We start from the raw sequence: 922746 nt of genomic DNA on the forward strand, positions 1-922746 counted from the left end.
AAGCGACTGAGCATCTTGTAAGGCGGACTGAAACTTAACTGTGAGTTTATCCATGCGCATACGCATTCCCCGCTAAAAACATTTTGTATAGTACATGTTCACACTATGTGGGTTGTTTATCAGACTTCAAGGTATAACCCTAAAAATAATGCGTGATCCTAGGGTTAAGTTTATTGACTTAAATGAATTTTTTAATATTTAAACTATTATTTTTTAAATTACTAATTATTTTTTAACTCAAACTAAACTTGAAAATTCAATATAATCGCTTACGCTCAGTAGGGTACATTTTTAAAACCGTGTCTATGCAAGGGATAGATCTGTGTGTGGCGTGTAAGTAGTCATTATCTATTACATCTATTATTTAGAGTTAATTAACAGATCTAACTCTTACCTCGTTTTGATTAAAAATTGTACCAAATACTTCATTTATTGCTATCCTAACTCAGGATGAAACTAGGGACATTGCAACATGAACATACCTCATGGTAGGCGGCAATGGTGTTTAATACCCATCATGCTCAGCGCTACATTACTCTCCTCACCCTCAATCATGGCTCAAGATGTAACAGGTCAGATTAATCTAATCTCAACTATAGGCGGCAACCCCAGCCTATCCCCTTTGGTGACGTGGAAGGTATTTAAGGTCAATCCACGTGATAAAAAGATACCACTAAACCCACCTCTTTATACTCTTAATCGACACTCGATTAGTTTAAGTTTAACTCAGGGACATTATAAAGTGGTGGTATCATTAGCGGACGTGGTAAAAGAAAAAGACTTTAAAATACAGGCAGAAGACAAACATACGCTGGAAATTGCTGTCGATAGCACTAAATAATAACGAAGATGACGTATTAATAGTGGCAAAATTAATACGTCAATCAATAAACTTGCACTTAAAGTCATTATCGATCTCTAAAAAAACTCATCAATGCTTTATTTAACTGCTTATACCCTTCTGCATTTAAATGTAATAAATCACGGCTATATTCTTGGCGAATTTTTTGGGGAGTAGCACTGACTAAAAGCTGATAAGTATCTAATACCTCAATTTTATCCCCTTGGAGTGAGCGAATAAATTCATTAATCGTATTAATAGCGTCAGCTACCTCAGGTGACCAAAAAGGCATACGCTCTAAAGGTACTTCACCCAAAGGAAAAACGGTAGTGAGTAGCACTTTACTACCCTGTGCGTGGGCTTGATGAATAATACGTTGTAAATTATTTTTGCATTGCTCAATAATACTAGCGCGTTGTTCTGGGAATAAAGGAATAGCTTTTAAATCATTAACACCTAATTGCAACACTACCCAATCCGCTTGTAAAGGTTTAACATGCTGATCAAAACGCAATTGAATTTGTGCTGATGTTTGTTGACCGATGCCACGATTGATAAATTCTAGATGCTCTAACTCAGGCGCTGACCAACTTAAAGCACGAGAATCACCAAAAAATACAACACGGGTTTTAGTTTTCTGAGTAACCTCATTATCAGAATATAAATTGAGTTGTAAGGGGTCTAATCTCAACTCATTATTATCTAGATAAAGCTTTTTAGCTAATAGAGCTAATCCTATATTCAGTCCTAGCGACATAATTACAATTATGAACCACCAATAATTATGTCGCCAGACCATAGTAAGTGCCTCAACCTTTTAATAATTGCTGCTTTAATCCTTGATGTACTGGTTGATTACCTAACCAAATACCAAATAAAGCTTGCTTGAAATCATCACCTGCAATCGTAGCTGTTTTACGCCCATTCTTAAAAATTTGCGTGCTCCCCCCTACATAAACAAAATCGTATAAATCGCCGACTTTAATCTCTTCTTTAAATATTGCTACTAATTGATCAATACGTGGTTTTAATGCCGCAGCTTTATTGCCTGCCGATTGAGTAAAACCATTACGCACCGCCTCTTCCATATCGGCGCTGCTAATCATAGAAGAATTAATTTGCAGACGCATAGCCATAGGGGTGCGCCCCATTAGGATAGCATTAGCGTCTTTAGCTTTAGCGGGTAGATATAAACCAGCCAAATATAATTTTAAAAATAGTTTGGGTCTTACCCCGACTCCATTGAGTACTAAATTTTGACCTGCAAAACTCTTCTGCGGTGGAAAAGGTGCTTCAGCAGCCTGAGACTGAAACGGCAGCCATAAACAAACCAGCAATAAACAAGATTTTAACCAAGTTGACATACTGCATCCTCCTAACATTGTAGTAAACCGTGTATAGCGGTTTGGATAGTGTAGCGGAGATTGATAAGAATGCGTGTACTATTTTTATGACTGATGCGTCAGATTTAAACCGGATAAATAGCGCTTAACAGTATTTACTATTAATTTAGTTTGGGTATCAATTTCAATATTCACCCAATCCCCTACATGCTTACTAGCAAACGTGGTAGCTCTTAAGGTTTCAGGAATGAAATAGACTTGGAAAGTATTGCCCTCTTGCTCTTTCACTACCGTTAAACTACAGCCATTCACAGCAATAAAACCCTTATGCACAATATACTCTTGCCATTCCGCAGGGTATTGGAAGGTAACGATATGATTATGCTCAGCATGTTCGATGGCAATAATTTGAGCTTTTCCCTCTACATGCCCTGAGAGTATGTGTCCGCCAACCTCATCCCCTTGACACGCTGAACGCTCAATATTGACTGTGCTACCTACCTCTAAGGATCCTAAGGTGGTTTTGTTTAAGGTTTCGAGCATGGCATCAAACGCAACATACTCCTCGGCTTGCTGGACTACGGATAAACACACCCCATCCACCGCCACACTCGCGCCTTGCTTTAAATCTTGACGTAGCTGAGGAGTTAACTGAATTGCAAGCGAGGTAAGACCTTCTTTGCGCTCTACTGCTACGACTTCAGCCACTGCTTGTACGATACCCGTATACATAAACTATCCTGTTCTTAAAGCTATTTTAGAACAAAACCATACCATGCTTTAGGGAGAGATTCGAGAGAGAGAAAAAGCGTCTTAGCGAACAACGAACGGGAGCGAGTCTATGACTAAGACGCTAAAAACCTTAATAACCATGAGTGACTCAATAAACTCATCACTCATGTTAAAGGTGACATATGAAACGTTAGGAGTTTAGTTATTTATTAGAAATGGTAAGAAGCACCTACCATATAAACCCAAGGATCAATTTTAACAGTACCTAACTTGGCACCATTGAGCGTAGCTTCAGACTCAATATCTGCATACCATGCAGCCATATTCAAACCCCAACGCTTGCTTAACTTCCAATCTACCCCTATCTCAGCGGCAGCACCGACAGAATCATCTAAATTCAGATTGGTTCCAGCTAAAGCACCTGTAGTTTGCTCTTTGAAAAACTTAGTATAATTTATTCCAGCACCCACATAAGGAACTACATTACTACCATCTTGGTATCGATATTGTAATGTGACTGTAGGTGGTAAATGCTTGGTAGTGCCTACCTTAGTACCGCCTAGAGAAATATCGTGCTTAAACGGTGTGGCAGCTAACACACCTACTGCTAAGTTACGTGATACAGGAATACTGACACTTAGCCCTAATTGGGTATTATCACCTACCTCAACTCTACCAGCAGGAATAGTTAATCCATCACCGTGGGGAGCTACCATAGCAGCGCCTACACGCACAATTACGCCATTTTTTGCGCCAGCTACTCCACCCGCCAAGACCACACCTTGAGCCATTAAACCTATTACTAAAAGCGCTAAAGCAGCCTTTTTCATTTTTCAATCCTCTTGAGCCATTACTTGAATAGTTTCAGTATGTGACTTTTCTACCACTCCAGCATTGACTAAAGTCATATTTCACCTAAGTCTATGACAAATTTGTTACACTTTAAGAGTCATTTTTAATCATTAAAACCACAACCGCTTTTTCTTGTGGCAAATTTATCAAATGCGTTTAGCGTTTTAAGAGCGGGCTAGCTACAATGGATGCTCATTATCGAATGAGCGCTTGAGTGATTATGGGACAATTTAATCGGATCGGTATTTTTGCCAAACGTGATGATCTGCAAATCCATGATACCCTTATCAGCCTAACTCAGTATCTTTCTGAACTGAACTATACGTTCTACTTAGATAAATATGCTGGCAGCCTGTTGCAGCAACCTTGCCATACCCTACCAGAACTGGCTCAAATCATTAATCTTGCTATTGTGGTAGGAGGCGATGGTACGCTTCTATCAGTGGGGCGGATGATGTCTGCCTATAATATTCCAGTAGTAGGGGTCAACCGTGGGCGCGTAGGCTTTTTAGTCGATATTAAGCCACAAGAGCTACATAACCAGTTAGGTCCTGTCTTAGCCGGAAATTTTCACGAAGAACAACGCACGCTACTCCAAGCTGAAGCATGGCGTGGTGAGGAGCTATTAGGTCAAGGTAAAGCACTGAATGATGTAGTGATTCATGCTCGTGATCAGGTCAGAATGATTGAGTTCACTACCTATATTGATAAAAAATTTGTTCATACCCAACACGCTGATGGTATTGTGGTATCAACCCCCACGGGTTCTACTGCCTATGCGTTGTCTAGCGGCGGCCCTATTATGCATCCTGAACTCAATGCCATTGTTATGGTTCCGGTCTGTCCCCATACTCTCACGCAGCGCCCTTTAGTAGTGGGTGGCAATAGCTTGATTGAGTTGCATTTATGTACTAATCGTCCGATTAACTCACGCGTCTCGTTCGATGGTCATAATGATATTGACCTAGAATCTGGCGACCGCGTACACATTACTCAATCTAAAGATCGCTTACGCTTATTGCACCCTCAAGGTTATGATTATTACCATATATTGCGCACCAAACTTTACTGGGGATTGCAGTTGTAATGCTGACACATATTTATATCCGCGATTTTGCCATTATTGATGAATTAAACTTAGAGCTATACCCCGGCATGACCGCTCTCACTGGAGAAACGGGTGCAGGTAAATCGATTTTATTAGATGCAATTGGCTTAGTACTGGGTGATAAAGCAGATAGTACAACCGTGCGCTATGGTGCAGAAAAAGCGGAGATTATTTTAAGTGTTGATACTCAACATTCCCCTGCTGCTCTAGCTTGGCTGCAAGAGCAAGAGCTAGATCAAGGCGAAGCTATTTGTTTACTACGCCGCATCATTTCAGCTCAAGGTAAATCTAAAGCATGGATTAATGGCACGCCCTGTACCTTGACCCAACTGCGTGATTTAGGTGAATTGATGGTCGATATTCATGGGCAACATGAGCATCAATCCCTCATGAAACGCGATATGCAGCGCCAATTATTAGATGACTTTGGCAATCATAGCACCTTACTCCAACAGGTTAATCAAGCCTATTTACAAGTCAAATCCCTACAAGAACGCCTCGCCACACTCACGACACAACAACAACAACATCAGGAACGCTTAGCGCTAGTACGCTTTCAACTGCAAGAACTGGATCAACTCGACCTACAAGATAATGAATTAGCTGCTTTAGATGAAGAATTGAGTATTTTGGCTAATACGGGGGATTTGCGCTCAGTCGCTGAGTGGAGCTTTCACCAACTCTATGAGTCCGAACCCTCTCTTTATTCACAGCTTACCCAAATTCAGCAATCGCTTGCTCAGCAAAGCAGTTTAGATCAGCGCCTCAATGCCCCCTTAGAACTCATCACGAGTGTACAAATTCAGGTACAAGAAGCCGCTGTCAGTCTGCGTGATTATGCCGAGGATTTAGAAACTAATCCTGAGCGTCTCTATTGGGTAGAACAACGTATTGCTGATATTCGCCAACTGGCTCGCAAATATCGCTGGGATATTAATGAACTCACACAACAGCATCAGCGTTTAAGACAAGAGCTAGCGCAATTAGAAGGGGGCGATTACGATCTAGAAACCGTACAGGTACGCCTCCACACTGCACGCCAAGATTATTTTAAAGCCGCACAACAACTTACTAAGCAGCGTATTCAGGCAGCTCAAGAGCTTTCTCAAGGAGTAACACAAGCTATGCAACAATTAGGTATGCAGGGCGGGGTTTTTACTCTAGGTATTGAAACGCAAACAGAGCAAATTAGCCCCTACGGTAGTGATAACATTGAGCTGATGGTGAGTGCTAATCCGGGACAACCGCTAAAACCCTTAATTAAAGTCGCTTCTGGAGGGGAGTTGTCGCGTATTAGTTTAGCGATTCAAATGATTGCAGCCCAACGTCTCACCCTGCCAGCATTGATTTTTGACGAAGTAGATACAGGCATTGGCGGCGGTATAGCTGAAATAGTTGGACAACAATTACGTCAGCTAGGAACCAACCGTCAAGTGCTTTGTGTAACTCATCTACCTCAGGTCGCCTCGCAAGCTCATCATCATTATAAAGTGACTAAAGATAAGACCAGTGCTAGCACGACAACTACCATTGAAGTGCTTAAGGATGATGAGCGCATTTTAGAAATTGCTCGTATGATTGGGGGAATTGATCTGACTCCTGCTACTAAAGCGCTAGCTAAGGAAATGCTAGCTTATTGATTAGTATAGAGTAATTAAAAATCAATAAAGTTTATTGACTGAATAAAAATATTCAGCTCTTTATTTTTTAACCCCTCAGATTGACTAGCTCAACAAAACCACATTATTTTATGATGATAAATCAAACAGTTAGCAAGTTAAAAATCTAAAATTTAAACATCATTCATTTAAACTCTATAATTTCGTTAATTTTCCCACTGGAACTTCTAAAGACTAGCACTACACTTATATAGTGAAAGTAGCTACAAAATATCCCTTTACTTTCAACAGATTAATGTAATTTATTTGCCCATAGCAAATAACAAGGATGTTCGATACCCAGGAGGGAAGCATGATGTCCATTCCAATAAAACCTTTATTAACGGCCTTGGTACTCAGTGCCTTATCTTTAACTTCATTTACTCAAGCAGATCCTAAAGAGGAAAAAGTCAATCTGATTGCTACTATCGCTAATCAGCCTGCTTTTAAACCTGTCACTTGGGAGGTCTATCGTATTGAGCGTGATGGTAAAGACAGACTGCTGAAAACACAACAAAGCCGTCACGCCTTTACTATGGATATTAAGCCCGGTATCTATGCGGCAGTGGCGACTTATGACAACCAAAAAAAGAAGCGCTATGAATTTACTGTTAAAGCAAATACACCGCGCGACCTATTCGTACCCATTGATTAAACATTTAAACGCTATCACTGACCTACAGCGGCCTCATCAGCCTGCTGTAGCTTTAGCGTGACTAAGTGAAGGCAGATACTGCTTCAAACGCATACTTAAAATTAGAATCCCTATCCCTGCTCCAATTAATAGCAATAAAGCAATGCGCAATCCTAACCAATCCGCCAAGCTCCCGACTAAAGCCGGTCCCACTAAAAAGCCGCTATAGCCCATAATAGTAATCACCGAGATAACCTGCCCAGAGCGCTCCGGTGCGACTCCACCTGCTAGTGAAAACACAATCGGAACAATACCTGCCAGTGCCAAGCCAGACATTAAAAAGCCCAAAAGAATCAAGGGGGGATAGGTAGTACTAAGAGAAACTATCATGCCTAAAGCCGCTACTATGCCTGCCATTAAGAGCACTTTACGGCGCTCAAAATGGTTGGCCACCCATCCAGCCGTTAGACGCCCTAACATCATAGCGATATGAAAAATAGCAGGCCCCGCCGCACCTAATAACACGGGCAAATCTAAGGCTAGACGCAAATACACCGCTGACCAAATCTCTAAAGTACCTTCTGAAAAAAACGTCAAGCCCGCAATAGTCGCTAAGATCATTAGTAGGGGAATTCTAAATAACCCCGCCAAACCTTGTGCCGCATTATGGTTGTCTTGTTGTGCTATAGGGTGACTAATCAACCTATCTAAAGGCTTAGCAAGTAATACTAATAAACCAATCACCGCTACCCCTAATGCAATCCATAAATAAATGAGGCGAAAGGGCACATGAATAGATAATAAGTATCCGGTCATTAGGGCTGAGGCCGCCGCGCCCCCACTATAGCCTGCATGAAAAAAGCTCATCGCTTTATGCGTGGTACGTTGCTCATAATTCACGGCTGCGGCATTAATCGCCACATCTAAAGCCCCTGCACTGCCTAACAATAAAAACAATGCCGAAATCAGTACTAGGTAATGATTGACCCAATAGAGTTGTGCGACTACCAAAGCCATTAATAAGCAACTAATCGCCATCACCCGCCGCGCTCCAAATTTGTCCGCTAAGCGTCCCGTTAAAAACATAGCCGGTAAGGAGCCTAGTACCCCGATGGTAAGAGCTAAACCAAAGGTACTAGGGGACAGTTGCAGCGCTTGTTGCAAATCGGTAATCATGACTTGCCAAGCACCAAACAACAGCCCCAAAGCTAAAAAGCAACTCAGAACTAGACCAAAAGTAGGCCAGTGCGCGTGGTGGTGCATAACTAATAATTCCTACTACTAAAAAGGGGCTGGGCAAGTAAAGCTTAAACGTTCTTGGGTCATGGGATGCGGTAAACTAATAAAGCTGGCGTGTAATAATAACCTTGGAGCTTTCAATCTAATCGCCTCTGGTGCGTATAAATCATCGCCCAAAATAATATGCCCGATACTCAATAAATGCACCCGTAATTGATGGGAGCGCCCCGTAACAGGCTCTAGCTCTAGGCGGGTAGCATTTAATTCAGCATCATAACTAAGGGCTTTATAACGGGTGAGCGAGGGCTTACCTAACTCAAAATCCACTTTTTGTTTAGGTCTATTCGGCCAATCGGCAATCAGGGGAAGATTAATTTCACCCTTAGTTTGCGCCATTTTACCCTCTACTACGGCAATATAACGCTTATCCACTAGGCGCTCGGCAAAGGCAATGCTTAAAGTACGGTGTAGCGTTTTACCGCGTGCTAACACCAAAATACCCGAAGTGCTCATATCTAAGCGATGCACAATTAAAGCATCGGGGTACAAGGTCTGGGCGCGAGTAATCATACAATCGGCACGCTCAGCTACACTACCCGGCACTGACAGCAAGCCAGCGGGCTTGTTAACCACTACTAGCGCCTCATCAGCGTAGAGCACCTCAAAGCCCTGCGGTGGGTTATAGATAGGTTCAGTTATCATAGGAAGACCATGCTAGTATACTCAATAGCTTGCTTAAATCAGGTGCGGCATTTTGCCATGCCTTGATTCAAGCTGCATCTATCAGTCAGGATTACAATTGCAGTGCTATTTTTATCGGCAGCTCATGCTAAACTCTGCGACTCAATTCACTCTAACTAAGGAGAACAGGATGTCATCTAGACTCAAATCTGTTGTGCTAGTTACTGCACTTTCTCTATTAAGCCATGCAGCATTAGCTGCCGAGGCTGTTCAGGGGGTTCGTTTTGGTGATTGGGGTGGCAATTGCCAAACCGCACAAAACGGCAAAGCAGTTTGTTATTTAGAACAAACCGTCAGTAAAGAGGGCAGCGATCAACCCTTAATGGTTACCGTCATTGGTTATGCACCGAACAAAAAGAATCCCACTATCATTCTAGAGCTACCAGCGGGTGTTGATATGCGCCAAGGTGTTCATCTACAAGTGGATTTAAATGCTCCCGTGAGTTTTGTCGGTGATTGTCAACCTCGTGGTTGTCGAGCGGGCTTTGCTTTAGATGACAATATGACCGCTCAATTTAAAAAGGGTAAAAAAGCGGTAGTAGCCTTTACCCCTAGCAATACCAATAAACCCATGCTCTTACCCATTTCACTGAAAGGGATTAGTAGCGGTTTACAGGCCTTGCGTTAAACACACTGGCTAAAAGGCTGATAGTAAAACCTTTGAACTATCTGCCTTTTTAGCTTAGTTAGGCCACTACTTTAGGTGCTACTGCCACTAACTCTTGAGGGGGTAGCACCTTTAAAGCATGCTCACGGATACGCTGGATTAAGCTTGGTGCATTTAAACCACATAAAGCGAACTGTTCTTCGCGCAATGCATGCTCAATATACTCATCGGGAATCCCTAGATTGAGTACGGGCATAATGATTCCAGCCTGAGCCAAATACTCATTTACCCCACTGCCCGCGCCCCCCATGATGGCATTATCCTCTAAAGTCACCAGTAAATCGTGGGTTTGGGACAGGGTTTGAATTAATGCTTCATCTAGTGGTTTTACAAAACGCATATTGACTAAAGAAGCATCTAGTTCATCTGCGACAATACGCGCCTCCGCTAATAAAGAACCAAATAATAAAACAGCGATGCGTTTACCTTTGCGTAGTACCTCACCCTTACCAATTGCGTATTCAGTCAAACTAGAATTAGGCATTATACCTATCCCCTTACCGCGTGGATAACGTACCGCAGTCGGTACATTTTGCTTAAATGCGGTATAGAGCATTTGCCGACACTCATTCTCATCAGCAGGGGCCATAATCACCATATTGGGCACACAGCGTAGATAAGACAAATCATAGTTACCCGAATGGGTAGGACCATCCGCCCCCACTAAACCCGCTCGATCAATCGCAAACACTACTGGCAAATTTTGAATTGCTACATCATGAAGCAATTGGTCATAGGCTCGTTGCAAGAAGGTGGAATAAATGGCTACTACCGGTTTTAATCCCTCGCAAGCCATACCCGCAGCAACAGTCACGGCATGCTGCTCAGCAATACCTACATCAAAATAACGCTCTGGATACTCCTGAGCAAAGCGCACCAAACCAGAACCTTCACACATAGCTGGAGTAATAGCCATCAGGCGCTGATCAAGAGCCGCCATATCGCATAACCACTCACTAAAGACTTGGGTATAGGTGGGAGTACTTTTCTTGGCTAAAGTGCTAATGCCCTTATTTAAATCAAAGGGACTGACTCCATGATACATGCAAGGATCATTTTCGGCGGGTTCATAGCCCTTACCTTTTTGAGTAATCACATGCAATAAGCGCGGCCCTTTAATCTGTTTAAGGTTTTGTAAGACACTGACCATTTCGGTTACATCGTGTCCATCAATGGGACCAAAGTAGTGAAAACCCATTTCCTCAAACCAGGTGCTAGGCAATACCATGCCTTTCATGTGCTCTTCGGTGAGCTTAGCTAGGCGTGAGAGGGAACGACTACTGGATAGCACCTTTTTACCATTCTCGCGCACACTGGCATACATACGCCCCGATAATAGCCGTGTTAAATACTTATGCAGTGCGCCCACATTAGGGGAGATAGACATTTCATTATCATTGAGCACCACCAATAAATTAGCATCTAAATCACCCGCATGGTTTAGTGCTTCATACGCCATACCAGCGGTCATCGCCCCATCACCAATCACCGCAATGGCTTGATAATCTAAGCCCTTAGCACGGGCGGCTAATGCCATACCTAAAGCGGCACTAATGGAAGTGCTAGAATGACCCACGCCAAAGGTGTCATAAGAGCTTTCTGAGCGCTTAGGGAAACCAGATAAGCCCTCCTTTTGGCGAATGCTCATCATCTCCTCGCGCCGTCCCGTTAGAATTTTATGCGGATAAGCTTGATGCCCTACATCCCAAACTAAACGATCTTCTGGAGTATTAAATACATAATGCAGAGCCACTGCTAATTCCACCGTCCCTAGATTAGAAGCAAAGTGCCCTCCCGCTAATGACACCGTATCTAATAAAAATTGGCGTAACTCATTACATACTGAGGGTAAGTCCGTAAGAACTAATTGCCTTAAATCGGCAGGTGAGTGGATTTGTTCTAGCATCAGGCTGCTTCTCCTACACATCCACCTTTTGAAGGTGGATACAGCATCTTTTGTTGTTAACGGGACTTAATGACCATGCCCTATGTCAGTATACCGCAAGACAGGTGCAATTTTAGTGCACGCGCTTTACCGTAAATTCAGCAATTTCGCGTAGTGAATCTGCACGCTCGTCGAGATCAGCTAATGCACTCAGCGCCTGATCGTATAAGGTAATCAGTTTTTGTTTAGCGGCTGCTATTCCTATAATCGAGGGATAGGTCGGTTTATTCGCGGCTATATCCGCCCCTTGCGTTTTGCCCAAGGTTGCCGTATCACTCTCAATATCTAAAATATCATCCTGCACTTGGAATGCTAAACCTATACAAGCTGCATAGTGATCTAAGGTTTGATACTGAGCCTCTGAACAATGAGCAGCTCTAGCACCTAATCCTACACTAGCGCGAATAAGAGCACCGGTTTTATAGCGGTGCATGGTTTCTAACTCAGACTCCGTGAGCAGTTTACCTACCGAGGCTAAATCAATCGCCTGTCCCCCCACCATGCCCTGAGAGCCAGCAGCTTGAGCTAATAGGCGAATCATGTGTAAGACTTGAGTGGTATTAAGGGTGCTAGGTGCAAGAGTCAGCAGTTCAAAGGCTAGGGCTTGTAAGGCATCAGCCGCTAAAATAGCAGTAGCCTCATCATAAGCGCGGTGACAAGTGGGCTTACCTCGTCTCAGATCATCATTATCCATCGCTGGTAAATCGTCATGAATCAGCGAATAGACATGAATTAACTCAATAGCCGCCGCTGCATGATCCAAACACTCCAGCTCTTGTCCCAATGCCTGACCGGTAGCATAAACCAGCATAGGTCTCATACGCTTACCACCGTTCAATACCGCATAACGCATAGCGGCATGCAAGCGCGTCGGTAACACCAGAGTCGAGGGCAATACTTGATCGAGCACCTGTTCAATCCGCTGTTGATAAGCTACTAGCTGCGGGCTAAGCGCCATTATGACGATCCTTCTGGTAAGGCAGCCAAAGTACTTTCACTACCATCCTGCTGTAATACTCGGACGCGTTGCTCGGCTTGTGTTAGCGACTCTTGGCACAGTCGAGTCAGTTGTATGCCTTTTTCATAAGCACGCAAAGCATCGTCTAGGGGAAGATTGCCCTCCTCCATACTCTGTACTAATTGCTCTAATGCCAATAGCGCCTCTTCAAAAGAGGGGGAGGGAGTAGTTTTTGCTTTAGCCATCACGTCTTAGCCGATGCTCTCCAATAAATATGCTTAGTAAAGCGTAACTCTAAAACAACCGCAAGAAATTACACTTATAGCAACACAAAGCCCACTAGCATAGTGACGTAATCTTTAGGGGGGGAAAAGGGCTTTTTATGATTCTTTAGTGAGTTTGTTGTTCGGGTGTAATGTTATTAAATTGTGCTATCTGCTCTGAGCTAGCCTCTTTTTGGTAGAGTTGCTTCCATTCAGAGTAAGGCATACCATAAATCAATTCACGCGCCTGCTCATAATCTAGGGTCAAACCTTGCTCGGTCGCCGCACCCCTATACCATTTAGCCATACAGTTACGACAAAAACCGGCAAGATTCATTAAGTCAATATTTTGTACATCAGTGCGCTTTTGCAGATGACTGACTAATTTACGCCATGCCGCAGCTTCTAGCTCTAGGCGGGTTTGCTCATCCATTATTTAGCCCTTAAAAATTACACAATTTAAGATAGAAAATAATATCGTGGGTAGATTGTTGCTTGCTACGCTCACCTATTTCCTCACTATCTAAAAAACGTAAGGAAAAACGTTGCTTACCCGCACTAATTTCTGGGTAGTAACGCTCCTCATTAGGCAACATAATCTGTAATAACTGATAGGGTTTACGACTATCTAACACCATTTGGAAAAAGCCAGCCTTAGCTACCACTTCGGTGGTGTCGCAACAATTACGGATTAGATTCAGGGAAAAAGTCAGCGCATCGGCTGCTACTTGATACGGTTTAGACCATGACTCTAAATTTGCCCGCCGAGTCTCAATCGGGCGCTGATACCAAAAATGCAATACTGGACTATCAAACCCATTCAAGCCACCGGGTAAAGCAGCGCGTTGGCGTAAATTGCTAAAAAAGGAGTGATCGCGTAGGTAGTTACCTAACTGACTAGGCAGAGCGTGTAGGAAAGCAGCGTGTTGCTGAAGCTGATCTAAAATCACCGCTAGGGTTTCAGTACCTGCTTCAGAGCTATAGGTTTGCTTGGCTACTAAAGCAATCCGATCCAGTTCTTTTATCACTTCACTTTTAAGATCAACGCGAGCTGCTAAATTGTATAAATCCAATAATACTAATAGTGCAGCGAGTGATTCTTCCGGTGCAGCATCGGGGTCACGCATATGATAACGATAGCGCTTGACTAAGGCTTCTAGTCTTAAAAAAAGGCGTATCTTTTCGGTGAGGGGTTGTTCATAAATAATCATAACAGTGCTCTGTTGCCTTTCGGTAGGCGCCAACTTCAATCAAACATCATCCCTGTTAACACTGTACTAGTTAGCGAGTCTGGGCAATGTTAAGCAACTTGGCATGTAAATCATCAACAGCTTGATACAACTGTTCTACAGTATGGGTATTGTCCAATACATCGGTGGCATGCTGTAAGCGCACTTCACGCGGGACTTGTGTTTGCATGATCTGCTGTATTAGTAACTCAGTGGTTTGATCACGCTGTAACACCCGCGCCACTTGTTGTTCGGGTAAGCAATCCACTACCACTACACGGTCACAGAGGCTTTTATAACCCTTTTCGATTAAGAGGGGAATATCAATTAGCACATAGGGTGCATTTTTATAGCTTTCGACCGCTTGTTGAATGCGCTCACGAATAAGGGGATGCAAAATAGCCTCAAGTCTTTTGAGTTGCTCGGCATCTGAAAAAACTATCTGGCGTAATTTAGCGCGATTCAATGCCCCATCTGAGGTAAGAATCTCCGCCCCGAAAGCCTCAACCAGTAGCAGTAAAGCAGGCTCTCCTACTGCAACTACTTGACGAGCAATAAGATCAGCGTCCACTACGGGGACACCATAGGACTGAAACCGACTAACTGCGGCGCTTTTGCCGCAGCCAATCCCACCTGTCAAACCTACTTTGAGCATAAGATGCTAAGGATTGATTAGGTGATTGAATAAGTACACTGGGATTGCAGGAAATAATTAACCAGCATTCGCCAAAGCCAACGCTTTCAATTTAGCATTGAGACGACTTTTATCGCGTGCCGCTTTGTTCTTATGAACAATACCTTTGTCTGCGGTGGAATCAATCACAGAAACTGCCACTTGGAAAGCTTTTTGTGCTGCTTCTTTATCACCACTGGCAATAGTCGTTTGAGCTGTTTTAACTAAAGTACGCATACGTGAACGTAGATGCTTATTTTGCATGCGGCGCTTTTCGGATTGGCGCACACGCTTCTTAACTGATGCTATATTAGGCAAGGGTTTTCTCCAGAAATAACCGTTCCAAAATAAAGCGCGTATTATGCAGATAAGTGACCTTGCCAGCAACTATTGCTATGACAAAGCTGTAAAAATATTGTAAATAGTCGTCTTTAACTTTGGATACGATGCAGAATACCATCCAATTCATCAAGATTATGATATTCAATCACTAATTTACCATTACCCTGCTTAGAATGATTAATACTCACCCGTGCTCCCAAACGCTCCGATAAGGTATCTTGTAAGGTACGCATATTGGCATCGACTCGTGCGGGTAAAGCTTTGGTGACTTTGGGTGCTAAAGCCTGCTTCACTAGCTCTTCAGTAGTACGTACACTTAATTGTTGCGCAATAATACGCTCGGCTAGTTTTAGTTGCTGAACTTCATCCTTTAGCCCTAGCAACGCACGCGCATGCCCCGTACTCAATTCATTACGTTCCACCATAGCTTTTAACTCAGCGGGCAACTCGATTAAACGTAATAAATTAGTAATCGCCGCCCGCGAACGCCCTACTGCATCCGCTGTTTGTTGATGAGTCAAACCAAACTCTTCGATAAGACGCTTTAAAGCATTAGCCTCTTCGATTGCATTCAGATCCTCACGTTGAATGTTTTCGATTAGAGACAAAGCCGCTGCTGCTTGATCAGGTATATCACGCACCACGGCGGGAATATCAATCATGCCTGCTAATTGACAAGCTCGCCAGCGCCGCTCACCTGCAATTAACTCATAGCGCTCTGCATCAATGCGCCGCACCACAATAGGTTGAATTAAACCCTGACTTTTAATCGATGCAGCTAAATCTTCTAAAGCCACGGGGTCGATATGCTTACGTGGCTGATAGCGTCCGGGCTGAATCTGATCTAGGAGAATTTTTTTGAGTGCTGCCTGATTAGTAGGGGGTTCTAAGGCGGTCTTAGTACTTAATAATGCATCTAGCCCGCGTCCCAAGACGGTTTTCTTTACCATTCAATCACATCCTCAGGTACTACGGGTTGATTATGTCCTAGCACTTCAGCAGCGAGTGCTAAATACGCTAAGGCTCCACGCGAGTTTTTGTCATAGCTTAAAATCGGTACACCATGACTCGGCGCTTCAGCTAAACGAATATTTCTTGGGATAACCGTACTATAGAGCTTATCGCCAAAATGACTATATAGCTGATCCGAGACATCACGAGCTAGATTACTACGCGGATCAAACATGGTACGGATTAACCCCAAAACCACTAATTGCGGATTCGCACTTTGGCGAATTTGCTCAATGGTACTCATCAAAGCACTTAGCCCTTCTAAGGCATAGTACTCACATTGCATGGGAATAATCACCCCATTAGCCGCTACCAGGCTATTGACGGTGAGCATATTTAACGAGGGCGGACAATCAATAATGATAAAGTCAAAGTCATTGAGAATAGGCGCTAAAGCTTGTTTGAGGCGATATTCACGCCGTGCAGCCCCCATTAAGGCTACTTCGGATTCGGTGAGATCGGGTGTGCCCGGAATAGCATATAAGGTTGAAGACTCATCTCCAATACGAGTTACCACTAGACGTGCTGGTGTGCGCTCTTGTAATACATCATTGAGATTTAAGGCTTGAGCATGCTTATCGATACCGACTCCCGTAGTGGCATTACCCTGCGGGTCTATATCAATCAGTAATACCCGCTTACGCAATGCAGCCAAAGCAGCAGCCAAATTCACACTGGTAGTCGTTTTACCGACTCCTCCTTTTTGATTGGCTATAGCGATGACTTGAGCCATGTAGTTCCCCTTAATTACTCATTTTAGTGGGTATTAATTCTAACAGATGACGCTCTGCATTGAGGTTAGGTACATGCAGTTCGTGGCTAGCTTTTACTTGCCACTCACTAGGTAAATGCACTAATTCTTCACTAGGATAACGTCCTTTCATAGCATAGAGCACACCTGTGGGTGCTAAATGCCCCCCAGAAGATTGCACAAAATCGACCACTGACGCAAAAGCACGACTAATAATGCCATCAAAACGTTGAGCAGCTTGCCAGCTTTCTACACGAGTTTGCATCACAGCAACATTAGCTAAACGCAGCTCAGCCGCAGCTTGTTGCATAAAGCGCGTTTTTTTACCGTTGGTATCCAGTAATGTCCACTGCTGTGCTGGATTTAAAATCGCTAAGGGAATACCGGGCAACCCTGCACCACTACCCACATCTAATAAATGCTCACCTTGAATAAAGGGCGCGACACTTAAGCTATCCCACAAATGCACCACCAGCATTTCAGCGGGATCACGTACTGCGGTGAGATTGTGAACCTTATTCCAGCGTTGCAATAATTGTAGATAGGCTACTAATTGCTGTTGTTGTGCGTCAGTGGCTTGCAAACCCAGAGCTTGCCAACCTTGTTGCCATGCAGTTGTTTCAAGCACCTTGGCGCAACGCTCCCAATGAATGTTTTTTAAGCGCGACTAGCAATAATGAAATTGCGGCGGGAGTAATGCCCGGAATACGCGCTGCTTGTCCAATTGAGGCTGGCTTTTGATGTTGCAACTTTTGGCGCACTTCATTGGATAGCCCTGATACTTTGCTGTAATCAAAATCAGCAGGCAATAAGGTCGACTCTTGGCGCTCCTGACGTGCTATTTCCTCGTTTTGCCGCTCAATATAGCCTGCATATTTAATCTGAATTTCGACCTGCTCCACCACTTTAGGGTCAAGTGCTGCATCATTTGCCGCAGCCGGTAGGCTCATTAAACTTTCATAGCTCACATTGGGACGTGCCAATAATTCAGCTAAGCGATACTCACGACTCAATACATCCCCTAACACGCGTGTGCTGTCTTCAGCCGATAAAGCGCCGGGGCGAATAAGGGTTTCTTTCAAACGCTGTTGCTCACGCTCTATAGCTTCACGTTTACGGCTAAAAGTGTCCCAACGCTCATCATCGACTAGACCCAACTCACGCCCGATTTCGGTTAGGCGTAAATCCGCATTATCCTCACGCAACAATAAGCGATGCTCCGCTCGACTGGTAAACATCCGATAAGGCTCTTGAGTGCCCTGAGTAATCAGATCATCGACTAGCACACCCATATAGGCTTGATCACGACGTGGACACCAGCCTTCTTTACCTTGAGCCATGCGTGCGGCGTTCAGACCTGCTAATAGCCCTTGTGCACCTGCCTCTTCATAGCCTGTCGTACCATTGATTTGTCCTGCAAAGAATAAACCTTCAATAGCTCGCGTCTCTAAAGTCGGTTTTAAATCACGCGGATCAAAGAAGTCATATTCAATCGCATAGCCCGGACGGGTGATATGAGCGTTTTCAAACCCTTCCATTGAACGCACGATTTGATATTGCACATCAAACGGTAGGCTAGTGGAAATACCATTAGGATACAGCTCGTAGGTATCTAAACCCTCTGGCTCAATAAAAATTTGATGCCTATCCCGATTAGCAAAACGTACTACTTTATCCTCAATCGAGGGGCAATAACGCGGCCCTACCCCCTCAATCACTCCGGTATACATTGGGGAGCGATCTAATGCTCCCATAATCAACTCGTGTGTATGAGGATTGGTATAGGTGATATAGCAACAAATCTGTTGAGGATGCTCTTCTACTTTGCCCAAAAACGAAAACACAGGTAAAGGGTCATCACTTGGTTGTTGTGCTAACTTACTAAAATCGACTGAGCGTGCATCAATACGGGGCGGCGTTCCGGTTTTTAAGCGTTGTACGCGTAGGGGTAATTCACGTAAACGAGTTGATAAATTTTGTGCGGGCGGATCACCTGCACGCCCACCGCTATAATTTTCTAAACCAATATGGATTTTTCCGGCTAGAAAGGTTCCGGCGGTCAATACTACGGTTTTAGCGTCAAAACGCACCCCCATTTGAGTAACTGCCGCGACTGCTCTACCCTGTTCAACGATAATGTCATCAACAGGCTGTTGGAATAGATCTAGATTCTTTTGCCCTTCGACGATTGCACGCACCGCTGCTTTATAACGAATCCTATCCGCTTGGGCGCGGGTGGCTCGTACTGCGGGACCTTTACTGGAATTCAAAGTACGAAACTGAATGCCGCCACGATCCGCCGCATGCGCCATCGCTCCACCTAAGGCATCGATTTCTTTAACCAAATGCCCTTTGCCAATCCCACCAATGGCGGGATTACAGCTCATTTGCCCAATAGTTTCGATATTATGCGTGAGCAATAAGGTACGTTGTCCCATGCGGGCTGCTGCAAGAGCTGCTTCAGTGCCCGCGTGACCGCCGCCGATTACAATAACATCATAGGTGATAGGATAGCGCATGACAGTTACCTAGTGAGTTAGCCATGAAGCGATGCATGGGCATGAGAGTGATGTTTAGGTGCTTCACACTCAATACCCAAGCGCTTAAATAATTCACGATCATGATTTTCAGCCGGGTTTTCGGTAGTGAGTAGTTTATCCCCATAGAAAATCGAATTAGCCCCTGCAAAGAAACACCACGCTTGCGTTTCATCGCTCATTTCGGTGCGGCCTGCTGATAAACGCACATAGGATTGAGGCATTAGAATTCTCGCTACCGCAATCACACGAATAAACTCAAACGGGTCTAGCTTAGGATTATCGCTCATAGGGGTTCCCTCAATCCGTACTAAGTCATTAATGGGTACAGAATCGGGATGTTGTTTTAAATTAGCGAGTTGCTGGAGTAAACGAGCGCGATCTTTACGGGTTTCACCCAAACCCAAAATGCCTCCAGAGCACACATGAATACCTGCCTCACGTACTGCATCTAACGTATCCAAACGATCTTGATAAGTACGTGTAGTAATCACCTGACCATAAAACTCTGGCGAGGTGTCTAAATTATGATTGTAATAATCCAAGCCTGATTGCTTTAAGCGTTGTGCTTGATGTGGCTGGAGCATGCCGAGAGTGACACAGGTTTCCATACCTAAGGCTTTAACGCCTTGCACCATTTCAGCCACTACTTCAAGATTTTTATCGGTGGGATTACGCCAAGCTGCTCCCATGCAAAAACGGGTTGCACCTGTTTCTTTAGCACGTTGCGCTGAAGCTAATACTTCTTCTAAGGGCAATAAGCGTTCACGCTCCACACTGGTGTCATAACGCGCACTTTGTGAGCAGTAACCACAATCCTCAGGGCAAGCACCCGTTTTGATACTGAGCAAAGTGCTCACCTGCACTTCATTGGCAGGAAAATTAGCTCGATGTACTTGATGAGCCTGAAACATTAAATCACTAAAGGGTAAAGCAAATAACTCAAGTACTTCACCAATATGCCAATCATGGCGCACGCTGCTCATGCCCTATCCTCGTTAATGGGAAACGGTTGTATCATACCATTGTTCACGATTAATCTTGAGAATTTGGTATACCGATAAGGGAATCATAATCACCGCGCACAAGATCCATAAATGCGCCCAGTATTTGACAAAAAAATCGCCGGGGGCAAAAGTCAAAACGGGAATCAGCAGACCTGCTAAACCATAATAATAATAAGCGCCGATCTGAGTATAATGCCCTACCCTTGGATTGGGATTATGGCGCAACATGGCGTAGGTGATCATCGAACCACCAAACCAAAGAATGAATAAGGGAAAAGGAACTACCACCGCTAAGATATTGCCATAATGAAAAATTCTGGCACTTTTTTTAGCTTGCTCAGCAGTGACCACCGCTTTTGATGTTGGGGTCATGTTTTTTATCCTGATACAAATACAAAAACCGGCAATCAGCCGGTTTTTGAATGTTGAAGCTAAGTCTTCAATTATTCAGCAGCGGCTGCTTTAGACTCAACTAAGGTTACATAAGCCATCGGTGCATTATCGCCGGGACGGAAACCACACTTAATAATACTTAAATAACCACCCGGACGAGTTTTAAAACGAGGTCCGATATCAGTAAATAATTTTGTCACAATATCTTCATCACGTAGACGTGCAAACGCAATACGACGGTTGTGAACAGAATCAGCTTTAGCACGAGTGATTAAAGGCTCTGCTACACGACGCAATTCTTTTGCTTTCGGTAGAGTAGTTTTAATCGCCTCATGGCGCAGTAGGGCGATGGTCAAACTTTGCAATAAAGCCTTACGGTGGCTACTATTGCGGCTCAGTTGACGCCCAATTTTACGATGACGCATTTATAACATCCTTCCAAACGAATGGGTATTAACCCATTTTGTTATCTCTATGATCTAGACCTGCGGGAGGCCAATTATCGAGCTTGGTTCCAAGAGTTAACCCATGAGAAGCAAGCACTTCCTTAATCTCAGTCAGTGATTTCTTACCTAGATTGGGCGTCTTTAACAGCTCGGTTTCAGTGCGTTGGACTAAATCACCAATATAGAATAAGTTTTCAGCTTTCAAACAGTTAGCAGAGCGTACTGTTAATTCTAAGTCATCCACTGGGCGTAACAGAATCGGCTCAATTTCAGGCTGAGCGGCTTCTTTATGAGTAGGCTCTTCAATACGCAGATCAAAGAAGACCGATAATTGCTGTTGCAGAATTTGGGTGGCCATGCTTAATGCGTCTTCCGCACCAATCGAGCCATTGGTCTCAATTTCTAAAATCAGCTTGTCCATGTCGGTGCGTTGCTCAACACGAGCACTATCAACATTATAAGCCACGCGGATAATAGGACTGTAACTAGCATCTAATACTAAAGTGCCCAAAGGTAACTCAGGAGAGTCAGGGCCACGACGAATAGAGGCAGGTTGATAACCACGACCACTGGTAATGGTGAGATTCATCTCTAGCTCTACGCCTTCTTTAGTAATATTCGCAATCACATGATTAGGATTAATAATTTCCACATCATGATCTAACTCAATATCCGAAGCGCGAACTGGTCCGATTCCAGACTTTTTCAAAGTCAGAGTCGTTTCATCGCGCTCATTCAAACGCACATATAATTTTTTCAGATTCAAGAGGATTTCAACAACGTCCTCTTGAATCCCTTCGATAGTGCTGTACTCGTGTACAACACCCGCAATTTGGACTTCAGTAACTGCACTACCTGGAATAGATGACAGCAGAATTCTACGCAGGGCATTACCCAACGTATGACCAAAACCCCGCTCCAATGGCTCAAGCGTAATACGTGAGGTGTTTAACCCTAACTCTTGCACTTGTACATTGCGCGGTTTCAGTAAATCAGTCGTTTTTGAGGTCATGCTCGTCTCGCGAATCAGGTTATTGACTACTTGGAGTACAATTCAACAATCAATGACTCATTGATTTCAGCAGGTAGATCCGAACGATCTGGAACTGATTTGAAGATACCCTCAAATTTATCCTTATCCACTTCAACCCACACAGCAAAACCTTGCTGAGCAGCAACCGCTAACGCGTCTTGAATACGCACTTGCTTTTTAGCACGGTCACGCACGGCAATTTTGTCACCGGGTTGTACTTGATAAGAAGGAATATTAATAATTTTGTCGTTTACGCGAATCGCTTTATGGCTCACTAACTGACGTGCTTCTGCACGAGTAGCGGCAAAGCCCATACGATAAACTACATTATCTAAGCGACCTTCCAATAGCTTTAGTAGGTTTTCACCTGTAGAACCTTTGCGACGTGCTGATTCTTTAAAGTAATTGCGGAATTGACGCTCTAACACACCATAAATACGACGTACTTTTTGCTTTTCGCGTAATTGTACACCGTAGTCTGATAAGCGATTTTTATTCTCGCCGTGTTGACCGGGTAACTTAGCTAATTTGCATTTCTTTTCGAGAGAAGTACCACGGCTCTTGAGGTAAAGATCAGTGCCTTCGCGGCGACTTAACTTACAAGTAGGTCCTAAATATCTTGCCATGACTTATCCCTCACACACGACGTTTCTTAGGAGGACGGCAACCATTATGAGGAATGGGCGTCACATCCGTAATATTCGTAATTTTGTAACCTACGTTGTTCAGTGAACGTACCGCAGATTCACGACCAGGGCCTGGGCCTTTGACTTCAACATCAAGATTTTTCAGACCGTATTCTTTTGCCGCATTGCCAGCACGCTCAGCAGCGACTTGGGCAGCAAAAGGAGTACTTTTACGCGAGCCACGAAAACCTGAACCACCAGCAGTTGCCCAAGATAAAGTATTACCTTGACGATCTGTAATGGTTACAATAGTGTTATTAAACGATGCAAAAATATGAGCTACACCGTCAGTAACCGTTTTCTTAATTTTTTTACGTGCAGCACCTGCACCTTTACGAGTAGTTGGCTGTTTGGCCATAATTCAATACCCTATCACTAATTACTTGCGGATCGGACGGCGAGGACCTTTACGGGTACGCGCATTCGTTTTAGTACGTTGACCACGCACAGGCAGACCACGTCTATGACGAATACCACGGTAACAGCCCATGTCCATCAAACGTTTAATGCTCATAGAAAGTTCACGGCGTAAGTCGCCTTCTACGACAAACTTAGCAACTTCAGCACGTACACGCTCGACTTCATCTTCAGTCAAATCGCGAATTTTAGTACTAGGGGTAATATTTGCAGCTTTGCAGATATTAGCGGCACGAGTTGGCCCAATGCCATAAATAGCCGTCAAGCCAATGACGACGTGTTTTTGAACAGGAAGATTGATACCCGCTATACGAGCCATCCAAAATTCTCCAGATTTACGGGAAAGCGCGCGATTATGCCGCATCCTCGTTTATTTATCAACAAATGCCCGTGATAAAACACAGGCATTCACGGTCTCTGTCGGCTAAAGGACAGAAACAATCTGCTTTGAAAGGCTATAAATTAACCTTGACGTTGTTTATGACGTGGATCAGAACAGATTACGCGCACAACGCGATTGCGACGAACAATACTGCAATTGCGGCATAGTTTTTTAACAGAAGCTCTAACTTTCATGAGCTTTAACCTCTTAAAATTATTTCACCACACCCGGGCGGGTTTGGGATTTGAAATTAGCTTTCTTCATTAAACCTTCGTATTGGTGCGACATCATATGAGATTGTAGTTGTGCTAAGAAATCCATTACCACGACTACAATAATTAATAAAGATGTTCCACCAAAATAGAACGGCACATTCCAACCTAAAATCAAAAACTCAGGTAATAAGCACACTAAGGTAATATAGATAGCACCGACTGCTGTTAAGCGGGTCATGACACCATCAATATATTTAGTGGTTTGCTCACCGGGACGAATACCAGGAATAAATGCGCCAGCTTTCTTTAAATTATCTGCGGTTTCACGCGAATTAAAGACTAAAGCGGTATAGAAGAAACAGAAAAATACAATAGCTAAAGCATAGAGGATAACATAGACCGGTTGACCGGGCTGTAACATATTAAAGAAACTACGTAACCACTCCATCCCTTCAGAATTACCAAACCACTGCCCTAAAGTGGCAGGGAATAAGATAATACTAGATGCAAAGATAGGAGGAATCACACCTGCCATATTCAGCTTTAAAGGCAAATGACTAGATTGACCACCCATCATGCGGCGGCCTTGTTGACGGTTAGCATAGTTTACCGTGATACGACGTTGTCCACGCTCAACAAAAATCACGAAAGCAGTCACTAATACAATCAGTGCCAATAACACAATCACTAAGAAAGGCGATAAGGTTCCTTCATTTACTAAATTGAAGGTTTTACCTAAAGCCACAGGTAAGCCTGCAACGATCCCAGCAAAGATGATCAGTGATATACCATTACCAATACCACGCTCAGTAATTTGTTCACCTAACCACATCAGAAAGAGTGTACCTGTTACTAAGGTGACTACGGTAGTAATGATAAAGCCTAGTCCGGGTTGTAAAGCAATCGTTTGCCCAGGAGCCACTTCTTGACCGCCTAGAGCAATCGCAACGCCTATACTCTGAAACAGAGCTAATACCACCGTACCATAACGCGTGTATTGAGTGATTTTACGACGACCTGTCTCCCCCTCCTTCTTCAGTTGCTCTAAAGAGGGCACTACTGTCGCCATTAACTGCATAATAATCGATGCAGAAATATAAGGCATAATACCCAGAGCAAACACACTTAAACGCTCAAGTGCGCCACCGGAAAACATATTAAACACACCTAAAATAGTGCCGCTATTATCATTAAAGAATTGCGACATCGCCTGAGGGTTTACCCCCGGAATAGGTATATAAGTTCCAATGCGATAGACAATCAAAGCTAATAAGACAAAGACTAAACGATGTCTAATTTCAGCGATATTACCTATCCCACCTAATGCCGACGAAGGAGTTGCAGCCATTTATTATATTATTCCTCGATTTTGCCACCTGCCGCTAAAATAGCTTCACGAGCACCTTTAGTAACACCTACACCTTGAATGGTATAAGCCTTATCTACACTGCCCGACAAAATAATTTTAGCTTGCAATGAACGTGCATCAATGATGTTAGCCGCAATTAAAGCTTCTAAAGTTACAGTAGCCTCCTGTAACTGTGCTAACTCATTTAAACGCACTTCAGCAGTACGAAAGCCGATACGTGATTTGAAGCCTACTTTAGGTAGACGACGTTGCAAAGGCATTTGACCGCCTTCAAACCCAACTTTATGGAAACCACCGGCACGCGAACGTTGACCTTTATGACCACGCCCTGCTGTTTTACCTAAGCCAGAACCAATACCACGTCCCACACGGGTACGTGCTTTACGGCTACCAGCAGCAGGTTTTAATGTATTCAGTTTCATGTTTACACTTCCTCAACCTTGAGCAGGTAAGAGATTTTGTTAATCATGCCACGGTTTTCAGGAGTATCGATAACTACCACTGAGTTATTCATGCGACGAATACCTAAACCACGCGCACACTGAATGTGACTTTCCAAGCGCCCATTCAAGCTCTTTACTAAGGTCAATTTGACTTGTTTAGCAGTGCTCATTGGTTACCCCTTGATCTCTTCAACAGTTTTACCACGTTTGGCAGCGATCATTTCAGGGTGCTGCATATCGGTCAAACCTTTAATGGTGGCACGAATCACATTACCTGCATTACGTGAACCGATACATTTTGATAAAACGTTTTTCACGCCAGCAACCTCTAACACCGCACGCATTGCACCGCCTGCAATGACACCAGTACCGTCAGAAGCTGGCTTCATGAATACGGTTGCAGCTCCATGACTAGCTTTCACTGGGTACTGTAAAGTACCTTCATTCAAGTGAATGCTAACCATGCTTTTGCGTGCTTGCTCCATTGCCTTTTGAATAGCAGCTGGAACTTCACGTGCTTTACCATAGCCAAAACCAACCCGACCATTGCCGTCGCCCACTACGGTTAAAGCAGTAAAACTAAAAATACGTCCACCTTTTACCACTTTAGAAACGCGGTTAACGTGAACTAATTTTTCCTGCAAACCATCAGCTGAAGGGCTTGTATTTTCAACTTTTGCCATGACATTGAACCTTTAAAATTGCAAACCAGCTTCACGAGCAGCATCCGCTAATGCCTGTACTCGACCGTGGTATTTAAAACCAGAGCGATCAAAAGCAACAGACTCGATACCTTTTTCCTTAGCTCGTTGTGCTACTAATTTGCCCACAGCAGCAGCAGCTTCGACATTGCCAGTGTAAGAGAGTGTTGTGCGTAATTCTTTATCAACCGTAGAAGCACTTGCTAATACCACATTGCCTTCTGGCGCAATAATTTGCGCATAAATGTGACGTGGTGTGCGATGTATACATAAGCGGGTAACGCGTAATTCGCGCATTTTCGCACGAGCACGCTTGCTACGACGAATACGACTAAGTTTCTTATCCATCTAGGTCACCTTACTTCTTCTTCGCTTCTTTACGGAGGACTTGTTCATCTGCATATTTCACACCTTTGCCTTTGTAAGGCTCTGGTGGACGATAAGCACGAACCTCAGCCGCGACTTGACCAACCTTTTGCTTATCAACTCCACGGATGATAATTTCAGTTTGGCTCGGAGTCTCAACGGTAATACCGGCTGGCATTGCATGCACTACCGGGTGAGAAAAACCTAAACTTAAGGTTAGTTTGTCACCTTGAGCTTGAGCACGGTAACCTACGCCTACCAGTTGGAGCTTCTTCTCAAAACCTTGAGAGACACCCTTGATCATATTATTGGCTAATGCACACGCAGTACCTGCATGCGCCCAACCTTCATCTTGACCATTTTGCGGGCGGAATGATAAGTGTGAACCATCAATGACGACTTCAACAGAATCATGAACGTCTAAAGTCAGTGTACCTTTAGTACCTTTTACCGTCATGATCTGCTCATTCATAGTGACCTGTATACCATTTGGTAAATCAAGGCCACGCTTTGCAATTCTTGACATACAGTTAGCCTATTACTCAACGATACAGATAACTTCGCCACCCTGACCCGCAGCGCGTGCTGCACGATCACTCATCACACCTTTAGAGGTGGATACAATAGCGATACCATAACCACCTAATACAGTAGGTAATTGATTTTTACCACGGAAAATCCGTAAGCCCGGACGACTCACACGAGTCAAACGGCTAATAACCGGTTTACCTTGGAAATATTTCAATACTACAGTAGTAGTGGGCTTGCCTTCATTAGCGTCGGTACTGTGGCTAGCGATGTAACCTTCAGACTCCAACACACTCAGGACAGCAGTTTTCTGTTTCGATGCAGGAAACGCCACTTTTAATTTACTCGCACGTTGACCGTTACGAATACGGGTCAACATATCTGCGATAGGATCACTCATACTCATGATTTAGCCCTCTTACCAGCTAGCTTTTGTTAAGCCCGGAACATCACCACGCATAGCCGCTTCACGTAATTTGTTACGTGATAAACCGAATTTGCGATAGACGCCATGTGGACGACCTGTCAAGTTACAACGGCGACGTTGACGTGCTGGACTAGAGTCACGGGGTAGCTTTTGCAGAGCCGTTACCGCCGCTAATACATCTTCATAGCTAGAAGCAGGGTTAGAGATTACTTTTTTGAGATTTTCACGTTTTTCTGCATACTTATCAGCAGCTTGTTTACGCTTAACCTCACGAGCAATCATGGATTTTTTTGCCATGGTTTCGTGTCCTTATTGTCTGAATGGGAACTTGAAAGCGGCTAATAAAGCGCGACCTTCTTCGTCCGTTTTTGCTGTAGTGGTAATAGTGATATTCATACCACGCAAAGCATCAATCTTGTCGTAATCAATTTCGGGGAAAATGATTTGCTCTTTTACACCCATATTGTAATTACCACGACCATCAAACGCTCTTGGATTCAAACCACGGAAATCACGAATGCGAGGAATAGAAACATTAACCAAACGGTCAATGAATTCATACATGACGTCGCTACGCAGAGTCACCATACAACCTATAGGCCAATTGTCACGAATCTTAAATCCCGCAATAGACTTGCGTGATAAGGTAACAACAGGCTTTTGACCGGATATTTTTGCCATATCCGCGACCGCGTGTTCAATTACTTTCTTGTCACCTACGGCTTCACCTAACCCCATATTGAGGGTTACTTTAGTGATCTTAGGGACTTCCATTACATTTTTATACCCGAACTTGTTCGTTAGCTCAGCAACGACAGTATTCCGATAATAGTCTTGCAACCTTGTCATGTTTTAAATTTCACCTAATATTAAGCGTCTACACGCTCACCGCTGGATTTGAATACACGGACTTTTTTACCATCGTCCAGAATCTTAAATCCAACACGTTCACCCTTGTTAGTACTTGGGTTTAATACCATCAAATTAGAAATTTGAATGGGCATTTCTTTCTCGATCACACCACCTTGAATCCCTAAATTAGGATTAGGTTTTTGGTGTTTCTTAGCGACGTTTACACCTTGTACTAATGCTTTACCATTAGCCAACACTTGTAATACGGTGCTTTGACGACCTTTGTCTTTACCAGTAATCACGACTACACGGTCGTTTTTACGAATCTTGTTCATGGTCTTACCTCTATTACAGTACTTCAGGAGCCAATGAAATAATTTTCATAAAACGCTCGCCACGTAACTCGCGTGTCACTGGTCCAAAGATACGAGTACCTAATGGCTCTAACTTGTTGTTTAAAATAACAGCCGCATTAGAGTCAAAGCGGATAACAGAACCGTCGGGGCGACGCACGCCTTTAGCAGTTCTTACGATAACAGCATTATACACATCGCCCTTTTTAACACGGCCACGTGGGCTAGCATCTTTAATACTAACCTTGATAACGTCGCCGATATTAGCATAACGACGATGCGAACCACCTAATACTTTAATGCACATTACGCGACGTGCACCACTATTATCTGCAACTTGCAGAATTGATTGCATCTGGATCATGTCTTACTCTCCGTTCTGCGGGGGAATTAGTCCGCAGCACGCTCAACGATTTTAACCAATGTCCAATGTTTAGTTTTAGACAAAGGACGGCACTCTGTGAACATAACAGTGTCACCAATGGCGCACTCATTATTTTCATCATGCACATGATATTTCTTGGAGCGTTTGATGAACTTCCCATACAGAGGATGCTTAACTTGACGTTCCAGTAGCACCACAATGGATTTATCCATTTTGTTGCTGACGACACGACCGGTCAGGCCGTGTTTAACTTGTTCTTCGCTCATATTCACTCACCCGCACTTGACTTTTGCGCTAGGACTGTTTTGATTCTGGCAATTTCACGACGCACCCGCTTTACTTCAGAAGGGCGTGATAATTGACCAGAAGCCTGTTGCATACGTAATTTGAATTGTTCTTTCAAATTTTCAGTCAACTCGGTTTGTAACTCAGCGACTGATTTATTACGAAGTTCTGCTGCTTTCATTACATCACCTGGCGAGAGACAAACGTAGTTTTCATTGGCAACTTAGCAGCGGCTAGGCGGAACGCCTCGCGTGCTACTTCTTCCGCCACCCCTTCAATTTCGTAAAGGACTTTACCGGGTTGTACTTGGGCTACCCAGTACTCCACATTACCCTTACCTTTACCCATACGAACTTCAAGTGGCTTTTTGCTGATAGGCTTATCTGGGAACACACGAATCCAGATTTTACCACCACGACGCACATAACGATTAATCGCACGGCGAGCAGACTCAATCTGACGCGCTGTTAAACGACCGCGCTCAAGAGTCTTTAAGCCAAACTCACCAAAGCTTACTTTAGAACCGACAAGCGCAAGACCGCGATTACGGCCTTTCATCTGCTTGCGAAATTTCGTTCTTTTTGGCTGTAACATCTTTGACCTCTATTACTTTTTCTTTCTGGTATTGTTATTACCAGAATTGCCAGCGTTGGATTGCTTTTGCTCTAGATCAAAGACTTCGCCTTTATAGATCCAGACCTTGACGCCAATAATGCCGTAAGTGGTTAAAGCTTCTGCGGTTGCATAGTCAATATCAGCACGTAACGTATGTAGAGGTACACGACCTTCACGATACCATTCAGTACGCGCAATCTCGACACCATTTAAACGGCCCGCAACGGCAACTTTAATTCCCAAAGCACCAAGCTTCATCGCATTACTCACCGCACGCTTCATAGCGCGGCGGAACATAATACGACGCTCAAGTTGACTGGCTATACTTTCAGCAACTAGCTGAGCATCTAACTCAGGTTTACGAATTTCTTCAATGTTTAACTTAACGTTATTGACATGAAGATCCAGCATCTTAGCTACATCAGCGCGTAAACGCTCAATGTCTTCACCTTTCTTACCAATCACCACACCCGGACGGGCAGTATGAATAGTAATAAAAGCAGATTTAGCAGGACGCTCAATGCGAATCCGGCTTACAGATGCTTCTTTCAATTTGTTTTTTAAGAATGCACGAACTTCTAAATCTTTGTGTAAGAAATTCGCATAATCTTTGCCTTCGGCATACCATTTAGAGCGCCAATCTGTCGCTATACCGAGGCGGATACCAGTTGGATGTACTTTTTGACCCATATTTAACCTCAGCCCTTTTTAGCAATTTTTTCATCACTAACTTTAATAGTGATATGACTGGTGCGCTTTAAGATACGATTCGCACGGCCTTTAGCACGTGGTTGAATACGTTTCATGGTTGGTCCTTGATCGACGAAAATCGTTTTTACGGATAATTCGTCTACATCAGCACCCTCATTGTGCTCAGCATTAGCGATGGCTGATTCCAGTACTTTCTTAATAATAGCCGCGCCCTTTTTAGAGCTAAAAGCTAAGATTTGAAGTGCTTTACCAACAGGCTCACCACGAATTTGATCAGCAACTAAACGGCACTTTTGAGGTGATATACGCGCGGTGCGTAAATGAGCTGCAACTTCCATACTCGACCTCTTATTTAGACTTCTTATCAGCGACATGGCCGCGATAAGAACGGGTTAGCGCAAACTCACCTAGCTTGTGACCAACCATATTATCATTAATCAATACAGGTATATGTTGTTTGCCGTTATGCACAGCAATCGTTAAACCTACCATATTGGGCAGAATCATTGAACGACGCGACCATGTTTTAATGGGCTTGCGGTCATTGTTTGCGACGGCAGTTTCAACTTTTTTCATCAAATGATGATCAACAAATGGGCCTTTTTTTAACGAACGTGGCATTCTTCAGTCCCCTTACTTCTTATTCCGACGACGAACGATCATATTGTCGGTGCGCTTGTTACTACGAGTCTTATAACCCTTAGTCGGAATACCCCAAGGAGTGACCGGATGACGACCACCTGAAGTACGACCTTCACCACCACCATGTGGATGGTCAACAGGGTTCATAGCAACACCACGTACAGTAGGACGAATACCGCGCCAGCGTTTAGCACCCGCTTTACCTAACTTAATCAGACCATACTCTGAATTACCTACTTCACCTACTGTTGCACGGCATTCAGCAGGTACTTTACGCATCTCACCAGAGCGTAAACGCAGGGTCACATGAGCATTTTCACGGGCAACGATTTGAGCAGATGTACCAGCACTACGCGCTAATTGAGCACCTTTACCGGGCTTCAACTCAACACAGTGCACCACACTACCAACAGGAATATTACGCATAGGTAAAGCATTACCTACAGCAATCGGAGCATGCTGACCAGACACTACTGGATCACCAGCATTTAAGCCTTTAGGAGCAATGATATAACGACGCTCGCCATCGGCATATAAGACTAGAGCAATATTAGCGTTACGATTAGGATCGTACTCTAAGCGCTCTACACGACCTTGAATATCATCTTTACGGCGTTTGAAATCGATCAAACGGTAATGTTGACGACTACCACCACCGACATGGCGTGTAGTAATGCGACCATTATTATTACGACCGCCAGTCTTGTTTTTGCGCTCTAATAAAGCTTTAAAGGGTTCGCCTTTATGTAAGTCTTTATTGACCAAACGTACTTGGGCACGACGGCCAGCAGACGTTGGTTTAGATTTAATCAGTGCCATATAATAATACCACCCTATTATTCAGCTGCTGCTGCAAGAGAATGGCCTTCAGCCAAGCTGATGTAAGCTTTCTTCCAATCACTACGCTTACCTGCGCGGCGACCGAAGTTTTTCCCTTTGCCTTTAACGTTTAAAGTTTTTACGTCGGTAACAACGACTTCAAATAACTTTTCCACAGCAGCCTTGATTTCTGGTTTAGTGGCATCTTTGGCAACTTTGAAAACATATTGATTTGAGCCTTCTGCTAGCCCAACGGACTTTTCAGTCACACGTGGAGCTAACAGCACCTTGTATAGGCGCTCTTGATTGATCATGCCAACCACTCCTGAATTTTGGCAATAGCCGTTTCAGTCGCCACGACTTTCTCGTGACCTACTAAACTGACCGGATTAAGTTCGGCGAATGACAACACTTCACAATGAGGAATATTGCGAGTAGCCAGTAATAAATTGGCATCATCACCGTCCGTTACAAATAACACGTCATTCGTGCCATATTTAGCTAGCTCAGCCACCGCCAATTTAGTTTTTGGCTCAGACATCGCTAAACTAGATACCACTACTAGACGTTCTTGACGTACTAACTCAGAGAAAATAGAACGCATTGCTGCGCGATACATTTTCTTATTGAGCTTTTGGGTGTAATCACGTGGTTTAGCAGCAAAAATCTTACCACCGGTGCGCCATAATGGGCTACGGATAGTACCTGCACGCGCACGACCTGTTCCTTTTTGACGGAAAGGTTTCGCGCCACCACCGCTCACTTCTGAGCGCGTTTTTTGAGCTTTAGTACCCGCACGCGCGGCTGCCATATAAGCAACCACAGTTTGATGCACTAAGCCTTCGTTAAATTCACGACCAAACACTTCGTCATTGACGCTGAGTGCATTGCCGTTTAAGACTTGTAATTCCATCGTAGCAACCTTATTAAGCTTTAACTGAAAGCTTTACAACGACATTGCCGTTCACTGCCCCGGGTACAGCACCTTTTACTAATAAAAGATTGCGCTCAGCGTCTACTTTAACCACTGTTAAACACTCAACAGTTGTGTTTACAGCACCTAAATGACCTGACATTTTCTTACCGGGGAATACGCGACCAGGCGTCTGATTTTGACCGATAGAACCGGGAACACGGTGAGAGCGGGAGTTACCGTGAGTCGCATCTTGACCACGGAAATTATGACGTTTGATAGTACCAGCAAAACCTTTACCTTTACTAACACCCGCCACATCTACTTTTTGACCTTCTTGGAAGTAGGTCACTGTCAATTCTGAACCAACAGAATACTCTGAAGCTTTCTCTACTCTAGACTCACGAATAAAAGTACCTACCGGAACGCCAGCTTTAGCAAAATGACCCGCTTGAGCTTTAGTAACACGAGATGCTTTCTTTTCACCTAGAGATAATTGAATTGCTTCATAGCCATCAGATTCGTTAGTCTTGACTTGAGACACTTTATTAGGCGCAATCTCTAGAACGGTAACAGGGGTCGCTCCCCCGTCTTCTCCGTAGATTCGGGTCATGCCTATTTTGCGACCCAGCAGACCGATAGCCATTTGCTTACCTCTTACATATACTCGCTTGGAGTGATTTCGATTCTTTTGACTAGAAAAACACGGCTCGAACGAGGTCGAGCCGTGGAAAGCCGCGTATTATACACGGAAAAAATCGAAAATTAAGTACTTATTACAGATCAGTTCAATTTAATCTGTACATCGACGCCCGCAGCCAAATCTAAACGCATTAAAGCATCCACTGTTTTATCAGTGGGATCGATAATATCCATTAAGCGCTTATGGGTGCGGATTTCATACTGATCACGCGCATCTTTATTAACATGCGGAGAAATCAAAATCGTATGACGCTCAATACGAGTGGGTAAAGGGATGGGACCTTTAACACGAGCGCCGGTACGCTTGGCAGTTTCAACGATCTCAGAGGCAGAGCGATCAATTAAACGATGATCGAAAGCTTTGAGACGAATACGGATTCTTTGATCAGACATGCTTTACTTACTCAATAATTTTAGCGACGACACCGGCACCGACGGTACGACCACCTTCACGAATCGCAAACCGTAAACCTTCTTCCATCGCAATCGGATTGATCAGGCTTACCACTAATTTTACATTGTCCCCCGGCATGACCATCTCTACCCCTTCAGGCAGTTCACACGCACCGGTTACATCCGTGGTACGGAAGTAGAATTGGGGACGATAGCCTTTGAAGAAGGGGGTATGACGACCACCTTCCTCTTTGGACAATACGTACACTTCGGCTTCAAACTTGGAGTGAGGTTTGATAGAACCGGGTTTGCACAGTACTTGACCCCGCTCTACGTCTTCACGCTTAGTACCGCGCAGTAATAAGCCTACGTTGTCACCCGCTTGACCTTGGTCAAGGAGTTTGCGGAACATTTCAACACCCGTCACGGTTGTTTTGGTGGTGGCTCTAATCCCTACGATTTCGACCTCTTCACCGACTTTGATGATGCCGCGTTCAATACGTCCAGTGACGACTGTACCACGACCTGAAATCGAGAATACGTCTTCTACAGGGAGCAGGAAGGCACCATCAATAGCACGCTCAGGCTCAGGAATGTAGGTATCTAATGCGTTAATGAGGGCTTCGATAGAAGGCTCACCAATCGCACTGGTATCACCCGTTAAGGCTGCACGCGCAGAACCTTTGACAATCGGGGTGTCGTCACCGGGGAATTCGTAGTCAGAGAGTAATTCACGTACTTCCATTTCTACGAGTTCTAGTAATTCTTCATCGTCTACAAGGTCACATTTGTTCATGTAAACCACGATGTAGGGTACGCCTACTTGACGAGATAATAAGATGTGCTCACGCGTTTGAGGCATAGGACCATCGGCAGCAGAAACGACTAGGATCGCACCGTCCATTTGAGCCGCACCGGTGATCATGTTCTTAACGTAGTCGGCGTGTCCGGGGGCAATCTACGTGCGCATAGTGACGTGCCGCTGATTCATATTCTACGTGTGCCGTCGAAATGGTTATACCCCGTGCTTTTTCTTCGGGTGCTGCGTCAATTTGGTCATACGCTTTCGCTTCACCACCAAACTTGCGCGATTGTACTACCGTTAACGCCGCTGTGAGGGTGGTCTTACCGTGGTCTACGTGACCGATTGTACCCACGTTTACGTGCGGCTTCGTACGCTGGAATTTATCCTTAGCCATTAATAATCACCTTTTTTTACTACTGCTTGCACAACTTGGCTGGGTGCTTCAGCATATTTCTCAAATTCCATAGAATAGCTAGCGCGACCTTGTGTCGCAGAACGCAGTGCCGTCGCATAGCCAAACATTGCACCAAGCGGTACTTCAGCACGAATGCTTTTACCAGTAGGTAAATCATCCATACCTAATACGGTACCTCGACGACGATTAATATCGCCCATTATATCGCCCATATATTCTTCAGGGGCTACTACCTCAACCTTCATAATAGGTTCAAGCAGTACGGCTCCCGCATCCAATTGGCCTTGGCGCAATGCCATTGAAGCGGCAATCTTATAAGCTAATTCACTAGAATCAACTTCATGATAAGAACCATTAAATAAGACAGCTTTAAAATCTACCAGCGGATAACCTGCTAATGCACCGCTCACTAATTGCTCACGGATACCCTTGTCAACGGCTGGAATAAATTCTTTAGGAATGACTCCACCAACAATAGCATCCTCAAACTGATAGCCTGTACCTTGGGGAAGCGGCTCTAGACGCAACCAAACGTGACCATACTGACCTTTACCACCGGTTTGGCGAATAAACTTACCTTCGACTTCAACCTTATTACGGATTGTTTCGCGGTAAGCTACTTGTGGCTTACCCACTGTGCAGCCCACATCATAATCACGCTTGAGCACATCTACTTTAATATCTAGATGCAACTCACCCATACCAGAGATGATGGTCTGCCCTGAATCAGGATCAGTTTTTACTCTAAAGGAAGGATCTTCTTGCGCTAAACGGTTGAGAGCATTAATCAGCTTATCTTGATCAGCCAGCGATTTAGGCTCAATGGCTACTGAAATCACTGGCTCAGGGAAATCCATGCGCTCTAAAATGATCTTATTATTTTGATCACATAAAGTATCGCCTGTCGTAATATCCTTAAGCCCCACGGCAGCAGCAATATCACCCGCTAGTACTTCTTCAATTTCCTCACGCGCATTAGCATGCATTTGCACTAAGCGACCAATGCGTTCACGCTTACCTTTAATAGGATTAAAGACAACATCACCTGAACGTAAATGCCCTGAATACACGCGCATAAAGGTCAAAGTGCCGAAAGAATCGGTAGCAATTTTAAAAGCTAATGCTGAGAATGGCTCGGTGTCATCAGGATGGCGCTCTAGGACTTTAGCGTCCTCATCAAGACTAGCTAGCCCCTTAATAGCAGGCATATCTAGAGGTGAGGGCAAATAGCGCACTACGCCATCTAAAACGGCTTGGACACCTTTATTTTTAAAGGCTGAACCACAAAAAGTAGGAATGACTTTGCCTGTCAATGCTAATTGACGTAAAGCCCAATAGATCTCATTATCTGATAAAGTACCTTCTTCTAGGTACTTATTCATTAATTCATCACTAGCATCAGCAACGGCTTCTAATAAAGCTTCACGCCACTGATTAGCTTTATCTAAGTAAGCATCAGGAATAGCTGTTGCTTGGTAGGTCATCCCTTTATCGGTTTCATTCCAATAAAGGGCTTGCATACGCACTAAATCAATCACGCCTTGGAAGCTTTCTTCAGCCCCTATTGGCAACTGGACAGGGACTGCATTAGCTGCTAGGCGTTCTTTGATCTGCTCCACCACACGCAGAAAATCTGCGCCTGAGCGATCCATTTTATTAATAAATGCAAGGCGCGGCACATGATACTTATTCGCTTGACGCCATACCGTTTCAGACTGCGGCTCAACTCCACCCACAGCACAAAAGACAGCTACAGCACCATCCAAAACACGTAAGGAACGCTCAACTTCGATGGTAAAATCAACGTGTCCGGGAGTATCAATGATATTAATACGATGCTGCTCTAGCTGCTTATCCATGCCTTGCCAAAAGCAAGTGGTGGCAGCCGAGGTAATCGTAATTCCACGTTCTTGTTCTTGTGGCATCCAATCCATCGTCGCATTACCATCATGCACCTCACCTAATTTATGAGAGACACCGGTATAAAATAGAATACGTTCAGTCGTCGTAGTTTTACCCGCATCAATATGAGCCATGATGCCGATATTACGATAACGCTCTATTGGGGTCTTGCGCACGAGAGTATGAGTAGCCACAACCGTTTACCTAATTACCAACGGAAGTGAGCAAAAGCACGGTTCGCATCAGCCATACGATGAGTATCTTCACGCTTTTTCACCGCAGTACCACGCTTTTCAGCCGCATCCATTAGCTCACCTGCTAATTTACGCGCCATGGATTTTTCACCACGTTTACGAGCAGCATCAATTAACCAGCGCATCGCTAAAGCGTTTTGACGCACAGGACGTACTTCAACAGGTACTTGATAAGTCGCACCACCTACACGGCGAGCTTTAACTTCGACGGCTGGACGCACGTTATCTAAAGCATCACTTAATATGGTCATGCCATCGCCGCCTTTCTTAGCAGCAATTTCATCTAAGGCACCGTAAATGATTTTTTCAGCTACCGCTTTCTTACCATCTTGCATCACAGCATTCATGAATTTGCTGAGCAATTGGCTTCCAAACTTAGGATCGGGTAGTACTTCGCGTTTGGGGACTTCTCTTCTTCTAGGCATTTTTCAACACTCTCAATTATTTCTTAGGACGTTTAGTACCGTATTTAGAACGGCCTTGTTTACGATCTTTAACACCTTGGGTATCTAAGCTACCGCGTACAGTGTGGTAACGCACACCAGGTAGATCTTTAACACGACCACCACGAATCAGTACTACCGAGTGCTCCTGAAGATTATGACCCTCACCACCGATATAGCTGGTGACTTCAAAACCATTAGTTAAGCGCACACGAGCCACTTTACGCATAGCGGAGTTAGGCTTTTTGGGAGTAGTTGTATAAACGCGAGTGCATACACCACGACGTTGTGGACATGCTTCTAAAGCAGGTACGCTGCTTTTTTCAACCTTGCTTTTACGCGGTTTGCGTACTAGCTGATTAACTGTTGCCATGTAATTAAATTCTCCTACGAGATATGTATGAGTGAATGGAATTGATCACTCTCATATAAAAACTTCGGCCGGAAATCGACCTATTTAAGGTCGCAAGATTCTAGGGATGGCTATCCATTCTGTCAAGTTATGTTTAGCCACCCTAGTCAAGCACTTGCTTAATAAGACTAAGACTATTAGTCGTCTAGATCACTGTCAGAGTCCATACTAAAATGAATGACAGGCTCCATAGAGGCAGGACGCATATCACTAAACGGAGTAGCCGTTTGGAATTTAGCACGCCGACTTTCGTGATAAGCCAAACCTGTACCGGCTGGAATTAAGCGTCCTACAATGACGTTCTCTTTTAAGCCACGTAAATCATCGCGTGCTCCACGTACTGCCGCCTCGGTCAAGACACGTGTAGTCTCTTGGAAGGATGCAGCCGATACGAATGAGTCAGTCACTAAGGAAGCTTTCGTTATCCCCATCAATACACGTTCATAATGTACCGGTAGTTTACCTTCGGCTACTAAACGACGGTTTTCTTCTACCACACGCCAGTAGTCAGTTTGCTCACCGCGAATGAAATTACTTTCACCCGGATCAATCACATCCACCTTGCGCATCATCTGACGAATGATGACTTCGAGGTGCTTATCATTGATCTTAACCCCTTGCAGGCGGTAAACATCTTGAATCTCTTGGACTAAATAAGCAGAAAGTTCCGTTGCACCACGCAGACGCAGAATGTCATGTGGATTAGGTTCACCATCGACAATCACCTCACCGCGCGTCACCTTCTCCCCTTCAAACACGTCTAGAGTACGCCATTTAGGAATCAGCTCTTCGTATTGCTCACCGTTTTCATCGGTAATAATGATACGCTGCTTACCTTTGGTTTCCTTACCAAACGAAATCGTACCGGTTTTCTCTGCCAGAATGGCTCCATCTTTCGGGCGACGCGCTTCAAACAAGTCAGCTACCCGTGGAAGACCCCCTGTAATATCACGCGTCTTAGAAGAGGCTTGAGGTAGACGAGCTAGAATCTCCCCTACTTCTACAATCGCACCATTGGTAGAGCTAACAATCGCACCTGCTGGCAGAGGATACTGCACGGGGATTTTAGTCCCTTCAAAGTAGATACTATTGCCACCTTCATCCATCAGACGCAAGGTAGGACGCATATCTCGACCAGGACCCGGACGATTGCGCGGATCCATTACCTCAATCGAGGACAGACCTGTAGTCTCGTCGATCTTGGTCTGTACGGTCATATTGTCGATAAAGTCACTAAAGTCAATCCGACCTGATACCTCAGATACGATAGGTTGAGTATGCGGATCCCAAGTCGCTACTTGTTGACCGGCAGTGACAGCCTCACCCTCTTTAACGGATAAGATCGCACCATAAGGGACTTTGTAACGCTCTTTATCGCGTCCGTTGTCATCGACCACACCTAATTCACCAGAGCGTGATACTGCGACCAAGTTACCGTTTTTATTCACTACGGTTTTCATATTAACCAAGTGAATTTTACCGGAGGACTTAATCGAGATATTGTTTTCTGCTGCTGATCGGTTAGCTGCCCCCCCAATGTGGAAGGTACGCATAGTGAGCTGAGTACCGGGTTCACCGATAGATTGTGCCGCCACAACCCCCACTGACTCACCTTTATTGACAAAGTGTCCACGCGATAAATCACGTCCATAGCACATACGGCATACGCCATAGCGTGCCTCACAGGTAATGGCAGAACGCACGACTACTTCGTCAATGCCTAAGGCATCGATTTTCTTAACCCAAGCTTCATCTAATAAGGTTCCGGCAGGGACTAACACGTCATCACCGCGTGTGACATCTTGAGCAACCACACGACCTAACACACGCTCTGCTAAGGCTTCGATTACGTCACCACCCTCAATAATGGGGCGCATGCGAATACCTTGCTCAGTTTTACAGTCATCAATAACGACTACCATATCTTGAGCAACATCTACCAAGCGGCGAGTTAAGTAACCAGAGTTTGCCGTTTTTAACGCTGTATCGGCTAGACCTTTACGCGCACCGTGAGTCGAGATGAAGTATTGAAGAACGTTTAAGCCTTCACGGAAGTTCGAGGTAATCGGTGTTTCGATAATCGAACCATCGGGTTTAGCCATCAAGCCGCGCATACCCGCTAGCTGACGAATCTGAGCCGCAGAACCCCGCGCTCCCGAATCCGCCATCATATAAATCGAGTTAAACGATTCTTGGTTAACGGTTTTACCTTCAGCATCAATCACGGTTTCTTTACCAATTTTCTCCATCATCGCCTGAGCCACGAGGTCATTGGTACGCGCCCAAATATCAACTACCTTGTTATAGCGCTCGCCTTGTGTGACCAATCCGCTAGCAAATTGATACTCGATTTCTTTAACCGCATCTTCTGCCGCTGACAGTAGACCTACTTTCTTTTCAGGGATGATCATGTCATCTGAGCAGAAAGAAACGCCTGAACGTGTAGCATAACGGTAACCGGTATACATCAACTGGTCAGCAAATACGACCGCTTCTTTCATACCCACGCGACGATAAGACTCATTAATGAGCTTAGAAATCGCTTTCTTTTTCAGTGTAGTATTGAACAGTTCAAACGGTAAACCATCAGGCATAATGCTAGTTAAAATCGAGCGACCGACCGTAGTATCGAGTAAACGAGTACGCTTAATGAGCTGACCGTCTTCTTTGATACTATCAGTAATACGCACCTTAACCTTAGCATGTAAGGATACATGACCCGATTCATAAGCACGTTGCGCTTCTTTAGGATCGGCAAAAATCATGCCCTCCCCTTTAGCTGCAATCGCTTCACGCGTCATATAGTACAAGCCCAAAACGATGTCTTGTGACGGTACAATAATCGGATCACCATTAGCTGGTGATAACACATTATTGGTCGACATCATTAAAGCACGAGCTTCTAATTGCGCTTCTAGAGATAACGGTACGTGTACCGCCATTTGGTCACCGTCGAAGTCCGCGTTAAACGCCGCACAGACTAGAGGGTGCAATTGAATCGCTTTACCTTCAATCAGTACCGGTTCAAAGGCTTGGATACCCAAACGGTGTAGAGTAGGTGCACGGTTGAGCATCACAGGATGCTCACGAATCACATCGGCGAGAATATCCCAAACCTCTGGCGTTTCGCGCTCTACTAGCTTTTTAGCCGCTTTAATAGTGGTGGCTAAGCCTTGGCGTTGTAATTTACCAAAGATAAAGGGCTTAAATAACTCCAACGCCATTTTCTTAGGCAAACCACATTGATGTAGGCGTAAAGTCGGACCTACCACAATGACCGAACGACCTGAATAGTCAACCCGCTTACCGAGTAAGTTTTGACGGAAGCGCCCTTGTTTACCCTTAATCATATCGGATAAGGATTTTAAGGGGCGCTTGTTAGAACCGGTAATCGCACGACCACGACGACCATTATCTAACAGCGCATCGACGGCTTCTTGCAGCATACGCTTTTCGTTACGCACGATAATATCGGGCGCATTCAGCTCTAAAAGACGCTTCAAGCGGTTATTACGGTTAATAACGCGACGATATAAATCGTTTAAATCGGATGTTGCGAAACGACCACCATCTAGAGGAACTAAAGGACGTAAGTCGGGAGGCAATACCGGCAATGCATCCATAATCATCCATGAAGGCTGATTACCGGATTGCAGGAAGGACTCCATCACTTTAAGGCGTTTGGTTAAACGCTTTAATTTGGTTTCAGAGTTCGTCTCGGCAATCTCTTCGCGCATCTTATTGATCTCATGTTTCAGATCAATATTGCCCAAAAGCTCTTTAATCGCCTCAGCACCCATCTTAGCGGTAAATTCGTCACCGAACTCTTCTACTGCTTCTAAGTAAGCCTCATCGGACAATAGCTGCCCCATCTCTAAATGAGTCATACCAGGGTCAGTAATAACGAAGGTTTCAAAATACAGAATGCGCTCAATATCACGCAGGGTCATATCAAGCATTAAACCAATACGTGAAGGTAATGATTTTAAGAACCAGATATGTGCAACTGGGCTAGCTAAATCAATATGCCCCATGCGTTCACGACGTACTTTAGTTTGAGTCACCTCAACGCCGCATTTTTCACAAATCACACCACGATGCTTTAAGCGTTTATACTTACCGCATAAGCATTCAAAATCTTTTACTGGGCCAAAAATCTTGGCACAGAATAAACCATCCCGCTCAGGCTTAAAGGTCCGATAGTTAATCGTCTCTGGCTTTTTCACTTCGCCATAAGACCAAGCACGAATTGTCTCAGGTGAAGCTAATCCAATACGGATTGCATCAAACTCCTGAATTTCTTGCTCTTTTTTGTAAATACTCAATAAATCTTTCATCGCTTTGCCCGCTGCATTCAGTCAAAAGGACAAACTAAGCACTTAGGCTTTAAGTACTCAGTAGCTGCTTTCATATTAATCGGTTTCGAGTTCGATATTTAAGCCTAAGGAACGAATTTCTTTCATCAATACATTAAAGGACTCTGGCATACCGGCTACCATCGAGTGATCACCATCGACAATGTTTTTGTACATCTTATTACGACCATTCACATCGTCTGATTTCACAGTGAGCATTTCTTGTAAGGTATAGGCTGCACCATAGGCCTCCAGCGCCCACACCTCCATCTCACCGAAACGTTGACCACCAAACTGTGCTTTACCGCCCAGAGGTTGTTGAGTCACTAAACTATAAGGCCCTGTTGAGCGCCCATGCATTTTGTCATCCACTAAGTGGTTGAGCTTGAGCATGTGCATATACCCTACTGTCACCTTACGCTCAAAAGAGTCACCGGTACGACCGTCATATAATGTGGTTTGACCACCCTCAGGTAGATCAGCCAGACGTAACATCTCTTTAATCTCGGCCTCATGCGCACCGTCGAATACGGGCGTTGCCATAGGCACACCACCACGTAAATTTCCGGCTAGTTCAATGACCTCAGCATCACTTAACTCGGATATATCCCCTTGGCGTGGATTACCTCCGGTTGAGTAAACCTGAGTAATAAATTGACGCAGTTCATCCACTCGTGCTTTGGTATCGATCATGCGTGCAATTTTTTCGCCTAGACCTTTCGCTGCCCAACCTAGGTGGGTTTCTAATACTTGTCCAACGTTCATACGTGAAGGAACCCCTAGAGGATTCAATACGATGTCCACCGTCTGACCATTTTCTAGATAAGGCATATCTTCAACAGGAACAATCTTGGAGACTACCCCTTTATTACCATGACGACCCGCCATTTTGTCACCGGGCTGCATACGGCGCTTAACCGCGATATACACCTTGACCATTTTCATAACGCCAGCGGGTAAATCATCACCAGCGGTCAATTTCTCGCGTTGCTTTTGTAAGCGGGTCTCGTAAGATTTCTTCTTATCTAGTAATTGGTTGTTAAGCACTTCTAGTTGCGCATTCAACAGCTCATCCGCTAGGCGAATTGAGAACCAATCTTTCCGTGCTAAGCCATCCATATACTCTTGAGTAATGGTATCACCTGAGCGCAAACGATTAGGTCCACCATCAGCCACTTGATTCAGCACTAAACGTCCCACACGCTCGTACACGTCTGTTTCGTAAATACGTAATTCATCGAGTAAATCTTTACGTACTTGCTTTAAAGACTCTTCTTGAATCGCTAAAGCCCGTGCATCGCGCTCTACGCCATCCCGCGTAAACACCCGCACGTCGATAACCGTTCCGGTCATGCCCGTGGGCACACGTAAAGAACTGTCTTTAACGTCAGAAGCTTTTTCACCGAAGATAGCACGTAGCAGCTTTTCTTCCGGTGTTAGTTGGCTTTCACCTTTGGGGGTAACTTTACCAACTAAAATATCGTTAGGCTTTACCTCCGCACCCACATGAATAATGCCGCACTCATCTAATTTAGACAGTAAGCTTTCACTCACATTAGGAATATCGGCAGTAATTTCTTCAGGTCCTAACTTCGTATCACGCGCTAAGCAAATGAGCTCTTCGATATGAATAGAGGTATAACGATCCTCATCCACGACGCGCTCCGATAATAAAATCGAATCCTCGAAGTTATAACCATTCCAAGGCATGAAGGCGATGAACATATTTTGTCCTAAAGCCAATTCACCAAGGTCAGTAGACGAACCATCTGCTAATACATCACCCCGTTCAACTACATCGCCTACTTTGACAATAGGGCGTTGATTGATACTGGTATTTTGATTAGAACGGGTGTACTTAATGAGGTTATAAATATCTACCCCACCACGCTCATCCGCTTCACTATCATGTACACGCACTACCACACGGCTGGCATCGACCGAATCAATGACTCCACCGCGTTTAGCTGACACCGTAGAGCCTGAATCAACCGCAACCGCACGCTCCATACCTGTTCCTACTAGAGGCTTATCCGCCCGTAAGCAAGGTACGGCTTGACGTTGCATGTTGGAACCCATCAAGGCGCGGTTCGCATCGTCATGCTCCAAAAACGGAATCAAGGAAGCAGCCACGGATACAATTTGCTTAGGCGATACGTCCATGTATTGCACGCGCTCAGCAGGCATTAGAGTAAATTCGTTTTTATGACGGCAAGTCACAAACTCACTCGCAAATGAACCATCGGCATTTAATTCAGCATTGGCTTGTGCAATAACGAACTGAGACTCTTCAATAGCCGATAGGTAATCAACATCAGACGTTACTTTACCATCCACAATACGGCGATAAGGCGTCTCTAGGAAACCATATTCATTAGTACGCGCATATACGGACAATGAGTTGATAAGACCGATATTAGGCCCCTCAGGCGTCTCAATCGGGCAAACACGACCGTAGTGAGTCGGATGAACGTCACGTACCTCAAAGCCTGCACGCTCACGCGTTAAACCACCAGGGCCTAAAGCAGAGATACGACGCTTATGTGTTACTTCAGATAATGGATTATTTTGATCCATGAACTGAGAAAGCTGACTAGAACCAAAGAACTCTTTAATCGCTGCGGATACAGGCTTGGAGTTAACCAACTCTTGTGGCATCAGCCCTTCGCTTTCTGCCATAGTGAGGCGTTCTTTTACTGCACGCTCAACCCGTACCAAACCGATACGGAAGGCATTTTCAGCCATCTCGCCAACACTACGAATACGACGATTACCTAAATGGTCAATATCATCAACATCATCCCGACCATCACAAATATCAATCAGCTTCTTAAGGACTGCTAAAATATCTTCTTGGTCTAATACGCCACTACCCGTTGATTCTTCACGACCTAGACGGCGATTAAACTTCATGCGACCTACCGCCGATAGGTCATAACGCTCTTCAGTAAAGAATAAGTTATTGAATAAGTTTTCGGCTGATTCCTTAGTCGGCGGCTCGCCGGGGCGCATCATACGATAGATTTCTACCTGCGCTTCTAAGGGTGAATGGGTAGGATCAATTCTAATAGTATTAGAAATAAACGCACCGCGATCTAATTCATTGGTGAATAGAATACGGAAATCTTCAACACGATTATCTCTGAATTTTTCTAATAGATCGTTAGTGACCTCGGTATTAGCTTGCGCTAGTAACTCACCTGTAAACGTATCCACCACATTATGGGCAATGACTTTGCCTACAATATAGTCAGTCGGCACTAATAACTTATTCAGTTTAGCCTCATCCAGTTTACGGATATGCTTAGCGGTAATACGACGCCCAGCTTCTACTAACACCTCATTATTAATCTTAATATCAAATGAGGCTAACTCACCGCGTAGACGATCCGGCACTAGATCAATTTCAACTTTATCTAAACCTAAATGCACGCGAGTGGTATCGAAGTAATAGTCTAAAATCTGCTCATTATCCATGCCTAAGGCACGTAATAAGATGGTAGCAGGCAATTTACGCCGGCGGTCAATGCGCACGAAAATTGAATCTTTAGGATCTAATTCAAAATCCAACCATGAACCACGATACGGAATAACCCGTGCACTGTGTAATAACTTGCCTGCGGTATTGGATTTGCCTTTGTCATGCTCAAAGAATACGCCCGGAGAGCGATGTAATTGCGATACAATCACGCGCTCAGTACCATTAATGATAAAAGTACCTTTGTCGGTCATTAAAGGCAGTTCACCTAAATAAACATCCTGCTCTTTAATCGCTTTGACTATCTTAGCCCCAGCCGGTGCATCTTTGTCATTAATGACTAAACGTAATTTAACCCGCAAGGAAGCTGCATAGGTTAAACCACGTAATTGGCACTCTTGCACATCAAAAACAGGCTCAGCCAAACGGTAATCTACATACTCTAAAGACACATAGCCGTTATAGCTTATGATCGGGAACACAGATGAGAATGCCGCATGTAAACCTTGTTGCGACCGCTTATCGACTGTTTTGTCGAGTTGTAAAAAGCCGTCGTATGATTCCAGTTGGATAGCGAGAAGTTCAGGCACTTCTAACACTTGCTCACGTTTACCGAAATCTTTACGGATTCGTTTTTTCTCAGTATAACTCAGTCCCATCGTGTTTCCTCACTTGGAATCAGACTTTTAAATGACCCCAACGGTCATTCCTAATAACATCGTTTATTGCCTACTATATAAGCGGCAAAAGGCCGACAGCGCAACTACACTGTCAGCCTCTAAAGTTTAGGTAGGATCAATTGCTAACAAACAACATACCTACTCAAAACACTATTACTTAATCTCAACTTTAGCGCCAGCTTCTTCAAGCTTCTTCTTAACATCTTCAGCTTCAGCTTTAGGAGCTGCTTCTTTAACAGTAGAAGGAACGCCTTCAACCAGTGCTTTGGCTTCTTTTAAGCCTAAACCAGTTAGTTCACGCACTACTTTAATAACGCCGATTTTGTTTTCACCGAAGCTAGTCATTACCACGTTGAATTCGGTTTGCTCTTCAACAGGAGCAGCCGCTTCACCAGCACCACCAGCAACAGCAACTGTTTGAACAGCAGCAGTTACACCAAATTTTTCTTCAATTGCAGCAATTAATTCTACAATTTCAGTTACAGTCATGTTGGCAAATGCTTCCAACAAATCGGGCAGAGAAATCGCCATCGCCATTTTGTTTATCTCCAAAAAACCTAAATCAGTATGAGTATCGTAAAATCAAGTTATCAAGCTGCGTCAGCTTCAGCAGGTGCTGGAGCACCGCCATCTTTCTGGTCACGCAATGCAGCAAGAGTACGAGCAAATTTATCCAACGGAGCACGTAGAACAGCAGCTAAAGTAGCCAAAGCTTGTTCACGAGTCGGTAACTTAGCTAAGCGCTCTAATTCAGATCCGGGCAAAGTTTGACCATCGATAGTCACAAACTTCACTTCTAACTTATCTGCATTAGCTTTATCTGCTTTTAAAAAGTCACGTAATAAACGTGCTGCTGAACCCGGATCTTCTTGAGAAAACGCTAGCACCATAGGACCAGTTAAGTTTTCACCTAAAGATTCAAAGTTCGTATCTTTTACAGCGATACGCGCTAAGTTATTTTTTACCACCCGTAAATACACGCCAGAAGAACGTGCTTTCTTACGTAATGAGGTTAATTGCCCTGCACTCAGACCACGGTTTTCAGCTGCAACCGCAGAATGAGCACTCGCAGCGACTGCGGCCACTTCAGAGACAACTTGTTTTTTCTCTTCCAGTGTTAATGCCACGTTATCTACTCCTGGTTCGGCGGAAAAACCACCGTTAATCAATCAAACACCATTTTCATTATGTTTGAAGGAAACAGCGCCCCAAACCAATACTGACTCGGGTTACGCCATCTACGCAGGCTTTACCTAGAGGTATCATTAAGTTAAAGACTTAACACCTGCGGTCTTTGACGACATACATCATGTATATCTAGTGCCTCACGGCAGCTCACATCCTTGTGAACGAAGGCTTAAAAGCCTTGAATTGATTAATAGCTTAAGCTAGAGCTATCAACGCGCACGCCAGCACCCATCGTAGTGGATACCGCGACTGCTTTGAGATAAACACCTTTAGCACTGGAAGGCTTAGCTTTCACTAAGTCAGAAACTAAGGCGTTAATGTTTTCAACTAATTTATCAGTAGCAAAGTCAACATTACCAACGGCTGCATGAATAATACCCGCTTTATCAGTACGATAACGTACTTGACCTGCTTTAGCATTTCTTACCGCAGTAGCTACGTCTGGAGTGACAGTACCTACTTTAGGGTTAGGCATTAAACCGCGTGGACCTAAAATTTGACCTAATTGACCTACCACACGCATAGCATCAGGACTAGCGATGACCACATCAAAGTCCATGCGACCGCCTTTAATTTCAGCCGCTAAATCATCAAAGCCGACAATATCGGCACCGGCTGCACGCGCAGCTTCAGCATTAGCACCTTGAGTAAAGACTGCTACTCGTACTGACTTACCATTACCATTAGGTAATACGGTAGCACCACGTACTACTTGGTCTGATTTACGTGGATCAACGCCTAAATTAATAGCGACATCCACACTTTCGACAAATTTAGCGCGGGGCAAAGATTTTAAAACATCTAATGCTTCTGCCAAAGCATAGGATTTCTCACGAGATACTACTGCACGGATTGCTTGTTGACGCTTAGAAAGTTTTGCCATGATTAAATCTCCACTTCCAAGCCCATACTACGAGCGCTACCTGCGATAGTACGTACTGCTGCATCAAGATCAGCCGCTGTTAAATCAGGTTCTTTAGCCTTGGCAATATCTTCTAATTGCGCACGCGTAACCTTACCTACTTTCTGCGTATTAGGACGGCTGCTACCAGACTTAATGCCCGCTGCTTTCTTTAATAAGATAGTGGCAGGTGGTGTTTTAGTAACAAAGGTAAAGCTTTTATCAGTGTAAACGGTAATCACGACTGGAATCGGTAAACCAACTTCTAAACCCTGAGTAGCCGCATTGAATGCTTTACAAAACTCCATAATGTTCACGCCTTTTTGACCTAAAGCGGGACCAACTGGAGGACTAGGATTTGCTTTACCAGCAGCGACTTGTAGCTTGATATAGCTACTAACTTTCTTTGCCATATGAACACCTATGCGGGTAATAACGCCTTACGGCTCCCCATTAAATTAATCTATTAAGCCTTTTCGACTTGATAGAACTCAAGCTCAACGGGCGTTGAGCGACCAAAAATCTGTACCGCAACGAGTAAACGACTTTTTTCGTAGTTAACTTCTTCCACTACGCCGTTGAAATCTTTGAATGGACCATCATTAACACGTACTACTTCACCCGCATCGAAAATGACCTTAGGTTTAGGTTTTTCCGCACCTTCCTCGATACGGTTTAAAATGGCGTCAACTTCTTTTTTAGAAATAGGTGCCGGTTTGTCGCTAGTACCACCGATGAAACCTAGCACTTTGGGCACTTCATTGACCATATGCCACGTTTCATCATTCATTTCCATCTCAACTAGGACATAACCCGGAAAGAATTTACGTTCACTACGACGTTTATGTCCCTCGCGTACTTCTACTACTTCCTCAGTTGGCACTAGCACTTGCCCAAACTGATCGGTCATCCCAAAACGATCAATACGCTCTAGCAAAGAACGTTTCACATGAGATTCAAAACCGGAGTATGCCTGCACCACATACCAACGCATTGCCATATTTAGTTTCCTATTAGCAGCTTAATGCCCCAGCCAAGGAACATATCGACTAACCATAAAAAAATGGAAAGAATTAAGACAATAATCATTACCATCATTGTGGTTTGCATGGTTTCAGCACGCGTAGGCCAAACCATCTTGCGTACTTCTAAACGAGAATCTTTGAGAAAGCCTAGTAAGTTCTTACCATTGGCGGTAGTCAAAGCTAAAGCTATACCCGCACCTGCGATAACCAATAAGGCTAAAACTCGAAAAAAAACAGAAACTGGTTCACCTTGCCATGTAGCAAAGTAATAAAAAACACCAATAGAAGCTATAATTAAAATTATAGAGGCAACTAATTTGATAGTATCGAGACCAGAGGATGGCTGTTCTGTAGTACTTGACATGCTATTTAATACCTAGACAGTCAGAAATGACTTTGTTCAATATCCTTAAGCAATACATTTTAAGTAGATACTACACAAAGCCATCTTAAAGATGGCAGGCCAAGAGGGAATCGAACCCCCAACCTGCGGTTTTGGAGACCGCCGCTCTGCCAATTGAGCTATTGACCTGTATTAGAAAGAGAGCAGCATTATAACTACTCTCTTTTAATTAATCGAGTATGAAATTACTCAATAATTTTAGCGACGACACCGGCACCGACGGTACGACCACCTTCACGAATCGCAAACCGTAAACCTTCTTCCATCGCAATCGGATTGATCAGGCTTACCACTAATTTTACATTGTCCCCGGCATGACCATCTCTACCCCTTCAGGCAGTTCACACGCACCGGTTACATCCGTGGTACGGAAGTAGAATTGGGGACGATAGCCTTTGAAGAAGGGGGTATGACGACCACCTTCCTCTTTGGACAATACGTACACTTCGGCTTCAAACTTGGAGTGAGGTTTGATAGAACCGGGTTTGCACAGTACTTGACCCCGCTCTACGTCTTCACGCTTAGTACCGCGCAGTAATAAGCCTACGTTGTCACCCGCTTGACCTTGGTCAAGGAGTTTGCGGAACATTTCAACACCCGTCACGGTTGTTTTGGTGGTGGCTCTAATCCCTACGATTTCGACCTCTTCACCGACTTTGATGATGCCGCGTTCAATACGTCCAGTGACGACTGTACCACGACCTGAAATCGAGAATACGTCTTCTACAGGGAGCAGGAAGGCACCATCAATAGCACGCTCAGGCTCAGGAATGTAGGTATCTAATGCGTTAATGAGGGCTTCGATAGAAGGCTCACCAATCGCACTGGTATCACCCGTTAAGGCTGCACGCGCAGAACCTTTGACAATCGGGGTGTCGTCACCGGGGAATTCGTAGTCAGAGAGTAATTCACGTACTTCCATTTCTACGAGTTCTAGTAATTCTTCATCGTCTACAAGGTCACATTTGTTCATGTAAACCACGATGTAGGGTACGCCTACTTGACGAGATAATAAGATGTGCTCACGCGTTTGAGGCATAGGACCATCGGCAGCAGAAACGACTAGGATCGCACCGTCCATTTGAGCCGCACCGGTGATCATGTTCTTAACGTAGTCGGCGTGTCCGGGGCAATCTACGTGCGCATAGTGACGTGCCGCTGATTCATATTCTACGTGTGCCGTCGAAATGGTTATACCCCGTGCTTTTTCTTCGGGTGCTGCGTCAATTTGGTCATACGCTTTCGCTTCACCACCAAACTTGCGCGATTGTACTACCGTTAACGCCGCTGTGAGGGTGGTCTTACCGTGGTCTACGTGACCGATTGTACCCACGTTTACGTGCGGCTTCGTACGCTGGAATTTATCTTTTGCCATTTTGACAAGCACTCCGTCCAAAACTAAATAACTGGTGCCCATAGGCAGAATCGAACTGCCGACCTCATCCTTACCAAGGATGCGCTCTACCGCCTGAGCTATATGGGCAAAACGCTTAAACTACTCAGCCATCAACATATTTGGAGCGGGTGATGGGAATCGAACCCACACCATCAGCTTGGAAGGCTGAGGTTCTACCATTGAACTACACCCGCCTAATGCTCTGATCACTAATCACCGCACGGTTAATGACAGGGATCAAACAGAAGATGGTGGAGGGGGAAGGATTCGAACCTTCGAAGGCTGAGCCAACAAATTTACAGTCTGTCCCCTTTGACCGCTCGGGAACCCCTCCGACTGGAAAGGCACGCATTATCTTGTTATCAAGTTAGAAAGTCAACCTAATAACCATCAAAAACCAGCATTATTTTGAGATAAGTTTTTAATAACTTTATCACCAGTTTTTGAGCTAATTCGTACCTGCTAAAACAGGAGCGCAATCATATAACTAATTAACACTAAAAGCCAGCTTTTTGTAATTTAATTTAGACTTAATAGGTTTAGCGTGTATGTCTTCTAAAAGGCCCTTTGTCTGTATCAATTTTATAAATAAAATCAACACCCTGCTTCTTACCCGACTGAGCCTCTAGCTGTAGACGCTTATTAATCTGATACGTAATGGCGACTCGTTGTAAAGAGTCAAACACACCCACAATATATTTTACATACAGACGCGGCCCCAAACGCTTACCTAATAGTAGTTCACTTTGCCGATAGTCAGTACCTTTAGCATTAATCCCCACCTCATCTAACCCCAAAGCCACTCCCAATTGATTAGCAATACTTTCCCCACCCGTAATACCTAAATTCATAATGGCTTGGCGTAAAATATCAGTATCAGACCCGGATAAGGTACTAGCTGGATGTCCAGTCAACAAATAACTCAAGGTATCACTCTGGGTTTGTATGGGTGAGGAAAAGAGCGTGGATTCAGGGCGACGCACCGTGCCATTCAAGGTAATACCTACCTTAATATCACCATCCTCTACTACCCGCACTGCTTGCACATCTAAGCCCGGATTTTCTAAATTACCATTAAAAATCAGGCGTCCTCGCTCAATTTTTAGGTTTTGTCCATAGGCTTTATAGATACCATTCACAATACTTAAAGACCCTATGCCAATAATATCTTGGCGGGTACGCGCAATTCTCAAGCGTCCTTGCATTTTGGCATCTAAACCAAAACCTGAAAAAACAGCTTTATCACCCAATTCAATAATCACGTCAGGGTTAATAGTCAGAGGCTCATCTTTCGCTTGCAAATTGGGCCGTCCAGCCCCAACAAGATTGCCTCCTTGAGTCCTTTGATACGCTGTAGTGCGCTGCTGTCCACGTTTACCTACAATAACAACATCATTAGAACGACTCACTTGAGCACGCCGCCCCACAATGACTACATCATCAGAACGCACACTAGCTGAGCTAGGTAACTCTCGTAAACTCACCACCATCTCTGGAATAAACACCGAGCCTTGAATATTGACTGTCCCCGGAACAGCAGTCACCCGTAGATTAGGCGAAGCCCATGCTTGAATTTCATGCGTATCCATCAAGAGCAAACGCTCACCCTGTAATTGGACATCCGCCGACCATTTAGGCAGATTAGCAAATTGCATGGTTCCTTTAGCTTGCAGCACACCCGAACCCGCCCGCAATGAGCCACTAATAATGGCGTTTTGAGCATCTACCGTTTGTAGCGTTAAATTAATATCCTGTAATAAAGCGCCTGTTTCCGCCAAATAGGCTTGCCCATTTTGTAAACGTGCAGTGCCACGGATCGCAGGCTTACTTAAAGCTCCCACCACTTCAACATTGATTTGCAGCTGCCCTTTAATGTCCCCTAAGTCAGGCGTCATGCTTTCTAGCCAAGCGACATTGGGGGAGTCGGCACTAATCAGTGCTTGTATGCGGTGATCCCCTTTTTCGACTAATTCAATACGCCCATCAAGCTTCACTGCGCCATACTGATCTACTTGCGTCTGACCTTGTAGGCTGATGGTTTTGCCTACTAACGTCACTACTACTTGAGCATCACGATAGGTATATTGTTCAAACTGACCATTCGCTTGGCGCACTTGCAGGGTATTATCAGGAAAACGTAAATTAGCCTGTCCTGAGCCTTGACCATTGCGCCATACCACTTGATAGGAGCCTTCGACCACTCCCGCTAGTTTAATAGTCTCTGGCAACCACGGTTTTAACATCACCAGTGGCATATTTTGGATACGCCCCGAAGCTGCGACCCCCGCACTAGAGAGCGCAGGTTGAGCACAGAGATTACCCTGACCATTAGAGAGGCATATTTCCCCACTTGCCCACTGCCCTTTACCAATCTGCACATTCACAGGGCGAGTAATGCGCCAATTGCCGGCTGGAGTATCTCTTAAATCGGCGGATTGAATCGTTCCTGCCCACGTATTATTTTGCCAACGCCCAACGGCACTTAGATCAACCTTACCCTCTTTATGCACGGCACTTAAACGTACTTTATGATTGTCCGCTGTTCCTTGCGCCTCTAGCACTGCCTGACTAATGAGCTGCTCACCTTGGCGTATCCCTTTGAGGGTGGCATTAGCGCGATATTGCCCGCCACTTTGCCCAATATCAGCCGTGAGGCTTTCTATGCTTAAATCTTGATAACGTAATTGGCTGCCTTTAATTTGCCCTTGAACTTGAGGCAAAGACCAAGAGCCTTTAGCACTACCCTGACCTTGAATCGTACCTGCTAAACCGGGCATAACCTGAGCGAGTTGTTTAGCATCAATACGCCATTGCACATCAATCGGCTCGGTAACTTTGCCCGATAATTGCAGCGCATTACTTCCTGCTCGCACATTACCCTGTTTAACTAACCAGTCTTTACCCTGTTGAGTTACTTGCCCGGTGGCATCAAGCGGATGATCATTTAATTGCCCTACTAGCTGATCGATAGCAATACTTAACTCAGAACCATCGATGCGACTCGTTAAACTACCACGTCCTTTTAAATTACCTTTTAAGCTCCGATGCAATTGGTTTAAATTTTTACCGTCTAACTGCCAACGTACCGACACGCGGTCTGAAGCTTGACCACTGAGCAATAGACGATTTTGCCCTACATCCACACTGAAGCCTTCCGTACTAAAGGCATTATTGCGACGAGTAATAGAACCACGCGCTGCTAAAGGATAGTCGCGTAATTTTCCATTTAATTGACTAATGCTAATGGTCAGGTTGGAGCCATCTACCGCCCCCTCAATACGCCCATTACCTTGTAGATTGCCTTGCAATTCGGGATGAATTTGATTGAGGTTTTTAGCATCCAATGACCAATTAACTCCTAGACGATTAGAGGCTTGACCGTTTAGCACTAGGCGGTTTTGCCCTAAATTAATGGCTAAGTCTTTAGCCGATAATTGCTTATCACGTAAGCCTACTTGACCTGTTGCGGTGAGTGGATATTGAAGGATTTGCCCCTCTAAGGTTTGAATACTGACATCCAGACGGGAGCCATCTAATAATCCTTGTAAGCGTCCACGCCCTTGAACTCGTCCGGTAAGATTAGGCCTAAGTTGTGATAGGTCTTTTAAATCCACTTGCCAATTGACACCAGCACTATCATTAGCATTGCCGTTTAATATGACTTTGTTTTTGCCAGACTCGACCACTAAATCGCGTGCAGTAATAGCCTCCCCTTGGCGCTTTAAGCCTCCTGATGCATTCAAAGGATACCCTTGCACCGATCCAGTGAGCCGTTTAATCGTGACATCTAAACGTGAACCATCCATAGCCCCACTTAAAGTACCAAAACCCTCAGCATTACCTTGCAACTTAGGACTCAAGTGCTCCAAGCGTTGCGCCTTAATACGCCAATCCAAACCTAGGCTATCGCCTGCATTGCCATTGAGTACCAGTTGGTTATCACCTACATTCACCACTAAATCGCGCGCTGAATAGACTTGATCGCGCCGCGCTAATTGTCCCTTAGCATTAATAGGGTATTGATTCACTTTGCCTTCTAAGCGTGTGACATTAATATCTAATTGACTAGCATTCAAAGTCCCTTTCAATGTGCCCCGCCCATTGAGATTACCGCTTAATTTAGGAGATAACTGCCCTAAATCATTAGCACTAATCATCCAATCCAAACCTAGACTATCGCCCGCACTGCCATTGAGCGTGATCTGGTTTTTGCCCGCATCAATCACTACATTACGTGCTTCAAGAACTCTATTTTCAAAATGCAATGCACCCCTAGCTTCTAAAGGTATGTTTTGTATAGTACCTTTGAGGTTTTGTACCCCAATATCGAGTTTTGAGCCATCGATTAAACCTTTGAGATTACCCTGTGCAATCACTTGCCCTTTCAGTTTAGGATTTAATTGCTCTAAGGCTTTGGCATCAACACGCCAATCTAACCCCAAGGTTTCGGCGGCACTACCATTTAGAATAACATTATTATCGCCTAGGGTTAGTACCACATCTTTGGCACTGAGTACCTTATTTTTTAAGCTTAATTGCCCATAACCTTGCAGTGGATACTCCTGCACCATACCGCGCATCCGCGCTATAGTCAGATCAAATTCAGAGCCATCCATCAAACCTTTTAAATTACCCGATGCACTCACATTACCTTTTAATTTAGGGCTGAGAGTCGATAAATTATCCGCCTCTAATTGCCAATTCAGACCTAAAGTATTAGCAGCACTACTACCATCAAAAATGAGGCGATTAGAACCGATCAAAACCTGCATATCTTGAGCGTTCAAAATCTCATCTTTGAGCTGGAGTTGTCCTTGCGCCTGAAGCGGTAGCTTATTAATTTGCCCTTTAAGCCCATCGACATGTAAATTGAAGTGTTTTTTGTCGAGTTGCCCCTCCAAGCGCCCACTGCCACTCAGATTACCTTGCAGTGTTGGTCTGACTTGAGACAGATTTTTGGCATCCACCGTCCATACTAAACCCAAACGATCCTGTGCATCACCATCAAGGGTAATGACATTATCGCCCATGTAAACCCGCACATCACGCGCCGACAGTGCACTATTATTGCGTTCTAACTGCCCGGTAGCTTTAATGGGATAGCCTTGCAAATGACCACTTAACTCTTGAACGTTAACGGCTAATTGAGAACCATCTAAGCGTCCTTTTAATACGCCTTTGCCCTGTAAAGCGCCCTCAAGTTTAGGGCTTAATTGCTTTAATTGAGGGGCATCCAATGACCAATCCATTGCTAAATCTTGATCAGCTTTACCTAATACGGTGAGCTTATTATCACCTACAGACGCATCTAAGCTTTTTACTTCGACTACCCCGAAATCTGAGAGTATCTCCCCTTGAGCCTGTACTGGATAATCTTGTACTGTACCGGTAAGAGTATGAATCACCCAGTGCATAGAGCGCTTGACATTACCCCGCTCACCACTCCACACCACATGCCCCTCTAAAGCGCTGGTAGTACCTAAATTATAATCGGCTAAATCAACACCTTGAGTAGTAGTATCTAGCTGCCACAAAATAGCATCATACCAATTAACATAGCCCTTGGCCTGAGCACCGCTGGCTCCATTCGGATCAGTTAACGTTAATTGATCTAAATCTAACTGCTCCATATTACCGGAGCCTAGCACCTTAACCTCATAACGCGGCGAGTTACGATAAGACCATTGCCCCTGACCCTTGATTTTATACGCGCTATCAGGCCCTGCTAAATCTAGATCGATTGCGCCAATACCTAATACAGGATCAATCGACTCAACTCGCCCCTTAAAAGCGCCTTCGTGCTGACCTCTTAATGCCATTTGCCCCTGAGCACTGAGCATTAAACCTTTATCCGGCTCAGCATGAGTACGCGCTTTAAAGTCTTGGATATACAGCACACCTAAAGCATTATTGGCTTTAATACTGACATCATAGAGCGTCATTGAACTGGGTCCGACCCAAAATTCAAATTGCTTCACGCGCACATCCGAGAGTAAAGCTTCTAATGGTTCCGATAACTCCGGAATCACTACTGGTCCCGGACCTGCGCTAGGGGTTTTAATTACTAAACGGTCGACATAAGCACGAGTTAATTCAGGGCGTAAACCTAACTTAGTATTCAGATCTAAACCTTCAACCGTAACACTCGCCTCCAGCTCCTCTTCTTGCCAGTAAATACGCTTAGCCTTTAAATCACCCCCTAGTGCACCTTCTAAGCCTTCAAAGGTCAATCCCCCCATACGCTGCTCTAATTGCTGCGCAACTAACCTAGTTCCTGTTTGACTAAATAATAAAAACCCCAAGAGTAGTAGCGCCAAAATAATTAGCACTATTACCACCACTAAGGGAGTCCAAATCAGGGAACGGCTTAACTTCACAAGTCAGGTCCTAAACTAAAGTAAAAATGAAAATCTTTAAAATCATCCTTAGGCACTGCCAAATCTACCCGAATCGGTCCTAAAGGAGACTGATAACGTACTCCAGCCCCAAGCCCCCATTTCATGTCGTAACTCGACCAATCTTCAAACGCATTACCTGCATCCACAAAAGCCGCTAAACTTAATTTGTCACGGATAGGCTTTTCAAACTCAGCACTCCCCACAATCAGATGCTTACCTCCTATCACGACATCATTCGCATCTTTAGTGCCTAAAGACTGAAAATCATAGCCACGTACCGAGTTTTGCCCCCCCGCAAAAAACCGTAATGACTTAGGTGTGGTAGTTAAATCATCTGTATAAGTAGTACCTACCGTACCTTGTAAGATCACTTTATTTTTAGACTCTAATGTTTTGAGGTACTTACCTGCTACCTTACCCTGCACCAAGGTCTGATCGCTCAATAAGCCTTGTTTAGACCCTTGTAATTCAGCGGCTAATTGCCAACCTTGAGTAGCATACAGTAGATCATCTGCCTCAGTTTTCTTGACCCTTGCACCTAATAAGGTCAATTGCGACCTTGTTTTCTCACTCCCCTCTGGCTGTGTAGCCTCATAAAGAGTGGATACAAAAGCGGTTTGTTGCCAATCACTATCATTACGACGGTTATAACTAAACTCACTTTTTAACGCCGAGCTTTTAATTTGATTCGTATTGGAACGCTCCCAGCCTGCGCTTAAAGCAGCAAATTCATGTTCAGGCTGCCACAAAGGTACTTTATAGGTAAAACCTAAGGAGGATTCTGGTTGCGAAGCCACCGCTTCTGCGGTCAACTTATGCCCTTTATCATTGACCCAATTGGTGTCCATTTTGACCTCAAAACGGGTCTTAGTATCAGCTCCATACCCTAACTTACCCGTATAGGTATAACGCTTATTACGCTCTGCCTGAATATTCACGGGAATTTGCTTATCCTTAGCGGCATTATGTTGGGGAACAATTTGCACATCCTTATAATAACCGCTCGCCTCTAATAAGCGCTGCTGTTTGAGTAATTGCTCAGAGTCATAATACTCCCCCGGACGCACTTTCAAATGACGTTGTAATACCTCTTGATTCAGTACGTCTTGTTTCACTTCCACCTGACCATAACGATAACGCTCTCCGGTGTTGTAATCTAACACTACCTTGCCTTGACGCTTATCGGGATCAATTTGTAATTCTTTAGTTTTATACTCGGCATCAAAGTAACCTAGCTGATTGGCTTTTTGATTGAGTGTGTCTTTATAGTCCTCATAAGGCTGATGCACCATCACATCCCCTACTTGATAGGGAGGCTTGCGTTGGATTTCCTTAAAATCTTTAGTATTCGCCCCCGCCCCTGCAATCTTAATATTCATACCTTGGACGCGAATGGGTTTGCCGGGGTTCACGGCTACATTTAACACCCAACAGCCTTCACGCCGCGCGGAAGTCATTTTAAATTGCGCATCAAAGTAGCCCATCGCTTCGGCGGCCTCTTGAAGTTTAGGTTGGGCAGCCTCTATAAAACGCTCAATACGTTCAGCAGAAGTAGCGCAATTTAAACGCCGCTTGGAGGGCAAAAAAGCAATAATATTTTCTGATAATGCTTTATCGGCTCCACTGACCAAGGTTTTAACCGGAGACTCCTCTGTTTTACCTTTAGCATTGGCTTTAGTGGTTTTAGTTTTGGGATAAAGTTTTCCAGCAGGGTCTTCGCCTAGAGTAGGCGCTTCATCGGGTAAGCGCCTAAAATCATCCATTCCCCCTACCGTAGGATCAGCAGGGCTATTAATTTCTTCCGCTAATTCCGTCGGTGCAGTCAACGCTGGATCAATAGCCCTAGGTTCAAGGCTAGGTAAAGTATTTATCCCTGAATCTAACGAGGCTAAGGCTTCCTCAGCAGATAGGCCGGTATCCACAGCGGGTAAAGAAGTCTCCAACTCTAAAGGCGGTAGAGTGGCTGCTGTTACCCCTGAAGTACTGACCAAACAGGTTAATACTAACCAACGTACATCCCAATGTTTCATACCAAAAACCTATGTCATTGATTAAATGCCCACTCTAATAAGGCATCTTGAACAGCCCGCCCTGCCGATACATGCCGACCATGATGTTGAATCACTACAATGAGCTGCTTACCAGTTTGAGTGAGCAAGAAACCTGATAAGGCGGAAACATCATTTAAAGTACCCGTTTTTAAGTGTGCTTGACCGCGTAGGGCTTGGTGGCGAAAGCGTTTGAGTAAAGTGCCATCCTCGCCCAATAATGGCAAGGAAGAAATAAATTCAGGCATATAAGCATCACGCCAGATTAGATTCAACATTTGCCCCATTTGTCGTGCGGTGAGACGTTCATCACGGGATAGGCCCGCTCCATTTTCGATGACCAAGCCCTGAGTATTAATGCCTACTGAGTTTAAGTAGGTCTTAATCACTTCACTGCCTTTTGCAGTCGTCCCCGGAACACCAATACCCTTTGCTCCTAAGGTCAGCAATAATTGGCGGGTCATTACATTATTGCTCCACTTATTAATTGCGCGAATTTGATCGATAAGTGGTGCTGAATAGTAAGTGTAGAACAGTTGGTCGGAGGATTGAGCGATACCGACTTGATCAGTTCCGCTAATCGTACCCCCTAGTTGTTGCCAAAATTGACGAAATGCTTGAGCGGCGTGAATACTCGGCGAACTCATCAAGCGCATAATAAACTGCTGTCCGCACTCAGTCGCATAATCACCACGAATTAACATCGCACCCGCGTCTTGGCGCACAAAGACCGGATTATAGTTTTCCTCCGTACAACGCCCCTCGCGTAACATCATTTGATTATCTAGCTTAGCAATCGCCCCTTCGGGAAAAGTGGTAATCTCAACTTTATTGGTCAGTGCATTAGGAGAAAATAAAAAGCGCGTGGCTTGAAAATTAAACATCAAAGCCGAGGGTATAGCGTTATAAACACGCTCTGGTGTTTTATCAAATTGCTGATTGAGCTGTTCGGGCACATCGAAATAGCTATTATCTATAATTAGATTGCCCTGAATATCTTTTAAACCTTTGGCTCGCAAATCAAACATGAGCTGCCAAAAATTTTCATAGATTAGATACGGATCACCATAACCTTTAAGAATCAAATCACCCTGCAATACGCCATTATTAACGGTTCCCCGCGTCCAGACCTCTGTTTTCCAACGCCATGCTGGACCTAATTCTTTCAACGCTGTCCAAGTGGTGAGTAACTTCATGGTTGATGCTGGATTGCGTGGAGTATCGATCTCATGTTCGACCAAAGGTTTAGGGGTATTGACCTCTTGAATCAGAATACTGAGTTCATCGGCTGGAATTTTATGTTTTTGAATTAAAGCTACGACTTTTTCAGGTAGATGTTTTAATTCAGGTGCGATAGTCGCTTCAGTAGTTTGCGGATCTTTAGTTTTATTATTAGTATCGTTGGCGGGTTTAGCATAGGCTACTGAATGCGCTAAAATTAGGCTTGCTAGTAGGCTTAATAACCAGCCACGTAATGGATAAATATTCAAGTGATACATTCCCTAATGCTTAGTCTGAGGTAGAGAACTCTTTGGACTTAGGTCTAATACCTCAATGCCATCAGCGTCATAACGCCAATGTAGATCAAAATCATATAATCGCATCCCATATGCGCGTGAATCTTTTAGTGTTGTGCGATAAGCAGGACGCGGGTCTTGTTGCAGAATTTGGCGAATCAACAGCTCCATATTCACCTGCCATTGTGTAGATTTTTGCTGACACTGCACTGAAGCACTCTTAGAAAAACGCACCTGAAGCACCTCACACGGGGCTTGCTGAGCATATCCGGCCTGTGCATCGGGTATAGCTTCAACATAGGGAAGATAAGGTTTAATATCTAAGATAGGCGTACCATCTAGTAAATCAGCACCCTGTAAATCTAAACATACCTGTCTATTATGCTCAACCATAGAGACTAAGCGTACTACTGATAAGCCTAATGCATTAGGGCGAAAGGTAGAGCGGGTGGCGAATACGCCTACACGCTGATTTCCACCCAAACGCGGCGGGCGTACTGTAGGATGCCAGCCCTGTGCTGCGGTCATATGAAACCGAAAAATGATCCAAATATGGGAAAACTCATCTAATCCGCGCACACTCTCTAAGGAAAAAGTATCCAATAGCACAATCCGCGCCTTAGCCTCTGAGACTAAATTGGGCTGACGCGGAATACCAAATTTTTCTTGATAGCACGATTGCACATAGCCAATAGGCTGGATATTAAACACTCCCTCGCCTCACTTTCCGGTCATCCTGATTTAGTTGTGTCTCTGTCGCGGTTTTATGACCATATTAGGTTGAACCTTAGTGGTTATGACCTATCTCATATCATAATAATAACATTCCTGAGCAGGCTATCGATGATTACCTTTATCCAGCGCCAACGCTGGCGACTTAGTTTAACTTTATTGGGCTGTTTACTATTAATACTTAATGGTTGCAATACTAAAACCAATCCTCGCTCTATTAACTATCAGCTCCTCAATCAATCCCAATGGGTGTTGAGCAAAAGCGTGAACCAACTGCCCCGCCCTGTGAGCATCAGCTTTGAACGCGGACGCATGAATGGCTTTAATGGTTGTAATAGTTATTCGGGTAGTTATTTGGCAAGTGAGGATGGAACGTTGGTACTCGGTCAACCTAGTGTCACACGCATGCTCTGCTCAGGAGCGGCGGATGAGATAGAGCGTGACTATATGGCGCAGCTCACTAAAGTCAGAATGTACGCTCTTGTTAGGGGGCAACTCCTACTGCTGGATACTCAACGCAAACCCTTACTCACTTTTCAGGCTCAGCAGTCTAAATAATTGATTTTTAGCACAAAATTATGCCTGCATAAAGCAGGCATAAAAATATTCATTGCACTCAAAAGTCAAACTTAAGACTTAGCCATTAACGCCTCATATTTAAGCATTAACGCCTCCTTAGACTCAACATGATCAGGGTCTTTAGGAATACAATCTACTGGACACACCGCCACGCATTGAGGTTCATCATAGTGACCTACACACTCGGTACAACGAGCAGGGTCAATCACATAAATCTCGTCCCCTGCTGAAATCGCATCATTAGGGCATTCGGGTTCGCATACGTCGCAATTTATACATTCATCAGTAATTATTAGTGCCATAAACTTATTCCTCTCTGAAAGTGATAGCTTAATGTTAACAAGGTCGGGGCAATGCTGCCTATTAACCGAGATTTATCTAGTAGTTCTTAATCAGGCAAAGCATTACGCTCTTGGATCTTAGCTTTGAGCGCCTTTAATACTCTAGGTGAAACAAAGCGCTCCACATCACCTTTTAAGCGTGCGACCTCTTTTACTAATGTAGAAGAGATAAAAGAGAAGCTTTCTCCGGGCATTAAAAACACCGACTCGACATCCGGCGCAAGACTACGGTTCATACTAGCCAACTGAAATTCAAACTCAAAATCGGAAACAGCACGCATACCACGAATCAGGACACTGGCGTGTTGAGCTTTCGCAAACTCCACCAATAATCCCTCAAAACCAATCACTTCAACATTAGACAAACCATGATGCTCAATCTCCGCCTTAATCAAAGCGACACGCTCTTGTAGGGTAAACCACGGCTTTTTTTTAGGATTAGAGGCCACTCCCACAATAATTCGCTCACATAAACGCCGTGAACGTCGAATTAAATCCATATGCCCATTTGTCAAGGGATCAAAGGTCCCTGGGTAAACTGCTGTTACCACCATTACGCTACCTCTCCTGCTAAACTTCTCTACTTTAGCGTCATTAAATTTGGACTAGGGCTGTGTTTTAACATGGATTTGTGCGCCGCACAAACCGTATCTGCTGATTAGCATTTAATTCTAAATAATTCTAACGTTGAGGCAGTGCTTGCACCAAAGCAAATCCCATTACACTTATTACCACAATGCTAGGACCCGCCGGACTATCCAACCACAAAGAACTCAACAACCCCAAAATTAGGGCAATTAAGCCACTAAACACGGCTATTAATACCATTTGCTCTGGCGTGCGAGCTAAACGTCTTGCCGTAGCAGCAGGAATAATTAATAAAGACGTGAGTAGAAAAATCCCCACTACGCGCATGGCAATTGCAATCACTAAGGCAATTAACAACATATAAATTAAGCTCAAGCGCTCGGTATTAATGCCCTCAGCTTGGGCTAACTCTGGATGTGCCGTCATGAGTAATAGAGCCTGCCAGTAATACCACACCACTCCAATCACTAGCGCACTTAAACCCAAGGCGAAATAAACATCGGTATTTTGCAATAATAAAATATCGCCAAATAAATAAGCCTCTAAGCTCCTACCTCCCGATTGAGTACTAAAATGCAATGCAATGAGTCCTAGCGCTAAACCACCATGCCCTAAAATGCCTAGAATCGTGTCATTACTGAGTTCTGGTTTACGCTGTATCCACGTCATCAAAAAAGCTACCGCGACACACACCGCTAATACCAACCAATACTCCAGTCCCCCTAATGCTATCCCTAATGCCACCCCTAATAACGCAGAGTGTGATAAGGCATCACCAAAATAAGCCATGCGCCGCCACAACAAAAACACTCCCAATAGGCCCGTCACCGTGACAACAGCCCCCCCAGCAAGCAGGGCGCGGAGAATAAAGCTATCGATTAAGCCATTATCCATGAGTATGCCCCTCACAACTGTCTACAATCACCGTGCCATCTAAGCCGTGATGGTGATTATGATGATGGGTATATACCGCTAATCCTTGCTCAACATTGGGTAAACCAAATAGTTTTAAGTATTCAGGGTGTGCCGTCACTGCATCCGGTTGCCCTGAGCAGCATACATGGGTATTGAGACACAACACTTGATCAGTCGCTGCCATCACTAGATGTAAATCATGAGAGACTAAGATGACGCCATAGCCATAGTCTTTTTTTAATTGCGCTAAGAGCTGATATAACTCACTTAAACCTGCCACATCCACGCCTTGGCCGGGTTCATCCAACACTAATAACTCTGGACGCTTTATAATAGCTCGTGCTAATAACACGCGCTGCATTTCCCCCCCCGACAAGCCTTGTAAAGAAGCCCTTTGTAAATGCTCAATGCCCACGGCTTGCAGTACCTGCACTATCGAGCCTTTAGGTTGTTTACTGCCCAAGCAAATGAAACGCTCGACGGTGAGTGGCATCAGCGGCTCTAATTGAAAACGTTGCGGCACATAGCCAATGGTTAACTGGGGCTTACGCCACACCTTGCCAGTAGTCGGAGGCTCTAGCCCCAATAGGATTTTTAGTAAACTAGACTTGCCTGCCCCATTAGGACCAATCAGGGTAAGTACTTTGGCTTGGTATACTTCAAGACTAATATCATGCAGAATGTCGCGCTGATTTAACCTCAAGCTGACATGCTCTAAAGCAGCCAGTACCTGTTCTGACATCTTTTAACTATCCATTGATCATGATGCGCCGTATTGTATCCCTTTTTCTGCTTTGTGCTATGTTGCTTTTAAGTGCTTGTAATGAAGCTGAGCAGTCTGATGATCATGTTTTGATTATTAGCACTATTAAACCCATTCATAGCTTAGTACTGGCAATAACAGAAGGTACTACGCTAGAAACACGCCAACTGCTCCCTGATAACGCCTCCCCGCATCAGTATAGTATGCGCCCCTCCGATGCTAAGGCACTGGCTCAGGCAGACCTTATTATTCGCATTGATGCTGAATTTGAAGCGCAATTAGATAAAGCACTGCAACACTTAAAGCCCAACCAGCACTTATTAACGCTCTCGCAGCTACCCCATATTAAACTACTCCCTACCCGCCAGCTAGCTGGCTCATTTTCCCTACATCCTGCACATGGGGCAAACGATTTACACTTATGGCTAGATGCTGATAACGGTATTGCTATCACTCAAGCCTTACTGAATACCTTCAGTACACGCTACCCTCAACAGGCAGAACGCTTTAGAACCAATGCAGCACAACTCATTGGCGCAATTCAGCAGGCGGATCAGTACGCTCGGCAACAGTTAGCCTCAGCTCAGGGGCGGGGTTATATTACCTTTCATGATGCTTGGCAGTATTTTGATACCCGCTACGGGGTGCAATTAAAAGCGACGGTGAGTATGGGATTAGGTCATCAAATCAGCGCTAAGCATTTACAGCGCCTGTATCAAACCGTGAAGACAGCAGGGGTGACTTGTTTATTATATGAGCCACAATTTTCACAAACTGTGTTAGCTAATCTAGCCCAAGAATTAAAATTACACACAACCACTTTGGATGGCTTAGGTAGTCAACTCCCTTTAACTATACAAACCTATCCAGCTTTATTAAGGCAGACCGCAGACCAATTAGCCCGCTGTCTGCAACCTTAGCTCAGCTTGATTAGCTATTAGCGGCTAATGCGGTGGGTAGATCTAGCGTAGTGTCGTGGCGCTGGCTAGGTCTAATTGACCCACCACTATATTCAAAGCGCCTCACCTGCTCTAGCCCAAACTCCATCCGATATAAGCTTACCCGAAAGGTGCTCCCACCTCTGAGCATCACAATATTATTATCAGCCATACGTAATTGCAGATTCGCTCCGCGTACTGTAGAGACAATATCATCACTAAAAATAACATCGCCACGCTTTAAAATACGCATTACGCCCTCCAAGCTGGCGGTTACCTTGCCACGTTTTGAAAGCACTACTCCGACTTCAGGTGGTAGGTTATGTTGGTTCGTCATATTCAAACTCCATTTGCTATTCGACGCTTCCTCTGTACTAAGCATAGACTACTTCCTCTCATTTAGAGCAAAAGCCTAGGTTCTGTACCCTATTTACCGAGATTGACACCCTCTTAATCAGCAGTCTAGCGCTTAACTTGCTCAAACATCCAGCACTAGTAGCTATACTAACGATAACGCCAGCAAAATACTGCTAAGCGTGGCATACTGATTACTTCTAAGATGAATACGAGCTGTCATGAAAACAATACCCAATGCTATTAATTCATTTAACCATATCCCCTTATTTAAGAACTTAAAATCTGAGCAACTAGACTATCTCAATGGTTTAGCTCATACCTTCACTTACCCCAAAAATAGCATCATTATTAATCAAGGTGCACAAACTCAATCCCTCTATATTGTGCTCGATGGACGCTTGAAGGTGCTCGCCAGTGATGAAGAAGGGCGGCAAACGCTCTTAGCCTTTTTAAATGAAGGTGATTTTTTCGGTGAACTAAGTCTACTAGACGGTCAACCGCGCTCTGCCACCGTGATGACGGTAGAGTCGACTAAATTATTGTGCTTAACCGCTGAGGGGTTTCAGCAATTTATTGAGCACTTTCCTGAGTCCTTATTGCCTATGCTCAGTGCCTTAGCTACTCGTTTACGCGTGTTAGACGATACGATTTGTTCGCTCTCAACCCTTGATGTGTATGGACGTGTAGCACGCGTGCTCTTGTCGCAAGCCAAAGAAGAAAATGGGGTATTAGTCACACCACGTATGACGCATCAAGAGATTGCTGAAATGGTTGGTTCATCCCGTGAGATGGTGAGTCGCATTATGAAAGATTTGCGTCATGGGGATTACATCGGTACTAATGAACATAAGCAAATTATTTTAAAGAAAAAATTGCCCTCGCGTTGGTAGAGAATGAGGTAATGTTTAGCTCAGTAGCATCAAATACTTTAGGCAAAATGGCTCAAGTTGTGCCACATTGTTAGGCTATGTGGCACTCGTATCGTAACTATTCATGGCAAATGTGGCTGAGTCTGCTATTCGGTTTAGTACTGATAGCTGCAACCTTTTTGCCTATATTAGGGGTAAGCCCCTTTTTACAGCGCTTGGCTAATCTGTATTATGATATGGACATTAGCAGCAGCGCTGACCAGCTCGACACTAATGCCCCTCCTATTGTATTAATTGATATTGATGAAAGCAGCCTCTCGCCCCTAGATGGCTGGCCAGTCCCACGCAAAAATCTAGCTAAACTCATTGAAAACCTGAGTACCTATGAACCTAAACTGATTGGCTTAACCATTAACCTAGACTATGTAGAAAAAAATCCTATTACTGTATTAAAGGATGAGCTTAAAAATATTCAGCAAACCCTACCCAATTCTATAGTGGCTTTAGAAGATCAGATGGATGCCGATAAAACCTTACTAGCTACCATCAAAAAACACCAAGTCCTATTAAGCTTTTCTTTTCATGACCAAAATACCCAACAAAACTTTTTTCTAACAGGTAAACCTCTAATCAGTAATGAATTAATTTCAGGATGGTCAGCACAAGGTTATTCAGCTAATTTAATTGCTTATCAGCAAGATAATATTAGCAATGGTCATATAGCCAGTCGGGTTGATTCAGACGGAGTATTAAGAACACTACCGCTGATTATGGAGGCAGATAGGCTATTGCACCCTGCGTTTGCTTTAATACTGGCACAGCGCTACTGGGGCGCTAATGATTATACTATTATTTTAGATCAACACTTTGGCAAACCGATTTATCAAGGCATCCAAGTAGCTAATCACTATATACCTACTGATCGCTTTGGGCAGATTCTGATTCCTTATCACCATCACCTAAACCCTGCTAATAGAATTGCAGCCGCTGATATTTATAATCAAACCCCCTCTAACTTATTAAAAGGTGCGATTGCTATTATCGGCTCATCCTCTAATGCCGGAGGTAATTTTAAATCAACACCTATTAAAGCAAGTATGGCGGAATTTGAAATTCAGGCTTTAGCATTACAAGGCATTTTAAATGCTAATACGCTTTGGTACGTCCCTGATTGGAACTATCTTGTTATTATTTTAGAAATAACCCTAGCTTTAATAGTGATGCTCTATTGGTATCCTCGCTGCGAGCCTCATGCTTTATTATTCATTGGTGGTTTACTATTTAGCATCATCATTATGGGGCATTATGCCCTGCATGAAACCCTACAAATTTATATCACTCCCACCGCGTCCCTACTCCTGATTTTTAGTGTAACGCTCTTTTTTTTAGTAGGAGGATTATTTGCTGAAACTCGTCATCGCTCTCAACTACAACAACGCTTTGGACAATATGTACCTGTAGAGCATATTCAACGTATGTTAGATGATCCCAAAGCAGTGAGCTTTGAGGGTGAGCGGCGCGAAATGACGGTATTATTCGCCGATTTACATGATTTTACTCAAATATCTGAGCAAATGGGTATTCAAGAACTAAAACAGTTTTTAAATAACTATTTGACCTATGCTACTGAGACTATTTTTGATTATCGTGGAACGATTGATAAATATATCGGTGATTTGATTATGGCTTTTTGGGGAGCGCCTTTACCACAGCCTAATCATGCAGAACAAAGTGTATGTGCAGCACTTGCTTTACAAGCGATGCTTAAAGCACGTCAACATGAATTTAAATCATTTGGTATTCCAGCAGTAAAGCTAGGGATTGGGATTAATACTGGAGAAATGAATGTAGGCGAAATGGGTTCCCATTATCGTCGCGCTTATACGGTATTAGGAGATGCTGTCAATGTAGCGGCACGTATTGAACCTCTTACTCGTTTTTACCAAATCGATATATTAGTAACCGAAGCCACCAAAAATCAGTGTCCTAATATTTTATTTCGTAGTATTGATCGAGTGAAGGTTAAGGGTAAACAGCAGCACTTGATGTTATTCGAGCCTATTGCTTTACGCACTGAATTAACTGAAACACAGTATTTGCTGTATCAACAGTATGAGATAGGTTTAGAGCACTGCTATGCAGCTCGATGGGAGGATGCGTTAATAACGCTCGAACACGTTGCTCTACAATTACCTAATGATCCTATGATTCAATTATATTTAAAGCGCATTCAAGGCTGTAGGCACACACCTATTCCTTATTGGACAGGTGTGCAAGATCATTTACAAAAAAATTAAATTAAGTAGTCATTCAAAAGTTATCGAGCATTCCTTCCGCAGTCGCTGTGAATACATCCTTGTACGCTTCAAGGCGGCATCCCTGCCGCCAAGACTGTTCCAGAAATACCCAATAACTTTTACTCAAGTACTTACCTAAGTTGATTATTAAATAGGTAATAATTTCTCTTCAGCATATAAAGCTTGTATAGTTTCGCGCTCACGAATGACATAGGTTTTATTGCCATCTACCATAATTTCAGCAACGCGCGGACGGGTATTATAATTCGACGCCATAGTAAAACCATAAGCACCTGCGGAACGCACCGCTAATAAATCACCCGCTTGAATCGCTAAATCACGCCCTTTACCTAAAAAGTCGCTAGTTTCACACACCGGACCTACTACATCATAGGTACGTACTTCACGCTCTGGATTTTCAAGTACTGGAATAATCTTCATCCATGCTTGATATAAAGCGGGACGAATTAAATCATTCATCGCGGCGTCAATAATGGCAAAGTTTTTATGCTCAGAGAGTTTTAAATACTCCACCTCAGTGACTAAGATACCTGCATTAGCCGTAATCGCACGCCCCGGCTCCATGAGAATCTCATAATGCTTTAGGCGCTCATCTTGCATTAGGCGCTCGGTATAATCAGCAGGTAGCGGGGGAGTTTCTTCGTTATAACGCACCCCTAAACCGCCTCCTAAGTCGATATGATGAATATGAATACCTTGGTTTTTGAGGCGCTCAATCATTACTAATAAACGATCTAAGGCATCCATAAACGGAGTTAAGGTCAGTAGCTGTGAACCAATATGGCAATCAATACCTGTTACATTTAAATTCGACATTTGAGCTGCTTTTAAATAAACGCGCTCAGCTTCATCAAAAGCAATACCAAACTTATTATCTTTTAAACCGGTCGAAATATAAGGGTGGGTATTTGCATCTACATCAGGATTCACACGCAAAGAGATAGGCGCAATTTTACCCATTTCACCAGCCACTTGGTTTAAACGCTCTAATTCTGCCTCTGACTCGACATTAAAACAGCGAATACCCACCTCTAAAGCGCGGCGCATTTCACTGATCTTTTTACCCACCCCTGAAAATACGATTTTACTAGGATTAGCACCCGCTGCTAATACTCGCTCTAACTCTCCAATAGAAACAATATCAAAGCCAGAACCTAAACGGGCAAATAAATTTAAAATGGCTAAATTAGAATTAGACTTTACCGCATAACAAATCAAATGCGGCTGTGAGCCAAACGCATCATTAAAGGCATGCCAATGACGCTCTAACGTAGCACGGGAATAAATATAACAAGGCGTGCCATATTGCTTAGCAATATCAGCCACTGCTATTTCTTCTGCAAATAATTGCCCATTACGGTATTCAAAGTGGTCCATTCTTAACTCTTAAAAATCTTTATTCAGGGATAATACGCTGTACTTTAGGTTTAGCTTCAGTGGTTTCTGCTGGAGTAGTAGTATTAGAAACTGTAGCTGGAGCAATTGGCTCTACTTTCTTAGGCTCAGGCAAATACAAATCGCCTTTAAAACCACAGCCTATTAGAGTACTCAATGCTAATAGTACTAGTAAATATTTCATCATGATTGAAACCGCATGGATAAATCGATCGCTTTTAAATGCTTAGTAATACCACCAATCGAGACAAAATCGACACCCGTTTCAGCAATATTTACAATCGTGTCACGATTCACCCCGCCTGAAGCCTCTAAGGGCACTCGATCATTGGTAACTAGCACGGCTTCACGCATATCGGCTAAATTAAAATCATCGACCATAATAATATCAGCTTGAGCTTCAATTGCTTCGGCGACTTCTTTTAAATTTTCGGTTTCAACTTCAACGGGAATGGCAGGATGCAAACGCCGCGCTTGTTGAATGGCGGCGGTAATTGAACCTGCTGCAATAATATGATTTTCTTTAATCAGTACCCGATCATACAAACCAATACGATGATTACTACCGCCCCCACACAATACTGCGTACTTTTGCGCATTGCGCAGATTCGGTAAGGTTTTGCGGGTATCGAGTACTTTACAGCGCGTATGCGCAATCATTTTGACGTATTGATAGGTTTGCGTCGCTGTACCGGAAAGGGTTTGCACAAAGTTTAAGCCAGAGCGCTCTGCCGTTAACATAGAACGTGCCTTGCCCTCAATACGGCATAAGGTGGCATTAGCCGGTACTTGATCTTTATCTTTAAAGTACCATGTGACCTTAACACTAGGATCTACTTGACGAAACACCTCATTAAACCAATCCACCCCACACAAAATCATCTCTTCGCGGGTGATCACGGTGGCTATAGAATAAGTACTTTCTGGAATGAGATCAGCGGTTACATCGCCTGAGCCAATATCTTCGCGTAAGGCATCGGCAACGGTCTGTGTAATTTCAGCTTGAGTAACGTAATACGGTAGTGGCACTGGCAATTCCCCAAATAATAACGGGAGGCTTAAACCTCCCGTGTATCATACCCGAATTTGGGCTAAGCACTAAATACGCGTGATACCCATCATTTTCAAAATGGATTTCTCGTAGAATGGCTCGGAAGTACCTTTTTTCATCTTACGAATGAAATACTTTTCAAAGGCAATTTTAGCCATATGTACCCATTTACCTTTCTTGAACCACGCCACATTACGCGGAGGTAATTGAGGTAGAGCCACAAACGCAGCACCCGAATCACCAAAGTCTGCCAAGCAAATAGTATTCCAAGTACCCGTAGTATGAGGTTGTTTGCCCGCTAGCTCATCGGCAATATTATGCACCGCTGAAGTGACCATCGACTCAATCATATAACCAGTCTTAGGTGCTCCAGTAGGTACTGGGGTTTTATCCACCGGAGGAATAGCAATACATACCCCAGCAGAATAAATATTTTTGTATTTAGGGCTACGATGTAATTCGTCTACCAATACGAAACCGCGTGGATTACATAAGCCTTCAACCGCTGCAACTGCATCAACGCCCTTGAAAGCAGGTAGCATCATCGCTAGATCAAATTGAATTTGATGTTGTTTTACCACCTGACCATCAGCGTTATACTCTTCAACGTGCATCAGATTAGGGTCAACTTTGGTGGTTTTAGCATTCACAATCCAATCAATATGATGGTTGCGTAATTCATGCTCTAACATACCTTTGGAGTCACCTACACCCGCTAAACCTAAATGACCGACATAAGGTTCAGACGACACATAGGTCATTTTGAATTTATGACGCATTTTGCGTTTACGCAGATCCGCATCCACAATGAAAGCAAACTCATACGCTGGACCAAAGCAACTAGCAAACGGCATTGCACCAATGACAATATGACCACTGCCTTTTTCAAGCAGTTTTTGATAATCCGCGTAGAGTTTTTCTGCATGGTCAACCATACAGATAGAATGGGTGTGACCACCGTGCGGACCTGCGCCTTCAACCTCTTGGAAAAAGAGCTTAGGACCTGTGGTAATCATTAAATAGTCGTATTTGAGATTAGTACCATTTTCCATGGTAATGGTATTAGCAGCAGGGTCGATTTTGTCACAACGTCCTACTACGAATTTAATATTTTTGCGACTGAGGTAGGGTTCAATAGGAAAGGTAATCTCATTACGATTGCGCCAGCCCACTGCGATCCAAGGGTTAGAGGGTACAAACTGGAAGTAATCGCGCTCATTCACTACGGTAATCTCATGACTATTACCTAAAGCTTCTCTCAGTTCATAAGCCGCTGGCATTCCACCTGTACCAGCACCCAATACAATAATATGGGCCATAAATTAACTCCTAACGGTTAGCATATCCTGATAAGAAAAAGACAGTATCTAAGAATAGTCAAAAACCCTAAAAAAAGATACCTTAAATAAATATCCTTGAATGTGACCACAAGTTACCGATAAGGGTCAATGCTACTGAATGGATAGCCAAGCGCTAACTAACCTTTTGGAACAATCTAATGAAAATAATTCAAAAGCCATCTTTCTATTTAGTAGGAGGTGCTGTCCGTGATCAACTACTAGGGCGTCATGTCAAAGATCGAGATTGGGTCGTCGTTGGTGCAAGCCCTGAATGGATGCTAGAACAGGGTTTCCGCCCTGTTGGTAAAGATTTTCCGGTTTTTCTCCATCCTGACACTCAAGAAGAATACGCGCTAGCTCGCACTGAACGCAAAACGGCTAAGGGTTATCATGGTTTTCAATTTTATACCGATACTACTGTTACCTTAGAGCAAGATCTAGCTCGACGAGATTTAACTATTAATGCGATGGCTCAAACTGAAAGTGGTGTGCTTATTGATCCTTATCAGGGTTTGGATGACTTAACTAATAAACTACTGCGTCATGTTTCAAGCGCTTTTGCTGAAGATCCGGTGCGCATATTACGTGTCGCACGCTTTGCCGCGCGTTATGCTCCTTTGGGTTTTACGGTTGCGCCTGAAACCATGCATCTGATGCAGGCGATGGTACAAAACGGTGAGGTAGCGGCTCTAGTGCCTGAACGTGTTTGGCAAGAAATGGAACAGGCTTTGAGTGAATCTATGCCTGCCCGCTTTATTGAGGTACTACACGACTGTGGTGCTTTGGCGATTATTTTTCCTGCATTAGAGCGCTTATTTGGTGTGCCACAAAAGGCTGAATTTCACCCTGAAATTGATTGTGGTATTCATACCCTAATGGTCTTACAAGCTGCCTGCATTTTAACTACTGATCCTAAAGTCCGCTTTGCCGCTTTAGTGCATGATTTGGGTAAGGGTCTAACCCCACAAACTCTATGGCCTGCTCATACAGGTCATGAATTAATAAGCAAACAATTAGTTACTGAGTGGTGTGAACGTTATCGTGTACCTAGCCATTATCAACAACTGGCTGAGTTAGTGGCTGAATTTCACGGTCAAGTCCATAAATGTCTGAGCTTAAGCGCTTCAGAGTTAGTACAACTATTGGTGAGTACGGATGCATTGCGCCGCCCTGAGCGCTTTGAAGCCTTGCTTATTGCGTGTGAAGCCGATAGTAAAGGGCGCTTAGGCTTTGAACATACCCTCTATCCACAGCGTCATTTTCTGCAACAAGCTCTGTATTCTTGTCAGCAAGTGAATGTGCAAAACATTATTCGCCAAGGTTTTAAGGGTGAAGCGATTCGCCAACAATTGTATTTACACTATGAGCAAGCTTTAAACGCACTAATAGTTGAGCAAAAGAGCTAGGCTCTTGAAATAGCTATACGACGCCACATACTATTATCAATAGAGCATCATTGCAGATTGAAGAGGTATTACAACAGCATGACAACCCAGCAAAACGCTAATTTTGCCATTGGTCAACTGATTCATCATCGCTTATTTGATTATCGTGGCGTGGTGGTGGATGTCGATGCTCAGTTTCAGGGTAGTGAAGAATGGTATGAACGCCATAGCAATGCTAGTAAAGACACCCCCCCTAAAGATGAGCCGTGGTATCATGTGTTAATTGATGAAGAGGGTCATGTGGCTTATGTAGCACAACGTAATTTAGAACCTGATAATTTAAAAGCACCGGTCGAACATCCCTTACTCAATAACTTTTTTAAAGGCTTTAAAGCGGGTCAGTATCAAACTCGCCATACCCTTAATTAACCTCACACTTTCTTTTAGGATAAATGCAGCATGACTTGGGCTTGGTTACAGTATTCTGACTATAGTGCTGCATTTTTGGTGGGTTTAATGGGCGGTGTACATTGTTTGGGTATGTGTGGGGGTATTGTTAGTGCCCTAACCTTTAGCCTCCCTGCCGCTCAACGCCAGCATTTCAGGCAATCACTCCCTATTATGCTGGGATACAATATTGGACGCTTAAGCAGCTATACCTTAGCAGGTGTGATAGCTAGCAGTATCGGAGTAGCGGCTTTACAGTTTACTGAGCTGGATGTATTGCGTACTGGATTAAGTGTGCTCGCGGCCCTATTCATGGTGGCTTTGGGTTTATATCTGGCGGGGCTTTGGACGGGAATAGCCAAAATTGAACAAATAGGTAAGCCCATTTGGAAACATTTAGAACCCTTAGGACGCCGCTTTATTCCCATTAATACCCCTTTAAAAGCGCTACCCTTAGGGTTTATTTGGGGCTGGCTGCCCTGTGGTTTGGTCTATAGTGTATTGCTCTGGACAGTATCGGCAGGTAGTGTCACTAAGGGGGCCTTAATTATGCTGCTGTTTGGTCTAGGCACTTTACCCAATTTACTGTTAATGGGCACGTTTGCTGCCCAACTCCAACGCTTGTTGCGCAAGCCTGCTATCAAACTGGCGGCGGGCTTGATTGTGGTAGCGATGGGGATTGGTTTATTAGTACAAGCACTGACTTAAACCCCAATGCACCAAAATAGTACCTTCTCTTTATTAGCTACCGGTTGATAGCTTCAACATTAGTCTTTAAACCTAGCTATTTAGCGCTAATTTACCTGCTCCGCCACCTTGGCACACTACTTGCTTTTAAATAACTGAGCAAGTTGAAACCAAAGACTGCTTAGCACACATCCTACTTAACCACCCGTCTACTCTACTCCTCCGTGACGGGGTTTGGTCTGATCCTCTGACAGTGCTTAGATTCTCTCCCCTAAACATTGTCAGAGGGATTCTTTAAAGGTCACACATTAAAGCATAAATATTTCATTTCTAAGTATTCTTCAATACCATGTCGTGAGCCTTCGCGTCCTAGTCCTGAAAACTTCACACCACCGAAAGGGGCTACCTCAGTAGAGATCAATCCGGTATTAATGCCCACCATACCGTATTCTAAAGCTTCGGCTACACGCCAGACTCGGCTCAAATCACGCGCATAAAAATAAGCCGCTAAACCAAACTCCGTCGCATTCGCCATGTAAATCACATCGGCTTCGGTTTCAAATTTAAATAGCGGCGCTAAAGGACCAAAGGTTTCTTCACGCGCTACCAACATATCAATGGTTGCACCTGTTAATACGGTTGGCTCAAAAAAGGTTCGACCTAAAGCATGACGTTGCCCCCCTGTCACTAGGGTTGCACCCTTACTCAGTGCATCTTGTAAATGGCTTTCCACCTTTTGCACCGCGCGTTCATCAATTAATGGTCCGGTAGTAATACCTGTGTCTAAGCCATTACCTACCTTAAGATTTTGTACCGCTTGCGCAAGTTTTTCAGCAAACTGATCGTAAATACCCGCTTGTACATAAATGCGGTTAGCACAGACACAGGTTTGTCCGGCATTACGATACTTGGAAATAATCGCCCCTTGTACTGCTGCATCCACATCGGCATCATCAAACACAATAAAAGGTGCATTACCCCCCAACTCTAAAGACAGCTTTTTAAGGGTAGGAGCACATTGCGCCATGAGTTTCATACCCACAGCGGTGGAACCTGTAAAGGACAACTTACGTACTACAGGGCTAGCGCATAATACATTACCCACCTCAGACGCACCGTTCATACCCGCTGTGACAATATTAAACACTCCCGCCGGAATACCCGCTTGAGTAGCGAGTTCTGCTAGTGCTAATGCTGAGAAAGGGGTTTGTGAAGCAGGCTTTAATACCATCGTACAGCCTGCCGCTAGTGCCGGAGCTGCTTTGCGGGTAATCATCGCCGAAGGGAAATTCCAAGGTGTAATAGCCGCCGTGACTCCAATAGGTTGTTTAATCACGACAATGCGCTTATCCGCTTGATGCCCCGGAATCGTTTCACCATAGACGCGCTTAGCTTCCTCGGCAAACCACTCAATAAAGGAAGCGGCATAAGCAATCTCACCTTTAGCCTCGGCTAAGGGTTTGCCCTGCTCTAGAGTCATAAGGCGACCCAACTCGTCTTGGTTTTGCATCATCAAATTAAACCAAGTACGTAGTTTATTCGCCCGCTCTTTAGCCGTTAACGCTCGCCACGCGGGTAATGCAGCTTCGGCGGCTTGGATTGCTTGTTCTGTTTCCGTTGCACCCATCGCAGGAACAGACCCTAGTACCTCACCCGTAGCAGGATTATGCACGGGATAAGTATTGTTCGAGTGAGCATTCACCCACTGACCATTAATAAATGCTTGTTGTTTAAACAACTGACTGCCAGCTAACGACATAATGCCTCATCCTATGGTAGTAAGAAACAGAATTTATCATAATAAATACTATAATACTGTGAAGTGAGTAGAAAATCACTGTAAAAGTACGCTTCCTTCTCTTAATCTTAGCGATATTAGCTAAACTCATAAGTAACTTGAGCATTGATGATAAAAAGAGCACCTCACAATGATTGAACTCATCACCCTATATCGACCTACAGGCCCTAAAGAACTAGAGCTAGTCAAGCAAAGTGGTTTCAAAGCATGGCCTCCACGCCTACCGCAACAGCCTATTTTTTATCCGGTTACCAATGAGGACTATGCTAAACAAATCGCCATACAATGGAATACTAAGGAAAGTGGTGTGGGCTACGTTACCCGCTTTCAAGTCAAAAAAACCTTTATGGAACGTTACCCTATTCAAAAAGTGGGGGGCGCGATTCATACTGAGTGGTGGATTCCGGCAGAAGATCTAGAGGAATTAAATGCTAATATAGTGGGCGTTATTGAAATAATAGGTGAATATTACTAAGCACTCACAAGACTTTCACTAAAAGATTCTAAAAATTCGGGCTGAGGCTTACCAAATAAATAACCTTGAAACCAATCCACTTTAAAGGCGGTAACTTGAGCTAATAATTCTGGCGACTCAATCCCCTCAGCTACCGTGATAATATTCGCTTGTTGGGCAATTGATACAATAGACTCAATTAAATGTAGGCTACTAACTTGCCCTGCTGTTTGCTTTTTAAGTAAGCCATTAATAATAGTCTTATCAATTTTCAAAATATCAAACTTTAAATGACTAATATAGCTAAATGATGAATAACCTGTACCAAAATCATCTAACGCAAAACGCACCCCAAATTTACGTAATTGATTCATTAATTCAGCTAGGTTACTAAAATTCTTCACTTCATAGCTTTCTGTTAACTCGAATACCACCCTACGCGGATTATAATTATACTGTGCTAGCTTATCTAAAATAAACTTTACTGTGCCCGGATACTCCATAGTCAGATTAGATAAGTTAATCATTAAACAAGGTTGGGGGTTTAAAGGATGAGCTTTATGAAGTATCCTATCTAACATAGTATAGTCAAGATTAACGATAATACGGGCATGCTCAGTATAAGTAATAAAATGCTCTGCTGAACTAAGCCCATCAGTAGGATCAATAATTCTAGCTAAAGCCTCATAGGCTATTATTTCCCTATCATGAGCACAAGCGATAGGTTGAAAATAAGGACATAAATAATTTTGCTCAATAGCATTAAGGACTAAATTAATCCACTTACTAAACTGCTTTTCCTCAGCTAGAATTACCTCTTTACCCGTATAAAACGCGCATACATCTTGTTTGCGACGTTTATTTTCATACATAGCCGCATCGGCACAAGCAGCTAATTCATCGAGATCACCCGTATCAGAAGGATAACAAGCGACACCAATAGAGGGGATACAACTAAATAAGGTAGTGGCGGCCGAGTCTTTTAGTTTTACTTTTTCCATTTGCTTCACAATAGCTCGAAAGCGCCTATGTGCATCGGTGTAGGAAATATTGAGTAGCAACATCGCAAACTCATCACCTCCCATGCGTCCAATAATCGCATCCTGTGAGTGGTTTTTTAAAATTGCCACAAACGCTAACAGTAACTCGTCCCCGGCAGCATGCCCAAACGTATCATTTACTAATTTAAAGTGATCCATATCAAAATAAACTAATAAAAAAGGGCGTCTTTCTAAATAAAGAGTAGTCATTAGTTCTTTAAACTTTCTTCTATTATAGATACCTGTTAATGCATCATACTCAGCCAAATGCCGTAATCTTTCATTTTGATCCATAAACCCAGAGTGCAAATTTTCTAGCTGCTGATTTAAACTAATAATATTATTGTATAAGACGTTGATCTCGTCTCCATTGTTATCTTTCCGTCTAGTACCTTCTAATTGCATTAGCTCTTCTAATGCTTTGGCAAAATGCCCTTTGCCTATGGTCGGTAAGATTTTAATAATTTTATTGAGACGTGCTATGAGACGATGTAAAGAAAACCATAATACCAAGATCATCAATAAAACCACTAAAAAAGACCCTGAAATAATTCTACCAAATGTTAAATGGAGTTCATTAACTTGTGTTGTTATATCTCTAGAAATTAGATATAGCAACTCTTGATCAGGCATATTAAAAGCATACACAAAAAACAATGCTCCGTTATTATTTAGCAAATATGGCTTATTTCTAATCTTAACCTGATCTAAGAGAGGTTTGATTGCGTAATACTCCAATAAGCGAGTGCTGGTTTGTAATCTAAAATCCTCATTTAACATTTGTACTTCTAACATTTCATCGCTTTGCTGTAATACTGAAATATTATGCAAGTTTAAAGACCGAAACCGATTCACGATCTCATCAATAGGAAGAGTAAAATGTAAAATACCATACTCAAAAGAATTAGGATAAAAAGCTCTTGTGGCATGATAATAGCATATATCTTGACAACTAAAATAAGTACTGCCGATACGTGCCTCAAATGCCTTTAATAGATCTGGTTGGCTAGCATAAATTTGATTATGTGCCGTACTAATTCCCCAACTACCTAGTAACTGATAGGTTTTATCATAGTAATTCATCGTTAATAGTTGATTTTTATTCACAAATATTTTCCAGCTTTGCTCTAATCTTTTACTCAGCTCCTGTTGAGATAATAGCTTATAATCCATGGTTTTAGTTTTGCTTTCAAAGACCAGATCTGAAATATTTTGACTTATATCTAGCAAAGTTTGTCCAGTACTGGTGAAAATGGTTTGTAACTGATTACGCCCCTGCTCCCCATGCTCTTTTAAACTAGACATTAAATTGCTAATCAAACTTTGATAGACAAAAACTAAGAATAAAGTCCAAGCTAAGAGGAATGCTATTAATATTTTAACCAAAATTCGGTTTTCAAATTTCATGCCTTAGCCTAACTTTTTGTAGCAAGCCTTTAAATATTATTCCTACCAATATTAATTCCCCTCTCAGCTTTGACCTAAGCCGTCTATTTAACACCTAGAGGTCTAATATCTTGTGCTAGTGTCAACCCTGAGCGTGTAGGCGAAAAATCTAACTTATGATGATATTTAATACCCCATACTGCATTTTCAAAATACAATGGTATAAACGCATGATCTTGCATAGCCATTTCTTGAGCTTGCTTCAAGTGACGCATACGCTTGACTTGATTGAACTGTGCACCACCTTGTTTTATTAACTCATCAATAGTTCTATTGCTATGATGCCCTATATTAAAAATACCTCGCTCTTCAGAACAGCTATGGACTAGATTTTCCAGCATTAATTGTAAACTCCCTTCACTACTGCCCCCAATCAGGGTCGCTGAATATTCATAATTATTTTTATTTAGAAAAGCTCCTGCCTCATCCAGCACTACGGGTGTGGTTTTAATTCTAATTTTAGTTAGCATTTGAGCAATCGCTTCGATCACTGCCTTATCTTTAAGGTAGCGATTATGTGCTCCATGTAAAGTAAGTTGAAAGCCATTAGGATACCCTGCCTCACTTAATAATTTTATCGCCTCATCTGGGTCATAAGCATCGGGTATTAAGCCTCCAATATAACCTAAAACATTAGGTAAAACATATTGATCTGCCGGTGTACCGGTATATTTTAAAATAGTACTTACTAAGTATTTGCGATCAATACCTAAAGAAATCGCTTTTCTTACCTTCAGTGATTTTAAAGGATTATTATTCAATACATTCCCATCTATAGAGCGAACAAAAGGTGTTATTTCACGCGTAGTATCCAAGGTCAAATATAATAAACGATGAGTCGGCGAGCGGATGAAACTAATATCATGATTAGTTAATATATTAGTCGAATCAACTTCAGTCAGCCCCTCTGCCAATTGTACTTTCCCCTGCTGCAAGGCAATCAGTCTAGCTGTGGGATCTGGCATACCCTTAATACATACTGATTTTACCCATACTGGTGCAGAATGATAATAGGGATTGACACGTAAATGAATATTGTCTTCTGATGTATAGCTCTCTAATAAATAAGGGCCTGTTCCAATATTACTAAGCTTACTTGAAAAAAATTCATCTAATAAAGGTTTGCTTTGTGCTTTAATAATAAAAATAAAACCTAAATCATGTAATAAATTAGCATTGGGTTCCTTAGTAATAATTTTAAATCGGTAAGGGTCTAAGGGTTGGTAATGCTCTAAACGTTGCACAAAACGATTAAAATAAGAGTCTGGCATAGCTTTAATACGATCAAGAGAGTATATAACATCCCTAGTCGTCAACAGACTTCCATCATGGAATTTTATATCTTTTTTAAGCTCAAACAGCCAAACTTTACTATTTAAATTCTCCCATTTTTCTACTAAATAAGAATCAGCCCCGCCCTCAAAATTAATATTAAATAAGCTATCAAAGCGGTGTAGAGCCAGTGCTATATTAACGGCTAGGTGAGACTTATGGGGATCTAAGGTAGTGGGCATTGAACTATAAGCAATAACAAAGGGCTGCTCAGATTGTGACTCTGCTCCAGCATTTTTTATTATTATCGAGCAGATCAGCGTTAAGAATAAGGTTAAGCTCAGTTTACTCCATCGGCAATTATAACGCTTATTCATCAGCTAATGCTCCAACTAGATTAACGCGCATGCAATCTTTTACTACTCGAATGAGTAGCAGGAAGAATGATAGTAGGCTATGCGACTCCAGAGTAATTATGAGATAACGAACTGAACCTGATCTTAGTATGGCAAGGTGCTAAACAATATTTTTAATGAAGACAAGATGATAGCACCCTAGTCGCTAGTATTTTGCATTATTTAGGTTTGATGTCTTGTGCGACCGTGCCATTAAAATGATTGGGCCAAAACTCCCACTGACTATTTTTAGACTGCCCCCATATTGCCTGCTCAAAGTATAATGGAATAAGAGCATAGTCATTCATAGCCAGCTCTATTGCCCGCCCTTGGGTTCTTATTCTCTTAACTTGATTAAACTGCTCTCCTGCCTCATGGATCAATTGATCTACCTGTGGGTTGGTATAGCGCCCAAAATTAAAAGCCCCTTTACCCTTTTCAGGTACAGGACTATGAATCAGCTCATCTAAAAGACCTTGTATATTACCATTAGGGCTAAATCCTATTAAAATAGCTGAATATTGATAGTTCTGTACATCTTGAAAAAATTGTTTTCTGCCTAGAGTAATAGGTATGGTCTTAATCCCAACCTCATTCAACATCTTAGCAATCGCAAGTACTATAGCATGATCTTTAATATAGCGGTCATTCGTACCATGTAATACTAAGTTAAACCCCTGCTCATAACCTGCTTTTTTTAATAACTGCTTGGCTAGCTCAGGATTATACTCATCTAATCTTATACCCGCCATATAACCGACCATGTTCGGTAACATATACTGCTCTGCTATTAAGGCATTGCCTTGTAGAATCTCATCGACTAAATATTTGCGATTAATGGCTAGTGAAATAGCCTTTCTTACTAAGGTATTACGTAGTGGATTATGATCTAAAGTATTTCCTTTATAATCACGTACAAAAGTAGTAGGGGCATCTTTAAAATCTAAATGCAGATGAAGTAAACGATGAGTGGGAGCTTTAATAATATCAATATTTTTTAAATTTAATAACGGTATATTAACCTCTGCCAAGCCTTCAGCTAGGTTAATCTTGCCCTCTTGTAAGGCTCTAAGACGCTCATTCACTTCTACAAAACGTGTGATACGCACTTTTTTTACCAAAACAGCCGCCCCGTGATAGTATTTATTCGCTATCAAACGAATGTCTCCATTAGGCTCAATAGCTATTAGGCAATAAGGTCCAGAACCTATATAGCCTTTTTGCTCCATAAATTTATCATGAGGTAACAACTGCTCTTGATATTTAAGAATATAAATATTACCCAAATTACGTAATAGGCTTGAATAGGGTTTTTCAGTTACAATTTGAAAGGCATAATCATCCAAACGCTCATAGCTTTTCCAACGCTTAGTAAAGGCTTTATACTCTAGACCCTCTACTTGGTTAATTCGATCAAAAGAATATATAATATCTTTAGTAGTTAGCGGTGTGCCATCGTGAAAATAAATATTATGCTTTAAATGAAATACCCAAGTAGTTTCATTTTTTAACTCCCAAGACTCAATAATCAATGAAGTAGGTTCAGATTCATCGGTAATTACAAATAGTGAATCATATAATTGATCAGCCAGAGCAATGTTTGCCGCTAAGGGTATCTTATGAGGATCTAAAGTAGTTGGCATAGAGTGATAAGCCATCACAAACTCAATGTCATCCCCATGCACTGGATTGCATAAAGCAAGGAAAATTAATAAATAAGTTTTGCATATAAATAATCGATTTAGCTTACATAGCTTGCTTATGAGCATGATGTTTGCCCCCTACATCACGTCTAAGGTATAAGATGAATTTTTATAATATCAGTAAATATTTATACACTTAAGTAGAAAAGCTTACTATTTAATAATAATTTTCTCTGTACACGACAATTCGCTTAACTCATTGAATCTTTTTCAAAAGAAAATCGCCTGAGTTTCATCCGTCCATCCTCGATCGCCATGAATTGTGGTGGACAAAGGAACAGAAGCAGCAGCCTAAGCCTATCCACTTTTTCCCGTACCCTTCCATTCAATAAATCGGTCAAGTAGTCCAAGCCGTAACGGAAGACACTTTGCTCTTTGCGTCCATGTTTTTCGTCTTCAAAGGCTTGACGGCTTTTTCCTTCCATTCGCCGACTTTGTGCGCCCAACAGAAGCCAATGGCAAGCAACGCCATCATCTTTTTGATGCGAGGGGTTTGGTGAAGTGAGTGGCTTCCATGTGAAAACCACGCCCTTTCAAGCATTGGAACAGGTTTTCAATTTCCCAACGTAGCCGATAAGTGCCAATGGGATCAGCCGTGTAGTGGTTGCTGGCGATAATCAACAACTCACCACTGGGCAGCTTTGAGCCACTGAGCCAAACCCATTCCCCGCTAACGTCGCGACGGTGACGGAGAACGCGCCGTTTACCCGGCTTGAGGTTGGCAAACAGCGAGCGGACATGCGCCTCTTTTTGTGTTTGTCGGTCATCAACTGATTACCCTTGATACGAATCAAGTAGGGAATCTCTTTGGAAGACAACCACTTCCACCATTGACCACCAATAAACTCACGGTCAGCCAACACACCCAAGATGTTGTTGCGCCCGAATTGGCTGATAAATCGTTGCAGCAGGGCAATACGTTCACGTTGGTTAGAATTACCGCGTTTGTTCAACACCATCCAGTAAACGGGGATAGCCGCACCTTGGTAAACAACCGCCAAAGTCAGGAGATTGAGGTTGGATTTGCCCCATTTCCAGTTGGTTCTGTCGAGTGTGAGGTAGTATTGTTGACCACTAAAGGCGAACATTCCCATAAGAAAATGGGCAATGTCATTGTAATTAAAGAACACTTGGCTAAAAAAGCGTTGCATCCGTCGATAGCGGGAACCAATGTCGGTGTCAGAATCTATGTGTACCGCCAACAACGCCAAATTCATTTGTCGCGCACTCAGCAAGGCCTGCAGCATTCCCACAAAACAATCCAAACGGGGCTTGCCCCAACTCAAGTGGGCTTTTAAACTGTCACGTAGTCCATCGCTCAGATCCATTTTGCTCTCCTGTGTGGTAACTAGAGAGTAAAACATAGGAGCGGTGGACTTTCACCATCTCCATGACAAACATGCTAAATCAATAAGTTAGTGGTTTTGTCGTGTACAGAGAATAATTTTATAAACACTGTGCTAGTTGGGTTAAGGCACTAACACTAAATGCTGCATATCCAGCTCTAAACTAACCGTTTCGCCCATATCATACTCTTGATGGCTGGGTACTAAGGCCAATACTTTGGTGACTTGATCGGGTAGCTGTAGGGTATACAAATACTGTGCGCCTCTAAATACCCGCCCGATGACTGTGGCTTTGCGCTCTGCTTTAGCGACTAGGCGAATATCATCGGGGCGAATTAACACCTTAAGTGGTGTTTTAGGTTCTGAGCCTTGAGGTAATTCACCCGACACAATGCCTAATGCAGTATGTACCGTATAGTTATCGAGCACCTCGCCCTTGATCAGCACACCTTGCCCAATAAACTCCGCCACAAATGCATTGGCAGGGCGATGATATAACTCATACGGGGTCGCCCATTGCTGCAAGCGTCCGCTTTTTAATACCCCTATTTCATCCGCCATCGCAAACGCTTCGTGTTGATCATGAGTGACTAAAATCGCTGTAGTTTTTTCCTGTTTTAAAATATCACGCACTTCTCGCGCTAACATTTCACGCAACTCGACATCTTGACTGCCAAAGGGCTCGTCCAAGAGCATGAGTTTAGGTTTAGGCGCTAGTGCTCGCGCTAGTGCAATACGCTGCTGTTGACCACCGGATAATTCATGCGGATAACGCTTCTCGTAGCCAGATAAGCTGACTAATTCCAACAATTGCGCAATACGTTTAGCTTGCTCGGATTTGCTTAAATGCCTAATCCCAAAGCTAATATTATTGGCAATAGTCAAGTGTGGGAATAAAGCATAATCCTGAAACACCATACCAATCTGACGCTTTTCAGGAGGGACATGCACTCGTGGCGAGCTAATGACGGTATCACCCAAGGCAATTTTGCCCTCGGCTACTGGTTCAAACCCCGCAATCGCGCGTAATAGTGTGGTCTTACCACAACCACTAGGTCCTAATAGACAACCAATCAGCCCATGCTCAATTTGGAGCGAAATATCATGAATCACCGCTTGTTGGGCGTATTGAATGACAATCTGTTGGAGGCTTAATTGGCTCATGAAGGGGTAGTACCTGCGCGGGCGGTGGCAATAGATCGACTGAGTAAAATCACGGGAATAATGCCTGCTGCCACAATCATTAAGGCAGGCAATCCCGCTTCGGCTAAACGCTCATCCGAGGCAAGCTCATACGCTCTTACTGCCAAGGTATTGAAATTAAAAGGACGCAAAATCAACGTAGCCGGCAACTCTTTTAACACATCGACAAATACTAACAGCAAAGCGGTGAGCAATGTTCCTTTCATCAGAGGTAGATGTAAACGGTGTAACACTCCTAAAGAACCTAAACCTAAGGAACGTCCCGCATTATCAATCGTGGGTTTAATTTTACCCAAACCCGCCTCCACCGTTTGTAAGGACACCGCTAAAAAGCGCACATTATAAGCATACAGTAAGGTCAATAAAGAACCGCTAAAGATTAAGCCTATCGAGGTATTCCAAAAATGCTTAGTGAATAAATTAAGTTGCGTATCCAGCCACGCCAAAGGAATCAGCACACCAATCGCAATCACCGTACCCGGAATGGAATAACCTAAGGCTGCAATACGCGTTGCCGTTTTCACCATCGGGTCGGGATTAATACGTTTGCCGTAGCCCAAAATCAGTGCCAAAAGTAAAGCAGACAACGCCGCCAAAGCCGCCAGCATTAAACTATTGCCCACTAACTCCCAAAAGCTAGCATCTAAGGTGGTGTGTGCAGTGGTAATTCCCCAATAGATCAATTGGGCGACCGGAATGATAAAACCTAGCACTAAGGGCAAAGCACAAACTAGAAAGGCTATTAAGGCATGCCAACCTTTAAGCTGGTACTTGGGAATACGCGAATACTTGCTAGAGGTATGATGATAACGGGCGCGTTGCCTTGACCAGAGTTCTAATAAAATTAATACCAATACTAAAGTCATCAATAAGGCGGCTAATTGCGAGGCAGCAGCATGATCGCCTAGACCAAACCAAGTACGAAAAATACCCGTCGTGAAGGTAGAGACTCCAAAATATTGTACCGTACCAAAATCAGCCACTGTCTCCATCAAGGCCAAAGATAAGCCCGTAATCACCGCAGGGCGTGCTAGTGGTAATGCCACTCGAAAAAAACTTTGCCAACGATTCGCACCTAAAGTACTACTCACTTCTAAGACACAAATCGATTGCTCTAAAAATGCCGCCCTAGCTAATAGATACACATAAGGGAACAACACGAGAGACAGCATAGCAATCGCGCCCCCTAACGAGCGCACATTAGGAAACCAATAATCGCCATAGCCCCAACCGGTTAATGAGCGGATAAGACTTTGCACGGGGCCAGCAAAATCCAGCATTCCGGTGTAGGTATAAGCAATAATATAGGCAGGCATAGCCAGTGGTAATAACAAAGCCCACTCAAAAAAACGCTGCGCCGGAAAACGACACATGCTTGTCAGCCATGCAGCAGGAATACCAATGAGTAATACTCCAACACTGACGCCAAGCATCAGCCATAAAGTATTTTGAATATAATCGCTTAGTACCGTATCTACTAAATGTGCCCACACTTCGGGTGCAGGCACAAATACATAGCTAAATACAGCGATGATGGGTAAAGCGGTAAAGGCAGCCATGCCCATAATGAGCACACGCCACATTCCTTTGCTTATTTCCAATTAGCTTTATCCATTATTTTTACCGCATCCGCATTGTTTTTACTCAGTTCTGACAGATTCAGGCTATCAGCTTTAAACTCACCCCACCCTTTTAATAAGCTACTAGGGGCAACACCTGCTTTCACTGGATACTCCTGATTATGCTCGGCGTACCAACTTTGTGCTTCATCATTAGTGAGATATTCGAGTAATTTTACAGCATTATCTTTATTTTTAGCCGCTTTAGTGACTGTGCCGCCACTAATATTGATATGCGTACCACGTTGTCCTTCGGCTTGATCCGGCCAGAAAATAGCGACTTTTTCAGCCGCTGCTTTTTCTTCCGCATTGTCACCACTGAGCATTTGTCCAAAGTAGTAAGTATTGGCAATCGCTAAATCACACTGACCTGCGGCTGCGGCTTTAATTTGATCACGATCACCGCCCTCAGGTGGGCGAGCAAAGTTTTGCACGAAACCTGTCACCCACTTTTCAGTGGCCTCCGCTCCAATACTAGCAATCATGGAGCCAGTCATCGATTGATTGTAAATATTATCGGAGCTGCGCACGCAGATTTTGCCTTTCCATTTGGGATCAGCTAAATCGGCATAAGTAGAGAGTTGTTCCGGTTTAACTTTATCTTTGACATAGAAAATCGGGCGAGCGCGATAGGTCAGACCAAACCAGTGATTTTCAGGATCGCGTAAATGTTCTGGAATATTAGTTTTTAGGGTTTCAGACTCGATTGCTTGGGTTAGCTCCATGCTTTTAGCTCGATATAAGCGCCCTGCATCAGCGGTTAGCAAAACATCAGCCGGAGAATTGTCACCCTCTAATTTGAGACGTTCAATCAGGGCATCATCTTTACCCGTGACCAAATTCACTTTAATGCCTGTGCTAGCGGTGAATTTTTCTAAAATTGGTTTAATTAATTGTTCTTGACGCGAAGAATACACATTGACCTCACCCTCTGCCCAAACGGGTGTAGCCAATACTAACCCTAAAGCTAAACTGAATAGTTTACGCATTAATATCTATGCCTCGAATGACTATTTAAATTGAGCACGATATTAATGATAATTATTATCATTTTCAACCCAACCTCTTAGAGTAGGTCGAATTAATTTTCAGCACACTAAGAGCCTAATTTTAGCTCAAGCCCTAAATACCCTCGCTCTCCATCTGTTCGCCCGCAAACCAAAGGCGTAACCGTAATCCCCAGCTAGTGCTTAATCCTATCTCTCGAAAGCGAATTAGCCCCTCACCATCAATAATGTAATGAGTGGGCGTGGCTTTGACTGCGAATTGTCGATGAATACTACCTTGCTCATCGATAATGGTAGGCCATCCGCTAATGCCACGATTGTCCATATAACTGAGCAGCTGCTCTTTATGCTGAGCCTGTACTACGGTTAACACCGAATGATTTTTAGCTAAATCGCTAATGGTGGTTTGTTGTAATTGACACATCACACAATCAGGATGCCAAAAATAAAGCAGTAATGGCTCACCCCGATAATCCATTAATTCTACACGTTCGCCACTGAGCATATCTGCTTTAAAATTAGGCGCAACACCCGCAATTAAGTCGGCTTGATTCCAAGCCCTAAAACCTAAAACAATCAATAAAATCACTAAAAACTCTAATACCCACCACCAACGCGAACGGCGCTTAGTAGGATTAATTAGAGTAGAAGAACGACGCACTGTACTTAATCACTATTATTGCTTGAAATACCTATTAGCATAACACACTGCCTGCACACCGCTAGGGAGTGTCATTCTTTCAACCAATAACAAGGCCACTAACTGCTTAACAATTAGTGGCCCTTAGTTGCTAATAATATTAATTATTGAATTTTAACGTTAACTGTTGCTTGAGCGGTACGACCATAAGCATCCTGTACTTGATAAGTAAAGACATGATCTACACAGTAGCCATGGCGTAAGGTATACATAATAGATTTACCATCTGAGCTAATGACCGCAGTACCGTATTTAGGCTCGCTCACACTAATAATTCTTAAGTCTTCACCTTTGTCATTCTTTAATACGGGTATGGTATATGTAGTACTATCACCAAGTGCTACTTGGAAGGTATCTTGAGTTAACTCTAAAGTTGAACACTTTCCGGCAGCAAAACAACTATCTACTGTAATATTAGCGGTTGTTACATTACTTTCACTACCATCTGGCGCAACCAGCTTGTAAGTAAAGCTATATTTTCCTACTGCAGAAGGCGTATAACTAACAGTATTACCATTAACTGCTAATACTAGGTTATTAGGATTACTTACAATTTTAATCGTAGTACCTGCTAAAATATTGTCGTTCCTTAGTATATCCAGTACTTGTACTTTACCTAAATCACCACTGTAGAAGGTAAAATCATCCTTACGTGCGACGATAATATCGCCTTCTTCAGGTGCATTGACGACCCCACCAGTCCGATAGGTATCAATCGAACGCTTGTGCTGAATATTATTACGTAAGGCACGCTCGACCCACTTAGGCGGGGTTTTCACTAATTCTTGGCGCCATGTGACACGGGGAGCGCTACGTACTGTAGTAGTAGTTGCTTCATCCACTACTACTTCTTTATAGTCCGTTTGATAGGTCATGTACTCGACATCAACGCGGCGATTACGATAACGGTGCGCCTCATCATTAGGATACTTAGGATTAGCCTCTCCCACCCCTTCTGCTAGTAAGGTGTCTGGATCAAAGCCATTTTCAATAAAATAATCTCTAACCGCATTAGCGCGTTGTTCGGATAACAATTGATTATCCTCATCGGAGCCTAAATCACAGGTATTCCCTACAATATGAATATTACCCTGAACCCCATTACGCATTTGCGCCATGATAGATTGCAGACGTTGTTTCGCGGCAGGTAACAAAACAGCCTTACCACGCTCAAAGAAGGTATCCCCTTCCAGCTCCATGGTATTTTTAATCATCTTGCGTTCTATTTTGGCGGGAGTACGCACGACCTTTTCCTCGCCCGGCATTTCTACACGCACCCGTTTGTAGACTTGATTAGGCTCATAAAGACCCGCACCACCAAACTCATAGCGATAACTTAAACTACCGCGAGCATCATTAGTCTTTTCACCTTCTGTGCCCCCCGTTTTATTGAGCAACTCAATATTAGCTCCCACACTATGAGGGGAATCCATAAAGAATTTCTCAACTCCACCGGATACGGTGACTTGGGTAGGGCGCTTTTCATTGTCGGCATAGTTTTTGCCAAACTCTAGATCTACCCCGCCTTGCACCTGCATCAATTGATTCGGTAAGAATGTACCTACACGCGCTCCGACTCCATAGTCATAAGGGCGCTCAACAATAGCCGTTTTATTAGAGCTATAGCCCACGATACGGTCATCACCTTTAGCCATACTGGCTTGACCAGACCAAAACATATTTTGGGTTTCTTGACCATAACCTGCGGTGATTTTCTTGTCGCTGTGTTCATTTTGGTCATAAGCACCAAAGACTTTATGCACTCGATCTACGCCACCCGTATCATTTTTACCTACCCAATGGTGATTCACCTTCACCCCAGCACCCGTTAGCTTTTCTTCACCCTCTTTAGCCTTAGGATTAAAACCTACCCAACCCTCTCCACTGGTGACAGAGTTTTTGGTATCTGAAAACACTTGCGTGCCATCAAGGCGCAATTTGTATTGCGTATCCACACTCACGCCAATACGGGTATTTCCACCCATATAGCTTTTACTGCCGCCTACGACCGCCGTTGTTTGAGAGTCTTCTAATAAACCATCGTCCTCATTCGCTAGTGCTTTGGCTTGAGCATGAGCATTAGGTGCTGTACTTTGTATCTGAACCTCTGTATCAGGTTGTTCTACATAATCATCCTCTAAGGTGAGTACTGCTTCAGGAGCTTCAAAGTCAGCTAACTCATTAGCTAGTACTAGGGAAGAGCAGGATAAGGATAACAGGGGGAGCAATAGCCATTGGGAAAGCAAGTAGCGCTTAGTAATTTTCATGGTTTGTCTCGCTATAGTTTTATTATTTTTTTATTGTTATGGACTCAGGGCAGCGCCTATTTGCCCTAGTATAAGCGACTTTATCCGCTCACTTATACCGATTGCCGACGAGCGCGGCATGTTTATCCTGTTATTCGATAAACGGAAGCCTCTTAGCCTTGATTAGATCTTGTCCGCGCCCTGACCGTGACTATCCCTTATAATGTCGAGCTAGGACAATGACTTGTAATGGATGAACAGCGCTCTTATCTCTAACGACTTATACTCCGGCGTCGTTCATTACCCCACAACTACCAATCAGAGATAACCTATGATGCGTTTACTGCCCTTTATACCCTTATTTGGTATCATCCTGCTAGTTTATTGGACATTAGTACAGTTTGGTATCTTTCCTAGGGGTTTAAATGTCATTGTTTTGAATATTACGCTCCCTTCAGGTCATCTTTGGCGTCCTACGTGGGGAGATATTATGGTATTAACTGGTATAGTAGCGCTATATGTCGAGTTATTTAAGTCTACTCGCACTTCAGAAACAACTATTGCCGATCATCTACTATCCACCATAGTATTGATTTTTTATTTAGTGTATTGGCTTACTAATCCGTCAGGAGGAAACTCAGTGTTTTTAATTTTAACCTGCATGTCTTTTCTAGATGTCATCGCAGGCTTTACTATTACTATTTCCTCAGCACGACGTGACCTATCTATAGGTGGCAAATAATCCTATTCCCAAACTCAGCGTGAGGTTTGACGCATGTATAAACTGATTACTGGAGTAACTCTGATCACTGCATTGGTAAGCGCTGCGCTCCATGCAGACAATCAGTGGCCTAATCCGAATGCTTTACCAGAGGAGGGTACAGCACCCACGGTTCCTAATGCACCAACACTCACCCCTCCTACTGATCTGAATACCACAGGCGTACTGGTTTATCCTATGCTGTCCTCACAGGAGATTATGACAGGCGGTATGGGCATGGGTTTGGGGGTAGGAGCTAGTGCTAATAGTGCCATGCCTTTATCTATGGGGACGGGTACTGATAATACTGTGGGAGCTATGCCCTTCCCTTACACCATTGGCGTTCCGGTTTATCCTTATTATGGCGATGGCTCGGCAATGCCTACCCCACCCGATGCTGCCGCAACAGCCGCGCCTGATACTGCCACCACTCCGCCTACGGCAGCCCCTAGTGCTGGTGATGTGCCTATGTGGGTTCCCGCTTATCCCTATGGGTTTACTTGGCCTGTCCCTGATCCAATGAATCCTATGCCCCTAGCCCCTAATGCCATGCCATTAATGTCTGGGCAAAACCCCGCTAATCCACAACCCGCTAATGCTGGAATGGCGCTCTCATGGAATGATATTAAGGATATTCAGCAAAATTTGAGTGCTAAAGCGGAGCAAATCGGAGCTTTACAACAAGAATTAAAAACCACTCAAGACACTCTCGGTCAACTTAAAACTCAATTAGCGGACAGTAAGAAAGAAGTCGGTGATTTAAAGGGGCAATTAGCCACTAAAACCCAAGCTCTCACTGAACTACAAGCGAATGTGGGTGACAAAACTGCTGAACTTAATACTATTTTGCAAGAAAAAGATTCAGCCCTTGATGATCTGCACAAAGTATTGAGCGAGCGCGATAAGGAGCAAGAGGAATTAAAAGCCCTAGTGGTTGCTACAGAAAAAGAGATCACTACGCTTAAAGCTGGCTTAGCCACTAAAGAACAAGAACTTAGTACCCTTCAAACGCAAATTAGTGAAAAAGAAGCGGCGACTACTCAAGCCGTCAATGAACTGAAAAAGATCAAAACTGACCTATCCAATACTCAAACTGCGCTCAAAAATGCTAAGCAAAGTAATGAGTACTTTGAACAAAAATGGCAAACAGAAAAGAAAGAACTGACGGGTACGATTGATAGCCTCAAGCTACAAGTAGGTACTATTCCCGAAATTGCCGCCCAATTTAGTCAAAGTAAGCAAAATAGCCAACAACTTCTTTCTAACCTCGACTCGATTAAAAGTACCGAATCTCAATGGGAAGCGGAACGCCAAGCTTTAAATGATACAATTACCACCCTCACTACACAGGTTAATACCATTCCTGAAATCGCTGCGCAGATTGCTCAATTAAATGAGGAGAAACAACAGCTTCAGGCTAATTTTGAGGGACTCAATCAACAATCGAATGCTTGGGCTAAGCAACGTACTGAACTGGAAAATACCCTTACTCAAGTTAAAGCTGAAGCTGATAAAAACCTGCAAACCTGTACCGTCGAGCGTGACCAGCTACAAACAAATATCACACAACAAAACCAAGCCAGCCAAGCCCTGCAACAAGAGCGCGATAAATTATTGGCTGATTTGAAAGCTACTCAAGACGACACCGCGCAAAAATGGCAGGCATGGGAAGCGGAACGCAAACAACTAGCAACTGATCTAAAACAAGCTAAAGCTCAATTAGCCGAGATCACTAATGTCAAAACGCAACTTGAGCTTAAAGGTAAACAGTGGGATACCCAACGCCAAGAGCTGCTATCTGACCTTGATCAGTTTAAAAATCAGAGCCAAAACTGGTTGACAGAAAAACAAAGCTTACTCTCTCAAGTGGGGGCAGTGACCGAAGTAGCGACTCAACTCAATGACGCTCAAACGATACAACAACAATTAGAAGATAAGCTCAAACTAGCTAATACGGAGCAACAGCAATTAGCTGAGCAATTAAAACGCGAACTGACTGACTCTGATAAAGATCTGGTCACAGACCCTCATGATAATTGCCCCGACACCCCAGCAGGTACTCGTGTGGATGCCACAGGTTGCGAACTAGATACAGACCAAGATGGTGTAGCAGACAGTAAAGATCAGTGTGCTTTAACGGCTAAAGGTGCAAAAGTTAATGAGAGTGGCTGTGAGCTAGACGACGACAAAGACGGTGTAGCCAATAGCCAAGATGTTTGTCCTGAAACCGCTGCTGGTACTCAAGTCGATGGTTTAGGTTGTGAGATTGACAATGATGGTGATGGAGTACCGGATAGCAAAGATCAATGTTTAGGGACACCAAGCACGCTACAAGTCGCGGCTAATGGCTGTGAACTCGACAATGACAACGATAATGTCGGTAATAGCCAAGACCAATGCCCCGCCACTCCAGCAGGCGTTAAAGTAGATACTCAAGGCTGTGAACTTGATTCGGATAATGACAAAGTTTTTGATAGTAAAGATCAGTGTCCTAATACTACCGCAGGAACCAAAGTAGACGCTCAAGGATGCGAATTAGATACTGACAAAGATGGTGTCGTCGATAGTATCGATATTTGCCCAACGACTGCAACAGGAGTTACGGTCGATGAAAAGGGTTGTGAACTCGACTCTGATCAGGACGGTGTATTAGATAGTGTTGATAGCTGTGCCAATACCCCCGCTAATGCCAAAGTAGATGCTAAAGGTTGCGCACTCGATACTGACAAAGATGGTGTGAATGATGGTCTAGACACTTGTCCTGACACGCCTAGTGGGGCAAAAGTCAATGACAAAGGCTGCGAACTCGACTCGGATAGCGACGGTGTAGTCGACAGTAAAGATACTTGTGCCAACACACCAGCCGGTGCAAAAGTCAATGATAAAGGCTGTGAACTCGATTCTGACAAAGATGGTGTAGTTGATAGCAAAGATACTTGTGCCAACACACCAGCAGGCACGAAGGTCAATGATAAAGGCTGCGAACTCGATTCTGATAGCGACGGCGTAGTTGATAGTAAAGACACTTGTGCTTCTACTCCAGCAGGCGTGAAGGTGGACGATAAAGGCTGCGAGCTGGACACCGACAAAGATGGTGTAGTCGATAGCAAAGACACTTGTGCCGCCACTCCAGCCGGTGCAAAAGTCGATGATAAGGGTTGTGAGCTTGACTCTGACAAAGACGGTATTGTGGATAGCAAAGATACTTGTGCCAACACCCCAGCAGGCGCGAAGGTGGACGACAAAGGCTGCGAACTTGACTCGGATAGCGACGGGGTTGTTGATAGCAAAGACACTTGCGCTGCTACCCCATCAGGGGCAAAAGTCGATGATAAAGGCTGTGAACTCGACTCTGACAAAGATGGTGTGGTGGACAGCAAAGACACTTGCCACAATACCCCAGCCGGTGTGAAAGTTGATGACAAAGGCTGCGAACTCATCCCTGACGCCGATGCTGATGGTGTAGCGGATACCGATGATCTATGCCCTGACACCGCAACAGGGGCTGCGGTCAATCAAGTCGGCTGTGCTAAAAATGCCAATATCAATCTGAAAGGTGTGAACTTTGAAACGGGTTCTAATCGCTTAACGGCTGAATCCTTACCGATCTTAGACGATGCAGCTGAAACGCTACGTAAATACCCAGAGCTGAAACTGGAGGTAGGCGGTCATACGGATGATGTCGGTAATGACGCTCGCAATATGAGCCTCTCGCAAGCGCGTGCTCAAGCGGTGTTAAACTACTTAGTGAGTAAAGGTATTAATGCAGCGAATTTAAGCGCTAAAGGTTATGGTGAAACTCAACCGATTGCGCCCAATACGACCAATGACGGGCGGGCGCAAAATCGGCGGGTAGAATTGAAGATTATGCCTTAATCTCTAGTTCTACAGTCATTTATGCAAAATGGCGGGCTATGAGTCCGCCATTTTTTTATTAGTACTTTTTAAATCAGAAACCTATGAGCCATTATCAAAACCGCACCAAAAAGCGTTTTGGACAACATTTTTTACAAGATACCTACATTATCAATAGCCTAGTGCGTGTGATTTACCCCAAATCTGAGCAGCAGATCATTGAAATTGGTCCGGGTGGGGGGGCGTTGACGTTTCCGCTTTTGGAGCAGGTCGAGCATTTAGAAGTAGTGGAGTTAGATCGAGATGTGATTGCGTGGTGGCAGTCGCAAGCGGATTTAAAAGATAAGCTCACGATTCACGCTCAAGATGCGCTCACGATTGATCTTAAGGCACTGGCTCGTGGTGACAAGATTCGGGTGGTGGGTAATCTGCCCTACAATATTTCTACTCCGCTGATTTTCCATTTATTGGAGCAGGTGGAGGTGATCGAAGATATGCACTTTATGTTGCAAAAAGAAGTCGTGGATCGGCTGGTAGCGGTCGCGGGTGATAAAGATCACGGGCGCATGGCGGTGATGGTGCAGTATTTATGCGAGACTGAGTTTTTATTCGATGTGCCGCCCTCGGCGTTTAATCCTCCCCCTAAAGTCGATTCTGCGGTGGTGCGTCTCACACCGCGTCGGGTGATTAAAGAACCTGTGTACAGTATAAAAAAGCTGTCTGAATTGGTGGCGCTGGCTTTTGCGCAGCGGCGTAAGACTTTGCGGAATAATCTTAAAGGGGTTTTGAGTGATGCAGAATTTGCAGCCTTAGGGATTGATCCGAGTCGACGGGCGGAAACCTTAGAGGTGAGTGATTTTGTGCGTATGACTAATTATGTGGGGAATCACGCCGTGCAGGGAAATGCGGCGGGCTAGTTATTTACTTTAAAGCCCTACTGGGGTAGGATTGCGTCCCTATCTGGAGAGGTGTCCGAGTGGTTTAAGGAGCACGCCTGGAAAGTGTGTATAGGTTAACCCCTATCGAGGGTTCGAATCCCTCTCTCTCCGCCACGTATTCCTATCTGTGATACAGAATATTGAGAACCCGCGCCTTTGCGGGTTTTTTATTTTGTGCCTAGTCGATGTTTCAATTCTGCTAATTCTTGATCACGGCGGTGGTAGCCTGTGGCGTTGATTAGGGCTTCGGCGGATTGGATGTGGTGAGTGATGGTATTAAGACCCCCTTCCCCAGCCCTTCCCCCGCAAGGGGGGCAGGGAGCTTGTCTTACTCCTTCCCCCACTTCGGCATAAGTATCTACACATTTTTATGCATTACCGAACGGAGGGTCTGGGAGAGGGTTTGAATCTCTGCGGGTGAATACGAGTCCAGTAGCTGGACTAACGCCAGAAAAGTTTCTAACCCAGCTAATAAGGCTGGGTAAGTAAAGGTGACCTTAGAACGCATCTGTCGACCACTCAAGCGAATCAACAACTGCCGAAGTTGCTGTACTTCCGGTTGAGGACTCACGGCAATCGCCCAGACGGTGACACAGGCCATACTCGTGACCAAAAGCCGTTTCGCGACGGCTAGTGCAGACTCCTGTTGCCACGCTTCGAGTTGATGTCCGGCGGATTTGAGTAGTTTAAAGAAACTCTCAATCTGCCAACGCCAGTAGTACCACAAGACCAGTGTGTCGGCGGTGGGGGCTGTGAGGGTAGTGAGCAATAACCACTGAGCGATCATGTCCCCTTGTTCATTGAAGAGGCGACTGACCACCAAGCGTGCCATCACCGGCTCCCCCGCGACCGAGGGTGGACCTGCTTTTTACAGCTCGGTTTAGACCGACGGGTTACACTCACCGGTATTTCGCCCACGTATTGTTCATGGGGTTTACCCTGAACCTGTACGGTTCTGGCTCGATGGTAGGTGAGCTGCTCTGCTAGGGTTTTACTGGCTAGAGCCGACCCTTGATAGGTCAACTGCGGGTTGTCCCGAATACGAACCAACCACTGAATCCCGGATGACTGCCAACGACGGTAATGACCCACCGAATCCCCTTCGCGATCCATCAGATGAACCAAGGGACGGGAAAACCCTAAGCCCTCCAGATGCTCCATCGCACGGCTCACCTCATCCAAATGCGTACGAGGCGTTAACACCTCCTCCTCATACGTGGTCTGACGACCCACTCCACTCACTAGGCATTGCGCTACCGGGGCAATCGGTTCACCGGTTTGATCACTGATGACTAAACTACTTTGTAAATCATAGCCTTGATCGCTGGCATGCGTAATCGCATAACGATCTGCCTTATTCGCATGACGATACGCTAACCGCGACCAATCGTGGATACACAACGCATACGAACCACAGCGCTCCGTAATGCCCTCATGAGCCGCTGCCGTTAACGGCGCTTGCAGCACTGACAAACTCACCATCGGATTCGCATAAAAAACGCCACGCCGCTTGTGTGTGGGCAAAACTGCTCACCCCATCGTTCAAGGCTTTCATACCTGCACTCAGCGGCTCACTGACCTTCATGTAACTCTGAACCATGCGTTCATAACGCAAACTCAGGCGGGCATCCACACCCGCTAACTTTTTTTATATCCATACCGTTATCTTCTCATCATCACTTCAACTTGTGTAGATACTTATGCCACTTCGGGGGAAGGTTGGGATGGGGGTAGCTCAACCCCTCGTGCGTCTTGTTCCGCCCACAAGAGCCGCGCCATTTCCAGATGATAGTCGGTGAGGTGTAAACGCATACCGCTAGGTTCGGCGATGTCGTAGACTTCTTGTAGGTCGGTGTGGGCTTTGGGGTAGTCTTGGGTGTGGCGGTAATATTGAGCGCGGGCGAGTAGTCCACGAGGTAAATGATGTTGTGTACCTGCTGCACGTAGACCCTCTACCGCTTGGTTTAGGTAGCTTTCCTGTGAGAGGGCTCTGCCTAGAGTGAGTTTTGGCAATGAAAAACTTAATAAACTGCCGTTAGTAAAATGATTCTCCCAGCAATCTAAATCATACTCCGCCCGCTCCACCACCTCCGCCACTTGCTCTTGTGCTAGCAGCAGATCGCAATAGCGAAAACCTTTCAGTAAATACAGGCGTGGATACTCAGGCTGTATTTCCTGTTGTATTTGCTCTGCCGCTTGAAACAGGGCTAAAGCCTCTTGCACTGAGGCTGCCTCTCCCGCTTGATGCAGCGCATCCGCGAGGGCGGTACGGTCTGACATACGCTCAAATAAATTCCCCGACTGCTCGGCATAGTCCACACTCGCCCTAGCACTCTCTATCGCAGCATGAATATCACCTAGGGTCAGTTGGATTTCGCTAAGGTTGCTAGCCGCTATAGCAGCATTTTTCCACTTCTTATTACCTACCAATAATTTCACACCTGCCTTAATCGGCTCGACTGCCTCACGCAAGCGCCCCAAGGCACGCAAGCTAAAACCTGCCCAATTCAGTATCACAGCTTTATCATACTCACTTAAATCCGCCGCAGGCACTGACCAAGGAATTGTGAAAAAATGCGCTACCCCCGCTAGATCATCACTGAAAGCTCCCAGCTTATGAACAATATAAGCCTCTCCTTCACGTCGAATCCCCGTCCAATACACCTCATCCAAAGCATGCTGATGCAACCCCGCCGCACACCCATGCGCCACCGCCGCAAACAAAGGCTGCATCTCCTCCACCGTATCCGGCAATTTCTTTTCGGGTAAATGCTTATAATACTGATACAACACCTCATGCGCCTGCCGCCACGCATCCGGCTGTTGTCGCGCTAATTGCCGCCCAAAATACTCCCGAATCAACGGATGACAATCCAACAATTCCCCCCGCCCCTGATGATTCGACAATAAATGATGCTGCTCACGTAAACTGTGAATCACGCTTTGCCACTTTTTACGCTCTTGCGTTGTGAATTGATGCTTACGCTTAAGCACTCGATGCCACCAACGCTTAGGTGCAGTAGTCAAGTGCGGAATATCCGCTGCTAGTAATACCTCCAACACCTCAATCTCTATCGGATGATCAAACAAACCCAATAAATACAATACCTGTAATTCCGGCGTCCCCGCCAACCAGCGCTCATACGCCTGCATCACCCTAAACGCATGCCGCCCCGTCTCATCATACTCATCCATTAACTCACCTAGGGTATCGCGCTTTACCACCTCGCCCCCTAGATAAGTACTGAGCGCATTCCCCAATAAATTCAATGCCAAAGCATGACACCCATAGTCGCGCACTGCTTGGCTTAGCTCCTTATCACTCCCCTTCACTCCCAAAGAGCGCAATAATCGCACCCCGTCCGCGACCGCCAAATTATGTAAATCATGGCTAAGCACCTGCGCTCGATCACACAACTCATGCACCGCTATCCGCGTCGTGATAATGCACAAGCACTGCGTCTGTGCCACCAGACTTTTTAATAATTGCTTTAAGGCGCGATCCTTTAGCTCCCCACGCATCCCCTTACCCGCATGCTGCAAAGGCTCCAATCCATCCAACACCAGCACACAACGCTGACGCTGCAATAAGTCGGCTAATTGCTCCCCTAGCGCCTCAGGTGAGCGAGTCGAGTCATACACCACACCAAACTTATCAAACACATGACTAAAAAACGGTGTCGCCGAGGTTTGCTTATCCTCACTCGATCCTTGCGAATAAAACGACCAAGCTATGACATTATTTGGCTCAGTCTTATCCAACCAATGCCGAATCAGCTTAGTCTTACCCGTGCCCCCCGCTGCAATGAATTGAATAATCCGCGCCCCCTCACCTTTCCAAGCAGCCTCTAATAGCTTTAATTCCTCTTCACGCCCAAAAAATGCACCCTTCACCGTAGGCAAACGGTCGGAGTGGATGCGTTTAGCTGTAAGGGGCAGGTTACTTTGATGAATACCCAGCGCTTGCTTTAACTCAGCTTCCTGCTCATCAATACTAGCCTTAATCCGCAGCTTATCCTCAACACGAGTTTCAAGGTCATACTGCTTATAAAGTGCTGACAAAATAGTTTTTAAACGTTCAACACGTTCAGGACTATGGGAAGGCGACAAAACAGCATCAGACATAGCGAGGACTTCATAGGAGTTTGCACTACACCGATTATCTTGATTTTTACGCCTTTAATAAACCTGTTTTAACTTTGAATGATTACTGCACGCCTCTCTATTTTGTAGTAATGTCACTACATTCTCATAGAGGAATTGCACTATGATCACTACCCTATCCAGTCGTGAATTTAATCAAGATACCAGCCGCGCCAAAAAAGCAGCCTTAATCGGTCCCGTCTTTATCACTGATCGCGGTAAACCTGCGCATGTGTTATTGAGCATGGAGGACTACCTACGCCTCACCCAACAATCCAGCACCATTGTCGAGCTGCTTGCTATGCCTAAAGCGGATGATATGGAGTTTGAGCCACCGCGTTTAAGTGACTCACTATTTAACGGATTTATGACGCAGTGCAAGACTTCACACCTATTGAACAATTAACAGTTTGGCGACGCTTAGCTCAAGGTGAACGCGTACCAGTAGGGCAACTCACTCAAAATAGACAAGGCATTTTTTTTCAATATGCCCCTGAGTACTTAGACCATTACACCTCGCTGTCTCCGTTTAATCTGCGGTTTGATGCATCTATTCAACTAGCACCTAAACGACCTCATGGCGGCTTACACGGTGTATTTGCCGATTCACTACCTGATGGTTGGGGACTCATGCTCATGGATCGAGTCTTTCGGCAGGTAGGCGTTTTACCGCATCAGGTGACCCCACTAGATCGTCTCGCCTTTATCGGTCAAAACGGCATGGGGGCATTAGAATATGAACCTGTTTCAGACCTAGCTTCTAGCTCCACTGAAACACTCAATATCAGTGAACTAGGTTTACAAGCTCAAGCCCTGTTTGAAGGTCAAACCAAAATAGTACTCGCCGCGTTGGTACAGGCAGGTAGTTCGGGTGGTGCTCGCCCCAAAGCCCAGCTTTACTTAGACCCTGATCAGCCTGAACTATGCAGCACCACGCCTAAGCAGGGTATGCGTCCTTATTTAGTCAAATTCACCTCTAGTCATTTACCTCTAGGTCATGAAGAAAGCTTATGTGAGGCAGCCTATCTCACTATGGCGAAACAAGCTGGAATTAATACCCAAGCATGGCAGCTATTACCTGCTCCACCCACTTCGGGAGCTAAGGCGTGGTTAGCCTTAGAGCGTTTTGATTGCACTAAACAAGGGGGGCGCTTGCATTTGCATAGTGCAGCGGGGCTATTAGATGCTAATTTTCGTGAGCCTTCCTTAGATTATGAGGACCTGATAAAGGCGAGTAGCGTGCTATGCAAAGAGGAACAGGTTGGGCAAGAGCAATTTCGTCGTGCCATATTCAATTTATTTGCCCTTAATCAAGATGATCATGCTAAAAACTGGGCATTCCTCATGGATGATAAGGGTCAATGGCTACCTAGTCCTTTTTACGATGTCACCTTTAGTCCTAATCCCTATGGTGAACATGCCACAGCTTATGGCGGCTATGGCAAAAACCCACCTTTAAAAGCGCTGCAACACTTAGCCACTATTGCAGGCTTGGCTAATTGGCAAGCCGCTCAACTCATTATTCATGAGGTAACAGAGGTGATTAGCACATGGGAAGCCACTGCTAAGCTACTAGGTATTAGCCAAGAAACCCGCGTCTTAATTAATAGACAACTGACCTCAACACGGGAAAAGCTTAAGTATTTGACCTAACGCTTATTCGCCACATTGACAAGCTTTCACAAACTCATCATAGATAGCGCTTTTATCACTGAGCCACTACTGATGAATTACCAGCTAATCGCCTTATGCACCTTGAGCCTGACTTTAACTGCTTGCGGGGGTAAATTGATCTGTAGGGGCAATCCTAAGTGATTGCCCTATGGTGGCTAATGGGGCACTACACGAATCGTACCCGCATTGGGGCGAATATTAATAATGCTTTCCATACGCCGACACTGATTGAGCACTTGGGTGCGTGCTCGTGTTTCTGAGTCTAGCGCATCCGCTCGCCCTTTAATCTGCATACACCAACCATAGTGAGCTGAATAATTACTCTGCCAACGTGCATCTTGCGGCACATTACAAGAGCGTTGCTGTGCGTTTTGGAATTGTTGCACTGCTTGATTCGCGTAATTCGCACAACGCTCTGTCAGCGGTACATCACCTTTCCAGCAAGACAACGGATAACGTCTACCTCGCCACGTTGTCCAGCCACTTGCCATCTCACTACTCGCATCATAGATCAATTGCCAATTATCTCGCTCAGCACCCATGTAGCGAATATTCAAGGTATTGCCGCCATTGGCAACACCCGTCATGTTCAGCGCCACCCAAGCACCCCCATTATCACTAAAGCGCCCTACGGTTTTCACTGCACTGGTAGTAGAGCAAATATTACCTTCACACTCGGTTTGGGGATCATCGACCACTTGCCAAAACATCTTGGCGGGGCGACCGTCAATTTTACAATTGGACTCACCATTCGCCCAACGCGGCAACGCTGAAGTACTCGCTAATACCGGAGCCGCTAATACACTGAACATTACACCCATCACTATTGCTTTCATTTCTCAACCCTCGCTAGGTTTAATAAACCCAAAAGCAGGCTTATTAAGCAATAGCTTAGCGAATTACTACCTAGGGGTTTGTTAAAAATTACCTAAAGGCTGGGTTTGGGTAAACGTTGCACACTCCACTCAAACCTTTGAGCAGGCAACCAGCGATTGAGCACTAATACTAAGGGTGACATGACGACTAAGGCATATAAGAATGCATTAGGAATAAACAGCTTAAATTGAATGAGAGCTGAGACTATTGCCACTAATACTCCATAAAAGATTCTTGCTCCCGTGTGAGAAGGTGTGGTTTTAGGATCAGACAACATAAAAAAGGTAAATAATAATAACGAGCCATTATTCAGCTGATGCTCTGGAATCGCCCACGGATCGCCTAAATACCATGCGCGTGCAAACAACAATGCGGCATAACTCAATAAAAAGCTGATCGACACTAACATGGTTTTAGCACCGACTTGTGGAATCAGCCCTAAACCTGCCACTAATAAAAACAGCCACAACTCATGCCCCCACTTACCCGACGACGCCCAAGCCTCATGAGTCAACAAAAGCACCGCCACAATACCGATATTAGAAGGGTTAAAAATATGTCGTCCCTCTAGGCGCAAGACAAACTTACTGGCAATTGCAATAACAGTAGCCAATCCTAACCAAAGCGGATTCTGAGCCGTCAATAATAATAAAATCGATAAGCTAGTATTGAGGGTACTCAAATAGACAGGCGCTAAATGCTTATAAGTCGTGAACGCCCATTGAGTAATGAGCGCGACACCTAAAACTACCGCAATATGCGTCCAAGCAATCGGAAATTGTAAAAACAGTATCCCCCAACTGAGTAAAGAAATTTGTACTGCTAACTGATAATAACGCGGATCAAAGGCTAATAATTTTTGCATTGCACACCTAATCGAGGCGATTGAGTTTATTAAGTTTAAGCCAGACTAGGCAGTGTGACAGCTAAATATGCAAAATGTTTGGAGCACTGTGCCTTCCGTATCAAACTGACTAAGTATTATCTGCTAGCGACTTTTAGGCTGAAACTCTACACTCACGCCTGTACGCATTCACTGATGGTTACAACAACTAGGGAGGGATACCTATGGGTAAAATGATACTGATAGGGGGCATTGTTTTAAGCACGCTGTTAGCACCGGTATTACAAGCTAAAGAGCGTATTTATCTACTCGCCGGACAATCCAATATGATGGGGCGCGGTAGAACCTATGAATTACCTCCGGTTTATAAAACCACACCTGCCAATGTGCAGTTTTATTATCAAGGACGCTTAAAACCGCTAGCACATACGGCTTATTTTGGACCAGAAGTAACATTTGCTCACGAGGTCGCCCGCGCTTTTCCTAATGATCAGCATATTCTGATTAAAGTCGCCGCAACGGGTAGCTCCATTAAGCAATGGCAGCGTGGTCAGCCTTTGTATTACAGCCTAATCCGCCAATTACAGTTAGCCATACCCGAATATTTTAAAAAAGCCACCCCTCCAGTTGATGCCATTATCTGGATGCAGGGCGAGCAAGATGCACGCAAACTCATGGATGCACAAAACTACCAAACACAGGTAAAGCAATTTATTAATCATCTGCGCAGCGATATAGCTGCACCTAATAGCCTGCTCGTGATGGGACGCGTCAACCCCACCTCACCGCTTTTTAAAATGCTCGATATAGTACAAACCAGCCAAGCTCAATTAGCCCGTACTTTGCCCTATACCCGTTTGGTTAATACTGAGGGTCTAGGTACTTTACATGATCACATTCACTACAGCGCTCAGGGTCAAATGGAATTAGGACGGCGTATGGCTCAAGCCTATATTCAGTCGCGGCGCTAATGGCTTGTTATTCGTCTGATCTGCACAAAAACTCCAGATCAGACGAATACCTTTTGCAACTTTCACAGTCAAACTAAGTGCTAACCATAAGAATAAAGGGAATCCCTGTGAAAGTAATCGGTCGCGCTTTGCGTCAAACTATGATTGGTTTATTACTCGTCCTTAGCCCTACCCTCTGGGCGCTCAATCATTGGACTGATAGCATCTTTACGCCTCCGCGCCGACCTTTACTACCCTATCATCAAGAGCGCCTGAATAATCCCACTCACTTTGCGCTCAAGATTCAAAGCTATACCTGTTTACAAGGTAAAGCACCGTGTTTAGTCGTAGAAAGTGATCCACGTTATATTAGTAATATTGGTAAGCGCATTCGCCAACAAGTCGCTAGTAAACAAGCTATAGCCCCCTACGGAAAAATATTAGGCACAGTGGTGCTACTACATGGACGTAAAGGACGCAAAGAGGATCTCTTACCCGTTGCGGAACGTTTCGCTGCTTTGGGTTTTCGTTGCTTACTGATTGATTTACCTGCACACGGTGCAAGCCCTATACGTGAAACCTATTTTGGCGCGACGGCTTTTGAACGCCAATTACCACGATTAGCTTTTGAAGATGCTGCACAACACTTTAATTGGCCCAAGCAACCTGTATTCCTATGGGGCTTATCCATGGGGGGAGCTTTTGCAGTCGCTGCTGCAAGTGAAGCCCCCGATTATTGGAATAGCTTAATTGTGGTCAGTAGTTTTGATCAGATGGAGCGCATTATGTTGGAAAAAATGCCACAAAGCTTACAGTTTGCGGGGATCTGGGCGCGAGCGGCAATTGATCAAATTCGACAGCTTAGGGGTAAAACAGTGGTTAGCACTATTACCCCTGCACAGTGGGCAAAACAAGTACAAACCCCCACTTTGGTGGTACATGGTGATCACGATCAATTAATTGGAGTGCAGCAAGGACGTTCACTTTATGAGGCGGTAGGTAGCTCACAAAAACGTTGGGTAACGGTCGCAGGCGCTGGGCATCGCTCGGTATTGTCAACGCCCATGCCTTTATATGCAGAAATGGGAAGTTGGATGCTTAAGCATCTTTAGGTGCATGCATGACCAGCACATCGCATTTGGCATGCTTTACAATACTCTCTGCGGTAGACCCCATCATAAAGCCTAGCAACCCTTTTCTAGCACTGTGTCCGGTGATAATCAGATCAATACCATTAGTCTCTACATACTCCATAATGCTGTCATAGGGTAAACCTTCAGCAATTTCGAGTTTAGTTTCAGTACTTAAGTTTTGTTCTTTAGCTAATTTAGCTAATTGCTGTTGTGTATCTTCAACTAATTTAGCTTGAATTTCAGGCTCTATGGTAATACTAGGTACATCACCAAACGCTTGAGCAGTGAGCGGTAGATCTTGTACCACATGCAATAGGCTTAAATGGCTTTGATATTGCGCTGCGAGTTCTTTACCACGATTAATCAAGCGGGCGCTAACGGGAGAAAAATCAACGGGAATTAAAATATGTTGATACGCTTTCATGGCAATCTCCTAGGCTATGGGTAAGAGTAGGCTTTAACTTACTTTCATAGTATCGTAATTACCGGAAGAGCCGTAAAGCATTTTCCGAAAGGCTAGGGGATATAAGGCTATCGACGACAGCCGATGAAAGGCAGCACCATAGGCAAGACACTGTGTTGTTTTGATAGTATAATCAATCACATGAAACCCACTACTCACCTCAAAACCCTTAAAGTACGAGTCAAGGATAAACACAAACCTATCCTTGAGCAAATGGCATTTGAGGTGAATCAAGTCTGGAACGCGGCGAATGAAATCACGGCTCTCTACTCTTTTGTACCAATTCCTGAAGTCGGTTGGGTGCGTAGTAACTTTTCCGCCTTTGACCTGCAAAAGCAACTGAAAGGTATCAAGTCCGAACGTGGGTTCATTATTCACTCGACCACCACGCAAGAAGTTATAGCCGCTCACCATAAAGCGCGTCGGCAATTCAAAACGGATAAATTGCGTTGGAGAATCTCTAGCGGCTCTAAGCGTTCATTAGGCTGGATACCCTTTAAAACGGGCGCAGCCAAATGGAAAGGGGGGCAAGTCTATTTTGCGGGGCATTATTTCAAGGTGTGGGATAGCTATGGCTTGTCTCAATACGAGTTTCGTTCAGGTAGCTTTTCCCAAGACGCACGAGGTCGTTGGTATTTCAATATCGTGGTAGAAATCCCAATCCTCTGCATGGAAACCACCGCTAAAGGGCAAGTGGGTATTGACCTAGGTCTAAAAGATACCGCTACCTGTAGCAATGGCTTAAAACTGGAATCTAAGCAGTTCTATCGTGAGCTAGAGTCTAAGTTAGGCATAGCCCAGCGTGCTAAGCAAAAGAAGCGCATCAAAGCGATTCATGCTCAGATTAAAAACCGTCGCTTAAATGCGATTCACCAATTCACCCGTAAAGTCGTTAACGACAACGGCTTAATCGTCATTGGCAATGTGAGCAGTTCCGCCCTAGCCCAAACCAAGATGGCTAAATCGGTCTTGGATGCGGGTTGGTTCATGCTCAAAACACAACTGAAATACAAAGCGAGGGCGCGGTCAGGGGTGTTTATCGAAGTCAATGAATCGTACACTACCCAAGTCTGTTCGTGTTGCGGCTGTATCAGCTCCAACAGTCCGAAAGGTAGAGCAGGTTTGCGAATCAGAGAATGGTCATGCCCTGAGTGTGGGGTAACGCATGATAGAGATGTCAATGCGGCTAAGAACCTTCTCGCGCTCGGACATGAGCGTCTGGCAGCAGGAATCCCCGTCCTTTAGGGCGAGGAGGATGTCAAACTAAACTACCATGATAAATCTCTAATACTCATCTCGGAGCACAAACTATTTGTCATCTACTATCCAGCTATTATAACAACCCTGTGGCGAGCCAAGGTAACCAACTAATTAATCCTATAGCAGTAATAGTAGCTAGTATAAAAGGCAATAAGGCTTTAAAAATCTGCGCAGGCGGGGTATTTGTCATGGACGAAGCAACAAATAAACCAGCCCCCACAGGTGGCGTTAATAAGCCTAAAACTAAGGTCAATGATACCACTACCCCAAATTGATGCGGGCTAATACCAAACTGTTGTTGTGCTACGGGTAATAATATAGGAACCACTAATATTAACGCAGCAATTCCATCCAAGACCATGCCTACCAACAACAGTACCCCAACCACAATCAATAAAAACACAAAAGGGTCTTTAGTTTGCTGGGCAATTAAAGCGGCGGCTGTTTGAGGTACTTGTTCATATACGATGACCCAGCCAAACAAGCCTGCTGTGGCTATCAGTACTAGTACCATACTGGAATTAATAGCAGTACGTTTTAGCACATCAAATAAATGTGAAAACTGAAAGTCCTTATAAACATACTTACCAATTAATAATGATGCAATAGAAGCTAAAGCGGCAGATTCAGTAGGAGTTGCTAAGCCCGTCATAATACTACCAATAATAATTAAAGGTACTAAGCCTGCGGGAATTCCCATTAATAAATAGTTTTTACGTTGTTCGCTTGTAGGCCATTCACCCTTTGGATATTGATGCACTAAACCTACTAAGGCAATAACGATAAAAAATAACCCTGCCATTAATAGACCAGGTAAAATACCTGCAATAAACATTTCAGCAATAGGAACTTGGGCTAATACCCCAAATAGCACGAAAATCATAGAAGGCGGAATAATGGGGGAAAGTAAACCACCTGCTGCGGTAATAGCCGTAGAAAAAGGTTTATTATAGCCTTCCTTTTCCATCTCCGGAACCATTGCTTTAGACATAATGGCAATTTGTGCCACTGCCGACCCCATAATAGAAGCCATCATCATATTAGCTGCTAAATTAATATAGGCTAAGCCTCCATAAAACCCTCCTACAAAAACACGAGCCACATTAATTAGACGCTTCGTTAACCCCCCTTCATTCATTAATTCCCCTGTCAACATAAATAAGGGAATAGCTAATAAACCGTAGCTTTCTAGTGCTGAGAATAATTGCTGTGAATAAGAGTCGAGTAGTACTAAATTACCAGAGGAAAAAATATACCATAATGCGGTGAGCGCTAGTACTAAGGCAATAGGAATACCTAAAAACAGTAATGATAAGAAAACAATAAAAGTACTCATATTGACTCCTCCAGATGAGGATGTGGGGTGTGTACCGGGCTTAATAAATTAGTTAAAGCATGGAGAGTCAAGGAAATAGATACCCATACTAAGGGTAACCATACCCAAATCTTTTTAATACCAAGTGTATTCGTATTTTCTGAATAGATAAAATTAAAAGTACTTGATTGAAAAGTCTCAATATTAAAACCCGAATGTGCAAAGCTCCAGAGACTCAGCCAACGGAATGTAAGTACTAATAAGGTTACCCCGAACACCAACACCATGAAGTCAATTAAAATACCTGTATATTTTTTTAAGGTGTGAGGTAAAACATCTATTAACAAGGTAACAGCAATACCTTCGCGTTTTTTCAAAATAGCGGCAGTAGTAATTAAAGTCATCCATACCATACAGTAAATAGCTAATTCGTCTACCCAATAGAGCGCTTGACCTATAGTACGACTAACAATATTTAAGATAATCAGTAAAGTCACGGCTCCCGCTAAAATTGCACCTATAGCAATTTCTATCTGAGCTATTTTATCTGAAAGAATCTTTAGCATAATGGCTCCTTTGCCTAATGCAGTACGCTTAAGTGCTGCATTATTTGACAGAGTGAATATTACTGAGCCTTAGCTTTTTCAGCCGCTTGTTTTAAAGTATCTAAAGCTCCTTTAGATTTTTCTTTCCACATAGCTTCCCACTTACTGACAACATCATTAAATACAGCACGATCTGCCTCTGTAACCGTTAACTTTAAATCGCGTAATTGCTTTTCCTGATCTTTTTCTTGAGCTGCAAATTTTTCAATGACTTTATCTAAATGAGCTTTCATTAGCGTTTGAATTAACTGCTTATCTTCATCACTTAATTGTGCCCATACTTTACCAGATACTACACCAATCATAGGAAACATCATATGATTAGAAATCATTAAATTGTCGGCACGCTCATAAAACTTCAATACTAAAATAGAGTCGAAGTCCATATCTAATGCATCCACTTGACCATTAGCTAGTGCGTCATAAACAGCGGGTAAGGGTAAAGGTGTGGGAGCTGCACCAATTTCATTGTAAAAATCTTTAATCGGCTCAAAAGGTGTAATACGGATTTTTTTACCTTTAATATCTTCAGGTCCTTTTACCGCAGAACGACTGAGTACTTGACGCATACCCGCCATAGCATACCCCACACCTACTACCCCTGCTTTAGCGGGTAATTCACCGAGCAGTTTTGTGGCCTCTTCAGATTTTAATAATTTAGCGGCTTGATCAATATTATCAACTAGAAAAGGGGCATAAAAAGCACCAAACTCTGGTACACGATTAGAAATTTCAGCTAAGGTTAAAAACCCCATATCTAAAGCGCCTGTTTGCAATTGTTGCATCATTTGCGCTTCATTACCTAATTGCTGTGCTGGAAATACGGCAAGCTTATGTTTACCACTCGATTTTTCTTCTAATTCTTTACCAAACTCTTGAGCGGTAAGCGTCCAAATATGGTTAGGTGGAGTAATTAAACCAATACGAAAATCTTTAGCTTGTGCGGCGGTAGTCGTTAAAATGCTGGCAGCAATGGCAACCGTAACAGCCATTTTCTTTAAAAAGGTCATTGAAATTCTCCTCCAAGAGATACTTTACTTTATACAGGTCTAGATGGGTTTAGTTTGCAATCAATAACTATAATTAGCTAGAAACAAATTTTTCAAAAAATAATTGATGCTCAGCTACCTTAGCATTTTCCAACCACGTTTTGGTAGCTTCAATCATGCCTGGTGGCCCGCATAAATAAGCATCAAACGGTTGTTTCATAAACTCAGGTTTAAACACGTCACACACTACCCCTTTTTGACCTTGCCACTGCTCGGAGGGGTGCATCACAGCAATGGAATAATCAAAATGAGGAAGCTGGTTTTTGTACTCAGCTAAACGAGCTAATTCGCTTAAATCGGCTTCGTAATTCACGCCGTAGGACAAATGAATCGGCTGACTACAGCCGCCTTTTTGCACAAAACTATCCAGCATGGCTAAGAATGCAGAGAGTCCAGTACCGCCTGCTACCATCATCAAGGGGCGTTCGATTTTGCGTAAATAGAACACACCTAGCGGTGCTTCAAACTGGATTTTGTCCCCCACTTTTGCTCGCTCGCGCAAGTAGTCACTCATAACGCCACTGGGCAATAAACGAATAAGAAAACGTAAAGTACCTGCTTGCGCCGAGGCATTTGCAAACGAGTATGCTCGCCATTGATCGGTATCAGGTACTTGAATACGGGCGTATTGTCCGGGCAAGAATTTCAAGGCTTTAGCTGCATCATCCAATTGCAGCTCTAAAAGCGCGGCGGCTTCAGATACCTTTTCTACTTTACTGACCGTTGCTGAGTAGGTCTTAGTACTAGTACTACTAATGGTGGAATCAATATCAAAGTAGAACGTACCATCACTTTTAAGACGCGTTTGGCATGCTAAAATGTGACCTTTTGCCAACTCCGCTTCGGTTAAAGCCTCCTCGTCCACATACTCCAATTCGACTTTGCCCGATTCACACACGCCGCGACAGGTAGCACAAACTCCTTCGCGACAATCAACTGGTAATTGCACACCCTGACGCCTTGCAGCATCCATCAATAACTCATTAGGGCGTACTTCAATATGGGCGGTTTTACCATCCCGAAACACTATGGTCGCAGCGTGTGTCATAGCGCCCCCTTAGACGTGATAGAAGTCAAACACAGAGTCAATTTTGTCATTTTGGACAATGACTTGCTTATAGGTAATGCGCCAATCTGCCCCTTCGGTTTTGAGCTTACATTTAGCGTGCCCAAAGAAATGTGCACTTTCACCAAAGCGGTAATAATGCGTCACCCAGTTATAATGGACTTCGACCTCATCATTATTTAAGTCGGTATAACGCACATTGCTAATCATATGCAAAGTACGCGGCATAGGATTAGAGGCGGCGGATTTTCCAGTACGAATCCGAAACACCCGATCTTCCAAGCCATCACGATTAGGATAATAGAGCAATGACATTTCCTTTTTAGGATTAGTACCATGTACATGTTCTGACTTCCATTGTGGAATGTGATACTCAGCTTCTGGAGCATATTGCTCTAAGTAATTATCCCAATCTTGCGCATCACAGTAGGCGGATAATTGATATAAAAACTGTTCAATGGCATGTTGTTTATTCATGGCTTAACCTTCCTGCTCAGCGCGTGCTTTTTTATCTAATCCCGCCAACATTTGCTGTTGCCATGCACTATGTTGATTGACGAACAAACCTTCATGGGTAAATTCACGTCCAGTAATCACGGGTTGAATACCGAGTACTTCAGTATTTTTAGACGTACCATAATTCCAAGTGTCCGAACCGCGCGAAATATCATTCCATTCACCCAACCGTGCTTCAAAGCCACGCTGTGCTTCACGGAATTCAACTAAATCATCGGGAGTACCCATGCCGGACACATTGAAAAAGTCCTCAAATTGGCGAATGCGGCTTTCGCGTGCCTTGTCTGATTCACCCTTCACACCTAAACAGAAACTATGAATTTCGGTTTTATTCCAAGCGACAGGACGAATCACGCGCAATTGCGAACTGATTTGATCCATAAAGAATAAGCTGGGATAAATATTAAGATTACGCAGACGGTGCATCGTCCATTCAGCCCGCTCTTTGGGTAACTTTTCCAATAAACGTGGCATCACATCCTTGTAACCCGGACGTACTTCAGGATTAGGCATATCGCTAAAGAGTAAACTATGCCCATTTTTGAAGGAGAACCAGCCATCATCGGTGTCTTTATCACCTGCACCTAATTTGGAGTAGTCGAGAATTTCTTTAGCGCTTCCTGCTTTTTGGGCATTCACTTCTTGACGGTGTTGTACGGTACTCACGTAGTTGTAATGCACGGTGCTAACGTGATAACCGTCTAAGCCATTTTCATTTTGCAGTTTCCAATTACCTTTGAAAGTGTAACTAGAACTACCGGGTACTACTTCTAATTCTCCCGTTGGTGATTGCTCTACCATCATGTCAAAGAACAATTTGGCATCACCCAAAAAGTCTTCGAGGCTCACCGTAGATTCACGATCTAAGCTAATGAATATAAAGCCTTTATAACTAGCTACCCGCGCTTGAGGTAAACCATATTTGGATTTATCAAAGCAATCCGCATATTCAGACGGAGCTTTAACTTTGACCAAACGTCCATCCGATTTGTAACACCACGCATGGAAGGAACAGGTAAAGGTGGATTGATTACCTTGTGTGGTACGTACTAGCGTAGTACCCCGATGCTGACACGCATTAGACAATGCATATAGCTCACCCTTAGCATCACGCGTAATGATCATGGGCTGGCGTCCCGCCTGCATGGTGTAGTAGTCGTGAGGATTAGGAATTTGGCTTTCGTGACACGCGTAAATCCATTGTTTCTCGAAGATTAATTCCATTTCGAGATCAAATAATTCAGGGGTAGTGAACATTTCACGCCGCACGCGAAATACGCCATCATCAAGACGAAAATCAGTGCAATTTTGGACAAATGCTTTCCAGTCATCCACGTTTCTTGTGGTACTCATGGCTCCTCCTAGCAATCTTTTGTAGTGTGTTTTTTCAGTCTAGACTGGAAAGTTTGCGTTTGAATATGCAGTTTTTTGGCAAACGCTATCCACTTTTAAGATTTATAGGGGTGCTTAAGTCAGGGAATAGGAGTACTTTAGACTCATGAGCCATTAAACCATTACTGTTTGACAGGACACTGGCGCTTAGCCCTATGATGGCACTACTCAAAAAGGTTATTGTTTTGCAATAGCTTTATGAACAAAGTGCCTCCTACTCCCACTATTGAAGGACTGAGCATGCAACCGTTAGTTAGAGGAGCACAGAGACAATTGGTTTCTGTGGAATTAAATACTGTTCGTGCCGCCCGTGATTGGATGACTGCATTGTGCGGCCCCCATCGTTTAGAAGCTAAACAACAAAACCACTTATTGTTTCGACATGGCGGAACAGTACTCACCAAAATGTCAGTCGGAATTGTGGAGTACTCCACACAAGTCCATGTAAAGACAGACGATTTAATCTATAGCTACAGTATTAGCCTACCCTTACAAGGTACGCAATGCTTAGAGCAACGCAAAAAAACGGTACATTCGTCTTCCAAACAAGGCATTGTCATGTCCCCTGGACATAATGCCAATCTCACCATGAGCGAAGATTGCCGCAAGTACTTAGTAAGGGTCTCACGTACTGCGGTTGAAGAAAAATTAGGTAGTTTACTAGGTCGCTCTATTACTCATCCGGTGGTATTTGAACCTCATATGACCATTGATGATCAAGTCGGTGCGTGGTGGCAACTGGTCGGGCATGTTCATACGATTTTAAATCAGCCTTCTAGTTTGTTTGATCTACCTGATGTGTGGAATTCTTTCCAAGAAAGTATTATCACCGGACTGCTGCACTCCCAACCCCATAATTACTCGACTGAACTAGAACACGTCCGGCTTAATCGTCCAGCATACTTGTTAAATTTAGAGCATTTTATGCGCGAACACGTAGGGCAAGATTTGACTTTAGAAGATTTAGAACAAGTCACAGGACTGACGCGTGAGCGTTTGTATAAAGATTTTCGCCATAGTTATAACTCAACCCCTATGAGTTATTTTCGTGATTTACGCTTTCAGGAAGTACGTCAACGTCTACTCATAGCACCCGCGAACGCCAGTGTTTCCAGCGTTGCGCTCGATTGTGGTTTTAGCCAATTAGGGCGCTTTGCTCGTGAATACCAAGATCGATTTGGCGAATTACCCTCAGCTACTTTACGTAAGCGTGAACTGTAGTTCCGGCAAATTGACGCTAGCGTAAAATTAAATATCGACAATAACAAAAAATATCGATATTATTTTTAAAACGACGCTGAATAGACATTCACAAAGTGGAGGAGAGAACTTATGGCAATGAAAGGTGTATTGCGCCCCGGTCACGTACAACTGCGTGTACTCGATATGGATGCGTCACTATCCCACTATGTTGACCGTATGGGATTAATCAAAACGGATCAAGATGCTCAAGGTCGTGTTTATCTCAAAGGTTGGGATGAACATGATTGGTTTTCAGTAGTACTACGCCCCGCTGATGAACCTGGTATGGATTTCATGGGTTTTAAAGTGGATAGTGCTGCTACCCTCAATGAACTCGAACAAAAACTCAAAGACTTTGGTTGCAAAGTAGAACGCATTCCTGCTGGTGAATTGAATCACTGTGGTGAGCGTGTGCGTTTTGATTCCCCCACAGGTCATCTATTTGAACTCTATGCCGATAAGGACTATCACGGTAATAGTGTTGGTGTAATGAACCCCCATCCTTATCCTGAAGACATTAAAGGCATGAAAGTACATCGCTTTGATCACTGTCTACTGTACGGGGATGATTTAGATGGTTCAGTTAAACTCTTTACTGACGTACTAGGCTTTAGTGAAACGGAAAAAGTTATGGCCGGTCCTGATGGTCAATTAAAGATCGGTAGCTTCCTCACTTGTGGTATGAAGGCACATGACCTAGCCATTATTCGTCATGGCGAAAAAGGCAAATTGCACCACGCGTCCTTCTTATTAAGAAGCTGGGAAGAAGTACTGCATGCGGCGGATATTATGGGACGTTATAAAATCCCGATTGATATTGGCCCTACTCGTCATGGTATTACGCGCGGACGCACAATTTACTTCTTTGATCCTTCAGGCAATCGCAATGAAACCTTCTGCGATTCCTATGATTGGTATCCCGACCATGAAACCATTACTTGGACTGAAGATGAGTTAGGTGGAGCGATTTTCTACCACGATCAAGCACTCAATGAACGCTTCTTGACCGTAGTTACCTGATTTACTTTCTCACTAGGGTTAGAAACGCTCCTTCTAGGGGCGTTTCCTTTTAGATCAGTGCTTAAAATTGCTTAAGTATTTAAGCGCTCTTTTAAAACTTGCTTAGTTATTTCAGCGGTTTGGCGAATGTGAGATTCAGTTTCTGAGCACGCTTTTTCAATATCCCGTGCAATCACGGCATCATAAATACGCTGATGCTCGGCGTGAATATCGCGCTGCTTAATATTGGCATTGAGGGAAATATTGCGATAACGCTTATGCTGGTCGTAAAGAATATTATAAAAATGTAATAACCACTTAGACGTACACGCCGAGATCACTGCCCAGTGAAAATCATGATTACGCTGCTCCCAATTATCTAGATCATAAGCAATGTCATGCTCTTCTACTTTAGTCAGTTGATAGTAACTAGCAACCACCCGCGACTCCCACTCACTATCCCCGTACTGAATACTATTACGCAGCGCCTTAAGCTCTAATGTAACCCGCAACTCAGTAACATCTTCTAAATCTTCTGGTGAGATGGGGGTCACTCTAAACCCGCGTTGACCCTCTGCTACCACAAAACCATCGGAACTCAAACGACTCAAAGCCTCGCGTAAGGGAGTCGCCCCCACATTATATTCATTGCGTAGGTGTTCGATTTTGAGTTTGGAATCAGGGGCAAGTTTGCCTTGAATAATGTCTTCGCGCAGTTGCCCATAAATGTAACTGGTCAAGGTGCGCGGGGAAGAAATCTCGGTAGGAACCGTACTCATAGCAAACTAACTAATCTCTGGTAGAACGTGGAAGCGGATTATACTCGCAACTCATTTATAGGTAAGCCTAGTTTATGCAAAAACTTCCATATTACCTATGTGCGAGTATTTATCCTTTAAATAGCGGCTACAAAGGCTATCTCTACCAAGTACTGAGGATCGGCTAACTCGGCTTTAATACAAGCACGACTCGGCGCACAGCCCTCAGGCAACCATGCTTTCCAAGCCGCATTCAAGGCCATCATATTAGCAAAATCGGTAATATAAATCGTGGCTGAGAGTAAACGACTTTTATCACTATTGACCTTGGACAAAGAGCGCTCAGCTTGCTCCAGCACTTGCTGCACCTGCCCCCTCATATCAGCCGCTAAATCTCCCTCAGGCACTTCAACAAAATAAGCCATTTGATTAAAAACCGTAATATCTGACCATAATGCAGTGGGGTTAATGCGTTGAATAGCAGGACTCATACTGTCTTCCTCCGTCAAAAGCACTCATCATAACGTGCTCTCCAGCGGATGCGCACACAAAACTTAATAGGCTTGTATTAATTCACTTCGCTCAAAAATATCGATAAAAACTTTAAATATCGATAATATTGCGGTATGCTTGATTCAACAACACATGGGGAGGAGCCCATCCATGCAAGAGATCAAGCATTTCATCAACGGTGAATTTGTTACGTCTGCATCCGGCAAAACATTCGCCAATATCAATCCCGCTACCAATCAGCAAATCGGCATAGTCCACGAAGCGGGTAAATCCGAAGTGGATCAAGCCGTTGCCGCCGCCAAAGCCGCTCTCAAAGGCCCTTGGGGTAAAATGCCCGTTGCGGAACGTATGGCAATCCTACATAAAGTCGCTGATGGTATTAATGCACGCTTTGATGAGTTTCTTGAGGCTGAGTGTCTGGATACGGGCAAACCTAAATCCTTAGCTTCACACGTCGATATTCCACGCGGTGCGGCTAATTTCAAAATCTTCGCTGACCTCGTTAAAAACGTCCCCACTGAAAGTTTTATGCTCGACACTCCTGACGGCAAAGGCGCATTAAACTATGCCGTGCGCCGCCCTAAAGGGGTGATTGCAGTGATTAGCCCGTGGAATCTACCTTTATTATTAATGACTTGGAAAGTAGGCCCTGCTTTAGCCTGCGGTAATACAGTGGTAGTCAAACCTTCCGAAGAAACGCCACGCACCACCACATTACTGGGTGAAGTGATGAATGCGGCGGGCGTTCCCAAAGGCGTTTATAACGTCGTACACGGTTTTGGTCCTAATTCAGCAGGCGAATTTTTAACAACTCATCCTGATGTCGATGGCATTACCTTCACTGGTGAAACTCGTACTGGAGCAGCGATTGTTAAAGCCAGTGCAGACCATATTCGCCATGTCTCGTTTGAACTCGGTGGTAAAAATCCAGCAGTTATCTTTGCAGATTGCGATATGGATAAAGCCATTGAAGGTACGATACGCTCGGTCTTCGCTAACTGCGGTCAAGTATGCTTAGGGACTGAGCGTGTGTATGTGGAGCGCCCGATTTTTGATGAATTCCTTAAGCGTCTAAAAGCGGGTGCTGAAAGTATGCAGCTTGGTGCTTGGGATGATGAGTGTACCTCGATGGGACCTCTCATTAGCAAAGAGCATCAAAACAAAGTGCTGTCTTACTATCAAAAAGCCGTTGATGAGGGTGCAACTGTAGTCACAGGTGGTGGCATACCTAGTATGCAAGGTGCATTAGCCGATGGTAACTGGGTACAACCTACGATTTGGACGGGATTACCTGAAACGGCTTCAGTCGTTAAAGATGAAGTGTTTGGCCCTTGCTGCCATGTACGCCCCTTTGATTCCGAAGATGAAGTTATAGCTCTCGCCAATGACACTAAATACGGTTTAGCCGCCGCGATTTGGACAGAAAATGTGACCCGTGCTCATCGTGTCGCTGCTCAAATGGAAGCGGGCATTGTGTGGGTGAACTCTTGGTTCTTACGCGATTTACGGACTCCTTTCGGTGGTATGAAGCACTCAGGGATTGGGCGTGAAGGTGGCGTGCATTCCTTAGAGTTCTACACTGAATTGCAAAATATTTGCGTCAAATTATAAGGAAGTACTCATGCTACAAACTGCGCAAATTAGTGCTTACGCTGATGAGCTTTATACCGCGCTACGTGAGAGGCACATGATTACACCGTTTTCTGAGCGCACACCAGAAATGACGGTCGAAGATGCCTATGCGGTATCGAACCTACTCCTAGACAAACGTATTCAGCTCGATGGTGAAAAAGTCATTGGCAAAAAAATCGGCGTGACCAGTCAAGCCGTGATGAAAATGCTTAATGTCTACCAACCCGATTTTGGTTATCTCACTGATGCGATGGTAGTAGACGAAAGCGAAGCCTTATCGGTGAGTACCAAAATGATTCAACCGCGTGCTGAGGGTGAAATCGCCTTTGTACTCAAACACGATTTAATCGGCCCCGGTGTGACGGCGAGTGATGTACTACGCGCTACTGACTTTGTAGTGCCCTGCTTTGAAATTGTCGATTCACGCATTAAAGATTGGAAAATCAAAATCCAAGACACCGTTGCCGACAATGCTTCCTGTGGTTATTTCCTCTTAGGCTCACAAGCGGCTGACCCACGCAAAGTGGATTTATCTACCTGCGGCATGGTGATGGAAATGAATGGTCAAGTGGTAGCCACAGGTGCAGGCGCTGCGGCTTTGGGTTCATCACCGATTAGTTGTGTGGTATGGCTGGCGAATACTTTGGGGCGCTTTGGTGTGCCTTTAAAAGCAGGTGAAGTGATTTTATCGGGTGCTTTAGTACCACTCCAACCCGTCAAAGCGGGGGATTATATGAGTGTCAGTATTGGCGGAATCGGTCGCACCGCAGTGCGCTTTGAATAGGAGTATAGGATAAATGGCAAAAATTCGTTGTGCACTGATTGGGCCGGGCAATATCGGCACGGATTTACTGTATAAATTAAAACGTAGCGAAGTACTCGAACCTGTGTGGATGGTGGGTATTGACCCTGCATCGGACGGTCTAGCACGGGCGCGTGATATGGGTTTAAAAACTACTGCTGAAGGAATTGATGGTCTCATTCCTCACATTGAAGCGGACAATATTCAAATTGCTTTCGATGCCACTTCAGCCTATGCCCATGCGGAAACTTCACGCAAATTGACTGAAAAAGGTGTGAAAGTGATTGACCTCACTCCCGCTGCGATTGGTCCTTTCTGTGTGCCTCCGGTGAATTTACTTGATCACCTCAATAAAGGCGAAGAAAACGTCAATATGGTGACCTGCGGCGGTCAAGCGACTATCCCCATGGTATTTGCGGTGAGTCGGGTGCAACCTGTGCGCTATGGTGAAATCGTAGCCACCGTTGCCTCCAAATCAGCAGGGCCTGGTACGCGTAAAAATATTGATGAGTTTACCCAAACTACGTCTGGTGCGATTGAGAAAGTCGGTCAAGCCAAAAAGGGGAAAGCCATTATCATCCTCAATCCGGCTGAGCCACCGTTGATGATGCGTGACACGATTCATTGCATTACCGAAACTGAGCCGAATCAAGATGCGATTATAGAATCGGTCAAAGCGATGGAAGCCGAAGTACAACGCTATGTTCCGGGCTATCGCGTGAAAGAAGGTCCAGTATTTGATGGTAATCGGGTGAGTGTGTTTGTCGAAGTACGCGGACGCGGTGACTATCTACCTGAATATGCGGGTAATCTCGATATTATGACTGCTGCTGCTGCACGTACTGCTGAAATGTTCGCCGAACAAATGTTGAAAGCCTAAGGAGTATCCATAATGAATGTAAAAGGTAAAAAAATTCGTTTGCACGATATGTCCTTACGCGATGGTATGCATTCGATTCGTCATCAATTCACCTTACAAAATATGGTAGACCTATCCCAAGCGCTAGATCGTGCGGGTGTACCTTTAATTGAGGTGACGCATGGCGATGGTATTTCCGGTTCATCGGTAAACTATGGCTTTGGTTTGCATACGGATAAAGAGTACTTAGAGGCGGTTATTCCTAAGCTCACTCAAGCTAAAGTGTCTATCCTTATGCTCCCCGGCATTGGCACAATTGAAGACTTGAAAATGGTGCAAGACTTAGGTGTACATACTATTCGCGTAGCAACGCATTGTACTGAGGCGGATGTATCCGAACAGCATATTAAATACTGTGCTAAACATGGCTTTGACACCGTAGGCTTTTTAATGATGAGCCATATGGTCACACCCGAAAAGATTCTGGAACAAGCCAAACTGATGCATAGCTATGGGGCAAACTGTTTGTATATGACCGACTCGGCTGGGCATATGCTCCCTGAAGATGTCAAAGCTAAAGTCACTATTTTACGTGAATATTTCCCTGACACTATCGAGATCGGCTTTCACGGTCATCATAATTTAGCGATGGGCATTGCTAACTCATTAGCAGCGGTTGAAGCAGGTGCGACTCGAATCGATGGCTCAGTAGCGGGTTTTGGAGCAGGTGCAGGTAATACTCCACTGGAAGTGTTTAATGCGGTCTGTGATATGTATGGCATTGAAACGGGCGTCGATGTGAGCAAGCTCATGGATGCGGCTGAAGATGTAGCCGTACCGATTATGGGTGATCAATTACCACGGATTAATCGGGATGCTTTAACCCTAGGTTATGCGGGTGTCTACTCCTCTTTCCTACTCCATGCGCGGCGAGCGGAACAAAAATACGGTATTCCCGCGCGTGAAATTCTCTTGGAATTAGGGCGGCGCGGTACGGTCGGCGGTCAAGAGGATATGATCGAAGATGTTGCATTAGAAATGATTAGAGCGCGAGGTTAAGCATGTCTACTTTAAGTCGCTCTACCATTGAGCAATTGGCTGAACATCTCGAAACTGCTGAGCTACAAGCCCATGATGTAAAAAAGATTACCGACGATTATCCCGATATGGATTGGGAAGATGCCTATGATATTCAATGGGAAATTCGTCGGCGCAAAGAAGCACGCGGCAATCGAGTCGTGGGCTTAAAAATGGGTTTGACCTCCTACGCCAAAATGAAACAAATGGGCGTAGAGAATCCGGTTTATGCCTTTCTAGTGGATTATTTTAATGTGCCCGATGCTGGCACTGTTAAAGTGTCTGAGCTGATTCACCCTAAAGTCGAAGCCGAAATTGCGATTATTACCAACAAGGAACTCAAAGGTCCGGGTTGTACCGTCGCACACGTATTAGCGGCTACTGAATCAGTGTTGCCAGCGGTAGAAGTGATTGATTCACGTTATGAAAACTTCCGCTTCGATCTCAAAAGCGTCATTGCTGACAATGCTTCTTCGGCACGTTTTTTCACGGGAGGCAATATTAAACGCCCCGATCAAGTGGATATGAAAACGCTCGGTGTGGTGATGGAAATTAATGGCAAAGTGGTGACTACAGGTGCGGGTGCTGCGGTGCTTGGGCATCCAGCGGCGAGTGTTGCCATGCTAGCCAATATGTTAGCGGAGCGCGGTGAAGTGATTCCAGCAGGTACTTTCATTATGACGGGCGGAATTACTGAAGCTATTGCGGTAAAAGCGGGTGATAGTGTGTGTGTACGCTATCAAGACTTAGGCACTGTTAGCATGACATTTGTATAAGGAGCAACCATGCCTTTAATTCAAGCAACGATTATTGCAGGACGTACTCCTGAACAAAAACGTGCTTTCTTTGAAAAAGTGACTGCTGTAGCCGTTGAAACACTAGGCGTCAAAGCAGAGCAAGTACGGGTAGTGATTAATGAAGTCCCTGCGGAACATTGGGCGATTGGTGGGATTAGTAAAGCCAATTTGGATGCTAAAAAGGCACAGGGTGGGTAAAGAAACCCATCCTAACCTCCCCTTATCACGGAGAGGCATAAAAGAGACTTTACTTAAGCAGTAACTACTAACTTTGGTAAGTAGCTTACACCTCTTCCCCCTTCCCTTGATAAGGGGAGGGTCGGGGAGGGGTTAAAGGAGGAATGCAAATGGCGACTGCTAGACCAAAAATCTTGCCCCCCAGTGATCAAGATTTAAAAGCCATGATTCGCTTTGAACGCGAAACGGGCTGTATTTGGTTGGGACAGCAACGCATGATCCTCCTCCATGCCTCAGCATTTGGCTCAATGCGTAGTGAACTCATTGACTCTTTTGGTGAAAAGCACGCTCAAGGGGTGTTAATGCGTATGGGCTATGCAGCGGGTCAATCGGATGCTCAACTCGCCAAACGCATTCGTGCTGAATCCGCCATGCTGGATATGTTCATGGTAGGCCCTCAATTACACGCGATTGAAGGGGTGGTAAGTGTTGAGCCTGTCAAAGTCGATATGAATCTAGAGCAGGGCAAATTCTACGGTGAGTTTACGTGGCGCAATTCATTTGAAGCCTCGGAACATTTGCGCCTCTATGGTTTAACCGATCATGCCGTGTGTTGGAATCTACTAGGCTATGCCAGCGGCTATACCAGCCACTTCATGGGTAAGTCGGTTTATTTCAAAGAAGTCGAGTGTGTGGGTAAAGGTGATGCGCAATGTCGCATTATTGGTAAGCCCATTGAAGCATGGGAAGATGCTGAAGATCTCACTGAGTTTTTCTCCCTTAATTCAATGGCGCAAAAGCTTCACGCGCTGGAAGAAGAGGTGCAGCAATTACGTAAAGTCGCCACCGCCCCACCCAAAATGGATCCTATTGTTGCCGACTCCGCCCCTATTAAAGAGGTGATGTACCTACTCGAAAAGGCCGCCGCTACCGATGTCACCGTATTAATGCTGGGTGAAACAGGGGTAGGTAAAGAGGTCTTTTCACAAGCCCTGCATCAAATGGGTACTAGGAAAGATGGTCCTTTTATTGCTGTGAATTGTGCTGCCCTACCCCGTGAATTAGTCGAATCTGAATTATTTGGGGTAGAAAAAGGCGGCTATACCGGAGCGGATAAATCGCGTGCGGGACGCTTTGAGCGAGCACATGGCGGCACATTATTTCTTGATGAATTGGGCGAACTCAATGAGCGTGCTCAAGCTAAATTACTCCGCGCTATTCAAACCGGAGAATTTGAGCGTGTGGGCGGGACGGAAAAAATTAAGGTTAATGTGCGCCTCATTGCTGCGACCAATGCCAATCTATTAGAGCGAGTGCGTGAAGGTACATTTCGCGCTGATTTGTATTATCGACTCAATGTGTTTCCTATTACGATTCCCCCCTTACGCGAACGCTTAAGCGATGTTCCAGGACTGATTCGTAAATTCATCAATAAGCACAATAAAAAATACGGCAAACAAGTACTCGGTGTGACCGATGAAACCTTACGGCGTTTTTATGCTTATCAATGGCCGGGGAATATTCGGGAGCTGGAAAACCTATTAGAGCGTGGGGTGATTTTAGCGGATAACGGGCAATGGATTGAGTCGCGGCAGATTTGTTTAGGTATGCCTATGCCTAATGAAGCGTATATGGTCATTGGGACTGAGGGGCAATTAGAGCACAGCACCAAACCCGATATACTCGACACCGTACTCGAACAGATGAGCCGTAAAGAACTAGTATTTGAAGATTTAGAAAAGCAATTACTCGAAAAAGCACTTGATCAAGCTAGAGGTAATGTACTCGAAGCCGCTAGGATCTTAGGGATTAGCGGCCCACAGTGTCGGTATCGATTGAAGAAACTAGCGTTAATTTAGGTACTTCAACCCCTAACCGCTCGTCATTAGTCTAGAATCCGTGACGTAATAGATAACTTGCCACACGTTGCATATCGTTTAACACAATTTCTGCTTTGGTTTTGTCATCGTGCAATCCGATGAGCCAGTATTTCTCAGTATGGACAGTGACAACGCCATTTCCCCCTCTTTTCAGTATGAATCCATTCTCATGATGAGTGGTAAGAAGATAACGTGTTTTTTCAGCACTGAGCATTAACTCTACAGCAGTGCTGTTGGGAGTATCGGCTAAGCCTAGTAAACTTTGAATAGCCACCTCATCTAAAGGAAAGCCGGGAGAGGCGACTATAGTAGTCGGCATAGTACGCCCCACAATCGCCATAGCCGTAAAATGTTTGGTTCCCATAAGATTATCAACATAACCTTGTAAGTGAAGCGTGATTGGATCACTCATAATAGTCTCCCTGCTAGATTTAAATGGCGGTGTGCTAGTCCAAAGTCTGGATGCTGCCTTGTACTATGATTTCATCGTTCAGAGTACTCGGTTTTTTAATAAAGACTAATTCACCTGATTCAGGAAAGACTTTGGTTAGCTCTGTGATATTTACTTGATGCGTTACTAAGACTAACGGGCGCTCATGTCGAGCGGCGACTAGCCATGTTTTAAGGGCAAGTGTTTGTGGTTTAGCACGATTGGGTTGAGCGAAAAAGGAATTTAACTCACTTAAACGCTGTACTGTGCCTAAGCCTAATAGTTGTGCTGTTTCTAAGCACCGACACCATTCGCTTGAATAAACCTCTGCTTGACTCAAGCCTTGCGTTTTAAAGACCGTACCGATGCGCCGCGCTTGAGCACGCCCCACTTCATTAAGATTACGTTGAGTCTCGCAGCGTGCTAATTGCATTTGCGGTGGATCGCCTATCCCCGGAGCGAGTGCATGACGGATCAGGACGATAGATTCACCGCTTTGTAGTCCACGCCATAAGGATTCATTGGTTTGTGCCTGAGCAGTTGAGCACAATAAGGCTAATAGTCCTATCACTACTAATCTAAAGCTATGGAGTTTCATCGACTATCCTTTTAGTGACGCCTATCTAAATACTGCCTAGAATCTAGCGTATTATCTAGTCTTTCGAGAATAAGCATGACTCAAACAGCACTCGCACTCACCGAACTCAAATCTCTCCTAAATGAAGTCTGTGATCTCAACAACGCCAATGCAGTACTCGGCTGGGATCAATCCACTTATATGCCCTCCGGTGGCGGTGCAACGCGGGGTCGACAAATGGCAACTTTGGAAAAGATTGCTCATGAAAAACTGACGGCTCCACGCACAGGCGAACTACTTGAAAACCTCAAAAGCTATGAGCAAGAGCTACCCTATGATCATGATGATGCCGCATTGCTGCGTCTGGCACGGCGGTATTATGAGCAGGCGACTAAAGTCCCTTCCGAGTTTCTAGCTGCTTTCTCTGAACACAGTTCTAATACCTACCTAGCTTGGGTGAAAGCACGTCCCGCCAATGATTTTAAAAGCGTACAACCCTTGCTGAAAAAAACTCTAGATATGAGTCGCCAGCTCGCCGAGTACTATGGTTATGACGAGCACATTGCTGACCCACTGATTAATCTCGCTGATTACGGCATGAAAGCTAGCACTATTCGCGCCCTATTTGCTGAGTTACGCAGCGAGTTAGTGCCTTTGGTCAAAACCATTACCGAGCAACCCTTAGCGGATGATAGTTGCCTATTGCAACACTATCCCGAAGCGCAGCAATTTGCATTTAGTACGCCGATTATTAAGCGCTTTGGTTATGATTTTGAGCGTGGACGGCAAGATAAAACCGCACATCCTTTTATGACCAAATTTGCTAATGGTGACGTGCGCATTACTACCCGCGTCAAGGAACATGATTTTAGTGAAGCATTTTTCTCGACTACTCATGAAACTGGTCACGCACTTTATGAGCAAGGCATTAATCCAGCCTTTGATGGTACGTTTTTAGATAACGGAACCAGTAGTGGTGTACATGAATCACAATCGCGTACTTGGGAAAATTTAGTTTCACGCAGTCGGGCCTTTTGGAGTTATTACTATCCATCATTACAACAACAATTTCCCGCGCAATTAAATCAGGTGTCACTTGATACCTTTTACCGTGCGATTAATAAAGTTCAGCGCTCTTTAATTCGTACTGATGCGGATGAGGTCACTTATAATTTGCATGTCATGATTCGTTTTGAATTAGAGTTGCAAATGTTAGAAGGTAAATTAGCGGTAAAAGATTTACCTGAGGCGTGGAATGCAGCTTATCAAAATGATTTAGGGATTACGCCCCCTAATGACAGCAATGGCTGTATGCAGGATGTTCATTGGTATGGCGGGCGTATCGGTGGGGTTTTCCAATCCTATACGATTGGTAATATATTATCGGCGCAATTTTTTGAATCAGCTTTAAAAGCGTATCCCGACATTAATAATGAAATAGCTCAGGGGCAATTTAGTACTTTGCACCATTGGCTCAAAACCAATATTTATCAATACGGTAGTAAATTTACCGCTAATAAAATGATTGAACGCGCCACTGGGCGAGGATTAGATATAGCTCCTTATATGCAATACTTACGTACTAAGTATGGTGAGCTTTATACACTTTAGATATTAAACAATAAATGCTAGATGACATGATCACACCTAGCATCAATAGTATAGTTAACTATAAAAATAACCATGCACTTAACTACATCATTAAAAGCTGAAGTAATTGAATATAAACGTCCTTGGAAATTAGCCACGTTAGCTACTGGCATAACATTACTGATCCTTGGATCTTTTTATTTTCCTGCACCTGATTGGGATATACCTATTAGCTTTATTATGGCACTATTTGCTTATCTTACTGCATCTTGGAGTTTGCATGTAATTGTAGACCGACAATGGCAACTTTTCCCATTAATGCTCTTTTTTACGTGGTTTACAGTAGATGGCTGTTATGCCCTTTATTGGTACTTTAAAAATCCAATAGTATTAGACTATATGCGTGACGCAAACTTTCTAGCTTCATTATGCTTATATCTTATATGTGGTTTAATCTGGTATTTTCGCGGATCGATAAAAGAAATAGTTAGTATTTTAAGAACTACATTAAAAAAATACTTAGAAAGCTATAAGTGAGGAGCAAAGTATTTATCCAGAATCTTGGCAAGATCCTGAAGATGTTGCCTATCTAACAGAAACCTTTGAGGGCTTAAAAGCTTTTTACCAACAAGCTGCTCACAATCATCTAGTCGTATTGAGCTATCTGGCTTAGGCTTATAGAGCAACTTTTCAGTGGACTTCATCAAATCATCACTTTGAATAACTATTGTGATCATTTGATGAAGTAGCCTCAAAACCCAAAATATCTAAATAATTGATTTAAATAAAATAATATCTTTGGCACATCCATTGCACTATACCTGCTAAATCACACTTGTTGTGTAACAGGAGGAGAGCCAATGATGGATGATTCTACTCATCTTGATACCAACCGCCGTTACGTGCGCGTCACGGGGGTCAGACATAATCGCTTTGTCGAATTCGACTTTTCTATTGGCGATCCTAACCTGTTTGTGGAATTGGTATTGCCGTTTGAGCAATTCCGCCAATTTTGCGCCCGCAACCATACCCAAGAGCTAAGCCCTGAACAAGCCGCTCAGGTCGACTATGAACAGCTTAAATGGCGCCATGGTAAACCGGGGATTTCAAGCTAGGAACAAAACTGCTACGCCACACTGGAGGAGAGTACTCGATGTCGATTCAAATCGCGTCCAAAGAGATTAAACCGCTACGCCTAAACTATGCCCACATTGCGCGGCGCATGGGAGGCGACACCAAACCTGCTTCACGCTATCAAGAAGCGGTGTTAGATGTGCAACCTACCACTAATTTTCACTATCCACCTACATGGGAACCGAATAAGCAACTATTCGATGTTACACGCACCGCCATAGTCATGAATGATTGGCACACCTTTGCTGACCCGCGCCAGTACTACTACACCAGCTATGTGACCGCCCGCGCCAAGCAGCAAGAGGTGATGGACAATAGTTTTGAGATGCTAGAAAAGCATGGGTTGTGGAAAACAATTCCCGACTCAGTACTCAATACGATACGCCAAGTGCTTGTTCCATTACGCCATTATGAGTATGGAGCCAACCTCAATAATCAAGACATTTGCGATCGTGGCTATGGTGCACCGATTACCTCACTAGCCTCATTTAATGGCTTCGATCGAATTGGTATGGCGCAATATATTTCCCGCATTGCGCTACTGATTGACGAAAATGAAGAGACCTCACTACAAGCAGCTCGTGAAGCGTGGCTCCATGATGCTGCGTGGCAACCACTGCGTCATGCCATAGAAGATAGTTTTGTACTAGACGACTGGATGGAAATCATGGTCGCGCAAAACATTGTTATGGATGGTTTTATTTATCCTCTGATCTATGGACGCATTATCCCGCAGCTCGCTAATCAAGGCGCTGGCGCTTTACTCATGCTTACCCAATTTATGAGTGAGTGGTATGACGAAACCGTGCGCTGGTCTAATCAACTGATGAAAGTGATTAGCGCTGAATCGCCTGAAAATGCTTCCCTGCTGAAACAATGGGTCAGTACTTGGACTGCACGTATTGAACCCGCTATTACCCCGATTGCAGCTCTAGCATTAGGCGATCAAGCCAGTGCAGTAGTGGCTAGTGTCAAACAAGAACTACTCACTCGTTTGGGTAAAAACGGCGTAGCGGTCTAAGGAGCACAGCATGTCAGAGCAAAAAGTATTTCTCATTTTCCAAGATACCGCCGATGCCCGCCCGTTTATTGAGGCATTAGAGCAAGAAAACCCAGCGGCAACCTTTGATTATCAACCCGGTATGGTACGTATTGATGGCATGGGTGAATTAAAAGTCACTCGTGATGTCGTCAGTGAAAAAGCCGGACGTGATATGGACTTACAAGAGCTGCATCTCACTCTAGTGTCCTTATCGGGCAATATTGATGAAGACGATGATTATTTCAGCATAAGTCGCCACTAAGTAAGAGGAGTAACCGACATGGCTAAAAAACTCAATATGCGTAAACGCTACGAATTACTCACTCGTGGCCTAGGCTGGGAACCGACTTATCAGCCCAAAGAAAAAGTGTTTTCTAATGAAACCTATGAAGGCATTAAAATCACCGACTGGAGCAAATGGGAAGATCCGTTCCGTTTAACTGTCGATGCCTATTGGAAATACCAAGCAGAAAAAGATAAAAAGCTTTATGCCGTCATGGATTCCTTCGCGCAAAACAATGCGCACCTGAATTTATCCGACGGTAGCTATGTCAATGCACTCAAGCTATTTATTCAAGGGGTTTCACCGCTCGAATATCAAGCTCATCGCGGCTTTGCACGCTTAGGACGGCAGTTTAGTGGTGAGGGCGCACAGATTGCTTGCCAAATGCAATCGATTGATGAGCTGCGTCATGCACAAACTCAGATTCATACCATTAGCCATTACAATAAACACTTTAATGGCTTACATGACCCCTTCCATATGCATGATCGGGTTTGGTATCTATCCGTTCCGAAATCGTATTTTGATGATGCTAAGTCAGCAGGACCGTTTGAATTTATTACCTCGGTATCCTTTGCCTTTGAATATGTACTGACTAATTTACTATTCGTGCCCTTTATGTCGGGTGCAGCCTTTAATGGCGATATGGCAACCGTGACCTTTGGTTTCTCTGCTCAGTCCGACGAATCCCGCCATATGACTTTAGGCTTAGAAATTATTAAGTTCCTAGTCGAACAACACGAAGACAATTTACCGATTGTGCAAGGCTGGATTGATAAACACTTCTGGCGTGCCTATCGCGTACTCGGTCTCGTGTCCATGATGCAAGATTACATGCTGCCTGAAAGCCCGATGTCGTGGAAAGAAGCTTGGGATTTATACTTTGTCGAAAACTCTGGCGCTCTGTTTAATGACCTCGCTCGCTATGGCTTGAAAATGCCTAGGTATCATGAAGTCGCCACCGCTGAAGCCGAGCATTTAAGCCATCAAGTGTTTGGTATTTTCTATAACTATATCCATGCCGCCGCCTTTAATCTCGGTTTACCCACCAAAGAAAAAATGGATTGGTTGAGCAAGAAATATCCCAATACCTTTGATAAATATTATCGTCCACGTATGGAAATGTGGGCTGATATGGCTAAACAAGGTAAGCGTTTCTTCAATATGGGTTTACCGCAACTTTGCCAAGTATGCCAAATTCCAATGGGCTTTACTGAAGTGGCTAAAGGTGATCCGATGCAAATTGCCTATCGTGTCAGTGAGTATAACGGTGAGAAATTCCACACTTGCTCCGATGGCTGCAAGGACATTTTTGATCACGAACCGGAAAAATACGTACACGCTTGGTTGCCTGTACATCAAATCTTCCAAGGTAACTGTGGCGGTGCAGCCGTGCCCGATATCCTGAAGTGGTATCACTTTAAGCCTGAAGACGGGGGCGATTATGCAGGCTCCGCTGATGAACAACGTTGGAAAGCCATGAAAGGCGAAGACACTCCAGCCATGCAACCTACTGAAGAAGCGGCTTAAGGAATACTCACATGACTGTCAAAACTATCAATAATGTTGAATACCCTGTCGTGATGATGGATAGCGTAGACCGCTTTCACGGTAATCAATTAGTGTATGTGGGCTGGGATTATCACACCAGTATTTGTACTGCTAATGCCTATCCTTTGCCGCCCGATATGCCCTTTGGTGCATTGACCGAAGCCGTACTCCCCTCAGTACTCGCCCCGCATCCTGACTTTGCCAAGATTCAATGGGATAAAGTCGAATGGCTGCTAGACGGTAAGGCTTTTACACCCGATATGAGTAAAAGCCTAAAGGATAATGGTGTAGGGCATAAATCATTGATTCGCTTTAGAACACCGGAATTGACCGGGTATCAGGGGACGGGGAACTGATTGGTTCAAACTTGAACCACCCCCACCCTAGCCCCCCCCCGAAAATGGGGGAGGGAATTAAAACAAGGCACTATTTATCTTCACTCCCTTCCCCCACGTCGGGGGAAGGGTTGGGGATGGGGGAAAACTCCCCCACTAAAAAGGATTTAGCATGAGCTACCAATTCACTATTGAGCCTTTAGGCGAAACTATTGAAGTCGAAGAAGGGCAAACTTTATTAGACGCTGCTTTGCGTGCAGGTGTGTATTTGCCTCATGCTTGTGGGCATGGTTTGTGCGGTACGTGCAAAGTTGAAGTACTCAGTGGTGAGGTCGATCATGGTGCTGCATCACCTTTTGCTTTAATGGATATGGAACGCGAAGAAGGCAAATGTTTAGCTTGTTGTGCTACTCCTTTAAGCGACCTTGAGATTGAAGCCGATATTGAAGAAGACCCCGACGCCCAGCGTCATCCTGTTCAAGACTATGTAGGTGTAGTCTCCAAAATCGAAACACTAACCCCACGCATCAAGAGCATCTTTTTAGCGATTGAAAATGGCGGTATGGAGTTTCAGGCGGGGCATTATGTGAATGTTTATATTCCGGGGTTGGAAGATAAACCGCGTGCATTCTCGATTGCTAGCCCCCCTTCTGCCACGAATATGATTGAATTAAATGTCGCTTTGGTTGAAGGCGGTGCGGGTACGACTTGGTTACATCAGCAATTAAAAGTCGGCGATAAACTAAAATTCTCTGGTCCCTATGGACGCTTCTTTGTACGGGAATCGGCTAAAGAACCGATGATTTTTCTTGCTGGTGGTTCTGGATTATCGAGTCCTAAATCTATGATTTTGGATTTATTTGAAAAAGGCGAAGCGCGTCCTATTACCTTCATTTACGGCGCTCGTAATCAAGCTGAACTGTACTACCGCGAGCTGTTTGAAGAGCTAGCAGCGGAACATGAAAATTTTACCTATGTGCCCGTGCTATCCGAAGAGCCAAGTGAGTCCAATTGGCAAGGCTTACGTGGCTATGTGCATGAAGCAGCTAAACACTACTTTGAGGGTAAATTTAATGGGCATAAAGCTTATATGTGTGGCCCTCCTCCTATGATTGATGCATGTATTACCACTTTAATGCAGGGGCGATTATTTGAGCGCGATATGTTTATGGAAAACTTCTATAACCAAAGTAGCCAAAGCAAAACGAAAAGCCCGCTATTTAAAAATATCTAGGAGGACAGCATGAGTACTAATCCCGAAATAGCTAATAGTATTGAAGCGGCTGGGCTACAAACTAACTATCATGATGTCGGTCAAGGTGATCCGGTACTACTGATTCACGGCTCAGGGCCTGGGGTGAGTGCTTGGGCGAATTGGCGTTTAACCTTACCCGATTTAGCGCAGCATTTTCGCGTGATTGCTCCTGATATGGCGGGATTTGGATTTAGTGCTCGTCCTGCTAACTACACCTACCATATGAATAACTGGGTCACCCAAGCGGTAGGACTCATGGATGCATTAGACATTCAACAAGCTTCAATTGTAGGCAATTCATTCGGCGGAGGTTTAGCCCTCGCGTTAGCCATTAAATACCCAGAGCGTGTGAATAAGTTAATCCTCATGGGTAGTATGGGTGTTGAATTTCCTATTACTGAGGGACTGGATCAGGTGTGGGGCTATAAACCTTCACTGGACAATATGAAGGCACTACTCGATATTTTTGCCTATAGCCGAGCCTTAGTGACCGATGAGTTAGCAGAATTACGCTTTAAAGCCAGTACTCGTCCGGGCTTCCAAGAATCTTTCTCTAGTATGTTTCCCGCTCCCCGCCAACGCTCGGTCGAAATGATGGCAAGTCCCGTAGAAGCTATTCAAGCGTTGCCACATCATACGCTGATTGTGCACGGACGCGATGATAAGGTTATACCCTTGCAAAATGCCTATACCCTGCACCAACTCATTGATCAATCAGAGCTACATGTATTTGGACAATGTGGGCATTGGACACAGATCGAACATGCTAAACACTTTAACCAATTAGTGATTAATTTTTTACAAAGCTAGGAATAGTTTCCCCTCCCTTCCCCCGAAATGGGGGCAGGGAACAAGAAATAAACCGTTCTATCTTTTTCCCTCCACCCTTTACGGGGGGAGGGTCAGGGAGGGGGGTAGAGAAGGGGGAAAATAACGAGGAGTAACCCTATGACCACGATTTTTAGTATTCACATTCCTGAAACGGGATCTAGTTTCCCCTGTAAACCGCAAGAGTCATTGCTCTTTGGGATGGTACGGTTGGGTCGTAAAGGGATTCCGATTGGTTGTCGAGCGGGCGGTTGTGGTGTGTGTAAAGTCAAAATATTGAGTGGCACTTATACCAACGGCAAGATGAGTCGTGCGCATGTGACTGAAGAGGAAGAGCAAAATAGTTTTGTGCTCGCCTGTCGCTGTCAGCCTAGTAGTGACCTCGCCATTGAAGTAGTAGGTAAAATGCGCAAAAACGCTTGTGCGCCCTTGCCTAGCACCACGACTTAACAGCCACCAATAGAACTGCTAATTTAGCCTAAGTATCCTACGACTTGAGGCTAGCCATGTATTTTGATCCACCTTTTGATTATATCGAACCTGTCTTTCGTCCACCCAGTGAAGCCGATTCGCTCATTTTACAAGTCACCAATGGTTGTAGTTGGAATCAATGCAGCTTTTGTGAAATGTATACCGCGCCCCAGAAGAAATTTCGCCCTAAAAATGAGACTGAAATACTCGCTGAGATTAAACATTGTGGCGAAACGATGGCTGGGTTACGCCGTATATTTTTAGCGGATGGCGATGCTATGGCTTTATCGTTCAGGCGCTTAGAAGCTATTTTGACTGCTATCAATGACTATTTACCTAGCGTTAGTCGCATTTCAGCCTATTGCTTACCCCAAAATGTCAAAAATAAAACTATAGAACAATTACAACATTTACGCGAACTAGGTTTGTCATTAGCTTATATTGGGGCTGAAAGTGGTGATGATACTATTCTTAAAAAAGTGAATAAAAGCGAAACGTTTGCAAGTACGCGCGAGGCTATTCTAAAACTCAAAGCGGCAGGTATTAAAACTTCAGTGATGATTATTAATGGTTTAGGAGGTAAACAGTATAGTACACAACATGCGCTTAATTCAGCGCGTTTAATTAATGAAACTCAGCCAGAGTATTTAGCCACTTTAGTACTATTCTTTAGTCATGGCTCACGACGTTTTATTGAGCATTTTGGCAATGATTATGAACCCTGTACTATGCTGGATTTATTTCAAGAAATGCACACTTTTATAAGCCATTTAACATTAGAAAAAACGATTCTTCGTAGCGATCACGTTTCCAATAGCTTAGTGCTCAAGGGAGTGCTGGGTAAGGATAAAGCCACCCTACTTCAACAAATCGAACAAGCGCTAGAGTGGGCAAAACATCATCCCACTCCTCAACGTGTACTCAAACAGTACTAATTTCTAGTCATAATTGGCTCACTTTTGGCTATTTATGGACATTTACAGCTATAATTGGATATTTATGGCTATAGTTTTGGCTCATTATGAAGACTCACTCACTCGAAATTGCTCCTGACATCCTACGCATCATTACTGAAATTGATGAGTTCAAGACCAGTTGGCGCTTAATGCAAAATCTCGCACCTGAGCGTTTAGCTACCTTGCGACGTGTGGCTACGATTGAAAGTATTGGTTCCTCTACGCGGATTGAAGGTGTCAAACTCAGTAACTCAGAAATTGAACAACTATTGGGTAACATTAATCGTAAATCGTTTGTAACTCGTGATGAGCAAGAGGTCGCAGGCTATGCGGAACTAATGGATATAATCTTTCAAAGCTATGACGATATTGTGTTGAGTGAGAATTATATCAAGCAACTACATGCGATTTTATTGCAGTACTCCGATAAAGATGAACGTCATCGTGGGCAATATAAAACTTTAAATAATCAAGTAGAAGCTTTTGATGCGACAGGTAAAAGTTTAGGCGTAGTGTTTCATACTGCTACACCTTTTGAAACACCTCTTAAAATGCAAGAGCTGGTTTATTGGACGCGAGAGTCATTAGCGGATAATAGCTTGCATCCTTTGTTAGTGATTGCGGTTTTTGTAGTAGTGTTTTTGCAAATACATCCCTTTCAAGATGGAAATGGTCGTTTATCTCGAATTTTAACGACTTTACTATTATTAAAAGCGGGCTATCGTTATGTACCTTATAGCTCGTTAGAAAGTATTATTGAGCGAAACAAAGAAGGCTATTATTTAGCATTGCGTCGCACTCAAAGTACTTTAGAGGATGCAAAACCTAATTGGTTACCTTGGGTAAGGTTTTTCTTGTCGTCATTAAAAGCGCAAAAGGATCACCTCTCTAGTAAAGTTTCCGCGCATACGTCTTGGGATAATTTACCTAAAGAGTCTATTATGATTATGGAGCATATTAATCAGTATGGGCGTATTACCACGAGTGAGGCAGAAGCTCTTACAGCTACACCACGCTCAACCATTAAAAAGCGTTTGAGTGATTTGGTAGAGCAAGGCTTGTTAAAACGCCAAGGACAAGGACGGGGTAGTTGGTATGAAACTGCTAAACAAAACTTATAATAGAGTGATTATATAAATGACTAATATAGTACTCCAACTCATAGCTCAAGGTGAAAATGCTCAAGTTGAGTTCAAATCCAGCGATGTTCGACCTGATTCTATTGCTCGTGAAATAACAGCCTTTGCTAATACACTAGGTGGCACATTACTTATTGGTGTTGAAGATAATGGAATTGTTTCAGGAATAACAACCAATAGCCTAAATGAATGGTTAGCTAATATTAGTCGTAATAATATTATTCCTGCTATAGCTATCGATATAGATCATCTAATAATAGATAGTAAAATAGTTTGCATGGTGACTGTGCCAAAAGGTAAGGATAAGCCTTATCAAACCTTAGATGGCAAATATTGGTTGCGTATTGGTTCCACTAATCGTACTGCTACCAAAGAAGAATTAAGTAGTTTATTCCAGCAAGCAGGTTTAGTTCATTTTGATACTGCCCCTGTTACGGATACAGGCGTTGAAGGTATTGATCTACGCCTAGTAGATCACTATTACCAAACTTATTATGAAACTGATTTTTTAAATCTTTCGGCTGAAGAACAATTAAATTTATTAAATAACGCCGATATTCTTACTGAATTAGAAGGTAAGCAAGTAATCACGGTGGGTGGCTTACTTATGTTTGGCAAATATCCCCAACGCCGCCTAGCTCATAGCTCAATTATGTTTGCTGTGTTTAAAGGGGGTAGTATTACCGATGATTTGATTGATAAAAAAGAAATACTAGGCACTTTACCAGAGCTAATTGATAAAACAGTGGCATTGCTACAATTATTTTTGCCTAGCCCCTCTATTATTGAAGGTACTCAACGCACTGAAATTACTCTAATCCCGATAAAAGTGTTACGCGAGGCAATGGTTAATGCGGTAGTACACCGTGATTACTCATTAAGTCAACGCAAAATACAGGTTCATATATTCAGTGATCGTATTGAAATCACTTCACCTGGAAAACTAGCTAATACATTAACACTCGCTAAGATTCGTTACGGTAACTCAGCGCCGCGTAATATTTTTCTAGTTAAATTTCTAGATAATTTACGTTATTTTGATGGTTTGGGCAGGGGTATTCCGATGATGCTTAAATTAATGCAAGATCGAATTCAATTTGAAGAAATCGGTGAGTTATTTAGAGTAACGTTGAAATTTCAAGGTAATTAATGCTAGTAAGTATCCAACTAAAAGTAATCGTGTATTTTTGGAGCAGTCTTGGCGGCAGGGATGCCGCCTTGAAGCGTACAGGGATGTATTTACAGCGCCTGCGGAGGAAATACACGATTACTTTGGCTCAAGTACTTAGATCAATTACCTCATTAGAATTTTTGCTAATTAAAGAACTTCGTGAAACTCTCAACAGGTTCTCTTGGAGTACGATAGCTATTCACTAATGCGCTCATATCGGGATACCCTAGCGCCATTCCGCCCAGCAATACCTGATCATCACTATAGCCTAATTGCTCTTTCACAATTTGTGGGAATTCACCTAATGCGGCTTGTGGACAAGTACCTAAACCCTGTTCTACGGCAGCTAACATAATGGATTGCAAAAACATGCCATAATCCATATATGAACCCGTTTCCATCATTTTATCAATGAAAAACAGCAGCATCACAGGCGCATCAAATGCCCGATAATTCGCTGCCCATTGATCTAATTGGCGTTGTTTATCTTCGCGCTTAATCTCTAAAGTACTATACATTTGCAAACCACAAGCACGGCGACGCTCAATATAAGGTGACACCCAATTATCAGGATAGTACTTATATTCCATAGACTTAGCTTGATTAGCTCGAAACGCTGCTTCAATCGCTGTTTGGAGTTTTACTTTAGATTCACCCGTCACCACTGCCACACGCCAAGGCTGAGTATTAGTACCAGAAGGTGCTGTGGCTGCTAGTGTTAAAATCATTTCAATAGTTGCCTGATCAACCGCCTGAGGCAAAAACGCACGAATTGATTGCCGTGTGCGTAATGCTTGTGCTACATCCATTCCAGTACTCCAAACCCTGTCAAAACCCTAATCATACTTACGAATATCACTAATCACCACGCCATCATTCGGTAAACTACCGACAGCAATCCACTCAACTTCAGCACGTAATTTACAAATATCCCGTACACTCTCGCTAATCGCTTGTTTTAGCGCATCATTCGGCGCGAGTACTTCACATTTTAGGGTTAGTTGGTCAGACTCATTTTGCCAGTCAACGACTAAACGCGCTTTTTGAATTTCAGAATGGCGTTTGACAACCTTATCGACTTGAGAGGGATGGATAAACATACCGCGCACTTTTGCCGTTTGATCAGCACGCCCCATCCAGCCTTTAATGCGGCGATTCGTGCGACCACAGGGGCTTAGTCCTGCCATAATTGCGGATAAATCACCGGTGGCAAAACGAATTAAAGGATAATCAGGATTTAGGCTAGTGACTACTACCTCACCCACCTCACCATCAGGTACAAGATCCCCCGTCCCCGGACGTACAATTTCTACATACACACCCTCATCAATGACTAAGCCTTCTTTGGCAGAGGTTTCATAGGCAATTAAACCCAAATCAGCCGTAGCATAGGCTTGCAATACCTCAATCCCTTGCTCCGCAAATTTAGCGCGAACACTAGGTGGTAACGCCTCGCCCGATACTAAACCGCGCTTGAGAGAACTGACATCTGCCCCTAGTTCAGCGGCTTTTTCTAAAATGATTTTGAGGAAGGAAGGTGTACCTACATAACCTGAAGGTTGCAAATCAGCAATGGTTTGTACTTGTAATTCGGTTTGCCCTACTCCGGCTGGAATCACGGTACAACCCAAGGCATGCGCTCCACTTTCTAGCATCATACCTGCGGGTGTGAGGTGATAGGAAAAGGTGTTATGTACCACATCACCCTCACGAAATCCGGCACTGAATAAAGCACGAGCTAATCGCCAAAAATCGGGACGCTTAGAGCCGGGTTCATAGATCGGTCCGGGTGAAGCAAAGATATGGGTTAAAGCTTTACCACCCACTGCTGCTAGACCACCTAAAGGGCGCTGTGCCTTTTGTAAAGCATTTAAATCAGACTTACGTGTGAGAGGTAATTGTGCAATCGCTGCTTTGGAGGTTAGTTGCGTAGGATCAACGTCTTTTAATAACTCGGCATAAGCGGGAGTATGTTGTTTAGCATGAGCGACTTGTTGAACTACCGCTTGAATTAAAGCGGCTTCGCGCTCAACCGGATCACGGGTTTCGAGTGCATCATAATACTCAGTCATAACTTATCCCTTATTATCAAGCTAACCAACGCTTACGGCGGCGATAATGTTTTACTTCACGGAAGCTCTTACGCCCTTCTTTGGCTAGCCCTAGATAAAACTCTTTCACGTCTTCATTATTGGCTAATTCTTGAGCCGCGCCTTCCATCACAATGCGACCGTTTTCCATAATGTAACCAAAATCGGCATAACGTAGCGCAATATTGGTATTTTGCTCAGCGAGTAGGAAGCTGACATTCTGCTCGGTATTGAGCTTTTTAATAATATCGAAAATCTCTTCTACCAATTGCGGCGCTAGCCCCATTGAGGGTTCATCCAGCAATACCATATCAGGATTCGCCATGATTGCTCTTCCAATCGCGCACATTTGCTGCTCACCGCCAGAGGTATAACCCGCTTGGCTCAAGCGCCGCACTTTCAAACGCGGGAAATATTCGTAAATCATTTCCATATCTTGCTGAATCGCTTTACGACCTTCACGACGGGTATACGCACCTGTGAGGAGATTTTCTTCAATGGTTAAATGCCCGAAACAATGGCGTCCTTCCATGACTTGAATGACACCACGCTTGACTAATTCAGAAGGGTTGAGCCGCTCAACCGACTCACCTTTGTATTCAATATTACCTTTAGTGACATCGCCACGCTCAGCCCCTAATAGGTTAGAAATCGCTTTGAGCGTAGTACTTTTGCCTGCACCATTAGCACCTAATAAAGCCACAATCTGACCCTTAGGCACGGCAAGCGACACGCCTTTCAACACCAGAATGACGTGATCATAAATGACTTCAATATTATTGACTTGGAGCAGTACTTCAGTATTAGCGGTTGCGGTCATGCTGATTCATCCATGCGGTTATTGAATGCGTGTGTAGGGGCAAACCTATGTGTTTGCTCTTTTGCAGTTCAAACAAAACGTGTTGCTCTTGTAACGAGTGGGCAGGCACACAGGTCTGCCCCTACCACAGGATTACCCTTTACCCTAGAGACTATTTACACTCACGGGGGGTAATACCCTTTTCTTTCGCGTAAGCGGCCGCAGAGTCTTTATACATCGGGCGAATCATTTCATCATTAGGCTGAATCCAGTCACTAATCGCTTTAAATGCTTTACCGTCCCACTGAGCAACTTGCACGCGACCTTGACCTAAGTGATCTGCGCAAGTGAGTTTAATAGGATCGAATAAGCCTTCTGCGCCTAACTCTTTCATACGATCAGCACTAACATCTAAACGATCTAAGGCCCATTGTACTTGCTCGCCTGTCATAGGCTTATTGCCGTACTCTTTCATTGCGGTACGTAAGGCTTCGGTTAAAATCACGGCACTTTGCATACCGCGATTGTAAGCAACCGCCCCGACATCACCCTCCACTTTTGAAGAGCCTTTGCCTTTAGCATAAAGGTTAGTTTTAATGGCTTCATGCACAGGATAGCCAGCACCTACACCATTGAACTGTAAGGATTTATAGCCAATTGCTGCATCGCCTGCTGGGATCACATCAGGCTCGTTACCAGACCACCAAATACCAATGAATTTATCGCGTGGGAAATCAACGGCTGCCGCTTCTTTAATCGCAGTCGCATTCATTACCCCCCAACCATACATAATCACGTAATCGGGTTTAATCTGACGCCCGATTTTAGTCCAAATGGGTTTTTGCTCTAAACCGGGAGGGGAAACAGGATGTAAAGACAACTCAAAGCCATGCTTAGCGGCTAAGGCTTCTAAGGTTTTAATCGGCTCTTTACCAAAGGCAGAATCATGATAAACCAGAGCAATCTTTTTGCCCTTCATAGCATCCGCACCGCCCATTTCTTTAGCGATGTATTGAATGGCTACATCAGCGCCCCCCCAATAGGTAGCAGGTGGAACAAATACCCAAGGAAATACCGTACCATCAGCCGCATCCGCACGACCATAGCCGGAAGTGATTAAGGGGATTTTATCCGCTGCGACACGATCTAAGAGCGCATAGGTAATACCTGTAGAGAGTGGCATCACCGCTGGCATTCCAGTCGAACCACCTTTTTTCAGACGCTCATAGCACTCTAAGCCTTTATCTGTATTGTAAGCGGTATCACACTCTTCCAAAGTTAGCTTTACGCCATTAATTCCACCGTCGCGCTCATTGAGTAATTGCACATAGTCGGCGAAACCGTCCGCCCATTGAATCCCCCCCGGAGCATAAGGACCAGTACGATAGACTAATGAACCAATATATTGATCATCAGCTGCTTGTACAGCACTCAGTAGGCTAGACATAGCAACGGCTGCGGCTAATAAGCTCGCTTTTAGATTAAATTTCATCTTCACTCCTCCAGTAAATCTGTCACTTAGTTAAGTTGTAGCTCGACGTACTTAAGACCTATCCTGCTAGCGCTTAGTAAGGGAAAGGCCACAAACGTAATTTTTCCTTAGCAATTTGCCATAAACGCGCTAATCCATGCGGCTCAACAATCAAGAAGAAAATAATTAATGCACCAAACACCATGCTTTCAATATGAGAAATCATATCGACGGGAATATTCATTCCAAACCAATGGGGCGCATTACTTAAGAATATCGGTAATAAGGTAATAAAGGCAGCACCTAAAAACGAACCTAATATGGAACCTAAGCCCCCGATAATGACCATGAATAAAATTTGAAATGAGCGATTAATATCAAATGCAGCAGGTTCTACCGATCCGGTATAAATAAATGCCCATAATGCCCCGGCAATACCGCATAAAAACGAACTCACCGCAAAGGCTTTAAGCTTGGTAGAGAGCATTTTGATCCCAATAATCTCGGCGGCAATATCCATATCCCGAATCGCCATCCACTCACGTCCCATATTCGAGCGCACTAAGTTCTTAATCATTAGCGCTAAAAAAGCGACCACCGCTAACACAAATAAGTATTTAGCCGCAGCAGTGGCTTGGGGACCTGTCACATAAATATCGCCAAAAATAGTCATGGGTGGCGCACTAATGACACCTGATGCACTGTAGTTAGTAAACCAGCCAAATTTATTGAACATCCAGATCAGAAAAAACTGCGAGGCTAAAGTAGCCACTGCAAGGTAAAAGCCTTTAATACGTAAAGACGGAATACCAAATAATATCCCCACCCCAGCAGTGATTAGTCCAGACATGATTAATACTGCGAGTATATGCAAGCCGGGGAACATGGTAGCCAGTTTATACGCAGCAAACGCCCCAGTTGCCATGAATCCACCTGTACCTAGGCTCAATAAACCCGCATAGCCAGTCAGTACATTTAGACCTAAGGCTGCTAACGCTAGAATCAAGAAGGGCAACATAATCGTGCCTAGCCAATAATCACTCCCCACCAAAGGCATAACAATAAAGGCAATGGCTAGAATAGCTAAGATAAACCAACGATCTTGGCGAATGGGGAAAATCGCTTGATCGGCTTGATAGGTGCTTTTAAATTCGCCTGCTTCACGGTAGATCATAATTACACCCGCTCAATGATTTTTTCGCCAAACAGACCTTGGGGACGGAACACCAAGAAGACTAATGCCAGCATATAAGCAAACCAATCCGTGATACCCCCACCGATTAAGGGACCAATAAAGACTTCAGCAATATTTTCGCCCGCGCCAATAATCAAACCACCGATAATCGCCCCCGGAATCGAGGTAAAACCACCGATAATCAAAACAGGTAAGGCTTTAAGGGCAATTAAGGACAGAGAGAATTGCACCCCTAATTTACTGCCCCACATAATCCCCGCGACCAGTGCTACTAAGCCCGCCACACTCCACACAATCACCCAAATATGCTTGAGGGGAATACCCACACTCAAAGCTGCTTGGTGATCATCCGCCACCGCACGTAATGCGCGACCGATGCGGGTATATTGGAAAAATAGGGCAAGACTGATCACTAAAACCCCTGCAATCAAAGCCGCAATTAAATCAAACTCATTGACGAGCAATGCACCGTCAAACAGCTTAATAGGACTATTGGGTAAACCAAGATCTAAACGTTTAACATCTGAACCCCAGAGTGTTTGACCAAAGCCATCCAGAAAATAGGCAATCCCAATGGTTGCCATAAATAAAATAATATGCTCTTGATTGACCAAATGGCTTAGCACCACGCGCTCAATCGCAAAGGCGAGAATAACCATGACCCCTAACGTCAAAATAATCGACGCCCAAATCGGTACACCTAGATCAATCAAACCCACTAGCGTTAGAGCAGCAAACAACACCATAGCGCCTTGAGCAAAATTAAATACGCCAGAAGCTTTAAAAATGAGAACAAAACCGAGTGCCACAAGGGAGTACATGACACCCGATAATAAGCCGCCAATCGCGACTTCAAAAAAATAAGGCCATTCAAAAAATACCTGATTCGGGACAACCTTACCGAGTATCCAAGGTAGCAGGGTCATCAGTACGATAGCGCCACCGATGGTATAGAGGACATTGCGTTCAATATGTGGCATGGTGACTCCTTAGTGTGATACGCCCAAATAGGCATCAATGACGCTTTGGGTATTACGCACCACATCGGGCACGTCATCCGCTAATTGGCGACCGTAATCGAGTACCACGACCCGATCCGACAAATCCATTACCACTCCCATATCATGCTCAATCAGCACAATAGTAGTCCCAAAGGTGTCATTAATATCGAGGATGAAACGTGACATATCTTCTTTTTCTTCCACGTTCATACCTGCCATTGGTTCATCCAATAACAAAATTTCAGGCTCAGCCGCTAAGGCACGCCCTAACTCGACGCGCTTTTGAAAGCCATAAGGCAAACGTCCCACAGGTACTTTGCGAATCGATTGAATTTCAAGGAAATCAATAATTTCCTCAACCTTATGGCGATGATGAATTTCTTCTTTTTGGGCACGCCCCCAATAGAGTGCCTGCTCTAGTAGGGTAGCTTTCATTTTAAGATTACGCCCCGTCATAATATTGTCTAAGGTACTCATACCTTTAAACAGGGCGATATTTTGGAAGGTACGTGCAATGCCTTGAGCGGCTGCTTCGTGCATTTTCATTTTGGAGCGTACCTTACCCTTAAAGGTAATCGTGCCCTCTTGAGGATGGTAAACACCATTAATGACATTGAGCATAGAGCTTTTGCCCGCACCATTGGGACCGATAATGGAGCGGATTTCACCCTTGCGCACATTAAAGCTAATATTATTGAGTACCTTCATGACTCCAAAAGACAACGATATATTCTTTAAGTCGAGAATAACGTCGCCTAAAACTCGTTCACCCAAGGCTACCTCCTAGCAAATCGGTTTAGTGGGTATGAGAGGGTGTGGCAGTAGTGGGGGGAAAGGTTTTGGCATCACTTAATTTCACATCAGCTTCCAATATACCACTGCGCCCATCTTCAAACTTCACTTCTGTTTTCACATGGCACTCAGTTAGATCAGAATACAAAGCATCAATTAAAGACGCGTAACGCTCCGCCACAAAACTACGCCGTACCTTGCGAGTACGGGTTAACTCACCATCGTCTGCATCTAGTTCTTTATGCAAAATCAGGAAACGCTTGATCTGGGATTGACCTAAGCGCGGGTCTTTGGCTAAGTCTTGATTGACTTGTTCCACACAATCTTTGATCAAGGCATACACTTCTGGCTGTGCGGCTAAATCCTGATAACCGGAATACGCTAAACCGCGCTTTTCGGCCCAGTTGCCCACAGCTTCGAGGTCAATATTAATAAAGGCGGTGCTGTAATCTTTTTTATCGCCAAAAACGACTGCTTCTTTAATGTAAGAGAAGAATTTAAGTTTATTTTCTAAATATTTAGGAGCGAACATCGTACCATTGGTGAGTTTGCCCACATCTTTAGCACGATCAATAATTTTCAAGTGACCATTTTCGGCAAAGAATCCCGCATCTCCGGTATAAACCCAGCCATCCGGCGTTTTGGTTTTGGCGGTAGACTCAGGATTTTTATAATACTCTTGAAAGACTCCCGGACTGCGATAAAGCACTTCGCCATTGTCATCAATCTTGACTTCGACTTCGAGTGCGGGCGTACCTACCGTATCAGGATAAACTTCACCATCGGGTTGTACACAAATAAATACCATGCCCTCGGTTTGACCATAGAGCTGCTTAATATTAATGCCCAGTGAACGGTAAAAATCGAAGATCTCTGGACCAATTGCCTCCCCTGCGGTATAGGCGAGTTTAATACGTCCTAGACCTAATACATCTTTAAGGGGGTTATAGACTAAAAAGCTTCCGAGCTTATATAGCCAAGCGTCTTTACCTTCTACGGTTTGCCCATTGAGTATGGCAGTACCTACCCGCTTAGCATGGTTGAGGAAGTAATGAAATAATTTACGCTTAAGAGCACTGGCATCCTCCATCCTGATCATAACTTGAGTCAGCATATTTTCGTAAATACGCGGAGGTGCAAAGTAATAAGTGGGGCCAATTTCACGTAGATCATTTAATACCGTAGCGCCACTTTCGGGGCAACTCACCGTAAAGCCCGCTACATAGGATTGAGCATAAGAGAATAAATTATCCCCTACCCACGCCATGGGAAGATAAGCAAGAACTTCTTCGTCCTGAGTCAGTTGCTCACGTATGATCCCATTGCGTGCCGTGATAATGACATTATCATGGCTAAGTACCACACCTTTAGGTTTGCCTGTGGTTCCTGAGGTATAAAGCATAATGGCAGTATCACTACCAGTAGCTTTGAGGGCTTCGGTTTGAAAGAAATCGGGATGCGCTTGATGATACTGGCGACCACTCGCTTGTATTTCATCAATCGACTTTAAAAAAGGAAAATGATAATGCTGCATACCCCGTGGATCATCGTAGAGCACGTAATCAATTTGCGGGCATTGTTCTTTAGTTTCGAGAATTTTATCGACTTGCTCTTGATCTTCGACAATGGCTAGACGCACATCGGCATTGTCGAGCACGAAGGCAATTTCTTCTGCAACCGCATCTTGGTAAAGAGGAATGGGAATAATACCTAAACATTGGGCTGCAACCATTGACCAATAAAGGCGCGGGCGATTATCACCGATAATGGCAAGCTTATCACCACGTTGTAAGCCAAGCTGCGCTAATCCACACGCTAAGGCTGTGACCTCTTCCAGTACTTGCTTCCAAGACCATGATTGCCAAATACCTAGGTCTTTTTCACGAATAGCTATTTTATTCGAGCGTTTGGTTGCATGATCTAATAGCAACTTCGGAAAAGTATCGAGGGACTTATCAAACGCAACTACCCCTTGATACGCAACCTGCGCCATCGGCTTTGTCATGAGAACTCCTCCTAGCGGTTTACCTATACGTAATATTTTAATTTACGTTTACGTAAGGGTAACTTTGTGGCTATAAGATAATTAAAACTAAGCCAAGGGTCAACACAAATTAAGAACAAAATCTTAAGTATTTTGTAGGGATTAACTAAGCAAAAAGAAAAAGCCCTCTTACGAGGGCTAATGCGACATTCAGAGGAGAAAAAGGGGTTAGAGACTTAAGACTCTGACTTTACATACGTTCTAAACGTTGCTGCATGTTTTGAATCTGCTCTTGCATACGTTGCTTACGCTCATTTTCTAGCGCTTGAAATTTCGTTGCTTGCTCAGCCGTTAACATTTGTACTAAACGAGCTTTAGACGCTTGGCGGAATTGATCCATTTGTGCTTGTTGATCTTTCATAATGGCTTGCACTTGAGTGACTTGCTCTGGGGTCAGATTTAATTTTTCTTTTAAGCGATTGACCATACGCTCGCCCCCCATGCCGCCTTTACCACCTTTGCCCATGTGATGACCACCACGTCCACCGTGACCACGCCCTTCGTGATGACCTCTGCCACCTTTGCCCTCGCCCCAGCGATGCTCGCCTTTACCTTCTGTCATGCGTTTTTCATGCTCAGCACGGCGTTGATCCATTTTATCGGTCATTTCCTTAAACTTAGTGGCTTGTTCAGCGGTCAGGATTTGCGCGATGCGATCACGACCTGCGGACATAGCGGCTTGCATTTGTTTGCGCTGTTCTTCATGCATGGTTTTTAATTGCTCTACTTGAGCATCCGTTAAACTTAGCTGAGATTGTAAATGAGCTATGGGACCACCTTTACCACCACGACCACCCATGCCACCGTGATCTGCCATTACCGCAGAAGTACCTAAAGCTAACGTTACTAAAGCAGCCATTACTAATTTTTTCATCTTGTCATCCTTTCGAGTGATTAAGTTAATGTTGTTACTGTTGTTCTTGTTGGTATGGATGCATAGTACCGACTAATTACGCACCAAATCGGGTACAAATGTGCAAATCTCAAGGAACTGATAAAAGGCATTTTTCTAATCCAAAGCTCATTTAAGTACTTAATGTTATTAAATTTTTCTATTGATAATTTTACAGGCTGACTCAAATGCACAAACAACGTGCAAAGCGACGGTTGGTATTAATCCCCTAACCCTCTGAATACTAATACCTTTGTTTATTTATATAACTAGCCTCAAACCCTAAATACTGACTAATTATTCGTATAAAACGAATAATCTATTCGGAATAGCTGCTCTAGTCCCGACAATAAAACTCTCTACACTAGGTCAGTGTGTTGATTAACTAATAGAGAGCTTTAGCCATGTCGATGTTTTCTAAAACCTTATTAGGTAGCCTAGTGTTATTCAGTATGTTACCTAGCATTCACGCTAATGAACTGAATAGTGAACAAGCGCGTGCTGCGATTGCCCCGTTTTATGACGCGCTCAATGTTGCCCCTAATAAAGATTCAGCCGCTCTAGTGCTGCAAGGGACTGCGGAGAACTGGGAGTCCTGTAGTGGTAATGACGAATGCAAACCCCGCGAGAAAGTCGCTCCGACCATAGCAGGTTTCGGTAAGGCTATCCCTGATCTCAAGTGGGACATTAAAGAAATACTGGTATCAGGTAATCGTGTGATTGTGCGCGGTGAGGGTTATGGCACACCTGCGGTGGATTTTATGGGCGTTCCCCACGGCGGCAAAAGCTTTAAGTTAATGTCCATTGATATTCATACCATCGAAAACGGCAAGATGAGCGGTAAAACCTATCATCTTGAAGACTGGGCAGGTGCTATTCGCCAGCTAAGTAACCAGTAAACACTTGTCTAAATAATACTCGTTGATTTTAGGGTTGCGCCCAGCACTTTAAAATCAACGAGCATTATTATTCATCAAATAATCAACCAAATACCTGACCCTAAGCGGGAGCTGGCGTCTGGAGGGGTAAACAATACAAAAATTCATTTCATCACCGTACCACTCCGGTACTACGACCTCTAGTGCCCCCTGCGCAAGTTCAGACCGAATAGTAGTCGGCAAATGCAACCCTATGCCCCAACCGCGCTGAATCATATCGCGCTGCACTAAAGGCGAATCACAACTATGAAACGATTCGGGTACAAAGGACAGTAACTGCCCTTGAGATTGCAACGTCACCTGATTGTAAGGGTGTATCTGTTTTAATAAAACCCAAGACTGCTGTTGCAAAGTCTCAACGCTTATACTTGCTAAAGTATGGGGGTAGGACGCGCCTACTATAATATGAGTCTTATCCTGAAAGAGCGGGCGTACCACTAAAGAATCATCACGCAAATAGCCAATTCTAATGGCTAGATCAATTTGCTCAGCCACCAAATCTAATTCACGATCCACCAGCACTAAATCAAAATAAATCTCTGGATAAAGTGTCCGAAACTGCTGCAATTTAGGGTTTAACCATTCCAGTGCTAGATCGGTCGTGGTGGTAATACGCACTCGTCCCCGCGCTTGCTCTTGATTAATTAGCTCTTTGACACTGCGCATCGCCCCATTGATTTGAGCCGCTTGCGGATAAACTTGTTTACCCTCAGCCGTTAAAGTCAATTGGCGGGTAGTGCGTTGCAGGAGACGTACTTGTAAGGCTTGTTCTAACAGAGCGACTTGTTCACTTACACTAGAGCGACTCATTTGCAGTAGTTGCGCCGCCTTAGAAAAGCTTCCCTGCTCTACTACCGTAGCAAAAATCGCTAAGCGTTTAAGTTGTAATAGATCGGGCGTATCCATACTTTATTCGAGTATCTGCCATACCAAACGCTCAAAACCTAGCGCGACTACTGCGATGCAACGCAGGCGCTCTGGCTCTTGGTATTTATCGATCAATACTTGGCGATAATGGGCTAATTGATGCTGAGCATTTTGTAAAGCTGTCTGCACTAAAGGTAATAACGCTAGTTGCTCACGACTTTGGTTTTTAACTTGCTCTCCGGTCAAACCTAAATCACCTAAGCTCAAGTACTTAAATTCAAATACTATATCCAGCAATGCATACTGGCGCATATTGGGGCGAGTAATCAGCGTTAAATCTGAATAGCGCCGTTGTAAGGCAGGCTCGGAATCCATAATGTAGTAGGTATCGCTAAATAATAGCGTTAAGAAAGCTGTTTTAACGGTTAGCTCATTACTCCAGCGATAATCACGATTATTTAAAATCGCAAAGTATTTAGTTTCGATAAATTCAGCTAAAGGCTGCAACTCAGCAGTTTGATAAAATTGCTCTGCCATTTGTTGCAGCATAAAACGCTCCATACCATCCGGTAATAAGCGCTCTTTAAGTTCTGCAATATATAAGCCGTGAATGACTAGATTCGGTACACTTAAAATAAGTCCGCCAATTGCACCGCGCCCGCTAATAGTCAGCACTCCAAAAAAGTAGAGCAGCGCAATCATATAATTAGGATCATTTTTCAAATTGCGTAGCTTTTCCATCCCAAATTGATTTTCTAATTGGGGAATAGTCAACGCCTGTTGAGCATTGAGAATGTTATTAATAACTGTTCTACCTGCGGGTAAACTGGCTATATAGGCAATCTTATTAGCATCCATTGCTAAATTGCCGTCGAGAATTTGCGAGGGAGCCGAGCAATATTCCTTGTAATAATGCAGATAGTACAAAGCTAGCGTAGGATTATACAGGCGGGGTTGAGTCATATCCTCACAAAAACGATAACCATTATAAAATGAGCGCATGGTAGCTAAGGTTTGCGAGATAGTTTCTGGCGGATGTTGGCACTCTGAGGCTACTTGATTCACTAGCTCTGTAAGTTCGGTTTCAGTCACACCACATAAGGCGTTGAAATGAGGTAGTAAATAAATATTAGTAGCCACATTATAGCCGCTAGTCATATCGCTTAAGACTACAGGTGATACTCCGGTAATAAATACTCGCCCTATTTTTCCGTCTGAGGCATTTGATTTAATGGCTTTGAATAAAGTTTTTAGTACACCTTCGCTTCTTACCAGCTCTAAATAACTTTGTTGATCGGCTTGAACGTGCATGAGTAGCTCATTAGCAAAATTATCGTATTCATCTATCAGTAAATAGACTTGATAACCACTCGCCTGTGCCGCGCTTAATACCGATTGAAAAGAAAATAGTGCATCTTCATAGATCAATTTAGGTTCTGTTTTTAATAGACCTTTGTATCTCAACAAAAAGTCTTGCAAGGTCGCCATAATATGACGGAATAGATTTTGAGTAATAGCTTCGGTATCGCCTTGCGCTAATACTTGGGAAAAATCCCAACGCAATATCATGTATTGATTGCGTTCTGGTGTGGGAGTTTTGCCGACGGCTAGTTCACCGAATAGGCGCTCGAAATCAGCTTTGCGATTCACATCGTAGTAATGGGCTAGGGTCGAGAGCCATAATGATTTACCAAAGCGGCGCGGGCGTAGGAAGATGAGTTGCTTGCCTGCGTTTTCGAGCTTGGCGAGGTAGTGGGTACGATCTAAATAGACATAGCCCTCGGTACGCAAAGAGTAGAAATCGCTATTGCCGTAGGGGAATTTGAGCATGGAGCTTTACCTGCTAATCGTCATAGGGGGATTTTAGCAAGTTTGTCCAAAGTTCTCAGCTAACCTTTTGTCTACCTAATAAATTCATTAACAAAATCTCCTTTAATACTAGAATTTTTTCACCAACATCAGTTAGAAGAGTATAAACGATCCAAAATAGTGATAACACTTTTCATTAATGACGAACCATTACGCTGTCCATCATCTTGTATATCTTCATTTAGTAGTTGCCGGACTACTTTATCTATTGGGTTTCCTGAAGAATTACGTGATCCATCTAGTGCATTATTATTACTAATTGTGTAGTCAAGTACTGAGCCATCAAATTTACCATTAATAAGTGGATCATGTCCAAATAAACGGAGTGCTCCCTGCTCAAACTCTGTTAAACCTGTTCTTTGGTGTAGTAAATTAATATCCGTAATAATTGATACTGCACCTGAAGAAAAATGAACAGGTCGATTAGCATAGCGTGTTGACATATCAACACCTGTTTTTTCTTTTACTAAATTAAAATAAAGTTGGTCTAGAAATATACCCGTATCACCCCCAAATTGTTGTTTTTCAGCAGCACGTAACTCTTTTACTAATTCAACCTCAGCTTTATTCGCCCAATTAGTGCCTGTACCATCCGCTCCCAACACATTAGTATAAATACCTCCATCTTGTTTTCCGGCTGAAATGACTTGACGCCCCCATAAATGTAGAATGGCTCGCTCTCTTGGTGTCATACCCAATTGATCCCGTTGAGTAGCCGACAGTATATTAAAATCAATATTTCTATCATCCTCGGAGTTTTGATTACTAGCAGCGCTTAATAGATTATTGTTACTTGCTGTATTAAAGTTATTACTTCTATTAAAAGGCTGAGAATTGTTGCTAGTATCAGCAACAGTTGGTGTTGGTCTAGTTGTATTATCTGATGATTGACTTAATAACTGCTGTAAAATAGTAACTAATACTCTGATCAAAGCACTATAATCGACAGTACTCTCTAAAGGATTATTAAATTGTGTATTTGAAATAATAGCTGAACTGCTATTAATACCGTTCAATCCTCCATATAATGATTGCCCGCCTAAACCACTAATAATCTGTGACATAATAAATATCCTAATCTAGTAACAGCAAAAAACGACATATAGGGTGACATTTCATCACCCTATATCACTCCTAAAGAACCATCTTTTATATTAATGCTGTTTATCTGGCATTTCCGGCATTTCCGGCATTTCCGGCATTTCCGGCATTTCCGGCATTTCCGGCATTTCCGGCATTTCCGGCATTTCCGGCATTTCCGGCATTTCCGGCATTTCCGGCATTTCCGGCATTTCCGGCATTTCCGGCATTTCCGGCATTTCCGGCATTTCCGGCATTTCCGGCATTTCCGGCATTTCCGGCATTTCCGGCATTTCCGGCATTTCCGGCATTTCCGGCATTTCCGGCATTTCCGGCATTTCCGGCATTTCCGGCATTTCCGGCATTTCCGGCATTTCCGGCATTTCCGGCATTTCCGGCATTTCCGGCATTTCCGGCATTTCCGGCATTTCCGGCATTTCCGGCATTTCCGGCATTTCCGGCATTTCCGGCATTTCCGGCATTTCCGGCATTTCCGGCATTTCCGGCATTTCCGGCATTTCCGGCATTTCCGGCATTTCCGGCATTTCCGGCATTTCCGGCATTTCCGGCATTTCCGGCATTTCCATAACTTGATGCTATTGTCGTGCCTAGACCATAACTTGCTGGCATAGCCCCACCATAACCTGTGCTACTAGGTGATAAAGGTGTTGTAATTGTGTTACCTAAGTTATAGGTGAAAGGAACCGTGTGAGTAAAACCACTGGCTGTTACTAAAATACCTCCATTGGTAATATCTGTGCCCAAATTACCAATTTTGATAGCATTAATAGCACTTTTATATTTAGCAGTATCCTGCACAGACTTTTGATTTTGTGCATCCGTTCCTCTAAGAGGATCAAAAATCTCCCCTAACTGAAGCGTTCCACGTTTAAGAGCCGAGGTGACTGCTGCTAATGTTTCGACATCTGTAGTACCAACTCCTCCAACCACTAAATCATCATTATTGGTTTTTTCCAGCAGCTTAGCTAAAGCATTATTATTATAAGCTCCACCAGCATTTTTATAACGTGCAGCTACTAAAGCAAATGTCGCGGCATCTCGATCAGCCTGTCTAGTTGAATTAAAGTCGCGCCATAACATAGTAGTCATTTGCGACATAAATTGGGGATTACGAATACGCTCACCTGCATAGAACTCTGCTGCATATCCCTCTACGATACTCGTGCGGGCGTCATAAGTATTAACAGCACCTACACCATCCTTAATACCACCATGTATTTTATCATTGTTAACAGTACCATTATTATCAACAGCAGCAATATAACGCTTCAAACCCTCTAAACCACTAACTACTATAGAGCCATTTAAGTTTTGTGTTGTTGAGTTATTAGTAGGTGCTGAAGCGGTAGGAAGTGAGTTTTGCTGCCCAAGGCTACTAAGTAACTGTCTCAGTATATTAATTAATATCGTCATGAAATCAGAAGGACTACTACCTCCTATATTATTGGTACTAAATGTATTGGTTGTTGAGTATGGATTAGCCGCTACCACGGGTACTGATACAGTTGGATTATAACCGTAATTATTAGAAATACTGGACATTTTACTACCTTACAATTAATTATTTAAGATCATAACTCATGATTTAACATTTTTAATATATAAGCTCTTTGTTTAAACATTTACAAAAATTTTTTAGACAGTAATCAATACTGCTTTAATAGCGATATATTAAATCCGTTATCTGTGCGGCAGAGGGTAAACTAGGTGACTACTATTTTTTATCGCAAGCCAAACATGCAGGTTTTCCCTGCCACTACCAATTTATATTTCATTGGAAACATCACGATAAAATACTAACTATGCTGACAGCTACGATTGAAAAGACCAGTGTACTAATTTTTAGAACAAGTGGATTTTTATAATTTATTTTATAGAATATATATTTGTCTAATGCTCGATAAACACTATATTTTTTATGTAAAGTACATCTGTATTAATTAAAGGCTGTGTCATAGCAAACGATCATGGACATACTAGAGATACTTTGCAAACCTGTGACAGCGACCATAAAGCTGGAGCTACTAAAGCAATAAGCTCAAGGTCCCAGACAACCTTTTCCTAGCTTTAAACCTTGCTGAGGCTGTTTGCCATGTTGTCTGAGCGAGTACAACCTAACGGCTTTTACGTAAAACTCCGGTAGCTACGACCATACCATTCCCCCCACCGGCTGCGCTTCCCACATCACTGGTATAACTAGAGTTCCTTGCACTAATTTGTACCTGTAAGCCTTGGGGCGTTAGTTTTATATCATGCCCCACACGAGCATAGTCTTGATGCAAATAGCCATTAGAGGTTTTTTCAAAACTCACCTCTTGTACTACTTGCAAACCATTACGCGATTTATTTAGCAGCAGCACTTTATTAGTAATCACTCCACCACCAGGGGGAGCTGATCTTTGCACTTGCCCTACATGCGTTAACTCACCGTAGTTATTAATGAAATTATCATTAGAGCTAAAACGCAGCACTACCCTTTCAGTTTCACGTCCATTGCTCACCGTACCGCTCCATGTACCCGTTAAACTTCCAGCCCAAACTATCGATGAACATGCCATAAAACCTATCACCCAAACTACTGTTTGTAACTTCTTCAAAGACACCACGATAAGCACCTCGCCTGCTATAACTATTATCAAAAGATAACTTAATAAGCATAGCCAATAAACTATTAAAAATCATACAGAAAGATGACTTCATTCTTAAATCTTAGATGAAGAAAACCTGTGAAGTGTCAGTACAATGGTCTACCCCCAACCTTTTACCAACCCTATACGGCTAGGGTACAGTATCCTCTGTAACGCTAGGAACCCTGTCATGTCCTTAAAACGCATTATTCGTCTTGCTCTCTTGAGTACTTGCTTAAGTGTTAGCGCTCTAAGCTTTGCCAAAGATACCGGCTATGTGTTTGTCAGTAGCGAAAAAGATCACAATATTACCGTACTCGATGGTAAAACCCTTGAGGTGGTCAAAACCATTAAAACCTCTGAGCGCCCCCGCCACCTCGCTTTTAATCCTGACAAAACTCAGATCTATGCCGCCTGTGGTGATGGTGAAAGCATTGATATTATTGATATAGCTAAGCTCGAAGTAGTGGATAAAATCGACGATATTGAAGACCCTGAAGCGTTTGATCTCAGCCCCGATGGTAAAACCATGTACATCTCGCTTGAAGACGACGGTGCATTAGGGATTCTCGATCTAGCCAGTAAAGAGATGACTAAAGAGGTTGAGGTCGGTGAAGAGCCTGAAGGGGTGTTAGCTCATCCCAACGGTAAAACCGTATTTGTCACTTCTGAAGTCGCCAATATGGTGCATGTAATTGACGTAGAAAAAGGTGAATCGGTAGCCGATATTGTCGTAGGTAAACGTCCGCGCCGCTTTGCACTCACGCCAGACCAACAGCATTTATGGGTATCGAGTGAACTGGATGCTTCCGTTAGCATTATTGATCTGGCTAAAAATGAAGTGATTCATAAAATCAAATTTGAGCCTAAAGGTTTCCGCATGGAGGATGTAACACCCGTAGGCATTACTCTCACTAAAGATGGTAAAACCGCCTATGTAGGTATGGGTCGCGCTAATCGCGTCGCTATAGTAGATGTCGCTAGCCGTGCAGTGCAAGATTATATTCTGGTCGGTGAGCGGGCGTGGAATGTGTCATTTAATGCCGATGAATCTAAACTATTTGCGGTTAATGGTCTCAGTGACGACGTATCGGTGATTGATGTGGCTAGCAATAAAGTCATTAAATCCGTTCCGGTGGGACGTGTACCCTATATGGCATTAGTGGATTAAGAAAGTCAGTAGGAAAATTGGTATGAAAGCCGTGTTATTGGGCAGCTTATGCCTATTAAGTGCCTTAGCTTCATCTGCTTGGGCAAACGACCCTACACCTGAAACCACTTATGTAATTGGCTATTTGGAGCTAGACGACGAAATCGATAAGCGTTATGGCGAGAAGCAGCTTTTTGCTAAGTATTTAGGTCAATCCTTAGGTCGACCTTATGCAGGGGCAGAGGTAGCTTTAAGAGAGGTCAAATATCACGGTAAAGCACTTAATGTGTCTTTTGCCCTAGAAAAAGCTACGGCAAAAGACAGTGCTGATTTAAGCATTCAATTGCAAGCCTTAAAACAAAAAGGGGCTAAATTTGTTCTAACCGATTTGCCCGCAGCAGAGTTAGCGCCACTAGCTAAAAGTACGCGTGATCAAGAGCTAGTATTACTCAACATTTCCGCACCGGAAGATAATCTACGCCAAACCGATTGCCAGCCGCATCTGTATCACTTGCTCCCCAATTATGCCATGCAAACCGATGCTTTAGCGCAGTTTTTAGTGGCTCGTAAATGGACAAAAGTGCTGCATTTGACAGGAAGCTCGCCGATGGATGAGCAATGGTCACAAGCCTTTGAGCGCTCAGCTAAACGCTTTGGGGTAAAAATCACTGAGAAGAAAACCTTTGCTCTCAGCAATGACCCGCGTGAGCGCGACCAAAATAATGTAGCCCTTCTCACGGGCGGCGATCAGGATGTGATTTTTATTGCCGATAGTCACGGCGAATTTGCCCGCCAAGTACCCTATCACACCTTAAAACCTAATCTAGTAGTAGGTGCTGAGGGCTTAAATGCCTCCGCTTGGCATTGGGCTTGGGAACGGCACGGTGCACCACAATTAGAAAAACGCTTTGAGAAAAAAGCTGAGCGTCCTATGACCAGCACCGATTGGGCGGCATGGATCGGGGTAAAAGCGATTGCGGAAGCGGTACAAATCAAAAACACCACTGAGTTTAAGACCTTAACCGAGTATCTCACGGCTCCCGATACAGCTATGGATGGGTTTAAGGGGAATGGAGTGAGCTTTAGAGCATGGGATCATCAATTGCGCCAACCGTTATTATTGCATACGCATAATTGGGTGATTGATCGTGCACCCATGAAAGGCTTTCTGCATCAAGTGAATAACTTAGACACCTTAGGCTTTGATGAGCGTGAGAGTACTTGTAAGTTTTAAAGGCTAAAGCTTATAGAACCTTAGCCTTTTTATTAGAGCTGTAATTTACTGTGAGGCAGCCGGTTGAGTGCAATATTTACCGTCCATGTCTGGAATACATTGTTGAGTACTGTATTCAGCAATCGGCAGCTTACTGATTTGTTTGCCTTCAGCCGTTAGCTTTTCTACGTAATCTACAAAGGACTGAGCGTAATCTAAATAAGTATTGAGTTTTAAAGTATCTGGAATAGTTTTAAAGGTTAGATAACCATCTTGCCCACTGGCTGTAAAACTATTGGTCACCACCTTATAGTTTTTGCTCAGATCAATAGCCGTCCAACTCCCTGCTACCCGTGGATTAATCTCTAAGTTAGAAATACGCGAACCCTTAGCCTCAGCTAAATTCACTGTCCAACGTAAACCCGCTGCATAAGGATAAGAACCTGTAGATCCCCCCGTAGTGGCATCCATAGCATCTTCTAATACATCCTTAATTTGTTGACCTGTCATAGTGATTTCGGTCAGCGTATTGGCAAAAGGTAATAAGGTATAAGCCGTACCAACACTAATATTGCCTGCTGGCACATCAATACGTACCCCGCCGCCATTTTGAATACAGACATCAGAACTTTTGCTCATCTCTAAAAAGGCTTTAGCGACGATATTGCTAATATCGCTACCGCGTTGCCATGTCAGATCATTACACCCTGCTATCGAGCTGCGTCCTTGTCCGGGAACACGTTCAAAGCACAGATTTTGACTCGCCACACCGATAATTTTATTAGCAAAATTGGCTTTTTGATCTTGGAAGGGTTTGAGCACGGTATTCGTTGCAGCATCAGGTGTTACCACAGCAAAGGGCTTTTGATTTAAGGCTGCCATCACTGTTTTTATGGTTGCGTCATTAGAGGATGTAGCCTTAATTGCATCAGCGTTGGCATTAGCCACTACCGCATTAACCGTATTCAACTGACTGACTAATAAGTGTGGTGTCCCCGCACAAGCTAATACATCACCATCGGCATTGAATTTAACATCTAGCTCACCAATCACTTGAGCGTATTGCCACGCTTGCACTATACAGACACGTTTGCCTTCAGCATCACGCACAAAAGACGGATAATCTCCTTGAGCACTTAAGCCCACATCATTATAAGCATTGCCTATTAAGCTGTGCGAATCTCCCCCAACAATGACATCGACCCCTTTGAGCTTAGGTGCTAAGGCTAAATCACGGTCATAGCCATGGTGGGTGAGTAACACAATTTTATTAACGCCCTGACCTTTAAGCTCATCAATATACTTTTGCGCCGTAGTGGCTTCATCTAAAAACATAGTGGTGGCATCGGGACTAGAAGAAGCTTTGGTTTTATCGGCAATCGTTAAACCAATAATACCGACCTTTTGCCCACTGAGTTCTTTAACCGTATAAGGCTTTAAATAATCCGTCGCACTGCTAGGCGTTAAGGGTGAAGTACCCACTTTAGGCTGAACATTGGCGCTTAAGGCTACTGGAGGGCAACTACCTGCTTTAAGATAATCCAAAAACTTTACTAAGCCCGCATCGCCACTATCAAACTCATGATTCCCCATGGTCATAGCATCGAAACACGCTTGATTCATAGCAGCGGCATCGGATTCGCCTTTAGTCAAACTAAAATACACCGTTCCGGTTATTGCATCGCCACCGTGTAATTTTAAAAGCGGCATCGTGGAAGCATTACTGAGCTGCTTTAACCCCGCTACCACATTGGCAAATCCACCCGTGGTTAATGTCGCCTTATGGTCACCAATAGCCACTGTTGTGGTATCAGGATCAGTATGGGAGTGGTGATCGTTAATATGCAGAATCTTAAATTGGAATGTACCTGCTACGGCGGCTAATGCTTGTTGCAATGCGGTTTTAGCAGTCGCAGCACTCACTAAATGGGTTAACTGACAAGCGGCTAACTCAGCATCGGTATTGAATCCACAGGCACTAGGTAATTTACTGGCTGCGGCACTAATATCTAGCCCATTCGCTACATTATTGTCTGCATCAAGACTCTGTAATAAACGCGCTAAACGCACTGACTTGGGATCGGTCACCCCTGTTTCAGCAGTAAAGTCATTAGGCAAAATAACAGGTGCAGCTTTCACCGTCATTTTAGTATTAGGCGGCAAGGTGAACGACACATTATTACCTGCGTAATAAAAGTACTCACCTTGAGCATTAGTAATACAATTCGCTTCACAGGCGGAGGAGGTATAAGCCAGCCCTTGTACTGGAGCGCTACCCATCACTTTGCCTACCATACGTTGGGTGACACTAACCTCAGAACTAGAGCCGCCGCCACAACCCGACACTACGATACCCATACCGAGGGCTATAATGAATGCTAAAGGGGTTTTTGCTTTCATACATTGAGTCTCACTAAAGATAGGAGGGAATAACTCAACTATCATAGGGATCTTTTATGACAAGCGTATTAAGCGCACTGAGTGCTAAACTTAGGTAAATTATTTTGCACCTAGACGCCAAAAGAGATCACCAATGTGACTGCGATTGACAAAAAGCTCCAACAATGGCTAGCCGCCAATCTGATTAATCCTGAGCAATATCAAGCGATTGAGCGCTTTGAGGCAGAACATAATCCACCGCGCAAATTATGGGTATCCATTATGCTCTTGGGGGTGGCGGTGATGGGGTTGGGGGTGATTTCTCTGATTGCGGCTAATTGGGCCTTTATTCCGCTGCTGGTTAAATTAGCGCTTGCTCTCATCATACTCAGTTTAGTCGGCGTCAGTATTTGGGTATTAGATCAACATAATCATCCTTTAGGCTTTGAAACCGCGCTGACGGGTTTTCTCATTGGCTGTCTCGCCATGATCGGCTTGATTTCACAATTATTTCATTTAGGCGGACAGTGGTATCACGCCTTATTAGGCTGGGGAGTGATGACCTTACCGCTTGTGCTATTTGCTAGACGTTTGTTAGCACGCTTTTTATGGGTGAGCATTAGTTTAACGGGTTTGGTTTGGACACTATTAGCTATACCCTCGCCGGATATTCCCTTTGAAGTTATTTTACAAGTACTACCTCTACTAGGCTTTTTAATTGCTGTTGTTAGTTATTACGCTAGCGTATTTATTAAGCCTTTAGCTAATTTAAGCGCTAGTACCTTATTTTGGATGCAATTTAGTGGTTTAGTAGCATTAGGCTATATTGATGGTTTACGCACCCTAGGTGAACGTAATGATTTAGAAAGCTATTGGTATATAACGATATTAATACTCAGCCTAATGATTGGGGTAGGTATTGTATTGAATCGTAAGTATGCTTTATTAAATCGAGTACTCTTAATAAGCTGCTTATTATTACTACTACTCTATTATCATCCTACTTTATTTTTTAATGGTGAAACGTATTATAACTATTTTTGGTCGAGCACTACGACTACTGCATGGTGGCAAGCGGATGATATACGTGCTCCTCTTTTAACTTTAATCATTTTAGCGCTTTACGCTATGCACGTAGGTAATCAAGGCTTAACCACTAGCTTTAATATTATGACCTTATTGATTGGGATCAGATTTATTATTTTATATTTCCAAGCACTCGGTGGATTAGCAGCAACAGGCTTCGGTTTAATTATCTCTGGAGCTTTGTTAATTGCTATTGCATGGGCATGGCAACAGTACCGCAAACGCTTACAGCAATGGACACAGGAGCTAAGTTTATGAATCGTGCTCAGCAACTAGCTCTCGCCATTGCTCTACCACTGGCTTTATTAACTGCTAATGCGGGTTGGCATTTTTATAAATTAGGTCAAGGGGTAGAAATACGCTTGCCCATTCAAGGCTTTGACCCTAGGGATTTATTAGCCGGACATTATCTGATTTATCAGATTGATTATGGCTTAGGGGATTTTTGCACTAGCACGGATAGTACCAAAAGGCAGCGTCAAACAATATGCTTACAACCTAAACAAAGTGAAGCCAGTGCAGATTGTGCTATTCCCCTAGAGGGCTTTTGCAGTAACGAAGGATTTAAAGCAGGTATTGAGCGCTTTTATATTCCCGAACAATATGCCTCAGCTTTAGATCAAGCGATACGCGGACAAAAGGGTGAAATTGTACTAATGGTCAAAAACGGCAAAGCGAGCGTGAAAGATTTACTGATTGAAGGTAAACCTTGGCTAGAGTTTATTAAAAGCAATAAGCTTAAATAACTTTCAATCCATCTCTGGCACATCTAGCACTAAATCCGAGCGGGCGTAGCCTACACAAATCAGTCCCTTACCTGCCTCTACATCTTCTTCAAATAGTGCTAGTGGCTCACCGTCATAAACCATTGTTCCCGACACTATTTTACTTAAGCAGATACCACAAATTCCGCCTCCACAACCCCAAGGTACGGGGATTTTTTGCCTTAACGCCGCTTGTAATAGCGTCTCATTGGGCAAAGCTTCAAAAGTATAATCTGTATCAAGAATGGTGATCTTATAGGTCATCATGGCAAATTAAACTGGTAATAGGTTTGATTAAGATAAAGCGCGACTTGTTGAATTTCCTCATCAAATAATCGCGTAGCCAAGTTTGCATCACAGCGCCTTACTTGCGCTAACAATTCAGGATAATTATTCATACGCCGCTCTAAACGCGTATAGACCGAGCTATCGTGGCAACTAATGCAATTTTTATCGTGGATCTCTTTGCCCGCCCGAATTTGTGCCTCACTCACCTCAATAGGTTTAGCCGCTTGTGGACTGAGCGTGTGAGTATCCTCTGGTTTTTTATCGCATCCTACTAAATACAATGCCAATACTAATAAACTGATATAGCTAACTTTTTTCATGCTTTACCTCTTCAATCCATTGCATTAAACGCTTGACTACCCCTCGATGCGGTTGCAACCACTCAAAGCCTGCTTGTCCAGCTTGTTGACGCCTTATAGGGTGCTCTAGCCAATCCCGTATTTGCTGCTCTAATCCCTGAGCATTATTCACCAATACTGCCCCACCCGCCTCAATTAAAGGGGGGTAAATATCGGCGAAATTATGAACTTGATCACCACTAATCACGGGTACTTTTAAAGCAGACGCTTCTAATGGATTATGCCCGCCCTGTGGAATTAAACTGCCACCAATAAACGCTATATCTGATGCTGCATACCAAAGCAATAACTCACCCATCGTATCGCCCACCATCATATCGGTTTGCGGAGAAAAAGGTGTTTGGACACTACGCCGTATTATATTAAAACCCGTAGTTTGCGCTAATTCAGCCACTGCATTAAAGCGTTCAGGGTGACGCGGCACTAGGATTAATAATAGTTCAGGGTATCGAGCTTTAAGGTTTTGCCAGACTGCTAAGATGATCTCATCTTCGCCCGCATGCGTACTCGCCGCAACCCAAACCGGACGCCCTTTGCCCCAACTATTACGCAATAAGCGCCCCTTTTCGGCTAAGTCAGAGGGTAAATTCAGATCAAATTTAATATTCCCTGCGACCTTTACCGCAGCAGCGTTTGCACCTAGCTGTTTAAAGTACTCGGCATCTTGAGCACTGCGGGCTGCAATCAAACTCACTGGTTGCAAAGTGGGTTGGGTCAGTGTGTGGAACTGTTGATAGCCTTTAAAAGACTTAGGCGAAAGACGCGCATTTAATAAGGCTAGTGGAATGGCGTGTTGAGCACATTGAGCATACAGATTAGGCCATAGCTCGGTTTCCATGATCAGCACTAGATTCGGTTGGACACGTTGTACAAAGCGGCGCATTGCATCCGGCAAATCATAGGGCATATAACTACTCAGCACACGGTTTTTAAAGAGTCGCTGTACTGTTTGCGAACCTGTAAGCGTAGTAGAGGTGATCCATAAATCATGATCAGGATAAGTAGTGAGTAGCGCTTCAATCAAAGGCTTAGCGGCAATAGTTTCTCCGACTGAAACCGCGTGTAACCAAATACAGGAACGAATACTTTGGCGTTTGGGGACAAAACCTAAACGCTCCAACAATCGCTCACGGTGTTGGGGTTGCTTGATACTACGCCATAGGGTTCTACCCAGCAAAAAGGGGGTTAAACTATACAACAAGGCGCTGTAAGTACTACGCGCTAAACTCATGCACCTAATACCGCTTTAGCGACTTGGACATTGTGGCGTAAATGGTCGGGATTGAGCGTGCCTAGCACTACACTGGTGACACCTTGTTGGGCAAAAATAAAACCTAAAGCTTGCTCGACTGGATCAGCCCCACCAATTTTATCTAAATGCCCACTGGCAAACGCCTTCTTAATCAATACTGCTTTATGCTGCTTAGCTGCGGCTTCTAACACGGGTAGTTCGTCGGTATAGGTAGGATTATAAGTTGCCATCACTGCATCACAGCCTAACTCATAGGCTAGCAATGCGCCCTCAACCGTTTTAGAAGAAATCCCTACGGCACGAATATAGCCCTGCTGTTGCATTTGCATTAGGGTATCGAGTACGCCTTCGTACTTGAGGATTTTCTCATCATTACCGTCAGAGTGAATGAGGATGAGGTCTAAATAATCGGTTTTAAGCCGTCGCAAACTACGCTCTACGCTTAAGCGGGTCGCATCGGTACTAAAATCAAAACTCGACTCGCCCTTCTCAAAGGATTCACCAACTTTAGTTTCAATCACCCACTCCTGTCGATTAAGCAGCCGCTTACCTAGACGCTCTTCGCTCAAACCATAAGCGGGTGCGGTATCGATGAGATTAATCCCTAAATCAAAGGCTAGCCCTAGCAAATGATCGATTTGCTGATCGCTGGGTAATTCAAAACCTTTAGGGTACTTAACCCCTTGATTACGCCCGAATTTAACCGTGCCTAGCCCCAAAGGACTGACTAGAATATCAGATGTTAATGCTCGTTTTTCCATCCGCGTAGTGTAACTGAAAGTTCACTGATTTAGCTTACTGGAGATGAAAATTTCTGTATAAGCCCGATACAACGCTAGAGCCGTAATAGGTAATAACACCAATAATCCTAAGCCAAAAGGCAGGAGCGCAAGCAGCGTCAACATGGTTTGGATAAACAAGAAAAATAATAAGGCACTTTTATTGAGCCAAAAAGCTCTTAAACTCGATTTGAGCGCTAACCATGCAGGCATTTTACGAAATAACGCTAGCGCCGGAGCAAACAATAAGGCAAGGCTAGCTAAGAAAATAACACTCGCTTTGAGCACACCACTGAGTAAGGTAGTAAAAAAAGACTGCCCTGCTCCCACCCCACGTTGTGCTTGAGCTAGCTCTTCTAGGGTGTAATTTAATAGAGGCGGTGGTTCTAAGAGACGCCCCATCAGGTTTATGCTTAGCATTAAAGCCGCCAAGCCCAATCCCATCCACAACAATTGAGTACGCTGCTCGGACAAACCGAGTACAAAGGCGAATTGCTCCAAGCTCGGTTCATGCCCCTGCACGGCGCGACGTGCCATGTACAATAATGCCGCCAGCACTAAGGGCAGCACAACATACATGAGCCAATGCACCAGCGGAATGATGGCCACGCCAATAAGCATTAGTAAGCAAAAAAGGCTCACCAGCAGCCATTGCCATTTGTAGCGATACCATAGCTCATAGCCAAACTGATACCACTGCATCACTTGGGCTAGAGCAACTGTTTTAATTCTCATAGTTCATAAAATCCCGTTTATATGAGGATAGTCCTAGCTAATCTTAGTGAAAAACGGGGCGAGCTACTGCTAATTTTATGGCTTAAGCTCAAGACTTAGCAGATAGACGTTGAACTTGTAAACCGTTCATGGAGGCTCTAAAGTGCCTTATGCAAAGACTTCGCTCAATAAACTGTTATACCTAAAAAGGAAATTCACCATGGTGCAAGGTAGCTGTCTATGTGGACAAATTGAATATCAAGTAGAAATTTTTCCAGAAAAAACCTTTAACTGCCACTGTTCTTATTGCAGAAAAGCACATGGAGCTGCTTTTGTAACAGTAACACTCGCAAAAGGTGATACCTTAAAAATCACTAAAGGAAAAGAAGTTCTCAAAGAACACGTAAATGAACTGGGTGGTATTAGGGCGTTTTGTTCTAATTGTGGCACTCGCTTGATGAACTATGCCCCTGATAAAAATATGTATCTCAGCATAGCCCTAGCAACTGTTGATACTCCGGTAGATTTTCAACCTGTAGCTCATGTGAATATCGAGTCTAAGGCCTCTTGGCATGTGCCTTATGAGGGAATACCTCAGTTTGAAGGCTTACCAGAGCAAATTTTGAAATAATCAAAACACCTGCTCCCAAACCGCCTTAGCCACCTGTGGCGTTTGCATACTAGCCGATTTCACAAAAGGCTTAGAGCGTGCGCTTAATTGCGGTGCTAACTGTTGAATCAACTCATGAGCCAACATAGGCGCAAACGCTAACTTAGTCGGCCACGCCACCGTCACATTGCCTACCGTATGCACACTAGGTTTATCTGGTCGCGCCCCACTCGCTTGTGCCGCCTCAGCCCGATCTACATTCCACGTCGCCCATTGCACCTGACTCAAATCAAACCAAGGCAATAAACTCTGTAATTCTTGCCGTGTTTCTTGAATCAATTGGCTCGGCGCTTTTCCCACCCCTAATTCAGCAGGTTGCCCGCCCATATACCACACCACTTGCCCATCTAAAGTAGGATGCGAAGTAATCGTAATACGCGGCTTATCACTCATTCCCAAAGCATGCGCATAAATACGCGGTAAATCGCCTTTAGCTAAAACCATTTGCAAAGGACGTAATTGCTGCAAACCGTGTGTTTTATTCACGGGTTTAGGGAATAGCGGCTTAACTAATGCCTCATTACCTGCGCCCGCAGTGATAATAATCTGCTGTGCTTGTATCAAAACCTTGCCACCTTGAGCTAAAGCAGCTAAGTATTGATACTTGCCCTGCTCCTCTATTAAGGTTGATTCATAGCTATCCACTGCTATTAAATAATTTGCATAGTATTGCTGAAAGCTGGCTAATACCGAGGGTATATCTAAAACAGGTTCATCAAGCTGATATAAAGCCCCTTTAAACTGTGGCGTATGAAATAATTCAGGATAATGATTTTTATCTAATGCCACCATACGGCTTTTCATCGCATGACTAGCAAAAAACCCCGTCAAACGTGAACCAATACCTGCACTCGTCCATAATAATTGATGCTCAGCTAATATCTGTGCTTGAGCTAAATTAACCGCTCCATCACCTTTTAAAGCATTACGCCATAAACGCGGCATATCACCAATCGCTAGCGTGGCATTACTCATCTGACCTGTTAAGGCGTATTTAGTCCCACCATGAATAATACCTTGTGAAGCAATAGTTTGCCCTTTACCTAACTCATCAGACACTAAAATAGCTTCATAACCTCGACTACGCCATTCGGCTAACGCCCAAAGCCCCGCAATACCCCCACCGATGATTAAGACATCTACCATTACTGTATTATTCATTGCTATGATTTCCCATACTTTAGCCCCATAACCGTATGACCTAAAGCAATCCACTTAATAAAACGCCCACCCGTAATATAGACGTATACAATAAATATTAATATACCTATAGCCAGATGAGGAGAAAACGCCATGCCTGCTCCTATTAATAGGTTTGCTATAATAAAATTAATATAGATGGCAAATATATATCTAATAATATCAACAATGCGCTGAAGCCAAGAGATTTTTTTCTCAGACTGATTAAGTAATATAGGCTCAGCCTGCTGTTCAGATGGCTCATTAGAAGTTAGATAATTAAATACTGAATCTAGATAGGCTTCTGAATAATTAACTCTTAGGTACTGCCAAGATTTTTCCCAATCCAAAAGGCGATCTAAATAATTTAAAATGTGCGCTTTAATATAAAGAGTGTTAGGGGGTAACTCAGTATTATTGAGTGATTCATAATTAACACCAGCGACCTCTTCAAACACATAAGTACTAACCCTAGTACGCCATTCTAAATCTTGTAATAAGGGGCTACGTTTTAAAAAATTCCAATTTAATAAACGATTGGCCTCGTGTGGATCAGCTAAGAGTTGCTCTAGCCATGCCTGAGTATGTAGCCATTCTTGTTCTAATTGTTGTTCTACTGAAGGTAAAGCGTTCTCTTCATTTTTTCCGTTTTCTCCATTCTCATCACTATTAGCTCCCTCTTGTTGCTCATAGTTTGCATCCATAACAGTACTAGGGGCAGACAATAAAAAACTGCTTGAAGTGTCTTCAACGCTTAACTCTGGCTGTGGTATCGGTGGTGGGGCTAACACTTGAGTAATAGGGGTAAGAGGTTCAGCCTCTAATGCAGGCTTTTCCAGATTAACAGTGTAAGTTTGCGGGTCGGATGTTTTCGAGCTTGATTCTAGTTCAAGCTCACTTGAAGGCACTGAATCGAGCGGTGCAACATCATTAACTGAAGAAACCTCATCCTCATATTCTACTTCATCATGATAGTAATCAGCGTAACTGAGCGCTCGTTGATAGGCATTATAAAGTTCCTGAAACGCTGCGGCATTCTCCTCAGGGCGTGTCACTTTCAAGCGCTTGGCATAGGCTTTTTTGATCAGCTTCTTATCGTTAGTGGCTTCTATCCCTAACTCATCCCAAAATGACATTTAAAAAAGCCGATCCTGTTCAAATTGAGTTAAAAAGGCATCGAATTGCTCACGCGCTTCAGCCGCTGCTTGGGGATCTTGACGTTCTAATACTGCTTCAAACTGTTGCAAAGCTTGGGCAATTAACTGACGCTCATGATCTAAACGCCCCTCATATAAGCGCTCGGCTCTGGCTAGCAAAACCTTATTCGCCTCATCTTCGCGTGGATGAAACTTCAAACGCGCCAAACGCTCGCGGCTGGTCTTTAATTCTGTTTCCGATAATTGCCCCGGAGTATTTTGAATCAGTGCGTGATATTCCTGACCCGTCGTGAGTGCTTTAATATCGACCTCTAGTACGCCATTAGTATCGTAGCTAAAGCGCACGGTCATACTTTCCTCACCCTTACGATTGCGCGGCACTTTGACCGTCACCGAACCCAACTTAATATTATTTTTAACTAACCGACTTTCACCCTGATAAATATCGATCTCGACCTCGGTCTGATTATCTTGGGCGGTGGTATAAAGTTGTGCCTTGCTCGCTGGTATTACCGTGTTGCGTTCAATAATCGGGCTAAATAACGAGCCTTGTTGTCCGTCATAGTCATTATGATTGACTATTCCAGTGCCTAATGAATAGGGACACACATCAGTCAATACTACATCCTCTAAAGCAGCATCGCGTGCCTTTAAACCCGCTTGAATCGCCGCTCCCATCGCTACCACTAAATCAGGGTCAAGATTAGCCGAGGGCATACGCCGAAATAATTTAGCAATCATGGCGCGGAAAAACTGCATGCGGGTCGCCCCGCCCACCAGAATCACATCATCTAGTTCAGAGGGTTTAATAGCCGCATCACGTAACGCGGTTTCAATAGGTAAACGAATGCGCTGCAATAATGGCTCACAATGCTCCACATACTCATCGCGCTTAATACTAATACGCTGTGGAATCGCTGCTAAAAAAGGCTCAATCTGTACCAACTCAGCACTATTAAATTGACGCTTGGCTTGCTCCAAGTGGGCATAAAGTAGCTGTAGACTGCGCGGATCAAGTTGATTTTTAGTCAATTTGACTTGCTGTAGATACAGTCCCACCAATATTTCTAGAAAATCCTCGCCCCCTAAAAAATTATCTCCCGCCGAGGCATGCACTTCGAGCACACCCTCGAAGTATTCCATAATCGACACGTCAAAGGTTCCACCGCCTAAGTCCAAGACCATAAACTGAGTCGATTCGGGTTTCTCATGCAAACCATAAGCAATGGCTGCGGCTGTCGGTTCATTGATTAAACGCTCTACAGGAAGATTAGCGAGTTGTGCCGCCAAGAGTGTGGCTTTGCGCTGATTATTATTAAAATAAGCGGGCACACTAATCACCGCCTCAGTAATAGGCTCACCTAAATAAACCTCAGCATCCTCTTTCAGGCTACGCAAAACACAGGCGGATAATTCCGGTGCAGTATAATGCTTACCCCCAATCAACCGTCGATCCGTGCCCATATAGCGCTTAAACACCGCAGCGGTTTGATTAGCATGAGTCAAAAGGCGCTCTTGCGCCACTTTGCCCACTAGCACCATACCCTTGCTATCAATATGCACCACCGAGGGCGTTAAGTACTCACCCAAACGATTAGGAATGAGATCTACCTGCCCATTACGCCAGACCGCACACGCGCTATTAGTAGTACCTAAATCGATGCCGATGATTGCCATAATTAAGAATTAGCCTTCTTTTTCCATAGTCTGAATTTTAGCAATAGTACGTGTGGTCGACACCCCATCTTTAAAGCTGAGCACGACGACCTCGCCCCCATTGTCCCACACACAGCGATTACCGGGGATTTTCTGAGGATCGTTATCGCCACCCTTTACCAAATAATCCGGTTTTACCGCACAGATCAAACGCTCTGGCGTTTCCTCACTAAAGGATACCACCCAATCTACCGCACCTAAGGCCGCTAATACCGTCATACGATTTTCCATAGTATTGACCGGACGTGTAGGTCCTTTTAAACGCCGTACTGACTCATCGGTATTGACCGCTACAATCAAGCGATCACCTAATTGCTTAGCCTCATTTAAATAAGTGGCATGCCCTGCGTGTAATAAATCAAAACAGCCATTCGTCAACACAATCGTTTCACCATGTAGCCGTGCTTGTTGTACTGCCTCTAATAGCTCCATTTCTGACACTATGCCCTTGTGATTCATTGGATGAGCATGTAAGGCTTTATGCAACTCAGCGACTGTGACCGTCGCAGTGCCTACTTTAGCGACCACTATACCCGCTGCTAAATTAGCCAAAGCCATGGATTGCTCTAGAGCTAATCCGGTTGCCATAGCCGCTGCTAATACTGCCACAACGGTATCTCCAGCCCCTGTTACATCAAATACTTCACGCGCACGCGTTGGCAAATTCACCGGAGGCTGATAACCACTTAATAAGGTCATACCGTGTTCACTGCGGGTAATGAGTAAGTTAGCCAAGTCACAACGTTGCATAAGCGCACGCCCCTTTTGGATTAACTCCTCCTCAGTCTGCCAGCTACCAGCGGCTGCACTAAATTCGCTTAGGTTGGGGGTAATAACCGTAGCCCCTTGATAGTCCATAAACTCAGTGCTTTTAGGATCAACCACGACTGGCTTACCCGCCGCTTTTGCCATTTGAATCAGTTCACGCGCCCGCTCTAGCGTACCTTTGCGATAATCCGAAATGATCACCACATCGTGCTCAGCCAAGACTGCACCAAAATTATCCAGTAGTTGACTATGATTTTGACCATTAAAGCCCTGCTCAAAATCAAGGCGTAGCAACTGCTGATTACGGCTTAAGACTCGAAGTTTAGTAATAGTGGGAGCCTGCGCTAGGGTAATAAAATGCGTATTCACGCTTTTAGCCTGCAATAAGCGCTCTAAGGATTGTCCAGTTTCATCCTGACCGATGTAGCCCATTAAAGTGGCCTTAGCCCCTAGTGTTGCAATATTCAATGCCACGTTAGCCGCTCCTCCGGGGCGTTCCTCGCTGCTTTGCACATGCACCACAGGCACGGGCGCTTCGGGAGAGATACGTGAGGTTCCGCCCGACCAATAACGGTCAAGCATACAATCACCAATGACTAATACACGGGCACGCTCAAAAGCTGGAATAGATAGGCTCATGACTCAGACTCTTATTTAATTATTGTTGGGTCGCAACAGCAGGTTAAAATAATGAATTAGCTTAGCATGCTGACTCCTTAAGCGGCTACTCTCACCCACAAGCTATCCCTCAAGCTCTGAAGCGCTATCGCTGTGCATAATCACCTAAGCGTGTAGCTAGCTTTTTACTTATATGCACCAATTAAATACATTTAAAGCACCAAATAAATGCAAATAAAGTTTGCAAGCACTGCATTAGGGCAAAAAAAGCAGTTATTTTAGTTTATTTCGATTTTTTATTGGCTATTCCCCAAAAGAACAGCAGTTAGAGCTAGGCAGCACAGCAGATATGACTATGATTAGCGCTAATTTTTAAGTGCTACTAAGAGGTTATGCTGATGGAGCAACAGCTAATACCCGCACTGAATACGTTATTCGTATTAATGGGTGCGGTCATGGTACTGGCCATGCATGCCGGATTTGCCTTTTTAGAGGTAGGTACGGTACGCCATAAAAACCAAGTCAATGCTTTAGTGAAAATTATCGTCGACTTTGCTATTTCCACCATAGCCTATTTCTTTATTGGCTATTACATTGCTTATCAAGTCGGTTTCTTTGAAAGCGCTACGGTGCTGGCTGAGAAGAATGGTTTTGATTTGGTTAAGTTTTTCTTCCTATTAACCTTTGCCGCAGCGATCCCTGCTATTGTTTCCGGTGGTATTGCCGAGCGGGCGCGTTTCTATCCGCAGTTAGTCGCCACCTTTATTATTGTTGCTTTGGTTTATCCTTTCTTTGAAGGGATTGCATGGAATGGAGCTTATGGGGTGCAAGCATGGTTAGAAACCACCTTTGGCGCTAAATTTCATGATTTTGCCGGATCAGTAGTAGTACATGCGATGGGTGGCTGGATTGCATTAGGTGCGGTCGTCATGTTAGGTGCGCGTTATGGGCGCTATAACAAACAAGGTCAACCCATGTCGGCTCATCCCCCTTCAAGCATTCCTTTCTTGGCAATGGGTTCATGGATTCTAGCAGTAGGTTGGTTTGGCTTTAATGTGATGTCTGCCCAAGCGATTGAAGGAATTAGTGGCTTAGTCGCTATTAACTCTCTGATGGCGATGGTCGGCGGTATTTTAGCTGCATTGATTCTGGGCAAAAATGACCCGGGTTTCGTACACAATGGTCCTTTAGCAGGTTTGGTCGCGGTCTGTGCAGGCTCTGACATTATGCATCCCTTGAGCGCTCTTTTTGTAGGGACGGTAGCGGGCGGGTTATTCGTTATTACCTTCACTCTGGCGCAAAACAAATGGCGCATCGATGATGTGTTAGGGGTGTGGCCTTTACACGGTTTATGTGGTGCTTGGGGTGGTATTGCCGCTGGGGTTTTCGGATCGACTCAGTTCGGTGGTCTAGGAGGTGTGAGCTTTATGTCTCAACTCATTGGCACTGGCCTAGGCATTATCATTGCGCTGGTTGCGGGTTTCGTAGTGTATGGAGCCTTAAAAGCTGCGGTGGGTATTCGCCTCACTCAAGAGGAAGAATATAACGGTGCAGACTTAAGTATTCACAAGATCAAATCTAATCCAGAGGTTTGATGGTTAATTACTGTAGGGGCAAACCTAGGTGTTTGCCCTTAGAGATAACCTAAACCATCATGGTCAAGCAAGGGCAAACACCTAGGTTTGCCCCTACATTTCAACCAATCACTGCGGGTTGTCCGGTATTCTCACGCACGCTAAACCAGAGTTCTCCATTAGGATTCACTTTACGACTTTTACCCGCTAAGGCCTGAATCGGTACATGGGTAATACGTCCATTCCAATCCCCTAACAGCATCCCCCCTTTACCTGCCATCGCAGCATGTACAGCTGCACGCGCTAATTGATCGCAATAGAGTTGATCTGAAGCGGTGGGTGGAGCAGAGCGAATTAAATAACTAGGCTCAATATATTTAATCCCTACATCGAGCGGGCTATCTTTAAAATAGGCGGTCATTTGTTGTTTTAAGTACAAACCAATATCACCCAACTTAGCATTACCAGAGGCATCCCGCCCCTCACCGTGTACCAAATCTTGCCCAGCACCTTCGGCTACCACAATCACCGCATGATGACGCTCTCTTAAACGCCGCTCGACTAAGGCTAATACGCCCTGTTCACCCTCTAAAGTGAAAGGCACTTCGGGAATCAAGCATAAATTAGCATTCCCTGAGGCTACACATGCCGTAGCAGTAATAAAGCCCGCATGCCGTCCCATCAGCTTGACAATACCGATCCCATTTTGCATCCCCTTAGCCTCAATCTCGGCTACATTAATCGCCTTAACTGCCTCCGCTACGGCAGTATCAAAGCCAAACGAGCGCCGCACCCAAGGAATATCATTATCTATCGTTTTGGGAATACCTATCACACTGATGGTTAAATCACGCCGTCGAATTTCCTCCCACAGCGCCTGAGCACCACGCATTGTACCATCACCCCCAATGGCAAAAAGCATATTGATACCACGCCTTACTAAGCTATCGACTAATTCCTCGGTAGGAGGTGTACCCCGTGAAGAACCGAGCATAGTTCCACCGACGGCTTTTAAGCCCGACACTAAATCAGGAGTCAATACTAGAGGCTCTTCTGCGTTTTGCCCCAAACCATGATAACCGTAGCGAATCCCCTTAATATGCCGACAACCATATAAATGCCATAATTGCATCACCAACCCACGAATGACCGCATTGAGTCCCGGACATAAGCCCCCACAGGTCACAATGGCTGCTTTAACCTGTTTAGGGTTAAAAAATAACTCGGCACGCGGTCCCGCGAGTTCAAGTGTTAATTGAGTAGTTAATGGCAAACACGCTTCGAGCACACTAAGCTCTGGTTGCACTAACATGCGCTCTTGATCACTGCGAAACTTAATAGAAGGTTGTTGTTTTAAAGGGCTAGCAACACTACAGGGCTGAAATTGATCAATTATCAAGTCTTGCATAGAGACTCCTAGTTATTCGGGTTAAATCATACTATGACACTATCCGCACAAGTCGTGAATGGACTAGAACAGTATCAAGGTATTTTGGTTTGGGTTGGTCTGGGTTCATTAGGGCTATTTATTATTTCCCTACTACTCTTACCGTGGTTGATTAGACGTATTCCCGCCGATTATTTTAAACGTCCACAACCCGAAGGCTGGGCACTGCTAGTACGCCCACAAACCCTAATCCGTAATCTGATTGGTCTGCTCATTGTGATTGCAGGTTTTATTATGTTAGTGCTTCCCGGACAAGGGATTCTTACTATCTTAATTGGGATAGCGGTCATGCAGTTTCCCGGCAAGCGTGATCTAGAGCGTTGGCTAGTACAGCGGCGCGGCGTATTAAAAACTATTAATTGGATTCGAGAAACCGCTAGAATCCCTCCGCTTCAACTCTAAACTGCAATAGTAAAGGTTCACCATGCGTATTCCACGCTTTTATTGCCCTGTGGCACTGCAAGCGCCTAGTACTTTAGAACTGCCCGATAGTACTTATCATCACGCTATTCAAGTATTACGTTTAAAAGTGGGTGAACCACTCATTTTATTTAATGGACAAACAGCCGGTGAATATTTAGCGGTATTAGAAACTATTACTAAGCGCTCTGCTCTAGTCCGGATTGAGTCCTATACAGCTATACAAAGTGAATCACCTTTTCCCCTAACTTTAGCCTTAGCCATTATTAAGCCCGATAAAATGGACTTTGCTCTGCAAAAAGCCGTGGAATTAGGGGTTACAGCGGTACAACCTTTATTAACCGAGCGCTCAGTGATTCGCGTCCTTAAAGATAAGCAAGATAAAAAACTACAACACTGGGAAGGTATTTTAATTGCCGCGTGTGAGCAATCAGGGCGCACCCAAATACCTGAATTAAAACCACCGCTGACCTTAGAAGAGTATCTCAATCAACCGCCCCTAGGTGCACGCATTATTCTCTCCCCTACTGCTCAACAAGCTTTAGGTAATACGCTAAACACGGCTGGCATTGAAATGATCATCGGTCCTGAAGGTGGCTTCACTGAGGAAGAGCTAGAGCGGTGCATTAATGCGGGAGTGCAAGCTTTTAGTTTAGGACCACGCATTTTACGGGCGGAAACGGCTTGCATTAGCGCCCTAACACTCCTGCAATATCATTACGGTGATTTAACCTAACTCTTAATCTACCAGCTAAGTATCTAGCTAAAAGTAATCGTGTGTTTCTGGAGCAGTCTTGGCGGCAGGGATGCCGCCTTGAAGCGTACACGGACGTATTGATAGCGGCTGCGGAGGAAATGCAGGATTACTTTGGCTCAAGTACTTATTATGGGTTAGGTGGGTCGCCCAAAGCATCACGCGCTTGTTGCATATACTCTTCGTGTGACAAAGTAGGCAATAAGCGTAAATCAGAAGCTCGCACACTACGATTAAAATTTAACTCACTGACTGAATTAGCTTGAATAGTCCAATCATCAATTAAATTAACTAACTGAAATACAATAATAGGGGCACTCAATAATAAAGCCCAGCCTGATGCTGCTTTTTTACTAACTCCATATAAGCGATAAATGAAGAAAAACAATAGCAAAGGGATGACTAAAAACTTATTCACCAATAATAAAGTATCGCGCGGCCAATCTGCTGTTAAAAAGTAGCTCCACCAATGCCCTATCTCAGATAAAACCGGCAACGCTAAAACAAATAAGGACGCAATAGCAATTGAGGGCCAAACATCCCATTGTTGCCTCACTACTCGATTAACTCCTAAAGCTAGGACAGTCAGTGCTAATAAAAACCATAAGGAAGGAATAATTTTACTAATATAATTAATAAAAGAACCCGAATACTCCGTACTAAAATAGTTTTCTAGTAAAATCACTGTTAGAGTTAATAGTGCTAGTAAGCTTACCACTATCGGATGGCAAAATATTGCAAATATCCCCCGACAGGTACTTAACATAGTACGCTCAATCGGGGTATCGACCGTTAATAGACGTATGGAGCGTAAACCTAGCTCTAATTGAGTCGGTATACTCACAGTAATACTTTGCCCCACTGCTAGCGCTTGGTTATTTAAGCTAGAACCGTTTTCAGTAGACAAATTAGTAATAGTAATAGCGTTCTCATCCGCATCAATCACTAAATGATGGGGTGAAATGGTTTTATCAGAAATAATAATATCATTATCAAAAGCCCGCCCTAAAGTAGTAGGAAATTTTTCTATCACATGATATTGATTTAAAGAGCGATCTTGAATTTCTACAATCAATTTTTCCATTCAAATGCTCCTACTAAAGCTTCTACTACCTTTAAGCTCGACTCAAATTCAGTACCAATCATATCAATATTAAATACAAAGCCTTGCAACTTTTCACCCACCATCACGCCATTCACTACCACATCACTTAACCCCTCATACTCTCGATAGCTGCGTCGACAAATACTGAGTTTAAAGGGTTTTTTAGCTATCTGCATAAAATGGGTAAAACATTTAAAGGTGCTTACATCTTTAGTGGTAAGTTTATCATTGAGTGCCGCTACGCCATTCTTGCTTTCATATAAACGATAAAAATGAGTCGGCCATAAGTCTCCACCATCAAACCAATCATATTGATATTGGAACTGCCCTACTTCAATGCCCTCTTTTAGAAAAACACTGCGCTCATTAGAGCATTGCGTAAAATAATTAATTAATAAACTATCATTAGCTTCTGCTTCACTCGCATCCCAACAGCGTACCGTTGAACTAATCTCAGTAGGTACTTTAAAACGTCCTATAGGCGTATAACTCCATTGCTGCTCTTCTTTATTTTTAATAATCTCCTGCATATAAGCACGCATACTGTCACTTAATTGACGACTAATATAAGGCTTTATTTCCGATACAGGCGCATAACTACGTAATTTTAACCGATCTAAAATCACCCCCAAATGCCGTGCCGCCACCAAAAAACTGATTTCATTACCTGAAGTAGCGACATTAACCCCGACCACACTCCCTTGCTCATCTAAAGCAGGTCCCCCACTCATACCCGCATTTAAACTGCCCGAAAATAGAATATTATGATCAGCACTATACTCTAGTACTCCATTATTAGTACCCTCTACAATCGATAAGCCTAGATCTAATGGATTACCTACTGAATATAAATTAGCGCCTTTACGCGGTACGGTTCCCAATATTAATGGTTTACCTAATGGCTGGCTGGCTTTTAATACGGCTAAATCATGCACCACATCCAGATCTAATAAAATCAAATCACCTGTTCTACCCGACTTAGACGAGTAATCGAGGGTATAACCATTCATATCATTCACATAGCTACTAATTACATGATAGTTGGTAGCAATAATATCTTCGCGCCCTACTACAAAGCCTGAGCCAATGGTAATTTTCTTACCCGTTTGTTTGTTAATAACTCTAATTTGATAAACGGAGCTTTCTACCTCGGCATATAAATTAGTCGTCAGATTAGCCCCATAACTAGCATTTGCCATCACTAGACTAATGGAGAGAAAAACTAGCAATGGATAGAGTAGCATCCAGCGTAATAATGCTTGCATGATTGTGGCCACAATTAAAATAATTAAACTATTTAAATAATCATTTACTATTCACTAACACCTCTTTGATTTTTAAGAGGTGTTGATTTTTTATTTACAGCGCTGCAAAAGCCTGAGCAGCAACTTGAATGGTTTGTTGAATATCGGCATCGGTATGAGCAGTCGAAACAAATCCAGCTTCATAGGCAGAAGGTGCTAAATAGACACCATTATCCAACATTAAATGGAAAAACTGATTAAAACGCGTTGTATTGCATTGGGTCGCTTGGGCATAGGTATCAATACGTGGTTGCTCAGTAAAATAAATCCCAAACATGCCCCCCACATTTACGACCGTAAAGGGAATACCCTCTTTATCCGCCTCGGCTTTTAATCCTGTTACTAATGAAGAGCAAACCTCATTAACACGCTCATAAAATCCAGCACGCGAAATAATCTTCATCATGGTAAGCCCAGCACTCATCGCAATTGGATTACCTGATAAAGTACCCGCTTGATACACAGCGCCTAGGGGTGACAAGCACGACATAATATCTTTACGTCCGCCAAAAGCCCCCACAGGCATACCACCACCGATGATTTTACCCAGTGTGGTCAAATCAGGCTTAACACCATAATAGGCTTGTGCTCCACCCAACGCGACTCGAAACCCAGTCATCACTTCATCAAAAATCAGTACTGCACCGGATTGATCGCACACGTCACGCAAGGTCTCTAAAAACCCTGCCACAGGTGGAATACAGTTCATATTGCCTGCCACAGGCTCAACAATGACGCAGGCAATTTCATGACCGCGTGCGGCAAACACTTCGCGTACTTGTTCGCTATTATTAAAATCCAACGTGAGAGTAAATTGAGCTAATTCTGGCGGTACTCCGGGAGAGCTTGGTTGACCAAAAGTCAAAGCGCCAGAACCTGCTTTCACGAGTAAGGAATCACTATGACCGTGATAGCAGCCTTCAAATTTGACAATAACTTTGCGTCCGGTAAATCCCCGCGCCAAACGAATCGCTGACATCGTGGCTTCAGTACCCGAACTTACCATTCTGACCATTTCTATCGAAGGGATAAGCTGACAAATCGTTTCTGCCATCTCACCTTCCAGCGCGGTCGGAGCACCGTAGCTTAAGCCTTTTAAGGAAGCTTCACGCACCGCTTCAATCACTTCAGGATGAGCGTGTCCGGCAATCATAGGCCCCCATGAGCCAATATAATCAATATAACGCTTGCCATCGACATCAAATAAATAAGCACCTTCAGCACGCTCAATAAAGCGTGGTGTGCCCCCTACACTACGAAAAGCGCGTACTGGAGAATTAACTCCACCCGGAATAAATTGCTGTGCTTGTTGAAATAAAGATTCGGAACGGGTCATGTGCCCCACCTCTATAGATCAGAAATTCGGAAAATGAAGTGCATAGTAGCACTAATAAGCCCTAGTTAACTGCCTATCCCAAAGGCTTAAGCCATGCGCTATATCTTTTTACCTTGAGGTAGCCAATATAAACGATTAGGTACACGTACACCTTGCCCTATCGCTCGCCCTGCTTCTAAAGCGCCCCATGTATAACTTTGTGCAATCATCAAGGCTTTCATTAAATCCATACGCTTAGCCAATAACGCTGCACAAGCGGCCGTTAAAGTACAACCTGATCCACTATAATGATGCGGCAAACGTTCCCAAGACCACACTTTAGTCAGTTGACCATCTTGATAAAGCGCGTTTTCTATCTGTGCGGTGGGTTCATTCGTGCCTGTCACTAAAATCGCTTTGCAACCCTCATTAAATAACGCTTGGGCTTGCTCTTGCGCATTGGCGTCGGGTAACTGTGCTAAACGGGCTAGCTCATGATTATTAAGGGTTAATAGGGTAATTAAAGGTAATAAATCGGCGCGAATCGCCTGTTCCACTTCGCGATTACCTTGATGACCAATACCCACACTTAATGACGGATCGAGTACAATTGGGATATTCTGTGGCGCTTCGCGAATTAAAGTGCGTACTGCTTTGACAGCTTCAACCGTATGCAGTAAGCCTACTTTAATCGCAGAAATATTCATATCAGGCAGAAGGGCTTCTGCTTGTTGCAAAATGAGATAATCCGGTAAAGGCTCTACGCGATAGACATCATGAGTATCTTGCACTGTAATACAGGTAATCACTGACACCGCATGACAACCTTGACTGCCAATCGCTTCAATATCGGCCGACACCCCCGCGCCTCCGACAGGATCATGTCCAGAGATTGTCATTACGATAGGGGTAGTCATCGTTTCGTCCTCTTGAGCCAAATTTGCCTTCTAACCAGTAGCACAATATTATGCTGCATCGCACAATGAGACGCAATTAAAATGCCGCGCACCCTTAGTTTAAAAGAGTTTATTGTTCTTGTCGCCGTATTAACTTGCTTGCCAGCCCTTGCTATTGACGCCATGCTGCCTGCTTTTAAGCAAATCGGTCTTGATTTACAAGTGCCACACGAAAATGATGTTCAGCTCATCATTCCCGTATTATTTCTAGGGCTTAGCATCGGACAACTGATCTTTGGGCCGCTATCAGACAGTTGGGGACGTAAACCTTTTATTTATTTAGGTCTGGTTATTTTTATGTTAGGGAGTGCCATTTCACTCTTTGCCCAAGATTTTAATCATATGCTGATCGGGCGCTTTTTACAGGGCTTGGGTGCGGCGGCACCGCGCATTATTAGTATTGCGGTGGTACGCGACCTCTACTCTGGGCGCGAAATGGCACAAATTATGTCCTTTACTATGATGGTTTTTATTTTAGTGCCTGCTATCGCGCCGTTAATGGGGCAAGGGGTACTATTAGTGGCGAGTTGGCATGCCATTTTTGGTTCCTTTTTAGTAATTGCTGTCATTATCACTGTATGGTTTGGCATGCGTTTAGACGAAACCTTAAAGCCAGACAAGCGCCGTGAATTTTCGCTGTCTAGTTTATGGCAAGCCACTAAAGAAGTGCTCAGTAATAAAGTGGCTATGGGTTATACCTTAAGTAGTGGACTGATTTTTGGTGCATTTATGGGGTACTTGAATTCATCCCCACAAATCCTTCAACAACAATATGGTTTAGGGGAACAATTTCCCTTCTATTTTGGTGCTCTAGCGCTTTCCTTAGGTGCAGCTTCTTTTTTAAATGCTAAATTAGTAATGAAATATGGTATGAAACTACTCTCGACGATAGCTATTCGTATTTTTACTCTTTTAGCGCTCTTATTTTTAGTCATTGCCTATTTACAGCAGGGTCAACCCCCTTTATGGCAGTTAATGACTTATTTATTACTGAGCTTCTTTACGGTAGGTCTCTTATTTGGGAATTTAAATGCTCTAGCAATGGAACCTTTAGGACATATTGCCGGAATCGGCGCTTCAATTGTCGGTTCAGCCTCGTCATTATTTGCTATTCCTTTGGGAACCCTAATCGGGCAAAGTTATAATGGTACGATTATCCCTATGACGATTGGCTTTGGCTTATTGGGCTTATTAACAGCACTAACTTTAAGATGGACTAGGGCGCAATCCTAGTCTTTTAGAAGGATTGAATGTCCTCCCTCCCTTAGCTCCCTCACTGTGTCCACCCCTAATACTTTGCCCTAAGGCTTACCTTTTGTGGTGAGCCTATCATGCCGTCGTATCTGCACCACTGCTAGTAAAAATAAGACCTTACTCTTAAAACCCTCCTCTACTGATAGCTCTACAAGCAAGTATTTAAACCTTAAAAAAGCGCTACACCTATCACACTCTACTTTTAGTGGTTGAGTGCTGATATTACTCATGATTAGAACAAATATTCCATTGACATATATTGATGGAAAATTTATTCTAAAAACAGATGTGCTAAACCGCCCAACTAACACATCTCTTGAACAGTATTTACGCTAATCGGAGGAGTCTATGAAAAAGCTATTTGCATCTATTGCCCTATCCTTGGCTTTAACCAGTTCAGTCATGGCAGCCGATGACATCAATATCATTGTGGTTTCACACGGTCAGGCTAATGATCCCTTTTGGACGGTAGTAAAGAATGGAGTGGAGGCAGCAGGTAAAGATATGGGGGTCAAAGTCGACTACCGCGCTCCCGAAACCTTTAATATGGTTGAAATGTCTGCTTTGATTGATGCTGCTGTCAACCAAGAACCCAAAGGCTTAATTGTTTCCATTCCAGACGCTCAAGCATTAGGTGGCTCCATTGAGAAAGCCGCTAAAGCGGGTATTCCCGTTATTTCTATGAACTCAGGTGTCGAAGCCTCCGCAAAGCTAGGAGCATTACTCCATGTAGGTCAGGAAGAACTAGCGGCTGGTAAAAAAGCAGGTGAGAAACTGAAAGAGATGGGTGGTAAAAAAGGCCTATGTGTTAACCAAGAAGTGGGTAATGTGGCACTCGACCAACGCTGCGAAGGTTTCAAACAAGGTTTTGGCGCAGTGGAAGTACTACCCACTAGCAATGACCCCGCCGATGTCAAAGCCAAAGTACGCGCTACCTTAGAAAAAGACGCTGACATTGATACTATTTTAGCCTTAGGTGCTAGCACAGCGGGAGAACCTACTCTAGCAGCGATAGAAGAGGTGGGTAAAACAGGCAAAATTAATGTCGGGACTTTCGATATGTCTGCCAACTTCTTAAAAGCAGTCGCTGAGGGCAAAGCCGCCTTTTGTATTGACCAGCAACAATATCTGCAAGGCTATTTACCTGTGGTGTTTTTAGCTAACTATGCCCGTTATGGTTTAATGCCCGGAGGTAATGTCCCCTCAGGTCCAAACCTCATTACTAAAGATAAAGCAGCCCAAGTAGTGGAACTCTCTGCTAAAGGTATTCGCTAAATCAAGCGTTGTTCTAACAACATTGCCCTGTTCATACCTAGCGTGAGCGGGGTTTAGTGAGGTTATGTACCATGAGTACATCAAAGACTCCTTCTACAGCTACCTCGGCTGCGGATGAACGTATCGCCAAAGTTAGCCTTGTTAAATCCTTGCTCCAACGCCCTGAAGTGGGGGCCATTGTTGGCTTAATCGCGATTATTCTATTTTTCGTTGTTTATGCCGATGCGCGTATGTTTTCCCTAGCGGGCATCATGAACTTTATGCAACCCGCAGCACAGCTCGGTATTTTAGCGATTGCAGCAGCATTATTGATGGTGGGTGGTGAGTTTGACCTGTCGATTGGCTCAATGATTGCGTTTGCGGGGATTGCACTAGGCATTCCGCTCGTATTGTGGGGCTGGCCTTTAGGACTCAGTATCTTATTTGCCTTTGCGGTAGCGGTCGTTTTTGGTGCGCTGAATGGCTTTATTGTATTACGTTCGGGTTTGCCGTCTTTCATTGTCACCCTAGCCTTTTTGTTTATTCTACGGGGCTTAACGCTAGTCGGTTTAAAAGCCGCCACCGGTACAACCCAATTACGCGGTATTCAAGAAGCTGCGAGCGATAGCTGGTTAATGGAGTTATTTGCTGGTAATGCCTTTGAGGGGGTATTTAGTTGGCTGGCGAGTATGGGTTGGATTGATACATTTCAAAATGGCACACCTAAAGTTCAAGGGATTCCGGTTGAAATTATTTGGTTTATTGTTTTAGGTATCGCTGCTTCTTGGTTACTCACTAAAACCCGTTTTGGTAATTGGATTTTTGCAGCCGGAGGTGATCCTAATGCCGCTCGCAATATAGGAGTACCTGTCAATCGCGTCAAAATCATACTCTTTATCCTCACGGCGGCGGCGGCCACCTTAGTCGCTACCATCACTGTTTTACAATTTGGTACAGCGGATGCGAGTCGCGGCTTATTAAAAGAATTTCATGCCATTATTGCCGCCGTTATTGGGGGTAGCTTATTAACAGGCGGCTATGGCTCGGTCATAGGGGCAATGATTGGTGCGGTTATTTTCGGTATGGTGCAAATCGGTATTACCTATACCAATATTAACCAAGATTGGTTCCAAGTGTTTATGGGGGCTATTTTGTTAATCGCGGTGCTCCTAAATAACTGGGTACGCCGTAAAGCCATGACTTCACGTTAAGGAGCCGACCATGAGTCACACACCCGCTCTTATTGAATTGATCGATATTGAAAAACATTTTGGCGCGGTCATTGCTCTGAATGGCGTTTCTATTGCCGTGTATCCGGGCGAATGCCACTGCTTATTGGGTGACAATGGTGCAGGTAAATCCACCTTTATTAAAACCATGTCAGGTGTGCACAAACCCACTAAAGGCAAACTTAAAGTGGAGGGGCGTGAAACCGTATTCAATAGTCCCCGTGATGCGATGGAAGCTGGCATAGCCACGGTTTATCAAGACCTCGCGATGATTCCTTTAATGTCAGTCACCCGTAATTTCTGGATGGGGCGCGAACCTACCACTGGTTTTGGTCCGTTTAAAAGTTTTGATTTTCACAAAGCTAATGAAATAACCATGACCGAAATGGCCAAAATGGGCATTAACCTGCGTGAACCTAATCAAGCAGTCGGTACATTATCAGGAGGTGAGCGCCAAACCGTCGCTATTGCACGCGCCGTCTACTTTGGGGCAAAAGTACTGATTCTTGACGAACCCACCTCAGCTTTAGGGGTACGTCAAACATCTAATGTGCTAGCAACCATTGATAAAGTTCGCAAAACAGGTATTGGGGTAGTCTTTATTACCCATAATGTGCGCCATGCTTTAGCCGTAGGTGATCGTTTTACGGTATTAAATCGTGGCAAAACCTTAGGTACAGCCCTCAAAGGCGAGATCAAAGCGGATGAATTACAAGATTTAATGGCGGGTGGACGGGAATTAGCTGATCTATCAAGCTCCTTGGGGGGCACTATTTAAAATGAGTCAATTTACTCTGGCCGCTTGTGCCGAAATGTTGTGGCGTGACCAAGCAATAGAGTGGCGTGCTAAACGTCTTACTGAATTAGGTTTTGGGGTCGGGTTATGGAATTGGACTGATCATGACCTTGCTAAGCTAGAAAAGTCTGGAGCGACTTTCACTATTATGAATGGTTATCTGAGGGGACGCTTATCTGATGACGAAGGCACTACAGAGTTACTCAAAACAGCCTATGAAACGGCACAAGTGGGTAAGCGTTTGGGTGTAGCACGATTAAACCTGCATGGCACAGGTTTAGGAGCAGGTGGTTTACCTGTCACTCCTTGTGCAACCATCACAGGGCATATGTGGCTCAATGCCTATGATACTTTGCGGCGCATAGCAGATATGGGTGAGAAAGAAGGGGTCACTTTTACCTTAGAAAACCTTAATTTACCTGTTGATCACCCCGGAGTTTCGTTTGCACGCGCAGAAGATACCTTAGCGCTGGTTTCTTCAGTGAATCATCCTCATCTACGCCTCAACCTTGACCTCTATCATGCTCAAATTGGTGAAGGGAATTTAATTGAATTATGCCGTAAGTCATTGCCTTGGATCGGTGAGATTCAAGTAGCCGATGTACCGGGGCGTATGCAACCCGGCACAGGAGAAATTAATTATCGAGGGATTGCACTAGCACTCAAAGCAATGGGCTACAACGGTGCGGTAGGTATGGAAGCCTTTGCTAGTGGTGATCCTGAAGTAGCATTGGAACAGTTTCGGGCTGCTTTCACGGTTTAAGTGCCCACTGCCAAGCATACCTAGGGGTCGAAGCTATTTTGCATACCCCAAACTGACACACAAAGTCTGTGCTAAACAGATAGTCGCGGTTAAGGAGCGAAACGACTTAATTTCTGACTCATGCACAATTAATAGACTATCCGCCAAGGCAGCCAAGGGTGATAATTCACTATCCGTGATTAACACTAATTTTGCGCCCTTTTCCTTAGCTACATGAGCCACTTCTTGAGTAAAATTACTATAGGGGCTAAAGGTAATCGCAATTAATACCGACTGAGTATTCACCCATTTCAATTGCATTAAACCTAGTTCTGCTTGGTTATTCACTAGGTGGCAACGAATCTCTAATTGAGTCAATGCGTAATAAAGATAACTGGCTACCGGATATACTCGTCTTACTCCACAAATATAAATATCCTCGGCAGCCGATAGCAAATCGAGTGCTGATTGCAGCTTATGAGTATCCAGTTGCTGCTCTAAAAGCGCTAAGGATAAACGCCCCCCCTCTACAAACTCATGCAATAAACTATTAGCGGTACTTTGCGCTCTGTCTTGTTGCTTTAACTGTCTGATGCGTTCACGGTAATTACTAGGATGATTAAGTACTTGTTGCTTATAAAGTTTTTGTAACTCAGAAAATCCACTGAATCCAAAGTAATTAGCAAAACGTACCAACGTTGAGGAGGTGACTCCAATTTGTTGGGCAATTTCAGCTAAAGTCCCGAAGGCTACCTGCTGGGGTGCATCAACTACATACTTGGCTACTTGTTTAAGGCGGGTACTGAGCTGAGGTTGTTGCTCAGCCAATAATGCATGAAAACTTTCCACATCTTGCGGCAAGGTTAAAGGAGCTATCTCAACGACTGATTCACCAGAGGCAATCATTACAAAGGTTCTCTTGATCTCAACAATGGTCTCCTAGTTTACACCAATTAGCCTAAAGTTCATCGCTCATTTTAGAATAAAAATTTCTTTTAATTAATTTAATGAAACAAATATTCCAAAAATATACAGCCTGTTTTATACTGCTCTCAGTGAGCTGATGCGTAACCACTCCATTGTAATGAGTCAACGAACGCTAGTTAGGAGGCAAAATAGCTATGATACCTTGTCATGTTGAGCATTATCTGCCTACCCAAAGACGTTATGCCTGAGGATAATCATAATGTTCAATGAAGAGCAAAGACCTGAGCAACCGATTCGCCTTGGCATGATTGGCGGTGGACGAGGTAGTGAAATCGGCTATGCGCATCGTACTAGCGCTGAGCGTGATGGATTTTTTAACTTAGTGGCGGGTGCATTTGATCTTGATCCAGAACGGGGACAAGCGTTTGGTACAAACCTAGGGCTTGATCCCAACCGTTGCTATCCCAACTACTTAACGCTACTCGCACACGAAGCTCAGCGCCCTGATGGTATCCAAGCCCTCATTGTAGCTACCCCTAATGCAACCCACTATGCGATTAGTAAAGCCGCACTAGAAGCTGGACTACATGTGATTTGCGAAAAACCTCTCACCTTCACGGTGGCACAAGCTCAAGAATTGCAGCACCTCGCCTCACAAAAGCAACGTATGTTTGCGGTCATGTATGGTTACTCTGGCTACCCCATGCTGCATCAAGCGCGTGAAATGATCCAACGCGGTGATTTAGGCACGCTTCGTATGGTGCATGCCCAATTTGCTCATGGCTTTCATAGCCAAGCCGTTGAGGAACATAGTGCTGGGGCAAAATGGCGTATGAATCCCGAAGTAGCAGGCCCTACTTATGTACTAGGCGATTTAGGCACGCACAGCTTTCATATGCTGGAGCTATTAACAGAGCTGGAAGTTGATGAACTGTGCTGTATGCGCCAAAGCTTCATTCCCACCCGCGCCCCACTCGAAGATAACGCTCATGTATGGCTGAAGTTCAAAGGTGGCGCAATAGGCACTCTATGGGCTAGCTCAGTCAATGCAGGCTCAGTGCATCAGCAAAAGATTCGCGTAGTGGGCGATAAAGCCAGCATTGAATGGTGGGATGAACACCCTAATCAATTAACCTACGCAATTCAGGGACAACCCGTACAAATCCTTGACCGAGGTATGGCGTATTTATACCGCGACAATCCAGCCATCTGTACCCGTATAGGTGGGGGTCATGCAGAAGGGTTTTTAGATGCATGGGCCAATCTTTATCACCGCTATGGCGTAGCGCTTCAAGCCCTAGAACAACACGATCAAAGTACCTTAAGTACTTTATGGTATCCCGATATTCGTGCCGGAATCAGTGGGGTCAGATTATTAGAGTGCTGTGTAGAGTCTGCTCAGCATCATTCAAGTTGGGTCAAATTTAATTTAAATGCTTATCAATGAGGTCAAGTCTATGATTCGTTTTGGTTTAATTGGGGCTGGACGGATTGGCAAAGTACATGCGCTCGCTGTACAAGCCGTACCTAATGCGCTCATTACGGCAGTGGCTGATGTGGTTCCAGCAGCGGCGGAAGCGCTTGCTCAGCAATTGGGTGCGCAGGTGGTAAGCATTGAAGAGATGTTTAATAGCTCTCATGTCGATGCTTATATTATTGCTAGCTCTACCGATACCCATGCAGACTACTTAATGCGCTGTGCTGAAGTGGGTAAGCCAGTATTTTGTGAAAAACCACTTGATCTCAGTTATGAGCGTGCTCAGCGTTGCAGTGAGGCGGTGCAGAAAGCGGGTGTTCCGTGCATGCTAGGTTTCAATCGTCGCTTTGACCCGCAATTCAGTACGCTAAAACAACATTTGCAAGCGGGTACGATTGGCAAGCTAGAAACGCTCATTATTACTAGCCGTGACCCAGCACCGCCCCCTGTCACTTATATCAAAGTATCGGGCGGTATTTTCCGCGATATGATGATTCATGACTTTGATATGGCACGCTGGTTATTAGATGAAGAACCAACTCGTGTCTATGCAGTCGGTAGCGCCCTCGTTGATCCCGCTATTGGTGCAGCGGGTGATGTGGATACGGCCAGCGTCACCCTCAGTACTGCGAGCGGTAAAATTGCCGTGATTACCAATAGCCGCCGAGCTACCTATGGCTATGACCAACGCATTGAAGCCTTTGGCGAGAAAGGGATGCTGCAAGCCAATAATCAATTAGAAAACACCCTATTGTTTGCAGGCACTGAAGGAGTAATGACGGCTAAACCCCAGCACTTTTTCCTCGAACGCTATGCTGATGCCTACCGTATTGAATTAACGCAATTTGTCCAAGCCCTACAGCAAGACACACAGATGCCTACTACCGAACAAGATGGTTTACAAGCACTGCGTTTAGCGGATGCTGCTTATGAGTCTTGGAAAAGTGGACAGCCCGTCGATTTGACTTAAGGAAGATTGCCATCATGACCTTATTACGCCGACCTGAACCGCAAGCGGATGGGCGCTATCACTGTATTACACCTGCAAACGCGCAGTGGCAGTATGTGCACTTTGCCGCATGGGATTTACAGCCAGATCAGGTTTTAAACCTACCTGCTAGTGCTAATGAAACCTGCTTAGTGCTGTTATCAGGTATCGCTACTATTCAAGCAGGGCAGCAATGGTTTGCTGAAATCGGCGAGCGTATAAGCGTATTTGAGGATAAAGCGCCGCATGCTGTTTATGTCGCCCCTCATGAGGTCATGATGATTATTGCCCATACTCCTGTCGAACTGGCAGTATGTGCAGCACCGAGTCAAGGCAATCACCCTACCCGTTGGTTTAAACCTGATACCATGAGCCGTGAGCAGCGTGGTCAAAGCACCAATACTCGCTATGTGTGTAATATTCTGCCTCAAGACCAACCTGCCGATAGTTTATTAGTAGTCGAGGTACGCACCCCATCAGGTCATTGGTCTAGCTATCCCCCCCATAAACACGATCAAGACAATATTCCCCACGAAACTTTTTTAGAAGAAACCTATTACCATCGTTTGAATCCGCACCAAGGTTTTTGCTTTCAGCGCGTGTTTACTGATGATTTAAGTATTGATGAAACCATGAGTGTTACCGATAAATGCGTAGTGCTGGTTCCGCGTGGTTATCATCCAGTAGGCGTGCCGCATGGCTATGAATCGTATTATTTAAACGTCATGGCTGGCCCTACACGGCGCTGGATTTTTAAGAATCATCCTGATCATGAGTGGATACTAAAATGAACCCCATCCATCCTTCAGATCATGCTACCAAAACCCTTGATATTATTTGTCTAGGACGCGCCGCAGTCGATTTATATGGTCAACAAATCGGTAGCCGCCTTGAGGATATGGGCAGTTTTGCCAAATATTTAGGGGGGTCATCGGCGAATATTGCCTATGGTTGTGCTCGTTTAGGTTTGCGCTCTGCGATGCTCACCCGTGTGGGTGATGAACATATGGGGCGTTTTGTGCGTGAGGAACTGGCGCGTGGCGGGGTTGATGTTTCGCATGTTAAAACGGATAGCAACCGACTGACTGGCTTAGTGATTTTAGGTATTAAAGACCAGCATACTTTTCCTCTCATTTTTTACCGTACTGATTGCGCCGATATGGCGGTGAGTCATGAGGACTTTAGTCCTGAATTTATTGCCTCTAGTCTGGCACTATTGATTACTGGAACGCATTTTTCTACTGAATCGACCTATAGTAGCAGTATGCAGGCGATTCAATACGCTAAAGCTGCCGGAACTAAAGTGATTGTCGATATTGATTACCGTCCGGTGTTGTGGGGTTTAACCCGTTTGGGTGATGGGGAGACACGCTTCATATCCTCCTCTAGCGTGACTACCCATCTTCAAACGGTGTTACCACATTGTGATCTAGTGGTGGGTACAGAAGAAGAAATTCATATTGCAGGAGGCAGCACTGACACTATTCAAGCCTTAAAAACGATTCGCACCCTAACGCCCGCTACCATTGTATTAAAACTAGGACCTTTAGGTTGTACCGTATTAGATAGTGCTATTCCTGAGCATGTGAATGCATTTAAGGTTTATAAGGGCGTCACCGTTGAAGTGCTGAATGTGCTGGGGGCGGGTGATGCGTTTATGGCAGGGTTTTTGCGTGGTTGGTTGCGTGGGGAATCGTATGCACAAGCAACCGCTTATGCCAATGCCTGTGGTGCATTAGTGGTTTCACGCCACGCCTGTGCACCAGCTATCCCTACCGAAACTGAGTTATTTTATTACCTCCGATATGCCGCCTCGATTCCCCGACCTGATCAAGATGCCAAACTCAATCGCCTACATCGAGTTACTACGCGCCAACTGCCTGAGCGCTCTGAAATTTGTGCCCTCGCTTTTGATCATCGCAAGCAACTGTACGATATGGCGTGTGAGCAAGGCGCTGATCCAGCTCGAATTAGTACTTTAAAAAACTTAGTGGTTAAAGCAGTCGACTATGGGATTAATCAAACAGGGTTGGCTGAAACTTCTGCGGGAGTCTTGATCGATGATACCTATGGACAAAGCGCACTGAATGCTATTACGGGACGAGGTTGGTGGATTGGTCGTCCGGTCGAATTACCTGCTTCGCGTCCTTTAGAGCTAGAAGGTGGGCGTTCTATTGGCAGTGCACTCATCCGTTGGTCTTTAGAGCATATTGTGAAGTGTTTGGTGTTTTATCACCCCGATGATGCAACCGAGTTACGCATCCAGCAAGAGCGCCAACTGCAAGAACTCTATCAAGCCTGTTTACAAAGCGGGCATCAGTTGCTGATTGAGGTGATCTTACCCCAAGGCACTACTTGTTTAGCGGATACCTATGCTCGTGTCTTACAGCGCTTATATAACCTTGAAATCTACCCCGACTGGTGGAAACTACCTCCCCAAACTCATGACAGTTGGCAGCACATTTCTCAGGTAGTGCAAAGCCGTGATCCCTATTGCTATGGAGTGGTTTTATTGGGGCTATCTGCCAGTATCGAAGCAATGCAACAAGCATTCAAAACAGCAGCTCATTACCCTATTTGTAAAGGTTTCACGGTGGGGCGTACTCTGTTTGCCGAACCTGCGCAACGCTGGTTGGCGCATCAAATCGATGATCAGACCCTAATTGAACAAGTGGGGAATAATTACGTACAACTGATTCAAGCATGGCGTGAGAGTCGCCTAATCGCTAGCGTACAGGAGTCACCTGCATGAAAACCACTATTCGTTTAACGATGGCTCAAGCCTTAGTGCGCTATCTTGCCGCTCAGCACATTGAATATGAAGGCAAAGTAGTTCCGCTTTTTGCAGGTGTATTTGCCATTTTTGGGCATGGTAATGTGGCAGGCTTAGGTGAGGCTTTATATAGCATACGCGAACAACTCCCCACACTACGCGCTCACAATGAACAAGGTATGGCTCACGCCGCCATAGCTTTTGCTAAAGCTACCAATCGCCAACGCATGATGGCTTGCACCACCTCTATCGGTCCTGGAGCGACCAATATGGTCACAGCCGCAGCACTTGCTCATGTCAATCGCTTACCTGTATTGCTCTTGCCTGGTGATATATTTGCTAATCGTACTCCTGATCCAGTACTGCAACAGATTGAATATTTTAGTGATCCTACAATTAGTGCTAATGATTGCTTTAAGCCTGTGAGCCGTTACTTTGATCGGATTATGCGCCCTGAACAGCTCATCACGAGTTTACCCGTAGCGCTGCAAACCTTACTCGATCCAGTTAATTGTGGTCCCGTCACCTTAGCCCTGCCGCAAGATGTACAAGCCGAAGCTTATGATTATCCAGTGACCTTGTTTGATACCCATATTCATAAGCAACGCCGCCCTGCCCCTGATGCAGCTGAATTACACAGCGCCATTGAAGTTTTACAACACGCGCACAAACCGCTGCTTATTGTAGGCGGTGGCGTACATTACTCATTAGCCACCAGTACTTTGCAGCAATTTGCCGAACAGCATCAAATCCCCGTGGCAGAAACTCAAGCAGGTAAAGGCGCTTTGGCTTGGAATCATCCTTGTTATGTGGGGGCTATTGGAGTGACGGGCAGTAACGCTGCTAATCAACTCGCCGAGCAAGCGGATGTCATTTTAGCGGTGGGCACACGTTTACAAGACTTCACCACGGCCTCGCGTACTCTATTTGAACAAAACGGCACTAAGCTGATTCAACTCAACGCTGCTCCCTTTGATGCGATTAAACATTATGCTCAAGCACTCATCTGTGATGCTCAGGTAGGTTTGGAGTGTTTAACTCAGGGTTTGGGCACTTGGCAAGCATCCAGTAATTGGTTACAGCAAGCACAGCAAGCCGCAGCGCAATGGAATAATTATTACGAACAAGTCACCTCCGCTACTGAAGCTCCAATCACACAAACGGGTTTACCCTCAGATGCTCAAGTGCTCGGTGCGATTAAACGTACAGGTCAAACCAGTGACATTATTGTCTGTGCGGCTGGGGGTTTACCCGGAGAGTTGCATAAACTGTGGCGTACTGATAAACCCAATGGTTATCACGTTGAATACGGTTACTCCTGCATGGGCTATGAAATCGCCGGAGGTTTAGGGGTCAAAATGGCACAACCTCAACGTGAAGTGATTGTGGTGGTGGGTGATGGTTCGTATTTAATGCTTAATTCGGAGCTAGCCACTAGCGTAATGCTGGGGCATAAAATCATTGTAGTCGTCCTCGATAATCGCGGTTTTGCCTGTATTAATCGTCTGCAAAATGCCACCGGAGGCGCTTCATTCAATAACCTATTACAACACTGCCAAACGGTAGCCGAAGGTGCACCTGAAATTGATTTTGCAGGTCATGCACGAGCCTTAGGTGCAAAGTCTGAAAGTGTTGCAGGTATTACTGAATTAGAGGCTGCTTTAGTGCGAGCGCGTCAAGCTCAAAGTACTTATGTGATTGCCCTAAAAACTGATCCTTATATGACCTCGCAAGGGGGGTATTGGTGGGATGTTGCCGTGCCTGAAGTTTCAGAGCGCGAGCCAGTACTTAATGCACATGCCGCCTATATAGCAGCCAAAAATAAACAACCTTATTAAGCCTTTAGACCTTTTTATTAAGAGCATGATTATGAGCGTAACGATTGGTATTAATCCCCTCACTTGGACTAATGACGACCTACCTGATTTAGGCGCTGATACTCCACTGGAAACCTGCCTTAGTGAAGGTAAACAAGCGGGCTATGCAGGGTTTGAGTTAGGCAATAAATTTCCTCGTACCCCTGAAGCCCTCGCCCCTATTCTGGATGCGCATGGTTTAAAACTGGTATCGGGTTGGTTTAGTGGACGTTTATTAGAGCACAGTCTGGATGAGGAAAAAGCAGCCATTCAAGATCATTTGCATCTATTAAAATCATTAGGTGCTAAGGTCATGGTGTATTGCGAAGTAACCGGCTGCGTACACAGTGATCGTAATGCACCTTTATCGAAGCGCCCAACACTGGCTGCTGAGCAGTGGGAACCTTGGTGTGAACAACTGAATCAATTAGCTGCTTATACTAAAGCTCAAGGGGTACAACTCGCCTACCATCACCACATGGGCACTGTTATTCAAAGCGAGAGTGATATTGATCGTCTTATGGCGCTTACGACTCCAGACTTAGGCTTATTACTCGATACTGGACACCTTACCTATGCAGGTGGTGATCCTATTGCTGTACAACAACGCCATGCCACCCGTATTAATCATGTGCACTGCAAAGACGTGCGTCGAGCGGTATTAGACGATGCGTTAAACCGAGATCGTAGCTTTTTAACTGCGGTATTGGATGGTGTCTTTACCGTGCCGGGGGATGGTTGCGTGGATTATCCGACCTTATTTAAGGGTTTAAAAGCGGCTAACTATCAAGGTTGGCTAGTGGTTGAAGCCGAACAAGATCCTGCTGTTGCTCATCCCCTGACCTATGCCACAATGGGTTTTCGCCATTTACGGCAATTATGCGATCAAGCAGGGATTGACGTACAAGCTTAATAGAGAGTTAGAGCATGCAAACCTTAGGTAATTTTATTCACGGTAAACGCGTTAGCAGTGAAAGTAGCCGTATGGCTCCGGTATTTAATCCCGCAACGGGCGAGCAAACTAAACAAGTATCCCTCGCGACAGCGGAAGAAACTCGTGCTGCGATTAGCACTGCACAAGCGGCTTTTAATGAGTGGAGCAAAACCCCACCGCTACGTCGTGCACGCGTGATGTTTAAATTCAAGGAATTACTAGAGCAACATAAGGACGAACTCGCCGCCTTAATCACCTCAGAACATGGCAAAGTACTCTCTGATGCCCACGGTGAACTCACACGAGGTTTAGAAGTCGTTGAATTTGCTTGTGGTATTCCGCATTTACTCAAAGGTGAGCATTCGCTCAATGTCGGAACAGGAGTAGACAGCCATACCCTGATGCAACCCTTAGGCGTCTGTGCGGGTATTTCACCATTTAATTTCCCGATGATGGTTCCGATGTGGATGTTTCCGGTTGCCCTCGCCTGCGGTAATACCTTTGTCATGAAACCCTCGGAAAAAGATCCCTCCCCCGCTTTGCGTATGGCTGAGCTATTAAAAGAAGCGGGCTTACCTGATGGCGTGTTCAATGTGGTGAATGGGGATAAAGAAGCGGTCGACGTATTGCTCACCGATCCACGTATTCAAGCGGTGAGCTTTGTAGGTTCGACCCCGATTGCTGAATATATCTATTCCACCGGCTCAGCACATGGCAAACGAGTTCAAGCCTTAGGGGGAGCAAAAAACCATATGATCATTATGCCCGATGCTGATGAGGATCAAGTGGTTAGCTCACTCATGGGAGCGGCTTATGGTTCGGCAGGTGAGCGCTGCATGGCGATTTCGGTAGCGGTTTGCGTGGGCAATGAGGTTGCAGATAAATTAGTGCAACGCTTAGCTCAAGAAATTGATGTTATGAAAGTAGGCAATGGCTTAGATCAAGATGAGCCACATATGGGACCACTGGTTACCAAAGAACACGCTGCAAAAGTGAAAAGCTATATTGATCAGGGTGTTGCTGAGGGTGCGACTTTAGTACGAGACGGGCGTCAATTTGTAGCGAAAGGGTATGAAACCGGTTATTTCGTAGGACCTACGCTATTTGATCAGGTACAACAGGGCATGCGTATTCATAATGAGGAGATTTTTGGTCCCGTACTCAGCGTGATGCGCGTCAATACCTATGCGGAAGCACTCGCTATTATTAATCATCATGAATACGGCAATGGTACTGCGATTTTTACCCGTGATGGTGATACCGCACGTCAATTCTGTGAAGAAGTACAAGTTGGTATGGTAGGAGTCAATGTGCCCATTCCAGTTCCAATGGCGTTTCATAGCTTTGGCGGTTGGAAGCGCTCTATTTTCGGCCCACTGAATGTACATGGACCTGACGGGGTACGCTTTTATACTCGGATGAAAACGATTACCAGTCGTTGGCCTACTGGCATTCGAGCGGGTAATGAGTTTTCCATGCCGACCATGAAATAATTTAACCATTACAGCCGATTTGTAGGGGTAGACCTATGTGTCTACCCTTTTGCAAGACAGCAGTGCTAACGTAATTAAGGGCAAACACCTAGGTTTGCCCCTACACATCAAAATATACTGAGCTAATAATTAAGGCTCAGCGATTTTTCAATACCCGCTGTGCCCAATAATTAGCAATTGCCCGAGCTGCTTCGCGTCCACCTAGACCAAACGCAATCGCTAATGCCACCGCTACTGCACCAAGGGTAAAACCAAAGGCCATATTGACAATATTATCCGCCAAGCCCATAGCTCTTAAGCCCATAGCGAGCACTAAACCTAATATACCAAAGCGAGCGATATTCGCTACTACTACACTGGTGGTTGCGAGTAATTTATTATAAGCCAAGGTACTTAAAGCATAACCGACTACTAAAATTAAGGCCCCTACTAAAATGCTACCGCCAAATTCTAATACTCGTGCAAAAATATTAGAAACAATATCAATCCCTAAAGTACTAACCGCCGCTGTAGTAGCCGTAAGCATAGCAAAAAACATAATAGCGTAATTAATTAACTTAGTTAGAGTAAAGCGAGGTGTAAACACACTATAAATGCCTAAACGCTGTGGCAATGAATCCACTCCTAAGCCAGATAAGATTCCACTAAGAATATAGGTCACAAATTTAGCTGCAAAATAAGACACTATCAAAATAACCGCCGCACCAATAATATTGGGTACAGCCGCCATTAGTTTATTAATCATCGCTGAGGCAGGCACAGTAATCGCTGGAATATTTAATACTCCTAAAGCAGCCACTAAAATCGGTAATAGTAGAGCCGCAAATATAAATGTACTACCAAACTTAGCTAATTTAATATCGGTATTGCCAGTACGTGAGATAATATGTTGATCTACTCGCTTTAAACCTACTCCTGCAAGACTTGATACAATTTTTGCAATGATCCAGCCTGCATAGCCAATGACACCCGCACCAATAATATTCGGCACTACCGCGACAAACTTATTCACCATCGCTTTTAAGGGTTCCATTACACCCGTCAAGCCAAAATGTTGTAGCACTGCGAGTAATACAAACAGTGTTAGTACCGCTTTAATTAAAGTAGCAATAGGACGCGCTAAATTAGTTCGCTCTAAAAACCCTACTCGCGTTAATAGTCGCCTAAAGAACCCAGCAATAATACTGACAATAAATAAGCCCACCACTAGAATTAATAAGCCGATTAAAGCATGACCTAATTTACTACTCGCCCAAGGGCCTAGCATATTAGTAATAGGTGCTAGTATATTTTCCATAGTTGTAATTCCTTCTCTTTTAATACTTTGCAGTACTCTGGTTATTCTGTCACGATAATTTCGGTACGACGATTTTTACGCCGTCCCTCTTCGGTATCATTACTAGCGATAGGATTTAATGGCCCTACGCCTTCTATGCGAATACGACTACCTGTTACACCCAACTTCACCAATTCATTTTTAATATTGTTACTACGCATTAGGGATAAAATAGAATTGTTATTAAAGTCACCGATATTATCGGTATGACTACGAATCAAAATATTAGCATTAGGATATTGGTTAAGGCTTTGTGCTGCGACTTTAAGTTGATTCATTGCAGCCGTATTTAAAGCCGTTGAACCAAAATCGAAAGTGATCTGATCTAATACTAATGGCTGACCGAAAACGGGTTGTTTTAATTGATTAGTTAATTGCTGTTCAAACTGCACTAGATCCGGTGTAGGCTCAGTAGTTGTTTCTACAATAGCAATAGGCTCAGGCTTGGCAGGTGGAGTTACATTTAATTCCACGGGTGGCGACACCACAGTCGGCACTGGCTCCACAGCCGGAACCGCAGCAATAGGCGCAACGGGAGTAGCTACTGGCGCGTTTGTAACGCTAGGAGTAGTGACCTCTGTGGTTACAGTCACGGTGCTAGTGGGTTGAGGTACTTGAGAAGTCTGCGCTGCTAATTGAGTACGTAGCTGATTGATTTCAGACTGCTGGCGCTCGGTCATTTCAGTACGTACTTGATTCAGGGCTAACTCATGAGCAGTATTGAGTTCCATGCGCAAATTGGCTAATTCTGTCTGTTGTTGAGCACTTAACTCGGCACGTAATTGATTTAACTCATTACCAGGCAGCGTTACCGCAGGTGCGTCTATATTAGTACCTATCAATGGCGTACTAGGCACTGTAGCAGTGGCTGTATCTAGCGCAACAGGTGTTGTTATAGGAGCCGCAGTCAATGAGGCATCGGCTAGATTAGCCTTAGGGGTAACAGACAAAGCGCTGGTATCTAGTGCTAAGGGTAAGGGTGATAAGGGTGCTGTAGTAGGTGCTGCGACTACCGCAGAGGAGGTAATAGGTAAGGTTGGGGCTATATTAGGCGTATTAAGCCAATAATATAACCAACCAAAAAACAATACCGCCGCCCCAGCAATACCATATTCAAATAAGTGCGGCTCGGCTGTGACCGGCATAAAAGTGGAATCATCTTGATTAGACATGAGTCTCGTCCTGAGTCAGAGTATTCAGTAGTCAAGCTAATAAACAGCAAGCCTTTACTAGAAAAAGTACAAGGCTAATAATTATTTAAGGCATTTGACGCTTATCCTTAAATACTTACCGAGCAATCTAACAATGCAGCTTCTAGGACGTATAGTGGTTGTGGATACGCGTATAAATCACAGAGATAGACGCGCTATTAGACTAGGGTTCACAGGGTTTACTCACCTTTTATCCTTTTTGGGGATAATGTTTTAATGAGTTTTTAGGGATTAGTGATGCAGACCAATGCTCTCCTCAATGCTACAGATTTATCAAACCGCCTCGCTTTTATTCAAGCGGCTCAAAGCCTTAAAGAGGTACTACGTAGCGCCTATACCGCCAATGGACGGCAAGAAAGTACCGCAGAGCACACATGGCGCTTAGCCCTATTGATCATGGTATTAGCGGATCAATTGCCTGAATTAGATTTACTGAAAACACTCAAAATGGCGGTCATTCATGATTTAGGTGAGGCGATTCAGGGTGATATTCCAGCGATTATGCAGGAAGGGGTAAGCAATAAATCGGCTCAAGAACGCCAAGATCTAGCTACCCTATTGCAACCTTTACCTAATCGTTTGCAGCAAGAGTTTTTAATGCTTTGGGACGAGTATGATCAAGCGAGTAGCCCAGAGGCTTTAGCGGTTAAAGCCTTGGATAAACTAGAGACATTAATTCAGCATAATCAAGGCTTAAATCCAGCCGATTTTAATTACGCCTTTAATTTGAGCTACGGCAAACAGTATACCGATCAGCATCACTTATTTGCAGCCTTACGCGAGCTGGTTGATCAGGACACGCAAGCTAAAGTACTGGGGCAATGAGCCAGTACTTTCGGATTGAAAAACAGCTTCTGCAAAGCACTCTAAATTTTGAGCATGGTCTGGCGATAATGCTTTAATTCAGCAATAGAATCGCGTACATCATCTAAGGCTAAATGGGTAGATTCTTTACTAAATCCCTCTAAACTTGCTGGATTCCAACGCTTACATAGTTCTTTAAGGGTACTCACATCTAAATTGCGATAATGAAAAAACCGCTCTAATTGCGGCATACACCGCGCTAAAAAGCGTCGATCTTGACAGATACTATTGCCACACATCGGTGAAATACCTGCTGGCACATATTGACTTAGAAACTCAATAGTCAGGCGCTCGGCTTCTGCTTCATTAATAGTACTTTCTCGCACTCGTTGAATGAGACCGGATTGACCGTGTTGGTTTTGATTCCACTCATCCATCGCCTCCAGTACTAAATTAGGCTGATGAATAGCCAACACAGGACCCTCGGCAAGAATGGTTAATTCTTTATCGGTGACGATAGTAGCAATCTCAATAATACGATCATTAAACGTATCGAGTCCGGTCATCTCCAAATCAATCCAAATTAAGTTACTATCGCTAAAGCTCATATATCATCCAGTCTCAATCGAGTTTAAATTGACGTAGCGGGCGTGATGCAGTAAATCCATACCCATTCATGATTGAAATAGTAACAGAAAAATTTATGCAAACCTTTACCGTCTTATTCCTAGTATTTTTGCTGGCTTATGTCGGCGTACAACTGTGGCTCTCTTTGCGGCAATCTCAGCATGTGAGCCAACATCGCAGTGCGGTTCCTACTCCCTTCATGGGCAAAATTACCTTAGAGCAACATCAAAAAGCAGCGGACTATACGCTGGCTAAAGGACGCTTTGGGCGTATTGAACTCATGATTGGCTTAGTAGTGCTCTTAGCGTGGACTTTAGGTGGAGGCTTAGAATGGCTTGATCAAGCGTGGCGTTCACTCAACTGGAGTCCACTTTATACCGGTGTTGCAGTAATTGTCAGCATGTTGGTGATCAGTAGTTTGATCGATTTGCCTGCTAGTCTCTATCGCACTTTTGTCCTCGAAGAAAAGTTTGGCTTTAATAAAACGGATCTCAAAACCTTTGTAGTCGATATGGCAAAAGGTACTGCTTTAACGCTAGTACTGGGTGTACCTCTGATTATGCTTATTTTGTGGTTAATGGAGTCAATGGGGGATTATTGGTGGCTGTATGCGTGGGGGGTACTCACTGCTTTTTCGCTCTTGATGATGTGGGCTTATCCTAAATTTATTGCGCCTTTATTTAATAAATTTGCCCCACTGGATAATGGCGAAGTCGCCGAACGCATTAATGCCCTATTGACGCGCACGGGCTTTAATAGCAATGGTATTTTCGTTATGGATGGTTCTAAGCGTTCGGCACATGGTAATGCTTACTTCACAGGTTTTGGTAAAAATAAGCGCATTGTATTTTTTGACACCCTCTTGGAACATTTAACCCCAGCAGAAGTTGAGGCAGTGCTCGCACATGAACTAGGTCATTTTAAGCGTAAGCACATTATCAAAGGGATGCTGGTATCGATGACTATGACCTTTGTAAGCTTTGCGGTATTGGCATGGCTGATGAAACAAGGCTGGTTTTATAATGGTTTAGGGGTCAGTCAACCTTCTACCTATATGGCTATTATGCTGTTTATGGTTGCTAGTCCGGTATTTACTTTCTTTATTGGTCCTATTATGTCGTGGTGGTCACGTAAACATGAGTTTGAAGCCGATGCGTTTGCCGCCGAACAGTCAAGTGCTACGGAACTCATTAGCGCTTTAGTGAGTCTTTACAGAGAAAATGCGAGTACTTTAACGCCCGATCCCTTACATTCGGCCTTTTATGATTCGCATCCACCTGCGTCGATTCGTATCGCGCACTTACAACAACACAACCTTGGGGTAACGTAAGGATGAAACCATTACTCGGCTTAATCAGCACTCTTTTACTACTCAATAGTGCCTCTGTATTAGCCTCGGATGCTGCCTTAGGGCAGCGTCTATTTAGTCAATCGCGCTGCTTAGAATGTCATGGGGCAGAAGTATTCACCAGCCCCATACGCAAAGTACAAAACCTACAGCAATTAGAACAAAAAGTACGCCAATGTGACGCTAGTCTTAGCACCAATTGGTTCGATGATGAAATCTTGGCAGTGGTACAGTATTTAAATCAAACCTATTATAAATTCCCCACTCCAGCCGCTGCTGCTAGCCCTACACACACACCACAAGTCACTACTACACTCACGTCTAATCCGCCTCACTCACTGAATAGTTTCTTTGCGCGTTAAGTGTAGTTAGCCATTTATCGCTGCACCTACTAAAGCGATACAACTATTAATTGACTGCTCCAAGTCCAAACTATTCTAAGAACACAAGCTTGAAAGAGGCACTATGCCTCACTTGGAGCAGTGAGAGTGTGAGATCACACCTTATCCTTGCTGCTCAATCATTTTTCTAAAGCGTAGAATCTGTTTGTCACGAATCTGTTTCATATCCAAATGATAAATTTCATAGGGAAATAAAAACTCCATCACACCAGAATCAAATAAGCGCCTTACTTCATATTCATCATGCGAAGTACCGCGCTGATAGCGATAATTGAGATAGCTTTGGTTGGTATGAATAATAAACTCTACGCGCATTCCGCCCATACGCGCGAAAAACTTCAACATTTGGATTTGGTTACTACTACCTACCGCTGTAGCACCATATAAATTACCTGCTAAGGTATCGGAGACATCCTCCAAAATCATAATCGAACCTGCTTTAACCGCTGCCCGTGTTAAATGGCGCACAAAACGTCTGACATGGTTTTCATTATCCAACACCGCCATCAGTCCCAATTCATCATCGACCGCAACGGCTGGGTTTTTCTCATTTTTACGTAATAATTTCAACACTTTGGCGGCTGAATCCTTTTTACGTACCGATACGTAAACAGGTATATCTTTACCATTGACTTGAAATAAGCGACGTTTAATGAGGGTCAGTTTTTCGTTTTCCTCTAGGTCTGGCAAATTTCGTACACTTTCAGCATCAAGCACCTGCACCTCAGTACAACTAAAATCACTCTGTGCATGGTGACTCGCCAAATAAGCAATTTCCAACTCACCAATCTTAAGCTGAGGACTCCATACATGCTGATTAAGGAAATTTAAAAAGGCCGAAAACTTATTTTCAATATCAGTTTCACGTTCGCGCTGATCAATTGAACCCGCCAAGCCCATCAGTACTAACTTACGTTTAGCCTCAAAACGAATTTTCTTGTGGTAGCGATTATCGAAAGTAATGAGCAGTAACTCGATTGGGTTTTTCGAGGCCTCAATTTCATTACTAATTTCAATATGCGAGCTATAGGGAGCCAACACTTTACTACGCAATTGTGTAATTACGGCATCAGCGGTATTCATATATTCACGGATGTGCATCTTTAACTCTGGTAATTCACCGCCAACACCAAATAAATTACCTAATAAACTATAAGCATGGGGGTTAAGCTGTTCACAGCGTTCGGTATCTTCTAGAAGGTCGGTGATTTCATCGAAACTTTCGATCTTTAGCAAATCAAATATTCTGTCACGCACCATGCGATACTTACTTGCCGTCGACTTATCCTGTCGAAAATTTTTTGCCCATTTTCGACTTTGAAAGGAGAAAGGATGCTCAAGCAAAATCTGGTCATCGACGGCAAAAGGACCATCTTGCTTCATAGCAATAAAAATAGATTTTTCGTCAATGATGCTCATAGGCTTAATTTATCTATTAACGGAAGGGGGATGGTTATATTGTATAATAAGTTATCATAATATTCTGACGAATTATGCTCAGATCAGACTTTATATGGAAATAATCTTAATCATATCTCCCCACCACCACATAAAGCTTGTTCGCTTTATGTCAAAGTTTCCCGCACAATACGGCTTTATTTGCCTTAGATGATCTTGCCTATGAATGATCTTGTGACAGCCCGCGTCATTACCCGTTTTGGGGCGGATGTCTTAATTACCCATGCTAATCAGACGATTCGCTGCACGCCTAAACGTAAACTAGAACACATTGCTTGTGGTGACTATGTAACATGGGAAGAAAATGCTCAAGGCAATGCCACTATTACCACTATTTTACCGCGTACTAATGTGCTGACCCGCCCAGACTTTCGGGGCAAACCTAAGAATATTGCCACCAATATTGATCTAGTGATTATTGTGGTGAGCTGGCGTCCTAGTCCTTCGTGGGAAATGCTGGATCGTTATCTAGTAGCTACTGAGTTGCTCCCTGCTCAAGCGTTGATTGTGATGAATAAAGCAGATTTGGCTGATGAATACGCTAGTGCAGACGATTTAAAATGCTTAGCAGAATATGAGCACATTGGTTATTCCATACTCTACACTCAAGCTAAAGAAGGCAGTGGCATAGCAGCATTACGCGCAGCGATTGGGGCTAAAACCGCGATTGTGGTCGGACAATCAGGTGTAGGTAAATCATCGCTGGCAGCGCAACTATTGCCTGAACAAGAGATACGTGTGGGTGAAATAGCCGATACAGGCGAGGGTAGACATACTACGACTAATGCTATGCTCTATGCTTTACCTGAGCATGGTTTTTTAATTGATTCCCCCGGAGTGCGGGATTTTTCTTTAAGTGCGGTCACCCGTGAACAGTTACAGCAAGGTTATAGCGAGTTTCGCCCTTATCAATTTCAATGTCGCTTTAATAACTGTACCCATGCTCACGAACCGCATTGCGCCATTAAACAAGCGGTCGCTGCGCAACAACTACCACCCCACCGCTATGAGCGCTATTTGAATCTATTAGCGAGTTTGTGACATGCTACGCATCTGACCCCTGCACCGCTTGCCACCAATTATAATAATCCTGCGGCGGGCGGGTTTATTGACTGGTTTAAGTTTGAATGTGATGAAAACAGTAATATTAATTCTAGGGGTACTGAGTACTTTATCCACGCCTTGGGTGCACGCGAATGTTACACCTGAACAACGCACCCTATTCCAAACCGCTTATGCAGCGGCTCAACAAGGACGCTTTGAGGAAGTTAATACCTATAGTGCTTCATTAAAAAACTATCCGTTGTTCCCTTGGCTGGAATATGAATACTTAAAACAGAACCTGAATACCGTATCGGGTGAAAGTATTCTTGCCTTTACCTCACGCTACCCTAATAGCGTAATGAGTGATGAGTTATTTGAGCGTTGGTCTAACCGCTTAGCGGCTGATGCGAACTGGACGGGTATCTTAGAATTAATCCCCAGTGATCATCCAAGTGACTCCTTGCAATGCTATCGAGCTTTAGCCTTAGGTAAAGCGGGTAATAGTGAGCAAAGCATCCAGTTAGCTACCAAGCTAATCGCCACTAAACAAGGCGGGCTACCTGCTCCTTGTACCGAGGTACTCGGCATATTGACCCAGCACAATGTGCTTTCAGACTATCAACACTGGAAACGTATTGAGCAAGCTATGGAGGAGAATCAAGTTAGTTTTGCTCAAGCGGTTGCTAAATTACTGCCCCTAGATAAACAACTTTTGGTAGAGCGTTGGGCCGAAGTGCGGCGCGATCCTGCCACCGAACTACCCAAACTATTCACTGAACCGGACTCTGCTGAATTACGCGATGTGATCGTGTATGGCATAAAACGTTTGGTGGCTAAGCAAGAAACTACCGCTCAGACTTTATGGCAACAAGCCCAAGCTAAATTTCCCTTTAATGGCGCACAGCAAGGTAAGATCCAGAGCGAGTTGGGTTTATGGGAAGCGATACGCCAAAAAAATAGCGCCCTCCTACTATTACGTGCTATTCCTGATCAATATCGTACTCAAGCAGCGAATGAATGGATGGTACGCATCGCCTTACGCCAAGAAGCTTGGGACGATGTACTCAAAGCGATTAATAGTATGGAAGCTGATATTGCCAATGAGTCTACTTGGAAGTATTGGAAAGCACGCGCCTTATATGCCTTGGGGCAAGCGGAAACTGCCAGCTCGTTATTTCACGAACTAGCGCCTAATGCTACGTTTTATGGTTTTTTAGCCGCTGATCAATTAGGTCAACACTATGCCAAACTTCAGGAGCCTCCACCTGATCGCTCGCAACGTATTAATGGAATTAAACGCCTCGCTGCATTTGCACGTTGGCAAGAATGGCTGGCGCTAGGAGAGCGTAATAAAGCCCGTCAAGAATGGTTTCGTTTACTAAAAGCGATGGATAGAGTGGGTGTGCAAGCAGCCGCTCAACTGGCTAATGAAGGGGGCGATTCTAATTTAGCTATTTGGACAGTATCGCGTACTAAAGATTGGAATGCGGTCGATGTACGTTTTCCGCTGCAATTTGAGGATTTAGTTAAAAGCTCCTCGCAAACTCAAGGTATTAATCCCGCTTGGATTTTAGGCGTGATTCGACGTGAAAGTGCATTTGATCAACAGGCTAAATCGTCTGTTAATGCACTAGGTCTGATGCAACTTATGCCCGCTACGGCTAGGCATATTGGTAAACGTTTAGGGCTAACTCTCAATGCTAATGAAGATATCCTCCACCCCGAAACCAATGTCACGCTAGGTAGTGCCTATTTAAAGGAGATGTACAAGCGTTTTGGAGGCGATTATGTGCGGGCTACCGCAGCCTATAATGCAGGCCCTGGGCGAATTCCTAAATGGAAACCCGACCGCACTTTACAAGCTGATCAATGGATTGAAAGCATACCCTTTGAAGAGACGCGCGAATACGTCCAAGCAGTAATGAGCTACACCACTATCTATGATGCCAAACTGCATCCCGGACACAGTGTGCGCTTATCACAACGCTTAAAACCGATTTCAACGGACTAATACCCTGATGCCAAGGCTACCTCACGCTCAACAAGGAATTGCATTACTAACCGCTTTGTTAGTAATGGCTATTGCGGTGATGGTAGCGGCAGCGGTGATTAGTACTCAGCATTACGATGTCAAAATTCAAACCAATATCCAGCAATTAGAACGGGCTTATCAATACACTAGCGGTATTGAACAAATGGCGGGGCTGTGGCTGCAACGCGATTTAAAACTGAATCAGACCGATAGCTTGCTAGATACTTGGGCTACCACCTTACCTGAAATGCCGATTAAAGACGGTGAAACCGTGATTGGTAGCTTTTCCGGTAAAATGGAGGATTTGCAAGGTTTATTTAATCTCAATACCTTATTAGACGATAAAGGTAATCAAACGGATTTAGGTCAAACTTTATTTGATAAGTTAATTAAGGCTCAAACCTTACCCGCGCATTTTCGCTTAAGCGTTACTGATTGGATGGATAAAGACAGTGCGACGCAGCATGCGAATAGTGCGGAGGCAGATTTTTATATGACCAGTAAGCCTGCCTATTTCGCCGCTAATCAACCGTTTGCTGATCCTAGTGAGTTATTTTTAGTGCGCCTTGATTCATTAGCGCCTGAAGAAACCCGTAAGAAACTAGATGAACTACTAAAAATCTCTAGCGCTTTACCAAGTAAAGCGTTTACCAAAATTAATATCAATACTGCACCCGAAGCATTGTTACAGATATTAGTACCCAATGATGTGCAGATGATTGTAGCGACTAGACAGAACCAACCCTATGATCAAGATGGTTTAAATAACTTTATTACAACCACTAGCTCTGATTTAAAAAAAGAGTTTCAATCTATTATACCTAATCCTAATTATAAGCCTGCTCAAGGAGATAAACCTGAAGAAGGCGAACCCTTTAATAAACTACAATGGTCAAACGTCTTTGGGGTCACTTCCAACTATTTTCGTTTACGCGGGCTTATAAAAATCGGTTCAGTCCGTCTCAATACAATATCACTACTAGAGCGCACGGAGAGCGGAGAAATTCGTATCTTAATGCGCCGATTTGAGTACACTACGGAGCAAAACCAAACGCCTAGCGAACTATCACCTTTAGACTTGAACCAGACTGCTCAATAAAACAACCATTATGACCTTACTCGTGCTGCGCCTAAGCGCCCCCAATCAACAAGATATGCCTTACGCTGTATTGAGTCGTGATGGTTTAACTGCGCCTTGGCAAACAGCGACTTGGGAAGAGCGCAGCAAAATTATTAAGCCAGCGCGTCAGATTATGGTGTTAATTCCTAGCCGTGAAGTACTGATCACTACGGTTACGCTCAAAACCCGCAATCAGCGCCAACTGGCTCAAGCCTTACCCTTTGCGCTAGAAGAACAATTAATGAATGATCCGGAGGCTCAACATTACGTCTGGCATAGTCTTAATAGCGAGGAAGGCATTCATCAGGTAGCCGTGATTGAGCATGCCCGTTTACAACAATGGTTGGATTTTTTACATCATAATGGTATTGCACCCTTCGCTATTCTACCTGATATAGCCGCTTTACCGTTCACTGAAGGCTATCAGACTGCATGGCTTAATGATCAAGGTCTATGGGTAAGGCAGAGTGCTTTGAATGGTTATTACACTTTAGCGAGTACATGGCGCTTACAAATCGCTCAGTGGCTCGCCCAAGGTACAGAAGAAAACCCCATTCACCTGCGAGTTTTGGATAACACCCCCCATCTACCCGACACTAGCCATTTAGTTATTACGTATGACACCCCAGAGCAGGCACAACACTTACAACGCCCCGATGTGCAAAGTGCATTGCCCTTGAATTTAATGAAGGGTTTTAAAACTCAAGCTCACTCACAACTCACTCATTTATGGCAACAATGGCAGGGCGCTGCTTGGACTGCGGCAGCGACCGTACTGATTGCGTTAGTATTACAAGGCTTAGAAATTCGCAAACTCCAAAACGAAACCGATAGTTTACAAGCACAAAATATTGCTCAATTTAAAAGCGTATTTCCTGAAGCGGGAGCGGTTGATCCTGCCTTGAGTCTCAATTCGCTGATCCAATCTGAACTCAAGAAGCTTCAAGGTAATAAGGCTCCTCAGCAAACACCCAGTGCTATACCGCTTTTAAAAACACTAGCACAAGTGTTGCCCCAACAACCGATTACCTTGCAAGCTATTAACTGGAATCAAAACAAACTCACTTTACGCTTTACCTCTGAATCAACCGCAGTTATTCCAGAGCTGGAAAAAGCGTTAAGCACCGCTTTAAAGCGCGAAGTCAGCATTAATTATCAACGGGATGCTAATAAAGTAGTCGGTGAATTTAGTTTAAGCACGGAGCCAGTGGGATGAAAACTTGGTGGTATACCCTCGCTCCACGTGAGCGCTTATGGGTGATAGTAGGCAGCCTATTAATACTAGCGACGGTATTGTGGTTTTACGCCATTACGCCTTTATTGAGCTATAAACATGCACTGCATGAAAGCCATACTGAGGCTTTAGCCAATCAATTACAGCTCAAGCAATTAGCGCCTATTGTGGCCGCTCAAACTCGCCCTGCCCTAGAAGAACCTGTGACCAATGAGAAACTGGCTTATTTAGTCGAACCGTTATTACAGCGCTACGAATTAGATCGCCCTGAGATTTTAGTGAGCCAAAGTGAAGTGGCGAATGGTGCTGTCAATTTGCGCCTGCAAAAAGCCCCTTTTAATCAAATTGCGGCACTCTTGGGGGCACTTGAATTGCATCATCAAGCTTATGCCGTTCAATTTAATATCACCCCCACCCCTGAAGCGGGCTTAGTTAACGCCAATATCACGTTACAACGATGAAAAAAGTAGTAGGATTTTTATTGGTAGGATTAATCAGCTATCTCATTAGCCTAGTCACTCTCGCGCCGTTAAATTTGATTTGGCCTTATTTACCAAAACCTGAAGGCTTACAAGTGGGAACCGTTGAGGGCTTAATCTGGCGTGGTGAGGCTTATAATATTCAACTGCCAATAGCCAATAGTCCGACGCTTCAACGGTTCAACTGGGAATTTCAAGCACCATTACTCTTACAAGGGCAAGTAGCACTTAAATGGGATACACAAGTTTTAGGGGGTACAGCCAGTGGGATTTGCGGTCTCAATTGGCGCACCCAAGTGCACTGTCAAACCCTAGAGTGGGATTTGCCTGCTAATGTGGTGAAACAATTAGCTCCAGACTATGCCTTTCTTATTCCCGATCTTGCGGGGCAACTGCGCGGTAATGCCTTTGACTTAATTTGGGGACGGCAAGGATTACCACAATTTACCGGACAACTCGCTTGGGATAATCCAGAAACGTTGACGGGTATACCGATGAACTTGGGTAAAGCCTTTAAAGTGGCACTTAGTGGTGATGACGCTGGGATTAAAGGATTTGCCACCTCTGAGCAAACGCCTATTGATATTACGGGCAGCCAAATTAATTTAGCCCCCACGGGACACTATCAATTAGAAACGCTAATTCGTGCTACTCCTGAAACCCCAGACCCTCTACGCCAAGGCTTAGATATGATGTTTGGTATGGCACAGGCAGATGGAACTTACCGTCAACTATTAGAGGGTGACGTAATATTGCCTCCTGCATTACAAAACACACCTTAAAATTAAATTAAAACAGCACATATTAATTTTAGACTCTATAATTAGAATAGCTTGATGAATCTATAAGCTAATTACTTTATTCTGGTGTCATCAGGGCATTAGATACTGAATATGTTACACAGTATTTAACCATAGTATTAGAGTATCGTTTAGTTCTAGTGCATATCGTGGCATACTGAGTCACTCCTTGAATTTCTAAGGAGTATGTAGGCTAAACCTGATCGTTTAGCCAACGCTTTTAGTCTAATGCTCAAGAGTGTTTAAACCCCCTCCGTTAGTTACTAAAAGTCTATTTCTACCCATCTATTACTAACAACCTAGTGAACGATTAGTGTATGAGTCAATTTGACGATTTATTCTGGTTAATAGAAGTGGCCGATGCAGGCACACTTACAGCCGCCGCCGAAAAAAAAGGCGTCACCGTCGCAGCGGTTAGTAAACGTATCCGCGCCGTGGAGGAGCGTTTAGGAGTTCGTTTATTAAATCGCAATACCCGTCATTTAAGTTTAACTGAAGCTGGTAATATTTATTATCAGCGGGGCAAACACATTTTAGATGAACTTTACCATCTTGAAGAAAATGTGATTTCCACCAGTGAGCGCTTATTAGGTGATATACGTATTAATGCGCCCTTGTCTTTTAGTATTAATAAACTTTCTAAGTTATTAGTACAATTCCAACAAGAGCACTCTAGTATTAATATTTCCTTACATTTAGATGATCATTTTATCGATGTGCATAATAGTGAATACGATCTTATTATTCGCATTGGTAAATTACCGGATTCTTCTATTGTCGCTCAACGTCTAGCCAGTGTTAAATTAGTGTGTTGTGCAACCCCACAATATCTAGCGAAACACGGCACACCGCAAACTCCTAATGAGCTAAGTCAGCATAATTGTCTAGAGTATAATCAAATTAATCGTAAAGATCGTTGGTTATTCAAAAAAGACAAAACGGAGTATGAAATACTCCCGCGTGGACAGTTTAAGGTGAATAATGGTGATATGATTCTCACAGCTATTTTAGAGCATCATGGGATTGGTATATTACCTGACTTTCTTGCTGAGGAAGCGTTACAATCGGGTGCTATTGTACCGGTTTTAGCCGACTATGAAATGGAAGAGCTAAATGCTTATGCTATTTATGCCAGCCGTAATTTCTTACCTGCTAAAATCAAACGCTTAATCGAGTTTCTCCGTGACGAACTATCAGAAGGAGAAAACCACGAACCGATTGAATAAATAACCTAAGGAGTTTGTTATGTCTGGTCTTAATCCTTTTGAATCTGTGATTCGCGGTCTTTCAAGCGCTTTGCCTGAACCCTTAAAGGCGATGCAACAGGAGTTTGAGAACACAGCTAAGCAGGCTCTAGAAGGTGCATTACATAAAATGAATCTAGTCACTCGTGAAGAGTTTGACGTTCAAATGGCAGTATTACAAAAGACTCGCGCAAAATTAGAAGCGCTCGAACAGCAAGTAGCCGAGTTAGAGCAACATTTAGTGGCAAAAAATGTTACTCATCCCACTCCTACTAGCAATACTTCCAACGCATCCCCTACTTAAGGGGTATCGGAATCCTCAGGTGTAACTTGGCTCTTTGGAGTGGAGTTTACACCTGAGTTTTGAGGGTTTAGCTCTCGTTTGATTCCTTCAGTAAGCTGATTTAAGCTCCCACCTTTCAGTCCTACCTCATTCAATAAGCTTTCTACTAAAGGTAATTGCGCTCGATAGCGCAAGGCACTATCCACCACTTGATCAGAGAGACTGCTAGAGGCAGCACTAGCAGACACCTGCCCACCGCTCCCACCTGCTAGTTGATTCAAACCATCAAGATGCATAATTTTAATGCCTTCAATATTCTCTAAAGGACGTACACTTTCACGCACAATATTCGGTAACTGCTTAACAATTTCTAATTTGACCTGCATAGAAATCTGTTCATTCGAGAGTAAATTAGCTGCCTCATTTAAAGCGCGTTTACCCGCAGCTTCAATCTCATAACGAATTTTAGCCGCATTCGCTGCCAACTCTTCTGATAAGGCATTAGCTTGAGCAATAATACGTTGGCGATCCGCTTCTTTTTCAGCACTAATAATTTCAACAATCCGATTGCGCTCCGCCTCAGCCTTTTCACGAGCAGTACTAATTTCCTCCGTCACGGCGGCGGCCTCGGCTTTGACTCGATCCGCTTCTATCCAAGCCTCAGCAATACTTTTTTCTAATTGAGCTTGGGTAATCTCCATATCACGCCGCGCCATTTCAATCATCGTGGTTTTAGCAAAGGTAATTTCTTCAATCTCGCGTGTTATTTTAGCTTCTTGCTCGGCTTTTTCTTTCTCACGTTCTTTTTGAGCAAAAAATTCCTGCATATCTAATTCGAGTTTTTTCTTTTCACTTTCTAAGTCTTTTTTCTGAATTTCGACCTCTTTTTCACGCAAAATAAAATTACGCCGTTTTTCATTTTCTGAAGTAATCTGATCGAGTAGTGTTAAGCCTTGAGCGTCAAATGCATTAGTAGGATCTAAATATTCCCGTGCGGTTTGATCTAAACGGACTAAAGAAACTGACTCTAGCTCTAAACCATTTTTTTGAAACTCTTGATTCACCGCTTGCTCTACATTGCGTTCAAAATCTTTACGCTTTAAATGTAGTTCCTGCATTTCCATATTCGAGGCGACTGAACGCAATGCCGCCACGCACTGTTCTTCAACCAATTTCTGTACTTTTTCGGGCGACATAGTCATAGAGCCTAAGGTACGAGCAGCATTAGAAATGGCTTCTGGATTCGGCGGTACACGTAAACGGAATTCAGCACTCACATCAACCCGCAAAGGATCTTTAGTAATCAAAGCTGCTTTATTCGAGCGCTCTACCTTAACCGCAATAGTTTGCATATTAATCGGGGTGGCTTCATGAATCACCGGTAAGACAAACGCCCCGCCATTTAATACAATCTTTTCCCCACCAAACCCCGTGCGTACAAAGGATAGATCTTTACTGGTACGCTTATAAAACGCTGCCATCGATGCTATTACGACTAGGACTACCATTAATACAATGATAAAAAATAAGGTCAGACTATCCATGAATACTTTCCAGCCACTATTTCGGGTTAACCACATGCACGAGTGACCGTCATTGGATATTTCTGGAGCAGTCTTGGCGGCAGGGATGCCGCCTTGAAGCGCACAGGGATGTATTCACAGCAACTGCGGAAGCAATATGCAATGACGGTTACGGATTCATACTGCTACTTTAACTGGAAAAATAATCCGGTTCATTACCTGCTTTCCATTTAATATTGCAACCTAATGAAGCTTTTTGCTCCTCGGCTATAGGTAGATGCTCTACTACCGCTGCTAAGGCTTGACGCAAATCAGCTCCCGTCACAGGTTCATCATTACGCGGACGCGCATTATCAAATTGCCCGCGATACACCAACTTATGATCGGCATCAAATAGGAAAAAGTCAGGCGTACACGCTGCTTGATAGGCTTTGGCCACTGCTTGCGACTCATCATATAAATACGGAAAGGTATAACCCGCCCGCTCTACTTCAAGCTGCATATTTTCAGGTGAATCATCAGGATAATGCTCTGCATCATTGGCATTAATCCCTACTACCCCCACACCTTGCGCTTGAAACTCGCTAGTTAATTGTGCGAGTTGAGCGCGAATATGAATCACATACGGGCAGTGATTACAGATAAACATCACTAATAAAGGTTTAGCCTTAAAATCATCTCGTCTGATCACCTTACCCGTTAAGGGTTCTAACAGGGCAAAATCGGGGGCTTGCGTGCCTAGGGCTAACATAGTCGAGGGGGTACGCGCCATCGTTTAACTCCATATGAATACTATAATAGAGCCGATGCTATAGCGTTAAAGGCGGGATAGGAAGTTTGCTATACAAAGTGGGTGAATCATCCACCCACTTTAAGAGAGAGTAAGGGTGCAGGCTTATGCTCTTAGCGCATATTCCCGTGGGTCATCACTATAACCATTAGGAACACACTTAACAGCAATCGCTACCGCATCATGTGCGTGCAGGCTTTCCATATGATTGACCCGTATCCAAAAATCTACCACGGACACCGTATCTTGCAGCGTTGCTTTTAAGCGGCGTGCAGCATCTTCACAGAACATTAGATTAGACGCATTGAGACGGGCAAACTCTTGTTCATCCGCACGTTTCACAGCCGCTTGTACAGGCGTTTGTAAAGCGGCTTCTAATTGATCAATTAAAGCGCTAATCGGTAATTGCTCAGTATTAGGCGCAAGACGCACTTTGACTTGTGCCACGCTACGTTGACTATGAGGAGTAGCGCGAATGCCTTGTACAGTGCCTAACCAATCATGTACTTGGCGCGTACTGACTGACTCCACCGCACCAAACTGCTCTTGAAATCCCTCTTGAATCAATTGACGAGCCAAGGCGGCTGAACACGGGCAAGTAGACGAATACGGTACATCCACCGCTAGCTCTAGCTCAAACTGTCCTTGACGTAAGGAGGCAATAATACGTACTGGATAATTTTTCCAGCCGCGATTGTCGGTCACTAATGAGCGGCGCTTTTCATAATAGTCAAAGCGACACTCTAAATAAGCCGCATCACTTAAACCCTCGTGCGACTCTACAAACTGCTGCACGACACGCTTTAATACTGCGGGGGTCACTTCTGCCATACCCAACTGATTATCGAGGGCTAGGTACAGGCGTGACATATGAATCCCTTTACTCAAAGGGTCAATTAAATTCACATAGGCTTGCACCCGCGCTAGGGTTTGAATGGCGGCTTGTGTTGGGGTAGGTACATAAACGGGTACTTCGATTTCACTCATTCCTACCCAATTGAGAGTCCCTTGTGGCCCTACATTGGGTTGCTTGGCAACATCCGGCAACGCGGACACTGCACAGGGCAACGCTTGGCAGGCATTTGGTGAGCTCATTGCATACTCCTAAAATCTAATATGAGTCTGATATGGGGTCAACGCTATCAGAACCCAAGCCTCATGACCAATATACCCCCCAGAAGGCGCGATTTTAGGTTAAAGAACTAGCGCTCTTTGGTCACTGCTGCACGCGGTCGCCCCACAGGACGTAGGCGTTTAAAATCTTCATCACTTAATTCATAAGTATCAGGGTCTTGAGCAATACCCGCTCGAATCCGTGCATCTTCTTCGTCTGTGGGTAACTCAAATACCCGACCTGTTTTAGATTTGACTAACATACTTAATAACCTCATGGAATAAACTCACTCCGCATTTCCCCCCCCTCCCTAGCCCTCCCCCCGCAGGGGCTGGAGGGAACATGGAGCATGGGTAATATATTAATATTATTAGTTTTTCTATACTGCTTTATTAATTCAAGGCACTATTCTTTATCTAATCTTATCCCCTCCACCCCTTGCGGCATAAGTATCTACACAAGTTGAAGTGATGATGAGAAGATAACGGTATGGATATAAAAAAAGTTAGCGGGTGTGGATGCCCGCCTGAGTTTGCGTTATGAACGCATGGTTCAGAGTTACATGAAGGTCAGTGAGCCGCTGAGTGCAGGTATGAAAGCCTTGAACGATGGGGTGAGCAGTTTTGCCCACACACAAGCGGCGTGGCGTTTTTATGCGAATCCGATGGTGAGTTTGTCAGTGCTGCAAGCGCCGTTAACGGCAGCGGCTCATGAGGGCATTACGGAGCGCTGTGGTTCGTATGCGTTGTGTATCCACGATTGGTCGCGGTTAGCGTATCGTCATGCGAATAAGGCAGATCGTTATGCGATTACGCATGCCAGCGATCAAGGCTATGATTTACAAAGTAGTTTAGTCATCAGTGATCAAACCGGTGAACCGATTGCCCCGGTAGCGCAATGCCTAGTGAGTGGAGTGGGTCGTCAGGCCACGTATGAGGAGGAGGTGTTAACGCCTCGTACGCATTTGGATGAGGTGAGCCGTGCGATGGAGCATCTGGAGGGCTTAGGGTTTTCCCGTCCCTTGGTTCATCTGATGGATCGCGAAGGGGATTCGGTGGGTCATTACCGTCGTTGGCAGTCATCCGGGATTCAGTGGTTGGTTCGTATTCGGGACAACCCGCAGTTGACCTATCAAGGGTCGGCTCTAGCCAGTAAAACCCTAGCAGAGCAGCTCACCTACCATCGAGCCAGAACCGTACAGGTTCAGGGTAAACCCCATGAACAATACGTGGGCGAAATACCGGTGAGTGTAACCCGTCGGTCTAAACCGAGCTGTAAAAAGCAGGTCCAACCCTCGGTCGCGGGGGAGCCGGTGATGGCACGCTTGGTGGTCAGTCGCCTCTTCAATGAACAAGGGGACATGATCGCTCAGTGGTTATTGCTCACTACCCTCACAGCCCCCACCGCCGACACACTGGTCTTGTGGTACTACTGGCGTTGGCAGATTGAGAGTTTCTTTAAACTACTCAAATCCGCCGGACATCAACTCGAAGCGTGGCAACAGGAGTCTGCACTAGCCGTCGCGAAACGGCTTTTGGTCACGAGTATGGTATACTTGTGTCACCGTCTGGGCGATTGCCGTGAGTCCTCAACCGGAAGTACAGCAACTTCGGCAGTTGTTGATTCGCTTGAGTGGTCGACAGATGCGTTCTAAGGTCACCTTTACTTACCCAGCCTTATTAGCTGGGTTAGAAACTTTTCTGGCGTTAGTCCAGCTACTGGACTCGTATTCACCCGCAGAGATTCAAACCCTCTCCCAGACCCTCCGTTCGGTAATGCATAAAAATGTGTAGATACTTATGCCCCTTGCGGGGGGAGGGCTAGGGTGGGGGGCTGTCCTGACGATAAAATTTAAAAACACGGAATCCGACAGAACTGTATCGATTATACGTATAGAACCTGAAGCGAGCGGAAAAACGCATCCAATCAGTCGTGCTACTCCACGAGCCGCCGCGCAAAACACGAGCGGTATCGTCGCTTTTATTCGCACAACGGGTTGCCTTCTCCGCCCCAAAATCATCCTGCCAAGACGAACAAGTCCACTCCCAAACATTACCCGCCGTATCGTAAATCCCCCAAGGGTTGGGGGCAAAACTCCCTACCGGAGCAATAAGCTTACCATCCCACTCACTCCCACAATCGGCACAATTAGCCTTATTCAAACCTTCGGCTTTCTCCCCCCAAGGATAAGGATAATCCTTATTCACGCCTGCTCGTGCTGCATATTCCCACTCTGCTTCAGTCGGCAAGCGATAGTTATCATCCGTTTTCTCACTGAGCCACTCGGTATACGCCACTGCCTCGTTCCAGCTCACCTGAGTCACAGCACGTGTCCCGCGAACATTATCATGACTAGCACCCGCAGGGTAATCTAGCTTCTTCCCAACTACTACTGTATGCCGTTGCTGCCACACATAATAATCATACTGTTCATAGGTCACCTCATAGCGCCCCGCTTCAAATCCCTCAAAACGAGCCTTAATCGTCGGATAGGCAAAATTTTGTATTCCATATTGATTAGCTACCTGTAATTGTGCCTTTACCCTCTCACCAAAGTCTGCATCTAACTCCCCTAACTCTACCTCACCTGCTGAAGCCGGAATCGCTACCATCTCTGTCTCTGGCAAAGCTTCCGGCACTAAGCCCCAATCCATCAAACGAAATTTATGCTGCTGAAATAAATAGCTCACCGGAAAATGACTATTTTTGTATAGCCAATAAAACGAATCCGCCAAAAACGCTGTCACCAATACCCCAACCGCTATCAGCCCACGAATCGTCCAACGTTGGCGTTTTAATTGCCGCGCCTTCCACTCATTATTCCAGCGCTCAATACTTTCCGAAAACATATCGTGGTATAGCTCATACCACAGCACGCCCTCACGCTCCTCACGCAGCAACACCCTTACCTGATCGGTGGTCAAACGTTCTAACACACGCTGCAAGCGCTCAGGCTTTATCCTCAGACTCTTAGCCAGCTTATCCAGCGGCCACGCCATCTTAGCCCCACGTTGCGCCACCAAATAATCAAACGCCTGCGACAAAAGCGCCTGCTCACCTCTACTAAAGCCCGCCAATACCCGCCGCAAAAATTGCTCTAAAATTCCTGTCACTCCACCCGCCTGCTGATAGTGACTCAAACGCACCACACGTTCAGGATCATCCTGAGCCAATTGCCACAAACGCTCACACACAATCTGTAAATAGGGCGGCTCCACCACCGTATGATCGACCTGCAATAGCCGCTCGGTCACACTCACCTCACGCACCTGTTGCGCTAAATCGGTCAACAGTGGCTCTAATAACTCATCCTCATAGCGAAAATCGAGCGCCTCCACCGGACGTACTATGGCTAAACGCGCCGCCTCACGATCTAATTTTTCCAGTCGATAAAAGTTTTCAAATAGTAAAGTCGGCAAGCGCGGCTTAAAGGCATTCAACTCCAGCGCAAAATCTTCGCGCATCGATAACACCACACTCACGGGCAAGGTCTTATCCACTATCACATCGGTCAAGGCTTCAATCAAAACACTAAAGGTCTTACGCCCACGCTGGTAGCGAAAAAACTCTTCAAATTGATCAAGGATGAGTACCAAAGGCGCACGAGTCAGCAAGGACACATAGCCCAATACCGCTACTAAAGACTCGTGTTGCAATTCCGCTCTATCGGCTTCGGTCAATAGGTGTTGCGCGGTTAATTCCTGCAAAATAGCTTGGCACAACACCGCGCTCATATCCTCCTCGCCCCACCAGCGCCGATGATAGACCACACTCAAATGCTCACCGGCGGGCTGTTTTAATTGCGGCATCACGGCAGCTTGCAAGAGCGAGCTTTTACCCACACCACTGGCGGCAAATAATAAGGTCAGGCGATTGGCTAAAATCTTATCGATCAAAATCGCCTTATCCCCTTCGCGCCCGAAAAAATACGCCTGCTCGGTTTCTGCAAACGGACGTAGCCCAGGATAAGGTTTTACCGTACTCATACCCGACCCTCCGCTAGCAATGTCACCAAATCGGCTAATTTCAGCGGACAAGTCTCCACGCCACGTTTACGCCAAAACACCTCTTCTAAAGGTTGTGGGGGATGAGTGTGGAGTACTTGCAAGGCACTATTGCGCAGCACTCGTTGCAATAAGGCATTAACAATTAAGCGCTCCTCCCAATGACTTGGCTGATAGCCCATAAATAAGCAACCTAATTCATTGATCTTACGCACCACATAGTTGGGGATAATTTCTTGGGCATGGTGAGCAAAATTAAAATACTCACTCTCGGTCAGTGCTAACGCATCTTGCCGCCCCTGCATTGAACACGTACCACGCAATTTGTAGATCATCGAATAGCGTTCTAGCTCAGGAAGTTTAGAAATATCGTCTTTGGTATACACTTTGGTTTCGGTACGATCTGAGAACTGCACCCACACATGCCCCATACTGTATTCATCTGACTGCATAATCGAGGTCAGTAACACAAAGGGCTTATGCGCGGCACGAAACGCTTGCTCTAATAAATCATCATAAGCGGCGGAAATCAGCATTAAGCGTTGCGGGATAGCGGCTAGGGCTTGATACAGCGGCACATGCGGCACTTTAGGCAAAGCAGCACCCACCTTTTCCAATAACACTTGTCGCCCTAAATCACCCCGTTGCACATAGTACTCAGCAATCGCGGATAATGTGCCATCAAAATGGGGATAACACGCCTCCTGTGCCAATTGCTGCGTTAAATCGCGTGTACTCAGGCAGGGCACGGCTTGCACCACTCCACTGCCCAAAAATAACACCAGCCGCCCCTGCACAATATTGTCACGCAAGCGTTCCTTATCAAAATTAGACCAGCGTGCTGTTTGAGCGCTAGGCATATTCGTTAGCTGCCAAGTGTCAATAAAATCCGCCACACTCATGCGCCCTTCCACTAAATCCGTAACATCTTCTATTAACGCTTGATAACTCTCGGAGACTTCAACCTTTTTTACCGCTTCGGCGACTTCCGAGGCAATCACACTAAACTCAGATGAGCTAAGTTTTACTCGACCTAGTTTACGAATCAGGAGCTGCGCCTGCTGAAGTAGTGGCTCAAGCGCGGCTAATTCGGCTTGATAGTGCAGTGCCTGCGGATGTTGGGGTTCTGCTGCTAAGACTTGAGTGACTAATTGACGTACCTCAGGATAAGCACCTTTATAGCGATAGTGACTAATCCCTTTGAGACGGTAAGTTTGCAGACGTTGCAAGCTCTCTTGCAGCGCCTGATCTTGGCGAAATTGATTTTCAACGCGGGTTTCAAGATCACGCTCACGCCATAAAGACGCATAACGTTGCGTGAGTTGTTCAAGATGGTGGGGAGAAAACTCATCAAATCCAGACATAAACCAGCCCTTAGGACGCGGATGCAGTGACACTGCTATTGTTTATACCAGATTTTAAAAAACTATCTACCCTGAAACAATCACATTACGTTCAGCAACGCTTGTGTGAGCCTAACAAACTCACTGACTCACCAAATACTACAAGCCTTTCTTTTGAATATAAAAATAACTCAATAGCCATTGATACAACGGCCAAATTAACAAGCTACTGAGTAAAGGCGCCCAGTATTGCCACGTACTACCGTCTTGAGCAAACCCTGTCACCCCACGAATCCACAAACTCAGCAGCATATACAACCCTAAGACCGCTACGATAAGGACAAACTGTTGAAAATAAGCCTCTGGCGTCATACGCCCCCCTAAACGAATGGACAAATACCCCACCACCACTAACTCTAAAGCATGTTGCCCCAATAGTGAGTTATGCAGTACATCCATTAATAGCCCAATAATAAACGCCATCCACAACCCTACTCGATGCCCTAACACTAATGCCCAATGAATTAAGGCCAGTGCTACCCATTCAGGACGCCACATTTGCAAGGTATCGGGTAAAGGAATAATGCTTAGAATCACCGCCAAAAGCATAGATAGGATAATCGCACCAAAAAAACGCGGCGTTACAGCACTCATGGCGCTCTCCTTACTGGCGGCTGAGGTGTGGCATTAGGCTTAGTCTGACGGGGTTTAGCTGGCTCGGTGGCTGGCTTGTCTGCAGCAGGTTTTGCTGTTGGCGCTGCGAGGGGAGGCTCAACAGGTTTTTTAGGCCACACTAGCAATACTTCTCGTGTCTGCTCAAAATCTACCAAGCTTTCCGTAGTAATTTGGGCAAACTGACTGCTTTGGTCATAACTAATACCATTTTTAATCACACGCGCGACCGGAAAATCAGGCGGGAATAATTGGTCTAGACCAGAGGTCACAAAAATATCGCCTTCTTGAATCTTATCTTCGCTTTGAATCACCACCTTATCGAGGCGTAGGGTATTAGTTTTACCCGTACCTAAGGCTAAAGTGGTAAATCCGGTACGTTGATTGCGTACTGGAATGGCATGACGCTGATCGGTTAATTGAATCACTGTGGAGCTAAAGGGGCTGACTGTTAACACTTGACCATAGATTTTACCACCCGCTAATACCACTTGCTTTTCGTAAACCCCATCGCGCGACCCTTTGTTCAAGGTCACAATACGTCTTACCCGCTCGCCTGAGGACGATAAAATCTCAGCCATAGAAAAATCAAATCCCATTCTCGGATTAGCTTTTAACTCATAGCGTAGGCGTTCATTTTGTTGCTCAACAATTACCATATCCTGATAGCGGGCTTCATAAAGGCGTAATTGATCCTTGAGCGCATTATTTTCTAGTGTGAGGTTAGTTTGCTCAGTAAAGAAAGTAGCCGTTTCATTATAGACCCGAAACGGTACATCAACTGACCATTGCAAAGGATAAGCTAGAATCGAAAATAGCGTTCGGACAGGCGCCATCGATTCAGTTTTACGATAATCAAACGCCATCAGGGTAAGCGCTAATATCACTAGCAAAATAAACTTAATAGAAAGCCCCGGCGCTGAATGAAAATTGCTGTTACTAATGTCCGCCTCCGTGCCACGCGGGCTAGAGTAATATTATTATCAATCTTAGTCGGGCAACTGACCACAAGCCACGCAACCAGTTGTCTAGCCCCATACCAATCAAAAATAGCTTTAAAACACTAATCAATCAGTAGAGAGGAAGGCATCCCCTTCAGCTTCTAACATTTCTAAAATGCGCCCACCACCACGCGCCACACAGGTCAAGGGATCATCGGCAATTACTACTGGAATCCCCGTTTCTTCCATTAATAGACGATCTAAATCCCGTAGTAATGCGCCACCACCGGTTAACACAATACCGCGATCCGCAACGTCTGCACCGAGTTCTGGAGGTGTTTGCTCTAAAGCGGTTTTAACTGCACTCACAATACCAAACAGTGGCTCTTGTAAAGCTTCAAGAATTTCATTACTGGTTAAAGTAAAGGCACGCGGCACACCTTCGGATAGATTGCGCCCTTTCACCTCGATTTCGAGTAATTCTTTGCCCGGATAAGCGGAACCAATTTCGCATTTAATCCGCTCAGCGGTCGCTTCACCAATCAACATACCGTAATTACGACGCACATAGCTGATAATCGCCTCATCCAAGCGATCACCACCAATGCGCACTGAGGCTGCATACACAATACCGCGTAATGACATAATGGCGACTTCGGATGTACCGCCACCAATATCTAATACCATCGAACCAACCGCTTCATCGACCGGAATACCTGCACCTAAGGCGGCTGCCATGGGTTCTTCGACTAGGTAAACTTTACGAGCACCTGCACCTAAAGCAGAATCTTTAATCGCGCGGCGCTCCACTTGAGTTGCGCCACAAGGAACACATATTACTACGCGTGGGCTTGGACGCAGGATACGACCGGAATCGACTTTACGAATAAAATGCTGCAACATTTTTTCGGTGTAAGTGAAATCAGCAATAACGCCATCTTTCATAGGTCGAATGGCAGTGATATTTTCTGGGGTACGCCCCAACATTTTTTTGGCTTCTATCCCGACCGCTTCAATCGATTTTGGACCACCGGGTCCTCGGTCTTGGCGGATAGCAACAACGGATGGCTCATCCAACACAATGCCTTTACCACGCATATAAATAAGGGTATTAGCCGTGCCAAGATCGACAGAAATATCATTGGAAAACAAACCAGAGATGGCTTTGAACATTTTGTTAGTCCGAAATAATGCTAAATTTAAAAGTTAGTTGCAGAAACGTCCTGTCAGATTCTGGTTATTCCTTGCAAACAAGCCCCCGCCTGCCCAGGCGCAAACAGTTGCCAAATGTAGCAACCGAGATAGTTTTGAGCAAGCCAACAGATATGATAAGTTCTCAATACATTAAAGATTGCACTAGTGCAGGCAAATCCTTGCTGAACTAAATCAAATTTTCACCTACTGGATCACTATGAGCACTGATATTTTACACCGCTTTTTACTGGAAACACCTAATGTACGCGGTGCATGGACTGCGCTAGAGCACACATGGCAACAATTAGTCACTAGAGCCGATTACCCCCCTGCGATTAAAGCGCTATTGGGGGAAGCTTTAGCGGCTATTACCTTATTATCCACTACTATTAAACATAATGGCTCGATTATCTTACAGTTACGTGGTAATGGACCAGTACACTTAGTGGTTGTCCAAATTCAAGCCAATGGTGCAGTACGTGGTCTAGCACGGTGGTCTTCAATCCCTGAAGATACAAGCTCTTTAACAGCGATGGTAGGGCAAGGTCATATAGCCATTACCCTCGATGCTGAAAAAGAATCTGAACGTTACCAAGGTATTATAGCCCTAGAAGCGCCTACCTTAGCAGCCGCTTTAGAAAATTACTTCCAACAATCTGAACAACTCCCTACACGCTTGTATTTAAGTGCGAATGAACAGCGTTGTGCCGGTATTTTAGTGCAACGTTTACCTGAAGCTAATGAGGAAAATGAAGACTTCACCCGCGTAGGGTTATTATTAGATACCTTATCTACGCATGAATTGCTCACTTTAGACGCTCAGCAGGTGCTCTACCGCTTATTTCATGAGGAAGAGGTGCGCTTATTTGAGGCTCATCCGGTTTTCTTTCAATGTAGTTGCAGTCGGGAGCGTATCGAGCGCATGTTAATTAGCCTAGGTGCAGAGGAAATAGACTCGATTCTGGCTGAACAAGGTCAAATAGAGATTACCTGTGAATTTTGTAATACCCGATACACACTAGATGCTATTGATGCCAAAAGCCTTTTTATCCAAAGCGCTATGCCCATCCATAACACTCTACACTAATAACAACTAAATTCAGGACACCCTATGCGTGTATTAATTGTTTACGCCCACCCTAATCCTAATAGTTTTAATCATGCCCTCGTAGAACATTGCCAACAGGGACTAATAGCAGCAGGGCATGAAGTCAAACTGAAAGATTTATATGCTGAAAACTTCGACCCCGTACTGCGAGCAGAACATTTAGCCGAATTACAAACTGGAGTCATTCCCGCCAAAATCCAGCATGAACAAGCAGCGCTATTATGGGCAGAGGGATTAGTGTTTATTTATCCTTTGTGGTGGTTTGGGCGTCCGGCGATTTTAAAAGGTTGGTTTGATCATGTCTTAACCCGTGGTGTGGCGTTTGATTATTCGCAACAAGGGGTGACTGGATTATTGAAGCATCGGCGGGCGGCGGTGATTATTACCGCAGGTGGCTCACAAGATTATTTTAAAGGTATTGATGCGGAGACTCTGATTCATCGCCCTATGACCGACGGTACTTTATCGTATTGTGGTATTCCGCAAGTCGATCAATTTATTTATTACAATGTACCGACCATGAGTGATGCTGAGCGTCACGCCATTTTAGCTCAGGTGCAGCAGTTAGGTAGAGAGTTCGATGCTTAATTATCGTATTTATGGCGCACTAACTGAGCACACTACCCCCCTCGTGGTGCTACATGGTTTATTAGGCTCTTTGGATAATTGGCATACCTTTGCTACTCGCTATGCCCATACTCAGCCTATTATTGCCATGGATATGCGCAATCATGGCAACTCTCCGCATGTAGTAGGGATGACCTATCAACTCATGGTAGAGGATATTCTAGCCACTCTACATCACTTAGGGATTAAGCAATGTGACCTCATGGGGCATTCGATGGGTGGCAAAGCTAGCATGGTACTAGCCACCCAAAACCCTGAATTAGTGCAACGTTTAATCGTGGTGGACATAGCCCCCTATACCTACCGTCCACGCTTACAAAACTTATTACATGCAATGAATACGCTACCTCTAGCGACCTTAAAAAATCGCAAACAGGCTGATGAGCATTTAAGTACCGTCGTCACCAGTGCCTTTGAGCGTGGCTTTTTATTAAAAAACCTCTCCCGCCAAAGCGATGGAACCTTTAAATGGCTATGTAACCTGCCAGAAATTACCCGCAATTATCTAAAAATCACAGGCTTTCCCGCCTTAAACCCTAGTTATACGGCTCCAGTATTAGAAATAGCAGGAAAGCAATCGGATTATGTTACCGAGGAGACTTGGGCTACTATACAAGCACTCTTTCCTCAGGCACGGTTAGAGTATATTGAAGAGGCGGGGCATTTGCCGCATGTGCAAACGCCCGATCTATTTGAGCAATTAGTGCGTGACTTTTTAGGCTAAAGGGGCGCGATAGGTATTAATGCGTCGTGACCAACCCGCCAACCAACGCTCCTCGCCACTGCCATTCGGTGCATTATTGACGCGGCGTTGCAATACCTGCATCGCTGCATCCGCAAAGGCATTGAGAGCATCTTGTCCGGGCTGAGCAGGGCGCATGGTTTCTAGTACTTGTAATAGCCCCCAGTTTTGTCCGCGATAGCCGCCACTACGATTCAGTCCTTCACCTTTGAAATTCACATAGTCAATAATCGCATACCACCCCCCTGGTGTGTTAGCCAACACATTAAGGTTTTGTGCGACTAGGGGGCGTAAATGAGCAGGTGAAGTACGTACCAATTTGGGCATCGCTAAACGGGTACGATCCACAATATATTGCGCTTGTAGCTCACGCGTTTGGAATAAAATAGTTTGTAGCTCTTTGACTTGAGCTGTATTTTTAGCTCGCATTAATTCCGCTTTGGAGCGCCACGGTGCTCCGGTATGACGCGCCTGACGCACCCAAGCAGGTAGTTGCACTCCATTACGTTCTAAGTGATCTAGCAATTGCGGGAAGGTATTACCAAAGCGTGCTGCACGCCCTGTTGGATACCAAGTGAAATGCCCAATACCCATTGAGGCAAAGTTTTCGCCATCATTCCAATGCACTAAATTGCTGACACTACCGCCGCTTTCGTTTTGGAAAATTTGCTCGCCAATTTTGCGCAACTCGCTCCATTGTAACGCAGGCATGCCAGAGCCTAATTCAATCGGCTGATTCACCTGCATAGGTGGCATAGCCACGGGTGGCGCTGGCATATAACCAACCATCTGGGTTTCATACTCATAGGCTTGCGGTTGATAAGCCTGCTCAGGTTCAGGAACATATACCTGTTGTTGATGCGCATATTGATGCTGGGGGCGCGGCGCTGGACGCACAGGACGGGGTTGGTGTTGGGGCTGTGGATTAGCAAAATGATAGCCCGACCCAAAACCCGCATCGACCTGAGCCACCGCAGTTGAATGAGAGCCACTGGTTTTAGCTTGGTTGGCATTTGAGGGGGAAGAACCCGGCTCCGCTTCAGGAATGGTTTGAGAGGGACTACAAGCGGTTAACTGTACCCCTGCTAGGGCAAAAAGAACCGCCCAGGTTCGTTGTTTTATCATATAGCCTCACACTTATTTTTATATTGTTATGTTGAGCCGACGGTGTGCTTATAAACGACTCTTATTAACGAGCAAGGCTATAATTTATTAGTGTGAATTGCTACACATTTTTGACAAGCTTACTCAACTCCTGTCAGTGATAATGTTCTAAAGCCGCTATTAATTTCTCCTTCACCCACTGACGCAAATTTTCAGGCTCTAGTACCGTCACCGAGGCTCCACGCCTTAATATTTCACCTATTAACTCTGTGGGATTACCATAAGGAATTTTTAATAAATAGCTCCCATCACTCTGCCACTCACCCTCCTGTTTAGGATGCCATACCTCATCGGCAATCCAACGCGCTGCTTCAGGATTAAACTGTAAAACCGCAATTGCTTTGACCTCACCAGAAAAAATCCCGAAAGAGTCGAATAAGGTTGCTTCCAAGGTTTCAGGTGCAACTTTAGTACTCACCTGTTCTAACTTAGTCACCTGCTCAAAACGATCTAAGGAAAAAGGTCTGACCGCTCCCGAAGCATGGCATAGTGCGGCTAGATACCAATTATCACGGTAAAAAATCAGTTTTTGCGGCGATAACAGATGTTCAGAGCGCTGATTGCTAGAGCGCGAATAGTAAGTCGCCTGTAATTGCTTGCCCTGCAAACACGCTCCAGCCACCACCTCAAAAAACTGATATTGCCCTAAACGCTTACCATGCGGAATCACATGAATGATATTGGCTAAATTAGTATCGGGTTTAATTTCTGCTCCATAACGTAAAATCGCCTCCACTCGATCTTTTAACAGTTGAATATCATCTTGTAATAATTCAGGGTCAAAATGCGTAATAAGCTGCTGCATGGTGAGGAGGGCATAAATCTCTTTTTCCGAAAGCCACACACCGGGGAGCTGGTAAAAGGCTTTCTGATCAGGTACATAGTAATAGCCATTGCGCTTAGCATCATACTCAATCGGAGCACCCAAGCGATCACGTAAAAACTCTAAGGCACGACGTACTGACTTTTCTGAGCACTCTAAGCGCTCCTCTAAAGTTTTACGGGGTATAGGTAATCGCGCCTGCATTAATAAATTATGTAATTTTACAATTCGCTCTGTGCGTTCCATAGTATGAACCTCGTTTAGATAGAGCTAACTTAAAGGAGTTAGCCTATGCACACAATAGACCTAGATAAAATAACAATGGGCTTTAGGTATGAATAAATTATTAGTGAGTCTGGGATTAAGTCTACTTCCCTTCACCGTGCAGGCTGTCAGTCATAATCCTGATGTGAAACGCAGTCCCTTACAAACTCAAGACCTGTCGGTTTCTTTTAATCAGCATCAAAATGGTTATTACAAGGGTGACCTAATTTGGGAGGATTGGGTCACGTTAGCATGGGATGGAACCAAAAATCGGGCGCAAATCTATCAAGACAAAGCGCAACAAACCAATCCCTTTTTAAGAGTGAATTACCCTAAAGATGGCGTCGGCCCTTTACACAGTGGCGCACAATTTCTGGTGCATTTGCCTCCAGCGGATGAGTATTGGTTGACTTATAAAGTACGCTTCAATGGACGCTTTGATTTTAATTTAGGCGGCAAGCTTCCGGGCTTTGCCAGTGGCGAGGGTAAGTATGCCAATGGCGTGATCCCCACCGATGGTAAGGGTTGGACCGCTCGACTGATGTGGATTAGAGAAGGTGAATTAGTGCCTTATCTGTATTACGTGGATATGCCTAAAGAAAACCGTTGGGGGCATTTTTGGTCAACCAGTAATTTTATTAAACCCGATACTTGGCAAGTCATTACACAACATGTGCGCTTAAATACGGCTGGACAACGTAATGGACTGTATCAAGTATGGGTAGATGGTAGACCGCTAGTCGATAAGCGCGACATGCTGTGGCGCTACGGTAACTACGGGCAAATTGATTCGTTTATCTTTGGAACCTACCACGGGGGGGCTAATCCCGAATGGGCACCGCGCTGGAATAGTACCGCTGACTTTGATGATTTTAGTATTAGTCGCCAAATGCCTGCTTATTTAAGAAATGCTCCGGTGCTTCAACAAGCAAGCCAACCTCTATCTAATAAACCTAATCCTGTACCTGCGCTTATGGCAACTAGACGAGCACTTCCCAACGTTGCACGCCCGCCCCGCCCTATTGCTGTTAGTAACAAACCTATGGTGCAAATGCCATTAGCCAGACCTATTAAGCTAACCACTTATGTAAAGCCTACTCAACAGCAACGCTTTATACGCCCTCTCCCTAAAGTGGTGAAACCCCAACCGTTTAATATCAACTTCCCTAGGCGTTAATTGAGCTAGCTCAAAGTTTTGGGAATAATGTCACTCCTTTGCAAAGCATCACTGAGGAGTGACGATGAAAACGTGGATGTGCATTGTATGCGGTTGGGTGTATGAAGAAGAAAAGGGTTGGCCACAAGACGGCATTCCAGCCGGTACACGTTGGGAAGATATACCTAGTGATTGGCACTGCCCTGAGTGCGGCGTAAGCAAAAGTGATTTTGTGATGATGGAGATTTAAAATTGCACAGACAAAACCACCGATGATGCCCTAAGGGCACTCGGTGGTGGGAAATTAACCCGCTTGGGGGGCTTCGATCTGTTTAATGCGCTCTTGAGGCAATACATCCTCCGCCATAGTTTCGCCTTTAGCTCGGCGCTCAGCGTCACGTTTATTAATCTCGGCTTGTAATTTCTTCGCTTGTTGTGGATCACAAGTGACGTGCTCAATCACTAGCACTTCTTTAATTCGTTTCGGTTTATCGGTGGCAGCTAAAGTAGTGGTCTCAGTCGTCACAGCCGTAGTCGCTGGCTCAGCGGGAGGTAAAGACTCACAACCTGTTAATAGGACTGCACTGAATACTAAACCAGCTAAGCTAAATAAGCGGTATTGCGCCATTGTTATTGCTCTCAATTCGCAGAAATAAAGTGTGCATGCTAACGTGTTTAAACGCGTTTGTTAAACCCTTATTCAGCACAGTTAATTTTAACCCATTCGGCAGGTTTGCCGTGCTCAAAATTTTCTAAATCCGTGATTGATTGGCGCCGCTCAATGCTCACCTGACAGCGTGACTGTAAAGCAGCGGGTAACAGCACTTGATTAGGTTGACCATGATAAGGAATACCGACACCGGTAGGGTCTGCCATATCAATCACTAACTCGCCTTTGAGTTTTAGTGCGGGGCTGAGGGGTTGCTTGAGAGTTAACACCAGCCGCCCCTGTGAGAGCGTTAACGAAGAGTCTTGCACCCGTTCCCGTGGTGCAATAACACCATTAAACCGCAACTCCGTAAAATACGCCAAATCAGTTAAATCCTGCACTAGCTGCTCTTTTAAAGCGGTTAGATCTGTATCACTGCTGGTTGTATTCAGTCCCGCCCCTTCTATTAGCAACTGAGTAGTGGTGGGGTCATAATGCCAAACTTGCTCCAACGCGCTCAGCTCACCACGCTCATTAAGCACTAAGGCACTATGTACTTGAATCAAATATTGGTAGCCATGAGCATAGAGTGACGCACTCAACACCACGCCCAACAGCACACTGATAACTTGCCAGTATTTCAAGCGCATACATTAACCTATGGTTTGGTACAATCAATAATCACTAATTGCACAGGATCGCCATGTACATAAGCGTCTATATTATTCGGATCTTGCTTTTCCTCTAGATTGACTTTGCATTCTGACTTTAATGCGTCTGGTAGAGTGACGGATGCCAGATTAGCATGCTTTAAAATACCAGTACCATCAGGATCAGCCATATCAATAGTGAATTTCTTACCTTTAATATCAACAGGTTCAGCAAGAGGATGGAACATTTGGAGTTCTAATTGCTTTTCTGAGGGGAGTAAAATGTCATAGTCCTCTATTTCGGTTCGATCAATACTGACACCATCGACATTAAACTCAGCAAAATAACCTAATTTTTCCAAGTCCTGCATCATATCATCACCCAGTGCCGTGAGATTCTCGTCAGAAATGACCTCCATATCTTCCAACATAATCTCAGTGATTTCAGGTGCATAGTCCCATACTTGGCGTATGCCCATCAACTTGCCCTCCTCATCCAGCTCCAGCTCACTGGTCACATCAACGTAATAATGGAAACCATCAGCTAAGACTGGCGCACTCATCCCTAAAGCCATTAAAAGAGAGGCATACACAGCAACACGTTTCATTCAGAACTTCTCCCATTAAATCGATCAATTAGACCTCTAATCGACCCTTGTTTTCCGTAATCGTTCAGTAGGAGTGTAACTAGCACTCACTTTAATCCGACTTAAAGCTTAAGCACTTTGGTAAATGACAATACCAAGACCATTAAGGTGCTGGCTACAATCCAAGAAGCTACCGCTCGCACTAATACTCCCTCCCAAAATTGCTTTAATACTAGCGCAATACCTAGCACACTGAGCAAGAGTGCCGTAGCGTTGAAGGCTACTCCGGCAAAGGTTGTGTACACTTTAAAACCAAAAAATCCGGGTAATAAAAAGGGTTTCACGATTAGACCTACCGCTAAACCACTCAACGCAGCACACAGTACACTCAAAGCTAAAGGGGGTTTTAAATAAAGCACGGTGCTTAAAGCCATTAGCCCTGCTAACACTAGGGTACTAATATTCACATTGCCTACCAGCACACGAATCCGTGCCAAGACCAAACCCACGATGACCGCTATTAAAAAGCTGGGGAGGGTAACAGTTAAGAGACGCTGTTGAGACTGCTGACCTAAAAATAGTCCTAACGCGGCTAGTACTAATAAAACAATGGGGTAATTAATAACTTCCATTACACCATTCATAAAATAGGTCATACACTTATACCAATCAGGGGAGCTAGGCGCTATAGCATACCCTATTCAAGGTTGATACCAAGCCAATAGCGCACTAAAAAATTTTTGGGTTTCATTAGGCAGCGGTTTGCGGTATTCTCGCCCTCCGTCAGCCTTGACGTAATGCCACATTGACTCTTTGCAAGCAGTTTTTCTCTGGCTTAAGTGAGTACTTTCATCAATATCTTGTGCTTGACCATCCTATAAAACACACTCTATAGTGTTCTATACTGTTATCTTTCACTCCTTAGCAAACACTATTTTTGATCATTCACCACTCTGTTCCGGCAGGGTGCTAGAGGGTTTTTACGCATGTCAACTACCTATACTACCGATAAAGATTCTGCTCCCACTATTCAAGCACCTACCTTACAACACCCCGAATGGCGGGTAATTCGCCGTAATGGTGAGGTAACAGGATTTGATGCGCGTAAAATATATGTAGCCATGACTAAAGCCTTTTTAGATGTGGAAGGTAGTAGCGCCTCTGGCTCGGCACGGATTCATGATTTAGTCACTAGCCTTACCGAAAAAGTGATTGAGCAATTAAATCGCCGCACCGCTGAAGGGGCGAATATTCATATTGAGGATATTCAAGATCAAGTCGAACTCGCCATGATGCGGGCGGGTGAACATAAAGTCGCACGTAGCTATGTGCTGTATCGTGAAGAGCGTTCTCGTCTACGCGCTGAAAAAGAAGCCAAAGCACGCAAAGGTAAAAAGAAAACCGAAACTACGATCAAAGTTAAATATGCTAATGGCGAACTACGTCCATTGGATGAGGAACGCCTTAAGCGTTTAATTGCTGAAGCGGTAGCAGGCTTAGAAGGTGTTAATGCTGAGCAGGTCTATAAGGATGCGCTGCGCAATCTATACGATGGCATCACAGAAAAAGAAGTCGCTACTGCGCTGATTATTAGCACTCGTATTCTGATTGATCGTGATCCGAATTATACCTATGTGGCCTCACGTATGCTGTTGGACACCCTACGCCGTGAAGCGCTTACACTTTTGGAAGGTAATCCCACTGAAGCTACTCAAGCAGAGATGCAAACTCTGTATGCTGAAACCTTACACAAAGCCTTACAAAAAGGGGTTGAGGTCAAATTACTCAGTGAAGAATTATTGCGTTATGACCTAGATACATTAGGGGCAGCGATAAAACCAGAGCGTGATTTGCAATTCACCTATTTAGGTTTGCAAACCCTGTATGACCGCTATTTCCTGCATCACAATGGTGTGCGCTTTGAGTTACCCCAAGTGTTTTTCATGCGCGTGGCAATGGGCTTAGCGATTAATGAAGTGGATCGTGAAGGTCGGGCGATTGAGTTTTATAACCTGCTCTCTAGCTTTGACTTTATGAGCAGTACGCCGACCTTATTCAACTCTGGTACTTTACGTCCGCAATTATCGTCGTGCTATTTGACCACCGTGCCCGATGATTTAGACGGGATTTATAATGCTATTAAAGACAATGCCTTACTGTCTAAATATGCAGGTGGCTTAGGTAACGACTGGACGCCTGTACGCGGCATGGGGGCGCATATCCAAGGCACTAATGGCAAATCTCAGGGGGTCGTGCCGTTTTTAAAAGTCGCGAATGATACGGCGGTAGCAGTTAATCAGGGTGGTAAGAGAAAGGGAGCTGTCTGTGCTTATCTCGAAACATGGCATATTGATATTGAAGACTTTTTAGAGCTGCGCAAAAACACCGGAGATGAGCGTCGTCGTACTCATGATATGAATACCGCTAACTGGATTCCAGACCTATTCATGAAGCGTGTGGCGGCGGATCAAGAGTGGACACTATTTTCACCTGATGAAACTCCAGACTTGCATGATTTAACCGGACAAGCCTTTGAAGCGCGTTATGCCGAATACGAGGCAAAAGCAGCACGCGGTGACCTAAAACTACATCGTAAAATCCCCGCTCAACAACTGTGGCGTAAAATGCTAGGGATGCTTTTTGAAACCGGACACCCTTGGATTACTTTTAAAGACCCTTGCAATTTACGCTATACCAACCAGCATGTGGGTGTGGTGCATTCCAGTAACCTATGTACTGAAATTACCTTACATACCAATATATCCGAGGTGGCGGTCTGTAATCTTGGCTCAGTCAATCTACCCGCGCATGTTGTTAATGGCAAACTCGATCTAGAAAAGCTAGAGCGTACTGTCACGACTGCCATGCGTATGCTGGATAATGTCATTGACTATAACTACTACAGCGTGCCTCAAGCGCGGCGCTCTAATCTAAAACACCGTCCGGTGGGTTTAGGCATTATGGGTTTCCAAGACGCTCTATATGCGATGAATATGGCGTATAGCTCGATGGAAGCAGTGGATTTTGCAGATCGTAGTATGGAAGCGGTGTCGTATTTTGCGATTCGTGCCTCTAGCAATCTCGCCGCCGAGCGCGGCAAATATGCGAGTTACCAAGGCTCATTATGGAGTCGCGGTATTCTCCCGATTGACTCGCTGGATTTATTAGCCGAGTCGCGTGGCGAATATTTTAATGTGGATAAAACCCAAACCCTCGATTGGGATAGTTTACGCCAACTCATTAAAAACCAAGGTATGCGCAACTCCAACGTAATGGCAATTGCCCCTACTGCAACGATTTCTAATATCTGTGGCGTGTCGCAATCGATTGAGCCGACCTATCAAAACTTGTTTGTGAAGTCGAATCTATCGGGTGAATTTACCGTGATTAATCCTTATCTCGTGCAAGAACTCAAAGCGATGGGTATGTGGGATGAGGTGATGATGAATGATCTCAAGTACTTTGACGGCTCGGTGCAACGCCTAGATCGAGTACCGGATAGCTTTAAAGCCAAGTATGCAACTGCCTTTGAAATGGATGCGCGTTGGTTAGTCGAGGCGGCGAGTCGGCGTCAAAAGTGGATTGATCAAGGTCAGTCATTAAACCTGTATATGGCAGAGCCGAATGGTCAAAAGCTGGATAATCTCTACAAGTTAGCATGGGTACGCGGCTTAAAAACCACTTATTACTTGCGTACTTTGGGTGCAACAGGTGCGGAAAAAACCGGATCGGATGATATGCCAACCACAAAGAGTACTACTCCCAGTGCTGCTGCTCCAACAGGTGGTAAACCTAGTTTGCATTTAGTCGCTAATAATCTGGTAACAGTAGGCTCAGAAGCGCCCAAGGCGTGTTCACTACTCGACCCAGAGTGTGAGGCTTGCCAGTAATAGTAAAATAAAAAAGTGGTGATGTATGAGTCTTGAACTGTTTTCATAGCCTCCAAGGCATTTACATTACCATTAAATTTAACTTAATAGGATTAGCGGTGTGCTAGGTGAAAACATAAAACTATCAGGTCATTACCCTTTGAGTGAATATCCTTGGGCAGGTGAAATTGACCGCTTATTAGCTTCGGCTATTGGTTCTGATTCTGCTTATCGTGCATTCTTATTCGATGCTGTAGTCTCCCTAGCCTATATTGATGCAACGGCTGGTTTAGAAAAGTCTATTGAGCATTGCAATAACGTACCAAGTGGCTACAACTCTCATCTGGGCTTTATTAACTTATGTTCCCCTTGTTATGCCAAAGGTATTTGGCAGTATCAAAAGGCAGCTAAACCCGAATCAGGTGCATTAGGGAAACTGAGTAGTGAACTCATTCTAAAATTTGTAGAGCACCTTTCTCCAAACTTCATCAGTGTCTTGGCAATTGGCGGCAGTGATTATGCTGATGCAATCATTCAGCACACATCAGGTCTTAAAATATTAGCAGAAGTTAAATCTGCGCCATTGATGACTTATCCCCTATTAGTGAACTCAAAAGAAGCAAGCACTGTCGCCCATCATCAGAAAGTGATCATGACCTCATCGCAGCTTCGGACTTGTGATACGGCTTTGTATTTGCACGATAGCAAGCTAATCCCACTCGGTAAGGCAGGATCTGACAATTGGCCTTTTAAGGGCTTTGTAGACTTTGTACTAGACGAGGCTCACAGTTCAGATATGCAGTACCATCTCAAGAGATGGATGATGGTGCGGGATACCTACAAAAATAAGAATAGACAGGATAAGTTTTATTACTTGACCAATGCTTGTGGCAGTCCACCAGCAGAAGCAAAGAAAAATCATGGCTGGCCTCAGAAAGAGGTCATCAGCGATGGCAAAACCAGTGCAGGTATGGATAGGACTGATGACATCAAAAAGGGGGTCTACCAAACCTTAAAAATAGGTTTAAGACATAGGCAAAATAGTGACTATCGAACAGCAATTATTTCCAACTTACCGGCTTACAGACATGGTACTGATTACGTAGAGCCACTTGTACCGATGTTGTGGGGCTTTGAAGAAGATCTGGAAGAACTAGCCGGAACACAAGCTATTCCAAGGAATAAACTGAGATATGTTTTCGATTATATTATTACTCTCGAAAACCCACTATTGAGAGGGCTGGATATATGATAAACGCCTTAAATCATGAAACTAGACCCCATACTGGCATTGTACTTGAGCGCATTAAACACTTACCCCCTGGTGGGAAAATGGGTGATTTACCTCCGCATTTGCAACACGAGAGTTTCATTCGTACAGGTGCAAAGAAGACCGGTGGCCCCAATATGCGTCTATTGCGTTTGGAGCATGACAAGCCTGCTCTAACAGTAACAGCGTATATTTTCAATAAGTTTGTTCACCCAACAGAAGATCGTTATTTGACACCCCGTGAAGCAGCTACCTTGCAGGACTTCCCTGTAAACTATGTTTTTTTGGGTACACAAGGGCAAATTCACCAACAAATTGGTAATGCTGTTCCAGTCAAATTGAGTAAAGCAATTGCAGAGGAGGTGGCTAACTATTTTGTCAAACAAGGACAAACAGGACAAATTAATATCGCCTCATACTTTTGTGGTGCTGGTGGTCTGGATTTAGGATTTGAGCAGGCTAGCAATACACTTATTCAATTTAAAACCTGCTTTGCCACCGATATTGAAGAATCAGTAGCCCAAACCATTAGTGAAAACAGACCAGAGTGGAATTTTCAGCGTGCTGATATCCGAGAGCTGGAGCCAGAACAAGTACGGATATTAATGGGAGTTAACCCCGATGTTATTATTGGTGGCCCACCCTGCCAACCGTTCAGTGTCGCAGGCAAACAAAAAGCGACATATGACCCATTAGGGATTTTATATCGTGATTATATTCGCCATATTGATTACTTAAAACCCAAAATGGTAGTCATGGAAAATGTCTATGGTCTTGGACAAGTAAAGAGCGCCAATATGATTGAAGAAATTTATCAATCATTTATCGATATTGATTATAACGTGACTCACAGTGAACTGATGGCGGCTAATTACGGTACACCTCAAAAACGCCGCCGCTTATTTTTTATAGCGACCAGAGACCAAAATAACTTTCAATTTCCAGAGCCTACCCATGCTGAACATGAAAATTTATTTGGGCTTCCTCGTTATATTGGTGCTGGCGAGGTACTTTCCTTACTGCCTCCTGCACTATTAAGAACTTAATTTTATTAAATCTAATCTTTAGTAAGTAATATTTGTGATTCGAAATCCTAATATTTACCTGACTACATATGTATGCGCCTCATAGTATTTTAGGGATTTCTTAGTAAGTTTTTATTTAACAAGGTAATAACGATGAAATTTAAACCATGGACAAGAGAAGAAACACTTGTTGCTTTAAATTTATATTGTCAATTACCTTTTGGGAAATTATATAGAGGCAACCCGATTATTATTGAGGTTGCCAAGTTAATAGGTAAAACTCCTAGTGCATTAGCCATGAAATTAGCCAATCTCTCTAGTCTTGATCCAAAAATCACACAATCTGGACGTAAAGGATTAGTTTCATGTTCCAAACTAGATAAACAAATATGGAATGATTTTCAAAACAACCCTGAAATTATCGCCTATGAAAGCCAACTTATTATCGAAAAAATGTCTAAAGCAAAGTCTACACTTAAGGATTTGTCAGCTTTAGATGAAGATGTATTCATAGAAACAGATCTAAATACAAATATCGAAACCACTAGAATTTCACATATCAAAACACGATTAAATCAAAACCTATTTAGAAAGATTGTTTTAAGTAACTACAATACCACCTGTTGTATCACAGGTGTACGTGACCCTAGGCTGTTAATTGCCAGTCATATTATACCTTGGAGTAGTGATTCTACACATAGGTTAAACCCCAGAAATGGGTTATGTTTAAATGTTTTACATGATAGAGCCTTTGATCGTGGTCTAATAACGATAACCCCTTCATATGAAATAAAAGTATCAAAATCTTTCATAGAGCAAGAAAATAGTCCTATGATTCAGGATTATGTAAAGAATTTTAATGACTCTAAAATAAAACTACCTAGTAAATTTTTACCCGCTAAAGAGTTTTTAGAGTTTCATAATGAAACCATATTTATAGGTTAACTGGACGATATAAGACGTAATGAAACACTATATGCTTCAAAAATCACTCAAAGTTTTTCATCAAGCTTTTATCACTAAGCTTAACAAGAAAACTATAAATACAGATGCAGTATTCGAGACATTCATAGACTACGCCAATGAACAACTGAGCTAGCTGTGCTGGTTTTTTGTTAGGCTTGGGCACTGGTCGTAGGCTTAACAAAAAATTCATTATTTGGTTGGCGTTAAGATTTTAAGAGAGTATGATTATGACCCTAAATTGGGATGACCCGCTAGCTACCGCGCCTCAAAGCGCTAAGGTAGCACTTGATAAAACAGTTTCTAAACCCACCCAAGAGGTATGGTTGCATGAGCAGCGCGAGAGCCAAACTATCGTTAAGCCGTCAATTGCGCCAACGCCGTCGTCAAGCACGTCGGTAAGCAGAACACCGGCGAGCTGTGATCAGACGCCGGTTACGTTCACACCGATGCAGCCCATTAACCCCGAAGACAAACGGGTTATTAATGGAATGGCTGATATAAACCAGCTTGCGCCGTTTAAATACCCTTGGGCTTGGGAGTTTTTCCTTAATGCCAATAAAAACCATTGGACGCCTCTTGACATTAATATGGCGCAGGATGTGCATGATTATCATCACAACCTTAAACCTTCTGAGCGCCATGTCTATGAAAATGTACTCGCTTATTTAACGACTTCCGATATTTTAGCGATGCGCAATATTGGCTTAGCCGTTATGGAAAAAATGACTGCGCCCGAATTACAAATTTATCAGGCACGGCAAGTATATGAAGAAGCGTTACATACCTGGACGTATCAACACTGCATTGAAACCATCGGTTTAAATCAAAGCGAAATCTATAATCGTTATCGCGTAGTTCCCGAAATTAATGCCAAGATTCAAATTGCGAATCGACGTTTAAATGCGGTAATGCGTTCAGATTTAAATTTGCGTAATCCTGATGATTTACACCAGTTTGTTTTATCCTATGTATTCTTTTCGGGTATTTTTGAGGGTTGTTGGTTTTATAATGGGTTTTCGCCTATTTTTGCTTTACAACGTCGTGGTTTAATGAAAGGTACGGCGGAGCAATTGCAATATATTATGCGCGATGAAGTATTACATTGTTCTTTTGGTATTCGTGTAGCACGGCAAATTATGCTGGAAGAAAATGTGCAATTAGATCCCCAAGCCTTGCGCCATATGTGGGATGAGGCTGAAGCCGCCGAAGCAGGCTATGCTAATTTCTTATTGCCTAATCCGATTTTGGGTTACTCCAAAGAGGATCACAGCGAGCAATTCCGCTTCACTGCCAATCGTCGTGCACGACAATTAGGACTAGAGGAACCGTTCCCTGGTGCAAAAAATGCGCTACCTTGGCTGGATGAACAATCCAATATGCGCAAAGAAAAGAACTTCTTTGAAACTCGCGTGACGGAATATCAAACGGGTGGCGCGTTGAAGTGGGATTAGTCTAAGAAAGATATTAGGAAAAAAATAACAATCAAACAGGTAGAAGATAATCAAATTGAATCATGGCTTTACAATATCTAATTGTAGAGCCATTTTAGGTAAAAAATCTTCATCAAAGGTTTTATTATAAGATTTTCTAGCTATTTTCTCATGATTTCTTCCGCATAATATTGACGCATTGCTATGTCTTTAGTATTCTTTATCTTTATTCAAAATAAGGTTTTTACAGTTGAATCAAAACGATTTACTAGAAAAAATCAGGTCTTATTTAAACTCAGAGGAAACCCAACTCTTCGAGCAGTTATTAGTTTCTGCTCAAAAAACCCATCAAGCAGTTATTGATGAATCTTTTGATCCTATTCATTTGTCCCCACAAGATCTTGAAGACTTACCTGTTGAAGTCATTGCCCAACTAGCACTAAGTGAAAGTGATAACTATGAGCTAGAGCTTATTAGGCTTGTTAATTCAGTTGGAGGAATGATTTCTTTGGACAAGCTTATTGTGCTTTTATACAGGCAAACAGGACAGATAGCAGACAGAAGTCAGCTTAATGCTCGTTTAAATCGCATGATGCGCAAGGGTATGATTTATAATGTACCAAAAAAGAAAGGAGTTTACACAACTACTGCATACAAAGGAGACGCCTAAGAAAAGCTATATAAAAAAGATATTGGAGCTAAGTAAATAAAAAACCCCATATAGTTGGCGCTACATGAGGTTTGGTTTTTGTTAGCTTGACGAGGAAAATCCCAGAGGTTTTTCCCTCTAAGAGTTCATTCGTATCTGTACTAACTTGCATCTAACAGTGCCGATTGTACAGAGTGCAGACTCAATTGTCACTCATCGATATCAAATCGATAGAGCCTAGTATTAACCTCTTAACTCAATATTCGAGGTTATAAATGGAAACTCACTTTTCATTTCAATTACTTATTTAGGAATCATGTTTGTAGTTATGTGCGTGTACGTTCTCTGTACACGACAAAACCACTAACTTATTGATTTAGCATGTTTGTCATGGAGATGGTGAAAGTCCACCGCTCCTATGTTTTACTCTCTAGTTACCACACAGGAGAGCAAAATGGATCTGAGCGATGGACTACGTGACAGTTTAAAAGCCCACTTGAGTTGGGGCAAGCCCCGTTTGGATTGTTTTGTGGGAATGCTGCATACTTTGCTGAGTGCGCGACAAATGAATTTGGCGTTGTTGGCGGTACACATAGATTCTGACACCGACATTGGTTCCCGCTATCGACGGATGCAACGCTTTTTTAGCCAAGTGTTCTTTAATTACAATGACATTGCCCATTTTCTTATGGGAATGTTCGCCTTTAGTGGTCAACAATACTACCTCACACTCGACAGAACCAACTGGAAATGGGGCAAATCCAACCTCAATCTCCTGACTTTGGCGGTTGTTTACCAAGGTGCGGCTATCCCCGTTTACTGGATGGTGTTGAACAAACGCGGTAATTCTAACCAACGTGAACGTATTGCCCTGCTGCAACGATTTATCAGCCAATTCGGGCGCAACAACATCTTGGGTGTGTTGGCTGACCGTGAGTTTATTGGTGGTCAATGGTGGAAGTGGTTGTCTTCCAAAGAGATTCCCTACTTGATTCGTATCAAGGGTAATCAGTTGATGACCGACAAACACAAAAAAGAGGCGCATGTCCGCTCGCTGTTTGCCAACCTCAAGCCGGGTAAACGGCGCGTTCTCCGTCACCGTCGCGACGTTAGCGGGGAATGGGTTTGGCTCAGTGGCTCAAAGCTGCCCAGTGGTGAGTTGTTGATTATCGCCAGCAACCACTACACGGCTGATCCCATTGGCACTTATCGGCTACGTTGGGAAATTGAAAACCTGTTCCAATGCTTGAAAGGGCGTGGTTTTCACATGGAAGCCACTCACTTCACCAAACCCCTCGCATCAAAAAGATGATGGCGTTGCTTGCCATTGGCTTCTGTTGGGCGCACAAAGTCGGCGAATGGAAGGAAAAAGCCGTCAAGCCTTTGAAGACGAAAAACATGGACGCAAAGAGCAAAGTGTCTTCCGTTACGGCTTGGACTACTTGACCGATTTATTGAATGGAAGGGTACGGGAAAAAGTGGATAGGCTTAGGCTGCTGCTTCTGTTCCTTTGTCCACCACAATTCATGGCGATCGAGGATGGACGGATGAAACTCAGGCGATTTTCTTTTGAAAAAGATTCAATGAGTTAAGCGAATTGTCGTGTACAGAGGTGTACGTTACAAAGTACCGAGCATGTTGCAGGCATTGAGGCTATTTCCATTGGATATCCTTAAGTGAATATTACCCTCTGATAAATGTATTCTTAGGGTTAATTGAGAGAATATATATAATGAATAACTATTTTGTTAAAGCCTGCAAACAGGCAGAATCTACCATTAGTTCTATAGCTGACAGCTACTGTAAACTATCTGAAGAAGAGTGGTTAGTATCAGGTCATCAATCTGCGTATGAGATACGGCAAGCTCTAATGAGGATTTGTGGAAAAACTGTGCAGCAAATATTAGTTTTTCCAATTACAGCAGCTAATGATTTAAGTTGGGCTAATTTAGATAGCCAAAGTGTCACTTGGATCTATGATCACTTATAATTCGTATAGTTAATTTAAACAATGGATTCTCACAGAACTACTTTGTGAGAATCTTTAACTAAGCCTTTTATAAGAGTTTATCCTCCTTAGCTGTGTAATTTAAAAGCACGATAATTAAATTCAGGCTCAGCCCTAAATCTGAACCTCATTGCCACCGATAATATTAGATTTTCAATTGATAATTAACCATTAATAGGCTTAACCTTGTCATCTATCTTTTAGCTATTGAGCCATAGAGCACTCATCCCTTAATAGTGTGTTATTACGAGTACTATTAGACGGTAGTACTCCAGCTAACATAATAAGGAGAGCGCTCTATGAGCACTATAAATACTACTCGCATCAGCCCTATGGCGACTATTGGCTCTACTACTAATAACCTTACCACTAGCCGCAATATCGCCACTCCCGCCCCCGTACCCACTTTAGCCAGTGCGCCCATGCAAAACATCGGTCAGCAAACTACGGCTCAAATTGGCATGGCTCAACCCATGAGCATTAGACCCGCTCCCTACGTTGAAACCATTACAACAGTAGGCACAGAGGGCGACGATACCCTGAGTGCGGATGCTACGCCTGCACAAATCAGTGCTAATACGGGCTTTGGTTATCATGGCATTCGGGGGGGAGCGGGTAATGATACCTTGGTCTTTACTAAGCGCTTTGGTGATTACTACATTCAAAATAATTACGCCGATACCGCAAAGCTAGACATTTCTGATCGCTTCCCTACTGAGCCTTATCAACCCCAACGCGCGGTGAGCGAAATTGAGCGCTTCCAGTTTTCCGATATTACCTTAGATCGCGTTGCACTGACTGACCCACGCCAAAAGCTCAATTACTTCCGTAATCAATGGGCTAGCCAAGGGACGAATAACTACACCCTAAATCTCAATCGCTATAACGATAACGGCGGCATGGGTGCTAGTGCCACAGTGGATGTAATTAATGGGCAAGTAGTGAGTGCCTCTAACCCCTACTCTACTCAACCTGCTGATCCAGCCCTATCCAACTTCACCGTCAATGATCTATTTAATTTAGCTGAGCGGGCAATTAGTGAGGGCAATGGAGCAGAAATCAATTTTGATGAGCGCGGTATTCCTAACAATATGCGCGTAGGCAATGACTATTACTCCGCCTATTTACAATCTATTATCGTACCTGCTACTTCAGGCAATGATACAGTTGCTATTCCTACCCCTAGTTTTAATCCTAGCCAAAACATACCCATGGATAATAAGACCTATTGGGGTGGTGCGGGGCAGGATACTGCCGTACTTTCAGGAAAACTCAGCGATTACTCCATATCCAGCCAACCTGATGGCACAATTATGATCAGTCCCTTTGACGGCCAACCTGTCACTATTAAAGACTTTGAAAGCTTCCGCTTTGCAGACATTAGTTTGACTAAAGAACAACTGCTTGATCCGGCGCAAACCCTCAACTACCGCCGTCAACAATGGCAAGCTCAAGGTTTGAGTAATTACTCACTCTCCGTCAGTAAGTACACTAATAATGCAATGGAAGGGATTCCTGTTGCGATGGCAGATAGCATTAGTAGCGGCCCCGTAGGAGGCTACGAAAATGCTCAGCTTGATGTCGTTAATGGACGAGTGGTTAAAGCTAGTTCCTACGATTTGAATAACCCAACGGTCAGTCCTGAACTGGCTAATTTAACAGTGGATGCCTTATTTGATTTGGCTCAAAAAGCGCTTGATCGCGGCGAAAAGGTAGAAATCAATTACGATCAACGCGGTGTACCGAATAATGTACGAATTGGTAATATTAATTACTCAGCTTATCTCCAAGCTAATTTAATTGCAGGCACAGCAGGTGACGATACGCTGAATGCTCAATTCACACCTTATCCTACTACTCCCACTATCGGCTTGGAGCAGATACTACCTTCACGCTATTGGGGCGATGCAGGTAATGATACCTTAGCTATTAATGGTCGGTTACGTGATTTTATGGTGAATCGCAATCCTAACAGTGACACCTTTGACATTTATGCTAATGACGGCAATAAAACCTCAGTGTCGACCGTTGATATAGAGCGCTTACAGTTTAGTGACGTGAGTATTGATACCGCACAATACAAACCGCAATTGCTCAATTATTATCAGCAGCAATGGAATAGTGCACCCTTACAGGATTACACCTTAGAGCTGACTAAATCTAAAGCTCCCGTCTATAATCCAGCCGACAGTTTTATCGCTCCTGTGTTATCTGATAACTTTGAACGTGCGACCCTTGAGGTGAAAAACGGGCAAATTGTATCGGTCACAGCCACCGACTCTATGGGCAATCCCACTACACCAAGTGCCGAGCTGGCTAACCTTACTGTAGATAAGCTGTTTACGATTGCGCAACAAGCACTAGCTACTAATGCCAAAACTGAGATTAATTACGACTCACGTAAGGCTTATCCGCAATCGATTCAAATTCCAACTGACGGCAGTAATACGTATTACAGCGCCTATGTACGTGTTCCGGGTGAACCTGACATTATGCCAGTGCCTTATTATGCCAGCGGCGCTAGTGTCGGAAGAGGAGGTGTAACTGGCATCGGTGGCTGGGCAAGCAGTTCCACCGCTATTCTTGTTCCGACACCTGCACCTGCACCTAGCGTAACCACTACTAGCGGAACTACTAGCAGCACTCCCGTACCGCAACCCGTTACAACCACTAGCACAATTAGTACTCCTGTAACTACGACTAGCGGTGTCAGTAATACCTCACCAACTATACAAGACGATGGTCGAATTAAAATCGATCAGCAAGTTTTAATTCGTTTACTGATGGCGCTGATTCAATTATTGAAAACTATGCAAGCCAATAATGAATCTCACAATCAAAATACGGTAACGCATACTAATACCGTGAATAACATTTTCACGCGCCGAGTACGTAATTAGACTAGGCTTTTAAAAACCCAAACGCCTGACATAAAGGCGCTTGGGTATTTGATTAGTTATTAAATAAAAAAGAGGAGTTGTTGAGAAATCAGTACTTAATTACACAAATGGATTAAATAATTTAACGCTAGTGTCTTTAAAGTGTTCGATATTACGAGTAACTACTGTTAAATCATAAATTAAAGCGGTAGCAGCAATAAATTTATCTAGTTCATTTTCGTGGTGAGGTACTCTTAATCGCCCCCAGACTTGAGCTATATCATCATTAATAGGCAAAATATAATCTGCATATTCTTCTAGAACCTTATCTAACCATACCTCCAGTAAATTAGCTTGATCACGGTCATTACGATAACGAATCAGTTCAATGCCGCGCCTTAATTCACCTACTGTTAAAACTGACAAGTAAATTTTAGCATTACGATTTTGTAACTCATTACAAAAGTTGAGCACTCCACTATTAGCTTTTTGTCCTTTGCGTAGCTCACTGATCACATTGGTATCAAACAAATACATCGGGAACCTGCTGCGTACTTTGTTGACGTTCAAAATCAGCATCGCTACCCACGTTTGGAATGGTACGCAACACTTCTATCAAGGGACGTTTTTTAATAGCTAGCAGTACTTCACGCAGAATGGTGCGATGCTCCATTTCTGCACTTTTGCCATTACGGGCAGCTCTTTGCTTCAGAGCCTCAATTAGCTCTGGCTCTAAATTACGCACAATTAAATCAGGCATAGATTAATGTCTCTATCAGTGAATCGCTATCAATGATAGCAATTTGCTTAACCGTCTTCAAAATTACCAAGCTCCTGTGTGCCACTTGCCCGTCCTCGCGCAATACGCCATCATAACCGCCTCTTTCTTGGGTGTTGTTGACTATGGCTGCTGATTATTCTGAATTGCGTACTATTTTGGATTTTATTCGTTGGGGAGCGAGTCGTTTTCGGGAAGCCGAATTGACCTTTGCGCACGGTATGGCATCCCCAATTGATGAAGCGGCTTATTTAGTCCTGCATACCCTACACCTACCGATTGATACCCCCTCACTTTACTTCCCCAGTACTTTGACTAGCACCGAGCGCGATGCAGTCGCTGCGATTATTGAAGCACGGATTAGCACCCGTAAACCTGCGGCGTATTTGACCAATGAAGCATGGTTTGCAGGTTTGCCGTTTTATGTGGATGAACGCGTACTTGTGCCACGTTCACCTTTGGCTGAATGGATTGAAAAGCAATTTATGCCTTGGCTCGATCCTGATCAGGTTACTCGTGTACTCGATTTGTGTACCGGAAGTGGTTGTATTGGTATTGCTTGCTCCTATGCTTTCCCCAATGCCGAAGTCGATCTCAGCGATATTTCTCCCGATGCTTTAGCAGTCGCTCATCTCAATATCGAACGTCATGGTATGGAGGGGCATGTAGCCGCCATTGAATCTAATTTATTTGAAAATCTCGAAAGCCAACGCTACGACCTGATTATTAGTAATCCACCGTATGTGGATGCTGAGGATATGGCGCAACTAACGCCTGAATTTCAACACGAACCAGAGCTAGGATTAGCAGCGGGCGAGGATGGTTTAGCTATTGTGCATACTATTCTGGCTGAGGCGGGTCAGCATTTAACTGAGCAAGGTATTTTAGTGGTCGAGGTGGGTAATAGCCAACCCGCCTTAATGAATGCCTATCCCGATTTAGATTTTCATTGGCTAGAGTTTGAACGGGGCGGCGGTGGAGTATTTCTACTCACTGCGGAGCAACTACAACACTACTTTAGCTAAGTAGCTGATAGAGCTAATAATCTACTCCCAAGTATTCCTATTATCAAGCTTGGGAGTTATTTATTTTTAAACCATCCGTCGCATTCAAACTCATTCCAGTCTAAACTCAAAGCACTCTTGCAGGTAGCAACCTCCCCATACTTTAACTTAGGATCGGAGTACCCCCATGACCGACACCACCTTGCAACGGATTGATGCCAAATTAGCTGAGTTTGAACGTGATCCCGTAAGCTTCATGAATGCTAAGCCGCAGAAAATGGATAGCGATGGTAATCCGATTCTTGCGCCCAGTTTGTTTGATCAAGCGGCTATTGAGGCAATGGCTTATATTGATGCCCGCGATGAGCAACGCTCCGCCTTTCTACACGTCAATGACCCTAGCCGCGCTCCGATTGCCTCTAATGATCGCCCTGAAAACCTAGTAGACCAAGTGCGTTACACCTCCCTCCAAGCCATCGCTAATGCCAAACTGACTCAAGCCAGCCTAAAAGAATCGCCTTGGTCAGATGATTATTGGCCTATTTATAAAGGCGTATTGGGGTGGCGTTATGCAGACCCTAATTTTCCAGAGTCGGCTGATTGGGAGGAAAATCGTCAATATACCATCAGAAATTCGGCAGCCTCGATACTCAGTAGTGGTAACACTAATGCGATTGATCTGCTCTCTCCGGCAGAAAAATATGATGCTTTAGTGGGTGATACCACCTTTAGCCTGACTCAATATATGTGGCGCACGGGACGCAGTTATTATGAGCAATCGGGCAAAGTAGAAAGCTGGATGGGGATATGCCACGGCTGGGCACCTGCTGCTTTTATGTTGGCACGCCCCCAACATACCATCACGGTCAAAGCTCCCAATGGGCTTAATATCAATTTTTATCCATCTGATATTAAAGCATTAGCTTCATTACTCTGGGCGAATGCCACTGGAACCACGCGTTTTATTGGTGGGCGTTGCCATGATAAAGACCCCTCTAATGATCCTAATACTGGACGTATTACAGCTCCCACTTGCTTTGATACCAACCCGGGCACTTGGCATCTAGCGGTGACTAACCAACTGGGTGCGGCTCAGCGTAGTTTGGTATTAGATGTGACTTATGATTATGAGGTGTGGAATCAACCTTGTTTGGGCTATGAGTACCGCTATTTTAATCCTCAAACCAATAAAAGCACTTCGGTACTCGCTGAAGCGCTGGTCAAGGTGGGAGAGTTTACGAAGGATAAATTTAAAAAATACCGCAGTAGCCAAGCGACTCATATTGTCGGGGTAGCGATGACGGTGAGTTATATGGTGGAAACCAAACCGATTCAGCGCGAAACCGATAACTCCAGCTTTGATGCGATTCAATCAGTCGAGTATTTATATGATCTGGAGCTAGACAGTAAGGGTAATATTATTGGTGGGGAATGGTATCAAAATGCTCACCCTGACTTTTTGTGGACTGCTCCTGCTAATAGTCGCGCCGTATCAACGTTTGACCGTCAAGCCACAGGCGAATGGGATACGGATCAAGTGATTCCCGCCACTTGGCGAGCGGCTGCTAAAGCTTCAGCGCAATCACAAGGCGCACCTTTGGCAGTGATTGTGGAGCATTTAATTCGTTTTGCTAATGCTAGTATTTCGCCCGCTCCCGCCCCCACGCCTACTCCCACACCTAGTCCAGTCAATAACCCGCGTCCTACGCCAGTGACGCCCCCGACTCCAGCGCCAAATCCGAATCCGCGCCCCAATCCCACGCCTAGACCTTCATCAAACTCTAACTATTCATGGTTTAGCCATTTCATGACGCGATTATTTGGACGTTAGAGAGCACCTTAGCTACAGCACTAAAGCAGTCATTCGGCTGCTTTAGTTAAAACTAAGCTTGGCTCACCATAGCACTCAAACCCTACCCACTCATTACCCGTTTGCTCTACGCTCCAAACCGCTTTTCTAGCCTCAAATACTGCATTACCCACACTCTCCCCATTGACTACAGACTGATAAAAACTACGTAACCACAGTGTGCTACTCGACATTGCTAGTTTTTGCCTATTGATGATTAAAGTTTGCGCCCCCGCTTTAAACCATGCACTGATTAAATGCGGGGCTAATAACTCTAGATCAGCCGTTTCATTAGTTAACTCCAGCACGATTAAACTCGGTGCATGACGTATTTGGGCTATATCGCTTACTGTTAACACCTGTTCATTTGCCATGATTAAATAAGGATCTTGAGCCGTGCCACTCACACTGCCCACCCAATGCAGCATTGAATGATCACCGGTATGCAAAGCACAAAAAATCTTTTCGGCTTGTTCTGGATTGAGCCAATCGTGCATCCAACTAGGGGGCAATACTTCCTGCCACCTAGGAGCTTGATCAACACCGATAGCTAGCAAGCCTTTTGCCCTATTTACAGACTCACTACTCACTGCCTCGGCTAATTGCCTAACCACTGCCACCTGCAAACCTAGCGGCAAACTATTAGGCTCCTGCAATAGCTCCCAACGCACCCCTAGAGTGTTTTGATCGACCTGCAAAATAATATGACTGCCACTCAACCATTGCGCTCGTGCTGAAGTGGGTAATAAATCCAATGTGGGTAATAGATACTCCGTTTTACTTGGCTGACGCGGTAGATTACTAGCACTTACATTCCAACGACTCCACCAACCTTGATTAGTACTCTGAGGTTTAGTTACGGGTAGGGTACTAGGCAATTGTTGCAAGTATTCAGTCAGCACAAATTCAGTTGAGTACTCATCTTGTTTAACAAGTTCAAATAATACATCACTCGCCTCTAAAGCACGCCACGCATCGATTTCAATGATGTCTAGGCTAAAGCGATAAGGTAAAGCTTGCTCTTGCAGGCGCTGACTCGCACCTCGAATACCGATTAGCAAACTACTCAGTACTTGTTCTAGGGTAAGCGTGGGTGCTTGAGCACCAATGAGTAAGGTGCTTAATTGCCAGTTCTTATCTGCGTTTTGCAGCGCTTCTGGATGACGGGTGTAGCGTAATAAGCCTTGAGTATAAGCAGTGGCTAGTTTATTAGGATGTAATTGCCCCGCAGCCCCTAAACCCAATACTAAAGCGCCCTGAGGTTGTAAATTGCGATCTATGACTAAAGTGCTGGTTCCCACCGTTCCGGCATAAATACCTAGCTGTTGCCATTGGCTCAATTGCCCTTTTAAGGCTTGATCGAGTACTTGCTCTGCCCCCCTAATCGCATCTTGATGATAATGCCCTACTGTGACTGGATAACGACTGGCGGTGAGACTGCCCAAGCGTACACATAATTCAGCTCTTAAGGTAGGCAATAACTTTGCATCGATGGTGTGCGTCACCGGAGTCAAGGTCGGTGTACTAATGACTGGCTCTAGTTCAACAGGTTGAATACTCGGCACAACAGGGGCGGAAGGCTCATTGCTAGCAGGTTCTAGCATGGGTACAACGCTAGCACTCGGATGAGTAGCAGGTGCTTCAGGGGGTATAATTGGAGGTAGCTGTATTGTTTTGGGTTGCCACCACTGACTAATACGCTGCCAAAGACTTGCCATCCATGAATTACTGTCCATCGCGTTTACTCTTTTGGGCTAAACGTCGCTCTCGAAAAAAGGCTTGTAATTGAGCCGCACATTGCTCTTGCAGCACGCCGCCTTGTACGGTGATGCGATGATTATGCGCCTCATGAGGAATCAGTTGAAACACTGACCCCGCCGCCCCCGTTTTCGGGTCAAATGCGCCAAACACCACGCGCTCAACGCGTGCATGAATGAGCGCTCCGGCACACATAGGGCAAGGCTCTAAGGTCACGTATAGCGTAGTATTAGGCAGGCGATAATTTTGCCTCTGTAAGCCAGCAGCACGAATAGCCACCATTTCAGCATGAGCACTCGGATCATGGGTGGTAATGACTTGATTAAATCCGCTGGCTATTAATTGATTATCGGCTACTAATACCGCTCCTACTGGAACTTCACCCTGAGCTTGAGCTTCAAACGCCAACTCATAGGCTAATTGCATCCACTGTAAATCCCACTGCACCGACTCAAGCATGAGGCACTCCACACACCGCGCAATGAGGGTCTTTGGGTAATTGAATACTGTGCCAATCCAAACTTAAAGCATCCACTAGCAATACTCTGCCCACCAGACCTTTACCTGCTCCGGTAAGTAATTTAATCACCTCTAAGGCTTGGGTACTCCCCACTACTCCTAATAAAGGGGCAACTACCCCATTAATACTACACGCCTGCTCTACCTCAGTCAGTGCGCCATAAAAGCAATGGTAACAAGGGCTATGCGTTTGGCGACTGTCAAACACACTCACCTGTCCCTCCCAACGAATCGCCGCACCCGATACCAAAGGTTTTTGAGCTTGAACACAGGCGCGATTGATCATAAAGCGTGTGGTTAGATTATCGGTGCAGTCCACCACTAAGTCGGCTTGTTGGGCTAGTGCTATTAAACTATCCTCGCTTAAGCGTCGTGGAATGAGTTCTAGCTTGACACTAGGGTTTAAGGCAGTGAGTTGAATCGCGGCAGATTCGACCTTAAACATGCCAATGCGCTCAGTGGTATGCACAATTTGGCGCTGTAAATTGGTTAGTTCTACCTCATCAGGGTCAACCAATATCAAGCGCCCTACTCCGCTACTGGCTAAGTACATGGACACCACCGAACCCAAGCCCCCTAAACCCATAATAATCACACTGGCATTGAGGAGCTTTTGTTGTCCGGCAATATCAATTTGCGGCAACATGAGTTGGCGGCTATAGCGCAATAATTGTTCATCAGCACTCAGGCTATCGTTAGTCATTAGCGAATCGTGTAGCATCATTTATTATCGACTTAAAGTTAATGGCGAGTGCTTAGGATAGTACTCATTCTAATTCAGCATTTTAAAGTGTGGCGGCATTATGAATGGGATTATTTTCATAGGTTTACAGGGTAGTGGCAAATCGAGTTTTTATGTAGAGCAGTTTTATCATACTCATATGCGTCTGAATCAAGATATGCTCAAAACGCGCCACCGTGAAATTTTATTATTTCATGCCTGTTTATCGGCGAAACAACCCTTAGTGCTGGATAATACTAATCCTACCCGCGAAGGGCGAGCGCGGTATATTCGTGAATTGAAGGCGCATCGCTTTGAAGTCATAGGCTATTATTTTAATTCGATATTAGAGGACTGTTTGGCACGTAATGCGCGGCGCAGTGGTCATGCTGATATTCCAGAGGTGGGGATTAAAGCGACCTATGCTCAATTAGAGCGCCCGCACTATAGCGAGGGTTTTGATAAGCTGTATTACGTCACGCTCGAACAGCAACACTTTAGTGTGAAAGAGTGGAGTGATGATTTGCCCTGAAGCGCTAATGTTTTTAATCTGTTTAATTCATGCAAGTACTATGATTAATCTCATAACTTTTTCGAGGATGTCACTATGTCCTTAGCGTATTCCATGCCAACTTTTATCAGTGAGGCTGATTATTTAGCGGGTGAGCCGTTAGCGACTGAGCGCCATGAGTATGTGCAGGGGCGAATTTATGCAATGGCGGGCAGTAGTAAGCGCCATAATCGGATTGCGGGGAATATCTATCGCGCTCTGATGAGTGAGCCGTCGGCATGTGTGGCGTATATCAGTGATATGAAGGTGCGAGCGGAGAAGTCACAGAGTTATTACTATCCTGATGTGGTGGTGGGCTGTGCTGAGGAGGCTAATGAGTATTTTTTGGAGCAGCCGTGTTTGCTGGTTGAGGTGACTTCAGACTCTACACTGCGTAAGGATTATTTAGAAAAAGCCTTGGCTTATCAATCGATAGCTACGGTGCAGATGTATCTGATCGTGGCACAGGATAAGGTGCTGGTGGATGTGTTGCGCCGTGGAACGGAGGGGGGTTGGGAGCTAAGCCAAGTGAATGATTTAAGTGCTGAAATTGAGTTGCCTTGTCCGGTGATACGCTTGAGTGTGGGGCAGATTTATGCGGGTGTGGAGTTGGGGTAGTTTGGTTTAGCTAAGGGGCTATGTTACTTTAACACTTGTCTTATTTGAGGATTATAAGCATGTCGGCTCAATATCAAACTCGCTTAAGTGATGTAGATTATTTAGCACAAGAATGCCTTGCACCTGAGAAAAGTGAGTTTCTTAATGGTGAGATATTTGCAATGGCAGGTGCTACCCGTGCGCACAATCAGATCACGTCTAATCTGGTGATTGCTCTAGGGTCGCAATTGCTTAATAAGCCTTGTAGTGTTTATGCCAGTGATATGAAGGTGCATACGCGCAGCGAATCGATTAGTAAGTATAGCTATCCTGATGTGGTGGCAACGTGTGGGGTGGAGCAATTTGAGGATGATCACGCTACGGTATTGCTGAATCCGCTGCTGATTATTGAGGTGCTGTCGGATTCGACTGAGGCTTATGATCGTGGGTTAAAGTTTTTTCATTATCAATTGATACCGTCGTTGCGTGAGTATTTATTGGTGGCACAGGATTATTGTCGGGTGGAGCAGTATTATCGCCAAGCGGATCAGCAGTGGGTTTATTCTGAGTATCATGAGCTGAGTGATACGGTGATGATTCAGACGCTAGGCTGTGAAGTGAAGGTCGCGGAGATTTATCGACGTGTGCTTTGACCACTACTTATTGTTTTTGCTCTAGCTCAGCTAAACGCTGCTCAGTAATCTCCACCCATTCTAACCAATAGCTAGATAACTTATTTTGCTCTTTTAGCCTCTGCAAAATAGTTAAAGACTGCTGCATATACTGCCTTGCTTTGTCTGGCTGCAACTGAGCTAAGCGATAGTAACTAGCTACTAAATCGGTTTGCCACTCGACTACATTTGGGTCGTGCGCCGCTAGCTTTTCTCGAATCGCTAAACTCTGCTGATACGAGCGCAGCGCGGCTTCCTGCTCTCCTTTGGCTTGCTGGATAGCGCCCACCTTGTCATAGCTCACGGACAGATCGCGTTGCCACTGCACCTGTTGCGGGTCGTGTGCCGCTAGCTTTTCTCGAATCGCTAAACTCTGCTGATACGAGCGCAGCGCGGCTTCCTGCTCTCCTTTGGCTTGCTGGATAGCGCCCACCTTGTCATAGCTCACGGACAGATCGCGTTGCCACTCCACCTGTTGCGGGTCGTGCGCCGCTAGCTTTTCTCGAATCGCTAAACTCTGCTGATACGAGCGCAGCGCGGCTTCCTGCTCCCCTTTGGCTTGCTGTATATCACCCACGTTGTTATAGCTCACCGACAGGTCGCGTTGCCACTCCACCTGTTGTGGGTCGTGCGCCGCTAGCTTTTCTCGAATCGCTAAACTCTGCTGATACGAGCGCAGCGCCGCTTCATACTCCCCTTTGGCTTGCTGGATAGCGCCCACGTTGTTATAGCTCACCGACAGGTCGCGTTGCCACTCCACCTGTTGTGGGTCGTGCGCCGCTAGCTTTTCTGCAATCGCTAAACTCTGCTGATACGAGCGCAGCGCGGCTTCCTGCTCTCCTTTGGCTTGCTGGATAGCGCCCACGTTGTCATAGCTCACCGACAGATCGCGTTGCCACTCCACCTGTTGCGGGTCGTGCGCCGCTAGCTTTTCTCGAATCGCTAAACTCTGCTGATACGAGCGCAGCGCGGCTTCCTGCTCTCCTTTGGCTTGCTGGATAGCACCCACGTTGTCATAGCTCACGGACAGATCACGTTGCCACTGCACCTGTTGCGGGTCGTGCGCCGCTAGCTTTTCTCGAATCGCTAAACTTTGCTGATACGAGCGCAGTGCGGCTTCATACTCCCCTTTCGCTTGCTGGATAGCGCCCACCTTGTCATAGCTGATGGACAGGTCGCGTTGCCACTCCACCTGTTGCGGGTCATGCGCCGCTAGCTTTTCTCGAATCGCTAAACTCTGCTGATACGAGCGCAGTGCGGCTTCATACTCCCCTTTGGCTTGCTGGATAGCACCCACCTTGTCATAGCTCACGGACAGATCACGTTGCCACTCCACCTGTTGCGGGTCGTGCGCCGCTAGCTTTTCTGCAATCGCTAAACTTTGCTGATACGAGCGTAGCGCGGCTTCATACTCCCCTTTGGCTTGCTGGATAGCACCCACGTTGTCATAGCTCACGGACAGATCACGTTGCCACTCCACCTGTTGCGGGTCATGCGCCGCTAGCTTTTCTCGAATCGCTAAACTCTGCTGATACGAGCGCAGCGCGGCTTCCTGCTCCCCTTTGGCTTGCTGTATATTACCCACTTTCTCATAGCTCACCGACAGCTCGCGTTGAATATCAAAATTAGTGGGACTAGCTGTAGCTAGCTCAAGCATAAAACTCTGCGCCTGTTTGTATTTAGCAAGCGCAGTTGAGGTCTCACCGAATGCCATCAAAATACCGGCTTCATCACTTAAAGCAACTGCTAAAGTCCACTTATCTTTTTCTGGATCAAGATACTGCTGCATACTCTGTGCAGCCTTTAATGCCAACGAATAATTACCCGCACGCTCCGCCATACGACTTACTTTTAGCCAAGCCTCAACATAATCCGGCTTAAACTCCACCGCCTCCTGATAGCGCTTCAATGCATTAACCACATTCGGCGCATTTTCCCAACGCTGCCCCGCAATAAACGCCTCCTCTGCCATTTGTGCCTGTTGCTTAACTAACTCCTCCCGATACACCGCCCGCCGCTTTAAATAATACTCATCGCGTAACTCCGCAGCCCGCTTAAAATCAAACACCTCCAACGCTTCACGCTCCGCCACCAACAAAGGCTCATCGGGAGTATTTTTAATATCCTTCGCATTATCTGCTAAAGCTTGCGCTTGAGCCGCCTTTACACGTACTAACTCAGCTTGCAACAGCTCAATGTGATCATTTTTCTGCTTTAAGCTACGTGTTTGCTCATCCAAATTCGCTGTTAGGCTTTGGGCAAATTCCTGAATAAGCTTTTCTAAATTGCGTACCGCTTCAGCACTTAGCCCTGCACAATCCAGCTTAATCTGTGCCGTAGATGCCACTGTACCCGTATTAATAAAACTACACGGTGATTGCTCAATCACCTTATCCCCCAGCGCATACCCCGCTTGTACCCAGACCAAGCTACTCCACACCACTACAGGGATTAATATAAGTTTCATGGCTGATCTCCAGTACAAGTCTGTGTAATAGAACCGCTAATAGTGCCCGTATTGCCAACAGCACACGGTGATTGCTCGATGTTGACGCTTGATGAATGGCTCACCCAAACAACTATAGCCGTTAAAATTGCTCCTGCTAGCACCACAAGCACACCTATCCAATTAGCCCGTAGGATGTCACTCATAGGCTTTTTTGTGGTAGTGGTAGTGTTATCGTTATAGATAGTACTTGCTGCAATACCGCCTAAATGACGCGGTGCATGACCTAATTCTCGCTGACTACCCACATCAGGCGGTGGAGTCGCAGGCTGCCCCGTCAACACTCGATATAAAGCCTCATACTCCGCCATCACCCGATAAGCCGTAAACGCTTTTAAAGCACGCGGTATATTCTCCACACTCCCCGACTCCGGCAACACCGCAATAAACTTAGTGTTACGCCCAAAATCATCATAAAGCGCCTGCGAAATCACCACCCCTTCAAACGTCACCCCACGCCCAGCCGCCAACTCCTGCCCACGATAACGGCGCAAATAACTCGGCGTACACACCAACAACACAAACTCCGCCCACTCAATACGGTTTTCCATCCAGCGAATCCAGCCCTCCGGTGGCGAACCATTAATATACTGATCTAGCTCACACTCCACCCCATCCAGACGCAAACGATCCGCAAGGCGCAACACCAAAGCCTTATGCTCAGCAGAATCATGGCTATAGCTAATCAATACACGAGTCATAGATAGGGGCTTGCTTAACGTTTGATAGCTAAAATCATACCGTTTATCTACAGACTTGTCTGGAATTTCACAAGGAAGTATTGCAACTAATTCAAGAGTTGCGACTGAGGACGTGATAGATACTGAATAGAAGAAATGTGCTTAACTCAAACCAACAAGATAGCTAAGGTTGAGTAACCAACCCAACCTTAGAGCTAGAGCGAGCTACTCGCCTTGATAAATATAATTCACCATCGCCTGCGACAGACGAATAGAGGCATCAATCGCCCCCCACGATTCTGATAGTGCTATATCGCCAGAGCTAATAAACCCCGACCGATCCATATCGGCCACATAAGCTACCCGCGTTTCGAGCAATTGCTCCATATTCGCTTTTTGTTGTGCCGTCATGGGTGCAGCAGGCGCTCCGCGTGCATAGATGGACAAAGGTGCACTGTAGGAGGTAGGGGGAGGTGGATAAGCTGGCATAGGCGGCCAAGGATTATAATTAATCAAAAACACTCGATTGTTCATATAACTCACCTTAAATATCCTTATTTAATGGGGCTAGCCTCAGCTTGTTACTGAGTTAGCTTGAACCATTCTAATCAAACAACCCCACCTGTTCAGAAAGCACTAGGATATACGCCCACGATTTAGAGATGAAAGCTGCGTGCTTATTAGGACATAGCCTTAATAATAAAACTTATTTATCATAAAAAAGCATCCATTTATCGACTGGGGGATAGCCGCTTAGCCTCAGACGCTCTACTATTTTGTTCATGCAAGCACCGATACTACTAATAACCGAGCTTGCGCTAATCAACACAATGTAATCGCCTTTAACCCCTATAGTATGACCACTCACCTAGCGATTACCTTCTGTTATAGAACTCAATATTTATTTAATTATCATAACTATAGTATTCTGAGGTTCGATCATGTCTTTGTCATTTGTTAATAATTTAGTCGGTAAGTTACCTACTGAAAGCGTCTCCAATAAATGCACTACCCCTACTACCGCTCAAGTCAAAAGCAATACCTTTGGCAAAACATTTAAACTGCCTCAAGCGCTCACTGGTAATCTCAACAATATCGCTAGCCGTTTAACGCAAACTATTTCTTCCGGCATAGGATCTAATGCGGGTTTAGGCTCAGGTGTAGCAAATTTAGGTCAATCACTTGCCCAACTCAAACTGAATCAAATTGCTCAAGTCGGTAACTTAGCCACAGGTGCACTTTCAACCGTGACTGGTGGGTTAGGTGGAGCGGGCGCTAATGGCGGATTGGGTAATATCGGTAATGTCGTAACAGGGGCTTTATCTACTGTCACCGGCGGCTTAGGGGGTGCGGGTGCTAATGGCGGACTGGGTAATATTGGTAATGTCGTAACCGGCGCTTTATCTACTGTCACCGGCAGCTTAGGTGGCACAGGTGGCGCGAATCCTTTAGGTGCATTAGGTAATATTGGCAGTGTCGTCACTAATACGTTGTCTTCTGTGACGGGCAGTGGCTCTGGCAATCCGGTAGCTTTAGGTAATTTAGGCAATATTGGCAATGTCGTCACCGGTGCTTTGTCTACTGTGACGGGCGGTTTAGGGGGTGCGGGTGCTCCTAGCGGATTGGGTAATATTGGTAATGTCGTGACGGGTGCTTTGTCCACAGTTACCGGTGGTTTGGGGGGTAATGGTGGCTTAGGTCTTAACAATTTACTGTCAGGTCTAATGGGGGGAGTCGCTGGTGCTAACGCTACAGGCACACTAGGCGGTTTAGGTAATCTGGTGACAGGTACACTGTTTAATCTCACTGGTAATCAAGGCGCTACTATCACAGCAGGTGGTCCTCAAGCAGGTATGATTGGCTTAGGCAACTCCTTAAGTACTAATAATACAGGTATGTTAGGAGTCGGTGGCTTAGTAGGCGGTGCAGCTTCTGCGCTAGGTATTGCGGCAGGTGGTTTAGCCCAAGGTACGCATCACTTAGCTGAGCGAGTCATTGACTTCTCTGGTCTAGGTCCCGTGTTTGGTCCTTTAGTCGATGATACTCTCATTCATCCTCTGTTATGGGATCCGATTTCAATGGTAACCGGTGTGGATGTAAGCAAACATCCTGCAGGTGTGCCTGACGTTTCTAATCCTTTAAATGTCAAACGTTAAGTTTCATGAGTGATAGGACTCAAGGATGAGTCCGCTTTTCTCTGTCAGTGCTCAGTTTAATTTCTTAAATACTGATTAAACAGCTACAAAAAAGGTCAGTGTAATAACTGACCTTTTGTTAGGAAAGCTTTTATAAAGTGGCAGATAAAAGCCTTAGGTATGCAATTAGCTCACCTTAGGCGCTAATTCACCGGACGCATAACGCTTGAACATCACTTCTAAAGACACTGGTTTAAGCTTAGCAGCCTGACCTGCACTACCAAACGCTTCATAACGTGCTTTACAAATTTCTTTCATCGCCTTAGTGGAGTCTTTTAAGAATTTACGTGGGTCGAAATTCTTACGATCTTCAGCTAGGAAGCGACGTACCGCACCTGTAGACGCCATACGTAAATCAGTATCGATATTGACCTTACGTACCCCGTGCTTAATCCCTTCTACGATTTCTTCTACCGGTACACCGTAGGTTTGACCCATATCGCCACCGTAGTTATTAATAATTTCTAACCAATCTTGTGGCACAGAAGAAGAACCGTGCATGACTAAATGCACACTAGGAATACGTGCGTGGATTTCTTTAATCCGATCAATACGCAGTACTTTACCGGTGGGCTTTTGTGTGAATTTATACGCACCGTGTGATGTACCAATCGCAATAGCGAGTGCATCTACTCCGGTTTTCTGCACGAAATCAGCGGCTTCTTCAGGGTCAGTCAACAGCATAGAGTGATCAAGTTGTCCCTCAGCACCGTGACCGTCTTCTTCGCCCATCATTCCGGTTTCTAATGAACCTAGGCAACCTAACTCACCCTCTACAGAGACACCACAAGCATGGGCTAGCTCGGCTACTTTGCGGGTAACATCCACATTGTATTCATAGCTAGACGGTGTTTTACCATCCGCCATTAACGAGCCATCCATCATAACAGAGGAGAAACCAGACTGGATCGAACGGAAGCAAACCGCTGGCTCAGCACCATGATCTTGATGCATGCATAATGGAATGTGTGGGTACATCTCAATAGCCGCTAAAATCAAATGGCGTAAAAATGGCTCACCCGCATACGAACGTGCACCCGCTGAACCTTGTAGAATCACAGGTGAATTCGTCTCATCCGCTGCTTGCATAATGGCATGAACTTGCTCCATGTTATTCACATTAAAAGCGGGCATACCATAACCGTGTTCAGCCGCATGATCTAGCAACTGACGCAGTGAAATCAATGCCATGATGTGTCTCCTTGGACTAGTAAGTAATTAAACCTAGTTCACGCGGGAGGCATCAACCATTCTCATGCTCTCCCACGCGTAAAATTTTCAATTGATTCGTGCCGCCTTGAATACCCATTAAGTCGCCTTTGGTCACAATCACTGCATCCCCGTTATCCACTACTCCTTGCTCAACCAAGAAATCAACGGACTGACGGTTAGCAATTTTCGGATCGGTTACGGGTTCCCGCGCTAATACCGGATATACACCGCGATATAAACTGACGCGCCGTGCGGCTTGCTCGCTGCGAGTAATGGCATAAATCGGAATACCTGAACTAATGCGTGACATCCATAAAGCGGTAGAACCTGACTCTGTTAACGCGGCAATGGCACGCACATTCATATGGTTAGCGATGTACATGGTCGCCATTGCAATCGCCTCATCCACACGCTCAAATTGATCATCCATACGATGACCTGATATGCGTGCCTGCATGGACTGCTCAGCTTCCTCACAAATGGCCGCCATAGTGGCGACGACTTTAGCTGGATGTTTACCTGTAGCCGTTTCGCCAGACAACATCACCGCATCCGTACCATCAAATACCGCATTTGCTACGTCGAATACTTCCGCACGGGTAGGAATCGGGTTTTCGATCATCGTCTCCATCATTTGCGTCGCCGTAATGACCGCACGATTTAAGGTACGGGCACGACTAATCAAACACTTTTGAGTCAAGGGTAATTTAGCATCACCAATCTCAACCCCCAGATCACCCCGCGCCACCATAATGGCATCGGAGGCAATAATAATGTCATCTAAATCTGGCTGCTCCACTGCTTCAGCGCGTTCAATCTTAGCCACTAAAGCAGCACTACTTCCTGCCGCACGCAATAATTCGCGGGCTTCCATCATGTCAGCGGCTGAGCGCGGGAACGATACTGCAACAAAATCCACTCCAATCAGAGCAGCGGTTTTAATATCCTCTTTATCCTTATCGGTTAAAGCTGCGGCGGATAAACCACCTCCACGCCGATTGAGACCTTTATTATTGGAGAGCGGACCATCGGTCAGTACTTCAGTAAAAATCTCTTTACCTTTGACCTCTTTAACGAGGAGCACCATACGTCCATCGTCTAGCCACAACTCATCTCCGGGTGCTACATCATAAATCAGCTCTTTGTAACCCAAGCCAACACGCTCTTGCGTTCCTGCTTTAGAGTCTAAGGCTGCATCTAAAATAAAATGATCACCGCGCTTTAAGTAAATTTTGCTATCAACAAAACGGGCAATGCGTAATTTAGGTCCTTGCAGATCACCTAAAATACCCACAGTACGCCCCACTCGCTTAGCTGCCGCTCTAATCATTTCAGCACGCTTAGCGTGATCTTGGGGATCACCGTGCGAAAAATTGAGCCGCACGACATCGACCCCTGCCTTGACAATAGCCTCAATTGCTTCAGGCGTATCGGTAGCTGGGCCCAAGGTCGCTACAATTTTGGTTCTTCTCACAATACTTAATCCTAACAGTGGTGGTAATTAGCCCAGCCAGAGTGCTACGCACTCTTTGCTAGGCTGGTTTATTGTTCTTATTATTAAAGGGTTATAACGCTCATTAGCTTTGAGCGCGTTTTTCTAACATTTCAACGGCGGGTAGCACTTTACCCTCTAAATATTCGAGGAATGCGCCCCCTGCGGTAGAGATATAAGAAATATCATCATAAATATCATACTTTTGAATCGCTGCGATGGTATCGCCCCCGCCTGCTAAGGTGAAAGCAGAGGTCTTAGCACAAGCCATAGAAATAGCTTTTGTGCCTGCGCCAAACTGGTCAAACTCAAACACACCAACAGGGCCATTCCACACCACAGTACCTGCCTTCATAATCATATCAGCCAGTACTTGCGCAGAATCGGGACTAATATCAAAAATCATCTCGTCATCGGCGACATCTTTAATATTCTTTAAAACAGCAGGCTCATTAGCATCAAACTTTTTACCTACCACGACATCAGTCGGTAAGGGGATCGTTGCACCGCGTTTGGACATTTTTTCCATTAGCGCTTGAGCCGTAGGGATTAAATCCTTTTCAGCTAAGGACTTACCGATGTTATAACCTGCTGCGGCTAGGAAGGTATTTGCAATCCCACCACCGACCACGAGCTGATCTACTTTTTCCGCTAACGATTCCAATACGGTGAGTTTGGTAGAGACTTTAGAACCGCCTACAATCGCCATCATAGGGCGTGCTGGATTAGCCAGTGCTTTAGCCAGTGCATCTAATTCCTCAGTCATTAATATGCCAGCGGCGGCTACCGGAGCAAACATGCCCACTCCATAGGTAGAAGCTTCTGCACGGTGTGCTGTGCCAAAGGCATCCATGACAAATACATCGCATAGAGCCGCGTATTTTTGGGCGGTTTCTTCTTTATTTTTCTTTTCGCCTTTATTAATACGACAGTTTTCTAATAGGACTAACTCACCCTCAGCTACTTCAAAACCACCGTCCACCCAATCTTTAATGAGGCGTACAGGTTTGCCTAAGCGAGCAGCAATATCATCGGCCACTGGCTTTAATGAAGACTCTTCAGTCCATTCCCCTTCAGTCGGGCGACCTAGGTGTGAAGTCACCATCACTTTTGCACCTGCTTTTAGCGCATGCTCAATCGTCGGCATCGAGGCGGTAATCCGTGCATCAGACGTTACTTTGCCATCAGAGACGGGGACATTCAGGTCAGCACGAATCAGTACGCGTTTACCTTTTAAGTCCAAATCAGTCATTTTAATAAAAGCAGCCATCGCATCACTCCGTGGTCAAATCAGTTAAGTAACTACTTTGCAAATTTATGAAAATAGTTAGTTAAGTGATTTGTGGTTTACCCCCCTCCCGACCTCCCCCCGAAATGGGGGGAGGAGTAAGAGATGAGTTGCTAATCATACTCTTCATTCCCTCCCCCATTTCGGGGGAGGGCTAGGGTGGGGGTCTTAACTTCTCTTAATTCTTCGCTACGTGCTCAACGAAACGTAACATATTGCAGGTATAACCATATTCATTGTCATACCATGCAACCACTTTCACGAAAGTATCATCAAGCGCAATACCGGCTTCGGCATCAAAAGTAGATGGCGCACTATGACCTACGAAATCTGTAGAAACTACTTTCTCTTCGGTATAGCCCAAGACACCTTTCAATTCGCCTTCTGATGCGGCTTTCATAGCGGCACAAATAGCGTCATAGGTAGCTGGCTTTTCTAATTCAACGGTTAAATCCACGACTGACACGTCAGAAGTCGGTACACGGAACGCCATACCTGTGAGCTTTTTGTTTAATGCGGGTAATACTTTACCTACCGCTTTCGCAGCACCGGTTGAAGAAGGAATGATATTTTCTAAAATACCGCGACCACCGCGCCAATCTTTGTTAGAAGGACCATCTACGGTTTTTTGGGTAGCAGTAGCAGCATGCACGGTCGTCATTAAACCGCGTTTGATACCCCAATTGTCATGCAGTACTTTAGCGACGGGTGCTAAGCAGTTAGTGGTGCAAGACGCTGCGGATACAATCGCTTGACCTTTGTAATCTTTGTGGTTGACGCCATACACGAACATAGGGGTATCGTCTTTTGAAGGAGCAGACTGAACTACTTTTTTAGCCCCTGCTTGAATATGCTTTTGGCAAGTTTCTTCGGTTAGGAACAAACCAGTACATTCAATCACTAATTCAGCGCCTACTTCATTCCATTTTAAATTGGCGGGATCTCTTTCAGCAGTGAGACGAATGGTATTACCATTGACTAATAGGTTAGTGCCCTCAACCGCAATATCACCTTTGAAACGACCGTGTACTGAATCATATTTCAGCATATAGGCAAGATAATCGGGTTCTAATAGATCGTTAATACCCACTACTTGTAACTCTGGAAACTCTTGAGTAATCGCACGTAATACCATACGACCGATACGACCAAAACCATTAATGCCGACTTTAATTGCCATGCAAATCTCTCCTAAAGATAAAAAAACTGTGTTCTAGCACTTTAATCGCTAGCGTGCGCTGCCAAGCATAACCCCAATAAGTAATAGATGCATCTTTCACCTCTATTACTTTTGGGTAGAGTGATGATTCTAGTTCAATACACGTCTAACGGCAGCTACCACATTGTCTACAGTAAAGCCAAAGTACTTGAATAACTCACCCGCAGGTGCTGATTCACCAAAGCGATCCAGACCAATTACCTCACCATTTAAGCCGACATATTTATACCAACCGTCAGTGACCGCTGCTTCAATGGCTACGCGTGCGGTGACTGCTTTAGGTAGTACTGACTCTTTGTATGCGGCGGATTGCTGATCAAAGATATTAGTTGAAGGCATAGACACTACACGCACTTTACGATCGGTTAGTTGTGCAGCGGCTTTCATGGCTAAATCAACTTCAGAACCTGTCGCAATAATGATTGCATCGGGTGTGCCTTCACAATCTTTCAGTACATAGCCACCCTTAGCAATATCAGCGATTTGCTCCGCAGTACGCGCTTGGAAAGGTAGATTTTGACGGGTAAAGATCAAGCATGAAGGCATGGTTTGAGCTTCAATAGCTGCTTTCCACGCCACAATACTTTCGACCCCATCACACGGACGCCATACTTGCATATTGGGAATCATGCGTAAGGTCGGAATCTGCTCTACTGCTTGGTGAGTAGGACCATCTTCCCCTAGACCAATCGAGTCGTGGGTATAGACAAAAATCGAGCGAATCTTCATTAATGCGGCCATACGCACCGCATTACGGGCGTACTCAGAGAACATTAAGAAGGTTGCACCATAAGGAATAAAGCCACCATGCAGTGCCACACCATTCATCAGGGCACTCATACCAAATTCACGCACCCCGTAGGAAATATAGTTACCACTAAAATCCTGCTCTGGACCATGCATAGAGTTGATATGTTTACTGGCTTTATTGAAAGTATTATTGGACGGTGTTAAATCCGCCGAACCGCCTAAAAACTCAGGTAATAAAGGTGCAAACTGATCTAAGGCATTTTTAGAGGCTACACGGGTCGCTGGGGATTCAGCCTTAGCATTAATAGCATTGACTGCGGCTTGTGATGCTTCTGCCCAGTTCGTGGGTAGTTCACCATTCATACGACGTTTGAATTCTGCCGCTTCGGTAGGATAAGCCACAGCATAAGCATCAAACGCTTGATTCCATTCAGACTCTAAGGCTTGACCCTTTTCTTTAGCATCCCAACCTGCATAGATTTCAGACGGAATGACAAAGGGCTCATGTGCCCAGCCTAAATGCTCACGCGCCGCTGCTATTTCGGCCGCACCTAGGGGTGCACCATGCACATCATGACCACCTTGTTTATTAGGTGCGCCTTTACCAATAATCGTTTTGCAGCAAATCAGGCTAGGACGGTCGGTTGCAGCACGGGCTTGCTCAGTGGCTTGTTTAATTGCTTCGGGGTTATGACCATCGACATTAGCCACCACATGCCAACCATAGGCTTCAAAACGCTTAGGGGTATTATCTGAGAACCAACCGACTACATCACCGTCAATGGAAATACCATTATCATCGTAGAAGGCAATGAGTTTACCTAATTTCAGCGTACCTGCCAGAGAGCAAGCCTCATGTGAAATCCCTTCCATCAAGCAACCATCCCCTAAGAATACATAGGTGTAATGATCAACAATGGTATGACCTTCTTTATTAAATTGTGCCGCCAATACTTTCTCAGCTAAAGCCATACCTACCGCATTAGTAATACCTTGACCTAGTGGACCTGTAGTGGTTTCAATGCCGGGGGCATAACCGTATTCAGGATGGCCCGGCGTTTTAGAATGCAATTGACGGAAAGCTTTGAGGTCATCAATGCTCAAATCGTAGCCTGTTAAATGCAGCACTGAATAAGGCAGCATAGAACCATGACCATTAGACATGACAAAACGATCACGATTAGCCCATTTTGGATTAGTGGGATTATGGCGCATGAAATCGTTATAGAGTACTTCAGCAATATCGGCCATACCCATAGGAGCTCCGGGGTGGCCAGAGTTTGCTTTTTGAACAGCATCCATCGCTAATACGCGAATCGCATTGGCCAACTGTTGGCGCGTGGTCATAACAGAACTCCTTAAAATACAAATAATCGCAACTCAATGAAACATGCTAATAACACCTACACTGAAGTGTTATGAGAATATACCATCTAAGCACTCATCCTAGCTTTTGAGTTGGATTGTGTAGCGTGGAGCTAAGAGCGCACTATTATACCTAAGGATTACAGGCGTACTAAGCTCCTGCTTTGTATAAAAAGAGAGATAAAGGCTTACCCGTTTTGGGTGCTCATAGAGAGATAGTTTCAACATATCAAGGCAAAGCAATATCTGGCTTGGGATAGAGGTGCTCTTTATACCGAAAAAGTAGACATGGGTGAACTCAAAATTCACAAGCCTCAGCAATTAGCTACAAATGCACCCTTTTTAAGCATTTTCCGTCATAATAGCCTCACTTCATTTTTTCGAGATACACCATGAGCAATGCACTAAAAGTATTTATCGACGGTCAACACGGTACAACGGGACTACAAATCAGAGAAAAACTAGAACACCATACTCATGTACAAGTGATTGAAATTGCTACCGAAGCACGTAAGGATGTTAATGCTCGTAAAGCACTGATGAACGAGGCGGATATTGTGTTTCTATGTTTACCGGATGCAGCCTCTAAAGAGATTGCCGCTGATCTTTATCAGATGGATACGCGCGTGATTGATGCCAGCTCAGCACATCGCGTGGACAATAAGTGGACTTATGGTTTGCCTGAACTCCGTACCGAACAACGCACACTCATTAAAAACGCTAAATATGTATCGAATCCGGGGTGCTATGCAACGGGCGCGATTTTGCTGCTGAATCCTTTAAGTGAGCAAGGCTTACTCCCCGCGAGCACCGCGATTCATATCAATGGCTATTCGGGCTATTCGGGCGGGGGTACGGCAATGATTAATGCTTATGAATCAAGTGCTGTCCCGTCGGCATTAGCGGTTTATGGTTTGGATTTTAACCATAAGCATATTGCTGAAATTATGAAATATAGCCAATTACAACGCCGCCCCACTTTTATTCCCAGTGTTGTACCGATTCGTCAAGGGATGATTGTGCTAGTAGCGTTTGATAAAACTGAATTGAATGGTACTACCCAAGATATTAAGCAGCTTTATCAAACTAAGTATCAGGGTGAACGTTTTGTGCAAGTAAAAGAGCATGATTTAGAACAAGATAAATTCCTGCATATATCTAATTTAGGTGGCTCTAATAATTGTGAGATTTACGTATTTGAATCGGCTGATCAGTCACAAGTGATGGTATCGGCGCGTCTCGATAATTTAGGTAAAGGGGCAAGCAGTGCCGCGATTCAAAATATGAATATTATGTTGGGATTGGATGAGGGGTTAGGTATTAACTAAGCGCTTTAGCCTACTAAGTACCAAAATAATCGTGCATTTCTTCCGCAGACGCTGTGAATACCTCCCTGTACGCTTCAAGGCGACATCCTTGTCGCCAAGACTGCTCCAAAAACACACGATTACTTTTAGCTAGGTACTTATTAGAAAAAGCAAAGACTCTTATCACACAGAGTGCTTTGCTTATCTAAACACTTCATACCTAAAGCCTGTACAAACTGAAATTTTTTAGTATCATTGCCAACCCATAGAGCCACTAGGCTTAGAACACAGATGTTGAGGAGCGTTGCAACAGAACTTTTCTGCCAGGCTCAACAGACTGTCAACATGACAAAACGGCGCTCAGTCATTAGTAACCAATTATTTTAAAGGAGAACGTAATGGCTGAGACTCACCTGTTTACGTCTGAATCCGTATCTGAAGGCCATCCCGACAAAATGTGCGACCAAATCTCTGACGCGATTTTGGACGCTATCATTGCTAAAGACCCCTATGCGCGTGTTGCCTGCGAAACCCTCGCTAAAACAGGCATGGTTGTACTCGCGGGCGAAATCACTACGACTGCTGACATTGACTACGAAGGTATTGTGCGTGGCGTAGTCAATGACATTGGCTACAACAACTCACGTATTGGTTTTGACGGTAATACTTGTGCAGTCATCAACGCCATTGGTAAGCAATCTCCTGATATTGCAATGGGTGTAGACCGTGCACGTAGCGAAGACCAAGGCGCGGGCGACCAAGGTTTAATGTTCGGCTATGCCAGTAATGAAACCGATGTATTAATGCCTGCTGCATTGACCTTTTCTCATCGCTTAGTCAAAAAACAAGCGGAACTACGTAAAAACGGTATTCTCCCTTGGTTACGTCCTGATGCTAAATCACAAGTCACGGTGCGTTATCAAGACGGCAAAATCGTGGCTGTCGATGCCGTAGTACTCTCTACTCAACATGATCCTGAAATCAGCTTGCAAGATTTACGTGAAGCGGTACTAGAGCATGTGATTAAGCCCGTACTACCTGCTGAGTGGTTACACAAAGGGACTCAGCTCCACATTAACCCCACTGGTAACTTCGTCATCGGTGGTCCAGTAGGTGACTGTGGTCTAACGGGTCGTAAGATTATTGTGGATAGCTACGGTGGTATGGCACGTCACGGTGGTGGTGCATTCTCTGGTAAAGATCCATCAAAAGTAGACCGCTCTGCCGCTTATGCTGGTCGCTATGTGGCTAAAAATATCGTGGCGGCGGGCTTAGCTGAGCGCTGTGAGATTCAAGTGTCTTATGCGATTGGTGTCGCTCAACCGACCTCTATTTCTGTTGAAACCTTCGGTACTAATAAAGTGGCTGAGGCTTTAATTGAAAAATTAGTTCGTGAGTACTTTGATCTACGTCCGTATGGCATTACCAAAATGCTGGATTTATTGCGTCCGATCTATCGCAATACCGCAAGTTATGGTCACTTTGGTCGTGAAGATTTAGATTTACCTTGGGAAAAAACTGATAAAGCTGAAGCGTTACGCGCTGCGGCTGGTTTATAATTCCTAATAGCTCATCTGACCTTTGCGTGAGGTGAGCTTTTCGTCTAAGGAGCGCTGCAACGGCTACCTGATAGTATTTTAATAAGGTAGTTCCGCCAGGCTTAGGCAACCGTAATTGACAACGGCGCTCATTCAATTATCAACCAAACTGGAGATTGAATGATGAGTTCGAGTCAATTCAATGATTATATTGTTGCCGATATGAGCCTTGCCGATTGGGGCCGTAAAGAGATTAAAATCGCTGAAACCGAAATGCCCGGTCTAATGGCGATTCGTGAAGAGTTTGCCAAAACTCAACCTTTAAAAGGTGCGCGTATTACTGGCTCTTTACACATGACCATTCAAACGGCGGTGTTAATTGAAACCTTAAAAGCACTCGGTGCTGAAGTTCGGTGGGCGTCTTGCAATATTTTCTCTACTCAAGATCACGCAGCCGCAGCGATTGCAGCCGCAGGTATTCCTGTCTTTGCTTATAAGGGTGAGTCATTAGAAGAATATTGGGATTACACCCACAAAATCTTTGAATGGCCTAATGGTCAACAAGCCAATATGATTCTGGATGATGGTGGCGATGCTACCCTACTCCTGCATTTAGGTGCTCGTGCTGAAAAAGATATTAGCTTAGTAGCTAAACCGACTTCTGAAGAAGAAACCTATTTATACGCAGCGATCCGTAAGCGCTTAGAAACTGATCCGACTTGGTATAGCACTCGTCTCGCTGAAATACGCGGCGTTACCGAAGAAACCACTACCGGCGTTCATCGTTTATACCAAATGCACGCACGCGGCGACCTCAAATTCCCAGCCATTAACGTGAATGATTCTGTGACTAAATCAAAATTCGATAACCTTTATGGTTGCCGTGAGTCGTTAGTTGACGGTATTAAACGCGCTACTGACGTAATGGTGGCGGGTAAAGTAGCAGTGGTTGCAGGTTACGGTGACGTAGGTAAGGGTTCAGCTCAAGCCTTACGTGCTTTATCCGCTCAAGTATGGGTGACTGAAATTGATCCCATCTGTGCACTACAAGCCGCAATGGAAGGTTATCGTGTAGTGACTATGGATTATGCTGCGGACAAAGCAGACATTTTCGTCACCGCAACTGGTAATTATCACGTTATTAATCACGATCACATGGCTAAAATGAAAAATGAAGCCATCGTGTGCAATATCGGTCACTTCGATAATGAAATCGATGTAGCCAGCCTTGAACAATACCAATGGGAAGAGATCAAACCCCAAGTGGATCACATCATTTTCCCAGACGGCAAACGCATTACTCTATTAGCCCAAGGTCGCTTGGTGAATTTAGGTTGTGCTACGGGTCATCCTTCATACGTCATGTCGTCTTCATTTGCCAATCAAACGATTGCACAAATTGAACTCTGGACTGAACGCGATTCTGGTAAATATCCAGTCGGTGTATACACCTTACCTAAGCACTTAGATGAGAAAGTCGCTCGCTTACAATTGAAAAAGCTCAATGCACAATTGACTGAACTGACTGAGCAACAAGCGGCTTATATCAATGTGTCCGTTCAAGGTCCTTACAAAGCGGATCACTATCGCTACTAATCAGGAGTTGCTATGAGTACTCATGATCATACTCACGACCATGAACATGAACATGACGACCATAGCCATAATGACGAATTAGCGTTTAGCTTTGAGTTTTTCCCACCCAAGACTGAACAGGGTGTGGAAAAACTACGTGAAGTGCGTGAAGCCCTAGCTCCTTTAAAACCGCGATTTTTCTCGGTGACTTATGGAGCGGGTGGTTCAACACAAGAGCGTACTCTAGAGGCAGTGCTGGATATTCAGCGCTCCTCTGGAATAGAAGCTGCACCGCATTTGTCATGTATTGGTTCGTCAGCGAGTCAAATTCGTCAAATTCTCCAGCTATACCGCGAACACGACATCAAGCACATTGTCGCCCTACGCGGTGATTTGCCCTCTGGTACGATGGACAGTGGTGAGTTTCGTTATGCTAATGAATTAGTCGAATTCATTCGTAAGGAGACGGGCGATCATTTTCATATTGAGGTTGCTGCTTATCCTGAAGTACATCCACAAGCGCCTAATTTAGATAAAGATTTAGATAACTTTGTGCGCAAAGTGAATGCAGGGGCGAATAGTGCGATCACTCAGTATTTCTTTAATGCTGATGCGTATTGGCATTTTGTGGATCGATGCTTAGCTAAAGGTGTCACTATCCCAATAGTACCGGGCATTATGCCGATTACTAACTATACGCAACTGGCGCGTTTTTCCGATATGTGCGGTGCTGAAATTCCGCGCTGGGTACGCAAGCAGTTAGAAGCGTATGGGGATGATAGTGCCTCGATTACGGCGTTTGGTGAGGAGTTTGTAACACTGCTATGTGAAAACTTACTCGACACCGGAGCACCGGGTTTGCACTTTTACACCATGAATCGTGCTGAACCTACGGTCACTATTTGGAATAATTTAGGTCTCTCGGCTTAAGTTTCTCAGTACTTAAAAGATGCGGGTACTTTGCCCGTGTCTTTTAAATAATTCTGGTACAGCTTGCATATAAATTCATAATATCAGCGCGTTTAATTCTAAACTTAGTACCATGATTATGTCCGGTACGCGCATCAAAATCGACATAAATCAAACCACTCTCAAATGCACTCAACATTTTTTCTAAAGATAGCTCTTTGAGCATATAAACTTCTTCGTACTTGAAATAACCTAGACCTTTCTCTGTTTTATGATCGGCTATAACATAGAAGCAACTATGTAACTTTGAACCAAGCTTATGATAAAAATCATTAAAACCCCAATAAGGGTTAGGACTCAAAGTACTATTACCACTCTGAATAATTTTATCCACCCAAGCACTATGTTTTATTTGATCTACTTTAGTAACATCAAATATTACCTCAATACGTTGTTCAGCTCGATTCACGACTACTGTAAAACCCCGATTGGAATATAAACCACATCGAATCGTCTGCCTAAAGCTCATTTCTGAATTAGGATAAATAGTACCCGCCTTATCATGAGACCAACCATAATTTGGTAATAAAATACTAGGTACAAATTTTAATGCTGTTGGTGAAGGCTCTAGGTGAAACAAGGTCACTAATGAAGCAGTACGTTTACGCTGAGCTTTTAACTCCCACTCAGCGGCATTAGGAATAGGTAAATTATTCTCCTCAATGCCCAATAAATCCTCTAATACATTACCTACATTACCATCATTATTACCACGCTCTGTAGCAATCCAACCTCTATCTGAAATAGCTTGCAAAGCAGCAATCAAGGATTCCTTTGTATAAGTTTGCACGTACTTTTAGTCCTTTAAAACAAAGATGCTTGTTTAAGCATATTTTCTGATGGAGGTACTACATGATAAACACTAGCTGGATTAGTCAAGCGCTCAGCAGCCATTTGACAGTACTCTGGGGAAATATCAATACCAATAAAATCACGTTTTAACTGTTTTGCTGCATAAGCTGTCGTACCGGAACCCATAAAGGGGTCGAGCACTAATTGTGCATTAGTTGAGCCAATAATTCTATCGACTAGCTCTACAGGATAAGGAGCAGGATGCTTATTTTTAAGTTCTTGTCCAAACTCCCACACATCACCATAAGCATTAGCCTTAGGTACTAACTTGAAATTGGGCTTAGCAATTAAATAAATGACTTCATAGGTTGGCAAGAAGTAGCCCGCATTAAAATTTATCCCCCCCTTACGCCGCCAAATAATAATTTGTCTTACTGGAAAGCCTGAAACAATATCCTGCCTATCTTGTAATAAACCACCTTGAACACGCCACTTATGATTATAGAAAATAGCACCATCATCCTTAATAATACGGTACATTTCTGTTAAACACCGGCGTTGCCAAGCAGCATATTCTTCATGGGGCATATTATCATTGTAATTAGCGTAGCCTTTGATTAAAGCAGCATTTGACCACTTCCCCCCTCTACCGTCTTTCATACCATTACCCGTAGAGTTTTTTAAGTTATAGGGAGGAGATGTAACAATTAAGTCAATCGATTCATCTGGAATCTGAGCCATGACCTCAACTGAATTGCCACAAACAAACTTATTTACAAAACTATCTGGGAAAATGAGTGATTCCATTATTAACTCTCAATGGTTGAGATAACTAATGCTGACTCAGTACATTCAAACCTGATCAGGCAATACATCAATAGACTATGCCTCCTATTATAACGTGCTTGAAGTGAGGGGTAATAGAAAGTTTTATTAGGCAGGACAAAGACAAGGAAGATGGATAAAATCCAGTGCCTCCCTAGGGAAGCACCGGACGTTAGCGCTGAGGATCAATAGCGCTCTAACTTAGACCATTACAGGCTCTTTTTGCAGAAATACCAATCAGTACATTCATAACCTGCACTCATACGTTGCTCGGCAGCATCTACGTCTTGAGGCGGTGGCACAATCACTTGGTCGCCCGGTTTCCAACCCTCTGGGGTGGCTACTTTGTGAGTATCCGAGGTTTGTAATGCTGAAACCAAACGCACAAACTCATCAATCGAACGACCATTAGTCATCGGGTAATACACCATCGCCCGCATAATACCATTAGGATCAATAATAAACGTGGCACGTACTGCTGACGTATCCGCCGCCCCCGGATGAATCATGCCGTAAGATTTGGCAACACTCATGCTTAGATCTTCGATAATCGGGAAAGGAATTTCTACGCCAAACTTTTCCTTAATATTGCGTACCCAAGCCACATGGCTGTAATAGCTATCAATCGATAAACCCAATAATTCACAGTTTAAGGCTTGGAAATCGGCATGACGCTTAGCAAACGCCATAAACTCAGTGGTACAAACCGGAGTAAAATCAGCCGGATGCGAAAACAATACTAACCATTTGCCTTGGTAGTCAGATAATTTTTTCACACCGTGTGTAGTACGTGCTTCAAACGCCGGAGCAGGTTCATTAATACGTGGCATAGCATTCATTGTCGTTTCCATGTGTCTATCTCTTTAATTTATAACAAACTATTCTCAATTACTGGCTGCGTGCCCTTGAGATGTATGTAAGCATATAACCAAGTACTAATTAATTAAAATAGAATGTTTTTCTCATATCGATCTTAAAAATAGATTTTTTAGCTAGTAAAAACCGCGCTGGGGTTTTGATCAATGTCAAAACTATCCCGCTGCAAGGATAAAAAGCTGCTTAGTCTCACTATCGAACACAATTTTAGCTGCTTTCTTGAACAGTCGACCCAGTTCTCTTAGTATGAGATTAACCCTCCAGTCTTGATACTAGGGGACTTTTAATACCAATAATCAAAAACAACATCACAGGACTTGCTATGCGTACCAAAGAAGAGATCGTAGCTAACTGGCTACCCCGCTATACCTCACTCACACCCGAAACCATTGGGCAATACGTCTTACTCACCAACTTTAACCAATATGTAGAGATGTTTGCTGCATGGCATAACGTGCCGATCAAAGGCCTAAACCGCACGATGCCTAATGCTACTGCTAACAATATCACCATTATTAATTTTGGTATGGGTAGCCCCAATGCCGCCACCATCTTAGATTTATTGAGCCATGTACATCCCAAAGCAGTACTGTTTTTAGGCAAGTGTGGGGGGTTAAAAAGGAAAAATCAGCTAGGCGATTTGATCCTGCCCATCGCGGCGATTCGCGGTGAAGGGACATCACTCGACTACTTCCCTCCCGAAGTCCCTGCTCTACCCGCGTTTAGTTTGCAGAAAGCAGTTTCCACCACCATCTCACGCAAACACCAAAAAGAGTACTGGACGGGAACGGTCTACACCACCAACCGCCGCGTTTGGGAACATGACGAAACCTTTAAAGAACGTCTAAAACGCATGCGCTGTATGGCGATTGATATGGAAACCGCCACCATTTTTAGTGCCGGATTTTTTAATGAAATTCCGGTCGGTGCTTTATTATTAGTCTCTGATCGCCCTATGGAACCGGAAGGAGTTAAAACCGAGGCTAGTGATCAAACGGTTTCAGAAAATTTTGTCGAAATGCATTTACGCATTGGCATTGACTCGCTAAATGAGTTAATCAATAACGGTCTATCCGTAAAACATCTGCGCTTTTAATAATGAATAGAGTCTGTCAAATAAACTGTGTAACCAATTTTCATTAGGGCGGGGAAAGGAACGCACACTCTGCCGAACATCAGTGAAAGTTCTATAAAAAATGAATCTGCATGTTAATTCCCGGTGGGGGTGCATTTTTTAATTAATGTGAGATGAGCCGCTGATCTGAGGCTGTATAGGAAGCTATTAGTGGTGTTGATTTTTTGTAGTGATTTGAAGATCAATGTCTTTTCTTGTATATGTAACGACTTCATATTGCCGTTTAGCAAGGGTTCAAACGATCTCAGTCGTCTGGGCTTGCCGCAGCGACGCAGTTGGTAAGGTTCACAAATGATTTCTATCGTCAACCTGAAGTCGAGACCTTTGCGGGTTTCCATAATGAAGTTAGGAGAGTTCAAATGATTTCTACCATCAATCCGAAGTTAGGACCTTTACGAGTCTCCGTGAAGTTTCCGCATGACACTCCCGCACTGGTGGGTACGATGCGGTGGAATCGCGGTGAGTACAACATCATCTGGGACGAGGGCCAGCATTATAATATCGTAAAAAAACCCCGTGAGTGGGTTAATAACGCTTATGTGACTATTGGAGATGAGCCAGCTGCACAGCTCGGAGGCACGGCATTCGTCGATCTCGCCAAACGGACTGTGGAACTCCGTGAATCGAGCCTAACGTTGGGTGGGAAAGGTTCACAAATGGTTTCTACCATCAATCCGAAGTTAGGACCTTTACGAGTCTCCGTGAAGTTTCCGCATGACACTCCCGCACTGGTGGGTACGATGCGGTGGAATCGCGGTGAGTACAACATCATCTGGGACGAGGGCCAGCATTATAATATCGTAAAAACCCCCCGTGAGTGGGTTGACGACGCTTATATAACCATTGGAGACGAACCCGCTGCACAGCTCGGAGGCACGGCATTCATCGATCTCGCCAAACGAACTGTGGAATTCAGTGAATCGAGCCTAACGTTAGGTGGGGAAGACGAGCTAGACAGAGTGCAAAGCTTCGAGGAGAAGCGTGTCACTGTTAAATTTCCGCATGATACCCCCGCACTGATGGGTACCATGTCCCGTAAGGATGATGAGTATTGCATCATCTGGGACGAGGGGCAGCATTACAATAGCGTAAAAAAACCTCGTGAGTGGGTTGACGACGCTTATGTGACTATTGAAGACGAACCCGCCGCACGGCTTGGAGGCACGGCATTCGTCGATCTCGCCAGACGGACTGTGGAATTCAGTGAATCGCGCTTAACGTTGGGTGGCAGGGAGGAGGACAGGGAGGAAGACAGGCAGCAGAGACAAGAGGCCGAACAGCAACGGCAGTTTCAGCCGAACCTTAGCGCGGAGGAGGCGTCCTTCGGCAAGACAGAGGTAGTCCTTCGCAGGGCAGAGGCAGCCCTTGACGGTATCAACTGGAGCGATCCGGCACACATCGAATCGTGCATCAATCGTGCCCTCCGCTGCATAGAGGAGGTAGCAGCTCAAGACATCGATGTGCTTAGCCGCGCACTGACCACCTGCTCGGTTCTTTGGAACAGTCGACCTCTCGAACGCGCACGCTTTCAGAAGCTTGTGGACGAGAAGTTTGCGAAGCGTTGAAGACGTGCTTGAGGCTCCTGAAGAAGCGCTCCCTTTAGGAATTTGCCGCCGTTGTAGCGCCTGTTGTAACACGGCTAAGGTGCTGACCCAACCTTAGCCCGCCTTGGGGAGGTTGGATTGTGGTGCTTTCAGTATTGCCTTGTGAATCTGCGCTGCGCGTGTTGCGAAGCGCTTGCCTCCCAAGTCAAGATCGTTGAGTTTGGTAGCTGTCCAGTTCATAGGCATAAATTGCTTATCTTATAGAAACTTACTGATTTGTGTATAAGAAAATGGGTATAGCCCCATCATTTTATAAATTATAAATCATTATGTCATCTTGCGCTTAATAAAGCCTCGCAATAAAGCATAATTATAAACAGCTCTAAAATACTCATCACCTATCATTAAAGCAAACATTAAACCCACTGCAACTAACACACTTAAATAGCTAGCATAATAATAAATACTAAAAAACCCTAACAATAAAGCGATATGACAAGCAATAGATACTATAGTAGAGCGCCCTACATGCTTCAGTAATCTTAAGCCTGTTAGGGTAATAATATTTTTCACTCTAAAAAAATCAATCAAGGCTAGGCTAGTAAATATGACGATCAAAATAGGCAGGGATTCGGGGGTGCTATATAACTCTTTAAAGGCAATGCTTTGCACTATAGCAAAGACTATAAGCATAATAATCAAACCTAGGCTAGTGAATAATCGACCCCAACCAATTAAATGTGTCACAGTCATTTCAAACTGGTCAAAGTGTTTAGCATTCCAATGAAAGGCTAACTCTCGATTAGTATAACCTACCCATGCTACACCTAGTGCCCCCACCATTTGAAACCAAGGCATTAGCATAGTGCGCGTTACAAAAGCCGCTTGACTAATATGCGACAATAACGCTATGAAAACATAAGTCATAACGGTATAAGAGCCAGCCTCTAATGAGGAGATAAAACCAGTTTTAATAATTTGCCAGTCATTAGCCCTATCACTAAATAATGCACGCCACTGCTTAAAGCTAGTAGTCTGGTTGTATAGCATCAATATAATTAAACCAATAGGTACTAAAACCTGACTCAGTAAGGTAGCTGCACCAATCCCTAATAAATACCACTCATTATTTTTACCATAAAACACCCAATAGCAAATAATATTCAAAATCACATTCAATGCTACAATAGTCAAGCTGCTATAGAGATTGATTTTAGCCATACGATAGATATTAAAGATAGCATTCAAGCCACGACGCAAAGCGACAAAGATAGCACCTAATAAAATCAATATAATAAAGGGATAATTTAAGTGCTGATAATCACTAGATAAATTAACTGTCTTTAGTAGATAAGGCACTAATGCTAAAATAGCAACAACATAAACCAACCCAGTAAGTAGAGTTAAGACTAAAGTTTTATTAATCCAAAAGTGCTTACGCTCTTCCGTTAGGTTAGGATCGGCTAGATGTGCGGCTGTGATATTAGCAATGGTTTGGCTAGTGACGAATACAATAATCAATAAACTATGCGTCACACCTAAAACGGTAACAAACTTAGGTTCTACTAAGGCAATAAAAACGGTATCCAAAATACCCAATATAAATAATACTGAAAACTCAAGATAGTTAGGTATATAAATAGTTAAAAAGGTTTTATTTTTAAGCAATGACATGATAATAGTGGTAATTTAATGAGTAACAATGCTTCCCTGCTAAACAATAGGAAGCATCTTTAGAATAAAATAGAATTAGAGAGTCATGAATATTAATTAGAGTGCGGCTGAATAAATAACGCCTCTTCTTTAGCGAATGTAGTGGTGCTAAGCAGTATCCAACTTAGCACGCATACGGTGAGAAACCTCATTGGGCTTGCGCTTTTAAAGCTGCTTCATGAGCTTCACGTTCACGCGCTTTGGCGAGAGCAGGACGTGCTTGTGTACGTTGTCGATAGGCTTCTAGTTTTTCATCGCCTAAATCCATTTTTAAGCCGCGTGTTGCCCATGTGAGTATATGGCTCAATAAAACATCAGCGACAGTAAATTGCTCACCTAAAATAAATGTTTTGTCACCTAAGCCTTGTGCTAATACCTTGAGCTGGCGTTTAAATTCCCACTCAGCACTAGGAAGCACGGCTGGACAACGTTGATCAGGTGGGAAAGCGAAGGTATGTTTCGCCATTAACCATAAGGGTTGCTCTAATTCGCTAGAGGCAAAAAAGCACCATTGGTCGTGTAACGCACGCTCTGACGTACCTACTGCGGGAATCAGCCCTGCTGCGGGTACTTTATCGGCAATATAAATACCAATTGCAGCGGATTCAGTGAGTATTAAATCACCATCGACCAAGGCAGGCACTTTGCCAGAGGGATTAAGATTAATAAAAGGCGGTTTAAAGCCTTCACCTGATTTTAGGTCAATAACGGTGTAGTGATAATCTAAGCCAGCTTCTTCTAATACCCATGCGACACGGGTGGAGCGAGTCATAGGGCAACCGTATAAATGCATATCAATACTCCTAGTGGTATGGTGAAATAACAGTAGCCAGATTATGCGCTGAAACCTAAAGCCTTACCATTGATCTTAAAAGGCTGATAATAACGACAAATAAGGCTGAAACACGATAAACTAATGATTAATCATAACAATCGATAAGGAGCACTCCATGTTAGAGTTTGCATTAGGCATCTTAATCTTAGGCGTTGTCCTATTATTTATGGCGGTTAAAACCGTCCCTCAAGGCTATGCGTATACCGTTGAGCGCTTTGGTCGCTATGTACGTACCTTACAACCCGGTCTAGGAGTGATTTTTCCTATCGTTAACCGCATCGGGCATAAAGTGAATATGATGGAACAAGTGCTCGATATTATGCCTCAGCAAGTCATTACCGCTGACAATGCGAATGTGACGGTCGATGGCGTGATCTTCTATCAAATCTTTGATCCCGCCAAAGCCTCCTATGAGGTCACTCATTTAGAAACCGCTATTATGAATCTGAGCATGACTAATCTACGCTCGGTCTGCGGTAATTTTGAATTGGATGCGTTATTGAGCAAGCGTGATGAAATCGGTACTCGCTTGTTAGCCATTATCGACCAAGCGACCAATGCGTGGGGCGTGAAAGTACTGCGGGTGGAGATTAAAGACATTGAGCCGCCTGAAGGGCTGATTCGTGCGATGAATTTACAAATGACCGCTGAGCGCCAAAAGCGGGCGCAGATCACCGAGGCTCAAGGTAAAAAAGAGGCGCAAATTCTAGAAGCAGAAGGCGCTAAAACCGCCGCTGTATTACTCGCTGAAGCTCGTGAGCGTGAAGCACAAGCCGAAGCAAAAGCCACTCAAATGGTATCTGAAGCGGTAGCCCAAGGTGATCCCCAAGCTTTAAATTATTTTATTGCGCAAAAATATGTAGAAGCGTTAGGTAAATTCGCCGAATCCAATCAGCAGAAAACCATTTTCATGCCTCTAGATACCACCAGTCTATTAGGTTCCATTGGTAGTATTAATGAGCTGTGGAAAGCCGCTCAAGATAATTTTAAAGCACCGAAGGGAGGCTAAGGGATGGAAATTGCTTATTGGCATTGGCTGAGTTTAGGCGTGCTACTATTCGCTTTAGAAATCGTAGTTCCGGGTGCGATTTTAATGTGGTTTGGCTTTGGCGCTATTGTTACCGGTATTGTTTTATGGTTGATTCCATCATTTACCCTAGCCGCACAACTAATTGTATTTGTCATTTTATCCATTATTAGCCTATTAGCTTGGCGTAAATCACCTTGGTATAAAGATGAAACTACCCCTTCTGATACTCCGGGGCTGAATAATCGCCTCCAAAGTCATATAGGCAAGGTTTATATGCTCAGTACACCTATTATTAATGGGCGCGGCTCGGTAGAAGTCGATGGTTCTATATGGCAAGTACAAGGTGCTGATTTACCTGCGGGTACACGAGTAAAAGTGGTGAGTTTAGACGGAACCTTTTTTAATGTGACCGCAGCAGAGTAAAGTACTACTCTACTATTAAGTACTCGACTAGGGAGTGAGTCGAGTACTTTCTACTAAGTATTAAAGCCAATGCGCTCAATATAGCGACTATATAAGTGCTCGAATGTATGGGCGGGGGATTCACTCAAAATGGCTCGTGTTCCACTGTAGCTAATTAACCCATCTCGTGGGACAACACGATAATCATAATATTGTATTTTTCGCTGTTCTGCTAATATAGCTTTTAAACCATTAAACTCTAAAATAACACTCTCTAACGCTTGAGTAAGTACTTCCTCTTTTAAAGGTGCAAAGAAATCAAGTATTCGTTGATTATGCTCTTTAGCCAGCACTTTAAAATGCAACTCATAAGTTAACATAGACACCAATACCACACCAACATTCGCAAACTCATCCGAATCGACTATGGGCTGAAAGCGAATGAGATTATATTTACAAGGATGACGTTTTATATACATTTCACATAGTAAAGCTGATTATCGGACGCAAGACATAAAAAGGGGCGTGTCATGCCTAGATTAGAACGTTTAATAACCTCAATAACTTCTAACACTACAAATACTCTTAAAATTATTGCTCAACTCTAAAAAAACTATACAACTCATCAATAGCAATTTTGAGATCGACGGATTCTAAATGCAGTACTTGCCCGCTGATGTACTGTTCTTTTGTCCATTCAGTGCGGCGGCGATATAGTTCTACAAAAGGTGAGTCCTGTGAGCATAAAACATACTCTTGCAAACTAGGAATAAGCCGATAGCCATTGAGTTTTTCAATGCGATCTTTTTGTACCGTAGTGACTGATAATACTTCGATAATTAAACACGGTGCGCGATTAATATAAGCATCTTTTTCTTCTTCACAGCTTACTTGTACATCGGGGTAGTAATAGCGTGTATCGCCTAGGGTATCAATTGCTACTTTCATATCGGATTGAAACACTTGGCAGGGTTTACCGCGCAAGTGCATAAATAATTGTGCAAATAAATAGCCTGATAATAAATTATGAGTGCGGCTCGCTCCTGCCATTGCGTAAATATAGCCATTATTATATTCGCAGCGTTCGCCATCATCAGCACGGTCATTTTCTAGGCGTAGGTACTCTGCGGGGCTGACATGATTGGGTTTCGGTAATGCGGTCATGGCTTAGTACTCTGATGCAGTAATGTGGTTAGTTTAGCAGATTTAGCTAGGTACTTAGCCTATTGAATCAATATGTATTGCTTTGGATTAGCGCTTTAAGACAAGGGCAATTTACTCTTAATTCCGCTATTATTCCTTTCGTCCCCTCTTTATGACCACTGACCATGACTGATATTTTTATTAGCTACAGCCATCAAGACGAAATCTGGAAAGATGAATTGCAAAAGCAATTGCGCGTATTGCAGGTGCATGGGCAGTTTGCGGTGTGGGATGATCGGCAGATTGAGGTGGGCGATGAGTGGCTACCTGCGATTGAGGCGGCGATTGCCAAGGCAAAAGTGGCGGTTTTGCTGATTAGTGCTGATTTTCTGACTTCTAATTTTATTGCCCGCAAAGAGATTCCAAAATTATTAGAGCGGCGTAAGTCTGAGGGACTGCGGATTATTCCGGTGATTGTGCATCCTTGTCCGTGGCGGCGTGTGCCTTGGCTGGCAACGGTGCAAGGGGCAACGGTGGATAATCAGGCGTTGTCGTTGTATGCCATTGGCTCGTATGAGTTGAATCGAGTACTGAGTACGATTGTAGAAAAGATTGATGATTTACTGCTGGAAGCCAAGCAAGAGGCAGTCCAAAAACAGGCGGAAGCACAACGTTTAGCGCAAGAGCGTTTGGCGCAGGAAGCAGAGGCGCGGCGTTTAGCCGAATTACAGGCAAAGCGTGAGGCTGAAGCCCAACAACAAGCCGAAGCCCAAGCCGCACGGGAGCGTGAAGCGCAACGGGTGGCGGCGGAAACCGCCCAACGTGAAGCTGCACGACAGCAAGCAGCCGAATTACAACGCCAAGCTGAGCAACAAGCGCGAACCTTTAGTACTACAGCATCACCACTGCGAACTAAGCCTGTTGTGGAAGGTAATGCAGGGCGGGTGAATAAGTGGTTCTTGGGGGGCGTGGGGAGTGTTGCCGCAGTGGGTGTTGTGTGGTTATGGGTGGGTACTAAAGACCCAGAGCCAAGAGCTGCAACTGTATCCGATACTCCTCCTGTGTTGGTAGCACCTACACCTGTAGTCACAGAGCAACCTATTCAACCAGCCAAAGCAGAGCGCTTACCCTTTGAACCCGTTATGGTCGATATTCCAGCGGGGACTTTTACGATGGTTTGTGTGCCTAAGCGTGATGTCGTGGAAGGCATGGATAAGTGCTATGGCGATGAGTTACCTTTTCGTGAGGTAACAGTGAAAGCCTATCAACTAGCTAAAACCGAGGTGACGGTGGCGCAGTTTCGGGCATTTGTAGAGGCAACCAACTACAAAACCACCGCAGAAGAGCAAGGTTCTTGCTACTCCCTCAATGATAAAGGGGGATGGGGTGATACCAAAGGTAATTCGTGGCGTCAGTTAGGTTTTAAACAAACCGATAATGATCCTGTAGCCTGCGTGAGCTGGAATGATGCACAAGCATATATTCAGTGGCTCAAGAAAGAAACAGGCAAACCCTATCGCCTCCCTAGTGAAGCGGAGTGGGAATATGCAGCACGCGCAGGCAGTGATATCACTTACTTGTGGGGGCAAAACGCTAGCTTAGGTTGTCAGTTTGCAAATCTAGCAGATCAGAAAGGTAAAGAAAAATACCCTAGTTGGACGATTGCTAACTGTAATGATAGTTATGTTTATACAGCGCCTGTAGCTAGCTATGCTGCTAATAGCTATGGGCTATATGACATGCATGGTAATGTATGGGAGTGGGTAGCTGATTGCTATGCGAATCCTAGTGATAGCATTAACTGCTCTCGGCGTGTGTTTCGCGGTGGTTCATGGAACGAAGAGCCGGACTTAAGCTCAGCGTATCGCTCCAACTTCGTGCCTACGAGCCGTCTCAGCGACGTAGGCTTTCGTGTTGCCGCAGGTTAAGTGCCATTGTCCAGTAGCATAGCTATGCTAGTCACTAGCTAGTATATAGCTATGCTATAGCAGTGAGTAGTTAGTGCATGACTAGCTAGCAGCGCGTAGCTATACTTCCCCTAACTCCCCCAATCCTAACCCGCTATGGCAGAAAAAGACCTCATCAGTAAAGACGTACTCCAATTCCTAGCCGCCGATATTGCCAATATCCTGCTGCACTTGGACGTAGACAAAAACTCCGTAGAACTCCTACCCACCGAACAACAACGCATCGAATCCCGCCGCGCCGACATGGTAGCTCGTATGCGCAAATGTGAATCGGGCGAGCGCTTCATACTCCATGTTGAAATTCAAAACGCCAATGACAGCTCCATGCCCATCCGCATGTTGCGCTACCTCAGCGATATTTTAATGATGTACCCCGATGAACCCATCTATCAGTACTTGGTTTACATCGGTAAACAACGTCTCACCATGCCGAGTACTTTACCCCTAGTACGTTTTACCTACGACTACCAAGTCCTCGACATGCACACCGTTGATTGCAGCCTACTCCTCGCTCAAGACACTCCCGAAGCCTTAGTACTAGCCATATTATGCGACTTCAAAGAGCGCCCGACGCAACAAGTGGTCAATTATATTGTCCGACGTTTACGCGAACTCACCGGCGATGATGAACAGAGTTTCCGCAATTATTATGAAATGTTAGAGACTTTAGGCGATAATCGAGACTTACAAGCTCATCTGGTGGAGGCAAAAACCATGTTGACCCAAGTAGACATCACCCGCTTTTCAACCTATGTCTGGGGCAAAGAAGACGGCATTAAACAAGGTTTAGAACAAGGTTTAGAACAAGGCTTTGATCAGGGATTACAAAAAGGTATAACTCAAGCACGTTCTGAGCTAGAGCCATTATTAACTGAGAAAGAGTTGGCGTTGCAAAAGGAACAGCAACGCATACACCAAGCGGTCAAGCAATTATTGGCTTTAAACGCCATGTCTTATCAAGCCATTGCCGATTTATTCCAATTGACCTTGGAACAAGTGGAAGCTATTGCTCAAGAAACCAAACCGACACAGCATTAAAAGTATTAAGGGTAACAGCTCTCTCCCTTAGCTCAAGCAAAGGAGTGTAGGGAGAACACTAATGGTCTGCGCTGCTTTGTCTGTACACTACTCTATTTCAAAACCGGCACAGGCTTGACCTCCACCAACGGCAACCCTGCCTCTTTCCAGCCATCCGTACCCAACTTATACCAATACACCGCTGAATAATTTAGGGCTTTGACACGCTGAGCCGCATTCCACGACATCCAACAATCCGCCACACAAAAGAGCACTATCGGTTTTGCCTTATCACCTTGAGTCAAGCGTTCTAACTCAATAGTTAAATACTGCTCAATATGTGGCTGCAATGTGCCATAGCCCACATTGGGCAACCATACAGCATTCGGTAATGATTCACGCGGGGCATTGGGTAGCCACTCATGCCCAAAATCAGGTTCATAGCGCTCTAACACCGCCATTACATCAATCAGGAGCGGCTCCCGCTCTTTGATCAATTGTTGCAATTGCTCAGTGGTAAGAGTAATGCCATTCGGTACACAGTCAGGGGTGGGACGATGATACTGATCCATGCGTAAATACTCTGGCATTGCTGGAGTACGTACACATTCGGGCTGATCAGCAAATAAAACGCTGGGAGACATCAACAGAGTACTATCCACTGTTACCGGACAAGGTGGCTCCGCTTGGGCTGCAATAGCAAATGACAGCAAAACCCCAAAAATACTCTTATTTTTCATAGTCCTACTCCTCAACCGTAGGGGTAAACCTAGGTGTTTACCCTCTGTTACGTGATAAGAAAGCTGCCATTATGGGATAATTGAGGGATTAGGAGGAAGGGCAAACACTCAGGTTTTGCCCCTACGGTTTCATGCAAAATGAGCCAATAGGTAAGTCTGCTGTTAGGGTTTTGCGTCTTTTAACACTTGTTGCTCTAAAGCAGGATATAAATGCGCAACCGAACGGCGCAATTCAGATTGAACTAAGCTCATATTTTTAAACCGCTCAGGGATGGGGGTTTGCATTACTTCAGTCATATCCAAACCATTTTGTGCCGCCTCCTCAAAGGTAGCAACTAACCATGTTAAGTAGTCTGCGGTCTGTTCAATAGCAGCGGTATCTGTCACAACTGCACCATGACCGGGTACTAATAGTTTAAAGGGTAGCTCCTTCAAACGTTTTAAAGTCTCTAACCATACGGCTACCTTGGCATGGGGTGTCGTGGGTGCTCGATGATTGAAAACCAGATCCCCTGCAAACAGTACTCCAGTGGTGTGATCAAACAACACTAAATCACCAGCGGTATGCCCTTCTGCTGCAATGACCTCCAGCTCATGCCCGCCAATAGCAAGCCTACCTGCATTTACCGTCTCATCGGCACTAATCGGTTCTGAGCCACGCATCCAATCGCCTGTCATACGGTAAAGATTATCCGCAAACATTCCACCTTCAGCTTGCATGGATTGAATCGTAGGCGCTAAAGCACGCAGTGGCGCTTTGCCTTTATAGGCTTGATTACCAAAAAAATGATCAGGATGATGATGCGTTAGATAAACAGCTATCACAGGCTTATCAGTCACTTGGGCAATGGCAGCAGCTTGCTGCTCACCATAGCGTTTAGATGATCCGGTATCGATCACCACTACTCCCTCATTAGTGACAATAAATCCGGTATTGACAATATTGCCGCCATTTTTGCGCGAGAAATCTTCCGTTTTACCAACAAATACATAAGTATCAGGCGCAATCTGTTGCGCACCTAAGCCATAACTAAACTCATCTGCTTGTAGGATAGTACTGAAGCATACAAGGCTGCTGGCAATGATGAGAGACCATACGCGCTTCATTGCACCATAGCCTCAATCTTATTACCATTATTATCAACCCCTGACATTTTCACTTCAGAGTATTTGCCAATATCAAGGCTCAGCATAGGGTTTTCACTAATGGGTTCAAAGGTTTCTAAACGAGCCAATACCTGTCCATCCGGTGTACTAAAGGTCATTTTCTCTAGATAAAAATGCGGAATACCACTCGCTAATCCGGTATCCATCGGATGCATAATGCGTAGGCGTAGACGGTTATTATCTTCGCGCTTCCAGAGTTGTCCCGACACTTGACCTAGCGTTTTTGACCAATCACCACTAGAAGTTCCCACACTCGGTAAAGTACAACCGCCCCCTGCGGCATCTACCCACACCCCACTCACATGCCAGGTGCCTTTATCATCTTTAGCAGCTACATGAATAGGAGAGCCTTGTTGTAGCTTAATTCTAAAAGCTAATGAGGGACTGATATGCTCAGGGTAAAAACGTAAAATCTGCGGGATAGGATTGAGATCGGCGATGACGAGCACTTGCTGGACTTTTTCTAGCCCTTGAACTTTAAAGGCAATAGGTACATTCAGCGAATCCTCAGCCGCCGCTGGGGCGCTAATCGTGACCTTATCATCGAACACTACTGGCTCACTATTGAGATAGCGTTGGTGCATCAGTGGCCATTGGGGAGAGTTAAGCGGATTAGTACCATCCGCCAACAAGGAGGTGCTTAGGATGAGGCAAGCTAAGCCCCCTCCTAATAAGACTTTAAGGTTTTGGGGCTTTACCATTATCGTCATCCTCGACCGCCGCTATAGGGGGTAAAGCCGGAGCATTATAAGCGACTTTATATTTAGCAAAGATGTCGCGGATTTTGCCTTCTTTAACTAAAGCACCCATCGCTTTATCAACTTCCTTGGCTAAATCCTCATTGCGAGCTTTAACAGCCGCTCCCATAGCCCAAGTGCCTCTAGACAAACCGGGTGTCACTAGCTCACGAATTTGTAAATGTTGCGGAGCTTCGGCTAGTAAGCCCTCTAATTCGCCCCGTGGTCCCATCACTGCCGCAATTTCACCCGACTTGAGTGCGGTAATCGCCTCTAGATTACTTTTGTAATGCTTTAAGCGTTCAGCAATTTTGCCATTCACCGCTCGTAATAGATAAAAATCACTTAAGGTATCGACTTCGACCCCAATCGGTGCTTCGATAAAACTCGCTACCGTAGGATCAGTTCCGACTTTATCGGTATTAATCGCAAAGGCTAATTTCTCTAGTTGATAGGGACCGACAAAAGCGACCATATCTTCTGCTTTGGCGTATTCACGATCATAGGGGGCATGCAACATGACATCAGCAACACCGCCGCCCATGTAATGACCTTTCCACACATTATTGCGTAGATCATCACTCATGGTTTCATCTGCACCTACCATACGAATGGAGACATTGACTGCAAGCTTTTCAGCGAGTGCTTTAGCAATCTCAACATCAATACCGGTTTGCTTACCGTTTTCGACATAGGAATAAGGGGGGAAATCTTTATACAGAGCGACGTTGAGCACACCGGACTCTTTGATTTTATCGAGTGCCGCATCTGCCATCACGGTATTCACACTGATGGCTAAGATTAGACTACTGAATAATTTAACTACCATTCTCATCATTAAACTCCTCACTCCTAAGCGGTGGTAGTGGCTTTTCACTGCCCTGAACAATATGCCCTTTTAGATTAAGGTGCAATTTATTGTGCTTTTTCCACTGGCTTTTCGGTAGTAGCAGCGGCTGCCTCAGCAGGCTTAGGCTCAGCAGTACTGGTGACCTCAGCAGGTTTAGCTTCCGTCGTAGCCGGTGTACTCGCTGCCTCTGCGGGTTTAGCTTCAGCCGCTGGTGCACTGGCTGGCTCAGCGGGCTTAGCCTCAGGTGTAGTAGCAGGAGCTGATTCGGTGGGAGCTGCCTCGGTTTTAGTTTCCGCAGCCGGTTCTTTCGCTTTAGCCTCAGCCGTTTCTACTGAAACGGTTTGCAACCAACTACGAATAGTCCACAAAGCTTCTTGACTAATGACACCTTCAAAAGCGGGCATATAGGTGACACCATTACGGATAGCACCATTTTGTACCCGCATTTTGAAGATTTCATCGCCTTCATCATCATTAGGTAAATTACGTAAATCAGGCGCAATACCACCAGAAACTGCTTCTAAGCCGTGACAACGTGCACAGTTTTGACCATAAGCGGATTTACCAATCTCAATCGCTTTTTCATTGCCGCGATAAGGATTAGTTTCTACCCAATCTTTACCAATAGGGTCTAAACCAGTGGTATCCACGGCTTGCGGCACTACATCTCCATGCGCCCAAACGAGGCTAGCACTGCATGCCCCAGCTAATGTTAATGCCATTGCGATCTGACGTACTAATTTCATGATTCCATACCTGATGATAATGATCCTCTGCAAAAGCGTGAGGTAAGTGTCACACTTACCTCACGAACCCTAACTAACGTTTAGGAGGAGGATTGTGAAGTTTTCTGAATAGCTTGAGCTTCGGGTTTTTGAGGTTGCTGGTCAGCTTTAGCTGCTTTTGCAGCCGCAGCGGGTAACTTGAATACCCAGAGACTACCCCCTTGATTAAGCTCTTTAACTTGCTTGGCTACCTCGCCACCCCATAGTGGTACCGCACCACCCCAGCCAGACGGTACAGCAACAAATTGCTCACCATCTTGTTCCCAAGTAATTGGGCAACCAACTACTCCAGAACCCGTTTGGAATTTCCACAACTCCTCACCTGTTTTGGCATGGAATGCTTTGAGATAACCTTCTGGTGTACCGGTAAAGACTAGATCACCTGCGGTAGTGAGTACCCCACCCCATAGTGGTGATTGGTTTTTAGCTTCCCAAACAATTTTTCCGGTTTTAGGATCGATAGCGCGTAGTACCCCAATGTAGTCTTCATTGAGTGGCTTAATAGTGAACCCAGCACCTAAGTAAGCCGCACCCTTTTTATAACTAATGGGTTCGTTCCAAATATCCATGCCCCACTCATTAGCAGGTACATAGAACAGATCGGTATTGGGGTTATAGGCTATTGGCATCCAGTTTTTGCCACCTAGGAAAGACGGTGCAGCAAAGACTGATTTACCTTTTTCACCTTCAGGCGCACCTGGGCGGTTGTCTTCGATATAAACGGGGCGTCCGGTTTTTTCGTCAATCTTTTCTGCCCAAGTAATTTTATTCACGAAAGGAGAAGCACTGATGAATTGACCGTTTTCACGATTTAATACATAGAAGAAGCCATTACGGTCGGCATGACCACCCGCTTTAATGACTTTGCCATCAGCGGTTTTAAGATCAAATGAAACGAACTCATTCACACCGTCAAAGTCCCAACCATCATGGGGAGTCCATTGATAGTGCCATTTGATTTTGCCGTCGGCGGGATTAATCGCTAGTACTGAAGAGGAATATAAGTTGTCACCGGGGCGTAAGTGCGAGTTCCAAGGGGCTGGATTACCGGTACCAAAGAATAAGCTATCGGTTTCAGGATCGTATGTGCCACCTAACCAAGTCGCTGCACCACCTGTTTTCCACATATCACCCGGCCATGTTTTGTTCACTTCGCCAGTAATGCCGTTTTCTTGACCATTCAGCGTACCCATATGACCTTCAACCGTCGGGCGCTCCCACACTAATTTACCTGTCTTGGCATCACGCGCTTGTACAGCGCCCACAATACCGAACTCACCACCTGAGTTTCCGGTAATAACTAGACCTTTCACAACTAGGGGAGCCGCAGTAGCAGAATAGCCGTCCTTGTAGTCAGCGATTTTTTCTTTCCAAACTACCTTACCGGTGTCTTGGTCCAGTGCTACCAGTTGCGCATCTAAAGTGGCAAAGATGAATAAGTTGTCATAGAGCGCACCGCCACGATTGACTACATCGCAGCAAGGTAAAATATTGTCGGGTAAGCGGTGATCATATTGCCAAAGTTCTTCACCCGTTTTGGCATCGACCGCAAAGGCGCGGGAATAAGACGCTGTTACGAAAATTTTGCCATTATAAACTAAGGGCTGAGCTTCTTGACCGCGCTGTTTTTCACCGCCAAAAGATAAGGCGTAAGCGGGTACTAAATTTTTAACGGTTTCAGTATTGAGGGTCGTTAATGGACTAAAGCGTTGTCCATTAGTACTAATCCCATAGGTCACAATCTGGCTGGTGTTTTCCGCACCTTTTAAAATATCCTCATCCGTCACACCTGCTATTGCAGTGGCACTCAGTGCACAGCCTAAAGTAATAGCTAGCACTAGCTTTTGTAATCTTAGTTTCATCAATCCCATCCTCTCTTCACGTCTGGAAAACGATCTCACTCCGCTGACAGTCGTGCCAACGTGCTGTCAGATCATGCGAGATAATTTAACGCAGTCGAGGTTGGTAACAGGTTGGAAAAAGGTTGGCGCAGACAGATAAAAAAGCTAACCAAGTGAAGGCAGTAGAGTGAGGCAGTGCAGTTGTTCACCAATCGGCTGCTTATTTGCCCGTACTGATCTGGGTATCAGTACTGTCTTAAGTTAGCCTTTTATTGTATGCAACCGACTAGCGTTACAATAACGCCGCTCGGTGAACAACTGTGTTTTATATATAGGCAAAGATGAAGCACTAATGAGGTAAATCAGGTACTAACGGTAGGATATAAGTGATAAGGCGTTAGCTCATAGCCTTAGTATAGATGGTCTGCAAAACATAAGTTCTAAAAACAAATACCCTAAGAAATAATACTTGCACTATTAAAATACACCCTTAAAATCATACTCACACTATGATTTTAACGCTATTATAAGGCTAGCTATTTAAACAGTGGAGCTAGGCGATGTACCGTAAGCAATTGGAATTTTTAAAAAACTGGTCAACTAGCCCATTGCGCAAACCTTTGGTCATTCGGGGCGCTCGACAGGTGGGTAAATCGACCTTAGTTAAGCTTTTTGCTGAGCAAACACAAACTACGCTGCTGACGGTTAATTTAGAGCGTTATCCACAACTTAACTCCATCTTTGCCAGCAACGATCCCCTAACTATTTTACCAACGCTTGAACTACTGCCGCGCATGCCTAGCTTAGATGAGCACTCTTTGCTTTTTCTCGATGAAATACAAGCAGCTCCTAATGCTATCCCTGCACTACGGTATTTTTATGAGGAAAAAAATAGTCTACCTCTTATTAGTGCAGGCTCATTATTAGAATTTGCCTTGGCTCAACACCACTTTTCTATGCCAGTGGGTCGCATTCAATACTTACATATGGGACCTATGACTTTTAGCGAGTTTTTGCTGGCATTAGATGAAAATAAATTAGTCGAACTGTTACAAAACTATCAATGGGGCCAAGCGATTCAGCCTATTGCTCATCAGCGCTTATTACAGCTCTTACGGCATTATTATTTTGTAGGTGGTATGCCTGAAGCTGTCTCTGCCTTTGCTCAAACTCAAAGTTATCAGGCAGTGAGCCAAGTGCACAATTCGATTATTGATACCTATCGAGAGGATTTCCCTAAATATGCTGGCTCGCGTGATCTCACTCGTATGCTTAATGTATTTAATTTTGCTGCTCGTCATGTAGGTACTAAAATTAAGTACAGCAATATTTCACCTAAGGAGCAAAGTAGCGTACTTAAAAAAGATATTGAATTATTGTGTATGGCTAGAGTGATTAGCAAAGTTATTCATAGCAATAGTTCCGGCTTACCTTTACAAGCTAATTTAGACGAAAAAGTATACAAACTACTATTTTTAGACATCGGATTAATGAATGCTATCAATGGCTTAGATGCACGAGTACTACAATCAATGAATGAGACTAAACTTATTAATGAAGGTACTATTGCCGAACAATTTATTGGACAACACCTACAAGGATTATTAGCTGACTCACCTAATCGCGAATTGACTTACTGGCTAAGGGAAGGGCGCTCGGCTAATGCCGAACTCGACTATGTGATCACTTTATCAGGCACTATTATCCCCATTGAGGTCAAAGCGGGTAGCTCAGGTACTTTGAAATCATTGCATCAGTTTATGTTTGAAAAAAGTACGCCGCTCGCCGTCCGTTTTGACCTACTCCCCCCCTCATTGCAAACTATTGATACCAGTGTTGCTCAAGGTACTGAGCGTAAAGCCATAAGCTATCCCTTATTATCCTTACCTTTATATTTAGTGGAATACTTACCGAAAATCGTGGAGCAAGTACTCACTTAAAGTACTGGTGAATCCTAAAGTACTGGTGAATCCGTCCATACCAACTCTGCAACCATTGGTTGCAAAATAGCTAATAGTCTGTTTATACAAGAAAATTATTCAGTCTCAAAGTTATAACCATTGTCGTTACACCACTTCTCACACAGTTCTTCAAGATCCGCTAGAAAAGCCTCAGCGTCCACTCCAATCACTTCTAAATTATCAAGCTGTAAATAGCGTCCGGTATCGTCTTCGTCTTCAATGGATTCAAAGTTATAGCTATCCCCTGCATATTTTAGACAAAGCTTTTCCACTTGGGCTAAAGCCTTGGCGGGGCTATCGGTGTAAATATAAAACTCACTAAAGGTAATCGTTTCCACAGTCTCATCCTCGTTATTATCGTCATTATCTGATTCATCATCTTCGGATTCATCAGCCCCTTCAACGGTGTAGCTGTAATTTTCATCTTCGGCCCACTCAGCACACAACTCATCTAGTGCCTCTAAAAATGCCTGTGTATCTTCTACGCTAATATCAAAATTGGTTATTTCAGCGTAGGTAATACCCTCTTCTTCCGTCTCTTCATAGTCAAAATAAAAGTCTTCCTCGTCAGCATACTCTAGGCACAACGCTACTAAAGCCTCAGCAAAACCTTCAACCTCCTCGGTCGCGAGATAAAAATCAAAAAGCTGCACTGAATCCTCGTTAGCAAAATAAGATTCGTCGGTATAGGACTCTAAATTTTGGTCAAAATCTAGCTCCTCTACTGAACGCACAATCCATGAATCATGACCATTGAGTTCGTGATGCATAAGATAACGATAGGGAATATAACAATACCCACTATCCCCCCAAGCCTCTCCCCACGAATTACGTACTATAAAAAGCTGATCTTTATCCAAATAACCTACGCATAACATGGCATGCCAACCATGTTCACTACGTTCCTGCTCGTGTCTTTTGGGCATAGGTACACGCCCACGGTTATGAGTCGCTTGATCAAAAGACTCAAAGGTATTGAGGCAAAAGGCAATCGGATAACCATCTGCCAACGTGCGCTTCCATAACTCTAAATTCGTCTCCACATATTCGGCTTCAGCAATTTTAAATTGCGCCGCATGCTGATAAGCCTCATCAGTCGGCAATTCATTAATATAGTCCTCATCATTAGGCCAAAGCTGTTCATGACAAGCACCATATTTTTTTAATGCTTCAATTGCTTCTTGTAGAGTGGTTCCTTCATCCAAATCTTGAGCATCTGATTCGGCACGCGCATTAAAATAAATAAACAAGCGACTGACCTCGCTATCCTTTTGCAAATGACGCTTAGCTAAATACTCATAAGCACCTGCAAACGTATTAGCTACACAACTCATACCGACTTGCTCATCTACTGGGGTCAAATACGGGCGTAAATCCACTTTAGTTGGTAAGGGTTTACTGGCAGAACGCCCTACTTTACGACGTTTAGCGCTAGGAGGGATAAAACCGACTTTCACCCCACCTACACGAGAAAAATAAGATTTCATATTTAGCTCTTCCACTATCAAGCAGCGATTTTAAAACCAAGGTGTTCAACTAAACAGTACAAACTAGGCGCATATACACAACAATCTGCACCACCTAGCGGATTATATGCACTATTAGCGGAATCTCTGGTTATGCTAGAAGCATTCTTAGTAGTGATAGCCCAATGACTTATGAATAACTTATCACCCGAATTTACCCAAACTGTTCAGGTATTAAACAGTAAATACCAGCCTATTTTTGAGAAAGTAAACAAAGCCCTGCAAGAAGCTCACGCTAAACTCAAAATTGATACTCTGATGGACTTTAATAGCGTCACCCACGCATCTCAAAGACAGCAAGCCCGTGAACGCTTACAACAGTTTGAAGCCCATTTAGCCAAAATTAAAACCGTAACCGATACTCAAATCAGAAATTATGGTGAGGAACTCAAACAATTAGCCGGACAATTACCCTTAACACAACGCGAACCTTTTTTAGTAGAGGCAAGCCAAGCGATTAATACTAAAAATGATCAACGCTATTTAGAACACCATGTACAGATCCAATCGCTCCAATTACTACGTGGCTTATTGGACTTTTTCGACCAACATCAAGGCAGGATTGAAGTGGCTAATAATCAGCTTAACTTTAAAGACCCTGAGTTATTAGCGATCTATAAGGTTAATCTGTATCAGATTTATAGCTTAGCGCGACTGGCTCAACAATTTGTTAAACCCCCGACCCAAGCCACAGCACCCGCCCCAACACTTCATTAGTGCGGGAGTCATTTCATCTCATGCTGAGGTTGTTCAGTATTATTTATGCTGATCTAGCAGTGCGTCTTGGCGCTTTTTACGCTCCGCTGCTAGATCAATGATAGTACCCTCTGCTGTATCCATTTGAATTTGCTCCAAACGATTACCGAGCATAAATACTCGTCCATGTTGGCGTTCAATACCTTCTTGGCTATAGTCAAAGCCGTAAATGCGCCGCCAAGTCATATTACCAGCCGGATAGCGGGCGGGTTTTAAACTTTCTAGGGCGACACTTTGATCTAAAAATTGCACTTCATAGCGCTCACAGGTACGCCGAGCCACGATAATCGCCTGCTCGCGTGCCTGCAAAGTGCTCACCCAAAACCAAACCAGCAACCCTAATGCGGCTAAAATAAATATACTTGTCATAGCATTCCTATCATTATTGCTTTAGTCGTGCACCCAGTATAATGGGGCTATTATTAATCAGGCGATTTTATGTTTATGCACAATTCATCAACCGCTACTATGGATGATCCACAATTGTCTCAAAAAAAATTAACGATTGCGTTTATAGGCTCTGGCAATATGGCGCGTAGTTTAATCTTGGGATTACTCAATGATAACTCAAGCCCCTTAGAAATCCGGGTGTCTGATCCAGACCCTAATCAATTAACCGCGATGCGTCAGCACTGGCCAGAAATCAAAATCTCTACTTCTAATGATGAGGTGGCACTAGGTGCAGATATAGTAGTGCTAGCAGTCAAGCCTCAGATTATGCGTGAGGTGGCACAAACTTTAGCCGCTACTTGCCAAACTACGCGTCCCTTAGTGGTTTCAGTGGCAGCGGGTATTAAAATTGATGCGCTCCAGCAGTGGTTAGGCGGACAATTGCCTATCGTGCGTTGCATGCCTAATACTCCCGCTTTAGTACAAGCCGGTGCTACTGGTTTGTATGCCAATGAGCTAGTAAATACCACGCAACGCAATCAGGCAGAGAGTATTTTACGTAGTGTAGGGATTACGCTTTGGTTTGAGCAGGAACAGGCTTTAGACGCGGTGACAGCCACCTCTGGCAGTGGACCAGCTTATTTCTTTTTAGTCATGGAGGCGATGCAGGCAGCCGCACAAAGCTTGGGTTTACCCGCACAAGAAGCCCATTTATTGGTAGTACAAACCGCTTTAGGGGCGGCTAAATTAGCGCTAGAAAGCCAAGAATCGCCCGCTGAATTGCGCCGTAAAGTCACCTCGAAAGGAGGCACTACTGCGGCTGCACTAGAGGTACTACAAGGTAAGCAGTTAGAGACTATCTTTTTAGAGGCGATGCAAGCTGCTGCTAAACGCTCTGAAACCCTCGCTGCTGAAAATAGTTAAGGATAATCATAATGGTGCTACAACAAATTTTAGTGTTCTTAGTCTCGACCCTATTCTCATTTTATATTGGTGCGGTGCTCATTCGCTTTTTATTAGCTTGGTCACGAGCCGATTTTTACAATCCTTTTTCGCAGTTTATTGTCAAAATTACTAACCCTCCCTTGGTAAAATTGCGACGCATTATTCCGGCTTTAGGCAAATTAGACACCGCCGCTATTGTGCTCGCATTACTACTACAAATAGCCTTAATCATTTTATTAGTGATTATTCAAGGGAAAAGTAGCCAAATTAGTGCCAATATTTTTTATATTGTGCTATTAGCTATGATTGAGTTAATTCGTACTGTGATTTGGATTTACATTATTGCTTTAATTATTCAGGCCATTTTGAGCTGGACTAATAATCAACAGGGTAATCCTATAGCGGGGTTATTAGACAGCCTAACACGTCCTCTATTAAGACCTGTGCAACGTTATGTACAACCGATTTCGGGAATTGATGTATCGCCAATGATAGTGATGTTGGGGTTATATATTATTCTAATTATTTTAGGGCCTTCACCCTTTTAAGCAGTTACTAAGAATGCAGTGAGCAACTCACTGCATTCTAGTATTCGTCAGTTAGTAATCACGACGGCGAGGTGCTGGGCGTGAATCACCACGGTCACCGCGATCACCACCACGTGGAGCATCACCACGAGGTTTGAAGTCACGACGAGGTCTTTCTTCGCGTGGTTTAGCTTCATTAACTTTAATGTTACGACCACCAAAGCTATGCTCATTTAAACCACTGATTGCATTGGCTGCATCAGCTGCGTCTGCCATCTCTACAAAGCCGAAGCCTTTAGATTGACCAGTCATCTTGTCTTTAATCAGACTGACGCTAACGACTTCACCATATTCGGCAAACAGGTCACGAAGATCGTCATCACTTATTTTATAGGGAAGGTTCCCAACATAAATATTCACTATTTTAATCTCATATATATAGCGTACCCTGTTCGAGAAGCATCAAGGGGTAACCAGGACTACACATTACCCACCGATGATTAGACCGAAGCCTAAATATGAACGGGTTATCATTGTTGGAATAGTACTCCAGAACAATAGACACCCCTACTAGCAGTAGTCATTTCTACTACTAAACGCAAAACAATGAGGTTGACTTAACTCAATGTTGCTGCGTCACTACCCGCTGATTGCTCAATTATAGGATAGATTCTAGCGTTTCATTGAAATAGTGCTCCAGAAATTCATCAAAAGCAATCTTATTCTCCATTTCTAGTAATTTTTGTTGTTGAAGCGATTGCAAAACCACAGTAGAAAAGTCAGTTTCTAAGTCTTTTGGTAAGTTTCGGTTCATAAATAAATTTTTGTGATGCTTTGATTGCTCATTAGCAAAATCAAAAAAGCTCCCTACTTCCATTATTTCTGTTAATGCGCGTGCTGAGGGCGTTAATTCAGGATGCTGCACTAAAATGGTATGCGCATTTAAGGCCTGAGTGTAACTATTTTCATTATGCGCGTGGTCTAATAATTGGGCGACCCCTTGCATAGCAGACATTAATTCTCCCGCCCACTCTGATAATAAAAGTTTGCTATTTAAACGGTTTAAATATAATGCTGGGTCACGCCCTTGGTGGGCAACCGCCAACTGATTGGCATTGGTCAGACCACGCTCAGTCGCATCAATGAGAGGACTCTCTTGCAACAAGCAAAAGTGCATAAAGACCTCAATAAAAGCCATTTGCTCTGGCGTCAGCCCTGCGGGATCAAAAGGATTAATATCCAAGGAGCGTAACTCCACATAACCAATACCCCGCCGTGTTAGAGCAGTAATCGGTTTTTCAAAGCCTTGTAAAGGTTGCTTGGGGCGTACTGTACTATAGTATTCATTTTCAATTTGCAAAATATTGGCATTGAGCTGGCGATATTCACCGTCTACTTTCACACCAATCTTGGCATACTCCTCACTCACCGTACTAATCGCATGACGCAGACTTGCCACATAACTCTCTAAGGTGTTGTAGCAGACCTGAATCCCCTTAGCGTGTTTTTTAGTATTGGTATAACCAATATTCCCCATTCTTAACGACGTACCATAGGGTTCGTACAAGGTGTACTCTCTAAAGGTTTTAAAATTCTCGGCCGGTGCTCGACCTGCTAAAAAACTCTTACAAATCGCGGGAGATGCACCAAACAGGTAAATAATTAACCAACCATAACGCTGAATATTGCGAATCATGCGGATGTAGGCACGATCCTTAAAGCTGCGTAGATCGGCTGCTGCCTCAGGCTCAAGCTCAAACCACACCGGCCAAAAACTCTCAGAGATCGAATAGTTATAATGTATCCCCGCAATGACTTGCATAATCTTGCCATAGCGCGATGCTAAGCCTTGGCGATAGACATGCTTCATCTTACCCGCATTCGAGGTTCCATACTCGGCAATACGCACATCTGCCTCACCACGCAATACGCAAGGCATGCTATTGGTCCACAGTAATTCATTGCCTAGACGCTGATAGACAAAAGTCTCTAAATCCAATAGATAGTCTAGTGCTTGAGTAGCTCGCTCTTGAGGTGGGGTAATCAGCTCTAAGAGTGCCTCCGAATAATCGGTAGTAATCCAAGGATGAGTGAGAGCCGAGCCTAATACACTCGGATGGTCGGTTTGGGCAATATTGCCTGCTGCATTGACACGTAAGCTTTCTTTCTCAAGTCCCGTTTTAGCATGACGCAAATAGGTATGTAGATTTAAATTTTCAATGTTGCGTAGACGCCGTTCGAGTACTTGATACACGATAAAACTTCCGGGGTTCGATAATAAAAGGCGCTCATTACATCACACTCACTTAGTAATGCAAATTAAGCCTATGAAAGTGCTTGTTAACCCAATTTTTGTTAAGGGTATTAAATGCGCTGATACATCAGATCCCAGACACCATGCCCTAAACGCTGGCCGCGCTGTTCAAATTTAGTTAAAGGACGATGCTTAGGGCGCTCTATAAAAGGGGAGTCAGGCTGTACACGTCTTAATTGTGTATTGGCATCTAAGACTTCTGCCATATGCTGAGCATAAGGCTCCCAATCAGTGGCTAAGTGAATCATACCCTGAGGACTCAAACGCGACACCACTAGATCAATAAACTCTGGTTGCACAATACGGCGCTTATGGTGACGCTTTTTATGCCACGGATCAGGAAAGAAAATCTGCACTCGTGCTAAGGAGTGTGGAGCAATACGCTGCTTAAGAATCTCCACCGCATCAGTGTTCATCACCCGCACATTGCTTAATTGCTCACGTTGGAGTAAATGCAGCAAGTGCCCAACACCGGGGGTATGCACTTCGACACCAATAAAATTATACTCTGGCATGGCTTGAGCCATTTGTGCCAAGGTTTCACCATTACCAAAACCAATTTCCAAAATCACCGGAGCGCTGCGGCTAAATAATGTCTCATAATCTAAGACACTACTGCCCTCATCAATCCCTAACGTCGACCAGCCGGTTTCAATGGCTTGTTCTTGCCCTTTGGTCAGGCGTCCGGTGCGTAATACAAAACTACGGATAGTACGATGATGATTAGACTCAGTGGTGGGTGAAGAAGTCATGCTTATAATCCAAAATAATCGCGCGGGAATTCTGCCACCACTACGAGCTAATGTCAGCTATTTAGGCAAGTATTGTGACCAATCATGAAAATCGCTGCCCATTACAAAAAAGTGCGGATTCAAAAGCGACTCTTTAGTGTTATAGAGCAAAGGCTCATTAGCAGTAGTCACTACATGCCCACCGGCTTCATTGACAATAATCTGCGCCGCCGCCGTATCCCATTCTGAAGTTAGTCCCAAACGGGGATATAAATCCGCCCCCCCCTCCGCTACCCGACAGGCTTTGATAATACTGCCTGCGGTCTGATACTCATGCGCCCCCACATTAGCGAGAAACGCAGGCATAAACTCATCTCGATGCGAACTACTGCCAATAATCACGGGAGGATTGGCTAAAGGACGGGTATAAATAGGCACTAAATCATCACCCTCTAATTTATAAGCGCCATTCCCTAAACTCGCTAGCCATAACTCTTGTAGAGCAGGGGCATAGACCACACCTAGTACTGGCTCATGCTCATGAATTAGAGCAATCAAAATAGCAAATTGATCATTACGCTTAATAAATTCGCGCGTGCCATCTAAGGGATCGACTAACCAATAGGTACTCCACTGCTCACGTTCTGTAAATGGAATCTGTGCCGATTCCTCGGATAAAATCGGATAGTCGGGGGTAAGCTGTTTGAGACTATCAACAATATGATGGTGTGAAGCCAGATCTGCTGCGGTGAGCGGAGAGTTATCAGACTTACTATCGACATTAAAATCTGCTTGATTATAGATCGCTAAAATCTTTTCTCCCGCCTCAATCGCTATTTGGCTGACCGTGTGAGATAAGGTTTCTAAATTCATAAATCCTGTTACCAATATACGAGTAGTTAGACACTGCTTAGAGTGTTAACCAATTATCTGCTGCTTAGTAGGCTATGTCCTGAATTATTTGGTCGTTCAACTAAGCCGTGCTGTGATATTAAGCAAATTATAACCCCAATTTGGACTATCATGGCGCTCACCCGTGCTTTACTCCCTTACCTACTCGTTATACTTAGTCTACTAGGTATGAGCTTAGCTAGGGCAGACACGACCGAGATACGCACTCACACGATTCGCGGTTGGAGCATTTATTATGATGCTCAATTAGTGAAGCAAGAAACTAAAACCTTATTACGTACCTTTGTATTGCTAGATGATAAATTAGAGCAAATTAGCGCCCTACTCCCTCAAGCTGCTCTAGAGCAGCTTCAACAAGTACCGATCTGGATCAGTCAGCATCAGGGCAAAGGTTTAGTGTATCATGCCTCAGCTACTTGGCTCCTCACGCACGGGCGCAATCCTAAACTCGCCCGCAGTATTGAAGTACAACACTTAGAAGATTTCGCTACTTGGTCTGAAAATCAACCTCTAGTGTTATTACACGAACTTGCACACGCTCTACACCATCAAGTATTTAACTATCACAACACTTTAATTAATAAAGCTTTTCAACAAGCCAAAAAAGACCACCTCTATCAATCAGTACAACGCTATGACGGTAGCTATGCACCTGCTTATGCACTGGAAAATGAGCGTGAATATTTTGCCGAATTGACCGAAAGCTATTTCGGGCGCAATGACTATTACCCGTTTAATCGCCAACAACTGAAAGACTATGATCCTGTAGGCTACCAAATGATTGAAAGCATTTGGTATAGCGATTTAGCGCCTACTAATGACACACCTACATTAGAGGCTAACTCGGCTGATTTCGCGCCCGCAGCCACTCACGCACCATAAATAATGCTAAAAGACTGCGCCCCTCACTCAATTCCTCACGCTCAATTAATTGATCCAGTTCGCTCAGTTTACAAGGTACAACCTCTAAAGGCTCAGGCTCGTCTCCATCAGCACTAGCAGGATATAAATCGGTAGCTAATACTAGATTAGTCTTATGCCCCATATACCCCGGCGAAAGCGTTACACGTTTTAATAGCTCTAACTGCCGAGCACCATAGCCGACCTCCTCCATTAACTCCCGATTCGCGGCAACTAATAAATCCTCACCCATTTCGACTGCCCCTTTGGGGAAGGCGAGTTCATAGCGCTCCGTTCCGGCTGAATACTCCCGAATCATCAGTACGGTATCCTGATCCGCCATTAAAGGCACAATCAATACGCCCCCAATACCACGCGAGGCTAAACGTTCGTAAGTGCGCTGAGTTCCATTACTAAAGGTTAAATCCAATTCCTCAATGCGAAAGATGCGGCTACTGGCAACCAAGCGTTTTTCGTGTATGGTAGGTAAATCTGGCATGATTAATCCCCATAGGTGTTGTATATGAATGCGCCATACCTACCGCAAATTGAGCTTGATTGGAAGCAAATTGATACGGTTTTTCTCGATATGGACGGGACTCTACTCGATTTACACTTTGATAATTACTTTTGGTTGGAGCATTTACCTACTCGTTATGCTGAAGTGCATGGTGTTACACGGGAACAAGCTGTCGACTATTTGAATCAACATCACCAGCAAACTCATGGCTCGTTGCATTGGTATTGTTTAGATCACTGGCAAGCGATTATTAACACCGATATTGTTGCCCTCAAACAAGAAGTCGCGCATAAAATCCAATGGCGAGCCGAGGCGGAGCAGTTTTTACGCTACCTACGTACTTTAAATAAGCGGGTTGTCCTACTCACGAATGCGCATCAAAGAAGTGTCGAGCTGAAATTTAGCCATATCCCTATGCGTGATCATTTTGATGATATTTTGATTTCTCATACCTTTCAGCTCCCCAAAGAGCATGAGCAATTTTGGGCAACGCTAGAGCAGCACTATCCAGTCCATAAGCAACGTAGTTTATTTATTGATGACAATATAAGGGTCTTACAAACGGCACGAGCGCATGGGGTGGAGCATTTGTTGTTAGTGCAACAACCTGATTCCACTCGTGAACCCAATAGCGCTCATCCAGAGTTTGTTAATTTGTTGAGCTACAGACAAATCATGCAAGCTTAGTCATTGTTTTAAATAAAAAATATTAAAATCTACTTTCTTGTAAGCCGCTAATAATCTTACTGCCCTTCCAATGGTCAGACAAATATGATTTTTTAGCGGTTTCTCGCCTGCTTCTCCTAGGGTGTCTCTATATCATAGTAATGAGAATGAAAATTAAAATGAGTAGTCATTCATAAATTTAATTAGCCTAACTTTTTCATTAGCTAGTTTTGAGATATAGCCATGCAAAATATGCCATCTACTAATACAAACTTCACTAATCTTTACTCTCACTCAGGTTTATACCCTTCCAGTGTTCTGAATAGTTCATTCACTGCTGCACCCATGCCAACAGCCACTTTGCCAACCCTGCCCTTCAATAATGCTTTTATGAACTTAGTACCTAATTGGCTTGGTCAAATGGGCAGTCCTTATCCACAGACTTATTATGTTAATAATACTGCTGGAGCTGAGTATGTAAATCCGGATGATCCACTAGAGTCCTTATCCGGCTTACCGTATGCAGGTTTTTTGTTTGGAGGTACTTTAGACCCTGATCGTAATGCTGCTGTTGATGCTGCGATTGCCGCAGGGAATCTACAGAATTATCAAGGCTCTGAGGGCAATGGTAGAGGTGAGTTTTCTAATATAGTAGGAGATGTATTAGGTTCAACTGTGGGGGCTGCAGGTCAAACGGTAGCTGAACTTATCAGTAATATTCCCTTTATTGGTCGGAATATTGATTTACCCCTGATAGGTCCAGTTAGTGTTTTCAATCCTATTTTGAATTTACCTTTCGGCCAAGTGCCTATGAGTGATGATCAGGTGCGTCGTAATGCTATCTATAACTTTGGACCAAGGGCAGATGCTTTTGAGGCGAGGGGAGATGCCTACGGTGTTGGAGTAGCGGCTGGCTTACGTGGTACACAAGTGAGTACACCTGAGGAGCAAAAAATACCTGTATGGGATGATCTAATGACCGGTATTAATAATACCTTAGGCTTTATTTCAGGTATGAATCTGCCTGTTTTAAGCCATGGAGCTGATTTATTACGCAGTATGGCGCGTGGCGCACGCGGAGATGCTACTTATGACTGGATTGATGGTACTTCACGTGATCCTATGGATCCCACTTGGACAGTATTTGGATCTCCTGTCAATTTAGGTGTGAGCTTAGTAGCGAGTAGGTTGGCTCCCGTATTGGGCTTGGATCAAGAAGCTATGAATCAACGCTTAGGACGAGCGGTAGGGGATGCCATGAATGTTTATGACGTATTTTTACCCGGAGACCATACACTGCATGCATGGGGTTCATTCTTCCCCCGTGCTATCACAGGCTCCTCTCAAGTGATGACGGGTGATGGTACAGGTGCCCACGGACATACACATCAACATCAAGTTATCTAGGTTATTTTTAGAGTACTCACTACTTCCAGACCTCTTACGAGTTGTCTGTGAGTAGTGGTGTCTTTGACCTCAAAAAAAATTATTTAAAAAATTTCCAGCAATAAAATGACTTTAGGTAATGCCTAGGGGGAATGAACTAATGAATAGCATACAATCAAGAGTTAGTAGTAGCGGGTTAGCACCAACAGCTATTCACAATCCAACCACTACCGCCGCTTATAATGCTAGCGTTATACCTAGTTCCCCCTCTTCATGGAACCAACAGATCACACGTCCTGCTTTTAATTTAGAGGCTCCTTCCTTACCCTATCAACCCACCACAACAGCCGACGAAATCAATGCCCGCTCAACCATTCCAGCACCTGTTCGAGCCTTGCCTAGTTCCCACGCTCATGACCAACCAGCATCAACCTTAGGGGGGCATTTAAATAGTTTAGCCACGACTGGAGATATGCCACTCACTGGTATTCCACGACTCATTGAGCACATGACTGCCCCTATAGGAGCCATCAGTAATGTAACAGGTAAGGTATTAAATATGTTGGGGCTTCAAAAAGCTTTAGCCTCTGCTACCGTTGCCTTGATTGATAATCCTATCACTGATGGCATTATGCAAACGGGGGCACGATTAAGTGGCATGGCTTTAGGTCTGACTAGCCCACTGTTAGGTGAAAAAACCCTAAGCGACATCACGAGTAATGCGTTGAATTTTATTTCATCCGAACGCGGTGGAGCAACGCTAGCGGCTCCCGCATTGCAATCTATGAATATGAATCAGGGCTGGCAGGGTGCTTTAGATGGTTTAGTACACGAAAATGCAGGGTTAAATTGGTACTCAACCTTTTTCTTAGGCAATATGAAAAATCAAACAGGGGGCGGAGAAGGTCAAGAATTTTATAAGCAATTAGTGGTCGATACGTGGGATCAAGCACCAGCCGGGCGCGAATTTTTAGCTAGCGTAGGACGCAGTGCGGTATCACGTGAGCCTGCGGCACGTTGGTATTCTGAGTATTATTATGACGTACTGGATGAAGAAAATGGTTCAGGAATAGCAACCAAAGTAGTAGATACCTTGGATTATCGCTTTGGTTTAGATGCTGGCAACATGAATGCTATTTATCAGGATGGTGCTCAACGCGGTGCTGCTTTTGCACGCGCTCACCCTCAGATTGCAGCGGACTTATCGGGTAATAGTGGTCATTTCATAGCGCCCCCTCATCCGTCTCAGACCCGTCATAGTAGCTCAACCGCCTCTAGTGCAAGTACTACGCCCCCTAGTACGCAAGCTACACCACAAACAACCTCGTATACACCTACCAGCGGCACTATGTCCCCTATTACACAAGGTGGTTTATCAACGGCTAATAGTGCAGTACCGACTGGTCCAGAGCTATCCCGTTCTACCTCGCATACTAGAGCCTACCGTAATAATGATGCATCCTCTTCTTTGTTGGCTCAACCCGTACAAGGCCTTGTTGGTTCTGCAATTTCTTTATTAGCTGGACCATTAACGGCGATTGGCGGGGGGTTATTAGGAAAGGCTGGTATGGGGCAAGTAATGGCCACTACTTTTGATAAAATCTTTTCAGGTGACGGTGGCAAGATAGGTCAAGCCTTTATGGAGGGGGCTGTGAGTATGCCCAGCGGACAAACAGCCGTGAATGGTTTGCTTAAAGGAACCCTCTCTAGCTCAGCAGGAACAGCATGGACTATTACAGCATTACAGCAATTTTCTAAAGATCAAGACGGGGTAGAATTTTTTCATCAATTCTTAAAACCGATTTTGACCAAACGGGCAGACGGCTCCTCCATACTAGACGATTTACTAATGGATGCTCAGCATGATCCCGTGTTAGCTAATAATTTACGAGCTATCGCTGATGAGACTAGCGAATCACTTAGCGCCCAAAACCTATTAAAAACCATTGGAGCTGCTGATTTTGTTAGTAACATTAGAAAAGCCCTACCTATTGCCTCACGCTATGCCTACTTGGAAACAGGCGCTAACTCATCATTACCCCTATCGCACCCTGACCGTCTCAAAGCACTCTTTGCTAATAATCTAGTGGGTGAACAAAAGCTATTCGATACCGCCGGTCAACTGACTGACTTTGCCAAAATTGGGCTACGTATGTTTGGACATGACCTACTGGACGGTCGTATCGATGGTGATGTCGCGCTACGCACTTTATTAAATCCAGTTGGCAGTGATAATACCGATTTCAGACGCAATATTGAGTCAGTAAAAAAATGGGGCGAAATGGATTTAAATGATGATAATACTATCAACGGCTCCGTCTATCGTGCCTTAGTGGAACAATGTTTAGTGCGTACAGGCGCGAGTGAAGTTGTATCGTTGCAAGGCTTGCCACTAAGCGTAGCCAGCAACGATGATAGTATGTGGCGTACTGATGTGCCCTCTATGTTTGATTTCGCAAACTTTAAAGTCAACATAGAATCCTATCAAAAACTTGCAAAAAACTACCATCTCACTCCTATCGAACTCACCGATCTTGTGTTGTGGGGACATTTAGTATCTCGCTTACCAGCCGATGCACAGGAGCGTCAAAAAGCTTTCGATGCCCAAATTAAAAATGCTTTAGCAGGTGCGCCCTCTGCAACTTTTGAACATATTTTCGTTCGTGATGTACCCGGAGTACGTGAGCATTTTCAGCAATTAATGGGTAATTTTGATGGTTTTAACCAAAGTGTTGTGCATAGCCTCAAAAAGCTAATCACTTCTCAGCTCTAAGCAACATGCTCTTAAGCGCTTAACTATACGGCTCAGTGCCTACCACTGAGCTTTAAAATATAACCGTTTAATCATCTCAAGATCCCTAGAGAGTACTCTGCTAGCCCACACTAAGAGGTGATTGTGGTTGCTGTTAGAGATAACTATCCAATGGACTGGACAATACTCTTACATCATACAGCGAGTGGGCTGTGTGCTGTATCGACCCACAGTAAGGTTTCAGTCAAGTGCTTTCCCTCACGCTGCCTACTGAACCTTGTCACCCCAACCTTGAAAAGATGAGCGTCGGTTGTGCATTAGGCTAAGCCGTTTCATTTAGGGTATTTGCGTGCAGTCCAATCATTGAGGTTTAAACGCATGAACCGAGAAGTTCGTTCTGTCTTGCGGCATATCATCCAACGCTATGGTCGTGATTTGGTCAAACAACCAAGTCTTTGTGATGCTTATATAGCGGATTTCTTGCCAATGTATCCGAAGATCAGACGCTATCTAGTCAAAGCTTTGCAATCCGGTATCGTGAATCAACTATTACCCGAACCTGATCCGAGCAAGTTTATGGCCTTAAGTAACCAATTAGCCCGTCTAACCGCGCTAGATCCTAATGAAGCTCAAACCATTATTCAGTACTGGGCTTATGCCTTATCAAGCGACCCAGAGCGCTTAGCTGATGCACCTAAGGCTAGGCTGTGGAAACCTATACTCGCCTCGCTAGTGGGTATAGTAAGTTTAGGCTTATTAGGCGCTTGGGGCTTTAACTACTGGCAGTCAACTAACACGCTTGCACAGTCACATGAAGCGAATGAATTAATGACCGGTGCCAAACCCATCTTTATTGAGGCGGTTGAAGTGCAACCTAGCCCCGCGCTCCCTTCAGACTCTAGATCTATGCAAACCGCTTCGGCTTTAGCCTTAGCGCCCTTGACGCAAGCGACTTTAGCGATGACCTCGAATACGGCATTTGCACAGTCTATTGTGAGTGACACCAAAATTACTGCTAATTTAGCAGAACCTATTTTACCCACCGACATTGCTACCCTTGCCCCTGAGCAATTACAACGCTTTCAACAGGTACAACGGACTCAGCAACTTAATCAGGACGCGTTAAATGCATTACAACGCTTTGCTGATATTCAACAGCGTTATGTACAAAAGCAACAAGCACTACAAACGCTCAATGTAATGTGGGCGAATACTCAACAGCCTTACTACCGCCAACAACAGCAAGCCATTGGTAATCAACTTCAGCAACTCGGTGTCCAGTTAGATGACAGTCTAGGGCTTTATAATGCAGCCCTACAGGGTTTATGTAGCGTGATTAATGGAGATGAGTTGCTTTTGGATACCATTGACGGCTCTCCCCTACAAACATTAATCCGCCAACAGGTCAGCGCCTGTCAGAGCGATCAAGTGCTTACTCTAGAACGTATCCAACTGATTCAAGGTCTACAAATGCTGCAAGCCAGCCGCTAATAAGTACTTGAGCCAAAGTAATCGTTTATTTACAGCGCCAGCGGAAGAAATACACGCTTACTTTTAGCTGGATACTGAGTTCATACCTAGCTGCTTAAGTAGGTGAGCGAAATCATCTGGTAAAGCAGCATTCAGTGTTAATACCTGCCCATCAATAGGGTGAGTCAGTACTAAACGAGTAGCATGCAACAATAAACGCTGGCAATTGAAACGCTGGCGAAAAAGTTGATTATGTTTGCCATCGCCGTGTGTGGTATCTCCTATAATAGGATGGAAAATATGCTTCATATGGCGTCGCAGTTGATGTTTGCGCCCCGTTTTAGGCTCTAGCGCCATTAGGGAATAACGCGCCGTCGGGTAACGCCCAACTGCCCAAGGCAATTCTGCTTGTGCCAAGGTAGCATAATGTGTAATAGCCTCTTGTGGCGGTTTATCACTCTCTGCTAGAGCATCGGCAATGCGATCCAGTTGCTCTTGTAGCGGATAATCGATAATACCCGACTCCGCACAATAGCCACGGACTAGCGCTAGATACTGTTTAGCGATTAAACCTTGGGTGAATTGCTCAGTAAGTTGACGTGCTATCTCGCTGCTTAAAGCAAACACTAAAATACCAGAGGTAGGTTTATCCAAGCGATGCACAGGATACACTTTTTGACCGATTTGATCACGGGTCAGTTGAATAGCAAATTGGGTTTCGTGTTTATCAATCAGGCTACGATGCACTAATAAACCACTCGGCTTATTAATCGCTACTACGTAATTATCCCTATAGACCAGCTCTAACATTATTGACTATCCTAATAGCAACGCTAGATCAAAAAGCTTAAGCCTATCACACCTACTCTGCTGTGAAAGACTCCCCTAGCCTAGCTCGCTCGCCTTTATAGTAAAACTTTACTCTAGCTTTTAAGTGCATAGGGTCAGCATCAGACCGCGCTTTACCCTAAACTAGCTAAGCCTTAACTCAACAATAGGTTTATGATGATGAATGAAATTGCAACCACTCCCGCTATAGATCCTCCAGACGCTCCCCTTACCTTGGAAAAAACTCAAACGGCTAATACGCAAATACTACCCTTTCAGTTTACGGGTAATGGCAGTGAGTATTTTAAAATCTGGATTGTTAATATCTTACTTTCTATCGTAACACTCGGTATTTATTCTGCATGGGCTACTGTACGTACTAAACGTTATTTTTATGGTAATACTATTTTTGATCAGGCTAGTTTTGAATATCATGCGACACCTATACAGATTTTAAAAGGACGTATTATTGCTTTAAGCCTAGTGGTTTTATATGTGGTTTTAACACAGCTTTCGCCCATGCTAGCTTTAGGTGCTTTGGGTATCATCTTAGTATTAACCCCTTGGGCAGTATGGAGCGGACTACGTTTTAATGCTCATATGAGTAGTTATCGCAATGTACGCTTTGGCTTTACTGGGCAGTTAAAAAGAGCGTATTGGATTATGCTATTCCTGCCTGCTATCCCCCTATTAATAGGTGCACTAATCGGTGGCGCATTATTTGGCTTTAATAGTTTAGAGTTTTTAGCTGAAGATACTGCTCTATTTTTAGGCTCGGGCTTAATGACTATGGCAGTGTTGGTTTTCTATATTATTATGCCCTATATTCAAAAACTGTATACTGAGTATTATATTAATCACTCCCACTATGGGCAGGGACAATTTAATGCTCTCTTAGAAACCAAGTTTTACTACAAAATTTATCTAAAAACTTTATTAAGAGGTATTGCCCTATATATAGTAATAGGGCTTCTAACAATAGCCTTAGTCTTTCCTCTAATGTCTATGCTAAGTGGTTTAGAAAGTAGTGAGCCTAGTATAGGTATCATTTTCATAATGACTATTTTAGGAGGGTTATTTTACTTTTTTTTAATAGCCGTAGGCTTATGGTTTACTGCCTATTTAAAGGTTAGATTACGCAATTACTCCTATAATCTGACTCAACTCGATAATGTCTTACGTCTACGCTCAAGTGCTTCGTCAACGTCACTTTGGGGTATCTATGTGCTCAATTTATTTTTACTAATTATTACCTTGGGTTTAGCGCATCCTTGGAATAAAGTACGTTTAGCGCGTTATGAAGCGCAAACCCTAGCGGCTGAGGTGGCTGGCCCACTCGACCACTATATCAGCCAACGTCAAGCCGAACAGTCATCGCTAGGCGATCAAATTGGTGACGTATTTGATTTACCCGTCAGTTCAGGATTAGGTCTATAATGCAAGGTTTTTGGTACGCCCCTCATAGCTCAGCTCGCTTGCCTGCTGAGCTAATTTTTAAACATGACCGTTATCTGTTAACTATCGAAGGACAAGCCCCAAAAACAGGTACCGCTAATAGCCTCGATGTGAGTGACCGCGTGGGCAATATCGCACGCAAAATCACTTTTGAGGACGGCTCACTATTTGAAACGCTTGATAATGCAACGATTGATACTTGGTTAAATCAGATCGATCACGATGATAGCCGTAGTCATACTCTGCACATTTTAGAATCACGCTGGCGTTGGATTGGTTTAGCACTCGTCGCTACGATTGTAATTGTATGGGCAAGTATTCGCTTTGGTTTGCCGTGGGGAAGTGAAAAATTGGCTTATGCTTTACCTGATCAGGCGAATCAATGGATTGCAGAAGGTGCAATGGAGAGTTTAGATGAGGTAATGTTTGAGCCTAGCCAATTATCTGAAGCTCGCCAAGCTGAAATTCAGCAGCATTTTCAAACTCAATTAGTACCTCTCCAAGATGGTAAACACTCTTATAAACTACTATTTCGTTATATGCCGGAAATGGATCTTGCGGACATACTCGCGGATTTAGACATTACTCAAGAGGAGGAAAACAAAGACTCCGATACTCCCGCAAAAACTAAACCACCTATTAAATACGATGGTCCCGGCGTAGCTAATGCGTTTGCTCTGCCATCAGGAGAAATTGTTATCACTGATAGCTTAATTGCACTAGCTAAGAATCAAGCTGAAATAGACTCCATATTATTACATGAAATGGGTCATGTGGAATATCGTCATAGTTTACGCCAACTTATAGAATCTTCCGCTTTATCATTAGGTGTGTTATTAATTATTGGTGATCCATCAGCGCTAAATAGTTTATTAATAGGCTTACCTACGTTTCTAGTGAATAATCATTATTCTCGCACCCATGAATCAGAAGCTGATGAGTATGCATTTAAGAAAATGCTCAAAGCTAAAATTGATCCTATTGTTTTTAGTCATATTATGGATCGCTTAGAAAAGCAGGGTTTAACGGAGGCTGAGATTAAAGAGCTGGAGGACGATAATGGCTCTAATGTTAGTGAGTATTTGTCTACTCACCCTAATACAGTTGAGCGTATGCAAAATGCCAAACGCTATTCTGAGCAATATCAGCAGCAAGTTGCTCAATAATTTAACGTCTTAATTTAACAAGGTCGTAAGTTAGGACTTACGACCTTTGATTCTATAATTGCTACCTTAGCAAATACGCTAACTCAGGATGAATCTTGCCATAAGCCTTGAGTAGCTGCTGATGCATGGCACAGCCCTCTAAGGCTAAAGTAGGTGAAGGCACACCCCAAAAACGTAAAGTGCCATTAATTAAATCTTCGGCTTTAGCAACGGTTTCACGCCCAAATAAGCCGACAATGCCTTTACTGTAGCGGCTGGTGTCGTCCATCCCCAAGAGCACCTCAATACAGCGATACACTCGACGACGCTCTGGATCAAGCTGTTCAAAGTGGCGAATCCAATCACAACCCTCTAATACCGCTTCTTCATCCTCAATCGCTAGTGCTAGCAGAGTTTTTAACTCACCTACACGCATATCCGCCCACAAAGTACCCGCATCAGGTGCTAGCCCTATCAAAGCAGCAATAGGCTGCATATCATCCAGCCCTAACTCTTCAATCGCATCATATAGCTCACCTAACTCATCCTCTTCTAATTCGGCTAGGGTTAAAATCGCCTCACGCAATGCATTACCGGTATTATTATTGTCCCATTCTAAATCTTCTGGCGGATAAATCTCGGACATAGAGGGCACAATAATACGGCAGGCATACATACCTAAATGCTCATAATCCATAATATAAATATCGCATTCTTCATCATGGATTAAATCACACAGATACTTAAACTCTTGCTCAGTCGTCCCCGAATAATCCCAATCTGCAAATACATAATCCGCTTTATAGCTTAAGAAATCCCAATGAATAATCCCGCTGGAATCAATAAAGTGGGTCTCTAAATTATGCGGATGGGCAATTTCTTCTAAATTAAATCCGGGTTCTGCAAAGCCTGCTAACTTATCTAAAACACGCCCTTGTAATAACTCAGTCAACGCTCGCTCTAAAGCGACTTCAAAACGCGGGTGTGCCCCGAAACTGGCATAACACCCTTGATCTTCGGGATTGAGCAATGTGACATTCATGACCGGATAGCACCCGCCTAAGGATGCATCTTTCACCACGATGCCAAATCCAGCGGCTCTTAAAGCCTCCACTCCTGCCTGAATTTTGGGATAACGCGCAATGACCTCTTCAGATACATCAGGCAAACACAAACCTTCAGCGATAATTTTAAATTTAATATACCGCTCTAGTATTTCGGATAAAGCTTGAACCCGTGCCTCGGCTTTAGTATTGCCTGCCGACATGCCATTACTGACATATAAATTGCCAATAATATTGACCGGAAACCAAACCGTTTGACCATCCCGTACCCGCTGATAAGGTAGAGCACAGACACCACGCTCATCATTACCTGAGTTTAGATCCACTAAATCATATAGCTCTAAACTCCCCTGAGGGTTATAGAACTCTAACAATTCGGGAGTCAGTAACTCTTCAGGCCAATCACCGTCGGGCGTATCAAACCAACGTTCCGAGGGATAGTGTACAAAAGTTGCGTTAGCAATCTTTTCTCCTAAGTAGTAATCTGCCCAAAAATAATTGCAGCTCAGGCGCTCAATAAATTCACCTAGCGCACTGGCTAAAGCAGCTAAGCGGCTAGCCCCTTTACCATTAGTGAATAACAACGGACAATCACGGTCACGAATATGGACTGACCATACATTAGCGACTGGATTGAGCCATTGATGTTCCTCGATATGAAACCCTAACGCGGTTAGGCGATGTTGCATACGTTCAATCGATAGTTCGAGTGCTGCGTCTTTGCCGGGGATGAAACTCTCAGTCATGATGCTCTCGTGGTAATGGGGTTTTGCGGTATTTTAGCGCATATTGGCGCAAGACTGACATTAAATCTCTATACTCGCGCTAAGTTAGTGTGCAAAGCGGTCACTGGTAGGGTAGCTGCTGTGTTAATGGCAAGGTATTAATGATGGATGGTAAACGACACAATTGGCTTTGGATGCTACTCACCTTGGCGGTATTAGCGGGTGCAGCGTGGTACTGGTGGGGTGACTCCATCAGCCCCGCTAATCAAACACAAGCGATGCTACGCTTACAATCCTTAAAACAAATACCGGATAGTAAAACCATCGGTTTATTACGCACTCTCAATCCTAGGGTCAAAGATATTGAAGGTGAATTGGTGTGGGTGAACTCTAAGCAAGAAGGCTCGCTTTATATCCGCCATTTGCCCAAACCCGACACCAATAGTTTTTATCAGCTATGGGTGTATGACAGTCATGGCGAGGGTAAACCTATAACGCTAGGGCAATTACTAGCCGCCAACTGGCAAACTGAAAACTATATTCCTCTCAAAGCATCAACCTTGGTTCAAGAGCCGTATAAGTTTGTGCTCACCTTAGAGCAAAGTGATGACCCGATACCAGAGCAAATTTTGCTAATGGCTCAGCCTTAATGAGCTTGCTCTACTGTGATGGATATTGCGAGAACTAAGCTGAGCATTATACTCAGCTATTTCAGTAAACCTTAAAAACAAACGTATTATGACTGCCCATACTGATAGCCCTTTAGGTTTTTCATCTGCTCAAGAGTCACGCCAAGTCTTAAGCCAAGAGCTGGCTAAGCGTGAACAACAGCTTATGCAACTGCGCTCCGACTGTGATCCGATAGTAAGAGCAGAGTTACATTTAGACATTGCGGAAATCATGCTCGAAATCGCTGAACCCGGTATGCAACACGCCGCATGGGGTTTAAGCCGTGATGCATTTAAATTGGCATTAGGGGCTGAGCACTGGGAAACAGCGGTTAAGGCCTGCGATGTGCTGTATCGGGTAGATTTACCCGCCTCGATTCCAGCGTTGGGCAATGGGATTTGGTTGGCGGTGACTTATCCGATTGACCCGTCTTTGTCGATTTTAATGTTGAATCATTTGATTGATGCGACTCCTGAAAAAGCGGATGGTGCGGCGATTGCAGCAGCAGTAGCGCATTATTTGGCAGATGTACGCCTAGAGGGTGAAAAGCGTGAGAGTATGATGTTTTTGACCTCAGCGACGTTAGGCAAGGTCGCCGAACGTCATAGTCAGGTGCAAAGCCAAGCACAGATGAATCTGTGGATGAATCGCTTACAATTACTAGAGCCAGCGGTGTTTTTGCCACGCTTGGGGCAAGTGCTTGAAGCTATAGTGGAGGGACAGTGGTGGTATGATCGGGAGCTATTGCGCTCTAGGTTGCCTGAGTGAAGTACGCGCTTTGGTTGGTTCGCTAGGGGCAAAACTCCCTAGCAAACGCGGAAAGACTCCAAAGCCTTAGCCAAAGACAAGTAGTTAGCTACCTTGTTTGGCGTATCGGACACCACGATCCAACCGACAACTCTCACCCCTTAAAATCACTGTCTGTAAGATTAAGTTTGAGCTAGCAAAGCTAGTCCATCACTTAAAGCGCAGTTGCTTACGATGAATATAGCCTTGTTTACCGCAAGCATCCGTCTTTAACCACTCACCCGTACCGCTTACTTTAATGGTCTTCTTAGCTTCGACCGTACATAGCACCTTATTGCCATCCGGTTTAGTACGTACATTAGAAGGGGGATCGAATACTACTGCTTTACGGGTCTTGGTATCAGTCTTTTCTGACTCTTTAGCGTCTTCGTCTTTAGTCTCACGCTTAGAGACAGATTTACTAGCTTTGTCGGTGTCTTTTGCGCTTTTTTCCGAAACTTTTTCGCTCTTTAGTGGTTCGGCTTGGCTAGCAGCACTCACACTATTAGCCGCCACCAACACATTAGCATTACTTAACTGAGTAAGAGTAGCGAGAGCATCACTATCGCCTTGTTGAGCGGCACGGGCATACCATTTCATAGCTTCTTTTAGGTCTTTAGCAACACCCTCTCCCTTAAAATACATTAAGCCTAAATTGTATTGCCCCGCAGGATCTCCTTGTTGAGCAGCTTTTTTAAACCACTTGACTGCCTCAACATTATCCTCAGCTATGCCCTCACCTTGATCATACATAAAGCCCACATTCACCTGCGCGGCACTATGTCCCTGATCACCCGCAAAACGATACCAAATCAGCGCCAAACGCTTATCCTTAGCCACACCCTCACCCTTGTCATACATCAAGGCTAGATTATATTGGGACTTAATATGGCCGCGCTCTGCAGCTTTGGTATACCAGCGCACGGCTTCTTGATTATTTTCTTTAATGCCTTCACCCGCATCGTAACGCTCGCCTAAAATACTCATAGCCATAATATCGCCCTTCTCGGCTAAGGCTTTGAGCTGCTCGATACTCGCTTTTGCATAAGTATTCGCAGCAACAGTGAATGATAAGAATAATGCTGCACACCCAACCAAGGCAGCAAAACGATGAGGACGAGTCATGTCAATCCCTTGCATAAAATTAAAAACCACACCTAAAACCACTACTAGGCTGCATAGGCACACCATACGCAGCCCAATACGCTAGCGATTTACATTATTGTGAAGTCACTTTAGCAATGCAATCTTATGTTTAATTTAGCGCCACCCTAGTTTCTGTGCCCACTTTAATTGGGCTTGTTTATAAGCTTTTAAATCGCTGGGCGCTTTACCCCCTAATTGAGCAACCTCTTCCATCTGACGCTGGCGGGTGAACTCATACGCGGGTAAACCAACCGCCTTACGCCGTTCATCTAAGGTTTCGGGTTGCTCAATCTCCGCACTCAGTTCACCTTTAGTATCCCAATCTAAAAAAGTGCCGTAAAACTGGGCTTGCCCCTGATTAAATCGTACCCGATCTAATAAAAAAGCCAGTTGGCGTTGCGTCACCTCACCACGTGCTGCGGCCACATTTAAAGTCGCTAAAAACTTACGCTGTAAGGTAGGCCATTCATTCGCATACTGAGCAATAGACCATGCGGCATAGGCTCCTTCCTCGCCTACCATTGCCACCGTCGGCCAGCTACCATATTCATCAATCATATTATTAAGACGTTGAGCATTATTACCTTGCAGCGAGCGCATTTTAGCCGAGTAGTTAGGATCTAATGGCTCTAAGGCTTCACCTGCATAGGACGCTTGATCCATCTGTTGCTTCATTTCAATTAATTGAGTGCGGAGTTCTGAATTCATGGTCTGTTTCCTTTTTTATTATCACTAATGATGGCTAGGGTATGACAGACAGGGAAATTTAGCGGCACGAATGGCAAGATCTTAGATGAAAGGTAGATACATATAGATCAAAGGTCTGCACTCCCTAAAGAGTCATATTGGCTGGGGTAAAATGGCTCCAAAAAATTAACTCTTTTATAATGACACTTAATCGATTGACTCAAGGTTTTTAAGTGACTGCATCCCCACTCCCTCCCCTAGCCGAGCGTGTCTTAGCTTGGTTTCAAGTCTATGGACGCAAAGACTTACCGTGGCAACACAACCCTACTCCCTATCGGGTGTGGGTATCGGAAATTATGCTGCAACAAACCCAAGTCACTACCGTGATTCCCTACTATGAACGTTTTATGCAATCCTTTCCTGATGTACTAACACTCGCTAATGCAGACGATGATCAAGTGCTGAAACATTGGCAAGGATTGGGCTACTACACGCGTGCACGTAATCTACATAAAGCGGCTCGAATTATCCGTGATCAGTATCAAGGGCAATTTCCGACCAAGATTGAGGCAGTTGAAGCACTACCGGGGATAGGGCGCTCTACTGCTGGAGCGATTTTGAGTCTTAGTATGGGGCAAAAACACCCGATTTTAGATGGCAATGTCAAGCGCGTATTAGCCCGTTATCACGCTTTAGAGGGCTGGTCTGGCACACCTGCTAATCAAAAAAAATTGTGGGCATACGCAGAACTCCATGTGCCTGATCATGCTAATGCTGCCTATACTCAAGCGATGATGGATATGGGCGCAACCCTTTGCACGCGTAGTAAGCCATTGTGCTTAATGTGCCCGCTCCATGAAGATTGTGCGGCCTTAAAAACCGGACGCCCACAAGACTACCCTGCTCCCAAACCTGCTAAAGAGTTACCGCATAAAACGCTTTGGATCGCTATAGTGCTTAATGCTCAAGGTGAAATATTACTGCATAAACGCCCACCCACTGGCATTTGGGGCGGTTTGTGGAGTTGCCCAGAGTTTGTACGTTATGAGGATTTAAAAGATTGGGCTAATACGCTGGGTGCTAATGAGTCGGATATAAAACTGCCGGATTTTGAGCACGGTTTTTCACACTATAGCCTGACTATGCACCCTGTAGTACTCGATTTAAGGGTAGAACCTGCACGGGTAATGGAAGCGAGTAGCTCAGTTTGGTATAACAGGGCACAAGATTTTCAGGGCGGCTTAAGCAGTGCTGCCCAATTCATACTCAAGCAATTCGATTTAGATAAGGAGTTACCATGACACGCATGGTTCAGTGTGTATTACTTAAGCAAGAAGCCGAAGGTTTAGAACGTCCTACCTATCCGGGAGCTTTAGGTCAGCGTATTTTTGACAATGTGTCTAAAGCAGCGTGGCAAAAGTGGCTGCGTCAACAAACGATGCTACTAAATGAATATCGCCTCAGTCCGATTAATCCCCGTGATCGTAAGTTTTTAGAAGAAGAAATGGAAAAATTCTTCTTCGGCGAAGGTGCATCACAGGTGGAAGGTTATAAGCCTGTTTAAGTACCAAGTACCGAATACTATTGCTAGAATAGGATCTAATCGATTGATAGTTAGTTATTTAAAATAAAATTTTAAAAAGGTGTTTTCGTATGCAAATCATGCTAGATATACCAGATCAATACCTGATCGATCAGTCCCCTAGTGAATTTGGTAAACGTATCAAACTATATGCTGCGCTAGTTATGTTCCAATCGGGCAATATGTCTGCTGGCGCAGCCTCTGAGTTTGCAGGAGTGGATCGCTTCACCTTAATTGCTGAATGCCAAAAACGTAATATTCCGCTAATTGATTTCGCGCCGGAAGAATTGGATGCAGAACTCGAAGACCTGCGGAAAATTGCCTGATGCTGATTATTGCTGACTCATCCGCACTGATCGCACTCGCTGAATGTGATATGTTGCCATTATTGGATGTACTATTTCAGGAAGTTCGTGTTCCTCGCCCTGTCTTTGAGGAGTGTACGCTTCTCGGTAAACCGCAGGCTAATCGTTTAGCCACCTACCTCGCAGACAAAACCATCGACATTGATCTTTCATCTTATATCTTTTCGATCAATGGCTTGGGACGTGGCGAATTGCACGCAATGGCACTTTACCGCTACTTGAACGCCGATAGATTTTTAGTGGATGACCAACGTGCTAAAAAAGTTGCTATCCTGAACGGAATAAGCACTATTGGTAGTGTTGGTATCCTGCTACGTGCCAAAGAAAGGGGCTTGATTCCAGCTATCAAGCCGCCTATTGCGGCTATCCAGCGTTCCGGTATTTACTTGAGTGAGCGAGTAGTAAAACATGTATTGGAATTGGCGGGTGAAGATTACCCCTAAAAACTACTCGACTGCACCCATAAATTAATCCCTCCGTCTTGTGCTACTTGTTCAATCGCTTGTAAAACCTCTGCCTCAAACACTAAATGATTTAAAGCTGCCACATTCTCATCTAATTGGCTCACACTACTCGCGCCCACTAAGACCGAGGTAATACGCCGATCCCGTAAAGCCCATGCTAACGCCATTTGCGCTAAAGACTGACCCCGCGCGGCAGCAATTTGATTCAGGGCTTGTACCATCGCTAAATTGCGCTCATTGAGAAACTCACCCAAAAACGAAGAATTTTGCGTAGCACGCGAACCCGCTGGCACACCTTTTAAGTATTTATTACTTAGTAAGCCTTGAGCGAGGGGGGAAAACGCAATACAGCCCATACCCTCCTCTTCTAAAGTACCTAATAGCTCCTTTTCAATCCAACGATTGAGCAAGGAATAAGAAGGCTGATGGATTAAACACGGTGTCCCTAATTCACGCAAAATCGCGGCGGCTTCACGCGTTTTACTGGCGGAATAGGACGAAATGCCTACATACAAGGCTTTACCTTGGCGCACAGCGTTATCTAATGCCAGCATGGTTTCTTCAATCGGGGTTTCAGGGTCAAAACGATGCGAATAAAAAATATCAACATAATCCAAGCCCATACGCTTGAGGCTTTGATCGAGACTAGCCAGCAGATACTTACGTGAGCCGCCTTGACCATAAGGCCCTGCCCACATGTCATAGCCTGCTTTGGTCGAGATAATCAGTTCATCTCGATAGGGCGCTAGATCTTGGCGTAAAAAATTACCAAATAATTGCTCGGCTGACCCCGGAGGGGGTCCATAATTATTGGCTAAATCAAAATGGGTAATCCCTAAATCAAAGGCACGTCTGACCATGGCACGCGCATTATCGGCTGTGCCATTCGTGCCGAAGTTATGCCATAAACCGAATGAAAGCGCGGGTAGTTTTAAGCCACTGCGTCCGCAACGCCGATAGAGCATAGTGTCATAACGCTGAGGATAGGGGGTATATAACATAATCAAAACTCCTGCGATTAGCCAAAGCTAAAGCGTAGCGCAAATTGTGCCTTAAGTTGATTAGTTACTGAGTGCATAGTGGATTAAAGAGCTTATCAAAGTATGGAGTCGATTCGTGTTACACTACTAGGCAATTATTTATCCGCTTGATATAGCCCTATGATACTCACTGCTCTCATTGCCGCATTGGAAGCGGCGTTTAATCGCTGGCTCCAACTCGACCCTGATGCCTTGCCACGCATCACCGCCTTACAAGGGCGGATTATTGCCGTGCACATTACGGGTTTAGACCTCAAGGTATTTTTTATTCCCACATCCAGCGGTGTCACGATTAGCATGGACTATCAAACTGATCCCGATGTAACCATCAGTGGCTCGGCAATGGCTTTATCTAAGCTAGCCTTGAGTGAGGATGCGAGCAAAGCCTTATTAGAGTCGGGGGTAAAAATAGAGGGTGATTTACGCACGGGGCAGCGCTTTAGTGAAATTCTAAAAGAGGTCGATATTGAGTGGGAAGAACTGCTCTCTCAGGTGGTGGGCGATATAGTCGCACATCAAATGGGTGAGACGGCTCGTAGTACTCAAGGCTGGCTCAAAGATACGGCACAAGCTATGCGCCTCAATACCCGCGAATACTTACAAGAAGAAAGTCGCGTCTTGCCTGCCGATGCTGAATTGAATTATTACCTTGATGCCGTCGATACCCTACGCGCTGACACGGATCGACTAGCCGCCCGCGTCCAGCGTCTTACAACACAGGCAGACGTGGAATGATTGCACCGATTAAAGGTTTAAGACGTTTAATGCGTCTATGGTCGATTATTCGCGTCATTATTCAGCAGGGCTTGGATGAATTATTTTTCAGTATTCCACTGCTGCGTCCGGTGAGTTTTATTTACAAATTACTGCCTTGGAATTGGGTGCAACATGAGCAAGCGCCTTTAGGGGTTAGGATTCGAGTGGCGTTGGAGGAGTTAGGTCCTGTTTTTATTAAATTTGGACAAATGCTCTCCACACGGCGCGATTTATTGCCTGATGATATTGCTTTAGAACTCAGCCGCTTACAGGATCGCGTTCCGCCTTTTGCGAGTAATGAAGCACGAGCTATTATTGAAAAAGCTTACGGTCAGTCATTAAACACCGTATTCCAGCAGTTTGATAGTGAGCCACTAGCTTCAGCATCGATGGCGCAAGTACATGCTGCCACGCTGTGGAGTGGTCAAGAAGTGGTTGTTAAGGTACTGCGTCCTAATCTGCTCAAAACTATCCAGCAGGATATTGAGGTGATGTATCTATTTGCGGGTTTAGTGCAGCGCTATTGGAGCGAGGGTAAGCGCTTGCATCCGGTAGAAATTGTCCGTGAATATGAAAAAACCATTCTTGATGAGCTAGATATGCAGCGCGAAGCGGCGAATGCCAGCCAACTAAGGCGCAATTTTGAAGGTTCGCCTGATCTGTATGTACCCGCGATTGATTGGCAATACACACGCGATAATGTGATGGTGATGGAGCGCATTTATGGTATTCCGGTGGGCGATATTGAACGCTTGCGCTCGCTGAATATTAATTTCAAGCGCCTAGCGGAGCGTGGGGTAGAAATCTTTTTTACTCAAGTATTTCGCCATAATTTTTTCCATGCCGATATGCATCCGGGCAATATTTTTGTTGAAACGCATAATCCTGATGATCCGCGTTATATCGCGGTGGATTTTGGGATTGTGGGGACTTTATCCAATGAAGATCAGCGCTATTTAGCCGAAAACTTTTACGCCTTTTTTAATCGTGACTATAAGCGCGTTGCCGAATTACACGTCGAATCGGGTTGGGTTCCCGCTACTACTCGTGTAGAGGAATTAGAAGCTGCGATTCGTACCGTATGTGAACCGATATTCCAACAACCGCTGAAAGATATTTCGTTTGGTTATGTATTATTGCGCCTGTTTCAAACCGCACGACGCTTTAATATGGAAGTGCAGCCACAATTAGTCTTATTGCAAAAAACGTTATTAAATATTGAAGGTTTAGGACGCCAGCTTTATCCCGATTTGGATTTATGGGCAACGGCTAAACCGTTTTTGCAGCGTTGGATGGATGAACAAGTGGGTATTCGAGCGCTGTGGAAAGGGGTAAAAATCAATGCACCTAAGTTTTTAGAGCAACTCCCTTATATGCCTAGCCTGCTGCATGATTTAGCGCAACAAGCGGTGCAACATAAACTCACCACACGTTTTGAATCAGAGCAATTAGAGTTATTACGCCAACAATTACAATATCAACAGCGTACTCTAGTCTATGTGCTCTTAGGCGGAATATTATTAATCAGTGCGCTGTTAGTGCCTAGTAATTGGCAATTAATGTCTTGGTGGGGTATTTCGAGTTTGAGTTGGGGCTTGGGTGGAATGGGTTTAGGTTTATTGATCTATAGTGTTATGCGCTCACAGCCTAAACAGTGGAGTACTTGAAAACTCAAGTACTCTTACAGCTTTATAGGATTACTGAGCTTTTAACAAAATATAAACCGCCCCGGTGCCCCCATCGACCGGACGTGCTGAATGATACGCCAGTACTCGATCATGTTGGCGCAACCAACGGCTGATTTTGATCTTTAATACCGGGCCTTTATTAGAGGAACCATTGCCCTTGCCGTGAATCACACGTACACATTCGCCTTGTCTAGGGTGGGCGGTTTGCAGGAAAAAATATAAATACTGTCGTGCCTGATCGACATTATAGCCATGCAAATCAATTTCACTGGCTACCCGATAGCCACCACGTTTGAGCTTTAAAAACACGCGCTGTTGAATACCCGCACGACAATAAGTCAACACATCACCCGGCTGCATATCCGTCGGGTCATACTCATCCGAAAACATATCGATCAGCACTTGACGCTCATCTTCAATCGTTTTCAGCGGTATAGGACGCGGCTTTCTTGTATAATGAGCCACTTGATTAGTAGCACGTAAGGGAGTGACATCTTTCGCCCACTCACGAAACAGGGCTATATCATCAGCACTATCGGGCTGGGGTTTAGGTTTAAATCGCAACATATTTAGGCTCCCCGACTAGATAATGGCTTCACAGCCCAAATACAACATAAACATTAATAAAACACTAGATGCTATGAATATTTTACTCAGTAATGATGACGGCTTTTTAGCTCCCGGTATTAATAGGCTGCGTGAAGCGTTATCCCCTATCCATCAAGTCATTACCGTTGCACCGGATCGAGATCGTAGTGGTGCGAGTAACTCACTTACTTTAGAAAATCCGTTGCGCCTCCTACAACAGGGGACTGATTTTTATAGCTTAAATGGTACACCGACGGATTGTGTCCATTTGGCTTTAACCGGATTATATACCGATCCGCCCGATATTGTGATTTCCGGCATTAATGCAGGTGAAAATTTGGGAGATGATGTGCTGTACTCAGGCACGGTTGCCGCTGCAATGGAGGGGCGGTATTTAGGTTATCCAGCCATTGCAGTCTCTATCGCTAATCATCGCCCGCGCTATTTTGAAACGGCGGTACAAGCGGTACTAGCCCTATTGCCTAAAATCCCTGATTATCCTGAAGGCAGTATGATTCTGAATGTGAATGTACCTGATTTACCTTGGGAGCAAATCAAAGGCATTCAAGTGACCCGTTTAGGTCAACGACACAGAGCCGAGCCTGTGATTAAAGATAAAGACCCACGCGGGCGCGATATTTATTGGATTGGTCCTCCGGGTAAAGAGCAAGATGCAGGCGAAGGAACCGATTTTTATGCGGTGCGTAATGGCTATATTTCGATTACGCCTTTACATAGTGACTTAACACGCCATCGGATTTTAGACGCTACCCACCAATGGCTACAACAATAAACAGCTCACGGAGGACAGTTATATAAGCATGTATAATCGCAATCTCGATATTCAAGGCAGTGGCATGACCTCACAGCGCACGCGGGATCGTTTGGTGCAATTACTGCGTAGCAAAGGTATTGAGGACGAGGCGGTGCTGCATATGATCAGTAAAATACCGCGTCATTTATTTGTAGATGAAGCCCTCTCTATCCGTGCTTATGAAAATAACGCGCTGCCTATTGGTTATGGGCAGACTATTTCTCAGCCCTATATTGTGGCACGGATGACGGAGCTGGCTCTAAAAACCGAGCGCCCGCTCACTAAGGTATTAGAAGTGGGTACGGGTTCAGGGTATCAAGCCGCCGTGCTCGCCCCTTTTGTCAAAGAGTTATATACCGTAGAACGTATTAAGCCACTTTACGAAAATACTAAGCAACTGCTACGTGACTTAGGCTATCGCAATATTCGTACTCTTTTGAGTGATGGTAGTTGGGGTCTGGCTAAAGAAGCCCCCTTCGATGCCATTGTCGTAACCGCAGCGCCTGAACAAGTGCCTGAAGTATTATTGGAACAACTGGCGGAGGGGGGGAGGTTAATTATTCCAGTAGGGCAGCAAGGTACACAGCAATTGCTGCAAGTGATTACCCGTTATCCTGAACAGCATTATGAAACGGTGACTTATGAACCTGTACAATTTGTCCCACTGATTCGTGATAAAAATTAAGCTAGGCGTGCTAACTGACTTAAAATCAATAAAAAATTGAACTTTTCAACTTTAAATCGGCCTAGCTAATAACGCCTAATTCAGACTAATTTCAGTTAAGTGTGGTAAATGAGATGTTTTTTCAGACATTAACGCTAAATTATTTTTAGCTGAATAAATCCACATAAAGAATGCTTGATTCCAAAGCCTAGAGCAGACATTATCAAGTTCTAAGCTGATAAAGCTTAATGGGCGGTTAATAGACAGGGAATTTGATTTACAATCGGGTCAAGTAGTTGGTTGGCTTACCGATTTTACTGCCTAGCTACTTCATAGCTAAGGGGCAATTTACTTTACATCGAGCTATTAAAGTGTCAATCACTCAATGTCCTAGTCGCCACTCCTTACTCCTTGATTTTATTATTACAGGTGTCATCTATGAACAGACAACTTAAAGCAACAATTACAGTGTCATTAGCGGGTATAGTGAGTGCGGCCTGTGCCCCTCAAAGTGATAGCTATTTAATGACTTCTAATACGCCTGCACCTAAAGTTTATAGCTATACCGCCGCAGCGGCTAAAAGCGCTAATACCCCCGTCACTCACTCGCATAGTGGCAAAGTACATACGCATATTTTACCTCCTAGCGGTATTATTCATACTCATGTTGCCCCCGTGCGTACCAGTACTTCTACAGCAGTAACACGCCCTAATACAGTAGTAGTGCGTCCGGTTTATCGCCCTAGTGCTCCGGTACAATATCGTCCCGCACCTGCACCTGCTCCGCGCTATACACCGGCTCCAGCGCCGCGCTATGCGCCTGCTCCACGTTATACGCCTGCACCAGCGCCACGCTATGCGCCTGCACCCGCACCGCGTTATGCTCCAGCCCCAACGCCAGCGCCACGTTATGCACCAGCTCCAACGCCAGCACCGCGTTATACCCCAGCTCCACAGCCTAACTATAATTACAACTACAGTGTTGCTCCTCAACCTAGCACCGATACCTACACTGGCGCAAATTTCGACTACAGTGGCGTAGGTGATTATAATTACAGCCCTAATGCAGCTCCTAGCACCAGCTATAGCAGCACTCTACCGTCTACCTCAGCTAATACCTACTACAGTACTACGCCTAGTGATGATTACTTCAATTACACTAAACCTAAAGCCCAGCCGGCTAATCCTAATTATGCTTATGAGTACAATGCAGGCAACACAGCCTATAGTGATTACAGCGTTAATAATCTGAAAAACCCCGGTGTGACAGCATCCACCACTAGCTATAGTGGGGGCAATAGCTACACCGTACAGCGTGGAGATACGGTATTCCAAGTGATGCGTAATACGGGCGTTTATTGGAAAGATATTATTCGCCTCAATAAACTCCAAGGCCCTGACTACACCATTAAGCCCGGTCAAGTATTAGCATTAAAATAATGACTTATGGTTCTACTCAGCTAGCTAATGTTAGCTGAGTACTTGGTTCTAGTCGTTGAATGGAGTGCTATTTAATATAACGTAATAATTGTTGAGTCGTTACCGCACCCATATGAGTATCTACAATTTGTCCATTAGGCGAAATAATATAAGTGGTAGGAACCCCATAAATTAACCCTAGTGCAAACATAGTACTGTCTTGAGTCGGTGCAACGGTATAATTAATACCACGTTGACGCATAAACTGCTTCATACGTGCTACTGGGGTCTCACCCGCATCCATCCCTAAAACCACCGCCTTATTACGATAACGTTGTGCAATCCCCTTGAGCGCCGGAATCTCCTGTAAGCAAGGACCACACTCCATAGACCAGTAATTTACAATTACCCATTTACCACGATAATCTGACAAACGATGTTGCTTACCATCAATATCCCGGAAAGAAAAATCCGGCGCTTGTCCACCAGCATTCGCTATGGAACAAAACATTAATATAAAGCAACCTAATATCCATTGAATTTTTTTCATGCTGAATCCTCAATCTGATACTACAGACAATTTAAGCTAAAACGATGTAGTTATAAGTGGGTAATGCTTGATTAAAAATGACTAAGTACACACACCGTACTCCAACAAGCCGCTCTAATAGCCAACACCTACACCCTATAAATCTAGTCTAAATCCATTAAATTATTTAACTGAATTTAATGACTTGAACGCCTGTAGGCTAAATTTAGCGTTCTTGGATTGCAAGTGGTATTTAAGCGACAAGTACTGCCAGAATACTTGTCGTTTTTCTTTGCTGATCAAGCTGTTAACTAAGCCAAGTAATTCACTTAGCTTCTTGATCTCAGACGCACTAACGCTAAACCACCAAGAATCAGCGACAATAGAATTTGACCCCATTGTGATAAGGTAGGTACGGGTTTAACAGTACTATCGGGTTGAATCGTACCTTGCAGATAATCAGGGATACCATTTTTATCACTGTCTACCGCATCACTAGGACTGCCATCACCGTTAGGATCGGATACCTCTTGTTTAGTAGGAGTACCATCACCATCGTCATCGGCATCTAAATAGTCTGGAATACCATCATTATCGGTATCATCATCGGTAGGTGTGCCACCGTTATAGTTTTCAAATTTTGTCAGAATGCCGTCATTATCGTCATCTGTATCTAAGGCATCGATTTTACCATCGCCATCGGTATCACGCGGTGCATTAGGATTCGCACCTACCTCAACCTTATCCGGTACACCATCCCCATCACTATCTGCCTTATTGGGATCAGTACCAATCAGCGCCTCTTGGGCGTCGGTTAAACCATCCTTGTCAGTGTCTTGGTTATTGCTAGTGTCATCATAATTATCTAAATAATCAGGAATACCATCACCATCGGAGTCTTTAGCATCACTCGGATCACCATCGCCATTAGGATCAGCGTTTTCAGATTTAGTAGCAATCCCGTCTAAATCATCATCCTCATCTAAATAGTCGGGTTTACCGTCACCATCGGTATCATCATTTTCTGGAGTACCACCATTATAGTTTTCGTATTTAGTTAATACCCCATCATTATCATCATCCGTATCTAGCGCATTGATCTTGCCATCACCATCGGTATCCAGCGGAGTACTGACATTAGCACCTACCTCGACCTTATCATTAATACCGTCACCATCGGTATCTGCTTTGGTTGGGTCAGTGCCTAAAGCGGTTTCCTGTTTGTCAGTTAAACCATCTTTATCAGTGTCAGTATCAACTGGAGTATCATCTTTGTCATCAAGGTAATCAGGTTTGCCATCACCATCTGAATCTTTAGCATCACTAGGATTACCATTACCATCAGGATCTGGGCTTTCAGAAACGGTTTCTAGACTATCGTTATCATCGTCGATGTCTAAATAGTCGGGCTTACCATCCCCATCGGTATCATCATCTTCAGGTGTACCGCCGTTATAGTTTTCATACTTAGTAAACACACCGTCAGCATCGTCGTCTACGTCCAGATAATCAGGCTTACCGTCACCATCGGTGTCATCATTTTCTGGAGTACCCCCATTATAATTTTCATTCTTAGTGAGTACGCCATCACCATCATCATCCGTATCTAAGTAATCCGCCTTGCCGTCAGCATCGGTATCATTAGAAATCGGTGAGCCGTTATTATAATTTTCGTTTTTAGTCAGAATGCCGTCGTTATCATCATCATCATCTAGGGCATCAATCTTACCATCCCCATCGGTATCAATAGGGCTATTGAGATCGGAACCTACCTCAAGCTTGTCATTAACACCATCCCCATCACTATCGGCTTTAGTAGGGTCAGTACCTAACTTTGTTTCTTCAGAATCTTTTAAACCATCGCCATCGGTATCGGGATCAGGTACTGGATTACACACGGCTGGTTTGACAATCGGGCAACCATAATTACCGGCATAGTTATTATCACTATAAGAACCCCACCCTAGATTGGTAAATTGGTTACCAGGCCCTGTACCTACTGAGTTGGGCAATTGATTGAATAGGTCATCATTCGCCATGAGTTGAATAGCACCCACCTCACAACTACCAGAGTTCTTAAAGTTAAACACCTCTATCGGTTTATCGCCCTGCCAAGGAAAGGATTGATTATCCGTAGTATTAAAGGTCAGCGAGATATAGTCACTATTGGTCTCTTCGGTGGGACTACGTACTACCGACCCTACCGTCCACTCCACATTAGTAACTGCCGACTGCAAATCATTAATGGTAAATTGATCTATCGTTTGAGCAGCGTGCGGAACTTTTAAAGTCACTTGTCCGGTTAAACTTAAATTAGGTGCAGGTGTACTGCCCGGATACATATACACACGATACCGAGCGGCGGCATTATCATAATCCACTCGATAATACACAGAGTTAGCTACTACAGTCGTGGGTGCGGTAGGACAAGTATTCGCCGTGCTATCAATCGTTACATAAACCGTGGCACTGGCTGTTCCACCCTTACCATCAGAGACTGTATAAGTAAATGAATCGGCTTTTGCGCTTGTTGAGGTCGGCGTATAAACCAAATTATTGCCATCTTGGGCAACTGTACCCGCCGTACCTTGAGTAAATTTGGTAATAGTCAGCGTATCATTATCAGGATCAGAGTCATTGACTAACACTGCAACACTACCTGAATCGCCAGACTTTACTGTTAACGTGTCGTCCATCGCATTGGGTACTTTATTGGGATTAGGATTACCATTATCGCAAATGGCAGCCGTACCATAATTACCCAAATAATTATTCTCAATCACTTCTGGATCAGGCATCCAACCAATATTAGCAAACTGATTGCCCGGATTCGTACCGACTGAGTTCCCCCCATTGGGCACATTAAAAGGATCCGAAGTATTATTCATTAACTCTACTGCCCCTAAACAGGCTCCAGAGTTCTTGAAGTTAAACACCTCTAGCTCTTGATCAGCGACCCAAGGAAACGCTTGTGGGTTAGTAATGGTGGCAGTGAAAGATAAATAATCAATATCGGTCGCTTCGCTAGGTGCTCTTACCGTAGAACTATTCGACCAAAAAATGCCGGAAACTGTAGAGGTGACATTCGCAGGTGCAAACCGTTCAGTAGTACTTGCAGAATGGGGCGCTCTAATAGTGACTTGAGAAGACAGAGTTAAATTCCGATTCGGAACCGAGGTAGGGCGCATAAAAACACGATATAACTGAGCTGTACTATCCCAACGGATGTTGTACTCCACACCCTCAGTCGTTGTCCCTGCAAACGCTATGCTGCTGGCTTGCGTCAGCATTAGCAAAACAAAACCCCTTATTACAGCGTGGCCATTTATTTTTTTCATTATTAATTACCGCTCTTTTCTTAGCCATTTAAACCCAAATAAGGGAATGGCAGCCCCTTAGCTGCCACTCCCTTTGGTCATTACTTCGGCAATTGCTCGTTAATGACGTAGTTAGCACTGAAGGTAGTATTACCTGGGTGCATTAGAACGTTACCTAAGAGTAAGTTCACATCGTTATCAGGACCTGCGAAGATGGTAATACCATCCATAGTCAGATCCCCTAAACGGTAACCATTCAGACGATAGTTAGTACTCACTGTACCATTACCTGCTGATAGCAACACATTACCTAAGATAGTACTGGTGTCGTTATCAGGACCTTGCGCAATCACTGCATAAGAGCTATTGGCTTGGTCGTTGGCGTTACCTGCCCACATTAAGGCTTTACCACCTGCGACGATACGTGCATTAGAGCCATGAGTAATCACAGTCGGATTAGTAAAGTCTACTAAGACTGGATTAGCTGATAACCCAATACCGGTATTGGTCATAATACCCATGTGGTTACGATGACGCACAGCGACATAGTAGCCCGCTGTGGGTACACCACTCATGCGTAATACGTCTGAACCAGTCGCCGCATCGACTACATCACCATCGCGTTGTACTAAACCAGCAATAGTTTTCACTACTGTTTTAGGTTGAGTGAAGTCACGTAACTCGACTAAGACCCAATCCACTACGGCATCATTACCAGATACCGTCAATAAGGAAGGCGCTGCTACCTCATTACCGGTGTGACGATAGGACAATGCACCGTAAGGTTGGCTGCTAGGAATTAATGTCAGAGTACGTAATGTATCCGCCATCATACCCGTTGAACTACTATAAGCACCTTGCAGCATTACTTTGACTTTAATAGCCACAGAGTCGGCTACCGCATCTAAGTAGTCTGGGAGCATGTCACCATCAGTATCTACCGCATCTGAAGGATTACCATCACCATTTGGATCAGGCTGCTCATCTTTGGTCAGAACCTTGTCATTATCGTCATCGGTATCTAAGTAGTCTGGTGTACCATCCTTATCAGTATCGTCATCCGCTGATGTACCACCATTGTAGTTTTCATGCTTGGTGAGGACAGTATCATTGTCATCATCAGTGTCTAATGCATTGATCTTACCATCGCTGTCAGTATCCGTTGGGCTAGCTGGATTAGCACCGACTTCAACACCATCCGGTACAGAGTCACCATCAGTATCAGGGTTCATTGGGTCAGTACCCACTGTCGCCTCATCCTTAGTGGCTAAACCGTCACCATCATCATCCGCGTCTAAATAGTCTGGTTTACCATCGGCATCCGTATCTAAGGCATCGGCTGGATTACCATCGGTATTAGCATCGGGTGTTTCAGCAGAGGTCAGACGACCGTCACCATCATCATCAGTGTCTAAGTAGTCTGGTTTACCGTCGCCGTCAGTATCGTCATCTTCTGGAGTACCACCATTGTAATTTTCAAACTTGGTCAATACACCGTCGTTGTCGTCATCAGTATCTAAGGCATCAATCTTACCATCGCTATCAGTATCGACTGGAGCGGCTGGATTAGCACCCACCTCTTTACCATCACCAATACCATCACCATCGGTGTCTGGATTCATTGGATCAGTGCCAATAGTGGCAACTTCATCCTTAGTGGGTAAACCGTCACCATCATCGTCTGGATCGAGATAATCAGGTGTACCATCCTTATCAGTATCCACTGCATCGGCTGGGCTACCATCACCATTCACATCTGGTGATTCGGTTTTGGTCAGACGACCATCATTATCATCATCAGTGTCTAGGTAATCAGGTATACCGTCTTTGTCACTATCATCGTCGGCTGGAGTGCCACCGTTATAGTTCTCATTTTTGGTTAAGATACCATCTTGATCATCATCTTCATCAAGCGCATCAGGCTTACCATCACCATCGGTATCGACTGGAGCGGCTGGATTAGCACCAACTTCTGTAGCATCGGGAATACCATCACCATCCGTATCAGGACTATTAGGATCAGTGCCAAGCTTAGCTTCATCGCCATTGGTTAGACCGTCACCATCCTTATCACCTAATGGACCATCGGTATTATCGGGATCTAAGTAGTCTGGGATAGCATCGCCATCAGTATCGACTGCATCGGCTGGGCTACCATCCTTATTAGGATCAGCTTGTTCGCCAGTAGTGGGGACACCATCATTATCATCATCAGGATCTAAGTAATCGGGAATACCATCTTTGTCAGTATCATCATCCGCTGGAGTACCACCGTTGTAGTTCTCATTGGCGGTTGGGATACCGTCATTATCATCATCAGGATCTAATAGATCGGGAATACCGTCTTTATCACTGTCTACTGGAGTCGCAGGATTAGCACCCGCTTCAGTAGCATCAGGGATACCATCACCATCAGAGTCTGGGCTTAATGGATTAGAACCAATGGCTTTCTCAACCGCATCAGGCACACCATCATTATCAGAATCAATATCTAAATAGTCTGGAATACCATCTTTGTCAGTATCTACTGCATCGGCTGGATCACCATCTTTATTAGGATCAGGTTGCTCAGAAGCCGTTGGAGTAGTATCGCCATCATCATCGGTATCTAAGTAATCAGGCGTTCCATCCTTATCACTATCATCATCAACCGGTGTACCACCGTTGTAATTTTCGTTCTTAGTCAGGATACCGTCTTGATCATCATCCGTATCTAATACGTCTGGTGTCTTATCGCCATCAGTATCGGTTGGGCTAGCTGGATTAGCACCCACTTCCACGCCATCAGGCACACCGTCTTTATCAGTGTCTGGATCTAATGGATTAGAACCGATAGTAGTCTCATCCTTAGTAGGAACACTATCACCATCATCATCGGTATCTAGATAGTTTGGAATACCATCTTTGTCGGTATCATCATCTTCAGGAGTACCACCATTGTAGTTCTCATCCTTAGTGGGTGTACCGTCATTATCGTCATCGGTATCAAGAGGATCTGGAGTACCATCTTTATCACTGTCCACTGGTGTTGCTGGGTTAGCACCCGCTTCTACACCGTCTGGAACACCGTCACCATCAGAGTCTGGATTATTAGGATTAGTGCCAATGGCTTTCTCAATCGCATCAGGAATACCGTCGCCATCGTTATCAGCATCTAAATAGTCTGGAGTACCATCACCATTGGTATCCACTGCATCGGCGGGATCACCATCTTTATTAGGATCAGGTTGTTCAGCGGCTGTTGGAGTGCCATCACCATCATCATCGGTATCTAAGTAGTCTGGGGTCTTATCGCCATCAGAATCATCATCTTCTGGAGTACCACCATTATAGTTTTCAAACTTAGTTAAAATACCGTCATTGTCATCATCGGTATCTAATACGTCTGGCGTCTTATCACCATCGGTATCAATCGGGCTGGCTGGGTTAGCACCCACTTCCACACCATCAGGTACACCATCACCATCGGTATCTGGATTGAGTGGTTGTGAACCTAATTTGGTTTCATCGGGAGTAGAAACACCGTCACCGTCATCGTCAGTATCTAAGTAGTTAGGAATACCGTCTTTGTCAGTGTCGTCATCCGCTGGAGTGCCACCGTTATAGTTTTCATCCTTAGTAGGAATACCGTCACCATCGTCATCGGTATCTAATACGTCCGGGGTACCGTCTTTATCAGTATCGATAGGAGCGGCTGGATTAGCACCTACTTCAACACCGTCTGGAATACCATCACCATCAGAGTCTGGATTCAATGGGTTAGAACCGAGCGCTAACTCATCCTTATCTAATACACCATCGCCATCAGCATCCGTGTCTAAATAATCGGGTGTTTTATCACCATCGGTATCTAAGGCATCGGATGGATTACCATTCTTATCAGGATCAGGAGACTCATTAGCGGTTAGGAGAGTGTCACCGTCATCATCCGTATCTAAGTAGTCTGGTGTACCGTCTTTATCAGTATCGTCATCAGTGGGTGTTGCACCATTGTAATTTTCGTACTTAGTGAGAACAGTATCGTTGTCATCATCGGTATCTAATACATTGGGTGTCTTATCACCATCGGTATCAGTAGGTGCATTAATATTGGAACCTACCTCAGTCTTATCATCAACACCATCACCATCGGTATCTGCTGATAAGGGGTTAGAGCCAATAATAGTGGTCTCATCTTTTGATAGCAGACCGTCACCGTCATCATCAACGTCTAAGTAGTCTGGTGTTTTATCACCATCAGTATCGTCATCAACGGAAGTACCACCATTGTAGTTTTCATCTTTGGTGAGCTTACCGTCTTGATCGTCATCGGTATCTAATGGATCAATAGTACCATCTTTATCCGTATCTTGAGGTGCTGCAACAGAACCGATTTCAGTACCGTCTGGAACACTGTCACCATCAGAATCCGGATTGAGTGAGTTCATACCCAACTTGGTTTCGTCTTTAGTTAAGACGCCATCACCATCATCATCAGTATCTAAGTAGTTCGGAGTTTTATCGCCATCGGTATCATCATCGGCAGGTGTACCGCCATTATAGTTCTCATCTTTAGTGAGAATACCGTCTTGGTCATCATCCACATCTAAATAATCGGGGATACCGTCTTTATCAGTATCATCATCTGCTGGAGTACCACCATTATAGTTTTCACTCTTAGTCGGTACACCGTCTTGGTCATCATCAGTATCCAGCGCATCAATAGTACCGTCTTTATCACTATCGACGGGAGCAGCAGGATTAGCACCGACTTCGACCTTATCATTAATACCATCGCCATCAGAATCGGGATTGAATGGGTCAGTACCAATGGCTTTTTCTTGACCATCCAATAGACCGTCTTTATCACTATCGAGGCTATCGGTACAGTCAGCTAGATTCGCACCATAATTACCTAAGTAGTTATTGTCACCAGAACCACCCCAACCTAAGTTGGTAAACTGGTTACCGGGGTTAGTACCGGTAGAGTTATTAGGAACGTTAAATGGATCATTATTCTCCATTAAACGTACACCGCCCACTTGGCAGGTATTAGAGTTACCGAAACTAAAAACTTCTTTTTCTTGATTGGCTTGCCACGCAAATGCACTAGGTGACAACGGTGTCATGGTGAAAGAAATATAGTCGTAAGCAGGACCTTCAGTCGGTGCATCCGAACGAGAGTTAGCAGACCAAATGGTGTCTGCTACAGCACTGGTCACACCGGTCACCACAAAGCGGCTGCCGCCTGTACCATGAGGCACTTTAATAGTAACCTGAGAGGTTAAACTTAAATCAGGAGTCGGCGTAGTGGTAGGACGCATGTAAACATGATAACGACTATCCGCTGTACTCCAGCGAATATCGTATTCGATAGTTTGAGCAGCCCACGCGCTATTACCTAATAGTAAAGCAGCGGACGCACTCAAACCCAAATAGTGACGTAATTTTATTGGTTGCATTATTTAAGACTCTCTCATATTTTTTATGATTATTCGCAAGTCAGGCAAGGGATGGGGATAAAGCCAAACCTCACCCTTCCAAGGTCAAATTACTTAGCACAAGTAATAGCTGAGCCGTAATTACCTTTATAATTATTTTCGCCTACACCGCCCCAACCTAAATTAGTAAATTGATTACCCGGATTGGTATTGACTGAGTTATTGGTGACATTGAAAGGATCATCGACAGGCATTAAATCAACGCCTTCAACGCAGCCATTAGTAGATTTAAACGAGAAGATGACTTTTTCTTCGCCTTCTTTCCACGCATAGTTATGAGCACTATTCGCACGTAAACCTACGAAGGAAAATGAAATATAGTCATAATTAGCATTTTCCACGGGTGCATCTACGCGTGATGCTTCAATCCAATCAGAGCCTTCAACGGTGCTAGTCACGGTACCGACTTGGAAATTAGCCGCATGAGGTACACGTAAGGTTACTTGACCTGTGAGACTAATATCAGGTGTTGGTGTAGCGGTAGGACGCATCACTACTTGATAGGTTTCTTTATCCTCGGCCATCTTAATACTGTACTCTAGTACTTGATCAGCCATAGCAGCAGTTGATAGTGCGCTTAACAAGATACCCACACAAAAACTTGCAGCGCTCAGGAACTTATTAGTTTTCATTATTACTCCCAATGATGAGATTTAGATTTGTTCGTCTGACTCTAAAAGCTTATCAAATACCAGTATAAAATAAAATGATTAACTGACTTGCGGAGGCATCGAATAACAGCTTATCTGCTCTTTCTAACCTTGAGTCGACAGAAGGCTAGCTCTTATAGTCTCACTGTGCTCATACCTCTTGCAGATTTCACTCCACCTTAACATAGCGCTGCACTAGCAATACTAAGAGCAACACCGGTATACCAATAAGCGTGGTAAAAGAAAAAAACCAAGGATAACCCATCGCATCGATAATCGTGCCCGCATAGCCGCCAATCACTTTAGGAATCAAAGTCATTAACGAGCTAAAAATAGCGTATTGCACAGCAGTAAACGACACATTGGTTAATGCCGATAAAAAAGCCACAAAGGCTGCACTAGCAAACCCTGCCGCTAAATTATCAGCGGTAATGGCTAGATACATGATTAATAGATCTTTGCCGCTATACGCTAACCAAACAAATACTAAATTAGACAGTGCCGCTAATAGCCCGCCCAAGAGCAAAGCCCGTATCACCCCTAACCAACTGGCGAAAATCCCGCCCAAAAAACCGCCTGCAATACTGACAATTACCCCAAAGGTCTTAACGGCTGTAGCAATTTCCTCTTTTGAGAACCCTAAGTCTTGATAAAACACATTGGAACTGACCCCTGCTACAATATCGCTAATCCGATACAAGCCAATGAGCGCTAATAATAACAGTGCTGTCTTAACCCCATAACGCTGAAAAAACTCGGCAATAGGCGCAACCCATGAACTATGAGCCATGCCACGATTCACTGCATTTAAGCGTACCAATACCCAACCCACTAACACAGCCACTAAAATAGCCGTGATAAAACGTAAAATTTCCACCAGAAAGCCCGCCAAAGGTCTACCGTCTGTCAGTGACCCCAAATAATCAAAAGCACCTGCTGCAATAAAAAAGGTTCCGACAAAACCACTGACTGCAAGACCAAACACCAGCACTAAGCGCAAATAATCCCAAGTCGAGTAAACTTGTACAGATGCTTGTTTAGGCGCTGGCTCTCTAATCCAAAGCGTAGTTGCTACCCCAATGAGCATAACGGCTGCCATAGCCACATAAGTCCATTGCCAAGCATTATAAAGATACTCGCCTTTTTTAGAACCCAAACTCGCCGCTAACCACAGCGCTCCCGCGCCAGCAACCACCATACCGACCCGATAACCTGCAATATAAGCTGAAGACATCAGCGCTTGAAGGCGAGTCTCTGCTGCTTCAATGCGATAGGCATCAATGACAATATCTTGTGTCGCTGAAGAAAAACCCAATAATACGGCAGCCCACGCCATCCATACCAAATGCTCTTGACCTAGAGCAGGATCGATACTCGCCATTAAAAGAATAGCCAGCATAATTAACAGTTGTGACACTAATAACCAAGAACGCCGCCGCCCCATAGCGCGATTTAAATAAGGAATCGGTAAACAATCTACCAAAGGTGCCCAAACAAACTTAAATGAATACCCTAAGGCGGCCCAACTAAAAAAAGTCACCGCCTTACGCTCAACCCCTGCCTCTCCCAACCACAACGACAAGGATGAGAAAATTAATAAAATAGGAATGCCTGCTGAAAAACCCAAGAGCAGCATAATGCCTATTTGAGGCTGCAAGAGCGCCTTATACCAAACCAAATCAGACTCAGGAGTAGAGGCAATAGAATCGGTAGCCGCAGGAATTTGATTAGCCATAAGTGCTTAGCCCTGATAAATCATCAAACTATACAAAAGATAGCTACCCCCTCTCATACGAGGAACTAGCCCTACACCCTGTTGTTATTTAAACAGCGTAGTCTATGACTAAAGGAGCATGATCGGAAAAACGCTCGGCTTTATAAATATAAGCCTCTTGCACCTGTGCGCTTAAGGCTTCGGATACGATCTGATAATCAATACGCCAACCCACATCTTTAGCCCAAGCATTAGCGCGATAAGACCACCAAGTATATTGCCCAGCCTCTTGATTCACTGCCCGAAATGCATCAACAAAACCTAGCTCCTTAAAAAGCTTATCGAGCCAAGCTCGTTCTTCAGGTAAAAATCCTGAATTTTTTTGATTAGCCTTCCAATTTTTTAAGTCAATGGGCTGATGCGCAATATTCCAATCACCGCAAATAATATAACGCCGTCCACTTTGCCCCATGCTGACTAAGCATTGGGTAAAGTAATCCATGCATTGATATTTAAACGCCTGACGCTCCTCTCCCGAAGAACCCGATGGCAAATATAAGGACACAATACTAAGATCGCCGTATTGCGCCTCGATGTAGCGTCCTTCACTATCAAAAACAGGGTTGCCCATGCCAGTAATAATAGCGTCGGGTTTAGCACGGCTATAAATCGCTACACCGCTGTAGCCTTTCTTTTCAGCATCATGGTAATAGCAAGAATAGCCTTCGGGGTAAAACTGCGGATCAGAGGCTAATTGATGAACTTGTGCCTTAGTCTCTTGAATACACACAACATCTAAATCAGCCGCCCGCATCCACTGAAAAAAACCTTTACTAGCCGCCGAGCGAATACCATTAGCATTAAATGAGGCGACGCGTAGCATTAAGCAGCACTCAATAGCTTAGGAAAGCCACAGACCAATACTTCTAATAGGGCTTTTTGCACATGCAAACGATTTTCTGCCTCATCCCACACCACACTTTGTGGGCCATCAATCACTGAAGCAGCCACTTCTGACCCTCGGTAAGCGGGTAGACAATGCATAAAAATAGCGTCTTGATGCGCTAATGCCATGAGTTCATCGGTTACTTGGTAATCAGCAAAAGCTACTTCACGCGCTTTTTTCTCATGCTCTTGCCCCATACTCGCCCAAGTATCCGTTACTACTACATGGGTATCTTTAATGGCTTCTTGCGGAGAGGCACACAGAGTCACAAAGTCCTGATTACGCGCCACAATATCAGCCTTAGGCATATAACCAGCAGGGCATGAGATCTTCAGATGAAAGTCAAAAATACGCGCCGCATCCATCCATGAATGGCACATATTATTACCGTCGCCAACCCATGCTACTGTCTTACCTTGTGGACTACCGCGCTGCTCACGCCACGTCATTAAGTCGGCTAATAATTGGCAGGGATGATATTCGTCCGTTAAAGCATTAATCACGGGTACGCGCGAGTGCGCAGCAAATAACTCCACCTTAGCTTGTTCAAAGGTGCGAATCATCACCACATCGACCATACGCGAAATCACCCGCGCCGAGTCTTCAATAGGCTCACCGCGTCCCAGTTGAGTATCTTGAGGTGATAAAAACATGGCATGCCCCCCTAGCTGCGTCATACCTGCTTCAAACGATACACGAGTACGCGTTGAGGCTTTCTCAAAAATCATCGCTAAGGTTTTATGTTTTAAAGGCGTTTCGTAGTGACCGCGCTTAGTGGAGGCTTTGAGATCAATTGCGCGGGTAATGACGTAGTTTAGTTCAGTCAAAGAAAAATCATTGAGTGACAAAAAATGTCTAATCGGTTCCATTTTGTACTTCCTCTCCAGCTTCTAAGCCTCTCAGGGCTTAGATCGCTTAAGGGTAAGGCGTCAAGACGCCGTTACCAATCCCGTGACGGTTGTTATTATTTGGTCAGCTTGTGCTTTAGAAAGCACCAAGGGTGGCAATAGACGGATCACATTACCCGCTGTAACGTTAATCAGCAGACCCTTAGCTAAGGCTTGCTTGACTAACTCACCACACTCACGCTCCAGTTCAATACCCAACATCAAACCCTTACCGCGAATCTCTTTCACACCCTTGACATTAGCCAGTGCTTGCTTAAAGCCTGCTAATAAATACTCACCCATTTCAACGGCGCGTTGAGCCAGTTGATCACGCTCCATCACCTCTAGTACCGTGAGCGCTGCACGACAAGCCAAAGGATTACCACCAAAGGTACTCCCGTGATTCCCCGGACCAAATAGTCCCGCCGCTTTACCCGCTACTAAGCAAGCACCAATCGGCATACCATTACCCAAGGCTTTAGCTAAGGTCATGACATCCGGTTTAATAGTCGTATGTTGGAAAGCAAACCATTTACCGGTGCGGCATAAACCTGCTTGGATCTCATCCAGCATCAATAACCAACCGCGCTCATCACATAAAGCACGCAAACGCGGTAAATAATCCGCAGCGGGAATACGAATCCCGCCCTCGCCCTGAATAGGCTCAACCAAAACCGCGACGATATTAGGATCATCTAAGGCAGCGACCGCATCGGCATTACCATATTCCACACGAATAAAGCCCTGCACTAAGGGAGCAAACCCTGCTTGAGCTTTAGGATTACCCGTAGCAGTGACCGTAGCTAGCGTGCGACCATGAAAGGCATTACTCATGACCACAATAGTCGGTAAAGTCACACCTTTTTGATTGCCGTAAAAACGCGCTAGTTTAATCGCCGCCTCATTCGCCTCAGCGCCAGAGTTGGCAATAAACACCTGCTCCATACCGGATAAGGCACACAGCTTTTCACCTAAGGCGGCTTGATTAGGAATATTATAAAGATTTGAAGTATGTACTAAGGTGTGCGCTTGGTCACAAATTGCTTCAGCCACTTCTCGTCGTGCATGCCCAATATTACAAACTGCAATACCGGAAATCGCATCTAAATAGGATTTACCTTCGTTATCCCATAAGACAGCACCCTCACCTTTAACAAAGGTAATAGGCAAACGAGCATAAGTGGGCATTAAAGCATTATTTGTCACGGCTAACCTCCGTATGACCTCCAGAAACAGCAAAGGCAGCCAAGCGTGGCTGCCTTGCAGTAAAGGGGCAATGCTACTGAAATTGCATTATGGTGTCAATCAGTAAAATACAAATTTGTCAAGAGGTTAGCACTATCAAAGTGCAAAATTAGCTATAACCTATTACTTTTTCCTCTCTCTGCACCAAAACAAGCTCAATAGCTTGATCCTATTACTTAAGCGGCATAGTTCGCTGCGGCAAAATCCCAATTCACTAAACTATTTAAGAACGTTTCAACGAATTTAGGGCGTAAATTACGATAATCAATGTAATAAGCGTGTTCCCATACATCAATAGTTAATAAGGCTTTATCACCTGTTGTTAATGGAGTGCCCGCAGCCCCCATATTCACAATATCGACTGAACCATCAGCCTTTTTCACCAGCCATGTCCAACCTGAACCAAAATTCCCCACGGCTGAGGTTTGGAAAGCCTTTTTGAAGTCATCATAAGAACCCCATTTCGCATTAATAGCGTCTGCCAATGCGCCACTAGGAGTACCACCGCCATTAGGTTTTAAGCAGTTCCAGAAAAAGGTATGGTTCCACACTTGAGCCGCATTGTTATACACACCACCCGCAGGCGCTGATTTAACAATCTCTTCTAGTGACATATTTTCAAACTGAGTACCCGGAACCAAATTGTTGAGGTTAGTCACATAAGCATTGTGATGCTTGCCATGATGATAGTCTAAAGTTTCGGCTGACATGTGAGGAGCTAAAGCATCCTTAGCAAAAGGCAATTCGGGTAATGTAAACGCCATAGTAAATACTCCTTCAAGTACTAAAAATACATCGATTCGATTCATGCAGCCCGTAAGATAGGCAATTCACACTGAGGGTGCAATAAGCCAGTGTTTGAATATTGAATTACGCTCAGTATCGTCTCAAACCTAATGATGGGCTGTGCTGAGTTTTTTATGCATAAAAATAAAGCTGCTTACAAGACTTGAGAAAAATTTTTAATCTAGCTAAACCAAACTCAAAGCAAAAACGACCAAGCTAAGCTAGTCTCAAATTGCTACCTAGTAGCTAATATTTTTTTAACTTAATTGGAGTATTTGCATGAGTTTGTTGAGTGAATTTAAAGAATTTGCCATGAAAGGCAATGTAGTCGATCTAGCTATCGGTGTGATCGTTGGTGCTGCGTTTGGCAAAATCGTCAGTTCGCTAGTAGATGGTGTTCTGATGCCCCCTATTGGCATGTTGATTGGTGGCGTAAATTTCTCTGAGTTAGTGTTACCTCTCACTGACAAAGTGGTCATTAAGTATGGTGCTTTCCTACAAACCATGATTGACTTCACCATCATTGCATTTGTGTTATTCATGGTTATTAAGGCAATGAATAAATTAAAAAAACCAGCCACACCTCCCCCTGCTGGTCCTACTCAAGAACAATTACTCACAGAAATCCGTGATTTATTAAAAACTAAATAATAATCAAGCATCACCTCTAAAGCCCTACCCTAACTACTATATTAATCGTAGGGCTTAGCCTCATACCTTTGCTCGTCTATTTTAATCAATAGGATGATGTTGATTAGCCAAACGTGTTTGATCTACCCACTGTTGATAGTCTTTATCACTACTCAATAAGCTTCTAATAATCCCCATACCATCATTAGGTGTCTCGCCCTCATGGGTCACAATCCCTAAGGGAATCAGATTCATGACCGCCCCCACCAATGCTGCATAAGCTAAAGATTGTAGGGCTAATTTAAGGTAATCATCTTCAATCACAAAAAAGTCAGCGCCCCCTAAAGCCAATACAATCACAATAAACAGCAATAACTCAATGCCGGGACCAGCAAAGTAAATCAAGGCATGTTTCCATCGCGCCCCTGTGGTACTTAAAGGTGCAATTTGCACAAACCCTTCAATCGGGAAGCGTCTGATTTCTAAAGGCGCACCTAATAATTGCCCCTCGTATATCACAATACTTCGGACAGTTTGGGCATGATTGAAAAATAGGCTGGAAGCCTCCAGTGTGGGAAGATGTCGTCAACCACGATAACAACCCCTCACCCCAGAAGCTTCCATGTCCACAATAGAAACGATTCTGAGCCAAATGTCCAGTGTGGCGAAACCGCAGCGCCAGTTTTTGCTGACCTTGTTCAATGCGCTGATGTACCTGCCCAGCCGTGTCAACTTCCGCAACCTTGGACGTTACAGTGACTGCCATGAAAAGACTTTTTCACGCTGGTTTTCACGTTCCTTTGATTTTCTAGCGTTCAACCTGCTGATCTTACAGGATGTCCTGCATGGCAAGGGGGAACGTATTGCGGCTATTGATGCCAGTTTCGTGCCTAAAAGCGGGCGCAAGAGTTATGACTAGACTGGTTTTGGAACGGCTCACAGGGGCAGGCGCAACGCGGACAAGAATTATCCTTGTTAGCGCTGGTGGACGTGACCCACAACACACTACTTACACCTTATCCGCCCGCCAAACGCCTACGTTGCCGCGCTCAACCCGCAAGGGTCAAAGCCAACCCGCCAACACCAAAGACAAAACCAAGGTGAAACACCCACCCTTCGTTGGTGCGCCGCTCCCCACGCGGATGGATAGCTACCTTGGACAGCTTCAACACGCCATCACAGTCCTGCTGGGGTGTGGCATCCGTTATCTCGTCGCGGATAGCTTTTATGCCAAAACTAAGTTTGTCAGTGGCATCAGGGAACTCAACTTGCATTTGATCAGCAAGTTACGTCAGGACGCCGACTTACGGTGGCTGTACACGGGCGCACAAAAACCCAAGGGTCGTCACCGCCAGTACAGCGGCAAAGTCAGTTTTGACGACTTATCACGTTTTGAACGGGTCGGAGAGCTGGACGGGCAGCGTGTTTACACCGCTACTGTTAACAGCCCGACGTTCAAACAGATAGTGCGCATCGTCTATCTGGTGCGCGAAGCAAACGGCAAGACCGCTAGCGCACTGCTGTTCAGTACCGACACGGATTGCCCTGCATTAGACATCCTGCGTTACTACCAAGCGCGTTTCCAGATAGAATTTTTGTTCCGGGATGCCAAGCAACACACCGGGCTGTGTGACTGCCAAACGACCCGCAAAGAAAAGCTGGATTTCCACTTCAATACCTCACTGACGGCACTTAACCTGCTCCGGCTGGAAGATCGCCAGCAGAACTGGGATGCCAGGGGGCAACGGGCGCAGTGTCCTCTCCGTTGCCAGTGGGAAGATCCGCCACTTCAATGCCCATCTGCTCGAACGCTTTTCTCGCCACTTAAAACTCGACTTCAGCGCCATAAAATCCAGCCCAGCCTTCGCAGACCTATGTAATTATGGTGCTATCGCCGCGTAAACTGTCCGAAGTGTTAATATCACCTTACCAAACCCAATCACGGTATGCCCTACACGCCAGCCTAAAAGCCTCGCCATGAGTGCATGACCCCATTCATGCCATAGCACTAAAGGCATCCACCATAAGACAAACAAAACAGCAGCTAACTTACGAGGTTCATAATTACTTAATAGCTCAGCGACTAGGCCACCTAAAAAAATAAAGCTTAAAGCATAGACAATAACGGTTTCAGTACGATCTGCGGGGCGTACATCGTGATGGCGTTGATCAATGCGCATGGCTCATTTCCTTAGCAACTATATAACTGACTCTATTAGGCACTAATTAGCGCTAGGCGTTTCCATAAATTGATAGGTTTTGTCGGACTCGTGTTGATTAATGCGACTTTTAACATGGAAATTTAAGGTATTCCCTGCTACTTGACCTTGATAGGCTACTTCACCTGTAAGGTGCTTCACTACAAATTCAATCGTACCCTCTGGTGTTTTGACATAAGTACCCTTACCTGCCCACTGATGGTTTTTATTAAACCAATTGACTACCTCGCCGGCACTGGCGCTGCTTACTACCGAGCTATTAATCACTCGCCCATCGGGATAAAAACGTAAATAGTCTGTAGCCTCATCAGTATCCACTGCTTCTTGTTCTTTATAAAAACCATCGTAACGTAGCTCATGACTAGGCTTAGTCAGCCATTGATCCACTAATTTAGGAAAAAACTGATTAACCCCTAAAGCAGCTAATAAGGTCGCAATAGCACTGATGCCAGCAATCCAACCTGCTTTGGATGATTTGGTATTGTTTTCGCTCATATCTAAACCCTTTTACCCTACACACCATTTGATTGTAAGCCATAGAGCACGTCATAATCTCTAGCCTTACGACTAACAGGCAATAATAATTATGTGCGGAATCAGCGGCGAATTACGCTTTGATGGTCAAGTACCGGATTTACACCATATCAACGCTATGATGGCTAAACTCGAAAAACGCGGCCCTGATCACGCAGGTAGTTTTTCCGATGGCCCTTTAGCGTTTGGTCATCGCCGTCTCTCTATTATTGACCTTTCCTATAAATCCAGCCAACCGATGGTCGATGCTGAGCTAGGCTTAGCACTGGTATTTAATGGCACAATTTATAACTACCCTGAACTACGCGCTGAACTACAAGCCAAGGGCTATCACTTTTTCTCTGATGGCGACACCGAAACCATTATTAAGGCCTATGCCGAGTGGGGCGAGGATGCACCTAAACATTTGATTGGTATGTTTGCTTTTGCTATCTGGGACATGAAAGCGAAAACGCTATTTCTAGCGCGTGATCGTATGGGCATTAAACCGCTCTACTATGCGCAGGATCAAAAAGCCTTGCGTTTCGCCTCCAATACTCAAGCCTTACTTGCCACCCCGAATATTGATACCAATATCGATCCGCTCGCCTTACATAATCTATTTTCACTCCACGCCGTTGTGCCTGCACCGCGTACTATTTTAAAGGGTGTACGCAAAATGCCACCCGCACATAGCCTGACTATTCACGCCGACGGTCGCCAAGAACTAAAACGCTATTGGAACCTAGTCGCTAAGCGTCCCGCTGAATCACGCTCAGAAGCAGACTGGATTGAATCTATTCATGAAGCGTTACGTGTTGCGGTGCGAAGACGCAATAATATTGCCGATGTTCCGGTTGGAGTCTTATTATCCGGTGGCTTGGACTCCAGTCTTTTGGTCGCATTACTGGATGAAATTGGTATCAAAGATATTCGTACCTTCACCATTGGTTTTGATGATCAGCCGGAAGAAAAAGGCAGTGAATACGAATACTCCGATGTAGTAGTTGAACGTTTCAATACTAATCATCATAAATTCCATATCCCCAACGAACAAACTCTAAAGCGTCTACCTGAAGCGGTGGCTAATATGGCTGAACCGATGTTTGGACAAGACGCTATTGGGTTTTATCTATTATCCGAACAAGTCTCCCAACACGTTAAAGTCGTGCAATCGGGTCAAGGCGCGGATGAAGTATTCGGGGGTTATTTTTGGTATCCGCAAACTCATCAAGATCAAAAGATTGATAGATTGCAGCGCTTTGCGCCCTATTATTTTGATCGTGACCATAATGAAATGGCTGAGATGCTTCAGTCTCCTTTCCATACCTATGATTACACAGGCGAATTAGTAAGAGAGTTATTAGAGACGCCCTATGCAGATGAGCATTTAGATGCAGTATTACGAGCCGATGTGACCACTTTTATTGTCGATGATCCGGTGAAACGGGTAGACAATATGACGATGGCTTGGGGTTTAGAGGCGCGTGTACCCTTCTTGGATCAAGAGCTGGTTGAACTAGTGGCACAAATGCCACCCGAATTAAAACTGCGTGAGGGCGGTAAATATATTCTGAAAAAAATTGCGCGTGGACAGGTACCCGATAGTGTGATTGATCGTCCTAAAGGTTATTTCCCCGTACCTGCTTTGAAATTTGTACGCGGCGAGTTTTTGGATATGATGCGTGATTTATTGCACTCCCAACGTGCTAGAGAGCGGGGCTTATACCAAACATCTTATCTTGATAAGGTATTAGCTCAGCCTGAAGTGCATTTAACTCGCATTAAAGGGAGTAAGTTGTGGCATATGGCATTGTTAGAAATGTGGCTACAGACTATGGGGATTTAGCTCAAAGGCTGATTCAGCAGGCTGATTAGTGCTTGTGCTGAGGCAAACACCTAGGTTTGCCTCGACATTGGATTTGAAATAAAACTTAAGCCGCTTGATTCAATTGATCTTGTGGACGACCATAGCGCACTGCATATTCTATATTGCTACGTGTTAAACCTAACTCTTCTAGTTCACGATCATCTAAGGCATTCAATTCAGCAACCGCTTGGCGAACTTCACGCTCGCTAATAGCAGAGGCATCAGTAGCTTTCGGTTTGAACCAAGTGGCGATTAAACTAATAATAGTACTCATAGTAATTTCCTTGTTTTATTATTTTCCTAGATTATAAGCTCGATGCTGCATCGCAACAAACGAGATTTAATACGACTATGAGTTAGTTTTTCTTAATATTAATAGACTCTAATACTGATACACCAAAGGTACACGCCGAGTAATGCCCGTAAATAAGGTATAAGCAATAGTTTGACTATGGGCTGCTACTTCATTAGCCAATACCATATTACCCCACAACTCTACTCGATCACCTACTTTAGCCTGCGGTAACGGTGTCAAGTCTACTGTTAACATATCCATCGATACCCGCCCAATAATACGAGTACGCACCCCATTGACGGCAACCGGAGTGCCATCGACCGCATGACGTGGATAGCCATCGGCATACCCCATCGCTACTACCCCCACACGAGTAGGCTGTTCACAGGTAAAACGTGCGCCATAGCCAATACTTTCGCCCACATCTAATTCACGCACCGAAATTAAAGCGGACTCTAGAGTCATAACCGGCTGTAATTCTTGCGATACCGCCAAATCCTCCGCTATAGGAGTCGCACCGTACAACATAATCCCCGGACGCACCCAATCCAAACGTGCCTTAGGCCACGCTAAAATAGCGGGTGAATTAGCAATACTCAGAGGAGCGTCTATACCTTGAATAGCCTTGTTAAAACGCTCTATTTGTCGAGTAGTAGCCTCACACTCCACCTCATCGGCGCGTGCGAAATGGGTCATTAAGGTAATAGTCGCTACGTGGCTGCACGCATTTAAACGTGCATAAATGCTGGCTACCTGCTCAGGAGCAAACCCTAAACGATGCATACCTGTATCTATTTTTAACCAGACCGCTAGAGGTTGTATGAGTTTAGCCTGCTCCAACCATATCACTTGCTCTACACAATGCACCGCCACCATAAGCTGATACCGAGCGGCTAATGGCAACTCATCCGGCGTAAACACTCCCTCTAGTAATACAATAGGTTGAGTAATCCCTGCCTCGCGTAGTTCTAAAGCCTCTTCAATACAAGCGACCCCAAATGCATCCGCATCGTGTAAGGCTCGCGCCACCACTATAGCCCCATGCCCATAAGCATTCGCTTTAATAATCGCGGCAGCCTTAGAGTGTGGTGCGAGTGACTTAGCATAGTGATAGTTGTGATGCAGTGCTTTGAGATTAATAAGTGCACGCGCTGGACGCATGGCAAGCTCCTTGAAGAATCGTGCTAAAAAATTATTATGATTAGCTAAGGGGTAAACAGAAAAAAAGCCCCAACCATTGGTTATTATTAATGCAATGGCTGAGGCTAATCTTAGCAGGAGAATAAACTATTAAAAAACCTCTCAATACTTAAATAACAGTTTTCACTACCAAGACTATTAGTTCAATTGAGCAAAGAAAGCTTGGTATGCGCCTAATGACACCTGATTACCTTGTTGCACCGTAGCAAAACCATGCCCTGTTAAAGCCGTGGCATTAGCGGGTAAAGTATAAGTTTGTACTTCAGCAGTTAAATTAAACACGCACAAAACCTTATTACCCTGAGCTTCACGCACCCATGCCACTAAGGTGTCAGGTGTATCGACAAAGCTTAAACTGCCTTGCACTAAAGCAGGTTGGGTTTTGCGCCAATTCAAAAAGGTACGAATTTTTTTCAAGTCAGACGACTCTTGTTGCTCTTGCTCACTTACTGCACGGGGTAAGTGCTCGGCGGGGATGGGCAACCAAGGTTTAGCACTTGAAAAGCCCGCATAAGGCTGTTGCGCCTCCCAAGGAATAGGGGTGCGGCAACCATCACGTCCCTTGTAATCGGGCCAGAACCGAATCCCAAACGGATCTTGTAAATCCTCAAAAGGAACCGTGGCTTCAGGTAGCGCTAACTCTTCACCTTGATACAAACACGCACTACCGCGAATACTGGTGAGTAATGCGGCGAGCATTGCACCCGATTGCGCTCCTTGTCCCCAGCGCGTCACGACACGAGGTACATCATGATTAGAAAACGCCCAGCAGGGCCAGCCTGTACCACCCCGCTCTTGCATACGCGTAATCACACCGCGAATATGCTCGGCACTATATTCTGGGGTCATGAAATCAAAGCTATACGCCATATGGATACGTTTGCCGTCTTCCGTATATTGGGCAATAAATCCATACATATCCGTAACCGCCCCCAGCTCCCCTACGGTGGTAACAGCCGGATACTCGTTCATGAGCTTACGCAAGCGCTCCAAGAATAATAAGTTTTCGGGCTGAGTAATATTGTACTTAGGCTCTTGGCGTGAATAAGGATTAGTAGGGTCAATACCATTTACCCACTTATCGCCAATGGGTGGGTTATCACGTAAGTGCTTGTCGTGCACATACATATTAACGGTATCGAGACGGAAACCATCCACTCCCATATCGAGCCAAAACCGTACCATATCCAATAAGGCATCCTGCACTTCAGGATGATGGAAATTGAGATCGGGCTGGCTGGTTAAGAAGTTATGTAAATAATATTTACGTCGCCGCGTTTCCCACTCCCACGCCGAACCTCCAAAAATAGACAGCCAATTATTGGGGGGCGTGCCGTCTTCTTTAGCATCTGCCCATACATACCAGTCGGCCTTAGAATTATCAGCGGACTGACGACTTTCCTTAAACCAAGGATGTTGATCAGAGGTATGAGACAGCACTAAATCAATAAGAATACGTAAGCCCTTAGCATGCGCTTTATTCAGCAACTCCTCAAAATCGGACAGAGAACCAAACAAAGGATCGACATCACGATAGTCAGAGACATCGTAACCAAAATCTTTCATCGGGGATTTAAAGAAGGGAGAAATCCAAATGGCATCCACACCGAGAGTGGCAATGTGATCTAAACGATTAATAATACCGCGTAGGTCGCCCACTCCATCGCCATTAGTGTCTTGATAGGATCGAGGATAAATCTGATAAATCACCGCACCTTTCCACCAATCAGACGCGCCCCCCAGTTGCCGAAACTGTTTGTGCTCAGTCATTATCACTTACCTCTTAGCTAATTTTATTTACATTCCAAGACATTATACTGCTTCAGTACGCTTTTTAAAGCGCTTTGAAGCTTACAAGTATTCGTGCTAAAAACCTAATATACCACTAATGGCTAGTTTTTAAATCGGTTTAAAATTAATAGTTCGCGCAAATAGTATTAAGTAAGCTCATAGTGTCCCTTTAACCCGCCCTAATTTAGGGCTAAAATCAAGCCGTGTGTAACTAAAAAACTGAACTTTATGAGTCTTAAAGCCCTTTCTCAGCGGCTGGGATTATCACAAACCACTATTAGCCGTGCTCTCAACGGCTACCCTGAGGTTAATGAAAAAACCCGTCAGCGTGTACAAGAAGCTGCTCGAGAATTAAATTATCGACCGAACCCGCATGCTAAATCGCTGGCGACGGGTCGCACCGGTCATATCGGGCTGATACTGCCTATGGAGCAAAATCTCTTGGCAGAACCGACCTTTAGCGAGTTTTTAGCAGGGCTGGCTTATTACCTGAATGAGCATCATATGGATATTACTATCCTGCCTGTTAATTACGATGCGGAACTCGATGCTTACACTCAGCTCGCGCTTTCGGGGCGTGTGGATGGAATGGTGATTAGCAGTCCTTTGCTTCAGGACGAGCGGGTAGCGCGTTTAGCTCAATCGGGTTTTCCCTGTGTGGTACATGGGCGTACTGCTTGTGAATTCCCCTACAGTTATTTGGATATTGATAATAAGGGTGCTTTTTTTAAGGCTACTAGCCTGTTATTGGATTTAGGACATGAACGTATTGGTTTAATCAATGGGGATGAGCGCCTTACCTTTGCTCATGATCGTCATCAAGGTTATAAAGCAGCATTGGAGCAACATCAGATTAGCTATGACCCTGCTCTGACTTATTCAAATAGCGGTATGCGTGAAGAGGACGGGTTTATTGCCGTGGCTAAAATGCTTATGCTCAAGCCACGCCCTAGTGCTTTTGTGATGACCAGCATGATTCACGCTTTAGGCGCGTTACGCGCTATTCGCCAACACGGTCTCGAACCCGGTCGGGACATTTCATTGATTGCGCATGATGATGGTTTGCCTTATCTGGCGGCGGATAAGTTTGATCCTCCCCTAACGACTATCTACTCACCGATTAGACCCGCTGGTTATGAGGTGGCACAAATGCTCCAGCATAATATTCAACAAAATGATCCCCTTATGGCTAAAGTTCAACGCGTTTTGGAAGTAGAATTAGTGATGCGCAGCTCTACTCGCCCTAGACGAGTTTGAAGCTATTCAAAACGCTTGCAGAAAATCGTACCGTGCCTTTATGATGCAAGCTCACACAACATCGCTAGGCACGGATTTACTATGTACTCATCCCAAGCACACGCCGTTTTGCAGCGTATCATTACTACGCTCAGTGATACCTTAGGTCGTAAGCAACTCCAACCTTTTTATACTCGCTTAGGCATACACTTTCCTGAGATTTATAGCCGCTATTGTTCGCTCTATGGGCAAAGAGCGGATCTAGAAGCGCAACTCACTCAATTAGTGCAAGCCTTATTAGCCAGCTACCTAGAACGCTCTAATACCCTCAAGCAGCTTGATCTAGAGCGCGAACAAAACCCTCAATGGTTTTTGAGTCAACACTGGGTAGGGATGGCACTCTATGCTGATCGCTTTGCAGGAGGACTAGCAGGCGTCACGAGCAAAGTGGGTTATCTGCAACAGCTAGGCGTGAATATGATTCATATTATGCCTTTAATGCAGTGCCCACTGGGGAGTAATGACGGCGGCTATGCAGTGAGTGACTTTCGCAAAGTGGATCGACGCATTGGCACGCAAGACCAACTTAATCAGCTCACCAGCACCCTAAGACGTGAAAAAATGCTCCTAACGCTGGATGTGGTGATTAACCACACCTCGGATGAGCACGAATGGGCAGAACGCGCCCGTCAAGGGGATAAGAACTATCAGGATTACTACTACTGCTATCCAGATCGCAAAATACCTGACCAGTTTGAACGTACTCTGCCAGAAATTTTCCCTGAGACCGCCCCCGGTAGTTTCACTTGGAATGAGGCTTTACAACAATGGGTCATGACCGTTTTTAATAATTACCAATGGGATTTGAATTACACCAACCCAGCGGTATTCCGTGAAATGACCTCGATCATTTTACATTGGGCAAATCAGGGCGCGGATATTTTACGCCTCGATGCACCCGCTTTTATTTGGAAACAAATCGGCACTACCAGTCAAAACCTTCCCCAAGCGCATACCCTACTCCAGCTCTTTAAAGCCTGCGCCCAAATCGTATCCCCCGGCGTATTGTTTATTGCTGAGGCGATTGTAGCCCCGCATGAAATTATGAAATATTTCGGTACACCGGGCACTCAGGAATGTGATATTGCCTATAATGCCACCTTTATGGCGCTGCTTTGGGATGCAGTCGCCACCCGTAATACTAAAGTACTGACTAATACCCTCAAGCATTTACCTATTAAACCTATGGGTACAACATGGCTGAATTATGTGCGTTGTCATGATGATATTGGCTTAGGCTTTAGTGATGAAGATATTGTGCGTGCTGGCTTTAACCCCTTGCCACATCGTCGTTACTTACTCGACTATTTAACCGGACAGTACCCCAACTCGATTGCACGAGGTGCTCCCTTTGGTAGTAATCCTAAAACCGGAGATGCGCGTATTTCAGGCTCGCTCGCCTCACTAGCGGGTTTAGAAGCGGCATTAGAATCTAATGATCTGGTAGCAATTGAGCAGGCGCAAAACCTCATTATTACGCTACATGCTTTGATGATGTCTTATGGTGGCATAGCTTTACTGTATTACGGTGATGAATTAGCCACACTTAATGACCACGACTATCTCAATGATCCCACCAAAGCGAGTGATAATCGCTGGATGCACCGCCCTCAATTGCAATGGGAGCGTATTCAACAACTACTCACCACGGCTAACCCTCAACAAGCGATCTTTAGCGCTTTACAACATCTGATTGCATTGCGTAAGCAACTACCTATCTTGGCAGACCTCAATAATCGAATATTAGTAGATCAGGATAATGACCACCTTTTAGTGTTTGCTTGTAAAGACTTGAGTGGCACACAAGCACCTCTATTTATCGTGGCTAATTTTGATGATCGTGCTCATCATTTTAATTTAAATTACCTTGCTCAACACGGTTGGAAAGGTGAGGCACTGTATGATTTATATAGTCAACAAGCGCTGCAACTGATTAATAAGCATCTGATTTCTGTTCCTGCGAAAGGCTTTTATTGGTTGAGTAATCAATTAAGCTAACTCTTATCACCCTGAGAGATTACTATTCAATGGATAGTAATCTCTGCTTTTTATTGTTAATAAATCACCATTACCACTTATCTCTATTAAGTAAGCGTTCATCTTAAGATCGAAAGTTTTGTGATTTGTTTGCACAATCCAAAACTACATTCCCCTACAGATACTACTTAAATCGCCTTGTTCCCAAGCGCAGACAGTATCGACTATAAAATTAATTAATCGTGATGGAGAATAAAGATGACCAATTCAGTAACTGGCAATAGCGTTATAGGATCTAGTGTTAGCTCTGGTTCTACTTCTGGGCCTGCTGCTCCTAATCAAGGTGCTGTCAATAGTTTTGCTCAAGCATTCGGTGGCGGTCATGGTGGTGGTATGGGCGGCGTAGGCGGTGGACGCGGCGCAGGTGGCGGCATGGGTGGTGCTGGTTTTGGTGGTGGTCACGGCGGTGCGGGTAGTATCGGTGGCGGTCACGGCGGCGGCTTTGGCGGTATGGGTGGTATCGGCGGCTTCGGTGGTGGTATGGGTGGTGCTGGCTTTGGCGGTATGGGTGGCATTGGCGGTGGTCACGGCGGCAATAGTGGCATTTCTGGTTCCATTTCAATTTCTGTAGGTGGCGGTGGTCACGGCGGAATGGGAGGTGCTGGTGGTATCGGGGGTGGTCACGGCGGTGGTGCTGGCGGTATCGGTGGCGGTCGCGGTGGTGCTGGCGGTATGGGTGGCAGTCACAGTGGCGAAGCTGGTGGTATCGGCGGCGGGCGCGGCGGTGCTGGTGGTATGGGTATCGGCGGCGGTCACGGTGGTGGCTCAAAAGGTGGCGCTGATGACTGTGATGACGGTAAATCTAAAGCCGGTGGCAGTAAAGGCGGTAGCTTTGTGTCCAACGAACATTCTTCTGGCAAAAGCGGCGGCATCAAAGGCGGTAGCTGGTGCTAATCAGTGATTAGCTAGCTATCTCAACACAAGGGAGTTCATTGAAGGGGTAATGAACTCCCTTGGTATTTTTGTGCTCCGAAAAATAATTTTGCGGGATCGAATCAAACCCGTAATCTTTCAGCGGCTATACAAAAAAACAAGCTATTTTGTTACTGAATCCCCAAATAAAAAAGCCCCGTAAACTATTTATTTACAAGGCTTTAAAGACTAGTGGGTCGTGCGCGACTCGAACGCGCGACCACCTGATTAAAAGTCAGATGCTCTACCGACTGAGCTAACGACCCGTCTTGAGGCTGCGTATTCTACACAACTTAGATTCAGTTGCAAGTCATTTTTGGATTTTTTTGCAGTTTGAATATAAATTATTCATTCCCCGTCCACACCCAAGAGCATTGGTTTAATATCTAACACGTCGTCCCCCGATCTACAGTCTAGTAACACCAAACCAGCGCTCTTTTCCGGTAGATAGGGCAAAGTAATCCATAGCTGAATAGCCAGTTGAGCACTTAAGGCGTTTAAATGCTGTAACGTGTCACTCAAACTAGGCTCATGAAAATTCACTAAAGGTGCGTCCCAAAACAAACTGTAATAACTCGCTCCATGCTTTACTGCTAGTGCTCGCGCCAAACTCAAACGCAAAGCCATCGCCATCTGACGTTGCGCCTCCACTTTGAGCACTTTAAAAGGAGTACGCGATTGCGCTGGTTCATGTAGCGCATACAGCATCAAATCCTCAGCTAACTCTACACCTTGATACTGCCCTTCGGTCATGGCTTCAATATAGGAACGGGCGCTGTGATTAATAGCACTATTAAAACGTTGAGCCGCCTGCTGATGGGCACGACTCACCAACCCCTGTGCCATAATTTGAATTTGTAACTGAGTCTGAGCCATTTTAAACGCCATTTGGCGCTCTAATTGCTGCTGCTGTAAGGATTGAATATCGTGCGTTTTCGTTTGCTCACGATGAATATCATCATTAATACGTGATACTAATAGGCTTAATGCTTGCTGCCGCCGCTGTAGATTAACCACCAGACCATCTGCAATATGACGCAAGTCTGTCGGCTCTATCGTATAGCTCTCTACCTTATGCGACCAGTTAGCTAAGGAGTACATATCCATCAGCATGTCAGCGCTTTCAGGGGCTAATTGTTTCTCGCGTAACCAATCAACCGTTGCAGGATGTAATAGCTCATACAAAGAACGACTCATCATACGATACCCCGTATAAAGGCGCTGAGCTAATAAACCTACCTTGCTATGTAGCGGGTTTAATTCCTCATTCGTTAAACGATAGGCAAAAAAAGCGGCTATAGCCGCCGCACCACCTAATAACACAGTCCCCCAAATAACCGGATGGGAATACTCTGCTAAAGACGCAGTAAGCCACTGAGGAAACTCAATACTTAACGTGACTAATAACAATAACATCAGCATCAATACTAATAAGACTCCAGCCCCCCAGAGCAGATAATTAACTTGGCGCTTGATCTGATGATAGATGGGATAGCGCTTTTCATAATGTTGCGCCTCCTCAGTGATTTGCTCGGCTAGCGCATAATGCTGCTCTTGAGAACCCGATAACTCAGCCTGCGTTTCTTGTAGCCACTTTAAGCGCAAGGGATCGATCACACCTTGGGCTAATTGTGCTTGATGCTCTTGCAAAGTCTTTTCTACTTGCTCCGATTCAGATAAAGCAATACGGGCATCATGCTCAATCAAATCATGAACTTGCTGATAAATTTGCACCCCTGCCATCGCTTGTATCGCCTCTAAATCGGCATTAGGCGCTTCCGTAAGCTGCTGACTCCAATAAAAGGTTTGGCTAAAAACCTTATAGCCATAGCCTAATAAATTTTGTAATACCGCCTGAACCCGATGGGCAGCATCAGCGATCACTTGCCCCGTAGCACGATCCCAAAGCACTACACTCATATGCCCCGCCGCGCTGATGGTGCGCTCAATCAGTAAGGTTTTATCATTAATCTGAAAGGCAAGCTGCACTATGGCTTCTTCATGTCCCCAGCGCACTAATTGATGTAAGGTTTTGGTACTGATGCGATCTGTTAAACCAAATAAGGCAAAAGTAATCGCCTCACCAATAGCACTTTTACCCGTTTGATTACCACCGACCACCAACAGCACGCCACTAGCAGGGATTAATTGAATATTGAGATGGAGAAATTGTCGAAAATTTTGCGCCTGAAGCGCTTGAACCATCATGAGCCTGCTTCCTGTTCAAGCTGGCTCACAGTATCGATTTGGGTCAGGGCATAACTGACTGCTTGCAAATATAATTTGCTATCAAACATGAGTGTTTGTTGTTGGATCAAACGGTCGGTTTTGCAAAACTCCAAAAACCGTCGACCCGCCGCCGTCCGTGGCATTAAAGTCGTATACCAATCAGGTGTTGGCTGATAAGACATAAACGTACCTCGTGCGGGTAGGGTTAAAGTGCTGCTGAACTAAAACCCCTCACTTGTCATTTGCTCAATTCGCGCCTGCGCCAAACGGGCTGCATTACTATTAGGGAAATACTCCACCGTATCTTCTAAGGATTGACGTGCCATTTCCCAACGTTTTAGCTCATAAAAAGCATAACCCATTTTTAAGGCAGCATCGGGCGCTTTAGCACTATTTTTATAACGTTGTAATACCTTCATAAACTCATCCGCAGCACGGGCATAGTTATTTTGCGCATATAATGCCTCTGCTAACCAATACTGGGCATTAGCAGCCAAAGGATGATTCGGGTAACGCCTTAAAAATTCCTCAAAGGCGGGCACGGCTTGGGCTGGACGTGCTAATAATAATTTATAAGCCGTATTATAAGCATCACCGGCTGCGACATCGGTTTGAGCCTCATTAGCAGGTATTAAAGGTGCACTCGGTGTCACGTCAGAGCTGCGCAATGAGGTGGCTGCGGGCTGAGTGACTGGTTTAATGGGTTTATCTGCACGGGTATCTGCCGCTGTTTCCGTACCATAGTAATAATAACTATCGGGACTGTTGGGGCTAATATTTTCTGCACGCCCCACACCCACCTCTGGGCTATTAGCAGGATCTGGAATAGTAATGCCTTCTGCACTTACGATGGGTTCTATTCTAGCACTCGGTACGGGTGCGGGTGCTGGAGCAGGAGGCTGTATAGGTTGAACGCGCTCCGAACGCACGGGTTTATCCGCAGGAACTTCTAATTTTTGTACCCGTTCATCCACTTGCAAAAAGCCATCTTTTTGATGCTGTTGCAAAGTCTCGACTTGATGACGTAATTCTTGATTTTGCCCGCGTAAATTACGCACTTCTTGTTCGAGCTGATTCAGCCGATTTAATAGTTGTGCGGCTGCCTCATTATCTACCGGAGCGGCAGCAACTTGCGTTGCCACCCCACCGACTAAGCCCCCTAACACCCAACCTATTATTGTTTTCTTCATGGTGGATTATTCTCCAATATATTTAATCTCCACACGACGATTTTGTGCCCAAGACTCTTCATCTTGACCTAATCTAACTGGCATTTCTTCGCCGTAACCAATGGTATTCATACGTGCTGCACTGGCTCCACGTACCGACATATAATCACGCACAGCCATGCTACGGCGCTCGGATAAAGCTAAATTATATTCGCGTGAACCACGATCATCCGCATGCCCTTCTAAGCGGATTTGTGCATTAGGATTAGCACGTAAGTAATTAGCATGAGCATCCAGAATTGCCATGTACTCAGGCTTAATAGACGACTGGTCATAATCAAAATAGACCACGCGACGCGCTAATAATCCAGCATCAATTCCCCCGTTACCGCCTTGATTATTATAATTACCGCCCGCACCATACTGATTATTACCGTACTGACCACCTGAACCGTATTGACCAGCCCCCGCTTGACCTGATTGGTTAGTACCATATTGACCGCCTGAACCGTATTGACCTGTTATCCCACTTCCGCCGCCACGGTTGGCTTGTTGCTGACGAACACGTGCGGCAGCCGCTGCAGCGGCACGTTGTCGCGCTAACTCCGCTTGCCGTGCACGTTCAGCCGCAGCTCTACGGCGTTCCGCTTCATAAGCGTCATAACCTACCCCACTGCCATTATCATAACCGCTAGTATTCGTGCCACTGCCCCCACGTCCTTGATGTCCGCCTTGTCCACCTTGTCCACCACGACCTCCGACACCACCCATTCCTGCACCATTAGCGCCCTCTAAATAAGTAGTCTCAGTCGTCATAGTGGAGGCATTAGCTTCTAATGGGGCTGTACTTTGCTGTGCACATCCCCCTAAAGCCCCAGCAACTAATACGGTCAAAATAGAAAATTGCTTTATACGCATAGCATAAGTCCTTGACTTGGTTCAATTATTATAACGAACGTTTAGGGTAAATAAGGCGACCAAGCAGGATCACGAGCTGATCCCCCTTGGATAGGTAAAAACTGGCGCGATTTACCATTATCACTCGATACCGCTAATTGCTCCCTACCCCCTGCACGAGTGGCATAAACCACCATCGCTCCATTCGGTGCTAAGGAAGGGGATTCATCTGAACCACCTTTAGACACCGTAGCACTCTCTTTAGAAGAAGCATTCATAATCGCAATCTTAAAACCCGCGCCTAGTGAGCGCACCATACCGATCTTATTCTTTACAATACTAGGTGCAGCGTTGTAATCCCCTTGGAAAGTAATCCGCTGCCCATCACCCCCACCTACGGTAGTCTGATAAAGCTGCGGCTTACCCCCCTGATCAGAGGTATAAATAATCGTATTATTACTCGCCCATGCCGGCTCAGTATCAATAGCTCGGTCTTGAGTCACCCGTTTAATCGCGCCATTACGTACATTGACCACGTAAATGTCCGTATTATCCTCATCGGTTAAACTAATTGCGAGTTGTGAGCCATCCGGTGACCACGCAGGTGCTCCATTCGTACCTTCATACAAGAGCAATACCCGTTTATCCCCACTTCTAAGGTCTTGAATAAACACAGCCGAGTGATCTTTTTCAAAGGACGAGTAAGCTAAAAAGCGTGCATCCGGTGACCATGCCGGAGACAAAATCGGTTTATTCGATTGCATCACCACTTGGGGGTTATAACCATCGGCATCCGCCACCATTAACTGAAAAGTCTGATTACCCGCCACCCCATTCGCCACGACATAAGCTATCTTGGTATCAAATGCCCCACGAATCCCGATCATCTTTTCAAACAATAAATCCGCTGCTTTGTGCGCCATACGCCGCCTATTAGGATGGGGTGGAATACGATAGCCCGCCACACGCTCACCACTTGCGGTATTAATCAGCTCCACCGTAAGAGTATCGGTTTGTGTTCCTACCACTACATAATCCGCTCCAGAGCGGCGCAATACCTCTAAATTAAACGGCTTACCCAATTCTAAGCGCTGTCCGGCTTTCGCTGGATCAATCAAAGTAAAGCGTCCACTACGATCAAAATCAGCCTCAATAATTTTGGCCGCCTGAGCATCTCCGGCAAAAGGCGCGATCATAATCGGCAGGGCCTCATCGATCCCATCGGTAATCCGTACTTCAATCGCGGCATACACCGAAGTAGTCGCCATGACACATAGCGCTATAATCCACTTAAATATTGCTTGATAGTTCATAAGGTTATGGCTCAAAAATAATTCTCAAATCTTCGTTATATAACTCATCGTAACGCGGTCTAGGAAAGGGTTCAGACTTTCTAATTGCTGCTACTAATGAATCACAAAACGCGCGACTACCACTACAATTCGCTACTTGTAGGCTTTTGACATAGCCCGGCGGACGTACATTGAGGGCAATAGTCGCCCGCATGCCAAAGGTCTCTTCTGGCTCAATCCAGTTAGAACTCACGCGCTGACGAATTTGTTGCGCCCATTCACGTTGACCTCGATCTAAGGCTTGGCGGTCTGCACCGCTTGAAGCGCGGGCACTAGCTGACTCTCTGGCCCTTGCTTCAGCGCGGGCGCGAGCAGCGGCAGCTTCAGCTTTTTCCCTTTCCTCAGCTTCGGCACGGGCACGAGCGGCAGCTCTAGCACGAGCGGCATCTGCCTCAGCTTTTTCTTTCTCCTCTGCCTCCGCGCGAGCACGAGCAGCGGCTCTAGCTCTTGCCTCCGCACGAGCGCGGGCTTCTTCCTCTTCCTTAGCCCTTTCTTCTGCTTCGGCGCGTGCACGAGCAGCGGCTCTAGCACGAGCGGCATCCGCTTCAGCTTTTTCTTTTTCCTCCGCCTCGGCACGGGCGCGGGCTTCGGCTCTAGCTCTTGCCTCCGCACGGGCGCGGGCTTCTTCCTCTTCCTTAGCCTTTTCCTCCGCTTCCGCCCTAGCACGAGCGATTGCTCTAGCACGGGCTATTTCAGCCTCGGCTTCTGCTTTGGCTTTTTCTTCTGCCTCTGCTCTGGCTCTCGCATTAGCTCTAGCACGAGCTTCTGCTCTGGCTTTTTCTTCTGCCTCTTCTTTAGCCTTCTCCTCAGCCTCCGCTCTTGCACGGGCTGCTGCTCTGGCACGGGCTATTTCAGCCTCGGCCTCAGCTTCTGCTTTGGCTTTTTCTTCTGCCTCTGCTCTTGCACGAGCCGCCGCTCTAGCACGGGCTTCTGCCCTAGCTTTTTCTTCTGCCTCTTCTTTGGCTTTAGCTTCGGCAGCCTCGCGCTCTTTGCGCTCTGCTTCTTTAGCTAGCCATTTCTCACGGGCAATGGCTTTAGCCTGTTCTTCTTCCCGACGCTTAGCTTCGGCTTCAGCGGCTGCAATACGAGCGGCTACGCGGTCACGTTCTTCTGCTTTGGCCTTTTCTTCAGCTTCAGCTTTGGCTTCTTCGCGGGCTTTCTCACGTTCGCGTTCACGACGTGCTTCGGCTCTGGCTTCCTCCCGTGCTTTTTCTGCCGCTTCTGCCTTAGCTTTTTCCTCTGCTTCGGCTTTAGCCTTCGCTTCTTCACGCGCTTTTTCGCGCTCGCGCTCTCGACGTACTTCGGCTCTGGCTTCCTCCCGTGCTTTTTCTGCCGCTTCTGCCTTAGCCTTGTCCTCGGCTTCCGCTTTAGCCTTAGCGTCTTCGCGTGCCTTTTCACGCTCACGCTCTCGACGCGCTTCGGCTCTGGCTTCCTCCCGTGCTTTTTCTGCCGCTTCTGCTTTAGCCTTTTGCTCGACCTCAGCTTTTAATTGTTGTGCTCGTGCTTGCTCTTGCTGCGCTTTTTCTTCCGCTTGTGCTTGTAAACGTGCCTCTTCTTGGGCTTTTAGTTCGGCTTGGCGTGCTGCTTCCTCAGCCGCTTGACGTTCAGTTTCTAAACGAGCTTGTTCTTGTTTAGCACGCTCTGCTTCTGCCCAACGCTCTAGCTGTTGTTTAGCAGCCGGATTAGTGTCTTCTGGTAAATTTTGCTGCTCTAAAGGAGGTAGGTCAGACAAACTTTGTAAGCGATCAGGTAGATTAGTTTGCGCTGCGGTATTAGGAGGGGAATTGCTTTGAGTCGTTTGCGTGGGAGTTTGAATCCCTTCGGTCATTAGCACCGTAGTGGGCTGATCAGTAACCTTAGGCTTAGGTTGCCAGTTAAAACTAATAATCAGCAATAGCACCACCAAAATATGAAAAATAATGGCAATGGCTAAAGCTTTGGGGTGTTTAAGTAACTCTTTTAACATATTATTTTTCTCAAGGGTTACGCTCTGGATCAGCCATTAAGCCAATTTTTTTTGCGCCTGCTTTTTGTACCGCCACCATTGCTTGCATCAAATACTGGTACTCCACACGTCCGTCACCTTTCACATAGACGGGACGCTCAGCGGCTTCGAGTACTTTGGTCTGAATGAACTGGGTAATTTGCTCTAGGCTCATGGGCGTATCGCCTTCGATAAAATATTGACCGGATCGATCTACCGTCACTATTAATGGCTCTTGCTGATTATTAGTGGTGAGTGGCTTAGCATCCGCTTCAGGTGCATTCACTTCTACCCCTGTTTTCATCATGGGCGCGGTGATCATAAAAATCACCAATAACACCAGCATCACATCGATATAAGGCACTACATTCATTTGTGCCATGACTTTGCGCGGGCGTCTCATGACTTACTCCGCTGAGTCGCCATGTGCCGCTCTAATAGGGCAGTAAACTCCTCACGGAAATTTTCATAACTCACTGCTAAACGCTCTACTTGATCACTAAAACGGTTATAGGCCATTAAAGCGGGTATAGCCGCAAACAAACCAATAGCGGTCGCAATCAAAGCCTCTGCTATCCCCGGCGCTACCACATCAAGGGTGGCTTGCTGCATTTTGCCCAAGGATAAAAACGAATTCATAATGCCCCAGACCGTACCAAACAACCCCACATAAGGGCTGGTCGACGCAACCGTTGCCAAAAAGGTTAGATTCTGCTCTAAGCTATCAATCTCTTTTGAGGCCGCCACCCGCATTGAACGCTGTACCGCATCCGTCACGGAAAAATCCGTATTGGTCGTTTCCAATTTACTAGCACGCCGATACTCGTGAAAACCGTCATAAAAAATACGCTCCATCCCCGTGCGTTGCTCTGCCTTTTGTGACAACTCGTCATACAAAGCGTTCAATGCCATGCCGCTCCAAAAACGCTCTTCAAATTTGACCGCTTGTTGCTTAGCTTTATGTAAGGCATGGGATTTAATAAAAATTAAGGTCCACGACAACAGCGAGGCTAGTACTAATAACAACATCACAACCTGTACTACCGGACTAGCATCGGTAATCAGCTTCATGACCGATAGATCAGCATTCATGCGAGTAAGCTCCTGATTTCATGAGGAATAGCGGTGGATTTAAACTTATCAAGCTGCACACAGACCACTTTGACGCTGGCGGTGATTAAGAGTTCAGCGTCACCCTGAGAATTTAGACGAATGACCGTTTGCTCAAACTCAATACTCGCCCGCCCTAAGTGTTTAATCGCGGCGGTCACTTCAATGTGATCATCGAATTTGGCGGGCTTTAGGTATTCGATAGAGAGACTACGTACTGCAAAAGCAATATTTAACGCACTCATTAAATAATGCTGTTCAAACCCTAATTGGCGCAGCCATTCAGTCCGCGCCCTTTCCATAAAACGTAAATACCCCGCGTGATAAACCACGCCACCCGCATCGGTATCTTCATAATAAACACGAATAGGCAAAGTAAATTGTTTAGAAACTACTAATTGAGTCATATACCCGCAAACCCTATTAAATATAATTCACAATAAATGATTTTAGTTAATTGTTAAAAACTATTTTATTGTTTAACTAGCCAATCACATAAAGTAGCTAATTGATGATCATTAGTTAAATTAGCACAATTAGCTAACTTAGCTGAGACATATAAATCAAAAATTTCATATGCCATAGCAGACTCTATTGCTGCTCCCATTGGAACTAATATTTTCTCAATAAAGTTTGCTAATATATTATCTTTGTCTTCATCACTTAGATGAGCTTTAGCTTTAACAGATAAACCCGCCGCTTCCAATAAACTTTCTCTGATTTCATTTAAACCCAGTAAATCGGAAGCTTTGTTTGAGTGAGTATTTAAATAAACTTTTAATATTTTTGCGCGATCAATAAAAGGCTCTGACTCGATACTACGTCGAAGTGCATAATCTAAAAAACCATTACGCCTAGCTTCTCTAGTCGTTATTAAATCCTCTGCACATTGTATATAAATATTAGTCATTCCCGCCCTCAAAAATTTGCTCACGCAATGCATCCCCTATAGCTTTTGCTAAAACAGGAGGCACCGCATTTCCAACTTGACCAAATTGAGTCATAGTCACTACCCGTTTACTACTATAGGAGTCTAAACGTGTACCTATAAACTCCCAATACAAGGGAAACGTTTGCAAACAAGCTAATTCGCGCACAGTGAGCATGCGATTCTCATAGGGATGGATAAAATCTCGATAACCACTACGCGTCACTGTAGGGGAAGGTTTATCAGGATCTAAACGACGATAAGTAGAACCAAAAGTTTGTTTAATTTGGCTTAACTTGCCACCAATAGGGACTACCTTGATTTTCTCTAGGGTTGAAGGAGCATGAGCCGTTTTCTGATGGTTTTTAATATCCATGTTTTACAATTCTATCCTTAATCGTTCCTGCCACTTTAAGTGCTTGCTCTGATGGCTCTTGAGCAGGTGGTAAAGCTCCTATGCCATCCCAGACGCTAAGCCAAGATTGCTTAGGCTGATTAAATAAATCGACCTGTTGAATAGTTTCATTAGCTGCATGAGTCGGCTTCGGAAAGTTAAAATTTTTGCCTACTCTATTACCCACTATAAAAATTCGCTCTCTAAATTGAGGTGCACCGTAATTAACCGCATCTAAGACTTGATAATTGACTTGGTACTGATAAGTTTGACCTTGATATACAATAGGCTCAGACGCTTCTTGTAAAATAGCCTCTAATGCCTTACCTCCTTCCCAATTCATCATGCCTTTGACATTTTCCATAACAAAAGCAACGGGTAAGCTCTCACGGACTACGCGGATAAACTCTAAAACCAAACGACCACGGGGATCGTCTAAGCCCATTCTCTTACCCGCTAAACTAAAACTTTGACAAGGCGGACCACCAACTACTAAAGCTGATTCCAGTGGTTTTAGTTGGGCAATCGCTAGAATCGCTTCGGTTGTTACTTGAGTAATATCTCCCTCAATAATAGGAGCATCAGGCATATTTTTCTTTAAAGTGGCACAACAAGAACTATCCTGCTCCACTGCTACTACTGTTTTAAACCCTGCTTGATGAAATCCAATATCCATTCCACCAGCGCCAGAAAACAAACTAATAATTTTGCGAGTCATCTCTACTCTATGTCCTACCGTGAATATGGCTTACAAACCTTCATCGACTGGCATATTGATGGTTAATACCCCCTGCTCCGGTAACTGTAGCTCAAAACGCGAAGGAGTGTTGAGACCAAAGTATTGCCATGTATGCCGAGTCGCCATACGACCGCGTGGAGTGCGCATCATAAAGCCTTGTTGAATCAGATACGGTTCAATCACATCCTCAATCGTGCCGCGCTCCTCACCAATCGCCGCTGCAAGACTATCAACCCCGACAGGGCCTCCATCAAACTTTTCCAGCATAGCCATGAGTAGGCGTCTGTCCATATGATCCAGACCTTGACTATCAACATTGAGCATATTCAAAGCGCCATCGGCTGCGGCTTTAGTAATCGTCCCGTCTCCTTTGACCTGAGCATAATCCCTGACGCGGCGTAATAGACGGTTAGCAATACGCGGTGTACCCCGCGAACGACGCGCCACTTCATAAGCCCCTTCAGCTTCAATTTGAATCCCTAAAATACTGGCGGCACGCGTCACAATAAAGGCGAGATCATCGACATTATAAAACTCCAAGCGTTGCACAATGCCAAAACGATCCCGTAAAGGAGAAGTCAACAGCCCCGCTCGTGTCGTAGCGCCTACTAAAGTAAAAGGTGGCAAATCAAGCTTTATAGAGCGAGCGGCGGGGCCCTCACCAATCATAATGTCGAGCTGAAAATCCTCCATCGCCGGATACAGGATTTCCTCAACCATAGGGCTAAGACGATGAATCTCATCAATAAACAACACATCATGAGGCTCAAGATTGGTCAATAGAGCAGCTAAATCGCCTGCTTTTTCCAAGACTGGCCCCGAAGTTTGGCGCAAATTAGCGCCCATTTCTTGCGCGATAATATTAGAGAGGGTGGTTTTACCTAGCCCCGGAGGACCAAAGATTAAGGTATGATCCAGTGCCTCCCCTCGGCGCAGGGCTGCACTAATAAAAATTTCCATTTGTTCGCGCACCACTGGCTGACCAATATAGTCTTTTAGGCGGCGGGGACGAATGTGATCATCGGCGCGGTCTTCTTGTGATGTGGCACGCGGCGAAATCATACGCTGTGAGTGATTTTCCATAATTTTAAGCTAATAATGTGACTCGTTTATTTTACGGGCTTTAGTACCACCATGCCTACTACACAATTCAGCCAACTATGGCTATCTGCTATGCCACTACTCTTTGTCATCTTATGGAGCACTGGCTTTATTGGCGCGAAGTTTGGTTTACCTCATGCCGATGCCCTAGCTTTTTTGAGTGTGCGTTATGCTTTGGTGATTGTACTGATGACGGGCTTAGCCTTAATGATGCAAGCCCCTTGGCCAAAAAGCTTACGCCTTTGGATTCATTTAGGTATCACAGGTTTACTCCTCCACGCAGGTTATTTAGGTGGAGTCTTTATAGCAATTGATCATGGTCTACCAGCGGGTATCACTAGCTTAATCGTCGGCATGCAACCCCTACTCACCGCCATACTCGCAGGTTGGTTATTACACGAAACCGTGACACGCAAGCAATGGTTGGGCATAGTCCTAGGGCTTATAGGCGTCACCCTCGTCATTACTGGGCGTGCGGATATGACTTCACTGGGAAAAATTGACCCACTGCAATTAATTCCAGTGCTCTTTGCTTTAGTCAGTATTACCTTAGGCACGTTATATCAAAAGAAATTTTGTCCCGTCTTTGATCTTAGAACCGGAGCAGTGGTGCAATTTATCCCGACGCTCATCGTGACAGCGCTGCTAGTGCCCGTATTAGGTAACTGGCAAATGGATTGGACGGGAGAGTTTATCTTTGCCTTAAGTTGGCTAGTATTAGTACTTTCACTCGGTGCTATTAGTTTATTAAGTCTCTTGATTCGGCAATCGGGTGCAGTGAGTGTGAGTAGTTTATTTTATTTAACGCCTGCGGTGACTGCGTTAATGGCTTGGGTGTTATTTAATGAGCGCCTTAGTCTTATACAATTAGTAGGGATGATTATCGCTATTAGCGGGGTGTGGCTCGCTCGCAAAACACATTAAACATAATGGCATTAGAATATAGGACAATAAATATGGCTCAAACCTCTGCACTCATCACCACTTTAAAAAAACTCTTACGCCGTCATAATAAAACTTATATTGATGTTGCCAATTGTTTAGAGTTATCTGAAGCTAGCGTCAAGCGTCTCTTTGCCGAGCAAAATATATCACTACAGCGCTTGGATGCGATTTGCACTTTACTGGATATTGAAATCAGTGATTTAGTCTATGAAATGCAAGCTGAGCAAAGGCGTCCTATTAGTGAATTAACGCATGCTCAAGAAAAGCAAATTGCCGATGATCTGAATTTAATGATGGTAACGGTTTGTGTGTTAAATCGCTGGAGCTTATCCGAGATTATTCAGCACTATAAATTTAAAGAAACGGAAGTGATTCGTTATCTAGCTTTATTGGATCGCCTTAGAATTATTGAGTTACAACCTTATAATCGCATTAAGCTACTGATTGCACCGAATTTCAAATGGCGGGATGACGGCCCTATTATGCAATTATTTCGCGCTAAAATTGAGGCAGAATACTTTAGAACCACTTTTACTAAAGAGAGTGAAAAGCTAATGGTACTCAATGGGATGCTCAGTCCTATCTCAAATGAAGTATTCCAACGCAAAATGGCTCAACTAGCGCATGAGTTTGACCAGCTTAGTAAAGAAGATGCTCATTTGCCCATTGGAGCACGCACAGGGTCTACTGTATTGATTGCTATCAGAGATTGGAATTATGAGCGCCTTTTTACTGACTCACGCCCCCACTAGGCTCTGGGGCTATCCCTCCAAAATAATGCCCAAGCTGAACATTTCAGTGTATTATCGGGGCGCTTTACTGGGGCTGATGACTATTACTAACGCATTTATCAGCATATCGAGTAGCCTTATCTACACCCAAGACGGATGAATATATTAATTTTTTTATTACTCTCACCTCTCATCGGTGCTGTGTTAATTTTTCTTTTGCCCAGTACCAATACGCTATGGTTCAGGCGTATTGCTTTGCTTTCTAGTCTAATCACCTTAGCATTGAGTGCTTATCTTTATCCCCTGTTTAACTTAACTGTTGCCACCACTCAACTTGGCTTTTCATACGAATTAAACCCCGACTTAGGTACTACCTTTAGTTTAGGTATCGATGGTTTCTCTTATCCCTTGATTTTATTAACTACGCTATTAACGCTGATTGCTTTATTAGCCTCTCAACACATTAATACCTATCAGCGCGGTTATTATGGCCTAATTCTCATGCTTGAAGCTGCCACTTTAGGCGTATTCATGGCACAAGATTGGGCATTATTTTATATTTTATGGGAATTAGTATTAATCCCCTTATTTTTCTTATTAGATCGCTGGGGTGGTCGAGAGCGTCAAGCTGCTTCTTTAAACTTTGTGCTTTATACTATGGGAGGCTCGGTATTTTTTCTTTTATCTTTATTAATACTCTTTGATAAAGCCCCTAATCATTTTTTTACTTTTGACGCTTTTAGAGCGGCCGCCACACATTTTAATGCTTCAGAGCAAGCTTTACTCCTTGCTGGATTTATTATTGGTTTTGGAGTCAAACTCCCACTCTTTCCCCTACATGGCTGGTTACCCTTAGCTTATACCCAAGCCCCTATGCCCATCACTTTATTATTGTCGGGTATTTTATCCAAAATGGGGGCTTATGGTTTTATTCGAGCGGCTGAATTATTACCCGAAGGTATGCGGCTTCTGCAACCGATCTTATTAATACTCGGTATTATGGGAGTCATTTACGGTGGCCTACTAGCATGGCGGCAAACCCATTTAAAAACTATGATTGCCTACTCTTCTTTTAGCCATATGGGTATGGTTATGGTAGGTATCGCGAGCTTAAATGTCATAGGTATGACAGGTGCTGTGTTACAAATCACCGCACATGCACTCACCGCCAGCACACTATTTTTAGTCGCGGGTTGGCTGAAAAGGCAAACCGGAACCTATGAATTGAGTCAATACAGTGGCTTAGGGGTGAAAATGCCGCGCCTCATCCTAATTGGTGTATTAGCGTTAGCAGCGAGTATTGGCGTGCCCGGAGCGCTTGGTTTTGTGGCTGAATTACATACTATGCTAGGTAGCTATGCTTATCAGTGGTTACTACCTATCTTGCTCGCAGGCGGTATGATTATCACTGCTACCTATAGCCTCAGTTTTATGCGCTCTTTTACAGGCCCTACCCCTACTGCGTTTCATCTACTCACCGATATTAGCCGTAGCGAATTCATTACCGCTTTAGTACCTATGTTATTGGTCTGGATTTTAGGCTTTTATCCCACTCCTTTATTAGCGCTTAGCCAAGCGAGTATTAGCTATATTATTCAAGTAATCACGGCGGGAGGAGCATGATGAGTCACTCTCAAGCCACTGATTTAGCCGGTCAATTAGCTGAGCTATGTGAGCACTTAAGCCATATTCTACCCTCACAAGCCTCGATTCGGGATTTCGTACATCACAATACCTTACACGGTTTTCAGGACTTGCCTTTTCCTGAAGCATTAAAAATGGCACGCGAGATTACCGGAGCTTTTGGTTATCTACCTGCCACTAAATATCGTGAGTACTTTCAGCGCGGGCGTATTGATTTAGAGGATTTAACCCAAGTACTTAACCGCGATGAAAGCATTGATACTGAGCGTGTGATTGCCACCTTTGAATCTAAAACGCTAACGGCTTTAGATCTGTATCGCATTGCCATGATTTATCCGATTGAGTCGATTACTCAACGGCAACTGCTGTGGCAAATGGAGGCACGTCATGCCCTCAGTACTTTCCAATTTGACCTACCTAATGATCAATGTGAGTCCTTGCAACAACGCTTTACTGAGCAAGGTTATGCTGATTTAGCCAGTGCTTTACATGACTTATGGCAGGCTTGCACCGAAGTACTGCATATCAATCAAGTCCCTTTACATCCTGAGGTATTGTTAGAACACACCCCAGCGATGGGTAGCCAACCCGATCCTCAATTACGCCAACAAGCACAGCAATATTTACAGCAATTAATTAAAGCCGTCGGTGAGAAAAAAACCTTACGCAAACTGCTACTCGAATTGGTGGGAGTCGATATTCTCAAAGAAATACGCCCTATCCTATTGCGTTATTTAGGCAGTTGGTTAGATCAGGGTATGGCCTCGTGGACAGAAACGGATGCAGAGCTAGGCTTTTATCGTGCTTGGAAACGTTTAGCCGTGACTGACCTAGGATGGCTCATGGAGGATATGCCCGATTGGGTCGAGCATTTAGAGTCACTGCCTGATAATGCTCAAGAAACGATTGAAGCCGAATTACGACGCTTGGATATTCCACGCGCTCATTGGATGCACTATTTAGAGCATATAGCCACCGAACTTCCGGGCTGGTCGGGCATGGTATTATGGCGACACCAACGCCCTCAGTATGAAAACCTGCCACGTACTATTCATATGGTAGACTATCTTGCCGTGCGCTTAGTGCTAGAGCATATTTTTGCGCGGCGCGTGTGTCGAGAGCAGTGGAAAATCGAGGCGAATGTAGGCGCGATTAGGGCGCATATCCAGAGTCACCCCATTGAAATGTGGGTACATTACTATGCCTATAGCGGTGATATGCCAGAATACTTACAAATCATCGCCCAACAACATTTAAGCCGCCAACGCGAACAACATATTGAAAGCATTTGGCATGCTCTAGCGCATCATATTTGGCACTGGCAAAAACAACATCAAACCCAAATTGCCACCCAATACGGTCATGAAGTGAATAAACATGGCTGGCGTTTATTTCGCTTGGCTCAGCATTTAGGGCTAACCCCTAGCGATATTCGCACGCTTACCTTAGAGCAACTCAATGAATTATTTATTTGCCTTGATTATCTCACCGATGAACAAATTGGTTATCTGTGGTTACAAGCCTTTGAGCGCCATTATCGAGAATGGATTTTTACCGCGTTAAGCCGTAATAGCGTAGCCTCTCTAGCTGAGCGTAAACAGGCGCAACTAATTTTTTGTATGGATGACCGCGAGGAAGGATATAGGCGTCATTTAGAAGAAATTAATCCGCATATCGAGACTTTAGGTGCGGCAGCCTTCTTTAATTTACCTATGACTTGGCACAGTGTGGATGAGGTAAAAGCCGTTAAACTTTGCCCAGTTCCGGTCACACCGGTGCATGTGATTGATGAAGTGCCGGCTGAAAGTATTACCCCTAAAGCACTCGCCACCCATAAAACACATCTCAAACTGCACCGCTTCTGGCAAGACAAACTCCACCAAGTCACGCGCTCGCAATTAGTGACAGGTACATTGAGCGCTTTAGCTAGCGCCCCCGCCGCTTTAGGAGTCATGCTAGGCAAATCCTTTGAACCACGCGCTTATGGTCAGTGGGTACAGGGCTTAGGCTTACGTTTTGATCAACCGCTGAGTACCCGTTTAAGCTTTACCGCCCCCCAACTTGATAGTGAGCGTTCCAATACTCAACCTCAACACGGCTTTACTATTGAAGAGCAAGCCAAAATTGTGGGCAATTTCTTACAGGATCATGGTTTAACTCAGCATTTCGCCCCTTTAGTCGTCATGCTAGGGCATTACTCCAGTAATCAAAACAACCCACATCAAGCCGCTTATGGTTGTGGTGCATGCAGTGGACGCTATAGCGGCCCTAATGCACGTACTTTTGCTGCTATGGCCAATAGTTTTGCGGTGCGGGAGCGCTTAGCACAACACAATATTGTTATACCTAATGATAGCTGGTTTATCGGTGCAGAGCATGACACCTGTAATGAAATGATCAAATGGTTTGATTTAGATCTATTACCCCATACGCACCAAAGCGCCTTTGAGCAACTCAAACAAGATCTAACCCAAGCCAGTCAACGCTCGGCTCATGAGCGTTGTCGTAAACTTATGTCCGCTCCACGTAATCCTTCTTTACTACAAGCATGGCAACATATGATGGGGCGGGCGCTGGATTACAGCCAACCCCGTCCTGAATTAGGTCATGCTACCAATGCGGTCGCTTTAATCGGACGACGGGCGATGAGTCGAGGGATTTTTTTAGACCGCCGTTCCTTTTTGATTTCGTATGATTATGCCACTGACCCTGAAGGTAAATTATTAGAACGCATCTTATTGAGTGTAGGACCAGTGGGCGCGGGGATTAATCTAGAATATTACTTTTCTATGGTGAGTAATAATCGCTATGGCGCTGGCTCTAAAGTAACGCACAATTTGACCGGACTACTGGGGGTCATGGAAGGTGCTAGTAGTGATCTACGCACCGGACTGCCTAAGCAAATGATTGAAATTCATGAAGCGATGCGCCTCTTGATTGTATTGGAAGCGCTACCTGAGCTAGTCACGCAGATTTATCAGCGTCAGCCGCTATTGCAGCAATTGATTGGTAATGAATGGGTGCAATTGGCGGTAAAAAATCCAGTGGAAAATGAAATTTATCGTTTTCACCCTGATTATGGCTTTAAGCGTTGGTTTAATGTCGGGCAACCTTTAGCCACCGTCAATAGTTCTGCGGCATGGTATAGCGGACACAGTGATCATTTACCGCCCGCTTTTATTGTCCCTGAGGAGAGTCATGATGCTTAGCCTTATCGCTCACTTGGCATGGCTGATTGTACTGGCTCCTTTACTCGCTGCCTTATGGATTGGTTTTAGTTTTATGGTGGGCTGGAATCGTGGCGAAGAAGGCGAATCAGGCACAGCACGGGTAGCGATAGGGGCTATTAGTACCTCAACCCTACTCTTATTATTGTTTAGCGTTTTATATCTATTTGGTATCCGCTTTGACACGCTGGAGGGTATGACATGGATTAATAGCGGTATTATTCATATCGAGCTTGCCCTTTTACTGGATGGTTTAAGTCTGAGTATTGCTACCGCTTTAAGTATCGTGCTGTTACTGGTGGTGCGTTTCTCGGTTAATTACCTGCACCGTGAGGCAGCCTTTCAACGCTTTTTTATGATGTTGATGTTGCTCTGCCTAGGCATGGAATTGATTTGGCTCAGTGGCAACGCCGCACTGACTTTTGTAGGCTGGGAATTAGCTGGAGTCAGTTCCTATTTACTGATTGCCTATAATTGGAAACGTCCTACCGCCACCTTAAATGCACAACGGGCTTTTATTACTAATCGCATTGGGGATGCTGGGTTTATTCTGGCACTCTTTGCTGCTTTATATTTTTTTAATACCTTAGATTGGCAAGCCCTAGCGCTACAAGTACCCGCTATGAAATTAAATAGCCTACCTTTATCTCTGTTGACGGTAGGCTTACTCATTGCGGCATTAGCTAAATCGGCACAACTGCCCTTTAGCTCATGGATTACTCATGCCTTGGAAGGGCCGACACCCTCTAGTGCTGTGTATTATGGTTCGGTCATGGTGCATGCCGGCGTTTATCTATTACTAAGAGCCGCACCTTTGATGGAAACCACCCCCGCTTTAAGCTACTTAATTGGTTTAGTGGGATTACTCACGGTGCTCTATGCGTGGCTCAGTGCTCAAGTACAGACCGATATTAAAAGCTCCCTAATCTTTGCCACCCTCATGCAAGTGGGCTTAATGCTGATCGAGATTGCGCTGGGCTGGTACACCTTAGCCACAATTCATTTAATTCTGCACGCATGGTGGCGAGCTTATCAGTTTTTACATGCGCCATCCTTTATGCAATTAACTCATTATCCCGCACCTCCCACACCGCGCTGGCTGACGCATAAAACCTTTTTACGCAATGCTGCATTACAACGCTTTTGGCTCGATTCGCTCACCCATGCGCTATTAGTCAAACCCACCCAAGCACTGTCCAAAGATGCACAAGTATTAGAAGACCATGTGATTGATCGACTCACAGGCACACCTTTTGCCCACCAACCCGCTATTGGTGAGAATGATAATGTCACCCTACGCGCAGGTATTCCGGGGCAGTTTTTAGCGCAATTAGCCCGTGGAGCGGAATGGATGGAAGCTTATTTAACCACTGAAGTGGGTAGCTCTAGCTTTTTAAAGAAAATTTTGTATATCGAGCGCTATTTAGAAATTATTGAGCGTCTCTTGCGCCAACCGCATTATCTAATTGTATTAATTACTATTAGTCTAGTGATTGTGTTGTGAGGTTTTAAGCATGGAAATTAACATCACTACCCTTTCTAGCCCTTGGCCCTTACTGACGACCTTACAACTCGTTCCGTTGCTTGCAGGTTTATTACTAAGCCGTTGGCGGGGTAATAAAGCGTTTGTTTTAGCCTTAATCGTTACTACCTTAGAGTTTGCTTTAGCCATTTACCTCTACCTGCATTTTGATGCTCATCAGCCTGCGTGGACAATGCAATTTGTTGAGCAATTCACTATTTGGAAAGCATTGCAATATCATGTAGGTGTCGATGGCTTAAGTGTATTGTTTATTTTAATTACCGCGTTGATTTCATTTTTGGGCGTGGTATTTATTGTGCTACGGCGTTTACATGGCACTTCGATGCTCGCCCTGATTGTCTTATGTGAAGCCGTGCTCATGAGCCAATTTGTGACGCTAGATCTATTATGGTTTTGGTTTATGACAGGTTGGGAGATTTTATTCACTGCCTATATGACCAAACGCTGGGCTACTTTTCATGATGTAACCCCCACTCTCATTCGCTATTTGCAATTTATGGGCACTGCCTTTGTGCTCATTGGTTTAGGGGTATTACTCATGGGGTGGTCTTATGCCGACCAACATAATGGTCAATGGTCCTTTGATTTAACTGATTTAGTAGCATTGCAAGATCTAAATAGCACCTTAGGTACTTTAATCTTTTTCGCATGGTTTTATGGTCTGGCGATTCGTATTCCTGCTTTTCCTTTTCATGGCTGGTTAGCTGAGTTTATGTTACATGGTAATGTAACCAATGCCCCCATGATTTTGTTAGGCGTTAAAGTAGGTATTTATGCCTTATTGCGTTTCGTCTTTCCTATTGTTCCAGAGGCAGTGAGCGAGTGGCAAACAGCCGTGGTAGGCTTTGCCTTTGTTGGGGTATTTTATGCCGCAATCTTGGCTATTGGACAGCGTACTTTACGCGAATTACTCGCTTTTGCAGTGATTAGTCATACTGGATTAGTCACTATTGGGCTATTTACACTCAATGAAGAGGCTTTTCATGGCGCCGTCTTATTAGCTTTGAATTTTGGTTTAGCCATCTCAGCCTTATTACTGATGACAGGCTTATTATGGCAGCGTACTCGCACTACGCGCTTAAATAAATTAGGTGGCTTATTAGATTATTTACCCATGGTCGGGGCTGCCTTTTTAATTGCTGGTTTAGCCATAGTCGGTATGCCCGGAACCCCCGGCTTTGATGGGGTGCATTTTATTTTAGCCGCAGCCATTAGAACATTTGGTGCACCACTTACCATTGCAGCCGCTTTAGGTAATATTATTGCCGCTGGATTTTTATTACGTGCATTCCAGCGTACCTTTTTAGGTTCCATGCCTGATGCAACCCTTACCCAAAAATGGGATACCCAACCTCCATTACTAGCTGAAAAAATATTAGCGAGTACTATGATTATTACTATTTTAGGTATTGGCTTTTATAGTAACCCGTGGCTCACTTTAATTGAGCAACCTTTACAGGGAATTAGCACCTTATTCCCTGATATTCATGCGACTCATAATGCTGAGGTAACACCATGATTACACCTGCTTTGATCATGAGTGATTTTCCGTGGCTAAGTACCTTATTAATACTCCTAGCTTTAGGCGCACTACTAGCCTTAATCAGTCCATTAAAATGGGCGCGTTGGATTACTATTAGTATTCAGCTCATTGTTTTAGCCCTAAGTACCTTTTTAGTACTGCATTTCAATAGTACTCTCAGCGATTTTCAATATGGAGAACGTTATAATTGGATTCCTAGCCTGAATATTCACTATCAGCTAGGGGTTGATGGCTTTTCTGTATTATTTTTACCTTTCAGTGCCTTACTATTTGTTGCCATAGTAATCAGCACTTGGAATGCTATTCGCACTTTACCCAAAGCCTACTTTGCTCTTATTTTAATAATGCAATTAAGTATAGTGGGTATATTTACTGCTTTAGATACTATCTTATTCTTTCTATTTTGGGAATTATCGGTTATTCCGCTCTTTCTATTAATTAGCTTCTGGGGTGCGGGGGCTAATCGACGCTATGCAGGGATGAAATATGCATTATTTATGCTAATGGGAGGTATACCCTTATTATTAGGCTTTTTAATATTAGGTGCTAGTATTCCAGAATTAGGTTTTTATTCAGATTACTTCATATTATTGCAAAATGCCTATCAGCAACCCTATGAGCTAATCGTTTTTGCACTATTATTTTTAGGCTTTGCTATTAAAATGCCTGTTTTCCCCCTGCATACTTGGCTTCCTGTTATTGCTCAAGAAGGTCCTGCTGGGATCATTGCCTTAGTTGCGGGTTTAAAAATTGGCGTGTATGGCTTAATTCGTTTTGCTATCCCGTTAGCACCTAATGCTGCTTTTGATATGAAATGGCTGTTAGTGGGTTTAGGGATGTTGGGCTTATTGTATGGCGCTATTACCGCACTTGGGCAAACTAATCTGCGCCGTATGTTAGCCTTTTCCAGTATTAGCCATGTGGGTTTGGTGTTATTAGGCATCGCGAGTCTTAATCCGAGTGGTTTACAAGGGGCTATGCTGCAACTACTTAATTTTTCGCTGATTGCCGGCGGTTTATATTTATTGGTGGAGTTTATTCATCAACGTACTGGCTCAGCAGAAGCATTAAGTCTGGGAGGTATTGCGGGCAATATGCCTGTGTTAGTCAGTTTATTTTTCCTCTTAAGTATGGCGAGTATTGGCGTCCCCGGAACCAGTGGTTTTATAGCCGAATTTTTATTAATTGTTAGTGTATTAAAAACCTATACCGGAGCGGGTTTAGTAGCTCTCTTTGTCGTGGTATTAGGTGCTGGATATGTGTTGAACTCTATCCGTATTACATTATTAGGTCCTGCCCATCATAGTTATTTAACTCGTTTACCTGATTTATTACCGCGTGAATCAGTAGCAATCAGTTTATTAGTATTAGGGGTATTAGTCTTTGGTTTTTATCCACAAGGTATTTTAAATTTACTCGCGCTAAGTAGTGGAGCGTGGTTAAGTTTAGTTCAATAAAAACCAAGTGATTTAATATATTATCATTTTACTCATCAATAAGAGCTTTTTTAAAAAAGCATTAATATATCTCAATTATCAGCATTAAAATTAGGCTAGGTAGAATAAGCAAAAAGCGCTATTATAGTTATAGAGCATAACCACATAAATAAAAACCTAGCAGAGGTAGTGTATATGAAAAGCACTTCTAAACTAAGCCTAAAACTATTACTAGCCACTACATTAATAACGGGTTTAGGATTTAGCCTACCTAGTTGGTCTATTGAATTAACAGCATCTTCCAGTGAACTGATTATTGATGGTTGGGTTATGGTAATGCCCACTATTTCAGTTGATGAGGCTAAAGGTGAGACATGGGTTAAATACACCTTACCCGATGGTTCTTATCAAAGTTACCCGCTAGCCTCCGGTGAGCCGATTGTAGAAAAGTGGTATAAACCCGGCTCACAAAGCCTCGAAAGTACTCCAGCGGGCTTGTCGCTTGAGTATATGGATAGCATTAAACAGTGGTATATGAATGGCGGTAAAGGCAATTACAAAGTAGAGGACGACAAATGGGTGGAGGTACAAACACCAACCGCTCCTGCGCCTACTAATAATGCTGCGGCAACCGATACTGCGACCGATAGTAGTGATGCAAGTTCTGAATCGGGCTTTGGAGCTATGCTCAATAACCCGATTACTGGAACGCTTCCTTCGGTTAGTACGTCGGGAGGCAGGGCTGATGATCCTTATCAAGCCTTAAGATCTGAAATGCTCGCCGAACAGAAGAAATGTCGTGAGAGCCAAAGCAGTGGTGGTTCAGTGGATCAAGCAGCTTGTGAAAAAGCACAAAGGCTTTACCAAGAGTTGACCGCCAAGATGAGCGGGAATTAATTAGTCTTTCGTGGTAAAGCGAACCCTATATTGCAGCAGAGGTTTAAAACTCCCAAGCGACTCCCACACGACCTAGGGTGTGTTGGGAGCTATCATAAGCCACTCCCCCTGAAATTTGGGTACGATAGCGACTATTTAAGAGTTGGTGATTAACGGATACGCCTAAAGCATGTTCACCACGATAAGTCGCTGCTCCCATTGACACAGCCGTTTTACCCGCAGCACTAGGGGTGGCTGGCGTTAGAGCCGCCGCACTTGCTATACCCGCAAATGCATCTTCGCGTGTACCCTGTAGCTCGTTACGGATAGTTTTTAGATCGTTTTGAATAGTTTGCACATTGGCATCAAACCGATTAATAGTCGTTTGAAACTGGGCGTAGTTGACGGCATCACCTGCATTGACGGCTGTCGCCACATTCGTTAAGCGCCGAGCTAAACCTGTTTCAGCATTACCTATCGAAATAGTATTGGCTTCAGTGGCTAGGCTACCACTACCCAAAGCAATAGAGTTGGTAGCAGTATCTCTGGTTTCAGCCTGATAGCCTATAGCCACTGAACCAGTGCCAGCAGTACTGGCTTCAGTACCAATACTGGTACTACGTAGTGCTTCAGCAAAAGTGCTATTTCCAATAGCGATACTTTGTGCTTGGTCTGCGAAGCTCTCAAAGCCAAAAGCTATACTATGATCGCCCTGAGCCATAGCAGTGCTGCCAAATGCACTACTATTAATACCACGGGCTTGTGCACCTTGACCTACCGCCGTAGTCGCCAGAGCCGAAGCTTCAGCACTATTACCTAAGGCTGTTCCACCATCACCTGAAGCACTACTACCAGTACCAAACGTTGCTGTAAATTCGCCATCAGCAAAACTAAAAGCTCCTACGGCTGTTGCATTTGTACCACGCGCACGAGCTTCATTCCCAATAGCAACATTATCTCCATTGGCTTCTACTGCTCCATCGAGTGTTCCAGCGTGGCTAGTAGTGACTAATCCGGTATAGGTATAGGACAGGACTACTAAGAGGGGGGTAATTAAATTTACTTTATTAATCATAGTATTATTCCAATAAACTATTATCTAACGAGGCATTAGTTTTTAAGTATAGTAGAGGGTTAGCCAAAGGGTGACTAGCTATGGATGCTAAACTTTCAGATATAAGGTAAAATATGGCTAAAAATTAACCGTATCTATTGGCGTTAAGTGTTGTATATTTACTACAATTAACGATTCTAAAAAGTTACATGATTTACTGTGTGTTATATGAAAGGTGCTTTATGCGTAAGCTCATCGATTTAAAACCAATTGGTTTAGTGATTTTTAGTTTAGTTATGGTGGGTTGTGCACAAGGGCCTGAAGATCTTCAATCCAATGCTACACTGCCACAAGCAGTAACAGTAGCACAGGCTGATACGGTAGCCATTAGTCCCGTTGCGGTAGTTAAAGCGGGATACCAAACCCCAGCTACTGAGAGTCCAGCAGCAAAAACTGTGATTGATAATAGCGCTTGTTCGATAGGGTTTTGCCCCTTACCGCTAAGAAAGCCTAAAGCAGTAGCCATTGACTAGCGCTCGCTACACACCCCGCACTAAGCGTTGAGGTGTGTATTAGTCAGCTATAAATAGGTGCTTAAACGCCCCGTAATAGTTCGTTGATACCGACTTTGCTACGCGTTTTTGCATCTACGCGCTTGACAATGACAGCGCAATAAAGACTGCATTTGCCATCCGATGAGGGTAAATTACCCGAAACCACTACCGAACCCGCCGGAATACGTCCATACAGTACTTCATCATTTTCACGATCATAAATGCGCGTACTTTGTCCAATATAGACGCCCATTGAAATCACTGAGCCTTCTTCGACAATCACCCCTTCAACGACTTCAGAACGTGCACCGATAAAGCAATTATCTTCAATAATAGTAGGAGCTGCTTGTAAAGGCTCTAGTACGCCACCAATACCTACGCCACCGGATAAATGCACATTCTTACCAATTTGCGCACAGGAGCCTACCGTAGCCCAGGTATCCACCATCGTTCCGGTATCGACATAAGCACCAATATTGACAAATGAAGGCATGAGCACCGTGCCAGCAGCAATATAAGCACCACGTCGTGCTGCCGCAGGGGGCACTACGCGAATGCCACTTTGGGCGAATTGTTCGGCTGTCCAGCCGTGAAATTTAGACGGTACTTTATCGTAGTAAGTACTATAGCCATCATTTAATACGGCATTTTCTTCTAAACGGAACGATAGCAATACCGCTTTTTTCAGCCATTCATTCACCACCCAATCGCCTACACCGCGTTGTGTGGCTACCCGTAATTGACCACTATCCAGTAAATTCAAGGCTTCTTGCACCGCATTACGCACGGTTTCATCAGCCGTTTTCGGGGTAATTTCAGCCCTTTTTTCAAATGCGGTTTCAATAATCTGTTGTAATGGTGCTAAATCAGACATGGTTTAATAAACTCCAGCCAGTCAGTTTAAAGATTCTAAATAGTTGCGCATACGCCATGCCGCTTCAGTACATTCTTGCTCAGTAGCGACTAGAGCCATACGGATTCGATTTTGTCCGGGGTTTAAGCCATTCACTTCACGCGATAAATAGCTTCCGGGCACTATTTGCACGCCAGCACTTTGATACATGGCTTGAGTAAAGGCTTGGTCATCCATCGGGGTTTCAGGCCATAGGTAAAACCCCGCATCCGGTAAACTCACGGGTAGTACAGGGCTTAAAATATCCAATACTTGCCTAAATTTACGCTGATAGGCAGCGCGATTGGCTCGTACATGCACCTCATCTTGCCATGCTGCAATACTAGCGGCTTGGAAAGGGGGCGGCATGGCACAACCATGATAAGTACGATACTGCAAATATTGGGCGAGTATCTTGGCATCGCCTGCGACAAAACCAGAGCGTAAGCCGGGCGCATTCGAGCGTTTGGATAAACTATGAAACACCACGCAGCGCTTATAGTCAGTATTACCCATTTGAGCTGCCGCTTGTAATAACCCAACAGGTGGGTTTACCTCATCGAAGTATAGCTCGGAATAGCATTCGTCGGAGGCGACTATAAAATCATAGTGCTCAGCAAGGTTCAGTACTTGCTGCAATTGCGCAATCGACATCACTGCACCCGTAGGATTGCCCGGCGTACAGATATAAAGTAGCTGGCAACGTTCCCACACCTCAGCAGGCACTTGTGCAAAGTCGGGAATAAATCCATTGTCCGCTGTACAGGCTAAAAACTCCGGTTTTGCCCCTGCCAAAAACGCCGCACCCTCATAAATCTGATAAAACGGATTAGGCATAACGACGGTAGCATTAGCTTGAGTGCGATCTACGACGGCTTGAGCAAAAGAAAATAGTGCTTCACGCGTGCCATTCACGGGAATGACATGCTGCTCAGGATTAATGGAGTTGGCGGGTAGTTGAAAGCGGTGTGTGAGCCAATTTGCAATGGTTACTCGTAAAGTACTATCACCCTTAGTCAATGGGTAATTAGCCAACGCCGTAATATTTCGCTGAATCGCCTCAAAAATAAAGGAAGGTGTTGGATGCTTGGGTTCGCCAATGGCTAATGAGATTAGCTTTTTATCAGCGGGAGGCTGTAATCCATTCAATAAGGCACGGATTTTTTCAAAAGGATAGGGCTGTAAACGCTGCAAATCTGGATTCATGACTACCAATATGAGTGATGATCAAAAGCTCAGTAGTATATAGAAAGTAGCTGCATGTGTCTGTCTTAGTTATATGAGGCAGCTAGTGAAATAAGAAAGCCCCGTTTTGGGGCTTTCACCTAGGCAAGATTTTTCGTAGCGAATTATTTAGCTTGAGAGACCATCCAATCTACGGCAGCCATGACATCGGCATCGCTCAGAGCTGGATTACCACCCTTGGCAGGCATAGCATTTTTGCCTTTTAAAGAACTATTGTGTAACGCTTCCATACCAGTAGCAATGCGCGGAGCCCATGCTGCTTTGTCGCCTAGTTTAGGTGCACCCGCAATACCTGCATCATGGCAGCTAAAGCATAGGCTGCGATAGACCTTTTCACCATTGGGGCTAGCAGCACCTTGTACAGCTTGTGCTGCACCGGCTACGGCTGCACCTGTTGCGGCAGCGGCGTCAGTAGCAGCATTAGTTGTTGCTTGAGCCGCATCCTTAGCTACTTCAGTGGTAGCAGCGGCAGCGTCTTTCACAGCCTCAGTGGTAGTAGTAGCGGCGTCTTTGGCTGTTTCAGCGGTGGCAGCGGCAGCGTCTTTCACAGCCTCAGTGGTAGCAGTAGCCGCATCTTTCACAGCTTCAGTGGTAGCAGTAGTTGCTTCTTTAGCCGCTTCAGTAGTGGCTGTAGCAGCATCTTTGGCTGCTTCCGTAGTAGCAGTGGCTGCGTCTTTAACCGCTTCGACAGCATTAGTAGTAGCTGTAGTAGTGGCTTGAGCGGCATCTTTGGCGACTTCAGTAGTAGCGGCAGCTACGTCTTTTGCCATGTCAGTAGCTTCAGCTTTGACCTCAGCGGCGGCGGCAGTAGTAGCTTGCGCAGCATCTTTGGCGACTTCGGTAGTGGCTTGAGCGGCATCTTTAGCTGTTTCCGTAGTAGCAGCAGTTGCTTCTTTGGCAGCCTCAGTAGTAGCAGTCGCGGCGTCTTTTGCCATGTCAGTAGCTTCAGCTTTGACCTCAGCGGCGGCGGCAGTAGTCGCTTGCACCGCATCTTTAGCAGCTTCTGTGGTGGCTTGGGCCGCATCTTTTGCCATGTCTGTGGCTTCAGCTTTTACTTCAGTAGCGGCTTGAGCAGCATCTTTCGCTACTTCAGTAGTCGCTTGAGCGGCATCTTTAGCGACTTCGGTCGTAGCAGTCGCGGCATTTTGTGCCATAGTCGTAGCCTCTGCTTTGACTTCAGCAGCAGCTTCCTTAGTAGCTTCTACGGCTTCAGCAGTGGCAGTCGCGGCATCTTTTGCCATTTCATTAGTTACCGCAGCGGCATCTTGCGCCATATTAGTCGCATCGGCTTTCACTTCAGCAGCAACGTCTTTAGCAGCTTCAACAGCGTTATTAGTAGCCTCAGCAGTGGCAGCCGCTGCGTCCTTTGCCACTTCGGTAGTTACTTGCGCCGCATCTTTAGTCGCTTCGACTACATTAGCAGCTACATTTTCAGTTGCTTGAGCGGCATCCTTAGCTAATTCTTCTGTACCTGCTTTTACTTCGGTAGCGGTGTCTTTCACTGCTTCAGTAGTAGTAGCAACGACCTCTTGGGTAGCCTCAACAGTAGCGCTGGCGGCTTCTTTAGTGGCTTCTACGGCTTGCTCTGTTTTTTCAGCAACTACTTCACCCGTGGCTTGGGCTGCGTCTTTAGTGGCTTCAACTGCCGTAGCTATTGCAGCACCTGCTGCTTGAGCAGTTTCCTTAGTGGCGTCAACCGCCGTTTGAGCCGCTTCTTGAGTTGCATTCGCAGCATCCGTTACGACTTCTTTGGTAGCTTCTACCACTTGTTCAGTTTTTTCAGCGACTACCGCACCCGTGGCTTGGGCTGCGTCTTTGGTGGCTTCGACGGCATTAGTGGTGGTTTCAGCCACAGCAGCGCCCACCTCTTTTGCCGCTTCTTGGGTTGCATCTACTGCATTGCCCACTGTTGCACCAGCGGCTTGTACAGCTTCTTTAGTGGCTTCTGCGGTTTGAGCAGCAGACTCTTTAGTCGCTTCAACTGCTTGCTCAGTAGGGGTGGGTGTAGGGGTACTGGTAGTAGTAGCGGTGCTAGTGCTGGTGGTGCTTTTGCTCGCATCAGCAGCCTTGTCATCTTTTTCACCACAACCGCTTAGTACACCCATTGCCAAAAGCAGAGCAGAGACGCTTACAGCAAGTTTATTCATTAATTTTAACTCCTGATACGAAATAACCGTTGATTCACCGCTATGAGTGAGATGGGGTCTTATATAAATCTCACTATGAGTCTAGAATAGTTAGTTATAAAGATAAACCACATCCTCTAGCACACACTTCTTCGATAAAATAGCTTAATTAACCATCATGGTAAATGTTCAATTCTGTTATTAGTACTATAGCTGGTACTGATAGTTCAATATACCTGCTTTTACCAGAGTTTTAGCTCAGTTATGATAACGAGTACGTCACTATAGACAATAGGAATAGTAGAGGTCGGTCAAATGGAGCATACTGAACAAGCCTTTATGCAGGCTTTTAAGGGTCAGTTCTGGGGGGTATTACGTTGGGAACAACTGGATACACTTTGGGAGGCTATCCGTGTTGAGGCAGATAAAGGTTGGTATATTTATGCTCTTGGTGAAGGAGTTCCACAGTCTCCCGCTAGTGCCGAGCAAGTGCGGCACTTTATCCAAGAAATAGATGGTTTATTACGCCAAGAACATACTGAGGACTATTGCGGTATTGTCTATGCGGATGATTTAAAAAAACCACGGTTTGTAAAAATATTTGACCCTAATCAATTAGGTTCAGTATGTGGTAGTAGTGGTCAAACTATATTACCGGGCTGGTTGCTGTGCCAAATAAAGCCTACTTATTTATCGGCTGTTCTACCAACTACCCAAAGTCGCAAGCGTTGGTGGCGACGATTATTTAATTAAAACTTGAAAAATGGGGTAAAGGTTTATGTTTTCGCGTTTATTTATGAGTTACTTAGCACTATTTTCCTTATCAGCGGTGGGCTTTGCGCCCGCACAAGCTGAAGATATGGTGACGACTACTGCATTACAATTAAAGCAATCGCAACAGCGTAATCGTGCTTTTTTGGATCAATTACGCAGTACACCACGTTTGTCAGAAGCTGAGATTGCTGCTTTACCCAAAGCCGATCAAGCTAAATACCGCACTATGCGTAGCAGTCTAGATGTATTGATTGAGCAACTAGAAGCGTTAGAGGCAGAAAACGTAGGCTTAGGTAATAGTATTCAAGCCGCTACGATTAAAAATGCTGACCTTGACAAAAAGATTGATGCTCTGCGCCCAGCCGCTTTGCAGTCTACGCTGAATCGCCCAGCAGTACCTAATAACGGTGTCAATGGTACGGTAGCTAATCCAGCCGCCAATCCAGCGGCTATGCAGCCACGCTTTATGAATCAGCAACCTAATGCAGCAGCACCGACTGTCCCAGCCACTAATAATTTGCCTCCGATGGTTCCCTCTATGCCACCTAGTAACACTAACGCCAATTAGTCTGCCATACGTTTGCCACGCTTAAGCGCTCGTATAATAAAGCGAGCGCTATGTAACGAGTGTTGCAGCGTAGTCTGTAAGGGCATAGGTTCTTGATTAATCTCGGCGGCTAAGACCTCGGCACATAAAGCACTGGTGGTTAAACCGCGTGCGGATAATCCTGTTAAGACATATAACCCCGTTTGGTATTGAGCTAAGGGATAGGGATGCCAATGGCGTCCATGTTGTAAGTCATGATAATGCTCATGATAAAAAGCCAGATCAGGTAATGCGCCAACATAAGGAAAGCGATCAGGCGTGCTGACCCGCATAGCTGCATGCCCACTGGTATACTGAGTCAGCCTTTGCGCTAAATTCGGCACTTGGGTGGTTAATTGCTGCCAATTTAGATCATCAGCACTGGTTTTAAGAGCCATTGTCAGCGCCTCTCGCTCAAAGGTTGCACCAAAAATATGCTCACCTTGAAAAGCGGGGGTGATATAGCCTTCATGCCCTACTACACAGCGTAATTGTCTACTGTGTTCTGTTGCGAATGCACGACTGGTTTGCCCCCACACCGCTTGCAGAGGAAAATGCTGTTGAGCTAGAAAGCGTGGTATAGCTTGGCCATTAGTCAAAATAACAATCGAGCTTTCATTGATAGGAGCTTGTGTCGTAGCGATTTGCCATACGGGAGCATGGTAGTGCAACTCTAGGGCTTCAGTATGCGTGTGTAGGGTAATATTAGGATGATTTAAGAGTAAGCGGCATAAGGCACTAGGCTTTAAATAGCCTCCACGAGGAAAATAACTCCCTCCTGTTGACAAGGGAATACCTGCAATGTCACTAGCCTGCTCTGGTGTGAGTAGTTGAATGAGTTCATTATCCAGTACGCGAGCCTGAAGCGCTTGCCAACGCTCTAACTCACGCTCATCATGATTCAATTGTAAAACACCGCATGGATTCCAATTTTCGCCTAATTCAGCAGCAAACTGCTTGAGTTGTTGAGTCGCAAAAATAAAAGCCTGACGATAAAACGCTTCTCCCCAACTCCAGTGCGCTGTCATTTTGGGGGAAACCACACCTGCTGGATTGCCGGAGGCTTCTTGAGCGATATACTTATGGCGCTCTAATACGCTTACCTGCCAACCCCTTTGTGCTAATGAGTAGGCAATCTGACAGCCTGCTAGTCCAGCCCCAATCACGGTAGCTGTTTTAGACGCATAGTGTGAATGAGCACGTTCAAACCAAGGCTGGTCGATTTTGATACGAGGTGGATTGGGTAAAGTCGCCGTGATCATTTCACGCTTTTTACCAAAACCTTTGCGTTTAACGACTTGAAATCCGGCGGCTTGTAGGTGGTGTCGAACTGAACTAGCGGCAGTAAAGGTGGCTAAGGTGGCATTAGGTTTAGCTAAGTGTGCTAAGTGTTGTAATACCGCTGGCGACCACATAGCCTCGTTGCGATCAGGGGCAAAACCATCTAAGTAAAAAGTATCGACTTTTACGCTTAACTCTTTGAGTGCCTCAGCAATATCAGCAAAATATAAACTGAGCCGTACCCGACCCTGAGCTAATACTAAGTGATGCAAACCCTTAATGAGTGGCGGATAAGCTTTTAGTAACTCTAAAGCTAAAGGACGTAATTCATCCCAATGTAGTAGCTGCTCTAAGGTAGAATGATTAATAGGATGCTTTTCGAGTGCAATATAATGCAAAGTGGAACAACGCTGCGGGTCTTGCTGCCATTCATACCAAGTAGCTAAAAAATTCAGTCCAGTACCAAAGCCTGTTTCTAAAATAGTGAACGACTCTTGCTGTTGCCAGCGCTGCGGCAGGTGATTACCTGCTAGAAATACATAGCGCGTTTCAGCCAGCCCTCCCGCTCGTGAAAAATAGCAATCACCAAAATCAACCGCAAAGGGATTACCCTGCTCATCGATACTAAGTTGAGCTGGAGTGAGTTCGGGTGTAGGTTCAGTCATGCCCGCCCACGATAATTATTAGCAATCTGATCCACCCAAAAAGCGGTTGCACCCGCCACACCCACCGGCATCGCTAAAAAGTTAAACCCCGGTATCAACATGACGGCCGATAAGGTTCCACCAAAACCTAGTGAACTGTAGCGGTAGTCACGCACGGCTTTGAGTTCATCTTGAAAAAATAATTCGTGATTACCCATAGGATAATCAACGTATTCAATGGCGAGTATCCAAGCCCCATAGAGAAACCATGCTAGCGGTGAGAGTAGATTAATCCCCGGAATGAAGGTAATGAGTAGCACAGGAATAAGCCACTTAAGCATATACAACAGTTTGCTGATTTCGCTTTTAAAGGTACGACCCGCAATTTTAATTAGGCTCATAATGCCTTGATAGGGGGGAAGCGGTAAGCCTCTAAGGCGTGCCTCGACTTGCTCAGCCAGTAAAGCATTAAAGGGAGCGGCGATCAGATTAGCCAAAATAGAAAAAGTATAAAACACGGCTAAAAAAATCATAATGACCATCAATGGCCATAAAATCCATTCCAACCAACTCAACCAAGACGGTAATAAATGCTCTAGCCAGCGATTAAGCTGATTCACTCCCAGCCAAATACCGAGCGACATGACTATGATATTGACTAATAAAGGCATAATCACAAACCAGCGCAAGCCGGGCTGAGTGATCAATTTGAAGCCTTGCAAAACGTATTGTGCCCCTTGAAAAAAGCCAGACATAGTGCCCTCAGTCATTTCTATAATGATGGTATTTTAGCGATTTTAACTCTGTTGACCAAGTTGCCACTTGCATAGAAGTGTGAGTGGTGAGGTATAAGATAAGTGGTGTAAAAATTAGCTTAATAGGCTAAAAAAAGGGTTGACGCTCAACAAAGTGATCTATATTACACGCCCCACATTTAGCAGTTCCTCGATAGCTCAGTCGGTAAAGCAAATGACTGTTAATCATTGGGTCACTGGTTCGAGTCCAGTTCGAGGAACCAACAAATTCAAAGGGTTGCAAGCAGATACTTGCAGCCTTTTTTGCTTTTGGCGTTTTACGGTGTACTTTTGGCATTTTGACTCCCTCAAAAATAGTTTTTCGAGGTGCTACGAGTAGCCCGTAATAGCCTTATTTTCCCTCAGGTTTTGATACTTCTTTTAAATCGATATTCATTTAAGCAAGTACCCCGCGCTTGTAGTTCTCTCTTGCCTTGGTAGTCCGTAGTCGGCCTTCATATTCCATCATTCCGGCTCTTTCTTCTAGGTATGGCGTGTACAAAACTTTTGGGGGTTACTGGATACCGCTGAAATGGGCATGGCGTTTGGTACACATCGCTATATGATCGGGAGCAAATAACACATAAAGTATTTCAATACTTAGACTACTGCTATAATGAGATCAATTCTTCTGTGTGGAACGGTAGCAATGCCTGCTTATGACTTTTTTCACCATATTGTGAAAGCTGCTCTCATCAAAGCGGGGTGGATCATCACACACGATCCGCTAACAGTCCCTTTTGGGGATAGCAATTTACACATTGATCTAGGAGCAGAACGTCTGCTTGCTGCTGAAAAGGGAAGTGAAAAAATTGCAGTTGAGGTCAAAAACTTCATTCACTCCTCTTTGATTTCAGAGTTTCATACTGCGTTAGGTCAATTTCTAAATTATCAGTTCGTTTTAGAGGAATATGAACCACAACGTACTTTATATTTAGCCATTCCTGCGGATGCTTATAGAGAGTTTTTTTCACTGGAAATCACTCAAAAAATTGTTCAACGTTACAAGGTTAAATTAGTGATCTTTGACCCTATTACGGAGGAGATTACCCAATGGAAAAATTAGATCAGTATCGCCAATATATTAAACAAATTTTGGAATACTATGCACAGTTTAAACCCTCTTATGGTGATTTAAATATGCAGCTTATTTTTGATGAGAAACGGGATAGTTACCAGCTTATGACGATTGGTTGGTTGGGTTATGACCGTTATCATGGCTCGCTATTGCATGTGGAAATCAAGGACGGTTTGATTTGGATTCAGCATGATGGAACGGAGGGGGGTATTGCTAATGAGTTAGTGGAGTTAGGTGTGCCTAAATCCGATATTGTATTAGCGTTCCATGCACCTTATAAACGTAAATTTACTGGTTTTGCTACTGGATTACCTGTGACTTAGTGAGCTAAAAAGTACTTAGTTCTTTAAAGGCTAAAGTACTTTCATAAAAATCTTAAGCCTTGCTATGGGTTACTCTTTGCCGCTCGCTCTCTAATTTGCTACATTCGTCAGTATCCTTATCGGACTACATAATTTACTACTCATAAAATTGGATTCGCAAAATGCAGTTGTATACTGCCTCTCTGGTACGGATTCAGCGTGGTATGGGAAGGTTAATAAGGGGAAATTAACAATTGATTAAATAGTTAGTTCAAATACTTAAGTTGTTGGGTTTGAAAATAAAAAAGCCCATCTAATTTTTAATTAGACGAGCTTTAAATTAAGTTCTTAAGAGCTTTATACAAAAATTTGTAGCTCTTTAACTTCTCCAGAAGGTTCTTTCACCATCAAGGTACGTCCAGCTTCTTGCATCTCAATGATGAGATCGTAAAGCCTATAAGCATTTTTGGTGACCTCTGCATAGGATGACGCTTCGGTTTTATCCTTCAATGCTTTTAAACGTTCAATCGCTGGTGGTGGTAGCTCCATTTGGACTCGAACGGTTTCTTTCTTGCTCATGTACTTTCCCAAGATTGAAGGTCATTGACCTATTCATCTGAAATTCGACCCCATTTTTATAAAGGTCGCTTTTATAAACCCAAGCAAGCCCCATTATAGTAATGAGCACACCTGCTATAAAAGCTACACTTAAGGCTTTCCAGTGTGTCCACATACTAGGTTGTTCAATTTCAAAACTAATAACTTCAATATCTTTAGCCGGCTCACGTTTTACAATAAATTTCATGATTATCCTCAATTCATATGAGGATTCTGTTTACTTAAAAATGGTTTTATCCAGCTAAATGCCTTTTATATTGCCCATTTTCATAGTTGCCAGAATACCTCAGTCGATTAATGACTAAGGACAACTGCCACCTATGAAAACTGGACAGAGAAACATTTTTCATAATTTGTTGTTCCAATTGATTTAATAACAAAAAATCTAAGGCTTTCTCTGTCTTAACTACTTTTTTTGTAGTTATCTATTATATTGATAGCCTTTTTGGGTGACTTGTAGAAGATTTTTTTTGTCATAATTACAAACCGACTATGCACGGTATGCATCAATAATAAATCATTTTTTGATGTTGTCAAGTTTTCAATAACTTCCTACGCTCTAGCCAGTCATACAAGGTAATGGGGAAGCAATCCACTAACTTGGCTATGGCTCGCTTGCTGATACCCTTAACCAAGTAATGTTGGCCCCCTGACTTCCCAATTTTATCCCCTTTTTAATTAGCTGATTCACGAATCCTCAAAGGACAAGCTCTAGCCGCTTCCCTTTCTGGAAATAGTGGATTTACCCATAGCAGCATGGCTGTATGAATTTACCCGCTACTTTTACGCAGCTTACGGCTTGCCAGAGTTGCTAATTCAAACTACACCAAATTACTCGAATTAGCATTTGTGCTATGCTTAGATAACACAGTTCTGTTCTAGGGTGAAAACACTGAGGATCGATCATGACATCACACCCCATACTCAATGACTTTGAAACATTACCACCCGATGCACAACAGCAGGTAATTGACTTTATAGCCTTCATCAAATCCCGCTATCAAACCCGTAAAACTGTGGTGCAACAACCTAATGCAGAAAGCTCTTTTGGCGTTATTAAAGTAAAGAAAAAAGTTTCACTTGAACAAATGGACGAAGCCATTCGTAAAGGTGGTACGCTTTGATCGCTATTGATACCAACGTATTAGTTCGAGTACTTACGGATGATAAAGAATCACCCGAACAAACTGAGCAAGCACGGGCATTAGTAAAAAGAGCAGGTAAAGTATTCATCACACAAGTCGTACAAGTAGAATTAGTCTGGGTACTAGAGCAAGCCTATGAGCTTGAGAAAGAAGAAGTATTACATGCTTTAGAGGTTTTACAGACTAACCCCGCGTATCAACTACAACATGAAGCACACTTTGTAGAAGCCTTAGTTCGCTTTCGACAGAGTAATGCAGGTTTTGCGGACTCTATTATTGCTGTGGAAAGTCAACAAGAAGACAAAACATTATGGACATTTGACCGTAAACTCAGTAAACAAGACGGTGTACAGCGGCTCACGGCAACCTCACTCGCTGAGTTCACGAAAAAAGATTAAGCCTAATCAGGACGCACCCTCAGATGCGCCCCAAAAAACCCTAAAATTATAACTACAACAACACCTTCTCAATGCCGCCATGCGTGGCTTTCTCGACAAAGGCTTTTTGCCACTCTTTACCTAGTAAATGATTCGCCATTTCCACCACAATATAATCAGTGTCCATGCCCGTATCATCCCGATAACGTGACAAACCTTGCTGGCAAGCCGGACAAGAAGTCAGAATTTTCACATTACCCTGCTTAGCCTTATCCTCACCCGTCAAAGTCTTAATCCCCTCTTTCAGACTTTCTTCTTTGCGAAAGCGTAATTGGCTCGCAATATCAGGGCGACTCACCGCAAAGGTTCCCGCCTCCCCACAGCAGCGCTCTGAGAGCACCACCTTAGAACCCGTTAGCTCACTCACTACCTTCATAGGGTTGATTTGCTTCATCGGCGTATGACAAGGATCATGGTACACATACTGCACCCCACTAACCCCTTCCATTTTCATACCCTTTTCCAGCAGATACTCATGAATATCCAATAAACGGCAATCGGGGAAAATACGCTCAAACTCATATTTCATGAGCTGATCCATACACGTCCCACAGGACACGATCACCGTTTTAATATTCAAATATTTCAGCGTATTAGCCACACGATGAAAGAGTACGCGGTTTTCGGTGCTAATCGCATTACCTTTTTTGAGATCACCCGAAGAGGTTTGTGGATAGCCACAGCACAAATAGCCGGGGGGTAATACGGTGGTCGCGCCCACTTCATACAACATGGCAATAGTCGCTAGCCCCACCTGACTAAACAGGCGCTCAGAACCGCAGCCGGGGAAATAAAACACTGCATCGCCCTGACCATTAGCGGTTTTGACTGGATCACGAATAATGGGAATGGTTTGATTATCCTCCAAGCCCAACATAGCGCGAGTGGTTTTAGCAGGTAGTCCAGCAGGCAAGGGTTTTTTCACAAACTGAATCACTTGTGTGGTGATAGTAGGCTTACCTGTGGTGGCTTCGGGACGTTTGGAGTCAATAATCAAATGGGTTTTTTTGGCTACTTGATAGGCAAGATTTTGTGCTTTAAAGCCCACTCCCACCATCGCCGCTCGCATCCATTCGACTTTGTTGGCGTCTTTAATATTTAAGAACTGCATGCCCGCCCACGCCACCGGACTAGAGCGGCGTTGACCTTGCGCTTTTAAGATACTGCGCATTTTGACCGTGACATCGCCAAAATCGATGTTGACGGGGCAAGGCTCTAAACACTTATGGCAGACTGTGCAATGATCCGCCACATCATTCATTTCATCAAAATGACGTAACGATACCCCACGTTGGGTTTGAGCCTCATACAAAAACGCCTCAATCATTAGCCCAGTGGCTAAAATCTTATTGCGCGGAGAATAGAGCAGATTAGCGCGGGGAATATGGGTATTGCACACCGGTTTACACTTACCACAGCGTAAGCAGTCCTTAATGCTCTTATTCAGCTCACCTAATTCATTATGTTCGAGCAATAAGGCTTCGCGCTCCACTAAGCGTAAGGAGGGAGTATAGGCATTGTCCAAACCAGAACCGGGGAGTAATTTACCTTTATTGAAATGACCATTAGGATCAATTTGCTTTTTATACTCGGCGAATTCAACCGCTTCACGCTCATCCAAATATTGATACTTGGTTAGACCAATACCGTGCTCGCCTGAAATTACCCCATCGAGTGACCGCGCTAAGATCATGATTTGATCGACTACACGTTCAGCCTCGTGCAGCATTTCGTAATCATTGGAATTGACCGGAATATTGGTATGCACATTACCGTCACCTGCATGCATATGCAGTGCTACGAATAAGCGCCCAGAGCGATATTTGGCGTGAATCTTATCCAGTGATTGACGTAATGGCTCTAACTCGCCCCCGGCAAAAATCTCTTTCAGCGGACGCTCGACTTCAGCCCGATACGAAATGCGTAGATCAAGGCGCAACAACACATCGATTAAGCGATCACCCTCACGAATCGCAGCGCGGGCGGGTTCATTTAACAGCTCAGGATGAGCAATCGCAGGCTGGTCAAAATTCGCAAGCGTACTTTCCCAACGTTGTTTGACGCTCAGCAAGTATTCGGTAGCCGCTTGCTTTTTAGAGTCTAACATCGCTTGACGTTCAGCACTCGCCTCATAGTTAGGCACATGGCGCAATTCGGGCTGTTCACCTGCTAAGTATTCCAAGACTGCATTTAAAATCTTGAGCTTATTTTGCATCGATTGCTGCACATTAATGCGCTCAATGCCTTCGGTATAAGCCGCCAAATTATGCAGCGGAATCACCACGTCCTCATTGATCTTAAACGCATTGGTATGCTTAGCAATCGCTGCGGTGCGTGAACGATCTGCCCAAAACTGCCGTCGTGCTTCGGGACTCACCGCAATAAAGCCCTCCGCATTACGCGCATTAGCAAGGCGCACCATTTCCGCCGCTGTTTGTGCTACTGCATCAGGATCATCGCTCACAATATCCGCAATCAACACCATCTTAGGCAAACGTCCGCGTGCCCCTTTGGGTGTATATTTGACCGCTTTAATATAACGCTCATCTAAATGCTCTAAGCCAGAGAGCAGCACATCATCGCGTCCATCCACATAGTCTTTGATTTCAACAATGGCAGGCACGGCTTGGTGTAAATCAGTACCATAGAACTCTAGGCATACGGTGCGAATATTGTCCGGCATACGATGCAGAATAAATTCTGCTGAAGTGATTAAACCATCACATCCCTCTTTTTGAATACCGGGCAAACCACCTAAGAATTTATTCGTGACATCTTTACCCAAACCTACTTTACGGAAATATTGTCCCGCAAAAGTCATAAGAGTGGGTGCGCCTTTGGGTGTTTTACCATTGGCTTCAAAGCGTTGTACTGAGAATTTGACTTCAGCTTGATCGTGGATTTTACCCAGATTGTGATTAATGCGGGTGACTTCTAGCCACTCGGCATCGGGTGTGACCATGCGCCATGAGAGTAGATTATCAAGCGCTGTTCCCCACAAAACCGCCTTTTTGCCCCCTGCATTCATCGCAATATTGCCGCCAATGGTAGAGGCATTTTGCGAGGTAGGGTCTACGGCAAAGACTAATTGATGCTTAGCTGCAAGGTCTGACACACGCTTAGTCACTACCCCTGCTTCAGCCCGCACCACGGGAACCGTTTTATCTACTTCGGGCAAATCAGTGCGAAAGCTGACTTCACTTAAGAACTCTAGCTTTTCAGTATTAATCACGGCACTGAATTTAGTCAGTGGAATCGCCCCTCCGGTGTATCCTGTCCCACCCCCACGCGGTATGACGGTTAGACCTAGCTCAATACAACCTTGGACTAAACGCGCCATTTCCTCTTCGGTATCAGGAGCTAGTACTACAAAGGGCAACTCCACACGCCAATCGGTTGCATCCGTAACATGCGACACCCGTGCTAAGCCATCAAATTGAATATTGTCTTTACGAGTAATTTTGTAAAACCGCTTTTTGGCTTGCTCGCGTAATTGTTGATGCTCAACAAACTCATGAGCCAGTTTGTCTACCGCTTGAGAAGCGAGATCGACTAACTCTAAAGTCAAAGCATTGTCACGAGCACGCTCTTTAATGCGCGTTAAACGTCCGAGTAAAGTATCCAGAAACTCACGTTGCCGCTTAGGGTGATCCAATAAATCATCTTGAATATAAGGATTACGCGCCACTACCCACATATCGCCGAGCATTTCCAGCAACATATGTGAGGAAATTCCGGTTTCCCGCTCTAACCGTAGTGAGGACAAAATCTCCCAAGCCCGCTCACCTAAGAGGCGACACACAATTTCTTTATCGGAGAAAGAGGTATAGTTATACGGAATCTCACGAATAGGGTCAGCTTTCGCTACGGGTGTTAATTGAGTTTTAGTTAGAGCAGTCATGCTAGGCACTTGATTATGCAAAGAGGAGCATTTTACCGCGATGCAACAATGAAAAAAACAAGAACCTTTTAGGGTTTATTTTTCCCTAATTCTTCAGGCGAGTTTTCATTATACCTAAGCCATTGTTAGGCATTATAAATGTCATCTATTTGTCACTCAGCTCTGCTATGCTTAGTGGAGCAACCGCTTTATGGAGATGATAACTATGCTAAACCCTCGCTTGGCCTTATTGAGCGTAACGCTCAGCCTCACGTTGAATACTAGCCTCTATGCTAATGATTTAGCCGCTCTAGAGCAGGCTGCCAAAGCTGAAGGCATGTTGACTACCATCGCGCTACCCCATGATTGGTGTGGTTATGGTGATATTATCGGTGGCTTTAAAGCTAAATACCCCGACATTAAAGTCAATGAGCTGAATCCCGATGCAGGTTCAGCGGATGAACTCGAAGCTATCCGTGCTAATAAAGACAATAAAGGTCCACAAGCCCCCGATGTCATTGATATAGGCTTTGCGTTTGGTCCCGCCGCTCAAAAAGAAGGCTTATTACAACCCTATAAAGTGTCTACATGGGACAGCATTAGCGCAGAACTTAAAGACGCTGATGGTAACTGGTATGCGGACTACTACGGAGTACTCGCCTTCGCCGTCAATAAAGATCTAGTACAAAATGTCCCACAAGATTGGGCAGATCTCTTAAAGCCTGAATACGCTAATAGCGTAGCTCTATCTGGTGATCCGCGTGCCTCTAACCAAGCTATTCTAGCCGTCTATGCCGCTGGTTTGAGTAAAGGTGCTACCGGAGCCGAAGCCATTGCTAAGTCTGGCTTAGACTTTTTTGCAGAATTAAATAAAGCGGGTAATTTTGTTCCTACTATTGGTAAGGCTGGAACTATGGCGCAAGGGGCTACCCCGATTGTGATTTTCTGGGATTATAATGCCTTATCCGCACGCGATACCTTAAAAGGTAATCCAGAGATTGAAGTCGTGATTCCTAAATCAGGCGTGGTAGCAGGGGTTTATGTGCAAGGGATTAGTGCCTATGCGCCTCATCCTAATGCTGCCAAATTATGGATGGAGCACCTATATTCAGATGAGGGACAATTAGGCTATTTAAAAGGGTATTGCCATCCTAGTCGTTTCCAAGATTTAGCTAGTAATAAAAAAATCCCTGAGGACTTACTCAAAGCACTCCCACCTGCTGAAGCCTATGCCAAAGCAGCCTTTCCCACTGTAGCCGATCAAGAAGCTGCCAAAGCGGTGATTACCGCTCAATGGGATAGCGTCGTAGGGGCGAATGTGAAGTAATGCCCTTACTCACCGCTAGCACTACACCCGCTAAGCCTCACGCTCAACCAAGATCATGGGCTTGGTTGGGCGTGATGCCCTTTTTATTATTTGCCTTACTGTTTTTATTACTGCCCACCGCACACATTATGCTAGGTGCATTTCGCAATAGTGCAGGTGAATGGACTCTAGCCAATATTTATCAGCTTTTTCAGCCCTCTATCCTCGCCTCCTATGCTATTAGTCTTAAAATCAGTATTGCCTCTGCCTTGCTGGGTGGCGTAGTAGGCTTTGCCATTGCGGTTGCAGTGGTACACGGTGGCTTACCGCGTTGGGTCAGAGCGCCCTTAATGACTTTTTCCGGGGTTGCCTCTAATTTTGCGGGTGTTCCCTTGGCTTTCGCCTTTCTAGCCACTTTAGGGCGTTTGGGATTAGTGACCCTAGTATTACGCGATTGGTTTGGCATTAATCTGTATGCGACGGGATTTAATATTTTAAGTTTTTGGGGTCTAACCCTCACTTATTTATTTTTCCAAATCCCACTGATGATTTTGATTATTACCCCCGCTCTTGATGGTCTAAAACGCGAGTGGCGCGAAGCAGCAGCTATGTTAGGTGCATCAACGCTGCAATATTGGCTCAAGGTGGCTTTACCGATTTTATTCCCTTCGCTATTGGGTACTTTCGCGCTGTTATTTGCTAATGCCTTTGGAGCGGTGGCCACTGCTTATGCTCTAACAGGTAGCTCCTTATCTATTGTACCGATTTTATTATTCGCTCAAATTCGTGGGGATGTATTACAAGACCCTCACCTAGGTTATGCCCTAGCCTTTGGGATGGTAGTGATTACCCTAGTGGCGAATAGTATTTATTTGTGGATGCGAGCGCGTAGTGAGCGGTGGTTAAAATGAATAGTATGATGTCGCGCCTCTGGGCTTGGTTAGCGTTGGCGGTGGCTATTATTTATTTTGGTCTGCCCTTGCTGGGGACGTTTGAATTTTCGCTGCGTATGTTGCGCGGTACTTATAGCTTAGAAGCTTATCGCGTGGTGCTGGCTGATCCGCAATTTCAAGCGACTTTTGGCTATTCCTTACTCATGGCTTGTGCCACGATTGTGATGGGGGTGGTATTAGTCGTACCGACTGCATATTGGGTCAGATTGAAACTCCCCCATTGGCGTCCAGTGATTGAATTTATCACCCTATTGCCCCTAGTCATTCCCGCTATTGTCATAGTATTTGGCTATATCCGCCTTTATAACACCTCCTCATGGCTACCTTTGACGGGTGCTGCTTGGTCGACTGATTTACTAATGGTCTGTGGCTACACCACTTTAGCCCTACCCTATTTATATCGTGCCGTGGATACTGGATTACGTAGTTTAGATATTGTCACGCTCACCGAAGCTGCTCAGAGCTTGGGGGCAAGTAAATTTACCTTAATTTGGCGCATTATCTTACCCAATGTTTCGGTCGCCATTCTATCGGGTGCTTTTTTGACCTTTGCTATTGTGATTGGTGAGTTTGTACTCGCCGCACTGCTTAATCGCCCCGCCTTTGGCCCGTATATGCAATTAATGGGGGCGAATCGTGCTTATGAGCCTGCGGCGTTAGCTGTCATTGCTTTTGCCTTAACTTGGCTTTGCATGGGCTTGATTCAGTTTGTTAATCGCTGGCAACGGCATTTAGCTATCCCTCAACACCGCTAAGAATTAGGACACTCCGATGGCGTTTTTAGAAATAGCACAATTGCATAAGCACTATGGTAAACAAGCTGTAGTCCACGACTTTAATTTAAGTGTTGAGCAAGGTGAGTTTATTTCCTTTTTGGGACCTAGTGGCTGCGGTAAAACCACGGTATTGCGTATGATTGCTGGATTTGAAACCCCATCAGCGGGACAAATTCGGATTGAGGGGCACGATGTGGTTAAACTTAAGCCTAATCAGCGCAATATCGGTATGGTATTCCAAAGCTACGCCCTATTTCCCAATTTAACTGTGGCACAAAATATTGGCTTTGGCTTAAGTGTGGCACGTCAGCCTAAAGCACTGATTCAGCAAACCGTACAAGAGATGCTGGCGCTGATTAAATTAACGGGCTTAGGTGATCGCTATCCCTTTCAACTCTCCGGTGGTCAACAGCAGCGCGTGGCATTGGCGCGTGCCTTAGCGATTAAACCTAAAGTTTTATTATTAGATGAGCCTTTATCCGCTTTAGATGCCAAAATTCGCGTAGCACTACGGGAAGATATTCGTACTATTCAACGTAGCCTAGGCATTACTACTATTTTTGTGACCCATGACCAAGAAGAAGCCCTCTCGATTTCTGACCGCATTGTAGTAATGAATCAAGGACATATTGAACAAGTCGGTACACCGCTTGCTATTTATAATCAACCTAGTACCCGTTTTGTAGCTTCTTTTGTCGGTGCGCTGAATGTGTTAAATGCCACCGTCCTAGATCCTAAGCAAGGTGTACTACAGCTTGATGGTCAAACTATTCAATTACAACGTCCATTAGCAAACTCACTAGGAGCAAACATTCAATTAGCTCTACGCCCAGAAGCGTTTAGTCTGCTTCCTAAAGAGAACACCCATCAAATGCTAATCGGGCAAGTCCAACAAGTGCAGTTTTTAGGCTCAGTGTTAAGGGTACAACTGAATACTGGTAAACAAACCTTAGTACTAGATCAATTTAACCAACCCCAATTAGATCCTATTCAAGTAGGGCAAGCACTTAAGGTTTATTTTAATCCTAGCCAAGTACTGGTGTTAGAGGAGCAATTAACCTATCCCATAGGGAAGGCTTAGTGTTCGCTGTTTCAAGTTATAATTAATCACTGAATATAATTTTTAGTTTGATAAGGATGACCATGAAAGCTCCTCTCATTACCCTAAGCTTAGCATTAGTCTTAACCGCCTGTGGTGGTAGTGATAAGCCCGCAGCAGACGCACCTAAAACCGAAGCCACACCAACTCAAGCTCCAGCACCCGCAGCAACACCCGCACCTAGTGCTACTCCAGAAGCTAAACCTGCACCTGCTAGTAGCGCAGCACCAGATAAAGCCGCTCTAACCGAACAGGCTAAAAATGCCGCGCAAAAACTAGGGGGTACGCTCAAAGGTGAACTGGAAGCAGCCATGCAAGCAGGTGGTCCTATTGCAGCGCTGAGTATTTGTAATTTGAAAGCGCCTGAAATTGCTAAAGCCGTTTCCACCGAGTCCGGTATGCAAGTTAGTCGTGTGAGTTTAAAAAATCGTAATCCAGTGATGGGTCAAGCTAACGAATGGCAGGTTCAAGTATTAAACGACTTTGAAGCTCGCAAAGCCAAAGGCGAAACACCTGATACACTCGCCTATGCTGACATCGTGGGTAATGAATATCGCTTTATGAAAGCTATTCCTACCGCTAGTGTTTGTTTAGCCTGTCATGGCTCTACTATTGCGCCCGATGTGAGTGCCAAAATCTCTGAGCTATATCCGAATGATAAAGCCATAGGTTATAAGGAAGGCGACATTCGCGGCGCGTTTGTCGTGGTGAAGGACTTAACTGCCTCTGCTACTCAAACAACTGCACAATAAGCTCGCTATGAGAGTATTCCGGTCGAGGTGAATACTCTCTTTAAATTTAGAACTTATATACCATACCGAATGAAGTAGCTTGTGCGCTTTTACCTTGTAAACGTGCACCCGCGCCTAATTGCACTCCACCATCTTTATCCGAGATTACACTGTGTTCTGCATAAAATTTTAGTTTAGCGTTAGCTGTATAATCGACACCTAAAGCACCTAGCTTGGTCGCCGAGGCGGTTTTATCTTCTTTACGCCCTGTTTGAGCTTTAACAGTCCATTTGCCACGAGTTTGGCTAGCATTAAACACTAAGGACTTGGCATCCTGACCTAGTACCTGATTCGATTTTGCATCTAAGTGCTGGTAGAGTAACCCTATTTCGGACTTATTATTTTTAAAGCTTAGGCTTAAGCGCCCATCGGTATAAGTATTAGGTTTGACCTCTAAACTAGCCCCCATTACCCAACCTTGTTTAGTTTTATAATTAATCAATCCGCCCCGTACCGAGCGCTCAGACAAAGTAGTATCTTTATCCCGTCCCCATCCCAAAGCGACCTCCGTTTTGCCGAGCTGCTGAATATACAGTAGTGAATCACTTACCGTCGTATCAGGTTGAATCAGCACGTTTACAGACCCAAACTGGTCTTTAAAATTATCGAATTCATGGCTAAGTACTTTACTGGGCATAAATTGCTTACCGGTGCGCACCTCACCATAGGGACTACGTAGTCCTAACCAATGCTGTCTTTGACGAGTAAGGGAACGGAAATTATTGTCGTGCGTTTGTAGCTGCAACAAGGTTTCGTTCATGAAGGTTATATCGAGCTGATGATTCAGTGGTCTAAAACCTTTAAGCCCGATGAAACTTCCCTCGGAACCTAATGCTTGGCGTTGTTGGATGGCTCCATCGGTTTTAGCCCGCTCATCACCATAATGCGCTTGTAGTTGACCGTAGAGCGTTAAGGTTCCTGCTTGTACAGAAGTCGTTAATAACAATAACGTACTTAATCCCCAAATACGCATAGGGTGGCTCCACAAAATCATTGATGAAAGGATTTAACAGGGCCAGTGTGATCATTAAACTCGCTAAGGTCAAAAGCCCTTTAGCTGTTTTTATACTATAGGCAATATCTACTTAAAAACGCAAAAAGCTGCTAAAAAGCAGCTTTTTACTTGGTGACCACCCAATAAGTTCGGGTAAACGATTAACGCTTAGAGAATTGGGTAGCACGACGTGCTTTGTGTAAGCCGACTTTCTTACGTTCGACTTTACGCGCATCACGAGTTAAGAAGGATGCTTGCTTTAAAGTACCACGTAAGGCTTCATCATATTGCAGTAAAGCGCGAGCAATACCTAAGCGAATCGCACCCGCTTGACCGGTCATACCACCACCTTCAACGGTGACAGTAATATCGAATTTATCGCTTAAGGATACAGCTTGTAAGGGTTGGCGCACTACCATAGAGGAAGTTTGACGACCAAAGAACTTATCTAAGGGCAAGTTATTAACGGTAATATTGCCAGTACCATTACGTAAGAACACACGAGCCGAAGAAGATTTGCGGCGACCTGTTCCGTAGTATTGAGTTTCAGCCATGACGTTTTATGCCTCAGAATTCTAATGGTAGTGGTTGCTGAGCTTGATGACCGTGCTCAGTACCTGCATAGATTTTTAGTTTGCGATACATAGCACGACCTAATGGATTTTTAGGAAGCATGCCCTTTACCGCTAATTCAATCACACGACCAGGGGCACGTTGTTGCATCTTCTCAAACGAAGTTGCTTTCATATTACCGATATAGCCCGTGTGCTTGTAATAAATTTTGTCTTTGGCTTTATTGCCCGTAATGCCTACTTTGTCAGCATTGAGGACAATAATATAATCGCCAGTATCGACGTGAGGTGTGTATTCTGGCTTGTGTTTGCCACGTAGACGACGTGCCACTTCGGTGGCCAAGCGGCCAAGCGCTTTACCTTCGGCGTCAATTACGTACCAGTCGCGCTTAACCTCAGCCGGTTTTGCACTGAATGTTTTCATTCCCGAACTCCAGAGAGTGTATTTTTTTAACCTGAGAAAATAGACCGCGCATTCTAGTCTAATCAAGTTTAGGATTCAAGCTTGATTTAGTGGGCTTTGCCTATCGGAATCATTTGATCTGTGCCTATTTATTCCTTTTGCACGCGTTGTACATTGCCACTAATACGTACCGCACCGGTATGCTTAGCATTTTCTGCTGCCTGTACTGACTCGGTATTGGTATCAATCGGTGCTAAACTCAATTTAATCTTATGCGTGGCAGCATGACTATATTTACCACCTAAACTCGCTTCAGCGTCTAATACCCAAAATTTCATCTTTGCCCCCGCTGTGCTATTGCCCTCTTTTTGCACTACAGTCTGAAACTCCACCTCAATTTTATCGATTTGAAATAATAGTCCTTGCACTTGGGCTTGCTCGCGTGCCTGAGCTAATTGCTCGCGTAATGAGGCGACTACTGCTGTTAACTCTAAACCTTCTATCACCTGTTCCATATTCACCCCGTCCTTATAATCTCAATTTCAGTTCAACACTTTATACCAGAAAAAATTAAACGCACTATCACTACTTTAGCCTATCCACTTATCCAGAATTTTGTTACGTTTATCTAATAGACCCTTAAGTTGGATGTGTCCTATGTCTACCCGCTCAGTTCATAGTGAAATCATTAATCCCGCGATTGCCTGCATTTACGATCAAGCACTTACCTCAATAGTCGGTACAGGTTTTACTTTGACTGAAAGGCACGTGGTGACTTGTGCGCATGTGGTCAATGCTGCATTGGGGCGCGACAAAAAGAATACTGTCCCACCTACAGAGCAAGAACTTCTTACCCTGTCCTTTTTAAATAGCCCTCATGCTGAGCTACACCGTGACTTGGTAGCTAAAGTGGTGAAATGGATACCTCAAGAGCGCAGGTTTTTTGATCTGGATGATATTGCTATTTTAGAGCTGATTGATACACCCAAGCCCCTAGCAATCCCCAAGTTGGTTCAGTTAACTGAGCATGACTATTTTTCTCAACGTCCGTTTCAAGCATTTGGTTTTAATATCTCTGAAGGTAGTTGGGCGGATGGTCGGATAGGTGGCTTGACTGCATCTGATACTATTCAACTCAATATGGAGCGTCCGATTGAAGAGGGTTTTAGTGGCGCACCTGTTTGGGATAATGAGAGATGTGGTGTCACGGGCATGCTAGTGACTATACGAGCTGATCTCAAAACGGCTTATATGTTGCCACTGGCAAGATTGCTCCAAGCCTTTCCTAAAGCTAACGAACTCAATCTCTTACGCAACCCTTATCGGGGCTTGGCTGTTTTTGAAGAGCAACATGCCCATAATTTCTTTGGACGTGAGGCAGTGACTCAAGAGCTGATTCATCAGGTGAGTACTAGCCGCTTTGTGTTTCTGATGGGTATTAGTGGTAGTGGTAAGTCCTCCCTACTTAATGCGGGTTTAATGTATCAACTGCATCAGCAAGGCAATCATTTGGTTGTCCAGATACGCCCTAGTAATGAACCGTTTAGATCACTTGCTAAACAAATTATTCATTTACATTACTCCGATGTAGAACCACTTAAACGTGCCGAATTAGTTAATACCTTACCTGATCAACTCCAAAACCATCAGGTTTCTCTGGAGTCTCTTTTAGAAGATGCCTTACATGCTAGTGGTAAACAGCATCTACTGCTGATTATTGATCAGTTTGAAGAGCTTTATACCCAAACTAAAAATGAAAAACTCCAAGCTGATTACATCAATCTATTGCTTGAGTTAATTGCCAATCCGGCTAGCAGCATCACCGTACTCCTGTCTTTACGTGCTGACTTTATGGCGCGTGCCTTAGCTTATGCACCTTTGGCTCAAGTATTAAAACAGTATGCGGCTCAACAGGTTATTTTAACTGGAATGAGTAAGGACGAGCTAAAGCGAGCCATTATTGAACCTGCTGACCCATTGGGGGTGGATTTAGAACAGGGTTTAGTAGAACGGATTTTATTAGAGCTGGATGATGACAATGCGGGGCAATTGCCTTTATTAGAGTTTGCCTTAAGTGAGTTATGGAAGCGTCAACAAGGACGCTTATTGACCCATCAAGCCTTAGATGAGATTGGGGGTGTAGCTCATGCGTTGGCGCAACATGCTGAACAGGTTTTTAATAGCTACTCTGCTGAAGAGCGAGAGGCGATTAAGCGCATTATGGTGAAGCTGATTGTACCTGGTGCGGGGGCGGAGGATACGCGGCAGGTGGCACGCTTTAGTGATTTTTCTGTGGCTGATCAGGTATTGCTACCTAAGCTGGCGGATCATCGTTTGATTGTGACGGGTCAAGAGTTGGGTGATGAGCTACCTACGGTTGAGGTTATCCATGAGGCATTGATTCGTGAATGGGGACGGCTGCGGGAGTGGATGGAGGAGTATCGGGATTTTCGGGTTTGGGAGGAGCGGCTAAAACAGCGTTTGGCGGATTGGGTTAAACACAATAAGGTTAATGATGATTTATTAAAGGGTTATCATTTGCCCGAAGCTCAGGAGTACTTAAAAAGTCATGCGTTGATGTTGGGGGCAGAAGCACAGAGTTTTATTCATTTGAGTGCAAAGGTGGAGCAAAGGCAGCGTAGGACTCGGCAGGGGGTTGTAGCTGGAGTCATTGGCGTAATTAGTATTGTGGCGGCAGTAGCGATTTGGCAACGACAGGAAGCAATAGATGCACAAGCACGCACGAGAAATGCTTTTTATGAGGCTAGAGAGTTAACTCTAATGGTGGCGACATCACTCCCTAGTCAAGAGAAACCTATTAACTATGGTCAATTAGATAGTTCGTTTGAGAGGTTGATTGAATCGGACTTTGCTGATATTGATACTTTAGAGGACATTTCTCAGATATTACAGGATGATAAGCCTAAAAAAACAAAACTATACTATCGCCTTGAGCATCTTTATCGTAAAGCACTAGAAACAGACCCTACAAATGCCAATATACTTGGTAAATTTGCTAACTTTATCGCAGATGTTCGACATAACCATAATGATGCTGAAAAGCTCTACCAACAAGCTATTGAGGTTGACCCTAAAAATGCTACTAACCTTGGTAACTTTGCTTTCTTCCTCAAAAACGTTCTAAATGCCCCTGATAAGGCTAAAAAACTTTATCAACAAGCTATTGAGGTTAACCCTGAATACGCCGATACTCTGGGCAGACTAGCTACCATCCGCAGTAAGTATAATCCTGAAAAAGCTGAAAAACTCTATCAGCAATCTATCGAAGCAGACCCTACAAATGCCACTAACCTTGGCAACTATGCCTTCTTTATGGTGGAAAGCCTACACAGGTATGATGAGGCTGAAAAACTCTATCAACAAGCTATTGAATCAGACCCAACACATGCTACCAACCTTGGCAATTTTGCTAACTTTATGGCGGGTATCCGACACAACCATGATGAGGCTGAAAAACTTTATCGGCAGGCTATTCAGGTTGAGATTGATACGGAAGAACACCCCAATGCCCTTAAAGACTTTTTGATTTTTATAACAGGGGTTCTAAAAGACATTGCTGGTCATCGCAAGATTGAGAAATCCCTTAAACAAGGTACTCATTCTGAACGTGCCAAAATCCTTGGCAACTTTGCTAATTTCATGACTGATATTCGGCACGATTACGATGAAGCTGAAAAACTCTATCAACAGGCTATTGAGGCAGATCCCAGAAACGCCACTAATCTTAGAAACTTTGCTAAATTCATGACAAAAATTAGAAGAAATTACGACAAAGCAGCGAAACTACAGCAACAAGCTGTTGAATCTGCCTATGTATATGTTAGTGATCTATAAAACATTGCCAATCATGGTAAATATCAATTACTAGACACTGAACTATGGTTCTACCGCCTAGCCCATTTCCCCAACGACTACCCCGAAGCCAAAACTAACTTAATTACCCTCCTAAAAGACCCAGAAAATCGTGAAGAATGGGACTTCTCCCCCAACATCGAACGCGCCGAGAAGGAAGGCAATCCCCACGTACCTTTCCTAAAAGCCGCTGCCGAAGTAATCAACAAACGCGCCGACTTCGACACCCTAAAACCCTACCTAACCAATAGTAGCAACCCCAAACCCTAACCCGTTCATGCTATGCTTAGACCATCAACCAGACGCTGAGTATTGGCATGAAAATCCCCTACGGTCTAAGCAACTTTGCGATTGTTATCAAAAATAACTACACCTACATCGACAAAACGCCCTTTATTCGCACCCTCGAAGACGAAGGACGCCACCACATACTGCTACGCCCGCGCCGCTTTGGTAAAAGCTTATTTTTATCCATGTTGCAATACTACTACGACAGCCATAGCACCCAAGACTTTAATACCCTCTTTGGACACCTAGCCATCGGGCAAAACCCCACCCCCGACCACAATCAATACCAAGTACTCTTTTTAGAATTTAGTGGGATTGCCACCGACGATCATAAAGGGATTTACGACGCCTTTAATAATAAAATTGGCGTAGCCATTAGCGTATTCCTGCATAAATATGGATACCCCGAATCCGTACAGCAGGGTTTCTCTCAGATCAATAATGCCAGCCCAGCCGATAAAATGAACTACTTATTGACTTGGGCTATAGATCAAAAACTTTATCTACTCATCGATGAATACGATCATTTTGCAAACTCCCTCATGGCTGATGATCTGAATCATTTTCGTACTATCATGGGCAAAGGCGGATTTGTCAGAGCTTTTTATGAAGTACTTAAAGCGGGAACGCAACAGGGGATTTTAGACCGTTTATTTATCACAGGTGTTACCCCTATTATGCTCGATAGCCTAACGTCGGGGTTTAATGTCGTCAAAAATCTATCATTAGATTCAAAATTTAATGAAGCCATTGGTTTTACTCGTACCGAAACAGAGTCATTAGTACAGTCATTAACTCAACAGTGTAATCTAAAGCTTGATGATTTAATGCTAGCGGTCAAACAATGGTATAATGGCTATCGATTCTCAATGGATAGTCGTGATAACTGCCAGTACAACTCAGATATGGTATTATATTTTATTGATAACTTTAATACTCAAGATTGTAGCCATCCCGCACACATGCTAGACGAAAATATTGCTTCTGATTACGGTAAGATTTTAGCCATGTTTAAAATTGGTAATCGAGATGAAAACTATGAAGTACTGGCTGAATTAATTAATGAAGGAGTAATAACGGCTAGCCAACGTCGCAAATTTGACTTTGACAAAGGTTTTGATCGTGATGACTTTATTAGTCTGCTTTACTACATGGGCTTTATTGCCTTTGCGGGTAATGAGCTAACACAACAACGCTTTGTTATTCCTAATTATGTGATTAAAGTGCTGTATTTTGAGTACTTTAAAGTCGAAATTGAACGTAAAAATCAAATTACTATTTCCAATCGAACCATTGAAAAGGCTATTATTGCTTTAGCACTACACGACAATATTGAACCCTTACGTATTGAAGTAGAACGAGTACTGCAAGCTTTGTCTAATCGTGACTTTATACAGTTTGATGAAAAGCATATTAAAATGTTGATCGTGACCTTACTCTATCAATCTGCTGCCTACTTTATTCAAAGCGAACCAGAAATCAATCAAAAATACCCCGATATATTATTATTAGAACGTAGTCCTTACGCGATTCAGCATGAACACTTAATTGAATTAAAGTTCTGCAAAAAGTCAGACCGTAAGAAACTATGGCAAGATAAATTAAATTCAGGCATTCAACAAGTACAAGGTTATTTGCAATTACCGGATATAAAAGGATGCTCTAAATTATCAGCTTGGATCATGCTAACCGATGGGGAGGAAGTAGTGGTCGCTAGAGTCAACTAAAATTTCGCTTGGAACTCCTCCAAAGGCAACCTGATCATCCTACTAAAAAAACCCATTAATCAGAGGCTAAGTATTGGCATGAAAATCCCCTACGGTCTAAGCAACTTCGCGATTGTTATCAAAAACCACTACACCTACATCGACAAAACCGCCTTTATTCGCACCCTTGAGGACACAGGGCGACATCAAGTACTATTACGCCCACGCCGCTTTGGTAAAAGCCTATTCCTTTCCATGCTGCAATATTATTACGATGTGAATAGCGCCCAAGACTTTGATACCCTCTTTGGACACTTAGCCATTGGGCAAAACCCCACCCCCGACCATAATCAATACCAAGTACTCTTTTTAGAATTTAGCGGTATTGCCACCGATAGCCATAGCAATATTTTTACTGGTTTTAATCAAAGTATTGAAATCCAATGTCGAACTTTTTTAGAGCGTTATCATTATTCAGAAAATACTATTCAACAACTGAGCCAACAACTGAATCCTGCTGATAAAATCCGTCATGTTTTAGCAGCGGCTAAAAATCAGAAAATCTATTTACTGATTGACGAATACGACCATTTTGCTAACTCCCTTATGGCGGATGACCTGAATCATTTTCGTAGCATTATGGGTAAAGGCGGATTTGTTCGCGCTTTTTATGAAGTACTCAAAGCGGGAACCCAACAGGGGATTCTAGATCGTTTATTTATCACAGGCGTCACACCAATTATGCTCGATAGCCTGACCTCAGGGTTTAATGTCGTAGAAAATCTGAGTCTGCACCCTAGTTTTAATGAAGCTATTGGCTTTACTCGTGCTGAAACAGAGTTTTTAGTAAAACCCTTAACCGAAGTATGCGCTTTGAGTTTAGAACCCTTAATGGAAGATGTAAAAAAATGGTACAACGGTTATCAATTCGCTCAACCTGCTTGTGCTATGTATAATGCAGATATGGTGTTGTATTTTGTTAAACAATTTAATCTACGTGATTGCGCTTACCCTTCCCATATGCTCGATGAAAACATCGCTTCCGATTACGGCAAGATTCTAGCCATGTTTAAAATCGGGAATCGAGATAGTAATTACGAAGTCCTCGATGAGCTGATTAATGAAGGCTTCGTCATGGCTAAACAACGGCGCAAATTCGATTTTGACAAGGGCTTTGATCGAGATGATTTTGTCAGTTTATTGTATTACATGGGCTTTATTGCGTTTGAAGGCAATGAACTCACCTATCAGCGCTTTGTGATTCCTAATTATGTGATTAAGGTGCTCTATTTTGAGTACTTTAAGGTCGAGATTGAGCGTAAGAATCAGATCACCATTGCGAATCGCACCCTTGAAAAAGCCACCATTGCCCTAGCCCTGCATGATGATATGGAGCCGTTGCGTCTTGAGGCGGAGCGAGTATTGAAAGCCTTATCCAATCGAGATTTTCTACGCTTTGATGAGAAGCATATTAAGATGCTCATCGTGACTTTGCTGCATCAATCCGAGGCTTATTTTATTCAGAGTGAGCCAGAGGTGAATCAAAAATACCCCGATATTTTATTATTAGAGCGTAGTCCTTATGCGATTAAGCATGAGCATTTAATTGAGCTAAAGTTTTGTAAGCAATCCGAGCGCCATAAGCACCCCAATGTTTGGGAAGAAAAGCTCCAGCAAGGCATTGAGCAGGTGCAAGGTTATTTACAACTACCCGATTTAAAGGGGCGTCCTAAACTATCGGCTTGGGTGATGTTGACCGATGGCGAGGAGGTCGTAGTAACAAAGATTAATAGCTCCCTCCCATAACTTTAGCTATGATTTGCGTCATGAAATACCATGATCTACGCGACTTTATCCAACAATTGGAAGCTATGGGCGAACTCAAACGTATCTCGGTTGAGGTCGATCCCTATTTAGAAATGACCGAAATCGCCGACCGCGTGCTGCGCTCTGAAGGTCCTGCTTTACTCTTTGAAAAGCCTAAAGGTCATACCGTCCCTGTACTGGCCAACCTATTTGGTACACCACGCCGTGTGGCGTTGGGGATGGGTGCGGATTCGGTAGAGGCTTTGCGCGAGATTGGCAAATTACTCGCCATGCTCAAACAACCTGAACCGCCCAAAGGTTTTAAAGATGCGTTAAATGCCTTACCTATTTTCAAAAAAGTACTGGATATGGCGCCCAAAGTATTACGCTCTGCCCCTTGCCAAGAGCTAGTACTGGAAGGTGAGCAAGTCGATCTCAATCAAATCCCGATTCAAACCTGTTGGCCAGGTGATGCCGCTCCGCTCATTACTTGGGGGTTAGTCATTACTAAAGGACCAGAAAAAAAGCGCCAAAATCTAGGCATTTATCGCCAACAAGTGATTGGTAAAAATCGCGTGATTATGCGTTGGCTCTCGCATCGCGGGGGCGCATTAGATTTTCGTGAGTTTCAAAAACACAATCCGGGCAAACCATTTCCTATTGCGGTGGCACTAGGGGCTGATCCTGCCACGATTTTAGGTGCGGTCACACCTGTACCCGATACCTTGTCAGAATATGCCTTTGCCGGACTCTTACGCGGTTCGCGTACTGAAGTAGTTAAAGCGTTAGGCTCGGAATTACAAGTGCCTGCCTCAGCGGAATATGTGTTAGAGGGACATATTTACCCTGATGATATGGCTCCTGAAGGGCCTTATGGGGATCACACGGGTTATTATAATGAAGTGGATAACTTCCCCGTATTTACTATTGAGCGTATTACACAGCGCAAAAATCCCATTTACCATAGCACTTATACTGGACGCCCACCCGATGAACCCGCCATTTTAGGCGTGGCTTTAAATGAAGTATTTGTACCGATTTTACAAAAGCAATTTCCTGAAATTGTCGATTTTTATTTACCACCGGAGGGTTGTTCCTATCGTCTTGCGGTAGTTAGTATGAAAAAACAATATCCGGGGCACGCGAAACGGGTCATGATGGGGATATGGTCTTTCTTGCGCCAGTTTATGTATACCAAATTTATTATTGTGGTCGATGACGATATTAATACCCGCGATTGGAAAGACGTGATGTGGGCGATTACCACACGCATGGATCCCGAACGCGATACCACTTTAATTAAAAATACTCCGATTGATTATTTAGATTTTGCCTCACCTATTTCGGGTCTAGGTTCCAAAATGGGTTTAGATGCCACCAATAAATGGCCCGGTGAAACTAATCGAGAATGGGGTACACCTATAGTTATGGATAAAGCGGTTAAAGAGCGCGTGGATGAGCTGTGGGCGAGTTTGGGAATATAAGGCTTTATAGTTCTGGCTAATAAAATTGTTAGTTTTATTAGCCAGATATTGTACTAATTACCTAGACTACAAGGTATATGTAAAGCATTACAAACCTCTTTTGCTTTATTGATAGTTCCATCTAAGGTTGGCCCCAAAGCACCTCTGCCACCAATATAAACATCAATTTTACTAACATTACCAGCTACTGCTGTGTCAATGTTATAACTAAAAGTTTTGCGTGCGTTTGATGAACAGGTATCTGTTGTACCACAAGCAGTAGGAATATTAAACGCTTGAGAAACGTAAATAGCATTACCCTGACCATCAACTCCTATAGCAAATGTTTCTGCTTTCACACCTTGATTCCATTTCTTACTTTTAGCATGTGTATCAAAAGCTACTACTCCATTATTATAGATTTGCACGCTTACCTCGGCGAACCCACCACCAACACTCACACTATTCGAACCAGATACATCTGCTAAAACATTACTAATATTACCAAGCGCTAACACAGCTAAAATTGTCAGTACTTTTTTCATTTCACTAACCCTTATAAAAGTTGCAATTAAAAATTAAATATCGTTCTTTAAGAGTTAGTTTATATATAAAGCATAAAATCACTATATTTCTTTAGCTTAAAAAATTGAATATGTAAGGAAAAATCAAATCCCATATATTTCAAATAATTAACTATTAGAGCTTATAAGTGAGATATAACTTTTGTACTAGCCTATCGACTAATATGGGTTAAGTGACTGGCAATTCGTACCGCTTCGGTACGATTATGAGCATGTAAGGCTTTTAAAATGGCGCTCACATGTAGTTTGATAGTGCCTTCGGAGCAATTAAGGCGCTGGGCAATGGTTTTGTTAGGTAAACCTTTAGCGACTAAATCAAGCACCTCGATTTGGCGGGCGGTCAAAACAGCGGGAAGCACCTGCATAGGCAAAGGAGCTAATGGCGATATATCACGTTGAGTACTACTGAGTAGAGAAGGGGAAATATAAGACTCACCTGCTAAAATTAAGCGTAGAGCACTCCGCCACTCACTGGCATCGGCTGATTTAGTGATAAAACCCTGCGCCCCTGCATTGAGCATCAATCGCGCAATCACCACATCATTTAAGGTCGACATTAAAACAATGGGTGCTTCTGGATAATGTATTTTTAATAATTGTAAGTCGCTCAAAAGCTGATCTTGCTGACAATCTAGCGCTAATAAAATGAGATCAAAATGCGTATATAACTCCTCTAACCCTAAGGCTTCCGCTAAAGTAGCAGCCTCTACCACCGTACCGTTAGCATAAATCTCCATCAAATGATGGCTCAAAGCTTCACGAAATAGTGGACAACTATCGACTATCAATATACGCATCACTAACCCTCGCCTGACACTCTGACCTCGAAATGCTGAGCTACTCTCTCAGACTCGATTAGTTTAGCAAATACCTTATAATATAGAGGGCTTAAATAGCTCCTCTGTGCATCATGGCTATTGCAGGAGCTAGATACTCATGACTTAGTGCTTAAATCTTTAATAGCGACGATAGGAAAGTATTCTTCACCTAAGAACTACACGACAACATCGAACACCCTGCCCGCACCCGCGCCCACTCAGGACGTTTTTGGGCAAAATGATTAAACGCAGGTTGCTCATCGTAAGGTTTGCGCAATACTTGTAAGAGCTGCTCAATCCGCGAACTATCTCCCTGCTCTGCTAAATCAATCGCTTCTTGTGCTAAGTAATTACGCAAAACAAAGCGTGGATTTACTGAATGCATACGAGTTTTGCGCTCCTCAAAATCAGTCACCTCTTGTAAGGAACGTTTAGCATAGGTCTCTAACCAATTCGCCCAAGCTTCACGATCACGCTCTAAATACTCAGGACGGTAGAAAGCATCAGCGATGACATTTAAAGTAGGTCGTTGTAAATCTAATTGCGCTAACTCCCTAAAAAAAAGCGTCATATCAACTTCGGAAGTGCGCATTAATTCAAATAGTTGCTCTACCCAAGGCTCATCCTCAGCTCCTAATTGCTTCAAACCCAATTTAGTAGCCAGTGCATAATTAAAGACTTGATTATAAGTAGCGCCATAAGCATTCAACCCTGACTCTAGGGGTTCATCAGGCATTACTTGAGATAGTGCATTAGCTAATTGCGCCAGATTCCAATGCGCAATATAGGGTTGTGACGCATACGCATAGCGCAAACCGTGCGCATCCGTGGTATTAGGCGTCCACATCGGGTTGTAATCTTCCAACCAACCATAAGGACCATAATCAATCGTCAAGCCCAAAATCGACATATTGTCGGTATTCATCACCCCATGCACAAAACCCACCCGCATCCAATCCGCCATGAGGCGTGCGGTGCGCATACTAATCAGCTCAAACCATTGCGCACGTTTAGAATCGGTATCGCCTATTAATTGCGGGTAATCACGCTCAATAGTGAAATCAATCAGTTGATTCAGCAACTTTAAATCACCGCGTGCCGCAGGCAATTCAAAATGACCAAAACGAATAAACGAAGGTGCTACACGACAGACAATCGCCCCCGGCTCGATTTTAGGATGACCATCGTAAAACATATCACGTAGTACACCCTCACCTGTATTGACTAGGCTTAAAGCCCGCGTGGTCGGAATGCCTAAGTGGTGCATAGCTTCACTGCATAAGTACTCACGTACCGATGAGCGCAATACCGCCCGCCCATCCGCATTACGCGAATACGGCGTTCTACCCGCTCCCTTTAATTGCAATTCCCAGCGCTGCCCCTCAGCATTCACACTTTCGCCTAAACTAATCGCACGACCGTCTCCTAATTGACCTGCCCAATTACCAAACTGATGCCCCCCATAACAAGTAGCAAAGGTAAACATTCCATCTAATAACTGATTACCAGAGAGTATCTGTGCAGCATCGCTGCTTTGCATATCCTCCGCAGACCAACCTAATAACTCAGCTACCTCAGGCGCATAACTTAATAGTTGAGGCGCTTTCACAGCAGTCGGTAGCACTTTTGACCATAAGGCTCCGTGTACTTGACGTGAGACATTGGTCGTTAAAGGATCGCCTGCTAACTCTTGCACAAAGCGATTATCAAATTGCAATGGACGCATCAGAATTCCTTAGGTTACGAACGAGCACGGGTAAATAAGACTAGGTGGGGTAGTTCTTTTGGAAAGCTAGATACTGTTTGAGCGAAGCGAGTTTAGCTAGCTTGGAAAAAGAATTGCCTCACCTAGTCTTTGAGCAACTGCTACTGGCAAGTGATCACTAGGGTGGGGTAAATGTTTTTCCAAGGGTAGTGAAACTCGCTGCGCTCAAACAGCACAACCCTTTCCAAAACACTTACCCCACCCTAGTGATCTACCTCAAACTACTCAGTCATTTAAAAAAACCAAACTAACAACAACCCCCACACAAGTCCAAAACACCGAAAACACACAAGGCTAAATCTAGCTTTCAAAGCCTAATCACTGCACACTTATTCTTTTGTACCGCAGGACAACGCTATGCTGGATTTAGCCCAACAATTTCCCGTCACGCAAAACCACATTTACCTCAACCATGCTGCAATGGCTCCTTGGCCTTTAGTCACTCAACAAACCCTAGCCCAATTCGTTGCGGAAAATGTGCAACATGGCTCGTATCACTACCCAAAGTGGAATATGTTGGAGCGTGAATTAAGACAAAATCTACAAACACTCCTCAATGCACCGTCGATTGATGATATTGGTCTGATTCACAATACCTCAGTAGGTATCTCATTTGTCGCGGAGGGGATCGATTGGCAAGCAGGCGATAATGTGGTGAGTATTGCCCAAGAATTCCCCTCTAATCGCTATCCTTGGCTAGCGCAAAGCTATCGCGGTGTGACGGTTAAATCATTAGATTTAAGTACTTGTGGTGCAGATATTGAAGGCGAGTTATTAGCATTGTGTGATAACAATACTCGCGTTATTGCCATTAGTGCGGTGCAGTTTGGTAATGGACTGCGCTTAGATCTAAAACGTATTGGCGAGTACTGCAAAGCCCATCATATTATTTTCTGCGTCGATGGTATCCAACAAGTGGGGGCTATTCCCTTGGATGTGCAAGCGATTCATGCCGATTTTGTGATTGCCGATGCGCATAAATGGCTCTTAGGTCCTGAAGGAATAGCAGTGTTTTATGTGAGCCAACAGCAACGTGAGCAATTGCGCCTCACTCAATTTGGCTGGCATATGATGGAAACGATGGGTAACTACACTAATCCAGAGTTTATCCCTACTCCTAGTGCGCGACGCTTTGAGGCGGGTAGCCCCAATATGCTAGGACTTCATGCACTACACGCTAGTATACAACTCATTATGCAGGTTGGGATTGAGAACATTTGGCAAGCGATTCAAGAGCGTATGCAAAGACTGATTGAGGGTTTTCAAAGTACTCCCCATCTTGAAGTACTCACTAATACTCAGCCAGAACGTTTGTCTGGCATTATCACGATTCGCCCGACACAAAAAACCTCAGAAGACTTATTCGAGCATTTAAAACTTAATAAGGTATTTTGTGCGCCACGTGGGGGTGGAGTACGGTTTTCACCACACTTCTACACCCCACTAGAACAAATCGAACAAACCGTGCAATTAGCACGCGAGTATTTAGCTTAAGTAGGTTTCGCTTCTAACCATTGGAGTTTTAAAACTCCAGTGGACAGAGCCGTTCCGGTAATAATCACTAAAGCACCGATGACAAATTGCCAAGTTAGCTCTTCACCTAAAAAGATAATGCCCCAAACAATCCCAAATAAGGGCACTAAAAAGGTCACGGTAACAGTACGGGCTGCACCAATCTCAACGATTAAACGAAAATAAATAATATAGGCTAGACCGGTACACACCACGCCTAAAATCACCACACTGAGCCAAGACATGAGACTTGGATTATGATCAGGCCAATAGAGGATAGTTAAGGGCAATAGGACTAGCGCCCCCATCGTCAATGACATGACTGTGGTCACGAGGGAGTCAACACCAACCACATTGCGCTTGGTGTAATTAGCACTAAAACCATAGGATAGTGTCGCCAATAAAGCGGCTGCTAATGCCCAACCTGTATCACTTCCTATCACCGCTAATTTATCGCCCACTAATACAAATACCCCAATAAAACCCACCACTAGACCCAAAACCCGTGCACGAGTTAGGCGTTCTTTCAACCAAAAAAAGGCGATTAAAGCAGTAAACATGGGGACGGTCGCATTTAGCACTGATCCGACGCCCGCCGTAAATACTAAAAGTGAGTAGGCTAATAAGGTAAACGGTAGAGCCGAATTAAATACTCCTACCATAGTCATTTTGCCCCACCAGCCTTGGGTAACTTTCATAGGGTATTTCATTAGCAATAAAGGCCAGAGCACTAATGCACCAATTAATAGGCGCAGCTCAATCATAGGTACAGCACCTATATCTTTGACTGCCACCCGCATAAATAAAAACGAGCTACCCCAAATAGCTCCTAATAAAATTAGGCTCATTATTTGACGGACATTCACTATATAGCCCCTTGCCTATTAGCTAAAGAAAGAGCTGCTCATCATCCGCCGCTTACCTGCATTATTCAAGCTACTAAACGAACCTTAAACTTATGCCCTTAAAAATACAGAATTTACCTTGCAATGACCTTAAGTCGTGCTAGTGTTACTCCCCCCTTTGGGATAAGAGCAACCACTGTAACGCCAACATAAAAGTAATAGGAGAATTCACCACTATGAGCGATAAAGATAAATTCGATCAAGCCGCTTTGGATTATCACCGCTACCCCAAACCCGGCAAACTAGAAATCACCCCTACCAAAAATATGGTCAATCAACGCGACTTAGCCCTCGCCTATTCACCCGGTGTCGCGGCTGCCAGCTTAGCCATTGCAGCAGATCCGAGCTTAGCAGCGGATTACACCACACGCGGTAATTTAGTAGCAGTCATTTCTAATGGCACTGCGGTTTTAGGACTAGGCTCGATCGGTGCATTAGCCTCTAAACCTGTGATGGAAGGTAAAGCAGTTTTATTTAAAAAATTCGCCGGAGTAAATGCATTTGATATTGAAGTAGATACCACTGATGTTGATCGCTTTGTCGATGCGGTGAGTTTATTAGAACCTACTTTTGGCGGGATTAACCTTGAGGATATTAAAGCACCTGAGTGTTTTGAAATTGAACGCCGTCTCAAAGAAAAAATGAAAATTCCGGTGTTCCATGATGATCAACACGGTACTGCTATCTGTGTAGCTGCGGCGATTCGCAATGGTCTAAAAGTAGCGGATAAAAAGATTGAGGAAGTCAAATTAGTCTGTTCGGGTGCAGGTGCTGCGGCGATTTCATGTCTGAATCTCTTAGTCGAAATGGGGCTAAAGAAAGAAAATATTACCGTCAATGATCGCTTTGGCATTATTTATAAGGGTCGTGTCGAGGAAATGAACCCTTATAACTCAGCCTATGCGATTGATACCGAGGCGCGTACTCTAGATGATGTGATGGATGGCGTGGATGTTTTCTTAGGCTTATCTGCACCGCGCGTACTTAAGCAAGAGCATGTTAAACGCATGGCTCCTAATCCTTTAATCCTCGCGCTCGCCAATCCAGAACCAGAAATTCGCCCTGAGCTAGTTCATGAGGTGCGGGATGATGCGATTGTAGCGACTGGACGCAGTGACTACCCTAATCAAGTCAATAATGTTTTATGCTTCCCCTTCCTATTCAGAGGGGCATTAGATGCGGGCGCGACTGAAATTAATGAGGCGATGAAAGTAGCCGCCGTTGAAGCAATTGCTGATTTAGCCACTAAAGAAGCCTCTGACGTAGTGGTATCTGCTTATGGCGGTGCATCGTTTAAGTTTGGACGCGAATACTTAATTCCTAAACCTTTCGATCCACGCCTCATGACCATTATCCCGCCGCGCGTGGCTCAAGCCGCCATGGATACGGGAGTAGCAACGCGCCCGATTCAGGATTTTGAAGCCTATCAAGCCTCACTAGAAAGCTTCGTATTCCGTTCGGGCATGGTGATGAAACCTGTATTTGAGCGGGCGCGTCAGGCTCCCCAACGTATTGTGTTTGCTGAGGGTGAATCACAACGGGTGATTACGGCGATGCAGATTTTGGTAGATGATGGTATCTGTAAACCCATCTTGATCGGCAATCCTGAGATTATTCAGCAAAATATTACTAATTACAGTCTACGCCTCAAAATAGGTGTGGATATTGAGGTGGTTGACCCACGCAATAACCCGAATTACGAGCGTCATGTGGATGCTTATTACCAAACCATGTGCCGTGAAGGCATTACGCCTGCCTATGCTAAACGGGTGATTGCTTCGCGTACTACGCAACTAGCGGCAGTGATGGTACGTGAGGGTGATGCGGATGCGATGATCTGTGGGGTGGAAGGGAACTTTGCTTCTCACTTACATTATATAGAAGCGATTATTGGTACTCACCCTAGGGTTAGACATTTGTCAGCGGTCACTATGCTGATTTTGGCTAAAGGTACTTACTTCCTCACCGACACTCACGTAGTGGTTGATCCAACGGCTGAACAAATCGCGGATAGTACGGCGATTGCCGCCCGTCTGGCGCAAAACTTTGGGATTAAACCTAAGATTGCCCTGCTGTCACACTCTAACTTTGGCAGTCGCCGTGATGACAGCAGTTTCAAAATGCGTGCAGCGCTACAACTCATTCGTGAGCATTACCCAGACCTAGTAGCTGAAGGTGAAATGCACGCGGATACCGCCTTATCTGAGGAAATTCGTGAGCGTTTATTCAAAGGTGCAAGCTTTAAAGGCGAAGCCAACCTATTGGTATTTCCTGATCTGGATGCAGCCAATATTAGCTACAATATGGTTAAAATGTTGGGTGATGGTATTCCCGTAGGACCGATTTTAATTGGCACGAATTATCCTGCGCATATTTTGACTGAAAGTACTACGCCCCGTGGTATTGTGAATATGGCAGCGGTTGCAGCGGTGGACTCATTAATGCGTAAACGCACCTAAAATCAACTCCAACCGTGTAGGGGCAAGATCTAAGTGTTTGCCCTTACTCACTCTCTCAAAAGTACTATATCGCTAACCTCACTCTTGCCTAGTAATACCCAATTACGCTATAACCACTTACCTTTATGTCGACAATGTTGCACTGCAAACTCGACCAGTGACGTGATTTAATTTGGTTTTCTAATTAGTATGCCGACATTCCCCCTCGGCTGGAGATTTCACCATGAGCGATAGAGTACAAGTAGGCGGCTTACAAGTAGCCAATGAGCTTTACCAGTTTGTTAATACCGAGGCTTTACCCGGAACTGGGGTCAGTGAAGCGCAATTTTGGGGTGGACTCGAAGCCATTGTGAATGATTTAGCACCACGTAATCGTGAGCTATTAGCTAAACGCGATAGTATTCAAGCGCAAATCGATGCATGGCATAAAGCTAATAAAGGCGCTGACTTTGCCACTTATAAAGCGTTCTTACAGTCCATTGGTTACTTAGTGCCTGAAGGTGAGGATTTCCAAATTACTACCAGCCATGTCGACACTGAAATCGCGGTGATGGCAGGCCCACAATTAGTAGTACCTGTGATGAATGCACGCTATGCCTTGAATGCGGCGAATGCGCGTTGGGGTAGTTTATACGATGCGCTCTATGGTACAGACGCTATTCCTTCTACCGATGGGGCTGAAGCGGGTAGTGCTTATAATCCAGTACGTGGTGCGAAAGTCATTGCATTCGGGCGGCAGTTTTTAGATGAATCCGCACCTTTAGCGACTGGTTCTCATGCGGATGCTGTGGCTTATGTCGTCGAGGGTAGTACTTTAAAAGTAACCTTAGCAAACGGTACTGAAACTACTTTAGCCGATCAGTCTCAATTTGCGGGTTTTACGGGGGAAGCTGCTAACCCTAAATCCGTGCTACTCACTCACAACGGCTTACATTTTGATATTCAATTTAATCGCAATACTCCGGTCGGCAAGACTGATAAAGCGGGCATTAGCGATATTGTGATGGAAGCGGCTTTAACTGCAATTATGGATTGCGAGGACTCCATCGCTGCGGTGGATGCTACTGATAAAACCTTGGTGTATCGCAATTGGTTGGGGCTAATGAATGGTACTTTATCCGAAGAAGTATGCAAAGGTGATACAACCATTCACCGCACTCTTAATAAAGACCGTGAATACACCTCACCTGTGGGCACACCCTTAAAACTACACGGTCGTAGCCTATTATTCGTGCGTAATGTCGGTCATCTCATGACGAATCCAGCGATTTTAGATCAAGAAGGTCGTGAAATCCCTGAAGGCATTATGGACGGCATGATGACCTCTCTTTGCGCTATGCACAATTTACAAGGCAAAACCACTGCGGCTAACTCACGCACGGGTTCGGTTTACATTGTAAAACCCAAAATGCACGGCCCTGAAGAAGTTGCTTTTGCGAATCAATTCTTTAACCGTGTGGAAGATGCCTTAGGATTAGCACGTAACACTTTAAAAGTCGGCATTATGGACGAAGAGCGCCGTACTACCGTAAATCTGAAGGAATGTATCCGCGCTGCTAAAGAGCGTGTGGTATTCATTAATACCGGATTCCTTGATCGTACAGGTGACGAGATGCACACCTCGATGGAAGCGGGTGCAATGATTCGCAAAGGCGATATGAAAAACGCTGCATGGATTAAAGCCTATGAAGACTGGAACGTGGATATTGGTCTAGCTTGTGGTCTACAAGGCAAAGCACAGATTGGTAAAGGCATGTGGGCGATTCCTGACCAAATGGCGAATATGCTTACGACCAAAATTGCTCATCCTATGGCGGGCGCAAATACCGCATGGGTTCCCTCGCCTACGGCAGCAACCTTGCACGCTTTGCATTATCACAAAGTCAATGTGATGAAACGCCAAGATGAATTGAAAAAACGTCCACGCGCTAGTCTTGATGCGATTTTGACTATTCCAGTAGCTAAAGAAATCAATTGGAGTGCAGCGGACATTCAACAAGAATTGGAAAATAATGCTCAAGGGATTTTGGGCTATGTGGTGCGTTGGGTGAATCAGGGTGTGGGTTGTTCTAAAGTACCGGATATTAATGATGTGGGCTTGATGGAAGACCGCGCGACTTTGCGTATTTCGAGTCAGCATATGGCGAATTGGCTGCATCATGGCGTGTGTACTGAGCGACAAGTGATGGATGCCCTGAAGAAGATGGCGGCAAAGGTGGATGCGCAAAACGTAGGTGATCCGACTTATACTAAAATGAGCGGTAATTTTGAGAAGAGCGTGGCGTTTAGAGCCGCGTGTGATCTGGTGTTTAAAGGTCGTGAACAGCCTAATGGTTATACTGAGCCGTTATTGCATAAGTATCGCGCTGAAGCGAAAGTAGCGTTGTTTTTTTGATTGCTGTTTGGACTTGATTAAGTAATGAAAAAGCTGTCTTTGGGCAGCTTCTTCATTCGATGCTACTTACTATAGCAAAGCAGTGTCCCAAATGACCAAAGAGGAAGGGCAAATAGTTCCTCCACCAATAGCCCCGTTCGTCGTCGATGCGCTTTAGCCTGCGCCCATTTATGTTCAATGGGATTGAGATCAGGGGAATAAGGGAGCAGAAATAATAGCGTATGTCCGGCATCCTCCAAACAATGACGCTGCAAGCCATCTATGAAGGAGTAGTATTTAGCCCATCCTAATAGTTGCTCAGTTTGAATAAAAAGCCTCAGATTAGCGTCTAATCAGTAATCTATTTGCTTAAAGAGGTGTTTATGAAACTTAAAACTCTCAGTCTGTTAGCTGCAAGCGCGGGGCTGGCTTTAGTACTAACAGGCTGTAACGACCCCTATCATGGTCCTGCCTATGCCAGCGTTACCATTGCTGCTCCCCTAGGACATGGACACCAGCATCGCCCTCATCATAGAGCCTACCCTGTACGCCCACTTCCCCCGCGTGTAGTCTGTCGCGGTCATGGTTGTAGACCTATTCCACCCCACTATCGGCGTTAATGGAGTAACAGCACTAAGCAGTTGAACCCTCAACTGCTTTCTCAGGCAACAGGCTAAAAGCTCGTTCACTTAACTTCAAAACCTGTACCGCTGCATAAGTCCCGCTCGCTCTATCCCGTTTAAAGCCTTTACGCATTAACTGAAACCCTAGCTTTTCCCAAAAACGAATTAGTTCAGGTGTAGACGCATAACTGACTCCAATATAATCCACTCGCTGCTGTTTTGAATAACTAATCAAATAGTTAATTAATAACTTTCCTAATCCTTGTCCCTGATAGTCATCTAAAACTGCAATACGCATAACACGTTCACAAACTAGCTCGCCTGCATAAGGAATTTTTGAGTGCCATGTTAAGGTCTGAGGCAATAAATGCCCCTGTGGTCGACGTTTTCCTTCAAAAACTAATCGCGTCATTTCAGCATCAAAACCACCTTCACGCGACAATAATGCTACTGCTATTACCTCGCTATCTTGCTCTAATATATGAATAGAAATATTAGGAGCATCCAATAGTTGCCTCAAATCGGAAGGGCGTGTCTGATAATGGGCATTGACTAATAAAAGAAAAACTTTTTGCAGGAGTAGCTCATTACTCAATAACTCACCTTGAGAGATTAATTGATAGTAAATATCAGTACTGAGATCATGGCTAGTACTGGGTATAGTAGCGATACTTTGCCCTAATAATAATGAATCTTTTAATAGCTGCTCTAAACTATCATCACTATCCCAACGCACTGGTTGATTTAAAGTCAATACTTGTAGATTATTTTTCTGTAACTCTAACACTTTTCTAAATTTTAAAATAAAACCGCGCCCACTGCCCTCATAACCCTGCACGGTAGTCGAATAAATGACTCGTGAGTACTGTGCTTGCATTTGCATTAATAAGGGTAAGGGGATACTCGCAGCCTCATCCACGATTAAAACATCTAACTCCGGTAATAGTTGTAATAACTCATCAGGAGCTAAAAAATTTAATGGTTTTGTGTGTGTTTTGTAATATTCCTTTTCTAAGGCTTGAATTGCACTTTTGCGCGGTGCTGTGATGCATACTTTTAAGCCTTGCAGACTTAGTTGAGCAGCAAATGCACCTAACAAAGTTGATTTGCCTCGCCCCCGATCGGCTAGTAATAAACTAATGCCTTGATAATTTTGCAATAGCTTCAGTACTTGAACTTGCTCATGAGTCCATTGCCAATCATGATTCAGTATTGGGGCAGGTTTTAGAGGCTTAGGTATAGAGGCGCTTTCGTTCAGCCAGTTAACCATTGGGCAAGCTTGCCAGTATTTTACAAAGCGCTGAATAAAACGTCCTGTTAGGGGATTATTTTCAAATAGATAGGGGATAAAACGTTGGTAATCGGGATCGGGGAAATTTGCCCAAGTACTTAAGGGTGGAGTGAGTAGTAAAAGTACTCCGCCCCCACGGATCGCCCCGACACTCAGCGCGAGTGCATTGCTATCTAAGCCTTGATGTGCATCGAAAACGAGGGCGTCTAGTGTTAAACCTAAAACAGTCTGGGCTTTTTGATCGGGAATCCATGCAATAGTGTTAGGGTCATGAGTACTCAGTAAATAGTGAGCACTTTGTTTGCACCAATTAGCCTTACCACTGAGTACCCAGACGCGCCGTTGCATCATGCAAGCTTAAACGGCGTCAGAACCTGACTCACCGGTACGAATACGAATAGCTTGCTCAACAGGTAAAACGAAAATTTTACCATCGCCGATTTTTCCGGTTTGCGCGGCTTTTAAAATCGCATCAATCACGGCTTCGACCTTATCATCGGTAGTGACAATTTCGAGCTTCATCTTTGGCAAGAAATCAACTACATACTCCGCACCACGATACAGCTCGGTGTGACCTTTTTGGCGACCAAAACCCTTAACCTCAATCGCAGTCATTCCGGTTATCCCGATTTCAGTTAGAGCCTCGCGCACATCGTCGAGTTTAAAGGGCTTAATAATGGCTTGAATTAGTTTCATATCTACTCCTGAATTAATTTTATGCTAAAGGCAAATGACGCCGCCAACCTGAGGTCATGGGATAACGCCAATCTTTACCAAATGCACGAATAGTAATACGCACTCCGGGAGAGGCTTGGCGACGTTTGTATTCATTTAATAGTACCAGATTTACCACGCGGCGCACGGTTCCACGTTCAAATCCAGCCCCTACTATAGCCTCTAATGGCTCATTCAGCTCCATAAAACGGCGCAAAATTTCATCCAGCACCTCATAAGGCGGTAAAGAATCCTGATCGACTTGTCCGGGGGCTAACTCGGCTGAGGGCGGACGGGTAATAACCCGCTCTGGAATAATTGGCACTGGGCTTAATGAGTTACGATATTGCGCCAAACGATAAACTAAGGTTTTGTAGACATCTTTTAAAGGAGAAAACGCCCCTGCCATATCGCCGTACAAAGTGGCATATCCTACAGCGGTTTCACTTTTATTACTGGTGGCGAGCAATAAACTACCGAACTTATTCGACATAGACATCAGCAGCACGCCACGAATCCGCGCTTGTAGGTTTTCCTCAGTCACATCGGCTTTCTTACCCACAAATACCGGAGCTAAGGTGCTTTCAAACGCTTTAAAGGTGTCCTCAATGGGTAGGTTGTGATATTCAACCCCCATGAGTTGTGCTTGTTTGGCGGCATCTTCTTGACTCATAGCTGCGGTATAACGAAACGGCATCATAACCGCCGTGACATTTTCAGCGCCTAAGGCATCGGCTGCAATCGCCAGCGTCAAAGCCGAATCAATCCCACCCGATAAACCTAGCAGTACTTTTTTAAAGCCATTTTTGCGCACGTAATCCTGCACCCCTAGTACCAAAGCGGGATAAACCTGCTCTTCAGTAGTGTAAGGGAATGAAGCCTCGGGTAAATCGGTACGGGTAAATTCCCAATCAATGACTTCAAACTGCGGATTGAAAATCGGGGCTTGATAGGTCGTCTTACCCATAGGATCGGATAGCATCGACGCACCATCAAATACTAATTCATCCTGCCCTCCGACTAAATTCACATAAGCAAAGGGTAATTGAGTACGTTTGGCATGATTGATAAATAATTCACGGCGCTCAAATTGTTTGTCATAGCGAAATGGTGAAGCATTGAGACTGAGAATAACCTGAGCGCCTGCTTGTTTAGCCTTATCAACAGGCTCGTCGTGCCAAATGTCTTCGCAAATCAAAATGCCTGCTTTGACTCCCTCAATATCAAGCACACACGACTCATTACCCTCAGCAAACCAGCGTTTTTCATCGAATACATGGTAGTTGGGGAGCTTTTGCTTGAAATACTCGTGTACTACTTTGCCGTCTTTGAGCACGCAGGCAGCATTACGAATTTGTCCCTCGCGCATTAAGGGCACACCCACCACCACATAAACCTCTGGAGCCACTTGTGCCAAAGTCTGCACACTCGCTGCCATTTGCTGCATAAAGTCGGGGCGAAATACCAAATCAGCTTGCTCATAGCCTGATAACACCAGCTCTGGTAGCAATAACACTTGGGCTTGAGCGGCTTGGGCTTTTAAAATCGCATCAGTGATTAGACTGACATTGCCTGCTACATCGCCTACACATACATTGATCTGCGCTAGAGCAATACGTAATTTAGGATTATTGTTTTGCACGGTTTGATTCGGTAGTAGTATGAAGATCTTGAGACTATACCGGAATCTACTTTAAACATCATGATCAGCCGTATCATTTTTATTAGCGTTTTGCTGGCAGTTGGTTATCTATTGCTAAGATCGTGGCAACGCAAAAAATTTATTAAAAAACAAGCTCAGGAACCCGCTGCTACCACTCAAATCACACCCAAGCGCATGGTGCGCTGTGATTACTGTAGTTTGCACATTCCAGAGCATGAAGCTATTGCAGATGGGGGGCAATTCTATTGTTGTCTGGAGCACGCACGCCGCTTGAAGAATCCACATTAGGACATAAACACATAGCACCTTTTTTTCTGCATGATGATCCGTGGAATCTATTACGCCTCTATCATGTGTACCGCTTAGCCTTAGCAGGCTTACTCCTATTGTCAGTCGTCACTAATCACAATGCGATTAAGCTGGGTACTTATGATCCCTATCTATTTTCATGGCTGGGGACTATTTATCTTATTGTTGCCATTATTAGCAATCTATCCTCCTATTTTGAATGGCCCGATCTGCCGATTCAGGGTGTAGTGTATGTGGTCTTTGATATAGCCATTTTGCTGGGTCTGCTGTATAGCAGTGGCGGAGTGAATGTAGGGTTAGGGGTATTACTGGTTATTCCAGTGCTCATTCCCTATCTGTGTCTACCTGGGCACTATTCTATTTTACTAGCCGCAGTGACGGGTATTTGTTTAATCAGCATGGAGTTAGTGCTCGCCTCTGATTTACAAAAAACGGACTCATCCTCTCTGACTCATAGTGGTATTTTAGCGGGCTTTATTCTTCTAGCCAGTTGGCTTGGTAATCGTTGGATCCATAAGGCGAGTGAAATGGCGTCCCTTGCGCAACGGCGCGGGGTCGATTTAGCTAATCTCTCCCAACTCAATCAATCCATTTTAGACCGCTTGGAATCGGGTATTGTCGTAGTCGAGCATACGGGCGTGATTCGTCATATGAATGCGGCGGCTTGGGACTTATTAGGTAATCCGGGCAATTGGCGCAGTAAGCCTTTATCGGTTTTTGCCCCCGAACTTAATCATCATTTGCAGCATTGGCTGGAAAAAATCAGTCCCCGCCCCGCGAGTTTTGATATTCGCCACCAACATACCACTGAGCTACGTGCGCGTTTTACTCAAATGGGGAGTCATGCACGACAAACCACCTTAATCAGCATTGAAGATACCAGCGAACAACGCGAAAAACTTCAAGGCGTAAAACTCGCTTCACTAGGACAACTCACTGCCAGTATTGCTCACGAAATCCGCAATCCTTTAGGCGCTATTAGTCACGCCGCACAGCTCATGGGTGAGTCACGTTTAGATGCGGCTGATAAGCGCCTATTACAAATTATTCAAAGCAATGCCAAACGCATGAATATTACGATTGAAAGCGTGCTGAATTTATCGCGCAAAAAACATCCTAAGCGCGAGCGTCTAGTACTCAAGCCTTGGTTGAATGAGTTTTTGCGTGATTTTTTAATTCAAAGTCAGCTACAACGTGAGCAAATTTCACTATTTATTGAGCCTGCGGACACCACAATTGAATTTGACCCTGCACACCTACATCAAGTAATGTGGAACCTATGCCGTAACGCTTTAAAATATGCGCATGACACCCCTAGTAAATTACATCTAGATATACAAGGTGGAACGCCCACCCACACACGGGATGTTATGCTGAATATTATTGATAATGGTCGCGGTATTCCTGAAGACTTACGCCAACGCCTGTTTGAACCCTTTTTTACTACCAGTACGAAAGGCACGGGCTTAGGTTTATTTATGTCACGCGAATTGTGTTTAAGTAATGGTGCGAGTCTGGAATATGTGGCACTACCCACGGGAGGTAGTTGTTTTCGGATTATTTTCTCGCGGGCACATCGCTAATTAACGAATACTAAAAATTATGACTCAACAACGTGTACTCATTATTGATGATGAACCGGACATTCGTGAACTACTGGAAATCACCTTATTACGAATGGGCTTAGATACTGCTACCGCAGGTAATGTCAGCGAGGCATTAGCCCACCTCAAACAAGCTCAATTCGATCTATGCCTGACCGATATGAAGCTACCCGATGGCAGCGGCATTGATATAGTACGCTTTATTCAAAAAGAACTACCGCACTTACCCGTAGCGGTGATTACTGCTTTTGGCAGTATGGATACTGCCATCGAAGCGCTAAAAGCAGGCGCTTTTGATTTTGTCTCTAAGCCTGTTAACTTACCCAAGCTACGCGAACTGATCCAAACCGCACTGAAACTATCGGCACAACAAACTAGCCCTGAACCTGTTCTACCCTTTACTACCGAACCTGAATCAAGTTCTGATCAAAGTAATATTTTAGGGCGCTCTGAGGCGATGCAGCAGCTTAAAGCCACGATTGCTAAATTAGCCCGTAGCCAAGCTCCGGTTTATATTCACGGTGAATCGGGCAGTGGTAAAGAACTGGTGGCGCATCAAATTCATCTCCAAAGTCCGCGCAAGGATGCCCCTTTTATTCCGGTCAACTGCGGTGCTATTCCCGAAAACTTAGTCGAGAGTGAATTCTTTGGGCACAAAAAAGGCAGTTTTACGGGAGCCGTCGCAGATAAAATTGGACTGTTCCAAGCCGCACACCAAGGAACCTTATTTTTAGATGAAGTGGCTGATTTACCTTTGACGATGCAAGTCAAATTACTGCGTGCCATTCAAGAACGCGCAATTAAATCGGTAGGCGGCTTAGCTGAAGTACCTGTGGATGTACGTATTTTAAGTGCCACGCATAAAAGCCTCGAACATGAAGTGGCAGCAGGACGCTTTCGGCAAGATTTATATTACCGTTTAAACGTCATTAAGCTAAAAGTCCCTCCGCTACGCGAGCGTGGTGACGATATTTTATTATTAGCGGATTATTTTTTACGAAAAATTGCACAACGTTGGACTATGCCACCGATTAAATTGGCAGCCTCTGCCCGTAAAGCGCTACAAAGTTATGACTTTCCGGGCAATGTGCGCGAGCTGGAAAACATTCTCGAACGTGCTTGTACTTTATGTGATAACAACACTATTGAGCCGGAAGATTTACAGCTCCCGCAAGCCTTAGTACCGCCTAAAGCTGCTACTCATTCGGTATTGACATCGAACCCTTCACGTCTTTCGAGCCATGAGGCACTTTATGAAGAAAGTCAAACAGCTACTGAGGAAGGTCACTTAGAAAACCCTGATCTTGATCCCAGTTTGCAATGGAATCCGGGGGGTAGTGAAGCGGACGAGAAAGCGATTATTTTAAAAGCACTGGATCAAACGCGCTGGAATCGGACTAAGGCGGCTGAACTATTAGGCATGAGTTTTAGGCAACTACGCTATCGTATTCAAAAATACGATTTAGATGCTCGTTAAGGTTACGTTCTGACAAGGCTGACACAAACCTGTCAGATAGTGACATATTATTTTAAATAAATAATTAGTGCTCACAGCAAGTAAATAAAAATTTAATCTAAAACAAAGATTTAGATCGATATAAATAGTTGGCACGCCCCATGCATTAGTATTCATGTCTCCCCAAGACTTTAAGACTCTCAATAATAAATAATTCTAATTTGGAAATGTAATTCATGAAAAACGTACAAAAAGGTTTCACATTAATCGAGTTAATGATCGTAGTAGCGATTATCGGTATTTTAGCAGCGATTGCTTTACCTGCTTACCAAGATTACACCAAGCGCTCACACGTATCAGAAGGTTTGAGTTTAGCCGGTGCAGCGAAGTTAGGTGTTACTGAGTTCTTTGCAGATCGTGGCGCTTTACCAACAAGTAATGCCGATGTTGGGCTAGCTGCCGCGACAGATATTAAAGGTAACGCGGTAAAAAGTGTTGCTGTAGGTGGAAGTGGTGTTATTACTATCACTTACAATAGCAAAGTTACAGATAATGCAACTTTAATTATGACTCCTACTGCTGATGTAACCAAGGGTTCTGTAACATGGAATTGTACTACTGGTACTGTAGATAAAAAATATCGTCCTGCTACCTGCCGTGGCTCATAATCTAAGCTAATCATCTAACATCAAGAGGTTTCCAATTGGAAACCTCTTTTAGTTTTACCAACCATTCAGACACAAGCAATATCTCTTCCCTTAAACTGCAACTGAGCAATCGGGCAACTCTAATGCAGTGATAATAATAACAATATGGCTATCAAACCAACCGTATCGACCAACACTAACTCGCCTAAACCTGCTATTCCCGGGTTTATTCGCCAACTTATTAAACTCAACGCTACCACTGAAGAACAAGCGCTCGAAATAGTCACTACTGCTAAAGCCGAACATATCACCATCATGGCGCAGATGATCAAGATGCGCATCACCTCGCCTATTCTGCTCGCCAAAGCAGCTAGTCTCGAATACGGCTTAAGCTATGTTGATCTGGATGCGATTAATATTGGACCCGATGTCTTTAGCCTGATTAGTGATGAGCAAAAACAGCGCCTGAATCTATTACCGCTCTATCGTATGGGACAACGCCTATTTGTGGCGATTGCCGACCCTGCGCATTTGCCTCATATGGATGATGTCAAATTCGCCACAGGTTTGACTCCCGATCCAGTATTTGTGGAATACAATAAGCTCAACTCTTACCTGCATCATAGTGAAAGCCTAGCGGCCGCCGCTGCCTCAGGTGATAATGCGGTGATCAATACGGGGATGATGATCTCCAATGAAGCCATTATTCAAAATATTGCTCTCGATACCCAAGAGTTACGGGCTAAAAATGAAGGCGAAGAGGTCGAAATTGTTTCCTTCGTAGATAAGCTCCTTGTGCATGCTATTACCTCTAAAGTCTCAGATATTCATATTGAGCCTTATGAAAAAACCCTAAGAATCCGCTTTCGTATTGACGGCATGCTGCAAGTCATTGCCACTCCTCCGATTGATATTGCCACTAAATTAGTAGCGCGGATCAAAGTTATGGCACGCATGAATATTTCTGAGCGGCGCATCCCTCAGGACGGGCGCATACGCATTACGCTGAAAAGCGGCAAAGATATTGATTTTCGTGTGAATACCTTACCGGTATTGCATGGTGAAAAAGTGGTTATGCGGATTCTAGATTCGGCTAATGCTACGTTAGGTGTTGATAAACTCGGCTTTGATGCAAAACAAAAGGCTGATTTTATGAACGCCTTAAGTAAACCTGACGGTATGATCCTAGTCACCGGTCCTACCGGAAGTGGTAAAACGGTCACCCTTTATACTGGCTTAGGGATTCTCAATACACCTGAAAAAAATATCTCTACTGCTGAAGATCCGGCTGAAATCAATATGCCCGGCATTAATCAGGTCAATGTGAATCCTAAAGTAGGTCTAACCTTCGCCGATGCTTTGCGCTCTTTTTTGCGCCAAGATCCCGACATTATTATGGTGGGCGAGATTCGTGATCTAGAAACCGCTGAAATTGCTATCAAAGCGGCTCAAACGGGTCACTTAGTACTCTCGACTTTACACACCAATAGCGCTCCCGAAGCACTCACCCGCTTAATGAATATGGGAGTAGCACCTTTTAATATTGCCACCTCAGTCCATCTGATTATTGCTCAACGTCTTGCACGGCGCTTGTGTGACAAATGCAAGCGCCCTCACGACCTACCCCAAGATGTACTCCTTGGCATGGGTTTTAAACCAGAGGAACTGTCTATTTTAAAGGTATATAAAGCGATAGGCTGTGATGTTTGCTCTAACGGCTACAAGGGACGGGTGGGTATTTACCAAGTGATGCCCATTTCACCTGCTATGGCTCGCATAGTCATGGATGGTGGCAACTCGATGGATTTAGCTGAGCAGGCACAACGTGAAGGGGTGGTAGATTTACGCCAAGCAGGCCTAAATAAAATTCGGGCTGGACTCACCACACTAGAAGAAATCGAGCGTGTGACTAAAGACTGATTACTTAATTATAAAAACTATAGATTAATGAAAAATAAAATATTTAGCTACTTAGAAAGTGACAAAACACTTATTATTATTATGACGTTGTGTCTTACCTCTCTTAGTGTAATGCCTTTCCTTATTGAAGGAAGCTTTCATGACTCACAGCGCTTAATCAGCATTTTTATTATATTAATTTTAAGCTATAAAACAGTATATACAGGAGCTATAGCAAAAACTAGCACATATATAATATTAGCCTTAGCAATTTCTGGTTTTATTAGTAGCGTACTCTCTATTATACCTTATTGGTCTATGATTGAGCTGCTACTATTAATAAGTTTGGTTATACTCATAGTAAATTTTCAAGTTGAAAATTATTCATTTTTAGCGCATAAAATAACATTATTATTTTGTTTTTTGCAGCTAATTTACATTTTCAGGGCTTTAATAAACTACTCTATAGTATTAATTAGAAGCGACCCTTTAGATATAAACATGATCATAGATGGCTTTAGTAATTTACGCTTTTATGGTCAATTTATATCTTGGACTCTACCTTTTATAGTAGCTTATACTTGTGTAAATAAAGATAAAAACAATAAATACTTACTATTTACTACCATGCTGAGCACAGGTTTAGTATTGCTAAGTGGAACTAGAGCATTTTTTGTTGGCATGCTTTTTAGTATTGTTAGTACATATTTTTTTGTACCAACCCTTTGGAAATCTTATACATTAGCAATATTAAAAGTCCTACTAGGTGGTATGGTATTTTATATTACTACACTATTTATCATACCTTTTTATCTGAACATTGATAACTCCCTACTATTAAACTCAAGCATTAATAGAGATTTAACAAACTCTAGTGGAAGATCAGAAATTTGGTTAACCACTCTGAAAGTATTTATAGAATACCCTTATTTTGGTATCGGACCTATGATGTTGGCACTCGATGGTATTTATAGTGGTGTAGCACATCCTCATAATATGTTTTTACAAATCCTCAGTGAATGGGGTGTTATCTTTTCATTAATATTTTTAACTATCTTATATAAGATGATCAGTAGTTGGAAAAACCTTATCCAACAGAACGCCTTTATAAGAGCACCTATTGCTTTAGGCATTACAGCCTCTATTAGCTCAGCTTTTATGGTAAGTTTAGTAGATGGTATTATTGTTATGCCCGTTAGTATTATTTACTTAGGTATTATAGTTGGTCTCGGATCAGCAGTGTGGAAGCACTGGACACCTCAAGAAACCTCTATTAAATTAAGTTACTCACTTAAAATATTGCTATACACCCCAATAATTTTATTAACGATTATAAGCGCTCAACAGTGGTTGAATCTAGAGCAATTCGATACCAATGCATCTAGACCACGTTTCTGGCAACATGGCACACTAGCCAAACCTTCACACATTGAGGATTTACCAATAAACTGGTAAAATCTCATTATAATTCATATGCTTAATATGGTAAAAACATATTAACAAACCAGTTATCATGTAAATCACAAAAGTTACTAAAGTATGTTAAAATTCACCAAGTTATAAAAATAATAATGGCGATGTATGGCGACTCACACTAATCAAAAACCACCCGAACCGCGCGTCTTTGCTTGGGAAGGTACGAATAAAAATGGAGTTAAAATCAAGGGTGAAAGCCCGGCGCTCAATGCTAACTTATTGCGAGCTAACCTACGTCGTCAGGGCATTAATCCATTACGGATTTATAAAAAGCCAGTTCCACTGATTCCACCTAGCATCAAGTCTATTCATATTACTCAATTTGCTAGACAAATGACGACTATGATGAGTTCGGGTGTGCCTATGGTACAAGCGCTAGAAATGGTAGCGAATAGCGGCGATAATGCGGCCATGGCTAATTTAATCAAAAACATTAAGCGCGATGTCGAAGGTGGCTCTAATTTTGGGGTGGCTTTAAGTCATCACCCTAAATATTTTGATCCCTTATTTGTCAACTTAGTAAAAGCAGGTGAGCAAGCAGGTACATTAGAGAACATGCTAAATAAGGTGGCGCTTTATAAAGAAAAGACTGAAAGCACCAAAGCTAAAGTCAAAAAAGCGTTAATGTATCCTATTATTGTGATCATAGCCGCTATTATTGTCACTGCTATTATGTTGATTTTTGTTATTCCTCAGTTTAAAGAAATTTTTTCGGGTTTTGGTGCTGAGTTGCCTGCTTTTACTTTATGGGTTATTAGTTTATCAGAGTGGTTACAGGCTAATTGGTATTTACCTCTTGGTGGTATTATATTATTAGTCTATGGTTTTATTGAAATGAAACGACGCTCCCCTACGTTTGCCGATGGAGTAGATCGCTTGTTTTTGAGGCTACCTATTATCGGTAATATTTTAAACCTCTCTGCCATTGCGCGTTATTGCCGTACCTCCTCTACCATGTTTGCAGCGGGTGTTCCTGTAGTAGAGGCGATGGATGCGGTATCAGGAGCTACAGGTAATGCGGTTTATCGTGATGCGACCTTAAAAATTAAAGATGATACGGCCAAAGGGGTACAGCTCAATACCGCTATGCAAACTGCACAAGTATTTCCTAGTTTAGTATTACAGATGACACGGATTGGGGAAGAGTCGGGACGTTTAGAAGAAATGTTGGGTAAAGCGGCTGACTATTATGAGGAACAGGTAGATAATTTAGTTGACTCACTGGCTAAACAAATTGAACCCTTAATTATGGCAGTATTGGGGGTATTAGTGGGGGGATTAATTATTGCGATGTATCTACCTATTTTCCAATTAGGTTCGGCTATTTAAATTATAATAAATTTATTAAATTTAGGCTTGCATAGGATAGGGAATGGATTTTATTACTTTAATAAGTACTAATAACACTTGGTTATTATTTACGGTAGGGCTATGCTCCCTATTGGTTGGTAGCTTTTTGAATGTGGTAATTTATCGCCTACCTATTATTTTAGAACGGCAATGGAAAGCCGAGTGTATGGCTTTAACCAGTCACGTATCTGAACCTTTAGCTGAAACGCCCTTCAATTTAGTCGTACCCCGCTCTCAATGCCCCACCTGTGGTCATGCGATTAGTGCTTGGGAAAATATTCCCATTCTAAGCTACCTAGTATTAAAAGGACGTTGCATTAGTTGTAAAACACCTATTTCTATGCAGTACCCCTTAATTGAAGCTATCACTGCTTTATTAAGTATCCTAGCCGCGTGGAAATTAGGTTATTCAACCCAGCTATTAGTTTTTTTGCCTTTTACTTGGACATTGATTGCCTTATTCATGATCGATGCCAAAACTATGCTATTGCCTGATCATCTGACTTTACCTTTATTATGGGCGGGGCTGATGGTTAACTACTATGGCGTTTTTACTGACCTGCATAGTAGTGTGATGGGTGCTGCCATAGGTTATCTATCTGTATGGAGTATCTTCTGGATGTTTAAGCTGTTGACTGGCAAAGAAGGTATGGGCTATGGCGATTTTAAATTATTAGCCGCTTTAGGTGCTTGGGGGGGGTGGGCAATTTTACCCTTTGTGATTTTTGGCGCTTCAGCTTTTGGGGCTTTATTTGGTCTTACTTGGATGGCACTTAAAGGGCAACAAACCAGCACACCACTGCCCTTTGGACCTTGGCTCGTGGCGGCTGGATGGGTAGCCGTCTTATGGCAACCCGTCATTACTCAACTCACATTAGGCTATATCTTCCCTTAGTTCAGCGGTAAATCACGCCAAAAAGGTAGAGCACGCTCTGTGGGGCGTTTATTACTCGTAGCTACCACTACTGTTCTATGCGGAGCCGTAAAGCGTCGCACGGTGGCTTTAGGGGCTACTCTAGTCACCACTACTGTTTTAGGAACAAATTTAGGGGCTACTCTAGTCACCACCACTGTTTTAGGAACAAATTTAGGTGAAATATGCGTCACTTTTACTGTTTGCGGTCTAGGCTTAGGTGCTGCTTTAACAACCACTGCTGCGGGTTTCAGACGTGATACGGTCTGAGACGGTTTTGCAGGCATTAAATCAATACTCTCCGGCTTTTGGCGTGCTTTGACGTGACTTGCCCATTTTGCTTTCATTTTGCCTAAGTAGGCGCTATTGGGCGGATTATCCATATAGTAGTCCTCTAAAATAGCTGCACGTTCCGCAGCCATGACTGAAGTACTCCAACTGGCTAATACAACGCATACTGCTGCTATTACATGAGTGGGGGTTAAGCTCATGACATCATCCTTACATTCAATTACACAACACTAATCTCTAATTGATAGCACACCCTAGGTAAGAACTCACTGTATCTAGTGGATTTATTAATCAAGACTGATAAATTTAATGCAAATCTATGGAGTACTTTGCTAACTAGCGAGTAAATCCTGTTAAAATCTCCGCATTACTTATTAGTTAGCCACGAGTCCGCGATGGATAAGCAAGATACTACTCACTTCGGTTTTCAACAGGTTCCTGTCGCTGAAAAAGCGCAAAAAGTTGCGGGGGTTTTTCATTCGGTTGCCGATAAATATGATGTGATGAATGATGTTATGTCACTCGGTATCCACCGTTTATGGAAACGCATCACTATTGACGAGGCAGGTGCACGTAAAGGGCAGAAAGTACTGGATTTAGCCGGTGGTACTGGCGATTTAGCCGCTAAATTTGCCCAAATTGTCGGTGATACAGGTGAAGTTATTCTGTCAGACATTAATGCTTCTATGCTGGCTAATGGTAAGCGTCGCCTCATCGATAGGGGTTTAGGGGGCAATGTTAAATTTGTGCAGGCGAATGCCGAATGCCTACCTTTTGTAGATAATCACTTTGATATTATTACGATTGCCTTTGGTTTACGTAATGTGACCGATAAAGATGCAGCCCTACGCTCTATGTTGCGTGTTTTAAAACCCGGCGGACGCTTATTAGTGTTGGAGTTTTCTAAGCCTGTTCTCCCCGGTCTAGCGCCGATTTATGATCAATACTCCTTTAAAATACTGCCTTTAATGGGCAAATTAATCGCTAATGATTCAGCAAGCTATCAATATTTAGCCGAATCTATTCGGATGCACCCTGATCAAGAAACGCTCAAAGGCATGATGGAAACCGCAGGATTTGAACGCGTGACTTACCGCAATATGACAGGGGGCGTAGTAGCACTGCATAAGGGCTTTAAGCTGTAGTTGCTGCATAAACTCGTTATACTGTGGTGTTTTAGGCATTGAGAGAATTTTAAGGAGTAGGTATGGGCTTTTTAGCAGGTAAGCGAGCACTCATCACGGGTATTGCAAGTGATCGTTCCATTGCATACGGGATTGCACAAGCGATGCACCGCGAGGGCGCTGAGCTAGCATTTACTTATCAAAACGACAAACTTAAAAGCCGCGTGGAAAAAACCGCTGCTGAATTAGGTTCCAGCATAGTACTACCCTGCGATGTGGCTACTGATGAGCAAATTGCCGCAACTTTCGAGCAATTAAAACAGCATTGGGATGGTTTAGATATTGTAGTGCATGCGATTGCCTATGCGCCTAAAGAGCAACTAGAAGGCAGTATTGTTGATAATACCACTAAAGAAGGCTCTAATATTGCTCATGATATTAGTGCCTATAGTTTCTTAGCGATGGCACGCTATGCAAAGCCTTTGATGGAAGGGCGTAATGGCTCATTATTAGCGCTCAGCTATTTGGGCGCGGTTGCCGCTATTCCTAATTACAATGTTATGGGGATGGCAAAAGCGAGTTTAGAGGCGGGAGTGCGCTTTATGGCAGCCGATTTAGGGCCACAAGGGATTAGGGTCAATGCGATTTCAGCAGGCCCTATTCGCACTTTAGCCGCATCGGGTATTACAGGTTTCCGTAAAATGCTGGATCACTTTGCTAAAAACACACCCTTACGCCGCAATGTCACGATTGAAGAAGTGGGTAATGTAGCTGCATTTTTATGCTCTGATTTAGCATCAGGGGTAACAGGTGAGATTACTTATGTCGATGCAGGTTGGAATATTTTGGGGATGTCGGGATTAGAAACCGTTTAAATTAAAATTGGTAGAGGTGTAGTACACACCTACTACCAACTTTTTTATAAGATAATATTAATCGCATGACTTCTAGCGACCAACACAGTTCTATCCTCTCTAAACCGAGAATGACAAGCCCGACAAATATAGTGCTTTTGCCTAGAAAACAACTTCGTTAAGGTAGAACGCCTGATACGCATAATCAATGTACAATGACATTGTGGACAGCATAAGGACTGACCGCTTAATCCATTAATACGGTTCATTTTGAAACACTCGCAACACTCACCCACAATTAGAGATGGGCTAATCCTAGCGCTTACCTGATTAAAAATAAACCTATTTAAAAATAAATAAATCTTAACTGACTAACCTAGAAAGCCAAGAGCAGTAAAATCTACCTAATAGGGGTTCACTAATTTTTTCTTACAACTATCTGCATCTGTATTATGAATAAAGATTGCTAAGTCTTACCTTACTAGGTAATTTAACTAATGTCAGATGATGACTCGATGATCACGTCCATGGATAAAGAAAAGAAAACCTTAACCTTAAAACCAAAACTCGCTTTAAACACTGATGCTGATAGTGAAGCGAATGCTATTAAACGCCCTAGCAAACGACGAATTGTGCGTCGCGAGGATATTGTTGCAGAAAAGCTAGCCACACCTCGCCTACCTAAGCGTAATGCTCCTGCCAAAAAGCCTATGAAAAGGCTCACACCAGCAGAGCAACAGGCTGTAGATTTAACCGCACAATTAGCTAGTGTCTTTCCTATTTGGGCACAACACAAACCCTTAGCTATTGGTATTGAGGAAGCGTTGCAACAATATTTTGATCAGGCACAAATTCCCGTATCTAAGCGCGTGTTGCATCGAGTGCTGTGGCATCACACTCATCAAAAAGAATACTTACAACAAGTTTTAATCGAAAATCAGCGTTACAGCTTAGATGGGCGTGCTAATGGTGAAATTAAAGCGTCTGAAAAAGAACATGCACAACGCACTTTGGATGAAATTGCAGTAGCACAAACTCCTAAACCACGCCCTCCCTCAAGACGCCCTCCAAGTACTCGCAATAAATATTAAAATCATAGTTGCAAGAGCTGAGGAACTCTTTTTAGCTCTTGCGGCTTTGCAGTAGGCTTAGCTATCTTCTGAGCCTTCTGCTCCGAAATGCTCGTATTGCCCCATCTAATACCTAAATTCTACCCCCAATCTGACTCCTGCTAGTGGGAATTATTCTTATTCATAATAATAACTTCACCTATTTACTCAGCTACTAATCATTAGTCTCCTGTGAGTTACCATCATGAATAATATAAATTTCTCTATGCGCTACACTTTGCCTAGTTATCAATTTCCGTTGCTAACTAAGCCTATGTATACCCCCCCTATGTATACCAACTCCCAACCTAATTGGATGCCTAACCAAACTGGCTTTAATAACCCATTAATAATTAATACATTAATCCAGATCCTACAACGTCTGATTGCCGCTATGAACACCTCAGGGCAAACTACGCCTACTACCCCGACTACACCTAGCAATAAAGCTACTATTTTAATTTCCTCTAATGTTCCGGGTATGTCGGAATATCATCGCCACACCGAACCGGGCAAACCCTCCCCCTTAGTGCGTCATAATCAGGCTGAAGACTACAAAGAAATTCTCGTTCAAACACCTGTAGGACCGCGCATTGTGGCTAATCCAGGTCCACAAATCGTGGCAGATGCTAACCTCTCCAATAAGCTTAAACAATATTTTAATATTAATAGCTCAGTGCCCTTCACCACGACTATTTATGATAATGACCGCAGTGGAGCTATCTCGGTTAATGATCTGATTTATATGAATGATAATGTCACTGGAGCACAGCTCAAGGAGCATTTACTCAGCGCTGCTGATGCCAAAGCGTTAGGCTTGAACTAACCATACCGATCTCCATCACTTGAGATGAGTACTCGTTCAATAACCTCCCCTAGGTTTAGAGAATTCATCTCTCTTTTAATCCTTAAAATCCGCCCTTGATCTGATAGTACTCTCTTTTTTAGAGCCACTGTTTACACTTTAAACTGGATCAGACTCATACTAAGCCTCACGCTTAGAGGAATGTACATCATGAATATTAATAGATTACCTAATACATCCCAGCCCCCTAATACTCAAGCTCTAACTCCCCGTTATCCACCCATTAATAACCCCATTCATATGGGCACTAGCGGGATTAACTCGAATTATTTATCACAGTTAATACAACTGATTCGCTTATTGATTAGTGCCTTACAAGGCATCAATCCTAACCCACCCATTACCCCCGAAACAGCACCTGCCTTACCTCTTAATCAGAATCAGAAAGGTAACTTATTGGAGTTAATGGGATATAGTCGCAACGCGCCCTTTAGCACCACGATTAAGGATATGGATAAAAGTGGTTCTATTTCGCGGGGTGATGTTGCCATTATTAGTGGGGGTATTACGGGAGGTGAAATAGCACGCCGCACCCTAACGGCTTCTGACATACAAGCACTGAATAAAACCCCAACCAATACCGGTCCACAAAACCTTCAAGCCAATCAGGCTAAATGGAATAGCTTAACCAGCCGTGGTAATTACGATTTTACTGTAATTAATAGTGGTTTTAGGATTGATGGCGGACGCCCAGTGAATATTAGTGTACGCAATGGCGCTATTACTAATGCTACCTATGCTGATACTGGCACAGCCGCTGCCGACTATTCGCGTGTCACCATGAACGACTTATTTAAGTCTATTCAGGACGCCTATAGCGGTAATGCGGAACGCGTAGATGTGACCTATGACGCCACTACCGGCGCTCCCTTATCCATCTATATTGATGAAAGCTCTATGATAGCAGATGAAGAAACCGCCTACACGGTGAGTAATATTAAAATATTGCCTTAATTAGGTTAAGCTTGCCTACAAGGTGAGAGCCATAAACTCTCACCTCATTTGCTGTTAGATCATACATTTAGCAATAAATACTCCCGCTCCCATGAGCTGATTACTTGGAAGAATGCTTCATATTCCATACGTTTTACCTTGCAATAGACTTCTACAAAGCGCTCGCCTAGTAACTCTACTACAGGCTCACAACTCTCTAATGCCACTAATGAATCTCGCAAATCTCGTGGTACACCAAACGGTAAGTTATACGCACTGGTTTCCATAGGCGCTGTGGGCTGTAGCTGTTGGCGGATACCTAATAAACCACAAGCAAAGGACGCTGCAAACATTAGATAAGGGTTTACATCGGCGCCACTTAAACGATTTTCTACCCGACGATTACTAGGATCAGAATGAGGCACGCGCAATCCCACCGTGCGATTATCATAACCCCATGCCGTATTAATAGGTGCAGCATTAAAGCGTGCAATGCGTCGATAACTATTCACATTAGGGGCTAAAATCGCCATAACAGACGGCAAATACTTTTGTTGTCCCGCAATAAACTGTAAAAAACGTTCACTGACTGAACCGTCAGGATTAGAAAAAATATTTAAACCCGTATGGGCATCGACAATACTCTGATGCACATGCATGGCACTCCCTGGCTCATTTTGCAACGGTTTAGCCATAAAAGTAGCATACATATTGTGACGTAATGCTGCTTCGCGCATGGTGCGCTTAAACACAAAGACTTGATCGGCTAGGCTTAAGGGGTCGCCATGCACAAAATTAAACTCCATTTGTCCCGCCCCTGCCTCATGAATCAGAGTATCAATGTCTAATTCCTGAGCCTCACAATAGTCATAGACATCTTCAAATAGCGGATCAAATTGATTGACTGCATCGATACTATACGCCTGACGCCCAATTTCTTTACGCCCTGAGCGTCCAATAGGGGGTTCTAACGGGTAATCAGGATCAGTATTGATTTTGGTAATATAAAACTCAGCTTCAGGCGCAATAATGGGCTTTAGACCTAATGAATCGTATTCTTTTAAAATACGTTTTAATACATTACGCGGTGCTAGGGCGCTGGGTGTTCCATCCGCCAAGGTACAATCATGAATGACTTGTGCGGTCGGTTGTGGTGCCCAAGGTAATAAACGCGCCGTCGTTGGATCAGGAATAGCAATCATATCCACTTCTAACGCATCATGATCATCGTCTCCAACCGCCCAATCTCCCGTCACAGTTTGCATGAACATGGTTTCCGGCATCCGCATGCCTTCATCTTTGTAAAACTTCGCTGCTGGAATAATTTTACCACGCGCATTGCCGGTAATATCAGGAATCAGACACTCCACTTCCGTTATTTGATGCTTATGCATCCACTTTTCTAGCTCGCTGTTCATGTCCTATCCTCCTACATATTTTGATATAAATTCGATAGATAATGGACTGAGATTACTTTACCACTTGAACCTATTTATAAATAGCTAGCACAATATAAAAATGTGATCACAAAACTAGGTCGTTTACTATGGAACATCCTCTCAGTAACCCTGCCGAACGTGCAGCTTCTTACTATCAGGCTAGCAGTAATCCTTTTCAACGTCGCCCGACTCTGCAAGATCATCTACAAACAGATATAGCTATTATTGGTGGTGGTATTAGTGGTTGTTCTGCTGCATTACATTTAGCCAAACTCGGCTATAAGGTAGTCCAAATTGAAGCACGGCAATTCGGTTTTGGTGCATCAGGGCGCAGTGGTGGACAACTAATTTTTGGGCTAGCCTGTAGCAATGACACGATTAAACAGCAATTAGGCAAGGATGCAGCACAAACCATTTTTAATATGAGTGTTGAAGCACTAGACCTCACCGAGCAATTGATTCAAGAACACGGTATTCAATGTGATCTCAAAAAGGGAATGGCTTTTGCGGCAATTAAAAATCGTCATGTACACGAGTTGCGTGCCTATCAGGCCGAATTAGCTGAACACTATGGCTATGATCATCTACAGTGGATTGAGGGTAATGCCGTACAAGACTATATCCAAACCAAGCGCTACCAAGCCTTATTATTTGATCACAAAAGCGGACATTTACACCCTTTAAACTACACATTAGGCTTAGCCGATGCTGCACAACAACAAGGCGTGCTGCAATTTGAAAATACCCCTGCCCTCAAAGTCACGCCTAACTCCAACATAAAAATACTCACACCCGAAGGCTCGATCACGGCCGATTATGCGTTATTAGGCACTAATGCCTATGTGGAGCATATTGGCTATGCACTAGAGACTTATATTATGCCCGTGGGAACTTATATTTTAGCGACCGAGCCTTTAGGTACTGAGTTAGCACAGACCTTAATGCCTAAACACAGTGCGATGACAGACACGCGCTTTGTCTTGGATTATTTTAGGCTTTCAGCCGATAACCGCCTGTTATTTGGGGGAGGCGTGAGTTATTCCAAACGTCCGCCCCATGATTTAACCCAAGATATGCGGCGCCGACTGCTGACTGTTTTCCCACAACTAGCACCCGTGAAAACTGAATTCTGTTGGGGGGGGTATGTAGCGATTACGCAAAATCGCGCCCCCCATTTTGGACGTTTAGCCCCTAACGTCTATTTTACTCAAGGCTATTCAGGGCATGGCATGGCTTTGACAGGCTTGGCGGGTAAATTAGTAGCTGAATCAATTCATGGCAACTCAGAACGCTTTGATCTATTTACTCAGATCAAACATAGGCCATTTTGGGGTGGGAAATACTTAAAAACACCCGCTTTAGTAGCAGCAATGGCATGGTATCGCATGAGAGATTGGTTTTAGATCCTAAAAGCAAAAAAGGGCTGCAAGTATCTGCTGGCAACCCTTTGAATTGTAATAGCTTAAAACAATAAGTGCCTGTCAAATTAAATTCAAACTTTTACAATTTGACGACTCGCGCCCCATGTTCTACTGCCATTACCGCAGCAGTAATACGTGAACTCACCCCTAATTTACGTAAAATCGCTTTAACATGTAACTTGACTGTACCGTCTGAAATACCCAAGTTACGGGCAATAACCTTATTACTTTGACCCTCTGCCAGTAGCGTTAGAATCTCATACTCGCGCGGTGTCAGACCTGCAAAAGGATCAACAGCTTTTTGACTAGCATTATGCTGCTCAGAGCCTTGTACAAAACGTGCTAATACTGGCGCTAGTTCTGGGGCTACTACTGTTTTACCCTGCATAATTTCGCGTAAGGCAACGACTAAATCATCTGGCTCAATATCTTTGAGCAAATAGCCACGAGCACCACTGCGCAAGGCTTCCACCAAGTCACTTTCATTAGTGCTAGTGGTTAACATCACAATACGCAGCTCTGGATAATTTTTGCGTAATTGGCGTAACACCACTAAGCCATCCATATGGGGCATGCGCATATCAAGGAGCACAATGTCGGGTTGTACCTCAGCGGTACTTTTAATACCTTCCTCGCCACTACCGACCGCTGAGACCACATTGATTCCACGTCGGCGTAATAGATCTTCTAAGCCCGCTCGGAATAAGGTGTGATCATCGATTAATAGTACTTTCTCATTCATAGTGGTGTCCCTGTGTCAACGGATTTATCGGTTGGAGTTTTTGGTGTCATACGATCTAAGATCTGCGAGAGCTTACGTTCTTCAGGCGCCTCAAAGTTCAGTTGAACTAAGGTTCCACCCTCATCTGGATCACTCTCAAAATGTAATTCACCCTTAATATTGGCAGCACGCTCCTGCATAACACTCAATCCAATATGTTCTCCGGTGATTGGATCAGGCTCCGGTAAGGTTTCAGGCAAACCAATACCATTATCTTCTATTAACACAGAACAACGACCCTCCTCATTGCTATGCATCAAAATACGTACTGTGGTTGCTTGGCTATGTTTACGAATATTATTTAAAGATTCTTGTATAATACGGATTACTTCTATCTCAACATCACGCTCCAAGCTTTGTAGCGCCCAATTTTGATAGAAAAACACTTCTAAATTCGTTTCTTTACGAAACTTTTCTACTAATAACTCAACAGCCCGCACAATGCCTTTACCGTCTAAAGGCGCTCTAAAATGGGTAATTAAACTGCGAATTTCGGCGTAGGCTTCATCAATAGTAAGTTCTAAGTTTTCTAATTCAGTCCACAAACGTGGATTACTATCGGCACTATTGCGTAGTGAATCGTCAAAGAGGCGTACTTTAAAGCGTAGGCTAGCAATCGTCTGAGCTAACGAGTCGTGTAACTCATGCGCCATACGAGTACGCTCTTTCATAATGGATAAGGTATGTGCTTCTTCCTCTACGCTAGCCTTTTCAATCGCCATGCCTAAATGACGCCCAATACTCATCAGTAACTCATGCTCATCCTCTAAATAAGCATGGCGGTCGCGCGAGACAAAAATATTGTAAATCCCTAAGGTTTTATCACGATACAGTAAGGGAACAGCTAGCATTTCCATGTGATTGCGGCGCTCAAACAGGACACGCCCAATCAAATGCTCGCATTTATTAATATCGGTGCGAATGCGAATTTCTTTCTCGTCAAAGGCTTTGCCACAGGTACACTGAGTAGCCAGAATCGCCGTTTCGCGCTGCATCACTTCATCATCCAGTCCGATACTCGCTACCAAACGCAGCACATTATCTTTATCCAAGAGACGAATGGCGACCGCTTCAGCCTGCACTACCCCTTTCAGCGTTACTAAAAAGCGGTCTAATAAGCTCTCTAAATTATCAGCGCGATTAATCGCCGCAGCGACATCATACAGCACATTTAAATGATGATTTTTACGGGCAATATAGCGATCTTGACGTTCTAAACGTTGCAATTGTGCGCGAGCGACTGCCTGATAATCTTCGGTAATCGCATTAATTTGCTCACGAATCACGCGTGAAGGGCAAGCACGGCGTAAAATCGGCATACGCGCACTGAGATCATTACGCCTTAAGCGTTGCGCCCATAAAGATAATTCATCACCAAAGCAGGTAAACTCACGCCAAATCCAATAAAACAGCGTCATAACGCCAATGCCCGCAATGAGCCATAATACGGTTAATAAACTGCGTAAGCCATTATCTGGATCAAGTCCCGCCACAATCCACAAGTAGCTAGCTCCGATAGCAATAAAAATAACAAATAACGCCACCAGAGCTAACCAGCCTTGCCACGGTAATGCCACCACCGATTGAGCAACAAACAGCTCATCATGCTTACGCCGTGGTGAGCTGAAACTGTCACCATTATCGACAATGGGGTTAACGTCTGATTTAGTAGGGCGTTGAATTTGAGTAATCGGAATGCTAGCCACATGCTCGGCCATGATTTAAGACTCCTTAGGCGGCTGAAAATAGGGGTCATTAGGGTTTAAAAAAATAAACTCCATTTGCCCATTTAGCTCTACAAAATCTAATACCATTCCTTGAGCTAGAGGCTTAGAGTCTTTACCAATAAGCACCTTAACTCCGTCTTGCTCTAGCTCTACATCACCTACTTGGCGCTGTTCATCAAACCCCATCAGATAATTAAAGCTACCATCTGCCTTAGGTTGGATTTCAATACGTAAGGCTAAACCGGTGGCATTAGAAGAGCTTGCTGCTAGTTTAACCTGTTGTAATGCATTGGGAGTAATTGTAATCATGCCAATAATCCTTGTTGGTGTTGACGAATAAAATCAACAAAGCGTTGCGCCCAGCGATATTGAGCTGTATCGCGGCGGTGTAAATAAGAAGCTAATAAATTGCGATAGACCCAGCCATCATAGTCCCCAGTAATACCTGTCCCACGCAACATACGATAGGCAAACCGCCCCTGTGCCGCTAGATTATCGAGACGCGAATAATGAAACTCGTGCGCTGCTTGAGTAGCAGGGAAAGAGGCCGCTAGAGCGGGCCAAGGCATATGCTCGGTTTCGGTAAACTGCACAATACCGCGCCCTTGGGGTTTAGCATGCAGAGTCACATCCCCCGGAATAATCCCCACCATAGGAGCGGTTTGCCCTTGCCAAGTGATACTGCGGGATAAATACATTAAGCCCCCACACTCGGCATAAGTGGGTAAACCTGCTTCAATTGCCTGTTTAATATGCTGTTGTAAGGACTGATTCGCAGCTAAAGGAGCTAAATGGGTTTCAGGAAAGCCCCCCCCAATAAACAAACCATCAATCTGAGGTAAGGTAGAATCGGTTAGCGTATTAATCGGGACTAACTCTGCTCCGGCTGACTCTAGCGCTTCTAAATCATCGGGATAATAAAATCCAAATGCTGCATCCTGACAAATACCCAATTTAATTCGTGCCTTAGGCGTAGTACGACACGTTGGCTGGCAAATCGATAAATTCAAAGCATTTAAAGGGGTTGCTTGTTGAGCTAGATGTAAAAACTGATCCAGATCAACCTGCTCACTCACAACTTGACCTAGTAACTCAATATGCTGTTTGGCATTAGCCTGCTCATTACTTGGCATTAAACCTAAATGGCGCTCTTCAATAGCTAAAGCCGTATTTTCTTGCACACAACCTAACACTTTAATATCGGTGTAATGCTCGACTGCTTCACGTAATTTGGCGGCGTGTCGCACTCCTCCGACACGATTTAAAATCACTCCGGCTATTTGAATGGTGGGATCAAAGTGTTGATAACCCAATAATAAGGGCGCAATACCGCGTGTAGTACCGCGTGTATCAATCACTAATACAATAGGAGATTGTGTGAGGCGTGCCAATGCTGCATTGCTATCCGAGCCATCTAACGCTATACCATCGTATAGACCCTTATTAGCCTCGATCAGAGTAATATCAGAAAGATAAGATTGTTGCTGAACTTTGCATAATACCTCATCAGCCGACATGGTATTAAAATCAAGGTTATAACAGGGATTGCCACTGGCTTGAGCTAGCCACATGGGGTCAATGTAGTCTGGACCTTTTTTAAAAGGCTGTACATCTAAACCTCTAGCGCTTAAAGCGGCACATAAACCAATCGATAGCGTTGTTTTACCTGAAGATTTATGTGCCGCTGAGATAAATACTCTAGCCATTAGCTTACCCCCTGAGGAGGTAAGCACAGGGCATTAAGCAGCTCAATGATCTTCTGGCGTACCTTGCCACAACATCTCATAGCCAACCTCAAAGGTGTTATCGCAGAAATTCGCTAAGGCTTGGAATTTTTCCTTAAATAATTTATCTGCGTGGGATTTTTCGTGTTGATCGAAGGACTTCCAATAGGTCACGATGACTACATCGCCCATATTTTGCTGAACTCGTTGGGGTTCGGGTGCATCATTGCCCACACTACCCTCATCGGAAATAAATCCAGCATTGCGATAGACTTGACCGCCAATAAATCCACCTTGGTCATCACCGTAGTTGTTTTTTACCACATTGCACATCTCACCTAAGACCAGCTCGACATCTTCTACGGTCACACCGGGCTTAAGATCAACGACATTAAACAACATGACGCAACCAAATGGGATTTGAATGGGATTAAACATGGCTAACTCCTTCCTTGTATATTAGTAAATCACTATTTTCTTATATAAGCAAGATATTAAACCTTTTTAGTCAGTTTTGGGAAATAACCTCTCCTAAAGGGATTAATTTAAAGATAAAAAAAGCCGCATTGCTGCGGCTTGAACGTATTTTTTGGCTTACCTAAAAACGCTTTTAATCAGTATCTTCATCAGGATTAGCTTGTGCTAATGACACTGGCAAGAAGCGCAGCACTTTCACACCAATCACGATCATTACTAAAGTGACACCTACACCCCCTATTCCTAGCATTAACTCCCATAACGAGGGAACATAACTATTAATCACCCCGTCAAAGAAAGTGCTCTCTACCTCAGCATTAGGAAAAAGAGTCAGAGGATAAGCTTGACCACCAATAATAATGACATACAGTTGGATAAAGGAACCGATCAGTACTAGCGCAGAAGCCATTAACAAGGAGCGTACTTGACCACGACACATAGGTAGTAATAGCAAGAACAAAGGCACAATACTGCCAATCAATACATGCCCTATCCAAAACCACAACGAATAACCAGACTGACCCGATAACATAAACCGCTCAAAATGCGAATGCTCTGCTGCATACAAGGCAGTTACATGAAAAATCGCTTCAAAGAACAGCACAGCGCCAATAAACAGAGCCAGTAAATAGCGCTTACGCATCAGTAGGTCATCATTTAAAGCTCGATGTGTCCACGTAAAGAGACCAAAGGTAATCAGGATAAATAAGGCTAAACCCAATGAGAAAGACACTAGGATAAACAAAGGACCAAAAATCGCAGAGTCATAAGCCTCACGCGCTACCAAGAACCCAAAGATTGACCCTGTACCCGTAGTCAATACTAGACGCCAGAAGAAGGCTGCAAAACCAGCAGGTTTATAAAAACGCTGCATTTTGTAATCCATCATTGACCAGACATATAAGACCGCTAGAGCTAGGAAACCATTATATAAAATAATATTCCATGCAAAGATCGACTTAAAATTGTAATGCGTCATGGCAATAATCAAACGATCAGGATGCCCCAAATCAAGCACTAATACCATCAAGCCGCCAATCAAACAGGCAATCGCTAGTAAACCAGACAACCGACCTAGCGGTTTATAAGGCTTATTATTAAAGACCGTACCGATAGAACCGATGTTGAGTGCACCTGAAGCCGCTACAATCAGAAAAATAGCAAATACGTGCGGTAAGCCCCACACGATTTGATTATTCATGCCAGTGGCGTGATGTCCGGTATGCTCTAAATAGAAAAACGCAATGAGACCTAAACCCACTAAAACAGCACTAGCGGCGAGTAATCCATAGTACCCCCAGCCTGCTTGGCGTACTTCGCTATACACCATTGCCTTGTTACTCATAATGATTCCTCTAGATATTTAGGTAGCGCACGCCAGTATTTAAACCGAGATCAGCACGAATTTGTGTTCCACCTAATGCTTTCAAGGCTTGGCTAATCCGACTTTCTGGATCATTCAAGTCACCAAAAATCACTGCGTGAGGGGCGGCTTCAACACAGGCGGGTAGTTGTCCCTTATCAATGCGGTGTACACACAGATTGCAAGACTCTACTGTACCCATACCGCGTGGCGAGTGTGGCTTTTGATCTTTTAGGGGTTCATGCACAAAGCTACGTGCTTTATAGGGGCAAGCCATCATGCAATAACGACAACCAATACAAGTATGCTTATTCACATACACAATACCGTCCGCCCGCTTCATGGAAGCTCCGGTAGGACATACATCCACACAGGGAGGATTTTCACAGTGCTGGCACATAACCGGTAAGGTGAAAGAATGTTTAGTATGCTTATCGGTCACTTTTACCACGCGCATCCATTGCGGCTGTTGCTCGGCACTGGCTTGAGGGTCATTACCCCAACCATGCTCGCGCTTACAAGCTTCTACCATTGACGCACCACCATCGGTGAGACGATTAGCATCAATCAGCATTCCCCAACGCTTGGCACTACTGGCTGGCTCATTGTCAGGACGAGCTACCACGTCAGCCGCTTGAGCACTGCGCAAGATGAAATTAGGGGCTAAAGTAGCACCTGCCGCTAATCCTAAACCAGCCATAAAACGGCGGCGGTATTCATTGACTTGATTGCTAGTCATTGCACTACTCCACTCGTAATAGCTTGCATATCTTGAGCCGATAAAGCAGGGGAAGCACTGAGCTTAGTGCTAAAGTGATAGCTTTCAGCCGAACCCAACTTATGCTGGTAATTAGTTTGGCTTGCCAAATCGGGACGATCCGCATGGCACTGAAAACAATCGATTTTTACACCCGCATAAGTATGGCAACTGGCGCAAAAATGGTCTTTATCTTCGTAGTGCACCGCAGAGCCATCGGCACGAGTGGGCGTTACGTGACAATTAATACACTCCACTAAACTATGCTGTTTAGTGCGAATACCTTCAATAACAGTCGCATCACGATGCTGCATTAAATACGCCATATGATTTTTGCGTATATCCTCAGTCGGCTCTACGCATTGAGCAGCTTTTTCTTTAGCTGGCGCTAAATTAGTCGGCGGAGGCGCTGCCTCACACCCGACTAAAATCCACGCACAAGCCACAACCCCAAGGATTGACTTTAAGGTGCTGAACATTGTGCTCATCCTTTGTTATTCACCCATGCCCATTTCAATGTAGCCAGTGGGGCAAACATCGGCGCAGATATGACAACCAATACAACGGCTATAATCCGTTGCTACATAACGACCTGTAGTCGCTTGCTTTTTAGGTACACGATAGACCGCATCTTGAGGGCAATAGATCACACAGTTATCACACTCAAAACACATACCACAGCTCATGCAACGCTTAGCTTCAGCAACTGCATCGTCTTCGATTAAAGGATTAATCCGCTCAGCAAAATGCCCCAATACCTGCTCGGCAGTTGGTACATCTTCGGAGCGCAACTTGCGTGCTTCAGCCTTAAAATGCCCTAAGAACAGATCACGAGACGGTACAATCACACTCTTAGCGCGATCTTCGTAGTTATGAACGGCATAGTTCATACTAGATGTACCACGCAAATCAGGTGCTTTGGCACCATCATAAGCGGCTGGTTCTAAACCCACTTCTTGCAGTTTTTGCATGAGGTCAAAGTGATGCTTGTCAACCTTGGGGCGCTTAGCAATTTCTTGAGCATTCAAAAACTGATTAATGGTTTCAGCCACGATTGAGCCTTGACCAATCGCCGTGGTTAATAAGTGCGGACGTACAATATCACCAGCAGCAAAATGCTTAGGCTTACCGGGGACTTGATAAGTCGAATCAGCATTAATCAGATTACGACCATTATTTAAGGCTTCCACACCATCTAAGCGTCCAAATTGACCAATTGCAGACACGATCAAATCAGCTTCGATAATGGTCTCAACACCACATTCTTTGGCTTGTGGCATATTACCTTTAACCACACACTCCACTACTTTCAAACCAATCGCACGACCATCAGGACCAAACACGATTTCTTTAGGCATGACTTCAGTAAGAATAGTAACCCCTTCTTTGAGTGCGTCCTGTACTTCATGCTCGGCAGCCGTCATCTGATCCAGCTTAAATAAAGTGGTTAAAGTCACCTGAGCGGGGACTTTTTGTGCAGGCTCTTCAGCATGTACCAATTTACCTGTGGCAGCATCTTCTGGATTTTCAGTGTAGTTCGCTAAAGTACCAATACGGCGTGATACCGATACCACGTCAATCGAGGTATCGCCGCCACCGACGCACACAATGCGTGGAGCGGTATATTTCATGGTACCTTTATTAAAGGCTTCTAAGAAATCGACCGCTGAAATGCAGTTAGGCGTTTCAGCAAATTTATCTACGAATAGACCACGACCATTCCAGCAACCTAGTGCCCATAGAATCGCATCGTATTCTTGCTCTAATTGCTCAACCGTAATGTCTTGACCCACTTTAGTATTGCAACGTACTTCAATATCGCCAAGATCTAAAATACGTTGAACCTCAGCCCCTAATTTGTCGCGTGGTACACGATAGCCCGGAATACCGTAGCGCATCATGCCGCCCAATTCTGGATGCTGTTCAAAAATAGTCGAAGCATGGCCCAAACGCCGTAATTGATAAGCCGCCGCCATCCCCGCAGGGCCACCACCAATGATCGCTACTCGCTTGCCTGATAAAGCCGGTGGGGTTTCAAATTTGAAACCTTGCGCAATCGCGGTATCACCGATGTATTGTTCTACCGCATTAATGCCAACGAAATCATCCACATCATTACGGTTACAACCTGTTTGACACGGTGCTGGACAGACGCGACCCATCATTGAAGGGAAAGGATTAGCATCGGTAGAACGACGGAATGCATACTCCTGCATGGTCATACCTACTGGAGGCTTTTCAATACCACGCACAATTTGCAACCAACCGCGAATATCCTCACCAGAGGGGCAACTTCCTTGGCAAGGTGGAGTTTTATGCACATAGGTAGGACACTTATGTGAAGTATCCGCTACGAAAATTTTATCGTGCATACTATCCCAAGTATGGTCGCCATCTTCAAAGCGGCGGAAAGTATGCCCTTTTAAACGGCTGTCGTCAGGTGCTGTTGCCATGCTTATATTCTCCGGTCTGGAACCTGATAGCGCAGGTTAAATTCATTCATTGTGGAACAAAGTAGTCGGTTACGGATTAATCCTTAATCAATCCTCATCACCGTCTTCATCCTCATCTTCATCATCAGGACGCGCCTGAACCGACACTTGGCGTTGTAGGACAAGTGCATTACTTACTAATTGATGGACACTGACAATCTGATCCATCTTAAAACCATAATACGGAATGACTTTGGTAAACTGGGATTTACAGATCGCGCAAATCGCCGCCATATGGGTTACGCCATGTTCATTAGTGACGTATTTCAAAGCCTCCATACGTGGCTGTGCACCCTTGACCCGTAACTCCATCAAATCATCTGTCAATAAGCCCCCACCGCCACCACAGCAGAAGGTAGCGTCGTGAATGGTATCAGCGGGCATATCCACAAAATGATTACAAACGGCTTTAATCACATTACGAGGGTACTCGAACTGTCCGCCGGGTTTGTCACCCATCCGTGATCCACGAGCCACATTACACGAGTCATGGAAGGTCAGAACTTTGTCATCATTTGCGGTTTTATCGAGGACTAGCTTGCCGTCTTGGATCAAGCCCCACGTCACTTCTAAAATGTGTTGAGGTACGGGATATTTGGGGTCTAGGAAGTCAAAAGGCCCTGCTAAAGTATTGAGGAAGCTATACGCCACACGCCACGCATGACCACACTCACCAAATACAATGCGTTTTACCTTTAATTTAATCGCCGCCTCACGAATACGCAGCGCAATACGGCGCATATTTTCGTAAGAACCAATGAACATCCCAAAGTTAGCACCTTCAGAAGCATAGGAGCTGAGCGTCCAGCTAATCCCTGCCTCGTGGAATACTTTGGCATAACCCATTAAGCCATCCACATGAGGCTCGGCAAAGAAGTCAGCAGAAGGTGTAACCAGTAGGACTTCAGCTCCCTCTTCATCGAGTGGAAAGCGCACTTTAATACCGGTATCGGCTTCAACATCTTCCTCAAGCCCTTCTAGCGTATCGGCTAATGCCATACCGGGCAGACCTAAGTTATTACCGATCTTGAATACTTTACTAATAATCTCGTTATTGTATTTAGAGCCGCGTCCGATATGATCGAGAATCTCGCGTCCTGCCATTGATACTTCAGCCGTATCAATACCATAGGGGCAGAATACTGAACAACGCCGACATTGAGAGCATTGATGGTAGTAGTTATACCATTCCTCCACCACTTCCTCTGTCAGATCCACAGCGCCCACTAATTTAGGGAAGTGCTTTCCTGCAAAGGTAAAATAGCGCCGATAAACCTTACGTAATAAATCCTGCCGTGCTACTGGCATATTATTAGGGTCTTTAGTACCGATAAAATAATGGCACTTATCAGTACACGCGCCACATTTCACACAAATATCTAAATACAATTGCAGCGAGCGATAACGGTGACGTAAGTCATCCAGTTTGGCTAGGGCTTTGTTTTTCCAGTCTGGCACTAACTCATAGCGCTCACCTTCACCCTGCCCCTTATTAAAGTCGGACGGAAAATGTAAGGCTTTTTGGAAATCAGGTTTGGCAACGAATGGGCCTTTGCCTGCCATACTGCCCGGCTCAATAGCCGGTACTTCAACATAGCCAGCACCTGTAAGTTTAGGAACTTCGTAATCAGCCATGTTTAACCTCATCCAAATAAATTTTGTTGTGCTTTTCTAGCTCTAATGCCCACGGTGCAACATGGCGCTTTTCACGCGGATTATCGACTTGATTACGAGTAGGGCTAAAGAAGACACCCGGTGCATGCAGTAACTTACTGATGGGGAAAATAATCATTAAAATAGCTACTAATAATAAGTGCACTAATAAAAGCGGTGATGCTGGCAGATTATGCCAATCAAAGAACATTAAACCTCTAAAGAATGCTTTCACCTGCATAATGTCAGTGTGAGCTACAAAGGTCATCATCATGCCACTCAAAGCAATACCCATGAGCAAAGCTAGCATTAGATGATCTGAGGGAGACGAGATATAGCGCACACGGTCGACTATAACGCGTCTAATCCATAACCCTGCTAAACCCAGTACCATAGCAAAGCTGGCATATTTACCAAAAGGCTGAATGAAGTTGAGGAAAAAACCTGTTTCTACAAAATAACGACTATGGCGTAATAACACTAACCACAACGCCATATGGAAGAGAAAAGCAAATAACCAAATGGTTTTATTGGAACGGAATAAGCTTTCAAAAAATACTACTTCACGGAACATACGCCAAACCACGCCTTTTTGCGTAACAGGTGCAGGTGTAGTCGGTATTTTTAATGGAGCAGGCGTTGTCCAATATTGGTGGATTTTGCGTGCCACTCCGCCGATCAGAATAAAAGTGGCAAAATAAAACAACAATCCGTAAAGCAAACTTACGAAAGTCACAGTCAACTCCTGCTAATGAACCTCTGCGAAAATACTATGTTGCAGGGGCCTCATAGAACTTTTGTAGAGGCTCAAGGGCAAACTGCCCTTGATCCACGGGTGAATTAAACGCAGCCAGTAGGTTTTGGCAGACCTGCATATTTACAAGCTTGTTTGCCAGGGCCATAGGGGAAGAGGCTATATAAGTATTTAGAGTTACCTTTATCTGCACCTAAACGCTTGCCAACCGCTTTAGTTAGAACACGTACTGCGGGAGCAATTTGATACTCGTCATAGTATTCACGTAAGAAATTGATAATTTCCCAGTGCTCATCCGTTAAAGTAACCGGTTGCTCTTCTGCCTGAGCCATTGCAGTAGCCACTTCAGGAGTCCAATCGTTTAAGTTTTCTAAGTAACCTTCTTCATCTGTTGCGATAGATTTACCGCCGATTTCCAGTGCCATATAGCATCTCCTACATTAATACGTTCTAAAATTATAGCCAGCTTTGGGTTTTGTCGTGTTGGACCGTTAAATCTACAAAGCCGCTATAATCAACAACTTGTAAACCTTGAGCTAAACGACTCTGTTCAATACCACGCGCGGCAAGATCCTCACCCAACACGTAGATTGCTTTGGTGGTTAAAGCTGACGTTAGTAAAGTAGCAGCTTGTGACCCTGCTACTGCACCAATCACCGCATCTTCAATCAATAATACGGCATCGCCTTCTGAAGCGTGACTCAAGCAACTTGCTACGGCATTACGCTCAAACGGCGATTTATTCACAATATGTAACATCGACATTGAGAGCGCTCCTTAGAAGCTAAAAGTCACGTCTTGAGCTGCCATGAGTTCAGCCATTTCAGCTCGGCTAATAATGCTGAGGGATGATTTCTCTGCCCAATCATCGTCCTCATCTTCGTAGGTCAACTCCATTAAATCGTCCTCCGTTAGACCACGCTCTTCTAAAGACTCGCGCTCAACGTAAAGTTGTTTAATGTCATAATCACCTAATGCTTTATAAGTGGGTGAGAAGTTTTTCATACCAATCGCTTTAGGCTTTTGGTCTTTAATAATCTGATAAACTCCATCATCCACGAATGCGAGTGTGACTTCTTGCTCAAAAGCAGCAGCAATCAATACCACTTCTAATGATTCGAGCGCATATACCGTGCCGTAAGGAGCTTTACGATTCACATACATAAACTTTTTAGTTGCCATGTGAGTACCCCTTAATCCCCAAACACGATAGTACGATCAGACTCGATACTACCTTCAATCAATTGCCCTAAGCCCGAAATACGAAAGCCCGGAGCAATATTGTCAGCATCTAAGCCTTGACGTTTAGCTTCACTAGCATCCATCAAACCACGACGTTGCGCAGCGGCAATACAAATCACCATATCAATGCCGTGTTGTTGAGCTAGTTCAGACCATTGCTTTTGCACTAAGCGATCATCTTTGGGAGGCACGCTTAAACGCGAGCCATTATTAACCCCATCGTGATAGAAAAAGACACGGAAAATCTCATGTCCTTTGGCTAAAGCAGCCTTAGCAAATTGATAGGCGGTATCAGACGATTGATGCTGATAAGGGCCTTCATTCACCATAAGCGTATATTTCATGCATCACCCAATTAGAAACGAATGTGAGTGGAAGAGTTTAAGTTATTACGTGCACCACGCCAGTTATCAATGTGGTACTTAGTAAACGGTAAACCCGTCACTTCAAAGAAACGTGGCCAGCCAATACGCTCAACCCATTCATTCATCCGTTCCCAATCACGAGCGCCTTCTTTGTAGCACTTGAGGATTTTCTTCACGATGGCGGTAGCTTCTGGCCAACGAGGTGGATTGTTGGGAATACCCGCCGCCACTAAGCGTTGGAAAGTAGGCTTACCACGAGCATTCGAGTGATTACCCCCAATCCAAATAGCTAATTGAGTGTATTGATGATCATTGATTTGCATGGGTGGGCAAGGAGGATAGCATGCACCACAGCAAATACATTTTTTCTCATCAACCTCAAGCGAAGGCTTACCATCGACCATCGCAGGACGAATCGCCGCGACAGGACAACGCGCCACCACTGAAGGACGTTCGCAAATATTGCCTACTAGAGCGTGGTTGATTTTTGGTGGCTTAACGTGTTGGACGTTAATCGCAATATCACCTTGACCACCGCAGTTGATTTGGCAGCATGAAGTGGTGATATGCACACGATTAGGCATACTCCATGATTTGAATTCGCCAATCAGCTCATCCATCATAGCTTTAACCACACCGGAGGCATCCGTACCCGGAATATCACAGTGTAACCAGCCTTGAGTGTGTGACAAAGTAGTCACTGAGTTACGTGTACCGCCTACAGGGAAACCCGCATCTTCTAATGCTTTGACTAAAGGCTCAACTTTTGCACCATCCGCTACCATATATTCAATATTGGAACGAATAGTAAAACGTACATAACCATCAGCGAATTGATCACCAATATCCATCAGTTTACGTAAAGTAAACACATCGAGGATACGCTGAGTACCGGCACGCACTGTCCAAATTTTTTCACCGCTACGCGCTACATGCACGAGCACACCCGGACGGGGGTCTTCATGATACAACCATTGACCATAGTTACGGCGCATCACGGGGTGCATGTATTGGAAACCATCGGGGCAACCTGATTCGATGGGATCACGCATTTTTGGGGCTGACATCCGTCATCTCTCCTTAAACCTAAATTCTTAAACGTTTTTTAAGCGCACAGTACTTTAGTTTGCGCTGAACCCATTAAGCTGCTGACTTTTCCGCACGCTTACGATTAAACCACTCTTCAGCGGCCTCATCCCAACCATCCATACGGACGTAGGACACGTTGCGTGGTTGTTTGATCATATTAGGATCAGGGTCAATACCCACACCTTCTAAGAAGTTAACCAAACCAATACGCTCAATCATCTCACCGCAACGCTCATGCTCTAGACCATTTTCAGCCCAGAAATCAATTACGTTTTGTGCCATTTCTACAATACGTTCGTAATCTTCTTCGGTTTCTAACTTCATGAAAGGCACTACCACCGTACCCATTAAGTCACCAATTTTCAGAGTACGCTTACCGCCCATGAGAATGGTGACACCTTTGTCATCACCTACCTGTAGCGCTTTAGGCATAACGTTTAGGCAGTGCATGCAACGTACACAGTTACTGTTATCGACGGTAATGGTGTCATCGTCATTGAGTTTAATCGCGCCTGTAGGACAACGGCTAATCACATTGTCGAACATGTATTGACGACCTGCTGAACGATCACCTTCTTTGCCAATCTCAGCCGCCTTTTTCATGATGGTGTTTTTGACTTCTTCTTGGTTGATCTTCATATCATCACGCCAAGTGCCAATCACGGCAAAGTCAGCACGCTCAATTGAGTTTTGGCAATCGTTCGGGCAACCTGAAACCTTAAATTTAAACTTATAAGGTAAAGCCGGACGATGTACGTCATCAGTAAAGTTATTTAATAAATGACGGTGAATGGCTTGTTCATTGCAGTTAGACATTTCGCAACGGGCCGCACCCACACAAGACATACCAGTACGAACGCAAGGACCCGCGCCACCTAAGTCCCAACCGTATTCATTGATCTCATCGAAGAAGTGTTGATAGTTTTTGCTATCCGCTCCGATGAACATGATATTGCCAGTTTGACCGTGGAAGGTTTGTAAACCTGAACCCCATTTTTCCCAGCTATCAGCGAGTTGGCGTAACATGTCTGTGGTGTAGTAGTTACCCGCAGGAGGCTGCACGCGTAAGGTATGGAACTCTTTAGATTCAGGGAACATATGACCGACTTCAGAGAAGCGCGGAATAATACCACCGCCATAACCGAATACTGAAATCGTACCGCCCTTCCAATAGCCCATACGCGTTTCGTATGAGTGCTCTAACTGCCCCAATAAACCATTAATCGTATTGCGGATGCGCTCACTAGGGTGATTATCACGCAATGCTTTAAAGCCACTAATAAAACTGGGCCACGGACCCTCTTCCAATACATCAAGCATCGGGGTTGGATAGTGTTTAGATGCCATACTTGCCTCCTAGAGTTAGATACCTTATGGCCCGCTTGCTTGTTCACACAAGCATTGGAATATTGTTTAAATTACTAAAAGCACACGCTAAAGCGTGCTAGTAGGTGCTAAGTGTAGACTCCAACCTCTGGTGCTTAGAATCTCACAGAGTGGAGGGACACCAAATACTCACCTCTCCCTAGGGAGATATAGCTTTAGGTCTTGGCTCTAATCCTAAAGGAGTACTCGTTGTCACGTCTTTATATTGCTATGTTTTAATATTCTAATAAACAAAACAATTACCCCAATGGGTAGGGTGCTCTTGCTTCTTGGGTTGTAGGACTACTAACAAGTGAGGTAGATCAGATGCAAGCACAGTATTTTTTACTTGAGAATCAAGATAGTTATGAGCAATGGCGGCAGCAAAAATTAGCCGCTTATCCACTCGACTTGACCGCTTTAATGGTTACTTTAACACCCAATACCGCCGCTTATACTGCGCAAATTGAGTGCTTAAAACAGCAAACTCAGCGTTACAATTTCGCGCTTTATCGTTTTGCTCAGCCTGATCAGGTGACTAGGTATCATCTTCATCAACTCGCTCATGCCTTAGGTTTAACTGACTTACACGCGAATCTTTGTGCCGATGAGGATAGTTTATCGGCGATTACTCAGACCCAGCATGAGGGACAACACGACTATATCCCCTATACCAACAAGGCTTTAAGTTGGCATACCGATGGTTATTACCACCCTCAAGATCAAGTGATTCACGGTATGTTGTTACATTGTATGCAGCCTGCACAATCGGGGGGAGAAAGCCACTGGTTAGATCACGAGATTGCTTATATTTTATTACGTGATGCTAATCCGGCTTATATTAAAGCGCTCATACATCCTGAAGCGCTAACCATTCCGGCTAATGAGCTAAAAGGTGAGATTATTCGCCCTACCAGCATAGGCTCAGTCTTTAGTGTGCACCGAGGGCAATTACATATGCGCTACTCGGCTCGCCAACGTAATATTCACTGGCGTAATGATCCTATGACCCAAGAGGCGGTCACGTATCTAAATCAATTATGGGCAGAGGATCAATCACCTTATATAGTCCGACACACCCTGCAAGCCGGAGAAGGGTTGATCTGTAATAATATCCTGCATAATCGCAATGCTTTTCAGGATAACCCCCATCAACCGCGCTTATTATATCGTGGGCGCTATTTGCAGCGGGTGGCGCTACCACAACACTAAAGCGCTATTGCAGTACCTTGCTACGTGCCATGCTGTTGACCATGCTGGCAATAGCACGTACTTGTTTACCATGCTTAGTTGCATAATCCCCCCCACTATAGCCCCACCAATCCCAACAACCTTTAGGATTACTCATCGCCCCCATCCATAAAGTACTTTTCCATGCCCGTGTTTGCGGATAAAGCACCACGATATTATTTGCCTCTGCCCACTCGTTATAGCCTGCCTGCTCGAAAAAGGCGCGATGATTAAAATCCTCCGATTGCTGGCAGCCATGCAGAGCAATATGTAAGCGACATGGCTCACCCGCCAAACAGGCTTGCGGAATATAAATATGTGCTTGAGGATGCAGGCTAGTGCTGGGATCACGATTATTAAAATACGCTAGCTGGCTAAAGGTATACAAGGACTCTGGATCAGCCATTACTTTAGGCTTAAGGTCACCGAGTAAAAACGCTAATAACTCCCCAGCCGCATCAAAACCACATTGACTAATATAAGGGCTTTTTGAAATATCACAGGCATGACCCACTGTATCGGTAATCATGGCATGCTCTGCATGGGGATGACGTAAATGTTCAATGTTCTGATCATTAATAAAGTGTTGGTAATACTGCGCTGTCACCTCCATGACTGAAGCGGGTACGGTTTGATCTTTAGCTCCACTAAATAGCCATACCTTAGCTTGTGCCAAATGCTCCGGCGCATCGATGAGACCTTTAGCTGCCATGAGCTGTGTCTCACGCAAGGAATAGTCCAATTCAGGAGGCCCGGCAAAAGGATACAGGGGATGAGTATTAGTGCAGACTGTGGTGGGGGTGTATAGCCCGCTGAAATCTAAAGCTGAACCTTGATACACTCCCTCGGCACAGCGATAAGGACCTCCGGCGACTAGCCCAGCGCCCTTAATAGTTTTGGAAAAAATCACATGCAATTGCAGCGCCATAAATGCACCCGACGACAAGCCAGACACAGTAATAGCACGGGTATCGATTTTCAGGGGTTTCGTTAAAGTGGCTAGGGTCGGAATAGGTGCGGCTGCACTATAATGAGGAACAAAAACACTACTTAGCATCACGGGAGCTAAGCGTTTCAGCCACGGCTTGGGATATAAATCCATCTTGACACTCCTCACAGTAGAGCATCCCTGCTCTATTTATCGGTAACATGATTGGGAGGGGGTGATTGAGCTAAAAAACCACCCCCTATTACACTGCCTCGCATTAATTGGCATCAATTATAGTCCATTTTGAGAGGGTGCATATTTCATACCTGCCTACACTGTTGAAAACTTATAAGTACCCTTGCTAAGCCCTAATAGTGAGCGAATAATGCTGCATTTTTCACGCTTCGTAACTACTTTGCAGCAGATCCTCTATGTCTCACGCTACTAGCATTTATCACCAACCGAGCTTTTTGCCATTTTTATCAGGTCGTGTGCTAGCTATGTTCGCCGCACAAATTCAGGCGGTAGTGGTGGCGTGGCAAGTGTATGACATGACGAATGACCCTATGGCATTAGCCTATGTCGGGCTTGCACAATTCATACCGATGCTAGTGTTATTGATTCCGGCGGGTGACTTATTAGATCGTTTTGCGCGTAAAAAGATTTTAGCCGCCAGTTGGATATTAGAAGCACTATGCAGTACTTTGTTATTAGTCTTATCTTTAATCCCGATTCACAACCCCCTTTTTTATTATGCGGTATTAATGCTCTATGGTTGTGGTCGAGCCTTTACTGGACCAGCGGTACAAAGTTTATTGCCTCAAATTGTGCCCCGCGAACAATTAGCTGCCGCGATTGCCGCTAATAGTATGCTGATGCGTAGTGCTGCGATTGCAGGGCCATTAGTCGGAGGTGGCTTATATGCTTTGGGAGGTGGAGTACTCACTTATAGTATTTGTATGCTGAGCTTTTTGGGAGCGGCGTTATTATTGCCTTGGGTTAAGGTATTACCTCAAATAAAACCCAATAACACTCTGAATGGTAGTGCATGGCAACGTTTTACAGCGGGGATTCAATTTATTCGCTCGCGCCCGATTATTTTAGGGACAATTTCATTAGATTTATTTGCCGTATTATTAGGGGGAGTCGTTGCATTACTACCCATTTATGCCAAGGATATTTTACACGTAGGTTCTATTGGATTAGGTGCGTTGCGTAGTGGCATGACACTAGGTGAAATAGCTGTTGGATTTTATTTAAGTTTATATCCATTCAATCGCCGAGTTGGGATAACGATGTTCGCTGCGGTGATTATGTTTGGCTTGGCGAATTTAGTGTTTTCACTGTCAACCAGTTTTGTATTGTCGTTTCTAGCGTTAATGGTGGCGGGAGCGGCGGATATGGTGAGTGTGTATATTCGCTCGTCCTTAGTGCAGTTTTCTACCCCCGATGAAATGCGTGGGCGGGTAAATGCGGTGAATATGTTATTTATTAGCTCATCGAATGAGTTAGGTGAATTTCGGGCGGGTTTAAGTGCTAAATGGTTAGGTACTGAACCAGCGGCGGTAGTAGGAAGTTTATTTACCCTAGGGGTAGCGGGATTATGGATGTGGGCGTTTAAACCCTTGCGCGAGGTGAATAAGTTTGAGGATGCTTCAGTAAAAGCCTAATGATTGATTATCTATAGCGTCGTGCCAAATTTGAGATACCACTAAAAATAGGTTCACCCCGTCAATTGCCTTGCTCAATATGCCAATGGGCAAACCATTCATAAATACATACAAGTGGCTTTTGCGACTTACCATTCTTGCTCCCAGCCTGTCGTTTTATTGGCAGCTTTTGGGACTAAATGTAGCTCTAAATCTAGAGCCGACAATAACTTAAATAGGGTTTCTAGCTTCGTGCCATCGGGCTGATTTTCCAAAGCTGATATAGTGGCTTGCTTTAATCCTGTGTGTTCAGCTAGGGTACTTTGCGTGATCTGAGCACGTTTGCGTTGATCCCGTAGGGCTGTGGCTAACATATCGGTAGAGTAAATATGCATCATATTATCCGCTATAAAGGATAAATCTTATATTATCCGCTCTAGAGGATAAAAGTAAAATTGTATCTGCTTACTACGTTGAATAAAGCAACTCTATTCTCAGTCCACATCTAAAACGTTCTGGTAATTTAAGTGAGAGATTCACCCAATAACTCACCGTTAGGTAATTTGGCAGCTTTACTATCAAAGGTAAGCATGGCTTTACAACCCTCTCTTTGATAACGACTTGCCATTAAACAATCAGCAAAATCAGCATTGCTATTTTTATAAAAATGCAAAGCCTGCTCTAATGATTCCTCTAACTCAATCTCAACATCTTGCGTTTCTAATAAAGCTTGCATGGCTTGAATAATAGTAGCTTTGTCACGTTTACCATAACTACGCAATACCCACTCAGTTTCCAAAATAGTTAGTAGGCTAATAAAAAGTATTTCCTTATTAGTAATAGCCTGCTGAATACGTTGGCGCACTAAAGCAGCTTGAGCTTTATCATCATTTAACAAGTAGCGTACTAATACATTGGTATCTAAACCATATTTCATGGTTAGCTCCAAGGATGCATATGTTCTAGTGGAATAGGTGTACTACCTTGTTGTTCTAGCAAGCCATCAAGCTCCAGAATACTACGTTTTTTGACGCGCACAATAATGGTGCCATCGGGTAAGAGCGTGAAGTGGAGCTTATCCTTAGGTTGTAAAGCTAAAGCCTCCCTGATGTCTTTGGGAATAGTCGTTTGACCTTTGCTGGTGATAGTGGCTGCTGACATGGAAATAACCTCTTTTTCCTTACATTTCTTATTTTAGTAAGGAATACTACCATGTGCTAGCATGTTTTTTAAACTTAACTTTTGTTAGAGTATGTTTTGCCGCTCATAGCTTAATTTGCTACATTCATCAGTACGCCCCCCCCTCTTTTAGGTTTGCCCTATGAATCAGGAAGTGATCACGCCTTGGATTGAGCATTTAACGAATCCGTTTACGTTAGCTGGTTTTGCGCTGTTTATTATTGCGGGCTTGGGTTGGATTTTTAAACCGAGCCAAACAGAGGCTTTAAGTGGTGCGAGTATTGAGCGCATTGTGACTAAGTTAATTTATACCTGTTTGATTTTAGGTGTTTTAGCGATTGGTTTGGGCTTTGCGAAGGATTTATTGCGTCCAACGGTGCAAGAGGTGAAAGGAGTCAAAAACAGTGCTGTGAGTGTAGCAGGGTGTCAGGCAATTGCCTCTCAACAGGGGCAGGCGCAAATGCAAGGAGGAAAAAGCACCGAACCGCATCAGCGTAGTGATCAAAGAGTCGAGAATATAGAAAATAGTGCCGTCGCGGTGGGTAATTGTGATGCTGCCGCTAATAGCAATACTGAACTTAAAACCGGTCAATAGCTTTGAGTGCTTGGTTTAAGTATTGGCTGGCTCTGGGTTTATTGCTTTGGATTGTGGGCTGCGGGGGTAGTTCAGAACAGTCTACTCAAGACATAAGCCAAAGTCAGGTTGCACAAAGTGTTCAAGGCGATGCCATTGCTGGGCAAACTGTAAAAGTGGATAAAAGTACTCATATTGGTACTCAAATTAATTTACCGACTGAAGTACTTGAGCAAATTGAACGATTGAATGAGCGTCGTAGTAAAGAGCTAAGCACTTTTCAAGTTTGGGTAATTTTTATCAGTTTCACCATATTATTTCTTCTTATATCAATAGGATTAGTTTGGTTTTTTTGGAGGATTTATATCGCCCCAATAGACTCTCGTCAGTATTTTATTACCACTTTACAGCAAGGGATAAGGCGCAAATTTTATAGAACGGCAGTCTATCGACTACTGGATTTTTTATTTAAGATTTATGGGGGAAAATCATCCCTTCGTGCATTTAACATCTCATTTTTACTAGCTTATGCATACCCTATTCTAGCATTTATTTTAACCTATAGTTATTTTAATGGAATTAATAGCTTCTCTCACTCCTTTCTTTTTTCAGAGCAATCAATATATAGATTAATAGTTTTTCCGATAATAATAGCTTGGCTTGTAATAACCTATTACACATTTAAGTACGGCTGGATTTATAGTTTGGACCTAGATCTTAGAATTATCAAGTACTTTGAAAAACTAGGCGTTAACTATAAACTAACAATTAATATTTGGCATCTTGTTTGTGGTCTAACACTAGCACTTTTAGGGTACTTAGTAAGAAACGACTTTATTTTTATTAATATTTGCTTTTTTGCAGGGTATGCAACTGGTATTTTAGCCATACTAATATTTACTATTACTTTAATAGCATACAAATTTAATATGGCTATTCTCATTCTTGGGTTTAGTATATTATTCATCTCTTTCGGGCGAATTTTTCATAAAAAAATTATAATTACTTTATCTGGTTTAATTTTTACATTTGTTCTACTAGGTGTATATATAAAAGATTATAAAACAGCAATGATTATTTCATTTTTCTATTTAATGATGCCTTTGATTAATGCACTACTCGACTATTTATCATGGTGGGTTAGCCGTGCTTTTTTAGAAAAAACCCTCCAAACCGATAAAGTCTGGCTCATCACCCTAGAAGTACTCATCGACGCCTTACTAGCCGTCCTATTCATGCTAGCCCTATGCCTACTCCTCCCCGCAGGAGCTATTGCCCTCGATAGCCTATTCAGCCATTGGATCGATGCCGACGGACAAAGCGCTACCACCAACTGGCAATACTACGCCTACGCTGCCGCCGTTGCCCCCTTTGGTGAAGGCTTAATGGTTACACTCATGCTCTGGACTACCCTACTCCCCACCTTTATCCACCTAGTCCTCGGCTGCCTCGCCATTATTATCTTCAGCCTCAAAGGGCAAGCCCTAGCCACCTTCCTCATCAATACCCCCGAAGGCGACCGCCTACGCTATACCGCCGCCAGCCTATGGCTCTACGGCTACCTACTCCTCAGCATTGGCATAGTCAGCGCCCTCATTTGGCTCATTCTAAAACTAGCCGATCTCCCCATAGCCGCATGGCTGTATGAATTTACCCGCTACTTTTACGCAGCTTACGGCTTGCCAGTGGTTTAAGGCGCTGAGCATCACGTTATTAGTTATCGGCTGCGGGCGCTAAGATCTTAAACCTATCTTACACACTGCTTTACACACGAAACAGCAAGCCTTTACAAACCTAAACTGCCTAAACTGTACGATACTGGACTATAGAGACGCCCTAAAACGTTGTTTTAAAGGATAGTTTGAGCGACTTTGGATGAGTTTGGAAGATAGTTAAACGCGCCCTAGAGGATTCGAACCTCTGACCTTTGCCTCCGGAGGGCAACGCTCTATCCAGCTGAGCTAAGGGCGCATCGAAGAGGGTTTGGATAATACAAAAATCCAGAGAGTGAGTCCAATAGAGTTTGTTATTTCTCAGATAGTTTAGTAGAGCACTCAGTAATTCCTTGGAAAAAATACGGAATATTCCAACTTTCCCCCAAAGAGCATTGGTGCATATTAGCGGTTTCAAATATAATTCTTGCCGATTAAACAGATTTGTAACCCTCTTTGAAATTTATCATGCGGGCAAAGCGTACCTTTAGCCCGGTTAATGGGAGAAATATAGTGGCTCATTCAACACCACCTCATGACCCAATGGCAAAACCTGTTTTGGTTGGCGGTTTATTAATATTGGGCGCGGCCGTTTTTGTACTGGTAACGAATCTATTCAATACCATAGAGAAGAACAGTACTAGGGGCTTAGATGACCCCGCCAATTTACAAAACCCATCGCTTGAACAAGATTTAAAGCGCATTGGCATGGTTAAAACGGTGGATAAATCCATTGCACCGGTTGCCCGTACCGGCGAGCAAGTCTATCAAGCACTTTGTACCAATTGCCACGCAGCAGGTACTTTAGGTGCTCCTAAGATCGATGATAAAGCAGCTTGGGAACCACGTCTTGCCCAAGGCTTAAAAGGTTTAGTAACTTCAGCGATTAATGGTAAGAATCAAATGCCTGCTAAAGGGGGCGATCCTTCTTTAACCGAGCAAGAAATTACTGATGCTATTTTATATATGACCGGCAAAGCTGGCATTGACTTAGCTAAGGCCGATGCAGCAGCTCCGGCTGAATCAGCAGCTGCTCCAGCCGCAGCCCCTGCTGCTCAGGCTGCTACTCCTGCTCCAGCGGCAACTCAGGCTGCTGCTCCTACTCCAGCGGCAGCTCCCGCTGCTCAAGCCGCAGCTCCTGCTCCAGCAGCTCCGGCTGAACCTGCCGCTCCAGCAGCCCCTGCACCAGCGGCAGCTCCAGCAACCCCTGCACCAGCGGCGGCTCCAGCAGCCCCTGCACCAGCGGCGGCTCCAGCAGCTCCAGCACCAGCGGCAGCTCCAGCAGCGCCCGCTCCAGCCGCAGCGCCTGCACAAGCACAACAAGCAGCGGGTGCTAGCAGCACAGTAGAAGGTGAAAAGGTTTATAAATCTTTATGCTTCTCTTGCCATGACGTAGGGGTATCGGGTTCGCCGAAACTAACAGATAAAGCAGCGTGGGCTCCGCGTATTGCTACGGGTATGGAAACCTTATATACCAGCGCATTAAAAGGTAAAAACTTAATGCCTGCTCGCGGTGGTAATCCTGCTTTGACCGATGCACAAATTAAAGCAGCGGTTGATTACATGGTTGTTCAAGCGAAATAAGCTAAGCCATAATTCGTGTGAAAGGTGTAAGTCATTTACACCTTTCAAGCACTGACTGACTCACCCACCTGTCATATTCATATACCGCATCACTTGAGCCTTAGCCTGTGTCACCTCAAATTCATGACCTAGGGGTTTAAGTTGCATCGCATTTTGAATGGCTTGTAATAAAGGCTCATCGTCTAAAGGATGCGCTCGCAATACACGCCTTAAGTCGACTGAATGCTCCTGCCCCAAACACAATAATAAGCGCCCCTCTGCCGTCACTCGCACCCGATTACAGTCGCCGCAAAAATTATGGCTATGGGGTGAAATAAAACCGACGCGCCGCTCACTACCCACCACCCCATAATATTTAGAAGGCCCCCCCGTGCGAGCCACTAGCGGTTGCAAGTCATAATGTTCACGCAAATCACGCAAAATCTCATCACTAGCATAATAAGCCTCCGCTCGACTATGCTCGCTAATATCCCCCAAGGGCATTTCTTCAATAAAACTAATATCGATGCCTTTACTAAAAGCAAATTGGACTAGATCTAGGACTTCATCATGATTACGGTTTTTTAAAATCACTGCATTGAGTTTAATACGCTCAAACCCTTGCTCTAGGGCAGCATCAATGCCCGCCAAGGTTTTATTAATATCGCCCAAACGGGTTAACTGCTGAAACCGTTCTGGTTTTAAGGTATCGAGACTAATATTAAGGCGTGTTAAACCCGCTTGCTTAAGTGCTGCGGCATAGGTAACCAGTTGAGTACCATTCGTGGTCATAGTGAAATCACGCAAACCCGCTAATGTACCTAGCTCCTCACATAAATGGACAATATTACGCCGTGTTAAAGGTTCGCCCCCTGTTAAGCGAATTTTACTCACACCCAATTGCACAAATGCCCTTCCTACCCGTGCCATCTCCTCTAGGGTCAATAATTGGCTACGCGGCACAAAGGTCATATCCTCGCTCATGCAATACACACAGCGCAGATCACAGCGATCCGTTACCGATAAACGTACATAATTAATACGCCGCCCAAAGCGGTCAATTAAAGCAGGCTGCGTGGGATGAGTCATAAACGTTACACTCCAACTAAGGCTCACTCAGGTATAACAGTATTTGCTAATCCTCGCAAACTCCCATCAGGATTAAACGTGAACCGCTGAGCTAAAACGCCCTAATTGTTCTAGTAAGACCGTAGCATAAGCCCCAGCGGGTAAGGTGAAGTTTAATTGCAAGGTTTGTTGATCTAATAAGGCATACTCGAGATTTTTAACCATCACACGTAAGGCACGCCTATCGTGTTTTAAGCGTTGTTTATTTAAGCCTGCACAAAACTCTGGGAAGCCATCAGCTTGTTGTAATTCCAATGCACGCATTAGGCTTTGTGTAGGTAACTCACCCTCACCCCATAATGCGCCTGAAGGATGAATATCACCCTGCTCTAAACGCTGGATTAAACTCTCTGAACCATCATCCACAAACCACGAATGACTATCCTCTAAGACCAATACATCCCCTGCTAAACGCGTATACCAATTATTCTGCTGAATACGTGCTTGCAAAATATGATTAAAAATCCATGAGCGGGCAGCGGAAATATATAGCCCCATTTGGTGTTTTTGTTTAGGGCGAAACTCACCTTTAAACCAAGCCAATGCTTTGGTTAAATTATTACGTTCATTACCAAAACGCTGCTCACCGAAATAATTAGGGATACCTTGAATTTTAATTTTTTCAATAATAGGCTTAATTTGCTCTAAATCACCTGCAACATTACGCAAAACCAACTCAAAATGATTAGCCGTTAATGCTCCAGTGCGCAGTTTTTTATCGTGACGCTGAGTTTGTAAAATTTCAATTTCGGCTGGCAAAGCACTAAAATCAGGATCAGGCTTTCCGGCTAATTGTAAACTAAACCATTGTGTGGTTACGGCATGGCGATCTTTTAAACCTGCATAACCAACCTCTAGCTCTTTTATTCCTGCACAACGCGCTAATTGTCCCGCGACCCAATCGGTATTAGAGCCTGTTTTACGCACTTGCAGCCATAAATGCTCGCCCTGCCCTGAAAGCTCAATATCCATTTGCTCATTAACTTTAAAGTCGCTGTGCTGAACACGAAATTGCCCCGTTAATGGAGCGGCATAGGCAGGTATAAACTCAGTAGTAAATAGTGGATTCAAGGTGCGTACTCAGTTGAATAAGAATAGTTAATTTAAAGCTAGTATTAAAGTCAGTAGTAAACCATGCAACACCATACTGCCAATAGTTAACTTAATCGCTAAAGCTAAGTGTTGCGGAGTTTTAGCATAATGCTTTAAATCGCTATAGGCTTTAACACTCATCATTAAAGGTAGTAGTAGGATGAATGCTAAAGGAGGTAATAAATCAAACAATATATTGAGCACGGTACTCAAGGCAGCGATTAATACTAAAGCCCCATATAAATAAGGCGCACTATCTAAACCTAAGCGAATCACCCAATGATGCTTTCCTACCTGTTTATCAGCCGCATAATCAGGAAACTGATTAATAATAAGAATATTAGCCACCAATACTGCCAACCCTAAGCTAATCAGTACAGGGTAAGCACTTAAATAGCCAGTCTGTACATACCAAGCACCTAATGGAATAAGCACTCCAAAACCTAGTGCAATGGCTAATTCGCCCCACCCCCGACTATTGAGTCGCAACGGAGGAGCGGAATAACCCCAACCTAAAACCAAACCTAGCCCCCCAATGCCGATTAAAGCGCCGCCACTCAGCAGAGTGAGTACCAAACCCAAAATCAGCGCTGTGCCTAATAAACCGATACCAAACCATAGGGTTTGCTTAGCCGTGAGCACCTCATTTTGAATAAAGCGACTTCCACCAGTGAAGGGAAAAACCCGCTGCGTATTCAGGCGATCTGTGCCATTGAGTTCATCGTAGTAATCATTGAGCACATTCACGCCCGCATGCACCAAGCCAATAGCGACTAGACTCAGGAGTAACTTAAGCATATCTACCGCACCCGTGAGGTGATACACGGCTGCAACTCCGACCAAGACCGGTACTAAACTAGCGGCCAAAAAGCCCGGACGAGTAGCGAGCCACAAACAAAGCCAACGTGATTGTAATAATGCTCGATTAGGTTCTTGTGGTTGCGCCATAGTGTTATTAGTTACTGATTAGGAGTCACGCCTGATTATAAGGCTTATCGAACGAGTGAACAGGATTTTCCGCTGGTGTTGAGACTTCAAAAGTCAAAACCAAACCCATTCAGACTGTACTGCACCCTGTTAACTTAAAGAAAAAAGCAGATCACCGCTCATAAGTTGTCGAAATATCAATAGCACTAGCAAGCCTATCTCTATAAGCTAATTGCATTGCAGTGCCAGTGTGCTTATAAAGAATCAAACTACCCATAAATTAACTAGGAGGATTACGATGCCAGAATTATTTTCTGCTGATTGGATGAATGAGCTAAAAGATCAATGGAATAATGCCCCCGATGTGAAAGACGCTTTAGCTGAAATTGGTTTTAACTCCCTGATCGGTTGCGGTTTTAAGGATGAAGCTAAGCCACGCGGTGTATTTGTCGTAGAAAATGGTGTCTGTGTGCGTGCAGGGGATTATAACGACGAGACTCTAGACTGGGATATGCGTGCTAATCGTAAAGATTGGATGAAATGGGTTGAAAATGGCATTGGTATGGCAGGCTTAGGCATGGCTTATACCACCGGTAAATTAAAATTCGTCACGGGCGATTACGGCGCTATGCTGAAAAACCCTAAAATGGCAGGCCCTTTCATTAAGTCATTTGGCTTAATGAGCAAAATCGATACTCAATAACAGTTGAGTTGAACTAAGCTTAATAAAACCCGCTCTCCAGCCTTGGATTGAGCGGGTTTTTCGTTTTAGTGGGGGCGCTTAGTAGAGGGAGTACTGTCTAGCAAATCAGCCAGAGGGGTTGGCTCATCTAAACTAGGTTGATTAATAGGTTTAGTAGTCACTATATCATCATTTGCCGCCAGTAAAGGGGTGTCCAGCGAGCTATTAATCAAAGTCGGGCTGACTGGAGTCGCCGGATTGGTGTGTGACGAGGCATTGGGAGTATCTATAAGCGGAGCCGTAATTATCGGAGGGTTCGGCTGATGGACTTTCAAGTCAGCCCCTTCTTTAGCGGGTGCTTCGGTATCCGAGCCAAAAATAATCCCGATACACATAATAATTAAACTGCCATACCACAGCCAAAAGCCTAGTCCTTGTCCAATAATATTAATATTCTCATCCTTGCCCGGCATGACCATAAACCAAAACGATTGGGTAGCAATCAGCACGGCTGCCGCTGCCACTAGAGTGGCACGAATGGGGTATTTATACATCCATAGCACAGCAAGGAAGATGAGTAGATTAGCAAACCAGCCAAACTGAAAGGTAATAATACCCAGCCAACCAGATATAAGTACCCAGTAGCCCATGAGAGCATTGGTATCAGTATAAAAAGCGGGAAACCAGAGGGAGCTGACCCAGCACAAACCGCCTAAAAAAAGGATTATTGCAGACAAAGGGTTATCATCCATTAAAGTCAATCACAGTGCCTAAAGCTTTCACAGCATTGGGGCGAATGCTGGTGACTACATCATAGTCTAAGTTTGACATTCACTCTCGACTAAAGGAAGTGAATTTATTAATGAGCTGATAATTGCGCTTGATCTTCCCTTCATCGTATATGGGTCGACATTCGTCGGCTAATTCGCTACGATAAGTCTATTCATAAGCTGTATAAATAATAATAATATGATGCTAACCAGCAACCTTAAACATGTTATGCAGTGGTGGGGTAGCGGGCTGTTGAAAGGTTTGCCTTCTTCACTACGGCGTTTAGTGCGCAGTGAGCGTCCTAGAGTGGTACTACAACTGCATCAGCAAGCGCTTGAGGCGTTTTGGAAGCCTGATCAAAAGTTGATTCCTCTAGGTACGTACTCACTTAATGCCCCTATTGATCTGTTTAGTAAGCCGCCGAAAATCATCAAAGGTAAAAAGTATTTGATTGAGGTACAACTGCCGACTAAGCAGGGTTTATTACTAGAGCAACGCTTTCCTGAGGCGATTCAAGAAAATTTGCGCCAAGTGATTGGGTATCAATTAGATCGTCTGAGTCCCTTTTCACCTGAACGCGCCTACTATTCGGCCGAGCCATTAACACATGATCGCAAAACTAAAGAGATTAATGTCAATGTGCAGGTAATCCCTAAGCACAGTGCTGACCGCATCATCCAGCAATTAAAAGAGCTGGGTATTCCAGAAGTCCATCTACTGTCTGTCACAGGCAGCGCCTCGGCTGCTCCGGTAGGTCAGATGAGTGCTACCGATTTAAATCAAGGCTGGTCTTGGGTTCCCTTAGGTTTTATGGTAACCGCCTTAGTGCTCTCGCTAGCAGCACCTATCGCCTATCAATATCGCCGCGTGGAGCAGATCGAGACTGCTTTAGCGCAAGTGCGTCAACATTCGGCTGAGCAATTACAAGTACGTGAACAACTCAATGCAGCACAAGAGGCGATGAGTTTTTTAACGGAGCGCCGTCGCACCTCCCCCGTGGCTCTGGATGTAGCAGAGCATTTATCACAATTGCTACCTAACCATACTTGGTTAGAACGCTTAACCCTAGAAGGAAATGCGTTATCGATTAAAGGCGAGTCTTCAGCCGCTTTAGATCTAATTGATCTCTTGGAAGGCTCACCTATGTTGTCGCAAGTGAAATTCAAAGCACCAGTGACCCGTAGCAAAGATAGCAATAATGATAAGTTCCAAATTCAAGCCCAAGTGGAGGTGAAGTCATGAGTGATGTCCTGAATAAACACCAAAGCTTATTAGCTTGGGGCTTATTGATTACCTTGGTTTTGTGCCTATTAATGTTTGGGGTCTTACCGGCTTGGAGCTACTCCAACCAATTGAGTGAGCGGATTGAAACGGGCTATCAGCAATTAGCCAAAATGCGCCAGATTGCTAATACGACTCCAGAGTTTATGGCGGAATATGAGCGAGTTAAAAGCCAAGGCTTAGATAAGCTGTTTTATCCAGAAGGTATGACGGCGGCACAAGTAGCTAAAGAGCTACAACAACAAGTAAGTGGCGTCATTATGCGTGGTAATGGGCGTATTCTCAGCTCCGAAGTCGTTGAGGATAATAAACCCGAAGAATCCACCAGCGGCTATCAACAGGTTACAGTGCGAGCGGTATTTCAAGGCTCTATGCCCTTAGTGCGCCAAGTGTTGCATCAAGCGTATCAAGCTCGCCCTCTCATTTTTGTCGATGGATTAGAGCTTTATCCTTTAGATAAAAGTGCTGAAGGAAGCCAAACCCAAGAGGCAAAAGCAGAGGTATTAATTACTACCTATTGGCGTGGAGGGGCGGTGAATGAAAAAGTGGATTAGTCCTCCCATTCAATGGCTTTTTTGGCTAAGTGGTGTGGGCGCTATAAGCCTAGCTACTTGGAATCTTTATACCTTATGGACTATGACGGAGGAGAGTCATGCTAAGCAGGCGGTTAATGTGACCCTGCCCGACTTAAGTTTATTGAATGCGCCGGGGGTTGCTACCTATCAAGCGTTTATTAATAGGCCCTTGTTGTGGTCAAGTCGTCAAGTACCTGCACCACCCGTAGTAGCCTCTGCCCCTAGTGCACCTATTGAAATACCCGTGGATAAAACCTTACCGGATGGGCGTCTGGTAGGGGTGATTGATTTGGGTAAGAAATCTTACGGGATTATGCGCACCAGCACAGCCGAAAATCATTATTTGCATGTAGGGGATAAATGGGGTAGCTGGGTAGTCGAGAAGGTCAGAAAAGATAAACTAACCTTAAAACTGGGTGAGGAAAAGCAGGATTTACTCCTGATTGCCGATTTTAATGCCCCCAAGGAAAATCCGGCGATGTTAGCTAAAAAAGCACAAGATCAACAACAACAAGCCCAAGCCGAAACCCTAGCTCGCCTAAAAGCCTTACAAGCAGCAGCGGCACAAAATCTCTTATCCAGCACCCTAGAGCCTAAAGCGGGTATGCCGAATGAGGCTTTCCCACCAACGGTAGAGCAAGCACCACCCATTTTATCGGTCAAAGATGCCTTAGAAGCACGTAAGCGTTTAATGGAATCACGTTGGGGTAGTACGGATAGCGGTAACAAAGCCGCCAACCAACCACGCAGTGCTCTACCTAATCCAACAAATAATAGGCTCAATTAAGCTAGGGTAAGTGCAAAAACTGCTTTAATAAGAATAAAACCATTTATCTATAAGAATAATAAAAATAATGGGGTTAGCTTTGTGAACTATAAACTTATCACAATAGGGCTAGTGAGTGTTTCAGTGTTAATGTCGGCCTGTTCCTCAATACGCAATAGTCCGGGGTATCGTAGTAATGTTAATGATGAGGGTTTCCAACGTAGTAGTGCCGTGCGCGAGATTGATGGACGGATGTTAGGCATGAGTGCAGGTACTCAATTACCTTCGAGTCGTGCTAGCACCTCTATCGCACCTACTCACTATTCAAATCCACCGGCTACTGAGCGCCGAGTACAACAAGGTAATACTCAACAAGATATTGAATTAATCTTGGGACAACAAAATTATTATCGTCAACAACCGGAAAAAAGTAGCACAGAAGGTAAAAAACGTCGCTCCTCAGGTGATGGGATTGCGCTGAACTTTGAGCGTGCCAGCATTCGTGAGGTAGTCAAAGTAGTGTTAGGGGATTTATTAAAACTCACCTACACCATTGAGCCGGGGGTTGAGGGAGAGGTCACTATTAGCTCTAGTGAACCTATTCCCCAAGCCAGCCTGATTCCCACTTTAGAATCTTTACTGGCTACACAAGGGGCTGTGTTATACAAAGATGGCCCTAGCGGCTATCGAGTGGCGGCACGCGCCAATATTAAAGGTCGGGGTTTTCAACCTAGTTTTGGTAAGTTAAAGCCGGGCTATAGTATTCAGGTCATACCGCTACGCTATATCCCTGCGGTGGAAATGCAGAAAATTTTAGAGCCATTAGCTAATCCTGATGCATTTGTGCGCGTGGATAGCAGTCGGAATCTATTAATGCTGGCTGGCACTAGCTCAGAATTAGCTAATCTCATGTCTACCATCAATACCTTTGACGTGGATGTACTACAAGGTATGTCAGTGGGTATCTTCCGCATTAAAAATGTGGAGGCTAATGTAGTCGCTAAAAGTATGGACACCCTATTTGGTGAGGGTGGCAGTAGCTCTATGGCGGGTATGATCAAGATCGTACCGCTGGAGCATATGAATAGTTTAATGATTATTTCAGCTAGCCCTGACTATTTGAAAGACATGCAAAGCTGGATTAATCGCTTTGATCGCACTAGCCCCACCGCAGGGCAACAGCTTTATGTGTATCGGGTACAAAATGGTAGCGCGGAAAATTTAGCAGAAATGCTCAATCAGATCTTTTCGGGCAAAAATAGTAGCTCGAAAAAGAAAAGTCCTACCTCCAGTCTTGCTCCGGGTTTAGAGCCTGCAACAGTAGGAGGTACGCCTAATGCAGCTAATCCCAACGGTGCTGTGACACCTGAAGGGGCAATACCCAGTGGTGAAAACTCAACGGCGGTTGCAGTCGCAGTGGCGGGTAAACCTGCGGTAACGGCTGATGGTGGAGTAGTAATTGATGCCAGCGATGAGGCACGCATTGTCGCGGATAAGACCAATAATTCATTAATGATCATGGCGACTGAGGCGACTTATCAGCAGATTATTGAAGCCGTCAAACGCATTGATGTGATGCCGATGCAGGTGCAAGTGGAGGCGTCCATTATGGAAGTCAGTCTCTCGGATAATCTGCAATTTGGTCTGCAATGGTACTTTAAAAACAGTAACTTACTCGGTCAGGTGGGACAGGGCTTAGTGTCATTAGGGGGCGTGGCAGGAGGGGCTGGATTCTCTTATTCCTTAAGCGACCCTACTGGTGCGTTGAAAAATATTATCAATGTATTAGCTAAGCAATCACGAGTGCGTGTCTTATCTTCACCCTCTATTTTAGTATTGGATAATCAACCAGCGGAAATTCGCGTCGGTAATCAACAACCTATTGAAACTAAAACTAGCAGCAGTGGAGCTACCGGAACGGATACCTATACCTATCAATATAAAGATACTGGGGTATCACTCAAGGTCACGCCGCAAGTAAATAGTAATGGTTTGGTTAAAATGGAAATCCAGCAAGAGGTAACGGATTTAGGGGAGCGCGATAGTGTGAATAATCAGCCTACCTTTATGCAACGCAGTATTAGGAGTTCTATTGTGGTGCAAAGCGGCGAGACTATTGTGCTCGGTGGTTTGATTCGTGAGAACAAAACGGACAGTAAACAAGGTGTACCGATTTTAGGTGATATGCCTATTGTAGGTAAGTTATTTAGCACCGAGGGTGAAACCTCCACACGCACTGAATTGTTAGTACTGATTACACCGACGGCGATTAAGGATCAATCCGCTCTCAATAAAACAGGCGAAGAAATGCGCGAGCGCATGAAGCGCCTCATGGATAATGATCACTTCCTCCAGCAATTAAAGGGGCAACGCTAATGATGAAGCAGTGGGTAGTGTTAATTAGCTTAGGATTATTAGTGGCCTGTAGTGAGCCACCGGAAGCTATCGTCAAAGAGTTAGCTCAACAACGTTGGTCAGCCTTATTACAAGGAAATACATCTCAAGCCTATGCGCTTTATACCAAAGCTTTTCAGGACACTACCCCGCTCCAGCAGTTTGAAAACTCTATTCGGGGGTTGGGTTTATGGAAAGCAGCACAGGTCGTGGATACTCAGTGTAAGGACTCACAATGCCAAGTGAATGTAAAGGTTACGGTTGCCATGAAAATGCGTGGTTTGCCAGAGCCTATTGAGACCAGTGAAGTGATACAAGAAACTTGGATTAAAGATACCGCTTGGAAGTCCGAGTGGCGTTACGTAAAAAATTAAGATATTTATCTGGTATAATATTGTATTATCTATAGATAAGTAGATTAGATTAAGTTAGACACTCCAATAATAAATTATAAAGATAAATTTTTAGGAGGCACTCAGGTGTTTAAACAAAATAAGCTCGCTATTGGGGTAGCAGCAGGAGTTCTGGTTGCCGTCGGGATTTTTACCGGTGTCCAAGCTGTGCATATTAACCCCGATGGAACCGGTCAAGTATTGTTATTTCCGTATTTCAATGCCAATCCCGGATACGTCACTAATATTAATTTGGTGAACTCCACTAATGAGACTAAGGCTGTCAAAATCCGCTTCCGTGAGGGTAAGAACAGCAACGACATTCTCAATTTTAATATTTATATGTCACCTGAGGATGTGTGGACAGGTACGATTCGCAAAGATAGTCAAAGCGATGCAGGGGCGTTTACTACGCTAGATCGTACTTGTACGATGCCTATACAACATGCTGCTGATTGTGCTACACCCGATCGCTGTGAGGTGATGAAAACCTTTGATGGCAAAAATATTATTTATGAAAATAAAGATACGCGCGAAGGTTATGTAGAAGTCATTGAGATGGGGGTAGTCACCGATCCAGTGATTCAGGCAGCGGTTAAACATGCTAAAGGCAAACCTACTAATTGCCAAGAAGTAGCTAATGCTTGGACCAAAGGTGTATTCACTTCAGGCGCGGGGTCATCAGCGGCTGGTTTAAAAGCGCCCACAGGTGGATTATTTGGTTCTTCTGCGGTACTGAATGTGGCCGAGGGGGCAGCATTTACCATTGATCCAGTGGCCATTGATAACTACAGCACCGAAGCCCAGCATTATCGCCCTGATGTTTACGAAGAGTATTTATTGCCTTCTTTAGCTTCCGGCAATATTACTCAAAGCACCATTACCGTACCCAAACCTAACGGCGAATCGGATATGGTGGTCACTAATTGGAAACAACAAAAGACTGATCCTTGCCTAGTAGAGGGTACTAGATGCGGTACTAACCCCTACCCCATGGCACATGTGCTAGCCGTGCCTTATATTATGAATGAGTATTTCCTTGATCCTACCGATGGCTATGATGGCCATACCGATTGGGTAGTCACTTTCCCCATGAAAAAGCACGGTATTTATAGAGAGGATACCGATATTGCTGCCAAAATCGACAGCCTCTATGATCGTGAAGAAACCCGTGCTTGGAACTTGAATAATGCGCAAGATAAATATTTTGGCTTCCTGATGGATGCTAAAGCGGGGACTTTTGGGGCAGAAGCGAAGCTAACTCGTGAAGTCAATGTGTTGAGCTTTGTCAGCACTGATCCGTCTTATGATCTGACGCGCACGGTATTTTCTAGTCCTTCCCTGAAAACAGTAATGGCAGGACCTTTTGTACATGGTTGGGCACGCATTACCTTCCCTAATTATACCCTAGGTGGATCCTATTACTCATCGAGCGCCTATGGTGCTAATCCACTGAATTATAAAGCGAATAGCTTTATTTATAATGGTGTACCGACTCTAGGCTTTGCCGCGATTGAGGGTAATGTGAGCCAAAATGCTCATGCACGCTTTGGGGATGCTATTCCACACAAAACACGCCGTTATTAATTTTACTTGACCTGCCTGACGGATTAAGTGGGCGAAATACTTAATCCGTCTTATTGAGCTGTTGAATCATGCGTATATTATTAAAGTCTTTAGTATTAATGACCCTATTGGGTTTTGGGCTATATGGTACTACTCAAGCAGAAGAAGCTTGGATGATCAAGACACCTGCATGGGAACTATCAAAAACACAATATGAAACAGCGCTGAAAGTAAAAGGCTCAGACCCTACAACACTAAACACCTCCGAGCAAAAACGCGCGGTATTGCAAGATTTATATATTCGTGAATCTTTATTACACCAAGCCTTAGCGCAGGGTTTAGATCAAGATCTTAATATCCAGCAACAACTAGAAGAAATGCGCAAAGATTTACTAGCGCGTAAAGCATTGGAATATCAACTTGATAAACAAGCACCTGATTTTACTAAGCGTGCCCAAGAGGTCTATCAAGCCCGCTTAGCTACTGTGTATACCTTTCCCTTAAGACTGAAACTACAACTCATTCAAATTAATACCCCTACTGCTGATAGCCAAGCTAAAGCTAAACAACAATTAACCAACTTACGCCAAGACCTGAAAAATCAAAAAATTACTTTTGAACAGGCCATTGAGCAGCATAGTCAAGCCACTGATAAAGTACTTACCCAAGACGGTCAATGGTATAAAGCCGACCAGTTACCCACCGAACTCTTTACAGCCGCGAGTCAATTAACTACCAGTGAGCCGTTGAGTGAAGTCATTAGCACTGATAAAGCCCTGTATTTGTTCAACTATTTAGAACGCCTTGAGCCAGAAGTGCTGGAGTTTGATAAGGTAAAAAATGAGCTAATCGCTAGCCTAAAAACCGAATATCGTTTGGGACAGCAGCAAGTATTATTAAATCAATTACGCCAGCAATTTGAGCAAGAGGCTAAATTGAATCTGGAGCCTTAAAATGTTTAAAACGCTAAAACAATCGGGGGCTTTGTTTTGGCAATTAGTGCGCTTAGATGTACGTACTCGTTATTTTAATTCGCGTTTAGGGCTAATCCTGCTCATAGCTCAACCTCTGACTTTATTAGTGATTTACAGCTGGGTGTTTGGCGAACTCATGCAATTGCGACATACCGCGAGTGAGCATTTTAGTGAGTATCTCTTAGCGGGTTTAATCGCTTTCAATGCTTTAGCCGAAGTGCTAACACGCGCCCCTAGCTTGCTATTAGAGCGGCGTGAATTATTACTCAATACTCCACTGCCTGCCGTACTGATCCCTTGGATTGTGGTCGCTAGTTCTTTGTTATTAGAAAGCATTAGTGTGGTGCTACTAATCGTTTGGATGAGTATGCAAGATGCCAACTTTTGGCTTATTTTGTTCTGTTATTTGCCTTGGCTATTCATGCGTTTGTTATGGAGCAGTATAGGAGCGGCACTCTTTAGTGTATTAGGTGTGGTACTGCATGATTTGCGTCAAGCAGTCAGTGCAGTACTCGGTATCTTACTATTAGTCACCCCTATCTTTTATCGCTTAGAGCAAGTACCTAGTCAGTGGCAAACCATTTTGCTCTGCAATCCCCTCACCTATTTAATTCAAGGCTATCAGCAAGCATTAGTCTTAGGTCAGTTTGATTGGAAGGTATGGTTGCTAGTGCTCGTTAGTTCATTGGTGGTATGGGGCTTATGTTGGAACATGGCACAGAGCTTATTGCCTAAAGTGCGGTATGTGCTATGAAAGCCCTAATATTAGATCAAGTAGCGGTAGGCTATCCTCAGTATCAAAAACCTGTAGATTTAATTTGGGAGTGGTTTATGCGTAGACCACTGCATACTACGCATTATGCTTTGCAGGCGATTAATCTAGAACTAGAGCAAGGCGCTACCTTAGGGATAGTAGGAGACAATGGAGCGGGTAAAAGTACCTTGTTGCGGGTCTTAGCGGGCACATTAAAACCCACCGCAGGCAAATGTGTGATTAATGGCACTTGTGCAGCTTTATTAGAGTTGGGAGCGGGTTTTCAACTGCATCTATCAGGCTTAGATAATATTCGCCTAGGGCTAGCCTTACGGGGCTTAACTCACACACAAATTAATGAATATCTGCCTCAAGTCATTGAGTTTGCCGAGCTACAACCTTGGATTGAGCAGCCACTTAAAACTTATTCCAGTGGTATGGTAATGCGTTTAGGCTTTGCCCTAGCGACAGTGATAGCACCACAAGTATTGATTGTGGACGAAGCACTGGCAGTCGGTGATCAGTATTTTCAAAAGAAATCCTTACAGCGCATTAAAACCATTGTGGAGGGGGGCGCTAGCCTAGTGTTCTGTTCGCACAATTTGTATCAAGTGCGTGAGTTATGCTCACAAGCGGTATGGTTAGAACAAGGCAAAATTCGTGAGTTTGGGTTAGCTCAAAGAGTAGTCGATGCCTATCAAACAGCGTGTCGTGAACACGAGGTCTCTAAGCCTTTAAACCCTAAGGCAGATCAGGTCAGTAGTGAGTCTAAAGCTCAACCTTTTATTCAAACAGCGCAATTATTGCCCGCTAATAATGCAATATTTTATACAGGCTCTAGTTTCGGGGTAGAGGTATTAATCTATTTAAATAGCTATCCAGCCAAGGATGTACATTTAGGTGTAGTCATTCGGCGCAATGATGACATCCAGTGCTATGGCATGAGTACCTTGCATGAAGGTGTTAGTTTGCAAGGAGATGAACAGGTTAAGGTGCGCTACGTGACGGATGAGTTACCTTTGTTAGCGGGCAGTTATTGCCTAGAGCTATGGTTGATTGATCAGACAGGCTTACATGTATATGACTCACGGGAACGCTGCTGTCATTTTCAAGTACAACAGCACTCACAAAGCCAAGGCATTGGAATCTGTCAATTACCGCATCGTTGGGAAGTGCAAGGATTATGAAGGGTTTAAGCACTTTAAAGCCGGAATGGTTTTCATGGCGTTATCAGGTGCAATACCCCCTCCTAGCTCGACTACCCTTAAAGCTTGGCTATCGTTTAGCGGGCTACTCTAGTCGCTATTGGCAAGCCCGCCATTTGGGTGGCTTAGAGCTGGTTAAAGCACAAATGCAGCTTACTTTTCCCGATGCTTCTGAGGCTCAGATTCAACAGTGGCTCACTGAGTATGCGCAGATGATTGAGTATGAATCCTTGGATACTTGGCATTTAAACCAGCCAAAAAATATTCAACACTTAGTCACTTTGCAAGGTTTTGAGTCAATAGAGAATGCTAGACAACAAGGCAGGCGCATTTTACTCACGGGTGGGCATATAGGGCGTTTTTGGCTGGCAGGGCCTGCGATATATTTGCGTGGTTATCAAGTGGGGACGCTCACGCGGGATAATACTGAGGTAAATACGCAACACTTGCATCAGGCTGAATATCAATTTCGGCGCTGGAAGTTGCAGCGGTTAAAAGCTAGCCTTGGCGGTACGTTTCTAGTTGAGGGTGATTTAGTACGCCCGCTGTATCAAGCGTTAGATGATGAATTAATTACCTTATTGTTCGATGTGCCCTATACACAAAATCCGCATCAAGGCGTGACAGTTTCCTTTCTAAACGGTACTATAAAAGTACCTGTTGGTATTTACAAAATAGCAAAAAAGACACAGGCATGGATTGCGCCCTTTTATATGCGTAATCGACAGGACGGGGGGGTGATAGCAGAATTTAAACCTCTGCTAGACCCAAATAATTATAATGAAGAGGAATGCATGAATTTACTCACCCAGCAACTGAGTGCCGAAATCGAGCGAGCACCTAGTCAGTGGTGGTTATGGGCAGCACTTCCTCTGCTGCGAAGAGCATAGCAAATAATGAAACAACAAGAAAAAGCAGCTTTGGCGTCAATAGACCTCTTTGCTAATCACTCTCATGCTCAAATTATTCGACGTGTACCGCGCTACGCACGCGTCTTAGAACTAGGTTGTGCGGGCGGTGAAATGTCCGAGTTGCTGATTAGTATGTGTCAGGCCTCCATTATTGGTTATGACAAAAACCCGCAATTAGCTTGGCGGGCGCAGCGCTTTTGCGACTATGTGTTTACCGAAGACTTAGATGATCCCCATAGCCTAGATGCGCTAGAGGGTGAAAAATTCGATGTAGTAACGGTAGTCGATGTACTAGAACATTTGCAGCATCCTAAAGACCTGCTTGAACGTATTAAGCCCCTACTGCTTGACGAAGGTGAGGTGTTAATTTCAGTTCCTAATGTGGCACATGCTTCTGTGCGTTTAGAACTATTAGGGGGTCAGTTTGCTTATGAGCCAAGTGGTATTTTAGATAACACTCATCTACGCTTTTTCACTTTGGACAGCCTACGTACCTTAGTCAATCAGGCTGGCTTTACTATCACCGATATTGATTGCACTTGGAATGATATGGCCGATAGCGTCATCACGGAGTATTTGGCTAAGAGGGATCTAGAGGCAACACCACAAGCCTTAGCTAAATTCCATGAGCCAGAAGCGATGGCTTATCAATTTATCTTGACCTTAAGACTAAGTTCACCTGAACAAAGCGATGATCTACTAGACGAGGCTCAATTTAAGCCTTTGCTTGCTTCTAATTTGGCTTGGGGGCGAATGCAAGATCAATTGCAAACTCAAGCACAAGTGATTAGAGGGCTAGAAATTCAGCTCGAACATTGCAGTACACAATTACAACAATTAACGCAAGATTATCAGCGTACTCGTGCCGAACTTGCTGAAGTCCATGCTACTCGTAGCTGGCAATTAGTGCGCCGTGCAGCCAATTTATGGCGAGGTACGCTCAACTGAGCGAGGTAAGATAATGTCCACTAGGGCTAATGTGAGCGTGGTTATACCAGCCTATAACCACGCACAATGGATTGCTAGTGCTATTCAATCAGTATTGAATCAAACCTATACTGATTGGGAGTTAATTATTATTGATGACGCCTCCAGCGATCAGACGTGGCACATCATACAAGCCTTTCAGGACTCACGGCTGCGACTTGAGCGCCATGTTGAAAATCAAGGCGCACCGGCTACTCTCAATCAAGGTTTGAACCTAGCTCAAGGCGACTATTTAGCGATTTTAAATTCGGATGATAGTTGGCATCCGCAACGTCTTGAGCGCTTATTACAATTAGCCCAAACTCAAAACGCTGATTTTCTTGCCTCTAGTGCACAGATTGAATACTCCCATCAGCAGACTCAACCCCAATGGCAAAGTGAGTTTCTGGAGTGGTATCACAGCCTTCAGCAAGAGCTTTATACTAGCCGCGATTTTCTAACCGCTTTGATCAAGGGTAATTTTTTACTCACGACCTCTAATTTCTTTTTTAAGCGCAGAGTTTGGGAGAGCCTTCAGTCCTTTCGTGAACTGCGTTATGTGCATGATTATGATTTTGCCTTGCGGGTCTGTAGTGCGGGGTTTATGACGGCGTATAGCCCCGATATTTTATTAGCCTATCGGCAGCATGACACTAATACTATCCACGAAGCCCCCCTGAAAACCGTCTATGAGCATTTACAAATGCTCTACGCATGGCTCCCACATCTAGCCCCGCGTCTCGATCAACGCGGTTGGCAAAATCTAAGTACCCAATTAAGCGATTTGCAGACCATGCTACACGGTGAATGGTGTGCCAAATTACATCAATCCCTACTCCAAAAAGAGCAAAACCTATTTGCCATTATTGCTGAGCGTGATGAGCTAATTAAAAAGCAGCAACAATGGGTAACTGACCGTGATGGTTGGGTCAAAGAACGTGATCAAGTTATTGAAAATACTCTGCAATTAGCCGAGCAACAAAATGGTTGGATTCAAGATCGTGATCAATGGATTGCCGAGCGGGATACCATTATTAAGCAATTAGAGGCTGAGTTACGACAAATACGTCAAACCCTTGGTTATAAAATTAGCCGTGGTATTAAAAAGCCTATGCATGCGGTGCGTCATTTGTTAGAGAGACAAGGTTATGCCTGACAAATTACGATTGGGGTCTTGGCAGGCGGTACAAGCGTGGCTCAGCCCGCATTTAGCGTCAGGTAGGTTTCAAGTCGTGTCCTTGGATATTTTTGACACGCTATTAGCTCGCATTGATTTGCCCGAACACATTCAGCACCATGTGTGCCGCCAATTAGCCGCTAAAGTCATGGGGGCTAATGCGGAGCAAGTGTGGCAAGCACGCCAACAAGCCGAGACCCAATTACGCAAGCAATCAGTGGCTCAAGGTTTAGATTACGAATGTCGTTTTTCCGAATTATTACCGCTTTGGATTAAAACATGGGTGGGACATGAAGACCCTGCTTTAATCCATCTAGCCAGTGAATTAGAACTACAAGCTGAAACTACTGCTTTATACATTAAGTCTGGAGTGGTCGATTTTCTAGATTGGCTAAAAAGCTTTAATGTGTCGCTACTGGCTATTTCAGATATGTATCTGGATGGTAAATACCTAGAGCAACTATTAGAGCAATTAGGTTTAAAACGCTATTTCGATGCGATTTATGTTTCTAGTGATAGTGGTTTGGGCAAGCATACCGGACGTTTGTTTGAGTATGTGCAAGCGCAGCAACACCTTAATTATCAATCATGGGTACATATTGGTGATAATCCACATTCTGATCGCTTAAAACCCTGCGAGCTAGGTATTCAAGGTATTTGGCTCGATGAAAAAAACGAACAAGCACGTATTAATACTCAGCGTATTAATGCGCGTATGGCATTGCAAGGAGGAATTTGGCAAGGGCGCTATTTAGCCGCTCAAATCCAAGAAGCTTTATCGTATAAAGAAGTTAATAGTACCTCATCAGAATATTTTAATTATGGGCGCGATGTATTAGGCATTACCTTCAGTACCTTTATGCTCGGTCTGATGGAGCGTTTAGAGCAGCATAAACCCGACTGTATTTTTTTTATTGCCCGTGATGGCTATTTATTTCAGCAAATGCTGAGTCAGACAAAAGCTCAATATAATCATCACTATTTATATCTATCTCGCCAAGTGATAGCAGCGGCCTCAGTAGCGGAAGGCTTAACACTACAACAAGCACAAGTAGCTTTTTATAACCCTAAACAACAAGGCTTAAGTTCGATATTCAAAGTATATAGCTTACCCAGCGAAGCTTTAATACCTCTAGCTAAAGCCTATGGTTTTAATGATATAGCCGCTCCTATTGAGAATTGGCAAGATCAGCGTTTATTAGCTTGGTTAGCTGATATAGAAGTACAAAGCCTTATTCGTCAAACTGGATTAAAACATAAGCAAGCCTTACATGAATATCTCACTCAACAAGGGTTTTTTAATTATAAAAAGGTTGCAATGGTCGACATTGGCTGGAATGGAACCTTGCAACACTTTTTGACGAAAACCTTTGGGCAGAATGAAGATTATCCTGAGGTATTAGGATTTTATTTTGCCCTAGTCCCAAAGTTATATACTGACTTTCATCGCTTTAATCAGGCTGAGGGTATTATCTATGACTCACGGCGGGGTAATGATTGTGAGCGAGTAGTCACTGAGTTTGAAGAGGTATTTGAACAGGGAGCACGAGCTTTACATGGCTCGACTATTGGTTATAAACAAAATACTTTAGGTGCATGGTTGCCGCTATTAAAAGAAGATCATGCACCGGATCGTGCGGCTGAACTCAATGCGAATCCTTATATTGCACAAATACAAGCTGGAGTTTTACATTACTGGCAACAGTTTCAAAAAATTCAGCAATTAAATGGTTTCAATAGCCAAGCTATTTTGCCTTTTGTGTATGGGGTATTAGAGCGAGCAGTGGTTTATCCCACACCGCAGGAAGTTCAATTGCTCAAGCGTTTAGTACATACTGAGGATTTTGGACATGATCATGTGCTAACGCTGGCCGAGCGTTGGTTTCAATGGCGTGATTTATTAAATCCAAAACGATTTTGGAGTTATTTAAAAGTTGAAGCATGGCGTTATGCTGTGTTTAGTCATTTACCGACAGGGATAGCTAATTTTGCTTTACGCATGGCTTATTTGCATGCAGTAAAAAAATAATAATACAGTGCAAAGGAGCAAGTTATGTTACCCAAGCCTTTACATTTATTTTTAGCAGCGCAAGCCTTTTGCTTTTCTAATGCACGAGGACGCTGTTTCAGTCCGGGCTTAAAAGCATTAATACTTTGGTATAGTCTAAGAGTCAAAGCACAATTATTTGACCGCCAACGCCTTAAGCGTCTACGGTTTTATTGGGAGGCTCGCTAAATGACTAACTCTACTCCAATAGTACAAGTGCTATTATCGACTTGGAATGGCGAAAGATGGCTTTCTGACTTGTTGGCTTCTTTAGAGCGCCAAACCTTTACCGACTGGCAACTATTAGTACGTGACGATGGCTCGCAAGATAAAACCTTAAAAATATTACTAGAGTGGCAAAAAACACACCCTAAATGGGTTACCGATATTATCAGTGCTAGTTCTATTGGTAGTACTGCTAGTTTTGATCAATTAGTGAGAAAAAGCCAAGCGCCTTATTTAATGTTTTGTGATCAAGATGATATTTGGTTTCCAGAAAAAATTGAATTACAAGTGGAAGCACTACGACAATTAGAGCAGCAATATGGCTCAGCCAAGCCTTTATTGGTACATACTGATTTAGTGGTGGTCAATGAGCATAAACAGGTTTTAAGCCCTTCATTTTGGGATTATCGGGGCTTTGATCTCAAGCAACGCAAACAAGCTTATTTATTAAATAATAATGTGACTGGCTGTGCTACTGTGTTTAATCGTCGAGCAGCTCAATTAGCCTTTCCTTTGCCTACTGAAGCCATGCAACATGACCGCTGGCTAGCGCTGGTATGTGCTTGGTTTGGTCATATTGGTGTTTTAGCACAACCTACTATTTTGTATCGCCAGCATAATCATAATGTTATTGGTGCTAAGCGCTCTTTAGAATGGGGCGATATTCACAAGCGTATCGATCTTTGGAGTCGGCAAGCAGCCACTTTTTTGCGTTGCTTCAGTACCCAGTTAGCTCAAGAGGATTATGAATTGCTACAAGCTCTCGCTCATTTGCAATATTTGCGTGGTTGGGAGCGGCGGCGGCATATTGTGCAACATCGACTTTTTAAACAGGGTGTGCTGGAAAATTTAGCCTTATTACTATTTTCCTAAGTAAACGGATGACACCCACAGGGGCTTTTATGTTAACAAAAATTTATCGCCCAGATGTGGCTATTATTGTTTTGACGCGCAATGCTGGTGCATTGTGGCCTCAGTGGATTCAAGCCATTCAACAACAAACTATTTTAGCCGGACGTTATATGGTCATTGATACCGAATCGACCGATGACACGGTGTTGCTTGCAGCACAAGCGGGTTTTGAAATTTACCGAGTACGTAAAGAACATTTTAATCATGGTGGTACAAGACGTTGGGCGGCTGAGCAATGTCTAGAGGCGAAGTATTTGGTGTATTTAACCCAAGATGCGATTTTAACTCAGACCGATTCGCTAGAGTGTTTACTAGCTCCCCTCTTGCATGATCCTGAAGTGGCATTAGCGTATGGGCGTCATGTGCCACGACCTAACGCCGATTTATTAGAGCAACATGCGCGGCTTTATAATTATCCTGCCCAATCCGCGACTTATCGTCAGGATGATTTTGCTCAGATGGGTTATCGAGCTGCCTTTGCCTCAGATGTGTACGCCGTGTATCGCGCTGAGGCTTTACACCAAGTGGGTAACTTTCCAGAGCATATTATTGTCAGTGAGGATAGTTATCTATGTGCGCGTTTACTCTTAGCGGGTTGGAAAGCGGTCTATAGCGCGGAAAGTACGGTCGAGCATTCGCATCAATATTCATTAGTGCAGCTAGCACGGCGTTATTTTGATGTGGGAGTGTTTCATGCGCTAGAAGCTGAATTATTGCACCGCATTGGTAAACCAGATCAAGAAGCAGGACGCTATGTTAAATCACTGATTCGGTTTTTAGCACAACGTAAACCCTATTTATTACCTTGGGCTGGCCTACAGACTTTAGTTAAATTATTAGCTTTTCGTTTGGGTAAGCGTTATCAATCCTTACCTCATCGTTGGTGTGAGCGTATTAGTTTGCAAGCAGCTTATTGGCAGCAACTCAAGCTCACTCCTACTCCACTAACTAAGCTCCAGTCTATCGAATTAGCTTCGCCTAGCTCCCGCTTTATATCTCCTTTATGGACTCGATTAGAGCGCAAAACCAGTGCATCTAACCCTAGGGAGGTATTGCCTGTTGAATAACCACATGAATTATACCTATAAGGTAAATGATTGATATATCTATTAAATAGTATTGGCAATTAGGCAAAGCACTATTATGATGCGATACAGAGCATAAGTACTCGACGTTCACATTATGTTCTGCTTTGGTGGTAATTTAAGCGACCCAATTGTTATAGATTGAGGTCGCTTTTTTTATGGTATTAACCTCACTAGCGCGGGCAGCGATAATGCTGATCCAGTGCGACATAAGGGTCTTGCCCTTCTACTATGACCCATGATTTAGCACTACTACTGGGTGTAGATCGATACACTTCTATATAACTTTGATCAGAGCTTTGGGTATATCCACTCGCTGTAAAATTCCATAAACCATGACATCTCACCTCCATAGGTTTTTGAGTATAACGACTAGGCGCACTTCCCTTTAGTATCGTTTCAATAGGACGTTTAGCACTCCCTGCTGCCTTTTTCAAAATTCTGACTTGATACGCACTATCCGCTACCACCACTTTAGGTGCTTGGTTAGCCGAATGTTGTAAAATCCAAAACGGTTTACTTTGATAGCTATTAAGCTTTAGGCAACTATTGTCAGGGGTAAATAAATACTCTGAGGTATTTAGTTGATCGTCTAGTTCAATATTAACCCCAATAAAATTACAGCGAGCTAATAGATTAGCAGGTATCGATAGATTTTGAATGGATTTATTCAAAATCGCTGTTTTTTGCTCAGCGCTGGGTCGAATAATCGCTAAGCCTAATGGTTTATAATGAGGTGACTCTAATCTAGGATTGGCTAAATCCAGAGTCGGCGTATTTTTGAGTTTGTTAAAAAGATTAGGGCTTAAACGATTAGAATCAGCTTGGGTAGTGGTGCTATGAGTACTTAGCACCAAAGCCAGATAAATAGGCAGTTTTAAATTAGGGGTTATCTTGACCATACGAGTGGAACCTTTATTTAAACGAGTTGTTTAGTACCTATTATTCTAATTTCTTTATGCATCAATACCTACTAATCTCTTTTTTAAAGGATCAATGCGCTAGAGCTGAATATTTTTTAGGTAATAAATCACTTGAGATACCTATTGCTAGTACTACCTTACCTAAGCTATAAATAGGTGCTAATAACAATTGAACAACTCAATAGGGCTAAAAATGGCTGATGCTGTCAATACGCATACTTGGTATGCCCATTATGCTCGCATGATTAAAAAAGCCAACGAAGAATTGCAAACGGTACAAAAGTACCTCGATCCCTCGTCACCCCATTACTATCCTGCCTATATCGATCAACTCAAAGCCAAGCAAGAGGCTGACCCGACGTTGGCGGGTATTGCACAAAAGATTAGTGATGCTGAAGGGCATTTAGCTAATTTTCGCCGTATTGAAGCTAGAGCGCGTGCAGCCATTGCCGAGTATCCTCCTAGACTACAAAGTTTGACGGTCAATGAGGATTTTTGGCGTGCGCCTGACACGAAGCAAAATGAGTATTTATATATTTTAGACGAGGAAAGCTGTGTCTCTACTTGTGTGGATTGGTTAGCGGTAGCGGCTGAATGTGAGGAAGGTAAGTGGGGTATACCTGTGACACTACCTGCGACGGGGTGCAGTCCTTATCAATTTACTCATAAAACCATTACCTACACCACCCCGCAGCAAACGGATGCGGTACGCATTTGGAATCATCATGCGGTGTTAGACACAATCACGATTACCGATGAGCGTGTTTATGATGAGGCGCATCGAGACGCTATTCAGCTCATTCCTCCGCCTCAATATCAGGAAGTTGAAATAAGTGCAGGTCGAGCACTGAGATTAAAATTAGCTGATCAAATGGCAGGTACGATTTTAGAAAGCCCGACGGTTAAAAACTGTGTGGTTAAGGCACTGCATGCACCGCTACAGGGTATCTTTATGAGTGATGGCTTATGCCGTAATGCTCTGATTCAAAATAACGACATTCAAATCAGAGGTGCTCATGCTATTTCACTAGCAGGGTTACTCTCTGGTGTGGTGAGTGACAATAAGTTACGCGCAGTGCCACCCGATGCGACGGGTTATACTTGGACACCTAGTATTCGCCTTTATCCGCTGCGTATTGGTGGCAATATAGCGGATGATGGTGTGGTCTGTGTTTTGGATTTTACTGCTCAAGCCAGCGTGCAATATGGCACGGTAACAGGGGAAAATAATCAGCTTATTCAGGTGAATGGGGCCGTTGAACCCTTAGCTGTGGAAGATTTACGCCATCAGTTACCCGATAATTTTGTCAAAATAGGGATAGGTCTTAATCAGTTTGATTATGACACTTATTTTAGTGAGTACAGTACTTGGACAGTCAATGAGTTTAGAGCCAATGATGCATGGGGCTATGCGCAAATGGTGGCGTGGATTAATTTACGTTTAGAGGAGTACAGCAGCGGGCAACGCGAAACAGGAAGCCCTTTGTCTGAGCCTACTATAGAACAAAAGGCAACTGGACCTTATAGCATTATTGCAATGCTGACTCAGGCACAACACTCTTTGGCTCAAGCGACCGATAGTTTTATGAGTACTCGGCTGGCGGATTTACAAGAAACCGCGATTCGCAGCTTTACTATGAAGCGCATAGCGCTACGTAATGGGGTAGTCATGCCTTTTAAAGATTTAGGTGTATTACTTAATGAGCGTCGTGAAGCGATGTTGAAGTGGTTATTGGAGTCGGTGTAGGGAGATCATCTCAACCAAAGCACTTTTCGCTTGAGGAAAGTGCTAAATTCACTATTAAATGTGCTGCTTCAACTGCTCCACCTCGGCTGCACTCAAACCCGCAATACGAGCAATATCAGCCTCAGGTAAGACACCAAGCTGTAAAAGATTGAGAGCTACCGCTTGGGCTTTTTTTAAAGCTCCAATTTGTTCCCCCTCTTCAATCCCTAACTGTTTACCCTCTTCAATCCCTAATTGTTTGCCTTTTACCCAATTTTCTCTCCCTCTTCAATCCCCTCTTGATAGCCCTCTAAATGAGCAGTCTGCTGCGCACTCATAAAATCTCGATATTCCTTTAAACTGCTTTCATACCCTTGACGTTCATTAGCGGGCAACTGCGCAATTTCAGCAATCCCAAAGAGACGTTTAAATACGTCATCCGTTAAGGCGGCGGGAATGTGATCCAATTCGTGCAGATGTTTAAACACATACAACCATTTATCTTGCAGAGTGACCAGCTCGTGGGCACGTAATTGAAAGCGGGGCAGCACTAAATAAATGAAATTGAGTTTATCGTAGAATAAGAGATTATCCTGATCCTTAAGTTGCGCGTGATAAAACACCTTACTCTGCTGATCATCAATTAGAAAGTCTAAAATCCCAATGGTATAAACTGCCGCCAGTTTATAGTTCCAACTTCCGCGTTGCGCCTGCTCTTGAATCGGGAAGGTCGCATAATAAATACTCCGATCTTTGAAGTAGATTTGTTTGACGCATTGCAACTCAACAATAAAACGCTCGCCTGAAGGACTAATACAATTGAGATCAAATACGGCTTTACGGTCGGCGGCACTTTTGCCTTGATACTCATTTTTGGTATAGCTCAGTTCTTGGATTTGATGGTGAGCGGGTAAGAGCGTGTTTAAAAAGCTCATCAGTAAATCTTTGTGAGGTTCTTCCCCAAAAATCTTTTTGAAACCAAAGTCAGTTAGGGGGTTGAGATAGATGTCACTCATCGTCGAGGTCACTCAAGGTAGGATCGAGGATACCTTGAATTATAGGGTAAGGGCAGGATAGGGGCTATATAGCCATACAGAAGTTGCCGATAATACAGCGCTTTTACGCTATACTCCCCCACCTCGTAGCTTTCACTTAGTATGCCTTATGTTAGTGTTTTCCGATTTAAGCCTGCGTCGTGGCAGTAAAGAACTACTCACTCAAACCACCTTCAGTATCCACCCCGGACAGCGTGTGGGGCTTACGGGTGCGAATGGAACGGGTAAATCTACGCTAATCTCATTGATTCGGGGTGAAATCGGTGCAGATAGTGGCAATTTTAGCCGTCCGCCTAACTGGATATTAGCGCATGTTAAACAAGAAACCCCTTCTAGCTCCCAATCAGCACTCGATTATGCGCTGGAAGGGGATGCCGAATATGTGACGCTTAAAAAGGAGCTAGACCATGCTGAAGGTGTGCGTCTCGGTGAGTTACACGCTAAACTAGACGCGATTGATGGCTATACCATTGAAAGTCGAGCGGCAACCCTATTGCATGGTTTGGGTTTTAAGCCTGCTGAAATTCGCAATCCAGTGAGTAGTTTTTCCGGTGGTTGGCGCATGCGTTTAAATTTAGCGCAAGCCCTTATGTGTCGCTCCGATCTATTGCTACTCGATGAACCTACCAACCATCTCGATCTAGATGCAGTGATTTGGCTGCAAGAATGGCTCAAAAGCTATCGCGGTACACTCATTCTCATTTCTCATGACCGCGAGTTTTTGGATGATATTTGTACCCAAATTGCTCATATCGAACAGGGACGCTTAACGCTCTATACAGGCAATTATTCCACCTTTGAAATCACCCGTGCCGAACGTTTGGCCCAACAACAATCCGCCTATGAAAAGCAAAAACGTGAGCGCGAGCATATTCAAAGCTATGTCGACCGTTTTCGTGCTCAAGCCACCAAAGCCCGTCAAGCCCAAAGTCGTCTAAAAGCCCTAGAGCGTATGGAGGCTATAGCCCCCGCTCATGTGGATTCGCCCTTTAATTTTAGTTTCCGCGAGCCAGAAAAATTACCAGATCGCCTTTTACATATTAAAGAGGTCAATTTAGGTTACGGTGAAAAACGCATTATTAATCAGGTTGAATTACAAATCTTACCCAGTGATCGTATTGGTTTAATTGGTCCCAATGGTGCGGGTAAATCAACTTTAATTAAATTTCTGGCAGGTAAATTAAAGGAGCAAGGTGGTATTTATTGGCAAGCACAAGATTTAAAAATTGGCTATTTTGCTCAGCATCAATTAGAGCAATTAAATCCCAATGAATCACCTTTGCAACATTTACGCAATTTAGATAAACAAGCGCGAGAACAAGATTTACGTAATTACTTAGGCGGTTTTGCGTTTCATGGGGCACGAGTAGAGGAAGCGGTTGCACCGTTTTCAGGTGGCGAAAAAGCGCGTTTAGCCCTAGCTTTATTAATCTATCAACGCCCAAATTTATTACTCCTCGATGAGCCGACCAACCATCTCGATTTAGAAATGCGTTTAGCATTAAGTATGGCATTGCAAGCCTTTGCGGGAGCAATGGTGATTGTATCGCATGATTGCCATATGCTGAAAACTGTCACTGATAAATTAATTTTAGTGGATAGTGGAAAGGCGACTGAGTTTGAGGGCGATTTAGAAGATTATGCGGTTTGGTTACAAAATCGTTTTAAGCAGGAGGAGTTAGAAAGTAATCCTTTAGCCAATACTCCAGTTATTAATGCTCAATCGAGTGCAGCTCGTAAAGATCAACGTCGTGAATCAGCCGAAAAACGCAAGCGTTTACAGCCGCTAAAAAATAAAGTCGATAAATTAGAAAAACAGATGGCAACGCTTCAGCAAAAGAAATCCCAATTAGAAACTCAATTAGGGGATAGTGATTTATATGCTGAGGCTAAAAAGGAATTACTAAAACAAGTATTACTTGATAAAGCTAATATCGATGCTGAATTAGAAAATGTGGAAATGGAATGGATGGAGGTCTTAGAGGAGTATGAAATTGCTCAGGCAGAGGATTAGTCTAGAGCTATTTCGCTAAGATTTGCCAACGATGGGTAGTCACCGGAACATTAAACCAGTAATTAGTATCGGTGCGCCCATTTTGTACGTGAACTTTTTTAGCATTAGGATCAGCCTGAATCCATTGGTTATTGCCTAGATATACCATAACGTGTACACCATTAGCGGTTACTGCTAAATCACCCGCTATCAAAGCACTATAGGCCATCGTTTGAATAGTACCTGTTGTACCAATAGGTTGAGTATAATTACGGTAGCCTTGACTCATAGCTTTAGCGCTGGTGTCATGCCACCACTGATCAATATAGCTACGAAAGGCTTGACCATTAGCGTGCTCAATCCCCTCACTTAAGAGCGCCTCTCGCAGTGCTCGACGTGGCAAACCAGAACAATCAATCCCACGCATATTTTCACCACCCCAATAATAGGGAGTGTTTTGTAAAGCCAGCATATGGTCCAAGTAGCTTTGCCTTAATTGATCAGGATTAATATTTTTGCTGGGCAGAAATATAGGTATAGCTAATAAAATAGGTAGCATTACTATCAAAAAACGTAACATTCTTTTATACCAACCTAAATAAAGTACTCCTAGCCATAACCCTATTAAGCTAGCAATCAGAGCAAGTTTGAGTAGGGTATTATTGACGGGATAATAAGTGATGCCGAGTACTGTGATTAAACAAAGTGTGGTAAAGGCAAGTACTATATATTTTGACATAATTATAAGTAGTGGCTGTTTGTAAAGTACTTTAGGCAGATTTAGAGAGAAGCTCAAGTACTCTGTTGTAGTACTTCTAGGAGTCCCTTGCTCAAGTGATGACCGATAGTTGAGAAATTGCCCCTGTGCTGTGTGAATTTCAGACACTGATGAATTAGCTAAAATCGATTTTTTGTATCTTATATCTTATTCTCTTACCTGATCTATAACCTATGTTTAGAGGTTATTAGCTATAAAAACCATGCAAATTAGGGATTATACTGTATAATTTGCAGGATGATAGCACGTAAACTACACACTATTCTGATCGACTACTTACATCAGTTTCCCGCTGTGGCGCTACTAGGCGCACGTCAAGCAGGTAAAACCACCTTGGCACAAAGCCTAACAGACTCCTTTCCTGACTGTTTGTATCTAGACCTCGAAAGCTACCACGATAGACAAAAGCTTACTGATCCCGAAGCCTATCTGAGTCAATACGAAAATCGATTAGTCATTCTCGATGAAGTTCCGCGCTTACCAGAAATCTTTCAACCCTTACGCAGCCTCATTGATCGCGGGCGACGCAAAGGATTCAAAACCGCACGCTTTTTACTCTTAGGCTCGGCTTCAGGTGACCTACTGCGTCAATCAGGAGAAAGCCTCGCTGGACGCATTGCCTATTTAGAGTTACCTCCTTTTCAAGCGCTTGAATTACCTTGGGAACAGCAAGAGCGCCTTTGGGTGCGAGGCGGCTTTCCTGATAGCTTTTTGGCAACACAAGATAAACAAAGCCTGATTTGGCGGCAAAATTTAATCAGTACCTATTTAGAGCGTGATATTCCCTCGTATGGTGCTCGTCTACCTGCTGAAACCTTGCGCCGCTTATAGATGATGCTAGCGCATAATCAAGGTGCGTTACTCAACGTCTCTCAGCTAGGTAATAACCTGATGCTGGATACTAAAACGGTCAATCGCTACCTTGATTTATTGGTGGATTTACTATTGGTGCGCCGCCTATTACCTTGGCACAGTAACCTAGGTAAGCGTCTGGTCAAATCACCGAAAGTTTATATTAGGGATAGTGGTCTACTGCATGCATTACTCAATATCAGTGATTTTGACATGCTATTAGGTCATCCCGTAGTAGGAGGCAGTTGGGAAGGTTTTGTAATTGAAAATCTATTAAATGCGGCTCCATCCTCTAGTACCGCAGGGTTTTATCGCTCTAGTTCAGGTGCAGAAATAGATTTAATTATTCAGCTTCCCCAACAAGGTATTTGGGCTATTGAAATAAAGCGCTCTAGTAGCGCCAAACCGCGCCAAGGATTTTATAACGCTTGTGCAGACATTAATCCCCAACAACGTTTTGTGGTACAAGGTGGTCATGAACGCTACCCCATAGGTGAAGGAGTAGAGGTAATAGGCTTGCGGCTCTTAGTAGAGTTACTAGAGCAGGCTAACTAGATTGAGTTATTAAACCTTTGCCCATAGTGCTAATTGTTCACTACTCAAACCTAATTGTTCGCCTAATAGACTCAATGTCTCTAAGTCAGTAGCTTTCCGCTTTAAATCTTGTGGTACGTTGGGCACATCGCAGCAGATTTTAGTCAATTGCTTATTGAGTCTAAGCGGTGCTTCTTGTTGACCAATACGCTCTTGCAGTAGCTTGGCATAGCGTAAATGTTTAAGTTGAGCCATTTCGGGCAAACGCATGAATAGCACTTCAATCGAGGTAAACTTATGCAAAATCTTAGCCGCACTCGCTAAACCAATACCATCAATGCCTTTAATATTATCTGCCGCATCACCTGCAAGGGCTAATTGATCAGGGATTTGTTTAGGCCAGACTCCAGTAGCTTTTTTAATCTTACCCTCATTCAAGGGCGGGCGTTTACCGTAATCCCACCATACATCAATATCACGTACCAACTGCATTAAGTCCTTATCGCCACTAATAATATGGCACGGAGTATGCGCGTCTTGCTGTTGTACCCAAGTGCCAATAATGTCATCCGCCTCAAATTGTGGGCTAGAGTAAGTCACTAATCCTAAAGCGGTTAAAAACTCGCGGCATAACTGAAATTGATATTTCAGCTCATCCGGTACAGGTTTGCGCTGCGCTTTATAGCTTGGGGATAGGTTACGCCTAATACTGTGAATCTGCGCCTCGTCAAAGGCAAAAGCTATTTGCGTAGGTTGATTTTCGTGTAAAAAAGCATAAAGCCAACGCAAAAAACCACGTACTGCATTAATAGGGTGTCCCTGTTGATCTAAGAGCGGTAGTTCTTTGGTATGCCAAGCGCGATAAACATAGATACTGGTATCCACTAACCAAACGGCTTGCGTGGGAGGAGTAGAGGGATTTAACATAGCTCTCAGTATAACAAAACCGCCAGAACAAGTCTGGCGGGTTAATTATAGTAGTCTAGCACCTTTCGAGCCTTTGGCATGGGAGCATCCGCTGTTGGTGTTATGGCTGAGCTTATTGTTATATTCCGGCGATAGACCTTACTTTACGGGCATTGGGAATGTTAGCGATGCGTTGAGTAGGGTGTTAAGTGATTTTCGTAGTGAAACCGCGAAAATTATCAACGCATTGCCTAACCTAAGTTATAGTTTCATTTGGATAAGATTGCGGAATTTATCACGGTTTAGGTCGTTATTTTCTGATAAACGGTTATTTTTGATGCCTTGTTATCCAATAAAACTGGAGTAAACTGAAAGGATTCAGTGAGTAATCTGTGTGTTACAGACTCAATACCGATTTAAGTACCGCGCCTAGTGTTGCGGAGGGATGCTGTATGAAACATGATTGGAAAGCATGGCTACTACCCCTAGTAGTCAGTGCCTTAAGTGCTGGAAGCTTATCGGGTTGCAATGATAGTGATGCCTCGCTGCATCAGCCTCAACCAACCAACCCTATTCACTATCTATCTCAAGATGGAGTAGGACCGATTAATGCCGCTACCCCCTTTAATTTACGTTTAATTGGTGATGCCTTTCAGGGCTTAAATGTCACCGAAGAAACCAACTTTATTGAAGGGGATAAATATCCGGTCATTACCATTAAACAACGCACTAAGCCACTACTCACCATCAATCCAGACCACGAACACAGTAAGGTTTTTTCTGTGATTGTGCATGACAACTATATCGGTAATCGACTAGAGCATAAGATTGGGACTAAATTTGTCGACATTTATCCTGCGGATAAAATAGAGGATTGCGTCCCCGGTATGGAGGATTTAGCTGGCAAAGTACTCTGTCGTGCCCCTAATACTGGTAATATTTTGTATTTATTCAGTGGCACATGGGATGGCCCTAATAATAATTTGCCACCTTTACCCGTGCTGGCGAATTGGCAGATTGAGTCCTTCATTTGGAAGCCGCCCTTACAAACAGCGAGCACTCCACCCGTTCCGGCTTTTCCAGAACCTGCTAACTAAGGGGTAATATTGCTACACGTACTCTTTATTTGTAGCCAAAATAAACTGCGTAGTCCTACAGCAGAGCATGTATTTGCCGATTGGGTTGGTATAGAAACTAGCTCGGCGGGCTTGAATAGTAGTGCTGAAACTCCAGTTTCTCCTGAGCTATTAGCGTGGGCTGATCTCATTTTTGTTATGGAAAAGGCGCACCGCAACAAATTATCTAAGCGTTTTAAATCCTATTTGCAGCATCAAAAAATTATTTGCTTAAATATCCCCGATGAGTATGACTATATGGATGAGGCATTGATTAGAATTCTCCACCAAAAAGTCCCGCCCTTTTTGCCTCCGCTGCTATAACATTGAGAGCGATTAGTTAATATGAAACAACAACTGGCTTTATAGGCATGAACCTTATGGGATAGTGTCAGTATTCAAAGACTTATACGGCAACCTATGGGACTTAATTCAGCCTAAATAATTCAGCATTAAGGTCTAAAGCGCTTCCTCATCATGATGGTGTCTAAGTAGTGCTTAAAATAAGTGCTACTCCTCAACCGGCACGTAACCACGATAATAACGATTATTTACTATAGCCTTACCTTGATTCGATACCACTGGTACTGGGGTATCTAATATCGGTGGCATAATCGGACTAGGGGACGCTAAGCGACTAGGGGGCGCTGGAATAAGATTCAGTAATTGAATAGCATGTAAATGATCCACACTATCGCGCTCACGGAAAGGATAGGCTTGACTCGGCATAAAGGAGCAGCGTCCTAAGGCTAATTGCACTAAAGCCTGAGCGGCTGCTTCACCATGATAGCGTTGATAGGCACAATGGGTTATCCGTCCCTCGACGAGCGCGAACCGCCCAGAGGCATTGTCAGCGGTCGCAATAAAAAATGTACCCGATTGCTTTTCTTGCAGCAGTGTAGTTAATTGTTTCCAAATTACACTAGCCGAATAATATTCTGTATCCATGCTTTGCTCCCGACTTAAATACTAAACGAATAGCAATTAACTCCCCTAGCAAAGATAAAGCACTCTAGTCTCTCAGCGGCAATTCATACGCATAGCATTAGCGCGTATCTGAGCAGCGGTATTAAATAAGCGTCGCGCTTGCTCTTCTTGACCACGCTGCGCTTGAGCACGAGCTAATGTGTCTAGTTTAGCGGCTTTAGCTAATTCTGCATTATATTGAGAAACACAGGTAGCATTATTTTGTTGATTATTTGCACGAATGGGGGTGGTTAAAGGGCGATTAGGCACAGCCGTAGGGGTAGGACTCGCTACTGGACGTGGAGTAGGTACTACGTTGGTAGCACCTGAATCCTCGCTCACCACTACATTAATATGCGCAAACCCTACATGATTGCCATAACAATAAAACGAAGTACTGCAATCCTCCGCCATTACCTGACCTGCAATAGGTAAAGCTAAGGTAGCTAAAGCTAAACGGGATAACAGGGTGTTAACTTTCCTCATCGATACATCCTTATCAAAGCATACTGAGTCACAAAACAATAAAAATAACAAAGCTAAACCAGCTAAGACTCACTAAAAGCTCACGCCTAGCCGTACTTAAAATAAAACTATTGAGTTTAAGTACTCTCCACCATGATAGAGAGTACCGAGCAAAGAACTTAGTGGGCGTGCATGCCTGGGGTATGAACATGACCATGTGCAATCTCCTCTGGAGACGCATCACGGATGGCCACTACTTTTACATTAAAATTCAAATCAATACCTGCCATAGGGTGATTCCCGTCTACAGTAATATTTTGATCATCTACGGCTGCAATAGTTACTACACGCACGCCCTCATCTGTTTGAGCTTGTAGATGTGCCCCCACGACTAAATGCTCAGCAGGTACACCCGCAAAAGCAGCGCGTGGAACGGGTTGCACTAATTCTTGACTATGCTCACCATAGGCTTGCTCTGCTGGAATACTGACTTGTAAGGTATCACCCACATTTTTACCGCTTAACGCTGCTTCTAGGGTGGGAATAATATTTTGGCTACCGTGCAAATACATAAAGGGTTGTTGCTCATCGGCTTGGTCTAATACTTGCCCTTCATTATTTTTGAGCACATAGCTCATGGACACTACTTTATTTTGGGTAATTGACATCATTAATCCTTAAATTAAAACGACAGTTGTCTCATCTTGATACTTAGCCACTAAGCAACTGTTTTTATTGGTCACTCATAACGGTTCCCACCCTCAGGTCGATCCTTAAAGCGCCGATGCGTCCAAAGATATTGTGCAGGATACCAACGCACTTGGCTCTCGATCACCTGATTGATTTGAATGGTATCATTCAAAACGTCAGCGCTGGGAAAATTTTCCAATGCAGGATAAAACTGCAACTTATATCCGCTCGCAGTACGTACCGTAAAGAAGGGTACTACACTGGCTTTGCCCAAGCGACTAATCCGACTTGTAGCAGTATTAGTGGCTGCTTGTATATTAAAAAATGGCGCAAATACACTATTTTTATGACCAAAGTTCTGATCTTGGGCATACCACACCACATTACCCTGTTGCAAACTGCGCAACATCTCACGAATATCATCCCGCGCTATCGCTTTACCATAGCGTTTAGCGCGTAATCTAGCCACGCGCCACTCAATCACTGGATTTTGATGCGGGCGATAAACCACATACAGAGGGATAAACTGTGCTAATAAGCGCCCCCCTAATTCTAAACTGGTAAAATGCGCACTCAGTAATACCACGCCCCCTTGTTGCTGAGCTTGTTGCAGGTGCTCTAGCCCCTCAATTACAGTCTGTTGCTGTAAGCGCTCACTATTTCCCCACCAACTGAGAGCCGTTTCTAATAGCCCCTGACCTAGTGAGATAAAATGCGCTTTCACTAACTGCTGCTGTTGTAGAGCGCTGAGTTCTGGAAAAGCTAACTGAATATTGACCTGACAAATCTGGCGTCGTTTGGCTAATAAAACATACATCAGCCACCCTAATGCTTTACCGAGTGCCATTTGGAATGACCACGGTAGCTTTACTATCAGCCATAACACACCTAGCCCCAACCAAGTTAGCCAATAACGCGGGTGCAAAAATTGTTTACCTGATATTTTTTGTCCCTGCTCTCTCTTTACCATGCGACTCACTACTGAAAATTACCCTATAGCTTAGGTCTAACCCCACCTTTTCAGGAGTTATTGACAAAAAATAGCGTGTTTGCTGTACTAAACACACTGTTTGGATAGACCAAACTATATCATTACCTCAGTAAGGAGTTTACTGAATGATGTCAGACCCTCTCAGCCCTGCTGTAAATAGCAAATCGTTTGATTTTTTAGTGTTTATTGGGCGCTTTCAGCCTTTTCATTTAGGTCATTGGCAAATCATTGACGCCGCCCTTAAGCAAGCCCAACAAGTGATTGTATTAGTCGGCTCTAGCCAACAACCCCGCAGTATTCGTAATCCTTGGAGTTTTACTGAGCGCGAGCATTTTATTCGTAGTGCCTTTCCCGCTGAGGTGCAAACTCGTTTACATGTTCTGCCTATCGTAGATGATATGTATAACGACCAAAACTGGATCGCTAGGGTACAACAAGCGGTGCAAAGTGTGGTAGACACTCAAGCAAATAGTACGCCGCATATTGGCTTAATTGGGCATAGTAAAGATGAAACCTCTTACTATTTATCTTTATTTCCTCAGTGGGATTCGGTGAGTGTACCTTCTTATCAAAATGGCTTATCCGCCACCCCACTCCGTGAGCAATATTTTTTAACAGGGGTTATTAGTGATCAACTCCCCCCCTCAGTACAACAACAGCTAGCCCAATTTAAAACTACAGCAGACTATCAACAGGTAGCCGAAGAATGGCAATTCGTGCGCCAATACCAACAAGGCTGGGCTAATGCGCCCTATCCCCCAACCTTTGTCACTGTCGATGCGGTAGTGATTCAAGCGGGGCATGTATTACTGATTCAACGCCGAGCACGTCCGGGCAAAGGCTTATGGGCACTGCCGGGGGGCTTTGTCAATCAAGATGAAACCCTACGCGATGCGGTGATTCGTGAGTTGCGTGAAGAAACCCGCATTAAAATACCCGCGCCCGTGTTACAAGGCTCTATTAGTAAAACTCAAGTCTTTGATCATCCCGACCGCTCCTCGCGGGGACGCACTATTACCCATGCTTATCTGATTGAATTAAAACCGGATGCCCAAGGCCTACCTAAGGTCAAAGGGAGTGATGATGCACAAGCAGCTAAATGGGTCCCTTTAAGTACTTTGAACCCCGAACATTTTTTTGAAGACCATTATCATATTATTACGGCGTTAGTAGGCTAATAAGCCCATGCCTTATTAATATCACTCAACACACTGCCGATAGACGGCGGTTTATTTAACCCTTGAACCGGAGGATTTCCATGTTCAACAATCTCATTCTTAATGTCGATAGCTACAAAACCAGCCATTTCGTGCAATACCCTCAAGGCGCTGAAATTGTTTCCTCCTATGTAGAAGCGCGGGGTGGACAATTCACTGAAGCACTGTTTTTCGGCTTACAAGCCTTTATTAAACAATACCTATTGCGCCCCATTACCCTCGCCGATATTGATCAGGCCGAAGCGCTATTACGCGCACACGGTGAGCCATTTAATCGGGCGGGATGGGAATATATTGTTAATACTTATGGTGGCTTATTGCCTTTGCATATCAGTGCCTTGCCTGAGGGCGCAGTTGTACCCACCAAGAATGCTTTGCTACAAATTCACAATACTGATCCCCAACTCTTTTGGCTAACTTCTTATTTAGAAACCGCCTTATTACGGGCTATTTGGTATCCGACCACGGTCGCTACCGTGTCATGGCAAGTTAAACAGATCATTGCCGACTACCTCAATCAAACTTGTGATGATCCAGCCCCTCAGTTGCCCTTTAAACTGCATGACTTTGGTGCACGGGGTGCTTCCTCCTTGGAAACAGCCGCACTCGGTGGTATGGCGCATTTAGTGAATTTTATGGGCACTGATACCGTGTCAGCTCTAATCGCTGCACGTCAATACTATGGCGCAGATATGGCAGGGTTTTCTATTCCTGCGGCGGAGCATTCCACCATTACCAGTTGGGGACGTGAACGTGAAGCGGATGCTTACGCTAATATGGTGCAACACTTTGCTAAACCCGGAACATTAGTAGCGGTTGTTTCAGACTCCTACGATATTTACCATGCTGTGAGTGAAATTTGGGGGCAGCAATTACGTGAACAAGTGTTAGCGAGTGGTGGTACTGTGGTGATTCGCCCTGATTCGGGTGAGCCTGCTCAAGTTGTACCAGAGGTACTAGAACGCTTATATGCTAATTTTGGCGGCTCGATTAATGCTAAAGGCTTTAAGGTCTTGCACCCTGCGGTACGTGTGATTCAAGGGGATGGTATTGATTTAAATTCGCTTGGCGGGATTTTAGAGAGTATTAAACAAGCGGGATTTTCTACTGAAAATGTAGCTTTTGGTATGGGTGCTGGATTACTACAAAAAGTTAATCGCGATACTTTGAGTTTTGCTATGAAAGCTTCGGCGATTCGTATTAATGGAGTATGGCAAGATGTGTATAAACAGCCCATCACTGACCCCGGCAAAAACTCAAAACGCGGACGTTTAGCAGTGATTCGGACTCCAGCAGGTATTAAAACCATTCGTGCCGAGGATTTAAAAGACGAGGAGAATCTATTGCGCCCCGTATTTGCAAAGGGAGAGTTATTAATCGATGAATCTTTCGATACGATTCGAGCGCGTAGTGAAAAACTATTCTGATACTTTACTCTTAAAACTTTGAAGCCTATCTAGGAAGGTGCAGTATGGGTTTAAAACGTCAAGAGCACATAGGGACTTGCCTTTGTTGTGGACGTAACACTTATCTCACCTTCCATCATCTGATTCCGCGCAAACTGCATCGCCGCACCGCGTTTAAAAAACATTATTCGCGTGCAGAACTGAATGCAGGTATTGCGGTGTGTCGTACTTGCCATACAGGTATCCATAATTTATACGATGAAATGTATTTAGCTAAACATTTATCTACATTGGATGCACTCTTAGCCGACACTGCCTTAATGAATCATTTTAACTGGGTAGCAAAACAGAAAATATCCTAATCATCCTAATAATAGTTTCTAGCACTGAGTTCTAAAAACCGTTCACGTATCGCCTCTCCTGAAGATAACTGGCATTGCTTTAATAACAATGATGAGTCTTTACAGTTATTGAGTGCTTTGCCCATCACCGCTTCAATACAATAACGCCACTGCTCAATTTCAGGTGAATTAGACGCGGGTAATAAAGTACCTTGGTATAATTCAAAAGCCCGATCCGTATTATTGTGTTGTAACTGCGACCATAGCTCCCCACAGTCTGTCCAAGTCGCTAACGTTAATTGATAAGGACGCGAGCTAATTTTCCCGCCTAATAATTGACGTAAAGTCGATAATTCAGACTTCAAAGTACTGGTGGTAGTCGCACTATCGCCATAAAGCGCTGCATGAAATGCATCTAACGATAACCCGCGTGGATTTAAAGCCAATAACGCTAATATCTCTAATTGCTTTAGCGATAAATGAATAGGCTTGCCATGTAATAGCGCACGAGGTTGCCCCAATAGATACAGCTCTAACTCAGCTTTAGGCATAGGGCGCGGTAAGCGTCCGGCAATCGCTCGTGCTAACTCGGTCACGGCTGATTGACCTAAGGGAGTGTATTTATCCCAAGTCGCAGATAAATCGAGTACACCCGCTAATTCTTGGGTATAGGGATTAATAATCGGGGCGGCATAACACACCCAATCATGCACACAGGGCATAATGTGTTCGGTCGAAAATACCGTCACCGAATCACGCAGTGCTAACGAAAGACCCACTGCATTAGTCCCTGCTGCATCTTCATTCCAACGCCCCCCCACTACGAAATTGGCACTTTCAGCTAGCTCTTGCATAGCTCGACTGGAAGCCGTCCACAGTAAGCGTCCACTAGGATCAGAAATCGCTGCAACCAACTCACCCTCACTCACCATATCAATTAAGCGCCCTAGCTCGCTTTGAGCCGCTTGATGAATCGGTGATTGATGCCATAGATAATGAGCTTCATAGGGATCTGTTAAGGGCGCTGCATAAGAATTAGCATGCCTAACAGGGTGGCTGCGTTGCCACGACTGCGTAATATTAATTTTTAATTTTGCTAGATCAATCGACTCTTTACCAACGAAGCGCTGCCACTGCATCGCAGTTAAGTCACGTCTTTGCTTAAGTAATGGACTGGTTGCTAAACCGATCATAACTTAGTTCTCCTCCCAACCTTTTTTAAACCTTTTTCAAACCCTTGCAGCCTTATTATGCCGTCCGAGAGTTGAGTTATAAACCCATAACATAGAGAGAGGAAAAAGTCATGCTTTATAATAATCCCAATACAGACGGTGCGGTTATTCACTTTAAAGCCCGTTACGATAATTTTATTGGGGGGAAATGGGTTGCACCAGTTAAAGGTCAATATTTTGACAATACCAGCCCCGTTACGGGCAAGCCTTTCTGCCAAGTAGCACGCTCTAGTGCTGAAGATATTGAATTAGCTTTAGATGCAGCGCACGCAGCGGCTGAGCGTTGGGGTGCAACTAGCACTACTGAACGTGCCAATATGCTGAATAAAATTGCTGATCGTTTAGAGCAAAATCTAGAAAAATTAGCCGTTGCTGAAACATGGGACAATGGTAAACCAGTACGTGAAACCTTAGCGGCTGATATTCCCTTAGCGATTGATCACTTCCGTTATTTTGCAGGCTGCATTCGCGCCCAAGAAGGCGGCATTAGCGAAATCGACCACGATACTATGGCTTATCACTTCCATGAGCCTTTAGGGGTTGTAGGTCAGATCATTCCTTGGAACTTCCCCATCCTGATGGCTGCGTGGAAATTAGCTCCTGCTTTAGCAGCAGGTAACTGCGTAGTCCTCAAACCTGCTGAACAAACTCCAACCAGTATTTTAGTCCTGATGGAATTAATTGAAGACTTAGTTCCAGCCGGTGTACTGAATATCGTCAATGGTTTTGGTATTGAAGCGGGTAAGCCATTAGCGACTAACCCACGTATTGCTAAAGTAGCATTCACAGGTGAAACCACTACCGGTCGCCTGATTATGCAATATGCTTCACAAAACATTATTCCTGTCACCTTAGAATTAGGCGGTAAATCACCGAACGTATTCTTCTCTGACGTAGCCGCACAAGATGATGCCTTCTTTGATAAAGCGATTGAAGGTTTCGTGCTGTTTGCGTTAAACCAAGGCGAAGTCTGTACTTGTCCTTCACGCGCTCTGATTCAAGAATCAGTCTATGATCAATTCATGGAAAGAGCCTTACAACGTGTGGCAGCTATTACCCAAGGTAATCCACTCGATACCAATACTATGATTGGTGCGCAAGCTTCTAACGATCAATTAGAAAAAATCTTGTCTTACATTGATATTGGTAAACAAGAAGGTGCTGAACTATTGATTGGTGGTGAGCGCAATGTACAAGGTGGTGATCTAGGTGACGGTTATTACGTTAAACCCACCGTGTTCAAAGGTCACAACAAAATGCGCATCTTCCAAGAAGAGATCTTTGGCCCTGTGGTATCTGTCACCACCTTCAAAGATCAAGCCGATGCTTTAGCCATTGCCAATGACACCTTATACGGTTTAGGTGCTGGTGTATGGAGTCGTGATATGAATACAGCGTTCCGTATGGGTCGCGGTATTAAAGCCGGTCGCGTATGGACTAACTGCTATCACTTATATCCTGCTCATGCTGCCTTCGGTGGTTATAAGCAATCTGGTATTGGTCGTGAAAACCACAGAATGATGTTGGATCACTATCAACAAACCAAAAACTTGTTAGTCAGCTATAACCCTAACAAATTAGGCTTCTTCTAAGCCAACCTTAAACCTAGTCCCTTGCGGCTAGGTCGCCGTTACTGCCAAACTTGAGTTATGCTTAAGTTTGGCAGCATTAGGTTTAACGAGGGACATCATGACTGAAACCAATACTCCAGTACGAGTAGAGTGCACCCCCGAAGCCGCAGCACTCATTCACAAGCTCCAAGGTATACACGGTGCTTTATTGTTTCATCAATCCGGTGGTTGTTGCGATGGCAGTGCACCCATGTGCTATGCACGCAATGAATTTATGATTGGTGATGCCGATGTATTACTAGGTTGGGTTGAAGATCAGCCGTTTTATATGAGCGCTTCGCAATTTGAATACTGGAAACATACCCATTTAACCCTCGATGTGGTTAAAGGACGGGGAGCCGGTTTTTCTCTGGAAGGCCCTGAAGGGGTACGTTTCTTAATTCGCTCTCGATTATTTAGTGATAGCGAATGGGACTATTTAGAGCAACACCCTGTTAAAAAAGGTATGCAGCATTAATTAAGCTGCACGCCAAAATAATTCCATACTATTTTTCCATACCTGTGGTAATAGCTCTTCTATAGCTATGCCTTTCACTGTTGCCACTTTTTCTGCAATAAAAGGCAAATATTTAGGCTCATTAGTTTGACCACGATAAGGGACTGGCGTTAAATAGGGTGCATCGGTTTCAAATAAAATTTGCTCTATCGGCGTTAAAGCAATAATGTCCCGCACATTTTCGGCTGGTTTAAACGTACTAATGCCATTAAAGCCTAAACAAAAGCCCTCACCTAAACAGTATTCTGCTAGTGCTTGACCCGAAGTAAAACTATGAATTACTCCGCGCTGTTTCATCTGTGGGATGAAATTTTTTAAAATTGCAGCCGTATCTTCATCCGCCTCACGGGTATGAATCACCACTGGCCTATTTAAATCAATGGCTATCTGTAATTGACTCTCAAATGCTTCCCGTTGTTGGGTACGATCTGAATAGTCATAATGGTAATCTAAGCCAATTTCACCGATAGCAAGGATTTTAGCCTGCTGGGTATTAGTACGAATTTTTTGCTCGACCTCAGCACTATAATCTTTAGCATCGTGAGGATGAATGCCTTGAGTGCCCCATACCTCATTATATTGGCTAGCAATATTTACCACTACATCTAAATTATCGGGTGAAACACCAATGGTAATAATACGCTCCACATTCACCGCTTTAGCTGCTTGCAGTGCCTGCTCTAATGCTTGTGCATCAAGGTAATCAAGATGGCAATGGGTTTCGATAATAGGATGGTTAAATACTGGAATAGCTGGTTTCTTTGACATAATAAATTTCTTTCAATATGCACTTATACTAAAAATAATCGTTAAAAACTACGCCCAAAATTAAAATATGCTTGCTTATCATAGCCTTTAGTTTTACGTATACCTAAAAAGGCTGGTCCTAATGGTGTAGTTGTCCCTACATAAACAGAGACTGAAGGGTCTAAATCGCCTAAATCTATATCTTCACGCTTTTGCCATACTTGTCCCGCCCCAATACTGACCCCCACATGCACTTTGGCAATCCTTGGTATTTCTTTAATTTGGCGCAAATAGCCTACTGACCCCTCAACAGTATAATTACCTTGTAGCTTAGTATTATCGGATAAAGCTAAACGCCCCGTTTGTAAGGTATCCTGAGCTTCTGCTAATTTAGTAGCATTATTTGAGGTCGTAGCAATACGCCCTGTGGCTAATATGCGACCCTTTTCAGATACTTTCCACGCTTTTTCGGCATCAATTTTAAGGCGATTGAAACCACCATCGCTATTTAGGGCAGTTAAACCGGTTCTTAAATTGACATTAATGCGTTTACCTGTAGTCGGAAAATCAATTTGATCAAAACTATCAAAGGCATAATTAAACTCTAAACCGGCAGCTTTCAGCGAATCAATGGGTATTGTGACACTACCCGTTTTAACATCAGGCTTTAAGTTTTCATAAAATAGCCCTACTCGTGCCTCAGCATTTCGACCTAACTGGCGCCCAACATCAATACGTGCGCCTAAAGTTTTCGCTCTTAATTCAGCCACTTGGTTACCATCCTCTAGTAACTTAATATCCCCTTCCTGATACCACACTTTAGGATTAATAAAAGTCTCTTTCTTATCTTGCAAGGGGTGAAAAATCTCAATATCTCCTAAAATCTGATCACCAATAACGGCTCGACTCCTTAATTCAGTACCCTTTCTGGTCAAGCCCTTATTAATAAAGCGTGCTCCCGCTTGATAACCGGTATCACCATTAAAATCATCACTCAGTGAAAAACCAAAATTTAAACGACGATTACCCTGATCAGATTTTTTAGCTAATACGGTTAAATCATACTGACCATTCCCCTTAGGCTCCAAATCATAATCCACTAAAGAAAACTGTCCTAAACGATAGACACGATTTAAAGCTGCTTGTAATTGCTCATTCGTAATAGTAGAGCCTACCTTTATATCTAAAGCACGCTTTAAAATACTGTCCTCTAATACTGAGCCATTTTGCATATGGATATTGGCAATCTTCAACTTTTCCCCAATACGCTTAGGTAAAGCAGTTTTGGATTTAGGAGCTTGCCCTATAGAACTCACTAAGCGCTGTAATGCCGCTAATTGCTCACGCGCCCCTTTTTCACCTAAGGGAATAGTTTCTTTGACTCGTTGAAAATCCAAACTATTAATATCACCAATAGGCGGCTGAATTAAAATATCATTTTTAGTTAAACTTTTTAATTGTTCTTCACTGGTTTTGCGTACTAATAAGTCCATAGTTTGTAGGCTAATATCCAGAGCCGAATCTAAACTGCGCTCTTTTCCGGGGGGGATACGCGATACAATCACAATATCTGCTCCCATAGCACGCGCTACATCGACAGGTACATTATTAGATACCAAACCATCTACTAATAAGCGTCCATTTAATTCTACTGGATTAAATAGCCCCGGAATTGACATACTAGCCCTTACTGCGGTAGCTAAATTACCCTGCTTTAATACCACTGTTTCACCAGTCCGAATATCGGTGGCTACCGCTCTAAAGGGAATGGGTAATTTGTCAAACTGATTAATATGGGCTACGGGTGCTAATAAACGGCGCAACTCAAACATGAGATTTTGTCCATCCACCAGCCCTGTGGGTAATTTAACTCCACGCCTAGAGACTCCCATATTAATAGCACTAAAAAAGCCCGTACTAATTTGTTTTTGCTGATAGGTTTGATCGTTATAAGAACCCGCATCATTAAACAATTTAAACCAATCTAAAGTACGTGCTGTTTTTTCTAATTCTTCAATACTCATGCCAGAGGCATATAGACTACCAATAATAGCGCCCATGCTATTACCTGAAATCACATCAATGGGTATACCTTGCTCTTCTAATACCTTAATCACCCCAATATGTGAAACACCTGCTGCACCCCCGCCCCCTAATACTAAACCAATTTTGGGACGTGCTTCGGCCTGTTGTAAGCTAACACTTAAAACCAATGACGACACTAAAATAATCCATCGTTTCATACAGCACGACCTATGGGGTTAAAAGGGCAATAGTTAAATTATAGAGCGGATCGAGTCAGCAAACTGTACATAATTTATTACTTTGCCTTGTTCATTATAACTTTGCTCAATAAGCTGGTAATGTGTAGGGGAATAAAGCAAAACCGTACTAGAGCGCGTGCCATATAAGCCCTGAGGAAAAGTAGCGGGAGGAATAAAAATAGACGAAAGCAAATACTCATACTCAGCGGCGACTCCCGTTTGGGGTAATTGCTCATAGGGAGCGGGTTGAGTATCGCGTAATAGATCCAATAACGATGCAGCGGTTAAGTGCTCATAGCTAGTGATATGGCGTTGCAAAGCTTGTGTACCCCGCGCCATTTTAGGCCAAATATCATCCAAAGCCCCATTACTAATGCTATGAAAACCCGCTTGCAATGGCTCAATCCGCGCACTTAAACTATTAAAAGTCCATAACTGTGTCAGTGAACCAAACAATAAATTAAACGGATTATAATGCTGTGCTTCCGTTCTCAGCCAAGTCTGAAATGCGTCCTCTTCCATACCTGCTAAATAACGTACTACTAATTCACCGCGACTACGTTTATGGGGCTGGATCAAATCGGGACGGCGAATATTAGTCAGACCCGCGACTTGTCCTCCTTGCCCCAAACCAAACCAAGTACCCCCCGCTGCTAAATCACGCCCTGCTAAGAGTGGTTCATCAACCCAATGCGCTAAGGGTGCTGTACTACGCTCAAAGTATTCATCGCGATTGGCCGCAATAATCAGGGGATAATCGGGATGCACTTGCCAAGCAATAAATAATACACACATAGCACCTAGCCTTGATTTAAAGCTGCCAGTTTATCGCATCGCGCCCCTGTACGCTAAGCCAGCTATTAATTTGTGAAAAAGGACGACTACCAAAAAAGCCTTGTGCAGCGGATAGCGGTGAAGGGTGGGCTGATTTTAAAATCAAATGTCTAGTACTATCGATCATTAGGGCTTTCTTTTGCGCATGAGCACCCCAGAGTACAAAAGCAATCGGCTGAACCTGCTCATTGACAGCTTTAATTATGGCATCGGTAAACAGCTCCCAGCCTTTTTTCTGATGACTGCCTGCTTTGCCCTCTTCCACACTCAGTACGGTATTGAGCAATAATACCCCTTGCTCCGCCCAAGGTTGTAAGTATCCGGTATGTTTATTATTAATCCCCAGATCACTCTCTAACTCTTTGTAAATATTCATTAAAGAGCGGGGCAAAGGCTTTACTGAGGGTAGCACTGAAAAAGATAAACCGTGTGCATGACCTAAGGTCGGGTAAGGATCTTGCCCTAAGATGACTACCTTGACCTTATCTAAAGGTGTGCTCTTGAGTGCATTAAACCGCTCTGAGTATGGAGGTAATAGTGTAGTGCGCTTTTCTTCAGCCACTAAAAACGCCTCTAATGCCTGCATATAGGGCTTATCCAGCTCAGCACTTAAAGCACTTTGCCACGTAGGGTGCAGGGTAGAGAGATCTAATATCATGCTATTCAGCCTTTGCAACTAAAACTGGCAGTATAAAACACTCTAAGGGTCTAGAGGCGACCGAGACCCAGTACGAAGAGTGCTAGCCTTAATCCTTTTATTTGCAATATAATTGCAAAAACCAACCAAGGTTCTATGGTAATGTATGAACGATACTAGGCAACAAGCCCTTAATTTACTCCAACAAAGTCGCGGACGCGCCACCCCAGTGCGCGTTAAAGTGCTAGAGCTATTATTGCAATCGGCTACGGCAATCAGCCATTTAGAATTAGAGCAACTCGCACCTCAATACGGTTTAGAGGCTGACCGCGTAACACTGTATCGCACACTAGATTGGCTAGTAGAACAAGGGCTAGCACATAAAGTGGCAGGAACTGATCGCATCTGGCGTTACAATGCCCAAGCCGAACTTTATCACCCTCATGCTCATTTTGCTTGTAACCAGTGTAAACAAGTTTTTTGTTTAGAGCGTATACAACCTGCGCTGCTCTTTAGTTTACCGGAGGGTTTTAAGTTAGAGCAGGTAGAAATTACTCTCACCGGACAGTGCGTTCAATGCACGCATAGTAATGCAATTTAGTTGCAAAAATCAGCTTATCCCCTCTAGAATAGTCCCACTTTACGCGCATTTTATAGGGATCATCACTATGACTTATTCTGGTTCGCCACTAGCCTTACTGCTACTTAGTACGCTGCTACTCAATACGCCTTTACCAGCAGCTACCGCAGCAAACGTGACGACAACCGCAACAGAGTCGACTCATAAGAACGACACTCATGATGAGCACGGGCACGAACATGAGCACGAACAACATGGCAAACACGAGCATGGCACTGCACAATTAACTATTGCCGTTGATGGTAATCAAATTGAAGCCGTTTTTAATTCGCCTATGGCAAATATAGTCGGTTTTGAACACGCTCCTAGCAATGAGCAAGAACGTGCCAAACTCAAAGCCGCTAAAGAACCTTTAGAGCAGGGCTTACCCCTATTAAGTTTCAATGCGGATGCTAATTGTAAACTTACCCATGCTGAAATAACGTCTACTTTATTTTTAGATGCTAATTACCATCCAGCACCTAAAGAGGCGCAAACCAAAGAGCCTCAAAAAACACATAATGATTTAGCCGTGACTTGGAATTATGAATGTGCTAATGCTAAACAACTCGCTAATGCTGATCTTAAATTCTTTAGTATTTTTGGTACAGGTCTGGAGCATTTACAAGTAGAATGGCTCACTGAAAAAGGTGCTTCTGCCCGTGAACTGACCCAAGATGAGTCTATTAGTTTTTAACTCATGACCGACATTATTCAAATCAAGCAACTAATCTATCAATGGCCTAAGCAAACTAAGCCTACCCTCCATATTGAGCAGCTTAGTATTAAGCAAGGTGAGCATTTATTTATTAAAGGCATTAGCGGTAGCGGTAAAACTACCCTTCTTAATTTAATAGCCGGTATTTTAGTTCCTAATGCTGGGGAGTTAGTGATTTTAAATCAAGCTTTAACTCAGCTTGCACCTAGTCAGCGTGATCAATTTCGCGCTGATCATATGGGAGTTATTTTCCAGCAGTTTAATCTATTGCCTTATTTATCAGTAATAGATAATGTCACCCTGCCCTGCTATTTTTCTAAGCGCCGTAATCAATTAGTATCTGATAAACAAGCCACTGCACAACGTCTATTAAGTGCATTAGGCTTAAAGCCTGATCAATTTAAAAGTGCTGTCACTGAATTAAGTGTGGGCCAACAACAACGGGTGGCGGTAGCTCGTGCTTTAATAGGTCATCCAGAACTTATTATTGCCGATGAACCTACCTCAGCACTGGATGCTGAAACTCGTAATGACTTTTTGCAATTACTTTTTCAAGAAGCACAGCAACAAAATAGTACGATTATTTTTGTGAGCCATGACCCTAGTATTGCCTCACACTTTACCCACATGATTGATCTAGTGGAGTTAAATCAAGCATGATTTTACTCAAACTAAGCTTACATAGTATTTGGAATCGACGTATTAGTTTAATCCTCACCATTATTGCTCTTGCCCTCAGTGTGACTTTATTACTAGGGGTAGACTATATTCGTAAGGAAACTAAAACCAGCTTTCTTAATACGATTTCTGGTACTGATTTAGTCGTGGGTGCTCGCAGTGGCTCTATACAATTACTATTATACAGTGTATTTAGAATCGGGAATGCCACGAATAATATCGGCTGGAACTCTTATCAAACTATAGCTAGTAACCCTCTGGTGCAATGGACTATTCCTTTTTCACTCGGTGATTCACACCAAGGTTATCGAGTATTAGGGACTAATCAAGATTATTTTAAATATTATCGTTTTGGCAATCAGCAGTTTTTAGAGTTTGCCGAGGGTCAGCCTTTTAATCAAGTCTATGATGCCGTACTAGGTGCTGAGGTCGCTAAAAAACTGGGTTATCAACTCAATAGCGCTATTATTATTGCGCACGGCACGAGTGCTACTCAATATGGCATGCATGATGATAAACCCTTTAAAGTGGTAGGTATTTTAAAACCTACCGGCACGCCAGTGGATCGTACTGTGCATGTGATGTTAGAAGGTATTGAAGCCATACATATTGATTGGGTTAATGGAGCGAAAGTACATGGCTATACGATTAGTGCCGAAGAAACTCTAAAAAAACAATTACAACCTAAAGTCATTACCGCTTTTTTAGTCGGTCTGAATAATCGAGTTACTGCATTTAAATTGCAACGTGAAATCAATAATTATAAGGCAGAGCCTTTACTTGCTATCCTCCCTGGTGTGGCATTAGCTGAATTATGGCAAGCGATGGGTATATTTGAAACCGTACTTAAAATTATTACCGGATTTGTAGTGGGTACGGGTTTATTAGGAATGCTTACCACCCTATTATCAACTTTAAATGAAAGACGCCGTGAAATGGCTATATTACGTGCTATGGGCGCTCATCCTTATCAGATAGCTTTATTATTAATGCTGGAGGCTGCTTTACTAGCCTTTTTAGGTTGTATAGTAGGGGCCTTATTGTTAATTACCTTGATTATAATCGCACGACCTTGGGTAATAGCTGATTATGGCTTTTATTTAAATTATTGGCTGCCCAGTTTAACTGATATTATAGGCTGTGGAGTGATTATTCTAGTAGCTATTATTTTAAGTCTAGTACCTAGCTTTATAGCTTATAAACGCGCTTTACAAGATGGGCTAACAGTTCGAGTTTAAGACTGACTACGAAAATAAGCCCTCAATAGTATTGAATTGAGGGCTTATATTTAAGTGATTACTTTAAACAGTAGATACTTATTAATGAGCCAAAATCTGGCTTAAGAATAACTGTGTACGCTCATGTTGAGGGTGATTAAAGAACTCATCGGGTGTATTCATTTCAATAATTTGTCCACCATCCATGAAAATCACTCGATCTGCTACTGTTTTAGCAAAGCCCATTTCATGAGTTACGCATAGCATGGTCATACCACTTTCTGCCAGCTCAATCATAGTATCGAGTACTTCTTTAATCATTTCAGGGTCTAAAGCGGAGGTCGGCTCGTCAAATAACATAATGCGCGGATTCATACACAAACTACGTGCAATCGCCACGCGCTGTTGTTGACCACCCGATAATTGCCCCGGATATTTTTTTGCTTGGTGAGGTATTTTAACCTTTTCCAAATATTCCATGGCAATTTTTTCAGCCTCTTTACGAGGCATTTTACGTACCCACATTGGTACTAAACAACAATTATCGAGTACGGTTAAATGCGGGAATAAATTAAAATGCTGGAATACCATGCCCACTTCACGACGAATTTGATCAATATTTTTTAAATCATTGGTCAACTCGACATTATCTACGATTATTTGTCCGGTTTGATGTTCCTCTAAACGATTAATGCAGCGAATCATGGTGGATTTACCCGAACCAGAAGGACCACAAATAACGATACGTTCACCACGTTCAACCGTTAAATTCACATCTTTTAATACATGAAACTCACCATACCATTTATTCACGCCGATGAGTTGTACAGCTAAATTAGTTTCCATGAATGCACTCCTTCAGCGCTTATGTCCGGTATTGAGTTGTCGTTCTAAATATTGACTATATCGCGACATTCCAAAACAGAATATCCAATACACAATAGCAGCGAATACAAAACCCTCGACTTGAGAACCTAGCCAAATCGGGTCAGCCGCTGCAATTTGCACAATATTCAACAAATCAAATAACCCAATAATCATAACTAAAGAGGTATCTTTAAATAGAGAAATAAAGGTATTGACTATACCCGGAATAACCATTTTTAAAGCTTGGGGTAAGATAATTAGCCCAGTGCTTTGCCAATAATTCAAACCTAATGCTTTAGCCGCCTCATATTGACCTTTAGGTATTGCTTGTAAACCGCTGCGGACTACCTCAGCTAAATAAGCCGCTTCAAATAAGGTAATACCAATTAAAGCCCGTAATAACTTGTCAAAATTCGTTCCTTCGGGTAGGAATAATGGCAACATAACGGATGCCATGAATAGCACCGTAATTAAAGGTACACCACGCCATAACTCAATAAAAGCAATACATAGTGATCTAATAATGGGTAATTCTGAGCGTCGTCCTAATGCTAATAAAATACCTAAGGGTAAAGAGGCTACAATCCCTACTAATGAGAGCACTAAGGTTAGGGTTAAACCACCCCATTTACTGGTTTCTACTACTGGCAAACCAAAAAACCCACCATGCAATAAAACATAAGCCATAATGGGATAAATGATTAACATAAATAAACCAATATAGAGCTTGGCAGGAGTCTTTTTATAGGTTAATAAGGCAATGCCCAGCACCAAAATTAAAGCGGCAATATTAACGCGCCATTGCTCTGTCTCTGGGTAAAAACCATAGATAAATTGATTAAAGCGTACTTGAGTGAAGGCCCAACACGCACCACCACTGGTGCAATCGGCACGTTTAGCACCCACCCAATCCGCATCAATAAGCGCCCACTGTACAATAGGTGCTAGCATCCAAATAATGAATACCAGCATTAAAACTGTAACAAGGGTATTTAATGGTGTGGAAAATAAATTTTGTTTCGACCAAGCCTTAAAGCCTACTGTATTAACAGGAGGAGGCAAACTAGGTAAGGTTTTTTCTGTAACAATCGCCATGATTTAACGCTCCACTAAAGCCATTTTGGCGTTGTACCAATTCATAAATAATGAAATCAATAAACTCACTGTTAGGTAAAACAGCATAGTCATAAAAATAATTTCAATAGCTTGACCGGATTGATTCAAGGTCGTACCAGCAAATACTGCTACTAAATCAGGGTAAGCAATAGCCGTAGCTAAAGAAGTATTTTTAGTGAGATTTAAATATTGACTGGTGAGCTGAGGAATAATAACGCGCATCGCTTGAGGTATAACCACTAGCTTCAGCGTTTGATTATGCTTTAAACCTAAAGCACTGGCTGCCTCTGTTTGACCATGGCTAACGGACTGAATCCCCGAACGTACAATTTCAGCAATAAAAGCGGCTGTATAGATAGATAAAGCTACCCATAATACCACCAATTCTGGAATAACCCGTACACCACCTTGGAAGTTAAATCCTTTCAGCTCTGGAAAAGACCAATCCAGCGGACGCCCAGTGATGAAATAAGTGAGAAGCGGAGCACCAATAATTAAAGCCAATCCGATCCAAAATATAGGCCATTGCTGTCCGGTCTTTTCTTGTACTTTACGCGCTATCCAACGTAAGGCTAAAACAATGACTATAGCTAACACAAAAGCCCAAATAGTCCAATCAAAACCTTGTTGTGGTATAGGTTCGGGGATATAAAATCCGCGCTTATTAAGAAACACTGCATCAGCAAAAGAAAAACTATCTTTGGCTGCGGGGAGTACTTTTAATAATACTGCATATAAAAATACGATTTGGAGTAAAACCGGAATATTACGAAAGGTTTCAATATAAACCGCTGCACTGGTGGATAATAGCCAATTTTTAGATAAACGTGCTACCCCAACAATAAAACCTAAGATAGTAGCCGTCACTATCCCTAAACCCGCGACTAATAACGTGTTTAGTAAACCCACTTTAAAGACTTGCCAATAACTATCTGACTCTTGATAGGGAATCAGGGTTTGAGAAATACCAAAACCTGCACTATTACTTAAAAAGCCAAAGCCTGTTGAAATGCCGCGCTGGGCATAATTAGATAAAGTATTATGAAAAATATAAGCGAAAAATGCGAAGATCGCCGCTAATACAAGCGCTTGAATAAGAATCCCACGTTTTTGCGGATCATTCCAGAAAGAGGGCTTGTTAGGAGCAGCGTGTGGTGTTGAATTTGCCATACCGCGAGCTCTTATGATGAGATTGGAAGAACTCCCTGCCTAGCACAGGGAGCGCGATTAAACCTAGTGAGAACTCATTAACGAATCGGTGGGGCGTATTGTAAGCCGCCCTTGTTCCATAAAGCATTGAGACCGCGTTCAATTTTCAGTGGTGAACCACTGCCTACATTGCGCTCAAATGACTCGCCATAGTTACCGACTTGTTTCACAATATTGTAAGCCCACTCATTGCTGAGTTTTAGCCCTTGACCACCTACGCCTTCTTCTTGACCAATAAAGCGCTTCACGGCGGGATCAGGACTAGCCTTTTTCTCATCAATATTAGCTGAGGTTAAACCTAACTCTTCTGCTTCAATCATGGCAAATAGAGTCCAACGTACAATCTTGAACCAGTCTTCATCGCCTTGACGTACTGAAGGGCCTAGGGGTTCTTTAGAAATAACTTCAGGTAATACTACGGCTTTTTCTGGCTCTTTTAATTGTAAGCGCAGTGCATACAATTGAGATTGGTCAGAAGTTAATACGTCGCAACGACCTTCCTCAAAACCTTTGATGGTTTCTTCAACCTTGTCATAAGTGATGGGTTCGTACTTCATATTATTAGCACGGAAATAATCCGACAGATTCAGCTCAGTAGTAGTACCTGCTTGAATACAAACGGATGCACCGTCTAATTCTTTAGCGCTTTTCACGCCATTATTCACAAGGAAGCCTTGACCGTCATAGTAATTCACGCCAGTAAAGCTTAAACCTAGATTGCTATCACGGGTTAATGTCCAAGTGGTATTGCGTGACAGTAAATCAATTTCACCCGATTGCAGTGCAGTGAAACGTTCTTTTGCAGTGAGAGAGGTATATTTAACTTTGCTAGTGTCACCAAAGACAGCAGCGGCAACGGCTTTACAGAAATCAACGTCTAGACCCGACCATTCACCCTTATCATTAGCACTGGAAAAGCCCGGAACGCCGCTATTGATACCGCACTGAATAAAGCCTTTCTTTTGTACAGCATCTAAGGTTGTACCTGCATAAGCATTACTCATTAGGGTTACTGCTGTTACTACTGCCCCAGCAATCGCTAATAACTTGTTAGTTTTCATCAATTTATATCTCCTCCATACTCATCTTCATTTAAGAGTTGTAACCGCTCAAGCCCCCATGAGCTGCAATAAAGCAGATGTTACACTGTACATGTAGGGTAGTACTCAAAGCGGTTTTAGCATCTTAGCATAAGACTTTCAGGAATGTTACCTAGGAAAAATGTGTACTTGTCCGCGCTTTAATTCAAGCAACTTCTATACCAATTATCCTATTAACACTTAAACACCTAGCCCATCATACTTGGGTCAAAGCGCTTAGACCTCTAAAGTGCTTTATGCCTAAGACACCGCCGCCCCATACTAACCAAATTAGTGCATACCGCACTATACGCAAAAATACGCAAGTCTGAATAGTAGTGGGACAAGACACAAAGGCTACCGCACCACCACCGAACCACTTAAAGGCACACTAGGTGCAGGTAAGCTAGGTAATGGGGGTAATTCGATCGTGGGTAAAGGGGTCAGCGTAGGTAGCGGTAATATATTATCTTCTTTAGTGGTCATAGTGGGGCGTTTAGTCGCTGCTGGTGTATTGCCTAAACCTAAAGCATCCAAATCAATAGGCTTTAATAACTCTTGGGTTTGTTTTTGTAATACCGCCCGTTGCAAGCTCGGTGGCTGAGTCAGTAGACGGCTCATTTGTGCCAAATCTTGCTCTGCCAGTACGCCCGCTGCCATTTTTAAACTAATCATATTTAATAAATAATTATAGCGTGCACTCGAATAATCGCGCCGCGCACTAAATACTGCACTCAAGGTTGTAAGCATATCTACGGCGGTACGTGTGCCCACTTGGAAGCCTACTTGTGTCGCTTTGGCGGCTGTTTCGGCTGAAAGTAGTGCCTGACGATTAGCCGTCGCTTGAGCAATACTCGACTGCACGCTTAGAAAAGCCGAACGGACTTGCTCCTCTACTAAACGCGCTTGATATTGGTAATTTTGCTGAGCCTGTTTAAAACTTAATTGCGCTTGACGCACCTTAGAGGCAGTCGCCCCTCCGGTATATAAAGGAATAGACGCCTCTACTCCCACACTAAAACCAGTGGTAATAGGATCTAACGGACTACTCCCCGAACTCATACTACCGGTATGGCGTGCATACCCACTGACAACTGGACTATTAGCTGCACGTTGCCGATCAATATCTGCTTTGGCTACTTCAATGGCCTTTTGGCTCACCACTAAAGTTTTATTATTTTTAGCTGAGGCACTGACCCAAGTTTCGACATTATTAGGCTGCGGCATAATCAGCTTAATATTAGGTTGGGGGGCATTCAGGGTCTTATAGTTAACACCCGTCAGTACTCGTAAGGCCTCGCGTGCCACCGCTAATTGCTGCTGAGCACTCACCTCTTGGGCTAGCGTTAAATCATAGCGAGCTTGAGCTTCACGCACATCCGTAATAGCTGAACGGCCGGCATCAAAAAAGGCTTTAGTTTGCTTTAATTGACGCTCAGTGCTTTGCTTTTGTGCGGCCGCGTATTCGACCGTATCCTGAGCCAAAAGAAAATTAAAATAACGTTGGGCAACATTCAGTAATAAATTTTGGCGTTGACTTTCTAAGCCAGCAAAAGCTTGTGCAATCCCTACATCCGCTTGGGCGATGGCTGCATTAATACTTTTGTTATACAGCGACTTAGTGACACTTAAGGCATAGGAAGCACTAGAACTATTACTATGGGAGGTATCTGATAAGACCGACGCATCTCGAAACACATCAGTACGACTCAAACCAGCGCTCCCACTTAAAGTCACTTGGGGCTTTTTAGCCGCTTGAGCCTGAACTCGATTTTCTAAGGTGGCTAAATACCCCGTTTCTTGAGCCTGTAATTGAGCATCAAAGGTTTTAGCCTGTTGATAAACCTGAAGTAAATTTTCTGCATAAGCGGGTAAACTTGCACAACTAAGCGCCACGCACATCCATGCGGACAAAGTGAATTTTTTCATTTAAATAAAGCACCATATCTGCGGTCAGCTCGGTTTAATGACATTGTAAAGGCTGAGCTGCCTGCAAGAGTATTTAGTATAACGGCATCGAGGGGTCAATAGTCTTGGCCCATTGATCAATGCCCCCCATTAAATTGATCACCTCAAATCCGCTCCGCTCCAATACATAGCATGCATGCATACTACGCACCCCATGATGGCAAATGACTACATAGGGTTGGTTCACCTCCAACTCATCTAAACGCCCCATTAGCTGCCCCAAAGGAATCAGTATGGAGTTCTCAATATGGGCTATATCGTACTCCCAAGCCTCACGAACATCTAATAATTGCCAAGCGGTATTGGTTTTTAACGCAGCGGCTAATTGTTGGGGAGTACAGTGCTGCATCATTAAAACTCAAAAGTAGCTTCTTTACTAAACCCTACTAAAGGGGGTAAATCAGTTTCCCATAAAAGTTGACGTTCAAACTCATCCTGTGCCTCACGCGTAATCAACCAAGCCTGCATCGGGTAGCGTGCACCGATCACTGCAAACATACGCCCACCGATTACTAATTGTTGCTCTAGTTCGGGTAAAGGGCGTGGCATAGAAGCCGTAACAGCGATCACATCATATTGTGGGGTTTGAAATTTTTGCCAGTCCTGCAAAATATCACCCACGGATAAATTCACATTGCGCACGCTTAAATAATTCAAACGCCGCTTAGCTTCACGACTCAAGTCTTCATACAGCTCTATTGAATCGACTTCGCGCCCTAATTGCGCCATACAAGCCGTAATAAACCCCGTACCTGTACCTATTTCAAGGCATAAGTCCTGCGGCTTAATCGCTAAAGCCTGCAACATACGTGCCTCGATACCGGGGGTCATCATGACCTGTTCATGCCCAATAGGAATACTGACCTCGGCAAAGGCTAGCTTTTCCCATTGCGGGGGCACAAATCTTTCACGTGGTACATTATTCAGAATATCCAGTATTGTTTGATTCAACACCCCCCACGGTCTAAGCTGCTGTTCGATCATATTAGTCCGTGCTTGTTCAACATTCATACGCAAATCCAGCAAGTGAGTGATATATATCAATTAAGAGTACGTGTTCTACTCAACTCCTGCAATAAACATAATAGACATAGGAGCCTTCTCAAATGAGAAAGTTAATTAGCAAAAACTATCTACTTGAAGTAATAGCGCTACTGGTTGTCTCCCTGCCAGCCTTAGCTGCCTCAACCACACCCCAAACTGTTGCTAAAATTCAATCAAAAATTATTGCGTGTGACTCCCCTCGACCTATTCTATGCCAGCAAAACACTGCCCCCGTCTGTGGCATTTTTAGCGCAACTAAAGCCCAGCAAACTTTTCGCAATGCTTGCCTAGCGTGCAAAAATCCAGAGGTAAAAGGGTATGAGACGGGAAAGTGTAAAGCAGACCTCAAGCGCTAATGAGTTAGGTGAGAGCCTTGCACTCTCACCTAAACTGGCTCACTAAACTAGCAAATCAACTTCAATAAGGACTGACGAGTCACCAGTAATAACAGTCTATCTAACGCAGATAAGCGTTTTTTTGCTAACTTTGCATCGATTTCATCTAGCATTTTTTTAGCTGATGCCACCGTTTGCGGATGACAGCTAGTAGAGGGTAAATGTACTTTCTTAGGTAAAGTACTAATCACCTTAATCGCTTTCCAAGGTAATAAATGCAATATGGGCGGTAAAGGTTTAACCCACGGATTAGGCGCAGGTGTCGGAGTTGGTGTCGGAGTTGGCTCCGGTGTTGGGGTCGGGGTTGGCTCCGGCGTTGGCGTTGGCTCTGGAGTAGGTTCCGGTGTCGGGGTTGGCTCTGGAGTGGGTTCCGGTGTTGGAGTTGGCTCCGGTGTCGGAGTTGGTGTCGGAGTTGGTGTCGGAGTTGGCTCTGGAGTGGGTTCCGGTGTTGGAGTTGGCTCCGGTGTCGGAGTTGGGGTTGGCTCTGGAGTTGGTGTCGGAGTTGGTTCAGGGGTAGGAATCACTACCTCACTATCTAAATTATTACAATCAACACCTGCTCCATAGTTGCCTGTATAGCCAACCGTCCAACCTAAATTACTAAACTCATTACCCGGATTAGTACCTGTTGAATTAGGTAATTGATTAAACGGCTCGTTATTTTCTAGCAGGCGCACATTAGTCACACACCCCCCATTAGCATTGCTAAATGCAAATACAGGAGTCTCTTGTCCTACTACCCAATTAAAATTAGGTAAGGTACTAGCGGCTAGATTAAAGCCAAACGAAATAAAATCATTAAAGGGGCTTTCAACCGGAGCATCTACCCGTGAATGGGCGTTCCAGACAATACCCTCGATTAAGCTACTGACACCTGATACGGTAAAGCGCTGATCATCTAATAGATGAGGTACGGCAATAGTAACTTGAGATGAAATACTCCTATCGGGTGAAGGAATAGATAAAGGAGCCATATACACAACATATTGTTGAGTATCTGCTTTAAAAGCGACGCGGAATTTAACTTCAGCGGAAACGGATTGTGACACACCGGCTAGAGCTAAAATACAAAGACTCGTCTTAATAAAAGAAGGGGTATAAAATTTTGCGGTATTCATTATGTCGGGCCATTATTATGGTGATTATTTAGGACACTCTGAGCTTCGTTAAAAAATCCTTTTTACCTAACCGCTTCCCTTAAGCTCCCCTTCATTATTTATAAGCAAAAAATATGTGTCAATATAAAATAATTATAATGGTGACAAGTGGTAGTATATTGACTCTAAGCTGATGCGTCACGCTGATACAACCACACACTACCCCACAACGTCAGGCTATACATGACCAGTGATCCTAGTACAATTCCTAGCCAACCTGCATAGTTCCAGAACGGACTTAATACTAATCCCCCTAGACTAGCGCCCAAATAATAAAACACTAAATACAAAGATGAGGCACTGGCACGCGCTCTTAGTGCATGATGACTGACCCAACTACTAGCTAATGAATGAGTGAGAAAAAAACCAAAACTATTCAACATAAAAGCAAAAATAATCACTCCCAAATGCGGCATTAAAGTCAGTAATGACCCCAGCATTAATAAGACAATCCCTAATCCCATACCCAAGGCAGGCGCTATATATTTAGTACTATGCCCCGATAAGGCAGCCGCTATTGAACCCGTCAAATAAGTTAAAAATAACATCCCTAATTGATGAGTCGATAAATGATAAGGCTCTGTGGCTAATACGAAGGTAATATAACTATATTGATGAATAAACATCATAAAGTTCCCACCCGCAATTAAAAAAGCGACTAATAAAATAGGATTTTTTAAGTGAAACCTAATATCACTTAGCACCTGCTTTAACTGTAAAGGTTTAGCCTTGAATTGCTGAGATGCGGGTAATAAAAAAACAAATAATACTAATAAAGCCAAACCAATTGCTGCCATTACAGCAAAGGTCGTATCCCAACCATAATGCTCTCCCACCCAACCACTGATTAAGCGCCCCGATACGCCCCCAATACTATTGGCACTGATATAAAACCCTACCGCTAAAGCGACCGCCTTACGGGTAAACTCATCGCCCATATAGGCAATCGCAATCGCAGGCAATCCCCCTAAACAAAAACCTTGCACCCCACGCCACACGATCAACATGCTATAACTCTCCACTTGCGACAGGGCTAAGGTGCTAGCTACCGCCCCCATGAGGGACAACACCATTAAAGGCTTACGCCCAATAGCATCGGAAAGTGGTCCATAAATGAGGAGTGATAAGCCCAAAGTCAATAAAGCAGTGGTTAAACTCCAGCTCGCCTGTAATTCAGTGAGTTGAAAGTGTTGGGCTAATAGCGGTAATAAGGGCTGAGTCATATGCAGATTGGCAAATACTAGCACTGAGCCTAAACACAAGGCCCAAGTCGCTAACCAAAACTTCCGACTATGTGCTTCTATCATGTGACTATTCACCCTTATCAAAGCACGCTAGCATAGCCCTTTTGAGATAGCGGAATAAATCAGAAAACGGAAAATTTATGGGGCTGATACCGATTTTGTCTATTGAACATTAGCCTGCTGTATTGTGCTCTACCCAACGCTTAGACCCATCCGCGAGGACTTCATGCTTCCAAAACGGCGCATCACGCTTTAACGCCTCCATCAACTCACGACACGCGGCAAAGGCAAGTTTACGATGCGCTGACCATACGGCTACTACGACAATAGGATCAGCGGGGACTATATCCCCTACCCTATGCTCAATCAGTACATGATCAACCGGATACTGCTCGACTACTTGCTGCGTCAAATCGTGTAATTGGCGCTCAGTCATGCCTGCATAATGCTCTAAGTGCATCGCCACGACCTCATCGCCCTCATTAAAATCGCGCATCGTGCCAATGAAAATGGCATTAGCCCCATAAGAAGCAGCTCGAAACGGTGCTTGGTTTTGAAAGGCTTGCAGAGAGGCTAGAGGATCAAAGGCTTGGGGATGCAGTTTAATCTGAATCATTTTAGCCACCCGTCACAGGTGGGAAAAAAGCGACCTCATCTCCGTCGTGAATCAGCGTATTGGCATCACTATAAGATTGATTGACCGCTACGCGTACCGTATTAGGCATTAATTCCTTACCAGAGGCTTGTTGCCATAACTGCAAGGCTGTTAAAGGTTCGGCGTATTCCAGTACGAGCTGATCTTTACCCACTTGCTCTTTTAAACTGCCAAAAAACAATACTTTGATACTCATACTTGCCCCTGCACTCCAAAATATTCCAATACAAACGCCACTACTTGCTCAGGCTTATTTAAATCCAATACTGGCAAGGTACTCTCTATGGGTTTATCGCTCACTACCGCGATCATATGTGGGTCAGTTTGATGTAATAAAGGATTACCCAACGCAGCGCGGTGAATCTCAATCTTGGGATAAGCCTCGTGTTTAAAACCTTCCACAATAACCAGATCCACACTATGAGGCACTAGCATACTCAAGGCACGGTTAAGCGAGGCTTCTTCGGGTGCAGTTTCACCTTGCCACGTCAACGCACACACCTTAGCCGACATCAACAATACCTGATCCGCACCCGCCTCACGCATGCGATAACTATCTTTGCCGGGCTTATCGAGTTCTAACTGATGATGGGCGTGTTTAATGACCGCTAGGCGAACCCCTTTGGCTTTAATTAAAGGAATGAGTTGGGTGAGGAGTGTAGTCTTACCAGTGCCACTATAGGCACAAAAGCCCACGACTGGACAATAATAATTTAAGGTGGAGGAATTCACGCGCCGCTTTGCTCCCTAGCTAATTGGTCTGGTGTATTAATATTGTTAAACATAGCTGGGCAATCTGCAAAATCCACTACGGAGTAGTCGAGCGTTTGATACCACGCTTCAATTTTACGTTGTCCGCTTTGAAGAAATGTTAGTAATTGAGGCAATAACTCAATCGCTATTAAGGCATGAGTGGGTTGCAAACGTGTGCCATCATGAGCCACTGCCACCAAGGTGTTATCTCGTAATTGCGCCTGCCACAAACGCGCTACATAATCAGCCGCAATACGCGGTGCATCACAAGGTACAGTCACTATACAGGGAGTACTCACGCGTTGCATAGCGGCGACAAAACCCGCTAAAGGCCCTTGAAAATCTGCCAAGGTATCACTGACGACCGGATAACCATAGGCGGAATACTCAGCAATATGTCGATTGGCATTAATCAGCAGAGTATCCACTTGCGGCTTAAAGGCTTGAATAATAGGTTCAATCAGCGGCTTACCGTGCACTGACACTAGCCCCTTATCCATTCCCCCCAAACGCTGCCCGCGCCCCCCTGCTAAAATGACTCCTGTAATAGTCATGCAACGGGTTCCTGCTGAGTAGGTGCATGAACACCATGCTTAGTCAGTAAAAAAGTTAAACTATGGGCAGCTTTCCCACCCGAAAAACGTTCAACCACCTCACCATTTTTAAACAATAATACCGTAGGCATCGAACGAATCTGGTATCTCTCCACCACTTGAGGGTTCTTATCGACATCCACCTTAGCTAGTAAAAACTTGCCCTGATAATCGGACGCGAATTGTGATAGTACCGGAGTGAACTGTTTACAAGGACCACACCACTCGGCATAAAAATCGACTAATACTGGGGTGGTTTTAGAAGTATCCACAACCATATCGGTAAACTCAGCATCGCTCACATAAGCCTCAAAGCGCGTAGCGGTGTGGTTGGTGGTTAGCGTACTTTTAGCCAGTTGCGCTTTGTAAAGTAAAAAAGCAATTAAACCGATGACTACTAACAGGATAATAATTTGCATGTTAATCCTTCCTAGATATGAAAGAGGCAGGTTAAACGTTCTTGACTTATCCGTAAACCTATCCACTATAGTAGCGTTTTGCCTCAGGAGCTTGTTATGCCCACCCTGCACGCGGTTTGCCCTCACGATTGCCCTGATACTTGCTCTATGCTGATTACAGTGGAACAGGGGCGAGCGATTAAGGTCGAAGGGAATCCCGATCATCCCCCTACCGATGGTGTATTGTGTACTAAAGTTGCACGTTATTTGGAGCGCACCTATCACCCCGAACGTTTAATGACTCCGCTCAAACGCACAGGAGCAAAAGGTACGGGTCAGTTTGTACCTATTAGCTGGGATGAAGCTTTAGATACCATTGCCCAACGTTTGAGTGCTATAGCCCAGCGTGATCCTGAAGCCATTTTACCCTATAGCTATGGCGGAACGATGGGCTTAGTTCAAAGTGAGGGTATGGCGGCTCGCTTTTTTAATAAATTAGGGGCTTCGCAACTAGATCGCACTATTTGCGCTGCTGCGGGAGGCGCAGGCTTAAAAGCCACCTATGGTTTAGGGGTTGGGCTAGATGGTGATCACATTGATCAAGCCAAAGTATTGATTCTTTGGGGTATTAACCCCATTACCTCCAGCGTGCATTTTTGGCGTAAAGCACAAGCTGCCAAACGTAATGGCTCTATCCTCATCGCTATTGATCCGTATCGCTCCTTAAGTGCGGAAAAATGCGACCAACATATTGCTTTGAATGTCGGGACAGATGCAGCCTTAGCTTTAGGCTTAATCCATATTTGGATACGCGATGGGCTACTCGATCAGGATTATATCCAAAACTATACCCTAGGCTTTGCCGAGCTATCAGAACGTGCACAGCGCTTTACTCCCGACTATGTGGCACAAATTTGTGGTATTAGCGTGGATACCATTGAACACTTAGCCGCTCTTATGGGACACACTGCCATTATAAACCAGCAACCCGTTGCTATTCGCGCGAGTTATGGACTGCAACGAGTACGTGGGGGCGGTAATGCAGTGCGAGCTATTGCGTGTTTACCCAGTTTATTGGGCGCTTGGAAACATCAAGGGGGCGGCTTATTACTATCCAGCTCTGGCTTTTTTGCGGTTAATAAAAGCGCATTAGAACATCCTGAACTATTAAAGCGCACGCCGCGCATGATTAATATGAGCACCCTTGGCGATGCGTTATTACATGAAACCACGCCCGAATTTGGCGCTAAAATCGAGGCCGTCGTGGTCTATAACAGCAATCCGGTAGCAGTAGCTCCTGAAGGTGGCAAAGTAGCGCAAGGCTTTGCACGAGATGATTTATTTACCGTAGTACTCGAACACTTTATGACAGATACGGCTAACTATGCCGATATTGTTTTACCCGCCACTACACAACTAGAGCATCTAGATATTCACAAATCCTACGGACACCAATATGTGCTGTTTAATCATCCCGCGATTGAACCACTAGGTGAGTGTAAGCCCAATAGTGAAATTTTCCGTTTACTGGCAAAGCGTATGGGCTTTACTGAAAGCTGTTTTACAGAAGATGATGCCACAATTGCGAGCCAAGCTTTTGATTGGTCACATCCCCATATGCAAGGGATTAGCTTTGAGTCATTAACAGTACAAGGCTGGCAACGTTTATCTACGTCGTCCATCCCTTTTGCACAGGGGCAGTTCCCGACGGCGTCGGGTAAGTGTGAGTTTTTATCCTCTACTCTAGCAGCACAAGGACTAGACCCTTTACCCGACTTTATACCACCCTATGAATCGGTTGCTAGTAACTCTGAGTTAGCTGCGCGTTATCCATTGGCTATGATCTCGCCCCCTGAGCGACATTTTTTAAACAGTACTTTTGTAAATATTGAAAGCTTACGCAAAACAATCCCAGAGCCTACTTTAGAAATTAATCCAGCGGATGCAACAGTACGGGGCATTAGTACAGGCAGTTTAGTAAGTATTTTTAATGAACGCGGCAGTTTTCAAGCAAAAGCCGTCATAACAGATAAGGTCAAGGAGGGTTTAGTGGTTGCACCCTCAACATGGTGGAAGGGTATGAGTCGAGACGGTAAAAATTGCAATGAAGTGACTAGCCAAGCACTCACCGATTTAGGTGGTGGAGCCACTTTTTATGATTGCTTGGTAGAAGTACGCCACTCTCCCACAGATAAACCATCCAGCGTCCATGAGCCAATACGATAGCGAATCAGGCGCAAGGTAGGAAAGCCAATCGCAGCGGTCATACGCCGTACTTGGCGATTACGTCCTTCGCTAATGGTGATTTCTAACCAAGTATCAGGAATAGACTGGCGCACCCGAATCGGCGGATTACGCTCCCACAGTAAATCAGGTGGGGGAATAATCCGCACCTTAGCGGGTAAGGTCATACCATCTTTTAGCTCAACCCCTTTACGCAATGGCTCTAGCTCAGCTTCAGTGGGTAAGCCCTCCACTTGTACCCAATAGGTCTTGGTGGTTTTGTGCTTAGGATTAGCAATCTTATGTTGCAATTTGCCATCATCGGTCAGTAGCACTAAGCCCTCACTGTCTCGATCTAAGCGCCCCGCTGGATAGACGCCTTTGATAGGTACAAAATCAGCCAAAGTACTGCGCCCACCCCCATCGGTGAATTGGCATAGCACATCATAAGGCTTATTCAATAAGATAATGGTAGACACAATTAATCAAGTTTGATTAAAGCGGGTTGAAAGGGTGGGGTTGCATAGCTATCAAAACCCTGATCAGTGCGCCAAATAAAATAAGCGGCAAGTTTGTGCTCTTCGGCAAACTTTCTACCCTGTTCATCCCCTAGTACCAGTAACAACGTAGCATAGGCATCGGCTAGTAATCCGGTTTCAGCCAATACCGAAACCGAGGCTAAGCGATGTTGTACCGGAGTGCCCAGAATAGGATTCATGGTATGAGAATAGCGCTTACCTTCTGCAACAAAGAAATTACGGTAATCTCCCGAAGTGGCTAAGCCCACATTGCTCAATCCTACTCCTTGCTGTACCACACGCCCTACTTCAATTGGTTTTTCTATAGCAATGCGCCAATGATCACCGCGTGGACTTTTACCGCGTGTGCGCACCTCGCCTGCTACTTCGACCATATAGTCCTGCATACCCAAGGACTCTAAATACTCACCCACTAAATCAGTGGCATAGCCATCAGCAAGGGAGGCTAATTCGACCGTTAAATCGGCTTGAGCTTTGCGTACTGCGGGCGGATCTAAACGGACTTGCAGTTTTTGATAACCCATTTTAGCTTGAGCAGCGGCAATCTCGGCTGGAGTAGGCACTACACCTTCAGCAGGCTCGCCTTTTTTAAAGCCCCATAGCTTTAATAATGGACTGACGGTTATGTCATATAAGCCTTGGCTCTCGTTACTGAGGCGCAGTGCTAGCGTAATAATATGAGCTAGCTCTTTAGAAACTGGAATCCAATCAGTACTAGGGTTTTGGTTAAACTGTGAAATCTCTGAGTTAGGATCCCATGAGCCTATTATTTGATTAGTACGCTTAAGCATCTGCTCTACACCTTGTTGCAGTTGCTCAGCACTTTTATCAGCAGGTGGATTTGTAATCGTGACATGCCAAGTGGCTGTTCCTTGCAAGCCCTCCAGTTTTACAAAGTCGGGCTTAGTATCACAGGCACTTAATAAGGCAAGCGCTGCTAGCCCTAGAGCTAGCAGCCAGTAGTTAATTAAACTACGCATTATTTTTTCAGATTTGGCTTAGCAGCGTTGTCGGCTGATTTGGTGAATACATCATTCAGGCTTTGAACAAAGCGGTCGGTAGCCTCACGCACTGCTTCAATACCGCGCCGTGCTCGATAGCCCCAACCACGCGGATTATGTTGGAAAATACTGCGCCAAGGTTTAGTGCTTAGCAGGAAAGCGCGTTGTAAATTACCATAAATTTCACGCGTAGGAAGTTTTGCTGCAAGCACCTGAGCCACTTTAGAGCGCACCGTAAAATGCACCGCAATCACACCAAAGATTAATGTGGTAATAAATAAAATCCACGCAATAGGGCTAGAGCCAATATCCCCCCAAGGCGGATTAAAGATTAGACCATTCCAATAACCCAACCAAGCCGTGAATGCCACCCCACCCATGAATAAGCTACCTAATACAATACCGTCCCACATCAGCACTTTTTTGCGCCAATTTTGTAACGCCATTTGTAGGCTGGGAATCGCTTGTTGCTCTAAATGGTTAGCAATCGATTCCATATTACCCGTAATGCGATACACGCGCTCGGTATTGACACCCTCAATACGCTCCATAATACGCTTATAATCGGCATTACGTTTTTCTACAAAGCGCTGCCACACTTGCTCATTTTCCACTGGCTGAGCCAGACGCTCATTATAGATCACATAAAAGTTACCCGAAGCTAAACCCGCTTGCGCTAATGCTTTTTGCCAAGAGGAGACAATATCTTCTAAATTATCTTCGCGTGCTGCGGTATCGATCTGATTGAGAATAAACAAAAATTTATTATTATCATTGCGCCGCTGAGCGCCCTTGACTAAATGCTCTAAGGTATCTTGCATCGCGCCGGGTTCGGGGTGACGTGCATCAAAGAACACTAAAACTAAATCTGACAGCTCAATAATATGATCGGTAATTTTTAAGGTCGCTTTACGCTGCGCATCCGCATCAAAGCCCGGAGAATCAATTAAGATGCGTCCTTTGAGTTTTTCACTCGGCGCTACCTTCATTTGGAGGTAATTATTAACCTTAGCGCCTTCACCAGGTACTACACGCTCAATTTCTTCACTAATCTGATAAAAAGGAAAGCGCGGATCACCATCGAGTGCTAAACCGGGCAAAGTTTCAGTTTTACCCTCTGGACTAAAAGTAATTACGGTAAAACGATCATCCACCGCTTGATTACCTGAGCGCTGAAGCTCCATCCCTAAATAAGTATTGATGAAACTAGACTTACCGGCCGAGAACGTTCCCAGTATCGATACCATAGGCCACCATGAAATTTGGGTGGCATAGGACTCGGCTGGACTTAATAAACCCAGACGCTTAGCAACTTTGTCTAATTGCTGATAGAAACTCACTACCTCAACTAAAATGGGATTTTCACGACTTAGCTGCTCCTGCAAACGACTAATGCGCTGCTCAATGCGCTTTCCGGGGTTTATCATAGCTATCCTCTATTAACGATTAGTCAGTCGCTCAATGCCTATTAAGGTGTTGATTGACTCTGCCCCGCTATTGGTGGGGGGGTTGGTGTTAATTGTAGTGCATTTAATGCAGTACCTGTACTAGCTGTATCGACCGATGGTTGAGTATTCATGGTTGCTGTTGTCATATTAGGCAAACCAGTAGCCAATACGGTATTTGATGATAATGCACTACTATAAGGTGATAGGAAATAATAACCTTGTTGGGGGTAGTAAGTCACGGGTGGAGGCGGTACATATTGGCGCTTATTGCTGCTAGAGAAGGGCATAAAGTTACTCATCATCTTAAAAGGACTAGAGAAACTACGATTCAAATTACCCATATCGCCCTGTAAATTATACATAGAAGCAGCCATATTTTGCGTGGAGCTATTCATCTGCTGCACATCATTAGCCATACGGTCAGTGCTAGTCGTCATGCCAATCAGATAATAAGCCATTTGCTGAGTCGATTCGGTCATATAACTCATATTGGCTGAGACATTATTTAAACTCAGTACCATGGTATCCAAATCATTATTAACCACCGTTTGCATTTTCACCACCGCATCCGTCATACGCCCCATGTCAGTCTGCATATGAATAATGGTATTGGTAAGACGATGCACATCAGTGGTGAGGCTTTGGACTAAATAAAAACCATAGCTGGCTAAAATGACAAAGGCTACTAAAGAAGGGTAAACAATAAACTTAAGTGAGTTAGTATCTTGGAGCTGTCTAGTTTCAAATTGATGTAATTCTTGTTCAACCTCCTTAAGTTCTTTCTCAAGTTCCGGTGGTGTGGCACTCGATGCGGCCATAGCTGAAATCTCTCCTCGTGTTACTTCACTTACGTGAGCAACGAAAACGCAACAAAATTAGAGAACAGCTTAGACAAAAAAAACAAGGCGGGATATAGCCCTTTCAGCCATATCCCGCCTCTAATATTAAACGTATTCGATAGTTATTGACCGATTAAAGCACCCAGCTTCTTACCTTTCTCAGGGTTGGTAATATCGACATAAACTTTCATATTAATCAATTCGATAGTGCGATTTTGCTCTTTTAACCAAGGACCAATTTCAATGTATAAATCGGCGGCTTTTTCATGATTTTCCATTTTCCAAAACACATTAGCCAGCTCTCCTTTGTGCGAAGGATTAGCATCCTGTGCAACTAATTTTTCATACAAGCCTGCTGCCTCTTCAAGCTTAGCTGTATTATTAGTATTTACTCCATCCCAATAGGCTTGGCGTGCTGCTCTCAGTAAGGAAATTAAATCAGCATCAGCATTAGCTGCCACTGTAGTTGTTGCTACTGCATTCGTTACGGTATCAACTGGAGCAACATTAGCCTCTGGAGCTACACCCGCTGCTTGAACACTAGCAGCCGCTGGTGCTTGCGTTGCATCCGTTGCCTGAGCGGTGCTTGCTTCAGGAGCAGGAGTTGCTGGAGCTTCAGCACCTTGCGCTACCGGTGCACTAGCCTGAGCGTCTGCTGCTGGCGCGGGAGCATGAGCTTGCATAGCTGCTTGACCGCTGTGAGCCGCTGGTGCTTGAGTAGGTGAGGGTTGTGAATTAGCAGTCGCCATTTGAGTATGGGCTGCTTTGTTGGCTTCGGGAGCATGACTACTCTTACCGCTAACCATCCAATTTAAGGCAATAGCAATGAAAGCTAAAATCCATGCGAATGCAATCGGATGCTTGAGCAACCAACTCAAATAACCGCGTACTTTGTCCATTCCAAACTCCTCTTAAAACTTTTTAGGTTAGCTGTTTAAACACGAATATGTACATGATATTCCGTTTATAGTGGTTACATTGCCTAATGTGCGGGATTTAACGTGACTACTGATCCTTGATGACACATCGGACTTAAATCCTAAGCTACTATAGCCTACGTGTAACTGGTTTTACTCATCAATCCTTCACTTTTTACCCGCACCTGATGAACTTTCAAACATTAGCGATAAGACTAACACCAGCGCCATTAGGATTGAACACCTTATCGTAAGATAAAGTGTTCAAAGACAGTATTAGGGTTTAGCAGGAGGCTGCGACATTGGCTCTACAGGCATAGGACGAGCGGGCATTGGAGCCACCATAGGATTAGGTACGACCATCATCGGCATCATGCGATAGCCTTGAGGAGCAACATACCCTTGAGGCCAACCATAACCCTGTGGTGCTACCATACCGTTTTGCTGCATGGGTACAGGCATTACAGGCACAAAATACATCACCTGAGGCTGACCATAGTACATTTGTGGTCTGGCTAAAGGCATAGGCTGCCCTTGCCCCATCATAGGTGGCATACCCCCTTGTAAAGCCATCATATCTTGTGGCCCTGGTCTAACTTGAGCCTGTGGGTGATGTCCTACTGGATGTCCCTGACTAAGATGAGCGTGCTGTGAATGCGCGGGTGTAGGCTCTGCTTGATAATCCGATACTGGTGCTACAGTTGCTGGGGCCGCTACTACGGCTGGGGCTTCGGGTGCTTGAGCGGGTATTGCATCTTGAGGTAAAGGCTGCATCACTGCTTGAGGCGCAAGCTGTGCATGGGCGGCTGGAGCATTCGCAGGGGCTGACTCAGCCGGTGTAGGAGCATCCACTGATAATTGAGTAGTCGTTGAACCTTGAGCAGGCGTTGGTGCTACTGGAGGCTGAACTGGTGCAGCGGCTTGTGGTGCAGCAGGTGCATCGGGAGCCGGTTGTGCCTCTGGCGCGGTAGGTGCTTGAGGAGCCACTTGAGCTTGTGGTGCTACCGGCTCTGTAGGTTGCACATTAGTATTTTGTACCACTTCAACTGTAGCTACCTCAGCAGCCCCAGTAGTAGGCTCAGTCCCAGTAGCAGGCTCAGTCATAGTCATAGTAGGAGCATCCGGAACTGTGGGCGCTGCGGGTGCAACCATAGCTGTTGTATTAGATGGCTCTACACCCGTAGCGACTTCTACAGGTGCAGTCGGTGCAGCCGGAGGGGTTGCAGCCATTTGTGGCTCTACTAGAGCGGTTGCAGTAGCCGGTTCTAAGCCCGGCATTACACTACTTTCAGTAGGCGCACTAGGTGCAGCCGGTGCATTATTAGCCGCTTGTGGTGCTACCATGGCGGCAGTATCGGCTGGCTCTAGGGCAGATACCACCACCTCATTCGGTGCACTTGGAGCAGGTGGAGCATTAACCGTCATGGTAGGAGCTTCTGGCATAACTGGCTCAGAAGGAGAAGGCGGAATAGTTGCCTGCACATTATTTTCCACCACGACCGAGGCTCCATCAGGCATCATAATCCCTTGTGGAGGAGGTGGCATATTATCCAATACAGCAGTAGAGAAGGCTGGCAGAGTCTCAGTTTCTATACTGTCTAACTGACTAAACGGCCCCGGAGGAGCGTCAGGTAAACCACCAACCATACTACTAGCAGTACTGGTAGTTAAGGTCATGCTGTCGACTATATCAGAGGCTAAATAAGGGCCTTCAGGTGGGGGGGGTAGTTGACCCTGAGCATCCACTTCGTTAGCTATTACGCTTGTAGAGCAACAAGCTGCAATCAGCAAGGCTAGCAAACGTTTTTTAAATTTATTCATCTTCTCATCATCCTCGACAGGTTAAATGGTGTCTTTAGACTTTTTAGTACTGCGTTGACGGGGTTTCTTTTTGGCACCTACCGCTTCACCCGTAGGCCCAGATGGCTGTTGAGCACCTGAAGCACGACTACGCTTAGCTTTTTTAGGATCTGCCTTAGACATTTCAGGCTCTGTAATCGATGTTAAATCCTGAGCTAAACTAACTTCCTCCATATTAGTCAATGGTACTAATATTTGGGTAGTATTTTCAGCAGTAGTTAATGCCTTTTCATCCACTTTAGTCTCAATAGCTGCTGTATTCGCTATTGGGTTTGAATCATCCTCAAGAGTTTCAGGTTGCGGCGCTGCTAACACTAGAATCGTTTCCGTAGGTGACTCAGTATTTAGCTCTGGAGCCACTGAGTCTACTACAGATTCAGCCTTTATAGGGTCAACTGTAACCGCATTATCAAGCACTTGCTTAGTAGTCTCCCTCTCACTGCTCGCTGCCTCTACTGCTACTGGCTCAACCACAGCATCTTCGATTCCTTGTACAGGATTATCTTTTAACACAGCTTCTCTATGAGGTGCTACTGCTAACTCTGTCGTTTCTACTGGCACTGGAGGTTCGTTTACTTCAGCTACTACTTTAGCCACTAATGGCGTTGCCTCACTACTAAGCTCCTGATCCGGTGCGACCAGAGCTGAAGTATCTAGAACTTTTTCACTAATAGGCTTGGGTAGCTCAGATTCTGCTATCTCCACTAACTGAGGAGTACTTTCTGAGGCAAGTGCTTCAGTATCAGTGTCCACCTTTTTTGCTACTTCTAGCATTGGTTTTTCCTCTAGTACTGGAGTGAGATCGGTACTAGCTGCGCTGACAGGCTCAGCAGTTTGCGCCTTAGTCTCCGCCTCGCTCACTGTTGCCTGTGGCTCTGGTACTACAGGCGTATCAGGTACGGGTTCAACTGCTTGAGTCACTACTACAGGCACAGGCTCTACAGGCTTAGCTGGAGTCTCAGCTTTGGGCTTACTCTCAGTTGCTTTTACAGCCTGTTTAGGTACTGCTTTACGTTGCTTCTTGGGTCTAATTAAGCGCCATAACGCACCCAATAAACCTAAAAGTCCTAATAGAATGCTTTGCACTAATGACCATAAATAGAGACCGGCATAAGAGAAAGTACTCTTTAAGGCCTGAGTAGATTTACCTTGTGGCTTATCAGGATTATTAGGGGTACTACCTCCCTGATGGGGGGGCTGTGGATTATTTCCACCTAAAGATCTTCCAGCACTAATGCAACCTAACGGAATTACAATTAAGGTTAATAACGTTGATACTGCACCACCAAAGATGAGCGATACCGCCATACCTTGGAAAATAGGGTCAGTAATAATAACGCTAGAACCCCCTAATAAAGCCAAAGCAGTAATTAAAATAGGACGTGTCCGCGCTTCGCACGAGTGAATCACCGCATCGATGACACTACTACCCTTACTCACCGCTTCACGGGCAAAGTCCACCAATAAAATCGAGTTACGTACAATAATCCCTGCTAGAGCAATAAAGCCAATCATCGAAGTGGCAGTAAACTCGGCATTCATAATCCAATGCCCTGGGATAATACCAATTAAGGTCAAAGGAATAGGCGCCATAATAATAGCGGGCAAAGTAAAATTACCGAATTGCGCCACAATCAGCATATAAATCAAAATTAAAGCCGCACCAAACGCAATGCCCATATCACGGAAGGTTTCAAACGTTACAGTCCATTCTCCCCCCCACACCACAGCGGTTTTACTATCCACATTCGCTGGATCACGTAGCCAATAAAACTCGTCTGCTAAAGCAGTGCCATCGGGTGCTACGTAATTCGCATCTCTAATGATTTGCTCTACTTGCTTTTGACCATAAACAGGAGCAGCTAAACGCCCTGTCCCTTCTGCGGTTACAAACTCAACCGGGCGTAAATCTTTATGGAAAATCGGTTTATCTTGAATGACTTGCTTAAATGAACCTAGCTCATGCAAAGGAATCAACTTACCTTGTGTATTACGTACCGGTAATTGCGCTAAACGCATCATTTGCGAACGCACATTTAAGGGGATTTGTAAAATAATGACGGTAGGTTCCACAATCGAGCGCACATTTTTAATATCACCAATGACAAAATTACCTAATGCCATTTCTAAGGTGCGATTAATATCTTGTACCGTAATCCCCGCACGTTGGACTTTATTTTCATCTACCTCAAAGCGAATCACATTGTAATCGGCTTCCATCAGATTACGCACATCGGTGAGGCTTTCGGCTTGTTCAAAGAAACCCGTGAGATCCTTAGCTACTTGACGTCGCACCTCATCATCAGGACCATAGACTTCCGCTACTACCGTTTGTAATACAGGAGGGCCGGGGGGCATTTCTACCACCTCAATATTCCCCTTAGCGGCTAGTACCATCGGGGTTAATAAATCACGCACTTCTAAGGCAATTTGATGGCTAGTTTTTTTACGTTGGGTTTTATCCACTAATTGAACTTGAATATCCGCCTGCCAAGGTTGTTGACGTAAATAATAATGCCGCACTAAACCATTAAAATTAAAGGGCGAAGCTGTACCGACATAAGTTTGTAGCGCAGTAATTTCTGCAATAGGCTGCATTTTAGTCGCTAATTCATGCACCAAATTAGCCGTAACGGGTAAAGCAGTACCTTCTGGTAAATTCACCACGACATTAAATTCAGGCTTATTATCGAGCGGTAGCATTTTTACCGGCACAGCTTTAAGCGGATACATGAGTAGAGTAACCGCAAAAAATACCCCAATAATGCTCAGTAATACTAAATAGCCGAGTGCCTTACGCTCCACTAAAGGTATTAATAAAGCACGGAAAAAACGTTCCATACGCTGGGCAAGTTTATGCTCTTTTTGCGCATCCTGATGTAATTTAGCTAAGCTCGGTTTTAACACATTCGTGAGCCACGGCGTAAAAGCAAATGCGGCAAATAATGAAATAATCATGGCAATCGACCCCAATACGGGAATCGGCGCCATATAAGGTCCCATCATGCCACTCACAAACCCCATGGGTAATAAAGCAGCAATGACCGTAGCCGTCGCTAAAATCGTTGGATTACCGACCTCACGTACCGCATCGACCGCTATCTCTAAATCTTGATTACCCGCTAATAACCAGCGCCGATAAATATTCTCCACCACTACAATGGCATCATCGACCAAAATACCTATCGAGAAAATCAAGGCAAATAAGCTAACCCGATCAATGGTCATGCCCAACGCCCAAGCCGCGAATACTGTCGTGGTAATAACTGAGGGAATGACCAGTAACACTACGGTTCCTGCTCTCACACCTAAGGCAAGGCAAACTAAAATAGTGACTATGCCCGTAGCAATGAACAGCTTTTTAATCAAATCATTCACTTTAACGCGAGCCGTATCACCATAGTCACGCGTAATAGCCACATTGACATTATCCGGAATAATTTGCCCTTTGAGGGTTTCGAGACGCTTTAATACGGCTTGAGAAACATTCACTCCATTGGTACGATGTTTTTTAGCAATCGCAATCGTGACTGCCGCCGCATTGTCTGCTTTGGTCTCTGTATCACTATACGCCGCCCCGGTGTAATAACCCACCATACTGGTAGCATCACCAGGTCCTTGTTTTACATCGGCAATATCTTGTACATAAACTGGACGCCCCTCAATCACCGCGACCATGAGGCGTTTGATTTCATCTGCTGAGTTTAAAAACGCACCACTATAAATTTGATAAACCCGACTAGAGGACTCGACTCGACCGACTTCGCGCTCAGAATTCGCGGCTTGAATAACACGCGCTACTTGATCCAGTGTCACACCAAAGGTGGCTAAACGCTCCGGCAAGATTTCCACCTGTACTGATTCGCGTCGTCCAGACACCATAAAGCTTTGGCTGGTATTGTTTACTTCGCGTAATTTTTGCGTTACATCCATACCAATTAAGCGCAACTGTGCATCATCTACTTCATTAGACCATAAGGTAATGGTGACTACTGGCACATCATCCACCCCTTTAGGTTTGACTAAAGGCTCATGCGCCCCCAAAGGCATACGATCACGATTAGAGGATAATTTATCGTAGAGCTTGACTAAGGAGGCTTCTAGATCCTCACCTACCTCAAACTGGACGGTTATCATTGCCTGACCATAACCCGATATAGAGTACACATGCTCTACACCAGTCATTTCAGACAAAATACTTTCTAGAGGTCGAGCTACCAAGCCTTCCACTTCTTTAACAGAAGCGCCCGGATATTGAACAAATACATCCACCATCGGGACGGAGATTTGAGGATCTTCTTGGCGTGGGGTAATCATTAAACCCAATACGCCAATCACGAAAAATGACACCAACAATAATAGCGATAAAGGCGAGGTAATAAAGGCACGCGCTGTTAACCCTGCAATACCTAAGGAGTGAGGCTTACTGGTCTCTGATGCAGATGATGAATTCATAGTCCTTTCCAACTAGCGGTTAACAACACGGATTAATTAGCCTGAGGAGCAGTTTCAGCATTAGGCATCCAACCTGAACCCACTTTAGGAGGTGGATTATCAATGACTTGCTCGTTGGGTTTTAAACCTGAAACAATTTCAATTTTAGAGCCATGTAAGTTACCAGTGCGCACTAAACGTAACTCAGAAGTATTATTAGCCACCACTAAGACACTCGGTAGGCTGCGCCCTCTTAAAATAGCGGTTTCAGGAATTAATAAGGTTTTAGCCGCATTGCCATTGCTATTAGCTGAGGGTAAGAAAACCTCCGCATAGACACCGGGCTTAGTTTCAATATGGGTAGGTAGATCTAATTTGACAGTTACTGTATGGCGCTCTGGATCGGCTAATGGGTAGATTTGAGTGACCTTAGCCTTAGTCATGTCACGTATGCCATCGATACGTACATCAATTTCCATGCCCTCTTTAATTTGGCTAACCATGCCAGAAGGAACATCGGCGAGCAGACGCTTATATTTCACATAACCAATGCGTAATAAGGGCTGACCGGGCTGTACTGCGTCCCCTACTTCCACTAATTTTTGTAAAATCACCCCTTCAAACGGCGCTATAGCTTGGGTATTACGCAACGCTGCATCCACTTCTTGAAGCTGCGACATGGCTTGTTGCACCATACCATTGGCTTGAGAAACGCTAGTAGCGCTGGTCATTAAATCGGAGTAGCGAGCGGCTTCCGAGTTATAATTACCCATCATCGAATCCGCCATCGGCTTAGTAAAGAGTTGATCCATCATAGCCGGCATACCAAAGCCGGGCATAGCACCCACATCCTTACTACGCGGTGAAATTAACTCACGGTTATATTGCACCTCGGAAGAGCGTAATGCCGCTTGAGCATTCTGAATTTGGGCTAATACTGCATTACGTTTGGCTAGTAGCTGAGACTCATCAATTTGCACTAAGGCTACATCTTTAGGAAAAGCGGCGCCTACCTCACCTGCAATAAATTTTACTACCCCAGCGGTTTGGGCGGAGAGTGTCACTTCTTTATAGGGGATGACGGTGCTGCCCAATACGGAGGTGGAAGCATTATTTAATACCTCAACGGGTACTATAGTGGCGGCATGTAAAGCGGAAGCATTCAATAAGCCACCTATCAGTAAGCTATAGATCCCCACCATTATCTTCATTCGTTTCATTTAATTACGTCCTCAAAGCTACCAGCAGACCTAACGGGCTAAATACTTGGCCTGTAACATCAATCTACGCTTAATGGTGAACTGAACACCCCCTACTGACTAGCAATCAAAGGGGATAGGGCACTATGGTTCGGGTAATGATGCCTAATTGCCGATGTTCAATGATTAACGAGACTGCATTAGAATTTGCTAATATACCTGTATTTTCAGCATTTGTCTCGCTTTGATTAGCATTTGCTTCTATAACTTCAATCGAGGAATTAATTAAATTATCTAATAAAATTAGCGTTTGTGGCTCAGTATTACGGGTATAGTCGGGATAAACCCATACCTCACGTAATAACTTACCCTCATTAAAACGATAACGAATACGTTGCAAGGTATGTCCGCGCTTACCACTCCAGTCATAATAGTTATTGGTAGTCAGCTCTAATAAGAACCCTTCGCCCGTGCGCATACTAGGTTCAGTAGCATTGAAATCATTAGTAATGGCACGCGGAGCCACCTGACGCAGATCGCGCTCCCACATCATAATAGCCCGCTGGACCTCGGTTAGGGTGGTCAGAGCATTGCGTGATTGCTGCTCGGTAAAGATTAAGGTATTAAGCGCCTGATAAGACATGACTGAAATGACTGCAAAAATACTTAGCGCAATCAGCACTTCAATCAAAGTAAAGCCTGTTTGTTTAGATAATGGACTGGACTGTGATAAATGCCTCATGGAGTGGCTAACCTAAAACCACGCTCAATGGCAACACGCTGCTCAAAATTATCCGCTTTGCTACTCACTTCTACGGTAATTTCGAGCAACTCCGCTTCCGGCGTGGCTTTGACCGTTTGACGCCAATACCAAGTACGCCCTGCCATAGTAGTTTCACCTGTAGCTTCCCCCTCTGAGGCTTTATTAAGTTGGGCGATACTAATTTGATTGAGTGCCACCCAACTACCTATAGTATTCGCCTCTAATGCACTCACAGTATTTAAAGCCCCACCTACCAATTGACTACTAGCCCCCAACACTAATCCCAAAATCAGCAAAGCGACTAATACTTCAATCAGACTAAAACCTGCATGAGCTTTAAAAACTAATGGCTTAGGTAAGTGATGAGAATTACGAGGTACTGCCATTACTCACCCGCCCTAAACCGTCCCACTGTTGTTTTAATTCATTTTTTGCGTGCAGCCATACAAACCCAAACGGCGTCATTTCACCAGTAGGCAGGAATACAATCTGCGGTTGGCGCGGTGATTCTTCATTATTGAATAATTTATCCAGCTCACTAGGCTCTACATATTCAGGCAAGATGACAGGAATGTCATCTAAATAGAGTTGCACTTTAATAATAGGATCAAACTCATAGCGCTCTTGCTTAGTTAAACTAATCATTTGCCATTGTTTAGGCGCAGTTTGCTCAAAAAACTGATAGCCTTTTTGGTCAATTACCATCCCTAACACCCGTGAACTCACCACTGCCTCATTCTGCGCTAAACGCAACACAGCATTGAACTCGTTGGCGACCTGTTCAATAGGATTGGCTTTAACTGCACTTAAAGACACACTGGCAATGCCATACAGCACACCTAAAATAACCAGTACCAAGAGCATTTCTAATAAAGAAAAGCCGGTGTGTCTGGTGCGCATGCTAGCGACTCAACCTAGCGCTGCCAATTGCCAATATCGTCATCACTTTCTTTACCGTCCTTACCTAGACTAAATAAATCATAGTCCCCACCGCTTTTGCTTCCCGGACTGATATAGCGATATTCACGCCCCCACGGATCAACGGGTACTTCTTTAGCGCCTTTAATATAAGGACCTTGCCAGTTACGGGGTACTGGCTCGCCTGAGGGTTTAGTGAGGAGTGCTTTTAGACCTTGTTCAGTGGAAGGAAGCGTTGCATTTTGGGCTTGATAGAGTGTGAGAGTGGTTTCTAGGTTCTTAACCGCGCTGGCGGCTGCAACACGTTTACCCTCATCCGAGGCTCCGGTCATATTGGGAATAGCCACTGCCAGTAATACACCAATGATAGTAATAACGATCAACAGCTCCATTAACGAGAAGCCTTGAGTTTTACGGGTATAAAGACGTTGTTGCCTCATAATCACTGTCCTATTTGATCCTACTGCTAGCAGTAGTAAAGTATAATTATTTACCAGTCGATGTCAGTACAGCCTAGATTAGGTCATAGTCTGCCATGCTGCTTAAACTAAAAATCTGCTTAAAGGTTACATTGTGCCCTTCATCCTTAAGACCTATGGATCAGTATTAATCATGAGTCTAATAATACTTATTGCCCAAGGCTTACCGGATTTATTCTATTATGAACGGACTAAACTAGCACAAGGCGAATTGTGGCGCCTCGTCACTGGGCATTTTACGCATAATAATACGGCACACTTACTCCTTAATCTTACGGGTTTCTGGTTGTGGATAGTATTACAACCCCCTACTTTGCGTATTCAACGCCTCATGAGCCTGAGTATTTTAGTGGCCGGCCTTATGAGTGGCTTATTTTGGTTTACCTTGCCTAAGCTGGGATGGTACTTAGGCTTTTCGGGAGTACTTTACAGCCTATTTGGGGCTTGGGCAGGGTATTTACTTTATACTCGTGACTACCTATTAGGTGTATTACTCGCCGCTACTTTAATCGGTAAAACCCTCTGGGATGCTATCCACCCCGATAGTATCAGCCAACAGCTTATTGGCGCTCCTGTAGTTTACCATGCTCATATCTATGGCTTGCTACTGAGTCCACTCAGTGCCTTGTGCTTATATAGACGTAGCTCACCCGCCCCTCATAAGGCTTGAGAGCAAAAATGCCCTCTTGGTACACTCCCTTCAAACGCGGCTGGCACGCTTTACTGCGTAGCCCCTGCCCACTGTGCCACGCTAACCGCGCCGATGAGCAATTATTATGTAGCGACTGTTTAGCCGCGCTACCTACCCCACCTGCCTTTGAACTTGATCCTGATTTTATGGTGCTCTATGCCTTTTATTATGACAAACCTATTCGAGAACTGATCCTAAAGCTCAAATTTGCGCACTCATTAGCAGACCTCCAATTACTTGCTCAACTCATGACGGCACGCCTAGTACCGCGCATTATTGATAAACCAGAACTCATTATTCCTGTACCCTTGCACCCTAAGCGTTTACGTAGTCGAGGTTTTAATCAAGCCCTTGAATTAGCCAAACCTTTAGGAAATGCGCTAAACTGCCCCATTAGTACCGCTTTTATTAAACGCACTCAATCCACTAAGGCTCAGTCGAGTTTGCGAGCGACCGAGCGGGTTGAAAATGTGCAACACGCATTTGCTGTGATACAACCTATTCCCTATCGCCATGTGGCTTTATTGGATGATGTCATTACCACTGGGGCTACGTTAGGTGCATTGAAACATTTACTACAAGCTCAGGGTATAGAGCGGGTAGATTTTTATGCTTGTGCTCGTCCTTTAGGTTAGAGCTAGGCGTAAACCAACTGATGAGAGATTCATTATGATTCGTAGTATGACTGCGTTTGCCTATCGGGAAGCTAGCACAGAGCAGGGTACTCTGAGCATTGAAGTGCGTTCGGTAAATCATCGCTATCTAGACATTTCATTGCGCCTACCCGAAGAGTTTCGTAGTGAAGAGAATACCCTACGTGATTTTATTCAAAGTCGGGTTAAGCGCGGTAAGATTGAAGCTACCCTACGCTTCACGGCTCAAATCAGTACTCAAAATGCCATTCAAGTCAATGAAGAGCTAGCCAAATCACTGATTATTGCTTGCCGTCAGATTGAAACCATCGCGGGTAATACTGAACCCCTTAAAGCAGTTGATATTTTGCGCTGGCCTGGAGTGACTCAAGAAGCAAGTCCCAATTTGGAACACCTACAGCAACAAGCCCGTGCTTTAGTGTTGGAAGCCTTGAACGATCTGATCACTACTCGTAGCCGTGAAGGACAACGTTTAGCCGAGTTTATTTATGCCCGTTGCGATCAGATTGCTGAGATTTCAGTACGCATTCGCAAGCGGCGCCCGATTATTATTAGTCAATTACGTGACAAGCTTTTACAGCGCATTGAAGATCTTAATATCACCCCAGACCATAACCGTCTCGAACAAGAGCTGGTCTTACTGGCGCAGCGTCTTGATGTGGAAGAAGAGCTAGATCGTATTATGGCGCACTTAGATGAGATTAATGAGGTATTAGAGCGCAAAGAACCGATTGGACGGCGCCTAGACTTTTTAATGCAGGAATTAAATCGTGAAGCTAACACCTTAAGTGCTAAATCTAATGATGCTGAAACCACGCAAGCTACTGTGGATTTAAAAGTATTAATCGAGCAGTTGCGTGAGCAAGTGCAAAATATAGAATAGTGGCTTAATTAAAGTACCTCATCGAACCTAGAGCTATAGATCAGTGGCAATGGACAATAAAGATTATTATGCCCTCTTGGGAATTACCGCGAACGCTGATAATGAAACGATCAAAATCGCTTATCGGCGAGCTGCGCGTAAATATCATCCCGATGTGAGCCGCGAACCTAATGCAGAGGAGGTCTTTAAAGCCGTGAATGAGGCTTACGAAGTCCTCAGCAATCCACTCAAGCGCGAAAAATTTGATCGTTTGTATCAATCTTGGCAGGTAGAACGCGCAACGTTTACCTATACCGCATCCTCATCTCACTCCAAAACAACTATTAATCCTCCTCCACCGGCTGATCACTCTGCCCCGAAAAGCAAGTTAGGTGGATTACTGGATCTGTTATTTGGTACAGCTAATAAACCACCTGTGAAGCGTACTGTGCGTAAAGCCAGTAAAAATATGCCTCAAATTGCCTCGGTGCGTCTTACGCTAGAAGATGTGTACTTAGGTGCGATCAAAACTATCAAGCTTCCCACTGGCGAAAATATTCAGGTTAAAATTCCTCAAGGCATTGAAGAAGGTAAAAAGATTCGTCTACCGGGTAAGGGTCTACAAAAAGGCGATTTGCACTTAAAAATTCAACTGATTGAACATCCATTATTCACAGTACAAGAGCAAGACTTACATCTCACCTTACCTGTTGCCCCTTGGGAGGCTGCTCTAGGCTCCAAAATTACTATTCCGGGGTTGGGGGGGCCACTACAACTTACCATACCTAGTAATATTACCAGCGGGCAAAAACTGCGCTTAAAAGGTCAAGGCATGCCCTCGGCTGAGTTGACTGGAGATTTAATTGTGACTATTCAGATCGAGACACCGCCCATACAAAGCGATCGTGAGCGAGATTTTTATCTGCATATGGCACAACACTTTGATTGGACACCACGCGCACACTTTTAAATCGCCTCTTAGCATTTGCATTTGTTGTTTGGTTAAAACAGTGCTAGCTTTAGCATCCATGGGGATCTGTTGCACCGCTGACATCCACACTACTAAAGCGGCTTAGCTAGGCATAATTCAAATTTATCTTCGCTTTACTTAGGGTAGCAATCTATGTGGTTACATAGACTCAAAATAACGACTGTTATAGGCATTTTTATCACGGCTATAGCCACTATGGCTCAGGCTGGCGTGATTCCTAGTTATGTAGGTAATCAAAAAGTACCTTCTCTGGCTCCTATGTTAGAGCGCGTCACTCCAGCCGTGGTTAATATTGCTACCAAAGGACGCCCTAAAGCGGATGCTTCTGTATTACGCGACCCTTTTTTCCAACGTTTCCTGAATACTCAAAGCGATAAAGAGTCTAGCAAGCCCATTGATGGCACTGGTTCTGGCGTGATTGTACACAGTCGCTTAGGTCATATCCTAACTAACTATCACGTCATCCAAGATGCGGAAAGTATTCAAGTCACCCTCAATGACGGACGCCGCTTTGAAGCTGCTATAGTAGGGACTGATGAGCGTGCCGATCTTGCTATTCTGAAAATTGATTCACCTAACCTAGTAGCCATACCTTTTGGTGATTCCGCACGCTTAAGAGTCGGTGATTTTGTGGTAGCTATTGGTAATCCTTATGGTATTGGTCAATCAGTCTCTTCTGGTATTGTCAGTGCTCTGCATCGTAATCCCGGTATTGGTGAGTATGAGAATTTTATTCAAACGGATGCCTCGATTAACTTAGGCAACTCAGGTGGGGCATTAGTCAATTTAAACGGTGAGCTAGTGGGTGTTAATACCGCCATTTTAGGTGGACAAAGCGGAGGTAATATTGGCATAGGCTTTGCCATTCCGATTAACACAGCTATCGGAGTGATAGATCAAATTATTCGCTATGGTACAGTAGAGCGTGGCGAAATTGGTATAGAAGTCAGTGATCCGAGTGCCGCATTGGCTGAACAAGCGGGGATTGAGGTAGGAGTCGGTGCATTGATTACCCAAGTCTTTACTAACTCTCCGGCTGAGCAAGCAGGTTTAGAAGCTGGCGATATTATTGTCAGAATGGATAATCAGGATATATTCAATGCTAGTGAGGTTAAAAACTTTATCGGTGCAAGACGGTTAGGTACTGAAGTTTCCGTTACATTTGTGCGTAAAGGTGAATATTTTATGACCAGTGCTGTACTGACTAAACCGTATACTAATTAGCCTTTTAGGCTTAATAGTCTCACGTTTAACGGGCTAAATTTGCGCTAAGCTATTGCTTAATAACCTATCTAAGGTTCATCATTTAACTGCATTTAATGACTTTAGCTTCTGTAAAGCGCAACCATTAAAATTCAGTTACAACAAAGTGTTATTGACAATAGTATAAAAAGTGATATAAGTATGAAGACATGGAGATTAGTAAATTTTCCATGGAATCTATAGCCTTAAGAATTGCAATGGATGAAAACGCTTAAGCCCAGCGTTGTTGCGATTCCGCTATAGGGACAGGTTTGGTGTCCCCAATCCAAATCTGTTAATTCAACCCCGGCTTTTAGACCCCCTGTTTGGCCGGGGTTCCTTTTAAAGGATAGTATCTTGCTCAGTGTGAATAGTTGCTGAATCCACATTGTCCTTTTTCTTACAACCTAACCAGCCTTCTAGCTTATCCCATACTAATTCTAACCCTAAACCATCCTGTGCTGAAAAAGCTTGCACACTAATATCCCCATTAAACACGGTTAGTTTCTTTTGGACGGATAACAACTCGTTCATTACTGCACCTCTTTTTAATTTATCCGACTTATTTAGTAATATATGTACCGGTAAATTTCTCGAAACAGCCCATTGCAATAACATACTATCGTGCTCAGTTAATGGATGGCGAATATCCATTACAATCACCAATCCTTTTAAAGTCTGGCGCTTGGTTAAATAATCATTAATAAAGCGTTGCCACTCTAATTTAATCGCCTCCGGCACTTTGGCATAGCCATATCCCGGTAAGTCGACCAAATATTCCCCTTGGGGTAATACAAAAAAATTAATTAATTGGGTGCGCCCCGGAGTTTTACTGGTACGAGCTAAAGAACGCTGGGAACAAATGCGATTAATAGAGCTGGACTTACCTGAATTAGAGCGCCCGGCAAAGGCTACTTCAAAACCTGATTCGGGGGGAAGTGTTTTTGGGGTAGTAGCACTTTGAGTAAAACGTGCCTGTTGAAAGTAATAATTCATGTTAGCATTCTCTAATATTTTTTGAGGCATTAAGATTGAATATGTTATACAATTTTGACGTTTTAACACTCGCGCACCGTGGTGCTATAGTACAGATTTTTTATTGGCTTGACTAATCGCAAGGCAAGCCAGCATAACCAAATTTTTAGATCCTGTTTGTCTATCCACGCAAACAGATACCCAACAGGGTCAAGGTTTATTTATCATAGACTTCAGAGCTTATCGATTTTAGGAGCACTTTATAAATGAAAAAAGCACTTATGATTGCGCTAGCCACTCTCACTATTGGCGCTTCTGCTGTGGCTTGGTCTGCAGGTGATGCAGCTGCGGGTAAAACCAAAGCCGCAGTGTGTGCTGCCTGCCACGCGGCCGACGGTAACAGTGTTAATCCCGAATGGCCCAAACTGGCGGGTCAACATGAAACCTATATTCTTAAACAACTGCAAAACTTTAAGAACAAAGAGCGTGAAAACGCTCTTATGTCTCCTCAAGCAGCCGTCTTATCTGATCAAGACATGCTGGATTTAGCAGCTTATTTCTCTAGTCAAGAAGCCAAACCCGGAGTGGCGGATATGACTAAAGTTGAATTAGGCGAGAAAATTTACCGTGGCGGTAATATTGCAACAGGCGTGGCTGCCTGTGCTGCGTGCCATGGCCCTACCGGCTCTGGTAATCCGGCGGCTAAATTCCCTTCCTTACAAGGGCAACATGCTACCTATACCAAGCTACAACTCAATATGTTCCGCAATAGCAGCCGTGCTAATGATGCAGGTAAAATGATGCGCAACATTGCCTCAAAAATGAGCGATGCAGAGATTGAAGCGGTAGCAGAATATATTGCTGGATTACAGAAGTAAATTTAAGCTCGGCTTAATAATCTGATATAAGACTAGGGTGAGCTTAGGCTCGCCCTTTTTATTGCCTATTATCTGTAAGCTAACCTGAATACGTATGACTCAACGCAAACCTTATAGTACCCAACTGGTGCAGTTCCTAGGCTCAATGAACCTAGCCATTACACTATTGGTAGTTCTTGCCCTTGCCTCCATCATTGGCACGGTGTTACAACAAAATCAGCCGTATACCTCCTATGTCATCAAGTTTGGTACGTTTTGGTTTGATATTTTCCGTCTCTTAGGCTTGTATGATGTCTACTCATCTACATGGTTTTTAGTTATTTTAGCTTTTTTAGTGATTTCTACCGCCACTTGTATAGTACGAAATACGCCCGGCATCCTACGGGAACTCAAACACTTTAGGGAAAATGTTCAAGAGAAGTCATTACGGCTGATGAATAACAGCCATAGTCTATATCTCACCCAACCGAGTAGTGAGATACAAAAAACTGCCCAAGCCATTCTGACTAATCAAGGCTACCGCTTTAAACTCCAACAAAATGCCGATCATGTAGTGATTGCTGCCAAGAAAGGTAATAGCCACTACTGGGGTTACTGGCTTACCCACATAGGCATTATTGTGATTTGTTTAGGAGGTTTGTTAGATAGCCGCCTCCCTTTAATGATTGCCGAATGGAAAGGCGCTATTACGCCTGAAACTCGCCCGATTCCAGTGAGTGCCATTCCTAAGGAAAGTTTTTTAAGCCCTAATAGTTTATCCTTTAGAGGTAATGTTAATATATCCGAAGGTCAAAAAACTGATGTTATCTTTTTACCGGTCCGTGATGGCTATTTAGTCCAACCCCTACCTTTTCAAGTGGAGTTAAAAGATTTTCGGGTTGAGCATTATTCGACTGGAATGCCTAAATCATTTGAATCCGATTTAATTATTCATGATCCTGAATTAGAAAAACCCATTCAAAAAACCATAGCGGTTAATCATCCACTCATTCATAAAGGTGTGGCTATTTATCAAGCCGACTTTAATGATGGTGGCTCACAAGTCGATTTAAAATTTAATGCCTTTAATCCTAACCATCAAACACCCGATCTAAAAGGTAGTATTTTTAAAGACTACAATATTACCAATAGTAATACTCAATACAAACTAGAGCTTACTGATTTTAGGCTATTTAATATTTTACCCATTACTGATGAAAAGGGCGTGGTTCATCAGCGCAATGTAGGACCTAGTGTAACATTTAAATTACGTAATGCAGCGGGTGAAGCCATTGAGTATTTAAACTATATGTCACCTATTCTGATGGAGAATAGAAACTATTTTGTGAGCGGTATCCGTACTAAACCGAATGAAGCCTTAAAGTATTTACATATTCCCATGGATGACAAAGGTACGGTACAAGGCTTTATGCAATTCCTGCATAACCTACAGGACACTGAGCTAGTCCGTCGCGCTGCGAGCAATGCGACACAACAATCGATGCAGGAAGTCAGTCTTAATAACCGTGATATAGAACAACAAGTCATTGAATCTATGGTACGTTTGACTCAAGTTTTTGCTACACGGGGCTTTGATGGTATCACCGAGGATATTGAGCAACGTTTCCCTGAAGCACAACGCAAATCTGTCAATGAAGCCTTTGCTAAAGTACTCAATGCTGCTTTACGTGCAGTATATCTAGAAACCCTAAAAATTAACGGTGTTACTAATCCCACTGAAAAAGACTGGTTATTCTACGATGATAGTTTAAGTGCTATGGCTAATTTACCTTTATATGGCTCACCTTGGTACGTTCAACTGACCGGCTTTAAACATATTCAAGCCTCTGGCTTACAAATGACCCGCTCGCCTGGGCAAAATGTAGTTTATTTAGGTTGTGTGATGTTAACTTTAGGTGTATTCCTCATGTTTTATATAGCCCAGCGCCGTATTTGGATATGGCTAAAACCACAAAATGATACTAATAATGTCGAAATGATTTTAGCTGGCTCTACCAATCGCCAAGTTACCGAGTTTGAAAAGTTTATGGCAACCTTAAGACAGGCGTTTGAATCAACGTCAGTCAGGAGTTAGAACATTATGTCAGTTTCAAGTGAAGCTCTTAATGAGTTATTAAATAAACCTAGTTTATTCCAACGCCTTAAACCTACCGATTGGTTGTGGGCAGCGCTAGTAGTAGCGGGGGGATTATTTGCCTTTTATCAATATAATCATGCGATGGATATTTATGAGCAGGCTTTTCTCATTTTAACTATCCCTTCTGTGATTACCCTAGGCTGGTATTGGCGTGCTTTTCAGCCCTACAGTATTGCCGTTACCCTCTTAAGCTTATTAGGCATTAGTCTTTATAGTGGTGTTAATGCTAATGCTGAAACCGTGTTTGGTTTAAAGTATTTGCTCTCTAGCCAATCAGCAGTGATGTGGATGAGCGCTTTATTTGTGCTGGCCACGGTATTCTATTTTGCCGGACTGATTGCGCGTCATGAGTTTACGCTCAAAACCGCTAGTGCGATTACTTGGTCTGCTTTAGTGATGGGTTTTGTGGGCTTATTAGTACGTTGGTATGAGTCTTACCTAGTTGACCCTGAGTTTGGACATATTCCTGTCAGTAATCTGTATGAAGTATTCATTCTATTCTGTGTGATTACTGGGCTGATTTATATGTATTACGAGGGGCGCTATCGTACTCGCACTATGGGCGGCTTTGTATTATTGGTGATTAGTGCGGCTGTTGCCTTCCTGCTGTGGTATGCGTTTACTCGTGAAGCCGATCAAATTCGCCCCCTAGTGCCTGCTTTAAAAAGCTACTGGATGAAAATCCATGTACCTGCTAATTTCGTGGGTTATGGTGCATTTGCTTTAGCGGCTATGACTAGCACAGCTTATCTGATAAGACATTATTTTAATCATCCGTCGCGCCTAGTCGCCATTTTAGTGCCTAGTTCTATTTTTCTCGGTGTATTTAGTTGGTTATTCTTTAGAGCCATCTTCAGTAAAGAGGTGGTGGCCAATAGTTTATCCACCGACCTGATCCTAGCTGCGGCTACGAATGCGGGCTTAATTGCTTTGGCAAGCACGGCAGTTCTGAGTGTCTTAGGCTTTTTACTCATGCTTCCGAGCACCCAAAAGAATTTCCCTGCTCTAGAGTTATTAGATGATGTTACTTATAAAGCTATTGCTTTAGGCTTTGCTTTCTTCACGATTGCCACGATTTTAGGTGCGATGTGGGCGGCTGAGGCTTGGGGTGGCTACTGGTCTTGGGATCCGAAAGAAACATGGGCATTAATCGTTTGGTTAAATTATGCGGCTTGGTTACATTTCCGCTTTAGTAAAGGTGCTCGTGGTATTCCAATGGCGTGGTGGGCAATTGTGGGATTATTTGTCACATTATTTGCCTTTTTAGGCGTCAATATGTTCCTCTCTGGTTTACACTCGTATGGTGAACTTTGATTAGGTTATACCAGTCTCAGTAACAGATTTTACTAAAACAAGTAACGGAGCAGACGCATGAAACGTTTTTTAAGCCGCATTCTGACAGCAACCGCTTTTACCTTAGTCACCTTGACAGGTTGCTTTTCAGAATCCACCCAGGCCGATAACCTCACGTATCTAGATGGGACACATTACACCACCCTAAGTACGCCACTACCTAAACGTACTGCGCAAAATAAGGTCGAAGTGGCTGAGTTATTTTGGTATGGCTGCCCTCATTGCTATCATTTAGAGCCTGTCATTACTAAATATTTAGCCCAGAAACCTGCCAATGTAGAATTTGTGCGTATTCCAGCCACCCTAAGCCCACGCTGGACTTTCCATGCCAAGCTCTACTACGTCGGTCAATTACTCGATCCACAAGGCACTAAAAATGTCCATGCTCGCATCTTTGATGCTTTACAAAAGCAAAATCGTCGCATTGATAATGAAGACGCCTTAAAACGCTTCTTTGTCTCCCTAGGTTATACTAATGAACAAGTCGATGGTGTGTTAAAATCGATGGAATTAGATAACTTAATGCGCTTTGCTACTGATTATAGTGCTAAATCAGGTGCTGATTCGGTGCCCACTCTGATTGTTAATGGTAAATACATGACAGGCCCTGGCATGGTCGGTGCTGATAATGTGATTGCTACTTTAAATCACTTAACTAACAAAGAAAGTAAATAAATGGCTAAAACTCGTCAACTCAGTCTACTCGATACCGTACTAGGTGAAATCGATCATGCATTGCGTACTGTGCATGGCACATTAGCGACGACTGAACGCCCTTATCCGGCTCAAGGTTTAGCTGAAAAAGCCGATATGACTGAGGCTGAACGGGACTTAGCAGGGCGCTTAATGCGCATTAATCATGCAGGCGAGGTTTCTGCCCAAGGTTTATATCGTGGGCAAGCCTTTGTGGCACAAGATTCGGCTCTTAAACAACATCTTCATCAAGCAGCTATTGAAGAAAGTGATCATCTAGCGTGGTGTTCTCAACGTCTGCAAGTATTAAATGCTCGCCCTAGCTTATTAGGTCCCTTTTGGTATTGGGGTTCGTTTTCAATAGGTGCTATTACTGGCAAGCTAGGTGATCGTTTAAGTCTAGGTTTTGTTAAAGAAACTGAGGATCAAGTGATTAACCACATTAACGAACATCTCACGCGTTTACCCGCTAATGATTTACCAGACCTAGCTGTGTTGCAGCAAATGAAAGCGGATGAAGATAAACACGGTAATGAGGCGATGCAGGCAGGAGGTGCTCAATTACCTTGGCCGATGCGTAAGCTCTTAATGCCGTTTTTGTCTAAAGTGATGACTAAAACCACCTACCGTGTTTAGTATTTAGTGTTCAACTAAGCGAGTCTAGCTGATGTTAGTTAAGTGATCTTAGTTAAGTGAGTGTAGTTAAGCTCTTGACTGAGATAATCAATGACACCTTGAGCAGCCTGCTCAAGGCTCAAATTCACACCTAAATCAGCACACTGAGTCACTTCAAGTCCCGCATAGCCACAAGGGTTAATGCGCTGAAAAGGGCTTAAATCCATATTCACATTTAAACTCAAGCCGTGATAAGTACAACCGCGTGATACACGCAACCCAAGGGCTGCAATCTTACGCCCTGACACATAGACGCCCGGCGCTTCTCTATCCCCTTGAGCAATAACGCCGCAAGGTTTTAAGAGCTGAATAATCGAGTTCTCAATCAACATCACTAGATCGCGTACCCCTAACTCTAAACGCTTCAGATCCAGCAAAAGATACATGACTAACTGCCCAGGGCCGTGATAAGTGACTTGCCCGCCCCGATCAATGGGAACTACCGGAATAGTACCTGCATCTAAGATATGCTCTGGCTTACCATTACGCCCCAAAGTAAAGACGGGTTGATGATTAACCAGCCAGATTTCATCTGCTGTCTCCGTATTACGCTCGCGCGTAAACGCTTGCATAGCCTGCCAGATAGGCTCATAAGCACTTAGATGATCGAGATAAGAACGGACTACTAAAGCTCGCATCTGATTATAGCAACCACACGACCTGATCACAGGCTTCTAGATCGCGGTAGAGCGCATCCAAATGCTCACGGCTTTGCGCATTAAAGCTAAAAGACAAACTGCGATATTTACCAGTACGACTTTGATGCTGGCGCAGATCAGTGCCGGGTTGAATAGCACTGCTGTGTTTACTGGCAACTGCCTCTACTTGTTGCTCAAATACAGGAGAGGCATAACCTACCACCTTAATTTGCATAGTATAGGGGTATTCGATTTGGGGTTGGGTTGACATACAGCTTTCCTAGTTAAACCAAGATTTAACGGAATCAATCATTTGTCGCCACATACCGCCCTCTTGAACATCGGCTAATGCAATGAGCGGTAACTGCTTAATTACCTTACCTTGGTCTGAAAAAATAATTTGCCCTAAGACATCACCCCGTTTAACAGGCGCATAAATCTCTTTACTGACCTGAATCGCGCCCTTGAGATTGTTATAGTTGCCCTTTTGTACACTGACATACACTTCGTTGGTGACACCGGCTGGAACCGTTTCAGTCTCACCTTTCCAGACACGCGCCTCATGCAGTACGGCATTGGCATTATACATTTTATGCGTTTCAAAGGTGCGAAACCCATATTCTAATAATTTTTGGCTATTCTCGGCACGCGCGTCTTCGCTAGCTGTTCCCAACATAATTGAGATCAAGCGCATATCCTGACGCTTAGCAGAAGCTACCAAGCAATAGCCCGCTTTATCGGTAAAACCTGTTTTCATCCCGTCAACAGAGGCATCACGGAAAAGTAATTTATTACGGTTATATTGACGAATTTTGTTATAGGTAAATTCTTTTTCTGAATATAACTTATAGCGCTCAGGAAACTCGGTAATAATAGCCTTAGCTAACAGGGTTATATCGCGTGCGGTGGTATAATGATTTTCGGCCGGCCAACCAGTTACATTCATATAATGCGTATCTTTCATACCTAGCTCGGCTGCTACTTGATTCATACGCTCAACATAAGCCCCTTCACTTCCTGCTACATGTTCAGCAATAGCAATAGCCGCATCATTGCCCGATTGAATAATCAAGCCACGCATCAGCTTTTCTAGTTCAATCTTTTTGCCCACCTCAATAAACATGCGGGAACCATCCATTTCCCACGCCGATTGATTGATCAAGACCTGATCTTCTAGTTTGACCGTACCTTTGGCTAATTCACGATACAACACATAAGCGGTCATTAGTTTAGTGATACTCGCAGGATCAACACGTAAGCTTGCATTATATGCCGCTAACTCTGAACCACTTTGATAATCCACTAATAAAAAGCTATTTGCGGCAATCTCTGGTACACCGGTTGCCAAGGCTTGCACTTGTTCAGGTGGTACAATCGGTACTACCTTATCAACGGCTACAGCATAGCCACCGAATCCTAATGAAACGATTAATAAACCCTTTTGTATTATCGTTTTAATCATACTGATCTTAACTCCCTGCCCGATCTGATATTGCTAGCCATTAATGCCAATCACTCGGAATTTTGCTAATCCATTACCTTCTAAGGTATTTTTAACGTTATCAATCTCACCTTGTGTATAAAGTGGACCAATACGCACTTGATGTACTTCGCGCCCCTGAAATTGTGCAGTCGCCATTTCTGATTTGCGTAACCCCGCAGCGGCTAAGCGCACATAGGTATCAACTGCTTGTGCTTGTGTAGGATAGCTGCCCACAATAACATAAAATAGTTTACCTTGTGCCTGAGCTTTTACTTCAGGGGAGACGGATTTATTAGTATTAGTCAATCCAGCCGTAGGCGCTATATACAAAGCTTGTGGGTCTTGTACCGTCGGTTTATCCAAGCCCTCCACTATCACAGCGACTGATCCCTGTTCATTCAAACCTAAAGCCCTTGCTGCGGCTTGAGAAACTTGAATTAAAGCTCTAGGATCACTCGGTAGCCGATCATTCACCCGTACCACTATAGAGCGCCCAGTATCTAAACGCGTAATGCGTACATCACTGGGAATAGGCAAGGTACGATGGGCGGCCGAATAGGCTTGCGGATCATAGGTCTCACAACCTGCGGTCGCCTGTCCTGCCTGTTGCGCTTGATAAACCGTAGCCCAACCTTGCTCACGATAATCCGCGCCTGAACTAAGCACCTTAAATACTTGACCCTGTGCCTCATAAGCGGCTGGATTACCACATTGAGCACTCGCTTTGTGAGTAGGCTTTAAAATGGGAATCGCCTCTACTGTCTTACCTTCAAGGCTTTCACCCTCAAATACCGAACAAGCACTGAGATAGAATATCCCGCACCCGATTAAACAGCGCGAAGCATAGTTTATTATAGTAAGCATATTAGCCCCGTGTAGAGTATCTTGCTATGACTGAAGTAGCGTTAAGATTCAAACTCTTATGCCGGCAAGCATAGCACCACCTACCTTAACCGCTTGCTAAAACCTGTTACTCATTTAACACTTAATCATCGGTTTGATAAATACGCTTACGCTTTTTCATACCCATAATAATGCCAAAGGCAATCATCAAGGTCACAATCGAGGTTCCACCATAGCTGACTAATGGTAAAGGCACACCCACCACAGGCAAAATACCACTCACCATCCCCGTGTTGACTAATAAGTAAATAAAGAAGGTTAAACTCAAGCTACCGGCTAATAAACGTGCAAACGTATCCTCACCCTTTGACGCAATATATAAACCACGCCAAATGATGAACAAATACAAAGAGAGCAACGCTAAATTACCGACTAAGCCAAACTCTTCCCCAAACACCGCATAGATAAAATCGGTGTGACGCTCCGGTAAGAAATCTAAGTGGGACTGATCACCATTTTGCCACCCCTTACCATAAATGCCCCCTGCACCAATCGCTATTTTAGACTGATAAATATGGTAGCCTTCTTTTAAGACATCTACATCATCACTAATAAGGGTTAATACCCGCTGGCGTTGATACTCGTGCATCCCATAATGGAACATTAAAGGCGCTGCTACTGCCACAAAGGCTATCGCTCCCCCTATTAACCACCACGACATTCCGGCTAAATAAATGACGAATAAGCCTGATACAGCAATTAATAATGAAGTACCTAGGTCAGGCTGCTTCATAATTAAGAGCATTGGCACGGCAATCAGAACTAAGGCGACAACAATATCAATAAAGCGCGGTGGCAAACTCTTTTCTGAAAAGTAATACGCTATCATCATAGGCACGGCGATTTTCATCATTTCAGCCGGTTGAATATCAATACCCACGTATAGCCAACGAGTAGCTCCTTTTTTAGTTTCACCAATAATCAAGACTAATATCAGTAGCACTACACCTATGCCATACAGCCACACTACCCATTGGCGTAAGGTTTTGCTTTGAATTTGTGAAAAAATCAACATCAAGCTAAAACCTAAGAGAAAATGCAAACCTTGCCGATACAGCATTTCTGAAGACATATCGCTAGCACTGTATAAGGTCACGCCCCCTACAAAAATTAATAAACTTAAGGCGGCAATCAGTACTAAATCCAAACGCTGTAAGATTTGCACCACAATCGGCGGGAGTAAACTATTAAACATGCTTAGCGCTCAACGGGTGGCTTAGGGTTTTTAGTATTATGAGCTAACACAGCTTGATCAGAGCTACTGACAATAGGCTTAGGCGGCCCTGCCGGTGCATTAGGATCTAGTACAGGTTTGGGAAGTAAGTGTTCATCCATCATGGCTCGTGCTAGAGGTGCAGCCACTGAACTCCCTCCCCCGCCGTTTTCTACAATCACTGAGACGGCGATTTTAGGATTATTAGCAGGCGCAAACCCTACAAATAAGGCATGATCATGTAAGCGTTTAGCTAATTTTTTAGCATCATATTTAGCATTTTGTGCGATACCAAACACTTGTGCGGTTCCGGTTTTACCTGCCATGGTATAGCTAATACCTTCACTGACTTTTTTGGCCGTACCATAACTGGAATTCACTACATTAATCATACCGTTAATGGCTAAGTCCCAAAAACGCGCACTTTTTAATGCCACTTTAGGCAAATATTCAGGAGGTAGTACCTCAGGAGGCTCATTTTTTACTCTACGCACTGCGTGTAATAGGCGGGGTTTAACTCTCACACCACGAGTCGCTGTCGTAGCTACAGCATGGGCTAACTGTAAAGGTGTTGCTAACCAATAGCCTTGCCCAATACCAATATTAACGGTATCGCCCGGATACCAAACTTGTTTATAGCGTTTTTGTTTCCATTCAGGAGTGGGCATTAAACCCGGAGACTCGGAGGGTAAATCAATCCCTGTTACCTGACCAAAACCATAACTACGCATAAAAGCAGAATACTTCTCTACCCCCATGCGGTAAGCCATATCATAGAAGAAAGTATCACACGACTGCGCTATAGCACGATCAATACCCACCGATCCATGCCCTGACTTTTTCCAACAACGATAACGATGCTTATTGCCCGGTATTTGGAAAAAGCCCGGATCATAGGTGGTTTTACTCGGCCAAATAACACCTTCTTGCAACCCTCCCAATGCAACCATCGGTTTAATCGTCGACCCCGGAGGATAAGCTGATTGTAAAGCACGGTTATATAACGGACGATCAGGATTATCGCGTAATTCGGTATAGTCTTTGTGAGAAATTCCATTCACGAATAGATTAGGATCGAAAGTAGGCACACTCGCCATTGCTAGCACTTCACCATTATTAGGATCAATAGCAATAATGGCTCCACGCTCCCCTTTTAATAACTCTTCTGCTTTTAATTGCAGATTCATATCAATACTTAAAAATAGATCTTGTCCACCCACTGGTGGTTTTTCATCTAATGTATCTTTATATTGCCCATGTGCATCCACTTCGACTAAACGATAGCCCGTTTGACCATGTAGCCGATCCTCGTGCGAAGCCTCGACACCCGTTTTACCAATATGGGTACTGGCTGCATATTCGTCACGATTAAGATTTTTCATATCGCGCTCGTCAATACGCCCTACATAGCCGATCACATGGCTAGCCACCGACCCATAGGGATAGTTACGCTCCATGCGTACCTCAACATCGACTCCGGGAAAACGTGGCTTATTGACCGCAAACTTAGCCACCTCTACATCGGTCAAGTTTTCTTTTAAAACAGTGGGTTGATAGCGGCTAGTCTTGCGCAATTGCTGCATAAACAGGCGATGTTCTTTTTCTGAAATAGCGACTATGCCACTCAGTTGACCTAACAAAATCTCAATATCGCTATAACGCCGCAAGCCATCACCATTCAAATCGGGTACGCTGTCGCGCACAATCTGAATCACGTATTTAGTTTTACTGTCGGCGAGTAATACGCCATTACGGTCATAAATCTGCCCGCGTGTAGGGGCTATAGGAATACGTCTTTGATAATTCTGTAGTGATAAATCAGTATAAAAAGCATGTTGTTTTACTTGTAAAAAATACATGCGTGCTGAAATACCGGTTAGTGCTAATAACACGATTAACGCAGCGATAATGGCACGGCTATTAAATAATTGTTGTTCATCGCGCTCGGTTTTAATGGATAACCGTTCACCCATAATTGGCAAGCCCCCAAGTGGTGAGAAGGGTGCAATGGCTACTGCATACAATAGCCATTTTTAGACATTATAACACGCGAAGATTAGGCTTTGCTGTCTTGGTAACGTTTTACACTGGCTAAAATCTCTGCTTTAGCGTCGTCTGCCCCGCCCCAACCTTCAACCTTGACCCATTTGCCGGGTTCTAATTCCTTGTAACGCTCAAAGAAATGTCTAATTTGTTGCAGTAATAATTCTGGTAACTGCTCATAAGAGGTTACATCTTTATATTGAGGCGCTAATTTACCCGCTGGAACTGCAATAATTTTAGAATCGCCGCCGGCTTCATCGCTCATTTTCAGCACCCCGATAGGACGCGCTGGAATTACGCAACCATGGACTAAAGGATGAGGTGTTACGACTAATACATCAGCAGGATCACCATCTTCGGCTAAAGTATGGGGTACAAACCCATAGTTAGCGGGATAAAACATAGGAGCCGACATAAAGCGGTCGACCATTAATGCGCCAGTCTCTTTATCGACTTCGTACTTCACGGGAGAAGATTGAGCTGGAATTTCAATAATAACGTTGACAGAATGGGGAACATCCTTCCCTACAGGCAGATTATCAATAATCATGAGCGATTTACCTTTCGTTGAAACCGCCGACATTATAGCCATTAATTGATGCGGTGCACACCATACTTGCACTGCATCATTCAACTAAGGTATAAGTTCGTGACGTGATTTAAGAGTAGAGAAAAGGTGAGAAGGCTATGCGCATTGTATTATTAGGAGCGCCCGGTTCGGGTAAAGGCACTCAGGCTCAACGCTTGACAGGTATTTATAATATTCCACAAATCTCTACAGGAGATTTATTACGGGCAGCGGTCAGCGCTGGCACAGAATTAGGTTTAAGAGCTAAAGCGGCGATGGATGCCGGTGCTTTAGTTTCTGACGATATTGTACTCGGTATGATTCGTGAGCGTTTACAACAAGACGACACTCAAAACGGTTTTATCCTAGACGGTTTTCCCCGTAATACCGCCCAAGCTGAGAGCTTAGATGCTTTATTAGCGGAAGTCGATCAACCGATTCAATGTGGTTTATTAATTGACGTTGATTTTGATGTATTGCTGAAGCGTTTAACCGGCCGTCTCTCTTGTAAACAATGTGGTGCGGTATTTAATCGTTACTTCTCCCCACCTCAATTAGACGATGTATGCGATGTGTGTGGAGGTGAACTCTATCATCGTGCGGATGATAATGAAGAAACCATTGGCAATCGCTTAAAAGTATATGAGCAAAATACCGCTCCTTTAATTCAGTATTACGCTGCACAAAATAAACTGCGCAAAGTAAATGGGGTTGGGGAAATGGAAGCCATTACTCAAGCGATTCAAGCTGAATTAGCTACTGTATAATTTGAACTTTGAACTATGTCCAACTCTTTACGTGATCAATTACTTAAAGCAGGTTTAGCCACCCAAGCTCAAGTAGATAAAGCTGAGCAAGAAAAGCAAAAACCTCAGACCAAAAAGCCGCAAGAGCGCTTAGAAAAACGTGAATCCCCAGCACGTCCCTCTAAGCCTCAACCAGCGCCCACTGCTAAAAAGCCCGCTCCTAAATCGGAGGAGGATCTAGCTCAATTCTATAGCGCTCGTGATAAAGCCGAGCGTGAAGAAAAGCTAGAACAGGAGCGCCGCCAACGGGAAGCCAGCGAACGTAAAAAGCAATTACGCCAACAAGTAAAAACCTTACTTGAAGGTCAAATACTTAATCAGCCAGAAGCAGAGATTCGTTATAACTTTGTGGTCGGTGAAACGATTAAGTATTTATATGTAACCGCTGAGCAGCAAACCCAATTAGCTCAAGGGCAATTGGCGATTACTTTTTTGGAAGGTAAACGGTGTTTAATCAGTTTAGAGTTGGCGCAGCAGATCAAAGCAATAGACCCTGACAAATTAATTGTCATTGCTGATCCCAATGATGAGAGTGACATTCCGCTCGAAATACCTGAAGAGTCAGAGTCAGTCACCCCGACTGAGACTCAAGGCCAAGCGGTATAATTCATTCTTAGCTTGTCCGGTTAAACGGGCTGCAATACTCGCGGCCTGTTTCACAGGTAGCTCTTCCTCTAAGAGCACCTTTACTATTGTACTCGCCTCAAGACTAGCGCTAGTTTTCTCATCTATATGGTGATTACCTGCAACCATCACGACTAGCTCGCCGCGCTTGATATTGTCATCTAAAGCGACTACCTGTAGTAAAGCACTCAAGGTTCCCCGATAAAAAGTTTCATAGGCTTTTGTGATTTCACGCCCAATAACGACTTCTCGCTCTAAACCAAACACTTCTGCTAGAGCCGTTAAGGTTTCTTCTATCCGATGACAAGATTCATAAAACACTAAAGTGCGCGTATCGTGCTTTAAAGATTCAAGCACTTTAAGACGGGCTGAGTTTTTGGCTGGTAAAAAACCTTCAAAACTAAAACGATCAGTAGGTAGTCCGGCGACAGAAAGCGCTGCAATCACTGCACTCACTCCGGGAATCGGTACTAGATTAAAACCGGATTGGGACACTTCACGTACTAATTTATAGCCCGGATCACTAATCAACGGTGTTCCTGCATCACTGACTAAGGCTAAGGTCTGTCCCTTATGTAGTGCCTCTAATACTGAGTCAATACGTTGACTTTCATTAAAATCGTGCAAACTCACTAAGGGTTTTTGTATACCTAAATGGGTCAATAAGCGCTGGGTAACACGCGTATCTTCAGCATAAATCGTATCGACTTGTTCCAATACTTGGGCGGCGCGTGCGGTTAAATCACCCAAATTGCCAATTGGGGTAGCAACACAATATAAAGTCGCGGCAACTACATCCATACCATTCTCTTTTCGGGCAAACACTAAGCACATTAACATAAACAATGCTATGATGCGGGTAAAATTATAAATGGGCTTATTTTGGGGTCGCTGTTATGTATCAATTATTAAAACAACGCATACATACGTATGCCTATCCGCTATTTATTTGTACTGCTTTTACTCTGTTAACAGGGTGTTCGACTACACCAACCGACACGACTACTCAACCGCTGGGCAATACGGCAAAACTGCCTCCCGCCTACCCTAAAACCAGTACGCTACCTGACACACCTATTTATACCCCACCTCAACCAGAACTGTCTGCGCCTCAAGCTGCTCAAGGTAGCTTACGCCTAGCTAATCGCCTCTTGCAGCAAGGGCAAAAAGCTGAAGCTGCTCAGATGTACTATCAGCTTGCACTCAACTATCCCTCGCCACAACGGGAACGTATTATTTTGCAAGCCGCAGAAATTAGCGCTTCTATGGGGGATGCCCTTTTAACTAATCAGTATTTAGCACAAGCGAATACTCAGCATATTAGTGGCGAGAGCTTAGAGCGCTTACGTTATATTAAAGCTTTGCTAGCCCTGCAAGTAGGCAAACCTAATACTGCCTTAAGTCTCTTACCGGATGAAAGTACAGTCAGTCAATCACCCGCCTTGCAAGAAAAGATTTATCATGTGCGTCATAAAGCCATGAGTCTTAATGGCAGTATTAATACATCCTATGCCTCCGCACCGCCTCAACAAATACAACCACAGCCTGTTAAACAAGAGCCTGTTATTCCGACCAGCACGGCACGTATTGCAGTGTTACTCCCGCGCTCAGGTAGTTTAGGCGGGGTAGCGAATGAAATTTTCCAAGGTATTCAACTAGCTCAAGCGCAAACCGGTAATGATACACGTATTAAATTCTATGATGTGAGTATAGGGGTATTGAATCAATATCGTTCAGCGGTTGCTGAAGGGGCGGATTTAATTATTGGTCCCTTGGATAAAGAAAATGTTGTCGAACTACTACGCTACCCACAAGAATTAAGTAAGCCTATTCTGGCTCTAAACTATTTAGAAGGTAATGCTGCCACACCGAGTGTGTTGTATCAATTTGGGCTATCACCTGAAGATGAGGCGGTACAAGTGGCTCGCACCGCTTTGCATCGAGGTCATCAACGCGCAGTAGTCATGGTTCCAGACTCTGCATGGGGTAATCGATTAGAAAAAGCTTTCAAGGCAGCTTATCAAGCTGAAGGTGGACAAGTAGTTAGTATTGCTCGCTACCCTAATAGCCCTAAGAACTATCTAGAACAAGTACAGCGTCACGTCACAAATAGCAATGCACAAATGGTATTTCTAGCCGCATCGCCCACACAAGCACGCTTGATGCGCCCCTTATTACAAGCTCAAGCGGGCTTATTGCCTGTTTATGCTACCTCACATATTTTCTCTGGACGCCTAGAACCTAATAAAGACTCTGATTTAGATGGTATTATTTATACTGAAATTCCGTGGATCTTGGATAATATACGCAGTGGTGCTTTAAAAAATAGCCAATATCCTCGTATGTACGCACTAGGGATTGATGCCTTTTTGGTAGCCAAAAATCTGCAAAATTTAGTTTATGGCAATCAGACCTTAAGTGGCAGAACAGGGCAAATCAATATGCGTGACCAAAAAATACAGCGTACTTTAGGATTAGCCACCTTTATTAAGGGCGAGCCTGCCGCACTTGAAAACTAAAACAGTAGCCTCGCAAACTAAACTAGCCGCGCTGCAAGCAGGCAAGGAAGCAGAAGAGCGAGCCTTATCCTATTTGCAGCAGCAAGGACTTCAGTTATTGAGCCGTAACTTTCGCTGCAAAATGGGCGAGATTGATCTCATTATGCAGCATGAGCATCTTGTAGTATTTATCGAGGTAAAATACCGTCACACTGATCAGTATGGCGGTGCATTAATGAGCCTTAGCGCTCGCCAACAACAACGGATTATTAAAGCGGCTAGTTTTTACCTAATGCGTTATGCTCCTCATGCCCAAGCGCGTTTTGATGTGATCGCGCTGGAGGGTGAACATGACTTGCAATGGTTACCTAATGCTTTTACGACGGACTTTTAATTTATGACTACCACCCTATTACAGAATCGTATTCAACATCATTTCCAAACAAGTATTGAAACTAAACAACGCTCAGTTGAAGTACTCACCCAACCTTTAGTACAAGCCGCGCAATTAATGTTCGACTGCTTACAACAAGGGGGGAAAATTATGAGCTGTGGTAATGGCGGCTCAGCAGGTGATGCGCAACATTTTTCCTCGGAGCTGCTCAATCGCTTTGAGCAAGAACGCAAAGGTTTAGCCGCTATTGCTTTAACCACTGATACCTCAACCCTGACCTCTATAGCCAATGATTATGCCTATGAGCGTATCTTTGCGCGTCAAGTTGAAGCCTTAGGGCGTGCGGGCGATATATTGCTGGCTATTTCCACCAGTGGTAATTCCGCTAATGTCAATTTAGCTATCCAGTCTGCCCACGAGCAGGGTATTAAAGTAGTCGCACTGAGTGGTAAAAATGGTGGTAAATTACGTACCCTATTAAATGATAATGATATTGAGCTATGTGTGCCTAGCCCTACTACCGCTCGGATTCAAGAGGTGCACTTAGTACTTATTCATTGTCTTTGTGATTTAATTGATTACCAATTATTGAATACGTCCTCATGAGTAACTCTGACACCACTGATTGCTTATTAAATCGTGTTAATTTACTGCGCGAAATTGGCCCTTATATTCAAAGGCATCGCACTAAAACCTTTGTAATTGCTTTTGCAGGTGAGGTAGTAGAACAACCCACCTTTAGGCGCTTTATTCAGGATATAGCGATTATTGCCTCATTAGACGTGCGCATCGTTTTAATTCATGGCACACGTCCCCAAATCGATAGCCGTATTATTGAAGATGGGGGACAACCTGTATTTCATAATGGCTTACGGATTACTGATAAAGATGCACTACTAGCGGTAAAAGAAGCGTGTGGCTATTTACGAGTTAAAATTGAAAACTTACTCACTAGCGCATTACATCAGCCGCAAATTAATAATAATAGTTTAGATGTTATTTCGGGTAATTTTTTAAGTGCCAAGCCTATTGGCGTGCATGATGGTATTGATTACAAATATACCGGACAAGTCAGAAAGGTTAATGTTGAAAGTATTACTGAGCAATTGAGCCATGAAAATGTCGTATTGATTTCGCCTATTGGTTATTCGCCCACGGGAGAAAGTTATAATTTAGGTTATGAACAAACCGCTATTGCTACAGCTAGCGCTTTAAAAGCTAATAAGTTGATTTTTATTACGCACGAACCTATCCCTATTCCCATTCCCAATGCTATGAGCCGCCAAGAAGCAGAAGCGCTAGGTGAGCGTATGCCTCTACTCAAGCAAATCGCCAAAGCAGTGAGTCATGATATAGAACGAGTGCATATTATTGAAAGCACTACCGATGGCGGATTATTACTAGAGTTATATACCCGCGAGGGTGTGGGTAGTATGATTTCTAATGAGTCTATCGAAAAAATACGCCCTGCGGTATTAGATGATATTAGCGGAATCATTGAATTAATTCGCCCTTTAGAACAAGAAGGCATTTTAGTAAGACGCTCACGCGAGCAATTAGAATTAGAGCTAGGTAATTTTCATGTAGTAGAAGTGGATCAACAGATTGTAGGGTGTGCGGCACTGTATCAAACAGATGATTTACTAACGAGTGAATTAGCTTGTGTTGCGGTGCATCCACAATATAGAGCTAATCATAGGGGAGATCGCTTAGTTAATTACATGCAGCAATTAGCCCTAAAACTAGGCAAACAAAAAATATTAGTACTCACTACACAAACCAGTGATTGGTTTAAAGAACGAGGCTTTGAAGAAAAATCAGTGGAAGATTTACCGGAAAACAAAAAACGTTTATATAATTATAAACGTAATTCACGGGTACTGATTAAAAGCTTATTAGGTAAATCCTAAAGAACACATAAAACTTAGGGCATTATCTAAAAGGATGATGCTCTTTTTAAAGAATTAAATAGCTCATAAATAAAAAAGCCCCGAACATATATAATCATGCTCAGGGCTTGAATAACAGCTTGGCACTGACCTACTCTCACATGGGGAAACCCCACACTACCATCGGCGATACTGCGTTTCACTTCTGAGTTCGGGATGGGATCAGGTGGTTCCACAGCTCTATAGGTACCAAGCAAACTTTAAGGGTATCGATGAAGCATGTGCTTATTTAGGTTGGTCTATTTCACCAACAGGGCTTCATCACCCAATCTAGGAAAGTCATCAAACGTGTGTACTTATCTACTGAGTACCGTAGATGCTACCCGCACCCCAGTACCCTCAATCTCAACCGCGCAAACCGCTACGGGTTATAGAATCAAGCCTCACGGGCAATTAGTATGGGTTAGCTTCATACATTACTGCACTTCCACATCCCACCTATCAACGTCGTCGTCTCCAACGGCCCTTTAGGAGAGTCTAGCTCTCAGAGAGTTCTCATCTTGGGAGGGGCTTCCCGCTTAGATGCTTTCAGCGGTTATCCCGTCCGCACATAGCTACCCAGCAATGCCACTGGCGTGACAACTGGTACACCAGAGGTGCGTCCACTCCGGTCCTCTCGTACTAGGAGCAGCTTCCCTCAAAACTCTAACGCCCACGGCAGATAGGGACCGAACTGTCTCACGACGTTCTGAACCCAGCTCGCGTACCACTTTAAATGGCGAACAGCCATACCCTTGGGACCTGCTTCAGCCCCAGGATGTGATGAGCCGACATCGAGGTGCCAAACACCGCCGTCGATATGGACTCTTGGGCGGTATCAGCCTGTTATCCCCGGAGTACCTTTTATCCGTTGAGCGATAGTACTTCCATGCAGAGCCACCGGATCACTAAGACCTACTTTCGTACCTGCTCGACGTGTGAGTCTCGCAGTCAAGCGTGCTTATGCCTTTACACTATCCTCTCGATTTCCGACCGAGATTAGCACACCTTCGCGCTCCTCCGTTACTCTTTGGGAGGAGACCGCCCCAGTCAAACTACCCACCATGCACTGTCCTAGATACGGTTATATCTTAGTTAGAACGCCGAACATACCAGGGTGGTATTTCAACGGTGGCTCCACTCGAACTAGCGTCCGAGCTTCTAAGCCTCCCACCTATCCTACACAGGCAGGTTCAGCGTTCAGTGCAAAGCTGTAGTGAAGGTTCACGGGGTCTTTCCGTCTAGCCGCGGGTACACTGCATCTTCACAGCGATTTCAATTTCACTGAGTCTCGGGTGGAGACAGTACAGCCATCGTTACGCCATTCGTGCAGGTCGGAACTTACCCGACAAGGAATTTCGCTACCTTAGGACCGTTATAGTTACGTACGCCGTTTACCGGGGCTTCGATCAAGAGCTTCGCCTTGCAGCTAACCCCATCAATTAACCTTCCGGCACCGGGCAGGCGTCACACCCTATACGTCCACTTTCGTGTTTGCAGAGTGCTGTGTTTTTGATAAACAGTCGCAGCTGTCTGGTCTCTGGTCCAGTAGCTATTCACCACCAGAGGCGTACCTTCTCCCGAAGTTACGGTACCATTTTGCCTAGTTCCTTCACCTGAGTTGTCTCAAGCGCCTTGGAATTCTCATCCAGCTCACGTGTGTCCGTTTGCAGTACGGTTCAGTTATACCTGAAGCTTAGAGGCTTTTCTTGGAAGCGGGGCATCGACTACTCATGTCCCGTAGGACACTCGCCATCACGCCTCAGTATTAAGATCCCGGATTTGCCTAAGATCTCTACCTAAACGCTTAGATACACATCCAATAGTGTTCTAGCCTAGCCTTCTCCGTCCCCCCATCGCAGTATAACTAAGTACGGGAATATTAACCCGTTTCCCATCGACTACGCATGTCTGCCTCGCCTTAGGAGCCGACTAACCCTGCGCCGATTAACGTTGCGCAGGAAACCTTGAGCTTTCGGCGGACGGGTTTTTCACCCGTCTTATCGTTACTTATGTCAGCATTCGCACTTCTGATACCTCCAGCAAACCTTCCAGTTCACCTTCACACTTACAGAACGCTCCTCTACCACTTGCCTTACGGCAAATCCCTAGCTTCGGTATATGGCTTAAGCCCCGTTGAATCTTCCGCGCAGGTAGACTCGACCAGTGAGCTATTACGCTTTCTTTAAAGGATGGCTGCTTCTAAGCCAACCTCCTGGATGTCACAGTAACCCCACATCGTTTCCCACTGAGCCATAATTTTGGGACCTTAGCTGAGGGTCTGGGTTGTTTCCCTTTTCACGGCGGACGTTAGCACCCGTCGTGTGTCTCCCATGCTCGCACTTCTCGGTATTCGGAGTTTGCAATGGGTTGGTAAGCCGGTCAGGGCCCCCTAGCCATAACAGTGCTCTACCCCCGAGAGTGATACATGAGGCTCTACCTAAATAGATTTCGAGGAGAACCAGCTATCTCCGAGCTTGATTAGCCTTTCACTCCGATCCACAACTCATCCCCTGGCTTTTCAACGACAGTGGGTTCGGACCTCCAGTACCTGTTACGGCACCTTCATCCTGGTCATGGATAGATCGCCCGGTTTCGGGTCTACACCCAGCGACTGAACGCCCTGTTCAGACTCGCTTTCGCTACGCCTCCCCTATCGGTTAAGCTTGCCACTGAATGTAAGTCGCTGACCCATTATACAAAAGGTACGCAGTCACCCCGTAGGGCTCCCACTGCTTGTACGTACACGGTTTCAGGGTCTATTTCACTCCGCTCTCCGCGGTTCTTTTCGCCTTTCCCTCACGGTACTGGTTCACTATCGGTCGGTCAGTAGTATTTAGCCTTGGAGGATGGTCCCCCCATCTTCAGACAGGATTTCTCGTGTCCCGCCCTACTTAATATGTCCTCTATGACGTTTCGTGTACGGGGCTATCACCCGCTATCGCGAGCCTTTCCATACTGTTCCACTACCCCATAAAGATTCGGCTGTTCCCCGTTCGCTCGCCACTACTGAGGGAATCTCGGTTGATTTCTGTTCCTACAGGTACTTAGATGTTTCAGTTCCCTGCGTTCGCTTCCTGTTCAGGATACTCTACATGTAGAGTGGGTTTCCCCATTCGGACATCCATGGATCAATGCTCGTTTGCAAGCTCCCCATGGCTTTTCGCATGCTACAACGTCCTTCGTCGCCTCTGACCGCCTAGGCATCCACCGTGTACGCTTAGTCGCTTGATTCTATAACCCTTAACGGTCTATTGTTCCTTTTGCTGTTGCATGATACTGTATCAGTGTCTAGAGTCGGGTTAAAAAGGATTATTGCTAAGGCTTTTTAATCACTTCCTTCATGTCGTAAGGTTGCCCTATCTTCATGATGGATACTGTCAGTAGGCTTCATGCCGCACAATAGCCAGGTTATAGTACAACTATAACTTGAACGATTTTGCTTGAGATTGTTTTGTTCTTAAGTGCGTTACCACTTAAGCTTAGTTTACTCTCGCTTGATGCTTTCCTATTTTGTTAAAGAACTCAGCTATAATCTTTTTATAGCTGATTTGGCTAATGCCATATAATAACACTCAACCCCTGTTCAGTCTCACTGAAGGTGTCGAATGCTCTTATATCGCATTAGTCGCTTAAGTACCTAGACCTGACCGTCGTCAACGCTAAGATGGTGGAGCTAGACGGGATCGAACCGACGACCTCCTGCGTGCAAAGCAGGCGCTCTCCCAGCCGAGCTATAGCCCCTTTTAACCGAGTGGTGGGTCTGACAAGACTTGAACTTGTGACCCCACGCTTATCAAGCGTGTGCTCTAACCAACTGAGCTACAGACCCTCGCGTCCCAGTTAGGCCAGGGTACTTTCAAATAAACTTGTGGGGGTGCTCGAATCATCCTTGCTCTTAAAGGAGGTGATCCAGCCGCAGGTTCCCCTACGGCTACCTTGTTACGACTTCACCCCAGTCATCAGTACACCGTGGCAAGCGCCCTCCTTTCGGTTAAGCTACCTGCTTCTGGTGCAACAAACTCCCATGGTGTGACGGGCGGTGTGTACAAAGTACAGGAACGTATTCACCGCGACGTTCTGATTCGCGATTACTAGCGATTCCGACTTCATGGAGTCGAGTTGCAGACTCCAATCCGGACTACGACCGGCTTTCTGGGATTTGCTCCACCTCGCGGTCTCGCGTCCCTCTGTACCGGCCATTGTAGCACGTGTGTAGCCCAGCCCGTAAGGGCCATGATGACTTGACGTCATCCCCACCTTCCTCCGGTTTGTCACCGGCAGTCTCCCTAGAGTTCCCACCATGACGTGCTGGCAACTAGGGACAGGGGTTGCGCTCGTTGCGGGACTTAACCCAACATCTCACGACACGAGCTGACGACAGCCATGCAGCACCTGTGTACAGGTTCCTTGCGGCACTCCCCAATCTCTCAGGGATTCCTGCCATGTCAAGGGCTGGTAAGGTTCTTCGCGTTGCATCGAATTAAACCACATGCTCCACCGCTTGTGCAAGTTCCGTCAATTCCTTTGAGTTTTACTCTTGCGAGCGTACTCCCCAGGCGGTCAACTTAATGCGTTAGCTGCACCACCGAGTCCTAAATCGAACCCAACGGCTAGTTGACATCGTTTACAGCGTGGACTACCAGGGTATCTAATCCTGTTTGCTACCCACGCTTTCGCACCTCAGTGTCAATGTTGGTCCAGGAAGTCGCCTTCGCCACTGATGTTCCTTCCGATCTCTATGCATTTCACCGCTACACCGGAAATTCCACTTCCCTCTCCCACATTCTAGTCTACCAGTATCAGATGACCTGCCTAGGTTGAGTCCAGGGATTTCACATCTGACTTAATAAACCACCTACGTGCGCTTTACGCCCAGTAATTCCGATTAACGCTTGCACCCTCCGTATTACCGCGGCTGCTGGCACGGAGTTAGCCGGTGCTTCTTCTCTAGGTACCGTCATCTTCGTCCCTAGCGAAAGTGCTTTACAACCCGCAAGTACCTTCTTCACACACGCGGTATTGCTGGATCAGGCTTGCGCCCATTGTCCAATATTCCCGACTGCTGCCTCCCGTAGGAGTCCGGACCGTGTCTCAGTTCCGATGTGGCTGATCATCCTCTCAGACCAGCTATGGATCGTCGCCTTGGTGAGCCTTTACCTCACCAACTAGCTAATCCAACGCAGGCTCATCCAATAGTGGCCGAAGCCTTTCCTCCGTAGAGCGTATGCGGTATTAATCTGGATTTCTCCAGGCTATCCCCCGCTACTGGGTAGATTCCCACGTGTTACTCACCCGTGCGCCACTCTAGGCCCCGAAGGGCTTACCGTTCGACTTGCATGTCTTAAGCATACCGCCAGCGTTCAATCTGAGCCAGGATCAAACTCTTCAGTTTAATCTTGTGCTGATTCATCCAGTCACTGACAACGTTAAACGCCTTCAATAACCGCTAACCAGCGTGTTTCTTTGCTCAGAATATATAATAGTGAATTACTTTCTTGACGAAAGTGAATACTTGATACATTCTGTTACTACAGATGATTCAAGCACCCACACAAGTTTATTTGATTGCTTTTTAAATAACGCGTTAAGGTCTTGCTTAACGAGAGGTGCGCATTCTAGTTCGTGCTTCGTAGTCTGTCAAGCGCTTTTTGCTATAACCTACTACTTGTTTTTCACTTACCTGATTCGCACCGGAATCTTTTATTTCCTAAACAAACTCAGCTACTGGTCACTACTAACTACTTGATTTCGCTTTCGTTTTTCAGTCCGCCGCGTCGTTCGGAGATGCGCATTATATACATCTCCTCCTCTCCGTCAACTACTTTTTTGAAAAAATTTTGTAGTTTTTTACAGTAGCTTTTTGCCTTATAGCAGCTAATACACTTAAGCTTATGATTCAGCAGCAATTAATTTAACACTAAATTTTTGCTTCTAATACTCGCCAATCAAACCCTTTTGCTTGGCACGCCAGTGACACATCGCTGGCAGCGCAATTAAGTCCTTCAGCTAAGGCTGCTTGTGCATACTCAGGTAAATTATTTTGCTCACTCAGATGCATACCCACTACGTGTTGTAGTTTGTCTGTTTTAATGGCTTGTAATAATTGAGTGGCTTGGGCGTTGGCTAAATGACCAAACGAGCTGGCTACCCGCTGCTTTAATTGAAAGTGATAAGGACCTGTTTCTAACAGATGCTGTTCGTAATTACATTCAAGTAGTAATGCATCTAGCTCAGATAAGTGCTCTTTAATGCAAGGCGTCAATGCTCCCACATCAGTCAACATACCTAAATGCCACTGACCGTCCGACACTACTAATTGACAAGGCTCGCGTGCATCGTGAGGAACAGGAAAAGGTTGCAGTGTTAAATCCTGAATACTAAAAGATTGATGAATATTAATGGGCTGGAACCGCGCAAACTCATTATCGCGCATACTATTAAAAGTTCCGACACTCCCCCACACTGGAATGTGATAACGCCGCGATAAACGCCCTACTCCATTAGCATGGTCACCGTGTTCATGGGTTACCACAATAGCGGTTAGGTGCTCAGGATCGCAACCTAAACGCCATAATCGTTTTTCTACTTCATTTAGGGTAAACCCGCAGTCAATAAGAATGCGAGTTTTTCCTGATTCAACTAAGGCAGCATTACCCTTACTACCACTGCCTAATGAAGCAAAACGCAGCATTACAACTCAAGATCTAACTTCAATTGGGCTAGAAGTTTATCTGCTATTGCAGGCTTAGCATTCTTTTCAGGGAAAATACCTACAAAGGTGACGTTCTCTTTGCGTGCTACTTTCACACTATAGACCTCATCATCTTCATTAACGGTATTTTCTTTTTCTAAACCTAGAGCGCGATTGATCCAACCTTTACGCGGGATAAAGCTATCATCCCCTGAATTATACAGCACCGTATAGGTTGCTTTTTCAGCATCCTTATTTTGAATACGCAAGTTCAAATTAGGTAATAACGTTTCCAGACGCTTCCACACCTCTAAAGGAGCCTCATTGGTCGCAATGGCATTAGTACCATCATCGAGCTTAATGATTTTGACTTGACGCCCTCCGCTAGATTCCTGCGGCGCTACAGCAAAGGTTGGATCAAAATCGGGGGTACTTAACCCCGGAGGAATCGCAAGCGCTTTAACACTTTTACTACCACGATAGGCTACATTATCGTCTACCGTATCCAGTTTAAAGGTAGAGCAACCTATCAAGAGGCTACTCATCATTAGGGTAATTACACCTAACTTAATAGATAAGGTCTGGGGCTTGAACTTCATAATTCGTTGTATCTCTTAAATCAGATTCAAAACTGTACCTGTGCCATCCGCATCGCTTGGCGTACAGTTTCATGATGCTGGGTCGACAGCGGTGTGAGCGGCAAGCGGATTCCTTCTTCATGACCATAGCCCATTTGAGCTAACGCCCATTTCACCGGAATCGGATTCGCTTCCACAAAGAGTGTAGAATGGAGTGCACGCATTAGGGCATCCAGACGTTCCGCTTCAGCACGATTACCCGATAAAGCCGCACTACACATTTGGTGCATCAGTGCAGGTGTGACATTGGCTGTCACCGAAATATTGCCTTTGCCACCTAATAAAATCAGCTCCATCGCCGTGGCATCATCGCCGGAATAGACCTCCAGTTGATCGCCACAACGCTGCATAATGTCTTTAGCACGCTCCAAATTTCCGGTGGCTTCTTTAATGCCTACGATATTAGCAATGGGGGCTAAACGCTCTACCGTTTCAGGTAATAAGTCGCATACGGTGCGTCCGGGGACATTATAAAGAATCTGCGGAATAGCGACTGACTCAGCAATCGCTTTGAAATGGCGATATAAACCTTCCTGAGTAGGCTTATTGTAATAAGGAGTTACTAATAAACACGCATCTGCCCCTACCTCTAAAGCTTCCCTAGTTAAAGCAATGGCTTCTTGGGTACTATTAGAGCCAGTACCCGCAATCACTGGGATTTTACCTTTAGCTAAAGTGACAACACGTTTCACGACGTGGATATGCTCAGCAGGCGATAAAGTCGCAGACTCGCCCGTAGTACCTACTGCCACAATAGCATCAGTACCATTTTCAATATGAAATGCTACTAAACGCTCTAATGCTGCCTCATCTACCTCACCTGTTGAGGTCATTGGGGTGATCATTGCCACCATACTGCCGCGAAACATGCAATCCCTCCAATCAATAATATGCTGCAAGTCATACTACTTGATCGAGACTGGATAAGACAAGCAAGATACTCGCTAATGCATACTCGATGACTGTACACCCATGAGACGTGCTTGACGCTGACCCTCCTCACCTAAAGTATCCATCAACACTTGTTGTGCTGATAAAGGCAACTCCCATTCTGCTGGCTGTAAGCGCTCGTAGTGTCCTGTCGCATCCAATAACCATGCATAGGTATTGTCTTGCAGATAAATCTCAAATGCTTCATGGCGCACCCGCGCCCGTAATTCAGGATCTAGAATAGGAAAGGCAATCTCCACCCGCCTAAAGAAATTACGTGGCATCCAATCCGCACTGGAACAATACAATTCTTCTTGATTGTCATTGTAGAAATAAAATACCCGTGGATGCTCTAAAAACCGCCCCATTACCGAACGCACCCGAATATTATCCGATACACCAATAATCCCCGGGCGCAAACAGCAAATCCCACGCACGATTAGCTCAATTTTCACCCCAGCATTGGAGGCTCGATATAAGGCTTCAATCACTTGTGGCTCAATTAAGGCATTCATACGCGCCATAATGAGCGCTTTTTTTCCGGCTTTAGCATGGGTAATTTCACGCTCAATTTTATTTAAGATACTGTTATGCAAACGAAATGGTGAATCCAATAAACACTTTAAGCCCTTCATCCGCCCTAAGCCTGTCAATAGGTGGAAAACCTTATGCACGTCCTCACCTATATCTGGATTGCAAGTAAACAAGGCAAAATCGGTATAAGCTTTAGCCGTGCCTGCGTGATAGTTACCCGTAGACATATGCACGTATTGGCGCAACTTACCCTGTTCACGCCTCACTACCATACAAATCTTAGCATGCGTTTTATAGCCCACTACGCCATAGACGACATGCACACCGGCTTGTTGTAATTGATTAGTCAAATCAATATTAGCCTCCTCATCAAAGCGTGCTCGTAACTCCACCACTGCTGTGACATCTTTACCTAAACGTGCGGCTTTAATGAGTTGGTCGACTAATACCGATTTCTTACCTGTGCGATATAAGGTCAACTTAATTGCCAATACCGTAGGGTCAACCGCTGCTTGTGACAAAAAATCTATCACTGGTGTAAAAGCTTGGTAGGGTTGATGAATGAGAATATCGCGCTCACTAATACGCTCAAATAGATCAATCTTAGTGCCTGCTCGCTCTAATGAGCCGGGTGCAAAAGCAGGATAATGCAGTTCAGGTCGAGCAATAAAATCATAGAGGGTCATTAAACGATGCAAATTGACCGGACCATTAACTTGATAAAGCTCTGCTCGAGTAAGATGGAATTGCTCCAGTAAAAATTCAATATTGCTATCAGGGCAAGACTCCGCCACCTCTAAGCGTACTGCTGAACCATAATTACGGTGGGGCAGTTCGCCCTGCATCGCTTTTAATAAATCGTCGATCTCTTCCTCATCCACATACATATTACTATTACGTGTCAAGCGGAATTGATGACAACCCAAGACTTCTAAGCCCGGAAACAAACGCGCTATAAAGGCATGTAAGATGGATGATAAAAATACAAAGCTATCGGCACTCGGCGCTATATCGGCTGGCAGGCGAATAATGCGTGGCAAAGTACGGGGAGCCTGCACAATCGCCATATCGACTTCACGCCCAAAGGCATTTACACCCGATAAATTCACCACAAAATTTAAACTTTTATTGATTACATTCGGGAAAGGATGCGAAGGATCAAGGCTTAAGGGGCTTAATAATAAACGTAATTCCTGATCAAAATAATTAGACAACCACTCTAATTGAGCTTCTGTCCATTCACCACGCCGCACAAAATGAATCCCCTGCTCCGCCAAAGCCGGAATGATGGCATCATTTAACACCTGATACTGACACTCAACTAGCTGATGTGCTCGCTCACTTATCGCCGCTAATAGTTGTACTGCGGAGAGATCATCTGAGGTTTTCAGGGGCACACCTAAGTTTTGCTGCTCTCGAATACTCCCGACTCGTACCTCAAAAAATTCATCTAAGTTAGCACTAGAAATACATAAATATTTTAAGCGCTCTAGAACAGGTAGTGACTGATCTTGGGCTAACTCTAACACCCGTGCATTGAACGCCAGCACACTCAGTTCACGATTTAGGAAATAATCTGGCTTATTTAATGGTGACTCTGGCATAACTACCCCTATTAAACTGATGTGGACATTCTATGATCTGGGGAGCTTAGACTTAAAATATGACAATCCTGTGACAAACCCTGCGTCCTAATAAGCAAAGCCCCACGCCGATAAAGATTTACTTGCCTTCTTGTTCTAAGCTGATCATTCTAGCTCTAACTTTATTAAGCCCAACCTAAGCCCGCAACTATGCTTGAACTGAACCAACCTATTGCTGACTTCAGCGCTCTTAGCACCTCCGAGCAAGCTTTTAACTTAGCAACGTATCGTGGTCACAATGTAGTGATTTATTTTTACCCTAAAGACAATACGCCGGGCTGTACTACCCAAGGTCAACAGTTTCGGGATTTTTATCCCCAATTTCAGGCGCTCAATACTATTATTGTAGGGGTTTCGCGTGATAGCTTACGCTCGCATGAAAACTTTAAAGCTAAACACCAATTACCTTTTGAATTAATTACTGATCCAGATGAGATACTGTGCCGCACTTTTGATGTGATTAAATTAAAAACCTTATATGGCAAACAACATCTAGGCATTGAACGCAGTACTTTTCTCATTGATGCGGCGGGTATTTTGCGCCGCGAATGGCGTAAAGTACGAGTACCGAATCATGTTGAGGAAGTACTCATAGCTGTACAATCCCTGCCCACGCTTACTAAAAACGAATAATAGCCACACTTATGACTCAAACTCAAACTACCCGCCTCTTTGTACTCGATACCAATGTATTGATGCACGATGCAACCGCGCTGTTTCGCTTCCAAGAGCATGATATTTTCCTACCCATGGTTGTGCTAGAAGAGCTAGATCGGGGTAAAAAAGGTGTCTCGGATGTCGCCCGTAATGTGCGTCAAGTGAGTCGCTTTTTAGATGAACTCTTGCAAGCTGCGGGACATACTGATCTGGAGCAAGGCATTCCCCTACAAGCGGGTATGCTAGGTTTAGATAAAACTAGCAAAGCCCCCAGCGGTAGACTGTACTTCCAAACTAAACCTTTAACCACTGATCTACCAGCACTACTGCCCGGTAATTCACCTGATAACACCATTCTAGAGGTTGCCTTACAACTACAGCGCTTGTACACCGAGCGAGAGATCATTTTAGTCTCTAAAGATATTAATCTACGCATTAAAGCCACTATTGTAGGTTTGACCGCAGAAGATTATCTGAATGATCAAGTACTCGAAGACGCGGACTTATTGCCGTTAGGTTACCACCTGCTACCTGCTGATTTTTGGTCTGAACACAGCAAATCTATGCAGTCATGGCAACAACAGGGGCGTACTTTTTATAAGCTCACTGGTCCCCTCACCCAAACGTGGTATCCGGGCGAGTTTATCTTTCAGGATGAGGAAGGCGGGATACAAGCCATCATACGCCAACGTTTTGCTGATCATGTGATTATTGAAACCATTCAAGACTATACCGAAAAGCGCCGCGCAGTATGGGGCATTAATGCCCGCAATCGCCAACAAAACTTTGCCCTTAACTTACTCATGGATCCTGATATTGATTTAGTGACCTTATTAGGAGCGGCAGGTACAGGTAAAACGTTGCTCACCCTAGCGGCGGGTTTAGCGCAAACCTTAGATGAGCAGCTTTATAAAGAAATCATTATGACCCGTGTCACGGTTCCCGTAGGTGAAGATATTGGTTTCTTACCCGGTACAGAAGAGGAAAAAATGGCCCCTTGGATGGGTGCACTCATGGACAATCTTGAGGTACTCACTCAACCCACCGCAGGGAGTAAATGGGCGCGTCAATCTACCGATGAATTTTTAATGAGCAAAATTAAGATTAAGTCATTAAATTTCATGCGTGGACGTACTTTCCTCAATCGCTATTTGATTTTAGATGAGGCGCAAAACCTCACCTCTAAACAAATGAAAACCCTCATCACGCGTGCAGGACCGGGGACTAAGGTAGTGTGCTTAGGCAATATTGGCCAGATTGATACCCCGTATTTGACTGAAACTTCCTCTGGTTTAACTTATGTGGTGGATAAATTTAAAAGCTGGGACTATAGCGGCCACATTACCCTACAGCGCGGTGAACGCTCACGTTTAGCTGATTTTGCTTCTGATCACTTATAATGAGTACTTGGCATGTTGCACGACATTATTAATTGGATTGTGAATACCGTACACGAATGGGGTTACTTCGGTATTTTTGTGATGATGACCCTAGAATCTAGTTTTTTTCCCTTCCCTAGTGAAGTGGCGATTATTCCAGCCGGATACTTAGCCGCACAGGGCAAAATGAATTTAGTAGGCGTTATTGCCTCTGGTATAGCTGGAAGCTTAGTAGGGGCGCTGATTAACTATTATCTAGCTATGACATTAGGTAGATCTTTTTTAGTGAAATACGGTAAATACGTATTGCTAAAGCCAGAAACACTTAATCGCATGGATACCTTTTTCAGCAAGCATGGGGCTATTTCCACCTTTACTGGACGTTTGATTCCGGTAGTACGGCAATATATTTCCCTACCCGCAGGCTTAGCCCGCATGGATTTAAAGGTATTTAGCCTATACACCAGTTTAGGCGCGGGAATTTGGGTGGTGATTTTAGCCATATTGGGTTATTTCATTGGCAATAATGAGCAGTTAATTAAAGAAAACCTCACTTTAGTCACCCTAATCACTCTGGCGTGTGTGGCGGTACTGATTTTGACTTATTACCTCAAGCAGAAACGCCGCTCGGTATAGGGATTTATAGCCAATTCATACGAGTACCTCTACTCTTTGTAAAAAGTATTACCTTAAGTAATAATAACTGCTTAAAGTAATACCGGAGGTCAGTACTATGAATGCCTGTATATCAACTGTGACACAAAAAGGGCAAGTTACCATTCCCAAAAGTGTCAGGGATAATCTAAATTTGATGACGGGTGACAAGGTTGAATTTGTCCTTACTGAGCGGGGTGAGGTTGTACTTAAACCTTTTACTCGCAAGGCTGCTGAGGTTGCAGGCTTACTGAGTAAGTACAAAAAACCTCATCCTGTCTCCATTGAGGAGATGAATGAAGCTGTTGCCCAGTACATCAAGGACACCGCATTATGAAGGCAGTTGACACCAATATACTGGTACGCTTTCTAGTGCAAGATGACGAAAATCAGGCACAAATAGCGACCCGACTATTGACAGATGCTGAAGCCTCCAAGCAACCACTATTTGTTAGTCATGTGGTTGTGCTAGAAATGATGTGGGTGCTCAACAGTATCTATGAAGTACCACGAGAGGACATATTAGATTCATTGAGTGAATTGCTTTCTATGGTGGCATTGGAGTTTCAGGACGCTGTGAGTGTGCGCGACTTTGTTAGCAGCGCCCATAATAATACCTACGATTTAGCAGACCTGCTCATCTCCCAAGTAGCACGCGGCAAAGGCTGCTCTACTACATTGACCTTTGATAAAAAAGCCTCCAAAGCCCCTCATTTCACTAAGCTATAGTCAAGCGCCTATTTTATGAAGGAAATTACATGAACCTCAGCAGCACCATCAAAAGCATTCAAGACATCATGCGCAAGGATGCAGGTGTCGATGGCGATGCACAACGTATCGGTCAGTTGACTTGGATGCTGTTCTTGAAAATTTTTGACCAGCGGGAACAAGACTGGGAAAAATACGCAAAAAATAATAAAACAGATCTCTGTACACGACAATTCGCTTAACTCATTGAATCTTTTTCAAAAGAAAATCGCCTGAGTTTCATCCGTCCATCCTCGATCGCCATGAATTGTGGTGGACAAAGGAACAGAAGCAGCAGCCTAAGCCTATCCACTTTTTCCCGTACCCTTCCATTCAATAAATCGGTCAAGTAGTCCAAGCCGTAACGGAAGACACTTTGCTCTTTGCGTCCATGTTTTTTCGTCTTCAAAGGCTTGACGGCTTTTTCCTTCCATTCGCCGACTTTGTGCGCCCAACAGAAGCCAATGGCAAGCAACGCCATCATCTTTTTGATGCGAGGGGTTTGGTGAAGTGAGTGGCTTCCATGTGAAAACCACGCCCTTTCAAGCATTGGAACAGGTTTTCAATTTCCCAACGTAGCCGATAAGTGCCAATGGGATCAGCCGTGTAGTGGTTGCTGGCGATAATCAACAACTCACCACTGGGCAGCTTTGAGCCACTGAGCCAAACCCATTCCCCGCTAACGTCGCGACGGTGACGGAGAACGCGCCGTTTACCCGGCTTGAGGTTGGCAAACAGCGAGCGGACATGCGCCTCTTTTTGTGTTTGTCGGTCATCAACTGATTACCCTTGATACGAATCAAGTAGGGAATCTCTTTGGAAGACAACCACTTCCACCATTGACCACCAATAAACTCACGGTCAGCCAACACACCCAAGATGTTGTTGCGCCCGAATTGGCTGATAAATCGTTGCAGCAGGGCAATACGTTCACGTTGGTTAGAATTACCGCGTTTGTTCAACACCATCCAGTAAACGGGGATAGCCGCACCTTGGTAAACAACCGCCAAAGTCAGGAGATTGAGGTTGGATTTGCCCCATTTCCAGTTGGTTCTGTCGAGTGTGAGGTAGTATTGTTGACCACTAAAGGCGAACATTCCCATAAGAAAATGGGCAATGTCATTGTAATTAAAGAACACTTGGCTAAAAAAGCGTTGCATCCGTCGATAGCGGGAACCAATGTCGGTGTCAGAATCTATGTGTACCGCCAACAACGCCAAATTCATTTGTCGCGCACTCAGCAAAGTATGCAGCATTCCCACAAAACAATCCAAACGGGGCTTGCCCCAACTCAAGTGGGCTTTTAAACTGTCACGTAGTCCATCGCTCAGATCCATTTTGCTCTCCTGTGTGGTAACTAGAGAGTAAAACATAGGAGCGGTGGACTTTCACCATCTCCATGACAAACATGCTAAATCAATAAGTTAGTGGTTTTGTCGTGTACAGAGAAAACAGATTACATATCACCGATTCCAGATGGCTTACGCTGGTGTGACTGGGCAGAACCCACTAAGGGTACACAAGGTAAAAAACAGCCTAATATGTCTGCCGATAAATTGATCGACTTTGTGAACAATACTCTGTTTCCGGGCTTGCAGAGTGTAAACCCCAATATTGGCAAAAAAGAGAAGGTTATCCATACGGTTTTCAGTGAATCCCACAACTACATGAAATCCGGGCAGTTGATGCAGGAAGTGATCGAGAAGCTGGATGAGGCCATCGACTTTCACGACTTCAGAACCCGTGCCAATCTGGGTGATGTGTACGAGCAAATACTCAATGACCTGCGCGGGGCGGGGAATGCGGGTGAGTTTTATACGCCAAGGGCGATTACCCAGTTCATGGTGCAGATGGTCAACCCACGGCTGGACAAGAGGGAAAAAGTGCTTGATCCGGCGTGCGGTACGGGTGGCTTTTTGACGGCAACGATTGACCATTTCAACCATCAAATCACCGACAAATCCGGCACAGAAGATAAAAAGGCGATTGAGGAACTCATTTTCGGCTTTGAAAAGAAACCGCTGCCGCATCTGCTGTGCACCACCAATTTGCTGTTGCATGGCATTGATGCGCCCAGCCAGATTGAGCACCGCAATACGCTTGCCCGCGCGTGGAATGACTGGAGCAAAGCGGAAAAGATGGATTGCATCGTCACTAACCCGCCGTTTGGTGGCTATGAAGAGGATGCGGTTGGCGGCACTTATCCGGCTGACCTGCGCACCCGTGAAACTGCCGATATGTTCATGGCGCTGATCGTCAAAAAACTGCTGAAAGATGACGGTGGGCGGGCTGCGGTGGTGTTGCCGGATGGCTTCATGTTTGGTGATGGCATCAAGGGCAAGCTGAAAGAAAAGCTGCTGAAAGAGTGCAAGCTGCATACCATCGTGCGTTTGCCCAAAGGCGTATTTGCGCCCTATACCACCATCAAAACCAACCTGTTGTTCTTTACCCGGCGCACGCCTGAAACCGACGATGACGCCGATCAGGATGCAAGTTTCGCCACTGACACTATCTGGTTTTATGAGCATCCATATCCGCCCGGTTACAAAAGCTATTCCAAAACCAAGCCAATCCGGCTGGAAGAGTTCGACGCGGAAAAGGCATGGTGGGGCACGGAAGACAACGACTTTGCCGACCGCGAAGAAACCGAACTGGCGTGGAAGTTTGACTTCAAAACCCTGCAAGCCGAAAAATGGGCGGAAGCCAAACCGCATTGGGAAAAAGCCGCAGATTTGAATAATCAGGCCAGTGCGCTGGAAAACGAAGCCAAAGACTTGCGCAAGAGTCTGGTGGGCAGCACCGATACCGACTACCGCAAGCAAATAGGAACCCAAATCGAAGAACTCAGGGTCAAAGCCGAACCCTTACGCCTGAAAGCGAGGGATGCGCAGGCGGCAGGCGACCGTATCTATTGGCCTATCTTCAACCTTGACCAGAAAAACCCGAACACACCGGAAGAAGAAAGCCACGACCCTGACGTATTGCTCGATAAATACAAAAAACTCCTCGGCGAAATCGAAGAAACCGAAAACACCCTCAAAAGCGAATTAGCCGCAGCACTGGCGCATCACTTCGTAGAAGAGGAAGCCGCCTGATGGATGCCAAACAGTTTTTGGCTGAGTTCGGACACATCGCCAATGCACCGGGCGGTGTACAACGCCTTCGGGAAATGATTTATCAGCTAGCTGTGACAGGCTTGTTAAGTCAACAAGTTGAAGATGCCGAGAGTCTGCTACAAGATATTGAGTTGGAGCGAGAGAAGCTGATAAAGAAGGGCAAATACAAGCGAATACCCAAGCTGGAAAAAGAGCCATTGCTGGTTGCTCGCAATGCCAGTATTCCTAAGACTTGGGTGTGGACTCGTTTGTTAGATATTGGTGAAATTAGCCCGAAAAATAAGTTAGACGATGAAGAAGAAAAAATAGCTGATTTCATACCCATGAGCGGTATTTCTGAGTTGCATAAGGCAATATTAGTTAGTGAAATTAGACGATGGGATGAAATTAAAAAAGGGTACACCCATTTTGCTAATAATGACATCGTGGTTGCAAAGATTACCCCATGTTTTGAGAATGGAAAAGCGGCTGTTATTCGGGGTTTGCAAAGCGAATGGGGAATAGGTGCAGGTACTACTGAGTTACATGTGGTTCGTCTGATCCACGAAGGTGTATTGCCTGATTATGTTTATATTTTTCTTCGTTCCCCTTATTTTAAAGTCGAAGGCGAAAAAAATATGACGGGAACAGCGGGGCAGAAGCGCTTACCTACAGAGTTTTTTGCTACTTATCCTTTTCCCTTGCCTCCAACTGAGGAACAATCCCGTATCGTCGCCAAAGTCGATGAACTCATGGCGCTTTGCGACAAGCTCGAAGCCCAACAACAGAAAAAACGCAAATTACAGAACAAGTGGCGTCAGTCTGTCTTGCAAGCTGTTGCCAATGCGGAAAGCCCGAAAGAGTTGCAAGATAGCTGGAAGCGGTTAGCGGGGCATTTCTCGTATCTGTTTGCTGAGGCGGAGGATGTTGCAGAACTTCGCAACTTGGTTATGGATTTAGGTGTCAGTGGCAGATTAACTTGCTTAGATTCATCAGACACGCCTGTATCCGATCTACTGGAAATGATAAAAAGTGCAAAAAGAAATAGTATCCAAAAAGGTGAAATTAAAGCTCTAAAACCTGTGGTCGGTGAGGTTTTAGGGGAGTCTTTTGTGCCTGCTCACTGGTCTCAAATAGTGCTTGATGATGCATTGGCAATGATAGATTCAGGCTGGAGTCCTAAGTGTATGGATAAACCAAAAAATGATGATGATAATTGGGGGATATTGAAAACAACAGCAGTGCAGAAGTTGCAATTTATTTCCCACGAAAATAAGCAATTACCAGTTTCCCTGAAACCAAAACCCCAATATGAGACAAGGGTTGGAGATATTTTGATTACTCGTGCTGGTCCCAGTAATAGAGTCGGAATATGCTGTGTTGTTGATAAAGTTCCTCCTAGACTAATGATTTCAGACAAGATCATCCGTTTTCGTATAGTCGATGATTTAATTGATGCAAGATTCGTTGCCTTATCTTTGTCATCAAGTGAAACAGCTCAAATTCTAGAAAAAAAGAAATCGGGTATGGCTTCAAGTCAGATGAATATCACACAAGATAGGTTAAGGGCATTGCCAATCTTGCTGCCGCCACGAGAAGAACAAGTACGCATACTGGATGAGATCCAACAAATGATGATCTTCTGTGACACATTGGAAGAAAAGCTTCGTTCTAAGAAAAAGACCGCTGAGCGATTGGCGACGGCTGCTATTGCCAGTCTGACTGGTATTTCCACCCCACAACAGGAAGAACCCATGAAAGTCCCAAAAACCGAATTAAAAGCCCCGGTACGTTTGGGGACAGCCCAACCACCCAATAATATGCAAGCCCCATTGGCAAGCCTGCTTGCCCGCCATAATGGCGAAATGGGCGCAAATGACCTGTGGCAGCGCTTCGGCGGGGAAGTCGACGCTTTCTACGCCCAGCTTAAAACCGAAGTGATGCACGGCTGGATTGCCGAACCCACGGGGGCGCAAATGCTGGAGAAGGAGGCCGACTGATGCGACTGCAACGCCTGTGGCTCAAACAGTTCCGAAACCTGCGTGATGTAACGGTGAACTTCGCCGAGTATTACGAACCTTCACCAAGGCAGCCAGCCGATGCGAAGCCAAAACCCATCCGTAGCTATGCGCTAATCGGTCAGAACGGCACAGGCAAATCCAACCTGATGGAAGCCCTGATCACAATTTTTCGTGACGTTGATCTCGATCGAGATGCAGCTTTCGATTACGAACTGGAATATCAGATTCGTGAGCGGCAAGTCAGACTCAAAGCCAATATAAGTAAGCAAAAGCGCCCCTTTGTCTGGGTGGACGATAAAAGCGAGTCACAAGGCTATCTGCTGCAAAACAGGGATTTATTACCTGCCCACATTTTCGCTTACTATTCCGGACGCAACGAACGGATGGAAACCCTCTTTCAGGAGCACCAACGCCGCTTTAACCGTCGTCAGGAAATCACCGCCGAAGAAGTATTGCCCGCACATATCCTGAATAACCTCTCCAACACCGAAGCTGACCGCCGCAAGATGGCGGATTTGCGCAGGCAGGAAGAAAACAAGCAGTTAAAACAGTTTGGTGATGACCGCTTGCGGCGGCTGTTTTACTGCCGTGACGGACACAGCCAACTGGTGTTATTGGCTTGCCTACTTTCCAATGATCCCGTTTTTCAGAAAATACTCGAAAACCTGAATATCGAGTCACTGGAATCTGCCTTGTTCGTGCTCAAACAACCACACCGCCTGCGCCGTCTGGAAGAGGATGACATCAAGCAAGGCGACCCACGTTTCTGGTACGCACGCGGCAATGTGGTATCCGAGTTTCTGGATAAACTTTGGCAAATCGCATGGGCCCCCATTCAACACGAAGAATCCAAACTGATTGATTTTCGTGGCAGGCATGAAAAACAAAAACAACTTTACCTGTTTGTCCCTGACAAAGACAAACTACGTGAACTAGGTGAATTGATAGGCTCACCCAGTAGCTTTTTCCGCTATGCCGAAGGTGCATATATTGGTGACCTGATCGAAGAAATCCGCATTACCGTCAAAAAACGCGACGAACACGGCGGTAAAATCAGCTTCACCCAACTTTCTGAAGGTGAACTACAAATGCTAACAGTCTTGGGGCTGATGCGTATTACCCATGAAGATGACTGCTTATTCCTGCTAGACGAGCCAGATACTCACCTCAACCCAATCTGGAAACTGCGCTATTTTAATGATATTGAGAGCGTTATGAAACCACGTCCTGATGCAATAATAAAAGGTGAATCACAAGTCTTGATCACCACACACGATCCATTGATGATTGGTGGTCTCAAGCGTGAACAGGTGCATATTCTGCGTAAATATGGTCAGGGAACTGAAATAGTGCAACCTGATGAGCATCCGCAGGGAATGGGGGTGTCTGGCTTGCTGAAAAGCGAAATCTTTGGTTTGCCATCCACACTTGATGCCCAAACGATGGATGATCTACAGCGCCGTAATGATTTGTTGGCTAAACGCAGAGAAGTAGGCTTAAAACCTAGCGAAGAACAAGAACTGGAATATCTAGTAACTCGATTGGAAGACCTTGGTTTTTCACGTGAATACCGTGATCCAATGTATCAGCTATTTATTGAACAAATGTATAAGGTTCGTCGAAAACCACTAAATGAAACCCTGACCAAGGATGAAATTCAGGAGCAAAACAAACTCGCTGAGCAGATTATTGAAAAACTGGTTAAGGCTGAAAGGATTGATCAGCTCTCACAAATTGCCCAAGAACTGGCAATAAAAGGTTGAAAATGCGCAAAGTCATTATCACGGGTACACCCCCGCAAGACTGGATTGATGATGCTGATAGGGTAACTGCGTTGCTACAGGCAGCGCCCGATGAAGCTGGCAGAAGCTCCATTATCAAAGCCAATGAAAATCTCTGGCGTGATGACCGTATCCGTAACTGGTTATTACAGCAATTTGCCAACAAGTGCTGGTATACAGAAGCGGCAGAAAGTGTTTCATCCATTCACGTTGACCACTTCCGTCCCAAAGGCCGTGTCATGAATCTGGATGGTTCTACAGAGTCAGGTTATTGGTGGCTGTCCTTTAACTACAAAAACTACGTCATCGCCGGGCAGCTTATCAACGTCAAGAAACGCGATTTCTTCCCTATTCTCGAAGGTGAATACCGGGCGAGGGAAAACTGCTCCGAAACTCAACTCCGTTTGGAAGGCGCGGTACTGATAAACCCATTGACTAACCAAACCCGCTTGATTTCTTACGAGCGTGACGATGATGGCTGCATTGCTGTAGTGGCCGGAGGGGTGGATTGCCCTGTGGATCAGGTCATGGCAGAGCAAACCATAGATATTCTGGGATTGAACAGGCTGGATCGCCTGAACCAGAAGCGTGGCAGGGTTTGGGATGATTGTCTGCGGGAAATTAACGAATACCAGGGCGCACAAGCTCAGGGGGCTAGGGCATTGGTTTGGTTGATGAAAACTTTGGTGATTAACAGGTTAAAGGATCGGGTCAAATATGAGTCTGAATTTTCATCTGTAGCAGAGGCTTGCATTAGGAAAAAAGGCAATGAAACTATCATTGCCGCTGTTTTTGAGCGCCAAGCTTATCCATAGCATTTAATGAATACCATTTTACTTTGCATAAAACTTTATCAGAAATAATGAGCTTTGCTACTTTACAAAGCTACAAAACACCCCTCTTGCGCACTTAACACTATTGCATCCATCACTCGCATATTAGCCCAAGACTCGGCTAAATCCATTGGTATGCCTTGATCCTTTAAAATCGCTTCAGTGAACACCTCTGCCTGCAAGGTATATTGATCTTGGGGAGCAAACGTATGTTCTTCAATGCCCTTAACGGTTTGCACCCATAGCCTTGTACTTTGTTCAGGTGGGGCATTAAAAGGAATCTCTAATTCAATCCGACCTTGAGTGCCATAGATTTGCACCCGCTGAAACGGTGTCATTTGGGTAGCACAGGTAAAACTCGCTTGCCCTGATCCAAAATCCAATAGCCCTGTGGTTAAACGATCCACACCAAAGGCGGGATCATACTCACTCATACCACACACCCGCTGCGGCTCTTGACCAAATAAAAACCGTGCTAACGACACACCATAACAGCCAATATCCATTAAAGCCCCACCGCCTAGCTCAAGACTGTTACGAATGTTATTAGGATCAGCATTGAAATAAGAAAAGATAGTCTGAATCGCTTTTAGCTCGCCAATACGTTGCTCTTGCACTAGCGCTTTAGCCATCTGCCACTGTGCATGAAAGCGGTACATAAACGCTTCCATCACCTTAGGACGTGGCTCTGGCAATTGCTGATAGAAGGCTTGTAGTGTTTGGACTTGCTCACTGTTTAAACCAATGGGTTTTTCACACAACACATGCTTGCCTGCTTGTAATGCTTTTTGTGTCCACTCGATATGCTGATCATTCGGCAAAGGGATATAGACGACTTGTATGTTAGGGTCAGCCAATAAAGCCTCATAGGAGTCATAGGTGTGTGGAATAGCTAAGTCTTGGGCAATACGCTTAGCCTTTTCACCATCGCGTGAGGCAATTCCATAAACGTGAGCTTGTGCGCTTTTTTGCAGTGCGGGGATCACTTTAGTACGTGCAATTTTAGCGGTACTTAGAATGCCCCAATTCAATCTTGGCTTATCAGTAGTTGGCATATAAAAATCCGAATAAGGTGGTGAGTGTTATCATGCCGTGAACTATAGCTAGTTGTCACTTAGCCCTACTGCAAGAGCTTAGTAAATCGATTAAGCTTAGTCCCTTATTGTAACACTTCGGACAGTTTACGCGGCGATAGCACCATAATTACATAGGTCTGCGAAGGCTGGGCTGGATTTTATGGCGCTGAAGTCGAGTTTTAAGTGGCGAGAAAAGCGTTCGAGCAGATGGGCATTGAAGTGGCGGATCTTCCCACTGGCAACGGAGAGGACACTGCGCCCGTTGCCCCCGGCATCCCAGTTCTGCTGGCGATCTTCCAGCCGGAGCAGGTTAAGTGCCGTCAGTGAGGTATTGAAGTGGAAATCCAGCTTTTCTTTGCGGGTCGTTTGGCAGTCACACAGCCCGGTGTGTTGCTTGGCATCCCCGGAACAAAAATTCTATCTGGAAACGCGCTTGGTAGTAACGCAGGATGTCTAATGCAGGGCAATCCGTGTCGGTACTGAACAGCAGTGCGCTAGCGGTCTTGCCGTTTGCTTCGCGCACCAGATAGACGATGCGCACTATCTGTTTGAACGTCGGGCTGTTAACAGTAGCGGTGTAAACACGCTGCCCGTCCAGCTCTCCGACCCGTTCAAAACGTGATAAGTCGTCAAAACTGACTTTGCCGCTGTACTGGCGGTGACGACCCTTGGGTTTTTGTGCGCCCGTGTACAGCCACCGTAAGTCGGCGTCCTGACGTAACTTGCTGATCAAATGCAAGTTGAGTTCCCTGATGCCACTGACAAACTTAGTTTTGGCATAAAAGCTATCCGCGACGAGATAACGGATGCCACACCCCAGCAGGACTGTGATGGCGTGTTGAAGCTGTCCAAGGTAGCTATCCATCCGCGTGGGGAGCGGCGCACCAACGAAGGGTGGGTGTTTCACCTTGGTTTTGTCTTTGGTGTTGGCGGGTTGGCTTTGACCCTTGCGGGTTGAGCGCGGCAACGTAGGCGTTTGGCGGGCGGATAAGGTGTAAGTACCGTGTTGTGGGTCACGTCCACCAGCGCTAACAAGGATAATTCTTGTCCGCGTTGCGCCTGCCCCTGTGAGCCGTTCCAAAACCAGTCTAAGGCCATAACTCTTGCGCCCGCTTTTAGGCACGAAACTGGCATCAATAGCCGCAATACGTTCCCCCTTGCCATGCAGGACATCCTGTAAGATCAGCAGGTTGAACGCTAGAAAATCAAAGGAACGTGAAAACCAGCGTGAAAAAGTCTTTTCATGGCAGTCACTGTAACGTCCAAGGTTGCGGAAGTTGACACGGCTGGGCAGGTACATCAGCGCATTGAACAAGGTCAGCAAAAACTGGCGCTGCGGTTTCGCCACACTGGACATTTGGCTCAGAATCGTTTCTATTGTGGACATGGAAGCTTCTGGGGTGAGGGGTTGTTATCGTGGTTGACGACATCTTCCCACACTGGAGGCTTCCAGCCTATTTTTCAATCATGCCCAAACTGTCCGAAGTATTGTTATTGTTGATTTAGGTTTTATTATGGATTGGCGTTGTCCGGTGTGTCATACCGCTTTAAAGCTAGAAAATACTATCTATCGCTGTGTAAACAGCCACACTTACGACCGCGCTAAAGAGGGCTATGTCAACCTACTCCTTGCTCATAAAAAGAAATCGGCGGATCCGGGTGATTCTAAAGCGATGCTTTTAAGTCGGCGTATGTTTTTAGAACAAGGCTATTATCAACCGCTAGCCGATGCTTTAGCCCAAACAATCGCTAACTATGCTCAAGGTCAAGCTCAAACCCTCTTAGATATTGGCTGTGGCGAGGGATATTACTTAGACCAGATCATACAAAATAACCCTACTCTTCAAATTTGGGGCATTGATATTGCACGCGATGCGGCACGTCTTGCTGCAAAACGTTTGCCTAGTATGCACTTTGCTGTGGCGTCGAGCGCTGATTTGCCACTGGCAGATAATAGTGTGGATATAGTCACTACGGTATTTGCCCCCATTAATGAAGCAGAAGTAGTACGGGTCTTAAAACCTAATGGTATTTGGCTGTGGGTGCGTCCGGGCGCTAATCATCTGTATCAGCTTCGGGACTTGATCTATGCTCAAGCACGCCTGCATAACACTGAGTTAGCGTTACCGGATAGCTTGCAATTACTCAGTACCCAACCGATCCAATATGTACTTAGTTTGCAGGACTCGAAAAGTATTGAAGCGCTATTAGCTATGACACCTTACTACTGGAGTGCGTCGTTAGAAACGCAACAAACGGTTAAGCACTTAAGCCAGCTAACAATCCAAGTTGATTTTCAACTATTAGCCCTACAAAAATCCGTATTTTAATTTAAAGTTATAAATAAATATAAAAATAGCTACTTTATTAACTTAAAATAAGACTATAGAATCGCCCTCTCAAAGATGAGAATTATTATTATTTGATAAGGACGCACTTTTTATGGCGCTCAGAAACACCACCGAGCACTATGGTAGCTTGTCTATAGCCCTCCATTGGCTCATGGCGCTAGCCATTATTAGCTTGTACTTCGTAGGCGATTATATGGTTGAACTCACCTACTATGACAAGCTCTATCACACACTGCCTCACCTACACAAATCAATAGGTGTGCTAGTGGGCCTTGCTCTAGTACTACGGTTAGCATGGCTTTATAGCCACCCACACCCTACTAAACTCGCCACTACACCAGAATGGCAACACACACTAGCGCGTTTGGGACATATAGGCTTATATGTATTAATCCTCGCACTTATTATTAGTGGCTATCTTATTTCTACCGCCAAAGGTAAAGGCATAGAAGTTTTTAACTGGTTTGAGATACCCGCTTTACTAGCTGAAAATGCTGAGCGTGGTGAAATAGCCGGAAAAATCCATGAATATAGTGCCACGCTATTAATGTTATTAGTGCTAGTACATGCGGGTGCGGCACTATTGCATCACTTTTATTGGAAAGATAACACACTAAAGCGCATGTTAGGACGCTTATAATTAACTCATTAACTTTTTTACTACCACGTCACTAAGGAAACTATCATGAAAACCTTATTAGCTACTTCATTATTAGCCCTAAGTTTATTAGGTACTCAAGCCTATGCCGAAGATTACAAAATCGATACGGAAGGCATGCATAGTGCTATTCAATTTCGCATTAAGCATTTAGGCTATAGTTGGTTATATGGACGCTTCAATGATTTTGCGGGCACATTTAGCTATGACGCAGCGAAACCTGAAGCATCAAAAGTCGCTGTGACCATTAAAACCACTAGCGTTGACTCTAATCATGCTGAGCGTGATAAACACTTACGTAGTGCTGATTTTTTAAATGTAGAGAAATTTCCTGAAGCTAAATTTGAAAGTACTGCTTTTAAAGCGGGAGCTGATGGTAAAAGCACTATCGAAGGTAATCTAACCCTCAACGGAGTCACTAAACCTGTGACATTAAATGTAGAAGAAATCGGTGCAGGTGATGATCCTTGGGGCGGCTATCGTCGTGGTTTTGAGGGCAAAACCAGTTTTACTTTAGCGGATTTTGGTATTAATTATGATTTAGGGCCTGCTTCTAAAGAAGTAGAACTAACCTTATCAGTAGAAGGGATACGTCAATAACGCCTAAAACTATTTAGCGACCAATAAAAGGGTAGTTTCGACTGCCCTTTTTTATTTTTAAAGGCAAGTAGAAAATAATTAGGCAGCAATTAGGTAGGGACAAAAAAAGCCCACTTTGTGGGCTAAAGGGGGTAACTTTGAATTCAGTGGTGGCCGGGGGCAGAATCGAACTGCCGACACGCGGATTTTCAATCCGCTGCTCTACCGACTGAGCTACCGGCCTTAAGAGGTCGCCATTAAAGCGCTTTACCCGCCGCTTGTCAAGCAGCACTTAGTAATTTTTGGTGATTTCAAGCAAAACAGCTACACTAACCTTAGATGAGCTAGAATAAGCTATAAAGGACAAGCGGTGCAACTCATTGATATTATTCTGATACTTTATATTTTACTGGTCGTTATTGGTTTAGTATTACTCTGGCAGAAACTAGCCGATACTTTATTTAATATTCCCAATCTCACTCCTGAACAACGCATTTTAATTATCGTTGCAGTATACGCTATTATTACTTTCGCTGCCTTTTATGTGGGTTTAAAAATTAATGCTAAACGTAATGCACCCACTCCTGTTAATCCGGTACAAACTCAAGCAGTACCTATAGCTTCACCTAGTAATACCCAAGCTAATCCCCCCCCTAATCTCTCTGCACCACCTACCGCTACACCGAGCAATACTACAACACCAACCAATACCATACCTGCCTTAGTACAAACTAATCAAGACACTGTAAATCCAAGTAGTGAATTACAAAATTTTTTAGAACTTAATTATTTTGACTTTGAACAACAGCGTAGTGCTTTACAACAAACTCTACAGCGCTTAGATCAGTTTTTTAAACGTGCCGATCAACTCGCTGCCAATACCCCTACTCACCGACGTTTTATGCAGCAAATTGCCCTAAATCGTTGGAACTTCCGTCAGCAACTAGAAAGCTTAAGACAAGAAATAGAGCAAGAAACACAAACCTTTTGGATTTTTTACCGTGCAGGCTCTTCCGAGCATACAGAACAAGCTTTTACTAAAAAAACTGTCAGCCTCACTGAGGACATTCAAACCTTATTAGGTAAAGAATCCGATGTTCTTACTAAAGAAAATAAGCTTATTAAAAGCTATATACAGTACCTAACTAAAATGCTCAATCGCCCTGCCCCAAAACCTAACCAAAACTCTCCTCAATATACACCTCAAAATCGCCAATTTGTTCTTAAATGGCTACAAGCTCAGCGTCAAATTGTATTATTAAATAATTTAACTGCCTTAGAGGAAAGTAAAAAACGTATTGAAACTAGCCTATACGAATTTCAGCGCTTTTTAACTCAATACCCTACTATGGAAAATCGGTTGCAATCTACCTTAAGCCTGTGGAAACAAGCTTTACAAGCCAATTTATATGTGCAATACCGTTTATTACATTGTGCCGAAGCTGAATTACTACTGACTGATCCAGAAATGAAAATTGCCCCTGAAACTGGGCAAGCGTTAAACTCTTTATTAATTGATCGTTTACCCCTAATGATTAGTGAGGCGGCTGATATTCGCTTACAAGCCGAACGTAGCTATGCTACTGAACGTAATAAAAATACTCGTTAATTATCACCTTTTATTTATCTCAGTTTAATAAAATTAGCATGCTATACTTATTTGAACAAATGCCTATTTCTTATTGGGTATTTAGCTTTATTTTTAATCAAATTAGCTCACTACCGCTTAGCCTTTTGATATAACCAATTACTAACAGGCTGTCTAAAATCTATCTACACTCATGGTAATATGAACTAACCCCCCACCCCCATAGGAAGGTCTGTATGTATAACGCTCTGATAGTTGAAGATACAGAAGAAACCAGTATTTGGTTAAAAAAAATACTAGAAACGGCATTTGCTGGCATAAAAATCACTATTTGTACTAACTGCGCAGAAACTCGTACATTTATCCAGCAAAATACGATTAGTTTAGCGCTAGTAGATATTAATCTTCCTGATGGTAGTGGTTTAGATCTCATTACTGAAATTAGGCAGCTTTTTAAAGATGCTTATATTATCACCACTACTATTTTTGATGACGATGATCATATTCTCACCGCTCTGCGTAATGGTGCAAATGGCTATTTATTAAAAGATTTGGCTGAAACTATTTTTATTCAAAAACTGCGTGGCATTTTAACCGGTGATCCTCCCTTGTCACCCAGCATTGCTCGCAAAATACTGCATTGCTTTGCAGAATCGGCTAACAAACCTAGCGCTGTGTCTACGAATGACAACATAGGGAATAATCATATCGCACCGACCTTAAGTCCACGCGAGCAAGATGTATTAATTCTGGTAGCTAAGGGGTTCAGCCGCAAAGAAATTGCTGAACTACTACACTTATCTAGTAATACCGTGGCACGCTATATTCGGGATGTGTATCAAAAGCTGAATATTTCGAGTCGGGCGGAAGCCGCTGTAGAAGCTTGTCGTATGGGTTTAGTAGGTACGGAAATGTAATGACATTAAGTGGTTACAACATCAATACCTCTCTAACCATTAGCCCCATTCACTCATTAGTGATCGCTTTACTGTTTACCCTGTTAGTACAGGGGGCAGCTATATATTTGCGCATGCAACAGCCTTGGCTAGGGCTGCAAGTTAGCTTGGCACATAGTAATGGGCAATTACTGGTAACTACTGTCACCAAGCAATCCCCCGCTGATGCGAACATACCTATCGGTAAATTTTTGCTCGCAGTTGAAACCACATCAGCTACATCTATACCCCTAAAACCTTTGATACGCACAGAGCCTTTTTCCGTACCCAGCTATCAAATGTATGCTGATTACCAAACTTTACACCGTGCTTTATATGAGGCAATCCATGAAGCTGCCCATGCTCAGCAAGCCATTAAATTAGTGATGCATGACGGACAACGGTTAAAAATAACCCCACTGCCCAAAACTCCCTTATCAGGTATTCCATCTGTATTTTGGTGGTTGCTGCTTAGTAACTTAATAGCTCCATTACTAGGAGCCATTGTGTGGACATACAAACCCTATACGCTGGAATCCGCCTGCTTAGTATTGGCATGTATGAGCTTTTTTTGTTTTCAAACTATTTTTGCGCTGGTCATTTCTCGTGAGTTACATATATCACCAGAGTTTTTCGCGTTGTTGCCGGTACAGGCAGGATTGTTGAATCTGTTTACTTTGTCCTTATATATTATCTTATGTTATTACCCCAATCGCCTAATGCCTATGTGGGCGATTTATCCGGGTATTGCTGTGGCTGTGCTATTGTCACTCAATTACCAGTTCCATTGGCTAGAAATACCGTTGCAAGCTTTCTTGTTCCAGTATGTTCCGATTATTCTGTTGGGAACTTGGTTAATGCACTGCCAATGGGTTGCCGCCAAAGGAAATCCAGTTGATCGTACCACTGTCCTAATGTTGCAACTATCTGCCATGCTGCCCTGTTGGCTGATTATGTTGCTTTATATCTTTCCTATTGCTTTGGGTAGTACTCCATTTATACATCCTATTGCAAACCGCTTATTACTATTCTTCATTTTTGCAGGGTGGGTAGTAGGCGTACTGCGCTTCAGGCTGTTTGATATTGAATATTGGTGGTTTAAGTCCTTACTGTGGCTATTAGGTGGTAGCTTGGTAGTTATCTTGGATATTTTGATTGCCAGTTTCCTGAAAACTTCCGAGATGTTTGCATTAGGAGTGGCAGTCACTATTGCTGGTTTCTTGTATTTTCCACTAAGACAATGGTTATTAGGAAAAGTGTTACCCTCAGAGCAGCAAGGCTTACAAGAGTTTTTACCAGTATTTAGTAGCAACATGTCAGATGCTATATCCAAGGAGACATTTGAAGCGCGTTGGCTAGATTCATTGAATCAGCGTTTCCAGCCCTTGCATGTTGAGGTTCTTCAGGGGGAGCTTGCAAATACGGTTTTGTCGGACAATGGGTTGCACCTGCAAGTGCCGGGGCTAGGGCTGGGGCACTTTTATCAGCTAAGCGGCAAAAATCGTGCTGCACGCCTATTCAATCAGGCAGATGTCAAAAATACGGAGTCATTACTAACCGTAGTGCGTATGGCAAGCCATGCCAGTGAGGTACGTCAGCAGGTCATCATTGAAGAGCGCCAACGGATTATGCGTGATTTACACGACAGCGTAGGTTCCAAATTACTCACCCTCACCTATAAACTCACCAAACCCGAAGAAAAAGAAGTAGCTAAACAAGCCCTTATGACCTTACGCGACACTATTCGTCTGGCCCTTAAACCGTGTCCACTCCGCTTAGAAGATCAATTAGCCGACTGGCGAGCTGAAATCACTGAACGAGCCGAAGCATCAGGGGTTCAACTGAGGTGGGAGCAACAGGGTTCGCTAGAAAATTACCCTTTCACTCCCCAACTAGCCTTAGAACTGACTCAATTACTGCGTGAGGCAGTTAGTAATGCGCTAAAACATGCTTGCCCTGAACACTTGATCATTGGTTTCAAGGCGCAATCTAATGATTTGGAGATTAGCATTACTAACGATGGTGCTGTTTCCAATCCAGCCTTATGGAAAGCAGGGACGGGGCTTAACACTATGACTAGCCGTGTTAAAAAACTAGCGGGTACACTAGAGTTTAGTCTGACCACTGGCTCTACACCGCATAATCAAGTACGTATGAGCATCCCTTTTATTCCAGCCAACCCAGCCTCTACACAAAGAGCACTACTCCATCAGCAATTATAAAATCAAGGTATCAGCGACAACTGCGCTCACACTCTGCAACAGTACGAAAAGGCGGCTCATCAGCACATCCCCCCCAAATCATAGCCTCACAACGATTAGTCGCAGGATTAAAATAAGCTCTTCGTATCGCTGCTTTACATCCCTCACGATTAAAGTTATGGGGGTTAATATTGCAGGAAGCGTTACTAAATACTCTAGGTCGATTGACTATGCGCCATAATTGATTACCTTGCCCATGACAAGGCCAAATGATCAATTGTGCACCATTAGCCGTACTCGCTTGCCTTACATCTAAACACTTTCCTCCCAAACCTCGCACCGTCCCATCAGAATGAAAGCGCCATTGTTGATTAGCTCCTCCGTGACAAGACCATAAAATAACAGGTGTGCCATCTGCGGAGGAGTTGCCTTGTACATCCAAACACTTGCCGCCTAGACCAATAATAGCTCTCCCCGCAAAACGCCAACTTTGATTAGCTCCCTGATGGCAAGACCACATAATAATGGGCGTACCATTTGCAGATGAACCACCTCTAACATCTAAACACTTATCACCTAGACCGCGTATTTCTACCGCATGGGCATTAGATATTAAGAATCCAAGCATAAGTAAGGCTAAAAGTAGTTTTAATATTTTCATGCAGTTTCCTCCTAAGTAAAAAACTCAGAAAACACATTAACGAACACAAGTTATGCGCCTAAAAGAGCCACAACCTGCATCATCGCAGACTTGCCCTTCGCCAAATATCCTACTTTTTTCACCTGCGCTAAGATTACGCATCCCCCCATGAGATGACGCCCGCGTAAAGCCTTTTTCTTTACAAAACCTATCAGCAGTAGGCAATCCACAATTTTGTGCCCAAGGTGAACACCAATCTAATACCGTATTATTGGCTCCATATCTAATAGGATAGGAAAATACTACCGACTCTTGTTTGCACACAACGGCTGTTATGCGGTCACATTGCGGCATATCGCAAAGCTGACCGCCATTAATAATTCTAGTGGTAGGACTATCATGCTTAACTGAATAAGTAATGGCTTCTGGAAAGCCTTTTAACTTACAAAACGCATCCGTAGCAGGCTTACCACAATTACTAGCCCATTCTTTACATAAATCTAGGGGATAACCATTAATCATGGGATTTTGAAATAACTGATTACCTTGCGCATTACCAATAAATAAGAATAATCCGCCTAATACTAACTGACCTAGATTTTTCATAGAAAACTCCTAGATTATCAAATTATCGTGATAGCCTGACTAACCTTTATTTACCACCACATTGGTTTACAGGTCGATCACAACAACACTGCGTACAACCGCAACTATTCTGCTTTGCCTTTGCATAAGAAGGTACGGTAGCTAGTGAAATCATAACTGCGCACATTACCGCCACTACAATTTTAAACTTCAACATACATCAATCTCCTTTTACTAAACTAAATGATCGCTATTGTTATGGTATTAAAATTTAAATACTACCTATTAGAATACATGTAAATGAATAGCTTCAAACAGGTAGTATTAGTTCATAAACCAACTTGAAGTGGTTACCCTAATAACGACCACCACGTCCATAACCATGCCCGCGCCCGCGCTCACCTCCACGCCTACGATCTCCTCTATGGCGATCTCGATAGGTTGGTCGTCCTTCACACCGCCAAGACTTATGATAGCCATAACTCACATCACACCGCCCCACCACACAAGGAGTACGATAATACGCCCCACAGCTATACAGTGCTGCATCTTCAGCCCTATAACGACTAGGATACCAATCAGACCATACTGATGCGGAGGCTATAGGGGCATTTAACATGACCAATAAGCTGAATACGCCTAATATTTTCATTTCTTCCCTCGCTGCTAATTACTTAGCTAATTTACTCACACTACGGTAGCTAAAAATGAGAAATTAATACTTATAATCAAGCTTTTAAGTTTTAAACCCTATTAGCTAACTCATTTTAAACACTCTGCTCAGACAAAAACTCATTATCTTATTAAGCTTGTCACTGCTTAATCACCGCTACAGGATGTCATTTAAAACGGCTCCAAACTATCACCCAAATGAATACATCCATTTGAATGGATTCATTTGGGTACATGGTTTTAGATGATTTAACAGGTACTGTATTGAAAAGTTATATTGATTATTGATAAGGAGTATATAAATTATGCGTATCAAAAATATTTTTATTAATGTTTTAGGCTCAACACTACTGCTATTAAGTTGGCATACACATGCATTAGCTCAAGGTAAAATTTATTCTGATCCCAACTATAGAAATCAGTCTTTTAAAGCTAAAGACTTACCTTTTCAATTGCCCGACGTGGTTACAGAAGCTAAATCAGTCCCATTTTATGCAGTTATCCTAAAAACTTATTCCATATGCAGTGTTAAAGAGAGTGAGCGCGTTAAGGTACAAAAACTACTCCCTAAGCATAAAGTATTTTATCAACGTTTTAGCTGTAATCAGGATAATGAGGACGACCGTGTTTATTATACTAATACCAATAATCAGTATGATTTTTTGGCTGTTTATGCAGGTGCTACACTAAAAGACGCTAAGCAATTTTCTGCCAAAATAAAAAAGTTGGGACGTTTTCCGGGACATAATATTCGCAAAATGCAAGTAGTCTACTCGATTCCCTAAAAAACTAATTAAATGCTAAATTAAAATTCACTGCTTTTAATAGGTCACTTTCACGCTCTAGATCGGCGACTAATAAAGGTCGCTGCTCTTCCAAATTGGGTTCGGCTAAATAGAGCATTAGACTATTTTCGCGGGCTTTGAGGCGCTCTATTTTAACAGTTACTACATCACGAGCGCGATGCAATAATACCGAAAGCCTTAAGATCACTACTAAATACAGCGCAGTTTGATATTCTTTAGGATCTAATAAACCAAATAACTTAGTAGAAAGTTTACTGCGATGCATACGCACTAAAGTACTGAGCCAGTGTTGTTCTTCCGTAGAAAAGCCAGGCAGGTCGACATTATCTAGTAAATAAGCCCCATGCTTTTGATGGCTTTCGTGTGAAATAATTAAACCAATTTCATGTAACTCAGCCGCCCAATTAAGCAAGTCCTGTACCTGATTAGGTAATTTCCAATCATCACGGCAACGCTGGAATAAATGTTCAGCTGTTTGACGCACCGCTGCCGCTTGCTGAAGATCAATACTAAAACGACTTTGCAAGGCTTTCACGGCTGCTATACGAATATCGCCGGGCTTGGAGCGCTGTAAACGATCATAGACTAGCCCTTCACGTAAAGCCCAATCAGATACCTGCATTTTAGTAATGCCGAGCGATTCAAACACAGCAATCAAAATTGCCAAGCCACCTGCAAAAACAGGTTTACGCTCATCACTTAAACCTGCTAGACGTAGTTTTTCACTATAGACCGCATCAATCATGCGATCCCGCAACGCATAAAGATGCTCTAGCGTAATATGAAACGGTGATAAACCATTTTGTTGAACTACTTTTTGTACGGTACGAATAGTACCTGAAGCACCATTCGCTGTTTCCCAACCGAGGCTTTGATAATTTTGCCGAATAGGGACTAAAGGTAGATGAGCATAACGAATCGCGCGTTTAAAGGATTGGCTATCAAAGCGCCCATCAGGGAAAAACTGTTCAGTCATACTGACACAGCCCATCTTTAAACTTTCTAAGTACAAGGCATCCAAACCACGCCCAATAATGAGCTCGGTACTACCTCCGCCAATATCCATCACAAAGCGATTGCCATTAGTGGTTTCATTTTCAAAGAAATGCGCCACCCCTAGATAAATTAGCCGCGCCTCTTCATGACCACTAATAATCGCTATAGGGTGTCCCAAGGCGATTTCCGCTTGCCGAATAAAATCACGGGCTTGACTCGCTTGTCTTAGCGTATTCGTGCCCACGGCAATCACGCGCTCAGAATTCAAGCCACGTAAGCGTTCACCAAAACGCTGCAAACACGCCAAAGCACGCTGTTGTGCATCTAAAGATAAATTATTATCAGCATCTAACCCACTCCCTAGCCGCACACTCTCGCGCAAACGATCTACGACTTTAATATGACCGTCTGGAAAAGGCTTAACCACAATCATATGAAAGCTATTAGAACCTAAATCGATTGCTGCTAAATGCTGACCGCTGAACATAGTTACAATGCCATAATTGCGTCGACCTCAACTCCCGCACCACGCGGTAAAGCTGCCACTCCAATCGCAGCACGTGCAGGATAAGGAGCATTAAAATATTGCTGCATCACTTCATTGACCTTGGCAAAATTTCCTAAATCGGTGAGAAATACATGTACTTTAACGCAATTATCTAAGGAACCACCCGCCGCTTCTGCTACCGCCACGAGGTTTTTAAACACTTGATGAGCTTGTGCCACAATATCACCCTCGACCATAGTCATAGTGACCGGATCGAGCGGAATCTGACCGGATAAGAACACTAAATCACCTACCTTCACTGCTTGTGAATAGGGACCAATAGCAGCAGGGGCGTTTTTAGATTCAATAATAGTTTTTTGCATTTAAAAATTGCTTCCTTCGCTCAAACGTTTTACTTCAGTAATATGGGGAATATGCTTTAATTGACGCACTACTTTTTCAGTCTGCTCCAAATTATGCACCCATAATACCCACTCAGTTTCCTTGATATAAGCATCACCGCTCGTATGAATATCTTCAATATTGACATTCTGCTGCGCTAAGGTCGAGGTAATTTGCCGTAATACCCCGACCACATTATGTGCGTAAGTTTTAATACCCACTTTATACAACTGATCTGGTTTTTGCTCTGACCAATCAATTTCCATAATATCGGGTGAATTTACCTTTGCATGTAATACTGCACAGTGCTGACGATGTACGACTAATCCGGTAGTAGCATCTAAATATCCCTCAATCGCATCTCCGGGCACAGGCAAACAACACGGTGCAAAATGCGTAATCAAACCTTGTGCCCCTTCAATACTTAAACTATCCGGCTTAGTACTTAACTCATTAGTATCTGTCTGGTCTTCACTCAAACGTCTAGCAATCAAAGCGGCTGAATATTCTTTCTTACCAATCGCACACAAGAGCATGGATAAGTTAGTCAGTGACAGGGCACTTAGCAAATTAGCCAAACGGGTAGGATCAATAGTGTCAATGGTTAAGTGCAGTGGTCTTAAGGCTTTAGCCAATAATATCGAACCTAAACGGCAAAACTCTTCCGCCGTTTGCTGGCGCTGCCAATTACGTAAGGCGGCTCGTGCACGCGGCGTCACGACATGATCTAACCAGCTCAGTTGCGGTAATGCTTTGCGGTCAGTCAGAATTTTAATAGTAGCACCATTGGGTATCTTGGTACGCAACGGCATTTCAATACCATCGATTAATCCCGCCACCCCGTGATCACCTACATCGGTATGAATCGAATAGGCAAAATCAATTAACGTTGCACCGCGTGGAAATTCTTTAATCTCACCTTGGGGCGTAAAGGCATAAACCTCTGACAGGAATAAGGCGCTTTGAATATAGTTATGAAACTCAAGAGGATTTTCAGCAAAACTGGATAATTCACGTACTTGCTCTAACCAACGCTCTACCGCTTGCTCAGCGATTTTACCATTACCGCGCTGATTCATTTCAGGGTGACGCCAAGCAGCCGCTATACCGTACTGAGATACTTGGAACATATCGCGGGTTTGAATCTGCACCCGTAGCATATTGTCTAGCGACTCATCATTAGAACGATAGACACAAGTTTGTAAGGCTTGAAACCCGTAGGTTTGATGCGGATGGGCAATATAATCGCTGATTCCACCCAATTTAGGGCGATATAACGAGTGCACTAAACCTAAAGCGCGATAACACTCCTCGACCGTACCCACCACAATACGGATTTCCATAATCTTTTTTTGATCTTTAAAATTGCCCTCACCGCGCTTAATCCGTTCATAGACGCGATACAGGTTTTTCTCCCACATAAACACATTGACACTAGGAATGGGGTCTTGGAGAGTTGTGGTGATGTTTTTGACTATGGCATCGTGCTGATCTTTGTGTGCCTTCATATAGGCATCGAGCGAATCCTGTAGTATAACCGAGCGCCACGGATGCATATTGCGAAAGGCTAGTAGCTGCATTTCGCGCCGAATCACATTCAGCCCCATGCGCTGCGCTAGAGGGACATAGACGGCAATCGTTTCCTTAGCAATACGCCGCCGCGACGCTAAAGATTGATACTCTAGGGTGCGCAAATTGTGCAGTCTGTCCGCCAACTTGACTAATACCACTCGATAATCATCCGCAAAGTATTCCATCATCTTGCGAAAACTCGCAATGACGGCATCTTGCTTAGATTCAAAATTACGCTTATCGAGTTTGGTTACACCATCGACTAAATCGGCGACCACTGGATTAGTCAGACGTGCAATATCTTCAACCGTGTAGGGAGTATCTTCAACTACATCATGTAGTAAGGCAGCGCAGAGTGTATCCGCATCTACCCGCATACCCGCTAATAGGATAGCAACACTCAAAGGATGGGTAATATAAAGTTCACCCGACTTACGAGTGACACCTTGATGCGCAAGATCAGCAAGCTTATAGGCATTATGTACCCGCTCAATATCAGCGGGCATCATATAACGCTCGATCAAATGCATTAGCTCATCCAGCAAAAAGATAGGGTCAGACATCATAATCCCATACCTATTGATTTTAGCTAAAGCTATTGAAAATCAGATAACGCTTAGAAACGAATACGAGGAGTATAATCTTTATTCATATTGTAATGATCTAAATGCCCCTCAGCGATTTCACGTAATGCTATCACCGTGGGCTTATCTCCCATTTCCTCTACCAAAGGTTGCGCACCATTAGAGATAGCATGCGCCCGATGAGCTGCTTTTAAAACCAGCTCAAAGCTATTTTCAACCTTACCTAAGCAATCTTCTACTGTTACACGCGCCATGTTTGGAAACCCCATTATCTATAACTATTTACAGTAATCTTTCATTATAACCAGCTAGGATAAAAAAAGACTACTACAGTCACATTTTAGCATGCCTCTATACATGCACTCAGCCCCCCTAACTTCAATAAGACCAATGGCTTAATATTTAAGGCGAGCATAATAAGTTTTTTGGGCGGCTTCCCGTGCTTGGCGTAGAGTGTAAATACCTTGCTCTGCCAACAAGGGAATCATACGTAAAAACACCTCAGCCGTGACCATAGCATCACCCATAGCCGTATGTCGCCCTAAGATGGTGATATTAAACCGTTCTGCAATAGCCTCTAAACGATGTGAGGCTTGATTAGGATGCAATACCGCTGAAAGCAGTAGCGTATCCAGTACCGGCTGCTCAAACACTATCCCGGTGCTTTGCTCTTTTAATTGCAAAAAGCGCATATCAAATGCAGCATTATGCGCCACTAAGACGGTATCTTTAGCAAACGCATGGAAGGCCGGTAACACCTTATCAATAGTCGGCTGCCCCTTGACCATTTCCGGTTGAATGCCATGAATAGGAATAGACTCTGGCGGAATTTTACGTTTAGGATCGACTAACTGCTCAAAACCTTCATTTTGCAGCAATTTGCCATTTAAAATGCGCATAGCACCAATTTGAATAATCTCATCACCTTGTGCCGGATTGAGACCGGTCGTTTCGGTATCAAATACGGTATACGCTAGCTCAGCTAATGTGCAGTCCTCTAAGGAACGTGATTGCTCAGTCGATTGGAACAAATCAAAATCATAATATTCTGGACGGCTTTCAGTCTTGAGCAGAGCAGCATTATCTAATTGCTCTTGGGGACTAGCGAGGGGCAAAACAAAACGGAAGAATACCATGCCCTTATCATTATCGCGCTCACACCATAAAGCACCACTATGACGCTCAATGACATCTTGGATGGTTAGGGACGTGCTTTCATTACCTATTTTTAAAGGTTCTACTTCCCAGCCTACCAATTGCTCAGTGCATTTAGCCTCGCCTTGCCACATTAAATCCAAATGGGCGTGATTAGCATTCGCTCCCTGTAAGCGCAACTGCATCAGCTTGACCCCAAAGCTGCTTTGCAAACGTTGGGCTAAACCTTGGAATGCCTGCATTAAGGAGAAGCTTTCTACCTTCAACCATAAGCTTTTATCGACCTCAGCCTCATCTACGGTGACACCTGTGGCATCAATACGCTTTGCTGTTGCCGCAATCAGATCAGCACCTAACATATCCTCCAAAGGCCAGCGACTCATAAAGTTTTCTGCCGAAGAGGTCTTAAGGTCTGCAATACGCTTGCTTAATGCTTGAGTTTCATCGCGTAACACGGCTAATAGACGCTCGCGCATTTCATTATCGACATCGGGATACTCTAAAACCTCTAAGGCGGCCTGCATATTCCCTAAGGCCGCACGACTCCCCTCAGTCAAACTACTCAAGGCACGATCCTTATAAGACTCGACCTCAAACTCACGGGTAATATTATCGAGCATCAGTACAAACCCCGTCATTTCCGGTTTGTCTTGAGGCGCATCGACTACGGCCCGCACCGGAGCTACCTGTACGCGTAATAATTGCCCCGAAGGTGTAGTAGTGACAAATTGTGCGGAAGGGGTTGCCGCACCGCGTTGTAAGCGGCGTTGAATATTTTCTAATGCGTGCGCTACTAAAGTACGATCAAACACCGCATAAATAGAACGTCCTAGCCCAATAATCTCGGCGCCACCTGCTACATTAGGCGCAGAAGAAAAGGTTCTAAACTGCATACGGGCGCGATTGTTATACAGCAAAATTCGCCCGTCTAAATTACACACCACCACACTTTTAGTGAGTTCTGACATCAGTGCAGCTAAGCGACTTTTTTCTAATTCAGTATTGCGGCTCGCCTCTTGTACCCGACTGTCCATTTCCTCGCGTAGTGCTTCACGCTGTTGTACTAATTGATTAAACAAATCAGTCAAGCGCCGATTCTCTATACTACCACTAGGGACAAGCTGACGTTTTACATCGGTTCCGAGCAATACCTGAGCTTCTTCACACAAACGCGCTGGAGCCGTCATAAAATAGCCTACCAACCAGCGTAAAGCCGAACCTACCGCTACTAAAGAAATCGCCCACATACCGATTAATAAAAATAAGCGTGGACCTACGGCATTCACAATCGCAGTACGCTCATTCTCAGCTAAAGTTGACCAAATTAATCCCCCCGTGACTAACAGCCACACTAAGCAAATTACCCCAATAATAGCGACACCTAAGGCTACTCGTGGGTCAAATTTTTTCATGCAGCACTCCCCAACATATCACGCACTTTTTGCACTAACTCTTTGGTGGAAAATGGTTTAAGCATGTAATCATTTGCACCTAAAGCCATCCCTTTGGCAATGTCGGTATCACGACCTTTAGCAGTGAGCATTAAAATAGGCAGTTGTTGATAGGCTTCTTGGGCGCGTAATTCCTGACAGACATCAAACCCCGTTTTTTTCGGCATCATGACATCAAGGAGTAGCAAATCAGGAGTTTCATGAGTGATGTGATCTAAGGCTTCTTGACCATTATGAGCAAGCAGTACTCTGAATCCCTCACGCTTCATGAGAAATTCGAGTGAGATTAAAATGTTGGGTTCATCGTCTGCGATTAAAACTGTGCGGCTCATAGCATTCCTCCTACTATTTAGCTAGCTCTCCCACTAGCTTTTTATCTAATTCTAGGGAGAAAGAAACCAAAACAGGCTCCTTGTCCTAGCTCCGAGTGTAACCACATTTGCCCACCAAAATGCTCAATAATTTGGCGACTAATGGGTAAACCTAAACCCGTACCTTGTTGTGTACCATTATCGACTTGGCGAAACTTTTCAAACACCAGCGCCTGCTGTTCAGGTGCAATGCCAATGCCATTATCTTGTACCTCTACGGTCACACCCTCTGCGCTATCACTTAGAGTTAGCATAACTCTGCCGTGTTGAGCGGGCACAAATTTCAACGCATTGGAGAGTAAATTCAGTACGACTTGCAATAAGCGATCTGCATCGGCTTTTAAAGTCGCTACAGATTCTGGAAGTGTCAAATCTAATAATACGCCTTTTTCCTTAAAAGACGCACTCATACTGGTGGAGGCCTGCGTAATAATGGCTTTCATATCCACCTCAGTGGTATGCCATTCAGCATGACCGCCTTCGATTTTAGCCATATCTAATACTTGATTGACTAAGCGTCCTAAGCGCTCGGCTTCAGCTAAGATAATACCCATAAATTGCTCGCGTTGTTCCCACTCCATCTCAGGATCATCGAGCATTAACTCCGTTAGCGCCCGAATTGAGGTAAGCGGCGTGCGTAATTCATGGGTGACTGAGGACATAAAATCATCTTTCAAGCGGTCGAGGCTTTTTAGTTGCTCATTTGCAGCACGCAATTCAGCCGTCGCTTTTTCCAAAGATAAAGACTTTTCCTCTAAAGCCTTGGAATAAGCACGTAATTGCGAGGCTTCTTCCAAAATATGCATCACATCTTCAAGCTCTAGCGGTTCTTCCTCCACTACTGACTCAATCATGGTTCGTGCTGAAGCACTGCCTATCGCACCGGCCAGTTGGGTTTCTACAAAATGAACTAATTGCGCGTCAGCTTTTAATGATTCTAGGCTTAAGTGATGCTGCGTGGCATAACGCTTTAGCAATAACATACTGCGCTCTAAGCCTAAAAAACGCTCCATCAGGTTTACGAGATCTTGTACGCGTGCCTGACCTTGCCAAAACACTGGGGCAGAATGGGGTTTGCGTTTAAATACATCGACAAATAATAACGCTTGGCTCGCCTCCCGCGCTGAAGGCTGTCTCCACAGTGAGACACCCACGTAGGTGGCTGTGTTGAGCCACAAACTCCAAAACAGCGCATGGGTCAGGCTATCTAATCCGGTTAAGCCTAATAACTGCTCTGGTTTTAACCAAGCGATACCCAAAGGACCTTCCGTAATAAAAGCCGGATCTATCCATCCAGACTTGGCAATCGAGGGCAACATTAGGGTATAAGCCCACAAAGTAAACCCTACTAATAAACCTAACCAAGCACCACGCTCCGTACCACCTTTCCAATACATACCACCAAAAAAAGCGGGGGCAAATTGGGCTACTGCTGCAAAACTAATTAATCCAATACTCACTAAAGCATAGGCATCGCCTGCCACTTTAAAATAGATATAGCCTAGTAATAACAATAGCAAAATTGCAGCACGTCTAATCCATAATAGTAATTTGGTTAAATCATTACGCTGCTGAAGATTAAAGACGTTGGAACGTAATAAGCGCGGCATCACTAAATCATTACACACCATAGTCGCTACTGCTGTCGCCTCCACAATCACCATACCACTAGCAGCCGAAAATCCACCAATAAAAGCTAATAAGGCTAGCCACTCATAACCACTCATTAAGGGCAAAGATAAGACAAATAGATCAGGATTACCTTGCCCTATGCCAAAAATTAATAGCCCTGCTAAAGCAATGGGCATAACAAAAATATTAATCATCAGCAAATAGAGCGGAAATACCCAAGCAGCTCGTTTTAAATGACGTTCATCGGTTGATTCTACTACCATCACTTGAAATTGACGTGGTAATAAAATAACGGAAAGCATGGATAAAAAGACTAAGGAAAACCATTGAATATGTGCTAAAGGGTTAGCAGGCGTATTAAAAACAAAGAGCTTTTTTAAATTATCAAATCCTTGCGCTCGACTAAATATGTCACCTAAACCATTAAATAAATAATAAGTAACAAATATTCCTACTGCCACAAATCCTATTAGCTTAATCACTGACTCAAAAGCAATCGCTGCTACCATCCCCTCATGGCGCTCACTACTATCTAAATGCCTTGCCCCGAAAATAATGGTAAACCCTACTAAAGTAAGTGCTAAATAAAACGTGCTATCTTGCCACCAATAGGCTGAGGGCAAGGGCGAACTATTGAGGGGGGTCGTTAATAATTGATAACCACTGGCAATCGCTTTTAGCTGTAAAGCCACATAAGGAATTATGCCTATTAGGGTAATAATAGTGACCAATCCCGCTAGGCGCTGGCTTTTACCATAACGACTCGCTATAAAGTCCGCGATAGAGGTAATACGATAGGTTTTAGCAATGCGAATCATTTTACGAATCACTAACCACCCTAGTATCATGGCTAAGGTGGGTCCTAAATAAATCGGTAAGAACCAAACGCCACCATTCGCTGCCCGACCCACACTGCCAAAATAAGTCCAAGCCGTACAATAGACCGCCATAGATAAGGCATAAACCCAAGGATTATTTACCCAAGACTGTCCTTTTAAAGCGGCTCGATCAGCACTATAGGCAATGGCAAATAAAATCAGCAAGTAAGAAAAGGCAACCGTAATAACGAGGCTAGTGCTTAACATGGGCTAATCCTCATCGGGTGTGCGTTCAATAATCCACGCCAAACCCATAATCAGCGACGCCCATACTAAAAATAAACCTAAGGGAAAAACGGGAATACCCCAAAAAGCAGTCGTATGATCCCATAGTAATAGCAGTGGAAAATTTAGCAAAAAAACAGCTAATAAAAACCAGCCCACCAAACGCTGAGCTAATAAGCCTTTTAACATGCTTCTCCTCCTACTGCTTGTATAACTAAACTTTTAAATACTTGGGTATAAGTAAACCTATAGTTTTTCAAAAATAAGCTTACTCATACACCACTATTTAACTCATTAACCACCTTGGAAATGACGTTTCATAAAATCTTGTGAATTAGAAACGACTTCAAACGCATCTTTTAAATGACGCCGCTCTAAGGCTGATAAACTATCGGGTGAAAGATAATTATCTGGTTTAATACCTAATTGGATTTGGCGTGCTTGATGTTTGAGACGCACAATACTAATAAACTCTAAAGCATCTCTTAAATCACTACTCGCTGCTTGGCTCATTGCCCCTAGTTCAGCCACTGCATCAATACGTTCAAACGTGTTGGTTTGCGCTACACCATTAGCTAGGGCATAAACACGCACTAAATCAATAATAGGCACAACTCCACGTTTTTTCATATCCATGACTTTTTCGCTAGTGCCGTGCTTTTCCAAGATGAAGCCTTTAAAGAAACCTAAAGGTGGCTGGAAAGTGAGCGCATTACCGGCTAATAAGGCTTTAAATAAACTCGCTTTTTGCGTGCGGGCTAATACATCATTACGCAATTCGGTGACTAGACTCTCCTCACCCATAACCCAACGGAAATCAAAGAAAATACTGGCATTTAATAAGGCTTGTGGGTCTGGGGTTTCAATCCAATGGCGGAATTGTTCACGCCATACTTTTAAAGGCTGACGCCATTGGGGATTAGTCGCCATAATATTGCCCGGACAATAAATATAGCCACAGGTATTCATACCGTCACTGACGAATTTAGCCACTTTCGCAAAATATTCATCATGTAATTCCGGCACAAACTCATCTGAAATAACCATACCATTATCTTGGTCACTATGTGCGGTTTGCTCACGCCGTCCCATAGAACCCGCCACAATAAACGCATAGGGCACTGGCGGTAGTCCCCATTGCTCCTCAGCTAATATAATCAAGCGTCTTACAATCGCTTGTCCAATCGAACTAATCGCATGACCAATATCATAGGCAGGCAAGCCATTACGTACCATGCGCACTAGAGCTTGGGGTAAATGCGAGCTGAGACGTTGCAGAGTCTCCACATCATTAGCCGCGTGAATATCACCTACCAGAAAAACCGCATTATGGCTTTGTTGACGTAATAGGTCGGAAGCAGAGACTACTCCTAAAGGATTGCCCTCTTTATCGGTAATCGGAATATGGCGAATATTACGTCTAGCCATCATTAATAATGCTTCAGACGCTTTTTCTTCAGGAGACAACACTAAGGGCTTAGGCGTCATAATCTCAGTGATGGAGCCTTCAACGGACTGCCCCGTTGCAATCACTTTTGCTCTGAAATCTTGATCGGTGACAACACCACAGAGTTTTTGCTGGGTATCTAGTATCAGGGCAATACCGTGCTTAGCCTGCGTCATTTGCGCGGCCGTTTCACGAATAGAATGACTCATGGGCACAGATAGCGCGGGACGCATCAGTTCCGCCATTTGTAGATTGAGCAAATTATAGTCCTGCTGACTAAGGTCACGAATCGCAGCACGTAAACGCTCAGGTTTGTGTTCTGAAAAGTACTTGCGTACCTTCTCGTTTTCAGCAATTAAACGAGTAAACAGCTCCCCCGGTAGCACATAGAACAAGGTATCTTCAATGGTTTTTACATTAGAGGAAGCCATTTGGTTTGCCGTCATTAACGACCGGTAGCCAATCCAATCCCCTTCTGCAAAGCGACCATATAAAGATCCATCCTCCTTAGTAACCTCAATACCACCACTGCGAATAAAGCGCAATACATTATTGTGCTCACCGATCCGATGAATATAAGTATCGCGGGCTACATACTCTGGTTTCACTACCTGCATAATCTCGTCTAACCAATAGGCAGGGAGACCGACTAAAGGTACACTTTGGCTTAAATAATCCCGCATTTCTAATTGTTCGATGCTACTCATAAAACGCTACTCAACCTTAAAACTCTCAGCAAAAAGCTTATCACCCCTCCTATGGCTTGTAATAGCAAACCTTAACCAACTTTATGCTTTACAGCATTGAGGAAAGTCATTTAATTGCTGCACCGCAATAAAAACTACACAAGATAGGATAATACTTGGGTGGGTAGGAGTTGATTCAAGCAATTCATATGCCCTAAAGGACAAACCCGCTTGAAACAAGGGCTGCAATCAAGATTCAAACTAATAACTTGAGCTTGTGGATGCAAAGGTGGGGTAAAACTGGGATCAGTGGAGCCATAGAGTGCAATCACTGGTGTGCCTACCGCCGCTGCCATATGCATGAGTCCAGAATCATTGCTCAATACCTTAGTGCTTAAGGCTAATAAAGTGAGTGCTTCTAATAAAGTAGTCTTGCCTGCCAAGTTCCATAAATAGGGTGTATCTGGTACTTGATTAACTATTTGCTCACATACTGCTTGGTCTTTATTCGAGCCAAGCAAAATAACTTGCCAGCCTTTAGCTATCATCTGCTCAGCTACTGTAGCAAAGTAATTAGCGGGCCAACGCTTAGCCTCACCATACTCCGCCCCCGGACATAAAGCTAAGAGGGGTTGATTAGCATTGAGTTTAAATTGCTCTTGTACTTGCGCCAGTTGAGTAGGCGATAATCCAATATGCGGTGCTGAATAGTGAATCTGATGCGTATCTGGAGGGTAAGCTAAGGCTACGAAACGCTGTACCGTCATGGGCAATTGTTGTTTATCTAGCTCACGACGATCATTGAGCAGACCATAACGCAGTTCACCTTTAAAGCCAGTACGCTTAGGAATACCCGCCCAAAAAGGAATCAAAGCGGACTTGAATGAATTAGGCAGGACAATAGACCAATCATATTGGTAGGTTTTGAGCTGTTTGGCTAATTGATAACGCCCTTTAAGATTGAGTTCGCCATGCTGAAAAGGAAGCTCTAGTCCCTGATTGACTTCAGGCATTACCGCTAATAAAGGCAAACTCCACTTAGGGGCTAAAACATCAATGAGTAAACTAGGATATTGGTGTTTGAGTGCTATCAATAGACTCTGCGCCATCATCATATCGCCCACCCAAGAGGGACCTATAATCAGACAGCGCGTGGGAATCATAAGGCTCTAGTCCACTAGGCGATACAAAGTGCCACAATAAGGGCAACGACAACTGAGCTGTGCACTTTTCTCAATAGGCAAAAACACACGCGGATGAGCACACCAACCCGCTGAATCATCACGCGGACAATGTAGCGGTAACTCTGAGCGCTTAATGGCTACATCACGCTCTGTTCCTAAGCGCTCATAATCAGCAATAGAGGGAGTGCTCATATATTTACCTTAAACCAAAGTCAACCACTGACCATAACGATCATTACATTTACCTTGTACCGTATCAAAATACAGGCTTTGTAATTGTTGCGTAATAGGACCTCGGCTACCTGCACCAATGGGACGACGATCCAATTCACGAATCGGCGTTACTTCAGCCGCTGTTCCTGTAAAGAAGGCTTCATCCGCAATATACACTTCATCACGCGTAATACGCTTTTCACGTACTTCAATACCTAAATCTTTACAAAGCTGGAGAATAGTGCGGCGGGTAATACCATCCAAAGCGGAGGTTAAATCGGGTGTGTAAATAACACCTTCTTTAATTAAAAAGAAGTTCTCACCACTTCCTTCAGCTACATAGCCTTCTGGGTCTAATAATAAAGCCTCATCATAACCGTCATCTAAGGCTTCTCTTAGCGCCAGCATGGAGTTGATATAGTTACCATTGGCTTTGGCTTTACACATAGACACATTGACATGATGCCGCGTATAGGAGGAGGTTTTAATACGGATACCTTTTTCCATATTATCCGCACCTAAATAAGCACCCCACGTCCATGCTGCTACCATAGTGTGTACTTTTAGATTATCAGCGCGTAAGCCCATACCCTCAGAACCATAAAAGCACATAGGGCGTAAATAAGCCGAAGCGAGTTTATTTTCGCGCACTACTAAACGCTGAGCTTCGTTTAGTTGTTCAGCGCTAAAGCCTACTGGCATACGCATAATTTTGGCGGAATTTAATAAACGCTGGGTGTGATCTTGCAGACGGAAGATAGCGGTTCCCTCAGCCGTTTGATAGGCGCGTACCCCTTCAAATACGCCCATGCCGTAATGCAAAGTATGCGTTAATACATGGACTTTAGCTTCGCGCCAAGGTACTAACTCACCATCCAACCAAATAACGCCATCGCGGTCAGCCATCGACATGCTGCGCTCTCCCCATCATTCATTAATAATAAGGCAGTAAGCATACCATGTGGCGAATTAGTGATTCTAGAGTGCGCCCACATTTGCCCTAGAGCATCATGACTTCAAGTACTCTATAGGCTCATAGTTAGTTAACGGCAGTGTGCACGTAATAATCGGTATCACTAAAGCTTTCAAAATCAGTGCTATTAACGCCATTATAAGCCACTACTGTAGGTTGGCTTGGCGCAACGTCGGCTAAATAGGCGGTTTTATTATCACTAGAGCGACTAATATAATTTTGGGTAGGCAATTTTTGGTAATTGGTTGCATAGGTTACGGCTACCCGCTTGTTAGATTTTTTACCCTTAGCCGTCTTAGTTTTCTTTTTGGCTGTATCCACTTTTAAAGCAGCAGTTTGAAAACCTGCTTGTATATCTGCCTTGGTATCTTTGCCTACATAGTAGCTAGTTGCGTAATTAGCACCCACTTTACTATTGGATTGTGCCAAGGTTTCTAAACGATGGAACTCCTCCATTACCTTGACCACATAATTTTGGGTTTCACGGTAAGGCGGTATACCACCATGTTTATCCACCGCGCCAGGCCCTGCATTATAACCTGCAAGCGCTAAGCGTTTATTCCCATTAAAGCGTTGCAGCATTTGAGCTAGGTATTTAACTCCACCTTTAATATTATCACTAGGTTCATAGCTATTAGACACGCCCATTAATTCAGCCGTACCGGGCATCAATTGCATTAGACCTTGAGCACCTACGGGTGAGGTAGCGGTGTGATTAAAGCAAGACTCTTGGCGAATTAAGGCACGTACTAAATTTTCCTCTACCCCATACGCACGCGCATAGGCTTTAATAGTAGGTAAATGTTGCTGTGCATTACGCTCCACCTGCTGAGCTGTCCATTGACCACAGCCTCGTGGCTCTAGTGATAAGCTGGTGGGAATATAATCTGTTTGCGAGACGCCCGCAAAAGAGCCATAGTTATTAGACTGAGTAGTCGTTTTACGCCGTGCAGCGGGTGCTGGACTACCGTATTTGGCTACTAATTTAATTTTTTTGCCGACAACCTTAGTATTAGTGAGCCACTGTTTACCATCTTTATCAACATAGAGATAAATTTCTGCTTTAGCCGTTTGACTCCATAATAAGCCCATGCAGGTGGCTGCCATCACAGGAAGGCGGAAAGTGGAAAAACATGCTGTTGTTAGATTCATCATTATTGTTCGTCTGTTGTTATTTTGTTGTCAAAATAATGAGATGGATTAAAAGTCCATTGCCAGTCCTAGGCGGCATTAAAACATCTTGTCAAGCCATAAAACAATTTAACATGATGAACGGTATAATAATGAAGATTTTGTAAAAGCTTAGTTTTTAGGCTAAAAAACCTCAAACTGAACATAAGATTAACTAGCCAGATTATTTTTTTAGGTATAGAATCGTTGTTGCTAATGAGCAAAAGGTATTCATAGGGATCGTGATACCAACTTGTGGGTTTCAGTTGACACGGCTGAAACTCACATTCTCACTATCATAACCCCAGTCATTTAATGTACTAAACGTCGATTCGCCAAACTAAAAGGGGCAATCGATGCATCAAATTTAGTTCCGTCCTCGGCTAACATCTGATAACTACCTTGCATAGCCCCAATCGGTGTATCCAATACTACACCGCTGGTATAGCGAAAGCCCTCATTCGGATTCAACCTAGGTTGCTCACCCACTACGCCCTCGCCCCGTACTTGCTGCTCGTGCCCATTGGCATCGGTAATGATCCAATGCCGACTGATTAATTTAGCTGCTACCAAGCCTCGATTCACAATGGTAATCGTATAAGCAAACGCATAACGATCCCGTTCTGGCTCCGACTCGTGTTCTAGGTATTCAGTCGTTGCTGAGACTTCAATCTTATAACGCTCCGTCACAGGGCTACTCCTCTGAATTACAAGGCAAGTCGCTACAATACCACTAAATTATCGCGATGAATTAATTCAGCCGCATCTAAATAACCTAATAACTGCTCAATTGCTTTAGAAGGTTGGCGTTTAATTTTATCGGCCTCTTCACTAGCATAGTTAACTAAACCTTTAGCGATAATTTGTCCATTAGGTGCAAAACAACCCACCACATCACCGCGCTCAAAGACTCCTTCAATGCGTGTGACCCCAATCGGTAATAAGCTCTTACCTGTATTGAGGATGGCATTAACAGCCCCTTCATCTAGCCATACCTTACCACGCATTTGTAATTGGCTAGCGATCCATTGCTTACGCGCGACTAGCGGCTCTTGGTCAGCAATTAATAGGGTTCCGATAGTCTCACCCTGTTTTAAACGCTCTAATACCAAAGGCTCACGCCCTGAGGCAATGATAGTCGCACATCCTGAAGTCGCAGCCCGTTGCGCCGCTAAAACTTTGGTGCGCATTCCACCACTACCAATTAAAGTACCTGCACCCCCCGCGTAGCCTACTAAGGTCTCATCACTCGCACGCCCTAACTCAATCAACTCCGCATCAGCAAACTTACGCGGATCTTTATTATAAAGCCCCGCTTGATCCGTCAAAATAATCAACACATCGGCTTCAATCAGATTAGCTACTAATGCACCTAGGGTATCATTATCACCTAAACGAATTTCCTCATAAGCAACCGTATCATTTTCATTAATAACCGGAATCGTGCCTAAATCTACTAATTCACGTAAGGTATTACGTGCATTGAGATAGCGGCGGCGATGGGCTAAATCATCATGAGTTAGCAAGACTTGAGCCGCATGAAAGCCGTGTAATTGGAAATTTTCTTCATAAGCTTGAATCAGGCTCATTTGCCCAATCGCCGCCGCTGCTTGCTTTTGATAGAGTGCTTTAGGCTTTTCGCTCCAGCCCATACGACTCATCCCCTCAGCGACCGCACCTGAGGATACTAACACGACCTCAATGCCCTGCTTACGTAGACGCGCCATTTGCCCCGCCCAATCGGCTAAAGCGGGACGATCTAGCCCTTGACCGTCTCTGGTTAGTAAGGCACTTCCAATTTTAACTACCCAACGTTGGGTAGTGCGCATAAAATCAGCGCGTTGACTCAGCTTGCTCTGCATATTGTTCTTCTAGATACTGCATAATTTTGAAACACAATGCCTCAGTGCCCTGTGCAGTGGCGGCCGAAATCATAAAGACTTCATCCTGCCAATCTAATTCATCAATAATCGCTTCACAGTGCGCTTGGCGCTCTTCTTCGGGTATTAAATCAATCTTATTCAGTACTAACCAACGCGGTCGCTCAATCAGCTCTTCGCTGTATTGCTCTAGCTCATTTTCAATCGCTTCGACTGCATAAGCTGGTTGATGCTCTGGTTCTTCCGACATAGGTGCTACATCGACCACATGTAGTAATAAGCTAGTACGGGACAAATGCTTCAAAAATTGCAGCCCTAATCCAGCCCCCTCTGAAGCCCCCTCAATCACCCCCGGAATATCCGCCATTACAAAACTCTGTAAAGGTCCTACTTTGACTACCCCTAAATTAGGCGTCAAAGTGGTAAAGGGATAATCTGCAATTTTGGGACGTGCGGATGAAACTGCACTGATCAAGGTTGATTTACCCGCATTGGGCAAACCTAATAAGCCTACATCGGCTAATAAGCGTAACTCTAAACGTAGTTCACGTAGGTCGCCCGGAGTACCCGGCTTAGATTGGCGTGGTGCACGATTGATTGAGCTTTTATAACGGGTATTACCAAGGCCATGAAAACCACCCTTGGCGACCATTAAGCGTTGACCGACTGTGGTTAAATCACCGATGAACTCTCCCGTTTCCTCATCGTGTACCACTGTCCCCACCGGTACAGGAATTTCTTTATCCTCACCGCGTTGACCGGTCATATTGCGCCCACGTCCATTTTCACCGCGTTGCGCTTCAAAATAGCGGTCGGTACGAAAATCAACCAGAGTATTTAAACTTTTGTCGGCAACTAGATAAACGTCTCCACCATTACCACCGTCGCCCCCATTAGGACCGCCACGATCAATAAATTTCTCACGGTGAAAACTAACGCACCCATTACCACCATCACCCGCTTTAACACGGATGACTACTTCATCTACGAATTGCATAACTCATATACCACATACAAAAAAAGCCCCGACCTGCGGAGCTTTTTTTGTAGCTTTAATCACCCAACAGATGAGACTTAAAATTAAGCCTGAGCTGCCGGTTGTACGCTAATAAATTTACGGCCACGGTCGCCTTTTTGTAGGAACACTACAGTGCCATCAACTTTGGCAAATAATGTGTGATCCTTACCACAACCTACATTGTCACCGGGGTGAAATTGAGTACCACGTTGACGTACTAGGATATTACCCGCTCTAACGATTTCGCCGCCAAAGCGTTTAACACCTAAACGTTTGGATTCGGAATCGCGTCCATTACGGGTACTACCGCCTGCTTTCTTATGTGCCATGTCTGAAACCCCTTATGCCGTAATACCAGTGATTTCGATTTTTGTCAGGTACTGGCGATGACCAGTCCGTTTCTGATGGTGTTTACGACGACGGAATTTCATGATTTCAATCTTTTCGCCGCGCATTTGTGATTTAACAACAGCTGTTACTTTGCTGCCATCCACATAGGGCGCACCGATTTTGACGCTCTCGCCACTTCCAACCATCAGGACATTTTCGAAATCGACGCTGGAGCCTTCTGCTACATCCAGTTTCTCAACTTGGATGATGTCGCCTTGGGCGACGCGGTACTGTTTACCGCCTGTTGCGATAACCGCATACATGTTAGTGTGTCTCCAAAAAAATGTCCTGTAAAAAGCCGACGGATTATAATGACTAAAGCACCCAAGATCAAACAAATAGTGAATATTTTAGTGTACTACTTTTAAAAACTTGACACTGAGTAGTCCAGTTACCTAGCATGCGGGCTTTACCCTGCCAATTTTTCAGATGTTTCAAGCCACACCCATCAGAGCAAATTTGCAAGGGTTTACACCTCTCCCACATCAGTCTATTCCCTGAAGGGAGCGGTTTCCACTAAAGGATTTTTAATGAATTTTAACGCTATACGCCAATTAGTTGCTCAAGATATGCAGGCTGTCGATGACCTTATTCGGCGGCGTTTGTATTCTGAGGTCGTGCTAATTAATCAACTGAGCCAATACATTATTGGTAGCGGTGGCAAGCGTTTGCGTCCTCTATTAGCCCTATTAGTAGCTCGTGCTTGTGGTTATCAAGGCACTCATCATGTCGATGTTGCAGCTATTATTGAATTCATTCATACCGCCACTTTATTGCATGATGATGTGGTGGATGAATCGGATATGCGCCGTGGGCAAGAAACAGCAAATAATGTTTGGGGTAATCAAGCAGCCGTTTTAGTGGGTGACTTTTTATACTCGCGTTCATTTGAAATGATGGTGAGTATTGGCAGTATGCGCGTGATGGAAATTTTATCGACCACCACTAATATTATTGCCGAAGGTGAGGTCATGCAGCTACTTAACTGTCATGACCCTGATACTACTGAACAACGCTATATGGATGTCATTCATTCCAAAACCGCCAAACTGTTTGAAGCTGCTACGCAATTGGGCGCAATCTTGGCTCAACGTCCTGAGGCAGAAGAGTTGGCGATGGCAAGATATGGTATGCACCTAGGAACAGCATTCCAATTAGTCGATGATGTACTGGATTACAGCGCTAGCAGCGAAGAAATGGGTAAGAACGTGGGGGATGATTTAGCCGAAGGTAAACCCACTCTGCCATTAATTATCGCTTTGCAGCGTAGTCAAGGTGAACAAGCTCAACTGATTCGTCAGGCTATTGAACAGGGTGGGCTAGAACGCATTGATGCGATTCAACAAGCTATCAAAGATACCCAAGCGCTCGAATACACTATGGATAAAGCACGTACCGAAGCACAATTAGCCGTTAATGCTTTACAAGTCCTGCCCGACTCTGATTACAAAACCGCTTTAGAGAGTCTCAGTTGGTTAGCGGTGAATCGTTCACATTAATCCCAAACTAACAATTCTAAGTATCCGCACCGTATAAGACTCGCTACAATGCTCGGTTAGAGACTGCTCTAGAAGCAGTATCAAGGCTCATTTATTACTTCAATAACGATCTATAACCATGCAAAACTCAACCATGTCGGCTAAGGTAGTTGCCAGTCCATTAGCGGCTAATGACAGCACTTGGTTTATTAAACAACTTCAAAACCAAACCGATACGGCACTATCCGAGCCGATTTATCGCCAATTATTACGTCACATTATTCAAATGATTAATACTGGCGTACTCACCGAAGGAGCGAGCCTACCCTCAGAGCGCACCTTGGCAGAGGCGCTGAATCTAAGCCGTACTACTATCCGCAAATGTTATGATGAGTTACGTGAACTCAATTACATTAGCACGCACGGTCGCGCGGGGGTTATGGTTAAAAGCCCCACCCGTATTGCCCCTGAAATTGGTAAATTAAAAGGGTTTACCGAGGAAATGCGCGAATTGGGTATGCAACCCTCTACTAAGCTACTAGCCCGTGAAATCGTGCAAGACCGTACCATTGCCTCCATTTTCAATCGCCCTTCTACCGCTACCTTTTTGCAATTAATACGCTTACGCCTTGCCGATGATGTACCTATGACCCGTGAAGTGGCGTGGTATGACCTAACCCTTGCTCCCGCATTAGAACAATGGGATGTAGTCGGTTCGGCTTATGAATACTTGCAGCAGCACTGCGGTCTAATACTCGATCATGCCGAGCAAACTATTGAAGCGACTATGAGTAATACACATGAAATGCTCGCTTTTGGCTTTGAAGTACCTAACCCCTGTTTATTACTCAAACGCAAAACTTATACCACCACCGCACAGATGATTGAGTATGTTGAGGGTACTTTCCGAGGGGATGCTTATACCTATCGCATTAATTTAAAACTTAAGCCGTGAAAGTGTTAAGTTGCTCTACAGTAGGCAATACTTGCAATACACCTTGACGTGCTGCCACATAAGCCCCGCAAGTATTGGCGGTTGTTAATGCTTGGGATAAAGGTTGCCGAGACAATAAGGCATATACCAAACCCGCTGTAAACGCATCGCCTGCTCCGGTAGGATCTTGTAACTCAATCGACTGAGCGGGCACGTAATTCATGCGCCCCTCCTGCTCAACCGCTACACAACCCTGCTCCGCTAAAGTCACGATCAATAATTTACCCTGCCAGCTAAGTTGCTCCAAAGTAGTGAGCCATTGAGTGCTAGACCAATTCGACACCTCACCTAATTGAAAAAACTGTGCAGCCTCCGTTTCATTTAAGACCCAAATATCCGTTAATGCCGTCAAGAGTGCAGAAGGTTGTCGCCAAGGAGAAGGATTTAACAGGGTTGGTATTCCCGCTTCGCGTGCTAATTGAAAGGCTCGAATAATAGGCGCTTCAGGTATTTCAAATTGGGCGCAGACTAATTGACTATCGACCAAGCTAGGGCGTACTTGCTCAATATGATCAGCGTTTAATTTGGCATTGGCTCCGGCATAGATAGCAATCATATTTTGCCCCTCTTCCGCTACTAAACCCACTCCAAAACCAGAAGCTCCCTCCATCACTAATACATGTTCGGTGGTTAAACCTGCTTGTTGCAAATAAGTGATTAAGGCTTGTCCCGCTGCATCTCTACCCACCGCCACCACTAAATTCACGGCTAACCCCAAACGCTGCATACCTAAAGCTAGATTTAAACCCTTACCCCCATGCTCAATCCAAAGCTGTTCGGCGGCTACTGATTCACCCGCTTGTGGTAACTGCTTCACCCCCACACTATGCGCCTGAACATAACTACCCAATACTAATACCTGCATCGACTCCACCTCGCTAATTACCACTAGGGATTAGTGTAGATAATTGTGTAGCAAAACCAATACTCCCAGTATGAGGTTTTTATGATAGGTATCAATGAAGTACTTAAATGGGTGACACTTTTGGTATGTTTATGGCTATACTCTTAATAAGCAAGCAGTGGAGTCTAATATGCCTCTTTCACTAGCCCATTTAAGCGAATCTGAAGCCGCCGCTTTAGTACAACAGCTCCTAGGTAAAGCTTTTCAACAGGTCAATCGAGTCGGTGGGGTGTCGCTGCATCAAACGGAGGTCAGAGATTATCGTGGCTCTGATGAGGAACTCCAAGCCGCCGCCTTATTAGATACTGATCACCATTGGACTGAGGTTCAGGATAGTTGGATAGAAGCTTTCAGCCGCTCAGGGGGCTTATGTTTTTTTGACCCTATTGGCTTGCGCTACTACCTACCTGCTTATATGGATTGGTATATGCGTAAGGGCAAAACGCATGAGAGCAATATTACCGGTACCCTTTTATGGCGCTTATCCAATGCTTATGTGCACAACATGACTTTTGACCAACTATTCACTCCAGAGCAATTAACGGCGATTAAAACTTTTCTCGCTTATGCAGCCGCACATAGTCCTTGTGATCCAGAACAAGCTCAAGCTATTTTGACGGCCTATGAGCGAACTGGTGTTTAATACTCACCCCTGACTAAGCCTTGCTTAGTCTATAATATGGTACTATATTGGTACTTCAATGGACAACAGCGAGGTGATTCCATGAAATACTATCTATCTGTTTTAGCAGGGTTAACTACGGCTAGTTTCCTGTGCGTTTCTCCTGTCTCTGCTGATCTGCCCTCATCCGGTTTGTACTATCTCCAAGCTCAACATAGCGGTAAATGCCTGCATCAACATGGGGGTAATCAAAACGAAGGCGGTGCTGTCACTCAATGGAAGTGCATTAATCAGCGCAATGTACAAGTTGAAAAACTTCAAGTGGGTAGTGGCTATTTTATGCTGCGCTTTCGCCATAGCGGCAAATGCCTGACCGTGCTAAACGAGGGGCGCAGCAATGGGACTCCGATTGTGCAGCAGACCTGTAACTACGAAGGGCCGATTGGACAAACGTGGAAACAACTCCCCGGACAAGGCGCTTATGTGAAGATTCAATCCTCTACTGGACTGTGCCTCCATCAACATGGTGCAACCTTTGGCGATGGAGATCGGATTACGGGTTGGGAATGTGTCGATCAAGGTAATGTACGCTGGAAATGGACGCCAGCGCCTGCTAACTAACTCACAACTATTCATCGGAGGAATACTAATGAAACGTATCACCTTAGCCACCACCCTTATGCTATTGGCTCCTACTACCTTTGCGCTTGATGCTGCGTGTGAGCCTTTGGTAAATGCCAGTAAAGCACGAATGGCTCAACCCGCTTGGCACTCGATTGTCGAAGGCGATGGCATCAAACTAGAAGCGATCAAAGTCGATGGTCAGTTTTATATGAGCGAAGATAATAAATGGCAAAAATCCCCTGTAGATTTAGATAAAGCCGAGCAAATTGCTATTGACTCTATTTTGAACGGCAGCCTGAAAGTGACCAATTGCAAGGAAGAAGGTACTGAAACGATTGAGGGGGTTGAAACTACCATTTTAGGTTATGACTCAGAAGTAGTAGGTACTGATTTAGGCAAAGGTCGAGTTAAAATTTATTTAGGTAAAGAGGATGGTCTGCCCTATCTCTCCACCTTTGATAAGACTAAATCGACATATCGTTATACTAATATCAGCGCCCCCACACTTTAATAATCTGAATGAATAATTTTACCCATTAATCCTTTTCGTTGTTTAGGAGCAGCCTATGTTGAATCAATGGTTTTACGCTCACTTACCTAAATTTTTTCATAGGCTGATTTTTTTGCTCATCGTATGGAGTATTTACGCTCCTGTCACTCAAGCCGAAGAAACTGTACCTGCTAATGACGCAGCTATTGCTCAGCTCACTCAATTACTCGATGCTCTACAAGCTGCGGAAAAAACTATTCCGCGTGATAGTTTTGAGACCAGTGCGGTTCTGCCGCATACCGAATTAACCCCCGAATCTTTAAATAATTGGGTACGTGATAATACGTGGTTGATTCCCTATAACGGCGCACTCCGTGATGCACAAGGGGTATTAATGGATCGCGTCGGTAATAGCCTAGACCGTGCGCTATTACTACAGGCCATGCTACGGGAACTAGGCTATGACACGCGCTTAGCCCAAGGTACTTTGACTGAAGCACAAGCTAAACAAGTATTGGCTGAACGTCGCCCTCTACCTGCGAGTACTTTACCCACTAGCACCGAATCACCTGAGCAGCTCGAAAAGCTGATTAAAGACTTTAATCTCGATGCAGCCCAATTAGCTAAAGTCAAAGCGGAAGCTGAAAAAAACCAAGCACAATTAAAAACCACTTTACAAGAACGGGTAGAAAGACAAACAGCCGAGCTATTAAAATTACTCGGTACATTGCCTGCACCTAAACCCGATGAAAGCTATAAAGCCCTACAAGATCATTGGTGGGTGCAATATCAAGAAAAAGATCAATGGTTTGATTTAGATCCTACTTTATCAACGGAATTGGCTAAACAAATCCATGCTAAACCTGTAAAAACTCATGATCTAAATAAGCTAAGTAGTTTACCCTCTGAATTACTTCACAGCGTAAAAGTAAAAGTGATTTTAGAATGTGCCAAAGAAGAAAAACTCACTGAAACTATATTAGCTCAAACCCCTGCTATTTTACCTAGCGAGGTATTAGGTAAGCCTTTTAGTGTGAATCATATTGCAGTGAATTTACCTAATGACTTTAATGCTGGTGATTTAGAGGCTTTCAAAAAAACCCTTTTAAAACAAGAAAACTGGTTTCCAGTGATTACAGTTGCTGATCAGCAATATTTTGATCAGGAGTATACGGCTAATTGTATTTTAAATAAGGCAAAACCACCGCAAACAGGAACTACTATTGATAATACGCTGGGAGATGTATTAGGGGCTTTTGATACCTCTGCAAGTAATTCCTCTAATCCTCCTGCTAATAATGCTTTTATTACGTCTATGTGGTTGGAATATGAGATTCATACCCCAAACCAACCCAAGCAAACTATCCGCCGTCAGTTATTTGATTTGATTGGAGCGGCACAAAGGGCGACAGGTAAGGCAGTAACAGCACTGGATGAAGTGCCGCAATTAGAGTGGCGTTTAGCGTTATTGGGTAGTACAGATATTCTGGCATTTGGTCATGGAATTTCTGATGACTATTTGCTATCACTATCTAGTCACCAACTATTAAAAAACCGCACACCTATTTTACAAATCTTAGAAAAGATTAATGAGCTTAGCCAAGTAAAACAAGCAGCTCAACAATTCAAATACTTACCTCTTCGACTCTATGCCCTCGCTCATTTACGCAGTTATGCTCACCAAGCCACATTGCTAGACCAAATCAATATTATTAATCTACATCGCCAATTAAAATCAGGACAGACTAATTTAAAGTTATTAGAAGCTTTCGATATTACAAACAATGCTGGACTTAGTAGCAGCCAAAAATTGAATGATCAAGTAACACAGGGAGTGATTGACACCAATGCAGAAGCACTATTAAGCCAGAATTGCCCTACAAACCGGTCAGAAACTTGTAGTGCAGTAGTCAATACGGCTGAGCTATGGGAGTTAGCCAAAGTCCAAAATATCACATGGCAAGTGATCCGTACCCCCAACGAACTCCAGCAACTCAGTACCTCTAATAACGTTGCCCAACAGATCACTACTGCACTTAAGCAAGGCTACATTGTTGTTGCTCCCATAAAACCCGTGTTAGTGGGGGATGTGGCGGTCACTAATTGGTGGACTATTAACCCACAAACAGGTCAAACACTAGGAGTGGGGGAACTGGGCTGGGGGAATGCTATGGCTGAATATATCAGTTTACTCAATGTAGCCGTGGGTGCTTCCTTTTGTAACGCAGTGTCACACACAACTAAAGAACTTGCCGCTTGCACTATTGCTCTTGGCTTAGGTGCAGGAGGTGTTTACTTAGGATTCGCAGGACAGGCCGTAGCGGGCTCTTTAATGGGTTTAGGCGCTACTTTAACAGTGGGTGGCTATGCGTACTACTCTCAAAACCATAAGTAACATGCAAACTATGGTGCACCATCTTGTAATAATAGTTTGCCTGACTCTATTTAGTAATTCCGTATGGGCAAATTTAGCTGTTATAAACGCAGCTCATCCCCTCAACAGCCAACTCGCAGCTAAGAGCACTCTACCTACAACTGGCTCGATCACCCACTCTTTTGAACTCCGAGAGCCGCAATATGTCCGCGTACAAGCCATTGGTTCAGACCTCACCTCGCTCACCTATTACAATGATCAAGGTCAAGCTGGCAAACAAAGTACTCAAGCCCCCCTACGTTTAGAGCGCTTAGCACTACCTGCTGGCAAACATTACCTCGAACTCAAAGGCGGAGGTTCCTATATCCTGAAAGTGATTGAATTAGGTACTGTCCCACTGGGTACACCCTATGACAATCCATCTAATACAACTCCTGACACCAACACCAACCCAGCACCTAACTGTAATAGCGAACCTGAAAAATCGACTACGCCCCCCTTGCTAGCCTTACCTAGCTGCTTACAAGGCACACTTAACAAAGACAATACCCAAGACCACTATGCTTTTAAGATCACCGCAGATCAGGCTAATCAAAGTATTACTATCCATACGCAAATCACTAAAGGGCAATTCACCACTTTGAGCCTCAAAAATGCTCAAGATCAGACCTTACAAATCCGTAGCATTTCGGGCGAGGGAACCGCCATACTTAGCCCCTTAGTATTAAGCGTGGGCGACTATAGTTTGAGCCTACAAAGCCTTGGCTATGACACTAACTATGAAATCAAACTAGAGCTAGCACCCCAACCTAAGACAGGCTTTGAAGTTGAGCCGAATGACACGGCTGATAGCGCGGTTCCTTTAGCAGATGATTACTCGACTCAAGGGCATTGGCAGGGCGATGAACAAGATACCTATCACTTTGATGTAACAGGCGCTATGCAACTTTGGCGCATTGAGGTGGTGGGTCAAGGGGCGCAACAATTACGCCAATACGATAATGCCGGACAGGAAGTCTTTAATCGTAGCCGTACTACGGGTGAAGCAATTCGTGCCAATAATCTCTTGCTGTTACCCGGACGCAATATCATTGCAGTCAAAGGCAAAGATAGCGATTACACCCTCAAAGCCACACCACTAGGACCACCGAATCAAAATGATCCTAGCCGCCCTGCGGGTGTCATTGAACAAGAACCGAATGATACTGATACCCAAGCTGAAGCCCTACATTTCAATGAAACGCGCATTGGGCTATTAGCCGAAAGCGATGATTGGGATGCTTACTATTTTACTTTGCACAATGAGGAAACGATTACTCTTACCGCTAAAGCAGGAGCAAAGGGACGTATTAGCCGTCTAAAGGTTGATAACTTACCCGAAGCTTCTGGCGAATTAGACCAGCCTTTAATCTGGACTCAGGTATTAAGCGCAGGGGTACATTATGTGTATTTAAAAGCAGATCCAGTGAGTGATGCTTACTACCAACTCACACTTACTCGCCCTGAAGCTAAAACTCATACGGATTTAAGTCTAAAACTTAGTGCTCCGATTGCTCAATTAGCCGCTTTTTGGACACAAGGGCAAAGTACTAAAGCAGAGCTCATGCTCACCAATACATCGAATCAATCACAAACCGTGCAACTTAGCACTAAGACCAGTCATGCCAAAGTCAGGGCAGAACTTGACAAAACTCAAGTGGAGCTAGCACCTAATAGCACCAAAACTATACCCATTACTTTGAACGCTTTGCCTGATTTAAGTGCGGATGAACCTATACGCCTAACCGTACAAGCGCAAGACTCAAACCAGCAAATACTTACCGAAACCCACTTAGACCTTGCAGTAGACTGTGATGCACCGCCCTCTAATCCACGCTATATCGCCCCCTTGCCACAAGCGTTATTAGGTGGTTTTAATCTAGCCGCGAGTGTTTGGGGGACTAAGCTTGTACAAACGAGCGGTAATTACAGTGAAAAACTCATCGACGGTACAAGTTCCTTACTCAGTACTTGGCGAGCCAAACCCAAAGACAGCATTACCCTCGAATTACCACAAAGCGCTAGTATTAATGGCTTTATTCTCAATCCGATTAGCAATAGCAGCACCGAGCAACGCCTGAAAAACTTTAAAATCAGTACTTCTGAAGACGGCAATACCTTTAACACAGTACTAGAAGGCGCATTAAGCACTGTAGCTCAAGAACAACCCTTTGTTTTGCCTCAGCCTATTCAAGCGCGTTTTGTGCAATTGACCGTTTTGACTAATCACGGTCAAACCGATGATATTCACCTAGGTGAGTTTAAAGTGATTAGTCCACCGACCACAGCACCACAGTCCCGTTTAAATATTGCTGCTCCTGCCTTGGGTGGCTATTTGGTGATGTCTGATCCTTTACAAGTCGATGCTTACCAATTGCTTAAAGACGATCAACGTGCACCAAGCATTAAGGTCGATAAAGAGCACAGTAGTGCCTCATGGATAGTCGGTTTTCAACATAATCGCGCTGCACAAATTGAGCGTATACAGTGGATTAAACCCAATGCCCCCAGCTCCATCCCTAAACTGACTAAGTTGATGGTTGAGGTGAGCACCGAGAGTCCAGTAGGGGGTTGGCAAACCTTGGGCGAATGGTCACTAGAGCAAGATCTAATACTGCCTAAGCCGACTCAGGCAAGGTTTGTACGCTTTACGGCTAATGATTTAAAACCTAATAGCACCTATGAACTAGCCGATAGTTTGAGCATTATTGAACGCCCTGTCGATCAGGATTACTACTCGATTTTAGGTGAATGGGGTGAGAATGAACGGCAAGCTAGTTTTGAATACTTTTCCGCTCCTACGACTACTTCAGTGGGTAATGCACAAGATAACAATGAGCAAGCTAACGAAGCTACTTTACTAAATCCAGATCAGGCTATTAGCAATCAAGTCACCGTGCAAAAAGACGTGGATTGGTATCGTTTTAAACGGGAGGAACCACGCCAAGTGACTCTGGAACTGGCTAATCAACCTACTCTGCGGGCTAATGCCGAACTTTATTCAACCCAACAAGAGCCGATTCTAGTGAATCGTGAAAATGATGCTCAGACGCTCAAACTATCCGCGACGTTAGAAGCAGGCGAGTACTTTTTAAAAGTCAGTGAGCCACCGCGTGCGGTAGTCTTTGCGTGGGATAATAGCGGCAGTATGGCAACGTATACTGATGTATTGTATCGCTCCATTACTCGCTTTGCTCAAGCCGTGAATCCCGATGTGGAAGTAGCGCAATTACTACCTTTTGCCAGTGAGGGCGGCGGTAAGCCTCTGCTTAAAGACTGGTCGGGCGAGCCAAGTACTTTATTGAGTGCTTTAAATAATTACACCCGCAAAGACAGCTCCAGCGATAGCGAGGGCGCATTATTAAGTGCAAATGAATTATTAGCCACTCGTCAAGGGGGGCGAGTGATTCTGCTGCTCACGGATGCTGAGAGCAATGGCTACCCTCTCACGCCCAAGTTATGGCAAAGCTTCAATCAGGTGAAACCAAGTATTTATAGCCTGCAAGTCGATTTATCTGATCAATCTGCTCCACAGGATTTGATGCAAAGCTGGGCGGATGTGAATGGCGGGTATTATAGCCTCACGCGCAGTCAAGCCGATTTAGCCCTAGGCTTTAGTCGCGCTAGCTGTCAATTGCGCCGTGCTGCACCTTATACACTCACCTTAAAAATGGAAGCGCCGAAACCTAAAGCGCCGGAATTAGGTTCTTTATGGATTAAAAGTGCTCCTGTTTCAGACACCACTGCTGAGACTACAAACCCCTCCACCAAACCGACTCAAGCCATTGAAATCATCTTAGATGCATCAGGTAGCATGTTGGAAAAAGTGGGCAATAAAACCAAAATGACTATTGCCAAAAATGTCTTAAGCGATTTGGTACAGAACACCTTACCGCATCAAGTCCCTTTTGCTTTACGGGTGTATGGGCATAAGGAAGCGGGATGTCGTACTGATTTAGATATTGCACTGAAACCTTTAGATCGCGCTAAAACCCAAGCTGTGATCAAAGCGATTAAACCACAACTCAAGGGCAAAACCCCGCTCGCGGATTCGATTTTACAAGCGGCTAAGGATTTACAAGGCAGTGAAAAAGCCACCCTGATACTACTCACCGATGGCAAAGAGTCGTGTGGTGGCAATGTGGAACAAGCGATTCAACAATTACGTGCCCATGATATTGAAGTAAAACTATCCATTATTGGCTTGGGCATTGATGAGGATAAAGTGAAGCAAGAGTTTCGTGCTTGGGCAAAACTAGGCGGTGGCATGTTTTTAGAGGCTAAAGATGCTAAGGAATTAAAAGCAGTCATTACTGAAGTGGTGAGTTTAAAATTTGAAGTGTTACAAGCTGATAAGGTAGTAGCGAGTGGAACGGTAGGGGGTGATAAAATTTCTTTACCGACAGGGACTTATACGATTCGTTATGCCAATGGTGCAATAGTCAAGGATATAACCATCACTAAAGATCAGATCACGCAACTCAGTCACTAATAGATTGCGTACTTTTAGCAGAGGTCACTATGAATAAGATCAAGCCCTTATTACTCTCCTTAACTATCAGTATAGTGGGAGTCAGTAACACACTTTATGCCGATGGTATCGATGATTTAATTGCCGCTATGGTGAGACAAGCTGAGCAGACTTGCTCTAACTATGCCAGTAATGCCATGTTGCAATACCAGCGTAGCCTGCAAGCCGATTGCCGTTTTCCTCCTAGCCCCCGTTGGCAAGCTAATTACCACAATCATTATGGCTGGTGTTATCACACCCAACACGCAAAACCTGAACCTTTAGCGGCTGAACAAAACGCGCGTGAAGCAGAATTAAACGCCTGCTATAACGCAAAAATCAGATGAGTCTCTGATGAGCCTATTAGGACTTAGTGGGTTGGGTTAATAAGGGTGGGTGATAGCTATTAGCCTGCTCCTCATCTGCTTGAGTGCTTTGGGCTAATAAGCGTCCGGGGGTATCGCCAAACATTTGCTGCAATAGCATCGTTGAGGTTTGCTGAATAGACTCACGGCTCAAGCTACGCGGTGCAAATAAAAATTGCTGCACAAAATCCTGCTGAGTAAAAAGCAGATCCTCACCTTGGGGCTGAAAGGGAGTGTTAATACTAACCCGTGCAATACGCCCTAAATTCACCCCACGCCCATCATTTAAAATCAACATATGCGGACACAACTGACGGTAAGGGTCGGGTTCTGGGTAATCAATCACGCCTAAAAGCACTAACGGTTGAGCTGAAAACTTTACACCTGCATTGATTTCACCTGCATTAATTTCAACCAAATAAATAACTTGCCCAATAACAGCTCTTAAGCGCTGTACTGCTACAAAATAATCACGCGGTGGCCATAGACCATCTTTTTCAGGCTCAGGATTCATAAATTAAGCTCTTTGACTTTATTTCAGATCAATTATTATTCAATTCGCAGCAAGCCTGAAATGTTTATGATAAAACATTAGCGCTCTTGATCTTGCGAGCCAGCTATAACAGTAGAGCACAGCGTATTAATACCCAATAGCTTACCTAGCTCGCTTGGCGTACCCTTTTTTCAGGTGATGTTTATGACACAGGATGCACGGTTTACACAATTAACCATGTGGGTTCATTCTCTCTCCGGTTGGGAAACAGCGTTGATCTCTCCCGCCTCAACAGATGCCAGCTTTAGACGTTACTTCCGCGCGACGACGGCACAACGCAGTGCAATCATTATGGATGCCCCGCCCGATAAGCTAAGCATTAACCCGTTTTTGGATATGACGATACGCCTACATGAAGCGAACGTTAGAGTACCGCAAATCTACGCACAAAATAGCTTAGATGGCTTTCTACTGTTAGAGGATTTCGGAAATACGCTGTATTTTCAACAGTTAACGCCTGCTACGGCTGATCATTTATATTACAGCGCGATGGACAGCCTACTGCGTCTACAAGTCGCTGATTGTGATCATATCGCGGAATACACACCTGAATTTCTGTTGATGGAAATGAATTTAATGCCAGAATGGTTCCTCAAGCGCCATTTAGGTCTAATGGATTATGAAATTCCTCAGTCTCTGTTACAAAACACCTTTGCAGCCTTAGTGGAAGCAGCCCAAGAGCAACCCTCTTGCTTTATCCATCGAGACTACCACTCACGCAATCTGATGCTGTTGCCTAATGATGAGATGGGGGTGATTGATTATCAAGATGCGTTTCTAGGCCCTATTACTTATGATTTAGTGTCACTCCTCAGGGATTGTTATATTAGTTGGCCTGAGCATCGGGTGCAGCGTTGGGCGCTCGCTTTCCATAAACAAGCGATTGCTAGAGGTAATATTCCACCGGTGGATGAAATTACCTTTATGCGTTGGTTTGATCTTATGGGTCTACAGCGCCATATTAAAGTCTTAGGTATTTTCTGTCGTCTTTATTATCGTGATGGTAAGCCGCAATATCTCAATGATTTAGCTAGGGTATTGCTTTATGTCATGGAAGTGGGTGAACGTCATCCCGAAACGCGTGCCTTAGTCGCATGGTTAGAAAAGATGGATATACCTGAACGTATTGGCGTGATTGAATTAGCTGCGTAAGAGATTATAAAAATTAGCATGAAAGCCATGATCCTTGCTGCCGGACTCGGTACTCGTATGCGTCCGCTCACTAACTATACCCCTAAACCTTTACTGCTAGTGGGTCGTAAGCCTCTGATTGAGTGGCATATTGAAAAGCTAGTAGCAGCGGGTATTCGTGAAATTGTGATTAATATTGCCCATTTAGGCTGGCAAATACCCGAAACTTTGGGCAATGGTGAACGCTGGAATATTCAGATTCGCTATTCCGATGAGCAACGTGAAGGCGCTTTAGAAACCGCTGGCGGCATTATCAAGGCTTTACCCTTATTGGGTAAGCAACCGTTTTTAGTGGTGAATGGTGATATTTGGTGCGATTTTGATTTTAATAATCTCACCCTAAAACCTAATGACTTAGCTCAATTAGTATTAGTCCCTAATCCTCCCCATCATCCTGAAGGTGATTTTGCCCTGCTTGATGATCGGGTTTGTAATCAAGGCACGCCCCCCCTATACACCTTTAGTGGCATTGGTTTATATAGCCCCATGCTCTTTGCTAATCTACCTCAAGGTAAACGTCCCCTCGCTCCACTTTTACGTAGTTCTATGATTCAAAGACGTATTGGAGGGCAGCTTTATACTGGCGATTGGCGTGATATTGGTACGCCGGAGCGCTTGCATGAACTGGATGATGAGCTGACCGCAAGGGCTTAGGCGCTATTGGCAATTCTGGCTTAGTCTTGTTATAACGTTCTTAATCAATCGTAGAGGAACGTTATTGTGGCAAATTACCAAGCATTAGGTGACGGCATTTATTGCATTGATACGGCATTGTATCGCACGGGCATGGCAGCCTGTTATTTGATCACGGAAGGTGATGCAGCAGCCTTTATCGATACAGGTACTTACTTCACTATCCCTCACCTCCTCGAAGTATTGGACGCCATCGGACTCTCACCGGCTCATGTGCACTATGTCATTCCTACGCACGTCCATCTTGATCATGGTGGGGGCGCAGGTGAGCTGATGGCACATTGCCCTAATGCCACCCTGATTACCCATAGCAAAGGCATTCCTCATATGGTGGACCCGTCAAAACTGCAAGCGGGTTCAACAGTGGTCTATGGTGCGGAGGCTTTTGCTAAAGATTATGGCAAACTGGTTCCTATCCCCGCAGAACGTGCGCGGGCTGCGCTAGAGGGTGAAAAAATCAGCCTTAATGGGCGGCAGTTATTGTTGCTTGAAACCGCAGGGCATGCGAACCATCATATTTGTATTTTCGATACTCAAACCCAAATGGGCTTTACAGGTGATACCTTTGGGATTTCTTACCGCGAATTTGATACACCTCAAGGAGCATGGCTCTTTGCTCCTACTACCCCCGTAGCTTTTGATCCAGGCCATTGGCAGGCTAGCATTGATAAGCTCATGGCACTAAACCCTCAAGCTATGCACCTCACTCACTATGGGCGCGTGACGGAGATGGAGCGCTTATCTCACATGCTACGCCAAAGCGTGACTGATCTGAGCCAACTAGCCTTAAAAGCCTATGAAACCGAATCGGATAGCGTTAAACGTAAAGCCTTGATTCAAGATCAGATTCGCACCTTATGGCTGCAACAATTACGTGAGCACGGTTGCACCTTAAGTACTGAAACCTGTTTAGAACTATTGGCGGTTGATCTTGATTTAAATGCTCAAGGGCTAGAAGTATGGCTACAACGTCTCGCTAAAAAAGCTGCTTAAGGAGTGCTAGCAATGAAACTAGGTACGTGCCTCTATGAAGGTGAAAGCTATGTGTTTATTGATGTCGGAACCCATTTATTGCTACCGGGTTTAGATGAAAATGATCAAGAAATGGCTTGGTTTGATATGGGTATTCTCATAGCCGATTATGAAGAATTAAAACCCAAACTAGAGCGTATTATTGACCTCGATAATCCTGCTTTAGAAATTGATTATGCCGACGTGACCTATCAAGCACCTCACCCCCACCCTAATCAAAATGTTATGTGCCTAGGATTAAATTATTTAGAACATGCTCAAGAAAGCGCTCAAGCATTTAATAAAACCGGAAAAGCCCCTCAATACCCGATTATTTTTACTAAAGCAGTAAGCAGTATCACCGGGCATAATGCCACTATTCCTTTTGATCCTGATACTTGTTCTGAGCTGGATTGGGAGGTCGAATTAGCGGTTATTATAGGTAAACAAGGACGTAAAATTACTCGTGAACAAGCCTATGATTATGTATTTGGCTATACGGTATTAAATGATTTGAGTGCGCGTGATATTCAGCGTAATCATAAACAATTCTTTCTCGGTAAAAGCTTTGATGGTGCTTGTCCTATGGGACCTTATATAGTCACTAAAGATGAAATCCCTAATCCACATGATTTAACTATTAGCTGTCGAGTGAATGGTATTATTAAACAAGAGGCGAATACTGGGCTAATGATTTTTGATATTCCCGCGATTATAGAAACGATTTCGCGTAGTCAAACTTTATACCCCGGAGATATAATTGCTACAGGCACACCCAGTGGAGTAGGTTTTGCGCGTAATCCACCGGAATTTTTAAAACCAAATGATGTGGTGGAGTGTGAGATTGGGGGGATAGGGGTCTTGAAGAATCAGATCGGACTGTCTGCTTAACACTTTTTGTCTTTACGTTGTGCGGACAAAGTACTAAACTTTCTCTTAATCTCAGGAGAATAACTATGAACACTGTACCGACTTTAGTAGAGACTAAAATACCTCCACTCAATATCCGTATTCGCGCTGATCAACGCCGCTTAATTGAGCAAGCGGCTGAAGCAATGGACAAAACTGTGTCAGATTTTGTGCGTGAAGCAGCCTTACGCGAGGCGACGCATACTTTGCTAGATCAAGCCTTATTTCAATTGAACCAAGCGGATTGGGATAAATTTAATGACGCTTTAAACCATCCACCCACTACGAACCCTGGCCTACATGACTTGCTGACTCGTAAACCAGTTTGGGGGCAATAATGCTGAATGCTCCTAAACCCTTACAGGATCACCATGATCTCAGTGCCTTTGACTGTGGTGAGCCTATTTTAAATGAGTGGCTCAAACAACGCGCACGCAAAAATGAAGTATTGGGAGCTTCGCGTACTTTTGTAGTATGTAATGTTATGTCAGTGGTGGGTTATTATGCCCTAGCAGCGGGTTCAGTAACCCATGACTTAGCCGTTAGCAAAATTAAACGCAATATGCCTGATCCCATTCCGGTTATTATATTGGGACGCTTAGCTATCGATCAGCACTATAAAAGACAAGGCTTAGGCTATTCTCTATTACAAGATGTTTTATTACGTTGCCATGCTGCTGCCCAACATATTGGCGCTAGAGCTTTATTAGTGCATGCACTCTCTGAGAGCGCTAAACAGTTTTATGAGCATTTTGGCTTTAGAGCATCCCCGATTAATGAGCGCACTTTAATGATTTTGCTTAGCGAAATTGTCCCTAATTATTAGCCATTCCCCGCGATTGATCTAGCACCCTGTTATACTCTCTCTATCAAGCACTACTTTGGACTAAGCCATGTTAGTACTGCCTTATGGAATCAGTGATTTTTACCAAATCCGTACCCAACACTATCGCTATCTAGATCGCACCCACTATTTACCAATCCTTGAGCAAGCGGGTAAACAATTAGTGTTCTTACGTCCGCGTCGCTTTGGTAAGTCATTACTGATTTCTATGCTGGAGCACTATTATGATCTGAATAAGGCAGAGCAATTTGCGTTACTCTTTGGGGATCTTAATATAGGTCAACACCCTACCACCGAGCATAATCAGTATTTAATTCTGCGTTGGGATTTTTCTATGGTATCTGCCATTGGTGATATTGAGCACATCAAACACAGTTTATTTACCCATATCAATCTCGCTATTAAAGATTTTGCACGTCAATATCAAAACTTGTTACAAGGACAGATTGACATTATTCCTGATGCCTTAGGCTCTTTTCAATCCTTGGTGGATATAGTGTCTGCTAGTCACCAACAACTCTATCTATTGATTGATGAATACGATAATTTTGCTAATGAGGTATTGATTAGTGCTGTGCAAGGGGAGCAACGTTACCGTGATTTATTAAGCGGCGAGGGGATTGTCAAAACGTTATTTAAAATCATTAAAGGATCAGCCTCTGAAGGAAAAATAGCACGAGTTTTTATTACGGGAGTGTCACCTATTGTGCTAGCTGATATGACCAGTGGTTATAATGTGGCAGTTAATATTGCTCTACATGAGGAATTAAATAGTCTTTGTGGTATTACAGAAGTAGAGTTAATAGAACTATTGACAGAGGTGGTAGATGGTTGTCAGTCAAATGGTTCAGTATCTTACCTATTAGATACTATGCGGCAATTTTATAATGGCTACCGTTTTTGCCACGATTTAAAAGAGCCTACAGTTTACAATCCTACTTTATGCTTTTATTTTCTAAATTATTATCAGCGTCGTTGTGAAACACCTCTACAACTACTCGATGGCAATTTAGCTATGGACGCCAGTCGTATTCGCTATATTGCTAATTTACCTTTAGGTCATCAAGTGATTAGCCAAATCCTCGATGAGCAAAACCCACCTACTTTAACCTTTTTAGAGAATCAATTCGGGGTTGAGCACTTACATAAACTGCAACAATTACCCAGTTATATGTTGTCTTTAATGTATTATTTTGGAGTGCTCACTATTGTTGGGCAGGGTGAGCTAGAGGATATTGTGTTAGGTGTCCCTAATCGCGTTATTTATCGTTTATATGTGGAAGAATTAAAAGAACAATTGCTCCCCCTCGGTGATCAACCCCATATCACTCAATTAGCACGGCAATTTTATCAAACTGCCCACTTGAGTCCATTAGCTGATGCGCTAGAAGCAAAATACTTTGCGGTATTCGATAATCGGGACTATCGCTGGAGTAATGAGCTGACCATTAAAACGGCTTTTATGACACTCTTATTTAATGATGCGTACTATATTATGGACTCCGAGGCAAGTGTACAGCGCCGCTATACTGATTTAGTCATGATTATTCGCCCTAGTATGCGTAAGCATCAAACCCTCAAAGATTTTGTCTTAGAGTTTAAGTATTTAAAACTAGGCGATTTAGGTTTAAATGCTGAAGCAGTACGAGCGCAAAGTCGAGAGGAGTTATTGCAATTGCCTTTGGTACAAGAACACCTTAAGCATGCTTTAGATCAATTAGGTGCTTATCGTACCACCTTAAATAATCGTTATCAGCAACCTGAACGCCTGTATTGTATTGCGATTATTGCTTTAGGCTTTGAGCGTTTAGTGTGGCAGGTGCTTTAGTAAAAATAGTATTCTAACGTCCTAAACTCGCTCGTACACATTTTAAAATCTCATAACTATATTGCTGCTCTAAAGCCTCATAAATAGGACTTAATGCTTTGGTATTTTCATCCAGTAAATCAAATGCACTAATAATGCGCTGTAATTCAGCCCCATCTAATTGCACTACAGACTCTAAAGCAAGCGCTCCTACCTCAATCGCCTCGGCTAAATGGCTATAAATAGTACTAAGCTTTAACTCCCTTAACTGAGCAATGCGCTCTGGACTATGACCTTTATGATGCAGACTTAGCGTAGTATTGATGGTTTCACTCAGACCATTAACTGCATTTAGGCGCGGATAGGCTTGTAGCACTTCTAAAAACAAACCACCATAATGCTCAAATTTATACTCTCCGACCCCATGAATACGACGTAATTCTGCCAAGGTATGAGGATGGCGTTTCACCATTTCCAGCAAGGTGGAGTCGTGGAAAATAGCAAAGGGTGGCACATTTTGAGCCTGTGCCAAACGCATTCTAAGATTGCGTAAGCCTTCCCATAAAGGCTGTTCAGCCTCCGTTAGCGCTTGCTTAGTTAAGCGTTCGCGTTCGGCTTTAGCCGCCTTCTTGTCTGGTTTAACACTCAATTTAAGATGCAAAGTACTCTGCCCTTTTAATAAAGGACGTGCCAACTCAGTGAGTTGCAAACCGCCATGCCCTTCCAAATCTACACTTAAATAGCCTAAAGCCAAAAGCTGCCGATAAATACTGCGCCACTGAGCCTCTGTTTGATCCGTGCCAATGCCAAAGGTACTCACCTGATGATGGTTAAATTGCACTATACGCTCGGTGCGTTTGCCCAATAGCACCTCAATTAAATAATTCACCCCAAAACGCTGTCCCGTGCGATACACACAAGATAAGGCTTTTTGTGCGGCAACGGTGGCATCCCATGTTTTAGGTGGATTTAAGCAATTATCACAATTACCGCAAGGGGGAGAACCCGTCTCCCCTAAATAACTCAATAAGGCTTGGCGTCGACAGGTACTCATCTCACATAAAGCCAACATCGCATCTAGGCGATAATGCTCCACGCGCTTGTGCTGCTCGGACGCTGTAGACTCAGCCAACATCTGGCGCAAGGTAATCACATCACCTAGTCCATAACTCATCCACGAATGAGCAGGCTCACCATCGCGTCCCGCCCGCCCCGTTTCTTGATAATAGGCCTCAATACTTTTGGGTAAATTTAAATGCGCTACAAAGCGTACATCGGGCTTATCTATCCCCATGCCAAAGGCTATGGTGGCCACCATAATAATCCCGTCTTCACGCAAAAAACGTTCTTGATTACGCTGGCGCACTTCAGCCTCTAGTCCCGCATGATAGGGCAGTGCGGTGCGCCCTTGAGCACTCAACCATGCCGCCACTTCCTCCACTCGCTTACGCGACAAGCAATACACAATCCCTGCATCATTACGGTGCTCAGTACGAATAAAATCCCATAGGGCTTGCTTAGCATTAGGCAAATCATGAATCGCATACTGAATATTAGGACGATCAAAGCTAGGGGCAAAAATCTTAGCCTGCTCTAATGAGAGCTGAGTAATAATTTCCTGACGGGTACGCGGATCAGCCGTAGCCGTTAAAGCAATACGCGGAACCTGCGGGTAGCGCTCGACCAATTGCGATAACTTTTGATATTCAGGGCGAAAATCATGTCCCCATTGCGACACGCAATGTGCCTCATCAATGGCAAATAGAGCAATATTGAGCTGATCTAAGAGAGTAAGCGTGCGCTCCATCAATAGGCGTTCAGGCGCAACATAGAGCAAATCTAACTGCTGTGCTTTTAAAGACCTTTCTATATCAATAACTTGTTGCAAGTTTAAAGTAGAATTTAAAAAAGCGGCTCGTACTCCCAACTGTTTTAAAGCACTTACTTGATCCTGCATCAGAGCAATTAAGGGAGAAACAATAACCCCCACTCCTGCCCGAATGAGAGCAGGTATTTGATAACAGAGTGATTTACCACCGCCTGTCGGCATTAAGGCGAGTGCGTCTTTACCTTGTAACAGGGTATTAATAATCTCTGCTTGCGGAGGTCTAAAGGCTGAATACCCATATACTTGTTCTAATATTTCATAAGCTCGCTGCATAATTCTCGCTCTTAATTAAAATCATAGGCAGAATAGCCCTGAATCTGTTTATTCTTAGCTTGGTATTAATCTAGCATTTATCGCGTTATGGCACATTTTTAACTACCAAAACGAGCTAATGGGCGCTTGTTTTTAAATACACTAACTTCTATCTTAAATAATTTTTTGATCGATTACGCACAGCGGTGGGCACACTATGTTGACAGGGCATTGGGCAAGGAGGCTTGTTATTCCATTAGTCTTAACAAGCACTATGGGGGTAGTTTATGCTGAAGACTACGATCAATATCAACAAAACCTAGCCTATCAGGGCGAGGAATATTATGACCCGCAGACGGTTCCGGTTAGTTATTCTGAGCCTGAACTCGTATATGCTGAAAACTATCCAGCACAGGCTTATCTACCTCCAGAACCTTTACAGGTCGCGCAAAAAACCCGCGAGCAATATAACCAAGAATGGCAGCAAAACCAGTTACGCCAGCGTCTTGCACAACAGCAACAAACGACACAGCAGCAACGTGAAGCAGCGCTACGTCGTCAAGAACAAGCGTATATGAACGAGGTGCGCCAGCAACAAGAGCTAGCACGCCGCCGCGCCTTAAACCAACAGCAGTTAGTTCAGCAAAGAGCGCAACAGCAACAAGCACGGCAACGAGCATTACAACAACAGCAATTAGCCCAGCAGCAGCGCTTAGCGCAACAACAAGGGCAATCCTATCAGCCACCCGCTCTCTATGCACAACCTAATTCTAAAGTCTATAACGGTGGAGCTTATTATAATCGCTTACCTGATACTATAGCGGCACTGTTGCGCAGCGCTCGTACCAGCGAAGCCAATATGAGCACCTATGTGCGTAGTGTGCGCGGTGGTCCAGCCCTCATTGCAGCGAATGCTGATCGCCCTAGTAATCCAGCCTCTACTATGAAACTGGTCACGAGTTATGTGGCTCTAGGTACGCTAGGTGCTAATTATCGTTGGCCGACTGAGCTTTATATTACGGGTAATATTGCAGGAGGAGTACTACGCGGTGATGTGATTCTGAAAGGCTATGGTGATCCCGATTTCAGAGAAAACGATTTAGTCGGTATGCTGCAAGTATTACGTGCGCGTGGTGTGCAGCATATTGCAGGTAATGTTCTAGTAGATCGTAGTTACTTCCAACTCCCTTATGAGCCGCCCGGAGCTTTCGATGGTAAAGCAGGTGCTGCCTATAACGCTCAACCCGATGCGCTACTTTATAATGAGCGCGGTAGTTGTTATGAGTTCCGTAATTTAAAAGGACAAATTCAACGGATTTGCCCACTACCACGTAATGCTAAAGCGGTCGCAGATTTAAATACCAATCTATTTGGTGGCTTTTGGAAGGTATGGGTAGGGATATTAGGAGGCAATTTACAAGGCAGCTTCCATGAAAACCGTGTACCGCCTAATGCCCAACTCATCCATCGCCATTATTCACAACCCCTGTCTGAAATCCTAAAAACGGTGAACAAGGACAGCAATAATGTCATGGCACGCCAAATCATGCTTTCCGTCGGTGCACAACAACTAGGAGCGCCAGGGACACCACGCAAAGGGGCTGAAGCCACTGGGCGCTATTTGGAAAGTCGTGGCTTGTATTTCCCAGAATTACGTATCGAAAATGGTGCAGGCTTAAGCCGCATTGAACGCATTAGTGCTCGTCATTTAGGTGAGATGCTAGTTGATGCGTTTAACAGCCCTGTGCGGGATGCTTTAATGGAGTCTATGCCTGCTTTAGGTATGGAAGGCACTGTACGTAATCGGCTAAAAGGCAGCGCTGCTCGTGGCTATGGACGTTTTAAAACCGGAACGTTACGTAATGTACGTGCCCTAGCTGGGTATCTACAATCTTTAGATGGAGAAATTTATGCGGTTTCTATTTTGCATAATGACTCCTCTATGGGAGCCAAAACCAAAAAGGCTCATGATAAATTAGTAGAATGGATCTTCGCTGCTCGACGTTAAACCCATTCAGGCAACTCAGCAGTAAAACTAAGCCGCCTCAAACAAACGAGGCGGCTTACTAAAACTTCATAAAGAAGTAACAACATGCAATTCCTGATTCCGATACCCCCACCAGTCGAAGACTGGTACATAGCGCTAATTGTCCTAATTAGTAAACTCAATCCTTGAGTAAGCCATGCTGGGAGATGTCTTGCACTGAACCAAACGAGTACGGCGCAAGTCATCTGAGAGTCATAGTGCCAGAGTGTATTAAGTCTGAGCAGACCTACCCCGACTAAAGTGATTAACCAACGGATAAGCTCACTCTACTCACTCACTGACGCTATGATGGCATCACCTCAGCCCATAAATCATGTTCATCAGCGTGGGTGATAAGTACTTCGACAAACTCACCGACAGGCAGTTCACAACCTTCTATGACCACTTGTCCATCAATTTCAGGTGCATCACGATAAGTACGTCCAATACTTTGTCCCTCACCTACATCATCAATCAATACCGTCATGGTTTGACCGATTAAACTACCCAACTTATCTGCGCTAATCTCAGCCTGTAGTTCCATAAAACGTTCTAAACGTTCTTGCTTCACCTCTTCAGATACAGCATTAGGCAAGTCATTAGCGGTTGCACCCTCGACTGGAGAATAAGCAAAAGCACCTACTCGATCTAATTGGGCTTCTTCTAGAAAATCCAATAGCTGCTCAAAATCATCCTCGGTTTCCCCCGGAAAACCCACAATGAAGGTACTACGCACCGTCATATCAGGGCATAATTCACGCCATTTATGCACGCGTTCTAGTACTTTTTCAGCATGTGCAGGACGGCGCATGTTTTTTAGTACGCTGGGGGAAGCATGTTGAAAGGGAATATCTAAATACGGCAGAATTTTATTCTCAGCCATTAAAGGTAATAAATGATCCACATGAGGATAGGGATAGACATAATGCAAACGTGTCCATACATCCATTTCACCTAAAGCCTCAGCTAATTGCTGAATATGAGTTTTAACCGGACGCCCTTTCCAGAATCCAGTACGGTACTTCGTATCAATGCCATAGGCACTGGTATCTTGTGATACGACTAATAATTCTTTTACTCCCGCATTGACCAGATTTTCCGCTTCCTGCAATACATCCCCAATCGGGCGCGACACTAAATCACCACGCAACGAGGGAATAATGCAAAATGAGCAGCGATGATTGCACCCTTCTGAAATCTTTAAGTAGGCATAGTGACGGGGCGTTAACCGAATCCCTTGCGGTGGAATCAGATCTAGATAAGGATCGTGCGCCGGAGGTAAATGCTCATGCACCGCACTCATCACCTCGTTATAGGCGTGGGGTCCCGTTACTGCGAGCACATTAGGGTATTCATTTAAGATTTTATTAGAATCTGCCCCTAAACAGCCTGTCACAATCACGCGCCCATTCTCAGCTAGGGCCTCACCAATAGCATCTAAGGACTCTTCAACGGCTGCATCGATAAAACCACAGGTATTGACTACCACTAAGTCAGCTTGGTCATAGGTCCCCGTAATTTCATACCCTTCAGCCCGCATCTGGGTCAAAATACGCTCTGAATCAACTAAGGCTTTAGGGCAACCCAAACTAACAAAACCAATGCGCGGAACGGACGTTTTCATGGACTAAATAGCGGCTAAATCAACAAACGCTGCATCATAACGGATTCAAATTCATTAGTCTTGTTTTATCTTAAAACCATGAACCACAAGATCTTGTGTCAAGTTATCCACTGATTTTCTACTAAGTTATACACAGGGTGTGTATAACTTGCTATTTCTACTATAACACTGCTAACTGGCGTTTTAAGTTTTAATTAATCATATAACTATATGATTTTTATCATAATTAATGTAGTGCAATTTTTTAATAAAATTGTCACAAACCTGATTCTGGCAGCCTTAGAGGGCTATTTTTACTGACTTATCCACAGAGTTATCCACAGGCTAGACTTGACAGCGCCTAACTGCTTGATTCTTCTTAAACTGAGCAAAAACTGAACAAGTATAAAAATATTTAATACTTATACTAATCAACCTAACTCTGGCAGCAGTGCCATAATATGCGACCTAACATAGTTCTCAATTAGCTGCTCTTCTAGAGCACAAAATCTAGTGCTCTACCTCACGCAATTTACTATTGCTAGTCAGAGATAGATTATCCCTCTCAACTGGATAGCTAGCCCCATCCTAGAGGGCTAATACTGTCTGCTGCCAAACCTATCTACAGCAATATAGGGTTTAATCCCCTAACCCTCTAAACTCTTTAGAATGTTCATCACTATAAGCACTAAAACTATTTGAGGTTTTAAGTAGATTTTTGTAAGCGCTGCTGGCTGCTAAATCATCTCTTACACAAATCTATTTAACTTATGAGAGGAGTTTAGCAATGTCGATACCACATCCAATCATTGCTGTGACGGGTTCTTCAGGGGCGGGAACGACGTTTGTTAAACGCGCCTTTGAAAATATCTTTCGCAGAGAAAACATCCAAGCCGCCATCATTGAAGGCGATAGTTTTCACAGTGTGACTAGAACGCAATTCAAAGAACAAGCTAAATTAAAACCTAATTTTAGTCATTTTGGTCCTGAAGCTAATGATTTTCACTCTTTAGAGCAGCTATTCCGCTCTTATAGTGAAAGTGGTAAGGGTAAACGCCGCTATTATCTACATAATGATGACGAAGCCGAGTTTCATCATCACCGCCTTGCTAGACTAGGCGTTGATTGCACAGCCAGTTCTGGAGAGTTCACTCCTTGGGAAGATCTCTCAACCCCTACCGACATATTATTCTATGAAGGTTTACACGGTTTAATTAAAGACGACACCTCAGATGCTCGTTATGGTGGCTATGATGTGGCCAAATTCGTTGATTTAGGTGTTGGTGTAGTACCTAGTATTAATCTGGAGTGGATTCAAAAAATTCATCGTGATAGTGCTGAACGTGGCTACTCACCAGAAGTCGTCGTTGACACTATTTTGCGGCGTTTACCTGATTATATTAATCATATTACGCCACAATTCTCACGCACCCATATTAACTTCCAACGTGTACCAACCGTTGATACCTCAAATCCTTTTATTGCGCGTGATATTCCCACGGCGGATGAAAGTTTTGTAGTGATTCGTATTGCACAACCTAGAAAGTGGAATATTGATTTCCCTACACTGTTAAATATGATCCAAGGCTCATTTATGTCTCGGCGCAATAGTATTGTAGTTCCGGGGGGTAAAATGATGCTAGCAATGGAATTAATTTTAGGTCCGATTATTTACGATATGATTGACGCAAAAAAACGCCGTTAATAGCCAGTCTTTTCCTCAAGCGTTGAAAACCATTAAGCCCTAATAGTTAAGAGCTATTAGGGCTTAATTATTTGCTTATTAAGTACTTGAGTGAAAGTTATCGGGTATTTCTGGAGCAGTCTTGGCGGCAGGGATGCCGCCTTGTAGCGTACAAGGATGTATTCACAGCGACTGCGGAAGGAATGCTCGATAACATGAACGACTACTTATTCACTATTGACCGTATTGCTTAATGCGCTCAGCTAATTGTTGGGCTAGTAATGCATTAGCTGCTTTTAAGGTATCTAAAATCAATTGCCCTTCAATTTTATAATTAGCAATGCGCTCAGCCGTCCAATTCCAAGGGACATACTGTAAATTATCGGCTCGATCCGCGAGCTTGACCATCCACACCTCTTTCGGCTGTTGCACAATGCGGGCGAGGCTGTCTTTCATTTGTTCGGGTCGAGGCAAATCTGGATTTTTACTTAATGCCAAAACTCCATCCGCCACTACCCGCCCAAACTCGGCGGCTAATTGCTCGTATGTGGTTGGAGTATCTTCCAGAGTGTCATGCAGTAGTGCACATTGCAGCGCTAAATCCGCATTAGCCTCAGGTGTGGCTCTCAACCCTTGCAGTACTCGCGTAGTTACCATTCCGATATGAGTGATATAGTCGTAATTAATATCTGGCGTGCGCCCTTTATAGGTTTGCCCTTTATGAGCTAGGGCTGCAAATTGCCAAGCTTTTTCATAGGCTTCGATTGACCATGCACTCATGCTAATGCCTCGCGTAATTGGCTTAAACGTGACTCTAAAACAGTAGCCTCATAGGATTGAGCAGGTACTTTACCCCACACAGGTGCAGGCCAAGCAGGGTCAGTAGTGAATCGGGCAATATGATGAATATGCAGTTGTGGAACCATATTTCCTAAGGCCGCAATATTCAGTTTGATAGGATTAAATACTTGCACTAATACTCGACTTACCTGATCCGATTCCTCCCAAAGCATTTGACGCTGCTCTGAATTTAATTCATAAATCTCTCGCAAATCAGCTAGTTGAGGCACTAAAATCAACCACGGATACTGTGCATCATTCATCAACAAGACTTTACATAAAGCGAGATCAGTGACCCAAACGGTATCCTTAGCTAATTGAGGGTGCAGGGTAAACATACTCATACTGGATCTGCCATTGCTCTTAAAGTATCCGCACCATACTCAAAGGAATCTGAGTGCATTTGATCAGGGATTGCACCTTTTGCCACAAAGCTGGTTTTTGCGGCATTAATCATCGGTGGTGGTCCACTTAAGTACACATCAAACATACTCAAATCCGCAAAATCTTGTAGCACCGCATCATGCACCCACCCAGTGCGTCCCTCCCATTGATCAGTGTCAAGGGGTGCTGATAAGACGGGGGTATAAATCAAATTCGGAAAACGCGCCGCCCAATCTCTTAGCAATACCTCAATATATAAATCTTCCTTAGCCCGCACGCCCCAATATAAAAAGATTCTTGGCGTTAGACTGCGATTACGTAAGTCTTCCAGCATCGCTTTAATCGGTGCAATTCCTGTCCCACCTGCAACCATGAGTAGCGGGCGACTGACTTCTTGCAGATAAAATTGACCTAATGGCCCTTCAATGCGTAGCAATGCCTTTTCCTGCATTTGCTCAAATACGTGAGTGGTGAAATAGCCATTAGGTACATGACGCACATGCAATTCTAAATACTGGCTTTCATGCGGTGCATTAGCGATAGAGAAACTACGCCGCCGCCCATTAGATAATAAAATATCGATATATTGACCTGCGTGATAGCGTAAACGTTCGGAGGCAGGCAGTTTCAGAGTTAGTTCCATCACATCATGACAAAGCTTACGCATTTTCTCGACGCGGGCAGGTAGTGTTTTTACCTCAATTTCTTGAGCGGCTCCCACCGAGGGGCTATTGAGTACTAGATCCGATAAAGCTACGGCTTGACATAGAAAGGTGACACCACGCTCTTGATCATAAGGCGCTAAACCTAGGGGTTCGACCGGATACTCAACCTGTCCTTCGATAATGGTAGCAGCACAGGAACCACACGTCCCCCCTTGGCAGCTATAGGGCAGACGTATGCCTTGGCGCAATCCAGCATTTAAGATATTTTCGTTTTCTTCTACTTTAAACTGAAGCCCACTCGGTTGCAGGGTGATGGTGTACATGGTCTAACTAATCCAGTTTGAATGTTATGTCAGAGCATTTAAACAAATGCCAGACCGCTTGCCAATTAACCTAGTGAGTAGCGCTTAAAAGAAAAAGCGCACCAAAGTGCGCCTTAGTTAGGGTTCCGCGAGTTTTGTTGGTTAACTTATTGTTGTAATTTGCTACTTAAGCCTATTAGGAAAGCCTAAGGGCAATCTTTCTAAGGTAGCTAGAGGTTAAATCTACCTACCCAAAAGGGTGTTGATCTGGCTGGCATATAACATCCTCAACTTTGCTTATGTACTGTACTACTTAACTTATTGATGTTTATGCTTTTACTACTATGATCTGGTGTTACTTCGTGCCTAAATCAGTTAAGATATATTATAAGTCAAATAATTTTACTGGTAAAGTATTTTTACCTATTTTAGCCCCCTGCAAGCTGTAAAGATTAGGTAGAATTAATAAGGTAGCAATGAGACGAGTATAATTTTTATCAGGTATTAATTGATCTGTACCTTTGACATCCTCCTCACCCTAAAGGACGGGGATTCCTGCTGCCAGACGCTCATGTCCGAGCGCGAGAAGGTTTTTCGCGCAGCAATTTGATGTATATGCGTGCTTTTGCTCAAGCGTGGCAGGATGAATCAATCGTCCAACAGGCTGTTGGACAATTGCCGTGGGGTCATAATGTTGTCTTACTTACCCAACTCAAAGAGCCTACAGAACGCTTGTTTTATGCTCAAAAAGCCATAGAGCATAATTGGTCACGCAATGTTATGGTAATGCAGATTGAAACGCGTTTAATCGAGCGTCAAGGCAAAGCTATTACTAATTTTGAGTTGCGTTTACCCAAGCCTCAATCCGATTTAGCGATTGAAAGTCTTAAAGATCCCTATCGTTTTGATTTTTTAATGCTGACCGATCAAGCCCAAGAACGGGAAATAGAGAATGCCTTGGTTAAACATGTAACTGCGTTTTTATTAGAGCTAGGGGCGGGGTTTGCTTTTGTGGGGCAACAGGTACATCTTGAAGTGGGTGGTGATGATTTCTTTATTGATCTGTTGTTTTATCATTTGAAATTGCGTTGTTATATTGTGATTGAATTGAAAACGGGTGATTTTAAGCCGGAGCATTTAGGTCAGCTAGGGTTTTATTTGACGGCGGTGGATAGGCAGATTAAGACTGAACATGATACGGCTACTATTGGCTTATTGTTGTGCAAAAATAAGAATAAGGTAGTGGCTGAATATGCCTTAGGAGATAAGAGTCAGCCGATGGGTATTGCTGAGTATAAGCTAATGGAATCCTTGCCTACTAACTTGCAAGCTCAATTGCCTAGTATTGAGGAGATTGAGCGGGAATTAGAAGGACTGAGCAGAGATTGAGTATTAATTTAAATAACCATTGATGTTCTTTATGGTTTTAAATATCAATCATCTAACTAAATACCTAATAGCCCCCCCTTGTATTAAAATACTAATTTTTCTTATTCCGATCTTTATAGTTTTTTCTGAGCAATCTGTTATAAATAGCTTACGTATAAAAAACTTTTAGGTGATTATTATGTACGATATATACTCAAATGCTCGAAACGATATGTGGCGCTTTACTCTTGGAAGAAATGGCTCACGGAAACTTATTACCATTGGTCTTAATCCCAGCACAGCGACACAAGAAAGTTCGGATACAACCGTTGCAAAGGTTGAGGGTGTTGCAATGCGAAATGATTTTGACGGTTTTGTAATGCTTAACCTTTATCCTGTTCGCGCCACTAATTTCAATAGACTGCCACATGATGTAGATGATGAGGCTTTTTCAGAAAACCTGAACCGTATTGAGGAACTCTTTGATACTAATCCAAATTCGGTAGTTTGGGCTGCGTGGGGAGAGAACATCCACGCAAGAATTTATTTTGCTAATGCGGCAAGAGAACTTTTCTCTCGGTTGCAAACATATGGCATTACTTGGCGGCATTTTGGACTACTTACAAACTCAGGGCACCCACGACATCCGTCCCGTCTGCATTATTCGTGGTCATTCTCTGATTTTGACATACATCATTATGATCAAATACTTAGCACTTAATATTGCCGCCGAAAGGGCTGGATAAAAACGGCGCGTGTAGTGACTTAGTGACACCAACTTTCACTAAAACTACTAAATAATAACTTGGTGTGTGGGACACTACCCCACACACCGCTCCACCAAATACGCCACCGACCGATATTGCCGCCCACTATGCAAAGTCAAACCAATCTCACAAGTGCGACTATTACTCACCCCTTCTTTACACGTTTCTGGCAATTGCTGTTTCAATCGACTTAAAGCCGCAGCATTTAATTCAGGGGTCATAAAACCCTTATCCCCCGCAAAACCACAACAACCCTCTTCCTCTGGCTCAATCACTTGTGGCGCACAGCGTTTTACCAAATCACGTAATACTTTATCCAACCCCATTTTTCTAGCACTACAAGTAATATGCAAAGCCACAGGCTCCGATTGCGGTACAATTTTCAAATGTGGCAATAAATACTCAGAAATGAAACCAGCCGTTTCATAAACCTTCATAGGCTTAGTAAAATTCTCAATAAAGCGCAACGTACACGGGCTGGTATCACATAAAATGGGGTACTTACCCTGCTCACTCGCCTCCCACAACACTTGCTCTAATGCCAACACTGCACTTTTAGCCTGCTCAGGAAAACCCTTACTCGCAAACGGCAAACCACAACATAAACCCTCCACCCTAGGCGGAATAATCGCTTCAAATCCGGCTTTGGCTAATAGACTATCGAGAACTTGTTTTAAATCGCGGGTTTCAGAGTCACCGATGCCCGTCCCCATCGCCCTAGTCACACAGGCAGGGAAATACACCACTTTGCCATTCACACCAGAGCGCGTACTGTGCGTTAAAGCACTCAGTTTACTCGCCCCTCGCGGCATCCCCTCATGCCAATACGGTATTTTAGTGAACCTAGTCAACTGCCTACTCATGGCAGTAAAGTTCTTTAGCCCAAAAACCTTAGACTTCACATAGCCAGCACTCAGTCCAAAGCGTGTCATATTAGTAATCGGTGCAATATGACCCTCGGCAAAACTCGCCATCTTGTGCGCCATAGCACCGTGCTGCTCAGTACGCAAAGCCCGCACCAACTCACCCGTATTAATCCCCACCGGACAACGCGTAGAACACAAGCCATCTACTGCACAGGTATCCAAGCCCTGATACTCAAAACGCTTATCCCAAATACTCACCTGATCAGGGTTAGCCCGTTTCAAACGGGCATGTTCGCGCCACGCCACAATGCGCTGGCGAGGAGTCAAAGTCAGATTACGCGACGGACACACAGGCTCACAAAAACCGCATTCAATACAACGATCAACCAGCTCATGCGTGGCAGGCATGGGTTTGAGATTTTTGAGGTGAATATCTTTGTCGGTATTTAATAGCACGCCCGGATTAAGCAGGTTTTCGGGGTCAAATAGGGTTTTGATTTGCCACATCAGCTCATACGCATCCCGCCCCCACTCTAACTCCACAAAGGGAGCCATATTGCGCCCCGTACCATGTTCTGCTTTGAGCGAGCCGCCGTATTTGACCGCGACGAGTTCAGACACATCGTGCATAAAACCTTCATAGCGTTTCACTTCTGCCTCAGTGCTAAAGTCCTGAGTGAAGACAAAATGCACATTACCTTCTAAGGCATGACCAAAAATCAGCGCTTCACTATAAGCATACTTGGCAAATAAACCTTGTAAGTCACGTACCCCCGCCGCCAATTGCTCAATCGGAAATGCGACATCTTCAATAATCACCGTAGTACCGACCGGACGCACTGCACCCACAGCGGGGAATAAGCCCTTACGCACACTCCACAATTGTGCGTATTGAATCGGATCTTGGGTAAACTCGACCGGAAATAATACCTGATGCTCAGCTAATAGGTTTTGTACGGCTTGAATCTTGTCGTTCAACTCAGCTTGATTCAGGGCACGTATATCAATCAGTAAAGCGGCAACTTCAAGACTCAGATCTTTTAGAGTACTTGGCATTCCGGCTTTATTTTGCACCGACTTTAAGCCCGCACCATCGATGAGTTCCACCGCATCTACGGGTTGCGTTTTTAATGCAGTGACGGCTAAACACGCCGCTTCAATATGCGGAAAAAACACTAGGCTAGTCGCCTTATTCGGGTAATCTGGTACGGTGTGATATTGAATCGCAGCGATAAACCCTAATGTGCCTTCTGAACCTATCATCAAATGCGTCAGAATATCTAAAGGGTCGGAGTAATCAATCAACGCATTAATGCTATAGCCCGTAGTATTTTTCAGGCGGAATTTGTGTTTAATGCGAGCGCTGAGTTCGGGATTATTTTTGACTTGTTGAGCTAAGTCAGACACTTGATCTAATAACGGGCGCTGCGTATTTAAAGCCGTTTGGCGTCCTGCCTCAGTGCGGGTATCTATCACCGAACCATCCGCCAAAATAACGCGCATACCCTTTAAAGTGTGATAGCTATTTTGTGCCGTACCGCAACACATGCCTGAAGCATTATTTGCCGCAATACCGCCAATTTTGCAAGTATTGATCGACGCGGGGTCTGGACCAATTTTACGTCCAAAGGGCGCTAGATATTGATTAGCTTGCGAACCAATAATATTGGGTTGGAGATTAATAGCATTGCCTTGATCCAATACTTGAAAATCACGCCAGCTATTGCCTTCCATCATAATCAGAATCGAATCCGTCACCGCTTGCCCCGAAAGGCTAGTACCTGCTGCACGGAAGGTGACAGGTAAACGCTGACTTCGTGCTAATTGCATGACTGCAATGAGTTCAGCTTCATTTTTGACTTTGACTATGACTTCGGGAATCAAACGATAAAAGCTCGCATCTGTACCATAGGTGAGACGGGTAAATTCATCGGTGAAAATCTGTTCTTGAGGCAATACCTGTTTTAAAGCTTTACCAAACGCTTGATACATCTCGGACATTACCCGCTCTCCTAGACTGCTAATCGAGTACTCTAAATTGGTCAGACCAATTATTATAGAATGATAAACTGGTCTGACCAATTTTATAAAATTTGAATTATATAGGGTTCTATATAATAATTTCACTCTTAAATACTATTTAAATTTTAAATTAACTTTAAATCTCAAAAGATAATCGATCTAAGATAGAATATAAATATGAATTTTAAGAGTAATCTATGAAAAAAGAATTAATATACTCACTAACTTCAAACTTTGAAGCACATGCCCAACAAACTGAAAATGGCGTAGAGTTCTGGTTGGCACGCGACCTCCAGCATCTACTAGGGTATGCAGAGTGGCGCAACTTTTTGTTAGTAATCAACAAGGCAAAAACAGCTTGCGAACTTTCCGAGCATGCTATTGATGACCATTTTGTTGGTATCAACAAAATGGTTGAGCTTGGTTCTGGTAGTAAGCGTGAAATTCAAGACATAATGCTTACTCGCTATGCTTGCTATCTAATAGCACAAAATGGTGATCCCAAGAAACAACCTATTTCATTCGCTCAAACTTATTTTGCAATACAAACACGTAAAGCTGAGTTAATTGAGCAAAGACTATTAGCTGCTGAGCGAGTTTCAGCTCGTAAAAAACTAGCTGAGACCGAAAAAGAGCTATCACAAATAATATATGAGCAAACAGGTGATAATAAAAACTTTGCTTTAATTAGAAGTAAAGGTGACACTGCTTTATTCAGTAGACCCACTCAAACGATGAAAGCTCAGTGGAATGTACCTGATAACCGTCCTCTAGCTGATTTTGCACCTACTATTATTTTGAAGGCAAAAGACTTCGCTACAGAAATTACCATTTTTAATGCGCGTGAACATAGAATGACCACTGAATCGGAAATTTCCCATGAACATATCACTAACAATAAAGCAGTACGGAATACACTACTAGAGCGAGGCATTCGCCCTGAATCGCTATCATCTGTAGAAGATGTTAAAAAGCTAGAGCGCCGTCTAGCCTCTGAAGAACGGAAAGCTCTAAAAAAACCCGAAGTACTAGATGACTGATACGATACTTCAGTAGACAATTGACTCATTAGTTTCGATTTGCTCAGTACTTCAATAGTCAATGCAATATGCTTAATAAAATATGCTAGGAGTCTATTAAATAATGCCACCCTCCAAACCCGACACCGTGTACTTTTTCGGTACGTGTCTGATTGACTTAATGTTCCCCAAAGCGGGAGTTTCGGCAATACAATTATTGCAACGCGCGGGCATTAAAGTGATTTACCCCCAAGCCCAAACCTGCTGCGGACAGCCTGCGTGGAACTCAGGCTACCGTGCTGAAGCTCGCAAAGTCGCCCGCGCCCAAATAGCCCTATTCCCCAAACCTTTACCCATTGTCATTCCTTCCGGCTCGTGTGCAGGCATGATGAAAACGCACTACCCCGAATTATTCAAAGGCGAAGCGGACGAGGCGCAAGCATTAGATGTAGCGGGTCGCGTGTATGAATTAACCGAGTTTTTAGTCGATGTACTAAACGTCAATCTCAAAGATTTAGGCGAACCGGTAGAGATTGCGGTACATACCTCGTGCTCAGCGCGGCGTGAAATGGGTGTTGCCGATAAAATCGAACAACTACTCGGACAACTGCAAAACGTCAAAGTACTAGAGCAAGCCTATAAACCCGAATGCTGCGGTTTTGGTGGCACTTTTGCTATTAAACAACCCGAAATCTCCGCCGCTATGGTGGCTGATAAAACCATGCACCTACGCAATACTGGAGCGACTCAAGTGGTGAGCCAAGATTGCGGTTGCCTAATGAATATTGGCGGCGCATTCGAGTACCAAGCTAAACACCAAAATAAAAAGGCGCTCAGTACCCAACACATAGCAGAGTTTCTACTACAACGCACCTCTTCTCCTTCCCCCTCGACGGGGGAAGGACACAGGATGGGGGTGGCGGAGGTAAAATCATGAAAACTGAATTTCGTATCCAAGTCGATCAAGCACTCGGCAAACAAGACGTTCGCGCCCATTTCCGTAAGGCGATGGACACCTTAATGACCAATCGGCGTAATCAATTTCCCGATAATGCTGAGTTGCAACGCCTACGTGATCAAGCCCAAGTGATTCGTGCTAATGCCTTAAGCAAGCTACCCGAATTACTTGAACAATTAGAAGCCAATCTGACCCAAAATGGTATTCACGTCCATTGGGCTGAGACAACAGATGAAGCTAATGACATCGTGCTTAAAATCATGCAAAAGCATAATGCGACTTGGATGATTAAGGGTAAGTCGATGGTTTCGGAGGAAATGGGCTTAAATCATTTTCTCGAATCTAAAGGCATTGAAGCACTGGAGTCGGATTTAGGCGAGTTCATCATTCAACTAGATGGTGAAACACCTTCACACATTATTATGCCCGCGATTCATAAGAGCAAAGAGCAGATTGCTAAGCTTTTCAATGAGAAATTCCCCGATATTCCCTATACCGAAGATGTGGATACTTTGACCCGCACGGCTCGCGATATTTTGCGCGAGAAGTTTTATAACGCGCCCGTAGGCTTGTCTGGGGTGAATTTTGCGGTCGCAGAAACAGGTACTCTGTGCCTCGTGGAAAACGAGGGTAATGGGCGTATGTCAACCACCATTCCCCCCGTGCATATTGCCGTGACGGGGATTGAGAAGGTGGTGGAAAAGTTCAGTGATATTCCACCGCTTCTAAGCATTTTGCCGCGCTCTGCGACGGGACAGCCGATCACTACTTATTTCAATATGATCTCTAGCCCACGCAAACAAGGCGAGAAAGACGGCCCCGAAGAGGTGCATTTAGTACTGCTCGATAATGGGCGCTCACGTATTTATTCTGACCCTGAGTTACTCGCCACTTTGCGCTGTATTCGCTGTGGGGCGTGTATTAATCATTGTCCGGTCTATGTGCGCATTGGGGGACATAGTTATGGCACAGTGTATCCGGGACCTATTGGCACCATTTTAGAGCCGCAAAAATCCGGTTTAAGTGTGCATGGCGAATTAGTCCAAGCCTCCTCGCTCTGTGGTGCATGTGGTGAAGTGTGTCCGGTACGTATTCCGATTCCGAATATTATTAATCGTTTGCGCTACGAAGGAGTACATCAAGAGGAGAGCAGTGTGTTAGATGCAGGCTCTAAGCGTAAGCCAATGGAAGCGATTACTTGGAAGGCGTGGTCGTGGGCTGCAACTCATCCGAGTATGTATAACCTAGGCAGTAACCTAGCCACTCAAGTACGTAAGTTAGTGCCCAATCATTTGGGCGCATGGACAAGTGTGCGCACTGCTCCCGCTATTGCCGATAAAACTTTGCATCAACAGCTTAAAGCTTTAGGAGTCGATCATGAGTGAAGCTCGTAGCCACATTTTCCAACGCTTACGCGCTGTGCCTCGCCCTGAAGTCGATACCACTGGACGTGATTACATTCCTATCTATCAATGGGATAAGGCAGAGCGCATTAAACGCTTTACTGAGCGTATGCAAGCGGTTAGAGCCGAAGTCCATCACTGTGATCGAAGCTCGTGGCTCAGCAAAGTCGCTGAGCTGTGTAGGGTTAAGGGCTTAACTAATTTATTGGTTTCCCCTACGACTGAATGGGGGCAAGCGCTTTATCAACAAGCTGAATCCTTGCCTAGTTTAACAGGCTATGACCAACCGATTGAGGCTTGGAAGCAAGAAATGTTTTACGGCATTGATGCGAGCCTTACGAGTACGTTGGGTGGTATTGCAGAAACAGGTTCCTTGATACTCTGGCCGAATAGTGACGAGCCACGCATGATGTCGCTCGTGCCGCCCGTGCATTTTGCTATTTTGGATACGGAGCAGCTCTATACTACATTTGCCGAGGCAGTACAGGCGCAAGATTGGCTAGCACAAGGTATGCCGACTAATGCACTGCTGATTTCAGGTCCTTCAAAGTCGGCTGATATTGCTCAAGTCTTAGCTTACGGAGTGCATGGACCTAAGGAGCTGGTAGTCATTTTGGTTTGAATTAGCTAACTACGGACACTGCGCTATAAACCCAACAGTGTCCTTAATATGTTTAGATTTAATTTTTGGCTGCCTTTTGAAGTGAAATTGCTAACTCTATCTGACACTTAATGATTTAGTTTTTCTTAATGATAGTACAGAAAATATCAGGTAAGTTCGTGCGAGTTTTTGTTCCTTCCTTCACGCTTATGTAATAAAGTCTTGGGCGCTATAACGCTAGGTGGTTTACATTCAAACGTACTGTCACGCGGTCAAAATCATCTAGTCTTGGCATCTTTTGCGCATCTTACTAACGCTATTCTGCTGAAGAACACCGTTAGCTTTTCTAAACCGCCAAGGAGACAATACCAGATGAGCACTCATCCACACGATATTGACCCGCAAGAAACTCATGAATGGCAAGAAGCCATCGAAGTCGTCGCTGAACGCTCTGGTGCAGAGCGAGCCAAATACCTATTAGAACAAACGGCTCATGCTGCCTATGAAGTAGGCGTTGAACCTCCCGATACTCATACACCGTATATCAATACTATCCCCGTCGATCAACAGCCTACCTATCCGGGTGATTTAGAAATCGAACGTAATATCCTGCGTGCTTTACGTTGGAATGCGACCGCGATGGTAGTCCGTGCCAACCGTAAACCCGCCGAACCCGGTGGTCATATTGCCTCCTTCCAATCTTCTGCCATTTTTTACGAAGTAGGCTATAACCACTTCTGGAAAGGTCATAATCACCCTAATGGCAGCGATATGCTGTTTATTCAAGGACATACTGCACCGGGTACTTATGCCCGCGCCTTTCTTGAGGATCGTATTAGCGCCGATCAATTAGAAAATTTCCGTATTGAATCACAAGGTAAAGGCTTATCGTCTTATCCTCACCCCTACTTAATGCCGGACTTTTGGCAATTCTCCACCGTATCGATGGGCTTAGGCCCGATTATGGCGATTTACCAAGCGCGTTTTCTAAAGTATTTGGAGCATCGTGGTTTTGCCAAGATTGCTGATAAGCATAGCGAAGGACGCAAAGTCTGGGCCTTCTTGGGCGATGGTGAAATGGATGAGCCAGAATCACAAGGTGCGATTTCATTAGGCTCACGCGAGTGCTTAGATAACCTCATTTTTGTGGTCAACTGTAACCTACAACGTCTCGATGGCCCTGTACGTGGTAATGGCAAAATTGTCCAAGAGCTAGAAGGTAATTTCCGAGGCGCGGGTTGGAATGTCATTAAAGTACTATGGGGTTCCGGTTGGGATCGTCTCCTTGCTAAAGATACTAAAGGTTTATTACGTAAGCGCATGATGGAGTGCGTGGACGGTGAATACCAAAACTTTAAAAACAAAGGGGGCGCTTATACTCGCGAACATTTCTTTGGTAAGTATCCTGAATTAAAAGAAATGGTCGCCGATATGACCGACGACCAAATTTATTATGATTTATTACGCGGTGGTCATGATCAAGAAAAGATTTTTGCTGCGTACACTGAAGCGGTCAATACTGTAGGTCGCCCCACTGTGATCCTCATGCATACCGTTAAAGGTTACGGTATGGGTGAAGCGGGTGAAGGGATGAATATCAGCCACCAGCAAAAGAAACTCAGCTCGGATCAACTACGTAAATTACGTGATCGCTTTAGAATTCCGGTGACGGAAGAGCAAGTAGAAAATGCTTCATTCTATAAGCCTGCACCTGAATCGTTAGAAATGAAGTATCTGCACGAGCGTCGTAAAGCGTTAGGTGGCTACTTACCCAATCGTCCACAAAACTTTGAAACCTTGGCGATTCCGAGCCTAACTGAATTATTTGATGCGCTGTTGAAAGAGACGGGCGAACGTACTTTGTCGACCACGATGGCGATGGTGCGGGTGATGGTATCTGTTGCTCGTCATAAAGAATTAGGTCCACGCCTTGTTCCGATTGTACCGGATGAATCGCGTACTTTTGGTATGGAAGGGATGTTCCGTCAAGTCGGTATCTATGCTCCCGATGGTCAGCTTTATGAACCCATGGATGCCACCGACATTATGCCCTATCGTGAATCCTCTAAGGGGCAATTGCTCCAAGAAGGCATTAATGAAGCGGGTGCTATGTCTTCATGGGTTGCGGCCTCCACTTCTTATGCCAATAATCATGTGATGATGATTCCGGTGTATATCTTCTACTCTATGTTTGGTTTCCAACGTATTGGCGATCTGGCATGGGCGGCGGGTGATATGCTAGCACGCGGCTTCTTGATTGGAGGTACTTCGGGGCGTACTACCCTGAATGGTGAAGGGTTACAACATCAGGACGGTCATAGCCAATTATTCGCAGGCTTTATCCCTAACTGTATGTCTTATGATCCGACCTTTGCCTATGAAGTCGCGGTAATTTTCCATGACGGTATGAAGCGCATGTATGAACAAGGTCAAAACGTGTTCTATTACATCACTACCCTGAATGAAAACTACTCTATGCCCGCTATGCCAGAAGGTGCAGAAGAAGGCATTATCAAAGGGATGTATGCCTTCAACAAGGCAGATGGTACAGGTAAACATCGCGTTCAATTAATGGGTTGCGGCTCTATTTTACGCGAAGTGATTGCAGCGGCTGAATTGCTCAAAAGCGATTGGAATATTGATGCTGATATTTGGGCCACTCCTAGCCTCAATGAAGTGGCACGCGATGGTATGGCTTGTGAGCGTTGGAACTTATTACATCCTGATCAAGAGCCACGCTTACCTTGGATTACTCAATGCTTACAAGGAGCTGAAGGTCCAGTGATTGCCTCGACTGACTATATCCGTCAATTCACTGAGCAAGTGCGTGCCTTTGTACCTAATCCGTATTACACCTTAGGCACGGATGGTTTTGGTCGCTCGGATAGTCGTCAAGCATTACGCCATCACTTTGAAGTAGATCGCTACTATGTCGCTGTCACCGCTTTAAAAGCTTTGGCAGATCAGCACAAGTCTTCAACCGCGACCGACAAAATCACAGCGAGTACTGTGTTAGCAGCGATGGCTAAGTACAATATTGATCCTGAAAAGCCTAACCCACTGTACGCTTAAGGAGCGAGTTCATGAAAGAAATTAAAGTACCCGATATTGGTAATTTCTCCGACGTTAATGTCATTGAAGTGCTCGTTAATGTGGGTGATACCATTAAAATCGATGATCCTCTCATTACCCTTGAGTCGGATAAGGCGTCAATGGATATTCCTGCTCCACAAGGCGGTGTGGTAGAGGCAATTAAAATTAAAGTAGGCGATAAGGTTTCTGAAGGTAGCCTTATTCTAGTATTGAAGGATGCGGGCGAGCCGAGCCTTAATGTAGCCGCAGCAGAGGCACAACCCAAAGTGGGCAATGCTCCCGCTGAGGCAACTAAACCCGTAGCAGGTATCAAAGAAATTAAAGTACCCGACATTGGTAACTTTAAAGAGGTAAGTGTCATCGAGGTTTTGGTACACGTTGGCGATGTGATTAAACCTGAAGACTCATTGATTACTTTGGAATCTGATAAAGCCTCGATGGATATTCCTTCACCCAAAGGAGGTAAGGTTAAAGAAATCAAGGTTGCAGTAGGCGATAAGGTTTCAGAAGGTAGCCTAATTCTACTCTTGGAAGTCGAGGGTGCAGCGAGTGATACCCCTAGCACTGCACCGAGTCCTTCAACCGTAAGTACCTCAGCACCTGTAGCAGCCAATACTGCCAGTACGATTAATGATGATGATTTTCGTCGTGCTCATGCTAGCCCCTCCGTGCGCCGTATTGCGCGTGAATTAGGGATTGACCTCTCTAAGGTTAAAGGAACTGGCTTAAATGGGCGCATTACCGAACAAGATGTGCGTGGCTTCCAAGCAGGTGGTAGCGTAGTGGTTAGCACTCCAGCCCCTGTGGTCGCGGCCCCTGCTCCAACACCGAGTGCTAGTACACCAGCGGCTCCTGCTCCTGCTGCTAATAATATGGGTGGTATCCAGTTCATTACTCAACCGGATTGGAGCAAATTCGGTGCGGTTGAAACCGTGCCTATGTCACGCATTGGTAAGCTTTCAGCTAAACACCTACATCGTGCATGGCTCACCGTGCCACAAGTGACTCACTTTGATGAGGCTGATATTACTGAGCTAGAGGCCTATCGTTCTAGCCTTAAGGACAAAGCCAAAGCGATGGGCTTTAACCTCACTCCTTTAGTATTCATGATGAAGGCGGTAGTGGCAGGCTTAAAAGAGTTTCCTAAATTCAACTCAGCGCTCGCGGATGATGGTGAAAACCTGATTCAACGTAAGTTCTACAATATTGGTATCGCGGTTGATACTCCTGATGGTTTGGTCGTTCCGGTGATTAAAGATGTGGATCGCAAAGGCTTATTTGAGCTAGCGCGTGAACTCGGTGACATCTCCAAAAAGGCACGTGAAGGTAAACTCAAATCCAATGATTTACAGGGCGGTTGCTTCTCTATTTCTAGCCTTGGCGGTATTGGTGGTACTAACTTCACCCCATTAGTCAATGCACCTGAAGTCGGTATCTTAGGTCTAACTCGCGCCCAAGAACGCCTAATGCGTAAAAACGGTGAAATAGTGGATCGCCTCATTCAGCCTTTAGCGGTGTCGTATGATCACCGTGTGATTGATGGCGCGTATGCCGCTCGCTTTACGGCACATTTAGCCTTTGTACTGTCTGATGTACGCAATTTAATCCTGTAATCGAGGGAACGAAGCATGAGTCAAATGATTGATATTAAAGTCCCCGACATTGGGGATTTCAAAAGCGTTGATGTGATCGAGGTATTAGTCAAAGCGGGTGATAGCGTTAAGAAGGAAGATGCACTGATCACTCTCGAATCGGATAAAGCCTCGATGGATATGCCCTCACCTCACGATGGCGTGGTGAAAGAGGTATTGATTAAGGTCAGTGATAAAGCATCCGAAGGAACCTTAATTTGTAAAATGGAAGTGGCAGGTGCAGGTGCAAATTCCCCTCACCCTAACCCTCCCCCACAAGGGGTGAGGGGACAAGATACCCCAATGACAACTACTTCTGTTCTCCCTTCCCCACCTGTGGGGGAAGGGTCGGGGATGGGGGGTAAAACTGCTGATATTAGCTGTCAAATGCTCGTACTAGGTGCTGGTCCCGGAGGCTATACCGCTGCGTTTCGTGCGGCTGACTTAGGAATGCAAACCGTATTAGTTGAGCGTTGGAGTACTTTGGGGGGCGTGTGCTTGAATGTGGGTTGTATCCCCTCTAAAGCACTACTCCATGCGGCTAAAGTCTTAGATGAAGCCCATGAAGTCGCAGACTACGGGATTAGCTTTGGCAAACCGACTATCGACATCGACAAACTACGCACTTGGAAAGAAAAGGTCGTGGGTCGTTTAACCGGTGGTCTATCAGGTCTAGCTAAACAACGTAAAGTACAAGTAGTGAGCGGTGTAGGCACTTTCCTCGATCCTAATCACGTAGAAGTCGTCGGCAATGACGGCAAGAAAACTATTGTGCGCTTTGAAAAAGCAGTGATTGCAGCAGGCTCTGAAGCGGTCAAATTACCTTTCATTCCTGATGATCCCCGCGTTATTGACTCCACAGGTGCATTGGAATTAAACGGTATTCCTAAGCGTATGCTAGTGATTGGTGGTGGTATTATCGGGCTGGAAATGGCAACGGTTTATCACGCTTTAGGCTCGAAAATTACGGTAGTCGAAATGCTACCGAATATTGTGGCTGGCGCTGATAAGGATGTGGTGAAACCTTATTTCAACCGCATTAATAAGCGCTATGAGCATATTTGGCTCGAAACTCGTGTGACTAAAGTGGAAGCTACACCTGCGGGTATGAAAGTGACCTTTGAAGGCAAAAATGCTCCCGCAGAACCGCAAGTTTATGACCGTGTATTAGTAGCGGTCGGTCGTACACCCAATGGTAAGCGCATTGGTGCTGAGAAAGCGGGTGTAGCTGTGGATGAGCGTGGTTTTGTGAAAGTGGTTGATACCCAGATGCGTACCACGCAACCGCATATTTTTGCGATTGGTGACATTATTGGTCAACCCATGCTGGCACATAAAGCGGTACATGAAGGCAAGACAGCGGCTGAGGCGGCGTTTGGTATGGCGAGCCACTTTGATGCACGGGTGATTCCATCGGTAGCTTATACCGACCCTGAAATTGCGTGGGTAGGTGTGACTGAGGACGAAGCCAAAGCTAAGGGTATTAAATACGGTAAAGGCGTATTCCCGTGGGCAGCGAGTGGTCGTGCCTTGTCACTCGGTCGCGATGAAGGTATGACTAAGCTGATATTTGACGAGGAAACTGAGCGCGTGATTGGTGCGGGGATTGTCGGCACGAATGCAGGTGATCTGATTGCCGAGGTTGCACTGGCAATTGAAATGGGCGCGAATGCTCATGATATTGGCTTAACCGTACACCCCCATCCAACCCTCTCTGAAACCGTTGCAATGGCGGCAGAGATGTTTGATGGCTCGATTACTGATTTGATTGCGCCGAAGAAACGGCATTAAATCCAGCTATATAAGCTAATGAAAAGGCGGGGTAACTCGCCTTTTTATTATCTTCTTACCTGTGTAAACTGGACATCACAAAATTGCATTCTGTGTTCTCCACAAAGCCATAAACTTGTGTGGTAAAACTAGAAAACACCAACAATCATTATTATTTCTTATTAAGAAAGCTCTAAACTCATTTAAGGTAGATTTTTATGCACTTACTAAATCGTATCACCTTAGATCCTAATATATGTCACGGTAAACCTACCATTCGCGGTCTACGCTATCCCGTTGAAACGATGTTAGAACTTTTCAGTGCGGGGATGAGTATTGAAGAGATATTAGACGATTATGAAGATTTAGAACGCGATGACTTACTGGCTGTTTTATCCTATGCTACGCGTTTATCCCAAGTGAAGAGAATAGAAACGGCATTAGCAGCATGAAGTTTTTGGTTGATGCCCACTTGCCACGCAAACTAGCGATTCAGTTGAAGGAAGCAGGCTACGATACTCGACATACATTAGGCCTGCCCGAAGGTAATCGAACAACAGACCAGTTTATTAATAATCTCTCTATTGAAGAACAGCGTATTGTTGTGACTAAAGATGCTGATTTTGTGAATTCCTTTTGGCTTCAAGACCAACCTTGGAAACTACTTCTAGCCTCGACTGGTAATATTCGTAATGATGAGTTAAAGGCTTTATTTCTGAATAACCTTGAAAAGATTGAAGCTGCTTTTGTTGATGCTCGCTTCATTGAATTGACTCAACATAGTTTGATCATTCATGCCTAAACTTAGGTAAGCAGCAAAATTTATTTAAGGACATGTATAAATGACCCTATTCAGAGTAGTTCTTGTACTGATTTTCATCACCCTTGCTGGCTATACCAGTGTAGTTATTTCAAATTATGGCATGGGGCTATTACCCATATTTTTTGGTGATATGGCTAAGATGCAGTGGCCCGGTCAGTTTAACCTTGATTTTATGTTTATGTTATCCCTTTCAGGTTTATGGGTTGCATGGCGTCACCAGTTTTCGGCTATAGGTATCATTTTGGGAATAATAGCTGTTTTTGGTGGGGCACTATTCTTAAGTGCCTATTTATTTATCGAGAGTTTTCGAGTACAGGGCGACATGAAAGCATTGATGTTAGGGCATGAACGGGCAACGCAATGAGCTAATCCGTTCAGCAAGCCAACTAAATCACTCTAGAAAATCGCTGCTGGGTGGTTTGTTCGCGTAAGTGCTTATCAAACACCATACAAATATTACGAATCAAAAAGCGTCCGCGTGGTGTGACTGTTATCCCTGAAGTACTTAATACTAATAACTCATCCTCAGCCATTGGCTGTAAATCGGCTAACTCTTGCGCAAAATATTCGGCAAAATGGAGATTAAATAACCGTTCCACCTCTGCAAAATCGAGCGCAAATTGGCAAGTCAATTCTTGGATAATATGGCGGCGAATCACATCATCTTCCGTCATGACTAAGCCTTTAATCACCGGAAATTGCCCCGCATCAATAGCAGCATAGTACTCATCTAAAGTCTTAGCATTTTGGCTATAACTATTCGCTACACTACTAATCGAACTTACCCCCATTGCCACCAAATCACAATCCGCGTGAGTGGTATAGCCTTGGAAGTTACGATGCAGCGTACCATTAGCTTGGGCTAGCGCTAATTCATCATTCGGTTTAGCAAAGTGATCCATCCCAATGTATTCATAGCCTGCCTGCGTCAAATGCTCGACCGCCAATTTCATAATCTGTAATTTAGTCTCAGCAGAAGGCAAATCGGCCTCATTAATACGACGTTGTGGCTTAAACAAATGGGGCATATGCGCATAGTTAAACACCGAAATTCGATCCGGCGCTAAACCAATAATCGTGTCTAGCGTTGTTTGAAAACCTTCTACGGTTTGGAAGGGCAAGCCATAAATCAAATCCACACTAATCGATTTAGCCCCCACCGCACGGCAAGCTTCAATCACAGCACGGGTTTGCTCAATCGGTTGAATACGATTGACGGCTACTTGGACCTTTTCATCAACATCCTGCACACCTAGGCTAAAACGATTAAAGCCTGTTTCACGTAAAACATTAATGGTTTCAACCGTGACTGAGCGTGGATCAATCTCGATGGAATAGTCGCGCTCTTCCGTCGTTAACAAATTAAAATGCTCACGCGTTTTAGCCATCAGTGAGCGCATTTCATCATGGTTTAAAAAGGTCGGTGTACCGCCACCCCAATGCAGTTGCTCAACCACGCGCGAGCGGTCATATAACGCGGCTTGCATTTCAATTTCGCGGAATAGGTAAGTGAGGTATTTATCGGATAGGGAGCGGTCTTTAGTAGCGATCTTATTGCAGGCACAATAAAAACATACCGTATCGCAAAACGGGATATGGAAATAAAGCGAGAGCGGCAATAGAGGAGTGGTTTGATTACTTTTCGTTGCTTGTGCTTGATACTCAGCCGCTGTAAAAGCTTTAAACGCTACTGCTGTAGGATAAGAGGTATAGCGCGGTCCTGCTTTGTCATAACGACGAATCAACGCAGCATCAAACTCAACAATACTCATACCAACCTCTTAAGACCCATAACCCAAGTAAAAACTATAAATGCGTTATCTAGCAGAAATTTGCAATGACTTAGCGCAAAAACGCATTAAATTTCTCAGGGGCTTTATCTCAATCAGCTAAGGCAATAGGCCCGTATAGAGGATACTCATCACCCGGACCTTGATTAGTAGCGGCACATTGCCCACCAAAATGACGCATCACACCCCATACGGCATTTAGGCTAGTTTGCACCGCACCCTCCACCCATGCAGGCGTCCAACTAATATCATCGCCAGCTAAGAAAATACCTTTTTCCTGTTCCGGTAAAGTATCCTGCATAAAGTGACCAAACATACGATGGTTATAGCGATAATGACCGGGCAATGCCCCCTTAAATGCCCCCAAGAAATTCGGATCACTTTCCCAACTCACCGTAATCGGATTGCCGATAATATGCTGAGTCATATCGACCTTAGGGTAAATTTTCTTTAAGGCTCCGAGCGCTAATTTCACCCGTTGCTCAATCGGTAAGGGCAACATTTTTAAGGCATCAGACATCCATGAATAGGTCAAACAGATAACGGCGGGTTGATCAGGACCATTATCAAATAAATAGGTTCCACGGGTGAGACGGTCAGTAAGCGTCATAGACATCCTATCGCGCCCTGTTTCGGGGTCTTTATCTTTCCAAAACGGACGATCTACCATGACAAAAGTTTTGGAGGATTGCATATAGCGCGTGCGATCTAGCGCCATCCATAGCTTTTGGCTGAATAGGCTTTCTTGGGTTTGAATGGCGGTACTTAATAGCCACGATTGGCAAGTGACTACTACAGCATCATAGCTGGCGGTCGCTCCCCATTGATCAGTCACATTAATTAAGCCCTGTTCATCACGGAAAATCGCTGTAGCGCCTGAGCGGGGTGCTCCGTGATTCAGTTTAGCTAGCGTAGTACCTTCAGGCCAATGAGCTAGTTGAGCAGGGGCGTATTGCCAAAGCTTACGTGGAATTTGCTCGACACCACCTACAAAATAACGCTGGTGATCATCACACTCGGTCACATTCACACGCAAAATTTCCAGCATACTATTGGGAAAGTCTGAATCCCAACCGCCTGTTCCAAAACCCACCTGCCCAAATACCTCACGGTGTCTAAAGCTTAATTGGCTAAAGGCTTTAGATTGGGTAATAAAATCATAAAAGGTTCCCTCATCCCAACGCTGTACAATCGGATTCCATAGCTCTTTAATTTTAGCTTTGTCACGCTCTCGAATCGCTTGTTGCAAAGCACTAAATTGCGCTCCTTCTTCAAGTGCCTCTTGATAGGCTTTGGCAACCTCTTGGAACATAGGAGGCAAATCAGCTAGCGTTTGGGCATAAAAGGTTTCACCCTCCAAATCAATGACGGTAGAACCCGCTGCTTCAGTCAAAGGATTAGGGAAAGGGCGGCTTTCTGCACCGACTAAATCGGCATAATGATAAAAGGCACGCGATGAAATAGGAAAACGCATCCCGCCTAATTCGGCAATCACGCCCTCAGCACCTTCAAAAGGCTGTGAGCGTAAGCGCCCCCCTAACTGCCCAGACTCATAGAAAATCGGTTGTAAACCCATTTTCATTAGCTCCAGTCCAGCCACTAATCCCGCAATGCCTGCGCCAATAATGGCTACCTTTTTACCGTACTGCTCAGCAGGAATAGCCCCTAAACCCGCTGGATGTTTAAGCCAATCATCATAGGCAAAAGGAAAATCAGGACCAAATAAGGTAACGGGTTGAGTGGCTGACATAATGAAACTCCTAGCGTGGTAGATTCAGTGATTATTGTTAAGTTTAGAAACGATATAATTCTAGACGACGATCAGTGAGATAAGTTAAGGCTTGTCGAGCGGTTTGTAAGGTTGTTTTGTCTAGCTCGGCTATCAGTAATTCCTCAGCATCATGACCTGCTCGCGCTAACACCTGACCATAGGGATCAGCAATACAGGATTGTCCACAATACTCAAACTCGCCCTCATGCCCTATATAATTGGCATAGGCAATATACAGGGTATTTTCAGCCGCACGGGTGGGAATAGTATGGCGGCAGACTAGATCAAAGGGATGCATATTAGCGGTAGGGACTAGCAATAGCTCTACGTGTTGCAGGGCATAAGAACGCGCTACTTCGGGAAACTCCATGTCATAGCAAATCGCTAAAGCACAACGCCAACCTTGCCAACTAAAAGGCTGACATAACGCATTCCCGGCACTAAATTGAGCGTGATCGACCGCACCGTATAAATGAGTTTTCCGATAAACACTCAATACCTCTCCGCACTCATCAATAAAGGCGGCACTATTGTAAATAGCCTCTTGATCTCGCTCGGGAAAACCTAGTACTAGGGCAATCTGATGCTCACGAGCTAATGATTGCAGGGCTTGAAAGTGTGGGTCTTGTAAGCTAAGAGCCTGAACGGAGCAAGCCTCAACACCGATGTTATAGCCTGTTAGAAACATCTCAGGCACGATGAGCAAATTGACTTGTTGAGCTTTGGCTTGGGCAATGAGAGAGGTTAAAGAAGAAAAAGCTAGGTCGATTGTGCGGGGCAAACACTGAGCTAAAGCAATACGCATGACCTACCTCACTGATTAAGTGTCGATAGGTCATTAGAACATGAAGTATCAGGGAGCTAAAGTACTCTACTACAAATCGAGTACTTGAATAGGACTGGTTAAAGCTGAGCCAATACTTGATCAGTCTCGACACTAGCCTCCATCGTGCCGTCTAGCTCATTAGCCTGAACCATTTGATAGCGTTTAACCCCACGGAATAAAGCATCTGCTAATTGTTGCTGGTATTGCGGGGTACGTAAACGCCGCTCCTCGTAGGGATTACTAATAAAAGCCGTTTCTACCAATAGTGAAGGAATATCAAGTGATTTCAGCACCATAAAGCCTGCACTTTCTACCTTAGAGCGTAAGGGAGCACTCACTTGAGACAGTTCACGCAATACCGATTTAGCCACAATCAAGCTTTGATCAATAATATGATTCTTACTTAAATCCAGTAACACCGAGGCAATACGCTCGCTAGTATCGGATAAACTGACACCACTAAATTTAATATCATAGGAGTTTTCGCTCTCGGCTAGCATCCGGGCTGCCTCGCTCGATGCACCTGCATTGGAGAGGATGTAAACCGAAGAACCATCTAAGCGTGAATTATTACTGGCATCGGCGTGAATAGAGACGAAAATATCACCCTTTTTTTCATGCGCAATTTCTAAACGTCGTCTTAAAGGCACTAACTCATCACTATCGCGCGTCATCACCGCACGCATATTAGGAGTACGATCAATTTGCGCTTTGAGTTTACGTGCTACTGCTAATACTACGTCTTTTTCCTTAGTACCATTACGACCAATAGCCCCCGGATCACGTCCACCGTGCCCCGCATCAATGACCACTGTGAAAGGACGTGGAGTACGAGCAGGTGCTTTGTTTATGGCAACCGGCTTAGAAGCACTCGCAGGCGGTACTACGGGAGCCGCTGCAAGAGGGCGTCCTTTGGGCGTTAATAACACCTCAAATACATGCTCATTACCGGATTGGGTCAGGGTGTTTTGGAAATCCACCGCTTGCACCATATCCAATACCACTCTCAGTCCATCATCACGCATAGCATAACGAATACCCTTGAGGGGAGGCCGGTTGTGTTCACCTTGCTTTAAATTGCCTCCTAGACTGGTATCTAATAGATCGATTACCACACGGTCAGGATCAGCTAAAGTGAAAATTTTATATTTCACCGCTTTATCTAAAACTAAGGAAAACTTTAATTGACCTGCATTACCTGCAAGACGTGCACCCGTGAGCTTGGTGCTTGCCACAGCTAAATTACTCAGTGGAAGCCATAAGCCTCCGGTAACACAGGCAAAAGCCCCTGCTTTAAGCAAAAAATTACGTCGTGCTAGATGTTTACTATCCATGGCGAGCTACCAGCAAGCGTTGTAAAAAGGGCGGAAACCCCGAAATTATTCGACTAATACTTATAAATCTTAAACGAGCAGCATTCTTTTTCAAGTAGTTTTTTATGTTTCCTTTGTAAGCTATTGTTTTATATTAAACTATTAACTTTAACCTCCCTACCTGCATTAGCATAATAGATCTCAATACTGCATAGAGGGGGCGGAAGGATACCCTCAGCACGCTCCGGCCATTCTATTAAACATAAAGACTCTTGGTTAAGATAATCACGAATCCCCATATACTCTAATTCCTCCGCATCATTCAGGCGGTAGAGGTCAAAATGATACACGTCCACTCCCTGTAACTGATAAGACTCAACCAAAGTATAAGTAGGACTTTTGACCGTGCCCTGATGCCCCAAAGCACGCAGCCACCCTCGTACTAACGTCGTTTTTCCAGCCCCTAAATCGCCTTTCAAGGTAATTAAACCCTTAGGGAAACGCTGAGCTAATAGTCCACCTAAGGCTTCCATCTCTACTTCATTATTAGGATTAAAGGATTCAGTTTGTATCTTCACGGATTCACCACTACACGTAATTGCGCCATTAAATCACTGGCTAATAAACCACGCTCTCCTTGCTGGGCCGCTATATCACCCGCTATAGCATGAGCTAACACTCCAATACGAGCGGCATTTTCGGGGCTGAAGCGTTGTGCAATGAGTGCTGCAATAATACCCGTCAATACATCACCCATACCACCGCTAGCCATACCCGGATTGCCTGCGGTACAAAATACCAAGCCCTCATCCCCTAAGATCAAAGTACCTGCACCTTTTAGTACCACCGTACCACCATAGCGCTCTTTGAGGGCATAAACCGCACCAATCCGATCCTGCTCTACTGCATGGACAGGTATAGAGAGTAAGCGTGCAGCCTCACCCGGATGCGGTGTAAGCACCCAATCGGAGCGCCTCAAGGGTTGCTGAGCTAAAATATTGAGGGCATCTGCATCAATTACCATTGGCAAATGAGCTACTTTAATACTATCCCATAAACTAAGCCCCCAAGCACTTTGACCTAATCCAGGTCCTATCGCTAATACCGAAGCTCGCTCAATGAGTGCTAATAAGGGGTCTAGTGAGTCCACTGCACTCACCATTAACTCCGGACGATTCGCATTAATGACCATGGCATGTATCGGATGAGTCGCAATAGTTACTAAACCACTTCCAGTACGCAAAGCCGCTTCACCCGCCAAACGTACTGCCCCAGCCATACTAGGCGCACCTCCCACAATAAGAGTATGACCCGCCATACCCTTATGCGCATTACGCGGGCGCTTAGGGAGTGCTTGATTGAGATGCTGCGAATTTAACAAATGCCCTACCGGTGTTTTAATTACCTTCAGCACTTTGGCTGGTAATTTCAAATGATGACAAATAATGTGCCCCACATAATCCGCTGCCTCACCCGTCAATAGACCTTGTTTTAAGCCAATATAGGTTATTGTTTGATAGGCACGTATTGCCACCCCCATCACACGTCCGGTATCAGCATTTAAGCCAGAAGGTAGGTCTAGGGCTATCACGGGCTTAGTCATTTTATTCAGGGCTTCAATAGCTTTTTTATACTCGCCCTCGACTAAGCGACTCAAACCTATTCCCAATAACGCATCCACATAAATATCAGCCTCAGGCAATTTACTATGGAACTCGTGAATCACACCCCCTGTATCTTGAAAGGCTTGATACGCAGTACGTGCTGGCTCTGGTAAATGCTCACCCTTACTTAAAGCCACTACCTCAGTGCGCCACCCCCAAGCCTGAGCTAAAGCTGCCACAATATAGCCATCCCCCGCATTATTACCCGCTCCACAAACCACGCATAACGATTGACTCATCGGCCATTGTTTGCTGATATGCTCAAAGGTAACGCGCCCCGCACGTTGCATTAGCTCCCATGCAGATAAATCTTGTTCAAATGCAGCTTGCTCAATTGCACGAATTTGTGCAGTGTTATAAACCTTTTCGGTCATTTCTAACATGTTGAATTCTCGACACTCTATCCCTTCTGATCTTAACACTAGAATTGAACAGCTCGGAAAGCAACTAGGTTTTAATGCCATAGGTTTTAGTAGTATTGATTTAGGGGCTACTGAAACACAGCTCACTAAATGGCTAGAGCTAGGCTATCACGGTGATATGGACTGGATGGCTAAACACGGTACTAAGCGCACACGCCCTCATGAGTTAGTGCCTAATACCCTGAGTATTATTAGTGTCAGAATGAATTATCTCCCGCCCAATGGACTCGATCCTATTTCAGCCTTGAATCATCCGACTATTGGCTATATTTCCCGTTATGCTTTAGGGCGCGATTATCACAAAGTACTCAAACAACGTTTGGAAAAGCTCGCACAAGGGATTCAACACTGGGTAGATGAGTTTGGGTATCGAGTGTTTACCGATAGTGCTCCAGTGATGGAAAAACCTATTGCGGTGCAAGCAGGTTTGGGTTGGATGGGCAAGCATACCAATGTACTGAGTCGTGATGCGGGTTCATGGTTTTTTCTAGGGGAAATTTATACCGATCTACCCCTTATGCCTAGTCAACCTATCACTGAACATTGTGGGCACTGTACGGCTTGTATTGATATTTGCCCTACTAAAGCCATTGTTGCGCCTTATGTGTTAGATGCACGGCGCTGTATTTCGTATCTCACTATTGAGCATAAAGGCTCCATTCCGGAAGCATTTCGTAAAGCAATCGGTAATCGTATTTATGGCTGTGATGATTGCCAGTTAGTATGCCCTTGGAATCGATTTGCACAAACCTCACCTGAGACAGATTTTAGGGTGCGCCAGCAATTAGATCGCCGCTCATTAGTGGAATTATTCTTATGGACTGAGGAGCAGTTTAATCGTTATTTGGAAGGCTCAGCGATACGGCGCATAGGGCATGAACGTTGGCAGCGTAATATCGCGCTAGCCTTAGGTAATGCACCCACCCAAAATATTGTCCTAGAAGCTTTAGAACAGGTTTATCACAGCACCTCTAGTGCTATAGTACGCGAACAGTGCGCCTGGTCTTTGGCTCAACATCAGTCCACGGATGGGCACGCCGATCATCACTAAAATCAATCCAACTATCGTACCTTCATCCCATTTATCCGAATAATGCTGCATGCCCCCATAAACTCTGTAAATATAAGATCCATACAGTAAACAACCCCAAGCAATACGCCATGATAAAAATAATAAACTGCGTACTAGCTGTGCTGGTTAGCGTTGGATTAACTGGCTGCTCGACTGTACAAAATAATGAATTATATCAGGATTGGCAAAATCACGCTTATAGCGTCTATAACATGCCAACCCCACAAGGTGGGTCACATGCAACCGTGGCAAATAGTAAAGCTAAACCCTCTAATACTCGTGGGTCAGCAGCGACGGCTAGAGTCACCCCACCTAAAGTCAGTTATGAACGTTTAAGTGAAGAAGAACAAAATTATATTGCGTCGCATTATGGACTGTAATAATAAAAACCCTATTACCCTTGTTTGTTAGCCCCTAGAGTCCTAAGGGACTCTATTGGCACAAAGGTTCTAGCCCTTCCTTTGTGCCTTTTTAGCCAGATTGTTTTGATCTGGCTTTTTTCTTTTGCTTTACTAGGCAATTCATTACACTCTTAAATCTTATCAACTGAAGAGCAGCCACTATGGATTTGAGTGAGTTACGCCAAGACTATACTAAAGCTGGTTTAGACCGCGCCACCTTAGATCCCAATCCCTTTAAGCAATTTGAGACTTGGTTTCAACAAGCTACCTCTGGACAAGTCCTAGAACCAAACGCTATGCAAATTGCGACCGTCTCCAGTTCCGGTTGCCCCTCACTACGTACCGTATTGCTTAAAGCGTTTGATGAACAAGGTTTCGTATTTTACACCAACTACCACAGTCAAAAAGCACAAGACATTGCCCAAAATCCTCAAGTGGTTTTATTGTTTTTCTGGAAAGAGTTGGAGCGCCAAGTCGAAATCACCGGACGGGCTGAAAAGGTTTCTACACTGGAATCCTTAAAATACTTCACGAGCCGCCCGCGTGGAAGTCAATTGGGTGCTTGGGTATCCCAACAAAGTAGCATTATTACCTCGCGCTCCCTATTGGAAATAAAGCTTGATGAAATGAAGCGCAAGTTCCAAGAGGGCGCTATTCCATTACCTGATTTTTGGGGTGGATTTAGAATTGTGCCGGACACCTTTGAATTTTGGCAGGGTCGTCCTAGTCGCCTACATGATCGCTTTGAATATCGCCTGCAACAAGGTCAATGGGATATTAAGCGCTTATCCCCCTAATGATGGGTACAACCTATGAAATTGCTTATTCCTCCACCCATTTATTTATTGCTCGCTTTAGGTTTAATGTGGTTACTTAAACACTATATGCCTTTAGTCAGCTTTCAAGGTTTCCCGTGGAACATAATCGGTTGGAGCCTAATTGGCATTGCTTTAGCGGGCGATCTATATGCCTTGGCTTTATTTCTTAAGGCGCGTACTACCTTCAATCCAATTAAGCCCCACAACAGTACCCAGTTAGTCGTCACAGGGTCTTATCGCTTTTCGCGTAATCCTATGTATCTGGGGATGGTACTGATACTCGGTGGTTGGGGCTTAGTGTTAGGTGCGGTCAGTCCCTTTATAGTTATACCGTTCTTTATGTGGGTACTCACTGAAATGCAGATTAAACCTGAGGAAGCCATTTTAACTGAGCGTTTTGGCGTGGAGTATCAGACCTATCTGCGCCAAGTCAGACGTTGGTTGTGAGAGATTTTTCTAACCTAATCCAGTATGCTGCTAGTTAAATAATTTACTTATAGGGATATAGCATATGCGTCGTTTAGCGAACTCTGTAGTGCTGATCGGTTTATTCAGCGCTACCGTTTTAACAGGATGTAACTCTACCGATACCGCCCATGCTAGTAACTTAGATTACCAAACAATTAGTTATCAAAAACAAGGCGGCAAAGCTTGTCCCGCAGGATCTGCTTGGAATAGTGATGAAAGTGCACTGTGTGCCAGTGTGAAAATACTCTATCCCCAGCTCAATCAAGCCGACGCTAATCCTATCATTCAACAAATTAATCAATTTATTGGCGAAGAGACGTTTAGCTATGAAACCGAAGATGGTAAGCAAGCCAAAACCGCCGAAGAACTCGCTAGTTTATTTATCGATGAATACCTTAAACAACCCGAAGTCAGCACGCCGTGGACTTTAGAACGCTCTATAGCCATTGTGTTTAGTACGGACGCTATTCTGACTTTAAAATTCAGTGAATATAGCTATATGGGAGGGGCGCATCCTGCCTCTGGACAAAGCTATTACACACTCAATCGTCACAATGGTAAGCCTTATAAACTCAGCGACTTATTAAACAACGGCTACGAGGATGAGTTAAATATTATTGGCGAGCGTATTTTCCGTGCTGATAAAAAGATTCCAGCTGATCAAATGTTAACAGAGGCAGGCTATGAGTTCCCTAATGGGAATTTTGCCTTGAATAGCAACTTTGCCGCTACTCAGGAAGGTTTAGTATTTTATTTTAATAGCTATGAAATAGCGCCTTATGCCTTAGGCCCTACTGAACTGACTATTCCTTATCAAGATATTCCTAATCTAATCCGTGCTGATGGCCCATTAGCCGCTTTTAAACCTAAAGCTTAATCCTAAACTGACCTGATTATCCAAATGATTGATACAACCAAACGCCCTAGCGACTTTGTGGAGCTAAGGGCTTATGCACCGAGTATTTTGCAAGACTTGCGCTATAGCACACCGAATAACTTTACCGGTACGGTGGTCAGTGGCTATAACGCCAATAATGCTTGGCTAACGCGCAAAACTGCTGAAACCCTAGCGCAAGTTCAACACTCCATTCAACCTTGGGGCTTATCGCTGTATATTTTTGATGCCTATCGTCCTAAGCAAGCCGTACAACATTTCATTGATTGGTCTTATCAAGCTGAAAATCCAGCATTGCAACAGCGTTTTTACCCCAACATGACTAAGCGGCAATTATTTGAATTAGGCTATATTGCTACACGCTCTAGTCATATGCGCGGGAGTACCGTAGATCTGACCCTAGCCACGCAAACCGCACAGGGCTGGCAAGAGCTAGATATGGGTACTGAGTTTGATGTGTTTGGTTTATCCGCAGCACCCGACTATGCAGATCTAAGCCTAACCCAACGCACCAACCGCCTATTATTGCGCTCCCTCATGTTGCAACACGGTTTTCATGGCTTTGAATTAGAATGGTGGCACTTTACCCTCAATAATGAACCTTATCCTGAGCACTATTTTGATTTTGTTGTGGACTAAGGTTGAGATTTTATTATGTTTCATTATCAACGTGATCCTGAGCGTATTGAACAACAAACCTATGAAAAAATCCGCGAGTTAGTCCCATTAGAGCAATTCACCCCCGACCAGCAGCAGGTGGTGTTGCCTGTGATCCGCGCCTGTGGTGAACCTTTAATTGCTGAGCGTTTGCGCTTTAGCCCGCAAGCGATTGAGACGGCTAAAAAAGCTATTCGCCACTATGCTCCTATTTTGTATGACTTTGATACGGTTACCAGTGGTTTACAAAGTGACCTACTGTATCAGGAGCCTTTAAGTTTTATTAATAAGGCAGTGGTCATTTCCCAAGCTAAAGCGAAAAAACAAACACGCTCGATGACTTCGATTGAGTATTGGCGTAAATACCTAGCGGGGGCTATTTGTCTATTAGGTGAATCCAGTACCGCTTTATTTCGCTTACTGGAAATGTTGAAAGAAGAGGACGCGTCCCGCCCTGCGTTAATTATCGCTACCCCCGCTGGTTTTTTACAAACCACTGAGGCAAAGCAATTATTAATGGATCTGTATGATGAGCTAGCGGTGGAATATATATTAATTGAGGGGCGCTGGGGGGGGAGTATGTTTGCAACCAGTATTATGAATGCCTTACTCAGAATTCAGAAAGGCATTCATCTCTAACTCAACGTGAGTGATCGGTACAGTTCACTATTTACAGGGCTTGAACTCGCAATTATTTTTGCCGTCGCGCCCCACCGCCGTACCATCGGGGCACATTTTAACCTCCATGGTACACACCATTTCCTCTACAGCTTTACCACTAGGACAGGTATCGAAGGCACAATTATTAGCCGGATTACGCCCCACTGCTGTACCATCTGGGCAACGTTGTAACTCTTCTGTACAAGCTCCAATGGTCGTCACCGGTGCAACGCCTGTTTGACCTTTATCCGCAGGTACGGCACTTGGTTCACTACAAGCAGACAATATTAAACCGCACGCCAATAAGGCGCTTACCATAATCGCTTTCATCCCAATACCTCTAATTAAATGATTTCAAGATTAGCATAGCCCAACACTAGCCATTTACTACCTTCTTTGCGAAAGGACACTTGTACACGAGCTGATTGCCCTGAGCCTTCCGCATTGGTAATGACACCTTCACCAAATTTAGCGTGGCGCACGCGTTGCCCAACACGATAACCATCCGCCTGCGCTTGCGGTAAAATAGACTTTGTGGGTGGCGTGCGATAGACACCCGCATAGGTTTTGACTTTAGGACGGACTTCGTGAATTAAACCCTCAGGTAATTCACGCACAAACCGTGACACGGGATTAAAACGAGTCGAGCCATGTAATAAGCGCTGCTCTGCATAGGTCAGAATTAATAAGCGCTCAGCACGGGTAATGCCTACATAACACAGCCTACGTTCCTCCTCCATACGTGCAGGATCATCAGCCGACATTTGATGAGGGAATAAACCTTCCTCTAAACCGCACAAAAACACCAAAGGAAACTCTAAGCCTTTAGCCGAATGGAGCGTCATCATTTGCACACACTCTTCGCCCACATCGCCCTGACCTTCACCCGCTTCTAAAGTGGCATGAGCTAGGAAGGCTGCTAAAGGTTCCATCTCTGGCATATCTTCTTGGCGAATATAATTATAACTGTGTGCTGCTGTGACTAGCTCATCTAAGTTATCTATCCGCGCCTGACCTGCTTCCCCCGGCTCTTTAGTTTTAAAATGCTCTTTTAAAGCGGCTAGCTCAATCACGGTTTCAACCTGCTCTGCCAAAGGCAACGGTCTAATATCATTTGCCATTAGCTCAATCAGTTGCAAAAAGCGCTTGATAGCACCTACCGCACGCGGATTAAGTTCACCTAATTGTTCAGCCTCAGCAGCAGACTCCCAGAGTGATTTGCCAGAGCTACGTGCATAGACACGTAAAGCATCGACCGTGCGTTCACCAATCCCACGCGGCGGATGATTCACAATGCGCTCAAACGAGGCATCATCTAAACGGTTAGCGGTTAGGCGTAAATAAGCCAGTGCATCTTTAATCTCAGCCCGCTCGAAAAAGCGCAATCCACCATAGACCCGATAAGGAATACGGCGCTCATTAAAAGTACTTTCAAATACACGAGACTGTGCATTGGAACGATAGAGCACCGCAATTTCAGAGCGTGTTCCCCCCTTCGCTAACCACTGCTCAATTTGTGCCGCCACATAACGCGCTTCATCCATTTCATTATAAGCAGCGTACAGGTACAGTGGCTCGCCCTCCACACCTTCAGTCCAGAGGTTTTTACCCATGCGCCCGTGATTGTGACTGATTAAGGTATTAGCAGCCTGCAAAATGTTTCCCGTGGAACGATAGTTTTGCTCTAAGCGAATAATGGCGCAGTTGTTAAAATCGCGGGTAAAATTACGAATATTCTCAATCTTCGCACCGCGCCAACCATAAATCGATTGATCATCATCACCGACCGCAAACACTGGATTATGCTCGCCTGCTAGTAGACGTAGCCATGCATATTGCAACGCATTAGTATCTTGAAATTCGTCCACCAGAATATGTCTAAAGCGTGCTCTATAGTGAGTTTGGAGTTCTAAATTATCACGTAGTAGTTCCAAGGAGCGCAGCAGTAGCTCAGCAAAATCCACTACACCATTACGATTACAAGACTCTTCGTAAGCGGCATAAATGCGGCGCATTTGGGTAATGGAAAAATCGCCCTTATCTTCAATATGCTGAGGTCGTGAACCTGCATCCTTGGCATTATTGATAAAGTAGGCAATTTGACGGGGTTGCCACAATGCTTCGTCGAGTTCTAGCGCTTTTAGTACGCGCTTAATCATGCGTATTTGATCTTCAGAGTCGAGAATTTGGAAAGTTTGCGGCAAATTAGCCTCACGCCAGTGCATACGCAATAAGCGATGAGCTAAACCGTGAAACGTACCCACCCAAGCGCCCCCAATCGGAACACCTAGTAAACTTTGAATCCGACTCCGCATTTCAGCAGCGGCTTTATTGGTAAACGTCACCGCCAAAATACTAAACGGGGAGACTTGCTCAACCTCAATCAGCCAAGCAATACGATGTACCAGTACGCGTGTTTTACCGCTTCCAGCACCGGCTAGTACTAGCGCTGATTGAGGAGGCAGCCCCACCGCATCGCGCTGGGGTTTATTAAGATCGTTAATGATTGGGGATATGTCCATCACGCTATTGTAGCGTAACTTAAATCTCGTACTAAAGTACTAAGTGTGATTGAATCTTCAAAAGGTAAATTAATCGCCACTTCTCAAAAAATGGGATTTTTGAGAAGATGAGAGGCTTACTCGGTATCAATTCAAACTCTCCCTTCTGTTAAAACCCCAAGGGCTCATTCATGGCAAAGCAACCCGAACCCGCGCAAGCATCTTCGCTTTACGAACACCAACACGAGGCTATCCAGCGCCCGGATATTGGTGTACAGGAAGGCTTCCGCGACCACAAGCCGCCGCGTCAGTATCGCTATGATTCTTCGCTGTCGCCAGAGTTAGCTTGGGATGAAACCGCCGGACGCGAGTTTGCCGAATGGTTGTTGACGCGGATTACCGAAGCCGCTGAACAGGGTGAAGCGGCGGTGTTTGCCGAAGCCTTGGTCTGGCAAGGCACGGGGGAGAAATTCCGTAGCATCCGTGAGTGTGTGGAGCGCTTGAAGACCTTGAGTCAGCCATTTTTGAACTGGGCGGGCAAGGCGGAACGCCATCAAATCAGTGTGCCGACCATTCCGCTGTTTGTGCATGAACGCCATTCGACGCAGGGGATTTTGAACGGGCTGGACAGTTACCGCCAAGCGGGGACGAATCTGGATTTATTTGGTGATCCGCAACTGGATATTGGCGAAAAGCTGGAAGCGTATGAGCATAAAGGGCCGTGGACGAATCGCATGGTGCTAGGGGATTCACTGCATGTGATGAATTCGCTGCTGGAATACGAGGGCATGGGTGGGCAGGTGCAGATGATCTACATTGACCCGCCGTATGGGGTGAAATTTGGCTCGAATTTCCAGCCGTTTGTACGCAAGCGTGATGTGAAGCACGGGGCAGATGAGGAGATGATCCGCGAGCCAGAAATGGTGAAGGCGTACCGCGATACGTGGGAACTGGGCTTGCATTCCTACCTGACCTATTTGCGTGATCGCTTGTTGCTTGCCCGTGAACTCCTCACCGAATCCGGCTCCGTTTTCGTGCAAATTTCGGATGAAAACCTGCACCACGTCCGCGAAGTCCTCGACGAAGTTTTCGGTGCAAACAACTTTATAGCTGTGATTAACTACCGAACAACAACTAATCAAAGTGGCAGATTACTCTCTGCTAATTTTGACTATGTTGTCTGGTTTGCAAAAAACAAAGAAATAATAAAGTACAATCAACAATATTTACCTAGAATTGGATCAAATTGGGTTAATTATGACTATGTAAAACTGCCAAATAATACTTACAGAAAGATGACCAAAGAGGAAAAAGAAACCCCTGATCTTTTACCTGAAGGTAGTCAAATATATCGAAGAGACAACCTAACATCAGCTTCCTCCAGTAGCTCAACATCAATGCCTATTTCTTTTGAAAATCAAGTTTATGTACCAGGAAAAGGGGGATGGAAGACTAACATAGCAGGTTTTGAGAAGTTAATATTTGCCGACCGTTTAGAAGCATACGGAAAAACATTGTCATACAGGCGTTTTGCAAGTGACTTTCCGTTTTTTCCTATCGGTAATTCTTGGGATGACACTGCTTCTGGTGGTTACGGTGCAGACAAAATCTATGTCGTTCAAACCAATATCAAAGTAATTCAGCGGTGTATGTTGATGACGACTGAGCCGGGGGATTTGGTGCTTGACCCGACCTGCGGGAGCGGTACAACGGCGTATGTGGCGGAACAATGGGGGCGACGTTGGATTACCTGCGACACCTCCCGCGTCCCGCTGGCACTGGCACTGGCACGGCAACGCCTCTTAACCGCCACCTTCCCGTGGTACGAACTCAACCAACCCACCCGTGGCCCTGCTGGTGGTTTCACCTACACCCGCAAACAAAACCGCAAAGGCGAAGAAATCGGCGGCAAAGTTCCACGCATTACCCTCAAATCCATCGCCAACAACGAAGACCCCGAAATGGTTACGCTGGTGGACAAACCCGAAATCAACAACAAAATCACCCGCGTGTGCGGCGCATTCACCGTAGAAGCCACCATCCAAGCCGCCCATTCCCCACTCCTCCCTTCACCCCTTGCGGGGGAAGGGCTAGGGATGGGGGGAAACAACCCAACCGCTTACCTCGACCGAATGCTGGAAGTGTTGCGCAAATCCGAACGCCTACAACTCCCCGGCAACAAGCAATTGCAACTCGACAACGTGCGGGCATTATCCAGCACCGACTACGAATACCTGCACGCCGAAGCCACCGAAAAGAGCGATACCGACAAACGCATTGCCATTGTGTTTGGCGCAGAAAGCGGGGCAATCAGCTCTGAGCTGGTCTTCAATGCCGCCAGCGAAGCCAACTTTATGCGCTTTGACGCGCTGTATTTCTTCGGTTTTGCCATCCAAGCCAAAGCCCGCGAACTGCTCGAAGACCGCAAGAAAATGCGCATACCCTGCACTTACGTCGCCGTCACCCCCGATGTAGTCATGTCGGATTTACTCAAAACCAGCAAAGCCTCGGAAATCTTTTCCATTAGTGGCTTGCCGGACATCACGTTTTACCAAACGGGTGAAAAAACACCCGCCAAAGAACCGTTGTATCAAGTCAAATTGTTAGGGCTGGACATCTTTACCCCACACAATTGCGCCACCGAATCTATCGAAGCGGAAAACCTGCCATGCTGGATGCTCGACACTGACTACAACGGCATGAGCTTCATCGCCCGCCAAGTGTTTTTCCCCAAAACTGCCGCATGGGACAACCTACAAAAATCCCTCAAAGGGCGCTTTGCTGACAGCGTGTGGGAACATTTAGCAGGCACAGAAAGTGAACCCTTCCGCTTAGGTGAGCGCCGCCGCATTGCCGTGAAAGTGATTGATGAGCGCGGCAATGAATTGATGGTGGTACGTGATGGAGCCGATGCACGGTAGTTTTGTAAGACAAATAGTCGTGCTAAGGTTTACAAAATATACTAAAAATAGTTATTTTGTAAACCTTGTTGCTGGAGGCTGCCATGTACCCTGAACGTCTAAAACGCGCCCGCGAAGCCGCCGGGCTATCGCTGCGTGCGCTCGCGGAACAAGTGGGCGTTTCCCATGCTGCCATTAAAAAATACGAAGATGGTACCAACACCCCAGACTCTAGCCAATTGATTAAATTGGCAAAAGCTTTAGGAGTACGTGGGGAGTATTTCTTTCGCCCATTTACTGTCCAGCTTGAGACCGAGGTGGAATACCGCAAGCGTGCTAATACACCAGAAAAGTTGCTCAAACGGATTCACGCCGATGTCGAAGAGCAAGCAGAACGCTGGAAGGAATTAGCTAACCTTTACCCGCAGTTTCCCGTGAAACCATTTGCTGTACCCGTGGATGTGCCTGTGATGGTGCAAACACTGGATGAAGTGGAGCAAGTTGCCGCTAAAGTACGTGAGTGCTGGAAACTCGGCGAAGACCCGATTAATGAGCTAGTCGATGTGTTGGAAGAACACGGTATTTTGGTGATTTTTACGGACTTAGATGCTGATAGTAAATTCGACGGTTTAACCGCAACGATTGAAGCACAACCTGTCATCGTCGTAGCGCAACACTGGGCGGGAGATCGGCAACGTTTTACCTTGGCACATGAGCTAGGTCATTTAATGCTGCATGGACGGTTAGCCGAAGACATAGAGGAAGAAAAAGCCTGTAACCGCTTTGCTGGTGCTTTCCTATTGCCCGCAACGGCTATCCAACGGCAATTGGGGCAACAACGCCGTATGATTGAATGGCAAGAACTTTATATGCTCAAGCACGAGTTTGGTTTGAGTATGGCTGCTTGCTTATATCGTGCTGCGGATACGCGCATCATTTCCTCTGAGGTGATGAAAAGCCTGTACCAACAATTTGCAGTTCGCGGGTGGCGCAAACAAGAACCAAAAGCCCCCTACCCACAAGAACAAACCTTGTTGTTTAAACAATTGGTTTATCGCGCCTTAGCAGAAGGTTGGATAGGAGAGTCAAAAGCGGCTGAATTGTTGGGTATTCCGCTTTCCCGTTTCCACAGTGAACGCAAACTGGAAGGTGCGGATGCAGCTACTCATCAGTGATGCCAATATCCTTATCGACATGGAGGAAGGGCAGTTACTAGCACTAATGTTTAGACTGCCTTTCGAGTTTCGAGTACCAGATTTACTGTTTTTTGATGAACTAGAAGAGCAGCACGCACATTGGCTGGATTATGGCTTGCAATTAGGTACGCTGAGTGGAGAAAGTGTTAGGCGTGTCTCGCAACTCACCCGCAAGTATCCAAAACCTAGCCGCAACGATTGCATGGCTCTGGTGTTGGCTCAACAGGAAAAATGCCCCCTACTCACAGGTGACCGAGATTTACGCCAAGCCGCTGAGCTTGAGGGCATTATGGTGCAGGGCAGTATCTGGCTGGTAGAGCAATTAGTGACACACCGTATCATTAGCCTTGATACTGCCCGACAGAGCTACCAACGCATGGAGCGTAATGGGCGTCGACTCCCTTGGAAGCTAGCTTACCAACGCTTGGATGCTTTACAGGATGAACTTTCATGACCACTGATACCACCGTCGAAAACCCCATCATCAACTCCCCATTTGTCGAGCCACAATGCTATTGGGACATCAAGAAAGGCGAACAACCCAAAACGGTAGCGGGCAGACGTGCAGCCTATTACTACTACCGTGTGCCGGATAGTGCCAAACGCGGTCGCAAAAACAAAGATCAATTGAGCCTTGAGGGTGACTTGGGCGTAGGTCAGAAAGAAGAACTGCACATCGCCAATTGGTTGCGTAAACGGGTCAAAGAATGGCGTAACGGCTCACTGACAGGCATTCCGTATGATGGCGCATCCGACATTACCAAAGAACTCCTGCGCTTGTGGAAAGCCGACGAAGGGCGTTACCAGCGTTTATTCTTCGCCCAGGTGGAAGCCGCTGAAACCATCATTTTCCTGACCGAAGCCCACCCGGTTTACCATAAAAGCATGCCACCCATTCCAGTAGACCAGCCGGGAGAAAAAACCAAAGCCGCTGGTTTCAAGTCATTCACGCGCTACGCCTGCAAAATGGCAACCGGTACAGGTAAAACCACCGTCATGGGGATGCTATCGGCATGGACAATCCTGAATCGTGTGGCTTTCCCAACGGACAACCGCTTTACCGATACCATCCTGATTGTTTGCCCCAACGTGACTATCCGCGAACGTCTCAAAGAGCTTGACCCGGCTTTAGGCGATCAAAGCATTTACCGCACCCGCCAACTCGTACCACCGCACCGCATGGAAGCACTGCGCCGAGGGGAAGTGATGGTGACGAACTGGCATAAGCTGGCAAAGAAAGAAACCAACAGCGTCAATGGTGATTCTGCCAAAGTGGTCAAAACCGGCGAAGCGGTTGAAATCACCAAAAACGCGGGCAAAAAGAACGAATCGGTCGAAGTAAAATACCAAGAGTCCGATCAGGCTTGGTTCAAACGCATCAAACAGGAATTAGGGTCTGGAAAAGGACGCTGCCCGTATTGGCTGGTTTTTAATGATGAAGCCCATCACGCCTACCGTCGTGGTGATGCCAGCGATAATGAGGACGAAGCCATTACACTGGATGAAACCGCCAGTGAAGACCGTTCAACTTTGGCGAAAAAGAATGACAAAGAAGCCACCATCTGGATTGAAGGCTTAGACCGCATCAACCGCATGGCAGGCAAAAATAAACAGGCAGGTGCAAGAGGTGACAGGGGCATTAACCTCTGTGTGGATTTATCAGCCACGCCGTTTTATATCCAAGGTTCGGGTAACGAAGTCGGTAAGCCGTTCCCGTGGGTCGTGTCCGATTTCGGCTTGCTGGATGCGATTGAATCCGGTTTGGTGAAAATCCCGCAATTACCCAGCCGTGACATTTCCGGCAATGAAGAAGCCAACTATTTCAATATCTGGCGTTGGATGGAAGAACAGGCGTTGAAAGATGGCATTGCCAAATCCGCCAAAGATTTAACCCCTGAAGTGGTGTTGCGCTACGCCTCCACCCCGATTCTGATACAAGCCAGCGATTGGCATCAGCGTTTCCAGAAATGGATGGAAACCGAAAAAGCCGAACTGCACCCCGTTCCCCCCGTCTTCATTATCGTCTGCCGGGATACCAAATTAGCGGCTGAAGTGTACGAATGGCTTGCCAACGATAAGGGTAGCTATGGCACATCCCCCGACTATTTCCGCAACCATCCGGGTGAAGAAAAAACCGTGCGCATAGATTCCAAAGTCATGGAAGATATGGAAGAAGGCACGGGTACGGATGAGGTCAAACGCCTGCGCTTCATCCTCGATACCGTCGGCAAAAAGACGTGGGCAGGCGGTAAAGTACCCGAAGAATATGCCGAGATTGTGCGCAAGAATAACGAAAAAGCCGCCAGTGATGACAATGACGGCACTTACACTTTTATGGACGACAAAGTACCGCCGGGGCGTGATATTCGCTGCATCATTTCCGTGGCGATGCTGGCAGAAGGTTGGGATGCCAATACCGTTACCCATATCGTCGGTTTGCGCCCCTTCGGTTCACAATTATTGTGTGAACAGGTGGTCGGTCGTGCCTTGCGCCGCCGTTATTACACACTGGAAGACGGCACAGACCGCTTCGGGGAAGAATCCGCCCGTGTGTTTGGCGTACCGTTTGAATTGATCCCGCTGAAAGTCTCCCAACCGGGGACAAGCCCACCGAAACCTGACCCTACCCACATTTTCAGCGTACCGGAAAAGCAACGCTATCAAATCACCTTCCCGATGGTATCCGGTTATTTCACGCTGGAAGCATCAGCGGTGAGCGTGGATTACGCCCGTATCCAACAAATCACCCTTGACCCGACAGAAATCAATGACAGTGTGGAACTCACTTCCATGACCGTGCCAGAAGGTCATTTAGCGGTGTATGGGCCGGGTGAAAAGCCTGTACTGACCTTGGCGGATTGGCGCAAACAGTTTGGGCGTGACCAGATGGTAGCATTCAAAATTGCCAGCAAGGTTTGCCAACACTGGCAAAAGGAGCGGGTGCAATCAGTCAATGATGCTGCCGCCCAAGCCACGCTCCAAGACCTATTCCCACAAGTGCTATTAGCCACCAAACGCTTGTTGCAAGACCGGGAAAAGCTCATTTGCAAAGGCACAACCCAACCTTGTGATGTGTTGCTGGCGGGTAAATATCAAATGTCGGTCGTGGATGCTTTGTATCAAGCCATTGCCTTTGGCGACGCGGCTAACCACGAACTGCCACGCATTCCCAAAGGTGAGGCAGGCAGAGGCTCTACCGAACACGTTGATTTTCACACCTACAAGCCGACCTATGCCGCCAACAAATGCCATATCAATTTGTTGGTAGCCGATACCAAACAATGGGAACAAAGCACCGGGTTTGCGCTTGATACCCATGCATGCGTGGTGAAATGGGTCAAGAATGAACACCTGAATTTTGTCATTCCCTACCGCAAAGAAGGCATACCCGCACGTTACCTTCCTGATTTCATCGCCGTATTGGATAACGGTTTGAATCTGATACTCGAAACCAAAGGACGTTATCTGGATGATGCCGACCGCAAAGCCAAAGCTGCGCAAAGGTGGGTAGATGCGGTGAACCGAACGCAGCAATACGGACAATGGGCTTATATCGTGGTACGTGATCCGACCGAGTTATATAATGTATTGCCTTCATATTGCTAGGTTTTGGCTCATGAGTCTACACAACGCACGCCAGTACCCCGCAAGCCACAATAGCCATGCGGATTTTTGGCTAAATACTGCTGATGATACTCTTCGGCATAATAAAATTCGGGCGCATCAACCATTTCGGTCGTCACTTTGCCAAAGCCTGCTTTGTCTAAAGCTGCTTGATAAGCTTTGAGGCTAGCCTCAGCTTCCACCCGTTGTTCAGGTGAGTAGACATAAATCCCAGAACGATATTGAGTGCCTACATCATTGCCTTGACGCATCCCTTGGGTTGGGTCATGCGACTCCCAAAAGACTTTCAATAAGGTTTGAAACTCAATCTGCGCGGGATCAAATACGACTAATACCACTTCATTGTGTCCGGTCAAACCAGAGCACACTTCTTCATACGTAGGATTAGGGGTATAGCCTCCTGCATAACCCGCCGCCGTGGTATAAACCCCTGCTTGTTGCCAAAACTTACGCTCTACCCCCCAAAAACACCCCATACCAAATACCGCTTGTTGCATAGTAGCGGGAAACGGCGGTTTTAAAGGATGACCATTGACATAATGCCGATTGCTAATAGGCATAGGCGTATTACGTCCGGGAAGCGCATTGTCAGGAGCAGGCATTTCAGCCTTTTTAAACATTCGGAACATACCTCACCTAATGAATCAGTGTTGGGAATAAGACTATTGTTAAGATCGTATAACACTAAAACCTAATAATGACATAAACACTTCTCAGTCTGGCAGAATGCCGTTATTCTTGCGGCTATCTTTGGCATAGGCAAACCAACATCATGACAACTTGGAATCTAGAAGCCGCACGGCGCTTATATGGTATTCAACACTGGGGCAATGGCTACTTTGACATTAATGAAGCAGGTCATGTCATGATGCAACTGCCTAACCAACCCGAACGCTTTGTTGATGTTTATCGATTAGCCACTCAATTAAAAGCCGATGGTTTACGCTGGCCAGTACTAATTCGTTTTACTGATATTGTGCATGACCGTGTGCAACGTCTGCAAAAAGCTTTCAATCAAGCCATTGCCAGTACGGGACAAAATAGTCGTTATACCGCCATTTACCCCATTAAAGTGAATCAACAACAAAGTGTAGTGAGCCATATTCTCGCAGGAGGGGGAGAACAAGTCGGTTTAGAGGCAGGCAGTAAACCAGAGCTAGTCGCCGTTTTAGGCAGTGCTCCCAGCGGAAGTACCATTATTTGTAATGGCTATAAAGACCGCGAATATTTACGCTTAGCCCTGATTGGTCGACAAATGGGACATCGCATTTTCATCGTGGTGGAAAAGCCCTCTGAATTAACTGAAACCTTAGAAGAATCTGCCAAACTAGGTATCGAACCCCTATTTGGTGTCAGAGTGCGCCTATATTCGCTTGGCAAAGGTAAATGGCAAAATACCGGCGGTGAAAAATCCAAGTTTGGTTTATCGGCTGCCCAAGCACTGCATATGCTGGAGGTATTAAAGCAGGCGAATAAGCTTGAGTGCTTGCAGTTACTGCATTTTCATATGGGTTCGCAAATTGCCAATATCCGCGATATTCAAAGCGGCATGTTAGAAGCTAGCCACTACTTTGCCGAACTTAACCGTTTGGGTGCACCGATTAGAGTCGTGGATGTCGGGGGCGGTTTAGGAGTGGACTATGAAGGTTCACGTTCACGCAGCGAGTGCTCGATTAATTACACTATGCAGGAATACGCTAATACTATTGTGCGCAGTGTGCATAGTGTGTGTGTGGAATACGATTTACCACTACCTGATTTTATTACCGAGGCGGGTCGCGCAATGACAGCCCATCATGCGGTATTAATTACCAATGTCATCGATACTGACCCCGAACAGCCAGAGAGCGCACCGCGTGTTATTGAACCGGAAGTCGATGCGCCTTTAGTATTGCATAATATCTATCGTCTCTATGAGCAGCTACATCACATTCCCGCTTCAGAAATTTATCATGATGCCGAGTTCTTAATAGGTGAAGTGCACGCGCTCTATGCACGGGGTGTCATTCATTTGCGCCAACGTGCTCAAGCCGAAGAAACCTATCGTGCTATTGGCTTAGCATTGCTACATGACCCAAACTTAAGAAGCGGTTTATCAGCCAGTATTGATAGCGCCTTACAAGAAAAGTTAGCTAATAAATACTTCTGTAACTTCTCTCTATTTCAATCTATGCCGGATGCTTGGGCGATTAAGCAGTTATTCCCCATTATGCCTTTGCATCGTTTACAAGAAGCTCCAAGCAGACGGGCTGTATTGCAAGATTTAACCTGTGATTCAGATGGTGCAGTACACACTTATGTAGAAAATGGTCAATTGACTAGCACACTAGCGGTGCATGAATTATCGGATACGGAGCCTTACCTACTAGGTATCTTTATGGTGGGGGCGTATCAAGAAATTTTAGGGGATTTGCATAATTTATTCGGCGATACCGACTCTATCAACGTAGAATTATTAAGTAAGGGTGAATACCGCCTACAAGAACCGGAAAGTGGTGACACGATTGCTGAATTATTAGGTATGGTTCATTTTGAGCCTAAGGACTTGCTGGCACAATGTCGCAAAAAACTCGCAGCAACGGTTAATGATCCCGAACAGCTCAAAGCCTTGCAACGTGAGATTGAGGCGAGTCTCACCGATTATACTTATTTGGAAGATTAAAACGATAACAAGAGGGTTATGTCCATGGAATATGCACTGTTGATTGCCTTAGCCTTAGGAGCCTTACTCATAGTGCTAGCTTGGCTCATGGTCACCATTGCTGGATTTCGTCATCACTTCATTACGGGAATCGTTGCGCTGATACCCGTGCTTAATTTACTCATTTTGCCTACTATTTGGCATCGAGCGCGGGCTTGGTTTTTTACCGGCTTAGTGGGTGTCATTCTAACAGTAGGGGCTTGGATTGGCGGAGCTAATACACACGCAGGGCAGCATTTGCCAAAACTGTTAGGTAGTAACCCTTTTGCCAGTAAAACGACTAGCTCGCCCTCGACAGATACCGAGCCTCCTCAAACGGTGACACAAACCGTGAATATGTCCTTACCTATTGCGCCGGTTGAATCCGCTAAAACTACCAGTAGTACTACTGCTAAACCGAATCCCGCGCCAATGGGTGCTAGTGCTCAACATGAGTTACCTAGTAATGCCTTGTATCAAATGAGCTTTCAACCCATTGAACTCACTTCAGCTAATCAGTATATCGCTCAATCTGTGCGTATTATGCGCAGTGATCAAAAACGGGTTGAGGGGCGCTTAGTCGGGGTTGCTGATAAAATGCTGCGTATTGAGCAAAATATTAATGGGCAGCTCCAAACCCAAGAGCTAGAGACTAAATACATTCAAGCTATTGAAGTACTTAAATATTAAGGTGTCATAATGCAGTGCTATATTTATCGCAGCGAACGCAAAAAGGGAGCGTATTTGTTTCTCGTGGAACGTGATGATTTTAATCGTGTTCCAGAAGGGTTAATGCGTTTATTTGGTACTGCACACTTCTCATTTGAGTTTGAACTCCATCCAGACAAACCTTTAGCTCAAGGCAGTAGTGCTGAAGTGATACGCCATCTGAGCGAGCATGGTTTTTACTTACAATTACCTCCTAATGAATTGACTGATGCACGGGTGCATTGAGTGCTATAGCAACCCTTAAAACCCTTAAGCCTAGGAAACTGATATGACCCTACAACGTTTTGAACAGCATCTGCCTAGTATTGATCCTAGCGCTTATATCGACCCTAGTGCTTATGTGAGTGGTCAAACGACGATTGGAGCAGATAGTTCAGTCTGGCCGATGACAGTGATTCGCGGCGATATTAATGTGATTACTATTGGTGCGCGTACCAATGTGCAAGATGGTTCGGTGTTGCATGTCACTCATGGCAGTGCGTTTAGTCGTATGGAGGGTTTTGCTCTTACGATTGGTGATGAGGTTACGATTGGTCATCGCGTGATTTTACATGGTTGTACTATTGGCAATCGCTGCCTGATTGGGATGGGGGCGATTGTCATGGATAATGTTGTGATTGAAGATGAGGTGATGATCGGTGCAGGCAGTTTAGTCCCCCCCGGCAAAGTCTTGGAGGGAGGGTATTTATGGAAAGGCAACCCCGTACAAAAAGCACGCCCTTTAACCGAACAAGAACGTGCTTTTTTGAAGTACTCAGCCGAGCATTATAGCAAGCTAGCTAAACGTACTTTAGCCTCTCAAACCAGTTAACTCCCTAATCCATAGAGACTTGTACATCATTAGTCGCACCACTGCCGACCCAAAATTCGCGGGAACGTACAATATTTTCTGATTTTGCCACGGCCTCATAGTGTCCGGGCGGCATAGTTACCGCTTGAACATGGCGATTATATTCACCCACTTCGCGCCGCTGTCCATTTTCAATCCGGTAAATACTCCAAGTCGTCGGTCTAAACAACGGTGCGTTATCACGCGTAGCAATTAAGTTAACGCGCCCAGCGGGAATAAATAGCTCAGACACCACTTGGCTGCCTTTATTTACTCTGACACGCTCTGCACGATGTAGCCCCTTTAAACTGGCATCCACTTTGTATAAGCCCGTACCTACTATAATGCTAATGCTGGAGCGCTCCGAAAAACGAATAGGTTCTCCCTTTTCAAGCGGCTCAATGCTCCATACCACAGGTTCATTCGCCTTAGCCACAATACGCCCAACATCAGCCATAAAGCGCTCTTCTTGCTGATGCTCATGATCAACTTTAATAGTTTTAGTAGAGCGATAAGCACCAATAGTCAACACTACTTTGTATAAACCCTGCGGCAAATTAAAGCGCTGTGACACCCCTTGCAAGGTATAGACTTTGCCGCGCGTATTGCCGTCTAAAGCGGTAATAGTCCATGCGATACGCTCACCAGCTAAACTCAAATTAGCTGGAGTGACTGCGGTGAGCACAATATTAGCTTGGGCATTCGTTACACTATTCATAGCGATAGTTTCGTAACTCAAGGGGGGGATGTAGTTCGGAATGCTGGGAGTAGACTCTATATAATCCATAACCCAATTAGCCGCTAAACTATACGAAGCGACACCTAAACCTGTTGCAAGTGCTGTTGTCATCAGACAATAAGAATTATTTTTGATCATCATAGCAATCCTTGCCTAAAAGGGCTGCTAAAACACAAAAATAGACTGTTATAACTCATAATGTTGTAGCAAACCCAAGCCGAGTAAACCTGGTTACTATCCATCGAGTAGCCATTACTTTAATCAAAGCACAAGGAAACCGTCCCAGAGAGGGGACATAAGATGAAAGGCAGTATTATTAGGTCAAATGGTGATAATACAACGCAAACACTGCTCTTTTATTCGGTGTGAGTTTGCATAAAAAACTCAGCTCGTTCCACGCTTGAGCGAGGTGGTAATAAAAGAGTCACTTTCCACTGCATATCATGCTCTTGGCAACTAGGTATTTGCAGTGTACCAGTATATTCATCGTTATTAGCGCTAGGCTTTAACCAAGCTCGCTGCATACCCATGTACATATTCAAGCCCTCTAATACGACCTGAATTTGCTCAGGTTTAGCTACAAAGCCCTGCAATTGGGCTTCAATCTGTATCGGCTTTAAAATCGGTACGGGTCTAGGGGTGAGCTGTAAACTAATGCTCTGACCTTGAGCAGAGAGAGCTTTGCACTCTCCCTGATTCAAATCGCACTTTAATGCCTGTATAGAAGCAACACTAGCTGAAGGAGTAAACCACCAACCCGCCACTACTGCTATGACCAATACTAAGGCAGCTAAACTTATTAAATAACGTTTATTCATCACGCCGCTTGTTCTAAACCACTATGACGCAACAATGCATCAATGGAGGGCTTACGTCCACGAAACGCGATAAAGGACTCCATAGCCGGACGTGATCCTCCGACCTCTAGTATTTCACGCTTAAAGGCTTCACCGACTGCGGGATTAAATAAACCCTCTTCCTCAAAACGTGCAAACGCATCTGCTGATAAGACCTCTGCCCACTTGTAACTGTAATACCCAGCGGCATAGCCACCCGCAAAAATATGGGTAAAACTATTCGGCATACGGTTATAAGCGGGATATTTGACTACGGCTACTTCAGAACGCACTTGCTTGAGTAGTTCATAAATACGACCGTCTTGTGCAGCATTGAGATCGGTATGCAGTTTTAAATCAAATAGCGCGAACTCTAATTGGCGCACCATCATCATGGCGGATTGGAAGTGACGTGCAGCTAGCATCTTTTGCAAAAGCGCTTCTGGCAATTTTTCGCCTGTTTGCCAATGTCCGGTCATGAGATCTAGGGTTTCACGTTCCCAGCACCAATTTTCCATAAACTGGCTAGGTAACTCGACCGCATCCCATTCCACTCCATTAATGCCCGCAATTTCAGGATAGTCGACTTTGGTAAGCATATGGTGCAAACCATGACCAAACTCGTGGAATAAGGTCACTACCTCATCATGAGTAAATAATGCAGGCTTTTCACCCACCGGAGGCGCACTATTACACACCATAAAGGCTACAGGAATTTGCACCCCGTCATCACGTTTAAAGCGTCCACAGAGTGAGTCCATCCATGCCCCACCGCGCTTATGTTGACGAGCATAAAGATCGATATAACACGCAGCTTGCAGTTCATGTTGGGCATTATAAACATGATAAAAACGCACATCAGGATGCCAAACGTTTACATCCTTTTGTTGTTCAAAACGCACTTGGTATAAACGCCCTAATAACTCAAATAAACCCTGTAGCACTTTATCAACGGGGAAATAAGGTTTTAAATCTTCATCATTGAATGCGTAATTCGCTTCACGAATTTTCTCACTGATATAAGGCACATCCCACGCTTGAACCTCATCGATACCTAAGGTCTTAGCAAAACTTTGCACCTCAGCAAATTCTTTTTCCGCAAACGGTTTAGAGCGCTTAGCTAAGTCCTCTAAAAAGGCAATCACTGCCTCAGGGCTATCCGCCATCTTAGTAGCGAGCGAGAGTTCCGCAAAATTGTTGTAACCCAGTAATTCAGCTTCTTCTTGACGCAACTTTAAAATTTGCTGCATGAGCTGGCTATTATCAAACTGAGTATTAGCGGCTTGATCAGAAGCGCGTGTTGAATAGGCCTTATACATTTCAGCGCGTAATGCACGATTATCAGAATAGGTAATCACTGCACTATAAGACGGAAAATCGAGGGTAAATACCCAACCGTCTAGATTGCGCTGCTTAGCCATTTGCTCAGCCATTTCTAAAGCGGAATCTGGCAAGCCTACTAACTCCGACTGATCAGTAATGTGCTTAAACCACGCTTGGGTGGCATCCAGTACATTGTCAGAAAACTTAGAAGTGAGTTGAGATAGTTCTTGCGAAATTTCTCGATAGCGTTGTTTTTGCTCATCGGGTAAGGCTACACCGCTCAATTTGAATGACAGCAAACTATCATCAAGACTTTTCTTTTGGGCATTATCCAAACTGGTATCATTAGCGCGAATAGCTTGAATCGCCTCAAAAAACGCTTTGTTTTGTCCCATCTCAGTATGGTAATCACTGAGCTTGCCTAGATTAGCGTTATAGGCTTCGCGTAGTGCCTCAGTATTGGCTACACCATTCAAATGTCCTACTACTGACCAACCCTTCTCTAACTGGTTATTCGCTTCATTCAAAGGTCGAATCAAATTGTTCCATGTGAAACGTTCTTGCTTTAAACAAGCATCAAGCACTTGGCGACCGGTTGCTAAACACTCATCTACTAAAGGGGTTACGTGCTCCGCTTGCACGGACGTAAATTCAGGTAGAGTGGGAATATTGAGTAATGGATTGGTCATAAGTTACCCCAAAATAAAAAGCGAGTATCCACAATATAAGGACAAGCCTACTCGCTTCAATGTTTCACATGAAACGTCTGTTAAACGTCGAGGTTAGATACTGCTAAAGCATTGCTTTCAATAAATTCGCGGCGTGGCTCTACTTGATCGCCCATCAACGTGGTAAAGATCTCGTCGGCAGCGATAGCATCTTCAATTCGTACTTGCAATAAGCGCCTTGCTTCTGGATTCATGGTGGTTTCCCAAAGCTGATCGGGATTCATTTCACCTAAACCTTTATAGCGACTAATCGCTAAACCGCGACTTGCTTCGTGAGTTAACCAACTCACGACTTGATCAAAACGCGTTACAGCTTGTTTACGTTCACCCCGTTGAATCATTGCGCCTTCGCCTAATAAACCGTCTAATTCGCGGTTAGTGCGTAATAGCAATTTGACTTCAGGCATTTGGAAAAAGTCTTGATCGAGCTGCACTGGATGATCTAAACCATGCTGATAGACTTTGACTTCTACTGACCAGCTTTCGTCATCAGCTTTATTGAGCTGACTGGTATAAGTCCGCTCTCCAGTACTATTGCGATTAAGTACCTCAACCGCAGCACTGACCCAAGTACTAAATTGCTCAGCGTGTAAATCAGCATCGGCAACAGGCAACGGTTGGAATAATAACGCCTCCAACAAATCACGATCATAGCGTCGTGCTAAACGATTCATGACTTGGCGAGTAGTGTTGTATTGCTGAATCAAAGTACCCAAAGTACTCGCATTAATGGCGGGAGTATCAGCACTTAAGAACAATTGCGCCTCGTCCAACGCCAATTGAGTTAGATATAACTCCATTTCAGCTTGATCCTTCACATATTGCTCTTGCTTACCCCGTTTAACTTTGTAAAGGGGCGGTTGTGCAATGTAGATATGACCACGCTCAATTAATTCAGGCATTTGACGATAAAAGAAGGTTAGCAACAAGGTGCGAATATGCGAACCATCCACATCCGCATCCGTCATGATCACAATACGGTGATAACGTAATTTATCAGGCTGATATTCATCTTTGCCAATACCACAACCTAACGCAGTAATCAAAGTACCTACTTCAGCCGAGCCTAACATTTTATCAAAGCGGGCTTTTTCGACGTTTAGAATTTTACCCTTGAGAGGCAAAATGGCTTGAGTACGACGATCACGACCTTGCTTAGCCGAGCCACCTGCGGAGTCCCCTTCGACTAGGAATAGTTCAGAATTAGCAGGGTCTTTTTCTTGGCAATCGGCCAATTTTCCGGGTAAGCCCGCAATATCCAAAGCCCCTTTGCGGCGCGTCATTTCACGAGCTTTGCGGGCGGCTTCACGGGCTTGAGCGGCTTCAATGATTTTACCAACGATGATTTTGGCTTCAGCAGGATTTTCTAATAAAAAGTCCTGTAAACGCTCCATCATCGCCGATTCAACCGCATTTTTTACCTCAGACGAAACCAATTTATCTTTGGTCTGGGAGGAAAATTTGGGGTCAGGTACTTTCACTGAAAGTACTGCGGTTAAACCCTCACGAGAATCATCGCCCGTCGGTTGGATTTTCTCTTTTTTAGCCAAGCCTGAGCTTTCGATATATTGATTGAGAGTGCGGGTTAACGCTGATCTAAAACCGGATAAATGCGTACCACCATCACGTTGAGGAATGTTATTAGTAAAACAGAAAATATTCTCTTGGTAAGAATCATTCCATTGTAGCGCAACCTCTACACCAATCCCGTCTTTTTGCCCTTCAAAATAGATAGTAGTGGGATGCAATGCGGTTTTTTTACGATTTAAATGATCCACAAAGGCTTTAATACCGCCCTTGTATTCAAAAATATCCTCACGCCCTTCGCCTCGGCGGTCAATCAAATGAATCTTTACACCCGAGTTGAGAAACGAAAGCTCACGCAAGCGCTTAGCCAAGATTTCATATTGAAATTCGGTTTGAGTGAAAATTTCAGAACTGGGTTTAAAGCGTACTGAAGTGCCTGTGCCTGTCGTTTGATCAATCGCCTCTAAGGGAGCTTGAGGAACACCTAGATGGTAAATTTGACGATGCAATTGACCATTACGCCGAATCGTAAGCTCTAGCTCTTCAGACAATGCATTGACAACAGAAACGCCTACACCATGTAAACCGCCGGAGATTTTATAAGAATTATCATCAAACTTACCTCCTGCATGCAGGATAGTCATAATCACTTCAGCCGCTGATACCCCTTCCTCTGGATGAATATCTACTGGAATACCCCGACCATCATCAGTAACTTTCGCCGAGCCATCGCTAAATAGTTCTACTTTGATCTCAGAGCAATGCCCCGCCAGTGCTTCGTCGATGGAGTTATCCACCACCTCAAAGACCATATGGTGCAAACCTGTACCATCATCGGTATCGCCAATATACATCCCTGGGCGTTTACGAACTGCATCTAAACCTTTTAAAACTTTAATACTCGATGCGCCATAATCTTTTTCGTCAGACATAGGGTTTCCTGAAGTCAAAATGTGCTATCTGGCGTAATAACGCCTTGTTGAACAGTAAACAAGTGAGCTGATGTTGCCGCTAAATTCAATAGTGTGGGTAGTCGGGTTCCAGTGATTACGAGTTGTTGTTGAGTGGTTAGCAAGGTTTCATACAAAAGTACTTGATTGGTATCATCTAATTCCGCCGCTAAGTCATCCACCCCAATTAGCCCACGCTCCGGTGCTTGATCGGCTATGGCATAACTTTTAGCCAATAAGAAGGCAATACTTAATAATTTTAACTCGCCCCGTGAGGCGACACGCTCCGCTAATTGACCGGCTAATTGTATGTGCAGATCGACCCGATGCGCACCATACAGACTAAATCCTTGAGCTATTTCTTGCGGCTGCTTGGATTCGAGAAAGTATAGCATTTCTTGCGCTTGGGTAGTATCTAAATACGCAGGAAAGCCAGTTGATAATTTTAGCTCTAAAATGCCCATAGACGCGATTAAATGCTGATAGCGCCCTAACCCTAGCTCTAACCATTTGAGCGCCTCTAAACGCTTTTGGTGAAGGATAGGCACTAATTTCACAAGCTGCTCAGTCCAATACCCCAAAGCATAGCGTTGTGCACTGTCACGCAGACAGGCATTGCGTTGTTGTAACACGCGCTGATATTGCCGCCACAACTCATGAAACTCAGCACTACGATAAAACGCAATCCAATCGACTAAAGCTCTACGTACCGTAGGTCCTCCCGTAATCAAGCTCAACGTCTCAGGATGAATAATGGCAAAAGGCAAGTGGCGCGTTAGCTCGGCTTGTTGTTTAACATCCTGATGATTAATCCGAATATGAGTAGTACGTGGAGTTTTTTGAATACCCAGTGGATAACTTTGTGGATAAGTCTGTGGATAAGTCTGTGAATAACTCTCGGAAGTTAATTTAGCGGCTACTAAAATATGGTTTTTACCTTGTTGAATCACCTCCTGAATACGCGGTGTTCTAAATGAGCGCCCGGTCGATAAAATATGGATCGCTTCTAAAACACTAGACTTGCCCGCAGCATTAGCGCCGCGAATAAAATTCACTTGAGGCGCTAATGCTAAAGTAGCCTGTCGAATCGAGCGGCAATTTTCTATAGTGACTTGTTCTAAGTACACAATACCAACCTAATCGTTATAAACGAATCGGCATTACAACATTGCGAATATTGTCATTATGTGGATCAGTGATTAAGGCACTACTTTCAGGTGAGTTAAAGTTCATATACATAGTATCGCTCTCTAAATGATTCACTGCATCCAATAGATAATTGACATTAAAACCAATACTAAACTCCTCACCTTGATACAAAACGTCAATCTCATCTTGAGCTGATTCTTGCTCAGGATTATTTGATTGTACTTTTAGCTTATTATTCCCTAGCTCTAATCTAACACCACGGAATTTTTCATTTGATAGTATAGCTACCCGTGCTAGAACTTCTTTTAACTCTTTACGGTCAATTTCAACACGAATTTTTCCTTGTGGTGGAACAGCCGCTTGATAATCGGGATAACGTCCGTCCACTAATTTAGTCGTGAAACGTAAATTATCTAATTGTACACGTAAATGGTTACTACTCAGTTGCACTTTGATATTAGTTTGATTATCTGAGCGTAATAATTTAGTTAGCTCTAAAATACTTTTTCGCGGAATAATGGCTTGTACTTTATCACTCACATTAGTGGACATTAAATGTGTATACAGAGATAAGCGATGACCATCAGTCGCTACCGAGCGTACATGACTAGGAATAAGCTCTAAGAGCAAGCCGTTTAAATAATAACGCACATCTTGGTTAGCCATAGCAAAACCAACACTATCGAATAATTGCTTAAAGATATTTTCAGGAATCAAGAACTCATGATTAATTTGAATATCCTCTAAATCAGGAAACTCACTCGCAGGTAAAGCAATTAACTCAAAACGACTACGACCGTAACTGACTTTGGCGCGGGTATCTTGAATATCAAATTCAATCATGCTTTCTGCTGGAAGTGATTTACAAATATCAAATAATTTACGTGCTGGTAGAGTGACCTCTCCCGGTGTGGCATCGATAATCGGTGTACTCATAGCGACTTCTAACTCAAGGTTAGTACCTCGCCAGTGGATAGCACCGTCACGAACTTGAATAAGTACATTTTCCAAGATAGGAGCCGTCTGTTTTTTCTCGATAGCACTGAGTGTTGCTTGGAGTGCTTCAAGTAGGGTTTCGCGTGAGTGTGTGAATTTCATTAATAATACTTTCTTAAATATATATTAGTTAATAATAATAATAGGCAAGCACAAAATCTGTGGATAAGTACTTTAACCTCATGTTTTAGCTACCTATTCGCTTGTGGATAAGTCTGTGGATATCCTGTGGATATCCTGTGGATAACATGTGGATAACTCACCTAGACTGACTTATCCACAATTTGTCCACAGCTTATCCACAGCTTATCCACAGGCTTATCCACAGACTTATCCACAGGGTTTTTGCTTAAGTACTGAGCAATTTGACTAAAATCCGATAGTCTTCATCAATCTGATTATCACCCTCTCTCAGCTCTGCTACCTTACGTGTAGCATGTAATACTGTGGTATGGTCACGTCCTCCAAATTCTTGACCAATTTCAGGCAAACTGGAGGTGGTCAATTCTTTAGCTAAGGCCATGGCAATTTGTCTAGGGCGTGCAATCACTCTATTCCGTTGTTGTGAGTCCAGATCTGCAACACGGATATTGTAATATTGTGCCACCACTTTCTTAATATTGGTCACCGAAACTAATTTATCTAAATGAGCAATCTGATCACGTAAGGCACTTTCTACAAATTCTAAGTTTAGTGTATGCACGCAGCGTAGTCTCATGCTGGCTATGACTCGTTGTAATGCACCTTCTAAATCACGAATATTAGTTCTAAAGCGTTTAGCAATAAAAAAGGCAGCATCACTGGGAATAATCAACTGACTGTCTTCCGCCTTTTTACGTAAAATAGCCACACGGGTTTCTAAATCAGGAGGCTCCACCGAAACTGTTAATCCCCAACCAAAACGTGAGCGTAAACGATCATCGATACCTTCTACATCACGAGGGAAGCGGTCACTGGCAATAATAATTTGTTTTTGATGCTCTAATAAGGCATTAAAGGTATGAAAAAACTCCTCCATCGAGCGCTCTTTATTAGCGAAAAATTGAATATCGTCGATTAATAGCGCGTCGGCACTGCGATAATATTGCTTAAAGTCTTCAATACGTGAAGTCCGTAAGCCATTAATCATATCATTCACAAAACGCTCAGCATAAACATAAATCACACGGGCATCCGCTTTATGCTCTAAAATGCGATTACCAATAGCGTGCATTAAATGAGTTTTACCTAAACCAACACCACCATAAATAAAAAGAGGATTATAAGACTTGCCCGGATTTTCGGATACTTGTTGTGCGGCTGCACAAGCTAGTTGATTGGATTTACCCTCTACATAGTTATAAAAAGTCATTTTATTATTTAGCGAACTAATAAAGCGATCTGTATTTAAAGGCGTGACGGTTTGACTCGCTGAGCTGCTGGTAACAATAGATTCTGTTTTGGTTTTAGTAGTGGAACTAGAATTGCTTGTTGCAGTAATGGGATTAGAGGGGGGGGTTACAGCAATATTGAGTTTGTCGGAGGCTTGGGGAATAGCAGTTTGACGCGAACCTATTTGGAGCATAACGTCAAAGTTTTGATTACCTGAAAGTGTCCGTACATGAAATACAATACGCGGTAAATAATTATCATGAATTTGTTGTAATACAATAGGGTTGGGAGCTAATAGGTAAAGTGCTCCTTCTTGCTCTACAGCATAAAGACTACGTAACCAAGTATTAATTTCTTGGTGGGGAAATTCATGTTCAAGTTGCTGCAAGCAATGTTGCCAAAGCATAGTGAGAATGAGCCTATATATTAAGTCAATCGGGATCAAAAAAGGGAGGTTCTTGTGGATAAGTATAGCCTTTGCACTGAGTTATCCACAAGTTATCCACAGGCTGGGGATAACTTATAAGCACCTACTGTCACAAAACAAAAGTTGACATTAGGGAGTTGATCAAGTATTTTTCTTTGCCTTTTTGTGGGTCTCTGTAGGTGCAGATGCGCCCCCCTACAACAATCAAAGTTTGGTAGCATTGTCATGAAAAGAACATTTCAACCTAGTAATCTGCGCCGTGCACGTACTCACGGTTTTCGTGCTCGTATGAAAACAGCAGATGGTCGCAAAGTATTAAGTGCTCGTCGTGCTAAAGGTCGTGCACGTTTAATTCCTTAAATTAGTAACAGGTTGATTATCGACTGTGATGGCTTTTCCGCGCCAGGTGCGGCTAACACGTCCGGGCGAATTTCAACACGTTTTTGAGCGCGGTCGACACCGCAAATTTAGTGGACAAGGTTTAATGGCTCGTGTCCGCGAGAATGATGTTCAATATGCACGGTTAGGTTTAGCAATTTCTAAGCGTAACTTACGCCGTGCTGTTGATCGCAATTTGGTAAAGCGGCTTGCACGGGAAAGTTTTCGTCACTATCAAGCTAAACTCCCGGCGGTTGATATTGTGATACTTAGCCAACCTTCACTTTTGGGCATGCCCAACTCTGATATAGCCCAACAGCTTGAACTCATCTGGCAACAAGTGCAACGCCAGTATTCGAGTCGACCCCGTTCTAATACCACTTAATATCTACTACTCAGTATCGAGGATAGTATGGATTCTCAACGCCCCCTCCTGTACCTGACCCTAATCTTTTTAGGCTTTATGCTTTGGAGTGCTTGGCAAACTGATCATGCACCCAAACCCGTCGCGCCTAATAATGTCAGCAGTACCACGACTACTACCGCTACACCTAATGCCACAGGTGAAGTACCTAACGCCGCGCTTAATACCGCCAATAACACGGTAGCCAATAATGGTCAGGCTCAAGTGCTTACTGTGAAAACCGATGTGCTGGAGCTAAAAATCAGTACTCAAGGGGGCGATATTATTGAAGCCAGCTTACCCACTTATCCGGTAAGCCTAGAGAAAAAAGATCAACCTACGCGTATTTTAGATCTCAATGGGCGCAATTACGTGGCACAATCAGGTTTATTACATACCGTGATTGCGGGGCAAAATACTGAAAACTTAGCACCCAATCATCAAGCACTATATAGCGCACCTCAACCAAGTTTCACTTTAGCGGAAGGGCAAAATGAATTAGTAGTCCCTTTGACTTGGACAGGTGCAAATGGCATACAAGTTACTAAGCGTTATGTATTTAAACGCGGTGACTTTAATGTACAAGTGCAACATGAAGTGCAAAACAACACGAATCAGCTCTGGTCTGGTTCTGAGTATCGTCAATTAAAACATGGCCCATACACGGCTACGGGTTCAATGCTCACCGGTATTCAGGCTTATGTGGGGGGGGCTTATTACTATGACGATAAGTACACCAAGATTCAGTTTACGGATATGGAGAGTGAGCCGATTAACCTCACTACCACAGGCGGCTGGGTCGCATTGCTAGAGCATTACTTTGTAAGTGCATGGGTTCCGACACAAACCGAGCAAACCAATTATTACAGCAAAGGCGTGACCCAATTAGGTAATAAATCCTATGTACTAGGGGCACAAGGAGCGGTTAAACAAATCGCTCCGGGGGCAAAAGATACCTTTACCTCGCTGTTTTATGTAGGTCCTAAAGATCAGGATAATCTCGAAAAGTTAGCTAAGGGCTTAGACCTAACGGTGGATTATGGTATTTTTGCCTTTGTATCGAAGCCCATTTTCTGGCTGATGCAAATGATCCACTCCGTAGTAGGCAATTGGGGTTGGACTATTATCTTTTTGACCCTATTGATTAAAATCTTATTCTTCTACCCCTCAGCCGCTAGCTATAAATCAATGGCTAAGATGAAGGCGGTTGCACCTCGTTTAAAAGAAATTACCGAGCGTTATGCCAATGACCCTCAAGCTAAACAAAAAGCCATGATGGATATTTATCGCAAGGAAAAAATTAATCCCTTGGGTGGTTGTTTGCCTATTTTGATTCAGATTCCAGTGTTTATGGGCTTGTATTGGGTATTGGTAGAAAGTGTGGAGTTGCGTCAAGCGCCGTGGATGCTGTGGTATAAAGATTTATCAGTGATGGATCCTTATTTCATCCTGCCTCTGATTATGGGTGTGAGTATGTTTGTGCAACAAAAGCTCAATCCTCCCCCGACTGATCCGATGCAGCAAAAGATTTTCCAATTTATGCCCATAGTCTTTACCGTGTTGTTCTTATTCTTCCCAGCGGGTCTAGTCCTATACTGGGTAGTCAATAACGTGTTATCGATTGCCCAACAGTGGTTTATCAATACTAAGATTATTGGACACGCTTAATACCCCTCACCCTGAACCTCTTCCGCAAGGGAAGAGGTCCTAAGAGACATTAGTTTATGTGGAATCATTCCGACACTATCGTTGCCATTGCTACAGCGCTGGGGCGCGGTGGAGTCGGAATTGTCCGTCTCTCTGGTCCTCAAGTTCCTACTATTGCCGCCGCTATTTTAGGCTCTTTGCCTAAGCCACGTTTTGCCTCCCACCGTCAGTTTTTAGCAGCGAATCAGTCCGTATTGGATGATGGTATTGCCTTATATTTTCCAGCACCTAACTCGTTCACAGGTGAGGATGTACTCGAATTACAGGGGCATGGCGGTAGGGTAGTGCTCGATATGATCGTCAAGCGCTGTCTGGAATTAGGGGCACGGCTAGCGCGTCCGGGGGAATTTTCTGAACGCGCATTTTTAAATGACAAACTCGATTTAGCCCAAGCCGAAGCGATTGCGGACTTGATTGATTCTAGCTCTGAACAAGCAGCACGTTCAGCCTTACGTTCACTCCAAGGTGAGTTTTCTCAAGCCGTTAATAGGCTACTCCAAGAACTGATTGAGCTGCGCGTTTATGTTGAAGCGGCTTTGGATTTTCCCGATGAAGAAATTGATTTTCTCGCTGATCAAGCCGTCACGGATCGACTAGAGCGCATTAAATCCCAACTCAGCACTATTTTTCAAAAAGCGCGGCAGGGTAGCTTACTGCGAGAAGGGATGCATTTGGTGATTGTTGGGCGACCTAATGCGGGTAAATCGAGCCTCTTAAATGCGCTGGCGGGGCAGGAAACTGCCATTGTGACCGATATTGCGGGCACAACGCGCGATATTTTGCGTGAACGAATTAATCTAGAGGGGATGCCGCTGCATATTGTCGATACCGCAGGGTTACGTGAGAGTAATGATCCAGTGGAGCAGATTGGAATTGAGCGGGCATGGCGCGAGGTAGAAAAGGCGGATTTGATACTGTTATTGGTCGATGATACCCAAGCCGAAGACTCTGAAAATGCCGCGATTGTGGCGCGTTTGCCAGAGCGTTTGCCGCGTTTGACGGTGCATAATAAGGTGGATTTGAGCGGTAAAGCAGCAGGGAAACACGAGGGGCAGCTTTATATTTCGGCTAAACAAGGGCTAGGGATTGAGGAGTTAAAGGCGGAACTGAAAGCTCGTATGGGTTTTCAGGGTGAGCAAGAAGATACATTTATTGCACGGCGGCGGCATTTGCAGGCACTGGAGGATACGCAGCAGGCAGTGGAGCGGGCGGAGTATCAATTGCGGGTATTTAATGCAGGTGAGCTAATGGCGGAGGAATTGCGTATAGCTCAAGAGGCGTTAGGGCAAATTACCGGAAAATTTACCCCTGATGATTTATTAGGTGTGATCTTTAGCTCGTTTTGTATTGGGAAGTAGGGTTTATTCTAGGTCTCGTATCAGCAAATATTCAGAGTTATTGGCAAATGCTTTTGGAGCATAACAATTCTTCTGAATTAATTCGTGTAAGAAGCTTTTATCTAAGTGTTTTGTTAAGCTTAAATGCTCAAAAATGCTATACCTTTCGACTAGAGCTTTCAGTTTAGGATAGTTTTCTAAATTACTTTCTCTTGTTTCTATGCAATTTAATAATATCAGTGTTCCTAAGTGGTCACTAATAAGAGATTTAAATAAGTTAGCATAGCCTTGTTCTTCTATACTTAGAGTATTGTAGTTTTTTATACTATCTATAGTAAAGCTATCTTTTTCTATATTATGATTCAGGTAGATAAACCTAAGGATTTGGTGTAGCAGCATTAAATATGATTTAATAAAATGCTGCTTTCTTATAAAGGATTGAATAGCGGTTTTTGCATCTTCTAATGTAGATATGTGTATAGTGTGTTTATTTAAATTGCCTTCTAATGTATCAAGGGTTTTTGATAGTTGACTATATTGATTTAGTAAAGCAAAAAAAGTGTTCTCAAATCGCTGCTGCTTTTGAGTTAATGCCTGATCAGCTAGTGCTTTCTCTGATTCCTCCGCAGCTTTCCTACTTAACTCTAACTCCTTACGTGTCAGTGATAACTCTCTTTGCGACTGAAACAAAGTAGCTAGGAGCATAATCAATCCTAAAAAAGCAAATATAGGATTCAGCACTCCACCAAAGAAATCTCCAGTAGTCCCCCAATCTCCTCTATCTGTTGTAGTGGGTGCTACAGTCTGCAATGCATTCTGATAAATTGTTACGACATAGTAAGCAAAACCACAAGCTACTACTATCAAAGTTAGCATTAAAATAATGAGCCAATACTCGCCTAGAAATTCGAGTATTTTAGATTTTTGAGGGGCACTGTGATCATTCATAACTAAAAACTTTGTACAAACTATATGATTAATATTAGCTCATCAATGGGTTAATTAAAACTAGAAGTTATTGATAGGTTTGTAATAAGATTTAACAAAGTACTTTGATGCAAACTATTAGTACTGAGTTAGGACACATACAAAACTACATCAGTATTCAAGTTTATTATTCACGTTTTTTCCTAGTTGGAAGGAAATCACCTCATGACTCATGACCCTACAAAGCAGCTTGCATTACCTCTCAATCTAGTGGATACCCTGCGTGAGCTGATTCAACAAGCTCGCCAGCAAGTACTGCGTCATGTAGACACTATTCAGGTACAAACCTACTGGCAGATAGGCAAGCATATTGTAGAGTTTGAACAAAATGGACAAACTCGCGCCACCTATGGCAAGCGCTTATTACCTGAACTAGCTCAAGTACTTACGCAAGAATTTGGAAAAGGTTTTGATGAGCGTAACCTACGGAATATGAGGGCTTTTTTTCAGAGCTTCCCCATTTGGAACGCAGTGCGTTCCGAATTGAGTTGGACACATTATCGCCTATTATTGCGAGTCGATGATCCGGCTATCCGTCAGTGGTACATGAATGAAGCAGCAGGGCAAAATTGGAGTACTCGGCTATTAGAACGGCAAATTGGTTCCTTGTATTACGAGCGCTTACTTTCAAATCAAAATAAAAACCAACTACTTGATCAAACCCAACAAGCTATTAAAAAAAGCACTCCACGTAATTTTGTACGTGATCCGGTAGTACTAGAGTTTTTGGGTTTACCCGATACTGGAAAATTATTAGAAGCTAACCTTGAGCAAGCACTGATGAATAAGCTGCAACAATTTCTTTTAGAGTTAGGTAAAGGTTTTGCATTTGTAGCGCGGCAACAGCGTATTAGTACTGAGACTCAGGATTTTTATATTGATCTAGTATTTTACAATTATTTACTAAAATGCTTTGTTTTAATTGATCTAAAAACTGGGCATTTAACTCATCAAGATATTGGGCAAATGGATATGTATGTGCGCATGTATGACGACTTACGCCGTGGTGAGGATGACAACCCTACCGTTGGGATTTTATTATGTGGCAGTAAAGATCAGTCGGTCGTGCGTTATTCAGTTTTACATGAAAGCGAGCAACTCTTTGCCAGTAAGTATCGCTTAGTTTTACCTAGTGAAGAAGAGTTACGTCTTGAGTTAGAGCAAGATCAACAGGAGTGGGAAAGCTATCAAAATAACTGACTGGCAAATAACAATGTGATAATAGCTCTATATCTATTAATGCAATTGGTCGAGCAAACCAATTACTTGGAAGCTATTTTACAAAAGTTCCATACTTCCAAATATACCACCCTAAATAAGCTAACCCTGCTAATAATACTATTCCTGAACTAATGCAAATCTTAGTATTTAAATAGCGGCAGGCTAAAAAACCTATTAAGCCTAATATTGCTAAAACAATAATAAGTCCAACCCAACTAATTGTTATATTCATACTACTACTCCTATCTTGGATAGACTTTAATATTAGCACTTTTTTTAATTAAGATTGAAATAGGTAGGGGCAGCAGGACTACCCCTAATAGTTATTTATTCTAAACCTTGAGAAGCGAGATACTCATCATAAGTACCACGATAATCAATGACTCGACCATCGCCTTTTACATCGAAAATACGAGTAGCTAGGGAGCTTACAAATTCACGGTCATGCGATACGAAAACTAAAGTACCGTCATATTTGGCTAAAGCACCGTTTAAGGATTCAATCGACTCCATATCTAAGTGGTTAGTCGGTTCGTCCATCATCATCACATTAGTACGCGATAACATCATACGCCCAAAAATCATACGCCCTTTCTCACCGCCTGATAACACGCGGACTGATTTTTTTACCGTATCGCCACCAAATAATAAACGCCCTAATGTGCCACGAATTTGCGTTTCGGCATCCTCACCCTCATAGCCTTCTTTACGCACATATTCAGCTATCCAGTCAGTTAAAGAGCGATCACTTTTAAACTCATCTTCGTGATCTTGCTCATAAGAGCAAATACGTACTTTTTCCGCCCATTTAATCGTGCCTTTTTGCGGTTGTAACTGACCTTCGAGTAATTTAACTAGCGTGGTTTTACCGACTCCATTTTCCCCGATAATAGCGACTTTTTCTCCCGCCTCAATGGTGAAACTAAAGTTATTGATTAAAGGCTTATCCATGCCTTCATAACCAAAGGTGAGATTTTCCACTTCGACGGCAAAGCGATGTAAACGCTCTTTTTCATCATATTCAAAGCGAATCCAAGGATATTGACGACTAGAGGGTTTAACATCTTCGGGTTTTAATTTATCAATCAGTTTACGGCGACTGGTGGCTTGTTTGGCTTTAGATTTATTGGCTGAGAAGCGGCGAATAAAGTCCTGTAATTCGGTAATACGTTCTTTCGCTTTAGCATTGGCATTGGCTTGACGTTCACGCGCTAAAGTGGACGCTTCCATAAAGTCATCGTAATTACCTGCATACACTTGGATTTTACCAAAGTCTAAATCGGCGGTATGGGTACAGACTTGATTTAAGAAGTGGCGGTCATGCGAGATAATAATCATGGTCGACTCACGATTATTTAACGTTTCTTCTAACCAGCGAATGGTATTAATGTCGAGGTTATTGGTGGGTTCATCCAATAATAAAATATCGGGATTAGCAAACAGCGCCTGACAGAGTAATACCCGTAATTTCCAACCCGGAGCGACTTCGCGCATTAGACCTTGATGTTGCTCAGTGGGAATACCTACCGCTAATAGGAGTTCTCCTGCACGCGATTCAGCCGTGTAACCATCGAGTTCGGCAAATTCCCCTTCTAATTCAGCCGCCTGCATATAATCGTCTTCGGTGGCGTCAGGATTGGCATAAATCGCGTCTTTAGCCGACATGACTTTCCACATTTCCTCGTGCCCCATCATCACCACATCGAGTACGCGCACCTCCTCAAAGGCAAATTGATCTTGGCGCAGATAAGCCATGCGCTCATTAGGATCTTTAGAGACGTTACCGTAGGAGGGTTCTTGTAAACCGCAGAGAATTTTCATAAAGGTTGATTTACCCGCGCCATTCGCGCCAATCAAACCGTAGCGATTACCATCGCCAAATTTTACCGAAACATTATCAAACAATGGCTTAGCGCCAAATTGCATCGTGACATTAGCAGCGACTAACACAGGGGAGTCCTCTTGAATTCTGGTGTACTGAATTGTAGTAGTGGGGCGTTACTGTAGCAGGTTTAGGGGGTGGGTGCAGCTTGCTCAACCACACGATTTAACTAATCGATGGTATTATTTCCCTAATCTAAAGTTTGGAACTGACTATGCAATATATCACTATACCCGTCACCGCCTTTGAGCAAAACTGTAGCATTGTGTGGAATGAAGCCACTCAGCATTGTGCTTTGGTTGATCCGGGGGGCGATGTACCTAAACTCATTAGGGCTATTACCGAGCGCAATCTCATTCCTCAAGCAGTATGGTTAACTCATGGGCATATGGATCATGTGGGAGGTGCAAGAGCGATTGCCGATCACTATCACATTCCGATTATGGGTCCACAAGAGGATGATGCCTTTTGGCTCGATGCATTGCCTATACAAGCGCAACGCTTTGGTTTACCACATGCCGAGGCATTAAAGCCAGACCAATGGCTTAAGCATGGCGATACATTAAAGTTGGATCATTATAGTTTTGAGGTACGCCATACTCCGGGGCACACGCCCGGACATGTGGTGTTATATAGCAGCGATTTGCAAACCGTATTTGTGGGTGATGTGCTGTTTGCAGGCTCGATAGGGCGTACTGATTTTCCGCGTGGGAATCATCAGCAATTATTAGACTCCATTCGCAGCCAATTATTTGTTTTGAATGATGAGATTGAGGTTGTGCCGGGACATGGCCCTAATACCACAATTGGTCATGAACGAGCTTATAACCCCTACTTTTAACGACTCCAATAGCGAGGGAGAGTTTCATGCGTTATCAACTCTGGAGCCTAGTACTCCTTCTGATCGTGGGCTTAGCCGGATGTAGTTCTAGTCCCGTCATCAATCCCAATGCACCCACCCCGCGCTCCGATGCAGCACAAGATTGGGCAGCATTAATGACTAACTCGCATAACACGGTACGCGCTAGATTAGGTTTGCCTGCGTTGCAATGGTCTAATACCTTAGCAAGTTACTCACAAGAATGGGCTAATCATTTAGCCACAACGGCGGGGTGTAAAATGATTCATCGGGTAGAGGCTAATAATAATCCAGCGGGTTATGGTGAAAACCTATTTTGGTCAAGTCCGGTGATGTGGGATGACGGTACGAATGAGGTCGCTAAGGTCAGTGCAGCACGCGTCGCTCGTGATTGGGCGGCAGAGGATAAGTATTATGACTATGCTAGCGATACTTGCGCTGTGGGCAAGCAATGCGGTCATTATACCCAAATGGTGTGGCGTGATACGCGTCAGCTCGGTTGTGGTATGGCGTATTGCCCGAATGGTGGACAGATTTGGGTGTGTAGCTATGATCCTCCGGGGAATTGGGTAGGGCAACGTCCTTATTAGGTTTAAAGCTTCAGTGTGGGCGTATGAGTTTGAGTGGGTAAATACTGAGCAAAATATTCGTTCACTATTTCAGGCTTATAAGGCACATGTTCCCAAACTTCACTCATGTATTCGGCGACGGCACGTTGTTCTTGTAGAGTATGACGTGCTATGGCTTGGCGCATGCCGTCGTGTGCCACCCAATGACTGGATTGGGTGCGAGTGGGGATAAAACCGCGTGGTACTTTATGTTCCCCTTGCGCCCCCGGCTCAAATACTTTCAGACCGTGTTTAATACAGTGCTCAATACCTTGGTAGTAACAGGCTTCAAAATGCAGGCTATCAATATATTCCGTACAGCCCCAATGCCGTCCATAAAGACGCGTGTCACTGCTAAACATTAGTGATCCAGCAATACAGTCCTCGCCTTTATCTGCCAGCACTAATACCACTTGATCCGGCAAAGTCTCGGCGACTTGTTTAAAAAAGCCTTCATTAAGGGTTGGCACACCCCATTTTTCTTCAAAGGTACGGTTATAAAATAAAGCAAAATGCTCCCAATCTTGAGCGCTGGCGGTATGACCATTTAAACAGCGCAATTGAATACCCGCCTCCTGTACTTTGCGTCGCTCTTGGCGAATATTTTTACGTTTTTTGGGTTGTAGGTTATTCAGAAACTCTTCAAAGTTTTGATAGCCCAGATTCATCCAGTGAAATTGGCAATCGTGGCGCGTCAGTAAGCCTTGTGTGCTCATCCATGCTTGTTGATCTTGAGGGGGGAAAAGGCAGTGAAAGGTACTCGCTTTTAATTCTTCAGCCAGTTGTAAAGTGGTACTGAGTAAGAGTGGATAAAGCTCAGTCTCTCGACCCTTTTGTACTAATAAGCGTTGTCCGGTCGCAGGGGTATAGGGAATGGAGGTGACTAATTTCGGAAAGTAGCGCAGCTTGTAATGGTGATACGCTTGCGCCCACATTTGATCAAAAACAAATTCACCGTAAGAGTTGTTTTTCAAATATAAGGGTTGTGCAGCAACGAGTATCTCGTTTTCATACACAGCAATATGATGCGGCAACCAACCAAATTGCTCACCTACACAACCATTATGCTCCTGGGCCACTAAAAACTCGTGGCGCAGGAAAGGGTTATTATCGAGTACTAGGGCATTCCATGCACTCGCTTTCACTTGGCTAAGACTGGAGAGGATTTCAATACGCATAATTAACTATTTCGCCAGAAATCCCAAGGGCTGTCTATTCTCCCTAAATCGTGCCCCTTATTGTGGAACGACAGGAAGCCCTTCTTTGATCCAGCCTGTAATACCGCGCTGCACATTATACACTTGGCTATAACCGGCTTGTGAGAGCATTTGAGCACCTACTTGGGTACGGTTTCCGGTGCGACAAATAATCGCTATAGGCTTATTAGTAGGCGCAATCTGGTTAATTTTATTGGGAAATTCAGGATTAATTCCCCCTTTGGCGTCAAATAGTGTGAGGAGTTGGCTGCCTTTTACTACACCTGTTTGCTTCCATTCTTCTGGAAGGCGAATATCCACTAGCGTCACACCCTGATCGAGTAAGGTTTGCAATTGGGCATTGCTAATATCTTCGATTTTACCAATAGTCGTAGGGGCTGCCATCGTGACGGCGCTCGCAGTGGCAGTCGTGGTCGGGGTTGATGCACTTGAGGTATTCGTATTGCTACCACCGCAGCCAGCCATGCTAACAGTTAATAACAGCGTTAAAAGTAATGTTGATTTCATGATACGGATTAATGTTTGTTAGTGTAATTGAGTAAAGCCAAAGCATAGGCGAATGCCTTGAAAGCGTCTACTGCTTTGCAAAGCCTAAGGCTAAGGTATAATTGATCTTTGTACCAATCCCCCTGCCCAAAGGATATAAATGAAAGATGTAATTATTGTTGGTGGTGGTCTTTCTGGCATGTTGACCGCGCGTGCACTGCATCAAGCGGGCATGAGTGTCATGTTGATTGAGCAACACGAGTTAGGGCGGGATTCTTCTTGGGCAGCCAATGGCATGCTAAATCCGGTATATCCTTGGCATTGTCCAGCTCCAGTGATGGATTTAGTGTTAAATGGTTTACAACACTATCCGGCTTTAAGTGCCGAACTCAATAGTGTGAGTGCTATTGATATGCAGTGGGAAGTATCGGGTACGCTTTATCTAGATGCCAATGAGTATAGTGCTGCACAAGCATGGGCGACACACTATCAGCAGACGTATCAATTATTAGATGGTATGGAGTGGTTACAAGCTTGTGAGCCTGCCTTAGCGCCTGCTTTTAACCAAGGCTTACACTTCCCTCAGTTTGCGCAATTACGTAATCCACGCCAACTAGCCGCCTTACGCGCTTGGTTACGTTCCTATCCGGTGTTAATTAGTGAACATACTTCCGTGGATAGTTTGATTATTGAGGAGGGAGCGATCCGTGGTGTGTGTATGGGCGGGCAAGAATGGCGGGCTAAGCGCGTTATTTTAACCACGGGGGCGTGGAGTAGTGGCTTTCCAGAGCTGCAATTAGGGATTCGTTCTACCACCACGCATAGTGTGATTTTCCGAGGTGAACCGGATGTGTTAAAGCATATGGTGATTTATCAGGGTAAATCATTAGTGCCGCGACGTGATGGGCGCATTGTGTTTAGTACCCCTTTGAATAATAGCGAGCAAGCCTTAGCTGATCCATTGGCTGCTATGAAGACCGAGGCGGTGGAGTTAGTACCTGCTTTAGAGCACATCCGTATGCAGCATCAATGGTGTGGTGTATTTCCAGAGACATTAGATGGTTTGCCCTATATTGGTGAGCATCCAGCGCTTGCTAATTTATGGGTGAATGTAGGGTTGGCTCAGTATGGTTTAGCCGCAACCGTAGCCTCGGCACGCTTATTAGTGGCACAAGTTTTGGGTCAGCAACCAGAGCTTGATCCAAAGCCGTTTAGCTTGGGGCGTTAAGAAACCCCTCCCAGCCTCCCCTTATCGAGGGAGGTGCAAGAAAAACTCGCCTCCCTTGATAAGGGGAGAGTCGGGGTGGGGTTACAGTATTTGTGTATATGCAATAATAGGATTCCACATGACAACCATCAAAACAGCATTTATTGGTTTAGGGGTGATGGGTGCTCCTATGGCGGGGTATTTACAGACTAAGGGCTACCCGACCACGGTTTATAATCGCTCGGCTGAAAAAGCGGAAAATTGGGTCAAGCACTACGGTGGCTCAATGGCTTTGACCCCTAAAGCAGCGGTACAAGAGGCGGATATGGTTTTCATGTGTGTAGGCAATGATAACGATGTGCGCAGTGTGGTGTATGGCGCTGAGGGCATTATTGCGGGTATGAAAGAGGGGGCTTTGTTGGTTGATCATACGACGACTTCGGCGACCTTGGCGCTGGAGTTGGCGGGGGCATGTGATGCGATTGGTGCGCGTTTTATTGATGCTCCGGTGTCTGGAGGGCAGGTTGGGGCGGAAAAAGGCGCTTTGACGATTATGTGTGGTGGTTTTGAGGCTGATTTCAATGAAGCCAAACCCGTGATGATGAGCTATGCCAAAGCGGTGAGTTTATTAGGCGAACACGGTCAAGGTCAGCGCTGCAAGATGGTTAATCAGATTTGCATTGCAGGCATTTTGCAGGGCTTGAGTGAAGCGATTTTATTAGCCGAAGAAAGTGGTTTGGATGTAGCGCAAGTGGTTGAAACTCTTAAGCACGGTGCGGCGGGTTCATGGCAAATGGAAAACCGCGCTAAGACGATGGCAAAGGGTGAGTTTAATTTTGGGTTTGCGCTCGATTGGATGCGTAAAGATTTAGCGATTTGCTTGAATGAAGCGAGCCGTCATGGTTTGACTTTGCCACTGACTCAAGCGACCGATGAGCGCTATGCTAAGTTGCAAGAGAAAGGTATGGGACGGATGGATACGTCAAGTTTGATTGAGGCTTTGCGGTTGGAGCAGAAAATATAGTTTAATATTACTTACCACTTAATGTGTTTTTCTATTTTTAACAATACCTAGAGACTCAATAGCGCCTTATTCAAAATTAATAAAAAGTAGTAAAGTTCTAGTATTTTAACTTTCTCTTTTTAACCATATATATTTATTTGGTGCTTCAGACTTAAGATAAAGAGCGTAGTCTGGGGTAGGAGGAAACTTATTTAGTCTATCTGGAATAATCACTGGACAGTTATCATAAAATATCAAATAAGGTAAATTAAGAATAGCAAAATTCATAAATTTGATTTCAAAGGGTTTTTTGAATATTAAATTTTTTGGTAATACTTTGTAAAGTGGTGAAGGGAAAACAATAAGTTTATCAAATATAATGCAGCAGGGATATATTTCGTCAAGTTGAGTAATTAGACCTATTTCTGTGTAATGTGAATTTTCAAGATCTAAATCTATAACCCTTGCACCGTCTAAATGGCAATTACATTCTAAAATTTGTTGTCGTACAATATCTAATGAGCTTTGGAGAACCCAATTATAACCAATATTGTGGAACCACATTAGATATGCTGCTGTAATATAACCAACCTCTATTTCATTGTCATGCTTTAAAACTTCAGGCTGAAAGCCTACTTCTAAGTTGTCTTCAAGGTCAAGGACGTTGTTAAGAGCAGTAATTTTATATGGAGAGTTTGTATTGATAGGAATAAAAATATCTATCAATCCATCTTCTGATTCATTTATAGATCCACAAACAGTTATTTGATTTAATGTAATATATTTGCTTTTTGTTTTTGCATGTAGAAATGTTCCCTTTGGGTTATTTAAGATATTAAGGTATTCTCCAAACCATTTATCCTGTTTTTCACCAAAGTGTGAATTACAAGCTTTACATAAAAGAGTCCACTCTTTACCACCTGATGCTTGGGGTAGTATATGACCTGCTGTAAATGTGTTTTGATCAAGTTCTAAATCAAGAGATTTTAAACACGTTGGGCATATGAATTTATTATCAAACCCGCTCCCAAACGTACAAAGATGCCTACTAAGGTATTTAGCTAATTGTAATCTTGATGATTTCGTTGATTTTTTATACATATTTGCCAAGTTTTATTATATTCTTAACCATTACTTATTTTAAGCATTGTGAAGTTTAGATTAAATAATTTAATAAGTATAGCCATTATAGTATCCACTTTAATTACAATATTTTGCAAAACCAGCTATTATAATAGCATGAAATGCACTATCGAAATCTTTCACAACAACCAGTGGCACGAAGCCGCCACCTTTATGCCTGCACCAGATGTCACCACCAAAGGCTACAAAAGTGCGGGACGCTTGAGCTATGACACACTTTATGCGGCTCAATATAGCGAGCAAGGCATAAGTGCAGCCGTAAGCTGTCGTTACCCTGTCAACTTTGAAATTCATAAAGAAGAGGCTTGGGCTGCCTTTTTACTAGATATTTTGCCCTCTGGTGCAGGGCGGCGTTTTTGGCTGCAAAAACTAGGCATTCGTGATGGGGCTAGTGCGGACTGGTCACTACTCTGCCAAGGTGCAGGTAATCCCATTGGTAATCTGCGTATTCGTGAAGCTGTCAAGATACTAGATAGCAATACTCCCCACCTAGGTTTTAGCTATGACGAAGTACTCAGCCGAGGCGATGCTTTTATCGAATATGCCTACCAACATGGAGCGCCGATAGCAGGGTCTAGTGGTGCGCAGGGTGATGCACCTAAATTTTTGTTAACTCAGGATAAAAACCAACGCTGGCATGGTGATGGTACGTTGCCTGATGATCAATGCTCAAAATATTGGTTAGTGAAGTTTCCCCGTAGTAATCGGTTAGATGATGTGCGTGTCTTGCGTAATGAAGCCGCCTATTATGCGGTGGCTCAATGGTTTGGAGTGCGTACAGGTCAAGCTTTGGAATTAGCTCAAGATGCGTTATTTATTCCCCGTTTTGACCGTGTAGTAAAGGGTGATCAAGTACAGCGCTTAGGCGTTGAAAGCCTGACCTCATTAGCAGGTATTAGTGATTTTGGTATGGCTACCAGTCAAAATAAGTATTGTCATGTTATTGCTCAATATACCACCCAACCTGAAACCGAATTACTCGAATTTGTACGCCGCGATGTATTGAATGTCGCTCTGGGTAACACCGATAATCACGGACGCAATACTGCTGTAATTCGCTATCCTGATAATCAAGTATGGCTAAGTCCTCTATATGACTTTGCGCCTATGATTCTGGACTCACAGGGGATTGCGCGAGTTTCACGCTGGGAAAATGAAGAGCATTATGGTCAACCCGAATGGGTTTTAGTCGCTAAGTTTTTAATTCAACTAGGCTGCAATCCTACCAAGGTTTACGCCTTATTTAATGATGTAACTCAAAAACTACTGATATTGCCCCAAATACTTGATAAGTTTGGCGTTGATAAAGCATTACAACAACAATTACAACCACGGATTCAAACAGTACTCCAGCATTTACAGGCAGTAAAACCATGACCCGCGCTCGTAAACCGATTGATACTGAAACCTCAATAGCCATGCGTGAAGCCTTTTATGAAGCAGTAGATAGTGGTGGTTTGAATATTGCGGAAGGAGTGAGGCGTATGCGCGAAATTGTAAATATGACCCAACCCGAATTTGCTCAATGGCTCAAAATCGCACCGCGTGCTTTAATGGATATTGAGCGCGGAGTGGGAAATGCACGTATGAGTACTTTATTAAAGATTGCTAAACCGTTTAATTTACAAATCGGTTTTATTCATAAGCCTAAAAAATAAGTATTGCAGCTTAATACTAGCTAGGGAGGTGAAATAAAAAGTAGTGTTATTTTTGAGTCAATACCTCTAAATTAAAATAAGTATTCTTTAGCTATTTAACTTGAAAGTTTTTAATAATTTTTTCATTCAAACAGCTTCGCAAAAATGTGTTCATAGGAGTCATATTATTTGAGGAGTAAAAGTCTAACATTAAGGTGTTAAACTCTTGTTGACGCTTAGCAGGGACATTAATAATAGGAAAGCCATTTGAGAGTAAAATCCCATTCATCATAAAGTGCCCCATATGCTTATTAATGTCCCAAAAGAATTGATTGCGTGCCATTTGTAAAAAAGCAGTGATCGCTTGATCATATATATCAGTTTCTTGAGCTACTAATTTTTCCACTTCCGCCCAACGCTCACCTAATTCTTCAGGTGCTGGCGGTTCATAACTAGAGCCAGCAATAGAAACATAGCCAGAACGAAATTGTCCCCATTCCAAGGCTTCTTCTTGGGCCGCTATAGCATGTAGTTTTAAGGTTGTTTCCTTATCAAACCTAAAAGCATTTTTGTCCACTAAATTAAACAGAGTTTCCCAAGTTTTAGCCTGATTGAGTGCCATATTCTGATCACTGATTTTATGACCACCTACGGTAATACCATCCAAAAGGGTTTGAACTTCGGGAAGGGTCATATTAACCCCTTCGAGGTTTACAGCATCGTAGACGAGTGCAGCCAAGTCCCGTTTGGCGAGTTGTTTAGCAAGAGGGACATTGGGTTGCATTGCCCAATGGGTGTCGTGTGGAGTTATCATAGCCTTTTCTTTAATTTACTTGGTCAAGGTAAGTATAACTTGAGAGTAGCTATAAGGTGAGAATAACTACAGATTGACTACTTTGATAAGCATTGTAGTACTATTGTGTTACTATGTTATACAAAATGATGCAAAAGGATTAAATATGAGTAGCGAAATGTTAAGTACTCGTATCGATCATGATACAAAAGTAGCCTTTACTACGATTTGTGAGGCAATAGGTTTAAGTCCTTCACAGGCTATCAAGTTGTTTGCTTGTGCCGTGATTAATCATGGTGGTATTCCGTTTGAATTGAGGGTACGGCAACCTAATAGAAAAACCGCAGCCGCTATTCAGGAATTAGCTGATGGTCAAGGACATAAGGTAGAGTCTGTGGATGCAATGCTAAATGAGTTGACTGAAGGTAAGGTCAAGCATGTATAGCCTTGAGTATTCAACGCAATTCAAAAAGGATTTTAAGAAAATAACTAAAATGTCTATCCCTGATATTATTGAAGTAGGGCGTATTATTTCAAAATTACAAGCAGGCGAAACTTTAGATGAGAAAAATGTCGATCACCCCCTAACAGGTAACTGGCTAGGTTTTCGTGATTGCCATATAAAACCTGATTTGGTATTGATTTATCGAGTGTTTGAAGGGCAATTACAATTAGCCCGAATTGGCTCGCACAGTGAGTTGTTTTAACGCACATATGGATTCTAGGCATGATTTGAAAGAAAAACCGAACTTTCCGATTTTTCTTTCAAATACTTAAGCAGGAGTGGTGTTACAACACCGATAAATCCGCTACTTGCAGGAACAACCCGCGCAACTGATTCAACAATGCCAAACGATTATCACGTAGCTGCATATTCTCATCCATGACCATCACATCATCAAAGAATTGATCCACAGGTGCGCGTAATGCTGCTAATGAGGTCAAAGCTTTTTCATAGTCGCCTTGAGCAAACAAGGGTTGCACAATTTGCTGCTGCTCGGCTACTGCTTTAAATAGCACTTGCTCGGCAGGTAATATTAATAGCTCCGTATTAACTGTTGCAGGAATAGACGTTTCGACTTTACGTAGAATATTAGAAATCCGTTTATTCGCCGCTGCTAAACTGTCTGCTTCAGGTAAACCTTTAAACGCTGCAACCGCTTTTACGCGATGATCAAAATCTAAGGGTTGCGAGGGTTTTAATGCGGCAACCGATTCAACTAATTCCGCATTAATACCTTGCTCTTGGTAATAAGCACGTAGGCGTTCAAAAATATAATCACGTACTTCGTCAATATTAGGTTTTTTGCCTAAAGTACTCGTTAGATTTTCAGCCGCTACATCCAATAATTGCACTAAATCGAGTGGTAAACGTTGCTCAATAATAATCCGCAATACACCCACCGCCGCACGACGTAAACTAAACGGGTCTTTTGTACCTGTAGGTTTTTGTCCAATGGCAAAAATTCCCACCAGCGTATCAATACGCTCCGCCAGTGCTAAAATACGTCCGGTTTGAGTACTAGGTAGCTCATCACCAGCAAAGCGGGGTTGATATTGCTCATTAAGTGCCAGCGCTACTTCCTCAGGCTCGCCATCGAGACGCGCATAGTAAGTACCCATAATCCCTTGCAAATCAGTGAACTCGAATACCATATTGGTCATTAGATCACATTTGCCCAGCTCGGCGGCACGTACTGCCAGTTGACTATCAGCGCCCAATTGTTGGGCAATCACTTGAGCGAGTTGTGCTACACGAGTCGATTTATCCAACAAAGTACCGAGTTGCTGTTGGAATACGACGGTTTTGAGTTTGTCACGACGCGATTCGAGTTTGTGCTTTTTATCCTGCTCCCAGAAAAACGCCGCATCGGTAAAGCGTGGTCGAATCACGCGCTCATTGCCGCGACTCACACTCTCAGGATTGGAGCTTTTAATATTGCTAATGGTAATAAAGGAAGGAAGCAATTTGCCGTTGTCATCGGTTAGACCGAAGTACTTTTGATTGCCCTGCATGGTGTCGATCAAGGCTTCTTGCGGCACGGAGAGGAAACGCTCCTCGAACTTACCCACGATAGCATTAGGGTACTCCACCAGTGCGGTCACTTCATCCAAAAGGCTTTCAGGCATAATCGCTTTTGCACCAAACGATTGAGCAATAGCCAGTACTTGGCGGCTAATATTGGCGCGACGCTCGGCAAAATCAACCCAGACATAAGCCGCTTTTAATTGCTCAGCGTAAGTACTAGGTGCGGTAATCGTCACTAGGTCTGGATGATGGAAACGATGACCGCGTGATTGATTACCCGTTTTAATACTTAAAATTTCGGCGGGAATCACTTCGCTATCGGCGAGCATCACAATCCAATGAATCGGACGCACAAACTCTGCCGAACCTGCGCCCCAACGCATGCGTTTTGGGATGGGTAGTGCCGCTAATGATTTTTCAACAATGGCGGGGAGTAAATCTTTAGTTTGTTGACCCGCTTGATGTTGTTTGAATACTAACCATGAGCCTTTATCGGTTTCTAAACGCTCTAATTGCTCAAATACCACACCACAGGAACGTGCAAACCCTTCGGCTGCTTTGCTGGGTTTACCTTCTTTGTCAAAAGCAGCTTGTAAGGCTGGACCGCGTTTTTCAATCACTTGATCCGGTTGTTGTGTGGCAATGCCTTTCACCCATACAGCTAAACGACGCGGTGCTGCATAAGGAGTTATTTGCTCGGCAGTTAGACCAGCATCGCTAAAGCCTTGAATAATGCCTTGAGTGAAGGCTTCGGATAGGCTAGGTAGAGCTTTTGGCGGTAACTCTTCTGTACCAATTTCGACTAATAAATCCATGAGTTATACCGCCTCTGGGTTAGTATTTTGCAGCATAGGAAAGCCTAATTTTTCACGAGTCGCGTAATAACCTTCTGCCACTGCACGAGCTAAAGTTCGTACTCGTAAAATAAAACGTTGACGCTCCGTGACTGAAATCGCTTTACGCGCATCGAGTAGATTGAAGGTGTGTGACGCTTTAAGCATTTGCTCATAGGCAGGGAGGGCTAAACCTAATTCAATCAAGCGTTGGCTTTCTTGTTCACACACATTGAATTGATTAAATAGTGCTTCGACATTGGCGTGTTCAAAGTTGTAGGTGGACTGTTCCACTTCGTTTTGATGATATACATCGCCATAGGTGACAATACCCTGAGGGCCTTTTGCCCATACGAGGTCATACACACTTTCTACCCCTTGCATATACATAGCAAGACGTTCCAAACCATAAGTAATTTCACCCGATACCGGACGGCAATCTAAACCACCGACTTGTTGGAAGTAGGTAAATTGAGTGACTTCCATACCGTTGAGCCAAATTTCCCAACCTAAGCCCCAAGCGCCTAGTGTAGGCGATTCCCAGTTATCTTCGACAAAGCGAATATCGTGCTCCAGTGGATCAAAGCCCAACATTTTGAGCGAGCCTAAATACAGCTCTTGAATATTGTCAGGTGAGGGTTTGAGGATCACTTGGAACTGATAATAGTGCTGGAGACGATTAGGGTTTTCACCATAGCGACCATCGGTTGGACGGCGTGAAGGTTGCACATAAGCTGCTCGCCAAGGCTCAGGTCCTACTGCACGTAAGAATGTCGAAGGATGAAACGTGCCTGCGCCCATTTCCATATCATAAGGTTGGACAATCACACAGCCGTGCGCCGCCCAGTAGGCTTGCAGTGCTTGGATCAGCCCTTGAAAGGTTGAAAGGTCGTAATTTGCCATGTTGGTATGATCATTGTTTGCCATGAATGGGCAGGGATTATACTGCAACTTATAGGTGCGGCGTAGCCACTTGAAGGGAGCTAAGTGAAGAATGGTGTGAGAGTGGGGATTAGGGGGCAAAGTTATTAGATTCCATACCCGTATTACAGTCTAATCGCGTATAATCGCTGCTGATTATTGAATTTAGTTTGTAGTATAAATTATGGCGCAACCACGCAAAGCCGTCGCACTGATCTCTGGCGGTCTCGATTCCATGTTGGCAACCAAAGCTATTCTTGAGCAAGGTATTCATGTTGAAGGGATTAACTTTTTCACAGGCTTTTGTGTGGAGGGACATACCCACGCTATTCGCCGCCCCAATGCTGATAAAGTCAAACGTAATAATTCGCTTTGGGTCGCCGAGCAGCTCGGTATTAAACTGCATATCATTGATATTGTGGAGGAATATAAGCAGGTCGTACTCAATCCTAAGCACGGCTATGGCGCACAGATGAACCCTTGCCTTGATTGCAAAATTTTCATGGTCAAAAAGGCGCATGAGTGGATGGAGCAAAACGGCTTTGACTTCATTATTACGGGTGAAGTAGCTGGGCAACGTCCTATGTCACAGCGTATGTTTACTATGCCAATTATTGCTCAAGAGTCGGGCGCTGAGGATCGAATTGTACGCCCCTTATGTGCGCAAAAGTTGCCAGCCACTTTGCCAGAACGGGAAGGCTGGATTGATCGAGATAAACTATTTGCTTTTAGTGGGCGTAGCCGTAAGCCACAAATGGCTTTAGCCCAACAATGGGGTATTGAAGAATATGCCCAGCCTGCGGGTGGCTGTTGTTTTCTTACGGATGTTAATTACTCTGCCAAAATTAAAGATTTATTTGCGCATCGTCCGAATCGGGATTATGAATTAGACGATATTATGCTGTTGAAAATCGGGCGACATGTGCGTCCGCGTCCACATTTTAAAATGATTATTTCGCGTGAAGAAGGCGAGACTAATTTTCTCGAAGGCTATAAAAAGCAATTTATTTGGATCAAGACGGTGAGCTGCTCAGGACCTTTGACCTTATTAGATGGGCAGCATATTACTGAGGACGATATTCGGCTCGCAGCGCAATTAACGGCTCGCTATAGTCAGGGTAAGCATTTATCTGAGGTATTGTGTCGGTATGCTATCCCCGGACAAGATGCTGTGGAAATAACGGTCAGTCCTGTGATTGAGCCTTTAGCAGAATGGTTGTTATAGCGTTAGACTAGGCTACTGATTCAAAGTATTGATGTATTACTTCCGAGGTCGCTGTAAATACATCCCTGTACGCTACAAGTCGGCATCCATGCCGACAAGACCTCTCCAGTAATACACCAACACTTTGAATTGAGTGAAGGTGTCATTATTGTTTTCTATTCCCAATACAAGTAGGCAGCATGGTTGCTCAAGTCATTCTCAAACCCAAACGGGATAAAAATATTCGCGCCCATCACCCTTGGGTATTTTCCGGTGCTATTCATAAGGTCAATGGTAAACCACAATTAGGCGATACTGTATTAGTCGAAAGTGCTGAGGGGCAAGTACTCGGTATGGGGGCTTGGTCGCCGGAGTCGCAGATTCAGGTACGCATGTGGTCGTTTACGGTGTGCGAATTAGATGAAGCTTTTTTTCATGCCAAAGTACGAGCAGCGTTGGATTATCGTAAAGCTTTAGGTATTCCTGAACGTAATACTGCCTACCGCTTAATCAATGCTGAGTCGGATGGTTTGCCCGGCTTTACGGTGGATGTAGTGGGTGATTGGCTGATTATGCAAGCTTTAACCGCTGGGGCTGAGCGTTGGAAATATATGCTAGCCGATGTATTACTCACCGAATTGCACTGTAAAGGGGTTTACGAGCGCTCCGATGTTGAGGTGCGCCATAAAGAAGGCTTAGATCCCGTCGTGGGTGTGCTGCGCGGTGAAAAGCCTCCCGCTCACATTGATATTGTTGAGGAAGGACGCTATTACCGTGTGGATGTGCTCAATGGACACAAAACCGGATTTTATTTAGATCAACGCGATAATCGTTCCTTACTCCAAGCCTATGCTCAGGATAAAACGGTACTGAATTGTTTTTCCTATACCGGAGGTTTTGCGATTGCCGCTTTAAAAGGGGGGGCAAAACAAGCTATTAATATTGATGCCTCTCAGCCCGCTTTAGAGTTAGCGGCTCAATCGGCTGAGCTGAATGGTTTTAACGCCGAGCAGATGGACAATATTAATGCGGACGTATTTAAGCTGTTACGCCAATATCGAGATGAGGGGCGACAGTTTGATATAGTGGTACTTGATCCGCCTAAGTTTGCCGAAAATAAAAATCAATTGGAAAAGGCAGCACGAGGCTATAAAGATATTAATCTACTAGGCTTTAAGTTATTACGTCCGAATGGCTTGCTCTTTACTTTCTCGTGTTCAGGGCTAATGGACAGTAATTTATTCCAAAAAATTGTAGCGGATGCGGCAGTCGATGCGGGATGTGAAGGGCGTATTATTCGCAAAATGGATCAAGCTACCGATCACCCGACGCGCTTAGCCTTTCCAGAAGGTTATTACCTCAAAGGATTAATATGTCAGAAGTAACTCCCCCTAATACCAATACGCCTGCCAACTCGCCTAGCAATGTGCAACAGCTTATTGGCTTATTCCAGAAAGTGCTGCCTCTCGTTTATGGCATAGCGAGTAAATTACGCTGGGCACTCATTATTGGTGTAGCGATGCTTGCATGGATTGCCGTATGGCTAGTGGGTATTAAAGGATTTAGTTTAGGCATTGCAGCGGTAGTGGTGATTATTGGTGCGATTCCTTTATTGATTATTTTGCGCTTTTGGTGGTCGTTGGAAGAGCTAAAAGACTTACCTAATATTGTGAATAATATGGTGGGCGACGCTAAGAGTACTTTGGTCGATACCGTGAATGAGGTCAAAGCGGGCAATATTAAAAAGGTAGGTTTTTTAGGTTCTGCTAAGGGTTTATGGTCGATTGGCTCGGCATTGACAGAGGCTAGAGGGTTATTAGGTTCTTATGTGGGCTTAGCGACTTTGATGAATCCGTTTTCCTTAGTTTTAGGGGTGTTGTCGATTATAGCGATTGGGGTATTAGCGATTATTGGGATAGTGCTAGCGGTAGTAGCCTTATTTTAGTCGAGCAGAATGAAGTTTAGTAGTGTGCTAAGTGTCTAGCTAAAAGTAATCGTGTGTTGCTGGAGCAGTCTTGGCGGCAGGGAAGCCGCCTTAAAGCGTACACGGACGTATTGATAGCGTCTGCGGAGGAAATGCAGGATTACTTTGGTTCAAGTACTTACAAGAGCCACATAGAGTCAGCAAAGCAATAATATCTCACTGACTCTAAAACTAGCGGCAGCAGCCACTCAAAAAGGTTTTATTCGGCAACATGACTTCGACTGCATAGGGATAAACTATATCTGACATACCATCTGAGCACTGACCAGTTTTCTGAATTAGAAAGGCTAATTTACCTGCCTCAACTACTGTAGTTGTTTGATCACGAGTAGCGGAGCGTTTAGTGACTGTCGTACGGTACTTAGTATCATCTTTCATACTCTCGCCCTGTACCGTTTTGCCATTGAATTTAAAACCCCAAAATGGCTCAGTCCCACTACATTGTAAGCGCTCGGTAGCTTTTGAGGTTGTCGCCCCCAAACGATTTAAATTCATAGTGGGTGTGAGATATTTTTTATTGACCCAACCCTCAAAATTATAAAAATGCACTTGCACCCATGTAGCACTACCCACCTTTTTTTCAGTGCCATTACTGATGACTTGTGTGCCTTTGGGAAAGTTATAGCGTATTTCAGCATTGGCACTTGGTTCAGCTCGTAGATTCAGACCATCACTAGCATTGACGGTATACACATTAAACGGAGCCGCTTGAGCAGCATGAGTCACTAAGCTCAGTGCGGCGGCTAAGACTAAAGTTAAGGTGCGCATGATCAGAATCCTATGAATAGCAGATAGTTTAAGCATATGTCATTATGTTTGGGAGCATTGTGAATTTGTGCACAGTTTGGCGGTAAACTACTTAGCTTAATAATTCATGTAGTTGGCTAATGCATACATCAGCATAGGCGCGATGATTAAATTTACTACTAGGGTCAATATAAATGGTGCTGGTCTGGGCTGCACGTCCAGCTTGTAGGTCGTATAAATAGTCACCCACCATCACTGCCTCCTGAGCTAAACCTTGCCACTGAGTCAGTAGGCGCTCAATGCCCGCAGGATGAGGTTTGGGGGGCACACAGTCACGACTGACTAAATTATCCACGCTAAAGTAATCCCATAATCCTGCCGCTCTCAAAGTGACTTCAATATTTTGCAGACTATTGCGGGTTAAAATACCCATTTGGGCTTGTTGAGTATGTAAGTAAGCAAGTAATTCATGAGCACCCTCGGCAGCTTGGGCTTGGCTGGCAATTTCTAATTCAATGGCCTGTAATTGAGCGCGTTTAGGTGCAGCTTCCTCATCGGGCAGCTCAGCAAGACTTTCTAAAATCGTTTGATGGGCGGGTAGCCCTAAAGCATGGCGAATAGCGATAAAATCATGCTGCGCCAAGGTCAGGGTTCCGTCCATATCGAATATCCAATATTTGCGCTTCAGTAATGGGTGTGGCATGTTAGCTAAAACCTCCTTTTTTCTAATGCCGCACAGTAACACGCCCCGCAAACAGGCTGCAAAAGTCCCATAGGGCGACTGGAAATGAATGATGCCTAAAACGATACCAACTTCAGCTAATGACACCCTTACCTCTTTAAGCACAGTTACAGCGGTTCGCCTTTCAAAAGTCGTCATGCAATTAGTCGGTTGCTCACGTAACCAATCTGAGCAATATATTGAGGGTGGCTGGGTCACTGTAGATGGCAAAGTAGTAGAAGAACCTTATTTTCGGATTACCACCCAAAAAGTACAATTAGCCCCCAATGCACAGCTCACACCTTCTCAACCCGTCACTTTATTAGTACATAAAGCAGCAGGAGTGAGTATGGAGGAGCTAGCCAGTGAGCGTTATTTAAATCCTACTACGCGCTGGATTACGCATGTGACACAAAATGTGATTTTAAAACGTCACTTTAGAAAACAAGAACCCCTATTGCCCTTAGAAACTCAAGCCAGTGGCTTAGCTTTATTTAGCCAAGATGCACGTATTATTCGTAAGGTGAATTTTGACCGTGAGCGTATTGAGCATGAGTATCTAGTCGAGATTAGTGAAGCGTTATCTACCGCACAAATGCGCATTTTACAAACAGGTTCGACGCGTTCTCATTCCGTGCCACGCCATAAAGTTAGCTGGCAAAGCGAAAACTATCTACGGGTAGCGATTAAGGGGGCACATTTAGGACAAGTGGAAGAGTTATTTAAATTAATCAATGTCCAACCTCTAAGCCTAAAACGTTTACGTTTAGGACGTATTCCTTTGTCTAGTTTACCGGTGGGCTATTGGCGTTATGCAGCGACTTGGGAGCGTATTTAATGACTAGAGGGGCTGCATTTCGTTTCGGAGCATTAGTCTCTGCTCCGATGATTTTAGGGGGTGTCCCTTTTGGCATTATATTCGGGTCATTAGTGGCGACATCGGGTTTTAGTGTGTGGTTAGCGGTGGCGCTATCCGCCCTAGTGTTTGCTGGCTCCTCGCAATTCATTGCGATTGGTTTAATAGCGGTAAGTGCGCCGGTATGGGTGATTGTATCGACGACTTTTATTGTCAATTTACGTCATTTTTTATATGCCGCTGATTTATTAAAGCATGTGCGCCATTTGCCTCTAGGCTGGCGGGCATTATTAGCCTTTGGTTTAACGGATGAAACCTATGCAGCCGTGAAACCCTATTATGCCAATGGGCGTTTGGATGAGCAAAACGGACATTGGGCTTATCTAGGTTCTATAGTCGCCATGTATAGCATGTGGAATGCCACGACCTTGTTGGGCTATTTTGTCGGTAGTCAAATTCCAGATCTCAGTAACTGGGGTTTAGAGTTTGCTATGGTAGCGACCTTTATTGGCATTATTACCCCCTATTTAAAAACTTTACCTTATTGGGGCGCATTAATCGGGGCGAGTTTTACCGCCTTAGCTTTAGTCCATTTGCCCAATAATCTAGGTCTGCTGATTGCGGCATTAGTGGGGGTGAGTATGGGGATGTTGACTGAATACTTGCAGCATCAAATACAAGATAAAGGCTAAAACATGGACTTAGTGTGGATTATTGGAGGTATGTTTATCGTCACTTTTGGGGTGCGCTTTGTTTTGTATGCGCGTGCAGAAAAAGTGATTTTGCCGCCTTGGATAGAGCAAGCTTTGCGTTTTGTTCCGGTATCTGTACTAGGGGCGATTGTAATGCCGATGGTATTAATGCCGAACAAAGAATGGGATTTAAGCTTTACCAGTCCTTGGTTAGTCGGTGGCTTAGTGGCTTTTGTGTTGGGTTTAGTACGCCAGCAACCTTTATTAACGATTGTTGGCGGAGTAGTCGCTTTCTTTCTCACTAAGTATTTAATAGCTTAGGGCTTTTCTGGGCGGAGACGCTGTTGAACGGCTTTAACTTGCTCTCTATTGACTAACGCTAACTCTTGCTTTTCGAGCGGCTCCTCAGCATTGAGATTATAAGCCTGCATAAAATAATGCACTAATGCAGCTTTCATTTGCACCTGTAGTTTACCATTATCCATACCATAATCGCGCTCTACGGCGTGTCGTTGTTCCTCACTGAGCTTGGGATTGGGACTTAGTTCTAAAGTCACCAGCGCATGCCATTCATAATCGTGGGCAATATTAATTTCGCACGGTTTATGATGGCGAATCTCTAAAATACGCGACAAAACAAAATCCCTAAAATCCTGATTATTCTCGCAATAACTCCGGCAATGCCAACGCTTGTCTGCAAAACCTAAAGCATGCGGCATGATCCAACGCCAACTAGGGTTAGGTTGGCTAAACGATTGGTATTTAATTTCAATAGCTTGGCGCTCACGAATCGCCTGCACAATATGGCGCACGGTATCCGCATCAATCGAGCGTTTGATATTAGGTAAAGTGCCATGATCCAAATTACGTACATGCAATAAGGTGTCGGGCGTTTGCTGATCACTTAAGAGTTGCTCTAAATAGCGCTCTGCATTGGGTTTAATGAATTTAGGCTCAAACTGAAGTGAGGCTAAATAGCATTTACGGCTTTTATCGTACTCAATATTATCAGGCGCTAGTTCTTGATAGCGCTTAATGTCAGCGGACGCTTGCGGCGTGGATACCCCAAAAAACTGGGTAATGTCTTTACGATTCACCTTACCGTCCCAGTAGAGCAAATACTCGATGAAGTCGATACGGCGCTCCATACCCCATTGCATGATGGATTCGTGGCTCATGTTGTCCTTCTCGTTGAGTGGTTAGGATGATTATCTACGCTCATCGGATTTTATAACAGTGTTAAATTAAACACGCTTAAGTACTGGTGTGAGCGATGGCGTATCGTCCATACTTCGTCATGGATAAGGAGCTATCAAGGCTTCACCGCCTATCGTTTAAGGCGTTAATCCCCTTCAAGAAACCAAAGGACACGCGTTAGTCCCCGAACAAAAAAGCTGAATTGTGAAATTAACCGTCGGCGGATACCGATTGAGCATACCTTTGCCGCCTTGAAAGTCTTTAAAATACCCAGTACCCGCTACCGCAGCAACCGACGCAAACTATTACTGTTACGGTTTAATTTAAGCGTAGGTCTGTACAACCGGGAGTTGCTTAATATTTGATTTATGAAAGAGATCTATTATTTTGGCGCTCTGGTTCATGCTGATCATTATCTTTTTTGATTGACTTTAAAAAATTGAACGTCAGATTAAATCTAAACTTTTACACCCCATTACTCAAACCTTAGCCACCACTCACCATCTGCGCTAAGATACCCCAATTTCCTGATAGCCCGATTTTGAGTATCCGATCATGAGTCAACCCGATATTGCAGCGGTCAAACACTACCTACTCGCCTTGCAAGATGATATTTGTGCCCAACTCAGCGCCGAAGATGGCGCAGCCTCCTTCCAAGAAGACGCATGGGATCGTCCCGCAGGTGGTGGCGGACGTAGCCGCGTACTAACCAATGGCGCGGTCTTTGAACAAGGCGGTGTCAACTTTTCCCATGTTTTTGGCACGCAACTTCCCGCCTCCGCCACTGCCCATCGTCCCGAACTCGCAGGTCGCAGCTTCCAAGCAATGGGCGTATCACTGGTTATTCACCCTAATAACCCCTTTGTGCCCACCTCACATGCCAATGTGCGCTTTTTTATGGCTGAAAAAGCAGGCGCTGATCCGGTGTGGTGGTTTGGTGGTGGCTTTGACTTAACCCCCTATTATGGTAATGAAGACGATTGCCGCGAATGGCATCAAACGGCAAAAGCGGCGTGTGATCCTTTTGGCGCTGAGGTTTATCCGCGCTTTAAAAAATGGTGTGACGAGTACTTTTATTTAAAGCATCGCCAAGAAGCACGCGGTGTAGGTGGTTTATTTTTTGATGATTTGAACGAGTGGGATTTTGAAACATCCTTTGCCTTTATGCGCAGTGTGGGCGACCACTACATTAAAGCCTATCGCCCCATTGTAAACCGTCGTAAAGACACGCCTTACACCGAGCAACACCGCGATTTTCAACTCTACCGCCGTGGGCGCTATGTAGAGTTTAATCTGGTGTATGATCGCGGCACGATCTTTGGTTTGCAAACCGGAGGGCGCACCGAGTCGATTTTAATGTCGTTACCGCCCTTGGTAAAATGGCGCTATAACTGGCAACCTGAGCCTAATAGCTTAGAAGCTAAGCTATATACCGATTTTCTTCCGGCTAGGGATTGGCTCGCTTAGGTGATGAAGTGATTGCGGTCAATGCTTACCTTGAGCGTGGTAAGCGTTGACGCTCAGCTTCAATCCAGTCTTGCGTTTTTTTAGTTACTTCAGTAGCGCTTAAACCTTGAGTTTCAATCAGTGGACCAATACTGACCGTAACCACGCCCGGATATTTAATAAAACTATGACGTGGCCAGAAAAAACCTGCATTGTGAGCAATAGGTACGACAGGTACTTCTGCATAGGTGGCTAAAATCCCGCCCCCTGCTTTATAAGGTACGTGTTCAGTCGCACCAATGCGTGTGCCTTCGGGAAAGATAGCAATCGAAATGCCCTCGGCTAATTTTTCCTTACCCACTTGCTTGATTTGAGCCACTGAGGAACGCCCATCTTTACGATTAATCGCAATAGGCTTGGTATGAATCAGCCCCCAACCAAAAAAGGGAATAAAAAGCAGTTCGCGTTTGAGTACCCAAGTCACACGCCCAAATAACTGAGGTAGGATCAGTGTTTCAAAGGTGGACTGATGATTAGCCATAATGACAACGGCTTGTTTGGGTAGGTTTTCCAAACCTTGAATTTGATAGGTGAGATTACACGTAACTTTGAGCCACCAGAGGTTTAATACCCCCCAGGAGCGCACGATTTTACGGTTGATTTTTTCGGGTAATAAAAATTGGATCGGTGATAATAGGCTATATACCAGTATGCTAAGTGCAAATCCTATCCAAAATACGGTTGAACGTAAGGTTAAGCCTACAGTGGTCATAAATCTACCTTGAGAAAAAAAAGCTCAAGGGATTATAGCGGTTTTTAGTGGGCAAAGAGCGAAAAAGAAGTGTTTAACGCCAAAGAGTGATGGCTTCACGGTCGTCATACCAAATAATACGAGGAGCATATAACCAATACACGCAGATATACTGTCCGGGATAAATACGTTGATCATACGGGTCAATAAATGAGTAGTCATTCATAAGCGTAATCCACCAATATTCATAGCCTGAGCGCACGTAATAATGTGCAATACTCCAAGGTGTTTCACCAAACTCTACACGGTGCGCTTGTAGGCAGTTCTCATGCAAAGTGATGGTAAAGTTAGCAGGCGTATAGGGTGGTCTGGGTTCAGCAAGATAAATAATCCACAATACCAAGAGACCAATAATGGCAATATAAGTGGATTGACTCATGGCATGTCATCAGTGTCATAGGGACGGTTGCGGTCTCGTTGTGCTAGTAGATTCCGCTGAGCTTCATGAATAAACGTATCATTACTATTGGGAATAGCGTTGGTTTGGATGTCATGTGCAATGCCATTAATAAACCCTGCACGATACCCCACTCTTCTGCCACGCTCATAACCATCCTCCCAAATGGCATAGATAACGGCTAGCGTTAATATAATTACCAAGATAAGACCGCTGTGCTCACTCATCCATTTTATGACTTCGTGAATAATATCAGGAACACTCATGACCACTACCTCTAGTAATAGTAAGCGCTGTATTGGATGCTATAGCGCTACGCTAACCAACCCAAAAGCAAAGCCTAATGCTTTTCTTGGCAACCTAAGCCTATTGACTGGTGATTAAAGCGGATACCCATAAGATCGATGCCGTGGGGATAAGCATCTATTAATATTTATACTTTATTTCAGGTTAAAGTGCAGTGTTTTTCAGCAATTAGCTAATAGTAAAATTTTCACATTGCGCAGCACCATTAGGTTTCATGTGAAACAAGGTGGATTAGTGGCTGGGCTAGGAAAGCAATGCTTGAACGGCTACCCTGAGGTCTGAGTAGATTTTAATATGACTAGGTAACTTACCACTGGCTACCGTTCGCTCCCCTTTACCCGTTAGCACTTGCAGATACTCAATACCAAAAGCACTAGCAGCTTGATAATCACTGATCGAATCGCCAATCATCATGATTTCAGCCTTAGGTGAATTAAACTGCTGGGCAATAGCCTCTAACATACCTGTCAAAGGCTTACGGCATGAACAAACATCATCAGGACCATGAGGACAGTAGGCAATATAATCTACTTGAGTATTAAAAGGTTGCAGTAGTTGCTGCATTTTGGCGTGCATAGCGTTGAGAGTGCCGAGCGTGTAGTAGCCGCGTGCTAAGCCTGATTGATTAGTTGCAACCGCTACGCTATGACCTGCCTGTTTAAGCGCAGCAATCGCTTCAATACTACCCTCAATTGGCTGCCACTCATCCACACTCTTAATATAAAAATCGGAGTCATGATTAATAACTCCATCACGATCTAGAATAATTAGCATAAAGACTGGAGGCGTTGTTTGAGGAGGTTAAGTGCTTGAGCACGGTGACTCAGTTGATTTTTAAGAGCCTTATCCATTTGAGCGGCGGTGCAATCATGCTCTGGCACATAAAATAAGGGATCATATCCAAAGCCCTGATTGCCTTGAGGTGCAGTTAGAATTCTTCCCTGCCAACGTGCTTCAGCAATAAGAGGCGTAGGATCATCAGCATGATCAACCCATGCTAGGCAACAATGAAAGTGTGCAGTACGTTGTTCTGTGGGTACATCCGCTAGCGCTTGGAGTAATTTGGCATTATTAGCCGCATCATTCGTCGGTGTGCCTGCAAAACGAGCCGAGTAAATGCCCGGTGCACCCTTGAGTGCATGGACGACTAAACCCGAATCATCAGCTAATGCAGGCAAACCTGTTAGGCGTGAGGCATGACGTGCTTTCAACAGGGCATTTTCAATAAAGCTTAAGCCTGTTTCTTGCGCTTCAGGCACATGGAGCTGTCCTTGATTAATGACCTCATAGCCAAAATCAGCCAGCAAAGCAGCAAATTCGCGCACTTTGCCTTGATTATTAGAGGCGAGTACTACGGTTTTAGTACTCATTGCTCTAAAGCCTCGCGTTGGAGCTGCATAATCTCTTGTATGCCTTTCTCTGCGAGCGCTAATAAAGTATCTAATTCATCACGACGGAATGCATGCCCCTCAGCCGTGCCTTGAATTTCAATGAATTGCCCTGCTTCGTTCATCACCACATTCATATCGGTTTCAGCATTAGAGTCCTCGGCGTAATCTAAATCTAATACCGGAACACCAGAGAAAATACCGACTGACACGGAGGCAATCTGACCATGTAATGGGTTGGTTTTGACTTTACCGTTGCTCATTAGTTTTTGAATGGCATCACATAAGGCAACATACGCACCACTAATCGATGCAGTACGTGTACCACCATCGGCTTGCAATACATCGCAGTCAATGGTGATCTGCACTTCACCTAAGGCTTCTAAGTTGACGATGGAACGCAAGGCACGCCCAATCAAGCGTTGGATTTCCATGGTGCGTCCGCTTTGTTTGCCCTTTGCGGCTTCACGTTGGGTACGGGTTGAGGTCGCGCGGGGTAGCATACCGTATTCGGCGGTAATCCAACCTTGTCCTTTGCCTTTTAAAAACGAAGGAATCCGCTCTTCCACGCTGGCCGTACACAGTACTTTAGTATTACCAAACTCGACCAATACCGCCCCTTCAGCATGGCAAGTATAATGGCGCGTAAAGCGTACCGTGCGTAAAGCATCAGGGTTACGTCCGCTGGGCCTCATGTTCATTCCTTCACATTATTATTGGAGGCTTGATTATACGTATCTGAGTTTTTAGTGCCACCGTCGATTTTAAGTGTACCGGTACACTTAAAATTTAATAGCTAGCAGGACTATAAGCAGTTCGGTAAAACTGTGGCGGATTAAAAGCAGGCGCAACAGGCATATAGCGGGGCGGATCAGCACTAGGATAAGCAGCGCCCACAGCATTAGCATTCATAGGCATTTGAGTTTTATGAGTGCCGACAGCAGGAATGGTATTACTGCAAGCAGTCAGCGTTAGAAAAGCAACACTCCACAGAGACAACCACAAGAGTCTCATAGCAACCTCGTTATTATTCTTATTTTGGTAAAATTGGGTTAGGGCGTATCTTAGCTGGCTTGACTAAGATACGCTGAATTAACCGATAGACGAGGTTTTAACAGGCTTAGGACTTACGCATTGACGGCGGCCTGAAATTGTGGATTAAGGTGCTGCTTGCCTTGCATGAAGTTGTTGACAAAAGCAGCCACAGCATCCGTGTACAAGTTACGTTGCCATTGGTAGGCGTTACTGATGATGGCCACAAACTGCATCTGTTGCAGGTGGACGTAGCTGCACAGGGCAGCAAAGACATGGTTGCGTATCGGGACTTTGCCGCGCACCTGAAATTTCTCGATATGGCAGACTTGCTTGATCAGGCGGTGGTATTGCTCAATCTGCCAATGTTGGTCATGCAGAGTCTGGAAATCCGCTGGCTGGAAGGCGTCATAGGCGTTGGTATCCGGGAGGAAAACCACGTAATGGCGCAGCTGGTCTTTTAACTGCGTCCGAAACAGCCTCACCTCACCAAATTCGCGTAACCAGACCCTCAGCCCGTCGGGGGGGATGTCCAGTTTCTGCACCTGCATCCATGCCCCCTTTTCGGTGGATACCCGGCGGTTACTTTCCACGGCGAACAGGAACCCCATACGGTGGTTTCTTACCGTCTTGAGGTTGCCCACACAGGAATACCAGCTATCCCCGGTCATAAAAGCGGGTTGCAGCCCCCATGCCAAGACTTCCTCCAGCATGTCGAGGAAATAATCATTTTTGGTCTTGCCTTCAGCCTTATCATACACCCGGTAGTTGACCGGCAGGCTGCGCCCTTGTGGATCGCTGTAATACAACGTGATCAGATTCAGCCCCTTCACCACCCGATGGTGCTTGCCTGACCAGAAGTGCCCCACCAGGTCCATATGCTGGCTATAGGGTTTGTCCAGCGTGCTGTCATCCACACTCAATGTCCCGCCCACCAAGTTCAGCAGCCGCGATGCTTCATTGAACAGGTCACGCGGCTCATACGCCTCCCTCAACAGGAAGCGGTTTACGCTGTCATGCGAGATGCCCATCACTTCCGACAGGCGGGTGCAAGTGCTTGATGTCGGTTCACTCATCAGAAACCCCATATACATGGGCAGGGTGCAATTAGCAGTCGGTGGGCGTGTGAGCCTTCTTATCATTGGCTTTTAGGTCGCGGGAAAAACTTATTCCTGACACAAACCGGGCTGCTTCGTCAATGCGTAAGTCCTAAGGCTTATTGATAAGCAGCAAGACCACCTGTAACAGGCTCTAATAATAAACTGCGTCCTTGAATAGCGGCTGGTTGTTCTAAGCCCATGAGTTGTAAAACCGTTCCGGCAATATTGCTCAAACCACCACTGGTAGATAAACGCCAGTGAAGTTTATCAATCACTAAGCAGGGTACGGGGTAAACCGTATGTTGGGTATTAGGTTCACCAGTGAGCGGATCGATATACTCATCACAATTGCCATGATCCGCCGTTAAGACCACAGAGTAGTCGTTTTTCACGGCGCAATCTAATACGCGTCCCACCTCTTTATCGAGCGCTTCTACCGCTTTAATCACAGCATTACCCACAGCGGTATGCCCTACCATATCGCCATTAGCAAAATTGACCACAATAAAACTATGCTCACCTTGATCTAATGCCGCACACACCGCGTCAGCGACTTCAGGTGCACTCATTTCAGGCTTAAGATCATAGGTTTCGACCTTAGGCGAAGGAATAACTAAGCGTTCCTCACCGGCATAAGGCTCTTCTTTACCGCTATTAAAGAAGAAGGTGACATGCGCGTATTTTTCGGTTTCAGAACAATGAAACTGTTTTAGCCCTGCTTGGCTAATCACATCGGCTAGATTAGTGCTAGCACGCTCTGGTTGATACATAACCAGAGCAGGCAATTGATTATCATAAAGCGTCATCGTGACTAATTTAACGGGTTGGAAGTCGCCGCGCTCAAAATGCTTAAATTCAACACTGGCTAAGGCTTCTGAGGTTTCACGCGGGCGATCATTGCGGAAATTAAAGAATAAAACCGGATCAGCGCTTTGAATCAGTTTTGCCCCGTTTACAATACGCGGCTTAATGAATTCATCGGTTTCATCCACCGCATAGGCATCTTCAATGGCTGCCGTACCTGACTGTACCGGTACACCCACACCGCGCACTAAACCGCCCCAAGCGACTTGCACGCGCTCCCAACGTTTATCCCGATCCATAGCATAAAAACGCCCCGTGATCGTAGAGAGTACACCGCCCGTTTTAGCCAGTTCAGTTTCTAAACGTTGAATAAAACCTAAGGCAGCTTTGGGAGCCGTATCGCGTCCATCTGTAATAGCATGTACGGAAGCGGTGACACCATTTGCTTGGCAAATCTTCAACAGTGCTATGAGGTGATTAATATGACTATGTACGCCCCCATCCGAGACTAAGCCAATTAAATGCAAAGGACGATTTTCGAGTTTGGCATAATTGAGTGCTGTCAGTAGGGCATCATTTTTAGCAAGACTTCCGTCCTCAACGGCATCATCAATGCGTACCAAGTCCTGCTTGAGAATCGAACCACAGCCTAAGGTTAAATGTCCCACTTCAGAATTACCCATTTGCCCATCAGGTAAACCTACTGCTCGCCCTGACGCTTGCAGAGTGGTATGCGGGTATTTACCAAAGTATTGGTCTAGCTTAGGAGTATTAGCTTCATAGACAGCATTATATTTTTTGCTGGGATTGACTCCAAAGCCATCGAGAATAATTAATAAGGTTTTACGACGTGGTACGGTGTTCATAGTTCTGCTTAGGTTTTATCTAAATCATCAGGGTTAGCATTACGCGCGTCATAGTCAGCCTCTAACTTAGCTTGTTCGGCTTCGATGCGGGCGAATTCTGCTTCCATTTCTTCATCAGTTAAGGGTTTGAAGCTATCTTCATCGGCTGCTGCGTTAGCAGAGGATTCCGGAGCACTACTAGGATTAGCATCTTGTACTAAGTATTGATCATCTTCCCATAAAGTCGTTGCAGCGGTAGTAGCTGCAGCAACTCCAGCCGTAGCGAGGACGGTATTAGTACTTGAGTCAGTAGCTTCACTAGCCGTAGTTTGCGTTGTGGTGGCTTGTTCAAACTGGTCTTTTTCCACTTTGAAACGTGCAATATGCTTGTTGAAGACACGGCTAAGTACTAAGCCTAATTCAAACAACATCCAAATCGGCACTGCCATTAGAATCTGTGACACTACATCGGGTGGGGTGAGGAACATAGCAATCACGAATGCCCCCACAATAATATAGGGACGTGCTTTTATCAGCGTCTCAACACTCACCACCCCCATACCAATCAGTAAAATGGTGGCAACAGGTGTTTCAAAGCTCAGCCCAAACGCTAGAAACATCGCAACGGTAAAATCTAAATAACTTGCTATATCAGGTGCGGGATTAACATTACTCGGTGCAAAGGCCACCGCCGCGCGTGCAATCATGGGGATTACCACAAAGTAGGCGAAGGCAATACCAATATAAAATAAGGATACGCTAGACACTAAAAGCGGCGTGACTAAGCGCTTTTCATGCTGATATAAGCCGGGGGCGATAAATCCCCAGATTTGGTAAAAGGTATAAGGGAGAGTCACTAAAAAAGCGACCAGCAAAGCTAGCTTAAAAGGGATTAAAAAAGGTGAAGCCACCCCTACCGCAATTAGCTTTTCGCCTTGGGGTAAATGTTGGATCAGCGGGGCGGAAAGAATATTATATAAATCTTGAGCAAAAGGGGTGAGGCAAATAAATACTGCACCCACGACAATGACGATACGTAATAAACGGTCACGCAGCTCAACTAAATGCTCTAAAAAACCACCCAATAAATGAGCGGGAGAAGAGGGTTCAGGGTTTGTCATGTGGTTCTAATTCCTTACGTACCTCGGCTGTTTTCTCGCTCATCATGATTTTTAAATTGCGCAGCTCCTCTTCTTGCTTATTAAGCATTTCGCGTAGTTCATCGGCACGGAGTTCATGCTCAATATCCGCTTTAGTGGTGGCCACAAAACGTCTGATACGCCCAATCCAGCCCCCAATCGTGCGAGCCACCGTAGGTAAACGTTCAGGGCCAATGACTAAAAGCGCTACCACGCCAATCACCAGCATTTCGAGGAAACTGCTTTCAAACATGGTCTAGCCTTATTTAGGACACTTTGTCTTTTTGAGTCGCTTGACCTTCAATCACACGCCCATCAGCGTGAGGGGTTTGAGGGGGTAATTGATTAGTAGCGGTTTCAGTGGGTTGCTCGTCTTTTTTAGCCTCATCACCATCTTTGACAGCGCGGCGGAAATTTTTAAAAGCCTCGCCTAAATCGCCCCCCATATTGCGTAGCTTTTTCGTGCCAAACAGCAAAATGACGATGACTAAAATAAGAACCAGTTGTAAGGGACTGAAATGCATGTTGCGATCCTTTTAATGAGGGGTACGATGGCTTTTTTCAACCAAACCCGATAAACCAAACCGACGCGCTAATTCAGCTAGTACAGCATCGGGATGTAAGTTTTGTTGTGCTAATAATACTAAGGTATGAAACCATAAATCGGCTACTTCATACACAATCTTATCGGGCACACCGTCTTTCGCGGCCATCACGGTTTCTGTGGCCTCTTCACCAATTTTCTTTAAGATACTATCTAAGCCTTTATGGTACAGCGAGGCAACGTAAGAGCTGTCTTTATCCGCGCCTTTACGTTGTTCGAGTACTTCGGCTAGTGCCGTCAAAATCGCTTCATTCATAGTCAGGTAGTAACACTCAATCGTTTAATTTACTCGTACTGCGTCTAACTGCTTATCATAGGCGGGGATATGTAAATGTCCTTCTGGTTTAACCTCTACCACTAACCCATACTGAGCCGCAAGTTCAGCGGTATGACTGCTTTCCAATTGCCCTTTTTGCGTCAATTGCATAGACAAGCTTTGTAGCAGAAGAATATGACGACTTAATAACTCGCGCGTTTCACTCACTAAACGCATCATCATTTTTTCCACATCCATATCGGTTACATCCCGATTCATCATATAAGCATGATGATCAAGGGTATAAGTCGCCTGAAACTCATCATCAAAACCGTATTTACGCACATAGTCTAACGCTAATACCGTCGCTTGTTCACGGTCATTTTCCCGACCTGTAGAGGCATTGAAAGTGCCAAACACAATCTCTTCAGCTAAGCCACCCGCGAGGTAAACCTTAATCATATCCAGCATACTGCGTTTAGTACGATGGATTTGATGCGGGAAGGTAAAGCCACCGGAATAGCTACTCGCTACTTTACTTTGCAATTGTAAAGGCACTAAACCGAATAACACCATATATACCACGGCATGTCCCGACTCATGCACACTAATATTAGCCACAGCGGCTTGTTGATTAGTTTGGCGGATTTTATCAATACGCCCTGAGTACGCATAGGAAAAGTCTGTCTCGCCTACCTTAGCCTCAATTTTTTGCTCAGCTTCATTGAAATTGAGATGAATCGTCGTTTCTTCATGGGTGAGTGCATGCAATAGCATTTTGGATAAATTCATTTCCAAAATGTCAGTCACACTAGAAAAGACAGGACGCACCCCTTGCACCGGAAAGACCCCATTACGATAAATCAGCCGCGCAATACTGTCATCAAGGGTGAGTTGTACGCCAGTATGCTCAAATGTTTCACGGCAAACACGCTCAATCTCACGTTGGATCAATACCTCAAAGTCTTGTTTTCTTAAGCTCGGATAGATCAAATGAATATTACCAAACCGTGCTACTTGTTCAGGGCGGAATTTATTCATCAACGCTTCTTTGACATCCATGAGCGTTACTTTGGTGGTAAAGGCGTGGAAAATATCCGCATCCACATCCGCCTCAGCTGCTTGAGTCGCCATATGGAAAGCATCATCTAAGTTTCCTGAAATTAATATTAAAGTCTTAGAATGATTAATCGGTTCGTAGATCGCTTTTTGACGCTTAGCCGACATAATGAGATCGAACATTTCATCTTCGGTCATATCCATTAAGTCTTCTACGCTGAGATCTAGGCTTAGTGCTTTGCGTAGCTCCAGTGCTTCCCACATACTTAGGTAAACGGTTTCTTCCTCGACTTCTTCGCCTTTACTGCGTTTACGTTGATTCTCTTTACGGCGTTGGAAATAGCCCATGAGGAAGTTATCTAAATTATCCCGATGTTTTTTGGATAAACGCCCATCCGAGAGCAATTCCCAAAAATCCATGAATTTAGTTTGCCCTAAAGGTTTGCCATCGGTATCAATCGTATTAAAACGCTGAATTTCATCAAATAACACAATGGCGGGTTTACCATCGTGTAGCTCATGACTATCAAGCACTGAAGAGACAGAAGAGTGCCACAGGGTTTCGTCCACATTGGATAGCTCCACTTCCACAAAGCGATCTTGGAAGTGCAGACTTTTTACCAATTTACGTACCAAATCGGTTTTACCTACTCCCGTCATCCCCCAGAGATTCACAATCACAGGGCGCTTGAGTAGTTCAGGGATTAAGTACCACACCTGAATATAATCAATCAGATCATCAATGATCTTATCGATACCGACAAAATGTTGCTTGAGGGTAGCTTTGGTTTCCTCTAATTTAGCTTTGCGTTCCGCAATGAGTTGACGATCTAGTTTGAGCATGTAATCCGTTTCTTGTAATAAGTGTTATAGGCGCATTTCAATGCCCTGTTCGGCCATAAATGCTTTTGCCTCACCGATAGTGTGTTGCCCAAAGTGGAAAATACTGGCGGCTAATACCGCATCGGCTTTTCCGGTTAAAATACCATCGGCTAAATGTTGTAGATTGCCCACACCTCCTGAGGCGATGAGGGGGACATTGACGCGCTCATTTAGCGCCTGCATTAATTCTAGATCAAAGCCGCTTTTAGTTCCGTCCCGATCCATACTGGTGACTAATAGTTCACCTGCTCCGAATTCAACCATCTTTTCAGCCCATGCTAAAGCATCAATTCCCGTGCCTTTGCGACCACCATGAGTGAAAATTTCCCATTTTGGCGCTTCATTAGGTGGGTTAACACGTTTAGCATCGATAGCCACCACAATACATTGCGAACCAAAGTATTCAGCGGCCTCACGCACAAAATCAGGATTAAAAACGGCAGCAGTATTAATAGACACTTTATCCGCGCCTGCGTTCAACATGCGGCGTATATCGTCTAATTTGCGAATCCCGCCCCCTACTGTTAACGGGATAAATACTTGTGAAGCGACTTGCTCGACCATATGCGCCATCGTTTCACGGTCATCGGAGCTGGCGGTAATATCTAAAAAGGTAATTTCATCCGCACCCTCGCGATTATAACGCGCAGCAATTTCAACCGGATCGCCTGCATCACGAATCCCGACAAAGTTTACCCCTTTCACCACGCGCCCATTATCAACATCGAGGCAAGGAATAATACGTTTAGCTAGACCCATGATTTACCCCTTAATGCCGTCAACATAACGTTGCGCGTCGCTAAGATTAATCGTGCCTTCGTAAATCGAACGCCCTAAAATGGCTCCCATGACACCTTTATCTTCAACAGCGCATAAGGCACTAATATCATTCATATTAGTGACCCCACCGGAGGCAATGACTGGAATACTAATGCTTTGCGCTAGATGAGCCGTTTCAGCCACATTGACGCCTTGCATCATGCCATCGCGGGCTATGTCGGTATAAACAATGGCACTCACGCCTGCTTGTTCAAATTGCTTAGCTAATTCAATCGCGGAAACGCGCGAGACTTCGGCCCAGCCATCGGTGGCGACCATACCATTTTTCGCGTCAATACCGACAATAATGTGATTAGGAAATTGCTTACATACATCAATCACAAACTGTGGGTCTTGTACCGCTTTCGTGCCAATAATGCAGTATTGCACGCCAGCCTCTAAGTAAGCTTGAATGGTGGCTGCATCACGAATCCCGCCCCCAATTTGTACGGGAATGCGTGGGAAGCGGGCAGTAATCGCTTTTACTACCTCGCCATTAATCGGTTTACCCTCAAACGCACCATTTAAATCCACGAGATGTAAGCGACGTGCGCCTTCTTCGACCCAACGTGCCGCCATATCGACGGGGCTATCAGAGAATACGGTCGAGTCATCCATACGCCCTTGGCGTAAGCGCACACATTTACCATCTTTAAGATCAATGGCGGGAATTAACAACATGGAGCTAATCCTTTTTCAGCGAGAGTAACTAATAGAACGTGCATCCTACCTGAAAATAGTATTAACGTCATGAAGTGCCTGCACTAAGGTGCTAACTCAATCCGATATAAACCACCATTTGATTCATCGGTTAACACATATAAATAACCATCAGGACCTTGTTGCACATCACGAATACGTCCGATTTGCCCCTCTAAATAGCGCTCCTCTTTGATGACCTTATTACCTTGCAGCACTAGACGCGCCAATAGCTCAAGTTTTAAAGCGCCTACTATTAAGCTTCCTTGCCAGTTGGGGTAACGATTTCCGGTATAAAACACCATGCCTGAGGGCGCAATGGAGGGAACCCAATAATGTATCGGATCGGTTAGCCCAGCTTTGCGTGGCACACCAATACGTCCTCCCCAATACTCTCGTCCATAGGTAGTAATAGGCCAGCCGTAGTTGGCCCCTTTTTGAATACGATTTACCTCATCGCCCCCTTGTGGACCGTGTTCATGTGTCCAAAGCTCTCCCATTTGCGGATGCAGCGCAGCGCCTTGCTGATTGCGATGTCCGTAGCTATAGATTTCTGGTTTAGCATTAGGGGTATTCACAAAGGGATTATCAGCAGGAATAGAACCATCGTCTTTGAGGCGGATCACGCTACCCGAATGATTAGACAGATCTTGGGCATTATCGCGTTCACCGCGCTCACCAAGTGCGAGATATAAATAGCCTTGGCGATCAAACAGAATACGCCCGCCAAAATGCACCGGACCATTAGATTTAGGGGTGGCTTTGAAAAGCTCTTGTACTTCGGTGAGTTGACCGTTTTGATATTTACCGCGTGCAAGGTGAGTGCTGTAGCCCCCTTGACCTGCTCCAGTATAGGTCCAATAGAGCCAGCGATTTTGAGCAAATTGAGGATGGAGGGCTAAGCCTAATAATCCACCTTGCCCAAAGGCTCTAAAGGGTAGTAGCCCTTTGACAGGTTGAGGAAGTAGCTTGCCGTCTTGAATGCGGCGTAATTGACCGTTGCGCTCGGTTACTAAGATTTCACCATTGGGTAAAAAGGCCATGCTCCAAGGGTGATTTAAACCGGTGACGATGGGCTGGGCTTGGAGTTTGAGTGTTTCGGCATGGGTGAGTATTGGGAGAAACAATAGAGTCAACATTAGGACTAAGCGACGCATCATAGACTCCTAAACGGGTGATTGGAGGTCTAAGTGTAGCGCGTTTGGTTTCGGGCTTGCATAAAGCACCACTCCAGCAGAAAGTTGTGCCCAATGATGAATACGCAGAGTGGTATAATGTTATGCTGACTTCTTGATGATCACCGCTGGGCGAGGGGGAAAAGAAACTTTTTTGCGTTTAGATTGTGCTTGTCTTTTTTTAATATCTTCAAATAGTGCATCTATATCATGGTTAAACGTTGCTGCGTATTGATCACGTAAATGACGTGTTTCTTGGATAATGGGATCTTGCCACATAATATTAACCCTGTATAAGTTCTTGAGGTGTACAAATAGTTGGTGGTTCGTGATTTTTAAAAACTGCATCACACTATTAAAGTGAGAGAGTTTATAGTTTTATTGGAATAAATGATCTTAAGCGCATACGACCAAAATCTGTTCTGACTTCTCTTTTAGACTGTGGATCAAGAACATACTCTCTTTGTTCTTCTCTACAAAAAACTACCCAATGCCAAGAGTTGTTTTTCTTATTATAGTTTATGCCAATAATTGCTGTATCGGATATTGATGACCACTTGCGCACTGACCGCCCTTTAAGAGTGGGAATGTTCATTTCAATCAGCAGTTTCCGAAGCTGGTTGCTACTTGTATAAAAAGTTTTTTGAGATACTCCCCAATTAAAGACCTTAACCGCCATATTCATTGCCTCTTTGTAAGTAATACCACAAAGCATTGCAACACACGCAATGCCGCAGCCCGTTCTATGCTCTTGGCGAATATGTTTCATATGTGAGTTATAAGCAGCAGGTTACATTGAAAAATTCTAAGTATTGGTTTTAGTTAGAATTAGTACAGTGATATAGCGAGTTGTGTTCATAAAAACCTTACCTTGTTGCTTGGGATTTAGCCACAATTATACAGCCGACCAGCAGGAGTACAAAGCATCACCGTAGTTAACCTATGAATACCCACTTGTAATGATGTACATATTCATCAATACTAGCCTATATGCCGATTTTGATAGATATATTCATCATGTTAGACACACTGAGCCAAACCATACGCCAAGCCCGCCGTGCTCAAGGCTTAACTCAACAGCAATTAGCTGATCTTTGTGGATTAGATCGCACTACGATTGGCGCATTAGAGCGTAATAACTACCCTGATTTAGGGATTCGCAAAGTAGAGTTGGTGCTGAATGTATTGGGCAAAGAGCTTTGTAGTCGTGATAAAAGTCTACCTACACTAGACGAGTTGCGAGGTCTATATGGCTGAGATTGATGTGTATTTAGGTCACGATGCTCAACCAATATTTACCGGTCGGCTTGAAAAAGACGCGCACCAACATGCATTTAGCTATCAACCCCATGCACCCGAAGCACTCTCTCTTTCTATGCCGCTACGAGTAGCTAGCTACCAATATCCTGAGTTGCACCCCATTTTTCAGATGAACTTGCCTGAAGGTGCATTGCGTTGGGCTTTGGAGCAGATGACGGCAAAGCAGTATGGTAGTAATGATTTAAGTTTATTGGCTTTACTCGGTCGTCATCAAATTGGGCGTTTAGCTTATAGTGTGGCGGGGCTTCCTTTGCCTGCATTGACAGAAAAGCCCTTAACTTTAGATCAATTAATTAGTAGTACTGATGATGATTTATTCGCGCAATTATTGGCACGTTATGCGACTTATTCGGGGGTGGCGGGGGTGCAGCCTAAAGTACTCATGCCTTTGCAACAGCATCTCACTTTACCATTAGGGCATTATATTGTGAAAACGTGGGCGGAGGATTACCCCCATTTAGCGTGTAATGAATATGTATGTTTGAGTATTGCGCGAGCGGCGGGGTTGGAAGTCCCACATTTTTATTTAAGTGATAATGCAAAATTACTGATTACTGAGCGTTTTGATTTAACACCTGAGGGTATAGCTTTAGGTTTTGAGGATTTTGGTGTATTGCAGGGCAAAGGGACTAAGGCTAAATATGATAGTTCTTTAGAGGCTTGTACCCATACGATTCGCCAATTTGTTTCACCTAGTTATCAAACTCAAGCTTTAGCGGATTTTTATAAGCTGACTTATTTAAATGTGCGAGTACGTAATGGGGATGCTCATTTAAAAAATAGTGGCGTGTTGTATTCGTCTTTGGTGGATTATCATAGTGGGGTATTACCTAGTATTGTGCGTAAATTAGCGCCTATTTTTGATATTGTCAGCACTGTACCTTATTTGCCTAATGATACGATGGCATTATTATTAAATGGCTCAAAACGTTGGGCTAAGCGTAAAATGCTGCATCAATTTGCCCGTCAACATTGTGGGTTGAGTTTAACAAGGATTGAGCAGATTGAGGGTGAGGTAGAGGCTGCAATTGAAAGCCAGATGGGGTTATTGCAAAGCCTTGTTGAGCGGCATAGTGGCTTTGCTTTAGTGGCGGAGCGTATGGTTGGCGTGTTGGGTAAAAAATTTGAGCTGTAAATTGATGTTATTGCCACATGTATCAATACTATTGTTGAAAAGCATAGCCGGTATTATCATTTTGTCTGCGTCTGCTGTAACAAACAGAGCGCTAGATTTATATTTGGTACAATATCAGTTACCTTAGAAACTTTCCAAGTTTTCCAATAATACCAAATGCTTTAAGGGTAGCTTTAGTATTATTTGATGGAGCTTTGGAGGCTGTTGTTTTAGTGGCACAAAAAATGACGTGAACTTTATAGCCTTTTGGATTAAATTCTTTCAAGCAAAATGGACAAATCATAAGTTATTCTATCCTCAATTAATGGATTTTTAGCTATATTTTTGGCAAGTCCGATCTACATTAAAAATCAACAGCCTAGCCTTTTGTTAGGTGAATAAGGGCAGATCATATTTCTTCTTGTGATTTTCCGTATTTAACTCGTAAGCTTTTTTCATAAACTCATCGCAGAACTGCTTCATTGATTGCTCATCTAAAAAAGCTGATCTTTTTTTAATAGAGTTTATCGAGACACGGTATCCAGTAAATATACTAGATTCAGAGCTTATTACAGGGTTTCTGAGTAGATAAGCTTCATTTTTCTCATTGTCCCATGCGAAAAGCTCTCGAAAGCCATTTATTTCTTGAATATCGATTCGATCAAAAATCTTCATGATATTTTCCTCTATTACCTAAGAGTATTTTATAAACAAACTAAGCCCACTCAATTAGACAAAAAGTTTTCGCATAACAGAACCAGTTGGAATCAGCATAGCAGAACAACAAGTTGTACTGATGGGTATAGTCCGTAACTACTGGGGAGTAACATGTAATTATACAGCCGACCAACGGTCATTTAAAGCAGAATTGACTAATAGAGATAGGATATTCGAGAGCAGATTGGGGTAGAGGCACGAAAGCAGATCAAGCACACAGGCTTTGGTCAGAGAGGCTGGAAGCCCCAGCCTCTTGACGTAATTGACGTTTTAAATTTTGTTTCGCTTGTTGGCGTTCACCGCCCTTACTCACCTTATGCTCGCCCCCTTTTCGCAAAATCGGCTCACGAGCAATCGGATTAATACGACGATGACGTACTCTTGGCTTATTCATAAATAACTATCCTCATTAACTAATCAAACACACCTAAATAAACCTATCCCAACCTCCCCTTATCAAGGAAGGAGAAAGAAACACCTTCAATAAATTTAATCAGTATCCTCTTACCCCCTCCCTTGATAAGGGGCGGGGTGGGGTTTCTTCACCCTTTAATACAAACCACTTGTTTTAAAGTATGTACCACTTCCACCAAATCATTTTGGTATTCCATCACCTGATCAATATCCTTATACGCCCCCGGAATTTCATCTAATACTCCCTTATCCTTACGACACTCTACACCAGACGTTTGTGCCGCTAAATCACGAGTATTAAATTTCCGTTTCGCTGCCGTGCGACTCATAGCGCGTCCTGCACCATGCGAACACGAACAAAACGATTGTTGATTACCGAGTCCGCGCACAATATAGGATTTCGCCCCCATACTGCCCGGAATAATGCCTAATTGCCCTAATTGAGCGCTAATCGCACCTTTACGAGTAAGATAAACCTGCTCGCCAAAATGTTCCTCACGCTCCACATAATTATGATGGCAATTAATCGCTTCTTTAGTCGTAGTAAATACAGGTACATGTGGTTTTAATGCATCGAGTACTAAACGTATCATTTCACGGCGATTGACCATCGCATAATCCTGCGCCCAGCCCACCGCTTGAATATAATCATCAAAATACTCAGTCCCTTCCTCAAAATAAGCCAAGTTTTTATCCGGTAACGTACCTAATAACTGGCCCATTTCTTTTTGTGCCTTGGTAATAAAATAACGCCCAATGGCATTACCAATCCCACGACTACCCGAATGCAGCATAATCCACACGTCATCACTTTCATCAAGACAAATCTCAATAAAATGATTACCGCCCCCCAAAGTCCCGACTTGCCGCGACCAAGTGCGCTCAAAGTTATTAATCATTTTGACCAGCCCCGGATGTTTATCTGTCACAGGCTGTAAATGATGCGCTAATTGTTTGAGTGTAGCGGCTTGAGTGACTTCATTTTTGTGCTGCTCTAAACCGACCGGAACTTTTGCCTCAATTGCACTGCGAATTTTGGCTAAGTTATCGGGTAAGTCGGTGGCTTTCAGAGACAAACGCACGGCATTCATCCCACAACCAATATCGACCCCGACCGCAGCAGGAATAATCGCCCCTTTCATAGGGATGACCGAACCTACTGTTGCACCAATGCCATAATGCACATCGGGCATCGCGGCAATATGCGAGTGGATAAAGGGCAATTGCGCTAAATTATGGAGTTGCTGGAGCGCACTTGCATCAATATCAGCGGTATAGACCTTGACTGGAACTTTGCCCTGATTGATTTCTAATTGAATCGGCATATAAACATTTAACCTTGTTTATGCATTGATCCGTGGGGCAAATAAAAAAGCCCCGGATAAACAGTGTCATCCGAGGCTTTTTGACTACCCTGCAAGGTAAACACGCACACCGAATGACAGTACTTAATGAGTATCTATAAAGCTCAAACTAAGTTGTCTTCCGGCGCTAGCAGAAAGGCTACTTAGTGAGCGAATCCTACGAGTTTATATTGCATGGGTGTCTCCTATAGTTGAGCTGTGCAAGCAGCTATTAGGTTAAACAGAATGGCATTAGTTTGACATCCACCCCTCTCTAAAGGAAGGGGATTCCTTAGTACAGCCGTCCATGTCCGAACGGGAGAACGATGCTAGTTCTCTTACTTCACCCTGTCCCCGTAGAACTACTAGACAGGAGGAGTTAGGCAGCAACAGCCTAACCAACTTGAAGAAGTATAACATTCATCGGCCGTCGCCGATAGCCTTATATCCCCGCCTGAAGGAAGGGGCTTTACGGCTTTTCCGGTAATGCAAATTTAGACGATTGCAAGAGTGCTAAGTTCCTATTAGATGGAGCGAAACAGTTATCCGATTAAAGTAGACGTTAGCTACCCCGAATAATTCCGTCCATCTGTTTAATCCGTCACTACTCAACATCGTACTGGCAAATGTGCGACACTATTAACCATAGTAATAATGATGATAAGAGGATAAAACATGACTACTGAGCATTTAGACCCCGAATGGTTAAATTGGGTACAACACAATCTAGAGCGTCGCTGCGCCCCCAGCGATTTATATAAGATTATGCGTGAGCATGGTTTTAGTGTGGCAGTGATTAAAGCCATGATGGGCGAGGCTTATCCCACAGGCATTGAAGCGACCGAAACCTTAGATCCTAAAAATACTGATATTGATTATTTAGCCTTGGCTAATCCCCCGTTATGCCAATTCACACCAGACTTAACACCTAAGCGTTTTGATAACGATTTATTACAACTGTACACCATTGAAAGCTTTTTAAGCCCTGAGGAGTGTGAACACTTAATCGCCGTATCGGAGGAGCATTTAAAACCCTCGCAAGTGACGCATAGCAATGGTGATGAGCGTTTTCGTACTAGCGAAACCTGTGATTTTACCCAAGTCTCGGATCCCGCTTTTGTTAAATATATTGATGAGAAAATTTCTCAGACCTTAGGCATTTGCCTGCCTTACTCTGAGCCGATTCAAGTGCAACGTTATGATATTGGTCAGGAGTTCAAAGCACACCACGATTACTTCGCGCCGAATACCAATGTATATGAGCAGTTTGCCGGAGAAATGGGACAGCGTACTTGGACTTTTATGGTGTATTTAAATAATACGCCACAAGGGGGCGGGACTAAGTTTGTCGATATTGGGCAAACTTTCTATCCTCAACAAGGTATGGCAGTGGTGTGGAATAATCTACATAGCGATGGCACGCCTAATCGCCATTCACTCCATCATGGTATGCCCGTTGAGGAGGGTAAAAAGGTTATTATTACCAAATGGTTCCGTGAAAAAGGCTATGGTCCTATGTTTCATGGACAAGCTCAGACCCAGACTCAGAGCCAAACCCAGACTCAAACTCAAAGCCAAGAGCAAAGCACCCAAGAAGTACAGCAGCCCAACACTCAAGTGGTAGCGACTGCTAAAAAAGTACCTAGTGCTGAAGCACTACGTGAGGCTCGTCAAAAACTGTCACGTCAGGCGCGACGTGCTAAAGCTAAACGGCGCAGCTAATACATAAGAGATAGTCATAGATTCACGTAGTTATCGGTATACTTGCACCAAAAAGAGGCAAGTAGTGATGAGTTGGCTAAAAAACTATTTTTCTAAGATGCGCGGTGGTGGCAATTCATCACCCCATCCTATTCACTGGCGCAATGCCTTATGTTCGTGGTTGGGTGGTTTCATTGGTATAGGTTTATTAGGGTGGCTAGGAACCTATACCGATTTTACTGAGCAAGATGGTACTTTTATCATTGGTTCTTTTGGCGCGACGGCGGTATTACTCTATGGGTCGCCTAGTGCTCCCTTCTCTCAGCCGCGCTATGTATTGGGTGGGCATATTATCGGTGCTCTAGTGGGTGTAACCTGTGCCAAATATGTGGTTGCTCCGCTGTGGCTATTAGCTGCTTTAGCGGTGTCGGTGTCTATTGTTTTAATGTACTTGACTAAAACTACCCATCCCCCCGGAGGAGCAACAGCACTGACGGCTATTATTGGTAGTCATAAAATTCACGAGCTAGGCTATTGGTATGTATTACACCCAGTAATAGAAAGCTTGATACTTCTGTTGCTCATTGCTTTGCTGATCAATAATCTCTCACCTTTGCGACGTTATCCTCACTATTGGTATTGAGCTTCGTTCTGCCCGTAGTAAAGGTTCAGCATCGAGTCAACTCTGGAAAACCGAATAATCAGTGGCTTAAGCTTTGTTTTTTTGACTAGGCAAAGCTTCTCATATGGCGTATATTTAGTTCGTGTTTTGTTCGGTTTTAAGCAAAGGGGCTAACAATGTCAACCAATAACCTGACTAAAAAACAACTGGCAACCTTAGATGCCATTAAAAAACTCACGGCTCAATGGGGGCGGCAACCCACCCTAGATGAGATTGCAGGTGAGCTAAATATTACCAGTAAAAGTACCGTACATGAGCATGTACAGGCTTTAATTCGTATAGGTACGCTCATCGCGTGTACGGGTAAAAAAGCCTATCTATTGCCCGATGAAGCCATGGAAATTGAATTACCGATGCTAGGACAGATTGCAGCCGGTAAGCCTATTCAAGCGGTAGAAAATGAACGCATTATTAGTCCCAACGATGTGCTAGTGCGTGCAGATCGTTACGCCTTGCTGATCAGAGGCGACTCGATGATCGATATTGGTGTAATGGATGGTGATTATGTAGTGATCCAAAGCCAAGAGTATGCACGCAATGGCGAGGTAGTCGCGGCTCTCATCGACAACTATGAAACTACCTTAAAACGCATCTATTACCTCAGTGATGGGCGCGTAGAGTTACGCCCTGAAAACCGTACCTATGAATCCATGTTTTACCCCGCTGAAAGCGTACAGGTACAGGGTAAAATGGTGGGTTTATTCCGTAAATGGTCTTAAACCAGTCGTTTAAGGTTTTACTGATTCAACAGGGCTAATAGGTTTTCATGCTATTAAAGGAGGGCTAACGCATGAGTATCAATACACTACCATCTAACCCTAATCTACTGACTCCAACTCTCCCGCCTACTAGCTCACAGGGCTTGGGTTGGTGGGGGATTACACGGGGCATTATTACAGCAGCAGCTATCCTGATTTGGATGTTGCTGATTTTATTACCCGGCATGGAGGACATTAATAATCTTGATCAAATGGCCTTGCACTTACCGCAAGTAGTGACCGGATTGGGCTTATTGGGCGGCATTATGGCGGCTTATAGTTTAAAGGCGGATGGTCATTTGATCTGGTTTACCGCCACCTTATTACTATTGGCGGGCTGGATGCTATGAAATGAAAAAGTACGAAGTAAGCGGCAACTCACTTCGTACCGGCTTCCTGTTTTTAACAAAGAGCTTACAGGAGATAAAATTATGACGCATTGGCATACAAATACCAAATTAGATCGACCTACGGAGATTATTAATACTAAATCGCTACACGATATTGTCGAGGATTTAAAGAAAGCGCAGAGCTGGCTTTTGATTGCAGCCGTGGCAGCCTTCTTGGCCTCTGCCTTCTTTGTAGTGAAATATTTTGTCGGCGGTGATATGCATCCCGAAAATTGGACGCTGGAGCAGTGGATGAATGCTGCTTTAGGGTTAGGCATTACGGCTGTTATCACAGCGGCACAGGCTTTCTTATATTCCAGTGGTTATAAAGGGGCCGCAGCGATTATTGCTACTTTTATTGTGGTGTTCTTTGGGCTATTTTCTGAAATTTCTCAATCAATGGAGCGGGAGGATGTCACCGTGCGTCATCGCTCGGAAAATTCAGAAGTATTTAAGGCCACCGTGCAAAGTATTGGGCAGGTGAGCGCACAACTTAATTCAGTAACTCCTCAACATAAAGCTTATGCTGAAGCTCAATCACAATTACGCTATTGGCAGGATTTAAAGGCACAAAAAAATGCCAACCATACAGCGGTGAAGTACTCGCATAATACTTTAGATCGCTATATTGCGGAGTATCAGCGCCAAGCAATGGCGTTACAGTCTCAAGTACAATTAGCTGATCATAGTCGAGCCTCGCTTTTGACCAGCGCGGTGCAACAAGCGAAAGCCTTGGAGTATGACGAGGATAAACATTACGCCATTATTCGTTTAATTAAAGAGGGTTTAGGGGTAACGGCTATTTGGGCGACCTTTATTTTCTCTTTTATTATTATTGGTACATTTGAATATGCCTTTCATTTTGTGGGAAATTTTGTGGCTAACCACAAAAAAGCCTTGTGGTTATTAGGGCGTGATTCAACCGGAGCCTTAATAGAACCTGCCGCTAACAATCCAGTGAGTCAGCAAGGTATTCCGCGTGATTATGGGAATGAGTTGCGCGATGATTATTTAGATTATGTAACACCAGAGCGTAAACAACGCTTGGATGAATTAGATCAGGCACGCGCTGCCAATATGAATAGTGCCTATGCGGAGGAGGCGAGTCATATTGCTCATAATACGGCCTCTGAAAGCTCTGCCAAGGTCACAGATATTACTCAAGAGCGTTTTTTTAAGGTGTTGTATGCCGAGGTGCGCGACCGTATTGAGCATGGTGAAGTGCGTCCCACTGTGCGTCCAGTGACTGATGTAGTGACTGAAATAGTTCGACATCAAGCTAGCCTATTGGGTTTAAAACCCTCTGCTTTAGGCAAGCCACAACGCCAAGCTATGGCGGAGCAAATGCTGTTACGTCTAGAAAAAGATGGAGTGATTGTGCCAAATGATGAAGGAGGTATTGGTAAGGCTAAATATGTATTAGCACCCAAGTACCAGCAGAAATTGCAAGCCACACATTTAAAGACGGTTCATTCTCAACTGTGACTTAATTGACCCGACAAATATATTGTCGGGTTATAGGTATGTTATTAGAGCACTAATAGCGTTAAGGTAGTGCCATAAGTTGTGTCATAAAGGAGGTAATCTAAAATGCGTAATGCTTTATTAAACGTAACTGGTATGGGCTTAATGGTTTTCACCCTAAATGCTCACGCAGATGTATTACTATGGGGTTTTAAGGTTTTAAGCTTTACGGATAAGGCGGCTAAAGTCACTGCCAACCAATCAAAAAAGGCAGCAACAGATAATACTTCTACTCATTCTAGCACTTTTGTAGGAGTCAAAATCACAGAAAATCCTTCAACTAAAAAAGAACAAAGTAAAGTATCAGATCAACAACATACCATTACCGAATTAGATTTTAAAATCAAGTTTAATAATAACGTAACTTACCAAGAGTTAGTAGATCGAGGATTGCTTAACCAAGCAGATTTAGAGGCATTGCAACAATTAGGTGAAATTCGCTCCAGAAAGGATTTAGTAAGCCTTGAGAAATTTCAGACCATCACAAAGCTTTTATCAAGTGAAAGTAAACGTATCTATTCAAATATTTGTCCCGAAAACTACCGTCCTAATCAGCGAGAAGAGGGAGTTATTGCCTTTGATAATCCCTGTTTAACTACTTCAAATGTACCTTAATTTATCCAAGTCATAGCCTTTAACTGCGTATAATAAGGCCAAAAGCTATTATATTTGATTTTGCCTTGAGTGATATAATGTTTTAACAGTTCAGTAGAAATTCCTATTTTGAGGGTTTTATGAAAATTATCAAAATAGGCTGTTATTTCTAATTTGATGAGTGAGTCGGTGGCTTGTTGAGCTTGTTCTAAAAAATCAGCCCATGATAAGGCAATAGGGTTGCTTTGTTTAAACATAATGGGTATATGCAGTGTCGTAGGTGCAATCAATTTTCTGCTATTTAGCTCCTCTTCAATAGCTAACCAGTCTTTTTCGTCACTATCCACCAATAAGACTCGATAAGCCCACTCCCATTCAATATATGTTTGAGCAACGTTCAAACGAGCCTTAATAGTATTAAGTTGATAACTGGAAAAATCATCGTCCTTACAGATTAGTGTTAATGGATCAACTACTAGCATTAGAGCACTATAACCAAATTTTTCGGGGTACTTACGAGGACTCATAGCGGGTCTCAGGTTAATGCAACCTAATGCCTGAAGGTGTACGTAGTTTTCTCCGTAGCCCTCAATTAGTTCACGCCCATTGATTTTAAGCACAGCTCCAACACTATCGACTGTTTCGATACTAGCCTCGCCTTTTTCAAGACGTTGAATCAGTCGTGAGCTTAGCCCTGTTTTAGCCGCCAGCCATTCTTGAGTACCTACTTGGGGTTCGCTAGCCGTTCCTCTAGTACGAGCTGTATTTTTACGGATTTCCTCACGGGCTTTTTTAAAGGCGTCTCCATTGACTTTCATAAGCGCTAACTCCTAGATAAAAGAGGAAGGAATAAGAGGTTAAGTATAGGGAAAACCAAGAAAACCTGAAACACTCTATGTCGGGTTTTGTCGTAGTAGTACTTTTTAAAGCGCGTATAGTTCATATCTAAGGTTAAATACTAAATATACCTTAACTGTTTAAACTAGAAGTTATACGGAGATGGATTTTATGAAGAATTTTATTAGTATTGTTTCAATGGTTGTAATAACATTAGTAACAACTACATCTGCTTATGCAGCAACAGGAACATGTCATAAGGCAAGAAATACTATACAAGAAAAAACTTGGCAAGCTATTGAATACAAATATACTCCAAAATATATTAAAGATAATTATGGTGAGTTTAAAAAGGTTGTTGATGGAGGAGCAGAGGAGTTTTTTAAAGATTGCGAAAGTACTAACTTAAGTGATGAGCAAGTTGTTTTACAGGGAGCACTTGACTTTGCCGCGCTACCATTAAAAGTGATTGCTGATGAATTTCTCGTGAAAGTTGGACTACCTCGTCTTGGCGATAAGGCATTCCATATAGATATTAAAGATATTGAAAAGCATGGAATATGGGGAGGGCCAAATAGCATTTTTCGTAAACCATTTGGTTAGTAGTTAGTAGCTCTATATTAAATTAATAATTAAAATTTTTTAAACGCTTATGGTTTCTATACTCTAATTTCTTAAGTCCTTCATCTGGTTTTAAGCTAAGCTCTTAGTCCTATGCTGAAAATATAGGGCTAAGGTAGTTGTTAAATTATTACTGAAGAGGGCTAAACCTAGCGGCTGGTCTGAGGCAGAATTTGGGGTATGACAACCAGTAACATAATGCCTTTCATTGCTTTCAGGTTACGACCCCGTTGAAGAACTGGTCTAACTTGGCTGCTAAGGTAGGAGTGTCTGGAGCGGAAAGGGGTAAGTTCGAGCCTTCCTTCGAGCATGGGGAGCTGGAGCAGGCTATGCGTGCCCTTAGAGTTTCAGAGAGTCACATAGCCTGTGATAAAAGGAGTTATATACTCCATCCGCACCCATCGGTTGATCTAAGCAGTTAATCTTAGTGCGGTGCAAAGCTTAGGTAGCGATAGGTTTTATGAGCTATATAAGGTAGATTATTCTACTTTGATTAATCCTTGCCACGCTGATGACTCGTATGAACCGAATCCTAATCACCCTAGCCTTAATCCTTAGCCTTGGGCTGTCTGTGACTGTGAGCGCTGCCACCTATGGCCCCACGCGGGATCAAGAAACCCTATGGAGCATTGCGAGTCGTATTAAACCCACCCACGATATTAGTGTGCAACAGGTCGCACTAGCGCTATACCGCAAAAATCCGCAAGCCTTTGAAAGCGCCAATATCAATGCCTTAAAACATAATGTCACTCTCCAACTGCCTACCCTCGCTGAAATGCGCTCCACCTCCTATGTGCAAGCAGTGCGCACTACCAAACACCATAATCAAGCATGGCAAGCATCAGGAGGTTCAGATAAAAACAGTGCGGAGTTGGCAACGACCAAACGAGACAGCGTGACTCGTCCTCGTACCATCATTAAAGTCGTCGAAAAACCAGTAGTAGTGGTAGATAACAAAGTACGTCGTCAGCAAGAAGCAGAAATTCAGCGCCTAAAGCAACAGGTTAGCTCTTTAAGTCGTGAACTAGCCAGTGCCAAAAATCAAACCCGTAACTTACGCCAACAATTAGCCGCTACTAAAACCCAAACGCCAGTCACTCCAGCTCCTGTAGTGGCAGTGAGTACGGCGAGTAATATACCGACACCAACACCTGCTCAGCCCACTGCGCAAGAAATTGAAATTGCCCGCCAAGTGCAAAAGCTTAGCGCTCAAGTAGCAGATTTAGAGTCAGTATTGGAAGAAAAAAATAATCATATTCGCAATTTGCAAGCCACTTTAAAAAATGCCAGCGAAACCATTAAGCGCCAATACGCGGAAAATCAACAATTAGTACAACAGCTTAAGCCTAATAGTACTGCCACAGCATCCACTAATGGAGCTAGCTCTACTAATACAGCTAATACTACTAATCCAGTTCAAACTACTCCGCAATTGACTCTAGCTGAGGTGGGAAATCCGACTATGCCTGCCAGTCCTACGGATGCAAGCTCTGAAAATCCGACTATGCCTGCCAGTCCTACTGACGCAAGCTCTGAAAATCCGACGGTACAGCCTACACCTAATCCAGTAATAGCTAGCCCTGAGAGTCCCCCCGCTAATAAGCTAGTAGCTCCGACTGAGCAACAAAGTGGGGTATGGGCACAAGAGCCTGTTGTAAATCAGCCCAATGCTACTATGCAGCCCACTAATGATGTGCGTAATACACCCCAGCCTTTAGTAGCACCTAGTACTCCTCCTAACACAACTAAAGAGGGTACTAAACCTACCGTGGCTCAAGAGCTGAAACTCACCACTCCAGAGCCTGCTAAGCCTTTATGGGGTAATAATGGTACTGTGCCGCCACCCTCTCCTATTTCCTATGTGATTGGTTTGGGGGCGCTAGGGTTGATTGGATTTTTATGGTGGCGCTCACGCCGCGATAAAAAGCGTAAAGGAGATGAGTTTCCTACCCCAGAACAAGAGCGCCGCCGCAAAACCATTCGCCAAGATCCGGTCATTCCTTTTGAGGCTAAATCGCGCGATAGCACTAAGTCTGAATAGCTAAATTGGTGATTAAGGTTTGTAATACCAGCGCAGTATCTTGAGTATGGGTTCCAGCCACAGAACTCATTTTACTTTTACAATCAGTGGCACACAGTACGCCAGTCAAGGCTGGATAAGTAGCGGGATAGAGTGCCACTCCGCTTTTACCTAAGGCAGCAGCTAAGTGCATCAAGCCCGTATCCATGCCGATGACTCCCTGAGCGCCTGCAATATAGTAGGCTAGTTCAGTGAGCTTACTTTTCGGCAATACCTGCACAGTAGAATATTCAGACTCTAATGCCTTAGCCCGCTCTAGTTCGCGTGTATTACCCCAAGGCAGATAAACCTTTAGCTCAAGCTCTTGTAAAGCTTTCACTAACTCACGCCATTGGTCTATAGGCCACTCCTTATCCACGCGGCTAGTGCCATGTAGTGCCATGATATAACGTTCTGTAGGTAGTGTTTTAGGGGGCAGTTGCAAACCATAATCAAGTGGCATATCGCTGATGGAGTAATCTAAGCTCCCCGCTGCTAGTAGTCGATTGCGTTTAATCGCATGATCACTTTTACCCACCGCTAGGCGTTGCTGATACGCCAAACTAGCGAGTGGTTCACGCGCATAGGCAAAATCGAAACCTACCCGTTTACCCCTAGCCCAGCGGCTAATCAGCGCACTCTTTATTAATCCTTGTGCATCGAGAATCACATCATATTGAGTGTTAGCCAGTTGCTGCTTAAAGGTACTAATTTCTCGTCGGGTAGTGTTAGCCAATAGACTTTTACGCCAGCGCCGAATAGCGACCGGAAAGACTTGATGAATCGCCGGATGCCAGTGGGGAATTTCGGCAAAATTTTCCTCTACTACCCAATCAATTTGCCAATCAGGAAAGCGGGTATGTATATCGGTCACCGCCGGTAGCATATGCACTACATCACCGAGCGATGAGGTTTTAACAATTAAGAGTTTGTGTTGCGCCATAGTTCTTGTAATTTGGCATATTTCATAAATGAGGCCAGTGCGGTGGTATAGGCAATAGCTGCCCCTTCAATGCCGTCACGAAAACCTTGTTTGAGGATAAATAAGCGTATAAAAGCCGCCATACTATGCCACAAAGGACTCCAAGTGCTCACCTGTTTGCCTGCTTGAAATAGTTGTTCAGCCGCCAGCGTGGAGTAACGATCTGCCTTGTGGATAAGTTCACTAAAATTAGCGTAAGAATAGTGCTCTAAGGGCGATTTTAATTCAGCAATGCGTCCTGTGGTTTGCCAGCATTCGTGTACCGGTACGGGTTTCATATGACCAAGGGTACGGTTTACCAGACGCACGACACGATCCGGCCACCAACTACCCTGTTGAATCCATTTACCTTGAAACCAATTGCGGCGTGGCAGACTAAAGGCGGCATACTCACTCCCTGTGGATAACTTAGTGGATAAGTCAAGAATCTCTTGTATCGCCTCGCTACTCAATACTTCATCCGCATCCAAAAACAACACCCAATCATAGCAAGCGTTGTCAATAGCGAATTGTTTTTGAGCCGCAAAACCTAACCACTGTTGATGAATGATTCTGGCATTGGCTTGATCCGCGATGACTAGGGTTTGATCCGTGCTACCCGAATCCACAATCACAATATCATCAGTAAGCAAGCGGCTACGCTCAAGGCTCTGCGCCAAGTAACGCTCCGCATTTAAGGTGATATAAACAACCGATAGCATTCCCAACCCATAGCAATAACTCAATAGGGCGGCAGTTTAACAGATATTGGCAGTGAAAAGCTGGAAAACGCTAGGGACTTACGGTACAAGAGCGGCATTAACAAATGTTTTGGAATGAGTTACATGAAATACGCGGTTTATGGTCTAGGTAATGCTTTAGTGGATAAGGAATTTGAAGTCAGTGATGAGTTTCTAGCTCAAAATGGGATTGAAAAAGGGTTTATGACCTTGATCGATGAACCCCGTCAGCATGAGTTATTAGCGAATCTACAACAAACTTTTGGTCTGAAAAAGCGTACTGGGGGCGGCTCTGGCGCCAATAGTATTGTTGCCATCAGTCAATTCGGCGGTAAAACCTTTTATGCCTGCAAAGTGGCTCAGGATGAAGCGGGCGAGTTTTATGCCTCTGATCTAGCAAAAGCCGGAGTGAAAACGCGGGTAAATGAACTCAATGTACAAGGTGTTACAGGTAAATGTTTGGTGATGGTCACAGAAGATGCCGAGCGCACTATGAATACCTTTTTGGGTATTACCTCGGATTTATCGGAGCGTGATTTATTTTTGGATGAATTAAAAGCGGCTGAGTATCTCTATATTGAAGGCTATTTAGTGACTTCTGATGTGTCACGTAATGCTGTGATGAAAGCTCGCCAAGTAGCACGCGATAATCATATTAAAATAGCCATGACCTTTTCCGATCCCTCCATGGCTAAATATTTCCAAGCGGGTTTGCAAGAAATGATGGGTGATGGTTTGGATTTATTATTTTGTAATGAAGAAGAATTACTAACCTTTACCAACACCCCTGACTTGATGACGGCGGTTCAGAGTCTACATCCCTTGGTGAAAAAGATGGTGATTACTCGTGGGGCAAAAGGTGCATTAGTAGTAAATGGTGATCACCATTTAGATATTGCAGCAGTACCGACTAAAGCCGTAGATACTAATGGTGCAGGAGATATTTTTGCAGGTGCGTTTTTATACGGTGTGACTCATGATTTAAGCGACGAACAAGCCGGACGCTTAGCCAGTTTATCGGCGAGTAAAATGGTATCGATTTATGGTGCGCGTTTAAGTGCCGAAGAGCACCAAGAGATTTTAAAGCAGGTCGTGCGTTAGGTTTAAAAGGTAAACCCACTACCTAGGCAGTGGGTTTTAAGTCGACTCTTCCGTGCAAGAGTGACGAAGGTAGGAAAGTGAGCTTATGCGCCGATGATGCCGCCGTCGGTGCGGGTAATGACAATAATAGAGGAGCGTGGTTTGCTATCGCCACCGGCTGGGAAATGTGAGGGTTCTAAATCTTCGCCCGGATGTTGAATACCGACGAACATACTTGTGTAGTCATGGGTAAAGGTTAGTCCGGTAATTTCACAAGCAACGGGTCCGGTTAAGAAGCGGCGAATTTCACCTGTTTTAGGATCAGCACAGAGCATTTGATTATTACCCATGCCTTCAAATTCTTTCTTATTAGAGTAATTACCGTCGGTTTGAATCCATAAGCGCCCGTCTTTATCAAAACCAATACCATCAGGGCTATTAAACATATTATCAGGATTAATATTAGCGCTACCTGCCATTAAACCTTCTTTATGCACATTAGGATTACCCGCTAGCACAAATAAATCCCAATCAAATGTATTAGCGCTGTGATCCGCATTAGTGGGCATCCAACGTACAATATGACCATAAGGATTTTCGGCGCGAGGATTGACACCATCTACGGGTTGATTGTCTTTTTTGCCACGATTTTTATTATTAGTTAGGGTACAAAATACCGTTTTTCCATCGGGATGTGCAGCGACCCACTCTGGGCGATCCATAGTCGTACCGCCCACTTGAGTAGCTGCTTGACGGGTTTTAATTAGGACTTCACCTTGATCAGCAAAGCCATTTTCTTTAGTTAAGCCATTTTTGCCGTGGGTTAATTCAATCCATGCGCCTTGACCTTTTAATTCATTGTTGGCGGAATTGAATTGGGCAACATACAACGTTCCTTCATCAAGAAGCTTGCTATTCGCTTGTTTATCTTCAGCCTTATATTGACCTTTAGAAACGAATTTATATAAATACTCACCGCGTTCGTCATCACCCATATAAACGACTAAACGTCCATCAGGGTTAATCACGACTTCGGCATTTTCATGTTTAATATGACCAAGAGCCGTGTGTTTTTTCGGGATTGAGGTAGGATCCATAGGGTCTATTTCGACTACCCAACCAAAACGATTCATTTCATTAGGATTTTTAGCAATATCAAAACGCTCATCAAATTTGCTCCATTGATAGCGCATTTCTTTAGCATCAACCCCATAACGTTTCATTTGATCATTAAGCTCAAACTTTTCGTCAGCAGTACCAAAGTAATTATTAAAATTTTCTTCGCAAGTTAAATAAGTGCCCCAAGGGGTAAAACCATTTGCACAGTTATTCATAGTGCCAAGTACTTTAGTACCTGTAGCATCCATACTGGTTTTTAGTAACTCATGACCTGCGGCAGGGCCGGTTAATTCCATCGGTGTGGTAGCGGTAATGCGACGATTTAATTTACCTGTTTTGTCTAATACCCAGCGTCCGTCTTGTTTTACGACTTCAAAAATACTAACCCCGTGAGCGGCTTGAGCCGTTTTCACATCCTCGGCGGTCATTTCCTTACCTTGATGGGCAAACATTAGTTCGGGATTAATATATTCATTATTGACAGCTAATACCCCACGTTGATCATCAATCGGGAAAAAAGTCATGCCATCCGTATTATCGCCAAATTGGCGTTCTTGAGCGTTAGCAGGTGTTTTACCGCTGGGATCAAATTCGGGAGCATCGGAAAAAAGCGGATCGCCCCATGAAATCAGCACTTGATATTGATAGCCCTCAGGTACTACTACGGTATCGGCAGTACTTGCTGGAATACTTTTAAAACCTAGTAAGGTGCTAGGCGCTGCTTTGGCAGCTTCAGACGTAGCCGTAGTGGCAGTGTTGCTGACTGCTTCAGCAATGGCTTGTGTTAAAGGCGTTGCCATTAAAAAAGCGCCTAAGCCCGCAAGCCCTGCACGGCGTAAGAATTGGCGACGGCTCAACGCTTGTTCCACTAATTGAGTAAACTCAGAATCTGCTTGCTTTAAGTGGCTAGAATAGTCGTGATCATCATATTGGCTCATAGTAATCCCTACCGTAAAGGTCATGCGTAAGGCAAAAATTAAAACAGCCTACTATGACAAATGTGTTACAAAAGCACTTAGAGGATGGGGTTGTAATAAAAAGTTCATTTAATTAATTATTAAAGAGGTAGGCTAGTAATGGAGTTTGATCATATTTTTATAGTCTGTCAGCAGCATGCTCCTGAAGTCGATCCATTATTAGCATTGGGACTCACTGAGGGCACACCCAACCGTCACCTAGGACAAGGCACTGCTAATCGGCGTATCTTTTTTCATAATGCTTTCTTAGAGTTTTTGTATTTGGTTGATGAATTAGAGGCTCAAGACCCTATGACTCAACCCACTCAACTTTATGAGCGTTTAACGGCATCCAGTGATTTCTCACCTTTTGGCATTTGCTTTCGCCCACAGAGTCCAGATGAAAAGCAACCCAGTTTTAACTACTTTGATTATAAACCTACCTATTTACCTACCAACCTATCCATTCAAATGGTAGAACCTATTAAGCTTACTGAGCCACTCTGGTTTTTTATCAGTTTTGCTACCAGACCTGATCAAGTGGCTGAAAATAAAAAGCAGCCTTTAAATCATGCTTTAGGATTAAAAGAGATTACCCAAATTGACTTATATGCACCGACTCCATTTGAGTATTTATCAGTAGAGTCGCAAAAGATATTTAATACGACACAGTTAAAATATGACTATGCCGCCGAACATCGTGTAGATATTCACTTTGATAAAGCTACGAGGGGCAATAGCTATGATTGCCGTCCCTATTTACCTTTAGTACTATATTGGTGAGTGAACCTATTTCTTTCCTAATAAATTCACACCCCACATTACTAATCCCACACCGATTAGATGAAACCAACCAAAAGGTTCAGCTAATAACCAAACGGCCATTAAGATAGTAAAAATAGGGCCTGCTGTGCCCACAATGCTAGTGCGAGCAGGGCCAATACGCTGAATAGCCTCGGCTATCATATAGGTAGGTATTAAAGTGCTCACAATGGCTATAAGGGTGGCATACCACAATACTAGGGGGGTGACTAATAGATCAGTCGGTGTGTGAGTAATAAAAAAATGAATGATTACAAATAAGGCGGAGGCTAGCATAGCAATACTGGTGAATAATCGACTCCCATAGTGATTAATAAAAGGTTTGGCGAATAATACATAGCATGAATAGCTTAATGCCGAGCCTACCACTAATAAAACCCCTAAAGTGACATGCGAGCCACTCAGTTTTGCTTCATGTAAATAAAGTACTAAAACTCCAGTATAAGTTAGTATTAAAGCCAGCCATACGCGTTTAGTAATAGCTTCTTTCAATACTAACCAACTTAATAACGTAGTAAAAATAGGATAGGTATATAGAGTCAAGCGCTCTAATTGGGCAGTAATATAAGTTAAACCCTGCATATCTAACCATGAAGCTAAATAGTAACCTATAAAACCTAAAGCCATAATCTTGAGCCAATCTGGTAGCACAGGTTTAAGTTTATCAGTCGATTTTAAGCACCAGAGCAATACTATCAAATAAAAAGGTGCTGAAATAATCATGCGTAAAGCTAACAAAGTAGTCGCATCCACGCCCTCAGCAAAAGCTAATTTAATAAAAATAGATTTTAAAGCAAATAGCCCAGTACCGATAATAGCGAGCATTAGACCCATTTGAAAATAGTGTGCAGTGTGTCGCTCCAGCATATTTAGCCCTTTGCTGAGTTAAAGAATCTAAGCATAACTGAGAACGAGTTTATAGAGAAAATTGGTGAAAGTGGTGCGGAACAAGTATCCCCTTTTAGGCTAAAGTCACTGTTAATAAGCTAAAAATCCTGAGCAACTCGGTGTAGTATTACATCCCCTACGTGCTATCAGGAGCTTAGTGTGTCCTCTTCTAATGAGCGTTTTGCCTTATGGGCTAGTATGGCGGCGCTGCTGACCACCTTTGGTTTAGCACGTTTTATCTATACGCCCTTATTACCCCTGATGCAGGAGGGAACAGGTTTTGGTGACGATTGGGCGGGGTATTTGGCCTCGGCAAATTATATAGGCTATTTATTGGGAGCCTTAGCCGCCACACAAGTGCATAGTCTGGAGCTGAAAAAAACCTTATTGCGGGTTTCCGTTATCTTGGCAGCTCTAACCAATATCATGATGGGTGTTACACAAAACGAATGGCTGTGGATGCTCATGCGTTTCATCAGTGGTCTGTGCAGTGTGGGCGGTATGATTATTGGGACTAGCCTATTAATGCTAGCTACCCCTCCAGCACAAAGCATGCAGCGCTTAAGTATACATTTTTCAGCGATTGGTTTGGGTTTAGCACTGGGGGCGCTCTGGGTATTGTTATTTAAAAGTACGCAAACATGGGCGGAGCTGTGGATTAGCAGTGGTTTGGTGATTGCTATTTTAGGTGCTCCCGCCTTACGTTTTAATCAATGGTCAATCCATCCTTTAAAACAACAAGCGATTAATCAAACCAAAGATATTCCGATTTCTAAACTATTTTTAGCACTCTTTGCGGCTGCCTATTTTTGTGAAGGGGTGGGATATGTGATTAGTGCCACCTTTTTAGTATCGATTTTGCAAAAGCAAACCACGATTCCGCATTTAGGTGATTATGCTTGGCTAGTGGTGGGCTTAGCGATGGCTCCCTCCTGTTGGCTCTGGGTACAACTGGCTAAACGGATTGGAGAGTTTCCAGCCTTGATTAGTGCGTATTTAGTGCAATCTGTGGGTATTATTTTGCCCGTCGTGAGTCATTCGGAATTATTGGCTATTGTCGGTGCGATTTTATTTGGTGGGACAGTGATTGGGATAGTGTCGATGGTATTGATTTACGGTGGACGTATGGCGGGATCAAAACCGACCACGATTATGGGATTGCTAACCGCGTGCTTTGGTATCGCTCAAGTGGTAGCACCTGCCTTTGCGGGCTGGATGGCCGAGCGCCAAGGACATTTTGATACCTCACTCATACTCGCCGCTGCCATTACCGTTTTAGGCGCAGTATTAATGTGGGCAGCTAGTATCGTCGCTAAAGGACAGTCTAAGCACTATGCCTAACAATGTTTTGTTTGATACTTGGGTGAAAGAGTTAGCTCAAGAGCGCGGTATTTTTGTAACAGGTACGGATACCGGAGTAGGAAAAACCTATGTCGGTACGCGCTTAATTCATAGGTTAAAAGCGCTTGGTTTAGCTATAGCTCCCCGTAAACCAGTCGAGTCAGGTTGGCCTTTAGATCACACCCAAACCGATGCATGGCAATTATTAACAGCCGCCCAATTACCAACAAGTGCCTTAGAGCAAGTCTGTCCTTATCGGTTTAAAGCGGCACTAGCACCGGATCGTGCCGCCCGTTTAGAGGGGCAAAGTATCACACTGCACCAATTACACGCTGCGGTGTTAAATCATGCTCAAGGTCAATGGTTATATGTCGAGGGTGCAGGGGGCGTGTATTCGCCTATGGCTGAAGATGGTTTAAATGCCGATTTAGCCCAAAGCCTAGGCTTACCCGTAGTGCTGATGACTGAAGATAAATTGGGTTGCATCAATCATGTGTTGATGGCAGTTGAGGTATTACAACGCCGTGGTCTAAGCGTGGCGGGCGTGATCTTAAATCGTATCCATCCCCAGCCTAATGAGATGGACAATGTAGCTGATTTAAAGCGTTGGTTAACCCTACCGGTGTGGTCTTCCAAAGAGCAAGGGCTAAGTAGCCTCTAAAGGTTCTAGTACGTCAAAATGGCTCAGATCATCTAAGCCTACTTCTAGTACGGGCATCGTTTCTGAGTGCTTGGGTCGAGGCTTAGTAGTGTTGGACTCAGACTCACCAAAATTCAATTGCCACTCTAGATTATTTCTAGAACTTGAAAACTCTAAGGCCCGCTCCCGCGAGATTTTGTTTTGCTGATGTAGTTGAAGCAAAGCAGAGTCAAAAGATTGCATCCCATCGGCACTGCCTTTTTCTACCACTTCACGTAGTTCGCTAATTTTACCTTTGCGAATTAATTCAGCTACATAGGGGGTGTTAATTAATACTTCGGCCGCTAAATGTACTTTACCTTCTTCTAAGCCGGGGACTAGGCGTTGTGCTATGACACAGCGTAGATTCAAGGATAAATCCATTAACAGGCGGCTTTTAGTATCGCCCGGAAACATATACAAAATGCGTTCTAAAGCTTGTACCGCATTGGCAGCATGTAGCGTAGATAACACTAAATGCCCCGTATCCGCAAAACCTAATACAGCATCCATCGTTTCTAAATCGCGTGCTTCTCCCACCATGATCATATCGGGTGCTTCGCGCATTGCCTCACGCATAGCATTGCTATAGCTTAAGGTGTCAAAGCCCACTTCGCGTTGCCCAATAATCGATTGTCCGTGTGTGAAGGTATATTCAATAGGATCTTCAATGGTGAGTATATGACCGTGGTGGCGCTCGTTACGATATTGGATCAGCGCTGCCATAGAGGTCGATTTACCTGAACCTGTGGTTCCTACGAAGAGTATTAAACCATCACGTCCCATCACCATTTGCTTAAGCACATTGGGTAAGCCTAAATCATCGGGATTGGCTACTCGATTGCGAATATGACGAATAACCATCGAGACTTCACCACGCTGAAAATATAAATTCATCCGAAAGCGCCCAATATCTTTTAAAGTCAGTCCTTTATTGAGTTCGCGCTGGGTAAAAAATTGTTCTATTTCTGAGCGGGTGAGCACTTCTTCAGCAAGCTGGCGAATATTACCCGGACGCAGTGGATCGCGGGTAATACGTTGTAATTGACCACGTACCTTTAAAGAGGCATAGGCTCCAGTCGTTAAATACAAGTCTGAAGCCTGCATTTTCACCATCATATGCAGTAATGGAGTAATGCGCATATCAGCATTGATCATGATGGTTTCCGCAATCATAGTTAATCCTCTAAATAGGCTCGATGGCTAGTTCGTCTGTACCACGGAAGAAATCATTATCCTTAGCAAAGCGGCTTTTGAGTTTGAGATTAATGCGTAGATCATTGACCGAATCCGCATGTCTAAAGCCCTCTGCGACACTAATATGCTTATGCTCAATGAGATCAAACAGTGCCTGATCAAAGGTTTGCATACCCATTTCACGTGATTTAGATACTATTTCTTTCAGTGCAGTGATTTCACCTTTTTGAATATGCTCGGCAATCAAGGGCGAGTTAATCAGTATTTCAACGGCAGGTATGCGGCCTTCACCTTTGGCAGTACGCACTAAACGTTGCGAGATAACGGCGCGTAAATTAAAGGATAAATCCATTAATAACTGCTCACGGCGCTCTTCGGGGAAAAAGTTAACAATCCGATCAATGGCTTGAATAGCGCTATTGGCATGTAGCGTCGATAAACATAAATGCCCCGTTTCAGCATAGGCAATGGCATAGTCCATCGTTTCACGATCACGGATTTCGCCGAGTAGAATCACATCGGGCGCTTGGCGTAGAGTGTTTTTTAATGCGGTATGGTAATCAGCGGTATCTACCCCAATTTCGCGTTGGGTAATCAGGCATTTTTTATGTTCATGCACAAACTCAATCGGGTCTTCAATCGTAATCACATGACCTGATTGAGTACGATTACGATAATCGACTAAAGAGGCTAAGGTAGTGGATTTACCGGAGCTAGTAGCGCCTACCACTAATACCAGCCCCCGTTTGGTTAAACCCAATTCTTTTAAGATAGGGGGCAGATGTAGCTCTTCTAAATGCGGAATATGGTGGGGAATATGGCGAATGACCATCCCAACACAACCGCGTTGGGTAAAGGCACTCACCCGAAACCGAGCTTTGCCGGGGAGATTGAGTGAGAAATTACCCTCTAATGTTTCCTCGAATTGATGTAATTGACGATCATTCATCACGGCTCGCACTAACATTGCTGAATTACTATCAGTCAGTATTTGTGTGGTGAGCGGTAATACTTCGTTATTTACTTTAATCGAAGGGGCAGCATCGGCAGTGATATACAGATCAGAGCCTTTCTTCTCTAGCATGGCATTTAATAGGCGATGCACATAAGACAAAGCGGAATCACGATCAATCGACATAGTACCCCCTTAAAAATTCTGTGGATTTTCAGCTCTACGCCGTGCCACTTCCCGTTCCACAATGCCGCGCATGACCAGTTCTTTTAAGGATTGATCCAGTGATTGCATCCCTTCGTTCTGACTGGTTTGAATCGCTGAATTCATTTGGGCAATTTTGTTTTCCCGAATCAGGTTACGAATAGCACGATTACCAATTAGAATTTCATGTGCAGCTACGCGCCCACCATTTTTCTTTTTTAATAGGGTTTGCGAGATAACGGCTTGAAGTGACTCGGATAACATGGTGCGCACCATATCTTTTTCAGCCGCAGGGAATACGTCTACAATCCGGTCAATGGTTTTAGCCGCACTGGTTGTATGAAGTGTTCCGAATACTAAATGCCCCGTTTCCGCAGCGGTAAGGGCTAAGCGAATGGTTTCAAGATCACGCATTTCCCCCACCATAATAATATCAGGGTCTTCACGCAGAGCCGAACGTAAGGCATTTTCAAAGCCTTTCGTATCGCGGTGTACTTCACGTTGATTGATTAGACATTTTTTGCCTACATGCACAAATTCAATCGGGTCTTCAATGGTGAGAATATGTCCATACTCAGTATCGTTGATAAAATCAATCATCGCCGCGAGGGTGGTGGATTTACCAGAACCTGTAGGGCCAGTCACCAATACTAAGCCCCGTGGAGCGCTGGCGATTTTACGAAAAATAATCGGCGCACTCAGTTGATCAAGGGTCAGTACTTGACTAGGAATAGTCCGAAATACAGCACCTGCACCGCGATCTTGATTAAATGCATTCACCCGAAAACGTGCGATTCCGGGTACTTCAAAGGAAAAATCACACTCCCAACGCTCTTCATAATTCTTACGCTGAGTGTCATTCATAATGTCATAAATGAGCGCATGAACTTGCTTGTGATCTAAAATAGGTAGGTTAATACGGCGAATTTCACCATCTACCCGTATCATAGGGGGTAGGCCTGCGGATAGGTGCAAGTCAGAGGCGTTATTTTTCACGCCAAACGCTAAGAGTTGTGTAATATCCATCGCGGCGTAATATTTTTATTGTTATTCATATTGGAAAATCTACCACATATCATGACCCTTAAGGATAAGCTCCAGATAATCGGTGAACGTATTCACCAAGCCGAACAGCGTTTTCAGCGTCCTTTCCATAGTGTGCGCTTAGTGGCAGTGAGTAAGTTTCACCCTGTGACAGCGCTGCACAGCGCTTACCAAGCGGGGCAAAAAGCATTTGGAGAAAATTATGTGCAGGAAATGGTCGCCAAAGCGCAAGCGCTAGCTCACTACCGTGATATAGAGTGGCATTTTATTGGTCCACTACAATCGAATAAGACTAAATTAGTGGCGGAAACAGCGCATTGGGTGCATACCATTGAGCGTTTAAAAATTGCCGAACGCTTAAGCCAGCAGCGCCCTCCAGATCAACCGGATTTGAATATATGCCTGCAAGTCAATTTAAGTGCGGAGGCGAGTAAATCAGGTATTGCGCTAGATGAGGTAGTGGATTTGGCTTTGCAAGTGCAGCAGTTACCACGGCTTAAATTGCGGGGTTTGATGGCGATTCCAGCTCCAGAGTCTGATTTTGAACGCCAACGTGCTGTATTTGCTAAGTTACGCACTGCATTAGCTGAACTCAATCAGCGCGGTTTAATGCTGGATACCCTATCCATGGGCATGAGTGATGATATGGAGGCTGCGATTGCTGAAGGTGCTACGCTAGTGCGTATTGGCACAGCAATTTTTGGGCAACGTCCTAGCGCTGCTTAAATAAATCGAGTACCTACTTCATTGCCCGATTGTGATTCACTGGGAGTGGTTTCCTCATCAGTGGGTTTTGCCTCCTCAGTCTCTTTGAGACTACGCTTTTTCTTGGCTCTTAATACATGAAAAGTGGTGACTTCGGTATTAAGCAAAATATCGCCCTTGGCATCACGAATCACCGCGAATACCGTATGTGTACCTCGATCTACATTGGGAAAAGTGAAAGTTAAATCGGTGCCATCAGCGACTTGTTTGCCATCCAAATATAAAACAATGCTGTGACCTAGTTGTAGGCTGGGTTCCAATTTTAGAGCTAGCTGGATAGTGCCGTCATTGGCACGTAGAGCTTCATCCTTTTGTGGGGCAGTCACTTCAAAGGATTCATATTTAAATGCTTTTTGGGTGGCTTCAGAGGCTGGTTTTGAGGTATCCGTTTTATCCGCACTGGATTTGTCTGTTGCAGGTGCTTTAAAACCATCGGAAATAGTAAGCGGCGGTAACTCTAAAGGAGCGCTAGTAGAGCCTTCAGGGGGGTTATCACCATAAATAGTTCTACCACTCGCATCTTTCCAGCGGTATACCTCAGCCTGTGCTTGAATACCCCACATACCTAGGATGATACCTAGGAGCAGCCATTGCCGAACACCCATTGATCTGCCTCATCTTGATCATTATCGCGGATGAGCCATTGTAGGGTAGTGAATCACTACCCCTCCAATCCCAACAGATAAACGGAAAAAACACGGGCTTAGCTGAAGTATTGCTTCCAAACAGTTTGTACAAACTCACGCTCAGCTTGAAATAGCTCACTAGAAATTTTGGCGTCTTGCTCTTGTAGACTGCGGGTATGAATACAACTACGCATGGCACGATAAATATCGGCTAACTGCTGAGCTTCTTGGGTAGGGAGAATGCCGCAGTGTTGTAAGGATTCGAGTTGGCGAATATTGTCACTCCATTTGACCAAATCAGGGCAGGTAGATGCGTGCATCAAAATCAATCCCTGCACCATAAACTCAATATCTGTAATCCCGCCCGGATCTTTTTTCAGATCAAATAGCTCATTGTTTTTAGAGCTTAAGTTTTCCCACATTTTTTGGCGCATGGCGGAGACTTCTTGTTTGACCAGCTCAGGATCACGTTTTTGGCACAATATCTCGCGGCGGATTTGCTCGAACTGTGCACAAATAGTCTCTGAACCCGTCAAAGCACGGGCGCGTAGCAGCGCTTGATGCTCCCAAAGCCATGCTTTTTCAAACTGGTACTTACGAAAAGCCTCGACACTACTGACTAATAAACCTGATGCACCACTCGGACGTAGGCGCGTATCGGTTTCATACAGCCTACCATCATGAGTAAAGGTGGAGAGCATATTAATGATTTTTTGTGATAGGCGCGTGTAGAATACACTGTTTTCCAAGGGCTTAGTGCCGTTGGTAATTTGCTTTTCACCTTCAGAGTCATGCAAAAATACAATGTCTAAATCAGAACCATAGCCGAGTTCAATCCCGCCTAATTTACCGTACCCAATAATCGCAAAGCCTGAGTGTTTAATTTCATCCTGCACCTGATAGGTGGGTATACCAGATTTTGCGCTTAGAGTGTTCCACACGTTTTGCCAAGTGAATTCTAAAATAACCTCCGCTATCCAAGTGAGTTGATCCGATACTTTCATCACGGGTAGGGTTTCATTAATATCTGCCGCTGCTACCCGCAAAATTTGCGCATTTTTAAACTGGCGCAATTGTTCCATCACTTGTTCGGTATCCTCTTCATCCACTCGCCCCATCGTATAGTGTAAGGCTTGATGCAGTTGAGTACGATTGAGCGGTTGATAAAGGGTGCGAGCATCTAATAGCTCATCTAATAAAATCGGATGTTGAGTTAATTGCGTAGTCAACCAAATACTATGACTGACTAATTTAACCAATTGCGCTAAGGCTTCGGGATGATCGCCTAGCATACTCATATACACCGAGCGTTTAGCAATCGCTTGAATAATGGTGAGGCTACGGCGCAAAGCGGTAGCAGGATCAGCTTGTTTGGAAGCAATGACAATTAAATTAGGCATTAAACGATCTAACCGAGTACGCGCTAGCTCCGTTAATGTTTGATATAAACGCCCTTCCCGTAATTCAGTGAGTGTTTGATTAATACTAGCGCTATCAGGATAGCCTAAGGTGGCTAATAGCTGAGTGGCTTTAGTCGAATCTAAATTACCGCACCACAGCTCTAAAGTATTCGCCTCGGTTTCTTCATCATCGAAGTGGCTACTATCCTCGCCCTCCATTGAAAAAATACGCCGGAATAAGGCATGTACTATTTCACGTTTGCTATTAAGCACACTTAGGAAGCTATCCCAAGCGGCAAAACCTAAAGATTGCGCGAGCACTTGGCGTTGTTGAATATCTTCAGGTAGCGCATGAGTTTGTTCGTCTTTCCACATTTGTAGATGATTTTCGACTCGCCTTAGGAAGCAATACGCTTCACGTAAAGCTGTCTCGTCTTCAGTCGTAAGTAGCTCTAATTGGGTAAGGGTAGCCAGCGTAGGTAATAAGCTGCGCAACTGTAATTCACGTTCACGCCCCCCGCGCATCAGTTGAAAGACCTGAGCAATAAACTCTACTTCACGAATCCCACCACGCCCTAGTTTAACATCTTGATATTTACCCTTACGCTCAGCCTCACGATTGATCATGGCTTTCATATCGCGTAATTGTTCAACCGCACCATAATCTAAATAGCGTCGATAAATAAAAGGACGCAGACGCTCCATTAGTTCCACCCCTTGGGTTTTATCGCCTGCCATCACTCGCGCTTTGATCATGGCATAGCGTTCCCATTCGCGCCCATGCGTTTGGTAATAATGCTCCATCGCATCAAACGATAAGGCTAATGCACCCACATCTCCAAAGGGACGCAAACGCATATCTACTCGATAAGCAAACCCATCCGCTGTAATCGCACCTAAGGTATTAATCAGTTTTTGCCCTAAGCGTACAAAAAAGGTTTGATTATCCAACTCGCGGCGTCCATCGGTTGAACCTGCTTCGGGAAAAGCAAAAATTAGATCAATATCGGAGGAAAAGTTGAGTTCCTGTCCACCGAGTTTACCCATGCCCAAGACTACTAGCTGCTGAGCTTCACCTGCTTTATTGCGTGGAGTGCCGTGCTTGGTGCAAAAATCTTTGTACCACCATGTCAAACTAGCCTCGACCAAGGCATCAGCAAGATCAGAGCAATCACGCATGGTTTCAGTTAAGGGGGCGAGATTCATCAGATCACGCCATGCTATACGCACGGTTTCACGATGACGAATCAGGCGTACTTGTTTGAGTAAATGGGTTTCGTCAGGGACATTCGCTAGGGTGTGTTGAATAGTTTGATAGAGTTCATCGCTCGCATAGGCTTGACTATGGATGAGGTTGGCAATCCATTCAGGGTGGCGCACTAATTGTTCTTGTAAATAGAGACTGGCTTGGAATACCGCTGCGACTTGAGCAGTATCTAAAGGGGCGAATTGCGGTAGTAAAGCTTGATAGTCAGGCATGGCTATGACTCGCTAGCAGATTAAAATAGGCACTATTATAGGGCAATTATACTACAAAGCATGTGACATTGGCCTATACAACCCTACTCTCAGTTAATAACTGGGCTAGAAAGAGCTAAAAACGGGGGTGAGCAAGGCTGATCAGCGAGTCAAAATTTAAGCCTTCAGAACATTAGTCATGCCTATTAGTTATGCACATGAGGTTTTAGAGAGTGTCCCGATAAGACAGAAGGTGCACCGACATCAGTTGATGCAGCAGTGCAGATAATGTCGACCTGTGCTTCAATCCCTTTTAATAATCAGAGCCGTCCGCTTTTCAGTTTTTCCCAATAAAGCCTGTAAAGTTTGGTGGCCTCGTCTACGTCTTTTTGAAACTCAGCTTGTTTTACTACGGTAGCGGGAGGAAAAATGATGGGGTTATCTAATAAGTATTTATCGATCAGGGCACGCGCACTTAAGTTAGCTGAGGCATAGCCTAATTCTTTGACACATAAAGCGGCTACCTCAGGGCGTAGCATATAATCGATAAAGCGATGAGCATTTAATTTGTTCTTGGTTTTGGCGGGAATAGCAAAACTATCCACCCACAGATCAGTACCTTCTTGGGGGTAAATATAGTGGATTTTATTATTACGTTGTTGAGCTTGGAAGGCATCCCCATTCCAGAGGACACCAATATTAATTTCACCCGATAAAAACGCCTGCTCAGGTTGATTCGCTTCAATGCGTTTGACATTGGGCATTAAAGCGCTCAGGCGATCATAGGCTTGCTTGATAATATCGGGGTCGGTGGTATTGGTAGATTGCCCATTGGCTTTGAGGGCGATTTGAAATACTCCACGCATATCATCGGTGAGGAGTAGTTGACCACGCCATTGTTTTTGCCATAAATCTGCCCAGCGTTGAATAGGCTGAGTAATTTTTTCAGTATTAACCGCAATCCCTGTACTACCCCAAAGATAGGGGACGCTATAAGTATTGGAAGGATCAAAGGTTTGATCCATTAAAGAAGGGTCAATATGCTTAAGGTTAGGCAGGAGACGATGATCTAGCGGTTGTAATAGCCCCTCTTTTTGCATACGGGCTATCAAGACAGAGGAGGGCACGATAACGTCGTAACCTCTCCCCTTCAGTAGCTTCAGGCGCGTATACATAATCTCGCTGCTGCTGTAGTTAGAGTATTCAACCTGAATACCCGTCTCTTTAGTAAAAGCAGCTAGCACACTAGCAGGTATGTAATTAGTCCAGTTATAAACAATAACCTTTTCTTCAGGAAATGCGGGGTTAGTTTCTGCTGCAACCTTAATACTGACACTCAGTACTAATACTAGGCTAACACACCAATACAACCACACTTTCATCAAAATCTGACTAAAACGCACTAGCTAGCATTACTACTATTAGCCACACCCTCAGCTTTTTCAGTCGAGTTAGAACTGCTGCTGGCTTTCACTTCTTCTTTGAGGCGTTTGACAAAGGCTTTGCCTTCTTGGAATTTTTCCTCGAAAAACACTTTGGCTTGTTTAGGTTCAAAGCTATCGATAGTACCACCCGCCTCAAAATGTTTAATAAAGGTTTGTCCAATGGCGTAAGTAGTAGCTCCAGCCGCCACCCCTAAGCTAGCACTCCCTACTAAGCTACCAATCCCCGGAATGAGTTTAGTGAAACTACTCAAGCCCATAATACTAGCAACCGGTAAAGACCCTCCTATGAGCGCTGTAATTAGTGCTTTCATATTGCGATCTTTAAAAGGCTGCTGATAGTGCGCACTGAGACTATGTAACATACTCACTTGCGTAGTAGTTAGTGCTGTGAGATCAAACAAGGGAATCGGTACTAACCCTAAGGTGATGCTAGCAATAATATGATTTTTAACAATATTATTTGCCCCTGCCCGTTGTAAGCTATGTTGATAGGCATCCAGCTTTTGCTCACACACTGAGTCGGTAGGTGTCATTATTTCAGGTGTTATCATTGCTTCAGTCGGGGCAGGACTAGAGACTTGAGGTGTTGCATCGACAGTGGTGTCGCTTTGAGAATCGGTTTGCTCTACATGGGAAATTAAGTCGGATGCCGACATATTAATTCATCCTTGCCATTTAATAATGGAGTTGAGGCTTATTAAGTAATGTGTAAAAACTACACTCCAACTAGGCTGCTTTCAATGTAAAAGCTTTGCTTCTTAACAAAATTTAACACTTACCCGACTATTGGTCAGTAGATTAACTTGACTCAATTTTACACAAGATCCAATAATGGCTTGGTCTAAGCAAACGCATTAAGGAGTAACGTATGTCGAGTGAAATGTTCATTTCTACCGCACCTCAAGGTTCTTTAGCAGCCGTAGGTACAGCTACCAAAGCTTTTGTGATGGCTCACCCTATTGCTTTGTCAGTGGTGGGTGGAGCAGCATTAGGAGTAGGCGCTTACTATATGCTCGGTAAGATGATGGGTAAAAAGAAAAAAGTTGCTAAAGCCGAACCTGTCAGTACTACGACAGAAGTTCCAGCGGCGGCTTAATTAGCAATTTATCCGCCTAAAATGTTTAGGCGGATAGCGTCATAGGTTTTTGATCAGCCTCATAAATAACGACTTGATAGTCGGTCCTTTGATTTCCATTGGCTTCATTCTGCTTCCATGCTAGCCCTAAGCAATAGTCTTTCACTAAATAAGACCTTAAACAGAGCTTTTGCTTGCTAGTAAATAAGCTAGGTGTGTCTTGCATAACCCATTGTTCTTGTTGATCTTGTACTAGCGTAAAAGACTGAGGTGGCAAGGAAAATCCTGTACCCCATGCCTTTAAGCACGCTTCTTTTAAAGTCCAATAGGTAAAAAAGCGTTGTTGCTGTTGCAATGGATCGGAAAGGGCTAATACCGCTTCCGCTTCACAGGGAGCAAAGGTATAACGCGCCACAGCAGCCAAATCTTCCATAGGTTGAATGCGCTCAATATCAATACCAACCGTTATATTATGAGCTACTACGCAAGCGACTAAGCCCTCAGTATGCGACAAATTAAACTGTATAGACTCATAGTGGGGATTGGTAATACAGGGTTTACCGTAGGGATTAGTACTAAAGCACCATGCTTGCGGCCGGAGAGGCGCGTACAGACTGAGTACTTGTCTTAAAAAAGCATGAGCTGCTTGATACAGAGTACGCGGTGCTGCTAACCGAAATTGCGCTGCACGCTCTCGCTCAGTCCTAGATAAGCATTCACTATCTAAAGTGTGCCATTGATCTGCGTAGATCAGATGTACATCAAGCGCATGAGTCTGCAAGCCTTAGTCCTTTCCTTATCCTCTTAAAGTCCTATTAGTAAATAGCAAAATAGCGTTTTTGCCTACTATGCTTACTCGCCTCTCTGAGTTAAGCAAACGCTAGATACTCTTTTAATGCGATGCACAAAATAACCACAACATTTCTTAACATTGTCCTTGTCGACAACTTTTACAACGCTGCTGTAGATTAATCTTGCTTTTTATTTTCTTCAGTTCTACCCCAATCAAAAATAGTGACCTGTGAGGTATACGCAAATATGAGTTTACTAGCAGCAGAAAACGGCATTGTTGGGCAACTTTGGCATAACGATGATCAAGGACGTGTGGTATGTCGCTTATCACCCAGACAATGTGTCATGAAAAAGGGGCAAAACGGCATGAGTTCATCATAGAAACCGGACGCTGCCAAGAAGCACAGAATTAAAAATCTTTACAAATCAGCTTTCTATATTGCATAAGAGGCTGCCGTGTTTTTACTCTCGCATTTTAAAGCTAGTTAGGGTTAAAAAGGGCTATGTTTAATGAAAAAATCTTTTTTATTCACTCTGCTAAGTGCCAGTGTGTTATTGGCTAATAGTGCCTATGCTAAGATCAATCAGTGTGATCTAGCTTTAGAGCCCTTGTGCAATAAGATTGATAGTATTATTCAGCCTAGTGAATTAGTAGGGTCTTCTATTGCCATCATGGATGGAGAGGGAAAGCTCAGCTATGCCACTTTTAATACCACACCAGAGGGTGAAAAGATCACCTTTGATATGAAATTTGAAATCGGTAGTATTACTAAAACCTTTACTGCCGCGCGTATTTTGCAGCTAATTGACGAAGGTAAACTCACTTTCGATACCGCTGTGTCTGAAGTCCTTCCGTCGAGTGAAGTCACCTTCTCGCAAAAATTACCCGGTAGTTTAACCATTGGTAGTTTACTGCGCATGGATGATGGTCTGTATGACTATGCTGCTTCTTATCGGATCATGAGTAGAGACTTGTCTGCCTTCTGGCCCATGCGCTATATGACCAGTGGGGGCTATATTCCTAATGATAAAGAACCGAAGTTTGGGCAATTGTGCTACGGCTCCACAGGTACTTTATTACTTGGTTTAGTCATTGATAAGCTCAATGGGGGTAATGGTTTGGGTAAGGAGCCATTAGTGAACTCATTGCGTGAAGGTTTATTTAAACCTGCTGGCTTAGAGAATACAGCGATGGGGGGCTATGAAAAGGTCTTTCCTATTAGCAGTTGTACTAATACCAACTATTTCGATACGGTAAAAAATACTCCTCCTAAGCGTTGCCCTAATTCAGAATCTTATCTATTTACCGGTAGCGGTACTTCAGCGCGTGACTCTAAAACCTCGTATTTATCGTATGCAGGACCTGCTGGTGGGATGATTTCGACCTCTGGCGATATAGCACGTTGGTTCAATTGGTTATTCACTCAAGGTCCTGGCCCGAAAATGGCGGAGCAAACCAAACTTATTGGTGAGCGTTTAACCGATAAAGACCCGATGATTACATGGTCTAAGTGTAATCAAGACCCTTGGCCTTATCCTGATCCGAAACTCAAAAAGTTGGAATATGGCTTAATACTAGAAGTCAGCACGCTTCAATATGGCGATAAAACGGTAAAAGTGTATAGCTATACCGGTGGCTCAATGAGTTTTAGTAGCTATGTTTTATACATACCTGAGCTAAAGATGAGTGCCTCTATCTTATTCAATAACTTGAATAATCCCACCGAGAAGTTCCCTCATGCCACCATTGTGCAGATTACTTCCATTGCGGACTTAATCATTGAGCATACAGTGGCAGGCGGCAAAAAGTAACACCAACCGTGGAGAGTTAATGATGCAAAGCTTCAGTACAATGCCTTGTTGCCCAACCATTAAGGCAAGAGTACCCCAACTAGAACAGTTTACTGCAAATTAGACGCTAGGTAGTTAATTAAGAGGGAGTGACTACCTAGTCTCTAATAGCATTTTTCCGTGTTAAGAGCAGACCCTTCCAAACGTTTGTTCCTGTAAAACTTCATAAAGACCCTATGACGCTTTGATGAAAAAAAACGATCTGCAAGATATTTATCCGCTCGCTCCTTTGCAAGAAGGATTGCTGTTTCATTATTTGAGTGATGAGCAAAGTAATGCTTATTTTGAACAGATCACCTTTCGTCTTCAGGGTGAGGTAGACCTGTGCTTATTTGAAGCCAGTTGGAACCTACTGCTACAACGTCATGACATTTTGCGCACCGTATTTAGTCATGAAAAAACCAATCGTCCACTACAAGTTGTTCTACGTCAGCGGCAAATCGAGCTGCGTTACCATGATTTATCTTATTTACCCTCGGTTGAACAACAACAGCAACTCCAACACTATCAGCAACAAGATCGCCACCAACCTTTTAATCTGACTAAAGATGTGCTAATGCGCTTTTACGCGCTGCAACGAGCAACCGATGACTATTGGATGATTTGGAGTCATCCGCATATCTTGCTTGATGGCTGGTCGGTGGGGATTTTATATCGTGAATTTATTCAGACCTATCAAGCCTTCAAACAAGGCTTAAAGCCTAGTTTTGCGAATGCTGTACCCTATGTGCGTTATATTCAATGGCTCTGTACACGACAATTCGCTTAACTCATTGAATCTTTTTCAAAAGAAAATCGCCTGAGTTTCATCCGTCCATCCTCGATCGCCATGAATTGTGGTGGACAAAGGAACAGAAGCAGCAGCCTAAGCCTATCCACTTTTTCCCGTACCCTTCCATTCAATAAATCGGTCAAGTAGTCCAAGCCGTAACGGAAGACACTTTGCTCTTTGCGTCCATGTTTTTCGTCTTCAAAGGCTTGACGGCTTTTTCCTTCCATTCGCCGACTTTGTGCGCCCAACAGAAGCCAATGGCAAGCAACGCCATCATCTTTTTGATGCGAGGGGTTTGGTGAAGTGAGTGGCTTCCATGTGAAAACCACGCCCTTTCAAGCATTGGAACAGGTTTTCAATTTCCCAACGTAGCCGATAAGTGCCAATGGGATCAGCCGTGTAGTGGTTGCTGGCGATAATCAACAACTCACCACTGGGCAGCTTTGAGCCACTGAGCCAAACCCATTCCCCGCTAACGTCGCGACGGTGACGGAGAACGCGCCGTTTACCCGGCTTGAGGTTGGCAAACAGCGAGCGGACATGCGCCTCTTTTTTGTGTTTGTCGGTCATCAACTGATTACCCTTGATACGAATCAAGTAGGGAATCTCTTTGGAAGACAACCACTTCCACCATTGACCACCAATAAACTCACGGTCAGCCAACACACCCAAGATGTTGTTGCGCCCGAATTGGCTGATAAATCGTTGCAGCAGGGCAATACGTTCACGTTGGTTAGAATTACCGCGTTTGTTCAACACCATCCAGTAAACGGGGATAGCCGCACCTTGGTAAACAACCGCCAAAGTCAGGAGATTGAGGTTGGATTTGCCCCATTTCCAGTTGGTTCTGTCGAGTGTGAGGTAGTATTGTTGACCACTAAAGGCGAACATTCCCATAAGAAAATGGGCAATGTCATTGTAATTAAAGAACACTTGGCTAAAAAAGCGTTGCATCCGTCGATAGCGGGAACCAATGTCGGTGTCAGAATCTATGTGTACCGCCAACAACGCCAAATTCATTTGTCGCGCACTCAGCAAGGCCTGCAGCATTCCCACAAAACAATCCAAACGGGGCTTGCCCCAACTCAAGTGGGCTTTTAAACTGTCACGTAGTCCATCGCTCAGATCCATTTTGCTCTCCTGTGTGGTAACTAGAGAGTAAAACATAGGAGCGGTGGACTTTCACCATCTCCATGACAAACATGCTAAATCAATAAGTTAGTGGTTTTGTCGTGTACAGAGATTCAATGGTTAGAGCAGCAGAATGAACAACGCTCAGCACAATTTTGGCAACAGTATTTAGCTGACTATGAGCAACTAACCGGTATTCCACAGCTCCCTTTGCGTGTAGTTCCTAGTGCAACGAATAAGTTGGCAGAGTATCGCTTTAGCATAAGTTCCATACAAACCCAACAATTACAGCACTTAGCAATTCAGCAGCGTACTACAGTGAGCACGGTATTACAGGCAGTGTGGGGAATATTGCTGAGTCGTTATAATCAGTCTGATGATGTAGGATTTGGAGTTACGGCTTCCGTGCGTCCTGAGAGCATTCAGGGCATTAATGACATGGTAGGTTTGCTGATCAATACCATCCCCTGTCGTTTTAAGCTGCAATCTGAGCAAACCTTTAGCGCTTTTTTGCAACAAGCACAAGAAGCTGCTCTCAATCGTCAAGAACACCAGCATTACCCACTGCACAAAATCCAACAACAAACAGGGCGGCGCGAATTATTCAATCATGTCTTAGTATTTGAAAATTATCCGTTAGACGAGCAATTACGCCACGATGTCAAGCCGCTGTTAGGCTTTAGTATTAGCGAGATCGATTTTCCAGAGCAAACGCACTATGACATGGGTGTGATGATTATTCCCTCAGGGGATAATATTCGTTTTCGCCTAATGTATAACCCTGCACTCTATCAAGCACTGCAATTTGAACGCCTTGCAGAGCACTTAAGCGCTATTATTACTAGCGTTATTGAGCAGCCCCATATTCCGCTGCGTGCTATTCGTCTGCTAGCAAGTGCAGAGCGTGAGCAATTAACGGTTGAGTTTAATCAGACTCACACCAACTACCCACGTGAACAAACAATTAGTGCACTCTTTGAGGAGCAGGCTGCTTTAAATCCAGAGCACTTAGCCGTTTGTTTTAAGCATACACAACTCACTTATCGCGCCTTAAATCAAAGCGCTAATCAATTAGCTCAACAGTTAAGAACTCAATATCAGATTCAAGCCAATGATTTGGTAGGGGTGTTACTCGGACGCTCAGAGCGTTGGATTATTGCAGCCTTGGCAATCTTGAAAGCAGGTGGGGCGTATGTACCACTTGATCCTGCTTACCCTGCTGAGCGTATTGACTATATTTTGCATGATACGCAATGCAAAGTAGTGCTTACCGATAGTGAACATACTCATTTAGCAGGTTCAACACCTGCTTTATTATTAGAGAATAGTGCTAGCCTGTCCGGTAACTACACTACTAATCTTATACCCGTCAGCCAGCCGACTTCGCTTGCCTATGTAATCTACACCTCCGGTACAACAGGGCAACCTAAGGGAGTAATGGTTCCCCAACGAGGGGTGGTGCGTTTAGTTAAAAATACGAACTATCTAACGTTCCATGCAGGTCAGCGCTTTATTCAAACCACGACTTTTACCTTTGATCCTTCGGTGATTGATGTATGGGGCGGGCTACTCAATGGTGGCAGCTTATATTTATTGGGCGAAAATGAATTGCTCGATATGGGGGTACTGAAGCATACCCTCCAAACGCATGCCATTAATACCTTTATCACAACCACAGGCTTTTGCCAGCAACTGATTGATCAAGATATTGAGCTATTTGCTCGGCTACAAACCGTGATGATTGGGGGCGAAAAAGTCTCTGCGGTGCATGCCGAGCGTGTATTGTCTGCTTACCCTCATTTAGCGCTTTTAAATGCTTATGGTCCGACTGAAAATACTGCGATTACAACCTGTTACCGCATAAGTCTAGATCGTCCCTATCAAGATATACCGATTGGTAAACCCATAGCTAACACCCAAGTCTATATTTTGGACACTGAGTTAGAGCCTGTTCCCATAGGTGTATTTGGGCGTTTGTATATTGGTGGAGAGGGTTTAGCTCTGGGGTATCTCAATCGTCCTGAGCAAACCGCCAACTGTTTTATTGCTAATCCTTTCATAGCCCATGAGCGCATTTATGACTCAGGTGATTTAGCACGTTGGTTACCCGATGGCACGATTGAATTTTTAGGGCGCAAAGACGAACAGGTTAAGATTCGTGGCTATCGCGTGGAGTGTAGCGAGGTAGAGCATGGTATTTTACAGCATCCCTCTATTCGCCAAGCGATAGTGATAGCACGTACTTTACCCGCAGGCTATAAAGAGTTAGTGGCTTATATCGTTAGCGATAATATTTTCACTGTTGCCGAATTACGTAGCTTCTTAAGTGCACACTTACCTGATTATATGATTCCGGCTAAGTTTATGTTTTTAGAGCAATTGCCACTCACAGCTAATCACAAAATTGATAAACGTAAACTACCTGAACCGACCGAACTGGATACCCAAGATCATGATTATGTAGCACCTGCTACCCCCTTAGAACAACAGCTCGCCACTATTTGGCAGGAAGTGTTGGGTGTGCCGCGTATGAGCGTGATGGCGAATTACTTTGATGTGGGAGGTGACTCGATCAAAGCTATTCAAATCATGGCACGGCTGCGCAAGTTAAATCTGAAATGTGATATTAATGCGTTTTTCAAGCACCCTACTATTCGTGCCTTGATTCCGCATGTGGTATCCCTACATAAATCGATTCCACAACAAACCATTAGCGGCTCAGTATCACTCACACCCATTCAACAATGGTTTTTTAAGCTTGCACCTAGTGATGCACGGCATCATTTCAATCAAGCCCTATTATTTAAACCCACCCAAGCCTTAAACCCCATTGCCTTGCAAACAGCACTTCAGGCTTTGCTACAACACCATGATGCTTTGCGTATGAGCTATGGTTTTACTGATCAAGGAGTTGTACAAGACAATCGGGCTGAAGCCGGTGTTAATTTACACCAAGAAACCATAGCGCTAGATCAATTAACGAAACGACTTAACACTTTACAACAAAGCTTTGACTTAACAAAAGATACTCTAGTTAAAGCAGTACTCTTTAGCCTAACCGATGGCAGTGAACGCCTCTTTATGATGATCCATCATCTCGTAGTCGATGGTGTGTCATGGCGTATTTTATTAGAGGACCTAGCGACTGCTTATGAGCATGCTCAAGCAGGTAAGGCCATTCAACTACCCCTTAAAACGCATGCGTTTAAAGAGTGGGCGGAATATTTACAAGCTTATAGCCAAAGTCATGAGTTATTAACCGAGTTACCTTATTGGCAAGAGGTTGAGCAGCAAGTAACAGCAAGCAATTTAGTATTAGAGCAACCCTCAATACAGCCGCGTCAAATGCAAACGTTAAGTAGTGTATTGGCGCGTGAAGCGACGACTATTTTGCTTGGCAATGCGCATCGTGCCTATAACACACGCGGTCATGAGTTATTACTGGCAGCGTTAGCAATGGCAGTTCATCCTTGGCAAGGACATTCGCAGGTCGCAGTCACTTTAGAGTCACATGGACGAGAAGCATTAGGTGAGCTAGATATTGCCCGCACCGTGGGTTGGTTTACTGCTACTTATCCGGTCGTACTGAATATAACTGCCGCCAATACCTTGGGAGAGCGTATTGGTGTGGTAAAAGAAACACTGCGCCAAGTGCCACAAAATGGTTTGGGCTATGGCGTATTAAAATATCTCACGCCCAATAGCTCTCTCAAAGCCAATAGCCCCGCCATTGCATTTAATTATCTGGGGCAATTTGATGCTGATATTCCTAGTCAATTATTGGCTTTAGCCTCCGAGTCAGTAGGGCAATCGTTTAGTCCCCATGTTCGTCTACCGGAAGCCATTGCTTTAAGTGGAATGGTGACCAATCAACGTTTAAAACTAACCTTAGATTTTGATACTTTGGCGTTAAGTGCAGAGTCTGCACAAGCCTTATTAGATCACTACGTACAAGCTCTTCAGGATATTATTCAGCACTGCCAACACAAGCCTAGTGAAATAACACCGTCTGATCTGACTTATACTGGCTTGTCTATTGCTCAATTACGTCAGTTTTTGACTCAAATTAAGCGTTCAGCCGCAGAGGTGCAGGATATTTATCCGCTTTCACCCATGCAGGAAGGGCTGTTATTTCACTACTTGTACGACACTCAAACTACGGCTTTTTTCCAGCAGGCGCATTATCGTTTAATTGGGCAAGTCGATGCGCCTACTTTGCAAGCCGCTTGGAATGAGATTTTTAGACGTCATGCCGTATTGCGTACTTTATTTGTATACGAGCAAGTTGAGCGTCCACTACAAGTAGTGCTGAAAGAGCGTCAAGTTGATTTTCGTTATCTAGATAAACGTGGGCAGATTAGTGTAGCTAATGCTGATGAGTTTATGCGCCAATTAATGAGTGCGGAGCGCCAGCAACCCTTTGATTTAACCAATGATGTATTAGTCCGTGTCACCTTAGTGCAGTTTGCCCACGATCAATGGCGTTTAATTCTCACTCTACACCATATATTAGTCGATGGTTGGTGTATTGCTTTGTTATATCAGGAGTTTATGGCGGCTTATGAAGCATTACGCCAAGACAAAGCCAATACTTTACCGCTCGCTCGCCCCTATGCGGATTATATTCGTTGGTTTGCTGAGCAAGATAAGCAAAGCTCAGCACGTTATTGGCAGGATTATTTAACAGGTTTTCAACAAGCAACCGGTATTCCTGCTGGTGGTCAAGCACCCAATGAAGCGAGTAGTAATCATCGTGCCGAACTTTATGAATTTGAGTTGCCCGCTAGTCTGAGTGCTAAATTACAACACACAGCATCAAGCTGTCATGTGACCTTAAATACCCTATTGCAAGCGTTGTGGGCATTATTGCTAGCGCGTTATAACGGCTGTGATGATGTAGTGTTTGGTGCAGCAGTATCAGGACGCCCAGAGGAAATCGTCGGGGTGGAGAATATTATTGGCTTGTTTATGAATACCCTTCCGGTGCGCATTAAGTTACAGCCACAAGCTAGTTTCCGCTCCTTATTGCAATCGATTCAAGATCAAGCAGTGCAGACTCGCCCTCATAGCTATTTCCCCTTAGCGGAGATACAAGCCCAAAGTGCGCTGAAACAAGGTTTATTTAATCACCTTTTGGTGCATGAAAACTATCCTGTTTCAGCTACACAGGATACGCAAGCACAAGTGGGTTTTAGACTAGAGGTAACTCAGGATATTTACCGTGAGATCAATTATGACCTTGGTGTCATTATTGAGCCTAGAGCCACTTTGACCTTTCAATTGCTATATAAGCCTGAAGTTTATAACCCACATCAAATGCGCCTGCTGGCAGGTTTTATTCAGCATCTGAGTGAGCAAGTTGTCGCTAATCCGCAAATAAGCCTTAATAGTTTACAACTTATGGACCACAACGCAGCTTGGCGTCCTTTAAAAGTAGTGCCTAATACACTAGGACAAGCCTTTCAACAATGGCTCAGCACCCAATCATTACCCACTCATCGTGCCTGTATTTTCAATCGTCAAGGTTACTTAGCCCCCCCTTATGCATCAGGCATGATTTATTTGACCGCTGATAAATCTAGCGGTTTTATCGGACGCTATTGGGGAGATGATCACATGGAAATAATTCAAGAACCTGATCACAGCTTAGTGGTTCAGGGTCAGCTCATTAGTCTAAAACCACTACAACAAGCCCTCCAAGCGCATCCTGCTATTAGAGAGGTCAGCTTATTAAAATTACTAAATAAAGCCAATGAGCGCTTTGTCTTGGCGTTAGTGGCGACCCCTCAGCGTTTAGAAAGCGAGTCAGTATTTGAGTACTTAGCAGATAAAATCGCGCCAGAGTTGAGTGCATTCTTAGCCCTATTAGTCCTACCTGCTTTGCCTTTAGATGAGAATGGTCAATTAGATCGGGAAGCCGTTTTAACTGTTATAGCCGTGAGTGAACCCAAGTTTTCCACGGCTAAAATGGAAGCGGAAATTCTCATAGCCATGCCAGAATTAGATGATGTCGCTATCATTCTAGAGCCTGAAGTGCTGGAGTTTCCGCCTTTACATATGAGCGACTTGCTCCAGCATCAGCAAGCTTATTTAAGTGAAGCTGTACCTGAAAATAATGCCACTGCTACCCAAGCCCCTATGACTGAAGCCTTACCTGAAGGTACGGTCATGGCTTTTGCGGATGGAGGGGTAGTTGATTTAGATCCTAATGAACCGACGACTATGGTCGCTGCTCTCTATCGTGCTGCCCGCGACTATGCCCATCGCGGTACGGTATATGTCAATGAAAAAGGTGAGGAGCATTACCAGTCTTATGCTGATTTGCTGCATGAAGCACAATGTATTTTAAATGGTTTACACCAACAGGGCTTAAAAGCAGGCGATACCGTTATTCTGCAACAGCAGGATTTATATGATCATCTCACTGGTTTTTGGGCATGTATTTTGGGGGGTATCAAACCTGTTACGGTAGCCACTTCGCCTACCTATGCACAAAAAACCAGTGTGGTGAATAAACTCTATAATGCGTGGGAGCTACTGGAGCATCCGCCGATTTTTGCCAGCCCGCACTTAGTCGAACCTATTAATAGTCTAAATACCTTATTTGGGGTCACAGGGCTTAAAGCCATTGCTGTTCGTGGTAAAGAGTTTGCGCCCATTGAGTGTGATTATCGTGCTGACCCTGAGGATGTAGCGTTTTATCAGCTAACTTCCGGCAGTACAGGTATTCCTAAATGCATTCAAGAGCGTAATAAGGGCATTTATTACCATGTCTACGGGGCGAGCCAATATAACCACTATACTCGTGATGATGTATATTTGAATTGGCCACCCAGTGATCATGTGGCCGCTCTCATTATGTTCTATATCAAAGCCGTTTATTTAGGTGTCAAGCAAGTAGCCGTTAATACCGATCTGGTTTTGAATAATCCGCTTAAATGGCTGGATCTATTAGAAGCGCATCGCGTGACTTTTACTTGGAGTCCTAATTTTGGCTACAAATTAGTTTCTGAGCATCTGAAGAAAACTGATCGACGTTGGGACTTATCCAGCATGCGCTTCTTTATGAATGCGGCTGAGCAGGTTACTTTGCCCGTGGTTGAGGAGTTTCTTCACCTAGTTAAAGACTTTGGTGTGCCTGAAAAAGCCATGCAACCCGCCTATGGGATGGCTGAGACTTGTACCGCGATACAGTACAAAAATGATTTCTCAGTCGCTGAAGGTTGCCATTGGTTTGAAAAATCCAGTCTCAAAGGTATTCTGCAAAAAACCACTGAACGGGGTAAGGATACCGTTTCATTTGTAAAACTAGGCAAATCTATGCCCGGTGTGCAAATTCGGATTGTAGATCAAAATAATGAATTAGTCCCTGAAGGTAAAATTGGTGCACTACATGTGCGCGGTGAAGTGATTACGCCGGGGTATTTAAATAATCCAGCGGCTAATGCTGAATCTCAGGTAGAGGATGGCTGGTTTAATACCGGAGATTTAGGCTTTATTCTTAATGGTGAGCTATCCATTACGGGTCGGCAAAAAGAAATCATTATTATCCGTGCTGCTAATTTCTATTGCTATGAAATTGAAGACATTGTGAATCGAGTTGAGGGTGTACAGCCTACTTTCGTGGGCAGTTCAGCTATTAATGATCCTGCTTCGGGCACTGAAGGCTTGGCGATTTTCTTTGTACCTCAGCCTGATGTGGACTTGATAGAGTTATACAAAGCGATTCGCACGCGCTTAGCGATGGAGTGTGGCATTACACCTGCCTATATCATTCCTATGGCAAAAGAGGAGTTCCCAAAAACCACGAGTGGCAAAATTCAGCGTGTACAATTGCGCGAAGCACTGGAAACAGGGCAGTTCAATGACATTATTCGTGAGACGGATTTACTGCTTGCGAATGAGCACACTTTACCCGATTGGTTCTTTATTCCTAGCTGGCAGTGTAAAGGGTTAGGCGCTATTGAGGCTGAGTCAAATACTTCTGTAGCGATTGACTTACTATTAGGTAACGATCCAGCATTGATGGATGCCTTACAGCCTGCTATTTGGGTTCAGACCGGTCAAACGTTTGTTAAACGCGATCAGCATACCTATACCCTGAATCCTACTGTGCCTAGCGATTATGTTGCTCTACTACAAGCCATGCAGCGTGATGGTTTAAACATAAAAACTGTGGTGCATACCTTAGCCACTGAAACAGTGAATACGTTAAGCGCCACAGGTCTTCAGCAAGCTAATGAGCACAGTACCTTCAGCCTAGTGTTGCTATTACAAGCTTTACAAGCCACACAAACGGCGATTCAAACCTTATTAGTAGTGAGTTATACGAATCACTTAGTCCTCGATACAGATAAGGCTCAATCTAGTAATGGTAGTTTACGCGGCGTGATCAAGACCTTAGCTCAAGAACAGCCGCAATTACGTAGTAGACATATTGATCTTGACACTCAAGACCCGCAAAGAGCGGCTACCCTTATTCGTGCTGAGCTAGCCGCTACTCATGCGGATGCTGAAGTGGCTTATCGTCAACACCAGCGCTATATCAGTTGTTTGCATAAGATCAATTTTACCCAGATTCAAAAGCAGCCTATTGAGTTAAAAAAGGTTGGTCTGTATGTGATTACGGGGGGCTTAGGTGGTATTGGACGCGAGCTAGCCCAATTACTTAGTACACACTATCAAGCACATTTAATCCTCACCGGACGCACTGCTCTCGAACAAGACACGGATAAATTGCAAGCCTTTACGCATTTACAAAAAGTCAGTAAGGGGCAAGTATACTATCAAGTATTAGATGTGTGTGATCAAGCTGCTTTAAGTCAACTGATTCAACAAGCTGAACAATGCAGTGGGCAACCGCTAGCCGGTATTTTTCATTTAGCAGGTGAATCAAATAGCGTTGAGGCAAGTAATCCAGAGTCTAATCACCTAGGTCATATTACGCTAAAACCTTTTGAGCAATTGTTCCATACCAAAGTGCAAGGCACTCAAGCTCTATTGGAACTACTCAAAGACTATCCACAAGCCTTTTTCATGGGTTTCTCTTCAGTCAATGGTTTCTTTGGTGGAACGGGTGTAGCACCCTATGCCGCTGCGAATAGCTATTTAGAAAGTGCAGTAGCAGCCTTTAATCGTGAGCAGGGACAAGTGCGTGCTTATAGTTTAGCGTGGAGCTTGTGGGATGGTGTTGGTATGAGCCTGCATAATACTATGCAGCAAGCCGCCCTTGCTAAAGGTTTCCATGCTATTACGTTAGCGGAAGGGATTAAATCGTTCCTCGTAGCATTAGAGGCAGGTCAAGTACAAACCATCATTGGACTGGATCCTAATAATACCTTTATTCAAGCCCACATGCAGCCTGTACCGATTCCTAAACAGGAGCTGGCGGCTTATTACACCCTTAAACCCGATCAAAAAGATGACGAAGAGCGCATCTTAAGTCGTATTGATCTTATTGCTAGAAGTTGGCAAGCCCGTACCCTCAATCAGTGGAGATAATAGTTATATGAAACGTGTGAAATCGGGTTCTATCCCACTGGATCGTCAGGGCAAAATTGATCGTGATCAGCTAGTGAGTCTACATGCTAGCCAAAGTACTACTGCACGTAAGTTAAATACTAATGTCGCGCCACGCACAGAGCAGGAACATCTTTTGGTAAAACTGTGGAGCGAAGTATTAGGCATTAGTAAGTTAGGTATTCATGATAATTTCTTTGAAATTGGCGGCGACTCTATTAAAGCCATTCAAGTGGTATCACGGCTACGCAGTTATGAATTCAAAGCTGAAATTCGTCATTTATTTGAAAATCCTACGATTGCTGAATTTGCTTTAACGCTGACAGTGGTCAGTAAGACAGTAGAGCAAGCACTGATTACAGGGGTAATACCACTCACACCGATTCAACACTGGTTATTTGAGGATTTTAACGGCGCTCCTCATCACATGAATCAAGCTATTTTGCTGGATGTGCAGGGGCGCATGGATGCAGGTCTATTAGAGCAAGCGCTACAAAAGTTGCTAGAGCATCATGATGCTTTGCGTATGTCTTATGCAGCAACTCCTCCTGAGGTGGTACAAGAAAATCGAGCTAGTGTACCTTTTAAGCTCGAAATTATTGATTTGGAGGGGCATGCTGAGCCAGCGACCGCGATACGTAATGAGGGTAATCGCTTACAGTCTAGTTTTAAATTGGAGCAGGGTGGTTTAGTTAAAGCGGCTTTATTGCGCTTAAATAATCACGATAAATTACTCTTAGTGATCCATCATTTAGTGATAGATGGGGTTTCGTGGCGGATTCTTTTTGAAGATCTAACCTCAACTTATCAGCAGCTACAGCAAGATAAATCCGTTACCCTGCCGCTAAAAACAGATGCATTTAAAGCATGGGCAGAGGATTTACAAGCCTATAGTCAAAGTGAAGCACTCGCCCAAGAGCAAGCCTATTGGGAAACTATAGTTAATACCTCAGTGCCTGCTTTGCCAGCCATTGAGTCTAAGCATAAGAGTTTGCATCAAAATAGCCGCACTCTATCCACCACTTTAAACGCAGAGGCAACACACCACCTGCTCACAGGCATTCATCATATTTACAATACGCAGATTAATGATGTCTTGCTCACCGCTCTAGCTCAAGTGATGAATGGTTGGCACGGCGGTACTCAAACCTTGATTACGCTCGAATCGCATGGACGTGATCGACAAGGACAAGACTTAGACATTACCCGCACAGTGGGCTGGTTTACCAGTATGTATCCAGTGTTACTGGCTTTGGAAGTTAATAGTGATACGGGAACAGCTCTTAAAACCATTAAAGAAACCTTACGCCAAATTCCTAATAATGGTATTGGCTATGGAGTCCTCAAGTATTTACGTCGCACGCTAATTAGTCCTACTAATGCCCCTCGGATTACGTTTAACTATTTAGGTCAATTTGATACCGATCTCTCCGGTACACCGTTTAGCTTTGCGCCTGAATATGTGGGTGATCCGGTCGCTCCTGATTCCGAGTTACCGCATGATTTATCCTTCTATGGGGTAACGCGCCAACAGCAATTAACCTTATATGTCAATTTTGATCCAGCGCGTTTTAGCCCAGATACTGTCCAAGCACTACTAGAGGGTTATCAACAAGCCTTACTAGGTTTAATTCAACACTGTCAGACCCAAACAGCGAGTGAGGTCACGCCACACGATCTAAGCTGGAAACAATTAACTCTAAAAGGCTTGCAGCAACTATTAACAAGTGCGGGTTTAAAGGCACATGAGCTACAAGATGTTTATCCGCTTTCTCCCTTACAATCAGGGATGTTGTATGAGCATCTATATGCACCGGATAGTGCCAGTTATCATATTCAATTAGCGTTTCAGGCGAGTGGTCAGGTTAATCTAGCTGTGTTTGAACAGGCTTGGAACCAATTACTGCAACGTCATGATATTTTGCGCACGGTATTTTGGCATGAAGAGCAAGATCAGCCCTTACAATTAGTGCTCAAGCAGCGTGCGCTTAAAGTAGGTTTTTATGATTGGCGTCAGTCAGATCCTGCCACTCATGCAGCACAATTAGAGGCATTTTGTGCCCAAGATCGAGCGCATACTTTTGATATTAGCCGCGATGTATTAGTGCGCTTTAATATTATCCAAATTGCTCATGAACGCTTTTATATGGTGTGGAGTTTTCACCATATTATTTTAGATGGTTGGTGTTCGGGCATTATTTATCGTGAACTCTTGCAACTCTATAAAGGGCTATTGGAGCAGCAACCCGCTCAGTTAGGGAAGGCTATTCCTTATGCCACCTATATTCAATGGTTAGAACAACAAGACAAACAGGCCGCCGAACATTTTTGGAGTGACTATTTAGCGGGTTTTGAAGCACAGACAGGTTTGCCGCGTTTACCCAATCCCGATTTGAGTCTGACACCTACCGAGGGTTCTTCGGAGCATCATTATCATGACTTTGTGTTTGATTCCGCACTGACTCAACAGCTACAACAGTTAGCTAGTCAACATCAAGTCACTCTGTACACCGTATTATGTGCACTGTGGGGGGTATTGCTAGCTAAGTATAATAATACCCTTGATGTAGTATTTGGGACTACCGTAGCAGGACGTCCCGAAGAGATTGAAGGGGTAGAGAATATTCTAGGGTTATTCATTAATACCCTACCGAATCGGGTACGCATGACCCCAGAGATGACACTCGCGCAACTGTTCCAGACATTACACGCTGATAATAGTAAGGCTCAAGCCTATCATCATTACCCCTTGCATCGTATTCAAGCCGCGACTGCATTACGCCAACACCTTTTTGACCATCTAGTTATCTTTGAAAACTTCCCCTTAGGGGCTTCAGTTAAACAACGTAATAGTGAGTTTCCGTATTTTCAGGTGGATGGGAGTGATGTATTTGAGCAAATTAGTTATGACTTTGGCTTATTAATTACACCTGCTGAGCAAATTGATTTTAGGTTTGAATATAATCCAGCGCTGTATCCCAGTAGTTTAATGCACAGTGTGGAGCAGCATTTACGGACCCTTGCTAGCCACTTTATACAGCAGCCTAATGAATCCTTGTCTAGTATCAGTCTGTTAGATGAGGCTGAGGCACATAAGATTTTAATCGAGTGGAATTCCACTCGTGAGCTTTATCCTGAGCAACTTTGTGTACATCAATTCTTTGAGGCACAAGTGGAGCGTATACCCGATGCTGTTGCATTGATTGTGGGTGAAGAGCACATCAGTTACCGCGAACTCAATCAACGTGCCAATCAATTAGCGCATTATCTGCGTGCTCAAGGCGTGGGACTAGAAATGCCTGTGGGTGTCTTTATGCCACGCACAGCCGATATGTTAGTAGCGTTGCTGGGGGTATTGAAAGCAGGGGGGGCTTATGTACCGCTAGACCCGAATTACCCCGAACAGCGTGTGCAATACATGCTGAATAATGCAGGCGTTAATACCCTGATCACTACAAGCACGCTATTAAATCAAGTCACAACACTCAAAGCGGATAGGGCTAATTTGCACTGTGTATTATTAGATAATGATCAAGCATCTATAGCCCAGTATCCTAACAGCAATCCTATTAATATTACTCAAGTCAGTCATCGAGCTTATATTTTATATACCTCCGGCTCGACTGGTTTGCCTAAGGGAATAGAGATTGAGCATCGTGTTAGCTCTAATTTAGTTAATTGGGGTCAGCGCTTTCATACCCCCGCTGAATTACGAGGTGTCCTATTCTCCACGTCTATCTGCTTTGATGTATCTCTATATGAAATGTACATTGCACTTGGTAGTGGTGGTGCACTGATTTTGGCGGAAAACGCTTTAGAGCTACCGCGCCTACCGCATGCCAATAAAGTAACATTAATCAGTACCGTTCCTTCAGCGGCGCGCGAATTAGTCAATAATGGTGCTATACCAGACTCAGTACAAGCCATAGTATTAGCCGGTGAATTTACCCCCGTTGACTTAGTGAATCACCTTTATCAGTCGACCTCATTGCAGCGTGTCTGTGATGGATACGGTCCAATGGAAGCAAACTATTGCACTATAACAGTACGCCAAGCAGAACACCGTCCCGATATTGGTAGACCTGTTCCAAACGCAAGCCTGTATATTCTTGACCCAGAGCACAATCCAGTTCCGGTCGGAGTAGTAGGCGAAATTTATATAGGCGGTTTGACCCTAGCACGCGGCTATTTTAATAACCCTGAAGCGACTGCTAATAAATTTATCCCTAATCCTTTCCCTACCTCGCCGCAAGTCCCTAATAGTGGACGCATTTATCAAACGGGTGATTTAGGACGCTTCTTACCCGATGGGCGTGTGGAGTATTTGGGGCGGGTTGATCATCAGGTCAAAATTCGTGGTTTCCGTATTGAGCTAGGTGAAATTGAGGAGGTATTAAGTCACTTCCCTCATCTAGTCGAACGTGTAGTGGTAGCTCGGACTCCAGCAGAGGGTAGCGCTCAATTAGTAGCTTATATAGTCATGGGTGTGGGCGAGTTACGTACTCAAGCTGAATTAGCGGATGCACTACGTCGCTTTGTGACTCAATATTTACCGGATTATATGATTCCAGCGCATTTCGTGCGTTTGGATAGTCTACCTAAAACACCCAATGGCAAAGTAGATCGCAATCAATTACCCGATCCGGTGGCAAATCAGCGCGAGAGTACCGCCCCGCGTAATGCTATTGAACAGACTTTAGTAGCGATTTGGTCGCAGGTGCTAGGCATTCCTAGCCTCAGTATCCATGATAATTTCTTTGAATTAGGGGGCGACTCCATCAAGGCAATTCAGGTGATCGCTAAATTGGCTCATGCGCAGTTGAAATGCGAAATGCGCCATTTTATTCATCACCCCACGATTGCCATGCTGGCTCCGTTATTAGCCGATCAAGCTAATACTGAGCATCAGCCTGTGGTACAAGAGCAAGTGAGTGGATCTGTGCCTTTAACACCCATCCAACACTGGTTCTCACGCGATATTAAAGGGCCTAAGCATCATATTAATAATGCGGTCATGCTGTATCCTAAAGCACCGTTGAATGTCGAAGCCTTACAACAGGCATTCCAAAGCCTAATGGATCATCATGATGCGCTACGCTTAACCATTGAGCTGAATACTGATAATACGGTGAAAAGCCAATATAATCAGGTCAGTATGGAGTTTAAGCTCGAAGTGAAAACGATTGCTGATCCTAGCAATGGTGAACTAGAGACTTATGCGGATACCGTCCATACTCAGTTTAATCTAGCACAAGGGCCTTTATTAAAAGCGGTATTATTCCGCTTACCTGATAGTGAAAGGCTATTAATCGTGGCACATCATTTAGTGATTGATGGCGTGTCATGGCGGATTTTATTTGATGATTTAATGCGGGCTTATCAGCAGTTATTAGCCCAGCAACCCGTTAAGTTACCGCTTAAAACGGTTTCCTTCAAAGCATGGGCCGAGCGCTTACAGTCCTTAAGTTTAAACGATGCTTTATTTGGTGAGGTCACTTATTGGCAGCAATTATTACATACCCCTTGCCAGCCTTTGCCGTTAAAACCCACTCTAACACCGAGCTTAGTACGTAATAGTTTGACGCATACGATTGAGTTTTCTGAGGCAGAAACATGTTCATTATTATCAGAAATTCATCATGCCTATAATACGCGTATCAATGACATTTTATTGACGGGCTTAGCACTGGCTTTAAGTCAATGGCATGGTGGGCAACGTAGTTTAGTGGCAGTAGAGTCGCATGGGCGCGATTTCCCCGCCGCAGGCTTAGATATTGCCCGCACTGTGGGCTGGTTTACTGCGCTCTTTCCAGTGTTATTAGAGCTTGCGGAACAACCCGATTTAGGCGAGCAGATTAAACAGATTAAAGAAAATCTCCGCGCTATACCGAGTAATGGAGTGGGTTATGGGATTTTAAAATACCTCACCCATGAGTTAGATAATCTACCTGCTGCCCAAATCTCATTTAACTATCTAGGTCAGTTTGATCAGGATTTACCAGAAGAGAGCTTATTTGGTTTTGCTAAAGAATCTTCCGGTTTAGCGGGTAGCCCAGATTCAGAACTTACCTATGAGCTGGTGTTTAGCGGCATGATTAAATATAACCGCTTACGCTTAGCGATGGCTTTTGATCCCGCGCAGTTAGCTGCTCAACAGGCTGAACAGCTATTAGAGTCCTATAAGACACATTTACTAAGCTTAGTGAGCTTCTGTAAGGCACGTAAAACTACTGAATCGACCCCTTCGGATTTAAATAATGGTGTCGTTACGCTACCGACTGTCACTATTAATACCGCTGAGCGTTATGAGCCATTCCCGCTTTCGGAAATTCAGCAAGCTTATTGGGTGGGGCGTAGTGGTAACTTTGAATTAGGTAATGTATCGACCTATAGCTATATTGAACTCAATTGTACTGATCTGGATTTAGAGCATTTCCAACACGTCTGGCAGCGCATGATTGAACGGCATGAAATGCTGCGCATGATTATTCTACCGAATGGTCAACAGCGGATTTTGCCAGAAGTTCCGATCTACCAACTGCCTATTATTAATTTACGCGATCAAGCACCTCATCAAATAGAGTACGCTTTAAATAATTTGCGTGAAACTATGTCGCATCAAGTAGTACCAGCAGATCGCTGGCCGCTATTTGATATTCGTGCCTCACTGATTGATGAGCATCATACCATTTTGCATTTAGGCTTAGATGCTCTGATTGCGGATGCGTGGGGGATGCGGCTATTAGCACGCGATTTATTGCGTATGTACCATCATCCTGAGCGCCCACTAGAAACCCTAGAGCTATCATTCCGCGATTATATTCTTACGGAGCAGGAGCTACAGAAAACGCCTTGGTATCAAAATTCATTTAATTACTGGCGCAAGCGTTTAGATAATTTAGCACCCGCTCCTAGTTTGCCTATGGTTAAACAACCCAGTAGTTTGACTAAAACACGCTTTGTACGTCGTGCAGGTAGCCTCACGGTTGAACAGTGGCAACGTATGAAGAGTCGAGCCAGTGGTGCAGGTTTGACGCCTTCAGGTTTATTGTTAGCAGCGTTTGGAGAGATATTGGGCTATTGGAGTAAAGATCCGCGCCTTACTATTAATCTCACGATTTTTAATCGCTTACCTTTACATCCACAGGTCAATAGTATTGTGGGTGACTTTACTTCGCTTATTTTGGTCGAAGTCAATCGAGCCGCTAAAACTAATTTCTTGGATTATGCTCGTGAAGTGCAACAGCAGCTTTGGCAAGATTTAGAGCATCGCCATGTGAATGGTGTTCGCGTACTACGCGAACTCATTAAAAAGCGCGGTAATCAACAATCAGCGGCTATGCCGGTGGTATTCACCAGTACTTTAACGCTCAATAATTTTGAAGACCCTGAACGCTTACCTGCATTAGGTGATCCAGTGTTTGGTATTGGTCAAACACCGCAAGTGTGGCTGGATCATCAGGTATCGGAAGAGGCAGGTTGCTTACGCTTTGATTGGGATGCGGTCGATGAGTTGTTCCCAGCGCATATGCTCGACGATATGTTTGCCATGTATTCTAAACTATTGCATCAGTTAGCCGAGGCAGAGACCGATTGGTCCACTATGCAAGTAACGGTACTACCCCCTTGGCAACGCGACTTATACCAAGAGGTAAATCATACTACTGCATCAGTACCCACCACATTGCTACATACCTTATTCTTGGATCAGGTAAAACGTACTCCTAATGCAATAGCAGTGATTACACCAGAGCGCCAATTAAGCTATAGCGAGGTGGAACAACGAGCGATTGCATTAGCATGGCAATTACATCATGCAGGTGCTACACCGAATACTTTGGTTGCCGTAGTGATGCCTAAAGGTTGGGAGCAGGTGGTTGCCGTCTATGGGATATTACTAGCAGGAGCAGCCTATTTACCGATTGATCCTGAACAACCACAAGAGCGCCAACATTATTTACTGCAACAAGGTGAGGCTAAATTAGTAGTCACCTTACCGAGCTTAAAACAGCAATTAAGCTGGCCTGATCAAGTTAAGTGCTTAACCGTGGCGGATGATCCACTACCCGCCGTTCCGCTTATTGCGCCTGCTACACTGCAAAAACCTACCGATTTAGCCTATGTGATCTTTACCTCCGGTTCTACTGGGCAACCTAAAGGGGTCATGATTGATCATCGGGGTGTAGTCAATACGATTCTCGATATTAATCAACGCTATAAAGTCACGGCTCAGGATCGCGTATTGGGATTGTCGGCCTTAAACTTTGACTTATCGGTTTATGATATTTTCGGCTTATTAGCTGTAGGTGGTGCATTAGTATTACCTGCTGCGGGACGTGAGCGTGATGTCGCTCATTGGCTAGAGCTAATGAACCAGCATCAAGTAACACTGTGGAATACCGTTCCAGCTCTGATGCAGCTTATGGCTGATTACTTAGTAGAGCGTCCTGAACTACCGTGTCAGGCTAGCTTGCGAGTGGGAATGCTAAGCGGTGATTGGATACCGCTCAGTTTACCGGACAAAATCCACACTTTATGGCCCGCCATTCATCTTAATAGCTTAGGTGGAGCGACGGAGGCGTCTATTTGGTCGATTCACTATCCGATTACGCAAGTTGATAGCGAGTGGCGTAGTATTCCCTATGGTAAACCGCTACTAAATCAAACCTTCTATGTGCTCAACGCTCGCATGGAGCTATGTCCTGTATGGACGCAGGGGTCGTTGTATATTGGTGGTATTGGTCTTGCCTTGGGGTATTGGCGTGATGAAGTGAAAACGAATGCTAGTTTTGTTATTCATCCACAGACAGGTGAGCGTTTGTATAAAACGGGGGATTTAGGTCGCTATTTACCCGATGGCAATATTGAGTTTTTAGGGCGGGAAGACTTTCAAGTCAAGCTACATGGCTATCGGATTGAACTTGGTGAAATTGAGGCTGCATTGCAGCAGCATCCTAAAGTACAAGATGCAGTAGTCACGGTCGTAGAGCGCCAGCAATTAGCCGCCTATATTATCCCTAAACCCGCACAGCAAGATGATTATCAAGCGGATAATGCAGGTGAGGTGATTTTAGATAAAGTCGCACGGCTAGAGTTTAAATTGCGCCAACCTAGTATCCGTCATCAACCCGCTCAAAGTAATAGTGTGCTGCTTCCTAAGCCTGTGTTTGATGAGGCGCTCACGGCTGCGTATTTAGCACGTCAAAGTTATCGTGAGTTCAATAGTGCGCCTATTGAATTAGCTGAGTTTAGTCAACTACTCAGCAGCCTAGTGCAAATGCCTGTTGCGGGAGCACCGCTGCCTAAATATCGCTATCCTTCAGCGGGTAATCTCTATCCGGTACAGACCTATATTTCAGTACGCCCTGAACGTATTAAGGGGTTAGCGGGTGGGATTTATTATTACCATCCAGCGGAGCATCGGTTAGATTTAATCACTGCTGGCGAGGGGATTGATAGTAGTGCCTATGGTGCGCAAGGTGGTTTTAATCAACGTATTTATGAGCAATCAGCGTTTGCTATTTTCTTAATTGGAAAATTAGATGCGATTCGTCCGCTCTATGGTGAGCTAGCGCGTGATTTTTGCTTATTAGAAGCGGGCTATATGAGCCAACTACTGATGGAGGTTGCACCCGATTATGGTTTAGGCTTGTGCCCGATTGGTAATGTTGAATTTGAACCTCAGCAAGCCTTATTCCAATTAGGGGCAGATCACATCCTTGTACATAGCCTATTAGGGGGCGCGATTAATGCCGCGCAAACTCAACAATGGATGCAAGATAGTCATCAGCAACAAGCCTCTAGCGCTGATCAACTTAAGGAGTTCTTACAACATAAACTCCCCGCTTATATGATCCCCACGCACTATGTGGTGTTGGAGCAATTCCCTCTCAGTGCTAATGGCAAAGTGGATCGCAAAGCCTTACCTCTGCCTGATATGGAGCCACTAGAGGAGAGTAAAACAGGCTATGAAGTACCTGCGACAGCTTTGGAGCAGCAAATTGCCGAGCTTTGGCAAGAGATTTTAGCTTTGACCCAAATCGGAAGCTTGGATAATTTCTTCTCGTTAGGGGGAGATTCGTTGTTAGCTATTCGCTTACTCACTCGTTTGCGTGAAGTATTACCTGTGGATATTACCTTGCGAGATCTTTACGAAGCCCCTCAATTATGTCGTTTTGCGCAACGCTTAGAAAGCCGCATGCCTGCCCCTATTGCCCCGCAAGGAGACAGCGATGACTACATCGTCGATGAAATCTAATTCCACTCAGGACATGGCAGCGTTGTTACAACGTTTGCAAGAGCGAGATATTCGGGTCTGGGTTGAGGGTGAGCGCTTACGCTTTAGCTTACCTAAAGCCCAAGAGTCCTATCGTGAGCCATTGAAAGCTGAACTGAGCACTCATAAAGTGGCGCTTATGGTATTTTTACAAAGCCAGCAGTCTCCAATGCTTGATAAGGCAATATTACAACCCGTTGATCGTAATCAAGAGTTACCGCTGTCTTTTGCTCAACAGCGTCTATGGTTCTTGGCTCAATTTGATGCGCAAAGTACACCGTATAATGAGTCGGCAGGGCTAATGCTTATCGGCGAATTGAATGTCGCAGCACTGGAGCAAAGTTTAAGTGAACTGGTACGTCGCCATGAAACCTTGCGCACTAATTTCCCACAAAATAATGGCATACCCTTTCAGTGCATTAATCCGCCTGGTGCTATTACCCTACCTATTGTGGATTTACGTGGTTTATCTGAGGCGGAGCAATTAGCGACTCAGCAACGCATGGCGGCTGAAGATAGCCAACGTCCGTTTGATTTAGCACAGGATTTACTATTGCGCTTTCAGTTATTAAGGCGCAGTGATACGACTGAAGGTAAGCCTTGCTATGTGTTGCTCTCAACGATGCACCATATTATTTCTGATATGTGGTCGATGAGTGTGTTTACCCGTGAGCTGTCTACGCTCTATCAAGCTTATGCGAGTGGTAAGCCTTCACCCTTACCAGAGTTGACTATTCAATATGCTGATTTTGCTTATTGGCAACGGCAATGGTTGACGGGTGAGGTATTAGATCGACAACTGAGTTATTGGAAGCAAACGCTAAAAGATGCACCTGCTTTATTAGAGTTACCGACTGATTTTCCGCGTCCACCAGTACAAACCTTTAAGGGTGCACGTTTACCCGTGCGCTTAACCGATACACAAATTACTGCCTTACGAGCCTTGAGCCAGCGCAGTGGTGCTAGTGTATTTATGATTTTGCAGTCGGTATTTGCTTTATTACTAGCCCACTATAGTGGACAAACTGATATTGTCACCGGATCGCCGATTGCTAATCGTACTCAGCGCCAAGTCGAGGGTTTAATTGGCTTTTTTGTCAATACCTTGGTAGTACGTACCGATGTATCTGGTGATATAAGCTTTAATGAGCTACTGCAACGCGTTAGAGCGCAGGCTATTGAGGCTTATAGTCATCAAGATATACCGTTTGAAAAGCTCGTGGAGGAATTACAACCTACGCGCAATCTGAGTTATTCACCCCTCTTTCAAGTGATGTTTGCCTTGCGCAATATTCCGGGTGAGGACTTAGATTTAGCAGGTTTGACCATTAAGCCAGTCGAGCGTACTGGTGTAGTGGCTAAGTTTGATCTCACCTTAGAGTTGAATGAAAACCCCAAAGGTATTTTTGGCGCACTGGAATACAATACCGACTTGTTTAGTCCAGCGACAATTGCCCGTATGGAACAGCATTTACAGCAATTGTTGGATACGGTTTTAAATGCGCCAGATACTAAGATTCAAAGCCTAGCGTTATTAACCGAGCAAGAGCGTAGTCAATTACAAAGCTGGAATAATACTAAGATAGCGTTCCCTGCAAAAACCTTAGTACAGCTTTTTGAAGAGCAAGTCGCTAAAACTCCAGATGCTATTGCAGTCGTGAGTGGTGAGCAGGCTCTTAGCTATCAAGCCCTGAATGAGCGAGCCAATCAATTAGCGCATTATTTAATGGCACAAGGTATTAAACCTGAAGCTTTGGTGGCGCTGTGTATGGAGCGCTCCGTCGATATGCTGGTAGGTTTATTAGGCATTTTGAAATCTGGTACTGCTTATTTGCCTTTAGATCCGGCATTTCCACCTTCACGTTTAGCTTATATTGTAGAGAATGCACAGCCTGCTTTAATCCTGACTCATTATGCTTTGCAAGACAGTTTGCCTCAGACACACACTAAGACGGTGTTGTTAGACGTTGAAACTGAAGGCTTAAACTTATTACCTCAGCATAATCCCGCTCCTATGGCGCAATTAGAGCATTTGGCTTACACGATCTATACCTCTGGTTCGACAGGCCAGCCTAAAGGGGTACAGATTGAGCATAAGGCTCTGATTAATTTGCTGCATGCCATGCAGCTTGAATTAGAGCTTCAACCTCAAGATGCTTGGTTAGCCGTGACAACTCTATCCTTTGATATAGCGGCACTCGAAATCTTTTTACCCCTTTTAGTGGGAGCAAAAACGGTATTATTGCCGCGTGAGTTTGCGGTGGACGCGGAGCAATTACGCCACAGTTTAGAGCAACACGCTATTACTATTATGCAAGCCACACCGGCCACATGGCGGCTATTACTCAGTCACGATTGGCAAGGTAATTCTCAGCTCAAAATGCTCTGTGGGGGCGAAGGCTTACCTCTTGAATTAGCCAGAAAACTACTGCCTAAAGGTGCAGGTTTATGGAATGTATATGGACCCACTGAAACCACTATATGGTCAACGATTTGCCGCATTACTCCAGAGCATTTACAACAGCAGCGTGTACCGATTGGTAAGCCTTTAGCGAATACTCAGCTTTATGTGCTAAATGATCAGCAGCGTATGGCTCCACTAGGTGTAGTGGGAGAACTGTATATCGGTGGTGACGGTCTAGCACGCGGCTATTATGGTCGTGATGATCTAACCGCTGAGCGTTTTGTGAGTGTAATGCTTAGTGAGCATCAGTCTGCTGTTAGGCTATATAAAACAGGCGATAAAGCACGGTTTTTAAGTTCTGTCGAGGTCGAGTGTTTAGGGCGGCTTGATAATCAAATCAAACTACGCGGTTTTAGAATTGAACCGCAAGAAATTGAAGCGAATTTAGAGCGTTATCCAGCGGTACAAAGTGCGATTGTATTATTGCAAAACAAGACTAGTGAGGATCAGCGCCTAATAGCTTACCTTGTAGCAAATCCGCATGAGTTTATTAATACTAAAGGGTTGCGCCCCTATCTGCGTGAGCACTTGCCAGACTATATGTTACCTGCGCAATTTATAGTATTAGATACTCCACCACTGACCCCTAATGGCAAGATAGATCGTCTGGCTTTACAACAGCAATGGGCTGGGGAGCAAGCGGTTAATGAAGAGGCTAGTTTTATTACGCCGCGTAATAATCGGGAGTTTAAATTAGCTAAATTATTTGAAGAAGTGCTCGGTGTTTATCCGATTGGGGTTCATGATAATTTCTTTGATTTGGGTGGACATTCCTTCCTAGCAGTCAAATTAGTGACCCGCATTAATCAGGTGTTTGAAACACAATTACCGCTAGCTACCTTATTCCGTGAGGCAACGGTGGCTAAATTGGGCGCTTTATTAGATCGCAGCACCAACTTGATCGGTTGGAGTTCTTTAGTACCGATTCAAAGACGTGGGGAGCGCCGACCATTTTTCTGTATGCATCCCGCTGGGGGAACGGTATTTCGCTATACCTTATTTGCGCATCAAATGGGCTATGAGCGTCCTTTCTATGGCTTACAAGGACTTGGTATTGAACCCGGACAAATCCCCCATAATAGTATCGCTGAAATGGCGGCAGCCTATATCGAAGAAATTCGTACTGTGCAACCTCATGGTCCTTATGTGCTCTCTGGTTGGTCATTAGGGGGGACGACGGCTTATGAAATGGCTTTACAACTCGAAGCCGCAGGCGAAGAGGTGCCGCTAGTTATTCTATTTGATACCCCTACACCGGACGGTGTGAGTTATGAAACTGATCAAATTAAGTTTTTATTAGAACGTGTCCCTACTCAAGGGGTGGTATTAGATCGTTTGGACGAGTTTGAAGGGTTTGAGGACAAACTCACCTATATCTTTGAGCAGATGAAACGCTTTAATCCGATCATGGATTTTGATGTAGCTGAGGGCAAGCGCTTTCTCAAGGTATATCAACATCATAACCGCATTATGAGTGAGTACTACCCCGCAAAAACTATTAAAGGGCATTTGTTGTACTTAAAAGCACAAGAAGCCTTGTTATATGACATTCACATGGGCAACCCGTTACACGAGTGGCCTAAATTTACTCAGGGTGGTTTTAGCTTTGAATATATCCCCGGACATCATTTCAATATCTTGGAAGCCGCCGAGGGTAAAGTCATGGCTGAGGTCATTAATCGCTATTTACAGCAACTCAATTTATAAGCTGGAGCACTAGACATGCACAATAACTTACCGCTATCAACTTTATTGCTCGTAGCGCTGCAAGGCAAATCCGTATCACGCATGATTGGAGATGTAGCTAGATTAGGCATTGCTGATTTATTAGCGGATAAAACGCGCCCTGTAAGTGAGTTGGCTATTGAAAGTGAAAGTAATGAAGATGCACTGTATCGAGTGCTGCGTGCTTTAAGTACCTTAGGCGTATTTGCTGAGCAGCCACAACGGTGTTTTGCTAATACCGAAGCTTCTTTCCATTTGAGACGTGGTGTGCCGGGGGGATTATTAGAGTCTTTAGCATGGGTCAATTGCCAGCCCTTTTGGAAAGCTTTAGGTGCTTTTGATCATAGCTTGCGTACTGGCGAGTCGGCATTCACTTATGCCAATGGTGAGCCTTTATTTGAGTATTTAAAAACCGATAGCGAAAGTGCGCGTGTTTTTAATCAAGCTATGACCTTGGGTAGTGTCACCATCGGTCCGCGTGTAGCAGAACGCTATGATTTTGCTAGTGCTAAAACTATTGTCGATATGGGTGGTGGTCACGGCGCATTATTGAAAGAAATTCTCAAAGTGCACAAGCATTTACAAGGAATCGTATTTGATCTGCCGCAAGTCGTAGCGGGTGGTCAAGCGGGTGAGTTAGGTGAGCGCTTGGTTTTCCAAGGGGGTAGTTTCTTTGAAACCGTTCCTCAAGGCGCTGATCTTTATACCATTAAACATATTATTCACGATTGGAATGATGAACTGTCAGTACAATTACTGCGTGGTTGTCGTGAAGCTATGTCGGAGCAGGGGCGCGTTCTGGTCATTGAGCAGGTAGTAAGTGATGCGCCAGAAGGTGTGTTTGCTAAGCTGGTGGATATTGAAATGTTAGCTATTACTCATAATGGGCGGGAGCGTACTCAGGAAGAGTTTGCTCGGCTATTTGAGCAAGCAGGTTTGCAACTGACACGCGTGATTCCAACGGGTTTAGCAGCCGTATGTATTTTAGAAGGTACTCGTTAGTGTTTAGTTGAGGGCACGGCTAAAAGTCAGTGCTGTTGTGTTGCTGGAGCAGTCTTGTCGGCATGGATGCCGACTTGTAGCGTACAAGGATGTATTCACAGCGACTGCGTAAGCAATGCAGCGGCACTGACTTTTAGCTACTAGACTTTATAAAGCCTCCTCACCTCTATATTCCACTAAGCGTCCTTCCTCCATTTTTAAAACCCTATCGGCTACATGAAAATATTTATCATCGTGAGTTACGGCAATAATGGTTTTACCTTGGCGTTTTAAATCTGGCAAAATGGTTTCATAGAAAAAGCGCCTAAAGGGTGGGTCTTGATCAGCAGCTAATTCGTCAAAAATATAAATCGGTTTATCTTCTAAAATAGCGGCTAAAAAGGCTAAGCGCTTACGCTGCCCAGTAGATAAATTCATTTGAGTAAACTCACCTTCTTGATAGCGAGTTTTTTTCTCCAAGCCCAAAGTTTTTAATAAGCCACTGACTTTTTGCTCATTTACTTGGTGCACACCATATAACTTATCAAATAAATGAAAGTCTGTGAAAACTATGGAAAATAATTCACGATAGCGTGGGTATTGATTTTTTCGATGAAGTTATTATCTAGTAATAAGTGCCCTTCATCAGGTTGATAGAGTCCTACTAATAGTTTTAATAAAGTCGATTTACCACTACCATTACCTCCCACAATAAAAAGTAAATCACCTTTATTAATAGTTAGGTCAATCGGACCAATGGAAAACGAAGCTTTACCCTGCGAATCACGGTAAGCAAAATGGTTTTTATCTAATTGAATGGTGGCAAAGTCACTAAAAGGCACTAAGGCTTGATTAAAGGTTTTATCGGCAATAACTTTATCTAACTCTGACTCTAGCTCGTATAAGTTATCTAAGGCTAGATTACTTTTAGCGGCGGAAGGTAGAGCTGAAATAACTAAACTAATTGGACCGATAATAAATAAAACGGTAGTAGAGATTTTATAAATTTCTTCCGCATGGCTTGCATGAAAAAGCGGGACAATGAATACTAAAATCGCTAAAAGCACATAAAATGATAAACGTGCGAACATTAACGTATTCACTTGACGCGCACCTACATCCATGCGCAACGTTTCAGTTTCTTGTGAAAGCTTTTCAATATTGTGAAACAAATCATCACTTTTGGCGCGATTAATACGTACTTCTTTAAAGCCATCCAGTAAATGACTAAAATAGCTAAAAAACTTAGCCTCCTTTTGCCCAGTAACTCTTAACTGACGCATAATACCCGACTCATAGTAGATATAGGTTAGTATAGCGATAGTTAAAAAAGCTAAGGTCATAAAAAAGCTAATAGGCGAAATAAAAATCAAATAAATAAAGCTAAAGATTAATACCATCATTGATTGAGCAGCAGAAATCAATAATAGTGTTGATTGTGAGATTAAATTACTGTCTTGAGTAAGCCGCGTATAAATATTACCACGCTCAGTGTTTTCAATATAACTGAGTTCTACTTGTCGGATTTTACTAGCAATCCGTAGTCTCACTTTATTAGTAAATTGCTCTACGGCTACGATAGTGCGCGTCAGGGCATATTTTTGAGTATAGGCATAAAGTAAAAATATAATTAAATATAAAACAAAGTATTGTGACTGTATTTCATGGTTCGCTACCATATCAGCGGACACATTTATGACAGCGAGTATCAATGCATTGGCTAGCCCCGATAATGCAGTCATAAAAATAATTTCATTAATAGGCGCATTATCATCACGTAAGTATTTGAAAATTTTCATAAGTGTTGGGGTATAGCTATGAGAGTATTAATAGATAAAAATGAATGAACAGAATACCATAGAATGCTTCTGATTTTACATGACTACTGAGTTAAAGAGCAGAAATCAAGTTTTGCTAAACATTTCTTTACAATAAATTGTTATTTCAAGCTGTAATTGTATTCTCTATAATGTCACTGTATTTTTTTAACTCAATTTACCTCATTTAAGAGGATAGCAACCCCGCATGTTTGAGTCCTACAAAAAGCTAAATCCAGTAGTGCTATATTGTATCCCTTTTGCGGGTGGTGATTCGCGCTCCTATCGTAATTTACAAAAATATCTTGATCACAATATTTTAGTTAAATCTCCTGAACCTGCTGGGCGCAATAGTCGTCTTGATGAGACTCCTTTAACAGATATACATCAAATAGCTAATGATTTTTTTCAGCAGCTCAAAAAAGATATTCAAACTCAGAATTATGCATTATATGGTCATAGTATGGGGGGATTATTAGTTTATTTGCTCACTCATCTTATTATAGAGAATAACTTCAGTTTACCTAAGCATTTATTGGTGAGTGGGTCTATAGCTCCCTCTGTGCCACGCCCTTTGCCTTATAAACATCTTCTTTCTAAAGAGGATTTTATGAAGTATATACAAGACTTTGGGGGCTTACCTGATGAGTTATTAGCTTATCCTGAAATATTTGATTTTTTTGAGCCAATTTTACGCGCAGATATTCAAGCTGTAGAGTGTTATCAGTATCAAGCTAAAGCCTTATTTAATTTGCCGCTTACTGTTTTATATGGTGATCAAGACAAAAATGCTCATCAAGCAGATGTCTTACCTTGGCAAAAAGAAACTAGCCAGCATGTTATGATGCACTCATTTCAAGGTGGACATTTTTTTATTAATAAACACATTGCTGAAATAGGTAAGCTGTTTTCTAAAGCACTAAATAGTTAGTTATTCTTTTAAGGGTATAGTTATGCATGAAGTATTTTCCTCCTATCTATTAGCTTCCCTGCAAAAAGAAGTGTGGATAAAACAAACACTACATGCAGAACTGACTTTTTATAATATTGGTGGCTATATAGTTATCAACACGGCTATCGATAGACACTTATTCGAGCAAGCACTAACTCTATTAATTAATCACTATGATAGCTTACGTGTTAGACTTAAACCTACTGATACTATACCAGAACAGCTATTTTTTGAAAAAGTTTCATTTGAGCTGGATTTTAAAGATTACTCCGATTACATAGAGCCTGATTTAAAAGCTAAAGAGTGGATGAGGCATGTGTTCGCTCAACCTATGGCGCTATATAATGAGCCTCTATTTGACTTTAGCCTCATAAAGCTATCAGAGCAGCGGTATTATTTCTTATTAAAGTTTCATCATTTAATTGCGGATGGTTGGTCAATTTCATTATTGAGCCAAAGCGTTGCTACTATTTATAATAGTCTCGTTAATCAACAACCAGCGTTATTAACTTCTTATCCTTATACTAACTATCTATTAGAGGAAACGGTTGAAGATAATAATAAAAAATTACAAGCGGCTAAAGCGTATTGGCTAGCCAAATATCAGCAGCTACCAGAGCCTATCTTTTCCGCCAAACGTACTAGCACAGTCAATGCCAGTCCAGCACCCAGTAAAACCCTAACTTTAGAATTATCGAATGCTCTACAACAACAGCTTTTAAGCCTAGCTCAGGCTCATCAAGTCTCGGTGTTTCATGTCATTTTAGGGATATTATTGGTTTATTTAGCCAAGACGACTGGGCAACGTGACATAGTGATAGGCTTGCCATTACTGAATCGTAAAACCGCAGCTCATAAGCAGACAGTAGGCTTGTTTGCCAATATTATTCCAGCGCGTTTTGAGCTAGCGATGCAGGATACCTTTGTAGATACGCTGCACACCATCGCTCAAGTATTGCGCCAAGATTATCGCCACCAACGTTTGCCTATTAGCCACTTATACCAAGCGCTTGGTTTATCGCAGCGACAAACCTTGTTTGATGTCATGCTGTCGTATGAAAAGCATGACTATGATTTGGCGTTTAATGGTGTGCCTGCTCAGGCTCATGGTTTAAGTCATGGTTTTAATCAAAATGCTTTAGAGCTGTATGTGCGCGAGTATCATCAGGGTGCTCAGGTTGCTTGGGACTTTGAATACAATACGGCAGTGTTTAGTGAGGCTGAAGCGCAATTATTAGTGCAACGTTTTCAACACTTAATACCTGCGGTGCTTGAGCAGCCTAATACCCCTTTAAGGCAATTCAGTATTCAGCCTAAAGTGCTCTCTAATCTAGTACCAGCTCATATTAAACCGTCTCAAGCTTTTACCCCCATTCCCGAAAGTGCCACGACCTTAACTGCCTATTTTGCGTTACAGGCAGAACGCTATGCGGATAACATTGCAGTTAAAACGCGCACTCAAGGCTGGACGTATCGAGAGCTAGACCAAAAATCGAATCAAGTGGCACAAGCTTTAGTGTCTTATCCTAATGTAGAGCGCGTTGCGCTACTGTTCGAGCAGGGAGCTGATATGCTGGCGGCTTTGTGGGGAGTGCTCAAAGCGGGCAAAGCCTATATTCCATTACCCACTGCATTTCCACTAGAGCGACTGCAATATGTAGCCCAAGATGCACAAGTCGGTGCAGCCCTGACCAATGCACAAAATGCTTTACTGCTTGATCAAGTCCTTGAACAAAGCACTCTGCCTATTATCCGTATCGATCAGCTCAAAACTTCAACCGAGCCTGTGACCGTAAAGGTAGAGCCGGATGCATTAGCCTATATCCTTTATACTTCTGGCTCGACCGGACAACCTAAAGGGGTAATGCAAACTCAGCGCAATGTAATGCATTTTATACGGTGCTATACCGAGGTATTGCATATTGCAGCGCAAGATAAACTGACGCTGCTTGTACCTTATAATTTTGATGCAGCAGTCATGGATATATTTGGAGCACTGCTCAATGGTGCAACGCTTTATCCCATTGATTTAAAAAGCGATAATCTAGTAGAGTTTTCCAATTGGTTGCAACAAGAACAGCTCACGATTTATCACTCTACACCTACAATTTACCGCTATTGGATGCAAAGTTTCGCGTCCGATACTCTCTTAAATAGTTTGCGTTTAGTGGTATTAGGGGGAGAAACCGCTTATCAAACCGACTTAGATTATTATCATCAACACTGTACCAAAGATTGCTTATTGATTAATGGCTTAGGTTCTACGGAATCGAGTTTTCACTTAATGCAAGTGTTTGATCATGAGAGTGTTTTAGACCAAGCGGAGCTATCGGTCGGTTATCCACTGCGCGAAACTAAGGTTTTATTATTAGATGAGCTGGGTGAGGATACGGGTGTCTATGGTGAGATTACCATTGAAAGCGACTATATCACCCTCGGCTATTGGCAACGTCCCGAACTGAACCAAAATAGCTTTATCAGTTCTCAAACAGGTAAACGTGTTTATCGCAGTGGGGATCTAGGGCGTTTATTGGCAGATGGTAGTTTGCTGTGTTTAGGGCGTAAAGATTTTCAAATTAAACATCGTGGTTTCAGAATTGATCTGACTGAAATCGAACAAGTTTTAAAGCAATCTGGCGCTATTAAAGACGCTGCGGTGATTAGTCAACAGCAGGCAAACTATGAGTCGGTTCTTATAGCTTATGTTGTTAGCTCAACTAACTCATTAATCGATAGTGAGCAGCTAAAGAGCTGGCTGCGCACGAAATTACCTGATTATATGATACCGACCTTTGTAGTGGCACTGACTGCCTTGCCACTGACAGCGAATGGAAAAGTAGATCGACAAGCCTTAAAAAAATTACCTATTCCAACTGCAACTCAGCAAGATGCTAGTTCACCAGAATCTTGGGAGGAGCAAGTACTTAGTGCTATTTGGAGTGAAGTACTTAATATTCCTACGCCACAGCGCTATGCTAATTTCTTTGATCTGGGAGGACATAGTTTAAATGCCACTCAAGTATTGAGCCGTTTTCATCAAGCCACCGGATTGAAATTAGAATTGGTGGATATTTTCCAGCATCCCACGCTAGCTGAATTAGCTCAAATAGCTAAAACCAAACAAGCGCAATATTACCCTGCGCTTCCTAACAGTGCTCTTGCCGCTGATTACCCCCTGACTCATGCACAGCAGCGCATGTGGGTAATTCAGCAAATGGCGCATAGTGCGAGTGCATATAATATGTACGTGGCGTATCAGCTCAAAGGCGCTATTGATCAGTGCGCTTTAGCTAATGCTCTCTATCAATTAGTGCAACGCCATGAAATATTGCGTACCGTGTTTCAACTGCGTGAGGGTAAACCTAGGCAAGTGATATTGTCACAACCTGCCGCAGAGTTATTCACGGTGCGCACAGTTAGCGCCGCACTTACACCTTATCTAACCAAGCAAGCCGAGCAAGTACTGAATCTGGAATATACGCCCCCCTTTAGAGTGGAGCTATTAATGCTCAATCGAGAGGAGGCGATTTTATTCTTTAATATTCATCATATTATTACCGATGGTTGGTCGGTCAATCTGATGTTTAAAGAATTAAAAGCGCTCTATGCGGGGCAAACACTAACATATCAGCCTTATCAATATCGTAATTATACGTTTTGGCAACATGAGCTATTGCAAAGTACCGCATTAGCTAGCGCTAAGCACTATTGGCTCAATCAATTAGCAGGTGAGATTCCTGTTTTAGATTTGCCACTGGATTATAGCCGCCCTCCGCAACAAACCTTTACGGGTGCACGGGTCGATTTCACTCTAGATAAGCCCAAAGTAATCGCTTTAGCCCAACGCGCTAGTGCAACTCCCTTTATGGTCTTGCTCACCTTATTGAATATATTGCTCTATCGCTATACCGAACAAGACGATATTTTAATAGGTACACCGATAGCAGGGCGTCCTTTACCAGAGCTTGAAAATGAACTAGGTTTTTATGCTAATACCTTAGTGTTGCGTAATACGCTTCATGCAGAGTATTCCTTCCAAGCGACCTTGGAGCAGATTAAGCACAATACTTTAGCGGCGTATCAGCATCAGCATTATCCGTTTGATCAATTAGTCGATGAGCTACAGCTTAAGCGCGATCTGAGTCGCTCGCCACTCTTTGATGTGATGTTAGTGTTGCAAAATCAGGGCAATAGCTCCCTAGAACTAAAGGGTATTGAGTGTCAGAAATACGAATTGCCTATGACGCATAGCCGTTTTGATCTGACTTTATTTATTACTGAAGCGGATGATCAATTCAGTGCACAATGGGAATACAATACCCAACTATTCAAGCCTGCCCGCATCGAACGCATGGTGAGCCATTTGCAAACTTTGCTAGAGAGCGCTTACCAACACTCTGATACTGCTATTCAAGCGCTCACTCTGTTACCCGACGCTGAGCGCCAACTATTGCTCTATGACTTCAATCAAACCGATAAACCCTATCCGACTGATGTAACCATTGTTGATTTACTTAATGCTACTGTAGCACGAGTACCTGAGCATCCCGCTCTGATTTATAAAGATCAGGTTACTAGCTATCGTGAATTAAATACTAAAGTCGAGCAGTTGGCTCAGGCACTCCAGTACACCTACTCACTCCAAGCGGATGATTGCGTGGGGATTATGTTGGAGCGTTCTGATTGGATGGTGATTAGCATACTAGCTATTTTAAAAGCTGGAGCAGCCTATATTCCGATCCCACCTGAATACCCGCAAGAGCGCCGTGAATACATTGTGGCGGATTCAGGCTGTAAAGTGCTCTTGACTGAGGCAGTGATAGAGCAATTATTGGCTAACTCTAGTGATGCTCATACAGCTAGCTTTACTCAGTGTAAGATTGAGCCTTCACAACTCGCCTATGTGCTTTATACCTCTGGTTCGACCGGTAAACCCAAAGGCTGTCAGATCGAACATCGCCATTTTTATAATTATATTCAGTGGGGTTTAGAGTATTACTTTGACGGCAGTGTACAGGGGCATTTTGGTTTATTTACGCCCTTAGCTTTTGATTTCACCCTAACCAGTATTTTCTGTAGCTTATTGCGTGGTCAAACTTTAACGATTTACCCGCAAGACCAAGAGATTGATAGCGTACTGCTGCACAATTTTGATCCGACTAATGCTATCGACATTATTAAACTCACTCCCGCGCATATTTCAATGCTTAAGCATCTGAAGATCACTCAAACTAATATCCGCAAAGTGATTGTGGGTGGTGAGGAGTTGACTACTGAGCAGGTGAGTATTCTCAAAACCATTAACCCCGATATGACTATTATCAATGAGTACGGCCCTACTGAAACGACGGTGGGTTGTATTGTTAAAAGTGTCGAGCTGAATGAGAAGGTATTGATTGGTAAGCCTATTACCAATACCTATTGTTATATTTTAGATAAGGCGGGACAACCTGCGCCTTTGGGAGTGAAAGGCGAGATTTGTATTGGTGGCGCTGGGGTAGGGCGTGGTTATTTTAATCGTCCTGATTTGACGGCGAGTAAATTTATTCCGAGTCCTTTTCTGTCTCATGATCGTCTCTATCGCACCGGAGATGTCGGGCGGTGGTTGGATAATGGCGAGGTGGAGTGCTTTGGACGTTTAGATGCTCAGATTAAGATTCGGGGCTATCGCATTGAGTGCGGTGAGATCGAGCAAAAGTTAGTTCAACATCCTGATATTCTGGAAACGGTCGTTGTAGTACGCGGTGAGGGAGCGGATAAAGCTTTAGCCGCCTATTTACGCAGTAGTAATCCGCGTTTGACTCAGCAAGAGGTGCGTCATTACTTAAAAGCACAGCTACCGGATTATATGATTCCTACATGGCTGATCTTATTAGATCAATTTCCTTTGACTCCAAATGGTAAAATCAATCGCCAAGCACTGCCTCAACCTGATGCTGTACCCACCAGAACCGACGTCATATCTGCACGTAATGACTTAGAGCAGCACTTGCTTACTATCTGGCAGCAAACATTAGGTCGTTCTGCACTGAGTATTGAGGATAACTTCTTTGAGTTAGGGGGTGACTCCATCAAAGCTATTCAGGTAATGGCTGCGCTGCATCAGTTGAAGCTTAAATGCGAGCTGCGTCATATCTTCCAATATCCGACTATTGCCGAATTAGCGCCTTATTTGAAACCACTCACCGCTGTGATTGACCAACAGGCGCTTAGTGGAGAGGTATTGCTGACACCTATTCAGCGAGGGTTCTTTAATAGTTTTACGGGCAAATACTCACATTACAATCACAGCGTATTGCTCAGTGCCAAACAACGTTTTGAGCAGCCAGCGCTCCAGCAAGCGCTACAACATTTGGTCGATCACCATGATATGCTGCGAGCCACCTATTCGGTGCAAGCCGATGGTATTACTCAAACCATTCAAGCGCAGGCAAACCTAATACTTGAGGTAATAACACTAAGCGGTGATGTGCCAGAAAGCTCACTTCACCCTTATATTCAAGTAGCACAGGCGAGTTTTAATTTAGAGCAAGCACCTTTAGTTAAAGTACTGCTTTTTAGAACGGATGATGGCGATAAGCTTCTATTGATTGTGCATCACTTAGTTATAGATGGCGTATCATGGCGAGTTTTATTAGCTGATCTAGCACAAGGCTATCAACAAGCTTTACAAGGGCAAACCTTAAAATTACCCGCTAAAACCTATTCCTATCGCTACTGGGCGCAAGCACTGTATCAACGAGTACAGGAACCGGTTTTCAATCGAGAGGCTGCTTATTGGCATGAGGTATTAAGTCAGAGTGTCGCCCCTTTACCCTTGACTAATTTAGCAGGGAGTCAGCGTCATCAAGATAGCCAAACCTTACGCCAGCAATTTTCATTAGAGACTACTCAGCAGTTATTAACCCAAGCACCTCAAGCCTATAATCTAACTATCAATGACTTACTGCTCACCATACTAGGGCGGGCGCTCCAGCAATGGACAGGGCACACTAAGCACTACATTGATTTAGAGTCACACGGGCGTGATTTTAATGCTGATTTAGATGTATCACGTACTCTAGGCTGGTTTACTGCAATTTATCCGGTGTTATTGGATTTATCACAGACTAGCGAGTTGGGTGAACAACTACCCCAAATCAAGGAAATGCTCAGACGTGTACCGCACAAGGGTATTAGTTATGGTTTATTAAAATACTTGTCTAACACTGTATTACCAGCTTCACCCGCTCAAATTGCGTTTAATTACTTGGGGCAGTTTGATACCGATCTACAAAATGAAGTCTTCGAGTTAGCCAGTACCGAGTTACCCTATAATATTGACTCGCAAGCCAATCTATCTCACGAGTTACTCATCAGTGGTATGGTAGTGGGCGGTCAATTACGTATGCAGATAGTGTTTAGTCCACAGCGTATTCAAGAGTCTACCGTTGCTACCTTGCTAGCCTTATTCCAGCAGGAAACCGAGCAAGTATTAAAGCATTGCTTGCAGCAAGACACCATTCAATTGACACCTAGTGATTTAAGTTATAAAGAATTGGGCTTGGATGAGATGGATGGCATTCTGGAGGATATTGGGCTTTGAATATGCTGCGCGGGTTAATCCTCTTAGTATGGTTATTAGTCGGTAGCGCTCAAGCGAATGTGCCCGTGTTTGAGATAGATACAACCGATAAAACGGCCCTGCAAGTGGGTCAGGAGTTAGGGCGTACTTTTAAAAAAACCTTTCCCGATATTGAGCAGCGCATTGATAGCTACTTAAAAACCTTTGTGACTCAAGACACGTTTAATCAATGGATTCGTGAGCGGGTCACGGTACTTAAGCCCAATATTGATCAAGAGTATCGTGATGAGGTCGAGGGCATTGCTTCGACTTGGAAGATTTCTAGTCGGGATCAATTAGGCGATGGTGAGCTGTCTTTAAATGAATATTGGCTATTGCAATTAATCCCTGATGTGGGGCGGCGCACTAATTGCTCTGGCTTTGGCGTTTGGGGTAAGGCTGCTGTTGGTGGTGCTACTCTAGTAGGGCGCAATATGGATTGGCGTACCAGTGATGCATTACGTAGCTTACAAGCGATTACGGTCTATCGCAATAAAAAGGGTGGTATTGTTAATATTGGTTTTGCGGGCTATGTCGCTATTATTTCTGGTTTTAATCAAGACGGCTTGTTTCTAGCTCATTTAGATTCACCTTTGCGTCAACCTTACACGATTCCTGCAAATGACAGCTCGATTGTATTTGATCTGCGCAAAACATTAAGTACGCAAGGCACGATTCGAGCAGCCGCTAAGGAGCTATCGCGTTATCCTCATGCATTTAGCCATAATATTCTGCTGGCGGATCGTGACTCAGTGCAGGTATTAGAACAGCCCCCTATGCCACCTGCTCAGTTACGTACCGATCAAAGTGATTATCGTATGGATTACTATTGGGGTAAGACAAATCAAATTGCTGTGGTGAATTGCTTTGTATTAGCCAGTTCGGCAGCGAATTGTTTAGAAAGTCATGATGCGCTGCGCTGGAATCGGTTTCGCACGATGGCAAATTTTACGCCGCAACAGCCCGCTGATGTAAGCAAAGTCATGACTATTATGTTAGATCAGGCTAATCCCTTTCAGGAGATTTTTAATCTGTTGACGGTTCAGTCGATGGTCTTTGTCCCTGAAACTTTAAAGCTTTATCTCTATACCGTACCTATTTCAGGTCAACATATTCAGCCAGTTAGGTATCAAGAGTTTAGTCATTTACTGCCCTTTAATTCCTCTACCACTTCACACTGGTTTAATGCGCTGAACGTATTGATAGTAGGTGCGTTATTATTATTAATAGGTGCGGTTGGTTATGGTGAGTTAATGCGTAAAAAACGTACAGTGTAGAGGGGGCATAACAAATCTTAACAATCAACAGCCTAGGTTGAATTGACGTTTTTTTTGACAAGAATGGATAATGCAACACTCCTAACCCCTAGCTTGCTGCTTTACCAAGCCGGATAATATGTCTAACCAAATCGATCTAAACCCTGATAGTGACAACCTTAACCCTACTGAGAGTCGTAGCTGGTTTAGCCGCAAATTACCCATTTTAATAGTATTATTTTTGCTTTTAGCACTACTCGTGGTGTTTTTCTGGGGGCGTATTGTCATCACGATTCAACCCGGTGAGGCAGGCATTCTATTTCGCCGCTTTAGTGGGACTGAGATCGACAAAATCTATACCGAAGGCTTACATATTTTTAGCCCACTCGATACTTTGTATCTCTATGAAATACGTAAGCAAGTGGCTTATCACGAATTTGATGTCATTTCTAACAAAGGTTTAAGTGTTCATCTCGCGTTAGCTATTCGTTATCGTCCAGAATATGAATTATTGGGTGTGTTGCATCAACGTATTGGGCCGGATTACCTGACGCGCGTGATTTTGCCGCAGATTGAGTCGGTGATGCGTAAGCAGTTAGGTAACTATACCGCCGAGCAAATTTATACTAATGAAGAAGGTTTAATGACCAATGCCATTCTGACCGCATTGGATGAGGTAGGGCGGAACTATGTGGAAGTAGAGGATATTATTATTCGTAGTATTACTTTACCGCCTACGATTGTGGGGGCGATTGAAGATAAGCTGAAGCAAGAAGAGTATATGAAATCCTATGAGTTTAGGATGGAAACGGCTAAACGTGAGGCGGAACGTTTAGCGATTGAAGCCGAAGGCATTAAAAACTATCACACTATTTTGGGTCAATCTCTAACGCCTAATGTTTTACAAAACAAAGGGATTGAAGCGACTAAAGCTTTGGCACAATCACCTAATGCCAAAATTGTAGTGATTGGCGGCGGTAAAGATGGTTTGCCTTTAATTTTAAATACAGATTCAGGCGTTTCCGCTTCACCCACTACTGCCACTCCACTGAGTGGGTCAGTAACTCCTAATACGATAATTAGTAGTCCATCACTTAATAGTCCAGCCCCTACTAGCCTCAATCAGCCAGCTTTGACCAACTCCCTACCTGATCCTAAAGTAGATGCTCCACATGAGAAGCCTTAGTTGTTTGCTGCTAGTGATCTGGTCGCTGCTGTTGACAGCCTGCACCACTGACTTAGAGGGTATGGCGGAGTATCGCTTAGAGTATGCACGCCAAAACAAAGGTGACATCCAATTTGTAGCGATTCAGCCAAGTAATAGTGCTAGTTTTATCAATGGTGTAAGACTCGCAGTCCAAGAAATTAATCAACGTCCGGAAAAACTGCTAGGACGTACTCTAAAAATACAAACGGAAACCGAAGGCAGTACATTTGAGGCAACTAAAAGCAGCATTGAACGTATTGTTGCTGATCCGCGCACTGTAGCAGTTATTGGTCATCGCTTATCGAGTATTGCTGTGCCTGCTTCCGTGATGTATGAGCGCAGTCAAATAGTATTTCTGTCTTCGTTTGCTACAGCACAAACCTTGACAGGGCATGGGTTTCAATATGTGTTTCGTATGTCACCCAATACCTCGGTGATGGCGGCGCAATTAGCGAATGTAGCCACTACTTTAGGCTATAAACGTATTGTAGTCTTATATGCCCGTGATGATTTAAATCGTGAATTAGCCTTTTTATTTGAAGATGCTGCTATTAGTGAGCGTATTAAATTAGTCAAGCGTATCTCCTTTTTTGAAAAGGAAACGAATTATCGCTCCATTATCTCAAGGTTTAATAATGAAAATTTTGATGCTGTTTTTATAGCGGCATCAGCAGAACCTACGGCTAGAATGATTAAGCAGTTGCGCGAGTTGGGCTTAAATCAACCCATTTTGGGTAATGACTCATTAAATAATATTGAATTTGCTAATTTAATTAGTAATAGCGCACAAAATATTATTGCCCCGACCTTATATCGTATTAATGATCGTAGTGTATTGAATCAGCATTTTATTCAGGCTTATAAAAATAGCTACAAAACCGAGCCTGATTATAGCGCGGCACAGGGTTATGATTCGGTGATGCTATTAGTTTCAGGTATTGAAAGAGCAGGCTCTACTTTACCGCCTTTATTAAGCTCTACCTTACGTTATATGCCTGCTTGGGTCGGCTTAACAGGTTTACATGCTTTTGATGCTACTGGAGAGATGCTAGGCAAAAATTACTTTTTTCATGTCTGGCAACAAGGGCAGTGGCAAAATATACCCGCTATTCATATTCCCTATCTGGTGAAGCGTTTTACGCAATATCAGCAAAAACTTCATCCAGAACACACGGTTACGGATTTTTCGCAAGTATTTGCGCAACGTATGCATACGGATGATCATCGCAGTTATTTATTAGATTTAGCACATGAAATCCTGCAATTTCAAAGTATTGGAGTGATTTACGAGAACACGCCTGAAGGACGCAAAGCTTCTGGCTATGATTTATGGCAGCCCTTAGCGAAAAAGAAAAACCTTAATTTAGTAGGCTGTGAGATACCGTTTTCTTTATTAGGTGGGGCTGAAATAGAGCGTGCTTTAGTCGCGTGCTATGGGAAGCTGTCTTTAAATACAGAGGCTTTATTAGTACCCTATTATAAAGGAATCAATACTACTTTGATAGAAAAGCTTAATAATAGTTTAGCCTTTTTTAAAATACCTGCTATTTCATTTGATGAACAAAGTACTGACCCTAATATAAGTCTATTATTTACTAAGCGCACAGATGTGAATCTACAAAGTATGCGTGAGATGCAGGTTTATAGTCCTTTATTAAGCGGTTTGAAAGTTCACGAATTTGCCGAGCGTTTAAAAGGCTTGCCTGAGGTAACAGTGAATCTGTTAAATCTGCAACAGTTTGGTAAACCTGATAAGCCTATTTTAGAGTTATCCCCTGATACCTATTTATACTCAAAACCACTCTTTATTAAAAAAGAAGCGGTGGCACCATGAAATATTGGTTATTAGTATTAGGGGTTATCTGTTTATTGAGTACTGCACTTAAAGCAGAAGAGCAAAAACCTATAACACTTTATATAGGTATAGATAAACAACGCTATCCCTATGTATGGATGGATAAGTACCAAAAAGCGCAGGGCATTTTATCGGAACGTTTAAATCAGGTATGTAAAAAAATTAATGCTCAATGTGAGTTTGTGACTGGGGATTTTTACGACTTAGTACAGCAGATACAAACGTATCAATTAAACGGGGTCTTGGTGATTGATCAAGTGGTGTTTCCCGATATTGACCAACTTAGTTTGGCCGCACCCTTATGCCAGTTTCAGCCCGTCTTTATTCAAGCCAAAGAGTATCAAAAACGTAATAAACCTGAAGATTTTCAACGTACTATCTTAGGTGTGCAACAAGGCTCGGTATTGCATTTTTACTTACTAGATCATTACAGTAATTTTGCTCAACTCCGTCCTTACGAAACTTTAGAAAGCGGTCTATTCGATCTGATTGTTGGGCGTATTGATGCGTTAGTAGCGGATAAAGCTTTTTATCAAAGTCGTGTAGCCGCCACGATTTTAGGTCAAGAAAATCAAACCCCAGTATTGGTAGCAACGCCTATGTCAGTCGAGTTTGCTACCCCCAGCACGATGATGTTGGCTATTTCTAGTAGTAATGAAAGTTTATTTAATCATCTTAGGCAAGCGCTACAAACACTGAGCCAACCCCTACAAGGTTGCGCTGCTTTAGTCACCGATACAGTTAAGCCGCCCCCAGATTGAGGAACAGGATTTTATGGTTTCTATCTATCGTATGCATCTGTTGCACCTGCTATGGGTGATTGGATTAGCTATTATTTTACCAAGTAGAGTAATGGCTTTAGATAATCAGACCCCTAGCCAGCCTGCCTCAGTCGTAATGGGCGAGAATAGTGCTACCAGTACTTTATTAACGGCTCCCTCAGCGGTGAGTAGTGGTGCAGCACAGCCTACAATAACTCCTACACTGGCTAAACCCATCATAGCTACTGATCCCTTGGCGTTGCAGCAATTAGTCGAAAGGCTCAATCAAGATATGACGGCACAACGTGGCTCATTAGAGCAGCAACGGGGTAGCTTGCAGACCTTTAGTGATGCCTTAGCCTTACTAGAAACTAAATTTCAAGAAGCCAGTAAACGCCTTGATGATGGCACTAAAGGGATCAGTACCACTCAAGAAAATCTAGATAAGCTGCGTGAGGAGTTATTGGCGTTATCGCGTGATGTGCGTGCTAATGCTTCAGATATAAGTTCACAAAAATCACTGATTGAAGATAACTCAGTGCGCCTATATGAAATTTTATTACGTATTAGCACCCTAGCAGAACGCTTAGATCTATTGTCCACTTCGCTTAAACAAGCGAATAGTACGCGCACTGGGTCGCCTACGGAGAGCGCCTTAGAGCAGGGCTTAACACACTTATGGTTAATGATAGCGATTATATTAGGGTTTTTGGCGCCTATAGCCTTGTTGTTAATGGCTAAGCGCTTTAATACACAAGTGGTTATGGGAGATATTAAACACCATCAAGCTGCTTTATTAGTGTGTGCAGTGGGGTTCTTAGGGTTTTTTCTGGTGGGTTTTGGCCTGATGTATGGTCAATCCAGTCAGGGATTGATAGGTATCAGTAGTTATGTTTTTACTAACCCTAGTCAAGTAAAAGATACACAGGTCAGTGTACCGTTTGGTAGTTTTGTTTTATATCAGACCACTTTTATTTTGTTTGCCGTCATGTTGGTGTATCGAATAGTCGGTATGCAGTTATCGTTGCTAAAACATCTATTGCTAGCGCCCTTGGTAAGCATGTTATTAATCCCCGTCTTTAGTCATTGGGTCTGGGCTGGGCATTTCGACCCCAATAATAAGGGATGGCTAGAAGAGGTAGGGTTTATTGATCAAGCAGGGGCGGTCGCTATTCATATGGTTACTGCTTGGTTTGCACTGTTATTGACATGGAAATTAGGGAATAACTTCGTTGAGGAGTTTACAGAGCAAGATTATTACGCCCCGACTTACTCGTCCCAAGCGAGCCTATTAATGTGGTTAGCTGCCTTGGGGTTTGTGGCGGGAAGTTTAGCTAGTAGTCGTGAACAGCTCGATTTAGCCTTGGTTAATATTAGTTTAGCGAGTGCTATGGGGGCTGCGGCGACCTTTAGTTATTACCGTCTATTTCACCGTAATCCCTCTGAGTTGATCTATGTCACCAATGGTTTTATAGCAGGTTTAGTGGCTATCGTAGCGGGCGCACAGTTAGTAGGTCACTTAGAAGCTTTGGTTATCGGGGGCGTTGCAGGTTTACTACAACCTGTGGGGGTAAGTTGGTTACGTCGCGTATTCTTAAAGCAAGCATGGCAGATTCCCGCCGCACACTTAATCGCTATTCATGGGATAGGTGGTTTGTGGGGTGCTGTAGCTGTAGGTATTTTTGGCGTTGAGGGTAATTTTAGTAGCATTAATATGCCTCAATTCATTGTGCAACTTCAGGGTATAGCAGCTGCTCTTAGCTATAGCATCGTTGCGGGTGGCATAGTTGCACTCTTATTCAAGTCAAGAAAAAGTCAAAAGCCTATCAATAGCTTAAGTGTTAATTAATGTTAATATCGCTTCTCATCAAGGAGCGGTGCTGGCTAAAATTCGACATTATTTAGTGATTATATACAGGCGCTTTGACATGATGTCGACCTCAATTTGTATTACCCGTTCACTCCTACTAGGGACTTGTTCTACTTTAATAGTAATGTCTGGCCTTGTGTATGCTGATATGCCTATTGCACCCCCTGCTGATGCTGCGGGAGGAGATTTCCTGTCAGCAGATCAGCAAGGCAGTGGTTCTGCTACTCGTTTATTTAATAATAATAAAGTGATTGATCCTACACAGAAAAAAGGCTGGTCAGGTCAAGCATTAGCAGGCTTGGTGTTATCCACGGGAAATACAGAAAGCAGCAGCTTAACAGCAGGGCTAACCGTGCGTCATGTAGGCGAAAAATGGCGGCATACCGGAACAGGCAATCTCTATTTTGCTGAAAATGCGGGTACACGTATCGCTGAACGCTATGGTTTGAGTCATAAACTGGATTATTTGATTAATCCTCAGAGTTACGCGTTTAACTTTGTGAGTTATGACAAAGATGAGTTTGCCAACATTAAAGATCGAGTGGCGGATGTGGTGGGTTACGGACGCAAGCTGATCAATACGGATAAGCATACCTTAAATACTGAACTTGGGGTCGGTGCGCGTAAGACCACTTACATGAGTACCGCTGAAAAAAGTAATGAAGCAGTTAAGCATTTTGGTTTGAAATACGCAGGGCGTCTTACTAAAAATACTACTTTGACTGAGGATATATTGGTTCAAGCGGGTAATAAAAATACTTTTAGTGAATCAGTCACAGCGCTTAATGTGGCCATGTCTCAAAAAGTCATGCTCAGTGTGAGTTATACAGTACGTAATAATAGTAAGGTATTAGGTGCTTTAAAGAAAACTGATACTATCACCAGTGTAAATTTAGTGACTAATTTTTAGTGTTAACGCTATTCATGCCTATCCTAATCTGAGGATAGGCGGTTTTTTATGAAACATTTATTACCAGTTAGCTAAAAAATGCTATTGTACTGTTATATACCTACTGGGTTTTAGGCAATCTAAAGGTAACCCAATCTTTACTACAGACAGCAAATACCTATTTCAGCTCATGTTTAATCTATAACCTATTCCCCTAATAGTGCTAATATAACGAGGGTTTGCAGGATCATCTTCGATCTTTTTCCTGATTTTATTAATATGTATATCAATACTACGATCTAAAGGATTATGAATACTGCCTTTAGTACTATTCATAATTTCATCACGACTAACAACCGATTGCGCATTAAGATATAGTATTTTTAAAATATTAGCCTCAATTAAGGTTAGTTTAGCTTCAATGTTTTCTTTTTTTATACTATTAGTACTCTGTACACGACAATTCGCTTAACTCATTGAATCTTTTTCAAAAGAAAATCGCCTGAGTTTCATCCGTCCATCCTCGATCGCCATGAATTGTGGTGGACAAAGGAACAGAAGCAGCAGCCTAAGCCTATCCACTTTTTCCCGTACCCTTCCATTCAATAAATCGGTCAAGTAGTCCAAGCCGTAACGGAAGACACTTTGCTCTTTGCGTCCATGTTTTTTCGTCTTCAAAGGCTTGACGGCTTTTTCCTTCCATTCGCCGACTTTGTGCGCCCAACAGAAGCCAATGGCAAGCAACGCCATCATCTTTTTGATGCGAGGGGTTTGGTGAAGTGAGTGGCTTCCATGTGAAAACCACGCCCTTTCAAGCATTGGAACAGGTTTTCAATTTCCCAACGTAGCCGATAAGTGCCAATGGGATCAGCCGTGTAGTGGTTGCTGGCGATAATCAACAACTCACCACTGGGCAGCTTTGAGCCACTGAGCCAAACCCATTCCCCGCTAACGTCGCGACGGTGACGGAGAACGCGCCGTTTACCCGGCTTGAGGTTGGCAAACAGCGAGCGGACATGCGCCTCTTTTTTGTGTTTGTCGGTCATCAACTGATTACCCTTGATACGAATCAAGTAGGGAATCTCTTTGGAAGACAACCACTTCCACCATTGACCACCAATAAACTCACGGTCAGCCAACACACCCAAGATGTTGTTGCGCCCGAATTGGCTGATAAATCGTTGCAGCAGGGCAATACGTTCACGTTGGTTAGAATTACCGCGTTTGTTCAACACCATCCAGTAAACGGGGATAGCCGCACCTTGGTAAACAACCGCCAAAGTCAGGAGATTGAGGTTGGATTTGCCCCATTTCCAGTTGGTTCTGTCGAGTGTGAGGTAGTATTGTTGACCACTAAAGGCGAACATTCCCATAAGAAAATGGGCAATGTCATTGTAATTAAAGAACACTTGGCTAAAAAAGCGTTGCATCCGTCGATAGCGGGAACCAATGTCGGTGTCAGAATCTATGTGTACCGCCAACAACGCCAAATTCATTTGTCGCGCACTCAGCAAAGTACTGCAGCATTCCCACAAAACAATCCAAACGGGGCTTGCCCCAACTCAAGTGGGCTTTTAAACTGTCACGTAGTCCATCGCTCAGATCCATTTTGCTCTCCTGTGTGGTAACTAGAGAGTAAAACATAGGAGCGGTGGACTTTCACCATCTCCATGACAAACATGCTAAATCAATAAGTTAGTGGTTTTGTCGTGTACAGAGCTATTAGTAGCAGTGTTAAATAAGACATTACCAATCTTTATTTCTAGCGTTTTGCTCTTTATATTTTCCTCTTTACGTAGTATATTATTTGTACGAATTAACAGCTCTTTTTCGTGGAAAGGCTTGGTTAAATAGTCTCTTGCGCCATTTTCTAAGCCTTCTAGCCTCTCATGTTCATTTAACCTGTTAGAAGTCATCATTACAGGGAGGGTGGGGTATTCATTGTTAATCCATTTTAGCCAGTATAACCCTTTATTGTTGGGGAGGTCATGCTCTAACAAAATAAGATCAAAACGATTTTTTTTCAGTATACTAGGAATAGAGTCGCTATTATTCGCTAGGCTGACTTGATAATTGTATTTGATCATAAATTTTTCAATGTTCTGTAAAAAAATATAATCTGTATCTATCATCAGAAGATATTTAATAGATCTTTTCTCTAACACAATGTAACACCCTCTCTAATTATCTATTCATTTCTTACAGTAAGGTAGGTAGATAAGAAATGATTAGCTAATAAGTTAACTAGCTAAGTTAACTAAACTTAATATAATCAAATAATTAAAAAGATATTTTTTATCTAAAAGAATATTATGGCTGTTGGGAAGCAACCATCCAATTTAAGCCACACTTACACATCAGTTTCAGCCTTTTAACCAAGGATTCGCTAATTTTGGTTATGTAACAGCCTATACTATCATACATGATCTTCTAAAATTTCATCATAAAATATAGGCGATATTTAATATTTATAGGGGATTCATAAATACTTCTTGGTTAAGTATTATTATTTTTGCTTTGTATATAATGTGTTCTTATTAGTAAATGCTAGTTTATGTTGAAAGAGCTTTCATAAAAAATACTTTTGGTTGAGCATGCAATCAAAACAGCCTCTTATACAGGCATGACTAGCTGAGTTAATTATCTGTTAAATATATTTGTATTTATACCAATAAATAGTATAGAAAGCAGAGTTATGCAAAAATAAATTAGATTACCTAAAATAGGCTAAGTGAGTTGATTAAGGATAAAAGTGAAAATTGGGGTTGAATATATGAACTATGGCTATAAGGTGTTTAAGCTTTAATAGTTATTAGAGTAATTAAACTAATATTATTTGTCTTTCATTGATTTTAATTTGGTTTTAATGTATTGCTTGCCTATGGTTATTTGCTCTTTAAAAAAGCTATTCCACTGGCTAGATTCTAAATTAGCAAAGTCACCTCCTGATTCAAAATGCCTAATAAATACTTGCCCAGTGGCATATGCAACAGCTCCCGCTAGTAATGTTAAACTCACTCCTCCTGTAATACTACCAATTCCGGGTATAATTTTAATAAAGCTACTTAAACCTATCACGGTTAAAACAGGGGCTGAGCCGCTAATTAAAGAGGTGAGAAATAACTTTCCCATTTGCTCATCATAACTAATATTATAATGCTCACTTAAACTCTTAATTAAACTTAACTGCGTAGCAGCCATAGCCGCCAAATCAAAATAAGGTAAAGGTAATAAGCCTAAAGACATATTGCCAATAATATAGTTTTTTACAATATCTTGTGCGGCTAAATGCTTTTCTTGAGTCGCTTTAGCCGCTAACTCTTTATTAGCTTGCTCTAGTTTTAATGCTAGTGCTTCAATAGTCGAATCCGCTTTTTGTATAGTTTCTTCGGATAGCTGCATATATATTCCTAACGCTACTCATTAAAACATTTTGTTATTATTTGGTTTTTTCTTAATTGAATTACAAAGACTAATCAGTGGGGTATTAAACTAAAGCTTAGTCATAGAAGCTGGCTAATTTTAGCCCAGATTATTCCACATCTACGGTGAGGCGCTAAGAGGGGTGCAACATTTCTTAACATTTTTATGAGCTAAGAGGTTAGAGATTTTGAGGTTCTCTACTCTATAACTTTTAGCCACTAGCCTAAAATCTAAGCTTAGCGTGCTGAGAGTTATTCAAGCTTAGAGTCATTTATAGCCAGCTTATAAAAATAGGAGCTGCTTAAAATAAACACAATTCAAAAAGTAGGTGGGAATGAATGTGATGCAAACTAGAGTTAGTCTAGGGTGATAGTAGAAACAAAGCCCTCCGGCTTTAAAGCTAAGAGCGAAGTAGCTAGCTCCTCGACAATATTTTCAGCAGTATTACCCATTAAAAAGCCTTTGATACCACTTCTTGCCACCGTACCCATGACCAATAAGTCAATAGGGTGATGGGCTAACCATTGAGGGATAATTTTGTCTGCTATCCCGCGTAAGTGATAAACCCGTTGGTTTGCCGCCAGTGGATTACCTACATGACTCAATAAATCTTCTAGTAATGCTCGGTGAGTGTTTTGGGTATCTAAAACATTTTTCAGTACTACCTCATGAGGTACATTAACGCGAGCGTTGTAGCGTAGATAGTCTTCAAAAGGGTAGTCCCAACAAGATACAATCGCTAGCTTTCCAGTACTCTGCTCCGCTAAATGTTGAGCCAACTGTAATAGGCGTATGGAAAGCTGCTGCTCTTCCATACTGCGGCTTTCTGGATTAATTGCAACAGCTATACGCCAGTTAGCAGCTATAGGCTGAGGGTAAGCTAGCCAAACGGGGCAGGGGCATTTGCGTAGTAAGGTCATATCCAGTGCTTTAAAGCCTATCCCATTATTTTTAAGTTCAGCCTCTTTAATGAGCAAATCGTGTCCTGAGCGCAACACTTGCTTGACGGTACTGACTGCGGCTGGCAAGTTTAAATTAGCCCAGTGCCATTTAATTTCTACCCACTCAGCCTCTGCCCAACCCATTTGTGCTTGAGTAGTATTCAATAACTGTTCTGCATTTTCATACAGGGCACTCCAATAGGCGTCTCGATAAGTAATCTGCTCTAGGGGTAGATCGGGATATAACGCTAAGACCGTTAGTGGTACTTGATTGTGATGCGCTAGGCGTAGGGCTTGCTGTAATCCTGTAGTGGACGCCTGTTTTAAAGCGTGTTTGAGATATAAGATATTTTGAAATGTTTGCATAACAATTTACCGAAGTTCCGAGGCTAATAGGGCTTTCAGTTTATCGGCTGCTTGCTCAGCAGCATCATAATAAGGTTGAAAGACTAAAGCCGCCCCGCGTTGTTTGAGTAGCTCTATCTCGGTCATATTTTCTACCTGCTGTGCTGAAACCGCTATGATCCCTTTATAATGTTGTGCTTTGAGTGCATCTAGTAACATCAGGTTAGGGTCTTCATGCGTGACCCCTATAGAATGCTGCGACATAGCTGAAATGACACATTTGACCCCATTAAGGGGTAAATGACTAATAAACTCAGGGTCACACGCATCACCATAAATAACGTGATAGCCCATCGCTTGCCACTGCTTAACCTCATCAGGGTTAAAGTCTACTGCCAGCATCGTAAAGCCTTGTTGGTGTAATCGTTGCGCTAATGCCGAGCCATAACGCCCTAAACCAAATAATAAAATATCGTGCGCTTGTTGCGCTTGAGACTCATCTATCTCATTTAATTCACGCACAGGAATACGTCGCTCAAATATACCTAGCAGAGGCTCCAGCCAAACGTACAGCGTATGTGAATAGGTAATCATATAGACCGAGAGCGCTATGGTGATTAAGCCTACTAACGTGACTAAACCTAATGACTCAGGTGTGATATGCCCCAGGCTTAACCCCATCGCCATAAAGATAAGAGAAAACTCGCTAATTTGTGCCACGGTTAAGCCTGCTAAAAACCCAGTGCGCTTGCGATAACCCATATAGCCCATGATAGCTAGTACAATCAAGGGATTACCAATCAAAACAAATACCGAGAAAATCAGCGCGGGTGTCACTTGTGCGCCTAATAAACTCAAATCTAGGTGCATGCCTAAAGCAATGAAGAAGAACAATAATAAGAAATCTCGCAACGATGCCAAACGTGCCACTATGGCTTCTCGAAAGGGGGTAGAGGCCAGCGACACGCCCGCTAATAAGCCCCCTAACTCCTTACTAAACCCTAAATAATGCCCCAATGCTGCTAGCAAAGCCGCCCAAGCAATAGCAAAAGTTACTAATAGCTCAGTGGAGTGCATGACTTTGCCCACTAAAGGATTCGCTAGATAACGAATGAATAATCCCACCAGCACTAACATCATGACACCGTAAAATAATATCGTGCCCAGATGCAGTAAAAGGGATGAATGCTCTTGCCCTTGCGCCCCAATCCCAAAGGCTGATAACACCATCATAGCCAACACTACCACTAAGTCTTGTACAATCAGAAAGCCTATAGCAATGCGCCCATGAAGGGAGTCCACTTCCTTTTTATCCGAAAGCAATTTCACAATAATAATGGTGCTAGAAAAGGTGAGTGCAACCGCCACATATAATGAGGTAATCACATCTAGGCCCAATACTAAACCGAGTGCAAATCCGATCACTGAGGTAAAAAATACTTGCCCTAACCCAGTCGCCAAGGAGACTACACCTAAAGAGCGCACTAATTTTAAATCTAGCTTTAATCCTACTAAAAAGAGTAATAGAGCGACGCCTAGCTCAGACAGTAATTCAATATATTCTTTGGATTGCACAATATTGAGTGCCGAAGGTCCCGCTAAGACCCCCACTGCAATAAAGCTCACAATCATGGGTTGACGTAGTAGTAGCCCTATAAACCCCACTAGCGCTGCTAACACGACTAGGGTGGTTAATTGATAAAATGATGAGCTACCTAGTAACTCGGTAAAATTAACTAATGACATGCCATCCCCGTTACACTTATTAGCCCGTTGCGGTCTAGCCTAAAATCTAGCACTGAACTATGCCACGTTTTTAACCTATAAGCTGATTTATAATGATTGAATCAGGATATTTACTGAGGAGTTGATCATGCCAAGCTGTGCTTATTTACGTCAGCGCCTGTTTGTGATCTTGGAGCAACCCCGTCTAGGCTGGGAAAGCTGGTTGAGTAGCGGTGTATTAGGGACTTTGATCGTGCTGAATATCCTAGCTGTGATCTTAGAGTCTGAAGTAGAGCTTTATGCGGAGTATGAACCTTATTTTAGACTGTTTGAAAGTATTTCTGTGGCTATCTTTACCATGGAGTACTTAACACGTGTTTGGATTAGTGTAGAGCACTCAAACCTCAAGGGAACAGCCGTTACCAAACGCCTCAAATATATATTGAGTCCTATGGCATTGGTCGATTTAATAGCGATTTTGCCGTTTTATCTGAGTACTTGGTTAGGCATAGATTTACGTATCCTGCGCAGTATTAGGTTACTGCGACTCTTAAAAATTGCCCGCTATTCGCGCTCGATGAATTTATTGAGTACTCTCATTCGCCAAGAGGCCGAGACTTTACTCTCCGCTTTTTTTATTTTAGTTGTGCTAGTACTAATCTCAGCTACCGTGATGTATATGTTAGAAGGGCATATCCAACCGCAAGACTTTGGCAGTATTCCAAGGGCATTGTGGTGGTCAGTAGTCACCTTGACCACGATTGGGTATGGTGACGCTGTACCAGTCACCAATGCAGGCAAAATATTCGCGGGTTTGCTAGTGATTGGGGGGATTGCGGTTGCTTCCTTACCCGCAGCTATTTTAAGTTCGGGTTTAATTAATGAGCTAAATCGTCGGCGCGAGGCATTCCGTCAAGCGGTCTATGGTGCTTATAACTTGGGACATCTAAGCCCTACTGCGTTGCCTCACCTAGAGCAACTACGTCAAACTTTAGGAGTCAGTCGCGCCGATGCCCAAAGTGTAATGCGCGAAATTCAACAAGAGATGCGTGTAGCTACCTTGCATGAGTGTCCCTATTGCCATAAGAGCTTGCGTATTTATCATCATGCGGGGCGTACACAAGTGCATACGCCTCATGAGCAGTAGGTCTTTTTAACCTTTAAAAGCTTCGGGTGAGTTTAAATACTCAATTTCAGCAGGCGTGCTTTCTCTACCTAAAATAGCATTGCGATGCGGGAAGCGTCCAAAGCGTTCTACAATCGCTTGATGGTGTTTAGCAAAACGTAGGTTTCCCTCCAAACCCGCCTTATCAAAGCAGGCTACCGCAAGCGCTTGATCGGCTAGATGTTCACTATGCATCAAAGGCATATAGAGAAAAATACGTTGTTCGGAGGTTAATTGCTGATCAAAACCTTGAGCGAGCGCATGTTTAGTAATCTTTACAGCGTCTTGCTCAGTGGAAAAGCTTTTAGCTTGCCCACGAAACATATTCAAAGGAAATTGATCCAGAATAATACACAAAGCTAAACAGCCTTCTGGACTATCTCGCCAAGTATCCCATTGCCCAGCCGCCGCTTGTTGCCAAAGAGTTTCATAGTCGTTGCGAATTAAGGCATCAATGTCTGGGGTAGAACTAAACCAATGCTCAGAGAGTGGGGGGGTATACCAAAAATGAATAATAGTTTGTGGTGTAATCATAATCAGGTTGTCACAGTAGTACTTCAGTGAGCACTACTGTGAACCAAGAGCTTAAACGCTGCAATTTAAACTTTTAGCTTGTGAGCGAAAACCTGCGGCTGCTTGGAAGGATTGGCGTGAGAGATTCGATTGGCCTGTTTTAGCAAAGATCACCCCTTGGCTTTCTGCTTTATTAGCTTTACTGATTAGTGAATCACAGCTATTGGTACTAGCTGAAGTAGTTGCTACACGGCGGTTAATAGGGCGAGGCGCGAGACGTGTTGTAGTAGTACGTGTGGTAGGTTGTGCCTGTGTTCGCGTGGTGGGTTGTACTATGACACGACGCACTGGTACTGCAACGCGAATATTAGCGTCCAGTACGGAGGGGCGTGTGGCTAAGTTTACCACGGGTGAGGCTAATACTGGACGCGCTGTGTTAGTCGGCGTTAGGTTAGTAGTACGAGTGACTGAGGGGCGTATCACGACAGGAGTACGTACTGGAGCTAAAGGGCGAGCGGGGGCGGCTACCACATCACGCCGCACATTTTCAATAAGAGTGCCTTGATTATTCGAGCCTTCTACTACAACGCGTACTGGGGTAGCGCCTGCGGGAGTGGCTGTAGAGCCATAGCAATAAAAAGAGGAGCTACAGGTATTAGGATCAGCAGCCTGTACTACTGATATACCAGTGACTAAAAAACTCACGATTACTAAGGCACGAACAGGGGACTTGAGCATGGTATGACTCCTAACAGCAAGGATAATGGGGTTTAAGTCCATGATCTTATAGTCCTAAGATCCTTGTGGAAAGTTCCTTAAGCGACTAAATCCACCTACTCCTATTGGAAGATCGACTTTTTGTGCATTACCAGATCATAATAACCTACTAAAAAACTTGGATTAGGAGCCAAAGTATGAGTGATTTACCAGAACGTGATGGCGATGGTTATTTATTAAGTATGGATAAGTGGACTCCAGAGGTTGGTCAAGCGATGGCTGAGGCTGACGGCGTAAATTTAAGTGCTGAACAATGGGCGCAGATTGATAAAGCGCGTGAGTTTTATGAGGAGCACGCAGTGGTTCCACCCATTCGTAAATTTGCCAAGTATATTAATGTAGATCAGAAAGAACTGTTTAAAATGTGGCAAACGGGGCCGATGAAACCGATTACTAAATACGGTGGTCTGCCTAAACCTACAGGTTGTGTTTAAAAAATAAAAAAGGGTAGTGTCGTACTACCCTTTTCTTTGGCGCTCTAGGCTACTCAAAGTTTAGTAATAATACTCATCGTAGCGTTTAAAAAGTAGCCATAGTAAGAATAATGCCAATACGATAAAGACGGGCAAAGTCAACACCGCTACTTCAATCCCAAAGAATTTACTTAAACCATCGGTACAAGACGCGGTACTACGGTACAGCAATTCAGTCCACTCGCCTTGGGGCAAATAAGCTACTGCCTTATCAATCGCTACTTCTAGCCCAGGTCCACAAGAGGCTGCTGCTTCTTTAGGTTGGCTTACTAACCAAACTTGATAAATAGACACCCCTAAGCTTGCAGCGCCGCCTAAAAACAGTAATAAGCTCCACAAGCGTGGTAGCCAGCCATCTCGCGTGGTAAGAATCGTTGCCAGCAATGCCAAAACCGCAATCACACTTAAGATCATGCGCTGTAATACACATAAAGGACAGGGCTGCAAACCCATGACTAACTGTAAGAAAAGTGCAGCACCTAACATGAATATGCAAAAGATGAATACTGCAAAAAAGTAAATACGCATTTGATTGGTTTCCTCAAAGAAATACTGAGTGTAGTAGAAAAGTACTAATCACTCAGTAGCTCCATTATAAGTTCATTATGGCATAGTTATTTTAATGCTTTTAGTGCCTGACTTAAATTGACTAAACCATATCCATAGTCATTATCGCGCCCATCTTGACCTAAATCGATAGCTGTTTTAGTTAAAATATTAGGGTCAAAACCTTGACGTTGCATGGAGAGCAAGAGTGCAATCAAACCTGAGACATGAGCAGTGGCTATTGAAGTACCCGAAGCCAGTTTATAAGAGCTATGTGGTGCGGTGGTTAGAATGCCTACCCCCGGAGCGGCTAAATCAATATAGTTACCGCGATTCGCTTTAGAAAAGATATTTTGTTTATTATCAATAGCCGTCACTGCTATTACACCGTCTAAAGCAGCAGGGTAGGCGGGTTTAGCATTAGGGCCATTATTACCCGCAGAGGCTACGACAATAATCTTGTTACGCAGTGCTTGTTTGACCATAGTATCAACCAGATCATCCTGTTCACCGGCAAAGCTTAAATTTAGAATATCGACATCCGCTTTAATACAATCTTCAATAGCTTTGGCTATATCCGCAGCAGTCCCTTTATTATCAGTGCTCTTACCAAAAGCAGGTGCGACATATAAAGAAGCTTCGGGGGCGATACCGACCCTAGGATTACTACTGACCATCGTGCCAGCAATCTCAGTACCATGCTGCAAAGTTTTAGGGTCTCGCTCTACAGAGCCTTGTAGAGTGATCGCCTTACCTCGGAGTGATTCATGAAAAATATCTACAGGCGTATCGACCATGCCAATTTTGACCCCTTTACCTTTAGTAAAAGGATAAGCCGCCTCAATCCCTGTGAACGAAAAGGGATACCCCGTACTGGTAATTAAAGGATTAGCAATAGATCCAGTATAAAAATAATTGTTAGTCTGGGCTTTAATATCTTTTTGTTTATTATTGATAGCCTGTTCTAAGTGAAGGGGGTCTTGACCATTGGTCTTAGCCGTAATGAGATTTAAGCCCGCCGAAGCGAGTAAAGCACGATTTTTAGGGCGTAATTTATAAGTTTTTAATAAGTGCTCGGCATCGTGCTCGTTAAGCTTTTGATCATAAACCAATAATAGTTCATCTTTAACATAATTAACGGGTCGGGTCGGTGCAAGCGAGACATAGGTATAATTTTCTACACACCAAGACGAGCTAATATGACAAGCAGGGTTGTTATGTACGGTTTTTACCGCTGCATAACGTGTACCATCAGTATTAGCACATGCACTTAGCATAACAATAATACAAAAGAAAAGACCCGTAGTGAGAGGTTTTGTCATTGCTTAATTACACGCTTCGTCTGGAGTAGTTCGACCTAAAAAGTTAATAGTATCAGTTGATGCTAGTTTAACTTGATTCAAGTAATTCGCTATTTGTTTAGCATCTGCAAGTTCAGTTTTAAATCTTACTAGAAACAAGTTAGGTGTATGAGCGGGTGAATCATGCACTAGCCCCATAGTATGCGCATCTAAAAAGGTTCTTACCTGACCTACAGTAGTCGACTCTTTAAACTCCACTAAAGCTAAGTGCTCATTCTGATCTAGATTAATCGATATATTGCCAATATTGCAGTAGCTAGATAGCTCAAACTCCCCCTTGTTAGAAGTGTTTTGCGCTAGCTCTTGTGCTGAATATTGGTTATAGGAAAAATAAGCAATACCTACACCCACTTGACAGACTAATAAACCTGCAAGCACAGCATTCGCGGGTGTCAGCCATTCAACATTCCATAGACTTTGCCACCACGCTGCCCAGCGATTAGATTGCTTAGGTTTATGGGTAGCAGGAGCGGTGACGGGGCGTGCTAGATGTGCATTAGAGCTATGCACTTCTGGTTGTTCATCTTCCCGCCCAATACGCCGCAATAAGTTTTCTAAACGTTGCGGTGTTGTATCTAAAGCAGATAGCTCCAATAATTGCGCGTCTTGACAAACTAATTTTTTTATTTGTTCTTCATGGTGCAGTTCGTCTTGCAGACTAGGGTATTGACTCAGTGCTTTATCCACCAATTCTCGTTCTACTGCTGATAACTGACCTGTCAAATACCATGGCAATAGGAGGCGTGCCTCTTCGAGCTGGGCTTCATTGTTTCGACTCATAACCATCAATCGCTCATTATATTAAAGGTCAAACTCGACAATCCCAGCCTTTTCTAACAATTGCGCTAGACGCTTGCGGGCGTAGAACATACGAGTTTTTACCGTGTTTTCAGAAATCCCCAGTAATAAGGCTACTTCTTTAACAGATTTGTCTTCAAAATAAGTTAAACGTAGTACTTCACGGTGTTCAGTTGTGAGTTGGGACATCAAACGCACTAACTGTTGCTTCATATCCGTCAAGGCTAACTCATCTTCTAAAGAGTTAGCTGGATCGATCATAGCTAAGAGTGACTCATCATCCCCTAAGGTCACTTCAGACGTTTTCCGTAACCACGAAATTAACTTATTACGGGTAATCGAATAAATCCAAGTAGAGGGTTTCGATTTACCTTCAAATCTGCCAGCGGAGCGCCAAACATCAAACATGGCTTCATCCACAATATCAGCCGCTTGTGCTAAATCATCGTTTAATAATCGAGCACAATAACTGACTAATCGGGGTTGATACTTAAGATATAGCTTACTAAAAGCATCTCGATCGCCTAAAGCGACCTGAGCTAGCAGTATATCGTCATCTGTCGGTTTGGTTACTTCCGTAACTTCCGCCCCATATTTTGAGAAACCAGTCATAAGATATGTCGCCTCAAACTATCGATAGGTTTGAATATTTCGATACCATTTTTAAACATTTTTAAGAAATGTCTCGGTAGCATTATCATCATTACACCACAGACCCATTGCCCCCATTCTAGTGGCGCATCTTACACAAATAGGGCTTTAACACTGCTCTTACCTACCCCAACTCGTCGACTTAGCTGATAGATGCAAATTTTTGCAAAAAATTTACGATGGGCTTGAACCAAGCTAAATGTAGACACGACCTATAGTCATCGAATGGGGTTAATTAATTAGTTTAGTTAATCATGGCTAGTTGAATGGCTCAATTCGATAGGCGGCATTTGTCGCCGACTTTAAACTGACACTACACACTCAAACTAGTTATAAAGAAAATTATAATACTCCCTCGCAAGTCTAGCGGGTCTGCATTTAGGTGCGACCCGTTTTTTTTCAGCTATATCTTAATACCTTGGCGTCTATTATTACTGGCTAGCTAGCTCGATACAACCAATTATCGTATGGTATAGCGCAATCTCACCGTTTAACGCCCTTTTTTGGAAGATTGCTATGTATAAAATAGGTATTACACTCACTCAATACATCATTGAAGAACAACGCAAAACCGCCCAAGCCAGTGGAGAGTTTACCGCGTTATTAAACGATATTTCGGTAGCGTGTAAAAAAATCTCTAGTCTCACGCGTAAAGGCGATTTGATTGGTATTTTAGGTTCAGCAGGCTCAGCCAATGTGCAAGGCGAAGAGCAAAAGAAAATGGACGTGATTACCAATGAGGTATTCATTGAGGCCCTACAAAATAATGGTCATGTTGCGGCTTTAGCTTCTGAAGAAATGGATGAAGTCTATAACCTACCTGAAGATAGAGTACGTGGTAATTATTTAGTAACCTTTGACCCTCTCGATGGCTCATCCAATATGGATGTCAATGTATCCGTAGGGACGATTTTCTCTATTTTGCATGCTCCAGAAGGTATTCTGAATCCTACCGCCGAAGATTTCTGTAAAGAGGGTACTCAACAAGTAGCCGCAGGCTATTGTTTGTATGGACCAGCTACTATTTTAGTATTGACCACTGGACATGGCGTCACCATGTTTACTCTGGACCGTGATTCAGGCTCCTTTATTCTTACGCGTGAAAATGTACAGATTCCAGCAGATACGCGCGAATTTGCCATTAATATGTCCAATCAACGTTTCTGGGAAGCTCCAGTACAACGCTATATAGCTGAATGTGTTGCGGGTAAAGAGGGCGTGCGCGGGGTTGATTTTAATATGCGTTGGGTGGCTTCAATGGTAGCAGAGGTACACCGTATTCTGACGCGTGGTGGTATTTTTATGTATCCACTCGACTCTAAAATGCAGAAATCAGGTAAGGAAGGTAAGTTACGCCTGCTATATGAAGCTAACCCTATGAGCATGATTATTGAGCAAGCAGGTGGTATGTCGGTGACAGGCTATGAGCGTATTTTAGATATGAAACCTCATTCGCTTCATCAACGGGTTCCAGTGATCTTAGGCTCGAAAAATGAAGTAGAGCGCGTATATAGCTATCACAAAGCCTAATTATTTAGGGATAGATTTCAAGCGATAAGCAGGTGTAGTGACTTAGTACACAAGTTGCTGCGCTTGCAAAAATGCTCTTGCAGTTTGGCTATCTTGTTGAATTTGCGCTTTGAGTGCATCAATCGAGGCAAATTTCTGTTCGTCACGTAGAAAATGTAAAGGTTCCACGTGAATCAATTGCCCATACACCATCTGACTAAAATTAAATACATGCACCTCAAAGCGTAATCCTAGACCTCCTACTGTGGGGCGCTTACCTAAATTAGCTACACCATAATGCGCTTGATGACCTAAGCCATGAATCCTAACCACATACACGCCGTGACGTAGGGCAAGATTATCAGGCATAGCTAAATTCAAAGTCGGAAAGCCTATGGTGCGTCCTAAGCGTTTGCCACCAGAGACTTTGCCGGATAGTTGGTAAGGTTGACCGAGTAGCGCATTAGCTTTGTTTAACTCCGCTTGAGCTAAATGTTCTCGAATTAAGGAGCTACTAATACGCTGTTGTCCGGTCAATAGGGTAGGTGTATCGACCACCTGCATACCGTAGTGTTGACCTAAGTTTTGTAATAAGGGGTAATCACCTTTACGTCCAGCCCCAAAACGAAAATCATCACCAACAACTAAATATTTAACTTGTAAAGTTTGAATCAGTATGCGCTCAACAAAAAGCTCTGCTGGCATAGTAGCCAGTGCGTGATTAAAGCGTAAACAGACAAAATACTCGAACTGCTCACGCCTTAAACAGCGTACTTTATCGCGTAGTGGGTAAATACGACTCGGCGGCGGTTTGCGAAAATACTCAGCAGGCAATGGCTCAAAACTAATAACGGTTGAATGCAGTTTGAGTACTTGTGCTTGATGTATGACATGCTCAATCACTTGCTGATGCCCAAGATGTACGCCATCAAAATTACCAATCGTCGCAGCACTGGGGCGTGTAGCTTTAAAATCAGTGAGATGGCGCACCAATCGCATTAACTTAAACCTTGGAACTGTTGTTGGCGTAAAGCTTCATATACCACAATCGCGGCGGTATTGGATAGATTTAAACTACGACTTTCAGGCAGCATGGGTAAGCGTAAGCAATGATCTCCTAATACAGTCAATAATGGCTCAGGTAAGCCGCGTGTTTCCGGTCCAAAAAGAAAAATATCATTGGGCTTGAATACTACTTCTGTATAGGCTTGTTGCGCCTTAGTAGTGAGAGCAAATAAGCGTTTATTAGCAGCATACTGAGCAAAAGCAGCAAAGCTTTCATGCTCTTGTACTACGGCTAAATCACGATAATCCATACCTGCACGACGCAAGCGTTTCTCATCTAATTGAAAACCTAGCGGGTGAATGAGGTGCAGTACACACCCCGTATTAGCACATAAACGCATAATATTGCCGGTATTAGGGGGGATTTCCGGCTCATAAAGGGCTACTTCAAACATTATTCTAAATTCTATTCCATCCGATAAATATGGCGTCCCGCTAGCCACGCTTGGGTGACTTTGCCGTTAAAGCTCCAACCTGCAAAAGGCGTATTTTTGCCTTGGCTGAGCATTGAGTCTAGCTCTAAAGTCCAGAAATAATCTGGATCCAGCAGCACTACATCGGCAGGAGCGCCTAGTTGTAATGTGCCGGCGGGGTCTTGAATAATCGCAGCCGGGGCTGAGGTCACTTTAGCAATGGCTTGTGCTAAAGATAAATCACCTTGTTCCACTAGACGCAATGTGAGAGGTAATAAGGTTTCTAAAGCTGAAATACCCGGCTCAGTTTGTTGGAAGGGGGCGAGTTTAGCGTCAATTTCATGCGGTTGATGATCCGAGCAAATCGCATCGATGGTATTGTCTACTAAGCCGGCAATCAGTGCTTCACGATCACGCTCTGAGCGTAAGGGGGGGCGCACATGGCAAAGCGGGTTAAAATCCGCTATATCCATTTCAGTTAGAAATAATTGATGAGCTGCGACATCGGCAGTGACAGGTAAAGCTTGTGCTTTGGCTTGGCGAATCAGGCGTACACTGCCTTCAGTGGATAGACGGCAAAAATGTACGCGTGTTCCGGTCATTTCAATCAATGCCAAGGTCTGAGCTACGGCAACCGTTTCAGCCGCAGACGGAATAGCTGCAAAGCCTAAACGACTGGCTATAGCTCCTTCATGTACTAAACCGCCTGCCGCTAGGGCTAGCTCCAAAGGATAGATAAATACGGTGATATTATGCGTACTGGCATACTCCATTGCTAAGCGTTGTACCCGTAAACTTTGCAAAGGTTGCCAGCCATTAGTGACGCCCACACAGCCCGCACGTTTTAATCCACCCATATTACTCAAGCGCTCACCCTGTAAATCTTGAGTGAGATTACCGAGTACGCGAATATGGGCATAACCTAATTGGCGGTTAATGTCTTGAATCAGATTAAATTGAGCTGAGTTACCCACCATAGCAGCAGGTTCGGGTTGATAGGTGAGCGTAGTAATACCACTAGCCAGCGCGGCATAGGTTTCACTTGCTAAAGTAGCTTTATGATCTAATCCCGGCTCACGTAACCACGCGGCTAAATCCACACAGCCGGGCATGAGAATATTATCTTGAGCATCTATATAGCGCTCAGCATTAAATCCCTCCGGCTCAGTACCTATAAAGGCAATTTTACCCTCAGCTATACCCAAGCTACGAGCTTGACAGGGAGCTTCAGCACTACAGCCTACTAGACGTGCATTATGAATCACAGTTTTCATGCCATACCTCCTGAACCCATAATCATCGCCATCACTGCCATACGTACCGCAATTCCGTTAGTCACTTGTTGCAGGATCACTGAGCGTGGACCATCGGCGACACGACTATCAATTTCTACCCCACGATTAATCGGACCCGGGTGCATCACAATCGCATCAGGTCGGGTCAGTTCTAAGCGTTTTTCGGTCAGACCATACAGCTTAAAGAATTCGCGCTCAGACGGGAGCAAAGCACTGCCCATACGTTCACGCTGGAGGCGTAACATAATGACTACATCCACATCGCGTAAACCTTCATCCATATCGGTATAGACTTTTACGCCTAATTTCTCTGCATCTACAGGTAATAAGGTTTTGGGGGCAATCACGCGCACTTCACCCGTGCTCAAGGTATTTAAGGCATGTATATTAGAGCGGGCTACCCGCGAGTGCAGAATGTCACCCACAATCGCCACTTTTAAAGGCGGAAATTCGCCCTTATGCTTGCGGATGGTAAACATATCTAACATCGCTTGAGTGGGATGTGCATGTCGACCATCACCGGCATTTAATACACTCACATGAGGAGCAGCATAACGCGCTATAAAATGAGCAGCCCCCGCGTGTTCATGGCGTACCACAAACATATCAGCACTCATCGCCTCAAGATTGCGAATAGTATCGAGTAAAGTTTCACCTTTGGAGGCTGAGGAAGTGCGAATATCTAAGCTGGTTACATCCGCACCTAAACGTTGAGCAGCAATTTCAAACGTCACCCGCGTGCGCGTTGAGTTTTCAAAGAACAGATTCATGACCGTTTTACCCCGCAGTAGCGGCGCTTTTTTCTGCTGCTTTTCGGGTAAAGATAAGAATTGCTCGGCTCGATCCAGAATTTCCTCCAACAGGAGCGGAGGTAATCCCTCAATCGTTAAAAAGTGACGTAAGCGGCCATCCGAGGATAGCTGCATGGAGGACGGTAGTGCACCGGGAGTAAGATGCTTATACATCAGGAGTCAAGGCAGTCTAGTTAAATTCGCGCCATGTTACTCTTTTGCTGCTTTGCGATAAATACTTAATAAATGCCTAAAGACGAGTTTTTCCTGATTTAGCTTAAAACTAGCGCGGCTCTAAAGTCATACTTAAAGGTTCGGGGCCTTCAATCACGTAAACTTTATCGGGTCCGGGTTCCTCGTGTAGGGCACATATTTGCGCTTCAATCGGTAATTCCCGCCCGCCGCGTGAAACTAATACCACTAAAGTAATGGTCTTAGGTCGCCCATAATCAAAAAGCTCATTCATGGCCGCACGCACTGTGCGGCCGCTATACAGAATATCATCGACTAATAAGACATGACGATCATCGATCTGAATGGGCATACGTGAAGGCTGTTTAATTTTAGGTAGACCAGAGCGCTGCAAATCATCGCGGTAAAAACTCACATCTAATTGCCCCGGCTCTTCCGGTAATCCTAAACGCTGATATAACTCTTGAGCCAACCACACCCCAGAAGTATGGATACCGACGAGTACTGGATTTTCTAGTTGATACTCTTGGATATAAGCGCGTAATTGTTGTTCGAGTTGCGCTAATAGGGCTTGTAGATCATACGTTTTGACCATAGGAAGTCTCCAGCATCCAGTTCTCTAAAATAATAGCAGCGGCTAATTGATCAATTTCTTCTTTGCGAATTTTACGTTTGCGTCCGGCTTGTCGCGCTGAAATCAGACGTTGATTAGCTTCTTGTGAGGTAAGTTGCTCATTCGTGAGGTGCACAGGTAGTTGTGTTTTACGCTCTAATTGCTTAGCAAATAATAGAATAGCCTCTTTCATCGCGCTATCCGAACCGTCTAATTTTTGTGGCATACCCACCACTAAAATACTAGGTTTCCAAGTGCTGATATGGTTTTGAATGCCTAGCCAATCCGGTTCCCCTTTTTGCGCATAGAGTATGTCTAAAGGAGTGGCTAATCCGGTTAGGGTATTCGCTACCGCGACACCTGTACGGTTTTTACCGTAGTCAAAGCCTAATACAGTAATCATGCATGACCTGCGGCAACGCCCAATAAATTTACATCCACTCCTAAAGTAGCGGCTGCACCGCGCCAGCGATGGGGATAAGGCATAGTAAACAGTAAATCTGGTGTGGCAGGGCAAGTAAGCCACACATTTTCCTTAATTTCTTGTTCTAATTGACCCGCTTCCCAACCGGAGCAGCCTAAGACTAATAGGAAATGATCAGGACCTTGACCTTTGGCTATATCGACCAAAATATCTTTGGAGGAGGTAATAAATAAATCATCAGCGACACGCATGGTACTTTCCCAAGGGTAATGGGAGTCATGCAGGACAAAACCTTGTTCTGCCTGAACGGGACCGCCCGTCAGTACTGCTTGTTTACGTAAATGCTCATCGTCTAGTTCAATGCCTAATTGTTTCATTAGAGCGCTGAGTTTTAAGTCCGTCGGACGATTAATTGTTAAACCAAACGCGCCATCCTCATCGTGTTGGCAGACTAAAGTAACTGTGTGCGTGAAATGCGGATCACGCATCGCAGGCATAGCAATAAGTAACTGATTACGCAAACTAAGTGTTGAGTCCATATTATTCAGTATTGATCGTGCCGCTTTTAAATAACCAAGTGCGAGTAATATTGAGTTGATCCCATTTTTCTCGAATTGGCTGTGGGAGGGGAGGATAGGGGGCTGCTAACTCCACGATACGCATCGCCGCTTTATCGAGTACATCAAACCCTGATGATACATCAACATGGACGCTGACTACATGTCCGCTGTGATCTAAAGTGGTATTTAAGATTAATTTACCGCTTAAATTGCGCCTGATTGCCTCTTCAGGGAAATTAATATTCCCAATGCGTTCAATTTTTTGAACCCATTCATCAATATATTGTGCCTCAACCGCACTTTTAGCACTCACCGCATCAATGAAATGTACTCGTGGACGCCGCGCATAGCGTGCTTCTTCCTCATCCATTTCAGCGAGTAGTTGGGCTATTTCAGCCGTTTGATCCGCTCGTTCTTCATCAATGGGCTTTTCTAGTTCTTCTTCCTGTAATTCGGGGGATTTATCCACATGCTCATAGGTTTCCCCTTTGGTCGTGAGAATTTGCGGTTGTAATTTAGGAAACACATCGGGAGCGCTAGCCGTCGATTGGAGGGGAGCAGTTCCTTCCGTAGGCTCCACTTGCAGCGCGGCTAAAGGGCTTTTGGGGCGATTTTCTTGATCACTTTGCCCGCTGGCTTCTTGATTAGCTTGAGCTAGAAATTTGACTTGATCAGGTGCTTGCTCGCTATGAGTTTGCACCAGCGTAATATCAAGAGTAGGGGCAGAGCGTACCTTAGGCATATACTCTGGCACAAAAGTCACACCAAATAACACCAAAGCATGGGCTGCAATCGCAACAGGCAAGGTTTTAATTAAGGGTGATTGTAATGGTGAAGGAGAGGCAAAAGTAGTATCCATAGTGCTAATCAACTGCTGGCTTAATAATTATTATATCACATGATAATGGGCCGACCCTGTGACAGTATCTTAACACTATGCGGCTAAGAGTGTCACTTAATGCGCCTCAATATTACTCACACCCCAATAGCCAAAGGGTTTGAGTTCAGGGATTTGCGTATTACGTTTGAAGGAGTATTTCCAAGTTTGCGGTTTAGGGGCATTAGCATGATTAAGTGTTAAATCTACCCAAGCAAAATTACCGCTTTCATAGTCTTTAGTCACCGTCCATTTAAACGTGGGGAGCGCTTTCCAAAAGGCTTCAAACTCTTCAAAGGACTGCTTAGTGCCATTTTCTTGTGCTTTAAATAGGCTATAAGCCGCCGCATACTGACCATCTTGTAGATATTGAAAGTATTTAGTCATGGCTTGGCGTGCAGTTAATCCCGCTGGCTTGGAAGCATTATTGGCAGTTGTGGTCTCTGGTTGTGGTGCGGCTTCAGGTTTACTCAGAGCATTTTGTGCAGCGGGTAGATTAGGCTTGACGGTTTCATTAGTGCTAGCACTCTCAGCGCTTACAGGCTCAGCTTCTTTTACTTGGGTTTCAGTGAATTTAACTTTGGCATTGCCAAAGCCTACCTCAGACGGCACAATGCCTTTGAACTCCACTAACCAAAACAAAAAGGCAAAGGCTAATACTACCGCTATAATCACTGCCACCGGCCATTCTTTGAACATGCTTTTGCACCCCTAAAGTTATTTGTTTTAGTAAAGGCGGATTATAGCAAGCCTTTTAAGCTCGGCTAGATAGGCATGAAATAATATCGTGCCTAGAACCGCGCATTGAGCACTTGATTTATCACAAAACCATCATTGCGTTGTAGAAAGTGATTCCCCTTACTTGCCCAAACTTCAGACTTGCCGTGTAAAGCATAGACATTGTTCATATTTTGACTAAAAAACGGCACGATGAAGTCAAATTGACTAGCACGTTGATTATCACGAACTATGGAAATATAGCGCAGATTAGGATGAGTCTGATGATTTAGCCAGTACATGAAATTGCCCGGATGCTCCTCTTTTAACTGTTGTAATAACGTACTAGATGCTTGATATAAGGGTCTTAGCCCTAAGTCATCAGCCATACGCCCCCAAGGACTATCCATTACTTCAGCAATCAGATTCGATACCGGAGTTCCTACGTGGGGGCTGGCAATAGTGATTAAGCTATTAATCGGAATCGGGCGCTTGGCTAATAACCAATAGCGCGTTACCACCCCTCCGGCGGAATGACCTACCAGCTCTAAAGGCTCGCCACGTAGTTGATAAATCGTGGCTAAGTATTTATCTAGCCATTGTGCTTGTACCTCAATCAATGCAGTAGAGGGGAGGTCAATAGTATAAAAAATATTCTTAGGACGTTGGGGGAGGTCTATTGGATTCCATAAGCCGCGTGGAGTGGGCTGCCAGTGTCCTCCATCCACCCATCCAGTCGCTTGGAGACCTTGCGTCACCCTATTGGTGCGCCAGTCCATGCCTTTAGCTTGAAAACCATGAATCAATACAATGGTTTTGGCACTTGCCTCAATACTCCAGAATAGACTGAGGACTAGCAATAATCTGAGCAGTTTCATTATTAACCTTTTTAATCATCAACCTTCATACTCGATTAGTACTAAGAGTAGTATGCTAGTACCTAGTCCGTAAACTAATCTCAAGGGCAGGGTATGCCAATTCAATGTGTGATATTTGATCTGGATGACACCTTATGGGAGGGTGAGTCATTAATTCGTAATGCTGAGGTGGCAACATATAACTGGCTTAGTGCGCATTACGCACGTATTACCGAGCGCTATACATTGGCAGACTTGATTCAGCACCGCATTAATTTCATGAGCCACTATCCAGAATTGCACTATAATCTCACCATTTTACGCAAGTACTGGCTAGCGCATTTGGCGGACGAAGCGGGTTATTCGCGGGCCTTAGTCGATCCCGCTTTCATGGTATTTTGGTTGGCACGCCATCAAGTGCAATGGTTTGAGGGGGTATTGAGTACTTTAGAGTGCTTAGCTCAAGATTATCAGTTAGGAGTGATTAGTAATGGGAATGCAGATGTACATTATCTGGGCATAGGCACGTTCTTTGCTTTTGTACACAGTGCTAGTAGTGTGGGAGTTGCTAAGCCTCATCCAGCGATTTTCCAGCATGCGTTGCAAAGCGCCCAACTACCTGCTGATCAAGTGGTCTATGTAGGAGATGATCTAAAGAATGATATTGCTGGGGCACTATCGGTTGGAATGCGTACCATTTGGTTGCAACCTGCTCGCTCGGTGGCGCACTCGTCTATTCGACCTGACATCACCATACAACATTTTGCTGAATTGGTATCAGCACTCAAAACATTATAAATTTATAACCACGCGCCTTAACTGTTTTAATCACAATAAGAGCAAAGGGCGAGACGATCTTTTGGCATTATTTTTATCTGGGAGGGTTTACTATGCAGCACAGTCGGCTGACTGATCCTAATGCGCATACTCTGGATTCATGGGTACAGTTATTTTGGATTTCCGACCGTGAACAAGATAGGCAGCGAATTCGTCATGTAGTCGAGCAGCTTTTAAGTAAACCCATTGATCTTAGTAACCCTCTTGAGCCTAGTGGCTTAGAAATGGCTGAAATCTTACGCCATTTAGATGTTGATCAGTCCACCCTCATCGCTGCCTTATGTGCCGATAGTCATTTTAATTTTCTAAAACGTCAGGACGTTAATGAGCAATTTGGAGTACAGATTGCCATTATGGTGGACAATATTCGTACCCTCCAGCATTTTACTAGCCTTACTGAATTAGCCAAGCCCGAACCAGAGCCAGCACCTAAGTCTAAAGCCAAATATGCCCCGCACAGTAATGGTGAACAATTACGGCGTATGATTCTAGCCATAGTTAAGGATCTACGTGTGGTACTAATTAAATTAGCATGGCAACTGCAATATTTACGTCTTTTAGCCCAGTGCTCCGAGCGCGAGTTGCAAATGAGTGCAGCCCGCCAAACCTTGGAGGTCTATGCTCCCTTAGCCAGTCGTTTAGGTATCAGCCAGATTAAATGGGAGTTAGAAGATCTCGCGTTTCGTTTTCAACAGCCCGATATTTATAAGCGTATTGCCAAAGCACTAGCCTTTAGACGGGTAGAGCGCGAACGTTATATTGAGGGTGTGATTCAGCAAGTTCAGGCACTCCTACATGAGCATCATATCGAAGCTACTGTTTATGGTCGTCCCAAACATATTTACAGTATTTGGCGTAAGATGACGCGTAAAAAAATCGATATGGATCAACTATTTGATCTTAGAGCGATTCGGATTATGGTGGATACCGATGATACTTGTTATAAGGTGGTTTCCCTTATTCATGACACTTGGAACTACTTAGAAAGCGAGTACGACGATTATATTAGTAATCGTAAATCCAATGGCTATCAGTCTATACATACAGTCGTACTAGGTCCTAACGATCACTATATTGAAATTCAGATTCGTACCTATGATATGCATAAATTTGCCGAGTCAGGGGTAGCCTCGCATTGGAATTACAAAGAGGGTGGCAAAAATAAGCAACATCAAGTGATGGATGATTTGCGTCACTCACTGCAAGAGTTATTAGAGCGTAATCGCGGTGATGATGAGTATTTATTAGAGGATTTCCATAATCAGGTTTACTCCAATAGCATTTTTGTCATGACCCCTAAGAGTAAAGTGATTGAGTTATCTAAAGGTTCTACTCCATTGGATTTTGCCTATGCCATTCATACTGACATTGGGCATAGGTGTTTAGGGGCTAAGGTGAATGGCGATATAGTGCCGCTCAATTATGAATTACAAACGGGGCAACAAGTCGAAATCCTAACCGGTAAAGAAGCGCGTCCTAAAATGAATTGGACGAATGCGTCTTTAGGCTATGCCCGTTCAGCCCGCACTCGCCAAAAAATCAATCATTGGTTTCGCCAACAGGATCATGAAAAAAATCGCACTAATGGGATAGAAATTTTAGAGCACGAAAAACATATTTTGAATTTGCCACAGACTAAAGCAGTAGATTTGTATCGTAATTTTGGGCGGCAAAGTGAGCGTGATTTTCTGATTGCGTTGGGACGCGGGGAGATCAGTACCCAGCAATTAGTAGAGCATTTGTTACGCTCGCCAGAAAAAGAAATTAAGCTGCGTAAGGTTCGTCCTCCTAGAGATAGTGTCAAAGTCCCCGGTGGTATTGAGGTGGCGGGGGTCAAAGATCTGTTCACTCAAATAGCGCGTTGCTGTAAGCCTGTGTATGGTGATCCTATTATTGGGTTTATTACTCAAGGCAAGGGCATTACGGTACATCGTACCCATTGCGCTAATATTACTAGCTTAAGTACCGAGCAACAGGCACGCTTAATTGAGGTGAGCTGGAGAGGAGCTGCCAGTGTCTATGTGGCTGATATTGTAGTGTCTGGCTATAACGAGCATGGTTTATTGCGTGATATTACCAATGCGTTATTTAGAGCACATATTGTCGTCCTAAGCCTTAATTCCCGCCCTGCACCTCCTCCAGATGATTTAGTTATTATGGATTTGACCGTGCAAATCGATGATGTATCACAGTTGGCGGAGGTCTTAGAGCGCTTAATTCAGATTCCAGCGGTCACTGATGCTCAACGTAAAAATAACCCTTAAGGTTTGGGCTTTTTATTGTAAGCGGCGACCATATTGGAAAACAGTTTTTGGCTGATGCCTGTCACATTTAAAAAGCGTGATAGCTCGGCCGTAATCATGGATTGCTGATAGGATAGCTGCATCACTTGTAAGTTGTAGCCTAGTAAACTATTTAATGCTTGAGATACATTTAGTAGTTTAACGGGGTCATTACCATACAGATACACTGCAACATGAATAATTTTTTGTTGCAGATAAGTGATAGCGCCTGTCATGAAGTCGGCGGGTAATTTGACACGCACATGTACCTCTCCAATGTGGTAAAGGTGTGCGGCAAATTCATCATCCAAGTTTTTAGTAAATAAACTGGTTAGCCACTCTAAGTGTGTTTTCTTAAGTGCTTCTACCCGACCCTCAACGAATAGCTGCGCCTCATCTATTGCTAATAAATGAGCATAAAAGGCTTCCGTAATAGCGGGTAAGTAGGGCAATAAGTCAGAGCCAATGGTTTTAATTAACTGTTCTTTCTCTGGAGTTAAGTCACAGAATTGCTTACAGTAATTGTTGATTTTTTCGAGATCCATCCCTCACCTTTTGTCACTAATCTATACATTATAAATTTTAATCTAAAGTGGAACAAAGTGATGAATAATTTGTATGGAGATTACTAAAAACTACGTTCAACGGTAACTACGGCTCCTGCACGCATGATCTTCAGGTTGACAGCGGAGGCCTGTTTAATGCTATTCAACGCTTTGATACCACTTGGCATATCATTTAAAGGTATGCCATTAATTTCAGTCACAATATCACCTGCCATTAACCCTGTTGCTTGAAAAAGTTGCATATTTTTGCCCGGATTGACCCGAAAACCTTGCATTTTTCCATCTACTCTAGCGGGTGAGGCAAGCATTAGATCTAAAAGCCGACTATTGTCGGCTAAAGCTTGTTCTCTAAATTGCCCTAAACTCAAAGGCTGGGGTTCTGGTGTAAGATTTTCTGGCGAGGGCGGGATAATATCACCCTGCTTAGGCGCATCGGGTTGCGGCATATCAATAGGGTCGGGAATGGGTTGAGACATGAGATTAGGATCATTGAGCATAGGATCCTGATTCAGTAACGGGTCTTGATTTAACATAGGATCTTGTTCTGGTATGAACATAGGCTCACTCGCGGGCATCATACCCATACCATTGCTATTATTAGTTTTAGACACTAGCTCAAGGGTCTGTTTAGGAGGAGCACCCCAATCTAAAACGGCAGTTTTTTCCGTTACACTACGTAATACGGCACCAATGGTTTCATCTTTGTTATTAATCCGAATGACTAAGGGTTCATCGATCTTAAATACTTTTTGTTGTCCACGAATCCGTAAGATCGCTAAACCTTCCTTGCCGGGTAGGGCATATACACCGACTAACTCAATAGGCTCACGCGGTTTGACTACGGGTGCAGGGGCAGTAGGAGCAGCGACGGGTACTTCAGGGGTTTTTAAAGCGGCAACTTGTACTTGACCAAAAAGATTATAGCGGGCAATTTCATCACCCTCATTCACTTGAGAAGCCTTAGCAGGTAGGACTTGTACCGGATTCACGGTGCTGACTAGCTCCTGTTGAGCTTGATTACGAGCCACTAAATCAGGATCGGCCGGAAACGTTAACCAAGTTAAACGGGCTAATAATGAACCACACACCACAATGAGGGTTAGGGTTAAATAATCGGGTATTCGGTCTAATAATCGACCCACCCAAGTTCTCTGATTCAAGCTCTGCATAATGCAAACCTCAACAACAAGTAGGGGTTATACTTGATAGTAATGTCGATACCACTCAATAAAGCGAGCAATACCGGTTTGTAAATTCGTTGCGGGTCTATAACCCACCTCTGCTACTAATGCCTCAACATCGGCATAAGTATCGGGTACATCACCGTGTTGTAGGGGTAATAAATTAAGAGTCGCTTTACGTCCTAATTGGGTTTCAATCGCGCCAATATAATCCATTAGCTCTACAGGTTGTTGATTACCTATATTATAGACTCTCCACGGTGCGCGGCTACTACTGGGGTCTGGATTTATACCTTGCCAATTTAGATTAGACTGCGCTGGATGATCTAAAGTACGGATAACACCCTCTACAATATCATCGATATAAGTAAAATCACGTCTATGCTTACCATAGTTATAAACATCAATCGGCTGTCCGGCTAAAATCGCTTTAGTAAATTTAAACGGTGACATATCGGGTCGTCCCCAAGGGCCATATACGGTAAAAAAGCGTAATCCGGTGGTAGGCAAACCGAATAAATGAGCATAACTATGTGCCATCAGTTCATTGGATTTTTTAGAAGCAGCGTAGAGCGAGATAGGGTGATCCACATTATCATGCACAGAGAAGGGCATGCTTTCATTGAGTCCATACACCGAACTAGAGGACGCATAAACTAAATGCTTCACGCCACTATGCCGACAACCCTCTAGTACATGAGCAAATCCGGTAATATTGCTATCAATATAAGCCAGTGGATTATCTAGTGAATAGCGCACACCGGCTTGAGCTGCCAAATGCACTACTGCATCAAAGTGATGCTGCTTAAATAATTCAGCCATTCCATTGCGATCCGCTAAATCTAATCGAATCCATTGAAATTGCTGATCAGCATCTTGTGCCGCAATGACTTGTAAGCGTGCTTCTTTCAGGGTTACATCATAGTAAGCATTTAAATTATCTAAACCCACTACCCTATCACCACGCTTTAATAGCGCTAAAGTGACATGCATACCGATAAAGCCCGCCGCTCCAGTGACTAGGACGCGCATACTGATTCCTTAGAACTATTAATTATTATGAGTGCATTAAACGCTCAGCGACTTCCTGATATTTCTCGGCGGTCTTTTGAGCGACTTCCGCAGGTAATTCAGGTCCCGGCGCTGTTTTCCCCCAAGTGAGCGTTTCTAAATAATCACGCACATATTGTTTGTCAAACGAGGGAGGGCTGATTCCTACCTGATATTGATCGACGGGCCAGAAACGTGATGAGTCTGGTGTGAGAATTTCATCGATTAATACTAGATTGCCCGCCTCATCTAGACCAAATTCAAATTTAGTATCGGCGATAATGATACCGCGCTTTAAAGCATAGTCAGCAGCTTGCTGATAAAGTTGCAAACTCACCGCACGAACTTGCTTGGCTAATTCTACACCAATCTGCTGCTGCATTTGTGCGAAGCTAATATTAATATCGTGATCCCCTACCTCTGCCTTAGTCGAAGGAGTAAAAATCGGTTCGGGAAGTTGTTGTGCTAATTGCAACCCTTGAGGTAGATCAATACCACACACTTGTCCCGTGGCTTGATAATCTTTCCACCCCGAACCAATCAAATAGCCCCTTACTATCGCTTCAACGGGCAAGGGCTTAAGACGCTTAACTAACATACTACGCCCCTCAAGCATTTCACGTTCTTCAGCACTTAAAGGTAAATCTTCTAAAGTGAGACCACTAAAATGATTCGGGATCACCTCTTTTAAGTAGTCAAACCAAAAGTTGGCCACTTGAGTCAGAATTATTCCTTTACGGGGAATCGGGGTAGGCAACACTACGTCAAAGGCAGATAAGCGGTCAGTGGTTACAATCAGCATATTTTGTGCATCGATGGCGTAAATATCGCGTACTTTGCCGCGTGCAAGCAGTTCTAAATGATTTAAATGGGTTTCAAACACAACAGCTGACATAGTGGAATAATACCTAGTTAAATAGTGCGTCGCACAAGATCAGGGTATAATATCAGATTTTTACGCTTAACAAGGATAATTGCCGCCATGCAACCGTTAGTTGGAGTCGTTATGGGGAGCAACAGCGACTGGAACATTATGTCCAAAGCTGTGGAGCAACTAGAGGCCTTTGGTGTACCTCATGAATATCGTGTCGTGTCTGCCCATCGTACCCCCGATTTGCTGTTTGAATACGCCAGCTCCGCCGCCGAGCGTGGTTTGCAATGTATTATTGCTGGCGCGGGGGGCGCGGCTCATTTGCCGGGCATGTTGGCTTCCAAAACGACGGTTCCAGTATTAGGAGTACCAGTCCCTACTAAACATCTGCAAGGGGTGGATTCGCTCTACTCGATTGTACAAATGCCTAAGGGTATTCCTGTTGCGACCTTTGCTATTGGTGAAGCGGGCGCAGCGAATGCTGGACTATTTGCCGTGGCATTATTAGCTAATCACGATGCAGAATTAGCGCAAAAGCTCCAAGCCTTTCGTGAGGCACAGCGCCAAGTGGCGTTAAATATGACCCTTCCCCCTTCTGCTTAAGTAATTTAAAGGTTTAAGACATGCTCCAACCCGGTGCAACCATTGGTATGCTTGGTGGCGGTCAATTGGGCCGTATGTTTACTATTGCTGCTCGTACTCTCGGCTATCGCGTTATAGTGCTAGAGCCTGATCCACAAAGCCCAGCCGGACAATTAGCCGATCAACATATTCAAGCCGCCTATGATGATGCTCAAGCTTTGCAGCACTTAGGGCAAGCGTGCGATGTGATTACCACGGAGTTTGAAAATATCCCCGCTCAAACCCTAAAGCTATTAAGTACTTATTGTCCTGTACATCCCAGTGCCGAGGCAGTACAAGTCGCTCAAGATCGGATTGTGGAAAAAACCTTTGTGCGTTCCTGTGGGTTATCTCCCGTGCCTTTTATTCCAGTGCGTTCCCTAGCCGACTTGCAACAGGCAGAGACACAGATTCAATTTCCCGCTATTTTAAAAACCGCACGTTTAGGTTATGACGGTAAGGGACAAATTACGGTTAACTCTATACCAGAGGCGGAAGCAGCATTTAAGCAATTAAACCAAGTCGATTGTGTGTTAGAGCAACGCGTAGAGTTAGAGCGGGAAATTTCAGTAGTACTGGGGCGCAATCAACACGGTGAAGTGCACTGTTTTCCAGTCGCGGAGAATGAGCATCGCAAGGGTATTTTGCATCAAACCACTGTACCTGCACGAATTAGTGCCGAATTAGAGCAACAAGCTAAACAAGCAGCGACCACTATCGCTACGCAACTTAATTTTATCGGGGTTATGGCTGTAGAGTTTTTTGTCACTAAGTCAGGTGAATTACTCGTAAATGAAATGGCACCACGTACTCATAATAGCGGGCACTATACCTTAGATGCATGTGTGACTTCGCAATTTGAGCAGCAAGTGAGAATGGTGTGTGATTTACCTTTTGGTGCTACGCGCTTAGTGTCTCCGGTGGTAATGATTAATTTACTCGGTGATTTATGGCCTGAAGGTGGTCAACCCGATTGGCTACAAGTCTTTAATGAGCCTGAAACTAAATTACATTTATATGGCAAGGCTTCAGCGCGTAAGGGACGTAAAATGGGACATTATTGTACCCTAGCAGCGACGGCTGATGAGGCAAGTATTAAAGCTAATGCGATTTTCCAACAATTAGAGCGAGTATCTGAGTAATGGCTACCACTAAAGAGTATTTAAATGAAATTCGCCAAGATATTCGCTTTGAAGCCGAACTCTGTGGTCATCCGCTCAAGTTTTTAAGCACTTGGGGTATTTTTTCTCCGCGTGAGATTGATTCCGGCACGGATTTATTATTGAAGTATTTAAAAGTGAATCCGAGCGACCATTGTTTTGATTTAGGGTGTGGGTATGGGCCGATTGGTTTAGCCATGGCTAAAATGGCTCCTCAAGGGCAAGTCTTAATGGTCGATAAGGATTTTATGGCGGTGGAGTATAGCAATAAAAATGCCCAACTCAATAAAATCACTAATGCTAAAGCGATATTAAGTAATGGTTTTCAGCACATACCCGCCGATTCTAAATTTGATGTGGTCGTATCTAATGTTCCGGCTAAAGTGGGTAAAGAAATGATGACCATTATGCTCTATGATGCCTTGCATTTTATGAAACCCGGTGGGCGTATTTATCTAGTGACTATCAATGGCTTACGTGATTATATGAAGCGTAATTTACAAGAAGTCTTTGGTAATTATGACAAGCTTAAACAGGGCAAAGACTATACCGTATCTTATGCTGAGAAGTTGAAATAATCATGCTGGCTTGGTTAGTGATGATTAGCGTTGTGGTTCTAGTGTTTAGTGCAGTGCTATCTAGAGTAACGGCTAACCAAGTTTATCGTTATGTAGAAAAACACTATTCTGAGCTTTGGCAAACTATTAATACTCCGACTACGCCTGCTCAGCATTCACCTTTTTTCTCTAAGCGCGGCGCTTTTATTTTAAAGCACGAATATAAAAAACTAGCAGACCCCATTTTAAATAAAAAAGCCTTTTTCGCACTGATTAGTTTTCAATTGATGTTAGGTTCATTAATTATTCTTATATTATCAGCGTTGAGTTATGAGTTTCTAGAGGGTTAAGTCCTAGGACTTAACCTGATCCACTCAGGACATTAAACGTTCTACATTAGCGACTTTTTCGCCTAAATTAAGATCCAGATCAAAGAAATCTACTTTTCCGGTTTCCAATGAGTATTCAGCACTGACTACTAATAAGCCTTCATTAGCAATTAGATGTTCTAGAATAGCCGATCCATGCCTTAAGTGACTGGTGGCTGTACGAATATTGGCGCGTACTGCGTGTTTAATGAGTGCTTCAGGGTCGTCATTGAGAGGAGTATCCATTAAAGTGGCAACAGCGGGGGCAATACGCTGCACAATAGACATGAGATTGCTGGAGGGTGAGCGTTGTTTATTACGCAATTCTTCAATAGTGGCATTGACCGCACCGCAATTCGTATGCCCCATGACTACGACTAGGCGGGTGTTATAGCGTGTTGCAGCGTATTCAATACTACCAATTTGCGAAGGTGCTACGATATTACCCGCTACCCGAATCACAAATAAGGAACCAAACCCCTGATCAAATACCATTTCAGCGGGTACGCGTGAGTCAGAGCAGCCTAATATAATGGCAAAAGGATTTTGACCTTTAGCGAGTTCGCCGCGCTGAGCATGGCTTAATAACACATCCAGACTACGCACATTACTGGCAAAACGGTCATTGCCTTCTTTTAAACGTTGTAATGCATCTAAACCCGTTAAATTTCTCGGTTGATCTGACATATCTTAGCTTCCTAACGAATTAATGACTCTCTCCACTCTTAAAGAGATATTGCCAAGAAAGCCAAGTTTTGGCTACCCGCCTTTTAAGATTTCCAACCAGTACTGCTTAGTCCAAATTAAAACCTAAGTAATGAGGCGCTACCTATGAAGGGATGCGCTGTAGGAGACGGTGAGGTGCTACCTGTTGTGGGACAGTAGCTCTAGTGTAGTTGTGTGTAATCACACAAAACTGTGTGGTTTAAACGATAGCGATTACTAAATTTATTTCTAACTATTTGAAATAATTAAAGTTAGCTTGGGCATGGTCTTTGCTAAGGCTATAAGCATGAATTATTAGTCAAGTTGCGGAGGCATCCATGTCCAATTTTAATGTCCCTATTCTAGCGGTATTAGTAGCTAGTGCTTTATCTTTAAGTGCTTGTGGTGGTGGGGGTGGTTCGGGCGATACCCCTACTGTCAATCTCACCATCCCCTTTCAAGCGGTTGCTAATGGAGTAAGTGTTAATTGCGCGGCTACCTTACCCACGCTAGGTAATACGGGTGATAGTGGTAAGGTCAGTGACTTTGCTTTTTATGTACATGGTGTCAAATTAAAAACGAATATAGGTGAGACGATTGATGTGACGCTCACTGATAATAATTTCCAAGACCCTCAATACGGTGTCGCCCTCCTCGATTTCCAAGATAAAACGGATGCTTGCCAAGGCGCTACTAAGCCAATTAATACCTCAATAGCAGGCTCCGCTAAAGTGGACTTATCTAGAGTCAATGGTATTGAATTTATTGTGGGCGTACCTGCCGCCGCCAATCATCATAATGCTAGCACTTCACGCGCTCCCTATAACCGCGCAGGTCTCATGTGGTCGTGGCAATCGGGACATAAATTCATGCGTCTTGATGTAAATCCTAGCCAAAAGGTGACTAAGGCAGATTTGACTCAGGTATCAACCTTTAATTTCCACTTAGGCTCAACGGGTTGCACCGGCGATCCCACTACAGGGCAGGTAGTCAGTTGTACTGCACCCAATCGTAAAACTATTAGCCTAACTACTGATTTTTCAGCGAATAGCACTACTAATACCACCAGCAAAATTGTATTGGATTACGGCAAACTGATTGCAGGCGTGAATATTAACCTTGAAACAGGCGGTGCTGTAGGTTGTATGTCAGGTACAACCGATCCAGAATGCCCCACTATGTTTAGTAATCTAGGCATGGCACATCCTTTACAAGCGGGTGCGGCGGCTAGCCAGCAAGTATTTAGTGTCAGTAATCAATAAAAACTAGCAAAGGTGATGCTCGTGCAAGTGCTTAAAACTCAGTTATCACGGCTAGTGATAGGTATAGGGTTAGGTCTTTTGATAGGTTGTGGGGGCGGAGCGGGTAGTAGTGGTACAACTATCCAAGACCCTAACCGTGATAACCAAACCTTTAAGTGGGATATTCCCACGAAATATCCTTTGCCTGTAGTACCCGCTACTAATCCTATGACTGAGGAAAAGTTTCAGCTAGGGCGTCACCTGTTTTATGACCAGCGTTTATCCGGTAATGGCACACAAGCTTGTGCCTCTTGTCATCATCAGGATAAAGCCTTTTCGGATGGTCTAGTACGCCCCTTAGGGTCTACTGGAGAAATGCACCCGCGTCACTCACAAGCCTTAGTCAATACGGCTTATAACGCCTCCGTCAATTGGGGCAATCCCACCACAGTGATTTTAGAGCAACAACCCGCGATACCTTTATTTGGTGAGTTTCCAGTTGAGCTAGGCATTAATGACGGTAATAAAGAACAAGTATTACAACGTCTTAAAAATGAGCCACGCTATAGCGCCCTGTTCTCAGCCGCATTTCCCGCACAAGCTGATTCGGTTAATTTCGATAATATTATTAAAGCCTTAGCCAGCTTTGTACGGGGCTTGAGTAGTTTTAATAGCGCCTTTGATAGCTTTGAAAATGGTAATGCCTTTGCCATTTCAGAAGAGGCTAAACGTGGGCGTGATTTATTCTTTGATGAGCGTACTGAGTGCTTCCATTGTCATGATGGTTTTAATTTTTCGCTCTCTTCCTATGACAGTTCGCAGCAATTTGCTGATACCGCCTTTTTTAATAATGGTTTGTATAGCATCGGCAATACGGGCGCTTATCCTGAGGGGGGTGAGGGTATTTTTGAAATTACCGGACGCCCAGAAGACATGGGACGGTTTCGCCCACCGACTTTGCGCAATATTGCTTTGACCGCGCCTTATATGCACGACGGTAGCATTGCCACCTTAGAGGAGGTGGTGCGGCATTATAATGCAGGGGGGCGCAATATTACTTCGGGTCCTTATGCCGGAGATGGGCGAGCTAATCCTTATAAAAGCAGCTTTGTACGTCCGATGGGGTTGAGTGAGGCAGAAATTAAAGCCTTAGTTGCCTTTTTAACAACCTTGACCGATCAAGATTTCATTACCAATCCGCGCTATGCCAATCCTTGGGGGAGCAACTAATGCAACGCTTAATGAGCCTAATGTTATGTGCTCTGCCTTGTCTGCCTTGTCTGGCTTGGGCGCATGAGGGTGAAGATCATAGTCAAGGTATGCAAAACACTAGCACCCCAAAGTTGAGTATCGGAGCTTCAGCGCATCTCACCACTAACTCTAAAGATGCTGCTGAAACGGATGGTTTGTGGCGCATTCCGGGGGCCTTAATGGGTGGACATGCTACCCCGATTGAAAAAGGTGAGTATGTCAATCATGCCTCCGTGTGGGGCAAATACGTTTTTAACCCTAAATGGGACATACAAGCAGCCATTGCTACTCACGATGCTCAGTTTAGTGACCTCAGTGCCGAATTAGAGCAACTACAAATCAATTTTCGCCCCACGAATCAGCTACAAATCCAAGCCGGGCGTATGAGTACCGCGTTAGCGCCGAGCCTTAGCCATCATTCCGAGGTCAGTTTTACCGAAGCCTCTTTAATGACGGATACCTTGTTTGGACGACATGTACAGGATGAAGGCATTAGGGTGCAAGCTCAGCCTATTAAAGGTTTAACGGTCGGAGTTGAGGCGTGGCGCGGTGATTTTTATCCTGCCACTAAAGGTGAAGGCGCACAGGATATATTTGTACAGTTTAACCGCCAATGGGATGCATGGGATGTGAAGTTAGGCGCATGGAGTATGCAGGCACATGCAGTATTGCGTGGTGATGATCGGTATACGGGTGATCACGGTCATTCTCATGGTTCGGGAGGCGGAACCATTCCGGTTGATATACGTTTTACGGGTAAAACTAAACTCAATGGTCTATGGGCAGATCTAGGACGGATTAGCAATAAAGGCTCTAAAACGGGTGTGCAGTATGAGGTGGTACAATCGCGTAGCAAGGGTGAATTATTCGACCCCACCCGTAAAGCAGATTATAGTAATGATTATACTAGCTATACCATAACCCCTTATTATGATTATAAAAAGTTGCAATTTGCTTATCGTTTTGAGCGTATGGATGTCAAAAATACCGTATCGGGTAGTGGCGCTGCGATTATTGCACAAGAAGCTAATTTATTAACGAGTCGCAGCCCTAAACGTGAAACTGTACAAGTGACATGGCGCATGAAACCTCATTTAAGTACCGTACTAGCTTATACCCGTGATAAGACCTTAAGTGATAAGAGCAATAATCGTACTACGATCAGCTTGCAGTGGAGTGATACCTTATATCAGCGCTGATTCCTAAGAAACATCAGAGTAGCAAAGTGGTTGAAAAGTCTTTTTCAGTTGTGCAATTACCAAGCGCTGTAGTGTTTAGTTTTGGCGTGTTTGAATTAAATAGCTTAGCATACCCATCCCTATTAGTGTTTTATTAGGTGTTGAGCCTAGTGATGTAAGGAGTGGGACGTGAGCGAACAGGGAACGACGCTATTTGATTTTTTGCGCCATGGACAGGTGGCTACTACTGGCTTATTTAGCTCGTCTAAAGAGGAACCCTTAGGCTCGATTGGTTGGAAACAATTAAATCATATGACCCAAGATCAACAATGGGATGCGATTGTGACCTCGCCGAGTCGACGCTGCTATGATTTTGCGCGTTATTTAGCACAACGTTTAGATTGTGAATTGACACTCGCTGAAGGTTTGGATGAATTAAATTTTGGAGCTTGGGTGGGTTTGACTCCAGAGCAAATCTGGGAACGTGATCCTGATTTATTGCAATATTGGTATCAGCAACCTTTGCGTTTTAGTGCACCCCAAGGGGAGTCTATGGATCGTTTTGTACAACGGGTGCGTAATGATTGGGATGCGCTACGTGCTACCTATCAAGGGGGGCGGGTGCTGATTTTGACCCATGCGACGGCGATTCGGGTAATTTTGGCGGATGTATTACAAATCCCCTATGTAAAAACCTTAAGAATTCATATTGATTACGCTACTGTGACGCGTGTTCTAGTACATGCAGACGGTGAAATGCAGTTCATGGCACACGGTCAAAAACCCTAATCTAATAAACCGTTGTAGGTTATTTGCTGCTATAATTGGCATCGGGCTAGCAATAATGGATCATAAATAGCTCAGCACCTTTCAAGCTGGTGCAACTCGTTAATTATAAAGTCTTAGATTCGAGTAACTATTATGAAATATTGTCCTCACTGTGCTTATCCTTTAGCACCTCGTTCAATTAATGGTTTAGAGCGTATCGCTTGTTCTCGCTGCTCCTTCATTCATTGGGGTAATCCTGTGCCTGCGGTCGCGGGTGTAGTCGAATATAATGGCAAAATACTATTAGTGCGCAATGCCAAATGGCCAGCAGGTAGTTTCTCTTTAGTCACGGGCTATTTAGAGCGTGATGAAACCCCTGAACAAGGCATTGTGCGTGAAATCCAAGAAGAGCTAGGCTTAGATGCTAGTATTCGTGGCTTTATTGGACACTATTCGTTTTTTGCCATGAATGCCTTGATTTTAGCGTTTCATTTGGAGGCAGAAGGAACATTAGAGCTGAATGATGAAATTGCTGAGGTGACTGAGGTAAGAGCAGATTTGGTGTATAGACAAAACTTTCCTGATGCACCGTTTGCTGCCCAAGTCGTCCGTGACTGGTATCAGCAACAAAATTGGCGGCGAGTGGCTTAAGATCGCAAATAATGTACGCGAGTACTGATAGAGCCATTAGGATGCAGTTGTAGGGTACGCCATGCGGGGGTAGCGTGATCAATCGCAATCGTGGGGTTGAGTGGTTTGAGCTGTACGCTAGTCGCTGGTGTGCCATATACCGCTACTGCACGTCCTGAAGGGTAATGATAGTGAGCATTAAACTCTTGATGAATATGACCATGTAGTACCGCTTGAATGCAGGGATAGTGCTCTACCCACTGCCAAAAATAGTTCGCGTTTTGTAGCCCCATACCATCCATCCAAGCACTATGAATCACCATAGGATGATGATGCATGACCAGTAGGGCAAATTCATTAGCGGGAATAGTGTTGAGGTATGCTGAGAGCTGTTGATATTGTTCAGCACTTAAATGACCATCCGGTTTATGAGCGCGACTGGTATCTAGCATTAAAATATGCCAGACCCCATATTGCACCAAGGCAGGAGACCAGAAGCGTGATTCTAAATAAGTATGAGCGAGTGATACGGTATCATGATTACCCGGAATCGTATGAATGGGCAGAGGAAAGCGCTTCAAACGTTCATTGAGTAATTGATAGGTAGCAGGTACTTCTTGTTGGGCTAAATCACCACTCATTAACAGCGCATCATAATCAGCATAATGAGTACTTAAATAGTTCAGTACTTGTTGCAATTGGAGATTAGGATAAAGTAGCGGCTCTTTACACCACTCTAAAGCACTACTATCACTGGCATAACAATGCGTATCAGTGATTTGGATTAATTGGACAAGGCGTGAGGCAATCATCATTCAAGTATCTCTTAGGATATTATGCTTGTTATAAAGCGTTTTTTAGTAAGTTGCAGTGATTTTCGCTACTGTATTGTGGCAAATTTACGCGTTTGCAGCGAACAAATAGTGTAAAGGCACTTGTTTAGTAGGTGAAACTCATGGTTTGGATGGATACCCATTGTCACTTAGACGCGCCAGAGTTCGATCAGGATCGAAGTGAAATACTCAATCAAATGCAAATTCATCAGATTGAGGCCTTAGTATTGCCTGCGGTTTATTTTGCAGCATGGCCTGCGATTGTGAAATTAAATCAACAGCAGCCGCGTTGTTATGCCAGCTTTGGTTTTCACCCGATTTATTTAGCGCAGCATCAACCACAACAGTTAAAAGAATTAACAACATGGCTGCTAGAGCATCGGGCGGTAGCGGTAGGTGAATGTGGACTGGATTTTTATTTACCCGAATTAGAGGTGCAAGCTCAGGAGGAATGGTTTATAGCTCAAATTCGCATAGCGTGTGAGCTAGATTTACCCCTGATTATTCATGCGCGACGCTCAACCGATGCGGTTTTAAAATGTTTAAGACGTTTCCCTAGTGCTAAAGGCGTGATTCATAGTTTTGCAGGTAGTACTCAACAAGCGGAGCTATTAGTGAAACAAGGTTTTTATTTAGGCGTGGGGGGCACAATTACTTATGAACGAGCGCAACGTCTACGGGCCGCGATTCAGGCTATGCCTTTAGAGTTTTTAGTACTAGAAACCGACGCCCCCGATCAACCCGATAGCCAATGGCGCGGTAAGCGCAATGATCTGAGTCGTTTACCGGTAATCGCTCAAGCCTTAGCTGATTTACGTCAGGAATCACTAGCAACCATTGCCCAAGCAACTACAGCAAATGCTAAGCGTTTGTTTAATTTACCCGAATGATTTTTTAGAGTTTAGAGTATTGGTGGCATGAAAAAATATTTTTTTCCTATCTTAATGGGTGTACTGATTTTATTTGGTGTGATTTTAACGGTCACCCCTTGGGTGGCGGATTATTTAATGCCAGCTAAGACTACTAGCTATCGCCGTGCTCCAGCCCCTGAAGCGCAAGAGGCGTTAGCTAATTGGTTTAATGTACGCCCTAATGAGGTTAAATACTCCGAGGCAATCCAATATCGCACCCCTACACAGAAAACCGCTTGGTTTAAATTTACTATTGAGCGCACTCCCGTAGAGCAATTCATTCGCTCTTTGCGCTTGAAACAAGAGGATTTAACATCTGAGGTGATGCAGCAGCGCTTTTTAGCTCAAAAGCCTCCGGTGGAGTGGTGGCAACCCGCAGAATTAACCCGCCAAACTTACTTCACAGGTGTATCTGCCGGACAAGAGCTTAATCTCATTTATAATGCGGACTTAAAACAAGGCTACTTACTGATTCATACTCCCAATGCAGCCCCTAAAACACCTTGATCCCTGAACTTAGCTCTAGCACCTTACCCTGAGGTGCGCACTGAAGTATCGGAGGGGCTAGGTAGGTTTAAGCCTCGACCAATTTGAGCGTCGTGCTCGGAGTGGATGGACTGAATAATAGAGGTTAATTTAATAATATGCTGCTCTTGTTCTTGGAGTTTTTTCAGGTGTGACTCAGAACGCTTGCGGCTATCTTCTAGTGCCTTGCGTGTTTCTAGAAAGTAGCCGTAATCATTACTGGCATCTAATAAACTCACTGCTTTGGCTCGGTTTTCCTCTACTTGTTTGAGTTGTTGGCGTAGGCGATTATTTTCCTCTACTGCACAATCATACTGATTACGTAGCCCGTCCAATTCTTGGTGAGTTAACACATCCTGCTGAGTGCGGCGTACATGGCTGATCCACCAACCTAAACCCACTCCTAATGCCATAGCACTGAGGCTGAAAATAATAGCTGATAATGAAAGATCCAACATTTAAGGTTTGTCCTGTAACACTGTCAGGGCAATACGTTGATTAGTGGTACGTCCTGAACGAGTTGTATTAGTGGCTATAGGACGGGTAGAACCATACCCTGTAGCGACTAACTGTTTGGGATTAATACCGTTACTAATGAGGTAGTTGACTACTGCTTGTGCCCGCGCTTGACTCATCGCTAAATTACCCAAGGCAGTACCACTATTGTCAGTGTGACCCGATATTTCTATTTTAATATCAGGATACTGTTTAATCTCATGGACTAATTTATTTAATACTCCAAAACTTTCCGCAGTGAGTGAGGCTTGCGCATAATGAAAGCGAATATTAGTTAAACTAATCTGTTCTAACGGGTGATCTTGGGAAGGGCTATAAAGTCCATTCTCATCAAGATCATTGGCGTTGGCATTAAAGTCGATAACAGGGGTATTTAGGTTGGTGTAAGTAGCCGTTTTAATACTGCGTACACCCTCAATCTCATTTAAGCGGGCTAAATGGGGATTGAGGCGTTCGGCTTCTGCTTTGGCTAGCCATAATGTTCCATCCCGCCCACTAAATTGCACCTGTGCTTCCATGAAGCCTAATTGATCTAGTGCTTGACGGGTACGTTGGATTAGATCGATCTCAATACTGTTTTGTTTCCAAATTACTGTAATAGCTGCCAAACCCGCAATAAATAGGCTAGTTATTATAGTAAGCGTCACCATGGGATTCTGAGTACGTTTAGAAGGACTCATGACATTTATTCTCCCTAATGCTGTTAACTGAGGTTAACGAATCGCTTGAGACTTCCTTGTTTACCCGTCATTGGCTTTAATGCTCTGCTGACGGATTATTATGAAGGACTGAATATAGTTAACTAGAATACTAAGGATGTTCGTTTCTAGGTTTCAGACTAAATGCGTTTATACTGGAGATTCGCTATCAGGCTATAAACGATAGTATTTCCCGTGCTTGTTGTTTTTGGGCTTCATCGCCATCCCGCAATACTTCCTGTAGTAATTCAGAGGCTGCTTTTGCATCACGCTTATCTAAATATGCGCGTGCAATATTGAGCTTTAAATTGCCCTCATTAAAGCCTAAAGCGAAATGTCCGGGTAGGGGTTCAGTCACTTGCATGCCACTGTCTACTTTGAGCACATCGGGGGCATTGCTAGGGGCTGTGGATGGTGTAAGCACCGGCTTAGTGGCAACCGTACTCTCTGTTGAGCGACGGCGCACCAGCCATAATAGAGGGAGCAATAATAAAGCCGTACCCCCTGCTAAGAACCAAGGTAAGTTGGAGCTTTGCTGTTTGGTTTGCAGATTTAAAGTCAGTTGGCTATTGAGGTCGCGTGCTTCTTGGAGTGCTTGGCTGAGTTCTTTATTCGTGTTTTGTTGTGTGGTGAGCTGAGTTTTTATATCAGCTAGTTGTTGATCACTTTTAGCCGCTAAATCACGGGCTTCTTTTAGCTGCGCTTCTAAGGTTGCGTAATCGTCTTGTGCTTTTTTTAGGTCATTGCTGAGTTTAGTGCTTAACTCATTAGCTGCTGCCGCTTGGGTGGGGTCAACGGTAGTGGTAGCTATTTTTTCATTGAGCGCAGTAATTTTGCTTTCAAGCTGTTGAATAGTTGCGTCATAGCTTTTTTGTTCGCTCTCAAAACGCTTGATCAGCAGCTTTAATTGGGTATTTTCTTCTTCAAGGGCAGGATTGGGGGCAGTGGCAGTGACGGTCGCCTGTTCAGCTTCAAAACGCTTGATCAGGAGTTTCAGTTCACCGTTTTCTTTTTCTACTGCTTGTAATTGAGTATTGAGCGACTGTTTCTCAGTATTCAGTAGCTCAATACGGGCTTGAGCTTCTAACTCTAAGGTTTGTGGGGCCTCATCATCTAGGGTTAATTGTTTACCGACAATGAGGCGATTAGGGTTATTAGCGACAAAGGCATTGGGGTTATTAGCGTGTACTTTACGCATAATCTCAAGCGGATTATTCGCATTGGGATAGTGCGTGTAAATAATATCGCTTAAAGTATCATTCGGTTGAATAGTAATAGTTTTAGCTTCAGCAGCGGAGGCAATTAAGCACAGCAAACCCACTTTAGATAATAAAGGGAGCGAGTAAGAGAGATGCTTAATGGGGTTAAGTGCATTCATTGTAACTACTACTTTGCAACTAAATATATAAAATCACAGCATCCTGTGGTGGCTAATCAAAAGGATGACCACTAGGAAATCAGTAGTGTGCTTAGATAATTTTAGCAATACTTTCTGAGGCGCGTTTTACATCTAAGAAAATTAAGCCTAGACGCGCATTCGGTTTTGCTAAAACAGTTACTACTGCATCTTTTCCGGCGTGAGTCATTAGAATATAGCCGTGATCACCTTTAATCAGCACTTGCTCTAATGCACCGCGTGCTAATTCCTCTGAAGTACGATCACCAAGGGACAGCATAGCCGCACTCATGGCACCGACTCGATCCTCATCCATGCCACTAGGCAGCATAGAGGCAATCATTAGACCGTCTGTTGATAATACTGCTGAGGCTTCAATGTCAGCAGATGACCCATTCAGATCGCTCAGGATCGAGCTAAGCATTTCGGATCGCATATTATTGTCTCCTTGCGATGATTCATCTTAACGATGTTCAATTTATAGTGATTCTAGCTTAGTGGAGCCATAGCGTAATTCCAAAGCCCAAATCAATTGCTTGAATAAGGGTTGGTTAAATTGTGGTATTCCACCAATAATTAGGGTAAACCGATTATTACCAATATATACCGGCCAAAACCCTAACTCGCTGTTTCCTGTAGCATCTATTAAACCCCAGGCACGTTGATTATAGCGAAGATTACCTTGCAATAATGCTTTATGTCGCGCATAAACCGCCGTTAAATTAGCACTTAATGCGGCTAATTCTTCAGCAGCTTCATGAGGAAATCCGGCGCTGCCTAAATATAAACCACGACTTTCAGCCAGTACCGCTTTACCCTCATCGGAGAGTGCACGTAATAAATTAGGTAAAATACGCTCTAAGGATTCTTGCGGAGCTTGCTCTAGTTGTTCTAAACCGATAATTAAGCCAGCTTCTTGTAACCAGTGCACAAACTCAAGCGCTCTTTGACGTTTCATACCACTAAGCCGACAGGCTACGTCGGTGTTAAATAAAGGTGTTTGACTTTCCTGTAGTAAGCGATGCAAAAAGAGACGCCCAGGCTCTTCATGATTATCTTGTACTGTGTAATAAACGCCGCCCGGTGTTACTCCTAAATATAAATTATCACTTAATACATATTCACTCATCGACAGAAACCCCCGGATCTAGTGAGTAAAGTAGTGCTTGCACCAGTGTTATAACATCATTACGGCTGCGTGCATCTACCTCAAAAATCGGAGCTTTTAAACCTAATTGCTCTAACCATTGACGGTATTCAGTAAGCCCCGGTCTGCGTTGTAAATCCATTCTGGTAATACCCACTACCAGTTGTTGTTGTTCAATAAATTCACGAAACGCATGAGTATAAAACTTCATATCCTGAAAGGGGTCTTTACGGGTATTATCTAATAAAAGTATAAGCCCAATACCGCCTTTAATCAGAATATTCCACATAAAATCAAAACGCTCCTGCCCCGGAGTGCCATATAAATGGATACGTTCATCCCCATCTAGCGTAATCAAGCCATAATCCATCGCCACGGTCGTTTGTGGTTTACGACTTTGCGTCATATCTGACGCCATTGCATCAGTAGTAACAGTACGAATATCGCTAATTGAATTAATAGCGGTCGTTTTTCCTGAACCGACAGGGCCGGTGAAAATGATTTTTTTGTTGGTTACACTCATACAGTTACTTTGCGCCTCCTCCGAGTAGACGCTTCAACAAACGAGAGAAGAGTCCGCGATTTTTCTTGGGTTCGGTTGTTGGATTGGGTTTAGGAGCAGCTTGCTCCCGATGTAACAACTGGAGGTAACTGGCTGCACTATGAAAGGCAAATACATAGCGTTGTGGAATACCTAGTTGTTTGGCTATGTCAAATGGGGTGGCGACTTGTTGATTCCACAAAGCGGCTATGCTCATGACATGCGGAATGGATTCCAAGCGGGTCAAATTAGGCCAATGCTTGAGCCGATACGTTTGAGTAGGCTCATACAATGGGCTTAAACGTCCCCCAGACGTTAATAAGGCAGTAGTCCAAAGGCAAGCCTCTAGATCGTAAAGATGGGTAGGATGCTGTTGGGTATAAGCGTCTAGTTGAGCCTGTTCAGCAGCATTAGGTGTGTGAATGTGTACTTGATTTAACATATTGGCATTAGTACACAAATTAGCAAATTCAGCACCGTGGATGTCTAAGGAGCTAAAAGCATAATACGGCTGAGGTTGCAGTAAAATATAGTGCTGGCGTGTGATAAAGACCTGAAAGACTTGCCCCGTTTGTTTGGCTTGTTGAGCCGCTTGCATTAGTGGACCTAATAGATACTGATTCGCATCAAAAATATGTCGATTACGCTGTAAATTGTCTGGCGTAGTATCTGGCAAAGTACCACACAATAAAGCCCAACGTTGCTGGCGTTTCACGGGGTCTTCGCTACTGGGTGGCTCAGCCATTGAGGTGACGGTATCCCGTACTAGCAGTGGTTTAGGACTACGCGTGGCACTAGGTGGAGTGCTGTTGCTAGGCTTAGGAGGCGCACTCGCTGTAGAAAGGTTAGTTAGACTCTCCTCTAATACTACTGCTTTAGACTCAGTTACTTTAGGTGGTTCCGGCGGTGGCGCAGCACTCACCTTGGGAGCAGGGTTCAAACCAAAACTAGGTAAGTTCGCAAAGTGTTGTGGTTGCGGCGTTTTAGGTGCTTCAACGCTAACAGGTTTAGGAGCTGGAACGGGTAAGGGCGTAGGTGTAGTAATAGGGGCTATTGGTTGGGGTTTTAATAGTCCACTACTTTGCAGTAAAGCTTGTACCCGCTGAGCTGCCTCTGTTAATGCCTTAGAGGTTAAAGGTTTCGCTACCCAAATACTATTAGGCAAACTAACATCACGAATAGAAAGGACAATGCATGGGCTAGGTTGATTTAAATGCAGTTTCTCCCACTCTTCGCGTGCGCCGGGATGATCGTAGTCAATAATAAAGGCCTCAGCCTCATGGGCGGACGTAATGCGAAATAAAGTTTTACCAGCTCCTGCAAAAAAGAACTCTAAAATGGCTCGATTATGAGGACTGATGGTGAGCAGGCTTACTTTGAGGGTGTCATTCTGCATAATCACCAAGGCTCCCATTCTGCGACTGTATTACCATTGTATGGCTTCCTGCCTCTTGTCAAACCATGAATCAGGTACGGTTAGGCCAGCTTGCTGCATAGCATTAATCATCTGATTTAAACGCGCTTGATCACGGGTATACTGATAGATATTTAACAACTCTTGGTCAAGTCTGGGGTCATGAGCGGGACGTAAGCACTCAGTTTCCAATAACTCACGCGCTCGCTCGACTTGTCCATATTCTAAGCAATCATAGACCTCATCTAATATAGACGCATACTGGGCTGTAGTGGTAGTTTTTTGTAGCTTGATGAGTATCTTAGGTTTAGTTTCATTTCCAGAAACCAGAATTGAGCCTTCGCGCCAAGGCGCATCTTGAGCAGGATCAATATTATTTTTAACCCAATCTTCAAAGTAGTTAATATCAGAGCTAGACAAATGCGGGCGGGCTAATTCTAATAATTCTTCGCGCAAGGTTTGCCCAGAGGAGCCTAAGGTAATAAATAAATCTTGGAGTGTGCCCGCTAGTTTACTATGTAGGGGTGACTGCGTGGCTAATAACACCCGCTGCGTATGAGCGCGTAAGTCTTGTGGGTAGCGGCGGATGTGATGGGTAAAGTGACGCCACGTCGATAAAGGATCAAAACTTTCGTCAAATTGTAAGGATTTGACTTCAGGTAGCCTAAAAGCTAAGGCTATTTGCGGCAAACGTTCTGATTTTTCAGCACTAAATAAATTTTCTAACATACACTTTGACAACTACATAGCGGGCTTTGCTTAGTTTATAGTGCGCGAAGTGGTTTTCAACAGAAGTTTTTTTAATTATTAGCAATAAAATTTAGCGTACAATCATTAGTCATGTCAGGGTGCTAAGGCATTACATGAGTTTTGATCAATATTAAACTATATAATGATTGGCACAGTTGTCTCAGTGAGGAAGTTCAATGTTGTATCTAATTGGCCAAATAACTGCTTTCTTAGTTATTGCCACGCTAGGTGGCATGATCTTGGGATGGTGGGGCCGTGGTTTACGTCAACCCAAATTACCAGTCAACACCTTACCCCTGACTACAGATCCTTTTGAGGCTCGCTCCCGTTTAGAACAATGTCATCGGGATAATGCTAATTTGCGGCGTGATCTTAAGGAAGCTGAAGACCATCTCACTAAATTACGTGCTCAGTTAGATACGGTGAGCAGTGATACGGATCTAGTCATGCGTTTACAAGCGACCGAAGATCGGGTAAGCGCATTACTACAAGACTTACAATGGCGCGATGATACAATAGCGGCGTTAGAGCGTGAGCTAGCACAATTACGTACTACGCGTTAAATCTTTTTAATAGCACTGGGAATAACAAAATCGATGTCTGGTAATCCTTCTTCTTTAAATACCTCTCAGTTTGATGCTGATATTGAGGTCATTGGTGATATTGCTTTTCGCGGCAACTTATATTTACAAGGACGAGTCAGTGGCAATATTGTAGCGCCTGTTGATTCGAGTGCGTCTTTACATTTGCAAGAAAATAGTGAGGTGGCGGGTGAAATTCGCGCACCGACTATTATTGTTGCGGGTAAAGTAGCAGGAGATATTTTTGCTTCGGTGCGTATTACGTTGACTGCTAGCGCTGAAGTGACAGGTAATATTCACTATTCAGAAATTAAGGTTGAGCAGGGTGCTACCATTAATGGCAGTTTGATGGCTTTAGGTAGACCCGATGCTTTTTAAATCTACTAGCCCTTAGGGGTTAGTTTAAAAAAATTACCGCATCTACGCTATAATGTAATAATATCTGCGCCAAGTTAACTAGGTTAATTAAAGCCCACTAGGATGTGACTTTGTGAAGCTGAGTTAACTGGATCAGGGCTTCGTGTTTTTTTATCTGTTATTTTATTTGCGGAGATTAATAATGACTCAATTACGTTTAGTATTAGCTGCTTTAGTAGCTGCTTTAGCTTTAACTGCTTGTGGTGGTAAAGATGACAAAGCGGCGGCTCCTGCTGCTGCCCCTGCTGCCCCTGCTGCCGCTGCTCCTGCTGAGCCAGCCGCTGCTCCTGCTGCTGCCCCCGCAGCCGCTCCTGCTGAAGCGCCAAAGCAATAATACTGGCTTAATTTTTAAAGATAGGACGGATTTTCCGTCCTATTTTTTTTCTGGCATGATACCGCTTAGCTTTACCTACCCTTGGGATTGATCATGTCAGAGTCGCATTTTAAATATCATGTGTTTTTTTGTACCAACCAACGCGCTAATGGTGAAAATTGTTGTGCTAATTATAATGCCAATGCACTACGCGACTATACTAAACAGCGTTGTAAGAGTTTGGGGTTAAATGGTAGTGGTAAAGTACGCATTAATAATGCAGGCTGCTTGGATCGTTGCGAGTGTGGTCCGGTGATGGTGGTCTACCCAGAGGCTATTTGGTATAGCTATGTGGATGAGGCAGATTTAGATGAAATCATCGAGAGCCATCTGCAAAAGGGGCAACCGGTTAAGCGCCTGATGATTGATCAAACCCCATGATGCAGCGTTTAAAGTATTATGCCCAGTTGGTACGTTTAGACCGTCCTATTGGGATCTATTTGTTACTTTGGCCAACGCTATGGGCGCTATGGATTGCGGCTGAAGGTATTCCTCCGCTGTCGTTACTCCTGATTTTTGTTTTAGGAGTAGTGTTAATGCGTTCGGCGGGTTGTGCCATTAATGACTATGCGGATCGTGATATTGACCCCCACGTGGAGCGCACCCGTCAGCGCCCGTTAGCCGCAGGGTATATTTCGGCGCAAGAAGCACTACTTATTTGTGCGCTGTTATGCCTGTTAGCCTTTTTGCTGGTGGTACAGCTTAATACTAAAACCATTCTTCTATCGTTAGGTGCGGTCGTATTAGCACTGACCTATCCGTTTATGAAACGTATTCATTCTCTACCCCAAGCTCATTTAGGTGCTGCATTTGCATGGGGTATTCCCATGGCTTTTACCGCTATCTCTAATGAATGGCCACCGCTAGTGGCTTGGGTATTGTTTCTAGCCTCGCTTTGTTGGACAGTGGCTTATGACACTATGTACGCTATGAGTGATCGAGAGGATGATTTAAAAATTGGCGTAAAATCCTCAGCCATCTTTTTCGGGCGCTACGACAAGCTAGTGATTGGTCTATTACAACTCCTAACGCTAGTCTTATTAATCTGGGTTGGGCAACTCGCTCACCTAGGTTGGATTTACTATTTAAGTCTGTTAGTAGCATTAGGTTTTGCGCTTTATGAGCAATATTTAATTAGCCAGCGTGAGCGTATGCGGTGTTTTCAAGCTTTTCTCAACAATAATTGGTTCGGAATGGCGGTGTTTCTGGGGATAAGCCTAGATTATCTCTTAGGCTAAACTCTATAATTTATCTTTTTAATTGCTGTGGGGCGAGGATGTCTAGACAAGCCAGTTTTAATCGTGAGGAACTCTTACAATGCGGTCATGGCCAAATGTTTGGGCCGGGGAACGCTCAGTTACCTGTGCCGAATATGCTGATGATGGATCGAATTGTTGAGATTACAGATCATGGTGGAGCACACGGCAAGGGTAATATCATTGCTGAGTTAGATATTAATCCAGACCTATGGTTTTTTGCCTGTCACTTCCCCGGAGATCCGGTTATGCCGGGGTGTTTGGGTTTAGATGCTATGTGGCAAATGGTGGGATTTTATTTGGCTTGGTTAGGTAACCCCGGACATGGACGAGCCTTAGGTGTGGGCGAAGTTAAATTCTTTGGTCAGGTACTCCCGAAAGCGCAAAAGGTGACTTATAGAATTGAATTAAAACGTGTTATTACGCGTAAATTAGTCATGGGAATTGCGGACGGTAGTTTAGAGGTGGATGGTAAGGAAATTTATACAGCTAAAGATCTACGCGTAGGTTTATTCACTTCCACCGAAAATTTTTAAGGGGTCTTTAAAGGGATTGGAAATAGAGTACTGAGCAAAATAGTGATTGCGAGTCACAGGTAGAGTTTGCTAGTATACCGCCCTTTCGTAAATTCGACATACCATACATTGAGGAACTTCAACATGAAGCCCGGTATTCATCCAAATTATAGAGAAGTCGTATTCCAGGATCTGACTAGCGGCTTCACGTTCTTAACACGTTCAACCGCTGAAACTAGAGATACTATTAATTATGAAGGTAAAGACTACCCTCTGATTAAAGTGGAGATTTCTAGTCAATCTCACCCTTTCTACACCGGTAAGCAAGCGACCGCTCTTTCTACAGCGGGTCAGATTGATAAATTCAATCGTCGCTATCAACGCGGTTAACATTAAGCTAATAGCATTAGCTGTGTTAAAAAAGGCTGCTCCAATGCGGCCTTTTTTTATTGCTAGCTAGCTGATTAGTAAATTCTAAATGATAAGTACCTAGCTAAAAGTAAGCGTGTGTTTTTGGAGCAGTCTTGGTGGCAAGGATGCCGCCTTGAAGCGTACAGGGAGGTATTCACAGCGGCTGCGGAGAAAATGCACGATTACTTTGACTCAAGTACTTAGATTTAAAAAAATAGAGCGCCGCCTCGCGGGATGTTGTACTTTTCAATAAAGATTACAACCTTTGAGCGTGGTGATACACTCACCCCTCTAATTTGACTAGACATTATCCACTTAACATGATTGCAATGATAAGGCTGAAAACTTTTCCTAACTCAACCACGTTAGGAGAGGGGTAAGTTTTTTATTTAACGCCCTTATCAAGTCAGAACTTAAACTACCCTGACAGTTTGAGTACAACAGGAGAGAGACCCATGATTAAAGATTTGCGCCATGATGCCCTACAGTATCATGCTGAACCCAAGCCCGGCAAAATCGCTTTACACATCAGTAAACCCACCAATACCCAGCGTGACTTATCCCTAGCCTATACCCCTGGGGTTGCAGAACCTGTTAAAGCCATAGCGGCTAATCCAGAAGATGCGTATCGCTACACGAGTAAAGGTAATCTGGTAGCTGTTATTAGTGATGGATCGGCGATTTTGGGTTTAGGTAACTTGGGTGCTCTGGCCAGTAAGCCCGTCATGGAAGGTAAAGGTGTGTTATTTAAGCGCTTTGCTGATGTGGATGTATTTGATATTGAGGTAGCCACTCAGGATGTTGAAGAATTCATTACCGTCGTTAAAAACATTGCAGGGACTTTTGGTGGGATTAATCTAGAAGATATTAGTGCACCGCGTTGCTTTGAAATTGAAAAGCGCTTGCAAGCGATGCTGGATATTCCGGTATTCCATGATGATCAGCACGGTACTGCGGTTATTATTGCCGCAGGTCTGATTAATGCCTTAGAAATTCAAGGCAAAACGATTGATCAGGTAAAAATCGTATGTTTAGGTGCAGGGGCGGCGGGTATTGCGTCTATGAATATGCTCACCGCATTAGGCGCTAAAAAAGAAAACCTGTTTATGGTGGATAGTAAAGGTATTATTCATACCGAGCGCAGCGACTTAAATGAATATAAAGCAGCATATGCGCAAAATACCTCATTACGTACCTTAGCAGATGCTTGTACAGGTGCGGATGTATTTATTGGTTTATCAGGACCTAATTTATTAACGCCTGAAATGTTAAAGGTAATGGCTGATAAACCTATTGTCTTTGCTTTATCGAATCCTAATCCTGAAATAGCCCGCGATTTAGCCATGCAAACGCGGGATGATTTAATTATGGCAACAGGACGTAGTGATTATCCTAATCAAATTAATAATGTCTTAGGCTTCCCGTTTTTATTTCGAGGCGCATTAGATGTGCGGGCTAAATGTATTAATACTGAAATGTTAGTTGCTGCCGTGCATGGTTTAGCCAAGCTAGCGCGTGAACCTGTGCCACCAGCGGTATTAGAGGCTTATAATTTAGAGTCTTTAGAGTTTGGCAAAGAGTATTTTATTCCTAAACCACTCGATGCACGGTTACGCGAGCGTATTCCAGCGATTGTCTCACAAGCGGCTATTGATTCAGGGGTAGCACGTTTGGAGTTGCTGCGTTAATTAGCCATGAGTGCGTCATAAAAAGGGTAACTAAAAATTTACCCTTTTTTTAGGTTTAGAGAAGCTAATTAATTGTGTTACCCTAAACATTAGGGTTAGGCTTCAAAATTAATCTTTCCCCTTTATGATAAATGCTGTAGCGTAACCCAATTTGATAACTATACTGTGCGTTCTCTGTCTCTCCTAAATAATCCAATAACTCAGCTAGTTCTAAATAAGCTTCAGCATTAGGGGCTTGATTAACACTAGATTCATAATAATGTTTAGCTAATAGCCAATCCTGTTTTTGTCGATAGAGACGCGCTAATATTAATAATAATACTGGATTATTACTTTGAGTAGTTTGCCATTGCTCGGCATTTTTTAAAGCGGATTCCAGATCTGCATGTGGTATTCTGCCATATAGCTCAGCTAGGTTATCTATCCATAAGTTATTTAAGGTACTCTCAATCATTACTTTGCTAGTGTCATAGTCCTCTGCTTTGAGTAGCATTTTGGTATACAGATAGATAGCATCAGGATGTACTTTTATTTGCTCCGGTAAACGTTGCCACATAGCCTTTAATTTAGTACTGCCGCCTAGTTTTAATTGCTTGGCAAATATGCCCGTTAAGGTTGCGCTTTCAATGGTTTGCATATCCTCAGGTTTTAAAATTTTTTGAGCAATTAAATCTGGCAGAAGATTAACTAGCTCATCCCAATTTTCTTGTTGATATAACACACGAGCTAATAACTTTAAGACATAAGGATGTTTAGGGGTTAATTGTTGCAAACTTAATAAAGTAGCATGCGCTTGCTCTAATTGATTAGCCGCCATTTGCATATCAGCCTGTGATACCCCTACGGCTAATCGAGAACCCTGATTATTTAATAAGGCACGTCTTAACCATTCATCACGGCGATCATAAGCCTCTTGCATATGAGCCGCTCGCGCAGCGGCAATATAACTCACCACCGGCATTTCGGTTTCATCAGCTTGGTATAGCAATAGTTTTTCAGCTCGGCTCCAATTACCCTCAGTGAGTTTTAATAAACCTCGTGCTAAAGTCCGTGCTGCATAGCGCTCTTTTAGCGTTTGGCGTAAATGCAGTAAGCGATAAAAAGCATTTAAAGCAAAATGCAGAGCCAAAAAACCTAATACTAAATATAAAATAAAAGCGGCTGTACGCCCTTGGAGAATATAAGTAGGATTTTCATCCCAACTCACTAAGGTCATGCCCGGATGATTAATCGACCAATAGAGCAGCCCCAAAAAAATGAGAATTACTGCTCCCAATCCCATTAAATACCGCATTAGCGCTGTACCTCAGAGGAGTTAGCAGGAAAAGTAACACTATTGAATACGGCTAAACTTTCTAACGGCGGGCGTTGTATAGTCCTAGTCATTTGCTGAAGTTGCTCTAGCTGTTGAATTAAAGCTGCTGCTTGTTGTTTAGGATAGTGTTGTTGCAGAGTCTCAATTAAAAGCTGAAATTGGTTTTGTATAGAGGCTTCATTGCCTTGCAATAAGAGTAATTGCAAAGTTTCTAAGCGTACTAAAGTCAATTGGTAAAGCTGTTGGCTACTAGCAGCATCTAAAATAGTGGGTAGTGGCTGATCAGTTTGGCGAATGGTAAAGGATTGACTCCATAACGCTTTAGCCTCGCTAGCATAACGCTCCCATCCTGTTAAGGAACGTGATGAATCAGTGGGCGTTAATTGTGCTTCTAAGTCGGGCGTTAAGGCTTTAGGCAGGGTTAGAGAGTGGCGAAGCTGATTCATTTGGCTAGTAATATAAGCAGAATCTAAGCCTTGATAGGTCTCAATACGCCCTATATCGCGGGCAATTTGTTGGCGGGTGGGCAAGTATTCCACTCTGGATAAATTCACTAACACTTGATCCGCTTCTTTGAGTGCAGCAAGCGTAGCGGTTTTATTCTGTGCGATTTGCCATTCACGGTTAGCGAGTTTTAATAGAAATTGTACTTCAGCACTTTGCCACTCTTGGGGCTTAGTAGGTTTGATATTATGTTGTAGTTGTCCTTGGATGCGAGTGATTTGCTCAGTTTGCTTAGACACAGTATTAGCAAATTGTCGAGTTTGCTGTTCTAGTATTTGAATGGCAGCCAGACGCTCATTTAGTAACTGGCGTTGATGTGTTAAGGTTTTTTCTAGCTCACTTTCTAATAATTGAATTTTATTATGGGTGGGTACTTGAGTCAGGTGCTGTTGCTGTTGCTTGAGTGTTTCTTGAGTAGCCGTGACCTTAATATTCATGCGTTGCCAGTGCCGATAGCCAGCACCTATGCCAATAAGGGTAAAAAATAAGGCTAACGCCGCTAAAAAAACAGCAAAGCGTCCACTCCAAGAACGTGTTGGAGGCTGAAAAAGTTCGAGGTCTAAATCAGGTCGTGAAGATTTATCAATCATTATGGTTGTCCTAAACCTGTAAAGCATTCCACATAGCGGTATCGCTGGGATTTTGTGCGGTACGAATCTGTTTAAAACCTAATAGTTGCGCAGCTTGGGCAATACGTGTACTACCAACTAATAAATTAACGTGGGCCGGATTGATAGTGCCTTGCCAACAGCTAATTAAGTGTTCTAGTGCTTCTAGGCTGGTAATCATAATCCAATGAGCCGCTTCCCACTCAATAGGCGTGGTAGGAAGCGCTAAGGGAATACGTTGATAGACCTCGCATAAAGTCACTTCCATACCGCGTGCTATTAGGGTTTCTGCCAATAGAGTGCGCCCGCCTTTACCTTTAACCAGCAATACCTTTTGCGGGGCTAGGGCTTGAAACTCCGGCAGAGCAAGCAGCTCCTCACTGGTAAAATGCGTGCTAGGCATATAGTCAACTGCGAGGTCATAATGTGCCAGTGCTTGCGCGGTAGCTTTACCTATGACTCCAATGCGCATGTGATGTAAGGGCTGTAGGCTAGGCAGTTGTGCCATACAACACTCTACCGCGTTGGGACTGGTAAAGAGCGCCAGTTGATGAGTTGCTAGTGCGTCTATCCTACTAAGCAAAGAACAAGGTAGTGCTTCAATACTAATCAATGGGCAAGCGATAACCGTAGCTCCCGCTTGCTGTAGTTGACGAGTCAGTGCCTGAGCTTGATGAGTAGGGCGGGTAATCACAATCGTTTTACCCGCTAAACTAGACGCCAAGCTAATACTCATAGCGTCACATGAACCCCTAAAAGCGCTAGTACTTTATCACCCCCTTGGCGCAATAAGTCTTCAGCAATCGCAATACCGAGTGCTTCTGGCTGCTCACTACTGCCCGATTGTTGGTAGGTAAATGCTTGAGAACCATCGGGATAGCCAATAAGACCACGCATAGATAATGTTTCACCCTCTAACTCAGCAAAGCCTGCGACCGGAATTTGACAACCGCCATTTAAACGTTGATTCATAGCGCGTTCGGCTCGCACCCGTAAGGCAGTTTCAGGATGATTGAGGGGTGCTAATAATTGCTCAATCCGTGCATCCCCTTGCCGACATTCAATACCAATAGCTCCTTGCCCAATCGCAGGCAAGCTTTCTTCAGTGCTTAAATAGGCTGTAATACGCGCTTCAAAACCCAAGCGAAGCAAACCCGCAGCAGCTAGTATGATGGCATCATATTCACCATGATCCAATTTGCTCAGGCGTGTATTCACATTACCGCGTAAATCTTTGATCACGAGGTGGGGAAAGCGGGCGCGTAATTGCGTTTGGCGGCGCAGACTCGAAGTCCCGACCACAGCACCCTCAGGTAATTGAGCTAAGGTTTGGTAATGATTAGAGACAAACGCATCACGCGGATCTTCACGTTCCATAATGACAGGTAGATGAAGTCCCTCGGGAAATTCCATAGGCACATCTTTCATCGAGTGCACCGCAATATCAGCGCTGCCTTCTAACATGCCCATTTCTAGTTCTTTAACAAATAAACCTTTGCCACCAATTTTAGATAATGGGCTATCTAAAATTTTATCCCCACGAGTCACCATGCCCACCATTTCAATGTGTAGGTCAGGATGATGCTTTTTGAGTTGAGCGGCGACGTGCTCAGCTTGCCACAGCGCCAAAGGGCTGGTGCGGGTTGCAATGCGGATACTATTAACCATATGCCTGAAAGTCTGATAAATGAATGCTAACGACTTTACGGCAAAGCGCTCTAAAGTTCTAGCGGTGTGCAGTGGTTCGAGAGTGGTAGTGCACTTACTAAGTATTAGCTAATGGTTTAGGAGAGCGGGTGCTAATAAGTTTATAGACTGCATAATACAGCAGTATCCCCACCGCATCCGCTACTACATCGCCCCACGACATAGAGCGCCAAGTGGTCATACCTTGCAGTATTTCAATCAAGCCACCATAAGCCAGCAAGGGTAAAAATACATATAGCCAGAACGAGCGTGACCACGCTAAATGGAAGAGTGCGGCGAAAATGAAAAAAGCACTGGCATGCAGGATTTTGTCACCCATTTGAATCCCTTCCATAAAGGGCAAAGGGTCACGGCTTAAAGCAAAGAGTAATCCAAAGACTAATAAGCCAATGCAAAAGGCTCTAAAGCTATATAGGTAACGCGGAGTGGTTTGGAGATTAACTTTAATTTGTTTTAATAATTCATACATGAGTATTCGATTCCTGAGGTTGATGCGGCTAAACAGCCAGTCCTGCACGAAGTAGGAATCGGTTTTATAGCATGAGTTTGTGCATGATGGGTGCAGAAATGCCAGAAAAAAGCACACGAAGTACTTCAATGCATGAAGTACTTCGTAGTTGAGCGGCTTAACCCCAACGATAGGTTAAATTCAACATTGCGCCGCGCTCACGGTCACGTTTGCCGTGATAACGGGTTTCGTCGTGATAAACATTGGCGGATAGAGTGGTGTTACGCCCTACGGCAAATTCAGCACCTAATGAAGCATAAAGAGTTTTGGCTTGACCGGGGAAACCATCCTCTTTGCTGCGTCCTACCTTTAATGAACCATTGAGTTTAGCATTTTGGCTAATAGGCATATCAGCATCGAGGGTAACGGCATAACCACGCTCATTCTTTGGGGAACTATAACCTACATTAGAGCGATCATAACGCTTTTGAGTACCTTCAATCCCTACCCATACATTTGGTGTAATACCGTAGTAAGCGCCAACTAAATTTCTACGTCCACGATTACCATCGCTTAAACGAATATTTTGATGGCGAGCATTGACTCTTACGCGCTTCATCGGTTTGGTTTTGATTTCGACTGTGGTCATATCTTCAGTCAAAATATTACCTTTTTTATCATTTAGGCTATGACGAATATAAGCAGGGCTACGTTCTTGGCGTACACCTACTTGTACGCGGGGACCCATTTGAGCTTGTAATCCTACGTGGTAGGGCGTGAAGGTCTTTTTCGCATAGTGATCGCCTAAACGCTTAATCTCCATTGACCCTGCACCCGCACTTAATTGCACATTAGGTGTGATATTGGTAGAGCCTTGGAGATAAACACTGCGTCCAGTATGGCGATATTGCTGGTTTTTGAAGCGATGCTTTTCGACCCTCAAGCCATAATTGGTTCCGGTAGCACGATTCTGACGTTTGTATTGCATAGAAATGCTGTCATGCGTGCTATCGGGGGTAGAAATCCGTTCTACACCAGAGCTAAACATACTGTCATATTGACCCGCCATAGCATTAGTACTGGCTAATAACACTAGGCTAGCAGGAAGATAGGGTAGGTAATGTTTCATAAGATGTCCTTTCATTGTCTAAGTAAGCGTCCATCCGCTGGCAGAAAATGCAGCAAGACCTAGATGCCCTAATGCTTTTAACTATAGACTTGAAATGGAGTTTAAGCGCCGTTACCCATCATTAAAACCCTACCCTTCATCAGATAAATCAATAAGCTAATGAGATTTTAAGCAAATCTACGCTGCCCATTAGAGATACTTATAGTAGTAGATAAACTATCTTATTGTTTTCAGGCTTAATATGTCGCAGTATTGAACGGTTCAGTATATTACTGTATTAGCATATTCCGAGGTACACATGAACGCATTACCGGAGTTTGAAAAGCGCGGACAACAGGAAGTCAAAGCTACGACTTGCTATATGTGCGCCTGTCGCTGCGGCATTAAGGTAACGATTGAAAATAACAATGTCCGCTACATTCAAGGCAATCGAGATCATCCTATTAATAAGGGTGTTCTGTGTGCCAAGGGTAATGCGGGCATTATGAAGCAAAACTCTCCTGCTAAACTCAGCACGCCCCTATTACGTAAAGCGGGTACTGAGCGGGGCGCGGGTGAGTTTGAAGCCATTTCGATGGATAGAGCTTTAGATATTTTAGAAGCTCGTCTACGCAAGATTCGTGAAACCGATCCCTTAAAACTCGCCTACTTTACCGGACGCGACCAAATGCAAGCCCTGACTGGATTCTGGGCGAGTCAATTTGGCACTTTAAACTGGGCTGCTCACGGTGGCTTTTGCTCGGTGAATATGGCGGCGGGCGGTCTTTACACCATGGGACATGCCTTTTGGGAATTCGGTGATCCCGACTGGGATAAGACCAAATATTTCATGCTTTGGGGCGTGGCTGATGATCACTCCTCTAATCCGATTAAAATTGGTTTAGAAAAGCTCAAGCGCAATGGTGGTAAATTCGTAGCAGTGAATCCTGCGCGTACTGGTTATCAAGCGATTGCGGATGAATGGGTAGGGATTCGTCCGGGGACGGATGCCATGCTGGCATTGTCTATGTTGCATGTGCTGTTGAAAAATGACCAATTTGATTGGGAATTTTTAATTCGCTATACCAATGCAGCTTATCTGGTTGTCCATACTCCAGACCAAAAAGGTCATGGTTTAATTCTGCGCGATGAAGCAGGTAATCCATTAGTCTGGGATCAAGCTAAAAGTGCCGCAGTGGATGGTACTCAGCCCGATATTTCACCCGCCTTATTCTTTGAGGGTGAGGTGAATGGTAAACCTGTCAAATCTGTCATGATGTTGATTGCGGAGGAGTACTTAGACGAACAGTATTCTCCTGCTAAAGCCTCCGAGATTTGTGGTGTACCCGCAGAGCAAATTGAACGTCTAGCGCTAGAAATGGCGCATGTAGCGTTTAAAGAAAGCATTGAAGTCGATGTACCCGAAGGTTGGACTGATTGGGCAGGACGTAAGCATTATAAGTTTATCGGTCGTCCAGTTTCTATGCATGCTATGCGGGGGATTTCAGCCCACTCTAATGGTTTCCAAACCTGTCGTGCGATTCACTTCCTACAAATTATGCTGGGAACCGTGGATGTTCCGGGAGGACATTTAGCTAAGCCGCCTTATCCTAAACATATTCCACCGGCGATTAAACCCGCTAAAGATTGTGCACCGAATACGCCGTTAAAATCACCACCTTTAGGTTTCCCGACAGGGCCTGAAGATTTAGTACTGGATGCTAATGGTAAGCCTAAGCGTATTGACAAAGCCTACTCATGGGATGCACCCATGTCGAATCATGGCTTAATGCATATGGTGATAACCAATGCGGTGAAAGGTGACCCGTACTACATCGATACCTTAATGATGTTTATGGCGAATATGGCATGGAACTCGACCATGAATACCGCCGAAATTCAAAAGATGCTGGTCGAAAAACACGATAATGGCGAGTACAAGATTCCATTCATTGTGGTGTCGGATGCTTACCATTCCGAGATGGTCAATTTTGCTGATTTAATTATTCCCGATACGACCTATTTAGAGCGTTGGGATACGATTTCTATGCTGGATCGTCCGATTTCCGAGCCACATGCCGCGTGTGATGCGATTAGACAGCAAATCATTAAGCCCGAACGTGATGTGAAACCTTGGCAGGAGGTACAGATCGAACTGGGCTTACGTCTAGGCTTCCCCGCTCTTACCAAACCGGATGGCTCTCGCAAATATAAAGACTATAAAGACTTTATTATTAACTGGGAGCGTGAGCCGGGGATTGGTTTCTTGGCGGGTTGGCGTTTGGATGAAAATGGCAATGAAGTCCATCTGCGCGGTAAACCTAACCCTAAACAGTGGGAGCGTTATGCTGAAGAGGGTGCATTCTTTGAATACCATCTACCGCACAATACCCGCTACTACCGCCATGCGAATAAAGACTACTTAGAGCTAGCTAAAAGTGCGGCATGGGTCGGTTCGACTAAGCAAATTGTGATGGAGCTATATTCCGAACCTCAACAGCGCTTTAAGCTAGCGGGTCAAGGTTTATACGATGGCCCTATGCCTACTGAGGAACATCACAAAGAGCGTTTAAGCAAGTATTTTAATCCGTTGCCGTTCTATTACAAACCTTTAGAGCAATGCCGTATCGATGAGGATGAATACCCCTTCTATGCGGTCAATCAGCGCCCCATGTTCATGTACCACTCATGGGATTCACAAAATGCGTGGTTACGCCAGATTTGCGCACAAAACTACCTGTATATGAACCGTCAACGCGGTGAGAGTATGGGCTTGGCGGATTTATCATGGGTTTGGGTGGAGTCCCATAATGGCAAAATTCGCGTGCAATTAAAGCTGATTGAGGGTTGCCAAGAAGATACCGTGTGGACATGGAATGCGATTGCTAAGCAAGAAGGGGCTTGGGGCTTAAAAGAGGGGGCGAATGAAGCGAAAAAAGGCTTCCTAATGAACCACCTGATTTCCGAGCTACTGCCTAAGCAAAATGATGTGCTGGATAATGTGACCAACTCTGACCCGATTACCGGACAAGCGGCTTGGTATGATCTCAAAGTCAAAATTTATCCTGCCGATGAGGAAGGTGCTTGGCCTGTATTCCCGATGATTAAGCCATTACCTAATGCTAAAGAGTCACCGGATATTATGCGTTATCAAACTCATACGGCAGTGAATTTAGTGCGTCCGATGGATGATGTGTTAAATCGTGGCAGTGTCCACGATGCTAACCGTGGCGCGTAAGGAGCTTTTAAACCATGAAACTAGGTTTAGTGATTGATTTAGACGTTTGTGTGGGCTGTCACGGTTGTGCAGTGTCGTGCAAACAATGGAATACCTCCGGTATGACGGGAGCGCTCACCGACTATAACCCCTACGGTCAAGACCCTAGCGGGGTGTGGTTTAATCGGATTCGTAGCTACGAAGTCGGCGACTATCCCAACAATAAAACCATTAACTTCCCGATGTCATGCATGCATTGTGAACAAGCGGATTGTGTGGATGTATGCCCCACAGGTGCAAGCTACAAGCGTGTAGAAGATGGCATTGTATTAGTCGACCAAGATAAGTGTATGGGTTGTAACTATTGCTCATGGGCTTGTCCTTACGGTGCGCGTGAATTAGATCGCTCCACAGGTACGATGAAAAAATGTACCTTGTGCCTAGATCGAATCTATGACGAACGCTTAGAAGAGGTAGATCGCCAACCGTCTTGCGTGATCACTTGCCCCGCCCATGCGCGGCATTTTGGTGATTTTGATGATCCTGATTCTAATGTCAGTAAGTTAGTGCGTGAGCGTGGTGGCTATCAACTGATGCCAGAGTTGGGGTATAGCCCAACGAATCGCTATTTACCGCCACGGGTAACGCGCCTGATACCGACTGAAGATGTGAGTAAAAAATCACTGATCAGCTCGGTAAAAGAGTGGGTCAATAAAATGGTTGAGCGTTAAGAGGTTACATTATGCATCCAGCGTTTTCTGTTATTGGATTTACCGTAGCCTCTGGAGCAGGATATGGTTTATTTATCCTATTAGTATTGGCTGAGGTTTATGGCTTTGCTGATATTGATGTACCCGTTGCCTTAAGTTCGGGCTTACTTGCATTAGTATTAATTTCAGGTGGTTTACTGTCCTCTACTTTGCATTTAGCTAATCCTAAAAATGCATGGCGAGCTTTTTTCCGTTTTAGAACCTCATGGTTATCGCGTGAAGGGGTTTTTGCGGTCTTATTCTATCCGGCTGCTTTATTGTATTTAATTGGTGTCTATGTAAACGATGCTCAACCTAATGGGCTAGTGTCCTTTGTGGGTTTAAGTGCGGTAGTGATTGCTTTAGCCACCGTATTTAGTACCGGAATGATTTATGGCTGTTTGAAAACGATTCGCCAATGGAATACGGCTTTGACACCAACCAATTACATTTTATTAGCACTGGCTACAGGTAGCGTATTATTGGTGATGATTTTAGCTTTTGCAGATAAAGACATTAATGCGATGGCGGGGATTGCGATTGCATTATTAGCTCTGGGTGCGATTGCTAAAGCCATTTACTATTTTTGGGTGAGAACGGTAACAGGCCCTACTATTAATACTGCAACCGGTTTTACTCGTGCCAAGGTACGCTTATTGGATACAGGGCATACGGCAGGTACGTTTTTAACCCAAGAGTTTGGCTATCAAGCCCCGATGAGTTTGCTTACTCAATTGCGGGTGGTGGTATTTGCCTTAGGGTTTGCAGTGCCCGCTGCTTTACTGGCTTTTATGATTTTAGGTTTGCCTAGTGGCTTAGTCGCTTTGGTAGGTGTGGTAGCTATGTTTGCAGGTATCGCTGCGGAACGTTGGTTATTCTTCGCCGAAGCCCGCCATGTGATTAATTTGTATCATGGTGCACAGCATACCTAGGCAGGATAGGTGTAACGTGTTTAACATGAGCTAATGTTTCACGTTGAACATGATGCCTGATTTGTAAAGCCGATAGAGTTTAGCGCTCTATCGGCTTTTATTATTTAATGCCCGCCCAAATACGCAGCACGTACTTCAGGATTAACCAATAGCTCCTCACCCGTACCGGATAAACGAATTTCACCATTCACCAATACATAACCCCGATCTGCTAGACGCAGCGCATGATTCGCGTTTTGCTCCACGAGGAAAATCGTAGTCCCTTGAGCCGCTATATCGCGCAGTGAATTTAAAATTTGCTTAACAATCAAAGGCGCTAAACCCAGACTAGGTTCATCCAAAAGCAGCAATTTAGGGCGACTCATTAAAGCACGACCAATCGCTAACATTTGCTGCTCACCACCGGATAAAGTCCCTGCACGTTGATTGCGCCGTTCCTTTAAACGTGGAAACATAGCAAACATTTTTTCTCGATCAGTCTCCATATGCTCATCGCCAATTGGTAAAGTGCCCATAATCAGATTTTCCTCTACCGTCATAGCAGGGAAAATGCGCCGCCCTTCGGGTACTTGAGCAATACCTAGGCGTCCCACTTCGTGCATGGCGATATGGGTAATATCCTGACCTTGGTACTTAATATAGCCTTTGGAAGCACGCGGCGAGCCGAAAATGGTCATGAGTAGAGTGGATTTCCCCGCACCGTTGGCCCCAATTAGGGTCACAATTTCACCTTGGGAAACCGTCATACTCACATTGCGTAGGGCCTGAATCGGACCATAAGAAGCATCAATTTGATGAATTTCTAACATGTAGTCACTCATTATGCTTCTCCTTCTTCAGTACCTAAATAGGCAGCGAGTACTTTAGGATTGACCTCGATCTCTTTGGGTGTACCGGAGGCAATTACTTGACCGTAATCCAATACTACAATGTGCTCCGAAATACCCATGACTAAGCCCATATCGTGCTCAATCAGCAATACGGTGACATTATGTTTATCGCGTAGGTGGCGAATTAAAGTACTCAGTTCAACCGTTTCACGCGGATTCAAACCCGCAGCGGGTTCGTCTAAACAGACTAATTTGGGTTCGGTACACATCGCCCGCGCAATTTCTAAACGGCGCTGATTACCATAAGGCAAATCACCAGCTAAGCGATTAGCATCTTCGGTCAGATTGACGACTTCCAGCCAATAATACGCATTATCCAAGGCGCGTTTTTCAGAGGCACGGTAGTGTTTAGTATTCAACATACCGCGAATGAGATTACGATCTAAATGATTGTGTTGAGCGACCAATAGATTTTCAATCACCGTCATTTCACGAAATAAGCGAATATTTTGGAAAGTACGTGCCACCCCTGCCTGATTCACGCGATGCGAGCCACCAAAGGATTTGTAGTATAGGCGCTCAAAAAAAGCAGGTGGATTGACATAATCACTCCACTTAAACTTTTCACCTAACACTTTACGCAGATTAGTAGTGTGACCCTGATCATTAAGAATAACTTGCCCTTCAGTCGCTTTATAAAAGCCTGTTACACAGTTAAAGACCGTAGTTTTACCCGCCCCATTGGGACCAATCAAAGCGGTAATGGAGCCTTTTTGTACTTCAAAATTGACATTATTAAGCGCCAGAATCCCACCAAAGCGCATAGTTAGACCTTGCACGCTTAAGAGTGGGGCTGTTGAAGCATTTGCTAAATCACTCATGCTTGCCCCTCCTTAGTGAAATAGGGGCGGCGGATAGATAAGAAGCCACGCGGTTTCCACAGCATCATAAACACCATAAGCACACCGAAAATCAACACGCGATAATCAGCAAAGTCGCGTAATAACTCTGGAAGAATCGTAAGGACTAGCGCAGCAACCACAACACCCACCACTGAACCCATACCCCCTAGTACGACAATAGCGAGAATCAAGGCAGATTCAAAGAAAGTGAAAGAAGTAGGGTTCACAAATCCGCCTTGTTGAGCGGCAAAAAATACCCCACCAATGCCTCCGGTCATCGCACCCATCATAAAGGCACTCAATTTAATGGTGACATGATTGAGTCCTAACGAGCGACAGGCAATTTCGTCTTCACGCAAAGCCTCCCAAGCACGTCCCATAGGCATAGTACGTAGGCGGGTAAAGAAGAAAATCATCAGGCAAGCCACTAAAAAGACCACCAGATATAAGAAGATAAACTTAGCACTAGGGTTATAAGTCAGACCAAAAAACTCATGAAACGGCATATGACCTTCGGTTTTTACGACACGGGTAAATTCCAGTCCAAATAAGGTCGGTTCAGACGCCTTTGCACCATTGGGACCTCCGGTAAACGACATCCAGTTATTGAGGACTAAGCGGATAATTTCCCCAAATCCTAAGGTAACGATAGCTAAATAATCCCCATGCATACGCAATACCGGAAAGCCTAGTATGCCCCCTAATAAAGCAGCAAAAGCAGCCGCGAGTGGAATGGCTGTCCAAAAACCTAAGCCCCAATATTGAGAGCCTAAGGCAAAGGTATAAGCGCCCACTGCATAAAACGCCACAAAGCCCAAATCTAATAAGCCCGCTAAACCCACTACTATATTAAGACCCAGACCGAGTAATACATAGATCATGGCAAGAATAGCCACAGTGAGATAATACTTACTGAGGTAAAACGGTAAGACCAAACCCGCGATAAATAAGACAATGAGGATTAACCATAAATACTTTTGGTCACCCGGCTTACCTACATAGACGCTCCGTTTGCCTTTGCTTAGAGCAAATTTATTCAGTATTTGTTGTCCCCACGGACTAAGCGCTACAAGGTGGTAAGCAAAACGCCCAATAAAGACTATACCTGCCAAAATCAGCGGAGTTTGAAAATGGGTATTAAAGCCATAGCCATCCAGAATAATGCCGGAGATAGGGCTAAAAATGAGTAGGGCAATCATGCCTACTAAAAGCGAATCCTTAAAAGCGGCTAGAATGGGGGGATCATTAGGATTGCTAAACATTACACTTTCTCCACTAATGGTTTACCTAATAAGCCACTAGGGCGGAAAATCAGCACTAATACCAATAATGAAAAGGCGAACACATCCTTATAGTCAGTATTGATAAAGCCAGAAAAGAGTGACTCCGACATGCCTAATATAATGCCGCCTAACATCGCCCCTGGTAGTGAACCAATGCCACCCAATACCGCAGCAGTAAAGGCTTTCACACCCGTAATAAAGCCGACTGAAAAATCAAATGAGCCATAGTTGAGAGTAACTAAGACACCTGCAATCGCTGCCATCGCCGCACCCAAAATAAATACGGTTGAGATAATACGGTCGGTATTAATCCCTAAAATGGCTGCCATTTTGGGGTCTTGCTGTACCGCACGGCATTGACGACCTAAAGAAGTTTTTTGAATGATGTAAGTGAGCAGCGCCATACTAGCAAATGAAACTATAACTAATAGCGCTTGAATGTAGGTAATTTGGAAGAAATCAGTTTCTGTCCCAAAACGAAATACACCGGGGAGAATCGTCGGAACGGCTTGGGTTTTTGCGCCTTGGCTGACTTGTACATAATTCTGCAATACTAGCGACACACCGATAGCTGAAATCAGCGGAGCTAGTCGTGGAGAATTACGTAAAGGTTTATAAGCAATGCGTTCAATGCTCCACCCGTATAGCGAGACAATGAACATAGTGACAACGAGCGTAATGATAATAAGAAAAGCAGCCGAACTAATGCCAAAGAAGGATAAAATAGCAATACAAATGGCTGTGATATAGGCTGAAACCATATAAACATCGCCATGAGCGAAGTTAATCATGCCTATAATTCCGTATACCATTGTGTAGCCGACTGCAATCAGACCGTAAATAGAGCCAAGAGCCAACCCATTTACTAATTGTTGACCTAAGATATGAAATTCCATGGTAACCGCCTAGCTGTGGTTATTAGGGGGGAGGGAGTCTGCCACCAGTAGGCAGGGCAGACTCATAAGGCTTAAGTAAGCGTGGGCTTACTCTTCCATTTTGTATTTACCTTCTTTATCCCAGACATACATGGTGTAGTCAGAGACTTTAATATCGCCTTTTTCATCCCACTCTTTTTTGCCTAGTACGGTGTTTACACCATTGGCTTTTAACCAATCGGCTAATTTATCGCCTTCGGTAGAACCTGCATTTTTGAGCGCTTCAGCAACAGATTGCATAGTGGCATACGCATATAAGGTATAACCTTCAGGCTTATAACCTGCGGCTTGGATTTTTTCCGCTACTTCCTTGCTTTCTGGAATGGTGAGTGGATCACGACCAAAAGTATGGCGTACACCTTCTACGAATTGTGGGCCACCGGCTGCGGTTACTAATTGCTCGGATACGATACCATCACCTGAAATGAAGGTTGCTTTCGAGCCTTGTTCACGTAATTGACGGATTAAAGCGCCTGCTTCAGTGTGTAGACCACCGAAGTAAACCACATCCGCTTCGGCCGCTTTGATTTTGGTGACTAGCGCATTGAAGTCTTTCTCGCCGCGTGTTAACCCCTCATAAAGTACTTCGGTCACACCTTTGGAGTTCAGACGTGCTTTAGTTGCATCGGCTAAGCCCTGACCATAGGTATCTTTATCATGGATAATAGCTACCTTAGTGGCTTTTAACTTATCGACGATATAGTCGCCCGCTACAGTCCCTTGCTGATCATCACGACCACACATACGCATAATATTTTTTAGACCGCGATCTGTGACTTTAGGATTAGTGGAAGCGGGAGTCATCGCTAAAATATTAGCTTCAGCGTAAATTTCACTAGCAGGAATAGTAGAGGAAGAACAGAAGTGACCTAGTACGGCAGTAACTTTGTCATTGTCGACTAGACGGTTAGCCACCGCGACCGCTTGTTTAGGTTCGCAAGCATCGTCTGCTTTCACTAATTCAATCATGGCCCCATTAATGCCGCCTGCATCATTAATATCTTTAGCAGCAGCCTCTGCCCCTTTCCAAAATTGCTCACCGAAGGCGGCGTTAGCGCCCGTGTGCGGGCCTGCCACGCCAATCTTAACCGCATCTGCCGCAAAAGCAGCAGCACCTGAGAGTAGTCCAGCAACTAATACTGCAAGTGGCGCGATTTTTTTTAATTTACCTACGATCATGAGACATTCTCCTAGAGTTATTAATTTAAATGACACACGGCAGGCTGACTGCCATGCGTAATATAAACAGATTATGACTATAAATGGCAATCCCAATTATTCGAGGTTTTAATCATTGGGTTGTCTCTAAACCTTGGCAAGCTAATATTAAGATTAATAAGCGAATTTAATGAGCCTCATCCCAGTGCATTCCCTCACCCATTTCTACCAATAGGGGCACTTTTAGAGCAACTACCTCGGTCATTAAGGGGGCGAGAACTTGCTTAAATGAGCTGATCAAGTGATCAGGAACCTCGAAAACTAACTCATCGTGTACCTGCATAATCATCCGAATCGGGGATTGAGTGCTTTGCAAATACGTATCTACGGCAATCATGGCTTTTTTCATAATATCCGCCGCCGTACCTTGCATGGGTGCATTAATAGCGGTGCGTTCAGCATATTGGCGCTGAGCTGCATTACGGGCATTAATTTCGGGCACGGGTAAACGTCGACCAAATAAGGTTTCTACATAGCCTAATGTTTTAGCCCGCTCACGAGTACTATCCATATACTGTTTAACACCCGGATAACGTGCAAAATATAGCTCTACATATTGCTGCGCCTCGCGTCGCTCAATACCTAATTGCCTTGCCAAACCAAAGGCAGACATCCCATAAATTAGCCCAAAATTAATCGCCTTAGCGGCACGACGTTGTTCTTGGGTAACTTGATCTAAAGGCGTATGAAAGACTTCAGAGGCAGTTGCTTTGTGAATATCAGCACCCGCCCTAAAAGCACTCAATAAACCTTCATCATCAGACAGATGCGCCATAATGCGTAACTCGATTTGCGAGTAATCCGCAGCAACTAATTTAAAGCCCGCCTCGGCAATAAACGCTTGGCGAATACGTCGCCCTTCAGCACTCCGAATGGGAATGTTTTGTAAGTTTGGATCAGAAGATGATAAGCGTCCGGTCACTGTACCGGTTTGATGATAGGAGGTATGCACTCGTCCGGTGCGTGGATTAATTTGGGCAGGGAGCTTATCGGTATAGGTCGATTTTAATTTGCTCAGGGTGCGATGCTCTAAAATTACGCGCGGTAATTCATAGCCTTGTTCGGCTAATTCTTCTAATACATCTTCAGCGGTGGACGGTTGTCCGGTTGGAGTTTTACGCACTACAGGAATCTGGAGTTTCTCAAACAATATTTCTTGTAATTGTTTGGGGGAGGATAAATTAAATTCCTGCCCAGCAACGCGAAAGGCTTGTTCTGTAATGGCTGCAATGCGCTTAGTCAGTTCTTGGCTTTGAGTACTGAGGAGCAATGTATCGATTTTGACCCCGCGACGTTCCATACGAGCGAGCACTGGGATGAGGGGCATTTCTATCGTTTGATAGACCTGCTTGAAGGTGGGCTCAAGTGCAATCTTAGGCCACAATTGCTGATGTAAACGTAGGGTAATATCCGCATCTTCAGCCGCATAGGGCGCTGCTTGGCTCAGATCAATTTGATTAAAGGTGAGCTGCTTTTTACCTTTGCCGGCAATGTCTTCAAAGCGAATGGTTTTATAATCCAGCACTTTTTCTGCCAAAGTATCCATATCATGACGATTCGCGGTGGCATCCAATACATAAGATTCGAGCATGGTGTCGTGCGCTATGCCGTTTAGTGTAATGCCATAGTTTTGCAGTACCGTAAAATCGTATTTGAGATTTTGCCCGACTTTTAAATACTGGCTGTTTTCTAAAATAGGCTTAAACGCAGCTAACACTAAGTCGCGGTTTAATTGCTCAGGTGCGCCTAAGTAATCATGTGCAACGGGAATATAGGCTGCTATACCTGCTGTAGTAGAGACTGACACTCCCACTAATTCAGCATCTAGGGCATTTAAGCTAGTCGTTTCGGTGTCAAAGGCAAATAAGGGGGCTTGTTGCAGTTCTTTCAAGAGTGAATCTAATTCCTCTTGAGTTAAAATCGTGGTGTATTGAACCTCACCCACTGTAATAGGGGGTTGAGAGGGTAGTGACTCAGCAGCGTTTTGATCCAGTGGCTCTAAGATGAGCGCGAAAGGAGCGGGGGTATTTTGAGTTTGTGTTGTGCTGGCGTCTGCTAAGTTGGTAGATTTTTTAGCTGCTTTGGTTTCAGCCTTATTCAACGCATTTAAGCGGGTGCGAAATTCATAACGAGTATAAAACTCACGTAGAGTAGCGGGATCATCGGCTTGAATGCGCAACGCATCAAATGAGTCGTCCAACTCAACGTCGCATTTAATGCTAACCAGTTGATATGTTAGAGGTAAGTGAGCCAAAGCAGCGCGTAAGTTTTCCCCCACCTTCCCGCCTATTTTATCCGCATTATCCATTACACCTTGCAGGGAACCGTATTCAGCCAACCATTTAACGGCGGTTTTGGGACCGACTTTATCCACGCCCGGGACATTATCCACACTATCTCCCACTAGGCTGAGGTAGTCGCGGATTTGACTTGGCAAGACTCCAAACTTTTCCTTTACTCCCTCAATGTCTAGATAGGTTTCACTCATAGTATTAATCAGGTGTACCCGCTCGGTGACTAATTGCGCCATATCTTTATCGCTAGTCGAGATGAGTACATCACCCTGAAAACGCGTTGCCAGTGTACCAATCACATCATCGGCTTCTACGTCTGGGATTTGCAGTAAGGGATAGCCCTGAGCACGAATGATCTCTAATAGCGGTTGGATTTGATGACGTAATTCGTCCGGCATCGGGGGACGGTTGGCTTTGTATTCTGGGAAAATATCATCACGAAAGGTTTTGCCCGCTGCATCAAAGACTACGACCATATAGTCAGGCTGATAATCTTTGCGTAACCGATCCAGCATATTCAGTACTCCATGCATGGCTCCGGTGGCTTCACCTTTGCTATTAGTGAGGGGCGGCAGAGCATGATAGGCACGGAACAAATAGGACGATCCATCAACCAGAATCAAAGGCTTAGTTAGGCTAGTCATAGTGGGGCTACTGAGAGTGAAACAGCTTAGGATTATATCGTGTTTCAAGGGCGGGGTTTAGCTACTAGAGTAAAACGAAGCAAGGCAGTTCGTTTAAAAATCCCAAGTCCACGTCCTTGTGGTCTTGGTTTCCTCAAAATGAGGTGTCAGAGAAAGGTTACTACCCTTAAGTGTGATTGTCTATTAATTAATCAAATTTGTGATGTTATTGACGCTAGGTGTTTGCTGTAGTTCAGCAGATCGGGAGTCTGTAGACTGATTTAACGACAATATTGGGCACACCAAAATGCAATGGTTAGAAACTAATAGGCTTTATAGGGGCAAAGCTATACTTTACTTACTAATGGTGGTGTTTTAAAGATAGATAACGTTAATAAGTATTTGAATTTTATATTTTTAGTCTAAGCCCAGATAAAATTTTATAATGATTGCCTATAGCAAAGTAGTGAATGGTAGTTTCAAGCGAAAGGTAGCCCCTATGGCAGTAGGTAATAACACCAAGTCGCCTTTATAAGCTCGCAGTAAGGATTGAGTAATCTCTAGACCTAAGCCTGTTCCCCCTTGAGAACGACGTGTGGTGAAAAAGGGAGTAAAAATTTTGTCTCGATTAGCTGGAGAAATGCCCTCTCCATTGTCAGCAACATCAATATGCCAAGTATAATTTTCAGCCTGCATCGTAATCACTACTTCAGTCGCTTTATGGTACAGACTATTTTCTAATAAATTATTCAGCACACTATCGAGCGCTTCGGGCGCAATGGGTAGTGCTTGTGTAGCTAGATCACGATAGTTTAAGACTAAGCCCCGCTCTTGATAACGATTGGCTAAAGTGTTCAGTAGTTCAGGTAATACGCTAGTTTGGCGTGAGGGTTCTAAAGCATCAGCGCGTGCCAACTCTAGTAAGCGTGTAACTAAGTTTTTTAAGCGTTGCGTATCTTCCATGAGATTAGTTAAAAAACGTTGGCGACGCTCCGACGACATGGTATCCAAATGCTCTTGCAGCAACTCTAAAGCACCCTGCATCGAGGTCAGCGGTGTCTTAAATTCATGCGAGACATGGGCAGCAAAGCGGCGGATATAGTCACTGCGCTCGGCTAAAGTTTTAGACATACTCGCAAAGCTATCGGACAGTTGAGCGACCTCATAGGTCACTGGATGCTTAATAGGTTCAACGATACGCTGCTCACCTTGCGTCACCCGTTCGGTTTGCTTAATTAATTCACGAATAGGGCGGGAAATACTAGAGGATACAAAGAGCACTAATAGCACCGCCACGCATAATAGACTTAAGGTCGCAGTCAACATCACTTTGCGCACTGCATAAAGATGCTTAACAATATTATTAGGGGTACGTGATAAATAAATCACGCCGAGGACTTGGCGCTGCTCCAGAATAGGAAAAGCAGTAAACACACGAATATTAGTACCACGGCTAATAGAATAGAGCGGTGGTGGCGGTTCATCAGAAATGCGTTGCCGAATTACACTTTGAAACTGTCCCCGCAAGGCTTGGCGTACCTCTGGTACATGTGCTAGTGATAAACCAATCTCTTCCTTACCCGCAATCACTAAACCCTGTGCGTCCAGAATACGAATCCCCGCTAGAGTTATTTGTTGAGTATTTAACAAAATAGCATTCATCGCTTGTCCGGCAGCAAACGCTTTCGGGCTAGGTGAGAGCGTTGTGAGCTTGGCATTGGGTCTTGGAGGCTCAATGGTTCCGGTTAAATCAAGGGTGGGAAAAACGGGCGTGAAATAGCCGCTAGGGTTGAGTTCCATTTGAGCTTTATAGGCAGCACTGAGCACTGCATTTTCCTGCGCTTTAGCATGAATGGGGGCAATTTGTAGGGAGGGTTGGGGAGTATCTAGACGCATTAACTGTCGATAGGTCGCCGCTAGGACCGCAGATTGCGCGATTAACTCGACCTCAGTTTGGCGTACTAGCTCATTTTCATAAATGCGAAAAAAGTATAGACCCCCCAAAGGTAATGCTAAGACCGTGAGCATCACAATGAGCAAAATATTACGTAAGCGAAATAGGCCATTACGTAAAAATGGTAGACGTGCGTTTATTTGCATGCGGCTAATTTATATCCCACCCCATGTACCGTTTCGATAATACTCTCACAGCCTATATCGGTGAATTTTTGGCGAATATGGCGAATATGACTATCAATAGTACGATCACTGACATAGACATTGCTGTCATAAGCCTTTTGCATAATATGATCGCGGCTAAAGACTTGCATAGGACGCTGAGCAAAGAGTAATAAAATCGCAAACTCGGTGGCGGTTAGGGTAATATCCTGTTCTCCCCAGCAGGCACGATGTTGATGAGGGAATATCGTGAGCTTGCCAATGCTGAGCAGTTCTTGATTAGGCTGGGTTTCAGCAGGTTGCTGCTGGGTGCGCTTTAAAATGGCATTGATACGAGCGACCAGTTCACGCGGACTAAACGGTTTAGTGACATAATCATCACCACCTAGTTCTAGTCCTAAAATGCGGTCGATTTCATCATCGCGTGAAGATAAAAATACGATAGGTAGATTAGAGGTTTTGCGAATTTCACGGCACACGGCTAAACCATCCATCTCCGGCATATTAATATCAAGCACGATGAGATCCGGTTTAGCTTGTTGAAATTGTTGGAGTGCTTGTTGCCCATCGTGGGCATACCGTACTTGCATCCCAGCTTTTTCTAGGGCAAAACTGATTACATCACCAATATGGGGATCGTCATCCACTATTAAAATATCTTTGCTCATGCGTTTAAGCTCCAGTCCTAGAGGTTTGCTGGTTACTAGCAGTTTTTAGGGCTAATAACTATCACTCCAAACCGTCTTTAGGTCAAATTGACATCCTCCTCGCCCTAAAGGGCAAGGATTCCTGCTGCCAGACGCTCATGTCCGAGCGCGAGAATATTCTTAGCGGCATTGACATCTCTATCATGCGTTACCCCACACTCAGGGCAAGACCATTCTCTGATTCGCAAACCTGCTCTACCTTTCGGACTGTTGGGACTGATACAGCCGCAACTCGAACAGACTTGGGTAGTGTATGATTCATTGACTTCTAGACACATACCTGACCGCGCACTCGCTTTGTATTTCAGTTGTGTTTTGAGCATATGCCACCCTGCATCCAACACCGATTTAGCCATCTTGGTTTTGGCTAGGGCGGAACTGCTCACATTGCCGATGATGATTAAGCCGTTGTCTCTAACGACTTGGGTTGTGAACTGGTGAATCGCGTTTAAGCGGCGGTTCTTGATCTTAGCGTGAATCGCTTTCACCCGTTTCTTTTGTTTAGCGCGTTGGGCTATGCCTAACTTAGGCTCTAGCTCACGATAGAACTGCTTAGATTCCAGTTTTAAGCCATTGCTACAGGTAGCGGTATCTTTCAGACCTAGGTCAATACCCACTTGTCCTTTAGCGGTGGTATCCATGCAGAGGATTGGGATTTCTACCACGATATTGAAATACCAACGACCACGAGCGTCTTGAGAAAACGAACCCGAACGAAACTCGTATTGAGACAGTCCGTAGCTATCCCAGACTTTGAAGTAGTGACCTGCATAGCGAACTTGTCCATTTTTCCAAACGGCTGCACCCGCTTTAAACGGTATCCAGCCTAATGAACGTTTAGAGCCACTAGAGATTCTCCAGCGCAATTTATCCGTTTTGAATTGGCGACGCGCTTTATGGTGAACGGCGATGACTTCTTGTGTGGTAGTGGAGTGAATAATGAACCCACATTCGGACTTGATACCTTTTAACTGTTTTTGTAAGTCAAAGGCGGAAAAGGTACTATGCACCCAACCGACTTCAGGAATTGGTACAAAAGAGTAGAGAGCAGTGATTTCATTCGCCGCATTCCAGACTTGATTCACCTCAAACGCCATCTGCTCCAGAATAGGGGCATGCTTATCCTTGATGCGTACTTTAAGGGTTTTGAGGTGAGTAGTGGGTTTCATGTGATTGATTATACTATCAAAACAACACAGTGTCTTGCCTATGGTGCTGCCTTTCATCGGCTATCGCCGATAGCCTTATATCCCCCACTGGAACGAAGGGGCTTTACGGCTGTTCCGGTAATACCTAGAGAGTGGTTGTTTAGCACCTAAAGGCAGCTTAATCTTGGTAAAACTAGACTGGAGTCTCATAAGATTAAAGAGAAAATATGCAAATGATGTCGCTAAGATGTGCATAGATTGCGTATATTTCTAAACCAGCCTAACTGTTTTTAATCATTGACTTGCTACACTTAGTAGACCGATGAAAGCGGAGTTAATAAATGTATGTAGTGCGTAGGGTAGCGGTAGTGTTATTAAGCTGCTTATTACTAGGATGTAATGACCCGCAGGAAGCAACTAAACCAACAACCACAACCGATAGTGCTCGTGTTGCGAGTATAGCTACCAGTGTAGGTACATTAAAGATTGCAATAGGCGAGAATACTACGCCAGATAGTTTGTTTTTAGACGGTGAATTAGTATTTCAACGCGAGCGTGAGCAATTACGTTTTTATGGTCAGCAACGGCGTAGTGCAGATGAGGCGGTCTTAGTGGGGTCTAGTTGTGGGGTGAGTTGTCCTACAGAGCAACTATTTTGGATATTACTCAAAGCAGGAACTAAACCCCTCATTATTGAAGATCGGCAGTTTTATGCTTATCCATTAGATATAAAAATTTTACCGACCGAGGATGACAAGCTAACGGTAGATTTAGGCTTTAGTCAAAAGCAGCGGCGTTATGCTGATTTAGTGGAGCAAAGTTTAAGTTTCAGATTAGAGCCGGTTGCCGAAAATGATAAGGCTTTAACTGGTGATTTATGTACTTGGCTCCATACTGAAACGCTACCTGCCTGCATAAATGCACGTACTACCGAACCGGATTGTGTTAGCCCCCAAACTGAATTCCCTGACTATATTGATCAGCGCTTAGGCATGATCAATGAGTATCCGGGCTATAACAAAGATGTTTTTGACGCCTTATGTGCGAATGCTTGTGCTAAAGAGGATATTCCCGATTACAAAACCTTTGCTAATACTGTTTGTGGTATTCGTTGAGGTATTAACCCTATGACAATAGATTGGGTTCAAGTAGATCGTCAGCATGTCTGGCATCCGTTCACGCAAGAAAAAACAGCGCCTTTACCTGTGGAAATTCGTTCAGCACAAGGCGCATGGCTATATGCGCAAGATGGACGACGTTTTTTAGATTTGGTGTCTTCATGGTGGGTCAATTTACACGGTCACGCTCACCCCACGATTGCAGAGGCTATAGCTAAACAGGCTCATACGCTTGAGCAAGTGATGTTTGCGGGCTTTACTCATCAACCTGCGGTTGAGCTGGCTTATGAATTAGTACAACGTTTGCCTGCTGGTCTAACGCGCGTATTTTATTCCGATAATGGCTCGACTGCGATTGAAGTGGCTCTCAAAATTGCGCTGCAATATTGGCGTAATCAAGGTCAACATCGTAAACGCTTTGCTGTGTTTGATGGCTCTTATCATGGCGATACGGTGGGGGCGATGTCAGTTGGGCAAGGCTCACAATTTTTTACTCATTATCAAGCACTACTCTTTCACGTTGACGTGCTGCCTTACCCGCTCACTTGGGATAATGATCCACATATTGAGCAAAAAGAGGCGGTTGCTCTGCAAGCTTTTGATGCCTATTTACAGCGCTATGCTCATGAAATTGCCGGAGTACTCATCGAGCCTTTAGTGCAAGGGGCTTCGGGCATGCGTATGTGTCGCCCGCAATTTTTGCAAGGCTTAAGTCAGCGTGCTAAAGCAGCGGGAGTGTTATTACTGTTTGATGAAGTCATGACGGGGTTTGGGCGCACGGGGCAATGGTTTGCGTCGCATACTGCCAAGGTAACGCCCGATATTATTTGTTTGTCTAAGGGTATTACCGCAGGTTTTCTGCCTTTATCAGTAACCGTCTGTAGTGAGCAGGTGTATCAAGCCTTTTTAGGTGAAAGTTTTGATCGTGCGTTTGTGCATGGTCATTCGTTTACCGCTAATCCATTAGGCTGTGCAGCGGCTATAGCTTCGCTACAAGTTTTTAAAGCAGAAAATACCTTAGCCAAATTACCGCAAATTGAACGTTGGCATCGTCAATACTTAGAGCCATTATTACATCATGCTAAAGTCGAGCAGGTACGAGTGTGTGGCACGATTGCAGCATTTAATGTGAAAGCCTCCGAAACAGGTTATGCCTCTTCAGTAGGTGAACGCTTTAAAGCCTTTTTTATGAAGCATGGTGTGTTATTGCGTCCCTTAGGAAATACGGTTTATTTATTGCCTCCCTATTGCATTACTGAAGAAGAGTTAGCATTAGGTTATCAGGTGATTGAAAAAGCTTTAAATGATCTGTAAATGCAATAAAGAATAATGCCTTGATCGATTAAGATAAGTGTCTGTATTGCCGTGCACTATGAGGCGTCTTAGCGATCGTCTGTTGATTAATATTTTGCCTCTGAGTTAATTCAGGTTTAAAAGGAATCTGTCCTTTTTGACCTGTTTTAGCATAATCTTGTAATAAAGCGTCTTCCAGTTGCGCTAAATCAAGCCCTAGCATCTCTTGTCCTGCTTGATGAATGAAGCTAAATAAACGTGGTAACGCAATCTGATGCGTTTGAGTTGATGCTTGATAAAGCCAAGCGGTTAATTGCCAAAAGCGCTCAAAGGGTTGCTCACCTAATAATAGTGGTAAAGTAGCCTCAAAACGTCCTGAATTACCAATCATATCCCAATAACGTGCAAAGCGATTCATATGCTGCATAGTTTGAAAGTCAATACAATCGGTTTTTAAAATATTATAGGGTGTCTGAGGATTGTAAATCATTTTAAAGTTTTCAGTATGCCGAATAATCGGTGTGCCACGTAAACGCTTTAATATACCTACTTGAATTTCATGTGGATTGAGTGCAATCAACTGATTAAAACCTTGTCCAAAGCTGGCTAAGTCTTCACTAGGTAAACCAAAAATGAGATCAGTATGTAGGTGTGCAGTGGTATTTTCTCTCAGCCACTTAATATTAGCCTTAGATTTTTCATTGTCTTGCTTGCGACTGATTAAATTTTGTACTTCTGGATTGAATGTTTGAATACCAATTTCAAATTGCAGGCTTCCTGAAGGGAATTGCTGAATTTTATCTTTTAGTGCCTCAGGTAAATGATCTGGTATTAGTTCAAAGTGTAAAAAGGTTTTATCATCAATCCTCTTAAGAAAGAAATCTAGAATAGCTAGTGTAGTGGGAGTTTTTAAATTAAAGGTTCGATCTACAAATTTAAAATGACGTAATCCTCGTTGCCATAGTTTATCCATTGCTTGCAAAAAACGCTCTAACTCAAAAGGATAAGCTGTTTTATCTAAAGCTGAGAGACAAAATTCACATTTGAAGGGGCAACCGCGAGAGGCTTCTACATACACAAAGCGCTGTTGAATATCCTCATCGGTGTAATAGTCATAGGGCAGGGCTAGTTGAGCTAAAGGTGCTTGCATCCCTGCTATGACTTTACTAATAGGAAGTTGGTGTTGTAGGAGCTGGGAGCATAGTTGATAGAAACTAATTTCTCCCGCACCGGTAATCACATAGTCTGCCCATTGGGTGATGGTTTGTTGTTCTGTTTCATAACTGACCTCAGGTCCACCTAGCACAATGGTCAAGTTAGGCTCTAATGCTTTGAGGATTGCGACGAGTTCAGTCGTTTCGGTCACATTCCAAATGTACACACTCAAACCTACGATACGCGGCTTTAAAGCGAGAATTTGTTCTGCTAGATCCAGCGGGCGTTGATTGATGGTAAATTCTACTATTCGGGTAATAGCTTGATATTCTTGGAGATTGGCATATAGGTAACGCAAACCCATAGCAGCATGATGATAACGTGCGTTAAGAGTACTCAAGACAATAGTAGGCATAGAAAGCGTGATCAAAAGACAAATATTAGCCTTAGTGTAACACGCGTTAGATCAGGCTCTAGTGATAAAGTGAGTCAATCAAAAGGACAATAGTTGAACAGATGGTGAAAATGTCACGCAAAATGTTCAACCGTTTGTACTACCTAATCAACTAGATAAGTGGTAGGTCTGTAAAAGGTGCTACATTTTTTATCTTAAATACCACTTTTTTTATAAGTCTATAAGGGTAAATATTGTTCAGTCCAGCAGTAAAATTTATTTGCATCCAATCGGCTTGAAGCCTTGACATATCAAGGTTAGCGTGCTCATGTGATAGTTTTTTATATATAAGAAATACTATTTTATAATAATTAAATTTTATCAAAAACGGGGTTTGTGTGACATCACGGGTCTTTTTGCTTACAATCCCCTCCGTGGATTAAGCCACTTTGTTAATCATTTATGAACAATACAACCAATGGTGACTGTCGAAAGGCGTTATTAATCAATACCTTTCAGTATGACGGAGCCAACTACAAATTAGTCAAAACCAAGCGTATTGGGGAGCTTTCTACTCTGGAGGGCATCCACACCACGTAGTCAATAGTCTCTACTCCCCTATTTTTCAAAGACTTAGTTGAAAAATCAGATACTTAATTGGTATCTGTGGGGATCGTTTGCGCTATTTTTTTGGTTTTTGAAATGCAATGAATTAAATAGGTTATTGTTATGTCTATGTTTACTCGTTTAACCCTGATGGCAGTCTTGTCATTAGCTTCCGCTGAGACCAGTATTGCTGCCAAAAAGCAGACGCAGACTTTACGCGTAACAGCGACCGCTTATAATGCAGTCCCTGCCCAAACTGATGCTACACCTGATATCGCGGCTTGGGGTGATCGCTTAACACCTAATATGAAAGCTATCGCAGTATCAAGGGACTTATTGCATGAGTATGGTCTAAAGCGTAATTCTGTGGTGCGTATCAGTGGTTTACCTGGTGAATACCGAGTGTTAGATAAAATGCACTCGCGCTGGAACCGTAAAATTGACATTTTCATGGGCAAAGATGAGCGTCGTGCAAGACGCTGGGGACGCCGTAATGTCACGATTGAATGGAAATAAACAACACTTAACGTAAGAAACCAGTAAGCCCATGTCCTAGTCAAGCATGGGCTTTACTTTGATTAAATAGACCAGTTAACAAAATTTTCTAAGAGCCTTAGACCATCACGGGCTGATTTTTCGGGATGACATTGAATAGCAAACACATTATCCGCTGCCAGCGCTGAAGTATAATGAACGCCATAATCCGTCATACCTGCTTGTAAGCCATTATTTTCAGGCACTACATAATAACTATGCACAAAATAGAATCGCGCCCCGTCTTCAATGCCTCTCCAAAGGGGATGAGATTGCATCTGCCAAACTTGATTCCAGCCCATTTGTGGTATTTTTAAGCGTTCGGTATCAGGTGACGCTGAGGCACTATGAGCCGTACTAAAATGTTTCACTTGACCTGCATATAAGCCTAAACAACTAATTCCCTGATTTTCATCAGAGTGTTGCATCAGGACTTGCATACCCATACAGATCCCAAGAAAGGGCTTTGTTTTAGTGACCTCTAATACCACTTCAGCCAAGCCCAAACGATATAACTCCCCCATACAATCGCGTGCCGCCCCTTGTCCGGGAAACACAATACGATCAGCACTTAAGATCAGTTTTGGATCAGAGGTAATGTCGATTTGCGCCATAGGAGCAACATGTTGTACAGCACGTCCTACAGAATGTAGATTGCCCATGTTGTAATTAATAATGGCAATACGCTCCATTACAAGGCTCCCTTAGTCGAGGGCAAAATATCTCCCATACGAGGGTCACGTTCCATGGCCATACGCAAAGCGCGACCAAACGCTTTAAATACCGTTTCTACAATGTGGTGTGCATTACGTCCACGCAGATTATCAATATGTAAAGTGACTAAGGCGTGATTGACAAAGCCCTGAAAAAACTCATAAAACAGATCCGTATCAAATTGACCAATATGGGAACGTTTGTAATCTACATGGTGTTCTAGCCCCGGACGTCCGGAAAAATCAATCACCACCCGTGACAAAGCTTCATCTAGCGGTACATAGGCGTGACCGTAGCGGCGAATACCTTTTTTGTCTCCGATAGCTTGTTTAAAGGCTTGTCCTAAGCTAATCCCAATATCTTCCACACTATGATGATCATCAATATGGCGATCACCTTGGCACTCAATCTCTATATCAATCATGCCATGGCGAGCAATTTGATCCAGCATGTGCTCTAAAAAAGGAATACCGGTATTAAAACGTGCTATACCAGTACCATCTAGATTCACTCGAACCTTGATTTGGGTTTCTAAAGTGTTGCGTTCAATGTGAGCAATACGATCAGTCATAGTAGTAAGAATTTATACAGAGGTGCAGGAAAGCAGCAGTGTAGCATATTAACCTTGTAATAAGACCTTTTGCTGATTGACTGCTAAGGTTTTTTTACCCGCTAAAATAGCCTCGAACACTTCATTAAGAATGCTACCGCGCCAATCCTCGGACAAAGCAGTGCGTTGTTCAATCAACATTTTTTCAATTTGAGGGCGGGTAGCGAGCATTTGTGGTGAAATATTGTAGTGCAAGGCTTGTTGTCCCACTACCACCATCAATAAATCAGTCAATAAGGCTAATTCAGCATCTAAAGTACGGCGTCGGGTGGGTTGCGGCCATTCGCTCGCGGGCAGTTTAAGACCTGTTTGAATGAGTTTAAGCCACTGCGCCCCCGCTTGTTGAATAGTCTCGTCTTTTAAGCCACGAATGGTTTTGAAATCCTCTAGCTTTTGAATGCGCATACGTGCCATATCCACTAATATGTCATCGGATAACAGCCAACGTTTAGGTAGGTTTTTATGTAGAGCCTCAGATTCACGCCATGCCGCTAATTCGCGCAATACAGACAGTTGCTGAGGTTTTAACAATTGATTGTTTTTAACTCGCTTCCAACTTTCTCTTGTATCTACCGTATACGTGCTAGGATCTGTGAGCTTGGCAAATGATTTATAAACCCATTGATCACGTTGCAGCGCTTTGAGCTGTTGTTGCAGGATAGGGTAAATTTGCTTGAGATAACGCACATCATCAATCGCATAATCTAATTGTTCATGCCTGAGAGGGCGAGCAGCCCAATCGGTGCGTGATTGAGACTTATCTAAATTAATCCCTAAGAGCGACTCGACCAAGCGCCCATAACCTAGTTGATCACCTAGCCCTAAAACTGCTGCGGCTATTTGAGTATCAAAAACAGGGGTTGGTACTTGCCCACTCAAATGATAAAAAATCTCTAGATCTTGAGAGCCAGCATGTAGGATTTTTAGTAAGTTAGGTTGTTGTAGCCATGCCCACAAAGGGCTTAAATCGTTAATAGTGAGTGGGTCAATACAAACTAAGCGTTTTTCGGTGGCTAGTTGTATCAAGCACAATTGAGGGTAATAGGTTTTTTCCCGAATAAACTCGGTGTCTAGTGCCACCCATGAAGCTGCACTTAAATCAGCGAGCAAAATCTGTAACTCATTTGTAGTGGCAATATAGTCAAACATAAGAAATCTTAATGAGGATAGTCTAAAACAAAGCGAGACTGTTTAGTGTAAGCGTTTACTGAGCGTTTATAAACGTAGTTTTGTAAACCTAAAATCAGCTAGTTAGCTAAGTCTCTGATGGGCTTGATCAGGACGCTCTAGTCACTTTCTGGAAAAATAGTTGCGCAGTAAATCTAAATGGTTGAATAAGTTAAGTTATTTATTTTATTTAATTGACAGGTTGATAAATTTAATGGAGACTGAATAAGCGTAGCACTTGGCAGGTGAAAGTGATGATTGTTGAATAGTGCGCTGGGTGCTGCCCCAACCGCTAGTTGGATTTTTACACACTTGTTGTAATTGCTCAAAACCCAGTTCTAGAACTGGGTTTTTGGTATGAGCGCAAATTAATTAATGTAAAATGGTGCTAGCAAAATCAGTATTATCAAAGGTTTGTAAGCGAGTAGTGTAAGGATATTCAGGACGATTCATCACCACCATTTGCACAACCCACTGGAGTCGAGCTAAATCAAACTCCATATCTTGTAAAGCTATGACTCTATCAATCACCTGCTCGCGTTCTGCTGCGGTGAGTAGTCCTTGTTTCTCAAGTTGTAATAAATAATCTTGGCATTCAATATCTAACCATTGCTGTTCAAACGTCGTGAATACTCGTAAGGATTGAGGGTGATGAGTCGGTGCAACACTATGTGCTGTATCACCTAAACTTTCTAACCAATCAAAAGCACGTAGGATTTCACCCGTATGAAAGCCAGCACTTTGTAAATAATCCTGTAAAACTTCTCTATCTTCCTCAAGCTGATCTTCCATACTTGGATAGGTATCAAACAGGTAGAACAATACATCCAGCGTGTTTTCTTTCATGAAATATTACTCTCTCGGAGTTTGGCGCATATAGTGCCCGCCACCACATGCCACAACATAGCCCTGTAATTCCAACATGAGCAGAATGGAGGAAACGACTTCAGTGGTCAAGCCTGTATTAACAATTATCTGGTCGATTGGTAGGGGGCTAGAGCCTAAAGCCGACAAAATGCGTTGATGGTCTTCGTCCATATCCCACTCCATCTCGAAGGCTGCTTTAGGGCTAGGGTTGGAGGGTGAGGAGCGGCTTAGTTTACTAGAGTTTTGCTTGAGGCTAGTGCTAGTGTTCTCGTGTAAATAAGAGGCTAGTTGTGGGGCAATTTCTTCTAAAATATCTTGGGCAGTTTCGACTAATTTAGCACCTTGACGAATTAATTGATGGCATCCTTTAGCCATAGGATTATGAATGGAACCTGGTATGGCAAAAACTTCACGCCCTTGTTCCATAGCGTGTTTTGCGGTTACTAATGAGCCACTTTTAAGTGTGGCCTCCACAATCAAAGTACCGACACTAAGACCACTAATAATGCGATTGCGACGTGGGAAATGTTGGGGTAAAGGTTTAGTGCCAATAGGGTATTCGGACAAGATCAATCCTGACTGGCTAATATGCTCGGCTAGTTTGCGATTTTGGCTGGGGTAAACCATATCTAATCCAGTAGCCACCACAGCAATAGTAGCGCCGCCGCAATCAAGAGCAGCTTGATGACTGCTAGCATCGATACCTTCTGCTAAACCGCTGGTGATCGTTAGACCATGTTCGGCTAAATAAAAAGCAAACGCCCGCGCATTTTCACGCCCCTCTCGGCTAGGATTGCGGCTACCTATAATCGCTAGTTGCGGATCTTGTAATAGTGCTGTTTGCCCTACAGCAAATAGTAAGGGCGGTGGCGCATCAATATCAGTTAACAGTGTTGGGTAATGTTCATGTTCTGGCGTCAGAATATGACGATGCACCATAGCGTGATACCAAGCTAAATCGGCTTCTGCTCCCACAATAGTATCAGTGGCAGGTGTTTGGATGGCAGCGATTACGGGAGGTTTGAGGCCAGTTGTTTGTAACAACTGACCATTGACATTAAAAACGGCATCGGCTGACCCAAACTGTTGAATCAAGCGGCGCATACTCATAGGGCCTATTCCGGGGGTACGCCAGAGTTTTAGGCGTTGAAACAATTCCTGTTCATTTAGGGATGCAGTCATGCCAATACTCAATCAAGATTAGGGGTTGCCAATTTTATACCCGTTTTTAACTTCACGGGAGGCGTCCATAATCAACCCATAGCTCACCTGATGATCCGCTTTAAAAATCACCACCCGTGCCACTTGCTCAGGGGGAAGCCGAATAGCTTGTTTTTGCACAATACCGTGTTCTCCTTGGCGCGTTTGATAGGGATCGACGACTACTTTTCCTTGAGCATACACACCTAGCACATAGCCCTCATGAATCCCTTGACGCTTACCTTTATTAATCACTACTGCCATGTGATTACCCCCTAAGTACTCTACATCCATCATAGAAATGACTTCAGCCCGTACTTTTTGGGACGGTTCTGTAATAGTGGCATGGAGCTGTACCGTGTGATCTTCAAGCGGGAATACCCGATCACCATTTTGAATCTCACGCTGGCTCTCTATAACCGTAGCGGTAGTGAGTTCTCCGGTATTATTGACCTCAATAATGCCGGCTAGTACGGCTTCAATGCCTAACGAGCGTTTGCTAGTCGGGTCTTTAAGCTTTTTGTTAGGATGATAAACCGCCCAACGTTGACCCACTTGTGCGCCGCGCAAATTACGCACATAGATTTTTTGCTCTTGCGTAATTAAGAGTGAGTTATCTTGTGAAGCAACAATATAGGGCGCTTGTTTCACTTGTGCAGCGCTGAGCACTTTAGGCCAGAAGGTAAACGCCGCGAGAGTGCTAATAGGTTCGCCTAGAATAGACTCTTGAGTACGCTCAATCCGAATCCGGGGTTTGAGTTTAATCGTATTGGCATCCGCTTCATCGCCGCTCCCCTTGCTAAGAGCTTTGCCGTTATAACTCAATAAACCATTTTCTAAACGGATCACATCCCCCGGATAAATCAAGTGGGGATTTTTGATCTCGCGGTTATTATCCCAGATTTCCGGCCAGCGCCAGGGGTGCTTGAGGAATTTGCCTGCAATGTCCCATAAGGTATCGCCTTTTTTTACCGTATAGCTCTCTGGCGCATTAGGGTTTAGCTCTAGTGAGGACGAGCGTTGGGGCGTATCCCAATCATCCTGAGGAATAGAGCTTACAAAGGTATCACTATTTGAGGCATGATTAGAGGGATTACTTTGGGGTTGGCCATAATATCGGTCATAATTGGGGTTAACAACGGGTGTTTCGCTATAGTTTTTTGCTGTGGTACAACCCACTAATGCGACACCCATAACACACGTTAACCATAAGGTATTCAGATCACGTAACATGATTTAGATCCTTGTCGTTATTATTGGAGTGGATTAATCCCGCATGATACTTGACCCAATAGGCGACAACATCTCTTCCAGACTTTCGGTAATTGAACATTATGACATTATTAACGATTTTACATCATCCCGATCCGCGCTTACGCAAAAAGGCTGCACCGATAAAAGAGGTTACACCCGCCTTGCAGCAAACCCTCGATAATATGTTGGAAACTATGTATGCCGCCCCGGGTATCGGCTTAGCGGCGACCCAAGTGAATCTTCATCAACGTATGATTGTGATTGATATATCAGAAACCAAAGATCAGCCACTCTTTATAATTAATCCAGAGATTCTGCATAAAGAGGGTTCGATAGAATATGAGGAAGGCTGTTTATCCGTTCCGGAGTATTACGATAAGGTCACTCGTGCGGAAAAAATTAAAGTACGCTTTTTAAACCGTGAGGGTGAGGTGGTTGAAAGGGAAGCTGAGGGCTTATTAGCTATTTGTATTCAGCATGAAATGGATCATTTAGAGGGCAAGCTTTTTGTCGACTATCTATCGACCTTAAAACAACAGCGAGTACGTAAAAAACTCGAAAAGCTGGCTAAAAATCCTCCCTCACCCTCTAAGGCTAATGAACCGGTAGCGCAGGCGGTTAATCAATGAGTTGGGGCTTACGTGTTGTATTTGCGGGAACTCCCGAATTTGCTGTGCCTGCCTTACAAGCACTCATCCAATCCCGTCATACAGTAGTAGCGGTGTATACCCAACCAGATCGACCCGCAGGGCGGGGGCGTAAACTCATGCCTAGCCCCGTCAAACAAGTAGCCTTGGCTCATAGTATTCCCGTAGAGCAGCCTGCATCGCTTAAGAGTATGGAGGTGCAGCACCTATTAGAGCAGTACCAAGCCGATGTAATGGTGGTAGCGGCTTATGGTCTGATTTTACCGCAGCGAGTATTAGATATTCCGCGCTATGGTTGCTTGAATATTCACGGTTCTTTACTACCGCGCTGGCGGGGGGCCGCACCGATTCAACGTGCTATTGAGGCGGGAGATAAAGAAACAGGGGTTACGATTATGCAAATGGCAGCCGGTTTAGATACAGGGGATATGCTGCTAAAAACCCATTGCGCCATTACCTCAACCTCCACCGGACAAAGTATTCACGATCAATTAGCTCAGGATGGGGCTGTAGCCTTAATCCAAGTATTAGAACAGGTATGTACCGATACTTTGCGCCCAGAACAGCAAAATGATGCACTAGCCACCTATGCCCACAAATTGACTAAAGCTGAGGCCTTAATTGACTGGTCGCAATCGGCACTAGAGATTGATCGTAAGATTCGAGCGTTTGATGCTTATCCTACTGCTTATACCTTATATAAAGGCGAACCATTGCGCTTTTTTAATTCAGAAGTGTTAGAGCTAAGTACTCAAGCACCCGCAGGGAGTGTTATTGCTGAAAGTAAAGCGGGGATTGATATAGCAGCGGGTCAGGGGGTAGTGCGAATTTTGCGCTTACAAATGGCTGGGGGCAAACCCCTAACGGCCGCAGACTTTATTAATGCTCGTTCCCTACTAGGAGAACACTTTTGAATACCCGCGCTATCGCAGCTCAATTGCTTCAACAGGTGTTAGTGCAACATCATTCTTTAACTGAAGTATTACAATCCCCTAAGCTACAAGCCCTAGAAGCGCGTGATCAAGGTTTAGTGCGCGATTTATGTTTTGGTTGCATGCGTTGGCATGAGCGCTTGAGTGCCATTTTAAAGCAGCTCATGAGTAAGCCTCTCAAAGCTACTGATAAAGATATTGAGTGCGCCTTACGCATAGGACTCTATCAAATACTATATCAACGTACTCCTGAACATGCCTGCGTGAGTGAGGCGGTCAACGCTACGAAAGACTTAAAAAAACCTTGGGCAGGCAAGTTAGTGAATGGGGTGCTACGTACTTTTTTACGGGAGCGCGAGCGTATTTTAGATCAGGTCGATACTAAGCCTAGTACACGTTATGCTTTTCCTGAGTGGTTATTAGCACAGCTACAAAAAGCTTATCCACAAGAGTGGGAGGCAATCGTCCAAGCCAGTAATGAACATCCTCCCTTTACTCTGCGCATTAATCAAACCCAATTGAGTACCGAGCGCTATCAGAGTCTATTAGCCGAAGCGGGGATTGCGTCCACGCTCGTTGAGGCAGTGCCTAGTGCTTTAGTTCTGAATCAAGCGTTAGCCGTCAATAGTTTGCCTCAATTTGCTGAGGGTACTGTATCGGTTCAAGATGCAGCAGCTCAATTAGCTGTACAATTACTTGCACCACAAGCGGGTGAGTCAGTCTTAGATGCTTGTGCCGCACCGGGGGGCAAAACCGGACATTTATTAGAGGCAGCTCCTCAGTTAAAAGTATTAGCTTTAGATTCGAGTGCTAAACGTTTAGAGCAAGTGACACAAAACTTACAGCGCTTAAAATTTAAGGCTGAGATTAAAGCAGCGGATGCAGGTGATTTAAATAGTTGGTGGGATGGTAAACCCTTTGATCGTATTTTATTGGATGCTCCTTGTTCAGCAACGGGTGTGATCAGACGTCACCCTGATATTAAATATTTACGTAAAGCCAGCGATATTGCAGCCTTACAAACCGAACAAGCACGGCTATTAACCGCTTTATGGGATACTTTAACAGTCGGTGGGGTATTATTATATGTGACTTGCTCTATTTTACCCGCTGAGAATCAAGAGCAAATCCAAGCATTTTTAGCCAAAACGCCTAATGCTCAATTAGAGCCTTTGGCGCTGAATATCGGTAAGGGGAAAGTAGGGCGACAGTTAGTGCCCGGTGAATATGGCATGGATGGTTTTTATTATGCTTTATTACGCAAAACCTAGGGCAGATAGGTAATGAGTACGCGACCATTATTAATGCAAGTAGTGTGGTGCTGGCTATTATTGAGCGGGCTACTATGGGGTGGTCCTGCTAAAGCGGCAGATGAGATTTTACTTAAAGAGTTTGTGATTACTACCCCGGAAAAACCTACACAATTAGTGGCTAATGTGAGCTTTGATTATCAGTTGAATAGCTATTTGCGTGAGGGCTTATTAAACGGAGTAACCTTAAAGCAAACGATTAGTTTTGATTTAGTCTGGGAAAGCCTATGGCTTTGGAATACGACCAGACCTTTGGATAAAGTCGAAACTGAATTACAATATCATGCCCTGAGTAAGCACTATCAATTAGAGCGGCTAGATACACAAGAACATTGGAATTTTACGTCCTTAGCTTCGGCGTTAGATTATATGGGATCGTTGGTTAATCATAAATTACCTGCTTTACCACCGAATACTTTAGGCACTAATGCGGCAGTTGTTATTAAAGTAACGCTTGCCCCTAAATCTCCGGTATTACCTTTAAAATTACGCTTATTATTTACCGATGATTATGCTATTGAAAGTCAGGGGGTTAAGTGGCCATTACCTTAACTAAATGGATCAAGCAATGGCTACCGGTTATTATTATATTAGCTTTATTGGTAGTTTCATTATATTTAGTTAATCTCACCACCATCAATCCTACCAGCAGTGAGCAGTATGGTGATTTTCTCATTTATTTAAATGGGTTTATCTTAGTCATTCTAATCATAGCCGTTTTTTCTAATTTATTACGTGCTATCTATCAGTGGTATACTCATCAGGCAGGCTCGCGCTTTACTATTCGTTTAATGACGGGTTTTGTTTTTCTAACGCTTTTACCTTTGATAGTGGTCTCTTTTTTCTCAATGAATTTTATTGGTCAACGCATTGATCGTTGGTTTGATGTTAGAATTGAGCGTGCTTTAGAAGATAGCGTTGATTTAAGCCGTATTTCTTTAGAAACCCGCAATCAACAACATTTATATGAACTAAAGCGTTTAGCAAATAGTATTCAAGATAAGTCGCGCACTACTATTTTAGAGTTAGTCGACGATTGGCGTTATGAAACCCAAGCTCAAGAGGTAGTACTATTTGGTCAGGATGGGCGTTTTGAAGCCACCAGTGTGGGCAATATGGCGACACTGATTCCGCAATTTCCTGCACAAGATTTGTATTATGAGCTAGAACAATTAGATAGTTATTATCATTTAGAACCAGTTGGTGAGGATGATTTATTTTCGCGGGTGGCAGTAAAGGTTAATTATAGCTTTGATGGTGAGATCAATAGACAAGGGGTATTAACTGCTTTATTTCCCATTTCTGAGTATGAAAAATCATTAGCGCGTAGTGTGGATATTGCACAGAAAGAATATAAAGAACTACGGTTTCAGCGTGAATTAATTAAAGATTCATTTCGTTTAACTCTATTTGTCATTATGGTGTTAACGGTCTTATTTGCTTTATGGGCAGCGTTTGTGTTCTCAAGACGGTTAACCAATCCGGTCAGAGTATTGGTGGAAGGTACTTTAGCGGTTGCGGCAGGTGATTTAGATAAAAAACTTCCGGTATTAGAGCGGGATGATTTTAGTTCTTTGGCGCGTTCATTTAATACCATGACTCGGCGGCTATCGGCAGCACAGCAAGAGCGTGAACAAGCACGGCGTCAATTACAACAAGAGCATGATTATTTATTTGTAGTTTTGGAGCATCTGACTTCTGGGGTTATTACCTTAGATGATCAACTGGTGATTCAACGCATCAATAGTGCGGCGAGTACTATTTTAGAATTGCCTTTGCAGCAATTTGTAGGCAAAACTTTGCAAGAGGCAGCCCAATGCTGTAATGAAATAGCGCCTTTAGTACAAGTAGTACAACCTTATCTAAAAATCGATACGACTGAATGGCAGGCTGAAGTGCATTTAGAGTTTAAGGGTAAGCGGCGTACTTTAGCCTGTCGCGGTGCGGGATTACCCCGTGATACAGAACAGCTAGGTTATGTTTTGGTTTTTGATGATATTAGTGAGCTGATTCAAGCTGAGCATGATGCCGCTTGGAGTGAGGTAGCTCGGCGCTTGGCTCATGAGATTAAAAACCCACTCACGCCTATTCAGTTATCTGCTGAACGTTTAGCCCGTAAGCTCAAGCACGAATTGAATGAAGAGTCGGGGCAATTTTTGGTGCGTATGACGCATACGATAGTGCAACAAGTGGACGCGCTAAAAAGTATGGTGAATGCGTTTAGTGAGTATGCCAAAGCCCCCGCTCTCGTTTTGCAAGACGCTGATCTAAATCAATTGGTGCTGAATGTAGTAGATTTGTATCGTACTAATGAGCAACAGGTTACCCTTAATACCTCTTTACAATTACACCAGCGGGTGCGTGTCGATGTGAATCGCATGCGTCAGCTCTTGGTGAATCTAATTAAAAATGCGCTAGAGGCAATTAGTGAGCATAGTGAGCAGGGACTAGAAGCAGTCATTACCCTTAGTACTCAAGAGGTCACTGTGAAGGGGCAACACTTTGCTGAATTAGTGGTACGAGATAGTGGTCCTGGGATTAATCCAGAATTATTGCCTAAACTCTTTGATCCTTATGTTACTACTAAGCATAAAGGAACTGGATTGGGCTTAGCGATTGTGAAAAAGATTGTAGAAGAACATGGCGGGCAAATCAGCGCCCACAATCATGAAGTAAAAGGCGCTATGATTACTCTATTAATACCTATTCGAGCGCCACAACTGCGAGGAGTGTAACGAGCAATGAGCACAGCTTTTATTTTAGTGGTGGATGATGAACCCGATATTCGTCAATTAGTCAGCGAAATTCTCGAAGATGAGGGCTATCGAGTAGAGACAGCCGATAGCGCTGAATCAGCCCGTGAAATCTACCGTAAACGGCGTCCTGATCTAGTGTTATTAGATATTTGGATGCCCGGCATGGATGGTATTTCGCTCTTGAAAGAATGGCGTGATACCAATGCCTTAATAGGTTCAGTGATTATGATGTCGGGTCATGGAACCATTGAAACGGCTGTTGAAGCCACTAAGCTTGGAGCCTACGATTTCATCGAAAAACCGCTCTCACTGGCAAAAATGCTCCTCACCATTAGTAATGCCCTACGCACCAGCCAACTAGAACAAGAAAATAAAGGTTTAAAGCGCCAAGTATTAGCTATTAATGATTGGGTAGGCTCTAGTCAAGTGATGCAAACCTTACGTGAACAAGCCAAGCGTATTGCCCAGCATTATAATCGCATATTGCTCTATGGTGAGCCGGGGGTAGGCAAACAATCCTTTGCCCGCTATATCCACGAGCAAAGTACACGCCGTGAGCGTCCCTTCATTAAGACTAATTTAGCCTCGATTGGGCAACAAGATAGCTGCAAATTACTGTTTGGTAGTCAAGACGCTAACAAAACTCACTATGGACTCTTAGATGAGGCAAATGGCGGTACTTTGTTACTCGCTGAAATCACTGAGTTAT

General features: G+C 44.2%; 854 protein-coding genes, 11 tRNA genes, 3 rRNA genes, 6 pseudogenes and 2 riboswitches (2 of these 876 cut by a window edge). Of the genes and pseudogenes, 384 read left to right on the forward strand and 490 right to left on the reverse strand.

All coding sequences use genetic code 11. The features are described 5' to 3' along the window. On the reverse strand, positions 1-60 hold the beginning of the coding sequence (gene clpB, locus IPL34_RS01585) for an ATP-dependent chaperone ClpB (protein ID WP_296836702.1). Its footprint begins 2553 nt before the window's first position; 60 of the gene's 2613 nt are visible here — the first part of the coding sequence; the start codon lies at positions 58-60; its stop codon lies off the left edge, out of view. 412 nt (positions 61-472) lie between these two features. Here clpB and IPL34_RS01590 point away from each other — a divergent pair, with 412 nt between their 5' ends. Next, the gene (locus IPL34_RS01590) at positions 473-841 is read left to right on the forward strand and encodes a hypothetical protein (RefSeq protein ID WP_296836704.1); all 369 of its coding nucleotides are present in this window, start codon (positions 473-475) and stop codon (positions 839-841) included. A 67-nt stretch (positions 842-908) separates the two neighbouring features. Here the strand turns inward: IPL34_RS01590 and IPL34_RS01595 are convergent, their stop codons facing one another. The 4 genes from IPL34_RS01595 to IPL34_RS01610 form a co-directional block, all read right to left on the reverse strand. After that, complete coding sequence (locus IPL34_RS01595) at positions 909-1598, reverse strand: GDSL-type esterase/lipase family protein (protein WP_296836707.1); 690 nt, start codon at positions 1596-1598, stop codon at positions 909-911. 52 nt (positions 1599-1650) lie between these two features. After that, on the reverse strand, positions 1651-2205 hold the full coding sequence (locus IPL34_RS01600; RefSeq protein ID WP_296836710.1) for a chalcone isomerase family protein: 555 nt from the start codon (positions 2203-2205) through the stop codon (positions 1651-1653). A gap of 84 nt (positions 2206-2289) precedes the next feature. Further along, the gene (locus tag IPL34_RS01605; RefSeq protein ID WP_296836713.1) at positions 2290-2916 is read right to left on the reverse strand and encodes a riboflavin synthase subunit alpha; all 627 of its coding nucleotides are present in this window, start codon (positions 2914-2916) and stop codon (positions 2290-2292) included. A 209-nt stretch (positions 2917-3125) separates the two neighbouring features. Further along, positions 3126-3746 (reverse strand): OmpW family outer membrane protein, encoded by a 621-nt coding sequence (locus IPL34_RS01610; RefSeq protein ID WP_296836716.1) that lies wholly within the window; start codon positions 3744-3746, stop codon positions 3126-3128. 242 nt (positions 3747-3988) lie between these two features. Here IPL34_RS01610 and IPL34_RS01615 point away from each other — a divergent pair, with 242 nt between their 5' ends. The 3 genes from IPL34_RS01615 to IPL34_RS01625 all read left to right on the forward strand — a co-directional run bounded on the left by IPL34_RS01615 (position 3989) and on the right by IPL34_RS01625 (position 7189). Continuing rightward, positions 3989-4855 carry an NAD(+) kinase gene (locus IPL34_RS01615; protein WP_296836719.1) on the forward strand — a complete coding sequence of 289 codons (867 nt, stop codon included), beginning with the start codon at positions 3989-3991 and terminating at the stop codon, positions 4853-4855. Next, positions 4855-6516, forward strand: a complete 1662-nt coding sequence (gene recN, locus IPL34_RS01620) for a DNA repair protein RecN (RefSeq protein WP_296836720.1) — start codon at positions 4855-4857, stop codon at positions 6514-6516. The genes IPL34_RS01615 and recN overlap by 1 nt, the downstream gene beginning before the upstream one ends. Before the next feature lie 331 nt (positions 6517-6847). Next, complete coding sequence (locus IPL34_RS01625) at positions 6848-7189, forward strand: hypothetical protein (protein ID WP_296836721.1); 342 nt, start codon at positions 6848-6850, stop codon at positions 7187-7189. A gap of 36 nt (positions 7190-7225) precedes the next feature. Here IPL34_RS01625 and IPL34_RS01630 read toward each other — a convergent pair whose 3' ends face one another. Together IPL34_RS01630 and IPL34_RS01635 are read right to left on the reverse strand one after the other, a co-directional pair. Next, entirely contained in the window at positions 7226-8431 is a 1206-nt protein-coding gene (locus IPL34_RS01630) for an MFS transporter (protein WP_296836723.1), read from the reverse strand. A gap of 18 nt (positions 8432-8449) precedes the next feature. Beyond that, a complete protein-coding gene (locus tag IPL34_RS01635; protein WP_296836725.1) occupies positions 8450-9109 on the reverse strand; it encodes a pseudouridine synthase in 660 nt (219 codons plus the stop codon). Positions 9110-9278: 169 nt separating this feature from the next. On the opposite strand from IPL34_RS01635, the gene IPL34_RS01640 reads away from it, so the two are divergent. Then, entirely contained in the window at positions 9279-9776 is a 498-nt protein-coding gene (locus IPL34_RS01640; protein WP_296836728.1) for an invasion associated locus B family protein, read from the forward strand. A 58-nt stretch (positions 9777-9834) separates the two neighbouring features. Here the strand turns inward: IPL34_RS01640 and dxs are convergent, their stop codons facing one another. The 62 genes and pseudogenes from dxs to tsaA all read right to left on the reverse strand — a co-directional run bounded on the left by dxs (position 9835) and on the right by tsaA (position 62938). After that, positions 9835-11721, reverse strand: coding sequence for a 1-deoxy-D-xylulose-5-phosphate synthase (gene dxs, locus IPL34_RS01645; protein WP_296836731.1), 1887 nt, complete (start codon positions 11719-11721; stop codon positions 9835-9837). Between the two features lie 112 nt (positions 11722-11833). Beyond that, the gene (locus IPL34_RS01650; RefSeq protein ID WP_296836733.1) at positions 11834-12718 is read right to left on the reverse strand and encodes a farnesyl diphosphate synthase; all 885 of its coding nucleotides are present in this window, start codon (positions 12716-12718) and stop codon (positions 11834-11836) included. Further along, positions 12718-12963, reverse strand: coding sequence for an exodeoxyribonuclease VII small subunit (locus IPL34_RS01655; RefSeq protein WP_296836736.1), 246 nt, complete (start codon positions 12961-12963; stop codon positions 12718-12720). Before IPL34_RS01655 ends, IPL34_RS01650 begins: the two co-directional genes overlap by 1 nt. 145 nt (positions 12964-13108) lie before the next feature. Next, the gene (locus IPL34_RS01660; RefSeq protein ID WP_296836739.1) at positions 13109-13414 is read right to left on the reverse strand and encodes a DUF1244 domain-containing protein; all 306 of its coding nucleotides are present in this window, start codon (positions 13412-13414) and stop codon (positions 13109-13111) included. A gap of 10 nt (positions 13415-13424) precedes the next feature. Next, entirely contained in the window at positions 13425-14192 is a 768-nt protein-coding gene (gene zapD, locus IPL34_RS01665; RefSeq protein ID WP_296836742.1) for a cell division protein ZapD, read from the reverse strand. A 70-nt stretch (positions 14193-14262) separates the two neighbouring features. Beyond that, entirely contained in the window at positions 14263-14865 is a 603-nt protein-coding gene (gene coaE, locus IPL34_RS01670; RefSeq protein WP_296836746.1) for a dephospho-CoA kinase, read from the reverse strand. A 57-nt stretch (positions 14866-14922) separates the two neighbouring features. Further along, a complete protein-coding gene (gene rpsT / locus IPL34_RS01675; protein WP_296836749.1) occupies positions 14923-15201 on the reverse strand; it encodes a 30S ribosomal protein S20 in 279 nt (92 codons plus the stop codon). A gap of 113 nt (positions 15202-15314) precedes the next feature. Further along, on the reverse strand, positions 15315-16175 hold the full coding sequence (locus IPL34_RS01680) for a ParB/RepB/Spo0J family partition protein (protein WP_296836752.1): 861 nt from the start codon (positions 16173-16175) through the stop codon (positions 15315-15317). Then, complete coding sequence (locus IPL34_RS01685; protein ID WP_296836755.1) at positions 16169-16969, reverse strand: ParA family protein; 801 nt, start codon at positions 16967-16969, stop codon at positions 16169-16171. Before IPL34_RS01685 ends, IPL34_RS01680 begins: the two co-directional genes overlap by 7 nt. Positions 16970-16979: 10 nt before the next feature. After that, complete coding sequence (rsmG, locus tag IPL34_RS01690; RefSeq protein WP_296836758.1) at positions 16980-17615, reverse strand: 16S rRNA (guanine(527)-N(7))-methyltransferase RsmG; 636 nt, start codon at positions 17613-17615, stop codon at positions 16980-16982. Continuing rightward, positions 17608-19506, reverse strand: a complete 1899-nt coding sequence (mnmG, locus tag IPL34_RS01695; protein WP_296836761.1) for a tRNA uridine-5-carboxymethylaminomethyl(34) synthesis enzyme MnmG — start codon at positions 19504-19506, stop codon at positions 17608-17610. Before mnmG ends, rsmG begins: the two co-directional genes overlap by 8 nt. Positions 19507-19523: 17 nt before the next feature. Further along, positions 19524-20510, reverse strand: coding sequence for a biotin synthase BioB (gene bioB, locus IPL34_RS01700; protein WP_296836764.1), 987 nt, complete (start codon positions 20508-20510; stop codon positions 19524-19526). A 12-nt stretch (positions 20511-20522) separates the two neighbouring features. Next, positions 20523-20903 carry a hypothetical protein gene (locus tag IPL34_RS01705; RefSeq protein ID WP_296836768.1) on the reverse strand — a complete coding sequence of 127 codons (381 nt, stop codon included), beginning with the start codon at positions 20901-20903 and terminating at the stop codon, positions 20523-20525. Positions 20904-20974: 71 nt separating this feature from the next. Continuing rightward, positions 20975-21349, reverse strand: a complete 375-nt coding sequence (rplQ, locus tag IPL34_RS01710) for a 50S ribosomal protein L17 (protein WP_296836771.1) — start codon at positions 21347-21349, stop codon at positions 20975-20977. A 28-nt stretch (positions 21350-21377) separates the two neighbouring features. Beyond that, complete coding sequence (rpoA, locus tag IPL34_RS01715; protein ID WP_296836774.1) at positions 21378-22382, reverse strand: DNA-directed RNA polymerase subunit alpha; 1005 nt, start codon at positions 22380-22382, stop codon at positions 21378-21380. A gap of 26 nt (positions 22383-22408) precedes the next feature. Then, positions 22409-23029 carry a 30S ribosomal protein S4 gene (rpsD, locus tag IPL34_RS01720; RefSeq protein ID WP_296836779.1) on the reverse strand — a complete coding sequence of 207 codons (621 nt, stop codon included), beginning with the start codon at positions 23027-23029 and terminating at the stop codon, positions 22409-22411. A gap of 10 nt (positions 23030-23039) precedes the next feature. Next, on the reverse strand, positions 23040-23447 hold the full coding sequence (rpsK, locus tag IPL34_RS01725) for a 30S ribosomal protein S11 (RefSeq protein WP_296836782.1): 408 nt from the start codon (positions 23445-23447) through the stop codon (positions 23040-23042). A 21-nt stretch (positions 23448-23468) separates the two neighbouring features. After that, positions 23469-23825 carry a 30S ribosomal protein S13 gene (gene rpsM, locus IPL34_RS01730; protein WP_296836785.1) on the reverse strand — a complete coding sequence of 119 codons (357 nt, stop codon included), beginning with the start codon at positions 23823-23825 and terminating at the stop codon, positions 23469-23471. A gap of 143 nt (positions 23826-23968) precedes the next feature. Then, positions 23969-24082 carry a 50S ribosomal protein L36 gene (rpmJ, locus tag IPL34_RS01735; protein WP_083915775.1) on the reverse strand — a complete coding sequence of 38 codons (114 nt, stop codon included), beginning with the start codon at positions 24080-24082 and terminating at the stop codon, positions 23969-23971. A gap of 19 nt (positions 24083-24101) precedes the next feature. Next, the gene (gene secY / locus IPL34_RS01740; protein WP_296836793.1) at positions 24102-25451 is read right to left on the reverse strand and encodes a preprotein translocase subunit SecY; all 1350 of its coding nucleotides are present in this window, start codon (positions 25449-25451) and stop codon (positions 24102-24104) included. 8 nt (positions 25452-25459) lie between these two features. After that, positions 25460-25894 carry a 50S ribosomal protein L15 gene (gene rplO, locus IPL34_RS01745; RefSeq protein WP_296836796.1) on the reverse strand — a complete coding sequence of 145 codons (435 nt, stop codon included), beginning with the start codon at positions 25892-25894 and terminating at the stop codon, positions 25460-25462. Between the two features lie 2 nt (positions 25895-25896). After that, a complete protein-coding gene (rpmD, locus tag IPL34_RS01750; protein ID WP_296836801.1) occupies positions 25897-26085 on the reverse strand; it encodes a 50S ribosomal protein L30 in 189 nt (62 codons plus the stop codon). A gap of 3 nt (positions 26086-26088) precedes the next feature. Next, positions 26089-26598, reverse strand: coding sequence for a 30S ribosomal protein S5 (rpsE, locus tag IPL34_RS01755; RefSeq protein ID WP_296836804.1), 510 nt, complete (start codon positions 26596-26598; stop codon positions 26089-26091). Between the two features lie 12 nt (positions 26599-26610). Continuing rightward, positions 26611-26964 carry a 50S ribosomal protein L18 gene (gene rplR / locus IPL34_RS01760; protein WP_296836807.1) on the reverse strand — a complete coding sequence of 118 codons (354 nt, stop codon included), beginning with the start codon at positions 26962-26964 and terminating at the stop codon, positions 26611-26613. Between the two features lie 10 nt (positions 26965-26974). After that, entirely contained in the window at positions 26975-27508 is a 534-nt protein-coding gene (rplF, locus tag IPL34_RS01765; RefSeq protein ID WP_296836809.1) for a 50S ribosomal protein L6, read from the reverse strand. A 12-nt stretch (positions 27509-27520) separates the two neighbouring features. Continuing rightward, positions 27521-27916: a 30S ribosomal protein S8 gene (rpsH, locus tag IPL34_RS01770; RefSeq protein WP_296836812.1), complete on the reverse strand. Its 396-nt coding sequence runs from the start codon at positions 27914-27916 to the stop codon at positions 27521-27523. Between the two features lie 12 nt (positions 27917-27928). Next, positions 27929-28234: a 30S ribosomal protein S14 gene (gene rpsN / locus IPL34_RS01775; protein ID WP_296836815.1), complete on the reverse strand. Its 306-nt coding sequence runs from the start codon at positions 28232-28234 to the stop codon at positions 27929-27931. Between the two features lie 12 nt (positions 28235-28246). Beyond that, entirely contained in the window at positions 28247-28786 is a 540-nt protein-coding gene (rplE, locus tag IPL34_RS01780) for a 50S ribosomal protein L5 (RefSeq protein WP_296836818.1), read from the reverse strand. Positions 28787-28806: 20 nt separating this feature from the next. Beyond that, positions 28807-29124, reverse strand: coding sequence for a 50S ribosomal protein L24 (gene rplX / locus IPL34_RS01785; protein WP_296836821.1), 318 nt, complete (start codon positions 29122-29124; stop codon positions 28807-28809). 13 nt (positions 29125-29137) lie between these two features. After that, positions 29138-29506, reverse strand: a complete 369-nt coding sequence (rplN, locus tag IPL34_RS01790; protein ID WP_296836823.1) for a 50S ribosomal protein L14 — start codon at positions 29504-29506, stop codon at positions 29138-29140. 26 nt (positions 29507-29532) lie between these two features. Continuing rightward, a complete protein-coding gene (gene rpsQ, locus IPL34_RS01795) occupies positions 29533-29793 on the reverse strand; it encodes a 30S ribosomal protein S17 (RefSeq protein ID WP_296836826.1) in 261 nt (86 codons plus the stop codon). Positions 29794-29795: 2 nt separating this feature from the next. Next, positions 29796-29993 (reverse strand): 50S ribosomal protein L29, encoded by a 198-nt coding sequence (gene rpmC, locus IPL34_RS01800; protein ID WP_020561285.1) that lies wholly within the window; start codon positions 29991-29993, stop codon positions 29796-29798. Continuing rightward, entirely contained in the window at positions 29993-30406 is a 414-nt protein-coding gene (rplP, locus tag IPL34_RS01805) for a 50S ribosomal protein L16 (RefSeq protein ID WP_296836831.1), read from the reverse strand. The genes rpmC and rplP overlap by 1 nt, the downstream gene beginning before the upstream one ends. Positions 30407-30418: 12 nt before the next feature. Then, positions 30419-31117 carry a 30S ribosomal protein S3 gene (rpsC, locus tag IPL34_RS01810; protein WP_296836834.1) on the reverse strand — a complete coding sequence of 233 codons (699 nt, stop codon included), beginning with the start codon at positions 31115-31117 and terminating at the stop codon, positions 30419-30421. Between the two features lie 8 nt (positions 31118-31125). Then, positions 31126-31476 (reverse strand): 50S ribosomal protein L22, encoded by a 351-nt coding sequence (gene rplV / locus IPL34_RS01815; RefSeq protein WP_020561282.1) that lies wholly within the window; start codon positions 31474-31476, stop codon positions 31126-31128. A 10-nt stretch (positions 31477-31486) separates the two neighbouring features. After that, entirely contained in the window at positions 31487-31759 is a 273-nt protein-coding gene (gene rpsS, locus IPL34_RS01820; protein WP_020561281.1) for a 30S ribosomal protein S19, read from the reverse strand. 12 nt (positions 31760-31771) lie between these two features. Continuing rightward, a complete protein-coding gene (gene rplB, locus IPL34_RS01825; RefSeq protein ID WP_296836841.1) occupies positions 31772-32599 on the reverse strand; it encodes a 50S ribosomal protein L2 in 828 nt (275 codons plus the stop codon). Positions 32600-32616: 17 nt separating this feature from the next. Then, positions 32617-32910, reverse strand: a complete 294-nt coding sequence (rplW, locus tag IPL34_RS01830; protein ID WP_366931087.1) for a 50S ribosomal protein L23 — start codon at positions 32908-32910, stop codon at positions 32617-32619. Continuing rightward, a complete protein-coding gene (gene rplD, locus IPL34_RS01835) occupies positions 32910-33512 on the reverse strand; it encodes a 50S ribosomal protein L4 (protein WP_296836847.1) in 603 nt (200 codons plus the stop codon). The genes rplW and rplD overlap by 1 nt, the downstream gene beginning before the upstream one ends. A 13-nt stretch (positions 33513-33525) precedes the next feature. Then, positions 33526-34158 carry a 50S ribosomal protein L3 gene (gene rplC, locus IPL34_RS01840; RefSeq protein WP_296836850.1) on the reverse strand — a complete coding sequence of 211 codons (633 nt, stop codon included), beginning with the start codon at positions 34156-34158 and terminating at the stop codon, positions 33526-33528. Positions 34159-34295: 137 nt separating this feature from the next. Next, the gene (gene rpsJ / locus IPL34_RS01845) at positions 34296-34607 is read right to left on the reverse strand and encodes a 30S ribosomal protein S10 (protein ID WP_020561276.1); all 312 of its coding nucleotides are present in this window, start codon (positions 34605-34607) and stop codon (positions 34296-34298) included. A 7-nt stretch (positions 34608-34614) separates the two neighbouring features. Next, positions 34615-35806 (reverse strand): annotated as a pseudogene (gene tuf, locus IPL34_RS01850) (elongation factor Tu). Continuing rightward, a complete protein-coding gene (fusA, locus tag IPL34_RS01855; protein ID WP_296836854.1) occupies positions 35806-37923 on the reverse strand; it encodes an elongation factor G in 2118 nt (705 codons plus the stop codon). Before fusA ends, tuf (IPL34_RS01850) begins: the two are co-directional and overlap by 1 nt. 14 nt (positions 37924-37937) lie before the next feature. Beyond that, complete coding sequence (rpsG, locus tag IPL34_RS01860; RefSeq protein ID WP_296836857.1) at positions 37938-38408, reverse strand: 30S ribosomal protein S7; 471 nt, start codon at positions 38406-38408, stop codon at positions 37938-37940. Between the two features lie 16 nt (positions 38409-38424). After that, complete coding sequence (gene rpsL, locus IPL34_RS01865) at positions 38425-38799, reverse strand: 30S ribosomal protein S12 (protein ID WP_296836861.1); 375 nt, start codon at positions 38797-38799, stop codon at positions 38425-38427. A gap of 176 nt (positions 38800-38975) precedes the next feature. Beyond that, complete coding sequence (rpoC, locus tag IPL34_RS01870; protein WP_296836864.1) at positions 38976-43175, reverse strand: DNA-directed RNA polymerase subunit beta'; 4200 nt, start codon at positions 43173-43175, stop codon at positions 38976-38978. A 75-nt stretch (positions 43176-43250) separates the two neighbouring features. Continuing rightward, the gene (gene rpoB, locus IPL34_RS01875; protein WP_296836867.1) at positions 43251-47330 is read right to left on the reverse strand and encodes a DNA-directed RNA polymerase subunit beta; all 4080 of its coding nucleotides are present in this window, start codon (positions 47328-47330) and stop codon (positions 43251-43253) included. Between the two features lie 174 nt (positions 47331-47504). Next, the gene (rplL, locus tag IPL34_RS01880) at positions 47505-47882 is read right to left on the reverse strand and encodes a 50S ribosomal protein L7/L12 (RefSeq protein ID WP_296843028.1); all 378 of its coding nucleotides are present in this window, start codon (positions 47880-47882) and stop codon (positions 47505-47507) included. Positions 47883-47941: 59 nt separating this feature from the next. After that, on the reverse strand, positions 47942-48478 hold the full coding sequence (rplJ, locus tag IPL34_RS01885; RefSeq protein ID WP_296836870.1) for a 50S ribosomal protein L10: 537 nt from the start codon (positions 48476-48478) through the stop codon (positions 47942-47944). A 248-nt stretch (positions 48479-48726) separates the two neighbouring features. Then, complete coding sequence (gene rplA, locus IPL34_RS01890; RefSeq protein WP_296836872.1) at positions 48727-49422, reverse strand: 50S ribosomal protein L1; 696 nt, start codon at positions 49420-49422, stop codon at positions 48727-48729. Between the two features lie 2 nt (positions 49423-49424). Then, positions 49425-49853, reverse strand: a complete 429-nt coding sequence (gene rplK, locus IPL34_RS01895; RefSeq protein WP_296836875.1) for a 50S ribosomal protein L11 — start codon at positions 49851-49853, stop codon at positions 49425-49427. A 53-nt stretch (positions 49854-49906) separates the two neighbouring features. Beyond that, positions 49907-50440, reverse strand: a complete 534-nt coding sequence (gene nusG, locus IPL34_RS01900) for a transcription termination/antitermination protein NusG (protein ID WP_296836878.1) — start codon at positions 50438-50440, stop codon at positions 49907-49909. A gap of 2 nt (positions 50441-50442) precedes the next feature. Beyond that, positions 50443-50829, reverse strand: a complete 387-nt coding sequence (gene secE, locus IPL34_RS01905) for a preprotein translocase subunit SecE (protein ID WP_296836881.1) — start codon at positions 50827-50829, stop codon at positions 50443-50445. Positions 50830-50921: 92 nt separating this feature from the next. Next, positions 50922-50997, reverse strand: a tRNA-Trp gene (locus IPL34_RS01910). A 56-nt stretch (positions 50998-51053) separates the two neighbouring features. After that, positions 51054-52243: pseudogene (gene tuf / locus IPL34_RS01915) on the reverse strand (elongation factor Tu). A gap of 32 nt (positions 52244-52275) precedes the next feature. Next, positions 52276-52351 (reverse strand) — tRNA-Thr (locus IPL34_RS01920). Between the two features lie 33 nt (positions 52352-52384). Next, positions 52385-52458: transfer RNA gene (locus tag IPL34_RS01925), tRNA-Gly, on the reverse strand. A 55-nt stretch (positions 52459-52513) separates the two neighbouring features. Then, positions 52514-52598: transfer RNA gene (locus IPL34_RS01930), tRNA-Tyr, on the reverse strand. 205 nt (positions 52599-52803) lie between these two features. Beyond that, positions 52804-58641 carry a translocation/assembly module TamB domain-containing protein gene (locus IPL34_RS01935; RefSeq protein WP_296836884.1) on the reverse strand — a complete coding sequence of 1946 codons (5838 nt, stop codon included), beginning with the start codon at positions 58639-58641 and terminating at the stop codon, positions 52804-52806. Then, positions 58638-60692, reverse strand: a complete 2055-nt coding sequence (locus tag IPL34_RS01940) for an autotransporter assembly complex family protein (RefSeq protein WP_296836887.1) — start codon at positions 60690-60692, stop codon at positions 58638-58640. The genes IPL34_RS01935 and IPL34_RS01940 overlap by 4 nt, the downstream gene beginning before the upstream one ends. A 14-nt stretch (positions 60693-60706) precedes the next feature. Next, positions 60707-62209, reverse strand: a complete 1503-nt coding sequence (gene dacB / locus IPL34_RS01945) for a D-alanyl-D-alanine carboxypeptidase/D-alanyl-D-alanine-endopeptidase (RefSeq protein WP_296836890.1) — start codon at positions 62207-62209, stop codon at positions 60707-60709. 3 nt (positions 62210-62212) lie between these two features. After that, a complete protein-coding gene (gene tsaA / locus IPL34_RS01950; protein ID WP_296836893.1) occupies positions 62213-62938 on the reverse strand; it encodes a tRNA (N6-threonylcarbamoyladenosine(37)-N6)-methyltransferase TrmO in 726 nt (241 codons plus the stop codon). A 132-nt stretch (positions 62939-63070) separates the two neighbouring features. Between tsaA and IPL34_RS01955 the strand changes: the two genes are divergently transcribed. Beyond that, positions 63071-63517 carry an META domain-containing protein gene (locus IPL34_RS01955; RefSeq protein ID WP_296836896.1) on the forward strand — a complete coding sequence of 149 codons (447 nt, stop codon included), beginning with the start codon at positions 63071-63073 and terminating at the stop codon, positions 63515-63517. Positions 63518-63588: 71 nt separating this feature from the next. On the opposite strand, the gene IPL34_RS01960 is transcribed toward IPL34_RS01955, so the two are convergent. The 4 genes from IPL34_RS01960 to znuC all read right to left on the reverse strand — a co-directional run bounded on the left by IPL34_RS01960 (position 63589) and on the right by znuC (position 66124). After that, the gene (locus IPL34_RS01960) at positions 63589-63840 is read right to left on the reverse strand and encodes a YfhL family 4Fe-4S dicluster ferredoxin (RefSeq protein ID WP_296836899.1); all 252 of its coding nucleotides are present in this window, start codon (positions 63838-63840) and stop codon (positions 63589-63591) included. 86 nt (positions 63841-63926) lie between these two features. Beyond that, positions 63927-64433 carry a pantetheine-phosphate adenylyltransferase gene (gene coaD / locus IPL34_RS01965; protein ID WP_296836903.1) on the reverse strand — a complete coding sequence of 169 codons (507 nt, stop codon included), beginning with the start codon at positions 64431-64433 and terminating at the stop codon, positions 63927-63929. A 127-nt stretch (positions 64434-64560) separates the two neighbouring features. Further along, complete coding sequence (locus IPL34_RS01970; protein ID WP_296836906.1) at positions 64561-65361, reverse strand: metal ABC transporter permease; 801 nt, start codon at positions 65359-65361, stop codon at positions 64561-64563. Then, entirely contained in the window at positions 65354-66124 is a 771-nt protein-coding gene (gene znuC / locus IPL34_RS01975) for a zinc ABC transporter ATP-binding protein ZnuC (RefSeq protein WP_296836909.1), read from the reverse strand. Before znuC ends, IPL34_RS01970 begins: the two co-directional genes overlap by 8 nt. Before the next feature lie 20 nt (positions 66125-66144). On the opposite strand from znuC, the gene IPL34_RS01980 reads away from it, so the two are divergent. Next, the gene (locus IPL34_RS01980) at positions 66145-67065 is read left to right on the forward strand and encodes a zinc ABC transporter substrate-binding protein (RefSeq protein ID WP_296836911.1); all 921 of its coding nucleotides are present in this window, start codon (positions 66145-66147) and stop codon (positions 67063-67065) included. 10 nt (positions 67066-67075) lie between these two features. Here IPL34_RS01980 and IPL34_RS01985 read toward each other — a convergent pair whose 3' ends face one another. Continuing rightward, a complete protein-coding gene (locus IPL34_RS01985; protein ID WP_296836914.1) occupies positions 67076-67465 on the reverse strand; it encodes a hypothetical protein in 390 nt (129 codons plus the stop codon). 193 nt (positions 67466-67658) lie between these two features. Between IPL34_RS01985 and IPL34_RS01990 the strand changes: the two genes are divergently transcribed. Both IPL34_RS01990 and IPL34_RS01995 read left to right on the forward strand, forming a co-directional pair. Next, positions 67659-68330 (forward strand): Crp/Fnr family transcriptional regulator, encoded by a 672-nt coding sequence (locus tag IPL34_RS01990; protein WP_296836917.1) that lies wholly within the window; start codon positions 67659-67661, stop codon positions 68328-68330. Between the two features lie 77 nt (positions 68331-68407). Continuing rightward, positions 68408-70606: an adenylate/guanylate cyclase domain-containing protein gene (locus IPL34_RS01995; RefSeq protein ID WP_296836920.1), complete on the forward strand. Its 2199-nt coding sequence runs from the start codon at positions 68408-68410 to the stop codon at positions 70604-70606. 147 nt (positions 70607-70753) lie between these two features. Here IPL34_RS01995 and lysA read toward each other — a convergent pair whose 3' ends face one another. From lysA to IPL34_RS02015, 4 genes are all read right to left on the reverse strand, one after another. Continuing rightward, positions 70754-72004 carry a diaminopimelate decarboxylase gene (lysA, locus tag IPL34_RS02000; RefSeq protein ID WP_296836923.1) on the reverse strand — a complete coding sequence of 417 codons (1251 nt, stop codon included), beginning with the start codon at positions 72002-72004 and terminating at the stop codon, positions 70754-70756. Positions 72005-72023: 19 nt separating this feature from the next. Next, the gene (locus IPL34_RS02005; RefSeq protein ID WP_296836926.1) at positions 72024-72209 is read right to left on the reverse strand and encodes a lipoprotein; all 186 of its coding nucleotides are present in this window, start codon (positions 72207-72209) and stop codon (positions 72024-72026) included. After that, positions 72206-73051 carry a carboxylating nicotinate-nucleotide diphosphorylase gene (gene nadC, locus IPL34_RS02010; protein ID WP_296836928.1) on the reverse strand — a complete coding sequence of 282 codons (846 nt, stop codon included), beginning with the start codon at positions 73049-73051 and terminating at the stop codon, positions 72206-72208. The genes IPL34_RS02005 and nadC overlap by 4 nt, the downstream gene beginning before the upstream one ends. Positions 73052-73120: 69 nt before the next feature. After that, positions 73121-74392 (reverse strand): FAD/NAD(P)-binding oxidoreductase, encoded by a 1272-nt coding sequence (locus IPL34_RS02015; RefSeq protein ID WP_296836931.1) that lies wholly within the window; start codon positions 74390-74392, stop codon positions 73121-73123. A 179-nt stretch (positions 74393-74571) separates the two neighbouring features. Between IPL34_RS02015 and IPL34_RS02020 the strand changes: the two genes are divergently transcribed. From IPL34_RS02020 to IPL34_RS02030, 3 genes are all read left to right on the forward strand, one after another. After that, positions 74572-75819, forward strand: coding sequence for a multifunctional CCA addition/repair protein (locus IPL34_RS02020; RefSeq protein WP_296836934.1), 1248 nt, complete (start codon positions 74572-74574; stop codon positions 75817-75819). Between the two features lie 78 nt (positions 75820-75897). Further along, the gene (gene hspQ, locus IPL34_RS02025; protein ID WP_296836937.1) at positions 75898-76227 is read left to right on the forward strand and encodes a heat shock protein HspQ; all 330 of its coding nucleotides are present in this window, start codon (positions 75898-75900) and stop codon (positions 76225-76227) included. A gap of 30 nt (positions 76228-76257) precedes the next feature. Then, positions 76258-76953, forward strand: a complete 696-nt coding sequence (locus tag IPL34_RS02030; protein WP_296836940.1) for a sulfite exporter TauE/SafE family protein — start codon at positions 76258-76260, stop codon at positions 76951-76953. A gap of 280 nt (positions 76954-77233) precedes the next feature. Here IPL34_RS02030 and gabD read toward each other — a convergent pair whose 3' ends face one another. Further along, positions 77234-78691, reverse strand: a complete 1458-nt coding sequence (gabD, locus tag IPL34_RS02035; protein ID WP_296836943.1) for an NADP-dependent succinate-semialdehyde dehydrogenase — start codon at positions 78689-78691, stop codon at positions 77234-77236. 169 nt (positions 78692-78860) lie between these two features. Here gabD and IPL34_RS02040 point away from each other — a divergent pair, with 169 nt between their 5' ends. Continuing rightward, positions 78861-79205, forward strand: a complete 345-nt coding sequence (locus tag IPL34_RS02040) for a hypothetical protein (RefSeq protein WP_296836945.1) — start codon at positions 78861-78863, stop codon at positions 79203-79205. On the opposite strand, the gene IPL34_RS02045 is transcribed toward IPL34_RS02040, so the two are convergent. The 11 genes and pseudogenes from IPL34_RS02045 to IPL34_RS02095 all read right to left on the reverse strand — a co-directional run bounded on the left by IPL34_RS02045 (position 79202) and on the right by IPL34_RS02095 (position 93182). Next, positions 79202-81631, reverse strand: a complete 2430-nt coding sequence (locus tag IPL34_RS02045; protein ID WP_296836949.1) for a bifunctional diguanylate cyclase/phosphodiesterase — start codon at positions 81629-81631, stop codon at positions 79202-79204. The two genes, IPL34_RS02040 and IPL34_RS02045, sit on opposite strands and share 4 nt — an antisense overlap. Positions 81632-81714: 83 nt before the next feature. Continuing rightward, on the reverse strand, positions 81715-83319 hold the full coding sequence (locus IPL34_RS02050) for an ABC transporter substrate-binding protein (RefSeq protein WP_296836952.1): 1605 nt from the start codon (positions 83317-83319) through the stop codon (positions 81715-81717). A gap of 197 nt (positions 83320-83516) precedes the next feature. Beyond that, a complete protein-coding gene (locus tag IPL34_RS02055) occupies positions 83517-84995 on the reverse strand; it encodes an ABC transporter substrate-binding protein (RefSeq protein WP_296836955.1) in 1479 nt (492 codons plus the stop codon). Positions 84996-85231: 236 nt separating this feature from the next. Beyond that, positions 85232-85465 carry a hypothetical protein gene (locus tag IPL34_RS02060; protein ID WP_296837418.1) on the reverse strand — a complete coding sequence of 78 codons (234 nt, stop codon included), beginning with the start codon at positions 85463-85465 and terminating at the stop codon, positions 85232-85234. Between the two features lie 2 nt (positions 85466-85467). Next, a pseudogene (locus IPL34_RS02065) lies at positions 85468-85610 on the reverse strand (transposase); the annotation flags it as partial. 47 nt (positions 85611-85657) lie between these two features. Next, entirely contained in the window at positions 85658-86368 is a 711-nt protein-coding gene (locus IPL34_RS02070; protein ID WP_296836958.1) for a transposase, read from the reverse strand. 141 nt (positions 86369-86509) lie between these two features. Beyond that, a complete protein-coding gene (locus tag IPL34_RS02075; protein ID WP_296836961.1) occupies positions 86510-87550 on the reverse strand; it encodes an ABC transporter ATP-binding protein in 1041 nt (346 codons plus the stop codon). Next, positions 87547-89172, reverse strand: a complete 1626-nt coding sequence (locus IPL34_RS02080; protein WP_296843029.1) for an iron ABC transporter permease — start codon at positions 89170-89172, stop codon at positions 87547-87549. Before IPL34_RS02080 ends, IPL34_RS02075 begins: the two co-directional genes overlap by 4 nt. 8 nt (positions 89173-89180) lie before the next feature. After that, positions 89181-90197 carry a Fe(3+) ABC transporter substrate-binding protein gene (locus IPL34_RS02085; protein ID WP_296836966.1) on the reverse strand — a complete coding sequence of 339 codons (1017 nt, stop codon included), beginning with the start codon at positions 90195-90197 and terminating at the stop codon, positions 89181-89183. Between the two features lie 133 nt (positions 90198-90330). Then, positions 90331-90876: a redoxin domain-containing protein gene (locus IPL34_RS02090; RefSeq protein ID WP_296836970.1), complete on the reverse strand. Its 546-nt coding sequence runs from the start codon at positions 90874-90876 to the stop codon at positions 90331-90333. Between the two features lie 143 nt (positions 90877-91019). Next, positions 91020-93182, reverse strand: coding sequence for an OmpA family protein (locus IPL34_RS02095; RefSeq protein ID WP_296836973.1), 2163 nt, complete (start codon positions 93180-93182; stop codon positions 91020-91022). A gap of 310 nt (positions 93183-93492) precedes the next feature. On the opposite strand from IPL34_RS02095, the gene IPL34_RS02100 reads away from it, so the two are divergent. From IPL34_RS02100 to IPL34_RS02115, 4 genes are all read left to right on the forward strand, one after another. Next, positions 93493-93903 (forward strand): hypothetical protein, encoded by a 411-nt coding sequence (locus IPL34_RS02100; RefSeq protein ID WP_296836976.1) that lies wholly within the window; start codon positions 93493-93495, stop codon positions 93901-93903. A gap of 33 nt (positions 93904-93936) precedes the next feature. After that, the gene (locus IPL34_RS02105) at positions 93937-97797 is read left to right on the forward strand and encodes a thrombospondin type 3 repeat-containing protein (protein WP_296836979.1); all 3861 of its coding nucleotides are present in this window, start codon (positions 93937-93939) and stop codon (positions 97795-97797) included. An 83-nt stretch (positions 97798-97880) separates the two neighbouring features. Further along, a complete protein-coding gene (rsmA, locus tag IPL34_RS02110) occupies positions 97881-98693 on the forward strand; it encodes a 16S rRNA (adenine(1518)-N(6)/adenine(1519)-N(6))-dimethyltransferase RsmA (protein WP_296836982.1) in 813 nt (270 codons plus the stop codon). Between the two features lie 45 nt (positions 98694-98738). Next, positions 98739-98828 (forward strand) — tRNA-Ser (locus IPL34_RS02115). Between the two features lie 244 nt (positions 98829-99072). Here IPL34_RS02115 and IPL34_RS02120 read toward each other — a convergent pair. The 4 genes from IPL34_RS02120 to IPL34_RS02135 form a co-directional block, all read right to left on the reverse strand. Further along, positions 99073-99546, reverse strand: coding sequence for a hypothetical protein (locus IPL34_RS02120; RefSeq protein WP_296836985.1), 474 nt, complete (start codon positions 99544-99546; stop codon positions 99073-99075). Then, on the reverse strand, positions 99546-100196 hold the full coding sequence (locus tag IPL34_RS02125) for a hypothetical protein (protein WP_296836988.1): 651 nt from the start codon (positions 100194-100196) through the stop codon (positions 99546-99548). Before IPL34_RS02125 ends, IPL34_RS02120 begins: the two co-directional genes overlap by 1 nt. Beyond that, positions 100147-100347, reverse strand: coding sequence for a hypothetical protein (locus tag IPL34_RS02130; protein ID WP_296836991.1), 201 nt, complete (start codon positions 100345-100347; stop codon positions 100147-100149). Before IPL34_RS02130 ends, IPL34_RS02125 begins: the two co-directional genes overlap by 50 nt. A 65-nt stretch (positions 100348-100412) precedes the next feature. Next, positions 100413-102839, reverse strand: a complete 2427-nt coding sequence (locus tag IPL34_RS02135; RefSeq protein WP_296836996.1) for an ATP-binding protein — start codon at positions 102837-102839, stop codon at positions 100413-100415. A 142-nt stretch (positions 102840-102981) separates the two neighbouring features. Between IPL34_RS02135 and IPL34_RS02140 the strand changes: the two genes are divergently transcribed. Together IPL34_RS02140 and IPL34_RS02145 are read left to right on the forward strand one after the other, a co-directional pair. Continuing rightward, positions 102982-103263, forward strand: coding sequence for a type II toxin-antitoxin system Phd/YefM family antitoxin (locus IPL34_RS02140; RefSeq protein WP_296836999.1), 282 nt, complete (start codon positions 102982-102984; stop codon positions 103261-103263). After that, complete coding sequence (locus IPL34_RS02145; RefSeq protein WP_296837002.1) at positions 103233-104510, forward strand: type II toxin-antitoxin system HipA family toxin; 1278 nt, start codon at positions 103233-103235, stop codon at positions 104508-104510. Before IPL34_RS02140 ends, IPL34_RS02145 begins: the two co-directional genes overlap by 31 nt. Before the next feature lie 176 nt (positions 104511-104686). On the opposite strand, the gene IPL34_RS02150 is transcribed toward IPL34_RS02145, so the two are convergent. Both IPL34_RS02150 and IPL34_RS02155 read right to left on the reverse strand, forming a co-directional pair. Next, positions 104687-105367 (reverse strand): DUF6006 family protein, encoded by a 681-nt coding sequence (locus IPL34_RS02150; RefSeq protein WP_296837005.1) that lies wholly within the window; start codon positions 105365-105367, stop codon positions 104687-104689. A gap of 92 nt (positions 105368-105459) precedes the next feature. Continuing rightward, entirely contained in the window at positions 105460-106272 is an 813-nt protein-coding gene (locus tag IPL34_RS02155) for an RnfABCDGE type electron transport complex subunit D (RefSeq protein WP_296837008.1), read from the reverse strand. A 203-nt stretch (positions 106273-106475) separates the two neighbouring features. Between IPL34_RS02155 and IPL34_RS02160 the strand changes: the two genes are divergently transcribed. Further along, positions 106476-107222: a sialate O-acetylesterase gene (locus IPL34_RS02160; RefSeq protein WP_296837010.1), complete on the forward strand. Its 747-nt coding sequence runs from the start codon at positions 106476-106478 to the stop codon at positions 107220-107222. Positions 107223-107329: 107 nt separating this feature from the next. Further along, entirely contained in the window at positions 107330-108313 is a 984-nt protein-coding gene (locus IPL34_RS02165) for an alpha/beta fold hydrolase (RefSeq protein ID WP_296837013.1), read from the forward strand. Here the strand turns inward: IPL34_RS02165 and IPL34_RS02170 are convergent. Further along, positions 108300-108758: a universal stress protein gene (locus tag IPL34_RS02170; RefSeq protein ID WP_296837016.1), complete on the reverse strand. Its 459-nt coding sequence runs from the start codon at positions 108756-108758 to the stop codon at positions 108300-108302. The two genes, IPL34_RS02165 and IPL34_RS02170, sit on opposite strands and share 14 nt — an antisense overlap. Before the next feature lie 180 nt (positions 108759-108938). Between IPL34_RS02170 and IPL34_RS02175 the strand changes: the two genes are divergently transcribed. Further along, positions 108939-110042: a transposase gene (locus tag IPL34_RS02175; protein ID WP_296837019.1), complete on the forward strand. Its 1104-nt coding sequence runs from the start codon at positions 108939-108941 to the stop codon at positions 110040-110042. 88 nt (positions 110043-110130) lie between these two features. Here IPL34_RS02175 and IPL34_RS02180 read toward each other — a convergent pair whose 3' ends face one another. From IPL34_RS02180 to antA, 6 genes are all read right to left on the reverse strand, one after another. Continuing rightward, the gene (locus IPL34_RS02180) at positions 110131-111393 is read right to left on the reverse strand and encodes a TRAP transporter large permease (RefSeq protein WP_296837022.1); all 1263 of its coding nucleotides are present in this window, start codon (positions 111391-111393) and stop codon (positions 110131-110133) included. Then, entirely contained in the window at positions 111390-111938 is a 549-nt protein-coding gene (locus IPL34_RS02185; protein ID WP_296837025.1) for a TRAP transporter small permease subunit, read from the reverse strand. The genes IPL34_RS02180 and IPL34_RS02185 overlap by 4 nt, the downstream gene beginning before the upstream one ends. Before the next feature lie 59 nt (positions 111939-111997). Then, positions 111998-112987, reverse strand: a complete 990-nt coding sequence (locus IPL34_RS02190) for a TRAP transporter substrate-binding protein (protein WP_296837028.1) — start codon at positions 112985-112987, stop codon at positions 111998-112000. A 73-nt stretch (positions 112988-113060) separates the two neighbouring features. After that, positions 113061-114074: an anthranilate 1,2-dioxygenase electron transfer component AntC gene (gene antC / locus IPL34_RS02195; protein ID WP_296837031.1), complete on the reverse strand. Its 1014-nt coding sequence runs from the start codon at positions 114072-114074 to the stop codon at positions 113061-113063. A 9-nt stretch (positions 114075-114083) separates the two neighbouring features. Next, positions 114084-114569, reverse strand: coding sequence for an anthranilate 1,2-dioxygenase small subunit (antB, locus tag IPL34_RS02200; RefSeq protein WP_296837034.1), 486 nt, complete (start codon positions 114567-114569; stop codon positions 114084-114086). Positions 114570-114572: 3 nt separating this feature from the next. Beyond that, positions 114573-115961 carry an anthranilate 1,2-dioxygenase large subunit gene (antA, locus tag IPL34_RS02205; RefSeq protein WP_296837038.1) on the reverse strand — a complete coding sequence of 463 codons (1389 nt, stop codon included), beginning with the start codon at positions 115959-115961 and terminating at the stop codon, positions 114573-114575. 279 nt (positions 115962-116240) lie between these two features. Between antA and IPL34_RS02210 the strand changes: the two genes are divergently transcribed. Then, positions 116241-117221 carry an AraC family transcriptional regulator gene (locus tag IPL34_RS02210; protein ID WP_296837041.1) on the forward strand — a complete coding sequence of 327 codons (981 nt, stop codon included), beginning with the start codon at positions 116241-116243 and terminating at the stop codon, positions 117219-117221. 111 nt (positions 117222-117332) lie between these two features. Then, on the forward strand, positions 117333-118262 hold the full coding sequence (locus IPL34_RS02215; RefSeq protein WP_296837044.1) for a catechol 2,3-dioxygenase: 930 nt from the start codon (positions 117333-117335) through the stop codon (positions 118260-118262). A 71-nt stretch (positions 118263-118333) separates the two neighbouring features. Here IPL34_RS02215 and IPL34_RS02220 read toward each other — a convergent pair whose 3' ends face one another. Beyond that, entirely contained in the window at positions 118334-119020 is a 687-nt protein-coding gene (locus IPL34_RS02220; protein WP_296837046.1) for an FCD domain-containing protein, read from the reverse strand. 116 nt (positions 119021-119136) lie between these two features. Next, positions 119137-119490, reverse strand: a complete 354-nt coding sequence (locus IPL34_RS02225) for a RidA family protein (protein WP_296837049.1) — start codon at positions 119488-119490, stop codon at positions 119137-119139. 172 nt (positions 119491-119662) lie between these two features. On the opposite strand from IPL34_RS02225, the gene IPL34_RS02230 reads away from it, so the two are divergent. The 7 genes from IPL34_RS02230 (at position 119663) to IPL34_RS02260 (ending at position 126715) form a co-directional block, all read left to right on the forward strand. Next, a complete protein-coding gene (locus IPL34_RS02230) occupies positions 119663-121123 on the forward strand; it encodes a 2-hydroxymuconic semialdehyde dehydrogenase (RefSeq protein ID WP_296837051.1) in 1461 nt (486 codons plus the stop codon). Positions 121124-121133: 10 nt separating this feature from the next. Then, positions 121134-121928 carry a 2-oxopent-4-enoate hydratase gene (dmpE, locus tag IPL34_RS02235; RefSeq protein ID WP_296837054.1) on the forward strand — a complete coding sequence of 265 codons (795 nt, stop codon included), beginning with the start codon at positions 121134-121136 and terminating at the stop codon, positions 121926-121928. Positions 121929-121941: 13 nt separating this feature from the next. Beyond that, positions 121942-122826, forward strand: coding sequence for an acetaldehyde dehydrogenase (acetylating) (locus IPL34_RS02240; protein ID WP_296837057.1), 885 nt, complete (start codon positions 121942-121944; stop codon positions 122824-122826). Positions 122827-122838: 12 nt separating this feature from the next. Next, positions 122839-123864, forward strand: a complete 1026-nt coding sequence (gene dmpG, locus IPL34_RS02245; RefSeq protein ID WP_296837060.1) for a 4-hydroxy-2-oxovalerate aldolase — start codon at positions 122839-122841, stop codon at positions 123862-123864. Between the two features lie 2 nt (positions 123865-123866). Further along, positions 123867-124658 (forward strand): 2-oxo-3-hexenedioate decarboxylase, encoded by a 792-nt coding sequence (gene dmpH, locus IPL34_RS02250; RefSeq protein WP_296837063.1) that lies wholly within the window; start codon positions 123867-123869, stop codon positions 124656-124658. A 9-nt stretch (positions 124659-124667) separates the two neighbouring features. After that, the gene (locus IPL34_RS02255) at positions 124668-124877 is read left to right on the forward strand and encodes a 2-hydroxymuconate tautomerase (protein WP_296837065.1); all 210 of its coding nucleotides are present in this window, start codon (positions 124668-124670) and stop codon (positions 124875-124877) included. Between the two features lie 149 nt (positions 124878-125026). Further along, entirely contained in the window at positions 125027-126715 is a 1689-nt protein-coding gene (locus IPL34_RS02260; protein WP_296837068.1) for a sigma-54-dependent Fis family transcriptional regulator, read from the forward strand. A gap of 31 nt (positions 126716-126746) precedes the next feature. Here IPL34_RS02260 and IPL34_RS02265 read toward each other — a convergent pair whose 3' ends face one another. Both IPL34_RS02265 and IPL34_RS02270 read right to left on the reverse strand, forming a co-directional pair. After that, entirely contained in the window at positions 126747-127148 is a 402-nt protein-coding gene (locus tag IPL34_RS02265; protein WP_296837071.1) for a profilin, read from the reverse strand. A gap of 34 nt (positions 127149-127182) precedes the next feature. After that, positions 127183-127764 carry a histidine phosphatase family protein gene (locus IPL34_RS02270; protein WP_296837074.1) on the reverse strand — a complete coding sequence of 194 codons (582 nt, stop codon included), beginning with the start codon at positions 127762-127764 and terminating at the stop codon, positions 127183-127185. A 75-nt stretch (positions 127765-127839) separates the two neighbouring features. Between IPL34_RS02270 and IPL34_RS02275 the strand changes: the two genes are divergently transcribed. The 14 genes from IPL34_RS02275 to IPL34_RS02335 all read left to right on the forward strand — a co-directional run bounded on the left by IPL34_RS02275 (position 127840) and on the right by IPL34_RS02335 (position 139477). Beyond that, a complete protein-coding gene (locus IPL34_RS02275; RefSeq protein ID WP_296837075.1) occupies positions 127840-129354 on the forward strand; it encodes a carboxypeptidase M32 in 1515 nt (504 codons plus the stop codon). A gap of 72 nt (positions 129355-129426) precedes the next feature. After that, entirely contained in the window at positions 129427-129870 is a 444-nt protein-coding gene (locus tag IPL34_RS02280; RefSeq protein WP_296837078.1) for a hypothetical protein, read from the forward strand. 10 nt (positions 129871-129880) lie between these two features. After that, positions 129881-130006: a DUF1877 family protein gene (locus IPL34_RS20720; RefSeq protein ID WP_366931088.1), complete on the forward strand. Its 126-nt coding sequence runs from the start codon at positions 129881-129883 to the stop codon at positions 130004-130006. Positions 130007-130193: 187 nt separating this feature from the next. Continuing rightward, positions 130194-130448, forward strand: a complete 255-nt coding sequence (locus tag IPL34_RS02285; RefSeq protein ID WP_296837081.1) for a phenol hydroxylase subunit — start codon at positions 130194-130196, stop codon at positions 130446-130448. 38 nt (positions 130449-130486) lie between these two features. Continuing rightward, positions 130487-131488 carry an aromatic/alkene monooxygenase hydroxylase subunit beta gene (locus IPL34_RS02290; protein ID WP_296837084.1) on the forward strand — a complete coding sequence of 334 codons (1002 nt, stop codon included), beginning with the start codon at positions 130487-130489 and terminating at the stop codon, positions 131486-131488. Between the two features lie 10 nt (positions 131489-131498). Next, positions 131499-131771, forward strand: coding sequence for an MmoB/DmpM family protein (locus IPL34_RS02295; protein ID WP_296837087.1), 273 nt, complete (start codon positions 131499-131501; stop codon positions 131769-131771). An 18-nt stretch (positions 131772-131789) separates the two neighbouring features. Next, a complete protein-coding gene (locus tag IPL34_RS02300) occupies positions 131790-133322 on the forward strand; it encodes an aromatic/alkene/methane monooxygenase hydroxylase/oxygenase subunit alpha (RefSeq protein WP_296837090.1) in 1533 nt (510 codons plus the stop codon). Positions 133323-133333: 11 nt separating this feature from the next. After that, positions 133334-133699 (forward strand): phenol hydroxylase subunit P4, encoded by a 366-nt coding sequence (locus IPL34_RS02305; protein ID WP_296837093.1) that lies wholly within the window; start codon positions 133334-133336, stop codon positions 133697-133699. A 151-nt stretch (positions 133700-133850) separates the two neighbouring features. Then, the gene (locus IPL34_RS02310) at positions 133851-134912 is read left to right on the forward strand and encodes a phenol 2-monooxygenase domain-containing protein (RefSeq protein ID WP_296837095.1); all 1062 of its coding nucleotides are present in this window, start codon (positions 133851-133853) and stop codon (positions 134910-134912) included. Positions 134913-134921: 9 nt separating this feature from the next. Next, complete coding sequence (locus IPL34_RS02315) at positions 134922-135743, forward strand: alpha/beta hydrolase (protein ID WP_296837098.1); 822 nt, start codon at positions 134922-134924, stop codon at positions 135741-135743. A 138-nt stretch (positions 135744-135881) separates the two neighbouring features. Continuing rightward, entirely contained in the window at positions 135882-136211 is a 330-nt protein-coding gene (locus tag IPL34_RS02320) for a 2Fe-2S iron-sulfur cluster binding domain-containing protein (RefSeq protein WP_296837101.1), read from the forward strand. 56 nt (positions 136212-136267) lie between these two features. Continuing rightward, the gene (locus tag IPL34_RS02325) at positions 136268-137167 is read left to right on the forward strand and encodes a radical SAM protein (RefSeq protein WP_296837106.1); all 900 of its coding nucleotides are present in this window, start codon (positions 136268-136270) and stop codon (positions 137165-137167) included. An 86-nt stretch (positions 137168-137253) separates the two neighbouring features. After that, complete coding sequence (locus IPL34_RS02330) at positions 137254-138309, forward strand: Fic family protein (RefSeq protein ID WP_296837109.1); 1056 nt, start codon at positions 137254-137256, stop codon at positions 138307-138309. Positions 138310-138325: 16 nt separating this feature from the next. Further along, a complete protein-coding gene (locus tag IPL34_RS02335; RefSeq protein ID WP_296837112.1) occupies positions 138326-139477 on the forward strand; it encodes an RNA-binding domain-containing protein in 1152 nt (383 codons plus the stop codon). Between the two features lie 164 nt (positions 139478-139641). Here IPL34_RS02335 and IPL34_RS02340 read toward each other — a convergent pair whose 3' ends face one another. From IPL34_RS02340 to IPL34_RS02380, 9 genes are all read right to left on the reverse strand, one after another. Then, positions 139642-140307, reverse strand: coding sequence for a nitroreductase (locus tag IPL34_RS02340; protein WP_296837116.1), 666 nt, complete (start codon positions 140305-140307; stop codon positions 139642-139644). 27 nt (positions 140308-140334) lie between these two features. After that, positions 140335-141570: an AMP-binding protein gene (locus tag IPL34_RS02345; protein ID WP_296837119.1), complete on the reverse strand. Its 1236-nt coding sequence runs from the start codon at positions 141568-141570 to the stop codon at positions 140335-140337. 16 nt (positions 141571-141586) lie between these two features. Next, positions 141587-142408, reverse strand: coding sequence for an ABC transporter ATP-binding protein (locus IPL34_RS02350; RefSeq protein ID WP_296837122.1), 822 nt, complete (start codon positions 142406-142408; stop codon positions 141587-141589). A 151-nt stretch (positions 142409-142559) separates the two neighbouring features. Then, positions 142560-143879, reverse strand: a complete 1320-nt coding sequence (locus IPL34_RS02355) for an ABC transporter substrate-binding protein (protein ID WP_296837125.1) — start codon at positions 143877-143879, stop codon at positions 142560-142562. Positions 143880-143952: 73 nt separating this feature from the next. Then, on the reverse strand, positions 143953-145032 hold the full coding sequence (locus IPL34_RS02360; protein WP_296837128.1) for a branched-chain amino acid ABC transporter permease: 1080 nt from the start codon (positions 145030-145032) through the stop codon (positions 143953-143955). 2 nt (positions 145033-145034) lie between these two features. Further along, positions 145035-146033: a branched-chain amino acid ABC transporter permease gene (locus IPL34_RS02365; protein WP_296837131.1), complete on the reverse strand. Its 999-nt coding sequence runs from the start codon at positions 146031-146033 to the stop codon at positions 145035-145037. A 9-nt stretch (positions 146034-146042) separates the two neighbouring features. Next, the gene (locus IPL34_RS02370) at positions 146043-146828 is read right to left on the reverse strand and encodes an ABC transporter ATP-binding protein (protein WP_296837134.1); all 786 of its coding nucleotides are present in this window, start codon (positions 146826-146828) and stop codon (positions 146043-146045) included. A gap of 22 nt (positions 146829-146850) precedes the next feature. Further along, entirely contained in the window at positions 146851-148851 is a 2001-nt protein-coding gene (locus tag IPL34_RS02375; RefSeq protein ID WP_296837137.1) for an AMP-binding protein, read from the reverse strand. Between the two features lie 229 nt (positions 148852-149080). Then, positions 149081-149764: a hypothetical protein gene (locus IPL34_RS02380; protein WP_296837140.1), complete on the reverse strand. Its 684-nt coding sequence runs from the start codon at positions 149762-149764 to the stop codon at positions 149081-149083. Between the two features lie 422 nt (positions 149765-150186). Here IPL34_RS02380 and IPL34_RS02385 point away from each other — a divergent pair, with 422 nt between their 5' ends. Then, positions 150187-150681, forward strand: coding sequence for an ester cyclase (locus IPL34_RS02385; protein ID WP_296837142.1), 495 nt, complete (start codon positions 150187-150189; stop codon positions 150679-150681). Between the two features lie 54 nt (positions 150682-150735). Here IPL34_RS02385 and IPL34_RS02390 read toward each other — a convergent pair whose 3' ends face one another. The 5 genes from IPL34_RS02390 to IPL34_RS02410 form a co-directional block, all read right to left on the reverse strand. Continuing rightward, a complete protein-coding gene (locus tag IPL34_RS02390; protein ID WP_296837146.1) occupies positions 150736-151626 on the reverse strand; it encodes a LysR family transcriptional regulator in 891 nt (296 codons plus the stop codon). Positions 151627-151629: 3 nt separating this feature from the next. Then, complete coding sequence (locus tag IPL34_RS02395; protein WP_296837148.1) at positions 151630-153417, reverse strand: AAA family ATPase; 1788 nt, start codon at positions 153415-153417, stop codon at positions 151630-151632. 128 nt (positions 153418-153545) lie between these two features. Continuing rightward, entirely contained in the window at positions 153546-154520 is a 975-nt protein-coding gene (locus IPL34_RS02400) for a hypothetical protein (RefSeq protein WP_296837151.1), read from the reverse strand. 100 nt (positions 154521-154620) lie between these two features. Further along, positions 154621-156099 (reverse strand): hypothetical protein, encoded by a 1479-nt coding sequence (locus tag IPL34_RS02405; RefSeq protein ID WP_296837154.1) that lies wholly within the window; start codon positions 156097-156099, stop codon positions 154621-154623. Between the two features lie 572 nt (positions 156100-156671). Beyond that, positions 156672-157115 (reverse strand): hypothetical protein, encoded by a 444-nt coding sequence (locus IPL34_RS02410; RefSeq protein ID WP_296837156.1) that lies wholly within the window; start codon positions 157113-157115, stop codon positions 156672-156674. Between the two features lie 259 nt (positions 157116-157374). Here IPL34_RS02410 and IPL34_RS02415 point away from each other — a divergent pair, with 259 nt between their 5' ends. Next, complete coding sequence (locus tag IPL34_RS02415; RefSeq protein ID WP_296837159.1) at positions 157375-158355, forward strand: PQQ-dependent catabolism-associated beta-propeller protein; 981 nt, start codon at positions 157375-157377, stop codon at positions 158353-158355. A gap of 22 nt (positions 158356-158377) precedes the next feature. Then, positions 158378-159568: an ABC transporter substrate-binding protein gene (locus IPL34_RS02420; RefSeq protein WP_296837162.1), complete on the forward strand. Its 1191-nt coding sequence runs from the start codon at positions 158378-158380 to the stop codon at positions 159566-159568. A gap of 45 nt (positions 159569-159613) precedes the next feature. On the opposite strand, the gene IPL34_RS02425 is transcribed toward IPL34_RS02420, so the two are convergent. Next, positions 159614-161947 (reverse strand): 5'-nucleotidase C-terminal domain-containing protein, encoded by a 2334-nt coding sequence (locus IPL34_RS02425; RefSeq protein WP_296837165.1) that lies wholly within the window; start codon positions 161945-161947, stop codon positions 159614-159616. A 135-nt stretch (positions 161948-162082) separates the two neighbouring features. On the opposite strand from IPL34_RS02425, the gene IPL34_RS02430 reads away from it, so the two are divergent. Continuing rightward, the gene (locus tag IPL34_RS02430) at positions 162083-163270 is read left to right on the forward strand and encodes a DUF2157 domain-containing protein (protein ID WP_296837167.1); all 1188 of its coding nucleotides are present in this window, start codon (positions 162083-162085) and stop codon (positions 163268-163270) included. Beyond that, positions 163267-163758: a GDYXXLXY domain-containing protein gene (locus IPL34_RS02435; protein WP_296837170.1), complete on the forward strand. Its 492-nt coding sequence runs from the start codon at positions 163267-163269 to the stop codon at positions 163756-163758. The genes IPL34_RS02430 and IPL34_RS02435 overlap by 4 nt, the downstream gene beginning before the upstream one ends. A 3-nt stretch (positions 163759-163761) precedes the next feature. Here the strand turns inward: IPL34_RS02435 and IPL34_RS02440 are convergent, their stop codons facing one another. From IPL34_RS02440 to IPL34_RS02460, 5 genes are read right to left on the reverse strand one after another with little or no spacing between them, the layout of a single operon-like run. After that, entirely contained in the window at positions 163762-164043 is a 282-nt protein-coding gene (locus IPL34_RS02440) for a 2Fe-2S iron-sulfur cluster-binding protein (RefSeq protein WP_296837173.1), read from the reverse strand. Next, a complete protein-coding gene (locus tag IPL34_RS02445) occupies positions 164040-164384 on the reverse strand; it encodes a cytochrome c (RefSeq protein ID WP_296837175.1) in 345 nt (114 codons plus the stop codon). The genes IPL34_RS02440 and IPL34_RS02445 overlap by 4 nt, the downstream gene beginning before the upstream one ends. Beyond that, a complete protein-coding gene (gene waaA, locus IPL34_RS02450; RefSeq protein WP_296837178.1) occupies positions 164371-165654 on the reverse strand; it encodes a lipid IV(A) 3-deoxy-D-manno-octulosonic acid transferase in 1284 nt (427 codons plus the stop codon). The genes IPL34_RS02445 and waaA overlap by 14 nt, the downstream gene beginning before the upstream one ends. Continuing rightward, positions 165651-166436, reverse strand: coding sequence for an aldo/keto reductase (locus tag IPL34_RS02455; protein WP_296837181.1), 786 nt, complete (start codon positions 166434-166436; stop codon positions 165651-165653). The genes waaA and IPL34_RS02455 overlap by 4 nt, the downstream gene beginning before the upstream one ends. 21 nt (positions 166437-166457) lie before the next feature. Further along, positions 166458-167189 (reverse strand): hypothetical protein, encoded by a 732-nt coding sequence (locus IPL34_RS02460; protein WP_296837184.1) that lies wholly within the window; start codon positions 167187-167189, stop codon positions 166458-166460. 199 nt (positions 167190-167388) lie between these two features. Between IPL34_RS02460 and IPL34_RS02465 the strand changes: the two genes are divergently transcribed. Next, positions 167389-167799 carry a GFA family protein gene (locus tag IPL34_RS02465; protein WP_296837187.1) on the forward strand — a complete coding sequence of 137 codons (411 nt, stop codon included), beginning with the start codon at positions 167389-167391 and terminating at the stop codon, positions 167797-167799. Here the strand turns inward: IPL34_RS02465 and IPL34_RS02470 are convergent, their stop codons facing one another. The 4 genes from IPL34_RS02470 to hldE are packed head-to-tail and all read right to left on the reverse strand — an operon-like array spanning position 167800 to position 173297. Beyond that, positions 167800-168999 carry an FAD-dependent oxidoreductase gene (locus IPL34_RS02470; RefSeq protein ID WP_296837190.1) on the reverse strand — a complete coding sequence of 400 codons (1200 nt, stop codon included), beginning with the start codon at positions 168997-168999 and terminating at the stop codon, positions 167800-167802. A gap of 2 nt (positions 169000-169001) precedes the next feature. Next, entirely contained in the window at positions 169002-170153 is a 1152-nt protein-coding gene (locus tag IPL34_RS02475; RefSeq protein ID WP_296837193.1) for a J domain-containing protein, read from the reverse strand. Further along, positions 170154-171851 (reverse strand): Hsp70 family protein, encoded by a 1698-nt coding sequence (locus tag IPL34_RS02480; protein WP_296837196.1) that lies wholly within the window; start codon positions 171849-171851, stop codon positions 170154-170156. Between the two features lie 9 nt (positions 171852-171860). After that, positions 171861-173297: a bifunctional D-glycero-beta-D-manno-heptose-7-phosphate kinase/D-glycero-beta-D-manno-heptose 1-phosphate adenylyltransferase HldE gene (gene hldE / locus IPL34_RS02485; RefSeq protein ID WP_296837200.1), complete on the reverse strand. Its 1437-nt coding sequence runs from the start codon at positions 173295-173297 to the stop codon at positions 171861-171863. 371 nt (positions 173298-173668) lie between these two features. On the opposite strand from hldE, the gene IPL34_RS02490 reads away from it, so the two are divergent. Continuing rightward, complete coding sequence (locus IPL34_RS02490; protein ID WP_296837203.1) at positions 173669-174871, forward strand: ammonium transporter; 1203 nt, start codon at positions 173669-173671, stop codon at positions 174869-174871. 100 nt (positions 174872-174971) lie between these two features. Here IPL34_RS02490 and IPL34_RS02495 read toward each other — a convergent pair whose 3' ends face one another. After that, a complete protein-coding gene (locus tag IPL34_RS02495) occupies positions 174972-176258 on the reverse strand; it encodes an ATP-dependent 6-phosphofructokinase (protein ID WP_296837206.1) in 1287 nt (428 codons plus the stop codon). A 33-nt stretch (positions 176259-176291) separates the two neighbouring features. Here IPL34_RS02495 and IPL34_RS02500 point away from each other — a divergent pair, with 33 nt between their 5' ends. Both IPL34_RS02500 and IPL34_RS02505 read left to right on the forward strand, forming a co-directional pair. Further along, on the forward strand, positions 176292-176699 hold the full coding sequence (locus IPL34_RS02500) for a PGPGW domain-containing protein (protein WP_296837209.1): 408 nt from the start codon (positions 176292-176294) through the stop codon (positions 176697-176699). 22 nt (positions 176700-176721) lie between these two features. Continuing rightward, on the forward strand, positions 176722-177453 hold the full coding sequence (locus tag IPL34_RS02505; RefSeq protein WP_296837212.1) for a 16S rRNA (uracil(1498)-N(3))-methyltransferase: 732 nt from the start codon (positions 176722-176724) through the stop codon (positions 177451-177453). Positions 177454-177601: 148 nt separating this feature from the next. Here IPL34_RS02505 and IPL34_RS02510 read toward each other — a convergent pair whose 3' ends face one another. The 4 genes from IPL34_RS02510 to IPL34_RS02525 form a co-directional block, all read right to left on the reverse strand. Further along, a complete protein-coding gene (locus IPL34_RS02510; RefSeq protein WP_296837215.1) occupies positions 177602-178555 on the reverse strand; it encodes an FHA domain-containing protein in 954 nt (317 codons plus the stop codon). Next, positions 178543-179841 (reverse strand): serine protease, encoded by a 1299-nt coding sequence (locus IPL34_RS02515; protein WP_296837218.1) that lies wholly within the window; start codon positions 179839-179841, stop codon positions 178543-178545. The genes IPL34_RS02510 and IPL34_RS02515 overlap by 13 nt, the downstream gene beginning before the upstream one ends. 94 nt (positions 179842-179935) lie before the next feature. Beyond that, the gene (hemL, locus tag IPL34_RS02520) at positions 179936-181216 is read right to left on the reverse strand and encodes a glutamate-1-semialdehyde 2,1-aminomutase (protein WP_296837221.1); all 1281 of its coding nucleotides are present in this window, start codon (positions 181214-181216) and stop codon (positions 179936-179938) included. 98 nt (positions 181217-181314) lie between these two features. Continuing rightward, positions 181315-182112, reverse strand: a complete 798-nt coding sequence (locus IPL34_RS02525) for a hydroxymethylpyrimidine/phosphomethylpyrimidine kinase (protein ID WP_296837224.1) — start codon at positions 182110-182112, stop codon at positions 181315-181317. 81 nt (positions 182113-182193) lie between these two features. Here IPL34_RS02525 and IPL34_RS02530 point away from each other — a divergent pair, with 81 nt between their 5' ends. The 5 genes from IPL34_RS02530 to IPL34_RS02550 all read left to right on the forward strand — a co-directional run bounded on the left by IPL34_RS02530 (position 182194) and on the right by IPL34_RS02550 (position 187447). Continuing rightward, on the forward strand, positions 182194-183384 hold the full coding sequence (locus tag IPL34_RS02530; RefSeq protein ID WP_296837227.1) for a multidrug effflux MFS transporter: 1191 nt from the start codon (positions 182194-182196) through the stop codon (positions 183382-183384). 369 nt (positions 183385-183753) lie between these two features. Beyond that, the gene (locus IPL34_RS02535; protein WP_296837231.1) at positions 183754-184680 is read left to right on the forward strand and encodes a sugar ABC transporter substrate-binding protein; all 927 of its coding nucleotides are present in this window, start codon (positions 183754-183756) and stop codon (positions 184678-184680) included. A 71-nt stretch (positions 184681-184751) separates the two neighbouring features. Continuing rightward, complete coding sequence (locus tag IPL34_RS02540; protein WP_296837234.1) at positions 184752-185870, forward strand: ABC transporter permease; 1119 nt, start codon at positions 184752-184754, stop codon at positions 185868-185870. Between the two features lie 10 nt (positions 185871-185880). After that, positions 185881-186666 carry an ATP-binding cassette domain-containing protein gene (locus IPL34_RS02545; RefSeq protein WP_296837238.1) on the forward strand — a complete coding sequence of 262 codons (786 nt, stop codon included), beginning with the start codon at positions 185881-185883 and terminating at the stop codon, positions 186664-186666. Position 186667: 1 nt separating this feature from the next. After that, positions 186668-187447, forward strand: a complete 780-nt coding sequence (locus IPL34_RS02550; RefSeq protein ID WP_296837240.1) for a TIM barrel protein — start codon at positions 186668-186670, stop codon at positions 187445-187447. 33 nt (positions 187448-187480) lie between these two features. On the opposite strand, the gene IPL34_RS02555 is transcribed toward IPL34_RS02550, so the two are convergent. After that, positions 187481-188332, reverse strand: a complete 852-nt coding sequence (locus IPL34_RS02555) for a MurR/RpiR family transcriptional regulator (RefSeq protein WP_296837243.1) — start codon at positions 188330-188332, stop codon at positions 187481-187483. Positions 188333-188612: 280 nt separating this feature from the next. Here IPL34_RS02555 and IPL34_RS02560 point away from each other — a divergent pair, with 280 nt between their 5' ends. The 7 genes from IPL34_RS02560 to IPL34_RS02590 are packed head-to-tail and all read left to right on the forward strand — an operon-like array spanning position 188613 to position 197874. Next, on the forward strand, positions 188613-189800 hold the full coding sequence (locus IPL34_RS02560; protein ID WP_296837246.1) for a Gfo/Idh/MocA family oxidoreductase: 1188 nt from the start codon (positions 188613-188615) through the stop codon (positions 189798-189800). Positions 189801-189810: 10 nt separating this feature from the next. Then, positions 189811-190800 carry an inositol 2-dehydrogenase gene (gene iolG / locus IPL34_RS02565; protein ID WP_296837249.1) on the forward strand — a complete coding sequence of 330 codons (990 nt, stop codon included), beginning with the start codon at positions 189811-189813 and terminating at the stop codon, positions 190798-190800. Between the two features lie 14 nt (positions 190801-190814). After that, the gene (gene iolB / locus IPL34_RS02570; protein WP_296837252.1) at positions 190815-191609 is read left to right on the forward strand and encodes a 5-deoxy-glucuronate isomerase; all 795 of its coding nucleotides are present in this window, start codon (positions 190815-190817) and stop codon (positions 191607-191609) included. After that, positions 191606-193570, forward strand: coding sequence for a 5-dehydro-2-deoxygluconokinase (gene iolC / locus IPL34_RS02575; protein WP_296837255.1), 1965 nt, complete (start codon positions 191606-191608; stop codon positions 193568-193570). Before iolB ends, iolC begins: the two co-directional genes overlap by 4 nt. After that, positions 193567-195429 (forward strand): 3D-(3,5/4)-trihydroxycyclohexane-1,2-dione acylhydrolase (decyclizing), encoded by a 1863-nt coding sequence (gene iolD, locus IPL34_RS02580; protein WP_296837258.1) that lies wholly within the window; start codon positions 193567-193569, stop codon positions 195427-195429. The genes iolC and iolD overlap by 4 nt, the downstream gene beginning before the upstream one ends. Positions 195430-195460: 31 nt before the next feature. Further along, entirely contained in the window at positions 195461-196360 is a 900-nt protein-coding gene (gene iolE, locus IPL34_RS02585) for a myo-inosose-2 dehydratase (protein WP_296837262.1), read from the forward strand. Between the two features lie 14 nt (positions 196361-196374). Next, positions 196375-197874 carry a CoA-acylating methylmalonate-semialdehyde dehydrogenase gene (locus tag IPL34_RS02590; protein WP_296837265.1) on the forward strand — a complete coding sequence of 500 codons (1500 nt, stop codon included), beginning with the start codon at positions 196375-196377 and terminating at the stop codon, positions 197872-197874. 136 nt (positions 197875-198010) lie between these two features. Here the strand turns inward: IPL34_RS02590 and IPL34_RS02595 are convergent, their stop codons facing one another. Continuing rightward, positions 198011-199171 (reverse strand): mechanosensitive ion channel, encoded by a 1161-nt coding sequence (locus tag IPL34_RS02595; protein WP_296837268.1) that lies wholly within the window; start codon positions 199169-199171, stop codon positions 198011-198013. 41 nt (positions 199172-199212) lie between these two features. Beyond that, positions 199213-200382 carry an OmpA family protein gene (locus tag IPL34_RS02600; protein WP_296837271.1) on the reverse strand — a complete coding sequence of 390 codons (1170 nt, stop codon included), beginning with the start codon at positions 200380-200382 and terminating at the stop codon, positions 199213-199215. 276 nt (positions 200383-200658) lie between these two features. Here IPL34_RS02600 and IPL34_RS02605 point away from each other — a divergent pair, with 276 nt between their 5' ends. Continuing rightward, a complete protein-coding gene (locus tag IPL34_RS02605) occupies positions 200659-201246 on the forward strand; it encodes an HD domain-containing protein (RefSeq protein WP_296837274.1) in 588 nt (195 codons plus the stop codon). Between the two features lie 41 nt (positions 201247-201287). On the opposite strand, the gene orn is transcribed toward IPL34_RS02605, so the two are convergent. Beyond that, a complete protein-coding gene (gene orn / locus IPL34_RS02610) occupies positions 201288-201833 on the reverse strand; it encodes an oligoribonuclease (protein WP_296837277.1) in 546 nt (181 codons plus the stop codon). Positions 201834-201928: 95 nt separating this feature from the next. Here orn and IPL34_RS02615 point away from each other — a divergent pair, with 95 nt between their 5' ends. Continuing rightward, positions 201929-203182 (forward strand): M48 family metallopeptidase, encoded by a 1254-nt coding sequence (locus IPL34_RS02615; protein WP_296837280.1) that lies wholly within the window; start codon positions 201929-201931, stop codon positions 203180-203182. A gap of 2 nt (positions 203183-203184) precedes the next feature. Continuing rightward, positions 203185-203562, forward strand: a complete 378-nt coding sequence (locus IPL34_RS02620) for a hypothetical protein (protein WP_296837283.1) — start codon at positions 203185-203187, stop codon at positions 203560-203562. A 141-nt stretch (positions 203563-203703) separates the two neighbouring features. On the opposite strand, the gene IPL34_RS02625 is transcribed toward IPL34_RS02620, so the two are convergent. Continuing rightward, entirely contained in the window at positions 203704-205020 is a 1317-nt protein-coding gene (locus IPL34_RS02625; RefSeq protein WP_296837287.1) for a hypothetical protein, read from the reverse strand. A 201-nt stretch (positions 205021-205221) separates the two neighbouring features. On the opposite strand from IPL34_RS02625, the gene rsgA reads away from it, so the two are divergent. The 8 genes from rsgA (at position 205222) to IPL34_RS02665 (ending at position 213316) form a co-directional block, all read left to right on the forward strand. Continuing rightward, on the forward strand, positions 205222-206100 hold the full coding sequence (gene rsgA, locus IPL34_RS02630; RefSeq protein ID WP_296837289.1) for a ribosome small subunit-dependent GTPase A: 879 nt from the start codon (positions 205222-205224) through the stop codon (positions 206098-206100). 91 nt (positions 206101-206191) lie between these two features. After that, positions 206192-208114, forward strand: coding sequence for a transglycosylase SLT domain-containing protein (locus tag IPL34_RS02635; protein WP_296837292.1), 1923 nt, complete (start codon positions 206192-206194; stop codon positions 208112-208114). Between the two features lie 7 nt (positions 208115-208121). Next, complete coding sequence (gene gspK / locus IPL34_RS02640; RefSeq protein ID WP_296837296.1) at positions 208122-209234, forward strand: type II secretion system minor pseudopilin GspK; 1113 nt, start codon at positions 208122-208124, stop codon at positions 209232-209234. Between the two features lie 10 nt (positions 209235-209244). Continuing rightward, entirely contained in the window at positions 209245-210471 is a 1227-nt protein-coding gene (gene gspL / locus IPL34_RS02645) for a type II secretion system protein GspL (RefSeq protein ID WP_296837299.1), read from the forward strand. Continuing rightward, a complete protein-coding gene (gspM, locus tag IPL34_RS02650; protein ID WP_296837303.1) occupies positions 210468-210950 on the forward strand; it encodes a type II secretion system protein GspM in 483 nt (160 codons plus the stop codon). The genes gspL and gspM (IPL34_RS02650) overlap by 4 nt, the downstream gene beginning before the upstream one ends. Continuing rightward, the gene (gene gspN, locus IPL34_RS02655) at positions 210947-211750 is read left to right on the forward strand and encodes a type II secretion system protein N (protein ID WP_296837305.1); all 804 of its coding nucleotides are present in this window, start codon (positions 210947-210949) and stop codon (positions 211748-211750) included. Before gspM (IPL34_RS02650) ends, gspN begins: the two co-directional genes overlap by 4 nt. Positions 211751-212085: 335 nt before the next feature. Next, positions 212086-212994 (forward strand): LysR family transcriptional regulator, encoded by a 909-nt coding sequence (locus IPL34_RS02660; protein WP_296837308.1) that lies wholly within the window; start codon positions 212086-212088, stop codon positions 212992-212994. 19 nt (positions 212995-213013) lie between these two features. Further along, on the forward strand, positions 213014-213316 hold the full coding sequence (locus tag IPL34_RS02665; protein WP_296837312.1) for an accessory factor UbiK family protein: 303 nt from the start codon (positions 213014-213016) through the stop codon (positions 213314-213316). Here IPL34_RS02665 and IPL34_RS02670 read toward each other — a convergent pair. The 4 genes from IPL34_RS02670 to IPL34_RS02685 all read right to left on the reverse strand — a co-directional run bounded on the left by IPL34_RS02670 (position 213313) and on the right by IPL34_RS02685 (position 216984). Continuing rightward, positions 213313-214875, reverse strand: a complete 1563-nt coding sequence (locus IPL34_RS02670; RefSeq protein ID WP_296837315.1) for a flotillin domain-containing protein — start codon at positions 214873-214875, stop codon at positions 213313-213315. The genes IPL34_RS02665 and IPL34_RS02670 overlap by 4 nt on opposite strands. A 133-nt stretch (positions 214876-215008) precedes the next feature. Further along, positions 215009-215590 carry a thioredoxin family protein gene (locus IPL34_RS02675; RefSeq protein ID WP_296837318.1) on the reverse strand — a complete coding sequence of 194 codons (582 nt, stop codon included), beginning with the start codon at positions 215588-215590 and terminating at the stop codon, positions 215009-215011. Positions 215591-215713: 123 nt separating this feature from the next. Next, positions 215714-216703, reverse strand: coding sequence for a GTP cyclohydrolase FolE2 (folE2, locus tag IPL34_RS02680; RefSeq protein WP_296837321.1), 990 nt, complete (start codon positions 216701-216703; stop codon positions 215714-215716). A gap of 107 nt (positions 216704-216810) precedes the next feature. Further along, the gene (locus tag IPL34_RS02685) at positions 216811-216984 is read right to left on the reverse strand and encodes a hypothetical protein (protein ID WP_296837324.1); all 174 of its coding nucleotides are present in this window, start codon (positions 216982-216984) and stop codon (positions 216811-216813) included. Positions 216985-217236: 252 nt separating this feature from the next. On the opposite strand from IPL34_RS02685, the gene IPL34_RS02690 reads away from it, so the two are divergent. After that, positions 217237-218376 carry a transposase gene (locus IPL34_RS02690; RefSeq protein ID WP_296837327.1) on the forward strand — a complete coding sequence of 380 codons (1140 nt, stop codon included), beginning with the start codon at positions 217237-217239 and terminating at the stop codon, positions 218374-218376. 166 nt (positions 218377-218542) lie between these two features. On the opposite strand, the gene IPL34_RS02695 is transcribed toward IPL34_RS02690, so the two are convergent. The 5 genes from IPL34_RS02695 to IPL34_RS02715 form a co-directional block, all read right to left on the reverse strand. Next, positions 218543-220708 carry an SUMF1/EgtB/PvdO family nonheme iron enzyme gene (locus IPL34_RS02695; RefSeq protein WP_296837330.1) on the reverse strand — a complete coding sequence of 722 codons (2166 nt, stop codon included), beginning with the start codon at positions 220706-220708 and terminating at the stop codon, positions 218543-218545. Beyond that, on the reverse strand, positions 220705-222090 hold the full coding sequence (locus tag IPL34_RS02700) for an SIR2 family protein (RefSeq protein ID WP_296837336.1): 1386 nt from the start codon (positions 222088-222090) through the stop codon (positions 220705-220707). Before IPL34_RS02700 ends, IPL34_RS02695 begins: the two co-directional genes overlap by 4 nt. Before the next feature lie 138 nt (positions 222091-222228). Continuing rightward, the gene (mreD, locus tag IPL34_RS02705; protein WP_296837341.1) at positions 222229-222723 is read right to left on the reverse strand and encodes a rod shape-determining protein MreD; all 495 of its coding nucleotides are present in this window, start codon (positions 222721-222723) and stop codon (positions 222229-222231) included. Beyond that, on the reverse strand, positions 222720-223685 hold the full coding sequence (mreC, locus tag IPL34_RS02710) for a rod shape-determining protein MreC (RefSeq protein WP_296843030.1): 966 nt from the start codon (positions 223683-223685) through the stop codon (positions 222720-222722). The genes mreD and mreC overlap by 4 nt, the downstream gene beginning before the upstream one ends. Before the next feature lie 123 nt (positions 223686-223808). Continuing rightward, positions 223809-224855 carry a rod shape-determining protein gene (locus IPL34_RS02715; RefSeq protein WP_020561048.1) on the reverse strand — a complete coding sequence of 349 codons (1047 nt, stop codon included), beginning with the start codon at positions 224853-224855 and terminating at the stop codon, positions 223809-223811. Positions 224856-225093: 238 nt separating this feature from the next. Here IPL34_RS02715 and hslO point away from each other — a divergent pair, with 238 nt between their 5' ends. Genes hslO through IPL34_RS02730 form a run of 3 tightly spaced genes read left to right on the forward strand, consistent with a single transcriptional unit; the run spans position 225094 to position 227335 of the window. Continuing rightward, a complete protein-coding gene (hslO, locus tag IPL34_RS02720; protein WP_296837350.1) occupies positions 225094-225963 on the forward strand; it encodes an Hsp33 family molecular chaperone HslO in 870 nt (289 codons plus the stop codon). 24 nt (positions 225964-225987) lie between these two features. Next, positions 225988-226572: an NAD(P)H-dependent oxidoreductase gene (locus tag IPL34_RS02725; protein ID WP_296837355.1), complete on the forward strand. Its 585-nt coding sequence runs from the start codon at positions 225988-225990 to the stop codon at positions 226570-226572. Next, on the forward strand, positions 226565-227335 hold the full coding sequence (locus IPL34_RS02730) for an alpha/beta fold hydrolase (protein ID WP_296837362.1): 771 nt from the start codon (positions 226565-226567) through the stop codon (positions 227333-227335). Before IPL34_RS02725 ends, IPL34_RS02730 begins: the two co-directional genes overlap by 8 nt. Here the strand turns inward: IPL34_RS02730 and IPL34_RS02735 are convergent. Then, positions 227327-228478, reverse strand: a complete 1152-nt coding sequence (locus IPL34_RS02735; RefSeq protein WP_296837366.1) for a hypothetical protein — start codon at positions 228476-228478, stop codon at positions 227327-227329. The genes IPL34_RS02730 and IPL34_RS02735 overlap by 9 nt on opposite strands. Positions 228479-228611: 133 nt before the next feature. Beyond that, positions 228612-229586: a WYL domain-containing protein gene (locus IPL34_RS02740; protein WP_296837372.1), complete on the reverse strand. Its 975-nt coding sequence runs from the start codon at positions 229584-229586 to the stop codon at positions 228612-228614. 88 nt (positions 229587-229674) lie between these two features. Here IPL34_RS02740 and IPL34_RS02745 point away from each other — a divergent pair, with 88 nt between their 5' ends. Beyond that, positions 229675-230781, forward strand: a complete 1107-nt coding sequence (locus tag IPL34_RS02745) for a polysaccharide lyase (protein WP_296837376.1) — start codon at positions 229675-229677, stop codon at positions 230779-230781. A 64-nt stretch (positions 230782-230845) separates the two neighbouring features. Continuing rightward, positions 230846-231010, forward strand: a complete 165-nt coding sequence (locus IPL34_RS02750; RefSeq protein WP_296837379.1) for a rubredoxin — start codon at positions 230846-230848, stop codon at positions 231008-231010. Between the two features lie 54 nt (positions 231011-231064). Here IPL34_RS02750 and IPL34_RS02755 read toward each other — a convergent pair whose 3' ends face one another. The 4 genes from IPL34_RS02755 to IPL34_RS02770 all read right to left on the reverse strand — a co-directional run bounded on the left by IPL34_RS02755 (position 231065) and on the right by IPL34_RS02770 (position 233302). After that, positions 231065-231388 (reverse strand): hypothetical protein, encoded by a 324-nt coding sequence (locus tag IPL34_RS02755; RefSeq protein ID WP_296837382.1) that lies wholly within the window; start codon positions 231386-231388, stop codon positions 231065-231067. A gap of 68 nt (positions 231389-231456) precedes the next feature. Next, positions 231457-232059 carry a DUF1007 family protein gene (locus tag IPL34_RS02760; RefSeq protein WP_296837387.1) on the reverse strand — a complete coding sequence of 201 codons (603 nt, stop codon included), beginning with the start codon at positions 232057-232059 and terminating at the stop codon, positions 231457-231459. Positions 232060-232067: 8 nt separating this feature from the next. Then, complete coding sequence (locus IPL34_RS02765) at positions 232068-232667, reverse strand: DUF1007 family protein (protein WP_296837390.1); 600 nt, start codon at positions 232665-232667, stop codon at positions 232068-232070. Positions 232668-232768: 101 nt separating this feature from the next. Further along, positions 232769-233302: a hypothetical protein gene (locus IPL34_RS02770; protein WP_296837394.1), complete on the reverse strand. Its 534-nt coding sequence runs from the start codon at positions 233300-233302 to the stop codon at positions 232769-232771. Between the two features lie 330 nt (positions 233303-233632). On the opposite strand from IPL34_RS02770, the gene IPL34_RS02775 reads away from it, so the two are divergent. The 10 genes from IPL34_RS02775 to IPL34_RS02820 all read left to right on the forward strand — a co-directional run bounded on the left by IPL34_RS02775 (position 233633) and on the right by IPL34_RS02820 (position 246763). Next, positions 233633-236536, forward strand: a complete 2904-nt coding sequence (locus IPL34_RS02775; protein ID WP_296837397.1) for a ribonucleoside-diphosphate reductase subunit alpha — start codon at positions 233633-233635, stop codon at positions 236534-236536. Positions 236537-236636: 100 nt separating this feature from the next. After that, positions 236637-237767, forward strand: coding sequence for a hypothetical protein (locus tag IPL34_RS02780; protein ID WP_296837401.1), 1131 nt, complete (start codon positions 236637-236639; stop codon positions 237765-237767). Between the two features lie 80 nt (positions 237768-237847). Next, positions 237848-238831: a DNA (cytosine-5-)-methyltransferase gene (dcm, locus tag IPL34_RS02785; protein WP_296837404.1), complete on the forward strand. Its 984-nt coding sequence runs from the start codon at positions 237848-237850 to the stop codon at positions 238829-238831. 132 nt (positions 238832-238963) lie between these two features. Continuing rightward, positions 238964-239755, forward strand: coding sequence for an HNH endonuclease (locus tag IPL34_RS02790; protein ID WP_296837407.1), 792 nt, complete (start codon positions 238964-238966; stop codon positions 239753-239755). Between the two features lie 248 nt (positions 239756-240003). Further along, positions 240004-241227, forward strand: coding sequence for a ribonucleotide-diphosphate reductase subunit beta (locus tag IPL34_RS02795; protein ID WP_296837409.1), 1224 nt, complete (start codon positions 240004-240006; stop codon positions 241225-241227). Between the two features lie 229 nt (positions 241228-241456). Continuing rightward, positions 241457-241876, forward strand: a complete 420-nt coding sequence (locus tag IPL34_RS02800; RefSeq protein ID WP_296837412.1) for a hypothetical protein — start codon at positions 241457-241459, stop codon at positions 241874-241876. Positions 241877-242309: 433 nt separating this feature from the next. Further along, entirely contained in the window at positions 242310-243167 is an 858-nt protein-coding gene (locus IPL34_RS02805; protein WP_296837415.1) for an IS4 family transposase, read from the forward strand. A 46-nt stretch (positions 243168-243213) separates the two neighbouring features. Further along, positions 243214-243447, forward strand: coding sequence for a hypothetical protein (locus IPL34_RS02810; protein WP_296837418.1), 234 nt, complete (start codon positions 243214-243216; stop codon positions 243445-243447). A 140-nt stretch (positions 243448-243587) separates the two neighbouring features. After that, complete coding sequence (locus tag IPL34_RS02815) at positions 243588-243845, forward strand: hypothetical protein (protein ID WP_296837421.1); 258 nt, start codon at positions 243588-243590, stop codon at positions 243843-243845. A gap of 317 nt (positions 243846-244162) precedes the next feature. Next, positions 244163-246763, forward strand: a complete 2601-nt coding sequence (locus tag IPL34_RS02820) for a DUF6174 domain-containing protein (RefSeq protein ID WP_296837423.1) — start codon at positions 244163-244165, stop codon at positions 246761-246763. Between the two features lie 99 nt (positions 246764-246862). Here IPL34_RS02820 and IPL34_RS02825 read toward each other — a convergent pair whose 3' ends face one another. Beyond that, on the reverse strand, positions 246863-247279 hold the full coding sequence (locus IPL34_RS02825) for a type II toxin-antitoxin system VapC family toxin (protein WP_296837426.1): 417 nt from the start codon (positions 247277-247279) through the stop codon (positions 246863-246865). Beyond that, positions 247266-247502: a DNA-binding protein gene (locus IPL34_RS02830; RefSeq protein ID WP_296837429.1), complete on the reverse strand. Its 237-nt coding sequence runs from the start codon at positions 247500-247502 to the stop codon at positions 247266-247268. The genes IPL34_RS02825 and IPL34_RS02830 overlap by 14 nt, the downstream gene beginning before the upstream one ends. A gap of 143 nt (positions 247503-247645) precedes the next feature. Between IPL34_RS02830 and prmB the strand changes: the two genes are divergently transcribed. Together prmB and IPL34_RS02840 are read left to right on the forward strand one after the other, a co-directional pair. Beyond that, positions 247646-248545 carry a 50S ribosomal protein L3 N(5)-glutamine methyltransferase gene (prmB, locus tag IPL34_RS02835; RefSeq protein ID WP_296837431.1) on the forward strand — a complete coding sequence of 300 codons (900 nt, stop codon included), beginning with the start codon at positions 247646-247648 and terminating at the stop codon, positions 248543-248545. A gap of 166 nt (positions 248546-248711) precedes the next feature. Further along, positions 248712-250355: a hypothetical protein gene (locus IPL34_RS02840; RefSeq protein WP_296837434.1), complete on the forward strand. Its 1644-nt coding sequence runs from the start codon at positions 248712-248714 to the stop codon at positions 250353-250355. A 29-nt stretch (positions 250356-250384) separates the two neighbouring features. Here the strand turns inward: IPL34_RS02840 and IPL34_RS02845 are convergent, their stop codons facing one another. Genes IPL34_RS02845 through moeB form a run of 3 tightly spaced genes read right to left on the reverse strand, consistent with a single transcriptional unit; the run spans position 250385 to position 253353 of the window. Beyond that, a complete protein-coding gene (locus tag IPL34_RS02845) occupies positions 250385-252109 on the reverse strand; it encodes a CHAT domain-containing protein (protein ID WP_296837437.1) in 1725 nt (574 codons plus the stop codon). Continuing rightward, positions 252099-252590 (reverse strand): tRNA adenosine(34) deaminase TadA, encoded by a 492-nt coding sequence (gene tadA, locus IPL34_RS02850; RefSeq protein ID WP_296837439.1) that lies wholly within the window; start codon positions 252588-252590, stop codon positions 252099-252101. The genes IPL34_RS02845 and tadA overlap by 11 nt, the downstream gene beginning before the upstream one ends. Continuing rightward, positions 252583-253353, reverse strand: coding sequence for a molybdopterin-synthase adenylyltransferase MoeB (moeB, locus tag IPL34_RS02855; protein ID WP_296837441.1), 771 nt, complete (start codon positions 253351-253353; stop codon positions 252583-252585). The genes tadA and moeB overlap by 8 nt, the downstream gene beginning before the upstream one ends. Before the next feature lie 100 nt (positions 253354-253453). Between moeB and IPL34_RS02860 the strand changes: the two genes are divergently transcribed. The 3 genes from IPL34_RS02860 to IPL34_RS02870 all read left to right on the forward strand — a co-directional run bounded on the left by IPL34_RS02860 (position 253454) and on the right by IPL34_RS02870 (position 255171). Continuing rightward, positions 253454-253903, forward strand: a complete 450-nt coding sequence (locus IPL34_RS02860) for an ATP-binding protein (RefSeq protein WP_296837444.1) — start codon at positions 253454-253456, stop codon at positions 253901-253903. A gap of 75 nt (positions 253904-253978) precedes the next feature. After that, the gene (locus tag IPL34_RS02865; protein ID WP_296837447.1) at positions 253979-254539 is read left to right on the forward strand and encodes a Uma2 family endonuclease; all 561 of its coding nucleotides are present in this window, start codon (positions 253979-253981) and stop codon (positions 254537-254539) included. Between the two features lie 59 nt (positions 254540-254598). Then, the gene (locus tag IPL34_RS02870) at positions 254599-255171 is read left to right on the forward strand and encodes a Uma2 family endonuclease (RefSeq protein ID WP_296837450.1); all 573 of its coding nucleotides are present in this window, start codon (positions 254599-254601) and stop codon (positions 255169-255171) included. Between the two features lie 7 nt (positions 255172-255178). Here the strand turns inward: IPL34_RS02870 and IPL34_RS02875 are convergent, their stop codons facing one another. The 3 genes from IPL34_RS02875 to IPL34_RS02885 all read right to left on the reverse strand — a co-directional run bounded on the left by IPL34_RS02875 (position 255179) and on the right by IPL34_RS02885 (position 258909). Then, on the reverse strand, positions 255179-257656 hold the full coding sequence (locus IPL34_RS02875) for a tetratricopeptide repeat protein (RefSeq protein ID WP_296837452.1): 2478 nt from the start codon (positions 257654-257656) through the stop codon (positions 255179-255181). Then, positions 257653-258396 (reverse strand): SEFIR domain-containing protein, encoded by a 744-nt coding sequence (locus IPL34_RS02880; RefSeq protein ID WP_296837455.1) that lies wholly within the window; start codon positions 258394-258396, stop codon positions 257653-257655. The genes IPL34_RS02875 and IPL34_RS02880 overlap by 4 nt, the downstream gene beginning before the upstream one ends. Before the next feature lie 204 nt (positions 258397-258600). Further along, a complete protein-coding gene (locus IPL34_RS02885) occupies positions 258601-258909 on the reverse strand; it encodes a hypothetical protein (protein ID WP_296837458.1) in 309 nt (102 codons plus the stop codon). Positions 258910-259316: 407 nt separating this feature from the next. On the opposite strand from IPL34_RS02885, the gene IPL34_RS02890 reads away from it, so the two are divergent. After that, a complete protein-coding gene (locus IPL34_RS02890) occupies positions 259317-260531 on the forward strand; it encodes a hypothetical protein (RefSeq protein WP_296837460.1) in 1215 nt (404 codons plus the stop codon). 165 nt (positions 260532-260696) lie between these two features. Here the strand turns inward: IPL34_RS02890 and fba are convergent, their stop codons facing one another. The 5 genes from fba to tkt form a co-directional block, all read right to left on the reverse strand. Beyond that, a complete protein-coding gene (fba, locus tag IPL34_RS02895) occupies positions 260697-261761 on the reverse strand; it encodes a class II fructose-bisphosphate aldolase (protein ID WP_296837462.1) in 1065 nt (354 codons plus the stop codon). A gap of 52 nt (positions 261762-261813) precedes the next feature. Then, positions 261814-263256 carry a pyruvate kinase gene (pyk, locus tag IPL34_RS02900; RefSeq protein WP_296837464.1) on the reverse strand — a complete coding sequence of 481 codons (1443 nt, stop codon included), beginning with the start codon at positions 263254-263256 and terminating at the stop codon, positions 261814-261816. Positions 263257-263359: 103 nt separating this feature from the next. Further along, a complete protein-coding gene (locus IPL34_RS02905; protein WP_296837469.1) occupies positions 263360-264544 on the reverse strand; it encodes a phosphoglycerate kinase in 1185 nt (394 codons plus the stop codon). A 196-nt stretch (positions 264545-264740) separates the two neighbouring features. Continuing rightward, complete coding sequence (gene gap / locus IPL34_RS02910; protein ID WP_296837473.1) at positions 264741-265742, reverse strand: type I glyceraldehyde-3-phosphate dehydrogenase; 1002 nt, start codon at positions 265740-265742, stop codon at positions 264741-264743. A 129-nt stretch (positions 265743-265871) separates the two neighbouring features. After that, positions 265872-267878 carry a transketolase gene (gene tkt, locus IPL34_RS02915; RefSeq protein WP_296837476.1) on the reverse strand — a complete coding sequence of 669 codons (2007 nt, stop codon included), beginning with the start codon at positions 267876-267878 and terminating at the stop codon, positions 265872-265874. Positions 267879-268288: 410 nt separating this feature from the next. Between tkt and argC the strand changes: the two genes are divergently transcribed. The 4 genes from argC to metF all read left to right on the forward strand — a co-directional run bounded on the left by argC (position 268289) and on the right by metF (position 273246). After that, positions 268289-269224: an N-acetyl-gamma-glutamyl-phosphate reductase gene (gene argC, locus IPL34_RS02920; protein WP_296837478.1), complete on the forward strand. Its 936-nt coding sequence runs from the start codon at positions 268289-268291 to the stop codon at positions 269222-269224. 269 nt (positions 269225-269493) lie between these two features. Beyond that, positions 269494-269572: riboswitch (S-adenosyl-L-homocysteine riboswitch) on the forward strand. 29 nt (positions 269573-269601) lie between these two features. Next, positions 269602-270762, forward strand: a complete 1161-nt coding sequence (gene metK / locus IPL34_RS02925) for a methionine adenosyltransferase (protein WP_296837481.1) — start codon at positions 269602-269604, stop codon at positions 270760-270762. Between the two features lie 40 nt (positions 270763-270802). Continuing rightward, positions 270803-270899, forward strand: a riboswitch (S-adenosyl-L-homocysteine riboswitch). A gap of 25 nt (positions 270900-270924) precedes the next feature. Further along, on the forward strand, positions 270925-272337 hold the full coding sequence (gene ahcY / locus IPL34_RS02930; protein WP_296843031.1) for an adenosylhomocysteinase: 1413 nt from the start codon (positions 270925-270927) through the stop codon (positions 272335-272337). A 12-nt stretch (positions 272338-272349) separates the two neighbouring features. Further along, the gene (metF, locus tag IPL34_RS02935) at positions 272350-273246 is read left to right on the forward strand and encodes a methylenetetrahydrofolate reductase [NAD(P)H] (RefSeq protein WP_296837484.1); all 897 of its coding nucleotides are present in this window, start codon (positions 272350-272352) and stop codon (positions 273244-273246) included. A gap of 43 nt (positions 273247-273289) precedes the next feature. On the opposite strand, the gene IPL34_RS02940 is transcribed toward metF, so the two are convergent. From IPL34_RS02940 to IPL34_RS02950, 3 genes are all read right to left on the reverse strand, one after another. After that, on the reverse strand, positions 273290-274075 hold the full coding sequence (locus tag IPL34_RS02940) for an MvaI/BcnI family restriction endonuclease (protein WP_296837487.1): 786 nt from the start codon (positions 274073-274075) through the stop codon (positions 273290-273292). 14 nt (positions 274076-274089) lie between these two features. Then, a complete protein-coding gene (locus IPL34_RS02945; protein WP_296837490.1) occupies positions 274090-274884 on the reverse strand; it encodes a site-specific DNA-methyltransferase in 795 nt (264 codons plus the stop codon). A 227-nt stretch (positions 274885-275111) separates the two neighbouring features. After that, the gene (locus IPL34_RS02950) at positions 275112-275753 is read right to left on the reverse strand and encodes a peroxiredoxin (RefSeq protein ID WP_296837493.1); all 642 of its coding nucleotides are present in this window, start codon (positions 275751-275753) and stop codon (positions 275112-275114) included. Positions 275754-276100: 347 nt separating this feature from the next. Between IPL34_RS02950 and IPL34_RS02955 the strand changes: the two genes are divergently transcribed. Beyond that, complete coding sequence (locus tag IPL34_RS02955; protein ID WP_296837496.1) at positions 276101-276874, forward strand: AMP nucleosidase; 774 nt, start codon at positions 276101-276103, stop codon at positions 276872-276874. Positions 276875-277272: 398 nt separating this feature from the next. After that, a complete protein-coding gene (locus tag IPL34_RS02960; protein ID WP_296837499.1) occupies positions 277273-278478 on the forward strand; it encodes a hypothetical protein in 1206 nt (401 codons plus the stop codon). A 306-nt stretch (positions 278479-278784) separates the two neighbouring features. Here the strand turns inward: IPL34_RS02960 and IPL34_RS02965 are convergent, their stop codons facing one another. After that, on the reverse strand, positions 278785-280131 hold the full coding sequence (locus tag IPL34_RS02965; protein WP_296837501.1) for a hypothetical protein: 1347 nt from the start codon (positions 280129-280131) through the stop codon (positions 278785-278787). Between the two features lie 187 nt (positions 280132-280318). Continuing rightward, a complete protein-coding gene (locus tag IPL34_RS02970) occupies positions 280319-280963 on the reverse strand; it encodes a glutathione S-transferase family protein (RefSeq protein ID WP_296837504.1) in 645 nt (214 codons plus the stop codon). Positions 280964-281120: 157 nt separating this feature from the next. Between IPL34_RS02970 and IPL34_RS02975 the strand changes: the two genes are divergently transcribed. Together IPL34_RS02975 and IPL34_RS02980 are read left to right on the forward strand one after the other, a co-directional pair. Next, positions 281121-282014: an SPFH domain-containing protein gene (locus tag IPL34_RS02975; RefSeq protein WP_296837507.1), complete on the forward strand. Its 894-nt coding sequence runs from the start codon at positions 281121-281123 to the stop codon at positions 282012-282014. A 3-nt stretch (positions 282015-282017) separates the two neighbouring features. Next, complete coding sequence (locus IPL34_RS02980) at positions 282018-282458, forward strand: NfeD family protein (protein ID WP_296837509.1); 441 nt, start codon at positions 282018-282020, stop codon at positions 282456-282458. Between the two features lie 53 nt (positions 282459-282511). On the opposite strand, the gene IPL34_RS02985 is transcribed toward IPL34_RS02980, so the two are convergent. Genes IPL34_RS02985 through IPL34_RS02990 form a run of 3 tightly spaced genes read right to left on the reverse strand, consistent with a single transcriptional unit; the run spans position 282512 to position 283601 of the window. Further along, positions 282512-282916 carry a DUF3037 domain-containing protein gene (locus IPL34_RS02985; protein ID WP_296837513.1) on the reverse strand — a complete coding sequence of 135 codons (405 nt, stop codon included), beginning with the start codon at positions 282914-282916 and terminating at the stop codon, positions 282512-282514. Further along, on the reverse strand, positions 282907-282969 hold the full coding sequence (locus IPL34_RS20725) for a hypothetical protein (RefSeq protein WP_366931089.1): 63 nt from the start codon (positions 282967-282969) through the stop codon (positions 282907-282909). The genes IPL34_RS02985 and IPL34_RS20725 overlap by 10 nt, the downstream gene beginning before the upstream one ends. 59 nt (positions 282970-283028) lie before the next feature. Continuing rightward, positions 283029-283601, reverse strand: coding sequence for a Uma2 family endonuclease (locus IPL34_RS02990; protein WP_296837516.1), 573 nt, complete (start codon positions 283599-283601; stop codon positions 283029-283031). 164 nt (positions 283602-283765) lie between these two features. Between IPL34_RS02990 and IPL34_RS02995 the strand changes: the two genes are divergently transcribed. Together IPL34_RS02995 and IPL34_RS03000 are read left to right on the forward strand one after the other, a co-directional pair. Then, a complete protein-coding gene (locus IPL34_RS02995; RefSeq protein ID WP_296837519.1) occupies positions 283766-285508 on the forward strand; it encodes an SUMF1/EgtB/PvdO family nonheme iron enzyme in 1743 nt (580 codons plus the stop codon). Positions 285509-285643: 135 nt separating this feature from the next. Beyond that, entirely contained in the window at positions 285644-286585 is a 942-nt protein-coding gene (locus IPL34_RS03000) for a hypothetical protein (protein WP_296837521.1), read from the forward strand. Positions 286586-286677: 92 nt separating this feature from the next. Here the strand turns inward: IPL34_RS03000 and IPL34_RS03005 are convergent, their stop codons facing one another. The 6 genes from IPL34_RS03005 to IPL34_RS03030 all read right to left on the reverse strand — a co-directional run bounded on the left by IPL34_RS03005 (position 286678) and on the right by IPL34_RS03030 (position 292705). Continuing rightward, positions 286678-287304 carry a rhodanese-like domain-containing protein gene (locus IPL34_RS03005; protein WP_296837523.1) on the reverse strand — a complete coding sequence of 209 codons (627 nt, stop codon included), beginning with the start codon at positions 287302-287304 and terminating at the stop codon, positions 286678-286680. A 162-nt stretch (positions 287305-287466) separates the two neighbouring features. Next, positions 287467-288411: a quinoprotein relay system zinc metallohydrolase 1 gene (locus tag IPL34_RS03010; RefSeq protein WP_296837525.1), complete on the reverse strand. Its 945-nt coding sequence runs from the start codon at positions 288409-288411 to the stop codon at positions 287467-287469. Beyond that, positions 288408-289172 carry a quinoprotein dehydrogenase-associated SoxYZ-like carrier gene (locus IPL34_RS03015; RefSeq protein ID WP_296837527.1) on the reverse strand — a complete coding sequence of 255 codons (765 nt, stop codon included), beginning with the start codon at positions 289170-289172 and terminating at the stop codon, positions 288408-288410. Before IPL34_RS03015 ends, IPL34_RS03010 begins: the two co-directional genes overlap by 4 nt. Beyond that, complete coding sequence (locus IPL34_RS03020) at positions 289150-290046, reverse strand: transporter substrate-binding domain-containing protein (RefSeq protein WP_296837530.1); 897 nt, start codon at positions 290044-290046, stop codon at positions 289150-289152. Before IPL34_RS03020 ends, IPL34_RS03015 begins: the two co-directional genes overlap by 23 nt. Before the next feature lie 77 nt (positions 290047-290123). Beyond that, complete coding sequence (pedF, locus tag IPL34_RS03025; protein WP_296837532.1) at positions 290124-290804, reverse strand: cytochrome c-550 PedF; 681 nt, start codon at positions 290802-290804, stop codon at positions 290124-290126. A gap of 80 nt (positions 290805-290884) precedes the next feature. Next, positions 290885-292705: a PQQ-dependent methanol/ethanol family dehydrogenase gene (locus IPL34_RS03030; RefSeq protein WP_296837534.1), complete on the reverse strand. Its 1821-nt coding sequence runs from the start codon at positions 292703-292705 to the stop codon at positions 290885-290887. Between the two features lie 539 nt (positions 292706-293244). Between IPL34_RS03030 and IPL34_RS03035 the strand changes: the two genes are divergently transcribed. Continuing rightward, positions 293245-294624, forward strand: a complete 1380-nt coding sequence (locus tag IPL34_RS03035) for an AAA family ATPase (RefSeq protein WP_296837536.1) — start codon at positions 293245-293247, stop codon at positions 294622-294624. 95 nt (positions 294625-294719) lie between these two features. On the opposite strand, the gene IPL34_RS03040 is transcribed toward IPL34_RS03035, so the two are convergent. Then, positions 294720-296132, reverse strand: coding sequence for a C1 family peptidase (locus tag IPL34_RS03040; RefSeq protein ID WP_296837538.1), 1413 nt, complete (start codon positions 296130-296132; stop codon positions 294720-294722). A gap of 171 nt (positions 296133-296303) precedes the next feature. Here IPL34_RS03040 and IPL34_RS03045 point away from each other — a divergent pair, with 171 nt between their 5' ends. Then, positions 296304-296888, forward strand: a complete 585-nt coding sequence (locus IPL34_RS03045) for a hypothetical protein (RefSeq protein WP_296837540.1) — start codon at positions 296304-296306, stop codon at positions 296886-296888. Between the two features lie 39 nt (positions 296889-296927). Here IPL34_RS03045 and IPL34_RS03050 read toward each other — a convergent pair whose 3' ends face one another. After that, entirely contained in the window at positions 296928-297296 is a 369-nt protein-coding gene (locus tag IPL34_RS03050; protein ID WP_296837543.1) for a DUF3301 domain-containing protein, read from the reverse strand. Between the two features lie 75 nt (positions 297297-297371). Between IPL34_RS03050 and proC the strand changes: the two genes are divergently transcribed. Both proC and IPL34_RS03060 read left to right on the forward strand, forming a co-directional pair. Further along, the gene (gene proC, locus IPL34_RS03055) at positions 297372-298241 is read left to right on the forward strand and encodes a pyrroline-5-carboxylate reductase (RefSeq protein ID WP_296837544.1); all 870 of its coding nucleotides are present in this window, start codon (positions 297372-297374) and stop codon (positions 298239-298241) included. An 11-nt stretch (positions 298242-298252) separates the two neighbouring features. Continuing rightward, positions 298253-298810 (forward strand): YggT family protein, encoded by a 558-nt coding sequence (locus tag IPL34_RS03060; protein WP_296837546.1) that lies wholly within the window; start codon positions 298253-298255, stop codon positions 298808-298810. A 51-nt stretch (positions 298811-298861) separates the two neighbouring features. On the opposite strand, the gene IPL34_RS03065 is transcribed toward IPL34_RS03060, so the two are convergent. The 4 genes from IPL34_RS03065 to cysQ form a co-directional block, all read right to left on the reverse strand. Continuing rightward, positions 298862-299209, reverse strand: coding sequence for an RNA-binding protein (locus IPL34_RS03065; RefSeq protein ID WP_296837548.1), 348 nt, complete (start codon positions 299207-299209; stop codon positions 298862-298864). 238 nt (positions 299210-299447) lie between these two features. Beyond that, the gene (gene gshA, locus IPL34_RS03070; protein ID WP_296837550.1) at positions 299448-301043 is read right to left on the reverse strand and encodes a glutamate--cysteine ligase; all 1596 of its coding nucleotides are present in this window, start codon (positions 301041-301043) and stop codon (positions 299448-299450) included. Positions 301044-301153: 110 nt separating this feature from the next. Beyond that, positions 301154-301855, reverse strand: coding sequence for a tRNA (guanosine(46)-N7)-methyltransferase TrmB (gene trmB, locus IPL34_RS03075; RefSeq protein ID WP_296837552.1), 702 nt, complete (start codon positions 301853-301855; stop codon positions 301154-301156). Positions 301856-301912: 57 nt separating this feature from the next. Next, on the reverse strand, positions 301913-302707 hold the full coding sequence (cysQ, locus tag IPL34_RS03080) for a 3'(2'),5'-bisphosphate nucleotidase CysQ (RefSeq protein WP_296837554.1): 795 nt from the start codon (positions 302705-302707) through the stop codon (positions 301913-301915). Between the two features lie 150 nt (positions 302708-302857). Between cysQ and IPL34_RS03085 the strand changes: the two genes are divergently transcribed. After that, positions 302858-303628, forward strand: a complete 771-nt coding sequence (locus tag IPL34_RS03085; protein ID WP_296837556.1) for a hypothetical protein — start codon at positions 302858-302860, stop codon at positions 303626-303628. Here IPL34_RS03085 and nudE read toward each other — a convergent pair. After that, positions 303585-304145 carry an ADP compounds hydrolase NudE gene (gene nudE, locus IPL34_RS03090; RefSeq protein WP_296837558.1) on the reverse strand — a complete coding sequence of 187 codons (561 nt, stop codon included), beginning with the start codon at positions 304143-304145 and terminating at the stop codon, positions 303585-303587. The genes IPL34_RS03085 and nudE overlap by 44 nt on opposite strands. 24 nt (positions 304146-304169) lie before the next feature. On the opposite strand from nudE, the gene yrfG reads away from it, so the two are divergent. The 4 genes from yrfG to IPL34_RS03110 all read left to right on the forward strand — a co-directional run bounded on the left by yrfG (position 304170) and on the right by IPL34_RS03110 (position 310461). Then, on the forward strand, positions 304170-304853 hold the full coding sequence (gene yrfG / locus IPL34_RS03095) for a GMP/IMP nucleotidase (protein WP_296837561.1): 684 nt from the start codon (positions 304170-304172) through the stop codon (positions 304851-304853). A gap of 222 nt (positions 304854-305075) precedes the next feature. Further along, a complete protein-coding gene (locus IPL34_RS03100) occupies positions 305076-306239 on the forward strand; it encodes a hypothetical protein (protein ID WP_296837563.1) in 1164 nt (387 codons plus the stop codon). A 139-nt stretch (positions 306240-306378) separates the two neighbouring features. Beyond that, the gene (locus tag IPL34_RS03105) at positions 306379-308991 is read left to right on the forward strand and encodes a hypothetical protein (RefSeq protein WP_296837566.1); all 2613 of its coding nucleotides are present in this window, start codon (positions 306379-306381) and stop codon (positions 308989-308991) included. A 357-nt stretch (positions 308992-309348) separates the two neighbouring features. Continuing rightward, positions 309349-310461, forward strand: a complete 1113-nt coding sequence (locus tag IPL34_RS03110; protein ID WP_296837569.1) for a hypothetical protein — start codon at positions 309349-309351, stop codon at positions 310459-310461. A 63-nt stretch (positions 310462-310524) separates the two neighbouring features. Here the strand turns inward: IPL34_RS03110 and truC are convergent, their stop codons facing one another. Beyond that, positions 310525-311250, reverse strand: coding sequence for a tRNA pseudouridine(65) synthase TruC (gene truC, locus IPL34_RS03115; RefSeq protein ID WP_296837572.1), 726 nt, complete (start codon positions 311248-311250; stop codon positions 310525-310527). Between the two features lie 192 nt (positions 311251-311442). On the opposite strand from truC, the gene IPL34_RS03120 reads away from it, so the two are divergent. After that, positions 311443-312705 carry a YjgN family protein gene (locus tag IPL34_RS03120; protein WP_296837575.1) on the forward strand — a complete coding sequence of 421 codons (1263 nt, stop codon included), beginning with the start codon at positions 311443-311445 and terminating at the stop codon, positions 312703-312705. Continuing rightward, complete coding sequence (locus tag IPL34_RS03125; protein WP_296837579.1) at positions 312705-313889, forward strand: M48 family metallopeptidase; 1185 nt, start codon at positions 312705-312707, stop codon at positions 313887-313889. The genes IPL34_RS03120 and IPL34_RS03125 overlap by 1 nt, the downstream gene beginning before the upstream one ends. 61 nt (positions 313890-313950) lie before the next feature. Here the strand turns inward: IPL34_RS03125 and ycaO are convergent, their stop codons facing one another. Further along, positions 313951-315678 carry a 30S ribosomal protein S12 methylthiotransferase accessory factor YcaO gene (gene ycaO / locus IPL34_RS03130; protein WP_296837582.1) on the reverse strand — a complete coding sequence of 576 codons (1728 nt, stop codon included), beginning with the start codon at positions 315676-315678 and terminating at the stop codon, positions 313951-313953. Between the two features lie 140 nt (positions 315679-315818). On the opposite strand from ycaO, the gene IPL34_RS03135 reads away from it, so the two are divergent. Together IPL34_RS03135 and IPL34_RS03140 are read left to right on the forward strand one after the other, a co-directional pair. Further along, positions 315819-316307, forward strand: coding sequence for an anti-sigma factor (locus IPL34_RS03135; RefSeq protein WP_296837586.1), 489 nt, complete (start codon positions 315819-315821; stop codon positions 316305-316307). Positions 316308-316395: 88 nt separating this feature from the next. Further along, positions 316396-317094: a hypothetical protein gene (locus tag IPL34_RS03140; RefSeq protein WP_296837589.1), complete on the forward strand. Its 699-nt coding sequence runs from the start codon at positions 316396-316398 to the stop codon at positions 317092-317094. A gap of 189 nt (positions 317095-317283) precedes the next feature. On the opposite strand, the gene IPL34_RS03145 is transcribed toward IPL34_RS03140, so the two are convergent. Further along, a complete protein-coding gene (locus IPL34_RS03145; protein WP_296837590.1) occupies positions 317284-318237 on the reverse strand; it encodes a tetratricopeptide repeat protein in 954 nt (317 codons plus the stop codon). 135 nt (positions 318238-318372) lie between these two features. Continuing rightward, complete coding sequence (locus IPL34_RS03150; protein WP_296837592.1) at positions 318373-318966, reverse strand: DUF6624 domain-containing protein; 594 nt, start codon at positions 318964-318966, stop codon at positions 318373-318375. Between the two features lie 212 nt (positions 318967-319178). Here IPL34_RS03150 and mutY point away from each other — a divergent pair, with 212 nt between their 5' ends. From mutY to IPL34_RS03170, 4 genes are all read left to right on the forward strand, one after another. Then, a complete protein-coding gene (mutY, locus tag IPL34_RS03155; protein ID WP_296837596.1) occupies positions 319179-320246 on the forward strand; it encodes an A/G-specific adenine glycosylase in 1068 nt (355 codons plus the stop codon). Then, on the forward strand, positions 320243-320509 hold the full coding sequence (locus tag IPL34_RS03160) for an oxidative damage protection protein (RefSeq protein ID WP_296837599.1): 267 nt from the start codon (positions 320243-320245) through the stop codon (positions 320507-320509). The genes mutY and IPL34_RS03160 overlap by 4 nt, the downstream gene beginning before the upstream one ends. An 89-nt stretch (positions 320510-320598) precedes the next feature. Next, the gene (locus IPL34_RS03165) at positions 320599-320853 is read left to right on the forward strand and encodes a UPF0175 family protein (protein WP_296837601.1); all 255 of its coding nucleotides are present in this window, start codon (positions 320599-320601) and stop codon (positions 320851-320853) included. Continuing rightward, positions 320853-321335, forward strand: coding sequence for a DUF3368 domain-containing protein (locus IPL34_RS03170; RefSeq protein WP_296837604.1), 483 nt, complete (start codon positions 320853-320855; stop codon positions 321333-321335). The genes IPL34_RS03165 and IPL34_RS03170 overlap by 1 nt, the downstream gene beginning before the upstream one ends. Here IPL34_RS03170 and mgrA read toward each other — a convergent pair. After that, positions 321332-322357, reverse strand: a complete 1026-nt coding sequence (gene mgrA, locus IPL34_RS03175; protein WP_296837606.1) for an L-glyceraldehyde 3-phosphate reductase — start codon at positions 322355-322357, stop codon at positions 321332-321334. The genes IPL34_RS03170 and mgrA overlap by 4 nt on opposite strands. Positions 322358-322516: 159 nt before the next feature. On the opposite strand from mgrA, the gene IPL34_RS03180 reads away from it, so the two are divergent. Together IPL34_RS03180 and ubiB are read left to right on the forward strand one after the other, a co-directional pair. After that, positions 322517-323131: an SCP2 sterol-binding domain-containing protein gene (locus tag IPL34_RS03180; RefSeq protein ID WP_296837608.1), complete on the forward strand. Its 615-nt coding sequence runs from the start codon at positions 322517-322519 to the stop codon at positions 323129-323131. Further along, positions 323128-324819, forward strand: coding sequence for a ubiquinone biosynthesis regulatory protein kinase UbiB (gene ubiB, locus IPL34_RS03185; RefSeq protein ID WP_296837610.1), 1692 nt, complete (start codon positions 323128-323130; stop codon positions 324817-324819). The genes IPL34_RS03180 and ubiB overlap by 4 nt, the downstream gene beginning before the upstream one ends. A gap of 30 nt (positions 324820-324849) precedes the next feature. On the opposite strand, the gene IPL34_RS03190 is transcribed toward ubiB, so the two are convergent. Next, the gene (locus tag IPL34_RS03190; protein ID WP_296837613.1) at positions 324850-325407 is read right to left on the reverse strand and encodes a Smr/MutS family protein; all 558 of its coding nucleotides are present in this window, start codon (positions 325405-325407) and stop codon (positions 324850-324852) included. Positions 325408-325480: 73 nt separating this feature from the next. On the opposite strand from IPL34_RS03190, the gene surE reads away from it, so the two are divergent. The 3 genes from surE to IPL34_RS03205 all read left to right on the forward strand — a co-directional run bounded on the left by surE (position 325481) and on the right by IPL34_RS03205 (position 328346). Then, entirely contained in the window at positions 325481-326221 is a 741-nt protein-coding gene (gene surE, locus IPL34_RS03195; protein ID WP_296837615.1) for a 5'/3'-nucleotidase SurE, read from the forward strand. Positions 326222-326249: 28 nt separating this feature from the next. Next, a complete protein-coding gene (locus IPL34_RS03200) occupies positions 326250-326927 on the forward strand; it encodes a protein-L-isoaspartate(D-aspartate) O-methyltransferase (RefSeq protein WP_296837618.1) in 678 nt (225 codons plus the stop codon). Positions 326928-327344: 417 nt separating this feature from the next. After that, positions 327345-328346, forward strand: coding sequence for a LysM domain-containing protein (locus IPL34_RS03205; RefSeq protein ID WP_296837621.1), 1002 nt, complete (start codon positions 327345-327347; stop codon positions 328344-328346). Positions 328347-328413: 67 nt separating this feature from the next. Here the strand turns inward: IPL34_RS03205 and IPL34_RS03210 are convergent, their stop codons facing one another. The 9 genes from IPL34_RS03210 to IPL34_RS03250 all read right to left on the reverse strand — a co-directional run bounded on the left by IPL34_RS03210 (position 328414) and on the right by IPL34_RS03250 (position 343857). Further along, positions 328414-328875, reverse strand: a complete 462-nt coding sequence (locus tag IPL34_RS03210; protein ID WP_296837624.1) for a TlpA disulfide reductase family protein — start codon at positions 328873-328875, stop codon at positions 328414-328416. Between the two features lie 308 nt (positions 328876-329183). Continuing rightward, positions 329184-332144, reverse strand: coding sequence for an IPTL-CTERM sorting domain-containing protein (locus tag IPL34_RS03215; RefSeq protein ID WP_296843032.1), 2961 nt, complete (start codon positions 332142-332144; stop codon positions 329184-329186). Positions 332145-332272: 128 nt separating this feature from the next. Next, positions 332273-337612, reverse strand: coding sequence for a hypothetical protein (locus IPL34_RS03220; RefSeq protein WP_296837627.1), 5340 nt, complete (start codon positions 337610-337612; stop codon positions 332273-332275). 89 nt (positions 337613-337701) lie between these two features. Further along, a complete protein-coding gene (locus IPL34_RS03225) occupies positions 337702-338283 on the reverse strand; it encodes a cadherin (protein ID WP_296837629.1) in 582 nt (193 codons plus the stop codon). A 187-nt stretch (positions 338284-338470) separates the two neighbouring features. Beyond that, entirely contained in the window at positions 338471-340036 is a 1566-nt protein-coding gene (locus IPL34_RS03230; RefSeq protein ID WP_296837632.1) for an MFS transporter, read from the reverse strand. A gap of 88 nt (positions 340037-340124) precedes the next feature. After that, a complete protein-coding gene (locus tag IPL34_RS03235) occupies positions 340125-340898 on the reverse strand; it encodes an exodeoxyribonuclease III (RefSeq protein WP_296837634.1) in 774 nt (257 codons plus the stop codon). Then, entirely contained in the window at positions 340898-341830 is a 933-nt protein-coding gene (argF, locus tag IPL34_RS03240; RefSeq protein WP_296837637.1) for an ornithine carbamoyltransferase, read from the reverse strand. Before argF ends, IPL34_RS03235 begins: the two co-directional genes overlap by 1 nt. 60 nt (positions 341831-341890) lie before the next feature. Then, entirely contained in the window at positions 341891-343036 is a 1146-nt protein-coding gene (locus IPL34_RS03245) for an aspartate aminotransferase family protein (RefSeq protein WP_296843033.1), read from the reverse strand. A 233-nt stretch (positions 343037-343269) separates the two neighbouring features. Then, a complete protein-coding gene (locus IPL34_RS03250) occupies positions 343270-343857 on the reverse strand; it encodes a Fe-Mn family superoxide dismutase (RefSeq protein WP_296837640.1) in 588 nt (195 codons plus the stop codon). 301 nt (positions 343858-344158) lie between these two features. Between IPL34_RS03250 and mscL the strand changes: the two genes are divergently transcribed. Next, positions 344159-344530, forward strand: a complete 372-nt coding sequence (gene mscL / locus IPL34_RS03255; RefSeq protein ID WP_296837642.1) for a large-conductance mechanosensitive channel protein MscL — start codon at positions 344159-344161, stop codon at positions 344528-344530. 81 nt (positions 344531-344611) lie between these two features. Here the strand turns inward: mscL and IPL34_RS03260 are convergent, their stop codons facing one another. Beyond that, complete coding sequence (locus IPL34_RS03260) at positions 344612-345028, reverse strand: hypothetical protein (RefSeq protein ID WP_296837645.1); 417 nt, start codon at positions 345026-345028, stop codon at positions 344612-344614. A gap of 103 nt (positions 345029-345131) precedes the next feature. Here IPL34_RS03260 and IPL34_RS03265 point away from each other — a divergent pair, with 103 nt between their 5' ends. Further along, positions 345132-345428: a hypothetical protein gene (locus tag IPL34_RS03265; protein ID WP_296837647.1), complete on the forward strand. Its 297-nt coding sequence runs from the start codon at positions 345132-345134 to the stop codon at positions 345426-345428. 181 nt (positions 345429-345609) lie between these two features. Next, complete coding sequence (locus tag IPL34_RS03270) at positions 345610-346389, forward strand: transposase (protein WP_296837650.1); 780 nt, start codon at positions 345610-345612, stop codon at positions 346387-346389. Here IPL34_RS03270 and IPL34_RS03275 read toward each other — a convergent pair whose 3' ends face one another. Together IPL34_RS03275 and IPL34_RS03280 are read right to left on the reverse strand one after the other, a co-directional pair. Beyond that, positions 346390-346689, reverse strand: coding sequence for a site-2 protease family protein (locus IPL34_RS03275; protein ID WP_296837653.1), 300 nt, complete (start codon positions 346687-346689; stop codon positions 346390-346392). It lies immediately after the preceding gene. 42 nt (positions 346690-346731) lie between these two features. Then, positions 346732-347223, reverse strand: coding sequence for a hypothetical protein (locus IPL34_RS03280; protein WP_296837656.1), 492 nt, complete (start codon positions 347221-347223; stop codon positions 346732-346734). 91 nt (positions 347224-347314) lie between these two features. Here IPL34_RS03280 and IPL34_RS03285 point away from each other — a divergent pair, with 91 nt between their 5' ends. Next, positions 347315-349090 carry an N-acetylglutaminylglutamine amidotransferase gene (locus IPL34_RS03285; RefSeq protein WP_296837660.1) on the forward strand — a complete coding sequence of 592 codons (1776 nt, stop codon included), beginning with the start codon at positions 347315-347317 and terminating at the stop codon, positions 349088-349090. A gap of 85 nt (positions 349091-349175) precedes the next feature. On the opposite strand, the gene IPL34_RS03290 is transcribed toward IPL34_RS03285, so the two are convergent. From IPL34_RS03290 to IPL34_RS03300, 3 genes are all read right to left on the reverse strand, one after another. Then, positions 349176-349385 carry a DUF1127 domain-containing protein gene (locus IPL34_RS03290; RefSeq protein WP_296837662.1) on the reverse strand — a complete coding sequence of 70 codons (210 nt, stop codon included), beginning with the start codon at positions 349383-349385 and terminating at the stop codon, positions 349176-349178. Between the two features lie 108 nt (positions 349386-349493). Next, complete coding sequence (gene alr / locus IPL34_RS03295) at positions 349494-350567, reverse strand: alanine racemase (protein WP_296837665.1); 1074 nt, start codon at positions 350565-350567, stop codon at positions 349494-349496. A 177-nt stretch (positions 350568-350744) separates the two neighbouring features. Further along, positions 350745-352376 carry an alpha-glucosidase family protein gene (locus IPL34_RS03300; RefSeq protein WP_296837668.1) on the reverse strand — a complete coding sequence of 544 codons (1632 nt, stop codon included), beginning with the start codon at positions 352374-352376 and terminating at the stop codon, positions 350745-350747. Between the two features lie 249 nt (positions 352377-352625). Between IPL34_RS03300 and IPL34_RS03305 the strand changes: the two genes are divergently transcribed. The 3 genes from IPL34_RS03305 (at position 352626) to IPL34_RS03315 (ending at position 356624) form a co-directional block, all read left to right on the forward strand. Beyond that, positions 352626-353654 carry a substrate-binding domain-containing protein gene (locus tag IPL34_RS03305; RefSeq protein ID WP_296837671.1) on the forward strand — a complete coding sequence of 343 codons (1029 nt, stop codon included), beginning with the start codon at positions 352626-352628 and terminating at the stop codon, positions 353652-353654. Positions 353655-353735: 81 nt separating this feature from the next. Next, positions 353736-355691 (forward strand): alpha-amylase family protein, encoded by a 1956-nt coding sequence (locus IPL34_RS03310; RefSeq protein WP_296837674.1) that lies wholly within the window; start codon positions 353736-353738, stop codon positions 355689-355691. A gap of 237 nt (positions 355692-355928) precedes the next feature. Continuing rightward, complete coding sequence (locus IPL34_RS03315) at positions 355929-356624, forward strand: hypothetical protein (RefSeq protein ID WP_296837676.1); 696 nt, start codon at positions 355929-355931, stop codon at positions 356622-356624. Between the two features lie 211 nt (positions 356625-356835). Here IPL34_RS03315 and IPL34_RS03320 read toward each other — a convergent pair. The 14 genes from IPL34_RS03320 to ruvB form a co-directional block, all read right to left on the reverse strand. Continuing rightward, positions 356836-356908, reverse strand: a tRNA-Lys gene (locus IPL34_RS03320). Between the two features lie 82 nt (positions 356909-356990). Then, complete coding sequence (locus IPL34_RS03325) at positions 356991-358850, reverse strand: AAA family ATPase (RefSeq protein ID WP_296837680.1); 1860 nt, start codon at positions 358848-358850, stop codon at positions 356991-356993. Then, positions 358847-359053, reverse strand: coding sequence for a hypothetical protein (locus IPL34_RS03330; RefSeq protein ID WP_296837682.1), 207 nt, complete (start codon positions 359051-359053; stop codon positions 358847-358849). Before IPL34_RS03330 ends, IPL34_RS03325 begins: the two co-directional genes overlap by 4 nt. Before the next feature lie 39 nt (positions 359054-359092). After that, positions 359093-360061, reverse strand: a complete 969-nt coding sequence (gene ybgF, locus IPL34_RS03335; RefSeq protein ID WP_296837686.1) for a tol-pal system protein YbgF — start codon at positions 360059-360061, stop codon at positions 359093-359095. A gap of 6 nt (positions 360062-360067) precedes the next feature. Beyond that, on the reverse strand, positions 360068-360958 hold the full coding sequence (gene pal, locus IPL34_RS03340; RefSeq protein WP_296837689.1) for a peptidoglycan-associated lipoprotein Pal: 891 nt from the start codon (positions 360956-360958) through the stop codon (positions 360068-360070). Between the two features lie 41 nt (positions 360959-360999). Next, the gene (gene tolB, locus IPL34_RS03345; RefSeq protein WP_296837691.1) at positions 361000-362250 is read right to left on the reverse strand and encodes a Tol-Pal system beta propeller repeat protein TolB; all 1251 of its coding nucleotides are present in this window, start codon (positions 362248-362250) and stop codon (positions 361000-361002) included. Between the two features lie 4 nt (positions 362251-362254). After that, entirely contained in the window at positions 362255-364255 is a 2001-nt protein-coding gene (gene tolA, locus IPL34_RS03350) for a cell envelope integrity protein TolA (RefSeq protein WP_296837694.1), read from the reverse strand. A 10-nt stretch (positions 364256-364265) separates the two neighbouring features. Next, positions 364266-364676 carry a biopolymer transporter ExbD gene (locus IPL34_RS03355; protein WP_296837697.1) on the reverse strand — a complete coding sequence of 137 codons (411 nt, stop codon included), beginning with the start codon at positions 364674-364676 and terminating at the stop codon, positions 364266-364268. Then, positions 364673-365365 carry a protein TolQ gene (gene tolQ / locus IPL34_RS03360; RefSeq protein WP_296837699.1) on the reverse strand — a complete coding sequence of 231 codons (693 nt, stop codon included), beginning with the start codon at positions 365363-365365 and terminating at the stop codon, positions 364673-364675. The genes IPL34_RS03355 and tolQ overlap by 4 nt, the downstream gene beginning before the upstream one ends. After that, positions 365362-365790, reverse strand: a complete 429-nt coding sequence (ybgC, locus tag IPL34_RS03365) for a tol-pal system-associated acyl-CoA thioesterase (protein WP_296837701.1) — start codon at positions 365788-365790, stop codon at positions 365362-365364. The genes tolQ and ybgC overlap by 4 nt, the downstream gene beginning before the upstream one ends. Positions 365791-365855: 65 nt before the next feature. Then, on the reverse strand, positions 365856-366293 hold the full coding sequence (locus tag IPL34_RS03370; protein WP_296837703.1) for an AvaI/BsoBI family type II restriction endonuclease: 438 nt from the start codon (positions 366291-366293) through the stop codon (positions 365856-365858). Beyond that, positions 366286-366687 (reverse strand): DNA cytosine methyltransferase, encoded by a 402-nt coding sequence (locus tag IPL34_RS03375; protein ID WP_296837706.1) that lies wholly within the window; start codon positions 366685-366687, stop codon positions 366286-366288. The genes IPL34_RS03370 and IPL34_RS03375 overlap by 8 nt, the downstream gene beginning before the upstream one ends. Next, a complete protein-coding gene (locus IPL34_RS03380) occupies positions 366677-367423 on the reverse strand; it encodes a DNA cytosine methyltransferase (RefSeq protein WP_296837709.1) in 747 nt (248 codons plus the stop codon). The genes IPL34_RS03375 and IPL34_RS03380 overlap by 11 nt, the downstream gene beginning before the upstream one ends. Before the next feature lie 30 nt (positions 367424-367453). Continuing rightward, positions 367454-368527 (reverse strand): Holliday junction branch migration DNA helicase RuvB, encoded by a 1074-nt coding sequence (ruvB, locus tag IPL34_RS03385; RefSeq protein WP_296837712.1) that lies wholly within the window; start codon positions 368525-368527, stop codon positions 367454-367456. 51 nt (positions 368528-368578) lie between these two features. Between ruvB and IPL34_RS03390 the strand changes: the two genes are divergently transcribed. The 8 genes from IPL34_RS03390 to IPL34_RS03425 all read left to right on the forward strand — a co-directional run bounded on the left by IPL34_RS03390 (position 368579) and on the right by IPL34_RS03425 (position 380511). Continuing rightward, positions 368579-369469: a DMT family transporter gene (locus IPL34_RS03390; protein WP_296837715.1), complete on the forward strand. Its 891-nt coding sequence runs from the start codon at positions 368579-368581 to the stop codon at positions 369467-369469. A 32-nt stretch (positions 369470-369501) separates the two neighbouring features. Beyond that, complete coding sequence (locus IPL34_RS03395) at positions 369502-370242, forward strand: helix-turn-helix transcriptional regulator (RefSeq protein ID WP_296837717.1); 741 nt, start codon at positions 369502-369504, stop codon at positions 370240-370242. Positions 370243-370377: 135 nt separating this feature from the next. Then, on the forward strand, positions 370378-371844 hold the full coding sequence (locus IPL34_RS03400) for a NuoM family protein (RefSeq protein WP_296837720.1): 1467 nt from the start codon (positions 370378-370380) through the stop codon (positions 371842-371844). Continuing rightward, on the forward strand, positions 371841-375074 hold the full coding sequence (locus IPL34_RS03405; protein ID WP_296837722.1) for a DUF2309 domain-containing protein: 3234 nt from the start codon (positions 371841-371843) through the stop codon (positions 375072-375074). Before IPL34_RS03400 ends, IPL34_RS03405 begins: the two co-directional genes overlap by 4 nt. Further along, positions 375064-376596, forward strand: a complete 1533-nt coding sequence (locus IPL34_RS03410; protein ID WP_296837725.1) for a proton-conducting transporter membrane subunit — start codon at positions 375064-375066, stop codon at positions 376594-376596. Before IPL34_RS03405 ends, IPL34_RS03410 begins: the two co-directional genes overlap by 11 nt. 10 nt (positions 376597-376606) lie before the next feature. Continuing rightward, positions 376607-378154 carry a NuoM family protein gene (locus IPL34_RS03415; protein WP_296837728.1) on the forward strand — a complete coding sequence of 516 codons (1548 nt, stop codon included), beginning with the start codon at positions 376607-376609 and terminating at the stop codon, positions 378152-378154. Beyond that, entirely contained in the window at positions 378151-379635 is a 1485-nt protein-coding gene (locus IPL34_RS03420) for a NuoM family protein (RefSeq protein ID WP_296837732.1), read from the forward strand. Before IPL34_RS03415 ends, IPL34_RS03420 begins: the two co-directional genes overlap by 4 nt. Before the next feature lie 174 nt (positions 379636-379809). Beyond that, the gene (locus IPL34_RS03425; RefSeq protein ID WP_296837733.1) at positions 379810-380511 is read left to right on the forward strand and encodes a hypothetical protein; all 702 of its coding nucleotides are present in this window, start codon (positions 379810-379812) and stop codon (positions 380509-380511) included. Positions 380512-380554: 43 nt separating this feature from the next. On the opposite strand, the gene IPL34_RS03430 is transcribed toward IPL34_RS03425, so the two are convergent. After that, positions 380555-381565 (reverse strand): YadA-like family protein, encoded by a 1011-nt coding sequence (locus IPL34_RS03430; protein WP_296837736.1) that lies wholly within the window; start codon positions 381563-381565, stop codon positions 380555-380557. 221 nt (positions 381566-381786) lie between these two features. Between IPL34_RS03430 and IPL34_RS03435 the strand changes: the two genes are divergently transcribed. Then, positions 381787-382077, forward strand: coding sequence for a hypothetical protein (locus IPL34_RS03435; RefSeq protein WP_296837739.1), 291 nt, complete (start codon positions 381787-381789; stop codon positions 382075-382077). 61 nt (positions 382078-382138) lie between these two features. Here the strand turns inward: IPL34_RS03435 and dapD are convergent, their stop codons facing one another. The 3 genes from dapD to IPL34_RS03450 form a co-directional block, all read right to left on the reverse strand. Further along, entirely contained in the window at positions 382139-382972 is an 834-nt protein-coding gene (dapD, locus tag IPL34_RS03440) for a 2,3,4,5-tetrahydropyridine-2,6-dicarboxylate N-succinyltransferase (RefSeq protein ID WP_296837742.1), read from the reverse strand. 21 nt (positions 382973-382993) lie between these two features. Then, complete coding sequence (gene dapC, locus IPL34_RS03445; protein WP_296837745.1) at positions 382994-384196, reverse strand: succinyldiaminopimelate transaminase; 1203 nt, start codon at positions 384194-384196, stop codon at positions 382994-382996. Between the two features lie 143 nt (positions 384197-384339). Further along, entirely contained in the window at positions 384340-386382 is a 2043-nt protein-coding gene (locus IPL34_RS03450) for a c-type cytochrome (protein ID WP_296837748.1), read from the reverse strand. 294 nt (positions 386383-386676) lie between these two features. Between IPL34_RS03450 and IPL34_RS03455 the strand changes: the two genes are divergently transcribed. Together IPL34_RS03455 and IPL34_RS03460 are read left to right on the forward strand one after the other, a co-directional pair. Continuing rightward, complete coding sequence (locus IPL34_RS03455; RefSeq protein WP_296837752.1) at positions 386677-387114, forward strand: hypothetical protein; 438 nt, start codon at positions 386677-386679, stop codon at positions 387112-387114. A 25-nt stretch (positions 387115-387139) separates the two neighbouring features. Further along, complete coding sequence (locus IPL34_RS03460) at positions 387140-387703, forward strand: hypothetical protein (protein ID WP_296837754.1); 564 nt, start codon at positions 387140-387142, stop codon at positions 387701-387703. On the opposite strand, the gene mnmC is transcribed toward IPL34_RS03460, so the two are convergent. Next, on the reverse strand, positions 387700-389667 hold the full coding sequence (gene mnmC / locus IPL34_RS03465; protein ID WP_296837757.1) for a bifunctional tRNA (5-methylaminomethyl-2-thiouridine)(34)-methyltransferase MnmD/FAD-dependent 5-carboxymethylaminomethyl-2-thiouridine(34) oxidoreductase MnmC: 1968 nt from the start codon (positions 389665-389667) through the stop codon (positions 387700-387702). The two genes, IPL34_RS03460 and mnmC, sit on opposite strands and share 4 nt — an antisense overlap. Next, on the reverse strand, positions 389664-390401 hold the full coding sequence (gene cysZ / locus IPL34_RS03470) for a sulfate transporter CysZ (protein WP_296837760.1): 738 nt from the start codon (positions 390399-390401) through the stop codon (positions 389664-389666). Before cysZ ends, mnmC begins: the two co-directional genes overlap by 4 nt. A 187-nt stretch (positions 390402-390588) precedes the next feature. On the opposite strand from cysZ, the gene IPL34_RS03475 reads away from it, so the two are divergent. The 3 genes from IPL34_RS03475 (at position 390589) to IPL34_RS03485 (ending at position 391841) form a co-directional block, all read left to right on the forward strand. Continuing rightward, positions 390589-390664: transfer RNA gene (locus IPL34_RS03475), tRNA-Asn, on the forward strand. 392 nt (positions 390665-391056) lie between these two features. Beyond that, positions 391057-391506, forward strand: a complete 450-nt coding sequence (locus IPL34_RS03480; protein WP_296837762.1) for a XisH family protein — start codon at positions 391057-391059, stop codon at positions 391504-391506. Then, entirely contained in the window at positions 391494-391841 is a 348-nt protein-coding gene (locus IPL34_RS03485; RefSeq protein ID WP_296837765.1) for a XisI protein, read from the forward strand. Before IPL34_RS03480 ends, IPL34_RS03485 begins: the two co-directional genes overlap by 13 nt. A gap of 336 nt (positions 391842-392177) precedes the next feature. Here the strand turns inward: IPL34_RS03485 and IPL34_RS03490 are convergent, their stop codons facing one another. Together IPL34_RS03490 and IPL34_RS03495 are read right to left on the reverse strand one after the other, a co-directional pair. After that, positions 392178-392369, reverse strand: a complete 192-nt coding sequence (locus IPL34_RS03490; protein ID WP_296837768.1) for a hypothetical protein — start codon at positions 392367-392369, stop codon at positions 392178-392180. Then, on the reverse strand, positions 392344-392625 hold the full coding sequence (locus tag IPL34_RS03495; protein ID WP_296837770.1) for a hypothetical protein: 282 nt from the start codon (positions 392623-392625) through the stop codon (positions 392344-392346). The genes IPL34_RS03490 and IPL34_RS03495 overlap by 26 nt, the downstream gene beginning before the upstream one ends. A gap of 718 nt (positions 392626-393343) precedes the next feature. Here IPL34_RS03495 and IPL34_RS03500 point away from each other — a divergent pair. Both IPL34_RS03500 and IPL34_RS03505 read left to right on the forward strand, forming a co-directional pair. Beyond that, complete coding sequence (locus IPL34_RS03500) at positions 393344-393562, forward strand: hypothetical protein (protein WP_296837773.1); 219 nt, start codon at positions 393344-393346, stop codon at positions 393560-393562. Beyond that, a complete protein-coding gene (locus IPL34_RS03505) occupies positions 393559-393981 on the forward strand; it encodes a PIN domain-containing protein (RefSeq protein ID WP_296837775.1) in 423 nt (140 codons plus the stop codon). Before IPL34_RS03500 ends, IPL34_RS03505 begins: the two co-directional genes overlap by 4 nt. 52 nt (positions 393982-394033) lie before the next feature. Here the strand turns inward: IPL34_RS03505 and IPL34_RS03510 are convergent, their stop codons facing one another. Then, positions 394034-397921, reverse strand: a complete 3888-nt coding sequence (locus IPL34_RS03510) for a DUF3683 domain-containing protein (protein ID WP_296837778.1) — start codon at positions 397919-397921, stop codon at positions 394034-394036. A 205-nt stretch (positions 397922-398126) separates the two neighbouring features. Between IPL34_RS03510 and IPL34_RS03515 the strand changes: the two genes are divergently transcribed. The 5 genes from IPL34_RS03515 (at position 398127) to IPL34_RS03535 (ending at position 402786) form a co-directional block, all read left to right on the forward strand. Continuing rightward, positions 398127-399227 carry an ABC transporter substrate-binding protein gene (locus IPL34_RS03515; RefSeq protein ID WP_296837780.1) on the forward strand — a complete coding sequence of 367 codons (1101 nt, stop codon included), beginning with the start codon at positions 398127-398129 and terminating at the stop codon, positions 399225-399227. Next, complete coding sequence (locus IPL34_RS03520) at positions 399227-400117, forward strand: ABC transporter permease subunit (RefSeq protein ID WP_296837781.1); 891 nt, start codon at positions 399227-399229, stop codon at positions 400115-400117. Before IPL34_RS03515 ends, IPL34_RS03520 begins: the two co-directional genes overlap by 1 nt. Continuing rightward, positions 400114-400914, forward strand: coding sequence for an ABC transporter permease (locus tag IPL34_RS03525; RefSeq protein ID WP_296837784.1), 801 nt, complete (start codon positions 400114-400116; stop codon positions 400912-400914). Before IPL34_RS03520 ends, IPL34_RS03525 begins: the two co-directional genes overlap by 4 nt. Positions 400915-400930: 16 nt before the next feature. Next, positions 400931-402016 (forward strand): ABC transporter ATP-binding protein, encoded by a 1086-nt coding sequence (locus IPL34_RS03530; RefSeq protein WP_296837787.1) that lies wholly within the window; start codon positions 400931-400933, stop codon positions 402014-402016. 62 nt (positions 402017-402078) lie between these two features. Next, complete coding sequence (locus IPL34_RS03535) at positions 402079-402786, forward strand: DUF3365 domain-containing protein (RefSeq protein ID WP_296837791.1); 708 nt, start codon at positions 402079-402081, stop codon at positions 402784-402786. Positions 402787-402832: 46 nt separating this feature from the next. Here IPL34_RS03535 and IPL34_RS03540 read toward each other — a convergent pair whose 3' ends face one another. The 4 genes from IPL34_RS03540 to IPL34_RS03555 form a co-directional block, all read right to left on the reverse strand. After that, a complete protein-coding gene (locus tag IPL34_RS03540; RefSeq protein ID WP_296837794.1) occupies positions 402833-403798 on the reverse strand; it encodes a porin in 966 nt (321 codons plus the stop codon). Positions 403799-403980: 182 nt separating this feature from the next. Further along, positions 403981-404373, reverse strand: coding sequence for a 30S ribosomal protein S9 (rpsI, locus tag IPL34_RS03545; RefSeq protein ID WP_296837797.1), 393 nt, complete (start codon positions 404371-404373; stop codon positions 403981-403983). Between the two features lie 13 nt (positions 404374-404386). Beyond that, positions 404387-404815, reverse strand: a complete 429-nt coding sequence (gene rplM / locus IPL34_RS03550) for a 50S ribosomal protein L13 (protein ID WP_296837800.1) — start codon at positions 404813-404815, stop codon at positions 404387-404389. Between the two features lie 128 nt (positions 404816-404943). Further along, the gene (locus IPL34_RS03555; RefSeq protein WP_296837803.1) at positions 404944-405309 is read right to left on the reverse strand and encodes a trypco2 family protein; all 366 of its coding nucleotides are present in this window, start codon (positions 405307-405309) and stop codon (positions 404944-404946) included. 142 nt (positions 405310-405451) lie between these two features. Here IPL34_RS03555 and IPL34_RS03560 point away from each other — a divergent pair, with 142 nt between their 5' ends. The 4 genes from IPL34_RS03560 (at position 405452) to ubiD (ending at position 413951) form a co-directional block, all read left to right on the forward strand. After that, on the forward strand, positions 405452-408649 hold the full coding sequence (locus IPL34_RS03560; RefSeq protein WP_296837808.1) for a tetratricopeptide repeat protein: 3198 nt from the start codon (positions 405452-405454) through the stop codon (positions 408647-408649). 335 nt (positions 408650-408984) lie between these two features. Then, the gene (locus tag IPL34_RS03565; protein WP_296837813.1) at positions 408985-410682 is read left to right on the forward strand and encodes an AAA family ATPase; all 1698 of its coding nucleotides are present in this window, start codon (positions 408985-408987) and stop codon (positions 410680-410682) included. A gap of 78 nt (positions 410683-410760) precedes the next feature. Continuing rightward, a complete protein-coding gene (locus tag IPL34_RS03570; RefSeq protein WP_296837817.1) occupies positions 410761-412467 on the forward strand; it encodes an AAA family ATPase in 1707 nt (568 codons plus the stop codon). Between the two features lie 20 nt (positions 412468-412487). Continuing rightward, positions 412488-413951 carry a 4-hydroxy-3-polyprenylbenzoate decarboxylase gene (gene ubiD / locus IPL34_RS03575; protein WP_296837821.1) on the forward strand — a complete coding sequence of 488 codons (1464 nt, stop codon included), beginning with the start codon at positions 412488-412490 and terminating at the stop codon, positions 413949-413951. A 53-nt stretch (positions 413952-414004) separates the two neighbouring features. On the opposite strand, the gene IPL34_RS03580 is transcribed toward ubiD, so the two are convergent. The 3 genes from IPL34_RS03580 to IPL34_RS03590 all read right to left on the reverse strand — a co-directional run bounded on the left by IPL34_RS03580 (position 414005) and on the right by IPL34_RS03590 (position 417058). Further along, positions 414005-414475: a hypothetical protein gene (locus IPL34_RS03580; protein WP_296837825.1), complete on the reverse strand. Its 471-nt coding sequence runs from the start codon at positions 414473-414475 to the stop codon at positions 414005-414007. Between the two features lie 191 nt (positions 414476-414666). Continuing rightward, positions 414667-415311, reverse strand: a complete 645-nt coding sequence (locus tag IPL34_RS03585) for a response regulator transcription factor (protein ID WP_296837829.1) — start codon at positions 415309-415311, stop codon at positions 414667-414669. 190 nt (positions 415312-415501) lie between these two features. Continuing rightward, entirely contained in the window at positions 415502-417058 is a 1557-nt protein-coding gene (locus IPL34_RS03590; protein WP_296837835.1) for a YdiU family protein, read from the reverse strand. Between the two features lie 396 nt (positions 417059-417454). Between IPL34_RS03590 and IPL34_RS03595 the strand changes: the two genes are divergently transcribed. Further along, positions 417455-418591, forward strand: coding sequence for an aminotransferase class V-fold PLP-dependent enzyme (locus IPL34_RS03595; RefSeq protein ID WP_296837839.1), 1137 nt, complete (start codon positions 417455-417457; stop codon positions 418589-418591). Here the strand turns inward: IPL34_RS03595 and IPL34_RS03600 are convergent. After that, positions 418588-419475, reverse strand: a complete 888-nt coding sequence (locus IPL34_RS03600; RefSeq protein ID WP_296837846.1) for a DMT family transporter — start codon at positions 419473-419475, stop codon at positions 418588-418590. The genes IPL34_RS03595 and IPL34_RS03600 overlap by 4 nt on opposite strands. A 215-nt stretch (positions 419476-419690) precedes the next feature. Here IPL34_RS03600 and IPL34_RS03605 point away from each other — a divergent pair, with 215 nt between their 5' ends. Both IPL34_RS03605 and IPL34_RS03610 read left to right on the forward strand, forming a co-directional pair. Then, positions 419691-421973, forward strand: coding sequence for an NADP-dependent malic enzyme (locus tag IPL34_RS03605; RefSeq protein WP_296837851.1), 2283 nt, complete (start codon positions 419691-419693; stop codon positions 421971-421973). A gap of 223 nt (positions 421974-422196) precedes the next feature. Continuing rightward, positions 422197-424368: a malate synthase G gene (locus IPL34_RS03610; RefSeq protein WP_296837857.1), complete on the forward strand. Its 2172-nt coding sequence runs from the start codon at positions 422197-422199 to the stop codon at positions 424366-424368. Between the two features lie 62 nt (positions 424369-424430). Here IPL34_RS03610 and IPL34_RS03615 read toward each other — a convergent pair whose 3' ends face one another. After that, the gene (locus tag IPL34_RS03615) at positions 424431-424622 is read right to left on the reverse strand and encodes a transposase (RefSeq protein WP_366931019.1); all 192 of its coding nucleotides are present in this window, start codon (positions 424620-424622) and stop codon (positions 424431-424433) included. A gap of 108 nt (positions 424623-424730) precedes the next feature. Between IPL34_RS03615 and IPL34_RS03620 the strand changes: the two genes are divergently transcribed. Beyond that, complete coding sequence (locus tag IPL34_RS03620; RefSeq protein ID WP_296837862.1) at positions 424731-424967, forward strand: hypothetical protein; 237 nt, start codon at positions 424731-424733, stop codon at positions 424965-424967. 13 nt (positions 424968-424980) lie between these two features. On the opposite strand, the gene IPL34_RS03625 is transcribed toward IPL34_RS03620, so the two are convergent. The 3 genes from IPL34_RS03625 to IPL34_RS03635 are packed head-to-tail and all read right to left on the reverse strand — an operon-like array spanning position 424981 to position 428617. Next, positions 424981-426612: a GNAT family N-acetyltransferase gene (locus IPL34_RS03625; RefSeq protein ID WP_296837866.1), complete on the reverse strand. Its 1632-nt coding sequence runs from the start codon at positions 426610-426612 to the stop codon at positions 424981-424983. A 6-nt stretch (positions 426613-426618) separates the two neighbouring features. After that, on the reverse strand, positions 426619-426957 hold the full coding sequence (locus IPL34_RS03630; protein ID WP_296837869.1) for a P-II family nitrogen regulator: 339 nt from the start codon (positions 426955-426957) through the stop codon (positions 426619-426621). Positions 426958-426976: 19 nt separating this feature from the next. Then, complete coding sequence (locus IPL34_RS03635; protein WP_296837872.1) at positions 426977-428617, reverse strand: NAD+ synthase; 1641 nt, start codon at positions 428615-428617, stop codon at positions 426977-426979. A 60-nt stretch (positions 428618-428677) separates the two neighbouring features. On the opposite strand from IPL34_RS03635, the gene IPL34_RS03640 reads away from it, so the two are divergent. From IPL34_RS03640 to IPL34_RS03680, 8 genes are all read left to right on the forward strand, one after another. After that, a complete protein-coding gene (locus IPL34_RS03640; RefSeq protein ID WP_296837875.1) occupies positions 428678-428926 on the forward strand; it encodes a PP0621 family protein in 249 nt (82 codons plus the stop codon). Continuing rightward, positions 428887-430530, forward strand: a complete 1644-nt coding sequence (locus IPL34_RS03645) for a nitrogen regulation protein NR(II) (RefSeq protein ID WP_296837879.1) — start codon at positions 428887-428889, stop codon at positions 430528-430530. Before IPL34_RS03640 ends, IPL34_RS03645 begins: the two co-directional genes overlap by 40 nt. Before the next feature lie 19 nt (positions 430531-430549). Then, positions 430550-432028: a sigma-54 dependent transcriptional regulator gene (locus IPL34_RS03650; RefSeq protein ID WP_296837882.1), complete on the forward strand. Its 1479-nt coding sequence runs from the start codon at positions 430550-430552 to the stop codon at positions 432026-432028. A 215-nt stretch (positions 432029-432243) separates the two neighbouring features. Beyond that, positions 432244-432675: a pilin gene (locus tag IPL34_RS03660; protein ID WP_366931020.1), complete on the forward strand. Its 432-nt coding sequence runs from the start codon at positions 432244-432246 to the stop codon at positions 432673-432675. Between the two features lie 144 nt (positions 432676-432819). After that, positions 432820-434574 carry a type IV-A pilus assembly ATPase PilB gene (gene pilB / locus IPL34_RS03665; RefSeq protein ID WP_296837885.1) on the forward strand — a complete coding sequence of 585 codons (1755 nt, stop codon included), beginning with the start codon at positions 432820-432822 and terminating at the stop codon, positions 434572-434574. A gap of 27 nt (positions 434575-434601) precedes the next feature. Then, complete coding sequence (locus IPL34_RS03670; protein ID WP_296837888.1) at positions 434602-436008, forward strand: O-antigen ligase; 1407 nt, start codon at positions 434602-434604, stop codon at positions 436006-436008. A gap of 126 nt (positions 436009-436134) precedes the next feature. After that, complete coding sequence (locus tag IPL34_RS03675; protein ID WP_296837891.1) at positions 436135-437358, forward strand: type II secretion system F family protein; 1224 nt, start codon at positions 436135-436137, stop codon at positions 437356-437358. A gap of 43 nt (positions 437359-437401) precedes the next feature. Beyond that, the gene (locus tag IPL34_RS03680; RefSeq protein ID WP_296837894.1) at positions 437402-438274 is read left to right on the forward strand and encodes an A24 family peptidase; all 873 of its coding nucleotides are present in this window, start codon (positions 437402-437404) and stop codon (positions 438272-438274) included. On the opposite strand, the gene IPL34_RS03685 is transcribed toward IPL34_RS03680, so the two are convergent. After that, positions 438271-438783: a hypothetical protein gene (locus IPL34_RS03685; protein ID WP_296837896.1), complete on the reverse strand. Its 513-nt coding sequence runs from the start codon at positions 438781-438783 to the stop codon at positions 438271-438273. The genes IPL34_RS03680 and IPL34_RS03685 overlap by 4 nt on opposite strands. A gap of 195 nt (positions 438784-438978) precedes the next feature. Between IPL34_RS03685 and ubiE the strand changes: the two genes are divergently transcribed. The 5 genes from ubiE to IPL34_RS03710 all read left to right on the forward strand — a co-directional run bounded on the left by ubiE (position 438979) and on the right by IPL34_RS03710 (position 443489). Further along, the gene (gene ubiE, locus IPL34_RS03690) at positions 438979-439728 is read left to right on the forward strand and encodes a bifunctional demethylmenaquinone methyltransferase/2-methoxy-6-polyprenyl-1,4-benzoquinol methylase UbiE (RefSeq protein ID WP_296837899.1); all 750 of its coding nucleotides are present in this window, start codon (positions 438979-438981) and stop codon (positions 439726-439728) included. 62 nt (positions 439729-439790) lie between these two features. Next, complete coding sequence (locus IPL34_RS03695) at positions 439791-440582, forward strand: enoyl-ACP reductase (protein WP_296837902.1); 792 nt, start codon at positions 439791-439793, stop codon at positions 440580-440582. A gap of 494 nt (positions 440583-441076) precedes the next feature. Beyond that, positions 441077-441652 carry a ProQ/FINO family protein gene (locus IPL34_RS03700; protein WP_296837906.1) on the forward strand — a complete coding sequence of 192 codons (576 nt, stop codon included), beginning with the start codon at positions 441077-441079 and terminating at the stop codon, positions 441650-441652. A gap of 223 nt (positions 441653-441875) precedes the next feature. Next, positions 441876-442496, forward strand: coding sequence for a hypothetical protein (locus IPL34_RS03705; RefSeq protein ID WP_296837909.1), 621 nt, complete (start codon positions 441876-441878; stop codon positions 442494-442496). A 189-nt stretch (positions 442497-442685) separates the two neighbouring features. Then, the gene (locus IPL34_RS03710; protein ID WP_296837911.1) at positions 442686-443489 is read left to right on the forward strand and encodes a DUF6174 domain-containing protein; all 804 of its coding nucleotides are present in this window, start codon (positions 442686-442688) and stop codon (positions 443487-443489) included. Between the two features lie 59 nt (positions 443490-443548). On the opposite strand, the gene IPL34_RS03715 is transcribed toward IPL34_RS03710, so the two are convergent. Then, positions 443549-444886: a glutamine synthetase family protein gene (locus IPL34_RS03715; RefSeq protein ID WP_296837914.1), complete on the reverse strand. Its 1338-nt coding sequence runs from the start codon at positions 444884-444886 to the stop codon at positions 443549-443551. A 128-nt stretch (positions 444887-445014) separates the two neighbouring features. Between IPL34_RS03715 and IPL34_RS03720 the strand changes: the two genes are divergently transcribed. Continuing rightward, a complete protein-coding gene (locus IPL34_RS03720; RefSeq protein WP_296837918.1) occupies positions 445015-446310 on the forward strand; it encodes an FAD-binding oxidoreductase in 1296 nt (431 codons plus the stop codon). Between the two features lie 97 nt (positions 446311-446407). Here IPL34_RS03720 and IPL34_RS03725 read toward each other — a convergent pair whose 3' ends face one another. The 17 genes from IPL34_RS03725 to dsrA all read right to left on the reverse strand — a co-directional run bounded on the left by IPL34_RS03725 (position 446408) and on the right by dsrA (position 462099). Then, complete coding sequence (locus IPL34_RS03725) at positions 446408-447070, reverse strand: response regulator (RefSeq protein WP_296837921.1); 663 nt, start codon at positions 447068-447070, stop codon at positions 446408-446410. Further along, positions 447067-448827, reverse strand: a complete 1761-nt coding sequence (locus IPL34_RS03730) for a histidine kinase (protein WP_296837925.1) — start codon at positions 448825-448827, stop codon at positions 447067-447069. Before IPL34_RS03730 ends, IPL34_RS03725 begins: the two co-directional genes overlap by 4 nt. Positions 448828-448830: 3 nt before the next feature. Next, positions 448831-449145 (reverse strand): iron-sulfur cluster assembly accessory protein, encoded by a 315-nt coding sequence (locus IPL34_RS03735; RefSeq protein WP_296837927.1) that lies wholly within the window; start codon positions 449143-449145, stop codon positions 448831-448833. Then, positions 449142-450542, reverse strand: coding sequence for a cobyrinate a,c-diamide synthase (locus IPL34_RS03740; RefSeq protein ID WP_296837931.1), 1401 nt, complete (start codon positions 450540-450542; stop codon positions 449142-449144). The genes IPL34_RS03735 and IPL34_RS03740 overlap by 4 nt, the downstream gene beginning before the upstream one ends. A 42-nt stretch (positions 450543-450584) precedes the next feature. Continuing rightward, entirely contained in the window at positions 450585-450998 is a 414-nt protein-coding gene (locus tag IPL34_RS03745) for a hypothetical protein (protein WP_296837934.1), read from the reverse strand. A gap of 172 nt (positions 450999-451170) precedes the next feature. Beyond that, entirely contained in the window at positions 451171-452382 is a 1212-nt protein-coding gene (gene nrfD / locus IPL34_RS03750) for an NrfD/PsrC family molybdoenzyme membrane anchor subunit (protein ID WP_296837938.1), read from the reverse strand. Positions 452383-452392: 10 nt separating this feature from the next. After that, positions 452393-453139: a sulfate reduction electron transfer complex DsrMKJOP subunit DsrO gene (dsrO, locus tag IPL34_RS03755; RefSeq protein ID WP_296837941.1), complete on the reverse strand. Its 747-nt coding sequence runs from the start codon at positions 453137-453139 to the stop codon at positions 452393-452395. Further along, entirely contained in the window at positions 453136-453636 is a 501-nt protein-coding gene (locus tag IPL34_RS03760; protein ID WP_296837943.1) for a hypothetical protein, read from the reverse strand. Before IPL34_RS03760 ends, dsrO begins: the two co-directional genes overlap by 4 nt. Before the next feature lie 15 nt (positions 453637-453651). Continuing rightward, positions 453652-455610, reverse strand: a complete 1959-nt coding sequence (locus tag IPL34_RS03765; protein ID WP_296837945.1) for an NAD(P)-binding protein — start codon at positions 455608-455610, stop codon at positions 453652-453654. 87 nt (positions 455611-455697) lie between these two features. Next, a complete protein-coding gene (gene dsrK, locus IPL34_RS03770; RefSeq protein WP_296837948.1) occupies positions 455698-457284 on the reverse strand; it encodes a sulfate reduction electron transfer complex DsrMKJOP subunit DsrK in 1587 nt (528 codons plus the stop codon). Beyond that, complete coding sequence (locus tag IPL34_RS03775; RefSeq protein ID WP_296837951.1) at positions 457277-458038, reverse strand: respiratory nitrate reductase subunit gamma; 762 nt, start codon at positions 458036-458038, stop codon at positions 457277-457279. Before IPL34_RS03775 ends, dsrK begins: the two co-directional genes overlap by 8 nt. A 104-nt stretch (positions 458039-458142) precedes the next feature. Beyond that, positions 458143-458481 (reverse strand): TusE/DsrC/DsvC family sulfur relay protein, encoded by a 339-nt coding sequence (locus tag IPL34_RS03780; protein ID WP_296837954.1) that lies wholly within the window; start codon positions 458479-458481, stop codon positions 458143-458145. A 31-nt stretch (positions 458482-458512) separates the two neighbouring features. Then, positions 458513-458821, reverse strand: coding sequence for a sulfurtransferase complex subunit TusB (gene tusB / locus IPL34_RS03785; protein ID WP_296837955.1), 309 nt, complete (start codon positions 458819-458821; stop codon positions 458513-458515). 12 nt (positions 458822-458833) lie between these two features. Further along, positions 458834-459238 (reverse strand): sulfurtransferase complex subunit TusC, encoded by a 405-nt coding sequence (gene tusC / locus IPL34_RS03790; RefSeq protein ID WP_296837956.1) that lies wholly within the window; start codon positions 459236-459238, stop codon positions 458834-458836. Positions 459239-459249: 11 nt separating this feature from the next. Then, positions 459250-459642, reverse strand: coding sequence for a sulfurtransferase complex subunit TusD (tusD, locus tag IPL34_RS03795; protein WP_296837957.1), 393 nt, complete (start codon positions 459640-459642; stop codon positions 459250-459252). Between the two features lie 11 nt (positions 459643-459653). Then, positions 459654-460730, reverse strand: a complete 1077-nt coding sequence (gene dsrB / locus IPL34_RS03800; RefSeq protein WP_296837958.1) for a dissimilatory-type sulfite reductase subunit beta — start codon at positions 460728-460730, stop codon at positions 459654-459656. A gap of 73 nt (positions 460731-460803) precedes the next feature. Further along, entirely contained in the window at positions 460804-462099 is a 1296-nt protein-coding gene (dsrA, locus tag IPL34_RS03805) for a dissimilatory-type sulfite reductase subunit alpha (RefSeq protein WP_296837959.1), read from the reverse strand. Positions 462100-462444: 345 nt separating this feature from the next. Between dsrA and IPL34_RS03810 the strand changes: the two genes are divergently transcribed. Further along, positions 462445-463329, forward strand: a complete 885-nt coding sequence (locus IPL34_RS03810; protein ID WP_296837960.1) for a TauD/TfdA family dioxygenase — start codon at positions 462445-462447, stop codon at positions 463327-463329. 4 nt (positions 463330-463333) lie between these two features. Here the strand turns inward: IPL34_RS03810 and IPL34_RS03815 are convergent, their stop codons facing one another. Continuing rightward, positions 463334-464449, reverse strand: a complete 1116-nt coding sequence (locus IPL34_RS03815; protein ID WP_296837961.1) for a hypothetical protein — start codon at positions 464447-464449, stop codon at positions 463334-463336. Positions 464450-464706: 257 nt separating this feature from the next. On the opposite strand from IPL34_RS03815, the gene IPL34_RS03820 reads away from it, so the two are divergent. Continuing rightward, on the forward strand, positions 464707-465945 hold the full coding sequence (locus IPL34_RS03820) for an MFS transporter (protein WP_296837962.1): 1239 nt from the start codon (positions 464707-464709) through the stop codon (positions 465943-465945). Positions 465946-466073: 128 nt separating this feature from the next. On the opposite strand, the gene IPL34_RS03825 is transcribed toward IPL34_RS03820, so the two are convergent. The 3 genes from IPL34_RS03825 to IPL34_RS03835 form a co-directional block, all read right to left on the reverse strand. Further along, positions 466074-466322: a helix-turn-helix domain-containing protein gene (locus tag IPL34_RS03825; protein ID WP_296837964.1), complete on the reverse strand. Its 249-nt coding sequence runs from the start codon at positions 466320-466322 to the stop codon at positions 466074-466076. Positions 466323-466447: 125 nt separating this feature from the next. Continuing rightward, positions 466448-466861 (reverse strand): PIN domain-containing protein, encoded by a 414-nt coding sequence (locus tag IPL34_RS03830; protein ID WP_296837965.1) that lies wholly within the window; start codon positions 466859-466861, stop codon positions 466448-466450. Positions 466862-466863: 2 nt separating this feature from the next. Then, on the reverse strand, positions 466864-467085 hold the full coding sequence (locus tag IPL34_RS03835; protein ID WP_296837967.1) for a type II toxin-antitoxin system PrlF family antitoxin: 222 nt from the start codon (positions 467083-467085) through the stop codon (positions 466864-466866). 160 nt (positions 467086-467245) lie between these two features. Here IPL34_RS03835 and IPL34_RS03840 point away from each other — a divergent pair, with 160 nt between their 5' ends. Next, entirely contained in the window at positions 467246-467698 is a 453-nt protein-coding gene (locus tag IPL34_RS03840; protein ID WP_296837969.1) for a hypothetical protein, read from the forward strand. A gap of 2 nt (positions 467699-467700) precedes the next feature. Continuing rightward, positions 467701-469371, forward strand: a complete 1671-nt coding sequence (locus IPL34_RS03845) for a hypothetical protein (protein ID WP_296837970.1) — start codon at positions 467701-467703, stop codon at positions 469369-469371. 203 nt (positions 469372-469574) lie between these two features. Here IPL34_RS03845 and IPL34_RS03850 read toward each other — a convergent pair. Then, positions 469575-469648, reverse strand: a tRNA-Arg gene (locus IPL34_RS03850). Positions 469649-469902: 254 nt separating this feature from the next. Between IPL34_RS03850 and IPL34_RS03855 the strand changes: the two genes are divergently transcribed. Next, on the forward strand, positions 469903-470973 hold the full coding sequence (locus IPL34_RS03855; RefSeq protein WP_296837972.1) for a c-type cytochrome: 1071 nt from the start codon (positions 469903-469905) through the stop codon (positions 470971-470973). 60 nt (positions 470974-471033) lie between these two features. Here the strand turns inward: IPL34_RS03855 and moaA are convergent, their stop codons facing one another. The 3 genes from moaA to IPL34_RS03870 all read right to left on the reverse strand — a co-directional run bounded on the left by moaA (position 471034) and on the right by IPL34_RS03870 (position 474120). Beyond that, on the reverse strand, positions 471034-472041 hold the full coding sequence (gene moaA, locus IPL34_RS03860) for a GTP 3',8-cyclase MoaA (protein ID WP_296837973.1): 1008 nt from the start codon (positions 472039-472041) through the stop codon (positions 471034-471036). Positions 472042-472113: 72 nt separating this feature from the next. Next, positions 472114-473151 carry a tRNA pseudouridine(13) synthase TruD gene (truD, locus tag IPL34_RS03865; RefSeq protein ID WP_296837975.1) on the reverse strand — a complete coding sequence of 346 codons (1038 nt, stop codon included), beginning with the start codon at positions 473149-473151 and terminating at the stop codon, positions 472114-472116. Positions 473152-473178: 27 nt separating this feature from the next. Next, positions 473179-474120 (reverse strand): prenyltransferase, encoded by a 942-nt coding sequence (locus IPL34_RS03870; RefSeq protein WP_296837977.1) that lies wholly within the window; start codon positions 474118-474120, stop codon positions 473179-473181. Positions 474121-474397: 277 nt separating this feature from the next. Here IPL34_RS03870 and IPL34_RS03875 point away from each other — a divergent pair, with 277 nt between their 5' ends. Continuing rightward, positions 474398-474802: an SCP-2 sterol transfer family protein gene (locus IPL34_RS03875; protein ID WP_296837979.1), complete on the forward strand. Its 405-nt coding sequence runs from the start codon at positions 474398-474400 to the stop codon at positions 474800-474802. Between the two features lie 65 nt (positions 474803-474867). Here the strand turns inward: IPL34_RS03875 and IPL34_RS03880 are convergent, their stop codons facing one another. Further along, entirely contained in the window at positions 474868-475518 is a 651-nt protein-coding gene (locus IPL34_RS03880; protein ID WP_296837981.1) for a hypothetical protein, read from the reverse strand. Positions 475519-475750: 232 nt separating this feature from the next. Here IPL34_RS03880 and IPL34_RS03885 point away from each other — a divergent pair, with 232 nt between their 5' ends. The 16 genes from IPL34_RS03885 to IPL34_RS03960 all read left to right on the forward strand — a co-directional run bounded on the left by IPL34_RS03885 (position 475751) and on the right by IPL34_RS03960 (position 492764). Then, on the forward strand, positions 475751-476794 hold the full coding sequence (locus IPL34_RS03885; protein ID WP_296837983.1) for a PilN domain-containing protein: 1044 nt from the start codon (positions 475751-475753) through the stop codon (positions 476792-476794). After that, positions 476791-477387, forward strand: coding sequence for a type II secretion system protein GspM (gspM, locus tag IPL34_RS03890; RefSeq protein WP_296837985.1), 597 nt, complete (start codon positions 476791-476793; stop codon positions 477385-477387). The genes IPL34_RS03885 and gspM (IPL34_RS03890) overlap by 4 nt, the downstream gene beginning before the upstream one ends. Further along, positions 477371-478195, forward strand: coding sequence for a hypothetical protein (locus tag IPL34_RS03895; protein ID WP_296837987.1), 825 nt, complete (start codon positions 477371-477373; stop codon positions 478193-478195). Before gspM (IPL34_RS03890) ends, IPL34_RS03895 begins: the two co-directional genes overlap by 17 nt. An 81-nt stretch (positions 478196-478276) precedes the next feature. Continuing rightward, positions 478277-480550 (forward strand): type II secretion system secretin GspD, encoded by a 2274-nt coding sequence (gene gspD / locus IPL34_RS03900; RefSeq protein WP_296837990.1) that lies wholly within the window; start codon positions 478277-478279, stop codon positions 480548-480550. Next, positions 480550-480942 (forward strand): hypothetical protein, encoded by a 393-nt coding sequence (locus IPL34_RS03905; protein WP_296837992.1) that lies wholly within the window; start codon positions 480550-480552, stop codon positions 480940-480942. The genes gspD and IPL34_RS03905 overlap by 1 nt, the downstream gene beginning before the upstream one ends. 105 nt (positions 480943-481047) lie before the next feature. Beyond that, positions 481048-482547, forward strand: coding sequence for a hypothetical protein (locus IPL34_RS03910; protein WP_296837995.1), 1500 nt, complete (start codon positions 481048-481050; stop codon positions 482545-482547). Between the two features lie 68 nt (positions 482548-482615). Next, positions 482616-483479 (forward strand): peptidylprolyl isomerase, encoded by an 864-nt coding sequence (locus IPL34_RS03915; protein ID WP_296837998.1) that lies wholly within the window; start codon positions 482616-482618, stop codon positions 483477-483479. 1 nt (position 483480) lies between these two features. Next, the gene (locus IPL34_RS03920; RefSeq protein WP_296838001.1) at positions 483481-484254 is read left to right on the forward strand and encodes an ABC transporter permease; all 774 of its coding nucleotides are present in this window, start codon (positions 483481-483483) and stop codon (positions 484252-484254) included. After that, a complete protein-coding gene (locus IPL34_RS03925) occupies positions 484251-485441 on the forward strand; it encodes an ABC transporter ATP-binding protein (protein ID WP_296838004.1) in 1191 nt (396 codons plus the stop codon). The genes IPL34_RS03920 and IPL34_RS03925 overlap by 4 nt, the downstream gene beginning before the upstream one ends. Then, positions 485438-486349, forward strand: coding sequence for a lipid A biosynthesis acyltransferase (locus tag IPL34_RS03930; RefSeq protein ID WP_296838008.1), 912 nt, complete (start codon positions 485438-485440; stop codon positions 486347-486349). Before IPL34_RS03925 ends, IPL34_RS03930 begins: the two co-directional genes overlap by 4 nt. A 6-nt stretch (positions 486350-486355) precedes the next feature. Then, entirely contained in the window at positions 486356-487318 is a 963-nt protein-coding gene (locus IPL34_RS03935; protein WP_296838012.1) for a class I SAM-dependent methyltransferase, read from the forward strand. Positions 487319-487331: 13 nt separating this feature from the next. Then, positions 487332-488492, forward strand: a complete 1161-nt coding sequence (locus IPL34_RS03940) for a glycosyltransferase (protein ID WP_296838016.1) — start codon at positions 487332-487334, stop codon at positions 488490-488492. Further along, positions 488485-490542, forward strand: coding sequence for an HAD family hydrolase (locus IPL34_RS03945; protein WP_296838019.1), 2058 nt, complete (start codon positions 488485-488487; stop codon positions 490540-490542). The genes IPL34_RS03940 and IPL34_RS03945 overlap by 8 nt, the downstream gene beginning before the upstream one ends. A gap of 24 nt (positions 490543-490566) precedes the next feature. Then, positions 490567-490749, forward strand: a complete 183-nt coding sequence (locus IPL34_RS03950) for a hypothetical protein (RefSeq protein WP_296838022.1) — start codon at positions 490567-490569, stop codon at positions 490747-490749. Further along, entirely contained in the window at positions 490750-491658 is a 909-nt protein-coding gene (locus IPL34_RS03955; RefSeq protein WP_296838025.1) for a glycosyltransferase family 2 protein, read from the forward strand. It abuts the gene before it with no gap. 29 nt (positions 491659-491687) lie between these two features. Beyond that, entirely contained in the window at positions 491688-492764 is a 1077-nt protein-coding gene (locus IPL34_RS03960) for a glycosyltransferase family 2 protein (RefSeq protein ID WP_296838027.1), read from the forward strand. 191 nt (positions 492765-492955) lie between these two features. Here IPL34_RS03960 and IPL34_RS03965 read toward each other — a convergent pair whose 3' ends face one another. Beyond that, on the reverse strand, positions 492956-493684 hold the full coding sequence (locus tag IPL34_RS03965; protein ID WP_296838030.1) for a hypothetical protein: 729 nt from the start codon (positions 493682-493684) through the stop codon (positions 492956-492958). A 214-nt stretch (positions 493685-493898) separates the two neighbouring features. Between IPL34_RS03965 and IPL34_RS03970 the strand changes: the two genes are divergently transcribed. Beyond that, a complete protein-coding gene (locus tag IPL34_RS03970) occupies positions 493899-495452 on the forward strand; it encodes a hypothetical protein (RefSeq protein ID WP_296838032.1) in 1554 nt (517 codons plus the stop codon). Positions 495453-495506: 54 nt separating this feature from the next. Here the strand turns inward: IPL34_RS03970 and IPL34_RS03975 are convergent. Then, positions 495507-496447 (reverse strand): annotated as a pseudogene (locus tag IPL34_RS03975) (Rpn family recombination-promoting nuclease/putative transposase). Positions 496448-496595: 148 nt separating this feature from the next. Between IPL34_RS03975 and IPL34_RS03980 the strand changes: the two are divergent. After that, positions 496596-498500: an ATP-binding cassette domain-containing protein gene (locus IPL34_RS03980; RefSeq protein ID WP_296838035.1), complete on the forward strand. Its 1905-nt coding sequence runs from the start codon at positions 496596-496598 to the stop codon at positions 498498-498500. Between the two features lie 7 nt (positions 498501-498507). Here the strand turns inward: IPL34_RS03980 and IPL34_RS03985 are convergent, their stop codons facing one another. After that, positions 498508-499218, reverse strand: coding sequence for an NlpC/P60 family protein (locus IPL34_RS03985; RefSeq protein WP_296838038.1), 711 nt, complete (start codon positions 499216-499218; stop codon positions 498508-498510). 276 nt (positions 499219-499494) lie between these two features. Here IPL34_RS03985 and IPL34_RS03990 point away from each other — a divergent pair, with 276 nt between their 5' ends. Continuing rightward, positions 499495-500088, forward strand: a complete 594-nt coding sequence (locus IPL34_RS03990) for an AAA family ATPase (protein WP_296838041.1) — start codon at positions 499495-499497, stop codon at positions 500086-500088. A gap of 60 nt (positions 500089-500148) precedes the next feature. Next, positions 500149-500664 (forward strand): DUF4143 domain-containing protein, encoded by a 516-nt coding sequence (locus tag IPL34_RS03995; RefSeq protein WP_296838042.1) that lies wholly within the window; start codon positions 500149-500151, stop codon positions 500662-500664. Between the two features lie 9 nt (positions 500665-500673). Here IPL34_RS03995 and IPL34_RS04000 read toward each other — a convergent pair whose 3' ends face one another. Further along, positions 500674-501570 (reverse strand): 5'-3' exonuclease H3TH domain-containing protein, encoded by an 897-nt coding sequence (locus tag IPL34_RS04000; protein ID WP_296838045.1) that lies wholly within the window; start codon positions 501568-501570, stop codon positions 500674-500676. 431 nt (positions 501571-502001) lie between these two features. Between IPL34_RS04000 and IPL34_RS04005 the strand changes: the two genes are divergently transcribed. Both IPL34_RS04005 and IPL34_RS04010 read left to right on the forward strand, forming a co-directional pair. Continuing rightward, positions 502002-502646 (forward strand): DUF1131 family protein, encoded by a 645-nt coding sequence (locus IPL34_RS04005; RefSeq protein WP_296838048.1) that lies wholly within the window; start codon positions 502002-502004, stop codon positions 502644-502646. A 9-nt stretch (positions 502647-502655) separates the two neighbouring features. Further along, positions 502656-502988, forward strand: coding sequence for a low molecular weight protein tyrosine phosphatase family protein (locus IPL34_RS04010; RefSeq protein ID WP_296838053.1), 333 nt, complete (start codon positions 502656-502658; stop codon positions 502986-502988). A 186-nt stretch (positions 502989-503174) separates the two neighbouring features. Here the strand turns inward: IPL34_RS04010 and IPL34_RS04015 are convergent, their stop codons facing one another. From IPL34_RS04015 to lpxL, 4 genes are all read right to left on the reverse strand, one after another. Next, positions 503175-503612, reverse strand: coding sequence for a hypothetical protein (locus IPL34_RS04015; RefSeq protein WP_296838056.1), 438 nt, complete (start codon positions 503610-503612; stop codon positions 503175-503177). A gap of 72 nt (positions 503613-503684) precedes the next feature. Then, positions 503685-504116 carry a hypothetical protein gene (locus IPL34_RS04020; RefSeq protein WP_296838059.1) on the reverse strand — a complete coding sequence of 144 codons (432 nt, stop codon included), beginning with the start codon at positions 504114-504116 and terminating at the stop codon, positions 503685-503687. Positions 504117-504274: 158 nt separating this feature from the next. Continuing rightward, positions 504275-504763 (reverse strand): peptidylprolyl isomerase, encoded by a 489-nt coding sequence (locus tag IPL34_RS04025; protein ID WP_296838062.1) that lies wholly within the window; start codon positions 504761-504763, stop codon positions 504275-504277. A gap of 71 nt (positions 504764-504834) precedes the next feature. Then, a complete protein-coding gene (gene lpxL / locus IPL34_RS04030; RefSeq protein ID WP_296838065.1) occupies positions 504835-505755 on the reverse strand; it encodes an LpxL/LpxP family Kdo(2)-lipid IV(A) lauroyl/palmitoleoyl acyltransferase in 921 nt (306 codons plus the stop codon). A gap of 146 nt (positions 505756-505901) precedes the next feature. Between lpxL and IPL34_RS04035 the strand changes: the two genes are divergently transcribed. The 3 genes from IPL34_RS04035 to IPL34_RS04045 all read left to right on the forward strand — a co-directional run bounded on the left by IPL34_RS04035 (position 505902) and on the right by IPL34_RS04045 (position 508761). Then, positions 505902-506954, forward strand: coding sequence for a bifunctional nicotinamide-nucleotide adenylyltransferase/Nudix hydroxylase (locus IPL34_RS04035; protein WP_296838069.1), 1053 nt, complete (start codon positions 505902-505904; stop codon positions 506952-506954). 80 nt (positions 506955-507034) lie between these two features. Further along, on the forward strand, positions 507035-508420 hold the full coding sequence (locus tag IPL34_RS04040; protein ID WP_296838072.1) for a nicotinate phosphoribosyltransferase: 1386 nt from the start codon (positions 507035-507037) through the stop codon (positions 508418-508420). Positions 508421-508464: 44 nt separating this feature from the next. After that, entirely contained in the window at positions 508465-508761 is a 297-nt protein-coding gene (locus tag IPL34_RS04045) for a hypothetical protein (protein WP_296838075.1), read from the forward strand. Positions 508762-508766: 5 nt separating this feature from the next. Here the strand turns inward: IPL34_RS04045 and IPL34_RS04050 are convergent, their stop codons facing one another. Then, positions 508767-509933: a transcriptional regulator gene (locus IPL34_RS04050; protein WP_296838078.1), complete on the reverse strand. Its 1167-nt coding sequence runs from the start codon at positions 509931-509933 to the stop codon at positions 508767-508769. 110 nt (positions 509934-510043) lie between these two features. Between IPL34_RS04050 and adh the strand changes: the two genes are divergently transcribed. After that, a complete protein-coding gene (adh, locus tag IPL34_RS04055) occupies positions 510044-511564 on the forward strand; it encodes an aldehyde dehydrogenase (RefSeq protein ID WP_296838081.1) in 1521 nt (506 codons plus the stop codon). Positions 511565-511661: 97 nt separating this feature from the next. Further along, positions 511662-512060, forward strand: a complete 399-nt coding sequence (locus IPL34_RS04060) for a DUF779 domain-containing protein (protein WP_296838084.1) — start codon at positions 511662-511664, stop codon at positions 512058-512060. On the opposite strand, the gene IPL34_RS04065 is transcribed toward IPL34_RS04060, so the two are convergent. Genes IPL34_RS04065 through ung form a run of 4 tightly spaced genes read right to left on the reverse strand, consistent with a single transcriptional unit; the run spans position 512061 to position 516602 of the window. Further along, on the reverse strand, positions 512061-512867 hold the full coding sequence (locus tag IPL34_RS04065; protein WP_296838087.1) for a TatD family hydrolase: 807 nt from the start codon (positions 512865-512867) through the stop codon (positions 512061-512063). Positions 512868-512908: 41 nt separating this feature from the next. Then, positions 512909-515089, reverse strand: coding sequence for a patatin-like phospholipase family protein (locus IPL34_RS04070; RefSeq protein WP_296838089.1), 2181 nt, complete (start codon positions 515087-515089; stop codon positions 512909-512911). Positions 515090-515122: 33 nt separating this feature from the next. After that, complete coding sequence (locus tag IPL34_RS04075) at positions 515123-515905, reverse strand: NRDE family protein (RefSeq protein WP_296838092.1); 783 nt, start codon at positions 515903-515905, stop codon at positions 515123-515125. 16 nt (positions 515906-515921) lie between these two features. After that, entirely contained in the window at positions 515922-516602 is a 681-nt protein-coding gene (gene ung / locus IPL34_RS04080) for a uracil-DNA glycosylase (protein ID WP_296838095.1), read from the reverse strand. Between the two features lie 145 nt (positions 516603-516747). Between ung and IPL34_RS04085 the strand changes: the two genes are divergently transcribed. The 4 genes from IPL34_RS04085 to IPL34_RS04100 all read left to right on the forward strand — a co-directional run bounded on the left by IPL34_RS04085 (position 516748) and on the right by IPL34_RS04100 (position 519834). Further along, positions 516748-517182 carry a transcriptional repressor gene (locus IPL34_RS04085; RefSeq protein ID WP_296838098.1) on the forward strand — a complete coding sequence of 145 codons (435 nt, stop codon included), beginning with the start codon at positions 516748-516750 and terminating at the stop codon, positions 517180-517182. A 67-nt stretch (positions 517183-517249) separates the two neighbouring features. Beyond that, on the forward strand, positions 517250-517897 hold the full coding sequence (locus IPL34_RS04090) for a DUF2796 domain-containing protein (RefSeq protein WP_296838101.1): 648 nt from the start codon (positions 517250-517252) through the stop codon (positions 517895-517897). A gap of 3 nt (positions 517898-517900) precedes the next feature. After that, positions 517901-518578: an ABC transporter ATP-binding protein gene (locus IPL34_RS04095; protein WP_296838104.1), complete on the forward strand. Its 678-nt coding sequence runs from the start codon at positions 517901-517903 to the stop codon at positions 518576-518578. Then, positions 518575-519834 (forward strand): FtsX-like permease family protein, encoded by a 1260-nt coding sequence (locus IPL34_RS04100; RefSeq protein WP_296838107.1) that lies wholly within the window; start codon positions 518575-518577, stop codon positions 519832-519834. Before IPL34_RS04095 ends, IPL34_RS04100 begins: the two co-directional genes overlap by 4 nt. An 81-nt stretch (positions 519835-519915) precedes the next feature. Here IPL34_RS04100 and IPL34_RS04105 read toward each other — a convergent pair whose 3' ends face one another. The 7 genes from IPL34_RS04105 to IPL34_RS04135 form a co-directional block, all read right to left on the reverse strand. Then, on the reverse strand, positions 519916-520659 hold the full coding sequence (locus IPL34_RS04105) for an amino acid ABC transporter ATP-binding protein (RefSeq protein ID WP_296838110.1): 744 nt from the start codon (positions 520657-520659) through the stop codon (positions 519916-519918). 12 nt (positions 520660-520671) lie between these two features. After that, entirely contained in the window at positions 520672-521775 is a 1104-nt protein-coding gene (locus IPL34_RS04110; protein WP_296838112.1) for an amino acid ABC transporter permease, read from the reverse strand. Positions 521776-521778: 3 nt separating this feature from the next. Continuing rightward, positions 521779-522966 (reverse strand): amino acid ABC transporter permease, encoded by a 1188-nt coding sequence (locus tag IPL34_RS04115; protein WP_296838115.1) that lies wholly within the window; start codon positions 522964-522966, stop codon positions 521779-521781. A 77-nt stretch (positions 522967-523043) separates the two neighbouring features. Then, positions 523044-524066 carry an amino acid ABC transporter substrate-binding protein gene (locus tag IPL34_RS04120; RefSeq protein ID WP_296838119.1) on the reverse strand — a complete coding sequence of 341 codons (1023 nt, stop codon included), beginning with the start codon at positions 524064-524066 and terminating at the stop codon, positions 523044-523046. A 375-nt stretch (positions 524067-524441) separates the two neighbouring features. Continuing rightward, a complete protein-coding gene (locus IPL34_RS04125) occupies positions 524442-526013 on the reverse strand; it encodes a TolC family outer membrane protein (RefSeq protein ID WP_296838122.1) in 1572 nt (523 codons plus the stop codon). A gap of 73 nt (positions 526014-526086) precedes the next feature. Beyond that, complete coding sequence (locus IPL34_RS04130) at positions 526087-526404, reverse strand: rhodanese-like domain-containing protein (RefSeq protein ID WP_296838125.1); 318 nt, start codon at positions 526402-526404, stop codon at positions 526087-526089. Continuing rightward, the gene (locus IPL34_RS04135) at positions 526404-527063 is read right to left on the reverse strand and encodes a protein-L-isoaspartate O-methyltransferase (protein WP_296838128.1); all 660 of its coding nucleotides are present in this window, start codon (positions 527061-527063) and stop codon (positions 526404-526406) included. The genes IPL34_RS04130 and IPL34_RS04135 overlap by 1 nt, the downstream gene beginning before the upstream one ends. Positions 527064-527158: 95 nt before the next feature. Here IPL34_RS04135 and IPL34_RS04140 point away from each other — a divergent pair, with 95 nt between their 5' ends. Next, positions 527159-527452 (forward strand): hypothetical protein, encoded by a 294-nt coding sequence (locus tag IPL34_RS04140; RefSeq protein WP_296838133.1) that lies wholly within the window; start codon positions 527159-527161, stop codon positions 527450-527452. Between the two features lie 47 nt (positions 527453-527499). On the opposite strand, the gene IPL34_RS04145 is transcribed toward IPL34_RS04140, so the two are convergent. From IPL34_RS04145 to trxA, 7 genes are all read right to left on the reverse strand, one after another. Next, entirely contained in the window at positions 527500-528609 is a 1110-nt protein-coding gene (locus IPL34_RS04145; RefSeq protein WP_296838137.1) for a hypothetical protein, read from the reverse strand. Positions 528610-528773: 164 nt separating this feature from the next. Next, positions 528774-529955 carry an MFS transporter gene (locus IPL34_RS04150; RefSeq protein ID WP_296838140.1) on the reverse strand — a complete coding sequence of 394 codons (1182 nt, stop codon included), beginning with the start codon at positions 529953-529955 and terminating at the stop codon, positions 528774-528776. Between the two features lie 109 nt (positions 529956-530064). Further along, a complete protein-coding gene (locus IPL34_RS04155; RefSeq protein WP_296838143.1) occupies positions 530065-530508 on the reverse strand; it encodes a molybdenum cofactor biosynthesis protein MoaE in 444 nt (147 codons plus the stop codon). Position 530509: 1 nt separating this feature from the next. Next, entirely contained in the window at positions 530510-530743 is a 234-nt protein-coding gene (gene moaD / locus IPL34_RS04160; RefSeq protein WP_296838146.1) for a molybdopterin converting factor subunit 1, read from the reverse strand. Further along, positions 530740-531279, reverse strand: a complete 540-nt coding sequence (gene mobB / locus IPL34_RS04165) for a molybdopterin-guanine dinucleotide biosynthesis protein B (protein WP_296838149.1) — start codon at positions 531277-531279, stop codon at positions 530740-530742. The genes moaD and mobB overlap by 4 nt, the downstream gene beginning before the upstream one ends. Further along, complete coding sequence (gene mobA / locus IPL34_RS04170; protein WP_296838152.1) at positions 531276-531854, reverse strand: molybdenum cofactor guanylyltransferase MobA; 579 nt, start codon at positions 531852-531854, stop codon at positions 531276-531278. Before mobA ends, mobB begins: the two co-directional genes overlap by 4 nt. Then, positions 531851-532312 carry a thioredoxin gene (gene trxA, locus IPL34_RS04175; protein WP_296838155.1) on the reverse strand — a complete coding sequence of 154 codons (462 nt, stop codon included), beginning with the start codon at positions 532310-532312 and terminating at the stop codon, positions 531851-531853. The genes mobA and trxA overlap by 4 nt, the downstream gene beginning before the upstream one ends. A gap of 96 nt (positions 532313-532408) precedes the next feature. Here trxA and IPL34_RS04180 point away from each other — a divergent pair, with 96 nt between their 5' ends. Continuing rightward, the gene (locus IPL34_RS04180) at positions 532409-534517 is read left to right on the forward strand and encodes a molybdopterin oxidoreductase family protein (protein ID WP_296838158.1); all 2109 of its coding nucleotides are present in this window, start codon (positions 532409-532411) and stop codon (positions 534515-534517) included. On the opposite strand, the gene IPL34_RS04185 is transcribed toward IPL34_RS04180, so the two are convergent. The 12 genes from IPL34_RS04185 to gspG form a co-directional block, all read right to left on the reverse strand. Beyond that, positions 534445-534993, reverse strand: coding sequence for a pseudouridine synthase (locus tag IPL34_RS04185; RefSeq protein WP_296838160.1), 549 nt, complete (start codon positions 534991-534993; stop codon positions 534445-534447). The genes IPL34_RS04180 and IPL34_RS04185 overlap by 73 nt on opposite strands. A gap of 2 nt (positions 534994-534995) precedes the next feature. Further along, a complete protein-coding gene (locus IPL34_RS04190) occupies positions 534996-536033 on the reverse strand; it encodes an FAD:protein FMN transferase (RefSeq protein ID WP_296838163.1) in 1038 nt (345 codons plus the stop codon). Then, positions 536033-537481, reverse strand: a complete 1449-nt coding sequence (locus tag IPL34_RS04195; protein ID WP_296838166.1) for a dynamin family protein — start codon at positions 537479-537481, stop codon at positions 536033-536035. The genes IPL34_RS04190 and IPL34_RS04195 overlap by 1 nt, the downstream gene beginning before the upstream one ends. Before the next feature lie 41 nt (positions 537482-537522). Beyond that, positions 537523-538320 (reverse strand): hypothetical protein, encoded by a 798-nt coding sequence (locus IPL34_RS04200; RefSeq protein WP_296838170.1) that lies wholly within the window; start codon positions 538318-538320, stop codon positions 537523-537525. Positions 538321-538463: 143 nt separating this feature from the next. Then, complete coding sequence (locus IPL34_RS04205) at positions 538464-539240, reverse strand: hypothetical protein (RefSeq protein ID WP_296838173.1); 777 nt, start codon at positions 539238-539240, stop codon at positions 538464-538466. A 294-nt stretch (positions 539241-539534) separates the two neighbouring features. Then, complete coding sequence (locus tag IPL34_RS04210; RefSeq protein ID WP_296838175.1) at positions 539535-541079, reverse strand: hypothetical protein; 1545 nt, start codon at positions 541077-541079, stop codon at positions 539535-539537. A 21-nt stretch (positions 541080-541100) separates the two neighbouring features. After that, positions 541101-545573 carry an efflux RND transporter permease subunit gene (locus IPL34_RS04215; RefSeq protein WP_296838178.1) on the reverse strand — a complete coding sequence of 1491 codons (4473 nt, stop codon included), beginning with the start codon at positions 545571-545573 and terminating at the stop codon, positions 541101-541103. Positions 545574-545605: 32 nt separating this feature from the next. Further along, positions 545606-546772, reverse strand: coding sequence for an efflux RND transporter periplasmic adaptor subunit (locus IPL34_RS04220; protein WP_296838181.1), 1167 nt, complete (start codon positions 546770-546772; stop codon positions 545606-545608). 106 nt (positions 546773-546878) lie between these two features. After that, positions 546879-547493, reverse strand: a complete 615-nt coding sequence (gspJ, locus tag IPL34_RS04225) for a type II secretion system minor pseudopilin GspJ (RefSeq protein ID WP_296838183.1) — start codon at positions 547491-547493, stop codon at positions 546879-546881. After that, positions 547490-547900: a type II secretion system minor pseudopilin GspI gene (gspI, locus tag IPL34_RS04230; RefSeq protein ID WP_296838187.1), complete on the reverse strand. Its 411-nt coding sequence runs from the start codon at positions 547898-547900 to the stop codon at positions 547490-547492. The genes gspJ and gspI overlap by 4 nt, the downstream gene beginning before the upstream one ends. After that, positions 547884-548414 carry a type II secretion system minor pseudopilin GspH gene (gene gspH / locus IPL34_RS04235; RefSeq protein WP_296838189.1) on the reverse strand — a complete coding sequence of 177 codons (531 nt, stop codon included), beginning with the start codon at positions 548412-548414 and terminating at the stop codon, positions 547884-547886. Before gspH ends, gspI begins: the two co-directional genes overlap by 17 nt. Positions 548415-548428: 14 nt before the next feature. After that, positions 548429-548872 carry a type II secretion system major pseudopilin GspG gene (gene gspG / locus IPL34_RS04240; RefSeq protein WP_296838192.1) on the reverse strand — a complete coding sequence of 148 codons (444 nt, stop codon included), beginning with the start codon at positions 548870-548872 and terminating at the stop codon, positions 548429-548431. A gap of 172 nt (positions 548873-549044) precedes the next feature. Between gspG and rrtA the strand changes: the two genes are divergently transcribed. The 5 genes from rrtA to IPL34_RS04265 all read left to right on the forward strand — a co-directional run bounded on the left by rrtA (position 549045) and on the right by IPL34_RS04265 (position 553332). Beyond that, positions 549045-549581, forward strand: a complete 537-nt coding sequence (rrtA, locus tag IPL34_RS04245) for a rhombosortase (RefSeq protein WP_296838195.1) — start codon at positions 549045-549047, stop codon at positions 549579-549581. Between the two features lie 8 nt (positions 549582-549589). Further along, positions 549590-550237 carry a ComF family protein gene (locus IPL34_RS04250; protein ID WP_296838198.1) on the forward strand — a complete coding sequence of 216 codons (648 nt, stop codon included), beginning with the start codon at positions 549590-549592 and terminating at the stop codon, positions 550235-550237. Positions 550238-550271: 34 nt separating this feature from the next. Then, positions 550272-551138 (forward strand): YicC/YloC family endoribonuclease, encoded by an 867-nt coding sequence (locus IPL34_RS04255; RefSeq protein WP_296838201.1) that lies wholly within the window; start codon positions 550272-550274, stop codon positions 551136-551138. A 49-nt stretch (positions 551139-551187) separates the two neighbouring features. Then, the gene (locus IPL34_RS04260) at positions 551188-552087 is read left to right on the forward strand and encodes a DnaJ C-terminal domain-containing protein (RefSeq protein ID WP_296838204.1); all 900 of its coding nucleotides are present in this window, start codon (positions 551188-551190) and stop codon (positions 552085-552087) included. A 153-nt stretch (positions 552088-552240) separates the two neighbouring features. Then, the gene (locus tag IPL34_RS04265; RefSeq protein ID WP_296838207.1) at positions 552241-553332 is read left to right on the forward strand and encodes a trypsin-like peptidase domain-containing protein; all 1092 of its coding nucleotides are present in this window, start codon (positions 552241-552243) and stop codon (positions 553330-553332) included. A gap of 360 nt (positions 553333-553692) precedes the next feature. Here IPL34_RS04265 and yihA read toward each other — a convergent pair whose 3' ends face one another. Next, positions 553693-554346: a ribosome biogenesis GTP-binding protein YihA/YsxC gene (yihA, locus tag IPL34_RS04270; protein WP_296838209.1), complete on the reverse strand. Its 654-nt coding sequence runs from the start codon at positions 554344-554346 to the stop codon at positions 553693-553695. A gap of 245 nt (positions 554347-554591) precedes the next feature. Here yihA and IPL34_RS04275 point away from each other — a divergent pair, with 245 nt between their 5' ends. The 5 genes from IPL34_RS04275 (at position 554592) to coq7 (ending at position 560022) form a co-directional block, all read left to right on the forward strand. Next, positions 554592-555203: a c-type cytochrome gene (locus tag IPL34_RS04275; RefSeq protein WP_296838212.1), complete on the forward strand. Its 612-nt coding sequence runs from the start codon at positions 554592-554594 to the stop codon at positions 555201-555203. A gap of 94 nt (positions 555204-555297) precedes the next feature. Further along, entirely contained in the window at positions 555298-557277 is a 1980-nt protein-coding gene (locus IPL34_RS04280; protein ID WP_296838216.1) for a cytochrome c biogenesis protein ResB, read from the forward strand. A 6-nt stretch (positions 557278-557283) separates the two neighbouring features. Continuing rightward, a complete protein-coding gene (gene ccsB / locus IPL34_RS04285) occupies positions 557284-558654 on the forward strand; it encodes a c-type cytochrome biogenesis protein CcsB (RefSeq protein ID WP_296838219.1) in 1371 nt (456 codons plus the stop codon). Positions 558655-558711: 57 nt separating this feature from the next. Then, entirely contained in the window at positions 558712-559368 is a 657-nt protein-coding gene (locus tag IPL34_RS04290; RefSeq protein ID WP_296838222.1) for a thiol:disulfide interchange protein DsbA/DsbL, read from the forward strand. Next, the gene (gene coq7, locus IPL34_RS04295; protein WP_296838225.1) at positions 559369-560022 is read left to right on the forward strand and encodes a 2-polyprenyl-3-methyl-6-methoxy-1,4-benzoquinone monooxygenase; all 654 of its coding nucleotides are present in this window, start codon (positions 559369-559371) and stop codon (positions 560020-560022) included. A gap of 38 nt (positions 560023-560060) precedes the next feature. Here the strand turns inward: coq7 and lipB are convergent, their stop codons facing one another. The 7 genes from lipB to ppa all read right to left on the reverse strand — a co-directional run bounded on the left by lipB (position 560061) and on the right by ppa (position 566891). Further along, complete coding sequence (lipB, locus tag IPL34_RS04300; RefSeq protein ID WP_296838228.1) at positions 560061-560699, reverse strand: lipoyl(octanoyl) transferase LipB; 639 nt, start codon at positions 560697-560699, stop codon at positions 560061-560063. Between the two features lie 4 nt (positions 560700-560703). After that, positions 560704-560970, reverse strand: coding sequence for a DUF493 domain-containing protein (locus tag IPL34_RS04305; RefSeq protein WP_296838232.1), 267 nt, complete (start codon positions 560968-560970; stop codon positions 560704-560706). 9 nt (positions 560971-560979) lie between these two features. Beyond that, positions 560980-562161, reverse strand: a complete 1182-nt coding sequence (locus IPL34_RS04310) for a D-alanyl-D-alanine carboxypeptidase family protein (RefSeq protein WP_296838236.1) — start codon at positions 562159-562161, stop codon at positions 560980-560982. A 33-nt stretch (positions 562162-562194) separates the two neighbouring features. Continuing rightward, the gene (locus IPL34_RS04315; RefSeq protein WP_296838241.1) at positions 562195-563046 is read right to left on the reverse strand and encodes an RlpA-like double-psi beta-barrel domain-containing protein; all 852 of its coding nucleotides are present in this window, start codon (positions 563044-563046) and stop codon (positions 562195-562197) included. A 121-nt stretch (positions 563047-563167) separates the two neighbouring features. Next, positions 563168-564280 carry a rod shape-determining protein RodA gene (rodA, locus tag IPL34_RS04320; RefSeq protein ID WP_296838246.1) on the reverse strand — a complete coding sequence of 371 codons (1113 nt, stop codon included), beginning with the start codon at positions 564278-564280 and terminating at the stop codon, positions 563168-563170. A 2-nt stretch (positions 564281-564282) separates the two neighbouring features. Further along, on the reverse strand, positions 564283-566271 hold the full coding sequence (gene mrdA, locus IPL34_RS04325) for a penicillin-binding protein 2 (RefSeq protein ID WP_296838249.1): 1989 nt from the start codon (positions 566269-566271) through the stop codon (positions 564283-564285). 83 nt (positions 566272-566354) lie between these two features. Further along, entirely contained in the window at positions 566355-566891 is a 537-nt protein-coding gene (gene ppa / locus IPL34_RS04330) for an inorganic diphosphatase (protein WP_296838253.1), read from the reverse strand. A 137-nt stretch (positions 566892-567028) separates the two neighbouring features. Here ppa and IPL34_RS04335 point away from each other — a divergent pair, with 137 nt between their 5' ends. Both IPL34_RS04335 and IPL34_RS04340 read left to right on the forward strand, forming a co-directional pair. Continuing rightward, positions 567029-567676, forward strand: coding sequence for an adenylate kinase (locus IPL34_RS04335; RefSeq protein WP_296838257.1), 648 nt, complete (start codon positions 567029-567031; stop codon positions 567674-567676). Between the two features lie 15 nt (positions 567677-567691). Then, positions 567692-568321 carry a DUF2058 family protein gene (locus IPL34_RS04340; protein ID WP_296838261.1) on the forward strand — a complete coding sequence of 210 codons (630 nt, stop codon included), beginning with the start codon at positions 567692-567694 and terminating at the stop codon, positions 568319-568321. On the opposite strand, the gene rsmI is transcribed toward IPL34_RS04340, so the two are convergent. After that, positions 568283-569140 (reverse strand): 16S rRNA (cytidine(1402)-2'-O)-methyltransferase, encoded by an 858-nt coding sequence (gene rsmI / locus IPL34_RS04345; RefSeq protein ID WP_296838266.1) that lies wholly within the window; start codon positions 569138-569140, stop codon positions 568283-568285. The genes IPL34_RS04340 and rsmI overlap by 39 nt on opposite strands. Positions 569141-569235: 95 nt before the next feature. Between rsmI and IPL34_RS04350 the strand changes: the two genes are divergently transcribed. From IPL34_RS04350 to argA, 4 genes are read left to right on the forward strand one after another with little or no spacing between them, the layout of a single operon-like run. After that, complete coding sequence (locus IPL34_RS04350) at positions 569236-570858, forward strand: penicillin-binding protein activator (RefSeq protein WP_296838269.1); 1623 nt, start codon at positions 569236-569238, stop codon at positions 570856-570858. After that, the gene (locus IPL34_RS04355; protein WP_296838272.1) at positions 570848-571231 is read left to right on the forward strand and encodes a YraN family protein; all 384 of its coding nucleotides are present in this window, start codon (positions 570848-570850) and stop codon (positions 571229-571231) included. Before IPL34_RS04350 ends, IPL34_RS04355 begins: the two co-directional genes overlap by 11 nt. A 3-nt stretch (positions 571232-571234) precedes the next feature. Next, the gene (locus tag IPL34_RS04360; RefSeq protein WP_296838277.1) at positions 571235-571837 is read left to right on the forward strand and encodes a phosphoheptose isomerase; all 603 of its coding nucleotides are present in this window, start codon (positions 571235-571237) and stop codon (positions 571835-571837) included. Next, the gene (argA, locus tag IPL34_RS04365; RefSeq protein WP_296838281.1) at positions 571834-573141 is read left to right on the forward strand and encodes an amino-acid N-acetyltransferase; all 1308 of its coding nucleotides are present in this window, start codon (positions 571834-571836) and stop codon (positions 573139-573141) included. The genes IPL34_RS04360 and argA overlap by 4 nt, the downstream gene beginning before the upstream one ends. A 117-nt stretch (positions 573142-573258) precedes the next feature. On the opposite strand, the gene rrf is transcribed toward argA, so the two are convergent. The 9 genes from rrf to ppk1 form a co-directional block, all read right to left on the reverse strand. Continuing rightward, positions 573259-573374: ribosomal RNA gene (gene rrf, locus IPL34_RS04370) — 5S ribosomal RNA — on the reverse strand. Positions 573375-573552: 178 nt separating this feature from the next. Then, positions 573553-576393: ribosomal RNA gene (locus IPL34_RS04375) — 23S ribosomal RNA — on the reverse strand. 434 nt (positions 576394-576827) lie between these two features. Next, positions 576828-576903: transfer RNA gene (locus tag IPL34_RS04380), tRNA-Ala, on the reverse strand. Positions 576904-576914: 11 nt separating this feature from the next. Next, positions 576915-576991, reverse strand: a tRNA-Ile gene (locus IPL34_RS04385). A gap of 68 nt (positions 576992-577059) precedes the next feature. Continuing rightward, positions 577060-578554: ribosomal RNA gene (locus IPL34_RS04390) — 16S ribosomal RNA — on the reverse strand. The 16S, 23S and 5S rRNA genes sit together here with 2 tRNA genes alongside, the layout of an rRNA operon. Positions 578555-579079: 525 nt before the next feature. Continuing rightward, positions 579080-579853 (reverse strand): MBL fold metallo-hydrolase, encoded by a 774-nt coding sequence (locus IPL34_RS04395; protein ID WP_296838285.1) that lies wholly within the window; start codon positions 579851-579853, stop codon positions 579080-579082. Continuing rightward, positions 579853-580401 carry an outer membrane protein assembly factor BamC gene (gene bamC / locus IPL34_RS04400; protein ID WP_296838288.1) on the reverse strand — a complete coding sequence of 183 codons (549 nt, stop codon included), beginning with the start codon at positions 580399-580401 and terminating at the stop codon, positions 579853-579855. Before bamC ends, IPL34_RS04395 begins: the two co-directional genes overlap by 1 nt. Positions 580402-580478: 77 nt before the next feature. Continuing rightward, positions 580479-581360: a 4-hydroxy-tetrahydrodipicolinate synthase gene (gene dapA, locus IPL34_RS04405; protein ID WP_296838291.1), complete on the reverse strand. Its 882-nt coding sequence runs from the start codon at positions 581358-581360 to the stop codon at positions 580479-580481. A gap of 75 nt (positions 581361-581435) precedes the next feature. Next, on the reverse strand, positions 581436-583559 hold the full coding sequence (gene ppk1, locus IPL34_RS04410; RefSeq protein WP_296838293.1) for a polyphosphate kinase 1: 2124 nt from the start codon (positions 583557-583559) through the stop codon (positions 581436-581438). A 189-nt stretch (positions 583560-583748) separates the two neighbouring features. Between ppk1 and IPL34_RS04415 the strand changes: the two genes are divergently transcribed. The 6 genes from IPL34_RS04415 to IPL34_RS04440 all read left to right on the forward strand — a co-directional run bounded on the left by IPL34_RS04415 (position 583749) and on the right by IPL34_RS04440 (position 587238). Continuing rightward, a complete protein-coding gene (locus IPL34_RS04415) occupies positions 583749-584231 on the forward strand; it encodes a peroxiredoxin (protein ID WP_296838296.1) in 483 nt (160 codons plus the stop codon). A gap of 11 nt (positions 584232-584242) precedes the next feature. Then, positions 584243-585655, forward strand: coding sequence for a PhoH family protein (locus tag IPL34_RS04420; protein ID WP_296838299.1), 1413 nt, complete (start codon positions 584243-584245; stop codon positions 585653-585655). A gap of 12 nt (positions 585656-585667) precedes the next feature. Beyond that, positions 585668-586270, forward strand: a complete 603-nt coding sequence (locus tag IPL34_RS04425) for a DedA family protein (protein ID WP_296838302.1) — start codon at positions 585668-585670, stop codon at positions 586268-586270. 97 nt (positions 586271-586367) lie between these two features. After that, a complete protein-coding gene (locus tag IPL34_RS04430; RefSeq protein WP_296838305.1) occupies positions 586368-586625 on the forward strand; it encodes an AbrB/MazE/SpoVT family DNA-binding domain-containing protein in 258 nt (85 codons plus the stop codon). Then, positions 586622-587017 (forward strand): PIN domain-containing protein, encoded by a 396-nt coding sequence (locus IPL34_RS04435; RefSeq protein ID WP_296838308.1) that lies wholly within the window; start codon positions 586622-586624, stop codon positions 587015-587017. Before IPL34_RS04430 ends, IPL34_RS04435 begins: the two co-directional genes overlap by 4 nt. A 29-nt stretch (positions 587018-587046) precedes the next feature. Further along, entirely contained in the window at positions 587047-587238 is a 192-nt protein-coding gene (locus IPL34_RS04440; RefSeq protein ID WP_296838311.1) for a type I restriction-modification system subunit M N-terminal domain-containing protein, read from the forward strand. A gap of 233 nt (positions 587239-587471) precedes the next feature. On the opposite strand, the pseudogene IPL34_RS04445 reads toward IPL34_RS04440, so the two are convergent. Together IPL34_RS04445 and IPL34_RS04450 are read right to left on the reverse strand one after the other, a co-directional pair. Then, positions 587472-587614 (reverse strand): annotated as a pseudogene (locus IPL34_RS04445) (transposase); the annotation flags it as partial. Between the two features lie 47 nt (positions 587615-587661). Further along, a complete protein-coding gene (locus IPL34_RS04450; RefSeq protein WP_296838314.1) occupies positions 587662-588372 on the reverse strand; it encodes a transposase in 711 nt (236 codons plus the stop codon). A 204-nt stretch (positions 588373-588576) separates the two neighbouring features. Between IPL34_RS04450 and IPL34_RS04455 the strand changes: the two genes are divergently transcribed. Genes IPL34_RS04455 through IPL34_RS04470 form a run of 4 tightly spaced genes read left to right on the forward strand, consistent with a single transcriptional unit; the run spans position 588577 to position 594747 of the window. Next, positions 588577-590130: an N-6 DNA methylase gene (locus IPL34_RS04455; protein WP_296838318.1), complete on the forward strand. Its 1554-nt coding sequence runs from the start codon at positions 588577-588579 to the stop codon at positions 590128-590130. Beyond that, entirely contained in the window at positions 590130-592130 is a 2001-nt protein-coding gene (locus IPL34_RS04460) for a restriction endonuclease subunit S (protein ID WP_296838321.1), read from the forward strand. The genes IPL34_RS04455 and IPL34_RS04460 overlap by 1 nt, the downstream gene beginning before the upstream one ends. Then, on the forward strand, positions 592130-593914 hold the full coding sequence (locus tag IPL34_RS04465) for an AAA family ATPase (protein ID WP_296838324.1): 1785 nt from the start codon (positions 592130-592132) through the stop codon (positions 593912-593914). Before IPL34_RS04460 ends, IPL34_RS04465 begins: the two co-directional genes overlap by 1 nt. Positions 593915-593916: 2 nt before the next feature. After that, positions 593917-594747 carry a hypothetical protein gene (locus IPL34_RS04470; RefSeq protein WP_296838327.1) on the forward strand — a complete coding sequence of 277 codons (831 nt, stop codon included), beginning with the start codon at positions 593917-593919 and terminating at the stop codon, positions 594745-594747. A 62-nt stretch (positions 594748-594809) separates the two neighbouring features. On the opposite strand, the gene IPL34_RS04475 is transcribed toward IPL34_RS04470, so the two are convergent. Further along, on the reverse strand, positions 594810-595820 hold the full coding sequence (locus IPL34_RS04475; protein WP_296838330.1) for a Gfo/Idh/MocA family oxidoreductase: 1011 nt from the start codon (positions 595818-595820) through the stop codon (positions 594810-594812). A gap of 394 nt (positions 595821-596214) precedes the next feature. Next, the gene (locus IPL34_RS04480; protein ID WP_296838334.1) at positions 596215-597228 is read right to left on the reverse strand and encodes a transposase; all 1014 of its coding nucleotides are present in this window, start codon (positions 597226-597228) and stop codon (positions 596215-596217) included. Positions 597229-597355: 127 nt separating this feature from the next. Between IPL34_RS04480 and rlmA the strand changes: the two genes are divergently transcribed. From rlmA to IPL34_RS04495, 3 genes are all read left to right on the forward strand, one after another. After that, on the forward strand, positions 597356-598171 hold the full coding sequence (gene rlmA / locus IPL34_RS04485; RefSeq protein WP_296838337.1) for a 23S rRNA (guanine(745)-N(1))-methyltransferase: 816 nt from the start codon (positions 597356-597358) through the stop codon (positions 598169-598171). Between the two features lie 112 nt (positions 598172-598283). Beyond that, complete coding sequence (locus IPL34_RS04490; RefSeq protein WP_296838340.1) at positions 598284-598832, forward strand: cytochrome b; 549 nt, start codon at positions 598284-598286, stop codon at positions 598830-598832. 42 nt (positions 598833-598874) lie between these two features. Further along, entirely contained in the window at positions 598875-599450 is a 576-nt protein-coding gene (locus IPL34_RS04495; protein WP_366931090.1) for a YceI family protein, read from the forward strand. A 147-nt stretch (positions 599451-599597) separates the two neighbouring features. Here IPL34_RS04495 and IPL34_RS04500 read toward each other — a convergent pair. After that, positions 599598-599672: transfer RNA gene (locus IPL34_RS04500), tRNA-Phe, on the reverse strand. Between the two features lie 127 nt (positions 599673-599799). On the opposite strand from IPL34_RS04500, the gene IPL34_RS04505 reads away from it, so the two are divergent. The 3 genes from IPL34_RS04505 to IPL34_RS04515 all read left to right on the forward strand — a co-directional run bounded on the left by IPL34_RS04505 (position 599800) and on the right by IPL34_RS04515 (position 604174). Further along, complete coding sequence (locus tag IPL34_RS04505) at positions 599800-601038, forward strand: hypothetical protein (protein WP_296838345.1); 1239 nt, start codon at positions 599800-599802, stop codon at positions 601036-601038. Positions 601039-601253: 215 nt separating this feature from the next. Next, complete coding sequence (locus IPL34_RS04510; protein ID WP_296838348.1) at positions 601254-601934, forward strand: response regulator transcription factor; 681 nt, start codon at positions 601254-601256, stop codon at positions 601932-601934. Continuing rightward, positions 601934-604174, forward strand: a complete 2241-nt coding sequence (locus IPL34_RS04515) for a histidine kinase (RefSeq protein WP_296838351.1) — start codon at positions 601934-601936, stop codon at positions 604172-604174. Before IPL34_RS04510 ends, IPL34_RS04515 begins: the two co-directional genes overlap by 1 nt. 10 nt (positions 604175-604184) lie before the next feature. On the opposite strand, the gene IPL34_RS04520 is transcribed toward IPL34_RS04515, so the two are convergent. From IPL34_RS04520 to IPL34_RS04530, 3 genes are all read right to left on the reverse strand, one after another. Beyond that, positions 604185-604814 carry a ricin-type beta-trefoil lectin domain protein gene (locus tag IPL34_RS04520; RefSeq protein ID WP_296838354.1) on the reverse strand — a complete coding sequence of 210 codons (630 nt, stop codon included), beginning with the start codon at positions 604812-604814 and terminating at the stop codon, positions 604185-604187. A gap of 36 nt (positions 604815-604850) precedes the next feature. After that, positions 604851-605399 (reverse strand): hypothetical protein, encoded by a 549-nt coding sequence (locus tag IPL34_RS04525; protein WP_296838357.1) that lies wholly within the window; start codon positions 605397-605399, stop codon positions 604851-604853. Between the two features lie 334 nt (positions 605400-605733). Then, positions 605734-606030, reverse strand: a complete 297-nt coding sequence (locus tag IPL34_RS04530) for a hypothetical protein (protein ID WP_296838360.1) — start codon at positions 606028-606030, stop codon at positions 605734-605736. A gap of 325 nt (positions 606031-606355) precedes the next feature. Here IPL34_RS04530 and IPL34_RS04535 point away from each other — a divergent pair, with 325 nt between their 5' ends. Then, positions 606356-606835, forward strand: a complete 480-nt coding sequence (locus IPL34_RS04535; RefSeq protein ID WP_296838363.1) for a hypothetical protein — start codon at positions 606356-606358, stop codon at positions 606833-606835. A 4-nt stretch (positions 606836-606839) separates the two neighbouring features. Here the strand turns inward: IPL34_RS04535 and IPL34_RS04540 are convergent, their stop codons facing one another. From IPL34_RS04540 to rplU, 18 genes are all read right to left on the reverse strand, one after another. Next, the gene (locus tag IPL34_RS04540) at positions 606840-608339 is read right to left on the reverse strand and encodes a Ppx/GppA phosphatase family protein (RefSeq protein WP_296838366.1); all 1500 of its coding nucleotides are present in this window, start codon (positions 608337-608339) and stop codon (positions 606840-606842) included. A 2-nt stretch (positions 608340-608341) separates the two neighbouring features. Further along, positions 608342-608722 carry a RidA family protein gene (locus IPL34_RS04545; protein ID WP_296838369.1) on the reverse strand — a complete coding sequence of 127 codons (381 nt, stop codon included), beginning with the start codon at positions 608720-608722 and terminating at the stop codon, positions 608342-608344. After that, positions 608723-610879, reverse strand: coding sequence for a RelA/SpoT family protein (locus IPL34_RS04550; RefSeq protein WP_296838372.1), 2157 nt, complete (start codon positions 610877-610879; stop codon positions 608723-608725). Positions 610880-610929: 50 nt separating this feature from the next. Then, complete coding sequence (gene rpoZ, locus IPL34_RS04555) at positions 610930-611151, reverse strand: DNA-directed RNA polymerase subunit omega (protein WP_296838375.1); 222 nt, start codon at positions 611149-611151, stop codon at positions 610930-610932. Positions 611152-611292: 141 nt separating this feature from the next. Next, the gene (locus IPL34_RS04560; RefSeq protein ID WP_296838378.1) at positions 611293-613464 is read right to left on the reverse strand and encodes an exonuclease domain-containing protein; all 2172 of its coding nucleotides are present in this window, start codon (positions 613462-613464) and stop codon (positions 611293-611295) included. Next, the gene (locus IPL34_RS04565) at positions 613461-613835 is read right to left on the reverse strand and encodes a response regulator (protein WP_296838381.1); all 375 of its coding nucleotides are present in this window, start codon (positions 613833-613835) and stop codon (positions 613461-613463) included. Before IPL34_RS04565 ends, IPL34_RS04560 begins: the two co-directional genes overlap by 4 nt. Positions 613836-613876: 41 nt before the next feature. Then, a complete protein-coding gene (locus IPL34_RS04570) occupies positions 613877-616591 on the reverse strand; it encodes a sensor histidine kinase (RefSeq protein ID WP_296838384.1) in 2715 nt (904 codons plus the stop codon). Positions 616592-616594: 3 nt separating this feature from the next. Continuing rightward, positions 616595-616798 (reverse strand): hypothetical protein, encoded by a 204-nt coding sequence (locus IPL34_RS04575; protein WP_296838386.1) that lies wholly within the window; start codon positions 616796-616798, stop codon positions 616595-616597. 105 nt (positions 616799-616903) lie between these two features. Then, positions 616904-618763, reverse strand: coding sequence for a putative nucleotidyltransferase substrate binding domain-containing protein (locus IPL34_RS04580; protein WP_296838389.1), 1860 nt, complete (start codon positions 618761-618763; stop codon positions 616904-616906). 134 nt (positions 618764-618897) lie between these two features. Continuing rightward, complete coding sequence (gene waaF / locus IPL34_RS04585) at positions 618898-619905, reverse strand: lipopolysaccharide heptosyltransferase II (RefSeq protein ID WP_296838391.1); 1008 nt, start codon at positions 619903-619905, stop codon at positions 618898-618900. A 6-nt stretch (positions 619906-619911) separates the two neighbouring features. Beyond that, positions 619912-620118 carry a zinc-finger domain-containing protein gene (locus IPL34_RS04590; RefSeq protein ID WP_296838393.1) on the reverse strand — a complete coding sequence of 69 codons (207 nt, stop codon included), beginning with the start codon at positions 620116-620118 and terminating at the stop codon, positions 619912-619914. Between the two features lie 9 nt (positions 620119-620127). Next, positions 620128-621051 (reverse strand): branched-chain amino acid transaminase, encoded by a 924-nt coding sequence (locus IPL34_RS04595; RefSeq protein WP_296838395.1) that lies wholly within the window; start codon positions 621049-621051, stop codon positions 620128-620130. A gap of 127 nt (positions 621052-621178) precedes the next feature. Beyond that, complete coding sequence (locus IPL34_RS04600) at positions 621179-622267, reverse strand: lytic transglycosylase domain-containing protein (protein ID WP_296838397.1); 1089 nt, start codon at positions 622265-622267, stop codon at positions 621179-621181. A gap of 327 nt (positions 622268-622594) precedes the next feature. Beyond that, complete coding sequence (gene apaG, locus IPL34_RS04605; RefSeq protein ID WP_296838400.1) at positions 622595-622972, reverse strand: Co2+/Mg2+ efflux protein ApaG; 378 nt, start codon at positions 622970-622972, stop codon at positions 622595-622597. A gap of 32 nt (positions 622973-623004) precedes the next feature. Continuing rightward, on the reverse strand, positions 623005-624144 hold the full coding sequence (gene proB / locus IPL34_RS04610) for a glutamate 5-kinase (protein ID WP_296838403.1): 1140 nt from the start codon (positions 624142-624144) through the stop codon (positions 623005-623007). Next, a complete protein-coding gene (cgtA, locus tag IPL34_RS04615) occupies positions 624116-625159 on the reverse strand; it encodes an Obg family GTPase CgtA (RefSeq protein ID WP_296838409.1) in 1044 nt (347 codons plus the stop codon). The genes proB and cgtA overlap by 29 nt, the downstream gene beginning before the upstream one ends. A gap of 83 nt (positions 625160-625242) precedes the next feature. Then, positions 625243-625509 (reverse strand): 50S ribosomal protein L27, encoded by a 267-nt coding sequence (rpmA, locus tag IPL34_RS04620; RefSeq protein ID WP_296838415.1) that lies wholly within the window; start codon positions 625507-625509, stop codon positions 625243-625245. A gap of 12 nt (positions 625510-625521) precedes the next feature. Continuing rightward, on the reverse strand, positions 625522-625833 hold the full coding sequence (gene rplU, locus IPL34_RS04625; protein ID WP_296838420.1) for a 50S ribosomal protein L21: 312 nt from the start codon (positions 625831-625833) through the stop codon (positions 625522-625524). Between the two features lie 267 nt (positions 625834-626100). On the opposite strand from rplU, the gene ispB reads away from it, so the two are divergent. Further along, positions 626101-627069 (forward strand): octaprenyl diphosphate synthase, encoded by a 969-nt coding sequence (gene ispB, locus IPL34_RS04630; protein WP_296838425.1) that lies wholly within the window; start codon positions 626101-626103, stop codon positions 627067-627069. 118 nt (positions 627070-627187) lie between these two features. Continuing rightward, positions 627188-628003, forward strand: coding sequence for a GntR family transcriptional regulator (locus tag IPL34_RS04635; RefSeq protein WP_296838429.1), 816 nt, complete (start codon positions 627188-627190; stop codon positions 628001-628003). Here IPL34_RS04635 and IPL34_RS04640 read toward each other — a convergent pair. Then, positions 627993-628907, reverse strand: a complete 915-nt coding sequence (locus IPL34_RS04640; protein WP_296838433.1) for a ribokinase — start codon at positions 628905-628907, stop codon at positions 627993-627995. The genes IPL34_RS04635 and IPL34_RS04640 overlap by 11 nt on opposite strands. A 169-nt stretch (positions 628908-629076) precedes the next feature. On the opposite strand from IPL34_RS04640, the gene IPL34_RS04645 reads away from it, so the two are divergent. The 6 genes from IPL34_RS04645 to IPL34_RS04670 all read left to right on the forward strand — a co-directional run bounded on the left by IPL34_RS04645 (position 629077) and on the right by IPL34_RS04670 (position 637952). Next, positions 629077-629589, forward strand: a complete 513-nt coding sequence (locus tag IPL34_RS04645) for a DUF6714 family protein (protein ID WP_296838436.1) — start codon at positions 629077-629079, stop codon at positions 629587-629589. A gap of 81 nt (positions 629590-629670) precedes the next feature. Continuing rightward, positions 629671-630189: an RICIN domain-containing protein gene (locus tag IPL34_RS04650; protein ID WP_296838441.1), complete on the forward strand. Its 519-nt coding sequence runs from the start codon at positions 629671-629673 to the stop codon at positions 630187-630189. Between the two features lie 28 nt (positions 630190-630217). After that, positions 630218-630703 carry a hypothetical protein gene (locus IPL34_RS04655; RefSeq protein WP_296838444.1) on the forward strand — a complete coding sequence of 162 codons (486 nt, stop codon included), beginning with the start codon at positions 630218-630220 and terminating at the stop codon, positions 630701-630703. Positions 630704-630758: 55 nt separating this feature from the next. Beyond that, positions 630759-633077: a transglutaminase domain-containing protein gene (locus IPL34_RS04660; protein ID WP_296838447.1), complete on the forward strand. Its 2319-nt coding sequence runs from the start codon at positions 630759-630761 to the stop codon at positions 633075-633077. A gap of 1 nt (position 633078) precedes the next feature. Further along, on the forward strand, positions 633079-637587 hold the full coding sequence (locus IPL34_RS04665) for a VWA domain-containing protein (RefSeq protein WP_296838450.1): 4509 nt from the start codon (positions 633079-633081) through the stop codon (positions 637585-637587). 29 nt (positions 637588-637616) lie between these two features. Beyond that, entirely contained in the window at positions 637617-637952 is a 336-nt protein-coding gene (locus IPL34_RS04670) for a hypothetical protein (RefSeq protein WP_296838454.1), read from the forward strand. Between the two features lie 16 nt (positions 637953-637968). On the opposite strand, the gene IPL34_RS04675 is transcribed toward IPL34_RS04670, so the two are convergent. Continuing rightward, positions 637969-638484 carry a hypothetical protein gene (locus IPL34_RS04675; protein ID WP_296838457.1) on the reverse strand — a complete coding sequence of 172 codons (516 nt, stop codon included), beginning with the start codon at positions 638482-638484 and terminating at the stop codon, positions 637969-637971. A gap of 183 nt (positions 638485-638667) precedes the next feature. Here IPL34_RS04675 and IPL34_RS04680 point away from each other — a divergent pair, with 183 nt between their 5' ends. The 7 genes from IPL34_RS04680 to IPL34_RS04710 all read left to right on the forward strand — a co-directional run bounded on the left by IPL34_RS04680 (position 638668) and on the right by IPL34_RS04710 (position 644999). Further along, a complete protein-coding gene (locus tag IPL34_RS04680; protein ID WP_296838461.1) occupies positions 638668-639675 on the forward strand; it encodes a phosphotransferase in 1008 nt (335 codons plus the stop codon). 18 nt (positions 639676-639693) lie between these two features. After that, positions 639694-640368: an N-acetylmuramate alpha-1-phosphate uridylyltransferase MurU gene (gene murU, locus IPL34_RS04685; RefSeq protein ID WP_296838464.1), complete on the forward strand. Its 675-nt coding sequence runs from the start codon at positions 639694-639696 to the stop codon at positions 640366-640368. Positions 640369-640434: 66 nt separating this feature from the next. After that, complete coding sequence (locus IPL34_RS04690) at positions 640435-641400, forward strand: MBL fold metallo-hydrolase (RefSeq protein WP_296838467.1); 966 nt, start codon at positions 640435-640437, stop codon at positions 641398-641400. Between the two features lie 12 nt (positions 641401-641412). Continuing rightward, positions 641413-642309, forward strand: a complete 897-nt coding sequence (locus IPL34_RS04695) for a fumarylacetoacetate hydrolase family protein (protein ID WP_296838470.1) — start codon at positions 641413-641415, stop codon at positions 642307-642309. 65 nt (positions 642310-642374) lie between these two features. Then, positions 642375-642665, forward strand: coding sequence for a DUF1778 domain-containing protein (locus tag IPL34_RS04700; RefSeq protein WP_296838473.1), 291 nt, complete (start codon positions 642375-642377; stop codon positions 642663-642665). Beyond that, a complete protein-coding gene (locus IPL34_RS04705; protein ID WP_296838476.1) occupies positions 642665-643153 on the forward strand; it encodes a GNAT family N-acetyltransferase in 489 nt (162 codons plus the stop codon). The genes IPL34_RS04700 and IPL34_RS04705 overlap by 1 nt, the downstream gene beginning before the upstream one ends. Before the next feature lie 67 nt (positions 643154-643220). Then, positions 643221-644999 (forward strand): AAA family ATPase, encoded by a 1779-nt coding sequence (locus tag IPL34_RS04710; RefSeq protein WP_296838478.1) that lies wholly within the window; start codon positions 643221-643223, stop codon positions 644997-644999. 13 nt (positions 645000-645012) lie between these two features. Here IPL34_RS04710 and recQ read toward each other — a convergent pair whose 3' ends face one another. Continuing rightward, on the reverse strand, positions 645013-647139 hold the full coding sequence (gene recQ / locus IPL34_RS04715; RefSeq protein ID WP_296838481.1) for a DNA helicase RecQ: 2127 nt from the start codon (positions 647137-647139) through the stop codon (positions 645013-645015). Positions 647140-647335: 196 nt separating this feature from the next. Between recQ and IPL34_RS04720 the strand changes: the two genes are divergently transcribed. Continuing rightward, complete coding sequence (locus IPL34_RS04720; protein ID WP_296838484.1) at positions 647336-649126, forward strand: D-alanyl-D-alanine carboxypeptidase; 1791 nt, start codon at positions 647336-647338, stop codon at positions 649124-649126. 322 nt (positions 649127-649448) lie between these two features. On the opposite strand, the gene rimO is transcribed toward IPL34_RS04720, so the two are convergent. Further along, on the reverse strand, positions 649449-650768 hold the full coding sequence (rimO, locus tag IPL34_RS04725; RefSeq protein WP_296838487.1) for a 30S ribosomal protein S12 methylthiotransferase RimO: 1320 nt from the start codon (positions 650766-650768) through the stop codon (positions 649449-649451). A gap of 766 nt (positions 650769-651534) precedes the next feature. Here rimO and IPL34_RS04730 point away from each other — a divergent pair. Further along, complete coding sequence (locus IPL34_RS04730; protein ID WP_296838492.1) at positions 651535-652452, forward strand: phosphoribulokinase; 918 nt, start codon at positions 651535-651537, stop codon at positions 652450-652452. Between the two features lie 213 nt (positions 652453-652665). On the opposite strand, the gene IPL34_RS04735 is transcribed toward IPL34_RS04730, so the two are convergent. From IPL34_RS04735 to IPL34_RS04745, 3 genes are read right to left on the reverse strand one after another with little or no spacing between them, the layout of a single operon-like run. Next, positions 652666-653211 (reverse strand): HD domain-containing protein, encoded by a 546-nt coding sequence (locus tag IPL34_RS04735; protein ID WP_296838495.1) that lies wholly within the window; start codon positions 653209-653211, stop codon positions 652666-652668. Then, positions 653208-653615: an HIT family protein gene (locus IPL34_RS04740; protein ID WP_296838498.1), complete on the reverse strand. Its 408-nt coding sequence runs from the start codon at positions 653613-653615 to the stop codon at positions 653208-653210. Before IPL34_RS04740 ends, IPL34_RS04735 begins: the two co-directional genes overlap by 4 nt. Then, entirely contained in the window at positions 653612-654643 is a 1032-nt protein-coding gene (locus IPL34_RS04745; protein ID WP_296838500.1) for a CDP-6-deoxy-delta-3,4-glucoseen reductase, read from the reverse strand. Before IPL34_RS04745 ends, IPL34_RS04740 begins: the two co-directional genes overlap by 4 nt. 537 nt (positions 654644-655180) lie before the next feature. On the opposite strand from IPL34_RS04745, the gene IPL34_RS04750 reads away from it, so the two are divergent. Then, positions 655181-656011, forward strand: a complete 831-nt coding sequence (locus IPL34_RS04750; RefSeq protein ID WP_296843035.1) for a PDDEXK nuclease domain-containing protein — start codon at positions 655181-655183, stop codon at positions 656009-656011. A gap of 178 nt (positions 656012-656189) precedes the next feature. Then, the gene (locus tag IPL34_RS04755; RefSeq protein WP_296838502.1) at positions 656190-656711 is read left to right on the forward strand and encodes a DUF1643 domain-containing protein; all 522 of its coding nucleotides are present in this window, start codon (positions 656190-656192) and stop codon (positions 656709-656711) included. Between the two features lie 99 nt (positions 656712-656810). Here the strand turns inward: IPL34_RS04755 and IPL34_RS04760 are convergent, their stop codons facing one another. Next, positions 656811-659624, reverse strand: coding sequence for an FAD-binding and (Fe-S)-binding domain-containing protein (locus IPL34_RS04760; protein ID WP_296838504.1), 2814 nt, complete (start codon positions 659622-659624; stop codon positions 656811-656813). Between the two features lie 218 nt (positions 659625-659842). On the opposite strand from IPL34_RS04760, the gene dinD reads away from it, so the two are divergent. The 10 genes from dinD to IPL34_RS04810 all read left to right on the forward strand — a co-directional run bounded on the left by dinD (position 659843) and on the right by IPL34_RS04810 (position 671307). Continuing rightward, complete coding sequence (gene dinD, locus IPL34_RS04765) at positions 659843-660685, forward strand: DNA damage-inducible protein D (RefSeq protein WP_296838507.1); 843 nt, start codon at positions 659843-659845, stop codon at positions 660683-660685. A 103-nt stretch (positions 660686-660788) separates the two neighbouring features. Further along, on the forward strand, positions 660789-661601 hold the full coding sequence (locus IPL34_RS04770) for a (Fe-S)-binding protein (protein ID WP_296838508.1): 813 nt from the start codon (positions 660789-660791) through the stop codon (positions 661599-661601). Next, complete coding sequence (locus IPL34_RS04775; protein WP_296838510.1) at positions 661598-663007, forward strand: LutB/LldF family L-lactate oxidation iron-sulfur protein; 1410 nt, start codon at positions 661598-661600, stop codon at positions 663005-663007. Before IPL34_RS04770 ends, IPL34_RS04775 begins: the two co-directional genes overlap by 4 nt. Next, a complete protein-coding gene (locus IPL34_RS04780) occupies positions 663000-663647 on the forward strand; it encodes a lactate utilization protein (protein WP_296838512.1) in 648 nt (215 codons plus the stop codon). The genes IPL34_RS04775 and IPL34_RS04780 overlap by 8 nt, the downstream gene beginning before the upstream one ends. Before the next feature lie 351 nt (positions 663648-663998). Continuing rightward, entirely contained in the window at positions 663999-666698 is a 2700-nt protein-coding gene (aceE, locus tag IPL34_RS04785; protein ID WP_296838515.1) for a pyruvate dehydrogenase (acetyl-transferring), homodimeric type, read from the forward strand. Positions 666699-666709: 11 nt separating this feature from the next. Next, the gene (locus IPL34_RS04790; RefSeq protein WP_296838516.1) at positions 666710-668332 is read left to right on the forward strand and encodes a dihydrolipoyllysine-residue acetyltransferase; all 1623 of its coding nucleotides are present in this window, start codon (positions 666710-666712) and stop codon (positions 668330-668332) included. Positions 668333-668347: 15 nt separating this feature from the next. Continuing rightward, positions 668348-670141, forward strand: a complete 1794-nt coding sequence (gene lpdA / locus IPL34_RS04795) for a dihydrolipoyl dehydrogenase (protein ID WP_296838517.1) — start codon at positions 668348-668350, stop codon at positions 670139-670141. A gap of 197 nt (positions 670142-670338) precedes the next feature. Further along, on the forward strand, positions 670339-670572 hold the full coding sequence (locus IPL34_RS04800) for a DUF433 domain-containing protein (RefSeq protein ID WP_296838520.1): 234 nt from the start codon (positions 670339-670341) through the stop codon (positions 670570-670572). Then, a complete protein-coding gene (locus tag IPL34_RS04805) occupies positions 670569-670922 on the forward strand; it encodes a DUF5615 family PIN-like protein (protein ID WP_296838523.1) in 354 nt (117 codons plus the stop codon). Before IPL34_RS04800 ends, IPL34_RS04805 begins: the two co-directional genes overlap by 4 nt. Before the next feature lie 40 nt (positions 670923-670962). Further along, positions 670963-671307: a hypothetical protein gene (locus tag IPL34_RS04810; RefSeq protein WP_296838526.1), complete on the forward strand. Its 345-nt coding sequence runs from the start codon at positions 670963-670965 to the stop codon at positions 671305-671307. Between the two features lie 22 nt (positions 671308-671329). Here the strand turns inward: IPL34_RS04810 and hemN are convergent, their stop codons facing one another. The 6 genes from hemN to IPL34_RS04840 all read right to left on the reverse strand — a co-directional run bounded on the left by hemN (position 671330) and on the right by IPL34_RS04840 (position 678690). Next, complete coding sequence (hemN, locus tag IPL34_RS04815; RefSeq protein WP_296838529.1) at positions 671330-672715, reverse strand: oxygen-independent coproporphyrinogen III oxidase; 1386 nt, start codon at positions 672713-672715, stop codon at positions 671330-671332. A 109-nt stretch (positions 672716-672824) separates the two neighbouring features. After that, entirely contained in the window at positions 672825-674483 is a 1659-nt protein-coding gene (locus IPL34_RS04820; protein ID WP_296838533.1) for an NAD(P)/FAD-dependent oxidoreductase, read from the reverse strand. 43 nt (positions 674484-674526) lie between these two features. Then, a complete protein-coding gene (locus tag IPL34_RS04825; RefSeq protein ID WP_296838537.1) occupies positions 674527-675309 on the reverse strand; it encodes a carbon-nitrogen hydrolase family protein in 783 nt (260 codons plus the stop codon). 98 nt (positions 675310-675407) lie between these two features. Then, positions 675408-676664, reverse strand: coding sequence for an N-acetylmuramoyl-L-alanine amidase (locus IPL34_RS04830; protein ID WP_296838541.1), 1257 nt, complete (start codon positions 676662-676664; stop codon positions 675408-675410). A gap of 128 nt (positions 676665-676792) precedes the next feature. Beyond that, positions 676793-677176 (reverse strand): tRNA (adenosine(37)-N6)-threonylcarbamoyltransferase complex ATPase subunit type 1 TsaE, encoded by a 384-nt coding sequence (gene tsaE, locus IPL34_RS04835; RefSeq protein WP_296843036.1) that lies wholly within the window; start codon positions 677174-677176, stop codon positions 676793-676795. 41 nt (positions 677177-677217) lie between these two features. Continuing rightward, positions 677218-678690: an NAD(P)H-hydrate dehydratase gene (locus IPL34_RS04840; protein ID WP_296838544.1), complete on the reverse strand. Its 1473-nt coding sequence runs from the start codon at positions 678688-678690 to the stop codon at positions 677218-677220. Between IPL34_RS04840 and queG the strand changes: the two genes are divergently transcribed. The 7 genes from queG to IPL34_RS04875 all read left to right on the forward strand — a co-directional run bounded on the left by queG (position 678689) and on the right by IPL34_RS04875 (position 683679). Continuing rightward, the gene (gene queG, locus IPL34_RS04845) at positions 678689-679780 is read left to right on the forward strand and encodes a tRNA epoxyqueuosine(34) reductase QueG (protein WP_296838547.1); all 1092 of its coding nucleotides are present in this window, start codon (positions 678689-678691) and stop codon (positions 679778-679780) included. The two genes, IPL34_RS04840 and queG, sit on opposite strands and share 2 nt — an antisense overlap. A gap of 233 nt (positions 679781-680013) precedes the next feature. Continuing rightward, positions 680014-680181 (forward strand): hypothetical protein, encoded by a 168-nt coding sequence (locus tag IPL34_RS04850; protein WP_296838550.1) that lies wholly within the window; start codon positions 680014-680016, stop codon positions 680179-680181. 182 nt (positions 680182-680363) lie between these two features. After that, positions 680364-680999 (forward strand): pyridoxamine 5'-phosphate oxidase, encoded by a 636-nt coding sequence (gene pdxH, locus IPL34_RS04855; RefSeq protein WP_296838552.1) that lies wholly within the window; start codon positions 680364-680366, stop codon positions 680997-680999. Between the two features lie 15 nt (positions 681000-681014). Continuing rightward, a complete protein-coding gene (locus IPL34_RS04860) occupies positions 681015-681467 on the forward strand; it encodes an isoprenylcysteine carboxylmethyltransferase family protein (RefSeq protein ID WP_296838555.1) in 453 nt (150 codons plus the stop codon). A gap of 64 nt (positions 681468-681531) precedes the next feature. After that, positions 681532-682365, forward strand: coding sequence for a DUF3298 and DUF4163 domain-containing protein (locus tag IPL34_RS04865; RefSeq protein ID WP_296838557.1), 834 nt, complete (start codon positions 681532-681534; stop codon positions 682363-682365). 24 nt (positions 682366-682389) lie between these two features. Continuing rightward, entirely contained in the window at positions 682390-683022 is a 633-nt protein-coding gene (locus IPL34_RS04870; RefSeq protein ID WP_296838560.1) for a M15 family metallopeptidase, read from the forward strand. 15 nt (positions 683023-683037) lie between these two features. After that, positions 683038-683679, forward strand: coding sequence for a precorrin-8X methylmutase (locus IPL34_RS04875; RefSeq protein WP_296838562.1), 642 nt, complete (start codon positions 683038-683040; stop codon positions 683677-683679). Between the two features lie 27 nt (positions 683680-683706). On the opposite strand, the gene IPL34_RS04880 is transcribed toward IPL34_RS04875, so the two are convergent. Together IPL34_RS04880 and uvrD are read right to left on the reverse strand one after the other, a co-directional pair. Next, the gene (locus IPL34_RS04880; RefSeq protein ID WP_296838564.1) at positions 683707-684030 is read right to left on the reverse strand and encodes a hypothetical protein; all 324 of its coding nucleotides are present in this window, start codon (positions 684028-684030) and stop codon (positions 683707-683709) included. Between the two features lie 14 nt (positions 684031-684044). Then, the gene (uvrD, locus tag IPL34_RS04885; RefSeq protein WP_296838566.1) at positions 684045-686222 is read right to left on the reverse strand and encodes a DNA helicase II; all 2178 of its coding nucleotides are present in this window, start codon (positions 686220-686222) and stop codon (positions 684045-684047) included. 170 nt (positions 686223-686392) lie between these two features. On the opposite strand from uvrD, the gene IPL34_RS04890 reads away from it, so the two are divergent. The 4 genes from IPL34_RS04890 to IPL34_RS04905 all read left to right on the forward strand — a co-directional run bounded on the left by IPL34_RS04890 (position 686393) and on the right by IPL34_RS04905 (position 693903). Beyond that, positions 686393-689122 (forward strand): site-specific DNA-methyltransferase, encoded by a 2730-nt coding sequence (locus IPL34_RS04890; protein WP_296838568.1) that lies wholly within the window; start codon positions 686393-686395, stop codon positions 689120-689122. 83 nt (positions 689123-689205) lie between these two features. Continuing rightward, a complete protein-coding gene (locus IPL34_RS04895; protein ID WP_296838570.1) occupies positions 689206-690276 on the forward strand; it encodes an XRE family transcriptional regulator in 1071 nt (356 codons plus the stop codon). Further along, complete coding sequence (locus IPL34_RS04900; protein WP_296838573.1) at positions 690257-690751, forward strand: PIN domain-containing protein; 495 nt, start codon at positions 690257-690259, stop codon at positions 690749-690751. Before IPL34_RS04895 ends, IPL34_RS04900 begins: the two co-directional genes overlap by 20 nt. Beyond that, entirely contained in the window at positions 690748-693903 is a 3156-nt protein-coding gene (locus IPL34_RS04905; RefSeq protein ID WP_296838576.1) for a BPTD_3080 family restriction endonuclease, read from the forward strand. Before IPL34_RS04900 ends, IPL34_RS04905 begins: the two co-directional genes overlap by 4 nt. Positions 693904-693911: 8 nt before the next feature. Here IPL34_RS04905 and msrA read toward each other — a convergent pair whose 3' ends face one another. After that, the gene (msrA, locus tag IPL34_RS04910; protein ID WP_296838577.1) at positions 693912-694550 is read right to left on the reverse strand and encodes a peptide-methionine (S)-S-oxide reductase MsrA; all 639 of its coding nucleotides are present in this window, start codon (positions 694548-694550) and stop codon (positions 693912-693914) included. Between the two features lie 143 nt (positions 694551-694693). On the opposite strand from msrA, the gene speA reads away from it, so the two are divergent. From speA to IPL34_RS04930, 4 genes are read left to right on the forward strand one after another with little or no spacing between them, the layout of a single operon-like run. Then, positions 694694-696583: a biosynthetic arginine decarboxylase gene (gene speA, locus IPL34_RS04915; protein ID WP_296838580.1), complete on the forward strand. Its 1890-nt coding sequence runs from the start codon at positions 694694-694696 to the stop codon at positions 696581-696583. 24 nt (positions 696584-696607) lie between these two features. Next, complete coding sequence (locus IPL34_RS04920) at positions 696608-697291, forward strand: hypothetical protein (protein ID WP_296838582.1); 684 nt, start codon at positions 696608-696610, stop codon at positions 697289-697291. Positions 697292-697300: 9 nt separating this feature from the next. Then, positions 697301-697555, forward strand: a complete 255-nt coding sequence (locus IPL34_RS04925) for a YcgL domain-containing protein (RefSeq protein ID WP_296838584.1) — start codon at positions 697301-697303, stop codon at positions 697553-697555. A 43-nt stretch (positions 697556-697598) separates the two neighbouring features. Then, positions 697599-698141 carry a gamma carbonic anhydrase family protein gene (locus tag IPL34_RS04930; protein WP_296838587.1) on the forward strand — a complete coding sequence of 181 codons (543 nt, stop codon included), beginning with the start codon at positions 697599-697601 and terminating at the stop codon, positions 698139-698141. 4 nt (positions 698142-698145) lie between these two features. Here the strand turns inward: IPL34_RS04930 and IPL34_RS04935 are convergent, their stop codons facing one another. The 7 genes from IPL34_RS04935 to dnaA form a co-directional block, all read right to left on the reverse strand. Further along, a complete protein-coding gene (locus IPL34_RS04935) occupies positions 698146-699039 on the reverse strand; it encodes a hypothetical protein (protein ID WP_296838590.1) in 894 nt (297 codons plus the stop codon). A gap of 215 nt (positions 699040-699254) precedes the next feature. Further along, positions 699255-699716 carry a hypothetical protein gene (locus tag IPL34_RS04940; protein ID WP_296838593.1) on the reverse strand — a complete coding sequence of 154 codons (462 nt, stop codon included), beginning with the start codon at positions 699714-699716 and terminating at the stop codon, positions 699255-699257. Then, positions 699716-701746: a M3 family metallopeptidase gene (locus IPL34_RS04945; protein ID WP_296838596.1), complete on the reverse strand. Its 2031-nt coding sequence runs from the start codon at positions 701744-701746 to the stop codon at positions 699716-699718. Before IPL34_RS04945 ends, IPL34_RS04940 begins: the two co-directional genes overlap by 1 nt. A gap of 80 nt (positions 701747-701826) precedes the next feature. Continuing rightward, positions 701827-704244 (reverse strand): DNA topoisomerase (ATP-hydrolyzing) subunit B, encoded by a 2418-nt coding sequence (gene gyrB, locus IPL34_RS04950; protein WP_296838599.1) that lies wholly within the window; start codon positions 704242-704244, stop codon positions 701827-701829. A gap of 14 nt (positions 704245-704258) precedes the next feature. Continuing rightward, positions 704259-705389, reverse strand: a complete 1131-nt coding sequence (gene recF / locus IPL34_RS04955; RefSeq protein WP_296838603.1) for a DNA replication/repair protein RecF — start codon at positions 705387-705389, stop codon at positions 704259-704261. A 16-nt stretch (positions 705390-705405) separates the two neighbouring features. Continuing rightward, positions 705406-706509, reverse strand: a complete 1104-nt coding sequence (dnaN, locus tag IPL34_RS04960; protein WP_296838606.1) for a DNA polymerase III subunit beta — start codon at positions 706507-706509, stop codon at positions 705406-705408. Between the two features lie 247 nt (positions 706510-706756). Continuing rightward, on the reverse strand, positions 706757-708184 hold the full coding sequence (gene dnaA, locus IPL34_RS04965; protein WP_296838608.1) for a chromosomal replication initiator protein DnaA: 1428 nt from the start codon (positions 708182-708184) through the stop codon (positions 706757-706759). A gap of 246 nt (positions 708185-708430) precedes the next feature. Between dnaA and rpmH the strand changes: the two genes are divergently transcribed. From rpmH to mnmE, 4 genes are read left to right on the forward strand one after another with little or no spacing between them, the layout of a single operon-like run. After that, positions 708431-708565: a 50S ribosomal protein L34 gene (gene rpmH / locus IPL34_RS04970; protein WP_296838611.1), complete on the forward strand. Its 135-nt coding sequence runs from the start codon at positions 708431-708433 to the stop codon at positions 708563-708565. A 28-nt stretch (positions 708566-708593) separates the two neighbouring features. Continuing rightward, complete coding sequence (gene rnpA, locus IPL34_RS04975) at positions 708594-708968, forward strand: ribonuclease P protein component (RefSeq protein ID WP_296843037.1); 375 nt, start codon at positions 708594-708596, stop codon at positions 708966-708968. 27 nt (positions 708969-708995) lie between these two features. Continuing rightward, entirely contained in the window at positions 708996-710654 is a 1659-nt protein-coding gene (yidC, locus tag IPL34_RS04980; protein WP_296838614.1) for a membrane protein insertase YidC, read from the forward strand. Positions 710655-710710: 56 nt separating this feature from the next. Next, positions 710711-712051, forward strand: coding sequence for a tRNA uridine-5-carboxymethylaminomethyl(34) synthesis GTPase MnmE (mnmE, locus tag IPL34_RS04985; protein WP_296838617.1), 1341 nt, complete (start codon positions 710711-710713; stop codon positions 712049-712051). Between the two features lie 3 nt (positions 712052-712054). On the opposite strand, the gene IPL34_RS04990 is transcribed toward mnmE, so the two are convergent. After that, entirely contained in the window at positions 712055-712978 is a 924-nt protein-coding gene (locus IPL34_RS04990; protein WP_296838620.1) for a putative phage abortive infection protein, read from the reverse strand. A gap of 204 nt (positions 712979-713182) precedes the next feature. Between IPL34_RS04990 and IPL34_RS04995 the strand changes: the two genes are divergently transcribed. Next, a complete protein-coding gene (locus tag IPL34_RS04995; protein WP_296838623.1) occupies positions 713183-714217 on the forward strand; it encodes a PDDEXK nuclease domain-containing protein in 1035 nt (344 codons plus the stop codon). A 73-nt stretch (positions 714218-714290) separates the two neighbouring features. Here the strand turns inward: IPL34_RS04995 and IPL34_RS05000 are convergent, their stop codons facing one another. Beyond that, entirely contained in the window at positions 714291-714470 is a 180-nt protein-coding gene (locus IPL34_RS05000; protein WP_296838625.1) for a hypothetical protein, read from the reverse strand. A 95-nt stretch (positions 714471-714565) separates the two neighbouring features. Continuing rightward, positions 714566-716188: an ABC-F family ATPase gene (locus tag IPL34_RS05005; protein WP_296838627.1), complete on the reverse strand. Its 1623-nt coding sequence runs from the start codon at positions 716186-716188 to the stop codon at positions 714566-714568. Between the two features lie 146 nt (positions 716189-716334). On the opposite strand from IPL34_RS05005, the gene IPL34_RS05010 reads away from it, so the two are divergent. Both IPL34_RS05010 and IPL34_RS05015 read left to right on the forward strand, forming a co-directional pair. Next, entirely contained in the window at positions 716335-716961 is a 627-nt protein-coding gene (locus IPL34_RS05010) for an MBL fold metallo-hydrolase (RefSeq protein WP_296838629.1), read from the forward strand. 26 nt (positions 716962-716987) lie between these two features. Next, on the forward strand, positions 716988-717569 hold the full coding sequence (locus IPL34_RS05015) for a CAP domain-containing protein (RefSeq protein ID WP_296838632.1): 582 nt from the start codon (positions 716988-716990) through the stop codon (positions 717567-717569). A gap of 2 nt (positions 717570-717571) precedes the next feature. Here IPL34_RS05015 and IPL34_RS05020 read toward each other — a convergent pair whose 3' ends face one another. Next, a complete protein-coding gene (locus IPL34_RS05020) occupies positions 717572-718765 on the reverse strand; it encodes a GNAT family N-acetyltransferase (RefSeq protein ID WP_296838634.1) in 1194 nt (397 codons plus the stop codon). 57 nt (positions 718766-718822) lie between these two features. Beyond that, on the reverse strand, positions 718823-719311 hold the full coding sequence (locus IPL34_RS05025) for a rhodanese-like domain-containing protein (RefSeq protein ID WP_296838637.1): 489 nt from the start codon (positions 719309-719311) through the stop codon (positions 718823-718825). Positions 719312-719450: 139 nt separating this feature from the next. Here IPL34_RS05025 and IPL34_RS05030 point away from each other — a divergent pair, with 139 nt between their 5' ends. Together IPL34_RS05030 and IPL34_RS05035 are read left to right on the forward strand one after the other, a co-directional pair. After that, positions 719451-720518: an FAD-binding oxidoreductase gene (locus IPL34_RS05030; protein ID WP_296838639.1), complete on the forward strand. Its 1068-nt coding sequence runs from the start codon at positions 719451-719453 to the stop codon at positions 720516-720518. A 118-nt stretch (positions 720519-720636) separates the two neighbouring features. Beyond that, positions 720637-721521, forward strand: a complete 885-nt coding sequence (locus IPL34_RS05035) for an NAD(P)-dependent oxidoreductase (protein WP_296838641.1) — start codon at positions 720637-720639, stop codon at positions 721519-721521. Between the two features lie 105 nt (positions 721522-721626). On the opposite strand, the gene IPL34_RS05040 is transcribed toward IPL34_RS05035, so the two are convergent. Further along, on the reverse strand, positions 721627-722601 hold the full coding sequence (locus IPL34_RS05040) for an HNH endonuclease (RefSeq protein WP_296843038.1): 975 nt from the start codon (positions 722599-722601) through the stop codon (positions 721627-721629). Positions 722602-722739: 138 nt separating this feature from the next. Here IPL34_RS05040 and IPL34_RS05045 point away from each other — a divergent pair, with 138 nt between their 5' ends. Continuing rightward, entirely contained in the window at positions 722740-724020 is a 1281-nt protein-coding gene (locus IPL34_RS05045; RefSeq protein ID WP_296838643.1) for a type II toxin-antitoxin system HipA family toxin, read from the forward strand. Then, positions 724017-724301 carry a helix-turn-helix transcriptional regulator gene (locus IPL34_RS05050; protein ID WP_296838645.1) on the forward strand — a complete coding sequence of 95 codons (285 nt, stop codon included), beginning with the start codon at positions 724017-724019 and terminating at the stop codon, positions 724299-724301. The genes IPL34_RS05045 and IPL34_RS05050 overlap by 4 nt, the downstream gene beginning before the upstream one ends. 91 nt (positions 724302-724392) lie before the next feature. Here IPL34_RS05050 and IPL34_RS05055 read toward each other — a convergent pair whose 3' ends face one another. After that, positions 724393-725094 (reverse strand): Fic family protein, encoded by a 702-nt coding sequence (locus IPL34_RS05055; RefSeq protein ID WP_296838648.1) that lies wholly within the window; start codon positions 725092-725094, stop codon positions 724393-724395. A 145-nt stretch (positions 725095-725239) separates the two neighbouring features. On the opposite strand from IPL34_RS05055, the gene IPL34_RS05060 reads away from it, so the two are divergent. Continuing rightward, entirely contained in the window at positions 725240-725518 is a 279-nt protein-coding gene (locus IPL34_RS05060; RefSeq protein WP_296838652.1) for a type II toxin-antitoxin system RelB/DinJ family antitoxin, read from the forward strand. After that, the gene (locus IPL34_RS05065) at positions 725511-725780 is read left to right on the forward strand and encodes a type II toxin-antitoxin system YafQ family toxin (protein ID WP_296838654.1); all 270 of its coding nucleotides are present in this window, start codon (positions 725511-725513) and stop codon (positions 725778-725780) included. The genes IPL34_RS05060 and IPL34_RS05065 overlap by 8 nt, the downstream gene beginning before the upstream one ends. 82 nt (positions 725781-725862) lie before the next feature. Here IPL34_RS05065 and glyS read toward each other — a convergent pair whose 3' ends face one another. Next, complete coding sequence (gene glyS, locus IPL34_RS05070; RefSeq protein WP_296838657.1) at positions 725863-727917, reverse strand: glycine--tRNA ligase subunit beta; 2055 nt, start codon at positions 727915-727917, stop codon at positions 725863-725865. A 3-nt stretch (positions 727918-727920) separates the two neighbouring features. Then, positions 727921-728838: a glycine--tRNA ligase subunit alpha gene (gene glyQ / locus IPL34_RS05075; RefSeq protein ID WP_296838659.1), complete on the reverse strand. Its 918-nt coding sequence runs from the start codon at positions 728836-728838 to the stop codon at positions 727921-727923. Between the two features lie 202 nt (positions 728839-729040). Between glyQ and IPL34_RS05080 the strand changes: the two genes are divergently transcribed. The 3 genes from IPL34_RS05080 to IPL34_RS05090 all read left to right on the forward strand — a co-directional run bounded on the left by IPL34_RS05080 (position 729041) and on the right by IPL34_RS05090 (position 732005). Further along, positions 729041-730081 (forward strand): tRNA (5-methylaminomethyl-2-thiouridylate)-methyltransferase, encoded by a 1041-nt coding sequence (locus IPL34_RS05080; protein ID WP_296838661.1) that lies wholly within the window; start codon positions 729041-729043, stop codon positions 730079-730081. Positions 730082-730260: 179 nt separating this feature from the next. Next, entirely contained in the window at positions 730261-731445 is a 1185-nt protein-coding gene (locus IPL34_RS05085; protein ID WP_296838664.1) for a class I SAM-dependent methyltransferase, read from the forward strand. Next, the gene (locus IPL34_RS05090; RefSeq protein ID WP_296838666.1) at positions 731433-732005 is read left to right on the forward strand and encodes a hypothetical protein; all 573 of its coding nucleotides are present in this window, start codon (positions 731433-731435) and stop codon (positions 732003-732005) included. The genes IPL34_RS05085 and IPL34_RS05090 overlap by 13 nt, the downstream gene beginning before the upstream one ends. 210 nt (positions 732006-732215) lie before the next feature. Here IPL34_RS05090 and IPL34_RS05095 read toward each other — a convergent pair whose 3' ends face one another. Together IPL34_RS05095 and IPL34_RS05100 are read right to left on the reverse strand one after the other, a co-directional pair. Beyond that, positions 732216-732812 (reverse strand): SH3 domain-containing protein, encoded by a 597-nt coding sequence (locus IPL34_RS05095; protein ID WP_296838669.1) that lies wholly within the window; start codon positions 732810-732812, stop codon positions 732216-732218. Positions 732813-732903: 91 nt separating this feature from the next. Then, entirely contained in the window at positions 732904-733494 is a 591-nt protein-coding gene (locus IPL34_RS05100) for an HAD family hydrolase (protein WP_296838672.1), read from the reverse strand. A gap of 88 nt (positions 733495-733582) precedes the next feature. Between IPL34_RS05100 and IPL34_RS05105 the strand changes: the two genes are divergently transcribed. Genes IPL34_RS05105 through IPL34_RS05115 form a run of 3 tightly spaced genes read left to right on the forward strand, consistent with a single transcriptional unit; the run spans position 733583 to position 735381 of the window. After that, positions 733583-734350, forward strand: a complete 768-nt coding sequence (locus tag IPL34_RS05105) for an RNA pseudouridine synthase (RefSeq protein ID WP_296838675.1) — start codon at positions 733583-733585, stop codon at positions 734348-734350. Further along, complete coding sequence (locus IPL34_RS05110; protein WP_296838679.1) at positions 734350-735060, forward strand: AzlC family ABC transporter permease; 711 nt, start codon at positions 734350-734352, stop codon at positions 735058-735060. The genes IPL34_RS05105 and IPL34_RS05110 overlap by 1 nt, the downstream gene beginning before the upstream one ends. A 3-nt stretch (positions 735061-735063) precedes the next feature. Further along, a complete protein-coding gene (locus tag IPL34_RS05115) occupies positions 735064-735381 on the forward strand; it encodes an AzlD domain-containing protein (RefSeq protein ID WP_296838682.1) in 318 nt (105 codons plus the stop codon). On the opposite strand, the gene IPL34_RS05120 is transcribed toward IPL34_RS05115, so the two are convergent. Beyond that, positions 735378-736238, reverse strand: a complete 861-nt coding sequence (locus IPL34_RS05120) for a WYL domain-containing protein (RefSeq protein ID WP_296838685.1) — start codon at positions 736236-736238, stop codon at positions 735378-735380. The genes IPL34_RS05115 and IPL34_RS05120 overlap by 4 nt on opposite strands. A gap of 574 nt (positions 736239-736812) precedes the next feature. On the opposite strand from IPL34_RS05120, the gene hemF reads away from it, so the two are divergent. Continuing rightward, the gene (gene hemF / locus IPL34_RS05125) at positions 736813-737724 is read left to right on the forward strand and encodes an oxygen-dependent coproporphyrinogen oxidase (RefSeq protein WP_296838687.1); all 912 of its coding nucleotides are present in this window, start codon (positions 736813-736815) and stop codon (positions 737722-737724) included. Between the two features lie 25 nt (positions 737725-737749). Here hemF and IPL34_RS05130 read toward each other — a convergent pair whose 3' ends face one another. The 19 genes from IPL34_RS05130 to IPL34_RS05220 form a co-directional block, all read right to left on the reverse strand. Next, entirely contained in the window at positions 737750-738475 is a 726-nt protein-coding gene (locus tag IPL34_RS05130; protein WP_296838689.1) for a 1-acyl-sn-glycerol-3-phosphate acyltransferase, read from the reverse strand. 73 nt (positions 738476-738548) lie between these two features. Next, positions 738549-738893: a LysM peptidoglycan-binding domain-containing protein gene (locus IPL34_RS05135; protein WP_296838691.1), complete on the reverse strand. Its 345-nt coding sequence runs from the start codon at positions 738891-738893 to the stop codon at positions 738549-738551. Continuing rightward, the gene (locus IPL34_RS05140; RefSeq protein WP_296838693.1) at positions 738890-739177 is read right to left on the reverse strand and encodes a hypothetical protein; all 288 of its coding nucleotides are present in this window, start codon (positions 739175-739177) and stop codon (positions 738890-738892) included. Before IPL34_RS05140 ends, IPL34_RS05135 begins: the two co-directional genes overlap by 4 nt. 283 nt (positions 739178-739460) lie before the next feature. Beyond that, complete coding sequence (gene gmhB / locus IPL34_RS05145) at positions 739461-739991, reverse strand: D-glycero-beta-D-manno-heptose 1,7-bisphosphate 7-phosphatase (RefSeq protein ID WP_296838694.1); 531 nt, start codon at positions 739989-739991, stop codon at positions 739461-739463. Further along, positions 739985-740587 carry an XTP/dITP diphosphatase gene (locus IPL34_RS05150; protein ID WP_296838695.1) on the reverse strand — a complete coding sequence of 201 codons (603 nt, stop codon included), beginning with the start codon at positions 740585-740587 and terminating at the stop codon, positions 739985-739987. Before IPL34_RS05150 ends, gmhB begins: the two co-directional genes overlap by 7 nt. Next, positions 740584-741300: a ribonuclease PH gene (rph, locus tag IPL34_RS05155; protein WP_296838698.1), complete on the reverse strand. Its 717-nt coding sequence runs from the start codon at positions 741298-741300 to the stop codon at positions 740584-740586. The genes IPL34_RS05150 and rph overlap by 4 nt, the downstream gene beginning before the upstream one ends. A gap of 94 nt (positions 741301-741394) precedes the next feature. Then, a complete protein-coding gene (locus IPL34_RS05160; RefSeq protein WP_296838701.1) occupies positions 741395-741619 on the reverse strand; it encodes a hypothetical protein in 225 nt (74 codons plus the stop codon). A gap of 113 nt (positions 741620-741732) precedes the next feature. Continuing rightward, a complete protein-coding gene (locus IPL34_RS05165) occupies positions 741733-742776 on the reverse strand; it encodes a transposase (RefSeq protein WP_296843039.1) in 1044 nt (347 codons plus the stop codon). 77 nt (positions 742777-742853) lie between these two features. Next, a complete protein-coding gene (gene gpmI, locus IPL34_RS05170; RefSeq protein WP_296838702.1) occupies positions 742854-744407 on the reverse strand; it encodes a 2,3-bisphosphoglycerate-independent phosphoglycerate mutase in 1554 nt (517 codons plus the stop codon). 8 nt (positions 744408-744415) lie between these two features. Continuing rightward, on the reverse strand, positions 744416-745507 hold the full coding sequence (gene tatC, locus IPL34_RS05175; RefSeq protein ID WP_296838704.1) for a twin-arginine translocase subunit TatC: 1092 nt from the start codon (positions 745505-745507) through the stop codon (positions 744416-744418). Next, complete coding sequence (gene tatB, locus IPL34_RS05180; protein ID WP_296838707.1) at positions 745494-745778, reverse strand: Sec-independent protein translocase protein TatB; 285 nt, start codon at positions 745776-745778, stop codon at positions 745494-745496. The genes tatC and tatB overlap by 14 nt, the downstream gene beginning before the upstream one ends. Positions 745779-745791: 13 nt before the next feature. After that, complete coding sequence (tatA, locus tag IPL34_RS05185) at positions 745792-746049, reverse strand: twin-arginine translocase TatA/TatE family subunit (RefSeq protein ID WP_296838709.1); 258 nt, start codon at positions 746047-746049, stop codon at positions 745792-745794. A 12-nt stretch (positions 746050-746061) separates the two neighbouring features. Next, the gene (locus tag IPL34_RS05190) at positions 746062-746385 is read right to left on the reverse strand and encodes a phosphoribosyl-ATP diphosphatase (RefSeq protein ID WP_296838712.1); all 324 of its coding nucleotides are present in this window, start codon (positions 746383-746385) and stop codon (positions 746062-746064) included. Between the two features lie 24 nt (positions 746386-746409). Then, the gene (locus IPL34_RS05195) at positions 746410-748287 is read right to left on the reverse strand and encodes an AAA family ATPase (protein ID WP_296838715.1); all 1878 of its coding nucleotides are present in this window, start codon (positions 748285-748287) and stop codon (positions 746410-746412) included. Between the two features lie 24 nt (positions 748288-748311). Continuing rightward, on the reverse strand, positions 748312-749085 hold the full coding sequence (gene hisF / locus IPL34_RS05200) for an imidazole glycerol phosphate synthase subunit HisF (protein WP_296838717.1): 774 nt from the start codon (positions 749083-749085) through the stop codon (positions 748312-748314). Between the two features lie 3 nt (positions 749086-749088). Continuing rightward, entirely contained in the window at positions 749089-749826 is a 738-nt protein-coding gene (gene hisA, locus IPL34_RS05205) for a 1-(5-phosphoribosyl)-5-[(5-phosphoribosylamino)methylideneamino]imidazole-4-carboxamide isomerase (RefSeq protein WP_296838720.1), read from the reverse strand. An 83-nt stretch (positions 749827-749909) separates the two neighbouring features. After that, positions 749910-751004, reverse strand: coding sequence for a PQQ-dependent sugar dehydrogenase (locus tag IPL34_RS05210; protein WP_296838723.1), 1095 nt, complete (start codon positions 751002-751004; stop codon positions 749910-749912). Between the two features lie 117 nt (positions 751005-751121). Beyond that, a complete protein-coding gene (locus tag IPL34_RS05215) occupies positions 751122-751298 on the reverse strand; it encodes a hypothetical protein (protein ID WP_296838726.1) in 177 nt (58 codons plus the stop codon). A 91-nt stretch (positions 751299-751389) separates the two neighbouring features. Next, a complete protein-coding gene (locus IPL34_RS05220; protein WP_296838729.1) occupies positions 751390-751788 on the reverse strand; it encodes a cysteine peptidase family C39 domain-containing protein in 399 nt (132 codons plus the stop codon). Positions 751789-752036: 248 nt separating this feature from the next. Here IPL34_RS05220 and IPL34_RS05225 point away from each other — a divergent pair, with 248 nt between their 5' ends. Next, positions 752037-752276 carry a helix-turn-helix domain-containing protein gene (locus tag IPL34_RS05225; protein ID WP_296838732.1) on the forward strand — a complete coding sequence of 80 codons (240 nt, stop codon included), beginning with the start codon at positions 752037-752039 and terminating at the stop codon, positions 752274-752276. Continuing rightward, complete coding sequence (locus IPL34_RS05230) at positions 752269-753474, forward strand: type II toxin-antitoxin system HipA family toxin (RefSeq protein WP_296838735.1); 1206 nt, start codon at positions 752269-752271, stop codon at positions 753472-753474. The genes IPL34_RS05225 and IPL34_RS05230 overlap by 8 nt, the downstream gene beginning before the upstream one ends. Before the next feature lie 369 nt (positions 753475-753843). Here IPL34_RS05230 and IPL34_RS05235 read toward each other — a convergent pair whose 3' ends face one another. From IPL34_RS05235 to IPL34_RS05245, 3 genes are all read right to left on the reverse strand, one after another. Beyond that, entirely contained in the window at positions 753844-754128 is a 285-nt protein-coding gene (locus tag IPL34_RS05235; protein WP_296838738.1) for a hypothetical protein, read from the reverse strand. Positions 754129-754378: 250 nt separating this feature from the next. Continuing rightward, complete coding sequence (locus tag IPL34_RS05240) at positions 754379-754564, reverse strand: hypothetical protein (RefSeq protein WP_296838741.1); 186 nt, start codon at positions 754562-754564, stop codon at positions 754379-754381. Between the two features lie 148 nt (positions 754565-754712). Next, positions 754713-755909, reverse strand: coding sequence for an RtcB family protein (locus tag IPL34_RS05245; RefSeq protein WP_296838743.1), 1197 nt, complete (start codon positions 755907-755909; stop codon positions 754713-754715). A 693-nt stretch (positions 755910-756602) separates the two neighbouring features. On the opposite strand from IPL34_RS05245, the gene IPL34_RS05250 reads away from it, so the two are divergent. The 6 genes from IPL34_RS05250 (at position 756603) to IPL34_RS05275 (ending at position 761596) form a co-directional block, all read left to right on the forward strand. Then, positions 756603-757649: a 2OG-Fe(II) oxygenase gene (locus IPL34_RS05250; protein ID WP_296838745.1), complete on the forward strand. Its 1047-nt coding sequence runs from the start codon at positions 756603-756605 to the stop codon at positions 757647-757649. 67 nt (positions 757650-757716) lie between these two features. Continuing rightward, complete coding sequence (locus IPL34_RS05255; protein ID WP_296838747.1) at positions 757717-758271, forward strand: HPP family protein; 555 nt, start codon at positions 757717-757719, stop codon at positions 758269-758271. 155 nt (positions 758272-758426) lie between these two features. Then, positions 758427-759029, forward strand: a complete 603-nt coding sequence (lexA, locus tag IPL34_RS05260) for a transcriptional repressor LexA (protein WP_296838750.1) — start codon at positions 758427-758429, stop codon at positions 759027-759029. A 71-nt stretch (positions 759030-759100) separates the two neighbouring features. Beyond that, positions 759101-759418: a hypothetical protein gene (locus tag IPL34_RS05265; RefSeq protein ID WP_296838752.1), complete on the forward strand. Its 318-nt coding sequence runs from the start codon at positions 759101-759103 to the stop codon at positions 759416-759418. 81 nt (positions 759419-759499) lie between these two features. Then, entirely contained in the window at positions 759500-760942 is a 1443-nt protein-coding gene (locus IPL34_RS05270; protein WP_296838753.1) for a hypothetical protein, read from the forward strand. Positions 760943-761047: 105 nt separating this feature from the next. Then, the gene (locus tag IPL34_RS05275; protein WP_296838754.1) at positions 761048-761596 is read left to right on the forward strand and encodes a hypothetical protein; all 549 of its coding nucleotides are present in this window, start codon (positions 761048-761050) and stop codon (positions 761594-761596) included. Here the strand turns inward: IPL34_RS05275 and IPL34_RS05280 are convergent. Then, a complete protein-coding gene (locus tag IPL34_RS05280) occupies positions 761593-762393 on the reverse strand; it encodes a hypothetical protein (protein WP_296838756.1) in 801 nt (266 codons plus the stop codon). The two genes, IPL34_RS05275 and IPL34_RS05280, sit on opposite strands and share 4 nt — an antisense overlap. A 190-nt stretch (positions 762394-762583) precedes the next feature. On the opposite strand from IPL34_RS05280, the gene IPL34_RS05285 reads away from it, so the two are divergent. Together IPL34_RS05285 and IPL34_RS05290 are read left to right on the forward strand one after the other, a co-directional pair. Beyond that, on the forward strand, positions 762584-763015 hold the full coding sequence (locus IPL34_RS05285; protein WP_296838758.1) for a hypothetical protein: 432 nt from the start codon (positions 762584-762586) through the stop codon (positions 763013-763015). A 538-nt stretch (positions 763016-763553) separates the two neighbouring features. After that, complete coding sequence (locus IPL34_RS05290; RefSeq protein WP_296838761.1) at positions 763554-765074, forward strand: FimV/HubP family polar landmark protein; 1521 nt, start codon at positions 763554-763556, stop codon at positions 765072-765074. Here IPL34_RS05290 and waaC read toward each other — a convergent pair. Together waaC and IPL34_RS05300 are read right to left on the reverse strand one after the other, a co-directional pair. After that, positions 765061-766035: a lipopolysaccharide heptosyltransferase I gene (gene waaC, locus IPL34_RS05295; protein ID WP_296838763.1), complete on the reverse strand. Its 975-nt coding sequence runs from the start codon at positions 766033-766035 to the stop codon at positions 765061-765063. The genes IPL34_RS05290 and waaC overlap by 14 nt on opposite strands. Beyond that, the gene (locus IPL34_RS05300) at positions 766014-766775 is read right to left on the reverse strand and encodes a glycosyltransferase family 2 protein (RefSeq protein WP_296838766.1); all 762 of its coding nucleotides are present in this window, start codon (positions 766773-766775) and stop codon (positions 766014-766016) included. Before IPL34_RS05300 ends, waaC begins: the two co-directional genes overlap by 22 nt. Positions 766776-766898: 123 nt before the next feature. On the opposite strand from IPL34_RS05300, the gene IPL34_RS05305 reads away from it, so the two are divergent. Continuing rightward, positions 766899-767894: an adenosine kinase gene (locus tag IPL34_RS05305; protein ID WP_296838768.1), complete on the forward strand. Its 996-nt coding sequence runs from the start codon at positions 766899-766901 to the stop codon at positions 767892-767894. An 83-nt stretch (positions 767895-767977) separates the two neighbouring features. Here the strand turns inward: IPL34_RS05305 and IPL34_RS05310 are convergent, their stop codons facing one another. Then, positions 767978-769930: a PhoX family phosphatase gene (locus IPL34_RS05310; protein ID WP_296838772.1), complete on the reverse strand. Its 1953-nt coding sequence runs from the start codon at positions 769928-769930 to the stop codon at positions 767978-767980. Between the two features lie 138 nt (positions 769931-770068). Here IPL34_RS05310 and IPL34_RS05315 point away from each other — a divergent pair, with 138 nt between their 5' ends. After that, complete coding sequence (locus IPL34_RS05315; RefSeq protein WP_296838776.1) at positions 770069-770731, forward strand: VOC family protein; 663 nt, start codon at positions 770069-770071, stop codon at positions 770729-770731. A 6-nt stretch (positions 770732-770737) separates the two neighbouring features. Here the strand turns inward: IPL34_RS05315 and IPL34_RS05320 are convergent, their stop codons facing one another. Beyond that, positions 770738-771637 carry a DMT family transporter gene (locus tag IPL34_RS05320; protein WP_296838779.1) on the reverse strand — a complete coding sequence of 300 codons (900 nt, stop codon included), beginning with the start codon at positions 771635-771637 and terminating at the stop codon, positions 770738-770740. 180 nt (positions 771638-771817) lie between these two features. Between IPL34_RS05320 and IPL34_RS05325 the strand changes: the two genes are divergently transcribed. Then, positions 771818-772999: a YbfB/YjiJ family MFS transporter gene (locus IPL34_RS05325; RefSeq protein ID WP_296838781.1), complete on the forward strand. Its 1182-nt coding sequence runs from the start codon at positions 771818-771820 to the stop codon at positions 772997-772999. Next, the gene (gene bioD / locus IPL34_RS05330; protein WP_296838784.1) at positions 772992-773660 is read left to right on the forward strand and encodes a dethiobiotin synthase; all 669 of its coding nucleotides are present in this window, start codon (positions 772992-772994) and stop codon (positions 773658-773660) included. The genes IPL34_RS05325 and bioD overlap by 8 nt, the downstream gene beginning before the upstream one ends. Here the strand turns inward: bioD and IPL34_RS05335 are convergent. From IPL34_RS05335 to IPL34_RS05345, 3 genes are read right to left on the reverse strand one after another with little or no spacing between them, the layout of a single operon-like run. Next, on the reverse strand, positions 773646-774854 hold the full coding sequence (locus IPL34_RS05335) for a PilT/PilU family type 4a pilus ATPase (RefSeq protein WP_296838788.1): 1209 nt from the start codon (positions 774852-774854) through the stop codon (positions 773646-773648). The genes bioD and IPL34_RS05335 overlap by 15 nt on opposite strands. A 10-nt stretch (positions 774855-774864) precedes the next feature. Next, positions 774865-776013 (reverse strand): PilT/PilU family type 4a pilus ATPase, encoded by a 1149-nt coding sequence (locus tag IPL34_RS05340; protein WP_296838791.1) that lies wholly within the window; start codon positions 776011-776013, stop codon positions 774865-774867. Between the two features lie 9 nt (positions 776014-776022). Then, positions 776023-777057 carry a type IV pilus twitching motility protein PilT gene (locus tag IPL34_RS05345; protein WP_296838795.1) on the reverse strand — a complete coding sequence of 345 codons (1035 nt, stop codon included), beginning with the start codon at positions 777055-777057 and terminating at the stop codon, positions 776023-776025. Positions 777058-777108: 51 nt separating this feature from the next. Here IPL34_RS05345 and IPL34_RS05350 point away from each other — a divergent pair, with 51 nt between their 5' ends. Next, entirely contained in the window at positions 777109-777801 is a 693-nt protein-coding gene (locus IPL34_RS05350; RefSeq protein ID WP_296838797.1) for a YggS family pyridoxal phosphate-dependent enzyme, read from the forward strand. Here IPL34_RS05350 and IPL34_RS05355 read toward each other — a convergent pair. The 4 genes from IPL34_RS05355 to IPL34_RS05370 all read right to left on the reverse strand — a co-directional run bounded on the left by IPL34_RS05355 (position 777798) and on the right by IPL34_RS05370 (position 783425). After that, entirely contained in the window at positions 777798-778445 is a 648-nt protein-coding gene (locus IPL34_RS05355; protein WP_296838800.1) for a DUF4124 domain-containing protein, read from the reverse strand. The genes IPL34_RS05350 and IPL34_RS05355 overlap by 4 nt on opposite strands. A gap of 98 nt (positions 778446-778543) precedes the next feature. Next, complete coding sequence (glnE, locus tag IPL34_RS05360; protein ID WP_296838802.1) at positions 778544-781345, reverse strand: bifunctional [glutamate--ammonia ligase]-adenylyl-L-tyrosine phosphorylase/[glutamate--ammonia-ligase] adenylyltransferase; 2802 nt, start codon at positions 781343-781345, stop codon at positions 778544-778546. A 299-nt stretch (positions 781346-781644) separates the two neighbouring features. After that, positions 781645-782706, reverse strand: a complete 1062-nt coding sequence (locus IPL34_RS05365) for a spermidine/putrescine ABC transporter substrate-binding protein (RefSeq protein WP_296838804.1) — start codon at positions 782704-782706, stop codon at positions 781645-781647. Between the two features lie 20 nt (positions 782707-782726). Continuing rightward, the gene (locus tag IPL34_RS05370; RefSeq protein WP_296838805.1) at positions 782727-783425 is read right to left on the reverse strand and encodes a YcjF family protein; all 699 of its coding nucleotides are present in this window, start codon (positions 783423-783425) and stop codon (positions 782727-782729) included. 212 nt (positions 783426-783637) lie between these two features. On the opposite strand from IPL34_RS05370, the gene IPL34_RS05375 reads away from it, so the two are divergent. Beyond that, positions 783638-783865: a hypothetical protein gene (locus IPL34_RS05375; RefSeq protein ID WP_296838807.1), complete on the forward strand. Its 228-nt coding sequence runs from the start codon at positions 783638-783640 to the stop codon at positions 783863-783865. Between the two features lie 25 nt (positions 783866-783890). On the opposite strand, the gene IPL34_RS05380 is transcribed toward IPL34_RS05375, so the two are convergent. Further along, positions 783891-784625: a 4'-phosphopantetheinyl transferase superfamily protein gene (locus IPL34_RS05380; RefSeq protein ID WP_296838847.1), complete on the reverse strand. Its 735-nt coding sequence runs from the start codon at positions 784623-784625 to the stop codon at positions 783891-783893. Between the two features lie 257 nt (positions 784626-784882). Between IPL34_RS05380 and IPL34_RS05385 the strand changes: the two genes are divergently transcribed. From IPL34_RS05385 to IPL34_RS05395, 3 genes are all read left to right on the forward strand, one after another. Further along, complete coding sequence (locus IPL34_RS05385; RefSeq protein ID WP_296838850.1) at positions 784883-785017, forward strand: hypothetical protein; 135 nt, start codon at positions 784883-784885, stop codon at positions 785015-785017. 129 nt (positions 785018-785146) lie between these two features. After that, positions 785147-786448 (forward strand): serine hydrolase, encoded by a 1302-nt coding sequence (locus IPL34_RS05390; RefSeq protein ID WP_296838852.1) that lies wholly within the window; start codon positions 785147-785149, stop codon positions 786446-786448. A 226-nt stretch (positions 786449-786674) separates the two neighbouring features. Next, positions 786675-787256: a condensation domain-containing protein gene (locus tag IPL34_RS05395; RefSeq protein WP_296838854.1), complete on the forward strand. Its 582-nt coding sequence runs from the start codon at positions 786675-786677 to the stop codon at positions 787254-787256. Here the strand turns inward: IPL34_RS05395 and IPL34_RS05400 are convergent. Then, positions 787253-787486, reverse strand: coding sequence for a hypothetical protein (locus IPL34_RS05400; protein ID WP_296837418.1), 234 nt, complete (start codon positions 787484-787486; stop codon positions 787253-787255). The genes IPL34_RS05395 and IPL34_RS05400 overlap by 4 nt on opposite strands. 46 nt (positions 787487-787532) lie before the next feature. Continuing rightward, positions 787533-788390: an IS4 family transposase gene (locus IPL34_RS05405; RefSeq protein ID WP_296838856.1), complete on the reverse strand. Its 858-nt coding sequence runs from the start codon at positions 788388-788390 to the stop codon at positions 787533-787535. Between the two features lie 96 nt (positions 788391-788486). On the opposite strand from IPL34_RS05405, the gene IPL34_RS05410 reads away from it, so the two are divergent. The 4 genes from IPL34_RS05410 to IPL34_RS05425 are packed head-to-tail and all read left to right on the forward strand — an operon-like array spanning position 788487 to position 813376. Beyond that, entirely contained in the window at positions 788487-797891 is a 9405-nt protein-coding gene (locus IPL34_RS05410; RefSeq protein WP_296838858.1) for a non-ribosomal peptide synthetase, read from the forward strand. 7 nt (positions 797892-797898) lie between these two features. Further along, complete coding sequence (locus tag IPL34_RS05415; RefSeq protein ID WP_296838861.1) at positions 797899-808167, forward strand: non-ribosomal peptide synthetase; 10269 nt, start codon at positions 797899-797901, stop codon at positions 808165-808167. Continuing rightward, complete coding sequence (locus IPL34_RS05420; protein ID WP_296838864.1) at positions 808142-812356, forward strand: amino acid adenylation domain-containing protein; 4215 nt, start codon at positions 808142-808144, stop codon at positions 812354-812356. Before IPL34_RS05415 ends, IPL34_RS05420 begins: the two co-directional genes overlap by 26 nt. Before the next feature lie 15 nt (positions 812357-812371). Further along, positions 812372-813376, forward strand: a complete 1005-nt coding sequence (locus IPL34_RS05425) for a methyltransferase (RefSeq protein ID WP_296838866.1) — start codon at positions 812372-812374, stop codon at positions 813374-813376. 242 nt (positions 813377-813618) lie between these two features. Here the strand turns inward: IPL34_RS05425 and IPL34_RS05435 are convergent. Then, a pseudogene (locus IPL34_RS05435) lies at positions 813619-815154 on the reverse strand (ATP-binding cassette domain-containing protein); the annotation flags it as partial. A gap of 226 nt (positions 815155-815380) precedes the next feature. On the opposite strand from IPL34_RS05435, the gene IPL34_RS05440 reads away from it, so the two are divergent. From IPL34_RS05440 to IPL34_RS05475, 8 genes are all read left to right on the forward strand, one after another. Beyond that, positions 815381-816103 (forward strand): alpha/beta fold hydrolase, encoded by a 723-nt coding sequence (locus IPL34_RS05440; protein ID WP_296838873.1) that lies wholly within the window; start codon positions 815381-815383, stop codon positions 816101-816103. A gap of 22 nt (positions 816104-816125) precedes the next feature. Further along, complete coding sequence (locus tag IPL34_RS05445) at positions 816126-823709, forward strand: non-ribosomal peptide synthetase (protein WP_296838876.1); 7584 nt, start codon at positions 816126-816128, stop codon at positions 823707-823709. A 2-nt stretch (positions 823710-823711) separates the two neighbouring features. Next, positions 823712-825004 (forward strand): C45 family peptidase, encoded by a 1293-nt coding sequence (locus IPL34_RS05450; RefSeq protein ID WP_296838879.1) that lies wholly within the window; start codon positions 823712-823714, stop codon positions 825002-825004. 118 nt (positions 825005-825122) lie between these two features. Beyond that, positions 825123-826169, forward strand: a complete 1047-nt coding sequence (locus IPL34_RS05455; protein WP_296838881.1) for a prohibitin family protein — start codon at positions 825123-825125, stop codon at positions 826167-826169. After that, on the forward strand, positions 826156-828024 hold the full coding sequence (locus IPL34_RS05460; RefSeq protein ID WP_296838884.1) for an ABC transporter substrate-binding protein: 1869 nt from the start codon (positions 826156-826158) through the stop codon (positions 828022-828024). Before IPL34_RS05455 ends, IPL34_RS05460 begins: the two co-directional genes overlap by 14 nt. Next, on the forward strand, positions 828021-828806 hold the full coding sequence (locus IPL34_RS05465) for a transporter substrate-binding domain-containing protein (RefSeq protein ID WP_296838887.1): 786 nt from the start codon (positions 828021-828023) through the stop codon (positions 828804-828806). The genes IPL34_RS05460 and IPL34_RS05465 overlap by 4 nt, the downstream gene beginning before the upstream one ends. 13 nt (positions 828807-828819) lie before the next feature. Further along, complete coding sequence (locus IPL34_RS05470) at positions 828820-830655, forward strand: hypothetical protein (RefSeq protein ID WP_296838890.1); 1836 nt, start codon at positions 828820-828822, stop codon at positions 830653-830655. A 79-nt stretch (positions 830656-830734) separates the two neighbouring features. Then, positions 830735-831586, forward strand: coding sequence for a YdiY family protein (locus IPL34_RS05475; RefSeq protein WP_296838893.1), 852 nt, complete (start codon positions 830735-830737; stop codon positions 831584-831586). A gap of 162 nt (positions 831587-831748) precedes the next feature. Here the strand turns inward: IPL34_RS05475 and IPL34_RS20730 are convergent, their stop codons facing one another. The 7 genes from IPL34_RS20730 to IPL34_RS05505 form a co-directional block, all read right to left on the reverse strand. Continuing rightward, positions 831749-832003, reverse strand: a complete 255-nt coding sequence (locus IPL34_RS20730; protein WP_366931091.1) for a winged helix-turn-helix domain-containing protein — start codon at positions 832001-832003, stop codon at positions 831749-831751. Positions 832004-832033: 30 nt separating this feature from the next. Continuing rightward, entirely contained in the window at positions 832034-832318 is a 285-nt protein-coding gene (locus tag IPL34_RS05480; RefSeq protein ID WP_296835791.1) for a hypothetical protein, read from the reverse strand. Then, a complete protein-coding gene (locus tag IPL34_RS05485) occupies positions 832315-833061 on the reverse strand; it encodes an IS4 family transposase (RefSeq protein ID WP_296838897.1) in 747 nt (248 codons plus the stop codon). Before IPL34_RS05485 ends, IPL34_RS05480 begins: the two co-directional genes overlap by 4 nt. A 186-nt stretch (positions 833062-833247) precedes the next feature. Next, entirely contained in the window at positions 833248-833730 is a 483-nt protein-coding gene (locus tag IPL34_RS05490; RefSeq protein WP_296838898.1) for a response regulator, read from the reverse strand. A gap of 667 nt (positions 833731-834397) precedes the next feature. Continuing rightward, positions 834398-834967, reverse strand: coding sequence for a YcjF family protein (locus tag IPL34_RS05495; protein WP_296838900.1), 570 nt, complete (start codon positions 834965-834967; stop codon positions 834398-834400). A 377-nt stretch (positions 834968-835344) separates the two neighbouring features. Continuing rightward, on the reverse strand, positions 835345-836295 hold the full coding sequence (locus IPL34_RS05500) for a universal stress protein (RefSeq protein WP_296838902.1): 951 nt from the start codon (positions 836293-836295) through the stop codon (positions 835345-835347). A 6-nt stretch (positions 836296-836301) separates the two neighbouring features. After that, positions 836302-838020, reverse strand: coding sequence for a cation:proton antiporter family protein (locus IPL34_RS05505; protein ID WP_296838904.1), 1719 nt, complete (start codon positions 838018-838020; stop codon positions 836302-836304). 127 nt (positions 838021-838147) lie between these two features. Here IPL34_RS05505 and IPL34_RS05510 point away from each other — a divergent pair, with 127 nt between their 5' ends. Then, positions 838148-839146, forward strand: a complete 999-nt coding sequence (locus tag IPL34_RS05510) for an ion transporter (protein ID WP_296838906.1) — start codon at positions 838148-838150, stop codon at positions 839144-839146. Positions 839147-839152: 6 nt separating this feature from the next. Here the strand turns inward: IPL34_RS05510 and IPL34_RS05515 are convergent, their stop codons facing one another. Both IPL34_RS05515 and IPL34_RS05520 read right to left on the reverse strand, forming a co-directional pair. Next, positions 839153-839698: a DUF924 family protein gene (locus IPL34_RS05515; RefSeq protein WP_296838908.1), complete on the reverse strand. Its 546-nt coding sequence runs from the start codon at positions 839696-839698 to the stop codon at positions 839153-839155. 51 nt (positions 839699-839749) lie between these two features. Next, the gene (locus IPL34_RS05520) at positions 839750-840415 is read right to left on the reverse strand and encodes a hypothetical protein (RefSeq protein ID WP_296838911.1); all 666 of its coding nucleotides are present in this window, start codon (positions 840413-840415) and stop codon (positions 839750-839752) included. Between the two features lie 176 nt (positions 840416-840591). Between IPL34_RS05520 and IPL34_RS05525 the strand changes: the two genes are divergently transcribed. Then, the gene (locus tag IPL34_RS05525) at positions 840592-840888 is read left to right on the forward strand and encodes a TusE/DsrC/DsvC family sulfur relay protein (RefSeq protein ID WP_296838913.1); all 297 of its coding nucleotides are present in this window, start codon (positions 840592-840594) and stop codon (positions 840886-840888) included. Positions 840889-840948: 60 nt separating this feature from the next. On the opposite strand, the gene IPL34_RS05530 is transcribed toward IPL34_RS05525, so the two are convergent. The 4 genes from IPL34_RS05530 to IPL34_RS05545 form a co-directional block, all read right to left on the reverse strand. Then, a complete protein-coding gene (locus IPL34_RS05530; protein ID WP_296838915.1) occupies positions 840949-841455 on the reverse strand; it encodes a disulfide bond formation protein B in 507 nt (168 codons plus the stop codon). 86 nt (positions 841456-841541) lie between these two features. Then, complete coding sequence (locus IPL34_RS05535; protein WP_296838916.1) at positions 841542-842750, reverse strand: S8 family serine peptidase; 1209 nt, start codon at positions 842748-842750, stop codon at positions 841542-841544. A 48-nt stretch (positions 842751-842798) separates the two neighbouring features. Next, the gene (locus IPL34_RS05540; RefSeq protein ID WP_296838918.1) at positions 842799-843614 is read right to left on the reverse strand and encodes a hypothetical protein; all 816 of its coding nucleotides are present in this window, start codon (positions 843612-843614) and stop codon (positions 842799-842801) included. A 21-nt stretch (positions 843615-843635) separates the two neighbouring features. Next, the gene (locus tag IPL34_RS05545) at positions 843636-844244 is read right to left on the reverse strand and encodes a sigma-70 family RNA polymerase sigma factor (RefSeq protein ID WP_296838921.1); all 609 of its coding nucleotides are present in this window, start codon (positions 844242-844244) and stop codon (positions 843636-843638) included. A gap of 555 nt (positions 844245-844799) precedes the next feature. Between IPL34_RS05545 and IPL34_RS05550 the strand changes: the two genes are divergently transcribed. Then, the gene (locus tag IPL34_RS05550) at positions 844800-845813 is read left to right on the forward strand and encodes a class 1 fructose-bisphosphatase (protein WP_296838924.1); all 1014 of its coding nucleotides are present in this window, start codon (positions 844800-844802) and stop codon (positions 845811-845813) included. A 42-nt stretch (positions 845814-845855) separates the two neighbouring features. Here the strand turns inward: IPL34_RS05550 and ribF are convergent, their stop codons facing one another. From ribF to IPL34_RS05600, 10 genes are all read right to left on the reverse strand, one after another. Beyond that, a complete protein-coding gene (ribF, locus tag IPL34_RS05555; RefSeq protein ID WP_296838927.1) occupies positions 845856-846791 on the reverse strand; it encodes a bifunctional riboflavin kinase/FAD synthetase in 936 nt (311 codons plus the stop codon). After that, positions 846791-847252 (reverse strand): tRNA (uridine(34)/cytosine(34)/5-carboxymethylaminomethyluridine(34)-2'-O)-methyltransferase TrmL, encoded by a 462-nt coding sequence (gene trmL / locus IPL34_RS05560; protein ID WP_296838931.1) that lies wholly within the window; start codon positions 847250-847252, stop codon positions 846791-846793. The genes ribF and trmL overlap by 1 nt, the downstream gene beginning before the upstream one ends. 11 nt (positions 847253-847263) lie before the next feature. Beyond that, positions 847264-848544, reverse strand: a complete 1281-nt coding sequence (locus IPL34_RS05565) for a dihydroorotase (protein ID WP_296838934.1) — start codon at positions 848542-848544, stop codon at positions 847264-847266. After that, positions 848541-849530 carry an aspartate carbamoyltransferase catalytic subunit gene (locus IPL34_RS05570; RefSeq protein WP_296838937.1) on the reverse strand — a complete coding sequence of 330 codons (990 nt, stop codon included), beginning with the start codon at positions 849528-849530 and terminating at the stop codon, positions 848541-848543. The genes IPL34_RS05565 and IPL34_RS05570 overlap by 4 nt, the downstream gene beginning before the upstream one ends. A gap of 109 nt (positions 849531-849639) precedes the next feature. After that, positions 849640-850143, reverse strand: a complete 504-nt coding sequence (pyrR, locus tag IPL34_RS05575; protein ID WP_296838940.1) for a bifunctional pyr operon transcriptional regulator/uracil phosphoribosyltransferase PyrR — start codon at positions 850141-850143, stop codon at positions 849640-849642. Then, positions 850127-850564: a Holliday junction resolvase RuvX gene (gene ruvX, locus IPL34_RS05580; RefSeq protein ID WP_296838945.1), complete on the reverse strand. Its 438-nt coding sequence runs from the start codon at positions 850562-850564 to the stop codon at positions 850127-850129. Before ruvX ends, pyrR begins: the two co-directional genes overlap by 17 nt. Then, entirely contained in the window at positions 850561-851124 is a 564-nt protein-coding gene (locus IPL34_RS05585; RefSeq protein ID WP_296838948.1) for a YqgE/AlgH family protein, read from the reverse strand. The genes ruvX and IPL34_RS05585 overlap by 4 nt, the downstream gene beginning before the upstream one ends. Position 851125: 1 nt before the next feature. Continuing rightward, positions 851126-852004, reverse strand: coding sequence for an energy transducer TonB (locus tag IPL34_RS05590; protein WP_296838951.1), 879 nt, complete (start codon positions 852002-852004; stop codon positions 851126-851128). Between the two features lie 96 nt (positions 852005-852100). Continuing rightward, a complete protein-coding gene (locus tag IPL34_RS05595) occupies positions 852101-852721 on the reverse strand; it encodes a hypothetical protein (protein ID WP_296838954.1) in 621 nt (206 codons plus the stop codon). 92 nt (positions 852722-852813) lie between these two features. Further along, positions 852814-853617, reverse strand: coding sequence for a hypothetical protein (locus tag IPL34_RS05600; protein WP_296838957.1), 804 nt, complete (start codon positions 853615-853617; stop codon positions 852814-852816). 93 nt (positions 853618-853710) lie between these two features. On the opposite strand from IPL34_RS05600, the gene IPL34_RS05605 reads away from it, so the two are divergent. Next, positions 853711-854394, forward strand: a complete 684-nt coding sequence (locus IPL34_RS05605; protein ID WP_296838959.1) for an HAD family hydrolase — start codon at positions 853711-853713, stop codon at positions 854392-854394. A 92-nt stretch (positions 854395-854486) separates the two neighbouring features. Further along, positions 854487-856697, forward strand: a complete 2211-nt coding sequence (locus tag IPL34_RS05610; protein WP_296838962.1) for a bifunctional (p)ppGpp synthetase/guanosine-3',5'-bis(diphosphate) 3'-pyrophosphohydrolase — start codon at positions 854487-854489, stop codon at positions 856695-856697. On the opposite strand, the gene IPL34_RS05615 is transcribed toward IPL34_RS05610, so the two are convergent. From IPL34_RS05615 to IPL34_RS05630, 4 genes are all read right to left on the reverse strand, one after another. Next, entirely contained in the window at positions 856694-857260 is a 567-nt protein-coding gene (locus tag IPL34_RS05615) for a protoglobin domain-containing protein (RefSeq protein WP_296838964.1), read from the reverse strand. The two genes, IPL34_RS05610 and IPL34_RS05615, sit on opposite strands and share 4 nt — an antisense overlap. Before the next feature lie 83 nt (positions 857261-857343). Beyond that, positions 857344-858450 (reverse strand): type II secretion system protein N, encoded by a 1107-nt coding sequence (locus tag IPL34_RS05620; protein WP_296838967.1) that lies wholly within the window; start codon positions 858448-858450, stop codon positions 857344-857346. A 27-nt stretch (positions 858451-858477) separates the two neighbouring features. Further along, entirely contained in the window at positions 858478-859494 is a 1017-nt protein-coding gene (locus IPL34_RS05625) for an NAD-dependent epimerase (protein ID WP_296838971.1), read from the reverse strand. A 25-nt stretch (positions 859495-859519) separates the two neighbouring features. After that, entirely contained in the window at positions 859520-860407 is an 888-nt protein-coding gene (locus IPL34_RS05630; protein WP_296838974.1) for a phosphoribosylaminoimidazolesuccinocarboxamide synthase, read from the reverse strand. A gap of 87 nt (positions 860408-860494) precedes the next feature. On the opposite strand from IPL34_RS05630, the gene purE reads away from it, so the two are divergent. Genes purE through IPL34_RS05650 form a run of 4 tightly spaced genes read left to right on the forward strand, consistent with a single transcriptional unit; the run spans position 860495 to position 863071 of the window. Further along, positions 860495-860986: a 5-(carboxyamino)imidazole ribonucleotide mutase gene (gene purE / locus IPL34_RS05635; protein ID WP_296838976.1), complete on the forward strand. Its 492-nt coding sequence runs from the start codon at positions 860495-860497 to the stop codon at positions 860984-860986. 20 nt (positions 860987-861006) lie between these two features. Next, positions 861007-862146, forward strand: coding sequence for a 5-(carboxyamino)imidazole ribonucleotide synthase (locus tag IPL34_RS05640; RefSeq protein ID WP_296838980.1), 1140 nt, complete (start codon positions 861007-861009; stop codon positions 862144-862146). After that, positions 862146-862742: a methyltransferase gene (locus IPL34_RS05645; protein ID WP_296838984.1), complete on the forward strand. Its 597-nt coding sequence runs from the start codon at positions 862146-862148 to the stop codon at positions 862740-862742. Before IPL34_RS05640 ends, IPL34_RS05645 begins: the two co-directional genes overlap by 1 nt. 2 nt (positions 862743-862744) lie before the next feature. Next, entirely contained in the window at positions 862745-863071 is a 327-nt protein-coding gene (locus IPL34_RS05650; protein WP_296838987.1) for a hypothetical protein, read from the forward strand. A gap of 24 nt (positions 863072-863095) precedes the next feature. On the opposite strand, the gene IPL34_RS05655 is transcribed toward IPL34_RS05650, so the two are convergent. Further along, a complete protein-coding gene (locus tag IPL34_RS05655) occupies positions 863096-863776 on the reverse strand; it encodes a carbonic anhydrase (RefSeq protein WP_296838990.1) in 681 nt (226 codons plus the stop codon). 356 nt (positions 863777-864132) lie between these two features. Here IPL34_RS05655 and IPL34_RS05660 point away from each other — a divergent pair, with 356 nt between their 5' ends. The 5 genes from IPL34_RS05660 (at position 864133) to IPL34_RS05680 (ending at position 868883) form a co-directional block, all read left to right on the forward strand. Continuing rightward, positions 864133-865056 (forward strand): MbnP family copper-binding protein, encoded by a 924-nt coding sequence (locus tag IPL34_RS05660; protein ID WP_296838993.1) that lies wholly within the window; start codon positions 864133-864135, stop codon positions 865054-865056. 21 nt (positions 865057-865077) lie between these two features. Then, positions 865078-866265, forward strand: coding sequence for a methanobactin export MATE transporter MbnM (locus IPL34_RS05665; protein WP_296838996.1), 1188 nt, complete (start codon positions 865078-865080; stop codon positions 866263-866265). Further along, positions 866265-867485, forward strand: a complete 1221-nt coding sequence (locus IPL34_RS05670; protein ID WP_296838999.1) for a hypothetical protein — start codon at positions 866265-866267, stop codon at positions 867483-867485. The genes IPL34_RS05665 and IPL34_RS05670 overlap by 1 nt, the downstream gene beginning before the upstream one ends. Positions 867486-867653: 168 nt before the next feature. Next, positions 867654-868253, forward strand: a complete 600-nt coding sequence (locus IPL34_RS05675; RefSeq protein WP_296839002.1) for a histidine phosphatase family protein — start codon at positions 867654-867656, stop codon at positions 868251-868253. A gap of 132 nt (positions 868254-868385) precedes the next feature. Next, positions 868386-868883 carry an NUDIX domain-containing protein gene (locus IPL34_RS05680; RefSeq protein WP_296839005.1) on the forward strand — a complete coding sequence of 166 codons (498 nt, stop codon included), beginning with the start codon at positions 868386-868388 and terminating at the stop codon, positions 868881-868883. On the opposite strand, the gene IPL34_RS05685 is transcribed toward IPL34_RS05680, so the two are convergent. After that, complete coding sequence (locus IPL34_RS05685; RefSeq protein WP_296839007.1) at positions 868880-869677, reverse strand: metallophosphoesterase; 798 nt, start codon at positions 869675-869677, stop codon at positions 868880-868882. The two genes, IPL34_RS05680 and IPL34_RS05685, sit on opposite strands and share 4 nt — an antisense overlap. Before the next feature lie 140 nt (positions 869678-869817). Between IPL34_RS05685 and IPL34_RS05690 the strand changes: the two genes are divergently transcribed. Together IPL34_RS05690 and IPL34_RS05695 are read left to right on the forward strand one after the other, a co-directional pair. Next, positions 869818-870585, forward strand: a complete 768-nt coding sequence (locus IPL34_RS05690; protein ID WP_296839010.1) for a TatD family hydrolase — start codon at positions 869818-869820, stop codon at positions 870583-870585. A gap of 27 nt (positions 870586-870612) precedes the next feature. Then, positions 870613-871113 carry a hypothetical protein gene (locus tag IPL34_RS05695; RefSeq protein WP_296839014.1) on the forward strand — a complete coding sequence of 167 codons (501 nt, stop codon included), beginning with the start codon at positions 870613-870615 and terminating at the stop codon, positions 871111-871113. Positions 871114-871136: 23 nt separating this feature from the next. Here IPL34_RS05695 and IPL34_RS05700 read toward each other — a convergent pair whose 3' ends face one another. The 8 genes from IPL34_RS05700 to IPL34_RS05735 form a co-directional block, all read right to left on the reverse strand. Continuing rightward, positions 871137-871589 (reverse strand): hypothetical protein, encoded by a 453-nt coding sequence (locus IPL34_RS05700; RefSeq protein WP_296839016.1) that lies wholly within the window; start codon positions 871587-871589, stop codon positions 871137-871139. Beyond that, entirely contained in the window at positions 871590-872327 is a 738-nt protein-coding gene (locus IPL34_RS05705; RefSeq protein WP_296839019.1) for an OmpA family protein, read from the reverse strand. 187 nt (positions 872328-872514) lie between these two features. Continuing rightward, positions 872515-873723, reverse strand: a complete 1209-nt coding sequence (locus IPL34_RS05710) for a FimV/HubP family polar landmark protein (RefSeq protein WP_296839022.1) — start codon at positions 873721-873723, stop codon at positions 872515-872517. 91 nt (positions 873724-873814) lie between these two features. Beyond that, entirely contained in the window at positions 873815-874177 is a 363-nt protein-coding gene (locus IPL34_RS05715; RefSeq protein ID WP_296839025.1) for a roadblock/LC7 domain-containing protein, read from the reverse strand. A gap of 42 nt (positions 874178-874219) precedes the next feature. Next, positions 874220-874870 carry a hypothetical protein gene (locus IPL34_RS05720; protein ID WP_296839028.1) on the reverse strand — a complete coding sequence of 217 codons (651 nt, stop codon included), beginning with the start codon at positions 874868-874870 and terminating at the stop codon, positions 874220-874222. Next, positions 874863-875411: an ATP/GTP-binding protein gene (locus IPL34_RS05725; protein ID WP_296839029.1), complete on the reverse strand. Its 549-nt coding sequence runs from the start codon at positions 875409-875411 to the stop codon at positions 874863-874865. Before IPL34_RS05725 ends, IPL34_RS05720 begins: the two co-directional genes overlap by 8 nt. A gap of 4 nt (positions 875412-875415) precedes the next feature. Continuing rightward, entirely contained in the window at positions 875416-876825 is a 1410-nt protein-coding gene (locus IPL34_RS05730) for a hypothetical protein (RefSeq protein ID WP_296839032.1), read from the reverse strand. Between the two features lie 30 nt (positions 876826-876855). Beyond that, positions 876856-877572 (reverse strand): hypothetical protein, encoded by a 717-nt coding sequence (locus IPL34_RS05735; protein WP_296839034.1) that lies wholly within the window; start codon positions 877570-877572, stop codon positions 876856-876858. A gap of 197 nt (positions 877573-877769) precedes the next feature. Here IPL34_RS05735 and IPL34_RS05740 point away from each other — a divergent pair, with 197 nt between their 5' ends. From IPL34_RS05740 to IPL34_RS05775, 8 genes are all read left to right on the forward strand, one after another. Continuing rightward, positions 877770-878156: a hypothetical protein gene (locus tag IPL34_RS05740; protein ID WP_296839037.1), complete on the forward strand. Its 387-nt coding sequence runs from the start codon at positions 877770-877772 to the stop codon at positions 878154-878156. Positions 878157-878189: 33 nt separating this feature from the next. Further along, positions 878190-878552, forward strand: a complete 363-nt coding sequence (locus IPL34_RS05745) for a polymer-forming cytoskeletal protein (protein WP_296839038.1) — start codon at positions 878190-878192, stop codon at positions 878550-878552. A 181-nt stretch (positions 878553-878733) separates the two neighbouring features. Beyond that, complete coding sequence (locus tag IPL34_RS05750) at positions 878734-878925, forward strand: hypothetical protein (RefSeq protein ID WP_296839039.1); 192 nt, start codon at positions 878734-878736, stop codon at positions 878923-878925. Between the two features lie 93 nt (positions 878926-879018). After that, the gene (locus tag IPL34_RS05755; protein WP_296839040.1) at positions 879019-879345 is read left to right on the forward strand and encodes a (2Fe-2S) ferredoxin domain-containing protein; all 327 of its coding nucleotides are present in this window, start codon (positions 879019-879021) and stop codon (positions 879343-879345) included. Next, positions 879342-880202 (forward strand): 4-hydroxybenzoate octaprenyltransferase, encoded by an 861-nt coding sequence (ubiA, locus tag IPL34_RS05760; protein WP_296839041.1) that lies wholly within the window; start codon positions 879342-879344, stop codon positions 880200-880202. The genes IPL34_RS05755 and ubiA overlap by 4 nt, the downstream gene beginning before the upstream one ends. Before the next feature lie 38 nt (positions 880203-880240). Next, positions 880241-880756 carry a 3-hydroxyacyl-[acyl-carrier-protein] dehydratase FabA gene (gene fabA / locus IPL34_RS05765; RefSeq protein WP_296839042.1) on the forward strand — a complete coding sequence of 172 codons (516 nt, stop codon included), beginning with the start codon at positions 880241-880243 and terminating at the stop codon, positions 880754-880756. A 123-nt stretch (positions 880757-880879) separates the two neighbouring features. After that, positions 880880-881125 (forward strand): type B 50S ribosomal protein L31, encoded by a 246-nt coding sequence (locus tag IPL34_RS05770; protein WP_296839043.1) that lies wholly within the window; start codon positions 880880-880882, stop codon positions 881123-881125. Positions 881126-881601: 476 nt separating this feature from the next. Further along, complete coding sequence (locus tag IPL34_RS05775; protein WP_296839044.1) at positions 881602-882834, forward strand: malic enzyme-like NAD(P)-binding protein; 1233 nt, start codon at positions 881602-881604, stop codon at positions 882832-882834. Between the two features lie 82 nt (positions 882835-882916). Here the strand turns inward: IPL34_RS05775 and IPL34_RS05780 are convergent, their stop codons facing one another. The 6 genes from IPL34_RS05780 to IPL34_RS05805 form a co-directional block, all read right to left on the reverse strand. After that, entirely contained in the window at positions 882917-884128 is a 1212-nt protein-coding gene (locus tag IPL34_RS05780; protein WP_296839045.1) for a heme biosynthesis HemY N-terminal domain-containing protein, read from the reverse strand. Next, a complete protein-coding gene (locus tag IPL34_RS05785) occupies positions 884128-885243 on the reverse strand; it encodes a uroporphyrinogen-III C-methyltransferase (RefSeq protein WP_296839046.1) in 1116 nt (371 codons plus the stop codon). Before IPL34_RS05785 ends, IPL34_RS05780 begins: the two co-directional genes overlap by 1 nt. Positions 885244-885253: 10 nt before the next feature. Beyond that, entirely contained in the window at positions 885254-885997 is a 744-nt protein-coding gene (locus IPL34_RS05790; RefSeq protein WP_296839047.1) for a uroporphyrinogen-III synthase, read from the reverse strand. Further along, positions 885994-886929, reverse strand: coding sequence for a hydroxymethylbilane synthase (hemC, locus tag IPL34_RS05795; RefSeq protein WP_296839049.1), 936 nt, complete (start codon positions 886927-886929; stop codon positions 885994-885996). Before hemC ends, IPL34_RS05790 begins: the two co-directional genes overlap by 4 nt. A gap of 97 nt (positions 886930-887026) precedes the next feature. Beyond that, positions 887027-887437, reverse strand: coding sequence for a VanZ family protein (locus tag IPL34_RS05800; protein ID WP_296839051.1), 411 nt, complete (start codon positions 887435-887437; stop codon positions 887027-887029). A gap of 157 nt (positions 887438-887594) precedes the next feature. Then, positions 887595-888545: a hypothetical protein gene (locus tag IPL34_RS05805; RefSeq protein ID WP_296839053.1), complete on the reverse strand. Its 951-nt coding sequence runs from the start codon at positions 888543-888545 to the stop codon at positions 887595-887597. 298 nt (positions 888546-888843) lie between these two features. On the opposite strand from IPL34_RS05805, the gene IPL34_RS05810 reads away from it, so the two are divergent. From IPL34_RS05810 to IPL34_RS05820, 3 genes are read left to right on the forward strand one after another with little or no spacing between them, the layout of a single operon-like run. Further along, positions 888844-891762: a molybdopterin-dependent oxidoreductase gene (locus IPL34_RS05810; protein WP_296839055.1), complete on the forward strand. Its 2919-nt coding sequence runs from the start codon at positions 888844-888846 to the stop codon at positions 891760-891762. 14 nt (positions 891763-891776) lie between these two features. Then, positions 891777-892472 (forward strand): 4Fe-4S dicluster domain-containing protein, encoded by a 696-nt coding sequence (locus IPL34_RS05815; RefSeq protein ID WP_296839057.1) that lies wholly within the window; start codon positions 891777-891779, stop codon positions 892470-892472. An 11-nt stretch (positions 892473-892483) separates the two neighbouring features. Then, positions 892484-893422: a DmsC/YnfH family molybdoenzyme membrane anchor subunit gene (locus IPL34_RS05820; RefSeq protein WP_296839058.1), complete on the forward strand. Its 939-nt coding sequence runs from the start codon at positions 892484-892486 to the stop codon at positions 893420-893422. A gap of 104 nt (positions 893423-893526) precedes the next feature. On the opposite strand, the gene IPL34_RS05825 is transcribed toward IPL34_RS05820, so the two are convergent. The 9 genes from IPL34_RS05825 to IPL34_RS05865 form a co-directional block, all read right to left on the reverse strand. Beyond that, entirely contained in the window at positions 893527-894231 is a 705-nt protein-coding gene (locus tag IPL34_RS05825; RefSeq protein WP_366931092.1) for an ABC transporter ATP-binding protein, read from the reverse strand. Positions 894232-894242: 11 nt separating this feature from the next. Next, the gene (locus IPL34_RS05830) at positions 894243-895133 is read right to left on the reverse strand and encodes an ATP-binding cassette domain-containing protein (RefSeq protein WP_296839062.1); all 891 of its coding nucleotides are present in this window, start codon (positions 895131-895133) and stop codon (positions 894243-894245) included. After that, positions 895130-896416, reverse strand: coding sequence for a high-affinity branched-chain amino acid ABC transporter permease LivM (gene livM / locus IPL34_RS05835; protein WP_296839063.1), 1287 nt, complete (start codon positions 896414-896416; stop codon positions 895130-895132). Before livM ends, IPL34_RS05830 begins: the two co-directional genes overlap by 4 nt. Next, the gene (locus IPL34_RS05840) at positions 896416-897333 is read right to left on the reverse strand and encodes a branched-chain amino acid ABC transporter permease LivH (RefSeq protein ID WP_296839065.1); all 918 of its coding nucleotides are present in this window, start codon (positions 897331-897333) and stop codon (positions 896416-896418) included. Before IPL34_RS05840 ends, livM begins: the two co-directional genes overlap by 1 nt. An 87-nt stretch (positions 897334-897420) precedes the next feature. Beyond that, complete coding sequence (locus IPL34_RS05845) at positions 897421-898551, reverse strand: branched-chain amino acid ABC transporter substrate-binding protein (RefSeq protein ID WP_296839067.1); 1131 nt, start codon at positions 898549-898551, stop codon at positions 897421-897423. Between the two features lie 166 nt (positions 898552-898717). Further along, positions 898718-901528 (reverse strand): DNA polymerase I, encoded by a 2811-nt coding sequence (gene polA / locus IPL34_RS05850; protein WP_296839069.1) that lies wholly within the window; start codon positions 901526-901528, stop codon positions 898718-898720. A 432-nt stretch (positions 901529-901960) separates the two neighbouring features. After that, positions 901961-903607 carry a HAMP domain-containing sensor histidine kinase gene (locus IPL34_RS05855; protein ID WP_296839071.1) on the reverse strand — a complete coding sequence of 549 codons (1647 nt, stop codon included), beginning with the start codon at positions 903605-903607 and terminating at the stop codon, positions 901961-901963. Further along, the gene (locus IPL34_RS05860; protein ID WP_296839074.1) at positions 903598-904293 is read right to left on the reverse strand and encodes a response regulator transcription factor; all 696 of its coding nucleotides are present in this window, start codon (positions 904291-904293) and stop codon (positions 903598-903600) included. The genes IPL34_RS05855 and IPL34_RS05860 overlap by 10 nt, the downstream gene beginning before the upstream one ends. A 104-nt stretch (positions 904294-904397) precedes the next feature. Further along, positions 904398-905501: a transposase gene (locus tag IPL34_RS05865; protein ID WP_296839077.1), complete on the reverse strand. Its 1104-nt coding sequence runs from the start codon at positions 905499-905501 to the stop codon at positions 904398-904400. A gap of 320 nt (positions 905502-905821) precedes the next feature. Here IPL34_RS05865 and IPL34_RS05870 point away from each other — a divergent pair, with 320 nt between their 5' ends. Both IPL34_RS05870 and bioA read left to right on the forward strand, forming a co-directional pair. Further along, positions 905822-906595, forward strand: coding sequence for a hypothetical protein (locus IPL34_RS05870; RefSeq protein ID WP_296839080.1), 774 nt, complete (start codon positions 905822-905824; stop codon positions 906593-906595). A gap of 12 nt (positions 906596-906607) precedes the next feature. After that, entirely contained in the window at positions 906608-907912 is a 1305-nt protein-coding gene (gene bioA / locus IPL34_RS05875) for an adenosylmethionine--8-amino-7-oxononanoate transaminase (RefSeq protein ID WP_296839083.1), read from the forward strand. 28 nt (positions 907913-907940) lie between these two features. On the opposite strand, the gene IPL34_RS05880 is transcribed toward bioA, so the two are convergent. Then, the gene (locus IPL34_RS05880; RefSeq protein ID WP_296839085.1) at positions 907941-909461 is read right to left on the reverse strand and encodes a DUF4080 domain-containing protein; all 1521 of its coding nucleotides are present in this window, start codon (positions 909459-909461) and stop codon (positions 907941-907943) included. Positions 909462-910169: 708 nt separating this feature from the next. Here IPL34_RS05880 and IPL34_RS05885 point away from each other — a divergent pair. Continuing rightward, entirely contained in the window at positions 910170-910562 is a 393-nt protein-coding gene (locus IPL34_RS05885) for a hypothetical protein (RefSeq protein ID WP_296839089.1), read from the forward strand. A gap of 62 nt (positions 910563-910624) precedes the next feature. Here the strand turns inward: IPL34_RS05885 and hisH are convergent, their stop codons facing one another. The 6 genes from hisH to IPL34_RS05915 form a co-directional block, all read right to left on the reverse strand. After that, positions 910625-911272: an imidazole glycerol phosphate synthase subunit HisH gene (gene hisH, locus IPL34_RS05890; RefSeq protein WP_296839093.1), complete on the reverse strand. Its 648-nt coding sequence runs from the start codon at positions 911270-911272 to the stop codon at positions 910625-910627. Continuing rightward, positions 911272-911865, reverse strand: a complete 594-nt coding sequence (hisB, locus tag IPL34_RS05895; protein ID WP_296839096.1) for an imidazoleglycerol-phosphate dehydratase HisB — start codon at positions 911863-911865, stop codon at positions 911272-911274. Before hisB ends, hisH begins: the two co-directional genes overlap by 1 nt. A gap of 48 nt (positions 911866-911913) precedes the next feature. After that, positions 911914-913053: a ribonuclease D gene (gene rnd, locus IPL34_RS05900; RefSeq protein ID WP_296839099.1), complete on the reverse strand. Its 1140-nt coding sequence runs from the start codon at positions 913051-913053 to the stop codon at positions 911914-911916. A gap of 390 nt (positions 913054-913443) precedes the next feature. Next, positions 913444-913917 carry a DUF494 family protein gene (locus IPL34_RS05905; RefSeq protein WP_296839102.1) on the reverse strand — a complete coding sequence of 158 codons (474 nt, stop codon included), beginning with the start codon at positions 913915-913917 and terminating at the stop codon, positions 913444-913446. Positions 913918-913923: 6 nt separating this feature from the next. Beyond that, positions 913924-915120: a DNA-processing protein DprA gene (gene dprA / locus IPL34_RS05910; RefSeq protein WP_296839105.1), complete on the reverse strand. Its 1197-nt coding sequence runs from the start codon at positions 915118-915120 to the stop codon at positions 913924-913926. An 18-nt stretch (positions 915121-915138) separates the two neighbouring features. Next, positions 915139-916371, reverse strand: a complete 1233-nt coding sequence (locus IPL34_RS05915) for a LysM peptidoglycan-binding domain-containing protein (protein WP_296839109.1) — start codon at positions 916369-916371, stop codon at positions 915139-915141. Between the two features lie 101 nt (positions 916372-916472). Here IPL34_RS05915 and def point away from each other — a divergent pair, with 101 nt between their 5' ends. The 6 genes in view from def to IPL34_RS05945 are tightly spaced (at most 12 nt apart) and all read left to right on the forward strand, a layout consistent with a single transcriptional unit that may run on beyond the window. Next, complete coding sequence (def, locus tag IPL34_RS05920) at positions 916473-917021, forward strand: peptide deformylase (protein WP_296839112.1); 549 nt, start codon at positions 916473-916475, stop codon at positions 917019-917021. Then, positions 917018-917953, forward strand: a complete 936-nt coding sequence (fmt, locus tag IPL34_RS05925) for a methionyl-tRNA formyltransferase (RefSeq protein ID WP_296839115.1) — start codon at positions 917018-917020, stop codon at positions 917951-917953. The genes def and fmt overlap by 4 nt, the downstream gene beginning before the upstream one ends. Further along, the gene (rsmB, locus tag IPL34_RS05930; RefSeq protein WP_296839120.1) at positions 917950-919242 is read left to right on the forward strand and encodes a 16S rRNA (cytosine(967)-C(5))-methyltransferase RsmB; all 1293 of its coding nucleotides are present in this window, start codon (positions 917950-917952) and stop codon (positions 919240-919242) included. The genes fmt and rsmB overlap by 4 nt, the downstream gene beginning before the upstream one ends. Before the next feature lie 12 nt (positions 919243-919254). Further along, positions 919255-919833 (forward strand): DUF4390 domain-containing protein, encoded by a 579-nt coding sequence (locus tag IPL34_RS05935; protein ID WP_296839124.1) that lies wholly within the window; start codon positions 919255-919257, stop codon positions 919831-919833. After that, the gene (locus IPL34_RS05940) at positions 919818-922016 is read left to right on the forward strand and encodes an ATP-binding protein (protein WP_296839128.1); all 2199 of its coding nucleotides are present in this window, start codon (positions 919818-919820) and stop codon (positions 922014-922016) included. Before IPL34_RS05935 ends, IPL34_RS05940 begins: the two co-directional genes overlap by 16 nt. Before the next feature lie 6 nt (positions 922017-922022). Continuing rightward, positions 922023-922746, forward strand: the 5' portion of a protein-coding gene (locus tag IPL34_RS05945) for a sigma-54 dependent transcriptional regulator (RefSeq protein ID WP_296839131.1). It continues 656 nt past the right edge of the window; the window shows 724 of its 1380 coding nt (coding positions 1-724); the start codon lies at positions 922023-922025; its stop codon lies off the right edge, out of view.

Source organism: Thiofilum sp. (assembly GCF_016711335.1).
Lineage (GTDB): Bacteria > Pseudomonadota > Gammaproteobacteria > Thiotrichales > Thiotrichaceae > Thiofilum.

Bases quoted from the DNA above. Each gene is read 5' to 3' on its own strand.
- IPL34_RS01590 (WP_296836704.1), top strand. From the start codon at position 473: ATGAACATACCTCATGGTAGGCGGCAATGGTGTTTAATACCCATCATG.
- IPL34_RS01595 (WP_296836707.1), bottom strand. From the start codon at position 1,598: ATGTCGCTAGGACTGAATATAGGATTAGCTCTATTAGCTAAAAAGCTT.
- IPL34_RS01600 (WP_296836710.1), bottom strand. From the start codon at position 2,205: ATGTCAACTTGGTTAAAATCTTGTTTATTGCTGGTTTGTTTATGGCTG.
- IPL34_RS01605 (WP_296836713.1), bottom strand. From the start codon at position 2,916: ATGTATACGGGTATCGTACAAGCAGTGGCTGAAGTCGTAGCAGTAGAG.
- IPL34_RS01610 (WP_296836716.1), bottom strand. From the start codon at position 3,746: ATGAAAAAGGCTGCTTTAGCGCTTTTAGTAATAGGTTTAATGGCTCAA.
- IPL34_RS01615 (WP_296836719.1), top strand. From the start codon at position 3,989: ATGGGACAATTTAATCGGATCGGTATTTTTGCCAAACGTGATGATCTG.
- recN (WP_296836720.1), top strand. From the start codon at position 4,855: ATGCTGACACATATTTATATCCGCGATTTTGCCATTATTGATGAATTA.
- IPL34_RS01625 (WP_296836721.1), top strand. From the start codon at position 6,848: ATGATGTCCATTCCAATAAAACCTTTATTAACGGCCTTGGTACTCAGT.
- IPL34_RS01630 (WP_296836723.1), bottom strand. From the start codon at position 8,431: ATGCACCACCACGCGCACTGGCCTACTTTTGGTCTAGTTCTGAGTTGC.
- IPL34_RS01635 (WP_296836725.1), bottom strand. From the start codon at position 9,109: ATGATAACTGAACCTATCTATAACCCACCGCAGGGCTTTGAGGTGCTC.
- IPL34_RS01640 (WP_296836728.1), top strand. From the start codon at position 9,279: ATGTCATCTAGACTCAAATCTGTTGTGCTAGTTACTGCACTTTCTCTA.
- dxs (WP_296836731.1), bottom strand. From the start codon at position 11,721: ATGCTAGAACAAATCCACTCACCTGCCGATTTAAGGCAATTAGTTCTT.
- IPL34_RS01650 (WP_296836733.1), bottom strand. From the start codon at position 12,718: ATGGCGCTTAGCCCGCAGCTAGTAGCTTATCAACAGCGGATTGAACAG.
- IPL34_RS01655 (WP_296836736.1), bottom strand. From the start codon at position 12,963: ATGGCTAAAGCAAAAACTACTCCCTCCCCCTCTTTTGAAGAGGCGCTA.
- IPL34_RS01660 (WP_296836739.1), bottom strand. From the start codon at position 13,414: ATGGATGAGCAAACCCGCCTAGAGCTAGAAGCTGCGGCATGGCGTAAA.
- zapD (WP_296836742.1), bottom strand. From the start codon at position 14,192: ATGATTATTTATGAACAACCCCTCACCGAAAAGATACGCCTTTTTTTA.
- coaE (WP_296836746.1), bottom strand. From the start codon at position 14,865: ATGCTCAAAGTAGGTTTGACAGGTGGGATTGGCTGCGGCAAAAGCGCC.
- IPL34_RS01680 (WP_296836752.1), bottom strand. From the start codon at position 16,175: ATGGTAAAGAAAACCGTCTTGGGACGCGGGCTAGATGCATTATTAAGT.
- IPL34_RS01685 (WP_296836755.1), bottom strand. From the start codon at position 16,969: ATGGCTCAAGTCATCGCTATAGCCAATCAAAAAGGAGGAGTCGGTAAA.
- mnmG (WP_296836761.1), bottom strand. From the start codon at position 19,506: ATGCGCTATCCTATCACCTATGATGTTATTGTAATCGGCGGCGGTCAC.
- bioB (WP_296836764.1), bottom strand. From the start codon at position 20,510: ATGAGCAGCGTGCGCCATGATTGGCATATTGGTGAAGTACTTGAGTTA.
- IPL34_RS01705 (WP_296836768.1), bottom strand. From the start codon at position 20,903: ATGACCCCAACATCAAAAGCGGTGGTCACTGCTGAGCAAGCTAAAAAA.
- rplQ (WP_296836771.1), bottom strand. From the start codon at position 21,349: ATGCGTCATCGTAAAATTGGGCGTCAACTGAGCCGCAATAGTAGCCAC.
- rpoA (WP_296836774.1), bottom strand. From the start codon at position 22,382: ATGACCTCAAAAACGACTGATTTACTGAAACCGCGCAATGTACAAGTG.
- rpsD (WP_296836779.1), bottom strand. From the start codon at position 23,029: ATGGCAAGATATTTAGGACCTACTTGTAAGTTAAGTCGCCGCGAAGGC.
- rpsK (WP_296836782.1), bottom strand. From the start codon at position 23,447: ATGGCCAAACAGCCAACTACTCGTAAAGGTGCAGGTGCTGCACGTAAA.
- rpsM (WP_296836785.1), bottom strand. From the start codon at position 23,825: ATGGCTCGTATAGCGGGTATCAATCTTCCTGTTCAAAAACACGTCGTC.
- rpmJ (WP_083915775.1), bottom strand. From the start codon at position 24,082: ATGAAAGTTAGAGCTTCTGTTAAAAAACTATGCCGCAATTGCAGTATT.
- secY (WP_296836793.1), bottom strand. From the start codon at position 25,451: ATGGCTGCAACTCCTTCGTCGGCATTAGGTGGGATAGGTAATATCGCT.
- rplO (WP_296836796.1), bottom strand. From the start codon at position 25,894: ATGAAACTGAATACATTAAAACCTGCTGCTGGTAGCCGTAAAGCACGT.
- rpmD (WP_296836801.1), bottom strand. From the start codon at position 26,085: ATGAGCACTGCTAAACAAGTCAAATTGACCTTAGTAAAGAGCTTGAAT.
- rpsE (WP_296836804.1), bottom strand. From the start codon at position 26,598: ATGGCAAAAGTTGAAAATACAAGCCCTTCAGCTGATGGTTTGCAGGAA.
- rplR (WP_296836807.1), bottom strand. From the start codon at position 26,964: ATGGATAAGAAACTTAGTCGTATTCGTCGTAGCAAGCGTGCTCGTGCG.
- rplF (WP_296836809.1), bottom strand. From the start codon at position 27,508: ATGTCAAGAATTGCAAAGCGTGGCCTTGATTTACCAAATGGTATACAG.
- rpsH (WP_296836812.1), bottom strand. From the start codon at position 27,916: ATGAGTATGAGTGATCCTATCGCAGATATGTTGACCCGTATTCGTAAC.
- rpsN (WP_296836815.1), bottom strand. From the start codon at position 28,234: ATGGCAAAAAAATCCATGATTGCTCGTGAGGTTAAGCGTAAACAAGCT.
- rplE (WP_296836818.1), bottom strand. From the start codon at position 28,786: ATGACAAGGTTGCAAGACTATTATCGGAATACTGTCGTTGCTGAGCTA.
- rplX (WP_296836821.1), bottom strand. From the start codon at position 29,124: ATGAACAAGATTCGTAAAAACGACCGTGTAGTCGTGATTACTGGTAAA.
- rplN (WP_296836823.1), bottom strand. From the start codon at position 29,506: ATGATCCAGATGCAATCAATTCTGCAAGTTGCAGATAATAGTGGTGCA.
- rpsQ (WP_296836826.1), bottom strand. From the start codon at position 29,793: ATGAGCGAAGAACAAGTTAAACACGGCCTGACCGGTCGTGTCGTCAGC.
- rpmC (WP_020561285.1), bottom strand. From the start codon at position 29,993: ATGAAAGCAGCAGAACTTCGTAATAAATCAGTCGCTGAGTTACAAACC.
- rplP (WP_296836831.1), bottom strand. From the start codon at position 30,406: ATGTTACAGCCAAAAAGAACGAAATTTCGCAAGCAGATGAAAGGCCGT.
- rpsC (WP_296836834.1), bottom strand. From the start codon at position 31,117: ATGGGTCAAAAAGTACATCCAACTGGTATCCGCCTCGGTATAGCGACA.
- rplV (WP_020561282.1), bottom strand. From the start codon at position 31,476: ATGGAAGTTGCAGCTCATTTACGCACCGCGCGTATATCACCTCAAAAG.
- rpsS (WP_020561281.1), bottom strand. From the start codon at position 31,759: ATGCCACGTTCGTTAAAAAAAGGCCCATTTGTTGATCATCATTTGATG.
- rplB (WP_296836841.1), bottom strand. From the start codon at position 32,599: ATGGCACTGATTAAATCTAAACCAACGTCTGCTGGCCGTCGTGCCCAA.
- rplD (WP_296836847.1), bottom strand. From the start codon at position 33,512: ATGGAATTACAAGTCTTAAACGGCAATGCACTCAGCGTCAATGACGAA.
- rplC (WP_296836850.1), bottom strand. From the start codon at position 34,158: ATGGCTATCGGTCTGCTGGGTCGCAAAATAGGCATGACCCGAATCTAC.
- rpsJ (WP_020561276.1), bottom strand. From the start codon at position 34,607: ATGTCTGATCAAAGAATCCGTATTCGTCTCAAAGCTTTCGATCATCGT.
- rpsG (WP_296836857.1), bottom strand. From the start codon at position 38,408: ATGCCTAGAAGAAGAGAAGTCCCCAAACGCGAAGTACTACCCGATCCT.
- rpsL (WP_296836861.1), bottom strand. From the start codon at position 38,799: ATGGCAACAGTTAATCAGCTAGTACGCAAACCGCGTAAAAGCAAGGTT.
- rpoC (WP_296836864.1), bottom strand. From the start codon at position 43,175: ATGAAAGATTTATTGAGTATTTACAAAAAAGAGCAAGAAATTCAGGAG.
- rpoB (WP_296836867.1), bottom strand. From the start codon at position 47,330: ATGGGACTGAGTTATACTGAGAAAAAACGAATCCGTAAAGATTTCGGT.
- rplL (WP_296843028.1), bottom strand. From the start codon at position 47,882: ATGGCGATTTCTCTGCCCGATTTGTTGGAAGCATTTGCCAACATGACT.
- rplA (WP_296836872.1), bottom strand. From the start codon at position 49,422: ATGGCAAAACTTTCTAAGCGTCAACAAGCAATCCGTGCAGTAGTATCT.
- rplK (WP_296836875.1), bottom strand. From the start codon at position 49,853: ATGGCAAAGAAAGTTAGTAGCTATATCAAGCTACAAGTCGCTGCTGGT.
- nusG (WP_296836878.1), bottom strand. From the start codon at position 50,440: ATGGCAATGCGTTGGTATGTGGTGCAGGCATACTCCGGTTTTGAATCT.
- secE (WP_296836881.1), bottom strand. From the start codon at position 50,829: ATGTCAAGTACTACAGAACAGCCATCCTCTGGTCTCGATACTATCAAA.
- IPL34_RS01940 (WP_296836887.1), bottom strand. From the start codon at position 60,692: ATGAAACATTGGGATGTACGTTGGTTAGTATTAACCTGTTTGGTCAGT.
- dacB (WP_296836890.1), bottom strand. From the start codon at position 62,209: ATGTATCACTTGAATATTTATCCATTACGTGGCTGGTTATTAAGCCTA.
- IPL34_RS01955 (WP_296836896.1), top strand. From the start codon at position 63,071: ATGATTACCTTTATCCAGCGCCAACGCTGGCGACTTAGTTTAACTTTA.
- IPL34_RS01960 (WP_296836899.1), bottom strand. From the start codon at position 63,840: ATGGCACTAATAATTACTGATGAATGTATAAATTGCGACGTATGCGAA.
- coaD (WP_296836903.1), bottom strand. From the start codon at position 64,433: ATGGTGGTAACAGCAGTTTACCCAGGGACCTTTGATCCCTTGACAAAT.
- IPL34_RS01970 (WP_296836906.1), bottom strand. From the start codon at position 65,361: ATGGATAATGGCTTAATCGATAGCTTTATTCTCCGCGCCCTGCTTGCT.
- znuC (WP_296836909.1), bottom strand. From the start codon at position 66,124: ATGTCAGAACAGGTACTGGCTGCTTTAGAGCATGTCAGCTTGAGGTTA.
- IPL34_RS01980 (WP_296836911.1), top strand. From the start codon at position 66,145: ATGATGCGCCGTATTGTATCCCTTTTTCTGCTTTGTGCTATGTTGCTT.
- IPL34_RS01985 (WP_296836914.1), bottom strand. From the start codon at position 67,465: ATGCTTAGTACAGAGGAAGCGTCGAATAGCAAATGGAGTTTGAATATG.
- IPL34_RS01990 (WP_296836917.1), top strand. From the start codon at position 67,659: ATGAAAACAATACCCAATGCTATTAATTCATTTAACCATATCCCCTTA.
- IPL34_RS01995 (WP_296836920.1), top strand. From the start codon at position 68,408: ATGTGGCACTCGTATCGTAACTATTCATGGCAAATGTGGCTGAGTCTG.
- lysA (WP_296836923.1), bottom strand. From the start codon at position 72,004: ATGGACCACTTTGAATACCGTAATGGGCAATTATTTGCAGAAGAAATA.
- IPL34_RS02005 (WP_296836926.1), bottom strand. From the start codon at position 72,209: ATGATGAAATATTTACTAGTACTATTAGCATTGAGTACTCTAATAGGC.
- IPL34_RS02015 (WP_296836931.1), bottom strand. From the start codon at position 74,392: ATGGCCCATATTATTGTATTGGGTGCTGGTACAGGTGGAATGCCAGCG.
- IPL34_RS02020 (WP_296836934.1), top strand. From the start codon at position 74,572: ATGAAAATAATTCAAAAGCCATCTTTCTATTTAGTAGGAGGTGCTGTC.
- hspQ (WP_296836937.1), top strand. From the start codon at position 75,898: ATGACAACCCAGCAAAACGCTAATTTTGCCATTGGTCAACTGATTCAT.
- IPL34_RS02030 (WP_296836940.1), top strand. From the start codon at position 76,258: ATGACTTGGGCTTGGTTACAGTATTCTGACTATAGTGCTGCATTTTTG.
- gabD (WP_296836943.1), bottom strand. From the start codon at position 78,691: ATGTCGTTAGCTGGCAGTCAGTTGTTTAAACAACAAGCATTTATTAAT.
- IPL34_RS02040 (WP_296836945.1), top strand. From the start codon at position 78,861: ATGATTGAACTCATCACCCTATATCGACCTACAGGCCCTAAAGAACTA.
- IPL34_RS02045 (WP_296836949.1), bottom strand. From the start codon at position 81,631: ATGAAATTTGAAAACCGAATTTTGGTTAAAATATTAATAGCATTCCTC.
- IPL34_RS02050 (WP_296836952.1), bottom strand. From the start codon at position 83,319: ATGAATAAGCGTTATAATTGCCGATGGAGTAAACTGAGCTTAACCTTA.
- IPL34_RS02055 (WP_296836955.1), bottom strand. From the start codon at position 84,995: ATGGCTTATCACTCTATGCCAACTACTTTAGATCCTCATAAGATACCC.
- IPL34_RS02060 (WP_296837418.1), bottom strand. From the start codon at position 85,465: ATGGAAGGAAAAAGCCGTCAAGCCTTTGAAGACGAAAAACATGGACGC.
- IPL34_RS02070 (WP_296836958.1), bottom strand. From the start codon at position 86,368: ATGGATCTGAGCGATGGACTACGTGACAGTTTAAAAGCCCACTTGAGT.
- IPL34_RS02075 (WP_296836961.1), bottom strand. From the start codon at position 87,550: ATGAGCCAATTAAGCCTCCAACAGATTGTCATTCAATACGCCCAACAA.
- IPL34_RS02080 (WP_296843029.1), bottom strand. From the start codon at position 89,172: ATGTGGCGTGTGCTCATTATGGGCATGGCTGCCTTTACCGCTTTACCC.
- IPL34_RS02085 (WP_296836966.1), bottom strand. From the start codon at position 90,197: ATGCGTAAACTATTCAGTTTAGCTTTAGGGTTAGTATTGGCTACACCC.
- IPL34_RS02095 (WP_296836973.1), bottom strand. From the start codon at position 93,182: ATGAAAATTACTAAGCGCTACTTGCTTTCCCAATGGCTATTGCTCCCC.
- IPL34_RS02100 (WP_296836976.1), top strand. From the start codon at position 93,493: ATGATGCGTTTACTGCCCTTTATACCCTTATTTGGTATCATCCTGCTA.
- IPL34_RS02105 (WP_296836979.1), top strand. From the start codon at position 93,937: ATGTATAAACTGATTACTGGAGTAACTCTGATCACTGCATTGGTAAGC.
- rsmA (WP_296836982.1), top strand. From the start codon at position 97,881: ATGAGCCATTATCAAAACCGCACCAAAAAGCGTTTTGGACAACATTTT.
- IPL34_RS02120 (WP_296836985.1), bottom strand. From the start codon at position 99,546: ATGGCACGCTTGGTGGTCAGTCGCCTCTTCAATGAACAAGGGGACATG.
- IPL34_RS02125 (WP_296836988.1), bottom strand. From the start codon at position 100,196: ATGGTGAGTTTGTCAGTGCTGCAAGCGCCGTTAACGGCAGCGGCTCAT.
- IPL34_RS02135 (WP_296836996.1), bottom strand. From the start codon at position 102,839: ATGTCTGATGCTGTTTTGTCGCCTTCCCATAGTCCTGAACGTGTTGAA.
- IPL34_RS02140 (WP_296836999.1), top strand. From the start codon at position 102,982: ATGATCACTACCCTATCCAGTCGTGAATTTAATCAAGATACCAGCCGC.
- IPL34_RS02150 (WP_296837005.1), bottom strand. From the start codon at position 105,367: ATGAAAGCAATAGTGATGGGTGTAATGTTCAGTGTATTAGCGGCTCCG.
- IPL34_RS02155 (WP_296837008.1), bottom strand. From the start codon at position 106,272: ATGCAAAAATTATTAGCCTTTGATCCGCGTTATTATCAGTTAGCAGTA.
- IPL34_RS02160 (WP_296837010.1), top strand. From the start codon at position 106,476: ATGGGTAAAATGATACTGATAGGGGGCATTGTTTTAAGCACGCTGTTA.
- IPL34_RS02170 (WP_296837016.1), bottom strand. From the start codon at position 108,758: ATGAAAGCGTATCAACATATTTTAATTCCCGTTGATTTTTCTCCCGTT.
- IPL34_RS02175 (WP_296837019.1), top strand. From the start codon at position 108,939: ATGAAACCCACTACTCACCTCAAAACCCTTAAAGTACGAGTCAAGGAT.
- IPL34_RS02180 (WP_296837022.1), bottom strand. From the start codon at position 111,393: ATGAGTACTTTTATTGTTTTCTTATCATTACTGTTTTTAGGTATTCCT.
- IPL34_RS02185 (WP_296837025.1), bottom strand. From the start codon at position 111,938: ATGCTAAAGATTCTTTCAGATAAAATAGCTCAGATAGAAATTGCTATA.
- IPL34_RS02190 (WP_296837028.1), bottom strand. From the start codon at position 112,987: ATGACCTTTTTAAAGAAAATGGCTGTTACGGTTGCCATTGCTGCCAGC.
- antC (WP_296837031.1), bottom strand. From the start codon at position 114,074: ATGACACACGCTGCGACCATAGTGTTTCGGGATGGTAAAACCGCCCAT.
- antB (WP_296837034.1), bottom strand. From the start codon at position 114,569: ATGAATAAACAACATGCCATTGAACAGTTTTTATATCAATTATCCGCC.
- antA (WP_296837038.1), bottom strand. From the start codon at position 115,961: ATGAGTACCACAAGAAACGTGGATGACTGGAAAGCATTTGTCCAAAAT.
- IPL34_RS02210 (WP_296837041.1), top strand. From the start codon at position 116,241: ATGCAACCGTTAGTTAGAGGAGCACAGAGACAATTGGTTTCTGTGGAA.
- IPL34_RS02215 (WP_296837044.1), top strand. From the start codon at position 117,333: ATGGCAATGAAAGGTGTATTGCGCCCCGGTCACGTACAACTGCGTGTA.
- IPL34_RS02220 (WP_296837046.1), bottom strand. From the start codon at position 119,020: ATGAGTACGGTTCCTACCGAGATTTCTTCCCCGCGCACCTTGACCAGT.
- IPL34_RS02225 (WP_296837049.1), bottom strand. From the start codon at position 119,490: ATGAGTCCTGCTATTCAACGCATTAACCCCACTGCATTATGGTCAGAT.
- IPL34_RS02230 (WP_296837051.1), top strand. From the start codon at position 119,663: ATGCAAGAGATCAAGCATTTCATCAACGGTGAATTTGTTACGTCTGCA.
- dmpE (WP_296837054.1), top strand. From the start codon at position 121,134: ATGCTACAAACTGCGCAAATTAGTGCTTACGCTGATGAGCTTTATACC.
- IPL34_RS02240 (WP_296837057.1), top strand. From the start codon at position 121,942: ATGGCAAAAATTCGTTGTGCACTGATTGGGCCGGGCAATATCGGCACG.
- dmpG (WP_296837060.1), top strand. From the start codon at position 122,839: ATGAATGTAAAAGGTAAAAAAATTCGTTTGCACGATATGTCCTTACGC.
- dmpH (WP_296837063.1), top strand. From the start codon at position 123,867: ATGTCTACTTTAAGTCGCTCTACCATTGAGCAATTGGCTGAACATCTC.
- IPL34_RS02255 (WP_296837065.1), top strand. From the start codon at position 124,668: ATGCCTTTAATTCAAGCAACGATTATTGCAGGACGTACTCCTGAACAA.
- IPL34_RS02260 (WP_296837068.1), top strand. From the start codon at position 125,027: ATGGCGACTGCTAGACCAAAAATCTTGCCCCCCAGTGATCAAGATTTA.
- IPL34_RS02265 (WP_296837071.1), bottom strand. From the start codon at position 127,148: ATGAGTGATCCAATCACGCTTCACTTACAAGGTTATGTTGATAATCTT.
- IPL34_RS02270 (WP_296837074.1), bottom strand. From the start codon at position 127,764: ATGAAACTCCATAGCTTTAGATTAGTAGTGATAGGACTATTAGCCTTA.
- IPL34_RS02275 (WP_296837075.1), top strand. From the start codon at position 127,840: ATGACTCAAACAGCACTCGCACTCACCGAACTCAAATCTCTCCTAAAT.
- IPL34_RS02280 (WP_296837078.1), top strand. From the start codon at position 129,427: ATGCACTTAACTACATCATTAAAAGCTGAAGTAATTGAATATAAACGT.
- IPL34_RS02285 (WP_296837081.1), top strand. From the start codon at position 130,194: ATGATGGATGATTCTACTCATCTTGATACCAACCGCCGTTACGTGCGC.
- IPL34_RS02290 (WP_296837084.1), top strand. From the start codon at position 130,487: ATGTCGATTCAAATCGCGTCCAAAGAGATTAAACCGCTACGCCTAAAC.
- IPL34_RS02295 (WP_296837087.1), top strand. From the start codon at position 131,499: ATGTCAGAGCAAAAAGTATTTCTCATTTTCCAAGATACCGCCGATGCC.
- IPL34_RS02300 (WP_296837090.1), top strand. From the start codon at position 131,790: ATGGCTAAAAAACTCAATATGCGTAAACGCTACGAATTACTCACTCGT.
- IPL34_RS02305 (WP_296837093.1), top strand. From the start codon at position 133,334: ATGACTGTCAAAACTATCAATAATGTTGAATACCCTGTCGTGATGATG.
- IPL34_RS02310 (WP_296837095.1), top strand. From the start codon at position 133,851: ATGAGCTACCAATTCACTATTGAGCCTTTAGGCGAAACTATTGAAGTC.
- IPL34_RS02315 (WP_296837098.1), top strand. From the start codon at position 134,922: ATGAGTACTAATCCCGAAATAGCTAATAGTATTGAAGCGGCTGGGCTA.
- IPL34_RS02320 (WP_296837101.1), top strand. From the start codon at position 135,882: ATGACCACGATTTTTAGTATTCACATTCCTGAAACGGGATCTAGTTTC.
- IPL34_RS02325 (WP_296837106.1), top strand. From the start codon at position 136,268: ATGTATTTTGATCCACCTTTTGATTATATCGAACCTGTCTTTCGTCCA.
- IPL34_RS02330 (WP_296837109.1), top strand. From the start codon at position 137,254: ATGAAGACTCACTCACTCGAAATTGCTCCTGACATCCTACGCATCATT.
- IPL34_RS02335 (WP_296837112.1), top strand. From the start codon at position 138,326: ATGACTAATATAGTACTCCAACTCATAGCTCAAGGTGAAAATGCTCAA.
- IPL34_RS02340 (WP_296837116.1), bottom strand. From the start codon at position 140,307: ATGGATGTAGCACAAGCATTACGCACACGGCAATCAATTCGTGCGTTT.
- IPL34_RS02345 (WP_296837119.1), bottom strand. From the start codon at position 141,570: ATGACTGAGTATTATGATGCACTCGAAACCCGTGATCCGGTTGAGCGC.
- IPL34_RS02350 (WP_296837122.1), bottom strand. From the start codon at position 142,408: ATGACCGCAACCGCTAATACTGAAGTACTGCTCCAAGTCAATAATATT.
- IPL34_RS02355 (WP_296837125.1), bottom strand. From the start codon at position 143,879: ATGAAATTTAATCTAAAAGCGAGCTTATTAGCCGCAGCCGTTGCTATG.
- IPL34_RS02360 (WP_296837128.1), bottom strand. From the start codon at position 145,032: ATGATCTACCGTGAAGCAGGCGAATTTAAAAGCACCTATCAAGCCGAT.
- IPL34_RS02365 (WP_296837131.1), bottom strand. From the start codon at position 146,033: ATGCCACATATTGAACGCAATGTCCTCTATACCATCGGTGGCGCTATC.
- IPL34_RS02375 (WP_296837137.1), bottom strand. From the start codon at position 148,851: ATGACAAAGCCGATGGCGCAGGTTGCGTATCAAGGGGTAGTTGCGTTT.
- IPL34_RS02380 (WP_296837140.1), bottom strand. From the start codon at position 149,764: ATGAAAAAATTAGTAATGGCTGCTTTAGTAACGTTAGCTTTAGGTACT.
- IPL34_RS02385 (WP_296837142.1), top strand. From the start codon at position 150,187: ATGTCGATGTTTTCTAAAACCTTATTAGGTAGCCTAGTGTTATTCAGT.
- IPL34_RS02390 (WP_296837146.1), bottom strand. From the start codon at position 151,626: ATGGATACGCCCGATCTATTACAACTTAAACGCTTAGCGATTTTTGCT.
- IPL34_RS02395 (WP_296837148.1), bottom strand. From the start codon at position 153,417: ATGCTCAAATTCCCCTACGGCAATAGCGATTTCTACTCTTTGCGTACC.
- IPL34_RS02400 (WP_296837151.1), bottom strand. From the start codon at position 154,520: ATGTCACAGATTATTAGTGGTTTAGGCGGGCAATCATTATATGGAGGA.
- IPL34_RS02405 (WP_296837154.1), bottom strand. From the start codon at position 156,099: ATGTCCAGTATTTCTAATAATTACGGTTATAATCCAACTGTATCAGTA.
- IPL34_RS02410 (WP_296837156.1), bottom strand. From the start codon at position 157,115: ATGGCATGTTCATCGATAGTTTGGGCTGGAAGTTTAACGGGTACATGG.
- IPL34_RS02415 (WP_296837159.1), top strand. From the start codon at position 157,375: ATGTCCTTAAAACGCATTATTCGTCTTGCTCTCTTGAGTACTTGCTTA.
- IPL34_RS02420 (WP_296837162.1), top strand. From the start codon at position 158,378: ATGAAAGCCGTGTTATTGGGCAGCTTATGCCTATTAAGTGCCTTAGCT.
- IPL34_RS02425 (WP_296837165.1), bottom strand. From the start codon at position 161,947: ATGAAAGCAAAAACCCCTTTAGCATTCATTATAGCCCTCGGTATGGGT.
- IPL34_RS02435 (WP_296837170.1), top strand. From the start codon at position 163,267: ATGAATCGTGCTCAGCAACTAGCTCTCGCCATTGCTCTACCACTGGCT.
- IPL34_RS02440 (WP_296837173.1), bottom strand. From the start codon at position 164,043: ATGATGACCTATAAGATCACCATTCTTGATACAGATTATACTTTTGAA.
- IPL34_RS02445 (WP_296837175.1), bottom strand. From the start codon at position 164,384: ATGAAAAAAGTTAGCTATATCAGTTTATTAGTATTGGCATTGTATTTA.
- waaA (WP_296837178.1), bottom strand. From the start codon at position 165,654: ATGAGTTTAGCGCGTAGTACTTACAGCGCCTTGTTGTATAGTTTAACC.
- IPL34_RS02455 (WP_296837181.1), bottom strand. From the start codon at position 166,436: ATGGAAAAACGAGCATTAACATCTGATATTCTAGTCAGTCCTTTGGGG.
- IPL34_RS02460 (WP_296837184.1), bottom strand. From the start codon at position 167,189: ATGAGAATTAAAACAGTTGCTCTAGCCCAAGTGATGCAGTGGTATCAG.
- IPL34_RS02465 (WP_296837187.1), top strand. From the start codon at position 167,389: ATGGTGCAAGGTAGCTGTCTATGTGGACAAATTGAATATCAAGTAGAA.
- IPL34_RS02470 (WP_296837190.1), bottom strand. From the start codon at position 168,999: ATGAATAATACAGTAATGGTAGATGTCTTAATCATCGGTGGGGGTATT.
- IPL34_RS02475 (WP_296837193.1), bottom strand. From the start codon at position 170,153: ATGTCATTTTGGGATGAGTTAGGGATAGAAGCCACTAACGATAAGAAG.
- IPL34_RS02480 (WP_296837196.1), bottom strand. From the start codon at position 171,851: ATGGCAATCATCGGCATCGATTTAGGTACTACTAATAGCGCGTGTGCG.
- hldE (WP_296837200.1), bottom strand. From the start codon at position 173,297: ATGAGCCTATCTATTCCAGCTTTTGAGCGTGCCCGTGTATTAGTCATT.
- IPL34_RS02490 (WP_296837203.1), top strand. From the start codon at position 173,669: ATGCTGATGGAGCAACAGCTAATACCCGCACTGAATACGTTATTCGTA.
- IPL34_RS02495 (WP_296837206.1), bottom strand. From the start codon at position 176,258: ATGCAAGACTTGATAATTGATCAATTTCAGCCCTGTAGTGTTGCTAGC.
- IPL34_RS02500 (WP_296837209.1), top strand. From the start codon at position 176,292: ATGACACTATCCGCACAAGTCGTGAATGGACTAGAACAGTATCAAGGT.
- IPL34_RS02505 (WP_296837212.1), top strand. From the start codon at position 176,722: ATGCGTATTCCACGCTTTTATTGCCCTGTGGCACTGCAAGCGCCTAGT.
- IPL34_RS02510 (WP_296837215.1), bottom strand. From the start codon at position 178,555: ATGGAAAAATTGATTGTAGAAATTCAAGATCGCTCTTTAAATCAATAT.
- IPL34_RS02515 (WP_296837218.1), bottom strand. From the start codon at position 179,841: ATGCAAGCATTATTACGCTGGATGCTACTCTATCCATTGCTAGTTTTT.
- hemL (WP_296837221.1), bottom strand. From the start codon at position 181,216: ATGACCCGTTCCGAATCTTTATTTCAACAAGCACAGCAATTTATTCCG.
- IPL34_RS02525 (WP_296837224.1), bottom strand. From the start codon at position 182,112: ATGACTACCCCTATCGTAATGACAATCTCTGGACATGATCCTGTCGGA.
- IPL34_RS02530 (WP_296837227.1), top strand. From the start codon at position 182,194: ATGCCGCGCACCCTTAGTTTAAAAGAGTTTATTGTTCTTGTCGCCGTA.
- IPL34_RS02535 (WP_296837231.1), top strand. From the start codon at position 183,754: ATGAAAAAGCTATTTGCATCTATTGCCCTATCCTTGGCTTTAACCAGT.
- IPL34_RS02540 (WP_296837234.1), top strand. From the start codon at position 184,752: ATGAGTACATCAAAGACTCCTTCTACAGCTACCTCGGCTGCGGATGAA.
- IPL34_RS02545 (WP_296837238.1), top strand. From the start codon at position 185,881: ATGAGTCACACACCCGCTCTTATTGAATTGATCGATATTGAAAAACAT.
- IPL34_RS02550 (WP_296837240.1), top strand. From the start codon at position 186,668: ATGAGTCAATTTACTCTGGCCGCTTGTGCCGAAATGTTGTGGCGTGAC.
- IPL34_RS02555 (WP_296837243.1), bottom strand. From the start codon at position 188,332: ATGATTGCCTCTGGTGAATCAGTCGTTGAGATAGCTCCTTTAACCTTG.
- IPL34_RS02560 (WP_296837246.1), top strand. From the start codon at position 188,613: ATGTTCAATGAAGAGCAAAGACCTGAGCAACCGATTCGCCTTGGCATG.
- iolG (WP_296837249.1), top strand. From the start codon at position 189,811: ATGATTCGTTTTGGTTTAATTGGGGCTGGACGGATTGGCAAAGTACAT.
- iolB (WP_296837252.1), top strand. From the start codon at position 190,815: ATGACCTTATTACGCCGACCTGAACCGCAAGCGGATGGGCGCTATCAC.
- iolC (WP_296837255.1), top strand. From the start codon at position 191,606: ATGAACCCCATCCATCCTTCAGATCATGCTACCAAAACCCTTGATATT.
- iolD (WP_296837258.1), top strand. From the start codon at position 193,567: ATGAAAACCACTATTCGTTTAACGATGGCTCAAGCCTTAGTGCGCTAT.
- iolE (WP_296837262.1), top strand. From the start codon at position 195,461: ATGAGCGTAACGATTGGTATTAATCCCCTCACTTGGACTAATGACGAC.
- IPL34_RS02590 (WP_296837265.1), top strand. From the start codon at position 196,375: ATGCAAACCTTAGGTAATTTTATTCACGGTAAACGCGTTAGCAGTGAA.
- IPL34_RS02595 (WP_296837268.1), bottom strand. From the start codon at position 199,171: ATGGAAAATATACTAGCACCTATTACTAATATGCTAGGCCCTTGGGCG.
- IPL34_RS02600 (WP_296837271.1), bottom strand. From the start codon at position 200,382: ATGTCTAATCAAGATGATTCCACTTTTATGCCGGTCACAGCCGAGCCG.
- IPL34_RS02605 (WP_296837274.1), top strand. From the start codon at position 200,659: ATGCAGACCAATGCTCTCCTCAATGCTACAGATTTATCAAACCGCCTC.
- orn (WP_296837277.1), bottom strand. From the start codon at position 201,833: ATGAGCTTTAGCGATAGTAACTTAATTTGGATTGATTTGGAGATGACC.
- IPL34_RS02615 (WP_296837280.1), top strand. From the start codon at position 201,929: ATGCAAACCTTTACCGTCTTATTCCTAGTATTTTTGCTGGCTTATGTC.
- IPL34_RS02620 (WP_296837283.1), top strand. From the start codon at position 203,185: ATGAAACCATTACTCGGCTTAATCAGCACTCTTTTACTACTCAATAGT.
- IPL34_RS02625 (WP_296837287.1), bottom strand. From the start codon at position 205,020: ATGAGCATCATTGACGAAAAATCTATTTTTATTGCTATGAAGCAAGAT.
- rsgA (WP_296837289.1), top strand. From the start codon at position 205,222: ATGAATGATCTTGTGACAGCCCGCGTCATTACCCGTTTTGGGGCGGAT.
- IPL34_RS02635 (WP_296837292.1), top strand. From the start codon at position 206,192: ATGAAAACAGTAATATTAATTCTAGGGGTACTGAGTACTTTATCCACG.
- gspK (WP_296837296.1), top strand. From the start codon at position 208,122: ATGCCAAGGCTACCTCACGCTCAACAAGGAATTGCATTACTAACCGCT.
- gspL (WP_296837299.1), top strand. From the start codon at position 209,245: ATGACCTTACTCGTGCTGCGCCTAAGCGCCCCCAATCAACAAGATATG.
- gspM (WP_296837303.1), top strand. From the start codon at position 210,468: ATGAAAACTTGGTGGTATACCCTCGCTCCACGTGAGCGCTTATGGGTG.
- gspN (WP_296837305.1), top strand. From the start codon at position 210,947: ATGAAAAAAGTAGTAGGATTTTTATTGGTAGGATTAATCAGCTATCTC.
- IPL34_RS02660 (WP_296837308.1), top strand. From the start codon at position 212,086: ATGAGTCAATTTGACGATTTATTCTGGTTAATAGAAGTGGCCGATGCA.
- IPL34_RS02665 (WP_296837312.1), top strand. From the start codon at position 213,014: ATGTCTGGTCTTAATCCTTTTGAATCTGTGATTCGCGGTCTTTCAAGC.
- IPL34_RS02670 (WP_296837315.1), bottom strand. From the start codon at position 214,875: ATGTGGTTAACCCGAAATAGTGGCTGGAAAGTATTCATGGATAGTCTG.
- IPL34_RS02675 (WP_296837318.1), bottom strand. From the start codon at position 215,590: ATGGCGCGTACCCCCTCGACTATGTTAGCCCTAGGCACGCAAGCCCCC.
- folE2 (WP_296837321.1), bottom strand. From the start codon at position 216,703: ATGAGCTCACCAAATGCCTGCCAAGCGTTGCCCTGTGCAGTGTCCGCG.
- IPL34_RS02685 (WP_296837324.1), bottom strand. From the start codon at position 216,984: ATGTTAGTCAAATCTAAAACAGGTCGGGTATTTGAGTTACCCACAGAC.
- IPL34_RS02695 (WP_296837330.1), bottom strand. From the start codon at position 220,708: ATGAGTACGGTAAAACCTTATCCTGGGCTACGTCCGTTTGCAGAAACC.
- IPL34_RS02700 (WP_296837336.1), bottom strand. From the start codon at position 222,090: ATGTCTGGATTTGATGAGTTTTCTCCCCACCATCTTGAACAACTCACG.
- mreD (WP_296837341.1), bottom strand. From the start codon at position 222,723: ATGAGTGCTGTAACGCCGCGTTTTTTTGGTGCGATTATCCTATCTATG.
- IPL34_RS02715 (WP_020561048.1), bottom strand. From the start codon at position 224,855: ATGTTCAAAGCCATCTCTGGTTTGTTTTCCAATGATATTTCTGTCGAT.
- hslO (WP_296837350.1), top strand. From the start codon at position 225,094: ATGAGCACTGATATTTTACACCGCTTTTTACTGGAAACACCTAATGTA.
- IPL34_RS02725 (WP_296837355.1), top strand. From the start codon at position 225,988: ATGCGTGTATTAATTGTTTACGCCCACCCTAATCCTAATAGTTTTAAT.
- IPL34_RS02730 (WP_296837362.1), top strand. From the start codon at position 226,565: ATGCTTAATTATCGTATTTATGGCGCACTAACTGAGCACACTACCCCC.
- IPL34_RS02735 (WP_296837366.1), bottom strand. From the start codon at position 228,478: ATGATAAAACAACGAACCTGGGCGGTTCTTTTTGCCCTAGCAGGGGTA.
- IPL34_RS02740 (WP_296837372.1), bottom strand. From the start codon at position 229,586: ATGGAACGCACAGAGCGAATTGTAAAATTACATAATTTATTAATGCAG.
- IPL34_RS02745 (WP_296837376.1), top strand. From the start codon at position 229,675: ATGAATAAATTATTAGTGAGTCTGGGATTAAGTCTACTTCCCTTCACC.
- IPL34_RS02750 (WP_296837379.1), top strand. From the start codon at position 230,846: ATGAAAACGTGGATGTGCATTGTATGCGGTTGGGTGTATGAAGAAGAA.
- IPL34_RS02755 (WP_296837382.1), bottom strand. From the start codon at position 231,388: ATGGCGCAATACCGCTTATTTAGCTTAGCTGGTTTAGTATTCAGTGCA.
- IPL34_RS02760 (WP_296837387.1), bottom strand. From the start codon at position 232,059: ATGCGCTTGAAATACTGGCAAGTTATCAGTGTGCTGTTGGGCGTGGTG.
- IPL34_RS02765 (WP_296837390.1), bottom strand. From the start codon at position 232,667: ATGAAACGTGTTGCTGTGTATGCCTCTCTTTTAATGGCTTTAGGGATG.
- IPL34_RS02770 (WP_296837394.1), bottom strand. From the start codon at position 233,302: ATGACCTATTTTATGAATGGTGTAATGGAAGTTATTAATTACCCCATT.
- IPL34_RS02775 (WP_296837397.1), top strand. From the start codon at position 233,633: ATGTCAACTACCTATACTACCGATAAAGATTCTGCTCCCACTATTCAA.
- dcm (WP_296837404.1), top strand. From the start codon at position 237,848: ATGGGTGATTTACCTCCGCATTTGCAACACGAGAGTTTCATTCGTACA.
- IPL34_RS02790 (WP_296837407.1), top strand. From the start codon at position 238,964: ATGAAATTTAAACCATGGACAAGAGAAGAAACACTTGTTGCTTTAAAT.
- IPL34_RS02795 (WP_296837409.1), top strand. From the start codon at position 240,004: ATGACCCTAAATTGGGATGACCCGCTAGCTACCGCGCCTCAAAGCGCT.
- IPL34_RS02805 (WP_296837415.1), top strand. From the start codon at position 242,310: ATGGATCTGAGCGATGGACTACGTGACAGTTTAAAAGCCCACTTGAGT.
- IPL34_RS02810 (WP_296837418.1), top strand. From the start codon at position 243,214: ATGGAAGGAAAAAGCCGTCAAGCCTTTGAAGACGAAAAACATGGACGC.
- IPL34_RS02815 (WP_296837421.1), top strand. From the start codon at position 243,588: ATGAATAACTATTTTGTTAAAGCCTGCAAACAGGCAGAATCTACCATT.
- IPL34_RS02820 (WP_296837423.1), top strand. From the start codon at position 244,163: ATGAGCACTATAAATACTACTCGCATCAGCCCTATGGCGACTATTGGC.
- IPL34_RS02825 (WP_296837426.1), bottom strand. From the start codon at position 247,279: ATGTATTTGTTTGATACCAATGTGATCAGTGAGCTACGCAAAGGACAA.
- IPL34_RS02830 (WP_296837429.1), bottom strand. From the start codon at position 247,502: ATGCCTGATTTAATTGTGCGTAATTTAGAGCCAGAGCTAATTGAGGCT.
- prmB (WP_296837431.1), top strand. From the start codon at position 247,646: ATGGCTGCTGATTATTCTGAATTGCGTACTATTTTGGATTTTATTCGT.
- IPL34_RS02840 (WP_296837434.1), top strand. From the start codon at position 248,712: ATGACCGACACCACCTTGCAACGGATTGATGCCAAATTAGCTGAGTTT.
- IPL34_RS02845 (WP_296837437.1), bottom strand. From the start codon at position 252,109: ATGGACAGTAATTCATGGATGGCAAGTCTTTGGCAGCGTATTAGTCAG.
- tadA (WP_296837439.1), bottom strand. From the start codon at position 252,590: ATGCTTGAGTCGGTGCAGTGGGATTTACAGTGGATGCAATTAGCCTAT.
- moeB (WP_296837441.1), bottom strand. From the start codon at position 253,353: ATGACTAACGATAGCCTGAGTGCTGATGAACAATTATTGCGCTATAGC.
- IPL34_RS02860 (WP_296837444.1), top strand. From the start codon at position 253,454: ATGAATGGGATTATTTTCATAGGTTTACAGGGTAGTGGCAAATCGAGT.
- IPL34_RS02865 (WP_296837447.1), top strand. From the start codon at position 253,979: ATGTCCTTAGCGTATTCCATGCCAACTTTTATCAGTGAGGCTGATTAT.
- IPL34_RS02870 (WP_296837450.1), top strand. From the start codon at position 254,599: ATGTCGGCTCAATATCAAACTCGCTTAAGTGATGTAGATTATTTAGCA.
- IPL34_RS02875 (WP_296837452.1), bottom strand. From the start codon at position 257,656: ATGAAACTTATATTAATCCCTGTAGTGGTGTGGAGTAGCTTGGTCTGG.
- IPL34_RS02880 (WP_296837455.1), bottom strand. From the start codon at position 258,396: ATGACTCGTGTATTGATTAGCTATAGCCATGATTCTGCTGAGCATAAG.
- IPL34_RS02885 (WP_296837458.1), bottom strand. From the start codon at position 258,909: ATGAACAATCGAGTGTTTTTGATTAATTATAATCCTTGGCCGCCTATG.
- IPL34_RS02890 (WP_296837460.1), top strand. From the start codon at position 259,317: ATGTCTTTGTCATTTGTTAATAATTTAGTCGGTAAGTTACCTACTGAA.
- fba (WP_296837462.1), bottom strand. From the start codon at position 261,761: ATGGCATTGATTTCACTGCGTCAGTTGCTAGATCATGCGGCTGAACAC.
- IPL34_RS02905 (WP_296837469.1), bottom strand. From the start codon at position 264,544: ATGGCTGCTTTTATTAAAATGACTGATTTGGACTTAAAAGGTAAACGC.
- gap (WP_296837473.1), bottom strand. From the start codon at position 265,742: ATGGCAATTAAAGTCGGCATTAATGGTTTTGGTCGTATCGGTCGTATG.
- tkt (WP_296837476.1), bottom strand. From the start codon at position 267,878: ATGACCACGCGCCAACAGTTGGCCAATGCGATTCGCGTATTAGCGATG.
- argC (WP_296837478.1), top strand. From the start codon at position 268,289: ATGAGCAATGCACTAAAAGTATTTATCGACGGTCAACACGGTACAACG.
- metK (WP_296837481.1), top strand. From the start codon at position 269,602: ATGGCTGAGACTCACCTGTTTACGTCTGAATCCGTATCTGAAGGCCAT.
- ahcY (WP_296843031.1), top strand. From the start codon at position 270,925: ATGAGTTCGAGTCAATTCAATGATTATATTGTTGCCGATATGAGCCTT.
- metF (WP_296837484.1), top strand. From the start codon at position 272,350: ATGAGTACTCATGATCATACTCACGACCATGAACATGAACATGACGAC.
- IPL34_RS02945 (WP_296837490.1), bottom strand. From the start codon at position 274,884: ATGGAATCACTCATTTTCCCAGATAGTTTTGTAAATAAGTTTGTTTGT.
- IPL34_RS02950 (WP_296837493.1), bottom strand. From the start codon at position 275,753: ATGGAAACGACAATGAATGCTATGCCACGTATTAATGAACCTGCTCCG.
- IPL34_RS02955 (WP_296837496.1), top strand. From the start codon at position 276,101: ATGCGTACCAAAGAAGAGATCGTAGCTAACTGGCTACCCCGCTATACC.
- IPL34_RS02960 (WP_296837499.1), top strand. From the start codon at position 277,273: ATGATTTCTACCATCAATCCGAAGTTAGGACCTTTACGAGTCTCCGTG.
- IPL34_RS02965 (WP_296837501.1), bottom strand. From the start codon at position 280,131: ATGTCATTGCTTAAAAATAAAACCTTTTTAACTATTTATATACCTAAC.
- IPL34_RS02970 (WP_296837504.1), bottom strand. From the start codon at position 280,963: ATGCATTTATACGGTTGCCCTATGACTCGCTCCACCCGTGTCGCATGG.
- IPL34_RS02975 (WP_296837507.1), top strand. From the start codon at position 281,121: ATGTTAGAGTTTGCATTAGGCATCTTAATCTTAGGCGTTGTCCTATTA.
- IPL34_RS02980 (WP_296837509.1), top strand. From the start codon at position 282,018: ATGGAAATTGCTTATTGGCATTGGCTGAGTTTAGGCGTGCTACTATTC.
- IPL34_RS02985 (WP_296837513.1), bottom strand. From the start codon at position 282,916: ATGTATATAAAACGTCATCCTTGTAAATATAATCTCATTCGCTTTCAG.
- IPL34_RS02990 (WP_296837516.1), bottom strand. From the start codon at position 283,601: ATGACCGCATTACCGAAACCCAATCATGTCAGCCCCGCAGAGTACCTA.
- IPL34_RS02995 (WP_296837519.1), top strand. From the start codon at position 283,766: ATGACTGATATTTTTATTAGCTACAGCCATCAAGACGAAATCTGGAAA.
- IPL34_RS03000 (WP_296837521.1), top strand. From the start codon at position 285,644: ATGGCAGAAAAAGACCTCATCAGTAAAGACGTACTCCAATTCCTAGCC.
- IPL34_RS03005 (WP_296837523.1), bottom strand. From the start codon at position 287,304: ATGAAAAATAAGAGTATTTTTGGGGTTTTGCTGTCATTTGCTATTGCA.
- IPL34_RS03010 (WP_296837525.1), bottom strand. From the start codon at position 288,411: ATGAAGCGCGTATGGTCTCTCATCATTGCCAGCAGCCTTGTATGCTTC.
- IPL34_RS03015 (WP_296837527.1), bottom strand. From the start codon at position 289,172: ATGGTAAAGCCCCAAAACCTTAAAGTCTTATTAGGAGGGGGCTTAGCT.
- IPL34_RS03020 (WP_296837530.1), bottom strand. From the start codon at position 290,046: ATGATGAGAATGGTAGTTAAATTATTCAGTAGTCTAATCTTAGCCATC.
- pedF (WP_296837532.1), bottom strand. From the start codon at position 290,804: ATGAAATTAGTACGTCAGATCGCAATGGCATTAACATTAGCTGGGGCA.
- IPL34_RS03030 (WP_296837534.1), bottom strand. From the start codon at position 292,705: ATGAAACTAAGATTACAAAAGCTAGTGCTAGCTATTACTTTAGGCTGT.
- IPL34_RS03035 (WP_296837536.1), top strand. From the start codon at position 293,245: ATGTACCGTAAGCAATTGGAATTTTTAAAAAACTGGTCAACTAGCCCA.
- IPL34_RS03040 (WP_296837538.1), bottom strand. From the start codon at position 296,132: ATGAAATCTTATTTTTCTCGTGTAGGTGGGGTGAAAGTCGGTTTTATC.
- IPL34_RS03045 (WP_296837540.1), top strand. From the start codon at position 296,304: ATGAATAACTTATCACCCGAATTTACCCAAACTGTTCAGGTATTAAAC.
- IPL34_RS03050 (WP_296837543.1), bottom strand. From the start codon at position 297,296: ATGACAAGTATATTTATTTTAGCCGCATTAGGGTTGCTGGTTTGGTTT.
- proC (WP_296837544.1), top strand. From the start codon at position 297,372: ATGCACAATTCATCAACCGCTACTATGGATGATCCACAATTGTCTCAA.
- IPL34_RS03060 (WP_296837546.1), top strand. From the start codon at position 298,253: ATGGTGCTACAACAAATTTTAGTGTTCTTAGTCTCGACCCTATTCTCA.
- trmB (WP_296837552.1), bottom strand. From the start codon at position 301,855: ATGACTTCTTCACCCACCACTGAGTCTAATCATCATCGTACTATCCGT.
- cysQ (WP_296837554.1), bottom strand. From the start codon at position 302,707: ATGAATTTAGAAACCTTATCTCACACGGTCAGCCAAATAGCGATTGAG.
- IPL34_RS03085 (WP_296837556.1), top strand. From the start codon at position 302,858: ATGGCGCTCACCCGTGCTTTACTCCCTTACCTACTCGTTATACTTAGT.
- nudE (WP_296837558.1), bottom strand. From the start codon at position 304,145: ATGCCAGATTTACCTACCATACACGAAAAACGCTTGGTTGCCAGTAGC.
- yrfG (WP_296837561.1), top strand. From the start codon at position 304,170: ATGAATGCGCCATACCTACCGCAAATTGAGCTTGATTGGAAGCAAATT.
- IPL34_RS03100 (WP_296837563.1), top strand. From the start codon at position 305,076: ATGCAAAATATGCCATCTACTAATACAAACTTCACTAATCTTTACTCT.
- IPL34_RS03105 (WP_296837566.1), top strand. From the start codon at position 306,379: ATGAATAGCATACAATCAAGAGTTAGTAGTAGCGGGTTAGCACCAACA.
- IPL34_RS03110 (WP_296837569.1), top strand. From the start codon at position 309,349: ATGAACCGAGAAGTTCGTTCTGTCTTGCGGCATATCATCCAACGCTAT.
- truC (WP_296837572.1), bottom strand. From the start codon at position 311,250: ATGTTAGAGCTGGTCTATAGGGATAATTACGTAGTAGCGATTAATAAG.
- IPL34_RS03120 (WP_296837575.1), top strand. From the start codon at position 311,443: ATGATGATGAATGAAATTGCAACCACTCCCGCTATAGATCCTCCAGAC.
- IPL34_RS03125 (WP_296837579.1), top strand. From the start codon at position 312,705: ATGCAAGGTTTTTGGTACGCCCCTCATAGCTCAGCTCGCTTGCCTGCT.
- ycaO (WP_296837582.1), bottom strand. From the start codon at position 315,678: ATGACTGAGAGTTTCATCCCCGGCAAAGACGCAGCACTCGAACTATCG.
- IPL34_RS03135 (WP_296837586.1), top strand. From the start codon at position 315,819: ATGATGGATGGTAAACGACACAATTGGCTTTGGATGCTACTCACCTTG.
- IPL34_RS03140 (WP_296837589.1), top strand. From the start codon at position 316,396: ATGACTGCCCATACTGATAGCCCTTTAGGTTTTTCATCTGCTCAAGAG.
- IPL34_RS03145 (WP_296837590.1), bottom strand. From the start codon at position 318,237: ATGACTCGTCCTCATCGTTTTGCTGCCTTGGTTGGGTGTGCAGCATTA.
- IPL34_RS03150 (WP_296837592.1), bottom strand. From the start codon at position 318,966: ATGAATTCAGAACTCCGCACTCAATTAATTGAAATGAAGCAACAGATG.
- IPL34_RS03160 (WP_296837599.1), top strand. From the start codon at position 320,243: ATGACACGCATGGTTCAGTGTGTATTACTTAAGCAAGAAGCCGAAGGT.
- IPL34_RS03165 (WP_296837601.1), top strand. From the start codon at position 320,599: ATGCAAATCATGCTAGATATACCAGATCAATACCTGATCGATCAGTCC.
- IPL34_RS03170 (WP_296837604.1), top strand. From the start codon at position 320,853: ATGCTGATTATTGCTGACTCATCCGCACTGATCGCACTCGCTGAATGT.
- mgrA (WP_296837606.1), bottom strand. From the start codon at position 322,357: ATGTTATATACCCCCTATCCTCAGCGTTATGACACTATGCTCTATCGG.
- IPL34_RS03180 (WP_296837608.1), top strand. From the start codon at position 322,517: ATGATACTCACTGCTCTCATTGCCGCATTGGAAGCGGCGTTTAATCGC.
- ubiB (WP_296837610.1), top strand. From the start codon at position 323,128: ATGATTGCACCGATTAAAGGTTTAAGACGTTTAATGCGTCTATGGTCG.
- IPL34_RS03190 (WP_296837613.1), bottom strand. From the start codon at position 325,407: ATGTTGCGATTTAAACCTAAACCCCAGCCCGATAGTGCTGATGATATA.
- surE (WP_296837615.1), top strand. From the start codon at position 325,481: ATGAATATTTTACTCAGTAATGATGACGGCTTTTTAGCTCCCGGTATT.
- IPL34_RS03200 (WP_296837618.1), top strand. From the start codon at position 326,250: ATGTATAATCGCAATCTCGATATTCAAGGCAGTGGCATGACCTCACAG.
- IPL34_RS03205 (WP_296837621.1), top strand. From the start codon at position 327,345: ATGAACAGACAACTTAAAGCAACAATTACAGTGTCATTAGCGGGTATA.
- IPL34_RS03210 (WP_296837624.1), bottom strand. From the start codon at position 328,875: ATGAAAAAAATTCAATGGATATTAGGTTGCTTTATATTAATGTTTTGT.
- IPL34_RS03215 (WP_296843032.1), bottom strand. From the start codon at position 332,144: ATGCTGACGCAAGCCAGCAGCATAGCGTTTGCAGGGACAACGACTGAG.
- IPL34_RS03220 (WP_296837627.1), bottom strand. From the start codon at position 337,612: ATGCAACCAATAAAATTACGTCACTATTTGGGTTTGAGTGCGTCCGCT.
- IPL34_RS03225 (WP_296837629.1), bottom strand. From the start codon at position 338,283: ATGAAAACTAATAAGTTCCTGAGCGCTGCAAGTTTTTGTGTGGGTATC.
- IPL34_RS03230 (WP_296837632.1), bottom strand. From the start codon at position 340,036: ATGGCTAATCAAATTCCTGCGGCTACCGATTCTATTGCCTCTACTCCT.
- IPL34_RS03235 (WP_296837634.1), bottom strand. From the start codon at position 340,898: ATGCTACGCGTCGCCTCATTTAATGCTAATGGTATTCGCTCGGCGGCT.
- argF (WP_296837637.1), bottom strand. From the start codon at position 341,830: ATGGAACCGATTAGACATTTTTTGTCACTCAATGATTTTTCTTTGACT.
- IPL34_RS03245 (WP_296843033.1), bottom strand. From the start codon at position 343,036: ATGCCCACTTATGCTCGTTTGCCTATTACCTTTGTTAAAGGTGAGGGT.
- IPL34_RS03250 (WP_296837640.1), bottom strand. From the start codon at position 343,857: ATGGCGTTTACATTACCCGAATTGCCTTTTGCTAAGGATGCTTTAGCT.
- mscL (WP_296837642.1), top strand. From the start codon at position 344,159: ATGAGTTTGTTGAGTGAATTTAAAGAATTTGCCATGAAAGGCAATGTA.
- IPL34_RS03265 (WP_296837647.1), top strand. From the start codon at position 345,132: ATGTCCACAATAGAAACGATTCTGAGCCAAATGTCCAGTGTGGCGAAA.
- IPL34_RS03275 (WP_296837653.1), bottom strand. From the start codon at position 346,689: ATGCGCATTGATCAACGCCATCACGATGTACGCCCCGCAGATCGTACT.
- IPL34_RS03280 (WP_296837656.1), bottom strand. From the start codon at position 347,223: ATGAGCGAAAACAATACCAAATCATCCAAAGCAGGTTGGATTGCTGGC.
- IPL34_RS03285 (WP_296837660.1), top strand. From the start codon at position 347,315: ATGTGCGGAATCAGCGGCGAATTACGCTTTGATGGTCAAGTACCGGAT.
- IPL34_RS03290 (WP_296837662.1), bottom strand. From the start codon at position 349,385: ATGAGTACTATTATTAGTTTAATCGCCACTTGGTTCAAACCGAAAGCT.
- alr (WP_296837665.1), bottom strand. From the start codon at position 350,567: ATGCGTCCAGCGCGTGCACTTATTAATCTCAAAGCACTGCATCACAAC.
- IPL34_RS03300 (WP_296837668.1), bottom strand. From the start codon at position 352,376: ATGACTGAGCACAAACAGTTTCGGCAACTGGGGGGCGCGTCTGATTGG.
- IPL34_RS03305 (WP_296837671.1), top strand. From the start codon at position 352,626: ATGAGTCTTAAAGCCCTTTCTCAGCGGCTGGGATTATCACAAACCACT.
- IPL34_RS03310 (WP_296837674.1), top strand. From the start codon at position 353,736: ATGTACTCATCCCAAGCACACGCCGTTTTGCAGCGTATCATTACTACG.
- IPL34_RS03315 (WP_296837676.1), top strand. From the start codon at position 355,929: ATGACCAATTCAGTAACTGGCAATAGCGTTATAGGATCTAGTGTTAGC.
- IPL34_RS03325 (WP_296837680.1), bottom strand. From the start codon at position 358,850: ATGATGGTTCAAGCGCTTCAGGCGCAAAATTTTCGACAATTTCTCCAT.
- IPL34_RS03330 (WP_296837682.1), bottom strand. From the start codon at position 359,053: ATGTCTTATCAGCCAACACCTGATTGGTATACGACTTTAATGCCACGG.
- ybgF (WP_296837686.1), bottom strand. From the start codon at position 360,061: ATGAAGAAAACAATAATAGGTTGGGTGTTAGGGGGCTTAGTCGGTGGG.
- pal (WP_296837689.1), bottom strand. From the start codon at position 360,958: ATGCGTATAAAGCAATTTTCTATTTTGACCGTATTAGTTGCTGGGGCT.
- tolB (WP_296837691.1), bottom strand. From the start codon at position 362,250: ATGAACTATCAAGCAATATTTAAGTGGATTATAGCGCTATGTGTCATG.
- tolA (WP_296837694.1), bottom strand. From the start codon at position 364,255: ATGTTAAAAGAGTTACTTAAACACCCCAAAGCTTTAGCCATTGCCATT.
- IPL34_RS03355 (WP_296837697.1), bottom strand. From the start codon at position 364,676: ATGAGACGCCCGCGCAAAGTCATGGCACAAATGAATGTAGTGCCTTAT.
- tolQ (WP_296837699.1), bottom strand. From the start codon at position 365,365: ATGAATGCTGATCTATCGGTCATGAAGCTGATTACCGATGCTAGTCCG.
- ybgC (WP_296837701.1), bottom strand. From the start codon at position 365,790: ATGACTCAATTAGTAGTTTCTAAACAATTTACTTTGCCTATTCGTGTT.
- IPL34_RS03370 (WP_296837703.1), bottom strand. From the start codon at position 366,293: ATGACTAATATTTATATACAATGTGCAGAGGATTTAATAACGACTAGA.
- IPL34_RS03375 (WP_296837706.1), bottom strand. From the start codon at position 366,687: ATGGATATTAAAAACCATCAGAAAACGGCTCATGCTCCTTCAACCCTA.
- IPL34_RS03380 (WP_296837709.1), bottom strand. From the start codon at position 367,423: ATGACTCGCAAAATTATTAGTTTGTTTTCTGGCGCTGGTGGAATGGAT.
- ruvB (WP_296837712.1), bottom strand. From the start codon at position 368,527: ATGGAAAATCACTCACAGCGTATGATTTCGCCGCGTGCCACATCACAA.
- IPL34_RS03390 (WP_296837715.1), top strand. From the start codon at position 368,579: ATGCCTACTACACAATTCAGCCAACTATGGCTATCTGCTATGCCACTA.
- IPL34_RS03395 (WP_296837717.1), top strand. From the start codon at position 369,502: ATGGCTCAAACCTCTGCACTCATCACCACTTTAAAAAAACTCTTACGC.
- IPL34_RS03400 (WP_296837720.1), top strand. From the start codon at position 370,378: ATGAATATATTAATTTTTTTATTACTCTCACCTCTCATCGGTGCTGTG.
- IPL34_RS03405 (WP_296837722.1), top strand. From the start codon at position 371,841: ATGATGAGTCACTCTCAAGCCACTGATTTAGCCGGTCAATTAGCTGAG.
- IPL34_RS03410 (WP_296837725.1), top strand. From the start codon at position 375,064: ATGATGCTTAGCCTTATCGCTCACTTGGCATGGCTGATTGTACTGGCT.
- IPL34_RS03415 (WP_296837728.1), top strand. From the start codon at position 376,607: ATGGAAATTAACATCACTACCCTTTCTAGCCCTTGGCCCTTACTGACG.
- IPL34_RS03420 (WP_296837732.1), top strand. From the start codon at position 378,151: ATGATTACACCTGCTTTGATCATGAGTGATTTTCCGTGGCTAAGTACC.
- IPL34_RS03425 (WP_296837733.1), top strand. From the start codon at position 379,810: ATGAAAAGCACTTCTAAACTAAGCCTAAAACTATTACTAGCCACTACA.
- IPL34_RS03430 (WP_296837736.1), bottom strand. From the start codon at position 381,565: ATGATTAATAAAGTAAATTTAATTACCCCCCTCTTAGTAGTCCTGTCC.
- IPL34_RS03435 (WP_296837739.1), top strand. From the start codon at position 381,787: ATGCGTAAGCTCATCGATTTAAAACCAATTGGTTTAGTGATTTTTAGT.
- dapD (WP_296837742.1), bottom strand. From the start codon at position 382,972: ATGTCTGATTTAGCACCATTACAACAGATTATTGAAACCGCATTTGAA.
- dapC (WP_296837745.1), bottom strand. From the start codon at position 384,196: ATGAATCCAGATTTGCAGCGTTTACAGCCCTATCCTTTTGAAAAAATC.
- IPL34_RS03450 (WP_296837748.1), bottom strand. From the start codon at position 386,382: ATGAATAAACTTGCTGTAAGCGTCTCTGCTCTGCTTTTGGCAATGGGT.
- IPL34_RS03455 (WP_296837752.1), top strand. From the start codon at position 386,677: ATGGAGCATACTGAACAAGCCTTTATGCAGGCTTTTAAGGGTCAGTTC.
- IPL34_RS03460 (WP_296837754.1), top strand. From the start codon at position 387,140: ATGTTTTCGCGTTTATTTATGAGTTACTTAGCACTATTTTCCTTATCA.
- mnmC (WP_296837757.1), bottom strand. From the start codon at position 389,667: ATGACTGAACCTACACCCGAACTCACTCCAGCTCAACTTAGTATCGAT.
- cysZ (WP_296837760.1), bottom strand. From the start codon at position 390,401: ATGTCTGGCTTTTTTCAAGGGGCACAATACGTTTTGCAAGGCTTCAAA.
- IPL34_RS03480 (WP_296837762.1), top strand. From the start codon at position 391,057: ATGAGATCAATTCTTCTGTGTGGAACGGTAGCAATGCCTGCTTATGAC.
- IPL34_RS03485 (WP_296837765.1), top strand. From the start codon at position 391,494: ATGGAAAAATTAGATCAGTATCGCCAATATATTAAACAAATTTTGGAA.
- IPL34_RS03490 (WP_296837768.1), bottom strand. From the start codon at position 392,369: ATGGAGCTACCACCACCAGCGATTGAACGTTTAAAAGCATTGAAGGAT.
- IPL34_RS03495 (WP_296837770.1), bottom strand. From the start codon at position 392,625: ATGAAATTTATTGTAAAACGTGAGCCGGCTAAAGATATTGAAGTTATT.
- IPL34_RS03500 (WP_296837773.1), top strand. From the start codon at position 393,344: ATGACATCACACCCCATACTCAATGACTTTGAAACATTACCACCCGAT.
- IPL34_RS03510 (WP_296837778.1), bottom strand. From the start codon at position 397,921: ATGACTGCTCTAACTAAAACTCAATTAACACCCGTAGCGAAAGCTGAC.
- IPL34_RS03515 (WP_296837780.1), top strand. From the start codon at position 398,127: ATGCTAAACCCTCGCTTGGCCTTATTGAGCGTAACGCTCAGCCTCACG.
- IPL34_RS03520 (WP_296837781.1), top strand. From the start codon at position 399,227: ATGCCCTTACTCACCGCTAGCACTACACCCGCTAAGCCTCACGCTCAA.
- IPL34_RS03525 (WP_296837784.1), top strand. From the start codon at position 400,114: ATGAATAGTATGATGTCGCGCCTCTGGGCTTGGTTAGCGTTGGCGGTG.
- IPL34_RS03530 (WP_296837787.1), top strand. From the start codon at position 400,931: ATGGCGTTTTTAGAAATAGCACAATTGCATAAGCACTATGGTAAACAA.
- IPL34_RS03535 (WP_296837791.1), top strand. From the start codon at position 402,079: ATGAAAGCTCCTCTCATTACCCTAAGCTTAGCATTAGTCTTAACCGCC.
- IPL34_RS03540 (WP_296837794.1), bottom strand. From the start codon at position 403,798: ATGCGTATTTGGGGATTAAGTACGTTATTGTTATTAACGACTTCTGTA.
- rpsI (WP_296837797.1), bottom strand. From the start codon at position 404,373: ATGGCTGAAACTCAATACTACGGAACAGGTCGCCGCAAATCTTCTTCG.
- rplM (WP_296837800.1), bottom strand. From the start codon at position 404,815: ATGAAAACATTCAGTGCAAAACCGGCTGAGGTTAAGCGCGACTGGTAC.
- IPL34_RS03555 (WP_296837803.1), bottom strand. From the start codon at position 405,309: ATGGAACAGGTGATAGAAGGTTTAGAGTTAACAGCAGTAGTCGCCTCA.
- IPL34_RS03560 (WP_296837808.1), top strand. From the start codon at position 405,452: ATGTCTACCCGCTCAGTTCATAGTGAAATCATTAATCCCGCGATTGCC.
- IPL34_RS03565 (WP_296837813.1), top strand. From the start codon at position 408,985: ATGAAAATCCCCTACGGTCTAAGCAACTTTGCGATTGTTATCAAAAAT.
- IPL34_RS03570 (WP_296837817.1), top strand. From the start codon at position 410,761: ATGAAAATCCCCTACGGTCTAAGCAACTTCGCGATTGTTATCAAAAAC.
- ubiD (WP_296837821.1), top strand. From the start codon at position 412,488: ATGAAATACCATGATCTACGCGACTTTATCCAACAATTGGAAGCTATG.
- IPL34_RS03580 (WP_296837825.1), bottom strand. From the start codon at position 414,475: ATGAAAAAAGTACTGACAATTTTAGCTGTGTTAGCGCTTGGTAATATT.
- IPL34_RS03585 (WP_296837829.1), bottom strand. From the start codon at position 415,311: ATGCGTATATTGATAGTCGATAGTTGTCCACTATTTCGTGAAGCTTTG.
- IPL34_RS03590 (WP_296837835.1), bottom strand. From the start codon at position 417,058: ATGCGTCCATTGCAATTTGATAATCGCTTTGTGCAAGAGTTAGCAGGC.
- IPL34_RS03595 (WP_296837839.1), top strand. From the start codon at position 417,455: ATGCTGGATTTAGCCCAACAATTTCCCGTCACGCAAAACCACATTTAC.
- IPL34_RS03605 (WP_296837851.1), top strand. From the start codon at position 419,691: ATGAGCGATAAAGATAAATTCGATCAAGCCGCTTTGGATTATCACCGC.
- IPL34_RS03610 (WP_296837857.1), top strand. From the start codon at position 422,197: ATGAGCGATAGAGTACAAGTAGGCGGCTTACAAGTAGCCAATGAGCTT.
- IPL34_RS03620 (WP_296837862.1), top strand. From the start codon at position 424,731: ATGAAACTTAAAACTCTCAGTCTGTTAGCTGCAAGCGCGGGGCTGGCT.
- IPL34_RS03625 (WP_296837866.1), bottom strand. From the start codon at position 426,612: ATGATGCAACGGCGCGTCTGGGTACTCAGTGGTAAGGCTAATTGGTGC.
- IPL34_RS03630 (WP_296837869.1), bottom strand. From the start codon at position 426,957: ATGAAACTAATTCAAGCCATTATTAAGCCCTTTAAACTCGACGATGTG.
- IPL34_RS03640 (WP_296837875.1), top strand. From the start codon at position 428,678: ATGATCAGCCGTATCATTTTTATTAGCGTTTTGCTGGCAGTTGGTTAT.
- IPL34_RS03650 (WP_296837882.1), top strand. From the start codon at position 430,550: ATGACTCAACAACGTGTACTCATTATTGATGATGAACCGGACATTCGT.
- IPL34_RS03660 (WP_366931020.1), top strand. From the start codon at position 432,244: ATGAAAAACGTACAAAAAGGTTTCACATTAATCGAGTTAATGATCGTA.
- pilB (WP_296837885.1), top strand. From the start codon at position 432,820: ATGGCTATCAAACCAACCGTATCGACCAACACTAACTCGCCTAAACCT.
- IPL34_RS03670 (WP_296837888.1), top strand. From the start codon at position 434,602: ATGAAAAATAAAATATTTAGCTACTTAGAAAGTGACAAAACACTTATT.
- IPL34_RS03675 (WP_296837891.1), top strand. From the start codon at position 436,135: ATGGCGACTCACACTAATCAAAAACCACCCGAACCGCGCGTCTTTGCT.
- IPL34_RS03680 (WP_296837894.1), top strand. From the start codon at position 437,402: ATGGATTTTATTACTTTAATAAGTACTAATAACACTTGGTTATTATTT.
- IPL34_RS03685 (WP_296837896.1), bottom strand. From the start codon at position 438,783: ATGAGCTTAACCCCCACTCATGTAATAGCAGCAGTATGCGTTGTATTA.
- ubiE (WP_296837899.1), top strand. From the start codon at position 438,979: ATGGATAAGCAAGATACTACTCACTTCGGTTTTCAACAGGTTCCTGTC.
- IPL34_RS03695 (WP_296837902.1), top strand. From the start codon at position 439,791: ATGGGCTTTTTAGCAGGTAAGCGAGCACTCATCACGGGTATTGCAAGT.
- IPL34_RS03700 (WP_296837906.1), top strand. From the start codon at position 441,077: ATGATCACGTCCATGGATAAAGAAAAGAAAACCTTAACCTTAAAACCA.
- IPL34_RS03705 (WP_296837909.1), top strand. From the start codon at position 441,876: ATGAATAATATAAATTTCTCTATGCGCTACACTTTGCCTAGTTATCAA.
- IPL34_RS03710 (WP_296837911.1), top strand. From the start codon at position 442,686: ATGAATATTAATAGATTACCTAATACATCCCAGCCCCCTAATACTCAA.
- IPL34_RS03715 (WP_296837914.1), bottom strand. From the start codon at position 444,886: ATGAACAGCGAGCTAGAAAAGTGGATGCATAAGCATCAAATAACGGAA.
- IPL34_RS03720 (WP_296837918.1), top strand. From the start codon at position 445,015: ATGGAACATCCTCTCAGTAACCCTGCCGAACGTGCAGCTTCTTACTAT.
- IPL34_RS03725 (WP_296837921.1), bottom strand. From the start codon at position 447,070: ATGAATGAGAAAGTACTATTAATCGATGATCACACCTTATTCCGAGCG.
- IPL34_RS03730 (WP_296837925.1), bottom strand. From the start codon at position 448,827: ATGGCCGAGCATGTGGCTAGCATTCCGATTACTCAAATTCAACGCCCT.
- IPL34_RS03735 (WP_296837927.1), bottom strand. From the start codon at position 449,145: ATGATTACAATTACTCCCAATGCATTACAACAGGTTAAACTAGCAGCA.
- IPL34_RS03740 (WP_296837931.1), bottom strand. From the start codon at position 450,542: ATGGCTAGAGTATTTATCTCAGCGGCACATAAATCTTCAGGTAAAACA.
- IPL34_RS03745 (WP_296837934.1), bottom strand. From the start codon at position 450,998: ATGTTTAATCCCATTCAAATCCCATTTGGTTGCGTCATGTTGTTTAAT.
- nrfD (WP_296837938.1), bottom strand. From the start codon at position 452,382: ATGAGTAACAAGGCAATGGTGTATAGCGAAGTACGCCAAGCAGGCTGG.
- dsrO (WP_296837941.1), bottom strand. From the start codon at position 453,139: ATGACTAGCAATCAAGTCAATGAATACCGCCGCCGTTTTATGGCTGGT.
- IPL34_RS03760 (WP_296837943.1), bottom strand. From the start codon at position 453,636: ATGTTCAGCACCTTAAAGTCAATCCTTGGGGTTGTGGCTTGTGCGTGG.
- IPL34_RS03765 (WP_296837945.1), bottom strand. From the start codon at position 455,610: ATGGCAACAGCACCTGACGACAGCCGTTTAAAAGGGCATACTTTCCGC.
- dsrK (WP_296837948.1), bottom strand. From the start codon at position 457,284: ATGGCTGATTACGAAGTTCCTAAACTTACAGGTGCTGGCTATGTTGAA.
- IPL34_RS03780 (WP_296837954.1), bottom strand. From the start codon at position 458,481: ATGGCACTGGAAATCGGCGGTAAATCTATCGCAACAGATGAAGAAGGT.
- tusB (WP_296837955.1), bottom strand. From the start codon at position 458,821: ATGTCGATGTTACATATTGTGAATAAATCGCCGTTTGAGCGTAATGCC.
- tusC (WP_296837956.1), bottom strand. From the start codon at position 459,238: ATGGCAACTAAAAAGTTTATGTATGTGAATCGTAAAGCTCCTTACGGC.
- tusD (WP_296837957.1), bottom strand. From the start codon at position 459,642: ATGAAATATACGCTTATGGTGAATGAAGGCCCTTATCAGCATCAATCG.
- dsrB (WP_296837958.1), bottom strand. From the start codon at position 460,730: ATGTCAGCCCCAAAAATGCGTGATCCCATCGAATCAGGTTGCCCCGAT.
- dsrA (WP_296837959.1), bottom strand. From the start codon at position 462,099: ATGGCATCTAAACACTATCCAACCCCGATGCTTGATGTATTGGAAGAG.
- IPL34_RS03810 (WP_296837960.1), top strand. From the start codon at position 462,445: ATGCAAGCACAGTATTTTTTACTTGAGAATCAAGATAGTTATGAGCAA.
- IPL34_RS03815 (WP_296837961.1), bottom strand. From the start codon at position 464,449: ATGGATTTATATCCCAAGCCGTGGCTGAAACGCTTAGCTCCCGTGATG.
- IPL34_RS03820 (WP_296837962.1), top strand. From the start codon at position 464,707: ATGTCTCACGCTACTAGCATTTATCACCAACCGAGCTTTTTGCCATTT.
- IPL34_RS03825 (WP_296837964.1), bottom strand. From the start codon at position 466,322: ATGATGCATATTTACTCTACCGATATGTTAGCCACAGCCCTACGGGAT.
- IPL34_RS03830 (WP_296837965.1), bottom strand. From the start codon at position 466,861: ATGAAATATGGTTTAGATACCAATGTATTAGTACGCTACTTGTTAAAT.
- IPL34_RS03835 (WP_296837967.1), bottom strand. From the start codon at position 467,085: ATGTCAGCAGCCACTATCACCAGCAAAGGTCAAACGACTATTCCCAAA.
- IPL34_RS03840 (WP_296837969.1), top strand. From the start codon at position 467,246: ATGAATCAGGAAGTGATCACGCCTTGGATTGAGCATTTAACGAATCCG.
- moaA (WP_296837973.1), bottom strand. From the start codon at position 472,041: ATGACTCATCCCACGCAGCCTGCTTTAATTGACCGCTTTGGGCGGCGT.
- IPL34_RS03870 (WP_296837977.1), bottom strand. From the start codon at position 474,120: ATGGCGCAACCACAAGAACCTAATCGAGCATTATTACAATCACGTTGG.
- IPL34_RS03875 (WP_296837979.1), top strand. From the start codon at position 474,398: ATGCCAGAATTATTTTCTGCTGATTGGATGAATGAGCTAAAAGATCAA.
- IPL34_RS03885 (WP_296837983.1), top strand. From the start codon at position 475,751: ATGATGCTAACCAGCAACCTTAAACATGTTATGCAGTGGTGGGGTAGC.
- gspM (WP_296837985.1), top strand. From the start codon at position 476,791: ATGAGTGATGTCCTGAATAAACACCAAAGCTTATTAGCTTGGGGCTTA.
- IPL34_RS03895 (WP_296837987.1), top strand. From the start codon at position 477,371: ATGAAAAAGTGGATTAGTCCTCCCATTCAATGGCTTTTTTGGCTAAGT.
- IPL34_RS03905 (WP_296837992.1), top strand. From the start codon at position 480,550: ATGATGAAGCAGTGGGTAGTGTTAATTAGCTTAGGATTATTAGTGGCC.
- IPL34_RS03915 (WP_296837998.1), top strand. From the start codon at position 482,616: ATGCGTATATTATTAAAGTCTTTAGTATTAATGACCCTATTGGGTTTT.
- IPL34_RS03920 (WP_296838001.1), top strand. From the start codon at position 483,481: ATGTTTAAAACGCTAAAACAATCGGGGGCTTTGTTTTGGCAATTAGTG.
- IPL34_RS03925 (WP_296838004.1), top strand. From the start codon at position 484,251: ATGAAAGCCCTAATATTAGATCAAGTAGCGGTAGGCTATCCTCAGTAT.
- IPL34_RS03930 (WP_296838008.1), top strand. From the start codon at position 485,438: ATGAAGGGTTTAAGCACTTTAAAGCCGGAATGGTTTTCATGGCGTTAT.
- IPL34_RS03935 (WP_296838012.1), top strand. From the start codon at position 486,356: ATGAAACAACAAGAAAAAGCAGCTTTGGCGTCAATAGACCTCTTTGCT.
- IPL34_RS03940 (WP_296838016.1), top strand. From the start codon at position 487,332: ATGTCCACTAGGGCTAATGTGAGCGTGGTTATACCAGCCTATAACCAC.
- IPL34_RS03945 (WP_296838019.1), top strand. From the start codon at position 488,485: ATGCCTGACAAATTACGATTGGGGTCTTGGCAGGCGGTACAAGCGTGG.
- IPL34_RS03950 (WP_296838022.1), top strand. From the start codon at position 490,567: ATGTTACCCAAGCCTTTACATTTATTTTTAGCAGCGCAAGCCTTTTGC.
- IPL34_RS03955 (WP_296838025.1), top strand. From the start codon at position 490,750: ATGACTAACTCTACTCCAATAGTACAAGTGCTATTATCGACTTGGAAT.
- IPL34_RS03960 (WP_296838027.1), top strand. From the start codon at position 491,688: ATGTTAACAAAAATTTATCGCCCAGATGTGGCTATTATTGTTTTGACG.
- IPL34_RS03965 (WP_296838030.1), bottom strand. From the start codon at position 493,684: ATGGTCAAGATAACCCCTAATTTAAAACTGCCTATTTATCTGGCTTTG.
- IPL34_RS03970 (WP_296838032.1), top strand. From the start codon at position 493,899: ATGGCTGATGCTGTCAATACGCATACTTGGTATGCCCATTATGCTCGC.
- IPL34_RS03980 (WP_296838035.1), top strand. From the start codon at position 496,596: ATGTTAGTGTTTTCCGATTTAAGCCTGCGTCGTGGCAGTAAAGAACTA.
- IPL34_RS03985 (WP_296838038.1), bottom strand. From the start codon at position 499,218: ATGTCAAAATATATAGTACTTGCCTTTACCACACTTTGTTTAATCACA.
- IPL34_RS03990 (WP_296838041.1), top strand. From the start codon at position 499,495: ATGATAGCACGTAAACTACACACTATTCTGATCGACTACTTACATCAG.
- IPL34_RS03995 (WP_296838042.1), top strand. From the start codon at position 500,149: ATGCTGGATACTAAAACGGTCAATCGCTACCTTGATTTATTGGTGGAT.
- IPL34_RS04000 (WP_296838045.1), bottom strand. From the start codon at position 501,570: ATGTTAAATCCCTCTACTCCTCCCACGCAAGCCGTTTGGTTAGTGGAT.
- IPL34_RS04005 (WP_296838048.1), top strand. From the start codon at position 502,002: ATGAAACATGATTGGAAAGCATGGCTACTACCCCTAGTAGTCAGTGCC.
- IPL34_RS04015 (WP_296838056.1), bottom strand. From the start codon at position 503,612: ATGGATACAGAATATTATTCGGCTAGTGTAATTTGGAAACAATTAACT.
- IPL34_RS04020 (WP_296838059.1), bottom strand. From the start codon at position 504,116: ATGAGGAAAGTTAACACCCTGTTATCCCGTTTAGCTTTAGCTACCTTA.
- IPL34_RS04025 (WP_296838062.1), bottom strand. From the start codon at position 504,763: ATGTCAATTACCCAAAATAAAGTAGTGTCCATGAGCTATGTGCTCAAA.
- lpxL (WP_296838065.1), bottom strand. From the start codon at position 505,755: ATGGTAAAGAGAGAGCAGGGACAAAAAATATCAGGTAAACAATTTTTG.
- IPL34_RS04035 (WP_296838069.1), top strand. From the start codon at position 505,902: ATGATGTCAGACCCTCTCAGCCCTGCTGTAAATAGCAAATCGTTTGAT.
- IPL34_RS04040 (WP_296838072.1), top strand. From the start codon at position 507,035: ATGTTCAACAATCTCATTCTTAATGTCGATAGCTACAAAACCAGCCAT.
- IPL34_RS04045 (WP_296838075.1), top strand. From the start codon at position 508,465: ATGGGTTTAAAACGTCAAGAGCACATAGGGACTTGCCTTTGTTGTGGA.
- IPL34_RS04050 (WP_296838078.1), bottom strand. From the start codon at position 509,933: ATGATCGGTTTAGCAACCAGTCCATTACTTAAGCAAAGACGTGACTTA.
- adh (WP_296838081.1), top strand. From the start codon at position 510,044: ATGCTTTATAATAATCCCAATACAGACGGTGCGGTTATTCACTTTAAA.
- IPL34_RS04060 (WP_296838084.1), top strand. From the start codon at position 511,662: ATGACTGAAACCAATACTCCAGTACGAGTAGAGTGCACCCCCGAAGCC.
- IPL34_RS04065 (WP_296838087.1), bottom strand. From the start codon at position 512,867: ATGTCAAAGAAACCAGCTATTCCAGTATTTAACCATCCTATTATCGAA.
- IPL34_RS04070 (WP_296838089.1), bottom strand. From the start codon at position 515,089: ATGAAACGATGGATTATTTTAGTGTCGTCATTGGTTTTAAGTGTTAGC.
- IPL34_RS04075 (WP_296838092.1), bottom strand. From the start codon at position 515,905: ATGTGTGTATTATTTATTGCTTGGCAAGTGCATCCCGATTATCCCCTG.
- ung (WP_296838095.1), bottom strand. From the start codon at position 516,602: ATGATATTAGATCTCTCTACCCTGCACCCTACGTGGCAAAGTGCTTTA.
- IPL34_RS04085 (WP_296838098.1), top strand. From the start codon at position 516,748: ATGAACGATACTAGGCAACAAGCCCTTAATTTACTCCAACAAAGTCGC.
- IPL34_RS04090 (WP_296838101.1), top strand. From the start codon at position 517,250: ATGACTTATTCTGGTTCGCCACTAGCCTTACTGCTACTTAGTACGCTG.
- IPL34_RS04095 (WP_296838104.1), top strand. From the start codon at position 517,901: ATGACCGACATTATTCAAATCAAGCAACTAATCTATCAATGGCCTAAG.
- IPL34_RS04100 (WP_296838107.1), top strand. From the start codon at position 518,575: ATGATTTTACTCAAACTAAGCTTACATAGTATTTGGAATCGACGTATT.
- IPL34_RS04105 (WP_296838110.1), bottom strand. From the start codon at position 520,659: ATGGAAACTAATTTAGCTGTACAACTCATCGGCGTGAATAAATGGTAT.
- IPL34_RS04110 (WP_296838112.1), bottom strand. From the start codon at position 521,775: ATGGCGATTGTTACAGAAAAAACCTTACCTAGTTTGCCTCCTCCTGTT.
- IPL34_RS04115 (WP_296838115.1), bottom strand. From the start codon at position 522,966: ATGGCAAATTCAACACCACACGCTGCTCCTAACAAGCCCTCTTTCTGG.
- IPL34_RS04120 (WP_296838119.1), bottom strand. From the start codon at position 524,066: ATGAAAACTAACAAGTTATTAGCGATTGCTGGGGCAGTAGTAACAGCA.
- IPL34_RS04125 (WP_296838122.1), bottom strand. From the start codon at position 526,013: ATGAAAAAATTCACTTTGTCCGCATGGATGTGCGTGGCGCTTAGTTGT.
- IPL34_RS04130 (WP_296838125.1), bottom strand. From the start codon at position 526,404: ATGATGCAGCACTGTACTCCCCAACAATTAGCCGCTGCGTTAAAAACC.
- IPL34_RS04135 (WP_296838128.1), bottom strand. From the start codon at position 527,063: ATGAATGTTGAACAAGCACGGACTAATATGATCGAACAGCAGCTTAGA.
- IPL34_RS04140 (WP_296838133.1), top strand. From the start codon at position 527,159: ATGAGAAAGTTAATTAGCAAAAACTATCTACTTGAAGTAATAGCGCTA.
- IPL34_RS04145 (WP_296838137.1), bottom strand. From the start codon at position 528,609: ATGAATACCGCAAAATTTTATACCCCTTCTTTTATTAAGACGAGTCTT.
- IPL34_RS04150 (WP_296838140.1), bottom strand. From the start codon at position 529,955: ATGATAGAAGCACATAGTCGGAAGTTTTGGTTAGCGACTTGGGCCTTG.
- IPL34_RS04155 (WP_296838143.1), bottom strand. From the start codon at position 530,508: ATGATTCAGATTAAACTGCATCCCCAAGCCTTTGATCCTCTAGCCTCT.
- moaD (WP_296838146.1), bottom strand. From the start codon at position 530,743: ATGAGTATCAAAGTATTGTTTTTTGGCAGTTTAAAAGAGCAAGTGGGT.
- mobA (WP_296838152.1), bottom strand. From the start codon at position 531,854: ATGACTATTACAGGAGTCATTTTAGCAGGGGGGCGCGGGCAGCGTTTG.
- trxA (WP_296838155.1), bottom strand. From the start codon at position 532,312: ATGCAAATTATTATCCTGTTAGTAGTCATCGGTTTAATTGCTTTTTTA.
- IPL34_RS04180 (WP_296838158.1), top strand. From the start codon at position 532,409: ATGCCCACCCTGCACGCGGTTTGCCCTCACGATTGCCCTGATACTTGC.
- IPL34_RS04190 (WP_296838163.1), bottom strand. From the start codon at position 536,033: ATGCGTAGTTTAATTAACTACTGGCTGCTAGCTCTAGGGCTAGCAGCG.
- IPL34_RS04195 (WP_296838166.1), bottom strand. From the start codon at position 537,481: ATGATAAACCCCGGAAAGCGCATTGAGCAGCGCATTAGTCGTTTGCAG.
- IPL34_RS04200 (WP_296838170.1), bottom strand. From the start codon at position 538,320: ATGGCCGCATCGAGTGCCACACCACCGGAACTTGAGAAAGAACTTAAG.
- IPL34_RS04205 (WP_296838173.1), bottom strand. From the start codon at position 539,240: ATGGACAAAGTACGCGGTTATTTGAGTTGGTTGCTCAAGCATCCGATT.
- IPL34_RS04210 (WP_296838175.1), bottom strand. From the start codon at position 541,079: ATGAATAAATTTAAAAAACGTTTGCTAGCCTTGCTGATTGCAGCTTGT.
- IPL34_RS04215 (WP_296838178.1), bottom strand. From the start codon at position 545,573: ATGAATTCATCATCTGCATCAGAGACCAGTAAGCCTCACTCCTTAGGT.
- IPL34_RS04220 (WP_296838181.1), bottom strand. From the start codon at position 546,772: ATGAAACGAATGAAGATAATGGTGGGGATCTATAGCTTACTGATAGGT.
- gspJ (WP_296838183.1), bottom strand. From the start codon at position 547,493: ATGAGGCATTTATCACAGTCCAGTCCATTATCTAAACAAACAGGCTTT.
- gspI (WP_296838187.1), bottom strand. From the start codon at position 547,900: ATGGCAGTACCTCGTAATTCTCATCACTTACCTAAGCCATTAGTTTTT.
- gspH (WP_296838189.1), bottom strand. From the start codon at position 548,414: ATGCGCACCAGACACACCGGCTTTTCTTTATTAGAAATGCTCTTGGTA.
- gspG (WP_296838192.1), bottom strand. From the start codon at position 548,872: ATGAGGCAACAACGTCTTTATACCCGTAAAACTCAAGGCTTCTCGTTA.
- rrtA (WP_296838195.1), top strand. From the start codon at position 549,045: ATGAGTCTAATAATACTTATTGCCCAAGGCTTACCGGATTTATTCTAT.
- IPL34_RS04250 (WP_296838198.1), top strand. From the start codon at position 549,590: ATGCCCTCTTGGTACACTCCCTTCAAACGCGGCTGGCACGCTTTACTG.
- IPL34_RS04255 (WP_296838201.1), top strand. From the start codon at position 550,272: ATGATTCGTAGTATGACTGCGTTTGCCTATCGGGAAGCTAGCACAGAG.
- IPL34_RS04260 (WP_296838204.1), top strand. From the start codon at position 551,188: ATGGACAATAAAGATTATTATGCCCTCTTGGGAATTACCGCGAACGCT.
- IPL34_RS04265 (WP_296838207.1), top strand. From the start codon at position 552,241: ATGTGGTTACATAGACTCAAAATAACGACTGTTATAGGCATTTTTATC.
- yihA (WP_296838209.1), bottom strand. From the start codon at position 554,346: ATGAATTATTACTTTCAACAGGCACGTTTTACTCAAAGTGCTACTACC.
- IPL34_RS04275 (WP_296838212.1), top strand. From the start codon at position 554,592: ATGAAAAAAGCACTTATGATTGCGCTAGCCACTCTCACTATTGGCGCT.
- IPL34_RS04280 (WP_296838216.1), top strand. From the start codon at position 555,298: ATGACTCAACGCAAACCTTATAGTACCCAACTGGTGCAGTTCCTAGGC.
- ccsB (WP_296838219.1), top strand. From the start codon at position 557,284: ATGTCAGTTTCAAGTGAAGCTCTTAATGAGTTATTAAATAAACCTAGT.
- IPL34_RS04290 (WP_296838222.1), top strand. From the start codon at position 558,712: ATGAAACGTTTTTTAAGCCGCATTCTGACAGCAACCGCTTTTACCTTA.
- coq7 (WP_296838225.1), top strand. From the start codon at position 559,369: ATGGCTAAAACTCGTCAACTCAGTCTACTCGATACCGTACTAGGTGAA.
- lipB (WP_296838228.1), bottom strand. From the start codon at position 560,699: ATGCGAGCTTTAGTAGTCCGTTCTTATCTCGATCATCTAAGTGCTTAT.
- IPL34_RS04305 (WP_296838232.1), bottom strand. From the start codon at position 560,970: ATGTCAACCCAACCCCAAATCGAATACCCCTATACTATGCAAATTAAG.
- IPL34_RS04310 (WP_296838236.1), bottom strand. From the start codon at position 562,161: ATGATTAAAACGATAATACAAAAGGGTTTATTAATCGTTTCATTAGGA.
- IPL34_RS04315 (WP_296838241.1), bottom strand. From the start codon at position 563,046: ATGCTTACTATAATAAACTATGCTTCGCGCTGTTTAATCGGGTGCGGG.
- rodA (WP_296838246.1), bottom strand. From the start codon at position 564,280: ATGTTTAATAGTTTACTCCCGCCGATTGTGGTGCAAATCTTACAGCGT.
- mrdA (WP_296838249.1), bottom strand. From the start codon at position 566,271: ATGGGTGAACGGTTATCCATTAAAACCGAGCGCGATGAACAACAATTA.
- ppa (WP_296838253.1), bottom strand. From the start codon at position 566,891: ATGATTATTGATAATCTGCCTGTAGGGAAGGATGTTCCCCATTCTGTC.
- IPL34_RS04335 (WP_296838257.1), top strand. From the start codon at position 567,029: ATGCGCATTGTATTATTAGGAGCGCCCGGTTCGGGTAAAGGCACTCAG.
- IPL34_RS04340 (WP_296838261.1), top strand. From the start codon at position 567,692: ATGTCCAACTCTTTACGTGATCAATTACTTAAAGCAGGTTTAGCCACC.
- rsmI (WP_296838266.1), bottom strand. From the start codon at position 569,140: ATGGATGTAGTTGCCGCGACTTTATATTGTGTTGCTACCCCAATTGGC.
- IPL34_RS04350 (WP_296838269.1), top strand. From the start codon at position 569,236: ATGTATCAATTATTAAAACAACGCATACATACGTATGCCTATCCGCTA.
- IPL34_RS04360 (WP_296838277.1), top strand. From the start codon at position 571,235: ATGACTACCACCCTATTACAGAATCGTATTCAACATCATTTCCAAACA.
- argA (WP_296838281.1), top strand. From the start codon at position 571,834: ATGAGTAACTCTGACACCACTGATTGCTTATTAAATCGTGTTAATTTA.
- IPL34_RS04395 (WP_296838285.1), bottom strand. From the start codon at position 579,853: ATGCTGCGTTTTGCTTCATTAGGCAGTGGTAGTAAGGGTAATGCTGCC.
- bamC (WP_296838288.1), bottom strand. From the start codon at position 580,401: ATGATGAGTAGCCTCTTGATAGGTTGCTCTACCTTTAAACTGGATACG.
- dapA (WP_296838291.1), bottom strand. From the start codon at position 581,360: ATGTTTCGCGGCAGTATGGTGGCAATGATCACCCCAATGACCTCAACA.
- ppk1 (WP_296838293.1), bottom strand. From the start codon at position 583,559: ATGCCAGAGTCACCATTAAATAAGCCAGATTATTTCCTAAATCGTGAA.
- IPL34_RS04415 (WP_296838296.1), top strand. From the start codon at position 583,749: ATGCTTGAACTGAACCAACCTATTGCTGACTTCAGCGCTCTTAGCACC.
- IPL34_RS04420 (WP_296838299.1), top strand. From the start codon at position 584,243: ATGACTCAAACTCAAACTACCCGCCTCTTTGTACTCGATACCAATGTA.
- IPL34_RS04425 (WP_296838302.1), top strand. From the start codon at position 585,668: ATGTTGCACGACATTATTAATTGGATTGTGAATACCGTACACGAATGG.
- IPL34_RS04430 (WP_296838305.1), top strand. From the start codon at position 586,368: ATGAATGCCTGTATATCAACTGTGACACAAAAAGGGCAAGTTACCATT.
- IPL34_RS04435 (WP_296838308.1), top strand. From the start codon at position 586,622: ATGAAGGCAGTTGACACCAATATACTGGTACGCTTTCTAGTGCAAGAT.
- IPL34_RS04440 (WP_296838311.1), top strand. From the start codon at position 587,047: ATGAACCTCAGCAGCACCATCAAAAGCATTCAAGACATCATGCGCAAG.
- IPL34_RS04450 (WP_296838314.1), bottom strand. From the start codon at position 588,372: ATGGATCTGAGCGATGGACTACGTGACAGTTTAAAAGCCCACTTGAGT.
- IPL34_RS04455 (WP_296838318.1), top strand. From the start codon at position 588,577: ATGTCTGCCGATAAATTGATCGACTTTGTGAACAATACTCTGTTTCCG.
- IPL34_RS04460 (WP_296838321.1), top strand. From the start codon at position 590,130: ATGGATGCCAAACAGTTTTTGGCTGAGTTCGGACACATCGCCAATGCA.
- IPL34_RS04465 (WP_296838324.1), top strand. From the start codon at position 592,130: ATGCGACTGCAACGCCTGTGGCTCAAACAGTTCCGAAACCTGCGTGAT.
- IPL34_RS04470 (WP_296838327.1), top strand. From the start codon at position 593,917: ATGCGCAAAGTCATTATCACGGGTACACCCCCGCAAGACTGGATTGAT.
- IPL34_RS04475 (WP_296838330.1), bottom strand. From the start codon at position 595,820: ATGCCAACTACTGATAAGCCAAGATTGAATTGGGGCATTCTAAGTACC.
- IPL34_RS04480 (WP_296838334.1), bottom strand. From the start codon at position 597,228: ATGTCCACAATAGAAACGATTCTGAGCCAAATGTCCAGTGTGGCGAAA.
- rlmA (WP_296838337.1), top strand. From the start codon at position 597,356: ATGGATTGGCGTTGTCCGGTGTGTCATACCGCTTTAAAGCTAGAAAAT.
- IPL34_RS04490 (WP_296838340.1), top strand. From the start codon at position 598,284: ATGGCGCTCAGAAACACCACCGAGCACTATGGTAGCTTGTCTATAGCC.
- IPL34_RS04510 (WP_296838348.1), top strand. From the start codon at position 601,254: ATGTATAACGCTCTGATAGTTGAAGATACAGAAGAAACCAGTATTTGG.
- IPL34_RS04515 (WP_296838351.1), top strand. From the start codon at position 601,934: ATGACATTAAGTGGTTACAACATCAATACCTCTCTAACCATTAGCCCC.
- IPL34_RS04520 (WP_296838354.1), bottom strand. From the start codon at position 604,814: ATGAAAATATTAAAACTACTTTTAGCCTTACTTATGCTTGGATTCTTA.
- IPL34_RS04525 (WP_296838357.1), bottom strand. From the start codon at position 605,399: ATGAAAAATCTAGGTCAGTTAGTATTAGGCGGATTATTCTTATTTATT.
- IPL34_RS04530 (WP_296838360.1), bottom strand. From the start codon at position 606,030: ATGAAAATATTAGGCGTATTCAGCTTATTGGTCATGTTAAATGCCCCT.
- IPL34_RS04535 (WP_296838363.1), top strand. From the start codon at position 606,356: ATGCGTATCAAAAATATTTTTATTAATGTTTTAGGCTCAACACTACTG.
- IPL34_RS04540 (WP_296838366.1), bottom strand. From the start codon at position 608,339: ATGTTCAGCGGTCAGCATTTAGCAGCAATCGATTTAGGTTCTAATAGC.
- IPL34_RS04545 (WP_296838369.1), bottom strand. From the start codon at position 608,722: ATGCAAAAAACTATTATTGAATCTAAAAACGCCCCTGCTGCTATTGGT.
- IPL34_RS04550 (WP_296838372.1), bottom strand. From the start codon at position 610,879: ATGATGTCTGACCCTATCTTTTTGCTGGATGAGCTAATGCATTTGATC.
- rpoZ (WP_296838375.1), bottom strand. From the start codon at position 611,151: ATGGCGCGTGTAACAGTAGAAGATTGCTTAGGTAAGGTTGAAAATAGC.
- IPL34_RS04560 (WP_296838378.1), bottom strand. From the start codon at position 613,464: ATGAAAAAATTTGACCCACGAGTAGCCTTAGGTGTCGCTATTATTGGG.
- IPL34_RS04565 (WP_296838381.1), bottom strand. From the start codon at position 613,835: ATGAGCCGCACAGTTTTAATCGCAGACGATGAACCCAACATTTTAATC.
- IPL34_RS04570 (WP_296838384.1), bottom strand. From the start codon at position 616,591: ATGTTAAGCACTAGCCTCGTTATTACGGTTGCCTTTTCTTACTTGCTG.
- IPL34_RS04575 (WP_296838386.1), bottom strand. From the start codon at position 616,798: ATGTTAAAAGGCTTATTAGCTCAGCGTTTGGTGGGCTGGTTTTTATTA.
- IPL34_RS04580 (WP_296838389.1), bottom strand. From the start codon at position 618,763: ATGAGTAGCATCGAACAATTAGAAATGCGGGATTATTTAAGCCAAAGT.
- waaF (WP_296838391.1), bottom strand. From the start codon at position 619,905: ATGATTCCCACGCGCTGTCTGATTATAGGTCCCTCTTGGGTGGGCGAT.
- IPL34_RS04590 (WP_296838393.1), bottom strand. From the start codon at position 620,118: ATGAGCACTCCCTCTATTGCTGATTATGAGCGCTTAGGAACAGAGCGT.
- IPL34_RS04595 (WP_296838395.1), bottom strand. From the start codon at position 621,051: ATGTCGATGGCTGACCGCGATGGCGTTATTTGGTTGGATGGTGAGTTA.
- IPL34_RS04600 (WP_296838397.1), bottom strand. From the start codon at position 622,267: ATGATGAATCTAACAACAGCATGTTTTTCCACTTTCCGCCTTCCTGTG.
- proB (WP_296838403.1), bottom strand. From the start codon at position 624,144: ATGCAGAGCAAGCTGAGTCAACGCGCTGATTTTATGCGCACTACCCAA.
- cgtA (WP_296838409.1), bottom strand. From the start codon at position 625,159: ATGCAATTCGTAGATGAAGTAGTCATCCGTGTTAAAGCGGGTGATGGT.
- rpmA (WP_296838415.1), bottom strand. From the start codon at position 625,509: ATGGCACATAAGAAAGCAGGCGGTAGTACCCGTAATGGACGCGATTCC.
- rplU (WP_296838420.1), bottom strand. From the start codon at position 625,833: ATGTATGCGGTTATCGCAACAGGCGGTAAACAGTACCGCGTCGCCCAA.
- ispB (WP_296838425.1), top strand. From the start codon at position 626,101: ATGAATTTTAACGCTATACGCCAATTAGTTGCTCAAGATATGCAGGCT.
- IPL34_RS04635 (WP_296838429.1), top strand. From the start codon at position 627,188: ATGCAAAACTCAACCATGTCGGCTAAGGTAGTTGCCAGTCCATTAGCG.
- IPL34_RS04640 (WP_296838433.1), bottom strand. From the start codon at position 628,907: ATGCAGGTATTAGTATTGGGTAGTTATGTTCAGGCGCATAGTGTGGGG.
- IPL34_RS04645 (WP_296838436.1), top strand. From the start codon at position 629,077: ATGCCTCTTTCACTAGCCCATTTAAGCGAATCTGAAGCCGCCGCTTTA.
- IPL34_RS04650 (WP_296838441.1), top strand. From the start codon at position 629,671: ATGAAATACTATCTATCTGTTTTAGCAGGGTTAACTACGGCTAGTTTC.
- IPL34_RS04655 (WP_296838444.1), top strand. From the start codon at position 630,218: ATGAAACGTATCACCTTAGCCACCACCCTTATGCTATTGGCTCCTACT.
- IPL34_RS04660 (WP_296838447.1), top strand. From the start codon at position 630,759: ATGTTGAATCAATGGTTTTACGCTCACTTACCTAAATTTTTTCATAGG.
- IPL34_RS04665 (WP_296838450.1), top strand. From the start codon at position 633,079: ATGCAAACTATGGTGCACCATCTTGTAATAATAGTTTGCCTGACTCTA.
- IPL34_RS04670 (WP_296838454.1), top strand. From the start codon at position 637,617: ATGAATAAGATCAAGCCCTTATTACTCTCCTTAACTATCAGTATAGTG.
- IPL34_RS04675 (WP_296838457.1), bottom strand. From the start codon at position 638,484: ATGAATCCTGAGCCTGAAAAAGATGGTCTATGGCCACCGCGTGATTAT.
- IPL34_RS04680 (WP_296838461.1), top strand. From the start codon at position 638,668: ATGACACAGGATGCACGGTTTACACAATTAACCATGTGGGTTCATTCT.
- murU (WP_296838464.1), top strand. From the start codon at position 639,694: ATGAAAGCCATGATCCTTGCTGCCGGACTCGGTACTCGTATGCGTCCG.
- IPL34_RS04695 (WP_296838470.1), top strand. From the start codon at position 641,413: ATGAAACTAGGTACGTGCCTCTATGAAGGTGAAAGCTATGTGTTTATT.
- IPL34_RS04700 (WP_296838473.1), top strand. From the start codon at position 642,375: ATGAACACTGTACCGACTTTAGTAGAGACTAAAATACCTCCACTCAAT.
- IPL34_RS04705 (WP_296838476.1), top strand. From the start codon at position 642,665: ATGCTGAATGCTCCTAAACCCTTACAGGATCACCATGATCTCAGTGCC.
- IPL34_RS04710 (WP_296838478.1), top strand. From the start codon at position 643,221: ATGTTAGTACTGCCTTATGGAATCAGTGATTTTTACCAAATCCGTACC.
- recQ (WP_296838481.1), bottom strand. From the start codon at position 647,139: ATGCAGCGAGCTTATGAAATATTAGAACAAGTATATGGGTATTCAGCC.
- IPL34_RS04720 (WP_296838484.1), top strand. From the start codon at position 647,336: ATGTTGACAGGGCATTGGGCAAGGAGGCTTGTTATTCCATTAGTCTTA.
- rimO (WP_296838487.1), bottom strand. From the start codon at position 650,768: ATGAAAACGTCCGTTCCGCGCATTGGTTTTGTTAGTTTGGGTTGCCCT.
- IPL34_RS04730 (WP_296838492.1), top strand. From the start codon at position 651,535: ATGTCGATACCACATCCAATCATTGCTGTGACGGGTTCTTCAGGGGCG.
- IPL34_RS04735 (WP_296838495.1), bottom strand. From the start codon at position 653,211: ATGAGTGCATGGTCAATCGAAGCCTATGAAAAAGCTTGGCAATTTGCA.
- IPL34_RS04740 (WP_296838498.1), bottom strand. From the start codon at position 653,615: ATGAGTATGTTTACCCTGCACCCTCAATTAGCTAAGGATACCGTTTGG.
- IPL34_RS04745 (WP_296838500.1), bottom strand. From the start codon at position 654,643: ATGTACACCATCACCCTGCAACCGAGTGGGCTTCAGTTTAAAGTAGAA.
- IPL34_RS04755 (WP_296838502.1), top strand. From the start codon at position 656,190: ATGTACGATATATACTCAAATGCTCGAAACGATATGTGGCGCTTTACT.
- IPL34_RS04760 (WP_296838504.1), bottom strand. From the start codon at position 659,624: ATGTCCGAGATGTATCAAGCGTTTGGTAAAGCTTTAAAACAGGTATTG.
- dinD (WP_296838507.1), top strand. From the start codon at position 659,843: ATGAAAAAAGAATTAATATACTCACTAACTTCAAACTTTGAAGCACAT.
- IPL34_RS04770 (WP_296838508.1), top strand. From the start codon at position 660,789: ATGCCACCCTCCAAACCCGACACCGTGTACTTTTTCGGTACGTGTCTG.
- IPL34_RS04775 (WP_296838510.1), top strand. From the start codon at position 661,598: ATGAAAACTGAATTTCGTATCCAAGTCGATCAAGCACTCGGCAAACAA.
- IPL34_RS04780 (WP_296838512.1), top strand. From the start codon at position 663,000: ATGAGTGAAGCTCGTAGCCACATTTTCCAACGCTTACGCGCTGTGCCT.
- aceE (WP_296838515.1), top strand. From the start codon at position 663,999: ATGAGCACTCATCCACACGATATTGACCCGCAAGAAACTCATGAATGG.
- IPL34_RS04790 (WP_296838516.1), top strand. From the start codon at position 666,710: ATGAAAGAAATTAAAGTACCCGATATTGGTAATTTCTCCGACGTTAAT.
- lpdA (WP_296838517.1), top strand. From the start codon at position 668,348: ATGAGTCAAATGATTGATATTAAAGTCCCCGACATTGGGGATTTCAAA.
- IPL34_RS04800 (WP_296838520.1), top strand. From the start codon at position 670,339: ATGCACTTACTAAATCGTATCACCTTAGATCCTAATATATGTCACGGT.
- IPL34_RS04805 (WP_296838523.1), top strand. From the start codon at position 670,569: ATGAAGTTTTTGGTTGATGCCCACTTGCCACGCAAACTAGCGATTCAG.
- IPL34_RS04810 (WP_296838526.1), top strand. From the start codon at position 670,963: ATGACCCTATTCAGAGTAGTTCTTGTACTGATTTTCATCACCCTTGCT.
- hemN (WP_296838529.1), bottom strand. From the start codon at position 672,715: ATGAGTATTGTTGAGTTTGATGCTGCGTTGATTCGTCGTTATGACAAA.
- IPL34_RS04820 (WP_296838533.1), bottom strand. From the start codon at position 674,483: ATGTCAGCCACTCAACCCGTTACCTTATTTGGTCCTGATTTTCCTTTT.
- IPL34_RS04825 (WP_296838537.1), bottom strand. From the start codon at position 675,309: ATGCGTATTGCTTTAGCTCAGTGTTTGCCCCGCACAATCGACCTAGCT.
- IPL34_RS04830 (WP_296838541.1), bottom strand. From the start codon at position 676,664: ATGGATAGTAAACATCTAGCACGACGTAATTTTTTGCTTAAAGCAGGG.
- tsaE (WP_296843036.1), bottom strand. From the start codon at position 677,176: ATGGAAGCCTTAGGTGGACTATTAGCTCAGCGTTTCCCTAAGGGTTTA.
- queG (WP_296838547.1), top strand. From the start codon at position 678,689: ATGTTGAATTCTCGACACTCTATCCCTTCTGATCTTAACACTAGAATT.
- IPL34_RS04840 (WP_296838544.1), bottom strand. From the start codon at position 678,690: ATGTTAGAAATGACCGAAAAGGTTTATAACACTGCACAAATTCGTGCA.
- IPL34_RS04850 (WP_296838550.1), top strand. From the start codon at position 680,014: ATGCCAACCCCACAAGGTGGGTCACATGCAACCGTGGCAAATAGTAAA.
- pdxH (WP_296838552.1), top strand. From the start codon at position 680,364: ATGGATTTGAGTGAGTTACGCCAAGACTATACTAAAGCTGGTTTAGAC.
- IPL34_RS04860 (WP_296838555.1), top strand. From the start codon at position 681,015: ATGAAATTGCTTATTCCTCCACCCATTTATTTATTGCTCGCTTTAGGT.
- IPL34_RS04865 (WP_296838557.1), top strand. From the start codon at position 681,532: ATGCGTCGTTTAGCGAACTCTGTAGTGCTGATCGGTTTATTCAGCGCT.
- IPL34_RS04870 (WP_296838560.1), top strand. From the start codon at position 682,390: ATGATTGATACAACCAAACGCCCTAGCGACTTTGTGGAGCTAAGGGCT.
- IPL34_RS04875 (WP_296838562.1), top strand. From the start codon at position 683,038: ATGTTTCATTATCAACGTGATCCTGAGCGTATTGAACAACAAACCTAT.
- IPL34_RS04880 (WP_296838564.1), bottom strand. From the start codon at position 684,030: ATGAAAGCGATTATGGTAAGCGCCTTATTGGCGTGCGGTTTAATATTG.
- uvrD (WP_296838566.1), bottom strand. From the start codon at position 686,222: ATGGACATATCCCCAATCATTAACGATCTTAATAAACCCCAGCGCGAT.
- IPL34_RS04890 (WP_296838568.1), top strand. From the start codon at position 686,393: ATGGCAAAGCAACCCGAACCCGCGCAAGCATCTTCGCTTTACGAACAC.
- IPL34_RS04895 (WP_296838570.1), top strand. From the start codon at position 689,206: ATGTACCCTGAACGTCTAAAACGCGCCCGCGAAGCCGCCGGGCTATCG.
- IPL34_RS04900 (WP_296838573.1), top strand. From the start codon at position 690,257: ATGCAGCTACTCATCAGTGATGCCAATATCCTTATCGACATGGAGGAA.
- IPL34_RS04905 (WP_296838576.1), top strand. From the start codon at position 690,748: ATGACCACTGATACCACCGTCGAAAACCCCATCATCAACTCCCCATTT.
- msrA (WP_296838577.1), bottom strand. From the start codon at position 694,550: ATGTTCCGAATGTTTAAAAAGGCTGAAATGCCTGCTCCTGACAATGCG.
- speA (WP_296838580.1), top strand. From the start codon at position 694,694: ATGACAACTTGGAATCTAGAAGCCGCACGGCGCTTATATGGTATTCAA.
- IPL34_RS04920 (WP_296838582.1), top strand. From the start codon at position 696,608: ATGGAATATGCACTGTTGATTGCCTTAGCCTTAGGAGCCTTACTCATA.
- IPL34_RS04925 (WP_296838584.1), top strand. From the start codon at position 697,301: ATGCAGTGCTATATTTATCGCAGCGAACGCAAAAAGGGAGCGTATTTG.
- IPL34_RS04930 (WP_296838587.1), top strand. From the start codon at position 697,599: ATGACCCTACAACGTTTTGAACAGCATCTGCCTAGTATTGATCCTAGC.
- IPL34_RS04935 (WP_296838590.1), bottom strand. From the start codon at position 699,039: ATGATGATCAAAAATAATTCTTATTGTCTGATGACAACAGCACTTGCA.
- IPL34_RS04940 (WP_296838593.1), bottom strand. From the start codon at position 699,716: ATGAATAAACGTTATTTAATAAGTTTAGCTGCCTTAGTATTGGTCATA.
- IPL34_RS04945 (WP_296838596.1), bottom strand. From the start codon at position 701,746: ATGACCAATCCATTACTCAATATTCCCACTCTACCTGAATTTACGTCC.
- gyrB (WP_296838599.1), bottom strand. From the start codon at position 704,244: ATGTCTGACGAAAAAGATTATGGCGCATCGAGTATTAAAGTTTTAAAA.
- dnaN (WP_296838606.1), bottom strand. From the start codon at position 706,509: ATGAAATTCACACACTCACGCGAAACCCTACTTGAAGCACTCCAAGCA.
- dnaA (WP_296838608.1), bottom strand. From the start codon at position 708,184: ATGCTTTGGCAACATTGCTTGCAGCAACTTGAACATGAATTTCCCCAC.
- rpmH (WP_296838611.1), top strand. From the start codon at position 708,431: ATGAAAAGAACATTTCAACCTAGTAATCTGCGCCGTGCACGTACTCAC.
- rnpA (WP_296843037.1), top strand. From the start codon at position 708,594: ATGGCTTTTCCGCGCCAGGTGCGGCTAACACGTCCGGGCGAATTTCAA.
- yidC (WP_296838614.1), top strand. From the start codon at position 708,996: ATGGATTCTCAACGCCCCCTCCTGTACCTGACCCTAATCTTTTTAGGC.
- mnmE (WP_296838617.1), top strand. From the start codon at position 710,711: ATGTGGAATCATTCCGACACTATCGTTGCCATTGCTACAGCGCTGGGG.
- IPL34_RS04990 (WP_296838620.1), bottom strand. From the start codon at position 712,978: ATGAATGATCACAGTGCCCCTCAAAAATCTAAAATACTCGAATTTCTA.
- IPL34_RS04995 (WP_296838623.1), top strand. From the start codon at position 713,183: ATGACTCATGACCCTACAAAGCAGCTTGCATTACCTCTCAATCTAGTG.
- IPL34_RS05000 (WP_296838625.1), bottom strand. From the start codon at position 714,470: ATGAATATAACAATTAGTTGGGTTGGACTTATTATTGTTTTAGCAATA.
- IPL34_RS05010 (WP_296838629.1), top strand. From the start codon at position 716,335: ATGCAATATATCACTATACCCGTCACCGCCTTTGAGCAAAACTGTAGC.
- IPL34_RS05015 (WP_296838632.1), top strand. From the start codon at position 716,988: ATGCGTTATCAACTCTGGAGCCTAGTACTCCTTCTGATCGTGGGCTTA.
- IPL34_RS05020 (WP_296838634.1), bottom strand. From the start codon at position 718,765: ATGCGTATTGAAATCCTCTCCAGTCTTAGCCAAGTGAAAGCGAGTGCA.
- IPL34_RS05025 (WP_296838637.1), bottom strand. From the start codon at position 719,311: ATGAAATCAACATTACTTTTAACGCTGTTATTAACTGTTAGCATGGCT.
- IPL34_RS05030 (WP_296838639.1), top strand. From the start codon at position 719,451: ATGAAAGATGTAATTATTGTTGGTGGTGGTCTTTCTGGCATGTTGACC.
- IPL34_RS05035 (WP_296838641.1), top strand. From the start codon at position 720,637: ATGACAACCATCAAAACAGCATTTATTGGTTTAGGGGTGATGGGTGCT.
- IPL34_RS05040 (WP_296843038.1), bottom strand. From the start codon at position 722,601: ATGTATAAAAAATCAACGAAATCATCAAGATTACAATTAGCTAAATAC.
- IPL34_RS05045 (WP_296838643.1), top strand. From the start codon at position 722,740: ATGAAATGCACTATCGAAATCTTTCACAACAACCAGTGGCACGAAGCC.
- IPL34_RS05050 (WP_296838645.1), top strand. From the start codon at position 724,017: ATGACCCGCGCTCGTAAACCGATTGATACTGAAACCTCAATAGCCATG.
- IPL34_RS05055 (WP_296838648.1), bottom strand. From the start codon at position 725,094: ATGATAACTCCACACGACACCCATTGGGCAATGCAACCCAATGTCCCT.
- IPL34_RS05060 (WP_296838652.1), top strand. From the start codon at position 725,240: ATGAGTAGCGAAATGTTAAGTACTCGTATCGATCATGATACAAAAGTA.
- IPL34_RS05065 (WP_296838654.1), top strand. From the start codon at position 725,511: ATGTATAGCCTTGAGTATTCAACGCAATTCAAAAAGGATTTTAAGAAA.
- glyS (WP_296838657.1), bottom strand. From the start codon at position 727,917: ATGGATTTATTAGTCGAAATTGGTACAGAAGAGTTACCGCCAAAAGCT.
- glyQ (WP_296838659.1), bottom strand. From the start codon at position 728,838: ATGGCAAATTACGACCTTTCAACCTTTCAAGGGCTGATCCAAGCACTG.
- IPL34_RS05080 (WP_296838661.1), top strand. From the start codon at position 729,041: ATGGCGCAACCACGCAAAGCCGTCGCACTGATCTCTGGCGGTCTCGAT.
- IPL34_RS05085 (WP_296838664.1), top strand. From the start codon at position 730,261: ATGGTTGCTCAAGTCATTCTCAAACCCAAACGGGATAAAAATATTCGC.
- IPL34_RS05090 (WP_296838666.1), top strand. From the start codon at position 731,433: ATGTCAGAAGTAACTCCCCCTAATACCAATACGCCTGCCAACTCGCCT.
- IPL34_RS05095 (WP_296838669.1), bottom strand. From the start codon at position 732,812: ATGCGCACCTTAACTTTAGTCTTAGCCGCCGCACTGAGCTTAGTGACT.
- IPL34_RS05100 (WP_296838672.1), bottom strand. From the start codon at position 733,494: ATGCCACACCCATTACTGAAGCGCAAATATTGGATATTCGATATGGAC.
- IPL34_RS05105 (WP_296838675.1), top strand. From the start codon at position 733,583: ATGATGCCTAAAACGATACCAACTTCAGCTAATGACACCCTTACCTCT.
- IPL34_RS05110 (WP_296838679.1), top strand. From the start codon at position 734,350: ATGACTAGAGGGGCTGCATTTCGTTTCGGAGCATTAGTCTCTGCTCCG.
- IPL34_RS05115 (WP_296838682.1), top strand. From the start codon at position 735,064: ATGGACTTAGTGTGGATTATTGGAGGTATGTTTATCGTCACTTTTGGG.
- IPL34_RS05120 (WP_296838685.1), bottom strand. From the start codon at position 736,238: ATGAGCCACGAATCCATCATGCAATGGGGTATGGAGCGCCGTATCGAC.
- hemF (WP_296838687.1), top strand. From the start codon at position 736,813: ATGAGTCAACCCGATATTGCAGCGGTCAAACACTACCTACTCGCCTTG.
- IPL34_RS05130 (WP_296838689.1), bottom strand. From the start codon at position 738,475: ATGACCACTGTAGGCTTAACCTTACGTTCAACCGTATTTTGGATAGGA.
- IPL34_RS05135 (WP_296838691.1), bottom strand. From the start codon at position 738,893: ATGAGTCAATCCACTTATATTGCCATTATTGGTCTCTTGGTATTGTGG.
- IPL34_RS05140 (WP_296838693.1), bottom strand. From the start codon at position 739,177: ATGAGTGTTCCTGATATTATTCACGAAGTCATAAAATGGATGAGTGAG.
- gmhB (WP_296838694.1), bottom strand. From the start codon at position 739,991: ATGCTAATTATTCTAGATCGTGATGGAGTTATTAATCATGACTCCGAT.
- IPL34_RS05150 (WP_296838695.1), bottom strand. From the start codon at position 740,587: ATGAGTACTAAAACCGTAGTACTCGCCTCTAATAATCAAGGCAAAGTG.
- rph (WP_296838698.1), bottom strand. From the start codon at position 741,300: ATGAGGCCCAGCGGACGTAACCCTGATGCTTTACGCACGGTACGCTTT.
- IPL34_RS05160 (WP_296838701.1), bottom strand. From the start codon at position 741,619: ATGAGACTCTTGTGGTTGTCTCTGTGGAGTGTTGCTTTTCTAACGCTG.
- gpmI (WP_296838702.1), bottom strand. From the start codon at position 744,407: ATGAACACCGTACCACGTCGTAAAACCTTATTAATTATTCTCGATGGC.
- tatC (WP_296838704.1), bottom strand. From the start codon at position 745,507: ATGACAAACCCTGAACCCTCTTCTCCCGCTCATTTATTGGGTGGTTTT.
- tatB (WP_296838707.1), bottom strand. From the start codon at position 745,778: ATGTTTGAAAGCAGTTTCCTCGAAATGCTGGTGATTGGCGTGGTAGCG.
- tatA (WP_296838709.1), bottom strand. From the start codon at position 746,049: ATGCATTTCAGTCCCTTACAACTGGTTCTTATTTTAGTCATCGTCATT.
- IPL34_RS05190 (WP_296838712.1), bottom strand. From the start codon at position 746,385: ATGAATGAAGCGATTTTGACGGCACTAGCCGAAGTACTCGAACAACGT.
- IPL34_RS05195 (WP_296838715.1), bottom strand. From the start codon at position 748,287: ATGCTCAAACTAGATCGTCAACTCATTGCGGAACGCAAAGCTAAATTA.
- hisF (WP_296838717.1), bottom strand. From the start codon at position 749,085: ATGGGTCTAGCTAAACGTATTATTCCTTGCCTCGATGTTGATAATGGG.
- hisA (WP_296838720.1), bottom strand. From the start codon at position 749,826: ATGTTGTTAATTCCCGCCATTGATCTTAAAGATGGTAAATGTGTGCGC.
- IPL34_RS05210 (WP_296838723.1), bottom strand. From the start codon at position 751,004: ATGATGCGTCGCTTAGTCCTAATGTTGACTCTATTGTTTCTCCCAATA.
- IPL34_RS05215 (WP_296838726.1), bottom strand. From the start codon at position 751,298: ATGTGGCAAGATCCCATTATCCAAGAAACACGTCATTTACGTGATCAA.
- IPL34_RS05220 (WP_296838729.1), bottom strand. From the start codon at position 751,788: ATGAAACATATTCGCCAAGAGCATAGAACGGGCTGCGGCATTGCGTGT.
- IPL34_RS05225 (WP_296838732.1), top strand. From the start codon at position 752,037: ATGTTAGACACACTGAGCCAAACCATACGCCAAGCCCGCCGTGCTCAA.
- IPL34_RS05230 (WP_296838735.1), top strand. From the start codon at position 752,269: ATGGCTGAGATTGATGTGTATTTAGGTCACGATGCTCAACCAATATTT.
- IPL34_RS05235 (WP_296838738.1), bottom strand. From the start codon at position 754,128: ATGAAGATTTTTGATCGAATCGATATTCAAGAAATAAATGGCTTTCGA.
- IPL34_RS05240 (WP_296838741.1), bottom strand. From the start codon at position 754,564: ATGAATAAGCCAAGAGTACGTCATCGTCGTATTAATCCGATTGCTCGT.
- IPL34_RS05245 (WP_296838743.1), bottom strand. From the start codon at position 755,909: ATGCCGATTCAATTAGAAATCAATCAGGGCAAAGTTCCAGTCAAGGTC.
- IPL34_RS05250 (WP_296838745.1), top strand. From the start codon at position 756,603: ATGACTACTGAGCATTTAGACCCCGAATGGTTAAATTGGGTACAACAC.
- IPL34_RS05255 (WP_296838747.1), top strand. From the start codon at position 757,717: ATGAGTTGGCTAAAAAACTATTTTTCTAAGATGCGCGGTGGTGGCAAT.
- lexA (WP_296838750.1), top strand. From the start codon at position 758,427: ATGTCAACCAATAACCTGACTAAAAAACAACTGGCAACCTTAGATGCC.
- IPL34_RS05265 (WP_296838752.1), top strand. From the start codon at position 759,101: ATGAGTATCAATACACTACCATCTAACCCTAATCTACTGACTCCAACT.
- IPL34_RS05270 (WP_296838753.1), top strand. From the start codon at position 759,500: ATGACGCATTGGCATACAAATACCAAATTAGATCGACCTACGGAGATT.
- IPL34_RS05275 (WP_296838754.1), top strand. From the start codon at position 761,048: ATGCGTAATGCTTTATTAAACGTAACTGGTATGGGCTTAATGGTTTTC.
- IPL34_RS05280 (WP_296838756.1), bottom strand. From the start codon at position 762,393: ATGAAAGTCAATGGAGACGCCTTTAAAAAAGCCCGTGAGGAAATCCGT.
- IPL34_RS05285 (WP_296838758.1), top strand. From the start codon at position 762,584: ATGAAGAATTTTATTAGTATTGTTTCAATGGTTGTAATAACATTAGTA.
- IPL34_RS05290 (WP_296838761.1), top strand. From the start codon at position 763,554: ATGAACCGAATCCTAATCACCCTAGCCTTAATCCTTAGCCTTGGGCTG.
- waaC (WP_296838763.1), bottom strand. From the start codon at position 766,035: ATGGCGCAACACAAACTCTTAATTGTTAAAACCTCATCGCTCGGTGAT.
- IPL34_RS05300 (WP_296838766.1), bottom strand. From the start codon at position 766,775: ATGCTATCGGTTGTTTATATCACCTTAAATGCGGAGCGTTACTTGGCG.
- IPL34_RS05305 (WP_296838768.1), top strand. From the start codon at position 766,899: ATGAAATACGCGGTTTATGGTCTAGGTAATGCTTTAGTGGATAAGGAA.
- IPL34_RS05310 (WP_296838772.1), bottom strand. From the start codon at position 769,930: ATGAGCCAATATGATGATCACGACTATTCTAGCCACTTAAAGCAAGCA.
- IPL34_RS05315 (WP_296838776.1), top strand. From the start codon at position 770,069: ATGGAGTTTGATCATATTTTTATAGTCTGTCAGCAGCATGCTCCTGAA.
- IPL34_RS05320 (WP_296838779.1), bottom strand. From the start codon at position 771,637: ATGCTGGAGCGACACACTGCACACTATTTTCAAATGGGTCTAATGCTC.
- bioD (WP_296838784.1), top strand. From the start codon at position 772,992: ATGCCTAACAATGTTTTGTTTGATACTTGGGTGAAAGAGTTAGCTCAA.
- IPL34_RS05335 (WP_296838788.1), bottom strand. From the start codon at position 774,854: ATGATTGCGGAAACCATCATGATCAATGCTGATATGCGCATTACTCCA.
- IPL34_RS05340 (WP_296838791.1), bottom strand. From the start codon at position 776,013: ATGTCGATTGATCGTGATTCCGCTTTGTCTTATGTGCATCGCCTATTA.
- IPL34_RS05345 (WP_296838795.1), bottom strand. From the start codon at position 777,057: ATGGATATTACACAACTCTTAGCGTTTGGCGTGAAAAATAACGCCTCT.
- IPL34_RS05350 (WP_296838797.1), top strand. From the start codon at position 777,109: ATGACCCTTAAGGATAAGCTCCAGATAATCGGTGAACGTATTCACCAA.
- IPL34_RS05355 (WP_296838800.1), bottom strand. From the start codon at position 778,445: ATGGGTGTTCGGCAATGGCTGCTCCTAGGTATCATCCTAGGTATGTGG.
- glnE (WP_296838802.1), bottom strand. From the start codon at position 781,345: ATGCCTGACTATCAAGCTTTACTACCGCAATTCGCCCCTTTAGATACT.
- IPL34_RS05365 (WP_296838804.1), bottom strand. From the start codon at position 782,706: ATGAAAGTGTGGTTGTATTGGTGTGTTAGCCTAGTATTAGTACTGAGT.
- IPL34_RS05370 (WP_296838805.1), bottom strand. From the start codon at position 783,425: ATGTCGGCATCCGACTTAATTTCCCATGTAGAGCAAACCGATTCTCAA.
- IPL34_RS05375 (WP_296838807.1), top strand. From the start codon at position 783,638: ATGTCGAGTGAAATGTTCATTTCTACCGCACCTCAAGGTTCTTTAGCA.
- IPL34_RS05385 (WP_296838850.1), top strand. From the start codon at position 784,883: ATGAGTTTACTAGCAGCAGAAAACGGCATTGTTGGGCAACTTTGGCAT.
- IPL34_RS05390 (WP_296838852.1), top strand. From the start codon at position 785,147: ATGAAAAAATCTTTTTTATTCACTCTGCTAAGTGCCAGTGTGTTATTG.
- IPL34_RS05395 (WP_296838854.1), top strand. From the start codon at position 786,675: ATGAAAAAAAACGATCTGCAAGATATTTATCCGCTCGCTCCTTTGCAA.
- IPL34_RS05400 (WP_296837418.1), bottom strand. From the start codon at position 787,486: ATGGAAGGAAAAAGCCGTCAAGCCTTTGAAGACGAAAAACATGGACGC.
- IPL34_RS05405 (WP_296838856.1), bottom strand. From the start codon at position 788,390: ATGGATCTGAGCGATGGACTACGTGACAGTTTAAAAGCCCACTTGAGT.
- IPL34_RS05415 (WP_296838861.1), top strand. From the start codon at position 797,899: ATGAAACGTGTGAAATCGGGTTCTATCCCACTGGATCGTCAGGGCAAA.
- IPL34_RS05420 (WP_296838864.1), top strand. From the start codon at position 808,142: ATGACTACATCGTCGATGAAATCTAATTCCACTCAGGACATGGCAGCG.
- IPL34_RS05425 (WP_296838866.1), top strand. From the start codon at position 812,372: ATGCACAATAACTTACCGCTATCAACTTTATTGCTCGTAGCGCTGCAA.
- IPL34_RS05440 (WP_296838873.1), top strand. From the start codon at position 815,381: ATGTTTGAGTCCTACAAAAAGCTAAATCCAGTAGTGCTATATTGTATC.
- IPL34_RS05445 (WP_296838876.1), top strand. From the start codon at position 816,126: ATGCATGAAGTATTTTCCTCCTATCTATTAGCTTCCCTGCAAAAAGAA.
- IPL34_RS05450 (WP_296838879.1), top strand. From the start codon at position 823,712: ATGCTGCGCGGGTTAATCCTCTTAGTATGGTTATTAGTCGGTAGCGCT.
- IPL34_RS05455 (WP_296838881.1), top strand. From the start codon at position 825,123: ATGTCTAACCAAATCGATCTAAACCCTGATAGTGACAACCTTAACCCT.
- IPL34_RS05460 (WP_296838884.1), top strand. From the start codon at position 826,156: ATGAGAAGCCTTAGTTGTTTGCTGCTAGTGATCTGGTCGCTGCTGTTG.
- IPL34_RS05465 (WP_296838887.1), top strand. From the start codon at position 828,021: ATGAAATATTGGTTATTAGTATTAGGGGTTATCTGTTTATTGAGTACT.
- IPL34_RS05470 (WP_296838890.1), top strand. From the start codon at position 828,820: ATGGTTTCTATCTATCGTATGCATCTGTTGCACCTGCTATGGGTGATT.
- IPL34_RS05475 (WP_296838893.1), top strand. From the start codon at position 830,735: ATGATGTCGACCTCAATTTGTATTACCCGTTCACTCCTACTAGGGACT.
- IPL34_RS05480 (WP_296835791.1), bottom strand. From the start codon at position 832,318: ATGATGGCGTTGCTTGCCATTGGCTTCTGTTGGGCGCACAAAGTCGGC.
- IPL34_RS05485 (WP_296838897.1), bottom strand. From the start codon at position 833,061: ATGAATTTGGCGTTGTTGGCGGTACACATAGATTCTGACACCGACATT.
- IPL34_RS05495 (WP_296838900.1), bottom strand. From the start codon at position 834,967: ATGCAGCTATCCGAAGAAACTATACAAAAAGCGGATTCGACTATTGAA.
- IPL34_RS05500 (WP_296838902.1), bottom strand. From the start codon at position 836,295: ATGCAAACATTTCAAAATATCTTATATCTCAAACACGCTTTAAAACAG.
- IPL34_RS05505 (WP_296838904.1), bottom strand. From the start codon at position 838,020: ATGTCATTAGTTAATTTTACCGAGTTACTAGGTAGCTCATCATTTTAT.
- IPL34_RS05510 (WP_296838906.1), top strand. From the start codon at position 838,148: ATGCCAAGCTGTGCTTATTTACGTCAGCGCCTGTTTGTGATCTTGGAG.
- IPL34_RS05515 (WP_296838908.1), bottom strand. From the start codon at position 839,698: ATGATTACACCACAAACTATTATTCATTTTTGGTATACCCCCCCACTC.
- IPL34_RS05520 (WP_296838911.1), bottom strand. From the start codon at position 840,415: ATGCTCAAGTCCCCTGTTCGTGCCTTAGTAATCGTGAGTTTTTTAGTC.
- IPL34_RS05525 (WP_296838913.1), top strand. From the start codon at position 840,592: ATGAGTGATTTACCAGAACGTGATGGCGATGGTTATTTATTAAGTATG.
- IPL34_RS05530 (WP_296838915.1), bottom strand. From the start codon at position 841,455: ATGCGTATTTACTTTTTTGCAGTATTCATCTTTTGCATATTCATGTTA.
- IPL34_RS05535 (WP_296838916.1), bottom strand. From the start codon at position 842,750: ATGCTAAGTGCATGTGCTAATACTGATGGTACACGTTATGCAGCGGTA.
- IPL34_RS05540 (WP_296838918.1), bottom strand. From the start codon at position 843,614: ATGAGTCGAAACAATGAAGCCCAGCTCGAAGAGGCACGCCTCCTATTG.
- IPL34_RS05545 (WP_296838921.1), bottom strand. From the start codon at position 844,244: ATGACTGGTTTCTCAAAATATGGGGCGGAAGTTACGGAAGTAACCAAA.
- IPL34_RS05550 (WP_296838924.1), top strand. From the start codon at position 844,800: ATGTATAAAATAGGTATTACACTCACTCAATACATCATTGAAGAACAA.
- ribF (WP_296838927.1), bottom strand. From the start codon at position 846,791: ATGCGATTGGTGCGCCATCTCACTGATTTTAAAGCTACACGCCCCAGT.
- trmL (WP_296838931.1), bottom strand. From the start codon at position 847,252: ATGTTTGAAGTAGCCCTTTATGAGCCGGAAATCCCCCCTAATACCGGC.
- IPL34_RS05565 (WP_296838934.1), bottom strand. From the start codon at position 848,544: ATGAAAACTGTGATTCATAATGCACGTCTAGTAGGCTGTAGTGCTGAA.
- IPL34_RS05570 (WP_296838937.1), bottom strand. From the start codon at position 849,530: ATGTATAAGCATCTTACTCCCGGTGCACTACCGTCCTCCATGCAGCTA.
- pyrR (WP_296838940.1), bottom strand. From the start codon at position 850,143: ATGGTCAAAACGTATGATCTACAAGCCCTATTAGCGCAACTCGAACAA.
- ruvX (WP_296838945.1), bottom strand. From the start codon at position 850,564: ATGATTACTGTATTAGGCTTTGACTACGGTAAAAACCGTACAGGTGTC.
- IPL34_RS05585 (WP_296838948.1), bottom strand. From the start codon at position 851,124: ATGGACTCAACACTTAGTTTGCGTAATCAGTTACTTATTGCTATGCCT.
- IPL34_RS05590 (WP_296838951.1), bottom strand. From the start codon at position 852,004: ATGGATACTACTTTTGCCTCTCCTTCACCATTACAATCACCCTTAATT.
- IPL34_RS05595 (WP_296838954.1), bottom strand. From the start codon at position 852,721: ATGTTCAAAGAATGGCCGGTGGCAGTGATTATAGCGGTAGTATTAGCC.
- IPL34_RS05600 (WP_296838957.1), bottom strand. From the start codon at position 853,617: ATGAAACTGCTCAGATTATTGCTAGTCCTCAGTCTATTCTGGAGTATT.
- IPL34_RS05605 (WP_296838959.1), top strand. From the start codon at position 853,711: ATGCCAATTCAATGTGTGATATTTGATCTGGATGACACCTTATGGGAG.
- IPL34_RS05610 (WP_296838962.1), top strand. From the start codon at position 854,487: ATGCAGCACAGTCGGCTGACTGATCCTAATGCGCATACTCTGGATTCA.
- IPL34_RS05615 (WP_296838964.1), bottom strand. From the start codon at position 857,260: ATGGATCTCGAAAAAATCAACAATTACTGTAAGCAATTCTGTGACTTA.
- IPL34_RS05620 (WP_296838967.1), bottom strand. From the start codon at position 858,450: ATGCAGAGCTTGAATCAGAGAACTTGGGTGGGTCGATTATTAGACCGA.
- IPL34_RS05625 (WP_296838971.1), bottom strand. From the start codon at position 859,494: ATGCGCGTCCTAGTCACTGGAGCGGCGGGCTTTATCGGTATGCATGTC.
- IPL34_RS05630 (WP_296838974.1), bottom strand. From the start codon at position 860,407: ATGTCAGCTGTTGTGTTTGAAACCCATTTAAATCATTTAGAACTGCTT.
- purE (WP_296838976.1), top strand. From the start codon at position 860,495: ATGCAACCGTTAGTTGGAGTCGTTATGGGGAGCAACAGCGACTGGAAC.
- IPL34_RS05640 (WP_296838980.1), top strand. From the start codon at position 861,007: ATGCTCCAACCCGGTGCAACCATTGGTATGCTTGGTGGCGGTCAATTG.
- IPL34_RS05645 (WP_296838984.1), top strand. From the start codon at position 862,146: ATGGCTACCACTAAAGAGTATTTAAATGAAATTCGCCAAGATATTCGC.
- IPL34_RS05650 (WP_296838987.1), top strand. From the start codon at position 862,745: ATGCTGGCTTGGTTAGTGATGATTAGCGTTGTGGTTCTAGTGTTTAGT.
- IPL34_RS05655 (WP_296838990.1), bottom strand. From the start codon at position 863,776: ATGTCAGATCAACCGAGAAATTTAACGGGTTTAGATGCATTACAACGT.
- IPL34_RS05660 (WP_296838993.1), top strand. From the start codon at position 864,133: ATGTCCAATTTTAATGTCCCTATTCTAGCGGTATTAGTAGCTAGTGCT.
- IPL34_RS05670 (WP_296838999.1), top strand. From the start codon at position 866,265: ATGCAACGCTTAATGAGCCTAATGTTATGTGCTCTGCCTTGTCTGCCT.
- IPL34_RS05680 (WP_296839005.1), top strand. From the start codon at position 868,386: ATGAAATATTGTCCTCACTGTGCTTATCCTTTAGCACCTCGTTCAATT.
- IPL34_RS05685 (WP_296839007.1), bottom strand. From the start codon at position 869,677: ATGATGATTGCCTCACGCCTTGTCCAATTAATCCAAATCACTGATACG.
- IPL34_RS05690 (WP_296839010.1), top strand. From the start codon at position 869,818: ATGGTTTGGATGGATACCCATTGTCACTTAGACGCGCCAGAGTTCGAT.
- IPL34_RS05695 (WP_296839014.1), top strand. From the start codon at position 870,613: ATGAAAAAATATTTTTTTCCTATCTTAATGGGTGTACTGATTTTATTT.
- IPL34_RS05700 (WP_296839016.1), bottom strand. From the start codon at position 871,589: ATGTTGGATCTTTCATTATCAGCTATTATTTTCAGCCTCAGTGCTATG.
- IPL34_RS05705 (WP_296839019.1), bottom strand. From the start codon at position 872,327: ATGAGTCCTTCTAAACGTACTCAGAATCCCATGGTGACGCTTACTATA.
- IPL34_RS05710 (WP_296839022.1), bottom strand. From the start codon at position 873,723: ATGAATGCACTTAACCCCATTAAGCATCTCTCTTACTCGCTCCCTTTA.
- IPL34_RS05715 (WP_296839025.1), bottom strand. From the start codon at position 874,177: ATGCGATCCGAAATGCTTAGCTCGATCCTGAGCGATCTGAATGGGTCA.
- IPL34_RS05720 (WP_296839028.1), bottom strand. From the start codon at position 874,870: ATGAGTGAATATGTATTAAGTGATAATTTATATTTAGGAGTAACACCG.
- IPL34_RS05725 (WP_296839029.1), bottom strand. From the start codon at position 875,411: ATGAGTGTAACCAACAAAAAAATCATTTTCACCGGCCCTGTCGGTTCA.
- IPL34_RS05730 (WP_296839032.1), bottom strand. From the start codon at position 876,825: ATGCAGAATGACACCCTCAAAGTAAGCCTGCTCACCATCAGTCCTCAT.
- IPL34_RS05735 (WP_296839034.1), bottom strand. From the start codon at position 877,572: ATGTTAGAAAATTTATTTAGTGCTGAAAAATCAGAACGTTTGCCGCAA.
- IPL34_RS05740 (WP_296839037.1), top strand. From the start codon at position 877,770: ATGTTGTATCTAATTGGCCAAATAACTGCTTTCTTAGTTATTGCCACG.
- IPL34_RS05745 (WP_296839038.1), top strand. From the start codon at position 878,190: ATGTCTGGTAATCCTTCTTCTTTAAATACCTCTCAGTTTGATGCTGAT.
- IPL34_RS05750 (WP_296839039.1), top strand. From the start codon at position 878,734: ATGACTCAATTACGTTTAGTATTAGCTGCTTTAGTAGCTGCTTTAGCT.
- IPL34_RS05755 (WP_296839040.1), top strand. From the start codon at position 879,019: ATGTCAGAGTCGCATTTTAAATATCATGTGTTTTTTTGTACCAACCAA.
- ubiA (WP_296839041.1), top strand. From the start codon at position 879,342: ATGATGCAGCGTTTAAAGTATTATGCCCAGTTGGTACGTTTAGACCGT.
- fabA (WP_296839042.1), top strand. From the start codon at position 880,241: ATGTCTAGACAAGCCAGTTTTAATCGTGAGGAACTCTTACAATGCGGT.
- IPL34_RS05770 (WP_296839043.1), top strand. From the start codon at position 880,880: ATGAAGCCCGGTATTCATCCAAATTATAGAGAAGTCGTATTCCAGGAT.
- IPL34_RS05775 (WP_296839044.1), top strand. From the start codon at position 881,602: ATGATTAAAGATTTGCGCCATGATGCCCTACAGTATCATGCTGAACCC.
- IPL34_RS05780 (WP_296839045.1), bottom strand. From the start codon at position 884,128: ATGCGGTATTTAATGGGATTGGGAGCAGTAATTCTCATTTTTTTGGGG.
- IPL34_RS05785 (WP_296839046.1), bottom strand. From the start codon at position 885,243: ATGATTGATAAATCTTCACGACCTGATTTAGACCTCGAACTTTTTCAG.
- IPL34_RS05790 (WP_296839047.1), bottom strand. From the start codon at position 885,997: ATGAGTATTAGCTTGGCGTCTAGTTTAGCGGGTAAAACGATTGTGATT.
- hemC (WP_296839049.1), bottom strand. From the start codon at position 886,929: ATGGTTAATAGTATCCGCATTGCAACCCGCACCAGCCCTTTGGCGCTG.
- IPL34_RS05800 (WP_296839051.1), bottom strand. From the start codon at position 887,437: ATGTATGAATTATTAAAACAAATTAAAGTTAATCTCCAAACCACTCCG.
- IPL34_RS05805 (WP_296839053.1), bottom strand. From the start codon at position 888,545: ATGAAACATTACCTACCCTATCTTCCTGCTAGCCTAGTGTTATTAGCC.
- IPL34_RS05810 (WP_296839055.1), top strand. From the start codon at position 888,844: ATGAACGCATTACCGGAGTTTGAAAAGCGCGGACAACAGGAAGTCAAA.
- IPL34_RS05815 (WP_296839057.1), top strand. From the start codon at position 891,777: ATGAAACTAGGTTTAGTGATTGATTTAGACGTTTGTGTGGGCTGTCAC.
- IPL34_RS05820 (WP_296839058.1), top strand. From the start codon at position 892,484: ATGCATCCAGCGTTTTCTGTTATTGGATTTACCGTAGCCTCTGGAGCA.
- IPL34_RS05825 (WP_366931092.1), bottom strand. From the start codon at position 894,231: ATGTTAGAAATTCATCAAATTGATGCTTCTTATGGTCCGATTCAGGCC.
- IPL34_RS05830 (WP_296839062.1), bottom strand. From the start codon at position 895,133: ATGAGTGATTTAGCAAATGCTTCAACAGCCCCACTCTTAAGCGTGCAA.
- livM (WP_296839063.1), bottom strand. From the start codon at position 896,416: ATGTTTAGCAATCCTAATGATCCCCCCATTCTAGCCGCTTTTAAGGAT.
- IPL34_RS05840 (WP_296839065.1), bottom strand. From the start codon at position 897,333: ATGGAATTTCATATCTTAGGTCAACAATTAGTAAATGGGTTGGCTCTT.
- IPL34_RS05845 (WP_296839067.1), bottom strand. From the start codon at position 898,551: ATGATCGTAGGTAAATTAAAAAAAATCGCGCCACTTGCAGTATTAGTT.
- polA (WP_296839069.1), bottom strand. From the start codon at position 901,528: ATGACTAGCCTAACTAAGCCTTTGATTCTGGTTGATGGATCGTCCTAT.
- IPL34_RS05855 (WP_296839071.1), bottom strand. From the start codon at position 903,607: ATGCAAATAAACGCACGTCTACCATTTTTACGTAATGGCCTATTTCGC.
- IPL34_RS05860 (WP_296839074.1), bottom strand. From the start codon at position 904,293: ATGAGCAAAGATATTTTAATAGTGGATGACGATCCCCATATTGGTGAT.
- IPL34_RS05865 (WP_296839077.1), bottom strand. From the start codon at position 905,501: ATGAAACCCACTACTCACCTCAAAACCCTTAAAGTACGCATCAAGGAT.
- IPL34_RS05870 (WP_296839080.1), top strand. From the start codon at position 905,822: ATGTATGTAGTGCGTAGGGTAGCGGTAGTGTTATTAAGCTGCTTATTA.
- bioA (WP_296839083.1), top strand. From the start codon at position 906,608: ATGACAATAGATTGGGTTCAAGTAGATCGTCAGCATGTCTGGCATCCG.
- IPL34_RS05880 (WP_296839085.1), bottom strand. From the start codon at position 909,461: ATGCCTACTATTGTCTTGAGTACTCTTAACGCACGTTATCATCATGCT.
- IPL34_RS05885 (WP_296839089.1), top strand. From the start codon at position 910,170: ATGTCTATGTTTACTCGTTTAACCCTGATGGCAGTCTTGTCATTAGCT.
- hisH (WP_296839093.1), bottom strand. From the start codon at position 911,272: ATGGAGCGTATTGCCATTATTAATTACAACATGGGCAATCTACATTCT.
- hisB (WP_296839096.1), bottom strand. From the start codon at position 911,865: ATGACTGATCGTATTGCTCACATTGAACGCAACACTTTAGAAACCCAA.
- rnd (WP_296839099.1), bottom strand. From the start codon at position 913,053: ATGTTTGACTATATTGCCACTACAAATGAGTTACAGATTTTGCTCGCT.
- IPL34_RS05905 (WP_296839102.1), bottom strand. From the start codon at position 913,917: ATGAAAGAAAACACGCTGGATGTATTGTTCTACCTGTTTGATACCTAT.
- dprA (WP_296839105.1), bottom strand. From the start codon at position 915,120: ATGACTGCATCCCTAAATGAACAGGAATTGTTTCAACGCCTAAAACTC.
- IPL34_RS05915 (WP_296839109.1), bottom strand. From the start codon at position 916,371: ATGTTACGTGATCTGAATACCTTATGGTTAACGTGTGTTATGGGTGTC.
- def (WP_296839112.1), top strand. From the start codon at position 916,473: ATGACATTATTAACGATTTTACATCATCCCGATCCGCGCTTACGCAAA.
- fmt (WP_296839115.1), top strand. From the start codon at position 917,018: ATGAGTTGGGGCTTACGTGTTGTATTTGCGGGAACTCCCGAATTTGCT.
- IPL34_RS05935 (WP_296839124.1), top strand. From the start codon at position 919,255: ATGAGTACGCGACCATTATTAATGCAAGTAGTGTGGTGCTGGCTATTA.